The organism is Dyella sp. BiH032 (assembly GCF_031954525.1).
In the GTDB taxonomy this organism is placed as follows: domain Bacteria; phylum Pseudomonadota; class Gammaproteobacteria; order Xanthomonadales; family Rhodanobacteraceae; genus Dyella_D.
Window position 1 is genome coordinate 2,162,708 of the sequence record NZ_CP134867.1, and the last position, 916,828, is coordinate 3,079,535.

The window sequence follows — 916,828 nt, forward strand, 5'->3', positions numbered from 1 at the left end:
CTGCCGGTGGTGTGGGTGGGCATCCTGCTGTCGGTGTTCCAGCAGTTCGTCGGCATCAACGTGATCTTCTATTACTCGTCCACGCTATGGCATTCGGTGGGCTTCAGCGAGTCGGATGCCTTCACGATCAGCGTGGTGACGTCGGTGGTGAACGTGCTGGTGACGCTGGTGGCGATCGCGCTGGTGGACCGCGTCGGGCGCAAGCCGCTGCTGCTGGTCGGCTCGGCCGGCATGGCGGTCACGCTGGGCCTGATGGCGTGGTGCTTCTCGCAGGCCAGCGGCAGCGGTGCGGCGCTGAGCCTGCCGGCGCCGTGGGGCATGGTGGCGCTGGTGGCGGCCAATGCCTACGTGGTGTTCTTCGGCCTGAGCTGGGGGCCGATGGTGTGGGTGCTGCTGGGCGAGATGTTCCCCAACCGCATTCGCGCAGTGGCGCTGGCGGTGGCCGCGGCGGCGCAGTGGGTGGCGAACTTCGTCATCACCAGCACCTTCCCGGCGTTGTCGGAAGCGGGCCTGAGCTTGGCCTATGGGCTGTACGCGCTGTTCGCGCTGATCTCCCTGGTGTTCGTCGCCAAAGCGGTGCGGGAGACCAAGGGGATGGAACTGGAGGAGATGCAGAGCTGAGCCAGCTCTGCATCTCGCCCGCGTAGGCTGGGGTTCGCCTGTGGCTCGCCCCAGCCTATACGCCTGGCTTTGTCAGGCCTTCTTCAGCGACGCGATGTCGATCACGAAGCGGTACCGCACGTCGCTGCGCAGCATGCGTGCGTAGGCTTCGTTGATGCCCTGGATGTCGATCATCTCGATGTCCGCCACGATGCCGTGCTCGGCGCAGTAATCCATCATCTCCTGCGTCTCGGCGATGCCGCCGATGGCGGAGCCCGCGATCGAGCGGCGGCCGATCACCACGTTGCCTGCTTGCACCGGCGGCTCGACCGGTTCGAGCAGGCCGACCAGGCACAGCGTGCCGTCGATGGCCAGGGTCGACAGGTACGGATTGAGGTCGTGCGGGCTCGGCACCGTGTCGAGGATGAAGTCGAACGCGCGCGACACTGCCTTCATCTGTTCCGGGTCCGTGGACAGCACTACGTGGTCGGCGCCCAGGCGCCGTGCCTCGGCTTCCTTGTCCGGGGTGCGGGTGAACAGGGTGACGTCGGCGCCCATGGCCTTGGCGAACTTCAGGCCCATGTGGCCCAGGCCGCCCAGGCCCACGACGGCGATCTTGCTGCCCTTGCCGATCTTCCAGTGGCGCAGCGGCGACCACGTGGTGATGCCCGCGCACAGCAGCGGCGCGGCGGCCTTGGGGTCGAGCTTGTCGGGTACGCGCACGACGAACTTGTCGGACACCACGATGCGCTCGGAATAGCCGCCGAACGTGGGCATGCCGTCGCGGCGGTCCATGGCGTTGTAGGTCCAGGTGGCGCCTTCGACGCAGTACTGCTCCAGGCCCGCGTGGCAGGCGCCGCAATGCTGGCAGGAATCGACCATGCAGCCGACGCCGACCATGTCGCCTACCTTGAACTTGCTCACCTCGGCGCCGACCGAGCTGATGCGGCCGATGATTTCGTGGCCGGGCACCATCGGATAGATGCTGTTATGCCATTCGTTGCGTGCCTGATGGATGTCGGAATGGCAGACGCCGCAATACAGGATGTCGATCACCACGTCGTCCGGCCGCGGATCGCGCCGTTCGAAACGGTGCGGAGCCAGCGGGGTGGTGGCGGACTGCGCGGCGTAGCCTTGGATGGACTGGGCCATGGGGCGGTGCTCCTAGGTCGATGGGGTGGGGCAATGAGGCGGTGAATGACCTGAAAAGTATGGATTCGCGAGCCGGCGCAGGGTTAGCCGGATCCAGCGGGATCGTTGCCCGATCCTGCAAAGTGTCGTGGCCAGGGTCGCCGTGGGACGCAGAAACAGGCAAGCTTGCCCCGTCGCTTTTCAATGCAAGGCCATGCAATACATGCCCTTATCTGACGGTGCCGGGACGACCCTGGAGCGTTCCCGCGAGGAATTGACAGCGCTGGTTGAACGATACGCTGCGACGGAGGGCACCCACGCCACGGCGTGGGGACCTTTGACCGTCTTCCGTGCCGATTCCACCAGCACGCCCACCTGCACGCTGTACGAGCCGGGCATCGGCCTGGCGCTGCGCGGGGCCAAGCAGATCGTGTCCGGCCAGGACGCGCTGGTGTACGAGCCAGGCAAGTACCTACTCACTTCGGTGGACATGCCCGTGATCGCCCAGGTATTGCGCGCGGATGCCGGCGAGCCTTGCCTGTGCCTCAATCTCCGCCTCGACTTGCAGCGCATCCGCGAATTGCTGCCGGAAGTGCGCATGCCGCGCGGGGCGACGGTGTCTTCCCGTGGCATCGCTTTGAGCACGGCGGATGCCGGCCTACTGAATCCGGTGCTGCGGCTGGTGCGCCTGCTGGAGACCCCGGAAGATCTGCCGTTCCTGGGGCCGCTAGCCGAGCGCGAACTGCTGTACCGGCTACTGACGGGCGAGCAGGGTGTGCGCCTGGCGCAGATCGCCACGGCGGGCAGCCAAGGCCATCAGGTCGCGCGTGCGGTGCAGTGGCTGCGCGAGCACTATCACCGACCGCTTCGCATCGATGACCTCGCGACGCTGGTGAACATGTCCACGTCGTCGCTGCATCACCACTTTCGCGCGGTAACGGCATTGAGTCCTCTGCAGTACCAGAAGCAGCTTCGCCTGCAGGAGGCGCGCCGTTTGTTGCTGGCCGAGCGGTGCGATGTGGCGACGGCGGCGCATCGGGTGGGATATGAGAGCCCTTCTCAGTTCAGTCGCGAGTACAGCCGGCATTTTGGGGCGCCGCCGTTGCGGGATGTGGGGAGGTTGCGGTTGGAGGCGAGTGTGGCGTGATGGGGGGGCTGGCGGTGCCGGCGTCTGCTGCGGTTTGCTGGCCAGCCGTGTCTCGCCTCGTGCGGGGCGAGGGTTTCGCTCTCCTGCCGGAGAGCGAGTTACTTCTTCTTGCTTGCCCATCCCCTCAAGGGGGACCACGAGAAGAAGTAACCAAGAAGAAGGGCCCCCTGCGCGGCGCCCTCCACAGCCTTCGCTGCTGCGGGTGCGTTGAGGGCTGGCCGGGCTTTTCGATCGGGCATCCTTGCCCGAATCGAAAAGGCGGGGACGTCCTGTCCCCGCCCGCCTGCGGCGGCCTGATCGTCCAGCCCTCACCGCCGCGAAGGGAACCCGGCAGATCGAGAGCGATACGGAGCGTCGCTTCGCTCGCTCTTGTTTGGTTTTCGCCTCGGTCCGTCACTTCTCCTTCTCCCCTCCGGGGAGAAGGCGGGATGAGGGGCGGGTGCTCGCCTTAACGCATCCTCAACGCAAGGCATGAGTACCTTCAACTCTCCCGCATCACCATCAAACGCAGTTCGGTCATGTCTTCGATCGCGTAACGCACGCCTTCGCGTCCGGCGCCGGACAGTTTCACGCCGCCGTAGGGCATATTGTCCACGCGGAAACTCGGTACGTCGTTGACGATGACGCCGCCTTGTTCAAGCTCGTTCCAGGCGCGCATGGCGTGGGTAAGGCTGTCGGTGAAGATGCCGGCTTGCAGGCCGTAGTCCGAGTCGTTGGTCATGGCGATCGCGTCGTCCAGAGTCTTGAACGGTGCGAGCAGGGCGAAGGGGCCGAATACCTCCATGCGGTTGACCTTGGCGTCGCGCGGCACGTTCTCCATGAGCGTGGCGTCGAGCATGGATCCCTTGCGCGAGCCGCCGCACAGCACCTTGCCGCCGGCCTTGCGTGCTTCTTCGATCCAGCCGTGCAGGCGTTCGGCGGCGGCTTCGTCGATCATGGGGCCGAGGAAGGTCTCCTTCTTCTTGGGATCGCCGGCCTTGAGCGCCTTCACCGCGGCGACCAGGCGCTTCTTCAGCTCGTCGTAGAGACTTTCGTGGACATAAATGCGCTGCACGCTGATGCAGCTCTGGCCGGACTGGTAGAACGCGCCGAAGATCAGGCGTTCGATCACGTGATCGAGCCGCGGTTTCTGGTCGGCATCGACGATGCAGGCGGCGTTGCCGCCCAGTTCCAGCGTCACCTTCTTGTGGCCAGCCTTCGCCTTGAGGTCCCAGCCGATCTGGCTGCCGGTGAAGGAGAGCAGCTTGAAGCGCGGGTCCTCCACCAGCGGAGACGCATGCTTGCCGTCCAGGTTGAGGATCGAGAACGCGCCTTTGGGCAGGTCGGTTTCCGCCAGCACCTCGCCGATGATCAGCGCGCCGATCGGCGTGCGCTCGGCCGGCTTGAGCACGAATGGGCAGCCCGCGGCGATGGCGGGCGCCACCTTGTGCGCCACCAAATTGAGAGGGAAGTTGAACGGCGTGATGAAGGACACCGGGCCCAGCGGCACGCGCTTGGTATAGCCGTGATAGCCGTCCAGGCGTTTGGCGATTTCCAGGTTGATGGATTCGCCGTTCACGCGCACCGCCTCTTCGGCGGCGATGGTGAAGGTTTCGATCAGGCGCGTGACTTCGCCGGCCGAGTCCTTGATCGGCTTGCCGGCCTCCACGCACAGCGCGTACGCCAATTCGTCCCGGCGCTCGGCGAATCGCTTCGCGCAATGCTGCAGCACGGCCTGGCGTGCCCAGGGCTTGAAGTCGCGCATGGGGCCGCCGGCTTTCACCGCCGCGGTGATCGCCTGTTCGACGGCCTTGGCATCGGGCACCGCGACCCGCGTGGCTACCTTGCCGCTGTATTTGTCCACCACGTCCATCCATTCCTTGGATGTCTGAGCCTTGTTGGCGAGGTAGTAGGGGTACTTCTTTTCGAGCATGTCGGAACTCCGGTCACACCGCCGCGCTGAGGCGGCGGATCTCTTCGTTGAGTATGCGGTGGTTGTCGCTGTAATCGATGGCCAGGTCGATCAGGTGTACGCCGCCCTGATCGAAGGCGCGCTTGAGCGTGGGCAGGAACTCGTCGGCGCTGGAGGGGCGATGGCCGTGCGCGCCATGTGCCTCGGCGAACTTGACGAAGTCGGGGTTGCCGAACTGCATGCCGAAATCCTTGTAGCCCATCTCCGCCTGCTTCCAGCGGATCATGCCGTAGGCGTCGTCGCGCAGCAGCAGGATCACCAGGTCCTGTTTCAGGCGCACGGCGGTTTCCAGCTCCTGCGCATTCATCATGAAGCCGCCGTCGCCGCAGATGGCCAGCACCTTGCGTTCCGGATACACGAGCTTGGCCGCCATCGCCGAGGGTAGGCCGGCGCCCATGGTGGCGAGCGCGTTGTCGAGCAGCACGGTGTTGGGCTGGCGCGCACGGTAGTAGCGCGCGTACCAGATCTTGTACATGCCGTTGTCCAGGCACAGCACGCCGTCGTCGGGCATGAACTTGCGCGTATCGGCGACCAGGCGTACCGGGTGGATGGGAAAGCGCGGATCGTCGGCATGCTCGGCGAGCTGGCGATGGAAGGCCGCGCGTACTTCGTCGAAGTAGCGGAAGTTCCAGTGCGCCTGCGGACTCAGCGCGTCGGTGAGGCGTTCGACCGTATGTGCGATGTCGCCGACGACTTCGATCTGCGGGAAGTACACCGTGTCTACTTCCGCCGAGGAGAAGTTGATGTGGATGACCGTGCGCCGCCCCTTTTGCATGAAGAACGGCGGCTTCTCCACAACGTCGTGGCCGACATTGATGATGACGTCCGCCGCGCCGATCGCGCGGTGCACGAAGTCGCCGTCCGAGAGCGCGGCGTTGCCCAGCCACAGCGGGTGGTCTTCATCCACCACGCCTTTGCCCATCTGGGTGGTGAAGAACGGGATGCTGAGCTTGTCGATGAATGCGCGCAGCGCCACCGCCGTGCGCTGGCGGTTGGCGCCCGCGCCGATCATCAGGATCGGATGCCTGGCCAAGGCGATCGCCTCGGCGGCCTGCACCAGCGCGGCGTCGTCGGGGGAAGGGCGGCGCGCGTATTCGGTGGGCAGCAGGATGGCGTCTTCCACCTCGTCGCGCGCGATGTCTTCAGGCAGTTCGAGGTGCACCGCGCCGGGGCGTTCTTCCTCCGCGCGGCGGAATGCTTCGCGCACGCGCGCCGGAATGGTGGGGGCGGAGACGAGTTGGCGCGTGTACTTGGTGAGCGGCTGCATCATGTCGACCACGTCGACGAGCTGGAACAGCCCCTGCTTGTGGGTGCGGATGGGTTTCTGGCCGGTGATCATCAGCATCGGCATGGCGCCGAGCTGCGCATACGCCGCGGCGGTCACCAGGTTGGTGGCGCCGGGTCCCAGGGTGGAGAGCGCCACGCCTGCCTCGCCGGTGAGGCGGCCCCAGGTGGCGGCCATGAAGCCGGCGGCCTGTTCGTGGCGGGTGACGATCAGCTCGATCGACGAATCGCGCAGGGCTTCGACGAGGTCGAGGTTTTCTTCGCCGGGGACGCCGAAGATGCGTCGCACGCCTTCGGCTTCGAGTGCCTTTACGAACAGCGCCGCGGCTTTCATGCATTCGGGCTCCATCGGGGCAGATGGGCGGGCAGGATGCGCTCGGGGGTGTTCAGAAGGTGTGAGATGTGGGGTGGTTGCTTATATGAAATGTGGTGGGTTGTTATTCGGTTTCTTGTGGTGCTCCGCTGAGGCGTTTCGCGCGTATGTCGGACGTAGGTTGGGGTGAGCTTGCGAACCCAACGGGCGCTATGGGTCGCCTCGCCCTCCGATCCTCGTCATTCCGGCGTAGGCCGGAATCCAGTAGCGACATGGCTCGGTTGTCGCCTTATAGCCAGCCTTGTCTCGCCCCGTGCGGGGCGAGGGTTTCGCTCTCCTGCCGGAGAGCGAGTTACTTCTTCTTTGCTTGCCCAAAGAAGAAGTAACCAAGAAGAAAGGGCCCCCTGCGCGGCGCCCTCCGCAGCCTACGCTGCTCCGGGTGCGTTGAGGGCTGGCCGGGCTTTTCGACAGGACATCCATGTCCTGATCGAAAAGGCGGGGACGTCCTGTCCCCGCCCGCCTTTGGCGGCCTGATCGTCCAGCCCTCACCGCCGCGAAGGGAACCCGGAAGATCAAGAGCGGCACGGAGCGTCGCTTCGCTCGCTCTTGTTTGGTCGTTGCTGCTTGCCGCGGTACCGCACTTCTCCTTCTCCCCTCCAGGGAGAAGGCGGGATGAGGGGCGGGTGCTCGCGGAGACGTTTCTATGTCTCCACCCTCAATATCGACCCCCAACGCCCGGACTCAATCCTCTTCCCGCCGCAACGCCATGTCCCCATCCGCCACCTTCGCCCTGACGCGCGCACCGACGGCGACGCTGCTGGCGGAGCGGATAACGTGGCCCTGGTCGTCGAACAGGATCGCGTAGCCGCGATCGAGGGTGGCGAGGGGGCTGATGGCGTGGAGGGCGCGGGCGGTCTGGTGGAGGGAGGCGCGGCGGCGTTCGAGGATCTGGAAGATCGCCTGGCGCAGGCGGCGTTCCTGTTGCGCGAGCTGTTGTGCGTAGAGCGAAAGACGCTGGCGCGGATGGCGGGCGAGCAGGCGGGCGTGGGTGCGTTCGAGGCGGCGTTCGCGGTCGCGCATCGCTTCGCGCATGGCGACGGCCAGGCGATGGCGCAGATGAGCGAGGCGTTCGCGGTCGCGCAGCAGCCGGGTCTGGGGGCGCTGCGCCTGCAGGCGGGCGAGCAGATGGTCGGTGCGCTGGATCAGCGCGTGCAGCCGGCGTTGCTGCAGGGTGGCCATGCGCTGGCGCAGCTGCTGCAGGTGGCGGCGGATGGCCTGGGCGTCGGGCACCAGCAGTTCCGCGGCGGCGGAAGGCGTGGGCGCGCGCAGGTCGGCGACGAAGTCGGCGATGCTGAAATCGACCTCGTGGCCCACCGCCGACACCACCGGCACCGCGCTGGCATGCACCGCGCGCGCGACCTGTTCGTCGTTGAAGGCCCACAGGTCTTCCAGCGAACCGCCGCCGCGGGTCAGCAGCAGCACGTCATAGCGTCCGCTGGCCGAGGCGCGGCGGAGCATAGAGACGATCGCGGGCGGCGCTTCGCGGCCCTGCACCGGTACGGGCAGCACCTCGACCTCGGCCAGCGGCCAGCGTCGCGACATCACGCTGAGTACGTCGCGGACAGCCGCGCCGGTCGCCGAGGTGATGACGCCAATGCGCTTGGCGAAGGCGGGCAGTGGGCGCTTGCGTGCCGGGTCGAACAGACCTTCCGCATCCAGGCGCGCCTTCAGCTGCTCGAACTCGCGTTGCAGCGCGCCTTCGCCGGCCGGTTCCATGTGTTCGGCGACCAGCTGGAATTCACCGCGCGGTTCGTAGAGGCCCACGCGGGCGCGCACCAGCACGTGCATGCCGTCGACGGGGCGGAAGCGCAGCCAGCCGGTCTTAGGCCGGAACATCGCGCAGCGCACCTGCGCGTTGGCATCTTTCAGGGTGAAGTACAGATGCCCGGAGGCGGGCCGCGCCACGTTGGACAGCTCGCCCTCGATCCACACCAGCGGCAGCGCGTCCTCCAGCAGGTCGCGGACCAGCCGGTTGAGCGAGCTTGGCGTGAGGATGTGCCGCGGCGGCGGCGCGGGTGCGTCGGGCGAGTGCATGGAAAGCGGGAGACTAGCACGATCCGCTTGGATTCCATCGACTTGGACGGGAGAGCGCAGGTGGCTTGTCAGAGGCCCCGGCTAAGCGCCTGATAAGTCGCTCAAGGCTCCGCTTCGTTGGCCGCCTGGATCCGCCGCTGATGCCTCCTGCGCGCGCGCCAGGCGCGGATGCCGAAGTTGAGCGCGAACCACAGCGCCAGCACGGCGATCGGCCAGCCCACCACGGCCGGCCAGAAGATGGCCACCGCCGCCAGCAGCAACAGCACGAGCGTGCCGCTGACCAGCGGCCCGGTCTCGGTGTCGCCCAGCACGCGGCGGTCGGCGAAGGCGGCGCCCATGGTGTTGGCGATGCGCAGCGCGCCGGCGGCGGCACGGCTGGAGCTGCCGCCCATGCGGCCGCTGCGCTGCGGGCGCGCGGCGGTGCTGACGCGGTCGGTATGCGGCCGGTAGCGGCGCGGCGTGAGCACGATCTCGGTAGCGTTGCCCAGGTCCTTCTCGTACTGCGCCGCGAGCTGGTGGGCAAAGCCGGCGTCTTCCACCGCCACGTCGATTTCGCGGTTGCTCAGCCAGCTGGCGATGTTGAGGTTGGAGGAACCCACGCGCGCCCACTGGCCATCCGCCACCGCGGTCTTGGCGTGCAGCATCGAACCGTTCCATTCGAACACGCGGATGCCGGCCTTCAGCAGCGGCCGGTAGCCGGAGCGCGACATGCCGGCGACCACCGGGATGTCGCTGCTGCCGGGCACCAGCAGGCGCACGTCGACGCCGTCCTTCGCCGCGGAGGCGAGCGCCTGCACGTAGGGCGCGACGCCGACAAAGTACGCATCGGTCAGCCACAACGTCCTGCGCGCCATGGCTGCGATCATCTGGTCCAGCCGGTACATGCCGGCGGTGGACGGTTGCGTGGCGATGACGCGCAACGCCACGTCGCCGACGGGCCGGGTCGGCCGGTGGGGAAAGTCCGGCAGCGCTTCGCCGATGCTCGACCAGCTCTGGGCGAACGCCAGTTCCAGCTCGGTCACCGCCGGCCCGTGCAGGGCGACGCCGGTGTCGCGCCATGGGGCGATGCCCTTGGCCGCGTCGCCCAGCCATTTCTGGCTGATGCAGACGCCGGACAGGAAGCCCACCTCGCCGTCCACCACCAGCAGCTTGCGATGGTCGCGGCTGATCCAGCCGAACGGCTGGCCTAGCTGCGGCGGATTGAACACGCGCACCTGGCCGCCGGCAGCCCGCAGCGGCGCCCAGAAACCGGCGCGCGACTGGCCCAGGCAGCCTACCCAATCGCACACCACGGCCACGGTCACGCCATCCTTCGCGCGCTCGATCAGCGCGTCGCGGAAGGCGCGTCCGACTTCGTCGTCGCGAATGATGTAGTTCTCCAGCAGCACGCGCTGCTTCGCGCCGCGGATCGCGCCGAGCCAGGCCTCGAAATGCGCGGCGGCGTCGATCAGCAGGTCGATGCGGTTGCCGGGCAACAGCGGCGCGCCCGCGGCGCGGCTGAGGGCCTGTTCGGCGAAGCGGCGACCGGGCGACGTAGGGAACGCGGTGGAGTTCATGGCGGCAGTGTAGGACATGGCCGGAGGCCGCCGGGGACGCCGTGAAGGAGGGATGAAGCGGGGTCATGCAGCGTGCTCGGGGTTTCTGTCATGCTGCGCGCCCATGACGCCCGAGCAACGTCACACCGACACGGAAGCCTGCGCCCGGCACATCGCCGAACGACTCGGGCCCGACCTGCGCATCGCCGCGCCGCTCGGACTGGGCAAGCCGCACGGACTGCTCAATGCGCTGTACCGGTTGGCGATGGACGACGCCTCCCGTTCCATGACGCTCTACACCGCGCTATCGCTCACCCGGCCGCGGCCCGCGCCGGGTCTGGAAGAGCGTTTCGCCAAGCCGTTCCTCGACCGCCACTTCGGGTTGGACGCCGAGGACCCGCAGTACGCCGTCGACCAGGCCCGCAACGCGCTGCCGCCCAACGTGGCGGTGCACGAGTTCTACATGCAGTCCGGCGCGCTGCTGGGTTCGGGCAGCGCGCAGCGCAACTACATCAGCCAGAACTACACGCACGTCGCGCGCGACCTGGTCGTGCAGGACATCAACCTGCTGGTGCAGCTGGTGGCCCGGCGCGAGACGCCGGCCGGCGTGCGCTACAGCTTGTCCTGCAACCCCGACCTCACGCTGGATTTCCTCGACCAGGCCAAGGCGGCCGGCAAGCCGCGGCCGCTGTGCGTGGCGGTAGTGCATCCGGACCTGCCTTACCTCAGCGGCCACGCCGAAGTGCCGGAGGATTTCTTCGACCTGGAACTTCACCCGGAGACGAGCGCGCCACTCTTTGCCCTGCCGCGGCAGCCGGTGGACCTGGCCGAGTACGCGCTGGGCCTGCACGCCAGCGCGCTGGTCAAGGACGGCGGCTGCCTGCAGATCGGCATCGGCGCGCTGGCCGATGCGCTGGTGCACGCGCTGCTGATGCGCCAGCGCGACAACGTGCACTGGCGCCGCGCGCTGGTGGCGCTGGACCCGCGCGGCGCCACGCATGCGCTGGCCGCGCGCTTCGGCGGCCTGGCGCCGTTCGAGACGGGGCTGTACGGCGCCAGCGAAATGGTGATGGATGGCTTCATGCACCTGCAGCGCGCCGGCATCCTGCGGCGGCGCAGTTGGGACAACCTGGCGCTGGAGCGTGCCGCGGCGGCGGGGCGGCTCGCGCCGGAAACACCCGGCGGGCATTACCTGCGCGGCGCATTCTTCCTGGGCACGAAAGAGCTGTACCGCTGGTTGCACGAGACGGAGGCGGCCGATCCCGACGCCATCGACATGTGCCGCGTCTCCAACGTCAACCAGCTGTACGGCAACCACCAGACGCTGGCCGCCTTGCAGCGGCGCGGCGCGCGCTTCTTCAACACCTGCATGATGGCGACCGTGCTCGGCGCGGCGGTATCCGACGGGCTGGAGGACGGCCGCGTGGTCAGCGGCGTGGGCGGACAGTACAACTTCGTGGCGATGGCCCACGAACTTCCGGATGGCCGTTCCGCGCTGCTGCTGCGCGCCACGCGCAAGGTGCGCGGCACGGTGGAAACCAATATCCGTTTCAACTACGGCCACGTCACCATTCCGCGCCACCTGCGCGACCTGTTCGTCACTGAGTACGGCGTGGCGGACTTGCGCGGCAAGACCGACAGCGAATGCGTGGAAGCCATGCTCTCCATCAGCGACGCGCGTTTCCTCGATGCGCTGTGCGCGGAAGCCAAGGCGGCGGGCAAGTTGTCGCCCGATTTCCAGATTCCCGAGAAATGGCGCCGCAACCGGCCCGAATGCCTGCGCGAGGCGCTGGCGCCGCTGGAACGCCTGGGGCTGTTTCCGGCCTTTCCGTTCGGCAGTGACTTCACCGAGGTGGAGCAGCGCCTGCTGCCGGCGCTGAGCTGGCTGAAGTCGGCAAGCGGCTCCTGGCGCGGACGGCTGGGTCTGCTGCGCGCATGGTTCCGGCCGGGGGAAACCGCCGCAGGCGAGGACGAGGCGCTGGTGCGCATGGACCTGGTCGGGCAGGGCAGCCTGAAGGAGCGGGCGCTGCGGCGCCTCGTGCTGGCGGGGCTGCGGCGCACGGCCAAGGCGCGGGCCTCGTGAGGCAAGGGCGGGGCTGCCCCATGCTTTAAACTTCTCCGCCCGACGACGACGCCCGGTCCCCATGTCCTCTGCCGAAACCCTGATCCGCCGCTATTACGACGCCTTCAACCAGGCGAACTGGTCCGCCATGCTCGATTGCCTTGCCGACGACGTCGCCCACGACGTCAACCAGGGCGGGCGCGAGACCGGGCGCGACGCATTCGCCGCCTTTCTCGGACGGATGGAGCGCAGCTATCGCGAGCAGCTGAAAGACATCGCAGTGATGGTCAGCGCCGATGGCCGCCGCGCCGCCGCCGAATACGTGGTGCACGGGGAATACCTGGCCGACGACGAAGGCCTGCCGCCGGCGCAGGGGCAGCGATACGTACTGCCCGGCGGCGCGTTCTTCGAGCTGCGGGACGGGCGCATCGCGCGCGTCACCAATTACTACAACCTCAACGACTGGATCGCCCAGGTCGGCGGCTGAGCATGGCGATCGACGTCATCACCTGCGCCGGCGAGGCGGTGGCTCCCTACGTGAGGGACCTGGCCCGGCTGCGCATCGCGGTGTTCCGCGAGTATCCGTACCTGTACGAAGGCGATGCGGCGTACGAACAGCGTTATCTCACCGCCTATGCGCGCTCGCCGCGCAGCGTCTTCGTGCTGGCGCTGGACGAGGGCAGGGTGGTCGGCGCGTCGACCGGACTGCCCCTGGCGGACGATGGCGAGGCGTTCCATCGGCCGTTCCTTGAACGTGGCCTGCCGCTGGACGAAGTGTTTTATTTCGGCGAGTCGGTGCTGCTGGGCGATTACCGCGGACAGGGCATCGGCCACCGTTTCTTCGACGAACGCGAAGCCCACGCGCGGCGTCTCGGCGGCTTTCGGTTGACCGCGTTCTGCGCGGTGGAACGGGCAGAAGACGACCCGCGGCGGCCCGCCGGCTACCGGCCCAACGATGCCTTCTGGCGCAAGCGCGGCTATGAACGGCAGGAAGACATGTTCTGCATGCTGGCGTGGAAGGAGCCGGGCGATGCCGAGCCGCGCGGCCACTCGCTGCGCTTCTGGTTGCGTCCGCTGGACGCCTGACTCTCTTTACTTTGCGGAAACCCCACGCATGTCCCGCACGCTGGCCGAGTGGCTGAGCTATCAGGAGCGCGTCAACGCACGCGGCATCGAACTGGGCCTGGAGCGCGTGCGCGCGGTCTGGCAACGCATGGGTACGCCCTGGCCGGCGCGCTGGGTCGTCACCGTCGGCGGCACCAACGGCAAGGGCTCCACGGTGGCGATGCTCGAAGCGATGCTTCGCGCGGCCGGGTGCCGCGTCGGCTGTTACACCTCGCCACACCTGCTGCGCTACAACGAGCGCATTCGCATCGACGGGCGCGATGCGGAGGACCTGGCGCTGGTGGAGAGCTTCGAGCGCATCGAGGCGGCGCGCGGCGACATCCCGCTCACCTACTTCGAGTTCGGCACGCTTGCCGCGCTGGACCTGTTCGCCCGCGCAGGGCTGGATGCGGCGGTGCTGGAAGTGGGGCTGGGCGGACGGCTCGACGCCATCAATATCGTGGACGCGGACGTGGCGGTGATCACCACCGTCGATCTGGATCACATGGACTGGCTCGGCGCCGACCGCGACCTGATCGGCCGCGAGAAGGCGGGCATTGCGCGCGCCGGCCGGCCCGCGATCGTCGGCGAGCGCGCGCCGCCTTCCGGGTTGCTGGAGGCGTTGTCCGCCTGCGGCGCGCGCGTGGAGCGGGCCGGCATCGATTTCGAGGTGGAACGGCAGGCGGCCGGCTGGCGCTGGCGGCACGCCGATGGCACCTCATTCGATCTGCCGGACCCCGCGCTCGCGGCGCCGGTGCAATACGCCAATGCGGCGGCGGCGATCGCGGCCCTGCATGCGGCGGGCAGCGGCGGGCCGGTCCGGCCCGAGGCCCTGGCGCAGGCCGCCGCCGAAGGCGTGAGGACGGCCCGCGTCGCGGCGCGCCTGCAATCGCTGGGCGGCGACCCGGAGCTGATCGTGGACGTCGGCCACAACCCGCAGGCGGCGCGCGCCCTGGCCGAATGGCTGGATGCGCATCCGGGCGGACGCGTGCACGCGGTGTACGGCGCGCTGTCGGACAAGGACGTGGCTGGCGTCATCGCCGCGCTGGGCGAGCGCATCGGACATTGGCACCTGGCCAGCCTGGAGCGCGATACGCCGCGCGGGCTGCCCGCGGCGTCGTTGCGCGACTCGCTGCGGCAGACCTTGCCGGATCCTGCCTGCGACGTTCACGCCGACGTGGCCGCCGCGCTCGCCGCGGCGCGTGCGGCAGCGAAGCCCGGGGAGCGGATCCTGGCGTTCGGTTCCTTCTTCGTCGCAGCGGCCGTGCTTTCGGAATGAACGCATGGCGGGCCGCACGGTCCACTGATCCGTCATCGCCGCGCTCGCATGGGTGACCGGCTGGGTCGGGTATAATCCCGCCGTTTCTTGTTTGCGCTTTGCCGCCTTGGAGCCCCTCTTGAAAACACGTCTGCTGGGTGCCGCCGTCCTGATCGCGCTGGCGGTGCTGTTCGTGCCGATGTTCTTCTCCAGCACGCCGCCGGGCACGGGTGGCGACGAAACGGTAAGCCTGGCGATCCCGCCCGCGCCCGACCGCGACCTGCAGACGCGCACCATGAGCCTGACCCCGGGCGCCGCGCCGGCATCCACGGCCGCCGCGGCCCCGCGTCCTGCCTCCTCCGCCGCCGGCCAGGCCGCGGCGACACCGGTGGGCTCGGACCGGCTGGCCACGGTGGACATCGGTTCCAACCGGCCGCGCGACGTCGAGACCGATCCCGCCGCCGGGCAGAAGCCGGCGCCGACCACCGTCACGCCGGGCAGCAGCCCGTCCCAGCCGGTGATCCCGGCTCAGGGACAGGCTTCCTCGAAGCCCGCCGCCCAGCCGGTGATTCCCGCCCAGACCAAGCCCGCCGACAGCAAGCCTGCCGCGACGCCGGCGCCGGAGCAGCCGGCGGCGACTGCCGCGCACGGCCGCTTCACGCTCAATCTGAGCGCCTATGCGTCCGCCGCCAGCGCGCAGAGCCTGGTGCAGCGCGTGCGCGCGCTGGGCTATCCGGTCGCCAGCCGCCCGATCACGCAGGGCGGCAAGCAGCTCACCCTTGTCACCGCCGGACCGTTCGACAGCCGCGCGGCTGCCGAAGCCGCACGGCTGAAGATCACGCAGACGATCCCTGGCGCACCGGCTCGCCTCGAAGGCAGCGCCAGCACGCCCGCGCAAGACGACGCTCCGGCCGCAGCCGCAGCCGCAGCCGCGCCCGCTGCCGCCAAACCCGCCGCGCGTGCGGGCGGCTGGGCAGTGCAGGTGGCGGCGATGGGCAGCCAGGCGGACGCCAACGCGTTGCGCGACAAGCTGCGCGCCAACGGTTTCGACGGCTACGTGGACACGGTCAACGCGGGCGGCAAGCAGCTGTGGCGCGTGCGCGCCGGCCCGCAGACCCAGCGCGACGATGCACTGCGCGTGCGCGACCAGATCAAGAGCAAGCTCGGCCTCGCCGGCAACGTCGTCACGGCACCTTGAGGCGCAGGCAGTCACGACAGTGAACTGGGCCGACTACATCATCCTCGCGGTGCTTGGCCTGTCGGTCTTGATCGGGCTGTGGCGCGGCCTCATCTCCGAGGTGCTCGGCCTGATGATCTGGGTGGCCGCGGCTTGGGTGACCTGGATCTTCGGCCCGTCGGTGTCTTCGCTGTACGAGCACAGCATCAGCCTGCCTTCGGCGCGACTGGCGGCCGGCTACGGCACATGTTTCGTCGGCGTGCTCGTCGGCGGCGTGATCTTGCGGTTCCTGGTGGCCCGGCTGGTGCAGGGCACCGGGTTGAGCGGCACGGATCGCCTGCTGGGCATGCTGTTCGGCCTGGCTCGCGGCGTGCTGGTGGTGACGGTGGGTGTGTTCCTGGTCAGCTTGACCGCGCTCGCCCGCGACCCGTGGTGGCAGCAGTCGGTCTTGCTGCCGCAGTTCAAGGGAGTGGCTGCGTGGCTCGGCGACCAGGTGCCAGGCAGCGCCAAGCGCTTCCTGCAGCCCTCGGCGGTGATGGACCAGCTTCCGGCGATGCCGTCGAAGCTGCCGGAACTGCCGTCGAAGCTGCCGGAGCTGCCGGCGGGCCTGTCCGGCTTGTCGTTGCCGAGCCAGCTTCCTTCGCTGCCGGCGGCGATGCAGGGCATGGGCCCGGCGTCCGGCCGCAGCACGACGACACGCGATCCGGCCTCGGTGGATGCCGCGCCGCGCGGAATGGACAACCTCAGTACCGAGCGCGACCCGGCTTCCGTGGACCACGCGCCGCGCCACACAACGAATCCCTAAGCTCTACAGGCAACAACCATGTGCGGAATCATCGGCATTGTCGGTACCACCGAGGTGGCATCGGCCCTCTATGACGGCCTGACGGTGCTGCAGCACCGCGGCCAGGATGCGGCCGGCATCGCCACCGTCGAGGGCGCACGGCTGCGCCTGCACAAGGGCAACGGACTGGTCCGCGACGTGTTCAGCCAGAGCTCGATGAGCGGCCTGCGCGGGCGCATCGGCATGGGGCATTGCCGCTATCCGACGGCCGGCTCGGAGGGGTCCTCCGAGGCGCAGCCGTTCTACGTGAACTCGCCCTACGGCATCGCCTTCGCGCACAACGGCAACCTGGTGAACACGGAGGTGCTGCGCCGCGAGATGTTCGAGGACGACCGGCGCCACATCAACACCGATTCCGACTCCGAGGTGCTGCTCAACGTGCTGGCGCACGAGCTGCAGATCCAGGGCCGGATGGCGCTCACGCCCGATCACATCTTCAAGGCCGTGGCCGGTGTGCACGCGCGCGCCCGCGGCGGCTATGCCTGCCTCGCGTTGATCCTGGGCTACGGCCTGCTGGCCTTCCGCGACCCCAATGGCATCCGCCCGCTGGTGCTGGGCGAGCGCGTCACGGCGGAAGGGCGCGAGTACGCGGTGGCCTCCGAATCAGTGGCGCTGGACATCCTGGGCTTCAAGCGCCTGCGCGACCTGGCGCCGGGCGAGGCGGTATTCATCAGCGAGGACGGCCAGCTCTTCAGCCGCCTGTGCGCCGAGGGCGCGGTGCACGCGCCGTGCATTTTCGAGTACGTCTACCTGGCGCGGCCGGACTCGATGATCGAGAACGTGTCGGTCTACAAGGCGCGCCTGCGCATGGGCCAGAAGCTGGCCGAGAAAATCCTGCGCGAGCGGCCCGACCACGGCATCGACGCGGTGATTCCGATTCCCGACACCGCCCGTACCGCCGCCAGCGCACTGGCCGAGGCCCTGGGCGTGCCGTTCCGCGAGGGCTTCGTCAAGAACCGCTACATCGGCCGCACCTTCATCATGCCGGGGCAGGGCGAGCGCGTGAAATCGGTGCGCCGCAAGCTCAATGCGGTGGAGCTGGAGTTCCGCAAGAAGAACGTGCTGCTGGTGGACGACTCGATCGTGCGCGGCACCACCTCGCGCCAGATCATCCAGATGGCGCGCGACGCCGGCGCCAGGAACGTGTTCTTCGCCTCCGCCGCACCGCCGGTGCGCTACCCGAACGTGTACGGCATCGACATGCCCGCCGCCTCCGAGCTGGTCGCCGCCGGCCACACCGAGAAGGAAGTGGAGAAGATGCTCGGCGCCGACTGGCTGATCTACCAGGACCTGAAGGATCTGTACTGGGCGGTGCAGGACGGCAACGAATCGCTGATGCATTTCGACGCTTCCTGCTTCAATGGCGAGTACGTGACCGGCCTGGACAAGCAGTATCTGGAGCAGATCGAGATGCTGCGCTCGGACGACGCGAAGGCGGCACGCCGCAGCGCATGACCCCGGGCCCTCTCCTGATCGGAGAGGCCCGCAGCTCCCTCTCCCCTCCGGGGAGAGGGTTGGGGTGAGGGGAACCTACGGAGCGCAGACCTCCCGCACTTCAGTCCCTTAGCCGGCGCACTCCCTCATCGCCGCCTTCGCGCCTGCGCTCACCGCCGGATCCGCCGGCCGAGCCCATGCCTCGGCCAACGCTAAACTCCCTCTCCATGGACGACCTGCACCAAGCCGCCAAGCGCTGCCTCGACGCCACCGATCCGGCAGAGAAAGTGCGCCTCACGCATGCGACCTGGGCTGCGCTGCAGGCCGGCGAACTGCATCCGAACCCTTCATCGCCACCGCCGGTGCCGATCGGCCCGCCGGGCCGCCCCGAACGTCCGCGCCTGGTGCATGCCAGCAAGGTGCCCAACCGCGGTCTAGGTACGCCGGAAGGGCGCGCGGCATTGGCTCATGCCGTCGCGCACATCGAGTTCAACGCGATCAACCTGGCGTGGGACGCCGTCTATCGCTTCCGCGGCAAGCCGGCGGCGTACTACCTGGACTGGGCCAGCTGCGCCCATGACGAAGCCCGTCATTTCGCGATGCTTGCCGAACGCCTGGCGGAACTGGGCCACGCTTATGGTGACTTCGACGCCCACAACGGCCTGTGGGAAATGGCGGAGAAGACCGCGCACCACGACACCGCGCGCATGGCGCTGGTGCCGCGCGTGCTGGAGGCGCGGGGGCTCGACGTGACGCCGGGCATCATCGAGCGGCTGCGCAGCGTGGGCGACGAACGCACCATCGCGATCCTGGACGTGATCCTGCGCGAGGAAGTGGCCCACGTCGCCGCGGGCACGCGCTGGTTCCGCCATTGCTGCGAGCGGGACGGGCTGGAGCCGCGCCAGGCGTTCCTCGATCTGCTGCGGGATTACATGGGGCGCACGCCGCGCGGCCCGTTCAATCGCGCTGCGCGTCTGGAAGCAGGTTTCGACGCCGAGGAAATGGACCGGCTGGCCGAGCTGGCGCTGCTCGACTGAACGCTCAGCCTCGGCGCCGCGCGAAGCGGCGCCACAACCACAGCCACAGCAGCAGCAGGGGAAAACCGAGCAGCAGGAAGGGCAGGCCGTAGCTGAGCGCTTCGATCGCGCTGGCCAGTCCGTCGGCGAACTGGTCGAGCACGTTGCCGAAGGACTGGCGCAGGCGCGAGCTGCGCGTATCGGCATTGGCCGGTCGCAGTTCCAGCGTCAGCAGGTTGGTGGCGATGCGGTGCTGTTGCATGGCAGATGCCTGTTCCAACGCCTGCAGTTCCGTTTCGATCTCGGCCTGTTCCTTGCCCAGGGCGATCAGGTCGGCGACGGCCAGGTCCTTGCGCGCGGCCAGTTGGTCCAGGCGCTTCTGCTGGGCCTGCAGGCGTGCCTGCTGGCGCTGGTTGTCGGCCACCGCGGGTGCGAGGTCTTCCGCCCGGGTTTCCCGCTCGCCCACTTCGCCGCCCTTGGCGGCCAGCCCGACCAGCGGTTCCACCCCGGCCGGCACGATGCGCACGGTGATCGAACTGTTCCAGCTCGATTGCTCGATGCGCAGCACATTGCATTCGCCGAAGCGCGCCGTTTCGCAAGCCTCGCGCGTGGCCGCCAGTTGCGGGGCGATGTTCTGGGACGGCAGGCGCACGCTGAGGCGGTGTTCATAGGCCAGCTGCGCGGGAGCCTTGTTCTTCTCGCCCGCGAGACCCGCCTGCGGAGCGACTTCCTGCTTGCGCGAGCAGGCCGCGAGCAACGACAACGACAAGAGGACGGCGGCAGTCGTCCGGACCGGTACGAGGCGAGGCACGGCGCGTTCCTTGCGTCAGGGAGAAAGGTGGCGCCGAGTATGCGCGACGGGTGGCGTCGCTGTCGCGCGGGCATGAAAAAGCCGGCGCTGGGCCGGCTTCATCATCGAATTTGGTCGGGGTGACATGATTCGAACATGCGACTTCTACGTCCCGAACGTAGCGCTCTACCAGGCTGAGCTACACCCCGTGGGAGCCGCGTATCTTAATGACCCTTTCGAGACTTCGCAACAGGTCCGGAAGACTCGTCCGAGGCGATGCCGCGCCAAAAGAGCAGGGCGGGCCTTCTGCTAACCTATGCGGCTACCGCCGTGCGCCTCCGGCGCCGGCCTGAGCTACTGGCACGTTTCCCTTCGAAGCAGAGGATTTCATGGCGCTTACCCCGGCCCGCACCATGCCCGGTGTACTCGAGCTGCTGCCGCTCGACCAGATCGCTTTCCAGCGCATGCTCGACACGATCCGTCGCAACTACGAGCGCTTCGGCTTCCTGCCGGTGGAGACGCCGGTGATCGAGTATTCGGACGTGCTGCTGACCAAGACCGGCGGCGAGACCGAGCGCCAGGTGTACTTCGTGCAATCCACCGGTTCGCTCGAACAGGGCGAGAAGCCGGAACTGGCGCTGCGCTTCGACCTCACCGTGCCGCTGGCCCGCTACGTGGCCGAGCACGAGCACGACCTGAGCTTCCCGTTCCGCCGCTACCAGATGCAGCGCGTGTATCGCGGCGAGCGCGCGCAGCGCGGCCGCTTCCGCGAGTTCTACCAGTGCGACATCGACGTGATCGGCAAGGACGGCCTGTCGGTGCGCTACGACGCCGAGCTGCCGGCGGTGATCTACAGCGTGTTCCGCGAGCTGAACATCGGCGCGTTCACCATCCAGCTCAACAACCGCAAACTGATGCGCGGCTTCTTCGAGAGCCTGGGCGTCGCCGACCCGGAACAGCAGACCCTGGTGCTGCGCGAAGTGGACAAGCTGGACAAGCGCGGCGCCGACTACGTGCGCGAGACGCTCACCGGCGAAGCCTTCGGCTTGAGCGTCGACGTCGCGGACAAGATCCTCGCCTTCGTGCAGGTGCGTTCCAGCTCGCTCGACGACGCGTTCGCCAAGCTCGATGCGCTGGGCCCCGGCCCCGAATCGATGGAGCAGGGCCGCGCCGAACTGAAGGAAGTGCTCGGCCTGATCCGCGACTTCGGCGTGCCAGAATCACATTTCGCGTTGAATCTCTCGATTGCGCGTGGCCTGGACTACTACACCGGCACCGTCTACGAGACCACGCTCAACGATTACCCGCAGATCGGCTCGATCTGCTCGGGCGGCCGTTACGAGAACCTCGCCGGCCAGTACACCAAGTCGCGCCTGCCGGGCGTGGGCATCTCGATCGGCCTGACGCGCCTGTACTGGCAGCTGCGCGACGCCGGCCTGATCAACACCGCGCGCAGCACGGTGGACGTACTCGTCACGCAGATGGACGAGGCGCAGTTGCCGGCCTACCTGGCCGTGGCCAACGAGCTGCGCGGCGCCGGCATCGCCACGGAAGTGGTGCTGGAAGGCGGCAAGCTGGGCAAGCAGTTCAAGTACGCCGACCGTGCCGGCATCCGCTTCGTGCTGGTGCTGGGCGAGGACGAGCTGGCCAAGGGCGTGGTTACGGTCAAGGACCTGCGGCGCGAGGACCAGTTCGAAGTCGCGCGCGCCGATCTCATCAAGACCCTGCGGGTCGAACTGGCGCAGGCCGAGATCGGCCGGTGAAGCCGCGCTGGCCGTGGTGGCTCGCGCCCGTGCTCGTCGTGGCCGGCTGCTCGGGCGACCGCTGGGAAACCCGCGCGCCCGCGCCGGGGCACTACGAAATCATTCATACCGGCGGCGCCGGCCCGGAGGCTTTGCTGTCGCAGTTCCAGCGGCGCGCGCAGAAGCTCTGCCCGGGCGGGCACGAGCCAGTCGCGCCGCAGATCGCCGGCCGCGGCTGGCACGGCAATGCGGTGTCCGGCGAAGGCCCCACGCTGATCGTGCGCGCCGACGTGCAGTGCATCTCTCATTCCTAAGACATTGACCGGCGCCGAAGGCGCGGAGCGTTTATGACGGCCAAGACGATATTGCTGGACGGCAACAGCCTGACGCGCGAACAACTGGTAGCAGCTGCCCGCCAGGGCGTGCCGGTGGCATTGGACGAGGCCCAGCTGGCGCGCGTGCAGCGCGCCGCGGATTTCCTCGCCGACAAGGTGAGCTGCGGCGAGCCGACCTACGGCGTCACCACCGGCTTCGGCAGCAATGCCGACAAGCTGCTGGGCGCGCATCGCCTGCGCGACGAATTGCCGGGCGGCCATCCGGACAAGCCGGAAGGCACGCTGATGGAGGAGCTGCAGCACAACCTCATCACCACGCACGCCGTGTGCGTGGGCAAGCCGTTCGCCGAGGAAGTGGTGCGCGCGATGCTGGTGATCCGCATCAATACGCTGATGCGCGGGCATTCCGGCATCCGCGTCGAGACGCTGCGCGCGCTCGCCGCGCTGCTCAACAGCGGCGTGGTGCCGGTGGTGCCGGAGAAGGGTTCCGTGGGCGCGAGCGGCGATCTCGCGCCGCTGTCGCACCTGGCCATCGTGCTGCTGGGTGGTGGCGAAGCCTTCTACCAGGGGGAGCGACTGCCCGGCGCCGAAGCGCTGGAGCGCGCCGGTCTCGCGCCGATCCGCCTGTCCTTCAAGGAAGGCCTGGCGCTCAACAACGGCACCGCACAAATGCTCGCCACCGGGGCGCTGGCGTTGGACACGCTGGAATATCTGCTGGACCTGGCCGACCTCGCCGCCGCAATGACGCTGGACGCGTTCGCCGGCCGCAGCGGCGCGTTGCGGCCGGAAGTGCATGCGCTGCGCCCGCACCCGGGGCAGGTCGACGTGGCCGCGCGCGTGCGCGGCCTGCTGGACGGCAGCACGCTGCTGGACATTCCGTATCACCTGGTACCGCGTTTCCGTTCCTGGACGTCCGACGCGTGGGCGGAGCCGGAAGACCAGGCGCTGAGCTTCGACATCGGCTGGGAGTGGGTGCCGGCCAACCAGCGCCACGGCCGCGAAGCGTTCTACAGCCGCTTCCTGCCGTTCAAGGGCGGCAAGAAGCACCAGCCGCAGGACGCCTATTGCCTGCGCTGCATGCCGCAGGTGCATGGCGCGGTACGCGACGCCTGGGCGCAGGCCTGCCGCGTGATCGACATCGAACTCAATGCCGTCACCGACAATCCGCTGATCTTCCCGGATGCGGAGGGCGCGCAGTACATCGAAGAGCAGGTGATTTCCGCCGGCCACTTCCACGGCATGCCGCTGGCGCTGGCGATGAGCTACGTGAAGGCCGCTATTCCCGTGCTGGCCTCGATCTCCGAACGCCGCCTCAACAAGCTGGTTGACCCGGCCACCAACGACGGCCTGCCGGCCTTCCTCACCGGCAACGAGGACGGCACCGATTCCGGCTTCATGATCGTGCAGTACACCGCCGCCGCACTGGTCAATGACCTGGCCACGCGTGCGCATCCGGCCAGCGTGTACTCCGTGCCGACCAGCGCGAACGCGGAAGACCACGTCTCGATGGGCGCCAACGAGGCGCGCCACGTACTGGAGATGACGGAAGACCTCAGCCACGTCATCGCGCTGGAGCTGTACACCGCCGCACAGGCACTCGATTTCCGCCAGGCCATGCTCAATGCCGCACGCCGCGTGGCCGCGCGCGGCGATTGGCAGACGCTGGCCGGCAAGGTAGCCAATGCCCCGCGCGAGGGCAGCGCGCACGATGCGCAGTTCGCCGCGGAGGTCCGCGATCTGACGGCCGCACTGGCCGGCGTGGGTGATTTCCACGCGGGCGTGGCGGTGCGGCGCGCGCACGAGACGCTGCGGCGGCATGTGTCGTTCATGTCGAGGGACCGGGCGATGGATGGGGATGTGCGCACGGTGTGCGAATTGGTGCGGCAGCGGGTTTTTGAGGTGGGGTAAGGGGGCTTTCCCTTTTGGCCTCGGTTTTCGAGTGGTGGTTGTTTACATGTTGCAGGTTTGGGTTGGTTTGCGAACGACGGGTGTTTGTTTCTGGCGTCGCCTGCTCACTTTCGTCATTCCGACGTAGGCCGGAAGCCGGTGCTGTCACGGCTCGGTTGTCGCCTCATGGCCAGTCGTGTCTCGCCCCTCGCGGGGCGAGGGTTTCGCTCTCCTGCCGGAGAGCGAGTTACTTCTTCTTGCTTGCCCAAGAAGAAGTAACCAAGAAGAAGGGCCCCCTGCGCGGCGCCCTCCGCAGCCTACGCTGCTGCGGGTGCGTTGAGGGCTGGCCGGGCTTTTCGACAGGGCATCCCTGCCCTGATCGAAAAGGCGGGGACGTCCTGTCCCCGCCCCGCTTCGCGGGCCTGATCGTCCAGCCCTCACCGCCGCGAAGGGAACCCGGGAGATCAAGAGCAACTCGGAGCGTCGCTTCGCTCGCTCTTGTTTGGGTTGTTCTCGCCTCGGTACCGCACTTCTCCTTCTCCCCTCCGGGGAGAAGGCTGGGATGAGGGGTGGGTGCTCGCGGGAACGCGGCTAGAGCGGACATGGCTTTAAAAGTCGAAGCAAAAATATGTACGCGCGGCTTGCTGCGAGAGGAAGTGCGAAGGAGTGCAGAAGCTGGGTGCTCTATGCAGCGAACAATAGGTATGAGGAACGACCAAATCCCCGCTCCGTAGGTCCCCTCACCCCGCCCTCTCCCCGGCGGGGAGAGGGAGAAGTGCGGTGCTATCGCAGAAACACGAAAGCCGACACACCGCTCCCCGTCCTCTTCGCTTCGGCGCCTCGACGTCCCCTCCACGTACCTCAGTGCCCCTTCGAGTCGAGCGGACCAACAAAGTAAGAAAACACACCGTGCTCTCCTAACCCCCGCCGCGAGCCTTTGACCTGAGGCCATTTCTCTTTGGTTACTTTCTCTCGAGGCCCCCCTTGAGGGGGTTGGGCCAGCAAAGAGAAAGTAACTCGGGCGCCGGCAGGCGTCCGACATGCCCGCTGCATAAGCGGCCAGGTCGCGGAAAAGTGACTTAGTGCGAACCACCAAGACCCAACCTCACAAACAGGCAGACGCCCGACATGCCCGCTGCATAAGCGGCCAGGTCCCCGAACCGTGGCTTAGTGCAAACCACCAACCTCAACATCCCGACAGGCATTCGAAATGCCCGCTACATAAGCGGTCAAGTAGCGAAAACATCCTTACTGAATCCACCAAACCAAGCAAAAACCACCACCCACACGCTAACGACAAACCCCACGCCGCACATGCCCCCCAGCCCACCCCAACCACCACAAAATCCCCCCAATCGCCAACTTCTGCATCAACCCATGCGGCAACCCCGGCAAAACCACCTGCAGCCAAAGCACCGCCGTGGCAAACCAAGCCACCACCCAACCCAGCGAGCTGCCGGCCCCCAGTCGCGGATCGCGCCGCCAGCGCCCACTCAGCAACAACATGCCGAAGCTCAGCCATAGAAACGTTGCCTGGGCCGCCAGTCCATGGACGAGGCGGGCCAGGTTTTCGTAAGTCGTGCCGGCGAACAGTTCGGTGACGGCGACGACCGGCAGGGCGAGGCCGGCGCCGGCGATCAGGGCGGAGGCCAGTCGGCTGCGCAGGGGTGGGTCGGTCGCGCGGTAGCTGCCCAGGGCGAAGCCGAGGAGGGCGGTGGCGATGGCGTAATAGGCCAGGCGGACATAGCCGCCGCCAGGGCCCGTGAGATAGAGGCTGAGCGGCATGGCGACCGGGTCGAGGTCGTGGCGCCAGAACTGCGCGGCGCCGCAGATCGCCGCGAACGACAGCACCGCGGCGGTCAATAGATAGGTTGACGGTACGACGGGCCAGGTATCGCACGCGGAGCTCATGAGGGCTGGATCTCGGGAAGATCGCAGGATTGTACGTAGCTCCCGGGCCGGGCCGAGGCGCCATGGCGGGCCTGGATTGGCGCAGGGTTGCCGACGGACCGGGCGAAGGGTATAGTCCGCTCCACTGTATTAACGCGTTAGTACATTATGAAGCGCCGATCGCTGGATCCCGAACTTCCCTCCGAGTCCGCCGAGCTGAGTCTCTGCGAGGCTTTGCTGTCGCTGAAGAACACCGAGGAAATGAACGCCTTCCTGCGCGACCTGTGCACCCCGGCCGAGCTGGAGGTGCTGGTGGATCGCTGGCGGGTGGTGCCGTACCTGCTGGACGAGGTGCCGTACCGGGAGATCCACGAGCGCACCGCGGTGAGCATTACCACCATCGGGCGCGTGGCGCGTTTCCTCAATCAGGGCAATGGCGGCTACCTTGCTGCCGCCGCCCGCGCTTCGCGCCGCCGCGCGGCCAGGAAGAAGGCATGAAAACGCGCGACCGCCTGCGCATCGCGATGCAGAAATCAGGCCGGCTCACCGAGCCGGCGCTCGATCTGCTCAACCGTTGCGGCCTCACCTTCCGGCAGAGCCGCGACAAGCTGTTCTGCTTCGGCGAGGGCGAGCCCGTTGACCTGCTCCTGGTGCGCGACGACGACATCCCTGGGCTGATCGCGCAAGGCGTGTGCGACCTGGGCATCGTCGGCCGCAACGTGCTCAGCGAATATAGCCTCGGCGATGGCCGCGAGGCGGAGCCGCTGGCGGAATGGCGGCCGCTGGGCTTCGGCCGCTGCCGCCTGTCCATCGCGGTGCCGCAGGAGATGCCCTACGAAGCTCCGCAGCAGCTCGCCGGACTGCGCATCGCGACGTCTTATCCGGGCCTGCTGCGCGACTGGCTGCGCCGGAACGGCGTGGACGCCGGCGTGGTCACGCTCGCCGGCTCGGTGGAAATCGCGCCGCGCCTGGGCACCGCCGATCTGATCTGCGATCTGGTGCAGAGCGGCGGCACGCTGGTCGCCAACCAGCTGCGCGAGGCCGATGTCCTGCTGGAAAGCGAGGCGGTCCTGGCCGGCCCGAAGACGCTGCCGGTGGACGAGCGCGGCGACATGATCGATCTGCTGCTCAAACGCCTGGATGGCGTGATGCAGGTGCGCGAGTCGCGCCTGCTGTTGCTGCAGACCTCCCGCCAGCACCTGGACGCGGTGACCCGGTTGCTGCCGGGCGGCCCGCAGCCGACGCTGCTGCCGGTGGCGGGGCAGCCCGATCAACTGATGCTGCAGGCGCTGTGCGCCGGCGAAGTGAGCTGGCGGCAGCTCGAAGAGATCAAGAAGGCCGGCGCGCGCGAAATGTTCGTGCTGCCGGTGGAGAAGATGCTGGCATGAAACGACTGGATTGGAACGCGCTGGACGGTCCCGCGCAGGCACAGGCGCTGGCGCGGCCCGCGCAATCGCGTGCGGACGAACTGCGGCGCGGCGTGGAGCGGATCATCGCCCAGGTACGCGCCGACGGCGATCGCGCGCTGCGCGAGCTGAGCGCCAAGTACGACCGCTGCGCGATCGACGCGATCGAGGTCGCCGCGGAGGAATTCGACGCGGCGGAAGCTGCGCTGGCCCCGGCGCTTAAGGCCGCCATCGAGGAAGCAGCAGCGCGTATCGCCGCGTTCCATCGCGAATCGGCGCCGCGCGCCGTAGCGGTGGATACCGCGCCCGGCGTGCGCGTGGAGCGCATGCTGCGGCCGATCGCGAAAGTCGGGTTGTATGTGCCGGCGGGCAGTGCACCGTTGCCGTCGACCGCGTTGATGCTTGGCGTGCCTGCGGGTATCGCCGGCTGCCGCGAGGTGGTGCTGTGTTCGCCCGCGCGTGCCGATGGGCGCTGCGACGAGGCCGTGCTGTACGCCGCGCGCGTCACCGGTGTGCACCGCGTGTTCAAGCTGGGCGGCGCGCAGGCGATCGCGGCCATGGCCTACGGCACGGAAACGGTGCCGCGCTGCGACAAGCTGTTCGGGCCGGGTAACGCCTGGGTGACCGAAGCCAAGCTGCAGGTATCCGGCGATCCGGATGGCGCGGCTATCGACATGCCGGCCGGGCCCTCCGAGGTGCTGGTGATCGCCGATGGCCGCGCGGATCCGGAGTTCATCGCGGCGGACCTGCTGTCGCAGGCCGAACATGGCCCCGATTCGCAGGTGATCCTGCTCAGCTCCTCCGACGCGCTGCTCGATCGCGTGGCGGTGGAGGTGGAGCGCCAATGCGCGGCGCTGCCGCGCGCCTCGATCGCGGAACAGGCGCTGGCGCAGAGCCGGCTGATCCTGGTGTCCTCGCTGGAACAGGCCGTCGCCGTGAGCAATCGCTACGCGCCGGAGCACCTGATCCTGCAGGTGGAGGAACCGCGCGCCTTGCTCGATGGCATCGACAGCGCGGGCTCGATCTTCCTCGGCGCCTGGACGCCCGAATCGGTGGGCGATTACTGCAGCGGCAGCAACCACGTGTTACCGACCTATGGTTATGCACGCAGCTACAGCGGCGTGTCGGTGGCCAGTTTCCAGAAGCAGATCACCGTGCAGGAGCTGAGCGCGGACGGCCTGCGCGCGATCGGCCCATGCACTGCCACGCTGGCGGAAGCCGAGCAACTGGAGGCGCACCGCCGCGCGGTGACGCTGCGCCTGGCGGCGCTGGAGGCAAAGGCATGAGCGTGCTCGATCTGGCGCGCCCGGAAATCCGCGCCTTGCAGCCGTATTCCTCGGCGCGCATGGAGGCCAGCGGCGGCGCGGTACTGCTCAATGCCAACGAATCCGCCTGGGCACCGTCCGGCGAGGCGGGCAGGGGCTGCAATCGCTACCCCGATCCGCAGCCGGCCGCGCTGGTGCGCGCGCTGGCCGCGCTCTACGGCGTGCGCGAGGACCAGCTGCTGGTCGGCCGCGGCAGCGACGAGGCGATCGACCTGCTGGTGCGCGCCTTCTGCCGCGCCGGCCGCGACGCCATCGCCATCCAGCCGCCGACCTTCGGCATGTATGCGGTGTGCGCGCGCATCCAGGACGCCGGCATCGTGGAGGTGCCGCTGGCTGCCGATTTCAGGCTGGACGTCGATGCGCTGCTGGCGGCGCTGACGCCCGCGGTGAAGCTGGTCTTCGTATGCGCGCCGAACAACCCGACCGGCCAGCCGGTGCCGCGCGCCGCCGTGGAACGTCTGGCCGCGGCGCTGGAAAGCCGCGCCTTGCTCGTGGTGGACGAAGCCTATGTGGAGTTCGCCGACGACGGCAGCGTCGCGGACCTGATCGGCCGCTACGAGAACCTCGCGGTGCTGCGCACTTTGTCCAAGGCCTGGGCGCTGGCTGGCGCGCGCATCGGCACCCTGCTGGCGAATGCCGAGGTGATCGCGCTATTGCGCAAGATCATCCCGCCGTATCCGCTGCCGCTGCCCTGTGTCGCCGCGGCGCTGGACGCGCTGTCGGCGCGCGGGCAGGCCGAGGCGGCCGGGCATATCCGCACCGTGCGCGCCGAGCGCGCGCGGATGGCGGCGGCGCTCGCGGCGCTACCCGGCGTACGCGACGTGCTGCCGTCGCAGGCCAACTTCCTCGCAGTGCGCTTCGACGATGCCGGCGCCGCCTACCAGCGCCTGCTCGCCGCGGGCATCGTGGTGCGCGACGTGCGGCGCTATCCCAACCTGGGCGATGCCTTGCGCATCACCGTCGGCACGCCGGAGGAGAACGCGCAGGTGCTGGCCGTATTGAGTCGTCCGGCCGACGATGGCCGGGAATCCGCCGCGGGGTCGGCACGGAGTCGCGCATGAGCCGCAAGATCCTTTTCGTCGACCGCGACGGCTGCCTGATCGAGGAGCCGGCGGACGAGCAGATCGACAGCTATGAAAAGCTCGCGCTGCTGCCGGGCGTGATCGCCGCCTTGCAGCGCTTCGTGGCCGCGGGCTACGAACTGGTGATGGTGACGAACCAGGACGGCCTGGGCACGGACCGTTTTCCCGAGCACCACTTCACCGGGCCGCACGAGTTGCTGATGCGCATCCTGGCGTCGCAGGGCATTCCGTTTCGCGAAGTATTGATCGATCGCAGCTTCCCGCACGAAGGCCTCGACACGCGCAAGCCGGGCATCGGCATGCTGCGCCATTACCTCGCCGACGATGGCTGGAGCCGCGCCGCCTCGGCGATGGTCGGCGATCGCCAGACCGACCTGCAGTTCGCCGCCAACATGGGCGTGCGCGGGTTTCTGGTCGGGCCGAAGGGGCAGTCGTGGCCGGCCATCGCGCACGCGCTGCTCGATCAGCCCCGGGCCGCCACGGTCACGCGCAACACCAAGGAAACCCGCATTACCGTGAGCGTGGACCTGGACCGCGTGGCCGAACCAAAGGCGCACACCGGGCTGGGCTTCTTCGACCACATGCTGGAACAGATCGGCAAGCACGGCGGCTTCGCGCTGGAACTGTCGTGCGACGGCGACACTCACATCGACGAACACCACACCATCGAGGACTGCGCGCTGGCCCTGGGCCAGGCCTTGCGCCAGGCGCTGGGCGATAAGCGCGGCATCGGCCGCTACGGCTTCACGCTGCCGATGGACGAGTCGCTGGCGAGCGCGGCGCTCGATCTCTCCGGGCGTTCGTACTTCGTCTTCGAGGGCAGTTTCCCGCGCGAGCGCGTCGGCGAGGTGCCCACCGAGCTGGTGCCGCATTTCTTCCGCTCGCTGTGCGAGACCTTGGGCGCCAACCTCCACCTGAGCGTGCGCGGCGACAATGCGCACCACATGGTGGAGGCCTGCTTCAAAGTCGTGGCGCGCACGCTGCGCCAGGCGGTGCGCCGCGAAGGCAGCGAGCTGCCCAGCACCAAGGGAGCGCTGTGACATGGCCGTGGTCCTGGTCGATGCCGGCGGCACCAATATCGGCTCCGTGCGCTATGCCCTGCAGCGCCTGGGCGCGGACGCCGAGCTGACTTCCGACGCGGCGACGATCCGCGCCGCCGACAAAGTGATCCTGCCCGGCGTGGGTGCAGCGGCGCCCGGCATGGCGCGACTACGCGAGCTGGGGCTGGTGGAGCTGATGCGCTCGCTGACTCAGCCGGTGCTCGGCGTCTGCCTGGGCATGCAGCTGCTGTGCGAGCGCTCGGAAGAAAGCGATACGGAGTGCCTGGGCCTGATCCCGGCGACGGTGCGCCGTTTCGCCGAGGCGCCCGGTTTGCGTGTGCCGCACATGGGGTGGAACCGCCTGCGCGGCGAGCGCGAACATCCGCTGATCGCCGGCCTGGGCAGCGATGACTGGGCTTATTTCGTGCACAGCTATGCCGTGCCGGTGATCGGCGACACGCTCGCCACGGCAGACTTCGGCGGCGCGTTCTCGGCCGTGGTCGCGCGCGGCAATTTCCATGGCATGCAATTTCATCCCGAGCGTTCGGCCGCGGTCGGCGCCAAGCTGCTGAAGAACTTTCTCGAACTATGAGCTTTACCGTCATCCCCGCCATCGACCTGCGCGAAGGCCGCGTGGTGCGCCTGCGTCAGGGCGACTACGGCCAGCAGACCACCTACGACTTCGAGCCGCGCGAGCTGGCGCGCCGCTACGCACAGGCGGGCGCCGCCTGGCTGCACGTGGTCGACCTCGACGGGGCCCGTTCGGGCGGGCTGGACAACCTGCAGGTGATCGAGGCGATCGCCAGCGACGGCATGAAGATCCAGGCCGGCGGCGGCGTGCGCGGCGAGCGCGACCTGCGCCGCCTGTTCAACGCCGGCGTCAGCCGCGTGGTGGTCGGCAGCGTCGCGATCCGCGACCCCGGGATGGTCGGCGGGTGGCTGGGCAAGCATGGCGCCGAACGCATCACCGTCGCGCTGGACACGCGCCGCGTGGACGGACGCTGGGCCCTGCCCAGCGCCGGTTGGACGGAGCTGGAGGCGCAGTCGCTGGACGAGCTGGCGCCGTGGTACGCCGCCCGCGGCGCGCATCACCTGCTATGCACCGATATCGATCGCGACGGCATGCTCGCCGGCTTCAACCTGGACTTGTACCGCCACCTCGCGGCCATCGCGCCGACGCTGGCGGTGCAGGCTTCCGGCGGCGTCCGTTCGACCGCGGACATCGCCGCGGCGCGCGAGGCGGGCGCCGGAGGCGTGATCCTCGGCCGTGCGCTGCTGGAAGGTCGCTTCACTATCGAGGAGGCACTGGCATGCTGAGCCGCCGCATCATTCCCTGCCTGGACGTGCGCGACGGCAAGGTCGTCAAGGGCGTGCGCTTTCGCGACCACGTGGTGATGGGCGAGATCGTGGAGCTGGCCATGCGCTACCGCGACGAAGGCGCGGACGAGCTGGTGTTCTACGACATCACCGCCAGCCCGGAAGGCCGCAGCGTCGATCGCGGCTGGGTGGAACGCGTGGCCCGAGCCATCGACATTCCGTTCTGCGTGGCGGGCGGCATCCGCAGCGTGGCCGACGCGCGCGACGTGCTGTATGCCGGCGCGGACAAGATCTCGATCAACTCGCCCGCGCTGGAACGCCCCGCGCTGATCGGCGAACTGGCGGACGCCTTCGGTGTGCAATGCGTGGTGGTTGGCGTGGACAGCCTGCGCGATGGTGACGGCGAGTGGCGTGTGCGGCAGTACACCGGCGACCCGTCGAAGACGCAGGCGCTGGCGCGGCGCACGCTGGATTGGATCGACGAAGCGCAGCGGCTCGGCGCCGGCGAGATCGTGCTCAATTGCATGGGCAGCGACGGCGTGCGCCAGGGCTACGATCTCGAACAGCTGCGCGCCGCGCGCGCGATCTGCCGCGTGCCGCTGGTAGCGTCGGGCGGCGCGGGCGCGCCGGCGCATTTCCGCGATGCCTTCGCCGTGGCCGACGTCGACGGTGCGCTGGCGGCGAGCGTCTTCCACAGCGGCGCGATCGCCATCCCCGCGCTGAAGCGCGAGCTGCGCGATGCCGGCATCGTCATCCGTCTCTGACCGGAACGCACCATGAGCGACATCCACACCGACCTCTCGCGACTGGACTGGAACAAGGGCGATGGCCTGTTGCCGGCCGTCGTGCAGCACTGGCTCACCGGCGAAGTACTGATGCTCGGCTATATGAACGCCGAGGCGCTGGCCCATACCTTGCGCACGCAAAAGGTGACGTTCTTCAGCCGCAGCAAGAGGCGGCTGTGGACCAAGGGCGAGAGTTCCGGCCACGTGCTGGCGCTCAAGTCCGCGCGCGCCGACTGCGATGCGGACACCTTGCTGGTGCAAGCCGAGCCCGTCGGCCCTACGTGCCATCTGGGCACGTCCAGCTGCTTCGGCGAGTCGGCCGAGGTGGCGCCGCCGCTGAGCTTTCTCGCCTCGCTGGACCGGCTGGTGCAGCGGCGCGAGGCCGAGCGACCGGAAGGCAGCTACACCACTCGCCTGTTCGAGGGCGGCGTGCGCCGCATTGCGCAGAAAGTCGGCGAAGAAGGCGTCGAGACGGCGCTGGCAGCGGTGGCCCAGGACGATGAGGCCTTGCTCGGCGAAGCGGCGGATCTGGTGTTCCACCTGACCGTGGCGCTGCGCGCGCGCGGGCTGGGGCTGGCCGACGTATGCCGGGTGCTGGAGGCCCGGCATCGCCCGGCGTCTTGACGTTGCGTTGACATTTGCAAGCTTGCGCAATTTCTCGCGGATGATTAAAAGGTTTCGCGCGACAGCTTTGTGCAAGCAAGGCACCGTCGTGCATGTGTCGTCTGGGAGGAACGACCATCCGATAGGGGCGTGAACCAAGTCGGGTTCGTGCGGATGCGTTTCGATGTGCGGAGCTGGGACTCGAAGAGTCTCGCGGCGGCCGATGCCGCCAGAACATCGAAAGAGGGCTGCATGAACGCGATCTACCGTCTGGTATGGAGCGCCGTGCACGGCGCGTGGGTAGTGGCCTCGGAGTTGGCGGTCCGGCGCGGACGCCGGAGTAGCCGCGGACACCGGCGACGCGACGTCGCATGGATCGCCCTCCCGGTTTTCTCGCTTGCCGCTGCCGGCACCGGGCTCGCTCAGAACGTGGTGCTAGGGACCTACGATCCACTGGTCAACGACAACCAGGTAGGGGCGACCGTCCTCGCCGCCGGTACCACCGCGACCATCCAGGGGCCGCAGCAATTCCAGGCCGGCGATAGCGGCGCGCGCAACACGACCCTGCAGGCGCTGTACGACGCCGGCCGCGTCGTCAGCGGCTGGGAGTGGATCGGCGCTCCACGGCTCAATCCCGGCACGCAGAATTTCGGGGTCACGGTGCCCGACCCGATCACCGGCGGCACCCGGGTGGTGTCTACCTACGCGACCGCCAACCTCAATCCGCTCACGCCAGCATCCGGAAGCGTGACGGTACCGGACGAAGTGAACGTCAACGGTGCGCAGTACATCAATGCGCGCGTAGGCACAGTGGGTTTGGGCGGCGGCACGTTGAACGTCAACATCGGCAGCGCAGGGGCGCTGTCCACGGACGGTACCAATGGCTGGACCATGGCGCTGAAGCAGTCTTCGCTGTTCTATGCCGACGGCAGCGCGGGCAATGCCAGCAGCCTTCACTGGCAGTCTTCCAATCGCATTACTTTCGTCGGCAGCGTCGCCGATCCGACGCAGCCGGAGACCTACCAGGTCACCTATGTCTCGAAGTATGGCGGCACGTTCAGCGTGACCACGCTCGACGGGAAGACCACCGCGCGGACGGTGGACAACGATGGCGACCTGCGCACCTACAACGACTGGCTGATCAGCCAGATTCGCGCCGGCAACCTGGACCCGGCGCAGTACAGCGCGGAGTTCGCCAAGGCCTACACCTCGTCCACGCAGGCCATCAACTACAACGTCAGCGCCAGCAATGCGGCGGATGAGATCGCCCAGCCGATCGGCCTGCGCGTGGTCATGCACGCGGTCGGCAACAGTGGCACGGCGACCATCGATGCGGGCGGCAAGCTGGAGGTGGCCAATGCGAACGGCGGCGCCATGCGTGCCGAGAACGGCGGTACGTTGACCAACAACGGCACGCTCGCGGTCACGCACACCACCGGCGATGGCTCGGCGATGTTCATGACCGGCAGCAGTTCCGGCACGAACAACGGCGTGATCAACGGCAATTTCTTCCTCAATGCCAACGGCAGCACGGTGGATGGCGCGTATGGTTCTTACGTCGTGGACGTAGCGGCCGCCAGTGCCTTCACCAATGGCGCCACCGGCGTCATCAACCTGGCTACCGGCGCGACCAACGGCGCGGGGCAGTCGGCCGGCATCCGGCTCAACGGCAACAGCAACGCCAACAATGCCGGCATCATCAATGTCGGCGTCACCGGCAACAAGTCCAACGGGTCCATGACGGGCGTGCTGCTCGCGGACGGCACCGGCCAGTTCACCAACACCTCGACCGGCACGATCTACATCGGACGCGGCCCCCAGACCGATCCGAACGCGCCGGCGGCGGACGTGGCGGTGAACCAGGGCACGATGACCGCCGGCATTACCGTCAACGGCAATGCGACAGCGATCAACCAGGGCAACATCACTATCGGCAGCCGCACGCAGAATGCCGCCGCCATCGCGGTCAGCAACGCGCCCAATGCCATGGTGAGCAACAGCGGCACCATCAATATCAACGGCAAGGCTGCCACCGTGCCCCGCGAGAACGATGGCATCCTGGTTTCCAACTCCGGGGCCGGCGGCAGCATCGACAACAGCGGCACGATCAACATCAATGGCGTGAACGGCGTTGGGATCAAGGTGCTCAGCACGAATGCCAGCGCTTCGACGGCCAGTTCCAGTGGCGTCATCAACGTCGCTGGCGGCGCCGATCCTGGCAGCGGCACGCGCAACTTCGGGGTGTGGGTGGAAGGGCAGGCCTCGGGCACGGCAACTGCCGACATCAGCGGATCGGTGAACCTGCTGGGCGACGGCGCCATCGGCATCCATGCACGCGGACGCGCAACCGTAGACGTACTGGCCGGCGCGGAACCGACCTTCGCCAGCGGTAGCAAGCAGATTGCTTTCTTCGCCTACGGCACCAACGCCCGCATCAACGTCGCCAGCTCGTCGCTGGACGTGACCACCCCGGGATCCACGCTGTTCCGGATGGAAAATGGAGCGGCGTTCGATGGCACGGGGCTCAGCCTGGCCGCGTCGGGGGCGCAGTCGGTAGCGGTGCTCGGCACGGGCACGCCGTCCGTGATCAATACGCACGACGCGCAGATCCAGGTCAGCGGAAGCGGAGCCACCGGCGTGGTGATCGAAGGCGGCGCGACGGGCACGATCGATGCCGCGACCGTCATGCACCTGTCCGGCACCGGCGCGGTGGCGGGCATCGTGGACGGACAGAAACACAGCCTCACCGGCGCCAACAGCGGCTCGCCAGTCGGCACGACGTCGCTTACCACCGCGGCCACGCTGACCGAGAGCCAGGCGGCCCTGACGGGCTATATCGCGCGCAACGGCGCGAAGCTGACCAATACCGGCAACATCACGTTCACCGGTACACATTCGACGGGCATCCGCGTGGAGACCGGTTCGACTGCCACCAGCAGCGGCAACATCACCATGCAGGACGGCGGCACCGGCATCCTGGCCGACGGCAGCAGCGGCAGCGGCGCGACCACGGCCAATGCCACCGGCATCATCGCCGCCGGTGGCGGCAGCGTGGCCGACCGCACGCGCGGAGCGGTGGCGATGGGCGGCAAAGCCACGGTGAATCTGCAGAACGGCGCGCAGGTGCAGCTGACCGGAGTGGGAGCGATCGGCGCCGAGGCGATCGACGGCGGCAAGGTGAATGTGGCGGCCAGCGCCTTGCCGCTATTCGCCAATACGGACCAGATCGCCTTCCACGCGCAGGGAGTGGGTGCGCAGATCGCCAGCTCGGCCAGCGCCATCGACGCAAGCACCGATCGCTCCACCATCTATCGCATCGACGACGGTGCCACGCTCGCGCTGGGCGGTACGCCGGGGCTCACCGCGTCCGGGGCGGGTGCGCGCGGTATCACCGGCTCGGGTGCGGGAACGCAGATCGATACCGGCGCGGCAGTCTTCCATGTCAGCGGCGCGGGCGCCTTGGGGATCGAAGTGGACGGCGGCGCCACCGGCACCTTGAATGGCGCGTCGACGGTAGACCTAGGCGGAATGGGCAGCATCGGCGGCATCGTCGATGGACAGCGGACGGACATCGCCGGCGCCGCCGTGGGTTCGCCGGTCGCCACGACGCTGACCAGCCTGGCGCCCGTACGCGGCGCGGGCGCGAACGCGGTCGGCTTCATCGCCAGGAACCTGGGCAGCCTCTCTCAGGCGGGCGTGGTGGATTTGAGCGGAAGCGGCGCCACGGGCGTCTGGCTGCAGAGCGGCGGAACACTCGCTAATACGGGCAGCATCCACGTCGCCGACGGCACCGGCGTGCGAATCGAGGGGGCGCAGTCCGGCATCGCCGGATTGGGTTCGGTCACCGCCGACGGCGGCGTGGCCGGCATCCGGCTGCTCAATGGCGCGCAAGCGACGATCGACGGGCAGGGCGGCACCGTCGTGGCGCACGGCAGCGCGCACGGCATCCTGCTGGACAGCGGCGCGGCCTCGCTGACGGCCGGTAATGCCACGATCACTGCCGACGGCAGCGGCAACGGCATCGAGAATGCGGCGGAAATCGGGTCGGTATCGCTGCAGAACCTGACCATCCATGCCGGCCAGGGCGCCGGCATTCGCACCGCCACCGCGTTCGATCCCGCCGCGACAGTTACCGTAGACGTTGCCGGGGCCGGCACCGGCTTCGCCTTCCGCCGTGCGGATGGCTCGGCCGCGAACGCCGCGTTGGACCTCGGCGCCGGCTACGTGGTGAACGCGAATGGCGCCGGCGCCACCGGCATCCAGGCACTGACCAGCGGCGCGGTGACAACTGCCGCCACCGTCAACGTCGCCGACGCGGCGGGTGGCTCGGCCTTGGTCGCAGGAACCGCTTCGAGCACGCTCAACACCGGCACCCTGGCCTCGGCCAGCACGGTGGCGCCGGTGGTGGACCTCGCCAATGGCGGCGGCACCCGGTTCACCAACAGCGGCACGATCCGGGCCAGTAGCAGCGCGGGGCCGGGGCTGCGCGGTAGCGCCGGCAGCGATACGGTCCTGCTTGCCGGCGGCGCCGTGCGCGGCGACATCGCCACCGGCGACGGTGCCGACCGTTTCACCTGGACCGCCGGCACGCTGGACGGCAGCCTGAGCATGGGCTCCGGCCAGGGCAACCAGGCGCTGGTGAAGGGCGTCGACCTGGCGTCGACGTATCACCTGACGGCGGGCACCGGTGCGGGCAATGCATTGACGCTCGACACCATCGAATCGCGCGGCGGTTCCTTCGCTGCTGACGATCTGGGCAAGGGCGTCAATCTCGGTACGGGCTGGAGTCTCATCCAGTTGGTGGGCACGGCCTTCACACTCACGGACAACCTGAAACTTGCCCACAGCGACGTGGCGATCGATGCCGGCTCCACGCTCTACGCGGGGGATAACGTGCATCCGGTGATCGCCGGCGGTTCGCCCGGCAGCGTGCGCGTCAGCAATGCGGGCACCATCGACCTGACCAACGGCGCCGGTTCGCCGGGCAACCGCCTGACCATCGACGGCGATTACCTGTCCCAGGGCGGGCGGCTGAAGCTCATGACCACGCTCGACTTCGGCGGCGCGCTGGAAGGACAGTCCACGGATCGCCTGCTGGTGCAGGGCAACGTATCACAGCCGGGCGGGCCGACCCTGGTGCAGGTGACGCCTTCCGCGCTGAGCACCGGCGCCTTGACCGATTTCAATCACAACAGCGCGGCGGATGCGAACGAAGGCATCTCGATCATCCAGGTGGCCGGCAGTTCGGCACCGGATGCCTTCCGTCTTGCCGGCGGTTATCTGGCGGTGGGGCCGTGGCAGTACACGCTGTATGCGTTCCAGCCCGATGCTTCGGCGCCCTCGCAGCGCGTCGTGGCCGGATCCGGCGGCGGTTTCTGGGACTATCGCCTGGCCAACGTCTATGTCTGCGAAGGGACGTGCGCGCCAGTGGCCAGGGCGGGTTCGGCCGTGCCGCCGGCGCCGCTGGCGATGCCTGACGACGGCTGTGTGGTCGGCGGCATCGACCGCTGCGCGCCGGGGCGGCCGGCGGTGACGCCGCAGGTGCCCGCGTACATTTCGGTGCCTGGGGCCCTGGCGGCGTATGGCTTCCGCGTGCTCGACAACCTGCACAAGCGGCTGGGCGAGATCCGGCACGAGACGACGCTGGACGACGGGTTGGGCGGCGAAGCCTTCGCACGTTTCATCGGCGGCGACTATCGGTACCACACGGACGTCGCGTTCAACCGTTTTGGCTACGACTACGACCAGCACGTCAGCGCGTGGCAGGTCGGCGCGAACATCCTCGAGATCGACGATGAAAAATCGGCGATGCGCGGCGGCGTGGCCTATACGCACGGCCGCACGCGGCTCGAACCGAAAGCCGCGGACGGCGACAGCCGCACCACCTTCTACAGCAACAGCATCGCCGCTTTCCTCACCTGGCAGCACGCCAACGGTTTCTACGTGGACGGCGTGGTGTCGGGCGAGCGCCACCAGGGCGACGTCGACATTGCTCGCGCGAAGGACGTGGCGCGCCTGCGCGCCGCCGGCTGGATTGCTTCGATCGAGACGGGTTATCCGTGGCGCTTCGACAACGGCTACACGCTGGAGCCACAGCTTCAGCTGGCGCGGCTGCACGAGCGCGTGGATACGGTGGTGGATCGCGACGGTGCGCGCGCCAGCTTCGACGATTACGACCAGACCGTCGGCCGCCTGGGCGTGCGTCTGACGCGCACCTGGGATCGGGGCGAAGGCCGCTTGGCGACGCCGTACCTACGCCTCAACTACATCAAGGGCTGGGGCGGGCGGCCGCGCGTCACGGTGGGGGCGGAGGGCGTGCCCGGGCTGGCGCAGACCTTCGCCGGCGGCGCCTACGGGCAGGCGATCGAAGTGGGCCTGGGCGGCACCTACTCGGTGGGGCGGCAGTGGTCGTTCTACGGTGAGGCCGACTATCAGAAGGACGTGGGCAGCGCGGGTACGCGCGGCTGGACCGCGAACGTCGGCGTGCGCTGGAACTTCTGAACGCGGCGGGCGCGGTTCAGCGCGACGCCGGGATGGGTTCGGCGTGCGCGGGCTCGAAGGTCACGGCGGGGCCCGGCTTCACGTGGCTGCGCCAGCGCGCGAGCTGCTCGGCGATGCCGGCGCCGACGTCCATCTGCGGTTCGGATGGCGTGAGGTGATCGCGGGTTTCCCACTGCGCGATTTCGGTACGGGCCTGCTTGAAGGCATCGACGAAGTCGGGCGTGCGGTTGAGCGCATCCACCAGCCAGGCGCGGCCGAAGTAGGTGATGTCCGAGTCGCTGCCGCAGCCGAACGAGCTGCGGTCGGCGCGCGCGGCGGTGAGCACGAGCGTGCCCGGGCCCTTCAGCGGCGGCACGAAACCGCCGGAGTAGCAGGCGTTCACCACCACGACTTTCCATTTGAAATGGCGCTTGTCGAGGATGTCGGCCAGGTCGGGCGCGCCGATCTGGTCCAGCGGCAGCGGGTCGAGGTCCACGAGCAGGTTGTGTTCCGGATCGCCGTGCGACGTGAGGTAGAGCACGAGGATGTCCTCGTCCTTCTTCATCACGCCGGAAAGCGCGTCGAGCGCGCTTTCGAGATTGCTCCAGGTGGCGAGCGGACGGGTGTCGAGCGTGTCCGGGCTGTTTGCCAGCAGCAGCGGGTGCACGGTGGCGCCGAAGCGGTCGGCGAACAGCTTGCCCGCGTATTCCACCTCGTTATGGAACACGTCCTCGCCGCCGTCGCCGGCAAAGGCGAGCAGGTAGAGATTCGGCGCGCCCGGCACGCGCGGGCCGAGCTTGGCCAGCGCCTGGTGCAGCAGGCGCGGCTGAGCGTAGGCCACCTGCTCGGGCGTCGGCCCCTGTTCCGGCCAGCGGTCCGGGACGCTTTCGTCGGCGGACGCGGCGGCGTCCGCCTGGCCGGTCGACGCAGCCTCGGCCGGCGCGCTGGCCGTGGCGGCCGACGCCGGATGCGCCACCGCGAGCGAGGGTGCTGCGCGATGCAACAGCAGCGTCAGCAGGACGCCGGCGGCGAAGGCGAGCAGGGCGGTGAGGGTGATGCGCATGGCTGGCTGCACTGCCGGGAGGAGATCAGGGGGAGATGGTGTCGAAGTCGGCGTGGGCCGGATGGCGCGGCTCAGCCGGCGCTTGCAGCGGCGCGCGCAGCAGCCAGGCGGTGCGGAAGCCCGCGCCCTTGGCGGCGTCCAGCTCTTCGACGATGTCGGAGAGGAACAGCAGGTGCTCCGGCAGTTCGCCGATCGCCTGGGCGATCTTCTCGTAGGAGGCGCGTTCGCGCTTGGGACCGGTTTCGGTATCGAAATAGCCGGCGAAGAGCGGGGTGAGATCGCCCGCCTCGCTGTACTGGAAGAACAGCTTCTGTGCGGCGACCGAGCCGGAGGAATACACGTACAGGCGCAGGCCGTCGCCGCGCCAGGCGCGCAGGCGGGCCGCGACTTCCGGATAGACGTGCGCGCGGTACTCGCCGCCTTCGTAGCCGTCCTTCCAGATCATCCCCTGCAGGGCCTTCAGTGCGGTGGACTTGCGGTCCTCGTCGATCCAGCGCAGCAGCATCTCGATGACTTCCTGACGGCCGGCTTCGACCAGCCCGGCTTCCTTGGCGGCCTCGTGCAGCCAGTGCTGCACCTCGGGCGTATCGACGTGGGTTTCCACGAAGGCGGGCAGGCGCTTGCGCGCATAGGGAAACAGCACGTCCTTGACGAAGCTGATGGAGCTGGTGGTGCCCTCGATGTCAGTGACGATGGCGCGGATGGCAGTCATGGGAATAGCCGTGGTGCGGGTGGGCAAGCTTAGCCCCGGCGCAGGGCTGGCGCCTACGGAGGTGCCGGCGTCCGCCTGGGACGATGAACCCGGTCACGCGGCTCGGTGCCGCGGACCTGCGGGAAATGCGGAGGGGCCGTCTCGAGGACGGCGGGCGGTCAGGCGGCGGCCTTGGCCGAATCGTGCGGCGTCATGCGCGGGAAGCGCTGGGCGATGTCCTCGCCGGTGAAGTTGGCGACCCAGCCCTCCTTGTTGGTGAACAGGCGGATGGCCACGAAGTAGGGCGCCTCGCTCATGTCGAACCAGTGGCGGGTGCCGTCCGGAACACCGATCAGGTCGCCCTGCTCGCACAGCACCTCGTAGACCTTGCCGTTGATGTGCAGGGTGAACTGGCCAGCGCCGGCAACGAAGAAGCGCACCTCGTCCTCGCTGTGGGTGTGCTCGTTGAGGAACTTCTGGCGCAGTGCGGCGCGTTCCGGGTGATCGGGCTTGAGGCTGATCACGTCCACGGCCTGGTAGCCCTCTTCGGCCATCAGGCGGTCGATATCGGCGCGGTAGGCGGCGATCACCTCCTCCTGGCTGGCGCCGGGAGCGATCGGCTGGCTGGCTTCCCACTGCTCGAAACGCACGCCGGCCTGCTTCAGTTCGGTGGCGATCTCGGCGTGTCCGGTGTGGATGGCGAGCGGCGCGCCGGGGCGCTGGTCGTCGAAAATGCGCAGGCGACTCATGCAGACAACCTCCTCAGATCCAGTTCGCAGCCCAGCAGGAATTCGAGGGCTTCCAGGTGACGGCGGGTTTCGGCCATGTCACGTCCCCAGGTATAGATGCCGTGGCCGTCGATCAAGTAGGCGTGCAAGGGTTTGCCGGCATCGAGCCACGCATCGACCTGCGCCACCAGCTCGGGCATGTGCTGGGTGTTGGGGAACACCGGAATGTTCAGTTCGGCGTCGTGCGTGGTCTGGCCGGCGATGGCTTTCTGCAGTTCCCAGCCCGCGAGTCGCACCACGCCATCCTTTGCGAACAGGCGCGAGGCGACGCTCTGCGTGCGGGAATGGGTGTGCAGTACTACGTCGATGTCCGGAAAGCGGCGGTAGATCTGCGTATGCAGTTCGGTTTCGGCGCTGGGACGGGCGTCCGTGCCGACCGCCTTGCCCTGCATGTCGATCAGCATGATGTCCTCGCGCCCGAGCTTGCCTTTGTCGCGGCCGGAGATGGTGATGGCCGCGTGATCGGCATCGATCCGCATCGAGAAATTGCTGCTGGTGGCGGGTGTCCAGCCGGCCAGCGCCAGCTCGCGCGCAGCGTCGGCAATCGCGTCGGCGCGCTCCGCGAACCGCGCGGGGGAAACGGAGGAAGGAAGGACCTGTGTCATGCGATATGGACGTCCAAACGGAGGGGGACTATACCATGGCGATTCTTACGTCCTGGCGAGGCGCTCGGGCCCCCGGGTTTTCGAATGCGATCCATTCTCAAGGTTTATTCCTAGGTGGGCTTACCATGGCCATCGATCCGCCGCCCCACGGCGACGATGTCCCCCTAGACGGAGGTTTTCCAATGTCGCATGAGAAAGAACTCGAGTCGCGTCGCCGCTTCCTCAAGGCCGCCGCGGGTACCGCCGCTGCCGCCGCGGTGATCGGCGGACTGCCGCGCCTCGCCCGCGCCGCTGATCTGCCGCACGTGGCCGAGACCGATCCCACCGCGAAGGCGCTGGGCTATGTCGAGGATGCGAGCAAGACGAAGGATCCCAAGCACAAGGCCGGCGACATCTGCGCGAACTGCCAGTTCTACTCCGGCGGCCCTTCGGGTTACGGCCCGTGTCAGCTGTTCCCGGGCAAATCGGTCGCCGCGAAGGGCTGGTGCGTGTCGCACGCGCCGAAGAAAGCCTGAGCGCACCCTTCGCGCGTCATCGAGGCCGGCTCCAAGCCGGCCTTTTTGTTGGGCGCACGACAGCGCCCGCGGCGAGCGAATCGCCGGAGCTGGAGCGGATATAGGAGAGTCATCGGCGATCGAACGATCTGCCGGAGAGAAGATGCAGCCCAGACGCGTCAGGCCGAGGAGCTGACCCGCCTGACGCGCCGGGCGGCAATCCGGGGCCCACTGCCAAGTGATCAACCCACGGACTGCCGATGATACTCCCCGAAGGGCGGTTTGGGGCAGTCGCCCCGCAAAATTTTCCCGAAAAAGTCTCGTTAAATCCTGACAGATCAATCGTTTATCAGATTATTCGTGACTGGACATCAAAAATGAAGCCGGATTGCACATTTCGCGGCAGTTCTGTTCAGTTCCCGTGCCTTCACATCTGTTCGCGACAAATGAGCGGCGTACGCTGCTGTTTGCCGAAAATGCGCTCAGGCTGCCTTCCGCAGGCGGCTGTGGCGCATGCCGTAGCCGAAATAGATGGCCAGGCCGATCACGGTCCAGACGATCATCAGCACCCAGTTGAACCAGGACATGAAGTACAGCAGGGCCAGGCAGCTCACCACGCCGGCGGAGCAGACAAACCACGCCGCAGGCACCCGGAACAGGCGCGGAAGCTCTGGAGATGTGTAGCGCAGGATCAGCACGCCGGCGCACACCGCCACAAAGGCGATCAGCGTACCCATCGAGGTGAGGTCGGCGAGCAGGTCCAGAGGGAACACGGCCGCCAGGATGGCAATGCCTACGCCGGTGATGACCGTGTTGAGGTGGGGCGTGCGGTAGCGCGGATGGATGCGGTTGAACACCGGCGGCAAAAGACCGTCGCGCGACATGATCATGAAGATGCGCGGCTGGGCGATGATCATCACCAGAATCACCGAGGACAGGCCGATCATCGCGCCGATCTCCACCACCAGGCGCAGCCAGTTCAGTTCCGGATGGTTGCGGATCGCGGTGACCACCGGTTCGCTGGTGCCCAGCTCGGTGTACGGGATCAGGCCGGTCAGTACCGCCGCCATGGCGAGGTAGAGCACCGTGCAGATCACCAGCGAGACCAGGGTGCCGAAGGGAAGGTCCTTCTGCGGGTTCTTGCATTCCTGGGCCGCGGTCGATGTCGCTTCGAAGCCGATGTAGGCGAAGAACACCATCGCCGCGCCGCGCATGATGCCGGACCAGCCGTACTTGCCCGGCTCCTGCTCAGTGGGAATGAAGGGGTGCCAGTTGGCCGGATCGATGTAGCGATAGCCGGCGACCACTACGACCACGATCAGGCCCACTTTCAGGAGCACCATCAGGACGTTCAGGCCCGACGATTCGCGGATGCCGATGTAGCACAGCCAGGTGAGCGCCAGCACGATCGCCACGGCGGGCAGGTTGAGCAGGTGGCCGGTGGTGACCAGGTGCCCGTCCTTGAATGCCAGCGGCGCTTCGGTCAGCGCGATCGGCAGGTGGATGCCTATGTGGTCGAGCAGGCTGGTGAAGTAGCCGGTCCAGCTGGCCGCGACGGCCGAGGCGGAGATGCCGTATTCCAGCACCATGTTCCAGCCGATGAACCACGCGACCAGCTCGCCGAGCGTGGCGTAGGCGTAGGAGTAAGAGCTGCCCGAGATCGGGATCAGCGTCGCGAATTCCGCGTAGCACAGCGCCGTGAAGCCGCTGCAGATCGCCGCAAGCATGAACGAGATGAGCACGGCCGGTCCCGCGTGCTCCGCCGCCGCCTGACCCGTGACCACGAAGATGCCCGTGCCGATGACCGCGCCGATGCCCAGGGCGGTGATGCCCCATTTGCCCAGCGTGCGCCGCAGGGAAGGGCCGCCGTGGCAGTCGTCAGCGTCGGAGAAGTCGGTTTTGCGGGCGAAAAGCTGATTGAGCATGCGTGAACCTGGGTGGAGCGTGCCGGACGTATCGTCCGGCCCAAAAAGGGAGGGCCGGCTCGGAGCCGGCCCTCGATGCGTGGATCAGGCGGCGGGCTTGCGCAGCTTGCTGTGCGAGTAGCCGTAGAGGAAGTAGATCACCTGGCCGATGGCGATCCAGGTGAGCATCCAGCGCCAGTGCTCCAGGAACGATTGCAGGAACAGCGCCATGCAGGCGAGCGCGCCGAGCGGGCAGACGATCCACGGCACCGGCACGCGGAAGGAGCGCGGCAGCTCGGGACGGGTATAGCGCAGCACCAGCACGCCGACGCACACGGTGGCGAAGGCCAGCAGGGTACCCATGGCCACCATTTCGCCCAGCACGCCGATGTTGAACAGGCCGCCCAGCGTCGCGGCGAGCACGCCCACCACGACGGTGCCGACGTGCGGTGTGCGGTACTTCGGATGGATGCGGCCGAACAGCGGCGGGATGAGGCCGTCGCGCGCCATCGAGTAGAAGATGCGCGGCTGGCCCATCAGCATCACCAGGATCACCGAGCTCAGGCCGGTGACGGCGCCGATCACCACGATGATCTGCAGCCAGTGCAGGGTCGGGTAGTTGTCCAGCGCGGTGGAGACCGGCTCCGGCGTGCCCAGCAGGCGGAAATCGGCGATGCCGGTGAGGATGCCGGACACGATGATGTACAGGACCGTGCAGAGAATCAGCGAGCCGATGATGCCGATCGGCATGTCGCGCTGCGGGTTCTTCGCCTCGGCGGCGGCGGTGGAGACCGCGTCGAAGCCGATGTAGGAGAAGAACACGATGGCCGCCGCGCGGCCCACGCCGGCCCAGCCGTACTTGGACGGGCCTTCGGAGGCGGGAATGAAGGGATGCCAGTTGTCCGGATTCACGTACTTCGCCGCGAAGGCGATGAACAGCAGGATCACCGTCACCTTGATCGCCACGATGATCGAGTTCACGAAGGCCGACTGGGTGATGCCCACGTAGCACAGGCCGGTGATCGCCGCGATGATCGCCACGGCCGGCAGGTTGATGAACATGCCGGTGGCCTGGATATGGCCGTCGACGACCGTGAAGGGGGCTGCGGCGAGCACCTGCGGCAGCGAGACGTCATGGCCGATCCAGCCGCTGATCAGCGAGAGCAGCTTGTTGAAGTAGCCCGACCAGCCGGCCGCCACGGTGGCGACCGTGAACAGGTATTCCAGTACCAGGCTCCAGCCGACGAACCAGGCGACGTATTCGCCCAGCGTGGCGTAAGAGTAGGAGTAGGCGCTGCCGGACACCGGCAGCATCGCCGAGAACTCGGCATAGCAGAGGGCGGCGAGGGCGCAGGCGATGCCCGCGAAGACGAAGCTCAGCACGATGGCCGGGCCGGCATGCTCGGCGGCCGCCTGTCCGGTGATGACGAAGATACCTGCACCGATGATCGCGCCGATGCCCAGCATGATGAGGTGTCGCGCGGTCAGGGCGCGTTTGAGGGTGGCCTCGCCATGCGCTCCGTCATCCGGGAGCTCGGCGGACGCAGGAGATATCTGCGTCGTCGCAAACAGGTTTTTCAGCATGGGTTCCCCCCTCCGGGAATGGCTGCTCGTCGTTTTGGAAAAGCTTGTATGGAAAGGCTTTCGGAGCCGCGGCCGGGCATGTGCGGACGCGGAAGCATCGAACCTTAGCGGAGGGATGGGAGGGGTACAAGTCGCGCCGCAGCTATGATGGCGGCTTCGTCGTTTTCCTATGTCACAAGTCATGCAAGACATTTTTCATGCCCTGGCCGCTCACTTTGGCCGCTACGCCGAGCGTCATCCGGAAGAACATGCGGAGGCCGATCGATTCCTGGCCTTCCTGCACTCGGCGCCCACGGTGTTCGAGCGTGCCCACGCGGTAGGGCATTTCACCGGATCGGCCTGGCTGGTCAGCGCGGACGGCGAGCGGATCCTGCTGACCCACCATCGGAAGCTCGGCCGCTGGCTGCAACTGGGTGGCCATGCCGATGGCGATGCCGACCTGGCGCGGGTGGCGCTGCGGGAGGCCGAGGAGGAGTCCGGCCTGGTGCAATTGGAAGTCGAACCGGTGCCGTTCGACATCGACTGCCACTGGATTCCGGAACGCGGCCATGAACCCGGCCATTTCCATTACGACGTGCGTTACGTGGTGCGTGCCACCGGCAGCGAAGACTTCGCGGTGAGCGAGGAATCGCTCGCCCTGGCCTGGAAGCCGATCGCCGACATCGCGGCCGATCCGGCTTCCGATCCGTCCCTGCGGCGCATGGCGGCGAAGTGGCTGCGCCGCCGCGAGATGCCTGAGTAGAGGTCAGTCGCCGTACTTGGCGGGCGCGGGGTGCAGCGTGCCGCACTGCGGGCAAGTGCGTGCCTTGCGCGAGCGGTAGAAGCGTTCGAACACGGGCGGAAAGTCGTGCTCGATGCTTTCGAGCGTGAAGTATTCCTCGTACAGCTTGTGGTTGCACTGCTGGCAGAACCACATCAGGCCGTCTTTTTCGCCGGCGAGGCGGCGGCGCTCGATCACCAGGCCGATCGAGTCGGGCATGCGCTGCGGCGAGTGCGGCACGCGCGGCGGCAGGTAGAACACCTGGCCCGCGCGGATCGGAATGTCGCGCGCCGCGCCGTCGTCCTGCACCTTCAGCACCATCTCGCCTTCGAGCTGGTAGAAGAACTCCGGGCCTTCGTCGTAGTGGTAGTCGGTGCGCGCGTTCGGGCCGCCCACGATCATCACGATGAAATCGCCGTCGACGATGCATTTGTTGCCCACCGGCGGCTTGAGCAGGTGGCGGTGTTCGTCGATCCAGCGTTGCAGGTCCAGCGGCGGCGTGAGGGCCATGGCGGAAAGGCTTGGATGAGGTCCGGCTACGTTAGCACCGTTCGCCGCGCCGTCATCCCGGCGTTGCCGGGACGACGTTTCTGCTGGACTGGAGCGCCGAGGAGCGCTTCAGACCTCCAGCGTCGCCAGATCGCCCTTTTCTTCCAGCCACGCCTTGCGATCGCTTGCGCGCTTCTTTGCCAGCAGCATGTCCATCAGCTTCGCCGTGCCATCGCCGTCGTCCACGGTGAGCTGCACTAGGCGGCGCGTGTCGGGGTGGATGGTGGACTCGCGCAGCTGCGCCGGGTTCATCTCGCCCAGGCCCTTGAAGCGGGTGGTGCTGACCTGGCCTTTCATCTTTTCGCGCTCGATGCGCGCGAGCAGCGCGGCCTTCTCGTTCTCGTCGAGGCAGTAGAAGACCTGCTTGCCCACGTCCACGCGGAACAGCGGCGGCATCGCCACGAACACGTGGCCGTCACGTACCAGGGCCGGGAAGTGGCGCAGGAAAAGTGCGCTCAGCAAGGTGGCGATGTGCAGGCCATCGGAGTCCGCGTCGGCGAGGATGATGACTTTGCCGTAGCGCAGGCCGCTGAGGTCGTCCTTGCCCGGGTCGCAGCCGATCGCCACCGCGAGGTTGTGCACTTCTTCCGAGCCCAGCACCGAACCGGATTCGACTTCCCAGGTGTTCAGGATCTTGCCGCGCAGCGGCAGGATGGCCTGGAACTCCTTGTCGCGCGCCTGCTTGGCGCTGCCGCCGGCCGAGTCGCCCTCCACCAGGAATAGCTCGGTGCGGGTGAGGTCCGTGGCCGTGCAGTCGGCGAGCTTGCCGGGCAGGGCGGGGCCCTGGGTGATCTTCTTGCGGACGACCTGCTTGGAGGCCTTCAGGCGTGCGCTGGCGCGTTCGATCGCCAGCTGCGCGATGCGCTCGCCCAGTTCGACGTTCTGGTTCAGCCACAGGCTGAAGGCGTCGTGCACCACGCCTTCGACCAGCGCCGCGGCGTTGCGCGAGGACAGGCGCTCCTTGGTCTGGCCGGCGAACTGCGGGTCCTGCAGCTTGGCGGAGAGCACGAAGGACAGGCGCTCCCACACGTCTTCCGGCGCCAGCTTCACGCCGCGCGGCAGCAGGTTGCGGATATCGCAGAACTCGCGCACGGCATTGGTCAGGCCGCTGCGCAGGCCGTTGACGTGCGTGCCGCCCTGGGCGGTGGGAATCAGGTTGACGTAGCTTTCCTGGACCAGCTCGCCTTCTGGTAGCCAGGCCAGGGCGACGTCCAGGCCTTCGGTATCACGCTGCACGTGATGCACGAACAGTTCGGCCGGCAGCGCGTCGGCGCTGTCCAGCTCGCCGCGCAGGTAGTCGCGCAGGCCGTCCTCGTAATGCCACTCGCTCACTTCGCCGGTGGCTTCGTCGGTGAGTTTCACGTTCAGGCCGGCGCACAGTACGGCTTTGGCGCGCAGCAGGTGCTTCAGCTTGGACAGCGAGATCTTCGGCGAATCGAAGTACTTCGGGTCGGGCCAGAAGCGCACCGTGGTGCCGGTCTTCTTCTTCGGCACGCTGCCGATCACTTCCAGCTCGCTGGCCCGGTCGCCGTGCTCGAAGGCCATGCGGTGTTCGCTGCCGTCGCGGCGGATCGTCACTTCCACCCGGGTGGACAGCGCATTCACCACCGAGACGCCCACGCCGTGCAGGCCGCCGGAGAAGTTGTAGTTCTTGCCGGAGAACTTACCGCCCGCGTGCAGGCGGGTGAGGATCAGCTCCACGCCAGGAATGCCTTCTTCCGGGTGGATGTCCACCGGCATGCCGCGGCCGTCGTCGGTGACCTCGACCGAGCCGTCCGTGTGGACCACGACCTGGATGGCGCTGGCGTGGCCGGCGAGGGCCTCGTCCACCGAGTTGTCGATGACTTCCTGCGCCAAGTGGTTCGGGCGGCTGGTGTCCGTATACATGCCCGGCCGGCGCTTGACCGGGTCCAGGCCTGAGAGGACTTCAATGTCTGCGGCGTTGTAGCGACTGCTCATGCTCGGCGGTTTCAGGGAGAGGGTCCGGGGGAGTCAAGCGCGGGAGCATGGGGTGGCCGACGGGAGAGGTCAAGCCGACAGGTAGCCTGGCGCCGCGGCGGCCTTACAGCGGCGCGCAATGCCGCTCCAGCCAGACCAGGTCCGCACCTTCCAGCAGCGGGCTGAGTGCGGCGCGCACCTTGGCGTGGTAGTCGTCCAGCCAGGCCCGTTCCTCCGGATTGAGCAGCCCCGGCTCCAGCGCGCGGCGATCGAACGGGCAGAGCGTAAGCGTCTCGAAGGCGAAGAACTCACCGAACTCGGTCTGGTCCGCCTCGACCACGACCGCCAGATTCTCGTGGCGGATGCCGTGCCGGTCCGGTTTGTACACGCCCGGCTCGATGGACGTGATCATGCCCGGCTCCAGGGCATGAAGCGCGGTGCCGGGCACAGGCGGCCGGATGCTCTGCGGCCCTTCGTGCACGTTGAGGAAGTAGCCCACGCCATGGCCGGTACCGTGCCCATAGTCCAGGCCGGAGGCCCACAGCGGTGCGCGGGCCAGTGCGTCCAGCTGCGGGCCGCTGGCTCCCTTCGGGAAGCGGGCGCGGGACAGCGCGATCAGCCCCTTCATTACCAGGGTGGAGTCGCGGCGCTGCTCGGCGGTGGTCGGGCCCAGGCCCAGCACGCGGGTCACGTCGGTGGTGCCACCCAGATACTGCCCGCCGGAATCCACCAGCAGCAGGCCCAGCGGCTTGAGCGTGCTGTGGCTCTCCGGCGTGGCGCGGTAATGGGGCAGGGCGCCGTTGGCCTGGTAGCCGGCAATGGTGGCGAAGCTTTCGCCGATGAAATCGGGTTGGGACGAACGCTCTTCGCGCAGCAGCGCTTCGACGTCCAGTTCCGTCTGCGTCATGCCGGCGGCCAGGCGCTCCTCCAGCCGGCGGAACGCCCGGACCAGGGCCGCGCCATCGCGGCGCATCGCCTCGCGCACGTGATCCAGCTCGCCGGCGCTCTTGCGCGCCTTGAGCAAAGTGGACGGATTGGCGGCTTCGACCCGGCGTACGGCGGGGGGAATGGCGTCGGCGATGACGCTGGCGACGCGATGGGCGTCCAGCAGCAGGGTGTCGCCGGCGCGCAGCTCGCCCAGGGCATCGGCGATGGTGGCGTAGTTCGCGATGCGCACGTCGTCGGCGGCGAGCGCGGCGACCAGCGTGTCAGTGAGCTTGCGCCGGTCGACGAACAAGGTGGCCGGGCCGTCGGCGGCGACCAGCAGGTGCGCCAGGAAGACCGGGTTGCATTCGACATCGCTGCCGCGCAGGTTGGTCAGCCAGGCAATGTCGTCCAGGCTCGATACCAGGTGATGCGAGGCTCCGTGCTTGCGCATGGCCGTGCGCAGGCGGGCGAGCTTGTCCGCCCGGGTGATGCAGGCATAGCGGATCGGGTGTTCCACCACCGGTGCCACGGGCAGGGGCGGGCGGTCCGTCCAGATGGCGCCGGGCAGGTCGAGGTCCGTGCGCAACCGGGCGCCGGTGGACGCGAAGCGCCGGTCGATCAGTTCGCGGGTTGCCAGCGGAAGGCTGTCGCCAGCCACCGCCAGGGTCTGACCGTCGCCCAGGTGCTGGCGCAGCCACTCCAGGTGCTCGGAGGCCTGCGAGGGGCGCTGACGCATCAGTTCGATGCCCGTACCGGCGAGCTGCCGTTCGGCCTGCGCGAAGTAGCGCGAGTCGGTCCACAGCCCGGCCTGGTCCGGCGTGACGATCAGGAGGCCGGCCGAGCCGGTGAATCCGGACAGCCAGGCGCGGGCCTGCCAGTGGTCGGGCAGGTACTCGGACATGTGCGGATCGGCGCTGGGGATGAGGCAGGCATCCACGCCGTGGCGACGCATGGCCTCACGCAAAAGGGCAAGGCGGGAAGGAATGGGGTGGCTCATCCGTTCATGCTAGCAGTCGGCGTGGAGCTGGTCCGTGGCATGCGACGGCAGGACTCGGCGGACAGTTCGACGGCAGGTTCGATGAACAGGCTCCAAGAATCGGGGGCGAAATTTTCCCGGGACCGCTCGCGGCCTGGAGCGACTCCCGCTAAAATGCCGATTTCCAGCACGGCTGCATCCCATGACCCCCCTGATTTTCGTCACCGGCGGTGTGGTGTCCTCGCTTGGCAAGGGCATCGCCGCGGCGTCGCTGGCTTCCATTCTGGAAGCGCGTGGCCTCTCGGTCACCATGATGAAGCTCGACCCGTACATCAACGTGGACCCGGGCACCATGAGCCCCTTCCAGCACGGCGAGGTGTACGTCACCGACGACGGTGCCGAGACCGACCTGGACCTGGGCCACTACGAGCGCTTCGTCCATACCCGCCTGACGGGCAAGAACTCCATCACCACGGGCAAGATCTACGAGTCGGTGATCCGCAAGGAGCGCCGCGGCGACTACCTGGGCGCCACCGTGCAGGTGATCCCGCACATCACCGACGAGATCAAGCACTGCATCCACGAGGCCACCCGCGGCTTCGACGTGGCCCTGGTGGAGATCGGCGGCACGGTGGGCGACATCGAGTCGCTGCCGTTCCTGGAGGCCATCCGCCAGCTGCGCATCGAGCACGGTCCGGAGAAGTGCCTGTTCATGCACCTGACCCTGGTGCCGTACATCAAGGCCGCCGGCGAGATCAAAACCAAGCCGACCCAGCATTCGGTGAAGGAACTGCGCTCCATCGGCATCCAGCCGGACGTGCTGCTGTGCCGCTGCGAACAGCCGCTGCCCGACGGCGAGCGCCGCAAGATCGCGCTGTTCACCAATGTGCCGGAAAACGCCGTGATCAGCGCGGCGGACGTGGACATCATCTACAAGCAGCCGCTGTGGCTGCACAAGCAGGGCCTGGACGAGATCGTGGTCAAGCGCCTCGGCCTGGAAGCCGGCCCGGCCGACCTGTCCGCCTGGCAGCGCACGGTCGATGCGGTCGAGCATCCGAAAGACGAGGTCAGCGTGGCCATCGTCGGCAAGTACGTCGAGCACAAGGATGCCTACAAATCGCTGGGCGAAGCCCTGCGCCACGGCGGCATCAAGCAGCAGACGCGCGTCAACCTGAAGTGGATCGACTCCGAGCAGATCGAGGCCGAAGGCGCGGCCAAAGTGCTGGGCGAGGTGGATGCGATTCTCGTGCCTGGCGGGTTCGGTAAGCGCGGCTTCGAGGGCAAGGTGCTGACTGCCAAGTACGCGCGCGAGCACGGGGTGCCGTATTTCGGCATCTGCTACGGCATGCACGCGGCGGTGGTGGATTTCGCCCGCCACGTGGCCGGCCTGGCCGACGCGGACTCCAGCGAGAACGATCGCAACACGCCGGACCCGGTGATCGCGCTGATCACCGAGTGGACTACCGCCACCGGCGAGGTCGAGACCCGCAACGAGCGTTCCGACCTGGGTGGCACCATGCGCCTGGGCGCGCAGGAGTGTCGCCTGAAGGTCGGTACGCTGGCGCGCGAGTTGTACGGCCAGGACGTGGTGCGCGAGCGCCATCGCCACCGCTACGAGTTCAACAACCGCTACCGCCAGTCCTTCGAGGACCTGGGGATGGTCATCTCCGGCAAGTCGATGGACGACCTGCTGGTGGAGATCGTCGAACTGCCGCAGCAGAAGCATCCGTGGTTCCTCGGTTGCCAGGCGCATCCGGAATTCACCTCGACGCCGCGCGACGGCCATCCGCTGTTCATCGGTTTCGTCCGCGCTGCCCGCGAATACAAGGCGGTGCGCGAAGGCGAGCGCCTGGCCCGGGCGAAGGAGAACGTCGCATGAAGCTGTGCGGTTTCGAGGTCGGCCAGGACCAGCCGCTGTTCCTGATCGCCGGGCCCTGCGTCGTCGAATCCGAGCAGCTCCAGGTGGAGACGGCGGGCAAACTGAAGGAAATCACCGCCAAGCTCGGCGTCAACTTCATCTTCAAGTCCAGCTTCGACAAGGCGAACCGGTCGTCCGGTTCCAGCTTCCGCGGCCTGGGCATGGAAGAAGGTCTGCGCATCCTGGGCGAGGTAAAGCGCCAGGTCGGCGTGCCGGTGCTCACCGACGTGCACGAATACACCCCGTTCGGCGAAGTCGCCTCGGTGGTGGATATGCTGCAGACGCCGGCCTTCCTGTGCCGCCAGACCGACTTCATCCAGGCGGTGGCCCGCGCCGGCAAGCCGGTGAACATCAAGAAGGGCCAGTTCCTCGCGCCGTGGGACATGAAGAACGTCGTGGACAAGGCCAAGGCCGTGGGCAACGACGACATCCTGGTGTGCGAGCGCGGCGCCAGCTTCGGCTACAACAATCTCGTGTCCGACATGCGTTCGCTCGCGGTGATGCGCGACACCGGCTGCCCGGTAGTGTTCGACGCGACGCATTCGGTGCAGCTGCCGGGCGGGCAGGGCACCAGTTCCGGCGGCCAGCGCGAATTCGTGCCGGTGCTGGCGCGCGCAGCCATCGCGGTCGGCGTGGCGGGCCTGTTCGCCGAGACGCATCCGGATCCGGCCAAGGCGCTGAGCGACGGCCCCAATGCCTGGCCGCTGGGCAAGATGGAAGCGCTGCTGGAAACGCTGATGGAACTGGATGCCGTGACCAAGCGCCACGGTTTCCTCGAGCAGACCCTCTAATCCACCCGCGCGCCGTCCCCGGGACGGCGCGCGATCCCCGTTTGGTTCATCCCCTGCCACCTCTGGACTGGAACTGCATGAGCACTGACATCACCCGCATCCACGCCCGCGAAATCCTCGACTCCCGCGGCAATCCCACGCTCGAAGCGGAAGTGACCCTGGCCGGCGGCGGCTTCGGTCGTGCGGCAGTGCCCAGCGGCGCGTCCACTGGTACCCGCGAGGCGGTGGAGCTGCGTGATGGCGACAAGTCGCGCTATCTCGGCAAGGGCGTGAAGAACGCGGTGGGCAACGTCAACGGTGCGATCGCCGGTGCGCTGAAGGGCTTCGACGCGGCCGACCAGAAGGGTCTGGATGCCAAGCTCATCGCGCTGGACGGTACTCCGAACAAGGGCAAGCTCGGCGCCAACGCCCTCCTGGGCGTGTCGATGGCCGCCGCGCATGCCGTTGCAGCGCAGCAGGGGCGGCCGCTGTGGCAGTACCTGGCGACCATCAACGGCACCACCGGCAAGCCTGGCGCGCTGCCGGTGCCGATGATGAACATCATCAACGGCGGCGCCCATGCCGATAACAACGTCGACGTGCAGGAGTTCATGGTGCTGCCGGTCGGCCTGCCGAGCTTCGCCGAGGCGCTGCGCGCCGGCACGGAGATCTTTCACGCGCTCAAGAGCGTGCTGAAGGGCAAGGGTCTCAACACGGCGGTGGGCGACGAGGGCGGCTTCGCGCCGAACCTGCGCTCGAACATCGAAGCGCTCGACACCATCCTCGAAGCGGTCAACAAGTCCGGCTACAAGGTCGGCAGCGACATCCTGCTGGGCCTGGACGTGGCCAGCTCCGAGTTCTTCAAGGACGGCAAGTACGATCTGGAAGGCGAGGGTAAGGTCTACACGCCGGCGCAGTTCGTCGACCTGCTGGCCAGCTGGGCGAAGCAGTATCCGATCGTCACCATCGAGGACGGCATGGCCGAAGGCGACTGGGACGGCTGGAAGCTGCTCACCGACACCATCGGCAAGCAGGTGCAGCTGGTCGGCGACGACCTGTTCGTGACCAACCCGGCCATCTTCAAGGAAGGCATCGACAAGAAGATCGCCAACGCGATCCTGATCAAGGTCAACCAGATCGGCACGCTGTCGGAGACGCTCGAAGCGATCGCCATGGCCGACGCCGCCAAGTACGCCGCGATCGTGTCGCACCGCTCCGGCGAGACGGAGGACACCACCATCTCCGATATTGCCGTGGCGACCACCGCGACCCAGATCAAGACCGGTTCGCTGTGCCGCACCGACCGCGTGGCGAAGTACAACCAGCTGCTGCGCATCGAGGAGCAACTGGGTGCCGCCGCGCAATACGCCGGCCGCAACGCGTTCCCGAACCTGGCCAAGCTGCCGGGCTGACGGCATCCGTCCCTAGGCCATGCTGCGCTGGATCGCTCTCATCCTGCTGCTCGTGCTGATCGGTCTGCAGGTAAAGCTGTGGACCGGCAACGGCGGCGTGCACGAGGTAGAAACCCTGCGCGCCGCCGTGAAGAAACAGACCGAGGACAACCAGCGCCTGCTCCAGCGCAATCAGGCGCTGGGCGCGGACGTCGACGATCTCAAGCATGGCGAACAGGCGGTGGAAGCGCGAGCGCGCGGGGAGCTGGGCCTGATCAAGCCCGGCGAGACCTTCTACCAGGTGGTCGAGCAGCAGCCGGGCGCCGCATCCAGCGCCCCTGCGCCGCCGGCTGCCAGCGGCAGCAGCGGGCCCTGACATGACTTCCCTGTGGTGCGTAGTGCCGGCCGCCGGGCGCGGGGCGCGGGTCGGCGGAGACATCCCCAAACAATACCTGCCGCTGGCCGGCGAACCGCTGATCCGGCACACGCTGGAACGGCTGGCCGCACACCCGCGCATCGCCGGCCTGATGGTGGTGCTGGGTGCCGGGGACGAACGGTGGCCTGGATGGGACCGGCTCGCCGGCAAACCCGTGCGTACCGCTATCGGCGGGGCCGAGCGCTGCGATTCCGTGCTCGCCGGCCTGCATGCCCTGCCTCCCGAGGTGGCGCCGGATGCATTCGTTCTGGTCCACGACGCCGCGCGCCCTTGCGTGCGCACGGCCGACATCGAGCGCCTGATCGACCTGGCCACGCCGGCGGGCGGCGGGCTGCTGGGGGCGCCGTTGCGCGACACGCTCAAGCGTGCCGATGCCTCGGGGCGCAGTCTCGCCACCGAGCCGCGCGAGGAGCGCTGGCGCGCCTTCACTCCGCAGATGTTCCGCCGTGGTGAACTGGCGGAAGCATTGCGCGCGGCAGCGGCTGCCGGCCTCAAGGTTAGCGACGAGGCGATGGCGATGGAGCGCGCGGGCTTTGCCCCGTTGCTCGTCGAAGGCGCCGAGGACAATATCAAGGTCACGACGGCCGCCGATTTCGCGCTGGCCGAGTTCCTGCTGAGCAAGACGACGTGAGGATGGACAGCGCATGATGCGGATCGGCCAGGGCTACGACGTACACGCTTTCGGCGATGGCGACCACGTCATGCTGGGCGGCGTGCGCGTGCCGCACAGCCGCGGCGTCATCGCTCATTCCGACGGCGACGTGGTGATCCACGCCCTGTGCGATGCGATCTTCGGGGCCCTCGCGCTGGGCGACATCGGGCGTCACTTCCCGCCGTCGCAGGAACGCTGGCGCCATGCGGAAAGCCGCCTGTTCCTGCGCCACGCCTACGCGCTGATGCGCGAACGCGGCTATGCGATCGGCAACGTGGACGTCACAGTGATCTGCGAGGCTCCGAAGGTCGGCCCGCACGCCCAGGCCATGCGCGAGCTTCTGGCGGAAGACCTGCACTGCGACCTCGACCGCGTGAGCATCAAGGCCACCACGACCGAGCAACTGGGCTTCACCGGCCGCGGCGAAGGCATCGCCGCCCAGGCCTGCGCGCTGCTGGTCCTGGCATGAGCGAGGCGGAGGTCCGCGGCTCCGCCAACCGGCTGCACGAGCAGCTGGAGCACATCATCGAACTGCTGCGCCGGCACAAGCTGGTGGAGCAGGTCGCGCATGCGCAGCACGGCCCGCACCAGGAGCTGGTCGACAACCTGCTGCACCGCCAGCACCTGTCGGAATTGCAGCGCCAGCTCGACGGCCTGCACCCGGCCGACATCGCCTACATCCTCGAAGCCCTGCCGCTGGAAGACCGCCTGACGGTCTGGCAGCTGGTGAAGGCCGATCGCGACGGCGAGATCCTGCTCGAAGTCTCGGACGCGGTCCGCGAATCCCTGATCGCGGACATGGACCAGGGCGAAATCCTCGCCGCGGTGGAACCGCTGGAGGCCGACGAGCTGGCCGACCTGGTGGAGGACCTGCCGACCGAGGTGCTGCCCGAGCTGATGGCCAGCCTCGACGCGCAGCAGCGCGAGCAGCTGCAGTCGGCCCTGTCCTGGAAGGAGGACCAGGTCGGTGCGCTGATGGACTTCGAGATGGTCACCATCCGCGAGGACGTCAGTCTCGAAGTCGTACTGCGCTACTTGCGCCGCTTCGACGAGCTCCCGGCGCAGACCGACAAGCTGTTCGTCGTGAACTACGAGAACGTGCTCACCGGCGTGCTGCCGCTGCATTGGCTGCTGGTCAACTCGCCGGAAAGGATGGTGAGCGAGGTGATGGCGCCGGATGTGAATACCTTCCACCCGGCCGACGATGTCTACGAAGTCGCCCAGGCGTTCGAGCGCTACGACCTGGTGACGGCGCCGGTGGTGGACGACAGCAGTCATCTGATCGGCCGCATCACCATCGATGCGATGGTCGACGTGATCCGCGAGGAAAGCGAGAGCGAGGCGCTGAGCCGTGGCGGCCTGCGCGAGGAAGAAGACATCTTCGCCTCGGTATGGAAGTCGGTGCGCAACCGCTGGGCGTGGCTGGCCATCAACCTGGTGACGGCCTTCATCGCGTCGCGCGTGATCGGCCTGTTCGAAGGCTCGATCCAGCGGCTGGTGGCGCTGGCCACGCTGATGCCGATCGTCGCCGGCATCGGCGGCAACTCCGGCAACCAGACCATCACTATGATCGTGCGCGCACTGGCGCTGGACCAGATCACCACGGACAGCGCCAGGCGCCTGTGGCGCAAGGAAATGGGCGTGGCGCTGGCGAACGGTCTGGTGTGGGGCGGCGTGATCGGCGTGGTGGCCTGGGCGCTCTACGGCAATGTTTCGCTGGGCCTGGTCATGACCGCGGCGATGACCCTCAATCTGCTGCTCGCGGCGTTCTGCGGCGTGGGCATCCCGATGCTGATGGCCCGTGCGGGACGCGATCCTGCGCTGGGTTCCAGCGTATTGATCACCGCCATGACGGACAGCGGCGGCTTCTTCATCTTCCTCGGGCTGGCGACGCTGTTCCTGGTCTAACGTGGCGCCGGCATCCGGCCGGCGCATCCATCTTTCTGGTTCTTCCGCATGAGCGATCTTCCCTACGCCAATGGCACACCGCCGCTGAGCGCCCAGCTGCGCAGCACGCCCGAGGACTTCCGCGTGGAGGAGGTCCTCGGATACGAAGCGGACGGCGAGGGCGAGCACGCCCTGTTGCTGGTCGAGAAGCGTGGCGCCACCACGGATTGGGTGGCGCGCGAGCTGGCCCGCTATGCGGGCGTGCCGCCGGTGGCGGTCGGCTATGCCGGCTTGAAGGACCGCCATGCGGTCACGCGCCAGACCTTCTCGGTGCAGCTGGCCGGCAAGCCGGATCCGGACTGGTCCGCTTTTCCGCATGCCGAGGTGAAGGTCATTTCCGCCACCCGGCACGCGCGCAAGCTCAAGCGCGGCGCGCTGCGCGGCAACCGGTTCGTGCTGGTGCTGCGGCAGGTGCAGGGCGATCGTGCGCGCGCCGAAGAAGTGCTGGAGCGGATCGCCGCGCGCGGCGTGCCGAACTATTTCGGCGAGCAGCGCTTCGGCCGGGGCGGCGGCAATGTGGAACAGGCCAGGGCGATGTTCGCCGGGCGCCGCGTGGACCGCGACAAGCGCCAGTTCTTGCTGTCCGCCGCGCGTTCGCACATTTTCAACGAGGTCCTGGCCGCGCGGGTCGAGCGCGGCGCGTGGGATACGCCGCTGGAAGGCGAGTTGTGGTCGCTCGCCGGCAGCCGCTCCTGGTTCGGGCCGGAGCCGTTCGACGAGGTGCTGGCGGACAGGCTGGCGCGCGGCGACATTCATCCGTCCGGTCCGCTGTGGGGGCAGGGCGAGACGCCGGCCGGGGCGGAGGTAGCGCAACTGGAAACGCAGATCGCCGAGGCGAACGCCGATCTAGTAGCGGGGCTGGTGGCGGCGCGGATGGATCAGGAGCGGCGTCCGCTGCGCTTGATCCCGGACCAGCTGCAGTGGCGATGGCTGGAAGGCGATGCGCTGGAGCTGACGTTCGGCTTGCCTGCGGGAGCCTATGCCACCGTGATCGTGCGCGAACTCGCCACCACCTGACGCCTCTGCAGGAACGAGTGCGGGCCTTTGCCCGCAGGCGGGAAAGGTTTCCGGGTTCAGTCCTTCAGCAGCACCACCACAGCGCCGGTGCCGCCCTGCATCGGTCGCGCCGAAGCGAACGCGATCACGTCGTCACGCCGCCGCAACAGCCGGTCGGTCAGCACCTTCAGCACCGGGCCGCTGCTCTTGGAGCGTAAACCCTTGCCATGCACGATGCGGACGCATCGCCATCCGCGTTCGTGCGCCTCGGCCAGGAACGCGGCGATGGTGGCCTGCGCGGCCGCGGCATTCATTTGATGCAGGTCGATGTCGTCCTGCACGCTGAACTGGCCGCGCTTGAGCTGCCTGAGCAATTTGAGCGGATAACCGTCGCGCAGATAGCTGAGTTCCTCGCCGACTTCCATGAGCCCGGGATCGAAGGCCATGTCCAGCAGTTCGCCGGGCACTGCAGCCTCGTCCGCCTCCAGCATGTGGGCGCGCGGCTCGGGTTTGGGCGCAGCCGGCGGCTCGACCGCATCGAGACGGCGGACCTCGCCGATGGCATCGCGGAACAGGCGCGCATCGTCGTCGGTCACGGTGGCGGGAGGTCGGCGTTTCATGGGCGCCATCCTAGACCAGGAAGCCGCGAACGCGGTTCCGTGACGGTGTAGCCGGCAGGCAAGCGGCAGCGGGCGCATCCTTCTTCTCACGCCGGCAGCGGCACGAATTCAATATGTTGCGAGCGGATGGCGGTGAAAACTCCTGCCTTGCTCGGGTAGACTTCGGAACATTCACTGGCGCGCCGGGGACTCGGGTGCGTGCCAGCCATTGGCTTTGAACGGATGACGATGCGAGTTCTTGTCAGCAACGACGACGGCGTGGATGCTCCCGGCATCCGCGTGCTCGCCGAGCGCCTCGGCGCGGTCGGCCAGGTCACGGTGGTGGCCCCCGACCGGGACCGTTCCGGCGCCAGCAATTCACTTACCCTCGACGCGCCGATCCGCGCATTGCGGATGGACAACGGCTACTACCGCGTGGCGGGCACGCCGACGGATTGCGTGCACCTCGCGCTGGCCGGCCTGCTCGATCATGAGCCGGATATCGTGGTGTCCGGCATCAACAACTCGGCCAACCTGGGCGACGACGTGATCTACTCGGGTACGGTCTCGGCTGCGATGGAAGGGCGCTTCCTCGGCTTGCCGGCTATCGCCGTCTCGCTGGTCAGCAAGGACCACAAGGGCGAGCATTACGAGTCCGCGGCGCGTGCCGTGCTGATGCTGATGGAACGCCTGCTGGTGGATCCGCTGCCGGCCGACACCATCTTGAACGTCAACGTGCCCGATCGCCCCTGGGAGGAGATCCACGGCTTCGAAGTCACCCGCCTGGGCAAGCGCCACCGTTCCGCCCCCTGCATCCGACAGACCGATCCGCGCGGCAAGCCCATCTGGTGGATCGGCCCGGCCGGCGACGTGGACGACGCCGGCCCCGGCACCGACTTCAATGCCGTGCAGCGCGGCTATGTCTCGGTCACGCCGATCCATGTCGATCTCACGCGCTTCCAGGCGCTGGAGAAAGTGAGCAGCTGGATGAGTGCGCTCAGCGGCCACATGGCCGACGGGAACGGGGAGAAAGCGGCATGACCATGAACGTGCATCCGCTGCCGCCGTCCGCGCTGAAAGGCGAGGGCATGACATCGCAACGCGCGCGCGATCGCCTGGCAGCGAAACTGAAGGACGAAGGGATCAAGGATGCCCGCGTGATCGAGGTGATCCGCAACCTGCCGCGTCATCACTTCATCGACCAGGCGCTGCATTCGCGCGCTTACGAAAATACCGCGCTGCCCATCGGCCATGGCCAGACCATCTCCCAGCCTTGGGTGGTAGCGCGCATGACCGAGGCGCTGCTGGAGTTCGGCCTGCCGAAGAAGGTGCTGGAGATCGGCACCGGCTCGGGTTACCAGGCAGTGGTGCTCGCCTCGCTGGTACCACAGCTCTACACGGTCGAGCGCATCGAGGAACTGTTGCGCCAGGCGCGCCGCCGTTTCCGCCAGCTCGGGCTGGCCAACATCCGTTCGCGCCATGACGACGGCAAGCTGGGTTGGCCGGACGAAGCACCGTTCGACGCCATCATTCTCACTGCCGCTGGCGATACCATTCCCACCCAACTGCTCGACCAGCTCAGCCCTCACGGCGTGCTGGTGGCGCCCGTGGGCTCGCCCAGTCACCAGACCCTGATCCGCATGCGCGGAGACGGCGAGGGCGACTTCATCCAGGAAGAGCTCGGCCCCGTGAGTTTCGTGCCGCTGCTCGGCGGCATCGGCTGACCCCACATTTCATCTAGGACGCTCGATGCGCCTCTTCGGAACGCTGTACGCCCGTGCCCTGACCTGGGCGCGCCACCCCAGGGCGGTCTATTACCTCTGCGGGCTGAGCTTCGTCGAGGCCTTCATCTTTCCGATCATGCCGGAGGTGATGCTGGCGCCGATGATGCTGGGCAAGCGGCACAAGGCATTCTTCTACGCCAACCTCAGCCTGTTGTTCTCGCTGCTCGGCTCGCTGGTCGGCTACGCGCTCGGCCATTGGGCGTTCCAGGCGCTCCATCCGGTGCTCGAGGCGCTGCACTTGCTGGCGCCGATCGAGCAAGGCGTGGAAAACCTCCGCGCGCAGATGAATACGCATTGGCTCGGCCTGCTGGTGGTGCTGGCGCTCGCGGCGCTGCAACCGGTGGTGCCGATGAAGTTCGTGACCTGGGCCGCCGGTATCGTGGGCGTGCCGATCGTCCCGTTCCTGGTGTGCATGGCGGTCGGCCGCGGCAAGCGCGTGTGGCTGCTGGCGTTGCTGATCCGGCTTTTCGGCGAGCGGGCGGAGCGCATCCTGCACAAGCACATCGAGCGCATCGGCTGGGCGGCGGTCGTCATCCTCGTCGGTTTGGTGGTCTGGTGGCTGCTGCGCGGCTGATGCGGCGCGGGCCGGCGACACGCCAGCATGAAAATGGAGTTACGGCTCGGTATGCTCACCGCATGAAAGGACACAGTCGCTACTTCGCCCCCGCCGCTCTCTCCCTGCTGCTCGCTGCCTGCGTGTCGCCACGCAGCTCGGTGGTCATCGAGCCGGCCAGTGGCGCACAGGGACGTACCGTGGCGCCGGCCGCCACGCGCGCTGCCGCGCCCGGAGGAACCTACCGGGTGGTGAAGGGTGACACGCTCTACTCGATCGCCTTTCGCAACGGCGTGGACTTCCGCGATCTGGCGTCCTGGAACGGCATCGCCGCGCCTTACACGATCTGGCCGGGGCAGACGCTGAAGCTCTCCGGGAAGGAAGCGGCACCCGTTGCCGCGAGCCACGCCGGAACGGTGGCGACGGTGAAGCCGGCACCCTCGACGGCTCCGTCGCCGACGACGGCCCCCGGTTCCGCGGGTGGATTCCAGACAGTGACTGGCGATCAGGCAGCGACGGCTCCCGGCCACGCGGCCACGACGGCTTCCGTGCCGGCTTCTGTTCCGGCCTCGGCCGCGCCCGCGTCGCATCCTCCTGTTGCGGCTCCTGCGCCCGCCAGCACCGCCCCTCTGGTGGTGCCCGTGGCCGGCGCTCCCGCGACCGCGCATACGGCCGCGGCGGCGGCGACCCCGCCACCGGCGCCTGTTCAGCCGGTTGCTGCCGGCGCCACGCGCGCCAGCGGCGGCATCACCTGGCGCTGGCCGGCGGATGGCACGCTGGGCAAGCGCTTCCAGTCGGGCGACGCGATCCCCGGTATCGAGATCCTCGGCAAGTCAGGGGACCCCGTACGGGCTGCGGCCGACGGTGTGGTCGTGTACAGCGGCAATGGTCTGGTTGGCTACGGCGAACTGGTGATCATCAAGCACAACGACAGCTTCCTGTCGGCCTATGGCCACAACAGCAAGCGCCTGGTGAAAGAAGGCCAGCGCGTCAGCGCGGGCCAGCAGATCGCCGAGATGGGCTCGACGGGCGCGTCCAGGGACGAACTTCAGTTCCAGATCCGCCGCGACGGCAATCCGGTCGATCCGCTGGGTTATCTGCCGGCTCGGTGAAGTTCGGAATAGGGCTTCGCCAGGGGCGAAGCCTCAGTCGTTCGGAAGAATGAACGCGGCCACGACGCGGCGATTTTCGCCCGCGAGCAGGTCATAGGTACGTGCGGCAGCCGCATTGTCCATCACCTCGACGCCGACGCCTTTGCGCAGGAAGCCGGCCATGAAGGCTGCTGCAGGAAAGACCTGGCGTTCGCCCGTGCCCAGGATCACCACTTCCGGATCGAGCTCCAGGATGGCGTCCACGTGGCCGGCATCCAGCTCCCGGGCGTGAGCGACCGGCCAATCCTCGATGGCGCGCACTGGGGAAAGCACCAGGCTGCGCGTGAACTCGCGATCGACTACGGTGATGCTGCGGCTGCCCACGCGGCGGACAAAGAGGTAATCGCCGGGGCGGTCGAGCGAGAGGTCCATGGAAGGCTCAGCGGGGCAGGGCGAGCTTGGGCTCGTCCTCGTTGCGACGGAACAGGACCACGATGTGGCCGATCTGCTGGACATTCTCCGCGCCGGTGCCGCCAGCGAGAACGTCGATCTGTTCCTGGCGCTCGTCTTTGTCGCCGCCCGACAGCTTCACCTTGACCAGTTCGTGATGGGTGAGGGCCAGATCGAGTTCCTTGACCACGGCCTCGGTCGCGCCCTTGGCTCCGAGCAGGATCACTGGCTTCAGATCATGGGCCAGGCTGCGCAGGTAGCGGCGCTGTGACGGGGAGAGCGACATGCGTTCAGTCTCGGATTCGCGGCAGGTGGACCGACAAGGGTATCATGGCACCCCATTATCCTGTGGCCGTTGCCGACCCATGTCTCGCAGCAAAAGCAGTTCCCGCTGGCTGCGGGAGCATTTCGATGACGTCTATGTGAAGAAGGCCCAGGCCGAGGGCCTGCGCTCGCGCGCCGTCTTCAAGCTGGAAGAGCTGATCGACCGCGACCGGCTGCTCAAGCCGGGCATGCGCGTGGTCGACCTGGGCGCCGCTCCCGGCGGGTGGTCGCAGCTGGTGCGCCAGCGGCTGGGCGACAACGGCACGGTGGTCGCCCTCGACATTCTGCCCATGCAGGGCATCGCAGGGGTGGACTTCCTGCAAGGGGACTTCCGGGAGGAGGCCGTGCTGCGCGAGCTGGAGAGCCGGCTGGACGGACAGAAGGTCGATCTTGTGCTGTCCGACATGGCCCCCAATATGAGTGGTGTCGCGCTGGCGGACCAGATCCGGGCAATGGATCTGGCCGAGCTGGCACTGGATTTCAGTCGCCAATGGCTGAAACCCGGCGGTTCGTTCCTGATCAAGTTATTCCAGGGCGTAGGCTTCGACGATTACCTGCGTAACTTGCGCGCGGAGTTTTCGCGCGTAACTATGCGTAAACCAAAGGCCTCCCGCGCCCGTTCGCGTGAGGTATATGCGCTGGCCACAGGAAGAAAGGTCAGTGGCGCTCAACCGGGCGAGAACCGTGCATGAACGAGATGGCTAAAAATCTGTTGCTCTGGCTGATCATCGCCGTGGTGTTGCTCACGGTGTTCCAGAGCTTCAATCCGCATGGCGCGTCGTCGTCCGACCTGCCTTACAGCAGCTTTGTACAGAGCGTGGACAACGGCAACGTATCCACCGCGGTGATCAGTGCCGACCAGCCGGCCACCATCAGCGGTAAGCTCAAGGACGGCAGCGCATTCCGCACCGTCGCCCCCGTGCTCGGCTTCTCCACCAGCTCGGTGGTCAAGCAGATGCAGGACAAGGGCGTGGAGGTGCGGCAAGAGCCGGCCAACAACGGCTTCTCTCTGCTGGGCCTGCTGCTCAACTGGCTGCCGATCATCCTGATCGTGGGCGTGTTCATCTGGTTCATGCGCCAGATGCAGGCTGGCGCAGGCGGCCGCGGCGCCATGAGCTTCGGGCGCTCGCGCGCCAAGCTGCAGGGCGAGGATCAGATCAAAGTCAATTTCAGCGACGTCGCCGGTTGCGACGAAGCCAAGGAGGAGGTCGGCGAGCTGGTCGAGTTCCTGCGCGACCCGGGCAAGTTCCAGAAACTCGGCGGCAAGATTCCGCGCGGCGTGCTGATGGTGGGCCCGCCCGGCACCGGCAAGACCCTGCTCGCCAAGGCGATCGCCGGCGAGGCCAAGGTGCCGTTCTTCTCGATTTCCGGCTCCGACTTCGTCGAAATGTTCGTGGGCGTGGGCGCCAGCCGCGTGCGCGACATGTTCGACCAGGCTAAGAAGCACGCGCCCTGCATCATCTTCATCGACGAAATCGATGCAGTCGGCCGCCATCGCGGCGCCGGCCTGGGCGGCGGTCATGACGAGCGCGAGCAGACGCTCAACCAGCTGCTGGTCGAGATGGACGGTTTCGAAGGTACCGAAGGCGTGATCGTGATCGCCGCGACCAACCGGCCGGACGTGCTGGATCCCGCGCTGCTGCGTCCGGGCCGTTTCGACCGCCAGGTGGTGGTTGGCCTGCCGGACGTGAAGGGGCGCGAGCAGATCCTAAAGGTGCATCTGCGCAAGGTGCCGACCGCGGCGGACGTGGATCCCATGACGATCGCGCGCGGTACGCCGGGTTTCTCCGGCGCCGACCTGGCCAACCTGGTCAACGAAGCAGCCCTGTTCGCGGCGCGCGAGAACGCGCGCGACGTGCGCATGAGCCACCTCGACAAGGCGCGCGACAAGATCCTGATGGGCACGGAGCGCCGCTCCATGGCCATGAGCGAGGACGAAAAGAAGCTCACCGCCTATCACGAGGCCGGCCACGCCATCGTGGGTCGTCTGGTGCCGGAGCACGACCCGGTCTACAAGGTCACCATCATTCCTCGCGGCCGCGCGCTGGGTGTGACCATGTACCTGCCGGAAGGCGACAAGTACAGCATGAACCGCGTGGCGATCGAATCGCAGCTGTGCTCGCTGTATGGCGGCCGCGTCGCCGAAGCGCTGATCTTCGGCGAAGACAAGGTCACCACGGGCGCGTCGAATGACATCGAGCGGGCCACCAAGATGGCGCGCAACATGGCGACCAAGTGGGGTCTGTCCGACAAGCTTGGCCCGGTGACGTACGGCGAGGAGGAGGATGAAGTCTTCCTTGGCCGTGCCGTCACGCAGCACAAGAACGTCTCGAACGAAACCGCCCGCAAGATCGATGAGGAAGTGCGCGACATCCTGGATCGCGCCTACGCGCGCACCAAGCAGCTGCTGACCGAGAACATCGACAAGCTGCACGTGATGGCCGAGGCGCTGCTGCAATACGAGACCATCGACGCTCACCAGATCGACGAGATCATGGCTGGCCGCGTGCCGGGCCCGCCGGCGGACTGGACGAAGAGCGCTTCCACTGGACCGACCCCGCCGCCACCGCCGCCGCGCGGCGATGCTGGCGCCAAGGTGGGCGATCCGGCCACGCAGAGCCGGCACCCGTTCAATTGAGCGACGAACCCCGTTGGTTCGGAAGAAATGAGAAGAGGGCAGCCAAGGCTGCCCTCTTTCGTTTTTGCTGTCGTGAGCTGCATGCAGGAAAGTGCAGCAAGGGGAGGCTCGCTACGGGAAACAGCGGGCTCTTTTGGTTCGCGTTGCCCCTAGGCGATCTTGTTCCTGGCCGTTAGAATGTACGGCTTCGACATGGTGGTCGTTCACCGGTAAATGAATGCTTCGGCATTCGGTGAAAAAAATCTGAAAAAAGTATTGACGGCCACCGCTCGAATCTGAATAATTCCGCTTCTCGCTTCGACGCTTTCCACTTCGGTGGTTAAGCGGAAAAGGCAAAGGTTTTACAGCGCGCCCGTAGCTCAGTTGGATAGAGTACCAGGCTACGAACTTGGTGGTCGGGAGTTCGAATCTCTCCGGGCGCGCCAATTACAACGCAAGGTGTGATGTTCGCATCATGGCTTGCACCGCAGGACAGAACATCGTCGTGCGGACCGGACGAAAGATGTGTTCGGTGTGCTTCGATACGGATTGACTAGGCGAAGCGTCACCCGTAGCATTTCAAAGCTTCGGCGTTGCGAAAGCGGCCGAGGGTTCGAAATTCGGGGTATAGCTCAGCCTGGTAGAGCGCCAGCTTTGGGAGCTGGAAGTCGTGGGTTCGAATCCCTCTGCCCCGACCAACAGTTGTTGCCGTGCACCCGAGTGCATTGCGCCTGTAGCTCAACCGGATAGAGCATCGGCCTTCTAAGCCGACGGTTGCAGGTTCGATTCCTGTCGGGCGCGCCAACACACTAAAGTTACGGTGGGCGTAGCTCAGTTGGTTAGAGTACCGGATTGTGATTCCGGTTGTCGTGGGTTCGAGTCCCATCGTCCACCCCAAAATTGAAGAAGTTCAGGGCCGTTAGCTCAGCTGGTAGAGCAGTTGACTCTTAATCAATTGGTCGTAGGTTCGAATCCTACACGGCCCACCAATAAAGAAACGCCCAGGGAAACCTGGGCGTTTTTCTTTTGCGTTGCGATGGGCATGCTCAGGCAAATGGATGGCTAGACGTCCATGTCTTCTTCGGTGGCGGTGTGAGTCGCGCCGTGCGCCGACTGGCTCTCGGTGCAATGCATGGTCGCTCTCTCTCTATGAGCGAGGACGCCCGATACGGTACCGCCGAACGGAGGACGCCTCTTAGATGCTAGCTGCGTGCGGAAGAGGGCTTCCAGTCATCCGGACTTTTGCAGGCGCCTAAACAAAAAAAGGCCGAGCTTTCGCTCGACCTTTGATGATTGGTACGGTGATAGGGATCGAAAATCCCCATCTGAAGCGATTTGACGTGGTTATTTGAGAAAGTACCCCCAAAAATACCCCCTTATAGCCAACGCTTCGCTGCCTACGGCTGGGCGTTAACTGACTCGTTACGTCAGCAGTGAGGGCTGCAACGACGCTATCAAATTCGGCGAACCTCAACTCGAATGGCTTTTTTAGAGCTTTTGCGGGTTGGTATGTCTTTTGCTGTAGCCCTTGAGGCACTTACAAAGGCACGACATTTTGTGTAGTTAGATGCGCTTGGGGCGTTGTAAGGACTACAGCGAAGGGGGAAGGGATGGGATTGCAACAGCGTGTTGCGCTTTACCGCGAGCTCGAGCAGCACCGTGGGAAGCCTTTGGTCATCTATGTGACGAGCACAAGAGAAAATTCTGCAGGGCAGATTTCCTCTGATGCTATTCCGGAACTTTTAACGCAGCTTCATGCGCTGCCGCCGGATACGCAGGATATAGATCTACTAGTGGTCAGCAACGGCGGTGACCCAACAGTTGCCTGGCGAATCGTGTCGTTGATTCGTGAACAGGTTAAGCATTTCTCGATCCTTGTTCCGCAAGCGGCCTTTAGTGCTGCGACGCTTCTTGCACTTGGTGCAGACAAAATTGTTATGCACCCTCATGGGAATCTAGGTCCTACCGATCCTCAAATAACGAATCGGAAGAAAGCGATTCAGTTTGGCTCCGAGGATGTTCGGGCGTTTCTTCGTTTTGCGCGAGAAGAGGTCGGTTTGACCGATCAGAAGCCGCTTAGAGACTTATTCTTGCGGTTCAGTGAAGAGGTAGGGTTTGTAGGCATCGGTGTTGCCGCAAGGAGCGCTCAGCTTAGCCAAGCGATGGCAGAGGGCATGCTGGGGCTGCATATGAAAGAGGACGGCAAGCAGAGTGCTCGAGCAATTTCGGAGCTTCTGAATAAAAATTACTTCCACCACGGTTATCCGCTAAACCGTAAGGAAGCGAAGCAAATTGGGCTAAAAATTGAGCCATCTGATGAAACCACCGAGAGGTTGATGTGGTCTATCTGGAAGGACATCGAACAAGATCTAAAGCTTAAGGAGCCTTTTCTTCCAATTCATCAGTTGAAAAGTGATCCGGCTTGTTCAGCGCTTTTTTCACCTGTGCCTCAAGTGTCATACCCTCCTGGGATAGGGCAGCAACAACTCCAGGTGCTGATGATGGCGTTTGCCCAACAAATTGCCGCTGAGCGTGTTCCGCCAACTAACTATGAAGTGGTGGTTGGTTTGATGGAAAGCCCTAGACACGCCAGTTTGGCCCGGGTTAAAGGCAGCATATTTGGTGCTCGCCAGCCGGACCTGGAGTTCAAAGTTCAAATTGTGCCGGAGGTAAACGGTTGGATTGATGTTCCTATACCTCCCGCCCAGCAAGTTCAGTAACCCTCTTAATTCATTGATCCTTAACGCAAACTCAGGTATATAGGAGGATCCCGTGTACTCCGTCGCGCCTAAGATGATGACTTCTCTACCTCAGTTGGATCCGTATTCATTGAACTGCGGTGTCCAAGAGTTGGCCGTTTTTGACGGTCCGCATCGTCTATTCACAACTTCTGTCTCACCGACAGCGCCTTATGCCGCGTCTCAGCCAGAGGCAACTGACTATCTTTTGCCCGTCCCAGAGCTGGACGAATTGTTTGTTCCCGTTATTGATGGCGGGACTGGTGACTGAAGTTACGTTTGCTCAGTACAAAGGAATCGTGGCTCCCAGGCTTACCCCCGGGAGCTTTTTTTTGGTGCGCTGTTTTCTTCATGGCTTACTCGCCTGAAGTGGATCACCGTGAGGATCGGGCGTACCCGATTGCACTGGCTGAAACGGCGGGCCCTCATGGATTGGGAGAGGCATGCTACGGTCTCCGAGTGGAGCGTGGATTTCGAGAGTTCAGTGCCTTGTGGTCAGGGCCACCTGAAGAGGACAAGCAGCTTTCTGACCTGTTCGAGGCCGTCGTTGCGATCTACCGGCGGTCGCACTCAGATGGGAAGGACAAGGTCGATCATTTGGCAATGTGATGGCCTCTGGGCCAACTCATCTTATCGTGCGAGCAATCGATTCAGGCATTTGTGAGGGATTCTATGAAAGTCATCACCTGTTGTCATAAGTGCACCATTTCACCAGGTGCTGCGGTGATGATGTCGGGAGACCTCGACAATGACTTGCTAGCCATATGCACCTGCCCTAATGGCCATCGCTTTATGGTCCATCAGGCGCACAGCGCGCCTGAGGTCATCTATTCCGCAGGGGTGAGAGCATTTGCTGCCGGCTTTTACTCAGAATCAGTGGTAACCCTGAGTGCGGCGTTGGAACGAGCGTACGAGCTGTTTACAAAGGTCTTTCTCCTCGCCAGCGGCAAGGCAATTGCTGATATCGCGACATACTGGAAGGACCTGGAGAGTTCCTCCGAGCGCCAGCTTGGCGCCTTCTGCAGCGCGTACTTCTGTGCCACTGGCATGCCTTGGAAGACGGCGCCAGATAGGGCATCGTTTCGTAACAAGGTCGCACATAAAGGGTACATCGCGACCAGTGAAAAAGCTCATGATTACGGGGAGTACGTAACCGGAAGCATCAATGCGATCATCGGTTACCTTAAGACTCACTATAACGATGCGCTTCTTCTTTACTTAGATAGCTGTCGGGTAGTGGTCTACCGAAGACTAGAAGAAGTGGCTAGACGCGACCCGTCCATCGAGCTTTGCTTTGCAGGTACCACCGCGATCGAATGGAATGGTACGGGGTACGAAAAGCCAACCTTTGACAGCCGTCTAGCCGCCAACAGTGCGATGATCAATCAATTGAATTGCTGAGCTAGTTGCTACAAGGGCGCGGGCGTATCCAGCAACCCGCGATAGTTGGCCAGCTGCGCCAGCACCTTTTCTCGGACGATAGGGCCGTCAACGAACGGCCTCTTGTCCATGAGGTGATCCAAGAAGCTGGGCGACGTGGCGTCCCACAGGCGGATCAGGTAGTCCCGGGCAGGATGGCTGTCTATGAGCACCTTCACGGCAAACTCCGTTGCCAACTGGCGCCCCCATAGCTCTTCGAGATTCGAGCGCACGTCGTCAATCGAGTTCAGGTCCATTGATGGCCTCTGGTTTGTAATCTTACGAGTGAGGCTATCACTCTATGCAGCTGACTTTGCTACTTAGGTTCTCGCCAGTGCCGCTTTCTAGTGAGCGGCGGTATAGGGACATCATCGATCTCACCCAGACCTAAGCCATCAAAGCCGGCAGCATTCATGAGAATCGAAAGGGTTTCGGGATGGTCCCGTGCCAGCCAGACGACGACCTCTTTGCGGTCCAGTATCTGAAGTAGTAGCCGTCGAGTCACTGCTAGCCGTAGCACCTGGACGCCTTGTACTTTTGCGGATTCTCCAAGCAACTGCTTCGCTATCGAGGTTAACCGAAAGGCGTCGGACCCTAAGACGTCCTCGTAGATCGGATCTCGTTGAAGGTGCATAGAGGCGGCGGCGATGGCTCGGCATTGCCGTCCGCAAAGAAAGCTGACCATATCGAGAGACGCGATCATTTGTTGCTCGCGTATCCAGCGACTTCTGTTACCTACGGGCATCGCTTGGTGCTCCCCTTGAGAGATTGGCTAGATCGCGAAGCACTTGAAGCGAATCGAAGAGATAGAAGCTTGCGCCTGCGCCAGGCTGCTCCTGGATAATGTCGGGCCAGGTCTTAGCGCTCACTGCCGGCAGGATCAAATAATCAAGGGGACGGATGCCCTTCACATCCATGCGTATGCCGACAAGGATATCGGCGGTGCCGCGTAGATGCGGGAGAACCCAGCGGACCTTATCCGGTCCTCCAGCGCTGGAGGACTGCATCAAATGGAACGAGGCCGCCCAGGTCTCATCAACGCGTAACGTTCGACCTTTCTGCGTCACGCTCGATCCGTCCTCTTCCATAGCGTCCCTCACGCAACCCATCACGCTAGGTAGCCACACCTGGATGCGATCACGTATATCTCCAAACCCGAGACATCGATCCTGCGTATAGCCGATCTGTCGATAGGCATATCGAAGGCTTCCGAAGCGATGAAGGTAAGCTTGAGCTGTCGGCACCTTGGGGTCAGCGTTCATGAGGCGCGTAGTGATACGACCTTCACGCCGCCATAGATCGCGTAAGGCCTCCAACAACTCCTCATCAGTCAGCTTTCTTGTCTTATCCGCGCGTCGTGCCCGGGCTTCTTGAAATAGCTCTGGGGAGACTATGGCGGGGAATGCATTATCGATGCGGATAGGTTCACGCGGTGGATCCTGTGGGTTAGTCTTAATCAGACCACGCGAGTTGGGCCGACCAAAAACAATGGTCCCGATGTAGCGCAGGTCATTGAGCATGTCGCTAATCGTGGACATGTTCCAAGGGGCGCCACGAGCATTAAGTTTCCCGCGCTTATTGAGCCGAGTAGTCAGCTCCTTGACGCTAACCCCAGCAGCAGACTGCTTAAATATCCAGCGAACCACTGCCACCTCGTCTGGCGGGCCTGGAATCAGGCGTACGCGGTCAGTGGCGATGCTCTTACGCTCCCCACGTTTAAGAATGCACCGCGGATTACCCAGGGCGTCAACTAACTGCCGGCTCAGTCCATACGCGGCCATGCCACCCATGGCAAAACCTTGGCGAGCTAATCTGACTTGACCGGCGAATACCTTGCTGGACAGCTCACGGCTGTACTCGGCGGCCATTGATCTTTTTAGGCTCTTGAGAAGGTTCTGCAGCGGCCCATCAGTATCCCCAAAAGGCTCCGCTATGTAGATGACTCGGAGACCATGCTTCGTACAAAGAAACTCGTAGAAAGCCGACTCATCGACGTTCTGAAACCGACCCCAGCGGCTGACATCAAAGACGAGAATGGCCACGCAACCGGTAGCGCGGTTCTGTACATCGGTCAGGAGTCGCTGAAGGGCGGGGCGCCCCTCGATATCCAATCCACTACGCGCCTCATCCACGTAGCTTTGCGCAACGCGCATGTTGTGTGTGGCGGCGTACTTAGCGATGGCTTGCCGTTGATTGTCCACTGACATATCTTGTTTGTCTGTAGACATGCGGACATATTCAGCCACCGGGACGGCCGAACCTTCCTTGCCATAGCGGTGTTGAGCGGACATAGGGCCTTCGACGCTCGCGGGCTAGGATCGACGTTACGCCGCTGGTGTTGCGGTAGTTAGTCGGGCTCTTAGGGGCGGGTCGAGCAACTGGCTTCATAACTTCCGCTACCGACCCGACGCAGACGGTGTGAGTATCTTTTTGACCAAGATTCCCCCTGGGGGCAGGTATGTCCGACCCGACTACGCCGCAGGAAATGCGGGACTGGATACATGCGCAGTATTCGATGGCGACAACTGATGAGCAACGATCCCGATTGCTCGACTTACATCGGCAGCTTAACGATTCCTTGGAGCGTCAGATTACCGATCCTAAGGACTTAGAGTTGCTTCGCGATGCTCGTCGCAAAGATTACGCCTTGCTCCTGATCAGTGAGGCAGTGGACCAAGATGGCAATGTCTCGCCGGAATTGATCGCGCGGGTTACCGAACGCGAAGTTCGGGAAGGGCGAATGGCGGAAGACGATGAAATGCGGACCCTGGGGCGTATCGGTGAGCGCCTCCTTACCAATCGTTCACCGGTTTCCCCGCCAGCACTCGGCCTATTAAAGCGGCTATTCGGCAAGGCGAAGAAGAGGACATAGTTCTCTTGCGGAGAGGCGAACAACGGAGTTAACAATATCCGCTTCGTGGACCTTTTGCATAAGGGCGGTGCATGGCAGCAAAGGATATATGGGACTATCACGTGGCGACGGGATGCCCGCTGGGTCGCGCGGAGGAATTGCTATCTGCGATGTCGCCCGATCTACGAGAGCGCGTCTTATTGGCGATCAAGCAGAAGGGCGACGGTTGGCTTCTGGTCGATCCGATCGAGACGGACGCTATTTTGGCGGGGAAGGTTCGTGAGGCCGCGGACGAGGCAAGCCGCGCTGCCGACGTGGCTGGCCGCCATCGCCTCGGACGGTGCCACTTTGTTTGGGCAATGCAGAAGAAGATATTGGCGGAGCGCTACGGCATCACTTGGTTCTCACCTGCTGACATGAATCCTGCTGTGTTCTTCGATTAGCCCAACCAATGTCAAACGACCAACAAGACCGGCCGTGCGCCTTGCCTCAGTTCAACTTGCTTGGCAAGGACTGGCTTACGGTGCTGGAAGCCGCCCACTATTGCGGTGTCCATCCCGACACGTTCGCCAAGCGGGTCGGCGAGTACGGCCTGAAGCCACGCAACTTCATGGGTAAGAAGCTCTACGAGAAGGCAGAGCTTTATCGGGCTATCCATCAAGCACCGATGTGGCATGGAGCGCGCCCGCCTAGCTCCACGGCATTGCCTGTCTCGATGGTGAGAATCGGCGTAAGTCAGTCGGTGGAGGAGGCACTTAAGAAGCTCCGACAAGTAGCCCCTCGCAGGTCCACCAAGAAACCTAGGGCTACTTGACACGCCTCCTGATCGGAGTAGCGTGTAGCTGTCGCCGCAAATTCGGTGACCAGGCGTGAGAACCTGACTAGACATAGGCGCAACGGCGCCGAAGGCGCTTTTTTTGTGCCCGTTGCGCGCATGCCCGTCTTTTGCGGTGGGCGTGCAGGGCAGCTCTCGGGCTGGCCGGATTCCTATGTCTCCGGTTTCTCACCCCTGCACGTCCGCCACCTCACCGCAACGGTAGGTGGCTCACTACAGGCATAGGGGCGACATCATGAGCAAGCAGCGCAATAGCGAACCCGTAACGGACGGCCAAGGCTTCTGCCATATCCCGGTGGCGCAATGTGACTTGATGCGTGTGGAAGATGGTGTGCCGCTGGAATACGCCGTCACTCAGCTCAATTGCATTCTTGACTGCGTTAAGGAGCTGGCCGGCGATGGTGTTGACCATCGAGGTATCAGCGAGCGCCAAGCTTGGCTCATCGGTTTTTGCATGGACGTAGCGATGGGTCTCGGCCATACGATCGAAGCTTCTTTGATGAGGCTGGAGGCCAGTGTATGAGCGCCGTGCCTACCGCGGTGATTCTGCAGTTTCCTCCTAGCGCGATCGTCCGCGAAGTTCCGATCGGCGGCTTCCCCGAGCACTGGACGGATATGCATGCTCACCTCTATGAGCACTTCCGGCGTTGCGACGGGCTAACCCCGAAAGAGGCATGGGCGAGAGTTGAGCAGGACATTGCGGACGGACTGGCGGCCGATAGCCTGCTGCCTGGGGAGGACAAGCTGCTGTTTCTCGCCCGCTTGGCAATGAGTAGGCTCCCTCGGCGTAAGCTCTGTGAGGGGCAAGATATTGAAGGGTAAAGGAATCCTTCCGCTGACCGCCCGAGGCTGCCCACCTAGAATTGGTGCCGTTCGGCTGTACTTAAAATAGTTCTGCCGCGCCTAGGACGGCCAGCCGAACCCCTGGCACCTTCACCGGCTGACCAGCAACCCTTGGAATTGGAGAGAAGAGGGATGGCAATGACTAAATCCAGTACTTCAGCGCCTCGTTCGTCTCTTATCGCATCGATTCCAACACGTGAAAGGCCAAAGGCCTTACGTAGGCTATTAGATGATCTAGCCACATATCGAATCTCGCCAGAAATGTGGTCGCAGATTGGTGCGGCTGAGCAGGCACGAGCGGAATATCCTCTGGCTGAGCTTATCGATGAAACGAGAAAGCTCATCATAGATGCGGGGTTCGATATCCCTGAGACGACTAATGCGTTGACCCCAGCCGAGGACCGTTTACACAAAGTGGTGCAAGACCTTCTTGCATCTGGGGCCACCGAAGGACGATCTTTTCATCCAAGCGATATCGATCCCAACGACCCAGGTGTTCGCCTCGCGCTGAAAAAATTTCTACCCGCAGCAACGGAAGCATGGCATGACATCCAAACGATGCTATGGGGGGCATATAGGGGATTCTGTGCCGCGCATGACTGTATTGATGCTGATAAGAAAGATGAGGCAATCCACCTCCTTGGCAACGCGGCAATCAAGCTTAGTCAATCGGTTGGCGCATTGATGGCTGAGAAGCGGCAAGCCATAGCTGCAAACGCCGCCAATGCTAAACACAACGCGCCGGATGGGAGTCGATCGCGACAGGACGCCATACGCCGCGCATGGGCGTCGGGCAAGTATTCCAGTAGGGATATTTGTGCGGAGCAGGAATGCGCGGCACTCGGCATGTCGTTCTCCGCGGCCAGAAAGGCTCTCCGGAATACTCCAGATCCACCTTAGCCGATGCGTAGCAATGGCTAGCCCATGCTTTGCATACAGTGTTCTGCATGACGGCGAGGGATAACAAAGTGGGCTCACTTCTTCAGAGGTGATGCCATGCAGTCCCAGCCGACTCCTATCCGTTTCCTGCGTCTTCCCGATGTTCTCTCTCGTACTCGCTTAAGCCGCTCTCAGATCTACCGTCTGGAGGCTCATGGTCGTTTCCCTCAGCATGTAAGGCTCGGCGATGCCGTTAGCGCCTGGGTCGAGTCTGAGGTTGATCAGTGGTGTGCCGACCGTATCGCCGCTTCCCGCGGGGTGAAGGCATGACTGGGCCCCGCAACGCTTGTCCCAAATTCGATAGTTGCAGCGCCCCTATCTGCCCCCTTGATCCCGAATGGCAGCGTGCCAGGCACCTGCCGGGCGAGCGGGTGTGCCTCTGGCTTAGGGAGCTGGTGAAGGAGGGCGGAGAAGCTCGTGTAGCCCACGCGTCATCGGGAGAAGTGGCGGCCAGGGTGGCTGAGGTACTCCCCGCCATAGTTGCTAGCAGTAGCGATATCCGTAGCAAGCTCCGTGACGCTGCCCGTACTGGGACGAAGCTCAATAAACCCCACGCGCCTGCTGGAGCGGGAGGGGAGGGGGCGGCCGAGGTATTGCCTCATGCGCGCGCCCTCGGTGACGCGCGTGCTGTGACGCATCGAAGGGGGCAGCCATGAAGCCTAGGAGCCGCCAGAAGTATAAGGGGCGGAAAGAGGCCGGTACGTTCACCCGAATTCCGCATGCCGTCCAAGACTCCGCCAACTGGCAGTCCTGTAGCGGGACGGCTATCAAGCTGCTGTGCGACGTGGCTCGCCAATACAACGGAAAAAACAATGGCGATCTGTGCGCCTCGATCGGTGTGCTGCGCTCTAAGGGATGGAAGTCTCCAGACACTTTGCGCTGGGCACTCCAAGAGCTGCGGCACTACGGCTTCCTTACGCTTACGAGGCAGGGTGGACTGAATTGCCCAAGCTTGTATGCCCTGAGCTGGAAAGAAATCGACCATTGCAGAGGCAAGCTCGATTGCGCCCCGACTTCGGTTGCATCAGGCGAATGGAAGATGCCAAGAGAGCGCTTTCGTCGTGTCAAGAAAAACGCCGAGCCCAGTACGGATTCCGTAGCAGGTCGATACGGATTACGTACTAGTGGGCACCAAGAAGCCGCCTGATCGATACGGATTACGTACTAGTCAGGCCGATTTTTGCCCTTTGCCTAGTACGGATTCCGTACACCTTTCTAGATTCTTACCAAGGGGTGTTAGCAAATGCTCTCTTCTTCTGTCCCTGCTTCTATTGCTGGCGGCCGAAATTTCGATCTGAGGGCTGCCCTGGCTCCGACAGCCAAAACACAAGGATGGAACAACCGCTCGCCCGAGATCCGGCAATACGAACTCAGCGGTTGCACGCTGTATGTGGTGCCTTACCGACGTTGGGCTTATCGACGGCAGGAACGTTTGGCGGCCGAGTGGCATCGACAGCGTGAGCAAGGTTGAGCGGCCATGGCAGATGGTGGGCAGGCCATCGACCAGGCGCATGTCATTGAGCTAGCCGCACGACGGCTGGCTCGTGCCCTAGGTTATGGGGGCGGCTTTCTGGCTGATACCAGAGAAGAGGCTGAGCGAAACGCCGAGAGCACATGCGGCATAGGCCACTTGTCGGTTGTAAAGCGCGGCCGAGTTATTGAGCAGGCAGCCAAGTCCATCCATGAATCCACACGAGTCAGGCGCCAGCACGAGTGGAAGCAGTCTGCTGGTGTGATTGCCATTCCGGTGGCTAGGCCGGATCAAGACGCCCTGGCGGCTTTGAGCTTCGCAAAGCTGGATGGCCCTTTGGAGGCAATCTTGTTGCTCTATGCGACGGGTGACGTGCCGAAGTACTGGCCGATCGTGAAGCGGTTTGGCTTGGCAGTGAAGGCAGTTCGCTTCGCGGAGGAAGCATTGACGGATGCGATGCAAAGAATTCTTTGCGGTCGGGCTGTTATGGCTCAGGACATGAGAGCAAAGGCATTGAACATCCGTGCGAGCCGCTATAGGCGATTGACTTCAGCGTGCGAAGATCTGTTGCGATCGTGGCTAAAACGGGCTTCTCATCGATATCTTTTGGCGGTGACTTGAGATTAGATTTCGGAGGGTTGATCTATCTTACCGGGGGAGCTCGAAGACAATGATGGCGGGAGTGGAGGCGAGGGCAAGGAATACGGCCATGATCGGAACGATGATAATTAAACGACCGGCGTGTGTTTGCCAGCGTGGATGATGCGGATCTACGTATCGCTTGATGATTCCGTCTACAAGCAGTTCGGCAGACCAAATTGATCCTGCGATCGTGAGGCCAAATAGAAGGGCGCCTATAACAATCGGAAGGACTGCGCTCCCTGCTATGGGCGGATGCTTCTTGAGCAAAAAGCTGGCCCCAAAGCTGTATGCCGCCATAGTCCCCATGTTGCGCATGCACTCCAGCATCGATCGCTTGGCGTCGATGGCATTAGCAAATGTGCGCTCCTTGTTCTCATCTTTCGTTCTGACGGCTTCCATGGTTGGCTCCCCCTTCGTTCCGGTGATAGACGTAGTTTAGCCTCCATATGGTCAGAAGAAATTTTGAGTGATGGGCGGGACGGAAATACACCCCGCCAACAGCTATAGGTATAGAGGGGCGTCCTGCCTTGCGTTACTCCTCTCCCGCCGCCGTGCCGGGTCATGCACGGCAAACCAAATTCAACAAGGCAGATGAGGTGCAGATTATGGGCGGCGGTGGAACCCCGAAGAACACGACCACGACGACGAAGACCGAGCTTCCGCCGTGGTTGTCGAACGCGTATACGTAGTTTTTCAATCAGACTAACCAGGTCAACAGTAAGCCCTACTACTCCTACGGTGGCTAGCTCAATGCTGACCTGTCGGGGGGGCAGCAGCAGGCGCTAGCGAATGCGCAGCAAGGCGCAGCAGGCAATCCGTGGCAGCAGGGCGCCATCAATAACGTTCTGTTGGGTGGATACAACGTTAGCCCGGTTAACAACCAGTATCTAGGCGCCAATACTTTGGTTGGGGCTAATGCCTTTGCCGGTCCCAATCCGGCCCTTCAGGGCATGATCGACAAGTCCAATTCGGACATTACCCATCAGTTCCAGAACTCCCAGGCCAGCCTCGCAGCCCAGTTTGCGACGAACGGTGCGTTCGGCGGCTCTGCCATGCAGTAGGCCTTAAATGACCAGAACCGCACGCTCGCCGATGCCCTGGCGAACAGCGAAAACCAGTACAGGTTCCAGGATTACAGCACGCAGCAGCAATTGGCCGAGTCGGCATTGAATCGCTCAGTGCAGGCCCAGCAGACAGACCTGGCCCGTAACTCAGCCTTGGCCCAGCAGCAGTTCCAAAACCAGCTTAGCGCTGCCGGACAGAACGCACAGAACATCCTTGGTGCTTCGAGCCAGATCAACGGTACGTCCGCCTTGTAGGCGCAGTTCAATGGCCAGCTAGCCGGCCTTGGTCAGGTTCAGCAGGACTATAACCAGGGGAATATCGATCAGGCTTATAACGACTGGTACATGCGCAATTACGGCTACGACCAGCAGAGGCTAGCCAACTTCGGCAATGCGCTGAACTCGGTTGCTGGTCAGTTTCAGGGTACGGCTACGACGGGCCTGAATCCCGCTTACAAGCCCCGCACGGCTGGCGGTGCTATCGCGTCCGGTGTCGGTGGCGCAGCAGTTGGCGCAAGCCTGGGGGCCTCAATTGGCGGCGGTGCCGCTGCTGGTTCCACTGCGGGCCCGTGGGGTGCCGCCATCGGTGCCGCTGCTGGCCTCGCTAGCTATTACCTGTGAGGGGAAGTCATGGAATATCGCGTGATGATCGATGGAGGGTCCCCAATGGCTGCTACACATGCCGCGGCTGCGCGCTCCTTTATCGATGTACCAGTGGAGGCATCGATAGAGGGCTAGGCGCCTGCATCGGTGAAACATCCTGTGCTGCATTGCTCCGAAATTGACTTATCTCACTCAGCACTCTTGAAGTTGTGCGTCACTTTCGGTGACCGCTAGGGGCCGGCTGTGGTCTGGATTCCTTACGCACACGTCCTAGGTGTGCTGGAGGTATCGCCGAACGCAGATAACACGGCGGAAGGTGACGAGGAAAAGAACCAAGAGTCGTGGGTTTGCGGCGGTGGTTTAAGGGCGCAGCCACAGGTGCACTGAGGATTTCGTGGATAAGAGAAACCAAAAGACGCTCGCCGCCAAGGCAGATCAAACTGGCAGCGGTCCTTCCTGCCTGCGAATCTCCAAGCGAAGTGACGAGTCAGCAGCGAACGCCATGGCAAGGGCGGTTGTTGCCCCGGAGCTAGCGTCAGCCACCATCATTCAATCTTCCCTTAAAGGAGCTTACGGCGACGCGCTTGCTGGCGTGCCCATTACCGAGCTGCTGGAGCAACTACAGGCATCTACCGTTAGCGTCAATGCGGGAGACCTAAGCAGCATGGAGGGAATGCTTGTAGCGCAAGCTAGCGCGTTGAACGTGCTGTTCGCCCAACTAACCCATCGGGCCACGATGAACATGGGGCACTACATGGACCCAATGGATACCTATATGCGCCTGGCCTTGCGTGCTCAGAACCAGTGTCGTACAACCCTGGAGACCTTGGCTGCCATCAAGAACCCCCCAGTCGTCTTCGCGAAGCAGGCCAATATTGCCCACGGTCATCAGCAGGTGAACAACGAGCTGCCTCACGCGCCTACCCTGGCAGGTCATCAGAACAAACTTTTGGAGAACGAGCATGGCGAATGGCTGGACTCCGGAGCGAAAAGCACGGCAGGCCGAGGCGATCAGACGGTGGAGGCCATGGGAACGGTCAACCGGACCACGAACCGAGGAAGGAAAGGGTGTGGTCAGCCGTAACGCGTGGAAGGGAGGCCAGCGCCCTGCGCTGCTGGCTATCGCGAGGGCGCTAAGAGAGCAGCGGCAGTGGCTGGGCTCGGAAGTATCCGGCGGCTGAAGCGCAGTGCACATCCGAGGGAAGGCCTTCCCGCTTGGCTATTGCCTTGTTTGGTTGGCCGCCCCTTTCTCAGCCCCCTCTCCGATCAGCGCCCAGAGCCAGGTAACCACTACGAGGATCGGGTTCGTGTGCCAGTAGGCAGATGAGGCGAGGATTGCCACGAGAAGGCGCGGGGTAAGCAGCCATCCAAGCCACCAGAAGAAGCCACCCGTTGCCACGCTGCTAAAGAGCAGGGTGAGGCGAGGGAAAAAGCACATCGCTAAGACAAAGCCGATGCCGTGGACATCCCAGAAATCGTGATGTGCCATGAGCGTTTCCCCTTGTGTACCCGCCGAAGATAATGGCTCGGCTCAGTGTCCATATGGGTTTTTCGTCCCAGCCTTCCCCGTGTAGGGATTGACGTTGCCCTTGGTTGACCAGTTGTTGAACTTCGAGTCGTCAGCCCCGGTGCGATAGTGGGGCGGGACATAGGTGCCGGTCTTTGTCGTGTGGCCGTTTACGTGGACGACAGAGGCGTGGCTGCCGCCATGACCGCCGCCCTTGGCGACTGCGGCAAAGGAAAGAGTCAACAAGCAGCCCGCCAGCAAGAAGCTGAGTTTGTGCATGAGTTGTTCCCCCGTGGTTTTCTGCCAGGCCGTTGCAGCACGGCAGCGTGCCCGATCCTAAGCCCGCGGTAGTGGCTGGTGGTAGTGCCTTTTAGCCGATCTAGGCACACTGGGATGGCCGCTGCAACCACAGCTTGTATATGCGTAAAGCTCGGGTTTGTCAGGCCCTAAAGAGAGGAGCCAACGATGGCGTCAACTATGGTTGTCGGTTTGCCCGTTGTCGCTCAACCCAGACGTCTATTTCTGATTTCCGCCAGACTCTTTGATTGCCCAATATCTTTGCCCCGATGGGGAAGTCTGGCCGACACGCAATGCGCTCAAGGAACGTTCTGCGCTTGACGCTCAGGAAGGCCGCACAGCCATCGGCAGACAGCCAGCGGTCGCCCCGAATAAGGGCGGCGAGCCTTGGCAAAATGTCTTCTGAGTCTTTGTCCATAGGGGGCGACAACCATGGTTGACGCCTAGCGGCGCCTTCTCCGCCGCCGACCTTGCCGACCAGCTTGGATAGCGTCTCGCCACTCTAGGATGTCCTTGGCGATCCAACGTGGGTGACCATCGTTATCGGCGCGCTTGGGGAAGTCTGGGCGAGCGGCCAGGTGGTCACGCACATACAGCTTGCTTAGTCCAAGTAACTCGGCAACCTGCTCTGCATTGAGCGAGCGAAGTTCAAACGGTACTTGTACTTGATCAGCATCAGACATGGCGCACTCCCTTGGAAGGGTTACGACCCAACGAGGGCGGCAATCCTAAATGGCGGATAGCTAATGCCGAGAGAAAAATACGTCTGGTTGCTGTTTGGCTAAGGCCGAGTGGAGGGTTTCCTTGGTGCTCAGACGAGCCCACGGTGGTGCCCATCTTCGAGTGTCTGCTATAGGTCTCCACAGTCAGACGGCCAAGAGCGGCAGACATGAGCGTAACGACTCGACAGGAGCTATATGAGGAAATCTGGACGGACCCGGTAACGGTGGTGGCTAAGCGGTACGGCCTATCTGATGTCGGCCTGGCGAAGCTTTGCCGCAGGATGGGAATTCCTATTCCACCGAGAGGCTACTGGGCGAAACTGCGAAGCGGGACGAAGGTCAAGAAGACACGCTTGCCCGCCAAAGGGCATTTCGTGACCACGGTGCGACTAACCCGTTTCGATCCCGAGGTAGTTGCGGCGAACGAAGAGGCCAAGCGCCAAAAGGATGTCTTAAAAGAAGAGGTCGCCAAGACTGTTGTCTTGGCTAATAGCTATGAGCTGCATCCGCTGGTTGCACTGACGAAAAGAAGGGTCAGTCAATTCAAAGAGGAGGCCAAGAATCCTCCCAGAGCGAACGGTGTGCTCGACGTAAGAGTCTCTAAGGGGGCATTTGATCGGGCACTTCGTCTGTTCAATGCACTTATCCAGGAGATGATTGGCCTGGGTGCGATAGTGCGCGTTGACAACCAAACTCATGAGACGAAGTTCGGTTACAAGGACATAGAATTTCAGATATCAATAGCTGAGCACTTCAAGCGCATTGATCATCAGGAGACCGTGGAGGAGAGGGAGGGCCGCCTAAACCCAAGGCGAGATCCTTACTTCGGACTTCCATACTCGCCGTATGCACCCAAATATGACTATGTCGCCTCTGGCGTGCTCACTGTTTCTGCTGGAAGCTGGCCGACCAAGGTATGGAAAGACAGTGCATCAAGGCTGCTAGAAGATCGCATTCAGGACATGATTGTTGGGATGGCTGTTCTCGCCGCCGAGATTCGAAAGCGAGAGAACGAGCGCGCAGAGGCTCATCGCATTTCTGAATTGCGAAGAGTGCATGATGAAGAAGTAAGGGCGAGGCGCGAGACCGAACTTAAGAGGCTCAAGGCCGTAGAAGCCGAAGCTAGAGAGTGGGATAGAGCTAGGCAGCTTAGGTCTTATGCGGCTGCCGCAGAAGCAAAGGCGTTGAGTGCTGGAAGTCTTACGGCCGAGCTGGAGGGGTGGCTGACTTGGGTTAGGGCAAAGGCAGACTGGATAGATCCCCTCGTATCGGTAAGTGATCCGATCCTCGATGGCCCTAAGTCAAAGAACATGGGCTGGTATAAACATGCCGAGGAAGAGTAGCCAAGCGTTCTAGACATACCCGTCTGCTGCAAGATGCCATGTCGGTGGGGAGGCCATTGGCTTAGCAAGCGTGCCAGCAGGCGAGTGCCATCCATGAGGCCACAGATCGGGTCGAACAGCCCGCCCGGGTCGATAGGGAAAGGGCGTCGGTGCTGACGCCCTTTCGTGATACGCGAATCGTTTCTCAGGTCTCGTCGACTGTGGGGGCGATAGGGCCAACGATTTTGGTTGCCTCAATACCGCCCTCCCTTGCGCCAGCGGACGAGTAGGTCTCACTGGTTCCGATGGGTTCGCCATTGGCGGCCTTGAGCACGAAGTAAGGACTTCCGTCCTTCGCCGTGAGCCGGTTGTATCGTGCATCGATAGGGGAGTTAACCCGTACGGAGGCAATGCCTCCCTCTGCGCTTTGCTTTGTCGTGTAACGTTCGCTGGTGATGAGGGTCTGATAGTTGGCCGCTTGCAGTACGAAGTAGTACTGAGCACCTGAACGCCTCAAGAGATATCGACCTGCCATGGCTTCCTCCCTGTTCACTGAGGCAACTCCGGCCCCGACCACCGAGACCGGTAGCGCCTGGCGAACGTAGCAGCTATCTGTGGAGCGAGGGGATAGGTCGATCGTTCGATGGGCGCAGTCTTAGCCCTTCTTGCGCTTGATCGGTACGACTTTGCCGCCTGCCTTTAAGCCTGCCAAGTAGTCCGCCCAACCCTGCATCATCCGCTTGCGCTCTTCGAGGTATTGGGCCGCGTGGGTGTAAGCGCCGCGGACCTTATTAGACTCGGCATGCGCTAGCTGGCGCTCGATGGCGTCAGCATTCCAGCCCATCTCGTTGAGCCGAGTGGCGGCCATGCTGCGGAATCCGTGGCCTGTCATTTCGTCGGTAGCGTAGCCAAGCCGGCGGAGGGCGGCATTGATGGTGTTTTCTGACATGGGGCGGCTGGCGGTACGGACACCAGGGAATACGTAGTGGCCGTGGCCTGTTAGACCGTGCAGGTCGCGGAGAATTTCGACGGCCTGGGAGGACAGGGGAACCAAATGCGGGGCTTTCATCTTCATCCGCTCGCCAGGGATGCGCCACATGGCAGCATTCAGGTCGAACTCTGACCACTCGGCTTTGCGCAACTCGCCAGGGCGCACGAAGACCAGCGGGGCCAGCTCGAGAGCGGCTTGGGTGACGGGCTGGCCCGAGAAGCCCTCGATGGCCCTCAGAAGCTCCCCGATCTTCTTGGGATCGGTGATGGTGGCCCGATGGGTCGGCTTGGGCGTGGTGAACAGCCTACGGAGGCTGGAGGTGATATCGCTGTGCGTCCGGCCTTCGAGAACAGCCCAGCGGAACACTTGGCCAGCTGTGATCTTTGCCCGGCTGGCCGTTTCCCGCTTGCCGGCTTCCTCAGCTTTCCTGAGGACGTCGCGCAGCTCGATAGCCGTAATCTCGGTGATGGGGCGCTGACCGATATGGGGGAATAGGTAGGCTTCCAGGCGCCAGCGGTCTTTGGCAGCCGTGGTTTCGGCCGTATCGCCCTTGGCTTCGCGATACGCCATCCAGTCACGGGCAACGCGTTCAAAGGTGTCTGAGGCGATGGCCTCTGCTTGGACCCTGGCGGCCTTCTCGGCCCTCCGCCGCTCACTCGGGTCTTCGCCCTGGGCTAGAAGCCTCCGGGCCTCCTCATGACGCTGGCGCGCGTCCTGGAGCGAGACGACGGGGTAGGAGCCAAGCGCCAGTAGCTTCTCCTTGCCAGCGACGCGATATTTCCATCGCCATAGCTTCGAGCCAATGGGGTTCACGAGCAGATACAAGCCGTTGCTTACCGCGATCTTGTATGGCTTGTCCTGTGGCTTCGCTTTGCGCAGCGCAACGTCGGTGATGAGCTTCGGCATCTGGGGGTATCCAGTTGACGGGTCTGGGGGCGATACCCCCACGTACCCCCAGATATACCCCCAAAAGGGGCGAGATTCTAGGAGACGCCCCTGGACGTGTCTGGACGGCAGGCATAAAAAAACCCGCATATTTGCGGGCTTTTCTCGTGTTCCGTGGACTCTATGGGACGTCCCTGGACTCTCTCTTGGTACCGGTGATAGGACTCGAACCTACACTCTGTCGCCAGAAGCGGATTTTGAGTCCGCCGCGTCTACCATTCCGCCACACCGGCATTGCAGCGGGGCATTATGCCGGGTTCAGTGGACGGGGTCGAGCCCCAGCTGGCGGTCGGTGCGTTCGTAGCAATGATCGGTGCCGACCGGCTTGAAGATGGCGCAATGGGTCATGGGCCCGGAATAGATGTGCAGGCTCACTGCGACGGCATCGTCGCTGGGGTTGCGGATGGTGTGGTACTCATGCGGCGGGATCAGGCTGCCGGCGGAGCCGGGACCGGCCTGGATCGAGCCGACCGGCTGGAAGCGCCACTGGCCATCCTGATCGGCCAGGCGCTCGTACTGGACCACTTCCAGGGCGCCGCTCCAGACGCCTTCGACGCACCACATGCCGCAATGGTCGTGAATGGGGGTGCCCTGGCCGGGGCCCCAGGTCATGGCGACCACGCAATAGTCGTGTTGCTCGCTGCGATACAGCTCGCGACGGGCGTAACGGCCTTCCACGGTCTCGAAGACGCAATCGGGCAGTTTCACTTCCTGGCTGCGGATCAGCTGGCACAGGCTGTTGCGGAGGCTGTCGGTGATCTCTGGCGTGCTCGGCTTGCTGACGGCGCTGTCAATGGCGTCGATGAGCTTGCGACAACCAGGAAATTCCACGGTAAGCATGCGGTTCTCGTAGGCGGCGGTGCGACTGGGCAGGATCTTACCAGCCCGGGGCCGGAGGCCGGTTAAAGCGGGCTACAGGCGGCCGAGAAAGCCCCCGATCGCCCGGCTGTAATTCTCGATATCCACCAGAAAGGCATCGTGTCCCTGAGGGGAGTCCAGGGCGACGAACTCGACATCGGCGCCCGCGGCACGCAGCCCCTCGGCGATCTGCTCCTGCTGCTCGAGCGGAAACAGGATATCGGTGCTGACGCCGATGACCAGGGCCTGCTCGACGCGGATGCGCTTGAGTCCCTCCAGAATGCTGCCGCCGCCGTACTCCGACACATCGAACCAATCGCTCGCACGCGACAGGTACAGATAGCTATTGGGGTCGAAACCGCGCACGAAGCGTTGCGCATGCCCCTGGAGATACGACTCCACCTGGAACTCGAAGCCGAACGGATCATCGTCGCGCTGTTCCGGTTCTAGCCGGATGCGCGCGAAGCGCCCGTTCCATTCCATGGCGGAGCGATAGGTGATCACGCCCAGCTTGCGCGCGATGCTCATGCCCGTTTCCGGGTAATGCGCATCGTCGTAGCGGCCGTTGTTCCACTGCGGATCGAGCCGGATCGCCTCGCGCTGCAGCGAGCGGATGGCGATGGCGAAGGGTTGCGCCTGCGGCGCGGTATCCACGCTGATATGTGCGCGTGCGCTGCCGGGATGCAGCAGCATGTAGGCCAGCGCACTCATGCCGCCCATGGAGCAGCCGATCAGGCAGGCGAGCTGTTCGATATCCAGGCTGCGCACGGCCGCGTAAGCGGCATTGGCGACGTCCTCGAGGGCCAGCTCGGGAAAATCCAATCGATAGGGTTCGCCGGTGGCCGGGTTGATCGACGCCGGACAAGTGGAGCCCTTGTCGCTTCCCAGCGAATTCACGCAGATCACGAACCAGCGATCAGTATCGATGGCCTTGCCCGGCCCCACCATCGCCTCCCACCAGCCAGGAGACGGGTCCTGCGCATTCGAAGCGGCATGCGCGCTCGGCGAGAGACCAGTGAGGATCAATACCGCATTGTCCCGCGCATCGCTCAGCTTGCCCCAGGTTTCGAATGCCACGCGGGCGCCGCGCAGCTCGCCGCCGCGCTTCATGCGGAATGGGGAGGGAAGATCGAAATAGCGTCGCGCGTCGTGGCTCATCAATGGACCTTGTCGATCTCTATCTTGACCGGCGCTGCCGCATTCACGTCGACCACGCCGGCGTCTCCCTCCAGATCGCCCGGCTGTGCGATGGCCTGTCCGTTCTTGCTGATGCGGGCGCCCACGAATACCCGTTTGGCGGACGACAGCTTGAGCTGGGGCGTCATACCCATGGCGTCGGTGAGCGTCACCGAGGCGGGGAGGGCGGCAGCGTCCATTCTGGCCACCGCCAGGGGCATCGGCGGTCCTTGTTCGGCGCGGGCGTAGACGAACAGCGTATCGCCTGCGCCCAGCTTGCCTTTCAACGACGGCGCCAGCGAAACCTGGACGCGGAGCGCCGGGCCGTCGGCGGTCGGCGTTTCCTGTGCGACGGGCGAGCCACCGGCGCGTGCTTCGGCGATCGCAATCTGTTCGGCCACCGCTTTCGCCACGGTAGAGCCGGGTTCCAGCATGGGCTGCAGCTTGCGCCAGGTCGTGGCCGCTTCCGCATAGCGATCGTGCTGGAACTGACTGATGCCGAGCAGCCAGAGACCACGTTGGTTATCCGGCTCCTGCTGCACGGCCCGCTCCAGGAGATCCAGGGCCCGGCCTTCGATGCGATGGTCAGGTCGCGCGATCGAGTCCGATTCGGCCCAGCCGACCATGGCAACGGTGCTGTCCGGGTCCAGCTTCAGCGCTTCGCCGTAAGCATCGCGTGCTTTGTCCGACTTGCGCATGGCGCCGTAGGTCTGGGCCAGCAGCAACCACCCTTGCAGGTCTTTGGGTTGCTCTGCGAGGTGGGTCCGCAATTCGGCCACGGCCTGGTCGATGGTCAGCGGCTGCTCCGCTTGCTTTTCCACGCCGTTCAACGCGACCGGCGTGCCAAGCATCAGGTACAAGCCTGCGGCGCCCAGCGGCAGGACGAACGCTACCGTGAGAGCTAGCGCGAAGATGCCGCGGGGGCGGCCCTGCCGGCGGCCCTGGCGGATCAGCGGCCATAGCAGCAGGGCCAGCGCCGCGGCGGTCATGGCCGCGGCGAGGAGGTAGAACACAGGCTTCACCAATCGTCCCCTTCGTCGTTCGCGACCGTTTCGCCCGGCGTGGAGGCAGTGCCGCGGCCGCGCTTGCAAATGGTGACCACGACCACGGCTGCGCCGGCCAGCAGGATCGCCAGCGGTCCGAACCACAACAGCAGCGTGCTGCCCTGTACCGGTGGGTCGTACAGCACGAAATCCGAATAACGGTCGACCAGGTATTGCTTGATCTCCGCGTCGCTCTTGCCCTGCCGCATCAGCTCGAAGACCTGATGGCGCAGATCGCGCGCGAGGTCGGCGTTGGAATCGGCGAGGTTTTCGTTCTGGCAGACCAGGCAGCGCAGCTGGCGCGTCAGCTGCTGGAATCGCGCTTCTTCGGCGCGATCCTTGAACGGCATCGGGTCGATCGCCTGCGCGCTGAGCATGCCGCTGAACGTTACGAACGCGGCCAGCAGCATGCGGAAAAGCAGAGAGGCCCCTTTCACGGCGCCTCCTTCTGCAGGGCCGCAATCGCAGGCTTCAGTTCCTTGTCGATCACCTTCGGCGTCAGCGGGCCGATGTGCTTGTAGCGGATGACGCCTTTCGCATCGACCAGGAAGGTTTCCGGCGCGCCGTACACGCCGAAGTCGATCGCGGTGCGGCCTTCGCGGTCGGCAATGACCAGGCCATAGGGATTGCCGTGGCGTTCCAACCAGGCCTTGGCCTCATCCGGCTCGTCCTTGTAGTTGTAGCCGACCAGCGGCACGCCGATACGCTGGCCTTCGCTCATCAGTACCGGATGCTCGTCGCCGCAGGCGATGCACCAGCTGGCGAAGACATTGATGAGGTAGGGCTTGCCGAGCATCGCTTCGCGGGTGACGGTCTGCGTCGGATCGTCCAGTTTCGGCAGCGCGTAAGCTGGCGCCGGCTTGTTGATCAGCGGGGAAGGCACCTCGCGCTGGTCATGGCGGGTGTTCCACCAGATGCCGAAACCGAACAACGCCACCAGCAGCAGGAATCCGAAGAACGGAATCAGGCGGCTCATGCACGGGACTCCTGGGCCGAGATCGTTGGCGCGTCGGCCGTTTCACGCCGTGTGCGGAAACGCCGGTCCGCCGCGCTGAAGAAACCGCCCAGCATCATTAGCAGGCCACCGGCCCAGATCCATCGCACGAAGGGCTTGTGATACAGCCGCAGTGCCCAGGCCCCTTCTGGGTCGTTGCGATCCATCGGTTCGCCCAAGGCGACGTAGAGGTCGCGCGTCACGCCCGGATCGATGGCGGATTCGGTCTGCACCTGTCCGCGCGTATAGGTGCGCTTCTGCGGATGCATCACCGCGATCTCGCGTCCGTCGCGCATCACGGTGACGACGCCCTGGTCGCCGCGCCAGTTCGGACCGTCCGCCACGTGCACGCCGTCGAAACGGAAGTCGTAGCCGCCGATGCTCTGCGTCTGGCCAGGCGCCATGCGCACGTCACGTTCCACACTCAGGGCCTCGGTGAGCAGCACGCCGGCGAGGAACACGCCCACGCCGAAGTGGGCCAGGAGCATGCCAGCCATTTCCGCCGGATAGCGTCGTCCAGCCGGCATCTCGCGCCAGCGCTTGACGACGTAGAGCAGCGTGCCGATGCAACACCACACGACCGAAGCCGTGCCGGCGATCGCCTTGAGTTCCCGGCCGGTGGCGAAGGCCGCGGCGATGGCGCAGGCCAGGGCCGCCAGTCCAGCCCGGACGGCGACGTTCTTCAAGGGAGCCAGGCCATCACCCTTGCTGCCCCAGCGCAGATAAGGACCGAACGGCAGCAGTAGCACGATCGGAATCATCAGCAGCGTGAACAGGAAGCCAAAGTAGGGCGGCCCTACGGAGATCTTGCCGAGATTCAGCGCATCGCCCAGCAGCGGGAAAAGCGTGCCCAGCAGCACCATCGCGGCGGCCACGGTCAGCATGAGATTGCCGATGAGGATCGCCGTTTCGCGCGACACCACGCCGAACGGCTTGCCGCCGGCCACCTTGGGCGCGCGCAGCGCATACAGCAGCAGCGAGCCGCCTACCACTACGGCGAGGAAGCACAGGATGAACAGGCCGCGCTTCGGATCCGAGGCGAAGGCATGCACCGACGTGAGTACGCCCGAGCGCACCAGGAAGGTGCCCAGCAGGGAGAGCGAGAAGGCGAAGATCGAAAGCAGGATGGTCCAGGCGCGCAGCGTGCCGCGCTTCTCGGTGACCGCCTGTGCGTGGATCAGCGCCGCGCCGACCAGCCATGGCATGAAACTGGCGTTCTCCACCGGGTCCCAGAACCACCAGCCGCCCCAGCCCAGCTCGGCATAAGCCCACCAGCTGCCGGCGACGATGCCGGCCGAGAGAAAACCCCAGGCCACGTTGGTCCACGGGCGCGCCCAGCGCACCCAGGCCTGTTCGAGCTCGCCGCCGAGCAGCGCGGCGACGGAGAAGGCGAAGGCCACCGAGAAGCCGACGTAGCCCATGTAGAGCACCGGCGGGTGGAAGGTCATGCCCGGGTCCTGCAGCACCGGATTCAGGTCGCCGCCGTCCGGCGGCATCGGCAGCAGGCGCTCGAACGGGTTGGACGTGAACAGGATGAAGGCCAGGAAACCGACCGCGACGAGGCCGAGCACGCCGAGCACGCGCGCGACGAACACCTCCGGCAGCCTGCGGCTCAGCGCGGCCAGCGCCACGGTCCACAGGTTGAGGATGAAGATCCACAGCAGCAGCGAACCCTCGTGCGCACCCCAGACCGCGGCCAGCCGGTAGTACCAGGGCAGCGCGAGGTTGGAGTTGTCGGCGACGTAGCGCACCGAGAAGTCGAAATGCAGGAAGGCCCAGCTGAGCAGGGCGAAAGCCATCGCCACGAACACGGCCTGTCCGGCGGCGGCGGGCCGCGCCACGGCCATCAGGGCGGCGTTGCCGCGCCAGGCGCCGACCAGCGGCAGCAGGCCCTGGGCCAGCGCCAGCAGCAGCGCGAGGATCAGCGCGAATTGACCGAGTTCCGGGGTCATGGCCGCTTGTCCTGTGCCGCTGCTTCGTTGATCTGCTTGCCCTGATGCGCCTTGGCCATGGCGTCCTTCAGCTCCTTCGGCATGTAGGTCTCGTCGTGCTTGGCGAGGACCTCGGTGGCGATGAAGCGCGCGTTCTCCATGTGGCCCGTCGCGATCACCGACTGATTGTCGCGGAACAGATCAGGAAGAATGCCGGTGTATTCCACCGGCATCGCGCCGGACGCATCGATCACGGTGAAGGTGACCTTCAGCGAATCGGAGGCGCGTTGGATCGAGCCGGACTTGACCATGCCGCCGAGGCGGAACGTCTTGTACGGGTTGGCCTCGCCGGACTGGACCTGGCTCGGGGTGAACAGGTAGTTCATGTTCTGCTGCAGCGCGAACACCGTGAGGCCGATGGCTACGACGGCGGCGGCCAGGACCAGGAGCACGATGGTGAGCCGGCGTTTGCGGGTGGGATTCATGGAGTCACTCTGCGTCGCCCATTCGGCGTAAGTGTCAGGACGAGGCCGTCGGGTTGCGTTGCTGGCGCGCGCTCTGCCGCGCCAGGCGGGCGCGCAGTTCACGGAGATGGCGGCGCCGGCGGATGCCCGGGGCCAGGTAGTCGGCGACGAGGACGGCGAAGAACAGCGCATACGCCGGCCATACATAAGCGGCGTAGCCGCCCATGGCGAGGAACTGGCTCATCGGCGCTCCTCCTGCTCGGCGATCTGCCGCACCCAGTCCTTGCCGCTTTCCATCGCCAGCAGGTCCGCGCGGACGCGGCCGAACAGGCTGGCGATGTAATAGAACTTGGTGGCGAGCATCATCGTCAGCAGCGGCCACAGCATGTCGCCGCTCATCTTCGAGGGCCCGAGGATGCGCACGGTGGAACCCTGGTGCAGGGTGTTCCACCAGTTCACCGAGAAATGCACGATCGGCACGTTGACGATACCCACGATGGCAAGGAACGCCGCGGCGCGCGCGCCTTGCCGGCGGTCCTCGAAGGCGTGGTACAGGCCGATGACGCCCAGATAGAGGAACAGCAGCACCAGCTCCGAGGTGAGGCGGGCATCCCAGGTCCACCAGGTACCCCACATCGGCTTGCCCCACAGCGAGCCAGTCACCAGGGTGATGAAGGTAAAGGCCGCGCCGACCGGCGCCGATTCCATCGCCACCACTTCCGCCAGCTTCAGCCGCCACACCAGGGCGATGAAGGATGCGATCGCCATGACGCCATAAATGAAGAGGCTCATCCAGGCGCTGGGCACGTGGATGAAGATGATGCGGTAGGCGTCGCCCTGCTGATAATCGGCCGGCGCCACCACCAGGCCCCCGTAGAGCGCTACCGCGCCGAGCAGCAGCGCGAGCGCCAGGGCCCACGGCCGCAGGGTGCCGGCGAAGCGGTAGAAGGTCGGCGGGGAGCCGAGCTTATGGAGCCAGAGCGGGATCCAGTTGGCCATGTGTCAGGCATCCAGGGCGATACGTAAAGCGGCAGCGCAGGCCAGCGGCGCCAGCACCAGGGCCAGGGCGAGCGCCGCGCCCAGCCAGGCGACGGGAGCCAGCCAGGGCAACCCCTGTTGGGCCGCGGCGACCGCGCCCGCGGCGAAGATGACCACCGGCACGCAAAGCGGCAGCAGCATCAGCGCCAGGAGCATACCAGAGCGTCGTGTGCCGGCCGTCAGCGCGACCAGGATGGCGCCGAGCAGGCTGAGCAGCGGTGTCGCCAGCAGCAGCGCGAGCAGCAGCACGGGCATCGCCGCGGTCGGCAGATGCAGCATGCCGGCGAGCAGCGGAGCGATTACGATCAGGGGGAGCGCCGTAGTGATCCAGTGCGCCAGGATCTTCATGCCCAGCATCACGGCCAGCGGCTGCGGCGCGAGCACCAGCTGCTCCAGCGAGCCGTCTTCGATGTCGCCGCGGAACATGGCGTCCAGGGCCAGCAGCATCGCCAGCAGCACCGTCACCAGCACCACGCCGCCGGCGATCCGCTGCAGCAACGCTTCTTCCGGGCCGAGGGCGAAAGGGAACAGCGTAGCGACGATCAGCGCGTACAGCACCGGCATGGCGATATCGCCGCGCCGGCGCCAGGCCAGCACGAGGTCGCGGCGGAACAGGGCGGTGCAGGCGGCGGCGAGCGGCGGCGGGTTCATGCGTGCATCCGGATGCGCCGCGGCTCGCCGCCCAGGAAGCTCACCGCGCCATGGCTGGTGACGAGGGCGGCACCACCACGCGCGGCATGCCGGGCGAGCAGGCTATTCACCAGTTCGATGCCGGCGCGGTCGAGGTTGGCGTACGGCTCGTCCAGCAGCCACAGGGTGGCCGGCAGCAGGAGCAGGCGGACCAGGGCGGCACGTTTCTTCTGTCCCGCGGAGAGACGCCGGACCGGCTCGTCCTCGTAGCCGGCGAGGCCGATCTCGCGCAGCGCGTCTCCCGAGGACAGGCCGTCGCGCCGGCCGTACAGCCCGGTGGCCACCGCAAGATTCTCGCGCGCGCTCAGGTCGCCCTTCAGGCCCAGGTGATGACCGAGGAACAGGATGTCGCCCAGATGGCTGTCGCGCTGCCAGGGTTCGCCACGCCAGCGCAGTTCGCCCTCGTCGACGTGCAGCAACCCTGCGAGGATGCGCAGAAGAGTGGTCTTGCCGCTGCCGTTGTCGCCCTCGACCAGTGCGATCTCGCCGGCGGCCAGGCTGAAATCCAGCGGCCCGAACACGGGTTCGTCCTGGCGATAGAAGGCGAGCGCACTCGCTTCCAGGAGCGCGGGCTGGGCGGGCGGGGCGGTCATCCGGGCGATTGTCCGAAAAGCCCGCCGGACTTGTCCATGCGGCGCAGCGCCGCCCGCCCGGAAGGACCAACGCCGTACACATAGGCGTTCTGCCCGAAGCGCCGGGCCAGCGTGTCCATGGCGGCGGCATGGGGGCCGACGACGAACAGGCTCGCCTCCCGCCAATCCGCCCCGACGCCCGCGCCGGCGCGGATCAGCGCGATGTCGGTTCGTTCGCGCAGGGCCGCCAGCAGCGCGCGCTGCGCCAGCCGGTTCGCGCTGCGTACGGTGGCGCGAGAGCCGGGATTCCAGGCGGTGATGAAGCTCCAGGGGTGCCCCTGCACCAGTGCGGCCAGCGCTGCAGGCAAGGTTTCGCCCACCCGTATCGATGCCCAGCCGCCTTGCCGCAACCGCGCCCGATAGTCGGTGGCGAGGTAAGCGGCCAGCAGGCGCTCATCCATGCCGCAGACTGGGCAGGGGCGGCAGCGTGGCCTTGAGCGTGGCGGCCGCGGCGTCGAGATCCACGCTGCCCGCATCGGTCGAGCCGCGCAGCAATTGCTGCAGCAGCAGGTCTTGCGCGCGTCCCCGCTCGAAGGCGTAGGCATAGGGCAGGTGGGTGAAGGTCACCATGCGATAGCGCGCCATGAAGTGCTCGGGCGCTCGTTCAGCCAGCAGCACGCCCAGTTCCCGCTTGGCGAGGTAATGCGGATCGGCGACCGAGTCGCGCATCTCGATGTAGTTCTCCAGCGCCATCGCGGCGATCGCATTGGCATTGGGCTGGCGCACGCGCTGGAATTCCGCGAAGACGTCCGCCGTGTCATCCGGCGCCTCGGCCAGCAAGGCGGCGAGCGTTACCGTGTCCTCGAAGCCGCAATTCATGCCCTGGCCGTGGAACGGCACGATGGCGTGCGCCGCATCGCCGATCAGCAGCGCGCGCCCGTCCAGATGCCAGCGGTCGAGGTACAAGGTGGAAAGCGTGCCGACCGGGTGGCTGCCATAGTCCTCGGCGAAGTCGGGGATGAGCGGCAGCAGGTCCGGAAAGTCGTCCTGGAAGAACGCCCTGGCGGCCTGCGCATTCGGCAGGGTGGCAAAGCTTGGATGCGGGCCCTGTGCCGGCAGGAACAGCGTGACGGTGAAGCTGCCCTCGGTATTGGGCAGGGCGATGCACATGTAGCCGCCGCGCGGCCAGATATGCAGCGCATGCGGTTCGATCGCGAACTGATCGTGGCCGCCGGTATCGCCGAGCAGTTCGGCGGGCAGCTGGCCCGCGGGCGGGATCTCGAGTTCCTTGTAGGCGTGGCCCAGCGGCTCGATACGTTCGCCCAGCGGGCCGTGCGCATGCATCGCGGTGCGTAGCGCGGAGCCAGCGCCATCTGCGCCGATCAGTACGCTTGCATCGACATCGCGCTCGCTCCCGTGTTCGTCGGCCAGACGGATGCGCCGCTTGTCGAAATCCGCGCTGACCAGCGACTGCCCGAAGTGGAAGCGCACGCCGGCGGCTTCCGCGGCATCGAGCAGCAACATGTTCAAGGCGCCACGGGATACCGACCAGATCACTTCGCTGTCGTCCACGCCGTAGCGCTGGAGGCCCGAGCGGCCGTCGCGCGTATGCACCATGCGGCCGCGCATCATGACGGCGCGCTGCAGTACGTCGTCGGCCAGGCCCGCCGTGCGCAACGCCTGCAGGCCGCGTTCGGCCAAGGCGAGATTGATGGAGCGTCCGCCGGCAAAGCCTGAGCGGCGAGGGTCGGGGCGCTTCTCGTAGACATCGACCGGAAAACCCCGCCGCGCGAGCTGCTGGGCGAGCAGGGCGCCCACCAGGCCGCCGCCGATGAGAGTGAGGGAGCGCTGCGTAGGTGACGCCATGGCGTGTTCCGTCCGTCGGATCGCGGAACTTTATCAGGCGGGCACGCGGATCAGCGAGCCGGCCGCGGCCGGCTTCAGAAGCTCATGAAATAGCCGCCGTTGACTGGCAGATTGGCGCCCGTGATGTAACCCGCTTCGTCCGCGGCCAGGAAACAGACCGCCCGCGCGATGTCGGCCGGCGAGCCGAGCCGCCCCACTGGAATGTCCTCGATGATCTGCGCGCGGATCTCGGCCGGCACCGCCGCGACCAGGGGCGTATCGCAATAACCCGGCGAGACGGTATTGACCGTGACGCCCTTGCGCGCGGTCTCGCGCGCCAGCGCCATGCCGAAGCCGTGCACGCCGGCCTTGGCCGCAGCGTAGTTGGTCTGGCCGAACTGGCCGGTCTGGCCGTTGACGGAGCTGAGATTGACGATGCGGCCGAAGCCGCGCGCGCTCATGCCTTCGACCACGTGGCGGCACATGTTGAACACGCCGTCGAGGTTCACGCGCATCAGCTCCTGCCACTGCTGTGGCGTCATCTTGCGCAGCGTGGTGTCGCGGGTGATGCCCGCGGCATTGACCAGCACGTCCGCGCCGCCATCGCTCTGTTCGATCCGCCTGACCAGTGCGCCGCAGTTCTCGAAGTCGCTTACGTCGACCGGTTCGAAACGGATCATGTCGCCCAGGTCGGCGACGTGGGTGCGGAAGGATTCCAGTCGTTCGGAACGGGCAGGCAGGTCGGCGGCGATGACCCGGCGGCCGGCGAGGGCGAGCTGGCGGCAGATTTCGGTACCGAGGCCGCCGATGCCCCCCGTGACGATGGCGATGCGAGTCATGCGGTACTCACCTGATCATGCCGCACGGCAGCACGTGTTGTGCCGCAGCGGCTGTTGCACAAAGAAGCGCCGGCGCCAGCGGGGCGCCGGCGCGCGAAAGGGCGGGACTTACTTCTTGGCGCCGCCGGGCTTGCCCGTGCTGGACGCCTGCGTGGCCGCATCGAGCAGGCCGCTCTGCATGGACTTCCACGCATCCATGTTGCGCTGGGTCAGCTCGTTGAGCATCGACCAGGGCGTCTGCCCCAGCAGGCTGTTGAGCTGGTTGCGGAACTGCTGCTGCTGGTCGAGGAAGACCTGCAGACTGCGCTCCAGATAAGGGCCCATGAAGCCCTGCAGCGAGTCGCCATAGAACCGGATGATCTGGCTCAGCAACTGCGGCGACAGCATCGGCTGACCCTTCTCCTCGTGCTCGGAAATGATCTGCAGCAGCACGGAGCGGGTCAGATCCTCGCCCGATTTGGCGTCGCGGACCTCGAAGGTTTCGCCGTCGAGCACGAGCTGACGGACTTCTTCCAGCGTGATGTAGCTGGAGATCTCCGTGTCGTACAAGCGACGGTTCGGATACTTCTTGATGATGCGGATCGTTTGTGCCATGCGGCGGAAGCTACCAGAACGTATTGCGCCGCACCAGTCGCGACCGACACATTTTTGCTGCACTTCCGGGTGCAGCAAAAATTTAAATCGATCTTGGTGATCAATGGCCTACCGCACCCCCGGCGCTGCCGAAGGGCGGCCTGGCGAACCAGAGCACCGGGATCAGCGCCATGAACAGCACGGCGCACAGCCAGAACACGTCGTTGACCGCCAGGGTGAGGGCCTCGCGGGTGAGCACCTGGTCTACCACGCCGAGGCCGCGCGATCCGGAGAGGCCGGCCTGGGCCAGCCCCTGCAGGTATTGCGTGGCGGCCGTATGGGCAGGCGAAACGCTTTCCGTGAGAATCGCGTGATGAAAATCGCCGCGGTGCTGCCAGATGGTCACGGTCACCGCGGTCGACACACTCGACCCCATCGTGCGGCAGAAGTTGGCCAGGCCCGACGCGCTGGCGATCTGATCGCCGGGCAGCCCTGCCAGATAGATCTGGTTCAACGGGATGAAGAAGCAGGCGATGGCGGCGCCCATCACGAAGCGCGGCAGCACCAGGGTCGCGAAGGAGGCGGAGCTGTCGAAACTGGAGAACCACAGCGAGGTGCCGGCGAAGATCAGGAACGCCGCGGTGACTACCGCGCGCAGATCCATGCGATTGATGTTGGCGCCGATCACCGGCGACATCAGGAAGGCCAGGATGCCCACCGGCGCCGTGGCCAGGCCCGCCCAAGTCGCGGTATAGCCGAGCGTGGTCTGCAGCCACAGTGGGAACACCACGTTGATGCCGAAGAACGCCATCATGCCCAGCGAGAGCGCCGTTACCCCCACGGTGAAATTGCGTCGCTTGAATAGCGAAAGGTCCACCACCGGGTGCTTGGCGTGCAGTTCCCACACGATCAGGAAGCTGATGCACACCAGTGCGGTGATGCCCAGCACCGTGATCAGGGTGGAGGCGAACCAATCGTTGTCGTTGCCGTTGTCCAGCATGAACTGCAGGCAACCCACGCCCACCACGAGCAGGATCAGGCCCACGAGGTCGATCGGCGTCTTGTAAGTCTTGGTCTCGCGCTTGTGCAGCAGCGCCCAGGTGATGACGGCCGCGAGCGCGCCCACCGGCACGTTGATGTAGAAGATCCAGGGCCAGGAAAAATTGTCGGTGAGCCAACCGCCGAGGATGGGGCCGAAGATCGGCGCCACCACCACGGTCATCGCCCACATCGCCAGCGCGATACCTTGCTTGGCCTTCGGATAGCTCGACAGCAGCAGGGTCAGCGACAGCGCCACCATCGGGCCGGAACCGGCGCCTTGCAGCAGACGGGCGATCACCAGCATCGGCATGCTGGTGGCCAGGCCGCACAGCATCGAAAAGACCACGAACAGGCCGACCGAGCCGATGAAGGTTTTCACCTCGCCGAACCGCCTCGCCAGCCAGCCGGTGAGCGGCTGCATGATCGCGCTGGCCAGGGCGTAGGAGCTGATCGTCCAGGTGCCTTCGCTGGCGCTGACGCCCAGGCTGCCGGCGATGTGCGGCACGGCGACGTTGACGATGGTCATGTCCAGCACCTCCATGAAGGTGCTGAACGCGACCGCGATGGTCAGCAGAACCAGGGCGCCGCCTTGCAGCGGCTTCAATGGAGTGGCGTCGTTGGGCGTGGCGGCCATGGGGCGTGGACTCAGCGGCCGTCGGTGCGGCCGAGATTGGCGCGGATGATCTTCTCGGCTTCTTCATCCGCCTTGACGGCCATGCGGTCGTACACGTCGGTCTCCGCAGTCGCCTTCTGCGCCGGCGCCTGGGCCAGCACCGCACCGCGGTCGTCCGTGATATCCACCGTCACTTCGGTGGAGAGGCCGATGCGCAGCGGATGCTGTTCCAGATCCTTGTTGTCGATCGCGATGCGCACCGGCACACGCTGTACCACCTTGATCCAGTTGCCGGTGGCGTTCTGCGCGGGCAGCAGCGAGAACACGCTGCCGGTGCCGGCTCCCAGGCCGACGACCTTGCCGTGGTATTCGACGCCGCTGCCGTAGACGTCCGCGCTGAACTTCACCGGCTGGCCGATGCGGATGCGGCGCAACTGGCTCTCCTTGAAGTTGGCGTCGATCCACAGGTCATGCAGCGGTACCACGGTCATGAGCTGCTGACCGGGCTGCACGCTGTTGCCGACCTGCACGCTGCGCTGCGCGACGTAGCCGGACACCGGCGCATAGATGGCATTGCGCTGCGCGGCGACCCAGGCGGCGCGGAAGTTGGCGCGGGCCTGCTCCACGGCCGGATTCTCGGCGGTGACCGTGCCTTCGATGGCAGCGCGCGCCGCATTGCCCTGCGCGACGGCCGCGTCCAGCGCGGTCTGTGCCTGTTCCACGCCGTCGCGCAGGTGCTGCACGATCTCCGGCGATTCCGCGTGCTCGGCAAGCAGCGGGAGATGGCGTTGCAGATCGGCCTGTGCCTTCTTCAGGTCTACCCGGCGGGCGGCGACGGCAGCGTCGGCGCTGGTGGCCGAATCGGTCTGCTGGCGGACCTGGCGGACGGCCTGCGCGAGCGCGCTGCTGGCCTGGCGCAGACGCACGTCGGCGTCGGTGCTGTCCAGGCGCACCAGCACCTGGCCGGCTTCCACGCGCTGCGTATCGTCCGCGAGGATCGCCACGACGGTGCCGGGGACCTGCGCCGAGATCGCGACCTGGTTGCCGCCGACGTAGGCGTTGTCCGTGGTCTCGCGCTTGGAGAACACGAACAGCCACAGCAGGAACCAGCCCAGTCCCAGCACCACGAAAATCAGCAGGACAATCAGCAGCGCGCGGCGGCGCTTGCGCGGGTCCTTCGCGGCGAGGCCGCTGTCGTTGTCTTCCTTCCGCGCGGCGGAATCAGTGGCGCTCATGAGCGGCGTCTCCGGTAGAGGCATTCGAGGTCGTGGATGAGGCGGTGGAAGGCTCGCTCTGCGCGTCGCCGGCGACGCGATAGCCGCCGCCCAGCGCCTTGATCAGCGAGAGATCCGTGGAGAGGGCCTGCGCCTGCAGGCTCAGCGCGTCGTCGCGCGCCTGCAGCAGCTGGGCCTTGGCGCCGAGCGATTCGCGGATGTCCCGCACGCCTTGGCGCGCGCGCGCCTGCGCGCTCGTCAGCAGGGTTTCATTGGCAGTGATCTGCGCCGCCTGTTCCTTGCGGCGCGCGACGAGTTGCTGCGCGGTGAGGCTCTGCAGCGCGACGTCGCGCGCGGCAGACAGCACAGTGCTGTTGTATTGCGCCACGGCGGCATCCAGCTGGGCCTTGCTGGCGCGGAAGTTCGCCTGCAGCAGGCCGCTGTTGAAGATGGGCAGGTGCAGGGCGGGCGTAAGCGCGAACACGCGGCTGGAAGCATTGAACATCTTGTCCAGGTCGATGCTCGATAGCCCCGCCATGGCCGACAGGCTGACATCGGGGTAGAACTCGGCGCGGGCGACGTCCGTCTGCTTCAGCGCCGCTTCGACCTGCCAGCGGCTGGCCGCGATGTCGGGGCGGCGGGAAATCAGATCGACTCCGGCGTTGGCGGGTAGTCCACCATCGATCGCAGGCAGCGGGCGAGGGGACAGCGGCGGCAGCTCAGCAGGCGCGACGCCCAGCAGGCTGGCCAGCGCCGTCTGGCGAATCTTCGCCGAGCTCTCCAGCGCTACCAGCAGCTCGCGCGCGGAGGCCTGCTGGATGCGCGCCTTCTGGGCGTCGTCAGGTAGATCGACGCCCTGGCGCACGCGAAGCTCGGCGACGCGCACGAGCTGGTCCTGCGTTTCTACTTGCTGGCGTGCGACCGCGATGCGCGCCTCGTCGGCCAGCCATCCGAAGTAGGTATCGGCGACCGCGTTCTGGATCGCCAGCGCCGCGGCACTGTGCTGTGCCTGCGCGGCGCGTGCCTGATCGACGGCTGCTTCGATCGCCGACCGCTTCTTGCCCCACCAATCGAAGTCGTAATCCGCCTGCACGCCCAGATCGCCCTGGTTGTACCAGGTGAAACCGAGGAACTTCGACGGGATCAGTCCGTTCTCGCTCATGCGCTGGCGCGTCACTTGCGCGCTGCCGTTGATGCTGAGCCCGGCCTGCGCGGCAGCGATGCGGATGGACTGCTGGGCGGATTCGAGGCGCGACATCGCTTGCGCGAGGTCGGGCGAGCCTTGCATGGCACGCGCGATGAGATCGTCCAGCTGGGGATCCTGGTATTGGCGCCACCATTCGGTTTCCGGCCAGCCTGCACGAGCAGGGGCTTCCAGGCCGGCCAGCGGTACTTCGTCGCGCAGCGCCGGATGCTGCACCTTGGCGGGAATGGAGCAGCCGGCCAGCGCGACCACGACGGCCGCGACCAGGGCCACACGGCCGGAGCTACGGCGTAGCGGGAGAAAGTCGGTCATGGGTCAAGGTCCGGTCCGGTGATTTGGTCCACATTGGAAGCCACCTTGCGCAGCAGGCGGTCCAGGGTCTTCTTTTCGCTGTCGCTCAGGCTGGCGAAGGCGCCGTGAACACGGGGAAAAAGCGTGGGCAGCAGCTTCCGCGCGAAGCGCCGGCCGGCGGGCGTGATGCTCAGTTCGACACGGCGCCGGTCGTCCGCGCTCGACGCGCGCGTGATGAAGCCCTGCTTCACCAATGCATTGGCGATACGCGTCATGTTGGTAGCGCCCTGCTGCGCAGCGTCGCACAGTTCGCCAGGGGAAGCGCGGCCCTCAGGGGCCGTGTAGATCATCATCAGCGTGCGGAAGTCGCTATCGCTCAAGCCGTGTGGCTTGAGCAGTCGTTCGATCTCTTCGAGCACGGCGTTCCCGGTCATCAGCACCAGGCGCAGCAGGATCGCCTCACGCACGGGGAGGCCGGGCACGGATTCGCCGGCACGATGGATGCCGGCGTCCATGTGGGCGATGCCTTTCATCAGTTTGGACATTTCACCAGGAAATATTTAGCCAGTGAAGTAATTAGGCTAGCAGCGATCTTTCCTGGCCCGCAAGTGACGTCAGGGGAGGCGGAACAGCGCTCTCGCATTGGCGGTCGTCGCCGCTGCCACTTCTGTCTCCGTGCTGCCCCGAAGTTCGGCGACGACCCGAAGCACGTCGAGCAGGTTGGCAGGCTCGTTGCGTTGGCCGCGGTGGCATGCGCCAGGCTGGTCGGGGGCATCCGTTTCCAGCAGCAAGTGCTCCATCGGCATGCCCGCGACGATGCGGCGCAAGCGCTGGGCGCGGTCGTAGGTCACCGGCCCCCCGATGCCGATGCAGAAACCCAGGCGCCATAGTTGTTCGGCTTGCTGCTCGCTGCCGGAAAAACTGTGCACGACGCCGCGCAGCCCGCCGATGCGGCGGAGTGTGGCGGTGACCTCGTCCATCGCGCGGCGAGCGTGGACGATCACGGGCAGGTCCGCCTGCCGCGCCACGCGCAGCTGGCGTTCGAAGTAGATCTGCTGCTGCTCGCGATCCAGTCCTTCGACGAAATAGTCCAGGCCGATCTCGCCGACGGCTACCGCGCGATGCTCGACCAGCCAGGTGGTCAGTTGATCGACATGTTCCGGCCGGTGGTGATGGAGATAGAGCGGATGCATGCCGTAGGCGGGCGCTGCCTCCGGGCATTCAGCGCACAGTTGCTCGATGCGTTCCCAGGAGGCCCGATGGATAGCGGGCACGACGATTCGGCTTACTCCGGCCTGACGGGCCCGGCGCACCACGTCCTGTCGGTCGTGGTCGAAGCTGCTGTCGTCCAGATGGGCGTGGCTATCGGTTAGATCGATCACAGGAAAGGGCGTTTTGAAGGGCTAGGATAGGGCGGCTCGGTCTAGCCAACATTCAGTTGACCGAGGTTTCAATGATTTCACTACGGATCGCTTGAATGGCGCGGGGTGCGCCAGTGATCCACACAGGAGAGCATTATGAGCAGGTTGGTCATTTCCGCGCTGAATCTGGGGCTTGGCGCCGTGCTTGCGGTAGGCCTGACGGCCTGTAACCGCGACGCGAATGCCGATGGTGGCGTGGGTGGAATGGCTTCGCAGTCGGCCTCGGCGGGCCCCAAGTATGCCCGTGTGGTCAGCGTCACGCCGGTCCGCGAGCAGGCGAGCGCGCCGCAGCAGGTCTGCCATGACGAGGTGGTCACGCAGCGGGCGCCGGTGAAGGACCAGCACCAGATCGCAGGTACCGCCATCGGTGCGGTCGCCGGCGGTCTGCTGGGTAACCAGGTCGGCGGCGGCAAGGGCCGCACCCTGGCGACGGTTGCCGGTGCCATCGGTGGCGGCTATGCCGGCCACGAGATCCAGAAGAACCGTCAGGAGAACAACGTCGTTTCGAGCACCCAGCGCCGCTGCAGCACCGTCGCGGGCAAGGGCGGCGAGAAGATCGTGGGCTACGACGTGGCCTACGAATACAACGGTGTGACCCGCACGATCCGCATGGACCATGATCCGGGCGACCGCGTGCAGGTACAGGAAGGGGTGGTCGCCGTTTCCGACGCCCATTGACCTTGTCCGAGGAGGATCGCGCCATGAACGCTTCGATCACTAAACGCTTGGCTACGGCGGCCCTCGCCGGTTGCTTCGCTCTGCTGGCCGCCTGCGCCACGCCTCCACCGCGTTCCGGCGGGTACTACGGCGGTGGCGGCTACGACAGCGGCGGCTACAACTCGGGGCGCTGCATGCAATGCGGCACGGTCGAGGATGTGCGCGTGATCAACGTGGACAAGAGCGCTTCGCCGCTTGGCATGGTGATCGGCGCGGTGGCCGGCGGCTTGCTCGGCAATACCGTCGGCAAGGGCAATGGTCGCACCGCCGCCACGGTGGTGGGTGCGGTGGCCGGTGGCGCTGTCGGTAACGAGGTCGGCAAGCGCAACGGCGGGCCGGATCAGGCCTTCCAGGTCACCGTCCGTCTCGACGATGGTCGCTATGCCACCGTGACCCAGGCAGACGATCCGCAGATCCGCCAGGGCGACTATGTGGAGATCCGCAACAATCGCGTCTATCGCCGTTGAGAGACGTCTAGACGTCCAAATGAAAAAGGCCCTCGATCTCGAGGGCCTTTTTTTTGTGCCGATTTTTTCGGATCAGTTGACGGCGTAGAACGCGTGCTCGCCGATCGTGCGCACGACGCGGCTGGTGCTCCACGCCGGCGACACCGAGGTGGTGGCGAAATGATCGGCATGCGGAACGTAGACCATGCGCTCGTTCGTCGGCAGGCTCCAATTGAGGATGGAATCGCCGGCGACCTTCCATGCCTTGCTCCAGGCAGTCAGGTCGGTCACTTCGAAACTGCTGGCCGTGGTGGAGGTGGCGAACTGCCGCGGAGCGGTGACCACCTCGCACACGTTCTTGCCCCAGGTGCCGCGGTCACGGCGACGGAGGGCGACTTCGGCCACGGCGAACTGGCCGATGGTCGACTCGCTGCGCGCTTCGAGATACACCGTCGTCGCCAGGCAGGTCTGGTCGGCGAGGGGTTGGGGCAGCACGGACGCAAGCCACAACAACATGGAAAGTTTCATTGTCTGCCTCCAACGTGCTGTACGCGCCGATCCGATGCTCTGGATGGACACGCCGTTGCGGTGGACGGGCGGGCAGGCCGTTCCACCTGGATTGAACACGCACCGACCGAAACTTGTGGTCGAGCGGGGTGCCACGGGATGTGGCGTTTGAACGGCTGATCCGACGCCGTTCGTTACTGCTGCGCAGCGCTGTCCGGATCAAAAGGATCCCGGTGGCCTGCAACTTGTTCCGCCTGATGAGCGGTTGTTCCTCCGGCATTTTTAGCCGGGTCGCGCCGATCCGGACCCCTCCGGTTCGTCGCGTATGTGGGCACCCATCGAAGGGTGTCCGTCGAATGTGACCGGCGGAGCCTAGTGGCAGGTTCCATCGGTGGCAAGTGCCAAGGCGGTCGGGTTCACGTAGCGCTCACAATCGAAAGAACATTCATCAAGCGCGTGTGAATCCCATACATTCAATCGGCCCAACGTTGTTGCAATTCAACATCGACGCGTTCGCCATTACATGAAAGAGCTAGCGTTTCGCCGCGTTCCGACACTGCATCGCTGACTACGGCGAGCGCGATGTAGCTTTGATTCGCAAGCATGCTATCCAGCACGAAGACGGCATCGCTTTGTTCTTCGCGCAGCACAGTGCCCGGAGGTATGTGTTGCGACAATACGACGCAATGCATATGGCGTTTGTGCCCGCCGCGATAATGCAGGCGCGCCACGATCTCCTGCCCGGGATAGCAGCCTTTGTCGAAGGCAATGCCCTGCAATCTTTCCAGCGATAGCGCGGGAGGCAGCAATGCATCGAGCGCTTCGTCCGGAAGCCACGGCCAGCCCATGCGAATGTGTTCGACGCGCCAGTCGTCGTCCGCGTGTGCGCCTATCGATAATGCATGCGAGCCGCACCCGAGTACGACGCCGTCGTTGGTTTGTCTCACTTCGTACATGTCCTTCGCGTCGGACGTGCCAAGCGCGCGCGCGGGCATCGCTTCGACTCTGACCTTCGAACGAAAGACGAAACGGCGCAGGCCTTCCGCGAGCGTGTCGGCGCGACCGCCGCGCAGCACGAGCAGCAGACTCTGCTCGCTCAATTTCGCCAAGTGGAAGAGGGCGCGCACGCGCCCTTGAGCATCCAGCCAGGCGCTGAATTGCCAGCGTCCGACGGCGAGGCTGGAGACGTCGCTGCTGAATTGGGACTGGGCGAAGGCGATGGCGTCGGGGCCTTCGATCAGCAAGGTCTCGGCTTGGTGTTTTACGGGCATAGGGAGCGCAATGGGGGCGGTAGAGGGCGTCTGCAAGCGGGGTGGCGCAAGGGCGTTGGTCAAACGAAGCGCCGGGCGTCAAGGTTGTGCCGTCTTAACGCAAGTATTAACCTTCGGCGGCTAACTGAACCCATGTCCGATACGTCCTCCCAAACCGAATCCAAGCCCACTTCCGTTCCGGCGGAGGGTGCATCCGTGCCTGCCGGCAAGGAGCAGGGCAAGGAACCGGCGGAGCGACCGGCACCCGACCCCACCCGCTACGGCGATTGGGAAAAGAACGGGCGCTGTATCGACTTCTGACCGCCCCGCCGGCGCGTCACGCGCGTCGGCATGGCGGCCGGGAGACGGCTCGGGCATCAGCGATTCCACACAGGATAGCCGCCATGGCAGACACCCGACGACCGCTTTCCCCGCACCTGCAGATATATAAGTGGCAGGTGCAGATGATGACCTCCATCCTGCATCGAGCCACCGGCATCGCGCTCGCGGTCGGCACCTTGCTGGTCCTGTGGGGCCTGGTATCCCTGGCCGCCGGCGAGGACAGCTTCAACCAATTCAAGACCTGCGTCGGCAGCCCGATCGGGCTGGTCCTGCTGTTCGGCTGGAGCTGGTCGCTGTTCTACCACCTGTGCAACGGCATCCGCCATCTGGTGCAGGATGCAGGCGCCGGCTATGCCATTCCTCACTTCGTCCGCTCGAGCTGGCTGTCGATCGTCGGCAGCCTCGTGCTCACCGTCCTCGTCTGGGGCTACGTGTTGACCGGAGGTGCGGCATGAGCGCCAATGCGAAAGACCTGCGCAATCCTCTCAAGCGCGCCCGCGGCCTGGGTTCGGCCCAGTCCGGCGTCGGCCATTGGTGGACGCAGCGCCTCACCGCTGCCGGCCTGATCTTCCTGGGCATCTGGTTCGTCGTCTTCGTGCTTGGCCTGCTGCATGCCGACTACGCCACCGCCAAGGCGGCCGTGGGCAAGCCCTGGAACGCTTTGCTGCTGATCGTTTTTTCCATCACCACGTTCTGGCACGCCGTGCTCGGCCTGCAGGTGGTGATCGAAGACTACGTGCACACCCGCTGGCTGGAAGTGGTGTCGCTGGTGTTGATCAAGTTTGTCGCCGTGCTGGGCGCGCTGGCCAGCGTGCTGGCCGTGCTGCGCGTGGCCCTGGGAGTCTGAGGTCGATGGAAGCCTACAAGGTTCAACAGCATAAGTACGACGTGATCGTGGTCGGCGCCGGCGGTGCTGGTCTGCGCGCCACCTTCGGTCTGGCCGAGAAGGGCCTGAAGGCCGCGTGCCTCACCAAGGTCTTTCCGACGCGCTCGCACACCGTGGCCGCGCAGGGCGGCATCTCGGCCGCGCTCGGCAACATGGGCGAGGACGACTGGCGCTTCCACTTCTATGACACCATCAAGGGGTCGGACTGGCTGGGCGACCAGGACGCGATCGAATACATGTGCCGCGAGGCCATCCCTTCGATCATCGAGCTGGAGCACTACGGCGTGCCGTTCTCCCGTACGGAGGAGGGCAAGATCTACCAGCGCCCGTTCGGCGGCATGACCACGCACTACGGCAAGGGCACCGCGCAGCGCACCTGCGCCGCGGCGGACCGCACCGGCCACGCGATCCTGCACACGCTGTACCAGCAGGCGCTGGCGCACGACGCCACGTTCTTCATCGAGTATTTCGCGACCGACCTCATCTTCGACGAAGAAGGCGTGTGCCGCGGCGTGCTCGCGCTGGACATGAACGAGGGCACCCTGCACGTGTTCCGCGGCCACGCTATCGTGCTGGCCACCGGCGGCTATGGTCGTGCCTACTTCAGCGCGACCTCCGCGCACACCTGTACCGGCGACGGCGGCGGCATGGTGCTGCGCGCCGGCCTGGCGCTGCAGGACATGGAGTTCGTGCAGTTCCACCCGACCGGCATCTACGGTTCCGGCTGCCTGATCACCGAGGGCGTGCGCGGCGAGGGCGGTTACCTCACCAATTCCAACGGCGAGCGCTTCATGGAGCGCTACGCGCCGAACGCGAAGGACCTGGCTTCCCGCGACGTGGTCAGTCGCGCGATGACCATGGAAATCCGCGAAGGCCGTGGCGTCGGCGAGCACAAGGATCACATCCACATCAACCTGATGCACCTGGGTGCCGAAGTGATCCACGAGCGCCTGCCCGGCATCGCGGAATCGGCGCGCATCTTCGCCGGCGTGGACGTGACGAAGGAACCGATTCCGGTCATCCCGACCGTGCACTACAACATGGGCGGTATCCCCACCAACTATCACGGCGAGGTCGTGCAGAAGCGCGGCGACGACGTGGACGCGGTGGTGCCCGGCTTGTTCGCCATCGGCGAGGCCGCGTGCGTGTCCGTGCACGGCGCCAACCGCCTGGGCTCCAACTCGCTGCTCGACCTGGTGGTATTCGGCCGCGCGGTGGCGCATCGCTGCGCCGAAATCATCAAGCCGGGCGCGCCGCACAAGGACCTGCCGGCCAGCGCGCTGGACAAGGCATTGGGCCGCTTCGACAGCCTGCGCTACGCCAAGGGCAGCCTGCCGACCGCGAAGATCCGTGCGGAAATGCAGCGCACCATGCAGTCCGACGCCGCGGTGTTCCGTACCGGCCAGTCGCTCAAGGAAGGCTGCGAGAAGATCTCGAAGGTCTACGATTCGTTCAAGGATGTCGGCGTCAGCGACCGCTCGCTGGTGTGGAACTCCGACCTGATCGAAACGCTGGAGCTGTCCAATCTGCTGGGCCAAGCCGTGGCCACCATGTACTCGGCCGAGCAGCGCCCGGAAAGCCGCGGCGCGCATGCGCGAGAGGATTTCCCGGACCGCGACGACGCGAACTGGCAGAAGCACACGCTGGTGTCGGTGGACGATAACGGCAAGGCAGACTTCGATTTCCGCCCGGTGCACATGTACACCATGACGTCGGACGTCGAAGTGGTCCCGCCGAAGAAGCGCGTTTACTGATTCGAAGCCCGGAACCCCTGAGGTTCTGCCGACGTTGTACCGGCGCCCGCCACGCGGGCGCCAGAGGGCAACACGAGACCGTGAGGCAAACATGGCAGAGTTTTCGCTACCCAAGAATTCCAAGATCCAGCCGGGCAAGCACTATCCGGCGAAGGATGCGAAGAAGCCTCGCACCTTCCGCATCTATCGCTGGACGCCCGAGGACGGCAAGAACCCGCGCATCGACACTTACGAGGTCGACCTGGCCTCGTGCGGTCCGATGGTTCTGGACGCCCTGCTGAAGATCAAGAACGAGATCGATCCGACGCTCACGCTGCGCCGCTCCTGCCGCGAAGGCATCTGCGGTTCCTGCGCGATGAACATCGACGGTACCAACACGCTGGCCTGCACCAAGGCCATCTCCGACTGCGGTTCGGGTGACGTCAAGATCTATCCACTGCCGCACATGCCGGTGGTGAAGGATCTGGTGCCGGATCTCACCCATTTCTACGCACAGTTCGCGTCGATCAAGCCCTGGTTACGCACGCAGAGCCCGGCACCGGCCGACAAGGAGCGCCTGCAGTCGCCGGAAGACCGCAAGAAGCTCGACGGTCTGTACGAGTGCATCCTGTGCGCGTGCTGCTCCACCAGCTGCCCGAGCTATTGGTGGAACGGCGACCGCTACCTCGGCCCGGCGATCCTCCTGCAGGCCTATCGCTGGATCGTCGACTCGCGCGACGAGGACACTGGCGCGCGCCTGGACGACCTGGAGGATCCGTTCAAGCTGTACCGCTGCCACACGATCATGAACTGCGCGCGCACTTGCCCGAAGGGTCTGAACCCGGCCAAGGCGATCGCGGAAATCAAGAAGCTGATCGTGGAACGCCGCTCGGCCTGACCGCTAGCATGTGTTCGATCCCATGGCCCGCGTTCCATCGCGGGCCATGTCGTTTCCGGAAACCGCAACGCCACTGACGATCCCTGAAGCTATGGACGAAGCCCGCATCAAACGCCTGCGCTGGCGCACCCGCCGCGGTACGCGCGAGCTCGATGCGTTGTTCGGCGGCTGGCTGGACGAGCGCTTCGCCCAGGCGAACGAGGCCTTGCGCGTGGCGTTCGACGAACTGCTGGACGTGCAGGACCCCGACCTGTGGGACTGGGTGATGGGGCACGCGCGAGCGCCGCGCGAGGACTGGCAGGCGATCATCGATGACATCCGTGCCCGCCATCGGCTTTGAATACCGGCCTTCGCGCGGGTTCGAGCGGGCGTTGGCGTGTGTGACCGTGCTGGCCGCGGTCGCCGTATGGCTTTCGGGCATGCCCTGGTGGGGTTGCCTGCCGGTGTCGTTCGCGCTCGGTGCGGCCCTGGCGCTCGCCTGCCGGCGTTGGCGAGGCGGCGCCCCTCGCGCCGCCATGTGGGCCGCCGACGGCCATTGGATGCTGCGGCAGGCCGCCTCCGAGGACGTGGCGGCGAGCCTGCTTTCCTTCCGTACGGGGCCTGCATGCTTGTGGCTGCGCCTCCAGCCGGCTTCCCGGCCCCCGGTGTCGCTGCTGCTGGCACCGGACAACAGCGACGCCGACCTTCGGCGCCGCCTGCGCATGCGCCTGGCAGCGACGCGCACAGAGGAGCCGGTTGCCGCGCCCTGACCGCCGGCTTGCCGAACCGCAGGGCTTGGGGCACTCTGCCGCGGCGTCGCGGTCTCCATTCCGCCGACCAACGCGATGCCCGGGCGGCTAGCCCATCGAATCCAGAAGCGACCCGCCCATGTTCCGACCGCTAGAGCTCTTCGTTGGCCTGCGCTACACGCGCGCCAAGCGACGCAACCAGTTCATTTCGTTCATTTCGACCGTCTCGATCGTGTGCATTGCGATTAGCGTGACCGCATTGATCACGGTGATGTCGGTGATGAACGGCTTCGACAACGAACTGCGCACACGCATTCTGGGCGCCATTTCGCACGCTACGGTGTCCGGCGTGGGCGGCGAGAGCGTGCAGGACTGGCAACGGGCGGTGCAGATCGCGGAAGCCAACCCGCACGTGCGCGGCGCCGCGCCATACGTGGAAGCGCAGGCCTTCCTGCAGGCCCGCCGTTCCAGCGGCGCGCTGGTGCGCGGCATCGATCCCGCGCAGGAGTCCAAGGTTTCCGACATCGGACTCCACATGGTGGACGGCAAGCTGGACGTGCTGCAGCCGGGCAAGTGGAACATCGTGCTGGGCCGCGAGCTGGCGATGACGCTGGGCGTGGCTATGGGCGACCATGTGACCATGGCCGTGCCCGAGTTCCGCGCCACGCCCATGGGCAGCGTGCCGCGCCTGCGCAGCTTCACCGTGGCCGGCATCTTCGAACTGGGCATGCAGGAGTTCGACTCCAATCTCGCCGTGATCAACATGCAGGACGCGGAGCGGCTCAACAGCCTCGACGGCCCCTCCGGCATCCGCCTGCGCCTGGACGACATGTTCAATGCCCGGCCGGTGGCGCACGAGCTGGCCAACAACCTGGGCCAGGTCTATCGCATGGAAACCTGGATGGACAGCCATGCCAACTTCTTTTCCGCCATCTCGATGGAGAAGAAGGTGATGTTCATCATCCTCTCGCTGATCATCCTGGTCGCGGTGATCAACTTGATCTCCATGCTGATGATGCTGGTGACCGACAAGCAGGCGGACATCGCCATCCTGCGTACGCTCGGCTCGACGCCGCGCAGCATCATGGGCATGTTCATGGTGCAGGGCGTGCTGGTGGGTTTCGTCGGCATCGGCTTCGGCGTGACGCTGGGCTCGCTGCTTTCCTGGCGCCTGCCGCAGATCGTCAAGTGGATCGAGCGTACTTTCCACACCACCTTCCTTTCGCCGGACGTCTATTACATCAGCGAGCTGCCCAGCAAACTGCAGGCGGACGACGTGATGAAGGTGGCGCTGGTGACCTTCCTGTTCTCGCTGCTCGCTACCCTTTATCCCGCGTGGCGCGCATCGCGCACGCAGCCGGCGCAGGCCCTGCGCTATGAGTAATGCCATGACCGACAACGCCATCGTGCTGCGCGCCAGCCACATCGCCAAGACCTACGAGGAAGGCGGCCTGCACACCGATGTACTGGCCGACGTGAGCTTCGCGCTGAAGCGCGGCGAGACGCTGGCCATCGTCGGAGCCTCCGGGTCGGGCAAGAGCACGCTGCTGCATATTCTCGGCGGGCTCGACACGCTCACCAAGGGCGAGGTGGAGGTGGAAGGCCAGGTGCTGTCCAAGCTGTCCGACGCGGAGCGCGGGCGCGTGCGCAACCGCTCGCTGGGCTTCATCTATCAGTTCCATCATCTTCTGCCCGAGTTCACCGCGCTGGAGAACGTCTGCATGCCGCTGCTCATCCGCGGCACGTCGATTCCCGAAGCCCAGAAGCGTGCGACCGATCTGCTGCAGCGCGTGGGCCTGGGCAGCCGCCTGGAGCATAAGCCGGCCGAGCTTTCCGGCGGCGAACGCCAGCGCTGCGCAGTGGCGCGTGCCTTGGTGACGCGCCCGGCCTGCGTGCTGGGCGACGAACCTACGGGCAATCTCGACGAAGGCAATGCCGATCACGTTTACGAGCTGATGCTCGAACTCAATCGCGAGATCGGCACCAGCTTCATCCTGGTCACGCATGACAGCCGACTGGCGGCGCGCATGGACCGCACGCTGGAGTTGCACAACGGTGTGCTGAGGGAACGTCCCGCACACTGAGCTCGGCGCCGGCTGATGTTGATATCAGCCGTCGCCTACGCAGTTTTCAGCCGAGCTTCGGACTTCATCGCCGTAGCCTGATCCCATCCATGGATGGGAGCGGCCGTGCGTACATACGGAGTGGTTGTGCTTGGCCCGCTTTTCCTCGCGGGCATACTGGCGGTGCAGTGGTGGCCAACGTTGCCTTCGCGGATATGGTTCGCCGGCGTCGCCGCGACGGGCCTGCTGCTGGCCTGGCGCTTGCCCCGGATGCGTGCCGTTGCGTTCGTGACCCTCGGCATGGCCTGGGCCGGTTGGTGCGGCGATCTTGGCATGGAGGCGCGCTTGCCTCGCGACCTGGAAGGCCGCGACATGCTTGTGACCGGCACCGTCACAGGATTGCCGCAGCTCCGCACCGAAGCGACGCGGTTCGTGCTCGATGTAGAGCAAGCCTTGCTCGGCAATGAAGCGTTACCGGTGTCGGGCCGTGTGCGGCTAGCCTGGTACGCGGCAGCTGGGAATGCCGTGCCCGTGCTCGACTCCTGTTCCCGCTGGAGGCTCCTGGTGCGTCTGAAGCGGCCGCGCGGCTTGGTCAACCCCGGTGGAAGCGACGGTGAGCGCAGTGCACTGGAGCAGGGCATCGTCGCCCACGGCTACGTTCGCGACGATCCGCGCAACCGCTTGCTGGGAACGGCCATCTGCGTCGACGGGTGGCGTGCTTCTCTCGCCGCGGACATCGCGCACCGCGTCGAAGACGCTCATGCTGCCGCCTTGCTGCGCGCCTTCGCCGTGGGCGACACCCGTGGTTTGAGCCGCCAGGACTGGACAGTGGCGCGCGCCAACGGCGCTTCCCATCTGATCGCGATTTCCGGATTTCACGTCGGCGTGGCGGCGGTCGCCGGCGTATGGTTGGCGCGGTTGCTGTATCTGCTTTGTCCCGGGTTCGGTCTGCGCGTGCCCCGCCTGCAGGCGGAGGCGTTGGCCGCGCTGCTTTTCGCTGCGTTCTACAGCGCACTGGCGGGATTCGGTTTGCCCACCGTGCGCACTTTGTTGATGATCGCCGTGATCGCGCTGGCGCGATGTCTGCGAAGAGCGGTGACGCCCTGGCAATCGCTGGCGGCTGCCTTGCTCGCGCTGTTGCTGGCCGACCCGCTGGCCGTGTTGTCGGCGGGATTCTGGCTGTCCTTCATGGGCGTAGGCTTTCTCATGCTTTGCCTGTCGACGCGGAGCCGGGGATGGAGAGGGTTCCTGCGCGACCTCGTGCTGGCGCAGGCCGTCATGGCGGTGGCCCTGACACCGCTGGCGCTGTGGTTTTTCGGCGAGGCCTCCGCCGTCGGCGTCCTGGCGAATCTGGTGGCCGTGCCGTTCGTGAGCTTCGTGGTGATCCCGCTGACGCTGGCCGGCGCGGCCCTGCTCCTGCTGGCGCCGCCGCTGGCGGGGCCGGTGCTCGTTCTGGCGGGGCGGTTTGCCCAGGCGCAGTGGTGGTTGTTCGAACGCATGGCCGGATGGCCCGGTGCGCACGGCTACGGCATCGATGTGCGGCCATGGGCCGTCGGGTTGGCGCTGATAGGCGCGGCATGGCTGTTCCTTCCTCGTGGCTGGCCGATGCGCTGGCTGGGAGCGGTGCTGTTCCTGCCACTGGCATGGCCTCCGCTGGATCGCCCGGGCCCAGGCGGTTTCCGGCTGTGGATGCTGGACGTGGGGCAGGGGCTCGCGGTCGTGGTGCACACGCGCGGGCACGCGCTGATTTTCGACGCGGGCGCGCGGTTTCCCTCCGATTTCGACATGGGCGATGCCGCCGTGTTGCCCTCGGTCCGCGCCTTGGGTTTGCCGCCGCCGGATGTGCTGGTCGTCAGCCATGCCGATAACGATCATGCCGGCGGCATGGCGGCGGTCGCCGCGGCGTATCCTTCGGCAGCCGTGCTGGCCGGCGAACCTGAGCGCACGCCCGTGCCGGGCGCACCGTGCGAGGCGGGGCAGTCGTGGACGTGGGACGGTGTGCGCTTCCGCATGCTCGGTCCCCGCGGAGCGGTGGCGAGCCGGGGCAACGATCGGTCCTGCGTGCTGCTGGTGGAAGGGCGGGGAGGGCGGCTTCTGCTCACCGGCGATATCAGCGTTCAGGCCGAGAGCGGCGTGGCGGAGGCCGTCGGCGACGGGCCGCCGCTCGTGCTGCAAGTGCCGCACCACGGCAGCCGCACCTCGTCGGGCAAGGCGTTCATCCATGGCCTTTCGCCGGTCCTGGCCCTGGTCTCGGCCGGTTGGCGCAACCGCTTCGGCCATCCGCATCCGCTGGTCGTGGAGCGCTACGCGGCGTTCAAGGTGCCGCTGCTGAATACGGCGGATCAGGGCGCGATCGAGATGGAGTTTCCAGCCGATGGCGCCCCGCGGGTGACACGCTCCTGGCGCGTTCACCGTGCCCGTTACTGGCGCGAATGAAGCCCGGAGCGGACCGTCCTTCCGTGGGGCGGCGGCGCCTCGCGCAAATGCCACGGGCGCCGCGGAACCGTCGGACGGGACTGCTATGATGCGCCCCTGCAATTCGATCGCATGGGGTGGGTGTAGTCGTGCTGGATATCCTGATGGCTGGCGGTTGGGCGATGCTGCCCATCCTGATCTGTTCGGCGATCGCCCTGGCGATCGTGCTGGAGCGTTGCTGGACGCTGCGCCGCAAATCGGTCCTGCCCCCCGGCCTGGGCGAGGAGGTCCGCAACTGGGCGCGTTCCGGCCAGCTCGACCCCGCGCACCTGGCCACCCTGGCCAACGGCTCGCCGCTGGGCGAACTGCTGGCCGCCGCCTTGGCGGTGCGCAACCGGCCGCGCGAGCTCATCAAGGAGCGCATCGAGGACACCGGCCGCCATGTGGTGCACAACATGGAGCGCTATCTCAACACGCTCGGCACCATTGCGTTGATCGGCCCGCTGCTCGGCCTGCTCGGCACCGTGATCGGCCTCATCCGCATGTTCATGGACGTCATGAAGGGCGGCGTGGGCGATCCGCTGAAAATGGCCGGCGGCATCGGCGAGGCACTGATCTGCACGGCCACGGGCCTGGTGGTGGCGATTCCCGCCTATGTGCTGCATCGCTATTTCCGTTCCAAGGTCGCGGGCTACTGCGTCGAGATGGAAAAACAGGCGACCGCGCTCCTGGACGAGCTGACCGCTGCCTCGAACGCCGCGGCGCGTCCCCGCCGCGCCGCCGAGTCGACCGCGGGCTGATCCGGCATGCGTATCGGCAACGACCGCCGGCAGGACGATTTCGAGATCAACGTGATCTCGCTGATCGACGTCCTGCTTACCCTGCTGATGTTCTTCGTACTCACCACCACCTTCGTCCAGCACACCCGCATGCAGGTGACGCTGCCAAAGGCGAGCGCCGACGAACGCGATATGCAGGCGCCTGCGCTCACCATCGTGGTGGACCGCGATGGCCATTACTTCGTCGGCACGGATGAGGTGCTGGGGCAGGGCATCGGGCCGCTCAAGCAGGCGATCGCCAATATCGCGGGCGACGACCGCGAGCGCCAGGTGACCATCCGCGCGGATGCGATGACGCCGCACCAGAACGTGGTCACGGCCATGGACGCCCTGGGCCAGCTCGGCTTCACCAAGCTGTCCATCGCCACCACGCCCAGCCAGGCGGACGCCGGCAAGTGAGCACCCGGAAAATCAACGTGTGGGACGCCGCGACCTGGCGGACCTACAAGCGCCTGCTCGGCTACACCCGCCGCTACTGGGGAGTGGGCATCGTCGCGCTGGTCGGCATGGCGCTGGAGAGCGGTTGCCTGGCGGCGTTCACCAAGCTGCTGCGCCCGATGATCGACGAGCTGTTCGCGCACAAGGACGCCTATCTCATCTTCTGGATGCCGATCTGGATCATCGGGCTGTTCCTGCTGCGCGGCTTGGGCATCATCCTCAACGACTACGGCATCGCCTACATCGGCCGCAACGTGGTGCAGAACATGCGCCGCGACGTGTTCGATGCATATCTGCGCTTGCCGGCCGCGTTCTTCGGCAGCGAGCATTCGGGGCAGCAGGTCTCGCGCATCACCTACACCAGCGAACAGGTCGCCCAGGCTTCCACCGACGCGGTGAAGGTGGCGATCACTGAAGGCCTGATGATCGTCGGCATGATGTACGTGATGCTGTCCACCAGCGCGTACCTCACCATGGCCTTGCTGATCATGGTCCCGGCGGTCGTGCTGATCGTGACCGTGGTCAGCCGCCGTTATCGCCAGATCAGCAAGCGTATCCAGGGCACCATGGGCTCGGTGACCGGCACGGTGGAGGAGTCGGTCGGGGCGCATCGCGAGGTGCGTATCTACGGCGGCCAACGCCACGAGTCGGAGCGGTTCGAGCAGGTGACCGAACATTCGAAGCGGCTCAACCTGAAAGTGGCCGTGACCAGCTCGCTGTCCAGCGCCACCATCCAGACTGCGGCGGCATTCGCGCTGGCCTTGCTGGTGTACCTGGGCACGCGGCCGAACGTGATCGACAGCATTTCGCCGGGCGTGTTCATCACCGTGCTCACCGCGATGGGCGGCATGCTGCCCTCTCTCAAGCGCCTCACCGGCGTGCAGGCGAGCGTGCAGCGCGGTGTGGCGGCCTGCGAAGACCTGTTCGGCGTGATCGACATGCCGCCGGAAACGGACGACGGCAAGCGCGTGCTGGAACGCACCCGCGGCGACATTGTCTTCAACGACGTAGGCTTGACCTACGCACGCAACGACTTCGAAGCCTTGCGCGGCGTGGATCTGCATTGCCGGCCCGGCACCGTGACGGCCCTGGTCGGCCGCTCCGGCAGCGGCAAGAGCAGCCTGGTCAGCCTGCTGCCGCGCTTCTATGAGCCCAGCGCGGGCAACATCGAGCTGGACGGCTTCGATTACGCCAGCTACACGCTGGCCTCCCTGCGCAGGCAGATCGCCTGGGTGGGGCAGAGCGTGGTGCTGTTCGACGGCACGGTGGCGGAAAACATCGCCTATGGCGAGCTGGCCGGCGCCAGCGAGAAGGACATCATCGCGGCTGCGGACGCGGCGAATGCGATGGAATTCATCCAGCGCCTGCCCAAGGGCATCCACAGTCATATCGGCCAGGCCGGGAACATGCTTTCCGGCGGCCAGCGGCAGCGCATCGCCATTGCGCGCGCGATTCTCAAGAACGCGCCGATCCTGGTGCTCGACGAGGCGACCAGTGCGCTGGATACCGAGTCGGAGCGCTTGATCCAGCAGGCGCTGCAGCGGCTGATGCGCGATCGCACCACGCTGGTGATCGCGCACCGCCTTTCGACCATCGAGCATGCGGACCAGATCGCGGTCATGGACCAGGGGCGCATCGTGGAGCGCGGCACGCACGCGGAGCTGATCGCGCTGGGTGGCCATTACGCTGCCTTGCACCGCATGCAGTTCCACGACAAGGCCGGCGACTGAGGTCGCCATGGCGCTGGCCGACACGCTCGAAGCGGCCTGGTACGGCAAAGGCACCGCGCCCTGGTGGACAGTGCCGCTGTCATGGCTCTACGGCGGGGTGGTGCGCCTGCGCCGTCGCCTGTATCGCCGGGGATGGCTACGCAGCGTGCAGCTTCCCGTGCCGGTCCTGGTCGTGGGCAACATCACCGTCGGCGGTACCGGCAAGACACCGTTGACCATCGCGCTGGCCGAGGCACTGCGAGCGCGTGGCTTCCGGCCCGGCGTGGTCAGCCGCGGTTATGGCGGCACCGAACAAGGGCCCGCGCTGCTCGACGAGCGCCCCGACCCGGCTCGCTTCGGCGACGAGCCCTGCCTGATTCGCGCTGCCGGCACGCCGGTGGCGGTGGGGCGCGACCGCCCCGCGGCGTCGCGGTTGCTCGTCGAGGCGGGCTGCGACGTCGTCATTGCCGACGATGGACTGCAGCACTACCGGCTGCGCCGCGACACGGAAATCTGCGTCATCGATGGGGATCGCGGCTTCGGCAATGGCCGCCTGCTGCCCGCCGGCCCGCTGCGCGAACCGCTGGCGCGCCTTGCCGACGTCGGCTTCCGCGTCCGCAATGGCGGCCTAGCTACGGACGGTGAGGTGCCGATGCAGTTGGAGGGCGGCCAGGTACGTCGCTTGGCGGATGGCGAAGTCCTGCCGATGGAAGCCTTCAGGGGGCGGCGTGTGCATGCTGTCGCGGGTATCGGCCACCCCGCGCGGTTCTTCGAGAGCCTGCGCGCGCACGGCATCGAAGTGATACCGCACCCGTTTCCCGACCACCACGCCTACGCCGCTGCCGACCTGGACTTCGGGGACGGCTTGCCGTTACTGATGACGGAGAAGGATGCGGTGAAGTGCGCAGGTTTCGCCTTGCCGCAGGCGTGGGCGGTGCCGGTGCGGGCCGGATTGCCGGCAGCGTTTTTCGATGCGGTTGCTGCGCAGCTGAAGCAGGCGGCCCAGGGCCTGGCCTGAAAGAAGAGCGCGGCCTGGACTGGCCGCGCTCTTGAAGGTCTTACTGGATGCGGACCACGTTGCCGTCCGGGTCGACCTGCACGAGGTCGCCCTCGCGGATGGCGCTGGCGTCCGGCACGGTGACGTTGCTGTAGCTGCCGTCGCCCATGCGCAGGCGCAGCACCCAGCTCTCGTTGGTGCCGCCGCGGCCGATCCGGTTGCCGGCGAAGCCGCCGCCGACGGCGCCGGCCACGGTGGCCAGCTTGCGGCCATTGCCCTTGCCGACCTGGTTGCCCAGCACGCCACCGGCGACCGCGCCGATGATCGCGCCGGCGGTGCCGTGGTCGGCGCCCTGGGTTACGTTGCGTTCGATCGACTCCACCGTGCCGCATTGGCTGCAACGCAGGAAGATGCCGTCCCGGCGGACCAGCACGTTGCCGTTGAGCGTGCCCGCATCCGAGACCGTCGCCGTGCGGCGGGGGGCGGAGGTCTGCGCCGAGGCGGAGGCCGTGGCGAGGGTCAGCGCCGCTGCCAGGGGCAGGACGAGAAGAGACTTGGCGTTCATGGATTCTCCCTTGGTGTAGAAGGCTAAGGCGTGCCCAGTCTATTCCGGTCAGCTGAACCATCGGCTAGGCAATGTCTTTATCATGGGCGACCCGGCTGGACCGTCGTCGGCCTTCGGGCCCGCGGGGACTTTGCCTGTTTTCCACCTGGAGTTTCCATGAGCCTGATCCAAGTTCCGGTGTCCTTCGGTGAGCTGATCGACAAGATCACCATCCTGGAGATCAAGTCCAAGCAGATGACCGACCCGGCGAAGCTGGCGAATGTGCGCAACGAGCTCGATCAGCTCAATGCCACCTGGTCCGCGCATTCCGCTTCCAAGACCGACATCGCCGATGAGCGTGCCCGCCTGCTCAAGGTGAACGAGCTGTTGTGGGACATCGAGGACCGCATTCGCCTGAAGGAAAAGGCCCAGGCGTTCGACCAGGAATTCATCGAGCTGGCGCGCGCGGTGTACTTCCGTAATGACGAACGCGCCGCGGTGAAGCGCGAAATCAACCTCAAGTTGGGCTCGCAGCTGGTGGAAGAGAAGTCGTACCAGGATTACAAGGCGGGCTGACGCCACCTGGCGCCGTCCGGCGCAGGCAGGGATCCGGCAGCGGCGTCGTGCCGCACGGTTTCGTGCCGAGCCGGATGGCGCGATCGTCAACGTTGCACGTCGCCGTGCATTTCGCCTTCCGTCAGCCGCCGAGCGTGGCGGCGTAAGCCTCGAAGCGTTCGATCACGTCGTCGACGCCGATCAAGTCCATGACGCCCGCGTGCTCGATCTTGCTGCCCCATGGGATGTCGCTGGCCGGCTTGCCCAGGAACTTGCGCGAGGCCTCTTCGTATTTGTTCACGCACCAGCGGCGATCCGAATAAGGCCCGGAGCGGTCAGGGTTGCTGGCCGCATGCAATCCCAGCACCTTGCAACCCACGGTATTGGCCATGTGCATCGGGCCGGAGTCCGGGGTGAGCAGCAACGAGGCGCGCGTCAGCATGGCCAGCAGCCGCTTGAGCGTGTCCTTGCCGGTCAGGTCCACCGGTGGGATCCGGCAGGCGGCCAGCACCGCGTCCGCCATCTGCCGCTCCAGCGGCGAGGGGCCGCCGATCAGCATGACACGCCATCCGCGCTGCGCAGCATGGTCCATCACGGCCGCATAGCGTTCCGGCCGCCAATTGCGCAGCACATGGCTCGATGTCGGGCTGACCAGCAGGACGGGCGCACCCTGCGGCAGCTGTTCGGCTGCCCACACCCGGGCTTCGTCGGGGATGGGGATGTCCCAGCGCACCTCGGTCTGTTTCAGGCCCAGCGGTTCGCAGAAGCTGCCGATGGCGTCCAGCACGTGCTCGCCAGTCCGTGCCGGAATGCGTTCGTTGATCACCAGGCCGTGGAGATCCTTGGAGCGCGCCTTGTCGTAGCCGATGCGTCGATCGGCCTTGATGCCCAGGCTGAGCAGGTTGGAGCGCATGGCTACCTGCATGTGCAGCAGCGCGTCGAACCGATGGCCTTGCAGGGCGCTGCGGACGGCGCGCATGCCGTCCCATCCCGCGCCTTTGTCGAAGGTGACGAATTCCACCCCCGGCAGATCGCCGACCAGCCTGCGCTCCAGCTTGCCGACGATCCAGGTGAGTCGTGTCTGCGGCCAGGCGCGACGCAAGGTATGCACCAGCGGCACGACATGGGTGACGTCGCCGATGGCGGAGGTGCGCAGCAGGCAGATCGAGGCGGGAGCGGACATGGGGCTTGGGCTAGAATCGCGTGTCATTGGATGCAGGGCGCCGGTGCCGGACATGATGGTGCAAGAGCAGGTCCGGGCGAACGCGGGCGGGGCGATTCTGTTCGACCCGACCACATCGCCACAAGTCGACGACGATTGGTTCTCGCCGAGCCACTGGCGGGAACTGGGTACCTTGCGCACGCAGACCGGCGGCCGCGGCGGCGTCGCCGTGATCGGTACGCCGGCGGGCGAGGGGGTGCTCCGCCATTACCGCCGGGGCGGCCTGGTGGCGCGATGGATGGGCGACCGTTATCTGTGGACGGGAGCGGAGCGCACGCGGAGTTTCACCGAGTTCCGCCTGCTGGCCGAACTGGCGCGGCGAGGGCTGCCGGTGCCGGCGCCGATGGCCGCGCGCTACCAGCGTCATGGTGCGTTCTACACCGCCGACCTCATCACCCGCCGCATCGTCTCGGCGCGCACGCTGGCCGAATGCCTCGCCTGGGGCCGCCTGGATGCCGACCTCGCCGCGCAGGTCGGCACCCTGGTCGCACGCTTTCACCGCGAGGGCGTGTGGCACGCGGATCTCAATGCGCACAACATCCTGGTGTCCGAAAGCGAACTCCATCTGATCGACTTCGACCGCGGCGAACTGCGTCCGCCGGCGGAGGCATGGCGCCTGGCGAACTTGCAGCGCCTGCGTCGCTCGCTGGTGAAATTGGGCGCGGCCGCGCAGGGCGAGGAAGTCTTCGAGAAGACCATGTGGCAGCCGCTGGTGCAGGGCTATGCATCGGGCCTCGGCATCGCGGGCGACATGCCATGACGGACGTCCGCATGTCACCTGAGCAGGGCATCGACGAACGGATGGACTGGAAGCTGCACTTCCTCGGTGTCGGCGCTGCACACGCGGTGGAGCTGGGCTCCTCGTCCGCGGTGCTGGAGCGGGACGGCGAACCGTTGCTGCTGATCGATTGCGGTCCGGACACGCTGGACCGCTACGTGGCAGCTTACGGTGACGTCCCGCGGGCGCTCTTCATCACGCACACGCACATGGATCACGTCGGCGGCATGGAGCGGCTGTTCTTCCGGCTGTGGTTCGATGAGGCACTGCGCGGCCGGACCCGGCTTTTCCTGCACGCGGACCTGATGACCTGGCTGCAGGCGAGGGTGGCCGACTATCCGGGCGTGCTCGCCGAGGGCGGGGTGAACTACTGGGAGGCGTTCCGGCTGGTTCCGTGCCATCGCGGATTCTGGCTGGATGGCCTGTGGTTCGATGTATTTCCCACGCGTCACCACCTGCCCAGGACCTCCTTCGGTCTGGCGCTCGGCGGAAGCTTCGTCTACACCGGCGATACGCGCCCCATCCCGGACATGCTGGCGCGCTACGCCGCGGGCGGCGAATTGATCGCCCACGATTGCGGCCTGGTGGGCAATCCCTCCCACACCGGCATCGACGACATCGAGCGCGAATATCCGGAAACGCTGCGCTCCCGACTGCGCCTGTATCACTACGGCAGCGCCGCCGACGGCGCGACGCTGGCCTCGCGCGGCTACACCACCGTGGCGGCCGGGGCACGGATCGCGCTTCCGCCGCCGTCGCCACCGCGTCCGGATGCTGGTTGAGCCGGCTTGTCTGGATGTCGGGCTGCCATTATGATCTCGCTTCTTTGCCGGACCGGACGGTGCGGCAGGGCGATTTCACCATCGCGGAGAGGTGTCCGAGTGGTTGAAGGAGCACGCCTGGAAAGTGTGTATACGGCTTATACCCGTATCGCGGGTTCGAATCCCGCCCTCTCCGCCAGTGAAATCGCATGACGGTCCTTTAGCCGGACCGTCGCCAAATGGGCGCTAGCCCGACGTCTATGGTGACCCCGTCGGTCCCCCCGCGACGATAGTTCGCAAACCCCGCCAGGCCCGGAAGGGAGCAACGGTAGCGGATGATTCGGGTGCCGGGGTGTGGCTGGCGGGGTCGCCGCCTTTTGGGGCCTGCCTTCGCGCGGACCGGCGCCGTCCGCGTACTGACTTGCCGGGAGCGACTTGGCACAATCGGCCGTCGCCCCAAGTTAGTATCCACGCAACCCTTCCTTGTCCTTCTCCGGTGTTGCGCGCCGCCGAACCGGCGCCGGCAGCCGGGCCTCCAGCAGGCTTCCAAACGCATGTCCTATCAGGTACTCGCGCGCAAATGGCGCCCCCGCAAGTTCGCCGAACTGGTCGGGCAGGAGCACGTGGTGCGCGCGCTCACCAATGCGCTCGACACCGGACGCATGCACCACGCCTACCTGTTCACCGGCACGCGCGGGGTGGGCAAGACCACCATTGCGCGCATCTTCGCCAAGTCGCTCAACTGCGAGCGCGGCGAGTCGGCTGACCCTTGCGGCGAGTGTTCGGTCTGTACCGCGGTGGACGCCGGCCGCTTCGTCGATCTGCTCGAGATCGACGCGGCCAGCAACACCGGCGTGGACGACGTGCGCGAGGTGATCGAGAACGCGCAATACGCTCCCGCGCGCGGCCGTTTCAAGGTGTACCTGGTCGACGAGGTGCACATGCTCTCCAAGCCGGCCTTCAACGCGCTGCTGAAGACGCTGGAGGAACCGCCGCCGCACGTGAAGTTCCTGCTCGCCACCACCGACCCGCAGAAGCTGCCGGTGACGGTGCTGTCGCGCTGTCTCAAGTTCAATCTCAAGCGGCTGCTGCCCGAGCAGATTTCCGGCCAGATGCGCCACATCCTCGGTGCCGAGAACCTCTCGTACGAGGACGCCGCCATTGCCGAACTGGCTCGCGCCGCGGATGGTTCGCTGCGCGACGGCCTGTCACTGCTCGACCAGGCCATCGCCTACGGCGGCGGCGCGCTGAAGGTGGACGACGTGCGCGCCATGCTGGGCAGCGTCGCGCGCGGCCAGGTGCTGGGGGTGCTGGAAGCGCTCGCCGCCGGCGACGGTGACCGGCTGATGGCCGAATGCGCGCGTATCGCCTCGTTCTCGCCGGATTTCGGCGGCGTCCTGGACGACCTCGCCGCCACGCTGCATCGCGTCCAGCTCATGCAGCTGGTTCCCGGCTACCGGCCGGAAGGCGACGGCAGCGACGAAGCGGCGCTCGCCTCGCTGGCGGAACGGCTCGGGCCCGAAGACGTGCAGTTGTACTACCAGATCGCCATCGGCGGCCGCCGCGACCTCGCCCTGGCCCCCGATGCACGCACCGGTTTCGAGATGGCCTTGCTGCGCATGCTGGCGTTCCGCCCAGGCGAAGGCGGTGAGCCGGCGCGCACCGAGCGCCCGGCTTCTTCCGCCGCACCGCGCCCGGTGTCTGCGCCGTCGCCGCGGGTGGCGCCGCCCATGCCGGAGGCCGTGGCCGAACGGCCGGCGGCCCGCGCCCCCGAGCCGGCACCGGTCCGCGCGGAGCCCGCGCCCGTGCCGCCGCCGGCGCCCGCACGCACCGCCCCTGCACTGGATGCCCGCGGCCTGCCGCACTGGGACAGCCTGATCGACCAGGCCGGCCTGCGCGGCCCGATGGGCCAGCTGGCGCAGAACGCGGCGTTGCGCGAGCGCGAGGGACAGACCCTGGTGCTGGCGCTGCAGCCGGTGCACATGCACCTGGCGGTGGAGCCGATGGTGGGGCAGATGGAAGACCGCATCAGCCAGGCGCTGGGCGAACGCATCCGCCTTCGCTTCGTGAGCGACCAGGCGGGCGGCGTCGAAACGCCTGCCGTACGCGCGGCCAACGCGCGCACCGCGGCGCAGTCGGCGGCCGAGCAATCCATTGAAGAAGACCCGCTCGTCCAGTCGCTGCGCCGCGAGTTCGGCGCGCGCGTGCTGCCGCAGTCGGTCAAGCCGTTCGAACCCTAAACGCATAACCCAAAGCAGTCGGAGTCAGGATCATGAGAGGACAAATCGGCCAGCTGATGCAGCAGGCGCAGCGCATGCAGGAAGAGATGAAGCGCGCGCAGGAGGAAATCGCCAAGCTGGAAGTCACCGGCAGCGCCGGCGGCGGCCTGGTCTCGGTCGTGATGAGCGGCGCGCATGAGGTGCGTCGCGTGCAGATCGATCGCAAGCTGTTTGCCGACGATCCGGAGATGGCCGAAGACCTGGTGGCGGCCGCCGTCAACGACGCGGTCAACAAGGTGGCCGACGCCAGCAAGAACAAACTGGGCGGCGTCACCTCCGGCCTTCAGCTGCCGCCCGGTTTCAAGATGCCGTTCTGACGGACAGGGAAGGGCGCGTCTGGAGCGAGGGTCGGGCGGAAGCTTGCCCGCGCCATCGCCGTCGGCGCGCTCCCTGCGGCTAGCCTTTCTTTCCCGATCGCCATGAGCAAGCTTCTTACCGACCTGATCGAAGCCCTGCGCTGCCTGCCCGGCGTGGGCGGCAAGAGCGCGCAGCGCATGGCCTTCCACCTGCTCGAACGCGAGCGCGAGCGCGGCCTGCGGCTGGCGAGTGTGCTGGAGCAGGCGATGCAGCGCATCGGCAACTGCACGCGCTGCCGCAATTTCAGCGAGGAGCCGGTGTGCGCCATCTGCGCCAGTGCCAGCCGCGACCGGCAAGTGCTGTGCGTGGTGGAGTCGCCGACCGAGCTGGCGGCGATCGAACAGGCGACGGGATATCGCGGCCAGTACTTCGTGCTGCTGGGACGCTTGTCGCCGCTCGATGGCCTGGGGCCTGAGGAACTCGGCCTGGACCTGCTCACCGAGCGGCTGGCCGAAGGCGAGATCGAGGAAATGGTCATCGCCACCAATCCGACTGTGGAAGGCGAAGCCACGGCGCATTACCTGGCGCAATTGGCGCGCGCGGCCAACGTGAAGCCCACCCGGCTCGCGCACGGCGTGCCGCTGGGCGGCGAACTGGAATACGTCGACCGCAGCACGCTGGCGCACGCGTTCGGCAGCCGGCAGACGCTCGGCTAGAAAGGCTGTCGGCGCCAGCGCATCACGTTATGCTCCGGCGTCAGTCACACCGAGGAGCGATGCATGGGCGACACGATTTTTGGAAAGATCATCCGCCGGGAAATCCCTGCCGACATCGTCTATGAGGACGATGAAGTCCTGGCCTTCCGCGACCTCAACCCACAGGCGCCCGTCCATGTGCTGTTCGTGCCCAAGCAGGCGATCGCCACGCTCGAGGAAGCGAAGCCGCAGGACGCCGAGCTGCTGGGGAAGCTGTTGCTGGCGGCCGCGGCCTACGCGCGCGAACAGGGCTTCGCACAGGACGGGTATCGCACCGTAATCAATTGCAATGAGCATGGCGGCCAGACGGTCTTCCACCTGCACGTGCATCTGCTGGCGGGGCGCCGCATGCACTGGCCGCCGGGCTGATCCTGCTTCCGCTCCAACGAAAAAGAAAAAAACGCCGGCCCTGGAGCCGGCGTTTTTCGTTGGCGAGCGACTTATTTGCTCGGGCGCGGCGGTGGCGCCGAGCGCGGCACTACGATCACGCGCGGCTGATACCAGAACGGATCTCCCCACGGGCCCCAATACGGACCCCAGCCCGGGCCCCAGAACGGATCGTAGAAACCCGGCGGGTAACGTACGGCGACGCGCTTGGGCCACAGATAGACCACATCGGCTTCGACGCGCGGGTAGGCATAGTCGTACTCGCCGACTTTCTGCGAGACGGTGCCATGCAGCGTGCCCGTGACGGTCAGCTCGCGGCCGCGGGCGAACACTTCCGGATCGTAGAACCCGGTGCGGCAGGCCACGAACCGGCCCTGGTTGTCGTTGTTGCCGTCCGTCTTCGGGCGGGCCTCGCTGTCGAGCGGGCGCGACAACAGGAAGAAGCAGGTCTCCTGCGGACCGGGCTCGGTCTTGATGATCTCGCCGCCCCAGCGCACCTTGGTGCCGCCGGCGCCGCCCTGCTGCGCCTGGGCCGTGGTGATATCGGTATAGGTGCCCTGCAACGGCTGGGGGATCGTTGCGCAGGCAGCCAGCGAAGCCGTCACGGCTGCGATGGCCAGGGGTTTGCAAATGGACATGACCGGTTTCTCCATCATCGGGCGGATATTCCTTTATCCCTTGGCGTCAATCGTTCGGTTCATTTGACCACGTGTCGCGGTCGGAAATCCCGCACCGCCCGGCGGAACCGTCGCAGGGGTTCGGGCGGCGGGCTGTCATGGGCATAGCGCAGGTCGAGGTAGCTCCTCATCAGTTGGTCGAGCTGCGCGCGCTGTCCGGGCAGGGCCCGGGCAGCGCGCTGCAGGTAATGCTGCGGGCCCTCGCTGCTCCTGCGCGCCACGCCGGCTCCGGCCAGCTTGCGTTCCAGCGCGCGCATCGCGGCCCTCAGGGGGTCTTCGTCGCGCCGCCGCCACAAGGCCCAGGCCAGGCCGAGCAAGGCGAACGCGACGCTGCTGGCCGCCAGCAGCGCGCTCAGGGTGAACGTATCCGTGTTGCGGACGCCGAATGGCGTGAGGAGCCCGCGTTGCCTGAGTGCGTCGAACCCGATAACGCCTTCGCTCCACCAGCGGTTGACGACGTCCCAGCGGTTCCTCAGGTCGCGTAGCCACGAAAGCCCCTGCCAGCCGGACTGCCCGGCGGAGGCGGCCGCGGCGGCTCCTAGGCTCACCCGTTCCGGGCGCACGGCGGCGGTGGGATCGACCCGGACCCAGCCGCGCCCGGCCAGCCACACCTCGCTCCAGGCGTGGGCGTCGGACTGGCGAACCAGCAGATATTGGCCGAGCTTGTTCCAATAGCCGCCCTGGTAGCCGGTAACCACCCGGGCGGGCACGCCGGCCGCGCGCATCAGCACGGTGAAGGCCGAGGCGTAGTGTTCGCAGAATCCTTCGTGAGTGGAGAACAGGAAATCGTCGACCGCGTCGCGGCCCAGCGGCGCAGGCGCCAGCGTGTAGCTGAAGCCGCCATCGTGGAACATCGACAGCGCCGTCTTCATGATGGATTCGCTGCGATCGCCGAAGGTCTGCCGCCACTGCGCGGCCAGGGCCAGGGTGCGCGGATTGAACCCGGCGGGAAGCTGCAGGGCGCGCCGGCGGGAGATCTCGTCGAGCTCGGGCTGCAGTCGGTAGCGCACGGCCGAGCGTACTTCGTAGGTCAGCGGATCCTGCACGGGCTTGGCGCTGGTCAGCTCGTGGTCCGTTCCCAAGATAGCCTTGGGAGGCGCCTCGAGCGGCACGTCCAGTGCGGGCAGGATGCGCTGGTTCGTCGGTTCCAGCGAGATCCGGTAGCCGATGCTGTCCTGGTAATCCACGGGCACGGGCTGCCGTCCTGTCGGCAGGGAAGTCCAGCGGCGGCCGTCGTACTGCCACATGACGTAGGCGCGGAAGTAGCGCTGCTCGGGCGGCGGCAGGCCGCCGTCGAAGCTGGCCCGGAGTGCCGGGTGGTCATCCGTCAGCAGGTCGACGAAATCGCCGGGCGACATGCGATCGCTCAGGCCTGTGCGCGCCTGTGCGGAAGGCGGCGCGCCCCATAGCGGCGAGTCCAGCCGGGGCACCAGCACGAAGGCCAGCAGCGAGAGTGGCAGGGCGGCTGCCAGCAGGCCGATGGCCGGCAGCATTTCGCGCGGAAGCGTGGTCGGCAGGCGTGCCGGCTGCAGCGCGCGCAGTGTCGCGATCGCCGGCAACAGGCCGAGGGTGACCACGAAGGTGGCGACCATGCCCTGGTCGGCCAGCAACGCGGCCATCAGGGTGAAGCAGGCGAAGGCCACCGCCACCTTGGCGTCGCGCGGTGTTTCGGTTTCCAGCAACTTGAGCACCAGCAGGCCGACCGCCAGCGCCGAGCCTGGCTCGCGGCCGAAGATGTTGCCGTAGTGGAAGATCACCGTGGCCGCGAGCAATGCCACCAGCGGCAGCTTGAGATAGACCGGCGCCTTGCCGGGGCGCCGCCGCCGCTGCCACCAGCGCAGGGCCAATACCGCGGCCAGGGCGGCAACCAGCCAGATCGGCAGATGCATGGCGTGCAGGATCAGCACCACGCCTGCCGACAGACACAGCAGGTCGAAGGTGCGCGCATCCAGCGGTGCTTCCGGATGAGAACGGCGGAACAGGCCGATCATGGCAACCGCGCCAGGGCGTTCATGCAGCGCACGTAATGCGCAGGACCGGAGCCGTGGCCGATCTCTTCCCCCGGCAGCCACAAACTGAAGGGCACGCCTTGCGCTTCGGCCTCGCCCAGCCAGCGGGCCAGGCGGGCGATGCGCGTTTCACTGTCCAGGTGCCGCAGATCGCGCCAGTCCAGGCGCCACTCCTGGCGCGGACGCGGCTGCTCGAAATCTTTCACGAGCAGGCCTTCATGGCGTGCGCTGGCCTTCCAGGCGATGCGGCGCTGCGGATCGCCAGCGCGGTAGTCGCGTAAAGCCGCCAGGTCGTCGCCCTGGTGCAGGCGCTGATGCGTGGGATCGTCGCTGGGCGAGCGTGGCGGCGGCCCTGCCGCTTCCGGCCTGGGCCATACCAGCACCGACATGTCCGGATAAAGCCAGCTCCATGCGCGGAACAGGCCGAGCGGCCAACTGCTCCACAACTGGATGCGCGGCAGCGGTTGCCAGCCGCGCATGCTGGTCTGCAGCGGGACTTTGACGGCGAGCTGCTCGCGCTCGGGAATGGCGAAGGCGTGGGTTTGGCCATCCACCTCCACCCGGATCGCTTGGCGGGTACGCAGGCCGGCGTCGACGTACAGCTGCAGCGGCATGGGCTCCCCGGCAATCGCGTGGCCGGCCTGGATGGCCGTGAGCCGCAGCCCGTCGAGCGCGCGGAACGCCACCAGCATGCTCGCGGCGCAGGCGGCGGCCAGCAGGCAGGTGAGGAGCAGGGCCGCGTTGTTGGCGTAATTGAGCGAGCCGGCAAGCATGATCAGCAGCAGCACGCCGAAGGCGACGCCGAGCCCGCTGGGCACGATATAAATGCGACGCCGATGCAGCTCGATCGGCAGGCTTTCCGGCTTCCGGTAGCGCGTCAGCGCGGGCAGCCGCCGTTCGGCCCAGTGCTGGAAGCGGCGATAGGTCTCGGCCACGCCCATGGCCATCAACCCACCGCCACCTCGGCGAGCAGCTGGCGCGCGAGCGTGTCGCCGTTGGCGCCGCGTGCCGGCACCAGGCGGTGCGCGGCGAGCGGCACGAACAGCGCCTGCACGTCTTCCGGCAGGACATGCCCGCGGCCGGACAGCATGGCCCAGGTGCGCGAAGCATTGAGCAGGGCCAGCCCGGCGCGCGGAGACAGGCCGACGCGGATGTCCGCGTGCCGGCGGCTGGCTGCGAGCAGCGCCTGCAGATAATCGAGCAGCGCCGGGCTGGCGGTGATCGCCTGGGCCTGGCGATGCAGCGCCGCCAGCGCCGGACCGTCGAGCTTCGGCCCGAGCTGCGCGAGCAGGTCGCGCCGGTCGCTGCCGGTGAGCAGGGCGCGTTCCGCCGCGGCGTCGGGATAGTCCAGCGAGAGGCGCAGCATGAAGCGGTCGAGCTGCGAATCCGGCAGCGGGAACGTGCCGGCGAGGTCCAGCGGGTTCTGCGTGGCGACCACGAAAAACGGCTGCGGCAGCGCATGCGTCTGGCCGTCCACCGTGACCTGTGCTTCGGCCATGGCTTCGAGCAGCGCGCTCTGCGTCTTGGGCGTGGCGCGGTTGATCTCGTCCGCGAGCAGCAGGCCGGTGAAGATGGGGCCGGGATGGAAGCGGAACTGGCCGGTCTCGCGCTCGTAGACGCTCACCCCGATAATGTCGGACGGCAGCAGGTCGCTGGTGAACTGCACGCGCTGGAAGTCCAGCGCGAAGCTGGCCGCAAGCGCGTGGGCCAGCGTGGTCTTGCCTACACCGGGCACGTCTTCCAGCAGCAGGTGCCCACCGGCGACCAGGCAAGTGAAGGCGAGCTTCACCTGGCGCGGCTTGCCCAGCAGCACCTGGTTGACCTGCGCCATCGCGGCGTCCAGGCGGGAATGCAGTGCGTCATCGTGGAGCGGAGTGATCGCGGACATGGCACCAGGAAGCTGGAAGAAGGCGGGCAGGGCATGACCCATGCGTGACCAAGGGAGTGTAGCCGTCGGCCTCGCGCGCTGGCGAGGCGCTTTTCTCATTGCCTTCCTCGTGCTGCTGGCGGCGCGCATCACTGTTGCCGCGCATCTGTCGCCGTTCGGTGACGAGGCTTTCTATTGGCAGGAGAGCCGACACCCGGCCTGGGGCTACAGCGATCTGCCGCCGTTCACCGCATGGCTGATCCGCCTGGGTGAAACGGTGGCCGGTCATGGGCCGCTGGGTATGCGCTGGCCGTTCCTGCTGCTCGGCAGCCTGTTGCCCTGGCTGGTGGTGGCATTTGCCCGCCGCGCCTTCGATGTGCGGGCTGGATGGCAGGCAGGTCTGCTGTGCCTGGCCTTGCCGTTGGCTGGCAGTCTCGGCGTGCTGGCGCTTCCGGATGTGCCGTTGACGGTCGCCAGCATGCTTGCGTTGTATGCCCTGCTGCGCGCAATGCAGGAAGATCGGTTGCGCGATTGGCTGTGTCTTGGTCTGGCGCTCGCCGTGTGCTGGCTGACCCATTACCGCGCGGCGATGCCGATGCTGGCCGGCGTGCTCCTGTTTGCCACGACGCCGCGGGGACGCCTGCAATGGCGGCGCCGGGGGCTTTGGGTGGCCGTCGCGGTTTCGATGCTGGGCCTGATTCCGCTGGCCGTGTCCAACTGGCAGCAACGTGGTGCGGGTGTTGCGTTTCAGGTCGTGGAACGCAATCCCTGGCGTTTTCACGCCGACGCGCTGGTGCAGCCGCTGGAACAAGCAGCGGCATGCACGCCGCTTCTCTATGTCTTGCTGCTATGGGCGGCATGGCGCAGCTGGCGCCGCCGCGGCGAAGGCGCGCCGTGGGATGTCATCGCGGTGGCCTCGCTGTGTTTCATCCTGCTCTATTTCGTGCTGGGGCTGTTCGCGGACGACCTGCGGTTCCGCGCGCACTGGCCGTTGCCGGGCTACCTGCCGCTGCTCGGCGCACTGCCGGTACTGTTGCGCGCGTACTGGTCGCGGCGTTGGGTGCGTTCCGTCGCCGTCGCCGCGTTCGGGATGGCTTTGCTTGGGCACCTGGGTGGCCTGGTCTATCTGGGTATGGCCGCCAGCGAGCGCGGTGCGAGCGCGCTTGCGGGAGTGAAGGCTTTTCCGGCGCGCTTCGTCGGCTGGAAGGAAAGCGGCGATGCCGCGCGTGAACTGCTGCGGCATCGTCCTGCCGTCCTGGTGGCGGACAACTTCATGCTTGCCGCCGAGCTCGATTTCCAACTGGGCGAAACGGTCCCCGTGTATGCGCTCGACAGTCCGCTGAACACCAAGCATGGGCGGGCACCGCAACTGGCCGCATGGCACCGCGATGAAGCAGCCCTGCGCGAAGAACATCCGCATGCGCCGATGCTGCTAGCCGTCGACGAGACCGCGCTGCGCATACGTGAACGCTCCGATTGGCTGGGTACGCTTTGCCAGCGGATCGAAGCACCTTCGTCACTGCGGCGGCTGGATCTCTTCGACGGCCGCCGTCGAGTGGCGTTCTATGCGGGCCGGGTACCGGTGCCGGGCATGTCGCCGATCGCTCCGGCGGATTGCCTCATCTGGCGCGAAGGAACAGCGGCCTTTGCGCGTTGAGGTCCCCGGTCAGGGCAGGGCTGCGCCTGCCTGGCGCAACAGCCGTGCCAGGGCGATCAGCGGCAGACCGATCAGCGCGGTCGGGTCTTCGTTGTCGATGCGTTCGAACAGGCTGATGCCCAGACCCTCACACTTGAAGCTGCCGGCGCAGTCGAGCGGCTGTTCGCGCTCGATATAGCGGGCGATCTCATCCTCGCCAAGGGTGCGGAAATGTACCCGGGTATGATCGACGTGCGTTTGCCGCTGTCCCTTGCGGGTGTCGAAAAGGCAGAGCGCGGTGTGGAAATGCACGATGCGTCCCGAGCTGGCGGCTAGCTGCGCGTGGGCGCGCTCGGGCGTGCCGGGCTTGTCGAGTATCCGGCCATCGAGTTCCGCCACCTGATCGGAGCCGATCACCAGCGCGTCCGCTATGCCTGCGGCGGCGGCTTCCGCCTTGGCAATGGCCAGGCGCAAGGCGCGTGCGGCTGACTCCTCGCCGGGAAGGGCCGCTTCGTCGGTCCCCGGCGAACGCTGTTCGAAATCCGCCCAGAGCCGTCGCAGCAGTTCCGCCCGATAGCGTGAAGTGGAGCCGAGGATCAGCCGGCAGGCGCTGCTCATGCGTGAGGATCGCGCTGGATGTGTTCGCGCATGGCGTCGTCCAGGGCGTGCTGGGCCTGGTCGAGCGCCTTGAGCAGGGGCGCCAGGCGGCTACGGGTCTCAGCCATGGTCGAGACGGCTTGGTTGAGCTGCTCCTGCGTGGCCGTCGGTGCCCGGTCGCGGATCCAGATACGCTGCTGCAGCAGGGAGCGCAGCCCCGCCTCGATCGCCTGGCGGGCCTCCTGTTCGCTGGCCGCCGGCTTGTCCGGGTTGAGCGACATCACCGCGTGCGCCTGCTGCAGACCGGCCCGGCAGGTCTTGAGGTCTGCTTCGAGGCGGTCCGCCAGTTCCAGCAACTGGTGCAAGCTGTCCGTGCGGCGGTTTCCCCGGCGTCGGAGCCAGAGGGACGCTCCGGCGGCGCAGGCGACGAGGACGAACAGGGCGGCCGAGCCGTACGTCAGATAAGCATTCACGTGAGGCAGAACGGCTCGGTGGCGTGAGAAGATGGGGCAGTCTGCCGCATGGCGGAGGGTCCAGGCAAAAGCGGTGAGCCGTGCGCGCCGGGCAGGCTGCGGGGAATGTGGCGCGCCAAGCAGTATGTCGCGCTGACGGTCGACGATAGGTTGACTTCGATCATCCGCAAACCTATGATTTCGCGATTATGTCCGTGACACTGCCAGAGTCCGTGGACGCTTGGCGCATGGTCTCGGCGCGGCGTTCGTTCCAGGGGGCGTTGCCCATCGCCGATCTGCGGCGCCTGAGCGAGGTTCTCGCCGGCACCGAGGGAGAAGCCCGGTTCGAGCTGGACTTCGGTCGTGACGAGTTCGGCAATGCGTACCTCGATGTGCGCGTCGACGCTCCGCTCATGCTGATCTGCCAGCGTTCCCTGGAGCCTTTCGTGCTTCCGGTGAAGGTGGACAGCCGGCTCGGCCTGATCCGCCATGAGCGCGATGAGGCGGCGCTGCCTGGCGGCAGCGAGCCGTTGCTGGTCGCCGAGGACGGGAAGCTGGCCTTGGCGGATGTGATCGAAGACGAATTGCTGTTGGCGCTGCCGCTGGTGCCGGTCAATCCGGACAGTAAGCTGCCCGACGAAGTAGTGACCCCGTCGCCCGGGGAACATTCCGGCGAGGGACGTTCCGACAACCCGTTCGCGGTTCTGCGCGAACTCAAGAAATAAACGCTTAGCTGGAGACTCACCATGGCCGTTGCCAAGAGCCGCAAAACCCCGTCCACCCGCGGCATGCGTCGTTCGCACGATGCGCTGAAGACCGTGCAGCTGGCCACCGATCCGACCAGCGGCGAGGTGCACCTGCGCCACCACGTCACCAAGGACGGCTACTACCGCGGCAAGAAGGTCATCGACACCAACACCGCGGTGGTCGAAGAGGACTGAGCGTTTCCGCGAGAGTTTCCTGCTCTCGAGGTTTTGCTTCCCAAGGCGGCGCGGTCACGCGCCGCTTTGCGTTTAGGCGCTCACGAACGTAACTTTGCGGTCTTGGTGCGGGCGGTCTCCCGGTCGGGTGAGGCGCCATATGCACCGATTCCGCTGACGGACAGTCCATGGCCCAGATCTATTCCCGCATCATCGCCACCGGCAGCGCGCTGCCGGAGCGTGTCGTCACCAATGCCGACCTGGAGAAATTTGTCGATACCAGCGACGAATGGATCCGCGAGCGCACCGGCATCCGTCAGCGCCATATCGCCGCCGACGGCGAGACCACCGGCGATCTCGCCGCGCTGGCAGCGCAGCGCGCGCTGGAAGCTGCGGGCGTCAAGGCGTCCGAGCTCGATCTGATCGTCATGGGCACCACCACGCCCGACATCATTTTTCCTTCTACGGCCTGCCTGGTGCAGCACCGCCTTGGCGCGAACGGCTGCGCTGCGTTCGATGTCAATGCGGCCTGCTCGGGCTTCGTCTATGCGCTTGGCGTCGCCGACAAATTCATTCGTAGCGGCCAGTCCAAGAAGGTGCTGGTGATCGGTGCCGAGACGCTGACCCGCATGCTGGACTGGGACGACCGTACTACTTGCGTGCTGTTCGGCGACGGTGCCGGCGCCGTGGTGCTGGAGGCCTCGTCCGAACCGGGCATCTATGCCACCTGCCTGCATGCCGACGGCGGCCACAAGGAACTGCTGTACAACCCGGTCGGCGTGTCGGTCGGATTCAAGGATGAGAAGAACCATGGCGTGCGCGTGATGATGGCCGGCCGCGAAGTGTTCAAGGTTGCCGTGAAAACGCTGGACGCACTGGTCGAGGAAACCCTTACCGCTGCCGGCATGGATGCATCACAGCTGGACTGGCTGATACCGCACCAGGCAAACCTGCGCATTATCGAAGCCACCGCCAAGCGCTTGAGCATGCCGATGGACAAGGTCATCGTCACGGTGGACAAGCATGCCAACACCTCGGCCGGCTCGGTGCCGCTGGCGCTCGACTACGCCGTGCGTTCGGGCAAGGTGCAGCGTGGCCAGAATCTCTTGCTGGAAGCCTTCGGTGGCGGATTCACCTGGGCATCGGCGCTGCTGCGCTACTGATCCGTTTCAAACGCAATGCGTCCGTGATGCCGCCTTCGGGCGGCATCGTCGTTTTCGGGGGATGGCAGGAATACGGCTGCGTACGGCTTGCGTTGCTGGCACCATTCCAGTTTTCGTTCACGGACCTTCCCCCGCATGACTCAGAACGCCGCATCGCTCGCTTTCGTCTTTCCTGGCCAGGGCTCGCAGTCCGTCGGCATGCTGGCGGAACTCGCCGCCGCCCACGCGGAAGTGAGGGCTGCGTTCGATGAAGCCTCGCAAGGCGCCGGGACCGATCTGTGGGCCCTAAGCCAGCAGGGGCCGGAAGATCTGCTCAACCGCACCGAGAACACCCAGCCTGCACTGCTGGCCGCGAGCGTGGCGGTGTGGCGCGTCTGGCAGAAGCTCGGCGGCGTGCGGCCGGCGCAGCTCTCGGGTCATAGCCTGGGCGAATACAGCGCATTGGTCTGCGCCGACGCCTTGTCGTTGCACGATGCAGCCGCGCTGGTGGCCGAGCGCGGCCGCCTGATGCAGGCGGCAGTGCCGGCGGGCGTGGGCGCCATGGCCGCGATTCTTGGTGGCGACGATGCGCAGATCGCCGCGGTCTGTGAAGAAGTGGCGCAAGGCCAGGTCGTCGCTCCCGCGAACTTCAATTCGCCGGGCCAGCTGGTGATCGCCGGTCATGCGGAAGCGGTGGATCGCGCCCTGGCCAGGCTCGCCGAGCTGGGCGTCAAGAAGGCCATCAAGCTGGCCGTGTCCGTGCCCTCGCATTGCGCACTGATGCGCGATGCCGCGGACAGGCTGGGCGAGCGGATGAGCAGCCTCCAGTGGCGTGAACCCACGATCCCCGTGGTGCAGAACGCCGAAGCCCTTGCCTACAGCAAGATCGAGGATATCCGCGGCGCATTGCAGCGTCAGCTCTACCTGCCGGTGCGCTGGACCCAGTGCGTGCAGGCGCTGGTGGGCGGCGGCGCGACGCGCCTGGCCGAATGCGGCCCGGGCAAGGTTTTGGCCGGCCTCATCAAGCGTATCGACAAGAGCGTCGACGCCCGTGCCATCGGCACGCCGGCCGATTTGGACGCTGCGCGTACCGAGTGGGCCTGAGCGGCCAGGCGACGCAAGACATTCCCCGAAGCATCAGGAAGCGACACAGATGAGCAAGACTCTGCAAGGTGAAATCGCCCTCGTCACCGGCGCCAGCCGCGGCATCGGCGCGGCGATTGCGGACGAACTGGCGGCCCAGGGCGCCACCGTGATCGGCACGGCCACGAGCGAGAGTGGCGCGGCCGCGATCGGCGAGCGTCTCGCTGCGCATGGCGGCCAGGGACGCGTTCTCAACGTGACCGAGCCCGGCGCGATCGAAGCGCTGGTGGATGCGATCGCCAAGGACGTCGGCCCGCTTTCCATCCTCGTCAACAATGCCGGCATCACCCGCGACCAGTTGCTGATGCGCATGCGCGACGAGGACTGGCAGGCGATTCTCGATACCAACCTCACCTCGGTCTACCGGGCTTCCAAGGCGGTCATGCGCGGCATGATGAAGGCGCGCAAGGGCCGCATCATTTCCATCGCGTCAGTCATCGGCCTCACCGGTAACCCGGGCCAGTCGAATTACGCCGCGGCCAAGGCGGGCATCATCGCCTTCTCCAAGTCGCTGGCTCGCGAGATCGGCAGTCGCGGCATTACCGTCAACGTGGTCGCCCCGGGCTTCATCGATACCGACATGACGCGTTCGCTGCCGGAGGAATCCAAGCAGGCGCTGCTGGGCCAGATCGCCCTGGGGCGCCTGGGCGAGGCGAGCGATATCGCCAAGGCGGTGGCCTTCCTGGCATCGCCCGCAGCGGCCTACATCACCGGTGAGACGCTTCATGTGAACGGCGGCATGTACATGCCGTAATGCCCGTGCAAGCCGGCTGCTGTACTGGAAGCCGCTCCCCGGGGCGGCTTCTTTTTTGGGGCGCTGGAATCGCCATCTCCCTATGCATGAGGACGATCCGGCGCAACGGGCGAAAGAACATCCGCAAGGGTATGTGCCGCTCCGGCGTCGCACGCCTTGCCGCAGGACGTACGGTGCCGGGGCCGCACAGGCAATGGCTGGGCCGGCTTGCAGCCGGTGCGACCTGGTATCACCCGGGGGAGAGAGCGGTACCCCCGCTGCCAACCGAAGCAGGCGGCCCGGGGGTTGTCGCCATCGATCCATTTTTAGGCGACAATTACCCTTTCGCGCCGGTCGTCAGGGGCCTGCGCCTCACCGACGTTGGTGGACCGTGGCGGGATATAAGCTTAGCCACTACAATCCGCCGGCAATTTTGTCCTTGGGAGGTATTGGTAACATGAGCACCATCGAAGAGCGCGTCAAAAAGATCGTTGCCGAGCAGCTGGGCGTGAAGGAAGAAGAGGTTAAGCAGAACTCTTCGTTCGTTGACGATCTGGGCGCGGATTCGCTGGACACCGTCGAGCTGGTGATGGCGCTCGAGGAAGAGTTCGAGACCGAGATCCCGGACGAAGAAGCCGAGAAGATCACCACGGTGAAGGACGCGGTCGACTACATCAAGGCTCATACCAAGGAATGATCGATCGTGCTGGGTGGCGCGACCGCGCTTCCTGCATCACGATGCGATACCGAAAGCTGCGCCACATTGGCGCAGTTTTCGTTTCTGCATTTTGCAACGTCCTAACCCGTATGGTTCGCGACTCGCGCACCATACGGTGCGACGGCATCCACGCGGCTTCCGCGGGATGACTGCCTACGAGGCAGGCACACGGAACCATGAAGGAAAGAGAGCATGAGCAAACGACGTGTGGTTGTAACTGGGCTCGGCATCATTTCGCCGGTCGGCAACGATATCGCCACGGCCTGGGACAACGTTTTGAAGGGTGTGAGCGGCATCGGGCCGGTGAGCCACTTCGACGCTGCGGGCTACGCCACGCGCATCGCCGGCGAAGTGCGTGGTTTCGATCCTGCGCAGTGGATCGCCCCTAAAGACATCAAGAAGATGGACCCGTTCATCCACTACGGCATCGCCGCAGGCACGCAAGCCCTGCGCGATTCCGGTTTGGAAGTGACGGAAGCCAACGCGCCGCGCGTCGGTGTGGCGGTCGCCGCCGGCATCGGCGGCCTGCATACCATCGAGCACACCTCGATCGAACTGCACGAAAAGGGCCCGCGTCGCGTGTCGCCGTTCTTCGTGCCCAGCTCGATCATCAACATGGTGTCCGGCCATCTGTCGATCATGTATGGCCTGAAGGGCCCGAACATCGCCTGCGTCACCGCCTGCACTACGGGCACGCACAACATCGGTCTGGCCGCGCGCATGATCCAGTACGGCGACGCCGACGTGATGATCGCTGGCGGCGCTGAGTTCGCTACCACCGGCACGGCGATGGCGGGCTTCTGCTCGGCCAAGGCGATGTCCACCCGCAACGACGAGCCGACCAAGGCGAGCCGTCCGTGGGACAAGGATCGCGACGGCTTCGTGCTGTCCGACGGCGCCGGCGTGCTGGTGCTGGAGGAATACGAGCACGCCAAGGCGCGCGGCGCGAAGATCTACTGCGAGCTGGTTGGCTTCGGCATGAGTGGCGATGCCTACCACATCACCGCCCCCAGCGAGGGCGGCGAGGGTGCGGCCCGCTGCATGGACAGCGCACTGAAGGACGGCGGCATCAATCCGGCCGACGTGCAGTACGTCAACGCGCATGGCACCTCGACGCCGCTCGGCGACCTGGGTGAAGTGCTCGCGGCCAAGCGAGTGTTCGGCGATCATGCCTACAAGCTCGCCATGAGTTCGACCAAGTCGGTCACCGGCCATCTGTTGGGCGCGGCGGGCGGCGTGGAGGCGATCTTCTCGATCCTCGCGCTGCGCGACCAGGTGGTCCCGCCGACCATCAACCTGGACGAGCCGGGCGAAGGCTGCGACCTGGACTTCGTACCGAATACGGCACGCGAGACGAAGCTGGACGTGGTGATCTCCAACTCCTTCGGCTTCGGCGGCACCAACGGCACGCTGGCGTTCCGCCGCCTCTGACCGGCGCGTGACTTCCATCAGCCGTAGTCTGCACGGCCGGCGCGACCTGCTCGCGCCGGCCGCTGCATTTCCGGACCGCTATCCCTGCCTGCTGCAGAGCGTGGTACGCGGCACGCCGCAGACCCGTTTCGACCTGCTCTTCGCCTTTCCCTGCGACAGCCTGACACTGCATGGCGACGGCCGCGTGGTGGACGCCGCAGGCGCCGTGCAGTCGCAGGGTTTCCTGCATGCGCTCGATGCCGCGTGGCAGGCCGAGCGCATTCCATGCGCCATGGATGATGGCCTGCCGTTCCATGGCGGATGGGTCCTGTTGCTCGCCTACGAACTGGCAGGGGAGATCGAACCGCGCTTGCGGCTGAGGCATTCGGACGTTCTACCCGTTGCGCTCGCACTCCGTTGCCCCGCGGCGGTCATCGTCGATCACGAGCGCGATTGCACCGTATTGGTCGCCGAGCCGGGGCACGAGGATCTGCTCGACCGCATGGCAGCGGACCTTGACGCTTCGCCGGTCATTCTGCCGCTGCCGTCGCCGCAGGTGCAGGGTGAGGACGACCCGTGCCGTTTTCTCGATGGCGTCGCGCGCATCCATGAGCACCTTCACGCGGGCGACATCTTCCAGGTCAACCTGTCGCGGGCGTGGCGGGCGCGCTACGCGGAGCCGCCGTCGCCGGCGTCCCTCTATGCCTCGCTGCGCGAAGCCAATCCGGCGCCGTTCGCGGGCCTGTTCCAGCAGCCTGGCTGGGCGGTGGTGAGCTCGTCGCCCGAGCGGCTCGTCGAGGTGCGCCGCGGCGTGGCGCAGACGCGCCCGATCGCCGGCACGCGTCCGCGTACGCCGGCGGACGACGAACTGGCGCGTATCCGCGAGTTGCGCACCCACCCCAAGGAGCGTGCCGAGCACGTCATGCTCATCGATCTGGAACGCAACGACCTGGGTCGCGTCTGCGTGCCGGGCACGGTGGAGGTGGACGAGCTGATGGTGGTGGAAAGCTATGCCCACGTGCATCACATCGTTTCCAACGTGCGCGGCCGGTTGCGCGCGGGCGTCACGCCTGGACAGGTGATCGCGGCGACGTTTCCCGGCGGCACCATCACCGGCTGCCCCAAGGTGCGCTGCATGGAGATCATCGCCGCCCTGGAAGACGCGCCGCGCGGCGCGTATACCGGTGCCATGGGCTACCTCGACCGTAATGGCGACCTGGACCTGAACATCCTCATCCGCACACTCACGCTGGCCGGCCGGGAAGTGAGCCTGCGCGCCGGTGCCGGCATCGTCGCCGATTCCGTGGCGGAGAAAGAACTGGACGAGACGCGGGCCAAGGCGCGCGGCCTGTTGCGGGCGCTGGGAGTGGCGGACGGATGACCGGCTCGTTCCGGGTGCTGGTCGATGGCGTCGAGGGCGGCGCACTGTCCCCGCTCGATCGCGGGCTCACCTATGGCGACGGTCTGTTCGAAACGATTCGCTTCGTTCAAGGCCGGGCTCCCTTGTGGGGTCGCCACATGCGGCGCCTTTCCGAAAGTTGCGGACGCCTGCGGCTGCCGGTTCCCGATCAGGCGCTGCTGGCGCAGGAGGCCACGGAACTCGCACGTGGGATGCCGGATGCGGTGGTGCGCATCGTCATCACCCGCGGCGTAGGCGAGCGCGGTTACGTGCTGCCGACGGCGCCGCGTCTTAGCCGCATCGTGGCGGCTTTCGCCGTTCCGGTGCCGCATGCCAGCGCCTACCGGGATGGCGTGCGGCTGCGCCTGTGCCGACTGCGGCTGGCGGAACAGCCGGCGCTGGCCGGCATGAAGCATCTCAATCGGCTGGAGCAGGTGCTGGCGCGGGCGGAGTGGGACGACCCGGCCATTGCCGATGGCGTACTCCTGGACGCTTCCGGGCGCGTCGTTTCTTCCACGATGGCCAACCTGTTCGCCGTGATCGGCGACCGGCTGGTCACGCCATCGCTGGATCGCTGCGGCGTGGCCGGCGTAGGGCGCGCCGAGGTGCTGGCCGCGCGCGACGTGGAGATCCGCGACTTGGCGCTGGACGAGCTGTTTCGTGCCAGTGAGCTTTTCCTCAGTTCGAGCGTCCGCGGCATCCTGCCGGTGCAGGCACTGGCCGATACCGTGTATGTTCCCGGACCGGTCACCCGCGCCCTGCAATCGCACTGGCGCGGCCTGGGTCTTCCGACGGAGCAGGCATGAGACGACGCACGATGCAGGGGCGCGCGCCATGGCGCGGCCTGATTCTTCTGGTGCTGCTGGCAGCCGCCGGTGCGCTGGCCTATGGCTGGCTCGGCTTCTCGCGTTTCAGCCAGTCGCCGCTCAGCGTGCAGGGAACGGGGCAGAGCATCGACGTCGGCCGCGGCAGCAGCCTGAAGGAGATCGTCGCCCAGCTGCGCGCGCAAGGCGTCACCAGCGCGCATCCGCTTTACTGGCGCCTGCTCGCCGAGCAGTTGCGCGTGGCCGGTCGGCTGCATGCCGGCGAGTACGCGCTCGCGCCGGGCATGACGCCGCGCGATCTGCTCTCCAACATGGCCGCCGGCAAGGTCGTGCAGCGCCATTTCACCATCGTCGACGGCTGGACCTTCCGCGAACTGCGCGATGCCCTGACCAAGGCCGACAAGCTGCGCCAGGACGGCGCCGCGCTCGACGACGCCGGTGTGATGGAGAAGATCGGCGCCGCCGGGGAAATGCCCGAAGGCCGCTTCCTGCCGGAAACCTATGCCTACGTGAAGGGCGATAGCGACCTGGACATTCTCCGGCGCGCGTACGCGGCGATGGCCAAGACGCTGGACTCGCTGTGGGCGCAGCGCGACAAGGATCTCCCGCTGGCCTCGCCATATGAGGCGCTGATCCTCGCTTCCATCGTGGAGAAGGAGACCGGCCGCGCCGACGAGCGTCCGCGCATCGCCGGCGTGTTCGTCCGCAGGCTACGCACGCACATGCTGCTGCAGACCGACCCCACCGTGATTTACGGCATGGGCGAGAGTTACGCCGGCAACATCCACCGAAGCGACCTGACCACGGATACGCCCTACAACACGTACACGCGGCCGGGCCTGCCGCCTACGCCGATCGCCCTTCCGGGCAGGCCGGCGCTGGAAGCTGCCTTGCATCCGGCCGAGGGCAGCGAGCTGTATTTCGTTTCGCGTGGCGACGGCAGCCACGTGTTCTCCAGCACACTGGAAGAACACAATCGCCATGTCGCGTGCTTTCAGTTGAAGCGGTGCCAATGAATCACGAACGTGGAAAGTTCATCAGCCTTGAAGGCGGCGAAGGCGCCGGCAAGAGCACATTGCTCGCCGGTCTGCGCGCCTGCATCGAGCGACATGGTGTCGACCTGGTATTGACGCGCGAGCCGGGCGGTACCGAACTCGGCGAGGCGGTGCGTGCCATCGTGCTCGACCCCGCGCGACGAAACATGGCGGCGGAGACCGAGCTGTTGCTGATGTTCGCCTCGCGCGCCCAGTTGGTCCGCGAAGTGATCGAACCGGCGCTGGCGGCGGGACGCTGGGTGCTGTGCGATCGCTTCACCGATGCCAGTTACGCCTATCAGGGCGGCGGCCGCGGCCAGCCGGCCGAACGGATCGCGGCGCTGGAGCAGTGGGCGACCGGCGGCTTGGCGCCGGACATCACCTTGCTGCTGGACCTGCCGGTCGCCACCGGCCGCGCACGCGCGGCCGGAAGAGGCGACGCGGACCGTATCGAAGTCGAGGCCGATGCGTTCTTCGAGCGCGTGCGCTCGGCTTATCGCGCGCGCGCCGCGGCGCATCCCGGGCGCTTCCGCCTGATCGACGCCAACGGCTCGCCGGCCGATGTCCTGCGCGCCGCGGAGGAAGCCATCGCTCACTTGTTCGGGGCCGCACCATGAGTCCGATGCCCTGGCATGCGGAGCATTGGGAGCGGCTGCAGGCGCGCCGGCGCCGCGATGCCATGCCGCACGCGCTGCTGCTGTGCGGTCCGGCGGGACTGGGCAAGCGCGACTTTCTGCGCCGCTTCGTGCGCGGCCTGCTGTGCGAACAGTCCGTGGAAGGCGAGGCCTGCGGCCGGTGCCGCAGCTGCCTGCTGCTCGACGCGGGCACGCACCCGGACCTGGTCATGCTCGGCCTCGGGTTGCGCAAGGACGGGGCGCAGCGCAGCGACATCGTGGTCGACCAGATCCGCGATCTCTCCGCGCGCTTGGCCATGGCCAGCCAGTTCGGCGGCTGGCAGGTCGCCTGCATCGATCCGGCCGATGCCATGAATACCGCGGCGGCGAACGCCTTGCTCAAGACCCTCGAGGAGCCTTCGCCGAACACCTTGCTCCTGCTCGTCGCCGATGCGCCCTGGCGCATGCCGCAGACCATCCGCAGCCGTTGCCAGCGCATCGAATTCCAGTTGCCTTCGCGCGAAGAGGCGCTGGCCTGGCTGCAGGCCGAAGGCGTGAAGGATGCGGCGGCCGCGCTGGACGCCGCCGGGGGCAATCCCGGCATGGCCAAGACCTGGGCGGTAGAAGGCGCGCTGGCTCGCCGCCAGGAAGTGCGCAAGGACCTCGTCGCGCTGGCCGCTGGCCGCGGCGAAACGATGGAAGTCGTGCGTCGGTGGCTGGACAACGAGCCGGAGCAGCGACTGTGGTTCGCGGCGCAGGCGGCTGCCGACGAAGCGCGTGGCCGAGCGGCGGCAGGCAGCGGACCGCTCGCCAGCCATCTGGATGCCGAGGCGCTGGATGACTGGTATCGCGCTGCGAATCAGACTCGCGACGCCCTGCGTGGTCCCCTGCGCGGCGACCTGCTGCTGCTCGAGCTGCTGTCGCGCTGGCGTTGACCTCCGTTCCGGGAAAGCTCGCAGACAGCCCGCTTTTTTAAGCTGGGCGGATGAGCTCGGGCAAGGAAAGAACCTTCACGGTCAGGTGGCCATGGCTGGCGCTGGCGCTTCTCGCCGCCATGCGCCTGGCATGGCTGAGCGCTTATCCGCTGAACTCCGACGAGGCGCAGCACGCGCACGTGGCGTGGGCGTGGACGCAGGGCCTGCGGCTCTATCGCGATGTCTTCGACAATCACGGCCCGCTCTTCAGCGGGCTGCACGCGCTGGTGCTGCGCGCGATCGGCGAACGCGCCGACGCGCTCGTCTGGCTGCGGCTGTCGATGCAGGCCTGGTATGCGCTTGCGCTGTACGCCGTGTGGCGGATGGGGCGCCGGCTCTATACGCCCAACATCGCGTTCTACGCCATGCTGATCGTGGCGCTGGTGCCACGCTTCTTCCTGGTGAGCGGCCAGTTCCGCACGGACGACATGTGGATGGCGCTGTGGCTGGCGGCCCTGGGCATGGTGGCCGGCGCGCCGCCGCGGGCCTGGCGCTGGTTCGTCGCCGGCGTGCTCGCGGGGGGCGCCCTGTCGGTGTCGCAGAAGACGCTGGTGCTGCTGTGCCTGGCCGTGCTCGCGGGCGTGGTGGTTTCCCTGGCGCGTCCGGCGGGCAGACGCAACCCGCCGTTCCGTTCCATCGCATGCGGCCTGGCGGGGTTGTTGCTGGTGCCGGCCTTGTTCACTGCGTGGCTTGCCTGGCGCGGGGATCTTGGGCCGGCCTGGTATGCGCTGGTCGGCTACAACGTCGGCGGTGCGCGCAAGGCTTATGCCTTGCCCAAGTTCGCACTCTTCCTGCTGCTTTCCGGCCTTTGCGTGCGCCTGGCGTACGGCCATGTCCGCCGCCTGGCGCGCGAGGTCTTCGACTGGCCCGTGTTTCTCGCCCTGCAAGCGGGCCTGTTCCTCCTGCTGGTCTGGTTCGTCTGGCCGCTGATCACGGCGCAGGATTTCCTGCCGGCGATTCCCCCGCTGGTGCTGGTGCTCTGCGGCGCCATCGCACGGCTGCCGTGGCTGCGGGAAAGCGCGTTGCGCCGCCGGATCCTGGCGAAGGCTGTCATCGGCATGGAATGCGTGGCGCTGGTCATGACGGCGCCGCCGTGGCTCGACCGCCTCGCCGAGCAGCGTGACGAGCTGGCTGCGGTTCTTCGCTATACCGACGCGGGGGACACGGTGATGGACGCGAAGGGCGACGCCATCTTCCGCCCCCGGCCGTACTTCCCCGTGATCGAAAGCATGGCGATGCTCCGCCTGCGCAGCGGGCACATGCCCGATACCATTGCCGAGGCGCTGGTGCAGCATCGCACCATGCTGGTGCTTCGCCGCCGCCTGCCGCCTGCCAGCGATACGTTCGTGGAGAACCATTACCTGCCGCTGGCCGGCGATGTCTGGATGGCCGGCATGTACCTGCGCCCGGAGCGCGGAACACGCGCCGTCGACCTCGCCTTGCCGGGCGACTATGTATTGACGGACGGCAAGCAGCGTCTGCGGGCTTCGATCGACGGCGGTGCCGTCAGTGACTCATGGAATCTCGGCGTGGGAAGACATCGGATTGACGTAAGCAACGATCACGCGCTGCTCCTGGTCTGGCGACAGGCCTGGGAGCGCGGCTGGCGACCGGCCGTGCTTCCGCCCCCGGCCGCTGGCGACGTCGGGGCAGGCGCATGCGAGTGACGATCGATGCGCGGACCCGTCTTCTGGTCATCGCGCCGCACCCCGACGACGAAACGATCGCCGCCGGCGAGCTGATCCAGCATGTGCGCTCGGCGGGCGGCACCGTCGACATTCTTTTGCTCACCCCAGGCGACAACAATCCCTGGCCACAGCGCTGGCTGGAGCGACGGCTCTGGGTTGGCCCCGCGGACCGGCGCCGCTGGGGGCTGCGCCGCAGGCAAGAGGTCGGGCGGGCGCTGGCACGGCTGGGCCTGCCGGAGGAGGCGCTCCATCCGCTCGAGCTGCCGGACCTAGGCGTGACCACGCAGCTGCGCGAAGACTTGCCGGGCCTGGTCCGCGCATGGAGCGCGCAGCTGGCCCGTTGCCGGCCGACGGTGGTTGCCCTGCCATCGCTCGCCGATGGGCATCCCGACCACAGCGCCGCCCACGTCCTGGCGCGGTTGGCGGTGGCCGAGGGAGCAGGGGAGACGCCGCTGCTGCTCAGCTACCTGGTGCATGGACGCCCGGAGGCTCGTGGCGAGCCTGTCGCGCTTGCCTCTACCGCTACCATGCACGACACCAAGCTGGCCGCGCTGGAGGAGCACCGCAGCCAGATGGCTCTCAGCGGCGGGCGCATGCGCCGGCTGGCGGATCGTCCCGAAGGTTTCCGCACGGTGGAGGCGGCGGACGGCTCCGGGGTGCTGCCATGGCAGCCGTCCGCGGCGATGCGCCCATGGCTCAAGCTGACCGTGGCCGATGGGGCAGGGGCGCGGACCTGGCCGTGGTCACGGGCGCCGCTGGCGCGCGAGCCGTCCGGAAGCTGGCGGCTCACGGAGCGCCCGCGTACGGCGGGACCCCGGTTCGCCAAGCTGCATGTCGATCTGCCGTCCTTGTGGATCTTCGATCACTGGGGATGGTGCGAGCTGTAGCCGATCGGCCGTGACCGGGCTCGCACCCCCGGGCCGCGCCGCTTTACGCCCGGCGGCGTCGCTCGCTAGGATGGCCCGCATCGGGCCGGCACCGTCCACGGCCCGCGGGGAACCAACATGAATCCGGCCATCGCGGCCCGACAGGGCATCATTTCGCTGAAGATCAAGGACACGGCCGCGCTCTACAACGCGTATATGCCGTTCCTCAAGCATGGCGGCCTGTTCGCCCCGACGGCCCAGAGCTATTCCCTCGGCGACGAAGTCGTGCTGCTGGTGAACCTGGCGGACGAGGGCGAGCGCCTTTCCGTGGCGGGTAAGGTGGTATGGGTGACGCCGATGGGAGCCCAGGGCAATCGCACCGCCGGCATCGGAGTGCAATTCAACGATTCCTCCGACGGCGAAGTGGCCCGCTCCCGCATCGAGGCCATCCTCGCGGGCATGAGCGGTTCGGAGCGGCCGACCCACACCATGTGACGTCATCCTCACGCCGCGAGGCGTTGACTCGACGTTTGCGGGCTTCGATATCCCTGGGCGAAAAGGCCTGCGGCAGGCCCAGCCGGGCCCTTTTCCAGGCTTGATGAAGTAACCGTCAAGGCTTGTTGTTGTTAAGCGCACTGATACAATGTCCCGATTCCCGAATTCAATCGTGGAAAGTCGGACGCTCGTGCCTGCAACGCGCGCGATCGTGGCTGGTTAGCCCACGGCCCCGAAAGGGCCAGCCGATCCCAGTAGCTGGACCGTTTTCCCCAGACGGTCACTGATGCGCCCCGACGGCGCGGAGGTACGTGACATCGTGCTTGCCGAATACTGGCCCATCCTGCTGTTCATCGGCGTCGCGACGGGCTTAGGGCTCGTCCTGCTGGCCATCGGCCTCCTGGCTGGTCCGCGCCGTCCCGAATCCGAAAAGCTCTCGCCGTACGAATGCGGCTTCGAGGCTTTCGAGGACGCCCGCATGCGCTTCGACGTGCGCTATTACCTGCTGGCGATTCTCTTCATCATCTTCGACCTGGAAATCGCCTTCCTTTTCCCGTGGGCGGTGGTCTTCGACAAGATCGGCATCGTCGCCCTCGTGGAGATGGCGCTGTTCCTGCTGCTCCTGGTCATCGGTTTCGCTTACGTGTGGAAGAAGGGAGCACTGGAATGGGAGTGATCTCCTCGCTCGACCGGGTGATGCACAACCCGCAGCCGCTGAACCTGGTGGATGACATTCTCCGCCCGGCGGGGGACAACCCCGTCATCCAGCGCGGCTTCGCCACCACTTCCGTCGACGCGCTGATGAACTGGGCGCGCACGGGCTCGATGTGGCCGATGACGTTCGGTCTCGCCTGCTGCGCGGTCGAGATGATGCATGCCGGCGCCGCGCGCCTGGACCTGGACCGCTACGGCGTGATCTTCCGTCCCAGCCCGCGCCAGTCCGACGTGATGATCGTGGCCGGCACCCTGGTCAACAAGATGGCTCCGGCGCTGCGCAAGGTCTACGACCAGATGCCTGATCCCAAGTGGGTGATCTCCATGGGTAGCTGCGCCAACGGCGGCGGCTATTACCACTACTCGTACTCGGTGGTGCGCGGCTGCGACCGCATCGTGCCGGTGGACATCTACGTGCCGGGCTGCCCGCCGACGGCCGAGGCCCTGATCCACGGCATCCTGCAGTTGCAGAAGAAGATCCGCCGCACCAGCACCATCGCGCGGTCCTGAGGCAGCAGCCATGAGCGAAACGCAAACGAACTCGCTGGCCGAGCGCCTGTCCGCGCGATTCGGCGACACGTTGAAGATCACGGTCGTCCGCACCGAAGTCACCGCCGAGGTGGCCGCGGCCGACCTGATCGCGGTAGCCACCGCGCTGCGCGACGAATCGGCCTTCCGCTTCGGCGAACTGGTCGACCTGTGCGGCATCGACTACCTGGGCTACGGCCAGACCGAGTGGGATACCGACACGGTGTCCGGCACCGGTTTCTCCCGTGGCGTGGAAGGCGAGGCCATGGGCCGCTTCAAGTGGGCCGACCGCCCGCGCGAAGTGAACCAGCCGCGCCGTTTCGCTGCCGTCATCCATCTGCTGTCGATCGAGAACAACCAGCGCCTGCGCCTGCGCGTGTTCTGCGAAGACGACACCCTGCCGGTGGTGCCCTCGGTGACCGGTGTGTGGGCTGGTTCGAACTGGTTCGAACGCGAGGCGTTCGACCTGTACGGCATCATCTTCGAAGGCCATCCGGACCTGCGCCGCATCCTCACCGACTACGGTTTCGTCGGCCATCCGTTCCGCAAGGACTTCCCGCTGATCGGCAACGTCGAGGTCCGTTACGACCCCGAGCAGAAGCGCGTGGTGTACGAACCCGTATCGATCGAGCCGCGCGTGCTGGTGCCGCGCGTGATCCGTGACGACGCCGACCTGTTGCAGGCCAAGGCCGAAGCCGCCGACAACTGGCGGGAGAACTGAGCATGCAGGAAATCCGCAACTACACGATGAACTTCGGCCCGCAGCATCCGGCCGCGCACGGTGTGCTGCGCCTGGTGCTGGAGATGGATGGCGAGACGATCGTCCGCGCCGACCCGCACGTAGGTCTGCTTCACCGCGGCACCGAAAAGCTGGCCGAATCCAAGCCGTTCAACCAGTCGATCGGCTACATGGATCGCCTGGACTACGTGTCCATGATGTGCAACGAGCACGCCTACGTGCGCGCCATCGAGACCCTGCTGGGCATCGAGGCACCGGAGCGTGCGCAGTACATCCGCACCATGTTCGACGAGATCACCCGCATCCTGAACCACCTGATGTGGATCGGTTCGAACGCGCTCGACCTGGGTGCGATGGCGGTGTTCCTGTACGCCTTCCGCGAGCGCGAAGAGCTCATGGACGTCTACGAGGCGGTTTCGGGCGCGCGCATGCACGCCACGTATTACCGTCCGGGCGGCGTCTACCGTGACCTGCCGGGAAAGATGTCGCAGTACCGCGAGTCGCCCTGGCACAAGGGCAAGGACCTCAAGCGCCTGAACTCGTGGCGCGAAGGTTCCATGCTCGACTTCCTCGACGCCTTTACCGCCGACTTCCCGTCGAAGGTGGACGAGTACGAGGAACTGCTCACCAATAACCGCATCTGGAAGCAGCGCACCGTCGGCATCGGCGTGATTTCGCCGGAACTGGCCCAGCAGTGGGGCATGACCGGCGCGATGATCCGCGGCTCGGGCGTGGCCTGGGACCTGCGCAAGAAGCAGCCCTACGCCAAGTACGCGGAGATGGATTTCGACATCCCGGTCGGCGTCAATGGCGACTGCTACGACCGTTACCTGGTGCGCGTGGAAGAGATGCGCCAGTCCAACCGCATCATCAAGCAGTGCGTGGAATGGCTGCGCGCCAACCCGGGCCCGGTGATGGTGGAAAACTTCAAGGTCGCGCCGCCCAAGCGCGAGGCCATGAAGGAGGACATGGAAGCGCTCATCCACCACTTCAAACTGTTCACCGAGGGCTACGGCGTGCCGGCCGGCGAGACCTATTGCGCGGTCGAGGCGCCCAAGGGCGAGTTTGGCTGCTACCTCGTCTCCGACGGCGCCAACAAGCCGTTCCGCGTGCACTTGCGCGCGCCGGGCTTTGCCCATCTGTCGTCGATCGATCCCATCGTGAGCGGCCACATGCTGGCCGACGTGGTGGCGATGATCGGCACCTATGACCTCGTGTTCGGCGAAGTCGATCGCTGAGCCGACGGGAGCATACGCATGAAAGCCACCGGAAATTACGAGCAGGTCAAGAACGTCGACCCGCTCGTCGAGCTCAATGACCACACCCGCCATCACATCGACGAGTGGGTCGCGAAATTCCCGCCGGACCGCAAGCGTTCCGCGCTGATCCAGGCGCTGTTCGCCGCCCAGGAGCAGAACCAGGGCTTCCTTACCGACGAGCTGATCACCGCCGTCGCCAAGTACCTCGAACTGCCCGCCGTGTGGGCATACGAGGTGGCCAGCTTCTATTCGATGCTGGAGACCAAGCCGGTCGGCCGCAACAACGTCGCCATCTGCACCAACATTTCCTGCTGGCTCAATGGTGCCGAGGAGCTGGTGAAGCACTGCGAGAAGAAGCTGGGCGTCAAGCTGGGCGAGAGCACGCCGGACGGCCGCGTCTATCTCAAGCGCGAAGAAGAGTGCATCGCCGCCTGCGCCTGCGCGCCGGCGATGACGGTCAATGGGCATTACCACGAGCGTCTCACGATCGAGAAGATCGATGAGATCCTCGACGGTCTCAAGTAAGGGCAGGGCGTCATGGCATACGGTCCGGCACCCAAGGAACACCAGGTCGTCTACACCACGCTGCATTTCGACAAGCCGTGGGCGATGGACAGTTACACCCAGGTCGGTGGCTACGAGGCGTGGAAGAAGATCCTCGCCGAGAAGCCCGACCCGAACGCGCTGATCGAAGAGATCAAGAAGAGCAATCTGCGCGGCCGCGGCGGCGCAGGCTTCCCAACCGGCCTGAAGTGGTCCTTCATGCCCAAGGGCAACATGCAGAAGTACATCCTCTGCAACTCCGACGAGTCGGAGCCGGGTACCTGCAAGGACCGCGACATCCTGCGCTTCAACCCGCATGCGGTGATCGAGGGCATGGCGATCGCCTGCTACTGCACCGGTTCCACCGCGGCGTACAACTACCTGCGCGGCGAGTTCCACCACGAGCCTTACGAGCATTTCGAAGAGGCGCTGAAGGAAGCCTACGCCGCCGGCCTGTTGGGCAAGAATATCCAGGGCACCGGCATTGACGTGGACATCTACGGCGCGCTCGGCGCCGGCGCCTACATCTGCGGCGAAGAAACCGCGCTGATGGAATCGCTGGAAGGCAAGAAGGGCCAGCCGCGCTTCAAGCCGCCGTTCCCCGCCAATTTCGGCCTGTACGGCAAGCCCTCGACCATCAACAACACCGAAACCTACGCCTCGGTACCGGCGATCCTGCGCAAGGGCGCGGACTGGTTCCTGGCGCAGAGCAAGACCAAGAACGGCGGCCCGAAGATCTTCTCGGTCTCCGGCTGCGTGCAGAAGGGCGGCAACTTCGAAGTGCCGCTGGGCACCACCTTCGACGAATTGCTGGAAATGGCCGGCGGCCTGCGTCCGGGCCGCAAGCTCAAGGGCGCGATCCCGGGCGGCGTATCCATGCCGGTGCTGCGAGCCGAGCAGCTGAAGGGTTTGCCGTTCGACTACGACACCTTGCGCGACCTCAAGACAGGCCTGGGCTCCGGCGCCATCGTGGTGCTGGACGACACCGTGTGCACCGTGCGCTTCACCCGCCGCATCTCGCAGTTCTTCCACAAGGAATCCTGCGGCCAGTGCACGCCGTGCCGCGAAGGCACCGGCTGGATGCACCGCGTGCTGACCCGCATCGTGGACGGGCAGGGCACGATGGAAGACCTGCATCGCCTGAAGGCCATCGCCGGCCAGATCGAAGGCCACACCATCTGCGCCTTCGGCGAAGCCGCGGCGTGGCCGGTGCAGGGCTTCCTGCGCCAGTTCTGGGATGAGTTCGAGTACTACATCGTCAATGGTCGGTCGATTGTCGACGACCAGATGGGAGTCGCTGCATGAGTGCGCAGCCAGTGAACAATACGCCGCCCGACCTGCTGAACGTCGAGATCGACGGCAAGCCCACGCAGATCCGCAAGGGCGCCATGATCATCGAGGCGGCGGACGCCATTGGCGTTGCCATCCCGCGCTTCTGCTACCACCGCAAGCTTCCCATTGCCGCCAACTGCCGCATGTGCCTGGTGGAAGTGGAGATGGGTGGCAAGCCGATGCCCAAGCCGCAGCCGGCCTGTGCCACGCCGGTGGCCGAGGGCATGAAGGTCACCACCCGTTCCGCCGGCGCGCTGAAGTTCCAGCGCGACGTGATGGAGTTCCTGCTGATCAACCATCCGCTGGACTGCCCGATCTGCGACCAGGGTGGCGAGTGCGAGCTGCAGGACGTGGCCCTGGGCTATGGCCGCAGCGTGTCGCGCTACACCGAGCGCAAGCGCACCATCGCGGACGAGAACCTCGGCCCGCTGGTTGCCACCGAGATGACCCGCTGCATCCAGTGCACGCGCTGCGTGCGCTTCACCAGCGAGATCGCCGGCACGTACGAGCTCGGTGGGATGAGCCGTGGCGACAACCTGCAGATCGGCACGTACATCGGCAAGGCGCTCGAGACCGAGCTGTCGGGCAATGTGATCGACGTGTGCCCGGTCGGTGCGCTCACCAACAAGCCGTTCCAGTTCAAGGCGCGCGCCTGGGAGCTGGTCGCCAAGCCGTCCGTGGCCTACCACGACGCGCTCGGTTCCAATCTGTGGCTGCACACCCGCCGCGGCGAAGTGCTGCGCACCGTGCCGCGCGACAACGAGTCGATCAACGAGTGCTGGCTGTCCGACCGCGACCGCTACAGCCACCAGGGCATGTATGCGGCCGACCGCATCACCGCGCCGCAGGTCAAGCGCAACGGCCAGTGGCAGTCGACCACCTGGGAAGATGCGCTGAGCGTCGCCGGCGAAGCGCTGGCCAAGGCGAGCGGCGATCTCGGCTTCCTGGTTTCGCCCGCCACTACCAATGAGGAAGGCGACCTGCTGGTACGCCTGGCCCATGGCCTGGGCAGCGCGCATATCGACCACCGCCTGCGCCAGACCGACTTCGCCGACCAGGCCCACGCCCAGGCGTTCGGCCTGCCGGTGGCCGAGGTCGACAAGGTCAAGGCCGCGCTGCTGGTCGGTTCGGACCTGCGCTACGAAATGCCGCTCCTCAACCACCGCGTGCACCAGGCGGTGAAGAAAGGCGCCAAGGTCTACGCCGTGAACCCGGCGCGCTTCAACTTCAACTACCCGCTCGCCGGCGAAGAAATCGTCGCGCCGCAGGCCATGGTCGACGCGCTGCTGGCGCTGGCGAAGGCGGCGGTGCAGGGCGGCGCCACCGCACCGGCCGCGCTCGCTTCCGCCATCGACGCCGTGCAGGCCGACGAGGGCGATCGCGGTGCGATCGAAGCGCTCAAGGCCGGCAAGGCCGTAGTGATCCTCGGCGAAGCCGCGGCGACGCATTCGCAGGCCTCATGGCTGCGTGCGCTCGCGCGCTTCATCGCCCAGGCCACCGGCGCCGGCTACAACGAACTGCCGGTCGGCGCCAACGCGCTGGGTCTGAGCAGCGTTGGCGTGCTGCCGGGCCAGGGCGGCCTTGACGCGCAGGCAATGCTGGCGCAGCCGCGCAAGGCCTACGTGCTGTACGGCGTGGAACTGCCGCACGACGTCGCTGATGGCGGCGCCGCGATGCAGGCGCTGACCGGCGCCGAAAGCGTGGTCGCGTTCTCCGCTTACGCCACGCCGACGCTGCGCGATCTGGCCGATGTGATTCTGCCGATCGCGCTGCTGCCGGAAATCGACGGCACCCTGGTCAACGTCGATGGCCTCGCGCAGAGCGTGGTGCAGGGCGCCCGCGCTCCCGGCGACGCCCGTCCGGGCTGGAAGGTGCTGCGTGCGCTCGGCGGCGGCCTGAAGCTGGCCGGCTTCGAGTTCGACGATCTGGCCGGCCTGCGCGACGGCATCGTCGACCGCGCTCCCGTCGTGCGCGATGGTCTGGCGCCGCGCGCCTCGGCCGATGGCCTGACCCGTCTGGCCACCTGGCCGATGTACCGCTCCGATGCCGTGCTGCGTCGCGCGAGCGCGCTCGGCGCCCATCCGCTGAACCGCGAGCCGGCGGTGCGCCTGAGCCCGGCTGAAGCGCAGCGCCAGGGTCTGGCCGACGGCGCTTCGGTGCACGTCGGCAAGGTCACGCTGCCGGTGGCGATCGACGAGTCGGTGCCGGACGGCACCGCCTGGATCGAAGCCGCGCACGAACTCACCGCCACGCTGCCGCCTTACGGCGCGGCCATCACCTTGAGCAAGGCGTAAGCCATGGGCGAACAGATCCTCAACCAGCTCGTCTGGCCGGTCATCTACATCCTGTGCATCGCCGTTCCGGTGATCCTGGCGGTGGCGATGTTCGTGTACTGGGAGCGCAAGGTCATCGGCTGGATGCACGTGCGCATGGGGCCGAACAAGGTCGGTCCCCTGGGCCTGCTGCAGGCCTTCGCGGACGTAGTCAAGCTGCTGATCAAGGAAGTGATCCTTCCCAGCAACGCGAACAAGTTCCTGTACTACCTGGCGCCGCTGCTGGCCCTGGTGCCGGCGTTCGCGGCGTGGGCGGTGATTCCATTCAACGACAAGCTGGTGCTGGCCAACGTCAACGCGGGTGTGCTGTACCTGCTGGCGATGACCTCGCTGGGCGTGTACGGCATCATCCTGGCGGGCTGGGCTTCCAACTCGCGCTACGCGCTGCTCGGTGCGATGCGTTCGGCGGCGCAGGTGATCTCCTACGAACTGGCCATGGGCCTGTGCCTAGTCTGTGTGCTGGTGCTGGCCGGCAGCCTGAACCTGACCGACATCGTGCATGCGCAGGCGGGCGGCAAGGGCTTCCTCGAGTGGTTCATGTGGCCGTTGCTGCCGGTGTTCGTCATCTACTTCATTTCCGGTGTCGCCGAGACCAACCGCGCGCCGTTCGACGTGGCGGAAGGCGAGTCCGAGATCGTCGCCGGTTTCCACGTGGAGTACTCCGGCTCGGCGTTCGCGATCTTCTTCCTGGCCGAATACGCCAACATGATCCTGGTCAGCTTCCTGGCCTCGATCCTGTTCATGGGCGGCTGGCTGTCGCCGTTCCCGCCCTCGTGGGGCTGGATCGGGCAGGGCAGCTTCTTCTGGCTGTTCATCAAGGCCTTCGCCTTCGCCTTCCTGTTCCTGTGGTTCCGCGCCAGCTTCCCGCGCTACCGCTACGACCAGATCATGCGTCTGGGCTGGAAGGTGTTCATTCCCATCACCATCGTCTGGGTCCTCGTCGCCGGCTGCATGAAGTACTTCGGCTGGGTCAGCATCGGCACGGGAGGCTGAAGAAAAACCATGTCCGGCATTACCAACTACTTCAAGAGCCTCCTGCTCATCGAGCTGGTCAAGGGTATGAGCTTGACCATGCGCTACATGTTCAGCCCCAAGTACACGATGCGCTACCCGATGGAGCACATCCCCAAGTCGAACCGCTTCCGCGGTCTGCATGCGCTGCGCCGCTACCCCAACGGCGAAGAGCGTTGCATCGCGTGCAAGCTGTGCGAGGCGGTGTGCCCGGCGCTGGCAATCACCATCGACTCCGCGCCTCGCGAGAGCGACGGTCAGCGCCGTACCACGCGCTATGACATCGACCTGTTCAAGTGCATCTTCTGCGGTTTCTGCGAGGAGAGCTGCCCGGTGGACTCGATCGTCGAGACGCATGTGCACGAATACCACTTCGAGAAGCGTGGCGAGAACGTCGTGACCAAGCCGCAGCTGCTCGCCATTGGCGACCGCTTCGAGCAAGACGTCGCCGCCGCTCGCGCTCAAGACGCCGCGTATCGCTAAAGGACACAACCGTGATCGATCCGTCTGTGTTCCAACTCGTCTGTTTCTACGCGTTCGCGGCGGTCACCGTCGTCGCGGCCCTGGGCGTCATCACGCTGCGCAACTCGGTGCATGCCGTGCTCTCGCTGGTGCTGACCTTCTTCAGCACGGCCTGCATCTGGCTGCTGGCCGAGGCGGAGTTCCTCGCCATCGCGCTCATCGTCGTCTACGTCGGCGCGGTGATGGTGCTGTTCCTGTTCGTGGTGATGATGCTCGACATCAAGCAGGAGCAGGTCCGCGAAGGCTTCATCCGCTACCTGCCCGTGGGCATCGTGGTGGCCTTGGTGATGCTGGTCGAGATGCTGGCCCTGATCGGCGTGCGCACCATGCACGAGGCCGTGATGGGCGCCAACCCCGCTACCGCCGCTGGCCTGTCCAACACCGAATGGCTGGGCCAGGCCCTTTACACGAAGTTCCTGCTGCCGTTCGAAATCGCGGCGCTGATCCTGACCGTGGGCGTGGTCGCCGCCGTGGCGCTGACCCTACGCCACCGCGGCGGCGTGCGCCACCAGTCGGCCTCGCAGCAGGTCGCGGTCAAGGCCAGCGATCGCGTCCGCATCATCAAGATGGCGGCGGAACGCCCGGACCAGGCCACGAACCAGGAGACCACGCCATGATCACGCTTTCGCACTTCATCGTGCTTGGCGCGGTGCTGTTCTGCATCGCGGTGGCCAGCCTGTTCATCAATCGCAAGAACGTCATCGTGCTGCTGATGTCGATCGAGCTGATGCTGCTGGCCGTGAACATCAACTTCGTGGCTTTCTCGCGCTTTCTCGGCGACGTGGCCGGCCAGGTGTTCGTGTTCTTCATCCTTACCGTGGCCGCGGCGGAAACCGCCATTGGCCTGGCGATCCTGGTCCTGCTGTTCCGCAACCGCAGCACGATCAACATCGCCGAAATCGACAGCATGAAGGGCTGAGCCGATGGGAATCTCCACCTCCATTCTGCTGATCATCGCGCTGGCGCCGCTGGTCGGTTGTTTGCTCGCCGGCTTCCTCGGCCGGTTCATCGGGCGCGCGGGCGCGCACAGCGCCACCATCCTCGGCGTGGCCATTTCCTGTGGCCTGTCGATGTACGTGCTGTATCAGTTGAGCACGGGCGCCGTGCCGGTCTACAACCAGAACATCTACACCTGGTTCGAGATCGGCAAGTACACGGCCAGCGTCGGCTTCCTGATCGACAAGCTCTCCGCCATGATGATGGTGGTAGTTACCTTCGTATCGCTGCTGGTGCATATCTACACCATCGGCTATATGGCGGATGACGACGGCTACCAGCGCTTCTTCAGCTACATCTCGCTGTTCACCTTCTCGATGTTGATGCTCGTGATGAGCAACAACTTCATGCAGCTGTTCTTCGGCTGGGAGGCGGTGGGCCTGGTCTCGTATCTGCTGATCGGTTTCTGGTTCAAGCGCCCGACGGCGATCTTCGCCAACCTCAAGGCATTCCTGGTCAACCGCGTCGGCGATTTCGGCTTCCTGCTCGGCATCGCGGCGATCCTGTATTTCCTGGGTACGCTGGACTACTCGACCGCGTTCGCCAACGCGCCGACCCTGGTCGGCAAGACTCTGCAGATCACCCAGAACCACGCCTGGGATGCCGCCACCGTGATCGGCGTGCTGCTGTTCATCGGTGCGATGGGCAAGTCGGCCCAGGTGCCGCTGCACGTGTGGCTGCCGGACTCGATGGAAGGTCCGACTCCCATCTCGGCGCTGATCCACGCGGCCACGATGGTGACCGCGGGCATTTTCATGGTCGCCCGCATGTCGCCGATCTTCGAGCTGTCGGAGGGCGCGCTGAGCTTCATCATGGTGATCGGCGCTACCGGCGCGCTGTTCACCGGCCTGATCGGCATCGTGCAGAACGACATTAAGCGCGTGGTGGCGTATTCCACGCTGTCGCAGCTGGGCTACATGACCGTGGCGCTGGGCGTCTCGGCGTACTCCGGCGCGGTGTTCCACCTGATGACCCACGCCTTCTTCAAGGCGCTGCTGTTCCTGGGTGCGGGCTCGGTGATCATTGCCATGCATCATGAGCAGGACATGCGCTATATGGGCGGCCTGCGCAAGTACATGCCGGTCACCTGGATCACCATGTGGATCGGTTCGCTGGCGCTGTGCGGCGTACCGTTCTTCGCGGGCTTCTACTCCAAGGACGCCATCATCGAGGCGGTGGGCGAGTCACATCGCTGGGGCGCGCAGTACGCTTACGCCTGCGTGCTGATCGGCGCTTTCGTGACCGCCTTGTACACGTTCCGCCAGATGTACCTGACCTTCCATGGCAAGGAGCGCTTCACCGTCGTTGCCGACCACGGCCATGGCCACGGTCATCATGACGACCACCACGACGAGCATCACGACGATCACGGCCACCATGAGCCGGGCGTGCTGCACCATGCGCCGAAGGAGTCGCCCTGGGTGGTGACGCTGCCGCTGGTGCTGCTGGCGATTCCGTCCGTGGTGATCGGTGCCATCGGCATCAAGTCGATGCTCTACGGCGGTTGGTTCGGCGGTGCCATCCACGTCAACGAGGCCAACGATGTGCTGGCCGAACTCGGCCATGAGTTCCACGGCTGGATGGCCATGGCGCTGCACGGCTTCACCCAGTGGCCGTTCTTCCTGGTGCTGGCGGCGTTCATCATCCAGACCTACATCTACCTGTTCAATCCGGCCGTCGCCGACAAGATCAAGAGCGCAGTCAAGCCGCTGTGGACCATCCTCGACCGCAAGTACTGGATCGACGACGTCTACTTCGCAGTGTTCGCCAAGGGCGGCGTCAAGCTCGGCCGGGCGCTGTGGAAGGGCGGTGACGCGGCCGTGATCGATGGCGCGCTGGTGAACGGCTCGGCCTCGCTGGTCCAGCGCATCGCCGGCGTGGTCCGGGCGCTGCAGTCCGGCTACCTCTATCACTATGCCTTCGCGATGATCCTCGGCCTGATCCTGCTGCTCGGCGGGTATTGGCTGGTCGGGCAATAAGGGAACCCAGCTCCATGTTCAATCACTTGCTCAGCCTGCTGATCTGGCTCCCGATCGTCGGTGCCATCCCCGTGCTGCTGGCCGGCTCCGGCCGACCGAATGCCGCGCGGTGGATCTCGCTGCTGGTGGCCGTGCTCACCTTCGTGCTCAGCCTGTTCCTGCTGCCGCAGTACAACGCGGCGGATAGCGCCAAGCAGCTCGGTGAGAGCCATATGTGGATCGCCTCGCTCGGCGTCCACTACAGCCTTGCGGTGGACGGCATCTCCGTCGCCCTGATCCTGCTGACCACTTTCGTCGGCATCCTGGTCATCGTGGGCGCCTGGGAAGTCATCCAGAACAAGCCGCACCAATACATGGCCGCCATGCTGGTGCTCGAAGGCCTGATGATCGGCGTGTTCTGCGCGACGGACGCATTGCTGTTCTACGTGTTCTTCGAGGCCATGCTGATCCCGATGTTCATCCTCATCGGCATCTGGGGTGGTCCGCGCCGCGTCTATGCGACGCTGAAGTTCTTCATCTATACGTTCCTGGGCTCCATCTTCATGCTGGTGGGCCTGATCTACCTGTACCTGAAGGCGGGCTCGTTCGACCTGCAGACCCTGGCGGCGCTGCCGCTGACTATGCAGGAGCAGACCTGGCTGTTCTTCGCCTTCCTCGCCGCCTTCGCGGTGAAGGTGCCGATGGTGCCGGTGCACACCTGGTTACCGGATGCACACGTGGAGGCGCCGACCGGCGGCTCCGTGGTGCTGGCCGCGGTGATGCTGAAGATCGGCGGATACGGTTTCCTGCGCTTCTCGCTGCCGATCGTGCCGGATGCGTCTGAGGCCTATGCCTGGCTGGTGATCGGCCTAAGCCTGATCGCGGTGGTCTACATCGGCTACATCGCGCTCGTGCAGGACGACATGAAGAAGCTGGTGGCGTATTCGTCCGTGGCGCACATGGGCTTCGTCACCCTGGGCATCTTCATCGCCTTCATGCTGGTGCGCGGCGCCGGCAACGTCGATGCCGCCAAGCTCGGCATGCAGGGCGCGATGGTGCAGATGATTTCGCACGGCTTCGTATCGGGCGCGATGTTCTCCTGCATCGGCGTGCTGTACGACCGCTTGCATACTCGCCAGATCAAGGACTACGGCGGCGTCATCAACGTGATGCCGTGGTTCGGCTTCTTCTACGTGCTGTTCGCCATGGCCAATAGCGGCCTGCCGGGCACCAGCGGCTTCGTCGGCGAGTTCCAGGTGATCCTGGCCAGTTTCCAGGCCAATCCGTGGATCGCGCTGTTCGCTGCCTTCACCCTGATCATCGGCGCGGCCTATACCCTGTGGATGGTCAAGCGCGTGCTGTGGGGCGAAGTGACCAATCCGCACGTAGCCGAGATGAAGGACATCAATGGCCGCGAGGCTTTCGTGCTGATCGCCTTCGCCGCGGCCGTCATCGCCCTGGGCGTCTGGCCGCAGCCGCTGGTCCATCTGATGGACAGCTCCGTCACGCAGCTGGTGCAGCAGCTTGGCAACCACAAGATCTGAGAATGACCATGCCGAACATCAATGACATTCTGATCATGCTGCCGGAGCTGTATCTGGTGGCGGCGGCGTGCCTCCTGCTGCTGCTGGACGCCTTCATGAAGCCGGAGCAGCGGGGCATGCTGCACTGGTTGTCGATCGCCGTTGTGCTTGTCGGCATCTACCTGGTGATCTCCGGCCAGCCGGCCCAGCCGGTGCAGGCATTCGCGGGTATGTTCATCCGCGACGGCGTGGCGGAGATCCTCAAGGTCTTCGCGCTGCTCAGCGTTGCGCTGATCTTCGTCTACGCGCGTCCGTACCTGACTGATCGCAAGCTGTTCGTGGGCGAGTTCTACACCCTAATGATCTTCGCGGTGATCGGCGTGATGCTGCTGGTCTCCGCCGGCAGCCTGGTGACGGTGTACCTGGGTCTGGAACTGCTGACGCTGTCGTCGTACGCCCTGGTTGCTCTCAACCGGGATTCCCGCCTGTCTTCCGAGGCGGCAGTGAAGTACTTCGTGCTGGGCGCGCTGGCCTCGGGCATGCTGCTGTACGGCATGTCGATGGTCTATGGCGCTACCGGCACCCTGGACCTGGCGACCCTGCACAGTGCGGCCGGGCACGCCACCATGAAGAGCCTGCTGCTGTTCGGCATGATCTTCATGATCGTGGGTATCGGCTTCAAGCTGGGTGCTGCGCCGTTCCACATGTGGATTCCGGATGTCTACCAGGGCTCGCCGACCGCGGTGACCATTTTCATCGGTTCCGCGCCCAAGCTTGCCGCGTTCGGCATGGCGTATCGCCTGCTGGATTCCGGCCTGGGTGACCTCGCGCAGCATTGGCAGCAGATGCTCGCCGCGCTGGCGGTACTGTCGCTGGCGATCGGCAACCTCGTCGCGATCGTGCAGACCAACCTGAAGCGCCTGTTGGCATATTCGACCATCTCGCACATGGGCTACCTGCTGCTGGGCCTGGTGAACGCCGGTCCGGAAGGCTACGCCTCGGCGCTGTTCTATGCCATCAGCTACGCGCTGATGGGCACGGCCGCCTTCGGCGTGATCCTGGCGCTGGCCCGCGCGGGTTTCGAGTGCGAAGAGATCGACGACCTCAAGGGCCTCAACCAGCGTTCGCCGTGGATGGCCTTCCTGATGATGCTGGTGATGTTCTCGCTGGCTGGCGTGCCGCCACTGTTCGGCTTCTTCGCGAAGCTGCTGGTGCTGCAGTCGGCCATCCATGCCGGCCTGCTGTGGCTGGCTATCGTCGGCGCCGTGTTCGCGATCATCGGCCTGTACTACTACCTGCGCGTGGTGAAGGTCATGTACTTCGACAAGCCGGTAGAAGGCACGGAGTTGAAGATGCAACAGGACCCGTCCGTGCGTCTGGTGCTTTCGCTCAACGCGCTGACCTTGCTGGTGCTCGGCCTGTTCTGGGGCCCGCTGCTCGGCTGGTGCCGGAGCGTGTTTCCGGGTTGATTGCGCAGGCGGCGATACGCGCCGCCGCTTGCCGTCATCGACGTTTCGTTCTGCCGACAAAAAAAATTCAAAACGAAGTCGGTAAAACTCTTGCAAGAATTCGGCCAGCTGGCTAAACTTTCAAATTCCTGGTGCGGGGTGGAGCAGTCTGGCAGCTCGTCGGGCTCATAACCCGAAGGTCGCAGGTTCGAATCCTGCCCCCGCTACCACATTCGAATCGGCGCCTTCATAGCGCCGATTTTTTTTGCGTCGAACGCGGTGCATGTCGCCCACGCCGGATGTTTCGAGCGAAGGGCGCGATGCAAATCGATTCCGGGCAAGGTCGCCCCGGACCCTGGCGCCTCGGCCCGCATGCCGGCCTCTCAGAGGAGCCCCTTCGCGTGAAGCAAATGACCACGGTTGTTTCTGCTCACCTGCATGGCGGGCCAGTCCGTCCGGGTTTCCGGCCTGGGCCTGTCGATTGACGAATGCGCCCGCTTGGGCGATCTGGCCAAGCATCTGCGGGATGTGTATGCCAGAGGGTTTCCGCTCGATCCGGTGTACATGGCGATGTCGGGTGATGCGCGGGCCTGGGCACCTGCGACTGGAGATGGCGCGCTGGGTCTTTGCCAACTCGACCAGGGCATCCCGAGAAGGTGGAAGAGAAGTGCGACTACGGGATATTCCCTGGCAATGATTCCTTGGGCCTGGCGCTTTCAGGCCGGCGAGGAGACCCGATCGCGGCGGGCGTCGCGCTGCCGTGCCAAATCCCGCATTCGGCGGCTCGAATGTTGCAAAATCGACTTGATCCGACTATGCTTCGCGAACTCTGCAGCGGCCTAAGCGGAACGGTGAAGCGCCTCATCGGCGTACCCGTTTCCCCGCTACCGGATCTTTCTTTGAACAAGAAAGCCTCCTCGTGAGGCTTTTTTGTTGGGCGCAAGGATGCGTCGCGTCTTCGTCACATCCGGCTTGGTATGAATGCCGGTTTTGCGCGGATACGCCCGGAAAGAAGCCGGAAGAGTCGGGACATCGGCGAGATAAGGGAATGGGCCGTCAGCGCCCATTTTTTGTTTCTGGCGACGGTAGAAAAAGACGGTTATGGACACGCAGGCACTGGCACAACGCTTCACCGAGGTACTGGCCGATCTGGGGCTGGAATGCCTTGGCGTGGAGTTCTCCCCGTCGCAGGGGCAGAGTACCCTGCGCGTTTATCTGGACGTGGAAGGGCGGGAGGTCACTCTCGACGATTGCGAGGCTGCCAGCCGCGAGTTGTCGGCCATGCTCGACGTAGAGGATCCGATTCCGGGGCATTACCTGCTGGAAGTGTCCTCGCCGGGCATCGACCGTCCGTTGTTCACGGCCGCCCAGTTCGACAAGGTGGCCGGGAAGGAAGTGAAAGTGCTGCTGAAGGCGCCGATCGAAGGTCGTCGCCGCCTGCGCGGCAAGGTATTGAAGGTGGAAGGCGAGCGCATTTCGCTGGAAGCCGAGGGGAAAGTGTTCGAGTTCGAGCATGACGCGGTGGAAAGCGCGCGCGTGGTGCCGGACTGGGCAGCGCTCGGCTACGTGCCGCAGCCCAAGCCCGGCAAGAAGCCGGCCAAGAAGGCCAAGTAATCCATCAAGCGATCGGGCGTCGGAAGGGCGTCTACGGAGTTGCTGCAATGAGCAAAGAACTGTTGCTGGTCGTCGACGCGGTTGCCAACGAAAAGGGCGTGCCGCGCGAAGTGATCTTCCAGGCGATGGAGGCCGCGCTGGCGTCCGCCGCTAAAAAGCGCTATCCGGAGGAAGATCCGGACATCCGCGTGTCGATCAATCGCACGAGCGGTGAGTACGAAACGTTCCGTCGCTGGGAAGTGATTGCCGACGACGGCGAGATGGAATCGCCGTTCCGCCAGCTGCGCCTGATGGACGCGACCGACGAGCGCGCCGATGCGCAGGTAGGCGAGCACATCGAGCAGCAGATCGAGAACGCGGAGTTCGGTCGCATCGCTGCGCAGGCCGCCAAGCAGGTGATCGTGCAGCGCGTGCGCGAAGCCGAACGCCAGCAGGTGGTGGACGCCTACAAGGATCGCGTGGGCGAGCTGATCACCGGCATCGTCAAGCGCGTCGAGCGCGGCAACGTCTACCTGGACCTGGGCGGCAACGCCGAAGCGTTCATTCCGCGCGACAAGACCATCCCGCGCGAATCGCATCGCGTCGGCGACCGCGTGCGCGGCTATCTGCACGAAGTGAAGTCGGAAATCCGCGGCCCGCAGCTGTTCGTCTCGCGCGCGGCGCCGGAATTCATGATCGAGCTGTTCAAGCTCGAGGTACCGGAAGTCGGCCAGGGCCTGGTCGAGATCAAGGGCTGCGCCCGCGATCCGGGCGATCGCGCCAAGATCGCCGTGGTGGCCCATGACAGCCGCACCGATCCCATCGGCGCGTGCATCGGCATGCGCGGTTCGCGCGTGCAGGCGGTGTCCAACGAGCTCAACGGCGAGCGCGTGGACATCATCCTGTGGCACGAGAACCAGGCTCAGTACGTCATCAACGCGATGGCGCCGGCCGAAGTCCAGTCCATCATCATGGACGAGGAGAAACACTCCATGGACATCGCGGTGGCCGAAGACAAACTGTCCCAGGCGATCGGCCGCGGCGGTCAGAACGTGCGCCTGGCCAGCAAGCTCACCGGCTGGCAGCTCAACGTGATGACGCAGGACCAGGTTGCCGCCAAGAGCGAAGCCGAGCAGGAGGCCGCGCGCCAGCTGTTCATGGAGAAGCTCGAGGTGGACCAGGAAATTGCCAACATCCTGGTGCAGGAAGGCTTCTCGAGCATCGAGGAAATCGCCTACGTGCCCAGCGCCGAGCTGCTGGCGGTGGAAGGTTTCGACGAGGACATCGTCGAGGAACTCCGCGCCCGCGCCCGCGATGCGCTGCTGACCGAGGCCCTGGCGGTGGAAGAAGGCGTGAACGAGCCGTCGGAAGACCTGCTGGCGCTGCCGGGCATGAGCGAGTCGATCGCCTATGCGCTGGCCGAGCGTGAAGTGGTGACGCTGGACGACCTTGCCGACCTCGCCGTCGACGACCTGATCGATATCGAGGGTGTGGACGAAGACCTCGCCGCGAAGCTGATCATGGAAGCACGCAGGCCCATGATCGAGCGGCTGGAGAAGGGCGGCTAACCGCGGACGGCCGCGCCCCGGATGGGCGCGCCGAGGGAAGCCCGAAAGGCTTCCACCAGGGATGGCGGTATCCGGGCGGCCGTGGGTCGCTCGGGGTAAGCGCGGGAACGGCGGAGAAAGAACACGATGTCGGACGTAACGATCAAACAACTCGCCAAGGTACTTGGCTTGCCGGTGGACAGGCTGCTTGGGCAGCTGGCCGAAGCCGGCATGAAATTCTCCGATCCGGAGCAGGTCATCAGCAGCACCGAGAAGGTGAAGCTGCTCGGATTCCTGCGCCGCACGCACGGCAAGAGCGAAGAGGCTGCCGAGGCCGAGGACAGCTCGCCGCGCCAGATCACGCTCAAGCGCCGCAAGGTCAGCGAGCTGAAGGTATCCACGCCGGGTGGCCGCGGCGCCGGTGGCGCCAAGACGGTGAACGTGGAAGTGCGCGCCAAGCGCACCTACGTCAAGCGCAGCGTCATCGCCGAGGAAGCCGGTGCGGACCATGAGCGCGAGGACGCGCTGCGCAAGCTGCAGGAATCCCAGCAGCAGCGCGAGCACGAAGAGACCGAGCGCGTCGAAGCCGAGCGCCGTCGCCAGGAAGAGGCGCGCCAGCGCGAAGAAGCCGAACAGCAGCGCCAGCAGGAGGCCGAGGCCGAGCAGCGCCGCCTGCAGGTCGAAGCGGAGGCTGCTGCCAGGGCTGCCGAGGAAGCCGCCGCGGCTGCGCGCGAAGACGCGCCGGTCGAGCAGCAGCAGGCGCCGCAGCCGGAGGCCGCTCCGGAGTCGCCGGTGGCTTCTCCCAGGGAGAAGGCCGCACCGGTGCAGTCGTCCGTGCAGAAGATCGATCCGAAGGCGCTGGGCATGATCCTGCCTCGCATTCACGAGCCGCGTCGCCGCGAAAAGCCGGTGGCCGCTCCCGCGCCTGCGCCGGCCCCCGCGCCGGCACCGGCGCCCGCCGCCGCCGCGGCCGCCGATGCGCGCAACAAGCCGCGCTTCGGCCGTGACCGCGACGAAGGTCCGGGCGGCAAGCGCTTCGCCGCGGGTGAGTTGCACCTGTCCGAGGCCGACCGCGCGCGCCGCAGCAAGCGCGGCAAGCCGGGCAAGCCCGGCCGTAATGAACCGGCGCGTGGCGGCAGTGCCGTCACCGGCACCGGCGCGCACGGCTTCTCCCGTCCCACCGCGCCGGTGGTACGTGAAGTCGTGATCGGCGATACCAATGTCGTCGCCGACCTGGCGCAGAAGATGGCCGTAAAGGGCTCGGAAGTGGTCAAGGCGCTCTTCAAGATGGGCGTGATGGCCACCATCAACCAGACCATCGACCACGACACCGCGGTGCTGGTGGTCGAGGAACTCGGCCACAAGGCCGTGGCCGCGAGTGAGAACAACGCCGAGGCCGCGCTGGCCGCGCACACGCAGAATGCGGAGCTGGAAGGCGAGAAGAAGCCGCGTCCGCCAGTGGTCACCATCATGGGCCACGTCGACCACGGCAAGACCTCCCTGCTGGACTACATCCGTCGCACCAAGGTCGCGTCGGGCGAAGCCGGTGGCATTACGCAGCACATCGGTGCGTATCACGTTGAGACGCCGAAGGGCGTCATCACGTTCCTCGATACCCCTGGCCACGCGGCGTTTACCTCGATGCGTGCGCGTGGTGCCCAGTCCACGGACATCGTGGTGCTGGTCGTCGCCGCCGACGACGGCGTCATGCCGCAGACGGCGGAAGCCGTGCAGCATGCGCGCGCCGCCAAGGTGCCGCTGATCGTGGCGCTCAACAAAATGGACAAGTCCGACGCCAACCCGGACCACGTCAAGCAAGGCCTCGGCAACCTGGAAGTGATTCCGGAAGAGTGGGGCGGCGATACGCCGTTCGTGCCGGTGTCCGCGAAGACGGGCATGGGCATCGATGACCTGCTCGACGCGATCCTGGTCCAGTCCGAGGTGATGGAACTGACCGCCGTCGAGGACGGCCCGGCATCCGGCGTGGTGATCGAGTCCAGCCTGGATCGCGGTCGCGGCCCGGTGGCGACGGTGCTGGTGCAGCAGGGCACGCTCAAGCGCGGCGACTTCGTCGTCTGCGGCATCGAATACGGCCGCATGCGTGCGCTGATCGACGAGAACGGCAAGACCGTGCAGGAAGCCGGTCCGTCGATTCCGGTGCAGGTGCTGGGCCTGTCCGGCGTGCCGGAGTCCGGCGACGATTTCGTGGTCGTGGCGGACGAACGCCTCGCCCGCGAAGTGGCTGCGGAGCGTCAGCTCAAACGCCGCGAAACGCGCATGGTCAGCAAGGCCAACCGCCTCGAAGACATCATGGCCCAGATGGGCCAGGGCGCCGAGCAGCAGACGCTCAACATCCTGGTCAAGGCCGATGTGCAGGGTTCGGTGCAGGCGCTGCGCGAGTCGCTGAGCCAGATCGGCAACGAAAACGTAAAGGTCAATGTGATCGCAGCCGGCGTCGGCGGCATCACGGAATCCGACGCCACCCTGGCGGCGGCTTCCAAGGCGCTGGTGATTGGCTTCAACGTGCGCGCCGATGCCTCGGCTCGCAAGGTGATCGACACGGCCGGACTGGACGTGCGCTACTTCTCGATCATCTACGACGTCATCGACCAGGTGAAGCAGGCGGCTTCGGGCCTGCTGGGCAAGGAAGTGCGCGAGGAGATCATCGGTGTCGCCCAGGTGCGCGAGGTCTTCCGCAGCTCGAAGTTCGGCGCGGTGGCCGGCTGCATGGTCGTGGAAGGTACCGTCAAGCGCAGCAAGCCGATCCGTGTGCTGCGCGACAACACGGTGATCTTCCAGGGCGAGCTGGAATCGCTGCGCCGTTTCAAGGATCTGGTCGACGAAGTGCGCAACGGCATGGAGTGCGGCATCGCCGTGAAGCAGTACAACGACGTGAAGGTCGGCGACCAGATCGAGTGCTTCGAGCGCATCGAGGTGGCACGCACGCTGTAATCCGGGTGAGGGGCGCAGGCCCCTCGTTCCGTGGGAACCGGAGCCCGGGCAGACTTGTCCGGGCTTCGGCGTTTTTCGTATCCGCGCCGCCGCATCGGTTGGCGCACTGCCAGCCGCGCATGGGCGGTTGAAGGAGGCTTTATGCCCTCACGCGATTTCAAGCGGACCGACCGCGTCGGTGCCGAGCTGCGCCGGGAACTGGGCCTGCTGGTCCATAGCGCCGTGCGCGATCATGGCCTGCCCTCGGTGAGCGTGTCGGACGTCGAGGTCACCCGTGACCTGGATTGGGCCACCGTCTGGGTCACCGCGCTGCTGCCCGACCAGTCGGTGACGGCGGTCAAGGCCCTCAACGAGTTGGCTGGCGAGTTCCGTCGTTCGCTATCCCGCAGCATGCGCATCCGCCGCGTACCCGAGCTGCGCTTCAAGTACGACGATTCGGTGGACAAGGGCGAGCGCATCGATGCCCTGCTGCGCGAGCAGGCCAGGGACCTGGGCATGGACAAAGGCAGCGACGAGGACTGATGGGCCGCACCCGTTTCCGCGACCTGCACGGCCTGCTGCTGCTGGACAAGCCGTTGGGGCTGAGCTCCAACCAGGCGCTGCAGAAGGCCCGGCATTTGCTGCGTGCCGAAAAAGGAGGGCACACCGGAGCCCTCGATCCGCTGGCGACCGGCCTTCTGCCGCTGTGTTTCGGCGAGGCCACCAAGATCGCCGGAAGCTTACTCGGATCGCGCAAGGCCTATCAGGCAGAGGTTCGCCTGGGAGCGACCACGACGACGGCCGACCTGGAAGGCGAGGTCGTGCTCGAACGTCCGGTGCCCGAACTGGGCCCCTCGGACATCGAAACGGCATTGGCCGGATTCCGGGGGCGGATCGTTCAGGTTCCACCGGTGTATTCGGCGCTCAAGCAGGACGGCGAACCCCTCTATCTGAAGGCCCGGCGCGGCGAGGCAGTGCAGGCGCCGCCGCGCGAAGTCGACATCCATCGGCTGGATCTGCTCGCCCGGGCGGGCGACACGCTCACGCTGTTCGTGGAGTGCGGCTCGGGCACCTATATCCGGAGCCTGGCGGTCGATCTTGGCGAGGCGGTGGGGTGCGGCGCGCACCTGACCGGCTTGCGGCGACGGTGGGTGGAGCCATTCAGGGAGCCACTCATGGTCACTCTGGCGCAGCTGGAAGCGGCTGCGGAGCAGGGCGAGGCCGCCATGGACGCCTTGCTCCTGCCCGTAGCGGCAGGGCTGGCAGGCTGGCCAGCTTTGCACCTGGACGAGGACCAGAGCCACGCGGTGACCCGGGGACGCCGCATCCAGCTGCCCGGAAGGCCGGCCGGAGCCTATGCGGCTTTTGCCCCTGATGGCCGGCCGGTTGCGCTGTGCGAACTGGACCAGGACGGCACGTTGCGCATCCAGCGCGGCTTCAATATTCCGCCGGAAACCCCGCAAAGGCCGTGACGGCGCGGTTGGCGCCATTGTCATGCTCTTGTTGTAGGGCGCGCCGGGTCGGTAGAATATGCCGCTTGTTCCAGAGTTTTATTCATCCAGGCGAAGCTTGCGCAACGTCATTCCGGTGACGTTGCGCAAGCTTCGCACCCGCTTTTGAGGAAGAGAGACCCATGTCCCTTACTGCAGAACAGACCGGCAAGATCATTGCTGAATACGGCCGCGTGCCGAACGACACCGGTTCGCCGGAAGTCCAGGTGGCCCTGCTGTCGGCCCGTATCAACCACCTGACCGACCATTTCAAGACCCACAAGCAGGACCATCACTCGCGTCGCGGCCTGCTCAAGCTGGTCAACCAGCGCAAGCGCCTGCTGAGCTACCTGCAGGCCAACGACGTGGCCCGCTACCAGAGCCTCATCGAACGCCTCGGCCTGCGCCGTTAATCGGACAAGGACATCGACGTGGCGAAAGTAACCAAGTCATTCCAGTACGGTAAGCACACGGTCACACTGGAGACGGGCGAAATCGCCCGCCAGGCGTCCGGTGCCGTCATGGTCAGCATGGACGGCACGGTGGTGCTGGTCACCGCGGTGGCCGCCGCCAAGGCGAAGGAGGGGCAGGACTTCTTCCCGCTCACCGTGGACTACGTCGAGAAGTTCTACTCGGCGGGCCGCATCCCGGGTGGTTTCTTCAAGCGTGAAGGCCGTCCGACCGAGAAGGAGACGCTCACCTCGCGTCTGATCGATCGCCCGGTGCGTCCGCTGTTCCCGGAAGAGTTCAAGAACGAAGTGCAGGTCATCGCACAGGTGGTCTCGCTCAATCCGGAAGTCGACGGCGACATCCCGGCCATGCTGGGCGCCTCCGCTGCGCTGAGCCTCGCCGGCATCCCGTTCAAGGGCCCGATCGGCGCCGCCCGCGTCGGTTACACCGACGGCCAGTACGTGCTCAACCCGACCGCCACCGAGCTGAAGAACTCGGATCTGGACCTGGTCGTGGCCGGCACCACCAATGCCGTGCTGATGGTGGAATCCGAAGCCAAGCTGCTCAGCGAAGAAGTGATGCTGGGCGCCGTGGTGTTCGGTCACCAGCAGATGCAGGCTGCCATTCGCGCGATCGCCGAGCTGGCCACCGAAGCCGCCCGCCCGTCCATGGACTGGCAGCCGCCGGCCCGCAACGAGGCCCTGGCCGCAGCCGTGCGCGGTTTCGTCGGCACCAAGCTGGAAGAAGCCTTCCAGGTGCGCGACAAGCTGCAGCGCCGTGACGCCATTGCCGCGATCAAGGCCGACATGCTCGCGTCGCTCAAGGTCGAGGCCGAAGCGCACGCCTGGCCGACGGCCGAGCTGGTGAAGGAGTTCGGCGAACTCGAATACCGCACCATGCGCGACAGCGTGCTGAAGACCAAGGTGCGTATCGACGGCCGCCAGCTGGACGACATCCGCCCGATCTCAGTCCGCGTCGGCGTGCTGCCGCGTACCCACGGTTCGGCGCTGTTCACCCGCGGCGAGACCCAGGCGCTGGTCGTGGCCACGCTGGGCACCACCCGCGATGCGCAGATCATCGATGCGCCGGAAGGCGAGTCGAAGGATCCGTTCCTGTTCCACTACAACTTCCCGCCGTTCTCGGTGGGCGAGGCCGGCCGCTTCGGTGCGCCGAAGCGTCGCGAGATCGGCCATGGCCGCCTCGCCAAGCGCGGCGTGCAGGCGGTGAAGCCCTCGCTGGAAGAGTTCCCCTACGTGCTGCGCGTGGTCTCCGAGATCACCGAGTCGAATGGTTCCTCCTCGATGGCCTCGGTCTGCGGTTCCTCGCTGGCCATGATGGACGCCGGCGTGCCGCTCAAGGCTCCGGTGGCGGGCATCGCCATGGGCCTGGTGAAGGAAGGCGGCGATTTCGTCGTGTTGTCCGACATCCTGGGCGACGAGGATCACCTCGGCGACATGGACTTCAAGGTGGCCGGTAGCGCCCAAGGCATCTCCGCGCTGCAGATGGACATCAAGATCGACGGCATCACCGAAGAGATCATGAAGGTGGCGCTGGAGCAGGCCAAGCGCGGCCGTTTGCACATCCTGGGCGAAATGGCCAAGGTGATCAGCGAACCGCGTTCGGAGATGAGCGAGTACGCCCCGCGCCTGCTCACCATCAAGATCCATCCGGACAAGATCCGCGAGGTCATCGGCAAGGGCGGCGCCACCATCCGCTCGATCACCGAAGAGACCGGCACCACCATCGACATCACCGACGATGGCACGGTCGTGATCGCCTCGGTCAACCGCCTCGCGGCTGACGAAGCGAAGAAGCGCATTGAGCAGATCGTCTCCGACGTCGAGCCGGGCCGCATCTACGAAGGCAAGGTTGCCAAGCTGATGGACTTCGGCGCGTTCGTCACCATCCTGCCGGGCAAGGACGGTCTCGTCCACGTCTCGCAGATCTCCAACGAGCGCGTGGAGAAGGTGTCCGACAAGCTGAAGGAAGGCGACATCGTCAAGGTCAAGGTGCTGGAAGTGGACAAGCAGGGCCGCATCCGCCTGTCCATGAAGGCGGTGACCGAGGAAGAAGGGGCCTGATCCCTTCGACCGGACGTATCGCGTTCGAAACAAGGCCCGGCTCTCGCCGGGCCTTTGTTTTTTCCTGGATGCAACGGTGGCGTGCGGCGATGCCTTTGCGGCGCTTTTGCTACGATGCCGCAGGATGCCGTTGAGGATGCGCGCATGAGTGATCAAGCCAGCGATGTCATGAAGCAATACCAAGCCTGGGCGCAGCAATCCTGGGACGCCTGGATGCAATCCTTGCAGGCTCCGCTGTCGGCGAGCCATGCCGCGCCTTCCGACGATTTGCTATCCCGCGCTCTGGGCGGACTCAAGAGCTACGCGGATTGGCTGCAGGCCGCCGCGACGAGCGGCCTGGCCGGCCAGGTGCCAGGGCAGGGCGATTGGCAGCAAAGCCTGCGCCAGCTGTTCATGGGGGGCGGGCAGCCTTTCGCGCAGGCATTCGCCGGTATCGACAACGCGGCCGCGCACGGTTTCGCGCAGCAATGGCAAAGCTGGCTGCAGGCCGCCCAGCCGCACCTAGGCGAGTGGGGCGGAGCGTTCGACGCCGGGCCGGCCTTCGGCTACACCCGCGAGCGCCAGTTGCAGAACCAGGCGCTGGTGGAAGCCATGCGCGAATACGCGGACGCATCCGCGCGCTACCACTCCCTCATTCTTCGCGCCAACGCCGAGGGTTTCGAACGCCTTCAGCAGAAACTCCAGCAGCAGGTCGAACCCGGCCGTCAAGTCGACTCGCTCAAGGCGCTGTATGACCTGTGGGTCGATGCCGCCGAAGAAGCCTATGCCGAGATCGCACTGTCGGACGAGTTCCGCGATGTCTACGGCGCGATGGTCAATGCGCAGATGCACGTGCGCAAACTGCAGCAGCGGCAGCTCGACGCCTGGTGCCGCGAGTTGGGCATGCCGACGCGAAGCGAAGTCGATTCGCTCGGCAAGCGAGTGCAGGAATTGCGCCGCCAGCTTCATGCCGTATCCCATGGCGCATCGCGCCGTACACCGTCGTCCGAGCCGGAGCTCGACGCGCTGCGCGCCGAAGTCGCCACGCTCAAGCGCAAGCTCGCCAGCCGCAGCGAGTCGGCGCCCGCTCCCAAGAAGGTGGTTTCCGAGTCGCTGAGCGCGGAGACGGAAACCATGCGCAAGCCGGCGCCCGCGCGCCGCGCCGCCAAGAGCGCCCCGACGCGCAGCACGTCACGCAAGCGCAAGTAAGGACAGACGCATGTTCACCCCTTTACGCATCGATCCGGCCAAGGTCCTAGGCGAGATGACCGCCTTCCAGCGCAAGCTCGCCGCGGGCATGGAAAGCCTGCGCGGCATGCGCGAGCCCGATTACGCCAATACGCCGCGCGAGGCGGTCTACCGCGAGGACAAGCTCACGGTCTGGCACATGAAGGGCAATGGCAAGCCGACCTCGAAGACGCCGCTGCTGATCGTGTATGCCCTGGTCAATACGGTGTGGATGACCGACCTGCAAGCCGATCGCTCGCTGGTGCGTAATCTTCTGGAGCAGGGCGAAGACGTCTATCTGATCGACTGGGGTTATCCGGACGGCGCGGACCGCTGGCTCACGCTGGACGACTATCTCAACGGCTATCTCGATCGCTGCGTCGACGCGGTGCGGGAGCGGCACGGCCTCGATGCGATCAACCTGCTGGGCATCTGCCAAGGCGGCGCGTTCTCGCTGTGCTACACGGCAATGCACCCGGAGAAGGTCAAGAACCTCATCACCATGGTCACGCCGGTGGACTATCACACGCCGGACAACATGCTCTCGCATTGGGTGCAGAACCTCGACGTGGATCTTTTCGTCGACACGCTGGGCAACATTCCCGCGGAGCTGATGAACTGGGTCTACCTCACGCTCAAGCCGGTGCGCCTCAACCAGCAGAAGTACGTGAGCATGGTCGACCTGCTGGACAACCGGAAGGAGATGGAGAACTTCCTGCGCATGGAGCGTTGGATCTTTGATTCGCCCGACCAGGCCGGCGAAGCGTTCCGCGAGTTCATCAAGGAGTTCTACCAGGGCAACAAGCTGGTCAAGGGTTCGTTGATCATCGGCGGTCGCCCGGTCGACCTCGGCATGGTGACCCAGCCGGTGCTCAACATTTTTGCCGAACAGGACCACCTCGTGCCGCCGGACGCCTCGCGCGCACTGGGCAAGCACGTGGGGACCACCGATTACACGCAGCTCGCCTTCAAGGGCGGACACATCGGCATCTACGTGTCCGGCCGCGCGCAGCGCGAAGTGCCGCCGGCCATCCACCAGTGGCTGCGTTCCAGGGATTGAATGTCGACCCATAGGGGGAAGTACCGATGAACAGCGAAAAGCGTCTCAGCCGTTCCAGCAGCCACAAGATGATCGCAGGCGTCTGCGGCGGCATCGCCGAGTATCTCGGCTGGGACGTCACCATCGTCCGTCTGCTCTGGATCGTCCTGACCCTGGCGGGCGGCTCCGGTATCCTTATCTACCTGATCCTGTGGCTGGTGATGCCGCAGAACGCCTGAGCCGTCGAAGGCTCGTCGTCGCGGCATCCGCGTGGCCTAGCGCGCATGCCGTTTCCGCATGAGCGATTGCCCCGAATGACCATCGATTACGACCGTTACGACCGTATCCGCGCCGTGCAGTGGCGCGGCGATCATCTGCGCCTGCTCGACCAGCGGCTGCTGCCGCGCGAGGAGCACTGGATCGATTGCCGCGACGCCGCTGAAGTGACGCAGGCGATCCGCGACCTCGCCGTCCGCGGTGCGCCGGCCATCGGTATCGCCGCCGCCTGGGGCGTGGCGCTGGCCGCGCGGCAGGGCGCTCCCCTGGACGCCGCGCTGGCCCAGTTGCGCGCGGCGCGTCCCACCGCAGTCAACCTGATGTGGGCGCTGGACCGCATGAAGGCCCGCATCGCCGCCGGTGCCGACGCCGCTGCGCTGGAGCGCGAGGCGCAGACGATCCAGGACGAGGACCTCGCCGCCAATCGTCACATGGGCGAACTCGGCGCCTCGCTGATCGCCCCCCATTCGGGCGTGCTGACCCATTGCAACACCGGCTCGCTCGCGACGGCCGGCTTCGGCACCGCGCTCGGCGTCATTCGCGCAGGTGTCAGCGCCGGGCGCATCGACCGCGTGTACGCGGGCGAGACCCGTCCGTGGCAGCAGGGCGCGCGCCTGACCATGTGGGAGCTGGTCCGCGATGGCATTCCCGCACACCTGATCGCCGATTCGGCGGCTTCGCACCTGATGCGCTCGGGCGTGGTGCAGTGGGTGATCGTGGGAGCAGACCGCATCGCCGCCAACGGCGACACCGCGAACAAGATCGGCACCTACCAGCTGGCCATCGCCGCCCGCCATCATGGCGTGAAGTTCATGGTGGTCGCGCCTTCCTCCACGGTGGATATGGCGACACCCTCGGGCGAGGCCATCGAGATCGAATTGCGCGACCCTACCGAGCTGCTCGCCGTCGGCGGCCAGCGCACGGTGGTCGATGGCGCCGAGGCGTGGAATCCGGTCTTCGACGTGACACCCGCGGAGCTGATCGACGCCATCGTGACCGAGCGCGGCGTCATCGAGCACCCGAACGCGCTCGCCATGCAGGCAATGTTCGGCTCATGAAGTTGCGGCGCGAAGCGGGGTTGTTCTTCGTCGGCGGCGTCATCGGCTTTGTCGCCGACGCCGGTGTCGTGCAGGCCTTGGTGTCGTGGGCCGGCTGGAATGCTTATCTGGCGCGCCTGCTCTCCTTCCTGTTGGCGGCGACGGCGACCTGGTGGTGGAACCGCCAGTACACTTTCGCGCATCGTGCCAGCGGTCGGCCATTGCCTATGGAATGGCTGCACTGGATGGGCTTGATGACCGCCGGTGCGCTCGTCAACTACGCCGCCTACGCCGCCATGCTGATGGGTTTTCCCTCGCTCCACCGCTGGCCGGCCGTCGCCGTGGCGGCAGGGTCCGTCGTGGCCGCACTGGTCAATTTCTCGACAGCGCGCGGGGTGCTTTTCAAGGGCTCCAAAAGCTCCGCGTAAGTCCTTGATTTCGAAGCTCTAAATACTGTCTTTCCGACAGTGTTTCTGTTACACTTGAGCGGTTATTTCCGGGCCCGTTGCACGCGCGGCTGAAGCTTGCGCGCCATGGCCTTTTTTCTTCATCCAGGGAAGCCGATTGATGGCAGAACTCGCCAAAGAAGTCATCCGCGTCAACATCGAAGACGAGATGCGCCAGAGCTACCTCGATTACGCCATGAGCGTGATCGTGGGCCGCGCCCTTCCGGACGTGCGCGATGGCCTCAAGCCCGTCCATCGCCGCGTGCTGTTCGCGATGAACGAACTGGGCAACTCCTGGAACAAGGCGTACAAGAAATCGGCCCGCGTGGTCGGCGACGTCATCGGTAAATACCATCCGCACGGCGACGCGTCGGTCTACGACGCGATCGTGCGCATGGCGCAGCCGTTCTCGCTGCGCTACATGCTGGTCGACGGCCAGGGCAACTTCGGCTCGGTGGACGGCGACAACGCGGCGGCCATGCGTTACACCGAGGTGCGCATGGCGCGCCTCACGCACGAGCTGATGGCTGACATCGACAAGGAAACTGTCGACTTCGGCCCCAACTACGACGAGAGCGAAAACGAGCCGCTGGTGCTGCCCACCCGCGTGCCGAACCTGCTCGTCAATGGTTCCGCCGGCATCGCGGTGGGCATGGCGACCAACGTGCCGCCGCACAACCTCAACGAGGTGATCGCGGCCACCATCGGCCTGATCGACGATCCGTCGCTGTCCGTCGACGACCTCATGCAGTACATCCCCGGCCCGGACTTCCCGACCGCGGGCATCATCAACGGGTCTTCCGGCATCATCGAGGCCTACCGTACCGGCCGTGGGCGCATTCTGGTGCGCGCCAAGACCGAGATCGAGACCGAATCGAACGGCCGCGAGACGATCATCGTCACCGAGCTGCCGTACCAGGTGAACAAGGCTCGCCTGATCGAGAAGATCGCCGAGCTGGTAAAGGAAAAGAAGCTCGAAGGCATCAGTGAGCTGCGCGACGAGTCCGACAAGGACGGCATGCGCGTGGTGATCGAGATCCGTCGCGACGCGATGGCCGACGTGGTGCTCAACAACCTGTTCCAGCAGACCCAGCTGCAGGTCACCTTCGGCATCAACATGGTCGCCCTGATGGACGGCCAGCCGCGGCTGCTGAACCTCAAGGACATCCTCGAGGCCTTCATCCGCCATCGCCGCGAGGTGGTCACCCGCCGCACCATCTTCGAGCTGCGCAAGGCTCGTGCCCGCGCGCACATCCTCGAAGGCCTCACCGTCGCGCTGGCCAACATCGACGAGATGATCGAGCTGATCCGCAGCTCGGCCTCGCCGCAGGAAGCGCGCGAACGCATGCTGGCGCGCAAGTGGCAGCCGGGCATGGTCTCGGCCCTGCTGGCCGCGGCCGGCGCCGATGCTTCGCGGCCGGAAGACCTCGATCCGCGCGATGGCCTGAAGGCCGACGGCTACCAGCTGTCCGACGTGCAGGCCCAGGAAATCCTGGCCATGCGCCTGCATCGCCTCACCGGCCTGGAGCAGGAAAAGCTTTCTGACGAATACCGCGAAATCCTGGAAACCATCCGCGGACTGATCGAGATCCTGGAAGACCCGGCGCGCCTGCTCGCGGTCATCCGCTCCGAACTGGAAGTGATCAAGGAAGAATTCGGCGACGCGCGCCGCACCGAGATCCAGCATTCGCAGGAAGACCTCAACGTCCTCGACCTGATCGCACCGGAAGACGTGGTGGTCACGCTGTCGCACACCGGCTACGTCAAGCGCCAGCCGGCCAGCACTTATCGGGCCCAGCGCCGTGGCGGCAAGGGCCGCTCCGCATCCGCGCTGAAGGACGAGGATTTCGTCGAGCAGCTGTGGGTGGTGAACACCCACGACACGCTGCTCACCTTCACCAGCACCGGCCGCGTGTACTGGCTCAACGTGTACCAGATGCCGGACTCCGGCCCGAACGCTCGCGGCAAGCCGATGGTGAACCTGCTGCCGCTCGCCGAAGGCGAGAAGGTGCAGGCCGTGCTGCCGGTGCGCGAATACAGCGACGACCGCTATGTGTTCTTCGCTACCCGCCAGGGCACCGTGAAGAAGACGCCGCTCAACGAGTTCGCCTTCCAGCTGCAGAAGGGCAAGATCGCGATCAACCTCGAAGATGGTGACGCGCTGGTCGACGTGGCGCTGACCGACGGCAACAGCGACGTGCTGCTGTTCGCCTCCAACGGCAAGACGGTGCGCTTCGACGAAGGCGAGGTCCGCTCGATGGGCCGTACCGCCACCGGCGTGCGCGGCATGAAGCTCACCGACGGTGCCGAGGTGGTGTCGCTGATCGTGGCGGTGCCCGACGGCGGCGACGTGCTCACCGCCACCGAACGCGGCTACGGCAAGCGCACGGTGCTGGACGAGTTCCCGAAGAAGGGGCGCGGCACCCAGGGCGTGATCGGCATCCAGTGTTCCGAGCGCAACGGCGGCCTGGTGGCGGCCGTGCAGGTCACCGACTCGCATGAGCTCATGCTCATTTCCAACCAGGGCACACTGGTACGTACCCGCGTCGCCGAAGTGTCCCAGCTTGGCCGCAACACGCAGGGCGTGACCTTGATCCGACTGCCGGCAGAGGAGGCGCTGGTCAGCGTCGTGCGCCTGGATGCCGAGGAGGAGTCGGAAGCCAACGGTGTGGAGCCGATGGACGCCGGCGCTTCGGAGTCAGCACCGGACCAGGCCAACTCGGCCGGAACCGGCGGAGACGGCCCGACCGCCGAAGAGTAATCGTCCGATGACGTGCCGCATCCCCGCCGCTGGGCGATGGGGATGCGGCCTTCGGAGGCTTCGTGTTCCCGGCTCAGTTGTACGTTGTGATGACGACGGGCGTATTCCGGCTGGCATAGCCGGCGAAGTAATCGAGCAGTTCCGGGGGCGCGTGCTGCCGTGCAGCCTCCAGCGATTCCACATGAGTTTCGGCCGCTCTGTTCGGCGGCAAAGCGGCGGACCCGGCGGTAGTCAACGTGTCTGATTCGGTCGTTGGCAGGACGGCTCCCGTGAATCCTATGCGACCTTGCTGCGCCTGTTGATGGTCTGCGTGCGCTACAGCGGCCAGGCTTATGGCAAGCAGCACGAAGAGCTGCCGATGTTTTCTTCGAGGGATATTCACGACGTTTTCCTAGGCAGTCGCGGTGCCGCGAATATTCGCAACTGCGTAGGAATATTCAATTAGACATTTCGTAGTCAGCAGATGTTCTCGAGCTGCCGATTACTTGTCGTTGAAGAAGTACGTCATGGGCGCAAACGTCACCACGGAAAGAGAACCTGGCAATTCACCGCGCCGCGAGATCACCTGCGCCGAGGGCTGCCAAGGCTTTTCCTTTCCGAAGTCATCGATCGTTCCATAGCGCCCCGTCCAGACGAAGCGGTCCAGGGCGTAGGGAATGCCTTCCGCATCCAGCGGCGAATTCACGTCGGCCACATGCATGTGCAGATGCGGGCCGGTGGTTTCGCCGCTGTAGCCGAGCCGGCCGATCACGTCCCCACGATGCACCTTCTGGCCTGCCTTGACCGTCACGCTGCCGGTCTTGAGGTGTTCGTAGAACACATAGCGGCCGCCACCCATGTCGAGGCTGACGTAGTTGCCGCTCGCATCCTGCAGCGGAACACGCGTCGGCTTGCCAGGATCGACCCTGGCGGGCTCCGCCATGCCATCCATCGCTGCCGCCACCACGCCGTCCGCGACGGCCAGCACGTCCTCGCCGTAACCCAGCCAGTTCGTCGGCTCGGTGGCATCGCCCTTGGTGTAATGGCCCGTCCGGTCGACTTTGATCCAGTCGATGGCAAAGCGCCCGGGAACATGCGCTTCGCCATTCACCGCGTACACGGAGCGTCGATGCCCGCGCGGCCACGAAGCGTCGTAGACAGCCACCCAGTAACCGCCGCGCAACGGCGCAGACAAGACGACCGGCATCGCCCAGCCGTGCAGCGTTACCGCGCCGCCCCGGATGCTGCGCGCCGGCTTGTCGGGCACGTCGGCATCCAATTCGTGCGAGAGACGGAAGTCAGCCGTCGGCACGTCGGGGAGCGGGATATCCAGGAACACGATCGCATGCGTGCCCGGGGCAATCGTCAGGGCATCCTGGCCCTGGCTCGTTTTTCCTGGCTGGCCCAGCAACGAGCGCAAGCTGTCGCTCTCATATTCGCGCAGGGCCTGGCCGGTATCCGGCTGGATCACCCGCAGCCGTTTCAGCGTCAGGGGCTCGCCCGAATAATTGTCCAGATGCAGTTCGTACGCGAGCCGCCATTGCCCGTCCACCTTGACCGGAGAGGGCTGCCACGGCACGCGCAGGTCCAGGGCCTGGGTCACCGGCGTTCGCGGGACGGCCGGCTGGATCGCCGCGCCGCTCAGGACGAGGACGGCGATCGCCAAGAACGAAAGCCTGCCGAGCACTGCGATGGGTTTCATGCTGCCCCCTGGAATGGCTTCCGGGCACTCTCCGGAACCCGGTCGCCACGCACCAGTGCCGCAGGTAAGGATGGGAAGGAGGCGAAGCGCAGGCGCCACTGCCTCGGCGCCTGCTTGGGCGGCGTCAGCCGTCCAGCGCCGCCAGCATCGCTTCCGCGGTCGACACCCGGAATTCGCCGGGCGCTTCCAGATGGAGCTGGCGAACCACGCCATCCTCCGCGTACAGCGCGAAGCGGCGCGAACGCAGCCCCATGCCGTAGGCGGCCCCGTCCAGCTCCAGGCCCAGGGCCTCTGTGAAGGAGGCGTTGCCGTCCGCCAGCATCATCATGCCCGGCGGCACCTGCTGGTCCCGGGCCCAGGCCTGCATCACGTAGGCGTCGTTCACGGCCAGGCAGGCCACGTCGACGCCGCGTTGCTGGAACTCGGCAAAATGCTGCACGTAGCCGGGAAGATGCTTGTTCGAGCAGGTGGGCGTAAAAGCGCCGGGCACGGCGAAAAGCACGACCTTGCGGTGGGCGAACAGCGACGCCGTCTGCTGGGGACGGATCTCGCCATCGATGATCACCTTGATCTCGAGGTCCGGGAGGGGCTGGCCGATCTGGATGGTCATGCGCGCGACTCTGAAGAGGGATTAAGCGTGCGGATGCTAGCGCCTGGGCGGCGGCCTTGTCGTCTTGAATCGTCTCGTACGGCACCTATCTAGGGCGCAAGCGGTGATGGCACCGCATCTGATTCGAGAGGACAGTCATGTATCTGGGACGCAATCTTTCCTGGCCCCGGCAGGGCCTGGGCGATGTCCGCCAGACGGTGGACCGCCTGTTCCATCTGGACGAGGCCGGGCAAGTCCGCGAAGCGCCTTGGGCGCCGCGCGTGGACATCAAGGAAGACGACAAGCGCTTCGTGATCCTTGCCGATATTCCGGGCATCGATCCGGCCGATATCGAAGTGAGCATGGACAAGGGCGTGCTTACCATCAAGGGCCAGCGCAAGCAGGAAACCGCCGAAGAAGGCACCCGCTTCACCCGTCTGGAACGCGCTCACGGCGCCTTTCTGCGCCGCTTTGCACTGCCTGACGGCGCCGATGCCGAGGGCATCACCGCACACGGCCGTCACGGCGTGCTCGAAGTCTCGATCCCGAAGCGGGCCGAGGCCGCGCCGCGGCGCATTACCATCGAAACCACGCACTGAGTCGCCGACCAGTGTTGCGGCAGCGGCCTGCCACGGACCATGATCCGTGGCGGGCCGTCCGTATTGCTAGAACCAGTGGCCGGGGAGTGGCTCTGTGGAATTCAAAGACTATTACGACATCCTTGGCGTGAAGCCTGACGCCAGCGAGGCCGACATCAAGGCGGCCTACCGCAAGCTCGCCCGCAAATACCATCCGGACAAGAACAAGGACGCGGGCGCCGAAGAGAAGTTCAAGGCAATCAACGAAGCCAACGAGGTGCTGCGCGACCCCGAGAAGCGGCGCGCCTACGACAACCTGCGCGCCAACGGCTATCGCGGCGGTGAGCAGTTCCGCCCGCCGCCGGGCTGGGGCCAGGGGCAGGGCTTCGATTTCGGCGATATGGGCGGCAACGGGGACTTCAGCGATTTCTTCGAAAGTCTGTTCGGCCGCACGGCCGGCGGCGGCCGCGGCACGCCGCGCGCCACGCGCGGCGGCGACATCCAGGCCCAGGTGCAGATCGAGTTGCAGACTGCGTTCGACGGCGGCCGCACGCGTGTCGCGCTGCACGACAACAGCGGCAACGAGCGGGTGCTGGAAGTGAAGATCCCCGCGGGCATCCAACCGGGCCAGGTGATCCGCCTTGGCGGGCAGGGGCACGTCGGCCGCAACGGCGGACCCGCCGGCGACCTGCTGCTCGAAGTGCACATCCGCGACGATGCGCGCTTCCGCCTCAATGGCCGCAACGTGCTGCACGTGCTGCCGATCGCGCCCTGGGAAGCTGCGCTGGGCGCCACGGTTCCGGTGCCGACGCTCGCGGGAACGGTGGACCTGCGCATCCCGGCGGGCTCGCAATCCGGCCGCAAGCTGCGCCTGAAAGGGCGCGGCATGCCCGGGCCGCAGCCCGGAGATCAGCTGGTGGAGCTTTCCATCCGCGTGCCGCAGGCGGAATCGGAAGCGCAACGCGCGGCCTACGAGGCGCTGCGCGATCAGTTCGCGGGTTTCGATCCGCGCCACTGACCGGCGGCAGAAACGAAAACGGCGCCCGCGGGCGCCGTTTTCGTTCGTGTTCGTGCCGTGAAACTCAGGCGGGCAGCAGGCCCTTCAGCGTCTCGACCAGTTCCTCTTCCTTGATCGGCTTGGTCACGTAAGCCTTGGCGCCCTGGCGCAGGCCCCACACCTTGTCCGTCTCCTGATCCTTGGTGGTGACCAGGATCACGGGAATGTGCTGGGTCTCCGGGTCCTTGCTGATGGTGCGCGTCGCCTGGAAACCATTGAGGTTCGGCATCACCACGTCCATCAGGATGAGGTCGGGTTTTTCGCGCTTGGCCACTTCCACGCCGGCGGCACCGTCTTCCGCAGTCAGGGTCTCGTGCCCCAACTTCTCGACGATGCGCTTGATGCCAAGCAACTGCGACGGCGAATCGTCGACGATCAGAATACGTGCCATAAGGTGGGGGTCCCCTTGTTGTTTCGAAGGATTCTAAGCCGCACCCGCGGCTCTTCCAAGTCGGTTCAGGTCGGGCTTTACACTTCCAGGCGCACCACGGTGCGGCCGAAGGAGGCGCCGGCCAGCATGTGCTCGAAGACGCCAGGCAGTTCGTCCAGCGTCACTTCGCGGGTGGCGATGCGGTCCAGGTGGTGCGGCTTCCAGTCGCCGGACAGGTGCTCCCAGACGCGATCGCGGATATCCCGGGCGGTACCGGCCGAAGCGACGCCAAGCAGGCTGACGCCACGGATGATGAATGGCATGACGGTGCTCTCGAAGCCGATGCCGCCCGCGTTGCCGCAGATCGCGACGTTGCCGTAGGGCTCCATCAGCGGCAGCAACCCGGCCAGCATGGCGCCGCCTACATTGTCCAGCGCGCCGCCGAAGCGCGCCGAATCCATCGGCTTGCCGCTGAAGGCGAGCTGGTGGCGATCGATGCACTCCGCCGCGCCCAGGCCGCGCAGGAAGTCGAAATGGTCGGCCTTGCCGCTGATGGCGTGTACCTCGTATCCGGCGCGGCTGAAGATGTCGATGGCAAGCATGCCCACGCCGCCGGAAGCGCCGGTCACCGCGATCGGGCCGAGCGCCGGCGTCTGCCGGTTGTCTTCCATGCGCAGCAGGGCCAGGGCCGCCGTGAAGCCGGCCGTGCCGAGCACCATGCTGTCACGCAGGCTCAGGCCGGGGGGCAGGGGAATGGTCCACTTCGCATCCAGCCGGATGTATTCGCCGTAGCCGCCGTCACGCGTCTCCGACAGGCCACTGCCGGTGCACAGCACCGCGTCGCCTTCCTTGAACGCCGGATCGGTGGAGGCCACCACCACGCCGGCCGCGTCGATGCCGCCGTTGAGCGGATACTGGCGAAGGATCTTGCCCTTGCCCGTGCCGGCCAGCGCGTCCTTGTAGTTCACGGACGAGTAGGCCACTTTCACCAGCACCTGGCCTTCGCTCAGCGCGGCCGTATGCATCGTCTCGATGCCGCCACGGTAACCGGAACCATCGTTGTGGATGCGGAAGGCGCGGAATGCGAGGTCGCTCATGGCGGATCTCCGGGACGCTGGAAAACGAAAGGCTCAGGCTTCGACGCTGCTGCGGTCGATCCATTTGGGCGTGTACCGGCCCTGATAGTGCTCCATCCAGTGGAAGAGTTTTTCCATGCTATCGCCGAACCACACGCTGTCACGCTGCTCGGGCCGCACGAAACGCTCGTCCACCATGTGGTCCAGCATGCCGCGCAGCTGGCGGTAGTAGCCGCGCACATCGAGAAAGGCGCAGGGGTAGGCATGCAGGCCAAGCTGTGCCCAGGTGAGCATCTCGAACATTTCGTCCATGGTGCCGAAGCCGCCGGGCAGGGCCACGAAAGCGTCCGACAGTTCGAACATCCGCGTCTTGCGCTGGTGCATGGTTTCGACCACTTCCAGCTCGGTGAGTCCCTGGTGCGCCACTTCGCGCTCGACCAGCTGCCGCGGGATCACGCCGATCACCTTGCCACCACCGGCCAGCACCGCGTCCGCCACCGTGCCCATCAGGCCGACCTTGCCGCCGCCGTAGACCAGCGCCACGCCGCGCCGGGCCATTTCCGCACCGAAGGCCCGGGCCTGCTCGACGTAATCGGGGTGGCCGCCGGGGCTGGAGCCGCAATAGACACAAAGGGCGGTGGGTTGGGGCATGGGATCTCCGGGAAAGCGATTAGGAAACGGTGCCAGGTCGCGAGGACGTGAAGGCACGGTCATGCAGCAAGCAGGCGCGGCATCGAGAGACTCGCGCGCGGCAGCGGCCTCGAGGACGCCCGATACGAGGCGCCTGAAAACAAACGGCCCGCCCATGTCGCCACGAGCGGGCCGCGCCGACAGTGCGGCGGGCTCAGTTGCCCTTGTGGATGGCGCGCTTGTCGACCGAGAGGGCCGCCTCGTGCACGGCTTCCGACAGCGTCGGATGAGCGTGGACGATGCGGGCCAGGTCTTCCGCGGAGCCCTTGAACTCCATGGTGACCACGCACTCGGCGATCAGCTCGGACACGCCCGGGCCAACCATGTGCACGCCGAGGATCCGGTCGGTTTCGGCATGGGCGATCATCTTCACCTGGCCGACGGCCTCGTTCATCGCCACGGCACGGCCGATGGCGGCGAACGGGAAGGTGCCGACCTTGTACGGCACGCCTTCTTCCTTCAGCTGCTTCTCGGTCTTGCCGACCCAGGCGATTTCCGGCTCGGTGTAGATCACCCACGGCATGGTGTCGTAGCCGACGTGGCCGGCCTTGCCGGCGATCCACTCGGCCACCGCGATGCCTTCCTCGAAACCCTTGTGCGCCAGCATCGGGCCGCGCACCGCGTCGCCCACGGCCCACACGCCGTCCACGCCGGTGTGGCAATGCTCGTCGACCACGATACGGCCGCGCTCGTCCAGCTTCACGCCGCAGTCGTCCGACAGCAGGCCGTCGGTGTAGGCGCGGCGGCCCACGGCCACCAGCAGCTTGTCGACCACCAGGTAGTGCGCGCCGTCTTTGTCCTCGTAGGTGAGGTGGACTTCGTCGCCCTTGACCTCGGCCTTGGCCAGCTTGGCGCCCAGCTTGATGGTGAGGCCCTGCTTGGCGAATTCCTTCAGCGCGATCTTGGCGATGTCCGCATCGGCGGCGCCCAGGAAGTCCGGCAGCGCTTCGATGATGGTCACTTCCGAACCCAGGCGGCGCCACACGCTGCCCAGCTCCAGGCCGATCACGCCGGCGCCGATCACGCCCAGGCGCTTCGGCACGTCGGTGATGTCCAGCGCGCCAGCGTTGTCGATGATGCGCTTGCCGTCGAACTTGGCGAACGGCAGCTCGATCGGCACCGAGCCGGAGGCCAGGATCACGTTGGTGGCGCTGATGGTCTGCTTGGCGCCGTCGTTGCCGGTGATCTCCACCTGGTTGCCCTTCAGCAGCTTGCCTTTGCCGAAGTAGCTGGTGATCTTGTTGGCCTTGAACAGCTGGGCCACGCCGCCGGTGAACTGCTTGACGATCTTGTCCTTGCGGCCGATGAAGGCGCCCAGGTCGACCTTGGCGTTCTCCACGGTAATGCCGTGCACCGGCAGGTTGTGCGCGATGTTGTAGAACTGCTTGGACGAGTCGAGCAGCGCCTTGGACGGAATGCAGCCCACGTTGAGGCAGGTGCCGCCGAGCGCCTGCTTGCCGTCCTTGCCGGCGAAGGCGTCGATGCAGGCGGTCTTCAGGCCCAGCTGCGCGGCGCGGATCGCCGCGTGATAGCCGGCGGGACCGCCGCCGATGACGATGACGTCGAATTTGTCGCTCATGGGTGGTTCCTTGCTGCGTGACGCCGCTAGGCGGCCGTCAGGGTGAAGCGGGGGAGGAAGGCGGCGGGCGCGAAAATGGTTCCGCCGCCCGCCGCCACAGCTTCGTCGCTCAGAGACCCAGCAGCATGCGCTGCGGGTTCTCGAGCTGGTTCTTGATGTCCACCAGGAACAGCACCGCGTCCTTGCCGTCGATGATGCGGTGGTCGTAGGAGAGCGCCAGGTACATCATCGGCGCGGCGATCACCTGGCCGTTCTCGACGATGGCGCGGTCCTTGATGGTGTGCATGCCCAGGATCGCGCTCTGCGGCGGATTCACGATCGGCGTCGACAGCAGCGAGCCGAAGGTGCCGCCGTTGGTGATGGTGAAGGTGCCGCCCTGCAGATCGTCCAGGCCCAGCTTGCCGTCGCGTGCCTTCTTGGCGTACTCGAGGATGCCCTTCTCGACGTCGGCGAAGCTCATGTCCTGCACGTTGCGCAGCACCGGTGTCACCAGGCCCTTGTCGGTGGACACGGCGATCGAGATGTCCTGGTAGCCGTGATAGATGATGTCGTTGCCGTCGACCGAGGCATTGATCACCGGGTGGCGCTTCAGCGCCTCCGTGGCGGCCTTCACGAAGAAGCTCATGAAGCCCAGCTTCACGCCGTTGGACTTCTCGAACTGCTCGCCCAGCGTCTTGCGCAGCTTCACCACCTCGGCCAGGTTCACTTCGTTGAACGAGGTGAGCATGGCGATGGAGTTCTTCGACTGCATCAAGCGCTCGGCGATGCGGGCGCGGATGCGGGTCATCGGCACGCGCTCTTCCGGACGGGCGCCCGGCGTCGGCTTGGCCGACGGCGCGGCGGCGGCCGGCGCGGGAGCGGCGCCACCCTTGGCGTAGTTGACCAGGTCTTCCTTGGTCACGCGGCCGTCGCGGCCGGTGCCGGCGACCTTGGACGGGTCGATGTGCTCTTCCGCGGCGACGCGGCGGCCGGCCGGCGACAGCTCGTCGGCGCCCGCAGCAGCCTTCGGCGCGGCAGGAGCGGCGGCAGCCGGAGCGGGGGCCGCGGCCGCAGGTGCCGGAGCGGCGGCGACCGCGCCTTCCTCGATCACCGCGATCACCTGCTGGCTGGTCACGGTGTCGCCGGAATTGAACTTCAGTTCCTTGATCACGCCGTCGACCGGGGCGGGCACTTCCAGCACCACCTTGTCGGTTTCGAGGTCGACCAGGTTCTCGTCGCGCTTCACGGCGTCGCCGACCTTCTTGTGCCAGGTGGCGATGGTGGCGTCGGAGACGGACTCGGGCAGAACAGGGACTTTGACTTCGATGGACATGCTTGTTTCCTTAGTGAGTGCGTTCATCCCTGAACGCTAAAGTCAAAAAGCGGCCATCCGTGGCCGCACTTTTCAGGAGTCTTATTCCGCGGCGTGGTCGGTGCCGATCGGCGCCACCAGTGCCTGCTCGACGAGTGCCGCCTGTTCGGCGACGTGGGTATTGAGGTGTCCGGCGGCTGGCGCCGGCGAGCGAGCGCGTCCCGCGTAAGAGAGGCTCTGCTTGCTGCCGACGCAGGCTTGCAGGTGGTGGCGGATCTGGAACCAGGCGCCCTGGTTCATCGGCTCTTCCTGGCACCAGATCACTTCCTTGGCGGAAGGATACTTTTCCAGTTCGGCGACGACTTCGGGGCGCGGGAACGGATAGAGCTGCTCGACGCGCACGATGGCGACGTCGGTCAGTCCGCGCTTCTCCGCGTCTTCCAGCAGGTCGTAGTAGACCTTGCCCGAGCACAGCACCACGCGCTTGACCTTCTTGGCCGGCAGCTCGCGATGCTCGCCGATCACCAGCTTGAACTCGCCGGTGGCCAGCTCGTCCAGGGTGGAGATGGCCAGCTTGTGGCGCAGCAGCGACTTGGGCGTCATCACGATCAGCGGCTTGCGCGTCGGGCGCACCATCTGGCGGCGGATCATGTGGAAGGCCTGGGCCGGCGTGGTCGGCACGCAGACCTGCATGTTGTCCAGCGCGCACAGCTGCAGGAAGCGCTCCAGGCGGGCGGAGGAGTGCTCCGGACCCTGGCCTTCGTAGCCGTGCGGCAGGAACAGCGCCAGGCCGCACAGGCGATTCCACTTGGACTCGCCGGAGCTGATGAACTGGTCGATCACCACCTGCGCGCCATTGGCGAAGTCGCCGAACTGGCCTTCCCAGATGTGCAGCGTGTACGGATCGGTGGTGGCGTGGCCGTATTCGAAGGCCATCACCGCCTCTTCGCTCAGCAGCGAGTCGATCACCTCGACGCTGGCGTTGTCGCGCAGCGTGGCCAGCGGCATGAAGGTATGGCCGTCCTTCTGGTCATGCAGCACCGCATGGCGGTGGAAGAACGTGCCGCGGCCCACGTCCTGGCCCACCAGGCGCAGGTTGTAGTTCTGGTCGACCAGGCTGGCATAGGCCAGGTTCTCGGCGAAGCCCCAGTCGCCCGGCAGCTCGCCCGCGGCCATCTTGCGGCGGTCGTCGTAGATCTTGGCCACGCGCGACTGCAGCGTGATGTCCTTGGGCATCTCCAGGATCTTGTTGGCCAGCTCCACCAGCTTGGCCTTCGGCACGCCGGTGTCCGCCTGGGTCGAGAGCTTGCCGCCGATGAACTGGTTCCAGTCCACCTCGATGTCCTTGACCAGCGCGCTGGTTAGCTCGGTCATCGGATCGCCGGCTTCCAGGCGCGAGCGGTAGTCGTCCACCAGCTTCTGTGCGTCGCCGTCGGCGATCACGCCTTCCTTGACCAGCTGTTGCGCGTACAGATCGCGCGTGGTCGGGCGGGCGCGGATCACTTGATACATCACCGGCTGCGTCGCGGACGGCTCGTCGGCCTCGTTATGGCCATGGCGGCGATAGCAGACCAGGTCGATCACCACGTCCTTGCGGAACTGCTTGCGGAAGTCGTAGACCAGGCGGGTGGCCTGGATCACCGCTTCCGGGTCGTCGCCGTTCACATGCAGCACCGGCGCGTTGACCATCTTGGCCAGGTCGGTGCAGTACAGCGTCGAGCGGGCGTCCTGCGGGTTCGAAGTGGTGAAGCCCACCTGGTTGTTCACCACGATGTGCAGGGTGCCGCCGATCTTGAAGCCGCGGGCCTGCGACATGTTGAGCAGTTCCATATTGACGCCCTGGCCGGCGAAGGCGGCGTCGCCGTGGATCAGCACGGCCATGGACTGCTGGCGCTCGGTGTCGCGGCGGCGGATCTGGCGCGAATGCACCGAACCGGCCACCACCGGATTGACGATCTCCAGGTGCGACGGGTTGAACGCCAGCGCCACGTGCACGCCGCCGTTGGGCGTCTTGACGTCGGCGGAGAAGCCCATGTGGTACTTCACGTCGCCCGAGTGCGCCGGGTCGTCCGGATGCTCGAACTTGCCTTCGAATTCGTTGAACAGGGTCTTCGGCGGCTTGCCGAGAATGTTCACCAGCACGTTGAGGCGGCCGCGGTGGGCCATGCCGATCACGACTTCCTTGATGCCGTTGTCGCCGGCGGTGCGGACCACGTCGTCCACCATCGGAATCAGGCTGTCGCCGCCTTCCAGCGAGAAGCGCTTCTGGCCGACGTACTTGGTGTGCAGGTAGCGTTCCAGGCCCTCGGCGGCGGTCAGCTCGGCCAGCAGGCGCTGCTTGCCGGCCTTGTCCAGCCCGGCGCTGCCGGCGGCCTTTTCCATGCGGGTGTAGAGCCAGTTGCGCTGCTCATGGTTGCTGATGTGCATGAACTCGGCGCCGATCGTGCCGGTGTACACCTTCTTCAGGCGCGCCAGCAGATCGCGGAGCTTCAGGCGCTGGCCGCCGCCGGCGAAGTTGCCGCAGTCAAACTCGGTATCGAGGTCGGCGTCGCTCAGGCCATGGAAGGCCAGGCCGAGGTCGGGGGCGGGCAGCTTCTCGGCCAGGCCGAGCGGGTCGAGATCGGCGGCCAGGTGGCCGCGCGAGCGGTAGGCGGTAAGGATGCGCAGCACCGCGGCCTGCTTGCGCGCGTGCTCGTCGTCCATCGGGACCGCGGCGGCGACGGCGCGCTGCTTCTGCGCCGCTTCGATGCGCGCAATGGCCGCGGAGTGGGGAACGTCCCCGGACTCGCGGCCTTTGAAGGTCTCGAAGTACTTATTCCATTCGGCGGGTACCGACGAAGCGTCGGCCAGCCAGGACTCATACATCTGCTCGACGTAATCGGCATTGCCGCCGGCGAGTTGGGACGAATCGAAGAACTCGCGAATCAGATTTGTGCTCACGTCACCACCGGTGAGGGAAGGTAGGCCTGCAGCCATCCGTCGACCTGGCGGATGGCGGGGAAAAATCCTGTTAATTATAGCCCCGGGGTGCTGCACAGCGGCAACCCGGCAAATGCTGCCGAAGTGGGGTTGATGGCCGCGATTTCGAGGGGCAGGGGTACCGACGATCGTCGTAGGCAGCGGTTTTCGCGGGCTTTGGCGCCAGGAGCACCCATCTGCCTGCCGGTGCCGCGAGCCGGCTGGCATTCAGCCGCCGCGATCAGAGATCGAGCGGCTGCAGAACCGTCGCGCGGGCCGCGCGTTCCCAGACTTCATTGAAGTGCTGCAGCAGCGGCGCCTGGCTGGCGCGGTCGGCCAGCGCGGCGCGGCCCTTCGGGCGCTCCGCCTCCGGCAGGAATACATAGCCGCCGGCATCGGTCAGCAGATAGGCCGAGCCATAGGCGAGATCCAGCTCGTCCGTGGGCTCGCGGACCAGCACCGTGCTGGGCAGGCGTTGGGCCAGCGCCACCAGCCGGTGGCCGTTGCGCAGGGCGGCGCCGGCGTCGTGCAGCAGGATGCGGATCTCCGCGCCGCGGCCCGAAGTGGCGATGCGGCGCAGTTCGTCCAACTCGGCTGCCGTATAGATGTCGGGGCTCAGTGCCGGCTGGTAGATCGCCACGCGATGGCGCGCGCCGCCGAGCAGCCGTGTGCGGGCATCGCTCAGGGCCTCGTGGTCGCCGATGACCAGCGTCTTCGACACCGGGGGCGGGGCAGGGCGCGCGTCGCCGGCCAGCGCCAGGCTCATGTGCCGGTGCGGGATGCCGGCGTCGTCGAAGACCTCGCCATGGGCCGCGAAGCCTTCGCGCTCATAGAAGCCGATCGCCTGGACCTGCGCATCCAGCGACACCTCCGGCCAGCCCAGCGCCCTGGCGCGGGCCACCAGTTCGCGCAGGATCGCCGCGCCCACGCCCGAGCCGCGCCAGGGCTGGCGCACGGCCATGCGGCCGATCTTGCGTTCGGGCGTCAGCCGGCCGCACGCGATCGGGGCGCCGGCGGCGTCGCGGGCGAGCACATGGATGGAAGGCGCGTCCAGTTCGTCCCATTCCAGCGCTTCTGGTACCGCCTGCTCCCGGACGAAGACTTCCATCCGGATCGCCCGCAGCGCCTCGCGGTCGCTTTCGCGCGACCACTCCGCCCGTTCCAGGTGGAAGTCCTGCAGGTTCACCGGCGGCGCCCCTTCTGGATCACCAGGTGGCCATCGTTGACCAGCGCCAGCAGCAAGGCGCGCTCGGCGGCTGATGGCTTACGGCCGGCGTCTAGCGTGCGTTCGGCGCACAGGCGCTCGGCCAGCTCGGCCGGGGCGGGGTAGGCCTGGCCGTTGGCGAACAAGGTGGCGCCGTCCTTGCCGCGAGCCCAGGCCATGCGCGACCAGGGGTGTCGCAGCAGCGGCGCGCCTTCGCCCAGCAGCTTGGCGAAAGCGGCCTCGGCGATCGGCTTGTCCGGCGCCGCGGGCGCACGCGCCACGCGATAGCGGGTGATGAAGCGGCCGAACCAGTCGGCCAGCGTGGCGTCGTCCAGCGCCGCGAACGGCAGCGCGTCGCGCACGCGGGCCAGGGCTGCGCGATCGATTTCGCCCGCGGCGCGGACTGGCTTGAGGTCGGGGTCGCGGTAGCGGTCCTCGTCGGCGAGGCGTTCGGCCAGGTAGTCGGCCAGGTCGCCGGTCAGCTCCGCGCGCGAGGGCGCGCGCATGCCCACGGAAATGGTCATGCAAGGCCCGCCGAAGGCCACGCCGTCATGCGGCACGCCGGGCGGCAGGTACAGCATGTCGCCCGGCTCCAGCAGCCATTCGTGGGTGGGCTCGAAATGCTTGAGCTGCTTCAGCTCGACGTCGTCGCGGAAGTCGGTCGGCGCCTCCGGGTCGTCGCTGATCGCCCAATGCCGCTGGCCCAGGCCCTGCAGCAGGAACACGTCGTACTGGTCCACGTGCGCGCCCACGCCGCCGCCGGGCTCGGCGTACGAAATCATGATGTCGTCCACCCGCCAGCTGGGCAGGAACCGGAACGACTCCAGCAGGGCGGCCACGTCCGCATCCCACTTGTCCACGTCCTGGACGAGCAGGGTCCAGTTCTCGCTGGGGGTCTTGGCGAAGTCCTCCTCGCTCAGCGGGCCGGTCTTGACCGTCCAGCGGTCGCGGCGCTCGTCGTGGATGATCAGGCGGGAGAGGGCTTCTTCCTCGCAGGCCAGGCCGGCCAGGTCGTCGGGCTCCAGCGGGGGCGTGAAATCCGGGAAGGCGTTGCGGATCAGAAGGGGGTGCTTCTGCCAGTAATCGCGCAGGAACTGGGCCGGGCTCATGCCCAGGGGCTGCCGGGCCGAGCCGCGGACTTCGATCGGGAGAGAGGTCTTGGTCATCGGCGGATTGTACGGGCAGGCATGCCGGAAACGGCCGGGGCGGGCGCGGTCGCCGGCCCACGAACCTGACCCGGGGTTTAACGAGGAAATAATGGAAACACCATGTGCATATGGCGACTGATCCTTTCCGTCATAAGCGGTCGCGAGGCTATGGTCGGACGAATAGAAGTCTAGACGTCCAAACAAAGGTCCTCCGTTGAACGCCGTCGTCGCCCCGGATTCGCTCGCTTCCCCCTTGCCGGCCGAGAAGAACCTCCAGCTGCGCCGATTGCTGGAAGGGCTGGCTCCCCACCAGCTGTACTGGATCGCTGCCAGCAGCGCGGCCCTCGCGGCGCGCGGCCAGGCCGCGCTCGAAGCGAAGGACGCCGCGCCCACCGAGCGCGCCACCGTGCTCTACGGCAGCCAGACCGGCAATGCCCGGCGCGTCGCCGAACGGCTGGCCAAGCGGATCGAGGCGACAGGGCTGGTCGTGCGGCTAGTGCGCGCCGATGCCTATCAGCCGAAGGAATGGGCGCAGGAGCGCTACCTCGCCATCGTCATCAGCACCCAGGGCGAAGGCGAACCGCCGGACGATGCCCGCGGCCTGCTCGACTTCATCGCCGGCCGCCGCGCTCCGCGGTTGCCCTCGCTGCGCTACGGCGTGCTGGCGCTGGGCGATTCCAGCTATCCGCAGTTCTGCGCCATCGGCCGCCAGCTCGACGCACGCCTGGCCGAACTCGGCGCGACGCGGCTGCAGCCCCTGGCCGAAGCCGACGTGGACGTCGACGCGGTGGCTGCACCGTGGCTCGACGCCACGCTGGAGCGCGTCCGCGAAGTCTTGAAGGCCCCGGCCGTACGCCCGCCGTTGCTGCAGGCCGTACCCACGTCCGCCGTGCCGGAGCCGGTCGAGCATGACCGCGACCGCCCCTTCACCGCCCCCGTACTCGCCAACCAGCGCATTGTCTCCCGCCACAGCGAGCGTGAGGTGCTGCACCTGGAGTTGTCGCTGGAAGGCTCCGGCCTCAGCTACCAGCCCGGCGACGCGCTCGGCGTATGGCCCCGCAACTCCACGCCCTTGGTGAACCAATGGCTGGAAACGCTGCGCTGGGACGGCGAACAGCCCGTGACCCATGGCGGCCGCACCTTGACGTTGGCGCGGTGGCTGGCCGACGAGCGCGAACTGACCCGACTGTCGCGCGGCTTCGTACAGGCTCACGCGGATGTGGGCGGCGACGCGGAACTCGCGCGGCTGCTGCAGGACGATCCGGCCGCGCTGGCGATACTGCTCGATACGCACCAGCCCATCGACTTGCTGCGCCGCTATCCGGCGCGCTGGGAGCCTGCGGCGCTCATCGCGGCCTTGCGTCCGCTCACGCCGCGTCTGTATTCGATCGCCTCCAGCCCTGCGGCCGTGGGCGAAGAGGTGCATCTCACCGTATCGAAGGTGGACTACGAAGCCTTCGGCGAACGGCATGGGGGCGCCGCGTCCTCGTTCCTCGCCGACAGCGCCGAGGACGCACGCGTGCCCGTGTTCATCGAACCGAACGAGCGCTTCCGCCTGCCGGCGGACGACAGCCGCGACGTGATCATGATCGGCGCCGGCACCGGCGTGGCGCCGTTCCGCGCCTTCGTGCAGGAACGCCGCGAGACCGGCGCGCGCGGGCGCAACTGGCTGTTCTTCGGCAACCGGCACTTCGGCGATGACTTCCTCTACCAGGTCGAATGGCTGGAAGCGCTGCGGCAGGGTGTGCTGCACCGCTTGGACCTGGCGTTCTCGCGCGACGGCGCGGACAAGGTCTACGTACAGCACCGCCTGCGCGAGCGCGGCGAGGAACTCTATGCGTGGCTGAAGGACGGCGCGCACCTGTACGTCTGCGGCGACGCCAAGCACATGGCCAAAGACGTACACACAGCCTTGCTCGACGTGGCGGTCACGCACGGCGGCCTGTCCACCGACGATGCCACCGCCTGGCTGGCCGATCTCCTGCAACAAGGGCGCTACGCCCGCGACGTGTACTGACATGAGCGCACCGCTTTCCGACTTCGAACGCATCAAGGCCGACAGCCGCTACCTCCGCGGCACCATCGCCGAGGGCCTGGCCGACCCCGTCACCGGCGCCATCAGCGACGACGACGGCAAGCTGCTCAAATTCCACGGCAGCTACCAGCAGGACGACCGCGATCTGCGCGAGGAGCGCCGCCGCCAGAAGCTGGAGTCGGCCTACAGTTTCATGCTGCGCGCGCGCCTGCCCGGTGGCGTGGTCACGCCGGGGCAGTGGCTCGAATTCGATCGCATCGCCCGCGAGTACGCCAACGGCACGCTGCGCATCACCACGCGGCAGACCTTCCAGTGGCACGGCATCATCAAGCGCAAACTCAAGCCGACCATCGCCGCCATCCACGCCCAGCTGGCCAGCACCATCGCCGCCTGCGGCGACGTGGTGCGCAACGTAGTGAGCACCGCCAATCCGGTCGAGACGGCGGCGCATGCCGAAGCGTATGCCTGGGCGGCGAGACTCTCCGACGGACTGGCGCCCCGCACCCGGGCGTATCACGAGATCTGGCTGGACGGCGAACCGCTGGTCGGCGAGCCGGAGCACGAGCCGCTCTACGGTGCCACGTATCTGCCGCGCAAGTTCAAGATCGGCCTGGCCATCCCGCCGTTGAACGACGTCGACGTGTTCGCGCAGGACCTGGGCTTGATCGCCATCGCGGAGCAGGGCGAACTCAAGGGATTCAATATCGCCGTCGGCGGCGGCATGGGTGCGACGCATGGCGACGCCACTACGTACCCGCGCCTGGCGAGCGTGCTCGGTTTCGTCACGCCGGACCAGCTGTTCGCCACCGCCGAGACCGTGGTGGCGGTGCAGCGTGACTGGGGCAATCGCGTGGAGCGCAAGCACGCGCGGCTCAAGTACACGCTCGATCACCGCGGCCTGGACGTGTTCAAGGCCGAGCTCGAACGCCGCCTGGGCTTCGCGTTCGAACCGGCGCGCGCCTATCGCTTCGACCACAATGGCGATCGCTATGGCTGGATCGAAGGCCACGACGGCCGCTGGCATCTCACCTTGCACATCGAATCCGGCCGTCTCGCCGATCACGGCGAGCGCCGCTGGCTCAGCGGCCTGCGCGAATTGGCGAAGCTGCACCAGGGTGATTTTCGCCTGACCTGCAACCAGAACGTGATCGTCGCGAACGTACCGGCCGAAGCGCGGGCACGTATCGATGCCATCGTCGAAGCGCACGGGCTGGACGGCTATCGCCGCCACGGCGCGTTCCGCCGCGATGCCGTGGCCTGCGTGGCCTTGCCCACCTGCGGCCTGGCAATGGCCGAGGCGGAGCGCTATCTGCCGGATTTCCTCGATCGAGTGGAAGTGCTGCTGTCCCGCCATGGCCTCAGCGACGCGCCGATCCTGCTGCGCATCTCTGGCTGCCCCAACGGCTGCTCGCGGCCGTACCTGGGCGAGATCGCCCTGGTCGGGCGCGGACCGGGGCGCTACGACCTGCGCCTCGGCGCCGATGCCCGCGGCCAGCGCTTGAACGTGCCGCACCTGGAGAACGCGGACGAGGCAGCCATCCTGGCCGAACTCGACCGGCTGTTCGCGCGCTATGCCGCCGAGCGCGAAGCCGGCGAGCGCTTCGGCGATTTCCTGTGGCGCGTCGCCGTCGTCGCGGCCGCGCCGACGCGGCGCATTCCGTTGGAGGTGAACGTGTGAACGCGCAGATCCTGCAGGAAGCACGGAACGACCCGCGCGCGCTCGAAGCACTCGACACCTGGCTCGCCGGCCTGGACGCGGAGCGCCGCGTCGCCTGGGCACTCGAGCACGCGCCCGGCGTCCACGTGCTTTCGTCCAGCTTCGGCGCGCAGGCCGCCGTGTCGTTGCATCTGTTGACGCGCCAGCAGCCGGATCTGCCGGTGATCCTGATCGACACCGGCTACCTGTTTCCCGAGACCTACCGCTTCGCCGACGAACTGCGCGAACGCCTCGCCTTGAACCTCAGGGTCTACCGCGCCCCGCTGGGCACGGCCTGGATGGAGTCGCGCCACGGCCGGCTGTGGGAGCAGGGCGTGGAAGGCATCGAGCGCTACAACCAATTGCGCAAGGTCGAGCCGCTGCGGCGTGCGCTGGACGAACTGGACGTCGGCACCTGGTTCGCCGGACTGCGCCGCAGCCAGGCACGCACCCGCGGCCATCTTCCCTTCGTGCAACTCAGCCAGGGGCGCTGGAAATTCCATCCGATCGCCGACTGGACCGACCGCGACGTCGGCCGCTACCTGCAGCGCCACGACCTGCCTTATCACCCGCTGTGGGACCAGGGCTACATCTCGATCGGCGACATCCACACCACCCGACCCTGGGAGCCGGGCATGGACCCGGAAGACACCCGTTTCTTCGGTCTAAAGCGCGAGTGCGGCATCCACGACCTCACTTGACCATCCACCGCTGCCCATCCCGATACCAAGAAAGCCATCATGAGCCAAAGCGCCCTTGCTTCCCGTTCCGTCGACCTTGCCCCCGAACCGCTGATCGCGCCGCACGGTGGCGTCCTCAAAGATCTCTATTTGCCGCATGCCGAGGCGCTGGCGCTGAAGCAGCGCAGCGCGACGCTGCCGGCGCTGGATCTCGACACCCGCCAGCTGTGCGACCTGGAATTGCTGCTCAACGGCGCCTTCTCGCCGTTGGAGGGTTTCCTGACCGAGCCCGACTACCGGCGCGTGGTCGACGAGCTGCACCTCGCCGACGGCACGCTGTGGCCGGTGCCGATCACGCTGGACGTCAGCGAAGCGTTTGCCGCTTCGCTCGCGCCGGGCGCGGAGCTGGTGCTGCGCGATCCGCAGAGCGTGCCGCTGGCCGTGCTGGAAGTGCAGGACATCTACCGCCCCGACCGCGAGCACGAAGCGCAGCAGGTATTCGGCACGCTCGATCGCGCCCATCCTGGCGTGGCCGAATTGCTCGAGCGCACCCGCCCGGTCTACCTCGGTGGCCGCCTGCGCGGCATCCAGGCGCCGGCGCACTACGACTTCAGCGAGCTGCGCGATTCGCCGCGCACGCTGCGCGCATGGTTCGAAGCCAACGGTTGGCGTCGCGTGGTGGCGTTCCAGACGCGCAACCCGATGCACCGCGCCCACCGCGAACTGACGCTTCGCGCCGCTCAGAAGGTGGGGGCCAAGCTGCTGATCCAGCCGTCCGTCGGCCGTACCAAGCCCGGCGATGTGGACCACTACACACGGGTGCGCTGCTATCGCGCGCTGCTGCCGCAATACCCCGCCGACAGCGCCAAGCTTTCGCTGCTGCCGCTGGCCATGCGGATGGGCGGGCCGCGTGAGGCGGTATGGCACGCGATCATCCGCAAGAACTACGGCGCCTCGCATTTCATCGTCGGGCGCGACCATGCTGGCCCCGGCAACGATTCGCACGGCCGGCCGTTCTACGGCCCGTTCGATGCGCAGCACCTGCTGGAGCGCTACCAGGACGAACTCGGCATCCAGGTAGTGGCGTTCCCCGCCATGGTCTACGCCGCCAACCGCGACGCCTACGTGCCCACCACGGAGGTGGTGGCGGAGGACGAAGTGCGCGACATCTCTGGCACGCAGCTGCGCCGGCATCTGCAGGAAGGCACGGAGATCCCCGCCTGGTTCAGTTTCCCCGAGGTGGTGAACATCCTGCGCGAACGTCATCCGGTCCGTGCGCCGCGCGGCTTCGCGCTGTTCTTCACCGGTCTCTCCGGCGCGGGCAAGTCCACCATCGCACAGGCCGTGGTCGCGCAACTGCTGGAACGCACCAGCCGCGCCGTGACGGTGCTGGACGGCGACGAGGTGCGCAAGCATCTGTCGCGCGGCCTGGGTTTTTCGCGCGAGGATCGCGCGGCGAATGTGACGCGCATCGGCTATGTGGCGAGCGAGATCGTCCGCCACGGCGGCATCGCGGTCTGCGCTCCGATCGCGCCGTATGCGGATGCGCGCGCGGAGGCGCGGTCGCTGGTGGAAGCGCATGGCGACTTCATCGAGATCCACGTGGCGACGCCGCTGGAGGTGTGCGAGGCGCGTGACCGCAAGGGGCTGTATGCGCAGGCGCGCGCGGGGAAGATTGCGCATTTCACGGGGATCAGTGATCCGTATGAGGTGCCGGAGCAGCCGGAGATCCGGGTGGATGGGGGTGGGGCGGAGCCCGCGGTGTTGGCGGGGCATGTGTTGCAGTTGTTGAGGGATCGAGGGTTGTTGGAGGTTTGAGGGTTGTCTCTCGTATCTTCGTCACTTCTGGCGAGGCGGCGTAGGTTGGGGTGAGCTTGCGAACCCCAACGGGAGGCGCTGACGATCGCTTCGTCCTCTCATTCTCGTCATTCCGGCGCAGGTGATTGTCGCTGCGTGGTCGCCAGTCTGGTCTCGCCCCTCGCGGGGCGAGGGTTTCGCTCTCCTGCCGGAGAGCGAGTTACTTCTTCTTGGGCAAGCAAGAAGTCGTTGCTGCTTGCCGCGGTACCGCACTTCTCCTTCTCCCCTCAGGGGAGAAGGCGGGATGAGGGGCGGGTGCTCGCGGAAACGCCTCAACTGGCCGCTCCAAAACCCACAGCTTCCCCTCGCATCACTCACTAAACCTCAACCACACGCTCCCGCCAATGCGGCACCGCCGGCCAATGCGTCGCGCCCCCGCCACCGGCCAGCACCCGACTGACCGCGCGTCTTTCCAGATGCGGCGCGAACAACCCGATGAACTCGAGCGCGTACTCACGCAGCACGCTTTCTTTGCGCAGCACGATCCATGTCGTGCACGGCGCGAACAGATGGTCGGCGGAAAGCACGCGCAGATCCGCGTCGCCTGGGGCGGACGCCATTTCCGCGAGTACGCCGATGCCCAGGCCGGCGCGGACGTAGGTCTTGATCAGGTCCGCGTCGCTGGCGGTCATTGCGATCTGCGGGTGCAGGTTGGCGGCGTGGAAGGCGCGGGCGAGGGACGAGGTGGGCTTGAGTGAGGAGTCGTAGCTGACCAGCGGGTGTGCGGCCAGTTCGTCGAGCGTGGGTGGACGCTCAAGTTGCGCCAGGGCGTGGTGCTCGGGCACGACCACGATGCGGTTCCAGCGATAGGCGGGCAGGGCGATGCCATTGCCGGGCGGTGCCGTGCCCGAGGTGCTGACGATGGCCAGGTCCACGTGGCCGCCTTCGAGCAGGCCGATCACGTCGCCGTCGGTGGAGGGCAGCAGGTGCACGCTGACCTGCGGGTATTGCCGGTTCAGCGCGGCGACCGCGCCCGGCAGGGCGAAACGCGCTTGCGTATGCGTGGTGGCTACGCGCAGGGTGCCGTGCGACTCGTTGCGCAGGTTGGCGGCGATGGAGCGGATGTTGGTGGCCTCAGCCAGGATCGTCCGCGCGCGCTCCAGCACGTGGCTGCCGGCGTGGGTGATCGAGTCGAGGCTGCGGCCTTTACGGTGGAACAGCTGGAAACCGAGCTCGTCCTCCAGCTGCTTGAGCAGCTTGCTGAGTCCGGGCTGGGTGGCATGCACCCGTTCGGCGGCGAGCGTGATGTTGAGGCCGGCGTCGGCGATGGCGACGAGATAACGCAATTGGGTCAAGGTCATGCGAGGACATCCTGGAGCGGGCAGGTCGGTGAGACTGGCTTGCTGGCACCGCGGTGGTACATCGCATGAGGCAAGGCCGGCACGCGCCGACGACACCCGGGAGGGCGGTCGGCAGGGGGTTAAGGGCGTGTCCGGCCAGGCGCATTTGGACGTCTATACCTCTATTTCATGGATGCGTCAACGCAAAGGCCCCTCTCATGACAAAAACCGCGGGCGGCGACATAACCCTACGGCATAAGGCGTCACGACAAATCATTTGCGCCGCCGCCTGCCGGTGCCTAGCGTCGAAGCTCCCCTTTCGCGCTTCGAGCCGCACGGAGTTCCTGTCTCATGAAGCTTTACCCGCTGTTCGCCGACCTCGCCGGGCGCCGCGTGCTGGTGGTGGGCGGCGGCGCGGTCGCCGAGCGCAAGGCGGCGATGCTGCTCGAGGCCGGCGCGGCGGTCGTCGTGGGAGCGCCGTCGATCTCCCCGGCGCTGGCGGCGTGGGCCGCGGCGGGTCGCATTAATTTGCGCGCAGGCGAGTTCGAGGACGCGTGGCTCGACGCTTGCTGGCTGGTGATCGCCGCCACCGGCGAGCCGTTGCTCAACCGCCGCATCGCTACGCTGGCGGCGCGGCGCCGGTTGTTCGTCAATGTGGTGGACGACGCCGAGCTGTCCAGCTTCCAGGTACCGGCGGTGATCGACCGGGCGCCCGTCACCATCGCCATTTCCAGCGGCGGCGCCGCGCCCGTGCTGGCACGGCTGCTGCGCGAGCGCCTGGAGGCCTGGCTCGACCCCGCGCTGGGACCGCTCGCCGCCCTGGCGGCGCGCTGGCGCGCCAGGATCCGCCGGCGCCTGCCGGAACTCGGCGCGCGCCGACGCTTCTACGAGCGTCTGCTCACCGGCGCGGTGCCTGCTTTGCTGCGCCGGGGACAGCCCGCGCTGGCCGAAGCGGAAGCCGAGCGCCTGCTGGCCGACTCGCCGGTCGCGAGCGTGGGTTCGGTGACGCTGGTGGGCGCGGGCCCCGGCGATCCGGGCTTGCTGACGCTGCGCGGCCACCGGGCGCTGCACGAGGCGGACGTGATCCTGTACGACCGCCTGGTGAGCCCCGAGGTACTCGCGCTGGCACGCCGCGACGCGGAACGTGTGGAGGTCGGCAAGGAAGCGGGCAACCATCATGTGACGCAGGAGCGCATCCACGAACTGATGCTGGCGCATGCCCGCGCCGGCCACCGCGTGGTGCGGCTCAAGGGCGGCGACCCGTTCGTGTTCGGGCGGGGCGGCGAGGAACTGGAATACCTGCGCGCCCATGGCGTGCCTTATGAAGTCGTACCTGGCATCACCGCAGCGTTGGCCTGTGCCGCTTATGCGGGCGTGCCGCTCACGCATCGCGACCATGCGCAGTCGGTCCGCCTGGTCACGGCCCATTGCCGCCGTTCCCACGACACCGTGGACTGGGCCGCGCTGGCGCAGGAACGCCAGACGCTGGCGGTGTACATGGGCGTGAGCGAGCTGGCCACCTTGCAGGAGCGCCTGCTGATCCACGGCCGGGCGCCGGCCACGCCGTTCGCCCTGGTGGAGAACGGCTCCCGTCCGGAGCAGCGTGTGGTCACCGGGACACTGGCGCGGCTCCCGCAGCTGGCGCAAGCCCATGCCGTACGGTCCCCGGCCTTGCTCATCCTGGGCGAAGTGGCCGCCCTGGCGCCGGCCCTGGCCTGGTTCGGCGAGCCCCCGCTCGGCGAGGCGGCGCCGGCCGGCGTATCGTCCATTGCCATGTCCGCCTCGGCGTCCGCGCGCTGACCCGAATTTTTCACCCGCGCGAGCGCACCATGTGCGGACGCTGCTTATTCCCCTGGAGCCTTTCATGATCTACGACAGCATCCTCGACACCATCGGCAACACCCCGGTGGTGAAACTGCATCGCCTGGTCCCGAAGCACGTCGAGCTCTACGTCAAGGTGGAAGCGTTCAATCCGGCCGGTTCGGTCAAGGACCGCCTGGCGCTGGCCATCATCCTCGATGCCGAACGCAGCGGCACGCTCAAGCCGGGGCAGACGGTGGTGGAGGCCACTTCGGGCAACACCGGCGTGGCGCTGGCGGCGGTGTGCGCCGCGCGCGGCTATCCCTTCGTGGCGGTGATGACGGAGACGTTCTCGATCGAGCGGCGCAAGCTGATCCGCGCCTACGGCGGTAAGGTGCTGCTGACCCCCGCGGCCGAGCGCGGCAGCGGCATGGTGCGCAAGGCGAAGGAGCTGGCGGAGAAGCACGGCTGGTTCCTGGCGCGGCAGTTCGAGAACCCGGCCAATCCGGCCTATCACCGCAACACCACGGCCGCGGAAATCCTGCGCGATTTCGCCGGCCGCCGGCTGGATTATTTCGTCACCGGCTGGGGCACCGGCGGCACGCTCACCGGCGTGGGCGAGGTGCTGAAAGTGGCGCGCCCGGAGGTGAAGGTGATCGCCAGCGAGCCGGCCGGCGCGGCGCTGCTGTCGGGCAAGGAGTGGCAGCCGCACAAGATCCAGGGCTGGACACCGGACTTCGTGCCGGCGGTGCTCAACCGCGAGGTGGCGCAGCAGATCCTGCCCATCGACGACGTCGTGGCGCGCGATACCTCGCGCGAACTGGCGAAGCAGGAAGGCATCTTCGTCGGCATCTCCGCCGGCGCCACGCTGGCGGCGGCATTGCAGGTGGCCAAGGATGCGCCGCAGGGTTCGGTGCTGCTGGCCATGCTGCCGGATACCGGCGAGCGCTATCTGTCGACGTTCCTGTTCGAAGGCGTCAATGAAGGTTCGGACGAAGTGGAATAGTCAGCTCCCCTCAGGCTGACTCCCTCTCCCCTTCGGGGAGAGGGCTGGGGTGAGGGGCCGGGCGGAGCGCAATGCTCAATCCCGCCTCAAACGCAAAAGCGTTGACGCACTGTAGCTCCGTCACCGCGAGCACCCGCCCCTCATCTGCGATGACCGAAGGGAATCCCCGCGGGATCGGCGTCTTCCTCGCTCCTCAAAGCCGGGCACATCCATGTGCCTTCCCCGCGTGCTCTACGGCGGGGGAAGGGCTCCCTGTAGGAGCTTTATCTCAACCGGCGGCCGCGCGGCCCGCCCCACTCGGCAATCAACTTGCTGCCCACGTTCGCCAGCGCCTCGATCGCCGGCAGCAACTCGCGCCCCAGTGGCGTCAACGCGTACTCCGCCGATGGCGGCGAGGTATCCAGCACGCGCCGCGTCACCAGCCCGCGCGACTCCAGCTCGCGCAGCCGCGCGCTCAATACGCGCGCGGAAATCCTCGGCAAGTCATGGCGCAACTCGCCGAAGCGGCGCGCGTCGCCGCTCAGCAACCACACCACGTTGGGTGCCCAGGCGCCGCGCAGCAAACCCAGCACTTCGCTGAGCGGGCAGGCGGGCGGCGGGGCGACTTTGTTCTTGCGGACGGGCAGGCCCATGGCATCGGACTCGTATGGCGCAGGTAACTGGCGAGTTACCGGATTTTAGAAGTTACCAGCGGTTAGGTGGTATCCAAGAGTAACCATGGATGGCTAGCATGCGCACCTCTCCCGCCCATCACTCGGGCGTTCGCCACCCACGAGGAGGATCTGCATGAAGCTTTATTACGCACCGGGCGCCTGTTCGCTCTCGCCGCACATCGTCGCGCTGGAGGCCGGCCTGCCGGTCGAGCTGGAAAAGGTCGACACCAAGACCAAGCGCACCGCTAACGATCAGGACTACTGGCAGATCAACCCCAAGGGTTACGTACCCGCGCTCGCGCTGGACAACGGCGAATTGCTCACCGAAGGCCCTGCCATCGTGCAGTATCTGGCGGACCTGAAGCCGGAGAGCGGCCTGGCCCCTACGCACGGCACGCCGGCGCGCTACCGCCTGCAGGAGATGCTCGGCTACATCAACTCCGAGCTGCACAAGACCTATTCGCCGCTGTTCCGCGCGGAAACCCCGGACGCCGTGCGTGCGGAGCGCACGGAATACCTGCGCAAGCGCTACCGCCTGCTGGAGACGCACCTGGCTAAGCACACCTGGCTGGTGGGCGAGCACTTCACCGTGGCCGATGCCTACCTGTTCACGGTGACCAACTGGGCCAAGCACGTCAACTTCGACCTCAGCGAGTTCCCGGCCTTGCTGGCGTTCCAGGAGCGCGTTGCCGCACGCCCCAAGGTGCAGGCGGCGCTGGAAGCGGAAGGGCTGGTCAAGAAGGCCGCGGCCTGACAACGAAAAAGGGGCGCGTTTGACGCGCCCCTTTCTTCCTGCATGGAGGTGCCGGTCAGATCTCGCGCGCCAGCGGTTCGGCCAGACCGACGTAGCCGCCCGGCGTGAGATCGAGCAGGCGCTGTTTCGCTTCCGCCGGCAGTTCCAGCCCGGTGATGAACTGGCGCATCGAATCCTTGGTGATGCCCTGGCCGCGGGTCAGCGCCTTGAGCTGCTCGTAGGGCTCCGGCAGGCCGTAGCGGCGCATCACGGTCTGCACGGCCTCGGCCAGCACTTCCCAGCTGGTGTCGAGATCCGCGGCAAGGCGATCAGCGTTGACGTTGAGCTTGCCCAGGCCCTTCTGCAGCGACTCCAGCGCCACCAGCGTGTGGCCGAAAGCGGTGCCCAGCGCGCGCAGCACGGTGGAGTCGGTCAGGTCGCGCTGCCAGCGGCTGATCGGCAGCTTCTCGGCGAAGTGGCCGAGCAGGGCGTTGGCCAGGCCGAAGTTGCCTTCGGCGTTCTCGAAGTCGATCGGGTTGACCTTGTGCGGCATGGTCGAGGAGCCGACCTCGCCGGCCTTCAGCGCCTGCTTGAAGTAACCCAGCGAGATGTAGCCCCACACGTCGCGCGCCAGGTCGATCAGGATGATGTTGGCGCGGCGCACGGCGTCGCAGTACTCGGCCACGCCGTCGTGCGGCTCGATCTGCGTGGTGTAGGGGTTGTAGTCCAGGTCCAGGCTTTCCACGAAGCGCTGCGAGAACGCGCGCCAGTCCAGCTCCGGATAGGCGATGGCGTGCGCGTTGTAGTTGCCTACCGCGCCGTTGATCTTGCCGGGGATCTCCACGGCGGCCAGCTGTTTGCGCTGGCGCTCCAGGCGGGCGACCACATTGGCCAGCTCCTTGCCGAGCGTGCTGGGCGAGGCCGTCTGGCCATGCGTGCGCGAGAGCATCGGCAGCGCGGCGTTGGCATGGGCCAGGTCGCGCAGCTTGGCGATCACGGCGTCGAACGCCGGCAGCAGCACCTGCTGCCGGGCGTCGCGCAGCATCAGCGCGTAGGAGAGGTTGTTGATGTCCTCGCTGGTGCAGGCGAAGTGCACGAATTCCTTGGCCTGGGCCAGGGTGGCGTCGTTGCCGATGCGCTCCTTGATGAAGTACTCGATCGCCTTCACGTCATGGTTCGTGGTGGCTTCGATGGCCTTGACCCGCGCGCCGTCTTCGACGCTGAACCTGGCAGCGATGTCCTTGAGCTGGGCGACCTGCGCGGCCGAGAACGCCGGCAGTTCGACGATGCCCGGGTCGGCGGCCAGCGCCAGCAGCCATTCGATCTCCACGTGCACGCGCCGGTGCATCAGGCCGTACTCGCTGAAGATCGGGCGCAGGGCTTCGGCCTTGCTGGCGTAGCGGCCGTCCAGCGGCGAGAGGGCGGTCAGGGCGTGGGCAGACATCGAGGCGATCCGGCAGAGGAAACGCGGCATTTTACAACGGGCGAGCCCGTTCCGGCCCCGCGCCGGTTGGCACGCCCCTAACGGCAACCGCCCTATAGTGGCCGGGCATCGAGACCCCGGTATCGACACCCCAAGGAATCCACGCATGAGCCAGTACCGCATCGAACACGACAGCATGGGGGAACTGAAGGTCCCCGCCGACGCGCTGTACGGCGCGCAGACCCAGCGCGCCGTAGACAACTTTCCCATCTCCGGCCTGCGCCTGCCGCGCGCCTTCATCCGGGCCCTGGGTCTGATCAAGGCCGCCGCGGCGGAGGCCAACCTGTCACTGGGGTACCTGCGCAAGGGCCAGGCGGCGGCGATCCGCAAGGCCGCGCTGGCCGTTGCGGACGGGCAGTTCGACGACCAGTTCCCGATCGACGTGTTCCAGACCGGCTCGGGCACCAGCACCAACATGAATGCCAACGAGGTGATCGCACACCTGGCGGGCAAGGGCGGCACCAAGGTGCACCCCAACGATCACGTCAACTACGGGCAGAGCTCCAACGACGTGATTCCCACCGCGATCCATGTCAGCGCCACGCTTACCGCCAGCGAGCAGCTGCTGCCGGCACTCAAGCACCTGCGCAAGACCATCGAGCGCCGCGCGCGCGAACTGCGCAACGTGCCCAAGACCGGCCGCACGCACCTGATGGACGCCATGCCGGTGACCTTCGGCCAGGAGCTCTCCGGCTGGGCGGCACAGATCGATGCGTCCATCGCACGCATCGAGGACAGCCTCAAGCGCATGCGCCGGCTGCCGCAGGGCGGCACCGCGGTGGGTACGGGCATCAATGCCGATCCCAAGTTCGGCCCGGCGGTGGCGCGCGAGTTGAAGAAGCTGACCGGCGTGCGTTTCGACTCGGCGGAGAACTACTTCGAAGGCATGGCCGGCCAGGACGCGGCGGTCGAACTCTCGGGCCAGCTCAAGGCGCTGGCGACCGCGCTGATGAAGATCGCCAACGACCTGCGCTGGATGAACTCCGGTCCGCTCGCCGGCTTGGGCGAGATCGAGCTGCCGGCGCTGCAGCCGGGCTCGTCGATCATGCCGGGCAAGGTCAATCCGGTGATTCCGGAAGCCACCGCGATGGTGGCGGCGCAGGTGATCGGCAATGACGCGGCGATCACCATCGGCGGCCAGTCCGGCAACTTCCAGTTGAACGTGATGCTGCCGCTGATCGCGCACAATCTGCTGCAATCGATCGGCCTGCTCGCCAACGTGAGCGTGCTGTTGGCGGACAAGGCGATCGCCGGCTTCAAGGTGAACGCCGCGCGCGTGAAGGAAGCGCTGGACAAGAACCCGATCCTGGTCACCGCGCTCAATCCGGTGATCGGCTACGAGAAGGGCGCGGCCACCGCCAAAATGGCCTACAAGGAAAAGCGGCCGATCATGGACGTGGCGCTGGAAACCACCGGTCTGTCCAAGGACGAGCTCAAGAAGCTGCTCGACCCCATGACGCTCACCAAGGGCGGCATCCACGAAGGCGGCGGTGGCGGCGGCTGACTACGTAGGTTGGGGTGAGCCTCAGGCGAACCCCAACATCGCGAGGCATACATCGAAGCCAGCAACGCTGGGGTTCGCCTGAGGCTCACCCCAGCCTGTGCATCAGTTCTTGACGTCCTTGCGGCAATCGCTGACGTCCTTGTCGTCCATGATCACCGCATAAGGCTTGAAGGCGGGCAGGTTGGCGGCCAGCTCATCCTGCGCGGCCTTGATGCCAGCCAGGTCGTCGCAGATCTTCATCACCTGGTCGGTGATCTGCTGCGTCTGGGCTTCGACCCGGCGGCTCACGCTGTCCTTGTCGCCGGTGGCGGATTCGGCCACGCCCTTGAGCGCTTCGCCCGCCATGGCCGCACCGGCCTTGCCGGTCTCGATACCGTGCTGGCGAATGGCCGTGGCATTGGCGTAGTACCGGCGCAGCAGGTCGCGCTGGTGATCGTCCACGGCAACGTCCTTGCCGTCGACGGCGAGCGCGCCGCCCTGGTCGATGGTGGCCTTGGGTTGGTCGCCGGCCTTGAGGATGACCTGCCCGTCGCGGACCGTGATGTTGCCGTGGGAGGTCGTGGTGGTGGTGCCGCCGTTGCAGCCGGCGGCCAGGGCGCACAGGGCGAGCAGCGGGATCAGGTGTCGCTTGAGCATGTCGCGGTTCTTCCTTGGTGAAACGTGGGCGTGGTGTTCATGACGCCTGGCGCACGGGCGCGCAGGGCGGGTGTGGCTGCTTGCGCGCCTCGGGCGAGCGCCACTCCGGATGATCATAAGGAATATCGTTTTCCCAGAACCACGGGTAGCACGTCGGGCCGAGTGTGGCGTCCAGCAGATAGCGGTACAGCCCTTCGGCGTTCGAGCTGTTGCTCATGATCAGTACGCAATCGCGCGATGCCTGCAGGCACAGCGCCAGGTTGTTGGTGCCGTCGTCATGGCCGGTCTTGAACCAGACCGGCCCCTGCGTGGACTGGAAGACGGTCACACCGATGGCTGCGGACAGGCGGATGCCGTCGTTGTCGTGCGTGGTGGCGGTGTCCAGCGTCGGGAACTGCTGCACGGACTCGATCCGCTGCACAGGTTTCAGCCATTCGGCGCGCGCTTTCGCGCCGAGCCCATCGCCGCGCACCATGCCGGCCAGCAGCTGCGCGTAGTCGCGCGGGGTGGTGTCCATGGAACCGGCCGCGCGGACGGAGCCGCGCTGCCGGTGGCCCAGCGGCTTGCTCTGTTCGTCGTAGCCGATGGCGAGGTTGTCGGCGAAATCCGCGCGCCATGTCATCGAGGTGCGGCGCATGCCATAGCGGTCGAACAACTGCTTCTGCATCAACTCGCCGACGTCGACGCCTTGGCCCTGTTCCAGCACGAACTGCATCAGGTTGATGCCCTCGCCGGAATAGGCGTAGCGCGTTCCGGGCTCGGCGTAGATGTTCAGCTTGCCGTTCGGGTCGTAGGCGGTGGCGCCCGGCGGGAAGTAGCGGAAGTTGGCAAAGCCGGCGCGGTGGGTGAGCAGCATCCGCGGCGTGATGGCACGCCAGCGCGGGTCGTCGGCGAGGTCGGCGTACTTGTCGTAGTCGGGCAGGGGCTTGGGCAGCAGCTTGTCGATCGGGGTATCCAGATCCAGCTTGTCCTGGTCGACCAGGCTGAGCGTGGCGTAGGCGAAGGCGGCCTTGGTGATCGAGGCGGCATACATCACCGTGTCGACGGTGAGCGGCAGCTGCTTTTCCACGTCACGCTGGCCGTAGGCGCGCAGATGGACGACCTTGCCGTTCTCGATCACCGCCAGCGCCAGGCCCGGCACGTGGGCGGCCTGCATCAGGCGGGCGACCTCCTTGTCCAGCGCGGCTCCGCGAAGTCGCGGGGGCGCGGTGTCCGCCGCATGGGCGGCGGCGGTGAGCAGGCAGCCGCCGATGAGCCATCGGCACGCGAACGAAAACCTGGCAGACGGACGCATGGAACCCCCTCGCATGGAACCCCCTCGGCGCATGGCGGCCGGCTGGCGGTACGGTGCCCTGCAGGGCAAGGCCGCGCCGGCGTCCCGCCTCCGTGCGGAGACGCCGGCTGGCACAACCGATCAATCCTTGTCGTCGTCCTTGCCGCAGTCGTCCACGTCCTTCTGCGTCATGGTGGCGTAGGGGCGGAACTCCGGCATCGCCGCGGCGAGCTTCTGCTGCGAGCCGAGCAGGTCGGGCATGCGCGTGCAGAGCTTGAGAGCCGCGGCCTTGATCTGCTCGGTCTGCGGCTTGATGCGGTCCTCGATCTCCTTGTCGCTCTTGCCGCTGAGCGCGCCCAGGATCGCTTCCTTGGCCGCCGTGGTGCCGATGCTGGCGCCACTGGCACCGATGTCCATGCCGGCCTCGGCGATGCTGATGATGTGCTGGCGATAATCCACCAGCAGCGCGTGCTGCTCCGGCGTGGCCTGCACCGTCTTGCCGGCGATCACCAGGTCGCCCTGCGGCGTGATGACGGCCTTGGGCAGGTCGCTGCGATCGTCGTGGTCATGGCCGTGGCCGATGTGCACGCTACTGACGCTGATGTCCTTGGTCGCCAGTTCGCGCTTGGCCTGGTCGATGCCTTTCTGCACCTGGGCGGCGATGAACGACGGAGAGGTCTTCTCCTGCACTTCCTTGTTCGCCTCCGCGATGCCGCTGGCGGCGCCGGACTCCTCGTGATCGGACGACGGGCCGCATGCGGCCAGCGGCAGGGCGAGCAGGGCGGCCAGCAGGCCGGTGGCGAGCGAGTTGCACTTCACGGGACACTCCTTGAGGGTGAGGTGCCGTTCGGATCGACGACCGGGCATCGGTCGTCTCGTTCCTGCCGGCGTGCTTGCTGGTGGGGGAAGAAGCGGCTCGCGACCGCCGCCTCCGGTGTTTCATCAACTGTCGTCGCGGACCCGGCGGAACCAGATGGCCGCGGCGATCAGGCCGACGGCAGCCGCAACGCCGATCCACAGGTTGGGCGAAGCCAGCACCGCGTACGTCTGGGTCGGCGAGATCAGGGCCAGCGGATTGTGCGCATCGCCCAGGTCGGACACGCCGTGCAGCGCATGCCGGTCCATGGCGAAGTGCGAACCGGGGAACACGCTCAGCAGCAGCCGCGCCACGATGTTGGACCAGAACCACTGCGTGGGCAGGTTGAACACACCCATGATGCCGAACCAGCTCACCATCAGGCCTGTCACCACCGGAATGGCCACCGCCCACAGGAAGGGCTTGCTGCGCGCCCAGGCCGAGCAGAGCAGCAGCCAGCCGACGGCGGGAGCGGCCCACAGCGCATAGACCGGGATCGAGCTCAGCAGCGACAACACGGCGCGCACCGGATGGGCCAGGGTCAGCAGCTCCCACAGGTTGATGCCATGGAAAGACAGCACCAGGGAGAAGATCACCAGCTGCACCAGCCCCACCGCGATACCGACCACTACCGCGATCGCCGGTGCGACCACCACGGCGCTGGCCACCTTCGACAGCACGGTGCTGGTGTTGGACAGCGGCAGGGACTTCCAGAACAGCACGCTGCGGTCGCGGCGGTCGTCGTACAGCGCACCCAGGCAGTAGAAGAACACCACGAACGCCAGCACGATGGTGAGTAGCCCCATCGAGGACAGCAGGGTCATGTCCAGCGCCGCCCCGACCTGGGCCAGGTCACCTTCGCTGGCCTTCTCGATCAGCACGCGGAAGTTGTTGCCGCCGATCTCGATGCCGTTGCGCGCCCGCATCACCTCGCCGGCGACGATGGCCATGATGTTCAGCACCAGGAAGACCACGCCGGTGACCACCGGCGCCCACAGGAATCCCCCGCGGTTTTCCCAGAATTCGCGCTTCATCTGCCAGTAGAAGGTTTTCATGCGTAGGTCCCTTTCATCGTGGCGACGAACAGATCGCTGACGGACGGGCGGCGTACCTCGCCCATGGCCTCCAGCGTGGCGCGGTCCGCGCCGTCGAACAGGAAGATGCTCTTGCCGAACACTTGCCGCTCGTCCAGCGGCTTCATGCGCCGCGCGGCGTCGGCCTGGTCCGCGCCCACCATCAGCTCGGCGAAGCGCTCGCCGACCGCTTCCATGTCGGTATCCAGCACGATCTTGCCGTCGCGGATGAACATCAGGTCGGTAAGGATGTGTTCGATCTCCTCCACCTGGTGCGTGGTGACGATGATCGTCTTGTTCTCGTCGAAGTAATCCTCCAGCAGGCTCTGGTAGAACTGCTTGCGATAGAGGATGTCCAGGCCCAGCGTGGGTTCGTCCAGCACCAGCAGGCGGGCGTCGATCGCCATCACCAGGGCCAGGTGCAACTGCACGATCATGCCCTTGGACATCTGCTTGACGCGCTGGTTGGCCGTGAGCTTGGTGCGGGCCAGGAAAGCCTCGCACTTGGCGCGGTCGAAGCGCGGGTGCACGTTGGCGACGAAATCGACCGCTTCCTTCACCCGGATCCAGCGCGGCAACACCGCCACGTCGGCGATGAAGCACACCTGTTCCATCAGGCGGTCGCGCTGGGTGCGCGGGTCGAAGCCCAGCACGTTCAGCTGTCCCTCGAAGTCCGTCAGGCCCAGGATGGCCTTCAGGGCGGTGGTCTTGCCGGCGCCGTTAGGGCCGATCAGGCCGACGATGCGTCCCGACTCGATGCGGAAATCCACATGGTCCAGCGCAGTGGTGTTCTTGTAGCGCTTGCTCAGGCCGCTGGCAGTGACGATCGCGTTCATGGCTGCTTGGCCTCCGCCGCACCCAGAAGCGTCTTCAGATCCAGACCCAGGCGCTGCAGCCGCTGGAACAGCGCCGGCCATTCCTCGCGCAGGAACCGCTCGCGCTCGGACTTGAGCAGTGCCTCACGGGCTCCATCGATCACAAACATGCCCAACCCCCTCCTTTTTTCCACTAGTTGGTCGTCGACCAGTTCCTGGTACGCCTTTGAAACCGTCAGCGGATTGATTTGGAAATCCGCCGCTACCTGGCGCACTGACGGCAGCGGGTCGCCCTCGTTCAAGGCGCCGTCCAGGATCATCGCCACCACGCGTTCGCGGAGCTGGCGGTAGATCGGGACGCTGTCGTTCCAGGTAATGGACATACGGTTATTCCTTGGTGATGCGGCCAAACGTGGTGCCAAACGAATAGTAGGGCATGGCCAGCTGGGCCCCGAGCAGGGCGACCCCGCTCTCTGCGGCGCGGGCGGCGATGGGCGTCAGGGCGGCGGTGGCCACCCCCGCGTCGGCCAGCAGGGCGGCGGCGCGCAGGTCTTCGGCGGTCGGGCGGACGTTGACGGGAGCCAGGTTGATGACCTTCACCCCATTGATTTCGGTGACGGGCACGACCTTGACGTTGGTGTTCAGGGCGGCCAGGCCTGCGGCGGTCAGCAGGACGGCGGCGGTCGTGGCGAGCAGGTTCGGCGCTTTCATGGCGGGTCTCCTTTAGTGACCTCGTGGACCGGTGTTGTAGTGAACTATAACACCACATTCGAAACCGTCAATAGGCGAAGCGAAAAATCGCAACATGACTGATGGCCTATCTGGCGGCCCGGGGTGCCTAGTCCGGGGTGGGGGACCGGCGCGGAGTGCGCGCCGCGGCCGGTCCTGCCTTCGATGCACATGGTCGCGCCGGGGTTTAGTCGGCGGCAGCGGCGGGCATCAGGCATCGCAGGTGACAGGTATCAGGCCGTCACGATCCGCAGACCCGCGGTTCTGCTTCAATGAGCCGCCGTCATTCGAACAAGGAGCTTTCGCATGGATCTTGGCCTTACCGGTCGGGTGGTCGTCATCACGGGCGCCAGCAGGGGCATCGGCCTGGCCTGCGCCGCCGCGTTCCTGCGCGAGGGTGCCAAGGTGATCGGCGTCGCCCGCTCCATGGACCACCTGCAGGCCGCCCGGCACCAGCTGCACGGCGAAGGTCTGCAACTGCATGTGGAGCCGGCCGACCTCACCGACAGCGTGGCCGCCCAGGTGGTGATGGAGCGCATCGAGGACGACCACGGCCCCATCGACGTCCTGGTCAACTGCGCTGGCGCCGCCCGCCGCACCCCGCCGGCCGAACTCGACGCCCACGCGCTGCACGCCGCCATGCAGGCCAAGTACTTCACTTACATGCACGCGATCGATCCGGTCATCCGCCGCATGGCCGCGCGCGGCAAAGGCGCGATCGTCAACATCGTCGGGCAGGGCGGCCGCCAGGCCAACGCGGTGCACATCGGCGGCGGCGCGGCGAACGCGGCGCTGATGCTGGCGTCAGTAGGCTATGCCACGGCGTATGCCGGCAAGGGCGTGCGGGTGAACGTGATCAATCCCGGTGTCACGCGCACGGGCCGCATGGAAGAAGGGCTGGAAGCCTCCGCGCGAGCCACCGGCAAATCGAAGGAGGACCTGCTGGCGGTGCAGACCGCGGAGATCCCGCTGGGGCGCGTGGCGGAGCCGGAGGAGATCGCGAACGTGGCGGTGTTCCTGGCGTCGTCGCAGGCCAGCTATGTCACGGGGGCGATCATCCCGATGGATGGCGGAAAAACTGGCGCGATTTGAGGCTGCCGAGGCCCATCGCGGAGGAATGCTTTGAACGCTTCTTTGCTAAGAAGACCGCGTCTGTGCCGGGATCACATAAGCCGGAGATCGCCGGTCACTTGCGTCCGATATGCGGCCGCCATGCGAAGCCTGCGCTCCGAACGATGCTCCACGACGCCTGTTGCGCGGCGTGATGCCGCCTCAAATGCAACTCCTCGATGGAAGGCGCAGGGCGATACGCATGTTGCCGGCAAGGCCGGAAGAACTGCCGGAACCAAGTCAGCGCGCTGAATATCATGAGCGTCGCGCCCGCTTGGCCGCGTCGACCGCGGCCGCAAGCAACTGACGTCGCGACATCGGCGGAAGCGGCTGCACCACGCGTGGCCAGCCAAGGTGATAGTGGAGCCCGTCACTGAGCGAGGCAATGAACCTGCCCAACTTCGAGACAGGAGGAGAGGCGGGAAGGGAGCGACTGACCATACGGAGACCTCGAAGTGCGACCCTGCGTGCATCCACATGGCGGGCCAGCGCTTGAGGCAGCCAGCAGATAGTTCGGGCGATCCATCTGCAGCGATTACTGTCCTCTCTTGTCCGTTACCCGTGGGTTAAAGCCGTGTCCGTCACACGTGGGTGACACGTTCGCCCACGCGCCTTCTTCAAAGCGGTGCTGATCGAGCAGGCTCGGCCGACGTATCGGTCGCCGCTGGTGATTTGATGTCTGCATGGCTGGATGGCTACTTGCGCCAACCTACCCATAGGACTAGCGTCGCCGAGCGTTCTGCCGGGGGAATCTCCATCATGATCACGATCGATGCCTGGGCAGATGGCCCCAATTCGTTTGGTCTGTGGCGAGGGCATTGGCGCCTGCTGCGCGACGGTCTCATCATCAAGGGCCGTTTTGGCGTCACGGGCGATCGCTTCCTTACGCAGGGCGAAGCCGTCGACGCCGCCATTCGATGCGGTATCTCCGACCGGCGCAATGTGCCGGTTGGCGACATGAAGTACGGGTGCTGATCACGTATCGAACGTGGTTGCAGTTGCCTTTCCAACACGCGCGTCACTCGAGGACAACTTCGGTTATGCCAGTGTCCGCATGCGGCATTCGCCGCCTCGGAGTACGACATGAACAACCCCAGTCACCCCAACGCGCCTCAGTCTCCCCAGACGTCACCCGTCGCTCCTGCTAATGACCCGCAGGAAAGCCCGGCGAACGAGCAGTCCACAGAGCAACAGAAGGACGTCCAGGGAAATCAGCCGGAAGAAGCCGAGCCGCAGCGCAGGTGAATTCACGTGCTTCGCACACAAGGGGCCGCCATGAGGCGGCTCTTTTTATGGAGAGTATGGCGACAGAAGTTCTGTTTCCTGTCCCGAATCGACGATTCGACATGCGGCGCGACCCACACCTAGACATGCGCGGCGTGCCTGGTGTCCCTCTGCACGTCGGCGCCTCGGCCACGCGAACGGAGCACCTTCATGGAAGGCGCTCCGATGAGGCGATTCAATGCATCGCCTGTGCGCATGGTCGTTTACCGCATCGGGCGACCGGCCACCATGGAAAGATGGCCCGCCGTGCGTCCGTGCGATTACTTCTTGGCCGGTACGTTGACCGTATCCACCGCGTGGATGATGCCGTTGCTCGACGTAATGTCCCGCCCAGTGATCGTGGCCGAGCCGATGCGAACCCTGTTGCCTTCCTTCGTGATCGATGCTGTCTGGCCCTGCATCATGGTCGGCGCGGTCAGTTTCTCGACGTCGACATACGATGCGCGACCCGGCATCAGGTGATACTTCAGTACGGAGATCAATTCCGCTTTGTTCTCCGGCTTCAGCCAGTTCTCCAGCGTGCCGTCGGGTAGTTTCTTGAATGCCGCATCCGTCGGCGCAAAGAAGGTATAAGGTCCGGATTCCTTCAGTGTGCCCGTAAGTTCGGCCGCTTCCAGTGCCCGGTTGAGGATACTGAAAGAACCGTTGGCCGCTGTCGTCTCGACCAGGTTCTTGTTGGGCGCGCGAACAACGTTGGAGTCATGGTTGGACATGGGAGTACCTTGAGTGGCGATCCGAGACCGGATCGAGAGCGGCGGAAGCCGCGACTCCGATGAAGATCGGAGAAGTACTCAGATGGCGTTAGGGATAGGACCGCGTGGCTGAGACGCCTGCCAAGGAGGAGGTCTTCTTCCTGGTGCCCAGTGAGCATGCGCGTGTAGTTGTTAGGTGAGAGTAATGTGGAGAACGAAACAGCGCGATGTCTGTTTCTTCGTCCTTCCGGATGGGAGTCGCTCGCCTGGCGACGCGTTACAGGGAAGTAACGGAAGAGGGCGCATGGTGGGGCGTGCCGCGGCGTCGCCAAGCCTCGCCGGTGCTCGAATTATCGGTCATGTTTTCAAAGGTCTCTTTGTGCTTCCTCCGACGCGGTCGGAGCCGCAGCTAACGCTTACGCACGACCTGCGGAATGCAGGTCCTACCTCGAGGCCTTTCCGTGCATATCTTCAATCACCTCAACGCGCTGTACTTTCACCCTCACAAGCTGCGCTTTACACCCCTCTCGGGAGCGACGGATGACGAGCTCCGCAAGCGCGGATTTCCAGGGCATCCCGCGTCGGGGTCATGGCATCCGGCAAGTTCCCCGGTGCGCGCAACCGAGACCGCGCCCAAGATCTCCAAGTCCATACGGGACGAACTCAGGAACGACATGGCCTCGGAACGCGTGGATGACGACGAGGCTCCGGCCAAGGTACAGGCTGTCCCCAGTGCTGAGGATCGCCACGGCTGATGCCACGCCGGAGTTTTTCCCCAGAGAGAGAGCGAATCCCACGATCGATTGCAGAGGCAGCCACCATGGCCAGCGTGTCCGGCAAGACCAACAACGGCTTTACCTACGAAGGCGAATACGAGCATGCCAACGCGGACCGGGTGAAGTGGAGCGCCACCTACCGCCGAGATGGCATCTTCTTCGGCATGCGGCACGGCCGCATCGATGAGCTTCAAGGTGTCTCGCCAGAAGAAGTCCAGGAAGCCGTCGTGGACGGCATCGTCTTCGCGTGGAGTGGATCGAGCTGAGCGCTGTCCCGGCCGGACACAAGACGTTCTCACCGACGATGCGCAGCCATCGGACATCTTCGCAGAGCGCCGCGCGTAGAGGCCTGCCATAGCGGTCGATGTCGATGGCGGCTGCGCGTTCTGCACCCGCTGCGCCGTTTCATGATCGGGGAAGCCTTAAGGATCGCCTGCATCCATCACTAACCGCCGCTTACGGATGAAGATGGCCGCGAAAGTGCCGACGGTGTATCGGCCGATGCTTATGACGGCAGGTCCATGGATGATCGCATCGCGACGACCTGCATGCGCCTATGCCACGACTCGTTCCTCGCGCGCATAGCCAAGTCTCGTTTAGTCATTTGGGGCCAAGTTTTCCTCTCAAGATGAGCACTATCGGCTCTTGAACCGATGCATGTGCGCGGTAGGCTTTCGTGGTCCGGTGAATCGGCGTGCGTCGTCACCCGATGCGGCCCTCTTTGCGGTCCATGTGCCGCGGCGGATCGCGCATCGCCGGCGCCTACAGGGGAAAACCTATGTCATGCAACTGCGGCCGCGCGGGCGCTGCGCGCGGCTTTACGCTCATTGAACTCATGGTCACGGTGGCCATCGTCGCCATCATCGCGGCCGTGGCCCTGCCTTCGTATACGGACTACCTGAAGCGAAGCAAGCTCACCGAGGCATACAACACGCTGGCCACTTACCGCGCCAGCATGGAGCAGTACTACCAGGACAATCGGACCTACGGCGCCGGCGGTGCCTGTGGCGTGGCGCTGCCCACGGGCCTGAAGTACTTCTCGGTCACCTGCGGCCCGGCGGCGGCGAGCACGGCTTCGCTGCAGGCGTACGTCGCTACCGCCAAAGGCATCGCCGATTCGCAGGTAGCCGGCTTCACTTTCACCATCAACGAAAAGAACGATCGCGCGACTACGGCGACACCGTCTGGCTGGGGCACGGCACCCACGAACTGCTGGGTGATGCGAAAGGGGGGCGGTTGCCAATGAAGCGTGTCGCTGGCTTCACCTTGGTGGAGCTGATGGTCACCGTGGCGATCCTGGCGATGCTGTTGATCGCCGGCATCCCCTCGTTTCGCGAATGGCTGCGGAACACGCACATACGCACCGCCGCCGAATCCATCCAGAACGGATTGCGCTACGCCCGCAGCGAAGCCAGCGGCCGTGGCGTCAACGTCCGTTTCGAGTTCACTTCCGCGGGCGCGGGCTGGACCGTATGCGCGCTGGCGGGGACGGCCTCCTGCAGCGCCGCCGCCGCGGCCAGCGCGGACAATACGCTGCAGAATTTCGTAGCCGCCGGCGGCTCCGCCGACGTCGCCCCCATGGTCGCCACCACGGCTGGCGCAACGGCCTCCCCGCTGTCCACCGCCGCCAGCGCGGGCAATGGCATCACCTTCAACGCGCTCGGAAGGCCGCTCGGCTACGGCACGACGGCGATCAGCCGGATTGACCTCAACACCCTCGGCAAAGACGGCCGAAGGCTGGTGATCCTCATCTCTCCCGGCGGGATGCCGCGGATGTGCGATCCGAATCTTTCCTTGGCTGTCAGCCCTCAGGGGTGCAAGTAACCGTATGCGCGCATCCTTTCCTCACGTCGTCCGCCGCCGTGCGCAGCGCGGCATCGTGCTGATCGATGCCCTGGTCGCCACCATCATTTTTTCCATCGGCGTGCTCGGCATGGTGGCGCTGCAGGCTGCAGCCATCAAGCTGTCGAGCGATGCCAAGTTCCGTTCCGACGCGGCCATGGCGGCGGACCAGGTCATCGCGCAGATGTGGGCCTCCGATCCCGCGGCGCTGGCCGCGAACTTCAAGAGCCCGGAAGGCGCCAGCTACAAGACATGGAAAGACACCGTCACCCGTCTCACGGCCCGCAGCGGCCTGCCTGGCGCGGCCGGCAAGCCACCGACGATCGAGGTGACGGCGGACAACATCGTGACCGTCACCGTCTATTGGCAGGCCGCGGGCGACCCGTCGTACCACCAATACGTCTCCACCACTCATGTTGCCCGTTGAGCGAAGGCATCCCATGCGGAACCCGAACCGTCGCGGCTTCAGCGCCGGCGACCACATCCATGGTTTGTCCTTGATCGAACTGATGGTGGGCATGGTCATCAGCCTTATCTGCGTGCTGGGGATGATGTCGGCCTTCTCGATCTACGAAGGGCGCAAGCGCACCGTCACCAGCGGCGGCGACGCTCAGCAGAATGGGCTGTACTCGCTGTTCGAGCTGGAACGGCAGGTCAGGACCGCGGGCTCGGGGCTGACCCAGGGTTTCAACTACGGCTTGTGGGGCTGTTCCATCACGGCGTATGGCGGCAATGCCAGGAAACTGCCGAGCGCCACCGCGATGCCGGCGGTTTTCGCCGCCTGGCCGTCGGCTACGCCGGTGAAGATGCGGGTGGTGCCCGTCCTCATTGCCAGCGGCGGCAACGACACCGCGGGAAACGCCAAGCCCGACACGCTGGCCATCGTGGGCGGCAATCCGGCCGGCACGGTATTCAGGGCTTCCGTCGTCGGCGCCTCCGGCACTGCGGCCGTCACGCTGGACAATGCCTTCGGCTTCGCGGCGAACGACTATGTGCTGGCGACCACCAGCACGGGCGAATGTTCGATGGCGAAGATCGCCAGCGCGTCATCGTCCAGCAGCCAGCTCACTTTGTCCGCGGCGGACAGCCCGCCCACCGGGCTGGCGGTGGACGGCAGCGTCTTCGATATCGGCAACCAGCCATCGGTCAGCCTCTACGGCATCGATACTTCCACGAGCACGCTGGTCACCTACGACATGCTCGGGCGCAACGGCGCCACGCCGCTCACGATCGCCGACGGCGTCGTTCAACTCAAAGCCTTGTACGGCATCGACAGCGATGGCGATGACGTCGTGGATACCTGGGTGCAGCCCGTCGGCGACTGGGCTATCGACAAGTTGACCGTGGATCAGGCGTCGGCCGCCGCCGCCTTCGCGAAGATCAAAGCCGTGCGCATCGCCGTCGTCGCGCAGAGCCTGCTGCCGGAACGCGCCGCCGACTACTCGGGTGCGTCCACGCTGACGCTGTTCGGCGACCTCGATGCGGGCCTGCGCTACACCGTCGGGACCCAGCCGCAGTACCGATACAAGGTCTACGACACGGTGATACCGATCCGCAACGCCATCATCACCCGCCATTTCTGATCCCGATCCCATGATCGCCAACACTTCTCGTACGCGGTTTCGAAACCGGCCAAGCCGTCAGCGTGGCGTCATTTCCACGGTCATCGCCGTCATCGTGCTGCTGATCACGCTGATGGCGGCGGTCGCGCTGATGCGCTCGGTGGATACCGGCAGCAGCGTCGCCGGTCGGCTGGGCTTCAAGCAACAGGTCACGCAAGAGGCGGAGCTGGCCTATCAGGATGCGGTGGCCAGCGCGGCTTCCTATCTCGGCCAGGCCGGTGAAGCCGACAAGAGCGACATCGGCTACTACGCCACGCCGCAGAGCACCGACATCCGCGGCATACCAACGGCGTTGATCGCCAAAGCGGCGGGCAAATCGCTGAAGGCGCCCAGTACCAATGACGATATCCGCTACACGGTAGAGCGACTTTGCCCTCATGCCGGCCCTGCATTGACCGTCGCGCCGAACGCCTGCCTGGTGCCCGCCGCCACGATCAACGGAGGTTCGACGACCGGCAACCAAGGCGGCTTCGGCTCGGGCGCGCAGGCTGCCTATCGTCTGACCGTTCGCGTAGAAGGCCCGAAGAACGCGGTGAGTTACGTGCAGACCATCATGCGCTGAGCGCCGGCGATTCCGATTTCACTTCGATGACGGCGTCCGGGAGCGGACCGCCGCATCGCCATTACGAACCATGGGGAAGGCCATGAGTAGTTCTTTCCGCGCGCTCGCCGCTTCACGCACCGGCAGCCTGTTGCTGGTGCTCGCGCTTACCTCGCTGGCCGGCATGGCATCGGCCGACACGCAGTTGGCGAACATCCCCGTCGGAACGGCTTCCACCGTGCCGGCGAACATGATGCTTGCGCTGTCCGTGGAATATCCCACCGGCACGGTGGCGGCCTACAAGAGCAGCACCTACGACTACACGTTTCCTTACCTTGGGTATTTCGACAGCGGCAAGTGCTACGACTACGACGCAAGCAAGCAGTGGTTCACGCCGACGAGCGTCGCCGTGTCCGCGACCGGAAGTTGCGTCGACGTGACGAGGTCCACCCACTGGAGCGGCAATATGCTCAACTGGGCGACGATGACGGCGCTCGATGAGTTTCGCCAGAGCCTGACCGGCGGTAACCGGAGTGTGGATACCACCTCGACCACGGTGTTGCTGCGTTCCAACCTCAACGGCCAGAGCTACGTCGGCAACTTTCCCGACCGGTCGCTCAGCAGCACCCAGGCCTTCGCGACGGTCGCCGACGGCAGGTTCAACAGCGCAACGGTCTATCTGCGATCCGCGGGCCAAGGGTCCTCGTTCCAGATCTCCGACAATGCCAACTTCAGCACCAACAACAAGGGGAAGGTGGCGACCTATGTCGCGGCCGTGCAGGTTTGTGTATCGGGCAGGCTCGAAGCCAATTGCAACTCGGCGCACAAGTCCACCGACTATCCGAACGCGGGCAAGTACAACAAGCCCGAAGGCCTGATCCAGCAGAACTTCTCCAAGATTCGCGTCGGCGCGGCCGGCTACGCGTTCGTCCAGGGCGATGGGCCTGCCAACGGCGCCGTGCGTGCGCTGATCCACGACAATGGCCCAACGGCTTACAACGGCAACGGTGCGCGCACCGCCAACCCCAGTGCCGAATGGGACGGCGACACCGGCATCTTCGCGACCAACCCGGACGCGGCCCGTGGCAAGGGCAGGGCGCCGAGCGGCGGCGATGCCAGCGCGACAGGCGCCATCAACTACCTCAACAAGTTCGGCTACGACAACGGTTACGAGCAATTCGACACGCTGGGCGATCTCTACTGGGCGTCGCTGGCCTATCTGATGCACGTCAAGCTCGACGACAGCTATACGCGAGGTATCTCGGCGACGAACAGCATGGACATCGGCTTTCCGGTTTACGGCGGCACGCTGCCCGACCCGATCGCCTATACCTGCCAGGCCAACGCCATCGTCACCATCGGCGATTCCCATACCTGGTTCGACACCCGCGTGCCGAGCTCCGGCGGCCCGGTGCCGAGTTCGGCGGCCCGCGCGGCCCTGGCGCCCGTCAACGGGGCAGATGCGGCGTTGTACGCCGACAAACTCGGCAATCTGCCGCTGGTCGAGACGGCGCCCAAGGTGACCATGGCGAGCCTGTTCGGGGCGAACGTCAAACTCAGCACCAAGCTGGAGCCCAATGTCACGACGGACTCCACCTACAACATGGCCGGCCTGGCGTATTTCGCGCACATCAACGACATCCGCCCCGATCTCGGCGCCAAGCAGACTGTGGACACGTACACCGTGGACGTACTGGAGCCCGGCAACTTCGACGGAACTCCCGGCGCGGAAATCTACAACCCCGCCCGTTTCAATACGTGGCCCTCGGCCGGCCCCAACATGTATTGGCTTGCCGCCAAGTACGGCGGTTTCGACGACGTCAATAGCGACGGTATTCCCGCCAACGTCCTCACCTGGCATACCAACAGCAGCACGGTGGCGGACAAGGACCTTCGCCCCGACAACTATTTTCCCGGCAACCGCCCGGACCTGATCCAGGCCGGCCTGGCGCAGATCTTCAAGCGGGTTTCCGAGACCTCGCAGAGCGCCGCCGGCCCCGGCGTGACGCTGACGCGCGTGCTGACCAATATCGTGGCGGATGCCACCAAGGGCCCGTACTACTCGCCCGTGAGCGGCTTTCCGATCTATACCGTCAGCTACGCGCCCAGCACCTGGACGGGCGACGTCTCCGGCTTCCTCGCCTCAGCCAGCGCGCCCGGCGGCGTCACGCCAGTCACGGGCAGCCCGAGCTGGAGTGCGCAGGCCAAGCTGGACGCACTTGCGCAGGCGACCGATTCGACCGGCACGAAGCGCGGCTGGGATACGGGGCGCCGCATCATTACGTCCAATGGCCGCGCAGGCACGGCCTTCCGCTATGGCTCGCTCAGCACGGGCCAGCAAAGTCTGCTCAACAAAGATCAAGTCAATTACCTGAGAGGCGATCAGAGCAACGAAGGATCGTTGTACCGCGTGCGCCAGCACATCCTCGGCGACATCGTCCATTCGGAGGCGGTGCTGGTGCAGGACGCCTTGTCGCCGAAGTACAACGATGCGACCAACCCCGGCTACGCGGCATTCGCCAAGACTGTGTCGAGCCGCGCTCCGGTGGCTTATGTCGGAGCGAACGACGGTATGTTGCATGCCTTTGCCGGCGACTTCTCCAGCGCCACCTCGACCAATACGGTCACCGGCGGCGGCAGCGAGCTGTTCGCCTACGTGCCCGGCCTGCTCTACCAAGGTCCCAGCGGCAAGGCGCAAGTGGATGGCCTCGCAGCGTTGACCAACCTCACCGGCATCAGCGCCAACAACTTCGCGCACCATTTCTATGTCGACCAGACACCTCAGGTGGCCGATGTCGACTTCACTTTCACGGCCACGTCCTCCAACAGCACGCCGGCGCCCAGCACCGCAGGTACGGCGAGCTGGCACACCGTGCTGGTCGGCGGGCTCGGCAAGGGCGGCAAGGGATACTACGCGCTGGATGTCACCACCGTGCCGTCCGCCATCGATGCGACCAGCAGCACGGCCAGCACCGAGGCGGCACTGGCCTCCAGCAAGGTGCTGTGGGAGTTCACCGATAGCGACATGGGTTTTTCATACGGCCGGCCCCTCGTCGTGAAGACGCGCAAGTACGGTTGGGTGGTCCTTCTCACATCGGGTTACAACAACGCTTCCGGTCATGGCCACTTGTATGTCGTCAACGCCAAGACCGGCGCGCTGCTGGAAAAAATCGACACGCCGGACGCAGGCACGGCAAGCAACCCCAGCGGACTGGCCCAGGCTACCGCCTTCACCCGGGACGTCAGCGACAACACGGTCGAGCAGGTCTATGCCGGCGACCTGCTGGGCAATGTGTGGCGCTTCGATCTCTCCGGCACGGACACGTATCCCAAGCCGAGCCTGCTTGCGACGCTGACGGACGGCAGCAACCCGCAGCCGGTCACGACGGCCCCTCGTGTGGAGCTGGATATCAATGCCTCGGGCCTGGGCACGCGCCGCTGGGTCTTCGTGGGCACCGGCAAGGCATTGGATGCGAGCGACCTGTCCGATACCCAGCAGCAGACCATGTACGCGCTGCGGGATGGCGATGCCACGACCCCATCCACGGGTACCACGCCGATCACGCGTGCGGACCTGCAGAAGATCGGCGACATGACCAAAGGCGCAACCATCGCCGATTCGGCCAAGGGCTGGTATTACGACCTGACCGGCTCGGCAGGCGCCAACGGCGGCACCGAACGCATCGTCGTCGATCCCGACGCTGCGGCCGGCACGTTCACCGTGGCATGGGCCACCATGACGCCGTCCTCCGATCCGTGTTCGCTGAAGGGCAATATCTACGCCGCGAACTTCGGCACGGGCCAATCGACCCTGCTCGATGCCTCGGGCAACCTGGTGAAGGCGCTGACTACCGACTCGGCCCCCACCAAGCTGGAAGAGGTGAAGCTGCCCAATGGCGATCTGGCCCTGTTGTATGGCCAGGCCGGCCTGCCGCCCCAGGTGGCGCGCATGCGCCAAGGCACGTCGGGCAACGGTATCCAGCGGGTCAACTGGCGCGAGGTGCTGGAGTAGCGCGCGTTCGGCTTTTCGCGTGCAGGTGCCTCGTTGCCATGGCGCATGGGGAGGGCGATCTACGATGTTGGCCAGGGGGAGTGCCGCAAAAAAGAACAAGGAGCATCGATAGTTCCTTCTGCTCAGTCATCCACGCCAGGCACGGCGATGCCCGCGATGGCCTTGGGTCGGTACGGTGCCTCCAATACGCGCATTTCCTCGGCGGGTATTTGCAGATCGAGGGCTGCCACGGCCTCCTCCAGATGATGCATGCGGGTGGCCCCGACGATGGGCGCCGTCACGGCCGGTTGTTGCAGCAGCCAGGCGAGTGCGACCTGGGCGCGGGTAGCGCCGATGCGTGCCGCCACCTCGCCGACGCGGTCGATCACCTGCCGGTCGGCCTCGCGCGTCGCCGCATAGAGGCCGTCGCCCCAGGGATCGGAGCCGCCGCGCACAGTGCTCGGCGCCTCTTCCCAAGCGCGCGCGAGGCGGCCGCGTGCCAGCGGGCTCCAGGGCACCACGCCGATGCCTTGGTCCCGGCACAGGTCGAGCATCTCGCGTTCTTCTTCGCGGTACAGCAGGTTGTAGTGCGGCTGCATCGATACGAAGCGCGTCCAGCCGTGCAGCGTGGCGGTGAACAAGGCTTTGGCGAATTGCCAGGCCATCATCGTGGAGGCACCGAGATAGCGTGCCTTGCCAGCCTTGACCACGTCGTGCAGCGCCTCGAGCGTCTCCTCGATGGGGGTGTGCGGATCCCAGCGGTGGATTTGATACAGGTCGACGTAGTCCGTGCCGAGTCGGCGCAGGCTGGCGTCGATCTCGGTCATCACCGCCTTGCGCGACAAGCCGCGGGCGTTGGCGCCGTTGTGCATGGGATAGAACAGCTTGGTCGCGATCACTACCTCCTCGCGGCGCGCGCCATCGCGCAGTGCGCGCCCGAGCACTTCCTCGCTCGCGCCTTGCGAATACATGTTGGCGGTGTCGAAGTAGTTGATGCCAAGTTCGAGCGCGCGCCGGATGAAGGGACGGCTGCTCGCCTCATCCAGATGCCACGGGCGCTCGGCGGGCGTGACCTCATAGCTCATGCAGCCTAGGCAGATGCGGGAGACCTTCAGGCCGGAGGCTCCGAGTCGGACGTATTCCATGGACGTACCTCGCGTGGATCGGTGGGAGAGGAAGAGGGGGCATCGGCGTGTGGGCGGTGCAGTGCGACGGCGGCGACCACCAGCGCAATGCCCAATGCCTCGCGCTGGCCGGGGAACTGACGCAAGACCAACGCGCCGATCAGGCAAGCGATCGCCGGCAGCAACGACAGCAGCAAGGCGAAGCTCGCCCGCGGCAAGCGCGCCATCGCGAATTGGTCGCACACATACGGGATCACCGAGGAACAGAGGCCGACGCCGGCACCGGCCGCCAGCAGCGCCGGACTGGCCATGGCCGGCCAGGCAGGAACGAAGCCCAGCAACGTGGCCGGAACCATGGCCACCAACATGGCGGCGGCCAGACGGTCGACCGGCTCGCTGCCGTCATGCGTCGCCGCGGCCAGTCGGTGGCCAAGCACGACGTAGAGCGTAAACAGCGCTGCGTTGGCGAAGGCGAAGAACAGGGCAAGGGGCGAGCCTCCGACGTGCGCACGCGTCAGCAGGGCGATGCCCGCGGCTGCCAATCCCAGCGCGACCCGGTTGCGTGGCGTGCGCAGACCGGCCGCTGCGAGGGCAATCGGCCCGATGAATTCGATCGCGCCGACCGTACCCAGCGGCAGGCCGTCTATGGCCAGGTAGAAACAGGCATTCATGCCACCGATGGCCAGCCCGAGCCCGACTATCGTGCGACGTGTGTGCGCGTCCTGCCGCCGCAGATAGCGCCACGGGCGCCGCCATGCGGCAAGCAGCAGCGCCGCGCTGGCGATGCGCAACCAGGCCACGCCCAGGGGCGGGACACGGGCGAAGAGCAAGACGGCGAAGGCGGGGCCGAGGTAATGGAACAGCGCGCTCGCCACGAACCAGGCCGGGGCCGGAAGTGCGGTAGCGAGGTGTTTGGGCAGGGCCGGTTTCATGCCTCCACTTTTGCAAAGCGAAGGCGCATCATCCATGGCGCCTTGAAGGTCAACGCCGGTGATTCCTGCCATCTTCCAAGTAAAGTGAACGCCATGCCTAAGATTTCAAATCTGCTCGCCGACGTGCGGAACGTCGAGCTACTCGAGGCCTTATTGGAGGACCCTCGCCAGCCGGTGACGCGCCTCGCCGCGACCGTCGGCATGTCGGCGCCGGCGGTGAAAGAACGCCTCAACCGGCTGGAAGATGCCGGCGTGATACGCGGCTGCCGCCTCGAGCTGGACCCGGCCGCGCTTGGCTGGCCGATTACCGCTTACGTGCGCGTACGCCCGGCACCCGGGCAGTTAGCCAAAATTGCCGAACTCGCCCGCGCGATGCCGCAGGTGGCCGAATGTCACCGCGTCACGGGCGAAGACTGCTTTGTCATCAAGGTGCACCTGGATGCGCTCGAGCATCTGGACCGCATACTCGATCAGTTCCTGCAGTACGGCCAGACCACGACGTCGATCGTGCAATCCACGCCGGTGCCTTTGCGGGCGCCGCCGCTTCCGGTGGGAAAGGGCTGAAGTGGACTTTGCAGGGGCTCTAGTTTCGCTTTCGAGCCCAGGCGGACAGATATCAAGGGGAGCGATATGACCGGGAAGAATGGCGATTGGCTCGTGGATCAAGCGGATCATCTGATTGGCGCGACGCTTATGCACCGTTATCTTTGCCAGGAGCGGACATGCTGAAACGTTTCATCGCGATCATTGCATTGTGCGTAGTGCCGTTCTTGTCGGCACGCGCAGGGTCTACGCATCAGGCATTCGAGCGAGAAGATGCGCTAGTTCTGAAAGCCGCGCTCCATTCGCAATGCGAGTCCGGCAAGGGTTTCGTTTTGCTCTCGTCCATGGCGGCAGCTCCCCGGACGGGCGACGATTTAGGGGATGCCGATGAGTCAGGCGCTTTCGACGACCTGAAACGTAGGAACAGCTCCGTGACGGCTCTCCCGGAAGGCCTGTCCTGTAAGGCAGTGCGATTGCGCGAAGAGCGAGAGATCAAGGGTTTTTTTGAACAGGATTCCGTATCGGCGGAAGAATTGCCGGTAGATGACGCTTGGAAGCGGTTGTACGAATCCTTTCCCGGCGCCAAAGGATGGATGACGCTGAGCCTGCCCGGTTATTCGCCTGATGGGGCTATCGCTCTTGTCTACGTAGCGCGTTATTGCGGGAGTCTGTGTGGGGGAGGTTCCTACGTGTACCTGCGCCGTACTGATGGCGGGTGGAAAGTGCTCTTCAGCTTTCCAACCTGGGTTTCGTGACATGGAAGGACTTCGGCGAGTGAGCCAAGCCGTGAGTAAAGACTTGGCGATATCGTGGGGCTGGTGCACATGGGCCTATGCCGTTGTCCCTACCAGTTTTCAGGAGAAAGCATGAGAAGGCCCCTCGCTGCTCTGATTTCGATCATGACCATCGCCACAGCCCAGGCGAGCCCCAGTCTCGTGGGGACTTGGGTGTCGAGTCACGATCTCACCATGGCGTTTGCAAACAAGCATGCCAAGTTGGAAGAGCGTACGACGCACTTTCTGGATCAGATCATGGGGCGTCTGACTTTGCGGTTCGATGGCAAGCGCGTTACGTCCGACATGCCTGACTGGGACGCTGACATCGGTGGTCAGCGCCGGCGCCTGGCGGGCTTTCGCGAAACCAGTGAGTACCAGGTTCTGTTCTCGAACGACCATGTCGTCGTCATCAAGGGAAGGCAACAGGTGACGGGTAAAGAGGTCGTTACCGTCTACAACTTTGTCGATAAAGACACGATGTGGGTCTACCAAGACAGCACTGACAAGATGGTGCCGGAGTTAAATATTCGAGAGTACTTTGTCCGGGTCAAATAGACGCGGCATAGGTGGCGTCTTGCCTGACGTGATTCTCGTGTGGAATGCCAAGAAGCAGATCAATGTGGATGGCCGGAAAACATCGAGGCAAAGGATGGCATTTCGTTGGGTTCATTCCACTGAAGTCTTCGACGAAGACCGCGGCGTCACGATCAAGGCGGCGTTCCGGTTCAGAGATATCACCGACCAATTCACTTTGTGCTACGCCGACCCCATCGTCACTTTCGAGTTCGAGGTGAGGTGCGATGTGGGCCTTCCTGTAGGTGGCGAGCTTGAGCGTGGAGCGACGGCGCCACGGCCCGCGACGTTGGCGGCACATGTCATCGAAAGCAGCGTCCAGGAAGGCTTGAGGAAGGCATTGGGCGACGATGCTTTGTCCGAGGTGGACTACGAGGCCATCAAGGCCGCCATCCTGGAGGGCGTTTATATGATCGATTCCGACGACGGGAAGCTCTTAAGGCTTTCGCCGGATTACAAAGTGGATTTCGTCGATTGATGGAATGGGCGGTAAGTCAGCGATGACAATCTCCCACCCTTTAGCAGGCGAACCAGCCCCAACCGAAGGACGATTACTGACAGCACGTTGGCAGCAACCCCTTTGTACAAATCCCTCCTTGTGATTCCTGACGATATCGACAAGGAGAGGCTCCATGAAGTTTGCATCCATCCGGCTGATCGCCCGAGACATCCAGGCGATGGTCGGTTTTTACGAGACGTTGACCGACCGAAAGGCGGAGTGGCTTGCGCCTGTCTTTGCCGAGATCGTAACGACAGGCGCCACATTGGCGATTGGCAGCGTTGAAACCGTTGCCCTCTTCAAGGAAGGCACGGCCGAACCGGCTGCCAACCGCACGGCCATCATCGAGTTTCAGGTGGACGACGTGGAAGCGCAGTTCGCACGGCTGAAAGATGAGATCGAGGTGGTGCTTGAGCCGAAGATGATGCCCTGGGGCAACCTGGCGGCGCAGTTTCGGGACCCCGAGGGCACGATTGTCAGCTTGTACACGCCGATGACCGAAGCGGCCAAGCAGCGATTTGGTTCGCGTTAGTCGAGCATCCTTGGCGTGGGGTGTGCCGACATGCTTCCTCAGAAGCATGTCTGCTTTCCATGGCTGCAGTAGCCAGTCATGGCGACCTTTGACTGACGTCGTACGGCCTATGTTTCAACATCGGTTTGGGGAAGCGTCATAACCGATTCAATGCGTACCAAATCATCCGGTCCAACATCTGCCCCGAGATCGGCGTCATGCGCTCATGGACGTGTTGCACGACCTGTCCGCGATGAAACGTGTACAGCCCCGGCAACAGAGGAATGCCGTAGCGCTTGACCAAGTCAGGGTGAGCTTCGCCATTCACCTTGGCGAAGCGCATGCGCGGCTCCCATTTTTGCGACGCGGACATCATGGGCCATTTGTTGAGCATGAGGCTCGTGCCGGACCAGGCCGCCCAGAAATGCACCAGCACAGGCAGGTCGCCGCGCAGGGCGATGGCGTCGAAGCGCGGGGTATCCAACTCGATCGGCTTGCCCTCGAACAGCGCTTGCGCACAACTCGCACACGAAGGTTGGTTGCTGAGTAGATCCCGGGATACGTCATTCCGCGCAGTGCAATGCGGGCAGGGGACGTGGGTGGTTTCGGACATGGAAGACTCCTCTGCGGCTGTTGCCCGATCAGGACAGTTCAGTCGAGTTTGGAACTGGGAACGCCAAATTCAAAAACCTTCGAGACCCAGCAGGCAGCTGGCACGTGGGCGACGGCCTTGGTTGCCACATGCAGGCTGGCTTTGGCCCAGTTTCATTTCCGAAGCGCGCCGAGAAGGTTTGTCATAGCCTTTGACGCCTTGTCGGAGCAGAAGCTTGGATTGTCGACTTTGACCGTAACGACCTGACCTTGCACAACGGCATCCAACAGGTCTGATTCGCCATCCATGACACCGCACGACACGGCTTTGCCGTTGTACGCCTTCAGGGCCTCAATGAGCTTTCTGAGGAGAGCCGGATCGGGTCCCGGCTTTTCGGCTCCCAAGTTGGCCGGTTTGACGAGCACCTTTCCTTGGTCATAAGTCGACATGCTTTCGAATGAGCGCAGCGTGCCGTTGGACACAATGAAGCCGGCGACCGCGCCGGACATGTAATCGCGTGTCCAGACGCGGAGCTCAAAGTCAGTGGTCGACGTTAACGGCGAAAGTCCTGCGGCACGCGCGTATTCGTTCGCCGCAAGTTTGAGATCTTCCGAATAGAAGCGGGAAGGCTCGCGCGCAACACCAAAGGAAATCAACGCGATTAATAGAAACGCCAGATACTTCATTGACCGATCTCCCTATAGTCCATCCGAATAAGTAGAAGACCGGGCAATGCAGGCCCATCAGATCGGTGCGTGCAAGTCCGCTCTGGGTCGGAAGCGGACATTAGCGCTCACATGACCTGAATCTGTTTCATCAGCAGCGGCGCACCCGCCTTGTCGTAGAACGTCATGGTCAGGTTGCCGGTGTGGACGGTCCACTTCTCCACACCGGCATCGGCCAGCCCTTGGGACATTTCCTTGTCACCGGTGGAACGCATAATAAATGTCAGCGACGAAGACTGGCCCTGTCGGATTGATGACGTAGCCCACACTCGGGCTGCCCAAGAACCAGATCTGGGTCGTGCTGCCCGTTGCCTCCCCAAAATGCGGAGCGCCACCCGGCGCCGCACTGCAATCGAGGACGGTATTCCACGATTGCGGAGCTGGTTTTTCTGCGTTCAAGGTCTGAATTTGCCCACCCCAGGTTCCAGCAATGAATGTGCCGCTGGTGCCCCATACCAGTTTCATGGCCTGGGCTGGCGGTGTTCCCTGGCTGAGACCGATGGGACCAAAGGCCTTGTCGAGTTGCCAGCCTGACACCGGGTCGTATCGATACGCGTAATAAGCCGCGGCAGGCAGTGTTGAACCGTCGGGCAGCGTGCATGCATGCGACGTATCGCCTTCGAACAGAAAGGCGGCCATGGAATGCGGCACACCATTGGCATCGAAGTCATAGAGCTTCGGGTTCATATGAATGCAGGTCCGCCCAGATTGCGATCCATCGCCAAACGTTCCCGTATTCTGAACGTAGTTGCGAACAGCGGTTAGCCCGAGGGGACCCATGCCTTCCAGCGCGAAGCTATTCTGCTCGGGGTTGAGCGACTTTCGGGACACGCCGGGCAAGGTGGTACCCGACCCCAGCGGCGAGGTGGGCCCCCAGCCTGGCTGAGCATAATCATTCATGATGAAGTTGGGATACGTTCCGTCGAGCGAGGAAAAGCCACCGATGCTCGATGGGGCATCGAGCATGTCGTAGATCCGCCACTGGTTCGCACCACCGTCCCATACCGCCTTCTTCAGCGAGTAGGTGGAGCTGTACCCGTTATAGCGACTCGCCGTGAAGTAGATGATGTTCCCACCCAAGGCCGAGTCATTAGGGTTGACGTAAGTACTGTCCTTCTGAAAATTGTTGTCGTGCGAGCCCGCAGGAATGATGTTGAGCCGCGCAATATAGTTGATGCCTGTCGACGACGAACATTTCCATTGCGCGAAGTAGTTGACTTCATCGCTCCATCCCGTGACGCCATTGAAATTCGGCCCGTTGTAGTCGTACGCGGTCGAATTGCATGCCGTCGACGGGGTCAGGCAGGCCGAACTGGTGACGGTACTGGTAGACGCTATGGCCGATAGCTTGAATGAAGCGAATGCCTGGCTGAGCGTGGTGGTCACCAGTCCATCCGCACTGGTGGCGTTGACGTAGAAATTGTGGTTCTGATTGTCCTTAAGGGCATCGGGAATCTTGAAACTGAAACCATGATTGATCTGGGGCGCGCCGTAGTCATAGAGGGTCTGGAAAACGGGCGCATTGGTAACACCCGTCTGCACGAGGGTTCCGCCACTCCCGACACCGTTCACTACCTGGCCATCGGAATAGAGCTTGAGCGTCACGCCGGCGTAGGGGTGATCCCAGTCGATGGCCCAGGCCGAGATCACACCGTCAAGATAGGCATTGGCAACCCCGCCGGCCGAGTAGCCGCTGACCCAACCTGAAATGCCTGACGAGGGGTGAGGCTTGTTAGGCTGGAAATTGATGCTGGATCCCAGATAGGGCCCCCACACATATGCGCCTGAAGCATCGTGGATGGCCACGAAGGGGTAGCTGTCGGACAGGCGCAGCTGGTATCCGGATCCGAATGTCGAGCTATTCCAGTACGAGTTGGCGCCCTTATAGAGCGCCCAGTTGCCATCGCTTTGAAAGCTGCCTGCGCAGGCGCCACCCGAACAGCTCTGGAACGCATTGGAACCCCACAATGAAGTGAGATTCGAGGTGCCGATTCCGTTGTATAGAACCATGTTACCGTCGGTCTGTACCGTCAGCCCAAGCTGCAAGCCAACTGGAAGGGTACTTCCACTGGTAAGGCTGAAGGGGGGGAGGTCAGCCGTCACGCCATATGGCGACCAGACCACCTGGCCCGTGCCGGTGACGATGGAAATAAACGGAAAGGCATTGGAGAGGCGTAGCTTGTATCCGGTGCCGAAGGTCGACGTATTCCAGTACGCTGTCGAACCCTGGTAAATGACTAAGTTGCCGTCGGACTGGAAGTTCAACGCACACGTACCTGCCGGGCAACTCTGTGTCGTGCTTGAACTCCAGAGCGGCAGCAAGTTGACGGTTCCTTCGTTGTCGTAAAGGACAAGATTGCCGTCAGTCTGCATCGCCAGACCGAGCTGACCACCCGCAGACAAGGTGTCACCGCTCTTAAGAGTGAATGACGAGAAATCGGCGGTCACCGGGACGCTTGCTTGAGCGACGGCTGGCGCGCCGCAAACTGCGAAGATGGCCCCAAGCGCAATGAGGAGCGTTAGCGTCGAACGCACGAATCTCCAGACGAAGAAGCGAGCATCGGTGATGGGGTAAGGGCTCGATTTGCTGTGGTCACGGCTCGACATAATTGATCACCTGAAGCGACTGGGTAAGTAACGGACCGCGCCAGATCGCGCCATAGTCGCCCTCGGACATCCACGATCGGCCATACATCTACTCCGCATTGAAGCGGCTCTTGATTGACCTATCCATACAGGCCGGAATTGTGCCGGAAGGCGTCCGCTATGGGTCGGAATCGGCCCTTGTGCTAACACAGAAAGACGCCAGTCCACAGCGTCAACCCTCGATATATGGCTCCCCAGTGTCGGGAAAGAAGAACTCATACTTGCGGCTTAGGCGACGCAAGTACGCGTCCATTGCTCCCACAGCTAGTTCAAGCGCCTGAATGCCGTCCGCTCCGTACACAGTCTCCTGCTTTTCCGGGAGGCCGATGAAACTGACGGAGCAGCCCGCGGCGCCCGGAGCAAACGCGAAGTCCACTGATCCCTCGGCTAGAAGATAGGGCTCCCCAATGCAAATGGTGAAGGTCTTCCTCTCCGAGCCACCTACGATTGAGTAGAGAAGGCTGCGAGTTGCGACTATCCGACCTATCGCCTGATCCATCTGCTTCCTTTCCTTTGCCAACTATTGACCGGGTTGCAGCCTCAAATCGTAAGGTTCGCTTCGGGTCGAAAGCGGACGCTCGGAAACGTCAAGCAATAACGCGACGCCCCAAGTCTCGGACGGCATCGAGCCACTTTTCACCTTCATCGCCCTCCTGCCAAAGTTCGAGCAGTTCGGATGGTTCCGTAGTGATGCGTTTAAGAGCCCGCTTGGCCTTTAGCGCCAGCTCATTGGCGGGGACGATTTTTGTGCGCTCCACCCACGCGTCCACGTCCTGCGAATACGCATCACGAAGACCCCAGTTCCCCTGGAGCCTTGCGATCACCTCGGCAGCGACTATCGCCTGTGATGCTTCGGGTGCCTCGAGATATCCGTCACCCACTTGCATGATCACATCAAGAATCGCCTCGACAGCCGACAAATCATCAGCCTCTGAAACGGTTGCGGCGAAATCACAAGCATCATCATTCCCGAACGATTCGTGCGACCAGGCGCTCATCTCACCCCTCCGTTGGCAATTCAGGCTGGAAAATAATGACAGACTTTCAACCCTTGAGCAGGTCCGCTCTGGGTCGATTGCGGACCTTCCAAGAATATAGTCGTAAGCGCCCCTGACACCCATGTCATGGTCAGCACCAGCGGGGTGTTCAGTGGTCGCCGGAACTAGTGTTCAGACAGACCGGAATCTGCGGGAAGCCGAAAGTCGGCAGGGTAATGCAGCAGGTGAGGGGCCGGTGCCGGCTTCGTTCAACGCGAATATGGCCGGCTCTATGGGGGAAGCAAAGACCTTCGGCCGCTTGCTATGGGGGCATCGGGGCTGCCGTCAGGAGGGCTAAGCTTCCTAAGCCCGACGCGGCGGGATAGGATGCCCTCGGCTTAGAGCTCGGCGGTTCCCCCAGCCTACGCACAGGACAGTGCCCTCAAGAGCGACCATGGAGAGCTCATGCAAGCCACGCTTCCCGTAACCATCTGCGAGGTCCAGACCGACAACGGTCTAGTGGCCTATATAACGTTGGCATCGGCAGACGAGGTGGTGAGGCGCGGCCTCATCGCGCAGGAGATCCTCGGTCAGTTGATGGATGCCACTCGCACGGACGAGCCACTTGACCCTGCCAACTTTGCGCGCAACCGCGCGTTTGTCGATTTTTTGCACGAAGCCATTCAAAGGCACGCGCCGACACTGCCGAATCTCATTGCTTCCGCAAAAGCACAGGGAAGTGGCTGGGTTTTCATCGTCGACGGAAGAACCCCGACGCCACAGGGTGCGGTTCCTCCGGAGGATGTGATGGGCGGTTTTGAGGTGAAGGATGGCCAGATCGTTGCTGGTTCCTACAGCGCCAATCCCCAACCACCGCCTTTTGTCGCAGCGAGGATTTTTTCAACTTGAGTCTGATCTGGAGCGACACATGCTTGCCGACCTTGCGCTACTGGTTGAGCACAGCTTCTAAGAGGAAGGGCATGCATCTGTCGTTATCCGAGTGGGTTCTTTCGTTCCGGGTGTCAGAGCGGGACGCGATGGATTGAGTGCGCTGCCAGCATCGCAAAGATTGGCTGGACTGTACAAAAGAGTCGATGCGCTTATGTCGGTCATCGGCACGGATCTGCCTGGATCCATTGAACTTGCGTCGCCGTCCAGTTTCATTGCAAGCCTGGCCGATGCTGATGGCTGGAAAACATGGAGGTAAAGGATGGCGTTTCGTAGGGTTTATGCGTCTGAAGTCTTCGATGAAGAGCGCGGCGTTACGATCAAGACGGCGTTCCGATTCAGGGATATCACCAACGAATTTACGTTGTGCTACGCCGATGCCGTCGTCACTTTTGAGTTTGACGTGACGTGCGATGTGGGCCTTGCTGTGGGGGGCGAGCTCGAGCCTGGCGTGACTTCTCCGCAGCCCACGACATTAGCGACACATGTCATCGGGAGCAGTGTGCAGGAAGGCTTGAAGGGGGCATTGGGCGATGATGCGTTGTCCAAGGTGGACTACGAGGCCATCAAGGCCGCCATCCTTGATGGCGTTTACATGATCGATTCCGACGACGGGAAGCTCTTAAGGCTTTCGCCGGATTACAAAGTGGATTTCGTCGATTGATGGAATGGGCGGTAAGTCAGCGATGACAATCTCCCACCCTTTAGCAGGCGAACCAGCCCCAACCGAAGGACGATTACTGACAGCACGTTGGCAGCAACCCCTTTGTACAAATCCCTCCTTGTGATTCCTGACGACATCGACAAGGAGAGGCTCCATGAAGTTTGCATCCATCCGGCTGATCGCCCGAGACATCCAGGCGATGGTCGGTTTTTACGAGAAGTTGACTGACCAAAAGGCGGATTGGCTTGCGCCTGTCTTTGCCGAGATCGTAACGACAGGCGCCACGTTGGCGATTGGCAGCGTTGAAACCGTTGCCCTCTTCAAGGAAGGCACGGCCGAACCGGCTGCCAACCGCACGGCCATCATCGAGTTTCAGGTGGACGACGTGGAAGCGCAGTTCGCACGGCTGAAAGATGAGATCGAGGTGGTGCTTGAGCCGAAGATGATGCCCTGGGGCAACCTGGCGGCGCAGTTTCGGGACCCCGAAGGCACGATCGTCAGCTTGTACACGCCGATGACCGAAGCGGCCAAGCAGCGATTTGGTTCGCGCTAGTCGACATCCGCGGCGCGGGATGCGGCGACATGCTTCCTAAAGATCAATGTCCGCTTCCGATGGTTGCTGCAGCCTGTTGCAAGTGATCCTAGCTCCGTTCGCCGTGCTTGATCGCAAGATGCCAAGCAAGCAGCGGTATCGCTACTATCTGGTTTCCTTGCAGGGATGAAGCCATGAAGCTCATTACTTGGTTAGCCGCTTCGTTGTGCGTGATCGCTAGTAATGCCATGGCGCAGAGTACGCTGCCCATTGGCGGGTCTTTCGTCCAGGCCGAATACTTGGATCCGCAAACTCGGGTGTCACAGCTGCAGCTGATCACCAGTGAGATGAATGAGCTGGATATGGATACTATGGTTGTCCAGTCCACACTAAAAAAATCCTGTGCGACTCAAGCCTCTGGTTACCAGTGGGTGCCGGGTATGCCAGATGCGATCCTGGACATTCTCGAACAGGCCAGCAAGAAGAACATCAAGGTCTATATGGGCCTCGGCTACTTCACGGATTGGTGGAGTTGCACGCCGTACTACGCCAATACTGGGGCGACCATAGAACAGCTTACGCCGGGCATCGATGCGATCGTCAGCATTGTTGGTGGTAGCCCTTATGCCAGTGCATTTGCGGGCTGGTACTTTCCGGACGAGCCTGATTTTGCTAATCCGGACGATGCGGAATTTGCTGCCGTCAAAGCGCACTATCAGCAGATATCAGCCTTTGTCAGGTCGAAATTCAACAAGCCGTTGCTGATATCTCCCTACTTGTACACGCCACCGGGAACGCAACCTCTCTCCGCGCAAGGGGTTGCTTCACGCCTCAAGACTTTTTCCACGGATACGGGCATCGATATCTATGCCGTCCAGGACAGCGTGGGGACAGGAGCCAAGGATGTGGGCTGGGGTCGCGAGCAAAGCGTTGGCGATTACTACTACTACGCATCGCAGGCGATCGGTCGCGATCACCTATGGTCAGTCAATGAGCTTTTCGACTATGGGGTAACCCTCTCATCCGGTCATGGCGGAGCCTACCTTCCTGCCTCCATCCAGCGGATCAATAGGCAGCTCTCTTTGGCGAGTACGGCTTACGTGGGAAAACGACTAGGTTGGTTGCCTCTCACGCATATGACTGCATTGACGCTGCCGTCGAACGGTACATTCTATGGCGCGGCCCGCCTCAAGGATGCCTACAAAGCTATCTACGGAAGGGAAGGCACCATGTTGGTACCGGCCTACAGCTGGGCGACGCCTCCGTCATCCAACTATCCGGATACAGGCAACAAGATGTTCGATACGCTTCCAGGCGACCCTAAGTCCTTCAATTCTTCCTCGTGGGTCGGCGTTCCTGCGTGGCAGTACCCGGATGCGGCGAGCGGGAAATATGCCGCGGAAATCGTTATGGACTTCGGACACACGTCTAAGATCGATTGGGTCGCGACTCAAATGCTCAATTCGTTTTCTGGCGGCATTTTCCTTCCAGATCAGATGCAGATCCAGGTCTCGCCCGATGGCATCAACTGGACAGTCGCTGGAACTTACCTTCCTAGGTGTTACCCCACGGGTTCCGGTCAGGTGTGCAGCACGACAGGAGAAAGCATTGAGGTGCGGCCGGAGTCGGGAAGCAGTGCAGCTGATGACAGCGAATATGTTTTCTCGAATGAAACCCCGCTTGGGCTGAATTCGAGATACTTGAAACTTCGCTACTTCACGACTAGCGGATGGCTCTTCTTTGGCGAAATAGAAATCGTATCCAAGCCATAAGTATTGGGAGCGCTTGAGCCGCACATGAAAACCAAGCTCGCGACCCTGTGCATTCTGGCTCTGATGTTCCTCGCCGGCGCTCTTTGGTTCAACGACTGGCTAGCCATCGACGGATGTCTCGACCATGGCGGTCAATGGGACCATTCGCACAGCGCATGCATGTTCCACCGCTAATCCATCAGACCACTCCACCCCTACACCACACGCACGTACATCGCAGGCATTCGCCTACAGACAACGAAAAATGATTTTGATAGTGTCGATGGCGTTGCCCGCGTAGCGGTTCCAGACGTGTCGCGGGCGACCATGGCAGCAATGCTGTGAGAAGCGCGGGCCGCAGGAGTTGCAGCTCCTACGACCCGCTGACCATCACCAACTCATAGGAAGTTGATCATGGCTACCCCAGATCATACGGCACCTTCACGCCCGCCGATCCCCTCGGCGACATCCTCACCGCCACATCGGGCCGTCTGCATCCCTCGCAGGCACGGTTGACGAACCGCGGCCTAAGGTGATTCCGCTGGAATAGATCCTAGCCGTGCAACCCGGCGCGTCGCCTTGCGCGACGGCGGAACGCACTGACGCCGCCATCCACTTCTCAATCAGCCGTCCGGGGCCCAGGCATGGGCCACCGGTGAACCCTCGAGTCCGTGTGATCGCGGCACGCCGAGCTGTTGGCGGCGTGCCGTTCTCGGAGCGAGGGCGCGGCACCACACGACAAGGAGTTACTCATGAACGTCTACGGCGAACCCTGGACCACCCGCCACACCCATTATTTCTCCGACCCCGACGCCAGCCCGGAGGCGTTGTTGAACGACGCCACGGAATGGTTGCAGTACGCGCACAGCAGCCTGCAAGTACTGACGGAGCTGGTGCAGGAACGCGGCACCCCGGACGCGCAGCGGCTGACGACGATGCTGGAAGGCGTCTGCGCGTTCATCGACATGGGCACGCGCTGCGCGACGCAGGCGCATTTGCGCATGCAGTGGTTGCAGGTGAGGGAAGGCGCGACGCGCGAGGCCGCCACGCTTTAAACCGGCAGCGCCCCTTGGCGATCACTCGCCGGGCGGCGGCCATCCGCCGATAAACGGGCGAGGGTAGGGAACGCACCAGGCCGATGGATCAACTACCCCCGCCCCTTATTCGCGCAAGGGATGATTCACGTGATTTCAACGGGGCTGCGTGCTAGCGTCGCGCCGCTATCGGGGAATCCAGGAACTCAAATCGGCCAGGACGGCCCATTTGCTGCGTCATGTCATGGTCGTCGGGTCTTCCGGCGCCTTTTGGTGTTTCTATTGGCTGGCCTGATTCTCTGGCTGCGTGCTGGCGTGTTTCATCGTGCTTGCTTATCCGCCATCGGGCACCCGCTCGATGGGCGGTGAGCCCTTGCGCCTTCGCGCCGTGCCATCTGGTTGATCGAATGCCATCGACGTAAAGCCATTAGCCGCATCTCTCAACAAGGAGGTACCACGATGAATACCCAAACGCGTCGTTTCGGTTACGTGCTGGCGTGCACCGCGCTGTCGTTCACCGCCCTCGCTTACGCGAGCGCCGCTGCCGCGGCCCCCGTCACGGGCGTGGCCAAGACCCGACTGACCCACGTCTTCGCCACCCTGCCGAACGGCCAGCCCGACACCAAGCCGGAAGACATCGCCGCCTGCAAAAAGCAGGTGTCCTCACCCAGCTCCCACTACCTCGGCACCACCATCAGCACGCATTACTCGGTCGATACGAAGACGCTGATCATGAGCGCGTTCTCCAAGTTCCCGTCGCCGCAGGGCACCAAGCCGGCGGTACTCACCATCAAGCTGTCGCCCCTGGGCATCGCCGGGGAGTACGCCTTCGGCGCCTTCCGCCCGACCGAGCTGCCGAATACGTACGTGCTGTTCTCGATGGGGACGGACTTCAAGGGCGCCAAGTCGTCGATCTTGGTGCTCAATGAGGGGAAGGAATACAACTGTTTGGTGAGTAGTGATGCGGAGGTGTTTAGTGGTGGGGTTAGTGGGAAGTTGGGGGTGGAGCAGAAGTAGGCGTGGACCGGGGCGGAGTGGTTAATGCGGTGAGCTGGGCCGACTTAACTACCTCCGTCCCCTTTGTCCGCGTGCGAACTTCGGCCGCGCGAGTGAGGATGAACGACATTCTCTCCAATTGAGAAGACATGGAGATCATCATTAGGGCCGCGACACCCGAAACTAAGGCAAGCAGAGCTAGAGCGATCGGAAACGTCGATGGATCGATCATGTCAGGCAGTTCCGCTTGGATTCTTGAGGATGCGGCAATGCTGATCGTTGTAATGGCCACACTGACCGCAAAGATGTTCATCCGCCTAGTCGCGATCTTCAGTTCAACATCAATACGCGTCGCCACTTCCTTTAGTTCGTCGACCGCGTAGGGGCGAAGATCCACGATTAGCGCCCGTTCGAGACTCAACCTCTCATCGAGGTCTCGGCTGTGTTGCTTAAAAGGTGACCATGCTCTAGGTATGAAGCCGATCAAGATCATCACTATAGCTATGGCACAAAGCGTCAGGATGGTCAGCAGAAGAAAGCCGACGATCCATATTAAGTAAACAGCCGTCGATGGTTTGACCAGCCAAATGAGCGGCGCGAGCACACTGAGAATAACGAACAAAATCACCGCCGCCCGCATCAGTACGTTGAACCAGTGAGCCGCTTTAGGTTCGTGTTTCTTATCTAGGGAAGCCAGGCGGTCGTAAAGTGCTGCAACGCTCACCTTCTTCAGTTCTGTTTGCCGTCCATCCATCCTCTTCCCCTAGTGGTCTCTAACGGAACAAGTCAGCACCAATTTAACAAGCTAAGCACCCCGCTCCTTGCCGTCCGCAACTTTGTCTTCCATATCTGGAATTGGCTCAAGCCGGCAAGATCACGACTGATCATGATCGGTGGCCAGTCCAAAGCGATGAGCATCAGGATGCAGGTTGTGATCACCTGACGGTATCAAAGCAACACTTGGATGCCGCCCTCCCCATGGAGCCGAACGAAGATCTCTTTGCGGCCGCCACATCGCGCCGCGGCTATCTCCGCCGGGCAACGGCGGCCAGTCTACGGAACGAGGGAGCATGAGTTAGTTCCTGCGACACCTTCTGGATTTGCTCCAGGGCGTTGGATAAATCGATAGGAACTATCGCCCCTTCATTCGTACTGATCGTTAGATCTAGAAGCCTAAGAAGCGCTGAGGCTTTGGGAGGCGTATCGATCAGCCCCAGCCTAGGGGCATCATCAGGGCCACCCCATAAGTCAAAATCCGACATTGACCAACAGTCGAATGGCACCAAAAACTGCTCTATTGCACTCGTTGCCTCTGCAAAAGCCTGACCAGACGAAGCTGGAATTCCCGCGAAAGCAGCACTGACACCTCGCGTGGCAAGAGAATGCTCTTGCGGCCAAACTTGAGCCAAGAAAGGAGCAATCGCAACTCGAAATACAGTTTCGGCTGGTTGCCTTTGATTCACCGGGCCAGTATTCGTCATCTCGTTAAGATAGCGAACTACCGTTCTAGCCGCAGCCGCGCGGACTTCATCGTCAATTGCTCGCAGAGTTTGTTGAACTTTCGGGTTCGGAACGGCCGGGAGCCTCTTCTCCCGAAACGCATGAAGCGCCTCGATAACAAGGCTTGAAGCCAACATCCCGCGCCTGTCCCGTCCTAGGCGGCGGTCCACCGCCCTAGTGGCAACTTGATCACCTATGATTTGGAGAACCATAGTGAACTGCGTTCGCCGGGCGATTGCTCGCCAAAGAGCAAGGGCGCGATCATCGTCCGCGCTAAGCGGTGCTATGAGGTTTTCTCGAGCCCACTGTTCATCAGCCCTGAGGAAGTAAGGCAGATCTTCCACTAAGCGGTGACGTCCAATTAACCCGGCCTTTCCTTGCGCAGAAATAATTTGATTGCGCATAACAGAAAGAAGCTCGTTCTGGTCGAATGGATTATTCCCGCGAATGGTGGGACAAAGTGAAAGAAATACGTCGATTAGTCGTCCGACAGGTACATTCAATGTATCTAAATCATCGGGGTCATCGCCTTGCCTTGGCTGGATGATCTCGTTCAGATCAGTGCCTTCGGGATCTATGCTGGCTGCGTTAGTAGCCTCAACCGCCAATGGCCAAACCCTCAACCATGCTGCCTGAAGCTCTCCCGAGCGCGCAATTGTACGGGCCCAAGCTGAGAACCAATAGGAGACTCCCTGAATACTAGCTAGCAATGTCTCATTGGGCAGTCGTCGCAACAGAGCCAATACCCGACTGCCCAGCTGCACCTCCTCGTGAGTCGGCTCTTCGTTACGATTGGGTGCCTTGAGTGACCAACCAAGCCGGTCCCAAATATTTGTATAAAGACCGCTGGTCGGTGATGCCTCGAGATCATTGAGGAGTTGCGTTGCGTTGTCGCCCTCCCTAATCCAGTCAGAAGCACGCTCTGCTGGATCGTCGTCCCAGCTCTTGCGCGTCGCCGCAAGGGCTTCCTCTAAAGCTAGTAAGCGGGGCTCCCCAGCGAGGTCATTGAAGCGATCGTCTGGCTGAGGCTTGACCCACTCCGCTTGAGCGGAGTGCGGGAAACCAAAGCGCACTGACGCCATCTCTCTAAGCTCCGGGTATCGGTCAAGTTGCTGATGCAACCAGTTCGATGCTGCCTTCGAAAGCTGGTTACCAGCCACTTCGATACGGCGATACTCCCGTACGCTCCAGTACGTGCGTGCGTCTCGCAAACGGTCGTGATCAGAATTCTTAGGCCACATACTTCGTGGAGGCCCACTCTTGATGCGGCGCTCGACCTGCCTTTTCTCCAGCGTCGACAACTCACCAAAGCGACGTGCACGTAGCTCGGCTATCTCTGGAAAAGCATGTATATCCCAGAAGGACCGGTCATCCAGAGAAAGTATGGTCCTGGATAGGTCTTTTGAGGAGGTCAGCAAAGGCGACAACGAAAGTGACGCCCACAATCGTAAATGAATAGGTGTTTGCGTTTCCCGCCAGGCACTAACGATCCGCTTAGCTTCCGCAGTATCGACAGCACTTAAGCGCTCGACCACTGCATGTAGAAGCTTGACCGACGGCGCGATGCCGTGATGGAACCGATCGACATCCTGGTTATGATCTTCACCTTCTTGATGCTGATAAGCGACTGAGTACAACTGGCCAAGCCTCCAGAACTTGTAATCGTTGTTCCAACCCAGTCTACGGCCGAGCGAAAGTCCCTCATTGACTGCGCTCTCGATTGCTACAGCTAATGCTACGAGAAAATCCACCTCACCAATGACCGCAAGATGATAAACGCCTACGCTGGCGAGTTCATGACTGGTCAGGGATCCCCAAAAAAGATCTTCAATGTGGCGAACGCGGCGAGCTTTCGCTTGAGCAGATGGTCTTTCAAGTCTGGCTTGCAACTCGAGTCTTGGGCGAACATAACCCACGATAGAGGAAATAAGAGATCCCGTTCGTTCGCCGGAATCAATTCTGCGTTGCACACGGTATACTCCAATGCTCGAATCCCGCGTATCTTCATGTTTCCAGCTTTCCTCAATGAGTCGCCATGCCGTTCGCCATGGCTCACCGAGCTCACTGGCCTCACCAAGATCTAGTAACTGGAGAACTGCGCCACGCTTGACCATGTCATGCCGCGTCGTTTTAAGAGACCACTCGATAGTTGAACGCTCGGCCAGGCGCCCTTTTAGAAAGGTCATTAGGATGCGAGCGTCGGCGTGATCCTTATCATTGATTAGCTGCCATGGATTCATGGTCCAGCGACCTCGCCCTGACGCTCTGATATGACGGAAGCAATCGCGTCAAGCCATCCAAGCTCGGCTCCCGATCTTGATGCGAGATCGGATAGACGAGTGCGCTCTACCATGTTACTGCGCCGGAAAAAATGATCAAAAAGATCACGATCAGGCTCCGACGCTGAATTTCGTGGTGTCTTAACGATGCGCTTAATGGCAGCATCGATTTTTCGCGGGCTACCGTTGATCGCTGAAAAGTCAGCCCAACGCTCCAACAGGCTCAAAAGAGCTTGATGATTGTCATCGTTCTGGTAGGCGATGGGAGTTATTCCGCGGCCTTTCCAGTCCTCAACAAGAACGGGGTCAGGCCTTTCGCTGCCTACGAATGTGAAGCGCTCCTTGAGATCCTCGAAACGAACACCATCGGCTGCGATAGCATTGAGGAGGTATCGCATGGGAGGATCGTCCGCGCTATACCCAACCAGGACGAGATGAAAGAGCCTTGCTGCGTCATAAATAAAATCAGGAACGATCCGTCGACGCATATAAAATTCACCAAAATCCTGATCAGTCACTACGAAATCTGCTGATCTCCTTGCATTGCTATCCAATGCTCCATGAATATGAAGAACGCCTGCAAAATCCCGGCCACGCCCTGGACGAGGTATGCCGCCTAACGCGTAGGTTTGAGGCTTCCCTTTACCGGGCGTCCCGGCCTGCAGCAGTCCGTCAAAATTAGTGGTGACTATAGCAGCAGTGCCACCTCGATCTGAGAGTCGCATAAGCGCCCGATGGATTGGCGCTGGCTTTCCTCTCGTCGATCGAAGAACTTCAGAGATGGTCGCGCGAACGCGGCTGGTGCCACTCGGCACGTCGTCCATTCTGCGTTCCAGCATCCCAAGGACTACATCATAATCTCGTCGTTTGAATCGGCGGACTTCGGCAATCTGCTGATTAGTCAATGTCGCGACATCGCCAGGCTCATCGTCATTACTCGTCGTAATGACCGTATGAACGGCTGTATCAAGCTTTCCATACACGTCAACAACTAGTTTCCGAAAGCTTGGTAGCCCAGCTGGCATTGATACACCGGCTCCAGCAATGAAGAGTACTTGTCCGCGCGCATGCGCCAAAAGAAGTCGCTCGGGCATGAGCGGCAATCCTGCCCCCATGGAGATAACTCGATCTACCGGCTGCGGTGCCCGATGCAGCATGGGTCTAGAACTCATGGCTCCCCCTTTACATCCCTCATCCAGCCCGCCATTGAGGCATTACTTTCCCGTATTCCAAAAAAACGGGGTCAGGTTCATGCAGCAAGAAGTGAACTCGGCCCTCTTTTCCAATTCCCCGTGCACGATAGAGATTTTTAGATCTAGCGCAGGTTCTCAATGCCCGTGCTTACCATAATGGTTGCTTGTCCGGGTATTGCGGTAGCTACCACCACGATGTGACGAGCCAGAACCACCGGGATAGCGGCCACCATGGCTAGTGGTGTGGTGAGCTCCTGAGTAGTGAACGGATGAGCCGCTGCTATGACCGCCACCCTTGGCGTTAACGGCAAAGGAAAGCGTCAACAGACAGCCCGCAAGCAAGATGCTGAGTTTGCGCATGAGTTGTTCCCCTGTGGTCGGCTGCAGGGACTATTGCAGTCCGGCAGCGTCGTCGATGCTATGCCCGGGGTTGCTGTTTTGGTAGTGCCTGTTGGTCGATGACCGGCCTTAGCACGCAGCTGCACAAGGGGAGTAAAGGGCCATCGGCCGGAAAGTAGCCCTGCATAGGGCCTGCCAAGTGTTGTTGCTTTGGTGTGTGGGCATCTTAACTGTCTTCGGCTTCTTACCGCTTTAACTGGCCGAAGGTGGTGGAGGCTCTCTTGATCGCTCGATGGCGCCCAAAAAGTCCGCCGCCTTACGGATGTTCTCTGGAAAGTACTCGGACCAGAATGCATGGTCAGCCAGATACTCTACGAAAAGGATGAAGCAGCGGATCTGTCTGCTATCGAGCAACGAAAGCCTTTTCACTACATCTTTCTGAAATCGCTCTTCAGGCCCGAGGGCATAGACTAGAAATTCGATTTCCATTTGGTTGTAGTCTGCCTCAGTGGTGAGGCAATACCTTATGTAGTGAGGAGCAATCCAGCGCCACGCCTTTGCCGATAAACAGGACAGCTCTTGGTGGAGGAGGCGAATTAGATCACCGTTGATGGGTTTTCCCCTGAGCCAATCCAGCTCTTCCTGTAGCCACTGGCACTCAAGGCAGCCGCGCGTATGGAACGGGAGTTCTTCCTTCAATGGCATCTCCATGGGAGGAAACGCGCTGGCAATTTCAATCAAAAGGTCTGCGGATTTCATACGTGGCTATTCTTGGTTTTCAACATCTAGTTGCCTCGGTATGGGCAGAAACGGGCCCTTCTGATAAGGCAGGTGTCGACCGAGTGTCAGGTTTCCGCGCAGTCAAAGAAGTGGCCCGCAGCCTGGGCAAGCAAGGGCAATTGCCCGAGCTCGCTAGCAACACCGGCGGATACGCGCCATTCCTCGTTGCTCCCCGGGAGCCCGCTTAGCGTCACCAGGAAAGTTACGGCCCCACCAGCGCCGCAGGTCGCGGAAATCTGGAATTCGCCCTCAATCGTCGCCCAGGACTTCGTGCCGTTCCAGGGTAGCTCGTAGGCCGCCAGCTCTCCCATCCATCGAGCCAACCCTTTGGGATCGGTGAATGCCGATACCGACTGCGTGGCCAGCACGCCGCGTCCTACAAGCTCAACGATAAATTCGTCATCCCGGCGGTCGAGGAACCGAACTTCCCTGTCTGAAGAGTTCGAGTGAATGGAGAACATCTCGCTTTCCTAGGAGCTGTGGTGTTGAACTCGGTCGCTCTCAGCGCCGAGCAAACATCCCGAATGCGAGACCAAACTCCTCGCTGGACGCCAGATAGCGCCATGCCCACCGCCCGATAACCACGATGTTCGTTCTGGGTCGGTGGCGGGCTTGATCATTCTTCGCACTCGTGATCGCCATTCATGGTCACGAACCCCTCTGTCCAGTTGTCGCGATCCAATTCGTGCTCCGAGACATAGAAGCCGTCGTCTTCGCCTGGAGCCTCTGGGTCAATGATGTTCGGATGCTTAGCGAAGCCAGGCTGCACCGACACGCGATCGACCGCCGCTTTTGCACGATCAAGGGTGCGATAGACGCCAATCATCTTCCAGTCTTCGTAATCGCCATGAAGCGTGTGCTTGTGTTGGACAACAAATACGCTTTCCACCTTGATCTGCCTCCATCACGTTTTTCATCTGAAAAATGTGTCTGCTATGGCGCGGAAGCGGACATGCCTTCCATCGTTCAACCGTGAGTCTCGTCCAGCTTCCGGTTCTCACGTTTTGAGGCTTTCCACGCCTGAAATTTATCAACGACGACTTGAAGCCGCGCGCTCTGCTCGGCGCTTAGTGGAGCACGCTTCGCTTTACGGAGAATTTCCTTGAACATATAACCAGATCTAAAGAAATAGGGCCTCATCTCAAGGAAGCAGATGGCAGCCTCCATCGCTTGTTCGTCGCCAGCCACCAAGCGATCCAGAGCGCCATGGTATCCACCAGGGAAAGCTAGCTCGTCATATCGACGATGAAAGGCTTCGCAGGCTCGCTTCCATTCCTCGCGATTTTCTTCGCTTATATGCCTTTTTGTAACGGTTTCATGGATACGCCTATGAAGGCGGGTAACCTCCGCAGCATTCCTTTCAATCAAGAGCTTTATCTGATCGGATGGACGAGGCACGCTGCACTCCTTGCAAGGTGGGGACATGTATCCACTTCGGGTCGACAACGGACATCCCGGCCCTCAATCATAACCACGTGAGAGACCACAGCGGGCCGCATCGGGAAGCGCTGCTCTTTCAGCTCTCCGGTGCGGCAGCCAGGGACGGAGATAGTTAAGGTAATGCGTAGCGCCAGAGGGCTCAGCCCACCATTTCATCTCGCATGGCAGGGGGCAATTACAACATGCTCAAGATAAGGACACGCAGGTACGGTCAGGCTTTCTTTCTTGCGGTCTGCACGGCCGCCTGCACCGTCGGCGCGCAGCAGCCCCCCGCATCTCCCGCCAACCTCCCAGCCCGCTACACCGAAGCCCTCAAACTCCACGAATCCCAACACTACGCCGAAGCCGCCGCCATCCTGGAACCCTTCCTCGCCGCCGGCCCGGAGGGCATGGACTGGCATTGGAACGCGGCCATGTACGACCTGGCTTGCAACGAGGCGCTGGCCGGCCGCAAGGAGAAGGCGATGGAGGCGTTGATGGCTTGGCAGGCCCGGGGTGGAAGCGGGTCCGCGGAGCATCTGGCGACCGATGCGGATCTGGTGTCACTCCATGGCGACCCGCGCTTTACGCGACTGGTCGAAGTGGCCCGCAGCAGAGAGGGCCTGTGGGCGCGCGAGCCGGGGCAGGGCTTGCCGCTGGTGCCGAACCTGAGCGATGACGCCAAGGTGGCGGGGCTGTCCACGGTGTGGTCCGAGGCGCGCTTCAACTTCGCCTTCTTCGACCGACAACCGGATATGGACTGGAACCAGACCTACCTGGACTTCCTGCCCAAGGTGCGGGCCACCGCCTCCACGGAGGAGTACTACCGCGTGCTGATGCGGTTCGTCGCCTTGCTCAAGGACGGCCACACCAACGTGTATCCCCCTGGGCCCTTGCAGAACGCCTTCTACGGCCGGCCCGGACTGCGCACCCAACTCGTGGGGAACGCGGTGGTGGTGATGGCGGTGGACGACCCGGCGTTGCTCGCGCAGCGCTGGCGCGTGGGCGACGTGTTGCTGACGATCGACGGGGAAGACATCCGGCGCTATGCGGAGCGCGAGATCGCGCCTTACCAGAGTTCGTCCACGCCGCAGGATTTGCAGGTGCGCACGTACGACTACGCGTTGCTCAGCGGACACGCGGGAAGCCCGATCCATGTGACCGTGAAGACGGCCGCGGGCAAGGAAGAGGCACGCGAGCTGACGCGGCTGTCGCTAGCGGACCGGGCCAAGTTCAAGCATGAACGCGCGTCGTTTGCGCTGCGGCCGGACGGCATCGCCGTGCTCACCATCAATGAGTTCGAGGACACGGAAGGCACCAAGGCGCTGCTGGCGAACCTGGCGAGCATCAACGCGGCCAAGGGGCTGGTGATCGACGTGCGCGCCAACGGCGGCGGCAGCACGCCTATCGATCTGTTGCAGGTGCTTGCCAAGGAACCGATCCAAGGCCCCCTGATCCGCACCCGCAGCTATCGTGCCGCGGACCGTGCGCGTGGCGTGCTGCCGGGCTGGGCCGACGTCCCGCCGTTCGAGGTGCCCGCCGACCCTGATCACCACGTCAACGTGCCGGTGGCCGTGTTGACCGGTGCGCACACCTTTTCCGCGGCGGAAGACTTCGTGGCGTCGTTCAAAGCCATGCATTTGGGCATCACCGTGGGAGAGACCACGGCGGGCAGCACCGGGCAGCCGTTGTTCTTCCAGCTACCCGGCGGCGGCAGCGCGCGGGTCTGCACGCGGGACGATCGGGCGCCGGATGGGGCGGTGTTCGAGGGCGTGGGGTTGCGGCCGGACATGGTGGTTTCGCCTACGGTGGAGAGCATCCGGCGGGGGACTGATCCGGTGTTGGAGCGGGCGGCGAGAGCATTGCTCATCGCCAAGCAGGGGCGAGCAGCGGCATGAAGAGGACGCTGCTATCGATGGGAGATGAGCGGGCATGAGCATGGTGGCCCTCGTTGCGCACAACGGTTTCGACCGAAGCGACAACTGGTTCTTCGTCGTTACGGGCGCCGTGTTCCTATGGGGCGGGCTCCGCGGCGTGATAACGAAGGAAGGGCGTACCAGGAGCAAGGGTGGCCATGTCACGCACTACACCGGGAAGGCAGCAGTTCGCCGGGGACTTGTCGGCATCGTGATAGGCATCGCGGTGATGGCCTTTGGTGCTGTCAACCTGATGTGAGTTGCTGGCGGTAAGGCACAGGCGCCAGCGAGAGCAGGTTTTCGCCTTTTATGAGCTGTTCTCGTCCCATTTCCACAGGGCCACAGATGGCTCTCTATAACCACCGGCCGATTGCGGACGGCTGGCTCATCCCTAAAGCTCTCTGAGTCAGGTGGGCGCAGGCAGGCGCTCAACGGAAACCAGGCAGGTTCCAGCACAGGGGGTAAGGATGGCTAGTCAGCTTGGGCGGCACCGAGGGGCGGCGGCGCTGCTTTTCCTCGCTTTATTGATTGCGATCGGGATCTTCGGCAAACCGGCGCGTTACTCCACCGCGGTATCGGCCGCGCTCACCCTGGGCCAGCTGCTCTTGATGGGTGGGGCGGCGCTGGCGCTGATCCTGCCGGCTTGGCGTTCCGGCGATGAGCATCGGCGCGCGGTGGCGATCGCCGGGGTGTTGTTGATCCTGCCGTGGGCGCTGCTGACGCTGATGCCGGGCTACGGCCCGCCGTTCACCGCCAACCTCGCGATGAACCATGTGCGGTTCGTCATCCTGTTCGTCTCCACCGCCTTCCTCGGCGCAGGCTTGCTGGTGCTCAAGGAACCGCTCGCGCGCGGCGACGCCGGCGACCGGCTGCTCGCCCCGCTCGGGCAAGCCAGTGGCCTGCTCGCGGTGGGCGGCCAGCTCGTCTGGGCGGCCATCGTGATTGGCTGGACCATGTCGGCGGCGCGCGACCTGGCGACCTATCGGTCCTTGGATGGCACGCCATTGGCCAATGCATCGGACGTGCTGCTCTTCTTCGCCGGGCTAATGACTTACGTAGCGACGGCGTTCTATGCGTTGTCTTTCATGAGGCAGGGCTGGCTTTCCCGCTGGGCCGCGTGGGCCATGACGATCATCGCCGCGATCGCCGTTGTGGGGCTGGTGACGCGCGGCCTGCAATATCCCGATCTCTCGGAGCAGTGGTACACCATGCCTGGGATGATTGTGGGGATTCCGGCGATTCCGTGGGTGATGCCGTATGTGTTGGGGGTGGTGGCGTTGGTGCGGGCGGCGAGGGGCTGACCATAGAATCCGCTTTGTTCTGAACTTCTGGCGCCCATGCTCCGGAGCGACACATGCCGAAGACTCGCCGCTACATGTTAGGCAGTGCCTTGCTATCACTGACGGTGATAGCCAGCAGCGTGGCCGCCAGCGTTGCGGAGAAGGCGCAAGACACGGCCGTGTGCGAGCTATATGGCCAGCGAACATCACCGCCGCCTGGCCGCGTACATCTGAAAGCCGTCGTCTATCAGGATTCTCTAGTTGACAATGATGAAGTGGAATTCGCCGGCCACCTTGCTGCCGCGGAACAGTGCGTAGTAGTAGGGGTCGCCAATACGCATGGAGCGCTGCGCGCCTAAACAGTCCACTAGCCGCCAGTGATCCCCTGGCTGCATGCTCGCGCTCACTCTGATCCATTGCGGATCGCTTTCCGGATTCGGATTGCCCATCCTTTTCGCGCCTTGGATGACCTCCTGCTGGCTCAATGGAGCCGATACCGAGCACTTCGGAAAGCCCAGCTCACGGGCGACGGATTTGGATTCCATCTTCGCCGCTGTTGGTGCGGAAGCACAGCCGGTTGCCGCGAATGCGAAAAGGACAGCGATGACGAATCCGAAGCCGGCAGGCGTGTCGTTCCGTCGATAGCGTGCTTCAGCCTTACGCAAAAACCGGATGAGCGCGATCAATGACACGGGCATGTTCGCGCGTGCATGACGAGACGGCATCACTTTCCCCTGATCGACGCCGCGCACCATTTTTGCCACCCATGGCGAATGCTCGCGGCATTCGCACCAAGCTACGCCGGCAGGCCAGGCTGGCGCAAGGGAGGGGTGAAACTTTGATGGCCATCCTGGCTGATCGCTCCTGCGCAGTTATGTCCGCGGGTTGCCCTAAGCCTTCTGGACTGTTGTTGGGTGGGCCATCCCCTATCCATTCCGAAGGTGATGACGGCGAGGCGCTGCCCGCCTCGCCGCCAAGAACAGAGATTAGCCCCCCGGCGGCGGCAACGCTGCGCCGCCCGTCAGGGCACGGGCGTCGTCGGGGCGGGTCAGTGCTCCCGTGGAACGGTTGAAGATCCCAAACGTATTGTTGCCGTTGCCGCTATCGCTATCGTCCCAGTACACCGGGCGAATGCCCATGCTGTTGGCCTGGCCGACCAAGGTCTTGTCGAAATACGTGCGCGAGGCGAGATGCCGGTTGAGTTCGGTGCCCGTCAGGCCTGCCGTGCCGGTGCGGCGGATGGCGCCAAATTCGCCCAGGAGCACGGGGATGCCTTGGCTGGTGAATTTGGACTGCATCTTCTGCAGCTGCGACGTCACGTACGACTCCTCGGTGGAGGCGGTGGCGTTGCGGGTGGTGAGTGTCGGCGAGTGATAGTTGCTGCCCCAGAAGTACCACATCGAACCCCACGAGGCGTCGGCGCTCATGAGTGCGTATTGGTAGGGCGCGTAGTAATGCACTTCGAACGCCAGGTGCTTGGCGGGATCGGATGGCAACGACGTCACCCAGTCATAGGTGTTGTCGATGTTGCTTCCGCCCGGCCCCTGCAGCACCAGCCAGCGCGTGCTGTTGTTGCCGCCGGTGGCGCGAACCGCGTTGACGAAGTTCTGGTAGTACTGCAACAGGACCGTGGTCTGCGCCTGCGAGGAAACAGCGGGCTCGTTGGCAACGGCGAACAGCAGCTTCGAGTTGTAGTTCTTGAAGTTGGTCGCGATCTGCGTCCAGTAGGAAACCAGCTTGGCGTTGATGTTCGGGTCGTAGGTGTTGAAGTTCGAGTTTTCGAACCAGCCGCCGTCCCAGTGATCGTTGATGATGACGGTGAGATTGGCCGCCTGCGCCCATTGCACGACTTGCGTGACCGTGGCCATGTACGACGCGTTGATCACGTGCGTGTTCGGGTCGGCGTTGTGGTCCCATGCGCAAGGGATGCGGAGGGTGTTGAAGCCCGCGGCCGCGACGTTGTTGATCAGCGTCTGCGTCGGCATGATCGCGCCCGACCACGTGGCCTCCAGGGTGTTGCCGAGGTTCCAGCCATAGGTGGGGTTGGCGAGCTGCGTTCGTCCAGTTGTCGGCAGCAGCGACAAGCCGGCGGCCAGGAGCAGCGCGGGCATGATGCGGGGCTTGCGTTGGCCTGTAGGCGACAGGCGGCGGACAACTGAAAGCGCCCGATCTCGGGCAACGATCCCATGGCGTGAATCCATACGGGGAACCCTCTCGGTTGAGATGAACTGGAGCGTTCACGCGGCACATAGCCATCGCCGTGCCGGCCAGTGACGGATACTGAGAAGGCCCCGAGGCGAGGCGCAATTGCGAAATCGGCGGGGACGCTTGATGTTTATTCGTTTGCCATCGCCGCATGCGAAGCGTGTTTTCACGTGGCATTGACGCGCGGAGTTTGGATGTTCGCATGAACTTGCTCGCGGACTTGGTACGCGATCTATCGACTCGAACGTCTCTGCGTGGTGGCACCGCGCTTTGGCTATGAATCGTTCGTCATGAGGCAGGCGGGTGCATGGCCACTATGCATGGCTACTCCGTGGCCGTAGGCATTAACGCTCGAAAAGCTTCCAATGCCCCTCGGAAATAATATCGACGGCGCCGTCCACCACTTTGATGGCCGTTTCATCGTCCATCGCGTAGCCCGACACAGATAAGCGCGCCGCCCACTGCTCGGCATCGGCCATGGTGTTTTCGGGACACATGGGGTTGTCCAGATGCGGGAACATCGAGAAGCCGACCATGCCCAGCGCGCGGTCGCCGCCAGCGGGCGGCTTCCAGCCGATGAACTCCTCACCGACATGCGGCGCCATCACCATGCTGCCGGCGCTCAGTCCCACGTAGACCGTTTCGCTGAGCGAGGGGAACAGATCCGCCAGGCCGGACTCGCGTATCCAATGGTGCAGATAGAGCGCGTCACCGCCGCATACCAGCAGGGCGTCGGTCTCGCGGACCAAAGGAACCCAATTCTCCCTGTCGATGCTCGGCAGCGCCGTCAGTTCGAGCATGCCGACGGACTTCCATCCCAGCTCGACCATCGGCGTGGGCGTCTGCCCGGCGATCTGCCGCCACGTCATGACAGCGGTGCGGGGAAACATGCCGTACATCGCGGTGGGAATGCACAGCGCGGAGGACTCGGCGATGGGCTTGCCCAGCAGGTCGACGAGGGCGTTGCGGATGCTCTGATTGCTGACGCCGCCAGAGGTGAGGAGAAGCTTCATGGCGTCTTCCTTGTCCGTCGGAAACCGTGGGTAGCCATGGCGAGGATGGGTGTCGAACGTTGCCGGATTCCTCGGCCGACGAGTCGAGCATGGCGCACGGATCTTGGATCGCCGCAGTGCCGTTTGTCCTACCTGGGCCGCTGCGGCACTCGCGCGCGAATCAGCCAACAGGCCGCGGTATAGCGGACGTCCGCTCCATCCACGAAGGCGTCATAAGCCGGCCGCACTTTTTCGATGATCTGGTTACGCAGGCGATCGTCCGCCTGCCGCAACGCAAGCCCGACGGGGCCGAGGCGCGTGAAGTAGCCGATCAGTTCGCTTTCGGGGAACGTGCAAACGAGATCGATCGGTTCGATCGCGATGTCGCTCCATCCGCCGCTTTTCAGCAAGGCGGTGACGCGGTCCCGGTTCGCGAACGCGAACTGCCCCGGTGCATCGGGTTGGCGGGCGGGGAGGTTCGGCAGGAGTGTGCCGGCTGCGCGCTCGGCGGTCGTCATGAAGGGGTTTTCTTCCATGCCGCGCCAGGCGATGAAACACAGTGACGCGTCGTCGACGGCCGCGCGACGGAGGTTGGCAAAGGCTTGCTCCGGCTGCTCGAAGAACATCACGCCCAGGCGCGAGACGACCATGTCGAAGCTGGCGGGTTCGAAGGGGTAGGCGCCCGCGTCGGCGCAAACGAACTCGGCCGTCGAGCCGCGCTGCTGCGCTCTTGCCTTGGCCGCGGCGATCATCGCGGCTGAGATATCCACGCCCGTGCAGCGGCCCTGAGTGCCAAGGGCTTGCGATAGGGCGAGCGTGGTCGCGCCGGTGCCGCAACCCACGTCGAGGACGCGGTTGGCCCGGCGTTCGCGCACGGCGTTCACGAGCAGGGTTTCCATCGGCTGGAACATCCGGTCGAGCACCGGTTGCTGCTGCACCCAGACGTCGCCGGAGGGGCCGTTCCAGAGGGAGGCTTGCTCGATGAAGTTCGGTGAGGCGGAGGTCATGGACGTCTCCCTTGCGTGCGCTTGAAGAGCGGGGAGCTAGACTTTGCCACTTCAAGTTGACTTGAGGTCAAGAGGGTGAAGCTTCTGGATATCGCCGAGGTGGCGAAACAAGCTGGCGTTCCCGCGTCGACGCTACGCTACTACGAAGAAAAAGGCTTGATCGCCTCGGTCGGGCGGCGGGGCCTCCGCCGCCTGTTCGACTCCGGCGTACTGGAGCGCCTGGCCTTGATCGCTCTCGGCCGGGCGTCTGGCTTTTCGCTCGACGAGATCGCGCGGATGTTCACCCGCGAGGGCGCGGTTTGCATCGATCGGCAGGCGTTGAAGGCCAAGGCGGACGAGCTCGATCGGACGATCAGAAAGTTGAGCGCGATGCGCGATGGTTTGCGGCATGCGGCGGCCTGTCCTGCGCCGAGCCATATGGAATGCCCGACGTTCCGGCGGTTGCTCAGCGCCGCGGCTGCCGGCGCCATCGGGCCGGACTGAGCCGCGGTTTCATCGCCGCGCCGCGGCAGCGTGGCTCGTGGCCGCCGGCCTAGATGATCTTCAAGGTGATGGCCTTCAGCACGGCTCGGGTGCGGTCCCGCGTCCCGAGCTTGTCGAAGATGTCCATCAGGTAGTTCTTCACCGTGCCTTCGGCCACGTGGATGGCCTGGCCGATTTCGCGATTGGTGTAGCCGCCGGCCAGCAGGCGGAGGATAGCGGTCTCGCGTTTGCTGAAGCCGCCTTTGGGCGTGCTCTGGTCGTCGTATGCGTAGCGTGCGCGCACCGCGTCGGTGGCGATAGGCGTGATTACCGAGCGCCCGGCGGCGACTTGCTCGATCGTGTCGACCAGTTCGAGCGGCGAGGCGTCTTTCAGCAGGAAGCCGCGGGCGCCGGCATCGCTGGCTTTCAGTGCATAGTCCGCGTCGTCGAACGTAGTGAGCAGGATCACTGGCGGGGCGTCGGCGAGATGGCGCAGGCGCCGGCAGACGTCGAAGCCGTCCAGGCTGGGCATGCGCACGTCGCAGAGCACGACGTCGACCGCTACGCGTTGCAGTGCGTCCGATAGCTCGTGTCCGTCCGAGGCTTCCGCCACCACCTCCAGATTGGGGAAGCCGCCGAGCAAGGCTTTCAGGCCGCCGCGCACCAGGGCCTGGTCGTCGGCGAGGGCGATGCGGATGCGGCGTGGTTCGATCAGGGGCATACGGGGAGCCACGCGCGCAGATGGAAGCCATGGCCGTTCACGTGGCCGAATTCGAGACCGCCACCTAGTGCCTGCAAGCGCTCGTGCATGCCGGTGAGGCCATGGCCGGCCTGCGGTGCGCCGCTGCCTTGGCCGTCGTCGCGCATGTCCAGCACGATCTCGTCGCCGTCGCGGTGCAGGCGTACCCATAGCTGAGCGGCATCGCCATGGCGGGCGGCGTTGGTCAGACCTTCCTGGAAAGCGCGCAGGAGTGCATCGGCTTGTTCCACCGTCTGCACGCGCGCGTGGCCGGCGATGTCCAGCTGCACGCGTGGACGTGGAAAGGGGGCGGCCATGCTTTGTAGGGCGGCACTTAAATCCAAGCCATCGTGGAGGCGCAACTGATGCACCACGGCGCGCAGGTCATCCAGCAGCTCTTCGGTGAGGCTGGTGCACAGGGCGATGGTCTGGGCCTGGTCGAGCTGGGGATTGTGTTTGAGCGCACTGAGATTGAGGCGCAGCGCGGTGAGCTTGTGGCCGGCCACGTCGTGCAGCTCGCGCGATAGCCGTAGCCGCTCCTGGCCGCGTGCGATCTCCGCCAGTACGCCGCGTGTCGCCAGCAGTTCCGCATGCGCCTGCGCGAGCTGTGCGCGGGCGTGTTCCGTGCGCAACATCGAGGTGACCAGCAGAATGGCCAGCAACTGCAGGCTGGCGTGCAGGCCGACGTAGGTATAAGGCGTATCCATCTGGCGAAACGCCAGGACGATGGCCAGCAGCAGAAGGTTGGCGATGGCATAGACCGCGACCAGCCCGCGCGTCGGCAGCAGGGTGGCAAAGGTCAGCATCGGGATGATCAGCAGCGCCGCCGCCGAGTTGTAGCGATAGAGCGCGACCAGCAGCAACGCCATGCCCACCAGCGCGGCGGCCAGCAGCAGGTGCACGGCGCGGCGCGGGCGCCAGGCGAGCGATGCCAGGAACACTGCGGCAAACAGTGCATGCAGACCCGGTACCCACTGGCGCACGGGCAGTGCGCTTGCCTGCGCTGTCGGCACGATAGGGCCGAACCATAGCTCCAGCCCGACGGCCAGCCAGGCGACCCCTCCGGCCATGGCCATCGCGGCGTACAGGAAGGAGGGTGGCCGGTTCATAGGCGGAGCTTCGCTTAGGGCCCGGGCCGAGGCAAGGCAGTTGGCAAAGTGGTGACTTTCGTCACCCGCATGGGTGACTTCCGGTGTCTGCATGGCATGCGGGGTGGTCCGGATACTGCCGGCGGCCTTCCTGGAGTCATGTCATGAACCGCACTGCTGGACGACTGTTGAAAAGAGGCGCGATCGTTGTGGCATTCCTGCTGATCATCGCGCTGGGCATCACGGCCATACCCGCCATTACCGTCGGCGGCCGCAATGACTTCGCCACCAGCTTGCCGAAAGCCGGCGTGGTCCATCCCGAGGCCATTCGGCAGGCGTACGGCTTCCTGGCCAAGGACACGCGCTTCGACGCCTTCGTCGCCTTGCAGGACGGCCAGGAGCTGGCCCGCTGGGGCGAGGCGGATCTGCCGATCAACACGCACTCGGTGCGCAAAAGCCTGTTGAGCGGGCTGTACGGCATCGCGGTGGAAAAGGGTTACGTGCGGCTGGACCAGACGCTGGCCGAGCTGGGTATCGACGACAACGTCGTGCCGCTGACGGCGATGGAGAAGAGCGCGACGGTGCGCGACCTGCTGATGTCGCGTTCGGGCGTCTATATCGAGGCGGCTGGTGAGGTGCAGGGCATGAAAGACCGGCGGCCGCGCCGCGGCTCGCATCGGCCCGGTGAGTTCTTCTACTACAACAACTGGGACTTCAACGTGCTGGGCGTGATCTTCGAACAGCGCACCGGCATGAGCATCGGCCAGGCCTTCAACGAATGGATCGCCAAGCCCACCGGCATGACGCGCTTCAAGCCGGAGCACGTGATCTACGAGCAGCCGCGCTATACGCAGCATCGCCAGTTCGTGATCTTTCTGTCGGCCGCCGATCTCGCCCGGTTCGGCATGCTGTACGCCAACGGCGGGCGATGGGGAACGGCTCAGGTAATTCCCGAGCATTGGGTGGCGGAGAGTACGCGTGCCTACTCGGCCGTGAACGATATGGACCCGTTCACCGGCTATGGCTACCTGTGGTGGATCGATAGCGACGGCTACGTGTGGGCCGATGGATGGGGCGGCCAGTTCATGCTCGTCGATGCCCGCCGCCACCAGGTGCTGGTGGCGCGCAACGATACCGGCCGCAGCTTGTTGCAGATGGGGTGGTTCGTGCTGTTCGACGGGGATGGATGGCGCAGCCATCAGCAGCGGTTGCATGCGCTGATGGTGGAGGCGGTGGATAAGACCTGATCCGTCATCGAGATGAACTCTGCGACAGTCCTGGCATTACGCCGCCTCCTTGGCTCTATGAAATACTGTCCGTCCAACACACAGGAGGGGGTGGCATGGAACAGGAATGGGAAGGGCGACCGTTGGGCGAGTCGCATGTAGAGCGGATCATTGAAAGAGAGAGTTGGAACGGCTTCACCATCGAGGTCGAGTACGACTACCGATACATCTATGGGCCGCAGTACAAGGCCACTTGGATCTGGATCGATCAGCCGGGCAAGAGCTACCTGGAAAAGAAGACGACCATCGAACCCCTTTTGGAGAAAGGGTTCGACATCAGATCTGCGCTGCAGTACGTCCTGCAGAATGTGAAAGCCACGCTCGAGGTGCTTACCAGCGGGTAGTGGCAGGGTTGCTTGAGCCCTGGCGCAGGGAGGTCATATGGCCTCCCCTGCGTTGTCAGGCTCAGCCCGCGCGCTTCGCGGTCCTTGCGGTCGCGCTGATTGGCGTGGCCACTTGCCTGCTAAAAAAGGGGGGCACGCATGGCTGGTGCGCTCTCGGTGCTGAAACTACCGCGTCTTTCGTGGTCGTGGGGCCATGGGCGGATAACGCCCACGGGCGCCGTGGTCCACCATGTGTTTCACCGACGCCCAGAGCTACTTCGCGGTGACATCAGCGATGGGGCGCTGGCATGTCGTTCTACCCATGATTTGGATTGCCTTGCATGGGATAACGCGAGGGAGCGGCCCGTTACCCAAACCGCCCCCCGGATTTCAATGCGCTTAGCTGGATGGCACTGAACAAGAAAAAGGCCGGAAACCCTCGCTATGGGTTTACCGGCCTTTTTTTGACATCGTTGGATGTCGTGTTGGTGGAGGTGGCGGGAACGTTACGACGGCCTGCCACAACCCACTGAACCTGAAGGCTTTCGGCCTCTGACGAGGCGCGAAAAACGATACCCAAAACGGGACCTGGTGAGATTAGCATCCCTGTTCTTTTGCCGGCCAGGGGCGGCCAAGCCGAGGGCTAATCTGTCGTGATGGTTTGATGTGGTGGCAGACCCGTGGCGGGAGTTGAACCGGCGTCCCGTTTTTCTCGGTCGGTTGGGTGTGCCGGCAAGATGGATGACCAAACCCGATCGAGGCCCTCACCATGGCAACCATCACTTATCGTCCGAAAAACCACATCGAGGGCGCCGAAGAGGCACCGGAGGTCTGGGGCTGCCATGTGGCGATGCGAGAAGACGGATCTTTCGAGATCAATGTAAAGGGGGAAACTGGACTTCACATGCTGTCTGCTGCGATGGACGCGCTTCGGCGCATTGAAAGGCTGCGAGCTGAACCCAGGTTTGAATTCAGGCATGAGGGAATGGCCGACATGCTATCGTCGTTAAAGACGCAGATAAGCCTTTAACGCTGCACTGGCTGGCACAGGGGGAGTGCAATGAGCGAGCCTGTAACGCTCTCGATGGCTTGGGGAATAGACGCGGAAACTCTCGATAAGGCGGGCGTCATCGACGTCACCCTTAACTGCGACACGAACCTTTTCATTGATCCACTGCTGCTTGATGAGGCATCAGATCCTGATTTTCGGGACTGTGCCACGAAGGCCTATGAGCAGCGTTTTAATCAGCTGATTGATCTTTTGGTGGCATCCAAGAAAGAGGGGGATGTTGCATGGCGTGCGGCAGAACGTCACCTGTCCTTCCATGAGGTCCCCTTCACCCATCTTGGCTACTCGTCCGGAACGGGGGGCTCTGGTTTTGGTTCTAAGCTCAGTGGCCATCTGCTCGTGGTCGCCAAGGAGGTCGTTGACCTCGGCGTGGTTAACCCTGATCTGTTCATGGCGCTGGCACTGTTTGAGGGTGGGATCGGGGCCGATCGGATCAGCGACATGACCACGAACATTGTGGTCGACTGTCTCGCCAGATATACCCACGCGGTGGCGACGAACCTTGGTCGCGCCGTTGCCCCATTTCACGCTCGCAGGCACCACTTACCAATTGCCGCCCAATCCCTTGAACACAAGGGAGCCGTTACTGCTGGTGCCCAAAGACATCGTTAGGGATCTTCCAATCGCTGCCGATTGGGACGCGATCGCCACCGCAGCCCAAGAGACGTAGGATCTCAAAGATCGAGTTAATCAACACGTTGGGGAGTTGTGGCGTGCCAGGACGGTTCGGGAAAAGAACGAAGTCTTGAAGTCAGCGATGGCAAGCAAGCAGTCGTTTGAGTTTTTGTTGGACTTGGTTCGGAGCGCGGTAGATGAACCGTATGATGTGAGGGGTGACCACCGTGGGGAAATCTACCCTGCCGAAATCCGCAAACAGATCGCCCAGAAAGAACCTTTGGATCTTACCCGGTATGGTGGCAGGACGCTGACGCTCGATGAGGTAGACGCCGTTGTCGTTGCCATCATTGATCAGTTCAAGCATTTGATCGAAGACAAGGGGCTGTGGCGCGAATGCTGGAACCCGCGCCATACTGTTCCGAGGCTTGAAAAGGCGATGCAGCGGTTGTTCTATGCGGTTGCGGCCGCCTACTGCGACGCCAATGGGCTCGACATTTCCCCTGAGTCCGATGGTGGGTCGGGCCCAGTGGATTTCAAAATCTCCGCTGGCTCGAACTCCAAGGTCCTAGTTGAGCTTAAACGATCAAAAAACTCGAAGCTGGTGGGGGCCTACACCGAGCAGTTGGACGCCTATCTGCGGGCAGAAGGGGCACAGAGAGCCCATTACCTGATCGTGGATGTGGGGAACTTAACGCCAGCGAAGATTGCTGGGTTGTCCACGGCGAGGAATGCGATCTTGGAGACTGGAAAGCCGGCACCGTCCTGGATTGTTGTGGATGCTATGCCCCAGGCTTCGGCGAGTAAACGTTAGCGAGCACCTGATGGGGGTATGGGACGCCAGGGATGGTTCAATACTTGCCTAACATAAAGGGCGGGGCGTAACCTACTGACATGAAAGATGGTTTGTGTATCCGTTGGGCCGGTGCCGGCGAAGTGGATGCGGTTCGCTGCCCTGCAACGGCTAATCCATAGCTTTGGAGTGTGACGGGTATGTCCGGAGCGCTCGATTGACAGGGGGCTCCCGTGAACAAGCCTTTGAAAGCACGTATTGCCGAACTCCGGCATTTGTATCAGAACCCATATGCGTTCATCGAATACTTGGACGAACTTGATGAGCCAACATCGGTGCCGATGGAGTTGGCTGACGCCGATGGCGCAAAGCTAAGTGCGAGCCGCAAGGTATTGGAAGATCCCTACGCCTACTTGGATGGGGATGGTGGTTTCAGTGCAGGCATCGTCGAGGCAACGATCACCACGCGTTCGAACGATGCGGGATCGAAGGGCGCACATGCGGCTTCTTCCAACAATCGGAAGCGCCGTTATAACGATGCAGAGATCGAGGCCAAGGCCATCGCATTGCAACGCCGGCTTTGGCGCGAGCGAGATCAATTGTGGGAAGGTGCGCCGCCCACGAACCCGATCGAGGTGTTGGACATCCGCAAAGCGCTGGGTCTCGTCGGCTATGACCTCGTTTTTGAAAGTGGGCTGGGTAACGACCCGAGAACCCATATTGAAGTGGCTGGCCTGATTGACCGCGATGCAAAGGTGGTCAAGGCGTCACTTCAGTTTGTGGAGCCGGCCTATCAGCGGTTCACCCTGGCCCATGAGCTGGGGCACGCGGTTCTTCATCCCGATGGCGGCGGCATCCATCGGGATCGGCCGCTTGATGGTATGACGCGCTCCCGGGAACCAGGCGAGCGCGAGGCTGACCGCTTCGCCACCTTCTTCCTGATGCCAGAAAAGCTGCTAAGAGAATGCTTCGTGCAACGGTTTGGCACCGAGTGCTTTGTATTGACGGACGACACCGCGTTTGCTCTATCCAGAACGACGAGCGATGCGGTGCAGGAAAAGAACCCCACGCTGCGCCATCTCGCGCGGACGCTTGCCGCGGCGGAAACCTACAACTCACGTGCCTCCAAATCGCTGGCTGCCCAGTTCGGGGTTTCGGTTGGAGCGATGGCTATTCGCCTTGAGGAGTTGGGCTTGTTGAAGGCGTGAGTGTTCCGGTCGGCAACTCAGAAATGGTGGGCCTTCACGGCCGCTGTCCGACGATTTCACGATCAGGACGACCGATGGCCACTCGTTCTTGGGTGGCCTTCCGACACGGCCGTAGTGCGCCTGCTGGAACCATGAGGGTGCCAAGCCTGCCCTTCGATGTGAAGTTGAGCGGCCGCATGGCTGTCTCATGCCACGAGACCCCTTCCATTAAACTGGCACCAGGCTCCCGAAACTGACTTTGCATGGATTACCGATCTTTTGAAGGTGTCGATGACGCCACTGAGCACAATTTGCGGGTGCTTGAACATCGATCGCAACAGGAGCCCTATGGCGAAGCCGAAGACATGCAGCAGATGCTCATGCATGTCATCGGCACTCATGGGCTGTTGCCGAAACCTCTGCGTGCACTGATTCCCATCAGCCGCTGCTACACCGGTGATGGTCACTACCGAATGTCGTCAGAACGCCGGCAGCAGCTGTGGCGAGACATCAACAGCGACCTGCGTGAAGGTTTGGACCGGGTGATCGCCGAGCAAGCCTGCCTGGCCGTCGATCCATCCGGGCTGGCAGATTGGCCTGAAACTCAGGGTGAGCGGATCCTCGCCCTGTGTGAAAAATTGAAGTTTGCTGGTTGGGATATTGAGCTTGCTCAACAGCTGCAAAGAGTGGGGGCAGGAACCGAGGTGGCTGGTAAGGCCAGGCAACTCGAAGCACTGTTCCGTCGGAGGAACTTCCCTGACGTCGACGCCCACGAGCGGGAAATCAGTGATTTGACTGCGCGCATCAAAATGACCGCTCAGCGGCTGCACCACCGGCGCGGCCTCGTTTAAGGCGCGGCCGATTCAAGACATCGCACTCGACGCCGATGAAGACACGAGGGTCTCTGTGCCTCGATTGTCCCAACATCGATGTTTCGAAATCTGCTTAAAGGCCGTTGCCATGGATAACGCACCCCCTAAGAGTTCGCCGCCCCTAGAAAAGAGTAAGCAGGTGCTGCCAACCGCTTTTCCCCAGGCGGTCCTCACGGTGGATCACCTGTTGCCGCTCATTCAATTCAAGAAGGTGAGTCAGCCACTGCGGGTGCGCGGACGAGTTGAGGACGTCGGCACCTGGCAAGGAAACGGCTTTGGCTACTGCTATGGGGGTCTGGTTGGTGCCAACTGGACGCTTCCGTTTCGTGTTCCATTGGCGGCCGCTCCCTACGATGGCGAAGACATCATCATTGCCGGCGTGCTGACGGTCACGAAGGACTTCAAGGTTCAGCTGCAAGGGGACATCGAGGGCCGGTGGCAGTCCCTGCACAGGGAGCCCCAAGAGGCCATCCCAAAGCGTACGCGATCGGTGCAAACGTTGGCCAAGTTCATGGAGCACCATCCCGTGAAATCCATCGGCTTTCTGGTTTCAGGAACTGGTTGGGGTGACCTTTGCAGTGCGGCCAATCTGCCTCACCTCGCCGCTTGCCATCGTGAGTCCGCACACTTTGGCGATGAGGTTCAGTTCGTCCAGGCGCTTGACCGGCTGCTTAAAAAGAACGTCGCGGCGGTGGTTGTGGCGCGCGGTGGCGGTGAAAAGCTCATAACGATTGGCAACTCGTCCAGGGTGGCAAAGGCCCTGATTGAGACGGGTCTTCCGTATTACACGGCGCTGGGGCACTTCGACAATTTGCATTTGCTCGATCGCCATTCCGACGAGAGCTTCATTGCTCCAACGGACGTCGGGCATCGAATTCGCAACACAGAAGAGGAGCTCGGAGCACGTAAGGCCGCGCAAGCCGAGAGCGCACGCCTTCGCGGTCAGCTCTCTGAGGTAAAAACGGAACTGACCAAGAAAGAGGCCGAGAACCAACGCGCATCGGACCAGAACGTGGCCTTGGAGAAGAAGCTGGGCAAGCGCGAAACGCTGGTGTGGGCCCTCGTTGGAACTTCGATCGCGTTGCTTGTGGCGGTGTTGCTGCTTTGGTTTCAGGCGAACTGACGTCCTGCCGCGGCTTGTGAAGGCCATTTCGAACTGACCCAAGGAGAGAAGAATGGGTGAACAGAACGTGGTTGTCCCGAAGCAGTATTTCTACTCTGGTAAAACAGGGCCGGATCCCGACGGCCTGAAACGAGCGCTCATGAAATCCGGAGAACTAGCAGTGGCCAGGGGATGTTCGGCCATCAATCTTGCGGTGCCGAAGAAAGGAAACCTCGACGGGATCATGGAAGAGGTTCTTGGCGAACAAGCCTGTGATCTTCTGCAAAAGAACAACGAGCTTCCGCTTGATTCGATCACCATCTACTTGGTGACGAAGCGCGTGCCAATTAGCTTCGAGGGCCCGGTGGTGGCTGCCTGGGCTGACATGGAGCAAATCAAAGAACTAAACGCACACTACCGGACGAAAGACCTGATCTATCTGGCGTGGCTCGATGAAGAGCTGGCTGAGTTCAAGCGCGCCTTTCCTGTCTCGGAAGAGATCTGATACAGCGAGTAAGCGGTCGCCGATGGATGAGAGGCTGCGGATGTGAGGTGCCTTCACCAGAAAAGAGCCGCCCGAGGGCGGCTCTTTGCGTATCACAAGGGGCAAGTCATCACGGCGTGGCCCCTTGCGGTGCAGAGCGGCTGGGTGGGGTCAGCACAATTTTGTTCTGGTTGTCCGTCAAGATGATCTTGTCGATCTCGACCTCCACGTCATACATGGTATGGCTGCCCTGCCAAGTCGACGTGCGCGGGTGCTTCGGTTCGCTGACAGTAAAGAACACATAGGCGTTGTCGGCCATCTGCTGCCAGCGTGAGCCCAGCGACGGGTCTGCGTTGAAGAGCAAGGCAAACTGATTTCCGATGTAGCCTGGACGCAAGCCTGGTTGGAGCCAGTTCGGACCGCCCAGACGGAAGTCAACATCATTGGGCGAGGCAATGATCGGAAGTCCTCCACCCAGAATGACCACGCCTTTGCCAGGTGGAAGCGTTTGCCCTGCAGGATCCACACGCGTGTCCACTCGGATGGAGCCGCGGATGTAAAACTTCCTAGTGCCGGCCATCGTCGACATGCGTTGTTGCAACGTTGCCATGGTGGCACTTGGGTCATTCGCCTGTTCGAGCGACAAGCAGCGCTGAGCATCTTGTGGCGAGAGTTCGGATCTGTGGAGCAGGGCATAGCCCACAAACTCTCGATCACAGACTTGCCGGCCGCCCACGGTATTGCCAAAAGGATCCAACGCCGCAGAACCGAAGCGGAGGTGCGTGTAGCCATCGATGGTGTCGGGCGCATACGTCGGGTAAGCCCATTGGTTATTGCCTTGGCTCTTGGCGTGTAGGCCATCCGACCCGGCATGGGCCGTTGTGCTGGTCGTGGTGCCGTGGGTCAGTTGGTTGGCGACGGCTTGTCCCGTGTTGCTCAGCAGGCGTGACATGAAAGATTGTTGGGCAAGCGCGGCGCCAGGCAGCAACACCCCAAGCACCAAGGGGAGGAGGGCAGGGCGGATCATTGTGCACCCCCGGCCTTTTGCTCGAAGAGCACCTGGTCGCTGGCACCGAGCACCTGGACCTTTGTGATCGCCACCTGTGGGTGTGCCGCTGTCATCGGTGCCTTGGGCGAAGGCATAGATCTTCAAACGCAGCCCATGGCCCTTGTCCACGAGGGCCTCCATGGTCCGCGCCGTGGTGTCATCGGTGACGTGCAACGCGCGGAAGTCCGCGCCGTTGCTCACCGTGATCTGCCCATACGGTTGATGGTCTTCGTAGAACTGGGTGGAACCGCCGAACTGGAATAATCCCGTCTCAACGGGGAAAGCGTGCGCATTGAAGTCGAAGTGCCGGATCTGCGGATAGTCGTTGATCCAGGTGATGTAGCGATGATCCTTGGCCTCGGCGATCGCCGCCTCGAACTTTGGCTGCATTCCTTGGAGGATGTCGTGCTTCTTGAAGGAGTCCGTGCATCCCGGTAGTCGCTGGACGTTGCCCCCGCCATGAGTTCGAGCTTCGGCTTGGCGGACAGGGCGCTGTTCAAGGCCAGCACTTGCACCGCGCTTTCGATTGGCACGTAGGCCTGGTCGGGTGTGCTGGCGTCCGGCTTGGGCGCAGAAGCCGGCAGGTTGGCCATGAGAGCACGGGCTTCGACGGGGGCTTTTTCCGTCCCGGATTGGAATGGGAGCAAGCCCCCAACAAGAACGCGGCTCCGATGGCCGCAAGGGTGGGTGCGTTTCGCATGATGAACCCCTGAGCGCGCTGCTCCGTTTCTAACCCAGCCGGCAGCGCGCGGCGGGGCGGCCCAAACCATGGCCTTGGGGCGAAGTTTTGATCATCGACCCTGAACTGAACCGAAAAACGGTTCAAATGAGATAATGGCCAGAGGCGATGTAGACCAAAAATCTCCATAAATCACGCGATTTATCCGTGAATGGCCTAAGCTTTTCGATGGGTATGAACTGAAAAATAGGTCACGAGAGTCGCCCGCTACGGTAGGGGCATGGCAACGCGAACACTGAAAACGAAGAGCGTCGACCGCGGCGAATACGCCGTGGCCTGGGCATTGCTCAAATCCGCGCGTCTGGCCGCAAAACTCTCGCAGCGTGAACTAGCCGCCAAGCTGGGCCGAACCCAAACCTTCGTGGCTGATGTCGAGTTGGGGCGTCGAAGGGCTGACATCCTTCAGCTCTACGAATGGACACACGCCTGCGGCATCACGTTGGCGGCTTACGCGCATCAGGTCGAGGCCACTCTGGACTCATTGCCCAAGCATCTGCCCAGTGCCGTTCGGGTTCCGAAACCGCGCGCGCCAAAGAAGTAGGCGCTACCTCGGGAAGTGGCGTTGCGCCGGAGATTGAGGTGACGCCGACCGTGAACGACCTTCGGCAACATCATGACCCAGTGCTCGCGCGGGCTTTGGCTGTCCTTCGTGCACCGACGACGCCATGATGGTTCCGCTGTGGCGAATCCGCTTTCGGCCGAGAGCTGCATCCACGGGCTGCCCAACGGGTCCCTTGCAAACATATCTCCCTTGGCGGCCTAGTTCAGCCGTTCAACACCGTAGGACACCAACATGTCGCAAACGCTCGAAGGGTGGATATTGCTTAGGGTAGAGGATCAGCTTCGTTGCCTCGCCAAATGGTCCTTGGAGGGTGATGGGTCCTTGTATCTCCTCTTCGTGCGCACGGGAACTGTTGAGCGATCTTTCAGATCTGACGCTTCCGACCCATCACCTGTTCCCATGGACGACAGAGTAGGAAAGCCAAGGACCAGAAAGCTCTCCTATCACACCACGGGCCGAGTGCACTTGGAGCATCGTCGGGAAGACATTGCTTACATGGAGCCGCTGACGCGCCTGACGGCTACCAACCCTTTTGCTCAATACCTGATCCCTTCCGTTGGCGGTCTCGATCCACATGAAGGGCAGCTCGGGGAAAGGGATCTCGTCATCGATGCAGACCCCAATCAGTCCGCGGGCTACGAGTTCCGAGTTGCCCCCCACGACACCGCTTTCGAGTCGCCGGCTATCGGGCTGATCTTCAACAACTACTTCGCCTTGCAAGTGGTGCCAGCGCAACACCCAAACAGCCTTTCGGGCGCGCTGCTGCCATGCTTCACAATCATCACCCCCAAACCGGGCGTCTTCGCAAACCAAGCGATCCGTGAAGACCAAGCGTTCATTGAGCACAAGCAACGAGTTTCCGGATCAAGAGGGATGATCTTGTTTCCCCCAACATCCAAAAATGATCGGGGCACCTATCGAGTTGTGCCCAGTGTGCCCATGCGAGTGCAACCAAAAATTGACGTCGATTTCTTCGATCCGTCTTTGAGCGCAGTGCAGCAAGTCGAAGGTATGAGCGTCAGACGGGCGAACGTTGACATTCGATTTCGCGTCAAGGGAGCAGGTGGATTTCTCAATGACCCCGTAGCCATCAAATCGATCACCCTCGATGCTGAAATCTATTAGGGCCGATGCCAATGCTGGCTGCGACGGTTCTCAGTTCATGAGACCTATCAGACACATGCTGATAACCCTGCCAAGGAGAGCCCATGAAGACCGACCTGACATCCGATAGTAGTTTCGCGCAGTGGCGCCTGAGGCAACCTTGGCCCGCCAATGGGGACGAACAGCAGGCGCTTAAAAAGAACGCGCTGGAACAACTATTGGTCAGCTTTCGTCGAGGCGAAATCATCAGCTTGGACGGGGTGGAGTCGGCCACCGCCAGGGCGATTTACGAGATCCACGGGCAGCGTCCGTTCGAAATGAACAGCCACTGGATCCTGTCTGCACAGGACTGGACCTGTCCTTGTTGTGGGCGAAGCAAGGTGGCGATCAGTCGGTTGGGTGGTAAGGGGCAGATCCTGGGCAAGCTCACGATCCACCATGACCACATGGGGGACGCGATCGAGGAGGAGTTCTGCCGTGTGTTTGTCGCCAAGGGAACCGAAAACCCGCAAGTTGAGGGGAAGCGTCTGGTGGGGCGCATCGGTAAAGCCTTCGCAGCACATGAAGAAGTGCTGATCTGCGAGGACTGCAACAATGCCGATACGAGAGCGAGCAGGGATCTTGGGTTGCCCAAACACTTCTCTTTTCCGGTGGGAAAGATCAGGCGCTTCATTCTGCCGGTTCCTCATGCACCGCATCGCATTGATATCGATGCTGCCCAAAGAGCGTGGGAGGAAGCGAAGCCAGCCTACGATTTACGAATGCGCTTGATTGGGGAGGTTGCTGTCGCAGCGGCGACGAATACCCATTGGTATGAGCCACACCAACGACAGGCGATTCCTATTCCGGTCTATGGATATGCAAATGCCATGCTTGGATTTGCGAATATCACGGATTGGCTCAATTTGGAGGACCTGGAAAAGGCACTCGGTCCCAAGGAGAAGATCCATCAGCCAAACCGTGCGCGTTGGCGCACGGAGTCAGCCAAGCCAGGAAGACCTTTGCCAGGCAACTATCTGGCATTGCTTCGTTCGGCTCCCTACATGGCCGAGTGGTGGGATGCATTACCAGAGGATTGGTGTTGTCCCGTTTGCGATCGAAGTAAATATGAGCAGCTCTATTTTGGTGACAAAGGGGAGATTCAGTTCCGCACGCCAGGTGCTTCCAATGCTCCGCGTTGGCGGCGACAGCGGATCTGCAATCATTGTCACTCCGTGGTCATGAGCCTCAAAGAGGAAATCACCCAGCGGATGGGCGCCAGGCCAGACGACAGTTTTGGACACTTCTCGCCCGACGAATTGAAGGGGATCATTCGGGCTCGCCCTCATTCATCGCACCTGATCAAACCCAAGGAGGCGGCCGCACTGGTGGATCTGGTGGTGAAGCGCCTTGCCGAGGAGGGCGAAGATGTGTTCTGAGGGGGCGGTGGGTCGAACAATTGCGGAGGTCAGGCCGGTGAGGTCAGGGCAGCCCTGGTATCCAGGCGAAAGAATGAGGCTGCGGTAGCGCTTTTTGAGTCCAACCATCTCTTGCATGTGGGCCTTCAGCATGAGCAAGCCAGACGACAATAAGTCCGTGACAGTCAGGATCACCGATTCTTTCAAACTATCGTCGCAGGGGCGGGGAACAACTCGCAGAGACGATGCGGTGATCGGTTATACCGAGTCACGGCTCAATGGGCGTGCTGCGCACGCTTCGCTCGGACCTGATGGCATCAGCCATGGGCTTTCCGGTTCACCACCGACCAATGAAACGGGGACCATGGAGACCTGCACCTATTTGATTGCTGCGATGAACAGAACTGGAGCCGGCTCGACGTGGGGGCAGCCCGTCTTGGTTGACGAGCATGACGACGCAGACGCGATTTGTGGCAAGTTAAACGGTGGATCAGAGGTCCTGCGCATTCAAGTGGTCCGTGCTCAATCAAACGCCGCCTTCTGGAAAGAGGTTCACGTCAACCATGGCGCTACGATGAGCGGGACAGCGGTCGAATTGGCGACGGAGCTCAAAGCACCCATTGCGCACAAAGCTGGCCTCCTGCCCCCGGCTCAACGTGGTCAGCTCGTGCTGGCCCTGAGTGCCCTGCATACACCGGGCTATGTTCTTGGGGACGTCGCTGAGAAGTTCCGGGAGCACCATGGGGCATGGGCCGGATCTATGGGGTTCAGAGAGATCTGGTTGGTCGGCCCTGGCGTTGAGCTCACACACCGTTTGGCGTGACGTGGTCCGGAATGATCTCGGTTACGGCTCGGCTTTAGGGGCTCCCTCTCTGACAAGCACCGTGGCCAACTGTTCATCGCTCGGTGGTGGCACATAGCGCTTGTCAGCGTCGGCCAGGAGATCCGCCAAAGCCTTTCCCGAGCTGGCGCGGAGAAAGAGTGCATGGTTGGGGCAGAGGGGGTGCCCCAGTTCCACAATAAGGGAATACGTGTGGATCAGCTCTTCGGCGGCTAGAAGGGTGAGATAGATCATGGCTCCCAGTGCCGGTTTCAGCGGCACTAGGCTGTTCGGCTCAAACTCATCGGAACGCCATGTTGTCATCGCACTGAATGGCCACAGGGTGGATTCGATATAGGCCCCTTTTTGGGTCGTGAAGATGACCGGGGTTGGGCTGCCCTTGTGAACGATGGCGTCGCGCATCGTTCTTAGGTTTGCAAAGAAAGGGGCGTGCCGCGCATACACGAAGGCCAGCGCCTGCGGGATCATGAATCGCTCCTCGATCTCCGCCGCCGTCCGAGGTTTGTTATCTCCCCCGATCACCATGTCCCCAAAACTGTTGGGCAGCGTTTTTTTCGGAGATGAGCCATCCTCTTTGTAGCGGACCTTTGACCAAATGGCTTTGATGATCCTCTGGAGGTAGTCAAAGATGCTGCGGCACTGAACGGCTAGGTATTCGACTTCGGTTATGACCATCCGGCCGGCCTGACCCTCGACCTCGCTTTGGTGGGCCATCAAGAGGTCGAGCTTGGCCACAGAGGCGGCGACGTTGTAGAGGTCATCCCAGATGCCCATAAAAGGTTTGGCCGTTTCCTCAAAGCACACGTGCTGAGCAATTAGGTTGAGCACGTGAAGAGCTTAGGTCGTGCGGCGCAGCGGCACAGTCTCCAAAGTAGGTTCCCTCGGAGAGATCCACGATTTGGATGGGGAGCAGGCGCCCATTGTTGGCGAACCACAACTGCCACTGACCATCTGTGCGAAACGTTCCGGTGCAAACAATCTGCCCGCGAAGAACGGCACGCGGATCCACGTATTGAATGACGCCGATTTCTTCGATGGGGACTTGCGTGGACATTGTTGGATGGCCTGTGGGATGGATGTCGCTGTCAGGCTTCATCGCCATGCTATTTGCTGGCATATGGCCGATGTTGCCTCTTCTGGTGTGGTTTCTTAGAAGGACATCAGTGGTGAGGCGACTCGGGCGGGCGAAGGCGTGTGATCATGAGCAGACTGCCACATTGGGGGCACTCATCCATGCCACCGGTCTGATCACCCCAGCGGAAGTCGCATCTGACGCAGACGTATCGGAGTGGATCACCGGGAATGGCTTGCCGGGCAGGGTGGGAGGGAGTTGGCGGTGGGATCGGCGGCATGGCCTGAGATCGACTCGTTTGAGGTAAGGGCAGGGAGCGTCCTGTCGAGTGCTGCCCCTGTCGTGCTCGAAGCGCTTCCAGCTCCGCCTGTCTTCGGCTTGCCTGCTGAGGGTGGAAAACCCAGCTTTTTGCCCCTGTGTTGGAGATCAAGAAGTCTTGTAGGGCTTGCCGATAGCTATGGCGCTTGGTCCGCGGGTCCTCTTCAAAGGCCAATTCCATCAAGTTGATGGCGACCACGCCGGCGCAAGGAGCAGGTGGTGCGCGCAAGGCATCAGGGACAAGCCTCTCAGGATGAGTGATGTAGATGGCGAAGGTGCCACCAGCCACGGTTGCCAGGATGTCCACCAACGTCTGCCCAAGCCGAACATCGACATCGCACGCTGGCAAGGGGAAGGACTGAGGAGAGACCACCTCATACGTGTGGAGTGCTGTGGGACCGCGGGAGAACGGTATTTCAACGGTGTCACGAAGTTCGGGCAGGTCGATGGTCAGCCCATCCCGGAGCAGTTGCCGCATCATGAGCCGCACCGAAACAGCCCAAGAAAAGTCGCAGTCGGAATGAGTGTCCCCTTCGTCTGCCCGGCTTACATGGGCGAAGTGCCAAGCTTTCACTTCCCCCTTTCTGGCAATCAGTGGGGACTGACAAGAAGGACAGATACAGCCGCAGGCCAAGCCTTGTTGAACCTCGTCCACATCAACGATCCGACCGTTTATCTTGCGCAATGCGAAAGGGATCAGGGCGTGGTCCATGGCGGTTGCCTTGTGGGTGAGCTGTGATTATCTATTTATTTTGTTTTTGTTAAACACTCAGATGAAACTTCTCCTGCCGCTGCCGCAACTTGGTCAACGAGGAGTTCCACATTTCCTGTTTTTGACCCATTGTTTCAGCACGATATTGTTCTGTAAGCTACTGAAACAAAAATGAAAAATTTAATTTTCAGGAAGTCTTTCGGTGCAGCTTGCACTATATTGTTTGAAGGAAGCAAAAGAAACTGTGGCCATCTCATCAGGAGGCCACGCAGGTGGACGTTATTTCGCTGGTTCGCAGTGCAATGCATGTCGGTCCTTATTTTGTGATCGCAGTTTTGAGCCTGCTGGTCGCCTACGAGGCGGTCCGTAAGAAGGGGGACAAGAAGTGAGCTACGGCCGGATGCCCTTTGTGTGGATTACGCACGGCATGCTGCATCAGTTCAGCGCAGCAGAGGCCACGATGGGGCGAGAGATCGCCGCATTGAAATCGTATTTGGCGATCGCCGGTTTCCTTGACTGGAAGCACCGGGAGACCGTGCTTTCCATCTTTGACCTCCAAGGCATTACTGGGGTGTCCAAGCCCATGGTTCTTCGGGGGCTTCAACTGCTGGAAGATCGAGGGTTGGTCGTGATCCAAAGCCGAGCCGACCGCAACACCAACGTTTACGAGCTCGGAGCGATGGAAAGCCACTATCGGAAGGTCCCACAGGACGTGATCGGCTCGAACTTGAAGTTGATTGGTAACCGGGGAGCTGTATCTCTGGCCGCGCTCAAACTTTATGTCGCCATGCTGTATCACCGAAACGAAAAAACCGGTGATGCGGCTGTTTCTCATCGAACGCTGGTGGATGAAACCGGTGTGCGGCCCGAGTTGGTGAAAGACGGTTACAAAGTGCTGCACACGTGTGGGTTCGTTACCGTGTCTCGTAGCAGCGCGCTACGTGAGCTGTCGGCGTCGGGCTTCGCCACCAATGCCTACAAAATGCATGGTGATTTCGTTGGCCTGGAAGCGGCGGTCCGCCGGCCTGGTGCCATTCGCAGTCGCCAGCGCAAAGGGATTGCGCCTTGGGCCTGATAACAGGGAGAGGAGGCCTGGGTTTGCTTATGAGCCGTTGGCTGTCATCGGTAATCCATCCAGCCCGGCGTCTCTTAGCACCTTCTGCGCGGTTTCAACGGCCCACCCCTGTTGCGGGGGCAGCTCGGCCAGGGATCCCATCGGTGTGGGGCCATGCAGCGGTGGCAGGCCGCCCAGCTTCCGGATTCGGTCTTCATGCTGTTCATAGCGGGGACGCAGCAACCGCACCTTGTTCTGAACGTAGTCACGAGTTTGGGCGTAGTCGCCATGGGCCGCATGGTTCAGGGCCACCGCTGCGGTCTGCATCACCACCACACCTAGGGCCAAGTCGGTGGCCACCGTGCGGCGCAGGTCGCGTGGCCGCCACCATCTTAGATTAGGTTGCACGTCGAGGACTTTTTACTTGGCGCGCCTCACTCGCCTCCACAGCCGTACGCCGTTGTTGCACGCGATCCAGCTTCGGAAAGAAGACGCCAACGGAGCGAGGGACATACGGCGTGGGTGGCGGCAGCTCGTGTTTGACGGCGTTGACTGTTTCAAAGCGCTCAAAGAGGGTCGGTGGGTCGATGTAAAACTCCGACAGGATCGAGCCCTTGGTGCTGTGTCCCGTGATCCGCGCAATGCGGCCTTCCAACATTCCTGCTCGCTCAGCGAAGGTTGCAAAGGTGTGCCGGAAACAATGAAACACGAGCTTGTCGTCGTTGACGCCACACAGCGGCATATAAGTGCGGTTCCACCAGTCGCCCACTTTGTCGCCGCCTAATTTGCCAAGACCAGGAAAAAGCGGCCCAGTGGCTTGGTTCTGAGCCTGGGTGACGTCGGCGACATAGGCGAGAAATCCCGCATCGAGTAGCACGGGGTGGAGTGGAACAAAGCGTTTTGTCTTTGGGTTCTTCAAATGTTGCCCAGCAAATCGGGTGGCAACATGAAAGCCCCAGACATGCTGCACTTGTTCAATATCGGCTGTGTTGAGCTGGGCCAGTTCATTGACGCGCGCGCCGCTATACAACGCGAGCAGTGGGATCCACCAGCGCGAAGGTGTGCGGCAATGTTGGTCACGACGTTCCGGATCGAACAAGGCTTGTAGTTCGCTGGGGAGGAAGGCACGCCGGCTGCGTTCGTCTTCTTGGGCACGCGTCATCACATGCACGTCAGACGCAGGGTTGTCGGGCAAATGCCGGCGCTTGACGCACCAGTTGAGAAACACCCTCAATCGGTCCAAATGCTTTTCTTGCGTGCGCTCGGCGATCGTCGGTGGGCGAAGTCGACGTGACAGGGCAAGCACCCCCGGGACATCCAGATCTTTGTATTCGGTTTTCTTGTTGGCATTCACCGGCCAATCGGCGATCGCCGCCAGGAACGTGTCGATGTCATCGGTGCCAACGGTGGCGATCGGTTTGTCGCCGATGGCGCCCAGAAACAGTCGCAACGTGTGGCTGGTGTCCAACACGTTGGCCGCGGCTCGCAGCTTTTGTTTGAACTGCGCGAGGAACACCGAGATGCGTTCGGACAAAAGAGGTGAGGGCTCGGTCGACGCCGTGGCTGGTGGCGCGGCTGGTATGGCTGGTAACGTTGTGGGGTGATGGTGTGCGTCCATCGCCCGAAGCATTTCCAGCGCCATGGCGTGATCGGCGGGCCCCAAGGCCTGGATGCGACGTGTGCCATCCGGTGTGATTTCGATGGAGTAGTTCACCGCCTCAGGAATGACAAATCCCCATGGATCAAACCGCATTTCCTGGGTCTTCAAGACGAATGGTTTTGGCGGCGTGGGTATGGGGCCTTTGAGGGCAGCGCACTGATGAGACAGAGCGTAACCGAGATGCGCGGCGGCCAATCGGGCATGGTCTCCACTCACATTGCCCAGGGCCCGAACAATGAAGCGCGACCCCAGTGCGGTGCGTGCATGCACGGGCACCAAGAAGCGGACATACCAGCCTGAGGGTCGGCGGAAGAGGAGCGGCTTTGGCATGAAACGATACCCAAAACGATACCTGTGGGAAGGCGTTTCGGGGATCGTTGAGTGCCTAGAAAGCATCGGCCGATCAGCGGTTTAGACTGATCGGCCGACAGGTTTTGGTGGAGGTGGCGGGAGTCGAACCCGCGTCCGAAGGCGCTTGACGCCCGGTACTACATGCTTAGCTCACCGTTGGATCTCGTCCCGCGACAGCACAGTGTGCGAAGCGCATCGAAGGACCAGCCTGCTTGATTTAACCCTTACCGACAGGCGGCAGCTTCGGGCGATCCTGTGATAGTGACCCTACATCCACGAGCACAGGCACAAGTGGGTTCGGGGCTAGGCCTTAAGCGGCCAGAGCGTAGTTGTCGTCGTTGGCAACTATGAGTTTGCAACTGGATTTACGAGGAAAGTCGCCCCCTCGGCATGCACCAAGCTATCTCACTACCCCCGTCGAAGCCAGGACACCCCCGGGGAAAAAAGATTGCTGGAACGCGACAGTATATGGAGCCGTCGTGGGCTTCTTCAAGCTTGCGGGCCAACCCGGCTGTACAGCTATCGTTGGCGCACGGACGCGGGTTCGACGCCCGCCGCCCCACGAAACGCGACAAGCACAGGGGAAAGCGCATGACCAGGGTCAGGCTGGCGGGACAGGGCGATGCGGGCACGCTGACGGAGTTGCGCTGCGCGTTTCTGGAGGAAATGGGGCAGACGCTGCCGGACGGGTTCTCCGACCATCTGCGCGACTGGATCGAGACGGCGCTGGGCGCCGGGCGCCTGCATGCCTGGCTCGCCGAGCGGGAAGGGCGGGTGATCGGCAGTGCGGCGGTGAACCCGTATCCGCACATGCCTTCCGCCAACTATCCCACGGGGCTGGGCTGGTATCTGCTGAACGTCTATGTGAAGCCCACGCACCGGCACGACGGCGTGGGCGCTGCGTTGCTGGCGGCGGTGGGCTCGGCGGCGCGGGAGCAGGGCGTGGATGCGATGACGCTGCATGCCACGGCGCAGGCGCGAAGCCTGTACGAGCGCCTGGGTTTCAAGCCTTCGCCGGACGCCATGCGCCTGGCGCTGGCCTGAGGAGTGCCTCAGGCGCGATTGTGGGCGCGCATGATGCGCTGCTTCTCGCGCTGCCAGTCGCGTTCTTTCTCGGCTTCGCGCTTGTCGTGCGCCTGCTTGCCGCGCGCCAGGCCGATCTCCACCTTCACCTTGTTGCCCTTCCAGTACAGCGCGATGGGCACCATGGTGTAGCCCTTGCGCTCCACCGCACCGACCAGCTGGTCGATCTCTTCCTTGTGCAGCAGCAGCTTGCGCGTGCGCCGGTCCTCGGCGATCACGTGGGTGGAGGCGCTGATCAGGGGCGGGATGGAGGTGCCGACGAGGAAGATCTCGCCCTTCAGCACCACGGCGTAGCTGTCGCCGAAATTGATGCGGCCGGCGCGCAGCGCCTTCAGCTCCCAGCCCTGCAGGGCGATGCCCGCCTCGTAGCGCTGGTCGATGTGGTACTCGTGGCGGGCGCGCTTGTTGAGCGCGATGGTGCCGGTACCTTTGTTGTCTTTGTCCTTAGCCTTGGCCATGTCCGCTAAACTTCGGGGCCGACGACCCCGCTGGCGATGCGACCGGAGCGGTCGCACCGTGATTCTCTGAAGAGGCTGATGTGATCGAAATCCGCCGCAGCGCGCTGGTGAAGTACTCCCCGGCGCAGATGTTCGACCTGGTCAATGAGGTCGAAGCATACCCAAAGCGCTTCCCCTGGTGTGCTGGCGCCGACGTGCTGGAGCGCGGGGAGAACATGCTGGTGGCGCGGCTGGATCTCAAGTTCGCCGGTTTCCGGCAGAGTTTCACCACCCGCAATACGGTCGATCCGCCGCATCGCTTGCAGATGAGCTTGGTGGACGGTCCGTTCCGCAGCCTGGAGGGGGTGTGGGACTTCATCGCCCTGGGCGATGCCGGCTGCAAGATCAACTTCGCCCTCGATTTCGACTATGCCGGCCGCCTGGGCGGTACGGCGCTGAAGCTGGGTTTCCAGGGGCTCGCCAGCCGCATGGTCGAGGATTTCTGCCGCGAGGCCGAACGCACCTATGGTTGAGCGGATCGCGGTGGAAGTGGTCTACGCCGAGGCGGGGCGCCAGTGGGTGCTGCCGGTGGAGTTGCCGGCCGGGGCCACGGTGATGCAGGCGATCGAGGCGTCCGGTCTGCTGGCGGAAGTGCCCGGCTTGGAGGTCGACCCGGCGCGGCTGGGGGTGTTTTCCCGGAAAGCGGCACCGGACCGCGTGCTGGAAGCGGGCGACCGGGTGGAGATCTACCGGCCGCTCACGCTCGATCCGAAGGAGGCGCGCCGGCGGCGCGCCCAGGGCGGCTGAGGGCTTACTTGCCGTCCTTCTGCTCGTCCGGCGTCTTCGTCTTGTCGCCGGCGGTTTCGTCCACCGGGTAGCCGGCACGGAACTTCTTCTGCTCCTCGACCAATTTCTTGGCGTCCTCGGCGAAGAAATCGCCTTCGGTGCGCACCAGGGCGTCGTTATTGAACGTAAGGCTGAGCGTGCGGACCTTGATCGGGCCGCCGCGGTGCTGCTGCGTGGAGACGTAATCCCAGCGGTTCTGGTCGAAGGGCGTGGCCACGGAGGGAGAGCCCATCAGCACCAGGACCTGGCGCTTGGTCATGCCCGGCTTGAGCTGATCGACGTTCTTCTTGTCGAGCAGGTTGCCCTGCTGCACGTCGGGGGTATAGATGAGTCGGCAGCTGGCCAGGGAGAGGCCCAGCAAGGCGAAACCCAGCGTGCGGATCAGCTTGTGCATGCGTCTTGCGTCCGGATCGTGAAGGTGGCGGATGATACACTAACGAATTGGCGGCACCGTGTGCCTGTTGGAGTGAAGCGATGGAACAGGAAACCAAGGAACTGCGCAAAGCCGGGCTGAAAGTGACCCACCCCCGCATGCGCATCCTTCAGATCCTCGAAGAGGAGGAGGTCCATCACCTCACCGCCGAGGACATCTACAAGAAGCTGCTCGCCCACCAGGAAGACATCGGGCTAGCCACCGTCTATCGGGTACTGACCCAGTTCGAGGCGGCCGGCATCGTGGTCAAGCACAACTTCGAGGGCGGCCAGGCCGTCTACGAGCTGGACCGGGGCAAGCACCACGACCACATGATCGACGTGGACAGCGGAAAGGTGATCGAGTTCGTCAGCGAGGAGATCGAGCGCCTCCAGCATGAAATCGCGGCCAAGCACGGCTACGTGATCGAGGACCACAGCCTGGTGCTGTACGTGCGGCCGAAGTCGCGCGGACGCTGAGGTTCCAGCGGGGTTGCAGAGAAGGCCGGTGGCGTTGCCACCGGCCTTTTTCGTGACCGGACATCGCCTTTGATCTCACTCCCTCCGGGGACGCCGCTCTTGCGCCCTCTCCCCGGAGGGGAGAGGGCTGGGGCGAGGGGCCGGGCGGAGCGAGTGGCTGGGGATCGCGAAAAGCTCGAAAGCTCCAACTTTCGCTGCGTAGCGCCGTTCGGGCGAGCACTCACCCCTCATCTGCCTACCGGCATCTTCTCCCCGGAGAGGAGAAGACTTGCTCGTGGATACGCGAGACAAGGGACGGGAAACGCCCATAAAAAAAGCCGCGGATGGACTCCTGTCCATCCCGCGGCTGATCCGTTATCGATCGGCTTCCTGACGGGGCGAATTGCTCGCCAGTGTGTCAGGCGTTGCCGCCGGTAACGGCGGAACGGCATCCTGCCGTTCTTCATGCCCACCGTCCCCACGGTTGGCATGGCTCACCATCTTGCGATGGTGGCTCCCCCACATCGATGGAGAGATGCTAACGACCTGTTCACGAGCCCGGTATTGGAAAATTTCCTAGGATCGGGAACTTTTTGTCAGGTCTATAGGCGAGGTGTGAAGCCGTTCGCATTGCTGCTGCGCAGCAGAATGCGCAGGTGCACGCCCTGGGATTCCGGGCGCAGCCGGAAGAGTCCGCCCAGCGAGGTGACGCGGTCGCGCATGCCCTGCAAGCCGCGGCCGCCGCGCGGCATGCGGGTGGGCAGGCCGACGCCGTCGTCGCGGATGTCCAGCAGCGCCAAGGCGCCGCCCTGGCGCTCGCCGATGCGCAGGCGCAGCTGGAACGTGCTGGCCTGCGCGTGCTTCACCGCATTGGTGGCGCTTTCCTGGACCAGGCGATAGATCGCGGTGCGGGTGTCCTCGTCCAGCAGGCGCGGATCGCCGTGCAGTTCGGTGCGATAGATGACACCGGCGGTGGCCAGCAGATCGCGGATCGGGCCTTCGTCCAGCGCGCGCAACAGGCCGAACTCGTCGAGCACGGCGGGGCGCAGATCGTCCAGCAGACGATGCAGCGCGCGGCGCATGTGACCGAGGATGGTGTTGATCGACGCGCTGATGTCGTCCATGCCCGCTTGCGCGAGGCGTGCCTGCGCGAGCTTGAGATGCGTCTGGATGGCGGTGAGGTTCTGGCCCAGTTCGTCGTGCAGTTCGGCGGCCATGTGGCGACGCTGGTTTTCCTCGGCTTGCAGGTTGCCGCGCGCGGCATCGCGCAGCTGGCGCGCGAGTTGATCGAGCCGGCGATTCACCGCGGCGAGATAGACGTTCTGCTCGGCGACGCGCTCGCTGCTGCGGCGGAGCGCGTCGGTCGCGGCGCCCAGCATCAGCGCGCCGGTGCCGGCGACGGAAAGGAACAGCTGCGCCGGGGCTTCCGGCGCCGGGCGGCCGGCGAAATGGTCCACCAGGGTCATGCCCAGGCTGGAGATCAGCATGGCCAGGCTGGCGCCGCGCCAGCCGTGGCGGAAGGCGAAGAACAGCACTGGCGCCAGCGACAGGATGCGCGCGAACTGCGGCTGCGGCGCGGGGTGCGAGGAAAGCAGCAGCAGGATCGCCAAGGCCGGCAGCATCACCAGCAGGCCGTCCATGGTGAGGTTGGTCAGCGCGCGGTGCTCCAGGTGCGCGCGGAACAGCATGATCAGCAGCGGCACCACCAGCAGGGTGCCGACATAGTTGCCGAGCAGGTCCTGGCCGAGCGCGCGCATCAGCATCTCGGCCGACAGCGGGTTGTGCACGGTCGCCAGGATCGCCGCGTCCACCACGGTGGTGGCGGCCACGGTGAAGGCGGCGGAGAGCAGGAGGCGCGAGACGTCCTCCGGATCGCGCATGCTTACGTGCAGTTGGGCGCGCCGCATCAGCCAGAGACAGAGGGTGACCACCACCGGCTCCGGCAGCTCGCCCAGGATCAGTCCCGACCAGCCCAGCGGCATGCCCTGGCTGACGTTCAGCAGCCCCGTCGCGCCGAATTCGGCCAGCAGCAGCCATGGCCACCAGCGCATCGGCGACAGCAGCAGCGCGCCGAAGCGCAAACCGTAGGGCAGCATCCAATAAGGCTGCTCCGTGGGCCACAGCAGCAGCCACAGCAGGAAATAGCCGATGCAGGCGAAGATGCCGGCCCAGGGCAGGAACAGGGGTCTCTCGAGCATGCCGGCGATGGTACATGCGGCCGCCGGGGTTTCCGCACGGTGCGCCACCCTTGCCGAGCCACCCTTGGGCAGCGCCCGGGCCTGCTATACAGTGCGTTCCATGTACAGCATCGTCCTGGTCGATGACCACGCCATAGTCCGCGAAGGCTTCAAGCGGCTGATCGAAATGGAGCCGGACCTCGAGGTCGTGGCGGAGTGCCGCAGCGCCGACGACGCGGTCGAGGCGGTGAGCCAGCGCCGGCCCGATCTGGTCGCGCTGGACCTGTCCCTGCCCGACGGCAGCGGCCTGCCGCTGATCGAGCATCTGCGTAGCGTGGCGGACCAGACCCGCATCGTGGTGCTGAGCATGCACGACGGCGAACCCTACGTTTCGGAAGCCCTGCGCCGCGGTGCCAGCGGCTACGTCACCAAGGGCGTGGCGCCGGAGGAACTGGTTGCCGGCTTGCGCGCGGTGATGCAGGGCGAGTGCTTCCTCAGTTCCGACCTGCGGCAACGCCGCGCCGAACGGCCCAGCGAGGCGCTCGATCCCATCAACCGGCTGACCAGCCGCGAGCGCGAGGTGTTCCTGCTGCTGGCGGAAGGCCGCGCGCCGAAGCAAGTGGCGGCGGAACTGGGGATCGGCCAGAAGACCGTGTACATCCACCGCGCCAGTCTGATGGGCAAGTTGGGCGCGGGGTCGGAACTGGACCTTTATCGCATGGCCAGCGAACGCGGCTTGCTGCCGAGGCGCGAGGGCAAGGGCTGAGGCCTTCTGTGTAGATGGGGCGGGGCGGAGGGCGTTCGCCGCTGCGTTTGATTGGCAGCACATCGATCAGTGGCGCTTCGTCAGCGGCACTTGGTCAACGTGGAGTCTTCGGCTACTACGTCCCTCTGACCGCACGCCTTTCGCCCGTCATTCCGGCGAAGATGCGGCCCCCAAGAAAGGGCGCCGCATAGATCAAAGGCGCCGTCGAAATTCGACGCCGGTCAAGCCGTCTGCGCGCGATCCAGCATCTGTTTCGCATGCGCCCGCGTCTCGCGGGTGATCTCCACGCCGCCCAGCATGCGCGCCAATTCATCGCGGCGGCCGTTGGCATCCAGCTTCTCGATGCGCGTCTGCGTGCTCTCGCCATCGCTGTGCTTGCTGACGCGCAGATGGGCGTGGCCTTGCGCGGCCACCTGGGGCAGGTGGGTGACGCACAGCACCTGGCGCTGGCCGCCCAGTGCGCGCAACTTCTGCCCTACCACTTCCGCGACCGCACCGCCGATACCGGTGTCCACTTCGTCGAACACCATGGTGCCTACGGTGTCTTTGCCCAGCGTGGCCACTTCGATGGCGAGGCTGATGCGCGCCAGTTCGCCACCCGAGGCCACCTTGCGCAGCGGGCGCGGCGGCTGGCCGGGGTTGGCGCTGACCAGCAGTTCGCAGCGCTCGCGGCCCTGCGGGTCGGGTTCGTCGCTGCCGGCGGCTTCCAGTTCGATGACCAGCTGGCCGCCGGCCATGCCCAGTTCGGCCATCAGGGCGCCGACTTCCTTGCCGAGCTTCGCGGCTGCCGTGGTGCGCGCCTTGCTCAGCTTGGCGGCGGCGGAGTCGAAGTCGCGGCGCAACTGGTCGCGCTGGGCGGCGAGCTTTTCCAGCGCGTCGCCGGCGCCTTCGAGTTCGGCCAGCTCGGTACGCAGCGCGGCGGCCCGATCATGCAGATCGGACACCGGCGTGCGGTGCTTGCGCGAGAGTTCGTGCAGGCGGGTGAGGTGGGTGTCGACTTCCGTGTAGCGCTCCGGGTCCAGGTCCACGTCCTGGGCGTAGCGGTTCAGGCCATCGGCGGCTTCGCCGAGCTGGATGGCGGCGTTGTCCAGCAGTTCGAGCAGCGGGGCGAGGCGGTCGTCCAGTGCACCCAGCTTGTCCAGCTCGGCATGCGCGCGGGCCAGGGCGCGGTTGAGCGCCAGCTCGCTGTCGCCGTCGATCAGTTCCGCGACGCCGGCAGCGCCTTCGGCCAGGCGGCCGGCATTGGCCAGGCGCTTGTGGCTGGCTTCCAGCTCGGTCAGTTCCGCCGGGGGCAGGGCCCACTGTTCCAGTTCCGCGCTCTCGTGGCGCAGCAGCTCCAGCCGCTGTTCGCGGTCCTCGCCGCCGCTGAGCTTGCGGATGCGGGCGCCCACGTCGCGCCATTGCACGGCACTGTCACGCACCTGGTCCAACAGGGCGTCGTGGCCGGCGTAGGCATCGAGCAGGGCCATCTGGTGGGCGCGGGAGAGCAGCGCCTGGTGTTCGTGCTGGCCGTGGATCTCCACCAGCAGGGTAGCCAGCTCGCCCAGCTGGCTGGCGCTGGCCGGGCGGCCGTTGATCCAGGCGCGCGAACTGCCCTCGGCGCGGATCACGCGGCGCAGGCGGCAGCTGCCGTCTTCCTCGTCCAGTTCCTCCCGGCGCAGCCAGTCGCGGGCCTCGGGCAGGGCGGCCAGGTCGAACTCGGCGGCCAGTTCGGCGCGGTCGCTGCCGGCACGGACCATGCCGCTGTCGGCGCGGCCGCCGGCCAGCAGCATCAGGGCATCGACCAGCAGGGATTTGCCGGCGCCGGTCTCGCCGCTGACGACGGTGAGGCCCGGGCCGAAGGCGATCTCGGCTTCTTCTACAACTGCGAAATGGCGGACGTAGAGCGAGGTGAGCATGGGGTGGCGCGCTGAAAAGTCGGTGGATTGTAAAGGCAGAACCCGGCGGGCAGGAGCCATGCCGGGCGGGGCTGTGTCCGCCCTGGAAACGGCACCCGCCGGGGCGGATTTCTTGCAAACTGCCGGACCAAACCTTATTTCTTACGCGTCTCACGGATTGCCACAGCGCATGCCTCGACCCCTCGGCCACGACCTGGATGCCCGCGCGCGACGCCTGTTGCGCACGCTGATCGCGCAGTACCTGGCGGATGGCGAGCCGGTGGGCTCGCGCACGCTGTCGCGCTCGTCCGGCCTGGACGTCAGCCCCGCCACCATCCGCAACATCATGGCGGACCTGGAAGACGCGGGCCTGGTGGCTTCCCCGCATACTTCCGCCGGGCGCGTGCCCACGCCGCGCGGCCTGCGCCTGTTCGTGGACAGCCTGATCGAACTGCAGCCGCTGCCCCGCGAGGACATGGCGCGCCTGCAGCGCGAGCTGCCCGCCGGCCCGACGACCACCCGCGACCTGCTGGGCAACGTGTCCAGCCTGCTGTCGGCCATGACCCACTTCGCCGGCGTGGTCACCGTCCCGCGCCAGGCGGATTTCCCCTTGCGGCACATCGACTTCGTAGCGCTGCCCGGGTCCCGGGTGCTGGTGATCCTGGTGTTCTCGGACAACCAGGTCCAGAACCGCGTGATCCAGCTGGCCAGGTCGCTAGAGGCCGGGGAGCTGGAGCAGGCGGCCAATTACCTCAATACGCACTTCGCCGGCCTGCGGCTGGACGACATCCGCGCGCACCTGCTACGCGAGTTGCGCGAGGCCAGCAGCGAGCTGAACCGGATGCTCTCCAGCGCCGTGGAGCTGGCGGCGGCCTCGTTCGCGCCGCAGGCCGAGGGCGACGACGTGCTGGTCAGCGGCCAGACCAACCTGATGGGTTATGCGGAACTGGCCGACCTGGACCGCCTGCGCGAGCTGTTCGAGGCGTTCCAGAAGAAGAACGAGCTGCTGCAACTGATGGAGGTCTGCGCCAAGGCGCCGGGCGTGCGGCTGTTCATCGGCGAGGAATCGGGTTTTGCCGCCCTGGACGGCTGCAGCGTGGTCACGGCCACCTACGGCACCCGGGGGCGTGTTCTGGGGGCGGTCGGGGTGATCGGCCCCACCCGCATGGCCTACGAACGGGTGATCCCGGTGGTGCAGGCGACGGCCGGTGTGTTGAGCGACGCCTTGAATCGCGCCGCCACGGCCTTATAACCCGCCCGGGAGGCGGGGTTTCCCGCATATTGTTGGGGGTCGGCACGGCGTGCCGGCCATGTTTTGGTTTTGGAGCATTTCATGCAGAACAACGACCCGCAGGTGCCCAATGGGGCGCCCGAAGCCGCCGCGCCGGACGCGCAAGCCGAACTGGAGGCCTTGAAGGCCCGGGTGGCCGAGCTGGAAGCCGCCAACGTGGAGTTGCGCGACACCGTGCTCCGCGAGAAGGCGGAGATCGAGAACCAGCGCCGCCGCCTGCACCGCGACCTGGAACAGGCGCGCCGCTTCGCCAACGAGAAGTTGCTCAACGAGCTGCTGCCGGTCTACGACGGCCTGGAAATGGGCCTGTCAGTGGAGGGCGGCGACGTGGCCAGCGTGCGCGAGGGCATCGCGCTCACGCTCAAGTCGCTGCTGAAGATCGCCGAGAACAATGGCCTGGTGCAGGTCGATCCGCTGGGCCAGCCGCTCGATCCCGAGCGCCATCACGCGGTGAGCATGGTGGAGGCCCCGGGGCAGGCGCCGAACACGGTGGTCAGTGTGCTGCAGAAGGGCTACGTGTTGAACGATCGTCTGCTGCGGCCGGCGCTGGTCGCGGTCGCCAAGGATTGACAGCGCCATCCATCGGCCGGCGGCTGAACGCGCCCGTGCCGATGGCTGCAGAACCGACTACGAGGGCTCGCCGGCACGTTGAATCGCAAGGGCCGGGCCCCATTTGACAAGACAGCGCGGCCGCGGGGCCGCAACGCATTTTTCGGAGCACAGACATGGGCAAGATCATCGGCATCGACCTGGGTACGACCAACTCCTGCGTCGCCATCATGGATGGCGGCAGTACCAAGGTGATCGAGAACGCGGAAGGCGATCGCACCACCCCGTCGATCGTTGCGTTCACCAAGGACGGCGAAGTGCTGGTGGGCGCGCCGGCCAAGCGCCAGAGCGTGACCAATCCCAAGAACACCTTCTACGCGGTGAAGCGCCTGATCGGCCGCAAGTTCACCGACGCCGAGGTCCAGAAGGACCTGCACATCGTGCCGTATGGCATCGTCGCGCACGACAACGGCGACGCGTGGGTCGCCACCGCCGACGGCAAGAAGATGGCGCCGCAGGAGATCTCCGCGAAGGTGCTGATGAAGATGAAGAAGACCGCCGAGGATTATCTCGGCGAGCCGGTGACCGAAGCCGTGATCACCGTGCCGGCCTACTTCAACGACAGCCAGCGCCAGGCCACCAAGGACGCCGGCAAGATCGCGGGCCTGGAAGTCAAGCGCATCATCAACGAGCCGACCGCGGCCGCGCTGGCTTACGGTCTCGACAAGAAGGGCGGCGACCGCAAGATCGCGGTGTACGACCTGGGCGGCGGCACCTTCGACGTGTCGATCATCGAGATCGCCGACGTCGACGGCGAGAAGCAGTTCGAGGTGCTGGCCACCAACGGCGACACCTTCCTGGGCGGCGAAGACTTCGACCTGCGCGTCATCGACTACCTCGTCGAGGAGTTCAAGAAGGACCAGGGCATGGATCTGCGCAAGGATCCGCTGGCCCTGCAGCGCCTGAAGGACGCGGCCGAGCGCGCCAAGATCGAGCTGTCCTCCAGCCACCAGACCGAAGTGAACCTGCCGTACATCACGGCCGATGCTTCCGGTCCGAAGCACCTGAACATCAAGCTGACCCGCGCCAAGCTCGAGGCGCTGGTGGAAGACCTGGTCAAGCGCACGATCGACCCGTGCCGCACCGCGCTCAACGACGCCGGCCTGCGCGTGTCCGACATCGATGAGGTGATCCTGGTCGGCGGTCAGACCCGTATGCCGAAGGTGCAGGAGTCGGTGAAGGACTTCTTCGGCAAGGAGCCGCGCAAGGACGTTAACCCGGATGAGGCCGTGGCCGTAGGCGCGGCGATCCAGGGCGGCGTGCTGGGCGGTTCGGTGAAGGATGTGCTGCTGCTGGACGTGACCCCGCTGTCGCTGGGCATCGAGACCATGGGCGGCGTGATGACCAAGCTGATCGAGAAGAACACCACGGTGCCGACCAAGGCCTCGCAGGTGTTCTCCACCGCCGACGACAACCAGACCGCGGTGACCGTGCATGTGCTGCAGGGTGAGCGCGAGCGCGCCAGCGCCAACAAGTCGCTGGGCAAGTTCGACCTCACCGGCATCGATGCGGCGCCGCGCGGCATGCCGCAGATCGAAGTGACCTTCGACATCGACGCCAACGGCATCCTGCACGTGTCGGCCAAGGACAAGAAGACCGGCAAGGAACAGAAGATCGAGATCAAGGCCGGTTCGGGCCTGTCCGAGGAAGAGATCGCCCGCATGGTCGCGGACGCCGAGGCCAACAAGGAAGAGGACAAGAAGTTCCAGGAACTGGTCAGCACCCGCAACAAGGCCGACCAGCTGGTGCATGCCACCCGCAGCGCGCTGAAGGAGCACGGCGGCAAGGTGCCGGGCGAGCAGCTCAGCACGATCGAGGGCGCGCTGGCCGAACTGGAGAAAGCGAAGGACGGCGACGACAAGGCCGCGATCGAAGCCAAGATCGAGAAGCTGGAGCAGGCTGCCCAGTCGCTGTACGCGGTCGCCCAGGGCGGCGGCGCGGCCGGTGGTCCCCAGGCTGGCCCGCAGGGTTCGGCCCAGGCCGACGACGTGGTCGATGCCGAGTTCACCGAAGTGAAGGGCGACGACAAGAAGTGACGGACGGATCGGCCCTGCCGATCTGACCCAGCCCGCGCCCGGGGTTCGATCCAGGCGCGGGCTGTTTCTTGAAGGAGTTCTCGAGGGGACATGGATCGCTGCGATTCATGGCACAGCGATTCGAGTCGGAAACCAGCATGAGCAAGCGCGACTACTACGAAATCCTCGGCGTCGAGCGCACGGTCACCGAGGCCGAACTGAAGAAGGCCTTCCGTCGCCTGGCGATGAAGTACCACCCGGACCGTTGTCCGGACGATCCGCATGCGCAGGAGAAGTTCAAGGAGGCGAAGGAAGCCTACGAAGTGCTCTCCGATCCGCAGAAGCGTTCCCTGTACGACCAGCACGGCCACGCCGCCTTCGAGGCAGGCATGGGCGGCCGCGGCGCGGGCGGTTTCGGCGACATGGGCGACATCTTCGGCGATATCTTCGGGGACATCTTCGGCATGGGCGGCGGCGGGCGCTCGCGATCGCGCCGCGGCGCGGATCTGCGCTACCTGATGGAGCTGGATCTCGAAGAAGCCGTGTTCGGCATCGAGAAGAGCATCCAGGTGCCGACCCAGGTGAACTGCCACCACTGCAACGGCTCTGGTTCCGAGGACGGCAAGACGGTGCAGTGCCGTACCTGCAACGGCCACGGCCGCGTGCGCATGCAGAACGGCATCTTCTCGATTCAGCAGACCTGCCCGCATTGCGGCGGCGCCGGTCAGGCGATCGAAAAGCCCTGCAAACAGTGCCACGGCGAGGGGCGGCTGGAAGAGACCCGCACGCTTTCTGTGCGCATTCCGGCGGGCGTCGACACAGGCGACCGCATCCGGCTGACGGGCCAGGGCGAAGCAGGCGGCCCCGGCGGTGAATCCGGCGACCTATACGTGGAAGTGCACGTGCGCGAGCACCCGATTTTCCAGCGGCAGGGCAACGACCTGTATTGCGAGCTGCCGATCCGTTTCGGGCAGGCGGCGCTCGGCGACGAACTGATGGTGCCGACGCTGGAAGGCGAGGTGCCGATCCAGATCCCGCCGGAGACGCAGACCGGGCAGCAGTTCCGCCTGCGCGGACGCGGCGTCAAGTCGGTGCGCAGCGGCCGCACGGGCGACTTGATCTGCCACGTGGTGGTGGAAACGCCGGTGCGCCTGACCAAGCAGCAGCGCGAGCTGATGGAGCAACTGGAAGCCACCTTTGCCGGCGGCGAAGCCGACAAGCACACGCCGCGCGCCAAGACCTGGGTCGACGGGGTGAAGCAGTTCTGGTCGCGTGTCACCTCCTGACGGGGTTCGCGCCGGCGCTCGCCGGCGCTAGCATCGTCGCCCCGTCGCCGTCGTCTTCAGGAGTGCCCGCATGAGCCGTCCGCTTCGCCTCGCCATCGTCGGCGCCACGGGCCGCATGGGACGGGCGCTGCTCGATCTGCTGCGGGACGACGACCGGTTCGAACTGGCCGCGGCGCTGGCCTCCTCGTCGCGGCTGGGCGAGCCGGTCTATCCCGGCGACGGCGGCATGCGTTTCACCGGCGAATGGCCGGAAACCGCGCCGGACGTGGCGATCGACTTCAGCGGGCCGACCGGCCTTGCGGCGGCGCTGGCGCATTGCCGGGCGCACAAGATCGCCCTGGTCACGGGCACCACGGGGCTCGATAAGACCCTGCAAGACCAGTTGGCGGAGGCGGCGTCGGACATCCCGGTGCTGCGCGCGGCCAACTTCAGCCTAGGCGTCGCGGTATTGCGCCGCCTGGTGCGCGAGGCGGCCGCGGCGCTGCCGGATTGGGACCTGGACATCCTCGAGGCGCACCACAACCGCAAGGTGGATGCCCCTTCGGGCACGGCCCTGGCGCTGGGCGAAGCCGCCGCGGCCGGGCGTGGCGTCGCCCTGGCGGAGAGCGCCGTCTATGCGCGCGAAGGCGTGACGGGCGCGCGCCGCGAAGGCAGCATCGGTTTCGCCGTGGTGCGCGGCGGCGACATCGTGGGCGAGCACGAGGTGTGGGTGATAGGGCAGGGCGAGCGGGTGGAGCTCAACCACCGGGCGACCGACCGCTCGATCTTCGCCCGTGGCGCCATCGAAGCCGCGCACTGGCTGGCCGGCCGCGAGCCCGGCGTCTATGACCTCGACGCCATGCTGGCCGATCGCGTGCGCCGCTGATTGGCTTGTCCCGGCCGGGCGGGGCCGCTAACATCCCGCCCGTTGTCATTGGGGAGTAGCCATCCTCACCCCCTGAAAGCTTTCGGGCTTTCGCTCCAGAGGAATTCGTGTCAACAGACTTGAGGCTTGCCTCATGGCGCGAATGGCGACCGCCACCGGGTCCCGGTGGCTGGCGGCCCGGCGAGACCTTTGGCCACGACGCGCTCACCCAGGCCGGGCGAGGCGCGTCGTTGCGCCATGGGTTATCCGCTCGCCCGGCCTTGGAAACCGTTCCATGCTCACCGCGTTGCTGTTCCTGCTTTCCGCCGGCGCGATCTACGTCGCCTGCGAATACTTCGTCAATGGCGTCGAATGGTTCGGCCGCAAGCTCGACCTGGGCGCCACCGCGACCGGCACGGTGCTTGCCGCCTTCGGCACCGCGTTGCCGGAGAGCGCCGTGACGTTCGTGGCCGTGGTGCTCGGCCGCACACCCGAGCAGAAGGACATCGGCGTAGGCGCCGCGCTAGGCGGGCCGCTGGTGCTGGCCACCATCGCCTATGCGGTGGTCGGCGCGGCCTTGTGGGCCAACCGCCGGCGGCTGCAACGTGCCGACGCGATGGTGCGGGTGGAGCATCGCCGCCTGGCGCGGGACCAGTCCTGGTTCCTGGCCATCTTCGTGGTGAAGTGCGGGCTGGGTCTGATCGCTTTCGCCTGGAAGCCCTGGCTCGGTGTGTTGTTCCTGGTCGCCTATGCGCTTTACGTGTGGCGCGAGCTGAAGGACGACGACACCGCGCCGGAGGAGGAAGAACTGGAGCCGCTGAAGTTCCAGCCCAAGGCGCTCGACCCTGCACTGTCGCGCGTGCTGCTGCAGACCACGCTGGCCCTGCTAGTGATCGCCTTCGCCTCGCACACCTTCGTCAAGCAGATCGAAGCGATCGGCATCGCGCTGCAGCTGTCGCCGCATCTGGTAGCCCTGGTGCTTAGCCCGGTGGCGACGGAGCTGCCGGAAACGGTGAATGCATTGATCTGGGTGCGCCAGGGCAAGGAGCGTCTGGCGCTGGCCAACATCTCGGGCGCGATGATGATCCAGGCCACCATTCCCAGCGCGCTGGCGATCTTCGCCACGCCGTGGCTGTTCGATGCGCCGCTGATGGTGGCCGGCGTGTTGACCGGCGTCGCGGTGATCTTCCTGTGGTGGCTGTTCCGCCGCGGTCGCGTGGATGCCCGTTGGATCGTGCCGGTGGGCGCGCTGTACGGCGTGTTCGCGGCGTACGTCGCCTGGCATTTCGCGGCATGAGCCAGAGCTGCGCCGATGATTTCGCCGGCGCCGCCTGCACTAGCCGCCGATGCCGCCGCCGCTCATCAGCAACCCGAAGCATGCGGCCACGAGCAGCAGGACGACGGCCACGATCGAAGCCAGGCCCAGCAGCATGCCCCGGCCGGTACGTGTCCTGCCGTTGGTAAGGAACAGGACGGCGACGATCAGGATCGCTACCGGTGGCGCCAGCCAGAATGCGATATTGATCGGCCCGACGATCAGGCTGCCGCCGATCATGATCGCCCAGGCCAGGCCGATGCCGCCGAGCAGCGAGCCCTGGCTGTCGCGAGGATTCGGTGGTGCCGCGGAGCCGGGAGGGTCGGGCGGCAGCGGCGCCGGGCCGGAGGGTGGCAACTGCTCGCTCATGCGGACGTCCTCTCGATGTGGCGGGCCTGCTCGATTTCGCGCCGCAGTGCTTCCAGCTTGGCGGCCTTGTCGTCGCGGTAGAACAAGTTGAACGTATCGAACGGAATGATGCGCCCGTCCGGCTGGGCGATGTGCACGCAGGACTTTTTCACTGCGCGCAGATCGAAGCCGTGCGCATCGATGAACTGCATGATCAGTACACGGAACACGTTGCGATAGCCCAGGTCCGCCGGCGCCTGCACTTGGGGCAGGCAGCACAGCAGGTCGGACAGCGAGCAGGCCTGCGATTCCGGGGAGTGGTTGGTGGCGAACAGCTCGAACACGTGCGCGCGCAGTTCCTCGTCGCGCTCCACCACGATGGTGTTGCGGCCCTTGCCGACAAGCGTCTCCGGCGAGACGAAGCGGGTGAGCGGTACGACCTGCTCGCCCAGCTTGAGTGCATAGGCCATGGCCAGGCAGTCCGGGTTGCAGGGCACGGGGATCAGGTCGTCGGGACGGAACACGCCGCTTTGCTCGAGGATGCGGCGGCGCACTTCGCTGAGCGTCAGCCGATCGCGCTCCGGGTCGTAGCCTTCCAGGCGGCCGGCGGCCTGGATCGGCTGGAAGGTCACGCCGCGCACGCAGGGCTGGGTGAGTGCGAAGTCGATGATCTCGCCCAGTTCGCCGTCGTTGAGCCCCTTCTTCACCGTCACCACCAGCGTGGTGGAGATGTCGTGGCGGTTGAGGTGTTCGAGCGCCTTCAGGCGCACATCGCGCAGCTTTGCGCCGCGCAGGTCCTTGTGGACCTCGTCACGCAGCGAGTCGAATTGCAGATAGAGCTCGAAGCCTGGCTGGTAGGTGGCGAGGCGCGCGGCGAAGTCGGGCTCCTTCGCAATGCGCAGGCCATTGGTATTCACCATCAGGTGGCGGATCGGCCGACGCTTCGCCGCGTCCAGGATGGCGAAGAAATCGGGGTGCAGCGTGGGTTCGCCGCCCGAGAGCTGTACCACGTCCGGTTCGCCCTCGTTGGCCACGACCGCATCCAGCATGCGTTCCACCGTGGCCAGGTCGCGGAAGCCGGGGCGATGCGGGCCGCTTTCCGCATAGCAGATGGGGCAGCGCAGGTTGCAGTGGTCGGTGATCTCCACCAGCGTCAGGCAGGAGTGCTGCATGTGCTCAGGGCACAGACCGCAGTCGTATGGGCAGCCGAAATGCTGCGGAGTGTTGAAACGCTGGGGCAGTTCCGGCGGTTTGATGTAGATCTCGCGGCACTGCCGGTAGTACGCCGCGTCGTCGGCCAGCAGCACGCGTTCGCGGCCGTGATGCGGGCACCATTTCTCGAGGTAGACGCGCTCGTCCTTGATGAGCACTTTCGCTTCCACCCGGCGCAGGCAGGTTGTGCAGACCGATACCGCGCTGTCGTAGAAGAGATATGGCCTTACCTTGGCTCCCACGCGTCGTGCCTCCTGGCGAACAGCGCCCGCAGGATGCGGGGCAGGTCGCGATGGTAATAGAGCAATCCCGCGATACACAGCAACTGCAGGCCGGAGAGCGCATGCAGATAGGCGTAGGGCAGGGGCTTGATCCATTCCACCAGCAGGCGGAACGAGAGGTAGCCGATCATGAAGGCACGGAAGCGGTCGCCGGGGCGGGCGAGGGCGTGGCGGCGCGCATGGATCAGCGCGTACTGGGCCAGCAGGAAGGCGATCTCGTACAGCTGGGTGGGATGCCGCGGCTGGCCGTCGCCGAAGTCGACGCCCCAGGGCAGTGAGGTAGGGTTGCCGTAGGTGTGGTCGGACAAGCCGGCCAGGAAGCAGCCCACGCGGCCGATGCACATGCCCACGGTCAGCGGCAGCACGAAGGCATCGCCGGTGGATGGGCGCACGCCGGCTATTTTCTTCGCCAGTTCTACGCCAAGCAGGCCGCCGAGCAGTGCACCGACGATCGACTTGCCTTCGATCAGCCGCGCCAGGTCGGGAAAGTTCGCGAAGGCCGCCAGCGGGTCGTCGATCCAGAACGCCAGCTTCGCTCCCAGAGCCGCGCCCACGATGGCGCCGACGCCGACCCAGGCCACGTGGTCGTCATGGGCGAAGGCATGGGGCGCGACTTTCTTGCGCGTCCACAGGAAGGTGCGGAAGCCGACCGCGTAGGCCAGCGCCTCGAAAAGCGTGTGCAGCGCGACGGGGCTCATGAATGGCCCGGCATTGCGCTCAGGACTCGCCCAGCCGTGTCAGTTCCAGCTTGGCGGCCTTGAGCCAGGCCTGTTCCTTGCGGCGGTAATAGCCGGGCATCAGCTTGGCGCGGCGCAGTTGCGCTTCAAATACGTCGCGCGCCTCGGCGAGGCGCTGGTGACGGCCGAGCAGGCGACCATAACGGAAGCGGCCTTCCTCGCCGGGGTAGCTGTCGGCCAGCACGCGGTATTCCTCCAGCGCGGCATCGGTCTCGCCCAGTTCCTCCAGGCAGCGGGCATAGAGCAGATGCCCTTCGCTGGAACGGTAGGAAGGATTGGCCGCGATCAGGGCCTCGAGGGTCTGCCGGGCCTCGGTGTACGCACCGCTGCCGGCCTGCGCCTGGGCCAGGCCCAGCATGAAGTCCGGTTCGGTGGCGTACATGCCGACGAGCAGGCTGCGGAACAGCTCCTGGGCATTGGCGTAATCGCCGAGGTCGAGGCACTCCTGGGCCAGCCGGCGGCGGTTGTCGACGGTGTCGCTCAGCTCCAGCCGGCGCTGCAGCTCGCGGCGGCGGCGCTGCGGGTCGATCACCTGCATGGCCTTGCTGGCGGCCTGGCGGCCGCGCGGATCGTGCCGCAGGTCCGGAAGTACGGCGACCAGCACGTAGACGGCGACGGCGAGATACGAGCCGATCAGGATCAGCCAGATCCAGTAGAGCGGGCGTCCGCTGCGCACCACATGCACGGCGCAGCCCACCTGCAGGGCCAGGGACAGCAGAACGACGACGGGCATGCCCTCTCCTTGGAGCCTGTTCATGGCCTTCCCGTGCCCCGCGCCGGGATCGGTTTGCGCGCAGGGCAAGGAAGAGCGAAGGGGGTGTACGTCGGTACACGACCGAAGCGCCGGATGCTACGACAGCCGGGCGCGCCGGGGAATCCGCCGGGAGGCCGGTTCAGTCGCGATGGGCGGCGCTGCGGTCGCGGTCCGCGCCGAGTTTGCGATCCAGCGAGCCGAACAGCTTCTTGAAGGCCCGGGCGAACTTGCCGCGCTTGGTCTTGCGCAGCTTTTCCTCCTCGCTGGTGAGCCAGGCCACCTGGATCACCCGGCGCTCGCCCTCGTAGGGCAGGTGGCCGTGGAAGGAATTCTCGCAACGCTTGAACACCGCGAACTCGCCGTACAGCGGCTTCAGCTCCGGCGCCACGATGTCGTCGATGTTGTCGATGCTGCCCAGGAAGCGCAGGCAGCCGTCGCTGGTGTCCGGCCACTGCGTGTTGAGGTAGAGCAGGGCGGTGGCCACTTTCGACTTGCTGTCGGTGTGGATGGTGCCGTGGCGCTTGTTGAGCGAGCGGCACAGGGTCACCAGGGTCGGGTACTGGCCGAGGTTGTCGATGCCCAGCTTCTTGCCGATCGCGCCGGCGAATTCCGGCGTGGTCAGGCGTTCGACCAGCGCATTGACCGTAGGGCCGCAATCGCTGGGGTCGTAGGGGAAGAAGCCGGCGCTCGTGTACCGCGGGAAATCGCGTTCCAGGTCGGAGCGCAATTCGTCGGGCAGCTGTCCATGGGCGATCATGAACGGGAACGGCTCGAGCCTGATTTCCGTGTCCGGCCGGTCGAGACGGGCAGGATCGAGCAGGACGGCAGCGCTCATGGACGTGTGCATCTCCTTTTGAACGGGCGCTAGTGTAACGCTTGTGCGGTCATCGGGCGGACACAAACACGCATCTTTCACGCTCCGCGCGGTGGACAGAAAGGTCGCTCACGCCTATCATTGCGACCCGCCCTGAGACTTTCCTCGACCAAGGTCCACAAGCTGCTTCGCAGCGGCTTGCGGACTTTGCTGCACCTAAAAGGCGGCCCCTTCCATGCCTATTTCCGCTCTGCTTGCCCTCGAAGACGGCAGCGTGTTCCACGGCCAGGCCGTGGGCGCGACTGGTGAAACCGTCGGCGAGGTGGTGTTCAACACCGCCATGACCGGCTACCAGGAGATCCTCACGGATCCCTCGTACTCGCGTCAGATCGTCACCCTCACGTACCCCCACATCGGCAACACCGGCGTCAACGCCGAGGACGCCGAGTCGCTGGCCGTGCACGCCGCCGGCCTGATCGTGCGCGACGTGCCGCGTCGCGCCAGCAACTGGCGCAGCACGGAAAGCCTGCCCGATTACCTCAAGCGCCTGGGCATCGTCGCCATTGCCGGTATCGACACCCGCCGACTCACCCGCATCCTGCGCGACAAGGGCGCGCTGGCCGGCTGCATCGTGGCCGGCGAGAACGTCGACGCCGAGGCCGCGCTGGCCAAGGCGCGCGCCTTCCCTGGCCTCAACGGCATGGACCTGGCCAAGGTGGTGAGCGCGACCAAGCCCTACACCTGGAAGGAGGGCACCTACGACCTGGATCGCACGGCCTTCGAGCAGCCGGCCATGCGCTTCAAGGTGGTGGCCTACGACTACGGCGTGAAGTTCAACATCCTGCGCCTGCTCGCCGCGCAGGGCTGCGACATCACCGTGGTGCCGGCGCAGACGCCTGCGTCCGAGGTGCTGGCGATGAAGCCCGACGGCGTGTTCCTCTCCAACGGCCCCGGCGACCCGGCGGCTTGCGATTACGCGATCGCCGCCACGCGCGAGTTCCTGGACGCGAAGATCCCGCTGTTCGGCATCTGCCTGGGCCACCAGATCATGGGCCTGGCGCTGGGCGCCAAGACGCTGAAGATGAAGTTCGGCCACCACGGTGCGAACCATCCGGTGAAGGACCTCGACGACGGCCGCGTGCTGATCACCTCGCAGAACCACGGTTTCGCGGTGGACCCGGTCACGCTGCCGGCGAATGTGCGAGTGACCCACACCTCGCTGTTCGACGGTTCGCTGCAAGGCTTCGCGCTTACCGACCGCCCGGCGTTCTGCTTCCAGGGCCACCCGGAAGCGAGCCCAGGACCCCACGATATTGGTTACCTATTCGATCGTTTCGCCACCCTGATGGAGGAGGCCCGCAAGCATGGCTAAGCGCACCGACATCAAGAGCATCCTCATCATCGGCGCCGGCCCGATCGTGATCGGCCAGGCCTGCGAGTTCGACTATTCGGGCGCGCAGGCGTGCAAGGCGCTGAAGGAAGAGGGCTACCGGGTCATCCTGGTCAACTCCAACCCCGCCACGATCATGACCGACCCGGAGACCGCCGATGCGGTCTACATCGAGCCGATCAACTGGCAGACGGTGGAGCGCATCATCGCCAAGGAGCGCCCGGACGCGGTGCTGCCCACCATGGGCGGCCAGACGGGCCTCAACTGCGCGCTGGATCTGGCGGACAACGGCGTTCTCGAAAAGTACGGCGTCGAGCTGATCGGCGCGTCGCGCGAGGCCATCCGCATGGCCGAAGACCGCGAGCTGTTCCGCGTGGCCATGGCCGACATCGGGCTGGAGTGCCCGAAGGCTGAGGTGGTTCGCACCTTCGAGCAGGCGCTGCAGGCGCAGGCGAAGGTGGGCTTCCCCACGATCATCCGTCCGAGCTTCACGCTCGGTGGTTCGGGTGGCGGCATCGCCTACAACAAGGAAGAGTTTGAAGAGATCGTCAAGCGCGGTCTGGAACTCTCGCCGGTGGGTGAAGTGCTGGTCGAGGAATCCGTGCTCGGCTGGAAGGAGTTCGAGATGGAAGTGGTCCGCGACAAGGCGGACAACTGCATCATCGTCTGCTCGATCGAGAACCTCGATCCGATGGGCGTGCATACCGGCGACTCGATCACCGTCGCGCCGGCGCAGACGCTCACCGACAAGGAATACCAGCGCCTGCGCGATGCCTCCATCGCGGTGCTGCGCAAGATCGGCGTGGACACCGGCGGCTCCAACGTGCAGTTCGGCATCAATGCCGAGAACGGCCGCGTGGTGGTGATCGAGATGAATCCGCGCGTCTCGCGCTCTTCGGCGCTCGCATCGAAGGCCACCGGCTTCCCGATCGCCAAGATCGCCGCGAAGCTGGCCGTGGGCTACACGCTGGACGAGCTGAAGAACGACATCACCGGCGGCCTGACTCCGGCCTCGTTCGAGCCGACCATCGACTACGTGGTCACCAAGATTCCGCGCTTCGCCTTCGAGAAGTTCCCGTCGGCCGACGCGCGCCTGACCACGCAGATGAAGTCGGTGGGCGAGGTGATGGCGATGGGCCGCACCTTCCACGAGTCGCTGCAGAAGGCGCTGCGCGGCCTGGAGATCGGCAAGACCGGCCTCAACCCGACCGGCGTGGACTTCACCACGGACGAAGGCCTGGCCGCACTCAAGCGCGAGCTGCGCGAGCCGCGCCCCGATCGCGTGTTCCACCTGGCCGATGCGTTCCGCGCGGGGCTGTCGCTGGAGGAGGTCTATGGCCTCAGCCGCGTCGACCCATGGTTCCTCGCCGCGTTCGAGGACATCGTGCTGACCGAGAAGGACGTGCAGGCGCAGGGCATCACCGCGCTCGACGCCCCGCGTATGCGCGAACTCAAGCGCATGGGCTTCTCCGATGCGCGCATCGCCGAGCTGACCAGCTCCGACGAGGGTGCCATCCGCCACCTGCGCCGCACGCTGGGGGTGCGCCCGGTGTACAAGCGCGTGGACTCCTGCGCCGCCGAGTTCGCCACCACCACGGCCTACATGTACTCGACCTACGAGGAAGAGTGCGAGGCCAACCCGACGAACCGCGACAAGATCATGGTGCTGGGCGGCGGTCCGAACCGCATCGGCCAGGGCATCGAATTCGACTACTGCTGCGTGCACGCGGCGCTCGCGCTGCGCGAGGACGGGTTCGAGACCATCATGGTCAATTGCAACCCGGAAACCGTCTCGACCGACTACGACACCTCCGACCGCCTGTACTTCGAGCCGCTGACGCTCGAGGACGTGCTGGAGATCGTGGACCTGGAGAAGCCCAAGGGTGTGATCGTGCAATACGGCGGCCAGACGCCGCTGAAGCTGGCGCGCGCGCTCGAAGCGGCCGGTGCGCCGATCATCGGCACCACGCCGGACTCGATCGACCTGGCGGAAGACCGCGAGCGCTTCCAGCAGATGATCGAGAAAATCGGCCTGAAGCAGCCGCCGAACCGTACCGCGCGCAACGCCGACGAGGCGCTGGCGCTGGCGCGCGAGATCGGCTACCCGCTGGTGGTGCGCCCGAGCTACGTGCTGGGCGGCCGCGCGATGGAAATCGTCTACGGCGATGCCGATCTTTCGCGCTACATCCGCGAGGCCGTGCAGGTCTCGAATGATTCGCCGGTGCTGCTGGATCGCTTCCTCGACCACGCCGTCGAAGTGGACGTGGACGTCATCGCCGACGCCGAGGGCAACGTGCTGGTAGGCGGCATCATGGAGCACATCGAGGAAGCGGGCGTGCATTCCGGCGACTCGTCCTGCTCGCTGCCGCCGTACTCGCTGACCAAGGAAGTGCAGGACGAACTGCGCCGCCAGGTCGCCTTGATGGCGAAGGAGCTGAAGGTCGTCGGCCTGATGAACACCCAGTTCGCCATCCAGGGCGACACGGTGTACATCCTGGAGGTCAACCCGCGCGCCTCGCGCACCGTGCCGTTCGTGTCCAAGGCCACCGGCGTGCCGTTGGCGAAGATCGCCGCGCGCGCCATGGCGGGCCGCACGCTGCCGGCGCAGAACGCGACGCGCGAAGTGATTCCGTCGTACTACTCGGTGAAGGAAGCGATCTTCCCGTTCCTGAAGTTCCAGAACGTGGATCCGATCCTCGGCCCCGAGATGCGCTCCACCGGCGAGGTGATGGGCGTGGGCCGCAGCTTCGGCGCTGCCTTCGCGCGCGGCCACGACGCGGCCGGCATCAAGACGCCGCCGAAGGGCAAGGTATTCGTGTCGGTACGTGATGCCGACAAGGATCGCCTGGTGCCGGTGGCGAAGGATGCGCTGTCGCGCGGCTTCACCCTGGTCGCCACCGAGGGCACGGCCAAGTACCTGGCCGAGCACGGCGTGGCCTGCGAGCGGATCAACAAGGTGGCCGAGGGTCGTCCGCATATCGTCGACCTGATCAAGAACGGCGAGATCGTCTATATCGTCAACACCACCGAGGGCAAGCAGGCCATCGCCGACTCGTTCTCGATCCGCCGCGAAGCGCTGCAGCATCGCGTCACCTACTCAACCACCGTCGCGGGAGCCCGTGCGCTGGTGCATTCGCTGGACTTCCATGGCGCCGGCGACGTGCACAGCCTGCAGGAGCTGCACAAGGAGCTGAAAGCATGAGTCGTGCACCCATCACCAAGGCCGGTTCCGAACGCCTGCGCGCCGAGCTGGATCGTCTGAAGTCCGTAGACCGGCCGCGCATCATCGCGGCCATTGCCGAAGCGCGCGCGCACGGCGACCTGAAGGAGAACGCCGAGTACCATGCGGCGCGCGAGCAGCAGAGCTTCATCGAGGGGCGCATCGCCGAGCTCGAGGCCGCGCTGTCGACCGCCGAGGTGATCGACGTGACCCGCCTCAATCCCGGTTCCCGCGTGGTGTTCGGTGCCATCGTGGACCTGGAGGACGAGGACAGCGGCGAGGCGGTGACCTACCAGATCGTGGGCGACCTGGAGGCGGACATCAAACAGCGCCTGATCGCGGTGTCCTCGCCGATCGCCCGCGCGCTGATCGGCAAGAGCGCCGACGACAGCTTCGAATTTCAGGCGCCGAATGGCATGAAGCGCTATGTGATCACCGGCGTGCGCTACAACTGAGCCATGCCCCCGCGCCCGGCTTGCCGGGCGCGGGGATCGTCTGGCAGGTTCCACGGAAAGACAGGCAATAAAAAAGGGCCGCGAATGCGGCCCTTTTTCTGACTCGTCGCGGCTGAAACTCAGCGCTGACGGGCCTTGAAACGCGGGTTGCTCTTGCAGATCACGAACACCTTGCCGCGACGGCGCACAACCTTGCAGTCACGGTGCCGCTGCTTGGCGGACTTCAAAGAGGAAAGCACCTTCACGGCCAGCTCCTGACACTAACGGAAAAAGACAAGCACGAAAGTGTAGCTGCTTGATTGCCTTGGAACAAGTCCGGATTCACAACAATGTCGGGACGGACCGGGCTTCGGCCACTACCGATAGGAATTGGGCCAGCACCGGGGACGTATCGTCCCGCCGGCTCGCGACGGCCAGGAGCATATAGGCGTCGGGGTCCTCCAGCTGAACGTAGCTCACGCCCGGAAGGCTGACCGTGCACATCGAGGCCGGGATCAGAGCCAGGCCCATGCCCGCTGCCACCAGCATCAGCAGTCCATTGATCTGCTGCGCGTGCTGGCGGATGAGGGGGTGGAAGTCGGCCTTGGCGGCGATGAGGGTCAGCCGGTCGTACAGCGTGGCAGCCAGTTCGCGCGGCTGCACCACGAAGGGAGCGTCGGCCACTTCCCGCAGCCAGATCTTCCGGCGCGAGGCCAGCGGGTGTTCCGATGGCAGGGCCAGCAGCAGGGGTTCCCGGTCGATCTCGTCGATGCGCAGCGCGTGCAGGTCCGCCTCGTGCTTGGGCATGTCGCGGACAAAACCCACGTCCAGCTCACCCGCCAGCAAGGCCGCGAACTGGGGCTCGGTATACATCTCGCTGAGGATGACCCGGACATGCGGCGCGTGGCGCCCGTAATGCAGCAGGGTCTGGGGCAGGGAAGGGTGGAACGTGACCGACACGGTGTAGGCCAGTCGGAGCTGCCCGCTGAACCCCGCCGCGGCCTGGGAGACCTGGCCGCGGGCTTCCTCGACCTTGGCGAGGATCTGTCGGGCCTGTTCCAGGAAGACGCGGCCGGGTTCGGTCAGGGCGACGTTGCGTTTGTCGCGATCCAGCAGTCGTACGCCAAGGTCGGCCTCAAGTGCCTGGATCTGCTGGGAAAGCGGCGGCTGGGAAATATGCAGGCGCTGGGCCGCCCGGGTGAAGCTGAGCTCCTCGGCCACGGCAACGAAGTAACGCAGCTGGCGGAAATCGAACATATAGGATTTACATATAAGTTTCGCGGGAAATATATATTGGTTTATGTGATCTGTCGAACATATCCTTTCGCTCGTCCCGCCACCGTCCCCTCCCCCCAGGTGGCGGCGACCCTCGCCCCGCAGCGACGCTACCCCCGCGATACCCGGCCCCTCCCCCTGGCCCGCTATCGACGCGTCGTCTGGCGGGGCGCTTTCATTTCCGGGCTCCCGTGTCGACGACCGACCAGCGCTCAGAGCGTGCTGGCCAGTCGCATTCCCTGGGCGATGGCCCGCTTGGCGTCCAGTTCCGCAGCCACGTCCGCGCCGCCGATGACGTGAGGCGTCACGCCCATGGCGAGCAGGGCGTCGGCGAGTTCGCGCAGGGGTTCCTGGCCGGCGCAGACGACGACGTTGTCCGCCGGCAGTACCTGTGATTTGCCTTCGACGGTGATGTGCAGGCCGGTATCGTCGAAGCGCTCGTAGGTCACGCCGCCGAGCATGGCGACCTGTTTGTTCTTGAGCGTCGCGCGGTGGACCCAGCCGGTGGTCTTGTTGAGGCGCGCACCCGGCCGGCCTTCGGAACGCTGCATGAGCCAGATCTGGCGAGCCGGGCGTTCCGGCGCGCCGGCGAGCAGGCCGCCGCGGGCTTCGAGGAGCATGTCCACCCCCCACTCACGCGTCCAGCGCGTCACGTCGGTGGTGGGGGAGGGGGCGTGTTCCACCAGGAATTCGGCCACGTCGAAACCGATGCCGCCGGCACCGATGATCGCTACGCGCTGCCCGACCGGGCGATCGCGCGCCAGCACGTCCAGGTAACTCAGGACACGGGGATCGTCGCTGCCGGGAAACACGACTTTGCGTGGGGTGATACCGGTGGCAATCACCACTTCGTGGTAATCGCGCAGCGAAGCGGCATCCGCTTTCGTGCGCAACCGCAGCGTGACGCCCGTGTCCTCGAGTCGATGCCGGTAGTAGCGCAGCGTCTCGTGGAATTCCTCTTTTCCCGGGATGCGCTTGGCGTAGTTGAACTGCCCGCCGATTTCCTCGGCTTGATCGATCAGCGTGACGTCGTGGCCGCGCTCGGCCAGCGTGCTGGCGCAGGCCATGCCCGCGGGGCCTGCACCGACGACGGCAATGCGTTTGCGGCGTGCCGCCGGCGCGATGACCAGCTCGGTCTCGTGGCAGGCACGCGGATTGACCAGGCAGCTCGCGCGTCTGTTCTGGAATACGTGGTCCAGGCAGGCCTGGTTGCACGCAATGCATGTATTGATGCGGTCGGCGCGCCCAGCGCGGGCCTTGGCCGCCCAGTCGGGATCGGCCAGCAATGGCCTGGCCATCGACACCATGTCGGCATCGCCGTCGGCGAGGATTCGCTCCGCGACGTCGGGCATGTTGATGCGGTTGGTGGTGATCAGCGGAATGCCGACCTGGCCCTTCAGCTTGCGGGTCACCCAGGCGAAACCGGCGCGGGGGACGCTGGTGACAATGGTCGGGATCCGCGCTTCATGCCAGCCGATACCCGTATTGATGATGCTGGCGCCGGCGGTTTCGATGGCCTTCGCGAGCGTCGCGATGTCGTCCCAGGTCTGGCCTTGTTCGACCAGATCCAGCATGGAAAGGCGATAGATGATGATGAAGTCCCGGCCCACCGCTTCTCGCGTGCGCCGCACGATCTCCACCGGGAAGCGCATGCGCCGGGCAGCGTCGCCGCCCCAGGCGTCCGTTCGGCGGTTGGTGCGCTCGACGAGGAACTGGTTGATCAGGTAACCCTCGGAGCCCATCACTTCGATGCCGTCGTAGCCGGCATCCTGGGCCAGCTGCGCGCAATGGACGAAGTCACGGATGGTGCGCTCGACGCCACGGGCAGACAGTGCGCGGGGCGTGAATGGCGTGATGGGAGATTTGATCTTCGAGGGCGCGACTGACAGCGGATGATAGCCGTAGCGCCCCGCATGCAGGATCTGCATGCACAGCTTGCCGCCTTCCGCGTGGACCGCGCGGGTCAACTTGCGATGCGGGGCGACGTGCCAGGGCAACGAGAGACGTCCCCCGAACGGCTTGAGCCAGCCCTGGATGCTGGGCGCGATACCGCCGGTGACCATCAATCCGACGCCGCCGCGGGCCCGCTCGGCGAAGTAGGCGGCGAGCTTGTCGTAGTCCGCCGCTTTGTCCTCCAGGCCCGTGTGCATCGAGCCCATCAGGATGCGGTTGGGCAGGGTCGTATGACCGAGGTCGAGCGGTGCGAAGAGATGGGGGTAGTCCATACGGCCCGGAATGTTCAAACGAGCGTATGAATGTGCCCGTTCGGTGGGCGGAAAAGCAAGGCTCAGCCGAGCAGCTGGCGTACCAGGGCGATGTAGCGGCGCATGGCTTCGTCCCGCGGCATGTCGCGCAGCTTGGCCCAGGCCTCGTATTTGGCCGTCCCGACAAAGTCGAAAAAGCCGGGTACATCGCCGTGGACCTCGCCTTCGGACCCCTGCTTGTAGAGCGCGTACAGTTTGAGGAGGGTGTCGTTGTCGGGCCGTTCGCCCAGCCCCTGGACGTCCTCGGCGGCTTGCTGGAACTCGCGTTGAAGGTCGTCGCTCATGGACTCGGGCTGAAGGTCGGGCGAAGGCGGGCGGGCTAGATAGCACGCGCTCCGGGCAGGGTCAACGCGTTAAGATAGTTGCTTTGCCCGCCGCCGGAGCCGCTATGAGTCCCTCGCCACCCGTTCCCGTGCTCACCATCGACGGGCCTTCGGGATCCGGCAAGGGCACCATCAGCCGCCTGGTGGCCGAGCATCTGGGGTGGCGCCTGCTGGATTCCGGCGCGCTTTACCGGGCGGTCGGGTACGCGGCGGGCATGGAAGGGCTCGATCTTTCCGATGCGGAGGCCGTCACCCGCTGCGCCCAGCACGTGAAGATCCGCTTCCAGGCGGCCCCGGACGGCGGCGACACCCATGTGCTGGTCAACGGCCACGACGCCACGGACGAGCTGCGCACGGAGACCGCCGGCGCGGCCGCTTCGGCGATCGCCTCGATCCCCTCGGTCCGGGCGGCCCTGGTGGACCTGCAGCTGGGCTTCCGCAAGGCCCCCGGACTGGTGGCCGACGGCCGGGACATGGGCACCGTGATCTTTCCGGATGCGCCCTTCAAGGTGTTCCTGACGGCGAGCGCCGCTGAGAGGGCGAAAAGGCGCTATAAACAGTTGAAAGAAAAGGGGCTCAGCGTTACACTTGCCAGCCTTCAGCGCGAGATCGAGGCGCGTGATGCCAGGGATGCGTCCCGGGCAGTCGCGCCGCTCAAGCCGGCCGAGGATGCGGTCCTGGTGGATACCACCGGCATGAGCATCGACGATGTCGTCGCGAAAGTACTTGCCGTCCTGCAGCCTCACCCGGCTGCCTGAAGGCATAAGGTGCCCGCGCCTGGCGCGGGATTTTGGTCAACGGTGCCGAAGGGGATCTTCCTCGTAGACACCCACAACCGGTGGGCCGATCCGCATTGCGCAAACTTTCCCAGGCGCACGGTGGAGCAGGCCTTTTCTCATTTCTGGAATCAACATGACTGAAAGTTTTGCCGAGCTGTTTGAACAGAGCCAACAGGCCATCTCCAAGCTGAAGCCGGGCGCCATCGTCAGCGGCATCGTTGTGGAAATCCGCAACGACGTCGTCGTCATCAACGCCGGCCTCAAGAGCGAAGGCATCGTCCCGATCGAGCAGTTCAAGGACGAGAGCGGCACGCTCGAGGTGCAGGTGGGCGACGAAGTGAAGGTCGCTCTCGACGCACTGGAAGACGGCTTCGGCGAGACCAAGCTCTCCCGCGAGAAGGCCAAGCGTTCCATGGTGTGGGACGACCTCGAAGCGGCCTTCGAGAAGGAAGAGACCATCACCGGCAAGATCTCCGGCAAGGTCAAGGGCGGTTTCACCGTCGACATCAAAGACGTCCGCGCGTTCCTGCCGGGCTCGCTGGTCGACGTGCGCCCGGTCCGCGACCCGGTGTACCTCGAGGGCAAGGACCTCGAGTTCAAGATCATCAAGCTGGACCGCAAGCGCAACAACGTGGTCGTCAGCCGCCGCGCCGTCGTCGAGACCGAGTTCTCCGAGGAGCGCGAGAAGCTGCTTGAGCGCCTGACCGAAGGCGCGGTGGTCAAGGGCACCGTCAAGAACCTCACCGACTACGGCGCGTTCGTGGACCTGGGCGGCATCGACGGCCTGCTGCACATCACGGACATGGCGTGGAAGCGCGTGCGTCATCCGTCCGAAGTCGTCAACGTCGGCGACGAGCTGGACGTGCGCGTGCTGAAGTACGACCGCGAGCGCAACCGCGTGTCGCTGGGCCTGAAGCAGCTGGGCGACGACCCGTGGGTCGCCATCGCTCGCCGCTACCCGGTCGGCAGCCGCCTGTTCGGCAAGGTCTCCAACGTCACCGATTACGGCTGCTTCGTCGAGATCGAGCCGGGCGTGGAAGGCCTGGTCCACGTGTCCGAGATGGACTGGACCAACAAGAACGTCAACCCGGCCAAGGTCGTGCAGGTCGGCGACGAGACCGAAGTGATGGTGCTGGACGTGGACGAAGAGCGTCGCCGCATCTCGCTGGGCATCAAGCAGACCCGCTCCAACCCGTGGGAAGCCTTCGCCGCCATGCACAAGAAGGGCGACAAGGTGTCCGGCCAGATCAAGTCGATCACCGACTTCGGCATCTTCATCGGCCTGGACGGCGGCATCGACGGCCTGGTCCACCTGTCCGACATCTCGTGGCAGGGTACGGGCGAAGACCTCGTGCGCAACTTCAAGAAGGGCGACGAGATCGAGGCCGTGGTGCTGGCGGTGGATCCGGAGCGCGAGCGCATCTCCCTCGGCATCAAGCAGATGGAGCAGGATCCGTTCGGTCAGTTCATGGCCACTAACCCGCGCGGCACGGTCGTCACCGGCACGGTGAAGGAAGTGGACGCGAAGGGCGCGGTGGTCGACCTGGGCGAGGGCGTGGAGGGTTACATCCGCGCGAACGACATCGCCAAGGAGCGCATCGACGACGCCACCCAGCACCTGAAGGTGGGCGACAAGGTCGAGGCCAAGTTCACCGGCATGGACCGCAAGGGTCGCCAGCTGCAGCTCTCCATCCGCGCCAAGGATGAAGAGGAACTGCAGGACGCGATGCAGGAGTACTCGTCGGCTTCCGGCGGTACGACCAAGCTCGGCGCCCTGCTGAAAGAGCAGCTGAACAAGGCCGACTAAGCAACACTCGCTGGACACGGGGCGGCGCTCGCCGCCCCGTGGTTTCATCGTCACGGACATTGGGGACCCATGACCAAATCCGAATTGATCGAAGCGCTGGCTCGGCGCCAGACCCATCTGGCCTTTAGCGATGTCGAGCTGGCCGTCAAGAGCGTCATCGAGCAGATGAGCAACGCGCTTTCGCAAGGCGAGCGCATCGAGGTGCGCGGGTTCGGCAGCTTCGCGCTGCATTACCGTCCGCCGCGCATGGGCCGCAATCCCAAGACCGGCGAGGCGGTGGCCCTGCCGGGCAAGCATGTCCCCCATTTCAAGCCGGGCAAGGAACTGCGGGAACGCGTCAATCAGTCGTTGGCTGAGGCAGCTTCCGCATAAGCATCCCGGTAAACGGGCTGGATGAAGGCAGGCGGCTTCGTGCCGGTCCTGCCTTCTTTTTTTTATGGGCTCCGCTTTTTGTTTGCGCACGTCCTGTCATCGGAAGGGCGCGGCATGCATGAACGGGGTAGGCCATACGCCTGTGCCGGTTGACATCAATCGGTTAAAGTCGCCGCCATGCGATTGATCGTCACGCTCATCCTTCTGCTCTTCGTCGCCGCCGGCGTGGTGGTGGGCGCGCTCAACGCCGACCTGGTCGACTATGACCTGGCATTCGCACGTTTCCAGATGCCGAAGGGCGCGGCCGTGCTCGCCGCCATGGTGCTTGGGTGGCTGCTTGGTGGCCTGACCGCGTGGCTTGGGGTCAGCATGCGCCACCGTCGTCATCGCAGGCAATCCGCCCGCGCCACGGATTCCAGGTCGCCCGCAGACGCATGATCGCCCTCTATGTGCTGGCCCTGCTGATCCCGGTCGCCTTCGTCAGTGGCTGGTGGACCGCCCGGAGCGCTGGAGCAAAACGCTCGGGCGCCCAGGTAAGCGAGCTGTCTTCCGACTATTTCCGCGGTCTGAACTACCTGCTCAACGAGGAGCAGGACAAGGCTATCGAGGTATTCCTGCGCCTCGCGGAATACAACCGCGACACCGTGGAAACCCATCTCGCGCTCGGCAACCTGTTCCGTCGACGCGGCGAGGTGGACCGCGCCATCCGCCTGCACCAGCACCTGGTCTCCAGGCCTGGCCTTTCCGATGCGATGAAAACCGTCGCGCTCCTGGAACTGGGCGAGGACTACATGCGTGCCGGACTGCTCGATCGCGCCGAAACGCTGTTCTCCGATCTCGTCGCGATGGATGCCCATGCGCCGTCGGCGCTGCGCCATTTGATCGCGATCTATCAACACGAGCGCGACTGGCACAAAGCCATCGAACATGCGCGCCGTCTGGAAGCGATGACCGGCGAAGACGAGGCCGGCATGATCGCCCAGTTCTATTGCGAGCTCGCCGAGCAGGCCCGCCAGCATGGCGCGCGCCAGGATGCGCGGGAATACCTGCGCCAAGCCTTCGCCTGTCAGGCTGATTGCGTCCGCGCCTTCATGCTCACCGGACGCCTCCATGCCGAAGAAGGCGAGCACGATCAAGCGGTCGATGTCTATGAAGCGGCCGTCGAGGCGGATATCGCCTTCGTGCCGGAAATTCTTCCGCCGCTGCTCAACAGCTATGCGCGCTCCCAGCAGATGGAGCGCGCCGAGCGTTTCCTGCGCGATATCCTGGAGCGCTATCACGGCATTTCGCCGGTGCTGGCGTTGACCCGCCTGTACCAGCAGCGCGACGGTGAGCGCACGGCGATCGATTTCCTCACCTCACAGTTGCGTCAGCGTCCCTCGGTGCGAGGCCTGATGGCGCTGATCGACGCGACCATGGACAAGGTCGAAGGCGAGGCGCGCGAGAACTTCCTGATCCTGCGCGACCTCACCAGGAAGCTGCTGGAAGGGCAGGCGATGTATCGCTGCAGCCGCTGCGGCTTCGGCGCCAAGGCGCACCATTGGCAGTGCCCGAGCTGCAAGAGCTGGAGCACGATCCGCCCGATCCACGGCGTCGCGAACGAGTGACGCCGCCATGACGCCTTTCATGCTGGCCTCAGGGATGGTGCTGGCAGCACTGCTGATCGCCTTGATCGTGGTGCGCATCGCGATCGCATACGCCCATCGCCGGGGCATGTTCGACCAGCCCGGCCAGCGGCGTTCGCATTCCATTCCCACCCCCCGTGGCGGCGGCATCGGCATGGTCGCTGCCGTGCTCGCGACGTCGCCCTGGGCGCTGCTTGTGCTGGCACCGGCCTGGTCCTGGCCCGTGCCGCTGGCGTTGGCCCTGGGAACGGTCCTCGTCGCCGCGATCGGCTGGTGGGACGACCATCACTCCTTGCCGGTGCTGCCGCGGCTCGGCGTGCAGCTGGCGTCGTGCGCCCTGTTCGGGATAGCCATGAGCGCGGGCGCCATCTCCTGGCTATGGCTGCCGGTCTTGGTGCTTGGTGGGGCCTGGAGCATCAATCTGCACAACTTCATGGATGGAATCGATGGCCTGCTCGCCCAGCAATGCCTGTTCGTAGCCATCGGCCTGGGCATGCTGGCCGCCGGAGCGGGACAGACCTCCCTGGCGGTCGCGGTTGCCTGCCTGGCGGCGGCCGCGCTGGGTTTCTGGTGTTACAACCGGCCCCGGGCGGCGATCTTCATGGGCGATGTAGGCAGCGGGACGCTTGGTTTCCTTCTCTTCGCCTTCACGGCCCTGCTGTGGCGGACCGAGACAGCCCTGCTCTGGCCGGCCTTGACCCTGAGTTCATCCTTCATAACGGACGCTAGCCTTACTCTTCTGAGCCGTTTTCTGAAGGGACGGCGCTGGTACACTCCGCACCGCGAACACCTGTATCAATGGCTGGTTCGCAGTGGCATGTCGCATGCGGCGGGGGGGGCGTGCTATCTGGCCTGGAACCTTCTGGTCGCCGCGCCGCTGGCGTGGCTGTCATGGTTCTGTCGGGGCTGGGGGTGGACGATCTGCGTCGTTACGTATTTGATCGCAGGCGCAGCTTGGATGCTCGCCAAGCGCTACTGTCTGTGGCGTACCCAGCACAAGGCCAGTCATGTCGCTACGTAAACTGATCGCTGTCATCCATCCGCGTGCGGCAGTCGCGTTACACGACCTGCTCATGGCGGCGATCGCCTGGTGGGTGGCCAAGTCGCTGCGTTACGCGCTGGTCGACGACGTCGCGGTCCATTTCCACCTGTTGGAATTCCCGCTGGTGCTGGCAGTGCAGGGCATCGTCCTGAACTGGACCGGCCTCTATCGCGGCCTCTGGCGCTTCGCCAGCCTTCCCGACCTGTGGAACATCCTGCGCGCCACCATCATCGGCGCCCTGTCCATCGGCTTGATCCTGTTCCTGTACAACCGCCTGGAAGACGTACCGCGCTCCGTGCTGCTGGTCTATCCGGTGGTGCTGTCCATGCTGCTCGGCGGCCCGCGCCTGGCCTACCGCTTCTGGAAGGACAGCCGCATCGACATGTTTCAGTCGCAGCCGGTGCAGCGGGTCCTGATCGTCGGCGCGGACCGTGCCGGCGAAGCGCTCGCCCGCGATCTGCATCGCGACAGCCGCTATGCGGTGGTCGGTTTCGTGGACGACCATGACAGCCTGCGCGGCGCCAGCATCAACGGCCGTCCGGTGCTGGGCCGCATCGACCTGCTGCCGGAACTGGCGCGCGAAGTGGCCGCGCAGATGCTCCTCATCGCCATGCCGGCGGCCTCGACGGAGGAAATGCGTCGGATCGTGGAACTTTGCGATCAGACCGGCCTGCCATACCGCACGGTACCCAAGCTGGAAGATGTCGTCGCCGGCCGCGCGCATTTCAACGAGATCAAGGAAGTCGCGATCGAGGACCTGCTCGGCCGCGATGCCGTGGAACTGGACTGGACCGCCATCCGCGAGACGCTGACCGGCAAACGCGTGCTCGTCACCGGCGGCGGCGGTTCGATCGGCTCGGAATTGTGCCGACAGGTGGCTCGCCTCGGTGCGCAGTCGCTCTGCGTGGTGGACAACGCGGAGTTCAACCTCTACCAGATCGCCCAGGAGCTGCGGCAGGAATTCCCCGAGCTGCTGTTCGAGCCCATCCTGGCCGACTGCGGGGACCCGGCCGCGATGACGCGGCTTTTCGTGGAGTTCAAGCCGCAGGTCGTGTTCCACGCCGCGGCTTACAAGCATGTGCCGCTGCTGCAGGGCCAGCTCCGTTCGGCCTTCCGCAACAACGTGCTGGCTTCGCGCAACATGGCCGACATGGCGGACCGCCACCAGGCCGAGTGCTTCGTGCTCATCTCGACCGACAAAGCGGTCAATCCCACCAGCGTGATGGGCGCCTGCAAGCGCATCGCCGAAATCTGGTGCCAGAACCTCGATGCGCGTTCGACCACGCGCTACATCACGGTACGGTTCGGCAACGTGCTCGATTCGGCCGGTTCGGTCGTGCCGCTGTTCCGCAAGCAGATCCGTGCCGGCGGCCCGGTGACCATCACGCACCCGGAAATCTCCCGCTATTTCATGACCATCCCGGAGGCCTGCCAGCTCATCCTGCAGGCGGCCAGCCTGGGCAAGGGCGGGGAGATCTTCGCGCTGGACATGGGCGAGCCGGTGAAGATCCGCGACCTGGCCGAGCAGATGATCCGCCTCGCCGGCAAGAAGCCCGGCACCGAGATTCCGATCGTGTTCACCGGTCTGCGTTCCGGCGAGAAGCTCTTCGAAGAGCTGTTCCATCCGCTGGAAAACTACACGGCGACCGCGCACGCCAAGATCTTCCTCGCGCAGTACCGCCAGGTCAGCTGGGAGTTGCTGCAGGCCCAACTGGTCAAGGCTGCCGAAGCCACGGTTGCCTACGATGAGGAATCCCTGCGGCGCTGCGTGTCCAGCCTGCTGCCATCGTTCCGCTGGAGCGACGTGGCGCAGCCGGACAACGTGGTGTCGATCCGTCGCAATGAATCAGGAGAGAAGTGAGTGAGCAAGCCTCTGCGCAAGGTGGTCTTTCCGGTGGCGGGCCTGGGCACGCGTTTCCTGCCGGCCACCAAGGTGGTCGCCAAGGAAATGCTGCCGGTGCTGGACAAGCCGCTGATCCAGTACGCCGTCGATGAAGCCGTCGATGCGGGCGCGGACACGCTGGTGTTCGTCACCAACCGCTACAAGCACGCCATCGCCGACTATTTCGACAAGGCCTACGAGCTGGAGGCCAAGCTGCAGGAAAAGGGCAAGGACGAACTGCTCGCCCTGGTGCAGGGCACGCTGCCGCGCAACGTGCGCGCCATTTTCGTCACCCAGCCCGAGGCGCTGGGCCTGGGCCATGCCGTGCTCTGCGCCAAGCCCGTAGTGGGCGACGAGCCATTCGGCGTGATCCTTCCCGACGACCTGATCTGGAACAAGGGCAAGGGCGCGCTGGGCCAGATGGCCGAGCTGGCCCAGGGGCAGGGCGCCGCCGGCGTCATCGCGGTGGAGGAAGTGCCGCAGAACGACACCGACAAGTACGGCATCGTCGATGCCACGCCCATCGACCCGCGCAGCGCGCAGATCCGCCACATGGTGGAGAAGCCCAAGCCCTCCGAGGCACCGTCGAATCTTGCGGTGGTGGGCCGCTACGTGCTGCCGGGCCGCATCTTCGAGCTGCTGGAGAAGACCACTCCCGGCGCCGGCGGCGAAATCCAGTTGACCGATGCGATCGATGCGCTGCTGAAGGAGCAGGGCAAGGTGCTGGCCTACCGTTTCGAGGGCACCCGTTTCGACTGCGGCAACAAGGCCGGCCTGGTGCGCGCCACCATGCACATGGCGCTGCAGGACCCGAAGCTGGCCCCGGTGGTGCGCGAGCTCCTGGCTGGGCTTTAAGGAGCCCGCTCTCGCGACAACGCACTCCCTTTCCCCTCCGGGGAGAGGGAGGAGAGGGCCGGGGTGAGGGGTCCTACGAAGCGATAAAGCAAACGCACGACACCGTGCTTCGCCTCGCCGTCCCGTTTTCTGTAAACCCCCTCATCCAGCCGATACCCGCCTTCTCCCTCCGTCGGAGGGAAGGGCTCCGGGTCTGTAGACATCGAAAGCTCATGGCCGCCCAAATCCAACCGGCGCCATGCCACAATCCCTGCTGCATTCCGCCAGGAATCGCGGGCAGGATGCGTCAAGGGGAAGACCTGATCACGACGCTGTTCCACTTGGTGGGGCGGCGTCGTCGCATGCGGGATTCGGCCCGAGGCCGGCGCTAGCCGTCTTTGTTTCATCGGATGAATTGTCAGGAAGCATTATGGATTTGCTGCGGTTTCTGCTCTCTTTGCCCGTCCGTCTGGTACGCGGCCTGCTCTATGTGATCGCGCTGCTGCTGCGGCCGCTGATCGGCAACGTGTCCTGGTCCGCACCGGGCTGGATGCCCGCCACGGGCGCGTACGTGAAGCGCAGGCCGCTGCACTCGGCGGGCATCCTGCTCGCCACCGTGGCGATCGCCGCGGGTGGCTGGTTCGGCTGGGAGTGGTACAAGAACCGGCCCAAGCCGGTGGAGCCGACCCGGATCACCTTCGAGGTGAGCAAGCCCGGGATCACCGACTACACCGCGCAGACCATCACCTACCATCCTCTGGTCGTGCAGTTCTCGCGCTCCGCGGCACCGCTGGAGCTGGTGGGCAAGCCGGTCACCGCGGGCGTGGTGATGGACCCAGTGGTGAAAGGGCAGTGGACCTGGCAGGACGATCGCACGCTGCGCTTCGCTCCCTCCGAAGACTGGCCCGTCGGCAAGCATTTCGAAGTCCGCTTCGACGTGCCCAAGGCGTTCGCGCCGCACGTGCTGATGGCCGACGATCATTTCAGCTTCGACACCGAGCCGTTCACGGTGACCCTCGGCCGCGGCGAGTTCTACCAGGATCCGACGGACGCCACCGCCAAGAAGACCATCCAGCCGGTGGACTTCAATTATCCGGTGGACACCGCGCAGTTCGAGAAGCGCATCGCGCTGACCCTCACCCAGAAGGGCAGCCTGGACAGCGCGCTGAAGTACACGGTCACCTACGACCCATACAAGCTGCATGCCTGGATCCATTCGCAGCCGCTGGCCCTGCCGCGCGACGACGGCGCGGTGAAGTACGCCATCGACAAAGGCGTGCACAGCCTGCGCGGCGGCGACGGTTCCAAGGAGAAGCTCGCCACCGACGTGAAGGTGCCCGGCCTCTACAGCCTCACCATCGACGACATCACGCCCACCCTGGTCGACAACGACAAGTACGAGCCCGAACAGGTCATGGTGATGACCGTCAGCGGCACGGTGCGCGACAGCGAAGTCGCCGGCCTCACCAAGGCGTGGATCCTGCCGCGGCGCAACCCCGAGGTGGAGCAGTCGGACGACGACGCGCCCTATCCCTGGGACGTCTCGCAGGTCAGCGAAGCCCTGTTGCGCAAGTCGCAGCCGCTCAAGCTGGAGCTGGTGCCCACCGAGGGCGACTACCAGGCCGCGCAGAGCTTCAAGTACCACGCCGAACCCGGCCAGCGCGTCTATGTGCGCGTCGAGAAGGGGCTGAAGTCGTTCGGCGGCTACATCCTGGGCACGGCACGGACCGAGGCGTTCACCGTTCCCGACTATCCCAAGCTGCTGCGCTTCATGGCCGATGGCTCGCTGCTGTCGTTGAGCGGCAGCAAGCGCATCTCGGTCGTTTCGCGCAACCTGCCTGGCATGCGGGTAGAGGTCGGCCGCGTGTTGCCGGACCAGCTCCAGCACCTGGTCAGCCTCAATGAAGGCACGTATGCGCGTCCGTCGCTGAATTACTCCTTCAGCGAAGACCACATCGTCGACCGTTTCGAACAGAAGCGCAGCTTCCCCAAGGGCGATCCGGGCAAGGCCCACTACGAGGGCGTCGACCTCGCGCAGTACCTGAAGGACGGCAAGCGCGGCGTGTTCCTGCTGCACCTGTCCAGCTACGACGCGGCCGCCGAGAAGAAGGCCGCCGCGGCCGCCGCGGCCGCCGCGGCGGACCAGGGACCGCAAGCCGCCCCCCGCACAGGCGACGAATCGGAAGGGAGCGCGACGGAAGGCGAGTCGGAAAGCGAAGGCTACGAAGGCGATGGCAGTTCCTCCGACAACGGGCCCGACCCGACCGACACGCGCCTGGTGGTGGTCACCGACCTCGGCGTGCTGGTGAAGCGCGCCATCGATGGCAGCCAGGACGTTTTCGTGCAGTCCATCCACGACGGCCAGCCGATCGCCGGCGCCACCGTGTCGGTGCTCGCGGTCAACGGGCAGACGCTGTACAGCGAGGCCACGGGCGCCGAAGGCATGGTGCATTTCCCGACGCTCAAGGGCCTGGAGCGCGAGAAGCGTCCGGTGATGTACCTGGTGAAGAAGGGCGAGGACCTGTCCTTCCTGCCCATCGGGGGCTACGACCGCCAGCTCGACTATTCGCGCTTCGACATCGGCGGCGAGCGCAACGCCACCAACCAGGGCCAGCTGTCGGCTTATCTGTTCTCCGACCGGGGCATCTATCGCCCGGGCGACACCTTCCATATCGGCCTGATCGTGCGCGCCGCCAGCTGGACCCGCAGCGTCGCCGGCGTGCCGCTGCAGGCGGAGATCGTCGACCCGCGCGGCGTCTCGGTGAAGCAGTTGCCGATGTCGATGGACGCCAGCGGCTTCGGTGAGCTGTCCTATGCTCCGGCCGAAACCGCGCCCACCGGCACCTGGACCGTCAATCTGTACATCGTCAAGGACGGCCGGGCCAGCGCGCAGATCGGCAGCACCACCGTGCAGATCAAGGAGTTCCTCCCCGACCGCATGAAGGTCGAGGCCAAGCTGTCCCAGCAGGTGCCGGAAGGCTGGGTGAAGCCGGACCAGCTCAAGGGCGTGGTCGACGTGCAGAACCTGTTCGGCACGCCGGCCGAGAACCGTCGCGTGGAAGCGTCGCTCACCCTGCGCCCGGCGTGGCCGGAATTCCGCAGCTGGCAGGGTTATCACTTCTACGACGTCCGCCGCGCCAAGGAGGGTTACGAAGAAGCCCTGCAGGACGGTACGACCGACGACAAGGGCCATGCCGAATTCGACCTGGACCTGAAGAAATACGCCGACGCCACTTACCAGCTGTACTTCCTGACCAAGGCTTACGAGGCCGAAGGCGGGCGCAGCGTGGCCGCTGCGGCGCAGACGCTGGTGTCCAGCAATGACTGGCTGGTCGGATACAAGGCGGCGGACAGCCTGGACTACGTCAGCCGCGGCGCGCAGCGCAGCGTGCGCCTGGTGGCCATCGACAGCCACGCCAAGGCCACGGACCTCAAGGACCTGCGTGCGCAGCTGATCGAGCGCCGCTACATCTCGGTGCTCACCAAGCAGGATTCGGGCGTCTACAAGTACCAGTCCAAGCTGAAGGAAATCCCGGTCAACGAACAGCCGCTGACCATTCCGGCCGCAGGCATGGACTATCCGTTGCCAACGGACAAGCCCGGCAACTACGCCCTGGTGATCCTGCGCGGCAGCGATCGCGTCGAGGTCAACCGCGTGGACTACTCCGTGGCCGGCGACGCCAACGTGTCGCGCTCGCTGGACCGCAACGCCGAGCTGCAGCTCAGCCTGAGCAAGCAGGACTACGCCCCGGGCGAGTCGGTGGAGATCGCCGTGCGCGCGCCGTACGCCGGCAGCGGCCTGATCACCATCGAGCGCGACAAGGTCTACGCGCACGCCTGGTTCCACGCCGATACCACCAGTTCGGTGCAGCACATCACCGTGCCGGCGGACTTCGAGGGCAACGGCTACATCAACGTGCAGTACATCCGCGACCCGGCTTCGGACGAGGTCTTCATGAGTCCGCTGAGCTACGGCGTGGTGCCGTTCTCGGTGAACCTCGATGCGCGGCGCAACGCGGTGAAGGTGGATTCGCCAGCCCTGGTGAAGCCGGGCGAGACGGTGACCTTCAAGCTCACCTCGCCGCAGCCGGCCAAGGCCGTGGTGTTCGCGGTGGACGAAGGCATTCTGCAAGTGGCCCGCTACAAGCTGGGCGATCCGCTGAAGTTCTTCTTCCGCAAGCGCATGCTCGAAGTGGGCACGTCGCAGATTCTCGACCTGATCCTGCCGGACTTCGAGAAGCTGATGACCATGGCTGCGCCGGGCGGCGACGCGGATGCGGCGATCGGCCGCCAGCTCAACCCGTTCAAGCGCAAGCGCGACAAGCCCGTGGCCTATTGGTCGGGCATCGTCGATGTGGACGGCGAGAAAGATCTCACCTACCAGGTGCCGGATTACTTCAACGGCAAGCTGCGCGTGATGGCCGTGACCGTCTCGTCGGAACGCGTGGGTACCTTCGAGGGCTCCACCACTGTGCGCGGTGACTTCGTGCTGTCGCCGAACGTGCCGACCACCCTGGCCCCGGGCGACGAGGCCGAAGTCAGCGTGGGCGTGGCCAACAACCTCACCGGCCTGGGCGGCAAGCCTGTGCCTGTGGCGGTGACGCTGAAGACCGGCCCGCAGCTTCAGGTACTGGGCGCGGCCACGCAGAACCTCAGCCTGGGAGAGATGCGCGAGGGCGTGGCGCTGTTCCGCGTGAAGGCCACCGATAAGCTCGGCTCGGGGAATCTCGCTTTCACCGCGGGCTATGGCGGCAAGTCGGCCAAGCAGAGTGTGGATCTGTCCGTGCGTCCGGCCTCGGCCTACCGCACCCAGGTCGACGTCGGCCGTGTGGACGCCGGCGCCAAGACGGACGTGCCGGACCTGCGCAAGCTGTACGACGAGTACGCCTCGCGTGACGCCGCGTTCTCGCCGCTGCCGGTGGTGCTGGCCCAAGGCCTCACCAGCTACCTGGTGAACTACCAGAACTATTGCAGCGAACAGATCATCAGCTCGGCCATGCCACGCCTGGTGCTGAGCAAGTGGCCGGTGGTACCGGCGTTCGCCCACGCGCTGCAGCCGGCTTTCGAGCAGAAGAAGCTCACCAACGAAGAAGCGCTGTCGAACTTCCTCGACGTGCTGCACTCGCGCCAGAACGGGCAGGGCGGCTTCGGCCTGTGGTCGGCGACGCCGGATGCGGAGCCGTTCGTTTCCGCCTACGCGATGAACTTCCTCATCGAAGCCCGCGATCGCGGCGTGAGCGTGCCGAAGGACATGTTCGACGCCGGCAACCGCTACCTGCGCCAGCTCGCCGGCGACAACGGCATGGACTCGCTGGACAAGCTGCGCCAGCGCGCCTACGCGGTCTACCTGCTGACCCGCCAGGGCAATGTCACCACCAACGACCTGGCGGCGGTGCAGAAGCGCCTGCAGGAGGCCTATCCGGACGAGTGGAAGAACGATCTGGCCGCGGCGTGGCTGGCCGCGTCCTATCAGCTGCTCAAGCAGGACAAGCAGGCCGCGCTGCTCATCGCCGGCCCGCAGAAACTGCTGGAGCGCAACGACAGGGACAAGAACTACGTCTACGGCTACTACTACGACGCACTGATCCGCGACTCCAGCGTGCTCTACGTGCTCGGCAAGCACTTCCCCGAGCGGGCGAAGAACCTGTCGCCGCGCGTGTGGGAGAACATCACCTACCCGTTGGCGCACCGCTGGTACAACACGCTGTCCTCGTCCATGACGCTGCTGGCCCTGGACGCCTATGCCAACGACGCGGCCGGCGACATCAGCAAGCTCGGCATCGACGAAGTGCATGCGGACGGCAGCGTGAAGGCCATCGCCAGCCTGCAGGGCAACCTGATGCAGGCCGGCAGCTGGGGCGCGGCGGCGGCCCGCCTGCGCTTCACCAATGGCGGCGGCCTGCCAGCGTGGTATGTCGCCAGCCAGGGCGGCTACGATCGCGACGCGCCGGGCAAGGCGGTGAAGGACGGCCTGGAGATCATCCGCGAGTACACCGATACCAACGGCAAGGTGCTGAGCGAGGCCAAGGTCGGCGAGGAGATCGACGTCCACGTGAAGATTCGCGCCACGAGCAGCAAGGGCATCTCCAACGTGGCCATCGTCGACTTGCTGCCGGGCGGTTTCGAGCCGGTGATCCAGCCGGCGCCGGAAGTGACCGACCATCAGGAGGACGGCAGCGAGCAGAACGACCAGGGTGGCGACAGCAAGGTGGACGCCAGCGCCTGGCGCTCGCCGATCGGCCTGTCCAGTTCTACCTGGACGCCGGAGTACGCCGACATCCGCGAGGATCGCGTGGTGATCTACGGCACTGCCACCTCGGACGTGCGCGAGTTCGTGTATCGCATCAAGGCCACCAACGCGGGCAAGTTCATCGTGCCGCCGGCCTACGGCGAATCGATGTACGACCGCGCGATCCAGGCGCGTTCGCCGGGCGGCGCGACGCTGACCGTGAGCAAGCCGTAAGGGAGAGGCCCCGGCGAAGCGCGACGCCCATTCCCGACCACCCACTCCCACTCCCCTCCAGGGAATGGCGTGGGTGAGGGGGCCGGGCGAAGCGCAACGCCGAATCTCGCGGTGGGGCCCCAGGAGCCTTTCCGCTCCGCGAAGCGCTATCGAAGGCCCTCTCCACCCACGGTCGCCGAAGGACATTTTCGGGTGACCGGCACCTTCTCCCCGCAAAGGCGAAGGATTCGATCTTGGAAACCGAGGCTTGAAAGCCGTACCCGCTAACGTCGTCGTCAATGCTGTCGTCCGCTGGGTCCTCCGCTGGCAGAACTGGCTGGTCGGCGCGGCGCTGATCGCCGCCGTGCTGGTCGGCTTGCGTCTGTGGCCGCATCCGCGGCTGCGCGAATGGCTTCCCTCGTCCACGGCCGTCTACGACGCCAAGGGCCATCTGCTGCGCCTCACCCTCGCCAGCGACGACCGCTATCGCCTGTGGGTGCCGCTGCACGACATCTCTCCCCAACTCGTGCAGGGCGTGCTGCTGCATGAGGACCGCTGGTTCCGCTGGCATGCCGGCTTCAATCCCTACGGCCTTGCCCGGGGCGCGTGGATCACCTACGCGCGGCATGGCAATCCTCAGGGCGGATCCACCGTCACCATGCAGCTGGCGCGTCTGCTGTGGCGCCTCAACACGCGTTCGCCGATGGGCAAGTTGTGCCAGGTCGGCCGCGCCATCCAGCTGGAGCTGTTCTATTCCAAGGACGAGATCCTCGAGGCCTATCTCAACTACGCGCCTTACGGACGCAATGTGGAAGGCGTCGGCGCCGCCAGCCTGGCCTATTTCGACAAGCCGCCCGCGGCCCTGACCTTGCCCGAGGCGCTCACCCTGGCGGTGGTGCCGCAGGACCCGACGCGGCGCCTGCGCGCCGGGCGCGAGGCCGAGGACACGGCACCCGATGTGATCAACCGGCAGCTCGCCGATTCGCGCAACCGGCTCTACCTGCGCTGGCTCCGCGAACATCCGGCCGATGCCGGTCTCAAGCCGCTGTTCGCGCTGCCGCTGAACCTGCGTCCGCTGTCGCGCCTGCCATTCGAGGCGCCGCATGCGGTGGAGCAGCTGCTCGCCGCGCGCCGGCTGGATGCCGGCGCCGCGGACAGCCGCGTCGCCACCACGCTCGACCTGGATATCCAGCACAGTCTGGAACGCCAGGTCAGTCGCTACATCGAGCGCAACCAGTCGCGCGGCGTGCGCAACGCGGCGGCGATCCTGGTCGACACGCGCGATATGGCGATCAAGGCCATGGTCGGCTCGGCCGATTACGGCGACGCTTCCATCCATGGCCAGGTCAACGGCACCCTGGCCAAGCGCTCGCCGGGTTCCACGCTGAAACCCTTCATCTATGCGCTGGGGTTCGACCAGGGCGTGCTGCATCCGCAGACCGTGCTGCGCGACGTGCCCACGTCGTTCGGTCCCTACACGCCGGAGAACTTCGACGGGCACTTCCTGGGCCCGGTGACCGCCACCGAGGCACTGGTGCGCAGCCGCAACATTCCCGCGGTCTGGGTCGCTTCGCAGTTGCGCGAGCCGAGTTTCTATCAGTTCCTGCGCGATGCCGGCATCGGCCGGCTGGCGAGCGAGCAGCACTATGGGCTGGCGCTGGTGCTCGGCGGCGGCGAAGTCACCATGCAGGAACTGGCCGGCCTGTACGCCATGCTCGCCAACCGCGGCGAGCTCAGGCCGTTGCGCCTGGCCGCGGCGGACCCGGTGCCGAAACAGGGCACCCGCCTGCTCAGCGAGGAGGCGAGCTTCATGGTGATGGACATGCTGCGCCAGAACCCGCGGCCGGACGAAACGACGGGTGCGCAACCATCCCGATGGCCGGTGTATTGGAAGACCGGCACGTCGTGGGGTTTCCGCGATGCCTGGACCGCCGGCAGTTTCGGGCCGTATGTGCTGGTGGTGTGGGTGGGCAATTTCGACGGCAGCAGCAATCCGGCCTTCGTGGGCGTGGAAGCGGCGGCTCCGCTGTTCTTCCAGATCGTCGACACGCTGCGCGCCGAACAGCCGGGACTGGCCGAGCCCATCCGCCGCATGCCGGCCAACCTCAAGCGCGTGTCCATTTGCCTGGCCAGCGGCGACCTGCCGAACCAGTGGTGTCCGCAGAAGGGGACGACCTGGTTCATTCCGGGCAAGTCGCCGATCCGCGTCAGCCAGGTGCATCGTCCCGTGGTGATCGACGACGCCACCGGCAAGCCCGCCTGTCCGCCCTACGACGGCAAGCGCACGCACCTGGAGGTTTACGAATTCTGGCCGTCCGAGCTGCAGCAGGTCTTCATCCAGGCCGGCATTCCGCGCCGCACGCCGCCGCGCAACGAGGCCTGCGTCAACGGAGGCGAGGCGGCGGGCGAACCTCCGCGCATCACCTCACCGCTGCGCGGCAGCATCTACGCCATGCGCATGAAGCGCCGCGAGGAGGACCGCATCGCTTTCAGTGCGAATGGCGACGCGGCGACGCGCACGCTGTACTGGTTCGTCAACGACGCCTACGTCGGCAGCAGTGCGCCCGGGCAATCGCTGTTCTGGCAGCCGGCGAGCGCGGGCAACTACGAGGTACGCGTGGTCGACGACCGCGGCATGAGCGATACGCGGCCGCTCGGCGTGAGCCTGGTCGAGTGACCGAGGCCCGGCTGCGGGCCGCCACTACGCCCCTGCCATGCGTCACGCCGGACGCCGCGTGGCACTGCGCTATGCTTGCTGGCCTGTCCCGCGCAGCCTGCCTCCGACCGATGCGATGAAGCAGCCACCGGCACCTTCCTACTACCGCGCCACCGCCGTCGGCTACGAGCCATACGCTGCGCTGCGGGGCCGGGCCGAGGCGCGCGTGGTGATCGTCGGCGGCGGCTTCGCCGGGCTGCACACGGCCCTGGGCCTGGCCGAGCGCGGCGTGCGCGACGTGGTGCTGCTGGAGCGCGAGCAGATCGGCTTCGGGGCCTCGGGCCGCAATGGCGGGTTCGTGTTCGCCGGTTATTCGCTCGGCGAGCAGGCGCTGCTGGATCGGCTCGGCGAGGAGCATGCGCGAGCGCTGTTCGGCCTCACCACGGCGGCGGTGGATCGCATCCGGGCACAAGTGACGCGTTACGGGATCGCCTGCGACCTGGTGGACGATGGCGTGCTGTGGGCCAACTGGTTCCGCGATCCGGCCGTATTGCGCGGACGCCAGGCGCTGCTGGAAAAGCACTACGGCGTGAACTGGGAATGGGTGCCGCGCGAAGCGCTGCGCGAGCGTGTGCGCACCGAGCGCTACTTCGATGGTCTCTACGAGCGCAACGCGTTTCACCTGCACCCGCTGAACTTCGCCATCGGGCTCGCCGGCGCGGCCGCGGGGCAGGGTGTGCGTATCCACGAAAACACCGATGCCTGGCGGTTGCGCCGCGACGGCCTGCGCTGGCGCGTGGAGACCGATCAGGGTTCGGTACTCGCCGAGCACGTGGTGCTGGCCTGCGGCGGCTATCTGGCCGGCCTGCACCGGCAGATCGACCGCGCGATCCTGCCCATCGCCACCTACGTGATGGCCACCGAGCCGCTGGGCGACCGCCTGCGCGAATGCCTGGACACGCGTGCGGCAATCTACGACACGCGCTTCGCGTTCGACTATTACCGTCCGCTGCCGGATACGCGCCTGTTGTGGGGCGGCCGCATTTCTGTGCGCAACCGCTCGCCGCGAGCGGTCCAGCGCGTGCTGACGCGCGATATGGCGCGCGTGTTTCCCGCATTGAAAGGCGCACGGATCGATTTCGCCTGGTCCGGCCTGATGAGCTATGCGCGCCACCAGATGCCGCAGATCGGCGGCGGCGACGAGGGCCTGTGGTGGGCGCAGGCCTTCGGCGGCCATGGCCTGGCGCCCACGTGCGCCGCCGGCGACCTGCTCGCCGCCGCCATCGCCGAGCGCGACGAGCGCTGGAAGCAGTTCGCCGATTACGGCCTGGCCAGCGCGCACCGGCCCGCTGGCTATCTGGCGGCGCAGGCCAGCTACTGGTGGCATCAGGGCAAGGACTGGTTCAAGACGAGGCTGGAAGCATGAGCGAGACGCAGGACACCGCCGAGATCAGCTGGGCGGATTTCGAGAAGGTGCTGATCGTGGCCGGCACGGTCGTACGGGTCGAGCCTTTCCCCGAGGCCCGCAAGCCGGCCTGGAAAGTGTGGGTGGATTTCGGACCCTACGGCGAGAAGAAGACCAGCGCGCAGATCGTCGCCCTGTACCGGCCCGAGGAGCTCGTGGGAAGGCAGATCGTGGGCGTGATCAATTTCCCTGAAAAGCAGGTGGGGCCGTTCCGCTCGCAGTTTCTCCTCACCGGTTTTCCCACGGAGGAGGGCGTGGTGATCACCACCGTGGAACGGCCCGTACCGAACGGCACGCGTCTGGCCTGATCTTGGTCGATTCGCCGCCCGCATGGCGGCCGTGCCGCGCCATGTCCGGTCCATTCGCGGTCCGCATCATGCCGCTCTTTCCCAAGCAAGGACGATCCATGCACGCAACGCTTCGCCTCCTGCTCGCCGGCGCCGCCGCGCTGGTTTTCACCCAGGTTCATGCCGTCGACGACCGCGGCTGGGCCAAGCCCGAAAAGCCGTTCCGCCTGTACGGCGATACCTGGTACGTCGGCACCCATGGTCTCAGCGCGGTGCTGATCACGTCGCCGCAAGGGCACGTGCTGATCGACGGCACGTTGCCGGAGAACGCTCCGCAGATCGAAGCCAACATCAAGGCGCTCGGTTTCCGGCTCGGCGACGTCAAGGCCATTCTCAATTCCCACGCGCACTTCGACCATGCCGGCGCGATCGCGGCGCTGGCCAAGGCCAGCGGCGCCAAGGTCTACGCCAGCCAGTCGAGCGCGGAGGAAATGATGGCCGGCGGCGACTACGCCGAAGACCCCCAGAACGGCGAGGCGCCTCATTACCCGAAAGTCGCCAAGGTCGAGGTCGTGCAGGATGGCGGCAAGGTGAAGGTAGGCGACATCGAAGTGACCGCGCACTACACGCCCTGGCACACTCCCGGCGCGACCAGCTGGACGTGGCGTTCCTGCGAGAAGGAGCGCTGCATCGATGTGGTCTACGCGGACAGCATCACCGCGTTCACCAATGGCGTTTACCGCTATGGCGACCCCGCACATCCGGAGCGGGTGGCGGCCTTCCGCAAGACGTTCGGCATCGTCGCTGCGCTGCCGTGCGATTTGCTGCTCACGACGCATCCTGACGTCAGCGGCTTTTTCGACAAGGTGTCCGCACATCGTGCTGGCGCCACCCCGGATCCGCTGTTTGATCCGGACGCGTGCAAGACCTTCGCGAAGACGTCCGCGGCCAACTTCGAGGACAAACTGAAGAAGGAAGCGAGCGAGGCGAAGCGCTGAGCGGGCGCCTCAGCCGCCGCGGTCCAGCCACACTTCCAGTCCCTGGGCATTGAGTTCGATATCCATGCCCAGGATCTGCAGCAGTTCGTCGCGCGACCCCTTCCAGCCATGGGCCGCCAGGCGCTCGGCGTAGAGGTCAGTGAGCGCCCACTTCAGCCATTCGTGGCGCTTGTCCTTCGGTTCGCCGCGCACCGCATGAGCGAGGCTGGCCATCGCATTGATCTGCTCGTGCAGCCCCTTGGCCAGCCGCACAACGTCGCCGACGCCGCCGAAATGGGTGACGTACATAATCTCCGGCTCCAGCGCGACCAGGCGGCGGATCGAGTCGTGCAGCGCTTCCGGCTCGAACTGCACCGGCGTGCTGGTGGGCAGGGCGAACGGGCCGCGCGCCGCGTCGAACTCGCGATAGGAAAGGCCAAAGGTGTCGCCGGTGAAGCAGGACCGCGACTGTTCGTCATAGACGCACAGATGGTGTCTCGCGTGGCCGGGCGTATCGAGGCAGCGCAGCGGGCGCCCCTGCAGCCCGACCACGTGGCCTTCGGGCGCCTGCACGACACGTTCGGCGGGAATGGGGCGCAGGTGGCCGTAGGTCTTCTCCATGACCTCTTCCCCATAGACGGCCGTGGCGCCGGCCCAGAGCTGCGCGGGGTCGATCAGGTGCCGTGCGCCGCGGGGGTGCACTACCGCCTTCGCGTTAGGCAGGTGCGTAATCAGTTCGCCTGCGCCGCCAGCGTGGTCCAGGTGCACGTGGGTCAGGATCAGCCAGTCGACTTGTTCCGGCGCCAGGCCCGCTTCAGCCAGAGCATCCAGCAGGCGTGGGACGGCGAAAAAGGTACCGCAGTCGATGAAGGCGCCGCGTCCGTTCTCGACTACCAGGTAGGCCGCGTCGAAGCGGGGACGCACGAAGCCGGTGTCGATCGTGTGAATGCCCTGGGTGGGAGTCATGTCCGCCTCATCGTGGAAACCCGGACGCGAGCGTAGCAAGGCCGCCGCGCCTCTTGTGCCGCGGCGCCGCAAAAGCTAGAGATGCGGCGTTCACTTCGCGGATGCGCTTCCATGACCCATCTCCTGCTGCTGGTGCTCGACCTGCTCGGCACCTTCGTTTTCGCGCTGAGCGGCGCGGTCACCGGCGTGCGCCGGCAGCTCGACCTGTTCGGCGTGCTGGTGCTGTCCTTCGCTGCCGGCAACGCGGGCGGCATCACCCGCGACCTGCTGATCGGCGCCACGCCGCCCGCGGCGATCGCGGACTGGCGGTATCTCGGCGTATCGGTACTGGCAGGCGTGATCACCTTCTATCGCTACCCGGTGATCGACCGGCTCAAGCATCCGGTGCTCATGTCCGATGCCGCGGGCCTGGCCCTGTTCGCCGTGGCCGGTGCGCAGAAGGCGCTGGCGCATGGCCTGAACCCGCCCATGGCGGCCTTGCTGGGCATGCTCACCGGTGTGGGCGGCGGCATCCTGCGCGACGTGCTGGTCTCGGAGATTCCGGCCGTGCTGCGGGCCGACCTCTATGCCGTGGCGGCGCTGGCCGGCGCAAGCATCGTGGTGGCCGGCAGCCTGCTGCAGCTTCCGCCTACCGCTTCGACGCTGGCCGGCGCCGCGTTGTGCTTCGGCCTGCGCTTCATGGCGATCCGCTACGGCTGGCACCTGCCGCGTGCGATGGGCGCGCAGGAACCGCCGCGCTGACGGCGCTCAGGTGGCGTCGTGGAAGATGATGCCCAGCGTATGCCGCCGGCCCGAGCGCAGCTCGCTCACGCCGTGGCGCAGATTCACCCGGTAGCTGCCGCGGCTGCCCTGCACGGGGCGGTGGTGTACGGCGAAGATCACCGCGTCCCCTTGACCCAGGGGCACCACGTGGGGCCGCGATTGCATGCGAGGGCGCTGCTCGGTGAGCACGAATTCGCCGCCGGTGAAGTCCTGACCGGGCGCGGAGAGCAGCACCGCGACCTGCAGCGGAAATACATGCTCGCCATACAGGTCCTGGTGCAGGCAGTTGTAGTCGCCCGCGCCATAGCGCAACAGCAGCGGCGTAGGACGCGACTGTCCGGCGTGGTGGCAGCGCTCCAGGAAATCGGCATGCGCGTCGGGATAGCGCACGTCGACACCCATCGTCTGGTTCCATTGATTGGCGAGCGGCGCGAGCCGCGGATAAAGCGCTTCGCGCAACTCCGCGATCGGCGACGGCAGCGGATAGGCGAAGTACTGGTATTCGCCGCGACCGAAGCCATGCCGTGCCATGACGACCTTGCTGCGGAACAGCGCCGGCCGGTCGTACAGCGAAGCGATGCGTGCGCAGGCATCCGGTTCGAGCAGGCCCGGGAGCATGGTGTGGCCCTGCCGGTCGAGCTGCTGGAGCAGGCGCGGCCAGTCGAAGGTCTCCAGCGGCGCATGAGTCGGGGAAGGCGTCATGGGGTGCAGGATAACGCTCACCCTCGGGTCTCCCGCGCGAGCAGTTCGCGCTTGCGCTCGACACCCCAGCGATAGCCGGAAAGCTCGCCGTCGCCACGGATCACCCGGTGGCACGGCACGACCACCGCCAGTGCGTTGGCGCCGCAAGCCTGCGCGACGGCGCGGGAGGCGTCCGGCATGCCGATGCGCAGGGCGATGTCCTTGTAGCTGGCGGTGCTGCCCGCGGGGATGTCACGCAGTGCATTCCACACTTTGCGTTGGAAAGGCGTTCCGCGCGGATCGAGCGTGGCGTCGAAACGGGCGCCGGGCTGTTCGACGAGTGCGGCAGCCTGGATGAGGATCGCGGCAAGCGCGCCATCGTCGCGCACGCGCTCGGCGTTCGGAAAACGTCGGCCCAGGTCCGCTTCGAGCGCCTGGCTATCGTCGCCGAACAAAATGGCGCAGACACCGCGTTCGCCGGCCGCGGCCAGCAACGTGCCCAGGCGAGAGGGGCCCATGCCGAAGCGAAGGGTTTCGCGTACGGACGCTTCCCGTTCCGGATGGCAGCGGCGGCAGGGACGGAAGCCGGCACGTTCCGCGTCGGCACGGGTGGCATGGAAGGCGACATTCTCCGCCTTGGGCGGCCGCGATGCGCAGGACGGTTTGCAGTACACCCCCGTGCTGCGCACCGAATACCAGAAGGTGCCGTCGGCGTGGCGATCGCGGCGGCGCAACTGCGCCCAGCGCGGATCGCGCAGGATGGCGTCGACGCGGTATTGGGTCTGCATGGTGGTGCTCATGGCCGGTCTCCTCGTGCGTGGGTGATGCCACCTTAGGCGCCGCGCGCATCGCGGACACTCCGGATCTTGCGCCTGGGATGTCGAAGGTCAGGGTGTCTTGGAGCCTATTGTTCCGGCATGCCGCCTTTGGCCTGATAAAGCGGCGCATGACGCGCGACACGCGGGAGCGGGGCCATGCTGGCCATCGAAACGAGGGGACTGACACGCCGCTTCGACGGCCGGCACGGAGTGGGGGAGCTGGCGCTGGAAGTGCCGGAGGGGAGCATCTACGGATTCCTCGGGCCCAACGGTGCGGGCAAGACCACCACCATCCGGCTGTTGCTTGCATTGCTGCGCGGCGAAGCGGGCGAGATCCGCATCTTCGGCCAGCCGCTGTCGTGGGCGCGGCGCGCGCCCTTGCGCGACGTCGGCTCGATGGTGGAGACACCCTCGCTCTATGCGCACTTGTCTGGACGCGAGAATCTCGAAGTCACCCGGTTGCTGGTGGGCGAAGTGCCTGCGCGCATCGACGAGGTGCTGTCGCTGGTTGGCCTGGCTGCGGACGCGGAACGCCGTGTACGCGACTATTCGCTGGGCATGCGCCAGCGCCTGGGGATCGCGCTCGCGCTGTTGCGCCGGCCCCGCCTGTTGGTGCTGGACGAGCCGACCAACGGACTCGACCCGGCCGGCATCGTGGAATTCCGCGCGCTGCTGCACCGCCTGGCTGCCGAGCTGGGTATCACGGTATTTCTCAGCAGCCATCTGCTGACCGAGGTCGAGCACATCGCCAGCCATGTCGGCGTGCTGCACCAGGGGCGATTGCTGTTCCAGGGCACGCAAGAAGCGCTGCGCCTGCGCCATGGCGACCCGCTGACGATCCGCTGCGATGACGCGCGGGCGGTGTGCGACAGCCTGGCGGGGCTGGGCGAGCAGCCGCAGCAGCTGGCGGAAGATACTGTCAGCATTCCCGCGCCGCATGGCGCCGACCATGAGATCAACCGCTGGCTGGTCGAGCGCGGCCATGCCGTGCACGCTTTCGGGCGCCGGCCGCATTCGCTCGAAACATTGTTCTTCGAACTGACCGGACAAGGGGTGCAGGCATGAGCGCGTTGACGAGAGCGCTGCGCGCCGAGCGAGTCAAGCTGCGGCATACGCTGGCGGCGTGGCTGGTGCCGTTGGCGCCTGCGGTGATCATCCTGCTGGTCGTCGCGCAGTTCACCTTCGCCACGGTGCATCGACCCAATGCACCCGACGCCGTCGACGTATGGAAGAGCTTCTGCCTGGGCATGTTCACGCTGTGGAACTTCCTCATGCTGCCCTTGTTCGTCACCTTGCAGGCCGCGCTGCTGGCCGGCCTGGAGCATGGCGCCCAGCAATGGAAGCATCTCCTGGCCCTGCCGATGCCTCGCCAGACGCACTATGCCGCGAAGCTATGCGTGCTCGCCGCGATGACAGCGGTCTCGACGTTACTGCTCGCCGCGGCCACGCCGCTGGCCGGCTGGGTGGTGATGCAGGTGCAGCCCGGTTATGGCTTGGCCGGTTCGCCACCATGGGCGTGGCTTGCCTGGCGGGCGCTGGCGAGCGTCGCCGCGGCCGGCGTGCTGATCGCCGTGCAAGAATGGGTCGCGCTGCGCTGGCAGAGTTTCACGGTGGCGGTGTCGGTCGGTATCGCCGGTACGGTAGCGGGCTTCCTGATCGGCCAATCGAAGAGCCTGGGACACTGGTTTCCGTGGTCGATGGCGGCGCAGGTATTCGCCGGCAACGGCGAGCATCTATGGTTCGTGGTAATCGCCGGCCTCGTCGCCGGCAGCGCCATGATGGCTTTCGCACTGTGGGATTGCGCACGCCGGGAATACGCCTAGGCGCAGCGTATGGCCTGAAAAGAAACGGCGCCGCAGTGCGGCGCCGTCCTCGTATCACGCCATGTCATGCGGCGTGGTCAAAGCGCTTCGAAGATGCCGGCCGCGCCCATGCCGGTGCCGATGCACATGGTCACCATGCCGTACTTCTTCTTGTGGCGGCGCATGCCGTGCACCAGCGTGGCGGCGCGGATGGCGCCGGTCGCGCCGAGCGGGTGGCCGAGCGCGATGGCGCCGCCCAGCGGGTTGACCTTGGACGGATCGAGGCCGAGATCCTTGATCACCGCCAGCGATTGCGCGGCGAAGGCTTCGTTGAGCTCGATCCAGTCCAATTGGTCCTGCGTCATGCCGGCTTGCTTGAGCGCCTTCGGGATCGCTTCCTTCGGGCCGATGCCCATGATGTCCGGACGCACGCCCGCCACCGAGAAACCGACGAAGCGGGCCAGCGGCTGCAGGTTGTACTGCTTGATGGCCTTTTCGCTGGCCAGCAGCAGCGCGCCGGCGCCGTCGGACATCTGCGAGGAGTTGCCGGCGGTCACGCTGCCGCCGAACTGACCGTTGCGGAATACCGGCTTGAGCTTGCCCAGCACCTCCACCGTGCTGCCCTGGCGCGGGCCTTCGTCCGTGTCGATGACGCGGCTGTCGGTCTTGATACCGCGCGTGGCCAGGTCGGGGTAGTGATCGTCGAGCTTGAACGGGGTGATCTCGTCCTTGAACTCGCCGGCCTTGATCGCGGCCAGCGCGCGCTCGTGGCTTTGCGCGGAGAACGCGTCCTGCTCCTCGCGGGAGACCTTCCACTGCTTGGCCACGTTCTCGGCGGTGATGCCCATGCCGTAGGCGATGCCGATGTGCTCGTTGTCGAAGATGCCCGGATTCATGGCCACCTTGTGGCCCATCATCGGCACCATGCTCATGCTTTCGGTGCCGCCGGCCAGCATCAGGTCGGCCTCGCCCAGCCGGATACGGTCGGCGGCCATCGCGATGGCCTGCACGCCGGAGGAGCAGAAGCGGTTGACGGTGACGCCCGGCACGGTGTCGGGCAGGCCGGCCAGCAGCACGCCGATGCGCGCCACGTTCATGCCTTGCTCGGCTTCCGGCATGGCGCAGCCGATAATGGCGTCGCCGATCTCGTGCGGATCCACGCCCGGTGCCTGCGCCATCACGGCGCGGATCACGTGGGCGAGCAGATCGTCGGGACGAGTGTTGCGGAACACGCCGCGCGGCGCCTTGCCGACCGGCGTGCGGGTGGCGGCGACGATGTAGGCGTCTTGGATTTGCTTGGTCATGGTCTTTTGCTCCGTGGCGTCGCGCGATGCGCGGCGACGCCGCATGGGATGGAAAGGGGCGTGGACGGAACCGCTCGCATCAGTTGCGCAGCGGCTTGCCGGTCGTCATCGTGTGCGCGATGCGTGCCTGCGTCTTCTCCGTTTGCGCCAGTTCCACGAAGTGCTTGCGCTCCAGGTCCAGCAGCCACGCTTCGTCCACCAGCGAGCCGCGCTCGATCGCGCCGCCGCACAGCGTGTCGGCGATGCGGGTGGCGATCGCCACGTCGTGCTCGGAGGCGAAGTAGCCGGCCTGCAGGTTGGCGAGCGAGGCGCGGAACGTGGCGGTGCCGACGTCGCCGGCGACCGGGATGGTGCGCGCGGGCAACGGCGGGCGGTAGCCGCTCTCGGCCAGCGCGCGTGCCACCTGCTTGGCGACATAGAGCAGCTCGAAGGCGTTGAACACCACCACGTCGCTGTCGCGCAGCAGGCCTAGCTGCTTGGCTTCCAGCGCGCTGCCGGAGACCTTGGCCATCGCCACCGTCTCGAACACCTTCTTCAGCGCTTCGAACGGATCGGACGGGTTGGCCTGCGCCGCGCGGATCGCCAATTCGTGCAGCCCGCCGCCGGCCGGCAGCAGGCCGACCCCCGCTTCGACCAGGCCGATGTAGCTCTCCAGCGCCGCCACGGTGCGCGCCGAATGCATCTGGAATTCGCAGCCGCCGCCCAGGGCCAGTCCACGCACGGCCGAGACTACCGGCACCAGCGAGTGCTTGATGCGCATGCTGGTGCGCTGGAAGTTGGCGACCATCTTTTCAAAGTCGTCGAGCTTGCCGGCCTGCAGCAGGCCCAGCGCGCCCTTCAGGTCCGCACCGGCGGAAAACGGCTCGCCGGTCTGCCAGATCACCACGGCCTTGAGCTGTTGCTCGGCGATGTCCACCGCCTGCTGGATGCCGTCGAGCACCTGGTCGTTGACCGTATTCATCTTGGTCTTGAACGAGATGATGCCGACGCCGTCGTCGCCCAACGTCCACAGACGGACGCCATCGTTCTCCCACACCGTGGTGCCCTGGTCGAACTTCTCGCCCAGGATCGGATCGGGGAACAGCTGGCGCGCGTACACCGGGTGCTGCGAGCGCGGCTTGTCGGTGCCGGAGGCGGCCGAATACGAACCGTTCTTGCCGTGCACGCCGGCGCGGCCGTCCGTCACCCACTTGGGCAGCGGGGCCTTGCTCATGGCCTTGCCGGCGGCGATGTCTTCCTCGATCCACTTGGCCACCTGCTGCCAGCCGGCGGCCTGCCAGGTCTCGAACGGACCGAGCTTCCAGCCATAGCCCCAGCGGATGGCAAAGTCGACGTCGCGCGCGGTATCGGCGATGTCGGCCAGGTGATAGGCGGTGTAGTGGAACAGGTCGCGGAAAGTGGCCCACAGGAACTGCGCCTGCGGATCGGTCGAGGCGCGCAACTTGGTGAATTTCTCGGCCGGGTCCTTGATGGCGAGGATAGCGGCCACTTCATCGGAAGCCTTCTGCTCCGAGGGGCGGTAGTCGCGCTTGGCCACGTCCAGCACCACGATGTCCTTGCCGGCCTTGCGGTAGAAGCCGGCGCCGGTCTTCTGGCCGAGCGCGCCCTGGTCGATCAGGCCCTGCAGCCAGACGGGCGCCTTGAAGTACTCGTGCCACGGATCGTCGGCCAGCGTGTCGGCCATGGTCTTGATCACGTGCGCCATGGTGTCCAGGCCCACCACGTCGGCGGTGCGGTAGGTGGCGCTCTTCGGACGGCCGACAGCCGGGCCGGTGAGCGCGTCCACCACGTCGAAGCCCAGCTTGAACTGCTCGGTATGGTGCATGGTGGCCAGCATCGAGAACACGCCGATGCGGTTGCCGATGAAGTTCGGCGTGTCCTTAGCGTACACCACGCCCTTGCCCACGACCGTGGTGAGGAAGGCTTCGAGGCCCTCCAGCACCTTGGTCTCGGTGAGCTTGGTCGGGATCAGCTCGACCAGGTGCATATAGCGCGGCGGATTGAAGAAGTGCACGCCGGTGAAGCGATGGCGCATCTCTTCCGGCAGCGCTTCGGCCAGGCCGTTGATCGACAAGCCCGAGGTGTTGCTGGCCAGCACGGCGTGCGGTGCGACGTAGGGCGCGATCTTCTTGTAGAGGTCCAGCTTCCAGTCCATCCGTTCAGCGATCGCCTCGATCACCAGGTCGACGTCCTTGAGGTGCTCCAGGTCGTCGTCGTAGTTCGCCGGGATGATCGCGGCGGCGCGCGTGCCGTCGGCCAGCGGGGCAGGGGAGAGCTTCTTGAGGTTTTCGATCGCCTTGAGCGCAATGCCGCTCTTGGGACCTTCCTTGGCGGGCAGGTCGAACAGCACGGTCTCCACGTTGGCATTGGTCAGGTGCGCGGCGATCTGCGCGCCCATGACGCCGGCGCCGAGCACCGCGGCCTTGCGGATGCGCAGCGCGGACTGGGACGCGGCCGACTTTGATTCGGTTGGAGCGGTCATTGGCTTCTCCGTAGTGCGGACACTTAGGGGGTGTTGAAACGGTAAGGAGGCCTTTGCCGGCCTCCTCGAAGGAATCAGGGGGCGTTGAGGCCGGCCGCCGCGAAGCGGATCAGGTGCTCGGCCGTCTGCTCACGATGCATGCGCTCGGTGACATCGCTTTTGCGCTGGATCATGCCGAAGCCCGACATGGCGTGGGTCAGCGCGCCGGTGACCAGGTCCACGCGCCAGTACAGCTCCTCCTTGCTGAGCCGCGGCAGCAGGCGCGCGAACTCGGCGGTGAACTGGCGCATGACGTGGCCGTAGTTCTCGGACAGGAACTTGCGGAGGGTGTCGTCGTGCTCGGCGAATGCCCGCGCCAGCACACGCATGAAGAGCGAGCCGCTGCCCTCGTGGGACAGCTCCAGCGCCGGCTTGATGAAGGCCGCCAGGACGTCTTCCAGGGTAGTCTCCGGCTGGCCGGCGATGCGGGACAGGGCGGCCATGCGGTGGCCGTTGAGCTGGTCCAGGCGGCGGCGGAAGACCTCCTCGATCAGGCGGTCCTTGGAGCCGAAGTGGTAGTTGACGGCCGCCAGGTTGACTCCTGCGGCGGCGGTCAGCTGGCGCAGGGAGGCGCCGTCGAAACCGTGCCGGGCGAACAGCGCCTCGGCGGCGGCGAGGATGCGTTCCTTGGTCGAATGCGGCGAGGTCTGCAAGCGGGCGATCCCCTGGTGGGCGCAGGCACGAATCAAACGATCGTTTGAGCATACGGGGGACAAATCCCTGGAGTCAAACGATCGTTTGCAACGCCCCCGCCCCGGCTTGCGTCTCAATGAGAATCTGTCAGACTTTCATGAGCTAAATCCGCTAAACGTCACTGGATTTGGCCTAACTTCCCTGGCACGACGCCAGACCGCCCACTCAGATACCAGTTTTTCCGGAGCAGACTACTCATGGCGCTGGAGCGCACCCTTTCCATCATCAAGCCCGACGCTGTCGCCAAGAACGTGATCGGCGAAATCTATGCCCGTTTCGAGAAGGCCGGTCTCAAGGTCGTGGCTGCCAAGATGGCGCAGCTGTCGCGCCAGGAAGCCGAAGGCTTCTACGCCGTGCACAAGGAACGTCCGTTCTTCAAGGCGCTGGTCGACTTCATGATCTCCGGTCCGGTGATGATCCAGGTGCTGGAAGGCGACAACGCCATCCTCAAGAATCGCGAGCTGATGGGCGCCACCAATCCGAAGGACGCCGCGCCGGGCACCATCCGCGCCGACTTCGCCGATTCGATCGATGCCAACGCCGTGCACGGCTCGGACGCGCCGGAGACCGCCAAGGTCGAGATCGCGTACTTCTTCGCCGCGACCGAAGTGCACTCGAGGTAAACCCGACCGCGCCCCTCGTGGGCGCGGCCTTCCACGGCGGCCACCCGGCCGCGCTTTTCCGAAGACGATGAACCAGGCCGTATCCACACCATCCACCGAGAAGGTCAACCTGCTCGATTTCGATCGCCAGGGGCTGCGCGATTTCTTCGCACAGCTGGGCGAGAAGCCTTATCGCGCCGAGCAGGTGATGAAGTGGATCTACCACCGCCTGGAAGACGACTTCGCGAACATGACTGATGTAGGCAAGGCGCTTCGGGCGAAGCTCGAGGCGTCCTGCTATGTCGGTCCGCCGAAGACCCTGTTCGACAAGGGCGCTACCGACGGCACCCACAAATGGCTGCTGGGCATGGACGGCGGCAACGCAGTGGAAGCGGTGTACATCCCCGAACCCACCCGCGGCACGCTGTGCGTGTCCTCGCAGGTGGGCTGCGGCCTGAACTGCCAGTTCTGCTCCACCGCCACGCAGGGCTTCAACCGTAACCTGGCCACATCCGAGATCATCGGCCAGATGTGGGTGGCGGCCAAATACCTCGGCAACATCACGCACCAGAACCGCCGCATCACCAACGTGGTGATGATGGGCATGGGCGAGCCGCTGCTGAACTTCGATAACGTCGTCAAGGCGATGAGCCTGATGCGCGACGACCTGGGCTTCGGCCTGGCCTCCAAGCGCGTGACCCTGTCGACCGCCGGCATGGTGCCGATGATCGACAAGCTGTCCGAAGCCATCGATGTGTCCCTGGCTGTGTCGCTGCACGCGGCCAACGACGAGCTGCGCACCGAGCTGGTGCCGCTCAACAAGCGCTATCCGATCGACGAGCTGGTCGGCGCTTGCCGCCGCTGGCTGGAACGCAAGCCGCGCACGTCGATCACCTTCGAATACACGCTGATGAAGGGCGTCAACGACCAGCCCGAGCACGCACGCCAGCTGATCAAGCTGATGCGCAAGCTGCCCAACTGCAAGGTCAACCTGATCCCCTTCAATCCATTCCCCGGCACGCGCTTCGAGCGTTCCGACGCCGACACGATCCGCGCCTTTCAGACCCAGCTGCTCAATGCCAACATCCTCACGATGCTGCGCCGCACCCGCGGCGACGACATCGATGCGGCATGCGGGCAGCTGAAGGGACAGGTGCTGGACCGCACGCGCCGCCAGGCCGAGTTCCGCAAACGTCTGGAAGAGGGTACGAGTCATGCGGCTTGAACGGATTCTGCTCGCGGCCTGCCTGGGCGCCTCGCTGACCGCCTGCGTTTCCACCGGCGGCAGCCAGGAAGGCCCGACCCCTCGTGCCTCGCGCAGCGAGAACGCCCAGGAAGGCGCCCGCGTGCATACGGAGCTTGCCCAGTCGTACATGCAGAATGGCGACATGCAGGACGCCATGATCAAGCTCAACAAGGCGCTGCAGTTCGATCCGAACTATGTGCCTGCCCATACCGTAATGGCGGTGCTGTACGAACGCATCAGCAATCCGGTCGAGGCTGAGAAGCACTACCGCAAGGCGGTGGCGCTGGACCCGTCGAAGGGCGATACCAACAACAACCTCGGTGCCTTCCTCTGCAAGACGGGGCGCGCGGCCGAGGCGGCGCAGTACTTCCAGAAGGCGGTCGCCGATCCCTTCTACCAGACGCCGGCGCTGGCCTGGACCAATGCCGGTCGCTGTCTCGAGGGTACGGGCGATGTCGCCGGTGCCGAAGACGATTACCGCAAGGCGATCACGCTCGATCCGCAGAACGCCGAAGCGCTGCTGCAGATCGCCTCGTTGCTTTACAGCAAGCAGAACGATCCGTTTCGTGCACGGGCTTTCCTCCAGCGTTACGACGCGCTGGGACAGCCGTCGCCCGACGGGCTCAAGCTCGGCCATGACATCGAACTCCGCCTGGGCAACAAGGACGCTGCCCGCAACTACAGCAGGCGATTGCAGAGCCAGTTCCCGGATTCGGAACAGGCTCGCGCCATCGACTCAACCGCAAGCCAATGACATCCATGCAGTCACAGCCGGCCGGTCCGGAGGCCGGGGAAAGGGTCCTGTTTGACGCGCGCGCACAGGGGGCGGTCGCTCTGCAGGAAAATTTCGGCTCGCGCCTGCGCGCGGCCCGCGAAGCCAAGGGGCTGGACATCGAAAGCTGCGGCCAGGCCCTGCGCCTGCCCGTGCGTGTCCTGCGCCAGCTCGAAAGCGGCGATTACGCAGGCATCGACTATCAGGTGTACCTCGCTGGCTACCTGAGCAAGTACGGGCGCCACGTGGGCGTGGACGAGCAGGCCATCCAGGCCGAACTCGCCCGCCTGACGCCGGTAGAGCCTACGCTGGTGGCCACCGGCGGCATCTCGCACTCGCGCTACCTGCTCGAGCGCTATGCCCGCGCGGCTACCTATGTGGTGCTGACGGCAGCGATCGTGGTGCCGACCATCTGGCTGGGCGTGCGCGGCACGCTCGACCGCGACGTCAGCCACCTCGCGCCTTTGGACGCCAAGCCGGTCGCCCAGGCCGACCTGCCGGCGGTATCGGGCAGCGTCGCGGCCGTGCAGGGCGCCGGCACCGCCCAGGTTCCGGCGGCGCCCAAGCCGGCGGAACCGGCTGCCGACACGCAGGAGCAGCCGCTGCTGGCGTCGATGGCCCCATTCCCCAACCTGGGCAGCAGCGATGCGGCCCAGCCCAAGGATCCGCTCAAGGCCGCGCCGGTCGGCGACGGTGCGCATAGCCTGTCGCTCGAACTACCCAATGCCAGCTGGGTGGAAGTGACCGCGCAGGACGGTTCCCGCCTGGAATACGGCCTGCTGCCGGCAGGCACCAGCAAGACCTACCGCAGCGACAAGCCGCTGGTGGTGCGCATCGGCAATGCGACCGGCGCCCAGGTCTCGCTGGATGGTCAGCCCGTCGTGCTCGATAGCTTCCGCCGGGCCAATGTGGCGCACTTCAAGGTGGATGTGCGCGACGGCAAGGCCTCGCCCAGCGGCGTCTGATTCCGCCTGACGGGCCGCGTCGTCAGGCGCGGTCCGCTCTCCGCATGGCGTCGCGACCGGCGCTTCCGTCGACGCGAAACGGTCAACGCGGGGTAGTGCGATCGGTTATGCTTGCCCTTTGTATCCGCCCAGCGAACGCCGGCCGGATCGTTCCAGTTCCTACGCGCCAGGACGGCCGCCGTGCCTCCGGCGGTATCCGTTCCCTTCAAGGGTGATTGCATGGCATTTGAAGTCTACGACGACTACGAGCAGGGCGAACGCGTACAGAAATGGCTGCGCCAGAATGGCCTGTCCATCGTGGTCGGCGTCGTGATCGGTCTGGTCGGCATCTTCGGCTGGCAGCAGTGGAGCAATCACAAGGCCGGTCGCGAGAGCGAGGCTTCGCAGCTCTACCAGCAGGTGCAGACCGCCGTCGCCGCCGGCAAGAACGATCAGGCCGACGCGATCACCGAGCAGCTGTTCAAGGATTTCGCCGAGTCGCCCTACGCAGTGTTCGCCGCCGGCGACCGCGCGGTGCGCCAGGTCAATGCCAAGCAGCTCGACAAGGCTTTGGTCTCGCTGAACTGGGCCGAGAGCCACGCGGCCAATCCCGAACTGAAGGCGCTCATGCAGTTGCGCATCGCGCAGGTGCAGCTGGCGCAGGACAAGGCCGCCGACGCAGTGTCCACGCTGGACCGCATGACGCCGAAAAACTACGAAGGCCTGAGCCAGGAACTACGCGGCGACGCCCTGGTCAAGCTTGGGCGCCCGGATGACGCGCGCAAGGCCTATGAGGCTGCCAAGGCCGCGCTGGGCGAAGGTGCGCCGCAGAGCGGCGCCTTGCAGTTGAAACTCGACAATCTGGCCGTGGCCGGGAAGCAGGGTGCATGAAAGCTGGTGTGATGAAACGAGCTTTGCTGGTGGGACTGGTGTCGGTAGCGGCCCTGGCCGGCTGCCATTCCTTCAAGAAGGAAAACGTCCAGCCGCCCACGCCGCTCGACAAGGACTTCAAGCCGACGGCCCAGGTCACCCGCCTGTGGACCAGCAGCATCGGCAAGGGCGCCGGCGAAAGCGGTCTGCGTCTGCGCCCGGCCTTCGCCGACGGCGTGCTCTATGTGGCCAGCACCGACGGCAAGCTCGCCGCGCTCGACGCCACCAGCGGCAAGACGCTGTGGTCCAAGAGCTCCAGCACGAAGGGCTGGTTCGGCTGGGGCGACAAGAAGCGTAAGGACGCCTTCTACGCCGGCGGCCCAGGCGTGTCCGGCGACTTGCTGGCGATCGGCACCCTCGACGGCCACGTCTATGGCGTGAACGCCAAGGACGGTTCGCCACGCTGGGAAGCCACGGTCAGCTCTGAAGTGCTTTCCGCTCCCGCCGTGGTCGGCAACCTGGTGGTGGTCCGCACCGGCGACGGCCGCCTTTACGGCCTGGACAGCACCTCGGGCGAGCGCCGCTGGGCGTACGACCAGGGCAACGTGCCGCTGCTCAGCCTGCGCGGCAATGGTCCGCTGCTGGTCGCCAACGGCGTGATCTTCCTGGGCAGCGACAATGGCAAGCTCGTCGCGCTGCGCCTGGACAACGGCGAGAAGCTCTGGGAACAGAGCCTCGCCAGCGGCGAAGGCCGCACCGAAATCGACCGCCTGAACGACGCCGACGGCGCCATCGTGCTCGATGGCAGCACGCTGTACGGCGCCGCTTATCACGGCAACCTGGTCGCCGTGGACGGCCCCAGTGGCCGCCCGCTCTGGTCGCGTCCGTTCTCCACCTTCACCTCCGTGGACGTCTCCGGCAACGCTCTCTACGGCGTCAACGACGACTCCCAGGTGTGGGCGTTCGACAAGAACGGCGGCGCCGATATGTGGAAGAACGACAAGTTCAAGTACCGCTGGCTCAGTGCGCCGGCCGTGCAGGGCAACTACGTGGTCGTCGGCGACCTGGAAGGCTACGTGCACTGGATGCAGACCAGCGACGGCGCCGTGGCCGCGCGCGAGCGCCTGTCCAAGAAGCCGATCCGCGCCCAGCCGCTGGTCGTGGGCGATACCGTGTACGTCGAAGACGTGAAGGGCCGCATCGGCGCCTATCGTCTCGGCACGCACTGATCGCCGGAGTCCATGCGTTCCCATGCTGCCCGTCGTCGCCCTGGTCGGTCGCCCCAATGTCGGTAAATCGACCCTTTTCAACGCACTGACGCGCAGCCGCGACGCCCTGGTGGCTGACATGCCGGGCGTCACCCGCGACCGCCACTACGGTGTGTGCCGCACCGGCGAGCGCCCGTTCGTGGTGGTCGACACCGGCGGCCTCTCCGGTGTCGAGGAGGGCCTGGACGCGCTCACCGCGCAGCAGGTCCGCCTGGCGATCGAGGAAGCCCAGGTGCTGGTCTTCGTGGTCGATGCGCGCGACGGCCTGCTGCCGCAGGATCGCGCCATCCTCGAAGACCTGCGCCGCAGCGGGAAGCCGATCATCGCCGCGGTCAACAAGACCGACGGCGTCGACGTGCAGACCGCGCTGTCGGAGTTCGCCGTCTTCGGCCTGGCCTCGACGCTGCCGCTGTCGGCCGCACACAACCGCGGCACAGACGAGCTCATCCATCACGTGTTGCCGCTGCTGCCGGAAGACGCGCACGAGGAGGTCGCCCCTGAGGACGAAGGCGCCATCCGCGTGGCCATCGTCGGGCGTCCGAATGCCGGCAAGTCCACCCTCATCAATCGCCTACTCGGCGAAGAGCGGCTGATCGTCTCCAGCGTTGCCGGCACCACGCGCGATCCCATCCGCGTACCGTTGGAGCGCGACGGCCGCCGCTATGTGCTGATCGATACCGCCGGTGTGCGCCGCAAGGCGCGCGTCGAGGAAGCTGTCGAGAAGTTCAGCGTCATCAAGACCCTGCAGTCGATCGCCGCCGCCCAGGTGGTGGTGATCATGGTCGATGCGCGGGAAAACCTCGCCGACCAGGACCTCACCCTCATCGGCCATGCCGTGGACGAGGGCAGGGCGGTCGTCATTGCCATCAACAAATGGGACGGCATGGACGCGTACCAGCGCGAACAATGCCAACGCGCGCTGGAGCGCCGTCTGCAGTTCGTCGATTGGGCCAAGCAGGTCTTCATCTCGGCGCTGCACGGCTCGGGCCTGCGCGAACTGATGCGCGCCATTGTGCGCGCCCACGACGCCGCCACGCGTGAGATGGGCTCCTCCGAACTCACCCGCACGCTGGAGCGCGCCTACGAGGGCTACCAGCCACCGCTGGTGCGCGGCCATGCACCGAAGCTGCGTTTCGCCCATCCGGGCGGCAGCAATCCGCCGACCATCGTCATCCACGGCAGCCGCACCAAGCACATCGCGCCGGCCTATCGCCGCTACCTGGAAGGCTTCTTTCGCAAGCGCTTCCGCCTCGAAGGCACGCCTGTGCGCATCGAATTCCGCGAAGGCGAGAACCCCTACGCCGGCAAGAAGAACGTGCTCACCGAAGGCCAGCTCCGCAAGCGGCAGCGCATGATCCGCGAGATGAAGCGCCGCAAGCGCTGAGCGTGGTGAGCGATAAAGCTCACAGCCGTTCATCACGGAGTTCACGAGTCGCCATCCTGCCGAGGGTCGCCTTGGCACCTTAAGACCGTCATTCCGGCTCAGGCCGGAATCCAGTAGCGACAGCGCTCGCAAGAGCCTCAGCGCCCATCCGCGACGCCTCGGATTCGAAAGCCGGTCGCCATCGTGACTGCCGGCTTTTTCGTTGTTGGGCGACTCGCTTCGCTCGCTTTGATGCCACTCACGGCGTTCCCGCGCTGCGCTCCGTCTCGCATGCACCGAAACGAAGGCCGCAACGAAGCCCCCGCATTTTCACCCCTGCCTACGACGGCATGCCCCCATGACGCACCCCTCCGCGGATCGTCCTAAACTCCGCACATGACCGAGTCCTTCAATCGCGAAAGCTGGCTCGCCGAGCTGCGCCAGCGCGTGCCGGAAATCGCCCCGGCGGAAGCCCTTGCCCGGCAGGCGGGCGGCGCCTTGCTGATCGACGTGCGCGAGGACAATGAACGCGCCGATGGCACGCCCAGCGGTGCGCTGGGTTTGTCCCGGGGTTTTCTGGAACTGCGCATCGAACAGGTGGAGGCCGACCGCGGCCGGCCGATCGTGGCGCTCTGCGGCAGCGGCCAGCGCTCGCTGCTCGCCGCCGAAGCCTTGCAGCGCATGGGCTATCGGCAGGTCTATTCGGTCGCGGGCGGCTTCAACCGCTGGAAGGCCGAAGGCCTGCCGGTGGCCACAGGAAGCCTCGATGCCGACGCCGCCGAGCGCTATTCGCGCCAGCTCCGCCTGCCGCAGGTCGGCGAAGCCGGGCAGGCCAGGCTGGGCGCGGCGAAGATCGTCCTGCTCGGCGCCGGCGGTCTCGGCGCGCCGGCCGCGCTCTATCTCGCCGCGGCGGGCATGGGGCAACTCACCCTGATCGACGACGACCGCGTGGAGCGGTCCAACCTCCACCGCCAGGTGATCCACGCCGATGCCCGCGTCGGCATGGCCAAGACCGAGTCCGCCCGCCTCGCGCTGAACGCGCTCAATCCGCGCGTGCGCATCGAAACGCGCGAGGAACGCCTGCGTGCCGACAACGTGGAACGCCTGCTGGCCGGCCACGACCTCATCATCGACGGCGCCGACAACTTCCCGGCGCGCTACCTCGTCGCCGCCGCGTCGCGCCAGCTCGGCCTGCCCATGGTGTACGGCGCGGTCGAGCGCTTCACCGGCCAGGTGAGCGTGTTCGATCCGCGCCAGTCGGACGCACCGTGCTACCGCTGCCTTTTCCCGGAACCGCCGTCCGCTGCGGAAGCGCCGAACTGCAGCGAGGCCGGCGTGCTCGGCGTGCTGCCCGGCCTGATCGGCCTGTTGCAGGCCACCGAGGCGCTGAAGCTGGTGCTGGGGCTGGGCGAACCGCTGGTCGGACGTCTGCTGCACGTCGATGCGCTGACCATGCGTTTCCGCGAGACGCGCCTGCGCCGCGACCCGGCATGTCCTGGCTGCGGCCAGGGCGCCACCTTCGCCGGCTACGAGGACATCGCGCAGCTCTGCGCGACGGCCTAGCGCGCCGGCATCAGGCGAGGTCGTCCGGGATCAGCGAATACACCGCCGCGTCTAGCACGTCCTCGCCGATCACCAGCCGGCGGCGGCCGATGCCCTCGAACTGCGCGCCGGCTTTTGCCGCGCAACGGCGGCTGGCCTGGTTCTCTTCGGCGGCCAAAATCTCCACCCGCACCAGCCCCAGGGTTTCGAAACCGAAGCGCGCCACCGCCGGTACTGCGCGCGGTGCGATGCCCTGGCCCTGGCGCGACTGCCGCACCCAGTAGCCGAGGTTGGCGCTGCGGTGCTGCCGGTTGAACTGGTTGAGCCCCACGCCGCCGGCCACGCTGCCGTCGGCCTCGTCGACGATGGCGAAGGCGAACAGTTCCTCGAGCTGCCAGCTCGCCTGGGCGTGGGCGATCCAGGCCACGCTGTCGTCGCGCGCATAGCCCTCGCGGCACCAGGGCAGCCAGCGCCCCACGCTCTGGATGGATTCGCTCGCGGCGGCGAACAGCGCATCCGCATCGTCCGGTTGCCACGGTCGAACCCGCAGCGAACCCGGCAATAGCGCGAAGGACGGCCAGGGAGTGTCGTCTTGAGACATGGGCGGTTTGTGCGTGTCCGGGCCAGCCCGGATAATAGGCCTCTTTGCAGGCGGGCAACGACCATGAGCGCACGGATCATCGACGGCAAACGCATCGCCAAGGAGCTGCTCGACCGCATCGGCCGCCGCGTGGCCGAGCGCAAGGCGCAGGGCCTGGCGGAGCCCGGCCTCGCCGTGGTGCTGGTGGGCGACGATCCGGCCTCCGCCGTCTATGTGCGCAACAAGCGCGCCGCGTGCAAGCAGGTGGGCTTCCGCTCCTTCGGCTACGACCTGCCGGCCAGCACCACCCAGGAAGCACTTTTCACGCTGATCGACCAGCTCAACGCCGACCCCGCCGTGCACGGCATCCTCGTGCAATCGCCGCTGCCCGAGCACATCGACGAGGACGCCCTGGTCGACCGCATCGATCCGGCGAAAGACGTGGACGGCTTCCAGGCGATCAACATCGGCCGCCTGGTGCTGCGCCGCTTCGGCCTGCGCCCGTGCACGCCGCGCGGCGTGATGACCCTGCTGGGCCACACCGACCGTCCCGTGCGCGGCCAGCACGCCGTCGTTGTCGGTGTCTCCAACCACGTCGGCCGCCCGCTGTTGCTGGAGCTGCTGATCGCCGGCTGCACCACCACGGCCTGCCACAAGTTCACCCGCGACCTGGAAAGCCACGTGCGCCAGGCCGATATCGTCATCGTCGCCGCCGGCAAGCCGGGCCTGGTCAAGGGCGAATGGATCAAGCCGGGCGCGGTAGTGATCGACGTGGGCATCAACCGCCTGGAAGACGGCCGCCTGGTCGGCGACGTGGAGTTCGGCCCCGCCTCCGAACGCGCGAGCTGGATCACTCCGGTCCCCGGCGGCGTCGGCCCGATGACGGTCGCCACGCTGCTGGAAAATACCCTGGAAGCGGCAGAATCCCACGGCGCCACGCACAAGGTGCGCTGAGCGTTTCCCGGCGCCGCCACCGGCCCACTGCGACCTTTCGTTCCCCCCGTGGCGCTGGCGGCGCCTCGGGCGGATGCGTATAATTCCATCTTTGCAGCGGGACAAAATCGCATGCGCATCCTCGCCGAGGCTCTCACCTACGACGACGTCTATCTCGTTCCGGCCCATTCGGCCGTCCTACCACGCGACGTCGATACTTCCACGCGGCTGACCCGCGACCTGCGCCTCAATATCCCGATCGTGTCCGCCGCCATGGACACCGTCACCGAAGCCCGCCTCGCCATCACCATGGCCCAGCAGGGCGGCATCGGCATCATCCACAAGAACATGACCGCCGAGCAGCAGGCCGCCGAAGTGCGCCTGGTGAAGAAGTTCGAGGCCGGCGTCATCCGCAGCCCGATTACCGTAGGCCCCAACACTTCCATTCGCGAAGTGCTGCAGCTGACCCGCGCCAACAACATCTCCGGCGTGCCGGTGGTGGAAGGCGAGAAGCTGGTCGGCATCGTCACCAGCCGCGACCTGCGCTTCGAGCGCAAGCACGACGATCCGGTGCGCAACATCATGACGCGCCAGGACAAGCTGGTCACCGTGAAGGAAGGTGCCAGCCATGACGACGTGCTGCAACTGCTGCACCAGAACCGCATCGAGAAAGTGCTGGTCGTCAACGACGACTTCCAGCTGCGCGGCCTGATCACCGTCAAGGACATCCAGAAGGCCCGCGACAACCCCAACGCCGCCAAGGATCGCCACGAGCGCCTGCTGGTCGGCGCCGCGGTCGGCGTGGGCGGCGACACCGAGCAGCGCGTCGCCGCGCTGGTGGACGCCGGCGTGGACGTGCTGGTGGTCGACACCGCGCACGGCCATTCGCAGGGCGTGATCGAACGCGCCGCGTGGGTCAAGAAGAACTTCCCGCAGGTGCAGGTGATCGCCGGCAACATCGTCACCGGCGAGGCGGCGCGCGCACTGCTGCATGCCGGCGTCGACGCGGTGAAGGTCGGCGTGGGCCCGGGCTCCATCTGCACCACTCGCGTGGTGGCCGGCGTGGGCGTGCCGCAGATCACCGCGATCGACCTGGTCGCCACCGCGCTGAAGGACGAAATCCCGCTGATCGCCGACGGCGGCATTCGCTATTCCGGCGACATCCCCAAGGCGCTGGCCGCGGGCGCGTCGAGCGTGATGCTCGGCTCCATGTTCGCCGGCACCGAGGAATCACCCGGCGAGGTCGAACTGTTCCAGGGCCGTTCCTACAAGAGCTACCGTGGCATGGGCTCGCTCGGCGCGATGGCGCTGGGCTCCAAGGACCGCTACTTCCAGGACGAGGCCGACGCCGACAAGCTGGTGCCGGAAGGCATCGAAGGCCGCGTGCCGTACCGCGGTCCGCTGCGCAACATCATCCACCAGCTGATCGGCGGCCTGCGCGCCTCCATGGGCTACCTCGGCGCGGCCACCATCGAGGACGTGCGCAAGAATGCGCAGTTCGTGAAGGTGACGTCCGCCGGCGTGACCGAAGCGCATCCGCACGACATCCAGATCACCAAGGAAGCGCCGAACTACCGGCTCAACTCGTAAGTGATCCTCAGCGCCGGCCACATGGCCGGCGCTTCGTTTCCAGCCGCCGGCGCCGGGTGTCCGTTGCCGGCGGCGCTTTTCGAAGACAGGCGCGGGCAGGGCCGCCTGCCGCGCATCGGAGCCGGACCGTGACCGACATCCATAGCGACAAAATCCTCATCCTCGATTTCGGCGCGCAATACACGCAGCTGATCGCCCGCCGCGTCCGCGAGATCGGCGTGTACTGCGAGATCTGGGCCTGGGACCATGACCCGGCGGAGATCGCCAAGTTCGGCGCCAAGGGCATCATCCTGTCCGGCGGTCCCGAATCCACCACGCTGCCCGGCGCACCCAAGGCGCCGCAGGAAGTGTTCGATTCGGGCCTGCCCATCCTCGGCATCTGCTACGGCATGCAGACGCTCGCCGCGCAGCTCGGCGGCGCCACCGAGGCGGCCGACGCGCGCGAGTTCGGTCATGCGCAGGTAGAAGTCGTCGCCGAAGACAGCCTGCTGTCCGGCCTCACCGATCATCCGGAAGAGGGCAAGGCGCTGCTCGACGTGTGGATGAGCCACGGCGACCACGTCGCCGAAGCGCCTCCCGGTTTCACCATCACCGGCCGCACCGACCGCGTGCCGGTCGCCACCATGTCGAACGAAGCCAGGCGCTGGTACGGCGTGCAGTTCCATCCGGAAGTCACGCACACCAAGCAGGGCGGCGCGCTGCTCAAGCGCTTCGTCACCGAGATCTGCGGCTGCCGCACGCTATGGACCGCCGCCAACATCATCGAAGACCAGATCGAGCGCGTGCGCGCCCAGGTGGGCGACGACCACGTGCTGCTGGGCCTCTCCGGCGGCGTGGACTCCTCCGTCGTCGCCGCGCTGCTGCACCGGGCCATCGGCGACCGCCTGACCTGCGTCTTCGTGGACACCGGCCTGCTGCGCTGGCAGGAAGGCGACCAGGTGATGGCCACCATGGCTCAGCACATGGGTGTGAAGGTGATCCGCGTCGACGCCGCCGCGCGCTACTTCAAGGCGCTGGAAGGCGTGGCCGACCCCGAAGACAAGCGCAAGATCATCGGCCGCCTGTTCGTGGAGATCTTCGACGAGGAATCGGCGAAGGTCACCGCTGCCGGCAATGGCCAGGTGAAGTGGCTGGCCCAGGGCACCATCTATCCCGACGTGATCGAGTCGGCCGGCAGCAAGACCGGCAAGGCACACGTCATCAAGAGCCACCACAACGTCGGCGGCCTGCCCGAGCACATGAAGCTCAAGCTGGTCGAACCGCTGCGCGAACTGTTCAAGGACGAAGTCCGCCGCATCGGCGTCGAGCTCGGCCTGCCGCGCGAAATGGTCTACCGCCACCCATTCCCCGGCCCCGGCCTGGGCGTGCGCATCCTGGGCGAAGTGAAGCCCGAATATGCCGAACTCCTCGCCCGCGCCGACGCCATCTTCATCGAGGAGCTGCGCCGCTGGGACCTCTACGACAAGACCAGCCAGGCCTTCGCCGTGTTCTTGCCGGTGAAGTCAGTGGGCGTCGTAGGCGATGCCCGTGCCTACGAGTGGGTGATCGCCCTGCGCGCGGTAGAGACCATCGATTTCATGACGGCGCATTGGGCGCACCTGCCGTATGACTTCCTGGGCAAGGTGTCGAACCGGATCATCAACGAACTGCGCGGCGTCTCGCGTGTGGTGTACGACATCAGCGGTAAGCCGCCGGCGACGATCGAGTGGGAGTGAATTGAGGCCTGCGAGGTAACAGTCGACGCCCGGATGTTGACCTCGTACATGCTGGACGCGTTGAACGTTCCATCCGCCCGGAACGGAGTCGCCAGGCCTTTGCGACTCTCGCCCCCAATATTCGCAGGGCACGAGGGGGCGGAGCGGCGGTACAGCGTCACCTCCATGGCGGAACCTCAGCCAGGCCCATCACTGGCGGCGGCAAGCAGCGGCACGATCAGGTCGCTGATCGGCGTAGGGATACCGTGCAATCGACCACGTCGCCGCACCACTCCGTTGCGGCTATCCCATTCCAGCGGACGGCCGGCCTGTCGGTCGGCGAGTATCGACGTGCCGAGGTCCGGCGGATAACTCTGGAACGCATCGACGATCTCTTGCGGGACTTCGTCGCCCAGCGTCGCCCCCTCTGCCCGGGCAACCTGAAGGCATTCCTGCAAATAGGCCAGCGCCAGCCCGGCGATGTCGGCGCGTGAATACATGCCGGAGCGCCGACCCGCGAGAACCATCAAACCGGCGGCCGCGTTCTGCAAAAGCTTGCGCCACGCGACGGAGGCGAAATCGGCCGCCACGTCGACCGAACACCGTGTGCCGCTCAACGCCGCAAGGACCACGCTGGTTTCTGGTGAGTCCGGCAAGGTAAGTCGCGCCTTGCCCCGTAGCCAGACCGAGGTGTCGGATTCGCGTTGGGCAGGAAACCATACCACCGAGGGTAGGACCGGGCTGTCGGGCACATAAGGCGTGAAGAGCGACTTCTGTTCCACCCCGTTTTGCAGCACGCAGACCACCGTTCCTTTACCGCATAAGGCGGAAAGCCATGGTGCTGCCGCGTCTATCTGCGTGGATTTCACCGCGACAAAGACCAGGTCGAACGTGCTTTCGACTTCAGCAGGATGGGTATGTACAGGTCCCGGCACCGCGATGCGGCCGCCGTCGAAGCGCAGTTCCAGATGCTCGTGCGCTGAGCGGCCGAAAAGCGTCGGTGTGCGTCCGGCCTCATGCAGGGCTGCCGCCACCGTCGTGCCGATCGCGCCCGGCCCAACGATGGCGATCCTTGGATTTTCTGACATCGTCATTATCGTCCCGTCAAAATTATCTGTGCCGCGTCGGTAGCAGCAATCAAGTGACATGCCGATGATCCGCATGTCGCTAGCCTCTACTTCAGCACATCGGCGACCAAGGCGCGGGCGACACAGATTGAGAAGCAATCGGGAGATTGGAAGCACCGTTCTGAAGGCCCAGCGCTTTGCACGCATGGCCTCGTACGTTCACTGTTCCGCGCTGAGAAAATCGATGAGGCTGAAGGGCGCACGCTCACCCAGGCAAAGGTCCAGGACCCGGTGCGCCCCCGCGGCAGCGACCTCGCTGCGCGAGAACATCGCCGCCTCATAGGTAGCTAGTGCATGCTCGATGTCTCCAGGCCGTGCGGCTATGGCCTCGCCAAGCTCGGCCCCGTCGAGCATCGCCAGGTTTGCGCCGTCGCCGGCCGGCGGCGACAGATGTGCGGCGTCGCCGAGCAGCGTCACGCCTGGCGTACGAGCCCATCGGTGACCCACTGGCAGCGCGTTGACCGTTCGCAGGACCAGCCCCGTGTCGCTACCGGTGATCAACGTGGTGAGCGCCGATGTCCACCCGTCGAACTCGGAGGCTATCCGGGTTTTCGCAGTCGCGGTGTCGTTGAAGTCGATGTCCGCAAACCACGCCGCCGGTCGCATCAGTTGAACGTAGGTGTGCAGCACGCCATCCGGCTCGCGGTGCGCGCTAATTCCTTTGCCCGGTTCGAGCGCGAACATCCCGCCGGCCCCAACTGCCGCGGCCGTGGCGGGGAACCGCCGATCCACGTCATGCAGGTAGGTCTCGACGAAGGACACGCCGACATAGGCGGGCTCCGCGTCCGACACCAGCGGGCGCACCTTCGACCAGGCGCCATCGGCGCCGACCAGCCATTGGGTCTCGACCGTCGAGCCATCCGTGAAAGTCAGCTCGTGACGACCGCCGCCCAGCGGCCTGACGCCGGCTAGCTTCCGCCCCCACCGGATCGTCCCCGCAGGCAGGGAGTCGATGAGGACTCGCCGCAGGTCGCCCCGGAGCACCTCGGGACGCCTGCCGTCCCCGGGTTGGTCGAGCAGCACATGGCCGTGTCGGTCGAGCGCGCGCATCGCGTCGCCACCGTCGTGAACGATGGCGCGGAATGCATCCGTCAGGCCGGCGGCAGCGAGCGCGCGCTGACCGTCGTGTTCGTGAACGTCGAGCTGGCCGCCTTGACTGCGAGCGTGCGCGGAGGGCTCGGCTTCATAAATCGTGGCAGCGATGCCGTGGACATGCAGCACGCGGGTGAGGGTCAGGCCGCCCAGGCCTGCACCAACAATGGTGACGGAAGTGGTCATGGCGAGGCCTCGGGACGATTGGAACGACGTTCCATGTATAGCAAGGATTGGAACGGTGTTCCATATATGTCATGGTGGGTGCATGCCTAAACGAGCCCATCAGACAGCGCGGCGCACGGACGCCCTTTCCAAGGCGCGGATTGTCGAGGCAGCGATCGAGATTCTCGATGCGCGCGGGGAGACCGCTCTGACCTTCCGGGCGCTGGCGACACATCTGGCGACGGGCAGCGGGGCCATCTACTGGCATGTCGCCGACAGGAACCGCCTGCTTGCCGCCGCGACGGGCGACGTCCTCGCCCGCGCCATGGCGAAAGTGGCCAAGGAAGAGGAGCCAAAGGCCGAGATCCGCGCGATCGCGCTCGCGGTATTCGATGCGATTGACGCTCACCCCTGGATTGGCGCCCATCTTTCCCGCGAACCATGGCATGCCGCTGTTGGAGAGATCTTCGAACGCATCGGGGGATGGCTCCAGCCGCTTGGTGTTCCCGCGGATGCACAATTCGACTGCGCCTCAGCGCTGACCAACTACATCCTCGGCGTGGCCGGCCAGAACGCGGCCAATGCCCGCACGGTTCCGGGCGCAACGGATCGCAAGGCGTGGCTGGAGGGCGTAGCCACGGGCTGGATTCGGGACGATCCCGAATCGCACCCATTTCTTCGGCGAGTGGCGGCGCAGCTGAGCGAGCATGACGATCGCCAACAATTCGTTGCCGGCGTCGACTTCATCCTGGCGGGCGCCTGCGTCAAGCGAAACACCTAGGCCGTGCGGCGCGGCCCGGGTAGTGAGCACTGCTGGGCACTGACTTTCGCCAGCGTTTTGAATATAGCCGACGTGCGCTCCAGGCGGGCGATCGTTCGCGCGCCTTCGAGGGCCGCTACCAATGCGGATGCGGTAGAAGATGCGCGTGCGGGAGTGAAGCCACACCCCCTGAAATGCGCCGCAATGACTGCGGTCGAATCGACGAATCCGCGCGCGACCCGCTGGGTCAGCTCGGCGTCGAGTGCGGGTAGCTCATTCGCCAGATTTTGCATCAGGCATCCGTATTGGAAATCGGAAGCGATCATCTCGGCGGCGAATGTTTTGAAAATCTGGCGGACAAATTTCAGGGCATCGCCTGTCGTATTCGCAGAGATATCCTGCAAAACCGCAATCCTATTCGCGACGTATTGGTCGATCGCTTCTTCCGCGAGCTGTGTCTTGCCGCGTGGGAAGTGAAAGTAAAACGATCCTTTGGGTGCACCGCTTTCTTCAATGATCTGGCTCAATCCAGTCGCAGTGTAGCCCTGGATGCGAAACAGCCGTTGGGCGGTGGCAATGGCGTTAGCGCGGGCGTTGGTCTTGCGTGGCATGCAGCCAACATAACACGTTTGCTTGTATCGCTATGGCGATCGACATACTATGGCGAATGCCATAGTTTGAGGCGGAGCCTGAGCCAGTCCGCCAATTTCACGCCATCGATGTCCCGACAGCCGTCGTGGCGGCGGCCAGCCTGGCCTCGACCGGCGCGCGCGAACCCGCGGGGAGGATCTGACTTGAAAGCATCCACATATGGCGAAGGGACGCTCCCCAAGGGAGTGCGTTCGCGCATGATCTACGGGGTCAATGGCCTCGATGTTCATGTTCTCGAGGCCGGTTACGAAAGCGCCGGCCGGCCGCTCGCACTGCTCCTGCACGGCTTTCCGGATCTGGCTTACGGCTGGCGTCACCTCATCCCGATGCTGGCTGACGCCGGGTACCACGTCGTGGCGCCCGACCAGCGGGGCTTTGGCCGCACCACCGGTTGGGTGAATCGCTATGACACCCCGCTCGCGCCGTTCGGCCTCTTGAACATGACGCGTGATGCCCTCGCGCTGGTCTCGGCATTGGGATATCGGCGAACGGCCATGCTCGTCGGGCACGACCTTGGCTCGCCCGTGGCGGCGTATTGCGCGCTCGCCCGGCCTGACGTCTTTCCTTCGTTGGTGCTGATGAGCGCACCGTTTCCCGGGCCGCCGGCGTTTCCGTTCGACACCGCGCAAAGCGAGGCGCCGGCGGCTCAAGCGAACAATGACAATCAAACGTTGGCAGCCGCGCTGGCGGCGCTCGATCCGCCGAGAGAGCACTATCAGCAATACCTGAGCGCGCGGCAGGCGAACGATGACATGTGGCATCCGCCTCAAGGCCTGCACGCGTTTCTTCGTGCGTTTTTCTACGTCAAGAGCGCCGATTGGCCGGGAAACAAGCCACATCCGTTGCAGGGGCGAACCGCCACACATCTTGCACAGATGCCCACTTATTACGTGATGGATCTCGGCAAAACGATGCCCGAGACCGTCGCTCCGTTCCGACCTTCCGATGCGGACGTCTTGTCCTGCCAATGGCTCACCGAGGCCGAGCTTACGGTGTATACGCAGGAGTATGAGCGCACCGGGTTTCAAGGCGCCTTGCAGGCGTATCGGGTCTTTTCCGATCCTGAGCTAAATGCTGAGTTGCGTCTGTTTTCGGGCCGGACGATCGATGTCCCATCGCTCTTCATCGGCGGGAAAAGCGATTGGGGTACCTATTCGGCGCCAGGCGCGCTCGATCTCATGACGACGAGGGCGACAACCAGGATGGGCGCCATCGAGCTGATCGACGGCGCCGGTCACTGGATCCAGCAGGAGCAGCCGGTTCGGTTGAGCCAGCTGCTGCTCGCTTTCGCCAGGGAGGCGGGCGGAGCGCACCCGTGATTTGGAAACTTGGCGGCCGTCCTTGTATGCCGAAGTCATGCCGGCGTATGCGAAGCGGAGCTGCATAGGTATTCGAAGATCGCTCCGCAGTGCCACGTCCAGGCCACCGTGCGACAATCCCTGCGAAGAGCTCCGCGTATCCCACTGAATGAACGATATTTCCCTTAACCCGGCCCCCTCCGCGTTCTCCCCCCAGGACGAACGCTACATGCGCCGCGCCTTGCAACTGGCCGCGCATGCGCGCGATGCGGAGAACGAAGTGCCGGTGGGCGCCGTGCTCGTGCTGGACGACGAGATCGTCGGCCTCGGCTGGAACCGCAATATCACCCTCAACGATCCCACCGCCCATGCCGAGATCCAGGCGCTGCGCGCGGCGGGCGAGAAGGTGGGGAATTACCGGCTCACCGGCGCCACCCTGTACGTGACCTTGGAACCCTGCGCCATGTGCTCGATGGCGATGGTGCATGCGCGGGTGGGGCGGGTGGTCTATGGCGCGGCGGATCCGAAGACGGGTGCCGCGGGCAGCGTGTTCGATACGTTGATATCGGAGCGCCACAACCATCGCATCCAAGTGGACGGCGGGTTGCTGGCCGAGGAGTCGTCGGCGATGTTGCGCGAGTTCTTCCGCTCGCGCCGGTAAGCGCTCAGTGGCGCCAGTGGTGCCCCAGCTTCCACAGATGATCCAGCGACTTCTCCGCTTTCCCGGCGGCATCCGCCGCAGTGTGCTTCGTCCAGCGGCGTAGCGCTTTCAGCTGGGGGTGATCCTTGGCCTCAGGCAGCAGCTCCTTGCACAGGGCGCGGGCGGTTAGGCGGTCATGGGCTTCGCCCAGGTGGGTCTGCACTTCGGCCAGGCGGTCCAGCCAGGCTTGGGTGGCGTCGCGCGGGAACAGGGGCTGGAACAGTTCTAGCGTGTAGCGAAGTTTTTTGGTCGCCGTGCGGGCGCGGTGCAGGCGTTCGCGGTTGTCGTGCATGCGGGCGGCGCGTTTTCGCAGTTGCCGCACGCGGCTGTCGATCAGGTGGCCGGCGGCCGCGCGCAGCTCGTCGTCGGTCACGCCGCGATGCACGTCGACCCAGGCATGGAAAGTGTGCGTGGGCATGGTCAGCCGGGTCTTCTTCAGGCCCTCGACCGTATCGCGATGAAGCTGTACGCGCTTGGCGTTCAGTGCGTGCAGCAAGGCCTGGTCGATCCGGTCGCCATGCTCGCCGCAGTTGACGAAGGCGGGCAGGGTCTCGTCCATCAGGATGTCGAGGTCACGGGCGCCGCCGGTAGCGTTGCGGAACTGCTTGAGCTGGTCGAGCAGGCCGCCCGGCTGTTCGCCGGGCAGGGCGGACGCCACGTGGTCCAAGGTGGCAGTGAGGCGGCGCAGGTTCACCCGCCAGGCATGCAGTGCCTTGGGCTCGTATCGGCGAAGCAGGGTGGCGCGGGCCTTGGTGGCCTTGGCGAGATAGCCGTCGTAGGTATCGCAGAGCGCAACCATGGCCGAGGCAGGGGGCCGGGGCACCTTGGCGGAAGGAATCCGTTGGGGCTGCTGGCCTGGATGGGGCATCGCACTCATGGCTCGACTCGACCGCTGGAGGAAAGGCGCGGGTGGTACCCGCCATTTCTAACCGAGGCGCGGGGCGCGCCTCTTGACGCTGGTCAATCATGAACGAGCCGGACGCGGCCATGGCCGTGCCGGGAATCCCTACTCTGCTACAAAAGCGGGCAGCGCGCGAGCCGCTAGGGCCCGCTTGGACGTCAGGCAAGGAAGGCCAGGGCGGTGCCGACCGGCCGTTCCACCTTCAGGCTGAACAAGGCGTCCGCCCGGGTGCGCCCCATATTGACCGCCGCGATGGGCTTGCCGGCCTTGGCGGCGGCGTTCACGAAACGGAACCCCGAAAACACCATCAGCGAAGACCCGGCCACCAGCACGGCGTCCGCCGCACCCAGCCCCGCCATGGCGGCCTGCACCCGCTCGCGCGGCACGCCTTCGCCGAAGAACACCACGTCCGGCTTCAGCAGGCCGCCGCAGACGGGGCAGTCCGGCACCTGGAAGCGCGAGAAATCGTGGCCTTCCAGATCCGCATCGCCGTCCGGCGCGTCGCCGGCGTCCAGCGCTGCCCACTCGGGGTTGCGCGTCTCCAGGGCGACCTGGAACTCCACACGCGGCAGCAGATGGCCGTTGGCCATGCAGCGCACGCGGTCCAGCCGACCGTGCAGATCGATCACCTTGCGGCTGCCGGCGGCCTGGTGCAGCCCGTCCACGTTCTGGGTGAGCAGTGTCTCCACGCCGCCGGCCGCTTCCAGCCGGGCCAGCGCCAGGTGCGCAGCATTGGGATGCGCCCGGGAGAAGCGCCGCCAGCCGACCAGGCTGCGCGCCCAGTAGCGCTGGCGTGTGCGCTCGTCGCCCATGAAGGCCTGGTACGTCACCGGTTGCGGCCGCTTCCAGTCGCCCTGGTTGTCGCGGTAGTCGGGAATGCCCGAGTCGGTGCTGACGCCCGCGCCGGTCAGCACGAACAGCCGCGGATGCGCGTCCACGAACCGGCGCAGCCGCTCGCGATCCTCGGCCAGGCCTCGGTCGGCGTCGCGGTCGGGCAAGGCATCGGCATTCATCGCTGCACCCTCACGCCGCCGCGCGCAGACCCAGCTCGGCCAGCGCAGCAGGAATGCCGCTGGCATCCTTCACCTGCGCCACGCGCGGGGAAGCGGCGGCGAAGTCGGTGTCGGTCTCGTGCGCCCAGGTCACGTGGTAGGGCATATAGATGCCCCAGCCGCCGAGTTGCACCACGGGCGCGATGTCCGAGCGCAGCGAATTGCCCACCATGGCGAAGCGCTCGGCGCCTACGCCGAACTGCTCCAACAGACGGCCATACGAGCGCTCGTCCTTCTCGGAGACGATCTCGATGCGATGGAACAGGTCGGCCAGGCCGCAGGCGGCGACTTTCTGTTCCTGGTGAAAGAGGTCGCCCTTGGTGATCAGCACGATGCGATGGGTGGCCGCCACCGCTTCCACGGCGTCGCGGATGCCGTCCAGCAGTTTCACCGGGTGGCTGAGCACGCTCTTGCCGATGCCGATGATGCGGTGCAGGTCGGCCGCGCTGATGCGCGAACCGGTGACTTCGATCGCCGCCTCCAGCAGCGAGAGCGTCATGCCCTTGGCGCCGTAGCCGAACAGCTTGATGTTGCGCCGTTCCACCGCCAGCAGGCGATCGTGCAAGCGCAGGTTGGCGAGGTCCACATAGCGGCCCACGATCTGCTCGAATTCGGCATGGGCCTCCTGGTAATAGCCCTCGCTGTGCCAGAGGGTGTCATCGCCGTCGAAACCGACCCATTCGATCACGGTACGTCGCTCGTGCTGCTGTGGAGAACGCAGAACGATAGCGCGTCCCAGCGCGCCGGGCGAGTAGCGTCCCGCACCGGCGGGCCAGGCGGGTTGGGGTGAGCGCTCGTTGCACCGGTCCGGGCGCTCCACGGTCACGCATCGTGCCGGCGCACACCCGGCTCACCCCAACCCGCCTGGTCCGCTCCGCCTGCCTCAGGCGCGCTCGCTGAGGGTCTCCTGCAGCAGCGCTTCCTTGTCCTTCAGCAACTCCTGCTTGCGCTGGAACATCTGTTCGCCCAGCTCCTTCAGCTGGTCGGCGTCGAGCAGTTTCTTGGCCTGCGGGAACATCTCGCGCTCCTCTTCCTGCACGTGGTGTTCCACCAGCTCCTTGAGCACCTTCGCGCGCCCGGAGAATTGCTCGCCGCTGGCCTCGGTCTGCAGCAGGTCGGGCAGCACCAGTTCGCCGGCGGCGCGGTGTTCCTCGATGGCCTCGTAGAACATCTTCGCTGCTTCCTGGTCGCCCGCATTCTTGAATGCCGGGTAGAAGATCTCTTCCTCGATGGTGGTATGCGCCTTCAGCAAGACGCCGATCTTCTCGACCAGCGACTCGCGGGTCTTCACGCCGCGCGTGGTGGTTTCGGACAGCTCTTCGAGCAGCTTCTTGACGGTGCGGTGGTCGCTGATGAGCAAATCGATCGCATTCATGCCTGGCTCCTGCTGGGTTGATGTCGATGGATGAGTGCGGCTGGTGCGCGCTCGATGCGGGAGGAACGAGGCGATTGATCGCGCGTCGCCGGTGAACGTGACGTCGGACCACGGTGAACGCGGAGACTGCGCGGTGGCATGCGTTCATGCCAGGCAGCGGCGCGTGCAATTTCTTCCACCCGAATGAAAGTGTTTCATTGTGGCGTTGTGGATGAGTCTGTTCATCCGTCACAGGCGCGACTTTCAGCCTCAAGCGCCGACCATGGCATTCACGGGACGCGCGCGTCCGTTTCCACGACGACTTCCATGCACGCTCCGACCGCCGGTCATCGCTCCTTCCACCCGCCTTCGACGCTGACCAGCGCGCTTCGCGCGGGCGTTTCCGCAGGCATCGCCTCGGAACTGATGGTGGCGGCGTGCAGCCTGCGCAACGCCGGCTCCGCCAGTGCGGGGATCAACGCGACCAGCCAGTGGCTATGGGGCAGGCGCGCGCGCCGCCGGCGCAAAAGAAGCATCCGCTACACGCTGGTCGGTTACGCCGTCCACCAGGGGTGTTCGTTTCTGTGGAGCGCGCTTTACGCTTCCTGGAACGCGCGCCGACCGACCGCGAGCCGCGGCGTGCAACTGCGGCGCGCCGCAGTCGTAGGCCTGTTCGCCGCCGCGGTGGACTACACCGTCACGCCCAAGCGCCTGCGTCCCGGTTTCGAGGCGCATCTGAGCCGCGCGTCGATGGTTGGCGTCTATGCGGTGTTCGGGCTGGGCCTGTATCTGGCGACGGCCCGGCACGGCGGCGCAACAGTGCGCCGCCACGCGGAGCGGGGCGGATGAATTACCTCTCGCGCTACTCGCGCATCGCCCTGTTCGTCATGCGCTACCGCCGTGCCGGCGTGCTGCGCGGCGTGCCCGGCCATCGGCGCCCAGCCGATCTCACGGACGGCCGCCAACCGCAACGCCTGGTGGAGGATCTCGAACGCCTGGGGCCGGCCTTCATCAAGCTGGGGCAGGCGCTGTCCTGCCGCCCGGACCTGGTGCGCGCACCGTACCTGGAGGCATTGACGCGCATCCAGGACAGCGTCGAACCGATCGATGCCGAGGCCGTGCGCACGGTGCTGACGCGCGAACTCGGCGCGCCGCCCGAGATGGTATTCCGCGCATTCGACCCCGTGCCGCTCGCCGCGGGCTCGCTGGCGCAGGTGCACGCGGTCGTGCTGCCGGACGGCATGGACGCGGTGGTCAAGGTGCAGCGTCCCGGCATCGCGCAGCGCATCCGCTCCGATCTCGATGCGCTCGAACGCCTGGCGATGACCGCGCAACGGCACACCGAAGTCGGCCGCCGCTACGGCTTCGTGCCGTGGATCGCCGAGCTGCGGCGCAGCCTGCTCAACGAGCTGGACTTCGTGGCCGAAGCCAATCATCTGGATACGTTCGGCCGCAATCTGGAGGACTACCACGCGCTGTACATTCCCACGCCGTACTTCGAATTCACTACGTCGCGCGTGCTCACCATGGCGCGCGTGCGTGGCCACAAGCTCGGCGCCGCGCCGGGGCCGCAAGGGCAGCAGTTGGCTCGCGCACGGCTCGCCGGACAACTGCTTTCGGCCTACGTCGACCAGGTTTTCGTGCACGGCCTGATCCACGCCGATCCCCATCCGGGCAATCTGGTCATGATGGACGACGGGCGCCTGTGCCTGCTCGACTTCGGCATGGTCACCAGCCTGTCGCCGGCCATGCGCAACGACCTGTTGCGCCTGATGCTGGCCGCCGCCGACGGCGATGGCGACGGCGTGGCCGACATCTGCGAGCGTCTGTGCGTGGTGCTGCCGGAACTGGACCGGGCCGCCTACCGGCGCGCCGTCTGCAATGCGGTTCTGCGCTACGCCAGCTCCAGCGATCGCAGCCGGCTGGAGGAAGGCCGCCTGCTGCTCGCGCTTACCCGCATCGGCGCCGACAACGGCCTGCGTCCACCGGCGGAACTGAGCCTGCTCGGTCGCGCGCTGCTGAACTTGGAGCCGGCGTTGGAGCGGCTGGCGCACGACCTGCCGACGCGCGAACTGATGCGTCGGCGCCTGCTCGAAGTGGTCGCCTCGCAGCTGATCAGCCCTGTTTCGCAGGCCAAGGGCGGTTCGCTTCTGCTGGAGGCGCAGAAGTTCGCCATCAACGCGCCGGGGCAGCTCGGGCGTTTCATCGAGACGCTCGCCGACAACCGCTTGCGCCTGCGCATCGATGGGCTCGAGGAGTCGCATCTCATCGAGAACCTGCAGAAGATCGCCAACCGCATCGCCGCCGGGGTGATCACGGCGGCGCTGCTGATCGCCGGCGCGCTGATCGCGCGCGTGGCACCGCCCGGCACGGGCTACGGTTACGTTGCGACCGTGATGTTCGCGCTGGCCGCGATCATCGGCTTCGGCCTGGTGGTCAATGCGCTGCGGCGCGACCGCTCGCCGCCCGATGACGGCGAGGCGGGCCGCTAGCCGCGACTCAGCGCTTCGCCTGGATGCCCGGCAGCTCCAGGCGCACCAGGTACTGCCGCACGATGTCCGGCAGATGCTCGCGCAACCACTCGGCCATCGCTTCCTCCTGGCGCAGGATGTCTTCGCACACGCCGGCGATTTCCGGTTGCGCGGCGACCTCCGCGGAGGTCATGAGCGTGCGGTAGACCACCGCTTCCATCGACTCGAAGGAATACGTAAGCACCAGGCTTTTCACCACCTCGTCGGTAGAAGCCACCTGCAGCAGCCCGTGGCCGAGCGCGAGGAAGCGTGCGCTGAACTCGCGCAAGCCGGAGGGCTCGCCACCCATCTCGCGCAGGCAGTGCTCCAGCTTCGCCTGCTGCTCGCAGGTCTCCGCCAAATGGCTGACGATGCGGTCCCGCAGCTGCGGGTAATGGTGAAGGCGGCGTATGTGCGTCTTCAGCATCTCCTCCGACTGCACTTCCATGGCATGCGCGTTGCGCAACCAGTCGAGCAATTGGGCGCGTGCGGTATTCATCGGCGGCCTCGCTGGCGAAAGGGGTGCCTCAGTGCAGCAAGAGGCGTGCCCGGCAGCCATGCCCTCGTCCGGCTGGCCCCCGATCGTTCATGGATTCACGTGGCGATGGCGCACCTGTCCGCGGCGTTGGCGTGTGAGCTGTGGCGTCAGTTCCCCACGCCGCGCGATCAGCAGCAGCGTCATCGCCACCACGCTTCCCACCGTGGCGGCGAGCATGTCGTGCTGCGCATCCCAGGAGTCGCCCTGCGTGCCGAGATAGGCCATGCCCAGATCGCCGCCGAAGACCGTGGCTGCGGCCCACTCGATCAACTCGTAAAGCAGCGAGTGCGACATGATGAAACTCACCGGCAGGATCCCGCGCCAGATGCCGCGCGGCGGCGCCACGGCGGCGAACAACTCGGCGGCAGCCGGCGTCACCAGCAGGCCGTAAAGGAAATGCACGAGCCGGTCGTAGCTGTTGCGCCCCAGCCAGGCCAGCGACAGGCCAACGTGCGATAGCCACAACTCGTAAGGCACTTTGGAGTAGGTGTAATGCGCGCCGACTTCGTGACATGCGAAGAACACGAACAGCGCCAGATAAGCCGCATTCGACAGACGTATCCGCCGATAGCCGTAGACCAGCAGCGGCACCGCGATCAGCACGAGCGCGTTTTCCAGCAGCCAGTCCTGCCGGTACAGCGGCGCGATGGCGAGCGCGATCCAGATCGCGGCGAACGCCGCCAGCAACAGCAGCGGGAGACGGGGGCTGGAACGCGCATCCGTTGCGTCGGGCATGGGTCAGCGCCAGGCGAGCACGGGAACGTCGCTAGCCTGCATCACCGCCCGCATTTCCCGCGTGAACATGCTCGGCAGCAGGCCCAGGTGCAGGGGCGCGGCCATCACGATCAGGTCGCAGTCATAGTCCCGCGCGGCGTCGACGATCGCTTCATGGATGCGGGCGGCGAAGGTATAGCTGCTCTCGCAGGGCACGCCCGCGCCGAGCACGCGTTCGCGCGCCTCGCTGAGCCAGACGAGCGCTCGCGCGGCGGCTTCCTCCTCGTACAGGTCGCGCGTCGCATGGACGCGTTCGGCCAGATACGCCACGGAAGGAAACGAGGGCACCACATGGAGCACGTGGAGCGTCGCGTGGGAGAGGCGTGCCACGGCGATGGCCGCGTCCACCGCTTCCAGCGCCGTGGACGTGCCATCGATGGGAACCAGCAGGCGACGGAACATGACGCGCCTCAGCGCACCACCAGCACCGGCACGTTCGAGCCGGACAACACCTTTACCACCACCGAGCCGAGGAACAGGCTCTTCAGCACGCCGCGCCCGTGCGAGCCCATCACTACCAGGTCATAGCGCCCGCGCTGTGCGAGATGCAGGATCTCGGTGCCCGGATCGCCGACCAGCAGCCGCTCCTCGAACAGGTGGCCCGCCTTGGCGAGTACGCGCCTGGCCGGCTTGAGCGCGGCGGTGCCGTTGTCCAGATGGAAGCGCGCTACGCTGTCCGCGTCCAGATGGCCCGCGATCGATTCGCGCAGCGGTGCGTCCACGTTGAGCAGCGTCACCGCGGCATCGACCGGCCAGTGCTTGACCAGATAGCGGGCGGCGCGCGTGCTGTAGGTGCTTCCGTCCACGGGCAGCAGGATTTTCATGCTCGCTCCTTCTCGCGATGAAGCCATCAAAGCGGAGCTGGCGCCCACCCATGTTGACCTGCGTCAATGCGAAGATCAGCCGTCGGCCAGCGACGGCCACCAGCGGCACAGCGCGCGTCGAGTACCTTCCAGCCAAGCAGTGCAGGCAAGCACCAGCGCCAGGAGCAGGGCCAGCGCATCGCCATCCAGCTCGCCCAGACCGACCGCTTCGCGCAACGGCGCGAACGCGGCCACCGCGGCCAGCATGAGCATTCCTGCGGCCAGGATGCACAGGAGCCAGGGATTCTCCCGCCAGCCGATCCGCCACCACGGCAGCGCCGGCTGGTGGTTGGCCAGCGTCAACAGCAGCACCGCCGTTATCAGGCCGAGAAAAGCGGTACCGCGCGCGAGCTCCGCGGCATCCCTCACCGCGAGCACCGATCCGTAAGTCATGGCCAGGATCGCTGCGAGGCCGGCGCCCTGCGCCACGCCATAGCCAAGATTGGCCAAGCGGAACGGCGATTCGCCGATGGGGCGCGGCGGGCGGCGCATGCTGTCGGGCGAGGCAGGCGCCGCTTCGAACACGATGGAGCAGGCCGGGTCGATCAGCAGCTCCAAGAGCACGATCTGCACCGGCATCAAGAGGATCGGCCAATGCAGGAGGCTGGGCAGCAAGGCCAGCGCCACCACCGGCACGTGCACCGCCACCACGAAGCGGGTGGCCTTGGTGATGTTGTCGTAGATGCGTCGTCCTTGCCGGATCGCGGCAACCAGGCTGGCGAAGTTGTCGTCCAGCAGTACCAGCGCCGCCGCTTCGCGGGCTACGTCGGTGCCACGGCCACCCATCGCGACACCAGCGTCGGCCGCCTTCAGCGCGGGAGCGTCGTTGACGCCGTCGCCGGTCATGCCCACCACCTCGCCGCGCCGCTGCAGCGCGCGCACGAGCCGAAGCTTCTGCGTGGGCTGGACGCGCGCGCACACATCGACCTCGGCGAGCCGGATCGCGAGCTGCTCATCACCGAGCGCGTCCACGTCCGCGCCAGAGAGCACCCGCGGCGCGGCACTCAGGCCGACCTGCGCGGCAATGGCCCGCGCGGTGGCTTCGTGGTCGCCGGTCATCATCAGCACGCGAATGCCTGCCGCGCGGCATTCCGCGACGGCGGCGCGTGCGTCCTCGCGCGGCGGATCGATCAGCCCTATCAGGCCGATGAAACGGCAATGAAAACCGCGCTGCGTGGCCGGCCAGGAGGGGCCGCGCCAGCCGGCCGCCGCCACCGCCAGCACGCGCAGCCCGCGGTCCGCCATGGCGCGCACGCGGCGGTCCCAGTGCTGCTGTTCGGCCGAGTCGAGCCCGCACAGCTCCATCACGGTCTCGGGCGCCCCCTTGGTGCCGATCGCGAAATGCCCATCGGCCAACGGCACCGCGCGGCTCATGGCCAGCAGCTCGGGCGTCAGCGCGTATTCCCTGACCGCGCGATCGGCGAGGACCAAGTCCCGCTCGCCGAGATGTTGCGCCCCGAATGCGCGGATGGCGTGCTCCATCGGATCGGCCGAGCGCGGTGGTGTCGCCAGCAGGGCTAGGCGGGCCAGTTCATGGAAGCTTGGCGGCAGCGGCGTGGCATCGGCATGGAACGTGTCTTTGCCGGTATCCAGTTTCGCCAGCGTCATGCGGTTCTGTGTGAGCGTGCCGGTCTTGTCCGCGGCCAGCACGGTGATGGCGCCCAGCGTCTCCACCGCCGCCATCCGACGGGTGAGTACGCGCTGCCGCGCGATGCGCCATGCGCCGAGCGCGAGGAACACGGTGAGGATCACCGGGAATTCCTCGGGCAGGATCGCGATCGCCAGGGCGACGCCCGCCAATAGACTGTCGAGCAGGCGATGCCCATCCCACAGCCAGTTGAGCAGGGTCAGGCCGATGGCGCAGACCAGCGCGGCGAGGCTGAAGCGGCGGATTAGCCCGCGCGAGGCCCGCTGCAGATGGGAGGTGGTTTCCACGGTGGATGCCAGCGCCTGGCCGATCCGGCCGACCGCGGTGTCCGCGGCAACGCCGGTCACGCGCGCCATGCCCTGGCCGCGCGTGACCAGGGTACCGGCGAACACTGTCGCGCCGTCGCCCGATGCGCGCTTTGCCACCGGCACCGACTCGCCGGTGAGCAGCGATTCGTCGGCTTCCAGAAGGCCTTCCAGCATGACCGCGTCCGCCGCGATACGGTCGCCTTCGCGCAAGACCAGCACGTCGTCTCGCACCACGTCCGCCGAGGACACGCGTCGTTCGCGTCCATCGCGGATCACCCGCGCCAGCGGCGCGGAGAGGTCGCGCAAGGCTTCCAGCGCGCGCTGCGTCTTGCGTTCCTGCGCCAGCGTGATGCCGATGATCACCAGCACCGAGGCCAGCAGGAACACCGCGTCCGTGCGTTCGCCCAGCGCCAGGTAGACGGCGCCGGCGAACAGCAGCATCAGGAACATCGGTTCGATCAGCACACCGCGCGCGATCGCCCACAGCGACCTGGGCCGGTTGGCGGGCAGCGTGTTGGGGCCGTCGCGCCGCAGGCGCTCGCGCGCCGCGGCCTCGCTCAGGCCGGTGACGGGAGGCGGCGTGGATGCCGCCGGGATCACGCCTCGACCACCAGCAGCGGGACCTCGCTGTGCTGGAGCAGGTATCGCGTGGCGCCGCCGAGCAGCCACTCGTTCGCGCGCGAATGTCCCCAGGCGCCCATCACCAGCAGGTCGGCACCGCGGCCGCTCGCGCGGTTGTGGAGGGACTGGCCGTTGTCATCTTCCTCGTCGAGGATTTCCCAGTGCGCCTGCAGCGCGTGGCGCTCCAGCCAGTGGTCCAGCGCCAACGGAATGCGCCGCGCGTTGGCGCGGACGCGCGAGGCGCCGTCCAGCACCACGATCTCGTCGGCGCGCAGCAGCAGCGGTGCCGCCGCGCGGATCGCGCGAGCGGCCTCGGTGGAACCGTTCCAGGCGATTGCTACCTTGCGCACGCCGTCCTTGCCGGGCCAGTGCTCCGGCACGAGCAGCATCGGCGCAGCGTCGGTGGAAAGCACGCGGCCAAGCGGATTGAAACCGGAAGCCAGACGCGCCGTTTCGCGCGACAGCCTGCCGAGCACGAAATCCGCGAAGCTCGCGCGCCTGGACAACACCGCCTCGTAGAACCCGCGATACGCCTCCCAGCCGCCTTCCACGCCGTGGCCGCGGCACAGCTCGCGCCACCAGTCGCGGCGGCCGAGGGCGGCCTGCTCCTGTTCGTCCAGCACCAGCATCGCGTCCGGCATGGCCAGCATCGCAGTGGGGCTGAGCATCACCACCTGCAGACCGGTCAGCCGCGCGCCGTGCTGGCGGGCGAGGGCGAAGGCGAATCGCAGCAGGGCGGTATCGTCACGGTCCGGGTCGATGTCGACGAGAAATTCGAGCATGGCAGGCTCCAGCGCTTGCTACGTGATCCATTCCAGCCACCAGAACTCCGCCAGGCAGGCGAGCATGATCAGCGCGACCAGCAGCATGGGCCGCTCCGTCGCTTCGTCCGGCCGCCCCAGCTTGCGGCCGGTGACCATCGCCCGTACCAGGTTCTCCCGGTGCAGCCAGCTGCCCGCGAGCGCGCCGGCCACGTGCAGGCCGACCAGGGCGATCATCAGGTTGGCGAGCACTTCGTGCGTTTCGCCCAGCCACTCGGCCTGAGTGGAATACGCCAGCCAGCCGAAGAAGGTGACCGCCAGCGTCATGGCCAGCAGCGCGACGATCGCCACTGCGCCGGCAGGGTTGTGCCCGGTGTAGTGGGGCGGGTTCCCGCGCAGCATGCGACGGACGTATTGCCAGGTCTCGCGTGGGCCGCGCACGAAATGCTTGAACTTCGCGTGGCGCGTGCCGATCACGCCCCAGAAAATGCGGAATGCGGCAAGCAGCGCCATGGTGTAGCCGAGCACGGCATGCAGCCGCCGCCACTGGTCTTCTTCGGCCGTGATCCAGGCGCCGGCGAAGCAGGCCACCATCAGCCAGTGCGAGAGCCGCACGGGCAGGTCCCAGACGAGGATGCGCTGGCGGGAGGCCTCGATGAGGCTGGGCTTGCCGGTCGTCATGGCGAAGGGTGCCGCGGAAGAGACTTGCGTGCATTACAGACTGGCCCGGCGCCGGGCGGATTGATGTGGATCAAGTCGCGATCGCCGAAGGCTTTTCTAAGCTTTGCCGGTGTATTCACCGCAGGGTGCACAGACTGCCGCCAACGGCAAGCGATGGCGCGCGAGATTCGACGAAGTGCGGTCCGACGAAGCGCGGGCCGGTGCAGCGGGACGATCGACGAGCGAGGCCCATGGGCATGGCAGGACGTGGAGTGGCGGCATGGCCGATTCCCTGACCAGCGGCGAGCGCGCCTGGCGGCGCATGCCCGCGGGCGTGTGGCAGCTAGGCTTCGTCTCGCTGCTGATGGATGTTTCCTCCGAGATGATCCACGCCTTGCTGCCGGTGTATCTGGTGACCGTGCTGGGCGCATCCACCTTGACGGTGGGCTTCATCGAAGGCGTGGCCGAGGCGACGGCGTCCATCACCAAGATCTTCTCCGGCGCGCTCTCCGACTGGCTGGGACGGCGCAAGCTGCTGGCGGCGATCGGCTATGGCCTGGCTGCATTCACCAAGCCGGTGTTTCCGCTGGCGTCCACGGTGGGCTGGGTGGTCGCGGCGCGCTTCGTGGACCGCGTCGGCAAGGGCATCCGCGGCGCGCCGCGCGACGCGCTGGTGGCGGACCTGGCGCCGCCCGGCCTGCGCGGCGCGGCCTTCGGCCTGCGCCAGTCGCTCGACACGGTGGGCGCCTTCCTGGGACCCGCATTGGCGATCGTGCTGATGTGGGCGACGGCCGACCACATTCCCACGGTGTTCTGGATCGCGGTGCTTCCGGCGTTCGCTTCGTTCGCGCTGATCGCTTTCGTGGTGCGCGATCCGGCCGACGGGCCGCCGGCATGGCGCGGCATCGGCCTGCACTGGCGCGGCGAGCTGGGCAAGCTGCCGGCGCGCTACTGGTGGATCGTCGCGGTGTCCGCCGTGTTCACTCTGGCACGCTTCAGCGAAGCCTTCCTCGTGCTGCGGGCGAAGGAGCTGGGTCTGGCGATGGCGTTGATCCCGGCCGTGCTGGTGGTGATGAACGTGGCCTACGCTTTTACCGCCTATCCGGCAGGCGTGCTCGCCGATCGCGTGGGGCGCGTCGCGTTGCTGCCGCCGGGGCTGCTGTTGCTGGGAGCGGCGGACCTCTGCCTCGCCTATGCCGGCGGCATGGCGGGCCTGGTGGCAGGCATCCTGCTGTGGGGCCTGCACATGGGCATGACGCAAGGCGTGCTGTCTACGCTGGTGGCGGACGTGGCGCCGCCCTCGTTGCGCGGCACGGCGTTCGGCGTATTCAACCTGGTGGGCGGATTGGCGATGCTGGCGGCGAGCGTGATCGCCGGCGCACTGTGGAGCGCTTACGGCTCGCGCGCCACCTTCGCCGCTGGCGCAGCGTTTGCCGTGCTGACGCTGGCCATCCTGCTGCCGCTGTGGCGGCGCGACGGGCGCCACCGCGCCCAGTCCTAGCTTCGGAGTCCGCATGCACGCGATGGTGTTGCGTTATCCCATGACGCCGCTGGTCGGCGAGGACCGCCCCGACCCTGTGCCGGGACCGGGCGAGGTGCGCCTGCGCGTACTGGCCTGCGGCGTCTGCCGTACCGATCTGCACCTGGTCGATGACGAACTGCCGCAGGCGCGCCTACCGGTGGTGCCGGGGCACGAGGTGGTCGGCGTGGTGGAGGCGCTGGGCGCCGGCGTATCGATGTGGAAGCCCGGCGACCGCGTCGGCGTGCCCTGGCTCGGCGGTGCCTGCGGCGTCTGCGATTACTGCGTGCACGGACGCGAGAACCTGTGCGACCGGCCCGAATTCACCGGCTGCACCCGCGACGGCGGCTACGCCACCCATGTGCTCGCCAATGCGGCGTTCTGCCTGCCGCTGCCCGAGCGCGACTATCCCGATGCCGCGCTCGCCGCGCCGCTGTTGTGCGCGGGCTTGATCGGCGGACGCGCGCTGCGTCTGGCGGGCGAAGGGAAGGCGCTGGGTCTCTACGGCTTCGGCGCGGCCGCGCACATCCTGGTGCAGGTGGCTCGCGCGGAGGGCAGGCGCGTGTATGCCTTTACCCGTCCCGGTGACCTCGCAGCGCAGGTGCACGCACGCTCGCTGGGCGCGACCTGGGCGGGCACCACCGACGAACCGCCGCCGGAACCGCTCGACGCCGCGATCATCTTCGCGCCGGCCGGAGAACTGGTGCCCATCGCGCTGTCCGCCGTGCGCAAAGGTGGCACGGTGGTGTGCGGAGGCATCCACATGACCGACATTCCCAGCTTTCCTTATCGCCTGTTGTGGGAAGAGCGACGTCTGTTGTCGGTCGCCAACCTTACCCGCGAAGACGGCCATGCCTTCCTAGCCGCCGCGGCGCGCGCGCAGGTGCAGACGCACGTGCGGCGCTATCCGCTGGCCGATGCCAACCGCGCACTGGCGGACCTGCGCGCCGGGCGCCTGCAAGGCGCAGCCGTACTGGTGCCGCCATGAGCGCCGAAGCATCCCCCGCGCCGGTGCTCGCCGTGAGCCGGGGCAGGGTGATCACGCAACGGCTCTACGACGTCGCCTACGCGATCGACCTGCAGCGCGCGCGGGACCTCTGCGCGGATGTGCCGCTGATCGACGAGCGACCGGGCGCGCTGGCCTTCGGCAAACCGCCGGTGCGACTGCGTCTGGAACCCGTGGAGGTGAAGGTCGGCGGCGCCGTCGTCGTCGGGGAAGTCGCCGCGCACTTGTACGAATTCGGTGCCGTCACCCTGTCCGTCGCCTTCACCGTACGGGACATGGACTGGCCGGTCTTCGTGGCCTTCGCCCGGCACGCCGAAGAGGCGATGGGCGCGCCGCATGCGAGCACCTGGCAGGCGGTGCTCGAACGTGTGACCGCGCGCATCGGCGACGCGCTGGAAAGGCCCAGTGCATCGGTGATTCTGGAGGACTACCAACTCGTCGTGGTCGATGCTTTCGCCGAACCGCCCACGGGCGACCTGCGCGAGCTCGTGGACCTGGTCCCGCTGCTCGCCGCCGACCCTCGTCCGCTCTCCCGCGATACGCGCGATGCGCTGCTGCGCCACCATTTCGCCTATCGCGCCGACGACTGCGTGGTGATCACCCGCGACCGCGCCTTCCTGTACCAGCCCGACGGCGACGCCGGCGTGGCGGCGGTGCTCGACGTGGCCAACGCCCAGTTGCTGGAACTGCGCTACTACAGCGTGCTGCTCGACGCCGAGCTGCCCCGCATGTACGACCTGGTCGACCGCACCCGCGCCGTTTCTCCCATCACCGCCCCCGCACGCCTTTCGCGCCTCGCCCGCCACCTCTACACCCTGGTCGCCGAAGTCACAGAACTGACCGAGCGCGTCGACAACGCCCTCCAGGTCACCGGCCATCCCTACCTGGCCCGTGTCTACACCACCACCCTCGAACTCTTCGGCGTCCCCGCCCTCGGCGCCGCCGTGGACCGCAAGCTGGCGATCGTGCGCGACACGTATGCCGCGCTGTACGACGAAGCGGCGGTGAGCAGGGCGGGGTTGTTGGAGGTGACGATCATCGTGTTGATCGCGGTGGAGTTGGGGTTGGCGGTGTTCAGGTATTGATCGAAGCCCGAGTGAGCAAGGCAATGGCCAGGCACGCAAAGCCCATGATGTAAGTGAGGGGAATGCAGATAAGAAAGGCAAGTGGCCAGAAGGGCCTCCAGAGAAACAGCAAGCCTCTTGTGTATAGAGACAAACTGAAAGGGACGAGCATGAGTTCGCCGAGAGACGAGCGATCGGCACTAAAACCCCGGTATGTGTGAATTGCCAGCAACGTCCAGCAGGCCAAGAACACCGCGACGGTAAGTCCTTTCAGGCTTCGTAGAACGCCAGCGGGCGCCTGACCAGGCGTGCAACTGGTCAGATTTGCGATGTACTTGAATCGACCGCTGTTGAAGGCGAGCGCCATCAAAGTGAATGCAGTAAAAAAAATTGGCTGGCGAAGTCCTTTCAGGGACTCGGCTAGAGAGGTTGTCGTTGTTGCGACAAGAAGGAATGCAGGGATCAGATGCAGCGCTGCCAAGCTATTTCGGGCAGCCCTGCTTCGTGCAGCTCGGATGGCGTATGGTCGTGGCTTAGAGCTTTTGGATGTTCGGTGTTCTTTTGCCGTCGTTAATTTTTTAGGCGACATTTATCCAGCTCATATACTCGGCGTAGTGGCGTTCCTGACCGGCGACGCCGATGAGGCGGTGGCGGTCGGCGGGGTAGTCGTAGGTCTGCTCGCCGTGGGCGTCGGTGAAGGCGAGGCGGTTGCCGGTGAGGTCGTAGCGGTAGCTTTCGAGCACGGTGCCGGTGGGGCCGTCGCGGGTGTCGGTGAGGCGGTCGAGGTGGTCGTAGGTGAAGCTGAGCAGCGGGGTGTCGGTGCCGGGTTGGCCGAGGGTGGTCAGCCGGCCGTTGGCGTCGTAGCCGAAGCTCGTGGCGAGTCCGCCGGGGGCGGTGTCTTCGATAGTGACGGGGCGGCCGTCGGCGTCGTAGTGGCGCGCGAGCGCGCGGCCGTTGCCGTAGCGCCATTGTGCGACCGGGCCGAAGGGCAGGTAGGTGGCGTCTTTCACCAGCGCGGTGTCGGTCTTAAGTAGCCTGCGCGACGTAATTGAGGAATAAATTTCCTTATGTAAATGAAAGCTGGCGTCCATGCGAGGGCGTAAAGTAGGCAAATCACGGCTATTACGTTACCTTTTGACACGTCTGATTTAATGGCTCCGTTGATATCCATTGAGGTGATGAGTGGCGCTAATCCTATCGGTATCATAATTGCGTAGGATAGCGATGCGAGTGTCCATTTAATGATTTTATTGAATCGATTGAAGAAGAGGAGGAGTTGTACATAACAAAGAAGTGCGGCAAATAGGCCTGGGGACCAGGCGGTAAAATGCAAGATAAGTAGCAAGTAATCGTTGATCATGCTTCTAATTCCGCACATCCAGATTGTTTGATGGGTTTATTGTAAATTTTTGTTACAAATTAGCTCGGAAATTCCGGTGATAGCTCGGGGTGACGGGCGGCCGTCGGCGCTATCAACAGACCGCATGACCTGGATCACCGTTTTATGCAATTCTCATTAACTTCAATTTTAATGGGCTAAATTTTTTAATTGAGTGGCCGTTGCTGGCGTGGAAAGTTAATACGTGACAGAGCTTCGTCGGCGATCAACTAGTCGTATTGTGGAGCTTTGAATGTAAAAGCTGTCCATAGCCCAGTCGCCAATCCGAATGATCCAAAACCTAGAACAATTATCGAATCCTGAAGGCTGTTCATGCTCACTTTAAAAATATAGCAAATTAGAACGCCAAGCCACCCGCACCCTCCGCCGATTAGAGTGCCTATGATGATAAATCCGAGACGAAAGAGAAAAATCTTCATATCTATTGATTTGCATTCGATACAATTGTGGATAGAGCATTTCCTGTCACAGTGCCGCCGGCCGCCCAGGCTGCTGCAGACTTCGATAAATACGGGCCTGCTATAGCGTTCGATGTCGCAAATAACTGTTGATTGAGCGTCAAATTATTGAACGCAGCACGTGATGCCGCTCCGACGGCTGCGTTCGTGAGGTAACCCGTTCCGGCCCCCAGCCCACCGAAAATTCCTCCCTTCAACATGGTGTCTTCAATTCCATCCGTAAGGCATTTTCCTTGCAGGTAATTACTTGCCATTTGCTGGTGGCCGGCCACAATTGCTCCTCCGATGCTATTGGCGGCAATAGTTCCAACAACTCCGACTTTCGCAACTGCGGTCAAAGTACCAATGCCGCCAGTCAACATTCCTCCTGCGGCGGACAATCCGACCTGCTGCCAGTCAACCTGATCCCAGTTATTGCCATTTCGATAAAGCTGAAACGCAAGATTGGCACCACCTCCTACGATTGCTCCAACTAGGCACCAAGGGCACTCTCCACTTGGGTCACGCGATGAAATTGGGTTCCCTGCCACGTAGGCATATGTACCGATTCCGCCCTCCAAACCGATGGGGTCGCTCTGGCCGTAGCGCCCCATCACGGAGTCGTAATCCCTCTGATAGTTGTAGTAGAGCCCCGTGGCCCGGTCATACCGCTGCCCCGGAAACCGCGTATCCAACACGAAGGCTGCGCCATCCCCATCCGGATCTTCATCCGGCGCCGTGCTACCAAAAGCCTCACCCTTCAAATCCCACCGCCACACCGCCCCATCCCGCTCCGGATCGATCACTACGCGCGGTGTGCCCAAGTGGTCGCTTTGCAGGTAGTACGTGTGATCGGCTTGCAGTAGGGCGACGGGATGGTCGCCAAGCCAGACGGTTTGTTGTTTCGGCTCGCCGGCATGGTCGTAGTCACCCAGCCAATGCCCGGCCTCGTCGTACAGCGTGAGCGTCGTGCCCGCCTCGGTACCATCCGTCTTGCGCACCTGCTCACCCCACGCGTTGTACGCATAACGGCGAAGCACACTGGCGCCTTGCCTGACCTCGGCCATGCGGCCCATCGCGTTGTAGGTGAACTGGCGGCCACGGGTGTCGTCGGCGAGGAGGTTGCCCATGGCGTCGTAGCGGCGTTCCTGGCCGGCGACGCTTGTGAGGCGGTGGCTGTCGGCGGGGTAGTCGTAGGCCTGTTCGCCGTGGGCGTCGATGAAGGCGAGGCGGTTGCCGGTGAGGTCGTAGCGGTAGCTTTCGAGCACGGTGCCGGTGGGGCCGTCGCGGGTGTCGGTGAGGCGGTCGAGGTTGTCGTAGGTGAAGCTGAGCAGCGGTGTGTCGGTGCCGGGTTGGCCGAGAGTGGTCAGCCGGCCGTTGGCGTCGTAGCCGAAGCTCGTGGCGAGTCCGCCGGGGGCGGTGTCTTCGATAGTGACGGGGCGGCCGTCGGCGTCGTAGTGGCGCGCGAGCGCGCGGCCGTTGCCGTAGCGCCATTGTGCGACCGGGCCGAAGGGCAGGTAGGTGGCGTCTTTCACCAGCGCGGTGTCGGCGCCTTGGGCGTCCGTCACGCTCACGTTGGCGATCCAGCCGTTGGCGTCGCGGGAGTACACCGCCGTATGTCCGTCCGGATAACGCAGCGAGGCGAGGCGGCCGGCCGGTGTGTAGGCGTAGGCCAGTTCGAGTGTGGTGTCGCCGGTGGTCTGCCGCTTGCGGGTGAGCTGGCCGAGGGCGTTGTAGCAGTACGCCGTGTGGCCGCTGGCGTCGCTGACTTGGGAAAGGCGTCCGATGGCGTAGGTTTCGCCGACGGGGCATGCGGCGTCGGCGTGATCGTAGGCGTAGCGGATGGTTTCTTCGGGCGCCCCGTCGAAGCTGGCTTCGATGGGGCGGTTCAGCGCGTCGTAGAGCAGCTGCTGCACTTGCCCGCGCGCGTCCGTACGACCGATGACGTTGCCGGCGGCATCCACGTCCTGGGTGGTGGCGCCGGTATCGGGACTGTGCTGCTGCAGCAGGTCGCCCAGCCCGTTGCGGTCGTAGCGGGTGAGCAGGCCCTTCGGGTCGGTGACGCCGACGGGCTGATCCTGGCTGTCGTGCTCCTGCGTGATGGTGGCCTTCAGGCCACTGGCATCGCCGATCTGCTGGGCTACCCGTTCCAGCGCGTCGTACTGGGTCCGCACTACCTGGCCCAGCGGGCGGGTGATCTTGGTGAGGTTGCCGTGGGCGTCGTATTCGAAGGCAGTGGCCTTGCCATCGGCGCCGGTCAGCGTCTTCATGCGGCCCAGGGCATCGAAGGCGCGGGTGAGCGAGCGCACCACGTGGCCGTTGGCGTCGGCGACGGTTTCGGCGGTGACGCTGCCGGCCGCGTCGAGCGTGAGATCGATACGGCCGCCCAGCGCGTCCTGGATGCCGGTGAGGCGGTGCGCGGCGTCGTAGGTGTAGCTCAGGGTGACGCCATCCGGGTCGGTGGTTTTGGTCAACTGGCCGTTGGCGTCGTAGTCGTAGGTGGTCACGGCGTCGGCGGCGCCGTGCACGCGCAACTGGGTCAGCCAGCCGCGCGGCGTGTAGGCCAGTTCCGTCTTGACGCCGTTGGCATCCGTGATCGCCAGGGGGCGGCCGGCACCGTCGTAGCGGGTGACTTCGGCGACGTGACCCAGGGCATCGGTCGTCTTCCACAGATCGCCCTGGCGATAAGCGCACGTGGCCGGCGTCTCGGCGCAGCCGATGGCGTCCTGCGGGTAGTAAGTGAAGCGGGTGATGTCCTCGACGTCGGTGCGCGGGCCGTCGGCGGTCAGTACGCGACCGGCGTCGTCGTAGGTGTAGGCCCAGCGGCGTGGCGCGCCGGCGCTGGCGCCTTCTGCCTTGAGCGAAAGGAGATTGCCGTGAGCGTCGTAGTCCAGGCTCAACGTCTGCGCGGCCTCGGCGGATTCGCCATTCGCGCCGGTGGGCAGCGTCTGGATGCGCGTCGGCAGGCGGAAGTCCGGATGCCAGTCGGTGAGCACCGTGCGCTCCTGCGGCGTGCCGACCGCTTCGATGCGCAGGTTTTCCAGGGACCGGCCGTCCTCGGTGTAGCCGTAGGCGGTGGTCTGCTGGTTGTGGTTCTTGCGGGTGAGGATGCGGCCTTGGTCGTCGTAGGTCAGGGCGCTGGCGGCGGAGGGGCAGCCGGCGCCGGCGGGTTGGAGGATGCCGGTAAGGCGGCGGCGTCCGTTGATCGTTTCGAACCTGTAGTCGCGGTCTTGCCGCCGGGCGTCGGTGATGGTGGTGAGGCCGGAGGAGATATACCCCACGATTGCCGAACCGGTGCCATCGGGACCCTCGCTTTTAAGGGGGCGACCCTCTGCACCATAGTGGTAGCTGCCGATGCGCGTTCCGAGTGCGTCGAATCGTCCGGTAAGCAGGTGTGGGCGGGATTGAGAGGCGAAGTCTTTCTCTCCGTAGCTATAGCGCGCATTCGACCCGTCGGCATAGATCGCTTCGACCATGTCCGCATCAAGGCCTTGGCCCGTGGCTTCGTCATAACGATACGCCACGGACTCGCCACCCGGCCGAGCCACGGTGGCGACACGTCCGGCTTCGTCATAGGTCAGGCGCAAGGTGCGGCCTTGGGCGTCGGCGACCTCGATCAGGCGGCCTGGATGGCCATGGGCTATGTCGTCGGGTGTTTGGGCATCGCTATAGGTGAGGCGCTGAACTTGTCCCTGTCGGTCTATGATCGTGCGCAGCAGGCCATCGGTATCGTAGGTTTCCACCGTATCGTCCGTAGCGTAGTAGCGCCAACCGCCGCCTTCGCCTTCGGGCACCGCTTCCAGGCGAGCCGTATCGTCGGGGTCGCCCTCATAACGGTTATCGACGAAGCGATAGAAGCGAACGGCACCGTCGGGCCGATGCACGTGAATGGCTGGCTTATAGCCCTGCTGGACGGTGTCGTAGTACTGGGATGCCTCCAAAGAGTAATCGTAGGAACCACGCCAGTAGCTGCCCATAAAGCGGGTTTGGGGCTTGACCGTCCAGCCGTTGCTGTAACGGCCGACACCGCTGTTGTAGATGCGCGTCCAATGCAGGGGCGAATGGCCGGCCGCGGGAATGTCGGCGACTACCTGGATTTTATTGAGGGCGATGACATTGATCGGATTGCCGACGAGTGTCGAGTCGGCGGAACAAGTGCCCGCCAGGGGCTCGTGGGGTAAGCCAAGTTCCTTCGGATTGGGGATGGTCTGGCTTGCGAAGCAGGTGAAAAGTCCGGACGTGCTATAGATGGATGCGTTCTCTTCCTTCAAGCCGAACCAATCCGCCAGAACATGTCCTGGCGGGCAACTGCGCGCAGGGCGGATACGGCTGTTATCGGTGATCTGAGCCTTCCGGATGGGCGTGTCGGGGGTGTCCCAGTCGTAACGGTAGTAAATGTCGTATTCGATGTGCGAATAAACAAACCGATCGTTGGATTGCTGATCCTCCACTTCTCGTGGATTTGACCATTGGCAGTCCACGTAGCCCAGTGTCTTGCACCACCGCTGCGTACCATCGCTGAGTGCACTTTCCATGTCCTCATAGTGCATGGATGGCCCGTCATAGGCGCTCAGAACCCAATAGCCGTCTTTATATGGCCGAAAGGAAACGGGTGTATCCGCTTTTCCCTGGGCGTGCGCTAGAGCAAAGACGAATAGAAGAATGGCTGCGAAACCCGACCTGCGGCCACGCGCGAGCGCCAGATGAGCGTTCCACAGGCGATGCAACGACTCCCGCCACACCGGCATCCACTGCACGGCCGACCCCATGAACCGTCTCCTTGGCTGATCGAGATGAAAGAAGCCGGCGATGGTAGGTGCGGCGTGGCGTTTGCTCGTATCGGAGCGCTCCTATAAATCAGGCCGTCGGCAAATTTTTTCGTGGCGTCATGACAAGCCGCGTGGATTCCTCGCAAACGAAGCCGCAAGTCGAAAGCGCTGTCGAAAAGCGGCACGCCGGTACAGGCGCGCCGCTCGCTCACTTACGCCAACGCATCGCACCGTTCGCCGTATCGATAACTGAGTGATTCCCCATACCGGCTCAGGAAATGCACCGCCGCGAACAGACCCTCCACGCAGGCCGGCGGCAATGGCCATGCGCCCTCTTCGGCAAGCGCGTTGCACGCCTGCTGGTCGCGAAAACTCTCGCTGTTGGCGAGCAGCCCCGTCAGCGCGTTGATCGCCATGCTGATGCCGGCGAGATCGCTGCGCAGGTTCGCCCGCGGATCGGTCTCGTCGTCGTATGGATAGAAGGGGCGGCCCAAGGGGCTGCTGGGAAGGGGGGCTTGGGGAACATTCGGGCAAAAGGGTGCCGTACTATCGGTCTCAGCCATAACTGACTCCTGTTCAGTTGGTTGTGGTCAGCGGGTCGCATGGGCTCCTCTCCCGTGCGATCCGCGCTTTCTTCTTGATCGGAAGGTCGCCGGCGTGGGTCCGAAGAGCGGAGCGCTGGCGACCCTCACACCCTATCGAACCACCCTCGTGCCGCATGTCAGGGAACGCCTCGCTTTTGTAGATGCGATGCGGACGGGCGTGTGGGCGATCCGGTTCTACCCGGCGGCGATCCTTTTTCGCCCGATGCGCCCACGGCAAAGCGCTGACCGCGCTATCCGGTTTTGATCTACGTCAACACGCCTTTTCGCCACTCCGCCAACCTAGCGGCATGCCAGCGGAGCGCTTCATGCGGATCGGCCAGGAACCATGCAACCCCGTCACCGGCGAACCGAACACAGCGTTCGTGGCGCCCATGCCGTGGGCCATCGCCTACAGTGGACAGCGCACACGTGGCATGACGGTGCACTGATGCAGACCGAATGCCGCGTCCAGCGCAGCCGCAGGAGGAGCGCCACCATGCTCGCCAAAGACATCGGCACCAGCCGGGTGATCCAGGCCGAGGCCTCGCAGAGCCTGCGCGAGGCGGCGCGCATCATGCATCGCCACCAGGTCGCCTGCCTGGTCGTGGTGGGCGACAGCGGCGCACCGCTGGGCGTGGTCACCGAGCGCGACGTGATGACCGCGACGCTGGTGCTCGGCCGCGATCCGGACAGCGCCACGATCGGCAGCGTGATGGCGCGGCCGCCGGTGATCTGCCGCGACGACAGTACGTTCACCGAGCTGATTGCAATCATGCGCGGCAGCGGCCTGCGGCGACTGCCGGTGGTGGATGCGTCCGGCACGCTGGTCGCCATCGTCACCGCGGACGACGTGATCGCGGCGATGGCCGAACTGATGGAAAGCCTGGCGCGGGCGCTCATCGTCGATCCGATGTTCGATCATGAACCGCGCTGACGGGGCAGCCTCGATGGCGGAACACGGCGCCGTCTGTCCGTCGCTGGTGGAAACGCTGCCGGACATTCCCCGCCCGGTGCTGCCTTACGAGCGCCTGCGCCGCATCGGCATCGATACCGGCGACGAATACGTCATCTACTTGCACGAAGATTCGCCGCTGTGTCGCGCCGAGGGCTTCGGCGCGCACAGCCGCGTGCAGATCGCCATCGGGGAGCGGCAGCTGCTCGCGCGGCTCAACATGGTCCGCGGTGCCATGCTCACCGCGGAAGAGGCCGGGCTCTCGGAGCCAGCCTGGCTGCGATTGAACCCGCAGCCGGGAGAGTCCGCGATGTTCGCGCACCCGGCCAGCATCGAATCGCTCGCGCTGGTGCGGGGGAAGATCCATGGCCTGGCCCTGGACAGCGGCGCCTTTGCCGCGATCATGCGCGACGTGGTTGCGCGCCGCTATTCCGGCCTGGAACTGGCCGCGTTCGTCACCGCCTGCGCCAACGGCCATCTGTCGCTGCAGGAAATCAGCGCCCTGACCGGCGCCATGGTCGATACCGGCCTGCACCTGCACTGGCCGTACGAAGTAGTGGCGGACAAGCACTGCATCGGCGGCCTGGCCGGCAACCGCACCACGCCTATCGTGGTGGCTATTGCCGCCTCGCTGGGGCTGGCCATGCCCAAGACCTCCTCGCGCGCGATCACCTCACCGGCCGGCACCGCCGACACCATGGAGATGCTCGCGCCGGTGGACCTGTCGCTGGAGCAGATGCGCCGCGTGGTGGAACGTGCCGGCGGCTGCGTCGCCTGGGGCGGCTCGATCGGGCTGAGTCCGGCCGACGACGTGATGATCCACGTCGAGCGCGCGCTGGACATCGACAGCGAAGGCCAGCTGGTGGCTTCCGTGTTGTCGAAGAAGATCGCCGCCGGCTCGACGCATGTATTGATCGACATTCCGGTCGGCCCGTCCGCCAAGGTGCGCAGCCAGGCCGAGGCCGATTCGCTGGCCGCCTGCCTGCAGCGCGTCGCCGCGGACTTCGGCATGCGCGTGCAATGCCTGGTTACCGACGGCAGCCAGCCGATCGGGCGCGGAGTCGGCCCGGCGCTCGAGGCACGTGACGTGCTGTCGGTGTTGCGCCGCGACGCCGACGCGCCGGCCGATCTGCGCGAACGCGCGCTGCTGCTGGTCACTTCGCTGTTGCAACTGATCGGCGTCACGCGGAACCGCGATAGCGCGCGCGCCATGGCGACGCAGGCGCTGGACAGCGGTGCGGCCTGGGTGCAGTTCCAGAAGATCTGCGAAGCGCAGGGCGGCATGCGCACACCGGGAAAGGCGGCGCAGCAATATCCCGTGCTCGCCTCGGTGGCCGGCCGCGTGGCGGCGATCGACAACCGGCAGTTGTCGCGCGTGGCGAAGCTCGCCGGCGCGCCCATGGCGCCGCTGGCCGGCCTTGAATTGCACGTGCACCTGGGCGACTGCACCGAGGCCGGGCAGCCGATGTTCACCGTGCATGCACAGACCCGCGGCGAACTTGCCTACGCCATGGAATACGTCCAGCGCCATCCCTGCATCGTCACCCTGGCGGCCGGCGCATGACGCGTGCCTTCTACGCCTTGCCTGGCAACGAGGCGCTGGCCGAGGCGCTGGCACGCCGTCACGATGCGCCGCTCCTGGCGCTGGACGTGCACCGCTTTCCGGACGGCGAATCGCTGGTGCGGGTGGAGCCGCCCCCGGCGGAAGGCGAGGCCGTGCTGGTCTGTTCGCTGCACCAGCCGGATGAGAAGACCGTGCCGCTGCTGATGGCCGCGGCCACGCTGCGCGAGCTCGGTGCCGCGCGAGTCGGACTGGTGGCGCCATACCTCGCCTACATGCGGCAGGACGCGCGCTTCCGGCCCGGCGAGGCGATCTCCTCGCGCATCTTCGGCCAGTTGCTGCAGGAACGTTTTGACTGGCTGGTCACCGTCGACCCACATCTCCATCGCATCCACAGTCTGGCCGAGGCAGGCATGCCGCAGGGCAAGGTGGTGGCGGCGGCGCCGGCGCTGGCCGCGTGGCTGCGCGAGAACGTGGAGCGGCCGCTGCTGATTGGCCCCGACGAAGAAAGCGCGCAGTGGGTCGAGCGCGTCGGCGCACTGGCCGCGGCGCCCGCCGTGGTCGCGACCAAGCAGCGCTTCGGCGACCGCGACGTGCGCGTGCGCCTGCCCGATCTGTCGCTGTGGCGGCAGCGCCAGCCGGTGCTGGTGGACGACATCATTTCCAGCGGCCACACGCTGCTGGAAACCATCGCGGGCATGCATGCGGCCGGGTGGGCGGCGCCGGTGTGCATGGCGGTGCACGGCCTGTTCGGCGGCGACGCGCTGGCGCGCCTGCGCGCGGCCGGCGTGCCTGACGTGGTCACCACCAACAGCGTGCCCGGCGAAACGGCGCGGATAGACCTGAGCGCGGACCTGGCGGCCGCGCTGCCGTCGCACTGAGGCGCTAAGTCGCCGCGCACGCCTGCCGCGGATTCAGGAGGGTCCGTGCCTGAATTCCCGCGGGAAGGCCTCACGCAGGCGCTCGTTCAGTTCCTGCGTCGATGCCGAGACCAGGTCGTGCTGGATCTCGCCGACCACGCGCCTGGACAGCGTCTCTGGCAGTTGCTCGCGCAGCACGCCGAGGAAGCGTGGCGGCGCTACCAGGATCAGGTGATCGTACTGTTTCCGCTCGGCGCCGCTCTCCAGTTCGTCCGCGACCGTGCGGGCGAACTGTTGTTCGGCCTTTTCGCGCACGGTGGTATGCGGCTGGATGGCGTGGCGGTGCGACGAGCGGCTGTCCTGCGTGCGCGGCAGGCGATCGTTGAAGTCGTGGTCGGGCGTGACGGTGCGCCGGGCCGGGCTGCTGAAGCACGCCACTTCGGCCATGCCGTCCTGCGCGGAGATTTCGAACAGCCGCGCCCGCGCGGCGTCGGTGATCAATACCCAGGTGCTGTGGGTCATGTGCGCTCTCCCAGGCGGTGGGCGCCGGGCGCCGCCGCCATGTGATTCATTCCAGTTCGAGTTCGAAGGTGACCACAGCCGGGTCCTCCGGGTCGGGCCGGCTGCGGAAGCCGAGGTGTTCGGCCAGCCGGTGCGCGCCCGCACAGCGGACCGCATCCACGGCGTACATCCAGCGCACGCCCTGCGCGCGGGCGACGCCGATCAGGTGACGCATCAGCAGGCGGCCGACGCCTTTGTTCTGCCAGGCGGGGTCCACCGTCACCGCGCAGTCGCAGCGCGAGCCGTCGTCGTGCAGGCGATAGCAGGCCACGCCGATTTCGGTCTCCAGCGGTGGATCGCCAACCAGGGCGACCAGTGCGACCTCGCGTGGCACATCCAGCGAGGTCAACTCGCGCGCGGTCGCCGCGCCGCTTTCCTTCACCAGGCCAAGAAAGCGATACGACAGCGCCTCGCTGCTCAGCCGCGAAAGAAACGCCTGCTCGCGAGAGGCGTCCCTGGGCAGCTCCGGACGGATGCGCACGACGGTACCGTCGCGCAGGTGCTCGACCAGGGTAGGCGGGTCGTCCGTGGTCGGGCGCGCGCCAGGGAATGAGGATGATGTCTGTGTCATGGCCGCCTCCCGCTCGGGTCAGACGCGCCTGCCGATGGAGGCGGCTCAGCGTGGCGAGGGCGGGACGGCCAGTTTCTGTATCCGTTCGATGCCGTGCGTGGACAGCGAGCCGAGCAGGCCGAACAGCGTCTGACTTTCGCGCGCGTAGTCGCTGACCAGTGCGGCGAAGGCCTTGCTTTGCAGCGCGGCGATCTCCTCGGGGCGGCGGCAGTGCGCGAACTGGGTCAGCAGGTCCATGTCCTTCTCGAAGCGCTCGTTGAGGAAGCGCACGGTCTCGGCCTGCACCTTGCCGGCGTCCTGCAGCCAGGCGGCATAGGCCCCGGACATCGCGGTGAGCGATTGCCGGGCCAGTTCGGACATGGCCTGGATGTTGCCATTGGGCGCTGCGGCTTGCGATTTGGTCATGATGGCGGTCCTCGTGGGCGACAGGGTGGCGCGCGTTCCAACCTAGGCTCACGCGACGCGCGCCGTATTGACGCGGATCAAGCGGAGCCGATGCGGCCGCGCACGCGCTTGCCTCGCACGTTGCGCGGCGCGCGCCCCAGCACGCGGTCGTAGCGGCGCATGAAACGCGCCAGCGAGATCCAGCCGTCAACCGTCTGACTGCTCTTCGGGCCGGGCCTGCGGGCTGGTGCCGCAGGGCGGATGCCCGCATCCGCAGAGGGTTTCCGGAACATGGTTCGCCGCCGCCTTGCGGCAGTGCTCGCTGCAGAATTCGCCTTCGGAGGACACGGTGCATTTGCATGGCGCGTGCCCGCATTTGAAACCGTTCTCGGCCATGGCGTGGCTCCCTGAAAAGGAGGAGAAACCGTACTTTCGTCCCGGCGCCGTCCAGTGGCCGTGACCCGCGCGTGAGGGGCGCGGCAAGGCGGGAACGTTCAGCCGCCGCTTCGCCGCCCGGCGCGGCCTTCAGACGACGCCGAGCGCGGCGGCCGCCTTGACGGTCTCGGCCGTGGCGGGCGTGGCCAGCGGGTAGAGGATGGGGTTGTCGATCCACATCTGCATGGCCGCGCGCAGCTCGATCTGGGCTTCGGACGACAGCGCGTCCAGTTCGCCGGTCAGCGTGCGCAACGCCTGGCGCGCATGGAGGCGCTGGGCCAGGGCTATGGCATAGCCGGGCGAACAGACCGAACGGGTGGCATCGGCACCCGAGATCGTGTGTGCGTAGCCCTGGGCCAGCAAGGGATCGATGGCGTCGGTCACGTTGTTCGCCAGCAGCGCGAGCCGCCGTTGCGAAGTGATGTCGGTGAGGCGCTGGTGGCGCAGGCCGTGGCGTTCGGCCTCGGCTTCGAGCTCGGGCGAGAGTTCGCGCAGCTTGTAATTGAGCGCGGGCACGTCCGGCAGAGCGAAGGCCGCGCCGCGCTCGCCCGCCAGCCGCACGCTGCCGCGCAGGCAGCCGCGCGCCAGGCTGCGCGCAATGTCGCGCGCGGCCGCGCGGCCCGGCGCACTGTCGTAAGGCAGGCGCAGCTCGGCGAGCGCGTCGGCCAGGCCGATGATGCCGATGCGCAGATGCGCGCCGGCGCGGCGCGTGCCGTTCGGGGCCATCTGCGCCGCGTCATCGAGCGCGCGCACCGCGAGTTCGGCGGTGTGCTCGAAGGCCTCGTGCCTGAAGGCGGCCTGCACGGTGAAAGGCGCCTGCACGAACACGGCCGCATTGAGCGATGCCGCCAGCCCGTCCGCGGGCCAGTCCGGCGAGTCCGTGCCGGCGGTGACGAGAAGGCGTTCGTCCAGCAGCAGCCGCCAGCCGAGGCAGGCATCCAGCAGCTGCTGTTCGAACCTTGCGTGCATGCCGTCCGGCTCGGCCGGCGAAAGCGCGCGTGCCACGCGTTGCCAGGTGTCGTTGATGGCCAGGTCGCGCAGCTGGCTGCCGTCGCGCCAGCGGAACCAGGCGTCCCAGGCTTCGACAGCGACGATGTCATGAAAGGGCGATAGATGGCGCATGTTCGGCGGTGCGGGAAGTTGCGGTGCCGAGTATGCGCATCCGCCGCTGCGTCGAATTGAGCCACATCAACACGGGCGGTGTCGCTCTCCGTTACGCACTGTTACAAACCGTTGCCGTGCTGACGTCGCCCTGTGACAGAGCGCGTCTAAGGTCTTCCCCATGGCCGGAGACGCCATCCACCAACGGGGATCACGATCATGAGCACGCAAGCCGAAACCGTCGCCGCCGCGGACACGAACCTGCCGCGTGCCGCGCACGAAGCCGCCTTCGCGGGCCTGGACATCGAACAGCTGCGCAAATACGTCCAGGTGACCCGGCACAAAGTCGTTGCGGGCCAGTCGCTGTATCACGCCGGCCAGCCGTTCACCGCGCTGTACTTCGTCCAGTCCGGCTGCCTCAAGACGGTGGAGCTGGCCGAGGACGGCCGCGACCAGGTCACCGGGTTCCGCATGCGCGGCGACTTCCTCGGCGTGGAATCGATCGGCCTGAAGCAGCACGCGTGCAGCGCCGTCGCGCTGGAGTCGGGCGAGGTGTGGGAGCTGCCGTACCCGGCCATGCTCGCCGCCTGCCGCGACATGCCCGAACTGCAGGCCCGCCTCACCGCGGCGCTCGCCGAAGAAATCCGCAACGACCACGCCTGGATGCTGGCCATCGGCACGCTCAACGCTGAGCAGCGCGTGGCCAGCTTCCTGGTCGACGTGGCCCGCCGTTACGCCCGCATGGGTTATAGCGCGCGCCATTTCATCCTGCGCATGCGCCGCACCGACATGGCCAATTTCCTCGCGCTCAAGCACGAGACGGTCAGCCGCGTCATGTCGCGCCTGGACGAGCTGCGCCTGATCGAAGTGGAACGCCGCGAAGTGCGCGTGCTGAACGATGCAGGGCTGCGCCAGCTCGCTGGCATGCGCGCCTGCTGAACCGGCCGAGGAGCGAGCCGCGAGGGTGCCGCGTTGGGGCCGGCGTCCGTCTGGGGCCTGATGGACGTGGGTAACGGCACCCTCGCTGGTCGCTCCTTGGAAAGCGATTACTTGGTGTGCCCGTCCAGCGCGCCGCGCACCGATGCCGCGAGCTGCTCGATGCGATACGGCTTGCGCAGCAGTTCCACGCGGCTCAGCGAGGCATCCTCCGCGTCCAGCGAACCGCGTTCGTAACCGGAGGTGAGCAATACCGGCAGCCCCGGCCGCTGTTGCCGCGCGGCCTTCGCCAGTTCCGCGCCGGTCATGCCGTTGCCCAGTACCACGTCCGAGAACAGCAGGTCGATGTCCGGGTAGCGCTCGAGCACTTCCAGGGCCTCGGCCGCGTCCGCCGCCTGACGGGTGGCATAGCCCAGCGAACGCAGGAAGGCGAGGGCGATGCCGCGCACTTCCGGCTCGTCCTCCACCACCAGGATGGTCTCGTGGCCCTGGCGCACGGCAGGTGTGGTGGCGACCGGCGCTGCGGCGGGCTCCGGCACTACGGCCGGAAAATGCAGTTCCACCCGCGTGCCGTAGCCGAGCTGGCTGTCGATGCTCAGGTAGCCGCCGGACTGCTTGACGAAGCCGTACACCATGCTCAGGCCCAGGCCGCTGCCCTTGCCGACTTCCTTGGTAGTGAAGAACGGTTCCAGCGCATGCGCCTGCACGTCCGGCGTCATGCCCATGCCGGTGTCGCCCACGCTGAACACCACGTACTCGCCGGCCGGCTTCTTGAGGCTGGCATGGCGGTCGTCCACGCGTTCGTGCGTCACCGCGATGGTCAGCTTGCCGCCGCGCGGCATGGCATCGCGCGCGTTGACCGCCAGGTTGACCAGGGCGGCGTCGAATTCCGCCGGGTCCACGTAGATCGCCGGCACGTCCTGCGGGCACTCGGCTGCTACCAGGATGCGCTCACCGAGCGTGCGCGCCAGCATCTCGCGCAGGTCGCCCAGCACCTGGCCGGGCATCACCGCGCGTGGCGACAGGCGGCGTCGGCTGGCGAAAGACAGCAGCTTGCTGGTCAGCGTGGCGCAGCGGTCGGTGGCGCGCGCGGCGCTTTCGACGATCTCGTTGAGCGGAGAAGGCTGCGGCAGCGAGGCCATCAGCAACTGCAGGTTGCCCGAGATTACCGTCAGCAGATTGTTGAAGTCGTGCGCGATGCCGCCGGTCAGCTGGCCGATCGCATCCAGCCGCTGCGCGTGCGAGAGCTGCTCCTCGCTGCGGCTGCGCTGCACGGCGGAGGCCAGCATGTTGGCAACGGCCTGCAGGAAGTGCAGCTTGTCGTGGTCGAAGCTCTCCGGTTCGCGGGCCGGCACCACCAGCAGGCCCATGGGTTCGTAGCGATCGGACAGCGGCACGATGGCGGCGTCGCGGAATGCCGTGCCGGCGAGCAGGCCGCTCACATCGGCGCCGGTGCGCGACAGCACCACCGGGCCGCTCTCGCCCTTGGCCATCCATGGACCCTGCGAGAGCCGCTGGGCGAAGCCGCGCAGCACTTCGTGCGGCAGGCCGGTGGAGGCGCGCACGTGCAGGTCGTTGCCATGGGTGTCGCGGAACAGGATCAGGGTGGCTTCGGTGTGCAGTGCCGAGGCGATCAGCGCCGCCATGCCGTCCACGGCCACGTCGAGGTTGGGCGATTCCAGCAGCAGCCGGCTGATCTGGGTGAGGAAGGTGTCGTAGCGCGCGCGCACCAGTGCCTGGCGCGCGCGCTGGGTCTCGGAGATGTCGCGGATGGACGCCGCGAACAGCGTGTGTCCATTGGTCTGGATCGGACTCAGGCCGATCTCCACCGGGAACTGCTGGCCGTTGCGCCGCACGCCGGTCAGTTCGTAGCCCGCGCCCATCGGGCGCACCCGCGGCGAGGACATGTAGCGCCCGCGATGCTGGGTGTGCGCCTGGCGCACCTGCTCCGGCAGCAGGGCTTCCACTTTCAGCCCGCGCAGCTGGCCTTCCTCGTAGCCGAACAGGCGGTCGGCCTGGGGATTGGCCAGCACGATCTCGCCCTGCAGGTCCACCACGATCATCGCGTCCGGCGCCGTGTCGAACAGCGCCTTGAACAGGTCCGCGCCGGCGATCGTATCGGGGAAGGCGTTCATGTGCGGCGGACCCGTTCGGTGAAGATGTAGCCGGTGCCGCGTACCGACTTGAACAGCGGCGGGCGGTCCGGATCGGCGTCGATCTTGCGTCGCAGCCGGCTCAATTGCACGTCGATGGCGCGATCGTACGGGCCAACGTCGCGTCCATGGATGCGGCTCATGATGTCGTTGCGCGACAACACCCGGTTCGGATGGTCCAGGAACAGCTTGAGCAGGTCGAATTCGCCGGTGGTCAGCGGGATCTCCTTGCCGTCGGCATCGACCAGCACACGCGCCCCCGGGTCCAGGCGGAAGCCGGCGAATTCCAGCAGTCCGTCTGCGGGTGCGGCGTCGACCACCGCCGCGGGCGGCGCCGTGCGGCTGGCATAGCGGCGCAGCACGCTGCGCACGCGGGCGAGCAGTTCGCGCAGGTCGAAGGGCTTGGTCACGTAGTCGTCCGCGCCCAGTTCCAGCCCCACCACGCGGTCCACCGACTCACCCCGGCCGGAGACGATGATGATCGGGCCTTGCCAGTGCTCGTGCAGGTAGCGGGTCAGGGCGAAGCCGTCTTCGCCGGGCAGGCCCAGGTCCAGCAGGATCAGGTCGACCGGACCGGCGGCGAGCGCCTGGCGCAGCATGGCGCCATTGGCGGCGACGTCGACGGTGAAGCCCTGGCTGCCGAGATAGCGGCTGACCAGGGCGGAGATGTCCGGATCGTCCTCCACCACCAGCAGGCGCTGGGGGCGGGTCTCCTGATCCGATGCCGAATTCGCGACAGACATGCAAAGCCTCTTGGGTGGCATGCGCGCCCGGGATGCGCCGGCGGCGGCCATGGCCTGTCCGCTGCCGATGTTCCGGACGTCCCCTCTCGTAGGGTTCCTTCCAAAGCGAAAGATACCCCGCCGGGGCCCCCATCGCTGTAGTCGGCATGGAGCATGCCAGCATGACGCGATGCCGCATACCGGCTATTCGGCTAGATGACCTATCGATGCAGGTACGCCGGCGTGGATGCCGTGCGCGTTTCGCTTCGCGGACACCGAGGCCCGCCGCCGGCCGCCATCGCCGACTTAGCGAAGGCCGTTCAGCCCATGCGCTGGCCGCCGTTGATGTCGATGGTGGCGCCGGTGATGAAGCCCGCATCGTCGCGCACCAGCATGGTGACCACCCGCGCGATCTCTTCCGGCAGGCCCAGGCGCGCGACCGGGATCGCCTCCACGATGCCCTTGAGCACCTCCGGCGCGACCGCGCCGACCATCTCGGTTTCGCAGTAGCCCGGCGCCACCGCGTTCACGGTGATGCCCTTGCACGCGCTTTCCAGCGCCAGCGACTTGGTGAAGCCGATGACGCCCGCCTTGGAAGCCGCGTAGTTGGCCTGGCCGAGCTGGCCCTTCTGGCCGTTGATCGAGCTGATGTTGACGATGCGGCCGAAGCCGCGCTCGCGCATGCCGCCGACCGCGTGGCGGCACATGTTGAACATGGAGCCCAGGTTGGTACGGATGACCTCCCACCACTGCGCTTCGCTCATGCGGTGCAGCATGGCATCGCGGGTGATCCCGGCGTTGTTGACCAGGATCTCGACCGGCCCCAGATCGCGCTCGATGCGCGCCAGCCCGTCGGCGCAGGCGGCGTGGTCGGCCACGTCCCAACCATAGACGGGGATGCCGGTGTCGTCGAAGAACGCCCGGGCGGCATCCTCGTTGCCGCGGTACACCGCCGCGACGTGGTGCCCTTCGGCCAGCAGGCCCGTGGCGATGGCGCGGCCCAGACCGCGGGTTCCTCCGGTGACGACGGCGACGCGTGGCATGGCGGCACTCCTGGCGGGCGACGCCGCCATCAGGCCAAAGCGCCGGGCAGGGCGCATTGACTCCCGTCAACTCAGACAGCCATCGCGCGGGGTTGACGCGGGTCAACTCACCATAAGAGCCCCCGGACTAGCGTGTCCGGACGGGTGCCAGGGTGGACCGCCAAGCGGAGAGCGACGCGAATGACGCTTCCTCGCCAGGGATATTTCGATGACCGGGAGCACGCGGCCGAACGGCTGCTGGAGCCCTTGCTCGCCTATCGCGGGCAGCATCCACTGATCCTCGCCATTCCGCGCGGCGGCGTGCCGATCGGCCGCCTGCTCGCCGACCGCCTCGGCGGCGAGCTGGACGTGGTGCTGGTGCGCAAGATCGGCGCACCGGGCCACGAGGAGTTCGCCGTGGGCGCCGTCGCCGAAGACGGCGAGGTGTGGGTAGCCGAGCACGCCGAACGCGTGGGCGCCGATGCCGGCTACGTGGAGCAGGAGGCCGCGCGCCAGCGTGCCGTGATCGCCCGGCGCCGCGACTTGTATAGCCCGCATCGCCATGCCATCGACCCGGCCGGCCGCACCGTGATCGTGGTGGACGACGGCCTCGCCACCGGCGCCACCATGCGGGCCGCGCTGGTCGCGCTGCGCGCGCGTCACCCGGCCAGGCTGGTGTGCGCTGTGCCGGTCGCTTCGCCGCGCAGCCTGGCCGACATCCGTCCACTGTGCGACGACGTGGTCTGCGTGGCGGCGCCGCGCGAATTCATGGCGGTAAGCCAGTACTACCGCGACTTCCCCGCGGTGGACGATGCGGAAGTGGTGCGGCTGCTCGGACAGCCCGCGGCGGTAGAGGGCGAAGCCAAGGCCGTCCGCATTCCGGTCGACGGCGCGCGCCTGGAGGGCGACCTGGAAGTGCCGCCGGGCGCGACGGGTGTGGTGATCTTCGCGCACGGTAGCGGCAGCAGCCGTTTCAGTCCGCGCAACCGGCAGGTGGCGGCGACCTTGCGCGAGCATGGGCTGGCCACGCTGCTGTTCGACCTGCTCGGCGCGCACGAGGACACCGCGGTCGCCGCGCGCTTCGACATCGAGCGATTGTCCGCGCGGCTCGAAGCGGCCGTGGAGTGGGCGGCCCGCCAGCCGGACATCGCGCGTCTGCCGATCGGCTTGTTCGGCGCCAGCACCGGCGCGGCTGCAGCGCTTACGGTGGCCGCGCGGCTGCCGCGCGCGGTCCGCGCGGTGGTGTCGCGCGGCGGACGTCCCGACCTCGCCGGGCACGCCGTGCTGGGCGATGTGCAGGCGCCCACCTTGCTGATCGTCGGCAGCGCGGACACCGACGTCGTCGCGCTCAACAAATCCGCGCTGGCCTCGATGAACCAGACCGTCGAGCTGGTGCTCGTTCCTGGCGCCACGCATCTGTTCGATGAACCCGGAACGCTCGAGCGCGTCGCTTCCCTGGCGAGCGCGTGGTTCGGCCGCTGGCTGCATGCATGAAAAGCGATGGCCGGTTGATCTGCATCAAAAGGTAACCACTGGGCCCGCCTATGCTCGGACTTGGACTGCGCTCCGGCCATCGCGCACGGAGCGTCCGTCCCAACCCGACTTGCCGATCCGGAGGTAACCGCCATGGCAAACGTGACCCGCTGGAACCCCCTCAAGACGATCGCCCGCATCGATCCCGCGACCGATTTCGAAGACTTCTTCCGCAACTTCGGCCTGCGCCCGCGCTGGAACGAAATGGCCATCGCGCCCGACGTGCGCATCAATGTCGCCGAGACCGACGGCGCCTATCGCGTCGAAGCGGAAATTCCCGGTGTGGACAAGAGCGACATCGACGTGCAGGTGCATGGCGACCAGGTCTCCATTACTGCCGAGGTCAAGCGCGAGACCAAGGAGAAGGAGGGCGAGCGCGAGATCTTCACGGAGCGCAGCTTCGGCCAGGTCTATCGTTCCTTCACCCTGCCCGGCGAAGTGGACAGCGACAAGGCCGCCGCGCACTACGAGAACGGCGTGCTCACCCTGCAACTGCCGAAGAAGCACAACGGCAACGGCCGCAAGGTTACCGTCAGCTGACACGGCGGGCGTCGTCCGCGAGCCAGCCCTGAGCATGGTCATCCGCTCGCGTGCCGGCTTGGCCGGCGCGCGGCGGTGCCCGGGCCGGCACCGTGGAGATGCCGCATGACCGTGACCCATCCGCTCGACCTGATCCGTGGCACCGCGATCCGCCTAGGCGGTGTCGCCGGGGACTACGACGCGCTGCTGGAGTCCGTCGGCGATCGTCCGCTGGTCTTGCTGGGCGAAGCCACGCATGGCACGCGCGAGTTCTATCGCATGCGCGCCGAGATCACGTTGCGGCTGATCCGGGAAAAAGCCTTCGACGCGGTCGCCGTGGAAGCGGACTGGCCGGATGCCTACCGGCTAAACCGTTACGTCCGCGGCGAGGACGGCGGCGCCGATGCCGAGGAGGCGTTCGGCGACTTCCAGCGCTTTCCCGTGTGGATGTGGCGCAATGAGGAAGTATTGCGCTTCGTCCGCGAGTTGCGCGACATCAACGCCAGCCGCGCGCCGGAAGGGCGTATCGGTTTCTATGGACTGGACATGTACAGCTTGTACCGCTCGTCCGAAGCGGTGATCGCCTACCTCGACGACGTGGACCAGGAACAGGCCGCGCTGGCGCGCGAACAATACGCGACGCTCGATCACGTGCGCGACCCGCAGCGCTACGGCTACGAAGCCGTGTCCGGCCTGCGCCCCGACGCCCGCGCCGTGGTGCAGGAACGCCTCAACGAATTGCTCCGCCGCGCACCCGCGTATCTGGAACTGGACGGCCGCCCCGCCGCGGATGCGTTCTTCTTCGCCGAACGCAACGCGCAGGTGGTGAAGAGCGCGGAGGCGTATTACCGCGCGATGTTCGGCAGCCGCGCGGAAAGCTGGAACCTGCGAGATCGCCACATGGTAGAAACTCTGTTCGCGCTGCAGTCCTATCTGCGCAAGCAGGAGCGGCCCGGCCGCGTAGTGGTATGGGCACACAACTCCCATCTGGGCGATGCGCGCGCCACCGAGATGTCGCGCGCCGGCGAGTGGAACGTGGGACAACTGGTGCGCGAAGCCTTAGGGCCGCAACAGGCTTTCCTCGTCGGCTTCACCACCAGCACGGGCACCGTGACCGCCGCGCATGACTGGGGTGGCGAGGCCGAGAGCCGCAAGATTCGCGTGGCCTTGCCGGAGAGCTACGAAGGGCTGTTTCAACGCACACGCCTGCAACGGTTCTACCTGCCACTGGGCGGGCCGGTTGGGGAGGCGCTGAAAGTGCCGATGCTGGAGCGCGCGATCGGCGTGCTGTACCGACCGGAGACGGAGTATCACAGTCATTACTTCATGGCTTCGCTCCCCGCGCAGTTCGACGCGGTGTTTCATCTGGATGAGACAAGTGCGGTCGAGCCGATGGATGGTTGAGGCGTAGGTGGGGCAGGTGATGGTGAGTGTGGGGGAGGGGATGGCATGGGGAATGTCAGCGGTTCAGGTCGCTGCATAAGCTTCGTGTGCGTCGTTGAGGCTCGCGCTCGAGCTCCGCAGGCGGTATGGCTCTACTAGCTACGTTCCCGCGAGCCCCCGCCCCTCATCCCGCCTTCTCCCAGGAGGGGAGAAGGAGAAGTGCCGTACCGCGCCAAGCAGCCAATAACCAAACAAGAGCGAGCGAAGCGACGCTCCGTAGCGCTCTTGATCTGCCGGGTTCCCTTCGCGGCGGTGAGGGCTGGACGATCAGGCCCGCGAAGCGGGGCGGGGACATGGATGTCCCCGCCTTTTCGATCAGGGCAGGATGCCCTGTCGAAAAGCCCGGCCAGCCCTCAACGCACCCGGAGCAGCGAAGGCTGCGGAGGGCGCCGCGCAGGGTGCCTTTTCTTCTTGGTTACTTCTTCTTTGGGCAAGCAAAGAAGAAGTAACTCGCTCTCCGGCAGGAGAGCGAAACCCTCGCCCTCCGGGCGAGACCAGGCTGGCGACCACGCCGCGATAACCGAGCCGTGTCATCACTGGATGACTCGCTACGCTCGCCCCTTCGGGGCCGCCCTACGGGCGTTCTCCGCGCTACGCGCTCCGTCCGGCCTGCGCCAAAATGACGAGAATGGAATGGCGAGGTGGCCCCTAGCGCCCGTTGGGGTTCGCAAGCTCACCCCAACCTACGCAAAGCAAACGCCAAGAAACAAGCGCCAGCGACGAACAACAAGCGCTAATGCCGCAACAACAACGGCACCCTCCCATACTCCAACACATACCGCGTCGCCCCACCCAACACCCACTCCCTAAACCGCGTATGTCCATACGCCCCCATCACCAGCAACCCCGCCCCGACCCTTTCCGCCGCCCGCAGCAGCGCGGCCCCCACTTCCTCGTCGCCATCGCCGGCAAGCATCTCGCTCTCGGCCTGCAGCCCATGGCGCAACAGATAACCGGCCAGATCGAACGGAGGGCGCCACGCCAGCATGCTCGCCGGTGGCCGCTGCTCTCCATGCAGAATCACGATGCGCCGCGCGCGGGCCAGGAGCGGCATCGCCGCATGCGCCGCGCGCAATGCTTCGGCCGAACCATTCCAGGCGATGACTGCCGTTTCCAGCGATGGCACGTGCGTGGGCGCGCCGTGCGGCACTACCAGGCAAGGCAGGGAGGCGCCCAGCACGATATTGCCTACGGCGGAGATCGAACCCCACGGCGTATTGGGCGTGCGCTCGACCACCAGGAGATCGTGCCAGCTGCCGGCCAGGGCCAGCACATCGGGGAGATAACCTTCGGCGACCAGCCAGGACGCCTTGCGCAGGCCGAACTCCAGCGCGCGTTGTTCGAAGGCGGGGCCGGCGGCGTAGGCTTCTTCTTCGAGCTCGCGCGTCGCGTCGTAGAGCTCGGCCATCAGGTCGGGCGCCTCGAAGGACGGCGCAGCCATCGTCGGCGAGGCGCAGATCCAAGTGCCCGTGAGGTGAGCGTCGAAGGCGACGGCCAGGCGCGCGGCATATTCGATGCCGGGCGACCACTGCTTGAAGCTTTCGGAAAGAACCAGGATGTCGCGCATGGCACCCACTCCCGGCGCGATGGCCTCAGTCGACGATGAAGGTGACGCGCAGGCAGGCGCGCCACTCGGTGATGTCGCCGTTGGGCGAGGTGCGTACCTTGATGTCGCTGACCCAGGCTCCCTGGACCTTGTCGATGGTGCCGGCGACTTTGCGCAAGCCGCCCTGGATGGCGTCTTCCAGGCTCTTGCTGGAAGCGGCATTGATCTCGATCGTCTTGGCGACGTTGTTCATGGCGTACCCCCGCTGCAGATGGCGAGCTGACAGGTGACGCCGCGGCTGAACCCGCGGCGGGCCGGGTCAATGTAGTCCCGGCCCGCCGTGGCTTATTGATCTGCATCAAAGCCGGCCCGAGCCCGCGAAGCGGACGATAGGCGCACGCCACCGCGCCCGGCGTGGCGCGCCGGGCGGACGGCGTCGGCGAAGCGTGCGTTACGGCCTGCTGAAGCCCATGTGCAGCGAAATCTTGTCGCCGGCTTTCAGCGACGCCATCGCCGCCGGCGGGAAATGCACCTTCAGCGCCATACCGCCGGCCGTGACGTCGACGGTGCCGGTCTTCGGATCGGTGGCGGTGACGGTCGCGGGCATGGCGTGCATGCCCTGCATGCCGTTCATGTCTTTCATCATCATGTCGCGGTGACGCATGGCCCCGCCGGCGCTTTGCGCGGGGGCTGGCATGCTGTCCTGCGCCTGCAGGCCGCCAATGGCCAATATGAGCGCGAGGAACAGGGGAGTGGAACGGCGCAGCGTTACGCGGTTCATGGTTGGCCTCCATCGGCCCGGGAACCGACTCAGCCTGCGCCCGATCGCGTCAAGAAATACTGAAAAACACGCTCCGCTCGCGTGGCACGTGCTGTGATGCGAAGCACCATTCCGCGGAAGCCTGGCCATGCCTTACCGACACAACGCCGACCTGCCCGAATCGGTTCGGGCGCACTTGCCCGAGCACGCGCAGGACATCTATCGCGAAGCCTTCAATCACGCCTACGAAGCCCATGCGGACGATGCGCGCCAGGAGGAGGCCGCGCACCGCATTGCCTGGGCCGCGGTCAAGCGCGGATACGAGAAACGTGGCGATCGCTGGGTACCGATTGGCGACTAGGCACGCCACACGGCGCCATGGCACGCGCACGTCGCGGAGCCGATTGACGCAGATCAACGTCGCGCCTTTGCCGGCTTCGATACTGGACCGGTCCTGCAGGAGCGACCGATGAAAGTCCGCGACGCGATGACCCGGCATGTGCAGACGCTGACGCCGGACACTTTGCTGATCGATGCCATGCGCATGATGCTGCGCGAGCGCGTCAGCGGCCTGCCGGTGGTTGACCTGCGCGGGGCCGTGGTGGGCGTGCTTACCGAGGGCGACCTCATGCGGCGCGCCGAGCTGGGCACCGAGCGCAGGCATCCGCACTGGCTCAGCTTCGTGCTCGGCCCCGGCAGACTGGCGCGCGAATACACTGCCAGTCACGCGCGGCGCGTGGACGAGGTCATGACCCGCGAGGTGGTCACCATCAGCGCTGATGCGCCATTGGCGGAGGCCGTGCGGCTGATGGAGGAGCACCGCATCAAGCGGCTGCCGGTGCTTTACCACCACTGGCTGGAGGGCATCCTCAGCCGCGCCGACCTGATGCGCGCCTTCGTGAGCGCTGCGCCCGGCGTCGCACCGGACGATCTCTCCGACGCGGCGATCGCGCGGCGCATTGCCGTGGAATTCGACGTGCAGCCCTGGACACCGCGTAACACGGCGCATGCGGACGTCGAGGGCGGCGTGGTGACGCTGCGCGGCGTGCTGCTGAACGATGCCACCCGCGATGCGCTGAAGGTGCTGGTCGAGAACGTGCCGGGCGTGGTGCGCGTCGTCGACCAACTGGCCACCGTCGAGCCCATGACCGGCGCGGTGGTCCGCCTGCCGGACGCCGCCGCGCGCTAGGCCGGCGTGCCGCCGGCACGGGTAGTCATGGGCGGCGATGCGTCCGCCGTGGCGGAGGGAAGCAGCAGCGCCCGCAATTCGTCTCCGGACAGAGTCTCTTTCGCCAGCAGCTGTGTCGCGGCGCGTTCCAGCACGGCACGCTCGCCCGCCAGGATGGCGCGTGCGCGCACAAAGGCGCCGTCGACCAGTTCGCGCACGGCCTTGTCGGCCACGGCGGCGGTCGCTTCGCTATAAGGCTTGGCGGCATGTTCGGCGGGCCGGATGTCGAGCATGGTCGGTGTACCGGATTCGTAGCTCACCTGGCCAAGTTCCGGTGCCATGCCATAACTGAGCACCATGCTGCGCGCGATTTCCGTGGCCTTGGCCAAGTCGTCCGCGGCGCCCGTGGAGATGTCGCCGGATACCAGCGACTCGGCCGCGCGGCCGCCCAGCAGCACGGTCATCTTGTCGGCCAGTTCGTTGCGCGACATCAGGAAGCGGTCCTCGGTGGGCCGCTGGATGGTGTAGCCCAGTGCCGCGATGCCGCGCGGGATGATCGACACCTTCTGCACGGTGTCGGTGCCGGGCAGGGCCAGCGCGACCAGCGCGTGGCCCAGTTCGTGATACGCGACGACGCGGCGTTCGTCCGGGCTGAGAATGCGCGTCTTCTTCTCCAGGCCCGCGATCACGCGCTCGATCGCCTCGGCGATGTCGCTCTGCTGCACTGCCTGCGCATGTCGCCGCGTGGCGAGCAGGGCGGCCTCGTTGATGAGGTTGGCCAGGTCCGCGCCAGTGAAGCCGGTGGTGAGCGCGGCGATCTCGTCGAGCGAGACGCCGGTGTCGAGTTTTACCTTGCGCGCATGCACTTGCAGGATCGCGACGCGGCCGCTCTTGTCCGGCCGGTCCACCAGGATCTGCCGGTCGAAGCGGCCGGCGCGCAGCAGCGCGGGGTCGAGAATCTCCGGGCGGTTGGTGGCCGCCAGCAGCACCACGCCGCTGCTCGGGTCGAAGCCATCCAGCTCGGTGAGCAGCTGGTTGAGCGTCTGTTCCTTTTCGTCCTGGCCGCCGCTCACCGGCGAGATGCCGCGCGCGCGCCCGAGCGCGTCCAGCTCGTCGATGAAGATGATGCACGGCGCGCTTTCCCGCGCCCGCTCGAACAGGTCGCGCACACGCGCGGCGCCCACGCCGACGAACAGCTCGACGAACTCCGAGCCGCTGATCGACAGGAACGGCACGCCCGCCTCGCCGGCGACCGCACGCGCCAGCAGCGTCTTGCCGGTGCCGGGCGGGCCGACCAGCAGCACGCCTTTCGGGATGTGCGCACCCAGGCGCCCGTAGCCTTGCGGGTCGCGCAGGAAGGCGATGATTTCCTTGAGTTCCTCTTTGGCTTCGTCCACGCCGGCCACATCGGCGAAGGTGGTGCTGATCGCGCGCTCCATGAAGATCTTCGCCTTGCTCTTGCCGATGGCCATCAGGCCGTCGCCACGTCCGCCCGGCGCGCGGCCGGCGAGGAACATCCACATGCCGGCGAACAGCAGCAGAGGGAAGATCCACCCGACGATGCGCTCGGCCAGGCCGGGGCCGGGTTCGCCGGTGTAGGTGACCTTGGCCGACGACAGCGTGTGCGCCAGTTCGTCGGGTACGCGCATGGCGGTGAAGCGGCGCGGGCGGCCCTGGGCGTCGGGCTTGCGGTAGGTGCCGCGAACGGCGTCGTCCGTCACGGTGACATCGCCGATGTCCCCCGCCTGCAGCGCCGTCACGAACTGGCTGTACGGGATGGTTTCCCGCGCGCTATCGGCAGTGATGTAGCCCTGGATCACGAGCACGCCCAGCAGCGCGACGAGCGCGTACCAGAGGGCCAGGTGCTGCTGCCTTTCGGGCTTTGCCACGCGGAGATCCTCGAAGAGCTTTCATTGCCATCGTGACAAGTGGCGCGCCTGGCCGACTTGACGTACGTCAACGTGGCCGGGGCATGGCGAGGGATGCTTGCGCCAGAGATCCGCCGTCCCGGAGGGAAGCATGAAGACGTCCGCGCTGTGGCTGGCTTGCTGCCTCGCCGGAGCCGCCTGGGCGCAGTTGCCGGCACCGCCGCGCGCCTGCGCGCTGGCCTTCGCTTCCACGAACTGGTGGCCGCTCTACCGCGGCTTCACCGGCGAAGGCACGATCCGCTGCAGCGACGGGCATAGCGTACGTGTGCACGTGATCGCGCAGGGCCGCGGCTTGAGCATCGACCACTGGAAGATCGCGCACGGCACGGGGCGCTACAGCCAGTTGACGAGCACGGACGATGCGCTGGGGCATTTCGTGCGCACACGCGACGGCACGCGCCTGGTGAAGGACGGTCGCGCCACGGGCGCGGAAAGTGCGCGGCCGCACTTGGCGCTGGCGGGGTTGGGACAGGGCTTCGATGCCGAACATGCGATCGACGATCTGCGCATCGAGCGCGCCGGGCCCTGACCGCGGCGCGCCAGTTTCGTTCAGGCCCGCGCCCAGGGTCTGGTGCCGTCTTCGTCCAGCGGCATCGGGTCGAACGCGGGGCGTCGCGGCGCGTGCGCGATATCCGCGGCGAAGCCGGCGATCTGTGCCTGGCAGGCATTGCGCATGACCTCGTCCTGGCGTAGCGCGAGGGTGGCGCGCGCGTCCTGGCAAAGCAGCTTCTCCATCTCTCCGAACACGGTATCGGCGCCTTCGCCGCCCATGGTGCAGAAGAACGCGGCCTGGCGGATGTAGCGCGCCTTGTCGTGCAGAAAGCGGCGCATCGGGCTGGCGAGATGGCCCATCCACACGGGCGTTCCGAGTACCACCATGTCGTACTGCGACAGCGGCGTGGTGCACGGCTTGATGTCGGGCAGGGAGCCGCGCATGGCTTCGAGTGCCGACTGGAGGTAGCCGAAGAGGCCGCGGCGGGGGCGCGCGTCCTGGATTGCGTAGAGGTCGGCGCCGAGCTTGTCGGCGAGTTGGCGAGCGACTTGGCGCGTGGTGCCGGAGCGGCTGTAGTAGGCGATGAGGATGCTGGACATGGCGCGTGCCCCCTGTGTCGTGTGGCCGGATGTGCGCGAGCGCATCGTGGGCTGTCTGTGCTTGCTGCGGTTTGACGCAGATCAATGGTGAGGGGGTGTTGGTGGCGTTTTGTCGGTCTGGTCGGTTGCGTTAGGGGGCGCCTGTTGGGATGTGAGGGGTGCACTAAGCTGCGGCTCGGTGATCTGGCCGCTTATGCAGCGGGCATTTCGGACGCCTGCCGGCGCCCGAGTTACTTTCTCTTTGCTGGCCCAACCCCCTCAAGGGGGGCCTCGAGAGAAAGTAACCAAAGAGAAATGGCCCCAAAGTCAAAGGCTCGCGGCGGGGGATGGCAGAGCACGTAATGGTTTCTCACTTTGCTTAGTCGCGCGACTCGAAGGGGGACTGAGGTGCGTGGAGGGGACTTCGAGGCGCCGTGGCGGAGATGACAGGGAGCGGTGCGTGAGCGTGTTTTGTTCTGGCGATAGCACCGCACTTCTCCCTCTCCCCTCCGGGGGAGAGGGCGGGGTGAAGGGACCTACGGAGCGAGGAACTTGTCGTTCCTCGCGCGACTGATGCTTGGAATGGGAAGTTGGCATTCGTTGAAGGAGTGCACATTCAACGATCGCGCGACACCTTGCACCGATCTACACGAACACCATCAACACTGCTGGTGACCAGCTGTAGTCGTATAGCTTCTGCTCGAGCTCGAGGGCATATCCGCTTTCGCGCAGTTCTTCGACCCATTGCGCGATCGGTTGCTCCCAGTTGGAAGGGCGCGCGTCGGGTTGGAGCTGGCCGAGCAACATGGGGGCGAGGAAGCCGCCGGCGATGAGTTCCGCGTCGCTGCCGTAGCCGTCCAGCGCGCGCTGGTAGCGCTGCGCGAGCGAGGCGTAGTGCGCGTCGCTGCCGGGGTCGAGCACGGGCACGTCGAATTCGACCAAGGCGAGCCGGCGCACGTGCGGGCGCAGGCGCTTCAATGTCTGCCGGCGTTCGGCCGGTGGCAGCGATTGCAGTGCGAAGGTGGATTGCGCCAGGTCCCAGTGCTGATCCGGCTGCAAGGCCGCGGCGAAGTCCTGTGCGGTCTGGCGCCAGGCGTGCAGATGGGCGAGCTGGAAACGGCGTCCGGTGCGCAGCCGTTCCATCGCACTGGCCAGCAGCGCCTCCGACGGCTCGACGATATCGACATAGCGCGGCACGCGCTGCGTGCGTTCGAGCGCGGGAATCAGCGCCATGCCGTCGCCGCAGCCGAGGTCGAGCAGCGTGTCCACGTCATGCGTGCCGTAGAGCTGTGCGAGCGCCGCGCTGGTGGCTTCGTACAGCGGGACGTTGCCGCCGCCGCGGATGAAGGCCTCGAACGCGGCCGGGCGATCGTAGACGGTGCCTGCGTCGTCGTGTTCCAGGCAGTCCAGCAAGGCGCGCGCGAGCAGGACACCGTCGCCGGCGGCTTCGCGCAATGCGAGGCGGGCGTCGTCGTGGCGTTCCTGCGCCATGGCGGCGAGCCCGGCGGCCAATCGGTCGGGGTGAAACATGGGCAGAGGGGTCCTTGGTGAGGGCCGGCCAAGGATAGAACACGCCAAAAACCATTCCCTTTTCTTTCGTTTCCTTCCTCTTTGTTGCGATTGCAAGCCTCGCGAAACCTTGCTGCGGCGCCACTTGCCACGATTCAAATTACAGGTGAAATTGTGTTTCGCCAGTAAACACAAGATCGCCGGGGAGGCGGTCGGGAGGGTGGCGCCATGACGTATCCAGTGATTGCGAGCGTGCGGAAAACCCCAACGGACGAAGCGCCGGCGATCCCGCATGGATGGGCGGCGTCCACCGCGACCTCGACCGGCGCGGTCGGCCCGGTGCCGTTTCTCGCCGCGGACATCGGCGGCACGCATGCGCGGTTGGGCCTGGTCGCGCCGCAGGCCGACGGATCCCCCCGCGTACTGGCCTATCGCAGCTATCGCTGCGCCGACCATCCGCACCTGGACGACATCGTCCGCGACTTCTGCGCCGGCCTCGATGCGCATCCGCGCGAGCTGGTGCTGGCCAGTGCCGGCTATCTGCACGCCGGCGTGGTGGTGAACCGCAACCTGGCCTGGCCGCTGGTGCCGGCCACGCTGGAGCGCGAGCTGGGCCTGGAGCGCGTGCGGTTCCTCAACGATTTCGAGGCGCTGGCGCACGCCATCGCGCATGTCGACGACACCACCTCGGTGCCGCTGAAGGCCGCCTTCGTCCCCGACAGCGACGCCGGCCCGGTCGCCGTGATCGGGCCGGGCACCGGCCTGGGTGCCGCGGTGTGGTTCCCGGGCGAGCCGCCGCGCGTGCTGGCGACCGAAGCCGGGCAGATGCAGCTGGCGGCGCGCGGCGGCCTGGAGCGCGACATCCTCGACCGCATCGCCCCGCCGGACAGCCACACCCCGTACGAAGCGGTGCTCTCCGGCCCAGGCTTGCATCGACTGTACGCGGCGCTATGCGCGGTTTACGACCGCTATCCCGCCTGCGCGGAACCTGCCGATGTGGTGGCCGCCGCCCAGGCGGGCGACGAGGTCGCCTACGAGGCGCTGCAGCTTTTCGGCGGCTGGATGGGTTCCTTCGCGGGCGACCTGGCCATGCTCTACGGCACCACCGGCGGCGTGTATCTCGCCGGCGGTTTCCTCTCGCGCATCGTCGACCTGCTGCGCTGCGGCCCGCTGGTCGAGCGCTTCCTCGACAAGGGCGTGATGCGCCCGTTCCTGCACAAGGTCCCCATTCGCGTGGTGGACCACGGCCAGCTCGGCGTCGTCGGTGCCGCCAGCTGGCATTTGCACAGCCGCACCGCCAGACCGGTGCCGGGATAGCGGTGCCAAGCCGTTCCGCGGAACGGCACGTGACAGCAGAGCGTCGTGCGCGGGCCTCCTGGGAGGGCGGCCTTCGCCAAATCAACGAAAGGGGTGGGACCAGTTATGAACAACGGCAAGAAACTCTTGTGCGCGAGCATCCTCTGCGGCCTCGGCCTGGCGGTCTCCGTGCACGCGCAGGACGCCGCGCCCGCGCAGAACGGCGCTTCGGCGCGGGACGGCGACAGCTCCGGCGGCAACGCCAAGAGCAAGACCCCGCAGCAGCGCGCACAGGAAAAGCAGGCGCAGAACCTCCAGCAGGTGACGGTGACCGGCTATCGCGAGAGCCTGGCCAAGGCGATCGAGATCAAGCGCAACGCCAATGCGATCGTCGATGCGATCAATGCCGAGGACATCGGCAAGTTCCCCGACACCAACGCCGCCGAATCGCTCTCGCACCTGCCCGGCATCTCGGTGGACCGCCAGTTCGGCGAAGGCGAGAAGGTCAGCATCAACGGCACCGACCCCGCTCTGAACCGCGTGCTGATCAATGGCCAGACCATCGCTTCCGGCGACTGGGGCGGCAACCCGACCGACACCAGCGGCCGCACCTTCAACTACACGCTGCTGTCGCCGGAAATCATCGGCAACATGCAGGTGTACAAGTCGCCCGAGGCGCACATCGACGAAGGCAGCATCGGCGGCACGGTGATCGTCAATACGCGCAAGCCGCTGGACCTGCCGGCCAACACGCTGCGCGGCTCGCTGGGCTACGGCTACAACGACCGTTCGGAAAAAGGCAACCCGCGCGGCTCCGTGCTGTGGAGCTGGAAAAACAGCGACAGCACCTTCGGCTTCCTGACCGCGCTGACCCACGACAAGGAAAACCTGTCGCGCGCCGGCATCGAGTTCTTCGGCTATTCCACGCCCGGCAACAGCATTCCATCGACGGCGACCGTGCACGGCAGCGGCGACCTGTCCACGGCCAAGTACCCGGTGGGCATCAACAGCGCGTACTTCCAGCAGGTGCGCAAGCGCGACGGCATCCAGTCCGCGCTGCAGTGGCGCCCGAACGAGAAGAACGAGTTCAACCTGACCGGCATCTACGTCCGCGGCTCGTACAACAACTTCAGCGAATCGCGCTACGTCTGTCCGGGCTGCGGCGATCTCAACAAGATCACCGATGTGACGGTCAACAACGGCTACATCACCAGCGGCACGGTGTCCGCCAATACCGGCAACGGCCAGCCGTATGCGCAGCTGGACACCAACTACCGCATGTCGAAGGTCACCACCAAGAGCCTCAACCTGCGCCACGACTACAACGGCGACAAGTGGATCCTCTCCAGCCAGGTGGGCTACACCGCCGCCCGCGGCGGCAAGGACCCCGAGTACCTGATGAAGTATCTGCTGAACTCCGGCGGCTACAACTTCAGCTACGACGGCCGCAACACCGCAGTGAACTACGACAACGGCGCAGCTTCCAACTGGGGCCTGCCGGCCTCGCCGGCCGGTTCGCCCCCGGGCGATTCGACTCTCAATGGCAAATACCAGGCCGGCGGCATCTACTACGAGACCACCAAGGATCGCGAGCGCTACGCACAGTTCGACGCCAGCCGCGATCTGGACTGGGGCCCGATCTACCAGGTGCAGATGGGCTTCAAGTACATCAACCACGTGAACTCGCAGGTCTCGCGCGGCAACCGCATCAACACCACCGACGGCATCACGCTGACGGATTTCGAGCCGGGCAGCACGCCGGGCAACCTGTATGACGGCCTGCATGCCAGCGGCGACCTGGTCGACTGGTCGACTGCCAACCTCGGCGCAGTGAAGTCGTATCTCAACGGCCAGCCGCAGGGTCCGTACAACGTCAACTACCCGTCGATCTTCAGCGTTCGCGAGATGACCCGCGACCTGTACACGCAGTTCAACTACAACGCTGGCGGGTTCCGCGGCAACTTCGGCGTGCGCTACGTCGACACCACGGACAAGTCCACCTACTACCAGTCGAGCAATGGCGGCAGCTACTACCTGACGCAGGGTAAGACGCGCTACTACAAGCCGCTGCCGAGCTTCAACATCGCCTACGACATCGACGACACCAAGGTGGCGCGCTTCGGCGTGGCCAAGGTCATCGCGCGCCCGCGCTATTCGGACCTGGCCGGCTCGGTGTCGCTGAACTGCACCGGCGGCAACTGCACCGGCAGCGCAGGTAATCCGGACCTCAAGCCGTATTCGTCCACCAACTACGATCTGGCTGGCGAGTGGTACTTCGCGCCGTCCAGCCTGCTGGGCGCCGAGGTGTTCTACCGCAAGATCGGCAACTACATCGTCAACACCACCACCGAGCGTACGTTCTTCGATCCGACCACCGGCCAGACCAACCTCTACACCATCACCTCGCCGGTGAACGTCTCCAACGCCAAGGTGCGCGGCGCGTCCCTGCTGTACCAGCAGGACCTCGGCTACGGTTTCGGCCTGCAGACCAACTACACCTACGCCCATGCCGACACCAGCACGGGCCTGAACCTGCCGTACCTCTCGAAGAACACCATCAACATCATCCCGTACTTCGAGAAGGGGCCGTGGTCGGCACGCCTGAACTACAGCTGGCGCACGCCGTACTTCACCCAGGTGGGCCGCCTCAATTCGCAGGTGTTCGCCGACCAGTACAAGGAGCTGGACTTCTCCGCCTCGTACCAGGTCAACCAGTGGATGGGCGTGACCTTCAGCGCCACCAACCTGCTTGATTCGACCTACTACTGGTACAACGACGTGAAGTACGCGCCGATCGGCATGTACAAGAACGGGCGCACGTTCGCCGTGGGCCTGAACTTCAAGCTGTAACCGCCTTTGCTTTGGCGCCGGGCCGGCCGCGACGGGAAACCTCCCCTCCGTCGCGTGACCGGCCCATTTTTCGTTGGGCCACCGGTATCGGGGCCATCTTCCACGCGAGGCGCGTGGCGTACTGCCGCTTCGCGTAGACAAGCGACGCCATCCCGGAAGGGCGCGACCCGTCGTCCTCCCCGCGTGATGCCGCTTCCAAAATGCCCCGGGGAATAGTGCGAAATGTGGGGCTGGTTCGCATTGCGCGGGCTTTGCCACATGGTCCCTCCGTAAGCCAGCCGCTATGATCTTGCGATCGACGCGGCCGGATCGGGCCGTACAGGCAGACGCGACACCCCGCTTGCGGGAACGTCGCGGACCACCCGGCGAGCCATGGAGGGCGCATGAAGAAATCCGATACGAGCGTTTCCTGCCGTGACCCGCAGGCCGCATGGCTGAGCGCTTTCCGCGTCGCCGGCGAAGAAGCGCGCCCGGCAGCTTCCGTACCGTCAGCCCGCCCATCGCCGCGCAAGCCGGGTCTATCCGGCTTCCGTTCCCCGCGGATCATCTGGAAGGCCCCCGCCTGCGGGCCCGGGATGGCGGCTTCGCGCGCGAAGGCCTCGTCCACCCCCTCGACCGCTCGTGCGTTGCCGGATGCCATCCGCGCATGTCCGCGGGGCGATCGAACCACGCACAACCGCGCGCCGGCGTCGCCTCGGCGGCGCGCGACACTCACTCGCTGAAGGATTCAAGGAGTCGTCTATGGAAGGATTGTCCGCCCAGGGCCTGGAAGTACTCGGCCACTACGCACGCCAGGGCAATCGCGAACGGTACTGGAACTATCTTGCGCAGCACCCGGGCGCCGACGGCTACGGCCTGCTTGCGCTGGGCGTGGTGCGCAACGACAACCTGCCGGGCGCCGTGGCCAATCTCCACGCGCAGAACTATGCCTACAGCCGCAACCAGCCTCTGCTGACCGAACGCGGCTGGGAGGAGTTCGGACAGGACCTGGTGCGTCTCGACTACGCGCGCCGCGCCGCCTACGCGAACGGCGGTTCGCCCGGGCTGGCGCTGAACCTGCCCGCGAAGGACCTGCAGGAGATCCATGCCGAGGCCTTCGCGCGCAAGCGCATCGATGCCGATGCCTGGACGCCGAACCGCCTGCTGGATGCCGCGCGCCGGGAAGGCGGCGACGCCGAGATGGAACGCGCCTGGCATACCGTGCTCGACCACGGCCGCCTCGGCACGCTGCGCGACTACGACACCGTCGCCGGCATGGTTGCCGCCTACGGCGATACGCGGATGGGCCAGGCGGAATACCTCAAGGATCTGGGCGTGGCCTACGCCAGCGCCGCCACGGCCGCGCCGCAGATCGACCCTGACCTGATCCAGCGCGGGGCATACCGCTACCAGTACAGCGAGGCGACCGGCCAGTGGGCCTGCGACATGCCCGGCGATGCCGCACCATCGGGGCTTCGCTCGCCGCCCAAGGACGTGACCGACCCGCGCGAACGCGCCGATCTGGACGACGCCCGCGCGGTGCGCATCGAGCGTTCGCGGAAAGCCCAGGACGTCCATTCCGACGATCCCTACCGCCAGTTGGCGGAAAGCCCGTTCGCATTGGCGAATGCCGGCGGCGGCCGGGCACTCGCAGGGACGCCGACGGCGCGCGACGTGGCGCCGGCGCTGTACGACGAACTGCGGCAACAGCTGCCTGCTGGCATGTCCGACGATCGCCTGGCGCAGGTCGCGCTCGCGGCGAAGGAAAGCGGCGTCAGGGCAGGGCAGGTCCGCCACGTGCTGGTGGAGAACGACACGGTATACGTCGCCGGGCGCATCCCCGGCATGCTGGCTCAGGTGGACCTCAAGACCCCCGCGCCGCCCCTGCAGGAAACGCTGCAGCGCTCCGCCGCGCTGGATCGGCAGCAGGAGCAGGCTCTACCCGGCCAGCAGCAAGGTCCCAAGCTGGGTTGAGGCAGTGCGGTCCACGGCCTGGTGAGGCGCGAATCGGCAGAAGACGGTGCCGGCCAGAAACACGATTCGCTTCACTCCACTCCACACGGGGCCGGCTCGGCGCACGCCTGGCCGCGAGTGGACCCGCTTGCGCTACAGTCCCGCGCCTCCGGCGCCCACTTCGGGCGAGCCGGTGGTAGCGGGGCAGGCATGCGCGCGAAGCGATTCACTCAGGTCGATGTTTTCTCCTCCGAGCCCTTCGGCGGGAATCCCGTCGCGGTCGTGCACGATGCCGAGGACATGTCCGACGACGCCATGGCGGCGCTCGCGCGCTGGACCAACCTCAGCGAGACCTGCTTCCTGCTGTCGCCGCGGGATCCGCAGGCGGACTATCGGGTACGCATCTTTTCATCGCTGCGCGAGCTGCCGTTCGCCGGCCATCCCACGCTCGGCACCTGTCACGCCTGGCTGGCCGCGGGCGGCTCGCCGCGCGGACGCGAAGTGGTGCAGGAATGCGGCGTCGGGCTGGTGCGCATACGGAGCGATGGCGACCGGCTCGCCTTCGAGGCGCCACCGCTGCTGCGTTCCGGTCCCGTGGAGGAGGCGCTAGTGGCGCGGATCGCCGCGGCCTGCGGGCTGGCCCGCGCCGAAGTACGCGATGCTCGCTGGGTCGACAACGGTGCGGGCTGGCTGGCATTGATGCTGACCGATCGCGAACGCTTGCTCGCGCTCGCTCCGGACCTCGCCGGCCTGCACGGCGTGCCCTTTGGGCTGGTCGCGCCTTGGCCGGGAGGCGAGGCCGCCTTCGAGGTGCGTGCCTTCATCGGCGGCGACGCGGTCCCGGAAGACCCCGCTACCGGCAGCTTCAACGCCGGCCTCGCGCGCTGGCTTGTGGAGGAAAGGAAGGCGCCGGCCTCGTTCGTGATCGCCCAGGGCACGGCGATCGGCCGCGCGGGCCGCATCCACGTCGACCGCGAGGGTGTGCAGGTGTGGATCGGCGGTACCTGCGTCACGCGGGTGGAGGGCAGGCTTCATCCGTGAGTCCGCGGCGCGGGACGTCTTGCGATTACGCCGCCATGCTCCAGCTCACGCGACTGCCTCCGCGTCATCCGGCATTCATGCGCGAGGAGCTGCGATGTCCACGGCGCAGGCCTTGCGGCGCATGAGTCCGCCAACGATGGCGTTGGGGGCGATTCATGCCCCTTCCCGAGTGGCGGTATGTAATGGACACCGACACTCCTCAGAGATTTCCCCTCGATGGACAAGCCGCGCTGCCAAGGCTGCCTTGGCGAATTGAAAGTGGAGCGGCCGGAGGGCAGCGACCCCTACGTGTGGTGCCTGCGCTGCGGCGCGCGCGACGACCGCGAGCCGCAAGAACTCATCTCACTGCTCGAGCAGAACCTGTGCACCGCCCATCCGCGTGAGTCCGCCGGTACGGAGGCGCGCCACGCGCCCAAGGCGGAACGCATCGAGCACAGCCACGCCATCGATCCGTCCGGGTGGAACCAGCACCGCCGTTCGCCGACGGGGTAAGAAGCGCACCCGGCCGCATCACGTGCCGGAAAGCTGTGCCGGGCATGCCTTCTTTCACATGCGCTCTCGCCTGAAGTGGCCATGCTGCACGGTCGGCGCATGGCCGCCGTAGCGGGAAAGGAGGAAGTGATGCGCCCATCGGTCCGTGCCCCAAGGGCGAGGAACAGTTTTGCGGTGACCCACGTCGGGGCAGCAGTGCTGCGTCCCGGAGGTCGCGCATGAATTTCCGCGACGACGACCTGACCCATTACGCCGAACACGGCGCTCCGCCGCTGCCGCCGGCGACGCGGGAGATACGCGTGGAGCACGCCGGCGCCTGGATCTGGTGCGGCACCTACGGCGAGGGCGCGCCGGTGATCCTGCTGCATGGCGCCTTCAATCAGAGCGGCGATTGGGGACACCAGGTCCCCGCGCTGGTCGAGGCGGGCTACTGCGTGATCGCCATCGACAACCGCGGACGCGGACGCAGCACGCTCGGCGACCAGCCGCTGAGCTATGCCTTGATGGCCGACGAAGTGCTGGCGGTGATGGACGCGCTTGGATTGCGCAAGGCCGCCATGGTCGGCTGGAGCGATGGTTCCATCGTCGCGCTCACTTTGGCGATGGCTCACCCGGAGCGCGTCACCGGTGTATTTGCCTTCGGCACGGTGATGCACCTCGACGGCCTGAAAGTGCTGGACCCCGAGGACCCGTTGCTGCCTCGTGTCTTCGACCGCGTGAAGCGCGATCACGCCTGCGTCTCGCCGGAAGCGGAACGCTTCGAGGAGATCGCCCGCGCCGTCGACCGGATGACCAGCACGCAGCCGACCTACGGCGACGGCGCCCTGGCCGCGATCCACGTGCCGGTGGCCATCGTCGCGAGCGAGCGCGACGAGTTCGTTACCGACAGCCACGTCGATTACCTGGTCCGGGTGATACCCGGGGCGGAGCGGATTGCCCTTCCGGAAGTCAGCCACTTCGCGCTGCTGCAACGGCCGGAGGCGTTCAACCGGGCGATGCTGGCTTTCCTCGGTGAGCTTGGCTAGTTTCCTCGTCAGCCGGTGGTGAACGTCGCGGTGGAGTTCGTGCCTGCCCCGGCGCAAGGACAAGGACGCTGAGCATGTCATCCAAAGACGAGATCACGGTGCTGTTCCGGCCTGTCGGCCCGGCGGAGCTGGCACTGCTGCGGGAGACCGGCTTCAAGCGCTGGCCGCCGCGATTGCCGGACCAGCCGATTTTCTACCCCGTGACCAACGGGCGTTACGCCGCCGAGATCGCCAGCGGCTGGAACGTGCGCGACAGCGGCTATGGTGCAGTCACGCGATTTTGCGTGCGTACCGCTTTCATGGACCGGTATCCCATCCAGTACGTGGGCGCGTCGCATCACACGGAATGGTGGGTTCCGGCCGAAGAACTGGAAGCGCTCAACGACGCTATCGTCGGCACTATCGAAGTGGTGCGCGAGTTCCATGCCTGACTTGCCGGGAGGGGCCGGATGCCATCGCCACGATTCGCGTGCGTAGCCTTCATGCTCTTCGCGCTCGCCGGCGCCCATGTATTCGCGCAAGCCTCGAACGAACTGCCGGATAGCCAGGCTTGTGGACAGGCATGTCCGCGGGAGCGGCTGGACAGGGTCTTCGCGCAGGCGATAAAGGACGACCTGGCCCAGCGTCCGGCACCAAGCGCCACCCGGGAATGCGCTCCGTATGGTGGGCAGGACGCGGCCGATCCGCTGCTCGATGTGTGCGCCAAGCTGAAATACGTCAGATCGCTGCCGGCGGGAACGCGCACGCACTTTGCCTGCCCATTCGAATCGAGCGTATTCGTCGGCCAGGACGTCGCCCGCATCCGCTCGCTCTGGGGCGAGCCGGACTACAAGGATGAACCTCCTGAGCGAACGCAGGCGGGATTCCGCTGGATTTACGTCATAGGGAGTCCGATACCGCTGGCCTTCGGTGGCGGCTTTCCGGAGCTGTCGCTCGATTTCGACGATGCTGGCGTGGTCCAGCGAGCGAGCTGCGCCTACTCAAGATAGGCGAGCGCACGCTTCGCCTCTATCGCTCAATCCGCTACGAAGCCGATCGTCGCATGTGTCCCATCGCAGAACGGCTTGTTCTTGCTGCCGCCGCAGCGGCACAGAAATGCGCTCGTCACTCGCGCCACCATGCGGCCGGTGCCGCTGACGATCTCCAGGTTGCCGCGCACTTTCAGTGGGCCATTCGGTTGCGGATCGACGTGCAATGGGCCGTCGCGCACGGCGAGCATGTCCGTGGCCGTGCCGGTAGGCGGCTCGCCACTGGCGACGAAACCCGCGTCGTGATGGGAGCCGTCGCAGAACGGCTTGTTCTTCGACGCGCCGCAACGGCATAGCGTGGCGCGGAAGCCGGCCGGCACGCCGTTCAACAAGAGTTCGCCGCGGAAGGCATAGGGGCCGGCTTCGCGCGTGGCGGCCAGGTTCACTGGCGGCGCGATCTCGTCCGGACGCCCATCGCGGCGGCGGTACTGGATGGCGCCGGAAGGGCAGGCGTGGGCGATGTCGACCAGGCGTTCCACGTCCATGGTGTCTGGGTGGATCCATGGGCCTTGCACGTTGGCGAGGAACACCGTGGGCGCGCCGGTGACGCAGAAACGCGCGTGGATACAGCGCTTGGCTTCGAACCGCAGTGTCAGCTTCTCGCCCTCGACCTGCTCGATGCCGTCTTCGACGGTCGTCGGCGGTGCGGGCGTAGCGGCCGGAGACGCGGCGGGTGGAGCGGAAGCGGCGGTCGCGCTGGCGACTCGATGCAGATCGAAACCTTGCGCCGCGCTTTGCGCAAGGCGCGAAAGCCGCGTCGCGGCGGCCGCGGTGCGGGCATCGCCGGACTCGTTCAAGCGCGCGGCCGCATCGGCCAACTGGCGCAGGCGCTCGGTGAAGAGTCGCCGCGCGCCCGGGCCGGGCGGCAGCGCGGAGGCATCGCGCAGCGCGATGAACGACACGCCGGCATGGCATTGAGGATTGGACGGGCCCGCCGGCAATCGTGCGGCACGCTCGGCCAGCGACGTCACGACATGCATGAGGCCCACGGCCAGGTCGGTCGCCAGCGCCTTGTCGGGGTCTGGCGACGGCACTGCATAGGCGTGGGCGAGCAGTCGCAGCATCAGGCCATAGGCGCTATTGGCCAGATCCACTGTCGCGATCGCGTCCGGGTCTTCGATCCACACACGTCCCTCGGGCCGCGGCGGCCGGCGCATCACCGGGTTGGTGGCGGCGGGGAAGGCGGGGGCGAAAGATGGGTCGGCCGCGAGCAGGGCCTGGTATTCCGCGCGGATGGCGGCGAATTTCTGGTAATGCGAGCCTTCCACGTTGGCCTGCGCGCCTTCGCCCTGCGTGATGATCGCGTCGAAGGCCGCCAGCGCCGTCTTCAGGCAGATCACCCGCTTCGCGCCGGGCAGGTTGGCATCGGCGTCCGTGAGCTGCAGGGCCGGATCGCCGCACAGGGCGCCGGCTTCGCCATAGGTATCCACCAGGCGGCGCAGGCCTTCGCCGAGCTTGTCGTAGAACTGGCCGACGGTGTCGTAGTCCACGCCCATCGGCGTCAGGCGCGGGCCGTCCGCGCCGCGGCTGAAGTTGCGTTCCGGGGCGAAACCTTCGCCGTCGGGCTCGGGCGAGCCGGCGGGGCGCTCCAGGAAAATGAAGTGCTGCAAGGTCGCCATGTTGAACGGCGCCAGCTTTACCACCACGCCGGCGGGCAAAATGCCCGGGTCCAAGGGAAAGTTGAAGCGCCCGATGCGCGGCGCGCCACCTAGCGCCACCGTGATGTTCCACACCGCCACCAAGTGGCCCATCTCTTCCGTCGCCACCTGCAGGATGGAACGGCGCCAGCGCGATACCGCGTCGAGCTGCGCCGGCGTCAGCCCCTCCTCGACCGACGACTTCAGCGAGAAGGCGGCATAGAGATACGTGCACATCAGGCAGTGCTCGAGCTCGGCAGCCTCATACAGCGCATGCAGCGCCTGCTCGCGGCTGGGCGCGGAAAGGTAGGGGTGGTTGCTGGCCATGGGCTGGCTCCCCGGGTGGGCCGGTGTGGGAACGGTTGGCGATGCGCCGTCAGCGAAGATAGCGCGGCGAACGTGACGCGAGGAAGCGGCCGCCATCGTGTTTACCCGACCGGGTAAAAGCGAGGCAGCAAAACGCGCATTTCGTCAAGGCAGCGCGAAGCGGGCGCCGTCTCTACAATGCGCCCCCTTTGCCTGACCGGAGCGAGCGATGACGGAGATTGTCGTCAACGAAGAACTCAAGGCCTACATCGATCCGATGACGACGGACGAATACGAGGCCCTGGAACGCAGCATCCTCGCGGAGGGTTGCCGCGATGCGCTGGTGCTGTGGGGCAACATCCTCGTCGACGGCCACCACCGCTACAGCGTCTGCCGCAAACACGACCTGCCGTTCCAGACCATCCAGAACACGCGCTTCCAGTCGATGGAAGACGTGCACCTGTGGATGATCGAACAGCACCTCGGCCGCCGCAGCGTCTCGCCGTTCCAGCGCGGCGTGCTGGCGCTGCGCAAGCGGGAAATCCTGGCGAAGCGCCGTGCGCAGGCGCAGGAGGTCGAGGAAGAAGTCAGGGTGCCCGCGGAGCCGCCTGCAGCGGACGCCGTCGAACCTGCCACCGAGGCCGCCGCGTCGCCCGTCGCTACAGCCGAACCTCTACCGAGCCGCGAAGAACTCGCCCGCGAGGCGCGCCTGAGCCAGAACCAGGTCGGCTTGATCGAAAAGATCCACAAGCAGGCCACGGAGGAGGTCGTCGCCGCCGTCAAATCCGGCGTGCTCTCCATCAACGCCGCCGCCGCCGTGGCCAGCCTGCCGGCCGAGGAGCAGCGCGCAGCGGCCGAAGCGGGCGAGGATGAACTCAAGAACGCAGCCAAGCGCGTCCGCGAGTCGCGGCGACGGCCGCGCAAGGAGAGCAAGGAGGCGGAGGCGGTCGCTTCGGTCGACGCACTTGAGACTGTTGGCGAACACGCGGAACCGCTGTCGGTCGATGAGCGCCAGGAACTGCTCGCGCTGCGGGAGCAGGTGGCGGAACTGACGGCGGAGAATGAGGCGTTGCGCAAGCAGTTGGCGGATTTGCAGGGGTGATCGGATAGGGGTGGATGGCGCGCTGGTAGGGCGCGTCATAGGGATGGCGGCGGCTTGGTATTGCGTGCGATGGGGGCGTCTATTGCGGCGTTTTCGCGAGCACCCACCCCTCATCCCGCCTTCTCCCCGGAGGGGAGAAGGAGAAGTGCGGTACCGCGGCAAGCAGCCAATGACCAAGCAAGAGCGAGCGAAGCGACGCTCCGAATGCTCTTGATCTCCCGGGTTCCCTTCGCGGCGGTGAGGGCTGGACGATCAGGCCCGCGAAGCGGGGCGGGGGCAGGACGCCCCCGCCTTTTCGATCAGGGCAGGGATGCCCTGTCGAAAAGCCCGGCCAGCCCTCAACGCACCCGCAGCAGCGAAGGCTGCGGAGGGCGCCGCGCAGGGGGCCCTTCTTCTTGGTTAGGCGGTGTCAATCTAGAAGTGCATCATCGATGGCCTGAGCGAGGTCATCGTGCCCCATGGCACGCATGAACATCTCCGCCGGACAGTGGTAGCCCAAGGTGGCTCGGGGCCGAAGGTTCATCTCCTGAGCGATGGCATCCAGCGCTCGCTGGCTATGCACGGACAGATCGGTGCCTTTAGGGAGGTACTGCCGCAGCAGGCCGTTGGTGTTTTCGCAGATGCCCCGCTGCCAGGGGCTGCGCGGATCGGCGAAATAAATGCTCAAGCCGGTACGTTCGGACAAGGTCTTGTACAGCGCCATTTCCTTGCCCTGGTCATAGGTCAGTGTCTGGCGAAGCTCCGGCGGCACGCCCTGGAAGGCGCGACTGAAGCCCTCCAGCGCCTCCTGGGCCGAACACCCCTTCATCTTGACCAGCTTCAGGAACAAAGTGCGTCGATCCACCAGCACCCCCACCGACGATCGGTTACGCGCCCCCTTGAGGAAGTCGCCTTCCCAATGGCCTGGTAACAGGCGCTCGTTGGCCTCCGGCGGGCGGTCATGAATACTCGGCAGATCCTGCATGCGGCCGCGCCGGTTCGCCCCTTGGCCACGCGGACGGCGTGCGCACTTGTGTTGGCGCAGCAAGGCCACCAGCTCACGCCGCAGTTCGCCACGCGGCATGGCATAAATCGCGGTGTAGATCGTCTCATGGGACACGTGTTTGGCCGGCTCGTCAGGATGCTGCCGGCGCAGTGTGCGGCTCACTTCTTGCGGTGACCAGCGGCGCGCTAACAGCTGGCGCACCAGGGGCCACAAGACCCCATCACGATGTAGCTTGCGCCGTCGGCGTGCCTTGCGCGCGAGCCGTCGAGCCCGCGCACCGGCACGGCGGGCGTCATAGCCAAGTGTCGGACGACCCATGCGCGGACGCTCCGCCGGTTCGCGGTGCCCATTACGCGCCAATTCCCGGGAAATCGTGCTAGCCGAACGGCCTAGCAGCCGTGCCAGCTGCCGAGCGCTCTCGCCGCGTGCCTTGCCCACCATGATCGCGCCCCGTTCTTCGGCGCTCAGATGGCTGTAATGCTGTCCCATGCATCACCGTGTCGTGGGGGTGGTGCACTTGATGTTAGAGACCGCCTTACTTCTTCTTGGGCAAGCAAGAAGAAGTAACTCGCTCTCCGGCAGGAGAGCGAAACCCCTCGCCCCGCGAGGGGTGAGACACGGCTGGCGACCACGTCGCGACAACCGAGCCATGTCGCCACTGGATGACTCGCTACGCTCGCCCCATCGGGGCCGCCATCCGGCGTTCTCCGCGCTACGCGCTCCGTCCAGCCTATGCCGGAATGACGAGGATGGGAGGCGATCGTCAGCGCCTTGCGTTGGGGTCCGCACGCTCACCCAACCTACGCCGCTCCGTGCTCCATCCGGCCTACGCCGGAATCATATGAGCAGAGAAGATGAGGCCCGAAACATGCACCCTCTCTCACAAGAAAACAAAAACCCTCTCCCATAGACCCGACAAGATTGCCGACCCCACCAACATCGTGATGCAACGGCCACATGCGACAAGGGCACCCAACAGTTTAGGCTCCCGCCAACCGCCAACCGCCAACCGCCAACCGCCAACCGCCAACCGCCAACCGCCAACCGCCAACCGGCGCGTGCCCCGCGCCCCGACGCCACGACAAGGAGCCTCCATGCCCAAGACCCGTCCTTCGCGCCCATGGCTGTGGGCCATCCCTCTGCTATTCCTTTCCCCGGCCTGGGCAGGATCCCCCGCCCCCTTGCCGGAAGGCGATGCACTCGTGCGCACGATCTCTACGCTCGACGGCAAACTGTTCGATGCCTACAACCGCTGCGACCTGAAGACGTTCGGCGACTACTTCGCCCCCGACGTGGAGTTCTTCCACGACAAGGGCGGGCTGATGACCTCGCGCGACGCCGTGGTAGATGCCACCCGCAGGAACATCTGCCACAAGGTGCGCCGCGAGCTGGTCGGGACGCTGGAGGTCTATCCGATCAAGGACTACGGCGCCATCGAGACGGGTACGCATCGCTTCTGCGCCATCGGCGGCAGCGCTTGCCAGGGCGAGGGGAAATTCCTGCACATCTGGCGTTACCACGATGGACAATGGCAGCTCACCCGGGTGGTGAGTTACGACCATCACAGTATCGAAGGCAGCGTGAAGTAGGCCGGGGAACGGGCATGCAGCATGCACCGAAGTGCGAGTACACCGTGGAGTTCCGGATCGAAGGCGCGACACTGGTGCCGGACCGGATCACGGACATCCTCGGGCTGCAGCCGAGCCTCGTCCGCCTCGCGGGCGACCGCCGCGGCACGGGCCGAGACTTCGACAAGGCACTCTGGGCTTTTTCGGGCGATCCGCTGCCGTCGGGCGAGGCCCGGACGTGGGAGGCGCTCGACGATGGCCTGCGATACGTCGCCGCGCAGCTGGCCCCTCGCTCGGCAGCGCTCCGCGGCTTACTTCGCGAGTTCGACGGCTACTGGTGGTGCGCCCACTTCGAAACCGGCCTCGTGGGCGAAACCCGGATGAGCCCGGACGTCATGCTGGCGCTTGCCGACATCGGCGCGCCCTTGCTGCTGGCGGCGTACTTCGGATCGCTTGTGTCCAAGTGAAGAACGCAAGCGCAAGTTGGCATTGCGATCCGCAACCAGGCACGGCACGCTTGCACGATCGACTCGGGCTTTTCATCAGGGACGTGTGAATGTTCGGCTTCTTCAAGAAACGCAAGAAAACGGCCGCTGCGGCCACGCCGGTTGCCCAGGACCAGTCCGCCGGCGAGCAGCGTCTGATCTCGTTCGTCGATGCCTACGGGCGCAGCTTCCAGGTGCCGCTGGAGCAGTGGCGCGAGTCCGTGCTCAGGCCGAATCTTCAGGCCAAGTGGGACAGTCCGGACGAACTTTATTCGTTGATCCTCTCGGCGCTGGGCGACGATCTCGCCGCCGACGTCGACCAGGCCAGTGCCCGCCTGCTGGAGATCGATCCCACGCCGGAGCGCGCCTTCGTGACTCGCGCCATCGTGCAGATGCGGCTGGAGCGGCTCGAGGATGCCGGCGCTACGCTGCGCAAGGCGATCGCGCAGCTGGGCGAGAGCGGCATCCTGCTCACCAATCTGGCCAAGGTCATCGACATGCAAGGCGACCACGCCTGGGCCATGGCCACACTCGACCGCGCGCTGGAGCTGGACCCGAACCAGGACAACGGCCTGGGCTGGCGCATTGCCGTGCTTAACGAGGCACAGGGGGAGGCCGCCGCGGGTGCCTATCTGCGCAATCTCGCGGCGCGCCCGGACAGCTGGTATCCGCAACTGCTGCTCGGGCGGGGCGCCGTTCGCGCGGGTCGGCGCGAAGAAGGGCTAGCCTGGTTCGACCAGGCGCTCGCGCGCGCACCTCATGGCTCGGGCCTGCTGTTGACCGTCACCGGCGAGCTGGGACAGCAAGGGCTGCTCAATGATGCCGTCCAGCGGGTAGCCCCGCTGTACGACGAGCGCCGCGACGACATCCGCGTCGGCTACAACCTGCTGCAGGCGTACCTGGAGCTGGGCGATGCCGGCACCGGCCGTGCGCTGCTCGATCGCCTGTTCGCCCTGGGCCAGCCGGCGTATGCGGAACCGTTGCAGCATTTCGCCAAGGCCTTCGACGAGATGATCGTCGAGCCGCCGAAAACCCTGCACCACGAACCGCAGCTCCAGATGATGCAGCTGGCGTCGCCGCCATGGCTGCTGGGCATGCACGACATGGCCTGGGCCGCGCCGGCCCGCGGCGAGAACCGCCCGCGCGTGGTGCTGCTGCCATTGGCGGCGACCGGCGAAGCGCTCGAAGGACACGGGCGCACCGGTCGCGAGGACGAGCGCGGGCGCCTGTCGCGCGCGCTGCCGTTGCTGCTGCTCGAGCAACTGATCTATTGCAGCGACCTGGATGCCATATTCAACGTCCCGGTAGCCGATGGCCACAACCTGGTGCTGTTCGGCCGCCCGATCGGCGACGAGGAGCTGGAGTTCCTTGCCGGCGAGTTCGCGTTCGCCGCGGAAGGCGAGATCGCCGCGCTAGAAGGAGAGCGGTTCAAGATCACCTACCGCCTGCGAAAGCTGGACGACCTGGCGATCGTGCGGCAGGTCGAGCGCGAGTTCGGCGCGGCGGACGCCGGCGATGCGCTCATCGCCATCACCGGCGAGGTGCTGTCCGCCCTCGGCGCTGCCACGGCTTCCGTCATCGAGCCGCGCGTGCCCATGTACGCGCTGCCCGCGGCCTGTGCCAGCGAGTATGTGAGTGCGCTCGGGCAGGCGCTGTCGCTCACGCTGGTCTGCCTGGCCGATGCACGGGACACGCTGTTCGGCGAACGCAATATCTACGGCTGGATGCAGTCGCTTGCGGTCGCGCTGCCGGACAACGACCCTGCGCAATTCATGTATTTCACCGCGCTGGCGAAGGGGCGGCGCATGGGGTCGCCGATCGTCGATGAGTTCGAGAAGCCGGCGGCTCAGCGCATGCGCGAGCTGGTGAGGGCAGGGCGTTATCCTGCCCGGCTGCTGCCGCTGATAGTGGCGGTGTATCCGGACAACGACGAGCTGGGCGAGTTGCTCGCGGCGGCCGTACCGGTATCCGACGAGACCTACGGCACCTGGTGCGCGCGGATCAGCGGCGCTTTCGGCGCTGCATCCGCCAAGCCATCCGACTCGTAATCCGGTCTTCCTGTCCAAGAAAAAGGTGGACGCCTAGACACGAAGCGTCCGCCTGGCGATGACGTTCACCGCGGTCGCTCGGCCGCGGCCCCGAGCGGAAGCGGACCGTTCACTTTTCCTCCGGCAGAATCCCCCGATCCGAGCGGAGGGGAGCTGACGATGCGCTACGCCATCCCTGGCCGGCAGGTGGCCGCATGAGGTCCTACAACGGTATCGCCGTGTGGCTGCTGACGCTGCTCGCCATGCTTTTCATGGGCGCGCTGTTCGCGGTGGCCTTTTTCGTCGAGGCCATCACGCCGCTGCAGCTGGCGACCTGGGCGTTCCCCTTCGTCGGCACGCTGCTCGGCGCCATCCTTGCCTTCAAGTACCAGGGCATCGTCGAATCGGTGAAGCGCGAGGAGCTGCGCGCCGGGGCGCTCAACCGGGCGATGCTCGTGCTGATGTCGCAAGCCAACTATCTCTCGACGGTGAAGGCGGAGCTGTTCAAGTACAACGCCGACGAGTCGCAGCGCCTCTCCAATCTGCGCTCCTTTCCCAATCCGCCGTCCAGCAACATCCGGCAACGCATCGAGGAACTGGTATTCCTGGTGGAGCTGGGCGAGTCGGAACTGGTCCTGGCGCTGGAGCGCGAGCAGCGCCGGTATGACGACTGCCTGCTGCACCTGAGCATCCGCAACGACCTGCTGTTCGACGTCATCCACCCGCTGGTGGCCCGCGCCGGGGTCATGGGCAAGCCCATCACCATGGAGCAGTTCAAGCAGGTGCTGGGCGAGATGAACTACGGGCGCTGGGAGGCGGCGACCCAGAACGCCTACCGCGTCGTCCCCGCAGCGCTGATCTCCAATCCTGCATTGATCGCCAAACTGCGCGATACCGGCAAGAAGCTCTTCCCGCGGCGCAAATTCATCGACCGCATCAGCCTGCCGGAAGCCTGATGCCACAAGAAGCGCTCATGCGCGCCGCGGCGACGGCGTCAGCGTTTGCGCCATAGTTGATGCCTATCACGAAGATCGCAACAATCGAATTCTATCGATCGCTTCGCTCGCGTAGATTCGACCCGAATCAGTGTTGCCGGCCGTCGCGACGCGCGCCTAAATAAGGCATCGTGTCCGTCGCGCGGGGACTCGGTGATGGCCTTGGCGAAGCGCGACATCTTCCTGCCCTCTCGGGACCCCGCCGCCGCGCCGGACGCACTGACGTCGATCAGAACGTGTCATGGGGCCACCCCATCCAAGGAGAAAGAGCGCATGTCAAACGAAGCGAAGTGTCCGTTCCACCCGACTGCCGGCGGCGGCACGACCAATCGCGATTGGTGGCCCAAGCAGTTGCGGCTGGACCTGTTGAACCAGCATTCCGAGAAGTCCAACCCGCTCGACAAGGGCTTCAACTACGCGGAAGCCTTCAAGAGCCTCGATCTCGCCGCGGTGAAGAAAGACCTCGCCGCGCTCATGACCGATTCGCAGGACTGGTGGCCCGCCGACTTCGGCCATTACGGCCCGCTCTTCATCCGCATGGCCTGGCACAGCGCCGGCACCTATCGCATCGGCGACGGCCGCGGCGGCGGCGGCCGCGGCCAGCAGCGTTTCGCTCCCCTCAACAGCTGGCCGGACAACGTGAGCCTGGACAAGGCGCGCCGCCTGCTGTGGCCGATCAAGCAGAAGTACGGCCAGAAGATTTCCTGGGCGGACCTGTTCATCCTCACCGGCAACGTCGCGCTGGAGACCATGGGCTTCAAGACCTTCGGTTTCGCCGGCGGCCGCGAGGACACCTGGGAACCGGACCAGGACGTCTACTGGGGTACCGAGAAGACCTGGCTCGGTGGCGACCTGCGCTACGGCAAGGGCGCCGCGGGCAAGGACGACGACCAAGGTGTGCTGGTCGCCGACAAGGCGCTGCACGGCGCCGAAGCCAGCCGCACCGACCCCGGCCGCCATCTGGAGAACCCGCTCGCGGCCGTGCAGATGGGCCTTATCTACGTCAACCCGGAAGGCCCGGACGGCAACCCCGATCCGCTGCTTGCCGCGAATGACATCCGCGACACCTTCGGCCGCATGGCCATGGACGACGAGGAAACCGTCGCGCTGATCGCCGGCGGCCACACCTTCGGCAAGACCCACGGCGCCGCATCCGCCGACCACGTCGGCCCGGAGCCGGAAGCCGCGGACCTGGAGAACCAAGGCCTGGGCTGGCAGAACAGCTTCGGCACCGGCAAGGGCGCCGACACCATCACCAGCGGCCTGGAAGTCACCTGGACCAGCACGCCCACGAAGTGGGGCATGGGCTTCTTCCAGAACCTGTTCGGCCACGAGTGGGAGCTGACCAAGAGCCCGGCCGGCGCCCACCAGTGGGTGGCGAAGAATGCCCAGGCGAACATCCCGCATGCGCACGACGCATCGAAGAAGCTGATCCCGACCATGCTCACCACCGACCTCTCGCTGCGCTTCGATCCGGCCTACGAGAAGATCTCGCGCCGCTTCATGGAGCATCCGGAGGAGTTCGCCGACGCCTTCGCCCGCGCCTGGTTCAAGCTCACGCATCGCGACATGGGTCCGCGCGCCCGTTACCTCGGGCCGGAAGTGCCGGCCGAGGAACTGATCTGGCAGGACCCGATCCCTGCCGTGAACCATCCGCTGGTGGACGACAAGGACGTCGCTGCGCTCAAGCAGAAGCTCCTGGCCTCCGGCCTGTCGATCGGCGAGTTGGTGCAGACCGCATGGGCTTCGGCGTCCACTTTCCGCGGCTCCGACAAGCGCGGCGGCGCCAATGGCGCGCGCATCCGCCTGGCCCCGCAGAAGGATTGGGCGGTCAACCAGCCCGCGCAGCTGGCCAAGGTGCTGAAGGTGCTGGAAGGCATCCGGGCCGACTTCAACGGCGCCCAGTCCGGCGGCAAGAACATTTCGCTTGCTGACTTGATCGTGCTCGCCGGCAGCGCCGCCATCGAGAAGGCCGCGGAGCAGGCCGGCCATCGCGTCGCCGTACCGTTCGCGCCGGGCCGCATGGATGCCTCGCAGGAACAGACCGACGTGCACTCCGTCAACGCGCTCGAACCGGTCGCGGATGGCTTCCGCAACTACGTCAAGGGCAGCTTCAGCGTCCCGGCCGAACACCTGCTGGTGGACAAGGCCCAGCTGCTCACGCTGACCGCCCCGGAGATGACGGCGCTGATGGGCGGCCTGCGCGTGCTGAACGTGCACGTCGGCGACGCGGCGCACGGTGTCTTCACCGACCGCCCCGGCACGCTCAGCAACGACTTCTTCCGCCACCTGCTCGACATGGGCACCGAGTGGAAGCCGCTGTCGCCGGCGCGTGAGGTCTTCGAGGGCCGTGACCGCAAGACCGGCAAGCTGAAGTGGACCGGCACGCGCGTCGACCTGATCTTCGGCGCCGATGCCCGTCTGCGCGCGCTGAGCGAGGTGTATGCCAGCGGCGACGGCGAAGCGAAGTTCGTGCGCGATTTCGTCGCGGCGTGGGTGAAGGTGATGAACCTGGATCGGTTCGATCTGAAGTAATCGCCAGCCATGCGACCCCGCCGGGGCTGATGTCCCGGCGGGGTTTTTTTGTGCTCGGTTCGTGCTTGCCGATTTGCGCGGCACGTCATCATGACTGGCTTCGATGCACCGCCGATGGCGCTGTACCTAGCCCTGTCCAGCGGCCAGGCACAGCCCCTTCGGCTGCCAGTCGGGATGGCGCAGGACCACCGGTTGCAGCGCGTCATGCAGTACCAGCACCAGCGCGCGCCGGGTCGTGTTGCCGGCGCCGTAGAGCTTCATCGGCACCCCGCCGGCCACGACGTGGCCCTCACCGGCATGCGTGCGCCGCACGCCATCCGGGGTCTCGAGACACTGGGCGCCCTCGACGACATAGAAGATCTCCGGGCCGGCGTGACTGTGCGCCGCGGAATCCATGTTCGCTTCCGTGGTCGCGACCATGTAGCTGGCCAGCTGCGGCCCGTTCGTCAGAGGCACGAACGGGCCGAGCGTGGCGGCATGCTGGCCGCCCTGCGGCCGCCAGTGCTCATCGGCGATGGTCAGCAGCCAGGTACGGCCAAAGGCTTCGATCACGCTGCCATTCGCATTGCCGGCCGCACGCGCGGCAGTGCTGTCGGCAAAGGTGTCCAGGTGCAGATAGAGCGGACCACGCGGAAGCGAGTCCAGCGCTTTCTGCGCGACGATATAGCAGCCGACGTCGCCGACCGCGTGCGCGCCCAGCGGCTGGCAACCGTTCGGCACGGTGCTCCGGTGATCGTGCGCCGTCGTTTCGCCCATGGCGGCGGCCGCTGCGTGTTGCGCCAGGCAGGCGGCGGGCAAGGCATGCATGAGGACGAAGGCCGTGAGCCAGAGATGCCGTCGCATCGGTCGCACTCCCTTGTAGATGGCCGGTGATAGCCTCTGGTGGCCGCCAAGCCCGCAAGCACCGGGTCGGCGGCGAAGAACGGGCGGATGCTAGTTGGGGAGCGCACCGGGGCGATATCTGCCGAATGGCCAGGGCGCTGCCCGCTGATGATGCCCGTGGCCGCCGAGCGGCCAGGGTCACGCATGCGCCAGGATCGGATCCCTGACCCGCCCGCGTGGGACAGGAACGCCGTCGATGTTCGCGCCGCTTTCATGCGAGTCGCGCAGCACCCCGTCCAGAAACGCGATCACCTCGTCGCCCCGCCCGGACTGGGCGAGTTCGAACGCCGTGCGGCCATGCGGCCATATAGGCGTCCGAAAGAACCATTCCCATACCGCCGCGCGATCGGCCTCGATGCGATCGGCCAGGGACAGGATGTCGAGCAAGAGTTGGTTGCTCATTGATGTTCCTCCAGCAGTTCGCGCCGCCTGCCGGCCGCAGCGCATCTGCGCCGCGGCCGGCAGGCGGCGCGACGTCAGCCGAGCCGCATGGACAGCTCCACGTCCTCGGCGAATGGCACGGACAGGTAGCCGCTGGCCGGCGAACGCACGTGGGCCAGGTATTCGGGGCTGTAGTCGGCGTTGTCCGCGACGACCAGCGCGCCCGGCCGCAAGCGGCTTTCCACTAGCGCGAGTACCTCCGGATAGAGCGCCTTCGCACCGTCGAGCAGGAGCAGGTCGACGGAATCGGGCAGGTCGGTGCGCAAGGTCTGCAGCGCATCGCCCTCGCGGATCTCGACCAGATCGAACACGCCGCCGGCCCGCAGATGCTCCCTTGCCTGCGCCGCCTTGGCCGGTTCGAACTCCGTGGTGATCAGGCGGCCGCCGCCGTTGTCGCGCAGCGCCGCGGCCAGGTGCAGGGTGGAAATGCCGAACGACGTGCCGAACTCCACGATGGACCGTGCGCGAACACTGCGCGCCAGCATGTAGAGCAGGGTGGCGGTTTCGCGCGAGACAGGCAGCCACAGGTCCTTCAGGCGCTCGTAGAGGGCGCGGTATTCGGTCTTGCTGTGCATCAGCCGCGTCAGTTCTTCGCGGGGCATGTCGGTCCAGGCCGGGCTCGTCGCGGCCTGGGCCTGTTCGAACAGGTCTTCCAGCAGCGGCGCGAGCGGCGCAGTCGTCAGGGTCGTCATGAAAATCTCCAGTGCTTGTGTGTCGGTTGGCGCGCCGGATTAGAATGCGACGGATTCGTCAGGTTTCCTATTCGCATTGACCGAGCCGCCATGACTGCACGCCAGAACCCCAGGATTTCCTCGCGAAAACAGCCCCAGCAGGCCCGTTCCGCCGAACTCGTCGCCGCGGTCCTGGAAGCCGCTGCTCAGGTTTTGGCAAAAGAAGGCGCGCAACGCTTCACCACCGCGCGCGTGGCCGAGAAAGCCGGCGTCAGCATCGGCTCGCTGTACCAGTATTTCCCGAACAAGGCGGCCATCCTGTTCCGGTTGCAGAGCGACGAATGGCGACGCACCAACGAGCTGCTGAGCGGCATCCTGCAGGACAAACGCCACCCACCGCTGGACCGGTTGCGCCATCTCGTCCACGCATTCCTCCGCTCCGAATGCGAAGAAGCCGACATGCGCGTCGCCCTGGGGGACGCCGCACCGCTTTATCGCGACGCGCCGGAAGCCAAGGAGGCGAAGGCGGCGGGCGAGCGGACGATTCAGGCGTTCATGCGGGAAGCTCTGCCTAAAGCGCCGAAGGCCAAGCGTGCACTGGCCGCCGAGCTGATCACGACGACACTCAGTACCGTGGGGAAGGACTTCTCGGAGCGTCCGCACACGGACGCAGAGATCGCCACCTATGCCGATGCCATGGCGGAGATGTTTTGCGCGTACCTTAGGGGGCTTGGGGCGGTACCTGACCAGGGTAGGGCGCGCGGACGATCCGCCCGCCACACTCCCGCAGCAGATCGCTAATCTGTCTCGCAATCTCTCCGTTCTTGGAGTCCAAGTTGTTCGTCGCGATCGTCGGCTCAGTATTACTCGCAGCGCTTTGGCTGCCTTCTCTGGCGGTGCTGTTCTTTGGAGGCCGTCGGCCGCTCGTCCATGCGATGCGGAAGATCGGGATGCTGTGGTTGGCGCAGGCCATGGCAGCCGCTGCCTTGATCTACCTCGCCGACGCCGTGGGGCTGGCGAACCCAGCCGGCTACAGCCTTGCCATATGCATGGCGATAGGATGCGCGGGCGCCTTGGCACTGGGGTATGCGATGCGACGTGGTCGAGCGCGGGAAGTGCGGCCGCGTTGAGCGGAATCTGTACATGGATTGGTAAAAGGGGGGGCGATGTCGCGACAAGCTAGAAGGGCCAGCTTCATCAGTTTCGCGGTTTCCATGACCCTGGCCCTGTCCGGCACCATCTCGGCTGCGTCCGCACGGGACCCCTTGTGTGCACCGCTCAAAGCCTTCGCCGCGTCCGTAAAGCCCCATGAAACCCGCGAGTTCCAGTTCCACACCTCCTGGGGACAGGGTTTCAAGGGCAGCGACGGCTTCTCGCTCTTCGCCAAGCGCTGCGACCACGGTGGCTATGCGCCGGCCAAGGCCGCGTGCGACGCACTGTTGGAAAACGGCAGCGCGGAGTTTCCCGGGCTCAATGCCTTGCGCGTCATCGCCTGCCTATCGCCCGGCACGCGTTTTGGCCGCCAACTCAGTCTCGAACGGCTCGATCTGGCACTTCCCTACGGCACCGATCAGCGGGGCAGCGAAGTGACGATCCGGCTCGACCACGACCCCGAACTCGGGGGTGAGGCGCTCGGCATCGAGGCGAAGGGATATTGAGGCGGATTCTTTGGCGCGGACGTAAGAGCTGCCACACCTTCCCGAGCGGGGTTAGCCTGTCTCCGCACCCGCAACCTCTCCCCGCACCACACGGTTCCGCCCCTGCTGCTTGGCGGCATACAACGCCCGATCCGCGGCCACGACCATCGCCCGCCAGTTCGCGTCGCCGGGTATCGCCACGCAATACCCGATGCTCGCCGTGCACCGCAGCGTCTCGCCGGAGGGGAGGGCGATGGCGTGGTTTTCCACTGCGCTGCGCAATCGTTCCGCAATCTCTCCCGCCATGGCGGCGTCGCCGCGTCTCACCAGCACCATGAACTCCTCGCCGCCCACGCGGGCCAGCAGGTTTTCCTCACGCAGATGCCGTTTCAGGGTATCGGCGATCGCCACCAGCACCTGGTCGCCCACGTCGTGTCCCCAGCGGTCGTTGATCGCCTTGAAGTGATCCGTGTCGATCATCAGCACCGCCATCGCCGTCTCGTCGCGGTTGGCGTTCGCGACGCGGCGTTCGCCGTGTTCCCACATCACGCGACGGTTGGCGATGCCGGTGAGCGGATCCTCGTGAGCGTGGCGGATCAGTTCATCGTCCAGCTGGCGCGTCAGCATCCACAGGAAGCTCGGTGTCACCACCCAGGTCAGGATCAGCCGCGAGAGCAGGCCGAAGGTGGAGGTGGGCTCCTGGCTCACGTTGGCGGCCGGATGCAGCATCCACCACGCCACCCGGTAGAGCAGCATGAAGGCCCACAGGAAGTAGAACAGGGCGGCCAGGCGTGCGGCCACGCGGCGGGAATCGGTCACGCCGCGCCACAGGGCCAGGCCGGTCGCCACGGTGATCAGCCCGCGCAGTACTCCGCCGAGCACCACCATGACCCGGTAGTTCTCGCCCTGGACGAGGACACAGGCTGCCTCCGCGATGCCGATCGCCGCCACCGGCCAGAGCACCCACAGCTTGCGAGCCGGCTGTTCCAGATAGGCATGCACGGCCAGATAGCCCAGCACCGCGCCGGCGTCGATCAGCAGGTTGCCGACCAGCCCGAGGCGAGCGAAGTCGATATGAAACGCCGGCAGGAACAGCACCGCGAAGCCGGCAGCGAACGCCGCGTAGCTCAACCCCCACAGGAGCACGCCGCGGACTCTCCGCACTTTCCGCTGCGTCAGATGGAGTGCCAGGAAAATCGCCGAAGACAGCGCCGCCAACAGCGCGTTGACGATCAGCAGCGTGCCTGCATGGGCCAGCTTACCCAACCACTCCACGACGCCCCCTAGATGGCCCCGATGACGCTCCAATTGTAGATTGGCAAGGCGACACTTGATGACAAGCCTAGACCGGATCCGCTCATGACCGCCAGCCTCCGCGCGCTCCGCGCCGACATCACCACCCTGGACGTGGACGCCATCGTCAACGCCGCCAATTCCTCGTTGCTCGGCGGCGGTGGCGTGGACGGCGCCATCCACCGGGCGGCCGGCCCGGACCTGCTGCACGAGTGCCGCCTCCTCGGCGGCTGCAAGACCGGCGACGCGAAGATCACCCGGGGCTACCGCCTGCCGGCCCGGCACGTGATCCACACGGTGGGGCCGGTCTGGCGCGGCGGCGGCGAAGACGAGGAAGCCTTGCTGGCGTCCTGTTACCGGCGCTCGATCGAATTGGCCGTGGCGCACCACGCGGCCACGCTTGCGTTTCCCAGCATCAGCACCGGCATCTACGGCTACCCGATCGAGCGCGCCGCGCCGCTGGCCGTGGCGACCGTGCGGGAGGCGATACGCGACGCGACTGGGATGCGGGAGGTCATCTTTTGCTGTTTCTCGGCAGGAGACTTGGCCGTTTATGACGCAGTGCTCGCGGGTTGAGCGCACTATCCGGAGCTCTCATGGAACGACAGGATCGTCTTGCGGTCGAGGCGCAATATCTGCTGCTGAATGAACTGATCGGCATCGATGTCACCGCACGTGCCGTCGCCTGGGCCGACGAGCAGATTCGAGACTCGGAGGTGCCGGCCATCGAACTCATCGAGCTTTCGCTGGTGCCGGTGCAGGAGCGAAGAAAGGTGATCTGGGCGCTCGACGCGCTGTCACGCCCAGTGCGTAGTTCTCGTCCGCTGGCAGACCGATTGCTCGCGCGTTTGAGCGAGGAGTTGGCATGCCAAACCTTGGAGGTGCACACCGTGATGGGCATGCTTTGCAGCTTCCAGCACGCGTGCTCGGTGCTGGATGAGGATGAGCGTTTCCAGTTCTCGACGGCCAGCTACGAACTAGAGTTCGCCGAAACTTATGGAGGGGATGTCAGCGGTGTGGTCGAAAGGCTGGCTCGATTTATGGAACGGTATCGCACCGCGCGTACCTGACTAGGCGCCTGGCGACCGGGGCTTGGCAAGAAGCCCCCTTAGCTTCTGAGCCTATGCCACCTGCCACTACGCAGACTTCTGGCCAACAGCAGGATGCACCCCAGCACCAGCAACATCCGCAACGCATCCAGCGAATCCCCGAACGGATCGCCATTGCGCGCATGCGTGGCGATGGCGCCCAGCATCACTAGGGCGAGGACGCCGGCGGCCACCAAACGCAGGCGCGATGACAGCAGCGCAAGCGCGGACAGGGTTTCCACCCCCATTACGACGTACATCGACCACACCGGATAGCCCGATGCCTGGAAAAACTGGCGCATCTCCGCGTCATGCCAGGCTTTGCCGACCTCGAAGCCCAGGAAGCTGAGTGCGACGTAGATCGACAGTCCCACGGCCAGCCGTCCGGCCGTCCGTTGGCCATCGGCCCGCTGCCGCCATGCCTCGATCGTGGCCACCACGGCGGCGCCCACCAGCCAGGGCCCTAGCAAGACGGTCAGGCCGATCAGCCGGCGCAGGGCGTCAGCGAAGGCGGGCACCAGCGGCACCAGGGAGACGCCTGCCAACCACGCTGTGGAGAGCACGACGCAGGCGGTGATGACTACCGCCATCAGTGCGTGCCGGCCGCGCATCCGTATCGGCAGGAACAACACAGCCATGGCCAGCAGGGCCGCGATGGCCGCATGCAGCAGGAAGACAGCGGTATCCGTCATCGCCGTGGCTCGCCGAGGGAATCGCGCGAATGTAGCCGTGAAGGAGGCGCGTACCAGTGCCGGAAGTGCCGGCTGGCACGGCGTGGCCTGGTCAGATCAGGTCGTTACGGGCGGTTTGCGCGTCGTCTCAGATTCTGAGGCGGCCTCCCCGGACCCTTGCCGGACGACTTTGCCGGCAGGACGTCGCCATGATCCACACCCTGGCCATTGCCAACTACCGCTCGCTGCTCTCGCTCGCCATTCCGCTGGGCCAGCTCAATCTGATCACCGGCCCCAATGGCAGCGGCAAATCCAATCTCTACCGGGCGCTGCGCTTGCTGGCGGAGACCGCGCGCGGCGGCGTGGTGAATGCGCTGGCGCGCGAAGGCGGGTTGCCGTCGACGTTATGGGCCGGACCGGAGAAGCTCTCCCGCCGCATGAAGCAAGGCGAGGTACCGGTGCAAGGCGGGCCAAGGCAGGAGGCCGTAGCGCTCAAGCTCGGCTTTGCGAGCGACGACTTCGGCTACGCCATCGATCTCGGCTATCCCGTGCCGTTGCCTTATCCCTCGGCGTTCCAGCTCGATCCGGAAATCAAGCGCGAAGCGATCTGGGCCGGGCCGTTCCTGCGTCCGTCGAACACGTTGCTCGACCGCCGCGGCGCGATGGCGCGTGTCAAGGACGGGCGCAGCTGGCGTGTCGTAGCCGAACACCTCAGCGTATTCGACAGCGTCTTTACACAGATGGCCGATCCCGAGCGCGCACCGGAGGCCATGGTGCTGCGCGAATCCATCCGCAACTGGCGGTTCTACGATCACTTTCGCTCCGACCGCGAAGCCCCCGCGCGCCTCGCGCCGCTGGGCACGCGCACGCCGGTACTCAGTCACGACGGCAGCGACCTTGCCGCCGCCTGGCAGACCATCGTCGAGATCGGCGACCAGCAGGCGCTGGACGCGGCCGTGCAAGACGCCTTTCCCGGCGCCGCGGTCCGTGTCGACGTCAGCGATGGCCGCTTCACGCTCCTCTTCAGCCAGCACGGCCTGCTGCGCCCGCTCGCCGCCGCCGAACTCTCCGACGGCACCCTGCGCTATCTGCTATGGATCGCCGCGCTGCACACCCCCAGACCTCCGCCGCTGATGGTGCTCAACGAACCGGAAACCAGCCTCCACCCGGACCTGCTGCCAGCCTTGGCACGGCTGATCATCCAGGCGTCCAAGCGCAGCCAGGTGTGGGTGGTATCGCACGCGCCACGATTGATCGCGGCGTTGGAGGAGGCGCCGGGCTGCAATATCATCCGATTGGAGAAGACGCTGAGCGAGACGAGGGTCGTCGGGCTGCGGGAGTTGGAGGAGCCGGCGTGGTATTGGCCGGAGAGGTAGCAGCGATCGGTTCATCGATGGCATCTCTGAGAAGGGGTGGGTCGTGAGGCGACCGAAGCGTGTGTTGCAGCCAACCGCTACCTCGTCGGGTGATGCAAGAACGCTAATGGGGACGTTAACGTGTTCAACTAGCTGCTTTGCGGCAGAATCCCCGCCCGAAACAGCCCCCAATCGACACGTAGAGTGGAGGTCCGCCTCATGAAAACGCTCACGCTATCCGTCGCATCGGCACTGCTCGCCGCTTGCGCTTCCCAACCCAAGACATCCGCCGCGCCGCCAACGACTCAGATGGCGAATCCGGCATCGGTCTATTGCGGGAAGCTCGGCGGCAAGCTCGATATCGTCAAAGGCCCGGATGGGGGCGAAGTGGGTTACTGCTCGTTGCCCGGCGGGGAGCGTATCGAAGAGTGGGCGTTGTTCCGTCGCGATCATCCCTGACTTCGTGGTCCATAGCCCGCCAGCGCGCAGCAGCTACCCGTCATAGGCAAGGTGCGTTCGAATTCCGGGCCGGAGCTTGGGGCAAGCCCCTCGGATATACCCAATCGTGGATGGCAACCGCCGCCGCTGCGGCCCATAGTGCTGCTGACTCGCCCGGCTGGCGTAAGTGGGGACCTGGCCGCCGGGGGCAGCGGATGCATAGCAATCGATCAGCCCGCGGCACGTTCGTGCCGCGGCGTGCCGTTCTCACGCGTGCCACTTCGACGGAGCATGACCATGACCACTGCACTCGCCTGGTTTACGGCTTTCCATACCTTGCTCAGCCTCGTCGCCATCGTCGCCGGCTGGTTGGCAATCCGCGAGCTGATGGTAGGGCGCCGACGCTCGGCAGCCATCACGACCTTTCTCGTGACGGCCATCCTTACCAGCGTGACGGGTTTCCTTTTCCCTTATCACGGCTTCACGCCGGCCATCGGCGTAGGCATCGTTGCGATGATCGTGCTCGGGTGGACGTTGGCGGCACGGCGGTCGTTCGGCCGCTCCGGATTCTGGACCGCGCAGTTTCCGCTCGGCGTGGTGATCAGCGAGTACTTCCTGATGTTCGTGCTGGTGGCGCAGGTGTTCGCCAAGCTGCCTGCTCTGGCTGCGTTGCCGCCGGCTACGCAGAAGCCGTTGTTCGGCACGGTCCAGCTGGTGGTGCTGGTCGTCTTCGTCATTCTCGGCTTCCGCACCACGCGCGCGTTCCGTGCGCGCGCGGCCGCGTGAATAGGCGGAAGCGGAGACGATCTACGGGCAGCTTCCGTTGACCCAGTAACCCTGGGCCGTCTGCGACAACGTGGAGGAATAGAACACGTTGTCCAGCCCGCCGCCGCCCGCGAGCTTCTGGTTCGAGCCCTTGGCGTAGGCGTAGCCGCCGCTGTCGTAGGCACGGCCGTTCTGCACGTGGCCGTAGTTCGTGTCGGTGACCGTGTTGCATTGCCACTGTGCGGGTGGCGTACCCACGCCGATGTTGCTCGCTGTCGCGCTGCCGGTGGCATTGGCGGTGGTCATGGCGGTAGTGGTGAGCTGGTACCAGTTGTTGTTGGCGACGGTGACGTCGCCGCTGTAGCTGCCGCCGGAGCCCAGCGACAGGCTGAGCGGCTGGCCGCTGGCCTGGTAGCTGCTCGAGCTTGCGTTCCAGGCGTAGAGCTGGATTTGTGCGCTCTGGATCGGGTCCGTGGACGTGACGGTGCCCGAGTAGTGGATCGTCGTGCCGGACACCGACGCGCCGACGGAGACCTGGGGAATGCTGGCGCGCCGGTTATTGGCGATCAGCCAGCCGACCACGTAGTCGCCGTAGTTCATGCCGCTCTGCGCCATCCACACGCCGCCCTTGGCGGCATCGTTAGCCTGGCCGCTGCCGGCGGGCCAGGCGTGGCCAACGTTGTAGATGCGGGTGAGCGTGATGCGCGCGGCTCCATTGACCGTCGCCGTGCTGCTCGCGCCCGTGCCGTTGTAGACCGCGGCCGGGCTGCCCAGCGAGCCGGCGCCGTAGATCTGCTGGAACATCGCGACGTTGTCCGTATCCCATTTTTTGCTCACCAGCTGGTACTGGCCCGGACAGGAGGTGCTGCCGGTGGTGTACGAGCAGCCGGGCTTTTCGGCGTTGCGATCCATCTCCCCGTACGCGAGGTTGGCGATCTGCGTCGCGAAGGACGACGCATTGCCGCCTGCCAGCCCGTTGCACTTGCTGACGGCATTCGACACGTTGCTGGACAGGATGCCGGATTGGTCCACCGTGGCGCTGAATTGCGAACTGCCTACCGACGGCCCCGCCAGCGCGCCGACGCCGGCGAACAGGTTAGGCGCCTTGCACGCGGCATCCAACGCGATGGAACCGCCGGAAGACAGGCCGACGATGTAGACATGCCGGCTATCGATGTTCAGCGTCGCGCGGCCCAGCAGGTTCTGCGCCAGCGCGACCAGGTCCGCGATATGGCCCGAGCCGTCGCTGGCGCCGTCATAGTCCCAACACGCGGCGGACGTGTTGCCCGGCCAGACCTTGCTGCCCACGCCGGGCAGGGCGATCACCGCACCGCGGTTCTCTGCTGTGGCCGCGACATTGCCCCAGCTCTTGAGATCGTCGTTGGTCTGCGCGCAGCCGTGCAGCACGATCACCAGCGCACGCTTGCCGCCGGCGAGCGTGCTGTCGGGCGTGTAGATCCAGGTGGGATGGTTGTCGATGGTTTCCTTGCTGGCGTTCCAGCTTCCGGACCATGCGGCCGATGCCACGAACATGGCGGCGATCGCCATGATGGACTGCATGGTTCGGACGGCCAGACGGCCGTGGCTTCGCCAGGATGGCTTGTCCAGCTTGCTGCTCATGCTCGTTCCTCCGTCATGTCGGACAGGTGGTGTGGCATCGCGGCGGCGTCTCGCGTCGCTCAAGCTTCGTCTGCGTCGGCCACGCTGAGAGAAGGAGGGAGGCGGGACAATCGGACGAAGGTACCAATTCGCGGAACGGGTTCGCGCGAGCGGAGGAGGGCATGCCGGCGGCCTGTGTTGTGCCGGACGCGACCGTGTGGCTACAGTCGGCCCGGCGAGCCGGGAAAGGGGCCGCCTGCCGATCCGCTTTCGGGGGAGAGCTGCCTTGAGGAAACTGTTCGCGCTTTGCCTGCTGGCCGCAGCGCCGCATGCCTTCGCCTGCGGCTGCTCGAAGCCGCATACGCCGGACGAGGTTCGCCATTTCACGCACATCTTCAAAGGCCAGGTCCAGTCGGTGAGGACCTCGTACGAGCACGGCTTCGTGCAGCAGACCGTGGGCTTCCTGGTGATCGAGCCGATCAAGGGGCCCGCCAGCGCATGGCTGGAAGTCTCTTTCGGCGAGCCGACCTCCTGCGACCTGGAAACCCCCGAGTTCAAGCTGGGGCAGGTGTATCTGATTTCGGATCACGATCGAGGAACGGTATGGCACACGTGGCCGCTGACTCAGCAACACACGGGGAACTACTGCAGCCTGAGGGAACGGGTTTCCGACGCCTGATGGCAGAGGCATGGCGATGACCGGCAAATCTATCCAACCCGCGCTACCCGGCTTCGTCGTCCTGCAGCAGACCGCCGCTGGCCACTGGCGCGTCCTCGGCGAGGTGCGCCGCAAGCCCGGCCTGACCGCCCAGGCCGCGCGCACGCAGGCCATCGCCGAGGCCACGGGCGGCAAGGCCAAGGCGGGCGAGACCTATGCGGCGGTGCTGCGCAGCGAGTGGCTGGTGGCGCAGAAGTGGGATCCGCCGGCATAAAGCGCACCACCGCCTCGGCGCTTGCGGGGCGGCCATGCGATCATGCCGCATGACCGCCTTCTCCACGCTCCCCCTCAAGCCCGCCCTGCTGGCCAGCATCGACACGCTTGGCTACGGCGAGATGACCCCCGTCCAGGCCCAGAGCCTTCCCCCCATGCTCGATGGCCGCGACGTCATCGTCCAGGCCCAGACCGGCAGCGGCAAGACCGTGGCCTTCGGGCTGGGCCTGCTGCAGGCGCTGAATGTGGAGACGATCCGCCTGCAGGCGCTGGTGCTGTGCCCGACGCGCGAGCTGGCCGACCAGGTAAGCAAGGTCATCCGTAAGCTCGCCGCCAATATTCCCAACGTGAAGCTGCTGACCTTGTGCGGCGGCATGCCCCTGGGGCCGCAGCTGGCCTCGCTGACGCATGATCCGCACATCGTGGTCGGCACGCCCGGGCGCATCCAGGAACACCTCAAGCGCGGCAGCCTGCATGGCGGCGGCATCCAGGTGCTGGTGCTGGACGAGGCCGACCGCATGCTGGACATGGGTTTCAGCGATGCCATCGACGACATCGTCGGGCGCATCGCCAAGCACCACCAGACGCTGCTGTTCTCCGCCACCTATCCGGAAGGCATCCGCGATGCCAGCCGGCGGTTGCAGCGCGATCCGGTCGAGATCACCGTCGAAGCGCCGGCCGACAGCCGCCCCGCCATCGAGCAGCAGTTCATCGAAGTGGATCCTGCCCGCAAAGTGGACGCGCTCGCCCAACTGCTCGCCGGCGAACGCGGCCAGCACGCGCTGGTGTTCTGCAACATGCGGCGCGACGTGGACGCGGTGACGGAAGAACTGGACCGCCGCGGCTTCTCCGCGCTGGCCCTGCACGGCGACATGGAGCAGCGCGACCGCGACGAGGTGCTGGTGCAGTTCGCCAACCGCAGTTGCGCCGTGCTGGTGGCCACCGACGTGGCGGCGCGCGGGCTGGACATCGCCGCGCTGCCCCTGGTGGTAAGCTACGACGTCGCCCACGATCCGGACACGCACACGCATCGCATCGGCCGCACCGGCCGGGCGGGGCAGGCGGGGTTGGCGATCACGCTGTGCACGCCGCGCGAGAAGCCGAAGGCCGAGAACATCGAGCAGGTCCTCGGTGCGCCGCTGCCGTGGCGTCCGCTGAAGCTGGCGCCGCCGCGCGGCAAGACCCTGAACCTGGCGCCGATGAAGACCCTGGTGATCGACGCCGGCCGCCAGGATAAGCTGCGCCCCGGCGACATCCTCGGCGCGCTCACCGGCGACGCGGGCCTGAAGGCGGACGACGTCGGCAAGATCGACGTGTTCGCCACCCGCGCCTACGTGGCCGTTCACCGCGGCGTGGCGAACAAGGCGCTGGAGCGGCTGCGTGCCGGCAAGATCAAGGGGCGCAATTTCCGCATCCGCACGCTCGGGTAGCGGCGGACGCGGCATCGATCATCGAACCATTGGCATGGGGACGACATGCATACGAACGACGAAGCGCTCAAGCGCGGCCTGCAGGAACGCCACATCCGCCTGATGGCGCTGGGTTCGGCCATCGGCGTGGGCCTGTTCCTGGGCTCGGCCAATGCGATCAAGCTGGCCGGACCGGCGATCCTGCTGTCCTACGTGCTGGGCGGCCTGGCGATCTTCATCATCATGCGCGCGCTCGGCGAGATGGCCGTGCACAACCCGGTGGCCGGTTCCTTCAGCCGCTACGCGCAGGATTACCTCGGGCCGCTGCCCGGCTTTCTCACCGGGTGGAACTACTGGTTCATGTGGCTGGTGACCTGCATCGCGGAGATCACCGCGGTGGGCATCTATATGCAGGTGTGGTTTCCGGACGTGCCGCAATGGATATGGGCGTTGGCGGCGCTGGCGGCCATGGGGGCGGTGAACCTGGCGGCGGTCAAGGCCTACGGCGAGTTCGAGTTCTGGTTCGCGATGATCAAGGTCGTGACCATCGTGCTGATGATCGTCGGCGGCGGCGCGATGATCGTGTTCGGCCTGGGCAACGGCGGGATCGCCACGGGCATCAGCAACCTGTGGACGCACGGCGGCTTCATGCCCAACGGTTTCAAGGGCGTGCTGATGGCCCTGCAGATGGTGATGTTCGCCTACCTCGGGGTGGAGATGATCGGCCTCACCGCGGGCGAGGCGGACAAGCCGGAGAAGTCGATTCCCGATGCGATCAACTCCGTGTTCTGGCGCATCCTGATCTTCTACGTGGGCGCGCTGTTCGTGATCCTCTCGCTCTATCCCTGGAACGAGCTGGGCACGCACGGCAGTCCGTTCGTGATGACGTTCGAGCGGCTCGGCATCAAGTCCGCCGCGGGCATCATCAACTTCGTGGTGCTCACCGCCGCGCTGTCTTCCTGTAACGGCGGCATCTACAGCACCGGACGCATGCTGTACAACCTCGCCGGGCAGGGCCAAGCGCCCCGCGCGTTCGCGGTGACCTCGCGCAGCGGCATTCCGTATCGCGCGGTGCTGGTCTCGCTGGTCGCTCTGCTGTTCGGCGTGCTGCTGAACTACCTGGTGCCGGCGAAGGTGTTCGTGTGGGTGACCTCGGTGGCGACTTTCGGCGCCATCTGGACCTGGGGCGTCGTGCTGGTCACGCAGATGAAGTTCCGCCGCAGCCTGAGCCCGGCGGAGCGCGATCGCCTGGTCTTCCGCATGCCGGGTTTTCCCTATGCCTCGTGGCTGGCGCTGGCGTTCCTGGTGCTGGTGGTCGGGCTGATGGCGTACTTCCCCGACACGCGGGTCGCGCTAGTGGTAGGACCGCTGTGGCTGGTGCTGCTCGCGGTACTGTATGCGGTGTGCGGGTTGGGCAAGCGCAGCGTGGTGGAAGCCGCCGGTTGACTTCCATTCAACCGGCCAGCCTCGCCGCGAGCATGGCCTTCACCGACGGCCATTCCTCCCGCACGATGCTGTAGAACGCGGTATCGCGCGGCTGGCCGCCGGGTTCGAGCTTGTCCTTGCGCATGACGCCTTCGAAGGTCGCGCCGATCTTCTCCAGCGCGCGGCGGGAGCGCCCATTGTCGGCCTTGGCGCGGAACTGCACCCGGTTGGCGTCGAGCGTCTCGAAGCAGTACGCCAGCAGGAGCTGCTTGCATTCGGTATTGATGCCGCTGCCCCAGAACGCGCTCGCGATCCAGGTGACGCCGATCTCCAGCTTCTTGTCCTGGGGATGGATGTCCAGGAAGCGCGTGGTGCCGACGATCCGTCCGCTGCCGGCGAGGCACACCAGGAATGGGTAGGCTTTGCCGAGTTCGCGGTCGCGCAATGCCGCGCGAAAGTTGGGATAGAAGATCGCCGGATCCGAGTAGTCGACCGAGGTCAGCCGCCACATCTCGCGATCGCCCGCGACCGCGAACAGAGCGTCCAGCGTGTCTTCTTCGAGGGGGCGCAGTTCGACCCTGCGGCCGGCGAGCGCGAGGGGATGGGCAATCCAAGTAGGCAAGGCGCACCTGTCGGCGAGGTCGGAAGGCTGCGCATTGAACCTCGGTCGCATGGCTTTTCCGCGGCAGGGCGAAGGCCGCGGCGAGGTGCGTTGCGCCTGCCCGCATCGATGGGCGTATCCTGGCGGCCGCCATCCGGCAGCTTCCCGCGAACGCAAGAGTCCGTTGCTTGGCCAAGCAGACCCACCACGTCGTGCCGTACCGCTCGCGCCTGCCGGGCGTGGAAGCCTTTTCGCTGCTGAGCGAACGCGCCTTTCCGCGCCATGCGCACGATCACTACGGGATCGGCGTGCTCACCGCGGGTGCGCAGAAGTCGTGGAGCGGGGTAGGGGCGGTGGAGTCCGCGGCGGGCGATGTGATCATGGTGAACCCCGGCGAGATGCACGATGGCGCGCCGATCGGCGGCGCACGCGGTTGGCATATCGTCTACCTCGACCCTGAGCTGATCGCGCGCGAACTCGCCGGCGAGCCGGGCGGCGACGCCGTCTTTCGGCCGGTAGCGCACGACCGGCACCTCGCTGGCGACATCATGCGATGGCTGGCGGCGCTGCGGGATCCGGCGCTGGATGCGGCGGCCGAGGAGCTATTGCTGGCCTGCCTGGCGCGCGTGGTCGGCCGGCACTGCCTCAGTGGCGGCCGGCGGCCAGGACGGTCGCCGCCCATTGTCCGCGCGGTCGAATGGATCGAGGCCGCGCCGGAAGCGGACACCCCCCTCGCCGAACTGGCCGCATCGTGCGACCTCAGCCGCTTCCAGCTGATCCGCGGCTTCATGCGCGACGTGGGTACCACGCCGCATGCCTATCGCCTGCAGTTGCGCGTGCGGCTCGCCCGCCGTCACCTGGCGGAAGGACAGGCCGTGGCCGACGCCGCGCTGTTGGCCGGCTTCGCGGACCAGAGCCATCTCACCCGCGCCTTCGTGCGCCAGTTCGGCATCACGCCGGGGCGCTACCGGGCCATGCTCGGCTGAGGCGGCGCGCGCGCACTTTCGTTCAAGACCGCGCATGGCGTGCGCCGGGAAGCTGGGGCCTTTCCCGGGAGACACCGCCATGATCCTCGTTCCCGCCGCGAACGCCGGCTTCCTGCTCACCTCGCTGCTGGTGGTGGCCTCACCGGGCACCGGCGTGCTCTATACCGTCTCGACCGGCTTGTCGCGCGGCACGCGCGCCAGCCTGGTGGCGGCGTTCGGTTGCACGCTGGGTATCGTGCCGCATCTGCTGGCCGCGGTCTTCGGGCTGGCGGCGGTGTTCCGCGCCAGCCCATTTGCCTTCGAGGCACTGAAGTACCTCGGCGCGGGCTATCTGCTCTACATGGCGTGGCGCACCTGGCGCGATCGCGGCGCGCTGGAGCCGGCGGAGCCGGTGGCCGCGCGCACGCCATGGCAGACGATCGCTTCGGCGGTCCTGCTCAACCTGCTTAATCCCAAGCTGCCGATCTTCTTCCTTGCGTTCCTCCCGCAGTTCATCGCTCGGGACGCCCCGGCACCGGTGACCGCGCTGCTGATGCTCGGCGCGGTCTTCATGTTGATGACGCTGGCGGTGTTCGCGGTGTACGGCGTGTTCGCGTCCTTCATGCGCGCGCGGGTGCTGGCGTGTCCGCGGGTAACGGCGTGGCTGCGGCGCGGTTTCGCCGCCGGTTTCCTGGCGCTGGGGCTGAAGCTGATGCTGACCGGCAGCCGGTCGTAGGCGAGGAAGGTGCCGCGGCGCGCATCAGCGGTTCATGCGCTCGGCCAGCGCCATCGCGTCGAAGGGTGCATGGACCTTCTGGTCGTTGTCGAAATACACATAGACGTCGCGCGACTTGCGCGCGGGCGGGGAGGTCTCCGGCGCGGCCAGCCGCGCATCCCGCGGCTGCGAACCTTTCATCCATGCCTGCAGGCGCCGCGCCCAGGCGCGCAAGGCGGCGGGGCCGTAGCCGCTGGCGTACAGCTCTTCGTCGCCGTGCAGCCGCAGGTACATGAAGCCCGCGGTGACGTCCTCCAGCAGCGGCCAGCGGCCGGCGGTGTCCGCCACGACCAGCGCCACGCCATGGCGCCGCAACTGCGCGATGAAGGCCGGGTCGCGGAAACTCTCGTGCCGCACTTCCATCGCATGGCGCAGCCGGCGGCGGCGATCGGTATCCCAGGCCATGCGGTCCTTCGGCAGGTCGCCGTGGCGGCGGGCGAGCGCGGCGGCCTGTTCGGTGTCGGCGGGCAGCTGGCGCAGGAAGTCCTCCAGCACGTCCTCGCGATAGCGCAGGCTGGGCGGCAGCTGCCACAGGATCGGCCCGAGCTTGTCGCGCAGGCACAGCACGCCGGAGGCGAAGAAGTTGGCCAGGCCTTCTTCGGCGTTGCGCAGGCGGCGGATGTGCGTGATGTAGCGCGGCGCCTTCACCGCGAACACGAAGCCGCGCGGGGTATCGTCGCGCCATCGCGCATAGCTCGACGGACGCTGCAGGCTGTAGAACGAGCCGTTGATCTCGATGCTCGCCAACTGGCGCGAGGCATAGGCCAGCTCGTGCTTCTGCGCCAGGTCGTCCGGATAGAACACGCCGCGCCACGGCGCATAGCGCCAGCCGGAGATGCCGATGCGCGCCTTCGCCACAGGCGTCTCCCGTCAGCGGATACCGGTGTCGCGCTTGGCGGCTTTGTCCGTGCTCTTCTCGCCTTCGCGGATCTTGCGGTCGCGGTCTTTCTGTCCGGGGCGGTCCTGGCGGGCCACGGCGTTGACGTTGCGGTCGCCGCTGCCGTGCGGGCGGTTGGCGGGGGGCTTGGGCATGGTCGCTACCTCTTGCTCTCGTGGTCGTCGTCCGCGCCGAACAGCCCGGCGAGCACCTGGCGCGCGGTCTGCCGCGCCACTGCTTCGCGATCGGTATCCGGGCCGGCCAGCGCGGCCATGTAGGCACGCGCCTGTTCCCATTTCACATGGGGCGGCAGGGGCGGCACGTTGGGATCGGTGAGGGCTTCCAGCACCACCGGGCGATCCGCGGCGAATGCCTCGCGCCATGCACCGGCGATCTGTTCCGGCCGGTCCACGCGGATGCCGCGGAAGCCGAGCAGCTCGCCGTAGCGCGCATAAGGGAATGGTTCCACGTCCTGCGCCGCGTCGAACTTCGGGTCGCCGGCCAGCACGCGCTGCTCCCACGTCACCTGGTTCAGGTCATGATTGAATACCACGAGCACCACGAAGCGCGGATCGCTCCAGCGCCGGCAGTACTGCTTGACGGTGATCAGCTCCGCGTTGCCATTCATCTGCATCGCGCCATCGCCGACGATGGCCAGCACCGGCCGGTCCGGCCAGGCCATCTTCGCGGCGATGGCGTAGGGCAGGCCGCCGCCCATCGTGGCCAGGCCGCCGGACAAGGAGGCCATCATGCCGTCGCGCAGCTTTACGTCGCGCGCGAACCAGCCGGTGTGCGAGCCGCAGTCGCCGCAGAGGATGGCGTTGTCCGGCAGGCAGGCGGACAGCTCCCAGAACACGCGCTGCGGGTTGATCGGGTCGGCCTCGGCCATGGCACGGCCTTCCAGCAGCCGCCACCATTTGCGCACGTCGAGCTCGATGCGCTCGCGCCAGTCGGGGTTGCGCTTCTCGCTCAACAGCGGCAGCAAGCGGCGGATCACTTCGGCGGCGTCGCCCACCAAGTTCACTTCCGACGGATAGCGCAACGACATGTTGCGCGGCGCGAGGTCGATCTGCACCGCGCGCGCCTGGCCGTCGGCGGGCAGGAATTCCGAATACGGAAAGGTGGTGCCAATCATCAGCAGCGTGTCGCAGCCATTCATCAGATGCCAGCTCGGCTTGCTGCCCAGCAGGCCGATGGGGCCGGTCACGTAAGGCAGATCGTCCGGCAGCACGGCCTTGCCGAGCAGCGCCTTCGCCACGCCGGCATCCAGCCGCAGGGCCAGCTCGCGCACCTCCGCGCCCGCGCCCAGCGCGCCGGCGCCGACCAGGATGGCGACCTTGCTGCCCGCGTTGATCACCGAGGCGGCGCGCTCCAGTTCCATCGCCGTCGGCTGCGGATGGGGCGTGGCCAGCCCCACGCCGGAGTACACGCTGCCGTGCTCGCGCGGCGGGCTGGGCACGGCCGGCATCAGCTGCAGGTCGTGCGGCACGATCACGCAGGTGACGGCACGCTCGGCGTGCGCGATGCGGATCGCGCGATCCAGCACGTGGCGTACCTGCGCCGGCGTCGTCACGGTCTGCACATAGGCGGCGACGTCCTTGAACAACGCCTGCAGATCCACTTCCTGCTGATAGTCGCTGCCGAGCGCCGAGCGTGCCTGCTGTCCGACGATCGCCACCACCGGCATGTGATCGAGCTTGGCGTCGTACAGCCCATTGAGCAGATGCACCGCGCCCGGCCCCGACGTGGCCAGGCAGACGCCGACCTGCCCGGTGAACTTGGCGTGCGCGCAGGCCATGAATGCCGCCATTTCCTCGTGGCGCACCCGGACGTAATCGAACCGGTCGGCGGCACGGCCCATGGCGCCCATGATTCCGTTGATGCCGTCGCCCGGATAGCCGAACACGCGCTTGATGCCCCAGGCGCTGAGGCGTTCGAGCATGAAGTCGCCGACGGTGGAGTGAGTATGCATGCCGCCGCAGTCTGGCCATGCGCGGCTCAAGCGGACGGCACGTGTCCGTGAACGGACTGGTGCACGCGATCGGTGCGTGTCGCGCTGCCGACAGCGTCGCGCAAGAAAATGTCGTCGCGCCTTTCACGACCGGCCAACATCGCGTCGACTTCCCGCTGACTAGATTCCGATCTCACATGGACAAAGGGAGCCCACGCATGAATGAAGCAAACAGGCAGATGACCGTCCGCGTCGCGGCCAGGAGCTCGGCGGCCGTGCTGCTTGCCTGCGCCTGCGGCACGGCCGCGGCACAACAATCGCCCGCGCTCGACAATGTGAGCGTGTGGCTGGGCGGCTTCTACGCGAACACCGACACGAAGGTCAGCGCAAGCGATCCCAACAACCAAGTCAACGGCCACGTCAATCTGGAGGACGACCTGGGCTTTCCGGACCACAAGTTCAGCCCGCGTGCGCGCGTCGACGTGCTCTTGGGCGAGCACCAGGGTTTCTCGTTCGATTACTACTCCATCAACCGCAAGGAAACCCGCTACCTGAGCCGGGCCATCGATTATCGCGGCGTGACCTACGCGGCCTCGGCCAAGGTCAGCGGCAAGCTGAACTTCGATTTCGGCAGTGCCGCCTACCGCTGGTGGATCGGTCATGGCAACGGCGTGTTCGGCATCGGCGTGGGCGCGGCCTACTACGGGGTCAGTACGCGCCTGAGCGGCGAGGCGAGCGCGCTGGGCGAGACAGCGCAGGCCTCCACGCACAGCGACGACAATGCCTGGGCGCCGATGCTGCAGCTGGGCTGGCGTTATGCGGTGAACGACCAGTTCCGCATCTACGTCGACGCTTCCGGCGTGAAGAAGAACGGCGGCAAGCTGGCCGGCCATATCTACAACGGCGCGGTGGGCGCCGAATGGTTCCCGTGGAAGAACGTCGGCTTCGGCGCCGAGTACGGCTACACCAAGATCAAGATCCGCCAGCACCATCGCAACTACAACGACGGGCTGGACATGAAGGTCAACGGGCCCTCGCTGTTCGTGCGCCTGCGGTTCTGATCCGATCCAGAGCGGCCCCGCCCCGGAGCGGCCCGGGGCGGGAATGGGCCTGCCGGCGCTCAGCGCCGGCGGTGCCCCGCACGCTTGGTCGCAGTCTTGCGCGTCGCGCCGCCTGCCTTGCCGCGCGCGGCCTTCTTGGCCGCGGATTTCGCCGCCGATTTGGTCGAGGTTTCCTTGGCCGCCGACTTGGTGGCGGACTTGGCCGGCGTGCGGCGGTTCTCCGACAGGCTCTTCTGCAGCAGCGACATGAAGTCCACCACATTGGTGGCGGCCTCCTCGGCGGGCTCCTCTTCGCGTTCCACCGGCGTGACCACGCCCTTGGACTTCATCCGCTTCTCGATCGCCTTCTTCAGGCGGACGCGATACTCGTCCTTGTAGTCCGAAGCCTTCCAGGCCGCGGTCATGGCCTCGATCAGCTGTTCGGCCATGTCCATTTCTTTCTCTGAAATGCGGTAGTGCGAAGGCGCCGCGTCGGGGATGTTGTACTCGGAGACGTCGACCATTTCCTGCGGATAGCGCAGCAGCAGGAGATAGAGCGTCTTCTCCCGTGGCACCACGGCGCACAGGTATTCGCGCGAACGGATCACGACGCGCGCGATGCCGACGCGGTTGGTGCGCGCCAGGATCTCCCGCAGCAGCACGTAGCCTTTCTCGGCCTTTTTCGAGGGCACCAGCACGTAGGGCTTCTCGAAGTATTCCGGCCCGAGCGCGGCGGCATCGACGAAGGCTTCGATTTCCACCATTTCCTTGCTTTCGGAACGCGCGGCCTGGATGTCCTCCGGCTCCAGCACCACGTAGCTGCCTTTCTTGTACTCGAACGCACGCGCCACGTCCTTCCACGGCACTTCCTCGCCCGTTTCGGCGTTGACGCGTTCGTAGCGGATGGGGGCGTTGTTGCGGGAGTCGAGCATGCGGAAGTGCAGGTCGACGTTGCGCTCTGCGGGCATCAGCGACATGGGGATATTCAGCAGGCCGAAGGACAGGGAGCCGTTCCAGAGAGGGCGTGGCATGGCGGATCTCGTGGTCTGTCGGGACAGCTAGCAAAGCCCGCGGAGAGTAAAGCGCGCGTGACCGCCGCGTAAGAAGCGCGGCATGCCTTCATGTCGACTTCCCAGTCACGGCCGCGCGACTAGGCTGGTCCCGACCGCCGGCGCGGGCCGCCGGCGCCACCGGTTCCCGGCATGAAACTGCAAGAGTACCGACGCAAGCGCAATTTCCGGCAGACCGCCGAGCCGCCGCCCGCCGCGCCGGCCAAGGCCGGCGGCAGCATCTTCGTGGTGCAGAAGCACGCGGCGCGGCGGCTGCATTACGACTTCCGCCTGGAAATCGGCGGCGTGCTCAAGAGCTGGGCCGTTCCGAAGGAACCCAGCTTCGATCCCGGCGTGAAGCGGCTGGCGGTCGAAGTGGAAGACCATCCGCTCGCTTACGCCGATTTCGAGGGCGACATCCCCAAGGGCAACTACGGCGCCGGCCACGTGGACTGCTACGACCGCGGCGTATGGTCGGCCGAAGGCGACGTCAACCAGCAGTTGCGCAAGGGACACCTGCACTTCACCTTGCATGGCCGCCGGCTGAAGGGCAGCTGGCACCTGGTGCGCAGCCACCGCAAGGAGCGGCAGCCGGCCTGGTTCCTGATCAAGGCGAACGACCGGTATGCGACGGAAGAGGGCGAGTCGCCGGCGCCCGCCGCCGGTGAGCGAAAGAAGAAAGCGGCGAAGGGAGCCTCCGCTGCGGCGCCGGCCGCCCCGCGGCGCGCGCGGGCCAAGCCGGCGCGGCGCTCTTCGCTGAAGACGCTCGCCAAAGAAGCTGCCGCGCTTCCAGGTGCACGCAAGGCCAGCATCGCCGCCGAATTCTTCGCACCCGAACTGTGTCGCCTGGTCGAGCAGCCGCCGCGCGGCGGGGACTGGCTGCACGAGGTCAAGTGGGATGGCTACCGCCTGCTGACCACGATCGCCGATGGCGAAGTGAAACTGTGGTCGCGCAACCGGATCGAATGGACCGCGCGCGTGCCCGGCATCGTGCAGGCGCTGGAGACGCTGGGCCTGGAAAGTGCGCGGCTGGATGGCGAATTGATCGCTGTGAAGGACGGCCACAGCGATTTCGGCCTGTTGCAGCAGGTGCTGTCCGGCGAAGCGCATTCGCCGCTGCTGTACGCCGTGTTCGACCTGATTCACCTGGAAGGCCATGACCTCAGCCGCGTGCCGCTGCGCGAGCGCAAGGACCTGCTGCAGCGCCTGATCGCCTCCGCGGATACCGGCGGACAGCTGATCTATAGCGCTCACCATGTCGGCGAAGGCGAGCAGATGATGGCGCTGGCCGAGCAGTGGAAGGTCGAGGGCATCGTCTCGAAATCCGCCGACTCGCCTTATCGCGGCGGCCGCGGCGACGACTGGCGCAAGGCCAAGCTGCTGCAGAGCGACGAGTTCGCGGTGGTCGGCTTCACGCCGGGCAAGGGGACGCGCGAGGGCTTCGGCTCGCTGCTGCTGGGGCGACCCAACGCGAAGGGAGGCTGGGACTTCGCCGGACGCGTGGGCACCGGCTTCGGTTCCGAACAGCTGCGCGACATGACCAAGCGCCTGCGCCGCCTGGTGCGGCGCGACCCGCCTGTGGTGCGCGAGACCATCGACCCGCTGCTGCGCCAGGCGACCTGGGTGACGCCGTCGATCGTGGTGGAAGTGTACTTCCGCGGCTACGGCAACCAGGGCCTGCTGCGGCAACCCAGCCTCAAGGCGGTGCGCATCGACAAGGACATCGCCGATCTCGGCCGGCCGGCCGCCGCGGCCGCCCCGAAGAAAGGCCGCAAGACGGCCGGCAAGCGCTCTCCATCCCCTGTGAAGGAGTCCCCCATGGTGACCATCACTCACCCCGACCGCGTGATCTTCGCCGACCTCGGCATCACCAAGCAGGACGTCGCCGACTACTACGAGGCAGTGATGCATGCGTTCCTGCCCGGCGTGGCGGGCCGGCCCGTGTCCGTGCTGCGCTGCCCCGAGGGCATCGCCGGCGATTGCTTCTTCCAGAAACACATGATGCAGGGCCTGCGCCGCGTGCGCGGCGCCAAGTTGAAGGAACAGCGCGGCGCCAGCGCGATCTACCTGTGCCCGGATGACGCCGACGCGGTGATGGAGCTGGTGCAGTTCGGCGTGATCGAATTCCATCCGTGGGGTGCGCTGGCCAGCGACCCGGAACACGCCGACGTGATGGTGTTCGACCTCGACCCGGCCCCGGACGTGGCGTGGCCGCGCGTGGTGGCCGCCGCGCGCCTGGTGCGCAAGCTGCTGGGGCAGGTGGGGCTGGAATCGTTCCTGCGCGTGACGGGCGGCAAGGGCCTGCACGTGGTGGTGCCGCTGCGCCCCGCGGCGCCCTGGGCATCGGTCAAGGGTTTCGCGCACGCATTCGCCGACGCGCTGGCGCGTGCATGGCCGGATGAGTTCATCGCGGTGGCGAGCAAGGGCCGCCGCGGCGGGTTGATCTTCGTGGATTACCTGCGCAATGCACGCGGCTCGACCAGCATTGCGTCGTACTCGCTGCGCGCGCGGAAAGGGGCGCCGGTGGCGGTGCCGGTCCGGTGGGAGGAACTGGGCAAGCTACCGGGCGGCGCGGCGTTCGATATCCGCACGGCGGTGCAGCGGTTGCGGCGGCAGCGGAAGGATCCATGGGAGGGGTTTGGGGAGGTGGAGCAGAGTGTGGAGGATGTGGATGCGAGTTTGTTGTCGATGTAGGGGGCGCTTGCGCGCTGTGTCTGCGACTGTGCTGTGTTGACTCGCGCGGCGCGCGCTGTGTCTTTGCTGGGATGTTGTCTCTGCGCGGGTTTTGCGTAGGCGCAGGCCGGACGGTCGCTCGGTTGCCGCGAGTGCGTCGCCAGTCTGGTCTCGCCCCTCGCGGGGCGAGGGATTTCGCTCTCCTGCCGGAGAGCGAGTTACTTCTTCTTGCTTGCCCATCCCCTCAAGGGGGACCACGAGAAGAAGTAACCAAGAAGAAGGGCCCCCTGCGCGGCGCCCTCCGCAGCCTACGCTGCTGCGGGTGCGTTGAGGGCTGGCCGGGCTTTTCGACAGGGCATTCATGCCCTGATCGAAAAGGCGGGGGCATCCTGCCCACGCCCGCCTGAGGCGGCCTGATCGTCCAGCCCTCACCGCCGCGAAGGGAACCCGGGAGAGCAAAAGCTCGCACTAGCTGTGCTTGCCGCGGTACCGCACTTCTCCTTCTCCCCTCCGGGGAGAAGGCGGGATGAGGGGCGGGTGCTCGCGGGAACGCGTGCCAACGCGAAAACAAAAGCCCCTCTCTTCCACAGAGAGGGGCCGGTTCAAGTTGCTCGATGAATTCGTGCTACATGCGCATCTCCTCACGCATGCAACATATGCTTCATCCGACTCATCTGGTCATGGCCGCTGCGCACGGAAACATTGGCGTTGGCGATGATGGCCTTGGTGTCGGAGGAGACGTCACTGTCCTCGAGGGCGTCTTCGAACTTGTGCTTGATATGGTCCTCGCCGCGCTCGACTTCTTCGACCACCGCCGTGTCGCTCTTGGCGAGGGTGTTGCGCAGGTTGACGAACATGCGGTGGGCGGAGGCCAGGACGGTGCCACTGTCTTCGGGCTTGCCGCCGAGGAAAGCGACGCGTTGCTGGAGTGTGCCCACCACCTGTTCGCGTTCGCTGGCGCGGTCGCGGAACAACCCGGCCAGCTGGGAACTCTTGGCGTCTTTTGCCGCTTCGGCGTAGCCGTCGGCGCTGTCCAGCGTGGTGGCGATCAGATCGTTGAGAACCTTGACGTCATGTTCGTTCGTAGTGGTCATGGGTAACCTCCAAAAGGGGGGATGAACAGTCCATCGGCGACCGGCGTCCGGAGCGGTTCAGCTGGCGGTGTGTGGCACGGTTACTGCTGCGCCTGGGTACCACCAAGTCAGGAGAAACGTCATGTCGCTGTCGATGATCCTCTTGATCGTGCTTGTCCTGCTGTTGATCGGCGCCGTTCCCGCCTGGCCTTACAGCCGCTCCTGGGGCTATGGTCCCAGCGGCGGTCTTGGCGTCATTTTGATCATCGTGATCATCCTGCTTCTCCTCGGCGTGCTGTGAGACGCGCCTGGTCCGCGAGGCGGCGGTTTCGCCGCCTCGTATGTCGCAACATCCATGCCAGGGTCCGGCTGCGTGCGAATGGCGCGGGCCGGGCGCCCGCGCGGCGGTGTGCGGGTGAGTTGCTGGTAGTAAATGCATTTCAAGGAAGAAATTACACGCCTGCCTGCTCAGCCGGCATGCTGGCGCACGATGTTCGCGCAACGGATGCTTTCGGCGCAGATCTGCTCGAGCAGTCCCGCGATGGGATCGCCGGCGCGCGACTTCTGCATGCTGAGCGCGAGGTCGGCGTGAAGCACGATCGCGCTCAGCGCATTGTTGATCTCATGCGCCCAGTTGAGCGAGGCGCTGACCGGCATGCCGGCCGTGGCGCGCACGCTCGCGCTTTCCACGCGTTCCCGGCACAGCAGAGGCCACAGCAGTGCCGCGTAATGCGGCAACCGCGCGCAGAGGCGCGCCGCCTGCTGTCGCGAGGGCGGCGTGCGCAGGTACGCGCCGACGGAGCCCGCGCTGCCGGGCAGCGGCGCGGTGAAGCCGGCATGCACATCGACCTCGGCCAGCCAGGGATCGTGCGCACCGTCGGGCGCGTAAAAAGGCACCGGCTCGCCGACTTGCATCGCGCGTTCGGTGGCGCTGCCGGCGAGCGGCACGGCGCTCGCCGCGAGGCTGGGCTGCGCGCCGTCCGCCAGCGACCACCGCCAGGCGAGGCGGCCGTGCCCCGCCTGCGCGAGCACGATCTGGAAGCAGTCCGCGCCGGCGTCCGCGGCGAAATGTTCGACCAGCTCGCGCACGGCTTCGCGCGCGTTCTCCCGCGCGCAGGCGGAGGCCAGCCATGAACCGAAGCGGGGGCCGGCCGCGTGGGGCGGGGCGCTCATTGCTTCTGCGCCAGCTCGTCGCTGGACGCGTAACGGGCAAGCTTGTTGTAGATCGTCTTCAGGCTGATGCCGAGCACCTCGGCCGTGCGCGCCTTGTCGTGGTTGAAGTATTCCAGCGTGCCAAGCAGCACGCGCTTTTCCATCTCCTCCAGCGAAATGCCCACGTGCATGTCGAAGCGCGTCTTGTCGCGCAGCGGCGCTTCCATGGTGTCCAGCACGGTGGGGATGTCGATCTGTTCCTCGGACAGTACGAAGGCGCGCTGGATCACGTGTCGCAGCTCGCGCACGTTGCCGGGCCAGTGGTGGGCCATCAGGCGCGTCATAGCCTCGGCGGAGAACTCTTTGTCGGTGCCGTAGCGCTCGTTGAGCCGCTCCAGCATGTGCGCGGCGATGTGGGGGATGTCTTCCGGATGCTCGCGCAACGCGGGCATGCGGATCGGGAAATCCATCAGGCGATAGTAGAGGTCCTGGCGCAGGATGCCCTGGTCTACCGCTTCGGCCGGCACACGATTGCAGGCAGCGATCACGCGCACGTCCACGGCGTGGCTCTTGTTCGAGCCCACGCGGGTGACGCGGCGTTCCTCCAGCACACGCAGCAGATGCGTCTGCAAGGCGAGCGGCATTTCGGTGAATTCGTCCAGGAACAGCGTGCCGCCCTGGGCCTGCTCGAAATAGCCCGCATGGTCGCGGACGGCGCCCGTAAAGCTGCCGCGCTCGTGGCCGAACATCTCGCTGGGCAGCAGGTCCGGCGCCACCGCGCCGCAGTTGACCGCGACGAAGCGCCCTTCGCGGCCGCTCAGCTCGTGCAGCGCGCGCGCGGCCAGTTCCTTGCCAGTGCCGCTTTCGCCATGAATGAGCACCGTGATGTCCATCGGCGCGACGCGCTCGATCTTCTCGAACAGGTCGCGCATCGTGCGGCTGTGGCCGATCAGGTCGCCGCAGCGCGTCGAACGGCTGCCGGAGGCATGGCGCAGCGCCGCGCTGGCGCGGGCCTTGTCCAGCAGTTCGTCGAGCTTCTCGCCGCGGATGGGTTTGACCAGATAGTCGGAGGCGGCCAGGCGCACGGTGCGGATCGCGCTGTCCACCGTGGGATAGCCGGTGACGACGACCGCCTGGCCGTGCCGCGACAGCGCAATGTGTTCCAGCAGATCCAGACCGCTGCCGTCGGGAAGCGAAACGTCGACCAGCGCCAAGTCGTAGGTATGGGCCGCGGCCGCGTCGCTGGCGGCGGCGAAGCTGGTGGCGGAGACCACCTTGCAACCCTTGAGTTTGGCGTGCGCGCTGGTCGCTTGGAGATAGCCGGGATCGTCGTCTACTAGCAGGATCGTCGGTGCGATGGCGGACATGGGCTTCTCAATGGGTGTGAGCCACCCGGAGCGACGCATGCGTCGCTTCGGCGTGTGTTGCGCGGCGGCGCGATGACTCGCGTCGCCATGGGGAACGGATGGTGCATGGGCTCGGGTGCACGCCCCGTCTAATTCGTGTCGATATGCCGATAGAGCGCATGTGGTGCGCCTGCGCGCCGCGGTGGCACATGCCTTGCTGGCTGTATCACGGGTGCCGATCCCCGGGCGCTGCCATATAGGCGACGAGACTGATGCAGGAACTGCCCATCGTGGCGCTGGTTCATGACGAGAAGGGCGACGTGGAGCGCGCGGCGGGCCGGCTGCGCGCGACAGGGCTGCGCAATCCGATGGTCCATACACGTGGCCTGGACGATCTCACGGCGTGGCACACGCGTCATGCGGGCGAGATCGCCTTCATGATCGTGCATGCCGATACGTGCCGGGCAGCTGGCGATGGCGACGGCGCTGTCGCGCGCCTTCCCGTTTATCCGGCGTTCGTGGTGGAGACCGTGGAAGGACGGCTCATGGCCTCGATGCGGCTATCGCCCGGCGTCACGGGCATGCCCGCAACGCCGTTCGATGCGCATACCGTGGTGCGTTCGCTGCACATGCTCGGCCTGCGTTGGCTGGTGGTGTGAGGCGCAGGATGCCGTGAAGCTCAGTAGAGCTGGGTATCCTTGCCTTCCACGCGCAGGCGATTTTCCACCTCGCGCACGCCGCGCAGGCTCTCGGCGATGGCTTCGGCGTCGCGCCTGGCCTGGCGCGACGGCACCGCGCCGGCGAGCACCACGACACCTTCGCTGATGCTCACTTCGATTTCGCTGGCGTCCAGGTCGCCGTCGCCGGCCAGCCGTTCGCACAGGACGTCGAGCAGATCGTCGTCCTCCGGCGCGGCGCGGCGCGGTCCGCGGCCGCGGTAGTCATCTGGATGGCGCGATCCATCCGCGCCCCAGCCGGGCGTATGTTCGCGCGAATAGCCGCGGGCATAACCGGCCGAATCGCCGGGTTCCTCGCCGGAAGGGCGCGGACGCGCGTGACCGCTGTATTCGCGCATCGGTCCCTGTTGCGCCGCCGGATAATCGTCGTCGCCAGAATCCGCGTAGCCGCCGTAGCTTTCGGGCCGGTTGATCCAGCGCGGGTCGCGCGGATCGCGTGGTGGGCGATGGGAAGGCTTCATGGCGTGTCCTCCAGTAGCGGTTCCGTCCAAGGCATACAAGCGCCATGCCAAGCGCACGCGCGGTGAGCGTCGCGTTCACGTGCCGGCACGGCGAATTGCATACGTGCTTCACGCCGCACGCTCCATGCTGCACGCGCCTGCGGAGGAGCACCCGCCATGACCGACCATGACCGGAAAGACGTGAAACATCCCCTGGATGCGCCGCCGAAGGGACGCGAGACCGAAGCCGAACGCGAGGCGCGCAAGCGCCGGGAGAGCGAGAACCAGGACCACTCGCTGGAAGAGACCTTCCCCGCCAGCGATCCGGTGTCGCCTTTCGTGCCAGCCAAGCCGCGCAAGGACTGACGGCGCAGAGATCGATGCCGCCGTTGCCGTGGCGCCTCGCGTTCAGTCGATGCCGGCGAGCGCGTAGATCTTGGTCAGCAGCGCGCCCATGTCGAAGGGCTTGGTGAGCATGTCCATGCCCGGGCCGAGCGGCGCGCCCTGCTGCAGCACCCAGGTTTCGGCGTAGCCGGTGGTGAACAGTACGCGCAGGCCTTGCCGATGCGGCGGCGCCTTGTCGATCATCTTGCGGCCGTTGAGTCCGGGCAGGCCCACGTCGGCGATCACCAGATCGATCGGTTGCCGCGTGCGCAGGATTTCCAGCCCGCGAAAACCGTTGTCCGCCTCGATCACGCGGAAACCCATCTCACGCAGCCGCAGCGATACAGGCTCGCGCACCGCCGGTTCGTCCTCCACCACCAGGATCGTCGGCTGGCCTTCGATCTTGCGTTGCCGAGGCGCCACGAACTCGATGTGCTCGCACGCTTCCTGTGCTACCGGCAGGTAGAGCGTCACGGTGGTGCCCTGGCCAGGCTCGCTGCGGATCCGCACGGTGCCGCCGGACTGCACGGCGAAGCCGTAGACCATCGACAGGCCCAGGCCCGTGCCGTGGTCCTTGGGTTTGGTGGTGAAGAATGGGTCGAGCGCGCGCTTGAGCGTCTCGGCCGACATGCCGCAGCCGGTATCGGTGATCGCGATCACCACGTAGTGGCCGCCCGCCAGGTGCGGCACCTCGGGCCGCTGCGCATCGTTCTCGATGCGGCCGGTGGTGATCGCCAGCAGGCCGCCGTCCTGCATGGCGTCGCGCGCATTGATCGTCAGGTTGAGCAGGGAACTCTCGAAGTGGTTCGGATCGCAGCGCGCCAGGCACTGTTCCTGCGAGAAGTCCATGCGCACGTTGATCGCTTCGCCGACGGTCTGGCGGATCAGCGACTCCATGCCGAGAATCGATTCGCGCACGTCGATGGTCTGGGTGACTAGCGGCTGCCGGCGCGCGAAGGCGAGCAGGCGGTGGGTGAGGGCCGCCGCGCGGTCGGCAGCGTGACGCGCGCTGTCGATGAAGCGGATGCCGTCCTGCACCTGGCCTTGCGCGGCGCGCAGGCGGGACACCTCCAGCGAGCCGATGATGCCTTGCAGCAGATTGTTGAAATCGTGGGCGATGCCGCTGGTGAGCTGGCCCAGCGCCTCGATTTTCTGCGCCTGGAACAGCTGCGAGCGCGCCTCTTCCAGATGCCGTTCGCTCTCCTTCCGCTCGGTGACGTCGCGGGTGACCATGGAAAAGCCGAGCAGGCGGTTGGACTGGTCGTGCACCGCGTCCATGATCACGTTCGCCTCGAAGCGGCTGCCATCGCTGCGCGTCTGCCAGCATTCGATCGAGGCCTTGCCCACCGTGCGCGCTTCTTCCTGCAGACGCATGGGCAGGCCGGCTTCCGCGTCTTCCGGCGTGAAAAAGATCGAGAAGTGCCGGCCTACCACTTCCTCGGCGTGGAAGCCCTTGATACGCCGCGCGCCGACGTTCCATTCGGTGACCAGGCCTTCGACGTTGAGCATGCAGATCGCGCAGTCCGACACGCTGTTGACGAACAGGCGGAAGCGCCGCTCGCTGTCGCGCAGACGCTCCTCGGCCTTGCGGCGCTCGGTCATGTCGCGCAGTACCTTGGCGAAGCCGATCAGCCGGCCGTCCTCGTCGCGGATGGCGTCCATCGCCGAGAACGCCCAGAAATAGCTGCCGTCCTTGCGCACGCGCCAGCCTTCCTCCGCATGGCGCCCGATGCGCGCCGACATCGCCAGCGCGTGCTCGGGCCGGCGTGCTTCGCGTTCGGCCGGAGCGTAGAACATCGATACATTGCGGCCCAGCACTTCGTCCGTGTCGTAGCCGAGGATGCGTTGGGCGCCCCGGTTCCAGGTGGCGATACGGCCGTCGGGCTCGATCATGTAAATCGCGTAATCGGCGATGGAATGGACGAGCAGCTCGTAGTGCTGTCGGGTGGTGGTCGGCATGCCGGCTCCTCGCGAAGGTCCGCTCGGCTGGCCGGACGTGAGAAAACGAGCAGGGCGCGCCACGCGCTCGGCTCGCGGAATCCTTGCTGGTCGTCTCAATGGCTGCGGGTTGTCAGGAAGGCAGCCCTTCCACGACACGTCCACGAGCTTCGGCGATGGCCGACAGCAGTTGCCGGCGGCCGTAAGGTTTGGGAAGGAAGACGGCGTGGGGGTGGGTCCATCCGCTGAACGGGTCCAGGTCGCCCGACACCACCACCATCGCGGCGTGCGAGCCCTGTGCGCGCAACCGGTCCACCAGGTCGGTGCCGCTCATGCCATGACCGAGGTTGACGTCGGTGAAGACCACGTCAATGTCCGCCCGAGCACCGGCCATGCGAATGCCTTCCTCGGCGCTGCGCGCGTCGATGACGTCGTAACCGGACGACTTCAGCAACACGCTGGTGACTTCGAGAATCTCGGGTTCGTCTTCAATGACCAGGATCGTGGACACAGGGAGGACTCGGAGCAGGCACGGGTTGGACTGTCCTCCCAGCGACATCACGGGCGCGTGACGGAACCGGCCGGCAGGTGAACGACCGGCTGGCACGAACCCTGCTCGTGCTGCCGATGGTTCCCTGGGGGAACCCGAGCCCTAGCGCGAGCCGAAACGAAGGAACCTGGCATGCCTGACCTCTGGAGCCAGTTCGAGGGCGGTTACTCGGACATCGAAGAACTGCTGGACGAGACTGGCCGCGAGGCGGACGAGGGCGTGCGCCAGTTCGCCTGGCGCTGGCAGCGGACGGCGCTGATCGCATGGGCCGCCCGCGCGCACCTGGCGGTGGAGAAGCGCATCTACCTGCGCCTGCCGCGTTCGCCGCAGGCGCACCAGTTGATCGAGCGTGGTCTCGAAGAGCACATGGCCATCCATGAGCTGCTCTCGGAACTCGAACGCGTGGCCGGTTGCGATCCGCGCACCTGGCGCGTGTCGTTCGAACAGTTGCGCACCATGCTCGAACTGCATGCTTTCGAGGCGGAAGGTGTGCTGGTCCCATACGCGCGTCGCTGGCTCAAGCCCGGCGGTGACGAACTGCCGGTGCTGCTGCAGGTGGCGAAAGACATCCGCGCACGCGGACGCATACGCGCGATGCCTTCGCCGCGCTGATCCCTTCGCGCCGATTCCGCCACGCCGATCCATTCGCGCCGGTCCGTTCGTTTTGGCATCCGCCAGCCTCACGCCACTCCACGCGCGCGCCTGTCTGCGTGCTTCGGCATGCGTTCGGCGACGTGCGTTGTCATGGCACCTCCGTTGCTTGCTACGTACGTCCGGTCAGCAGCCGGACGCTTGAACTCGATCCAATCGACCATGGAGATCGCTATGGCAAGCAAGCAGCAAGGCAACGCATCCAACAGCGGCAAGCAAGGCAAGTCCGCGTCGTCGCGCTCGTCCGGCAACGAGAAGAGCGCTAGCGGCATGTCCGTGCGCGAAGCCGGCCACAAGGGCGGGCAGCGCGTGCGCGAGCTGGTGAACGAAGGCCGTCAGAACGAGAAGCGTCACTGACGGAGCGTTGCACGAATTCCATTCCACCCCACGACACAGGAGCACCGACATGACGAAGCAGAAAGGGCAGGGCGACATGAGCGTTCGCGAAGCCGGCCGCCTCGGCGGCGAAGCCCGCAAGGAAGAGCTGGGACCGGAGGGTTACTCCAAGCTCGGCAAGCAGGGCGGCGAAGCCCGCAAGCAGGAACTCGGCCCCGAAGGCTATTCCGAACTGGGCCAGAAGGGCGGGCATCGCGTGCGCGAACTGATCGACAAGGGCAAGTCCGCCGAGTGATCGCATCCGCACCGGAGCGGTTGCCGGCGGGCAACCGCTCGTGCGGGCCCGAACTATTTACCAGCCCCGCCAACTTTTACAACGCGCCACGCCGATCCATCGCTTATCAAGCGCCCTGCAGACAGGCGTCGGGCGCCGCCAGAGCGCTGGCATGGCGGTTGCAAAAGTCCATCTCGCGCAGTCATCGAGCCGCGCATCACACGAAGCAACTATTGGAGGTAAACACGACATGGCCACCAACGAGCGCAATCAGGGAACGGGCAACATGAGTGTCCGCGAAGCCGGCCAGAAGGGCGGCGAGACCCGCAAGGAAGAGCTGGGGCCGGAGGGTTACTCGCAGCTCGGCAAGCAGGGCGTCGAGGCGCTGCGCGAACAGCGCGGCCCCGATGCGATGTCCGAGATCGGCAAACAGGGCGGCGAAGCCCGCAAGGAAGAGCTGGGCCCGGAGGGTTACTCCACGCTCGGCAAGCAGGGCGGTGAGCGCGTCCGCGAACTGGTCGAGAAGGGCAAGCAGTCCGAGGGCGGCCGCGACGAATGACGCGGTGCTCCCTTCCGTACCCGTCTCCCTTCAGTACCGGAGGACCATCCCATGACCCGAGGCGTAGGGGGGCACTCCCCCGCCAACGTGCAGAAGTACCTGAGCGATGTCTCCTATCCCGCCAGCAAGGAGGACCTGCTCGCGCAGGCCAGGCGCAATAGCGCCCCGCAGGAGATCCTGGACACCATCGAACGTCTCCCCGAAGACCAGTTCGGCGGTCCCCAGGAAGTCATGAAGGGCTACGGCGAGATCGAATAGTGGCGCGACAAGCCACCTGTAAACCCCACACACGATACGAGGTGCAACATGGCTAGCAATGAAGACAAGGGTTCCATGAGCGTTCGCGAAGCCGGCCAGAAGGGCGGCGAGATCCGCAAGGAACAGCTGGGGCCGGAAGGCTATTCGGAGATGGGCAAGAAGGGCGGCGAAGCCCGCAAGGAAGAGCTGGGGCCGGAAGGCTATTCCAAGCTCGGCAAACAGGGCGGCGAAGCCCGCAAGGAAGAACTTGGCCCTGAGGGCTACTCGGAACTCGGCAAGCAGGGCGGTCAACGCGTCCGCGAGCTGATCGAAAAGGGCAAGCAGTCCGAGTAAGCCCTGACCCGGCAGGCATCGGTTAGCCTGCGGTCCGCCGAGCGGCGCATCCCACACCCATGGTTGCGCGCCGCCCGGCGGCTTTTTTGCCCGTCGAGCCAGCGGCGAGTGGTCCGCGCCGATCAGCCCGTTCACCGTAGTGGCCTGGTGCTGTTCGATGCGCCGCACCGTGGCCAGTTCACCAAGCAGACGGCCGTCCATGCGCGCAAAGGCATGGCCGAAGCGCAGCGCTTCCATCTCCAGCGCGTTCATCAGGATCGCGTTCATCAGGATCGCCTTCCATCAGGATCGCGCGCACGCGGGTGAAGGCGTCGTCTTCCAGCTTGCTGATCGGCGTCTGCACCATGTCGCGCCAGCTCATCCGCTGGTCGACCAGCGCGCAGCCGCGGCCGTCGTAAAGGTTCAGGCCCATGTCGGTCTCCCTGTGATGGACGACGGTTGCTCAGCAAGAGCTGTGCCGCGGCGGCCGCCGCGAGCGCGCCGCGCGGCGCCGGTCGCGCGTGGAAAGATGTGCCGAGGCGGGCAAAATTTTCCAGCGGCGCGCGCCGCCGACGCGGGCCCGCGTCAGCTCAGCGCCGTGGGCGTATCGAAGGGCAACCGCTTTGCGCCAATGTCCGCCAGCCGGGGCGATGCGCGGTCCAGCGTTTCCGCATCGCCGTCCAGCACGAGCAGGATGCGGCCCTGCTCGATCTCGTCCTCGAACTTGCGCCGCACCGGATCGGGGATCGCCGAGCCGGCGAGCGCGCTGGCCCACGCGCCCACGGCGGCGCCGGCCAGCGCCATCGCGCCGGCGCCCGCCAGGGTGAGGCCAATCGGCGCGATCGCCACCGCCACCAGTCCGGCGAGCAGGCCGGACGCGCCGCCGATGCCTGCGCCGCGCAGCGCGGCAGGGTAGAAGTCGTTGTCGACCACCTTGCGTTCTTCCGGGATCGCTTCGAGTTCGATGTCTTCGCGGGCCACGAGCGATACGTCCTCGTGCGCGATGCCGGACTGGCGCGCGACGCGGATGCCGTCCTTGACCATGTCGATGCCGGTAGTGCTGTAGACGTGTCGGGTTTTCATGGCGTGCCTCGGCTGTCTGTGGCGGGGGCGGCGACGCGGTGCGCCGCCGTGGCGTTCACGTGCCTTGCGCGTTCCGGCGGGAACACTGTGGACGCGGCCCGGCGGATTCGCCGGATCGTTTCCATTGCCGGAGGAACTGCGTGTCCATGGCAGAGATCTCCCTGCGTTCCCGCGATGCAAGACGCGTGCTCGTCTACGCGCCCATGGGCCAGCCGCTCGGCGGACACGAGCTCGCGTCCCACCTGTGGGTGGCCGAGCGCCTGGCCGGCCTGCTCGGCATGAGCTACGGCGGCATCGGCCGCGACACCGAACGCCACCCGCGCGGCGAGCGCTACGTGGTGCCCTACCGCACGCTGAACCTGCGGGAAGCGCGCCGCTTCGGCATCGAGTCGCCGGCGGACCTGTTCGGCGGCGTCGTCACCGAAGACTTCGTGGGCACCAAGCTCATCACGCACGGCCTGGTGCGTCCGGGCGCGGTGGCGCCGTCTGGCTGGTCCGATCTGTTCGCTTCGAAAATCATCGATGTGGTGCTGCCGGGCTTTTCGGTCTTCACGCCCTCGGACCTGCGCACGGCCACCGGCCAGCTGCTGCGTGAAGGCGGCGTGCGCATCAAGTCGCCGCGCGACATGGGCGGCCAGGGCCAGCGCGTGGTGAAGACGGTGGATGAGCTCGAGCCGCTGATCGAATCCATGGGCCCCGGTCCGTGGCTGGAGGACGGCCTGGTGGTGGAGCGCAACCTGGACGAGGTCGCCACGATCAGCGTGGGCCAGGTCGTGCTCGACGGCATCCAGGCCACCTACGTCGGGCGGCAGCGGCTCATCCGCAACCACGATGGCGACATGGTGTACGGCGGCACCGACCTGCTGTGCACGCGCGGCGACTTCGAGGCCCTGCGCCAGCTGCCGCTCACCGGCGACCAGCGCCTGGCGGTGGAGCAGGCGCGCTGCTACCACGACGAAGCGATCCGCTGCTTCCCCGGTACCTACGCCTCGCGCGCCAACTACGACGTGGCGCAGGGCAAGGATGCGAACGGGCGCTGGTATTCGGGCGTACTGGAGCAGTCCTGGCGCATCGGCGGCGCGAGTGCGGCGGAGGTGGAAGCCGTGGGTTCGCTGCTGGCGCATCCGTCACGCCGTGCGGTATGGGCCTCGACGCGCGAGAGCTACGACAGGCGCGAACCGGTGCCGGACGACGCCAAGATCGTGTTCCACGGCGACGACCCCAAGGCCGGTTTCCTGGTGAAGTATGTGAGGACCAAACGCAGTGCCGGTACGTGACGACGTCATCCATATCACCATGCGTGGCCGCGAACTCGCGGGCACGCTGATCTCCCCCGCGCCGCGCATGCCCGGCGTGCTGATGGTGCACGGCTGGGGCGGCAGCCAGCGGCAGTACCGCAACAATGCCCACCAGGTCGCCGCGCTCGGTTGCGTCTGCCTGACCTTCGACCTCACCGGCCACGTTGCCACGGCGAGCCAGCGCGATACGGTCTCGCGCGAAGAGAACCTGCACGACATGCTGGCCGCCTACGATTTCCTCGCCGCCCACCCTCTGGTCGAGCGTGACTCCATCGCCGTCGTCGGCAGCAGCTACGGCGGCTACCTGGCCGCCTTGCTCACCGAACGCCGCAGCGTCCGCTGGCTGGGCCTGCGCGCCCCCGCCATCTACAAGGACGAGGACTGGACGGTCCCCAAGCGCCTGCTGGCCCGCGTGCAGCAGCTCCCCGATTACCGCAGGCGTCCCATCGAACCGGAAGACAACCGCGCGCTACGCGCATGCGCTCACTTCACCGGCGATGTTCTGATCGTCGAATCCGAACACGACGAAATCGTCCCAGGCGCCGTGCTGGCCAGCTACCGCAAGGCTTGCGAGAACACGCACTCACTGACGTACCGCGTCATCCGCGGCGCCGACCACAGCCTCACCGACGAAACCTCCCGCGAAGCCTACGGCTCCATCCTTTCGCACTGGCTGGAGGAAATGATGCTGGGCGCAAAAGGGCAGGTGCGTGCGGCGGCATCGAAGGTGCGGGGGAGTGCGAAGCAGGAGACGCCGTTGCGGAGGGTGGAAGGGTAGGCTGGGCTTTAGCTGTCTTATCGCGAGCACCCGCCCCTCATCCCGCCTTCTCCCCGGAGGGGAGAAGGAGAAGTGCGGTACCGAGGCAAGAAAAAGACAAGAGCGAGCGAAGCGATGCTCCGTGCCGCTCTTGATCTCCCGGGTTCCCTTCGCGGCGGTGAGGGCTGGACGATCAGGCCGCCGCAGGCGGGCGGGGACAGGGATGTCCCCGCCTTTTCGATCAGGGCAGGATGCCCTGTCGAAAAGCCCGGCCAGCCCTCAACGCACCCGGAGGTGGCGAAGGCCACCGGAGGGCGCCGCGCAGGGGGCCCTTTCTTCTTGGTTACTTCTTCTTTGGGCAAGCAAAGAAGAAGTAACTCGCTCTCCGGCAGGAGAGCGAAACCACTCGCCCCGCGAGGGGCGAGACCAGGCTGGCGGTGAGGCGACAACCGAGCCATGACGCCACTGGATTTCGCGCCAAGCAAAGCCACGCGCCAAATTCGCGCGCAAAAACCCAACAAACCCCCACCCCTCACACCACCACCAACCCCTTTTGACAACGAGTTCATAGCCACAAACCCACCATCCCAAGCATGAGCCGGCGCCCCCGCGCCCCCACATCGCAAGAGCCCGCCACGAGGACCCCATCGATGGCCACCCGCACCCGAGCCAAAGCCACCACCGCCGCCAACCGCCAGCGCGCCATCCAGCGCGACATCGACGAGAAGGACGCCAGCAAGTCGGCCTCCGCGAAGAAAGGCGCCGCCGCCAAGACATCCGCCAAGCCCAAGCAGGCCGGCGCACGCAAACAACCCGAGTCGCCCTTGCCGGAGCAGCATCAGGCCAAGCCCGGCAAGGAACACCAGCTGCAGCCGCGGCCGCAGTTCAAGGCGCCCGAGTACAAAGGCAGCGAGAAGCTCAAGGGCATGGCGGCGCTGATTACTGGCGGTGATTCCGGTATCGGGCGCGCCGTGGCGGTGCTGTTTGCGCGCGAAGGCGCCGACGTGGGCATCGTCTATCTCGACGCCACCGACGACGCCGAGGAGACCCAGCGTCACGTCGAGGAAGAAGGCGGGCGTTGTGTGCTGATCCAGGGCGACGTCGCCGATCCGGACTTCTGCGAGCAGGCGGTGGAGGAGACGGTGGAGGCGTTCGGCCACCTGGACATCCTGGTCAACAATGCCGCTTTCCAGGAGCACGCCGACTCGCTGGAGGACATCTCCGAAGAACACATGGACATGACCTTCCGCACCAATCTCTACGGTTACTTCCACATGGCCCGTGCCGCGCTTCCGCATCTGAAGGCGGGCGGCAGCATCATCAACACCGGCTCGGAAACCGGCCTGTTCGGCAGCCCCAAGTTGCTCGACTACTCGGCGACCAAAGGCGCGATCCATGCATTTACCCGCTCGCTGTCGGCGAACCTGGTGCAGAAGGGCATCCGCGTGAACGCGGTGGCGCCGGGGCCGGTATGGACGCCGCTCAATCCCGCCGACAAGCCGGCCAAGGGCGTGGCCAAGTTCGGCGCGTCCAACCCCATGGGGCGTCCGGCGCAGCCGGAAGAAGTGGCTCCCGCCTATGTGTTCCTCGCGGCGCCGAGCTGCGCCAGCTACATCTCCGGCGCGATCCTGCCGGTGATGGGAGGCCCGACCGGCTGATCGAATCGCCTTGAGCGATCAGGAGCGCAGCCATGAACATGACCGACCTCACCATGCCCTGGTACATGTTCGTGATCCGGGGCGCCATCGCCTACCTGGGCCTGCTCGTGCTGCTGCGGCTCGCCGGCAAGCGTACGTTCGGCGAGCTGTCCGCGTTCGATATCGTGGTGCTCATTCTGGTGGGCGGCACGCTGCGCACCGCCATCGTCGGCAATGACAACTCGCTGCTCGGCTCTTTCATCGGCGTCGCCACCATCCTGGCGCTGGACCGCGCGATCGCCTTCTTCACCGCGCGTATGTCGCTGCTCAACCGCATCGTCGAAGGCCAGCCCGAGGTGCTGGCACGCTATGGACTGGTCGACCGCGAGGCGTTGCGGCGGAACAACGTGCCGATGGCGATGTTCGAGCGCGCGCTGCGTGCGCAGGGCGTGCTGAGCGTCGGCGAGGTGGTGGAAGCCAGGCTTGAGCCGAACGGCAAGATCACCGTCGTGCACCGATGAAGGCCCCGGCAGCCGTATCCGCACCCGGCACGACGGCGGGCGAACGTTGGCGGCTCGGACGCGACCGGCCGTCCCGCCGTGTGGTCATCGCGGCTCTGCTGGGCAACGGCGCGATCGCTGCGACCAAGGCGGTGGCCGCCTTCGTCACCGGCAGCTCCGCCATGTGGAGCGAGGCGGTCCATTCGGTGGTGGATACCGGCAACCAGCTGCTGCTCCTGCACGGCATGCGGCGCGCGGCGCGTCCACCGACGCCGCGGCACCCGTTCGGCCACGGGCTGGAGCTGTACTTCTGGGCCTTCATGGTGGCCGTCCTGATTTTCGGGCTGGGCGCGGGCGTTTCGCTGTACCAGGGAGTGGAGAAGATCCGCGCCCCGCACCCGATCCAGCATGTATGGGCCAGCTACGTCGTGCTGCTTTCCGCGGCGGTGTTCGAAGGCAGCGTGTGGCTGCTGGCCTTGCGCACGTTCCGCCGGCAGACGCGCCGCCTGACGCTGCTCCAGGCGGTGCGCGCGAGCAAGGACCCCACGATCTTCACCGTACTGTTCGAGGACACCGCCGCCTTGCTCGGCATCCTGGTGGCACTGGCCGGCGTCACTGCGTCGACCGTGCTCGACAATCCCATTTACGACGGGTTGGCATCGATCGTGATCGGCCTGATCCTGGCCGCGACCGCCATGCTGCTGGCGAACGAGTGCCGCAGCCTGCTGGTGGGCGAGGCGGTGAGTCCGGAGGTGACGGCGGACGTACGCCGGCTGGTGCTGGCTCAGTCGGAGGTGAGCGGCATCAACGAGCTGCTGACGATGCATTTCGCGCCGCGGGAGGTGTTGTTGAACGTGAGCGTGTCGTTTGTGCCGTCGTTGCCGGCGGGAGCGGTGCAGGATGCGGTGAGTCGGATGGAGGGGTTGATCAAGCAGGCGCATCCGGAGATTCGGAGGGTGTTTATTGAGGCGCAGAGGGTTTGAGGTTTGTGTGGCGCGTAACGCGTAGGTTGGGGAGCTTGCGAACCCCAACGGGTGCTAAGGAGCACCTCGTCCTCTCATGTCGCCTCATGGCCAGCCATGTCTCGCCCCTCCGGGTCGAGGGTTTCGCTCTCCTGCCGGAGAGCGAGTTACTTCTTCTTTGCTTGCCCAAAGAAGAAGTAACCAAGAAGAAAGGGCCCCCTGCGCGGCGCCCTCCGCAGCCTTCGCTGCTGCGGGTGCGTTGAGGGCTGGCCGGGCTTTTCGATCGGGCATCCCTGCCCGAATCGAAAAGGCGGGGACGTCCTGTCCCCGCCCCGCTTCGCGGGCCTGATCGTCCAGCCCTCACCGCCGCGAAGGGAACCCGGGAAAGCAAAAGCGAAGAGCAAAAGCTCGCACTAGCTGTGCTTGCCTCGGTACAGCACTTCTCCTTCTCCCCTCCGGGGAGAAGGCGGGATGAGGGGTGGGTGCTCGCGAAGGGCCATCTACGGCGCCCAAGAAACCCATCACCCGCCCAACTGCCCCGGCAACGTCACAAACATCACCACATCCGCCACCCCCATCGCACCGGTAGCGACCCATCCACCCCAGCGTATCCATGGGCTGATCTTGTGCTCCCCCATGACACGGTGGTCGGTGGCGAGCAGCAGAATGACTGCCATCAGCGGTACGGCGGCGACGCCGTTGATCACGGCGCTCCAGAACAAGCCTTTCATCGGGTCGATGGGCAGGAGCGTGAGGGCGGTGCCGAGGAGGACGGCGGCGATCAGTACGGCGTAGAACGACTTGGCCTGCGCCGGTTTCTTCTCCAGGCCGGTGGGGCGGCGCCAGGCGTCGGCGAGGAAATAGGCGGTGGAGCCGGCAAGGACGGGGACGGCGAGCAGGCCGGTGCCGACGATGCCGGCGGCGAACAGGGCGAAGGCGAGATTTCCGGCGACGGGGCGCAGGGCGGAGGCGGCGTCCACGGAACTGTTGATGTCGGTCTTGCCGTGCGCGTGCAGCACCACCGCGGCGGTGAGCATGATGCAGAACGCCACGATGTTGGAGTAGACCATGCCGACCACGGTATCCATGCGGATGCGGCGGCGTGCCTCGGGCGCCTGCTGCGGGGCTTGCTTGAGCGGCTCGCGTTCGTCGCTCTGGCGCAGTTCCTCCACTTCCTGCGCCGCCTGCCAATAGAACAGGTAGGGGCTTATGGTCGTGCCGAGGATGGCGACGATCATCACCGCGTAATCGGCATCCGGCCGGATGCCCGGCTTGACCAGCGCCAGCAGGGTCTCGTTCCACGGCACGTGCACCACGAACAGCGTGCCTACGTAGGCGAACAGGCTGAAGGTGAGTACCTTGAGGTAAGGCGAGTAGCGCGAGAACGGCACATAGACCTGCAGCGCGAGGGAGAGCAGGGCTGCGACCGCGCAGTACAGCAGCCGCGGGCCGCCGGCGAGCAGCTGCACGGCCGCGCCCATCGCCGCTACGTCGGCGCCGATGTTGATCACGTTGGCGAAGGCCACCCACACGGCCAGGCTGCGCACCAGCCAGGCTGGGAAGCGCTTGTGCATGTTCTGCGCCAGGCCCTTGCCGGTGACGCGGCCGATCATCGCGCTGGCCGCCTGGATCGCCACCATCAGCGGGATCGATAGCAGGACCGTCCACAGCGTGCCGTACCCGAACTTTGCGCCGGCCTGGGAGTAGGTGGCGATACCGCTGGGATCGTCGTCGGCGGCACCGGCGATCAGGCCAGCGCTGAAGCGCTTGAGCCAGGGTGTACGGGCAGGTTGGCCGGTGGAGCGATGTTCGCGGTGCGCGCGTGGCGCCTGGGGGCGGCTGTTCGGCATGCGGCGGGGGCGTTGGCGTGGGACGCCAGCTTCCGTCGCGAGGTTTCATCCACGCGTGAAATTGGCGACGGCGCGCCGTGAGCCATTCATGTGGGTCCTTCGTGCCCGCGTCCGCTAACGCCGTTTCGACCGCATCTTCAGGCGGCATCGGTTACCAGCAAGGTAAGCGAAGGCCGTGGAGGCCCGCATGCCCGCCTGGAAAGAAACGCAGCTCGACGCGCCGGAAATTCACCTCGCCAAGCCGCCCGAACGCCTTCCCGCGGGCACGCTTGCCAGCGTGCGCCGGCAGGCGCTGGTCTGCCACGACTGCCCGCTGTGGATGCACGCCACGCAGACCGTGTTCGGCAAGGGGCCGGCGCATGCGCAGGTGATGCTGGTGGGCGAGCAGCCGGGCGCGCAGGAGGATCTCCAGGGCGAGCCTTTCGTCGGACCGGCGGGGCGCATCCTGGACAAGGCGCTCGAAGAGGCTGGCCTGCAGCGCAAGGATCTGTACCTCACCAACACGGTGAAGCATTTCAAGTTCGAGCCGCGTGGCAAGGCGCGCCTGCACAAGCGCGCGAGCGCGTCCGAGCAGGCCGCCTGCCGCCAGTGGCTGGCCGCGGAATTGCTGCGCGTGAAGCCGCGCGTGGTCGTCGCGCTCGGCGCCATGGCCGCGCAGACGCTGTTCGGCGCGCAGTTCCGCATGACGCGGCAGCGCGGGCAATGGCTGCCGCTCAGCGCCACCGCGCAGGGCCTTTCCACCTGGCATCCGTCGTACGTGCTGCGCGTCCGCGACGAAGCGTCGCGCGAACGCGCGTACGCCGAACTGGTGGCGGACCTTCGTCTCGTCGCCGCGCAGCTTGCCGCCACATGAATATCGCCGGGCGTGTGGAAGAGACCGTTGACCGCGTGCACGCATCCCCTTCAATCGTTGACCCGCACCATGCACCTGTGCGGATCGCCAGGGCGCGGCGCCGTGCGTTGCTTGCCCGATGCGCACCCACTTTCCCTGATGTAACCGGAGACAATCATGAACCAGAGCAAGCGTGGCTTCGGCTCGATGGACGAACAGAAACAACGCGAAATCGCCAGCAAGGGCGGCAAGGCCAGCCATGGCGGCACCGGCCGCGACAGCAGCGCCGACACCAAGAACGCCGGCAGCCGCGGCGGCACGCATGAGCAGCACGTCCGCGCGGGCGAGCAGAGCCACAAGAATCGCTGATACCCGACAGGCGGGGCCGCGGAGCGCCGCGGCCCCGCGGAGACCGTGATGAAGGCACGAGACATCATGACCCCGCAGCCGCGCTGCTGTTCGGCGGACGACACGCTGGAACACGCCGCGCGGATCATGCTCGAGGAAGACGTCGGCGAAGTGCCGGTCGTCGACGGACAACGGCGCCTGGCGGGCGTCATCACCGACCGCGACATCGTGGTGCGCTGCGTCGCCAGCGGCGACCGCGCGGACCAGGCCAAAGTGGGGCAGTGCATGACCTCCCCGGCCCGGACCTTGCGCGATGACGCCTCCGTGGAGGACGTCGCCAACCTGATGAAGGGCGAACGCATCCGCCGCGTCCCGATCACCGACGGCCAGGGGGAGATCTGCGGCATCGTCGCGCTCGCCGACCTGGAACGCACCAACGCCCGCTCCCTGAAGGCCGAGGTATCCGAGCGTGTTTCGACGCCGCATTGACCGCTACCGGCCGATCGCCACGTCCGGCGCGCACGCCGTCCAACGACAACGAGGTTTCCCATGAAACGCTTCAGCGCTTACGCGACCACCGCTCTCACCATCGTCCTGCTGTCCGCCGCCGGCTGCCGCAACAAGGACGACAACATGCAGCCGGGTGCTTCTTCGCCAGCCTCGTCGGCAACCGCACCGGCCACGACGCCGCCTTCGCCGAACCAGAGCAACCCGGCGCAGACCAACCCGAACCAGACGCCGCCCGCCGGCTCGACGTCGACGCCTGCGTCGAACGCTTCCTCGCCGGCACCGGCCACGACGACGACGCACTGATCCGGTGTGCGCCTGGACATCCTTCTCATGAGCTTCGTTTTCGACATCCGCGATTCCGACATCCGCGTTCCGCGCGAGGCAAGGGCCACCTTGTATGCACCGTCGACGTTCTCCTGGACGGGCATGGGGGAGGTGCCCGCCCCGACGCCGGACCCGGTGAAGCCGCCGGGAGCCCCGCCAGCGGTCCCCCCGACGCCATTGCCGGATTCGCCGGAGATCCCGCCGATGCCGGAACCGGCGCCTCCTCCGCTGGTGGATCCGGATGAGCCGGCGCCAGTGATCGATCCGGTGGCGCCGCCGGATCAGCGGCCGAGGGCGTGGTGTTGAGGGTGGGGCGGGGGCCGCCGGGGTGTCGGCGGCTTTGCGTTTTGCCTTGTAAAGCGGCGTTCGGTTGTCGCCTTATTGCCAGCCGTGTCTCGCCCCGTGCGGGGCGAGGGTTTCGCTCTCCTGCCGGAGAGCGAGTTACTTCTTCTTTGCTTGCCCAAAGAAGAAGTAACCAAGAAGAAAGGGCCCCCTGCGCGGCGCCCTCCGCAGCCTTCGCTGCTGCGGGTGCGTTGAGGGCTGGCCGGGCTTTTCGATCGGGCATCCCTGCCCGAATCGAAAAGGTGGGGACGTCCTGTCCCCGCCCGCCTTCGGCGGCCTGATCGTCCAGCCCTCACCGCCGCGAAGGGAACCCGGGAAGAGCAAAAGCTCGCTCGTTGAGCGTTGCGGTTTTTTTTCTCGCCTCAGTACCTCACTTCTCCTTCTCCCTCCGGGGAGAAGGCGGGATGAGGGGCGGGTGCTCGCGGTGACGTCCGAATGTGCGCACCCACAAAAAAAAGATGGCCGCTCTACGCGGCCATCTTCTCTCCTCCCCATATCGCCTCCTACTAATGCCGACTCTCCTGCGTCGTCCCGAACGTCCCTGCGCCGGCAGTGGTGCTGCGCAGATCGTCGTCCCGCTGATCGGCAGGAATCTCCACGCGAATGCGGTTCTCCACATCCTTCACCCCGAAACAGCGGTCGGCGCAGTCTTCCGCCAGGTGCTTCATGTAGCGCGCGGGTACGGTGCCCTTGAGCGTGACGATGCCGCCCTGGACGCCCACCTCGATCTCGCTGGCATCAATATGCGGGTCTTCGGAAAGGCGTTCGCTGACGTCTTCGGTGATGCGCTGGTCGGAGCGCTGATAACCCTTCGGGCCTTTGCGGTAGTGGCTGGGGCCGGCGCCGTAGTCGTGGCCGTAGGGATAGCGTTCGCCCATGAACTCGGTGGGGCTGCGGGCGTACTGGCGGCGGCCGTAGTCGGCCTGGTAGTCGCGGTGTTGCGGATCGTTCCAGGATGGACCGCCCCAGGACGCGCCGCCGGACGGTGAGCCGTAGCCCTGGCCGAGCTGACGTTCGCCATGGTCGCGGCGCACACCGTAAGGGCCCTGCAGGCGGCCTTCGCGGTCGGAGCCGTAGCCGGCGAAGCCGCGCGGATATTCGTCGCGTGGGCGGTTGCCCCATTCGCCGCCGCGATCGAAGCCGCCGTAGCCGTAGCCGGTGGTATCGCTGGCGAAGGTATTGCGATAGCCGCCGTGTTGGGGGCCGGCTTCGTCCCAGGCGGGCGGCAGGTAATCGTCGTCGATGTCGCCGTAGCCTTCGCTGGTGGCCGGGAGGTAATCGTTGCGGCCGGCATGGCGTTCGCGGCCGCCGTAGGCGCTTTGTTGCTGGCCGTAGCGGCGATGGTCCTCGAGCCAGGAGCCTTGCGGGCCCTGCTGCGGTCCTTGGCCGCCGCCGGGGCGATATCCGCGCGCGCCGCCGCCGCGCTGGCCATACAGGCCTCCGTCGTCGTGCCCATAGCCAGGCCCCTGGTCGCGTTGGCCCTGGCCGTAGTCGCCGCGTTGGCGGCGGTAGGGATCGTTGTAACGCTGGTTCATGACGTTCTACTCCGTGGCGGGCGCTCGCGCGCCCGCTCAACCGTGGTCGGACAGCGGATCAGCCGCCGCTGCGGCCGCCGGGTGCGCCGGTGGTGGGCGGCGTATTCGATGGCGGCGAGGTACGCGGCGTTTCCTGCATGGTGTTCGGCGGGCTGCTCTGCGGCTGGCCGCTGGAGCGGCTCTCCTGGCGCAGATCCCTTGCCATCTGCAGGTGGTTCTTCAGCACCGGGAGGGTTTGCGTGGCGAACTGCTTGACGTCGGGGTCTTTCGCGCCAGTGGAAGCCTTGGTGAACAGCTGGACCGCTGCCTGGTGGTCCTTGACCATGGCCTGCGCGTAGGCGTGGTCGAAAGCGTCGCCGTCGAGCTTCTGCAGCTTGTCCATCTTCTGCTTGGCCTTCGCGTCGGGCTCCGGCGCCACGGTGATCTGCTTTTGACGGGCGAGGGCGACGAGCTGCTCGTTCGCCTTGGTGTGGTCGTCGACGATGTGCTGTGCCAGCTGTTTGGTCTGCGCGGAGCTGGATTTCTGCAAGGCCAGCTGGCCGAGCGCGACTTCGGCGGTGCCGTCGGCGGCGGCATGGGTGAGGAAGGTCTGATCGACCGAACTGGCGCTGGCGCCCGCGGCCGTCTGGCCCGACGGGGAAGTCTGGGCGGCCACGGGGCAGGCGACCGCGACTGCGGTCGCCGCGAGGGCCGTGAAGAACAGGGTGCGTTTATGCATGGCGCTCTCCGATCCGTTGTGGGAAGAGATGGTCGGGGCGGAGGCGGTCCTCAGGAGGGCTGCGACTGGCGTTGCGTTCTCAGGCGCCGGCCGCCGATGCGGCCGATGGCTGCCATGTGCTCGCGGTTCTCGCTGACCGCCTTGCCACCCTTGTGGCCCGCGAGGCGGGCTTCTTCGCTGGTGAACTCGTGCGCGCTGCCGCGCGCGTGCGCCGTGCGCCCGCCCAGCGATGACACCTGGCGCTGCCGCTGGGGATCCATCCGCGCGAAACCGCGAAGAGGCGCTGCTTGTCCTGCCGTCTCTTTGGAGGTCATGGGCTTCTCTCTCTTGTATGTCGAGGGGGATGGCGCACACCGCTGTTGCCGGTTGCGCGCCTGGGTCGTCGCAACATCCGTGCCATTCGGCGGAATGGCGCAGCGGCGCCATCCGTGGCTTCGACGATCCGCCATGCGACCTTTGCGCAGCGCAAATTTTTCGTCAGCGTGAAAGAACTACATGCGCATGCCGTGCGCTGCGCACACGCACAGGCCAGCCGCGTCGCTGAACAGCAGCCGCACGCACGCATCCGCTTGACGTACCGTCGACCCGTTGTCGACAGCATGCGGCCTACACCGACAAACACTTTTTCGTTTCGCGGAGGAAACGCCATGCCCGAGGAAAAAACCCGCAAAGCCGCGGCGCGGGACAAACGCCAGGGCAAAGCACCCAGCACGCAGGCCGGCGAGTACGTGCACGAGGAGATCGAGCACGTGCGCGAGGGCAAGCATGGCGCCCGCTCAGCCAAGCAGGCCATCGCCATCGGCCTGTCCAAGGCGCGTCGCGCGGGCGTAAAGGCGCCGGTGAAGAAATCGGCAAGCAAATCCACGCGCAAGAAGGCCGCCCAGGACGAGCGCGCGGCGCGGCACCCGCACAAGAAGTCGACACGACGCTCGCGTGCCACCGCCGGCGCGCTGAAGCGCGAAGGTCATTCGGCGGCATCGAGCAAGTCGCTGTCCAAGCAGGGCAAGCGCGCGGCGTCGAAGCGCACGTCGTCCTCGCGTTCGGCGGCGGCGAAGAAGGCGGCGCGCACCAAGGGCGCGGCGGGGCGTTCGACGGCCGCGAAGAAGGCGGCACGGACGCGCAGTGCGTCGAGCCGTTCGGCGGCGGCGAAGAAAGCCGCGCGGACACGTAGCGCCGGTCGGTCGACGTCCAAGAAGACGGCGAGCAGGAAGGCGGCGACCAGAAAGACGGCGAGCAAGCGCACGGCCGCGCGGAAGGCGCCGCGGAAGCGGAGTGCTTCGGGGCGGTCGGCGGCGGCGAAGAAGGGGGCGCGGAGGCGGGCTGGATGATGTTGGGGTGGTTCTGGGTTTCGCGCGGGGCGCGAGGGGGGCGCGTCCCGCGGAGGCGAGGGCCTCTCGCTTTCGCATGCCGCGGGGCTTACCTGCCTTCGGTAGGTTGGGGGGAGTCTGCGAACCCCAACGGGCGCTGAGGGTTGCCTCGTCCTCTTCATGTCGCCTCATGGCCAGCCTTGTCTCGCCCCGTGCGGGGCGAGGGTTTCGCTCTCCTGCCGGAGAGCGAGTTACTTCTTCTTTGCTTGCCCAATCCCCTCAAGGGGGACCTCGAGAAGAAGTAACCAAGAAGAAAGGGGCCCCTGCGCGGCGCCCTCCGGTGGCCTTCGCCACCTCCGGGTGCGTTGAGGGCTGGCCGGGCTTTTCGATCGGGCATCCCTGCCCGAATCGAAAAGGCGGGGACGTCCTGTCCCCGCCCGCCTGCGGCGGCCTGATCGTCCAGCCCTCACCGCCGCGAAGGGAACCCGGGAGATCAAGAGCGCGACGGAGCGTCGCTTCGCTCGCTCTTGTTTTTGCTTTTGCTTTGCCTCGGTACCGCACTTCTCCTTCTCCCCTCCGGGGAGAAGGCGGGATGAGGGGTGGGGGCTTGCCAGAACGCTCGTCCATGCGCCAGTCACCCCGGGCACCCTCCGCGAAATCCCCCGGCCAGCCCATCCAGCCACCCCCATTTCAATTTCCTCCCCCCGGAACGTCTAGGCTGTTCTTACGGACAAATCACGCGCACGACTGCATGACTGCCTATCGCCCACCACATGCCGGCCTTCCCCATGGATAGCCCGGATCTTCACGCCGCTCCGCCGGATCCGGCCGCGGGGGCGGGGGATCGGGCGGGGCAGGTTGCGGCGTTGTTCCGGGAGCACAACCGGGCCCTGGTCGCGTTTCTCCAGGCGCGGCTCAACTCGCGTTCGGATGCGCAGGAGCTGGCCCAGGAGGTGTACGTGCGGATGCTGGCGATGAAGGACCCCGATCCGATCGCCTCGCCGCGCGCGCTGTTGTTCCGGATCGCCGCCAACCTCGCGGTGGACCGGCTGCGCATGCGCACAGTGCGGGCCAATGCGCCGGTGGACGGGCCGGAAGAGGACTGGTTCGCGCAGCCCATTCCCGAGCAGCACGCCTCGGCGCTTCAACAGTGGAGGGAAGTGCGCGCGGCGCTGCGCGAGCTTCCCGCCAAGACCAGCAAGGCTTTCGTGATGCACGTGATCGAGGGGCGCGACTTCGGCGCCATCGCCCAGACCATGAAACTCAGCGAGCGCATGGTGCGCTACCACGTCAGCAACGCGCTGGCGCATTGCCGCGCGCGCATCCAGTTCACGGAGACGCCATGATGGGCACGACATTCACCGGCGCCGACGAGCGCGCGAACGTGGCGGCCGCCCAGTGGTGGACGCGGCTGCGCGCGGAAGACCCTTCCGACACCACCATCGAGCAATGGCTGGCCTGGATGGACGAGGACGAGCGCCACGCGCAGGCCTTCGAGGAAGTCAGCCGGCTGGGCCAGCGCCTGGGGCAGACGGATGTCCATGCCCGCGAAGCGTTCGTGGCCGAGTTCGTGCGCACCGCCGAGCGGCGCGTGCGCTGGCCGCTGTGGCTGGGCGCGGTGGCCGCATCGCTGCTGATCGTGGCACTGGCGGGGCGGATGCTGGACGGCCTGCATCGACCGGCCGCGCAGGAATACGCCAGCGCCGTGGGCCAGGACCGCGAGCTGGACCTGCCCGACGGCACCCGTGTCGCCCTGGGCGGCGCGTCGGCCATCGTCGCGCGCTATGCAGGCGACCTGCGCAAGATCGAGCTGCGCGACGGCGAGGCGTTCTTCACCGTCACGCACGAGTCGCGGCCGTTCGAGGTGGCCGCGGGGCCGGTGCTGATCCGCGACCTCGGCACCGCCTTCAACGTGCGCCGCACCGGCGACCGTGTGGCAGTGGCCGTCACCGAGGGCCGGGTGCGGGTGACGCCGCCGGACGGGCGGGATGCGCTGGAGGCGGCGGCCGGGCAGCAGGTGCTGTACGACCCCGCCGCGGGCCTGCGCATCGGGCCGATCGCGCTGGACGACGCCACCGCCTGGCGCGGTCGTCGCCTGGAGTTCGTCAACGAACCGCTTTCCGTGGTGATCGCCAACATCAACCGCTACAGCCGGCGACCGGTGCAGATCGCCGATGCGGGCGTGGGTGAGCTGACGTTCACCGGCACGGTGCGCGTGGATGCCATCGACCGCTGGGTGGAGGCCTTGCCGCGCGTGTTTCCGGTACGGGTGAGCGCGTTCGGCGACCACGTGGTGCTGTCCAGCGCCAGCCGCCAGTGACCGGAGGCTGGGGGCGGGTAGTGGGGGCGAGAGTCCGCGGCACGGCCCGGGTCTGGCGAGGCCGCGACCGCGCTTTCGCTGCAACCCCGCAGGCGGAAGGGCCCGACGGCATGCCCCCGCTACCCGCCCCCAGCCTCCGGCCTTCACTTTCGCGGCCTTGGTGTCGGCCCCGAGCCATGCCAGACTCCGGCCTTTAGGGTTTTGACGTCGGGGGATTCCACACCGCATGGTTCGGCGCGCGTTTTCATGGTTCGGCGGCAGCTTCGCGCTGTCGCTCGCCATCGCCGGCGCATGGGCCGATCCGGCGCCCCCAAGGGGCATGGTGGGGATCACGGTGGATTTCGCGATTCCCGCGCAGCCGCTTTCCAGCGGGCTGATCGCCTTCGGCAAGCAGGCCAACGTGCAGGTGCTCACCGCCGGCGAGGCCATTGCCGACCTGCGCACCGAAGGCGCCATCGGCGCGCTGACGCTGGAACAGGGCATGGCCGCGCTGCTGCGCGGCACCGGCCTGGAGTACGAGCGCTTCGATGCCGGCACCGTGGTGATCAAGCGCAGTGCCCTGCCGCCGTCGGCCGGCTACTACCGCAGCAGCCTGCTGGCGGCCAAGCCCAGCGTGCCGATCGTCGCCTCGCTCGCGGCGATCCAGGTGCAGGGCACCGCGCTGGGCGACGTGGGCTATACGGCTGGCGGCACCCGCGCCGCCACCCGCACCGACACGCCGCTGGCGAAGGTGCCGCAAGCGGTGAGCATCGTCACGCGCGACCTGATGGACACGCAGCAGGCGGTGACCGTGGCCGACGCCGTGCGCAACGTGGCGGGCGTGCAGTACATGGACGGCTTCGATGGCCCCGCGCTGTTCCGCATCCGCGGCTTCAATGCCGGCAACGGCATGACCGACGGCATGCCCAACGGCGTGGCGCGCACCGAGGACCTGCCGCCGCTGATCGGCATCGAGCGCATCGAAGTGCTGAAGGGGCCGGAGGCGATCCTCGGCGATGCCTCGGTGAACAACAACTTCGGCGGCCTGGTGAACGTGGTGATGAAGCGGCCGCAGAGCGAGCCGGTGCGCCAGCTCAGCTGGTCGCTCGGCCGCTACGACGGCGCGCGCCTGGGCCTGGACCTGGCCGGCGCAATGGGCGAAGGCAGCGGCTGGACCTATCGCCTGGTCGCCGCCGGCAATCATGCCGACCGCAGCGCGCAGGGTTACCGCGGGCAGCGCAGCGCGTACTTCGCGCCCTCGGTCGGCTGGGAGCGCGACGCCACCCGTTTCACGCTCGGCTACGAGAACGTCATCAACCGCGTGCCGGGACCGGACCACACCGTGCTCCTGGGCGACACGCTGGCCACCATGTCGCCCTATGGCATCCTGGCGGGCAATCCCGGCGATCATTCGACCTATCGCACGCATCGCGCGGTCTACACGCTGGAGCAGGGGCTGGACAGCCGCTGGACCTTCCGCAGCCGCGGCCAGTACGTGCAGCAGCGCACCAGCGGCCAGGGCTGGTCGCTGACCGACGGCTACCTGAGCGGCGACGTCGACGCGACCGCGCGCAGCTTCCGTTACTCCGATGCGTTCTACACCTTGCAGAACGACCTGACCGGCGTGTTCGAGCAGGGCGACGTCTCGCACACAGTGGTGCTGGGCGTCGACTACGCGCGCACCAAAGCCGGGCGCGATCGCCAGCGCGACACGCTGAAGGTCGGCGCATCGCAGTCGTACAACCTGTTCGCCGACGCCGCGCTGCCGTCCGCGCGCGTGAGCACGGACGAGGCCACGATCGTGCAGACGCTCGGCGGCGGCGCCTGGACCACCGAGACGGGCTTGTTCCTGCAGGACCAGATGGCCCTCGGCGAGCGCTGGGACCTGCTGCTCGCGCTGCGCCGTACCTCGTACGAGCTGTCGACGTCGTGGGCCGACGGCAGCCCGCGCCGGCTGCGCAAGCACCAATGGGTGCCGAAGGCCGGCGTGCTCTACAAGCTCGCGCCCGCGGTGGCGCTTTATGCCAACCACACCACCGGCTTCCAGGCCAATTCGTTGCTCGGGGAGAACGGGCAGCCGCTGCCGCCGGCGAAGTCGCGGCAATGGGAAGCCGGCACGCGCATCGACCTGTTCCAGCAGCGCGCGCGCCTCAACGTCGCCTGGTACCGCATCACGCTGGACCACAGCGTCGACTACATCTCTCCGGAGCCGCCGTATTTCGCGACGCCCGGCCCCGGCCAGACCAATCACGGCGTGGAAGTGGAGTTCGCCGGCCAGATCACGCGCGGCCTCGAAGGCGTGCTCAATTACACCAACGCCAGCATCCGCAACGACGACGGCACCCAGCCCGTCGCCGCACCCAGGCAGCTGCTCAGCGCCTGGGCCAGCTATCGCTTCCAGCGCGGGCCGCTGCAATCCTGGGGCGTCGCCGCCGGCATCGCCGCGCGCAGCCGCAGCGTCGGCCGCCTGCAGGGCGGCGGCTACTTCGACATTCCCGGCCAGGCCAGCGTCGACGCCAACGTCACCTACTACGGCGATGCCTGGCGCCTCACCCTCGGGGTGAAGAACCTCCTCGACCGCACCCTCTACGCCATCAACGCCGACCAGAGCTTCGTGCCGGTGCGGCAGGGGCGGATGGCGATGGTGACGGGGGTGTACGACTTCTGAGCCTCACGCCAGCGCGCGAGGCCCCAGGCCGGCCGCGGGGGCGGCTTCGCGCGCCGCGCGCCGGACGCTTTCCGCCGAAGGCGATGGTGCCGGCGCCGTCGGCACCCGCCAATCCATCGCCCGCAGGAATACCGCACGGGCCTCGTCAAGGAATTGTTCGCGCCGGCGGCGCGCCGCGCGGTGCTTGCTGGGCAGGGTGCGGATGGGGCGGCGGGCGCCGAAGCGGGGGAGTTCGTAGAAGCCGTCTTCGCCGGGAACGCCGCCGTTCTCGCGCCAGAAGGCATCGTAGTCGGCGTGGATCTGCGCGGCGAACGGGTGCGCCGCCTTGGCCACGCCGCGCAGGCGTTCGATGCCGTACAGGCGGGCGAGCACGCGGACGAGGGTGAGCAGCAGGGTCTTCGGGCGCACGCCGTGGCTGCCCCGGGTGAAGGCGCGGATCGGGTTGCGCCCCAGGAACGACCAGGCGCCCTGGATCGCGCCGATCAGCAGGCCTTCCTCGCCGCCGAAGGTGAAGCTGCAGGAGGACAGCACCTCCTTGTCGTTGCTGACCAGGTAAAGGCCCAGTTCGCCCATGGCGCGCACCGCGGGCTTGCGCAGGTGCAGGTGCACGGGCGTGCCGTCGCGCAGGCGCAAAGTGCCGATGCGCACGTCGTGCCCGCGCAGCAGCTTGTCGCGCAGGCGCGGCGGAAAGCGTTCCAGCAGGAAGCGGTAATGGGCCTGCAGCAGGCGCATGCGGGCGTCCGGCCCGAGCTCGCGCGACATGAAGGGCCGGTGCCAGCGGCCGTACAGGCCGGGATCGGCGCGGACCGCCTGGCGCATGGCCTCGGCGCCGTCCAGAAAACGCAGCCAGTTCAGCTGGCGGGGGAGATGGGCCAGGCTATGGCGGGCATAGTGCGCGTAGCCGCGCAGCTGGCGAAGATTCGGGGCATGGCCCAGGTCCCATCGCCCGCGGAAGGATTGCAACAGCAATACCCCGCCCGCCCGCGGTGCCACCGCGTCGGCAACGCCGTCCATCCACCCTTCGCTTACTGCTGCCTTCATGACGATTCCAGTCCAAAGCCGCTTGAACGGAAACCAAGACGGGCGAGGGCGGAATTTTTGAAATCCCGGGTGAAGGCGCCGTCAAAACGCCACTTTGAGTTGGCATCGCAAAAGTTTGCCGGCCGGGGCGTTCCGCTGCGGGAATCAGGCTTGCCGCGCCTGCTCAGGCATCCCAGCTCACATCGTCGTCGAAGGCGAGGTTGTCGGCCGGCTCCCCGGTGATCGCTTCGCGCAGGGGCGTCATCTGGCGATTCACTTCGTGGCACCAGTGCTCCATGGATTCGCTGAGCACGCGGGCACGGGCTTGCGCTTCGACTTCATCCAGCGGGGTGACGATGGCCTCGTAGATCGCAGTGAGTTCTTCGAGGGAAACGAGCGTGCCGGCGACGCGGTGGTAATCGCCCAGGCGTGCATGCAGCTGTTCCAGGCTGCGGTACAACGGGGCCGGGAAGTCGCCGGGGAGACCGGTGAGGAGCGCGTTGAGCTCGCCCAGGTCGAAGCTGATCAGCGGGGCGTGGACGAGGGCGGGCGTGGGAGAAGACATGGCGGGCTCCGGCGGGGTGGCCTATGTTCGCGCGTGCGGAGTGAGAGGGAAACACTCATTGGGGACTTGGCTTGCGTGCCGCTGCGGCTTCACCGCGCCGTAGGCCCCCGAATCCGAACCCGAGTGCCTGTGGGTCACTGTGCCTCGCGCCGGTTCCTCGCGCGCAGCAGGCATAGCGTGCGCGGCGGCAACAGCATGGGGCTGGGGCTGTCGTAGCGGCTGCCTTCCTGCAGGGTGGTGTCGGTGGACAGCAGCAGGCGCCAGTCCTCCACCTCGTCCATGCCCGGCAGGTGGAAATGCAGGGGCTGCTCGCCGCCGTGCACGATCAGCAGCAGGCTCACGTCGTCGCCCATGCGCCGGATGCCGGTGGGGCTGGCGCGGCCGTCCAGCAGCATGCCGAGCGTGCGGTTGGCGGGGTCGTTCCAGTGCTCTTCCTCCATGGGTTCGCCGCCGGGCGTAAGCCAGGTGACATCGCGCACGCCGAACAGCTCGTCCGGCTCGCCGGTGAGGAAGCGGTTGCGGCGCAGCAGGGTGTAGCGCTTGCGCAGCGAGACGAGCTTGCGCACGAAGCGCACCAGGTCCTCGTTGGCGGTCGGGCCGCGCCAGTCCAGCCAGGCCAGTTCGTTGTCCTGGCAATAGGCGTTGTTGTTGCCCTGCTGCGTGCGGGCGAACTCGTCGCCGGCCAGCAGCATCGGCGTGCCGCGCGACAACAGCAGGGAGGCGAGCAGGTTGCGGCATTGCTTGGCGCGCAGTTCATTGATCGCTTCGTCGTCGGTCTGGCCTTCCACGCCGTAGTTGGCGCTGAGGTTGTGGTCCGAGCCGTCGCGGTTGTCTTCGCCGTTCGCTTCGTTGTGCTTGCTTTCGTAGCTGACCAGGTCGGCCAGGGTGAAGCCATCGTGTGCGGTCACGAAGTTGACCGAGGCATACGGCCGCCGGCCGCGCCGGTCGAACAGGTCGGCCGAGCCGGTGAGGCGTGTGGCCAGTTCGCCGACGAGTCCCTCGTCGCCGCGCCAGAAGCCGCGCACAGTGTCGCGGAACTTGTCGTTCCATTCGGCCCAGCCGGGCGGAAAGCCGCCGGTCTGGTAGCCGCCGGGGCCCAGGTCCCACGGTTCGGCGATCAGCTTGACGCGGCTGAGCACCGGGTCCTGCCCGCAGGCGTCGAGGAAGCCGCCGCCCTGGTCGAAGCCGTGCCATTCGCGGCCCAGGATGGTGGCCAGGTCGAAACGGAAGCCGTCCACGCGCATGTCGCGCGCCCAGTAGCGCAGCGAATCGGTGACCAGTTGCAACGGGCGCGGATGGCTGAGGTTGAGCGTGTTGCCGGTGCCGGTGTCGTTGATGTAATGCCGCGGATCGTCCGCCAGGCGGTAGTAGCTGCGGTTGTCGATGCCGCGCAGCGACAGCGTCGGCCCCAGCTCGTTGCCTTCGGCCGTGTGGTTGTAGACCACGTCCAGCAGCACCTCCAGCCCGGCGTCGTGGAAGTGCGAGACCATCGACTTGAACTCGTCGATGCTATGGGTGGCCAGATAGCGCGGATGCGGCGCGAAGAAGGCCAGCGTGTTGTAGCCCCAGTAGTTGCGCAGGCCCTTGTCCAGCAGGTGCCGGTCGTCGACGAAGGCGTGCACGGGCAGCAGTTCCACCGCGGTGACGCCGAGCGAACGGATGTAGTCGATCACTTCCTGCGAAGCGAGCCCCGCGCAGCTGCCGCGCCGCTCCGGTGGCACGCCGGGATGGCGCATGGTGTAGCCACGGACGTGGGCTTCGTAGATGACCGTGTTTTCCCACGGCACGCGCGGCGCGCGGTGGCGGCCCCAGGTGAAGGCGGGATCGATCACGCGCGCCTTCGGCACGTAGGGTGCGCTGTCGCGCGTATCGAACGACAGGTCGCGATCGCGGTGGCCGAGGGTGTAGCCGAACACGGCGTCGTTCCACACCAGCTCGCCGACGATGTGCTTGGCGTAGGGATCGACCAGCAGCTTGTTCGGATTGAAGCGATGGCCTTCGTCCGGCTCGTAGGGGCCGTGCACGCGGTAGCCGTAGATCTGGCCGGGGCGCGCGTCGGGCAGGTAGCCGTGCCATACCTCGTCGGTGTACTCGGGCAGAGCGATGCGCTCGGTCTCCTTGCCGTCGCGGTCGAACAGGCACAGCTCCACCTTGGTGGCATGCGCCGAGAACAGCGCGAAGTTGACGCCCAGCCCGTCCCAGGTGGCGCCGAGCGGATAGGGCAGGCCTTCGCGCACGCGCGATGGCCGGCGGGCGGGATGCGGGGCCGCGTCGCGCGGATCGACGGGAGGCACGGGACGCGCCTCCTCAGGCGGCGCCGTCTTCGTGTCCACCGCTGTCCTCGGCTTCCACCAGCCGGGTCGCCGCGTACCAGTGGCGCTGCTCCTGGCCGGAGGGACAGCCTTCGGCCTCCCAGATGTGGTGGGCCAGCTCGCGGATGCGCTGCTCGCGCTCGCCGCTGCCGTCCTGCCCGCGCATAGGCTCCTTATTCGATGAATCGCTGCTCGATGGGTCGCTCATGTCGCCTCCTCGTCCTGCGCGTACAGCACCGCCACCGGCAGTTGCGCGAACAGCGCCGAGCACAGCCAGTCGGATGCCTCGCCGGGCATCGCGCGCCGTCCGCCCAGCATGTCCAGGAAGCCGCGCGGCGGCGGGTCTTCAGGACGCAGTCTGCCGTCGCCCCAGTGTTCTTCCGGTATGCGTGGCGTGGACATTCCGCGCAGCCAGCCGGAACACAGATGCGGTACGGCGACGATCAGGCGATGACCGTGGCAGTGCCGCTCGAACGCCAGTACCCGTTCGCGCGCGGCGCCATCGACCGCCACCGCCCGATAGCCGCCTTCGCTGAACAGCGCTGGCGCATGCCGGCGCAGGCAGAGCAGCCGTCCCAGCAACCATTGCTTGATGGCTCCGTCACGGAACCTTTCCAGCATGGCGGAAACGGCCGCGTTGGAGGCCAGCGCATCGCCGCGCGCGGCGTAGTCGACGGGACGGCGGTTGTCGGGGTCGACCAGCGACTGGTCCCAGAACTCCGTGCCCTGGTACAGGTCCGGCAGGCCGGGCATGGTGTTGCGCAAGACCAGGGCGGCCAGCCCCTTGGCAGCGCCGGGCGCGTCGAGTTCGCGCGCGGTCGCGGCGATCTCGCGCAAGGTGGCGGCGAGCGCGGGCGATTCGAACAGCGCGCGCAGCAGCGTTTGCGCGGCGCGTTCATAGGTTTCGTCCGGCGCGGTCCAGCTGGTGTGCAGGCGGGCTTCGCGCAGGGCTTTCATCCACCAGCCGTAGAGACGGTCGCGATAGGCGGACAGCGCGTCGGCCTGGCCGGTGTCCAACCCCAGCGGCCACGCCGCCACCAGGGTCTGCAGCAGCATCGAGAGATCGGCAGCGTCGATGCTGGCATGCGCCTGCAGGGTGCGGATCCAGGCATCGGCGCGCAGCGTCCATTCGTCCGCCAGCTCGCTGAGCACGGCCAGCCGGGCGCGCGTGTCCTCGCCGCGTTTGTGGTCGTGCGTGGCGGTGGCGTTGAGGCTGTGTGGGTGTTGCTCCGCGCGGCGCCGCATGGCGGCGTGGAAGGCATCGACGTCCAGCGCGAACCGTGCCGGGTCGCTGCCGACTTCGTTGCGGGACAGCAGCACGCCGTAGCGATAGCCGGCCGTGTCTTCCACCGCTTTCGCGCACAGCGGCGCGGCCAATTGCTCGAAGCGCTGGCGCGCCATCTTCAGGGCGACGCCGGCCGGGCCCGGCATGGTCGCGGGCACGCGTTCGAGCAGTTGCCGGCGCAGCCATTCGCGGGCGGGTCGGTCGTCGGCGCGGCCGTCGCGCGCGGCCAGCTCGAACGCCTCGGCGAGCGCGTCGCGTTCCGCCGCGGTGGCCGTGGCCGCGCCGAGGTAGCTGCGGTACACCGGCAGGCGCGCCAGCACGCTGTACAGCGCGCGCGCCAGTGCGGCGGGTGGCAGGTCGCCGTCTTCCGGTTGCGTGGTGAGGTAGGCCTCCCACTGGCGCAGGCAGCGGACGAAATCGCTGCGCAGGCCGTAGCGCAGCCACAGCCGCCGGGCGCGGCGTTCTTCACGGCGGAAGTCCGGCGCGCGGCCCGTGCAGGCCTGCCAGTGGCGGGCGAGCGCGGCGCGTCCGCGCGGGTCGTGCTGCACGGCGCCGATGGCATCCATCGCGTCATAGCCGGTGGTGCCTTCCACCGGCCAGTCGCGCGGCAGCCTTTCATCGGCGGCGAGGATCTTCTCCACGTACAGGCGCACGGCGGGCGCCGGCCGCCCGGAACGCGCGGCCGCCTCGTCCATCGCCGCGCGCAGGCGCCGCAGGTAGAGCCGCGGATTGGCGATGCCGTCGACGTGGTCTATCCGCAGCCCGTCCACCCAGCCGCGCGCGATCAGCGCCAGGGGCAGGGCATGCACGGCGTCGAAGGCTTCCTCGTGGTCCATGTCCAGCGCGACCAGCGTGTCGATGTCGAAGAAGCGCCGGTAATTGACCACGTCCGCGGAGCTGCGCCACCACGCGGGCCGGTAATGCTGCAGTTCCAGGAGCCGTCGCATCACGTTCGGCGGCAGCGGAAGATCCAGCGGCAGCGCCAGGCCGCGCAGGAAGTCGAGCGAGCCATCGGCCAGCGGCAGGCGCAGTTCGCCGTAGGCCAGCTCGGTGTCGGGCTCGCCGGCGCGCGTGAGCGTCAGTCCGCCTTCGGCCAGGACTTCGGACAGCGGCTTGGCCAGCACCGGCAGCCAGATGCGTCCCTCGGTCTCGGGCGAGCCCCAGTCGACATCGAACCAGGCGGCGTGGCGGCTGTCGCGGCCGCGCCGCAGCACGTCACGCCACCACGGATTCTCGGTGGAGGCGGCCATGTGATTGGGCACGATGTCGAGCAGCAGGCCCATGTCGTGCGCGCGCAGGGCGGTGACCAAGGCTTCCAGCGCGTCTTCGCCGCCGAGCGCGGAACTGACGCGAGTGGGATCGACCACGTCGTAGCCATGCGTGGAGCCCGTGCAGGCCTGCGCGATCGGCGAGAGATAAAGGTGGCTGACGCCCAGCGATGCGTAGTAGGGCACCTGCGCTGCGGCGGCGCGCAGGTCGAAGCCCTCGTGCAGTTGCAGGCGGGCGGTGGCGGTCCAGGGTTTCATGCCAGGCTCCGTTCGCGTGCGAACCAGTCCAGCGCTTCGCGCAGGCGCACGCCCTGCCAGCGCAGGCGGCGACGCCAATTGGGGTGTTCGTGCACGGTTCCCGGTACGTTGGGCGGTTCGCGGCGCTCCAGCACGTCTTCCAATGGAAGCAGCACGAGCGGTGACGCGGCGCGCAAGGTGAGGCGCAAGGCGTTGCGGACCGGCGCATCGCGCCGCCCGGCCGCGCGGTCGAGCGCGCGCGCGTCGCGCCTTCGCTCGGCGAGGGCGCGGCGGTGGGCGAGCGGCGGCCACTGCTGCGCGCGCGCCAGCACGTCCAGGTCCACGCCTTCGCGCCAGCCGGTGAGCGGCGGCAGGTCGTGCGTGGTGCTCATCGCCACGGCCGCTTCGCGCCAGTGTGCCGGATCGGTGAAGCCGCCCTGCGCGTCGCGCGTAAACAGCAGTACGTCCAGGCCGAGTACGCCGTGGCGCGCCAGCGTATGGCGCAGGCCGGCCGGCACCGTGCCGAGGTCTTCGCCGATCACCACGCAACGGTGCCGCCAGGATTCCAGCGCGAGCAGGCCCAGCAGCTCGCGCAGCGGATAGCGCACATAGCCGCCCTCGCTCGCGGGCAGGCCGGCCGGCACCAGCCACGCGCGCGACCAGCCCAGGATGTGGTCGATACGCACGCCGCCGCCGCGCGCCATCATCGCGCGCAGCAATTCGATGAAGGGCCGGAAGCCGCTGCGGCGCAGGCCTTGCGGCGCGTAGGCCGCCAATCCCCAGGCCTGGCCCTGGGCGTTGAACGCGTCGGGCGGCGCGCCGAGTTGCGCGCCTTCGACCAGCAGGTCGCGGTATTGCCAGGCCTCGCTGCCGCCGGGCAGGAAGCCCACCGCGAGATCCCAGATCAGGCCCATGCGCTGTCCGGCCTGGCGCGCCTGCTGCTGCGCGTGCTCCCAGCAGGCGGCGGCCAGCCATTGCAGGAAGCCCTCGAACGCGACGCGCGGCGGATGCGAGCGTGCAAAGGCGCGCACGGCGGCTTCCACACCGCGTGGTTCGCGCCACGTGCGCCAGTCCGTGTCGCCGCCTTGTTCGGCCTGCCATTGCTGATAGGTGGCGAAGGCGGCGTGCATGCGCAATGCGGGGCCGCCGCGACGCATGAAGCGGCGTAGCGCGTCGATGGCCGGCGCGCGTTCGCCATGCCGTTCGAACAGTTGCCAGTACACGCGCCGGCGCAGCGCGTACTGCGCCCGCCAGTCGATCAGACGGGCGCGCTCGGCGCGTTGCCATGCCTCCGCGGCACCGGCGTGGCGGATGGTATCGCGCAGGGCGTCCTCGCCGAACACGATCGCCGGGTCGGTCTGCATCCAGTCCAGCCAGGCGCGGTGCGAGGGCGCATAGGGGCTGTGGCCGGCGACGACGGGCGCGGATGCGTGCAGCGGACTGATGGCCAGCGCGTCGCCGCCGGCGGCACCCACCTGCGCGGCGAGCTCGCTTACGGCGCGGCTGTCGCCCAGGCCGCCGTCGCCCTGGCGCTTCAGGCCATAGACCTGCGCGGCGATGCCCCAGAGACGCGGCGTGCCGCCGACCGCATCGTGCAGGCCGAAGCAGCGCGGCGGCGCGACCGCGAGCATGACGTCGCGCGCGCCGCGGCGCCATGTGTAATAGCCGGGTTGCGCGGGAGCCCTGCCATCCGGCAACGGCACGCGGTCACCGCGTTCGTCCAGCGCATGCCGTGCGCCGTGCGCGGGCAGCGGCGCGCGTGGCGCGAGCACGAAGCACGATGCGTCTTGCTCCTGTTCCGGCGGAAGCGCGTGAAGCAGCCCTTCGAGCGTGCGGGCGGAAAGCCGCTGCGCGTTGCCCTGCGCATCGGTCCAGCGGACGAGGATGCCCCTGCGGGCGGCGCGGCCGGGCAGGGTGTCACGCATGGCCGGGCCCGTGCCAGGCGCCGAAGCTGGCCGGCGGCAGGCCGGCGACGGGCGCGCTGTCGCCGGGTGCTTCCCAATGCAGGCAACGTCCGTCCGCCGGTGCTTCGAAGCGCACCGCGCGTTCGCCGACGTTGAAGGCCAGCGTCCAGCGCGAGCCATCGGCCAGCACCCAGCGCGCGGCGAGCGCGGCATCGCCCAGCCGCTCGCAGCCGAGCGGGCGGCAGGGTTCGAGCCGCGGCACCAGCTCGCGTGCGCGCAGCTCCAGCAGTCCGCGGAACCACCGCCGTGCCGCCTGTGCGTGCGCGGCGTCTTCTTCGCGCGGTATCGAGGCCTCGAACGTAGCGCGCGCGTTGGGGTCGGGAATGCGCGCGCGCCGCTCCGGCGAGGCGAAGGCACTGAAGGCGGCGAATTCCGCGCGCCGGCCTTCGCGTACCTTCGCCGCCAGTTCCGCGGGATGGCTGGTGAAGTAGAGGAAGGGCGTGGCGCAAGCCCATTCGTCGCCCATGAAGAACAGCGGCACCATCGGACACAGCGCGACCAGCGCCATCGCGGCGCGCCAGCGCGCCTCGGGCACCAGTGCGACCAGCCGTTCGCCCAGGGCGCGATTGCCGACCTGATCGTGGTTCTGCAGAAACAGCACGAAAGCGGTCGGCGGCAGGTCCCCGCTGGGCTGGCCGCGCCGGCGTCCATGCCGGTCGCGCTGGCCCTGGAAGGCGAAACCTTCGGCCAGCACGCGCGCGAGGCGGCCGAGCGGGTCCTGCGCGTAGTCGCCGTAATAGCCTTCGCGCTCGCCGGTCAGCAGCACGTGCAGGGCGTTGTGGCCGTCGTCGTTCCACTGCGCGCGCGCGATGCCGCGCAGGAACGCGGCGGTATTGCGCTCGTTCTCCAGCACCAGGTGCACGTGGCGGTCGGCAGGCAGGCGCTCGCGCACGGCCTGCGCCAGCTGCTTGAGGAAGGCGGGCGAGGCGATCGCATGCACGGCATCCAGGCGCAGGCCGTCCATGCGGAATTCGTCCAGCCACATCAGCGCGTTGTCGATGAAGAAGCGGCGCACCTGCGCACGGCGGAAGTCGATCGCCGGCCCCCATGGCGTGGCCTGGTCGGCGCGGAAGAACCAGGGCGCGTAGTCGTTGAGGCGGTTGCCGTGCGGGCCGAAGTGGTTGTAGACGACATCGAGGAAGACCATCAAACCCAGTTCGTGCGCTTCGTCCACCAGCGCTTTCAGCGCGTCGGCACCGCCGTAGGAGGCCTCCGGCGCGTAGGGCAGCACGCCGTCGTAACCCCAATTGCGGTCGCCAGGAAATTCGGCGACCGGCATCAGCTCGATTGCGGTATAGCCGGCCTCGCGGATGGCCGCCAGGCGCCGGCGCACGCCCTCGAAACCGCCGAGGCAGCCGGCATGCAGTTCGCAGATGACGGCCTCCTTCCACGGCCGGCCGCTCCAGTCGGGATGTCGCCACGGATAGCCGGGATCCACCACCATGCTGGCTCCCTCCACGTCGCCCTGCTGCTGGCGCGAGGCCGGGTCCGGCACCTCGGCCTGGCCGTCGATGCGGTAGCGATATGCCGTGCCCGCGGGCACGTCCAGCACGCGCTCGAACTCGCCGTGCGGACGCGGGCGCATGGCATACGCGTCCGCGCCGATCAGCACCTCGACGCGCTGCGCGGCCGGCGCCCACAGGCGGAAGCGCACGCCGCGCTCGGTGAGGATGGCGCCGTAGCGGCAGGCCTGCGCGGGCATGTCACTCGCCCTCGGCGCGCAGGATCAACGTAGCCAGCGGCGGCAGCAGCAGCGACAGCGAGTCGGCGTAGCCATGGCTGGGCACTGGCTCGGTGTGCAGCAGGCCGCCGTTGCCGAGGTTGCTGCCGCCGTAGATGGCGGCGTCGGTGTTGCACAGCTCGCGCCAGGTACCCGCGTGCGGCACGCCGATGCGGTAGTCCTGCCGCGGCACCGGCGTGAAGTTGCACACCGCCAGCACCGGCGGCGCCTGGTGCTGGCCGAAGCGCAGGAAGGCGTAGACCGACTGCGCGGCGTCGTCGACGATGACCCACGAGAACCCACGCGGATGGTCGTCGTTTTCGTGCAGCGCGGGCTCGGCCACCATCAGGCGGTTGAGGTCCGCCACCAGGCGGCGCATGCCTTCGTGCAGCGGGTATTGCAGCAGGTTCCAGTCCAGCGCGCCGTCGTGGTCCCACTCCCACGGACTGGCGAACTCGCTGCCCATGAACAGCAGTTTCTTGCCCGGGTGCGCCCACATGAAACCGAAGTACGCGCGCAGATTGGCGAAGCGCTGCCATTCGTCGCCCGGCATGCGCGCCAGCAGCGAGCCTTTGCCATGCACCACTTCGTCGTGGGAAAGGGCGAGGATGAAGCGCTCGGCGAAGGCGTAGGTCATGCCGAACGTCAGCTCGTGGTGATGGTGCCGCCGGTGGATCGGGTCGCGCCGCAGATAGCCCAGCGTGTCGTGCATCCAGCCCATGTTCCATTTGTACGAGAAGCCCAGGCCGCCGTCGTTGGCGCTGCCGGTGACGCCGGGCCAGGCAGTGGATTCCTCGGCGATCACCATCGCGCCGGGACATTGCTCCGCGACGCGGCGATTGAGATGGCGCAGGAAGGCGACCGCCTCCAGGTTCTCGCGGCCGCCGCGGTGGTTGGGAATCCATTCGCCCTCGCGGCGGCTGTAGTCGCGGTAGAGCATGCTGGCCACCGCATCCACGCGCAGGCCGTCGATGTGGAAGCGTTCCAGCCATTCCAGCGCGTTGCCCACCAGGAACTGGGCCACTTCGCGGCGGCCGTAGTTGTAGATCAGCGTGTGCCAGTCGCGATGGAAGCCTTCGCGCGGATCGGCATGCTCGTACAGCGCGGTGCCGTCGAAGCGTTGCAGGCCATGGGCATCGTCGGGGAAGTGCGCGGCGACCCAGTCCACGATCACGCCGAGGCCGGCGACGTGGCAGGAGTCGACGAAGCGTGCGAAATCGTCCGGCCCGCCCATGCGCGCGGTGGGCGCGTACAGTCCCACCGGCTGGTAGCCCCACGACCCGCCGAAAGGATGCTCGCTCACCGGCAGCAGCTCGATGTGGGTGAAGCCCAGTTCCTGCACGTAGGGAATCAGCTCGCGCGCCAGCCGTGCCCAGTCGTAGGGCACGCCGTCTTCCGCCCGCCGCCACGATGCCGCGTGCACTTCGTAGATCGACAGCGGCGCGTCGCGCCGGGCGTGCTGCGTGCGGCGCTCCATCCAGTGCGCGTCGTGCCATTTCACGCGCGGCGGCGCGGCCACTATCGAAGCCGAGGCGGGCGGATGTTCCATCTGCCGTGCGTATGGGTCGGCCTTCAGCGGCAAGAGGCGTCCGTGGCGGTCGAGCAGCTCATACTTGTAGCGCGCGCCGGGTTTGACGCCGGGCAGGAAAATCTCCCACACGCCCGCAACGTGGCGGCAGCGCATCGGGTGCCTGCGCCCGTCCCAGCCGTTGAAATCGCCGACCACCGAGACGCGCCGTGCGTTGGGCGCCCACACGGCGAAGCGCACGCCTTCCACGCCATCCAGGTTCAAGGGATGCGCACCCAGCAGCTCGGCGGGACGCAGCAGCCTGCCGCGGTGGAACTGGTCCAGCAGCGACTCGTCCAGCAGCGGCCCGAATGCGTAGGGATCGGCCGCGATCTGTTCGCCGGCGGGCCAGCGCAGGCGGATCCGGTAGTCCGGCGGAAGCTCACGGCCGCGCGCGACGAACATCCCTTCCAAAGGCACGCCTTCCGCAGGCGTGCTTTCCGCGAACACCTGTTCCGCACGCGCCCAGATGGGGCCATCTGCGTGCAGCACCTCCACGGCGAGCGCGCCGGGCGCGCAGACGCGCACCGCCCACAGATCGCCTTCGCGATGCGGGCCCAGCCAGGCGAACGGATCATGGTGGCGGCCCTCCGCCAGCAAGGCCCCGGCACGGGCATCTTCGCGCCTGTCGGCGTGGCGCTGTTCGGCGTGCCGCCGATCTTCCTCGCGCTGTCTTTCTCGGTCAGGTCCTCCTGGCGTGGCGGCGGTACCGGTCGGCTGTTCCATGGGCTCACGCCGCCGCGACGCGGCGCGGCATCGCCGATGCATAGAGCGAGGCATAGGCGCGGGCGGAACGGCCCCAGTCGTGCCTCTGCAACATCGCCGCCCGCCGCATGGCCGCCAGCAGGCGCGGTTCCTCGTGAATGCGGAAGGCGCGCTGCAAAGCGCTGCGCAAGCCGGCCACGCTCGGTTCGTGGAACAGCAGCCCGGTGACGCCGTCTTCCACCGTATCCAGCAGGCCGCCGGTGGCATAGGCGATGGGCAGGCTGCCGTAGGCCTGCGCATACATCTGGCTCAGTCCGCAGGGTTCGAAGCGCGATGGCATCAGCAGGAAGTCCGAGCCGGCGAACATGCGCCGCGCCAGCGCCTCGCGGAAACCGATATGCGCCGCGACCTGGCCGGGGAAGCGCCGCGCCAGCCGCGCGACTTCGCGCTCCATGCCCGGGTCGCCGCAGCCGATCATGGCCAGCTGGCCGCCGGCGGCGACGATCTGCGGGGCCGCCTCGCACACCATGTCCACGCCTTTCTGATGCACCAGCCGCGCGACCATGGCGAACAGCGGACCGCGGCTCTCGCGCAGGCCGAGTTCGACGCGAACGCGCTGCGCGGTGTCCGCACGTGCTTCGGTGCGATGCGCGGTGAAGGGCGCGGGCAGCGCGGGATCGGTGGACGGGTTCCAGCTGTCGTCGATGCCGTTGAGGATGCCGGTCAGCCGTCCCTGCGCGGCCTTTTTCTGCAGCAACAGGTGCAGGCCCATGCCGTGCGCGCCTTCGGTGATTTCGCGCGCATAGCTTTCGCTGACCGTGCTGAGGTGGTCGGCATGCGCGATGCCGGCGCGGAGGAACGATAATTGGCCATGGGCCTCGACCTCCGGCGCGCGCGGGGGGATGCCCAGCAGGCTGCGCAGCGCCAGCGGGAAATAGCCCTGGTAGGCGAGGTTGTGCAGGGTCAGCACGCTAGGCACCGGGCGCCGCGTCCATTGCGCGTACGCGGCCGCCAGGGCGGTGGGCCAATCGTTGAGATGCAGCAGTTCGGGGCGCCACGCCAGGTGCGCCTCGCCGGCGGCGATCTGCGCGGCGGCCATCGACAGCGTGGCGAAGCGCAACGCGTTGTCGCTCCAGTCGGCGCCGACCGGACTGACGTAGGGCGAGCCGGGGCGCTCGAACAGAGCCGGCTGCCGCAGCACATAGATGGTCAGCCCGTCCTCGGTCTGCAGGCGGCCGATTTCGGAGGCGGGCATGCCTGCATAGGCTTCGGTGCGGCCTTCCCAGACGATCGCGCGCGCCTTGTCCAGCACGCTGGGATAGGCCGGCAGCAGCACGCGGATGTCGAGCATGGAGCGCAGCGCGCGCGGCAGTGCGGCGGCGACGTCGCCGAGGCCGCCGGTCTTGACGAAGTCGGTCATCTCGGTGGTCACGAACAGCACGCGCGGCAGCGCCGCGGGCGTGCCGATGCGCGCCGGGCGAACGTGCCGATGGCGATCGGCGAGCACGCGTCGTGCCAGCGGTTCGCCGTGGCGGTGGGAGGACAGGGAATCCTTGTGCTGGGTTGGCATGGCGCTTTTATCTCGCATAGGACGTCGCGGCCGCTCCGCACGGACGGCCGGGTGCCGGGGGATGAACCGGGTTATCGGTATCGGAAGGCGCGGGCGCAAACACGTCCGGCAGGCTCAGGCTAGGCAAGCTTCGATCAAGCACGCGTGTAGCGCAGCCATGCGTTTCGTGAAAGCTACTGCTACTCGACATGGACTCTCCGTCGTGCCGTTCCGCACGCGCGCCGCACAGTCCGGCGCGCCGCCAGGCTCGTGGGCGGAGTATGGAAAAGCCGCGGAGTGGCGCACCGTGAACCGCGCATGGATCAGGCTGTTGACGCGGTGCAATGCGTCGTCCGCGCACAGCATGCGCGACGCCCGCGCCCGCGCATGTCACGCCGTCATCACCCGGCCATGCATACCCTTTGCCTCGTTCGGCACGTCCCGATGGTTTTTGGCATCAGCCAATGCCGGCTGCTGACGACAGGAACGCCGAGCGACCGCGAGATTATCGGGTGCCGCGAAAACGGCGCATTGACCCTTGTCTTGCGCGTGTCCGTGGCTATGCTGCCGGGACGCATGAGATGCGAACCCAGCGGCGGCCGCATGCCCCTTGCCCAAGAGAACAAGTACACACTGCTAGTGGAATCCGTCATCGATTACGCCATGTACACGCTGGGGGCCGACGGATCGGTACTCAGCTGGAACAAGGGGGCGGAACACTGCGCTGGCTATGGTGTCGAGGAGGTCATCGGCGCCGGCTTCGAGATGTTCTTCGTGCCCGACGACCGCGCCGTGAACTTGCCTGCCGGCCTGCTCGCCGAAGCGGATGCGCGTGGCCGGCACGTGGCCGAGTGCTGGCAGCTGCGCAAGGACGGCCAGCGCTTCTGGGCACACGTGACGATCGATCAGGTCGTCCGTGCCGACGGTGAGCATGCCGGCTACGCCGTGCTCACGCGCGACCTCACGGAGCGCAGGCGCGCGGAAGAGGACCTGCGGCGCAGCGAGGAACAGTTCCGCATCCTGATCCAGGGCGTGACCGACTACGCGATCTACCTGCTCGATCCCGAGGGCAACGTTTCCAGCTGGAATCTCGGCGCGCAGCGCATCAAGGGCTATGCGCCGCGCGAGATCATCGGCAAGCATTTCTCCACGTTCTATACCGACGAAGACCGCGCGCAAGGCCTGCCCGCCAAGGGGCTCGCCACCGCCGCGCGGCTGGGCCGCTTCGAGAACGAAGGCTGGCGCGTGCGCAAGGACGGCAGCCGGTTCTGGGCGCACATCGTCATCGACCGCATCCTGGACGACCACGGGCACCACATCGGTTTCGCCAAGATCACCCGCGACATCACCGCCAAGCGTGAAGCGGAGCAGGAACTGGCGCAGACGCGCGAGGCACTGTTCCACGCGCAGAAGATGGAGTCCGTGGGCCAGCTGACCGGTGGCGTCGCGCACGATTTCAACAATCTGTTGATGGCGATCATCGGTAACCTGGAATTGCTCTCCAAGCGGTTCCAGGACGACCCGCAGGCACTGGTGCTGCTCAAGAACGCGCTGGCCGGCGCCGAGCGGGGCGCCTCGCTCACCAAGCGCATGCTCGCGTTCGCGCGACGGCAGGAGCTGCGGCCCACGCCGCTAGACGTGCGTCCGCTGGTGCGCAACATCGCCGGGTTGATGGAGCGCTCGCTGGGCTCGGTGATCGGCATCGACATGGCGTTTCCGCTGTCGCTGGAGCGCGTGCTGGTCGACGGCAACCAGCTCGAGCTGGCGCTGCTCAACCTGGTCATGAACGCGCGCGATGCCATGCCGGACGGGGGGCGCATCCGCATCGCCGCGCAATCGGTGCAGGTGAACGAGCGGCACGCGATCGGCCTGCCCGAAGGCCGCTATGTCTGCCTGTCGGTGAGCGACGAAGGGCACGGCATGGACGAAGCGACCCTGGAGCGCGCGACCGAGCCGTTCTTCACCACCAAGGGCGTGGGCAAGGGCACCGGCCTCGGTCTGTCGATGGTGCATGGCCTGGCCGAGCAATCGGGCGGACGGCTGGTGCTCAAGAGTGACGTCGGCCAGGGCACCCGTGCGGAGATCTGGCTGCCGACGGCGCCTTCGGAGCAGCGCGCCGAGCACGCGCCCTCGGCGATGAGCGAGCCTTCGCGCCACGGCCAGCTGCGCGTGATGCTGGTGGACGACGATCCCCTGATCCTCGCCACCACCTCGGCGGTGCTGGAGGATATCGGCCATCTCACCTACGAGATGTCGTCGGCGAATGAAGCGCTGGAGGCCTTGTTCGGCGGCGTGGAAGTGGACCTGCTGATCACCGACCAGATGATGCCGGGCGTGCAGGGCCACCAGCTGATCGCGCAGGTGCACGCGCAGTGGCCGCAGGTGCCGGCGATCCTGGCCTCCGGTTATACGGAGACGCCCAAGGAACTCTCGGAGCAGGTGGTGCGCCTGTCCAAGCCGTACACCCGCGCGGAACTGATGCACGCCATCGACAAGGCGGTGCTGATGCACATCTCCGCCTAGCCGCGGGCCTGGCCGGACGGCGGTGAACGGTGCTTCCGGCTCAGCGGCACAACGAGATATAGGCCGAGGTCGCCTGTGCCGTGAGCACGGTCATCATGGCGATGATCTGCGCGCCGGTGGCGCGCGGATGCAACAGCAGAAAACGGTTGTTGCTGGGGCCGGCCGGGCGGCGGGCGGCGGCGGAGCACAGTTCACCGTCGTCCGCGGCCAGCACGGGCGGTGCCGGGTGATCGGGATCCCATAGCTGCCGGCGCATCAGTCCATGCTGCGGCCCCCCGGCGATCAAGCATTCGACGATCTGTTCCATATGCGTTCCCCCTTGCGGAAACGAGGCCTGGGCCTCGCCTGCCACGGAAAGCAGGGGACGGGCCAAGCGTGGCATTGCAACGTGCGATGGATCACGTTTTCTACGTGAATCCCATTTAGTTACGTCAATTCGACGTGAAACGAGGCCGCGGGACGCCTGCAAGAAGTACATCGACTTGCAAAAACCGCTGTGCCGTAAACGCTTTCACGCTGCGGCCGGATCCGCTGCGACGCGCGCGGCGCCCGTGTCGGGCACGCATGGCATGGCTGTTGCGTCAAGCGAAGTGACGTTTCGCGGCATAAGGAGCTTCGCGATGTCCATGCCATCCGTTCGTTTTGCGCGTTACCTGTTCGTCGCCTGCGCATGGGTGTGCCTCGGCGCGGCCGCCCAGGGCGCCGAGCCGCCGCCGTTGTCGCGCGGGGACCAGGCTTTCGTGGCGCGCGCCACCGGCGACAACGCGTTCCAGATCGCGCTGGTCCGCCGTGTGCTCGGCCAGGCGCCGTCGAACGCGGCGCGCGAACTCGCGCAGCACGTGCTGGACGATCACACGCGCCTGAACGTCGAGCTGGCCAGGCTGGCGACGCGCCGGCTCACGCAGGGCGCCTCGCCGCCATCGCCGGTGATGTCCACGCGCGACATCGACCAGCATCTGGCCGGTCTGCAGGGCGCGGCGCTGGAGCAGGCGTTCGCCGGCCTGATGATCCGCGACCATCGTGGCGTGATGCCGGTCTTCGAGCAGGAAGCGCGCGCGGGCGACGACCCGCGGCTGCGCGCATTCGCATAGTCAGCGCTGCCCGTTCTGCAGGGACACCTGGGCATGGCCGAGGCGTTGACGAAGTCGGCGGGCGCGCGGCAGGAGAGCAGGGGCTCGGCGAGCAAGGCGCAGAACAAGGGACCGCCGCGCGGCTGGAAGACGGCGGACAAGGCGACGAACGCGCACTGACAGCCTGATCGCCAGGCCTGGACAGCTTCTTTCCAAATGAGATAAGTTCTCATTTGTGCGGCGGCCATCGGCGGCCGCCGCTGTCTCTTCGATACGGCTGCCAGCTCCAGGGACGCTGCTCCCGCGCCAGCCCGCCGCGTGATTCCACGCTAGGCAAAGGACTGGTTCCCGCATGTTCCGCATCCACCCGCTGGCCGCCGTCATCGGCGCGCTGTTGTCCGTTCCTGCTTTCGCGGCCGAACCGGCCGCCTCGCCCGCCGTTGCCCTGGGCGACGCCACCGACCTGCCGCGCGTGCAGGTCACGGCGCTGGCGCCCTCCATCCAGCTCAACGCGCCCGGCACCATTTCGGTGATCGATCGCGTGCGCATGGATCGCCATCTGGACGTCTCCATCCGCGACCTCGTGCGCTACGAGCCGGGCGTGTCGGCCATCGGCAACGGCGGCCGCTTCGGCTTGGACAGCTTCAACATCCGCGGGCTGTCCGGCAATCGCACGCGCATCGAGATCGATGGCGTGTCGATGCCCGCCTCGTTCGGCGCCGATGTCGCCGGCGGCAGCTTCCGCGCGGGCCGCAACTTCATCGACCTGGACCAGCTCAAGTCGGTGGAGATCGTGCGCGGCCCGGCCTCGGTGCTGTATCCCTCCGATGCGCTGGGCGGTGTGGTCAGCCTGCGCACCAAGGACCCCGCGGACTATCTGCGCGACGGCCGCGACACGTACGTCGCGCTCAAGGAGCTGTACGACAGCAGCGACCGCAGCCTCACCTCCACCGTCACGCTGGCCGGCGGCAATGCGCGCAACGGCATCCTGTTCGTGGGCAACCACCGCGAAGGCCACGAGCTTTCCAACCAGGGCGACGTAGGCGGCAGCGGAGCCGCGCGCACGCGGCCGGATCCGCGCTCGTACGCGCTGGACAGTTTCCTCGGCAAATACGTGCACACCGCCGACAGCGGCCGCGCCGACCGCGTAACGCTGGACGGCTCGCAGACGCGTACGCGCACCGACTCGCTTTCCAGCATCACGCCAACCGCCGGCTATTACCGTTCGCAAGACGAGAACATGCGCGTGCGCGCCAGCGCGGGCCAGTGGTTCCCGCGGCTCCGCGGTGCGCCCGCCGACACGCTGGACTGGAACGTCTATTGGCAGAAGAGCCGCGCGCGCACCAACACGCAGACGGAAACCGCCACCGTCGCACGCTACTTCCAGAGCCTGCCGCTGCAGGAAAAGACTTATGGCGGCAAGATCGTGGCGGTAAAGACGCTGGGCGAGGATAGCGGCGTCGCGCAGACGATCAGCTACGGCGCCGAGCTGTCGCGTACGGAGGCCGAGTCCTACGCGGGCGGCTACGGCGTCAACAAGCGCACCGGCGCCACGGGCAGCGGCAAGGCGTTCTTGCCCAGCAACTATCCCTTGCACCTGATCCCGGAGAGCAAGACCGACCGCTACTCCGCCTTCGTCCAGGACGAGATCGGCCTGCTCGGCGGCCGTCTGGAGCTGATACCCGCCGTCCGCATCGACCGCTACGCGTATCGGCCCCAGGACGACGCGCTTTATGCGGCATACAACCCCGGCTACGTGCGCCGCGACTACACCAAGACCCATGCCTCGCCCAAGCTCGGCCTGCTGTGGCACTTCAACGGCACGCTCAGCGCCTATGCGAACTACGCACAGGGCTTCCGTCCGCCGCTGTACAGCGAGATCGGTGGCGCGTGGAACGAGCAACCGTTCCCGGGATTCAACATCGCCTTCCTGCCCAACGACCGCCTGAAAGCCGAAACCAGCCGCGGGCTGGAACTCGGCTTGCGGGGCAAGGGCGACGCCGGCTGGTTCAACGTGGGCGCGTACTACAACCGCTACCGCGACTTCATCTGGTCCGGTTACCAGCTCAAGGCCGCGCAGGTGCCGGACTGGGTGCAGGTGTATCCGGGCATGAACCTGTTCTACCAGGCGGTGAACGCGCGCAAGGCCTACATCAAGGGCGCCGAAGCCAGCGGTGCGCTGCGCCTCGCGCACTTCAGCGATGCACTGCGCGGCTGGTCGCTGCGCGGCAGCGTGGCGGTCGCCAGCGGCCGCCTGATCGAGCCGGGCGCCAGCGGCTACAGCCCGCTCAATACGGTGGACCCGGCCAAGGCCGTGCTTGGCGTTGCCTACGACGCAGAGCGCTGGGGCGCCGAGCTGATCGGCACCGGTGTGCGCCGGCACAGCCGCCTGAGCGATGCCTCCGCGTTCCGGCCGGGCGGTTACGCCACGCTCGATGCCTACGCGCACTACGCGCCGCTGCCGAACCTGGAGCTCTACGCGGGCGTGACCAATCTGGCCGATCGCAAGTATTGGGATTGGGGCAGCCTCAACAGCGGCGCGCTCGGCAACCTCGTCAGCGGCAACGGGATCAACGACACCGGCACCGACGGCGTGCCCGCCGACCGTCTCACCATGCCCGGCCGCGCCTTTAGCGTGGCGGCGCGAATCGCATTCTGAAAGGAGCATCGAGCATGTTGAACGACATCGCCACCCACACCGCGCCGTCGCTGCCAGAACTGCTCGACGCCTGGCGCCGCCTGCGCGAGGAACAGCCGCAGCTGCGGGCCCGCGACCTGGCCGCGCGCCTGGGCGTGAGCGAGGCCGAACTGGTCGCCAGCCGCTGCGGCGACAGCGTTACGCGCCTGCAAGGGCCTTGGGCGGAGCTGATCCACGCCTTGCCAGTGCTTGGCCGCGTGATGGTGCTGACGCGCAACGAGAGCTGCGTGCACGAGAAGAAAGGCAGCTTCCGGAACATCGAGATCGGCGGCGCCATGGGCGTGGTATTGGACGAGGCGATCGACCTGCGCCTGTTCCTGCGGCATTGGGTGTTCGGCTTCGCCGTGCGCGAGGAATCGCGCGGGCGCTGGCTGCGCAGCCTGCAGTTCTTCGACGGCGACGGCCGCGCGGTGCACAAGGTCTATCTCACCGAGCACAGCCGTGCCGACGAGTGGGCCGGCCTGATCGGGCGTTTCGCCGCGCCGGTGCAGTCGCCGCTGCTCGAACTCGCCGACGTCGAGGATCCGCTGCCGCGGCGACGCGGCGACGAAGCAGTGGACGTCGCCTCGCTGCGCGAACATTGGCGCCGGCTGCGCGATCCGCACGATTTCTTCGCCATGTTGAAGAAGCACGAGGTCACTCGAACGCAGGCCTTGCGCCTGGCCGGCGACGAATTCGCGCGGCGCGTCGGCGACGGCGCCATGCGTACGGTACTGGAACGCGCTGCAACCACTGGCCTGCCGATCATGGTGTTCGTCGGCTCGCCCGGCGTGGTGCAGATCCACACCGGGCCCGTGCATGACATCAAGACGGTCGGCCCCTGGCTCAATGTGCTGGACGAGGATTTCAACCTGCACCTGCGCGAGGACCACATCGCCGAGAGCTGGGTGGTGCGCAAGCCCAGCCCGGAAGGACAGGTGACCTCGCTGGAGCTGTACGACGCGCATGGCGGGCAAATCGCCCAGTGCTTCGGCAAGCGCAAGCCGGGCACGCCGGAACTGGCGGATTGGCGTGCGCTGGCCGAAAGCCTGCCGGGCGCGGAGGTGAGTCATGGCTGAGCGCACCCGTTGCTGGATCGGCGCGGTCGCGCTCGCGTTCTGCGCACAGCTGTCGCCGGCATTCGCCGCGGAGGCGCCGCGCGTGGTCGCCCTGGGCGGCGACATCACCGAGACCGTGTACGCGCTGGAGGCGCAGGGCGCGCTGGTCGGCGTGGACAGCACCAGCCAATGGCCGGCGGCCGCGCACGAACTGCCCGACGTCGGCTACGTGCGTCAGCTCGCCGCCGAAGGCGTGCTGGCCTTGCGGCCGACGCTGATCCTGGCCACGCACGATGCCGGCCCGCCGCCGGTGATCGCCCAGCTCCGCGATGCCGGCGTGCGCATCGAACTGATGCCGACCACGCGCACACCAGAAGGCGTGGCCGCAAAAGTGCGGGCGGTCGGGCACGCGCTCGGCCGGGATGCGGCGGCGGCTTCGCTCGCGGCGCGGCTGGCGTCGGCGTACGCGGCGCTCGCCCAAGCCGTCGCGGCCATGCCGCGCCATCCGCGCGTGCTGTTCCTCATGGCCACCGAGGGCAGCCCTAAGGCGGCCGGACGCGAAACCGCCGCGGCCAGCGCGATCGCGCTGGCCGGCGGCACCCATGCCGGCGACGGCTTCACCGGTTACAAAGCGGTATCGCCCGAGGCGCTGGCCGCGCTGGCGCCGGACGTGATCCTGCTGATGCGGGAGCGCGAGGAAGCGGTCGGTGGCGTTGAAGGCGTACTTCGCCTGCCGGGCGTCGCCTTGACGCCCGCCGGGCGGCAGCGGCGCATCGAGTTCGTGGACGGCCAGGCGCTGCTCGGCTTCGGCCCGCGCAATGCGGAGCACGAACAACGATTGCAGCGCCTGCTGGCGGATCTGCGCCCGTGAACAGCGTGGCACTGCCGCGGGCACGTGCGTCTGGCCCACGCCCGTGGGCGCTGGGCGGACTGGCCCTGTTGCTGCTCGCCGCGGCGATCGCCGGCATGGCGTCCGGCGCGATGCCGCTGACGGCCGCCGAGGTCCTCGGCGCGCTGCTGCGCTGGCTGGATGGACGTCCCGCGCAGGGCGACGACGCGGTGGTGCTCATGCTCCGCCTGCCGCGCGTGTTGATGGCCGCGCTGGTCGGCGCGTCGCTGGCCTGCAGCGGCGCGACCATGCAGGGCCTGTTCCGCAATCCACTGGTGGAACCGGGCCTCGTCGGCGTGTCGGCCGGCGCGGCGCTCGGTGCGATCGGCATGATCGTGCTCGGCGGCAGCGTCGTGGCGGCGCTGCCGGCGGGGCTCGGTTCGTTCGGTATTGCCGGCGCCGCATTCGCGGGCGGATTGCTGGCGACCTGGCTGGTGTACCTGTGCGGGGCGCGCCGCCCGGGCGTGGCCACGCTGCTGCTCGCCGGTGTGGCGATCAACGCCATCGCAATGGCGGGCGTAGGCATGCTCACGTATCTCGCGGACGAGCATCAGCTGCGCGACCTGAGCTTCTGGACACTGGGCAGCCTGGGCGGCACGAACTGGGCCCGGCTCGCCGCGGTGGCGCCGCTGATGGCCTTGCCGCTGGCCTGCCTGCCGGGTCAGGCACGCGCGCTCAATGCGCTGTTGCTGGGCGAGCGCGAGGCCAGCCTGCTCGGCTTCGACCCCGCGCGGTTGCGGCGCCGGCTGGTGCTGCTGGTGGCGTTGGCGACGGGCGCGGCCGTGGCGATGTGCGGCGTGATCGGTTTCGTCGGCCTGCTGGTGCCGCACGTGTTGCGGCTGCGCTGGGGGCCGGATCATCGCTTGCTGCTGCCCGCATCTGCGCTGGCGGGAGCGAGCCTGATGATCGGCGCCGATGCGGTGGCGCGTACCGTGGTGGCGCCGACCGAGCTGCCGGTCGGCGTGATCACGGCCTTGCTTGGCGGCCCGTTCTTCCTGTGGCTGCTGATGCGCCTGCGGACGGGAGAGGCGGCATGAACGTGGCGGTGGATTGGCGCGTCGCGTCTGCGCCGGAGGATCGCGTGCTGGAAGCGCGCGACGTGCACCTGAACTATGGCGGCCGGCGCGTGCTGCAGGCCGTGCATCTGCGCGCGCGGCCGGGCCGGCTGCTGGCCCTGATCGGCCCGAACGGCGCCGGCAAGAGCAGCCTGCTCGGCATTCTCGCCGGCCTGCTGCGGCCGTCGTTGGGCGTGGCCACGCTGGACGGTGTGCCGCTCATGCGCTGGCCGGCGGCGGAGCTGGCGCGCCGCCGCGCGATGCTGTCGCAGCGCGTGCAACTTGGCTTCGCCTTTCGCGCGGATGAAGTGGCGATGCTCGGCCGCAGCCTCTACGGTGCCGCTTCGCCCGATGCCGCGGATCGCCGCGTCGTGGAAGCCGCGATGCAGGCCACCGGCACCTGGGAGCTGCGCGCGCGCAATTACCTGGAGCTTTCCGGCGGCGAGCAGCAGCGCGTGCAGCTGGCGCGCGTGCTCGCGCAGGTGTGGGACTGTCGCGACGCCCCGGGCTGGCTGCTGCTGGACGAACCCGAGGCGGGACTCGACATCGCCCACCAGCACGAATTGCTGCGCCACGCGCGCGGCATGGCCGAGCGCGGTTTCGGCGTGATCGCTGTGCTGCACGACCTTTCCCTCGCCGCGCGCTATGCCGACGACGTCGCCCTGCTGGCGCAGGGACAGCTGGCGCGGCAGGGGAGCGTCGAGCAGGTGCTCGACGGCGACGTGCTGTCGCGCATTTACGGGACCGCGCTGAGCTGCGACCGCGACCCGCGGGGGCGGCTGTCGATTCACGCCGCCTGAGCATGCCTGCTGGACGGGCCTCCTGGAGGGGCTTGCTCGCTGGCTGTCGCCGCGCGCAAAAATTTGCCGTCGGCCTTGCCGCTCGCTTCATCCGGCAGGCGGTATCAAGATGGCGTTTTTCGGACGAAGCCCTCGCATGCCGCTCGATCGCCGCGCGTTCCTCAAGCTGGGCGGTGCCGCCGCTCTCGGCCCGCTGCTGCCGGCGGTCGCGCGTGGCGTTGGGATGCCTTCCGCGCAGGCCGGTCCCGCCGACTATGACCTGCGCATCCGTCGCGCCCTGGTCGAACTGGCGCCGGATCGCATCGTTTCGGTCAACACGTTCAACGGCCAGTTTCCCGGCCCGCTGATCCGCCTCAAGGAAGGGCAGCGCGTGACGGTCGACGTGCACAACGACACCGACGTACCGGAACAGCTGCATTGGCATGGGCAGACGGTGCCGGTCGACGTGGACGGCTCCGCCGAGGAGGGCACGCCTTTCATTCCCGCGCGCGGCATGCGGCGGCTCTCCTTCGTGCCAGGACCGGCGGGTTTTCGCTTCTATCACTCGCATCTGGTCGCCGGCGACGACCTGAGCCTCGGCCAGTACGGCGGCCTGGTCGGGCCGGTGTACATCGAGCCGCGCCGCGAGCCGGGCGCCTATGACCGCGAAGTCTTCCTGGTGCTGAAGGAATTCGAGCCGTTCTTCAGCAAAGGCGGCGACATGGCTGCGGATTTCCTGCGGCCCTCAGCGCGCGACCCCAGGCTCGAAACGCAAGGCGAAGCGGCGATGAAAGCTTCGCTGGCGCGGGGCACGGCGCACGGCTACGAAGTGGGCTATCAGTCCTTCTCGATCAACGGGCGCATGTTGGGCCATGGCGATCCCATCCGGGTCAAGGCCGGGGAGCGCGTGCTGTTCCACGTGGTCAACGGCAGCGCCACGGAAAATCGCAGCCTGGCGCTGCCGGGGCATGTGTTCAAGGTGGTGGCGCTGGATGGCAACCCCGTGCCGCGCGCGGCGGAGGTGCCGGTGCTCTGGCTGGGTGCGGGCGAGCGGATCAGCGCGATCGTGACTATGCACCGTCCCGGCGTGTGGGTGCTGGGGGACCTCGCCGATGAGGATCGCGAGCGCGGCATGGGCGTGGTGGTCGAGTACGCGGGTCAGCACGGCAAGCCGCGCTGGGAAAAGCCGGTGCCGTCCGGCTGGGATTACCGCCGCTTCGCCGATCCCGTGGCGCGTCCCGTGGCGCCGGACGAGGTGCTGGATCTGGTCTTCGCCAAGGACAACGCCGCACTCGGCGGTTTCAATCGCTGGACCATCAATGGCGCGGCCTTCGACATGCATGCGATGCGGCCCATGTTCCGCCTGCATCGGGGCCGTCGTTACCGGCTGCGCATGCGCAACGCCAGCGACGACATCCATCCCATGCACCTGCACCGGCACAGCTTCGAGATCGTCAGCGTGGCCGGCCAGCCTGCTGGCGGACTGGTCAAGGACGTCGCCATGCTCGGCGGCTATCAGACCATGGAAGTGGATGTGATCGCCGGGCAGCCCGGGCTGTCGTTGTTCCACTGCCACATGCAGCTGCACATGGATTACGGCTTCATGGCGCTGTTCGAGGTGGCCTGAATCCGGACGTGGCCCATCCGATCGGATGCGCGGTGATCTCAAGCGGTGAGATGCGCCTCGGCGACGCTTGCCGGCTCGTTCCCGGAGAGCCCGCCATGTCGTACGTCGACCGGATGTGCCTGCGCCTGATGGCACCCTGCCTGTTGCCCGCCTGCTGCGGCGCGCTGCTCGCCTGGGCGGCGCAGGCGTGGCTGGATGCGCCGGCCCGCGCCGGCGGCCCGGCGGTGGACCTGGCTTCCTGCCTGATCGTCGCCGGCGGCGCGGCCAGCGTGGGGTTATATGCGGCGCAGGCCGGGCGGCGGCTGCGGTGGCGCCGGGGCAGGGCGGTCGTCTGCTACGTATGCGGCTGTCTGCTGGGGCGTATGCGCACCGGACTCCGGGGGCCGCATCGCGCATGCCTCGGCTGCGGCAAGCGTCATCCCGCCTAGCGGGGACTTCAGCGCACCACCGCCAGCGCATCCCGCGCCGCGATCCATTCTTCGTTGGTCGGCTCGACCGCGACCCGCACGCGACTGTCGGGCGAGGAAATGACCGGCGCGTTGGCCGCGTTGGCGTCCCCGTCCAGCACGATGCCGAACGCCGACAGCCCGCGGCAGACGCGCTCGCGGATCGTGGGGTTGTGCTCGCCGACGCCCGCCGAGAACACCAGCAGGTCCAGTCCGCCGAGCACGGCGACCATCGCGCCGATCTCGCGCACGATGCGGCGCACGTACAGCGCGATCGCCAGGGCGACCCGTTCGTCGGCCGTCTCGCGCGGCAGCAGTTCGCGCAGATCGGCCGACACGCCGGACAAGCCAAGCAGGCCGGCGCGGTGATAAAGCAGCTGGCCCAGCTCGTGCGCGCTGAGCTTCTCGCTCTCCAGCAGATACAGCACCACGCCCGGATCCAGCGTGCCGCAGCGCGTGCCCATCATCAGTCCGTCGAGTGCGGAGAAGCCCATGGTGGTGGCGACGCTGCGCAGATCGTCCATCGCGCACAGGCTGGCGCCGCTGCCCAGGTGCGCGCAGAGGGTGCGTCCGCGCGCGTGGGCACCGTGGCGTTCGGCCAGCGCGATGGCGAGGTATTCGTAGGACAGCCCGTGGAAACCGTAGCGGCGCAAGCCTTTTTCCCAGGCGTCGGCGGTGAGCGGCAAGACTTTTTCCACGTCCGGCAGGGTGTGGTGGAACGCCGTGTCGAAACACGCCACCTGCGGAATGTCCGGACGCTCGCGCAGCAAAACGTCGATCGCTTCCAGGGCGAACGGCTGATGCAGCGGCGCCAGCGGAATGTAGCTACGCAGGTCGGCCAGCACCTGCGCGTCGATGCGCGCCGGCTGGAAGTATCGGGCGCCGCCGTGGACCACGCGATGCGCGACCGCCGCCAGCTGCCCGCCGCCGATCCGCTCGCGCATGCGCTCGCGGATACGGGCGAGCGCGGCGTGATAAGGATCGGCTTCCTCCAGCGCGATCGAGGTCGCCGGTGTGTCGGTGTCCTGATAGGTGGCATCCGCGCCGCCGATGCCTTCCACCTTGCCGCTCCACGGCGGGGTGCGCGGCAACGGCGATCGCGCGGCGTCGAACAGCGCGAACTTGATGCTGGACGAGCCGCAGTTGAGTACCGCCACCCATGCCGTCATGGCTTCGCCTTTCGGTAGCGATGCGCGACCAGTGCCGCCACGGCGCAGGAGGCCACGCGCGTCTCGCGCGAATCGGCGCGGCTGGTCAGCACGATCGGCACGCGCGCGCCCATCACGATGCCGGCGCTGGAGGCACCGCCCAGGTATTCGAGCTGCTTGGCCAGCATGTTGCCGCTCTCAAGGTCCGGCACCACCAGCACGTCCGCCAGGCCGGCCACGGGCGAGGCGATGCCCTTGATACGCGCCGCGGCGGCGGAGATGGCGTTGTCGAAGGCCAGCGGGCCATCCAGCGTGGCCCCGGCGATCTGTCCGCGATCGGCCATCTTGCACAAGGCTGCTGCGTCCAGCGTGGCCTGCATGCGCACGTTCACGGTTTCCACCGCGGCCAGGATCGCCACGCGCGGCCGCTCCACGCCGATGACGTTGGCCAGCTCCACCGCGTTGCGCACGATGTCCGCCTTCGCGTCCAGATCCGGCGCGATGTTGATGGCGGCGTCGGTGATGATGAACGGGCGCGGGTAGGCCGGCGTATGCATCAGATAGCAGTGCGACATGCGCCGCGCGGTGCGCAGCGGCGAATCGTGCGCGACCACGGCGGCCATCAGCTCGTCGGTGTGCAGGCTGCCTTTCATCAGCGCCTCCACCTGGCAGCTGCCGGCCAGCTCCACCGCACGTGCCGCCGCGGCATGGCTGTGCGGCACGTCGTCGATCGCCAGGCCGGCCAGGTCCAGCCCCGCCTGGCGCGCTACCGCCTCCAGCTTGGCGCGCGGCGCCACCAGCACCGGTTCGATCAGGCCGGCGCGCATCGCGTCGAACACCGCGGACAGGCTGGATTCGTCGCAGGGATGCACCACGGCCACGCGGATCGCGCCGAGCGGACGCACGTAGTCGAGCAAGGTCTTTCCCGCGCTGTCGAGCAGGCGGATCTCGGGCAGGGTGGCACGCGGACGCTCGATACGCTCGGTCGGTGCGATCACCTGCGCTTCGCCCTCGATCGCCACGACGCCATCCTGGTTGGTGCAGGCGCAGGCCAGTGTGAGGCGTTTGCCGGCGGGGTCGCGTGCGGTGACCTGCACGCGCACCGTCAACGTGTCGCCAATGCGTACCGGCGCGTGGAAGCGCAGGGTCTGGCCCAGGTAGATCGTGCCCGGCCCCGGCAGGCGCGTGCCGAGCACTGCCGAGATCAGCGCCGCGCCCCACATGCCGTGTGCGATCACGCCGTGGAAGCGGGTCGACGCGGCGTAGGCCGGGTCGAGATGCTGGGGGTTCACGTCGCCGGAGATTGCCGCGAACAACTGGATGTCCGCCGGCGTGAGCGTGCGCTCGATGGCGGCCGCGTCTCCGATCGCAATCTCGTCGAACACACGGTTACGGATCAGGCGCGGCGCGCCGTCGTCCTCGCGGACGGGCGTCGCTGCGGTCGTCTCAGCATCGTTCATGCGTCACCCAGGGGGCGGAAGTGTGGAGGCGGGAGTGGATGAGAGGAAGGGCATAAGCGGGCGAGCTGCATCATCTTTCCAGCACGTACGTGCCCGGGGCGTCATCGAGCGCCGGGCGATCGGCCGCGCCCATCGCCGGCGGCGATGCGGGCTCGCCCGAACGCGCCTCCAGCCACGCGGCCCAGGCGGGCCACCAGGAGCCGTTCTCGTGCGGGGCCGTCGCGGCCCAGTCGTCGGGCGACTGGTAGGCGCCGTTCGGCGGTCGCGTCGCCAGCTGATAGCTGCGGTGCGGATGGCCCGGCTCGCTGACGATTCCCGCGTTGTGGCCACCGGACGTGAGTACGAAGGTGATCTCGGCCGGCACTTCGTTGTGCAGCTTGTAGACGGAGCGCCACGGCGCGACGTGGTCGGTGGCCGTGCCCACGCAGAACACCGGCAGCCGCAGGTCGCCCAGCGACACCGGCCGGCCATCGGCCGGATAGCGTTCGCTGGCCAGGTCGTTGTGCAGGAACAGACGGCGCAGATATTCGGCATGCATCGCCGCCGGCATGCGCGTGGCGTCCGCGTTCCATGCCATCAGGTCGTTCATGGGTTCGGCATCGCCCATCAGGTATTCGCCGACGAGGCGCGACCACAGCAGGTCGTACGAGCGCAGCATCTGGAACGCGCCGGCCATCTGCCCGGCGGTGAGATAACCGGTGCGCGCCATCTGGTCTTCGAGATAGGCCACTTCGCTGTCGTCGATGAACAGGGCCAGCTCGCCCGGTTCGCTGAAATCGGTCTGCGCGGCGAACAGCGTCATGGAGGCAAGCCGGTCGTCGCCATCGCGCGCCATCGCCGCCGCGCCGATGGCGAGCAGGGTGCCGCCCAGGCAATAGCCGGCGGCGTGGATCTTCCGCTCCGGCACGATCGCCGCGACGGCATCGAGGGCGGCGCGCAGGCCTAGGTCGAGATAGTCCTGCATGCCGAAGCCGCGTTCCTCCACGCCGGGGTTCTTCCAGGACAGGCAGAACACGGTGTGGCCGCGGTCGACCAGGTACTTGATCAACGAGTTCGCCGGCGACAGGTCGAGGATGTAGTACTTCATGATCCACGCCGGCACGATCAGCACCGGTTCGGGGCGTACCTGATCGGTGGTCGGGCCGTACTGGATCAGCTCCGCCAGCGCATTGCGCATCACCACCTTGCCCGGCGTGACGGCAACGTCGCGACCGACCACGAAGCTCTCCGCGCCGCGCGGCGGCTCGCCTTGCACGTAACGACGCGCGTCGTCCAGCCAGTGCAGGAAGCCGCGGGCGAGATTGAGGCCGCCCTGCGACAGCGTGCGATCCAGCACCATGGGATTGGTGGCAGGAAAGTTGCCGGGCGAGCACATGTCCAGCCACTGCCGGGCGGCGAAGTTCACCACGTCCTCATGATGCGGCGCGACGCCGCGCACGCCGCGCGTGGCTTCGTTCCACCAGCGTTCGTTGAGCAGGAAACCCTGCTGCAGCGGCGCGAATGGCCAGGCCTGCCATTCGGACGAAACGAATCGGCGGTCCTTTTCCGGCGGCTCGATGCAGGCTTCGCCTGCGCCGTGGGTCCAGGCCGCGCGCAGCGTGTAGCCCCACCACTGCGCCCAGGTTTCGCCGGCATGCCGCGCCAGTTCCATGCGCTTGCCGGGCGAGCCGAGCAAATGCATGGCCCAGTCCGCCCAGGCCAGGGTCAGCGATGCGGGGGAGACGGAGAAGGTGGCGCGGGCGAGGCCGGCGTGGACGCGTTGGTCCAGGCGCGCGGCGAGCGTGGCGGGCACTGCGGGCGAGGCGACTGGCATGACGATCCTCCCGGCGAAGCGCGCAGGCTTCGCGCCATGGCGTGGCGGTGGACGGCCCCTTGCTGCGAGGCAGCGTAGCATGGCGTTCGGACGGCCATCCGGCTTGCGCAAAGCTAAAGCCTGGCGCGCCGGCATGACGCGCTTGCGACATTTAGCCACGCGATGTTGCGCTGAGCCGTCCGGCTCATCAGAGTTGGCATCGACGAGGCCGTCGCGGCCTCCACTCCCGTCCGGCCCGGGGACACTCTGCCGGACTTCCGCGGGAAACACGGTGCGCATCCCAGGAGCGATGCAGGCATGAGACAGGGGAAGGTCCGGGCGAGGAGCCGAGCCGTCGGAGCGATGGTGTGCGTTGCCACCAGCCTGCTCGCCGGCTGCGTCTCGATGGACCCGCCTTATCGGCAGCCGCCGTCGCCCGTACCCGAACGCTATGATGCCGCCAGCGTTTCAAACGGCGGCGAGTTGGGCGGGGGCGGGCTCGATGCCGCCGCGACGGACTGGCGCGACTACTTCACCGATCCGCATCTGCGTGCATTGATCGCGCAGGCGCTGGAACACAACCGCGACCTGCGCGTCGCCGCCGCGCGCGTGGCCCAGGCGGAGGCGGCTTACGGTATCCAGCGCGCGGACCTGTTTCCCTCGCTGGGCGGGTCGCTGGGCCGCACGCGTGCGAATCTCCCGGCGAGCGCCAGTCCGCTCGGCGTGCCGCTGCGGGTAGACCAGTACAGCGCTGACGTAGTGGTGTCGAGTTGGGAGCTGGACTTCTTCGGACGCTTGCGCGCTCTGAAGGATGCCGCACGCGATACCTATCTGGCCTCTGCCGAAGCGCACCGCGCGCTTGCGCTGAGCCTGGTCGCGCAGGTCGCGAATGCCTACCTCGGGTTGCGCGAACTGGACGAACGCATCGCGCTGGCGCAACAGACGACCGACAGCCGCCGCGAATCGCTGCGCATCTTCAGCCGGCGCGTGGAGGTGGGCGCCACCTCGCGGCTCAATCTCACCCAGGTGCAGACCTTGCTGAGCCAGGCCGAAGCGCTGGTGGCGCAACTGCGCCAGGCCCGCGAGCAACAGGCGCACGCATTGGCGCTGCTGGTCGGGCAGCCGCTGGAGTTGCCGGCGGCGACGGAGCCGCTGGACGAGCGCCATATGCTGGCGGACCTTGCGCCAGGCCTTCCATCGGACCTGCTGACGCGGCGGCCGGACATCGTCGCCGCCGAATACCAGCTCAAGGCCGCCTACGCGAACATCGGGGCGGCGCGCGCGGCATTCTTTCCGCGCGTGACGCTGACCGGCGCGTACGGCAGCGTCAGCGGCGAACTCAGCGGACTGTTCGACGCCGGCACGCGCGGCTGGCTGTTCGCGCCCAGCCTTTCCGTGCCGCTGTTCGAGGGCGGCAAGCTGCGGCGCAACCTGGACCTGAGCAAGGCCCGCCGCGAAGAAGCCGTCGCCAACTATGAGAAGACGGTGCAAGGCGCATTTCGCGACGTGGCCGACGCCTTGTCCGCCCACTACTGGCTGGCCGAGCAGGTGCGCATTGCGCAAGACGCGCTGGATGCGCAGAGCGAACGCGCGCGCCTCTCCAAGCTGCGCTTCGACGCGGGCTCGTCAGCCTTCCTCGAAGTGCTGGACGCGCAGCGCGACCTGCTCAGCGCGCAGCAGCAGCTGGTGCAGGTGCGCCGGGCTCTGTTGTCCAGTCGCGTGAGCCTGTATGCCGCGCTCGGCGGCGGCACGCGCGTTCCTCCCGACCACCCTTCCGACGCCGACGGCGCGAGCCAGCCATGAGCCCGAATCTCAAGCATCGATTGCTGCCCTTGCTGATCGCCGTGGCGGTCCTGGCCGGCGGTTACCTGCTGTGGCGCGCGATGCGCCCGAGCGGCCCGGGCGAGGGCTTCGTCAGCGGCAACGGCCGCATCGAGGCGACCGAGATCGACGTCGCTACCAAGCTGCCCGGCCGCGTGCAGGACATCCTGGTGGACGAGGGCGACTTCGTCAGTGCCGGGCAGGTGCTGGGCCATATGCAGATCCAGTCCCTGGAGGCGCAGCGCGACGAGGCGGTCGCGCGGCAGCAGCAGGCGGTGTCCGCAGTGGCCAGTGCCGAGGCGCAAGTGGCGGTGCGCGAGAGCGACCGGCAGACCGCACTGGCCCAGACGGCCTTGCGCGAAAGCGAGCTGGACGCCGCGCAGCGCCGGCTGGCGCGCTCGGAGACGCTGTCGCGCGAAGGGGCGTCCTCGGTGCAGGAACTGGACGACGACCGCGCCCGCGTGCGCGGCGCGCAGGCCGCGTTGAACGCCGCCCGCGCACAAGTGAAATCGGCCGAGGCGGCGGTGGCGGCGGCGCGCACGCAGGTGCTGGGCGCGCAGTCCACGGTGAAGGCGGCCGATGCGACGGTGGCGCGCGTGAAAGCCGACATCGACGACAGCGCGCTCGTCGCGCCGCGCGACGGCCGTGTGCAATACCGCATCGCGCAGCCGGGCGAGGTGCTGGGCAGCGGCGGTCGCGTGCTCAACCTGGTGGACGTGTCGGACGTCTATATGACGTTCTTCGTGCCCGAGACGGCAGCCGGCAAGCTGGCCATGGGCAGCGACGTGCGCGTGGTGCTGGACGCGGCGCCGCAGTACGTGATCCCCGCCAAGGTGTCCTTCGTCGCCAGCACCGCGCAGTTCACGCCCAAGACGGTGGAAACCGCCAGCGAGCGGCAGAAGCTGATGTTCCGCGTCAAGGCGCAGATCGACCGCGAGCTGCTGCGCAAGCACCTGAAGCTGGTGAAGACCGGGCTGCCCGGCGTGGCCTGGATCAAGCTGGACGACGGCACGCAGTGGCCCGCCAGCCTGGCCGTGCGCGTGCCCTGACCCATGGACGGACCGCTGCCCGCCGCCCGCCTCGCCGGCGTCAGCCTTCGCTATGGCCGGACGCTGGCGCTGGATAGCGTCGCGGTCGATCTGCCCGGCGGGTGCATGGCCGGGCTGATCGGCCCGGACGGGGTGGGCAAGTCCAGCCTGCTCGCGCTGGTGGCCGGCGCGCGCAAGGTGCAGGAAGGGCGGGTCAGCGTGCTGGGCGGCGACATCGCCTCGGCGCGCTACCGCGCCGAGGTGTGTCCGCGCATCGCCTACATGCCGCAGGGCCTGGGGCGCAATCTGTATCCCACGCTGTCGGTGGAGGAGAACCTGCAATTCTTCGGCCGCCTGTTCGGCCACGATGCGGCCGAGCGCCGGCGGCGTATCGATGCGCTCACCGCCAGCACCGGGCTCAGGGCGTTTCTGTCGCGACCGTGCGGCAAGCTGTCCGGCGGCATGAAGCAGAAGCTCGGGCTGTGCTGCGCCCTGATCCACGATCCGGACCTGCTGATCCTGGACGAACCGACCACCGGCGTCGATCCGCTGTCGCGCAGCCAGTTCTGGGAGTTGATCGGCAGCATCCGCACGCAGCGGCCCGGGATGAGCGTGCTGGTCGCCACGGCGTACATGGAGGAAGCCGAGCGCTTCGACTGGCTGGCGGCGATGGATCGCGGCCGCGTCCTGGCGACGGGCACGCCGGCCGCACTGCGCGAACGCACCGGCACGGCGACGCTGGAGGCGGCCTTCATCGCCTTGCTGCCGGAAGACCGCCGCCAGGGACACCGCGCCGTGGCGGTGCCGCCGCTGGCCAAGGCGGCCGGCGCGGACGGCGAAGCCGCGGTGGAAGCGCGCGGCCTGACCATGCGCTTCGGCGATTTCACTGCGGTCGACCATGTGGACTTCCGCATCCGCCGCGGCGAGATCTTCGGCTTCCTCGGCTCCAACGGCTGCGGCAAGACCACCACCATGAAGATGCTCACCGGCCTGCTGCCAGCCAGCGAGGGCCAGGCCTGGCTGTTCGGGCGCGAGGTGGATCCGAAGGACCTCGCCACGCGCCGCCGCGTGGGCTATATGTCGCAGTCCTTCTCGCTGTACGGCGAACTGACGGTGGAACAGAACCTGGTGCTGCACGCGCGGCTGTTCCAGGTGCCTGAGCCGGATATCGGCCCGCGCGTGGACGAGATGCTGCGGCGCTTCGGCCTGGAGCACGCGCGCGCCGCGCTGCCCGAACGCCTGCCGCTGGGCATGCGCCAGCGCCTTTCGCTTGCGGTGGCGGTGGTGCATCGGCCGGAGTTGCTGATTCTCGACGAGCCGACGTCCGGGGTGGACCCGGTGGCGCGCGACATGTTCTGGCAGCTGATGGTGGATCTGGCGCGCAAGGACGGCGTCACCATCTTCATCTCCACGCATTTCATGAACGAGGCGGAGCGCTGCGATCGCATCTCGCTGATGCACGCCGGGCGCGTGCTGGTGAGCGACAGTCCGGCAGGGCTGGTAAGGGCGCGCGGCACGGCGACGTTGGAAGATGCGTTCATCGCCTACCTGAAGGAAGCGAGCGGCGTGGAAGCGGAGGCCGCCGCGCCGGCCGCGCCTCTCTCCGGCGCCGCGCCCAAGCCGGCATCCGCCCGCGCGGGCAGGGCGCGGCGGTTTCGTTTCAGCGTCGCGCGGGCTTTCAGCTACTCCCTGCGCGAGACGCTGGAACTGCGGCGCGATCCGGTGCGCGCCACGCTGGCGCTGCTGGGCACCGCGGTGCTGATGTTCATCATCGGCTACGGCATCAGCATGGACGTGGAGGACTTGCCGTACGCGGTGCTCGACCGCGACCAGACCGCGCTCAGCCAGGCCTATGCGCTGAATCTGTCCGGCTCGCGCTATTTCATCGAGAAGCCAGCGGTGACCGACTATGCCGACCTCGATGCGCGCATGCGCGCGGGACGGCTGGCCCTGGCGATCGAGATTCCGCCCGGATTCGGTCGCGACCTGGAGCGCGGCGCCGGTGTGCAGATCGGCGCGTGGGTGGATGGCGCCATGCCGACGCGCGCCGAAACTGTTCGCGGCTACGTGCAGGCCATGCACCAGGGCTGGCTGGTCGACATGGCGCGCCGTCGCCTCGGCGCCACGCTGGCCGCGCCGGCCGCGGTGGAGACGCGTTATCGCTACAACCCGGACGTGAAGAGTCTGCCGGCGATGGTGCCGGCGGTGATTCCGCTGCTGCTGATGATGATTCCCGCCATGCTGGCGGCGCTGTCGGTGGTGCGCGAGAAAGAGCTGGGGTCGATCCTCAATTTCTACACCACGCCAGTGACGCGGGCCGAGTTCCTGCTCGGCAAGCAGCTGCCGTACGTGGCGCTGGCAATGTTCAATTTCCTGCTGATGACGCTGCTGGCCGTGACCGTGTTCGGCGTGCCGGTGAAGGGCAGCTTCGCCACGCTCACGCTGGGCGCGCTGGTCTTCGTCGCTTCCTCGACCAGCTTCGGGCTGCTGGCGTCCACCTTCACGCGCAGCCAGATCGCGGCCATGTTCGTAACCATGATCGGCACGATGATCCCCTGCGTGCAGTTCTCCGGCCTGCTCAATCCGGTGTCGTCGCTGGAAGGCGCGGGCGCGGCGATCGGTGCGGTGTATCCGGCCACCCACTTCCTCACCATCAGCCGCGGCGTCTTCAGCAAGGCGCTGAGCCTTGGCGACCTGGGCGGCTCGTTCCTGCCGCTGGCGCTGGCCGTGCCGGTGATCCTCGGCGCGGCGCTGCAGCTGCTGCGCAAACAGGAGCACTGATCGTGCGCCTCGATACGCGCGCGCAGTTCGCGGCCATCTTCCGCCTCGGCGTGAAGGAGCTGTGGAGCCTGTTGCGCGATCCGATGATGCTGGTGCTGATTGCCTACACCTTCACCGTCTCGATCTATGTCGCCGCCACCGCGTTGCCGGAAAGCCTGCACAACGCCACGATCGCCATCGTCGACGAGGACGGTTCGCCGCTGTCCGCGCGCATCGCCTCGGCGTTCTATCCGCCGCACTTCCGCCGTCCGGAACTGATCTCCCTGGCAGAGATGGATGCCGGCATGGACAGCGGCCGCTACACCTTCGTGCTGGATATTCCGCCGGATTTCCAGCGCGATGTGCTCGCCGGGCGCACGCCTTCAATGCAGCTGAACATCGACGCCACGCGCATGAGCCAGGCCTTCACCGGCAACGGCTACATCCAGCAGATGGTCAACGACGAGGTGAACGAATTCGTGCAGCGCCATCGCGGCGCGAGCGTGCCGCCGGTGGACCTGGTGTTGCATGCGCGCTTCAACCCGAACCTGGAGGAAAGCTGGTTCGGCGCGCTGATGGAGATCATCAACAACGTCACCATGCTGTCGATCATCCTCACTGGCGCGGCGCTGATCCGCGAGCGCGAGCACGGCACCATCGAACATCTGCTGGTGATGCCGGTGAATCCGTTCGAGATCATGGTCGCCAAGGTGTGGTCGATGGGGCTGGTGGTGGCGCTGGCGGCGCTGGTCGCCCTGGTTTTCGTGGTGCAGGGCGCGCTGCACGTGCCGGTGCACGGTTCGGTCGCGTTGTTCATGCTGGCCACCGCGGTGCACCTGTTCGCCACCACGTCGCTGGGCATCTTCCTTGCGACGGTGGCGCGGTCGATGCCGCAGTTCGGCATGTTGATCGTGCTCGTGCTGGTGCCGCTGGAGCTGCTGTCCGGCGGCACGACGCCGCGCGAGAGCATGCCGGCGTTCGTGCGCGACGTGATGCTGGCCGCACCGACCACGCATTATGTGTCGGTCGGCCAGGCCATTCTCTACCGCGGCGCGGGGTTGGGCGTGGTGTGGCCGCAGTTGCTCGCGAACCTGGCGATCGGCGCAGTGCTGTTCGGCGTGGCGCTGGGCCGGTTCCGCCGGACGATCAGCCAGATGGCCTGAGCGGAGCGGCGGCCTGGCTGATGGCGCAGGCTGTCGTCACGCTGGCGTCAGTGCGGCAGCGTGGCCGGGTCGTAGCGGTTGCGCGGGTTCCACAGCATCCAGCCATCGCTGTCCTGCCGCTCCGCGGCCTGCGTCTGCGCGCCGATCTCGTGCGCGCCGAACTCCCGCTTGTCGAAGGCATAGTCCTGGAAGGCCTGCAGCCAGGGACGGAAGCGCACACCGGGCAGGCCGGTGCGGCGCCGGGCTTCGGCCAGCGAGCGGCTGACGATGCGGCCGGGATCGAGCATCGGGTTGGCCTGTCCGGGCAGGCCCCAGGTGAAGCCGGAGGGGTAGAGCATGGGCGACAGGTAGTCCAGCGTTGGCGCCAGCGTTTCCAGCTGCTGGCCGATGGCGGTGTCGTCGGCGTTCCAGCAGACGTAGCCGAAGATGTCTGCGGCGAGGAATACGTTGTAAGGCGCCAGGCGTTCGCGCGCCGCGCGCAGGAAACCATCGATGGCAGCGACACGTGCGGCGCGCGTGCTCGGCTGCGAGAAATGCGGCGAGCCGGCGTCGGGAAAGCGCACGTAGTCGAACTGCACCTCGTCGAAGCCCATCCGCGCCGCTTCCTCCGCGATGGCGATGTTGTGATCCCATACCTCGTGCACGAATGGGTCGGTCCAGGCGAGTTGCTCGCGGTCCTGCCACGGGCCGCCGGCGGCGTCGTGCACAGCCCATTCCGGATGGGCGCCGGCAAGCGGCCCGTCCTTGAACACCACGACGCGCGCGATCAGGTAGAAGCCCTGGCGGTGCAACTCGGGCACCAGACGGTCCAGCCCGGCGTGCGGCGAGGGCGGCGCAAAGCGGGTGGCGCCGATCGTCTCGCGCGCGGCGCTGGAGTAGGGGGTCTGGCCGCGGTCGCTCTTCAAGTCGATCACCAAGGCATTGATGCCGTTGCTTTCCTTCAGCGCGAGCGCTGCGTCGCGCAGGCCCGGGTTGGCGACGCCATAGGCGGAGAGATAGACGGCTTTCGGGCGGAACGGGGTCAGGGCGATCGTGAGCGGCGCTGCGTCGAGCGGCGCCGGCTGGTCCGTCCGCCGATAGCCCGGCGCCCGCGCCAGCACCTGCCGGGCGTCGGCCGGCAGATCGAACGCACCCTCGCCGTCGGCGCGCCGTTCGGAGCCGTCGATGGTCACGACCGCGCCGGCGATCGGCTGCTGCGTGGATGCGTCGACGACGAGGCCTCGCGCGGCCTGGGCCATCGCATCGGTGGCGGCGGTCAGGGACAGGAACAGGAACAGCATGAGTACGACGCGTTTCATAACGAATTCACTGGCTCCGGGGGGCGTTCCCGCTCTCCCAGCAGGCGGGCAAGAGCGCTGGGCGTGACGGCATCCGTCATCAGGAAACGGGGCAGGGCCATGATCGCGTCGCCGCGATGTACGAGTCGTGCCTCGAGCGTGAATCCGGCGACATACCCCGCTTGCGCCGCCCGGTCGTGCAGCAGCGGGTCATGCACGCCGAACGGCCACGCAAGCAGGTCGACCGGCACGCCCAGCTCGCGTTCGAGCCTGGCCTTTGAACGAAGCAGCTGGGCGTCGACGAACGCCAGGTAATCCGCCGGATCGCGCTGCCGGCGTTCCATTTTGAAGTTGGGGTGCCAATAGGTATGCGACTGGATGTCGAACAGGTGAGTCGCATGCAGTTCGCGCAGCTGCTCCCAAGTCATGGCATAGGGCGCGTTGGAGATCGCCGAGGGATAGATGAACAGCGTCACCGGCAAGCGCTCGCGTCGAGCAACGGGCAGCAAGGCCTCGTACACGGAGCGATGCCCATCGTCGACGGTCAGCACGACGGCTCGTGGCGGCAGCTTGGCGGCCGGATCGCGCAGCCAGGCCAGCACCTCGCGCAGCGGTACGATGCGATAGCCGCGCGCGTGCAGGTAGGCCAGCTGGGCTTCGAACGTGGACATGCGCACCGTCATGCCGTCGTTCATGCGATCGGCGAAGCGGTGATAGACCAGGATCGCCACTTTCGGCTGGTCGCCGACAGGCGAGGCATCGGTGCCGACGGCGGCCAGCGGCACGCAGAGGGACAGGCAAAGCAGGCAGAGGAGGGCGTGCAGGCGCCGCGACGCATCGGGCGCGCGCCGCAGGAGGGTCGGCATACGGCATCCATGACGATGAGTGTCTGGCGGTTAGTGTGCGCGGTCCGGCGGGGTGGTCCGGTTGATGCAGATCAAGCGCGCACCATCGTCCGGCGTTCCAAAGGGAACGACGCCACGGATGCCTTGCCGCCCGGACGTACCCGTCGCTAGGCTGGCCCCTCCTGCATGAGGACAACGCATGTCAGATAGCCTGCTTTCGCTCAACGGATTGATGGAGCCGCTCCGCGGCTTCGTTGCGGTCGGGCGGCACATGAGCGTCACCGCGGCCGCCGCCGAGCTGTGCCTCACCCAGTCCGCGGTGAGCCGGCAGGTGCAGGCGCTGGAAAGCCGGCTGGGCGTGCGGCTGCTGCGCCGCGGGCATCGCTCGATCGGCTTTACCGCGGAGGGCGAGCGGCTGTTTCGCAGCGCGGACCTGGCATTGCGCCAACTGCAGGAAACCCTGGCCGCCGTCGCGCCCGCCCCGGAGCAGCGACCGGTGACCGTCAGCGCGAGCATCGGCGTGACCGGGTTGTGGCTGCTGCCGCGCATGGGCCGGTTCCAGCAGCGCCATCCCGGCATCGACCTGCGCGTGGCGGCGGGCAACCGGCTGGTGGATCTGCGCGCGGAGAACGTGGACCTGGCGATCCGTTACTGCGCGCGCGCCGACGCGCCGCCCGGCGCCGAGCACCTGTTCGGCGAACAGCTGGTGCCGGTCGCCCGGCCGGCAGCGGGCGTGCGCCGCTGGCGCAGCGCTGCCGACGTGGAGGGGCAGGTCCTGCTCGAGTACGACGACGACCGGCGTCCCTGGCTGCAGTGGCGGGCCTGGTTCGAGGCGCGCGGCTGGAAGGTCCGGCCCAAGGCGATGCTGCGCTTCAATCAATACGACCAGGTGGTGCATGCCGCTGCGGCCGGCCAGGGCGTCGCGCTCGGGCGTATGCCGCTGCTGGAACTGTGGTTCGAGGAGCGGCGGCTCCGCGCGCTGGATGCGCCGCGTCCACCGTCCGGCACCGACCATGCCTACTGGCTGATCCGCGCGCAGTCGTCGCCGCGAGCCCACGTTCGCGCCGTGGCGGAATGGCTGGTCGAGGAGGCCGGCATCGGCCGGAAGGAGTCCCGCCGCTGACGCGCTTTCGCATGCGTACGGCGCATGTGATTGGTGCATGCTTTGCGCTTGAAGCGGGGAGGGCGGCGACGTTCACTGAAGGCTCTTCCTTAGCCGGGATCGGCCATGAATTACACCTTCGCCCTTTCCGCGCCGCCGTCGCCGCCGGCGGTGCGCGCCACGCTCAGTTATCTCGCGCCGAATGAGCAGGCGCCGGTGCACTACGCCTTCGAACCGCCGCCGGGCACGCCGTGGGAAAGCGCTCGCTATGACGATTGCCCGGTCGACATCGGTGACGCTCGCCAGTGGCGAAACCGACCGTCGGTGCATCGTGAGGGCTTCGCGCTGTGGAATGCCCCGACGGCGCTGCGCGACCATGGCGACGATGAGGAAATCCGCCGCGTCTACTACCCGGAGCTGGAGGCGCTGGCCCTGGCCGCGACGGGCGGGCAGCGGGCGTACGTGTTCGATCACCTGGTGCGCGAGAGCGCCCCGGTCGCGTCGCTCGACTTCGGCCGGTCGGCGCGTGGGCGGGCCGCGGCGCCCAATGCACGCATCCACAACGACTACACCGAACGCTCCGGCCGCCTGCGCCTGGCTCTCGTGCTGGGCGAAGATGCCGGCATCGGCGCGGGGCCGCGCTATTGCATCGTCAATCTCTGGCGTTCGTTGCGCGGGCCGGTGCTGGATACGCCGCTGGCGGTCTGCGACGCCCGCAGCGTCGATGCCTCCGATCTGGTCGAAGCCGAGGTGCGCTATCCGCGGCGCACCGGGGCGATCTATGTCGCGCTGCGCTCGCCGCGCCACCGCTGGTGGCATTACCCCGGAATGGATCGCCACGAGGTGCTGGTCTTCAAACAGTACGACTCGCAGTGGAGCGGCGTCGCGCGGCTGGTGCCGCATGCGGCCTTCGCCCACCCCGAGGCGCCGGCTGGCGCGCCGCCGCGCCTGAGCATCGAGGCGCGTTGCCTGGTCCTGTTCGATGAACGACAAGGGAGTGTTTCATGATCGAGTGCTGGTTCGAGTTCGGTAGCAATTACAGCTATCTGTCCGTGATGCGCATCGAGCAGGAGGCGGCCGTCCGCGGCGTGCGCGTGGTCTGGCGGCCGTTCCTGCTGGGGCCCATCTTCAAGGCGATGGGCTGGGACAGCTCTCCCTTCGTGTTGCAGAAAGCCAAGGGCGACTACGTGTGGCAGGACATGCCGCGGCAGTGCCGCAAGTACGGCCTGCCATGGCAGCAGCCCAGCCGGTTTCCCCGGCGCGCACTGCTGCCGATGCGCGTGGCGCTGCTGGGCGAGGAGCAGCCGTGGATGGCCGAATACTGCCGGCGCGTGATGCGGATGAACTTCGGCGAAGACCGCGATATCGACAACCCGGAAGCCGTGCGCGAAGCGCTCGAAGGTCTCGGGGTATCCGCCGACGAGTTGCTGCGCGAGGCTGCGAGTGACGAGGTGAAGCAGCGCTTGCGCGAGCGGACGGAAGCCGCGGCGGCGAGGGGCGTCTTCGGCGCGCCGACGTTCTTCGTGCGCGGCGAGCGGTATTGGGGGAACGACCGCCTGGAGGATGCGTTGGAGGCGGCGATGGGGGCGGTGGCGTGGTGACGCGGTTTTTCGTCGCGAACGGAAATCGCAGGTGGACGGTGCGCGTTACGGAATGGAATGTTGTGGCGAGGCGCGTCAGGTGGGGCGGTTGCGCTCCGTAGGGCCCTCGCCGCGGCCCTCTCCCCGGAGGGGAGAGGGGGCGTGACGTAACGCTGGGTTTAGCGGCGGAACCAGTCGAGATCGACGGCTTTGGCCATCGCATCGAAACCCGCGCCGTTCGGGTGCAGGTGATCGCCGCTGTCGTAGGTAGGCAGCATCCGGTCCGGATGCGCGGGATCGCGGATGGCCTTGTCGAAATCCGCGACACCATCGAAGGCGCCGCCGTCGCGGATCCATGCATTCACCGCTTCGCGCTTTTTCTCGTTACGCGACGAGTGGTACGGCCAGCCCGCGCCACCGAACGGCGTGAGGGTCGCGCCGTAGATCTTCACGCCCTTGGCGTGCGCGCGGGCGATCAATTGCTTCATGCCCTCGATGATCTGCTCGGCCGACACGTTGTCCGCCGGCGTCCCCGGCTGGCCGGAGCCGCCGATGTCGTTGATGCCTTCCAGCAGCACGATCCAGCGCACCCCGGGCTTGTCCAGCGCGTCGCGGTCGAAGCGCGCCTGCGCGCTGGGGCCGAAGCCGTCGTTGAGCACGCGGTTGCCGCCGATGCCGGAGTTGACCACGGCGACCTTGGCCAGCCCGGGGTCGGCGCGCAGGCGTTCGGCGAAATGGTCCGGCCAGCGCTCGTAGGTGTCGGACCTGGCACCCACGCCGTCGGTGATCGAATCGCCGAAGGCCACCACTGCGTGCCGTTCATCCGGGCCGGCGACTTCCACGTCGCTGAGGAAGAAGCGGCTGCCGTGCACTTCCGTGCCGGGAAAGCTCGTGGCCGCCGTGGCATCGCCGGTTTCGGTGAGGTAAGTGGTGGCGAGGCCGGCGTTGTGCAGCGTGGACGGGCCGGGCGTGGCCGTGGCCGGGATGTAGAGGCTGACCGTCAGTTCCTGCAGCGGCTTCACGTCCATCGCCATGGGGTCGCTCAGCACGCTCTCGCCCTTGGGGACGGTGACGGTGCGCTTTCCGCCGAAGGACACGGCATGGTCGCTGCCGGCTACGGTGGACGAACCCTGCGCGCGCAGTGCGATCCGCGCCGGCCCGATCGTCACGGGGCCCGCGCCGAACAGATTGGACAGCCGGATGCGTACGGCCGAGCCGCCGGCGCTGATCCGCACCACCTGCCGCACGGTCTGGTCGGACAGGTGCGGTCCTGGCGAATCCACAGCCGCGCCCCAGGCCGCGACCCAGTGCGATGCGGATGCTGTGGGCGGATGGCTCCATGCCGGCGCGAACAGGGCGCACAGCGAACCGAGCAGGACGAGCTTGAGCAACTGACGGGGCATACCAGGTCCTTTGCCATACGGGCGGAGCGCCTCTATAGCAAAAGCCTCGTTACGGTATCTGCGATCCGCTTTTACAAATTCCACAAGACGCACCTCGCGTAGCGATTCGCCGACACCGGGGCCTTGGGAAGAGGGCGCGATGCGCCTGAGCTTCTTCCTGCGGTGGTCATGTAACGCGAGGGGTGGCGGTTCTCGCCGGGGTTGGGCGTGTCACGTAACTCGAGGAGTTTTTCGGTCGAGAACGAGCGAAGACAGGTTGCGCGAAGAAGTTATCTCAACCATCTGAAATATAAATATATAGATTGGCCCATGCGGCCCGCTGAGGCGGTGGCGACCCCCGAATTTCGGTGGGCGGAACGAGCCACGACAAGTCACTTCAAAAATCCGTCCTAACTAGCTTCGATCAAAGAAATTTCTTCAAGAAACTCCGGATTTCTGCTTGCAATTTTAAGTTACGTAACTTAAAATCAGCCCCAGCCAACCAGGAGTCACGAACCATGGTCGACACCCGCGATCCCGGCACGCTTCCGCTGCCTTTCACCTTCAAACGCAGCCGTGGCCGTCCCCGCAAGGAAAGTCCGTTGACCGGCGCCCAGCGCCAGGCACGCTTTCGTGCACGCCGCGAAGCGCAGGCCCGGCAGCTTCACGAGCGCCTGCTCAAGGTGCTGGGTTATCTGGAGGGCGGCGATACCGGCAGGGCGCGCGACGAGCTGGCGTCGCTCGTGGCGGTGACGTCACGCAAATAAGTTTTCGCGTCATCGCGCATGTCGACGCTCGCACTGAGTGGCGAGCATGCGGTGGTGTCGTGCAGGCGATGGGCGGAAGTCCCGTCGCCGAGTCTGTGCGTCGCCATGCGATGGCGAGACATCTTTCGGGCATCGCATGCTGTTTCGATGGGCCGCACGCGGATCAGTACTTCGCTCGCGCAAGGTGCGATGCCGATCACAGAATCATGTTTCAGCGTGCCGCATCCGCGGTGCGTTCCGTTGCCATTCCGCCATAGCTTGCGGTGCGCAGTCTCTTGCAAGCCATGGATCGCACGCGGTTTGGCGCCAGGCGCGGCGCCGTTTCGCTCGTCTGCCGCACGTATTTTCGCCGTGGATCGCAAATAGTTTTCGTTGACGGCGTGCTCGAGCGTCGTGAAAGCTGATGCGAGATTCAGGGGATCCCAAGGACCACTCATCGCATCGGGAATGGAGTTCTCCGTCCGTCTGCGGCCATGTCCGGCGGAACGTCAGCGAGATGACACTTCATTCGACCCGTGACCGTGGCACGCCGGTGCGACGCGGTATCGCTTGCCCGAAGAACGGGGCATGCGAGGTGAGGTCGTTCGTCAACTCAAATCCAAGGACCAAGACATGTCAGGTTACGGTGGTTACGGCGGTTATGGTGGCTACGGTGGTTATGGCGGCTATGGCGGTTACGGTGGCTATGGCGGCTACGGCGGTTATGGTGGCTACGGAAGCTACGGCGGTTATGGCGACTACGGCGACGGCAGCTACGCCTACGGCTACGACGACGGCGATACGGGCAATCCCCCGGTCTCGGCCACGGCCAGCGGCAGGACGGTGACGTTCACCACGCAGGACGGCAACACGTTCACGCAGACGGGCAACCACCCCGACCGCGACAACAATCCGCTGGACATCCGTTCCGGCTCGTTCGCCACCTCGCATGGTTCCATCGGCCAGGATGCGGGCTTCGCGATCTTCCCGGACGTACAGACCGGCATCGATGCGGCCAAGGCCAACATGGACCGTATCAACACCGCAGCAGGCGGCAACGACACGCTGGCGCAGATCATTACCGTGTGGTCGCCGCCGAGCGAGAACAACACGTCGGCAATGATCAACACGATTCCGACCAACGCGGGCCTGAGTTCGTCGAGCCAGTGGAGCTCGCTGACCTCCGCGCAGCAGGACGCCTTCATCCGGTCGTACGCGACCTACGAAGGCTGGCACGGCCACTGAGGACATGGCCCGGGCCGCGCGCCCGGGCCTTTTTCCGCGTCTGTCCATGGAGAACACCATGTCGTCCCTTGTTCGTCGGCTCCCGCTCGTTGCGCTGCTCGGCTGCCTGCTCTCGGCGGGCACGGCCGCGGCGGAGAATTGCAGCACCGCATTGCGCGATCCCGGCAGCCGTGCCGCGACGGCCGCGCCCGCGGCCTGCACCCGTATCGGCCCCGTGGCGCTGGGGATGAGCGAGGCACAGGTGAATGCCGCGCTGGGCCGCCCGGAGTATGCGTCCGGTGCGGCTGCGCCTCATCCCTTCCGCGTGTACGTCTATCCGCGCGACCTGGCCGCCACGCTGGCCAGGCAGCCGCAACCGGAGACTGAGGTTTCCCACAGCGAGCTGCGCGTCGTATTCCAGGACCACAAAGTCGTCGCGCTGTCGGCCATCTCCGATGCGCGCACGCCCTTGCCGTTCGGGCTCGGCGACGTACGCCTCGGCCAGCCGATGAACGCGATCGCCGGCGCCACCGGTGCCCAGCTCCGCTGGAACGCCACCCGCGACGAGGCCTTCATCGACCGGATGCCGCTGTCGTTCGACGTGGACGATGGCAATGGCGAAGCCTATGGCGTGCACGTGGCGACGGACATGGCTGCGCTCGGGCTGGGCCCGGTGACGCAGTTCCATTTGCGCAAGGACGGCGGGCAGGGGCGTGTGACGGGATTCCGCATCAGCGTGGATGCCCTGACCGACGCGCACTGAGGCACCAGAGGCGGCGACAGGGATGGTCGAGACCACCGACACGGGCTTGATGGCGCTGACCCTGCTCGCGCGCCGGCAAGGCGTGGCCACCACCGCGGCGCTGCTGGCGCACGACCTGGCCCTGGCCGGCCGCCACGCGAGCAGCGACGAGCTGCTGGTAGCGGCCACGCGGCTGGGCTTGCCGGCGCGGATCGTCCGCCGCAAGGGGCGGCGCTTCCTCCACGACCTGGACGGGCCCGTCATGCTGCGCCTGAAGGAGGGCGGCTACGCGATCCTGCGCAAGCGCAAGGACGGCATCCTGCATTTGCACGATCCGCGTGCGCACGCGGGCCGACCGCTGACCGCCGACGAAATCCTCGAGCGCTGGTCCGGCGAGGCCATCCTGGTGGGGCTGAAGTCCGCCGCCGCCGCCGAGAACCGCACGCTGGGCTTCGCCTGGTTTCTCGACGCCATGCGGCGCTACCGCAAACCGTTCGGGCACGTGGTGGTGGCATCCGTCTTCGTGCAGGTGTTCGCGCTGGTCACGCCGCTGCTGTTCCAGGTGATCATCGACAAGGTGCTGGTCCACAAATCGGTGACCACGCTGTACGTCGTGGCGGCGGCGATGGTGCTGATCGGGCTGTTCGACGTCACCTTGCAGTACCTGCGCTCCTACGTGGTCGCGCACACATCCAGCCGCCTGGACGTGGAGATCGGCTCCAAGCTGCTGCACCGGCTGTTCTCGCTGCCGCTGGCCTATTTCGAAAAGCGCCCGGTGGGGCAGACCATCGCGCGCGTGCGGGAGCTGGAGAACATCCGCGCTTTCCTCACCGGCCCCGGCCTCACCTCGGGCATCGACACGCTGTTCGCGGTGCTGCTGCTGGTGGCCATGCTCGCGTATTCGGCGACCCTGACCGGGATCGTGGTGGCGATGGTGCTGGTGAACGTGTTGACCGTGGCGGTGATCCGCCCGCTGCTGCGGCAGCGCATCCGCGAGAAGTTCTATCACGGCGCCGAGAGCCACCAGTTCCTGGTGGAAGCGGTGGCCGGCGCGCCCACCATCAAGGCCGCCGCGATCGAGCCCCTGGTAGTCCGGCAGTGGGAGGAGAAGCTCGCCACCTACGTGCGCTCGGCCTTCAAGGTGGTGATGCTCAATAACGTCGGGCAGAACATCGTCCTATATCTGAACAAGCTCACCACCGCGCTGATCCTGCTGTTCGGCGCCAGGGCGGCGATCGCCGGCGACATGACGGTCGGCGGCCTGGTGGCCTTCAACATGATTGCCAACCAGCTCCTCGCGCCGGTGGTCAGGCTGTCCAACTTCTGGCAGGAGTTCCAGCAGGTGCAGGTGTCCATCGAGAAGGTGGGCGACATCCTGCAGGCGGAGCCGGAGCGCCACGCAGGCGTGACGCATCCCAACCACGACGTGGTGGGCGCCATTTCCATCCGCCACCTGCACTTCCGGCACGTGCCGGGCGGCCGCCCGACGCTGGAGGACGTCTCGCTGGAGTTGCCGGCGGGGCAGGTGCTGGGCATCGTCGGCCCGTCCGGCTCGGGCAAGTCGACGCTGGCGAAACTGCTGCAGCGGCTCTACGAGCCGGAGAGCGGCCAGATCCTGATCGACGGCGTCGACATCACCGAAGTCAACGCCGCATGGTTGCGCAAGCGCGTGGGCGTGGTGCTGCAGGAGAACCTGCTGTTCAACCGCACCGTGCACGAGAACATCGCCTTGAACGCGCCCTGGCTGACGCGCGATCGCGTGGTCGCGCTGGCCCGGCTCGCCGGCGCCGACGGCTTCATCCGCGCGCTGCCCATGGGCTACGACACGCCCATCGTCGAGCGCGGCGCCAATCTTTCCGGCGGCCAGCGGCAGCGCATCGCCATCGCGCGCGCCCTGGCCAACGATCCGCGCATCCTGATCTTCGACGAGGCCACCAGCGCGCTGGACTACGAGAGCGAACAGGTGATCCAGGCCAACATGGCCAAGATCGCCAAGGGGCGCACGGTCGTCATCATCGCCCACCGCCTGGCCGCCGTGCGCCATTGCGATTCCATCGTGGGCATGGCGGATGGCCGCATCGTGGAGCAGGGCAGCCATGAGGAACTCCTGCAGCGCGCGCATGGCCTCTACGCGCGGCTGTGGAATCTGCAGGCCGGCGTCGTGCCGCAGGAGGAGCCGGCATGAAGTGGCGCCGCTCGCTCGACGCCTTCCGGCGCGATCGCGCTTCCGTCGGCGAATTTCTCAGCGCGGCGCGCACCATCGTCGAATCCAACCCCTCGCCCGTGCGCGTCGGCATGATGCTGACGATCTGCACGTTGCTGGTGGTGGCGCTGCTGGCGGGCTTCTTCTGCCGCGTGGACATCTACGCCACCGCGCGCGGACGCATCCAGCCGCAGGGCCGCAGCAAAGTCGTACAGCCGGTGGCGGAGGGCAAGGTGGCCAGGGTGAACGTGCAGAACGGCGATCGCGTCCGGGCCGGACAGGTGCTGGTGGCGCTGGAAGCCGTCGATGCGGCGGCGGTCTGGCGCCAGAAAAGCGATCTGAAGATCGGCCTGGAGGCGCAGGTGGTGCGCCTGCGCGAGGCGGTGTCCGCCGCGCGTGCGGCCACGTGGGGCGGCGCGCATCCGCTGGCCTTTCCCCAGGACGTGGATGGCGAGACGCGCCGGCGCGAGCAATCCGTGCTGGATGCCGACCTCGCCGAGCTGCACGCCACGCTCGATCTGCTCGACGCCAAGCTGCAGCAGCAGATCCAGCACGAGCGGACGCTATCGGCGGACGTCGCCGCGCAGCAGGCGCTGGTGCACACCAGCGGGCAGCGCGTGACCATGCACGAGGAGCTGGCCAAACGCGGCTACGACAGCCAGGTGCAGCTGGTCAACGCGCAGGAGGACCTCAACACCCAGGCCGCGAGCCTCGCCAATGCGAGGGGCGGGCAGGCGGAGGCGCGCGCCGAGATCAAGGTGACCCAGGCGCAGCGGGCCGAGGCGATCTCCAAGTTCATCCTCACCAACAGCCAGCAGCTCGACGACAGCGAGAAGAAGCTGCAGCAGGCCGCGCAGGACCTGGTCAAGGCGCAGTACCAGCTCGAACACACCACGCTCGTGGCCCCCATCGATGGCACCGTGCAGGAAGTGGCCGTCACCACCATCGGGCAGGTCGTCAACGCGGGCCAGCAATTGATGACCATCGTGCCGACCGGCTCGCGGCTGGAGATCGAGGCGCAGGTGCTGAACAAGGACGTCGGCTTCGTGCAGGCGGGCCAGGCCGTGGTAGTGGAGGTGGACAGCTTCCCCTTCACTCGTTACGGCACGGTGGCGGGCCGCGTACTGCATGTATCGCGCGATGCCGTCACCAGCACCGAAGTGGCCTCCACCGAATCCACGCAGAACCGCTCGGTGTCGCCCGAGGCGTCCGCGGCCGCGCCGCTGCCGAAGATGGACGCGCTGGTCTATCCGGTGACCATCGCACTGGACCGGTCGGACATCGTCGTGGATGGTGTGCCGCGTCCGTTGACGCCGGGCATGTCCGTCGTGGCCGAGATCCGCACCGGCGACCGCCGCCTGCTCGAATACCTGCTCTCTCCCGTGCTCGAGTCGATCGAGAACGCGGGGCACGAACGCTGAACCCAGGCACTGGAACCGATCAATGGACAAGGGCATTCACTTCATTTCCGGCATGCCGCGCTCCGGCACGACCTTGCTGGCGGCCATCCTCAACCAGAACCCGCATTTCCACGCGGGCATGAGCACGCCGGTGGCAGCGATGTTCGGCGCCTTGCAGACCACCATGAGCGGCAAGAGCGAGTTCCATCCGTTCATCGACGACGACAAGCGTTCGCACGTGCTGCGCGGCATCTTTTCCAGCTATTACGCCGACATCCATGCCGACAAGACGGTGTTCGACACCAACCGCTCGTGGACGAGCAAGCTGCCCGCATTGGCTCGGATCTTCGAGCAGGCCAGGATCGTGGTGTGCGTGCGTTCGATCGTGGCGATCATCGAAAGCATCGAGCGCATCGCCCAGCAGAATCCGCTGGAGCCGTCGCGCATGTTCGGCTATTCCGCCAAGGGCAACATCTACTCCCGCGCCGATACGCTGCTGAGCCCGGAGGGGCTGGTGGGCGCGGCCTACAACGGCCTGAAGGAGGCGTTCTACGGCGCGCACAGCGACCGCATCGTGGTGGTGCCGTACGAGTCGCTGGTGCGCGATCCGGAGAAGACGCTGCGCGGCATCTACGCCTTCCTCGGCTTGGAGTATTTCCCGCACGATTTCGACAACCTCGCCTACAGCGCGGACGAGTTCGATCGCCGCCTTGGCGTGCCCGGCCTGCACCGGATCAAGCCGCGTGTCGAAGCGCAGGAGCGCGAGCGCATCGTGCCGCCGGACCTGGCATATCGCTATATCGAGAGCGCGTTCTGGGAACGCGAGGGCGCCAATCCCAAGAGGGTGCGCATCCTATGATCGGTTCGTGGCTGGAGCGCCTGGCCGTGCGTTCGGCGCGCTCGCGGGAGGATGGTGGCGCCGTCGTCGCTGCGGCACCGGACGGCGCCGCGCCCGATGCGGCAGCGATGTCCTCCGCCCGGCGCTGGCTTTACGAGGCCGCGTATCCCGGCGCGGGCGAGCCGGCGAAGGCGGGGCGGATCGGGCGGGACGAGGCGATCGACCTGGCGAGGGATTTCGCCCTTGCGCACTTTCCCGGCGTCGCGGCGGTGTTCGGTTTCGGTTCCGCGTTCAACGGCGGGTTCCGGCCGTATTCCGACATCGATCTGGTAATCGCCTTGCCGCGCGGCCGCTTCCTGCGGAACCGCTGCCTGTTGCATCGCGGCGTGCCGATGGAGCTGCACGTGTTCGGGCTGGAAGGCGCCGATCGCGTGATCGGTTTCGCGCGCCGCAGCGGCAATGCATCCGTGCTGTTGCCGATCGCCCAGGGCGAAGTGCTGCTCGACCAATACCTCATCGCGGACGAGATCAAGCGCCGCTTCGCGCAGGCGTACGAAGCCGGTCCCGAGCCGGCGCCGGCGACGGCGATCCATGCGTTGCGCCACATGATTACCACGCAGTTGCTCGACCTGGCCGGCGGCCTGTCGCCGGAGGAAGCCACCGCTTCGGCGTTGAGCGTGTATCCGCTGCTGATGCGGCTGCTGTATGCCACCGGCCAGAGCTGGCGCCATCGCGGCAAGTGGGCCGCGCGGCACGGCGAGCGGCTCATGGGCGGCCTGGCCGCGAAGGTCCATGCCGCTTATCGCGCCGCGATGGAGGGCGATCCGGAGCCCTTGCTCGCGCTGGCGCTCGATGTGCTCGATCGCGCGGGTGGCCCGCTCTGGGCGCCGCATGTCGATGAGGTGACGTTCCGGGAGACCGCCTGATGGCCCGCTGGCGGCACGTCGCGGCATGGGGTTTCATGGTCGCGTGCGTGACCACGGCGCGGGGGGAAGCAGGCATGGGCGTGCGCCAGGAGATCCCGATCGCGCGGACGCGGCTGGCCGACGGCGCGATCCGCTACAGCGTGCCGTTGTCGATCGACGGCGGCGCGCCGATGCAGGCGATGCTCGATACCGGCTCGACGGGGCTGCGCCTCGTGCGGCAGCCGCCGTCCGCCGCGAAGCCCGGCGACGGCGCCAGCCTGGATTTCGCCTACACGTCGGGCGTGATGGTCTCCGGCCGCGTCGTGCCGGTGGAATTGCGCCTGGGCGGGGCGAGCGCCTGGAGCACGTCCGCGCATTTCGTCGAATCGATCGGCTGCGTGGAAGCGAGGCCGCACTGTCCGGCGTCGATGGTGGGCTACGACACGTTCGGTTTCGGCGGCGACGGCGTGCCCGGCGCGGGTTTCCCGGCGATCCTGGGCATCGCCATGCGTCCGGCTGACGCGAAGCACCCCTGGGCGCATCCCCTCGAAGCGGGCGCGGAACGCTGGCTGGTGGAGGCGCCGCGTGCGTTCGACGCGCATGGCCGGCTCGTGCTCAATCCTTCCGAGGACGAGTTGCGAGGCTTCGAATACATCCCGCTTGCCGAAGGCGCCGGCCATGCCGGCGTGCCGGCCGATGCGGTGCAGGGGTGCGTGGCGATCGACCAGGGCGCCGAGCACTGCGGTCCGCTCGTGCTGGACCTGGGCGCCAATGGCATCCGGCTCGCCGGTGCCGGCGAGCCGTCCGGCGACGGCGCGAAAGTGAGGATCCGCATCGGCCAGGCCGAGGTGCGGTTCGTCTCGGGGCAACGTCCGCCGCTCGATCGTTTCTTCCCGCAGCCGCAGGGGCGGGTGACGTCGCTGGGCGCATTGCCCTTCATGTTCTGGACGGTGCTGTACGACCCCGCGCACCACCGCATCGGCCTGCGGCCGCGCGAGCGCGGGCCGGAGGCGGAGGCCGGCCGCTAGCGTCGTCGCCGGTTATGGCCGGCGCGCGCCAGTGCACCATCCAAAGCGTGGCTGACCGCACGCCGCGCGCCGGGGAGTGGGATACGATCCGGGCACGGGACAGGGGAGCGCGGGATGCCATCGCACAAGAGTGGGGGCAAGACGACCTCGGGCGGAGCCACGGGCATCAACAAGGCCGGCTCGGTGGCCGGAAAGCACACGTCGCCCAAGAAGGGCAAGCCCTATACGGCGAAGAGCGACAAGACGCTTACCGCATCGCAGGCCAAGAGCGGCGGATTCCGGCCGGACGTGGTCAAGCAGGTGGCGGCCGGGAAATCGATCAGCAAGGGTTCGTTCCGTTCGCCTTCCAATCCGACGCGGCGCGGCTTCAAGTCCGGCTACCACGAAGCCTATGTCGTGACCGACGCCACCAAGGTCCTGTCCCAGCGCAAGAAGTCCAGCAAGGGCTTCTCGCAGCTGCCCAAGAACAGCAGCGGTTCCTGGAAGAAACACTCTGGCGCCAAGATCCGCGAACAGAACGTGCGGCCCGCGCTGGAAGCGGGCGACGGGGCGCGCACGGACACCTCGCGCACCATCCTCAGCGCGCCGGGCGGCAAGGTGGCCGGGCATACCGGTTCGGGCGTGAAGACCACCGGGCAGGCCGAGGCGCACAACCTGTTGCGCGACCAGTCCGTCCGCGCCCTGTCCGATCCCCAGCTCTCGCCGGCCGCCCAGGGCGTGGTCGCGGGCCTGACCACCCTGTGGTCGATGGCACCGGGCAAGAACGCCGCGCAGGCGCAGGGCGCTTCCAAACTCAAGGACAAGCAGGCCAGGAAGACCTGGGAGGAAGACCGCAACGAAGGCAAGCGGCGTCTGTGGGCCAACTTCAAGAACCTGCCCAAGGCCGAGCGGAAGGCGGTCCTCAAGCATGACGAGGCGTTCCACAAAAGCCTCCAGGACAAGAAGCGCAAGCGCTCCATGGACCGCCCGGGCTCGCCGCTGCGGGAGACCGGCCCATCCAAGAAGAACAGTCCGATCCACGGCGGCGATTACTTCAAGAAAGAACCATCCAGCAAACGGCCGAAGGTGGAGCCGCCGACGAGCGGCTCGCCGCGCGATACCGCCCTGCACATCACCGAGCCGTTCCGGGCGCCGCGGCGGACCTAGCCGCCTTCTCGGTTGCGCCAAAAAGAAAGCCCCGTGCGGGACCTGCAACGGTCCAGCGCACGGGGCTCGCGACGGCGATGCCGGAAGCTCAGGCTTTGCGCGCGCGTCGCGTGGTCTTCGCGGCTTTCTTCGCGGCCTTCTTCGTGGCTTTGCTGGCCGACTTGGCAGCGCCCTTGCGGGCAGTGGCCGGCGAGGCGCGGCCGGCGCCGTCGATGAGCAGGCTGTCCAGCGTCACGCCGCGCTTCTTGAGCAGCGCCACCAGCCACAGCGGGCGCTTGCCGCGGCCGCTCCAGGTCTGGCTGGGATCCTCGGGGTTGCGGTACTTGGCCGGCACGCTCGCCTTGCCCTTCCTGCCCTTGGCGACCTGGCGCGGAAAGACGTCGCCGAGGGCGAGGCCGGCGGAATCGAGCAGCGCCTCGATCTTGCCGCGCACCTCTGCGATCTGCCGGCTGCGCGAATGCTCCAGTTGCGAGCGGGCCGTGCTGATCAGCGATTCCAGCTCCGACGGCGAAAGGGTCTTCAGATTGATGGCCATGTATGTTTCCTATGCCAGTAGCGGGCCCGACCTTAACACAGCGTCCCGGAAGCGCCGATCCTGCAAAGCCTCGCGGCATCTGGCCTGCGATCGTGTTCACGCATCCAGCGGAGCGGCCAGCAGGGGCGGGATGGCTTCCGCCAGGGCGTCGATGGCCGCGCGCGTCTTCGAAGGCAGGTAACGGGAGTGCGGCCAGACCAGATGGATCGCCATGGGCCGCGAGCGGCGGTGGCCCAGCACCCATTCCAGCTCCCCGGCGCGCACATGCGGCGCGAGCAGCCAGCACGGCAGCCAGGTCAGACCCACGCCGGCTACCGCGGCATCGGCGATTGCCTGCAGGTCGTCCAGGCGCATACGCACGTCGATCTTCGGATGATGCGGACGTCCCTCGTCGTCCAGCACCGCCCAGGGCACGTCGACGCCGTTGTGGTGGCGCACGATGCCGCGATGGCCGTCCAGGGCCTCCAGCGTGTCCGGCCTGCCATGGGCATCGAGGTAGGCGGGCGCCGCCGCGATCCCCATGTGCTGCAGGCCCAGGCCGCGCACCGCAAGGCTCGAACTGTCCGGCAGCGGCCCGACGCGCACCGCCAGGTCGATGCCTTCCTCGAGCAGATCCGCGCGGCGATCGCTGAAGGTCACGTCCAGTTCCAGTTGCGGATGACGCAGCACCAGTGCGCGCAACACCGGCGCCACGCAGCGCCGGCCGAACAGCACCGGCACGCTCACGCGCAGGCGTCCGCGCGGCTCCCGGTGGCCGCGTTCGAGCTCGGCTTCGGCAGCTTCCAGTTCGGTCAGCGCCCGCGCGCAACGTTCGTAATACGCCTGGCCGTCCTCGGTGAGGGCGAGGCTGCGGGTGGTGCGGTGGAACAGGCGCGTGCCCAGGCGTTGCTCCAGCTTCGCAATGGCCTTGCCCACCGCCGAGCGGGTGAGCTGAAGGCGCGCCGCGGCCTCGGCGAAGCTGCCGGCTTCCGCGGCCTGGACGAAGACGGCGACGCCGTCGAGCGGATCGGATGGGAGTTTATTGGCGCCCATGAGGAATCATTGAATGGAATGAATGGAGCCACTGTCGAGAGCGGTTCGCCGATATCGTACGTCCATCGCGGCCGCCGTGCCGCTTCTGTTCGGAGATTGCCCATGCATCCCGCCGCCAAGCGCATCCTGATCGTCTACGCCCATCCCGAGCCGCGTTCGCTCACCGCGCGGATGAAGGACTTCATGGTCGACCGCCTGCGCGCCCAGGGCCATGTCGTGGAGGTATCGGATCTCTACGCCATGGGTTGGAAGGCTACGCTCGACCGCGCCGACTTCGCTCACCTGGCGCCCGACGAGCGCGTCCGGCCCATGGAAGATTCGCAACACGCGCTCGAGACCGGCACGCAGGCGCCGGACGTGCAGGCCGAGCAGGACAAACTGCGCCGCGCCGACGCGGTGATCCTGCAGTTCCCGCTGTGGTGGTTCACCATGCCGGCCATCCTCAAGGGTTGGGTCGACCGCGTGTACGCGCACGGTTTCGCCTACGGCGTGGGCGAGCATTCGGACCAGCATTGGGGCGACCGCTACGGCGAAGGCATGCTGGCCGGCAAGCGCGCGATGCTGGTGGTGACGGCCGGTGGCTGGGAATCGCACTACACCGTGCGCGGCATCAACGGACCGATCGATGACCTGCTGTTTCCCATCCATCACGGTGTCCTGTTCTATCCCGGCTTCGACGTGCTACCGCCGTTCGTGGTCTACCGCGCGCACCGGATGGACGAGGCGCGCGCCGCCGGCATCGAAAGCGAGCTGGCCGCGCGGCTGGATGCCTTGTGGACGCAGGCACCCATCCCGTTCCGCCGGCAGAACTTCGGCGATTACGACATCCCGGCGCTCACCCTGAAGCCGGGCTTGGAGAACGAGGGCGCCGGTGGCTTTCGCCTGCACCTGCGCGAACCGGCCGGACACGAGCAGGGGCCGGCCGCGGCGGATCGCCGGGCGGAGGGCGCCGCCCGCGAGCGTGCAGGAGTCCGTCGACACGAAGGCAACGACGCGCTAACCGCCTAACGGTTTCCATCCAGGCATCCCGTTCACCCACGGCGGCGCGCGCGTGCCGCCGCCCGGAGAAACCTGGAGGAAACCGATGAAAGCCCTCGTATTTCACGACGTCAACGACATCCGCATGGACGACGTGCCCGAGCCGACGCTCGAACAGCCTACCGACGCCGTGGTGCGTCTCACTGCCTCGGCCATCTGCGGCACCGACCTGCATTTCGTGCGCGGTTCGCTTAAGGGCATGAAGCCGGGGACGGTATTGGGCCACGAGGGCGTGGGCATCGTGGAGCAGGTCGGCGACATGGTGCGCAACTTCCGGCCAGGCGACCGCGTGGTGATCTGTTCCTCCATTGCCTGCGGCAGCTGCGCCTACTGCCGGGCCGGCTACTTCGCCCAGTGCGACGGGGCCAACCCGGCCGGCAAGCGCGCAGGCACGGCGTTCTTCGGCGGGCCGGAGGCGTCCGGCGCGTTCAATGGCATGCAGGCGGAAAAGGTGCGCGTGCCGTTCGCCCACGTCGGCATGGTGAAAGTGCCGGACGACGTCAGCGACGACCAGGCGATCCTGGTGTCGGACATCTTCCCCACCGGCTACTACGCCGCCGACATGGCCGACATCCATCCCGGCCACGTGGTGGCGGTGTTCGGCTGCGGGCCGGTGGGGATCGCCGCCATCGTCAGCGCGCGGCTGATGGGCGCCGGCCGCATCATCGCGATCGACCACGAACCGAATCGGCTGGCGATGGCGCAGCGCCAGGGCGCGGAAGTCGTCGACTTCGATCGCGAGGACCCGGTGCAGACGGTGCTGGCGCTGACCAACGGCATCGGCGCCGACCGTGCCATCGACGCGGTGGGCGTGGATGCGGAACACGCGCATACCCACCCGGCCCAGGACGGCGATGGCCATGGCGATGGCGGCAAGGCGCATCGCTACCAGCCCGGCGATGCGCCTTCCCAGGTATTGGAATGGGCGATCGACGCCCTGGCCAAGGCCGGCACCCTGTCCATCGTCGGCGTCTACCCGGAGGAATTCACTCAGTTCCCGATCGGCAAGGCGATGAACAAGAACATCACCCTGCACATGGGCAACTGCAACCACCGCAAGTACGTGCCGCACCTGCTCGACCTGGTCGCCTCCGGCGTGTTCGATCCGGCCGACGTGCTGACCGAGGTCGAGCCCATGCACGACGCGGTGGCTGCCTATGCCGCGTTCGACCAGCGCAAGCCGGGCTGGCTGAAGGTGGAGTTGCAACCGGCCGCGTGAGGCACGCAGCCGTGGGCGGCGCCGAAGAATTACCCGATCGGGGCGGCGGCCGGGACCGCGGCATTGCGTAAGATCGTCGGCGCATGCGGTGTTTTGCTGGCCGCATGGCGCGCGCGGATGGATGGGCCTCCGCGCCTCCGAGCGGCGAGGAATGCGTGGACCGCCTGACGACGATGCAGGCCTTCGTGGCCGTGATGGAAGCCGGTTCGTTCTCCACCGCGGCCAGGCGGCTCGGCCTGGGGCAGCCGGCCGTTTCCAAGTCGATCTCGCAGCTGGAGCAGCGGCTGGACACGCGCCTGTTCGTCCGCAGCACGCGCGGGCTGCATCCCACCGAACCCGCACGGCTCTTCTACGAGCATGCGCTGCAGGCGCTGCATCACCTGGAGGAAGCCGAGCAGGCCGCGCGCGGGGAGGGCGCCGCGCTGGAAGGCGTGCTGCGCGTATGCTCGCCGGTGACGTTCGCGCGCATGCGGATCATCCCGCACCTCGGCCCGTTCCTGGCCGAGCATCCGGCGCTGACGCTGGACATCCGGCTGGACGACCGCAACGTGGACCTGCGGCGCGAAGGCGCGGACATGGCGATCCGGCTCGGGCCGCTGGACGACTCCTCGATGACCGCGCGCAAGCTGGCCAGTGCCCGCCGCGTGCTGGTCGCCTCCGCCGCCTATCTGCGGCGCCACGGCGTGCCGCGCGAACCGGTCGACCTGGCGCGGCACGAATTCGTCATCTACACGCGCGGCAAGACGCCGGCCACGGTGGACCTGCGCCGGGGCGAGGAGGCCGTGCAGGTGCCGGTTCGCGGCCGGCTGATCGTCAGCGCGATGGAGGGTTTGCGGGAGGCCGTGCTTGCCGGCCTGGGCATGGCCGCGACCTCGACGTGGGTGTTCGAAGAAGAGCTGGCGCGCGGCGAAGTGGTCGAGGTCCTGGAAGAGTGGTCGCAGCCGGCCATGGATGCGTGGGCCGTCTATCCGTCCGGACGTCTGCCGCCCGCGCGGGCGCGGGCCTTCGCCGCCTATGTGGAGCAGCTGCTCCATGCGGACTTGCCGGTGCGCTTCGGCGAGGAGCTGGACACCGGCGCTTGATCCGCGTCCGCGCCGGTCGGCGTCAGGCGCCCGGCATCGCCAGCGAATGGCCCAGGCGGCGGCCGTAGTCGACCACGGCCCGCCCTTGCGGAAGACGCGCCTGCTCATAGGCGGCGAGCGCCTCGTCCAGCGGCAGGCGCGCGAGCATGGACGCCAGCGTCATCGCGTCCCCCGCGGCCTTGGCCACGCCCATGGCGGTGTGCGGCCGCGCGATGAAAGCGGCATCGCCGAGCAGGACCATGCGGCCGTTGACCATGCGCGCGCTTTCATAGTCGTAGATCGGTTGCACGAACGGCTGCGCTTCGGCGGCTACCGCGGCGGCGAAGGGCGGCGGCAACTTGGCCTGCGCATCGGCGACCAGGGTGTCGCGCAGTGCCTGCGGCAGTTCGCCCGGCCCCAGCGACAGCGCGCCGGCATGGCGCGCCTGGCCGAGCAGCTCGCGCAAGACCTCCGCTCCCAGTGGGCGATACCACACCCAGTTGTAGCGGCGCTCGCCGGGCGCCGTCTGGCCGTCGGCGCCGGGCACGAGATAGCCCAGAGCATGAGAGCCGGGCCCCAGGTGGAAGGCCATGCGGTCGAACAGCACCTGTGCCGCGGCGGCCGGCATTTCCCGTTCCGGGATCAGGCCGCGCCAGGCGACGTAGCCGGCGTACGCCGGGTGGCTCGGCGCTGCGGCGTTGACGGCATCGCGCGTGATGGATGCCTGGCCGTCCGCGCCGATCAGCAGGTCGAAGGCGAGCGTGCGGCCATCGTCCAGCGTCACCCGGGCAGCGTCGGCATTGGCCGCGGCCGTGCGCACGGTCGCACCGGTGAGGTACTGCGGCGCGGGCAGCAAGCGGCGGAAGCCGTCGTAGAGCGAATCCCACGACATCTGCATCTGCCGGCGCGCCTCGCGCGAAACGATCCGGCCGGCGCGGTCGAGCGCGATGCGTTCCTCCGCCCAGACGCCTTGCTCGGCCAGCGCTTCGAGCCCGACCTGGCGCAGGATGCGCAGGACCTGCTCCTGCACCACCAGCCCGGCGCCGCGGCGGGCCAGGCCGTGGCGCGCGCGCTCCATCACCGTGACGTCGTGTCCTTGCCGGGCCAGCAGCACCGCCGCGAACAGGCCGCCGACGGAGCCGCCCGCGATACCGATGCGCAGGCTCACGACGGCTCCCCCTCGTGGGCCGGCGCGGCTGCGTGACCCTGGCGCCGTTGCAGCAGGCTCAGGGCGAGCGCGGCGGCGGGCAGCACGCCGCCCAGCACGGCCACACCGGTCCAGCCGTAGCGGTTCCATGCGGTCGCGCCGGCGAAGGAACCCAGGGCGCCGCCGATGAACATGGTGGTCATGAACAAGGTATTGAGGCGGCTCTTGTATTCCGGGTGCAGGCCGTAGATGACGTGCTGGTTGGAGACCAGGGCGATCTGCACGCCGAAGTCCAGCACCACCACGCCCACGATCAGCCCCCACAGGCCAGGCCAGGCGCCGAAGATCAGCCAGGCCAGGATCGTCGCTGCCGCACCCGTCGCGATCACCGGCGCCGGTCCCTTGCGGTCGGCGACGCGCCCGGCCAGCGGCGCCATCGCCACGCCCACGGCACCGACGATGCCGAACAAGCCCGCCGCGGCCGCGCCCAGATGCAGCGGCGGCTGCGCTAGGCGCGCGGCCAGTGTGGTCCAGAAGGCCGAGAACGAGGCGAACAGCAGGGCCTGGATCACGGCGGCGCGGCGAAGCACGGGTTCGCTGGTCCAGAGCCGGCGCAGCGAGCCGAGCACCTGGCCGTAGCGCAGCGGTTCGCGCGGATGGTGCGCAGGCAGGGTGCGGCGCATGAGTGCGGCGCCGATCACCGCCACGGGCACGGCGAGCCAGAACATCGCGCGCCAGCCGGCAGTGCTGGAAACGGCGCCGGCCACGGTACGGCTGAGCAGGATGCCGGTGAGCAGGCCGCTCATCACCGTGCCGATCGCGGCGCCGCGTTTCGCGGGCGACGCAAGGATGGCGGCGAACGGCACGATTTGCTGCGCGACCGTGGCGGCGGCGCCCACCAGCACCGATGCCAGCGCGAGCGTCGCCAGGTTCGGCGCGATCGCCGCGACCACCAGGGCCAGGGCGAGCACCAGGAACTGCGCCACGATCAGCCGCCGCCGCTCCAGCATGTCGCCCAGCGGCACCAGGAACAGCAGGCCGGCGGCGTAGCCGAGCTGGGTCACGGTGGGAATCCAGCCGCTGGCGCGCGGATCGTGCAGGTTCTGCCCGATCACTTCGAGCATCGGCTGGTTGTAATAGATGTTGGCGACGGCCAGCCCGGCCGCCAGGGCCATGGCAAAGAGCGTCGTCCGGGACAGCGCCGGGGCGTGATGCGTAGACATGGGGAATTCCGCGTGAGGAGGGACGCTGCGCATGGTAGGCGGCGCCCTCCGGTCGCGATACGCGGCGCCGGGGAACTTCACTCATTCCACGGGGGAATGTCTTGCGTCAGCCGAGCCGCGAGGGCGGGCGGACGTGGCGCCCGCCCTCGCGTGCAAAGTTTCAGAGCGTGAATTGGGCCGCTACGGGGAAATGGTCGGAGGGGTAGCGGCCGTCCTTCGAGGTGGTGACGGTGCGCACCCATTCGGCCTTGGCGCCGCGATAGAGGATCCAGTCGATCTGCACCGTGGGCTTGCCGGTGAAGTCGTGGAAGGTCTTCGCCGGCCCTTCCTGCTTCGGCGCGGTCTGCCATGCGTCTTTCAGCGAAGCGGTGAGGACGGCGTGGGCCTGGCTGGTCGGTTCGGTATTGAAGTCGCCGGTGAAGATTACCGGCACGTCTTGCGGCAGCTTCGCGATCCAGGCGGCGATTTCCTTCGCGCTGCGCGTGCGGGCATCCTCGTCCTGGTCACGGTAGGGGAAATGCGTGTCGAGCAGATAAAAGCGCTTGTGGTCGTCCAGGCGTTCGAACAGGGCCCAGTTCACCATGCGCGGGAACACATTGCCCCAGGTGATGCTGCCGGCCTTGTCGGGCGTGTCGGACAGCCAGAAGTCACCGGACTCGACGAGCTTGAGCCGGTCCTTCCGGTAGAAGATGCCCATGTGTTCTTCGGTGTGCTTGCCGAAGCGATCGCGGCCGAACCAGGTGTATTCCGGCAGCGCGGCGACCGTTTCGTCGGCCTGCTGCTTGAACAGCTCCTGCGTGCCGATCACGTCCGGATGGATCTGGCGGATCGTGTCGGCGAACAGCGCGCGCCGCTTGTCCCAGGCATTGGGTCCGTCCTGAGCATTCAGGGTGCGGACGTTGAAACTCATCACCGTGAGCTCTCCCGCCATGGCGGGCAAGGCGAGGGCGGCGAGGGCGAAGGACAGGGCAAGGCGGGACCAGCGGTTCATGGATGCTCCGGTGTTGCGGGTAGACGGCCGACTATAACGGCGCGATCGTGACAGTTGTCGCGAGCCGGTGGGCATAAGTGATCACGCGGAGAGGATGGCGCGAGCATACGCAGCGGTACGCATCGCGCGGACCGCCACCGTGCAAACCAGTTCGCGATTTATTTCGATGCGGCTTACTTCGATCGCAGGAATCGCAGCGCTGCCTGCTCCAGCTTCCGCCGCTGGTTGCCCAGGGTGGCCGGCACGCACTGTTGAAGGCTGCCGTCCTCCCAGCCTGAGAGCGCGCGCGGATGGATGTACGAAGCGCGGCAGACGGCCGGCGTGTTGCGCAACAGGCTCGCCACTTCGCAGACGACCTGCCGCACGGATTCCTGTCGCGCGCGCTGGCTCTCTCCGAGCGGTATGCCGGCCAGCAGGCCGATGGCATGGACCGTGCCGGCCCAGGTGCGGAAATCCTTGGCGGTGAAGTCGCCGCCGCTGGCCTCGCGCAGATAGTCGTTGACCATGCCCGAGTCGATGGCGCGGACCTGGCCGTCGTCGTCCAAGTACTGGAACAGCCGCTGCCCGGGGAGATGCTGCAAACGGCGCACCAGGCGCGCGAGGCGCTGATCGTTCAGGACCACCTCGCTCTGCTTGCCGCTCTTCGCGCGGAAGCTCAGGCGAAGCCGGCCGGATTCGACGCGTGCGTGGCGCGCGCGCAGCGTCGTCAATCCGTAGTTGCCGTTTTCCTGGACGTAGCTTTCGTTGCCCACGCGGATGTGCGTACGGTCGAGCATGCGCACGACCAAGGCGAGGACTTTCTCCTTGGGCCAGCCGGACCGGGCGAGGTCCGCGCTGACTTTCCGCCGGATGCGCGGCAGGGCCTTGCCGAACGCGCAGATGTGCACGAACTTGCCTTCGTCGCGCACGCGCCGCCAGCGCGGGTGATAACGGTATTGCTTGCGTCCGCGCGCATCGCGTCCCGTGGCCTGCAGGTGGCCGCGCGGGTGGGCGCAGATCCAGACATCGACGTAGGCGGGCGGAATGGCGAGGCGGCGGATGCGCTCCAGCTCGGCCGCATTCGTGACGCGCCGTCCGCGCGCGTCGACGTAGAAGAAGCCTTTGCCGCGCCGTCGCCGCCGCAGGCCAGGCTCGTCGTCGCGTACGTAGATCAGGCCCTCGGCCTTGGCGTCGGCTTCCGGCGTCGAGGAGGGCGGCGCACTTCGGCTCGTCATGCGGGCCATGCTTCCAGTGCGTCCGTGAATCGCGCGGTGGATGCGCGTGAATCCGGCGGCAAGGCGCCTGCTGCGAGGCGAGGTCGAGCATGGCTCGCATGTGGGTGCGAGGGTCGCGTGCACGTCGCGCACACATTTTCTCTCCATCGATTTGCCGCTGCGCTAACAAGCATGCACACGTCGCTTAATGGACGTTCCAAACTAGCTTTTGTCTTCCGTAATTTTCACGGTCGAGGCACGCGCCGATGCTTACAACCTCATGCGTCGCCATGCAGCGGCAGGAGGAAAACCATGGACAAGAATCGCATCGAAGGTACCAAGCACCAGGTCAAGGGCGCCATCAAGGAAGGCGTCGGCAAAGTCACCGACAATCCGGTGAAGGAAGCGGCCGGCAACCTCGAAAAGAACGCCGGCAAAGTGCAGAAGGAAATCGGCAAGGAAAACGATCGCCAGCGCGATCTCGACCGTCATCACTGATCAGCGGGAGGGCGGGGCGGCGCGTGCCGCCGCCTCGCCGCGACGGGACGTCACAACGCCCTGTCGGGTAAGTGGCCGTCGGGGTCTTGTCCGGGGGAATCCCGGCTTTCGATCTACCCGAAAGTTTATTGCCACGGCCATCATCGACGACTAGCATGGCTGCGCCATTCCTGGCCGGGCGATTCCCATGAATGCTTCGCAAGAGTTCCTTCAACTCTTTGCGGCAGTCCAACAGCTGCGTGCACGCCAGACGCCCGAACCGGCGGCGCTGGCCACCATCGTGCGTACCCAGGGGTCGACCTTCCGTCGCGCCGGCGCGAGCATGCTGGTGCATGCCGACGGCGAGGTTACCTGCGCCCTGGCGGGCGGTTGTCCGCAACGCGACATCGTGTTGCGCGCGCAACGCGTGATGGAAGCGCGCGCCGCGGCAGTAGTGCCCTACAACCGCGAATCGAACCTCGATCTGCTGATGGAAGTGGGGTGCGGCGGCGAACTGGACGTGCTCATCGAGCCGCTGGTCCAGCCGCGCGACTTCCATTTCCTGGACGAGCTGGCGCGCTTGCACGATGACCGTTCCCACGGGACCGTCGCCACGGTGTTTTCGCGCGATGACGCGGCGCCGATGCCGCGGCCGTGGCGGCTGATCCGTCACGCCTCTGGGCGCTGGACCGATATTCCGTCGTCGGCGCTGGCCGAGCGCATCGATGCGATGGCCGAAACAGCGAACAGCGGAACGGCCTTCGTCGAACGCGCCGAGGTCGACGGCTCGCCGCTGGAAGTCCTGATCGAACCGTGGCGGCCGAAACCGGCGCTGGTCATCGTCGGCTACGGCGAGGGCGCCGTGGCGCTGGCGCGGCTGGCGCGCGGACTGGGCTGGCAGGTCGCCGTGGTCGATCATTTGCCGGCCACGCCCATGCCGCCGCGGCTCGATGGCCTGGCCAGCTGGCTGCATGCCGCGCCCGAGGCGCTGCCGCGGGCGTTTCCCTTCGACCGGCGCACCGCGGTGGTCGTCATGACCCATCATGCGGAGCGCGACCTGGCCTATGTCAGGGCGCTGGCGCCGCTGTCCCTCGCTTATCTTGGCGTGCTCGGTTCGCGCGAGCGCGCGCGCCGCATCCATGACGCCGTCCCGCAGACGGCGACCGCGATCCATGCGCCGGCCGGCCTGGATATCGGTTCGGAGACGCCGCAGGAGATCGCGCTTTCCATCGCGGCCGAAATCATGGCCGCGCTGAATGCCGGATCAGGGCGGCGGCTTAGCCACGTGCGAGGTCCCATCCACGCATGAACCGCGGCCGCGCCATCGGTGTCGTGCTGCTCGCTGCCGGCGAGGCCTCGCGCTACGGCGCGGCGAAGCAATTGCTCGTCGTCGACGGCGAGCCGATGGCGCGCCGCATGGCGCGCGCCGCGCTGGCGGTGTCGCCCTGGGTGACCGTGGTGATCGGCGCGCATGGCGAAGCGGTCGCGCACGCGCTGCATGGTCTCGCGGCGGAAACGGTGCTCCACGCCCGGTGGCCGGACGGCATGGGCAGTTCGCTGGCCTTCGGCGTGCGGCATATGCGCCGGCGCCGCGCCGCGCTCGATGCCATCGTCATCTGCCTCGCCGACCAGCCGGCCATCGGTGCGACGCATCTGCGCGCGCTGGTTGCAGCGTCGGAAGCCGCGCCCGCATCGATCGTGGCGTCGGCCCACGGCGATGGCGTGCAAGGCGCGCCCTGCCTCTTCCCGGCGCGCTTCTTCGACGAACTGGAAGCGCTGGACGGGCCGGAAGGTGCGCGCCGCCTGCTGCTTCGCCATGCCGGCGAGGTGCATGGCGTGCCCATGCCCGAGGCCCGGATCGACATCGATACACCGCACGACTACCGCCGCTGGCAGGCCGCCCATGCCGGATAGCGCACGTCGTCGCCCATTCACCACGCCCATGCCAACGCGGAGGCAACCATGTTCGTCTTGAACGTCAACGGAGAATCGAAGTCGGTCGAGGTTCCGGACGACATGCCCCTGCTGTGGGTGCTGCGCGACGTGATCGGATTGACCGGCACCAAGTTCGGCTGCGGCATCGCCCAATGCGGGGCCTGCACCGTGCACCTGGACGGCGCCGCCGTGCGCTCATGCGTGCTGCCCGTGGCCGCGGCCGTGGGCAAGGCCATCACCACCATCGAGGGTGTCGGCGCCACCGCCGTCGGCAAGAAGGTGCAGCAGGCCTGGCTGGACATCGAGGTGGTGCAGTGCGGCTACTGCCAGCCGGGCCAGATCATGTCGGCCACCGCCTTGCTGGCCGCGACGCCGGAACCGAGCGATGCGGAGATCGACGTGGCGATGGCGGGGAACATCTGCCGCTGCGGCACCTACGTGCGCATCCGCGATGCGATCAAGCAGGCGGCCACCGGCAAGAAGCTGGTGCCGCAGACCCTTCCGAACGAAGCGCCGGCATCCACGGCCGCCGTCTTGCCGTTCGTCCGCGTGGAGGGCGTGGCATGAACCAGCGACCCGATCTGCCGTTCGGCGAAGACGGCCCGAAGAACCCGTCGCGGCGCCAGGCGCTGAAGATGGGCGGATTGGTGGTGGCGTTCCTGTGGCTCGGGGGCGGCGCGAAAGTGCTGGGCCGCGTGGTGGCCGGCCGGATCGAGGCCGGCGATGCCGCGTTCGCGCCCAATGCCTTCATCCGCGTCGGCACCGACGGCGCGGTGCAACTAGTGATGCCGAGCATCGAGATGGGGCAGGGCGCCTACACCGGACAGGCCACGCTGCTGGCCGAGGAAATGGATCTGGGGCTGGACCAGATCACCGTCGAGCATGCGCCGCCCAATCGCAAGCTCTACGCCAATCCGCTGCTGGGCGAGCAGGCCACCGGCGGCTCGACCACGATCCGCTATTGCTGGACCACCATGCGCCAGGCCGGCGCCGCCGCGCGCACCTTGCTGGTCAACGCGGCGGCCGCGCGCTGGAAGGTGGACCCGGCCGAGTGCACCGTGGCGCGCGGCGTCATCCATCACCAGGGCAGCGGGCGCAGCGTGGGCTACGGCGACGTCGCCAACGCCGCGGCGCAGCTGCCGGTGCCGGAAAAGGTGAAAGAGAAGGACGCCAGCGCGTTCGCGCTGATCGGCAAGCCGATGCGCCGCGTCGACACGGCGGGCAAGGTGGACGGCTCGCTGCCGTTCGGCATCGACATCCGCGTGCCGGACATGAAGATCGCCACCGTGCGCGCCTGCCCCGTGTTCGGCGGCAAGCTGGTGTCGGTGGACGAAACGCGCGCGAGGCAGGTGCCCGGCTTCGTCGCCGTGCTGAAGCTCGACAATGCGGTCGCCGCGGTCGGCGAACATTTCTGGGCCGCCAAGCAGGCGCTGGAGGCGCTGGACATCGTCTGGGACCACGGCCCCAACGCGCACTTTTCCACCGAGCAGCTGTTCAAGGACCTGGCGGACGCATCGAAGAACGGCACGCCCATTCTTGGGCGCGAAGTGGGACACGTGGACGGCGCCAAGGGCAAGGTGATCGAGGCGATCTACGAGCATCCGCTGCTGGCGCATACCACCATGGAGCCGCTGAACGCCGTGGTCCACGTGCGCCCCGACGGCTGCGAGATCTGGACCGGCACGCAGGTGCCGGCGCGCGGTGTGGACGTGGCGGCGAAGATCACCGGGCTGCCGCCCGAGTCCATCGTGCTGCACAACCAGTACATGGGCGGCGGCTTCGGCCGGCGCCTGTTCGAGGACCCGATCGAGCAGGCCGTGGCCTTCGCACGGCAGGTGGGCTACCCGCTGAAGGTGGTGTGGACGCGCGAGGAAGACCTGGCGCAGGACCGCTACCGACCTGCCTACTACGACCACATTTCGGCCACGCTCGATGCCGACGGCAAGCCCGTGGCGTGGCGGGACCGCGTGGCCGGTGCGTCGGTGCTGGCGATCTTCGCGCCGGCCGCGATGGGCAAGAACGGCCTGGATTCCGACACCGTCGAAGGTGCCGACCAGCCGCCTTACGACCTGCCCAACCTCAAGGTGGAATGGGTGCGGCACGACATGCCGGCGGGCCTGCACGTGGGCTGGTGGCGCGGCGTGGGGCCGACCCACAACATCTTCACCGTCGAGGGTTTCGTCGACGAGCTGGCGTTCGCCACGGGCAAGGATCCGGTGGAGTACCGCCGCGGCCTGCTCAAGAACAACCCGCGCGCGCTCGCCGTGCTGAACCTGGCCGCGGAGAAGGCCGGCTGGGGCAAGGACAAGCTGCCGGCGCGGGTCGGACGCGGCGTCGCGCTCGCGGCGCCGTTCGGCAGCTATCTGTGCGTGATCGTGGAGGCGGAGGTCTCGCCGCAGGGCGAGGTGAAGTTGCGGCGCGCCGTCGCCGCGGTGGACTGCGGCGTGGCGGTCAACCCGAACACGGTGGAAGCGCAGGTGCAGGGTGGCCTGATCTTCGGCTGGAGCACCGCGCTGTACAGCGGCATCACCATCAAGAACGGCGTGGTGGAACAGCGCAATTTCAATGACTACCGGATGATGCGCATCAACGAGACGCCGCCGGTCGAAGTGCACCTCGTCGACAGCAAGGAAACGCCCGGCGGCATCGGCGAGACCGGCACGGTGATGGCGTTCCCCAGCTTGATCAACGCCATCCATGCCGCCACCGGCGTCAGGCTGCGCAAGTACCCGATCGATCGCGCCGCCCTGGTGCAGGGGGGCGAGGCGCTGAAGGCCGTGGTGACCGACGCGCGTGACGAAGCCGCCGCAGCGGCGAGGGGGCAGGCATGAAACTCGTACGCGCCATTCTTGCGCTGGTGGCCATCGTGATCGTCGGCTTCGTGGCCTTCGCCATCTACGCGTGGCTGACCGTGCGCGACGGCAAGGAAACCCAGGCGCCGCAGCCGGCCGCCGCCGGCGCGCCGGCCAGCCTCACGGACCCTGTGGCACGCGGCGAATACCTCACGCGCGCGGCCGATTGCGCGGCTTGCCATACGGTGCCCGGCGGCAAGCCGTTCACCGGCGGCGTCGCTTTCAAGATGCCGTTCGGCACCATCTATTCGACCAACATCACGCCGGACCAGGACACCGGCATCGGCGGCTACAGCGATGAGGCCTTCGTGCGCGCCCTGCATGCCGGCGTGCGCAAGGACGGCCAGCCGCTGTACCCGGCGTTTCCGTACACCTCTTATACGGCGTTGAGCCGCGACGACGTGCTCGCCATCAAGGCCTACCTGTTCAGCCTGCCGCCGGTGAATGCGCCGGCGCGGCCGAACGAGCTGTCCTTTCCCTACAACCAGCGCTGGGCGCTGGCGATGTGGAACGCGCTGTTCCTGCGCAAGGAACGCTTCCAGCCGGTCGAAGGCAAGCCGGAGGCGTGGAATCGCGGCGCTTACCTGGCCACCGCGCTCGGCCACTGCGGCGAGTGCCATACGCCGCGCAATGCGCTGTTCGCGATGAAGTCCGGCCAGGCGCTGTCCGGCGAGGTGCTGCAAGGGTGGCGCGCCTACAACATCACCTCCGACAAGACCTACGGCATCGGCAGCTGGACCGACCAGCAGATCGCCGACTACCTCTCCAAGGGTCATGCGACCGGCCGGGGCACGGCGTCGGGCCCGATGGGCGAGGCGGTGGAGCACAGCCTGCGCTACCTGACCCCCGAGGACATCGGCGCGCTGGTCGCCTACCTGCGCGAGGTCAAGCCGCAGCAAGGTCCTTCCGGCAGCGAAGTGAACGAGCGCCCGCCGCTGGCGCTGGCCTCGACGGCCATGGCGCCGGGCGCGGCCGAGCTGGCCCAGGGCGGCCTGGGCCAGCATCTGTTCCAGGGTGCCTGCGCGGCCTGTCATCTGTGGAACGGCCAGGGACGCCAAGGCGAGGAGGCAGCGCTGCTGGGCGCGCGCTCGGCGAACGACCCGGAGGCGCACAACCTGACGCAGGTGATCCTGCAGGGCGCGCAGGGGCCGCATGGCGCGTTCATGCCGTCGTTCGGGCGGGCGTACACTGACGCGGAAGTCGCGGCGCTGGGCAACTTCGTGTTGACGCATTTCGGCGGCAAGCCAGCCGCGCTGACCGCCGACGAAGTGGCCAAGCGACGTTCGCCTTGAGTGTGCATGGCAGGTGATGGGCGGCATGTCACGGAACCGCGCGGCGAAGGCTTGGTGTCCCGGGGCGTCAACGACCATACTGGTGGCCATGCGCCGCCGGGGCCGATCTGGCGCCACGGCGGCATGAAGGCCGTTGAGCGCGCCGCGCCCGGACCGGGTGCCGGTCCGCAGTCCCGAGGAAAACAGAACGCCGTGTCCGTGGTCAGCAGCTCTCCGCCAGAGCGGGAAAACATAGCGCCGCTGCCGTCGCCGGGCGCCGGGACACCGTTGGCCGACCGTTATGGGCGCCGCTTTCCGTATCTGCGGCTGTCGGTCATCCCGGCCTGCAATTTCCGCTGCACCTACTGCCTGCCCAACGGTTATCACGCGGCGCCCGGCGCCGCCTCGCCGCTGGGCCTGGCCGAGATTTCGCGCCTGCTGCGCGGCTTCGCCCGGCTCGGCATGCACAAGCTGCGCATCACCGGTGGCGAGCCCTCCGTGCGCCACGACCTTACCGAGGTGCTGCGCACCGCGGCGGCGGTGCCGGGCGTGCGCAAGCTGGCGATGACCACCAATGGCACGTTGCTTTCGCGCCGGCTGGGCGAATGGATGGACGCTGGCCTCAACGCGATCAACATCAGCGTGGACAGCCTCGATCGCGCCAACTTCGCGCGCATCACCGGGCAGGACCGGCTGGACGACATCCTCGCCGGCATCGACATGGCGCTCGCCGCGGACCTGCCCGCAGTGAAGCTCAATGCGGTGCTGCTGCGCGACGTGAACGACGGCGAGCTGCCGGCCTGGCTGGACTACCTGCGCGACCGCCCGGTGGGCCTGCGCTTCATCGAGCTGATGCAGACCGGCGACAACCTCGCCTTCTTCCGCGATCGCCATGTGCGCGCCGAAACGCTGGAGAGCCGGCTGCGCGACATGGGCTGGGAAGCGCTGCCGCGGGCCGAGGACGCGGGGCCGGCGCGCGAATATCGGCATGCCGATTACGCCGGCCGGATCGGCATCGTCGCGCCATACTCAAAGGACTTTTGCGCCGGCTGCAATCGCCTGCGCGTCACCGCCACCGGCGATCTTCGCCTGTGCCTGTTCGGGGAGTTCGGTATTCCGTTGCGGCCGTTCCTGCAGGACGACGGCCAGCTCGACGATCTGGTGCGCGCCATCGGCGGCCAGATCGGCCAGAAAGAGCGCACGCACCATCTGCACGAAGGCCGTACCGGCATCACCCCCCACCTCGCATCCACCGGAGGCTGATTCATGCCCGAGCGCGACACCCGCGCGCCCGCTCCCGCGGCTCACTTCCACATGGCCGACGTACGCCGCAAGCGCGCCACTGCGCGCCGCGCGGTCGCGGTCGGCGAACTGCATCCCGGCAGTGCCTACGAAGACCTCGTCGAAAAGCGCCTGCCCAAGGGCGACGCCATCGCCATGGCCGAGATCGCCGGCCTGCAGGGTGCGAAGAACGCCTCGCAACTGATGCCGCTGTGCCATCCGCTGCCGCTGGAATACATCGAACTGCGCTGCGAGCCCGTGCCGGAGCGCCGGGTCATCCGTGTCTATTGCGAAGTGGCCACCTTCGCCCGCACCGGCGTGGAGATGGAGGCGCTGGCCGGCGTCAATGCCGCCTTGCTCACGCTGTACGACCTGACCAAGCCGGTGCAGCCGGCGCTCACGCTCGGCGGGATCCGGCTGCTGTTCAAGGAAGGCGGCAAGAAGGGGCTGTGGCTGCATCCGGACGGCATGAGCGATGCCGAGCGCGCGCATTACCGGCCGCGCGCGACAGCGCGGCTGGAAGGCGCGTCCGCCGCGGTGATCACCTTGAGCGACCGCGCCAGCCGCGGCGATTACCAGGACACCGCCGGTCCGCTGCTGGTGCAGCGCCTGCGCGATCTCGGTGCGGACACGGACAACGCCGAACTGCGCCCCGACGAACCCGAGCCGCTGGCCGCGCGCCTGCGCGAACTGGCCGAGGCCGGCACGCGACTGGTGCTGTGCACAGGTGGCACGGGCCTCGGTCCGCGCGACCGTACGCCCGAGGCACTGGCGTTGGCGGCCGACCGCCACGTCGACGGCATCGGTGAGCTGTTCCGCAGCGAAAGCAGCCAGCACACGCCGCTGGCCTGGCTGAGCCGCGCGGACGCGGTGCTAGTGAAGGACACCCTGGTGATCGCGCTGCCTGGCAGTGCGAAGGCGGTGGCCGAAGGCATGGACATCCTGGCGCCGATTCTTTCGCACGCACTGAGCATGGCGGCGGGCGGAGGCCACGCATGAGCCAGCCGCTGCTCGAACCGGCCGAGGCCTTGCGCATCATCCTGGAGCGTTGCGCTCCGCTGCCGGTGGAGACCTGCCGCACCGTCGATGCCATGGGGCGCGTGCTGCGGCACCCGATAGCCAGCACCTCCGCCTTGCCGCCGTTCGACAACTCCGCGATGGACGGCTATGCGCTCGGCGGTGGCGCCGGCATCTTGCCCGCCGGCAGCGAATGGCCGGTCGTGGGCGAGCAGGCGGCGGGCGACGGCGTGCGCGACGGCGCCCGCGGCGCCTGGGAAATCATGACCGGCGCGCGCGTGCCCGACGGGCTGGATCGCGTCATTCCGGTGGAACAGATCGAGCGGTTGGACTCGCCCGCGCGCGTGCGGCTGCTGGCCGAGGTGGCGGCGGGCCAGAACGTGCGCATGGCCGGCTCCGACGTGGCCGCGGGCGACGTCGTGGTGGCCAAGGACACCGTGCTGGGGCCGCAGCATCTGATGCTGCTGGCGGCGCTGGGCGTGGCGACGGTCCAGACGAGCGTCCGGCCGCGTGTGGCGGCGTTCTGCACGGGGCGCGAACTGGTCGATGATCCGGCCGCGCCGCTGACGCCAGGGCTCATCCGCAATTCCAACGGTCCGTTCATGGCGGCACGGATACCGCGCGCCGGCGCCGAGCTGGTGCATGCCGAAACGGTGGGCGACGAGGTGGATGCCTTCGTCGCGGCGGCTGATCGCGCACGCGAAGCCGGCGCGCGCGTGCTGATCTCCACCGGCGCGGTGTCGATGGGCCGCTATGATTTCGTGCCCGCCGCGCTGGAGCGGCTCGGCGCGGAGGTGCTGTTCCACAAGGTGGCGATCCGCCCCGGCAAGCCGCTGCTGTTCGCACAGCTGCCGGACGGCACGCTGTTCTTCGGGTTGCCCGGCAATCCGATCGCAGTGGCGGCGGGGCTGCGTTTCTTTGTGGAACCGGCCTTGCGCGCCATGCTCGGCCTGCCGCGCGAGCGGACGTGGCGCGTGCCGCTGGCGGCGGCCTTCGCCAAGAAGCCGCGCCTGCATTTCTACTTGAAGTCGCGCCTGGCGATCGATGCGCAAGGGCAGCTTGCCGTCACCGTGCTGCCGGGCCAGGAGTCCTACCGCATCCGGCCGCTGGCTGACGCCAACGCCTGGGTCACGGTGCCCGCCGATGCCATGGAGCTGGCGGCCGGCACCCTGGTGGACGTCCGCGGCCTGGGTCACCTGGAAAGCCCGCAGTGGGCGTGGAGCGAGGCATGAAGGTGCGGATCGCGCTGTACGGCGCCCTGCGCGAGGCGGATCCTCGCGGTTACCTCGAGCTGGACGTGCCGCCGGGCAGCACCATTGCGCAGTTGCGCGAGCTGCTGGCCGCGCACGTGCGCGAGCATGCGCCGGCGGTGAATGCGGGGCTGGTACGGATTTCCGCGTTCGCCAACGCCGAGGAAATCCTGCACGGCCATCGCGACGTGCCCGAAGGCCAGGAGCTGGCGGTGCTGCCGCCGGTGAGCGGAGGTTGAGCATGGAGAACAGCATGGAAGACATCCGCGTCGCCGTAGTCGAGCGCAGCACCGCCGCGCTGGATGTGGCCGCGGCGCTGGAGTTCGTTTCCGATCCGCGCTTCGGCGGCATCGCCGTGTTCGTGGGCAAGGTGCGCAACCACAACGTGGGCCGGCAGGTGACCGGCATCAGCTACGACCTGTTCGAGCCGCTGGCGCTGCGCATGTTCCGCGCCATCGGCGAGCGGGCGCGCGCGGAAGTCGGCGCGCCGCTGAAGCTCTACATCGCCCACGCCAAGGGCAAGCTGCAGTTGGACGATCTGGCGGTGGTGGTGGCCGCGGGCACGCCGCATCGCGACGAAGCGTTCCGCGCGTGCCGGCTGGCGATCGAGGCGGTCAAGCACGAAGCGCCGATCTGGAAGCAGGAGCACTACGTCGACGGCGACAGTGCCTGGAGCGAAGGCTGCTCCCTGTGCGAGGAGGATCGTCACGCCGGCGCGGACCACGGTCGGCAGGCCGGGCATGGGCACGGACACTGAGCCGATGCACTGCGTCGGCGTCGTGCTGGCCGGCGGACTGTCTTCGCGCATGGGGCGCGACAAGGCCTTGCTGGCCTGGCAAGGGCGGCCTCTGATCGAGCGCCAGCTGGCGGTATTGCGCGCCGCGGGTGTCGACGAGGTGCGCGTCAGCGGCGATCGCGCCGCGTACGGCGGCATCGCCGACGCCATCCCTCAGGCCGGCCCGCTCGGTGGGCTGGCGGGCGTGGCGCGGGCCCAGGCGGAGGACGTCGATCTGCTGGTGGTTCCCGTGGACATGCCGCTGCTGCAGGCCGGCCTGCTGCAGCGCCTGCGCACTGAACGGCCGCAGGCGCGCAGCCTGGGTTTCGTCAGCCACGTGCTGCCGTGGCGACTGCGCCTTGACTCGCGCAGCCGCGCGGCGCTCGACGAGCTGCTGCGGCAGGACGACCCGCGCCGCCGGTCGCTGCGCGTGCTGCAGGCTACGTCCGGGCATGAGGAAATCCCGCTGACGGCCGCGGAGGCCGCGCAGCTGGCGGACTGCAATACCGAAGCCCAATGGAACGAGGTGACCGGATGAAGGTGCAGTTGCAGGAACAGTCGCTGCGCCTGCGCATCGACGAGGCCGAGCTCTCGCGCTTGCTCGATGGCTTGCCCGTGGACAACCAGACCCGCTGGCCGGATGGAAAGACCGAGCGCCAGCAACTGGTCCTGGGCACGACATCCGGCTGGCGGCGCGAGGACGACGGCTGGCGCGTCACCCTGGACGACGCCGAGGTGCGCGCCTTTGCGCAGCGCCTGCCCAGCCGCGATGGTCTTTCGCTGATCCTGCCGGTGCCCGGCGACGAAGCCTTGCAGGTGCTGTTCGACGTCGATGTGCGCGACAGCGTGCGTCATCGCCGTGGCGGCAAGGAGGGCAGGGCATGAAATGCGCAGCATGGATGAAACGCTGGCTGGCGCCGCTGCTGATGTGTGCCGGCATGACGGCCCTGGCCGCCGACGCGCCGGTGCTGCGCGTGGCGTACGCCGGCTCGATGGGCGTGGTGATGGACCAGTCGCTGGGGCCGGCCTTCGCCAAGGCGCACGACGCCACCTATGAAGGCGTCGGCCAGGGTTCCTACGCGCTGGCACGCCTGCTTGCGGCGAAGCAGATGCAGGCGGACGTCTTCGTGGCCATCACGCCGGGGCCGGTGAAAGTGGTGCAGGCGGCGGGGCTGGCCACGCGCGCGGTCCCGGTCGCCAGTACGCGCATGGTGGTCATCTACAGCCCGGGCAGCCGCTTCGCCGCCGATTTCGCCGCGGCCGCGCACGGCGGGAAGCCGTGGTACGAGGTGCTGCGCCAGCCGGGCCTGCGCTTCGGCCGCACCGACCCCGCGGTGGACCCGCAGGGCGCCAATGCCTTGCTGACGCTGCAGCTCGCGGAGCGCTATTACAAGCAGCCCGAGCTGCTCGAGCAGATTGCCGGCGACCTGCAGAATCCCAGTCAGATCTTTGCCGAACCCTCGCTGATGTCGCGCCTGCAGGCCGGCCAGATCGATGCGGCCATCGGCTACGCCAGCGCGGCGTACTCGCATCACTTGCCCATCGTGGCGCTCCCTGACGAAATCGATCTGGCCCAGCCGTCCATGCAGGACGCCTGGTACGGCAAGGCAGGCTTGACCCTGGCGGACGGCAAAAAGCTGCAGGCGCAGCCGCTGGTGTTCTACGCGACGGTGCTCCGCAACGCGAAACAGCCGGCGCTGGGCGCCGATTTCGTCAAGCTGCTGCAGAGCGCCGAAGGGCAGGCGGCCTTGCGCGAACGCGGCTACGACCCGCCGCACGGCGACGCGCTGTGACGCCTTCGCCCGACGCCGCGTCCATGCCGTGGCGCCCGCGGCTTTCCGCTGCGCCGGCGCTGCTGGCCGTAGGCCTGCTCGCCTTGCCTTTCGTGGGCCTGCTGCTGGCCACCGACTGGCGCCACTTCGGGTTCGCCGAGGGCGATGGCGGCGCGGTACGGGTCTCGCTGGGTTACAGCCTGCTGGCGCTGGTGCCGATCGTGGCGCTGGGCACGCCGCTGGCCTGGTGGCTCGCACGCCATCGCATGCGGGGGCAGTGGCTGGTGGATGCACTGCTGCTGGTCGCATTGCTCACGCCGCCGCTGGCGATGGGCCTGCTGCTGGCCGCCATGTACGGGCCCTATGGTCCGGCTGGCCATCTGCTGGAACGGGCCGGGTTGCTGCTGACCAATTCGGCGCCGGCCTTCATCCTGGCGCAGTTCTACGCGGCGCTGCCTTATTACGTGATGGCCGCGCGCACGGCATTCGAGGGCGTGCCGCGCGAGCTGGAGCAGATCGCGCTGACGCTCGGTTATTCGCCGTGGCGCAGCTTCGTCCATGTCAGCCTGCCGATGGCGCGGCTCGGCCTGGCGGCCGCGGTGGCGCTGGCCTGGGTGCGCGCGCTGGGCGAATTCGGCGCGGTGCTGATCGTGGCGTATTACCCGCAGGGCATCCCGGTGAAGCTATGGGTGAACCTGCAGAACGTAGGGCTGGATGCGGTGTATCCGCTGCTGTGGGTGTTCTTCCTTGCCGCGCTGCCCTTGCCGCTGGCCTTGGGCATGGCCGTGCGCAGGCGGCTGTCGTGATGCTGGTCGACTACCGCATCGAGCAGCCGGTACGGCTGCATGCCTGTTTCGAGGTGGAGGGCTTTACCGTCCTGCTGGGCGCCAGTGGTGAAGGCAAGTCGCTGCTGCTGCGCGCCGTTGCCGGCCTGTTGCCGGCGCGCGGCGAGCCGTTCGGCGGCCTGCCGCCGCAACGCCGCGCGGTGGGCTATCTGCCCCAGGGGCACGCGTTGTTTCCGCATCTGCGTGCGTGGGAGAACGTCGCTTTCGCACTCCATGGCCCGCGCCGGCGCGAGCGTGCGATGGAGTGGCTGGAGCGCGTGGACATGGCCGCGCTGGCCGAGCGCTGGCCCGCTTCGCTGTCCGGCGGACAGCAGCAGCGCGTGGCGCTGGCGCGGGCCTTGGCACGGCGTCCGCGCCTGCTGCTGCTCGACGAACCGACCTCGGCGCTGGACCCGGTCACGCGCGACGACGTGATGGCGGAACTGATCGCGGAAGTGCACGAGGCGGGCATTCCCGCGCTGGCCGTCAGCCACGATCCGGCGCTGGCCGCCATCGCCGATCGGCTGGTACTGATGCACGGCCGGCGCGTCGTGCAGGCGGGCACGCCGGCGGAGGTGTACGCGCAGCCGGTCAGCGGCGCGGCGGCGCGCCTGCTCGGCTTGCGCAACGTGCAGCCTGGCGTGATCGCCGGCCGGCCCGGCGCACAGCATCTGCAATGGCCGCAGGCGGACGTGCTGCTGCCGGTGCGTACCGGATTTCCCGACGGCACGGCGGTGGACTGGCACATCGCGCCCGCCGCGGTACGCGTGCATCCGGCTGCCGCGGCGCCGACCGACGCGATTCCTGCCACGTTCGAGCTGCGCCAGACCGGCGTGCACGGCAGCCATCTCGGCATGCGTTGCGGCGAGGCCCGGCTGTGGGCGGAGGCGCCCGCCGGTTTCGACCCCGCGGCGGCGGCCATGCTGTCGCTGCCGCCGGAGGCCATCCGCTGCTGGCCTGCCGGCGATGCCTGACTTCGCGGCTGGCCGGTGCGGGACGGTGCGCCTATGATCGACGCCGCGTTGGTTCCCCACGTATAGCGACATCCGATGAGCAGCTCCCCGAAAGACGCCCGCGACGACAAGAGCATCCAGCCGTACGAGGGTCCGGCCGGCGGCTGGGGTGCGCTGCGGGCCGTGGCCAAGGCGGTGCGCGAGCAGATGGCGGTGGGGCGTTCCGTGGACGCGCTGCAGCGGGTGAACAAGCCGGCGGGTTTCGATTGTCCGGGCTGCGCCTGGCCCGATCCGCGCCACACCTCGTCGTTCGAGTTCTGCGAGAACGGCGCGAAGGCGGTCACCTGGGAGGCCACCTCCAAGCGCACCACGCCGGCCTTCTTCGCCGGCCACACGCTTGCCGAGCTATGGCAATGGAGCGACCACGCGCTGGAGAACGAAGGGCGCCTGACCCATCCGATGGCGTACGACGCGGAACAGGACAAGTACGTGCCTGTGTCGTGGGACGAAGCGGCGCGGCGCATCGGCGCGGCATTGCAGGCCTTGCCCGATCCGCGCATGGCGGAGTTCTACACCTCCGGCCGCGCCTCGAACGAAGCTGCCTTCCTGTACCAGCTGTTCGTGCGGGAGTACGGCTGCAACAACTTTCCCGACTGCTCCAACCTGTGCCATGAGGCCAGCGGCGTCGGCCTGACCGAGGCGATCGGCGTCGGCAAGGGCACGGTGTCCCTGGAGGATTTCGAGCACGCGGACGCGGTGTTCTGTATCGGTCACAACCCCGGCACCAATCATCCGCGCATGCTTGCCACGCTGCGCGAGGTCTCGCTGCGCGGCGCGCCCATCGTGGTGCTCAACCCGATGCCCGAGCGCGGCCTGGAGCGCTTCACTTCGCCGCAGGACCCGGCCGAGATGCTGACGGGCCGCTCGGTGCCGATCGCCTCGACCTATTTCAAGCCGAAGATCGGCGGCGACGTCGCCACGCTCAAGGGCATGATGAAGTGGCTGCTGGAAGCCGACGCCGGCGATCTGGCGGCGGGCGGTCGCGGTCTGCTGGATCGCGCCTTCATCGGTGAACACACCCAGGGCTTCGACGCGCTGGCGGCCGATCTGCGTGCCACCGCGTGGGAGGACATCGAGCGCCACTCCGGCCTGGCCCGTGTGGAGATCGAGACCGCCGCTGCGATCTACGCTCGCGCCGAGCGGGTGATCATCTGCTACGGCATGGGCATTACCCAGCATCGCCACGGCGTGCAGAACGTGCAGCAGTTGGTCAACCTGCTGCTTCTGCGCGGGAACATCGGCAAGCCGGGCGCCGGCATCTGCCCGCTGCGCGGGCATTCGAACGTGCAGGGTGATCGCACCGTCGGCATCACCGAGCGACCGGGCGCCGCGCTGCTCAACGGCATCCGCCGCGTGTACGGATTCGAGCCACCCACGGAGCCCGGGCACAACGCGGTCGAGGCGGTGCGAGCCATCGCCGAAGGGCGGTCGAAGGCGCTGGTCTGTCTCGGCGGCAATCTCGCGGTGGCGATGTCCGATCCGCAGAACACGTTGCCTGCGATGCGCAAGCTGGACCTGGCGGTGCACATCGCCACCAAGCTCAATCGTTCGCACCTGATTCCCGCGCGCCAGTCCTTTCTGCTGCCGTGCCTGGGGCGTACCGAGATCGACTTGCAGGCCGGCGGGCCGCAATCGGTGACGGTGGAGGACTCGATGTCCATGGTGCACGCCTCGCAGGGGCGGCTGCGGCCCGCATCGGAACACCTGCGCTCCGAGCCGGCGATCGTCGCGCTGCTGGCGCGCGCGACGCTGCCGACATCCAAAGTGGACTGGGAAGGCATGGTGGCGGACTACGACCGCATCCGCGCCGGCATCGAGGCCGTGCTGCCGGCGTTCGCCGGTTACAACGAACGGGTACGCGTGCCGGGCGGCTTCCATCTCGACAATGCCGCCGGCCGACGCGAATGGAACACGCCGCAGGGCAGGGCGCGCTTTCTCGTGGCCCGCAGTCTTGGCGTGGAGCAGGGCGACGCGCGCGGCGATCTGCTGAAGCTGGCGACGATCCGCTCGCACGACCAGTACAACACCACCATCTACGGCTTGAACGACCGCTATCGCGGCATCGCCGGGCGGCGCGACGTGGTCTTCGTCCATCCGGACGACCTCGCCGAGCGCGGCCTGCGCGCCGGCGATCGCATCGACATCGAAGCCGGCGGACCGGATGGCGTACCGAACGGGCGCGCGGTGCGCGGCTTCGTCGCGGTGGCCTTCGGCATCGCGCGCGGCTCGGTGGCGATGTACTACCCCGAGGGCAACGGACTGCTCGCGCTGGAAGATCACGATCCGCGCTCGGGCACGCCCGGCTACAAGTCGATCCCGGTGCGCCTGCGCGCATCGTCCTTGCCTGCCGTGGTCGAGGCCTGATCGTGGAGCATCCCGTGGAGCATCCCGGCCTCGCGCACCGCGCCGTCATCGTCCGCCAGGAGGGCGGCGAGCGGGAAGGCGAGGACTGGCTGGCCGAGGAGGCACCCATCGAGCTGCGCTACAACGGCGAGGCCTTCGCGGTGATGATGGCGACGCCGACAGACCTGGAGGATTTCGCCTACGGCTTCTCGCTGAGTGAGGGCCGGGTGGCGCACGCGGGCGATCTCCGCGGGGTGACCGTGAGCGAACAGCTGGAAGGCTACGTCGTCGACATCGACGCGCCGGCCGCCGTGCCGATGGATGATGCCTCGGCCCGCCTGATGCCCGGCCGCAGCGGCTGCGGCCTCTGCGGCAGCCGTCACCTGGAAGACGTGCTGCGCCCGATCCCTGCGTTGCCTGAGGGGCCAGTGCTCGCGCCCGGCGCCTTGGAGACGGCGCTGGCGGCGTTGGCTGCGCACCAGCCGCTCAATCGCCGGACCGGCGCCGTGCATGCGGCCGCCTGGGCGTCGCTCGAGGGCGAGATCCTGCGCGTACGCGAAGACGTCGGGCGGCACAATGCGCTGGACAAGCTGCTCGGCGCCTTGAGTCGCGAAGGCGTGGCGATGGATGGCGGCTTCGTGCTGGTCACCAGCCGGGCCAGCTACGAGATGGTCACCAAGGCCGCCCGCGCAGGCGTCCGCGTGCTGGCGGCGATCTCCGCGCCGACCGCGCTGGCGGTGACGCTAGCCCGCGCCAGCGGACTGACCCTCGCCGGTTTCGTTCGTCCGGGACGCTATGTGGTGTACAGCCAGCCCGAGCGGCTGCGCGAGGCGCCGCCCTGAAAGCGTGTGTCATCGATGGAAGCGTCTTTCCGAGCGATTCGGAAATGTGCGGGCGATCCCACTTCGGTGTTTCGTACTCCTCAATCCGCACAATCTGACATCCGTTGTAGGGGAACCCCTACATACAGCCAGAGGACTCCCCGGGAAAATATCTCCTGTCCGGTCAGTCAGGCTTTCTGCCGACGCCCCGGACTCATGGATTACGGTCGCTCGCGACCGCCGGCCCCAGGGATGGGGCCCTTTTTTTGTCCGGCGCCAGCGGATGGCGGCTCAACCCGCTAGGCCGGTTCCCTTTCCCCTGGATGAATCGAGGCCATGATGGCTACCGTAGATTTCCGCACCGACCCCGCCGTTTCCGAAAAGTGGAAGACGCGCTTCGCCTTCTTCGAGCAGTTCGGCGCCCCCAGCACGCAGACCTACAAGGACGAGCTGAAGAAGCTCCCCTTCAAGGAGAAGCTGCTGATCAATACGAATCTCTTCGCGTTCTTCTTCGGCGTGATCTACATGGCCATCATCGGCCTGTGGAAGAAAGCCCTGGTCGTGCTGGGCATGGCCGTCGCCATCAACGTGGTGCTGTACATCCTCCACGTGCCGGCGCCCATCTCGCGCGGCGTCGGCTTCGGCTTTGCCGCCCTTTGCGGCTTGTGCACCAACTACGCCCTGTACCTGAAGAAGGTGAAAGGGCAGGACGGTTGGAACTTGTTCGAAGGGATGCGCTGGTAAGGGTTTCTCCCTCCGTAACGTATGCAAAAAAGCCCGGTTTGAGCCGGGCTTTTTCATGGGCGCGGGCGTTCCGGCGCTTTTCGCTATGCTGCGCTCCATCTGGCGCACGGCCAGCGGACTGCGAAGGAATCCGGCATGACCACGGGACGTCTGACCGATCTGGCCCACGGTGGCGGTTGCGGCTGCAAGCTCGCGCCCTCCGTGCTCCAGCAATTGCTTGCCGACAAAACGGCGACTCTGCCGTTCGCGCAACTTTTGGTGGGCACCGAATCCAGCGACGACGCGGCCGTGTGGCAGGTGGACGAACGCACCTGCGTGATCGCCACGACCGATTTCTTCATGCCGGTGGTCGACGACCCTTACGACTTCGGGCGCATCGCCGCGGCCAATGCGCTGTCCGACGTGTATGCCATGGGCGGCAAGCCGATCATGGCGCTGGCCATCCTCGGCATGCCCCTGGGCAAGCTGGACGTGGAAACGGTGCGCGCCATCCTCGCCGGCGGCGAGTCGATCTGCGCACAGGCCGGCATTCCAGTGGCGGGCGGCCATTCCATCGATTCGGCGGAACCGATCTACGGCCTGGCGGCGATCGGCCTGTGCACGCCGGCCCAGGTGCGTCGCAACGCGGGCGCACGGGCCGGGGATGCGTTGATCCTCACCAAGGGCATCGGCGTCGGCATCTACTCGGCGGCCTTCAAGAAACAGGCGCTGCCGGACGACGCCTACGCGGAGATGATCGCGTCCACCACGCTGCTCAACCGCATCGGCCACGAGCTGGCCCAGGACGAGGACGTGCACGGCATCACCGACGTCACCGGCTTCGGCCTGCTCGGGCATGGCATGGAAATGGCGCGCGGCAGCGGCGTGCGCATGCGCATCGAGCAGGCGCGCGTGCCGTATCTTGCCCAGGCCGAGGCGCTGGCCGTCGCCGGATATGTCACCGGCGCATCCAGGCGCAACTGGAGCAGTTACGGCGAGGGCGTGGTCCTGCCGGCCGATCTGCCGGCCTGGCGCCGCGATCTGCTTACCGACCCCCAGACCTCTGGCGGCCTGCTGGTGGCGTGCGGCGCGGAACGGGCGGAGGCGATCCGGGCGAGGATCGAGGCCGCGGGCTATCCGCGCGCCAGCATCATCGGTTCGATCGAGGCGGGGGCGCCGGGCATCGAGGTCGTTTGAAGCCTTCGTTCGCCGTTTGGCGGAAGAGAGTGGGAGTCGAACCCACCCGAGACAGTCTTGTCTGCCTCACCCGGATTTGAAGTCCGGACGCCCCACCGGAGACGATTCTCTTCCAAACGACGCTTTCGATCGTGCAGCTCCAGTCCATGCGGCCCCAGTCCATGCGGCTTCGCTCATGGCGGTTGCCGCGGCGCGGTTTCGAACAGGTCGAGATAACGCGCCTGGATCCTGCGCAAGGTGTGGCGATTGAGCGTGACGCCTTGCCGGTCGAAAAATTCTAGTATCTGGATCGCCACTTTACGACCGTTGTCCAGGCGGTCGCGGAACTGCGCCGCGGTGAAGCGCCCGTCGACCGCCTGCGCGGCGAGGTCGGCGGCGATCAGCGCCATCTCCTGCACAGTGGTGCGGAGGAAGAAGTGGTCGTGTGCCACTTCGTCGACGAGGCCTAAGCGCGCCGCCAGTTTCAGCAGTTGCCGCACGTCTTGTTCCGGCCGCGCCAGGAGGCCGGCGAGATCGCGCACGCGTGGCGGTCGAAAGCGGGCTTCGCCGCCCAGCAGCGGCGCGATCGCCTGCCATGAAGCGTCATCGTGCGCGCTCAGCCGCAACACGTGGCCGGACAGGCGGACGAAGGCGCCGTCGCGAACCACCCGGCCGGCGAGATCCGCGTGCTGCAGGGCAAGCGCGAACGCAGCCGCGGGCAGGCGCGGTTGCAGTGCCGTGCGCAGGCTTTCCCGGCCGATGCCCTGCAGGTCCGGGTTGGCGGCATGGAAGGTTTCGAGGTGCGCCACCAGTCCGTCCGCGAAGTGCTGCCAGCGCTCGCGGCCGATCGCGATGCGCGCTTCGCCCGCGGCGAGCACGAGCGGCGAAAGCGCAGCGACGACGGCATCCATGGCTGCCGCGGACAGCGCACGGTCCCGTGCGAACGCATGCATGTCCCAGGCGAAGGGTGGGGCATCGAGCAGGGCGGCGAAAGCGTTCTGCGGGTCATCGATGGACAGCGCGGCACGTTGCGCCTCCCTTTCCGGCGTGCGGCGCTGGCGAGAGGGCGCGCGCAGGTCGATGAACCGGCCGCCGCCGATCGTGCGCCGTGCGGAAACGTCGCGCAGCACGAAACGGTCCAGTGCAGCGGCGGCGATCGGTCGGTCCAGTACGAGCTGGACGTCCGCCGTGCCGCCGGGGCGCAGCTCCTCGCCTTCGAGCGGTATGACGCGGACGCCGACTTCCGCGGCGCCATGATGCAGCCGCGCCGGAAACCAGGTGCCGACCGGCCGGGCTTCGCCGGGCAGCAGGTGCAGCCGGGCATCGATGCGCTCGGCCGGCGCGTGCAGGAAAGGATCGACGACCATGTCGCCGCGGCGGATCGCGTCTTTGGCGATCGCTTCGCCCGCCAGATTGATCGCGCAGCGATCGCCGGCCTTGCCGGTTTCCGCCGGGCGCTGCTGGGCATGCAGCGAGCGCACGCGCGCCGCGAGGCCGGAAGGGCTGAGCATGACCGCATCCTTCACGCGCACTTCGCCGGACAACACCGTGCCGGTGACCGTCACGCCGATGCCGGGCAAGACGAACACGCGGTCCACGGCGAGCCGGAAGCGGCCGTCCGCGGCCTTCGCTTCCTGCGCGCGGGCGGCGGCGACGAGTCGCTCGCGCAAGGTGTCGATGCCGAGGCTGCTGGCCGAGGAGACGGGAAGGATCTCGGCGCCTTCCAGCACGGTGCCGGCGACGGCCGCGCGGATCTGCGCGGTCGCTTCCGCCAGCCGTTCGGGCGTGGCCAGGTCGGCCTTGGTCAGCGCGATCAGTCCGCGGTCCACGCCCAGCAGGTCGAGGATCGCGAGATGTTCGAGCGTCTGAGGCATCACGCCGTCGTCGGCGGCGACGGCCAGCAGGGCGAAGTCGATGCCGCTGGCACCCGCGACCATGGTGTGCACGAAGCACTCATGGCCGGGCACGTCGACGAAGCCCAGCACGGTGCCGTCGTCCAGCGGCAGGTAGGCGAAGCCGAGATCGATGGTGATGCCGCGCGCCTTCTCTTCCTTGAGGCGGTCCGCGTCCACGCCGGTCAGCGCCTTGACCAGCGAGGTCTTGCCGTGGTCGATGTGGCCGGCCGTGCCGATGATCATGCGGAACGCGCGACGAGTTCGCCGGGCAGTTGCGACAAGGTGGCCAGGAACGCGTCTTCGTCGGCTTCGGGCAGACAGCGCAGGTCCAGGTGTAGCGCGCCATCGGCGATGCGTCCGATGACCGGCCGCGACAGGGCGCGCAGTGCGGCGGCGAGCCGTTCCAGCGTGCTTTGGCTGCCGCACGGACGGATCACCAGCGCGGCGCTGCCGAGCGTATCCAGCGGCAGCGCGCCGGAGCCGATCTGGCTGAGGCAATCGCCCGTCGCCACCGTAAAGGCTTCGCCGAGCCGCTCGGCCACTGCGGGCTGGAGGCGGCGGGCCTGGGCGCCGATGTCCGCCTTGCCTCGTGCCAGGAAGCGTAGCGTCGGGAGGCGTTCGGCAAGCCGGTCCGGGTCGCGGTAAAGGTTCAAGGTCGCCTCGATCGCCGCCAGCCGGATCTTGTCCACGCGCAGCGCGCGCTTCAGCGGGTTGCGGTTGATCCGCTCGATCAGTGCGCGGTCGCCCACGATGAAGCCCGCCTGCGGCCCGCCCAGCAGCTTGTCGCCGGAGAAGGTGACCAGTCGCGCGCCTTCGGCCACGGCTTCGCGCACGGTCGGTTCCTTGGCGAGTCCGTAGCCGGAGAGGTCGGCCAGGCTGCCCGAGCCCAGGTCATTCAACAGGGGCACACCGGCGTCGTCGGCGATCCCCGCCAGTTCGCGCGCACCGACTTCCGCGGTGAAACCCTGGATGCGGTAGTTGGACGTATGCACTTTGAGCAGCAGGCCGGTGTGCTCGGTGAGGGCCTCGCGGTAATCGGCCGCATGTGTGCGGTTGGTGGTGCCCACTTCGACCATGCGCGCGCCCGCGCGGGCCATGATGTCGGGCATGCGGAAGGCGCCGCCGATCTCGATCAGCTCGCCGCGCGATACCACCGCCTCGCGGCCGAGCGCGAAGGTGTTGAGGCAGAGCAGTACCGCCGCGGCGTTGTTGTTGACCACGGTGGCGTCTTCCGCGCCGGTCAGGTCGCGGAGCAGGGTGCGCAGATGGTCGTCGCGTTCGCCGCGCCGCCCTTCGGCCAGGTCGTACTCCAGTGCCACCGCGTGACGCATCGCCTGCACCGCCGCTTCGATCGCCGCCTCGGCCAGCACCGCGCGGCCGAGGTTGGTGTGCAGCACGGTGCCCGTGAGGTTGAACAGCGGGCGCAGGGACGGCATGCGCGCTTCCAGCAGTTCGCCGGCGCGCCGCGCCAGTTCGGCTGTGCCGGGTGCCGCGGCGGGCGCATGGCGCAGGCCGGTGCGCGCTTCGTCGATGGCCTGGCGGACAGCGTCGGTCGTGGCGCTGCGCCCGTGGCGTTCCAGCAGAGGTGCCGTCTCGGCTGCCGCCAGGACGGTGGCGACGGCGGGCAGGTGGCGCAGGGAGGTGACCTCGGGTTCGGTCATGCCGCTCGTCCGTTGGCGCCGCCATGCGCTCGGTAGGTGTCGAGCGCGCGGCGGGAGAGTCAGAGTCAAACCGTATGCTGCGTTGCGCGCCGGATGCGGTCAAGGCAAAAGCCATGGTGACATCGCCGGAACGCCGTAGCATGCTGCGCGACGCGGCCGCTTCGCGTCCGTCTCCACCTTGCCCCTCCGCAGCGCGTCCGGCCTGCGGTGCGCGCGGGCAGCCACGTGCCCTGTCAGGGCCATCGTCCCGCGTCATTTCACGGGGGTTGCATGGCCGTCGTCGTTTCCACAGGGCGCACCGCGCGCTGGCTCGTCTTTGCAGCGCTGGCGATCGCCGGCCTGTTCTACGTGAAGTGGCATCCGTACTACGACCGCGCTTTCGTGGCGGCGAGTCAGCATGCGATTGGCCACTCGATCCTTACCGGCGGCGAGGCGGGCGCGCCGGCGCCATCCTGGAGCGCGGGGCTCGGTTATGCGCTGGCTTATGGCAAGGCGATCTGGCAGGCGATGTTGCTGGGCCTGCTGCTCGGCTCGGGCGTGCAGGCGCTGTTGCCGGCGGATTGGGTGCGGCGTGCGCTGGGCGGCCGCGGCTTCGGTCATGTGGTGGCCGGCGGCCTGCTGGCGGTGCCGGGGATGATGTGTACATGCTGCGCGGCGCCGGTGGTCGTCGGCCTGCGGCGGCACGAAGCCTCGCCCGGTGCCGCGATGGCGTTCTGGCTCGGCAACACGATGCTCAATCCGGCCACGCTGGTGTTCATGGGTTTCGTGCTCGGCTGGCACTGGGTCGGCCTGCGTCTGCTGCTCGGCGTGCCGATGGTGTTCGGCCTGGGCTATCTGGTGGAGCGGATGAGCGGGTCTACCCCGCCGGTTCCCGTCGATATCGGACCCGTCGAAGCCGAGCCGCGCTCCTTCGGCGAGGCGCTCCGTCGCTGGGCGCGGATCTTCGCCCGGATGTCCGTGCGGTTGCTTCCCGAGTACCTGGTGATCGTGCTGTTGCTGGGCGCGCTGCGCGCCTGGATGTTCCCGCTGGTGGAGCCGGCCGGCGGCGACGAGTGGTTCTGGATCCTGGCGCTGGCGGTGTCGGGGATGCTGTTCGTGATCCCGACGGCGGGCGAGGTGCCGATCGTGCAGGCGCTGCTGGCGGCGGGGTTGGGTGGCGGGCCGGCAGCGGCGTTGTTGCTGACGTTGCCGGCGGTGAGTTTGCCGTCGTTGACGATGTTGGGGCGGGTTTTTTCGGGGAGGGTGTTGGTGGGGGTGGCGTTGGGGGTGGTGGGGTTTGGGGTGGCGGGGGGTGGGTTGGTGTTGTTGCTGGGGTGGCGTTGATTTTTTTGTGTATTGATTGATGTGGTGTTTCGATGTGCCGGCGTGGGTTGGGGTGAGCTTGCGAACTCCAGCGTCGGGCGCTGACGATCGCCTCGTCTCTATCTACTCGTCATTCCGGCGCAGGCCGGGAAACGGTGCGAGGTGGTCGCCAGCCTTGTCTCGCCCAAAGGGCGAGGGTTTCGCTCTCCTGCCGGAGAGCGAGTTACTTCTTCTTTGCTTGCCCAATCCCCTCAAGGGGGACCTCGAGAAGAAGTAACCAAGAAGAAAGGGCCCCCTGCGCGGCGCCCTCCGGTGGCCTTCGCCACCTCCGGGTGCGTTGAGGGCTGGCCGGGCTTTTCGACAGGGCATCCATGCCCTGATCGAAAAGGCGGGGACGTCCTGTCCCCGCCCCGCTTCGCGGGCCTGATCGTCCAGCCCTCACCGCCGCGAAGGGAACCCGGGAGATCAAGAGCGACACGGAGCGTCGCTTCGCTCGCTCTTGTTTGTTCTTGCCGCGGTACCGCACTTCTCCTTCTCCCCTCCGGGGAGAAGGCGGGATGAGGGGCGGGTGCTTGCGGGGCGTCGCTAAAGCCCGCGGGTGTCGCTAAAGCTGCGCACTAATGCAGGGCGCTGCGCTGAAGATCGTCGGGACTTCTGCCGCTCCCTCACGCCTCCGTCGCATCATCCTCCCCAACCAACAGCAGCGGGTTCGGTGCATGCCGCGCAAACCCGGCTTCCCCGACCAGCATGTCCAGGCCCAGTGAGGCGAGGTCGTCGGCGTAGGGGTCGGTTTGCATGTCGCGGATCTGGTAGAGGAGCTTGGCGTAGGTGTGGCAGTCGCCGCAGGTCTCGGCTTGTACCAGGCCGGGGTCGCCTTCGATGCCCTGCAGGGAGAGGTGGCGGGTGCCGCCGCAGGTGATGCAGACGGCGCGGACGTGGTTCCACGCGGTGGAGCACAGCGAGCAATACAGATAGCGGTTGCCGGGGGTCGAGCCGCTGGCGGTGATCAGGCCGGAGACGGGCGGGGAACCGCAGCAGGGGCACAGGCCGCGTTCTTCGAGCAGGCGCAGGTCGTCGGCTTTGAGCCTGGCGGCGGAGTCGGTGAAGTACACCTGCAAGGCCGCCGCCACATAGACCGCGGCGCCGGCTTCGGCGGAGGAGAGGCCGCCGCGCAGGAAACGGTCCGCGAGTTTTTCGAGCATGGCTTCGTCGGCGCGGTGCAGCTGCGCGATCACGTCGAGAGCGGCGGGCGGCAGCTCGCGGGTGTCGAGGCGATCGAGCAGCAGTGCGAGCCCTTCGCGCCAGGACGATTCGCGGCGATGGCCATCGGCGGCCAGGGGCGGCAGGCGTGCCTCGACGGTGCGGGTCACGGCGGAGGCATCGAGCACGGCGGCCGGTGCGAGCGTGGTCGCCACCTCGTGCTGGGCCATCGACAGCTTCGCCATGAAGCGCAGCCAAGCTTCCATCGGGTGCCCGGCGGCGAGGCGCTCCAGCCGTCGCGCCGTGGCCGCGAAACGCGTCGCCGGGTCGGGCATCAGGATGGGGTCGGGCGCCTTGACGCCGGCGTGGACCGGCCCGGTCCATTTGCCGCTCGGCGGCGCTTCGGCTTGCCTCATGGGCGTTTCCTGTCCTTGTCGTGCTGGCTGGCCGCCAGTTCGAGCAGCCACTTGCGGTGATGGCGCCAGGCCCAGCCGGGGGTGACGTAGCCTTGGGTCATCGCGCGCACCGAGTGGCGCACCCAGATCGCCGCGTACACGTGGATGATCCAGACGATGATCGCCGCGAGCGCCGCCAGGCTGTGGATGAGCGCGGCCGCGCGCTGCGTCGGGATCGACGTGGCCGCGCCGAAGTACAGCTCCCAGATCGCCAGTCCGCTGATGAACAGCACGGGCACCAGCAGGGTCATCGACCAGAACACCAGTTTCTGGCCGGCGTTGTTGCGGCCGACCGGCGGCGTGTGTTCCTCGTCGTTGGCCACGACCTCGCGTATGGATTTCATCCATTCCGCATCGTCGTGGTTCAGCAGGTTCTCGCGCCAGAACTGCACGATCAGGCCGAGGTAGCTGGCCATCAATACCACGCCGATCCACGGGTGGATGGCCCGCGTCGATTCCCCGCCGCCGAACAGTCCGGACAGGAAGAAAAGCACCGGATGGAACATCGACAGGCCCGACAGCACCAGCAGCACGAAGCAGATGGCGGTGATCCAGTGATTGACGCGGTTCGCCAGGGTGTAGCGGATGATCGCGTTCTTCGGGCGCGTCATGACACCTTCTCCTCGCTTTCGCGCAGCACGCGCTCGCCTTCGGCTTCGTCTTCCTCGGTGACCTCGTTCGGGCCGGCACTGATCCAGTGGAAGAAGCCGGCGAGGGCGGCCAGGGCGATGCCGGCCAGGCCCAGCGGCTTGATGAAGCCCTTCCAGGTGTCGACTATCGGGCTGATGCGCGGCTTGTCGGGCAGGCCCGAATACAGCGAAGGTTGGTCGGCGTGGTGCAGCACATACATCACATGCGTGCCGCCGACTTCCTGCGGGTCGTACAGGCCGGCGTTCTGGAAGCCGCGGGACTTCAGGTCGACGATGCGCTCCTCGGCCTGGTGCTTCATGTCGGTCTTGGAGCCGAACATGATCGCGCCGGTGGGGCAGGCCTTGACGCAGGCTGGCTCCAGTCCGACCGAGACGCGGTCGGAGCAGAGCGTGCACTTGTACGACTTGTGGTCCGTCTTGCTGATGCGCGGGATGTTGAACGGGCAGCCCTTCACGCAATAGCCGCAGCCGATGCACTTGTCGCTGATGAAGTCGACGATGCCGTTGGCGTACTGGACGATTGCGCCGGGCGCCGGACAGGCCTTCAGGCAGCCCGGGTCCTCGCAGTGCATGCAGCCGTCCTTGCGGATCAGCCACTCCAGGTTGCCCTGTTCGTTCTCGTGCTCGGCGAACTTCATCAGGGTCCATACGCTGGGCCCCAGGTCGGCAGGGTTTTCGTACGAACCCTCGAAGTGGCCCACCTCCGGGCGCAGGTCGTTCCATTCCATGCAGGCCGACTGGCAGGCCTTGCAGCCGATGCAGCGGCTGACATCGATCAGCTTGGCCACCTGGTCTTCGTGGCTGCGCGCCGACGGCGGCGTCATGGTCGACGCGGAGCGGCGGACATAGTCTTGCGATTGCAGATCGGACATGACTATTTCCTCACGCGGCCGGTGCGGCGGTCTTTTCGACGTTGACGAGGAACGCCTTGAACTCCGGCGTTTGCGTGTTGGCGTCGCCGACGGAAGGCGTCAGCGTGTTGGCGCCATAACCCTTCCTGGCCTGACCGGTGAAGCCCCAGTGGATCGGCACGCCGATCACGTGGGTGGGCTTGCCGTCCACCGCCATCGGCTTGATGCGCTTGGTCACGTAGGCCTTGCAGATCACCTCGCCCCGCTTGGATGTCACCTTCACCCAGCCGCCTTGCTCGATGCCTTTCTCCTTGGCCAGCGCCTCGCCGATCTCGACGAATTCTTCCGGCTGCAGCACGGCATTGATACGCGCGTGCTTGGTCCAGTAGTGGAAGTGCTCGGTGAGGCGGTAGGTGGTCGCCACGTACGGGAAGTCCTTCACATCGCCGAAGGCGCTGCGGTCATCGGCGAACACGCGCGCTGCCGGATTGGACTTTACCTTCGGGTGCAGCAGGTTCTCGGTTGGCGATTCCAGCGGCTCGTAGTGCTCGGGGAAGGGGCCATCCACCATCAGCGTGCGCGCGAACAGGCGGCCCATGCCTTCGGCATTCATGATGAAGGGACCGACGCCGTCGGAGGGTTTCACGGTCGGGCCGTAGTCCGGCACGTCGACGCCCACCCACTTCGTCCCGTTCCACGAAATAACCGGCTTGGCCGGATTCCACGGCTTGCCTTCCGGGTCCGCGCTGGCGCGGTTGTAGAGGATGCGCCGGTTGGCCGGCCACGCCCACGCCCAGTTCGGCGCGATGCCTTGCTCGCGCGGGTCGGTGGCATCGCGGCGGGCCATCTGGTTGCCTTTCTCCGTGAAAGAGCCGGAGAAGATCCAGCAGCCCGACGCGGTGGTGCCGTCGTCGCGCAGCTGGGCGAAGCCGTCCAGCAGCGTGCCGGCCTTGGTGGTTACCGTGTTGGTGGCCGGGTCCACGAGGTCGGCCAGCGCGCGGCCGTTCATTTCCTTGGCCAGCTCTTCCGGATCCGGGTCGATCGGGTTGGTGTATTTCCAGGTGAGGTTGAGGATGGGGTCGGGGAAGGCGCCGCCTTCCTTGCGATACAGCTCGCGCAGGCGGTGGAAGATGCCGGTCATGATCCAGATGTCCGACTTTGCTTCGCCCGGGCCGTCGGCCGCCTTCCAGTGCCATTGCAGCCAGCGTGCCGAGTTGACCAGCGAGCCGTTCTCCTCGGCGAAGCAGGTGGTCGGCAGCTGGAACACTTCGGTCTGGATATCCGCGGACTTGGCCGGGTTCTGCGGGCCGAAGTCCTGCCAGAAGCGCGAGGTCTCGGTATCCAGCGGGTCCATGGTGACCAGGAATTTCAGCTTGCTCAGGCCACGGCGGATCTTGCCGCGGTCGGGGAAGGCCTGCAGCGGATTGAAGCCCTGGCAGATGTAGCCGGTCATCTGTCCGGCATTCATCATCTCGAAGGCCTTGATGATGTCGTACAGCGGAACGTCCAGCTTGGGCAGCCAGTCGTAGGCCCAGTTGTTGTCCTGGGTGGCCGCGTCGCCGTAGATCGACTTCTGCAGGCTCACGAAGAACTTGCGGTAGTTCTGCCAGTAGCTGGTCTGGCCGGGGCGCAGCGGCTTGTACAGCTTCGTCTTCATGTATTCGTCGAAGCTGGTCTCCCGGTCATTGGGCAGGGTGAGGTAGCCGGGCATCTGATTGGAGAGCAGGCCGACGTCGGTCAGGCCCTGGATGTTGGAGTGCCCGCGCAGGGCGTTCATGCCGCCGCCGGCCACGCCGATATTGCCCAGCAGCAGTTGCACCATGGCCATGTTGCGGATGTTCTGCGCACCCACCGAGTGCTGGGTCCAGCCCAGCGCGAACAGGCTGGTGAGCGCCTTGTCCGGCGCGGCGGTGCTGGCGAACAGCTCGCAGATGTGCAGGAACTTGTCCTGCGGCGTGCCGCAGATGCGCGACACCATCTCCGGCGTGTAGCGGGCGACGTGCTGCTTGAGCAGGTTGATCACGCAGCGCGGGTTCTGCCACGTGTCGTCGGACTGCACGTAGCCGTCCTTGTCGAGCGCGTAGTCCCAGTCGCTCTTGTCGTAGGTGCGGGTGTCCTCGTTGTAGCCGCTGAACACGCCGTCCTGGAAGCTGTAACCGTCCTTCACGATCAGGCTGGCGTTGGTGTACGCCCGCACGTACTCATGCTGGATGGCGTCCTTCTCCAGCAGGTAGCGGATCACGCCATTGAGGAAGGCGATGTCCGTGCCCGGCCGGATCGGCGCGTAGTAGTCGGCGACGGAGGCCGTGCGCGTGAAGCGCGGGTCGACCACGACGAGCTTGGCGCCGTTCTCGATCTTCGCCTCGATCACCCACTTGAAGCCGCACGGGTGCGCCTCGGCGGCATTGCCGCCCATCACCAATACGACGTTGGCGTTCTTGATGTCCTGCCAGGTGTTGGTCATCGCACCGCGACCGAATGATGGGGCCAGACTGGCCACCGTCGGTCCGTGTCAGACGCGCGCCTGGTTGTCGAACACCACCATGCCGAGGGAGCGGGCCACCTTCCAGGTGAGGAAGGCGGTTTCGTTGGACGACGCGGAGGCGGCCAGCATGCCGGTGCTGGTCCAGCGGTTGACCGTGGTGCTGGCCGCGTTCTTCGCGATGAAGTGCTTGTCGCGGTCGTCCTTCATCAGTCGGGCGATGCGGTCCAGCGCGAAGTCCCAGGAGACTTCCTTGAACTCGGTGCCGCCGGGCGGGCGATAGCGCGGCGCCTTCAGGCGCGTCGGCGCATGCACCACGTCGAGCAGCGCCGCGCCCTTGGGGCAGAGCGTGCCGCGGTTCACCGGATGATCCGGATCGCCTTCGATGTGGATGATGTTGGAGCGCGCGTTCTTGGCGCGGTCCCCCATGCTGTAGATCAGGATGCCGCAGGCGACCGAGCAATACGTGCAGGTGTTGCGCGTTTCGGTGGCGTGCGTGAGCTTGAAGGGGCGTACGGCGGCCGCTTGCGCCTCCCCTGAAGCTCCGAAACCAAGGACTCCAAGCCCCGATGCCGCCAGGCCTAGGCCGGTGATCTTGATGAACTCACGGCGCGTGAGTGCCATGTGTGTTGCGCTCCCGGATGGTTGGCTGGGCACCGCCCGGTGAGAGGGCGGAGGTGGCTTCGAGAGACTTCGTGGACGACAGCGGATGACTCCGCTGCTCGGGTGGAAATTAGCACAACGGGTGGTGGGCGGGAGGTATCCGAAAGTCGCATCCGTGGCCTTCGGAGAAGGTGTTCGCATACGTTCCTTCCGCATTCGGCGAGGACGCTCCTGCTCCGGCTGAAGACATGGCTCTCGCTAGCGGGCGAGGCATGGTCATGTGTTTCGAATATGACAACGGCGTCGTCTTTCTTTGACGACGTCGCGTATCGGCTGGGGCATGCCGCGCGGTCGCTGTCGATTGGCTCATTGCCACTTGGCGGTTGACGGATTGGTGCACTGCGGTGGTGCAAGTTCACCCACATGCATGCGGTTCTTGGTGCACTGCCTGGAGCCATCCATGGCCGGTTGGACCGTAAGCACCGCATTTTCAACGCGTTCTACCCGTGGCATATGTGTTGCATAGCAACACGACAGAACCCGCGGACGGCAGCGCCGCTTCGCGGGCCGCTCTGTTCTCTCCGGGGAGGAGGTGGCATGTCGGGCAAGGCGACTCGGATCGAGCTGCTGCAATGGCGCACGCCCCAGATGCGTGCGTTCCACCTGAGCTGGCTGGCGTTCTTCGTGTGCTTCTTCGCGTGGTTCTCGGCGGCGCCGCTGATGCCATTGATACGGACCGAGCTGCACCTGGATCCGGGGCAGGTCGCCGACATCGGCATCGCCGCGGTGGCCGCCACGGTGTTCGGCCGGCTGCTGATCGGGCCGTTGTGCGACAGCCTCGGGCCGCGGCGCGTATACACCGGGCTATTGCTGCTCGGCTCATTGCCGGTGTTCGGCATGGCGCTGGTGCACGACTACCCGTCGCTGCTGATCGCGCGCCTGGCCATCGGCATCATCGGCGCGAGCTTCGTAGTCACGCAGTACCACACCTCGGTGATGTTCGCGCCCCAGGTGGTGGGGACGGCCAATGCCGCGGCCGCCGGCTGGGGCAACGCCGGCGGCGGCGCGGCGCAGGCGGCGATGCCGTGGGTGCTCGCAGGCGTGCTCGCCCTCGGCGTGGGGCAGGGGCTGGCCTGGCGGGTGTCGATGTGGGTGCCGGGCCTGCTGATGGTGCTGGTCGGCATGCTGTATTGGACCTGCACGCAGGACAGTCCGGAAGGCGATTACAAAGACCTGCGTGCGCGGGGCGTGGCGGTGGGCGGCGGCAAGCTGGGCGGCTGGGCCGCGTTCAGCGCGGCGGCACGCAACTACCGCGTGTGGTTGCTGTTCGTCACCTATGCGGGCTGCTTCGGCATCGAGCTGTTCGTGCACGGCGTCGCGGCCAGCTACTACGTCGATCGCTTCGGCCTGAGCCTGCGCAGCGCGGGGCTGGCGGTGGGCGCTTTCGGGCTGCTTGCGCTGTTCGCCCGCGCCCTGGGCGGCATCGCCTCCGACCGGCTGGTGCGCCGGCATGGCCTGCCGGCGCGGGCGCGCCTGCTGTGCGTGCTGATGCTGTGCGAAGGCCTGGGGCTGCTGTGGTTCTCGATGGCGCATGAGGCGGGCGGTGCGGTGGTGGCGATGATCTCCTTCGGGCTGTTCACCCACATGGCCTGCGGCGCGACCTACGCCCTGGTGCCATTTATCGATCGCAAGGCGCTGGGCGGCGTGGCCGGCATCGTCGGCGCGGGCGGCAATGTCGGCGCGGTGGCGGCGGGCTTCCTGCAGAAGTCCCTCGGCTCGGTGCAGCTCACCTTTCTCTATTTGGGCGGCTTCGTGATCGCCGGCTCGCTGTGCGCGCTCGCCGTGCGCTTCAGCCACGAGCACGTCGCCGAGGAACGCAGGCTGCGGCTGGGCCAGGCGGACACGCCGGCATCGGCCCTGGCGATCGACTGACGCGGAGGTCATGGCGCATGGCGACAACACGTCCGATTAATGGGCTGGATCCGACCACACGTCCGGTTCCCACCACACGGCTGGTCGTGATCGGTAACGGGATGGTGGGGCACAAGCTGCTGGAAGTGCTGGCGGAGCTGCGTCCGCCGGGACTGGAGGTGACGGTCCTCTGCGAGGAAAGTCGCCCGGCCTACGACCGCGTCCATCTCTCCGAATACTTCGCAGGCCGTAGCGCGGACGATCTCTCGCTGGTGGCACCCGGCTTCTTCGAGCAGGCCGGCATGGATCTGCGGCTAGCGACGCGCGCCGCGCACATCGATCGCGCCTTCAAGCGCGTCACCACGGTGGACGGTGAAGTCATTCCCTACGACAAGCTGGTGATCGCCACCGGATCGACGCCATTCGTGCCGCCGATTCCCGGCAACGATCGCCCCGGTTGCCTGGTGTACCGCACGCTGGACGACCTGGCGCAGCTGTCCGAATGGGGCCGGCAGTCCAAGCGCGGCGTGGTGGTGGGCGGCGGCCTGCTCGGGCTGGAATGCGCCAAGGCGCTGCGCGACATGGGCCTGGAAACCCACGTGGTCGAATTCGCGCCACGTCTGATGGCCGTACAGGTCGACGACGGCGGCGGCCGCATCCTGCACCGGACCATCGAGGAGCTCGGCCTCGTGGTGCATACGGGCAAGAACACCCAGAAGATCGTCGACGGCACCAAGGCGCGGCATGCCATGAAGTTTGCGGACGGCAGCCAGCTTGAGACCGACCTGATCGTGTTTTCCGCCGGTATTCGCCCGCGCGACGAACTGGCTCGCCAGTGCGATCTCGGGGTGGGCCAGCGCGGTGGCATCATGGTCGACAACTTCTGCCGCACGCGCGACCGCGACGTCTACGCCATCGGCGAATGCGCGCAATGGGGCGGCAAGGTGTTCGGCTTGGTGGCACCGGGCTATGACATGGCCCGCGTGGTGGCCAACCATCTGTACGCACTGTCGACGCGCCACGAGGCGCGGGACCTGCCGGAGTTCGCCGGCGCGGACATGTCGACCAAGCTCAAACTGATGGGCGTGGACGTGGCCAGCATCGGCGATGCGCACGGCGCCACGCCGGGCAGTCGCAGCTACCAGTTCAGCGACGAACGCCGCCAGGTCTACAAGAAGCTGGTGGTATCGGAGGACGGCAAGCGGCTGCTCGGCGGCGTGCTGGTCGGCGATGCCGCCGAGTACGGCACCCTGCTGCAGATGATGCTCAACGGCCTGGAACTGCCGGAGGCGCCGGAGTCGCTCATCCTCCCCGTGCCGGGCGACAAGCCGCGGGCGGGGCTGGCGGTCGATGCGCTGCCGGCCTCCGCGCAGATCTGTTCCTGCAACAACGTATCCAAGGGGCAGCTGTGCCAGGCGGTGGCGGACGGTGCCGCCTCGATCGGCGCGCTCAAGGACGCCACCCGCGCGGGCACCACCTGCGGCGGCTGCGTGCCGCTGGTCACGCAGATCATGAAGGTGGAGATGCAGCGCCAGGGCCTGGCGGTGACCAACCACCTGTGCGAGCACTTCGCCTATTCGCGGCAGGAGCTCTATCACCTGGTGCGCGTCGAGCGCATCCGCCGCTTCGACGAGCTGCTGGCGCGCCACGGCAAAGGGCTGGGCTGCGACATCTGCAAGCCCACGGTCGCCAGCATCCTCGCCTCGTGCTGGAACGAGTTCGTGCTGCAGCAGGAGCACGCGGCGCTGCAGGATTCCAACGATTACTTCCTCGCCAACATCCAGAAGGACGGTACCTATTCGGTGGTGCCGCGCATGCCCGGCGGCGAGGTGACGCCGGACGGCCTGATCGCGATCGGGCGCATCGCCAAGACCTACGGCCTGTACACCAAGCTCACCGGCGGCCAGCGCGTGGACATGTTCGGCGCGCGGCTGGAGCAGCTGCCGCTGATCTGGGAGGAGCTGATCGCGGCCGGGTTCGAGTCGGGGCATGCCTACGGCAAGTCGGTGCGCACGGTGAAATCCTGCGTCGGGTCCACCTGGTGCCGCTTCGGCGTGCAGGATTCGGTCGGCGCGGCGATCGATCTGGAGAATCGCTACAAGGGTCTGCGCTCGCCGCACAAGCTGAAGTTCGCCGTCTCCGGCTGTGCACGCGAATGCGCCGAGGCGCAGAGCAAGGATGTGGGCATCATCGCCACCGAGAAGGGCTGGAACCTCTATGTCTGCGGCAATGGCGGCATGAAGCCCCGGCACGCCGAGCTGCTGGCGGGCGACCTGGATACGGCCACGCTGGTCCGCTACATCGACCGCTTCCTGATGTTCTACATCCGCACCGCCGACCGCCTGCAACGCACCAGCGTGTGGCGCGACAACCTGGAAGGCGGCCTGGATTACCTGCGCGACGTGATCGTCCACGACAAGCTCGGCATCGCCGCCGAACTCGAAGCGGAGATGGCGCAGGTCGTGGATGCCTACGAATGCGAGTGGAAACGGGCCGTCACCGACCCCCAGGTGCGCAACCGCTTCCGCCACTTCGTCAACAGCGATGCCGGCGACGACCAGGTGGCTTTCGTGCCGGAGCGCGGGCAGATACGGCCGGCGACGCCGCAGGAGAAGCGCACGCTTCGCGGCATCCCGGTGGTGGTCGAGACGGAGTGAGGCGATGAACCAGGTACTCGAAGAGACTGGCTGGACCACCGTCTGCACGATCGGCGACATCGTGCCCGAGGCCGGCGTCTGCGCGCTGGTGGACGGCGAACAGGTCGCGGTGTTCCGCGTCGGCGGCGAGCTTTACGCGATCGACAATGTCGATCCATGCTCGGGCGCGGCGGTGCTGTCGCGCGGGCTGGTCGGCAGCCTGGGTGAGCGGGTGGTGGTGGCCTCGCCGATCCACAAGCAGCACTTCGACCTGCGCACCGGCGAATGCCTGGAAACGCCACGGCATGCCGTCCGCACATGGCGCGTGCGGCGACAGGGCGATGGCGTGCAGGTAGGGCGCGGCGGCGCATGAGGGGAGCGGCGTCCACCACCTGTCCCTATTGCGGCGTGGGTTGCGGCGTATTGGCTGGCGTGGATGCCGAAGGCATTGCGCGGGTGAAGGGCGATCCGGCGCACGCGTCGAATCATGGGCGCCTGTGCGTCAAGGGCGCGGCACTGGGCGATACGGTCGGCCTGGAAGGGCGCCTGCTGCATCCGATGTTGCGCGGGGCGGACGGTGCGCTGCAGCGGGCCGGCTGGGACGAGGCGATCCGACGCGTGGCCGACGGCTTCGCGCGCATCGTCGCGGAGCATGGCCCGGACGCGGTGGCGTTCTATGTCTCCGGGCAGTTGCTGACCGAGGACTATTACGTCGTCAACAAGCTCGCCAAGGGTTATCTCGGCACCGCCAACATCGACACCAACTCGCGGCTTTGCATGTCCTCTGCCGTGGCGGGCCACAAGCGCGCGTTCGGCGAGGACGTGGTCCCCGGTTGCTACGAGGACCTGGAGCAGGCCGACGTGGTGGTGCTGGTCGGCTCCAATACAGCCTGGTGCCATCCAGTGCTGTTCCAGCGCATCGCGGCGGCGCGTGAAAGGCGCGAGGGACCGCGGCTAGTGGTGATCGATCCGCGCTTCACCGCGACTTGCGAACCGGCGGACCTGCATCTGCCGATCCGGCCCGGCACCGACGTGCGGCTGTTCAATGGCCTGCTGTCGTTCCTGTTCCGGCATGGCGTCATCGATCCGGCCTTCATCGATGCGCATACTGACGGTTTCAACCAGGCACTGGCGGCCGCCGAGGCGGAAGCGGGCGATCCAGCCGAGGTGGCGCGCCGCTGCGGTTTGCAGGAAGCCGACGTGCTCGCGTTCTATCGCCTGTTCGCCAGGCACGAGAAGGTGGTCACACTGTTCTCGCAGGGCGTCAACCAGTCCACCAGCGGAACGGACAAGGTCAACGCCATCATCAATTGCCATCTCGCTACCGCGCGCATTGGCCGCTCAGGCATGGGGCCGTTCTCCATCACGGGCCAGCCCAATGCGATGGGCGGTCGCGAAGTGGGCGGGCTGGCGAACATGCTCGCGGCGCACCTGGAATTGCAGGACCCAGTGCATCGGGACATCGTGCAGTCGTACTGGCAGTCCCCGCACGTGGCCGACAAGCCCGGCCTCAAGGCGGTCGAGCTGTTCGATGCGATCGGGGAGGGGCGGGTCAAGGCGGTCTGGATCATGGCGACCAATCCTGTGGTGAGTCTGCCCGACGCCGACCGCGTTCGCGCGGCGCTTGCCCGCTGCGAGCTGGTGGTGGCTTCGGACATCGTCGAGCGCACCGACACCAATGCCTTCGCTCACGTGCTGCTGCCGGCGCTGGGCTGGGGCGAGAAGAACGGCACGGTGACCAACTCCGAGCGCCGCATCTCGAGACAGCGGCCATTCCTGTCCGCGCCGGGCGAGGCGCGCGCCGACTGGCGCGTGGTCTGCGACGTGGCGAGGCAGATGGGGTTCGGGCACGGCTTTGCCTTCGAGCATCCGCGCGACATCTTCGTCGAGCACGCGGGACTCACTGCCTTCCGCAATCACGAGGCGGCGACCGATGGCTTGCCCGCGGCGCTCAGGCGCCTGCACCTGGGAGCGCTGGCCCGGCTCGACCGGCAGGCGTACGACGCGCTCGATCCGGTGCAATGGCCGGTGACGGAAGCGGGGAGTGGCACGCCACGCCTGTTTGCGGATGGCGCTTTCAGCCATGCGGACGGACGCGCGCGCTTCGTCGCCACGGTTTCGCGCGCACCGGCCCATGCCGTCGATCGCGAATATCCGCTGGTGCTCAACACCGGCCGCATCCGCGACCAATGGCACACCATGACGCGCACCGCGCGTTCGCCACGTCTCACCGGACACATTGGCGAACCCTTCGTCGACATGCATCCGCACGACGCGCTGCGCTCCGGTGTGCGCGACGGCGAACTGGCGCGGGTGAGCTCGCGCTGGGGGGCGATGGTCGCGCGTGTGCGGCACGGCGGCGGGATCCTGGCCGGCAGCGTGTTCGCGCCGATCCACTGGAGCGACCAGTTCGCCTCGGACGCGCGCGTCGGCGGCGTGGTGAATCCGGCGGTCGACCCGGTGTCCGGCGAACCGGAGTTCAAGCACACGCCGGTGCGGATCGAGCCCTTTCCGGTGCGTTGGTACGGCTTCGCGCTCAGTCGCCGGCCCTTGCCCGCATCGGCATTGAGCTACTGGACACTGATTCGCGGCGACCGTTTCCTGCGTTACGAACTCGCCAACCGCGAACGGCCGGCTGACAGCGAGGCGTGGGCGCGCGCATGGCTCGGCGTGGACGACGCGCAAGCCGACTGGCTGGCCTTCGAGGATCGCGAGACCGGCGTGTATCGCGCGGCCCACGTGCGCGATGGTCGCATCGAATCCTGTTTGTTCCTGGCGGCGCAGCCACACTTGCCGTCGCGCCAGTGGCTGTCGTCCTTGTTCGGGCGCGAACGGTTGGACGAAACCGACCGCATGGCGCTGCTCTCGGGCGAGCCGCCGGGCGGAGGTGGCGACCCTGGACCGGTGGTGTGTTCCTGTTTCGGCGTGGGCCGCAACACGATTTGCGACGCCATCCGTGCCAACGATCTGGACCTGCCGGCGCAGATCACCGCGGAACTGCGCGCCGGCGGTAACTGCGGCTCCTGTATTCCCGAACTGCGCCGGCTGATCGCCGAGACGCGCGCGACCACCGAGGCATGAGCGGCATGGAGGCAGCCGGAGGACAAGCCATGAAGCTTTATCCGCTTTTCGCCGATCTGAAGGGGCTGCCGGTTCTGGTGGTCGGAGGTGGCGGCGTTGCCAGGCGCAAGGTCGTCGCGCTGTGCGAGGCGGGTGCGCTCGTCCGCGTCGGCGCGCCGCAGCTCGAGCCTGAACTGGCGGCATGGGCCGACGACGGCCGGATCGCCTGGCTGCGCGGCGCCTACGAGTCCGCCTGGCTCGATGGCGTCTGGCTGGTGGTCGCGGCCACCGACGACCGTGAACTCAATGCACGGATCGCCGCCGATGCCGGTGAGCGGCGTATCTTCGCCAATATCGTGGATGACGCGGCCTTGTCGCGCTTCCACGTGCCGGCGATCGTCGACCGTTCCCCGCTGACGATCGCCATTTCCACCGCTGGCGCAGCGCCCGCGCTGGCGAGCCGGTTGCGCGAAACGCTGGAACGCGTGGTGGACCATGCGTTCGGCGAGCTGGTCCGGTTGGCGCAGCGGCACCGCGCGCGCATCACGGGGCGATTCGTCGATCTCGCGGAGCGCCGCGGTTTCTATGGCTGGCTGCACGATGGCCCAGTGCTGTCGTTGCTCCGGCGGTCGCGTCCGCTGGATGCCGAGCGTGCACTGCTCGGTGCGTTGCAGGCACCGAGCGGCGCGGCGGCGAAAGGCTCCGTCGTCCTGGTCGGCGCCGGCCCTGGGCATCCGGGCTTGCTGACGCTCTCGGCCCTGCGCGCGCTCGGCGAAGCCGACGTGATTCTCCACGATCAACTCGTGAGCGCGGACGTGCTCGCGATGGCGCGACGCGACGCCGAGCGCATCGATGTCGGCAAGCGCTGCGGCGGTCGTCACGTGAAGCAGGAGCACACGCATCAGCTGATGCTCATGCATGCGCGCGCCGGGCGGCGGGTCGTGCGCCTGAAGGGCGGCGATCCGTTTGTGTTCGGTCGCGGTGGTGAGGAGCTGGCCTTTCTGCGCCGGCATGGCGTGGACGTCGAGATCGTGCCGGGGGTGACGGCCGCCGTGGCCTGCGCGGCATTCGCGGGCATTCCGCTCACGCATCGCGATCATGCGCAGTCGGTATGCCTGGCCACGGCACATGGCAAGGATGTGGCCGATACATTGAGCGGGTCAGTGCTCGCCAATGCGCGCCAGACGCTGGCCGTCTACATGGGCGTGGAAAAGCTGGAGATGCTTGCGGCGCAGCTGCTCGCGCACGGGCGCGCCGCGGATACGCCGGTGGCGCTGGTGGAAAACGGTACCTTGCCCCGGCAGCGCGTGGTCGCCGGCGTCCTGCGCGATCTGCCGGCGCTCGCCAAGCAGCATGCCGTCGCGACGCCCGCCTTGTTGATCGTGGGCGAAGTGGCCGCGTATGCGCGCGAACACACCTGGTTCGGCGAGCTGGTGGATGCGCCGAAGGGCGCGATGCCGTCAGTCGCCGAGGAAGCCTGCATGGAAGTTGCCTGAGCATGCGTGGCGTCTCGTTCCATGCGGAGGCGGTCGATGGGTGGGGGTAGCGCGCTCGAGCCTTCGCTGACCGGCCGCAGCGTCGCGGTGCCGGAATCGCGCGAGCTGGATGTGTTCGCCGCGTTGCTGGAGCGCCGCGGTGCGACGGTGCTGCGCTGCCCGCTCGTCGACATCCGCGATGCGCCGGACCCTGCGCCACTGCTCGACTGGCTGCGCATGTTCAATGCGGGCGGCTGTGACGACCTGGTGCTGTTCACTGGCGAAGGTCTGCGCCGGCTGCTCGGCGTGCTGGAGCGGCATGCGCCCGGCGAGCGTGCGCCTTTCGTCGAAAGGCTCGCGCAGGTGCGCATCGTCGCACGCGGTCCCAAGCCGGGCAGGGTGCTGCGCGAGCTGGGCCTGCGGCCGGACCTGATCGCGGACCCGGCCACCACGGCAGGTGTGATCGCCTGCCTCGGCGGACTCGACCTGCGCGGGCGCCGGGTGGGCGTGCAGCTCTATGGCACCGAGCCGAACGAGCCGCTGATGGCCTTTCTCGCTGGGGCGGGCGTGCAGGTCTTTCCGGTGGCTCCGTACCGTTATGCCGACGCGGCGGACGATGCGGAAGTCATGGCGCTGGTGGAGCGCATGCGCCAGGGAGCCGTCGATGCCATCGCATTCACCAGCCTGCAGCAGGTGGAGCGCCTGTTCCGGCTCGGGGAGGCGCAAGGGCAGGGCGCCGATGTGCGCGAGGCGTTGTCGCGCGCGGTGGTGGCCGCTGTCGGGCCACTGGTTGCCGAAGCCTTGGCGCGGCACGGTATCCATGCGCAGGTGGTGCCAGCCGGTAGCTATTACATGAAGCCGCTGGTGACGGCACTGACCGGCGCACTCGCGCGATAACACCGGGGCGGCGCGGCGTTTCCACGCACCAGGTGCGCAGAAACGCCGCGGCTCAGGCTCAGCGCAGTTCGACCACCACCAGGCCTTGTGGCGGCACGTCGATGCTCAGACGATCGTTGGGCAGCGGGAGCTGTTCCGGTGCGGCAAGCTTGCCCGCCTTGCGCAGTTCCTGGATCTGCTCGCGGCTCGGCCAGTCCGGACGGCCCATCTTGTCGAAGGCGGCAACGGCGTTGCCGTGGTCCTGGTCCAGGCGCCACGCCGTGGCCTGCGCACCGGCCTTCAGATGCTTCAGGTCGACCTCGAAATGCTTCGACGGGCCGGAAGGCACGCCGGGTGTGTAGCGGTCGGTGTCGCCGAGCGGCGCCGTGTAGTTCCACAGCGCGAGCACCACAGTGCCGTCGGGGCGGCGCGTGGCGAGCGCGCTGTCGGTCTTCAGCGGCAACTGCGTGTCGCCGAGCTTGTGCAGCATGGCGAAGGCATTGAAGGCCGGCTTTTCGATGCGGTCTGCGGCGATCAGGCCGAAGCCGCCGTAGAAGGGGTTCTTCACCACGCCCTGTTCGTCGAATACGTCGGAGAACGACCAGAAGCTCATCAGCTCCACCTTGCCTGCGCAGGCGCGAATGGTGTTGGCCATCCACGGGCCCATGAACACGGTATCGGTGACGTTGGCCAGGTTGGCGTAGGACGCGTTGTATTCGCTGTAGACCAGCGGCAGCTGCGGGAAGGGCGAGGCGGCGATTTCCTTGTGCGACTTGTCGACCGCGCGGCACACCATGTCGCGACGGACGATCTTCTCGGTGGTCTTGAAGACGTTGTCGGCGGTGTCGTCGCCGTAGACGTGCGTGCTGACGAAATCGATCGGCGTGCCGCTCTGCTTCACGTGCTGGAGGAACTCCGGCAGCCACGCGGCCTGGGCCGTGGCCGGGCCGCCGACGCGCAACCGCGGGTTGACCGCTTTCAGGACGCGGGCAGTGCGGTCGTACAGCTCGTAATAGGTGGGCTTCTCGGGCTTGCCGCCCCAGAAGGCGAGATTGGGTTCGTTCCACACCTCGAAGTACCAGCTCGACACTTCCTCGATGCCATAGCGCTCGATCACATGCTCGGTGAAGGCGCGGACCAGCGCTTCCCATTCGGCCCAGTCCTTCGGCGGCATCACGTTGGGGTGGTACCAGAAGTCATGGTGGCTGGCCGGCTCGGTGCTCATCTCCGGCGGCATGAAGCCCAATTCGACGAAGGGCTTGACGCCGCGGTCCAGCAGGCCGTCGTAGACCTGGTCGATATAGCTGAAGTTGAAATGCAGCTTGCCCTGCGGGTCGCGCCAGGCCGCGCCCATGTCGCGGTCGAAGATGCCGTGGAAGCGGATGTAGCTGAAGCCGGTGGCGGCCTTCACCGCTTCGAGGTCCTTGCGGTAGTCGTCGCGCAACGCCAGCACTGCGCGGCCGGAGCCGAACATCTGTTCCCAGAAGTGCGGCAGCGGCGTGCCCTTGGCCGAGGCGTCGACCTGCAGCCGCACCGTCTCGTCGCCCGCGGGGGCGGCGTGCATGGGGCTGGCAAGGGCGAGACAGATGGCAACACAGGCAGCCATGCGGCGAAGCGGGGAAGGGGTGGACATCGCGGTTCCTTCGACGGGTGGGGTGGTCGGCCAGGCTTGGCCTGGCTAGGATGTAAACGTTTACACGGCAAGGATGGGAGTCTCTTACAGACCGGTCCGTCCAATCAATACGTCGCGTACCGCGTGGCACCCATCGAGGAGTCGATCCATTCATGCCTGCACCGACCAGCTCACGTTTCGCTGCTTCGCGGTTTCGCCGCGCGACGGGGCATGGCCTGCTGGCGCTCGCCGGCATGCTGGCGGCGCAGGCGATGCCGTCCGCCGAGGCGAAGGAGCGGGCGGGAAGCACCTGGGCCAACCCGGTGGACATCGACTACCGCTACAACTTCGAGCAGATGAATCAGGGCATTTCCTATCGCACCGGGGCCGACCCCGCGGTGGTGCGTTATGGCGACGCCTACTATCTGTTTCTCACCTTGGCCGACGGCTACTGGCGCTCCACGGACTTACTGCATTGGCAATTCGTCGCACCGGATCGCTGGCCGTTCGACAGCGAGGTGGCGCCGGCCACGCTGGTCGCCGACGGCAAGCTTTTCCTCATGCAATCGGCGACCGCCGAACGCCCGCTGCTGGTCTCCACCGACCCGGCGCACGGACGATGGGAGTTCTGGACGCGGCAATTGCCACCCGTGCCTGGGGCCGTTTCCAGCGCGACCGAATACCGTATCCAACCGGGCGAGCTGCCGCCGGGGCCGTGGGACCCGGGCCTGTTCCAGGACGAGGACGGCAAGACCTATCTGTACTGGGGTTCGTCCAGCGTCTATCCGCTCTATGCCGCGCAGATCGACCTGAGGCTGGGCGATGAAGTGGAAGGCGAGGGCAAGCGGCTGGCCTTCGTCGGCGAACCGAAGGCGCTGTTCAAACTGCAGCCCGAGGCGCATGGCTGGGAGCGCTTCGGCCAGGACCATGCCGATGAAAACACCAGGCCATTCATGGAAGGGGCGTGGATGAATCGCCACGGCGGCCGCTACTACCTGCAGTACGCCGCACCCGGCACCGAGCACAATGCCTACGGCACCGGCGTCTACGTCGGCACAGGGCCGCTCGGGCCGTTCGAGTACGCGCCATACAACCCCGTCGGCGAGAAACCCGGTGGTTTTGTGGTAGGCGCGGGGCATGGTTCCACGTTCCAGGACGCCTATGGCAACTGGTGGAACACCGGTACGTCCTGGGTCGGCAGCAATTGGGCCTTCGAGCGGCGCGTCGGTCTCTACCGCGCGGGGTTCCACGCGGATGGGCAGATGTGGGTGGACACGCGGTTCGGCGATTTCCCGCAGCGCATGCCCGATCATCGCCTGAGGGACGACGAAGACACCTTCGCCGGCTGGATGCTGCTTTCGTACCGCAAGGCCGCCACGGCCTCGTCTTCGCTGCCGGAGCACCCGGCAACCGCCGCCACGGACGAGGATGTGCGCACGTTCTGGGTGGCGGGGCGCAACGCACTGGGCGAGACGCTCACCGTCGACCTCGGTGGCGAGCGTACGGTGAGGGCGGTGCAGGTGAACTATGCGGATTACCGGTCCGAGCGTTACGGCAACGCCCCTGACATCGTCGCCCGATTCCGCATCCAGGGCTCGCGCGATGGCGAGCACTGGGAGACCCTGGCCGACCTGTCACACGAGACGCGCGATCGCCCCAATGCCTATCTGGAGCTGTCGCGCCCGGCGCGCCTTCGTTATGTCCGTTATGTCCACGAACACGTCGGTGCGCGCACGCTCGCCATCGCCGACTTGCGCGTGTTCGGCCGTGCCGATGGGCCGCCACCGCCCGCACCAGCAAAGGTGACCGTGCGGCGGAGCGCCGACGGGCGCGATGCCGACATCGCCTGGACGGCGGTACCAGGTGCGGTCGGCTACAACGTGCGCTGGGGGGTGGCGAACGATCGGCTGCATTCCACGTATCAGCGTTTCGCCGATCAGCCGACGCACTTCACCTTGCGTTCCTTGAACAAGGGCGTGCATTACGTCGTGGCGGTGGAGGCATTCGACGAGCGCGGCGTGTCGGTGCTGTCGGAGATTCGGTCGCTTTGAACAAGGCTGGCGGTGCGTGCAGCGGGCGAGGGGGCGCGGTACGGCATGCCTTCGAGGGGCGGGCGGGTCAGAGCGAGCCGGCGGAATCGACCAGTACCTGCTCCAGCGCTTCGGCGGCTTTCGACAGGGAAGGATGCCGGTCGATGACGTAATCCAGCGAGCCCAAGTCGGGCAGATCCTCGAGTCGCGTCAGGCCATCGGGCATGGCGTAGCCTGTGAAGGCGCTGACGCCAAGGCCGGCCATCACTGCGGCATGGATCACCACGATGCTGCTGCTGACCACCGCCACGCGATAGGGACGGCCTGCCGCCTTCAGCGCCTCGAAGATGCGTGTCCGGGTAACGCTGGGTTCGGGGTGCACGGCCAAGGAAAGTACTTGGTCCGCGCCACGCTCCGGCGTGACCGCGCTGCCGCACCAATGCAGCGGTTCGGTGCGTACGACGCGACCGCGCTGGCTGCCGCTGAGCCGCTTGGCGAAGACCAGGTCGTGCCGGTCTTCGTCCAGTTCGCGGAACAGGTCTCCGCTGAGGCCCGTGCGTATCACCAGTTCCACCTCGGGGTTGCGCTGCACGAAGCTGGCCAGTGCCGTGGCCAGGCGTGACGAGGCGAAATCTTCGGGCAGGCCGAGGCGCACTGTGCCGTTCAAGGGCGGTCCGCACACCGAGGTCATCGCTTCGTCCATCAATTGGAGGATCTGCGCGGCATAACGTTGCAGCGTTTCGCCGCCGGGCGACAGGCGCACGTTACGCGTATCGCGCTCGAACAGCGGCCGCCCCACCAGTTCCTCCAGCCGGCGGATGTGCTGGCTGATAGTCGATTGCGACAGATAGAGCTGCTCGGCGGCGCCGGTAAAGCTGCCGGCGCGAGCCACGGCGGCGAAAGTGCGTAAGAGTTCGGTGGGCAATGGACGCATTGGGAAATCCAATCAATCGTCTCGGGAAACGTCATGAATCGCCGCGTTACGCCCAGGGCCGTCCGCGCGAAACCTTTCTTGCGAGCCCGCCGGGCTTGCCGCCATCGGCCATCGCCCGGCGACTTACGTCCATAAAACGCTCCGAGGATACCCCCATGAACCGCAAATTCCTTCAAGGCCTGGCCGCCACGGCCGCATTGATCGCCGGCTCCGCTGCCGTACCGGCGATGGCCGCGCCCGTGCGCAACATCGTGCTGGTCCACGGCGCCTGGGTGAATGGCAACGGCTGGAAGCCGGTGTACGACATCCTGGTCAAGGACGGCTACCGCGTCTCGGTGGCCGAGCATCCGCTGACGTCCTTCGCGGACGACGTGACGGCGGTCAAGCGCATCGTCGACATGCAGGACGGGCCCGCGATCCTGGTCGGGCACAGCTACGGCGGCGCGCTGATTACCGACGTCGGTAACGATCCGAAGGTGGCCGGCCTCGTGTACATCGCGGCCCATGCCCTGGACCAGGGCGAAACCGAAGTCGCCAATGGCAAGCGTTATCCCAGCGAGACCAGCAAGACAACGGATATCAAGAAGACCGCCGACGGGTTTCTCTACCTGGATCCCTCGAAGTATCCGGCGGACTTCGCGGCCGACCTGCCGCCCGCACAGGCGCGTTTCGAAGCTGACGCGCAGGAGCTGACCGCCGCCTCCGTCTTCAGCGCACCGGCCGGGCAGCCTGCCTGGAAGACCAAGCCGACCTGGTACGCCGTCGCCACCGCCGACCGCATCATCAATCCCGACCTCGAACGGATGTACGCCCGCCGCGCCCATGCCCACACCATCGAGATCCAAGGCGCGAGCCATTCGGTGTACGAGTCGCACCCGAAGGAGGTGGCGGCGCTGATCGAGCAGGCGGCGGAACGGTCGATGCCGTAAAGGGGCGTGGCGCGGAAGCTGCCTTGGCAGGGTGGCTTCCGCGCCGCTGGGAGGCTTCATCCCTCGTCATTTGAATTTGTCGGACAATTAGACAACACTCCGGAAATCGCTACAGCCCGCGAGTGATTGCATGCCTCCGCTGTCTTCGATGGATCGCCGCTCTTTTCTGCGAGGCATGGCTTTCGCAGGGGCGGCAAGTGCGCTGACGTTCCGTCCGCTTCAGGCCGCTGCCGCGCCGGCAGTAAGGGAGACGCAACAGGTGCCGTTATTTCCCCAGGCTCCCTTGGCGCCACAGCCTTTTGCACTTCTGCCGACAGGTTCGATCAAAGCGAGCGGCTGGTTGCTGCGGCAGCTGCAGATTCAGGCGGACGGCCTCAGTGGTCATCTCGACGAATTCTGGCCCATCGTGGGGCCCGAAAGCGGGTGGCTGGGAGGGAAGGGCGAGTCCTGGGAGGATGGTCCATATTTCCTCGATGGCCTGGTTCCGCTGGCATGGCAGCTGGGTTCGCCTAAGCTCAAGGCAAAGGCGATGCGTTTCATCGACTGGACGCTGGATCATCCCTGGGAAAACGGCATGTTCGGCCCGCGCGGCAACGACGACTGGTGGCCGCGCATGGTGATGCTCAAGGTGCTTACGCAGTATCAGGAGCTCACCGGCGATGCTCGCGTCGTGCCGCTGATGACGCGGTATTTCCATTACCAGCTGCAGGCCCTGCCGGCGCGGCCGCTGCGCGATTGGGGTCGCATGCGATGGCAGGATGAGCTGCTTTCCGTTCTGTGGCTGTATCAACGCACTCGTGACCCGAAATTGCTGGAGCTTGCGCATCTGCTCAAAGAACAGGGCTACGACTGGCAAGGCATGTTTGCCCATTTCCCGTTCACGCAGAAAACCGACGCCGAAGCTCTGCGCAAGCAGGCGGGCGCATCGGATGCGTTCATGCAGGACCTCGGCCTGCAAGTGCATGGCGTCAATGTCGCGCAGTCATTGAAGGTGTCGCCGGCGTGGTCGATCGTCTCTGGCCAAGCAGTCGATCGTGAGGCCATTCATCGCCAGCTGCGGATGCTCGACACGTACCACGGCTTGCCCAATGGAATGTTTTCCGCGGACGAGCATCTGGCTGGCCGCAGTCCGTCGCAGGGCACCGAATTGTGCACCGTGGTGGAAACCATGTTTTCGCTGGAAGTGGCACTCGCCGTGACCGGCGATGCGGGCCTGGGGGATCGCCTGGAGCGGATCGCGTTCAACGCGCTGCCTGCCGCGCTGACCGACGACATGTGGGCCCATCAATACAACCAGCAGCCCAATCAGGTCGAATGCAGCCTCCATCGCGAGCCGTGGACCACCGATGGGCCAGAATCGAACCTGTTTGGCCTGGAGCCCAACTTCCGTTGCTGTACCGCGAATTTCCATCAAGGCTGGCCAAAGTTTGCCAATAGTCTGTGGATGGCAACGGCCGACCAGGGACTGGCCGCGATGAGCTACGCGCCATGTACCGTGCACACTGCGGTGCGCGGAGTGCGGGTGGTGGTTGAGCAGGTCAGCGAATATCCGTTTCGGCAGCACGTCAGCATCACGCTGAGGCCGCAGCAGGCGGTGGCGTTTCCTTTGCGCTTGCGCATGCCGGCATGGTCGCAGGGCACACGTATCGCGGTGAACGGAAAGCCGGTGGAGGCAACGCCCGGGTTCACGACGATCGAGCGCACATGGGCGCCGGGCGACACGGTGGAGTTGACGTTCGGCGCTGCCGTCAACGTCGAACGCGGCTACAACGGTGCGCTCAGTTTCAGTCGCGGAGCCTTGGTCTACGCGCTGCCGATCAAAGAGAACTGGGTCATCTGGCGCAAGCGAGGCTTGACTCACGATTGGCAGGTGTATCCAGGCTCGCGCTGGAATATCGGCATCAAGCCGGACGTGCAAATCGACGTAAGCGAGCATCCCGTGGCGGAAACGCCGTTCGCAGGTACCGCGCCTGCAGTGCAGTTGACCCTGCAAGGGCATTATGTGTCGGCCTGGAAGGCATCGGATGGCAATGCCGACCCCGTGCCAGCCAAGGCCGAGCCTTCGGGGGACGAAGAGGCCCCGGCCATCACTTTGGTGCCTTATGCCGGAGCCAAGTTGCGCATTGCGGCGTTCCCGGCGCTGGCGGAGCGCTGAGGCTGCATAGGTACATTCGTAATTTTACATAATATACATTATGCGCAATTTCGGCTGACTGGCTCACCGCTGAAAATCAAGTCGCTGCCGTCCCGCGCAGGCCACTGGCCGACCGCTCCCGCCTGAGACTTGTGTATACGAACTCCCGTTAACCCGAACCACCGTCCCGCCAATACATTGCTCATCAGGCTGAAGCTGTAGAACCTGGCGCCGCCGCTCCGCCGCTTCATGAGTCGCACGAGGATCAAAAGACGGAGTTGACCGTGCCGGCGTCAGCTGCTTCATCTCGCGCTGAAACTGATCAACGGCCGCCTCAATCGCCTCCGCAGCTTGCTGCTTCTCATATTCCCGGTAGGCAATGAAGCCGAAAAGCAAAAGCGCGGCGGAGGCCACGATCGATAACCCTATCTTGCTCGCACCGTCCATGCTGCCCCTGTGTAAAACACACAAAGCGTAAAGGCACCCGTCTCCCCCGAACAACCCTGCGGGTTGCCCGGTGAAGCCGGTGGTAGGTCACAGGCGGTGCCTGCATCGGCACTCAGCGAGCGAATCCATGGCTTGGGGTGTCGCCATGACTCACGACGGATCAATCAATTGATTGAATACCCCCGTCAGCAGTTCAGCCAAATCGTGTTCGTTCGCATCCGCCAATGCCGGTAGCGCGATCATTTGCCGCATGACCTGCAGGCCGGAGATCATCGCCAGGATCAATGCCGCGCGCTCAGCTCGGTGTTTTCCGCGCAGCGCCTTGGTTGTCGTTTTCAGGTGATGAGTGGAAATCTTGTCGCGGCCGATCTCGGCGGCAAGAGGGCTGGACGCCGAATGCAGCGTGATCAGGAAGCCATCCAGCGGCGTGTCATGGGCGCGGGTCAATTTCATCAGCGCCTCCGCCAGGGCCCGGCCGGAGCTTGGTTGATCGAAGATTCCGCCGGCGATCAAGCTGCCCTGTGTCATGGTCTGTTCGATGACTTCCGCGAACAGGCGCTCCTTGGAGCCGAAATAGCGATTCACCATCATGGCCGTGACGCCGGCTTCGGCCGCGATCTCGCGCAAGCCGGCACCATCGTACCCCGAGCGCGCAAAAGCCTTGCGCGCGGAAATCAAGATCGCCTCTCGGGTGGCTTCGGCGTCACGGCGGCGTGCCGCTTCGGCAGGGTGCGCAGGTTTCTTCATGGCTCAAGTATACACGTGTAGACAATTGGCGACGAATAGAAGTATACATATGTATACAAACTCGCTTGTATCGCTCCCTCGGGGCGAGGTGGGTCGGAGAATCCGTATATGAGTTCGAGGGTTTTGGTTACCGGCGGCACAGGTTTTATCGCGCAACACTGCATGCTTGCATTGCTTGAAGCCGGCTACCAGGTGCGCACTACGGTGCGCGATCTGGCCCGTCAAGACGAGGTGTTGGCTCAATTGCGGGCAGCCGGCGCCGAACCGGGAGAGCGTCTGTCATTTGCCTTGGCCGACCTGCGCTCCGACCAAGGCTGGGCGGACGCCGCTGCCGGGTGCGCGTACGTACTGCACAGCGCCTCCCCTACTCCGACGGGCACGCAGACTTCCGAAGACGACTGGATACGCCCGGCGGTGGACGGGAATCTGCGGGTGCTGCGTGCTGCTCGCGATGCGCGCGTCAGACGAGTCGTTCTCACGTCCGCATTCGGCGCGATCTGCGCCGGGCACGGCAAGATGGACAGACCCTTCGACGAGACGGACTGGAGCGATTTGACTGCCAGCAACATCTGGCCTTACCAGAAATCCAAGACGCTCGCCGAGCGAGCGGCGTGGGAATTTATTGCCCGTGAGGGAGAAGGTCTGGAGCTGGCTGCAGTGAATCCAACCGCCGTGCTCGGCCCCGTGCTGGGGCCGGATTACTCGCACTCCATCCGGCTGATCAAGCACATGCTCGAGGGACAGCCCGGTTGCCCGAAGATCAATTGCGGTTTCGTGGACGTGCGCGATGTGGCAGATCTTCACTTGCGTGCGATGACTCATCCTTCTGCCAAGGGTGAGCGCTTCCTGGCGATTTCCGGCAACAGCCTCTGGTTGTCCGAGGTTGCAGGTGTGCTCAAGAAAAGCATGGGCCCTTACGCACGCAAGGTGAGCGCGCGAACGCTGCCTAACTGGTTGGTTCGCCTGGGGGCATTTAAGGATCCGGCGTTGCGAGGCTCCATTCCGCTGCTGGGTCGCCACATGAACGCTACCAGTGAAAAGGCGAAGCGCATGCTTGGCTGGTCCCCGCGCCCGCGAGAGGAAGCGATTGTGGCGGCCGCAGAAAGCCTGATTCGCCTTGGTTTGGTCAAGGGCGCGACGAGGGCGTCATAGCCAGCCGCAAGCGCATCTTCGCCCTTGTCCTTATCCTGCGTCCATCGGTTGCTTTTCTTGCTGTGGCCGCGTTCGCGCGATGGTGATGCCGGCGTTTGCAACCTACCGCTTGCAACCCACTGGGGTGCTACGAATTGCCTGACTGTCCCCAAACCTCGGCTTCCATCGCCTCGCCCGTGCGAGCGACTCCCCTCTTCCGCCCTGGCACTCCCGTCGGGCAGCTGAGCCATAGCCATAAGCCAGTCGGCCAGCTGCTCCGGCCCACTAACTCGCTGCCTTCAATGCGGCTCCGAGGAAGCGTTCGACAATCTCGGGCAGCATCGGCTCGATAGGGAGCGTGTAGTGGGTGGTGTTCGGCAAGATGGCGAACTCGTTGGCGGGCCGCAGGGAGCCATCGATCCCGGCATCGCGCCGGCCACCGCCCAGTGCCTTCCAGAACGCGACCATATGTTCGGGGCGAATGGCGTCGGCATCGGCAAAGACCAGCAGCGTGCGTGCCTGAAGCTTGGCGACGTCGGCGCTCCAGTCGAAAGGACGTTTAGTCATGTCGCCGACTTTCCGGAAGAGCTTGGTCCAATCGACATCGGGATAGGCCGCCCCTAGCGGCGATGCCTTGACGCTAGGGCCGAGTGTGGCGGAGTTGGCTTCCAACTGCTGGAAGGCCGTCACCACCTCGGGATAAAAACCGTCCTGGCTCATTGCCGCGGATATAAGCACGAGTCGGTCGACCACGGCCGGATGGCGGATGGCGGTCTGCAGCGCGACGCTGGAGCCCAGCGAGTAGCCCATGACGTCGGCCTTGCCGAGTTTCAGATGGCCAATCAGGGCTGCGATGTCCTCGCCCATCGTTTCGCCGCGCAGTGGCCTATCAGTGTCTGGCGTGCGCCCGTGTGCCTGAAGATGGACCGCGATCACCTGCCGGTTCCTGGCCAGCCGGGCCAGATTGTTGCCGAAGCTGTCCGGGTTGATGCCGCCGTGAAGAAGAATGAGTGGCTTGCCAGTGCCGTGCACGCTGTAGAAAAGATGCTGGCCATTGACGTCGGCGAAATTCTCGCTCGCCATGGCGAGGGGTTTCTTGGCTTGAACGGGAAGTGCAGCGGTCAGCACCGCGGCGGCTACGGCAGTCTTCAGGAAATCACGTCTGAACATATCGCCCTCCTCTCATGCGCTTCGCGCGATCGCAATTAGCAGCCACGATCACATTTGCTCGGGAACGCTGCCCACGTCGTCCATGCCTCCCTGGTTTTGGCGAAGCATGGCGACACGGACCTGCCCAGCCAAACCTGCACTTCCGATACCGTCAAGACCTCCATTCCGCGGTGTAGGCGAATCGCGTGGGCCGTAACGACATGTATTGCGCCACGCGCGGTCGCTGCGCGCGATTGGGGCTGCTTCCATGTGGCAGCAGGTGATGCCAGATGATCATGTCGCCGCGCCGCGCGGCGATCGGTTTCATGGTGAGCGTGTTCCGCGCATGATCGTGCAGCATCACTCCGGGAGGCACGCTTTGCAGCCAAGGCTTCAGCGTGCGATGAAACCCTGGCACGCAGCTGAAAGCCCCCTGGTCCTCATCGACGTCAACCAGGTACAGGATGCCCTGCAATTCCAGGCAATGCGGCTCGGCGAGCGTGGCGTCCCAGTGCAGGTGCGGCCCCGGGAACGGCCAGTCCTGGCGTTCCGGCGGATTGAACCCGCCCTGGTCGACGGTCACCCAGAGGTCTTCGCGTCCCCATAGCTGCGCATGCGCCTTGTGGATGCGAGGTGCGCGGCGGTTGGCTACCAGGGCCGGATGTCGCAGCAGCGGTACCCAGATGGAATGGCCCAGCGAGGTGCGATACCAGGATTCCGGGTTGTTCCGGTCCATGCCCAGGAAATCATAAATGGCCGTCTCCGCGCGCTCCGCTGCTTCCGATGTGATCGCCTGGCGCAGGATGACGTAGCCATGCTCGTCCCAGTGCGCGAGGTCGTCCGCGCTCAGACCTTCGACGCCATCGAGGCTGCCTACTTCAGCGCCGACGGCTTCGCCGGCCAGTGCATGCCGCAGGCGATCCAGCGAAGCCTCGTCCAGTTCGCCGCCGTTGCGTTCTCGCACCCAGGCTTCGAACTGTGCGAACGCGGGCTTCTCGTGGTGCAGGTAGCGAAGGGTTTCCAGTACGTTGAGGCGCAGGCCGGCCAACAGCGTCTTTACCAGGTCCTGCGGCAAAGGCGCGACCGATCCCGGGGCGCATGCGCTGGCCCAGTAGGTGTGCAGTTCCTCGATACCCAGGCTCGATGTCGTCTCAGCCATCGCGCTCCCCGCTGCATGACGTTTCGCCGGGACGAGTGCCTGCGGCGCTGCGCGGCATCATGAGCTGTTTCGGGCTGACGGAGAAGGGGGGGCATGATGCCCTCCCCCCCTTTTGCGTTGAGAACACAAGTCGCCGGCTTTGCAGGTTTCATCGGTTCGCGTGACAGCCATCCGCCTCGCCCATCACGAACTTCTTGACCTGGCCGGAGTAAGGTCCCTTGCGTCGAGACCGTGATGAGGTCAGAGCCATGATTGGAAAGCCTTCCTGTGAAGAAGGGATCATTCTCAGTGGCGTACTTGCGGAGCCTTGTTCGGTTGCGTCACGAAGGTGGACGCTGGTGGTTGCGATTCTTGGATCCAGCCTGGCCTTCATCGACGGAACGGTGGTCAACGTTGCCCTTCCCGCAATCCAGCAGGCTTTTGGATCCACCACCTCCGAAGCGCAGTGGGTCATGGAGTCCTACGCGCTGTTTCTCGCATCGCTACTGCTGGTTGGCGGCGTACTTGGCGATCGTTTCGGCCGCAAGCGCATCTTCATTCTGGGCGCGATCGTTTTCACCCTCGCGTCCATCGGTTGCTCGCTATCCATGACTATTGGGGCATTGATTGCCGCACGGGCAATTCAGGGGGTTGGCGCGGCGCTCCTGGTGCCAGGCAGTCTTGCCTTGATCAGTGCCACCTATCCGGCATCGGAGCGCGGCGCCGCCATCGGCACCTGGTCTGGCTTCACCGGCATCACCGCCGCTGTCGGCCCCGTTATCGGGGGCTTTCTCGTCGACCATTACGCTTGGACATGGGCCTTCCTAGTCAATGTGCCTCTTGGCCTTCTGTTGCTGGCGATAGGCGTCGTGAAAGTGCCGGAGAGCAAAGCCAATAAGACAGTTGGGCAGATCGATTACCTTGGCGCAGGTTTGGTCACGATCGGGTTGGCCGGGGTGGTTTATGCCTTCATCGAGGCCCCGAACCAAGGCTGGGGCGCCTTGCCGGTCTATGGGAGCCTTGCCATCGGCATCGCCGCGATGTTGCTTTTCATTCGGGTCGAAGCGAGGGCCATGTCTCCCATGCTTCCCTTGCAGCTTTTTCGCGATCGCAGCTTTACAGGAGCGAATCTGCTGACCCTGATGCTCTACGCCGCGCTCGGCGGCACCCTTTTCTTTCTTCCGCTGAATCTCATTCAGGTGCAGGGCTATAGCGCAACGGGAGCGGGGTCGGCGCTCCTTCCCTTCATTGCCATCATGTTCATTCTGTCGCGCTGGGCGGGAGGCCTGGTTGATCGATTCGGTGCCCGGCTGCCGCTGGTTCTGGGCCCGCTCGTCGCTGCGGCAGGATTTGCCTTGTTTGCGCCAATCTCCGTGGGTGGCGGCTACTGGACGACTTTTTTTCCGGCCATCTGCGTGCTTGGCTTGGGCATGAGTATCACTGTCGCGCCATTGACGACGACGGTAATGAACGCGGCAGGCATGGAGTGGGCTGGCACAGCTTCCGGCATCAACAACGCCATATCGCGTGCCGCAGCGTTGCTGGCTATCGCTCTGTTCGGCTTCGCGATGAACATGGCTTTTAATGCGCGACTGGATGCCGAGCTGGGAAGGCTGGATCTCCCCGCTGACGTGATTTCCACTGTCGTGGCCCAGCGCCAGAAGCTTGCCGGCATCAGCCTTCCCGGCCATCAGGCCGAGGCCACCACGGCAGCCTTGAAGCATGCCATCGATGCGTCCTTTGTCTCCGGCTTTCGCCTGGTGATGCTGATTTCCGCCGCACTGTCGTTGCTGAGCGCGGGCGCTGCGTGGTTCTTCATTCCAGGAAAAGCGGGCGACTCATCGCCCGAATAAGACGAAATCGCCGGCCCCCGCGGGCGTATGGCATCGCCGGCGATCGTCTGGGAGGCCCGCAATTTTCAGTTGTCGCTCAAATTGCATGAGGCCGGATTCATCGAGATCGACTGCCTCCCGCAACCTAGAATCCGCTCAAGAGCCCGTCTGCCGCGCCACGCCATGGCTGTCCGCCGCGGCCATCGGCGCATTCGCCGCCCGGGTCGGTGTTGCCGGTGCTGGATAAAACTGCGTCGCCCAGCGACGGAAGATCGGATACGGCCCGCTGCCGGCCGCTGGTTCCGCATATCTCGAATAATCGCGATGACTCCACACCATGATGTCTTCCTTGAAGACCGGCACCAGCCAGAGCCGGTGCAGCGTGCGCGACAGCACAGCGTAGATCGCGTGTCGCAGGAACGGTGGCCACTTGGCCAGCCACGAGAAGCGAAAAGAGATGCCGTCGCGGAAAGTCCACTGCATCGGTGCGACCTGCACGCCGCAAGCGAAGATCTTCGCCTCCAGGCCAAGCGACTTCATTTCGTGGTCCGAGGAAACACAGCCTAGTCCGTGCACGCCGATCAGCGTGCGCCAGCGGATGCCTTTCCAGGCCATGTCCACATGCATTGAAATGCGCGGACCATCGACTAGCGGTGCATGCGGCGACATGTCCGTCCAGCGATGCAGCGCGCCGAAATGCTCGATGTCATAGCCGTTCTCAGGCAGGTTCTGCATCAGTCCGCGCAGCGTGTAGCTACGGCCGACCGGTACCGAGAAGCCGTCCATGTCCACCTCGGGCAGCTCCCAGGTGGGCGCCAGGCCCTTCGCGTTCTGCCACACGAAGACGAAGCCGTTCCATTCGCGCACATGCCAGGTGCGCAGCGCCGCGCGGCGACCGCCTTCGGCCTGGCCGGCACGCACGCAGCGCCCATCCTGCCCATAGGCGTAATGATGGAAGGGGCAGACCAGATTTTCGCCCTCCACGGTGCCGCCATGCCCGAGGTGTGCGCCCTGGTGCGGGCAATGCGCATCGGTGGCGCGGACCTGTCCGGAGCGCGTGCGGTACAACACCACGTCACGGCCCATGAAGGGTGTGGTCAGTACGCTGCCCGGCTTTAGTTCGCGAGAAAAGCACAGCGCGAACCACCCATCGGGATACGGCAGTGGCGAAGCCTCTTCGGCATGGTGCACGGCATTCATTCTTCCCTCCCCTCGTATCTCACGCAGACCCCCTTTCCTGCTGCGCTAGGTGGCGCATGCGGCTCGCCTCCGCGATATCGCCGTAGAACTGCGCGGCCCAGCGCCGGAACATCGCGATCGGCATTTCGCCTGGCATCAGCGTGGGGCGCTGGTCGTAGTCGCGTGCATCCCAGATGGCAAGGTCCCGCTTGAACTGCGGGACAAACCAAAAGCGATGCGCCAGGTCGACCAGCACGGTGTGGATGGCGTGCCGCAGTGGCCGCGGCCACCTTGCCAGCCGGGCCACGCGCAGGGCGACGAGCTCGCGGCAGGACCATCGCTGCGCGTCCAGTTGCGTGGGAAAAAGGATCACCCGCGCGTGCAACCCCAGGCGCGGCAGCAGCATCTGCGCCGCCATGCAACCTAGCCCGTGCATGGTAATGTCCAGCCGCATGGGCTGGCCGAGTAGCACCATGTCCGCGCCCATCGTCATGCGGTGCCCTGCGACCGTCGGTGGATCCAGCACCGGATCGGACCAGCCGTGCACCGGGCTGAAGTGGTTCACGTCGACGCCGTTCTCGGCCGGGTTCTGCAGGCTGCCGTGCAGGACATGCCCGTGCCCGCGCGGCGGCGAATAACCGCTCATATCGATGGACGGCAACTCCCAGGCCGGCGGCCGGTTCGCGCGATCGTGCCAGACCATGATCAGGCCATTCCATTCGCGCACCGGCCAATGGCGCAGAACCGCCGCGGGCGGCTTGCCGCCCACCCTGGAACAGCGCCCCTCGGTGTCGAAGCGAAGATGATGGAAGGGGCAGACCAGATGCTCGCCATCGACCGCGCCTCCACGTCCCAGGTGCGCGCCGAGATGCGGGCAATGCGGATCCACCGCCTTCGCCTCACCCTTCGCCGTCCGGTACAGCACCACCTCCCTCCCATTGAAAGGCACGGTCTGTACGGATCCGATCTTCACCTCTCGACCGAAAGCCACGGCGAACCAGCCGTCGGGGAACGACGAAGGTGCGGTTTCGCCGGATCGCTTGCGCTGCGCCGCCACGGTCGGTTGATTCATGGGGGTCTCCTAACCATCGCCGACGCGATAGCGCGCGCTGAACTCGTGGAACGCTGCATTTCCCGAACTCATATGGGCGAGTTCGGTCACGTAGGCCTGCACGTCCGGACGGCCGCCGAGCGGCCCTGCCAGGACCCTGGCGCTTGCCGCGAGCAGCCGCTCTTCGTTGCGTTCGCAAAGCCCGGAGAGGTGTTGCAGTGCCTGCGTGGCATCCAGTCCCAACTCGCGTGAAAGTACCCACACGGCGTTGAAACGCTCTTGCTTCGCCGCCTCCTTGCGGAACGAGAAAAGATCGTTGACCAGAATGACCGAGTCGATCGTAGCGTCACGTACTTCCCATAGCGCCGGATCGCGTTCGAACGCCGACGTCATGTCCACGTCGATGGCGTACTCCGTCAGCATGGTGATCCAGTGACCGAACCCCTCGATGCGGCGCAATGCGAGGTATGCCGCCAGCGATAGACGGTCGACATCGATCGCGGTCGACTCCGCCTGCATGGCGATCTGTTCGGCGATGCTGGCGGCCAGCCGGCGCCACACCGCTGGCCTCGCCGCGAGCTGCGGGCGCATCGGCGCGAGGGCATCGTGCAGCAACTGCGCCGAGGGAAACGCCGCCGGCGGCTGCACCCCATGCAGCGCCTCCTCGAAGTGCAAGCGCAGCGCGGCACTCTCCTTCTCCATGCCAGGGCGCGCCAGCGGGGTAAAGGCGTCATCCATCACCGTGGTGACGTTCATCATTCTCCCGATCGTATAGATCCGGTCCGGCAGTGCGTGCGGGTAACACAGGAGGCCATAGGCGGGAATGCGCTGCGCTATGAATTTCCTGGCCATCCGTTCATCGCCGAAATGGCGCAGGATGTACGGCCAGTCATCCTGCGCGAGACGGCGCTCAATCGCCTCGTGCTGCGGATGCCACGCCGGCTTCAGGGTCAAGCGTGGCGCGACGAAGGGAAAATGGCCGACGGCCGCATCCGGGCAAGGCATGGCCTGGGTTTGCATGGAGAACGATCTCCGTTGACGCAATGGACGTGGGGTCTGAGGCTGCGACGATATTCAGTCCGGCTTGCGGGCGATCACGCTGTAGGTCGACACCTTGTTCTTGATCAGCGCCACCGACCAGTTTTCGGCAAGCACGCGCAACTCCTCCAGTGGAGGCGGAATGTTGTCCGCGGTGAAATGGCGCTCGATGTTGGCACGGGAATCCATCAACCAGCGCGCCACGTCGATATTGGACGGCAGTACGCGCATGTCCTGCACCGCGAAGCCGGCATCCTCCAGCACCTGGCGGAAATAAGCCGGCGTCTTGCGGTGCCGGCAGGCCAGGCGATCGACCTCGTCGTAGGTATCCGATTCGTAGCTTTCCGGCGCCTGGTTATAGAGGTTGTCAGAGATCACGACCTGTCCGCCCGGCGCGACGCGTGCGAACAGCTTGCGCATGGCGCGCTCGTACAGGTCGTCGGGAAAGTGCGAGATCACGCCGCGTATGATCACCAGGTCGTAAGCGTCGTCTGGGTCCGGCAGCAGGTCCACGTCCTGTGCATTGCACAGATACAAATGAATGCGCTCGGACAGCTCGTGTCGTGCGTGGAAGTCCGCGCAATATTCCAGCTGTGTGCGGCTGACGTTGACGCCATCGAGGCGTCCGCATTCCGGAAACCTTTCCGCCAGATGCTTCAGGATGTAGCCCCAGCCGCAGCCGATATCCAGGATGCGGCGCAGCGGGCGCCGGTCCGCTGCTTCGAGACCGGCCATCCTCAGCTGGCGGTCGAAATAGCGGATGCCCGATTCGTCCAGAGAGATCGGCTGCGGAGAGGCCGGGTCGTCATACACGCCGAACTGGAACAGCAGGTAGTCACCGATGGCCTTCCGCCATTCTTCCGGGTTGTCCTGGTAGGTGTACTCCACCTTGGCCTGATAGGCGTTGCCGACGTTCCCCATGATGGGGGTGATAGGAAGGGCGCGTGGCGACGCAGGAAGTTGTTGGGCGGGGCGGCTCATGGGTATCTCCCTGACTCATGGGGCGGTCTCGACGGGGGCGCGAACCCGGTCCGGCTCGCGGGGGAGGCGCAGTGCGGTATGCGTCTGCGATGGCGGAGGGCGGGTGGTCCGGGCGGACGCCGTCGGCGTCCCGAAAGGCGGGCGCCGCGCGGGGTCGTAACGCCACCACCATGCGATGGCCGGAATGGGCGGTGCCAGGCGCCCGGCGTCGCGCGGAACATCGCTCCAGTGAGCGGCCTCCGGGGCGGGCGCCTGACCCGTACCCAGCGCCCATTCCGCCGATCCGCGCAACGCCAGCGCCAGATCGCCGGCGTAGCGCTGCAGCACCTTCGATGGCCCCTGCCCCAGCTGGTCGCTGAGGCGAAGGAACAAGCTCATGACCTGGTCCCGCAGCAGTAACGCCTGATGGTTGGCCTGCGGGAGATCGCAGCGATACTCGCGGCGCATCACTTCGACAAGGCTATCTTCGCTGCCGCTGCTGCGCTCCATCCGTTCGGCCTCGGCGAACTCCGTGTCGATGCCGAGCAGCAAGGCGACCATCTCTTCCAGGATCTGGACGCGCGGATCGGCGTGCCGCAGCGCCGTCACCTCATAGCGCCCTGCCGCCGAAATGATCGCGACGATGGCCGCCGGCCCGCCGCTGTGCATGCGCATGACCAGGTAATCGTTGAGCGAAGGCGCTTTCTTCCGGGCGAGATTGCCGACCCGCCACACCTCGCACATCAGCCAGCGGCGCACCTGTGCGACCCAGTGCTCGATCTGCGCCGGCCTGGCGAAACCGTTGAGGCGCAAGCGCAGATCCCAAATGGCCTTGGCATAGCGATGGCTGGCGGCGACCGTCACCTGCGGCGCCTCGATACAGCGCAGCAGCACCGACATGGCATCGATCAGTTCGCCGGGATGGCGTGCGAACGCGTGTTCCGCGCAGACCTCCTCGTCGAACGCCGCGCCCCATAGGCATAAGTCTGAAGCCCAGCGCAGCGGTTGCTCCGCGGCACAAGGCAGCATGTGCGCGGCCTTTCGTGCCACGCCGCTGCCGATGAGTCGCTGCCGCTGCGCGTCGTGCGGAAATAATCCGAAGCGCTCCATCCAGGCGACGGACTGCCGCTCCGCGGCGTGCATATGGATATTGATGGCATAAGGTAGCGGTAAAAATAAGGTATTCGACCTCATCCATTAGCTCCGGCAACAACTGACCGTCGCTCTATTTAATAGGGCGATGGTTAATGGCTTGGAGTCAGGAGAGCATCCATGGCGAAGCCATCCAATAATGGCGTCGCGTCGGCTCTATGGGCTATTTGATAATGCCTGTTCGCTGCGGATAAAAGCCGTGAAGACCTGAATCATCGGATTTTCACGGACCACCCACATGATCTGGCGGATCCGAGTGTCGCGACCGCCGCCATGCACGAAACACAGCACTTCCCCTGGCCTGATGCTTCCCACGAGCTTTGGAAATTGAACTTAGTGCGCGCTTTGATCTGTGCATTGGTTCACACTTCAGGAAACGGGCGTTTGGTTTTATTTACCTGCCCGTTTTATTCGAGCCATTTGGTCGCCGCCTCGTGAGAATGTGGCATTTGCAGGTCGCATCGAGCGGATAACAAAGCCTCGGCCTGCGTCTAATTAATCCCGTCATTTTCCATCACGGCGCTTAATGCGCCGATGGGCGCATTCGCCCCCAATTAATCGATGGAGCCCCTCCGGGTTCGATCGAGGGGGGTCTGCGCGTCCTCGCCACTGAACCCGGCCGCCGGCGTGAAGCGCGGCCAGACAGGGAGCGCCGTCATGTACGACCTGCTGCAGACCATCAACACGCCCGCCGATCTGCGTCGCCTGCCGCGCGACGCCCTGCACCAGCTCGCTGGCGAACTGCGTGCCTTCGTACTGGAAAGCGTATCGGCCACCGGGGGCCACCTCTCATCGAATCTCGGCAGCATCGAGCTGACGATCGCTCTGCACTATGTGTTCGACACGCCGGACGATCGCCTCGTGTGGGACGTAGGCCACCAATCGTATCCCCACAAGATCCTCACCGGGCGTCGCGAATCGATGGCCGGCCTGCGGCAGTTCGGCGGCATCTCCGGCTTCCCGCGGCGCAGCGAGTCCGAATACGACACGTTCGGCACCGCACACTCCAGCACCGCCATATCGGCGTCGCTCGGCATGGCCCATGGCGCGCGCATCAAACAGGAGTCGCGGCATTGCGTGGCCGTGGTGGGCGACGGCGCGTTGAGCGCCGGCATGGCCTTCGAGGCGATGAACAACGCCGGAGTGGCAGAAGACCTGCCGCTACTGGTGGTGCTCAACGACAACGACATGTCGATCTCGCCGCCAGTCGGCGCGCTGCGCTACTGCTTCGGGCGCCTGATCGCCAGCCGTTTCTACGCGCAGGCCAGGCGGCAGGCGCAGTACGCCTTGCGCGGCATCCCGCCGATCCGGCGCCTCGCCGGCCGGCTCGAGGCTCAAGTCAAAGGCTTGGTCACACCCTCCACCTTGTTCGAGGAGTTCGGCTTCCACTACACCGGCCCCATCGACGGCCACGACCTGGACGCCCTGATCGATGCGCTGCAGAACCTGCGGCAGCAACCGGGCCCGCAGTGGCTGCATGTCGTGACGCAGAAAGGCCACGGCTACAAACTGGCCGAAGCCGACCCTGTCCAGTACCACGGCCCGGGCAAGTTCGATCCCAAGGTCGGGCTGACGGCGTCCGGTGGCGGCGGCAAGCCCAGCTACACCCAGGTGTTTTCGCAATGGGTCTGCGACGAAGCGGCGCTCGATCCGCGCGTGGTCGCCATCACGCCAGCGATGCGCGAGGGCTCCGGTCTGGTCGAATTCGAGAAACGCCATCCCGACCGCTACTTCGACGTTGCCATCGCCGAACAGCACGCCGTGACCTTCGCGGCGGGCCTCGCCACCGAAGGCCTGCGCCCGGTCGTGGCGATCTATTCGACCTTTCTGCAGCGCGGCTACGACCAGCTGATTCACGATGTGGCGCTGCAGAACCTGCCGGTGGCTTTCGCCATCGACCGCGCCGGCATCGTGGGCGCCGACGGCGCCACGCACATGGGCGCGTTCGACCTGGCCTATCTGCGCTGCGTGCCGAACATGGTGGTGATGGCGGCCAGCGACGAGAACGAATGCCGACAGATGCTGCACACCGCCGTCCAGCACGACGGCCCCTGCGCCGTGCGCTATCCGCGGGGCACCGGCCCGGGCGTCGCCATCGAGCAGGCGATGTCCTGCCTGCCCATCGGCAAGGGCGAGATTCGGCGCATGTCGAATGCGCGCTCCGGACAGCGCATCGCCATCCTCGCTTTCGGCTCGATGGTCGCGCCCAGCCTGGCGGCCGCCGAAGCACTGGACGCCACGGTCGCCAACATGCGCTTCGTCAAACCGCTGGATGAGGCCTTGTTGCGCCATCTCGCGCAGACCCACGACGCCTTGGTCACGGTCGAGGAAGGTTGCCTGATGGGCGGCGCCGGCTCGGCCTGCCTGGAGTATCTCGCTACCGAAGGTCTTTCCGTCCGAATCCTGCGGCTGGGGTTGCCCGACGAGTTCGTCGAACACGGCGACCCCGCGACGCTGCTCGCCCTGTACGGACTCGACGCGGCGGGCATCCGCCTGCGCATCGAACGGTTCGTCGACGGCCTGGCGTCGCCAGCCGCGCCCTTCCCGCCCCATCACCACGCCCGACCTTTGCGCGCGGTTGCACGGGAGGCCATCGGGCCATGAATGCGACGCAGAGCCACACATTCCCCACGGAGGTTCGAGTCATGCGCGTCATCCTCGCCCAGCCCCGCGGCTTCTGTGCCGGCGTGGTCCGCGCCATCGATACCGTCGAGCACGCCCTGCAGCGCCACGGCGCGCCGGTCTACGTGCGCCACGAGATCGTGCACAACAAGCACGTGGTGAACAGCCTCAAGGCGAAAGGCGCGATCTTCGTCGAGGAACTGGACGAAGTGCCCGCCGACGCCGTGGCCGTGTTCAGCGCGCACGGCGTCAGCGCGGCGGTGGAAAACGACGCGAGGCATCGCGAGCTGCGCGTGCTGGACGCTACCTGTCCGCTGGTCAGCAAGGTCCATGATCAGGGCCGCCGCTACGCGGCCAGGGGCTACGCGCTGATCCTGATCGGGCACGCCAACCATCCGGAGGTGATCGGCACCATGGGCCAGATCCCGGTGCCGGTGGCGCTGGTACAGAACAAAGCCGACGTCGCGGCACTCACCTTCCCCGCCGACGCGCCACTGGCCTACATCACACAAACCACGCTGAGCGTGGACGACACGCGAGACATCATCGAGGCGCTGAAGGCGCGCTATCCAAACATCGTCGGCCCAAGCACGCGCGACATCTGTTATGCCACGCAGAACCGCCAGGTCGCCGCCAGGGAGCTGGCCAGGATGGCCGACGTAGTGCTGGTAGTCGGCTCGCCGAACAGTTCCAATTCGCTGCGCCTGCGCGAAATCGCGGCAGAGGCAGGCACGCCCAGCTACCTGCTCACCGACGGCGGCGACCTGCGCCCGGAATGGGTGCGCGCCGCCCGTACGGTCGGCGTCACCGCCGGCGCCTCCGCGCCCGAATCGATGGTGGAAGACGTGATCGCCGCGCTGCGCCGGATCGCGCCAGTCGAACTGTCCATCATGGACGGGCGCCAGGAGAAGGCGGTGTTTCCACTGCCGGCGCCGCTGCTGGAGCAAGCCTCATGACCGCATTCGGGCGGCGGTACAGCCGGCAGGTACGGATCGGTCACGTCGCCGTCGGCGGCGACGCGCCGGTGCGGGTGCAAGCCATGACCAACACGGACACGGCCGATGCCAGGGCCACCGCCGAGCAGGTCGCCGCCCTCGCGCTGGCCGGCGCGGAGCTGGTACGTATCACGGTCAACGACGACGATGCCGCCGCTCAGGTCGCCGCGATCCGTGACGAACTCGACCGGCGCGACATCGCCGTGCCGCTGGTCGGCGACTTCCACTTCAATGGCCACCGTCTTCTGGCCAAACACCCATCCTGTGCCGAGGCACTGGCGAAGTACCGCATCAACCCCGGCAACGTCGGGCGCGGCAGCAAGCGCGATGAGAACTTCGCCTTCATGATCGAAACCGCTTGCCGCTACGGCAAGCCGGTGCGCATCGGGGTGAACTGGGGCAGCCTCGACCAGGCCCTGCTGGCTAGGCTGATGGACGACAACGCCCGGCTCGCGCAGCCCGCCGATGCCGCCATCGTGATGCGCGAAGCGCTGGTCGCCTCGGCCCTGGACAGCGCCGCGCGCGCGCTTGAACTGGGCCTGCCCGCCGACCGCATCGTGCTCTCGGCCAAGGTCAGCAAGGTGCCTGACCTGGTGGCGGTGTACAGCACGCTCGCCGCGCGTTGCGACTACCCGCTGCACCTGGGGCTCACCGAGGCGGGCATGGGTCTGAAAGGCATCGTTGCTTCGTCCGTCGCGCTGGGCGGCCTGCTGCAGCGAGGCATCGGCGACACCATCCGCGTCTCGCTGACGCCCGAGCCCGGCGGCGACCGCACCCGCGAAGTCCAGGTCGCCCAGCAGATCCTGCAGAGCCTAGGCCTGCGCAGCTTCATGCCGACGGTGACCTCGTGCCCCGGTTGCGGACGCACCACCAGTACGGTGTTCCAGGAACTCGCCGCGCGCATCGAAGCCCATCTGCAGACGCACCGGCACGCCTGGCGCACGCGCTATCCAGGCTCCGAAACCCTCCACGTCGCCGTCATGGGTTGCGTGGTGAACGGTCCCGGCGAAAGTCGCCTGGCCCCAATCGGCATCTCTCTGCCCGGCTCCGGCGAACGTCCCGTAGCGCCGGTCTACATCGACGGGAAGCACGCTACCACGCTTCACGGCGACACCATCGCCGACGATTTCATGCATTTGATCGAAGACTACGTGGCCGCGCGCTACGGCAGCGACGCACAGGCGCGGCAACGGCTGGAAAACAGCCTGGCGCGCAAGGAAGGCGGCACGCACGCCGGCGCGGCAGCCCACGCCATGGAATGAACAGCCTATGCGCAACGGTAACCACTATCGCGAAACCGTGCTCAGCGTCCGCCATTGGACCGACCGCGTGTTCTCCTTCTCCACCACGCGACCCGATTCGCTGCGCTTCGAGAACGGCCAGTTCATCATGCTCGGCCTGCCCGGCGGGGAAGAGCGCCCCCTGATGCGGGCCTACAGCTTCGCCAGCGCCAACTACGAGGACGCACTGGAGTTCCTCAGCATCAAGATGCCGCAGGGCAAACTCACTTCACGATTGCAGCGCATCCAGCCCGGCGATGAGCTGCTGCTCAGCGATAAGCCGGTGGGCAGCCTGATCCTGCCCAACCTGCTGCCGGGCAAGCGCATCTACCTGCTCGGCACCGGTACCGGACTGGCGCCGTTTCTCAGCATCGCGAAGGACCCCGAGCTGTACGAGCGCTTCGAGCAGGTGATCCTGGTGCATGGCGTGCGGCACCGCGCCGATCTGGTCTACGGCGACCTGTTCACGCGCGAACTACCGGAGCACGAGCTGCTCGGCGAGGCCGCGCGGCGGCAGCTGACCTACTACCCGACCGTCACGCGCGAACCCTTTCCGCAGCAAGGTCGCATCACCACGCTGATCGAGAGTGGCCAGCTATTTCGCGACCTCGATGTGCCGCCCATGGACCCTGCCGTCGATCGCGTCATGCTGTGCGGCAGCATGGCCATGCTCAACGACATGCGCCGTGTGCTCGGCGACCTCGGGTTGCGCGAAGGCTGCACCCGCGAAGCCGGTCATTTTCTGGTCGAACGCGCCTACGTGGAGTGAGCCCATGCATCGCCTCGCCATCCTCGGTTCGACGGGTTCCGTTGGCACCAGCACGTTGGATGTCGTCGCCCGGCATCCGGACCGCTTCGAGATCGTCGCTCTCACCGCGCACCGTCGCATCGATCGCCTGTATGAGCAATGCGCGCGCTTCCGTCCGGCCTATGCCGTGGTCGGCGAAGCGCACGATGCCCTACGCCTGAACGCCACGCTGCGGCAGGCGGGGTTGCCGACGCGCGTCGCGTATGGCCAGGACGCGCTGTGCGACGTGGCGCGCTCGGCCGAATGCGACACCGTGGTCGCCGCCATCGTCGGTGCGGCCGGCCTGCGCCCATCGCTTGCCGCCGCGCGCGCCGGCAAGCGCATCCTGCTGGCGAACAAGGAGGCCCTGGTGATGTCGGGTGCGCTGTTCATGCGCGCCGTGGCCGAGCATCAGGCCACCCTGCTGCCGGTGGACAGCGAACACAACGCGATCTTCCAGTGCCTGGATCAGGCGCGCGGCGGCCAGGGCGTGGAGCGGCTGATTCTCACCGCCTCCGGCGGCCCCTTCCTGCGCCGCGCGCCGGATAGCCTGCACGAGGTCTCGCCCGACGAGGCCTGCGCGCACCCGAACTGGAGCATGGGCCGCAAGATCTCAGTCGATTCGGCCACCATGATGAACAAGGGCCTGGAAGTGATCGAGGCGCACTGGCTGTTCGGCATGCCGCCCGAGCGCATCGACGTCGTGATCCATCCGCAGAGCGTGATCCACTCCATGGTGGCTTATGCCGATCAGTCCGTACTCGCGCAACTCGGCGTGCCGGACATGCGCACACCCATCGCTCACGCCCTCGCCTACCCGGCGCGCATCGCCTCCGGCGTGACGCCGCTGGACCTTGCCAGACTGTCGGGGCTGACCTTCGAAACGCCGGATCCGGCACAGTTTCCCTGCCTTCGCCTGGCCCTGAACGTGCTGCGCGATGGCTGCCAGGCCAGTGTGGCGCTCAATGCCGCCAACGAAATCGCGGTCGAGGCCTTTCTCTACGGTGCGATCCGCTTCACCGCCATCGCCGAGGTCGTGGAGGACACGCTGCTGCGCTGGCCGATCGACCGGCACGGTGCCGACCTGGACGACATCCTCGCCGCCGACGCGCGAGCCCGCGCCCATGCGCGCCAATCGGTGCGCCGTCGCGGTGCACTTCGCCCGGCCGCCGCGGCCCTCTACTGAACAGGACGCCATTCATCATGTACGCAGCCCCTGCCTCGCCCAGCGCCGCCCTTTCGCCGCAACCGTTGTCGCCACCAGCGCCACCGCTCGATGCCTGGATGCGCGAGATAGCGACACGCACCGAGCATGCCCTCGACCGGTTCCTCCCCGCCGCATCCGCGGCCCCCACCTTGCTGCACGAGGCGATGCGCTACGCCACGCTGGCCGGCGGCAAACGGATGCGCGCGTTGCTGTGCCATGCCGCGGGCGCGGTGGTCGATGCCGATCCTGCCGCGCTCGATGCCGCCGCCGCCGCGATCGAAATGATCCATGCCTATTCGCTGGTGCATGACGATCTGCCTGCGATGGACAACGACGCCCTGCGTCGCGGCAAGCCTACCGTGCACATCAAGTACGGCGACGCGAATGCGATCCTGGTCGGCGATGGCTTGCAGGCCCTTGCTTTCGAGACCGCATGCAAGGCTCCGCTGCCTCCGGCGCAATGCATTGCTCTGGTGCGCGAGCTGGCGGCAGCCAGCGGTTCGCTGGGCATGGTCGGCGGCCAATGCATCGACCTGACCAGCACCGGCCTGCGCCTGTCGCTCGACGAGCTCGAACGCATGCACCGCATGAAAACCGGCGCGCTGTTCCGCGCCGCCGTATTGATGGGCGCGCATTGCGGTGCGCCGCCGGTAGCGCTACAGGTCATCGAGGCGCTGGAGCGCTATCAACAGGCGATCGGCCTGGCCTTCCAGGTCGTGGACGACATCCTGGACGTGACCGCCGATGCGGCCACGCTGGGCAAGACCGCCGGCAAGGACATGCAGGCAAACAAACCTACCTATGTGTCGGTCCTCGGGCTGAGCGCCTCGCGCAAACTCGCCATCGATCTGCGCGAGCAGGCACGGACTGCCCTGGCCCCACTCGGCGACCGGGCCGTTCGGCTGAGCGCCTTGGCCGACCTGGTCGTAGAGCGTGCCTACTGAAGGGGCAGTGCTTGAATACCCGATCCGATGAGCTGACCAAGGCGCAGCAGGCACCGAGATGGGGCGCGCCTTTCCTGGCGGGCGCCAACCGACCCATCGTTCTCCCTGCGCTCTCCGTGCCATTTCCTGTCCGGAAGAATCCGCATCATGCGACGGTACGCGATCGCACCCGCGATTGGCTGGTTGCCAGCAGGCTTATTGACGACCCGCAGCGCCTGGAGCGCATGGACGATGCCGATTTCACCGGGTTGAGCGCGCGCGCCTTTCCGGACGCCTGCGCCGAGGATCTGTTTCTTCTGGACACCTTTTATCTCGCCTATTTCATCTTCGATGATCAATTTGATGAGGCGGCCGGAGGTCATGCACAAGTCCGGTACAAGGTGCAGGCTGCGCTGCGGTTGATGCGGCTCCAGTCGGCCGATAGCGGCGATGCACATGGTGCGGCCGAATGGGTGTTGCGCCAATCCTGGGACGCGCTGCGTCAGCAGATGCCGATCTCTTGGCAGAGGCGGTTTCTCAAGCACCTGGCGGCCTACCTCCGATCATTGCTGCGAAGCCCTCAGTCACCGGTTGATCTGGTCGCCTATCTTCAGACGCGCCGCGACAATGGCGGCCTCGAGACCTCATTCGACTGCATTGAACTGGCCAACCGGATCGTGGTTCCAGAGCGCTTTCATGCGTCCTATCTGGACCGCCTATTGCGGCAAGCCGCCAATGATGCGGCCTGCCTGTTCAACGACATTTACTCCTATGACAAGGAGCGGCGCTGCGGAAAGACCGACAACGCGGTAGCCATCTGCGCGCAACTGCTCAACGAGGACCCCGCATGCGCGATGCAGTTCGTGGGCAATCTCGCCATGACACGGGTAGATAGTTTCTGCCAGGCCAAGGCCCATCTTCCGGACGCCCTCAAAACCGGCCGTTACACCCATGTCGAGCAGACTGCCATCCTGCGCTATGTAAATGGCCTTGAGTGCTGGATGAGTGGATTGCTTGACTGGTCGAGGCTATCGCCCAGATATCGCGAAAGCCCTGACGGACGCGGACTGGGATCGAACACCACTGATTGACCGATCAGCGGTCATTCTCCGCCGCAAATCTGGCCATACACCGAGACCATCGAGAAGACATGCGATGAAGCCACCGACCCGTACCACGGCGAATGCGCATGGCGCGCGCATCGGCACACTATCGCCCTTCCCTGACGGCTGGTTCGCCGCGGCGTTCAGCAGCGAGCTCAAGCCCGGCGCGGTACGCACCATCCGCTTCATGGGTGGCGAGCGCGTGCTATACCGCACGCGTTCCGGACGCGCCTGCATGGTGGAGCCGCATTGCCCGCACCTGGGTGCGCACCTCGGCCACGGCGGCCAGGTGGACGGCGATCTGCTCGTTTGCCCGTTCCACAGCTTCCGCTATGCCACGGATGGCCATTGCGTGAGCCATGGGCCGCAATCGGGGCCGGGCAGAATCCGGACACGCACCTGGCCGCTGCGCGAGCTTCACGGCGTGATCCATGCCTGGCATGGCGCGGGCGGCGGCGAGCCCGCGTGGCCACTACCCGAAGCTGATCTGGAAGGATTTTCCGCGGCGCGCGAGACCTCGCTGGACGTGCGCGGCCACATCCAGAATTTCACCGAGAACACCATCGACCAGGGGCATTACGCACCCATCCATGCGCTCACCGATTTCAGGCTCGATCCGCCACCGCGCTTCGACGGCCACCGCATGGCGGTCGACCTGGCGGCCCGCTGGCGCGGACTGCCCTTCCGCATGCATCTGGACATCCATGGGCTGGGCTATTGCCACCTGACCAGCGAGCTACCGCAGCTGGGTGCACGGATCGCGGCCCTGGTGCTGCCCACGCCGACCGGCGAGGAAACCTGGGTATTGCGGCACGCGCAGCGTCTGCGCATCCCCGCTTTCTCCAGGCTGCCGGCACCCCTGCGCGATGCGTTCTATGTGCCGCTCACCTGGTACATCGACCGCTGGCTGAAGACGCAACTCACGCTGGATACGCGTATATGGAATTACCGCCGCTATCCGGAGCATCCGCGGCTGGTACAAAGCGACGGGCCGATCATGGCGTACCGGCGCTGGGCCGCGCAGTTCTATCCCGCCGGCGAGAGTGCGCCCGCCGACATGCGCCAGGCCGATACCGAACGCCGGCCGGCGAATGAAATCGCCCGGTCACATGTCCGCGCTGACGCGCTCTATTCCTCCTCTCCGCTGAGCGATCCGTCATGACCGATCATCTCCATGCCTATGGCGGACCAGGCATCCATGTTCCGCCCGAGTTGTCGATTCCGCTCGTCGAAACCGCTTTCCGGCGCTGCCGGCACCCCGGCTGGGCAGATCTGCGCCGGCATTCGCACGCCTGGCTGCTGCAGCAGCGGCTCATGCCGGTCGACGTCGCGCGGCGACACATCCATGGCCTTCACTACACCGACCTGATCGCCGGCTATTACGTCGGCGCGTCCACCGCAGCCCTGGAAGCCATCTCCGATTTCAGCGTCTGGTTCTTCGCCTGGGACGATTTTCATGGCCGCTGTGCGATCTTGCATCGCCACCGCGCCTGGGCGCGGCTGCGCGACGTCCTGCATGCAGCGCTAGACGCTCCGCAGCGCTATCTCGACCATGCCGAGCCGCTGGTCGCTGGCATGGCCGATTGGATGCACCGCTTCACGCATCTGTTGACTCCGTCGTGGGCTGCGCGTTTCGGGCGGCATTTCCATCAGATCATCGAAGGCTACGAGCAGGAATACGGCCAGCGCGTCGCTGGCCGGATGCCGGCCCTGGACGCCTATGTCGCACTACGTCGCCTTACTTTCGGCTACGACGTATGGCTCGACTGCCTGGAGCTGGCCGCCGGGCAAACGCTTCCGCCGGAACTGCTGGCCTGGGATGAATACCGCCGCGCCGGCTTGGCAAGCCAGGAATTCTCCGGCTGGTACAACGACCTCTGTTCGCTGCCCAAGGAAGCGGCGGCGGGTGAAATCCATAATCTCGGCATGTGCCTCATGCATCAATACGGCCTTTCCCTGCCGCAAGCGGTCGCGGAAACGCGCCGGCGCATCGAGACGCGGGTGCAGGACTTCCTGCAGGCCGAGGCGCAGCTGCTGCGCCGCCTCGACGCCGCCACCCTGCCGACGGAGATCGACCGCACCGCGCGGCACTGCGTATTCAACATGCGCAACTGGACTTCCTCCGTGTACTGGTTCCACCACGAGTCGACCCGCTACCGTGTGGCGGACTGGCAGGACGGTGCGCGCCCACCCTATGTCACCGACGCACAGGAGACGCGCGTGCCATGAATGCCATCGCCATGACGGATAACGAGCCTCCTGTCGCCCATGGCGCCGTCCCGTTACTGGGCCATGTGCCGAAATTCGCCAGGGATCCGCTCGGTTTCCTGAGTGCGCTACGCGACGACGGCGAGCTGGTGCGGCTCAGGCTGGGGCCACGTCCTGCCTATGCGGCATGTTCGCCCGCGCTGCTTGGCGAGCTGCTCAGTAGTGACCCGGAGACATTCATCGTCGGCGGCCCCATGTGGGATGCGCTGAAGGCGTTGCTCGGCGAAGGCGTTGCCACCAGCAATGGCGCACTGCACCGGCGCCAGCGCCGAATGATCCAGCCTGCCTTCCGGCGCGAGCAGGTCGCCCGTTATGCCCCGGCCATGCACGAAGAGGCCGAGGCCATGGCCGCTGGTTGGCAAGACGGCAAACCCGTCGACATCACCGGCGCCACTTTCGACCTGAGCGTCCGCGTCGTCGCCCGCACGCTTCTTCGGACCGACGCGCTCGCCGAATCCGCTGAGCTCGGGAGCGCCCTGCGTACATTGTTTCGAGGCATGTACCGACAGATGCTGTTGTCGCCGCTGCCGTTACCCCGTCGGCTTACCCGCGGCAACCGCGCCTTCCGCCAGGCATTGGCGTCCCTGCACGGCATCGTTGACCAGGTAATCGCGCAGCGACGCGCCGATGCCGCTGGCGACGACTTGGTAGCCACGCTGTTGGCCGCGCGCGACGAGGCTACCGGCCAGCCACTGGATCACCAGGAAATTCACGATCATGTGATTTCCCTGCTGGTCGGTGGCACCGACTCCGTCGCGGCCACCATGGCCTGGCTGCTGCTGCACCTGGCGCAGCATGCGGACGTGCAACAGCGTATTCATGACGAACTCTGCGCTGCGCGGAGTACCGGGCCGCTGGACGCCACCCGGCTGCGCGAGCTGCCTTATCTGCGCAATGTCGTTACCGAATCGATGCGTATCCAGCCGGCCGTGTGGCTGTTCACGCGGCGCGCGAGCAGGGCTGTCGTGCTCGGTGGATATCGTATCGAGGCGGGCGCTGATGTGTTCTATAGCCCCTACGCCATGCAGCGCGATCCTCGCTCGTTCGACGACCCGCTGTGCTTCGATCCGGACCGTTGGGCGCCGGAACGAGCCGCGCGCATTCCACGTTTTGCGATGGAACCCTTCAGTGCCGGCGACCGCCGCTGCCCTGGCGACCACTTCAGCCTGACGGAACTGGCCTTGATGGCTATAGCGGTAGTGTCGCGCTGGCGGTTGAGTCCCTCGGAAGTCGACGAGCACATGCGCTTAGGGGTGACGCTTCGCCCAAGGCTGTTGTTGTTGCGACCGGAAGCGCGCAGATAATTAAAAAGAGTTGGCACATACGCTCGTGTCGCCTTGCGCGCGGCCGAATGCCCGGTTTCTAACATGGAAAGCCGTCGGATCCGCCGCCCTGCCCGGCCGGCCGGCCGGGTAAATTCGCTGTCCACCTGCACGATCTGTGCGACTGACCTGGCTCGTCAGCGGAGTGCCGGCATTGCCTGCACTCTCCGCGCTGCGGCTGAAAATCTTTAATGGCACGTCACAAGCTACGTGGCGCCTGTCAAAAGCCCGCTTTCAGCTCTCATCTTCTAGAACCGCCAGTTCAATTGCGCTCTGAGTGCGGCATCCCTCGTATGCGACGCAACTTGCGCATCGTACGAAACACCCAGCCCGACGCTCCTGCTTACTTCCACATCGACACCCGCGCTCAGCGCAAGCGCATGGCGGGCGATCGGCAATCCATACACAGCGAACGCACCGGTGTCCGCAAAGGCCAGCGAGCTGCGCGCTCTCAGGTCACCGGAGACATGCCGCCATCCGGCGCTGGCGTAGGCGCTGAACGCATCGCCCTGGAAAACGAAGTGCGTGGCCGCGCGCGTGCCCAGCGTGGTGTAGACCGCCGCACGCTGCCCGCCCCTGACCGCCAAGGCCATGGCGCTGTCGCGCTCCGTGAATGAATCGGTGGCGAGCCTCGCATAGGCCACTTGCGCGAACGGCTCGATGATCGCGCTGTGCACGGACATCCGATAGGCCGCACTGCCATAGAACTCCGTCGTGTGCGCCACCGCACGGCCGCGCAGGCTGGCGTCGGCACCGGCCGTGACCACCCGGCGGATGGTGTTGGCGTCGTGTCGCGTGTAATCGGCGCCGGCGCTCCATGCCAGGGCGCCGATCGAACCACCCGCGTACACACCGGCATAATCATCGTCGCTAGATAGCGATGATCCGCGCTGGGACACGCCGAGCGCCGTTCGTGTATGGCCGCCGACGATACCGATGCGACCGCCCTCTCCCACCGGCATGTCGGCACCGATCAGAACGCCGCCCGTCGTGCGCGACAGAGGCGCGCTGTTGCCCGTGCCGTCCACGCGTCCCCACGAGCCGACGGATTGCCCCCACCAGGCCAGGCCATTCGATTGAGTTCTGACCCGCTGGCGGGATGTGGCGCCTGTATCCGAATCCGCCTGTCCGAGGCGAAGGATCACGGCATCGCGCACGATGCGCGTGTCGTCCAGGTAGGTGCTCTGCGCGCTGGCATGAATCTCGCCGGATAGCCGGTCTGCGGCGTCGCGCAGCTGCGCATCGCCCTGCTGACTGGCCAGCGCCATGAACGGCGCACTGCCGGACGGTATGTTCTGTATGGCTGTCAGCACGGCGGCCTGATTGGGCGTATGTGCCGCGGCGGCGAAGGCGGGCGGTGGCGGAGGCGATGCCGGTGGAGTTGGTTGTGTGGACGCGGTATCGGCATACGACACGTCCAGATAGACGTGCTCGCCGTCATAGACCGGCACCACCTTCAGATTCGTACTCAGGCCGGTGTTGCCGACGACGGTGTAGCTGCCGCTGAGTCCGCCATTGGCCGTCAGCAAGGTATAGCGCCGGACGCCTTGAAACGCCGATACCGACGTCGCGGACGGCACCAGGCTGATCACCGCGCCGGGCTGCAGCAAGGCGCTGCCACCGATGCGGAGCTGGCTGGATACACCGTCCTGCGCGACATTCCATTGCGCGATATAGGTGGCTCCGGTTGCCTGCGTGTAATTGCCGCCGACCGTCAGGGCCTGATACGTCCCGCCGGCATGGCCCGGTGCCACCGTGCCGGCCACCCGTAGATCGCCGCGCACCAAGCCGTTGCCGATCAACACGCCTGCGTCGAACACAGAGCCACTGACGGCACCCTGCAGATCGAGCATGGCCCGCGGCCCAATACTCGTTGGGCCGCTGTAGCGATTGTCGCCGGCAAGTACTTCTTCGCCGCCCGTGATGCTCAGCGCCGCTCCCGTACCGCCGCCCAGGCCGCCATCGGCCAGTTGGCCGCTGAAAGTGCCGCTGGCCTGCGTCAGCACCAGCGTGTTGCCGCCCAGGTAGCCGGCACCGCGGCCGGAGAGCGACTGCATGTTGACGCTGCCGAAGGTGCGCGACACATCGAAGACGCCATCGGCCTGCACGCCCGCCGAGCTGGCGATGCTTGCAGGCCCAGCCAGCCCCAGCCACGCGCCCTGCTCGATCACGGTAGGACCGGTATAGGTATTGGTGCCGCTCAAGTTGGCGATGCCGCCATGGGCCACCGTGAGCGCGCCTGTACCAGAGATCACGCCGGCAAGCCCGAGCGGCCCCATCGCCGATGTCACCGTCAGGTCAGTCGAGAGTGGCGCATCCGTCACATAGAACGGCGTATAGGCCGTGGCCTGGTTCTGCAGGTCGTACATCACGGCGTTGTTCATGAAGAACGACACGCCATACAAGGCTGTGCCGGGAGGAATCAGCGGCCCCGCACTCGCCGTGCCCACGACATGCAGCGGATTGCCGTTGCCGTCATCCGCGGTGGTGATCGCTACCGTCTTGGCACCCGGCGCCGCGCCGGCCGCGGTGAACGGCAACCCAGCTATCTCGTTGCCGTTGACGTTGATATGCCCTGCCGCGGTTTCGCTGGCGATCAGCCCGCTGTCGTTGAGGTAGATCCCGGACGTGCCGGAATCGAGCACCGTCTGCAACTTTGCCTTGTAGGCGCCGTTGTTGAGGCTGTAAGTGAAATAGGTGTCGAACTGCTGCGCGGCGTGCGCGCCGGAGACGCCGAAGGTTTCCTGGTACGTGCCCTGCTGCGTCCCGGGCACCCACGGCACCACGCTCAGGAATTGCGCACGCAAGGCGGGGGTGAGGCCGACGATGAAGCATGCCTGTCCGCATCCGCCAGGCACGCCAGGCTTGCCGTTGGCCTCCACGATATAGCCCGTGGTGGTGAGCATGCCAGGCACGCCACCGTTGTCTCCCGCATACAGGAAATCGCCTGCGCCGAACCTGCCGTGGAAGCGTCCTTGTTCCGGCGCCGCGTCCTGGTCGAGTTTCTGCTGCCAGGTCAGGTCCTGGTACATCGTCAACGGCTGGCCCGACGCGTCCATGCCGGTGGCGATGGGGACGCCTTGCGTGTCCCCGCCGCGCACGTTCGGCGCGAAGTGATCGGACGTCATGACCGCATCCAGCACCGCGGCCACGGGCAATCCTTGTGGGGGCGCCGCACCGAACACCTGCTTGCCCGTGCTCGGGTTGTAGAACTGGACGCTCGTCGCCGTGGTGTTCTGCTGCCAATAGCCGGTGGTGCCGTCGCCATAGCTGAAGACATAAGGCGAGCCGTTCGCGGATGCCGTCCAGCCGGGGAACCATGACACCGGGCCGCCATCGTGTCCGACGGCGATATTGAAGGAATCGGAGCCCGTGTCGAACAGGTATTCCCGTGGCGCGCCGCCATTGAGCCCGACCTGGATGCCCAGGCGATAGGAGGGCGCGGTGCCACCGCCAGGCTGCTGGACAAGGTCCAGCGGGATATCCGATGCCGATGCGTGGCCGTGTCCGAACAGGCACGCCAGGGCGCACCAGATCGGCGAATGCTTCAATTTGTTCATGCGTTCCCCTGTAAACGCGAACGAAAAGCCGCCTGCCGCCCGGCTCGACGCCGGGCGGAGGACGATTCATGGATCGTCGGTGTGCGCTGCCCGCGGTTACTTCGCCAACGCCGCGATCTGGGCGTCGCTCAATGCTACGGAATAGAAACGGAAATCCTGGATGCGCCCGTCGAAGGACGCATGTCCCCCATCCCAACCGAGCAGCCTTTTCTGATCGATCAATTGACGTGGCGACAACTCGAAGGAATCGTCACGGCCCGCCAGCCGGCCATCGATATAGATCTTGGCCGTGCCACCGCGCAGGGTCACCGCAACGTGCACCCAGCGGCGGAACGGCAAGGCCTGATCGGCTTCGACCGCCTGCGTGCCGTTGACCCCCGAGGCGGTGATGCCAAAGCGCAACCTGCCGCCGTTGCGGCCTGACAGCGGTGCAAGAAACATGCAGGCGCCGCCATCCAGTCCCATGAACAACAGGCAGGTATCCCAATGCAGCGGCGCATTGGCGAAGGTCCACATCGATATCGTGAAATCGGCGACGTCCGTAAGCATCCCGGCCGGAAGCTGCACATACGATTGCTTGCCGTCGAACAGGAGCGAAGCGGTGCCCGGCATGCGGCCCGCGCCCCAGCTCGCACCGTTCATCAGCGTGCCGTCGCCGCGAACCTGCGCGCCATCGGGCGAGGTGACCCAGCCCGTGGCCGTGCTGCCGCTGCCGTCGGCAAGATCCATCGAGCAGCGCAATTCACCGGGAACCGCGACGCGGATCGGACGCGATACGAGGTCAAGGCCATTGCTGGCCTGAATCCGGTAGTACCAAACGCCTTGCGCCGGCATGTCACTGTATGTGCGCGTCTGATCCCCGGGCACCGAGCCGATCACGCTGAATGGCCCGTTCGCGCTGCTGCCGCGCTGGACCAGATAGGCCAACGTATCCTTGCCGCCCCACCACGAAAGCGTCACCTTGCCTTCGCTGCAAAACCCGGATACGCCGAACGGCGCACGCAGCGGTCCGGCGTAATCGTCCAGGCGGCTCCACAGCGTGGAATACGGCATGTCATCGCTGCCGCCATCTGGGTTTCTGAACTCAGTGTTGTGCACCATTTGCGCAATGTAGGGCGCGTCGATGCCCATGCGGTTGACGTAATGGTTGTAGATGGTTTCCCAGCAACCACGCAGCGAAGGTCCGGACTGGTTGGCCGCGGCAGTGAACAAGCCGGTCGGACTGTACTGGCGCGCAAACGGCATCACTGGTTGCTTGCCGTTCTTGTCCAGCACATTGGACTTTGCCACGTATTCCGCGCCAGCCAGGAAGCGATGGTTGAACGCGGAGTACAGATCATCGCCCTGTTTCCAGGCCGCTTCGAGAAAGTCGCCGCCCAGCGACATGCCGAGGGTGGAATGCCCCTGGTCGCGCCCGCTTTCCTGCCACTGGCCGAGGTAGCCCGGATGCATGAAATACACGCTGTGCATCGCCATGCCATTGCCGAACTGCGTGTGCACGTCGCCGTGATTGTTGCCGGTGTAGTAGTCGATCGCCTGCCGGTACAGATCGATGTCGTCGCAGAACACGCCGATGGAAAGCGTACCGACGAGCGCGGCATAGTCCCAGTTGGCGAAGCTCCACAGGCCGCCATCGGACAGGTGCGCGTGCAGACCCTTGGAAATCGGCTCCGCGAATACGTTGCGCAGCATGCCCTGGAAGCGCGCCACACCCTGCGCCGACCAGCCTGAGTAGGTGCGCATGATTTCCGCGGCATTGGCAAATTGGCGGCCTTGCATGCCGCACATCAAGTAGAACGTGTGATCGTCGTGCGCGGTGGAGCCCGGCGGAACGGTTCCGATGAACTTCAAGGTCGATGACCACGCGTCGAGCGTTTCCACGGCCGATTTGGCGTAGGCCTCTTCACCGGAAATCTTCCAGCGCAAGGCGAGGCAGAATGCCCGCTGGGTATCCCTGTACAGGGCCCACTTCGTTCCGTCCGCGCGATAGCACGCGGGCTGGGGATTGGGCTTGGCCGTCAAGGACGTGTCACTGGAGGCGCACATCGTCTGCCACCACTTGGTCCATGGCTGTTCGCCGTTCTTGAGCTTGTTCCTGATGCGCGTGAAGTCGGCCTCGTTGAGCAGCAAGCCCGGATGCGTAAAGCGCCCCGTGATCAGCGGACTGCCCGCCGGTGCGGAACCCGATGGCGGAAGGCTGCGGGCGCGGCTTTCGCCCACCCCGAATCCGAGCCCGAGCAGCAACGCGCCGGCACCCAGGCCTCCGACGAAGCGGCGGCGAGAGCTGTCATCGATGTGGTCGTGCGTATCGGCGCCGTTCTGAGGAGCGAGCGTTGGATGGTCGATCTGCTTCATGCGTTTTCACCTCGATCGCCGCTGGGTATGCCGCCAACGGCATGTGGGGGGAAGGTAAATCGGCGGCATTTATGCACGCGCGGCCAGGCAACTCCATGTCATTAGGGGGCGAGTGATCATTTTTGAGAGACGGCTTGCACTTTTCTCTGTGCCATCGCTCCATAGGGCCGAAGAGCCATGAGGAATCGGAATCCATGGATATCCGAATCGATATCAGTACCAGCACGAATTCACGCCGGCACGGCGATTTCACCAGTCGATGCGCAGCCCGGCCTTGCCGCTGTAGCCCTTGCCATGGTCATTGACGCCGAAGTCATGCCCGGCGCTGGCATACACGAAGACGTTGCGCGTCAGCTGCGCACCCAGGCCGGCGCGCAGACTTACCCATGAGCGCTTCAGGTCGGAGCGGAAATTCATCGGCGTCGTGGGTGTCGAGAAAGCCACCTGCGTATCGCCGGTGAATTCGCGCCATAGATCGGCGCGCAGCCAGGCGGTCAATGCCCTGGGGTGTGCCGGTGTGCCGCCGACCGACCAGCTCTTGTCCACTTCGGCGCCGACACGGCCGGCGAGCGCTCCGGCGTCCTTGAAGTACACGCTGGACGCGGCATCGGCGGCGTCATTGAAGGATGCGCGTCGATAGACCAGTTGCCCTTGCGGCTCGAACACCCAGCCGTTGTGCAATTGCATCCGGTAGCCGCTTTCGAGCGAGGCCGCGAGGCCGCGGCCTTCGGTCTTCAGCGGTGCCATGCGGGTGGAGCTGGCCCTGATCTTGTAGCTGCTACCCTGCACTACCGCGTCGGTGTACCAGCCCGATGGATCCAGATGGGTCCAGTACCCGCCTAGCGTGTAGTTCTGCAGCCGATCGTGACCGGCGTTGATGCCAGTGAAGTTCCTGACATCGCCGGCGATCTGACCCAGCGCGACATAGACGCCAGCGACATCGTCGCCGCCACCGTGTTCGTCGCGATACAGATCCATGCCCGCCTGCAAGGCATACAAGTCATCGCTATATTGAGGTCCCTTGCTGCCATAGATGCCAGCCGCGCCGCCATCGCGCTTGTCGTGCTGCGCGATGACCCGCGTCCAGCCGCCGCCATCGGGCGAGACGTCCCGGCCGATACGTTCCCGCAGGTTGTCCACCAGATGCAGTTCATAGGACAGCGCCATCGATGGGATGGCGGCGTAGAGCGACACCTCCTGCCGATAGAGCGGCACGACTGCCTGGCTTGGTGCCGGACCGGAGGAAGGCGGCGGCGGAGCGGGTGCAGGTGCAGGTGCGGGTGCAGGCGCTGGTGCAGGCGCAGGTGCTGGTGCTGGTGCGGGTGCAGGTGCAGGCGCAGGTGCAGGCGCGGGTGCAGGCGCGGGTGCAGGCGCAGGCGCAGGTGCAGGTGCAGGTGCCGCACATACGGGCGCCTGCGGCATCAGCGAACAGTCCAGCTGCGAGCGCAAATACCAGTTCTGCGTACTGCTGCCATCGGTGCTGCCGCGATAGAGCGAGTACTCGTACGGCCCCGCCGCCACCGCGCTTGCCAGCGTGAAAGCATTGACGGCGGTGGTGCCTCCATTGATCGCATCCACCACCTGGATGCCATTGGCTGAGGTCAGCGCGCCCGGGCCGCCCGTATTGGTGATGCGCAATGCGGTACTGCCGGTGGCGGTGCCGCCATTGATGACCAGCTGATCCGAAGCAGAGCCGTCGCCGCCCAGATAAGTGTTGAGTGCCACCACGCTGCCGGGGTTGCCGATGTAATGGGTTGCCACCAGCCGGTTGCCCGTGCCGCTGCCGCCCACCTGCGCCAGGCCGCTGTTGTTCAAGGTGCCGTTGACGGTGAAGCTGCCCTTGCTGCTGCCTAGCGCCGACAGCGCATCGGCCACCGCGATCGTGCCGCCATTGGTGACCGTACCGCTTACGCTGCCATAGCCGCCCAGCGTCGCGCCTGAGGCCACGGTAGTGCCGCCGCCGCCGCTCAATGCGGCGCCCGGGTGACTGCTGTCGCCCACGGCGAGCACGCCTGCGTTGACCTGGGTGCCGCCGGCATACGGATTGTCGGCATCGAGAATCACCGTCCCACTGCCGAGCTGATTGACGCCGCCCGCGCCGGAAATGCTGCCAGCGAACACATAGGTGCCGGTGCGGTCGAACGCCACCGTGCCGTCATTGGCGATGTCGCTGTTGATGCCGCCGGACGAGCCGCCATTGCCCAGCTGCAAAGTAGCGCCGCCGTACACCGCGACCGAACCGCTGAAGGCCGCATTGTCGGAAGCCAGCACCAAAGTGCCATCCTGCACATAGATGCCCAGCTGCGCACCGGGGTTGGCACTGGTGTTCTGCAGGTTGCCGGCCAGCGTCCAGGTTCCGGCGTCCACCTTGGTGAGCGAGCTGAAATTGAGCAGCGCGCCTTGCTGCGCGCCGGTGTCCGCGCCCGCCAGCGTCAGGCTGCTGCTGCCGCTGCCGCCGTCGATCGTTCCGCTGACGCTGGATCCGGTATACAGCGTCACCTCATTGTCGCCACCGGTGAAGGCGACATTGCCGATCACCGCGCCGCCGCTGTGATTGAAGAACGCCACATCACCGCTGCCGGCATTGCCGATCGCCGTGGCGTTGCCGCCGTTCACACCGGTCTGGATGGCGCCGTAGTTGTCCACGGTATTGACCGTGCCTGGCTGCGTTACCTGATCCTGGAACCAGATCGCCGGCGCACCCTGCGAGCTGATCGTGCCGTAGTTGGTGATGGTGTTGCTGTAGCCGACCGCGTTGACCGCCTTGGCAGCGGCCGAGCTGCCGGTCTGGGTCAGCTGCGCATTGGCATTGACGGCCAGGCTGCCGTTGTTGCGGAACTCGATCGTGCTGTAGCCGAGGTTGTAGCCGCCACCGTTGCTGCCACCGGTGCCCGGGCTGTTGGTGACCAGCGCGCCGCCATGCAGCGTGATCAGCGCATCGTCGCCCAGGCTGATGGCGTTCTGCGCCGCGCCCACATTGATGGTGGCGCCGTTCTGCACGTCGACCGTGGTGATGGTGGTTTCGCTGCTGCCGGTGCCGATCTGCGTGGTGTAGGGATTGGGAGCGGTGCTGTCACAGCTCACCGTCGCGGTCGACCCGCCGGGGCTGGTGCAGTTGGCGAGCGCCGTCTGCAGGAAACCGAATGGACTGGCGATGACGACGGACGAGGCGATGATGCGTGTTGCCGCATGTTTCATGTAATGGCTCTGCGTGAAATGAAATTTCTTTTCGCAGGAAAGACAAGCAGCGCGCGGCGAACATCGATGCTTCGCATCGACGCGGCAGGCAAGCATGAATCCCCTTGCGGAAAACAGCCGGTGGCACGCTGACTACCCGCTCGGGCACGGGAGCAACATGCGGCATTTCCGTGCATGAAAAATACTTGATCGCACGACGATGGACGCGAGCGACTTGGGCAAACGGTGAGCCAATGCGCGAATCTGGCCCCAAATGACTAGTGGCGAAAAACTTCTTCAGCTCCATGCAAGCGCAACGTGTGCCTTACATCACGATTGCCTGAACGACTCGCGCGATCTCGCAACGCGCGCGATGTTCCGAAGCGATTTCGAAGTACATTGCTCGACGCGCGAATGAGCTCGCGTTGAACGTCATCCGCGCGATCGCACCGGCGGAGCCGCGCGATCCGCCATCGGCAAATACCTGCGGCGCACTGCGCGCCCTGGTCCGATACATATTGGGAGAGATCATGAAGAAGCGCTTATACCAGGCCATCGCCCGGGGACTGGCCTGTGGCGCGGCCGCCGTGCTTTCGCTGTCGCATGCGGCGGCACTGTCCGCTCAAACCGCGCAGATTCCTTACACCTGGAACAACGTGCGCATCGTTGCTGGCGGCTACGTCGACGGCATCATCGCGCACCCGAAACAGCAAGGCCTGTTCTACGCGCGCACCGACGTGGGCGGCGCGTATCGATGGGATGCCTCGGCAAACAAGTGGGTAGCCCTGAACGACTCGACGCCGCCATCCGATTCGTCATGGACCGGCATCGAAAGCATCGCCATCGATCCGCATGATCCCAATATGCTCTTCCTGGTGACGGGCCTGTACGTCAAGACGTGGGCCGGCAATGGCTCCGTCCTGGTGTCGTCCGACCAGGGCAAGAGCTTCACCGCCCACCCGCTGAGCTTCCGTGTCGGCGGCAATGAAGACGGGCGCAATGCCGGCGAGCGTCTGCAGGTGGATCCGAACGATGGTTCGGTGCTTTTTTACGGCACCTCCAATGCCGGATACAGCACGGCCAGTCCCAGCATCCCCACGCAGGTCGCCGGCAAGGACGGCTTGTGGACCAGCCAGGACAAAGGCGCCACCTGGTCGCAGGTCAGCGGCTTCACGGCGCTGACCGCCGATGGCACGGGCGCCGGCGTGACGTTCATCGCCTTCGCGCCCTCGGGTGAACCGGCCGGCACGCCGACCAGGACCATCTATGCCGGCGTATCGACGCGCACCGCGGCGAGCAACGGCACCACGCTCTATGTGAGTACCGATGCCGGCGCTACTTGGAACCCCGTGTCCGGGGGTCCCGCCAACCAGCTGCCGCAGCGCGGCCAGATCGGACCGGACGGCAATCTCTACATCACCTACGGCAACGGCACCGACAGCAACGGCAACTACACGTATGCGATCGGCCCCGGCGGCATGACCTCCGGCGCGGTGTGGAAATACGACACCGTGCACCACACCTGGACGAACATCACGCCAACCGACCGATTCAACTACCCCTCCGGCTACAGCGGCCTGTCGGTCGATCCCGCGCACCCCGGCACATTGGTGGTGATGACCATGGATCATTGGTGGCCGATGGACACCATGTATCGCAGCACCGACGGCGGCAACAGCTGGATCGACGTGGGCGGCGCCACCTGGGATGGCAGCACCCCGAGCTCCGGCACCTATGCCGTCCGCGATTCGAGCATGGCGCCCTGGACGGTCGATCCGAGCCAGAAGCAAGCTGCATTCGGCAACTGGGGCGAGGTGGTGATCGATCCCTTCAATCCGGCGCATGCCATGTATGGCTGGGGCGGCGGAATCTGGACCACCTCCAACCTGACCGACGCCGACGCGGGCAAGCCGACGTACTGGTCGATCGGCGCCAGCGGTATCGAAGAAACGGCCGTCATCACCTTGCTGTCGCCCACCTCAGGCCCGCACCTGCTCAGCGGCCTCGGCGACGTCTGCGGCTTCGTGCACGCCAGCCTGACGGCGGCGCCGTTGACGGAGCCCAACAATCCCACCTGCGGCGACAGCATCGGCACCGGACTGGACTTCGCCAAGAATTCGCCCTCGACGATCGTGCGCATCGTCCAGCACGGCAACAGCAACCTCACTTCGTACGGCTCCATTTCCCGCGATGGAGGGTCCACCTGGACCGGGTTCCCCAATCAGGCCGGCTCCCCCAACGGCGGCGGCACCGCCGCCATTTCCGGTGACGGCAAGACCATTGCGTGGGCCCCGAGCGACGTCGCTCCGGTGGTTTCAAACGATGGTGGCGCGAGCTGGACGCGAGCCAGCGGCAGCGGATTGCCGTCGCTTCCGGTCGGCGTGCAGATGCTTTCGGACGGCGCCAGCTCCAATGTGTTCTATGCCTGGAACGGCGCCGACGGCAGCTTCTACAGCAGCACCGACAAGGGTGTGACCTGGCATGCATCCGCCAATACGGGGCTGCCTGCGGTGCCGTCGTGGCTCCGAAGCCAGGCAGCCGCCGTGACCGGCATCGCCGGTGAAGCCAAGGCGGGCGACGTCTGGATCGCCACGCCGTCGGGCCTGTATCGAAGCACCAACTACGGCACCAGCTGGGGACGAGTGGATGCCGCCAGCGTGACGTCCGCGACCTCAGTCGGCTTCGGCAAGGCAGTGAAAGGATCGCGCTACCCCACGGTCTACCTGGCCGGCACCGTCAACGGCGTCACCGGACTGTTCCGTTCCGTCAACGCCGGCGCGACCTGGGTGCAGATCAATGACGCGCTCCATCAATGGGGCGGCATCAACATCGCGATCGGCGACCCGCGCACCTTCGGTACGGTGTACCTCGGAACGAACGAGGCCCGCGGCGTCATCTACGGCACTTCTCAGCAATGACGGCTGCGACGCTCTTCTTCGCCACAGGCGGAGAAGAGCGTCTTCGGCTTAGGAAAGCCCGGCGTGCTTTCGCCCTGCGTGCACGAAGGCCAGAACGTCCCACCCTTCTCGAAGCCGCGGCGCATAGACCGCCGAGCCAGCGTATGAAATCGGACTATCCGATTTACGTTAATGGCCTGGATGGCTTGCGGCGTAATCCATGACGGTCGAGAACGGCGCCACCCAAATCGTGTCGGAGTGGGCTTTGAGATAGGCAAGGAGCTGGGCATGGACTTCCGCGGACACGGAGAGGTAATCGCCGCCCACACCGTGGAAACCCAGCACGATCATCCCGCCCTTGCGCTCGGCATCCTGGACCGCGGCGATCAGATCGGCGCCGGTTGCGTTCGAGGGGAAAAAGCGGGCCGGTACGTCCATCCGATCGAAAGGACGCTCTGTTGGGTCGGCGGCGCGGGTGTAACGCACCCATCCGCCGGCGCGCAGCGCCGGAAGATAATCGACATCTCCAGCCAGGTGCTGGCCACAAGGCGTGGCATAGCTGTGCTGCGGCTTGCCGTCGATCGCCGTCAGCATCGTGTTCATCGTGCGGATCTCCGTCAGCATGGTGTCGACATCGTAGGTTTCGCTGGTGTCGATCTTTTTTGCCGGCGGATAATTGGCCTTTGGGCAAGCATGGCGAATGGTGTGGTTGCCGAGTTCGTGGCCTTCGGCTGCGGCAGACCTCCAGCGCCCGATCTGCTCCGGGGCGATCTTGCTGCCGATCAGGAAAAACGTTCCCTTGAGGCCGACTGCATCGAGCGCGGGAATCGCCGTATCGAGCTGCGAGACGAGCGCATCGTCATAAGTCAGCACCACGGCCGCCCGCTTGCCGTCTGGCCATGTCCCGGCCACCGCCTGGGTGGCCATCATGGCGGTTGCCAGCAAAACCCATCCAATTCGCATCACTGTCCTCCACGCCATGCCGCTATTCGTGCTCAGTCGATAAACGAAAACCGTGCACGGCGGAGGGCTCGTGGTTCGCCATGCCATGTCGAATGGCTCCGGTGTCAGCTCGTCAGTCCCGTGGAGATTACACGAGCTGAAAAAGAGTGGGCATTTGCGCCCTGCCGGGTTCGATGGATGCTGTCATCCGACGCAGATCGCGGAGCTATTTCCGCGATCCGCGTCGAGGCTGCTTTTGAGCTAAGCCCGTACCGAATACCCGGGTGGCGTGTATTTCAGTGAAAACTACTGCCAGCATCCTGGTTATAAGGCGCTGCTTGCCATTGCGACGGAGTCAGGCTTTGCCCTTGGTCGTGCACCATGAACTGCCAAGGCCCGGCATACGTGTTGCCGCTGAAAACATTGGCCTGGCTGAAGGTGATGGCTTGTTCAATCACCTCGCCCCGATACGGCGACCACGACGGATAGCTTCCCCAGTTCGAAAGCAAGCCCTGCCATCCGCATCCATTATCCGGCGTGCATTCCGATCCGATATTTGCCGGATTGAGGCTGAACGTATTGCCGGTGACCTGGATGTTCTGGCTTTTCCAGCGGCAATCCGAATAGTACGGCGCCTTGTTGATCGTGCCTGCCACGCAAGTCGACAGATTCACCACCGCGGGATTCACCAATGTGCAATCGCCGCTGCTGGTGTTGGCGGGCGAATTGCAGAAGCGATCGGCGTTCTCCCAGATCACGATGCCCGACCAGTTGTCGGTGAAGGTGTTTCCCGTGATCGTGATGGTCTGATAGCGAGCCGGGACCCGAGCGTCTCCACCGCTCTCCGAGAGGTAAATGGCGCTCGTCGGAAAGTCGGGATTGGCCGGCCCGGAGGTATTGGCGGTCCGCAGGAACGTATTGTTCTTGATCAATGCGTTGTAAGACGTCTCGTAAATGATGCCCGAGTTCTCTTCGTCGCTGAACACATTGTTTTCGATGTCGAAGTCATTGTTGTTGGTATCCGCCCACAGCCCCGGACCTTCATGGTTGTGGTGAAACCAATTGTTGGTGATGGTCGCCTTGTTCGTTGCCCAGAACTTGCCCCCTCCGGTGCAGCCGCAGTCCGGGCTGGCGGTTTCCCAGAGATAAGTGTTGTTATATGAAATCTCGTTGTGATCGATGACGACGTTCGAGACGCCATCGGGCTCATAGGCGCTGAAGCCGTACTGCCCATTATTGGTCAGGCAGTTGTATTTCAGCGTGTTGGAGCTCCCGACGAACACGCCGGCACCCGCGTTGCCTTGCACGGTGTTGTACTGGATTGTCCATCCGTGACCGGCATCGTGATTGACGACGCCTTCATTATTGTTTGCCCCGGCGTTTCCGAAGTTCTGAATGGTCAGATATTCGATGGTGACGCCGGTAGCCTGGCCGGTGAAGGCATACAGATTGGTGTGCTGGCCGTCCAGGATGGCCCCGGGCGCTCCGATGAAAACGCTGTTGTTGGCGGGAATGATCTGGCTGTAGATCCCCGTGCCGAGCTTATGGATTCCCGGAGCGAACCAGAAGGTTTTTCCGGGCTGACGGAAGTTGAAAGCGCTGTTATCGCCGGCGGGCACCGTGATGGCTCCTGCCGGTGGCGTTGATGGGCCATTCAAGATGGACGCATCTCCGCAAACGGCCATGGCGGTAGCTGCGGTACCTACGCGGCTCATGATCGGTGCTTCAAGAACAGGCGCGTCGGCAACGTATGCCTGCGCGACCGCGGGTGCCGTCGATAATAGGGCTGCCAGCGCAGCAAGGTGGCCGGTCTTCCGTAGTGCGTCACGAACGATCTTCATGAGTTCCTTTCCTCCCGGTGATGAGGCGCACGCTATTGGACTCGCGCCAGGGAGGCTGGACTATCGCCCAAACATTCGCTCGTGAAATGGGATTGGCGACACAATGCGCCGCCAATCTTTCACCGCCTTGGAAAAGAATCATGCAGGCGAGGTGAAACCCGCTCTATTTGCGGATGTATATCGCCGGGTGAAAACCGCCGGCAATCGCTTTCGCGCTTCTTTGCGGTGCGAGTCATCGCCAGCGCCTTGGCCCGCCATCCAGGCAAAGGACGGCGGGATAAGGCGGCGCAAGCGTAGGCAACGATGCGCTGACAACTACGGCGTGGTCACGATCCGCTTGCGAGCAATTCATCCAGCTGCGCGAACTGCTCGGGCAGTCCTTCTGCCGAACCGGCGAGGGCTTCGTCGAGCGCCGCTTCGGTGGGATAGCGTTCGTGCAGGGTAACCAGCGTCTTGCCGGCGTTTTCTTCGAACGTCACGGTGGTCACCGCGCCCTGCTCGCTTTCTTCATTCGTCCATACGAGACGCGTGGGCGGCGTTACCTCTCTGTACGTGCCGAAGAACGCCATGGGCTGCTCGAAGGCCGGGTGGCGGAACACGAGGCGATAGGTGCCTCCAGTACGGACATCCATGTCGCATGAGACCAGCGACATGCCTGCGGACTTCGGAACCCACCAGAGCTTGAACAACTCGGGATTGCTCCAGGCTTCGAAGACGATGTGCACCGGGGCATCGAACGTTCGCGTGACCACGAGTTCACGGTCGGATTTGCGCGCCACGGAGGTGTGGTTCGTGGCGGCGGGACTAGCTTCTCTTGCCTTTTGCATCTGTCTTCTCCTTGGATTTCAAGTGCTCGACAAGTTGGTCCAGAGCGTCGAAGCGTGCGCTCCAGAGCTGGCGGTGCTGTTCGATCCAGGCGGCTTCCTCTTCCAGTCGGCGACGGCCGAGCCTGCAGGTTCGGACACGCCCGACTTTCTCCGTAGTCACGAGTCCTGCCTGCTCCAAGATGCCGACATGCTTCTTCATGCCCGTGAGGGTCATGCGAAATCTTTGGGCCAGATCGCTGATCGAGGCGTCTGAACGCCCGAGCTGCTCCAGCACGCCGCGCCGGGTGACATCGGCGAGTGCGGCGAACGTGATATCGAGGCGGGCTTGATAGTGAACCATGTGGTTCACTGTACGGCGAGCATATGGCATTTACAAGGGGGCGCACCGGTGGTTACGGATCGCCGGTGGCACCCCTGCTGCCCGGTTCCCAAGCCGCACCCGCCCCATATCGGACGCCGCTACAAGCTCATGCTTGCGCGCGGCCTTGGTCGGCGCCGCAGCTTTCTGGTGAGTGCGGCATTGCCGTCGGCGGCGCCCAGTCCTCGCCGTAATCATTGGCGCAGAGCCCTTCCCCGCTACTGACATACACAAAGACGTTGCGCGTCATGGCGACTTTCAGTGCCGCCTTCGTTCGCCGGGCATGCCGTGGCTGATGCGGGCGCTATATCTGGATGATGCCGCGCTTCACCGCCATCACTACGGCGTGCGTGCGGTCATTGGCATCCAGCTTGGAAAGGATGTTCTTCATGTGCGACTTGACAGTGTCTTCGCTGACGCCAAGCTCAGCAGCAACCTGCTTGTTTCCCAAGCCGCGGGCCACGCGCTTAAGCACCTGAAGCTCGCGCTCGGAGAGCGCCTCGTCGCCCATATGCTCCGCAAGATCCGATGCCGCATCGGGCGATATGACACGGCGCCCTGCCCTTGCGGACCGGATGGCATCGCGAAGCTCCTTGCGCAAGGAAGCCTTGAGCAGAAACCCGCTGGCACCCTGCTTCAGTGCATTGGCCACCTGTGCGTCGCCGCGGTACGTCGTCAGGATGAGGATGCACGCTTCCGGGAATTCCGAGCGTATGGCGCGCATCGCATCGATGCCGCTCATGTCGGGCAGTTGCAGATCCATCAGGGTGACGTCGGGGCGATGTTCGCGGAACGCCTCGATGGCCGACCGGCCGTCATGGGCATTGGCCACGATGCGCATGTCCGGCTCGCCGGATAGCCCGAAGGCCACGCCGTCGCGAAGCAGCGGATGGTCGTCGACCACGAGCACGGTAATCACGCTGGCGTTGCTGGAAGGCATCGGCACTTCATGCTTCGTCGTGGTCGAACGGGCGCGTTTTGCGGCCGGCGAACATTATGCCCAAGAGGGCGCGCAACCGGCGCAGCGGTCCGGAGTGATGGCGAAACGTCCTGGCCGCCGGCACGAGAAGTTCCAGCGCCGTGCCCATGCCAGGCCGACTGGAAAGCGTGAGCCGCGCGCCAAGGTTCGCCGCACGTTCGCGCATGCCTTGCATCCCCCAGTGGCCGGCAGGACGGCACGCAGCGAGCGCTTCCACGTCGAAGCCCTGCCCGTCATCGACCACACTGAGCGCCAGGTGCTTTCTTCCGTAAGTCACGCTGACGTCGATGTGGCGGGCCCGCGCATGGGTGAATGCGTTGGCGATCGCCTCCTGGGCCAGGCGCAGGATTTCCTCACCCGCGCCCGGATCGAGCGAGCGCCGCGTACCTTCCACCGTCAGCCGGAATGCCGTAGCGGTGTCGCGCGCGAGATCCTCTCCCGTCCGGCGGATGGCGTCCTCCAGATTTACCTCTTCGTGAGCGAGTGTGCGCAGCTGCGTGACACGATCGCGACCTTCGATGATCACTTCGTTCGCATGGTCGAGCGCTCGCTCCATCATTTGGCGCGCCGGGCCCGTGGGGGATATGCGCTCCATCGCCGACTGGAATAGAAGCATCAGGCCTTGCACGGCCTGCAGGAAGGTATCGTGCAGTTCGCGCGCGATGCGCTCGCGCTCGGCGTGCCGTTCTTCGAACAGGATTCGCATTTGAGCCTTGACATGGGCAAGCCGCCAGGCGAACAGCATCCATAGCGCCAAAGCCACTATCGCCAAGATCAGCAGCATGAATAGGGTGGTCTGGTAGAACGCCGGCTTGACGCGGAAGTCCAGGGGCACCGCCTCTTTCCATTGCCGCCCGTCCTGGCTGGCCGCGACGCGGAAGCGATAGGTTCCCGGCGGCAAGTCCGTGTAGAAGGCCTGGCGACGCTGGCCCGCTTCTATCCAATCCTGCTCCCGCCCCTCGAGGCGATAGCGGAAACGCAGATGCTGAGGCACGGCCAGCCCGGCCGCCGTGTAGTCGATCTGCATATCGCGCGTGAGGGGTGGTAGCGCCAGGTCGTCGGCCAGCGGATAACGGTGTCGATCCGCGGTGAGGCTTTCGATATGCACGGGCAGCGCACTGCCCGCCGTCATGGCGGCATGGGGATCGAAGGATTGCAGGTTGACGCCATTGGCGAGCCAGAGCAAGCCATCCGGCGCGCGCGCTATCTTCTTCTGAAACGGCGCGAAGCCTTGGCGCACGCCGTCGAGCACGTCGAATACATTCGCGCTCACCGTATGTGCCGGCTCGCGGATTGCGCCCTCGATATCCGCGAGTTCGACTTGGACCAGGCCGCAGGGCGTCGTCAGCCACAGCGAGTCGCCTTCACCCTCGGCCAGGCCATGGACGGCGTCGCAAGGCAGCCCGTCCTTGGCGGAAAGAACGCGCAGCGCACCTTGCCTGAAGGCGATCAGGCCCTTGTTCGTGGCGCCGAGCACGAGCCCGTCCCTGGCCGCCACGATATCCAGCACGGGTGTATCAACACCGGTCGCGATGGGCCCGGTCGTAATGGGCCGCTCTGACGCACCTGCCTGCGCGATGCCGCCGTCCCTCAATCCCAGCCAGATTCCGCCACTCGCGTCCGTGGCCAAGGAACGCGCCGACGGGAAGGCTGGCGGCTCCCGGGATTCGACCGCTCGATCCTGGCGGATGCGGACCACTCTCGAGGAGTTCCCTCGCACCACCGCCCATATGTCGCCTTCCCCATCCTGCGCCAAGGCGAAGACCATACCCTTCAGCGGCTTGCCATCGCGATCGGGAACGTTCGTAAACTTTCCGTCCGCATAGATCCACAAGCCTTCGTCGATGCCGACCCAGATGCGCTGCGCACGGTCCTCGAACAGACTGGTGACCTGGGTGCCCGGCAGCTCCTTGCCCGCACGGAGCGAGTGAAACTGGCCATGGTCGAGCACGTCGAGGCTGCTGGCCGTGCCTGCCCAGATCTTGCCGTCGCGTGCGGCAAGCACGGCGTCGACTTCATCCACGCTCAGGCCTTCGCGCGTCGTATAGCTCCACGCCTTGAAATCGCGGAACCGGTCCAGCCCGCCGGACGTGCTGACCCACATGTTGCCTTCCCGGTCTTCGAAGAAGTCATAGATGCCGTCGCCGGTGAGGCCGTCCTTGGTGTCGAAGTGATCCAGCCGGCCTGAGACCCATCGGTAAATGCCATGGTCGATGGTGCCTACCCATAGCGCACCCGCGCGGTCCCTCGCGATGGCTTGCACGGCAAGAGCGCTCCCCGCCAGGGTCGGTGTCTGGAATGCCTGCCACTGCTCCGCGACGATGCGTTGCAGACCCAGGCCCGGGCCGGCCACGGGCAGGCCGACCCATATCTCGCCACTGAGTTCGCGCGCAAGGACCAGGGTGCCCGGCGTGCCCGCTTTGATCTTCGCCTCGATGGGGATGGACCGGGATGCCGTGTGCTCGTTCCATTGGATCACGGCCGTGTCGCTCCCCATCCAGAAGGCGCCCTTCCCGTCGGTGACCATGTGGTCGCAGCAGAGGCCCTTTGCGTCAAGGCCGTCCGGCTTGCCGTGGCAGATCACGCCCGCGTCCGCGACCTCGCACAGCGGCTTGCCGTCCTTGCTGCGGGTGAGCAGCCAGACCTTGCCGTGGTCGTCCTGCGCGAACGAGACCACCGCGCTGTTCACGCCGGCATAGTCGGTAAGCTCCCCGTCCTTCCATCGGCTCAGGCCTGCCCGAGTGCCGATCCACAGGCTGCCGTCCTTCGCGCCGAACAATGCCAGGATGAAGGCGTTCTTCAAGCGCCTCGAGGTCAAACTGTCCAGTGGCACGAAACGCGCGCCGTCGTAGCGGACGACACCCGCCTGCGTGCCGATCCAGAAATAGCCATCCGAGGTCTGCGCCATCGGGTAGGCGGGGGCGGGAAGCTCGCCGTCCTGCAATCGCCAGCCGGTGTGTCCGTACTGGGACATCAGGCGGCTCGCATCGACCGCGTGCGCACTCCCCATGATGCCAAGGATCGTCCAGAGCACAAGCGCTGCCATTGCGCGCAGCCAGGCGGACCTGAGGCGATGCGAGCGTCGAATCTTTGCTGCACGACGCATCATTCCCCTCTTCCCCTCAGGTCGCATCCGTCATGCGATCTTCACCCAAGGCCGGCCAATTGCAAGTCCCCGTCGCGGAAATCCGTGGTGGTATCCGGGGATGTCATACCCCTAAAGAGTGAGTTCTGCGCTCCCCGCACGGGGATGCCGCTCGCCAGGGGACACGCCTAGGCTGATGGCATGCAGCGCCTCTTCTCCATGTTTCCATTGGGCCTCCCGGGCATCGGCTTGGTTTGCCTTCGGCTCGCGGCGGCGTTCTCGCTCTGCCTGGCCACGCAATCGACGCGTGCGCGGTTCCCGGCAGTGGCCTGGTCGCTGGAGGTACTCTGCTTCTTATTGATCATCGGCCTGGCGACGCCCGTGCTTGCCGCCGGTTGCGTCATGGTCGGCGCATACGCGCTGATTACGGGTGGCGGCACCGCGTGGCCATGCGCGGGCATTGTCATTCCAGCCGCCATCGCGCTCGCCTTGCTCGGGCCGGGAGGCTATTCCGTCGATGCCCGATTGTTCGGACGGAAAAGCGTCGTTCTCAACGATCCCGACGCATCCGGCCGGCGCAAGGATCGGCCGTGATCGCGCCGATCTGGTCAACGGCAAGGCCTGAGGGTCATTGAGTTTCGTCAGCAGAAAGAACGCCACTTTCCAGTCGCGAGCCAACCGTTCGAACGGCGCGTGGCGCCAGCCAGCTAATGGAGGTCGAGTCGACATGAGCAAACTGATATTTCCTTTCTTGGCTGTCTTCGCAGTGGCTGCACATGCGCAGCAGGCCGGCGCGCCCTCGTTCTCGGACCATTTTGCGAAGACCCCCAGCCAGCTCTCCGCCATCTCCCCCACGGGTGGCGCAGGCGGCTCTGGCAACGCCAAAGTGCAAGTTGTCACCCTTCTCGGCGATCCATCCAAGCCCGGACCTTATAGCCAGCTGCTTCGCGTAGCTCCCCACGCATCCATTCCCGCGCATCACCATGCAGGCGACCGCGTTGGAACCGTGCTGTCGGGAACATGGCATTTCGGCTACGGAGCGAAGTTCGACGCAAGCCAGCTGAAAACCCTGCCTACCGGATCGATCTACACCGAGCCGGCGAATGGCGCGCACTTCGCGCAGACCGGCGATGAGGCGGTCACCGTGCTGATCACGGGCTTTGGGCCAACGGACACGGTCTACGAGGATCCTGCGGATGATCCCGCGATCAAGCACTGAACTAACCATCCAGTTCTTTCCCGCGAGGCCGGGGAACTCGTGCTGGGAAGTTCTGATTCAAAAACTGCCCAGGCCGCTGCCCACGCGACCATGCGGGCTCGGCAAACGCCTTAATCGTAGAAGCACTTCTCATCCATTCTCAGGAAACGACATCATGGCTCGTTCACTCATCGCAGCATGCCTGACCTTGGCCTTGAGCCTCCCGGTTGTTGCGGCGGTCAAGCCCTTTCCATCGACCTTTCACACGCAGGAAGTACAGACGAACGGTACGACCATCCACATCCGCGTAGGCGGCAAGGGGCCAGCCGTCGTCCTTCTCCACGGCTTTGGCGACACCGGAGACATGTGGGAACCGTTGGCCGAAAATCTTGCGCGCGACCATACGGTCGTCGTGCCGGATCTCCGTGGCCTCGGACTCTCATCGCACCCCGAGGGTGGCTACGAGAAATGGAACCAGGCCGCGGACGTGCGAGGTGTGCTCACCCAGCTTGGCATCGATCGCGCGGTGATCGTGGGGCATGACATCGGCACCATGGTCGCTTACGCCTATGCCAAGCGTTATTCCGACAAGACCGATCGATTGGTGGTCATGGACGCGCCGGTCCCCGGGGTGCCGCCGTGGGATCAGATCGTGCGCTCTCCCTTGCTTTGGCACTTCGATCTGGGAGGGGCCGATATGGAGCGCCTCATCGCTGGCCGTGAGCGCATCTATCTGGACAGGTTCTGGAACGATTTCTCGGGTGATCCGGCGAAAGTCGACGAAAACACTCGCCAGCACTACGCCGAACTCTACGCCAGGCCTGGCGCCATGCATTCGGCATTTGCCCAGTTCCGTTCCATTCGCCAGGACGCGGAGACCAACAAAGCGGCGTTGAGTACAAAGCTCACGATGCCCGTACTGGCGATCGGCGGCGCGAAGTCGTTTGGCGCGGACGAGGCAGCGGTGATGCGAAATGCAGCCACCCATGTCACCGAGCTCGTCGTGCCCAGCGCCGGCCACTGGCTCATGGAGGAAGCGCCGGATGTCACGGTGGCCGCGGTGCGCAACTTTATTGATGGGAAACCTGTTGCCGGCGCGAAGCTCGAGCCGGATGCCAAGCATTGACCCACGCCGGCCAAGGACGTCATGGAGCTTGTCGGGTTGATCCCGCACAAGATGTGCCCTTTATGGCTAGCCCAGGCACAACCTTGTCGAATACCTCGAGGGTAGATTCCCATGCACATCGATTTGAGCAGCAGAACCGCTATCGTCACCGGGTCGACAGCCGGTATTGGACTTTCCATCGCCCATGGCATGGCTGCTGCTGGCGCCCGAGTGATCGTCACAGGGCGCACTCGGCAACGGGTGGATGACGCGATTGCCACCATCGCCAGGAACGTTCCCCACGCGAGGCTGTCGGGGGTCGCCGGCGACCTGGGGACAACCAAGGGTGCACAGGAACTGATGGACGCCGTACCCGCGGCGGACATATTGGTTAACAATCTTGGAATTTTCGAGCCGAAGGCTTTCTTCGACATCCCTGATGAAGATTGGCTGCGGTTCTTTGAAGTGAACGTGTTGAGTGGCGTTCGTCTTGCGAGGCATTACGCACCGGGCATGGCTGAGCGCGGCTGGGGCCGGATTCAATTTCTCTCGAGCGAGTCTGGCGTGCAGATTCCCGCCGAGATGGTCCACTACGGCATGACCAAGACGGCGCAGCTTGCTGTGTCTCGTGGTCTGGCCGAGTCGCTGGCCGGGACCGGTGTCACCGTCAACGCCATCTTGCCGGGCCCCACCCGGTCCGAAGGCGTCGGCGACTTCTTTGCAAAAATCGCCGCAGAGAAAGGCATCTCGCAAGCCGAGGTCGAGCGCGATTTCATCGCCACTCATCGTCCTACCTCCTTGATCCGGCGCCTCGCAACGGTCGAAGAAGTTGCCAGCCTGAGCGTGTATCTGGCCTCGGATCAGGCTTCGGCCACAACCGGTGCAGCCGTTCGCGTGGATGGCGGCGTGGTGCGGTCCATTGTCTGAAGATGCGCGGAGCATCTCTTCACTTGTTGGCATCAAAGCGCACGGATGGCATGGATCCGCCAACGGCAAAGATTTGATTCAAGCCACCACCGCCAAACCCGGCGAAGCCCGCAGGCGCGCAATGTCGCGCGCCGGCGGCTCTCCGAAGTGCCGGCGGTATTCCCGGCTGAACTGCGACGTGCTTTCGTATCCCACGCGGAAGGCAGCGGTCGCGACATCGATGTTCTCGACCAGCATCAGGCTGCGCGCGTCCTGAAGTCGGAGCTGCTTCTGGAACTGCAGCGGCGTCATCGCCGTGACGGCGCGAAAATGCTCGTGCAGGCTCGACGGGCTCATGCCCACTTCGGCGGCGAGCAGTTCAATGCTGAGCCGTTGCCGGAAGTTCTTCCCGAGCCAGGCGATGGCGCGGCCGACTTGTGCCACCCGCCCCTGGCCAGAGGCGACCTGGCGCATCCTGGCGCCATCCGGGCCGGCAAGCAGGTGATAGAGAATCTCCTGCTCGGCCAACGGCCCGAGCACGGGCAGCGCTGCCGGTTGGTCGAGCAGGCGCAGGAGACGTAGCACCGCGTCGAGCAGCCCGGCCCCAGCGTCGGATACCGTCTTGCCGATGGGCGGAGATGACGCTCCCGGTGGCGGCGGCACGCGGGATGCCATGTCCCCCAGCATGACCGGATCGAAATCGAGGTACACGCAGAGATAGGGCTTGTCGGGCGTCGCATCGACCACGCGGCCTGTCGCCGGCAGGTCATAGGTCACCACGCCGTAGCGCCCCGGCGCGTACCTGAAGACGCGATCGCCCAGCATGACTTCTTTCTGTCCCTGTGCGACGAGGCACATCTGCGGCCGATACACATTCGGCATCGGCATGGTCACCGTGGAGGATCGAACAAGCGTCAGTCGTTCGACGGGGGTGGACTGGAAACCATCCCTCGATACGTTCCTGGCGATGACCGCCGCCATTTCAGCCAGTGTCTCCATGCGGCGGATCATCGCACGAGACGAAGACCCGGCAGCGGGAGGCATCGCTCCTGGAGGATCGGGCAGCAATTTCGGCGCATCAGGCTGACAGTTCGGTGGCGCCGCGCTTCAAAGTATTCAGCGACGTCGGGGCGAAACAAGCCTGCCGGCGGAACAGACATGGAGCGAATATGGCTACCGATCATCTGAAGGTTCCCGCCGTCGCCCTGGGCACGTGGGCGTGGGGCGACAGCGGCGAGTCTGGCCACGGCTACTTCGGCAGCGGCCTCACCCGGGCTGGCCTGCAAGAGGTTGCCGACAAGGCGCACGCCGCCGGGATCAGCTTCTGGGACACCGCCATGGTCTACGGCATGGGCCGTTCGGAGACCGTGCTCGGCGAAGTACTGAAACGCTTCGCGCGTGGCGACTATCAACTCTCCACCAAGTTCACCCCGCAGGCCGCCGGACCCGGCGAGCATCCGGTGGCGGACATGCTGGAACAGAGCCTGGCCCGTCTCGGCACCGACTACATCGACTTCTACTGGATCCACAATCCAGCGGACGTGGCGCGGTGGACTCCGCACCTGATCCCATTGCTGGAGAGCGGGAAGATCAAGCACGTCGGCGTCTCGAATCACCCTCTGGGCGACATCGAGTTTGCCAACCAGATCCTTGGAAAGGCGGGGTTTCGAGTCGAAGCCATCCAGAACCACTACAGCCTGCTCTATCGCGACTCCGAACACGCCGGCATCTTGGATTACTGCCACGAACAAGGCATTCCATTCTTCGCCTATATGGTGCTCGAACAAGGCGCCCTCAGCGGCAAGTACGGGCCGGAGCATCCGTTGCCGGAAGGCAGCAACCGGGCGGAGACGTACAACGGCATGCTGCCTCAGCTGAAGGCGCTGACGGACGGGCTGGCGTCGATCGGCCGGAAACGTGGAGCGGCGGCTCCCGAGGTCGCGACGGCCTGGGCCATCGCCAAGGGAGTGACGCCGATCATCGGCGTCACCAAGCCCCACCATATCGATGGTCTGGTCCGAGCCCGCAGCATCGTGCTCACCAGCGACGACATGGCTGAGTTGGAAACGCTTGCGGATGCCGCCGGCGTGAACACGCGCGGCTGGTGGGAACGGGAGATGGTGATCTGAAGCCAGGTCGTACCGGCGCGGCGTCGACGTCCTTGTCTCCAGGGGCGCGCATCGGCCGTTGCGGATCGCGGCCCCTTCAAGCCATCGAGGGCCGGGATCCTCTGCAGGTGCGAATGCCATCGAAAAACGATGCGCTTAGAGCGACCACCCTTCGCGATACTCGCGCCGCAGAAAGGCATTGGCCTCCGGCTTGTTGGTGATGCGCATGTTCGCCGCGTCGTACTCGATCCTGCCACCCGCACGAAGGGACACGATGCCCAGCAGCATGACCTCGGTGAGCTGTGCGGCGTACGGGAACGGCGATGACGCTTCCGCCCTCCCCTTGCAGGCGTCCACCCAGTTCATTTCGTGCGAGGTCTTGATGCGCGCGTATTTCTGCGGGGGCGTACCGACCGAGTCATGCAGCGACTGCGGCAGCAGGCGCGGGTTCGCGCCGTAGGTCTCATGGATCAGCTTGCCCTTGTCCCCAACGTACAGGACGCCGCCATCCTTGCTCGTCTGTCCGGCGCCCAGCGCCTCCAATCCCGGCGGCAGCAGCGCGCCGTCATACCAGGTGAGCTTCACCGGCGGCCGGCTGCCGCGTGCGGGGAAGTCGTAATGCGTCATCGTCGCCATGGGATACGACGCTTGGTTGAACGGCGTCGAGACAGTTTCCACGGACGTCGGGAAGCCCAGGTCCAGCGACCAGAACGGCGAATCGATCAGGTGTGCTCCCATGTCGCCGATGGCGCCCACACCCCAATCCACCCAGCCGCGCCAATTGAACGGGTGATACAGGGGGTGGTATTCGACGACGGGGCCGGGGCCGAGGAAGAGATCCCAAGCCAGGCCTTCCGGCTTCGGATAGTTGCCGACCATGGCGTTGGCGAGCCTATCCATCACTGCGTTCTCGTTCCAGCTCGCATCGTCCGGCCGAGGCCTGGCTTCCGGACGTGGAATGCCCTGCGGCCAGTAGGCAAGCGGGCGATTGGTCCAGACGTGAACCTCGCGCACATCGCCGATCGCCCTGGCTGCGATGTACTCGTTGATCAGCCGGGCATCGTCGGATGAGTGCCCCTGGTTTCCCATCTGCGTGACGAGCTTGGGATGGTCCTTCGCCTTCCTGGACAGTTCGCGCGCTTCGTAGATCGACCAGGTGAGCGGCTTCTGCAGATATACATGCTTGCCGTGACTCATTGCCGCGCTGGCAATCACCGCATGCAGGTGATCCGGCGTCGCGATGACCACCGCGTCGATGTCTTTCTGCTGTTCGAGCATCCGGCGGTAGTCGGTATGGCGCTTGATCGAATTGAACTTGCCGGCAAGCAGCTTCGTCTGCTCGATCTCTTCCTGCAGCGCCTGGCGTTCCTTGGCGGTCTGGGCCTGGCTGAGGCGGGCCTGCGCCCTTCCCATACCATCGACCATCCCGCGAAAGGACTTGTCCGTATAGCGCCAGTCCACGTCGCACAGGGCGACGATGTTCTCGCCGGCCAGGGCGCGCATGTTTTGCAGGCCCATGCCGCCGACGCCAATGCCGGCAATGTTCAATCGGTCGCTGGGCGATATATAGCCTGGCCCGCCCAGGACGTGGCGTGGCACGATCATCAATCCGGCTGCGGCGATGGCCGTGCCGGTGAGGAAGTCGCGGCGTGAAATCTTTCCGCCTGTCCCTCCCTTCCCGGAGGCTTCCCCGGCGCGATGGTCCTGCTGCTGTTCCGCGATCTTCGATTCATCCGTCATTGGCGTTGCCACTCCGGGTTGGGTATCGATATCCGATCCGCCGCATTCTGGCTGCAACGAGATCGCTTGGGCAAGTTGAAGCATTCGGGATGTCAATGCGGGATGACGGGTACGCGGGCATCTTTGACCGGCCCTGCAATGGGTGGCAAACCGCGCAAGGTGCGCCAGCGCGCGTTATGTCGACACAAGGACGGATGTGGGCATCGGCCGCAACCAGCACGGCCGCCCGCATGAAGGCGGTGTGGTGCGGCCGAACTCTTAGTGACCCGCCATGCTGCCTAAGGAGCGAAGGCCGCTCGAACTTCGTTGGCCGTCTGCGCGGGCGCCTGCAGATGGGGGTAGTGCCCAAGGTTGGGGATGATCGTCAGTTCTGCCTTGACTCGGTCCGCGAACTCGATGCCCATTTCCTTCTTGATGTAGAGGTCCTTTTCGCCCCATACCACCCTCAAAGGCACCGTCAGCTCGGCCACGTGGGCTTCGAGGTAGTCCTCATCACGCGTGAAATGGGCGTAGTAGTGGTAGAACGCGTCAACCACGGTCAGGTCGCCATCCCAGGCCTTCGCGATGTCGTCCTTGAATTCTTGCGCCAACGCGTAGTGGTCTTCGACAGGCAGGCCTCGGAAGAACGTATTTGCCAGTATCTCGTCCCGACCCTTGTTCATTGCCGCGCGCACCGCGCCGGAGGAAGGCGCGGACTTCAGTGCCTGCAGGCTTTCATACATGTATTGCGGACGGTCAAACGGCGCAAAGTCTCCGACGATGATTTCCTTGGCGATCTGGGGCTCCTCCAGGGCGGCCAGTAGCGCGGGCAAGGCTCCGATATCGGTCGCGTAAATCACCAGTGCCGAGCGGTCGATGCCGGCGGCCCGGATATAGTTCTGCAGCACATGGGCATAGTCCTTCGGCGCATAGGCGAAGCGGTCGGCGCCTGGACGCGAAGACTGTCCGTAGCCAGGCCAGTCAAACGCATGCACCTCATAGTCGCGGGACAAGATCTCCGCGACGGGCTTCCAGGCGTACATCGTTTCCGGAAAGCCGTGAAGGAACAGCACCGTGCCCTTCGGCTTGGTGGGACGATAGATCATGCGGCGAAGCCTGATACCGGGGCTTACCGTCACTTCGTCGATGTGCATCGTCGGCGCGGCACCGCTGCTTTCGGTGCCGGGTGAGGCGACTGGGGGCTGCTTGGCAGAGTCATTCATGGCTACACCTTTCGGGCGAATGAGGATCGGCGGGATGTCAGTTCGAGCCCGGAAATGCCGTCACGGGTGGCTGCGCCCCGCCCGCTGAGCCCTAGACGCCATCTCGTGCATGACCGCTTTCACCGACTTATACGCCGCTATGCAAAGGCGGTGCATCCTGCGAATGGCGGATGATTTCGCCGGGGCCGCCGAGACCTTCCATGAGGACCGATACGTCGGCCGATCCGCCGCCTTTGGTCAAGGCGCGTCCTCGTCGCCTGCCGCAGCGCGGCAGCGGATTTCATAACCGGCTCCGCCGTATTTCGCCAATGACTCGCCATGCGTTCTGCTCCAACGTGGCGGCGCCGCGCCCGCCCGCAGGGCCGGTTTCCACTGCCGTTCGCGAGCCGCTTATGACCTTCAAGCATGGATGGGCTTCTTTCGTCGTTATCGCCGCCCTCGCCTTTTCGATGCAGGCGGCCGCCGAGCAGCGCAGCCTGTCGCAGAACTGGCGGTTTCAGCGCGGCGATAGCAAGGGCGCCGAAACGGCGGGCTACGACGACGGCTCGTGGCGACGGGTGTCAGTGCCGCATGACTGGTCCATCGAGGACAAGCCCGATGGCTCGCCACCCTTCGATCCCGGCGCCGTCAGCGGGCAGGATTCGGGCTACCTGCCCGGCGGAGTCGGCTGGTATCGACGACATCTGGCACTCGACGCACGAGATGCGGCGCGCACTGTGCTGGTCCGCTTCGAGGCGATCTATATGGATGCCGACGTGTGGATCAATGGGCAGCACGTGAAGAAGCACCATTATGGCTACAGTGCCTTCACGATCGACCTGACAGGAAAGGTCCATGCCGGCGACAACGTGCTCGCCATCCGCGTCGACCATGCCGATCCATCGTCGCGCTGGTATGCCGGCTCGGGGCTGATCCGTCCCGCCACGCTGGAAGTGCTGCCGCCGGTGCATATCGAGCCGGACAGCATCCAGATCGCCACGCCGGTGGCCACCCGCGAGACCGGGCAGGTCGCCGCGCGGCTGACAATCGCCAATCGCACGGACAAGGCCCAGAGCGTGGACGTGGTTTCGCGCATCGTGTCCCCGGCTGGAAACACGTTGCTGCAGAACGAGCGCAAGGCCGTGCTCGCGCCCGGCTCCAGGACAACCGATGAAGCCTCGTTCGAGTTGGCCGAGCCGGCGCTGTGGTCGCCGGACTCGCCCAATCTCTACGTGCTCGAGCAGATCGTCCGCATGGCCGATGGCTCGACCGATGTGCGGCGCACGCGCTTCGGTATTCGCAGCATCGCCGTCGATGCGACCCATGGATTGCTCATCAATGGCAAAAGGTTCGTGCTGCGCGGCGGCAACGTGCATCACGACAACTACATGCTCGGCGCGGCCGGCCTGCCCGACGCGGATGCGCGCAAAGTTGCGCTGATGAAGGCTGCCGGCTACAACGCAATCCGCAGTGCGCACAACCCTGCCAGCCAGGCGACGCTCGATGCCGCGGACGAGCTGGGCATGCTGGTCGTCGACGAAGCGTTCGATGCATGGAACCACAGCAAGAAATCGAAGGATTATGCACGCTTCTTCCAGGAAGACTGGACCGACGATCTGGACAGCCTGATCGTGAGCGGCCGCAACCATCCGAGCGTGCTGTTCTGGAGCATCGGCAACGAAATTCCCGAGCAAGGGGCCCCGGAGGGCATCGAGACCGCGCGCCGGATGGTCGCCCGCGTTCGCCAGCTCGACGCCACGCGTCCGGTCACCCAAGCCGTCAGCACCGGAGGGCCGCAGAGCGACGGCCAGTTCGCCGTACTCGACGTCGCTGGCTACAACTACCACGCACACGAATTCGCCGATGACCACCGGCGCTTTCCCACCCGCGTGATGTTCACTTCCGAATCCACCTCCAAGGATGCGTTCACGTACTGGCGCAGCGTGGAAACCATGCCCTGGGTCCTCGGCGACTTCGTCTGGACGGCCATCGACTACCTGGGCGAAACCGGCATCGGCTGGATGGGCTACAGCCAGGACTGGCAAAAGCTGGGCCCTTATCCCTGGCACCTTGCCTACTGTGGCGAGATCGATCCCTCCGGGCGGAAGCGGCCGGCGGCGTACTACCGGGAAGTGCTCTGGAAGACCGGCCTCGATCCGATCTCTGCCTTCGTCAAACAGCCACCGGGCACCGAAGACTTGCCCGACCGCCATCTGTTCCCCATTACGCCGCCGCACCTGGACTGGTCGCTGGATGACGTGCATCCGAGCTGGACGTGGCCGGGGCAGGAAGGCAAGCCGCTGGAAGTCGTGGTGTATGCCGAGTATCCCGACGTCGAACTTTTCCTCAACGGCAGAAGCCTCGGTCGCAAGGCGGTAAGTGTGGATACCGAGTACAAGGCGACGTATCGGGTGCCCTACTCGACCGGTCGGCTGGTCGCCGTCGGCTATCGCGACGGCCGCGCAGCGGGTCGCTGGGAGCTTCGCACCGAAGCCGAGCCCGCGGCGCTCCGCCTATCGGTGGATCGCACGCGGATGCGCGCCAACGGAGAGGACCTGGCCTATGTGACAGCCGAATTGCTCGACGCCAACGGCGTACCGATCTACGCACAAGACCACGATCGCCCCATGAACGTTCGGGTCGAGGGTGCCGGGCAGCTGGCGGGCATTGGCAACGGCGACCCGCACGATGCGTCCAGCTTCCAGTCCGGCCGGCGACGCAGTTTCCACGGGCGCGCGGTCGCGGTGATCAAGGCGGGGACGCAAGCGGGGCCCGTCGCTGTACGCGTCGACGTTCCCGGCCTGCCGTCGCAGGAAGTGCGTATCGACGCCGTGTCGCCTTGAGCTGGGGTCACTTACGAGGCTCATCCCTGGGACGGGCTAATCTGCATGGCCATGATGCACGAGCCGCCGGCGATGGCCCGGCGCCGATCGTTTGCGTCGCGCTCCGGACTGCACCGTGCGAGACTTCGTAGTCACGCGCTGCACGAGTCGGTTGGCATGAAAAACAAGCGGTTTCTATGGAAGGGCTCGGCCCTTCATGGCGTAGCGGCTCTCTCATGGGCATTCGCATCGGCCGTATCGGCGGCCCCTCCGCTCTTGCCGACGGCCATACGTACCAGCGAATTCGTCGGCGCCACCCAGACGACCCCGCAAAGTCACGCGGCGACGCTGGTGCAGACTCCTTCCGGACTCCTCGCCGCGTGGTTCGGGGGCAAGCAGGAGCGTGATCCGAGCGTGGGCATCTGGGTCTCACAGCAACAGGCCGGACGCTGGTCCGCGCCGGTCGAAGTCGCCAATGGCGTGCAGCCGGATGGTTCGCGTCAGCCGACGTGGAACCCCGTCCTGTTCCGCACGAGCAGCGGCGAAGTGATGCTCTTCTACAAGGTGGGCCCCGATCCCCAGCATTGGTGGGGCATGCTCAAGACCTCCAGTGACGATGGAGTGCATTGGTCGGCGCCGCGGCAGCTCCCCGATGGCGTGCTCGGGCCGATCAAGAACAAGCCGGTGCAGTTGGCCGACGGCACCCTCGTCAGCCCATCCAGTACGGAAGGCGATCGCTGGACCATCCATTTCGAACGCTCCAGCGATGCCGGCGCCAGTTGGCGGGTCGTCGTGCCACCGATGGGTGAGCAGTCCATCGAGGCGATCCAGCCATCGCTGCTGCTGCACCGCGACGGCAGCCTGCAAGCCATTGGCCGCAGCAAGCAGGATCGCATTTTCAGCACCTGGTCCCGCGATGGCGGCCGCAGCTGGTCGCCGCTGCGCCTGCTGGACCTGCCCAACCCCAATTCGGGCATCGACGCGGTGGTTCTCGCGGACGGCCGTTCACTGATCGTCTACAACCCCACCCTGCACGGCGCACAGTGGTGGGATGGCCGCGGCCAACTTTCGGTGGCGATTTCCGACGACGGCGAGCATTGGCGCAAGGTGCTGGACCTGGAGAACACGCCAGGCGCCGAGTTCTCCTATCCGGCCGTCATCCAGACCGGCGACGGCCTGGTGCATATCGCTTACACGTGGAAGCGTCAGCGCATCAGGCACGTGGTGATCGATCCGCGGAAACTGGATGCGAAGTGACCCGATGGCGCGGCGAAGGGCCCCGGCTTCGCGTCTCGCTTACAACCTCTCGCGAGACTGCGCCGCCGGGGCTCTGCCTCACAGGATCTCGAACACGTCGTACTCGACACCGCCGGGGCAACGCCCTCCTTTCGCGACGGTCACGATTCCGTTCAGCCATGCATGCGCGGGCGAGGGCGTTTCGAAGTACGGCGTGGTGCGCAAGTAGTACTCGGAAGCGTCCACGGCTTCGCCGCGCGTGAGGCGCTCATCGACGTCCGGGGTGGCTCGCCGCACACCGCGGTAGGTCATGATGATCGGGCTTTCGTCCTCGGCGATCAGCAGCAACCGCACGTCCTGCTGGAACGTTCCATCACCGCGAACGAGCAGGAGGTCGGAGCCGGCCAGCGGCGAGACCGTACCCTTCAGGCGCTCACCCTCGAACCGGCCGCCCGAGACCGGATAGATGCGCCGTCCGCCAGCGGGCGTCTGGCCCAGCTGGATGGTGGGGTGGAGTTCGATGAAGAGCTTGAACAAGTGGCGTGATTCGAGTGGCATCGAAGGTTTCCTTGATATGCATGGGTTGCGCGATGTCGGCGCGCTTCACGGCGTATCCCAAACGGGTGCCGATGGCGGGTCGACCAGGCGCGTGTGGGAGGCCTTGAGCGCGTCGAGCTCGGCCATATCGGCGCGGGTCAATGCGAAGTCGAAGACATTCAAGTTGTCGATGAGGTGCTGCCGGTCCGAGGAACGCGGAACGGCGGCCATGCCGCGCTGGATGAGATAGCGCATCGCGATCTGCGCCGCGGTCCGCCCGTGTGCGGCGCCGATGCGCGCGAGCACTTCCTCGCCGGCCATACCGCCACGTCCCATCGGCACATAAGCGACCACGGCCATGCCGTACATCTCACATGCCGCGACGACCTTGTCCTGGTTGATATATGGGTGGCATTCGATCTGGTTGCACACCAATGGCTCGCTGGTCGACATCCAGGCCTCTTCCAGCAGGGCCGTGGTGAAATTCGATACCCCGACGTGCCTGGCCTTGCCCTCGCGCTTTGCCTTGCACAAGGCTCCGACCGTCAGGTGCAAAGGCACGTCCTTGCTCGGCCAATGGATGAGGAGCAGGTCGACATAAGGCAATTGCAGGTTGGCCAGGCCCTGGTCGACCACGCGCGCGAAGTCGTCGGGCTTCGCATCCGCCGCCCTGACCTTGGTCGTGATGAACACGTCTTCCCGCCGGACGCCGGAGTTGCGCAGCGCGGCACCGACCAGGTGTTCGTTCTCGTAGTAGGCAGCGGTGTCGATATGGCGATAGCCCACCTCCAGGGCGGTTTCGATCGCCCGCAACCCGGATCGGCCGGTCAGCGTCATCGTGCCGAGGCCGACCTGGGGGATGCAGGCGCCATGAGCGGTGATGCAGGGAATCTGAGGAGAAGCTGGGGACATGAAGAGCATCCTCGTGGTGTTGCGACATCGGCAACGCCAAGCCTCGGCGGTTTCGCCGAAGCCATCTCGTTGCGGGGAAGGAGGAAACGCGGGTAAATAAGCCCCGGATTCGAAAGAGGGGCTTTATCCGCCGGGCCAAGATCTCACGGGAGCTCCCTGCAGTGAAAACGCGCTTTGCTTGTCGTCATCACAAGAGAAACTAGTCATGCGGCCGTCCCTGGAATCCCTGCGCGTATTGGAGGCCTGCATTTCCGCGGGCAGCTTTGCGCAGGCAGCCAAACGCCTGTTCCTGACGCCTGCGGCGGTGAGCCTGCGCATTCGCACTCTGGAAGCGGAGCTCGGCCAGCCGCTGTTCATGCGCGTGGGCACGCGGGTCGTCCCGACGGAGGCTGCCATCGTTCTCGCGGGGCGAGTGCGGGAAGCGCTGGAGAACATCAACGAAGCGCTCGGGGAATTCCGGTCGTTCGCGCCGCGCCTGAAGCTGACCGCGCCGCCCACGTTCGCGTCGCGCTGGCTCGCGCCGCGCCTGCCCCAGTACTCGGCGGCCGGCGGGATCGGCATCGATCTGGACATATCGACCGACGTGCGCGATAGCCAGAGCTTCGACGTCGCCATCCGGACCGGCACCGGCGGGTGGCCGGGGCTGCGCGAGTTCCCGCTCTTTCCGGTGGACGTGACGCCCATGCTTGCGCCCGCATTACTGGGGTCGCGAGCCATCGGGGCACCCGCGGACCTGGCCGGCTTCCCGCTCCTGCCGCACCCGGACTGGGACCGTTGGTTTCTGGAGGCAGAAGGCGCCGTGCCGGGGAACCTGCGCTTTGTCGAGGTCGATTACCCGACGCATGAACTGAACGCGACAGCGGCGCTGGAAGGGCTGGGCGTCGCGCTGCTCTCACCGGCGCTGTTTCAACCTCTGCTGGCCGAGGGGCGGCTGCTTGCCCCCTTCCCCTGCGTCCTGAGAGGTCCGACGGGGCATTTTGCGCTGATGCGCAACGACGACATGCGCGCGCCGGTGCTGCATCTGTGTGAGTGGCTGGTACAGCAGGCGCAGGCCTTCGACGGGTGACTGCGCGGGGCCGGGCCGGCCTCCCCTGGCCGGCCACCGGAGGCAGCCCCCTATTCCGCGGCCAATCCGTCCGGACCCCGGCAAGAGCCATGTCGATTCGAACTCCCTTCGTTCGTCGCAGACAGGGAATACCCCCCCAACGACCCAGGAGAACCCGCATGACCAGCAAGAACACCATCTGCCTCTGGTACGACGGCACGGCCCTCGAGGCCGCCACCTTCTACGCCAAGACCTTCCCGGACAGCGCCGTGGGCGCCGTCTACCATGCGCCCGGCGATTACCCCGACGGCAAGCAAGGCAATGTCCTGACGGTGGAGTTCACGGTCATGGGCATCCCCTGCCTGGGCTTGAATGGCGGCCCGGCGTTCAAGCACAACGAGGCGTTCTCGTTCCAGGTGGCGACCGACGACCAGGCCGAAACCGACCGTCTGTGGAACGCCATCATCGACAACGGCGGCAGCCCCAGCGCCTGCGGCTGGTGCAAGGACAAGTGGGGCCTCTCCTGGCAGATCACCCCGCGCGCGCTGATGGCCGCCATCAGCGACCCGGACCGGGCCGCGGCCAAGCGCGCGTTCGACGCCATGATGGAGATGACCAAGATCGACATCGCGGCGATCGAGGCGGCCCGGCGCGGCTGATCTTTCCTGGCGGCTGCGCTGCAGCAGGCGCAGCCACCGTTCCGAGAACCGCCACTGGCGGCGATGTGCGCAGTACGCGAAGACACCCATCGCCGCCAAGTCGATCCCACGCCAAAGGAGCGTGCATGCCTGGTCTGTACCATCGATTCGCCGTCACCGTGCTCAAAGCTGGTCTGCTTTTTCCCGCGTGGTCAATGGCGACCGAAGCCGTCCCCTTCGATACCGCCGAGCTGGACCGCACCATCTCGCCGTGCACGGACTTCGATCGCTTCGTCAACGCGCGCTGGCTGGCCGCCCATCCCATTCCCCCGGATGAAGTGCGCTGGGGCGTGTTCGATCAGCTGACGCTGGAAAGTCTTCACGTGCAGCACGACATCGCCGAGCAGGCCGCCGGCGCCACGGCCACCGCGAACGGCGATGGTGTCAGACGCCAGATCGGCCTGCTCTACCGTTCGGGCATGGATGTCGCGGCGATCGAGCGCGCGGGCCTCACACCGCTTCGTCCCACGCTCGATGCCATCGCGCGGCTCAAGACATCCGAAGACACCGCGGTCTTCCTGGCTCATGCCGCTGCCGAGGGCCAGCCATTCGTGTTCGCCTTCGATGTGCAGGGCGATTTTCGCGATGCGCGCAAGCAGATCGCCGCCGCCGCGCCTGCGGCGCTGGGCCTGCCCAACCGCGACTATTACGCCGATGTGCGCTATGCGCAGGAGCGGAAGGCGTATCGCGCCTACATGGTTCGCCTCTTTCGCCTGGCGGGCGATGGCGCGCCCGAGCAGGCAGCGGACGATGCGCTGGCGCTGGAGACCGCCCTCGCCAAGGTGACGCTCTCGCCGGTGGAGGCCCGACAGCCGGCGAACCAGTTCCATGCCGTGCGCGTGGCCGAAGCGGATCGCCTCACCCCGCATTTCCCCTGGGCGCCGTTCCTCGCCGCGCAGGGGCTGTCGGCGCAGGACGAGTTCTCGATGGCGCCTCCCGCGTTCTTTGCCGGGTTCGATCGCCTGTTGGCCAGCGCGCCGCCGGCCCAGTGGCGCGCCTACCTGCGTTTCCACGCATTGGACCAAGCCGCGCCCTACCTCGCGCAGGCGTTCCAGGACGCCTCCTTCGATTTCCACGGCCGTACGCTCACTGGCCAGCAGAACGACAAGCCGCGCTGGCAGCGCGTGCTCGGCACCATGAACGCTTACATGGGCGAGGCGATGGGGCAGCTTTATGTCGCGCGGACGTTTTCGCCCGAGGCCAAGCAACGCGCGCAGGTCCTGGTGACGCGCCTGCTGGATGCCCTGAAGGCGCGCATCGAAGCGCTGGACTGGATGAGCCAAGCCACCAAGGCGCGCGCGCTGGCCAAATGGCGGGCTTTCGTGCCCAAGGTCGGCTACCCCGATCACTGGCGCGACTGGTCCGGCCTCGACCTGTCCGCGACCGGTTATTACGCCAACGTGCGTGCGCTTGCGCGCCATGAGCACCGGGACGCGATGGCGCGTGTCGGCAAGCCGACGGATCGGAGCCGCTGGAGCGTGCTGCCGCAGACGGTGGATGCGTTCTACCGCGCGGAAGACAACAGCATCACCTTCCCGGCGGCGATCCTCCAACCGCCGTTCTTCTACGCCGACGGCGACGACGCCATCAACTACGGCGGCATCGGCGCCGCCATCGGCCACGAGGCCACGCATGGCTTCGACGATGCCGGCCGCCAGTTCGACGGACAAGGCAACCAGACCGACTGGTGGACGGCGGAAGACAATGCGCGCTTCAATGCCCGCGCCGATGCGCTGGTGCGCCAGTTCGACGCCTACGCCCCCCTGCCCGATCACCCCGACGTCCACATCAATGGCCGCCTCACCCTGGGCGAGAACATCGCGGACCTCGGCGGGGTGTACATCGCCTATGACGCGCTGCAGTCGGCGCTCAAGGCCAACCCGGACGAAGCCGGTCGCCGCATCGACGGCTATACCCAGGACCAGCGCTTTTTCCTCGCCTTCGCGCGCATCTGGCGCGCCCATATGCGCGAGCGGCAAACCCTCGTCTACCTGTCGAGCAATCCCCACGCCACGCCGCGCGAACGCATCATGGGCACCCTCGGCAACGTGCCGGCGTTTGCGAAAGCGTTCCAATGCAAGACGGAGGATGCCATGACGCGGCCGGCGGACCGGCAGGTGCGCATATGGTGACGGCCTGCGTCGTCCGGTGACACGCTGGACTCTCCGCTGACCGTTTACGCGGCGACTCGATCACATGGCTAGAGGGGCCGGCTGACGCCGGCCCCTCTTCTTTTCCGGCACGTCTGTCCGGCACCCTGGCCGCTATCGGGGGACCCGGCGGTAAAAATTTCTTTGACCGCGGCTCGAAAAGAATCGCGTTCCTTGGGGCTCCGCGACGACGGCAAACTGCCGTCAAACCGCGGAGACCTTCCATGCGATTCCTGGTGATCTATCTGCTGTGCATGCTCATGACCTGCTCGGCCGCGGCAGCCGTGGACGGCTCCTCGGCCGATGAGGCGGCTATCCGCCGCGTCGTGACGAGCTATTTCCGCGCCGGCGACGAGGGCCGCCCGGACCTGCTCTACCAAGCCTTCCAGCCCAGCCTGGTGATGTACAGCGTCAGGCCCGAGGGCGATCTGACCGGACTGGACCTGGCGCGCTGGGCAAAGCGGCTTGCCGAGGCGCGCGGCCTGCAACCGGCGCACAGGCGCAACATTCAATGGATCGACATACACGGCGACGCGGCCAGCGTGGAGGCGCTAAGCGTGTTCGAGGACCATCAGTTCCGGGATTTCCTGAGCCTGCTCAAGGTGCAGGGCCAGTGGCGCATCATCGGCAAGGTTTTCGTCAACCAGCCGGTGAACGCTGCAGCCGCTGAGAACCCTGAGGATGTCAAAGCGGTGCGCGAACTGATCGAAGCGCAGTTCGACGCAATGGACCGGAACGATGGACGGCGCCTGTCGGCCTTGTACGATCCGCGCGCACTCAGCTTTTCCGTCACTCGCGGCGAATTGACGGCGGTCGCCATGGGCGAATGGGCCGGTCGCTTCGACGAAGCTGCCGCGCGCAAGGAGTTTCCAGAGGGCGTGACTCGCCGCATCGATCGCCTAGCCGTACGGGGCAGCGTCGCCTGGGCGAGCTTCAGCCACCGCTCGGGCCACCGCGTGGTCGTGGACACGGCGCTCTTCGCCAAGGTGCACGAGGCATGGCGCGCGGTCCACCTGACCTATGTGGTCGTCGCCGACTGACGAGCGCGCGGACGTCGCGCCGACGACGGAAGTTGCGGCAAGATGATCAGCCAGGGCGGGCACGTCCCTGCCATGGCGGAAAGACGCTATGCCGACTTACCAGAGCATTTCCGTGGAAGGGCTCGACATCTTCTATCGCGAAGCCGGTGACCGCCGGCATCCGCCGGTGCTTCTTCTGCACGGTTTCCCGTCCTCATCGAGGATGTACGAAAAGATCCTGCCGGCGCTGGCGACGCGTTACCACGCGATTGCGCCGGACTACCCGGGCTTCGGCCACTCCAGCGCGCCTGCACCGAACGAGTTCGCCTATACCTTCGATCATCTGGCCGCCGTGATGGATGCCTTCGTGCAACGGCTGGGCATCGAGCGCTACGCACTCTTCGTGCAGGACTATGGCGGCCCGGTGGGTTTCCGCCTGGCGCTGCGCCATCCCGAACGCGTGACCGCCATCGTCGTGCAGAACGCGGTATCGCACGAGGTGGGCCTGGGCCCTTTGTGGGAAACGCGAAAGCAGTACTGGGCGAATCGCGATGCCTACGCCGAAAAACTCCGCGCCAACCTCATCGCGCCGGAGGCGGCCAGGCAGAGGCACGTCGGGCTGGACCCGCACCCGGAGGCGTACGATCCCGATGCATGGACGGACGAGTCGGCCTTCCTGGCGCGGCCCGGCCAGGATCGCATCCAGGAAGACCTGTTCTACGACTACCGCACCAATGTGGCCGCTTACCCGGCCTGGCAGGCGTACCTGCGAACGCATCAGCCGCCGCTACTTGTCGTGTGGGGGAAGTACGACCCGTCCTTCACCGTAGATGGCGCATGGGCTTATCGGAATGATGCCGTGCACGCCGAGATCCACCTCCTGGAAGCGGGCCACTTCGCCATGGACACGAAGAGCGACGAGGTGGCGGCGCTCACCCTGGCATTCCTCGACAAGCATGTCCGCCGGGACGATCCGCGCCAGGTATGATGCTGTCCGCGCGAGATGGCGGACGCGGTCAGCCATGGGGATCCGCAGCCCCCGAGCCAAAGAGGCGCCCATCTGGAGTCAAACGGGTTTTCCCTGCGCGAAAGTCCCACCCTGCACAAAAATCCGACACGCCATGGATGAGGCACGCCTTGAACGATGTAGCCAGCAAGTTGATGCAACACAAGCGGAGCCTCTGGAGAGGCGCGCTCATATCGCCCTGGGTGGTTCCGGTCGGCCTGGCGCTCGTCCTTGGTGTCTTGGGACTCATCGGCAGCATCGTCACCTCGGAAGAACACGTTCCCGCTGACTTGGGCGCCGGCTTCTGGTTACTTCTGCTCATCGTCGTCTTCGGCGTGCCTTTCACCTATATCGTGACCTTCGTATTCGTGGTCCCGATGGTGCTCCTGCTGCGATCCCTCAAGGCGCTTTCGGCGGCGAGACTATGTCTCTGGTGCGCGCTCCTCGGCCCGTCGACCATGTATGCCTACGCCTGGCTTCTGAAGGGCCAGCCTGAAAAGGTGCTGCAGCCTCTCGGACTCGCGATGGGCGCCACTTACGGCCTCATTTCCGGCGCGGCCTTCTGCTGGGCCTCCCGCGTGCGGCTGTTCGCGCGCCGTCCGGACAAATAACAGGAACCGGCAGGGCGACAGGCGCCGTACGGAGCCTGCCTGCGCAGGCAGGCCCACGGGCCGGGCACGGCATTTCCTAACCAAAGTCGAGCACGACGCGCCCTTCGACCTTGCCTTCGCGCAACCGCTTGAAGACATCGTTGATGTTCTCCAGGCGATCCGTCGTGACCGTCGCGGCCACCTTGCCCGCTTGGGCGAAGTCCAGCGATTCCTGCAAGTCCAGCCGCGACCCCACGATCGAGCCGCGCACGGTGATGCCATTGAGCACCATGTCGAAGATCGACAGGTCGAAGTTGCCCGGCGGCAGACCGTTGAGCGATACCGTACCGCCGCGGCGAACCATGTTCATCGCCTGACTGAAGGCCTTGGGCGATACGGCCGTCACCAGCGCGCCATGTGCGCCGCCGATTTCCTTCTTGATGAAGGCGGCCGGGTCGGCGTTCCTGGCATTGACGGTGATCGCGGCGCCAAGCTTCCTGGCCAGATCCAGTTTTGCGTCGTCGATGTCCACCGCGACCACATTGAGGCCCATCGCCTTGGCGTACTGCACGGCCATGTGGCCCAGGCCACCGATGCCGGAGATCACCATCCACTGACCCGGGCGCGTGTCGGTGACCTTGAGTCCCTTGTAGACCGTGACGCCCGCGCATAGCACGGGGGCGATCTCGATGAAGCCGATGTTCGACGGCAGATGTCCCACGTAATCGGCGGCGGCGAGGGCGTATTCGGCGAATCCGCCATTGACCGAGTACCCCGTGTTCTTCTGCGTCTCGCACAGGGTTTCCCAGCCGCCCAGGCAGTGCTCGCAATGGCCGCAGGCCGAGTACAGCCAGGGAATGCCGACGCGATCGCCCTCCTTCAGGTGGGATACGCCCGGCCCTATCGCGACGACGTGGCCGACGCCCTCGTGTCCTGGGATGAAGGGGAGCGTCGGCTTGACCGGCCAGTCGCCGTCGGCGGCGTGGAGATCCGTATGGCACACGCCGCAGGCTTCGATCTTGACCAGCACCTCGCCAAGCCCCGGCGTGGGCACCGGCACTTCCTCGATGGCCAGCGGGCCGCCGAAGGTGTGGACTACAGCGGCCTTCATGGTCTTGCTCATCGCTTGTCTCCTTTTGGACGGCGACCTTGCCGGCGTGCCGTTTGCAGCCAAAAAAACTGAGACAAGCCTAGTGCGGCCCGATGGCACGCCCATTGATGTGCATCAAGTGACGGGCTGGCGATAGGCCGTGCTGCTGGTATGGCAAGCGCGCAGCATGAGGCCGGCGGCCCCATCTTGCATGTCCGCCGCTGCGACGCGACGGCGAGCGAGGCGCCACTGAACGCTGCTCGCCGTCGCGCTTGCTGGGCCCTACTTCTTCGGTGGAAGTCCCATCTTCGCCAGCGTCAGGGTCTCGTCCGCGCGGCCCCAGCCGCCATCGGTCACTTCCTCGACAAGCACCATGGAGTACGGGCGGACGCCTTCGCCGAAATACTCGACGAACATGGCGGTGGTGCGATGGATGATGTCTTCCTTGCGGGCGGCGTCGATGATGCCTTCGGGAAACTTGAAATTGGCAAACGGCATGGAACGATCCTCAGTTGAGTGGAACGGGGTTGGCGCCGGCTGGCGACGCTGCCGCCGGACCGTGCGAGGCATGTTGATGCTCCCGCCGAAATGCATAAATGCGGGCGGACGGATATCTCTATTCAGCGGCTTTGAACAATTCGCGGCGAAGACGGCGGCCGCGCGAGTGGACGAGGCGCATAGTCAAACCGCTCGACCGCGTGGAAACGCGCATCACGACACCTTCACCCATTGGCCCCGGACGACTTCACCCGCGGCCGATTCTTTTGCGATGCAGCGAGCGTCTTGCGCCGATGGCGCGCTACAGTCGCGCGCAGGCATCGATCGCCGAGTGTCCGGGTACGGGTCCATTGCGTCGTGGCCTTTTTTTGGAAAGCGGATTTAGATCGATCTAATCGCATGGTTTCTGGGGAGAGCGCGGTCGTGATCCGGCACTCGCCGATAAGCCCGGGGTGTTCCGCATGTGCTGCGCGGACCCGGCATCGGCATGGCCCTCAGGGCATGGCAGAGCTTGCGCGGGCGGCCGACGAACGCGTGGCATCGCTCGGCTCCGCCTCCATGCGATAGCCGTCTAAACGGCTCGTACGTGCACGTCGCCAGGCCGGATGACCGCCCACGTTCCGGCATGGACGGGTTGGACATGCAGCTTCCCCTCCGTGGGCATGCGAAAGGAGCGCTTCCGATTATGAATCTCCAAGCAGTACGCACACGCATCCGGGCCATGCTGGTCGCGGCCGGCCTCACGGCCCTCGTGGCCATCGTTCCCTCGATGGCGGCCGAATCCGCCTATCCCGCCAGCCCTATCGCCGACGGCTCGACGGCGGTTGCCCGCGCCCGAGTCGCGGCGGACGTCCTGATGAGTTCCTACGAGCCCGACAAGGCCTGGTTTCCAGGCAGCTGGTGGAACTCGGCCGTGGCCTTGCAGACCATCGGCGACTACATGCAGCGCACCGGCGACCGCCGCTATCTCGCGCAGCTGGACAACACCTTCGAGAAGGACAAGGGCGTGTTCCCGGCCGGCGTGCTGTCGGGCGACCCCCTGCTCGGCAACTTCACCAGCCGCGCCATCGACGACTCCGCATGGTGGGGGCTGACCTGGCTACAGGCCTACGACCTCACCCGCAATCCGAAGTACCTGGACATGGCGGCCACCATCGCCGAGTACGTGTATGGCTACTGGGACACCAGCACTTGCGGCGGCGGCGTCTGGTGGAATGCCGAACGCACTTACAAGAACGCGGTCACCAACGGGCTGTGGATCCGCCTCACCGCCGAGCTGCACAACCGGATACCCGGCGACAGCGTGTGGCTGGCCCGCTCGCGCACGGCATGGAACTGGTTCCAGCGCAGCGGCATGATCAATGCGAACGGCCTGGTCAACGATGGACTCACCGACGCCTGCACCAACAACGGGCAGAACGTGTGGACCTATAACCAGGGCCTGGCGATCGGCGCCGGCCTGGAACTGTGGCGCGCCACCCGCGACCCGAACATTCTGGCCAACGTGCGGCGCCTCGCCGACGCGGCGATCGGCCCCAATGCGCTGGTGACGAACGGCGTTCTCACCGAAACCTGCGATGCCCTCACCCAGACCTGCGACGACAACGCCAAGCAGTTCAAGGGCATCTTCATGCGCTACTGGATGGACCTGGTGGATACCATCCGCGATCGCGGCTATGCGGCCTTCCTCGCCCGGCAAGCCGGCAGCGTCTGGGACGACGATCGCGATGCCGCCGGCCGGCTCGGCACGCGCTGGTCCGGCGCCACCAGCGTCGATCATCCCAACGTGTTCGACTGGCGCACCCAGGCCAGCGCGCTCAGCGCCCTGGTCGGCAACGTGCCGGCCCTGACGCCGCAGGTATCGCTGGCCGCGACGATGTCGCCGGCGCAGCCGGTGATCATGCCGTCCGCCTCCGGCACGACGGCCATCGCAGTCGACCTCGGCGTATCGGCGACGGGGTACTTCCCGCTGCAAGTCCTCGCTTCCGTCGCGCCTCCCGCTGGCTGGAGCGCTTCGCCGCAAGCCACGCTGCTGCGCCTGCAGCCGAGCGGCAACGCCGTGCCGGTCAGCGGTGTCGTTCCGCTGAAGATCACGGTGCCGAGCGCCGCCGCCGATGGGCATCACCTGGTCACAGCGAACGTGTACGCCGCAGGCCTGTACTTCACCACGCAAGCCGACGTGCTCGTTGCGCACAAGATCGATTTCGACACCGGCACCGTCGACGAGAACCCCTGGCTGTTCGATCCGGACGGCTCGCAGAGCAACGGCGTGCAGAACCGCTTTGCCGACGGCAACGCGCACTTCACCTATCGGTTCCCCTTGCCGGCCGACACCACGGCAGCCCAGCTCACGCTGACCATCGACGCGGAGTTCGTGGTGCAGGTCAGCAACGACAATGAGCACTGGACGACCGTGCTGAAAGAAGACCGTCCCATCACCGACGGTTCGAACAAGGCCGACCGCAGCATCAACCTGACGCCCTTCCTCGGCGCCGCCGCCAACGATTCCAGGCCGGTCTACGTGAAGGTCTCCGATGCCTTCCCCAATGACGGCTGGGGCGGGCGCGTCTATCACGTCGCGGCGAACATCGTCGAATAGGCCCGGCGCCTCCGCCCTCGCTGTCGTGGGCAGAGTCTTCGGTAGTGACGGAACCGCGGCTGCCGGCTGGATGCTCAGCCGCGGCTTCCGTCACGGATGGTCCGGAGGAATGCCATCACGGCATCCGCCCTTCCCTGCGTCACGAGGCGCAGGGCGGTCTGGCATCCCAGTTCCGCGATGGGTACGTGGCGATACCAGTGAATGGCCGCCACGATGTCCGGCTCGATCTTCCGCGCCAGTTCGAGCACGGCGATCGTGGCCGCGAGCGGCGGGTGAGCGCCGGACGCGGGTTGGCCCGCATGCGACCCCAGCGGTCCGTGGATGAGTCCGGCGAAAGGTGTTCGTGCACGCATGGCGGAATCACCTGGGGAGGGATGGATGGCAAAGCTGCCGACGAGCGCCCCGGCTTCGCGGCACGGGCGCGCGATACATGCGCCCGTGCCGCGAGGTCCGGTCACTGGGCGGACTGGCTGGCCTGCGTTGCCTTGGCCGCTTCCTCGATCAGCCGCGCGACAGCGTCGGGATGCGACACCATCACTACGTGCGACGCGCCCTTGACCACCACGACGTCCCTGGCGTGCGCGCGCATGGCCATGAAGGCCATCGCTTCCGGCGGGATGTTCTTGTCCGCGCTGCCGTAGATGTGCCAGGACGGCAGGGTCTTCCATGCCGCCTCGCCGCTCGGCTCGTTGAGCGCGGCCTCCGTCACCGGTCGCTGCGTCACGGCCATCAGCGCCGCCTGCGGCGCGGGCACGTCGGCGGCGAACTGCGCGCGGAACTTGTCCTGCAGGATGTAGAGGTCCTTGCTGCCGTCCGGCAGCGTCACCGCGGGAGCCAAGGCCTGGCCCAGCGTGCTGCCGGGGAACTTGCCGGCCAGTCCGGCGACGGTCTCGCCAGTATCGGGCGAGAACGCGCTGACGTACACCAGCGCCTTGACGTTCGGACGGCCATTGGCCGCCTCCGTGATGACGCTGCCGCCGTAGGAGTGGCCGACCAGCACCACCGGCCCCTTCAGCGCGCCGACCAGGCTGGCGACGTACTGGCCGTCGCTCTTCACGCCGCGCAGCGGATTGGCCGCGGCGATCACGAAATAGCCGTCCTTGCGCAGGATCCTGGCCACGTCGTTCCAGCTCGACCCATCGGCAAACGCGCCGTGCACGAGCACGATGTACGCCTTGTCGGGCATCTGCATCGGCATCGCCGTCTGCGCGAACGCACTCTGGCCGGCAACCATGGCCGCGGCCATGGCCAGGCCTGCGAAAAGCTTCTTCATTGCGGATCTCCTTCAGTGAAAGGGCCGGGCCACACAGGTCCGGCGGATGGTGCGGCGCATCCGTTCGCTTGCGCGCCCTTGCCGGGACGCGCAAAGGACTAGGGCGCGTAGCGGGTGAACACGTAGTCGTGGCCTTTCGCCAGGGCCTGGTGGCAGGCGAAGCAGGTGCGGTGTTGCGCCTCGTCGGCCGGCTTGCCGTCGATGAAGCGGCCGAAACCCCAGCCGCCGGTGGCGGCGTATTTCTTCGAATCCTTGACCATGAACTGCACGGTGGTCGGTGCGCCGGGGATGGAGGCCGGCGCGAAGTCCGGCGACGGCACGTGCTTCCATGCCAGCTTCGCCAGCACCGTGCCGTCCGGGAAGGGCTGCGCGCCGTCGCGATACGCCTTGATGGCCACCTCGTTGCCGAGCACGGCGCGGATCTCGTTGAGCGGCGCGGCTTCCACGGCTGGGGCGATCAGCTGCCATTGGCGGTAGCCATGCGGAATCCGGACGCCATAGACCGGCGAAGGCTCGCTGCTGCCGGTATCCGTCATGGCGACGGCGGCTACTGTCAGCGTCAGCGCGACGAGCGTCAGGCCGGCGGCATAAAGATGGATCGATTTCATCGGATCGCTCCCGTCTGGTGCGTTCACATGCCGTCGGCGTCGATCACCGCCTGGGTGAAGGCCTGCGGCGCTTCCTGCGGCAGGTTGTGGCCGATGCCGCCCGTGATCAGGCGGTAGTCGTACTTGCCGGTGAAATGGCTGCGGTAGGACTCGGCGGTCGGATGCGGGGCACCGTTGGCATCGCCTTCCATGGTGATGGTCGGCACGGCGATCGGCGGGAACGTCGCCAGCTTCTGCTCCAGCGCGGCATACCGCGGCTCACCCTCCGCCAGACCCAGACGCCAGCGGTAGTTGTGGATCGCGATGGCGACCTGGTCGGGGTTGTCCAGCGCGGCGGCGCTGCGCGCGAAGGTCGCGTCGTCGAAGTGCCATTGCGGCGAGGCGAGCTGCCAGATCAGTTTCGCGAAGTCGTGGGTGTACTGCTGGTAGCCCGCGCGGCCGCGATCGGTGGCGAAGTAGAACTGGTACCACCACTGATACTCCGCCTTCGGCGGCAGCGGCTGCAGGCCGGCGGCCTGGCTGCCGATCAGGTAGCCGCTGACGGACACCAACGCCCTCACCCGCTGCGGCCACAGGGCCGCGACGATATCCGCCGAGCGCGCGCCCCAGTCGTAGCCGGCGAGCGTGGCACGCTGGATCCCGAGCGCGTCCATGAAGTCGACGACGTCCTGCGCCAGCGCCGCGGGTTCGGCATTGCGCGGCGTATCGGCGGAAAGGAAGCGCGTCGCGCCGTAGCCGCGCGCATAGGGCACCAAGACCCGATAGCCCTTCGCCGCGAGCGCGGGTGCCACCACGTCGTAGCTGTGGATGTCGTACGGCCAGCCATGCAGCAGGATGACGGCGGGGCCGTTGACCGGGCCGAGCTCCGCATAGGCCACGTCCAGCACGCCGGCCTTGACGTGTTTCGACGGCCGGAGCGGATCGCGCGCTTCCGTGGCTTGCGTTGCCGGCCCCTGCCCGGCTTGCGCGTCGGTGGCGCCGATCGTGCCCGACTGCGTGATGGCCGCCACGAGGATGGCCGCGCCCAGCAGGTGGCGATAGCGAGTATGTGCGTCATGGGACATGGGTGTGTCTCCGGTAGGTCAGCGATTCGTTTGGCGAGGCCGGCGCGAGGCCGGCCGTTCTTTTGAGTGCGTCACTCTTCAGGGGCGTCGAGCACCGCTCGCGCCGCTTCCGCGAAAGCTTCCGGCACCCAGAGCTGCACGCCGGTCGTTCCGCCTTGCATGCCCAGGTCGATGCCGCTCACCGTCGTGGGTATGTCGGCCCACGCCAGGCGCAGCCGGGCCAGTTCCGCGTCCAGGGCGGTGGGATAGCTGCGGATGGCGATCACCGCCCTGCGCCTCCCTGCGCGCCCGCCGATTTCCGCAGGGGCTTGAAGGCGGCGCGCAGTTCCTCGGCGAACAGCTGCGGTTGCTCCCAGGCGGCGAAGTGCCCGCCCTTGGCGGCTTCGTGGAAGTAGTACAGCGAGGGATAGGCGCGCCTGGCCCAGCTTTCCGGCGCGCGGTAGATCTCGCCGGGGAAGACGGTGATGGCCACCGGCACCTTGATCTCGTAGGTCTTCTGCGCCTTGGCGCTGAAATTGTTGTTGTTGTTTTCCCAGTAGAACCTCGACGACGACGCGCCGGTGTCGGTGAGCCAGTACAGCGTGATGTCGTCGAGGATTTCGTCGCGGCCGAGTACGCGCTCCGGCTGGTGGCCGCTGTCGGTCCACTCGGCGATCTTTTCGTACATGAAGGCCGCCAGGCCACTGGGCGAATCGGTGAGCGAATAGCCGATGGTCTGCGGGCGCGTCACCATCATCGCCCCGTAAGCCGCGTTGCGGCCGAAGAAGGTACTGAGCGCGTTGTAGGCACGCAGCTCGTCGGCGGAGAGCCCGGCCGGCGCCGGATCGCCGGCATTGATCGGCTTGACCAGTTCCGGCGGAATGGTGGCCGGCATGTTGAGGTGGATGCCGAGCAGACCCGATGGTGCCTGTCGCGCCAGCGCGTCGGAGATCACCGAGCCGTGGTCGCCGCCCTGCGATACATAGTGCGTATAACCCAGGCGCTTCATCAGCGTGTCCCAGGCGCGCGCCACGCGGTCGGGATTCCAGCCGGTGACCGTCGGGCGGCCGGAGAAGCCATAGCCCGGGATGGCGGGAATCACCACGTCGAAGGCATCTTCCGGACGGCCGCCGTACGCCACGGGATTGGTCAGCGGGCCGATGGTCTTGAGGAACTCCAGCGGCGAACCGGGCCAGCCATGGGTGAGGATCAGCGGCATCGCATTCGGTTCGCGCGAACGCACGTGGATGAACTGGATGTCCACGCCATCGATCGTGGTCACGAACTCCGGCAACGCATTCAGCGTCGTCTCCAGGCGGCGCCAGTCGTAGCCATTGCCCCAATAGCGCACCAGCTCCTGCACGCGTGCGAGCTGGATGCCCTGGGATTCGTCGCCGACCGTTTCCTTGTCCGGCCAGCGCGTCCGCGCGATGCGCTCGCGCAGTTCGTCCAGCTGCGCCTGCGGCACATGGATCTGGAACGGCCGAATACTGGTGTCCTCCTTCAAGGCCGACGCCCGGCCGGCGGCTTCCTGCGCAGCAGACGGCGCCGCTTCGGCGAAGCCACCCATGGCACATAGGGCAAGACCGCAGGCGAAGGCCGCGGCGCGATGGGCAAGCGGGCGATGCCGCGCCACGGTGGACGGACTGGACATATTCAATCTCCGTTTGAGTGAGGCGGCCGCACCAGCCGGTGGCTGGATCGAAAGGTGCCGCGTAACGGCGATCAGACCAGCCGCATGGTGCAGTGGCGATTGCACGATGGTGTCGGTCGATACCTTGGTATCGATGCAGGCCATCACGAATGAGCATGGCTGCGCACGGCGCGTGCCTTCGGTCGCCGCAGTGCCCGAGCCCCGGAGCGTCTTGCGGAATTGCGATCGCTTGCGCGCACCTGGCGCGCCATGCCAACCGCCGTGAGGCGGTCCGCGCCTCGAGCCAGCCGTGTTAGCGCCGCGCTAGCAGGAAATAACAACAGCCGCGCGGTGACACCAACGTATGATGGGCCGGCACCGTCGATGGGCGCATGCTCTCTTGATGACGGTGGCCGAGAGAGGCCGTATGGATAATGAGCTCAGCAGCGTCGTCGACCTGCTGCCTGGCTTGGTGTGGACCATGTTCCCCGATGGCCGCCTCGCCCAGATCAACCGGGCCTGGTGCGACTACGCCGGCGTCGATGCCGCAGAGGCACGCAGGCGCGGATGGTCCGCGCTGGTCCATCCTGACGACCTGCCCGCATGGCTCGATGGCTGGTCTTCCCGCACTCCCTCTCCGCCACTGGAAACCGCCGTACGCCTGCGCCGCTTCGACGGTGTCTATCGGCGGTTCGTGCTGCGGACCCGTCCGCTGTCGAAGGCATCCGAGGCCGGATGGTGTGGCGTGGCGGTCGAGGCCGAAGGCTGCGTGCCTGCCGAACGCATGCCGGACCTGCAGGAGGCGGGCCTGCGCGCCGTCATGGACAGCGTGCCCACCTTCATCGGCCTTGCCGCGCCCTCCGGCGGCGTGGAGTACTTCAATCGCTTCGCGCTCGACTACCTGGGCGCCACGCTGGAGGAAATGGAAGGCTGGAAAGCCACCCGCATGGTCCACCCCGACGAGCTGCCGGCCGTGCTGGTCGCGTGGACACACGCCGTGCAGACCGGCGAGCCGTACGACTTCGTGCATCGCGTGCGCCGCGCCGACGGAAGCTACCGCTGGTTCCAGGTGCGAGGCCTGCCGATGCGGGACGAAACCGGGCGGATCACGCGCTGGTTCGTCGTCAACACGGACATCGACGAGCAAAAGCGCGGCGAGGACCTGCTCGCGGGCGAGAAGCAACTGCTCGACATGGTGGCGCGCGACCGCCCGCCGCAGGACATCCTCGATGCGTTCTGCAAGCTGGTCGAAACCGCCGTCGCCGGGTGCCGTTGCACCGTGATGCTGCTTGACCGCTCCGGCACGCGCATGGGCCTATGCGCCGGGCCGAGCCTCCCTGCCCGCTATATCGAGACCATTGCCGAGTGTGCGATCGGCACCGACATCGGCCCATGCCCGATGGCAGCGCGACTGCAGGAACAGATCATCGCGCCCGACCTGGCGCTGGAAACGCGCTGGGCGGCCACCCGCTGGCCCTCGATGGCCATGTCGCACGGCCTGCGTTGCTGCTGGTCGACGCCGATCGTCGCCAAGTCCGGCGAGAGCTTAGGCGTTTTTGCTATCTACTACGAGCGCCCGCGCTCGCCCGGACGGCAGGACCTGGCGCTGATCGATCAGCTCACCCATATCGCGGGCACCGCCATCGAACGCATGCACTCGCGGCTGACGCTGCGGCACGCGCTGGACGACGTCCGCGCGTCGGAGGACCGGCTGCGCAGCATCATCGATGCCATCCCCGGCTTCGTCTGGAGCACGGCGCCCGACGGCAGCGTCGACTTCCTCAACCAGCGCTGGAGCGAATACACCGGCATGCCGCTGGAAGAAGCGCGCGACTTCGGCTGGACGTCGGCCGTGCATCCGGACGATGCCGCCGCACTGGCCGCTTACTGGCAGGCGCTGCTCGAAGCCGGACTGCCCGGCGAATACGAAGCGCGGCTGCGCCGCCACGATGGCGTCTATCGCTGGTTCCTGATCCGCGCGGTGCCGCAGCGCGACGAGACCGGCCGATTGGTGCGGTGGTACGGCGCCAACACCGACATCGATGACCGCAAGCAGGCGGAGCTGCTGCTGGCCGGCGAAAAGCGGCTGCTCGGCCTGATGGCGGGCGGCGCACTGCTCGCGCCCATCCTGGACGAAGCCTGCCGGTTGATCGAGAGCGTGCTGGACGGCGCACTCTGTGGCGTAGTGCTGGTGGATGCCCGCCGCTCGCATCCCGCGCGCGCCGGCGACGCCAGCCTCTACCTGCAAGCCGGCGCCGCTCCGACCCTGCCGGCGGCCGTGCTGGAGACGGTCGTGGGCCGCGTCGTGGATGCGAACGCCAACCCCATCGCCCTGGCGGCCACACGCGGCCGCGTGGTGATCTCGGCCGACCTGGCGCACGAGCAGCGCTGGCAACCATGGCGTGCGATCGCGCTGGCGCAAGGCATCCGGGCGAGCTGGTCGATACCTGTCGGGGCCGGCAGCAGCATGGCGGCCGGCGTGCTGTCGATCCTGTTCCGCCAGGCCAAGACGCCGGAACCGGCGCACGAAGCGCTGATCGCCCGCTTCGCTCACCTGGTCAATATCGCCATCGAGTGCGCGCGCTGGGAGGCGGCGCTGCGGCAGAGCGAGGCCTTCCTCGCCAAGGCTCAGCGCCTGAGCCTGACCGGCACGTTCTCGTGGCGGGTGGAGGAAGACGAGATCGCCTGGTCCGAGGAGATCTATCGCATCGTCGAAGTCGATCCGGCGGCGTCGCCCACCTTCGACCTGCTCTATACCCGCATCCATCCCGAAGACATCCCCGCCTTCAGCGAAGTGTTCAAGCGGCAGCGGGTCGAGGGGCGCGACTTCGAGCACGAGCACCGGCTGCTGATGCCCGATGGCCGGGTCAAGCACGTGCACCTCGTCGCCCATGCCAACCGCGACGAAGACGGCGGACTGGAATACATCGCCGCCGTACAGGACATCACCCAGCGCCGCCTCTCGGAGGAAGCGCTGGGCAAGGTCCGGTCCGAGCTGTCCCACGTCGCCAGGGTGGCGACGCTGGGTGCGCTCACGGCATCGATCGCGCACGAAGTGAACCAGCCGCTGGCCGGCATCATCACCAATGCAAGCACCTGCCTGCGCATGCTCGCGGCGGATCCGCCCAACGTGGAAGGCGCGCGCGAAACCGCGCGCCGCACGATCCGCGACGGCAACCGCGCCTCCGAAGTGATCCGGCGGCTGCGCGCTTTGTTCGCGAAGAAAGCGACCTCCGCGGAACGGGTCGACCTCAATGAGGCGGCGCGCGAAGTGACCGCGATGCTGCTGGGCGAACTGCAGCGGCACAGCGTGATCCTGCAACCCGAGTTCGCCGAAGCGTTGCCGCCGGTCCGGGGCGATCGCGTGCAGCTGCAGCAGGTCATCGTCAACCTCATGCTCAATGCGGCCGATGCCATGCAAGCCGTGATCGACCGCCCTCGCCAGCTGCGGCTGAGCACTCACGTGGACGAGGATGGGCGCGTATGCCTGGCGGTCCGCGACAACGGCGCGGGCCTCGAAGGCGAGGACACCGAGCGGCTGTTCCAGGCTTTCTACACCACCAAGAGTTCGGGCATGGGCATCGGCCTGTCGGTGAGCCGCTCCATCATCGAGAGCCATGGCGGCGAGCTGTGGGCCGCGCCCAACGACGGGCCGGGCGCCTGCTTCTGCTTCGCCGTTCCGGCGTGGTCCGAGGCCGAAGGCGCAGTACCGGCTGGCGGCGACGGTGAGGCGCCGGGCCTGGCGCATGCCGGCGATGCGGCGGAGCTGTCCTGATGCCGCCTTTGCTCATCGTGGTTGTCGACGACGACGAGTCGGTGCGCGAGTCGCTGCCGGACCTGCTGAAGGAATTCGGCTTCGCCGCGCAGGCCTTTCCTTCCGGAGAGGCGTTCCTCGCCTCCGGTCTCGTCGAGGCGACCCGCTGCCTGATCCTCGATCTGGCGATGCCTGGCATGCGCGGCACCGAGTTGCAGCGGGAACTGCGCCGGCGCGGCCACGATATCCCGGTCATCTTCATCACCGCCCACGGCGACGCGGCCGACCGCCCGCGGCTGATCCGCCAGGGCGCCGTGGACTGCCTGTTGAAACCCTTCAGCGAAGCGGACCTGCTCCGCGCGCTCAGTACCGCCTTGCCGGTCGAGTGAATGCGCCCATCTCACGAGGACACCATGGCATGTTGAGTACACACTCCTTCCTCGCCCGCGAACCGGACCCGCGACCGGCCTCTACCCCCGTGCCCGTCGTGTACGTCGTCGACGACGACGTGTCGGTACGCGAATCGCTGGAGCTGGTGATCCGCCACGCCGGATGGCAACCGGTACTGCTCGCGTCCGCGCAGGCCTTTCTTTACCAACCGCGGGCCGCGGGGCCAAGCTGCCTGCTGCTCGACGTCAACCTGCCCGATCTCAACGGCCTGGACCTGCAGGCGCGCCTTGCTGGCGAGCGCCTCGGCATGCCGATCGTCTTCATCACCGGCTACGGCGACGTGCCGCTCGCGGTGCGGGCGATGAAGGCGGGCGCGGTCGAGGTGCTGACCAAGCCGTACGACGGCGATGCCCTGCTCCGTGCGATCGCCGACGCGCTCGGGCGCAGCCGTTGCGCGCTCGACGAAGAGGCGCGGCTGCAGCCCTTGCGCGAACGCCATGCCTCGCTTAGCCCGCGCGAACGCGAGGTGCTGGCGCTGGTCGTCGCCGGGCGCCTGAACAAGCAGATCGCCGCGGAACTCGGCATCAGCGAAATCACCATCAAGGCCCATCGCGGGCGGGTGATGCGCAAGATGAAGGCACGCTCGCTGGCGGACCTGGTGAAGATGGCGGCGCTGCTCGCACCCGCGGATCGTCCGAACGATTGATACCGGCCGGATGGTCCGGCCGGCCGCCGTCAACCTTGCAGCGTCGGCGCCTCGATCGCTTCGCGCCACAACCGTTCCAGCTCACGGCGATCCAGCGTGCCGGCACCTTCCGCGGCCTCGTCCATCCAAGGCGCGAGCAGTTCGCGTGCCGCCTGCCGGCCGCCTCGTTCCAGTCGCCACCGGGCCCGTTCCATGGTCGACCGCAGGGTCCAGGCCCGCGCGCCTTGCTGCCTGCTTAGCGTGAGCGATTCGTCGAGCACGGTGTCGGCCGCGGCTTCGTGGCCGGCATCGAGCGCTCGCATCGCGCCGGCCTTGATCCGCAGCAGCTCCGGCAGCGCGAACGCGTCTCCGCTGCGGCGGCAATGCGCGATGGTGCCATCCACCAGCCGCTCGGCCTCGGCATGGCGGCCGCTCAGCACCAGGCCTTCGGCCAGCGCGATCTCGAACGTGGTGGTGAGCAGCTCGTAGCGCATGCCATGCAGCCGCGCGAGGCTTTCCTCCAGCCAGCCGATGGCCTCGTCGGAGCGGCCGGCGCGGATCGCGATCGCGCCGCGCATGCCGAGCGAGGCGGCGATGTACGGCGCGAGCATGTTCGCTTCGGCGATGCGCTCGAACGTCGCCGCACTCGACGAGGCTTTGTCCAGATCGCCCATCCAGATGTAGATGCCCAGCGTCCACACCAGCGCGATGCAGTGCGTGACGGGGTGGTCCAATGCGGCGGCGTCGCTCTCGACCCGCTCGGCCCACTGCCGCGCCTGATCGGGAAAGCCCTGCAGCCAGAGTGTCCGCGCCAAAGCCAGGCCGGTACGGTTGCGATGGTCGAAACCGTAATGGATCGTGTGGCTGCGCCGGGGCGGCGGGCTGTATTTCAGCGCCTTCTCCAGTTCCTGGCGCGCGCGGCGCTGGTCTCCCAGCAGGTGATGGGATACGCCCGCGAGCGACGCGGCGACCGCCATCGCGTCCAGTTCGCCGATCGCGTCGCCCACGCCGATCGCCTGTTCGGCCCATGCCAGCGAAGACGGGAAATCGCCGATGCGCTCGTAGAAGATCTGCAGCCGACCCAGCAGGCGCAGCTGAGACCGGTGGTCGTCCAGCGCCACGGCGATGTCCATGGCTCGCCGCAGCGCGGTCTCGGCCGCACCGCTGTTGCCGCGCGTGAACATCAGCACCAGGCCCAGTGCGCCCTGCAGCTCCATCTCGGTGCGTGTGCCGAAGTAGCCGAGGGCGAGCAGAGCGGTGGCGCGCTCGCACCAGGTCCGGCATTCGACCAGCAGCGAGAAGTGCAGGAACAGAGGCGCACTCGCCGCGGCCAGCGGCAACGCCAACCCGGGGTCGCCCTGTGGCCCGAAGCTCCATTCCAGCGCACTGCGGATGTTGCCCAGCTGGCTGGCGAGGCGAGCGGAGCGGTCGAATACCTGGTCCGGCGTCGCGCCCAGACTGCCGAGCAATTCCGTGTAGTAGGCCGCGTGCCGGAAGCACACGGCATGCACTGCCGGCTCGCCGTGCGCGGCGAGCTTCTCCCTGGCATAGGCGCGCGTCATCTCCAGCAGGCGATAGGCATGCGTCGCCTCGGAGCGGTCCGTCGCGACCAGACCCTTGGACACGAGCTCGTCCAGCAGCGCGGCGGCCGTCACCGCGTCGACGCGCTCGTCGGAGACCACCTGGGCGGCGGCTTCCTGCGAGAACGGACCGACGAACACGGCGAGCCGGTCGAACATCAGGCGTTCGGACGGCGACAGCAGGCCATAGCTCCATTCCAGCGTCGCGCGCAGGGTCTGCTGCCTGGGCAGGGCCGTGCGCAGTCCGGGCCAGCCCAGCGAAAAGCGTTCGCCGAGCATCGCGTGCGTCGCGCGGATGCCATATGCCGCCGCGCGCACGGCAGCCAGTTCGATGGGCAGCGCCATGCCGTCGAGCCGGCGGCACATGTCCGCGATCAGGCGCGCTGCTTCCAGATCGATCTTCAGTGCCGCATTGCCGGCGGAGATGCGTTCCACGAACAGACGTATCGCCGGAAAGGCGAGCAGCTGGTCGGCGGTGAGCGCTTCCGTTTCCAGCGGGAAGTCCAGTGCATGCAGCCAATGCAGTTGTTCGTCGCGCGCCCGCAGCGGTTCGCGGCTGGTGGCCAGCACGCCGGTGCCGGGCGCCTCGGCGCGAATCCGCTCGACGATCGCCGATACGGTGGTGACCACGTGCTCGCAGTTGTCGACGATCAGCAGCAGCGGCCGCGTGCGCAGATGCGCGAGCAACACGAACACCGGGTCCTCGGCCTGCACCGGCAACCCCATGGCGCCGGCCAGGGCCGAAGGCACCAGGGCGGGATCCTCCACCTGCGCCAGGTCCACGAAGTGGACGCGTTCGTACGTGCCGCCGGCAAGCCGGTGACCGACCTCGACCGCCAGGCTGGTCTTGCCGACGCCGCCGGTGCCGACCACGGTGAACAGCCGAGGCTCGGCCAGCCGGCCGACGACCAGCTCGATGTCCGCCTCGCGCCCGATCAGGCGTGTGCGCCGCGGCAGGCTGCCCGCGCCAACCGGCGGTTGCGCGACGTCCGTCGCAGCCATCGCTGTCGGCGGGCTGACGGCTCTTTCGATCGGCGCCACGAAGGCATAGCCGACGCCGACCTGTGTCGTGATGTAGCGCGCGCCATTCTCGCCGTCGCCGAGGATCCGGCGCAGGCTGGTCATATGGAAGCGCAGGCTGCCCTCTTCGACGACCACGCCCGACCAGACCCGCCCCAGCAGTTCGCGCTTCGTCACCACCCTGCCCGGCTGCGCGGCCAGGGCGATCAGGATGTCCAGCGCGCGGCCGCCGATGTCCAGCGGCAGGCCGTCCTTGATCAGCAGGCGCTTGCCGGGGACGAGGCGGAACGGCCCGAAGACGACATCCGCGCCGGGGGATTCGAGCTGCTCGTCGGGAGGAAGCTCCACAGGAAATCGCTCTCTCGCATCATCGATAACACGGCGGCGAACGGCCGACGCGGGAACTTCGCAAGTTCCTGATGATAAGAGATTCGCGAAGCCGCTCAAGCCGCCACCGCGCGATTCGCGAAAGCAGGCACGCGCCGCGCAGGCCAGTTCGGCGCCGCCCTCGAGATGGCGCAACGGGACACGCGCCGCACGCGGCCGTTCAAACGACCTCGATGGCAACGTCCACGTTGCCCCGGGTCGCCTTGGAATACGGGCAATTCTGGTGCGCGGCATCGATCAGCCGCTGCGCGAGCTCCGGCGCAATGCCCGGCATCGAGACCGCGAACCGTGCCTGCAGGAAGAAACCCTGTTCGCCGTGTCCCAGGTCCACCTCGGCCACGACCGAGGTGTCGGCGGGGAATTCGATCCTGCGCGCATGGGACGCATGGCGCAGTGCGCTGATGAAACAGGCCGACCAGCACGCAGCGAAGAGCTGCTCGGGATGCGTGCCGTCCCCCGGGGCGCCCGGCGGGGTGAGCTTGATGTCCAGGCGGCCGTCGTCGCTGCGCGCATGGCCTTCGCGCCCGCCCACCGTGCGGGTCGTCCCGGTATGGAGGATTTTTCGAACCGTGATCATGATCGTTCCGTGGATGCCGGCGCCGCGCACCAGCGGAGTTGGCCCGGAGCGGGCGCGAATCCTGGCCGCCTCGTGCGCGGCGGCAGTTTCAGGGGATGGCCCGGCTTTTCTCGCGCTGCGCGATGCCACGCACGCCCTCGGCCGGCCGCCGCGCAAGCCGCTGCAGTTGCCGCAAGGCTTCCTGCTCCATGCCGCGGTCCAGGCCAAGGGCATCGCCCAGCGCCCCGGGCGATCGCTCTCCCTGCAGATGGCTCGCCATCCGCAGGCGCGCGACGCCGAGCAGCCAGGCGCGAAGCGGCTGCCTCGGGTCGTAGCTGGCACGTTGCTGATATATGGCAACGAGGGTTTCCAGGGTCAGCACCTCCACGTCGAGCGCGCCTCCGCGTCGCTGCCCTTCGAAATACGCCAGCAGCAGCGGCGCCACCGCCTGGAAAAACGCCTGGAAGGAGTGGCCATCGGTGCGGGCATCGGCCTCGAGCCAGGCGCGAAGTTCGTCGTTGCTGGCCCGGCCTGCCGTCGCCACGCAGTGGGCGCGGCCAACGTCATGCTTGTCGTTCACTGCCATACCTCCCTTTCGCCCTCGCACGCCGCGGCATCGGCATACCGTGGCGCCAAGGATGGGAGCGCGGGCGGGCCATCGCCAGTTATGAGGTATTAGCGCGTGTTAGCTGCGCGGCGAAAGGGCGCTGGCGAGCCGCATACGTGCGGTCGCGCGAGGCGATGGGTGGTGGCTGCGGACCGCCTTCGAATGGCGGTCCGCACGCAGGTGGTGATGGCGCGAGTCCGACGCGGATAGCGTCCGTCGCCGGCGAGTCTCAGGGCTGCGCGCCCGCGCGGATCGTCGCTTCGTTGATCGCCCGCACCTTGGCCGCATCCATCTTCTCGACCTTGCGGTCGTAGGTGAAGAAGCCGTTGTGCTCGCCTTCGACGTCGGTGATCTGCGTGTACACGCTGCCCGACATACCCTTCGGCACGCCTTTGTCGCGCAACACGGCGGTATTGGCGACGTAGCCGGCGGTGAGCGCGTCGCGGTCCTTCACGGCGCCATAGGGATTGATCGGCGTGTTGGGCCAGACGTGGCCTGGAATGTTCAAGGTCAAACCGCCGTGCTCGCCATCGATGGCGGCGCGCGTCGCATCCGGGCTGGGCAAGCCGGGGCCCTGGTAATCGTGCACATCGTAGACGTCGCCGGCGTGCGGGTCGCCCTTCATGTCGCAGCAATTGGCGCCGCTGCGCGCATTGACCAGGCGCGACGGGTCGAGCTGCTTGATCTGCGTCGCCAGCTCGGCGGCGGCCGGGATGCTCCACTGGCCCCAGCCTTCGTTGAACGGGATCCAGCCGATGATCGAGGTCTCGCCCTTGAGCTGCTCCACGATGGCCGAGACGTCCGCGCGGAAGCTGGCCTTGTCGGCATCGCTGAGCTTGTCGTTGCGATCGGTCGGCAGCGCCGGCATGTCCTGCCAGACCATCAGGCCGATGCGGTCGGTCCAGTAATACCAGCGTGCCGGCTCCACCTTGATGTGCTTGCGGATGGTGTTGAAGCCCAGATCCTTGGTCTTCTGGATGTCGAACTTCAGCGCCGCGTCGGTGGGCGCGGTGTGGAGCCCGTCCGGCCAGTAGCCCTGGTCCAGCGTAGCCAGCAGGAAGGTCGGCTTGCCGTTGAGCACGATGCGGTTGCGGCCGCCCACTTTCTCCACGGCAATCGTGCGCAGGCCGGCATAGCTGGTGACTTCGTCGCGCTGGCCGCCCCGGGTGAGCACGGCCTTGAAGGTGTACAGGAACGGATCCTGCGGGCTCCACAGATGCGGCTGCGCGATGGCCAGCCGCAACGGCTGCCCGGCCGGTCCTTTCGCCTCGCCCACCGCCTTGCCGTCCGCATAGGCGGTGACCTGCAGCGTGGCATTGTCGCCGGGCCCCTGCACTTTCGCGTTCACCGTAAAGGCGTCCAGCGAAGCGGCCGGCGCGAATGTCAGCTGCGCCAGGCTGGTCGCCGGCACGGACTCCAGCCATACCGTCTGCCATATACCCGAGGCCGCCGTATAGAAGATGCCTTCAGGCTTGAGCCTTTGCTTGCCGACCATGATGTTGACGGCGTCCACCGGCGCGTGCACGGCGACGACGATCTCCTGCGGTCCTTGCGGCCGAAGTGCCGGCGTGATGTCGGCACTGAAGGACGTATAGCCGCCCGTATGCTGCGTCACCTGCTTGCCATTGACGTACACCGTCGCCTCGTGGCTCACGGCGCCGAAGTTCAGCTGCACGCGCCGGCCTTGGGCGGCGAAAGCTGCGGGAATGTCCACCGTCCTGCGGTAGAACATGTAGTCCGAATGCTTCTGCACGCCGGAGAGCACCGATTCGATCGGATACGGCACCAGCACCTGCTCCTTCAGCGCCTGCCCGAACGGCGGCTTGCCCTTCCCGTCATCCGGCGCGTACTGCCACAGTCCGTTCAAGCTCATCCACTGCGGGTGCTCCAGCGAAGGACGCGCCAGCTGCGGCCGCGGATACTCGGGCAAGGCGTTGCGAGGCGACACCTCGGCCGTCCACGGCGTCGCCAGGGGCGCCGGCTTCCCGCTCCAGGTCGCCGCCGGATCCGACGCCGCCATCGACGGCGAAGCCAAGCCCATGGCCATCGCCACGCCCAACCAGGCGCTCGCGCTCCGTATTCTGATGCTGCCCGTCATCCGCACTCTCCTCGTTGCAGTTCGAAGCGGTGACGACACCGCCGCTCGTGATCCGGTCAATCCGCCAATGGCAACGCCTGTCGTTCCGGCGCAGCGGGCGCCCCGGACGCCTGCTGCGCCAGGAGCGCCGCCTTCGCGGCTTTCGCGGTGTGGTGATCGCCGTCGTGGCTCCAGCCCGGCGGCATCAGCAGGTACAGCAACTTGTTGCGCAGGCCGGGCGCGCGCCACACGTCCCTCCCCAGCAGCCAGAACTCGCCCAGGTATGCGTCAAGGACGCTGAAAGGCTTGACCGGCCGGGTGATGCCGTATTCGATGCGGACGTCCTCGCGCGCATCCATGTATGTGCCGAAGAGGCGGTCCCAGATCGGCAGCAGGTTGCAGAAGTTGGTGTCCATGTAGAGCACGTTCCGCGCGTGGTGGACGCGGTGGTGCGAAGGCGTCAGCAGGATGCGATGCAGCACGCCGAGCTTCCCCTTCGGCAGCACGTTCTCGCCCAGGTGGATGAACTGCCCCCAGAAGCTGTCGATGACCATGATCAGGATCAGCAGCGGCGGGCTGACGCCCAGCAGGATGCAGATGCTGGTACGCACGAAGTCGGCATAGACCGCCTCGAGGAAGATGTGCGCGTAGTTCACCGAGAGGTTCATCGCCACGGGCGCATGGTGCGTGGCGTGCAGGCACCACAGCAGGCGCACCTTGTGGGCGAAGAAGTGGTAGACGAAGTGCGCCAGCTCCCACGCCACGTAGCCGTAGATCAGTCCATACCAGGTCAGCCCGGCCTGGAACGGCGCGAACCGCTGGAACAGGCCGATGCAAAAACTCACCGTGGCGATGGTCAGAAAACTGCCGATGAAGCGGTTCAGCACCATCACCAGCAGCGGGACCTGATAGTCCTCGCGCCGCACCCGGCGCAGGATCACGCCCCGCAGCAGCTCGAACACCAGCAGCAGCGGAATGATCGGCCCGAGCAGCGCGGCGAAGCCGTCCACCGTGAGCAGCGCCCGGTAATCGCCGGACGCCATGACGCGCAGCAAAGACTCCAGGCCGAAGACATCGGACAGCTGGGCGCGGATCGCATTGAAGACATCCATGGCTGCCCCTCATCGGGTAACGGCGTCAGGACCACCTTTCACGGGGCTTGCGCCCCCTCTTGTCCGCGCAATTTGTCACGATCCAAATCTTCATACAAGCGCCAGCGGCTTCCGGCGTCCGATCTGGAGGATGGGTTGGCATACGCGTCGAGCGCTTCGACCGTGGTTGATGGGTCTGTCATTGCGTTGATGAGCCCATTCGCGACACGCACAGACGAGCACAGGAGTGCCGTGCGGCGAGAAGCCGGCGTGCACGCTCCCGCTCGCTCTGACGAAAGCTTGACCTCAACGGCGCTACGTTCGCCGAAGGTTCGCGTGACGCGGGCCCGGCAGATCGGTGCGGTCATACACGCCGCCTCGATATCGCTCCGTCCATCTCGGGAGCCATCCATGCCCTCTGGGAAATCCGCTCCGCCGATCGACCACCCGCTGACCCAGGCGCTCAATGTCCGCCTCGGCCGGCGCAGCTTCCTCCAGATGATGGGGCTCGCCGGTGCCGCGTCGGGCATGGGCTTGCCCATGCTTGGCCAGGCCGCGTTCGCCGCCGGCGTGGCGGCTGCGGCGGCGAGCGACCAGGTCACCGTGAACCTGCGCGTCAACGGCCAGCCGCGGACGCTGCAACTGGATCCGCGCACCACCCTGCTCGACGCGCTGCGCGACCATCTGCAGCTGACCGGCACCAAGAAGGGCTGCGACCACGGCCAGTGCGGCGCCTGCACCGTGCACGTCAACGGCCGGCGCGTGAATTCATGCCTGAGCCTGGCAGCGATGCACGAGGGCGACGAGGTCGTCACCATCGAAGGCCTGGGCCAACCCGGCCATCTGCACCCCATGCAGAAAGCCTTCGTGGAGCATGACGGCTATCAGTGCGGCTACTGCACTTCGGGGCAGATCATGTCCGCCGTGGCAATGCTGCGTGAGCCTTGGGGCGCTTCCGATGCCGAAATCCGCGAGGCGATGAGCGGCAACATCTGCCGCTGCGGCGCCTATTCCAACATCCTCGCGGCGATCAAGCAGGCCCGCGAAGTCTGAGGAGGCCCCATGGAACCGTTCGCCTTCGCACGCGCCAGGAGCCTGGACGAAGCCATGGCCCTGGCCGCGCGCGCCACCACCGCGCAACAGGGTGCCGAGGTGCGCTTCGTCGCGGGCGGCACCACGCTGATCGACCTGATGAAGCTGCAGGTCGAACGTCCGCAACAGGTGGTGGACATCAATCGCCTGCCGCTGGACAAGGTCGAGTCGCAGCCCGGCGGCGGCCTGAAGATCGGCGCACTGGTGCGCAATGCGGACCTGGCCCGTCACCCGGCGGTGGTACGCGACTACGCGGTGCTGTCGCAGGCGCTGCTCGCCGGCGCCTCCGGGCAGTTGCGCAACATGGCCACCACAGGCGGCAATCTGCTGCAGCGCACGCGTTGCGTGTATTTCCGCGATGTGCACACGCCCTGCAACAAACGCGAGCCCGGCAGCGGCTGTTCGGCCATCGACGGATTCAACCGTTCGCTGGCGATCCTCGGCACCAGCGAGCACTGCATCGCCACCAACCCGTCGGACATGAATGTGGCACTGACGGCATTGGAAGCGAGCATCCACATCCTTGGGCCACGGGGCGAACGGCAGGTGCCCGTCGGCGAGTTCTTTCTGTTGCCCGGCGACACGCCGCAACGCGAAACCGTCATGCAACCGGGCGAACTGATCACGCACGTGAGCCTGCCGCCGCCTCATGCGGGGGCACGCTCGCATTACCTGAAGCTGCGGGATCGCGCCTCGTACGAGTTCGCGCTCGCCTCCGCCGCGGTGGTGCTGGCGACCGAGGCCGGGAAGATCTCGCATGCGCGCGTCGCGCTCGGCGGCGTCGGCACGCGCCCCTGGCGCTCGCCGGAGGCCGAGCAGGCGCTGACGGGCAAGCCCGCCGGACGCGAAACGTTCGCCGCCGCCGCGGAAGCAGCCCTGCGCCAAGCCCGCCCGCAATCGCAGAACGCCTTCAAGGTCGAACTGGCCCGGCGCTGCCTGACCCACGCACTCGCCACCGCGGCTACGGCCTGACCTTCGGGAAAACACCGCCATGTCCCCAGCAGACGCTTCCGGCACCCCTGCCCCACCCGTCATCGGCCACGGCGTCGCCCGCATCGACGGGCCGCTCAAGGTCAGCGGCGGAGCGCACTACAGTTCGGACTTCCATCCCGACGGGCTGCTTTACGCCGCACCGGTTTGCGCGCACGTCGCCACCGGCAGGATCGCATCGATCGACACGGACGCGGCCGAACGCATGCCCGGCGTGCACAAGGTCTATACGCGCGGGAACATCGGCACGTTCTACCGCCTGCCGCCCAAGGGCAGCACGCGCATCGACGAGCACCGGCCGCCGTTCGAGGACGACATCATCCGCTACCACGGCCAGTACGTAGCCATGGTGGTCGCGGACACGTTCGAGCAGGCCTGTGCCGCCGCCGACCGCATCAAGGTTGCCTATGCCGACGTGAAGGATCCCGACGTGCGCATGCGCCTGGAGCCAGAGAAAGAGGCGAAGGTCGAGAGCGACCGCGGGGACGTCGATCGCGCGTTCGCCGCGGCGCCGGTGAAGGTCGACCAGACATACACCACGCCCATCGAGACCCACAACCCGATCGAACTGCATGCGAGCGTGTCGGTGTGGGACGGCGAAGGCTTCACGCTGTACGAGAACACGCAGTCGATCATGAACCACCGCGCGGCGATGGCGCAGATGCTCGGCGTACCCAAGGAGCACATGCGCATCGTCACGCAGTATCTGGGCTCGGGTTTCGGCGGCAAGCTGTGGCCGTGGCCGCATGCCTTGCTGGCCGCCGCGGCCGCACGTGACCTGAAGCGCCCGGTGAAGCTGGTCGTGACCCGGCGAATGATGTTCCACGACGTCGGCCACCGCCCCAACACCCAGCAGCGCCTGCGCCTGGGCGCCAACCGCGACGGCACGCTGGTGGCACTGCGGCAGGATTATCTCCATCACTGCGCCCGCGGCGAGGACTACAAGGAAGATTGCGGCGAGGCGACGGGGTATCTGTGGAGCACGCCCAACCTGCGCATCACCGGCTCGTTCGCCCGCCGGGACATCGCGCCACCCACGCCGATGCGCGGGCCCGGCGCGGTGCCGGGGCTGTTCGCGGTCGAGTCGGCGATGGACGAGCTGGCGCTGGCGCTGAAGATGGATCCCGTGCAGCTGCGCCTGCACAACGAGCCGAAGATCGACGAGGCGGAGAACATCCCCTTCTCTTCGCGCCACATGAAGGAATGCCTGACCCGCGGCGCCGAGCGTTTCGGCTGGTCGCGGCGCAACCCCGCCGTCGGCTCCATGCGCGACGGCGACACGGTGCTCGGCTGGGGCGTGGCCTGCTGCTCGTGGATGGCCAAGCAACTGCCGGCCACGGTGAGCGTGATGCTCAACGACGACGGCACCGTGCGCGTCGCCAGCGGCACGCAGGACATCGGCACCGGCACCTATACGGTGGTCGCGCAGATGGCCGCGAGCGCGATCGGCGTGGACATCTCCAAGGTGCAGGTGGTGATCGGCGACACCCGGCTGCCGCCGGGCCCGCTGTCGGGCGGCTCGATGGTCACCGGCTCGATGGTGCCGGCGGTGCTGGACGCCTCCCGGCAGGCGATCGACCAGTTGCTGACCGCCGCCAGCCAGCACGTCCAGGATTTCCACGACGTGGCCAAGGACGACCTCGATTTCCGCGAGGGGCGCGTGTTCCGCAAGGGCGCCAAGGAGGGGCGGCCGTTCGCCGACGTGCTCAAGTCCGCACGCATGGCGCACGTGGAGGGCAAGGGCGATTCGCCCGGCACCATGGGCTCGAAGAAGAACAGCGTGTCCACGCACTCCTACGGCGCGCATTTCGTCGAGGTCGGCTGGCAGCCGCAGATCGCGCGGCTGCGGGTGCGGCGCGTGATGACCGTGATCGACGCCGGGCGCGTGGTCAATCCGATGACGGCGCGCAACCAGATCGAGGGCGCGATCGTGATGGGCGTGGGCATGGCGCTGCTGGAGGAGAACCGCTACGACCATCGCAATGGCATGGTCGTCAATAGCAACCTGGCCGACTATCTGATGGCGACCCACGCGGACACGCCTCATATTGACGTCGAGTTCCTCGACTACCCCGACCTCCAATTCAACGAACTGGGTGCCCGCGGCGTCGGCGAGATCGGCCTGGCCGGCTTCGCCGCCGCCGTGACGAATGCGGTCCACCACGCCACGGGCGTGCGCGTGCGGGATCTGCCGGTGCGGATCGAGGATCTGCTGGCGTCGACCGTGTCGTAACGCGATCGTTGCCCTGTTCGCCTTCCGCGAGTCAGGGCAAGGCCATGGTGTCCGATGCCGACTCCAATGCCGCAAGGTGGCCCAGCACGCCCGCCAGGCTGCGCAGGTCCTGGGCGTTGTGTTTCAGGACCCGATAAAGGTCCGTAGGGTCGCCGGCACGGAGAAAGCGCAGCCATGCCGCCGGCGCCTGCGCGCCTGGCAGGTCGTCTTCGCGGATCACGCCGAGCAGTTGGCGTTCGGCTGTCGCCAACCGGCAGTTGGGCCACTGTGCGCGCCAGCGCCGGCGCACCGGGTGCAGCAGATCGATATGGCGCAGGCCCTGCAGCGGATTGGCCATCCGCTCCAGCCGGAAACGGGTCGCCAGCAAGGGCGCGTCATAGCTCTTGCCGTTGTAAGTGGCCAGTACCGTCGTCGGCGCGATCCATGCGCGCAGCTGTTCGAGCATGGCGGCCTCGCCCGCCAGCGCGGTGATGGTGAGCTGGCGCAGCACGAATCGCCGTCCCTGCCAGCGGGCCACGCCGATCATGAAGGCGCGCGTGCCGGTGCCGCCGGCAAGGCCGGTGGTCTCGGTGTCCAGCAGGAGCACGTCCGCGGGATCGATCGGCTCGGGCAGCTTGGCGAACGTCCCGTCGAACGGTGCGGGAACGGACGGCCAGTCCGTCACGTCTTCCGCGAACCAAAGGCCGGGCGCCAACTCACGACCGAGGCCGGCCGGCCTCACGGCACTCAGGCGCGGGCGCGCCGAGACGGGACGACGCACCGCGAGCAGACGCTCCAGCCCGGCAGGCCATGGCGCCGTCGGCGCGATGGCAGGCGAGGCAACGTTGGTGACGGCTTCGATCTTGGCGACACCGGCCTGGTCGCGAAGCCGGCGCAGGCGAGCGGCGAGTTCCGTCACAGGTCGGCCAATAGAGCGAGCACGTCGCGGCCGAGCTCCTTCATGGAACGGGCGGCCGTCTCGTCGGAGGCCAGCACCGGCCCCACGCAGGCCGGGCAGCCCAGCCGGCAATCGCAGCGTTCGATCAGCTCGCGCGCACGGTCCACCAGTTCGGCGCGCCGCTCGAACAGCGGGGCGCTCAGGCCGACGCCGCCGGGAAAGGCATCGTAGAGATAGAGCGTCGGGATGAACGGTGCGTTCGGGTCCTGCGTCTCCTCGCCCCAGCCGTGATGGACGCGCGCATGCCCGGTGCTGTCCGGCGTGGCGAACCAGGCGCCGTCGCCGCTGCCCACCGCCTTCTGCAGATCGCGCCCCTCGGCCATCACGGCCACCGTGGCGACGGTATGCAAGGCCGTTGCGGCAGCGAGAAAGCCATCGAGGGTGTCCTGGCGCCGCTCGAAGGCCTGGTCGAGCGTGCGTTGCGCGAGCGCCCACCACACCGCGGTCGTATGGAGTTCGCTGTCCGGCAGGTTGACGTTGCCGTAGCCGATGTTCTCGTGCGTGTAGTATCGGATCTTCTTGTAGCCCGCGACGCGGCGCACCACGTGCACCTCGCCGTGCAGGCACTCGCCCCGGCCGGAAGGCGTGCCGTCGAACCGGTCCAGCACCTTGAGCCTGGTGTAGTCGATGGCGTCCGTGTAGTAATCGACCTCGGTGCGCGTGACGTAGGCCTTGCGTCCCGTCCAGTCCAAGCGCTCGACCTGATAGGGCACTGACTGCACCATGTGGATGGCCCCTTCGTAGAGCGTGAGTGGCGCCGTGCTGTAGTCCACTTCCGCGATGATGGTCTGGCGCCCGCCGGTGCGGTCGACCACCACGAAGTTGCCCTCCGCCACCGAGCGCAGCGACACGGCGTTGACCGGGTAGCTGTCGGCAATCCACTCGAAGCGCTCGCTCTCGCGGTGCAGTACGCCCTCCTCGGCGAGCACTTCCAGCCAGGGCTCCACCAGCTGCCCGCCGAAGGCGTCGCCGGCACGGAACGGCAGTTCGAAAGCTGCGCAGCGGATGTGGTCCAGCAGGATTAGCGGCTGGTCCTGGGCGATCCGCGCGTGTTCCGGCGAGGCGTCCTGAAAGTACTCCGGATGACGCACCAGATACTGGTCCAGCGGTTCGCTCGACGCCACCAGCACGCCCAGCGACGGCTGCTGGCGCCGGCCGGCGCGGCCGAAGCGCTGCCAGGTCGCGGCCACCGAACCGGGGTAGCCGTTGAGGATGGTGACGTCCAGCGCGCCGATGTCCACGCCCAGCTCCAGCGCCGAGGTGCTGACGATGCCGTCGACGCGCCCTGCCCGCATGTCGCGCTCGGCCTGCCGGCGTTCCGTCGGGAGATAGCCGCCGCGATAGGCGCGGATGCGCGGTGGCTTGCGCGGATCGTGGTCGAACACGTCCTTCAGGTATTTCGTCAGCACTTCGACCATCAGCCGGCTCTGCGCGAACACCAGCGTCTTCAGCCCCGCGCGGATCGCCGTGCGCGCGATGCGGTTGGTCTGGCTGCGCGCGGAGGCGCGCAGGCCCAGGTCGGCGTTGACCACCGGCGGATTCCACAGCAGCACATGCTTCGGCCCCGAGGGCGCCCCGCTTTGCAGAATGGGCGTGACCGCTTGTTCGATCAGGGCTTCGGCATGCTCGGCCGGGTTGCCGATCGTCGCCGAGCACAGGATGAACTGCGGCGACACGCCATAGAACGCGCAGACCCGGCGCAGGCGCCGCAGGACGTTGGCCACGTGGGAGCCGAACACGCCGCGGTAGGTATGCACTTCGTCGATCACCACGTAGCGCAGGTTCTCGAAGAACTGCGCCCATTTCGTGTGATGCGGCAGGATCGCCTGATGCAGCATGTCGGGGTTGCTGACCACTACATCGCCGTGCAGCCGGATCGCCTGGCGCGCGTCGCCGGGCGTGTCGCCGTCGAAGGTGAAAGCGCGCACGCCGAGGTCGCCGGCCGCGTTGAGTTCCAGCAGCTCGGCCACCTGGTCCTGGGCGAGCGCCTTGGTCGGGAACAGGTAGAGCGCCTTCTTGCCCGCGGCCATCACCGAGGTCACCACGGGCAAGGTGAAGCAAAGCGACTTGCCCGAGGCCGTCGGCGTGGCGACCACGATGTGCTCGCCCCTGGCGGTCGCGGCCCAGGCCTGTCCCTGGTGCGCGTAGAGCTCGGCCACGCCGCGCGAGCGCAGCGCAACGGCCAGCGGTGCCGGCAGGTCGTCGGGCAGCGGTACGTAGCGCCCTTCCCGCCCTTCCAGCACGAAGTGGCCGGTAACGCGGTCGCCGTAGCGCTGGACCAGTCGCCCGGCCAGTTCGTCGCCGCCCAGCGGCAGCAGTCGGGCATCGTCTTCGTCCGCGATGGCGGCAGGCAGCGGGGCGCGCATGGTCGATCTCCGGGAAAGCCGTCGCATTCGACTGCCCCGCCGTCTCACGGATTGAGACGGGCCGCCGGCGCGGACACGGCGGTCGCCCACGATGGCCCGAACCGCATGCTCGCCAGTGGCCGTGGCCTTGGCTCAGCCGATCCCACATCACGGCCATGTGCCGCATCTCCCGCGATGCGGCAGCGACGGATCGCGGAGCGACGACGCGCTAGGCGTCGCGGCTCGCCTCGCGCAACGCGTCCATCATCAGCGCCACGGCGGGCGACGGCAGCTTGTGCGCCGGCGTGATCAGGCCGAAATCGTCCATCTCGCACTCCATCGGCAGCGGCAGGATGGCGACCATGCCGTGCGCCGCGTAGTACCGGGCGACGTCCTGGGCGAGCACCGCGATCATGTCGCTCTGTTCCAGCGCGCGGGTGATGAACAGGAGCGCCGAGGTTTCCACGATGTTCGTCGGCGGCGCCAGGCTGGCTCTCTGGAACATCAGCTCGAACCGGTGCCGCAGCACGCTTCCGGCCGGCGGCACGATCCACGCGCCGTCCTGCACTTCCGGCAGCGCGAGCGACGACCGCCGCAACAGCGGATGCTTCCGGCGCACCACGGCGTGGACGGGCTCGCTGGCCAGCGGCTCATAGTGCAGCTGCAGCTTGTCGTGCTCGGGGAACAGCCGCCCGATCACGATGTCGAGCTTGCCCTGCCCCAGCTTCCCCAGGAGCACGTTGCTGGTATCCACGTCGACCACCACGCGCAGGTTGGCATGCCGGCGCTTGACCGCGGCGACGGCGGTGGGCAGCAGGCTCACGCCGGGCGAGGTGATCGCACCCACCGCGACCTGCCCGAGGCGGCCGGCCTTCAGTGCAGCCAGTTCCTCCTGGGCCTGGTCGAGACTGCCCAGCACCGCGCGCGCATGGCGGATCAGCGCCTCGCCATACAGGGTCGGCCGCATGCCGCGAGGCATCCGCTCGAACAAGGACGTCGCCAGGGTTTCCTCCAGCTCGCGGAGCAGCTTGGAGGCGGCCGGCTGGGTGATGCTGAGCGCCGCCGCGGCGCGATGGATGTTGCCCTCTTCCGCAAGCGCCACCACGAGCAGCAACTGGCGGGTCTTCAGGCGCGTGCGGACGTACCAGGGGCTGGCATCGAGCATGGGGACTCCGGGATCGATATCGGAATGGATATCTGAAGCATCCAATTTGTCATTGGTAGGTTATCAGTCCTATTCCTAGACTGCAGCCCGTCCCCGCGAAGCGATGGAACCATGTCGGCAAGCAAACCCCGGTTGCGGTCCCGCCAATGGTTCGGCACCACGGACAAGAACGGCTTCATGTATCGAAGCTGGATGAAGAACCAGGGCATCCCCGACCACGAGTTCGACGGCAGGCCGATCATCGGCATCTGCAATACCTGGTCGGAACTGACGCCCTGCAACGCGCACTTCCGCAAGCTGGCCGAGCACGTCAAGCGCGGCATCTATGAGGCGGGCGGCTTTCCGGTCGAATTCCCGGTGTTCTCCAGCGGCGAATCGAACCTGCGCCCCACCGCGATGCTGACGCGCAACCTCGCCTCGATGGACGTCGAGGAAGCGATCCGCGGCAACCCGATCGACGCGGTCGTGCTGCTGTGCGGCTGCGACAAGACCACCCCGGCGCTGCTGATGGGCGCGGCGAGCGTCGATGTGCCGACCATCGTGGTGACCGGCGGCCCCATGCTCAACGGCAAGCTGGAAGGCAAGGACATCGGCTCGGGCACGGTGGTGTGGCGCCTGCACGAGGCGCTCAAGGCCGGCGAAATCGACCTGCACCGTTTCCTTTCCGCCGAGGCGGGCATGTCGCGCTCGGCCGGCACCTGCAACACCATGGGCACGGCGTCGACCATGGCCTGCATGGCCGAATCGCTGGGCGTGTCCCTGCCGCACAACGCTGCCATTCCCGCGGTCGACGCCCGGCGCTATGTGCTCGCCCACATGTCGGGCATCCGCATCGTACAGATGGCGCTGGAGGACCTGCGGTTGTCGAAAGTCCTCACCCGCGAAGCATTCGAGAACGCCATCTGCACCAATGCCGCCATCGGCGGCTCGACCAATGCCGTGATCCACCTGAAGGCCATCGCCGGCCGGCTCGGCGTGCCGCTCGGCCTGGAAGACTGGACACGCATCGGCCGCAACATCCCCACCCTCGTCGACCTGCAGCCCTCGGGCCGCTTCCTGATGGAAGAGTTCTATTACGCGGGCGGCCTGCCGGCGGTGCTGCGCCGGCTCGGCGAGGCGAAGCTGCTGCCGCATCCGGACGCGCCGACGGTCAACGGCAAATCGGTCTGGGAGAACGTCAGCGAGGCGCCGATCTACGACGACGAGGTGATCCGCCCGATCGGCCGGCCGCTGCTGGCCGACGGGGGCATCCGCATCCTGCGCGGCAACCTCGCGCCGAATGGGGCGGTGCTCAAGCCGTCGGCGGCCACGCCCGAGCTGCTCAAGCATCGCGGCCGTGCCGTCGTGTTCGAAAGCTTCGAGCATTACAAGGAGCGGATCGGCGACGAATCGCTCGACGTCGACAAGGACTCGATCCTGGTCCTGAAGAACTGCGGCCCGCGCGGCTATCCCGGCATGGCCGAGGTCGGCAACATGGGCCTTCCGCCCAAGCTGCTGCGCCAGGGCGTAAAGGACATGGTGCGCATCTCCGACGCGCGCATGAGCGGCACGGCGTACGGCACCGTGGTACTGCACGTGGCGCCGGAAGCGGCGGCCGGCGGCCCGCTGGCCGCGGTGCGCAACGGCGACTGGATCGAGCTCGACTGCGAAGCTGGACGCCTGCATCTCGACATCGACGACGAAGAACTCGCGCGCCGCCTGAGCGAACTCGACCCGGCTGCCGCGCCCGGCGTGGCCGAACAGCTGGGCAAAGGCGGCTACGCACGCCTCTACGTCGACCACGTGCTGCAGGCCGACCAGGGTTGCGATCTCGACTTTCTCGTAGGAACGCGCGGTGCCGACGTGCCGCGCCATTCGCATTGAAGGCGCCGGGATGACGACAGCGCTCACCGGCGAATTGCTGATCGATGGCCGCGCCTGGCGCGGCACGGGAACCGCCTTCCACGCGTTCGATGCGGCGAGCCACCAGCCCATCGCGCAACCGGTGTTCCATGGTGCGTCGCCGGCCGACGTCGATCGCGCCTGCACCTTGGCGGACGAGGCCTTCGACGGCTATCGCGCCCTGTCGCTGGAACAGCGCGCGGCCTTCCTCGACGACTGCGCCGCGCGCATCGAGGCGCTGGGCGAGGTGCTGATCGAGCGCGCGGTGGCGGAAACAGGCCTGCCGCGCGCGCGGCTCGAAGGCGAGCGCGTGCGCACCGCCGGCCAGCTCCGCATGTTCGCGGCGCTCGTCAGGAGCGGCGACGCTCTCGACGTGCGCATCGAGCCCGCCCTGCCCGCGCGCCAGCCGCCGCGGACCGATCTGCGCTTCTGGCGCATCGGAATGGGCCCGGTCGCAGTGTTCGGCGCGAGCAATTTTCCGTTGGCGTTCTCGGTGGCCGGCGGCGACACCGCATCCGCGCTGGCGGCCGGATGCCCCGTGGTGGTGAAGGCGCATCCGGCGCATCCGGGCACGTCGGAGCTGGTGGGACGCGCCATCCAGCAGGCCGTAGCCGCGGCCGGTCTTCCGGCCGGCGTCTTCGCGCTGCTGTTCGACGCCGGCCACGAAGTGGGTGCAGCGCTGGTCGGCCATCCGGCGATCCGCGCCGCGGGCTTCACCGGTTCGCGCGCCGGCGGGCTCGCGCTGGCCCGTCTCGCGGCGGCGCGCAAGGAACCGATTCCGGTCTATGCGGAAATGAGCAGCGTGAATCCGAACGTGCTGTTGCCGGCCGCACTGGCGTCGCGCAGCGAAAGCCTGGCGCGTGACTTCGCGGCATCGGCGACGCTCGGCCACGGGCAGTTCTGTACCAATCCCGGCCTGATGCTCGGCCTCGCGGGCGAAGGCTTCGAAGCCTTCGCCGCTCATGCCGCGCACGAGTTCAACGCCAGGCCGGCGGGCGTGATGCTCACCGACGGCATCCTTGGTGCCTACGAACGCGGCATCGAACGGCTCGCGCGCCACCCGCAGGTGGCCGTGCTCGCGCGTGGCGAAGCCATGGCCGGACGCGGCCGCGCGGCGCTGCTGCGCGTGCACGCCGCCGCACTGGCCGCCGACGGCTCGCTGGGCGAGGAAGTGTTCGGCCCGAGCAGCCTGCTGGTCGAATGCGCTGACATCGCCGAACTGCTCGCGGTGCTGCGCAGGCTGGAAGGCCAGCTGACGATCACGCTCCACATGGAGCCGGCCGACATCGAGCTCGCACGCCCCCTGCTGCCCCTGCTCGAACGCAAGGCGGGCCGCCTCCTGGTGAATGGGTTTCCGACGGGCGTCGAGGTCTGCGACGCCATGGTCCATGGCGGCCCGTTCCCGGCGACCTCGGACGGGCGCAGCACCTCCGTGGGCACTGCCGCGATCGAGCGCTTCCTGCGCCCGGTCTGCTACCAGAACTTCCCCGACGAGCTGTTGCCGACGGCGCTGCGCGAAGGCAATCCGTTACACCTCAGGCGCCGCTTTGCGGGCCGTTCCGAACAGATGGATGCGGCGACCGCGCACGACGCAGCCGACAACGGAGGACAAGGAGCCGGATGAGCACCACCCAGCAAGGGCCCCGCCCGCCCCGTTACCGCGGCATCTTCCCCGTGGTGCCGACCACGTTCACCGAGACGGGCGAGCTGGATCTCGCCAGCCAGAAGCGCGCGGTCGATTTCATGATCGACGCCGGCTCGGACGGGCTGTGCATCCTGGCGAATTTCTCCGAGCAGTTCGCGCTGTCCGACGACGAGCGCGACCTCATCACCCGCACCGTGATCGAACATGTGGCCGGTCGCGTCCCGGTCATCGTCACCACGACCCACTACGGCACCACCGTCTGTGCCGCACGCAGCCGGCGGGCGCAGGAACTGGGCGCGTCCATGGTCATGCTGATGCCGCCCTATCACGGCGCCACCTTCCGTGTGCCCGAGGCGCAGATCTATGAGTTCTATGCCCGCGTCTCCGACGCCATCGGCATCCCGATCATGATCCAGGACGCACCGGCCAGTGGCACCGTGCTTTCGGCGCCGTTCCTCGCGCGCATGGCGCTGGAGATCGAGCAGGTCGCCTACTTCAAGATCGAAACACCGCGCGCAGCCGACAAGTTGCGTGAGTTGATCCGCCTGGCCGGCGACGCTGCGGAAGGCCCCTGGGACGGTGAGGAAGCAATCACGCTGCTGGCCGACCTCAACGCCGGCGCCACCGGCTCGATGACAGGCGGCGGTTTTCCCGACGGCATCCGCCCGATCATCGAGGCGCACCGCGAAGGCCGCTTCGACGAAGCCTTCGCGCACTACCAGCGGTGGCTGCCGCTGATCAATCACGAGAACCGCCAGGCCGGCCTGCTCGCCTGCAAGGCGCTGATGAAGGAAGGCGGCGTGATCGCTTGCGGGCTGCCGCGCCATCCGCTGCCGCCGATGTCGCCGCATGCGCGCGCCGAGCTGATCGAGATCGCGCGACGGCTGGATCCACTCGTCCTGCGCTGGGGAAAGTGACGCCATGAACGCCCCGGCGCCGCGCACGCGCATGCCCCCCAACCTGCCGCCGTGCCGCGTTCCCCGCCATGCAAGCGAAACGCGGCACGCAGATGCCGATGGCTTCGATACGGCCGTCGCCCCACTTGAGGAGACCGTGGCATGACCTGCCCTGACCACCGCCGCATGCTTCGCGTCCTTGCCGCCGCCTGCCTCGCCTGGGTCGGCACCACTGTCCTGCACGCCGAAGCGCCGGTGAAGATCGGCTTCCTGGTGAAGATGCCGGAGCAGGCATGGTTCATCAACGAACAGAAAGCAGCCGCGGAAGCCGGCAAGAAGGAAGGCTTCACCGTGGTGAACATCGGCACGCCGGATGGCGAGAAGGTGCTGGCCGCCATCGACAACCTCGGCGCACAAGGCGCGCAAGGCTTCGTGATCTGTCCGCCCGACGTGCGGCTCGGGCCGGCGATCCGGGCGCGGGCAAAGCAATACGACATGAAGTTCGTCACCGTGGACGACCAGCTGGTCGACGGCGCCGGCAAGCCGCTCGCGGGCGTGCCGCACCTGGGCATGTCGGCGTTCAAGATCGGTAACCAGGTCGGCCAGGCCATTGCCGACGAAATGAAGCGGCGCGGCTGGAAACCGGAGGAAGTGGGCGCGCTGCGCATCACCAACTATCAGTTGCCGACGGCGAAGCAACGTACCGACGGCGCCACCCAGACGCTGCTGGCCCAGGGTTTCAAGCCAGATCGCATCTTCGACGCGCCGCAGCGCAGCACCGACGACGAAGGCGGCTTCAACGCCGCCTCGCCCGTGCTCGCGCGCCACCCGGACATCAAGAAATGGGTGATCTACGCGCTCAACGAAGAGACAGTGCTCGGCGCCGTGCGCGCCACCGAGCAGCTGCGCCTGCCGGCGGCGGACGTCATCGGCGTGGGCATCAACGGCGCCGGCGAGGCTTTCGCCGAATTCCAGAAGACGCAGCCGACCGGCTTCTACGGCACCATCGCGGTCAGTTCGCCCAATCACGGCAGGCAGAGCGCGCGCAACCTGGTGAACTGGATTCGCACGGGCCAGGAGCCGCCGGCCGACACGCAGACCGCCGGTACGCTGATGACGCGGAGCAACTGGCAGGCCGTGCGCGCCGAGCTGGGCATCTGAGCCGGTGACGGACGCGGTGGAAAGCGCGGCACGGCCGGCCTGCCTGGAACTCGACGGCATCACCGTGACCTTCCCGGGCGTGCGTGCGCTGGACCGCGTGTCGCTGGCGGTGCGCGCCGGTGAAGTGCACGGCCTGATGGGCGAGAACGGTGCGGGGAAGTCCACGCTGCTGAAGGTGCTTTCGGGCGTGAACTCGCCGCAGGAAGGCAGCTTGCGCCTCGATGGCGCGGCCCGGCGTTTCGCCGGGCCGCGCGCCGCCATCGATGCCGGCATCGCGATCATCTACCAGGAGCTGCACCTCGCGCCGGAACTGACGGTGGCCGAAAACCTCATGCTCGGCCAGCTGCCCCATCGCCTCGGCGTGCTCGACGGGCGCGCGCTGATCCGGCGCGCGGCGGAAGCGTTGCAGCGCCTGGGCGAGCCGATCGATCCGCGAACGCCGGTGAAGCGGCTGTCCATCGGGCAGCGGCAAATGATCGAGATCGGCAAGGCGCTGATGCGCGATGCGCGCGTGATCGCCTTCGACGAGCCGACCAGTTCCCTGTCCGCGCGCGAGACCGATAACCTCTTCCGCATCATCAGGCAGCTGCGCGACGACGGCCGCGCGATCATCTACGTTACGCATCGCATGGACGAGGTCGACGCGCTGTGCGACCGCGTCACGGTATTCCGCGATGGCAAGCGCATCGAGACGTTCGACGCGGCGAAGGGGCTGGACCGCGGCCGCCTGATCACGGCGATGGTGGGCCGCCCGATCGAGGACGTCTACGGCTATCGCCCCCGCCCGGCAGGCGAGGTGCTTATCGAGGCGAAGGGACTGATGGGGCCTGGGTTGGCGGAGCCCGCCTCGTTTGCGGCGCGGCGCGGCGAGATCGTGGGTTTCTTCGGCCTGGTAGGCGCGGGCCGCTCCGAATTGATGAAACTGCTCTACGGTGCTTCGCGCGCCAGCGCCGGTCACATCGAGCTGCGCGGGAAGCGCGTTCGCTTCGCCAGTCCGCGCGACGCCGTGCGCGCGGGCATCGCGCTATGTCCGGAGGATCGCAAGCAGGAAGGCATCGTGGCGAACGCCTCGGTGGCCGACAACCTCAACCTGAGCGCACGCCGGCATCTCTGCCGCGGCGGCTTGCTGCTCGACCGGCATCGCGAACGCGCACTGGCGCAGGACTATATCCGCCGCCTCGCGATCAGGCCGCACGACGACCGCGTCGCCATCGGCACACTGTCCGGCGGCAATCAGCAGAAAGTGATCCTGTCCCGCTGGCTGGCCGAGCGCATCGAGGTGTTCTTGATGGACGAACCGACACGGGGCATCGACGTCGGCGCGCGCGCCGACATCTATCGCCGGCTTTACGAACTGGCCGAGGCCGGACAGACGGTGCTGCTGGTATCGAGCGACCTGGCCGAAGTCATGGGTGTCGCGGACCGCATCGTCGTGATGCGCGAGGGGCGCCTGGTGGGCGACGTGGCGAGAGCCGACGCCACGGCCGACGAACTGATCAGATGGGCGCTACCGCGCTGAGGCATCGAGGCGAACCGGAATGAACCAAGCCATGCGACCCGAGCCAACCCAGCCACCCGCGGAAACCGCACCTTCGCTCCCTCGCGCCTTTGTCGAGGGGCTGCTTCGCCGCTCGGGCATCGTGCTGGTGTTCGTGCTGCTGTTCGCTGCGCTCGCCACGACGGTTCCCGGCTTTCTCAGCGGAAGGAACATCCAGGGCCTGCTGCTCTCCGTCACGCTGATCGGCACGATCGCTACCACCATGATGTTCGTGCTTGCCCTGGGCGAAGTCGATCTGTCGGTCGCCTCCATCGTCGCCTTTGCCGGCGTGGTGGCGTCCACCGTCATCACGCAGTCGCACAGCGTGGCGCTGGGCATCGGCGCCGGCATCCTGGCCGGCGGCGCGGTCGGGCTGGTCAATGGCGTGCTGGTCGCGCGGTTCAAGGTCAACTCATTGATCGCCACGCTCGCCATGATGGAGGTGGTACGCGGACTGGCCTACCTCACCTCGAACGGCGACGCGGTGATGATCGCCGAGGAAAGTTTCTTCGAGCTTGGCAGCGGAGCGTTCCTCGGCATCTCGTATCCGATCTGGAGCAATATCGCCGCGTTCGCGCTCTTCGGCTTCCTGTTGAACCGGACGGTGTTCGGCAAACACGTGCTCGCGGTTGGCGGCAACAGCGAGGCGGCAGCCTTGGCCGGACTTCCGGTGACGCGGATCAAGATCCTGGTGTTCGCGCTGCAGGGGCTGGTGACCGGTTTCGCCGGCGTGATGCTCGCTTCCCGGATGAGCCTCGGCGACCCGAAGACGTCGGTGGGGCTGGAGCTAGGCGTGATCTCCGCCTGCGTGCTGGGCGGCGTCTCGCTCACCGGCGGCGTGGCGACCATGTCGGGTGTGCTGGTGGGCGTTCTCATCATGGGCTCGGTGCAGAACGCGATGAGCCTGTTGAACGTGCCGACGTTCTATCAATATCTGATCCGCGGCGGCATCCTGCTGCTGGCCGTCATGTTCGACCAGTTCCGGCGCCGCCGGCGCGCGGGCTGACCGCGGCGTTCGTTTCCAGAAGGAGTTTCATGTCGATGTGGAAGAAGATCGTGCTCGGTGCGTTCCTGCTTTCGGCGGCCGGCCTCGTTGCCGCGCAGAACATCAGCCCGACGCCGCCCATGGGCTGGAACAGCTGGGACAGCTATGGCCTGACTGTCGACGAAGCGGCTTTCAAGGCGAATGCGACGGAGCTCGCCAAGCTGCGCCCGTACGGCTGGACCTATGCGGTGATCGACCAGGGCTGGTACATGCGCCGCCCGCAGGGCGACTCGTTGCAGAACCGGGATTTCGTGCTGGACGAAAACGGCCTGCTGGTGCCGGCGCTCAACCGGTTTCCTTCCGCCGCCGATGGGCAAGGCTTCAAGCCGCTCGCCGACTGGGTGCATGCGCGCGGGCTGAAGTTCGGTATCCACATCGTGCGTGGCATTCCCAAGCAGGCGGTGACGGCGCGCTCGCCCATCGCGGGTTCCGCCTTCCACGTTGACGAAGCGGCCGACACCACGGACACCTGCCCTTGGGACGACAGCAACTACGGCGTGCGCGACACGCCGGCCGGCCAGGCCTATTACGACGCGATGTTGGCCATGTACGCGCGCTGGGGTGTGGATTTCCTCAAGGTCGACTGTATTGCCGATCATCCGTACAAGGGCAGCGAGATCCGCCAGATCGCACGAGCCATCAAGAAGGCGGGACGGCCCATCGTGCTCAGCCTTTCGCCGGGTCCGACGCAGTTGTCGCACGCGGAGGAGATTCGCCAGTTCGGGCAGATGTGGCGCATCTCCAACGACGTGTGGGACGGCTGGACGTTCGTCCGTGCGCGTCCCAACGACGACTTCCCCATGGGCGTGCGCGACGTCTTCGAACGCCTGCCCGCATGGGCGGGCCACGCACGCGATGGCGGCTGGCCCGATGCCGACATGCTGCCGTTCGGCATGCTGGCGCCGCATCCCGGCCTGGGTGAGCCGCGCCGTTCGCGCCTCACGCTGGAGGAACAGCGCACGCTGTTCACCCTCGTCGCCATCGCGCGCTCGCCGCTGATCCTGGGTGCCAACCTGACGCAGCTCGACGCGGCCACGCGCGGATTGATCACCAACAAGGCCGTGATCGCCGTCAACCAGCACAGCCGTGACAACCGGCCGGTCGCGGCGTTACCGCAGGGGTTCGAGCAAGCGCGCGTCTGGATCGCCTCCGGCGCGGATGGCGAGCGCTATCTGGCCGTCTTCAATCTGGATGATCGACCACTCGCGCTCGATGCGCCCTGGGCCGAGCTGGGCCTGGATGCCGGGCCTTACCGTGTCCGCGAACTGTGGGCTGGGCGCAAGGAGAATGGTTCGAACCGGATGACCATCGAGTTGCCTGCACATGGTTGCGCGCTCTTCGCGCTGAAGCGGATGCGCTGAAGCACAGCGCGGTTCGTCGGCGCGGCAGGCGCCGGCATGCGAGGGAGATCGGCAAGCGACGGGACGCACCATCGGTTGATGGAATGCGTTCCCGCCTGACTTGTTCCGCATAAAAGCCGTCCTCGTCGGCTCAGAGGCCACCTCGGCATTTGATAATCATTCTCATTGCCAATATGCTTGCCCGGCCCTCTTCCGGACCGAGCCTGCATGACGCGATCCATCGGACTGCTGCAATCCGTGCCCAGCCCTTTGCTGTGCGAAATGATGGGCCACGCCGGCTATGACTTCGTTCTGCTCGACCTGGAACACGTCCTGGTTTCGCCGGACCAGCTCCAGCACGCCATCCGCGCCAGCGAGCTCGGCGGCTGCGCCCCCTGGGTGCGCGTACCGGAGGTGGACGAAAAGCTGATCGGCCGGGTGCTCGATGCCGGCGCCAAGGGCGTAGTGATTTCCCGTCTGGAAACCGCCGAACAGGCGGCGCGCGCCGTCGCCGCCGCGCGTTTCCCGCCGCTGGGTCGCCGCGGTATCACGGGCGGGCGGGTCACCGGCTTCGGCAAGATGGCGTTGCCGGATTACATCGAACAAGCCAATCGCGAAATCCTGGTCGTTCCCATGATCGAGAGCGACGCAGGTGTGCGTGCCCTGCCCGACATCCTCGCCGTCCCCGGCATCTCGCTGGTGATGGAAGGCGCCCTGGATCTAGCGCTCGACCTCGGCCTGGGCCCCCAGCCACTGCACGCGGAGGTGTGGCAACGGCTGCTGCACATCGCCCGCTGCTGCGACGAAGCCGGCATCCCCTTCTGCCCCAATCCGCGCACCGACGAACAGCTGCGCCACTGGGTGTCGCGCGACGTGCGCTGGATGCTCGCCGGCGAAGACCGCGGCCTCCTGCTCGCCGCGCTGCGCGACCGCGCGTCCGCCCTGCGCGCCCCCTGATTTCTTCAACCCACTTTGGAATCCGTTTCGTGATCGGCACTCCCCGCTTGCATCTCCTCGGCCTGTCCATCGCCTGCGCGCTGTGCGCGGGGGGCGCCCATGCCGACGACACTACGTCGACGAACAAACCGCGCGACCTCGACGCCGTGCAGGTACAGGGCAATGTGCTCGGCCAGTCGTCGAAGGAGAACGTGCGCACTTATGCGGGCAGCCGCAAGGTGATCAGCAGCGAGGACCTGGCCACTGGTGCGAACCGTTCGCTGGACGACGCGCTGCAGCGCGTGCCCGGCGTGAAGATTTTCGACGAAACCGGCACCGGCGCTCTGCCGCAGATCATGTTGCGCGGCCTGTACGAAAGCCGCAGCGGCCGCGTGCAGGTGCTGGAGGACGGCATCCCCCTGTCGCTCGCGCCCTATGGCCAGACCAGCCTGTCGCTCTTTCCGGTCACCATGAACCAGATCGACCGCATCGACATCGTGCGCGGCGGCGCGGCCGTGCAGTACGGCCCCAACAACGTGGGCGGCGTGATCAACCTGGTCAGCAAGCCCATTCCGGAACAGTGGACGACCATGCTGGGCGAGAAGATCACCGCCGGCGGCGCAGGCCACTACCTGCGCGACACCTCCGTCAGCACCGGCGGCTACCTCACGCCCAACTTCGGCATGCAGCTGGATGCCGACTGGAACAAAGGCCAGTACTGGCGCGACCACAGCGACACCAACGTGAAGAACGTGCGCCTGCGCACCGAGTGGTGGCTGGACGACGACAAGCTGTTGAAGGCCAGCGTGCAGCGCTACGTCGCCAATCTGGACATGGCCGGCGCGCTTGCGCCTGCCGACTACGAGGAAAACCCGCGCCAGGCCACCCGCCCGCTCGACCGCTTCACCGGGCGCACCACGCGCGCCTCGCTCACCTACCAGCAGGACCTCGGCGCCTGGGGCCCCTTCGACCAATCGCAGTTCACCTGGACCAACTTCAGCGCCGACAGCAGCCGCAACTTCATCGTCGGCATGCGCCGCCTGTCCACTCAGACGTGGCGCCCGGACCTGCCGTCGCAACTGCTGCAGAGCGCGCCGCGCGGCTTCAAGGTCTACGGCAGCGAGCCGCGCATCGCGCTGCACATCGATTCCGGCGCAGTCACCCAGCAGTGGACCGCCGGCGTGCGCGCAGTGCGCGAAGACATCGACTTCCTCGTCGGCAACACCGGCCTGGACAACGGCGTCTACACTCTGGTGCGCGACTGGCAGTTCAAGGACCGCGCCTGGTCGGCCTACGTCAGCGATGCCGTGGGGCTGTTCGGCGACCGCCTGACCATCACGCCTGGCCTGCGCTACGAGCATCTCGATTCCACCTACCTCAACCGCGCCAGCGGCGCGAGCACGCGCAACAACGTGCGCAACGCGCTGCCGGGTCTTACCGTCGGCTACAAGGCCAGCCCCCACTGGTATGTCTATGCCGACGCGCAGCGTTCCCTGCGCGCGCCGCAGGTGACGCAGATCATCTACGGCGACAATCTCGACTCGGAACTGGCGTGGAACTACGAGGCCGGCGCGCGCTACATGCCGACCGAAGGCACCAGCATCAACGTCGACGTATATCGGATCGACTTCGACAAGCAGATCCAGCTCGACAACACCACGCGCACCTACGGCAACCTGGGCAAGACTCGCCACCAGGGCGCGGAAGTGGAACTGGAATGGAGCCCGGCGGGCCTGCGCGCACTGAAGTTCAACGCCGGCTATGCCTATCTGGATGCCAGCCAGGAGTCCGGCCAGTACGCCGGCCGCCGCGTGCCGTACACCTCGCGCAACCAGGTAAACCTTGGCGCGAGCTATGGCGCGGGCCGCACCGTGGTCGCCCTGAACAGCTACTACTTCAGCAGGGCGTACAGCGACGCGGCCAATACGGTGCGCGAGAACGCCATCGCTTCGGTCGGCGAACTGCCTTCGTACTGGGTGTGGAACATGCAGCTCACGCAGATCCTGATGGCGGCCGGCAGCAGCATGCTCAAAGGCACGCTGGCGGTGAACAACCTGTTCGATCGGCGCTACTGGTACCGCGGTATCGACACCAGTCCGTGGGGCCGCCAGCCGGCACCGGGGCGCACGTTGACGGCGGGCATTGAACTGACATTCTGAGGCCGCGGCGCGCACGCCATGTCATCGCATCGCCGCGCGCCGAACGAAAATTGCAGGAAATTGCGGCAAAAATGCGGCAGCGATCACACGCCTTGTCTCGCTGCTGCAACCGGACGTTGACGTCAAACATACTTGTCGCCAAGCAACATGGCTCGTCCGCATCGGCAAGGATTTCGGCGCTCTTCCGAGTCCCCTCGATGCCGGTACAGGGGATGCTCCGAGCCTGACTTCGCGGCGACGCCGATCCGCTTACGCGGGCGACGCACCCGGTGCCGGTCGCGGACTGCGACATTAACCAGCCAGCCGGCGCTTTCCGCCCGGCCCAGCCATCACAGACGAAACGACCGCGTCGGCGCGAACCGCCGAGGATGGCGTGTGGATGGCGATGCGCGCGCAGCGCCATGGCCAGAACGGCATCCCGGCTTCGCCGAACGCGGCCCTTGCCCACGGATGCCCGACATGACCGACAACCTGTCACCCCTGGTGATCCTCACCCACGTACGCCATGCGGCGGTCACCGACGGATTCCTTCCGGCCGCCCGGCGCCTCGGCCTGCCCGTGGTACTGGTGACCGATCACCGGCTTGAACACCTGGAACACTTCGGCCGCGAGCCGCAGCACGCGCCGGAACGGATCCTCGAATGCGATGTGTTCAATCCGCTGAGCGTGATCGACCTGCTGCACGGCGAAGGCATTCGTCCTGCGGCGGTGTTCTCCAACAGCGACCACCTGCAGACCGCTACCGCGCTCGTCGCCGAAGCGTTCGGCCTGCCTGGCAAACCCTGGCGCGTCTGCTACGCGGCGAAGAACAAGGCCGCCATGCGCGAACGCCTGCAGTCGCTGGGGTTGCCCACGCCCTGGTATGCCACCTTGCTGCCCGGCCAGGCCGCGCCGGCAAATGCGCCCTGGCCATTGATCGCCAAGCCGCGCGAAGGCGTGGCCAGCCTCGACGTGCAGCTGTGCGCCCATGCCGGCGAGCTGCAGTCGTACCTGCAGGCGTTCTGGCAGCGCCACCCCGGGCGAGCCGTATTGCTGGAGGAGTTCCTGCACGGGCCGCTGTTCACGCTCGAAACGCTCAGCGATCGCCACCGCACGCAAGCCGTCGGGGGCTTCGACGTGACGCTCTCCGAGCCGCCGCACTTCATCGAACTGGAAGCCCGCTGGAACGGTCCGGCCAGCACGCGGCAGCGGCAGCAGGCGCTCGCCCAGGTACTGGCCTTCGGCGTGGACTTCGGCGTCTGCCACAGTGAGTTCATTCTCACCGAGCGCGGCCCGGCGCTGGTCGAGATCAACTACCGCAGCATCGGCGACGGCCGCGAATTCATGCTGGACCGCATGTACGGCCAGCGCTGGTTCGACACCATCCTGCGCCTGCATCTGGGCCAGCCGCTGACGCCGCTGCAGCCATCGAGCGCGCATGCCTTGGTGCGCTACTACGTCGCGCGCGAGGAAGGGCGGCTGGTCCGCAGCAGCGACGATCGCACACAGCAGCATGAAGCTGCGCACATCACCTACCGCCGCCTGCGCCGGCAGGGCGAGGAGATCCGCCTCAGCCGCTCCAACAAGGACTACCTGGGCGCGCTGAGCATCGTGGCGGACACGGAACACGACCTCGACCGCGCCTTGCACGCGGTCGAGCCGGAACTGCACTGGCAGATCGCCACGGCACAGGAGGTCGACGCATGAATCCGTCACGCGACGACCATGCCTATATCGCCTGGCGCATCATCGACTGCTGCCTGCGGGAAGACGTGCGAGGCATCGTGCATCGCGGCAGCGAGGCCACGCCCGCACCCGCCCTGCGGCAGGCCTGGCCAGGAACGTCCGCTCCGGAACAGTGGTGGCGCATTCCGCACCTTCCTGCCGGGCCGGTCTGGTTGCCCGTGCGCAGCAGCGACTACATGCAGAGCCTGTGCGCCACCGGCGATGGCTGGCTGCGCGAAACGCCGGACGGTGGCATTTACGAGCACGGCGCGGATGCCTGGCTGACCCTGCTGTCGGAAGGACTCGACGAGGAGACCCGGCAGCTGCATCTGGACTATGCGATCGAGGCCCGCTGCGCCGCCGAACATCGCGCACTGGCCCGGCAGGCCTACGAGGACCGCGGCGGCGCACTTGCCGACGCACTCGACGGTGCCACCTGGCACGAACGCGCGCTGCGCGCCGACCAGGTGGCGAGCTACCGCGACCATCCGTTCTATCCCACGGCGCGCGCCAAGTCGGGCTTCGGCGAGGACGATATGCGCGCGTACGCCCCTGAGTTCGACCCCTGCTTCCCGTTGCGCTGGCTGGCGGTGTCGCGGGACGCCTTGCAGCTCACCACGGAGCCGCCCTCGTTCTGGCCGAGCATGACGGACGTGGGCCTGGACGAGGCGCTGGCTTCGACCCACGCCCTGCTGCCGGTGCACCCGCTGACCTGGGTCCGCCTGCACGGCGACGAGGCATTTCCCCTGCCGCCGCAGGCACAGCGTGCGCCGCGCGCATGGCTGTGGGTCCGCCCCACGCTGTCGGTACGCACGGTGATGCCCGTGGAGCACCCGGGCCACCACATCAAGCTGCCGCTGCTGATGCGCACGCTCGGCGCGCTCAACCTGCGACTGATCAAGCCGTCGACGCTGTACGACGGCCACTGGTTCCAGCGGGCGCTGACCGCGCTGGCGGAGAACGATGACGCGCTGCGCGACCGTTACCTGCACGCCGACGAGGCGCATGGCGGACACGTCGACGAAGCGAAGCATCTGGCCTATCTCGTGCGCGGCTACCCTTCCCTACCCGACAGCAGCCTGGTTCCGGCCGCGGCCCTGTGCGCCACGATGCCCGACGGCCGTCCCTTCGCCGCGCACCTCGCCGACCGCTTCCACCAGGGCAACCTGCTCGACTGGTGGCAGGCTTACGCCGGGCTGCTGTGCGGCGTGCACCTGCGCCTGTGGCTGGTCTATGGCGTGGCGCTGGAGGCGAACCAGCAGAACACCGTACTGATCTATACGCCGGAACAGCCGCCGCGACTGCTGATGAAGGACAACGATTCGGCCCGCGTCCTGCTCCCGCGCCTGCGCGAGCGGCTGCCGGCGATCGCGGCGTTCGGCCCGCTGCGCGATCCGCGCATCCCGGTGGAGGGCGACGATGCGCTCGCGCGCATGTTCTGCACCATCATCCTGCAGCTGGACCTGTTGGCCGTGCTCGAAGGCATCGCCGAGTGGCAAGCCGGCTGGCGGCAGCCGATGTACGCCGCGCTGCGCGGCATCCTGCGCGACACCCTGGACGAACTCCGGCGCGAAGGTGTCGACACGCGTCCCGCCGAACGCCTGCTGCAATCGCCCTGGCTGCCGGTGAAGTACCTCCTCAGCGCGGGCAGCCTGTTGAGCAAGCGCGTTACTGGCGCGAGCGACATCAACAAGTTCTACGGTGATAGCGGCCCCAACTTCATGCGGCTGGACGATGCCGCGGAACTCGCGCGACCGGTCGAGGGAACCGGCTGATGCGCACGCTCGCCTCCGTACTGGCCGCGCATTATCTGGCGGCCTTCACCGCGCTGGGCATGCCCGTGTTCATGCCGCGCGTGCTCGCCGGCCTGGCACCCGGCGCGCCGGACTGGCTCAGCGGCCTGCTCTATGTGCTGCCCACCGTCTGCACCGCGCTGACCGCCACTGCCTGGGGACGCCTCGCCGACCGCTACGGCCGCAAGCTCTCGCTGATGCGCGCGCAGGCGGGACTGGCGCTGGGCTTCGTGCTGGCCGGTTTCGCACCCAGCCTGCCTTGGTTCGTGCTCGCCCTGGTCATCCAGGGCGCCTGCGGCGGCTCGCTGGCGGCAGCCAACGCCTATCTGGCCACGCAATCGCAAGGTGCATCACTGACGCGCGCGTTGGACTGGACGCAGTTCTCCGCGCGGCTGGCAATGGTGACCGCGCCCGCGCTGCTCGGCCTGGCGATGCAGTTCGGCTGGGCGCACGCGCTGTATCGCTATCTCGCGCTGCTGCCGCTGCTGGCCCTCGCGCTCACCTGGCTGCTGCCGGCCGATACCGTCGAAGCCCCGGCCCGGAAGCCGCGCACCAGCGCCGCGGGAGAGATGCAGGATGACGCGCGCGAATGGTGGCCGCTGCTGAGCGTGCAGTTCCTGTTCTACTTCGCGATGGTCGTCACCTTTCCCTACTTCATCTCCTATAGCGAAGCGCTCGGCGTCGCCAGCGACAGCCATGCCGGCCTGTATTACAGCCTGCCGCACCTGGTGTACCTCGCACTGCTGCCGTGGCTGCGCACCCGCTCGCCGGCGCCGCAGCGCCCCCTGCTGGCCGGCCTTGCGCTGTTCGCGGTCGCATGCGTGATCCATGCGCTGATCGCCGTTCCGTTCTGGCTCGCGCCGGCGCGGGTGCTCTACGGCATCGGCATGCTGCTGGCGATCGGCGGACTCAATCGCGCGCTGAGCCTGCTTGCCGGCCGCGGCGGCGCGGGCCGCCTGTTCGGTCGCTTCGATGCCTGCGGCAAATGGGCCGGCGCGCTGGGCGGTGTCGCCGCCGGAGTGCTGGTCCATCGCTGGGGGTTCGCCATGCCGTTCGTCGCCGCCGCCTGCGCGGGCGCGGGTGCGCTCGCCTGCGCGGCACGTGTCTTTCTCTTCCATCCACAGAGGCCACCGTATGTCTCAGCAAGCGATACGTGAACAGTGGTATGCGGCCCAGGCCGGCGCACAGGCCATCGAGCGCTGGCTGAATTGCTATCTGCGCGAGTTCGCCCTGCCCGACGGCCAGGCCGACCTGGACTACCGCGGTCTCGATCGGCCCGCCGGCCTGGCCTGCGGCGAGGGGCCGCTGCTGCGCATCGGCTTCGACCAGCCCGGCTACGCGCTGTGCGTGCGCCTGGTCTACGGCAGCCGGCTCGGGCGCTGTACCTATGCCTCGGCGCCGTACCTCAAGGCCGCGGGCGAGGCCTGGCGCTGTGCCGACGCGCGCACCACGATCCACTTCCTGCTGGAGCGGCTGGCGCCGGAATGCGGCTTCAACGAGGAGTTGCTCGCGCAGTCCGACAACAGCATCGCCATCACCCGCCATCTGCTGGAACGCGCGGCCGCGGCGCCGACGCGCGGCGACAGCCTGATCGACGCCGAGCAAGGCATGCTGTGGGGACATGCCATGCATCCGGCGCCCAAGAGCCGCGACGGCGTGCCGCTGGAACCCATGCTGGCCTGCTCGCCGGAAATCCGCGGCGAGTTCCCGCTGTACTGGTTCCGCATCGATCCGCGCCTGCTGCGCACGCTCGGTCGCGATGTCCGGGCCACGCTCGCGAAGGTGGCCGGCGCGGATGACTTCTATCCCTGCCACCCCTGGGAAGTCGAACGCGTGCTGGCGAACCCGCTGTTGCAGGAAGCACGCAGCCGCGGCTGGATCGAGCCGCTCGGAACGCGCGGCATGAACGTCCAGCCCACGTCCTCGGTGCGCACGCTGTATCGCGCGGAGCTGGATTACTTCCTCAAGATGTCGATCCACGTGCGCCTCACCAACTGTGTGCGCAAGAACGCCTGGTACGAGCTGGAAAGCGCGGTGGCGATGACTGAACTGCTGGAGCCGGCATGGCGCGACGTGGGCGAACGCGTGCCCGGCTTCGGCGTGCTGCCCGAGCCGGCGGCGACCACCCTTGACTTCGGTGCGCTGGGCGGCGCGCCCGACGCGCAGCGGACGCTGGTCGAAAGCTTCGGCATCCTCTATCGCGACAACCCTGGCGCATTGGTGCGCGAGCGCTACCACCCGCAGGTTGCCGGCGCGCTGTTCGCCGTCGATCGCCATGGTGCCAGCGTATGCAAGGCCATGCTCCGCACGACGGTGTCTGCCGGCGGCTATGCCCGCGCAGCCGTCGCCTGGTTCGAAGCGTATGCCGGCCTGCTGCTCGACGGCGTGTGGCTGGCCTTTTTCCGGCACGGCATCGTGCTCGAACCGCATCTGCAGAACACCGTGATCGGCTTCGACCGTGGCCTGCCTTCGCGCGTGTGGGTGCGCGACCTGGAAGGCACCAAGCTGGTGAGCGAGCGGTGGACGGACCGGCAGCTGGACGAACTGTCGGAACGCGCGCGCCAGTCCGTCCTGTACAGCCAGGACCTGGGCTGGAAGCGCATCGGCTACTGCGCGCTGGTCAACAATATTGCCGAAGCCATCTTCCATCTCGCCGACGGCGATGCCGCGCTCGAGGACCGGCTCTGGGACGCCGTCGGCGGCATCGCGCAGCGCTGGCAGGACCGGCACGGCGCGCAGCCCCTGCTACAAGGCTTGCTGGAGGGCGCAGGACTGCCCAGCAAGAACAACCTGCGCACACGGTTGCTCAAGCGCGCCGACCGCGACTCCGACTACACCTACATCGCCAACCCGATCCGGCCCCAGGCCGTCGCGCGCCAGGTGGCGTGACGAGCCCCCGCGAAGACACGCGCCATGACACTTCACTGTTTTCCCGAACCCATCGAAGCCGCGATCGCCCAATGGCGGGCGGAATCGCCCGAACCCATCTGCGCCTACATCTACGACCTGCAGGCCCTGGAGCGGCACGTGCGCTGGATGCGCGAGGCCTTGCCCGACGGCTGCGAGCTCTACTACGCCGCCAAGGCCAATCCCGAAGCGCCCCTGCTGCGCACCCTCGCGCCGTGGGTGCACGGCTTCGAAGCGGCCTCGGGCGGCGAACTGCGCTGGCTGCACGAACGGCAATCAGGGCATCCGCTGCTGTTCGGCGGCCCCGGCAAGCTGGACAGCGAGCTGGCCCTGGCCGCATCGCTGCCCGCTTGCACGCTTCACGTGGAAAGCCTGGGCGAACTCGCGCGCCTGGCCGCCATCGCCGACCTATCGGATAAGCAGGTACCGGTCTTCCTGCGCATGAACATCGCCGTGCCCGGCATCAGCGACACGCGCCTCATGATGGGTGGCAAGCCCACGCCGTTCGGCATGGACGAAGGCGATCTGCCGCAGGCCGTGGCGATGCTGCGCCGGCATCCGCGACTGCGCCTGGAGGGTTTCCATTTCCATCTGATGTCCCATCAAAAGGACGCGCGCATGCAGCTGGACCTGGTGCGGGCGTATCTCGACGTCGTGCACCGGTGGAACGCCACCTACGGTCTGGACGTCGGCATGGTGAATGCCGGCGGCGGCTTCGGCGTCGACTACGCCGAGCCCGCGTCCTCGTTCGACTGGCTGCAGTTCTGCCAGGGCCTGCGCGGCGTGCTGCGCGAGCACGCGCGCGGCCTGCGCCTGCGCTTCGAGCCGGGCCGCTACGTCAGCGTGACCTGCGGCTGGTACGTGATGGAGGTGATCGACGTGAAGCGCAGCCATGGCGAGTACTTCGCTGTGGCGCGCGGCGGCACCCATCACTTCCGCACGCCGCCGGCACAGGGGCACGACCATCCGTTCCGCATCCTGCGCGGCGCGCATCCGCCGGCGATCGAAAACGAACGCGTCACCCTGGTCGGCCAGCTCTGCACGCCCAAGGACGTGCTGGCGCGCGCGCAACCCGTGCAGGCGCTGGCACCGGGGGACTGCCTGCTGTTCCCGCTCGCCGGCGCCTATGCCTGGAACATCTCGCACCAGAACTTCCTGATGCACCCGGCACCGCGCATGGTGTTTCTCGAAGCGAATGCCAGGGCGGCGTCGCCGGCATGGCCGTCGGTAGTGGCCTGACGCTCCTTCCGCGCCATCCCCGCAACCAGCCGCATGCGCGGCGGATGCGGCGGCCGGCGCTTCGCCTCAGATCGAATGGCGGTACGGGCGGCCCGCCCGGCAATCGAGGACGTCTTCCTGCGTCAGCCGTGCATAAGGACGCAGGCGCTCCACCTCGGCGACCATGGCGTCCTGCTTCTGCCGCAGCTGATCGAGCGATGAGCAGAACGCCGGCGTATGCGTGGCCTTCTGCGCGTCCGCCTCGATACCGCGCGACGCACCATCGAAACCGTGCACGATCGAGCTCAGCAGCAGGCGCGGCACGGCGAACTTGGTCAAGTGATCGGCGGTATCGAATGACATGTCCGCCAGGGCGAGCGAAGCGGCCCGGTAATCGAGGGTGGCGCCGCGCTGCGCCTCCGTCGTCGGCACGGACTCCTTCCCGATGCTCACCTGCCCATCCACCGCGATGGTCGCAGCAGGTACGCCGGCGTCACCCCGAAGCTCCAGCGGTTGCCGGTGCATGGCGGCGCGATCGTCCTTCATGTCCCGCCGGGCTGCCTTCGTACAGCCCAGCAGCAGGATCAATGCAGATAACAGCAGAATCGTTCGGACGTCCATGCATTCGAGTCCCCATCGCAGAAGCGGGCGGCGCGGCGACGGCGTATGAAGCGCCGTCGCCGCAGTGATCGATACGAACGGTGCCGAAGATAAGAAGCCCGCGATCCCTCGCCTTCTGCCAGAGGTCACGCCCGATGGGACGGTGCGCACGGCGTCTCCGCCCCTCCGCCGGCAGATCGCCTCAGTCGGCGTAATCCTCCGCATGACTCAGGTCGTCCGTCGGCCACCAATAGCGGCCGTTATCCACGGGCGTGAAGGACGTGTTCCCATCGCCCTGGCGCACCTGATAGACGTTGTTGCGCCAGACCGACCCCTGCGCCGTGCCGCCCCAGAGATTGCCGTAGAGCGGCCCCCACAGTTCGCGCAGCTCCGCGGAGAACACATTGCCCGTGACGGTCAGGTTCGTCGCGTTGTTCAGCACGCCGAAGCTGAGCGCGTAGCCGTAGCCCGAGACGTAGTTGTTGGTGAAAGTGATGTGGTCGTAGACGCCGTCGCCCTGTAGCGCCAGGGCATTGGTGTTGCCCAGCGAGGCGATCGTGTTGTGATCGATGAACATCGGCCCGCCATTGCCTTCGCTCTGCGGCCCGATGCCGTCATGGTGATAGACGTTGTGCGAGGTGTCCGCGGCATCGTGAATGTAGTTGTTGGTCCATACGGAGGGGCGATCCGCAAAGCCGGTCGTCATTTCAAGGCCGGCATTGCCCCAGATATCGTTGTGATCCATGGTGGCCACCGCTTCATCCATGGTCGTCACCAGCTGCCAGGATTGCTTGTACGGCGTGCCCGGCGTCGTATGCGCCGAAGAGACCGTACCGTCATTGCCCGGCGGCATCGCGTACGCCGCCGGCTTGAACGTCGAATACAGGAACTTGACGGCGGTGTGCGCATACAGCTGCACCAGGTTGTCGTCCGGATCCGTGCCTTCGAACAGGCAGCCGACGAAGGTCAGGTCGTCGCCGTAGATCACCACCTTGGATGCAAGGAATCGCTTGAAGGCGATGACGCTGTGGTCCGGAAAGGTCACGATGATCGGCTTCGTCGCGCTCATCCCGCTGGCGTAGTCGGTCAGGCGCCCCGGATAGGCGCCCAGGCCGAGGCCGCCGGCGTTCGCAGGCGTGTGGGCATAGCCGGTGTTGGAGAAGTCGGGCCAGTAGCCGGAGCCGTCGTTGGGACGGGCGGTCAGCGCCGTGGCCGTTGTGATGGTGGTGCGAGAGGCCGGCGCGTCGCCGCCATGCGGCATCGCGGCGGCGGACGTTCGATCCGACGATGCGTGGTGGGCGTGGGCAAGGCCTGAGGCCTGCGCGAAAACGAGGGCGGCGAATAGCTGAGTGCAAAGAACAGTGCGTGCGATCGGCATGATTTACCCCTGGGTGAATGGAGCGAGGCGGCGAACAGGCGTCGCCGCCGTCATGGAAGAACGTCATTTGCATGTGTGCCGCGGCCTGCGCGTCCCGCCGCTCCGCGGCGCCGCAAGGCGAGCGGAGGCCATGTCGCCGCGGGAGCGTCGAAGGGCCGACGCCATCGCCGGCGATCCGAACGCTCGCGACTTTCCGTCTGCAGGGGGAAAGCTTCGAAGCCGGCATGGCGTGCCACGCTGTATACCGAAGGCTCGCCCGCGAGGATGTCGACGCGTTGGCGAAACGCCATGGTGCGTCGCGGGCACGCGCTCTTCTCCGCACTCGCGCACGGTCAGGCGCATCGCCGTGATGCCTGGATTTTCCCGGCAAAAACATAAGTCCGCGCAGCGGATATCTGAACCCGCTTTGCCTTAGATAATCGCCACGCGATCCGACCCGGCGCGGACACGTGCACGACAGGTGCGAACCGCACGGGCTACCATCGGCCGTCACCGCCGTGACGCCCTTTTCACAGCTTCGGGACCTCCTCATGTTCAAAGCCACCACGCATCCGCGCCGCATGTTCCTCGGGCTGGCCATCGCCCTGGCCACCTCGCCGCTTCTGGCGTCGGATGCCGCGCCGTCGGCGGAAGTCGCCACGGGGCGCCTGTCCGGCATCCACGACGCCGGCACCGGCTTGAACGCGTTCAAGGGCATCCCGTATGCCGCCCCGCCGGTGGGGCCGCTGCGCTGGAAGCCGCCGCAGCCTGCCGTGGCCTGGAAGGACGTGCGCAAGGCCGACCACTTCGGTCCGCGCTGCATGCAGCGCCCGATCTTCAGCGACATGGTGTTCCGCTCCGACGGCATGAGCGAGGACTGCCTCTATCTCAACGTCTGGACGCCTGCCGACGGCGCGGGAAAGAAGCTGCCCGTGCTGGTGTACTTCTATGGCGGCGGCTTCATCGGCGGCGACGGCTCGGAGTCGCGTTACGACGGCGCCGCCCTTGCCCGGCGCGGCATCGTGACGGTCACGGTCAACTATCGGCTGGACGTCTTCGGCTTTCTCGCCACCCCCGCGCTCGCCGCCGAATCGCCGCGGCATGCCGCCGGCAACTACGGCCTGCTCGACCAGCATGCGGCGCTGGAATGGGTGAAGCGCAATATCGCCGCGTTCGGCGGCGATCCGGAGCAGGTCACCATCGGCGGCGAATCGGCGGGCTCCATGTCGGTCTCGGCGCAGATGGCCTCGCCCCTGTCGAAGGGACTGATGCAGCGCGCCATCGGCGAGAGCGGCTCGATGCTCGGCAACCTCAACCCGACACCGCTGGCCCAGGCCATGCGCGAAGGCGACGACTTCCAGCGCCGGGTCGGCGCGCATTCGCTGAAGGAGCTGCGTGCGATGAGCGCGCAGACGCTGCTCGATGCCGCGGGCCAGCAGGGCGTGCCCGAATTCCGCCCGGATGTCGACGGCTATTTCTTCCCTCGCCTGCCCAAGGACATCTACGCGGCCGGCGAACAGGCGCACATTCCTTTGCTGCTGGGCGCGAACTCGCAGGAAGGCAGCTACCTCAACCTGCTCGGGAAGGACCAGGCGCCGACGCCCGCCAACTATCGCGCCGCCGTGCAGAAGCTCTATGGCAAGCATGCCGGCGAGGCGCTCAAGCTCTATCCGGGCGAAACCGAAGAACAAGTCAAGGCTTCCGGCACGGCGCTCGCGGGCGACCGCTTCATTGCGTTCTCGACCTGGGCATGGATGCGCGCGCATCGCCAGACCGGCAAGTCGCCGGTCTATTACTACTATTTCACTCAGGCGCGCCCGGCCAAGCGCGACGGCAGCGCCGGCCCGGACGCCGGTGCGGTGCACAGCGGCGAGATCGAATACGCGCTGGGCAACCTGCCCGGCAATACCGTGTATGCCTGGACCGACACCGATCGCCGCGTCTCCGAACTCACGCAGGCTTACTGGGCGCAATTCATCAAGACGGGCGATCCGAACGGCCCCGGGCTGCCGCACTGGCCGGTGGCGACGGACCAGGACGGAGGGTTGTCGCGCCAGGTGATTGGCGCGGATACACGGACCATCGTCGATCGCGACGCGGCGCGTTATGAGTTCCTGCAACGCATCGAGGGCAACGACCACCTTTGAACGACGCCCCGCACACCCACGATGGTGTGCGCGGACCGCGGCCATGCCGCTTCGCGACGCACGCTTGCGTGGAGCGGCCGGACTTCGACGCCATCCATGGCATTTTCCAATGACTGAAATACGCCTGGGCCTGTGTTCTCGGCGGCGCGCGCGCACTAGGCTTTTCGCGCACCGTTCGAGGACATCCCATGACGTTACGCAAAACGCTTCTGCTCGCCAGCCTGGCCCTCGCCGCCAGCTTCGCCCTCGGCGCCAAGGAGGCTCACCCCATGACGACGCCGGTCGCCGCCATCGAAGGCACCTGGGCACTGGATTTCGCGGACGTGCAACACTCCGACGGCACGCGCGCGCACGATTACGGCGATGCGCCCAAGGGCGTGATGCAGGTCGACGCCCAGGGGCATTACACGATCTTCATCTTCAACGGCTCCCGGCCGAAGTTCGCCGCGAACGACAAGGGCCAGGGCACGCCGGAGGAGATCCGCGCCGCCTTGATGGGCACCAGCTCGCACTACGGCACCGTCGAGATGGATCCGGCGAAACACACACTGACCTTCCACATCGAAGGCTCCACCTTCCCCAACTGGGAAGGCACCACCCAGGTGCGCAGCTACATGCTCAGCGGCGACCGGCTGAGCTACAAGGTGCCACCACGGCCGAACGGCGACATCCCGTTGACGGGATGGAAGCGGTTGCCGCGCTGAGGCATACGCCGTAGGCGAGGACTACGCCCCAAAGGTCGTTCCATCGCCGCAGGCCTTCTTTCGGCACGCCTCCGATGGCCTGCTTGCCATCGGCATCTTCGCGACCCGCTACGCCACTTCGCCCATTCCGGTCAGGCGCCAGCCATCGCTGCCGGCTTCAAGCCGGAGGTCGAGCATCAGCCCATCGAGAAAAACCTGGTCGTGCGAGACCACGACCAGCGCGCCGCGGTACTGGCGCAGCATCTCTTCGACCGCCTCCACCGAGCGCAGATCCAGATGATTGGTCGGCTCGTCGAGCAGCAGCAGTTCGGCCGGATGCTCGGCGTACATCACGCAGGCGAGCGCCACCTTCAGGCGTTCCCCGCCACTGAGCCGGGCGCTCGGTTTCAGGGCCGCGTCGCCCGCCAGTCCGAGCAAGGCCAGTCGGGTACGCATGTCGGACTCCCCAGCCGCCGTATGCGCCGAAAGCAGTTGCTCCAACGCCGACGCGTCCGGATCGAGCAGGTCCAGCTGCTGATCCAGCAGGGCTGCCCGCACGTGGACATCGCAGCGTCCCTCCACCGGGCGCTCCAGCCCGGCGAGCACTTTCAGCAGTATGGACTTGCCGCCGCCGTTCGCACCCGTCACGCCGACGCGCTGCCGCCCCAGGACGATCAGGTCGAGCGGATGCCCGGCTGCGGTTCCGTACGGAAGCCGGACGCCTTCGAGCGTGGCGGCCTTGCGCTGGCCCGCCGCGGTCGTCCTGGGCGCGAGCAAAGCGATGTCGGCATCTTCCCGGACTTGCCGTGCCGCCTCCCGCACGCGCTGAGCGAGCGTCTCTCGCTGCGCATCCAGTTCAATCAGGCGCTTGCCCGCGCTGACCTGGCTGTTCTGCTTGCGTCCGCCGAGCAGGATGGCCGCCTGATTGGCCTCCTTACCCTCGCGTGTGGAACGCGCCTGCCGGCGCTGGAGACTTTCCTGCTTCGCGCGCGCCTCCGCCTCAGCTCGTCGGCGCTCGGCCTTGCTGTGCTCCAGTTCCTGTAGTGCACGCTCCTGCTCCTGAGCTCGCGCCTGCGCATAGAAAGCGTAGCCGCCGCCGTAATCGCGCAGCCCGGTAGGCGACAGCTCGATGATGCGTTGCATGTCCGACAGCAGCTCGCGATCGTGGCTGACGACCAGCAAGCCTTTGGACCACGCACGCACAGTCCGCAACAGCAGCTCGCGTTGCGTGCGATCCAGATGATTGGTCGGCTCGTCCAGGATCAGCACATCGGGTTCGGCCATCCATCCGCCCAGCAGGGCGAGACGCGTCAGCTCGCCGCCGCTCAGCGTGGTGGCCGACTGTTCCGGCGCGAGGTCACCGAGGCCGTGCTCTTGGAGCAGCTCAGCCACGCGCTGCCGCAGGTTCCAGCGCTCGGCCACGGCGTCGAAATCCGCGGCATCCACGCTTCCCGCCTCGATGCGATCCAGCGCATCCAGCGCCGCGCGCACGCCGAGCACCGAGGCCACGGTGGCGCCCGGCGGGCAGGACACGAGCTGCGGCACGTAATGCACGCTGCCCATGCGCTGGCATCGCCCTTCGGTGGGTTCGAGCTGCCCGGCGAGCAACTGCGCCAGCACGCTCTTGCCCACGCCATTGCGCCCGACCAGGCCGGTGTGGCGCCGATCGAGTTGAACGTCGAGATCGGAGAAAAGGCGCCGGCCGTCAGGCCAGGCAAACGCCGCGCGCTGCAGCGTCAACAAGGATTCCATCATGCTTGCTCCCGTGATGTCGCACATCGCCTCCATCGCTATGGACGGAGTCGAACGGTCGTCGAAACGACGGCATCACAGGCGCATGGGACGATCACTCGCAGAGCGGATGGGGCGCGAATGATAGCGCAAGGCGGCAGCCCTGGTTCGTGCAACGACAGGTGCCCGCGTCAGCGGCTGGCGACCTGGGCTTGCAAGTTCTCCTGCTGGGCCTGCTGGGCTTGCGCTGCCTGGGACACCTGCGCCTGCTGCGCGGCCTGATGGTAAGCCGCCGAACTCACCGGCAAGGGGGTGTTGAGCGCCTGGACGGTCGGTACCTCGGCGTACGTGCGGCCCGGCGCCCCATAGACGTACATCGTGGAAGCGTCGTTCGCGTTCGGCGCCACACCCTCGGCGCGGGTGATGCCCTGGGCGACCGCCGCCACCGTCAGCATGCCCGCGAGGTTGCTGCTCTGCTCGTTGGGCACGCGCCCGTACTGCGCATCCATCGCGTGGACGTGGCCGCGAATCTGGTTGAACAAGCCATGGCCCGGGTGAGCGGCATCGGCGAAGCTGGCGGTTTGAGCGGCTTGAAAACCAGATGTCGCCTGGCTGGCAGCCGGCTTGTCGGGCACCAAGGCCGGGGCCTTGCCTTCGACCTGGAGTGTTCCGGGCAACTGCGCGCCCGGCAACGCCTTGGAGAGGTACAGGTTGTACATCGCGTCCACAACCCGGTACTGGTCGCCATGCGTCGCCGCGATCCGGAGCGCGAACACCTTCGAGGGGTCGTCCTGCGGCTGCCCCGACTGGATCCACGGCTGGGCATCCGCCGGCCATGGAGCGGCCTGGCGTACATCCCGTTGCAGTTGCTGCATCTGCTCTTCCGTCAACACCAGGGACAGTTTCTGTCCCGGCTTGATGTCCAGCTCGTTGGCGCCGGGAATCGGCAGGCATTGCAGGTAAGGGATGTTCTGTTCGTTCGCGTCGAAAGTGAAAACATAACGGCGCTCGGACAGCAGCTCTTGGCCCTTGTCGTCGAACTTCGACTGGATGGACAGCGGGACGCCGGAGTCGTAGTGGATCTTCTGCGTCATCGATCGCAGCGTCCCATCGGGACGTCGGGTCACCTCCACGTCGCCGGTGTTCTTCTGCAGCTCGGCGTTCTCTTCGAGCTTGCTCACCTTCAGGCCCAGCTGCGTGGCCGACGAATAGCTCAGGCGCTCGACCACGGCCACGTCCGGAACCCCGGGACCCGGCTGGTCCGGCAACCCGCCCAGCCCGAGGAACTGGTTGTACGCGGCCTGCCCCTCCGGCGTGGAAAGATCGAACTCCGCGGTCTTCAACTGCTGGTTGTAATCGAGCTTGTCTTCCCTGCCGAGCATGACGCTGGCGTCGTCGAAGACCACACCGAACCCGCCGTAATTGGCCACCGCTTCTTTCGGCCCGGTCACCACGCGGACGACATGGTCGGACTTCTTCTCGATCGCGACGACGCTCCCTTCCTCCACCGACTGGCGCGACTCGAGCGCCACGTGGTTGAACGCCCCGCTCACCTTGGTTTTCTGGATGACCGAGCCGTCGAGCGACACCTTGGAGCCGACGGGCATCGTGGCCGGGTCGTACGGGCTGACGGTAGTGGGATCCAGACGCTGGGCTGCGTCCTTGGGGACGACGACGTTGTAGCTGACCTTCACGCCTTCCGCGTGCTCGGTCTTGACTTGGGCCTGCTTGACGTCCAACCCGGCCTTCACCGTGGTGACGACCTCGCTGGTGGCTTTCCAGCTCACGTTGTCGCCGTCGGCTTTCTGCTCGATCGAATCGGTGCTGCTCGCGCCGACGGAGAAAGTCACACCTACCCCCGCCACCGTCTCCTTGTGTTCCGCAGCCACGTCGAAGCTGACTTTGCCTCCTTGCTGGCCGGACTTGAGGTCGGCTTTCGTCTTGGTCTCCATGCCGGACGCTTCCCTTTGCTGGTCGAACGAACTTAAGGATCGCGAAAGGTTAAACGTTTGCGGATGCCCGTGTGTGAAGGCATCCGGGATGCCGGCGAAGAGTTGTCGGCGAGACGTGATCACGGTCACGACGACGCGGTACGGAGCCTCCTCATGGGCTCGGCGCGGCGCGATTCCTTGCTACCAACAGCGAAAAAAGAAGCCGGTGGGCGACGCGCGCCCACCGGCTTCCCTGACTCGCTTCCCTGCTTCCGCACCGCCACGGCGGCGGTGCGGAAATCACGGCCTTACGGAGTCCACGTGGCCTTGAGCGTCACGCCTGAGTAGGACGTGTAGCCGCGCACCATCACGTAGTACGTACCCGTCGACGGCACCGAGAAGCTGCAGCTTTCGTTGTTGCCGTTGAGGTACGGACGGCAGTTGTAGCTGCTGGTGGTCGGTGCGGAGCCGAACTTCACGTACAGGTCCGCGTCGCCGGTGCCGCCGGAGATCGAGATCACCAGGTTGCTGGCGCCGGCCGGGATGGCCACCGTGTAGTTCTTCGCGGAGCCGGACGCGCCGGACAGGCCGGTGACCGGCACGCCATTCTGCAGCGCCGTGCCGCCACCGCCGCCGCCCGAGCAGCTCACGCCGACCGCGGTGAAGGCTGCGGTGACGTCGGCCTTGGTGTAGCCCTTGTCGACTGCCGCCTTCTCCACGCCACAGGCGCCGTCGTTGAAGTTCGAGGTGGCCGTCCAGTACACCGCGTTGGCGCCCTCGAACACCTCGAACGCCTTCCGGGTATTCCAGCCGGAGGTCTTGGCCAGCGTGCAGAACGCCTTGTTGTAGACGCCGCTCGAGTAATGGACATCCAGGCCGTTGTAGTAGTCGGACGCGTTGTCGATCGAGGCGCCGTCCTGGGTGGGATTGCACATATAGCGCAACGCGCCGCTGCTGGACTTGAAGATCTCCGCGCCGACCAGCCAGTCGTTGTTGCCGTTGCGGTCGAAGTACTCCGCCGCCTCGCCGGCCATGTCCGAGAAGGCCTCGTTCATACCGCCGGACTGGCCGCTGTACTGCAGGTTGGAGTGCTGTTCGGTGAAGCCATGGCTGATTTCATGGCCGGTCACGTCCAGCGACACCAGCGGATAGAAGGTGCTGGCACCGTCGCCGAAGGTCATCGAGCTGCCGTCCCAGAAGGCGTTCTCGTAGCTGTTGCCGTAGTGCACCTTCATCACCAGCACCTGGTTGAGCGGCGGCGCGCCGAACCAGCTCTGGTACAGGTCGTGCACTACGCCGCCGAAATGATGGGCGTCATTGATCGGCGCATAGGCGCCGTTGACGTCGGCCTCGTCGCTGTTCGAGCAGGTGAAGCTCCACAACGTGCCCGAGCCACTGGTGGCATGGTTCATGTTGTAGGTCTTCACGTACGTGTTCTGGAACGTGCAGGTGCTGCCCGACTGCGTGACGTTGAGGTACGGATACTCCGTGCCGTAGTGGTACATGCCGGTCTTGGCATTACCGCCCGGGCCGGTCGCATTGGCGTTGGTCAGGCCCTCCCACTGCTCGATGACCTGCCCGGTGTTGGCGTCGACGATCGCCGTGGGCCGCGAGGGCTTGGGGCTGTCGACGACATACGAGGTCAGATAGACCAGCCGCGCGCGGCCGCTTGCGTCCTGATAGACGTACAGGTCGGCGCGCTCATTGCGCGGCGCTTGCGCCGTGGTAGGCAGGAAACCCTTGGTGGCGCGCAGCGAGGAAAGCGCCTGTGCCGTGCTGAGTCGCGGCGTTACCGAACTCAGGTCGACCTGGGCGTTCTGCAGCAGCGGGCCGTCCGCCGTCAGCGCATTGCCGCCGGCATCCTGCTCGACCGCGATGCTGCGGCCGTAGACCGGCACGCCCTTGTAGTACTGCTGCATGCGCACCACTTGCGTGCCGCGCACCGTCTTCACCGCCTGGCGGGCGACGAAGCTGTTGTCGGCGCTCAGCCCCAGGCGCGCCGCCAGCTGACTGCTCGGTGCGGCACCCAGGCTCTGTGCGCGCAGGTTCTTCACTTCAGCCGCGTGCGCGGCCGTGACACCGATCATTCCCACGAGTGCCAGCCACAGGCCGGCATGCTTGTGCCCCGTCTTTGCATTCTTCATTTGCGGTGTTCTCCATGATGATGGGAAACCGCCGGGCAACGCCTAACACTCCCCAAAACAGAGGCATTACTTGTGAACCCCAATTGCAGACAAGCCGCCCCTCTCTCGCCTGGCGGAAGACCAGGCAAGAACCTACGCCGCCCCGGCGATGCAGTTACGTGCGATCGAATGAACTTGAAGCATGAAGCGCCGCCGGGCCCCCGCCTGGCGACTCTCCGACGCTAGCCGCGATTTCGTCAACGGAACGTGACTATTTGCGGTATACGCAAGGAAATGCGAACTGCATCATTAATTCTTGTGGTTTGCTTAGTTCGACGCCCAAACCTAGGGAACACCCCTATGGACAGGCTTCCATGACCCAGTCTGTTCTCGCCCGCTAGACGCGTGCGGCACGCCGCCAGACCAACCATGCATGCGGTCTTTACCGGCGACGAAGGCGCAACCATGGAACCGATGCTCGGCATGCGTACCGCGGCTGTGCTGTTGACACTGACTGCGCTGGGCGGCCTGGTGATGGCCGGCATGCGGTGGTCAGGCAAACCGCATCCGCCGGCCTGGCTCGCCATGGCGCACGGCTTCATCGCCGGCGCCGCGGTTACCCTGCTGATCTACGACTACTTCACCGTCGGCCTGCCGCCGATGGCGCAATGGAGCCTGCTGCTGTTCCTGATCGCCACGGGCGGCGGCGTGGTGTTGAACCTCAACTACCACTGGAAACGCGTGCGTTTGCCCAATGGGCTGATGGTGGTGCATGCATTGGTGGCCGTCACCGGTTTCGTCTTGCTGCTGCTGGCAGTGTGGCCTTGAGTCCACACTGCGCAGCCGGCCTCTTTCACTAAGAAGCTGGCGATCACGGAACGGCATGGATCTGCGTGAAGATCACCTGCCAGCGCCCGTTGCGTTTCGCCCAGACGTCGACGAAGCGCCCGCGGAAGGTGAACTCTTTCCCTTGGCTGACACCCTTGGCGTCCACCAGGCCGGCGAGCACCGCGCCATCCGACCAGACTTTGCTCACCTGGTCGTGCACGTCGACGGAGAGGGTCTTGTTTCCCGGCGCCGTCTGCTCGGCGATGAACTCCGCCTTCGTCTGGTTCTTGCCGCTGGTGCCGGCCAGCGTGTAGTCGTCGGCCAGCACGCGCTCCAGCGCTTTCCGGTCGGCCTTGAATTGTGCGAGGTCGTAAGCCGTCGCCGCGTCGGCGAGGTCCTTGGGCAGGCCGCTGTAGTCGCCGATCTCCTTGTCCGCATGCGCCGAGGTGGCGATCAGGGCCGCCAGCGCGGCCGCATACCAGGGTGATAACCGCATAACCCCTCCGGAACGAGTTGGTTTCGGGAAACTGCCGGGCATCGCGCGTGGAGCGCTGGGATTGGACTCCTGCGCCAGCCCGCTGGATATGGGCCGGAAGTCATTGCGCCCATGCACTGGCTTCCGGATAAAAACCTGCGCGCTATAGCCTTGCCCACGCCCGAGCCTGCGACGCTATGGCGCACTCCCGCCTGATCCAGATCAGCAGCGGCCGGTGCGGTGAGCTCTAGCCTTCCGGCATGCCTGTCGTTTCCTCTTCTGGCCATCCGCGAACATGGTGGCGCGTCCTCGGCTTCGGCCTGCTGCTGCCGCTATGTCCGGGCACGCTTTCCGCCGCCGAAGTGACCGCCGCCGGCGCCGATGCCACATTCCGCCAGCACATCGCCGCATGCACGTCCTGCCACGGCGAACACGGCGAGGGCGCGGCCGATGCCGCGCCACGCCTCGCCGGCAAGCCTGCGGCTTACCTTGCGCTGCAACTGCGCTACTTCCAGGACGGCCAGCGCAAGCACGCGACGATGGCCTACATGGTTCGCTATCTCGACGCCGACTATATGCGCGAGATGGCCGAATACTTCGCCCACCAGAACGTGCCTTATGCGCACATCGCCGCGCCCGCGCTGACCGACGACGCGCGGCGGCGCGGAGAGCAGCTGGCCCATCGCGGCGACGCCACGCGCGGCGTGCCCTCCTGCGCGAGCTGCCACGGCAACCGGCTCGGCGGCGTGCAGCCTATGATCCCGAGCTTGAACGGCCTTTCCGCCGAATACATCCAGGCCCAGCTCGACGCGTGGCGCGCGCAGCGGCGCGGCGCCCGCGAACCGGATTGCATGGCGGTGGTCGCCAACCGCATGCAGGCCACCGACGTACAGGCGATATCGGGTTGGCTGGCCTCGCGCGAAATGGCGACGACAGCGGAGCCGCCGGAAGAACGGGTGCCGGAGCCTTTGCCGGGTTGGTGCCGGTTGGAAGTGGACCGCATTCCCGGATGAATGCCAGGCGACGCCGCTCCTTCAAGGCGCGGCGTCCACCGACGCGACATGCAACCGGAGAATCCTGCGCAACTCCAGGATCGCCGCCGGCGTCTCCTGCACGCTGTGCCACGATGGCACCGCCAGTTCCGACTCGGCGCCATCCAGATGCGCGCTCTTGTACGGCACCACGCCGTCGCTGCTGTCGGCCAGCGGGCCCGGCGGCGTGTAGACGCCGACGATGGTGTGATAGCGCACCTGCGGCGACACCGGCAGGTCCGCCGCCGCGACGACGAAAGGATCGGCGTCACTGAGGTTGTCGATGCTGTTGGGAATGCGCACGGGCTTGCCGCCGTCGCCATCCTCCTTCAGCAGATCGGCGACGCTGGCCACTTCCTTGAGCACGTTGGCCGGCAGGCGGATCAGGTTGCCGATCCAGCGGGCCAGCGTGTTCTGTGCATACGGCGTACCGCGCTGCGGCGAGGCCAGGAACACGGCGCGTGTCACCTGCGGCATGGGCGTGAACTGCAGATAGGGCGCGAGGCGTTCGCGCAGGCGGGCCTGCTTCGCCGCCGACAGATTCGCGCGCGGCGGCATCAGGCTCCACAGCCGGTCCCCGCTGGAGGACACCAGCAGGCGGGCGATGACGCCGCCCATGCTGTGCCCGATCAGCACCACGTTCTTCGACGCGCGCGCCTCGCCGCCCGGATCGAAATGCTTGAACGTGGCATCCAGCGCCTTGCGGATGTTGGCGAGATTGACCGCGATGGGCGCGTTGGTCGGGTAGTAGATCTCCCATACCTGGTAATGGCGGCGCAGGTCCTCGTCGCCCATCACTTCGTTGGACACGTTGATCCACGCTTCCGGGCTGCTGGCCAGGCCGTGCAGCATGATCACCGTCATGCGATCCGGATCGTACGGCTGCATCAGCAGCACGCGCGGCGTCTTGATACCGCCTTCCCGGCCCAGCAGCGAGCGGATCGACTGGCTCGCGAAGCCGGACCGCGCCAGCCACACACCGTAAGCCGCGGTGAAGTTGCCGGCGAGCGGCACCGTGCGACCGGCCACCTTCACCGAATCGACGCGGTAGGGGTCCTCGACCAGGACTTTGGCCTGGCGCGTCGCCAGCACGTCCTCCAGGCTGGTCCCGTCGAACAGGATCGCACCGGTCATCGACATGTAGTCCGGATCGCGCCAGGGCACGTCCCTGCCGGTCATGCCCGCGCTGGCGCCATCCTGTCCTGGTGCATCGGGCGGCGCCACGGCGACGAACTCGGAGCCGAAACCATCGCGGCGATAGACGTTGCGCAGGCCATTGAAGCGCAGCACGGAAGCGGGGATCAGTTCCGAAGGCTCGGGGGCGTCCGGGTCCCAGCGCGTATCCGTCCCGGCGCGCGCGACGCTCCAGCCGGCCAGGTCGATATGCGTCCACTGGGGGTCCAGCCGCGGGATCTCCGCGAAAAACCGCGCCATCGCCCGCTGCACCGCGAAGTTATAGAAACCGATCACCTGCACCTGGCGCAGTTCGAAGGAGCGCTCCGACGGTTGGCGTTTCGTATAGAACAGATAGGCATACGCATACCGCCCCGCTTGCATGTAGGCATCGAGCGCTTCGTCGCTCATCCGCCCGTCCCCGGTCTTCCCGTCGGCGCGGATGGCGCGTTCCAGCCATAGCTCGGCAAGCGCGGAAAGCCGCTGTTCCTCGTTGAGGCCCGGCGAGTGCAGCACGGTGTCGACGCAAGCGGGAAACGCACGCTCGCAGTCGCGGGCGGTCAACGCCACCACGTTGAGCGATTGCACGCTCTGGTCGCCCAGCCGGCCCGCGCTGATCACGTCGCCGCGCTGCTCGCTGAAGGAGTCGTGCGCGTTGATGCGGCTGACGCCCACCATGGCACAGCCGTTGAGGCACAACAGGATCGCCAGCAAGGCGAATCGCACGATCGAGGCTTGGCTTCCGTGTCTCATCCGTAGGCGCCGGGGTTGCCTCGAAGCGAGGCGGGAATGTGCCGGATTTTGTCACAAGAGGCTGGTCGGCCCGGTACATCGCCGCGCAACCGATCCGGCGCCGCCTCGCCGGAGGTGGCGGCGCGATACATCCCGGGCGCCGGTCCAGGCCGCCAACTTCGGTGGTCTTCAAAGCCGCCCGAACGGCCCGGTCGGCACGCTCACGTCCCACGCGAGCTCCGTGATGGCGTTGATCGCCGGCATCGTCAGGCATCCCAGCACCACCACGGCAACCGCCAGCAGCCAAAGGTGCTTGCGCAACCACAGAAACGCTCCGACCAGCAGTGCCGCATACAGCAGATACCAGAACGGCATCTGGAACATCGCGGCATAGCCGGCAGCGCCCTCGAAATTCGAGATGTGCCTGTAAGCCACGTAGGCCGTGGCTGACCAGACGGCCAACGAGATGCAGGCGAAAAGACCGCCGATGGCATACAGCACGGAAAGAAGGCAGCTGGTGAATTTCCTTTTCATGGAGCTCCCAGAGTGCGACGGGCACACGAGGCGATGGCGCGGGTCGACGCCATCGACCCTCCTTGCGACGGAGAGAGGGAGGCTTGGCAGCCTTCCGCTCCGCACCTCCCCGTAATTTACGGCATCCACATCGCCACGTCGGATGGCAACGGGGCCTTCAGTCCGGAGGATCTCACCGAAGAGCGAACCTGCCGTTGGCTCATGATGTTTCTCTCCTTGACCGCGCTTCTCCGAACTAAAGGCAGTGAGAGGCGCCGCCACGCAACGTCAATCGATGTCGCCGGATTACCGCAGGCCGACAACTTCCGCCCAATCGATCGCGCACGTTCGCCACTTGCTTAGGCATTGCTTTCCGCGACGTACCGCCCTGGCCGTATGGTCGATGGCGACCCCGAACGTATGCGCTTATCGTGCGCGGCACGCCTAGGCCAGATCGCCTAGGCGTACTTGCGCGAACGCTCATCGGCCACGCCGCCACAGCGTTCTACAGGGGCGCCGGTCACCTATCGATAACGAACGGGAGACCCAGTGCTATGAAAATCCGCTTGCTCGTCGCCATGTGCGCCATGGCCTTCGCCACCTGCGCCTGGAGCGCGACGCCAGTCACTTTCAAGTTGCAGCGAGGTGGCACCACCGTTCCGGCCACCACCCCGCTGGGCGGCGCGCCGCTGGCCAGCGTGGAGCAAGATCCTGCGATGGCTGCCGGCGATGCCGATTCGGGCGACGGCGATGCCCTCGGCCCGCGGCCGGTGGTGAACCGCACCATCACGCATGGGCACGCCGGCAGCGTCAGCGTAGGCAATGCCAAGCGCGCCAAATCCAACCCCGAATTGCTCGGCGGCTTCGACGGGCTGAACTTCCACGACCAGCGCTATGCCAACGGCGGCAACCAGTTCTCGGTGGAACCGCCGGACCAGGGCCTGTGCGCCGGCAATGGCTATGTCCTGGAAAGCGTCAATGACGTGCTGGCGATCTACGACAGGCGCGGCAACAAGCTGGTCGGCCCGGTGGACCTCAACACGTTCTACGGCTATCCGCCGGCGATCAACCGCACCACCGGCGCCTATGGCCCGAGCATCACCGATCCCACCTGCTACTACGACGCCGGCACGCAACGCTGGTTCCACGTCGTACTGACACTGGACCGCATCGGCACCTCGTCGGCGCTGTCGGGCGCCAACCACCTGGACATCGCGGTCAGCCAGACCGCCAACCCCACTGGGGCCTGGACCATCTATCGCCTGCCGGTACAGAACAACGGCACGCAAGGCACGCCGGACCACGGGTGCGCGGGCGGCTTCTGCCTGGGTGACTATCCGCACATCGGCGCCGACTCGCATGCGATCTTCCTGACCACCAACGAGTTCGCACTGTTCGACGACGGCTTCTACGGCGCGCAGATCTATGCCATCTCCAAGCAGGCGCTGGCGTCGGGCGCGGCCGCACCCAATGTCGCGATGTTCAATGCCGGTGATCCCAGCGTGCCCGCGCCGGCATTTACGGTCTGGCCGGCCATCTCGTCCGGCAACCAGTACGTCACGACCAACGGCGGCACCGAATACCTGCTCAGTTCGGATGCGGTCTTCTACGAATCCGGTACGTCCAACACGCTGTGGCTATGGTCGGTGACGAACACCCAGGCGATCGACGCCGCGCCCGGCGCCCTGGCCTTGAACGTCGCGCCCGTCGCCGTGCAGACCTATGCCGTGCCGAGCAGCCTCGTTCACCAGAAGCCCGGCAGCACGCCGCTGCGCGACTGCTTCGCCCTGACCGGTTGTGCACCGACGTATCTCGGCTATCCGAACTTCGTCTATCCCGCCCCGCGCGACCTGGCCGTCAACGACTCGCGCATGCAACAGGTGAGCTATGCCAACGGCAAGCTCTGGGGCACGCTGGACACCGACGTGACGCTGGGCGACGGCAGCCACGGCTCGGGTGTCAATTACTTCGTGATCAACCCGGGTTCGCGCAGCGTCTCGGTCAACGGCACGCTCGCCCTGCCCGACACCAACCTGACCTACGGCGCCGCTGCCGTCACGCAGAGCGGGCGCGGCGTGATCGCCTTCACCGTGGTCGGGCCGAACGATCATCCCAGCGCCGGCTACGCCAGCCTGGATGCGAAGCTGGGTGCCGGCGACGTGCATATCGCCGCCGCCGGTGCCGGCCCCTGGGACGGCTTCACGGGCATCCCTTACCTTGGCGGCGGACGGCCGCGCTGGGGCGACTACGGCGCGGCGGCAGCCGATGGCAACACGATCTGGCTCGCCTCCGAATACATCGCGCAGACCTGCACCTTGGCACAGTACCTGACGCCGCCGCTGTTCCAATGCGGCGGAACACGCGGGGCACTGGGTAACTGGGCCACGCGGATTTCGGCGATCGGACTCTGAGCTGAAGAGCAACGCACAGCGGGCGCGACGAGCCTGGCTCGTCGCGCCCTTTCTTATCTGGTCCGGCGGAGCGCGAGCCTGGCCACGCCACGCTCTCCGCCTGACTACTTCAACGAGTCGGCCACGACCTTCGACCAGGCCTCAAAGGACTCCGCCACCCAATGGTTGCCGGGCTTGAGCGACGCGGTGTCGTAGCGCCTGGCCTTGCCGCCGTACCAGTTGAACCAACCCTGGCCCGGGACGTTCACGAGCGGCACGTCGAATTCCTTGATGACGAACCAGGCATCGGGCGGAAAATCCGCCTTTGCCGGCAGGTCAGGCTTGCTCATGGGCGACATTCCTTTGCATGGATCGGCGCGTATTGAAGGCGAATACGCGCGCGCCGTCGAGCGTGCGAACTGCCGGCGAGCCGCCCGTGAACGCGCCATCCACACCCCGTTGACTTCCTCCCCCGCCGCCCCGCCGCACGATACCCACGCCCCACGGCGCGAGGACACCGGCATGACATCGCCATGGCGCAAGTTCGCCACCATCGCCCGCTCGACGGCGAACAGCTTCGGCGACGATGAGCTGATGACGCGCGCGGCGGCGCTGGCTTTCTATACCGCCTTGTCGCTCGCGCCCCTGCTGCTGTTCCTGGTGTGGGCGATCTCCATCGTGGAACCCGCCTGGCTGGACCGCTTCCTGGGCATGCTCGCCGGCATCATGGGCAGCCGCGCGGCGCTGACCCTGAGAGACATCGTCACCTCCGCACGCCGCCACACCTATGCCGGCAACGCCGCGACGATCGTAGGTGTAGCGGTCACGGTGTTCAGCGCGTCGGCCGTGTTCGCGCAGCTGCAGGGCACACTCAACCGCGTGTGGCACGTCAAGCCCAAGCCCGGCGCCGCCATCGGCACCTGGCTGCGTGCGCGGGCGCATGCGCTCTCGCTCATGATGGGCGTCGGCTTCCTGCTGGTGATCTCGTTCGTCGTCAGTTCGTTCGTCGAGTCCTTCGTCACCGGCACCTCGCCGCTGTGGAAAGGCGTGGAGGTGGCCTTGGGCGCGCTCACGCTCTTCGCGGCCTTCTGCGCCATGTACAAGGTGCTGCCGGACGCGGCCGTCGACTGGTCCGACGTGGTCCTGGGCGCGCTGATCACCAGCCTGTTGTTCGTGCTGGGCCGGTACGCGATCAACTTCTACGTGGCGCGCGCGAATGTCGGCGGCGCCTACGGCTCGGCCGCCGGCTTCATCATCCTGCTGACATGGGCCTACTACTCGGCGCTGGTGGTACTGATCGGCGCATCGCTGACGCGTGCCGTGGCCGATGCGCTGGGGAAGCCGATCGAGCCGAGCGAGCACGCGGTGGAAATCACCAAAGGGCCGGTCGAGCGGAAGGATTTGCCGCGGAAGGCATCTCGCTGAAGAGCGCAGGGCATGAGTGACGAATGGCGCGCAGCGACCTCCTTGAAGAGGTCGCTGCCTTGCCAACCACTCGCCCGGCCACCTCCCGGGCGACTAAACCGGGAAGTAAACCTGCGCCGTCGCCCCCGACCGGAACACCGTCGTCGAACGAAGTTCGAGATCCAACGGCTTGGGCAATTTCGCGAAGATCGAAAGCCCCTGCCCCAGCACCACCGGGTGCACCATCAGCCGGTACTCGTCGACGAGGCCGGCAGCCACCAGGCTTTGCGCGAAATCGACGCCGCCGTGCGCCAGGATGTCCTTGCCGGGTTGCTGTTTGAGCCGGTTGATTTCGGCGGCCAGGTCGCCAGTGACGATCCCGGCATCGGCCCAGCCCGCCAGATTCGCGGCCTGTTCGGGCGTCGGGGTTTCCGGGCCGGGAGCACGCAAGGACTGAAGATCCAGCGAAGGCTGCCGCGTGAACACAGCCTTCGGAATGGCATTCATGGGCGCGGCGAGAGGATGGTTCGCCGTCGCCCAGAACGTCGCTATCTCGCCGTAGGTACGACGCCCCATCACATGCAGGCCGGCCTGCCACAGCGTGTCCTCCACCCAGCGGCGACCGGCGTCGTCCTGACTACGGAACATCCAGTCTTTTTCGCCATGGGGGCCGGCCACGAAACCGTCCAGCGAGGTGGACATCTTGAGGATCAGACGGCGCATCTTCGAATCTCCTGTCGGGGCCGGCTCATCCGGCTTCTAGGGAACGACGAACGAAGTCTTCGGAAATCGACACGGGTTGTCGATGCAGTCCAAGCCCCGCCAAGCCCCGTATGCCCATCCGCCCGTACGGCATGCCCGACGACGGAGGGAGACACGCTGGCAGGACGACTTCTCGAACGAGAAGAAGTCGTCCTGCCTCTGTTCCTCCATGCCGCTAAGCGGAAGCCATCGCTTCGCCCTCCCCGCCGAGCGGCCACCGGCAATCAATGCGCATGCATCTCGGCCGGCGTCCCATCCGACCAATGCCCGACGCCCACCAGGAACACGAGGATGTTCGGCAGCGCTTTCGCCTCGGCGTGCTTCTCCGGCGCCAAGAACCAGTAGGGGCCACCCATCACCGGCGACCCCTCCAGATTCGCGCCCCAGTCCTGGGCGTCCTTGACCTGGGTATCGAACATGACGTGGGGCATGTTGTGGTCGCCTTCGTCGGTCAGGTACGAGGACTTGGACATCATGTAGTCCATCGCGCCACCTTCGAGCGCCGGCAACTGCTTGTTCTTGTAGGCCGTCACGACCGCCGACAGGATCTCCGCCTTGGAGCGCCCCGCCATCGCCAACGTGGCGCGCAGGCGATAGATGGGTACGATGGCGCGCGCGGCCTGGGGATTCAGGCAATCAGCGGCGCGGATCTTCGGATTCCAGAACTCGGGCCAGTCGAACGGCCCCGTCCAGCTCCGGGCCACCACGCAGACGAACCCGTTCTTGCCCTCCACGGCCGTCTCGTACCCCTTGCGCCCCAGTACCAGGACCGTGGCATCGCGGGAGATGGACGCTGGCGCCGCGCTGCGTGCCAGGGCGATTTCGGCGTCACGGTCGGCCATCAGGTATTGCTCGATCGGGGCGATCTTGGGGTAAGGCTCGGCCGCCGCGGGCTTGGGAGCATCCTGCGACATCGCCTGCTGCGGCGCGGCAAGAGTGGCGAGCAGCACGAGGCTCATGAGTTCGATGACGCGCTTGGCTTTCTGCATGGTCTTTCTCCTGGCGAAGGTAGGTTCCGGTGAACTCGCGACAGGCGCCCATGATGGGGCCTTCAGGGTGTCGACGAATGGCAGGACTGAAATTCGACAAGGGGCCAGGCGGTGGAGATGGCCAGTTGCTCGTGGCCGAACTCCAACTCCAACTAACCGGCACGCTCACTACGCCGCCTACCCGCGCCGAGCCCGCACCTTCCTGTCGAACCAGCCTGCCACGCATAGCAGCAGCACCAGGAACGCATAGAGGGCCACGCCTGCCATGAAGGCCACACCGAGCCCGCGCTTCCACCAAGCCAACTAGAACAACGGAAACACCGCACAGAAGAGCCCCCGGAGGGATGCCTTGCGCGCCCTGCGCCGGACAAGACGTTCTTGTTCAAGCTGGATGTTGCCCACCTTCTCTCCCTGGAATCGTTATGGGTCATCCACCCTGTCGGGGTTCGCCGAACCATCTGGCGACCGCGCGGGCAGCCTCTTCCGCATCCGCCACCCCATCGGCAGCCCAAGCGACGAAACCATCGGGCCGCACCAGCATCGCGCTCAGGCCGAAGCGTTCCTTCGCGTCGCTGGCGACATAGGCTAGGCGATCGCGCCAGCCGCTCGCCATGGTTTGCAACGACGCATTGGCGCTGAAATCCAGCATCAGGCCCCTGCCCGACCTGAGGTGCTCGCCCAGTCGCGTGCCGTCGGCCAATGCGATATCCGGCGCGCTGCGACCCACCAGCGGATGAGTGCCGCCCAGGTCGTAGCGCAGCGAGATGCCCCACATGCGCTCGGCGAAATAGGTGGCGCCGTCGGGCGTGTCGATCACGCCGCGGAGAATCGCTCCCAATGCGCGCGAGCTCGGGCTGGGTCGCATCAGCGCCACCTGTGCTCGCGACCAGTCCAGGATCTGCGCGCCGATGGGATGCCGCTCGCGGGTGTAGGTGTCGAGCAGGTCGTCGGGTGCGTCGCCGCGAAGGGTCGCGGCGAGCTTCCAGCCGAGGTTCATGGCGTCGCCCAGGCCCAGGTTGAGGCCCTGGCCGCCCAGTGGCGAGTGGATGTGCGCGGCATCGCCGGCGAGCAGCACGCGGCCTTGCCGATACGTCGTGGCCTGGAAGGCGCGGTCCGTCCAGGTCGAAGCGAGGCGCAGGGCTGTCACGGTGACATCGGTGCCGGTGATGCGGCGCAGGACGGTCTGCACGTGATCGAGCGTGATCGGCGACATGCGGTGGCAGGCGCCGCCGTCGAAGTCGGCCATCACGAGCATGCCCGGCGGCGTATAGGTGTACATGCCCGTGGGCGTATGGTGGCGACCGGGCTGCAGCGCATGCGGTTCGGCCAGTTCGATGTCGACGAAGTAGCCGGTGAACTCCGGCTCGGTGCCGACGAAGGCGATACCCGCTGCCTTGCGCACCGCGCTGCGGCCGCCGTCGCAACCGACCAGCCAGCGACCGCGCACGACACCAAGGACGGTGCGAACGGCTACGTCTTCATCGGAAGACTCGATGCTTTCGACCGCGCTGCCGCGCCGCACTTCCACGCCCATCGCGTCGGCGCGAGCGGCCAGGAAGGCTTCGAAGGACTCCATCTCCACCGACCGGCCGACGCCCGCCGCGCCTGGCAGGTAATACGGCCATGCCGAGGTGTCGACCTTGTCCATCTCGAACGGAATGCCCGCGAAGTGCCCACCCGGACGACGCACCTGGTTCTGCCAGTGGGCCGCGAGGCCGCCCTGCGGCGATGGCGGCTCGGGCAATTCGTCCAGCAGCCCGCGGCGATGGAACGCTTCCAGCGTCTGCACCCAGAGCCCGCGCCGGCCGAACGGCAGGCGCTTCATGGGCGAACGCGGGTCCTCCGCCTGCTCCAGCACCAGCACGGAAAGCCCCGCAAGGCGCAGTTCGCAGGCCAGGAACAGGCCGACCGGGCCGGCCCCGGCAATCACGACGTCATGGATCAAGGCAATGTCCTCAGGCGGAGGCTTGGTGCGGTGGGCGAGATGTGCAATTCTTACACTCAGTGCACGATTCTTGCGGGAGGCGCCACGCTATGTCAAACCAGCCCGGGCTTCGGCATCGGAAGAAGGCGGAAACGCGGCAGATGATTTCCGACGTCGCTACGCGCCTGTTCATCGAGCGCGGGTTCGAGAACGTGCCGGTGGACGAAGTCGCACGCGAGGCGAACGTCGCCAGGAAGACGGTGTTCAACTACTTCCCGCGCAAGGAGGACCTGGTCTTCGATCGCGAGGACGAGGCGCGGGCGATGGTGCGCGAAGCGCTTGCCCACCGTGGCGAGCGGTCGCCCCTGCATGCGTTCCAGGTGCTGATGCGTGCGCTGGTGAAGCAGCAGCATCGGCTGTTCACCGTTCATCGCGCGCCGATCCGGTTCTGGCGCATGGTGGCGGAGAGCCCGGCGCTCACGGCGCGCGCGCGCGAGTTGCAAGTGACGTTCGGAGAGGACCTGGCGGCGATGCTGGCGGAAGCGGCAGGGAGAACGCCGGACGATCCGCATGCGCGCCTGGCCGCGGCGATGCTGATGGATACCCTGGTGGTGGCGTATAGGGCCGCGCTGCGGGCGTATCGGGAAAAACGGGCACCGCAGGTGGCGTTGGTGGAAGTGATGAGGCGTGGATTTGCGGGGGTGAATGCGGCGTTGAAGGGGACGGTGTATGTGTAGCGTTGGAAAGGGTTCGAGGGGAGATAGGTTTGGGTGGGATGTTGGTTGCGCTTCGCAGGGCCCCTCACCCCGGCCCTCTCCTCGGTGGGGAGAGGGAGTGGTTGCGGTGAGCTGAAAATATTTCCCCGACCCGTGTCGAAATCGGTTTCCGCCGTTCGTCGTCATCATGAAAGCGGCCGATGCGCTGCAACCGATCCAGAGATCCGGCATCTCGCCCACCCATACCGACGGAGCACCACGCCATGAGCATCACCATCACTGCCTTTGACCGCTCCCCCGACCGCGGCATGGGTCTGGCGCGCGACACTCGCGTCCGCTGGGCGTTGGAAGAGACGGGCCAGCCCTACGACGTGCGCCTAGTGTCGCCCAAGGCGATGAAGGAGCCCGAACACCTGGCGCTCCATCCGTTCGGGCAGATTCCGACCTATGAGGAAGGCGACCTCGTGCTGTTCGAATCCGGCGCGATCATTTTCCATCTCGCCCAGCGCTACCCTGGCCTGCTGCCGAAGGATGCCGACGCCCGGGCGCGAGCCATCACCTGGATGTTCGCCGCACTCAATACCGTCGAGCCGCCGATCCTCGACCTCGTCATCGTGAGAATCACCGAGGGCGACAAGCCGTGGGCGGCGGACCGCCTGCCGCTGGTGCAGGAGCGCATCCGGGCCCGGCTGAAGCTGCTGGTCGCCCGGCTGGGCGATGCCGAATGGCTCGATGGCGAGTTCAGCGCGGGCGACCTGGTGATGGTGTCGGTACTGCTGCGCCTGCGTCCGTCGGGGATGCTGGACGAATTCCCGAGCCTGGCCGCCTACGTCGCCCGCGGCGAAGCGCGTCCTGCTTACAAGCGCGCCTTCGCCGCCCAATGGGCGATCAATGCGCCGGAGCCGCAGGCCAGCTGACCGGCCGGGCACAAGCGAACGCCGTGCCGCGACCGCACGGCAAGCTACCGGCAAGAACTTTGCGGCGACATTCACGCCGCCCGGTGAGATGATCCGCGAACCGCCACTTCCGAAGGCGGTTCGCCAATCACTCATCAGGGGACACGGAAATGGAAAAAGTCGCCGGTATTGGAGGGTTCTTCTTCCGGGCGCAGGATCCCGCGGCACTGGGCCGCTGGTACCTGGATCATCTGGGCATCGCCCTGACGCCCACCGCCGCGGACTCGCCCGTCTGGGAGCAGGAAGCCGGCGAAACCGTCTTCAGCCCGTTTCCCGAGAAGACGGAATACTTCGGCGACGCCGCCAAGCAATGGATGATCAACTTCCGCGTGCACGACCTGGAAAAGATGGTCGCGCAGCTGCGCAAGGCCGGCATCGACGTCGAGGTGAACCCCGACTACTCCTTCGGCCGCTTCGCCCGCCTGCGCGACCCGGAGGGCAATCCGATCGAGCTGTGGCAGCCGACGTGAAATGAGGCGGTTTTTTCGCCGAAGAAGGAGGCGGCATGGCGCCGCCTCCTAAAGCTTTGTGCCTCGGCGTCACCACCGCATCCGGAATCCCACCGTCGCATTCGCCTCGTGCGAATCGCCGAAATGCTTCAGGCCCGTCCTGCCCTGCACTTCGCCGTACACCGAGTACGTGCCGTTTGCCCAGTCGATCGCGGTGCCCAGGCCGAAACCGCCCCACAAACGCTCGTTGCGCGTGGTGAAGTCAGTGCCGGCCACGTCCACCCGTGCCGCGTCGCCGAAGGTTCGATAGAGGTTTGCGATGGCGTAGACGTGGGTGGCGACGGAGCCGGCCGAGCCCTGGCGGGCGCTGCGGTAGTCGACCATCACGCCGGCGCGGCCGGTGCCGCTGTTGCCTTTCTGCTGCGACACGTGCGCGCCGAACGCGTCGTTGAAGCTGTCGAAGCTGGTCTTGCCGTAGGTGATCTGCGCCTGCGGGATCAGCGACCACTGGTCGCCGAGGCGGAGGCGGCGGCCCGCTTCCACGCCGACGACATAGCCGCTGGCCTTGTTGCCGTCTTCCAGCAGTTGCGTGAGCGTGGTCGAGCGCAGGTCGGTGTCATAGCGCGTCCAGCGTGCCTGGCCGTCGACGTAGAAACCGCTCTCGCCATACCAGGTGAGTGCGGCGCCAATGCCGTAGCCCTCGGTCTTCAAGCGCCCCTGGCCATAGACCGAGCGCGCGTTCGACTGGTAGCGGCCATATTGCAGCGTCGCGCCGCCGACCAGCCTGCCGCCCTCGCCTTCGCTCAGCGTGGTGTCGATGCCGGCTTCGGCCTTCCAGGTAGAAAGGTCATAACGCGTGGCGCTGGTGCTGGTCTCCGGCCTGAAGCTCTGGTCGCCGCTTTGCACGCGAGCCCACAGGCCCTCGCCGGGCTTCATGTTGTCGTCGGCCTGCGCGCCGCTCCACAGGCGGTCGCCGGTGCGCTGGGCCAGCGTGTCCAGCGTGTTGATCTGCTGCAGGATGCCCGCGTAGGCCTCGTATAGCGGCACACCGGGCTGGTACAGCGGCGGCGGCGGATTGTCGGGGTCGCCAGGATTTCCCGGACCGGTCGGGCCGCCCGGGTTGTTGCTGCCGTTGACGAGCGCCGAGCGCAGGTACCAATCGCCATCGGCCGTGCCGGCGGTGCCTTGGTACAGGCGGTACGCGTAGGCGCCGGCCACCACCGCCTGCTGACCCTGGAACACGTAGTCGCCTTGCAACGCGAAGCTGCCGTTCGATGCACCCTGCACGTCGATCAGCTTGATGCCCTGCGTGGTCTGTGCGCCGGCGCCGCCCACGTTGTGGACGCGCACCGTGGTGTTGCCGGAAGTGTTGCCGGCGACCACCAGTTGGTCCGTCACCGAGCTGTCGTCGCCCAGTGCGGTGTTGAAGAGCAGCGTGCCGCCCTGCCCGCTGTAGTCGCCTTGTACGGTCAACGTGGTGCCGGGCGCACTGCCGAAGTGGACGGTGCCGGCATGATTCAGTGACGCCAGGCTCTGCGCGTGGCCGGCCAGGTCCAGCGTGGCGTTGGCCTGCACCGTCATCGCAGAGGACGCGCTGAACGCATTGTCCACCGCGGCGGCCAGCGTGCCCGCCGTCACCGTGGTCGCGCCGCCGTAGCTCGATGCGCCCAGGACCAAGGTGCCGCCACCGGCCTTGGTCAGGCTGCCGGTGCCGCCGATGCCGTTGCTCAGCTGGAACGTGGTGCCGGCATCGGTGTCGATGGTGGCGGCCCCGCCCAGGCCCACCGTGCGGTTGCTGACGATGTCGCCGGTGGTGTGCAGCGTGGCGTGGTCGATCGACAGATTGCCCGAGGACGAGCCCAGATTGCCGTCGTTCGCGATCTGCAACGTGCCCGCGTGCACGTCGGTGCCGCCCGCATAGGTGTTGGCGCCAGAGAGCACCAACGTGCCCAGGTCGTCCTTCACCAGCATGCCGGTACCCGACAGCGCGGCGTCGATGGTGGCGGTCATGTCCGCGCCCGCCGCCGTGCCGTCGCCGACGCGGATGGTCGACGCGCCGCCGGTCAGTGCGAGCGTGCCGCCCGTCACGCGATAACCGTCGACCTGGAATTGCAGGCCCGAGGCCGTCACCTGGCCGTTGGCGTTATCCACCGTCACCGTGCCGCCCGTGCCGCCGAACACCGCGAACGTGCCATTGCTGTAAGGCGCATTGAGCGAGCCGCTCGCGTCGGTCCAATAGTCGTTGTCGAGCAGGCGCCACGTGCCGGTGCCGCCGGTGATGGCGCCGTCGTTGGCATGACCGGGGCCGTCCCAGAAGCTCAGCGTGAGACCGGCGCTGTTCACCAGATTGACCTGGTGCGCGATGGATGTCTGCACGAAGGCGTCCGTGGACGGCACGGCACCCAGCGCCAGGCCGTTGTCGGTAAGCGCACCGTCATAGCTGAAGAGGCGATACACGCCCGCGCCGAAACTGCCGCCCGCGGTGGGCGTGACGTTGAGCGTGCCATCCAGCGTGAGGTTGCCGTGCACCACGGTCAGATCGTTGAGCGCGCCGCCCACCGTGCCGGCCTGGCCGAGCTGGTAATCGAGCGTGCTGGTCCCCGCGAACGTCAGGTTGCCGTTGATGGTGAGCATGCCGGCCGCGCCCGCGTCGCCCGGGCTGAGCGTGCCGCCATCGCCGACCCTCACGTCGCCACCGAGCGTGCCCGTGCCGCCGAGCGTGCCGCTGCTGCGCACGGTGGTGGCACCGGTCGCGGCGGACTGGTCGCCATTCACCAGCAACGAGCCGCTCTGCACGATGGTTTCGCCGGTGTACGTATTGGCGCCGGTGAGCGCGAGAGTGCCGCTGCCCACCTGCATCAGCGCGCCCGTGCCGGACACCGTGCCGCCGAAGGTCTGGGCAACCGAGTGGTTGAACGCCAGGACGCCGTTGTCGGTCACATCGCCCAGGATCGAACCGCTCGTACCGCCCTCGCCGAGCTGCAGCGCGCCACCGGCGATGGTGGTTCCGCCGGTGTAGGTGTTGTCGCCGGCCAGCACCAGCGTGCCAAGGTCCGACTTGGTCATGCCGCCGGTGCCGGTGAGCACGGAGGCGATGGTCGCCGTCATGCCGGTGCCGGCCATGGTGCCGTCGCCGACGCGGATGACGGTCGGTGTCGCGGCCAGCGCGATGCTGTCGCCCTGCACGCGGTAACCGCCCACCGCGAACTGCATGCCGCCGTTGTTCACCGCACCCAGGCTGTCATCCACGGTCACCGTGCCGGCCGTGCCGCCGAAGACGGCGAACGAGCCATCCTGGTACGGCGCGTTGACGCTGCCGTCGATCAGGGTCCAGTTGTCGTTGCCGCTGGCGTTCTGCCACGTGCCATCGCCACCCTGCACCTGGCTGTCGCCGCGCGCGCCATTGCCGTCCCAGAAATCGACGTTCAGGCCGGCCGTGTTGACCAGGTTCACCTGATGCGCAATCGAGGTCTGCAGGAAGTAGTTCGGCGTGGGCACCGAGCCGATCGTCATGCCGTTGTCGGTCAGCGCGCCGTTGTAGCCGATGATGCGGTAGATGCCCGGATCGAACGATCCGCCCGAACTCACCGCGACATCGAGCGAGCCGTCGAGCGCGAGGTCGCCACCGACCTGCACCAGATCGTTGAGCGGGCCGCCCACCACGTTGGCCTGGCCGAAGCTGACGTTGAGATCGCTGGCGCCGCTCATCGCCAGATTGCCCTTGACGGTCAGCGTGCCCGGCGCGGCGCCCACGTCGCCCGGGCTGAGCGTGGCGCCATCGGCCAGCGTCACGTTGCCGCCGATGACGCCCTTGCCGCCAAGCGTGCCGCCTGCGTCGACCGAGGTGTCGCCGCCGGCAAGCGTCTGATCGCCGTTGACGAACAGGCTGCCTGCACGCACTGCCGTGGGGCCGGCATAGCTGTTGTCGGCGCTGAGCACGGTCGTGCCGGTGCCTCGCTGCTCCACCGCGCCGGCGCCGGAGATCTGGCCCGCGAAGGCAAGCGTGTCCGAGCGATTGAACACCAGCGTGCCGTTGTTGGCGACCGCGCCGAGGATGGAACCGCTGGTGCCGCCGCTGCCCAGCTGCAACGTACCCGACTGGATCAGCGTCCCGCCCGTATAACCACTGTCCGCACCGAGCACCAGAGTGCCGCCGCCATCCTTGATCAGCGCGCCGGTGCCGCCGATCACACCATTGAGCGCGAGGTCGGCATCGGTGAGGAAGCGGCCGCCCGGACTGTTCAAAGTCACGCTACGGCTGGACGCGAAGCTCGCCGTGTTCTCCAGCACGCCATTGTTGAAGGTCAGTGCGCCACTGGCATCGCCAAGGTTGGCATCGCCGGATACGACGATGCGGCCCGCATTGATGGTGGTGCCGCCGGCGTAAGTGTTAGCGCTGCTCAGGGTAAGGGCGCCGGCGCCGGTCTTGATGAGCGCGCCGGCACCGGAGATCGTGCGCGTGACATTCAGGTCGGCTCGGGTATCGAACGTCGCACCGCCCTGATTGATCGTCGTGGTGCGCGGCAGAAGGAACGCCGATGTGTTGCGCAGCGTGCCACCGTCGAAACTGAGCGTGGCTACGGCACCACCCAGAAAGGAATTGTTCGATATCTCCACCACGCCGCCATTGATTGCGGTACTTCCCGTGAAGCCGTTGTTCTTAGTGAGCACCAAGGTGCCGAGATCTTCCTTTACCAAAGCGACGCCGGTACCGGTCATCGAGGTGCCGATGGTCGCCGTCATGCCCGCGCCCGCCGCCGTGCCATCGCCCACTCGGATGATCACCTGACCGGTATTCAACACGATGTTGGCGCCGGTGACGCGGTAACCATCCACCGCGAACTGCATGCCGGAGCTGCGCACCGTGCCTGCACTATTGTCCACCGTCACGGTGCCCGGCGTGCCCATGAAGATGGCGAACTCGCCGTCGGCATATGGTGCGTTGTATTGGCCGCTCTGGTCGGTCCAGTTGCTGTTGCCGCCGACACCTTGCCAGACACCGGTACCGCCATCGACGGTGCCGTTGCCATGGCCGGCGGGACCGTCCCAGAAATTGAGCGTCAGCCCGCCGCTGTTGAGCAGATTCACCTGGTGCGCGACCGACGTCTGCACCTGGAACGTGCCGCTCGGCGTCGTGCCCAGCGCCAAGCCGTTGTCGGCAAGCGCGCCATCGTAGCTGATGATGCGGTACAGGCCCGGCCCGAAGCTCCCGCCGGGCGTCGCGCTCACGTTGAGCGTGCCGTCCAGTGCCAGGTTGCCATGCACCACGGTCAGGTCGTTGAGCGCCCCGCCCACGACATTGGCCTGGCCGAACTGGTAATTCATCGCGGACCCGGCTTCGAGGCTCAGGCTGCCGTCGATGGTGAGCGTGCCCGCCGCGCCTGCGTCGCCGGGGTTGAGAGTGCCGCCGCCGCTGACTGTCACGCTACCGCCGATGATGCCCTTGCCGCCCAGCGTGCCGCCACCCTGCACCGTGGTCGCCCCCGTGGCCGCGGTCTGGTCGCCATTGATCAGCAAGGTGCCCGCCTGCACCGTGGTTGCGCCCGTGTAGGTGTTGGCCGCGGTGAGCACGGTGGTACCGCTGCCGAGCTGCGTGACGCCACCGGTACCGCTGATCAGGCCGCCAAACGCATAAGTGTCCGAACGATCGAACGCCAGCGTGCCGTTGTCGGTGACGTCGCCGGCGATGCTGCCGTTGGCGCCGCCATTGCCCAGCTGCAGTGTACCGGCTGTGATGGTGGTGCCGCCGGTATACGTGTTGGCGGCGGTGAGCACCGTCGTGCCCGTGCCCTGCTGCACCACCGTGCCAGCGCCGGACACAGTGCCGGCCAGTGTCATGGTGTCGGAGCGGTCGAAGGCCAGGGTGCCGGCTGCGACGATCACGCTGGGGCTGGCGATCGAGCCCGTGGTGCCGCCCGCGCCGATCTGCAAGATGCCGCCGTTGACCACCGTATTGCCGGTGTAGGTATTGGTGCCGGTGAGTGCCCAGGTGCCGGCATCGTTCTTCGCCACGGTAGTGATGCCGCCGGGGCCATTGATGATGGTGCCGCCCATCACGTTGAGGCCCGCGTTGGTGCCGCCGAGGCCCAGCGTGCGATTGCCGTTGCCCGCGTAGGCGGCCGAACCGGTGTTGCTGAAGACGATAGCGCCGGTGCCGGAGGACTCGACCACGCTCGCGCCGGTAGACAGCGTGAACAGGCGATCGGTGGTATCGCCCGCACCGGTGTAGCGCAGCGTGGCGCCGCTGCCGATCACCAGGTTGGAAGCCGCGCTGGAGGACTGGCCGATACTGCTCGCCTGCCCGCCGTTGGCCAGCTTGTCCACGCCGAGCACGCCGCCGGTAATGGTGGTGACGCCGGTGTACGTGCTGGCCGCGTTGCGCAGGATCCAGGTGCCGGTACCGGTCTTGCTCATCGAGGTCTTGCCGGTGCCGTTGTCGGCCAGCTGCAAGGCCAGGCTGTTGTTGTCGGCGCTGGTGCCCGTGAGCGTCACCGTCTGCGTCGTGTTGGTGCCGCTGAAGGCCAGCGCTCCGGTGTTGGTGAACTGCACCGCACCCGTACCGGACGCATCCAGGGCGCTGGCGGCGGATGGTCCCAGGGTGAACAAGCGGTCCGTGCTGCTGCCAGCACCAAGGTACTGCAGGGTGCCGCCGTTGATCACCAGGTTGCTTGCCGCGTTGCCCGATGCGCCGATCGAACTGGCCGCGCCGCCATCGGCCAGGGCATTGACCGACAGCACGCCGCCGTTGACCGTGGTAGTGCCGGCGTAAGTGCTTGCGCCGCCGGCCAGATACTCGACATTCGCCCCCGATTTGACCAGGCTGCCGGTGCCCGAGATGGCGCCGGCATAGGTCGCCGACGCGGCCGAGCTTCCGCTGGTGATCGTCAGCGTGCCGCTGCCGAGACTGAGGCTGCCGCCTGTCGTGCCGCCGCCAGTGAGATAGCTGACGCTGGTATTGAAATTGTTGAGGTCAAGTAGCACGCCGGCCGTGTTGTCCAATGCCATGTAGCCGGTGCCGAAGGCATTGGTCGTACCGGCACGCAGCGTGCCCCCGCGGATATAGGTACCCCCGGTATAGGTATTGGCCCCGCTCAGCACCAGACTGCCCGCACCCTGCTTCTGGAACTGCCCGCCGCCCTGGAGGCTGCCGCTCACGCTCAGCGTGGTGGCGGCCGTGCTGACACTGAGTGCGCCGTTGCCGTAAAGATAGATGCCTCGATCGATGGCTGTGCTGGTACCGGTATACACAAGCGTGCCGCCGTTGAGCGTCAGATTGCTCGGTACACTGCTGGAGGCACCGATACCGCTCGCCTGCCCCCCATTGGCCAAGCAGTCGGTGCTGATCACGGCGGAGGTGATAACCGTGGCTCCGGTGTAAGTGTTGCCGCAACCGGTCATGACCTCGGTATGCCCGAGCACCGACACGACGCCCGCACCGCTGATGGCACCTGAGAAGGTGCCGTTGCCATTGATGGTCAAGATGCTGCCCGCGCCCAGCGTGACAGCGCCGGCACCGTTCAATCCGCCGATGCCAACATTGAACGTGGCTGTATCCAGGGTGGCGCCGGCGTTGACCGTCACGGGGCCGTTGCCGCCGAAGGCCGTCGCCGAACCGGCGCGCAGAATGCCTGCGGTGACCGTGCTGCCGCCGGTATAGGTATTGTTCCCCGACAACACCAGCGTGCCGGGGCCATCCTTGTAGAGCGTGCCCGCGCCGACCACGGTGCCGCTATCGGTCATTGTGGTGCCGGCCTGATCGACCTGGACATGGCCCTGGCCACCGGACAATGTGAAACCGCGGTCGGTCGAGGTGGTGGCGCCCGTGTATTCCAGACCGCCACCGCCCTGCAGCACCAGGTTGGCCGGGGCGCTGCTGCCGGCGCCGATACCGCTGGCCAGCCCGCCGTTGGCCAGCGCGCCGGTCGAAAGCAGGCCGCCGCTCACCGTCACAGGGCCCACGAAATCATTGGCCGCGTTCGACAAGGTCAAGGTGCCGCCACCGGTCTTGGTAAAGCCGGCGTCGTCAGGGCTGGTGACCACACCGCCGAACGCCAGGTTGGCGGTGCCGTCCACCTGGATCGTGCGCGACGGACCGCCGTTGACCAGGGTAAAGCCGCGATCGGTGCTGCTGGTCGCACCGGTGTATCGCAGCGTGCCGTTCTCGAAGACCAGATTGGACGAGGCACTGTTCGAGGCACCGATGGCACTCGCCGAGCCGCCGTTGGCAACGCTGTTGATGTTCAGCGTGCCGCCGCTCACCGTGGTCCCACCGGTATAGGTGTTGGCGCCGGTGAGCATCACGGCCCCCGTGCCCTGCCCGCCCACGCTGACACCGGTAGCGCCGCCGTTATCGACGATGGTCGAGCGGATACCGAAAGTGCCGGAGCTGTTCTGCAGCACACCGAGCGGGCTGCCGCCGGCGCCGCCGGTCAGCGAGCCGCCCTGGATCGTCTGCGCCGCGCCGCCCGCCGTCGGCGACACGATGATGCTGCCGTCCACGCTAAGCGTATTGCCCGCGCCCACGTTTACCGTCGACGGTGCCGCGGCCGTGTACTTGAGGCCACCCAGCGCGACGCTGCCATTCACGGTGCCGAAGTATGGCGTATTCGCCGCGCCGCCCTCGTCGCTGACGATATCGCCATTGAGCCACTGGCTGGCGTCGTCCTTGTTGGCATAAGCCGTGAACGCGGTGATCACGCCGCTCGATACTTGCGCATAGTCGGTGCCGTTGACTGTCGCCCAGCCGCCGAGCGCGCCATCCGGCTGCGTGGTGGTGATGGTCGCGCCAGTGTTGTAGCCGAAGTCGATCAGGCCGCCGCTGCGGCTGATCGCGCCCAGGCTCACCGTCAGCATGCCGCCGGTGCCGGCGGTGGCATTGATGCGGTTGTTGCCGGCGGTGACGTTCAGACCATTGAACACCTGGGTGTTGGCAGCACTCGTGCCCTTCACCGCCAGCGTGCCGCCGGCAAGGTTGAGCGTGGAGGTGCCGCTGATCACGTTGATGCTCGGACTACCGGCAAAATCCAGCGCCAGCGTGCCACCGCCGATCGTGGTGGCGCCGCTGTAGGTGTGCGCTCCGTAGAGTGTCTGCGTGCCCGCGCCAAGCTTGGTCAATCCGCCGCTGCCCGCAATGGTGCCGCCATAGGTGGTACTGCCTGTCGAGGCATTCAACGTAAGCGTGCCGGCGCCCAGCTGCACCACGCCGCCGGTGCCGGCCAGCGATGGCGCGGTGATGGCCAGGCTGTTGATATCCAGGGTGCCGCCGTTGACGACGAGGCCCTTTGATGCGCCGAACGCCTGGGTATTGCCCGCCGTCAGGGTGCCGGCCTGCACAGTGGTGGTGCCGGCATAGGTATTGGCGCCACTGAGAAGCCAGTTGCCCGCTCCGTTCATCACCAGGTTGCCGGTACCCGAGACGACACCACTCACGGTGTTTGTGCCGGCATAGCTGCCGCCCAGCGTCAGGATGTCGGTACCACCGCTGACGAAGCCGACGATGCCGCTATAGGAAAGCGCGCCAGTGCCGTCGTTGGCGAAGGCACTGATGCCGTCCGACGTCAGCGTGCGTCCGGACGATCCGCCCGTGCCGGTATAGCGCAACGTGCCGTTCTGCAGATTCAGGTTGCCGGTGGTGCCGGTGCCGAAGGAACTGTTTACTCCGCTGTCCGCCAGCACCGGCGCGAACACGGTGATCGTGTTGATGATCGTGGGACCCGTATAACTGTTGGCGCCACCCAGCGTGATCGCGCGTCCCGCACTGCCGTTGTAGGTGACCGTGCGGGTCGAGGCGCTGCTGATGGCGCCGAGCAATTGCATGTCGCCGGAAACGGCACCGAAAGAGTGAGTGGGCGCCCAGGCGCTGGTCAACGCGATGTCGCCGGTGAGCGTCAAGGTGCCGGTGCCGATATTGCGCAGCGCGGTGCCGCCGCTGGACGTATTGCCGAAACGCCAGTCGCGGTTCGACACATTGCCCGATCCGCTGTAATTCAACGTGCCGCCGAGACCGCCGCCGGCCACGACATTGATCAAGCCGTTGGCGGCCGTGCTCGGCTTGCCGAGTGAACTGGCTTCGCCGATGTTGCCCACCGAGGTGAAACCATAGGTGCCGCCGGTGCCGAATGTCGTGATGCCGTCGTAGTCGTTGGCGGCATTGCTCAGGGTCACACCACTGGCCATGCTGAGGCTTCCCGTGCCCGTGAAGCGCGCCGCGCCGACGCCGGCACCCCCGAGGCTCACTGTGCCGCCGTTCAAGGTGACCAGGCGTGTGGAAGCCAGGGCGCCGGTCGCGACGAGGCCGGTGCCCGCGGCCATGGTGACGCCGTTGCCGGCGGCACCGAGCGCGCCGTCGGTCGTGATGCTCAGCGACCCGCCATTGACGTTGACGCCGCCGCTGAAAGTGTTTGTCCCGCTGAGAACGAGCGTGCCGCCGCCGGCCTTGCTAAGCCCCGCGCTGCCGGCAATGACGGAGTTGATCGTGGCAGCGCCTGTGATCGTCGGCGTGGTGCCAGCCAACGCGAGCGTGCCGCCCGTGAGCGTGTAGCCAGCTGTGTTGAACGTGAGTGCATTGGCCGTGATCGGCGCACCCAGCGTCACCGTGCCGGCGGTGCCGGCGAAGATGGCATTGTCGAGACTTGCGTTGTCCCACGTGTAGAACGGACCGGCCACGCCATCGCTGGCGGCATTCCAGTACGGCGCCACAGTATTCCACGTGCCGGTGCCGCCGCTGCCCGCCGAACCGCTGTTGACGTCCCAGTAGCGGTCGACGGCCGATGCCTGTGGTGCATACGCCGCCGCGAGTGCGGCGATCACGCTCAGCCGAAGCGTCCAGGCGCCGGCGACGCGGGAGGACGACGCACGCTCGTCCGCACCCGATGTGCCGGGACGGCCTCGTCCCTTGCCATGCCGGCCAGTGAGCTCGGAAGCAACGACCCAGGCATTAAACGTCCGCGACCAGACAATGCGGAATACGCGATTCATGGATTTCCCCTGTAGGAACGAACGGACCTGCGCGACGGACAGCCGTCACGGGCGATTGACGTGGATGGCGGTTTCGCGCGGGTGCAGCGCCGGACGCGGATCAGCCGGAGGGCGGCGCGCGCGGTTGATCGACGCGGCCGGGCATGGCGAATGCGTAGCGGTAAGGCGGCTTGAAGAAATGCGCGGCATGGCAGACCCACACCGCTGGAACGACACCGGATTCGAAAACGACAGCCCTGCCAGTTGAAGAATTCACGATCCCCTCCCGACGCCTTGGGATGAAGGCGCCAGTCTCTTCAAGCATGTTCGACGGCGGCCGGCAGATGCCGGGTCGTTACCTCACTGACGTGAGACACCCCTGTCCCTAGTCGGGCGACATCATACGCAATTTCTTTATGTCGTAAGGTGTGCGTAAGGTCACCCCTTGCGACACTCGGCAATTCACATTCGCTTCGCATGCAACGTAGGCGACAGGTCGCGCCTGGCCAAGGCCAAGCACTGGTATGACTCATCGATCGCCAGACAGCCGGCGGACTTCCGTTTCGCTGCAATGGCTTAAGCCAGCGCCCGCAGAAATTTGGGGGCACTGGCTTTTTCGTAGGCCTCCGGGACGCCATGCATGTGCTTGCAGGGCGACACGCAAGCACCCATCGGGCGCAACCTAAAAGCTCGTTACACATGACAACCTCATGCGACGATGAAACGCCTAACCGTCGCGTTTCTCCGGCATGGCGGAGGTCGTCTCGCCCGGATCGCCGGACTCGCCGGTGCTCAGTTCCACCCAGTCGAGCTCCGCCTCCACCTGGCGGAAGGCGTCGTCACCAATGGCGCCGGACAGGCGCAGGTCCTGGATGGCGCGCCGCGACCTCGCCACCAGCCGGCGGCGCAACACGTTGTCCGCATGGCTGCCGGGCGAATGGCCGTCTTCGAGATGGTCGAGCGCGGCCATCAATTGCTGCCGCACGCGTGCGGATGGCGGCGTCTCGTCGGCGGGCAAGCCCGCGAGGGCCGCATGGAGCGCGGCTTCGCGCGCCTGTTTCAGCTCGCGCTCCACGGTGCCGTCCGACGGCAGGCGCACCAGCTTCAGCAGCGGCCGCAAGGTCAGCCCCTGGATCACCAACGTGCCCAGCACCACCACGAAGGCCGTGAGCTGGATGAAATCGCGATAGGGAAATCCGGCCGGCAGTGCCATCGCCGCGGCCAGGGTCAGGATGCCGCGCATGCCGGACCAGCCGATCACGAGCGCGCCTTTCAGCGTGGCCGGCGGCGCCGGCCGCTCCGCCTGCCCGCCTGCCTCGCGCAGGCTGTTGAGCCGGACCAGCAGGTGATGCACCAGCACCCAGCCCAGGCGCACCCCGATCACCACCGCCAGGATGATCAGCGCCATGCCCAGCGGATGGAAGCGCTCGCCCGCGCCGGACCGGGCGAGGATGGGCCGCAGTTGCAGCCCTACCAGAGTGAACGCCAGCACGTTGAGCACCACCGTCGCCGTCTCCCAGATGGCGAACGATGCGGTGCGGATGTTGACCGCCATCGGGCGCGTGCTCAGCCGCGACATCGCCAGCGCGAACGTCACCACCACGATGATCGGCGACAAGCGCAGCCGCTCGGCGAGCAGCCAGAGCCCGAAGGTGATGCCGAACTGGAAGATCACCGCGCTGGACGCTTCCTCGAAGTGCCGCATGAACCGGCTGATGGGCCAGGCCAGCACCAGGCCGAACGCCACGCTGCCGAACACCACCAGCCCGGACATCGGCAGTGCCGAGGCCGCATGGAATCCGCCGGTCGCTACCGCGCCAACAGCGGCGCGATAGATCAGCAGCGCCGATGCGTCGTTCAGCAGGCTCTCCCCTTCCAGCACCATCCGCATGCGCAGCGGTACCGGCAGCTTGCGCAGGATGGCCGTGGCCGCCACGGCGTCCGGCGGCGCGAGCAACGCACCCAGCGCAACCGCCGCGCCCCATGGCATGCCCGGTATCAGCCAGCGGGCCACGAAAGCGACTGCCACCGTCGTGAGCACCACGGCCACCAGTACCAGCGACAGCACCGGCACCCATGACGCACTCAAGTCTCGCCATGACGTGTCAAATGCCGCATCCATCAGCACCGGCGCGACGAACAGCACCAGCACCAGGTCAGGCGGGAATTCCAGTTGCGGCGCATTGGGCAGGAACGTGAGCAGAGCGCCGCCCACGGCCAGCAGCACCGGATAGGGAATATTGACGCGCCGCGCGAACGAGGACACCACGGCCGCGCCGAGCAGCAGGATGAGGATGGTCTCGAAGACTTGCATGGATGCCGGTTGCGTAGCCGAGATCTGTCGCCTGGATGGCGAGCCATGGTGTCACGACGCACGTCGTCCCTGTGTCGGCGCCCCGCCCGGCCTATTTCCTGGCCCTGCCCCGGCTGCGCCGCAGGTTGGCCTGCGAGTCGGCGATCATCGCCAGCATGGACTTGTGCGCCACCTGCGGCTGCTTGCGGCGGATCGCTTCCAGCACTTTCTGGTGGTGCGGCAGCGAGTAGCGGAAATTGCTGGCGTTGCGCGCGGAAAGCACGAAGAAGGTGCCCAGCGCGGTATCGATCACCGAAAACAGCGAGGACAACAGCTCGTTGCCGGTGGCGTGCAGCACGGCTTCGTGGAAGCGCAAGTCGGCCTCGGCCCACTCATCCAGGGTCTGCGAGGCCGCCATGGCGTCGTAGGCCGAGGCGATGTCGGCCAGTTGCGCATCGGTGCGGCGGCGCGCGGCGGCCGCGGCGGCGGCCGGCTCGATGATCTCGCGCATCTCCACCAGCTTGTCGACGAAGGCATCGGTAGGCATGGAGGCGCAGCGCCAGGCCAGCACGTCGGCATCGAGCTGGTTCCAGAAACGTTCCTCCAGCACGCGCGCGCCGACACCGGCACGCGATTCGATCAGCCCCTTGGCGGACAACACCTTCATCGCCTCGCGCAGCGCGGTGCGGCTGACCTGCAGGCTTTCCGCCAGCGCCTCCTCGCGCGGCAGCACGTCGCCCGGCTGCACCTTGCCGCTGACGATGCGCTGGCCGATCTCCTGCATGACGTGTCCGTACAGATTGCGAACGGCGTTCGGCTTCCTCATTGAAGACGCGACCTCTGCGGGTAGTGGCTGGTGCGATGCAAGTGGCTAGCTACCGGGTATCGAGGCTATGTGTCGCATGAAACCGTCCCTGTCGCGGGCGATCTTGCCAACTTGGGGTGGGCAACGTCCAGCTCGCACGCACAGCCCCCTCTCCCCTCCGGGGAGAGGTTTGGGGTGAGGGCCCTACGGAGCGCAATGATGGATGTGGCGGTATTGGGGTTAGCCCGTGGCTCTAGAAGCTCTTTGCGAGCACCCGCCCCTCATCTGCTGCGACCGAAGGAAGTCCCCGTGGGACCGGCATCTTCTCCCCGGAGGGGAGAAGAGCTTCTGACTCGGACCCTGAGGAAAAAACGCCCTCACATCGCATACACCCGATACATCACGGTCGCATGCGGCTCCAGCTTCAGCTTGATCGAGCCATCGCCCTGCGCGTCGGCATGCTTCCACAGGTCGCGCATGCGATAGCGGCCGGCGGCCAGGCCGATCTCCTTGGCGCTCACCGACACGTCCTGCGCCTTGTCCGCTTCGTTGAACACGGCCACGGCATGGCTACCGTCCTTCATCGGCTTGACGATCACGTGGATGCCACCCGCATCGCGCACCTGCTTGCCCTGCTTGCCCAGCGGATCCTGGTCCACGGCGATCACCTCCTTGTTGAGGAGGATCTCCAGCGCGGAAGGCGAAATCTTGCGCAGATCCGTGCCGATCAGCAGCGGTGCGGCCATGATCGACCACAGGCTGAAGTGCGAGCGGTATTCCACGTCGGTCATGCCGCCGTTACCCACTTCGAGCATGTCCGGATCGTTCCAGTGGCCGGGACCGGCATAGGCGTCCAGCACCACGTTCTCCTTGAAGATCTTCAGCATGGAGGCGTAGTTGTCCTGGATGTCGCCAGTAGTGCGCCACGACTGCGCGCCGACGGCCGGGTCGGTGCCCCACAGCCAGGCTTTGTTCTCGCCCCATTCGCACAGGCTGTAGAAGATCGGGCGGCCAGTGGCGCGCAGCGCCTCGCCCATGGCGGCGTAGCGTTCCTTGGCCGGCTTCTTCTCGTTGTTGCAGTTGTCGTACTTCAGGTAGTCCGCGCCCACCGAGGCGAAGAACTTCGCATCCTGCTTCTCATGGCCCAGGCCGCCGGGAAAGCCGCGGTTCTCCTGGTGCGGCTCGCACGTGTTGGTGCCGGCGCTGGAATACAGGCCGAAGGCGAAACCCTTGGAGTGGACATAGTCCGCCAGGGCCTTGATGCCGTGCGGGAAGCGCTTGAGGTTGGGCTGCAGGTTGCCGTTCTTGTCGCGCTGCCAGTCGGCCCAGCAGTCGTCGAGGTTGATGTGGCGATAGCCGGCGTCGCGCAGGCCGCTGCTCACCATCTTGTCGGCCACGCCGCGGATCATGTCTTCGTTGAACTCGTCGCGGCAGTGGGTGGAGTTCCAGTTGTTGAAGCCCATCTGCGGCACCGCGGCGCTGGACCACTCCGGGTTGACGTCCTCTGCCTGGACGGCGACGGCAAACGTCACGGCGACGCAGGCGGCCAGGCGGGTCATCGTTGCGGACATACCTTTCATCACATCTCTCCAGGCGACTCTCGATCGAAAAGAACGGCGGGCGACGCGCGGAACATGCGGGGGATGCGCGCCGCCCGCCCGGGGAAACTCACCACGAAGCGCGGATGCCGGCCGACAGCGTCCGGCCGTTGACCTCCGCGTACGAAGGCCGGTTCATGTAGACCTGGTACTTGAAGATCTTCTCGCGGGTCAGGTTGGTGCCTTCGACGAACACGGCCACGTTCTCCATCAGCTTGTAGCTCGCGCTCATGTCCAGCTGGCCGTAGGCCTTGACCGTGGTCGGCTGGCTCTCGTCGCCGGAGATGGTCTCCAGATAGGCGTCGCGCCAGTTATACGCCACACGCACCTGGAACGGCCCCTTCTCGTAATAGATGCTGGCGTTGGCCGAATCGCCGATGCCCGGCACCGCGAACTTGCCCTGCGTACTCACGTCGCCGGCGTTGGCCGAGGCGTTGCTGATCACGTGGGTGTAGTTCGCCGCCACGCCCAGGCCGTCGAATGGATCGGGCAGCCAGGTCAACTGATAGGTGGCGGCGGCTTCCAGGCCCTTGATGGTCGCGGTGTTGAGGTTGATCGGCCGGGTCAGATCGAACGGGAAGCCCAGGATGTTGGTCTTGGTGGTGACCAGCGTGGTGAAGTTGCTCACCTTCTTCTCGAAGCCGCCCAGCGCCAGGTAGCTGGTGTCGGACAGATACCACTCCAGGCCCAGGTCATAGTTCTTCGAGGTATACGGCTTCAGCCCCGTGTTGCCCTGGGTCACGCCCTGCGTCGCCGGGCGGAAGTTGTAGCTGGTGGCGGCGGAGAGGTTGCTGAGGTCCGGGCGCGTAACGGTCTTGGACACGGCCGCGCGGAAGATCAGGTCGTCCCGCAGGCTCCATTTGAAGTTGGCCGAAGGCAGCCAGTTGGAATAGCTGCCGTCGGCCGACACCGGCGACAGCGTGCCGTAGGTGGGAATGGCGTTGCTGGTGTCGTTCGGGTTGATGGTGATGGCCAACAGCGGCACCGCGTAGGCACGCGAAGTGGTGTCCGTCTTGGTGTAGCGCAGGCCCACTTCCAGCGACCAGGGCCGCTCGATCAGGTTGCCCTGGAAGTTGGCCTTGCCGTAGGCCGACTTGGTGCGCTCCGCCACCTGGCTGTAGCCCGAGGCATCCGGCCGCGCCGCGAAAGTGCCGCCGTTGGCGGCCAGCGCCGCCGCGAACGCGCCCGGGTTGGGCAGCTGGTTGTACGCCGCCGGGCTGGCGAGATAGGCCAGCAGCGAGGGCACGTCGTAAGTGAGCCACTGCTGCGGATAGCCGGGCGAAACGCCGTCGACCATCGTGCCCGCGTTGTAGAGATGCGCCTTGATGGCATCGGCGGGAATCTTCGCGATGTACCCGCAATACTCGGCGCAATACAGGTTGTTCGGCGTGCGCCAGGTCACCTCGGTCTTGGTGCGCTTCATGAATTCCGCGCCGAAGTCGAGCTGGGCCAGCACGCCGTCGGTGAAGCTCTTGCCGAAATGCAGGCGGCTCTGCAGGATGCGGTCGCTCACGTTCGGCGACTCGCCGCCCAGCGAGCAGCAATGCGCGCGCAGGTCCGATGTGTCGGTGGTCGAGATCAGGTTGCTATAGCTCGGCAGCTGCGACGAGCCGTTGTTGGTCCAGGTGGGATTGACGCCGATGTTGCGGGTGCCGACCACCATGAAGTAGCCATTGGCCGACTCCTTGTTCCAGGCGCGCGACACCGCCGTGTCCCAGTCCAGCACCGTGGACGGGTTGAACTGCCACGCCAGGTTCAGGCCTGTCTGTTCGTTGTAGGCATTGCGCGGATTGCGTTCCTCGATGTAGTCGTTGGCCAGCACGCCGGTGTTGCCGCGCACGTAACTCAGCGCGGTGCCGTTGCCGTCGGCGGTCAGCGACTGCACGTCCGAAGTGTTCATGTACGAGCCGAACGCGTGGTACTGCGAGTCGATCTTGTAGTTCGAGATCATCGTGTCGAACTTGACCGTCAACTGGTCCAGCGGCTTCCAGTCAATCGCGCCGCTGATGCCGCGACGGGTGCGGGTCTGCACGTAGTCCGAGCCGGACAGCGTCTGCGGCAGCGCGATATTGGTATAGGCCGGGTTGATCTGGCTGTAGTTCAGCCCGGTGATCCAGCCCGAGGTGTTCATCGTCTGCTCGCGGTGGTCGCGGCGGTCGTACATGCCCGCGATCAGCCAGCCGAAGGTGCCGTCGGCGTTGGTATTGCTCATGATCGCCGAGGCACGCGGCGTGACGCCGCCCTTGATCGAAGAGGAGAGGCTGTCATTGACGCCGGCGATGCTCGCCGCGGCGTGGAAGCCTTTCGTGTCCAGCGGACGCGCCGTGATGATATTGACCGTGCCGCCGATGCCGCCTTCGGCGATATCCGCGGTGGCCGTCTTGCGCACCTCGGCGGTACTGATGAGCTGCGACGGCAGCACGTCGAAGTTGAACGCGCGATCGGTCGCGTCCGTCGCCATGGTGCGGCCGTTCAACAGCACGTTGACGAAGTCCGGGCCGAAGCCGCGCACGGTGATGCGGCTCGACTCGCCACCGCTGCGGTCCACGGCCACGCCGGGCACGCGCTGCAGGGCGTCCGCCACGTTGGGATCGGGGAACTTGCCGGCCTCCTCGGCCGAAACGGCATCCACCACGCTGGTGGCGTCCTGTTTGATGGCCTGCGCGCGCCGGATCGAGGCGAGCTGGCCGGTGACGCTGACGCCGTTGAGTTCCACGACGTCCTTGCCGTCGCGTTTCTGCTTGTCGTCGGTGGCCGTACCCTGCGCCGGCGTTGCGCCGCTCCCCTGCGCGGCGGTGGCGTCCTGGGCATGCACGGAGCCGTACGCGGAACAGGCGATCACCGCCGCCGCGAACAACGCTTGATGGATCGAGCCCGCCAGAATATGTCGCTGCATTCCACACCTCTCCCAAAGTTGGCTGCACGATGAGGCTGCTTTTTGACGATCACTTCCGTCGTTGCGACACGAACGGTGCTGCTATCGGGCGCAACGGAGCCTCCGGCGCGATGAGCGCCGTGTTCTTTGACTGATTGCTTTGCTTGCCCTGCTTGCCTGTCGCCAGGCTGAAACCCCGGGCGATCGCCCCTCTAACGAATCGGCCGGAATATCACTTAATCATACAAATATGATGAGCGGACGAATCATTAGATTGGTCGCCCGACATAGCAAGCTGCGCCGCAACATCTTGTTGCCCTGCGACGCATGCATGTCGTGCATTGCCAACCACGTCACGCGCAGCGCGGCGATTCAGGCGTTGCAAATACGCTCGCGAACGCCTCGCAATGATGCGCCTTGCATTTCATCGCACCTTGACGCCACGCTCGCGCACATGGCGTAAAACAAGCCATGACAGGCTCGTTTCGACAGGAAGCGAATCTGCCGAACATGAGGAGCATCATCGATGCGCGAACACTTCAAAGTCGGCGACCACGTCCACTGGAGTTCCGAAGCCGGCCACGTCTCCGGCGCCATCGTCGCCGCACATAAAAACAGCGTTCTGCATCGCGCATCCCGCCAAGGCGTTTCATGACGCCGCCCTTCTTCACCATTGGCCACTCCAATCGCAGCCTGGACGCGTTCATCGCGCTGCTGCGCGAATCCGAGGTGCGCCGTGTGGTCGACGTGCGGGCGTTTCCGCGGTCGCGTACGAACCCGGCGTTCAACGCGGACAGCTTGCCCATAGCGCTCGCCGACCATGCGATCGCTTACCGTCACCTCGCCGCCTTGGGCGGTCGCCGCGGCAAGTCGGACACGGTGCCGGTGGAAGTGAACTGCTTCTGGACGCACCCGAGCTTCCACCACTATGCCGACTATGCGCTGTCCGCGCCCTTCCGCGCCGGACTGGACGAGCTGGTCGCCATGGGGAGGCGCGAGCGCTGCGCCGTCATGTGTTCGGAGGCGGTGTGGTGGCGTTGCCATCGGCGCATCGTCACCGACTACCTGCTCGCGCGCGGGGAAACCGTGTTCCATATCCTCGCGGCGGGGCACGTCGATGCGGCCCGCCTTACGGAGGGCGCCGTGGTACGGCCGGACCGGAGCATCACCTACCCCGCCGCCGATCTGTTCGGGCCTCAAAGCCAAGCCGGCCGGTGACGCAATACCTCCCGGCCCGTTTTTTTACCGCTTCACGAAATCTTCTCTCGCGCCTCGCAGAACCCGGCGAGCGATCGCGAATTTCATCGCGCATTGACGCCGCCGCGTCGCCGACGGCGTAGAAAAGCGACCGCCAGCGAACCGATGGAAACCGGTCCGCTCGCCACGCCGGGGGAGACCACGCCCTGACCGACCAGGGAATTCACACCCAGCCGACCGAAGGCCGGGCGCGAAGGAGACCTGTCTGCGGACGGCGCGCGCCGCCCGGCGTGTTTCGCGCAGTGTGAGCGTTTTGGACGTTTCGCCATTCCACACTCAGCCATAGGACATCACGATGAAACATCGTCTCTTGACGTGCCTGCTTTGCGCGGGATTCACCGGCGGCGCCTTCGCCGCTTCGTTGTCGCCGGGAACGCTGCTGGCGATCGATCAGACCGCAGGCGCGCAGCAGCGCGGCGCGCTGTTCACCGTCAACCAGAGCAATGGCCAGCGCACGGTATTCAGCGACTTCAACAGCTCCGCCCAGGGCGCCGTCGGCGTCGATCCCAATGCGCTCGCATGGATGGCGCCGCAACTGCTCGGGCTGATCCCCGGTGCCGTGCTGGTGACGGACGGCAGCGGCGGCACCGGCCAGCGCGGTGCGCTCTATGCGGTGAACCCGTCCAGCGGGCAACGCACCCTGCTCAGCGACTTCGGCGACGCCACGCAAGGACCGCTCGGCCTCTACCCGCAAGCCGTGCTGGCCGTGCCTCCCGGCTTGCTGAGCTGGAGCGGCGTGCTGGTGTGCGATCCCTACGCGGGCACCAACGGCCAGGGCGCGTTGTTCTCGGTGGAGGCCAACGGCCATCGAACCACCATCATCGATTTCGGCGATACCAGTGGCTATCAGGGCACGTATCCGGACAGCATGGCGCTGTACGGCGGCTTGCTCGGCCTGGGCCGCTCGGTGCTGGTCGCCGACGGCAGCGCCGGCACCAGTCAGCACGGCGTGCTCTTCCGCATCGACCCAGTGGCCAAGACGCGTACGGTGATCAGCGATTTCGGCGACAGCAGCCAGGGCTGGGTCGATCCGAACCCGGCGAGCACGCCGATCGGCGTGGCGGTGTCGCCCGGCAACCAGGTGTACGTCCTGGTCGCCGAAGTGGGCGCGCACGATGCCGGCTACGTCGTGCGGGTGGACCCGTCGAGCGGCTACCGCACCCTGGTCAGCAACCTCGACGACACCTCGCAAGGCGCGGTCGCCGTCAATCCGACGGGCGTGACATGGCTGCCGCAGTTCGGCGGGCTCGGCGTTTCCGACAGCCTCGCCGGCACCAACGGCAATGGCGCCGTATTCGTGGTCAATCCCGCCACGGGTGCACGGACGTTGCTGAGCGACTTCGGCAATGCCGGCCAAGGCGCCACCGGCACCGAACCGTCAGGACTGACCGTGACGCAGTAAGCCGCAGACGCGATGCTGCCCACTTTGCACTCCCACTTTGCCCCCCCTTTTCGCTAGGAGCTCCCATGAGAACCGCAAGCAACTTCCGGGCGCGCGCCATGCTGCTGGCCCTGCTCCTCACCGGCGGCGCGGCCTTTGCCCCGGCGGCCATGGCCATGCAGGTCTTCGTCAAGACCCTCACCGGCAAGACGATCACACTCGAGGTCGAGCCCTCGGACTCGATCGAGAACGTCAAGGCCAAGATCCAGGACAAGGAAGGCATCCCGCCGGACCAGCAGCGGCTGATCTTCGCCGGCAAGCAGTTGGAGGACGGCCGGACCTTGTCCGACTACAACATCCAGAAGGAGGCCACCCTGCACCTCGTGCTCCGGTTGTGAGGCGGCGGTGATCCTCCTTCGATAGCCGCGGTGCGGCATGCGCCCGGCCATCGCCGTCCGTGCATGAAAAAAACGCGCCCAGGTGCAAGCGTGCGGAGGCAGGGACGGACGTCCTCCTCGCCATGCCTCCTCTGCGGGAGGCATGGCACCTGGGCGCCAAACTTCCTCAGTAGTACCCCACTACGTTGAGGAACACACCCTGGTAGCGATAGCCGAGCTTGGTCATGTCATCGTTGAAGTCGGTGAAGTTGTAGCCCAGCCCCATGCGGAAGTGCTTGCTGACGTCGTAGTCGACGCTGGCCAGCCAGCCCTTGCGGGTGCCGCCTTCCGTCGCGCGCAGCACGCGGTATTCGCCCATCAGGCTGAAGCCGCCGAACACGTAGCGGCGGGCCTGGCCGGCGAGCATGGTGGCGCGGTTGTCGTACCAGCCGCCGACGCCGCGTCCGGCACGTGCCTCGCCTTCGCGCGTGGCCAGCTTGGCAGCGAACTCCCACTGCGTATCCAGGCGATACACGCCTTCGAGCGAGAACACGCTGGAGCGCTGGTCGTAGTAGCTGTCGGACTCGGTCTGCCCCGGCGAGGCCAGGTCGTACAGGTAGGTGTACTTGCCCAGCACCGTCCAGCGCACGCTGTTCCACGGACGCCAGGCGAAGCCGACGTTGGTCTCGTTGAAGCGTGCGTTGTTGGTCGGGTCGACCTTGTCGCGCGTGCGCGACCAGTTGAGGCGGCCGGCGACCTGCCATGACTCGTTGATCTTGTAGCTCAGCCGGTGCGTAGTGACCCACTGGTCGCGCTGTTCGGCGCCGCGGTCACGCCGGTATTCCAGCTTGCTCGCCCAGCTGGTCGAAGGATCGGTGAGGCCGGCGTTGATGCTGCCGGCGTGCCGGTTGACGCGGCCGGCGCCGCTGGCGGCATCGAGCTGCCCATCCTGCAGCGTGAAGCCCAGCGTCCAGCCGCGGCTCGGATAGAAGTCCATGCCGAAGGTATGGCCGATGCCGGTATCCGGGCCGGACTTCAGCCACTGGCTCTCGTTGTAGAGATTGGCCTGGTCCGACAGGCGCCAGCGCTGGCCCAGGGTGAGGCCGTCGGGCGTCTGCGACAGCAGGCTCGAATCGTTGTAGAGGGTGCTGTCGACCGAGTAGGTGTAGGCGCCGTAGAGCGAATGGTCGGGATTGAGCCGGTACTCGCCGTTCACTTGCGCCGCGTTGCCGCGCGAACCCCGCGTGACTTCCGCGCCGGCATTGGACAGGTCGGTGAACTGGTATTTCGCGCCCACTGTCACGGCGTCGTTGGTCGGATACGCGCCGCCGTCGTTGGCCAGAGTCACCTGCCCCGTGGTGTACACATCCAGCGAGCTGCCGATGCGCTGCGTATAGCCCAGCGCCGCCAGGGTGCCGGTGCCGCTGCGCAGCTGGTAGGTCTCCGTGACACGGCGGATCTCGGCGATCAGGTCCGACTTCTCGGCCAGCTGCCAATCCAGCTGCACCTGACCCTGCTCCAGCGCATCGCTGCCGCGCTTGGCGTAGCTGTAGCGGCCGGACAGGCGCAGGTCATCGCGGATCTGGCCGGTGAATTCCGTGCCGTACTCGTGGATCGCCAGCCCGAGGTCCGAACGTGCCACGGAATAGCCGCTGTCGACGTCGCGCCACCACGCGCCCACCGTCCATTCGCGCGCGGTCCAGCCCAGCTCGCGCAGGTCCGCATGCGCGTCCACCGCCGTGGCGTTGCCGCCGCGGCCGGCCTGGGTGACTGGGTTGGTGCGGATGAAGCTCAGGCCGCCGTTGTCCGAATAGAAGATCGGCGCGACGGCGGCATCGCTGTGCGAACGCTCCACTTTCAGGTAGGTGCCCCTGCCCGCCTGCAACGTGACGTCCGCGCCCTTGAGCGTGTAGTCGTTGCTCGAACGCCCCTCGTCGACATACGTGCCGCCCACCGCCACGTGCTCGCCGAACCAGTGCTTGGCGCGCAGGCCGGCGGTGACGTCATTGCTGTCAAAGCCGCTGGGCACGTACTCGTAGTCGGCCAGCAGGTGGTTCTCGTAGCCGCTCTGCGGACGATCGCGGAACAGCGTGCTGACGTTGGCCTGGGCGATCTGCGCCAGCGGCTTGGTCAGCAGCAGGCGGCCCTGCATCTCGTTGATGTCGTAGTCGACGCCGCGCACCAGGTTGATACGCGACACCACGCTGCCCGTAGTCGGGTCGCGCACTTCCAGCACCACCTGGTCCGAACCCGGCAGGATGTCGGTGTTGCGCAGGTAATACAGGCTGCCGCCGGTGCCGAGGAATTCGCTGTGGCCCAGCACTGTCTGCGCCTGCGAGGCGAACGCCTTCACCAGCGTATTCGGATCGCCCAGCGGCGTGCCGGCACGGCTGCGCCAATCCACCGCGGCGCCGTACAGGCTGCGCACGTACTGCGCGTACTGCGTGCCGGTGAAGCCGGTCTGGTAGTTGCCCCATAGCGCCTGGCTCTTGTCCCAGTCCAGGCGGACGTACAACTTGCCCTGCGTGTCGATGTCTCGGTACGTGGTCGAGTCGTCGCCATAGACCGGGTAGTACATGTTCGGGTCGAGCCGGCGGAACACGTCCTTCGGGTCAGCCTTGAAGAAGCCGTTGAACAGGCTTCCGGTAGTGCGCTCCGTCGTGTCGGCCTGCGCAGTCAGCAGATAGCGCCCTTCCAGCTTGCCCTTCAGGTAGAAGGCCAGCCGGCCTTCGTCGAGGAAACCTTCGCGATAGCGCGAATCCACCGTGAGCGCCGAGGCGCCGTTGCCGCTCACCGAACTCTTGGAAGCCGTGAGATCGGCGATGGCGATCGCGAACAGGTAGTTGTCGCGCACGGTGACCGCCAGCGGGTAATGGCTGTCCGTACCGGACGTGCCACGCAAGCCCACGTCGAGGGTGTGCGTGCCCGTGGGCAGCAGGTACTCGGCGACGAACTTGCCCTGCTGGTCCACCGGCACGTTCTGGCCGGCGATGGTGATGGCGTCCTGCGCGGGCATGTTCTGCCCGTACACACGCACGCGCGAACCGCGGATGGTGATGTTCTGCCGCCGCAGCGCGTTGCCGCCGAACGTGCTGTCGAGCAGCTCGCGGTCTTCCAGCTGACCGGCCGACAGCGCGCGCAGCTCGCCCGTGGCGGCCTGGCGGCGCTGTTCCAGCGAGCGCTGCCGATCTTCCGGTCGCACCAGTTGCAAGGTGCGCGCGTAGGTTTCGTCGACACTGCCGTCCTCGCCCCAGGCGCGCAGCACGTAGCTGAGCTGCTGGCCAGGCTGCAGCGAGGTCCCCGCCGGCAGCTTGCCGTCCCACGTCGCCTGCACCACGGCTCCGGGCGCGACGTCGAGGGTGGCCAGCGGCGCGGTCAGGTTGGTGTCATCGCCGCGATAGATGCTGATCTGCATCTTGCGGATGAACGCGTCGTAGTTGCTGTAGATCTGGAAATGCACGGGCTCGGTGACCTGCCCGCGCTCGAACGCCGCAACCGCGCTGCCCTGCACGTTGAGCAGGGGCGAAGTCAGCGTCGGGTCTTCTGTGGCCCAGATCAGGCCGCCGTTGGGCAGGTCGATGCTGTAGCGCCCGCGCGGCGCCGCGACTGCGGGCTGCACGGTGGTAGCGACGGAGCCGGTGTTCGCCGACTGCGCCTGGGCGGGCATGCAGGCGCCCGCGATGAGCACGCCGAGAATGGCGGCGTCCAACGTCCTGATGCGCATGGTCCGGACTTCCTTGATCGGAGAGAAGGGGCGGCGGGCGTTCATGGCTGCCCCTCCGCGTGGCCGTCGCCGCGAGTGGCGGCGTTCTCCGGTGGTCGCTCGGATGGCGTGGACGGCGCGTTCTGCGCTGCCGGCAGCCTTACGCCGAAGTCGAAGCGCGCAGGGATGCCCTGGGTGATGCGTTTGACCTGCGGGTTGGCCGTGGTGAATTCGCTCTCCGGCGGCAAAGTCGCGGGGTCGACCTTCATGATGAAGTTGCGTCCGCGTGCCATGTTCGGCACGTCGATGCCTTCCAGGTGGAAGCGGCCGTAGGCATCGGTCTCGATCAGGTTGCCTTCCACCGTGCCGATGCGGACGCCCGGAATGCCGCGCTCGTCGATGCCGCGGTTGGTGACGACGTAGTCCACGCGCAGCGTGCCGTCGGTTTCCGGCGTCACGCGGCGTTCCACGCCCAGCTGTTCCGCGGAGTGGCCGGAGGCCGCGTCGCCACCCAGCACCGTGTCGCTCTGTCCGCCGGCGCGCAGGCGCACGGTCGTGCCTTCCGCGCTGGTCAACACGAAGTCGCCGGTGAAGTCCGCGCTGCGCAGGCGCTGCGAGATCACGATGCGGCGCAGGTTCTCCGGCTGCGCGACGCTGTCGCGGCCGCGCAGCGAGCCCAGGGCGATGCCGTGCAGCATCGGCGCGCTCGCGTCCGCTTCGGGTTGCGGGCCCTGCCCGCGATCCACTGTGGTCGAACCGGGGACGTAGGCGCTGGGCGCGAAACCGCCCTGCACGTGCAGCCCGTCGGCGGTGGCGCTGGCCTGCCAGCCGTCGCCGTTGCGGTCGTCGAACACGGTGCCGAACACGCGGCTGTCTTCGAACAGCGGATCGGCGTCGCGCTGCACCTTGGCCTCGGCGACGTTGCTGGTGCGCACGCCATTGAGCAGCATCTGCGCGGTATTGACGTACTCGCCGCGAGCGGAGGCGCCCGGCCCCACGCGCATCAAGTACACCACCGTGACGCTCTTGCCGGCGCCCACGTCGATGCCTTCGATGCGGATCGGGCTGTTGCCGGCCAGGCGGCCGCCGGAGGTGCCGACGTTCACCGAATCGGCCACCAAGGTGAAGCCCACGGGCGGCGTGTCGGCCAGCACCGACTGGTGCACGTCCGCCTTGCCCGTGTTCTGGATGGTCACCGTGTAACGCACCACGTCGCCGACCTTCACCGTCGACGGCGTGGCCTGCTTGGAGACGTGCAGCAAGGCGTCGGCGCTGACGGTGACGATGATGCTGGCCGTGCTGCAGTTGCTGCGCATCAGCGTGTCGCAGATGCGATAGGTCAGCGTGTAGTTCCCGCTGGCCGCGCCCGCCGGCACGATGATGCTGCCATCGGTGCCGATGGACACGCCGCCCAGGCCGCCGTTGTCGACGACGCTGATGGTGACCCGGCTCGGATCCTTGATGACCGTGCCACCCTGAGTGTCGTTGCCCAGCACCGAGCCGGGCGAGCCGCCGGTAGCACCGTTGACGGGCGTCGAGTGGTAGTCGTCGTTGACTGCCTGCAGCGGCAGCGACACCACCGCGATGGTGACGGTCGCCGACTTGCAGTTGGCGGGGTTGAGCTTCTCGCAGATCTGGTAGCCGATGGTGTATGTGCCGGCCGGCGTGCCCGGCGCGACCGACACCTGGCCGGTGGCCGGATCGAGCTTGACGTTCGAGTTGCTGGCCGGCGTGGTCACCGTCAGCGTGACAGTCGAAGGCGTGGCCTTCGCGCCGTCGAGCGTGTCGTTGTCCAGCACGTTGCCGGCGTTGGGCTGGCCGGCGCCACCATCGATGCCGGCGTAGCTGTCGTCCGTGGCGGCGATCTTGCCGGCGACCACGGTGACGCTGGTCGTGGCGGTGGCGCAGTTGCTCGGATTGAGCTTCTCGCAGATCTGGTACGTGACGGTGTACGTGCCGGCGGGCGTACCCGGAGCCACCGAGACATTGCCGGTGGCCGGATCGAGCTTGACGTTCGGGTTGCTGGCCGGCGTCGTCACCGTCACGGTGACCGTCGAGGGCGTGACCTTCTTGCCGTCGAGCGTGTCGTTGTCCAGCGCGTTGCCCACGGACGGATTGCCCGCGGCGCCGTCGACGCCGGTGTAGTTGTCATTCGTAGCGACGATCTTGCCCGCGGCGACCGTGACGCTGACCGTGGCGGTGGCGCAATTGCTCGGGTTGAGCTTCTCGCAGATCTGGTAGCCGATGGTATAGGTGCCAGCCGGCGTACCCGGCGCGACCGACATCTGGCCGGTGGCCGGATCGAGCTTGACGTTCGGATTGCTGGCCGGCGTCGTCACCGTCAGGTTGATCGTCGAGGGCGTGGCTTTCGCGCCGTCGAGCGTGTCGTTGTCCAGCACATTGCCCGCGTTCGGCTGACCCGCGCCGCCGTCGATGCCGGTGTAGGCGTCGTTGGTGGCGGCGATCTTGCCGGCGGCGACGATCACCTGGATCGTCGCATCGGCGCAATTGGCCGGATTGACCTTGTCGCAGATGCGATAGCCGATGGTGTACGTGCCGGCGGGCGTGCCCGATGCCACGGAGACATTGCCGGTGGCCGGGTCGAGCTTGACGTTCGGGTTGCTGGCCGGCGTCGTCACCGTCAGGTTGACGGTGGCGGGCGTGGCCTTCGCGCCGTTGAGCGTGTCGTTGTCCAGCGCATTGCCGACGGACGGATTGCCCGCGCCGGAAATGCCCGCGTAGCTGTCGCTGCCGGCGGTGATCGGACCGGCCACGACGGTCGCCGTCGCGGTCGCCGTGGCGCAGTTGGTCGGGTTGAGCTTCTCGCAAATCTGGTAGCCGATGGTGTACGTACCGGCCGGCGTACCCGGCGCTACCGAGAGCTCGCCCGTGGCCGGATCGAGCTTGACGTTCGGGTTGCTGGCCGGCGCCGTCACGCCGAGCGTAACGGCCGACGTCGTGGCGGGTGCGCCGTTGAGCGTGTCGTTGTCCAGCACGTTGCCGACGTGCGCGTTGCCCAGGCCGCTGTTGATGCCGGTATAGCCGTCGTTGGACGCGGCGATCTTGCCGGCCGTGACGGTCACGCTCACCGTGGTGGTCGCGCAGTTGGCGGGGTTGAGCTTTTCGCAAATCTGGTAGCCGATGGTGTACGTGCCGGCCGGCGTGCCCGGCGCGACCGATACCTGGCCGGTGGCCGGGTCGAGCTTCACGTTGGGATCGCTGGCTGGCGTCGTCACGGTGAGGTTGACCGTGGACGGCGTGGCCTTCACGCCGTTGAGCGTGTCGTTGTCCAGCACATTGCCCGCGTTCGGCTGGCCGATGCCACCGTCGATGCCCGTGTAGCTGTCGGGCGTCGCAGCGATGGCGGCCGCGCCCACCGTCACGTCGGCTTCGGCCGTCGAGCAGTTGGACGCATGCGCGGCGTCGCAGATCGTGTACGGAACTTTGTAGGTACCGGCCGGCGTGCCGGGCTTCACGGTGATGGTGCCGTCCGCGTTGAGCGTGAAGCCGCCGCTGGCCGGCGGATTGGCGACGCTGCCCCAGGCCAGCGTGACCTGGCCCTTGCCGGTGCCGATCGCCGGTCCGGTCGTTGTGCCGAGCTGGTCGTTGCCGACCACGTTGCCGGTGCTGCCGCCGGCCGCGCCGTTGGCCACGGTGTACGTGTCGTTCTTCGCGGTGATGGCGACGTCGCCGATCGGCGTGTCCGTGGTGCCGGTCGACGTGGTCGGCGAGCCGCCGCCCGCCGGCGTGCCGCTGACAGTGGCGACGTTATGCAGCGCGACGCCGGCATCGACGTCCGCCTGGGTGACGGTGTAGGTGAAGCTGCCGCAATTGGCGATCTTGCCCGGATCGATGGAGGTCGGCGCGCAGGTCAGCGCCGTGCTTCCGGCCATCGGATCGGACACGGTCAGGCCGTTCAGCGTGAGGTTGCCGCTGTTGGTGGCGGTGATGGCGTAGTTGATGGTCTCGCCCACGTCCGCCTTGCCGTTGCCGTTGGCGTCGTTGAGCGTGGCGGTCTTGGTCACCTGCAATGCCGGCGTGCCCTGCACGGTGGTCTGCGCGGTGGAGGTGTTGTCCGCGGTATTGGCCGTGGGCTCGCCGACGGTGGTGTCGGTGGTGGCGAGCTTCACCGTCGCGGTATTGGTGATGGTGCCGGTGATGCTGGTCGGTGCGGTCGCGTTGATGGTGACCGTGACGCTGCCGCTGGCCGGCAGGCTCTGGATGGCGCCGGTGATGGTGTAACCGGCCGCGTCGCTGCCGGTGACGCTGACACCGAGCGCGCCGCACACGGCGCCGCCGGTCGCGCCGCCGCAGGTGACGCCGGCCGCCGTGACGCCGGTGACGCCCACCGGCAGCGTGTCGGTGAACGTGGCGCCGGTGGCCGTATGCGTGCCGTGGTTGCTGATGGCGAGCGTATAGCTCAGCGGCTGGCCGGCCTGCACCGTGGCGGGGCCGGTCTTCACCAGCTTAAGGTCGGCGATGCGCGGGATATTGGTGAGCGTGCAGTCCACGCGGTCGCCGAGCTGCTGCAGGTCGACCGTCGGCGGATTGGCCGGATCGAACGTGCCGCTGGGCAGCGCGGTGGCCGAACCGGGGTTGGCGTTGGTACACGCGATGGTGCGGTCGTACTGCTGCAACGTGGATTTGCTGCCGGCCGCCATCTCCTCCTTGAGGGTGATGACGTTGCCCGGCATGGTCGCCTGGCCGCTGATGTACGCGTAGTTGCCGCTGGCCGAGCCGGTGGTGGAGGTGTTGATGATCTCCTGGCCCTTCACGTTGATGACGCGGTACGTGAACTGGTCGCTGCTGTCGAGGCGGCCGCTGGGCAGCGCCTTGCGCAGACGCACGCCGCCCCAGCGCACGCCGAAGGCGAAGCCCTGCAGGCTGCTGCTGTTGGTGTGCACCTGCCCCATCACCGTGAAGGGGCTGCCGGTGCGCGTGGTCGAGAACACCGCCGCGTTGGCGGTGCCGCTTTTGCCGACCAGGCGGAGGCAGTCGACCATGCCGCTGCATGCGGAGGCCGGCGTCGAGGGAATGCTGCCGGAGCCCGGCGCACCGTAGGCCAGGTTGTTGCTGGCCGAGGCGCCCAGCCATTCCACCAGGTTGAACGGGCTGCCGCCGGAGACCACGCCGAAGTCGAGGTACTCGTTGGAGTTGGTGCTCTCGCCGTCGGCCAGCACCATCTCGAAGGCATTGGTGCTTTCCACGCCGCTCGGACCGAACAGGTGGATGTCGCGCAACGTCACCGTGGTGTTGTTGGCGACCGAGCCGGTGTTGGTGTACAGCGCCGCGGTGTTCGGCTTGTAGATCGTGTAGTAGCCCGTGCTGCCGCTGAACTGCGATCCAGACCAGCTCGGCGCCTGCACGCCCTTGAGGCCGGCGCTGGTGCCCACGTTGCTCACGTCGACGGTGAACGTCATGGTCGAGCCGTCGGGCAGCGAGAAGTTGAGCGGCGTAGAGCCGTTGGCGTTCAGCGTGACGCCGTCCAGCTGCAGCCAGCAGATCTCATCGACGTGCGCTCCCAGCGAATTGGGATCGGCCATGCGGCATTCGTTGGCCTGCGCCACGGCGGGCAAGGCCAGGCCGAGCACGCACAGGGCGAGCAAGGCCAAGAGCCTCCCGAGGAACGACGCGCCACGGCGTCTCCCGGTGTTGCGATCACCATCCAGCAAAGCGGCCATATCCCTGCACTCTCATGCTCGTGGCGCCGGGCACGTACGCGTGTCCGGCGGGACTCCCGCACGGGAGCCCGGTTCGATGGCGATGTGTGATCGCCCGGAAAGTGGCGCAGCCGTCCCCGCCTCCCGTTTTCGCGGGAGGTGCATGCAAGCGGCAAAAAAACCCTCGCCGCCGCTGCCTAACGGCAGGACGGATGCAGCCACACGTCGGCTAGAGATGGGTGAGGATGTGTCGGCGACAGTCCCTGCGCTGCCGTCACGACCTCAGACTGAAAGCCTTGCTGACGACACCGTTTAACCCCCTTTGGCACGAGCCCCGGTGCATCACGGAAGCCCGGCCAATGTCGGCATATCCCATTTATGCCGAATCGGTGTCGTCAGCGGCACGGATGGTAAGCACCACCTAAGCGAAGGTGTGAGCTGGCGCCATGGGAACTTGCGTATCGCCAGGCGCGACGCACCGCCGCCACGCCAAAACTTTGGCGCGACCGGCCGCACAGGAAGGAGATCGGAAAACGCCTTTGCGGCTGGCTGAAACCGCACCGGGGAAAACGCTGCGCGGATTTTGCCGGGGCGGATGCGCGAGGCTCATGGAGAGGCATTCCCGCGTGCGCATGCTGGCCCGAAATGACCAAGGCCGAGGCGTACTGCATCGCATCGCCGGAAGAGATGCAATCGCAGCGGTCGGAAACTGTGAACCAGTCGCGGCGATCGCGCGACGCGGCGATGCGCCCTACTCGTTCGTGGCCAGCGCGTCGCCGCGGGATGCCTTGCGGAATTGGCTGGGCGTCACGCCCATGCGCTCGCGGAAGGCGGTGATGAAATTGCAGGCACTGCGGAAGCCCACGCTCTCGGCGATGTCCTGCAGGCCCAGCGAAGTCTCCATCAGCAGCTCGCGCCCCTTGCGCAGGCGCTCTTCGCGGATCCACGCGAACACGGTCGTGCCCATGTGCTGCCGGAAGATCGCCGAGAGGCGCTTGTCGTGCGTGCCGACCTTGCGTGCGATGTCCTCCAGCGAGGGCAGCGCACCGAGCTGCTCGCGGATCAGCCGCACCGCGGCGCGCAGGGTGATCTCGTCGTGCGAGAGGAAAGCATCCGCTTCGATCGCGGCCGGCCCGCGCGTGCGCGAGCCGAGGCGCATGTGGATGCGCACGCGCGCCAGCACCTCGTCCGGATGGCAGGGCTTGAGCACGTAGTCGACGCCGCCGTGGGTGAGCCCTTCGAGACGTTCCTCGATGGCGCCGGCGGAACTGAGGAAGATCACCGGGATGTGCTGCGTGCGCGGGGCTTCCTTGAGCAACCGGCAGGTGGCGAAGCCGTCCAGCACCGGCATGCGCACGTCCAGCAGGATCAGGTCCGGCTGCAGGGCTATGGCGCGCTGGAAGCCTTGGCGCCCGTCGGTGGCCAGCGTGACGCGGTAGCCTTCGCCGCGCAGCAGGCTTTGCAGGGCGCGCAGCTCCTGCGGCGAATCCTCGATCACCAGGATGTGCGGAGATTCCTGCGCTGGCATCGTTTTCCCCTGTGGCAGACATGGTCGCTGCCAACCGCCCGTTGCCATGCCGGCGCACGGGCCGGGGGAGTATATCGCCGCGGCGGCGACAGCGTCCCCCCAGGCAAAACCGCCGTCCGCCCGGCCAAAGAACGGGCCGTTGCGCGCTCCCTATGCTCCCCGCCGTCGCCACCCCGGCGTTGGCATCTCCATCATGGTCCTGACCGATTATCTCGACGACCTCTACCTGCTCACCCGCGTCATCGAAGCGGGTGGATTCGCCGCCGCTGCCCGGCAGACCGGCATGACCCGGTCGCTGCTCAGCCGGCGCATCGTCGGCCTGGAGCACCGGCTGGGCGCGCAGCTGCTTTTGCGCAACGCGCGCCACTTCGCGGTGACGCCGCTCGGCCAGGAGGTCTATCGCCACGCACTGATGATGTGCGAGTCCGCGGAAGGAGCCATCCAGGCCGTGCAGGACGCCCTCGCCAGCCCCGGCGGCAAGGTACGCATCGATGTGCCGGACATGGCCGGCGACCTGCTGTCGCAGGCCGTGGTCGCCGTGTCGGCCCAGCATGAGCGCCTGCACCTGGCCCTGAGCATGAATGGCGGCATCGAGGCGCTGCTCGCGCAACGCGTCGACCTGGCACTGTGCATGGACGAGAAAGTGCCCGACCGCGGCGACATCGTGGCGCACAAGCTCTGCCACGTGCGCATGGTGACGGTAGGCAGCCCCCGGCTGTTCCGGCGCCTGGGCTCACCCGACCATCCGGACCAGCTCGACGACCGCCACTGCCTCGGCTACGCCGCGCCGGGCGGAACGCGCCCTTGGACGCTGCGCGGCGCCCGCTCGCGCAAGCCCGCCAGTTCACTGACCACCGGCCACCTATCGACCTTGCTGGTGGCGGCGCGCGAAGGCGCTGGCGTCGCGCAACTTCCGCTCTACGCCTGCGCGGACGACCTGAAGTCCAATCGCTTGCAGCGCGTGTTCGAAGCCTTCGACCCGGAACCCACGCCGGTACACCTGCTCAGCCTTTCCGGCATGGCGCTGACGGCGACCACGCGCGACGTGGTGCATGGGCTGCGGAAGCAGTTGGCGTCGGTGAAGCTGCCCGGGGTAGTGACGAACGAGCACTGATCGAAATTGCCCCCTCTTCCTTCGAGCGCCCCGGAGATAATCCCCGTGGGAGAGAGAGCTGGGGTGACGGGCCGGTCGGAGCGAGGTTGAAGCTGGCGGCAAGGTCAAAGACAAACAGGCTCATTGCCCCGACCCCACCCCTGCCTTCGTCGCCAACCGATCCACCCTTTCCAGCAACTCCCTCCCGCTCGCCGGCTTGAGCAGCGCATCGTCGAAAGCCACGTCGCCCGCCTGTGGCGCGGGGCGCGGCGGCAGCGACGAATAGAGCAGCACCGGCAACGCGGGAAGTTCGCGCCGTACCGCGCGCAGCAAGGCCCAGCCGTCCATGCCCGGCATGAACTGATCGGTCACGACCAGATCCATCGCCTGCTCCCGCAACACGGCCAGCGCCTCGTCGCCGGACGCGACCGAGAGGCTTTCGAAGCCGAAACCGTCCAGCAGGTCGCACAGCATCTCGCGACTCTGCGCCTGGTCGTCGACCACCAGGACGCGCCGGCCCGCACCTTCCACCGGATGCCCGGTGCCATCGATGTCCGGCATCGCCTGCTCGAGTTCGTCCTCCTTGGCCAGCGCGGCGTCCAGCACGAAGCCGAAGCGGCTGCCGCCGCCCGGCGCGGCGTCGATGCCCAGGCGGCTGCCCATGCGTTCCAGGATCTGCGTGACGATCGCCAGGCCCAGTCCGTGGCCGTCGTAGGCCGCGGCATTACCGCCGCGCGCGAACGGTTGCGCGAGGCGTTCGCGCTCGGCGGGTTCGATGCCGATGCCGCTGTCTTCCACCGTGACCAGCAGCCACACCCTGCCCGGCGCGCCCGGCGCGGCCGCCACCGACAGCTGGATGTGGCCGTCGATGGTGAACTTCGCGGCGTTGCCGATCAGGTTGGCCAGCACCTGGCGCAGGCGCCGGAAATCCAGGCGAACCAGCGCGGGCAGATCCTCGGCGAAGCGCGTCGTGAAACGGTTGCCGTGCCGCTCCGCCAGCAGCGCTCCCTGCTCGGCCACGCCGTGCAGGAAGAAGTGCAGGTGACCAGGCGCCTCGACCAGCTCCAGCTCGGTGAGTTCGTCGCGGGAAAACTCCAGCAGCTCGTCGATCAGGTCCAGCTGCTGGCGCACGCCGCTTTCGATCAGTGCCGGATAGTCGCGCTGCCGGTTTCCGCTGCGCCATTGCCGCAGGCTTTCCACCATGCCGGCCAGCGGCGAGCGCAGGTCGTGGCTGATGCGCGCCAGCAGCAGGCTGCGCGCGCGCACGGCACGCTGCAACTGCTCCGTGCGCAACGCCACCGCCCGTTCCAGCCGCTGCGCATGCCGCACCAGCACGCGCACCCGCAAGCGCCAGGCGAGTACCAGCATGCCCAGCAACAGCAGCGCGGCGCCCGCATAGGCCGGCACGCTGCGCCACCACGGCGGCGCCAGCGTGAAGACCAGGCTGATCGGCGCGGACAGGCGCCGCTGGTTTTCGTCGACGGCCTGCAGCTCGAAGCGATAGCTGCCCGGCGGCAGCGCGGCGTAGCGCAGTTCGTGCGAAGGCGCATCGACCCAGTCGGCATCGATGTCCGACAACCGGTAGCGAAATCGCACCGGGCTGCCCGAGCTGTTGCCCAGCACGGCGAAGCGCAGCACCAGGGCGCGCCCCACGCCGAAGTCCACCTGGTGGTTGCCGCCGGTAAGGTCGTGCCCGTCATAAGCCGCCGAGACCAGCCAGGGACGGATGTCGCGCGGCGCGAGCAATTCGTCCGGCTTGAGCAGATGGGACAAGCCGACCGGCGTGCCGATCCACACCGAGCCGTCCGCATCGGCGTGGAAAGCGCCGTGGTTGGTTTCGTCCCACAGCAGGCCGTCGCGCGTGGTGAGGCGCGCCCAGCGGCGGTCCGTCAGCACGTCCACGCCGGCATTGCCGCCCACCCACAGGCGGCCGTGGCGGTCGGCGCGCAGGAAGTAGACGCGCGAATCGGCGATCAACGGATCGTCGACCGGCGCCATCGCCACGCTGTCGCCATCGCCCGCGGCACCGGCGAGCAGACCAGGCTGCAGCGAACTGAGCCAGAGCCGGCCATCGGGCGTCGCCGCCACGTTTTCATAGCCGCCGAGCGCTTCCTCCGGCGCCACCTTCACGTGCGTCCAGTGGCCGGCGCTGTAGCGGAACAGGCCGGCGCGGCACGCCGCCCACAGGCGGCCGGCGATGTCTTCCGCGAGGTCCGAGCACATCGAGGTGGGAATGAGGTCCGGCGCCGCGCGCTCGACTTGCCCGCTCGCCGCATCCAGACCGTAGAGACCGCCCAGCGTGTAAGCCCAGAAGCGGCCGCGGCTGTCCAGGAACGCGCCGCGCACCAGGAACGGCAGCGTGGCCACCACACGCGTCTGCCGCGTGTCCGGCGCGTAGCGCAGTACGCGTCCGTCGAACAGGAAATACCAGATCGAGCCATCCGCGGCCGCGAGCACGGTGCGCGTCTGATGCGGTGGCGCCACCGTCAGTGGCCACGGCTGCGCTCGTTCCTGCGCCGGATCGATCACGCTGCCGCCCCAGTCGTCCGCCACCCACACGGCGCCCGTCGGCGCGCGGGCGATCGACCAGATCAGCGAACCGCCCAGGCCCTGCGCGGACGTCCAGTTCTCCACCGCATCGCGGCCGCTCCAGTGCAGCAGGCCGCGGCCGTAGGTGCCGATCCACAGTGTGCCGTCCTGGTCGACAGCCAGCGACGACACGCCCACCTGCGGCAGGCCGTCGTCGGTGCCGAACAGTTCCCAGCGGCGACCATCCCAGCGCGCCAGCCCGGTGGAACTGCGCGTGAGCACGCGGCCCTGGCGGTCTTCGACGATGTCGATGCTGGATGCGGCCACGTCCGCACTGTTGCCAGGCATGTCGCGCGCGTCGAAGCGCTCGGCGCCCGGCGCGAGCATGCGCACGGCATGGATGCCGCGCACCCACAGACTGCCGTCGCCGGCGGCAAGAAAACCCAGCCACTTATCGACGGGCACGCCGGCGTCCGGTCCGTAGCGCCGCAGCTGGCCGCCGCGCAGGCTGCACAGTTCCGCGCCGCAGCCGAACCAGGTAGTGCCGCCGCGGTGGAACACGGCGCTCACCTGATCCAACCCCGGGAAGGCCTGCCGCTGCTGCTCGGTGAAAGGCGTCGTCAGTTTCCAGCCACTCCCGCCATCCGGCACGAGCAGCCACAGGCGGTTGCCGCTCACCAGCCACATGCCGCTGGCGTCGTCGGCCGACAGCGTCTGGCCGCGATCGGCCAGCAGCGGCTTGCCGTCCGGACGGACCCAGCTGAAGCGCCCGTTCTCGCGCAACTGCAAACCCGCGCGCGACCCTACCCACAGGCGTCCGCGCGAGTCCTCGTCGAAACTGATGACCTCGGAGACCTGGAACCCCTGCTCCGCCCCGACCTGGCTGAAAGCCATGCCGTCGAAGCGGTACAGGCCCTTCTCCGTTCCTGCCCAGAGAAAGCCCTCGTGATCCTGATGGATACGCACCACGGAGAGACTGGTCAGGCCGCTGCTCTGGTCGTACAGAGTGAGCGGCAACTGGGCGGCGAGCGCCGACGGCGGCGACAGGCTTCCGCCGAGCACGCACCAGGCCAGGGCAAGCAGTTGGCAAAGCCGGCGTCGGCCGATCGATTCGAACAAGGTCCGAAGCCGGATCGGCGACTCACCCCTGATAGGAGTCACGAAGGAAGGCCCTGGGTTGATGGCAGCGATGAAATGAAAGGCGGGCGCAGTATAGGCGGTGATCGTGGCCGCCGCTGTGTCGTCGGCCGCGGCGTCGCCGAACGCGGGATTCGCGCGGTCAGCCCAGGCGAAATACGCCGTCGCGCGCGCCGTCGCCGCGGCGTGCGTCTTCGCGCGCATGGCCGTTCATGGCGAGGACGTATCGCTCCAGTGCGCTCAGGGGCGCGAACTGTCGGTGAAGCTCTGCGGTCGTCGCCGTATCGCTCGAGGTCGGGCGGATGCGCCGAGCGTAAGCCGGTACCGCCGCAACGTTTCGCCTCCCAAGCGGCACTCACCACGTCGGTTTCGCGACACAAGTACCCGTTTCCCCGGGTAAAAAGCTATCGTATGCGGTCCCCAGCCCGATCCGGGGCACGCATTGCACTTCGGCAATGAGCCCTCACATAGCGAGGTGGCCGCGCGGATGATGCGGCGTTGCTTCGGTCCGGATTCCGCTCCACCCACGAGATGCCCAGGTCATGTCCCCTTCCTGCCTCCAAGCCGTTCCCGCGTCGAATGAGCCTTCGGTCCGCACCGCGGCGCAGCTGCCCATTCACCTGGCCGACGGACGCGAGGCGCTCGCGACGATCTACAGCTTCCACGGCCTCGCCGACGGCAAGGAACACGTCGCGCTCCGCTTCGGCGATGGACAGGGCGACGCGCCGCTGGTCCGCGTGCATTCCGAATGCATGACCGGCGACGTGCTCGGCTCGGCGCGCTGCGATTGCGGCCCGCAGCTGCAGGAATCGCTGCGGCGCTTGCACGAAGAAGGCGGCTATCTGCTCTACCTGCGCCAGGAAGGCCGCGGCATCGGCCTCTACGCCAAGCTAGACGCCTATCGCCTGCAGGAACAGGGGCACGACACCTACGCGGCCAATCGCGCTCTCGGACATGGCGACGACGAGCGCAACTACACGGTGGCGGCCGAGATGCTGCGTGCGCTCGGGGTGTCGCGGGTGACGCTGCTGACGAACAATCCCGACAAGCGGGCGCAGTTGGAGGCCCTGGGTATCGAGGTGGCGGAGGCGCGTCCCACGGGTGTGTTTCATGGGCGCCATAACCTGCGTTACCTGGAGGCTAAGGTGCGGCATACGCGGCATACGCTGGTGTTGCCGGTGGTGGAGGGGGGCTGACGCCCGGCCTTGAGGGGCGCATTTTCGCGCGCGTCCGATGCTTGTCGTTCCGGTGCAGGCCGGAAGCCAGTGGCGATATCGCTCGGTTGTCGCGGGTGCGTCGCCAGTCTGGTCTCGCCCCTTGCGGGGCGAGGGTTTCGCTCTCCTGCCGGAGAGCGAGTTACTTCTTCTTGCTTGCCCAAGAAGAAGTAACCAAGAAGAAGGGCACCCTGCGCGGCGCCCTCCGCAGCCTTCGCTGCTGCGGGTGCGTTGAGGACTGGCCGGGCTTTTCGACAGGGCATCCTGCCCTGATCGAAAAGGCGGGGACGTCCTGTCCCCGCCCCGCTTCGCGGGCCTGATCGTCCAGCCCTCACCGCCGCGAAGGGAACCCGGCAGATCAAGAGCAACACGGAGCATCGGGCTGCGCCCTCGCTCTCGGTATGTTTTGGCTGCTTGCCGCGGTACCGCACTTCTCCTTCTCCCCTCCGGGGAGAAGGCGGGATGAGGGGCGGGGGCTCGCGGGGACGCAACTACAGCCACAACACCCTACGCACAAATCGAAGCGCACCGCACACGGCCCACCGCGACACCCTCCCGAATCGACCTTCGGCTGATATCGCTTCTACGCCGCCTTTCTCATGGGTGGGCGACGAACCTCTGCAAGTTCACGCGTCTACGAAATGAGACCCACCGCTATCGCAGCGAATCAGGGCCGGGATGTCCGGCGCGGTGCGGTCTTCTCCAGATCCAGGAGGTAGCCGATGCCGCGCATGTAGGTCAGCGGGAGTTCGATGCCGGTGCGTTGTTCGACCTTGCGGCGCAGGCGGTGGATCAGCAGGTCCAGGCGTGCGGTGCGGGGTTCGCGCGAAGCGGTCTCCAGCAGACGGAGCAGTTGCTCCTTGCTCACTGGCACGTCCGGGGAATCGGCGAGGTGTCGCAGCACCAGGCGCTCGACGAACGACAGCGGCGCCACGCGCCCGTTGGGCGCCCACAGCTGCCAGTCGTCGGCGCCAAGGTACCAGGCCTCCTCGGGCTGGACCGGCACCGGGTCCATCCGCTCCGCCAGGCGAATCAGGGCTACGCTCAGCAGCTCGGCGTCGACGGGTTTCGGCAGGCACATGTCCGCGCCGGCATGCAGGCCGTCCAGCGGCCCCTCCTTCGGGCCGGTACCGGTGAGCAGCACGATGCCGGCGCGCGACATGCTGCGCAGGTGCCTGACCACCGAGACGCCATGCTCGTCGGGCAGGTTTACGTCCACCAGCACGATGTCGAAGCGCTGCCCCACCCACGTACGGTAGAGGTCGGCCGCCGATGCCATGCCGGTGGTAGCGAAGCCGGCCGCTTGCAACTTCAGGATCGCCGCCCCGTTTCGCAAGCCTGCGTCGCCCGTAACGATGGCCACCTGACGTTTTGCCACTTCCTGCATAAATAAACCGCCCGACTCGCTGTTGCCGCTGTTCTATTGTCCGCCGCTATCGCCCATGTCGGCACGCCGCCGGAATACTTTCGCTGGCGCAAGACCCATGCCAGCTCGCGGACCATACCCGCTCCTGGCGATGTTCGCGCCACCGCCTGCGTGCTCGTCACTGCGACTGTTCGCGGGCGCACTGACCTTGAAGATGAAACGCCTCTGCACCAGGACCGTCGACAGACTCACCGCAACGCTCGACTGGCCGTGAAGGCGTCGGTGTCCACGCCGAACGTGCTCGTCTTCGGTTGGCACCCAGGCCCGGCTGGCCATGACGACCGCCGACGCGATACCCGCGCTGAAGCGCCCGCCGATGCGGTTGAAACCCTGGAGGCGCTGATCGACCTCATCCTTAAATGCTTCCCCGCGATGAGCGCATCCACTCGGCCCTGGTGGCCCGCGCTCACGCCCGTCGGGCGATCACGTCACTCGCGCGCGTGCGCCGGCTCGAACCGGTACGTGATGACGGGTGGTTGCTGGGGAAAGGCACGCCCTATGGGCACCACGCCCGGCGTCGTGAAGCATGTCGTGCTCGATGGGTCGGTGGCATTCGCACCGGCGCGCACAACAAAGACATGATGGGTAGTGCTTGCGAATAGAGTCATGAGTGATGTCCGCCCGTGCGCATGGGAAAGCCGGCTACGACCGGCGCCTCCGTGTGGGACTTGGAGGACAGACGTGGGACATCGACGACAGCCCCGCACCGCCTCCGGAAAACACCCCTTTCGCGACACCGTCCACGGTGCCGCGCCTATTCGTCGAAAGCCCCCCTTAGGCAAATGGACGACAGGTCGGTCGGGACGTACGCACGCTGGCGCGCGTCCTTGAAAGGCAAGCTAGCGGATGTCCGATAGCTGGACAATCCCACAAAATATCGCTTTCTTTCCGCCGCTCTTGCGTTGTCGCGCAGCCTAAGGAAGTGTGCGGCGATCGCCGCGGCGCATGCGCAAAGGTGCACAACGACGCCGTTGCGCCGACACCGTATAGCCATCATCGACATGCTCAGGTTGCGCTGTCCAATACCAGCATGTAGCCCGCGCCGCGGATGGTGGCCAGCGGCAGCGGCATACCAGTGCGCTGGAGCACACGGCGGCGCAGGCGATGCATCACGCGTTCGAAGCTGGTTGGATCGAAGTCGTCGAGCGAACTCATCAGGTCATCGATCAGCGCGGCCCGTGGCACAGGCGCCTGCGACGACGCGAACAACCGCCGCAGAATGACGCGCTCGGGCGCCGACAGCGCGAGCGCGTTCCGGCCCGGCGGGTTCAGCTGCCAGCCGTCCGCCTTGAGCGACCAGGACGTATCGCGCCGCACGCGCGCCGGCGCGCCGCCCGCCTGCATGGCCAGACTGCGCAGCGACGCAGCGAGCACGGCGGTCTCGACCGGCTTGATGAAGCACAGGTCGACGCCGGCATGGAACACTTCCGCGTGATCGCGCGCGAACGTCCGCTCCATCAGCATGGCAATGCCGAGCGCCGAGTGGCGCCGGAGATGGCGTGCCACCGCCAGGCCGTCTTCGTCGGGAAGCTCGGCGCCCACCACGACCAGCTCATAGCGATCGCCGACCAGCGCGCGATACAGCGCCGCCGCGGTGCCGACGCCGACCGCATCGAACCCATGCGAAGCCAGGCCAGGCAGAAGCTCGTGTTCGCGGAGCCGCTCGTCCTGCTCCGCCACGACCACGGCGACGCTCTTCTTGCGGTTCTTGCCGCCTCTCACCCAGCCCCCTCCAGGCGCATCCGCGCCAGGCACATGTCGATGGCGGGCGTGCCCGACACCATGTCGGCGCACGCCCGCACGGAAGCTAGCCGCGTCAGGAACGGGACTTCAATCGATTCATCATAAAACGCAAATCGATCTGCGAAATTTCGCTATTGCCTAAGACCTGCCTGATGGTGCCTACGGCGATCGTGAAGGGAATCAGAAGCGCCAGCGAAGACCCGCCGCGGCACGCCATCCGCCGGCAACCACGTCGGTGCGCGACGAACGTCCGGCTTCGGCGAAGGCACTCCATGCGTTGCCGAAGCCCATCCGCACGCCGGCCACGGCTTCGCCCACGGTGTCGTGCCGCGTCGGCAGGGCCACCGGCAACGAACCGCCATCGAGCGACGCCGTGACGTCCGGACGACTGCCCACCGTGTGCACGACGGCCACGCGCGCATAGGCATCGCCGATCAGGCCGGCCGGCAGCGTGAAGGCCTGGCCGAACAGCACGCCCGCGCGCGACTGGAACGTGCGGTTGTGCCCCACCTCGACACGCACGCGGTTGCTGGCCGTGTAGCTGGTCGGGCCGATGGTGCCGTAGGCGGCCTGGACCTGCGGCTCGATGTAGCCGCCGCGGCCGACCGCGAAACGCCGGCCCGCACGTGCCGATACGCTGGCCGCGCGCGCGTGATAACGACCGAAGGCCATGCCGGACGCGTCCCTCGCGCTGTAGCTGTCGCCCAGCCGGCCCATGCGCGCCACCGCATCGGCGAACAGGCCGTTGCCCGTGTTCCAGGTGCCGTAGATGCCAGCCGAATCGCCGGTCAGATCGGCCATACCGCTCTGCAGGTCGGCGCGCGATTGCGCGTGCGTATAGAGCAACCCCACGGCACTGCGGCCCTGCCCTGCATCCGTGCGCCACTCGACGCCTGCCGATGTGCTGGTGGCGCTCTGCCGATACGCGCGCCCTTCGCTGCCGTCGCCGCGCAGGCTGCCGCCGTCGGCGTCGGCCCAGAACGCGGAGTCGCCGATGCCGTCGCCCAGGCGCAGCGATTCGCTGCGGCGTGACACCGCGCGCTCGTCGATCTGCCAGAGATTGGCCAGCGCGAGCGCCGCATCGCCGGCCACGAGCACACCCGTGGAGGGACCGATGGCCACCTCGCCGGGCGATGCCGCGGGCGCGGAAGGAACGGACACCGGCGGCGTACCGGCTGACGGCGGCGTGCCCGGCGTGGCGCCGGTGCCGGTGCCGGAACTATCGCCCGCGGAGCCTCCGGTGCCTCCGCCCGACGCCGGTGGCGTCGTGCCGCCGGCGTTGCCGGTCCCGCTGCCGAGGATGTCGATGCCGGTCAGTAGGATCTGCTTGCCGTCGCCACTGGTCTGCACGCGTGGCACATAACTGAAGCGCACCAGCGCGTTTTCGTAGGTTGCGCCCCACTGCCCTGCCACGCCCGCCGCGGCCTTGAATGCCGCCGTGCCGCCGGCGGCGGCGCTGGCATCGACGAGGGCGATCGGTTGCGCGGCGGCGATGGACGTACCGTTCTGAAGCGTCGACGCATTGACCCATGACGTATCGTCCAGGGCCGGATCGTAGGCGATACGCACCTGCTGGGTGCCGGTGGCGCTGAACGTCGCGATACCTGCGCCGAAGCTCACCCGGTCTGCCTGCGCGTTCCGGATGTCGCTCAACAGCGTGAACGTGGCGCCGTCCGCGAGATTCACCGTGGCGCCGCCGGTCGAGCTGTCGACGCTCAGGCTGCGCAGGCTGTGTGCAGGCACGCTACCTGGCGCGAACGCACCCCAGCTGGCCGCCAGGTCGATCGTGCCGCCGCTGCCGAGCGTGAGGCTGCCGGCGCCGAAATCGCTGGCGAGCGCGCCGGAGCCGCCGGGCATCCAGCGGGCGCCGTTGGCGAAGGTGAGGATGGGCACGCCCGCGCTGAGGGTGGACGTCCCATTGGGCCCCGAGGTGCCGCTGCCGCCCAGCACCATGCCCTTGAGGAAGGACGCATCGTCGTTGAAGTTCAGCTGGGTAGTGGCGGTGAAATGCGAGCCGGCGGCGTTGACCACGTTTTGCGTCAGCACGTCGCCGTCCACTTTGACCGACTGCCCGCCCGCCTGGTTGACGCTCAGCGGGCTTTCGGCTTGCCACCCACCATCGTTCGCTACGTTCCAGATGGCATAGCGCGCGCCGCTGCCGGTGTTGCTCACGGCCACGTCCAGGCCACCGGCCAGCGTGACGGTACCGCCGTTGTTGGCCACGCCGTAGACGTTACAGGTCGCGCAGTCCACGCTCGCGCGCAGGACCGCCGTCTTCGCGGCATTGGTGAAGCTCAACACGCTGTTGTTGTTGACGGCGTAGCTATCGGTGACGCCACTGACGCGTGCGTCGACAGCGCCCTCCAGCGTCATGAAACCGTACGTGTGGCCGTACACGTTGCCCAATGCGGTCGGCAAGCCGAACGGCGTGTAGTTGGTATGGCTGGTGACCGTCACCTTCAGGTCACCGCTGATACGAAAGCGCGCGGAGGCATGGGTGTTGTAGATGCCCAAAGCGGAGCGCGGCCCGTCGACGTTGATCGTGGCGTTACCCGCCACATACATCGTGCCCTGGTTGCGGATGCCCATCACCGTCGAGCCGTTCGACGTGGCCGCGACATCCAGGTCGCCGTTGACCGTGAGCCGGGTATTGGAGTTGTCGTTGTAAATGCCCTGGACGGTGTCGTTGGGCCAGTCGCCGTAGCTGACGATGCCCAGGTTGCCATTGAACACCACGTTGCCGGTGCCGCCGCCGGAGTTGTAGATGCCGGCGGTGTTGGTGCCGGGGCCGTGCGTGACGATGTTGGTGTTGCCGTTGACGGTGAGGAAGCCCCGGTAGATCCACAGGCCCTGGCTCCAAGCCTTGGTCTTCGTATTGACGTCCAGATCGCCGTTGAACGTGGCTGTGCCCCGGTCGAGGTGCAGCCCCTGCCCCTCCGATCCGACCACCCACTGGCTATTGACATAACGAAACGGGTCATCCGACTGCGCGTAGGCCGAGGTGTTGCCGTTCACCGTCAAGTCTTCGCCTGCCCCCACGTCGATGGCATGAGCGAAGCCAAACGCGTCTGCCGCAGGACGGATCGCGGACACGCTCAACGTGCCCTTGCCGTCGCCGCCCACCTGCAGGATCACTTTCGGCGTGCCGCTTTGCAGGCCGATGCCGCTCACATCCTGCGCGCCGTTGGCAGTGACACCGATACTGTCGCCATTAGCTAGGCGATAGACCAGATTGCCGTTGGCGTCGGTTCCGCTCTGGTAAGCCGTGTCGGCGGTCGTGCCCGTCAGCGGGGTCGTGTAGTTGGTGGCCGCGCGCGCCTTCGTCGCGCTGATCGCGGCCAGCGCCGCGAGCACGGAGAGCGGCAGCACCGATCGCCGCTGCCGGAGCTGCCGCCGCCTGCGTGCGTCCGCGTAATGTTCGGCGATGGAGTACCGCCATGCCTCGGGCAGTGCCGCGAAACGCTCCGGCTCGCGCCGGTAATGCAACCAGAGCGCGATGCTCGCCTCGTCTGCCTTGCTCACTGCCGTCCCCTTGCTACGCATAAAGCACCGCCATGGCCGGCCGCACGGACCGTCCGCGAAACGTTGTCATGACTTGTGGCGTCCTGCGGACACCGCGCGCCGCCGTGGACCACGGCCTGCGCCCCCTGTCGAACACGATCCATCCTCAGCACCTGCTAAGTAACATATCGCGTGCGATGTTTTGATAGCGGCGTGGCGAGGGCGTGATTGCAATCACACCTGTTTTTGTGCGGTCGTCGCGTACGCATCGGCGCTTCGCCGGAGAGAGTGATAGAGCGCACACGCAGCGGAAAAAACTGAAGCCGTCCGGCGGATATCGCAATGCCTCGACCGACCATGCCTGGCCGACAGTCAGTACAGAGGAGACCGCCGGCGCTTTGCTCATCGACGCGGACGCCAGACCGCCACTGCGCGACGCCGGACTCCGTGATGCCGCCGTCGAGGGACACGCCATCGCACTCGTGATGCGTCACAGAATCGGCGCGGCAAAAAATTGCGTCGTGCGATTGCGAGCGCGCGCACACCGCCGAAAAAGCGTAAGCGGCCCTTGCGGATATCTGAAACCGGTTTGCTTTAGACAGGCACCGCAACGCCAAGCAAACCACCTCGTGTTGATTGTTCATCGCCGGCCACCAGGAACACGCAAAGCGATTCCGGACGCACACAGACACGGCGACGCCTTGCGCTCCGCGGGACCGGCCTACCGGAGGAAACAACGCATGATCAAGTTCTTGTGCCGGGCGCTCGCGGCCGGACTGGCCTGCACCGCGCTCGCCCTGCCGGCCACCGCAGTACGCGCCGCGACGCCCGCCTACAGTTGGAACAACGTACGTATCGTCGCCGGCGGTTACGTCGACGGCATCATCGCGCATCCCGCGCAATCGGGGCTGTTCTATGCCCGTACCGACATCGGCGGCGCCTATCGCTATGACGCGACCACCGCGACATGGGTGCCGCTCAACGACTGGACCTCGCCGGCCAACTCGAACTGGATGGGCATCGAGACCATCGCCATCGATCCCAACGACGCGCAGAAGCTCTACATGGTCGCCGGCCTCTACACCCAGTCCTGGTGGGGCAGCAATGGCGCCGTGCTGGTGTCGACCAACCAGGGCGCGAGCTTCACCGCGCATTCGTTGAGCTTCCGCGTCGGCGGCAACGTCGACGGGCGCAACGCGGGCGAAAAACTGCAGGTGGACCCCAACCTCGGCTCTACTTTGTTCTACGGCACCTTCAACGACGCCTCGCAGCCGAACACCAACGGCCTGTGGAAGAGCACCGACAGCGGCAGCACCTGGAACAAGGTGAGCGGCTTTCCCGCCTTGTCCAGCGACGGCAGCGGCGTGGGCGTGGCGTTCATCGCGTTCTACAAGCCCTCGGGGAGCAAGGGTTCGGCGACCAAGACGATCTACGTCGGCGTATCGACCAAGACCGCGGCGTCCTCGCTCTACAAGAGCACCGACGGCGGCGTGACCTGGGCCGCGGTAGCCGGCGGGCCGGCCGCCGGCATGATGCCGCAGCGCGGCCTGATCGGCCCCGATGGCAACCTCTACATCACGTATGGCAACGCGGCCGGTCCCAACGGCATGACCGCCGGCCAGGTGTGGAAGTACAGCGTCGGCTGGAACAGCTGGACCAACATCACGCCGCCCGACCCGTACAACTATGCGTCCGGCTTCAGCGGGCTGGCCATCGATCCGGCGCGTTCCGGCACGCTGGTCGTGATGACGATGGACCACTGGTGGCCGTCCGACACCATGTATCGCAGCACGGATGCCGGGGCGACCTGGACCGACGTGGGCGCGAAGGCGGTGCGCGATTCCAGCCTGTCGCCGTGGATCACCGGCGGCCAGGCCCAGGCAGGCTTCGGCAACTGGGGCCAGGCGGTGATCGACCCGTTCGACTCGACGCACGCCTTCTACACGTTTGGCGGCGGCATCTGGGCCAGCCGGGACCTCACCGCCGCCGACAGCGGCCAGGCCACGCATTGGACGGTGGGCTCCAGCGGCATCGAGGAAACCGCCGTGCTCGGACTGACCTCGCCAACCGGCGGCGCGCCGCTGGTCAGCGCCATCGGCGACGTCTGCGGCTTCGTGCACACCAGCCTCACGACCTCCCCCACCACGACGGTCACCAATCCCGTGTGCGGCAACGGCACCGGCGTGGACTTCGCCAAGAACGCACCGTCGAAGCTGGTGCGTGTCGGCACCGCCTCGAACAACAGCGGCAACGTGTTCGGCGCGGTGTCCAGCGATGGCGGCAGCACCTGGACGGCCTTCGCCAACCAGGCCGGCTCCTCGCAAGGCGGCGGCACGGTCGCCGTCTCCGCGGACGGCGGCACGGTGGTGTGGGCGCCGGGCGACGTGGCTCCCGCCCGCTCCACCGACAACGGCAACAGCTGGACGTCTCTGTCGGGCATGCTGCCGGTGGGGGCGCAGCTGCTTTCGGACGGCTATAACGCCAACCTGTTCTATGCGTGGAACCCGTCTTCGGGCACGTTCTATACGAGTTCGGACAAAGGCGTGAGCTGGTATGCCTCGTCCACGGGCCTGCCCACGAACGGCAAGGCCAGTGCGGTCACCGGCATCCAGGGCGACCTGTGGCTGGCCACGTCGTCGGGCCTCTACCGGAGCACCAATTCCGGCTGGAGCTGGACGCGCGCCGCATCTTCCACGGTGAGCTCGGCGATCTCGGTCGGTTTCGGCAAGGCGGCCGTGGGCGCGTCGTATCCGGCGATCTACCTGGCTGGCACCGTCAGCGGTACCACGGGCGTGTTCCGCTCCACCGACGCGGGTGCGAGCTGGGTGCGGATCAATGACGACCAGCATCAATGGGGCGGCTATTCGCTGGTGGTCGGCGACCCGCGTACGTTCGGCACGGTGTACGTGGTGCCTGCCAGCGGGCGCGGCATCCTCTACGGCACGTCGTCGAACTGAGTCACGCCTCCCGGCCGGCGGGCTGCCGGCCGGGAGGATTCGGGACATCCGGTCACGCATGCTGTGCATCAACGCACCGGCGACCTCGCGTCGGGCGTCTCTTCCGCTTCGCACACGTCGCGGGCGCAGGTTCTGGCATAGCCAAGCACCAGGCCGAGACTCGCCTCGCTCTGCGCGAGGATCGCCACGATCAGGCCGACCTGCCCGCGCGGCACCTTGCAGGCGACCAGCTTGTGCGTGCGCCCTTCGATCAGCAGATAACCCGGCGAATCGGCGGCCAATTCAGCCATCACGCTGTTGGACAGCGCCATCAGCGAACTAGTCATCGCGGCGAACTTGCCGGCGGACACGCGCGAACGCGAGCGCTCCGCGTAACAGCGACCGTCGCGCAGGGCGAACATGCCGGCGGCGATGCCCGGGCAGTGCTCCATGGCCTTGTCGAGCGCGGCCAGGCACTGCCGCTGGCTGGGCATATCGATGTTCATGCCAGCTCCTGCGGATGTTCCGGATCGAAGCCGAAGCCGAACTCCAGGATCACCAGCAGCAATTCGATCAGCTGCGCGATGTCCTCGCGGCGCCGCGCATCGACGGCCATCACCGGCGCCGTCAGCTCCTGGATCCGCACCGCCTCGCGGCAGGCTTCGGCGATCGCGTCGGCGGCCTGCTCGCTTTTGTTGAGCGCGACGACGAAAGGCATCTTCCGCAGGTCGGCGCGGTAGCAGGCGAGCGTCCGCGACAGCTCGTCCACCGCCGAGGCGCTGGTGGCATCGACCAGCACGATCGCGCCGAGCAGGCCGGTGCGCACCACGTCGAACATGTAGCTGAAGCGCTCCTGCCCGGGCAGCCCGTACAACAGCACGCGAGACTCGTCGTCCAGTTGCAGCTCGCCGTAATCCAGGGCCACGGTGGTGGTTTCCTTCAGGTCGCGCAGCGCGTCCGTGCAGGGCACATCGGTCGACACCGGCGGTATTTCGCTCAACGCCCGGATGCACGTGGTCTTGCCGGCGCCCGGCGCGCCCATGAAGACGATCTTGTGGACTTCGCCCGTCATTTTCTCAATCCGAATCGTTGCAGGATGCGCCCGGCCAGTGCCGACCAGCGGCGCCGCTCCCGCGGCTCATGCGTCGTTGCCGCGTCGCGCACACGCGGAATGCGCTCCACCAGCCCAGCCGCGCGCAACTGCTCGACGCACAGCTCGACGTAGCGCGATGGCAGCTCTGTCCTTTCGGCGATGCGCAGCAGCGGCAGCGGTTCGGCCGATACGCTCGCCATCACGCGCCACCAGGACTTGGGCCAGTCGCCCAGGTCGCGCGGCCACGCGACGAGGCGATAGGACCACTCCAGCGACGACGAGACGTGCGCATGGCGCCGCTCGCCCCGCGCGCGGCCGCCGGCCTCGCTGAGCAAGGCAAGGATCTCCGGCGGCCGCAGCGGACGGTGCAGTGTGCCTTGCGGATGCTGGCGCGGCCGCGAGGAACAGCCGACCACGCGCGGCGCGCCTCCCGGCGGCACGGCCGGCGCGCCGGGTTGATCGAGGTTGATCAGGCACACGTCCGGCAAGGCCCGCATGTCCGGCATGCCCGCATCCACCTCCCACGGCTGCTTGAGATAGGGCTTGAGCAGGCCGAGGATCGAGCGCAGCGCCCCGACTTCTTCCGCGCTGAAGTTGGGGCACGCGATCCGCAGGGCGCGCGTGCTTTCGTCTGGTGGGCGCATGGCCGTTACGCTGCCGGAGACCTTAGACCGATGCCTCCAGCGCGACCATGCTCAGCCGCGAGCGCGCCAGCACCATGCCGATGTTGGCCGTCACGCGCGTGACGAACACCGCCACGTGGCTGGGGTTCTTCTTCGAGCGCAGGAACACGTGGATCAGATTGGTGCTGAACACCACGATCTCGTTGAAATAGCGCGAACCTTGCGCGCGATTGGTGATGCCGCGCGACTGGTCGAACAGGCGCTCGATCTCCACCACGTTCTTGCCCTGGAACAGATCGCCCGTGGCCGCGGCGACCAGGTCGAGGATCTCGCCAGGATGGGAATCGACGGTTTTCACGCCGAGCAGGAAACCGCTGGCCATGTCGACGTAGCCGACGGCCACGCATTCGGGAACGTCGGCCTGCGCCGTCGCTAGGGCTTTATCCAAAGACATCATGCGCCTCGTTGGTGGGTAATGAAGGACTGCGGGTGTGCAGGGAATGCGCGAAGCCGTGGACGAACTCGGCCTGCGCGCGGGTCTGGATGGCCAGGGGCCGCGCGGCGCGCACCCTGGCGATGGCTTCGGCCGCGTCTTCGCCGAACCAGACCAGGGCGGCGGCGAGCGCCGTGCCGGTGCGGCCAAGTCCGCCGCGGCAGTGCACGGCCACGCCGAAGCCGGCGCGCGCGCCTTCCTCGACGACCCGGCAGATGCGGATGGCCTGTTCGACAGTGGGCGGCGTCAGGTCGCGGATCGGCACGTGATGCAAGGCCAGGCCCAGTTCGCGCAGCGTGTCGCGCGGATAGAGGCAACGTTCTTCCGTGCAGACGAGCGCGCGCACGCCTTCGTTGGCGAGGTAACGGAATTGCGCATCCGCGTCGGCGATGATGCCCGGACGGCTCATGCCGCAAAGCAAACCTGGAATCAGCCACCACACGCCGCCATCCGCGCGCGGCTGGCGCGGTGTCGCGGGCATGCTGCAATTGCCGGTGGCCACGTAGACGCATCCGGCAGGTGTCGACGGCTGCTGGAAGAACTGCGCGGTCGGCGCGTGTTCCTGCAGGGTTTTCCCGGCCAGCAGCGCCGTGGCGCCGCCCACCTGCATGCAGTCCTGCCGGTTGTGGGTCGCCACGATCAGGCCGGCGCGTGCGGCGACGGCCTTCATCCTTTCGCGCACCGCGTTCGCCATGGCCTCGGTGAGGCCGGCGGTGGGTTCGTCGAGCAAGTACAGGTCGGCGGGTACCGACAAGGCGTACATCGCCGCAAGGTAGCGAAGGAGACTGCGCAGCTTTCCCGCACCCGCGCGCGGCGCCGGCGATGCCTCGTCCCGCGCGGCGCGCAGCCACTCGCGTATCGCCGGGCTTCCGGCCGGCACCGCGCCCTCGAAGACGTCGCGCTGGCCGAGCCAGGCGATGACGGGCGGCGCCGCGGCGAACGGCGCGCCGCACCAGTCCGCCGGGCCGCGCAGCATCGCGTCGCCGCGGCCGCCGATGGCGGCGAGCAGGGACGACTTGCCCGCGCCGCCGCCGCCGACGAGAAACAGCGCGCCGGGCGCAGCCGCTTCCAGCGTGATTTGCCGCAGCACTTCCCGCGTGCCGCGGACGACGTCGATGTCATGAAGCGCGAGCATGGATTCCCCGATGCCGGCGCGATGGACGGCACGGCGTGGCGCGCATGATGCGCAGGCATCGCCGCGGCGAACATGTCGCGGCAGGACAGCGCCGGGTCAGCACAGGCCAGCGCCGCGCCGCGGCCTGGGATGACCCGGCGCTGGCCCGCCACGCCATGGGATGGCCGCGCCGCCGCCGATACGCTCCCGCGCCTGCACGCTTCCGTCCCGGGTGATTCAATGAGCGCTTCCGACGCGACCGTTCCGCTTCCAGCGCAGTCGCATGTGCATCCGACTGCTGCACCCGCACCCGGCGCGACGATCCTGGTGGTGGACGACAGCGATGCGCTGCGCGATTCCCTGTGCTTCCTGCTGGCGCATGCCGGCTATCGGACCCGTAACGCCGGCTCGGCGGAAAAAGCACTCGACCAGCTGCGGGCATCGCCGACGGTGGATCTGCTGATCACCGATATCGGCCTGCCCCAGGCCGATGGATGGAGCCTCGCGCGCGAGGCCAGGAAACTGCATGCCGGCTTGCCGGTGATCTACATCTCCGGCCACGCGGGATCGGAATGGCGCACGCAGGGTGTCGCCGGCGGCGTGTTCCTGTGCAAGCCTTTCGGCTTCGACGAACTGCTGGAAAACGTCACGCGGCTGATGCCGGCGGTCGCTGCCGGCTGAGGGACGTCATGGCGTGATGCCGCGGCGCCGGCCGCCCGCGCAGCGGCATAAAAGATGAGCCGGCGATGGTCAGTCGCCGGCCCGAACGGTACGGTCAATGAAACGCAGCTCATTGTCCAGCCGAATGCCTAGGGTGTGCCGCCTTCCGGCCTGCGCCACCGCCTGCGATCGAGTCCCCGGGGGCGAGGGCTCAGCCGCGGACGAGGCCCGGAACGCTGTTGCCGGGGGCGGACCAGACGGTTCTGGAAGAAGCGGAGCCTCCGGCGGGTTGCGCGCCGCCGGCGGCTCCTGCCTTTCACGGAAATCCGGAGGGAGTGATGATCCGGACACGACAACCGTGTGAGGCGAAATCAGGTTAGTGCGCTGGTTCCGCTTCGGCCATGTCCGGACAGGCCAAGGTCCGGCCCGCGCGGGACAAGCGCTCACCAGGCCGGCAGCTCGCGCTCGCCGGCCAGCGCGCGGGCGCGCTGCATGGCCTCGTCGCGCGCCTCGGCGTGACCCAGCGCGTCGTAGATGCGGGCCTCCAGCACGACGACGCGCAGATCGTCCTGCGCCCAGGCCGAGAGGGCGCCGCTCACCGCCATGGCCTGGGTCACCTGCCCAGCCTGGATCAACGTGTTCGCATAGGCATAGCCGACGCTGACGATCAGTTCGGGCACGCCCGCTTTCTGCGCGCGCGGCATCAACGCCGCCAGCCGTTCGAGGCCGCGCGCCCGATCGGTGGCAGCGATGGACTCGGCGTCGGCCAGATCGGCATAGACCAGAAACCAGTCGTCGTTCCGCGCCAGCTTGCCGGCCCATGCCTTGAACTGTCCGATCTCCGCGAGAGCCTGTTCCGGCTGGCCGCTGTGCCGCAGCGCGCGCGACAGCAGCAGCCATGTCGCCGCGCGATCGGGATGGTCCAGATCGCCGCCCTGCAAGGCCTGCCTGGCCAGGCGGACGGCTTCGGCATAGTGGCGGCCGCCATAAGCGAGTTCGGCGAGCAGCTCCGGCACTTCGCTGGCGAGCACTTCGTCCTCCTTCGGGTCCAGCTCGCGCTGGAGCTGGCCGGCCAGCGACGAGGCCTCCATCACGCGACCGTTGTCGGCCAGCGCGATGGCACGCACGAACGTCAGCTCGCGGCGCATGTGCACGTCCGCGATGTCCGGACCGATCGGCCAGAAGCGGTCGGTGAAGGCCAGCTCGTCGCGGTACTTCAGCTGCAGCTTCGCGACGCTGGCCATGCCGTCGAGCAGCGAGGGCAGCATCGTCCGCGCGCCATAGCGGGAGAACTGATCGTACGAACGCTGCAGGAACACCATCGCGCTATCGAGCTGCCCTCGCCGCGCCGCGATCAGGCCCATCTCGAAATCCGCGCGCGCCGTGCCGTAGATATTGCCGCTGAGCGTATACGCGGCCCTGCCCTTGCCCAGGAAAGTCACGGCCACGTCGACCTGATCCTGGCTCTGCGCGAGCCATGCACGGTTGAGATACGCATTGGCGAGGAGATCGCCCGCCTTGGCCGTTTCGAGCAGGCCGATGGCCTCGTCCATCATCTTCGTCGCCTTGACCAGCTGGCCGCTGCTCGCGTGGCGCATGGCCAGCGTGTACATCGCCTGTCCGCGCAGCTGCGGCTGCTTGTCCGCGGGCAGGCGGTCGAGCAAGCCCAGCAGGCGCTTCTCGCACGCATCGCGCTGGCCGCGGTCGCAGTCGAGCATGGCTCGCGCGTATTCCACTTTAGGGTCGTCGCGCCACGCCGCGGGCACGCCGTCGATCGCTTTCTGCGCGGCGTCGAACTGATTGTCCAGGCGCGCCGCGGCGACCTTGGCCAGCCAGTCGTCCAGCTGCGTCACGCCCTCTCCTTCGCCGGGCATTTTCCCGCCCAGCCGCAAGAGCAGCGCATCGGATGCCTTCTTCGCCGCCGCGAGCACGTCGCCGGAGGCGGCATCCAGGCTGCCGGAAGGGCCCGTAGCGGAACGCAGGTCCAGCCGGATGCGCCAGTTGCCGTCGGCGAAGGTGGCCGATGGCTGCACCTGCCATGCGGCGTCGAAACGCCGTGCGACCTCGTCCTGGCCATCGCCCAGATCGCCGCCGCGGAACATCGCCACTACCGCTTCGCTGGGCACGGTGCGAATGCCCGATGCCTTCAAGTGGTTGGCGACGATGTCCATCAGCCCGTAGCGCAGCCAGCCCCACTCGCCCTTCGCCTCGACTTTGGCGGGCAGCACGACCACCAGTGCGCCAGGCTCGGCGCGATAGGCATGCTGCGCACTGCTGTGCGCATGCCACCACCAGCCGCCGCCCAGCAGGGTTGCGCCGAGCACGACCGCGAGCATGACGATCCAGCGGCGCCGCAGCCCGTGGCGCGTCGCCGCGATGGCTGAGGACTTGGCCGCGGCAGGTGCGACTGTCTGCGTAGGCGCCGCTTCCGCACCGCGCTGCTCCGTCTGCGGCATGTCGATCGCGGTATCCGCCACCCAGTGGTAGCCGATTCTCGGTACGGTGCGGATGCAGGCGTTTTCTTCGCCGAGTACGCGACGCAGGCGGACGATGTGCTGCGCCAGCAGGTTGTCGCTGACTTCCGTGCGGCCCCAGACCGCGGCGATCAGCTCGTCCTTGCCGACCGGGCGCTCGCGGTGTTCGACGAGATACACCAGCGCATCGAAGGCACTGGCCGGAAGCGTGATGAGCTCCCCGTCCCGCAGCAGCTCGCGGGCCAGCGGATCGAGACGGAATGGACCGAATACATAGACTTGCTTCCCCATGGCCGCATCATACGGCCAGGCCTTTTGCACTTGTGCGGCCCCCTTAGAGGTTTCCGGTTCCGGCGATCCTGCCCGCGTCGGCGCCGGCGGTCCTCGCGCCGGGCGTGCAGTCCCTCATGCACGGCACCGAGCCGGGCTGGTAGGTGCTGGGCAGCTTGCGGTAATCCAGCAGCGTCATGCCGCGTAGCGATACGGGCGCGGCGTCGCGCTTGTTGCGCGCGGCGGTGAGATAACCGTTGATGGCCGTGCCGCCGCCGGTGCGGATGGTATTGCCGGCGATGACCGAGCCATTGACGACGGCCGAGGCTCCGATCGAGATATCGCCGCCCGAGAACGCGCCACCCGCATAGCCGCCGGCCAGCAGCGCCACGTTGCCCAGCGGATGGTCGTGCAAGCGCTGGCGCGCGGTGTCGCAGAATTCCACCGGATGAGCGCGCGCAATATCTGGGGTTCGCTGCTGCCCCGCAGGCGTGGCGTTCGCGCACATCGCCTCGTAGCCCGCGTAATTGGGCGCGTCCACGCGCAGGCCGCCGGCGACCGCGATGTCGCCCGTCGCGATCGCGGTGATCGGTCCATTGCCTCCGCTCAGGCTCAGGTCGCCGTGGAACCAGAGCACCCCGCGCGCGAAGCGCTTCCCGCGCAACCTCCACACGCCATCGCGGTAAGCCAGGCAATCGCGCCGGCCGGACAGCGCCTGGCAGATCGCGCCAGACGGCATGGCCGGCCCTGCGCAGCGCCCCTTGCCGTCGCCCGTGAGCGTGCCCGGCACGAGCCGGGTGCACAGCCCAATCCGGTAGCCGCGCCCGTGGGTCTGCGGATACCAGCCGAGGAAGTACGTACCGCCGTCGATGCCGGCGACATGGGACACGGTCACGCGGATCGCCCCGTCGAGCTTTTCGAAGGCGTAGTTCGCCGAAGCCTTCAAGGCATAAGCGTCGATGGCCGGCCGCTCGATCGTCACCGGGGACAGTGCGGCGATGGCCACAGGCGCGACGCCTGTTTCCAGGCCCGGCTGCGAGACGATGCGCGCCGGCATGAGGCTCTCGCTCTTGCGGAGCCTGCCGCCGATCCGGCCGTTCACGCCGCCCCAGCTGTGGACGCCCAGGTCGCCCTGGGCCGCGACCTCGCCGATGGACCCGAAGCCTTCGAGCGCGACATTGCCGCGGGTCGCCACGCGCTCCGCGCCCGAGCCGGTCAACGTCACGTCGCCGATGGCGCGGATCGAAGTTCCGCGGTTGCTGCCCGCGTACAGCACGTTGCCGTTGGCGCGGATCGAACCGGCGCTGCCGCCGCTGCCGGTCCAACGCACCGATCCCATCGTATCGATGCTCGCGACGCTGACACCGCCGGCAGCGACCACCACGTCGCCGATCGCGCTGACCGAGGACGCGCTGCCGCCGTTGAAGATGACGGCGCCATTGGAACGGATCGCGAACGGTCTCGCACCGCCGTCGATGGTGACGTCGCCCAGCGCGTCGATCAGGTCCGCGCTGGCGGCGCCGGTCACGGTGACGGCGCCATTGGCATAGATGCGGCCGACGTGGACGCCGCTGCCCACGCTCACGCTGCCGGTGGCGCGCAAAGTGTCGATGCCTTCGATCGAGGCACTGTCCAACGAGACGTTGCCCGCCACGTTGAGGTTGGCGCGGGCATCTCCCAACACCCTGATGCCACCGGTGAGGTCGAGGTCCTCATAGATATTGATGGTGTCGATCAGCGTGGGCTTGCGGCCGCCGCCTGGAGCATCGCCGCCCGGCGCAGGCGCGACCTCGTACACCACCTGGATCGGCGGCTTGCCCGCGGCGGCGTCGATGTCCGCCGTGACGCGGTAGGCGTCCCGACTCGCGCCGTCCCGGTCCTGGACCACGTTCACGATGCGGGCGGACACGCCATGGGCGCCACCGAGGCTTCTGCCACCGGCCAGTCCGGCGAGGGTGTTTTCGTCCGCCCCTTCCAGAAAGCGGCGGACCGATTCGGCTTCTTCCCACGCACTTGGAACTGCGGTTACTGCGGGCCTTGAGCTCGCTTGCTTCTCCCGGATGCCGCGCATCGCATGCGCGACCCCGAAGGCCGTGGCCGTCATGGCCAGCGCGGCCAGGATCGCCGACAGCAGCGCGCCCGGACCACGGCGGCGGCGCCTGTTGCCGTCAACGGATCGCTGATTCATGGGAGGTGTTGGCCGGTGCGGGCCGGCCCGGAGCGGGCAACGGGAAGCGGCGCAGACGCCGCCGTGGGGACGCCCCTGAGCGATGCCCCGTCTCGCTCCGGCGTCTTCCGAAGCTCGGGCAGTGCTGGGCAATGCAGGCGCATGGCGATCGACCCGGCGGCCGGCATGCCGCATCTCCCTGTGAATGAATGAAGGTTCGCCCTTCCCGAGCCGGACTCCGGAGTGAGGGGGTGGGCCGGCTCGCGGGGGCGAACAGGACGGCAGTCTTCGTCATGCACCGCGGGCCGGGACAGTTCCGCAATGCACCATCGTCGAGTCAGTTGAGGCCAGCGACGTGCGGCACCGCGGGATCGGCCCGCGCCCCCGGGCAACAGGAAGCCGGCGGCGACGCGGCAGACATCGGATCGGACCAGCCGGCGCCGGGCAACCGAGCTTTCGGCAGCGCCGGCGCCCCGCGCCATCAAAATTCAAGCCACTGAAACAAAAGGAAAAGATGGCCCGCACATAGAAAAAGCATCCCGCGACCATGGTTCGCGAATGCCGATCCGCTCGGGAAATCGAGACTGGCTCTGCATTCCTGCACCGAGGGGAGTTGGAGCCACCATGACGCCGATGTCGCCCGAGCGGCTGCACGTACCTGCCGCCCACGCCGCCACCCTGCGCCGCCTGATCGCCACCCGTCTGCTGGAGGCCCCCCGGGTCTTCGAAGACCTGGACCGGGAGATCGTGCATGCCGGCAACGAAGGAACCCTTCCCCTGCGCCTCGAAGGCCGGCTCTGCGCCCGCGCTGAGGAGCGTGGCCTGGAGCCGGGGCTCGGCTATGCCGCCGGTTTCGCCGCGCGTGTGGTGGAGCACGGCGTGCTGGGCTATGCCCTGATGAGCTGCGCCACGCTGGGCGACGCCCTCAAGCTCTGGATCCGCTTCGCCCCCACCCTGGTGGGCGGCTTCGAGATCCGCCAGGCCACGGGCGCGGGCGGGCTGGAACTGACCATCGGAGATCTCTACCCGACCCTGCCGGGCCGCACGGTGGCCCTGGACCGGTTCGTCGCCTTCACTCTGCGCCTGGGCGAGCTGCTCGCCGGCGTACCGCTTAGCGCGCTGGCGCTGTACCTGCCGGCGCGCATGCTGTCCCGTTTCGTGGCGGCGGGCGACGGCGTCAGGCTTCCGCCGATGGCCGCCGACCCGGCGCAGATCCGCCTGCTGGTGCCGGCGAGTGCGCTGGATGCTCCCATCGCCACCGGACACCCGGCCGTGCTGGGCGTGCTGCTGCAGCAGTGCGAACTCGAACATGCCCGCGCCCGGCAGCCGGGCGACTGGGTTGGCCGGGTGGAACGCCTGCTGGAGCGCTGCCTCGATACGCCGGTGCCGATCGAAACCGCGGCCAGGGCGCTGTGCGTCTCGACCCGCACGCTCAAGCGCCGGCTGCGGGAGGAAGGCTGGAACTATCGCGCCGTGGTCGATCAGGTGCGCAAGCGCGAGGCGCTGCGCGTCATGAGCAATCCGGCGCTGCGCATCGAAGACATTGCGGCCATGGTCGGATACACCGACCAGGCCAACTTCGCCCGCGCGTTCCGGCGCTGGACCGGCAAGGCGCCTGGCTCCTACCGCGCGCGGGGCAGCAACGTCACGCCGTTGCGGCAGCCGGCGGCGGCTGAAGCGCATGGCGATGGCGACTGCGATTGCGACATAGCGGCCTAGACCGCGGCGGCGACGCTCAACCCCACAGGCCGCCGCCGGCCGATGCCAGCGGCGAGGCCAGTACCGTGCGGTCCAGCCAGGACGCGTTGAACCATTCGACGAAATCGCCGCGCATCTGCGGTGTCAGTTCGTGCTTGGCCAGATAGCGCCGCTGCGTGCAGCCGGCGCGGTGCCGGGCCAGCTGCACGGCAGCATGGCCGGCGGCCTCCACCGGCACGCCTTCGTCCAGCACGCCGTGCCCGATGAAGGCATGCAGATAACGCATCCCCTCGCGCGACGCGACCGCCGGCCAGCGGCTGGCCAGCAGCCCCAACCCGCCGACGCACTCGCTCGGACACAAGGCCACGGCCGCGCCCAGCGTGCCGCCCTGACCGAAGCCCGCAATGGCGGTGCGCGAAGCATCCACGCCCAGCCAGGCCTGCAGCGTGCGGATAAAACCGACCACACCTTTGACGCTCGAACGGAATTCGGCACTCGTCGCCTCGGCGCGATCCGCGCCATGCATGTCCCAGGCGAAGGCGCCGCGACGCAACGGAATGCAGGCGCGCGGCATGACCACTGCCACGCCTTCGGCGATGGCGCCGGCCATGCCGGCGAGCTGCTGTTCGTTCTCTCCCGCGTCGTGCAACAGCACGAGCAGCGACGCCACGTAGCCATATCCGCCCTTCCTCAGCAGGAAGGGAAACGCGAAGCGCGGATCTTCGATCCATTCCAGTCCCTGGTCACGGCATGGCGGAATCCCGTTCCGCGAGAGCAGAGAAGTTTGGCGTGACATGATCGTCTGGCTGAAGGTGCGGACCTGCATGGCGCCTCGCACCCGAAGGGGGGCGGAAGAGGCGTCTCTGGCGATGCGCGCAGACGCATCGTCTCGTGTGCCGTCCATCGCCATGCGGGCGTGCGACCGGTCACGGAATGAATGCAGTATCCGGATTCGCTGGCACGACGGCAGGTGATTTCAGGCCCCTGCCACCTCAAAAAAGGCCAGCGCCGTCACACGCCGGACAAGCAACCGGCGCCAGTTGTGACGCAGCGATCGTGATGCAGCGATCGGCGATGGCGGCCACGCCGGCACGGTGCGAGATCACCAGCAGGACGGTCGACGGCAGCCGGCGCTTGAGCATGCGCAGCACGGCCTGTTCGGAGGCGGCGTCCAGGGCGCCGGTGGACTCGTCCAGCAAGGCCAGGAACGGCCGGCGCAGCAGCACCTGGGCCAGCAGCAGCCGCTGCAGCTCGCCGCCGGACAACTGACCGGACGCGCCGCGCAGCGGCGTGTCGAGTCCCTGCCCTGCGCCCCGTAGCCGGCGGTCCAGCCCGACATCGGCGAGCGCGGCATGCATCGCCGCATCGCTCGCCGACGGGTCGGCCCAGCGCAGGCACTCCCGCACGGTGGCCTGCCAGGGGCGCACATGCTGGCTCACATAGGCGCCGCGGCCGACCAGTTGCCGGTACGTCGCGAAATCGATCGTCCGCCCGCCGAGGCGCGCGGCGAATGACGCCGGTTCCACGAGTCCGGCGAGCACGTCCGCGAGGCTGCTCTTGCCCGCGCCGGAATCGCCCGCGATCAAGGTCAGCTCGCCCGGCACCAGCGACAGGTCGCACACCTCGACACCGTGAGGCGTCGAGGTGATCCGCACCTGCTCGATCCGGATCGACGCACCTGCCTCCGCGACATCCGGCAGCGGCGCCAGTGCATCGGCATCCAGCGCCATGTAGCGCCGCCACAGCTCGAACGCTGCGCCCGCGGAGCGCAGCTGCCGGAAGCTCTGCCGCGTCGAGACCAGATACGGCAGCAGGCGTCCCAGCAACAGGCTGACCGCGATCAACGACGCCTGCGCCTCGCCTTGGCTGCGGTGGGCCAGGACGAACATCGCGGCAATGCCCAGCGCCGCCACGGATTCCAGCAGCAGCCGGCCGGACGATTGCATGTCCAGCTGACGCTCGTAGCCGCGCGCGAGTCGTCCCGTCATGTCGCCATAGGCGGCGCATTCGGCCTGCTCGCGGCCGAACGAACGGATGTGGCGCAAGCGCCTCGGGAAATCCTCGCTGAGCCAGAACAGCTGCGTCATGTCGGCGACATAGGCGCGGCTCACCGCTGCCTGCTCCTGCCCGCGCGCCCGGGCCACCATGATGCCGATCGTCCCGAGCACCGGCGCTGCCAGCATCAGCCAGGGCGAAATCCAGAACGCGAAGGCGAGGCTGATCGCGCAGGTGAGTCCCGCGATCCACAGCTGCAGCAAACCGCTGAAGCCTTGCACCATCAGCTCGACGTTATGAGTGAGCAGGTTCGCCACCTCCGCGGAGGTGGCATCCGCCAGCGCCGCGAGCGGCGCACGGATGAGCCGCGCATGCACGCGGCTCCGCAGGTCCGCGCCATATGCGCCCACCAGTTGGGCGGCGACTTTCGCAGCCGCCCAGCGCAGCAGGGCGAGCACGACGGCAGCCGCGACGAAGACGACGGCCTGCACCTCGATGCCGCGATGCAGATCGAAACGACCATCGCCCGCCATGTCGCCGAGACTGACCAAGGGCACCATCAGCATGGCCGCGAGGCTGCCCGTGAGCGCCGAACCCAGCGACAACGCCACGTAGGCGGCGATGCGCCATGCATGCCGGTGCGCGATGGTGCCGGCGAACAAGTCGGGAAGCAGCCAGTGCCGGCGCGGCGCAGCGGTCATGCGCTCAGCCCAGCAGGGACAACAGCGCCGCGACGCCGTCGTCTGGGTGGCGGCCGCGATCGAGCCGGTACACGCCGATGTCCAGGCAGGCCTGCACGAACCGGCTCCACGCCGGCTGCGCGGATGCGTACGGCTGGTCGGCGGCGAGCGCGGCCGGCACCGCGGCGGCGGGCAGCGGTGCGAGCAGGCGCGAGGCATCCGCGGCCGACTGCGCCGAGACCAGCACGATGCCGGCGAGCTTCATCGGCGTGGGTGCCAGCCGGCCGGGCCCGCGCCGCAGGTCGGCTTCGTACTTCTCGACGCCGCTGCGGCGGCGGATCGTCGGCGAGCCGCGGATCCATTCGCGTACGCCGTCATCGACGAAGCGGAACGCGTCCTCTTTCAGGTGAAGATAGTTGCCGACGCCGGTGGCGAGCAGGCGGTCCGGCTGCACGAACACCGCATCCTCGGCGAGGAACTCCATGCCGCGCAGCCAGCCGTGCAGCGACAGCGTCGACTTGCCCGCGCCGCTGTCGCCCAGCAACAGCACGCCGCGGCCTTCGCGCCCGATGCAGGCGCCGTGCAACGGCACGAGGGACTGCGTTCGCGAGGCGAGCACGAAGACCGCGAACTCGATCAGTTCGTAGCGCACGTGGTACGAGTGGCGCAACAGCATGTCTTCGTCCACGACCACCAGCGCTTCGCACCGCGACGGCGCGATCACCGCGTAGTTGCAGGCATCCATCACGCCGCACAGCAGACCGGCACCGGCGTGCATGCGCACGGGCGGCGGCTCGTCCATCTCGATCCGTCCCTCCCGCCGCGCCAGGCGCAGATCGATGCGCAGCTGCGGCACGTCCAGCGACAGGCGATGTTCGGGCAGGCCGCCGTAGGCCGCGTCGACCAGGGCCAGCAGCGCTTCGCTGTCGCTGTGAAAGCGGATGTCCGCGCCGAGGATGCGGCGGCGCGGACAGGTGTGTTGCGCGATGCGTTCGCCGAATGGGTCGGCGCACGGGTCATGGGGACGGTGGCGCGAAGAAAGATCCGTCGTCGTCAAGCGGGCGCTCCGGTCTCGGGCGATGGCCTGCCGGTCTGCGGCCAATGTCTCCGTGAGTGCTTACCGCGACGTGAAAGGTTGCTTCGCGCGAAGCGTCGTCGCGACACGGCCGGCCACAACCGAATCGTTCGCCGACAGCACTCACGCCCAAGCGACACCGGAACGGAACGGCCGCGAACGCGGCCGGGCCATGGCGACGACACAGGCCCCCTACATGCTACGAATCCAGGTCAGCCACTCGTATTTCCTGCGCTACGACCGCAAGCAGTGGGAGCGCGGCAAGCCCTACCCGCCGCTGGCCACGCTGCAAGTAGCGTCCCTGCTGCGCGACCTGGGACACGGCGTGAGCCTGTTCGACGCCATGCTGGCCGACGGCGTGGAGGACTATGCCGGCTCGCTCGCGGCGGATGCGCCGCAGCTGGTGGTCCTGTACGAAGACAACTTCAACTACCTCACCAAGATGTGCCTCAGCCGCATGCGCGAGGCGGCCTGCCGGATGATCGCCGAGGCGCGCGCGCACGGCGCGCGGGTGATCGTCGCCGGCTCCGATGCGTCGGACCATCCGGAAGTGTTCCTCGCCGCGGGCGCCGAAGCGGTGCTCGTCGGCGAGGGCATCGCGGCGCTGGCCGAGCTGGTCGGTCGCCTGGAGCGCAACCTGGACATCGAAGCCGCCGACTGGACCGCCGGCCTGCCCGGCGTCGCCGCGTGGAGCGGCGGACAGCAGCGGCTGACCCGCATCGGCGCGCAGCCGCCCGATCCGCGCCTGGGCGGCCATCCGGCCTGGGACCTGATCGACATCGAGCGCTATCGCACGCTGTGGCAGGAACGGCACGGCTATTTCAGCCTCAACATGGCCGCCTCGCGAGGCTGCCCGTTCCGTTGCCACTGGTGCGCCAAGCCCATCTGGGGCAACCACTACAAGCAACGCGGCCCGGCGGACATCGCCGCGGAGATGACGCATCTCAAGCGCGCGTTCCGGCCGGACCACATCTGGATGGCCGACGACATCTTCGGCTTCCACCTGCACTGGGTGGAGGAATTCGCCGCGCACCTGCACGCGTCCGACGGCTCGGTGCCGTTCACCATCCAGACCCGCGCCGACCTTTCCAGCGAACGCATGGTCGCCGCGCTGGCGCAGGCCGGCTGCGCGGAGGCGTGGATCGGCGCCGAGAGCGGCAGCCAGCAGGTGCTGGACCGCATGAACAAGGGCACCACCGTCGACGCATTGATCGATGCGCGCGAGCGTTTCGGCCGTCACGGCATCCGCGTGGGTTTCTTCGTGCAGCTCGGCTATCTGGGCGAGCGGCTGGAGGACATCGAAGCCACCCGCGCGCTGATCACCCGCGCCGCTCCCGACGACATCGGCGTCAGCGTGTCCTATCCCCTGCCCGGCACCAAGTTCTACGAGCAGGTGAAGGCGCAGCTCGGCCGCAAGACGCATTGGGAGGACAGCGCGGACCTGGCCATGATGTTCCGTGGCGCGTACGAGTCGGAGTTCTATCGCCGCGTGCGCGATCTGCTGCACGAACAGGTGCTGCTGCAGATCGCGCGCGACGAGGCGGGGCTGGCCGCGTTGGATGCGCGCTGGCATGCGCTGATGGCGGAAGAACCGCGCTACCGCCGCGCGGATGCGACGCCGGCGGGAGAGATCGCGCCGCTGACGCGCGCGGTAAGCGGTGTTGCATGAAATTTCACGTCCGCGTCCCTTCTCCCCTCCGGGGAGAAGGTGCCGGCAGGCGGATGAGGGGAACCTACGGAGCGGCGAAGCCGCAGTCCTCGCTCCGTAGGGCCCCTCGCCCCAACCCTCTCCCCGGAGGGGAGCGGGAGCGCGTTTTGCGAATTCGTTCGCCCCATGAGACAGAAGACCACCATGCCCCCCACCACCGCCCTTCCCCCGCTGAAAACCATCCGCGCCGGCCTGCACCGCGCCACCGAGGCGCTGGCCGAGGAACTGGCCCTGGTGCGCCCGGGCGGCGTGCTGCCGGCGTGGAGCGAGCTGGAATGGCGGCTCGCTTCGGCGGTCGCCGCCGCGCATGGCGTGGCGCCGCTGCTCGATCGCTTCTCGACGTGGCAGCAACTGCCGTGGCGGCACTTCCTGGACGAACAACGCCGCCACGTGGCCGAGCGTCATCAGCGCATCGAGGCGCTGCTGCGCCGCATCGACGCGGCGGCGCGCGAAGCCCGCGTGCCGGTGATGGCGCTCAAGGGCGCGGCATTGCATGCGATCGGGCTGTACGCGCCGGGCGATCGGCCGATGGCGGACATCGACCTGCTGGTGCGCGGCCGCGACGTGGAGCGGGTGGGCACACTGGTGCGGGAACTGGGCTACGAATGCTCGTTCGTCATCTGGAAGCACCGCGTGTTCAAGCCCGTCGAAGGCCAGCCGTCGCCGGGCCTGGGCGAGCACCGCGACTCACCGATCAACATCGAGCTGCACACGCGCATCCACGAACGCCTGCCGGTCTCGATCGTCGACGTCACCGACACGATCTTCCCTGCCAAGCCGCATCACGGCCTCAATGCCTATCCATCGCACGGCGCGCTGATGACTCATCTGCTGCTGCACGCGGCCGGCAATGTCTGCGCCCGCACGCTGCGCCTGCTGCATCTGAACGACATCGCCCTGCTCGCCACACGCATGACCGCCGCCGACTGGGAGACGCTGTGGTCGGGCCAGACGCCCTGGTGGTCCTGGCCAGTCCTGCGGCTGGTGGCGCGCTATTACCGCAACGCGATCCCGGCGGCGGTGCTGGCGCGGGCGCGGCGCGACTGCCCGCCGTGGCTGCGCTTCGTCTCGCGCGACCAGACGCTGACCCGCGTGTCGTGCTCGAACTTGTGGCTGCAAGCCATGCCCGGCATCGAATGGTCGCGCAGCACCGGCGAGGTCGCGCGCTACCTCCGCCGCCGCCTGCGCCCGGATGGCGAGGCGGAGCGCGAGCGCAAGGACATGGTGCGCACCCAGTTGTGGCTGCAGGGACAGTCCTGGGTCACGCTGTCGCACGGCCGGCGCCTGATGCGGCGGCTCACGCATGCGGTGCCGCGCGTGGACACCTTGTACGTCGTGCGCGCCGCGCTGGGCGCGCCGGAGTGACGCGCGCGGCTGGCCTGCCCGGCTAGCGCGCCGCCACGCGGCGATAAAGCGCGTCGAACCGCGCGGCCGTGTAGGCGGCATCCTCGTGCAGCGCGCGGCGCTGCGCTTCGCGCGCAAGCCGCAGGCGTTGCGCTTCGTCGCCCAGCACCTGCCGGATCGCCCCGGCCAGCGCCAGCCAGTCGCCCGCGGGCACCGCCAACGCGGCGTCGGGTGCCCATTCGACGAGATGTCCTACCGCTGTGCCCACCGTGGGCACGCCGGCCACTGCGGCCTCCAGCAGCACCAGCGGGCCGGCTTCGTGCAGCGACGACATCACCAGCAGATCCGCGTCTTCCATCAGCGGGCGCAGTTCGCGCTGGGTCTTGAAACCGAGGAAGCGCACGCGGCCGTCGAGTCCCAGCTGCGTCGCCAAGCGCGGGATGGCGCCGTCCAGCGTGTCGACGCCGACCAGGTTCATGCGGAAATCCTTGCCATCCGCGGCCAGTACGGCCAGCGCGCGCAGCAGCGTGGGCTGGTCCTTCACCCGGTTCTGGCTGGCCACGTGCAGCAGCTTCGCCGGCCCCTCGCTCCGCGTGCGCGGCAGCGACGGCGGCCACGCCTCCAGGTCGACGCCCAGCGGCAGCCGCTCCGCCTCGATGCCGAGCGCGCGCAGCGAATCGATGATCGGCGCGCTCGCGGCGGTCACCGCCGTCGCGGCGCGCAGCGTCACGGCTTCGCGCAGACGGCTGCGCCAATGCAGGCGTCCGCCGTAGCCGATCGCGGGCAACGCAACCAGTTCGCCTCCGGCGATGTGCACCAGTCCCGGGCGCCGCAGCAACCGGGCCGCCGCGATCGCCACCAGGCTGCAATGGCCGGAAAAGATCGCCTGCACCGTGTCGAACGGCGCACGCCGATGCTCGCGCAGGATCGCCGCCACCGCCCGGGTACGCTGCCAGCCGTCGCCGATGTTGTGCACGGTCGCGCCGGCCAGCGGCCAGCGCCCGGGCTTCGCTTCCTGGCGCAGCGCGAACACGTGCACCTCATGCTCGCGCGCGAGGCGGGCGATCAGGCTCAGCAGTACGGGAATGACACGCTCTTCGCCGCCGCGGTCCACGCCGCCGGGCACCACCAGCGCGAGCTTCATGCCACGCTCCGCCGCGCCGGAAGCAGCGCGCCATACGCATCGGCCCAACGGCGGCCGAGCGCGCCGAACGACAGCTCGGCATCGAAATGCGCACGCACCCGCTCGCGCGAAGGTCCATGCGTGGCCATCGCCACCAGCGCCTCGGCCAGCTGCGCCGCATCGCCGGGTTGCCACAGGCGCCCTACGCCGCCGCCGGCAGTGAGGGCACGGAACGCGGGGATGTCGGTAAGTACCGGCGGCACGCCGCAGGCCATCGCTTCGAGCGCCGCATAGCCGCAGCTTTCCGAGCGCGAGCCGGAGACGAACAGGTCCGCCGCGCGCAGCAGCGACTGCACCTGCCCGTGCGGCACCGGACCGAGCAGGTGCACGCGCGACGCCAGCACCGGATCGGCAGCGATCCGCGCGCGCACCTCGTCCAGCAACGGCGCGTGGCCATACGCGCACCACAGGCGCAGTCCCGGCAGACGCCGTGCCGCGAGGGCCACGCCGTCCAGTACGGTCAGCGGATCCTTGTTGGCATCCAAGTGCCCTACCCACACCACGCAGGGGTGGCCATGCAGACCGGTCTGCGCGCGCGCCGCGGCAAGGGCGCCCGGCGTGAAGCGGCAAGTGGATTCCGGAATGGCGAACAAACGCGTCGCCGGCGCGAACAGGCGCGCCTCGGTGAAAGGGCGCGCCTGTTCCATCGAGGTGAACGTCACCGCCGACGCCGCGCCGAACCAGCGCCGCCAGCGCATGCGCCGCCACCAGCGCGGCGGCCGGTTGGCATGGTCTTGCAGCAGGATCGGCAGCCACGGCAGGCGCGCCGACAAGGCATGCGCCTGCCGCGCATGATCCAGCCCATGCACGTGCACGACGTCGGCACCCAGACCCGCCACTTCGGCGGCGAGCCTCCGCGAACCTTCGTCGCCCCGCAGCGGCAGGAAGCGATAGGCGATGCCATGGCGTTCGACGCGCGCGTCGCGTGCCGCGGCCTGGATGACCGAGACGCGCACGCCCGCGCCGGCCGCCGCCTCGGCGATGTCCGGCAGCGAAGGCCAGCGGTCCAGCAGGTCGGCCGGCGCCACGTCCTCGGGTGCCGGCACCAGGTTGAGCTGGGTGACGTGCACGCGCGCCTCCTCAGAGTCCGGAAACCTGCGGCATGCGCAGCTTCACCCAGCGGTTGGCCAGGTCCAGTTCCCACGGCCGGTCGTAGCGGCGAAAGCGATAGCGCCACGAGGCCATGGTGCGCAGACCGCGCTTGGCCCAGCCCGGCGTGCGCATGTCCTGCACCGTGGGATAGCGGCAGCGCAGCACCGTGACGAAGTCGTGGATGCGCTGCCGCAGCGCGTCGGTCAGCCACGGCGCGTCGGCGTGGCAGGCGTAGTCGACCCAGCGCGGCTGCGCCCATTCTTCCGGCGTGGACGGGAACACCACCGGCTCGCCGTGGAGATCGCGCAGCGGCATCGATGCGCGCTTGCCGCGGTCTTTTTCGTGGCGGCTGCTTTCCGGCAGCGGCGTATAGACATAGACGATGATCTCGGACGCGGGATTGATGCGCTTGAGCTCGCGGATGAACTCGAAGGTGTGCTCGGTTTCTTCCTCGGTGTTCTCCGGCGGCGCCACCATGAAGGACAGCTCCGGGATCACCCCGTGGCGCCGGCACAGCTCGGCCACGGCCAGCGTCTGGTCCGGCCGCGTGCCCTTGCGGATCTCCTTGAGCATCTTGCCGCTGGGCGACTCGGCGCCGATGTAGGCCATCTTCAGGCGGCTCTTGCGCACCAGCTCCCAGGTGCGCTCGGACAGGTTCAGCAGCGCATCCGCGCGCGCGTAGCACCACCAGGGCATTTCCAGCTTCGCCATGACTTCCAGCAGCGGGATCATGTCCGCTTCGCGGTCGAAGAAATTGTGGTCGAAGAACTGGACCGAATCCGCGCCCAGCTCGTACTTGAGATAGCCCAGCTCGCGCTCCAGCCGCTGCGCCGTCGGCAAGTGCGTGGCGCCGCCGAACAAGGCCGCCACGCCGCAGAAGGTGCAGCGGAAGCGGCAGCCGAGCGAGGCCTGGTGCGCCGCCGTACGCCGGCCGAGGAAGGTGCGCGCGAGGTAGCGCCGCGGATCGCCCAGCTTCTCGTACGGCAGCTGCCGCGCCGGGTCGTCCGGCGCGATCGGACGGCTGGCGTTGTGCACCACGCCGCCCTCGCCCTTCCACGACACGCCCGCGACGCGCTCCAGCGGCAGGCCCTGCCCCGCCAGCGACGCGACCAGTTCCACCAGGCTCTGCTCGCCCTGCCCGCGGATCGCGTAGTCGACATACGGCGCCGCCAGCGCCGCCTCGGTATAGAGCGTGGGGAAATAGCCGCCCCAGACGATCGGCAAGTCCGGCCGGTGCGCGCGGATCGCCTGCGACACGGCGATGGCCGGTGCGAGCTGCGGTCCGCCCATTACGCTGAGGCCGACCGCGTCGAAGCGTTGTTCGTCCAGCGCGCGCAGCGTCGCGCCCACCACATCGCGGTCGACATTGCCGTCCACGATGCGGCTACCGCCCTGGCGGTCCAGCGCCGAGGCCAAGTGCAACAGGGCCAGCGGGAAGCGCGCGCTCGCGCGCGAGGTGATGGTGGGATTGATCAGCAGGGTCTGGGGCATGGCGGTCGCGGCGCCTCAGCGGCGCCTTTGCAGGCGGAAGACCAGGGCCACCGGCACCGCGAGCGCGGCCGGGTCGAAACGCGCGCCGGGCGGGATGTCCCCGGGATCGAGCATCGGCTCGCGTACATCCTCGATCGTCAGGCCGGCGGCGGCGCAGGCGCGATGCCAGTGGCTGTAGAGATGCGGCGTGTGGCGCGCGGCGTAGCGTTGCCCGTCCACCTTGAAGTCGCGCAGCCAGCCGAGCGCATGGCCGATGGGATGGAAATCGCTGCACAGCACGGTGCCGCCCGGCCGCGTCGCGCGGCTCAGCTCGGCCAGCGCGCCGGCCAGGTCCGGCACGTGGCCGAGCACCAGGCCGCACACCGTGACGTCCGCCGTGCCGTCGGCCACCGGCAGGGACGCGACGCTGCCGATGGACAAAGCCAGCTCGGCCTGCGTGCGCACGCCGCTCAGTTCGGCCTCCGCGCGCGCCAGCATCGCCGCCGACAGATCGACGCCCGTCAGCCGCGCCGCACCGCGCCGCCGGGCATGCAGCAGATAGCGCCCGCTGCCGCAGCCGGCATCCAGCACCGCCTGGCCGCGCAGGTCGCCGGGCAGCATCGCAAGCATCACGCGCTCCTCCGCCTGCATTACCGGGTTGTGCGCATGCGCGGGATAGCTCTGCGCCCACAGCGCATAGGCGGCCTCGGGTTCGAGCAGGATGGCCTGGTTCATTCGCGCGCTCCCGCCGCGATGGCCGGCGACGCACCGGCATCGATCAGCCGCTCCAGCCCCGGCTCCAACGCGAGCAAGGCCGGGTCGGCAAGCGCGGCGGCGATCAGCTTGGGACGTCCGTCCAGCGTTACCGGCACCGCGTCGATCCCCGCGGCGGTGAACCAGTCGGCGAAATCCGGATCGGCGATCTGTGGCAGCCCGTCGCGCACGACGGCGCGCAGCTCGCTGCGCTGCAGGCCCACCAGATTCGCCGCGGGATCGCCGCCACGATCCTCCACGATCAGCAGATCGGCCGGCACGCCGGGAGCCAGGCGTCCGCGCGCCGGCAGGCGCAGGACGTCGGCCGCGCGCGCGGTGACCAGCGGCAACAGCGCGGCGGCATCGAGGCCGCTCAGCGCGGCGGCGACGCACAGCTCTTCCAGCAGATCGCGCGCGCCGCTCAGGCGCGAATCGCTGCCCAGGGCCAGGCGGCCGGCGGCATGCAGTCGCCGCGGATGGAGCGTGCGTCCGAGCAGCGCGAGATTGCTCGACGGACACCACACCACGGCGGCGCCTCGTTCGATGACGCGCTCGATGTCACGTGCGTCGAGGCCGACGCCATGGATCAGCACCGTGCGCGCGTCCAGGCAGCCGAGTCGCTCCAGTTGTTCCAGTTCGCCCTGCGCCACCGCGTCGGTGCCTTCGGCGAGATGGATCATCCACGGCGCGTCCGCCGCCGTAGCGTCGAAGCTCGCGCGCACGGGCGGGCCGTAATCCGGCCAGCCCAGCGCATAGGCCCAGCCGTGGCCGCGCAGCAGCGCCACCGGAAAGTCCGGAGCGTCGAGCGCGGGATGCCATGGATCGTGGTGTGCCACGCAGGTCACGCCGGCCAGCAGATTCTTCAGCGCCCCATGGCGCAGCCGCAGCGCCTTGGGCACGGCCAGCGCCGCGGCGACTGCCGGTTCGGCGAAGTGCGCCTGGAACGCCTCGATCCATGCGTAGCTGTTGGGAAACGGCGCGCCTGCCGGCAGCGGCGGCACCGCGTTGACGTGCAGGTGCTCGTGCGCATTGACCAGGCCAGGAAACACCAGATGCCCGCGCAGGTCGACGCGGAAGTCGCGCCACGCCGGCGCCTCCGCGAAGCATCCGTCGCGCAGCGCCAGCGGCGTGCGTGACGGACCGTCGGGCATCATCCAGGTCGCGCCGTGCAGGCTCGCGTCCATGTCAGCGCCGGCGCAGCACGATCAGGAAGTGATCGCCCATGTCGCGCAGCAGCGGCAGCGCGCCGAAGCGATCGTCCAGGCGCCCTAGCCGCTCGTACCCATCCGGTCGCCGGCGGTAGCGCTCGACCAGATAGGGCGGCGGCATGAACAGGCTCAGCGCACGGTAGCTCTCCAGCGCGAAGCCATCCGCGAAGGCGCGGTAGAACTCGCGCGGCAGGTAGTAGCGCGTCCAGATCGTGTGGCGGTTCATGCCCACCGGCGTCGCGCCGCGCGCGGCACGCACCATCGCGCGGCGGAAGCGCCCGCGGCGGACGTAATGCACCACTTCCCAGGGACAGATGCGCCCGATCACCGAGAACACCAGCATGCCGCCGGGCCGCACCAGGCGCGCGCATTGCGCGGCGACCGCAGGCAGGTCCAGCGCGCAGTTGAGCGGGCCGAAATTGGAATACATGCCATCGAAGGCGCCGTCGAACGACGCATCGAGCTTCGCCAGCTCCTGCACGCCGAGATGCCTGGCGTCGAGCATGGATTCCAGTCCCCCGGCGGCCGCGCGTTCGCGCGTGCGCTCGACCATCCGCGGCGACCAGTCGGTGGCCAGCACGCGAAAGCCGCGCCGCGCGAATTCGGCCGCGTCCAGCCCGGTGCCGCAGCCTAGGTCCATCAGCTGCGAGCCGGCGGGAAACAGGCGCTGCACGGTCTCCCACAGCGTCAGCCGCATGCGCTGGATCAGCTCGTTGTTGCCGCGCGGACCGTCGTAATCGGCCGCCACGCTGTCGAACGCGCGCTGCGTGTCGAGCAGGCGTGCATCGTCGTCGACCGGTAAGGCGAGATCGTGCGGGCTGCTGGTTTCCAACGGTGCTGCTCCTAGTGGGTGCGGTCTAGTGGGTGCGGTCTAGTGGGTGTGGTCTAGTGGGTGCGGTCTGGTGGCCGGTTCGGGGCGATGGCTGCGCGGACGGATGGATGAGGCGTTCGCCGGGGCGCCCCACCTTGGTCATTCCGGCGCAGGCCGGAATCCAGTGGCCTCGTCGAGGCTTTCGCGAAAGACGCAGACGTCGGCTCTTACGCACGCCGGGTCGTTCCGCGACTGGATTCCGGCCTGCGCCGGAACGTCGGTCGATGAGCAGCTCAGCCAGATCCGACGCCTATGGACTTCCGAACCGAGCCCTCACCATGCCGCCCCAGTGAGTGCCACTCACCCCGCCTTCGGTTGCTTCGCACGCCGGCGCGCATCGCCCGCCACCGCCACGAACAAGCCCAAGCCCAGTCCGCCCAGCACGCCCAGCCCCAGGATCAGCACGCGGTTCGGCGCGACCGGATGGTCCGGCTGGTAGATCGGCCACGGCATCGAGGTGTCGAAGGTGTAACTGGCGCTCAAGCGGGCGGTCAGGTCGTCCTTGGCCTGGCGAAGCTCGCGCACTTCGGTTTCCTTGCCGGCGAGCAGCAGGCCGGCGGCCAGCGCGGGCCCCTGCCCGCTCATGCTCTCTCGATTCCCCGCAGCGGCGCGCAGCCCATCGCGCGTGGCGGTCGCCTCGCGCAATGCCGCCTGCACTTCGCCGAGTCGCCCGCGCGCCTGCGCCAGCGGTTCGGCCAGCAGGCGCTGGTGGATCGCATGCAGCTGGTCCACCGTCGCCTGCGCCAGGCGTCGCGCGAGTGCCGGCGATGCGGCGCGCACGCTGATCTTGATCAGTCCCGCATAGAACGAGGGTTCCACCTTGAGGCTGCTCCGGTAGAGACCGCCCTCCGGCGACTTCAGCGGGATGCCGGCGCTCTGCAATACCTCGTTCTGGAACGCCACGGTCTGCAGGCGCTCGATCACGCGCTGGAAGGGTTCCGGCCGCGGGTCCTGTCCCGCGGGCTGGGTGGCGACCTGGCCTACCTGGACCCAGGCCTGCGCTTCCCAGCGCGGCTTGGCCAGCATCGCGTAGGCCACGGCCAGCGCCAGCACCGCCAGTGCGGCGACGGCGAAGCCGCGCCACTGGCGGACCAGGATCCGCCACAGGTCGACCAGATAGATTTCGTCACGTTGCATGGTCATCGGCTCGTCGGGGCATCGAGGAAAGAAGGAGCGGCACGCCGGTTCGGCAGCCAGGCGGCGAACAACTGCATCAGCAGGCACAGCGCGATGAAGCCCGCGCTCATGAAGGTGAAGGCCTGCGGCGCGAACGGCGCCATCGCGGCGACGTAGGCCATGCGCAGGAAGATCAGCAGGGAAAACAGCGACGGCGCGGCACGCATCCGCCGCACGCTCCACACCAGCAGCCCATACAGCGCCAGGATCGCGGCGAATGCGCCGGCCGGGCCCAGCGCCATCAGGAACGGGAAGAACTCCGTGCCGACGTTGATGGTGGGCGAGTCCAGCGGAATGCCCGTGCCGGCCGTCGCAATGGAGCCGCGCATCGGCACCAGCTGGTTCAGCAGGAAATCGGCGTTGACGTAGTGCTTGGCCAGGATCGAGGCAAAGTTGTACGGCCCGGCGCTGACATAGAGCAGCAACCACTTCACCCCCGGCGGCGACTCACGGTACAGCGCGCCGAACGGCAGCGTCACGCCCTCCAGCGGCCCCGAGCGCAGGATGCCCAGCACCGCGAACAAGACCATGCCGGCCAAGGCGAGGCCCGCTACGGCCGGCCATGGCAGGCGGCGTCCTTCCCCGCGCCGCATCACCAGCACCAGCCCCACGGAAAACAGCGAGGCGAAGATGCGGTTGCGGTCGATCACCAGGATCGGGAACACGATGCCGGCCAACACCAGCCCGTAGCGCAACCAGCGGTTGCGCGCGCAGAGCAGGCCCACCGGCGGCAGCACCCAGCACCATGCGGAAAGATGGCGGATGTGCTCGCGCCCGCCTTCCATCTGCGCATACGCCGAAGGCTTGTCGAACAATGGGATGGGAAACAGCACCAGGTCGAGCACGCAGAACAGCGTCACCAGGGCGCAGAAGGCGAAGGCAACGAAGGCCTCCCGCGTGCCGGCGTACTTCCGCTCCGCGATGCGCGCGAACGGCGGCAGGCGCGGCCCCGCCACCAGGTCGAACACCAGCACGGCCAGCGCCGCCGTCGCCAGCAGGCCGATGCCGCCCAGGTAGCCCTCGGGCATGTCGTAGGTGAGCAGGGTCGCCGCGCAGGCGAACAGCAGCGGCAGGCTCAGGTAGGTCGACGGGAAACGCAGCAGCGTTTTCATGCGCGCCTCGCCACCGGGTGCGGCGAGAGGTGCCGCAACTTCGACATGCCGCGCAGCGCCATGCAGGTCAGCAGGTGCAGGCCGAGCCGCAGCGGATGCCGGCGCAGGTACGCCACCTTCGCGCCGATGTAGTGCGCCTGTGCCTTCAGCAGCAGGCGGTCGGGACCTTCGAACAGTTCGAGGCGGCGCTCCGCGACGCGCCGCGATTCCGTGAGGTTGGCGATGCGTGTGGCGACGTGGCGCGTCTTGCTCAGGTTGGCATCGTGCAGGCGATACGCACACACCGGCGCGTCGACGAAACCGAGCGCGTCGCGCGCCGCCAGACGCAGGAAGAAATCCCAGTCGTCGATGCGCAGCTGCTCGGTCCAGCCGGCGATCTGCGCCGGCGCGTGGCGGCGCAGCAGCGCGACGGGCCCGCCGATCGCCCACTGCGCGATCACCGCGCGGCGGATGCCTTCGTCCGTCGCGTAGAGCCGCTTGTCGGCGCCGTGCAATTCGCGCATGCCGCTGCCATGCAGGCGGTTGCCGTAGCGGTCGACGACGATGGAATCGCCGATCGCCGCCGACTTGCCCGGGTGCGCCTGCAGGTAGCGCACCAGCAGCTGGGTACCGCCCGGCAGCAGGAAGTCGTCGCTGGCGCCGAGCCGGAGAAAATCGCCCCGCGCGAGCGAGGCCAATTCGTTGAGCGTGGCGGCGACACCGCGGTTTTCGCGCTGCCGGAAGGTGATCGGCAGCGCTCCTTCGTGCCGCGCGATCCAGCCGGCGATCTTGGCCGCCGTACCGTCGACCGAGCCGTCGTCGATCACCACCAGCTCCTTGGCCGGATACGCATCCTCCAGCACGCTGTCCAGGCAGCGCAGTACGAAGCGCTCGTGGTTGTACGCCGGGACGAGGATGGATACGAGCGGCAGGGTTTCGCTGGCCTGGGTCTCGCCGGTCATGGCTGGAGGCTCCCCAGGTAGCGCCGCGCCACCAGCAGGTTGAAGGCCAGGTACAGCGCGTAGTTCGTGGTGAAGGCGTAGACCGCGCCCACCAGCCCGAAGCGCGCGGTGAAGGCGAATACCAGCCCCAGGTACGTCGCCGCGAAGACGAACTCCGACAGCACGAACAGGCCGGTCATGGCCTTGGCCAGCATCAGGTACGAGAGGACGAAGGCGGCGATCTTGGTCACGTCGCCGATCAGCTGCGGCCCGTACAGCGCATTCGCGGCGCCGAAGTCGGCACTGAACAGCAGGCGCGTCACCCATTCCCGCGTCACGTAGATCAGCAGCGCCAGCACGGCGGCGGCCGGCAGCAGCTGGCGCCAGGCCAGGCGAATTTCCTTGCGCAATGCCTCACGCTCGTGGATCGCCGCCAGCTTCGGCAGGTAGTAGACGTTGATCGCGGTGGTGAGGAACAGCAGGTAGGCATCGGATACGCGGGTCACCGCCTGCCAATAGCCCACCTGCTCCCAGCCGAACTGCGCGGCGAGATGGTCGCGCACCGCGATGTTCACCAGCGGTGCGCACAGCGCCGAGCTGAGCGTCATCAGCGAGAACGTGGCCAGCCGCACGATCATGTCGCGGTCGAAGCCGGCCTTCAGCATGCCGAGGCGGAAATCCGGGCTGCGCCACCATGCCGGCAGGCCCACCGCCAGCCACAGCAACTGGCCCAGCACCAGGGCCAGCAGCGCGCCGTAAAGCCCAAGCCGCCACGATAGCCACGCCGCCAGCACGATGCTCAGCGCCGACCCGACCACCTGGATGAAGACCAGCCGGCGCACGTCCATGAAGCCATTGATCACCGCCAGCAGATAGTTGCTCAGGGCGATGCCCACCTGCGCGAACGCCAGCACCTTCAGCAGGCTTTCGTAGCGCGCGTCGTCCAGCAGCCACAGCGCGAGCTGCCGGCTGAACAGCAGCGCCGCCAGCCCCATCAGCACGGCGGCGCACAGCGCATAGGCCAGCGCCGCGCGCAGCAGGCGCGACAGCCGCTCGGGGTCGTCGCGATACTCCGCCACGTACTTCACGATCGCCGCGCTGATGCCGCCGCCCGCCAGTACCGCCAGCAGCGACATCAGGCTCATGAACTGCCCCAGCTTGCCCACGCCGTCCGGCCCGGCCGCCCACGCGACCAGCTTGACCACCACCAGGCCCGCGACGAGGCGCGCGGCGGTGCCGATGGCGCTGTACAGGCCGGCGCGCGCGATGTTCATGCGTCCGCCCCGAACGCCTGGCAGGCCGCGATGACCTGTCCGACCGCCGTATCGTCCAGCGCGGGCGACAGCGGCAGACTGAGCACTTCCGCGTGCAGCCGCTCGGTCAGCGGCAGACTCAGCTCCTGCAATGCCGCATAGGCCGGCTGGCGGTGCGTGGGCACGGGGTAATGGACCTGCGTATGGATGCCGCCTGCCTGCAGGTGGCGTTGCAGATCGTCGCGGCGCGCGCAACGCACCACGAACAGATGCCACACGTGGCCTTCTTCGCGCGGCACGGCCGGCAGGCCGATCGCGGGATGGCCGATCTCCTGGCGATAGCGCCGCGCCACTGCGCGCCGCCGCGCGATCTCCTCGTCCAGGTGCGCCAGCTTGACCCGCAGCAGCGCGGCCTGCAGTTCGTCCAGGCGCGAGTTCACGCCCTGGAACCGGTGCTGGTACTTCGTCTCGGAACCGTAATTGCGCAGCGCCGTCACCTGCCGCGCCAGTGCATCGTCGGCGGTGGTGACCGCGCCGCCATCGCCGAGCGCGCCGAGGTTCTTCGTGGGGAAGAAACTGAAAGCCGCCGCGTCGCCGAGCGTGCCGGCCTTGCGGCCATCCTGTACGGCACCGTGCGCCTGCGCCGCATCTTCGATCAGTAGCAGGCCATGCTGCCGCGCCAATGCGGATAACGAGGCCATATCCGCCAGCTGGCCGTACAGATGCACGGCGACGATGGCGCGCGTGCGCGGCCCGATCGCCGCCTCGGTGCGCGCCGGGTCCAGGTTGAAGCTCGCCGGGTCCGGCTCCACCGGCACCGGCACCAGGCCGCTCTGGCTTACCGCGAGGAAGGTGGCGATGAAGGTGTTGGCAGGCACCAGCACCTCGTCGCCGTCCTTCAGCATGCCCAGCTCGCGATAGGCGCGCAGGATCAGCGCCAGCGCATCCAGCCCGTTGCCCACGCCGATCGCGTGGCGCGCGCCGCAGTACGCGGCGAACTCGCGCTCGAATGCGGCCACTTCCTCGCCCAGCACGTACCAGCCCGAGTCGATCACCCGCGCGGCCGCGGCCTTCAGCTCATCGGCGTAGCGTGCATTCACCTGTTTCAGGTCGTAGAACGGGATGCTCATGCGAGCTCCCATTGATAGAAGTCGTGCACCACTGCGCGTGCTCCGAAGCGCTCCTTCTGCTCGATCAGCCCGTCGTTGAGCACGCGCCCGCCCTGCTCGGTGGAAATGCCGAAACTGAAATGGCGCTTGCCGGCGTAGACGGTCTCGATCAACCCCGCCAGCAGCAGGCTCAGCGCATGGCGCTGCCTGCCGCGCTCCGACGCCGCGAGGTACTGCGTGTGCGCGACGGGTCCCAGGTCGTAGACCAGCGCGGCGGCGAGCAGCACGTCGCCGTCCCGCACCTCGTGCAGCACGATCTCCCCGGGAAAGCGCGACTGCAGCAGGCGCAGTTCGGCCAGGCTGTGGGTGGGCGCGACGCCGTGCGCGCTCAGCACTTCAGTGAGCAAAGCATGGAAGGCCGTCAGGTCGCCGCCGCTCTCGACGCGCAAACCGCTCTTGCCCGCCTTCGCGATGGCGCGGCGGCGCTCGTCGGTGAAGCGGAACCCCTCCTGCAAGGCGATCACCGAAGACAGATCGCGCCGCACCAGCTGCGCGCCCAGGCGGTGCAGCGCGTACAGATCTTCTTCCGCGGGATAGGCATGGAACACGTGCGGCACGGCCTTGTAGAGCAGCCTCGTCGTACCGCGTCCGCGGTAGTGCCCGGCGATGCGCTCGAAGACCTCCAGCGCGGCCACGGCACGCAACGCGCGTGTGCTGATCAGGCCGCCGTAGGTCAGTCCGCCATGGCTGACCACCTGCGCGCCGTCGGCGCTGGCAGGAAACACGGCCACCACCTCGCCGTCCTTCTCCACCACCAGCGAGGCGTCGACGAAACGGTCGGCGTGGTAATCCATGTAGCCGCGCCGATGCAGCAGGTTGCCGTTGCGCGACCGGGCCACGGTGGCATCCCACGCACCGGCATCGGCGGGCGCGTAAGGCCTAACCGAGAGCATGCGCGCCCTCCGCAGGCACCACGTCTTCCGCCGCGACCTCGGCCACGCCGAAACCGTCGCGGCCCATGTCATTGCCGTTGTAGAACATCAGCAGCTTGCCGCCGTGCCGGACCAGCGCCGGATAGCACAGCGTGCGCGCATCCCAGCCCGCGGCCGAGGGCGCGATGCCCAGTGCATCGTCGCGGCGTTCCCAGTTCACGCCGTCGTCGCTGAAAGCCAGCCCCGGCAGGTAGCGTCCGGCGCGATCGCCCCAGGTGAAATACATGGCATAGCGCCGGCCGAGGCGATACACGCGCGGCCGGCCGATGCGGTACTCGTCGCCGCGCGGCCGCAGGCAGACCCGGTCGTGCCGCGGCATCGCGCGCAGATCGCGCGTCTCGGCGTAACGGATGTGATAGCGCGGATACGGCCGCCCCTCCAGGTATTCCCAGTCGTCGCCCACCGCGTACCACAGCCGCCACAGGCCGTCGGCGTAGTGCGCGCTGTGGATCGCGGCGATCGTGCTGCGTCCCGGCGCGCGGTCCAGGATCGGCGTCTCCTGCACGCGCCAGAAACGCTCGCCGCCGTCGGTGGAGATGGCCAGGCCGGAGAACGCCAGGAACTTGGCGCCGGCCACGCGCTGGAAGCCGACGTAGAACAGATGCAAACCGCCTGGCGCCTCGACCACGTCGCCCAGGATCATCCCGCTGTCGTCGAAACAGCCGCCGCGCCCGATGTCCAGCGCAGGCTCCGCGCTGACGCGCAGCACGCGGGTCGGATCGTCCGCCAGCACGTCGACGAAGCCGACGCGCCCCACGCCGCTCGCGTCGCGGAAGCTGGCGTACACGCGGATCGTGCCGTCGCCGCGGGCCCACGGTGTGGGCGTGAGCGCCGAATGGCTCATCCAGCCGCCGGCGCCGTGCCGCGCCACGTCGAACACCAGGCCTCGCTTGGTCCAGCCGCTCATGCGCGCTAGAACCTCACGTCCAGGCTGGAGCGGTCCGGCAGCGCGCGCGCCGGCGAGCCGACGTAGACCTTGCCCGGCTCCGTATCGCGCACCACCAGCGCGCCCGAGCCGATCACGTTGTCCGCCGCCACTTTCACGCCGTCGTTGAAGGTGGCGTTCACGCCCACGAAGCTGCTGGCGCCGATCTCGCAGAAACCGGAAATCACTGCATGCGAGGCGACGAAAACGTGGTCGTGCACCACCGTGCGGTGCCCGACGTGGTTGCCGCTCCACAGGATGCAGTTGTTGCCCACCGTGACGAAGGGCTGGATCACGTTGTGCTCGAAGATGAAGCTGTTCTCGCCGATCCGCGCGTTGCGCCACACGAATGCCCGGCTGCTGACGTAGCTGGCGAAGCGGTAGCCGCGGCGCTTGCCGTCCTCGTAGAAGCGGGTGCGCAGGCGATTGAGGCCGGTGGCGGGAATGGCGACGAACAGCTCGATGTCCCCCGGCGGATAGCGCGACGCCAGCTCCTCGTAAGGCAGCACGGGGCGGCCGTCGATCTCCGGCTCCGCCAGGTGCGCGCGCTCGACGCTGAAGGCGAGCACGTCATAGTCGCTGTCGTGCTCGAAGTACTCGCAGGCGATCCGCGCCATCTCGCCCGCGCCGATCAGCACCAGCGGCCGGCTCATGCGACCGCGCCTTCCACACGCCGGTAGCCGTTCGCCTCGCGCAGGAACTCGTCGTAGTCGGTGATGTAGTCGGCCGGATCGTAGAACTGGTCTGCCAGCACCATCAGTACGCAGTCGTCGCTGAAGTCGTAGAGCTCGCGCCACACCATGTCGCCGAGCAGCAGCCCCTGCGAGGGATCGTTCAGCACCACCTCCACCGGCCCGGTGCCGTCATCGAGCAGGATGGTGACCGAGCCGCGCACGGCCACCGCCAGCTGCCGCAGGTGGCGATGCGCGTGGCGGCCGCGATGCACTTTCGGCTGGGTGGCGAAGATGTAGTACACGCGCCGGATCTCGAACGGCACGTTGCGTTCCTCTTCCAGCGAGACGAGTTGGCCGCCGTGGTCGCCGTGCTGCTGGAAATGGATGCGTTCGATGTCCATGGGGGTGGCCCGGCGGTGGTGGCTGGTGGGGCGGTGTTGTGGATGAGTGCCGGGAGTGGGGGGAAAGGTTGCGTGTGCTGCTTGGTGGGCGATGGGTCGCTTTTTGTGTTTTCTGCGTGGGGTTGCATTGGCTGCGTGTAGGTGGGGAGCTTGCGAACCCCAGCGGGCGCTAAGGGTCGCCTCGTCCTTACTTACTCGTCATTCCGGCGAAGGCCGGGACCCCGGAGGCGACATGGCTCGGCTGTCGCGGCGTGGTCGCCAGTCGTGTCTCGCCCCTCCGGTGCGAGGGTTTCGCTCTCCTGCCGGAGAGCGAGTTACTTCTTCTTGCTTGCCCAAGAAGAAGTAACCAAGAAGAAGGGCACCCTGCGCGGCGCCCTCCGGTGGCCTTCGCCACCTCCGGGTGCGTTGAGGGCTGGCCGGGCTTTTCGATCGGGCATCCATGCCCGAATCGAAAAGGCGGGGACGTCCTGTCCCCGCCCGCCTGCGGCGGCCTGATCGTCCAGCCCTCACCGCCGCGAAGGGAACCCGGTAGAGCAAAAGCGAAGAGCAAACGCTCGCACTAGCTGTGCTTGCCTCGGTACCGCACTTCTCCTTCTCCCCTCCGGGGAGAAGGCGGGATGAGGGGCGGGGCTCGCGACAGCGTCGCAACGAAGCCGCCAAAAACACAAAACACATCACACATCCCCGCAACCTTTCTCCTCCCCGCCGGCACCTACCCCCCAACAACGCCCCCTCGCGGGAGCGATCGGATATCGAGGCGGGGAATGGCCGGATGATGCCAATGGACGAAGACAACACGCGCGGCGTGGTCGTCGAGGTGGAGTCGGCGCCCGTGGACCGAGCGGAAGGCGGAGCGCCGGTCTGTCGGCCGCGCAGTATGCGCCTCCTTCACTGGATCACGGCCGCCTGCGTGATCGTCGTGGCCGCTTTGGCGCTGATCCGCGACGAGACGGCTGGGCGGGTGGCGCGGCAGTGGTTGTTGGAGGGGCATCGGCATGGGGGGCTGTTGGTTCTCGCGCTGGTGCTCGTGCGCCTTGGCCTGCGCGTGCGGTTCGGGAAATTGCCGCACGTCGTGCATTCGCGCTTGCTCCGCGCCGCCGCGGTACTCACCCATGCCGCGCTCTACGCGGCCCTGCTCGCCATGCCGCTGATCGGCTGGGCGCTCAGCAATGCCGAGGACAAGCCAGTGCATCTGTTCGGGCTCACCCTGCCTGCGCTGGTCGCGGACGACGAGGACCTGGCCGACCGGCTGCTCGTCTGGCACCAGGACGTCGCGTGGGTGTTGCTCGCGCTGGTCTCGCTGCACGTGGCTGCGGCGCTCTGGCATCACTTCGTGAGGCGCGATGGCGTGCTGCGGTCCATGTGGCCCGCACGCCGGCGCTGATTTCCGTCAACCAACGACATGGACATGCAAGGAGATCCCATGCAGCCTTCGCCTCGCCGCCACCGACGACGCCCGCGCAACGCCTACGTGCTGTGCGGCGTGGGCGCGGCCGTCTCGCTCGCCTGTAGCACCGCACAGGCCATTCCGGCCTATGCGCGCCAGACGGGCTCGGCCTGCGCCGACTGCCACGCCGGCGCGTACGGACCCGCGCTCACCCCGTACGGCATGCGCTTCAAGTTGAACGGTTACACCGATACCGACGGCAAGGGCTTCAAGCTGCCCGTGGCCGCGCAACTCATCGGCACGCGCTCCGTGCCGACGCGCGGAGAAAGCAGCAACCGCCTTACCGAGGCGGACGTCTACCTCGCGGGCCGGCTCACCGACCAGATCGGCGGCTACGTGAAAGTGGAAACCGACAACGACGGACACAACAATTTCAATACGAAGCTGAGCAACGTCGACCTGCGCTTCGTGGCGAAGGAACTGAAGGCCGGCGGCAAGGACCTCACGCTCGGCGTCAGCGTCAACAACAGCCCCGGCTTCCAGGATCCGATCGGTGCCCTGCCCGGCGCGTCGACGCTGGGTCCGCCGGGCGTGACCGGCACCCTGCTGAACCTGTCCAGCGCCAACGCGCCCGCGAACCGCGTGATCGGCGCCACCGTGTACGGCCTCTACGACTCGAACTGGTACGGCGAGGTCGGCACGTACCGCTCGCTGCAGCGTTCGACGCAGGACCGGCTCGGCTACAACCCCAACGGCGACCCGGGCAAGCTGCACGACACCGGCTATGCGCGCTTCGCCTACATGCGCGACATGCGCCGCCAGTTCTTCTCCGCCGGCGTGGTCGCGCTGACCACCAAGCGCGAGCTGCCGCGCGGCGGCCCGCGCGACAATCTCACCGATCTCGGCTACGACCTCACATACCAGTTCCTGGGCAACCGCGAGCACATCGTGCAGCTGAGCTACGTGAACATCCTGGAGCGCCGCAAGTACGGCAGCACGCCGCCCAGCCCGGTGGCGCCCGGCGTGTTCGCCAAGCCGCGCGGCACGGTGCACGACCAGACCTTCACCGCCGCGTACACCTTCAAGCAGAGCTACACGCTGCTGTTCTCGCACCTGGTGAGCACCGGCTCGCAGGACGAGGCGCGCTTCATCCCGTATGGCTCGCCCGATACCACCGCCAACCTGATCAGCCTGTACTGGGCGCCTTTCGGCAAAGAGGATTCGTTCGCTCCCATGGCCAATCTCAAGCTCGCCGCCACCTGGTTCCGTTTCCGCCGCTTCAACGGCAGCCGCACCAACATCTTCGGCGCGCCCGGCACCAACGCCGGCGACCTCAATGCCTTCTCCCTCAGCGCGAGCGTGGCGTTCTGATGATGACGATCCGGCCCCGAATGACCTGGAACTATCGTCCCGCCACCTGCAGCCTGAAGCGAAACTTGCGGCATGCCGCCGTCCTGGTCCTCGTCCTGGCCAGGACCGCCGCCGTGCCGGCGTTCGCTGGCGACGCGGAAGCCGGCAAGGACGTCTTCAAGACCGAGTGTTCCGAATGCCACAGCATCAAGGAGGGCCGCAACAAGAAAGGCCCCAGCCTGTTCGGCGTGGTCGGACGCAAGGCGGCATCGCTGCCGGACTACGCGTACTCGGATGCGCTGCGCGGGCAGACCACCTGGACGTGGACACCCGAACAGCTTCACACCTATCTCTCGCAACCGGCGAAACGCGCCAATCCCGGCACCAAAATGAAATACGATGGCCTGAGCGATCAGCAGCAACTCGACGACCTGATCACCTACCTGAGCACCATCCACTGACGGCACGCGACATGTTCCTACGATCCCGCCGGCACGCCCGCCGCGCCGGGAAGCCGGCGCCGACGGCGCGCGTTTCCTGCCGGGCCGCCGCCCGCCCGGCGAGACGCGGCTGAGGGCGCGCCGTGGCGGAGCATCGAACCCCTGTCACGCTCCGGTGGCGATGGCTGACGCCTCTGCACATCCGGCCTGCCTTGTTCGCCCTGGCCGCAGCCGCGCTGCCGGCGCATGCCGGCAGCGACAACATCGGCGGCGGCCTCGCGCTCAGTTCGCAACTGGTCGACCGCGGCCAGGCGATCACGCCGGCCACGCCCATCGTGCAGGGCAACCTCGCCTGGTCCGCCGACGGCTGGGCATTGGGCATTTCCGGCAGCGCCCGCATCCATGCGCCGGGCGGTCATTTCGTGGAAGCCACCGCGCAGGCGGCCCGCTACTGGGCGCTGTCCGGCGACTGGTCGATGCAGGCGGGCCTGCTCTACTACCGATACCCCCGGTCGCAGCGCTTCTTCGACCGCGTCGAAACCGGCCTGCACTGGACCTACCGCGACGTGCTGACTTTCGGCCTCTCGGCCACGTCCACCCTGCACCGAGAGCGCGAGCACTGGCGCGAGGCGGCCGACGCCACCGTGCGCTGGCCGCTGACCCGGCATCTGTCCCTTTCGGCCGGGGTGGGCGTCGCGCGCTCCCTGGCGGACCCGTATCGGCCGTATCGTTACGGCCAGGCGGGCCTGGCCTGGACCCAGGGGGCGTGGCGCCTGGAAGTGCTGCGGATCGCCTCCGACCAGACCCTCCGCTATGCCCGTGGCTACCCGTCCACCGAGCCCTGGGTGGCCACCCTGCTGTGGACCTTCTGACCGCTGTGCAACCGGGGCAACCTTTCCGCGCCGAATCGGCACTCATGACGACAGCCCGCCACCACCCGACCGGTGCCCGACGCCCATGAACGACGCCGATATCGAAGCCGATGCCGCCGACCGCATGCTGCTGCAGCGCATGGCGGCCGGCGACCGCGTGGCCCTGGCCACGCTCTATCGCGGCTACCACGGCCGCCTCTGCCGGTTTCTGTCGCGCCTGACGCGGCGGCCCGACGTCATCGAGGAAGTCATCAACGACTGCTTCTGGATCGCCTGGCAGAAGGCCGGCAGCTTCCAGGGCGACTCGCGCGTCTCGACCTGGATCATGGGCATCGCCTACCGCTGCGGCCTGAAGGCGCTTCGCCAGCACGGCGACGAGCCGATGGAGGACGAGGCGCTGTATGGCGACCACGCGCCCAGCCACGATCCGGGCGAGGAACGCGAGCTGCGCGACTGGCTGGGCAAGGCCCTCGACTGCCTGACCGTCGACCAGCGCGTCGTGCTCGAACTGGTCTATGGCGTGGGGCATTCGCTCAACGACGTGGCGGTGATCATGCAGTGCCCGGTGGGCACCGTGAAGGCCCGCCTTTTCCATGCACGAGTAAAGCTGCGCAACGTCCTGCCGGATCTGGCCGGCGACCCGTCGATGCAGCTTGGGAGCGCACCATGAACCTTCCGACCCCGACCCGCCGCGACTGCGCCCGCGCCTGGGAAGCCATGCCATGGGTGCTGCAGCAGAGCGCCCCGGCCGAACAGGCCGCGTGGCTGGAAAACCATCTGGCCGGCTGCGCGTCCTGCCGCGCGGAATACGCGCAGCAGCAACGCCTGCGGCAGGCCATGCAGCTGCCCTCCGACGTGCCGGTCGACGCACACGCCGGCCTCAAGCGGCTGCTCGACCGCCTCGATGTGCACGACGCGGAAGCCGTTTCCACCGCCAAGACGCCGCTGCGCGCCCGCGCCGGCGGCTGGCTGGTGCGCGGCCTGGTCGCCGCGGTGCTGGTGCAGGCCGTGGGCATCGGCATTCTCGGCCTGAAGCTGCGGCAAGAAGAAGGCGCCGCCGGTTATCGCACCTTGAGCCAGGCCCCGGCCGTGCCGACGCAGGCGGGCGCGATCCACGTCGTGCCGGACGCCGGTATGAAGGTGGCCGACTGGAATGCGCTGGTGCATGCGCTGCACCTGCAGGTGGTCGGCGGACCCAACGACGTGGGCGCTTACACCGTGGTGCCTGCCGATGGCACGGCCGCCCGCGATGGCACCCTGCGCCGCCTCCGCGCCACCCCGGGCATCCGCATGGCCGAGCCGGTCGCCGACGCGCCATGAAGCCGGCGCGCTTCGCCATCGTGCTCGCCGCGCTCGCGCTGGCCGCGTGCGCAACGTCGCGTCCCGTGGCGGCGCCGCGCGATGCGGCGCCGGTCGCGAGCGCGACCGCGATGGACGGCGCCCGTGACATCATCCTGGCGGTCGCCAACCCGCTCGATCCGCCGGCGACGCACGCCGGCTCCAGCCTGATCGGCTATGCGCCATCGGCCCCCTACGGCTCGGGCCAGCGCGCCGCCGCGATGCTTGCCGATCTGAAGCAGCAATATGGCCTGCGCGAGCTGACCGGCTGGCCGATCAAGGCACTGGGGCTGTATTGCGTGGTGCTGGAGCCGCCGCCCGGCGTGGCGCGCGACGAACTGCTGAAGACGCTGGCGGAGGACGGCCGCGTCAAGCTCGCGCAACCGCTGCAGGACTACGCCGTCTACGCCGATAACACGCCGCCCGCGCTTCACCATTACAACGATCCCTACGCCGACCTGCAGCGCGGCTTCGTCGAAACCGATGCCGCGCGCGCGCACCAGGCCAGCCAGGGCCGCGGCGTACGCGTGGCCATCGTCGATACTGGCGCCGATCCGGCGCATCCGGATCTGCAGGGCCGCATCGCCGAACAGCGCAACGTGGTCGACACCGACGAAGCCGCCTTCGGCCGCGACGCGCACGGCACTGAAGTGGCCGGCATCATCGCCGCCGTGGGCGACAACCACCAGGGCATCGTCGGCATCGCGCCCGGCGCTACGCTCAGCATCTACAAGGCGTGCTGGTACGGCGTCGACCGTCGCGCGGGCGCGCGCTGCAACTCGTTCACGCTGGCCAAAGCGCTGGCGGCGGTGCTCGACACGGATGCGCGCATCGTCAACCTCAGCCTCGGCGGGCCGGCCGATCCGCTGCTGGGCAAACTGCTGGACGAACTGCTGCGCCAGGGCCGCATCGTGGTCGCCGCATTGCCGCCGGACGGTTCCATGACCGGATTCCCGGACGCCGCGCCGGGCGTCATCGTGGTGCGCTCCAGCGCCGTGGCGAACGCACCGCCCGGTGTGCTGAGCGCGCCGGGCAACGACATCCTCACCACCCAACCCGGCGGGGGCTACGACTTCACCTCCGGCTCGTCGATGGCGGCCGCTCACGTGAGCGGCATTCTTGCGTTGCTGCTGTCCATCGCGCCCGAGCTGGACGCGGCGTCGGCGCGCCAGCTGCTGGCCAGCACCGGCGGCCTGGCGAACGGCGTGCGCCAGGTGAACGCTGCGGCCGCCGTGCAGGCGCTGCGGGCCAATGCGCAGCGCGGCGCGCATTGAAGAGATGCGTACCGCCGGCGCGGACGCAGACCATGCGGCGCAGACCCGCCCCATGAAGAACCCTGGTCCGGCCACCGGCCTGCTCGGCGACACAGCCACGCGCGACTACGCCGCGAAACTGCAGCGCTTCAATGCCTTCGCCGCACCGGAACTGCGGCAGGCTATCGGCAGTCTCGAACTGCGCGCCGGCATGCGCGTCGCCGACGTCGGTTGCGGCACGGGCGAGGCGCTCGCGTGGTTCGCGGCGCAGGTCGGCGCCGAAGGCACGGTGGTCGGCATGGATCTCGCCGCCGCTCACGTCGCCGCGGCGCAGGCCACGGCACGGCAGCACGGCGCCCTGGCGATCCAGGCCGACCTGCTGCGTGCGCCGCTCGCGCGCGGCAGCTTCGATCTGGCCTGGTCGGTGAACGTGGTCAATCACCTGCGCGATCCGCTGGCCGGCATCGCCGCCATCGCCGCCCTGCTCCGCCCCGGCGGCCGCATCGCACTGGGACAGAGCTCGTTCCTGCCGGACATGTACTTCGCCTGGGATGCGCGGCTGGAACGGCTGGTCAACGAAGCGGTGCGCCAGTACTACCGCGACCGCTACGGACTCGACGAACGCGACCTCGCCGCCGTGCGCGCCACCGTCGGCCTGCTGCGCCGCGCCGGCCTGCGCCAGGTGCAGGCGCGCACGTTCATGCTCGAACGGCTGTCGCCGCTGCGGCCGGACGACGAGCGCTATCTGGTCGAAACCCTCTTCCGCGACACCTGGGGCACGCGCCTGCGGCCGTACCTCGCCGCCGACGACCACGACCTGCTGATGCGCCTGTGCGATCCGGCGCATCCGGACTTCGCGCTGCGCCGCCCGGATTTCCATTTCCTGCAGAGCTTCACCCTGGTGGTCGGCGAGGTTTGAGCGCGCGCGCGGCGCACGGCCTGCTCATGACTTGCCCCCCGACCATCCGCCGCCGAGCGCCTTGATCAGGCGCACGTCCGCCTCGCGCTGGCGCCGGGTCAACTCGGTGAGCGCAATGCGTTGCGTGAGACTGGCGTTCTGCGTGGCGATGACTTCGAGGTAGTCGCTGGCGCCGTCCTTGTAGCGGACCAGGGCCAGTTGCGCCGCGCGCACGGAAGCATCGACCGCGCGCTGCTGCGAACCCTGTTCGTCGGCCAGCACGCGCAGCGAGGCGAGGTTGTCCTCCACTTCGCGGAACGCCACCAGCACGGCCTCGCGGTAGTCGGCCGCGGCCGCGTCCTGGCGCGCCCCGGCGGCATGCAGTTCCTGCTTGCGGCGGCCGCCGTCGAACAGCGTGCCGACCAGTGCCGGGCCAATCGCCCAGAAGCGGCTGGGCAAGGCGAGCAGCGAAGGCAGGTGCGAGGACTCCAGTCCGCCCGTCGCCGACAGGACCAGATCGGGAAAGAAGGCCGATGTCGCTTCGCCCACGTCCGCGTTGGCGGCAGCCACGCGGCGTTCCGCGGCGGCGACGTCCGGCCGCCGCTGCAGCAACGTGGACGGCAGGCCGGCGGGAATGGCCGGCAAGACCAGCGGCGCATCGCTCGCGGGCAGGCTCAGCTGCGCCGGCGGCTCGCCGATCAGCACGGCGATGGCGTGTTCGCGCTGCGCGCGCCGTTCCTGCAGGTCGGTCAGCTGCGCCTGCGCGGCCTGCCATTGCGTTTCCGCCTGCTCCACGTCCGAGGCGGACGCGATGCCGCCGTCACGACGGATCCGCACCAAGTCGCGGGCGCGCGCGTAGTCCGCCACGGTCTGGGTCAGCAACGTGCTTTCCGCGTCGAGGGCGCGCAACTCCACATAATCGATCGCCAGCTCCGCCTGCATGGCCAGGCGCACCGATGCGAGATCCGCGGCGCTGGCCTGGTAACGCGCCTTGGCGGCGTCCACCTGGTGCCCGATGCGATCGAACAGGTCGGGCTCCCACGCCACGTCGAGGCCGGCGCTGGCGTCGGACACGGTCTTGCCGGCCAGCGAACGGCCTTCGACGTTCTGCGAGGTGTGGTTGCGATCGAAGCTGGCGCCGGCCGTGACGGTAGGCCAGTACGCCGACGACGCCACGCCAATCATCGCCTTCGCCTGTGCGAGCTCGGCCACGCTCTTCGCCACGGTCTGGTTGCCCACCGCAACCTTCGCCTCCAATCCATCCAGCACCGGATCGCCGAACAGCGCCCACCACGCGCCGCGATCGGCGGCGTCGCCGGGTTGCGCGGGCAACCAGCCCGGCGCGAGCCGCTGCGCGGTCGAGGCTTCCTTGAACCGGTCCGGCACGGCGACGGAGGGGCGGACATAGGCCGGGCCAGGCGTGCAGCCGGCGAGCCAGGCCAGCCCCACGCCAAAGGCCAGGCGCGGCAGGCCCCGCTTGATCGCATCGATGGTTTGCATGGCGCTACTCCTTCGCGTCGGCTGGCGGAATGGAGGCCAGGCGTACGCGCTGGCCCGCGTCGATCGCATCGCCGGGATTGAGCACGACCCGCTCGTCGCCGCGCAGGCCATCGCGGATCTCCACGCGCGTACCGAAGTCGCGGCCGAGGGTCACCGTACGCAGCTGCACCACGCCGCGGGGGTCGACCGTCGCCACCTGCACGCCCGCGGGGCGGAACAGCAGCGCGTTGGCAGGCAGCGACAGGCCCGGATGCGCGGCGGTCAGCGGCAAAGTCACTTCGGCATAAGCACCCGGCAACAGCGCGCCATCGGGATTGTCTACGTCGATCTCCACGCGCAGCGTGCGGCTGGCCGCATCGATGGCGCCGGAGGTACGCGCCACCGTGCCGGCGAACACGCGCTCCGGCAGCTGCGGCACGCGCAGGTGCGCGGTTGATCCCGGCGCCACGTCCATGGCCTGGTCCTGCGGCACGTTGACGAACACGCGCAGCCGGTCGGTTTCCGCCAGGCGGAACAGCGGCACGGGGTGACCGCCACCGCCGGCATCGATCAGCGCGCCGGTGTCGACGTTGCGCGCGGTCACCACGCCGGCGAACGGTGCCTGGATCTGCTGGAAGGATTGCAATTGCGCGAGACGATCCACATTCGCGCGCGCCGCACCCAGCATCGCCTGCCTGGCCTTCATGGTGCTGACGCTCTCCTCGCTCGACTGGCGCGACACCGCATCGTTCTTCAGCAGGTCCTGCCAGCGGCTGGCCGTGACCTTGGCGATGTCGTAGTTCGCCGCTGCCGTGGCCGCGTCCGAGCGCGCCTGCGCAAGCTGGGCGTCCACTTCCGGCGCGTCGATGTCGGCCAGCCGCTGCCCGCTCTCCACGTGCGTGCCGATGTCGGCGTACCAGCGCCGCAGATAGCCGCTGGTGCGGGCGTAGACGTCCGCTTCCTGGTAGGGCTGCACGTCGCCGGGCAGCACCAGGGACTGTTGCGCAGGAGCGCGCACGGGCGCCACTACCGCCACGGTGGGCTCGCTCAGCGCCGCGGTCTGCTTCGCCACCGCGGCGTGCGCCGCGAGCCGGGGCAAGGTGCCGACGGCCAGGGCGATGCCCACCAGCGCGAGCGAGATGGCCAGGCGGCGCCTGGGCCAGGAGGAGATATTCAAAGGCATCAACTCGGACATGGGAGTTCTCCGGTCAGGACGCGGCATGCGTGAGTGCAGGCAGCGCGCCGCTGTCGCGGCGGCGCAGCCAGGCATGCACGGCGGCGAAGGCGGTGGGTACGAACACGAGGGTGGTGAGGGTGCCGAACAGCAGGCCGCCGATCACCGCGCGGCCGAGCGGCGCGTTCTGCTCGCCGCCGTCGCCCAGGCCCAGGGCCATGGGCAACATGCCGATCAACATGGCCAGCGCCGTCATCAGCACCGGCCGGAAACGCGTGGCGCCGGCCTCGAAGGCGGCCTGCAGCGGCGTCGAGCCGGCGGCCAGCCGGTCGCGCGCGAAGCTCACCACCAGGATGCTGTTGGCGGTGGCGATGCCGATGCACATGATGGCGCCCGTCAACGCCGGCACGCTTACCGTCGTGCGGGTGACGAACAGCATCCAGGTCGCGCCGGCCAGCGCGCCGGGCAGGCCGCCGATGATCACCAGCGGGTCCACCCACGACTGGAAGTTCACCACCATCAGCGCGTACACCAGCAGCACTGCGCAGGCCAGGCCCAGCAGCAGGCCCTGGAACGAGGACTGCATGGTCTGCACTTCCCCGCGCACCACGATGGCCGAACCCGGCGGCAGGTGCGCGCGGGCCTGCGCGACCAGGCGGTCCACGTCGGCCGCCACCGCACCCAGGTCGCGTCCTTGCACGCCGGCGAACACGTCGATCACCGGCTGCACGTTGTAGTGCGAGACCACCGCCTCCTGGGCACCGCGCGACAGCGTGCTGAGCGAGCCGAGGATCGGCGGCGTGCCGTTGCGCAGGGCGCCCGCCTCGTCGCCGGTGGACAGCGGGATATTGCCCAGCGCCTGCAGCGAATCGATGGCGTACTGCGGCGATTCGGTGGTCAGCGGATAGCTCACGCCGTTCTTCGGATTGAGCCAGAAGTTGGGCGTGGTCTGCGCGCTGCCGGACAGCGCGATCAGCACGTTCTGCGCGATGGCGCGGGCCTGGAAGCCGGCCTGGATGGCCTTGGTGCGATCCACCTGCACGTTGATGGCGGGTGCGTCATCCGGCTGCTGGATGCGCGGATCGACCAGCCCGTCCACGCCGCGCAACTGGCCCAGCAGGCGCTCCGCCACTGCCCGGTTGCCCTGCTTGTCGTTGCCCACCACCTGGATGTCGATCGGCGACGGCAGGCCGAAGTCCAGCGTCTGGCTGATGATGTCCGCCGGCAGGAAGGCGAATGACACGCCCGGGAAATCGCGGTTCAGGCGCTGCCGCAGCTCCGCGACGTAACTTTCCGTCGGCCGGTGACCCGGCTTCAGCGTGATGAGCACGTCCGCGTCGGACGAGCCGACCGGCAGCGACGAGTCGTACGTCATGTTGATGCCACTCACCGGCAGGCCGATGTTGTCCAGCACACTGCCGAGCGTGCCGGCGGGGATCGCCTTGCGCACGTCCTGCTCCACCAGGTCCACCACGCGGGCCGTTTCCTCGATGCGGGTGCCGGTGCGGGCGCGCAGGTGCAGGCGGATCTCGCCGGTGTCGGAGGTCGGGAAGAAGTCGCGGCCAAGCACCGGAATCAGCAGCAGCGAGCCGGCACAGGCAAGGGCGAACGCGATGGCGACGCGTCGGGGGTTGGCGATGGCCAGCCGCACGGTGTCCTGGTAGCGCGCATGGAAACCGTCGAAACCCCGCTCGAAACGCTGCTGCAGGCGGCGCAGCCGTTGCCAGCGCCCCTGCCCCGCCGCGGCGCCGGCCGTTTCGTGCTTGAGCAGATACATCGCCAGCGTCGGAATCAGCGTGCGCGACAGGAAATAGGACGCGAGCATCGCGAACACCACCGCTTCCGCCAGCGGCACGAATAGATAGCGGGCCACGCCGGACAGCAGGAACATCGGCAGGAACACGATGCAGATCGCCAGCGTGGACACCAGCGTCGGCAGCGCGATCTGGTCGGACGCGGTCACGATCGCCTGGTCCAGCGGCTCGCCCAGTTCGCGGCGGTGGCTGATCGCCTCGATCGCCACCGTGGCGTCGTCCACCAGGATGCCCACCGCCAGCGCGAGGCCACCCAGCGTCATGATGTTGATGGTCTGTCCCAGCGCCGACAGCGCGATCAGCGAGGCCATCACCGACAGCGGAATGGTGATGGCGATGATCAGCGTGGAACGCCAGCTGCCCAGGAACAGCAGGATCATCAGCGCCGTCAGCGCGGCGGCGATCAGCCCTTCGCGCACCACGCCGGCCACGGCGGAGCTCACGAACACGGACTGGTCGGACACCGCCTTCACGTCCAGCGCCTTGGGCAGGCCGGCGGCGATCCGCGGCAGCAGCGCCTTGACCTGGCCGATGATGCTGAGCGTGGAGGCGTCGCCGCTCTTCTCCACCTGCAGCAGCGCCGAACGGGTGCCGTCGACGCGCACGATATTGGTCTGCGGCGCGAAGCCGTCGCGCACCTGGGCGACGTCGCGCAGGTAGATCACGCCGCCCGGGGTCGCCTTCAGCGGGATCTGGTTGAGCTCATCGACCGAAGCCGGGCTGCCGTTGAGGTTGACGTCGTATTCCAGCGCGCCGATCTTCGCCGTGCCGCCGGGCAGGATCAGGTTCTGCGCGTTGACCGCGTTGACCACGTCCAGCGGCGACAGGCCGCGCGCCTGCATGGCCTTGGTGTCGATGTCCACCATCACCTGCCGCACCTTGCCGCCGAACGGCAGCGGCACCGCCGCGCCCTGCACCGTGGCCAGCTGCGTGCGGATGAAGTTGTTGCCCAGGTCGTACAGCTGCTGCTCCGGCAGCGAGCGGCTGGACAAGGCTAGCTGCAGGATCGGCACCGTCGAGGCGTTGTAGGAGATGACCAGCGGCGGCAGCGTGCCGGGCGGCAGCACGCGCAGGATGGATTGCGCGTTGGCCGAGGCTTCGGCGATCGCGCGGTTGATGTCGGCGCCGGCATGGAAATACACCTTGATCACCGCTACGCCGTTGACCGTCTGCGACTCGACGTGCTCGATGTTGTCCACGTCCGAAGTCAGCGCGCGCTCGTACGGCGTGGTGATGCGGTTGGCCATGTCCGTGGCCGAGAAGCCGTTGTACGACCACACGATGCTCAGCACCGGGATATTGATGTTCGGAAAGATGTCCGTCGGCGTCCGCAGGATCATCAGCGGCCCGGCGATGGCCAGCAGCAAGGCCAGCACGATGAAGGTATAAGGGCGCCGCAGCGCCAGGTGCACGATCCACATGAGCGAAACCCCGTCGTCGGCCCCGCGGGCCAGTGGCGGGCGGTCCAGCCGCCCCGCGAACAAGGCTAGGCGCGGGGCGCTTGCCCACCCCTGACGGTTACCTGACGATTTTGTAATCACGTCCCCGCGGGCGCCGCGCGTATGATCCGGCCCAACAGGTAAAGCGGATCGGGCCATGCGGCTTCTGGTGATCGAGGACGAAAAAAAGGCGGGCGAGTACCTCAAGAAGGGGCTGGAGGAATCCGGCTTCACGGTGGACGTGGTCGCCAACGGCCTCGACGGCCTGCACCAGGCGCTGGAAGAGGACTACGACCTGATCGTGCTCGACGTGATGCTGCCGGGCATGGACGGCTGGGAGATCCTGCGCCGCCTGCGCCCGAAGAAAGACACGCCGGTGCTGCTGCTCACCGCGGTGGACGAGCTGGAGGAACGCGTGAAGGGCCTGGAGCTGGGCGGCGACGACTACCTGGTCAAGCCGTTCGCCTTCGTCGAACTGCTGGCCCGCATCCGCACCCTGCTGCGCCGCGGCCCGCCGCGCGACATCGAGCACATGCGCATCGGCGACCTGGAGATCGACGCGGTGCGTCGCCGGGTGCGCCGCGACGGCCAGCGCATCGACCTGACCCCGCGCGAATTCTCGCTGCTGCAACTGCTCGCGCGCCGCCGCGGCGAGGTGCTCAGCCGCACGCAGATCGCCTCCTACGTGTGGGACATGAACTTCGACAGCGACACCAACGTGGTGGAGGTAGCCATCCGCCGGCTGCGCGCGAAGATCGACGACGGCTTCGGCGTGAAGCTCATTCACACCGTGCGCGGCATGGGCTACGTGCTGGATGAGGACCCCGAGGCCCGCTGATGCCACGCTTGTCCCTGAGCGCCCGTCTTACCCTCACTTTCGCCGCGATCACCGTGGTGTGCTTCGCCGCGGTCGGCTTCCTGCTCTACCGCGCGGCCGCGCAGCGCATCTACGCACAGGACGAAACCAACCTCGTGCTCACCGCGCGCCACCTGCGCCGGCTGGTCGCGGAACTCGACTCCGTGCCGGACGTAGTGGCGCACCAGGACCGCCTGGTGATCGGCGTGCTGGGCGATACCAACAATGCGTTGCGCATCACCGACGACGCGGGCCGCACGCTGGTCGAGCACAACCCGTCGCACTACGCCATCGAAGCCCGCAACGCGGTACCGGCCGACCAGCGCATCGTCGCCGACGCCATCGGCCACTGGCTCGGCAACCAGGAGGCGCAGGTGCGCGGCATCACGGCCGTCGCGCCGCTGCGGGACGGCAGCCGCGTGTCGATGACCGTGGCGCGCTCGCTCGCCGACCGCGAGGCGCTGCTCGCGCACTATCTGCGCGACATGCTTCATCGCCTCCTGGCGGGCCTGCTGGCCGCGATCGTGCTGAGTTATCTGCTGGTGCGCCAGGCGCTGCGGCCACTGCGGACCATGGCGGCGGACGCCGCGGCCATCCATGCCCAGCGGCTCGACACGCGGCTGTCCACCGGCAACGCGCCGCCCGAACTGCAGGCGCTCGCGGCGGCGCTGAACGACATGCTCGCCCGCCTGGAAGAAGGTTTCGCGCGGGTGTGGCGGTTCACCGTCGACCTCGCCCACGACCTGCGCACGCCGGTGGGCAACCTGCGCGGCAGCAACGAAGTCGCGCTCGCCCGCCCGCGCAGCCAGGCCGAATACGAAGCGCTGCTCGGCTCCAACATCGAGGAATGCGACCGGGTGAGCCGCACCATCGAGAGCGTGTTGTTCCTGGCCCGCGCGGAGAGCCCGCAGTTCGCGCTGCAGCGGACCGGGCTGGACGTGCGCAACGAGCTGGAGCGCATCGCCGACTATTTCGAAGGCATCGCGGGCGACGCCGGGGTCGCGATCGAAGTGCGCGCAGCCGTTCCGCTGTACGCGGACCGCGATCTGTTCCGGCGCGCGGTCGGCAACCTGCTTTCCAACGCGTTGCGCTACACGCCGCGCGGCAGGACCATCCGCCTGTTCGCGGACAAGGCCGGCCAGGACACTATCGTCGTCGTCGAAAATCCCGGCCAGCCCATTCCGCCTGAGCATCTGGACAAACTGTTCGACCGCTTCTACCGCGTCGACCGCTCGCGCAGCGATTCGGCCAGCTCGACCGGCCTGGGCCTGTCCATCGTCCACAGCATCATGGAACTGCACGGCGGACGGGCTTCGGTGGAGTCCGGGCCCGAGGCCACGCGGTTCACCCTGTGGTTTCCCGACGCCCCGATCTCCTGACCGGCCGGCACGACCGCCGGCCGGTCGCCGCCATCAATAGTCGTAGCTGACGCTCAACCGCACGTAACGCGGCGCCTCGCGGTACAGCGCGGTGCCGAACAGCGGGTTCGGCGAGTACGGCGCCTGCTCGGAGTTCGGCTGCAGGAAGGTCGGGCGCTGCTCGTTGAGCACGTTGAAGACATTGGCGTTGAAGGCCAGCCGCTTGGCCGCGAAGGCCGGACGATAGGTCACGCCCAGATCCAGCTGGTGCAGCCACGGCAGGCGGCCATGGCTGCCGGGCGGCGACGGTTCGCCGTTGCAGAAGTGGTAGGCGTTGCCGTAGCCGACCGGGTCGGTGTGGTCCGGTCCGTAGTAACCCAGGCAGATGCGCGGGTTGCCGGACTGCACGCTGAGGTTGCCCGAGAGCTGCCATTCCGGCGTCAACTGGTAGTAGCCGTACAGCTTCACCACGTGGGTGTGGTCGTTGTTCTGCGGGCCGTTGGTGTGCTCCATGATGGCGTAGTTGTCCCAGTCCTCGCTGGCCGAGGCGCCGCCCTGCAGCAGGTCCGAACGCACCTGGCCCTCGGTGTTGCCGTAGCTGCGCGAGAACACGTAGTCGACCTTGCCGTACCAGGTGCCGTCGAACGGATGCTCCAGGAAGGTTTCCAGGCTGTAGTAGCGGCGCTTGAGCCGGTCGAAACCCAGTTCCGCGTTGCTCATCGGCACGCCGACCAGACTGCCGTCGGTGGTTACCAGGTTGAAGGTGTTGGCGCGGCCGGGATTGATGAGGTAGCAGCTGTTGCTGGAGGCGATGTCGTAGCCCAGCGATTGCGCCTTGTCCAACACCCGGTTGACGTCGCAGAAATCGTCGATCGCATTGCGCAGGATGCGCTGGGTCAGCTTGGCGCCATAGACCCAGGCGGGGCCGGCGGTCTTGGTGAAGCCCAGGATGAACTCGTCCTGGTTCTCGGCCTTGATGCCCTGCGCCGTCACCGTGCGCGGATCGGGCGGAATGCCGAACGAATTGTTCGCCGACACCGGCACGGACATCACCGTCAGGTCCGTCGGCGTGCCATCCGCCGCGATGCCGCCGTAGGTGTAGTACTGCTGTGTGCTGACATAGCCCGCGGCTGCGCCGGTGGCGGGGTTGAGCGGCATGCTCAGGTAATAGCGCCCCGCGTTGCCGTAGACCTTGAAGCTGGAATCGCCATTGACGTCCCAGCTGAAGCCCAGGCGCGGCGCCCACTGCGGCTTGGTCTGCGTGATGAAGGCTTCGCCGTTCGGGTTGTAGTCGGTGAACTGGTCGTTGCGCAGGCCCAGCGACAGCAGCCAGCGATCGCTGACCTGCCATTTGTCTTCCACGTACTGGGCGCGCTGCATGGAGCGCACGCTGACCGCGTTGTTGGCGATGTTCTTCTGGACGTAATAGCCGTCCTGCCCATGGGGGAAGCCGGCCGGCGCGGGCACGCCCAGGCCGGAGACGATCGGCTCGTTGGGCGTGTTGGTATGCCCGTATTGCCAGGTGTAACCCGGACCGGAATTGCGATTGCCCTGGTTCAGCGCCTCCGACCGCTGGTTGTCGATGCCCACGCTGATCATGTGGTCGCCCAGGTGATAGCTCAGGTCCACGCGGGTATTGGTGGTCTTGTTGCCGCGCGCCGGATCGTAGAGCGTCGACACGGTCTGGTTGTTGCCGCGCGGCGCGCCGCCGTTGAGCGCGGGGTTCTGGTTGGTGATGCCGCTGACGAAGGTGAGGCTCTCGTCGTAGCTGCCGGGCACGTCGTAGTCGCGCGTCTTCATCTCGCCGTACATCGCGCTCAGCGTGAGGTTGTCGGTGAGATAGCCGGTGTACTTGGCCACGTAGAGGTCGCCGCCCACCTTGGTGTTGTCGTCGGCGTTGATGAAGTCGCCCTTGCGGCGCGCGGTGTAGTCGTAGTCGTAGATCGAGCCGCTGCCCTTGCGCTTGTCCGACGCACCGGTCACTTCCAGGATCTGGCTGTCAGTGATGTTCCAGTCCAGCTTGCCGTACCAGCGCGGACTGTCGTAGCGGTAGGTCTGGTAAGGCTTGCTGTTGTCGACCGCGTTGACGTTGGTGCCGTCCTGCCGCTCGAACTCGCCCGCGACGAAGAAGAACAGCTTGTCCTCGATCAGCGGGCCGCCGACGTAGGCGCTGGCGGTGGTGGTCCACAGCTTGTTCTTGCTCTTGGGGTCGTAGAGATTCCCCGCCACCGGCGAGACCGGCAGGCCGTTGGCGTAATAGAGGTCGGTGTAGTCGCTGCGCGCGAAGGACGGTTCCCACAGGATCTGCGCGCCGAAATGCCACTGGTTGCTGCCGCGCTTGCCCACCTGGTTGATCACGCCGCCGTCGGAACGGCCGTACTGCGCGCTGTAGCCGCCGGTGTAGACCTCCTGCTGGTCGATCGCACCGTACGGCAGCGTGATGCCGCCATGGCCATTGAGCGGATCGGTAGTGTTGAAGCCATTGATGTAATAGGCGTTCTCGGTGGCGGCCGAGCCGCCGAAGCTGACCAGCGGCTTGCCGGTGGCGCTGGTGAAGTTGGCGCTGTTGCGGTTCACGCCCGGGGCCAGCATGGCAATCCCTTCGGCGGAGCGCGCCAGCGGCAGCCTGGCCAGCTGGTCGGCGGTGATGACTGTGCGCGAGTCCACGCTGGTCACGTCGATAGCCGGCAAGGCATTGCCCACCACGGTGACCGAGCCCAGGTTGGCGACCGCTTTCTCCGTGGCCGCGGCGCCGGCGAAGGAAACGTCGGTGCCCGCGCCCACCTGCAGCGTGATCCGGTCGCGGCTCTCCACCGTCTGGCCATCGCGCCGCAAGGACACCGTGTACGTGCCCAGTGGCAGCTGCGAGGCGACGTAGCGTCCGCGCGCATCCACGCCGACTTCGCGCTTGAAGCCGCTGGCGCTTTCGATCAGCACAGTGTCGCCGCCGCCGGTCGAGGCCACCTGGCCGAAGATGGAGCCCGTCGTGGATTGCGCGAGCGCCGCGCCCGAGGCCATCAAGCCGATGGCGAGCGCCAGATGCAAGACACGGTTACGCGGCAACGATTGCGTCGCTTCGATCATATTCATCCCCATCGCTGGCAAAAGCCCTGGACGGGATGACCGTGTCGGACGACACGCCGGCAAGCGAGTGCGCAAGGAAGCGTTGCACTGAAGCCAGGATCGGCCCCGCAATCCCTTACATGGATCGATCTAAATCCCGCCCCCTATAAAGCCCGAGGAGATCGCTCCCTTCGGGCTTGCGGCAAACTTGCTCCTCGGTCACACGAATGTCAACTATTGAGTGCGCGAACCGCGTAGACGCTTAGACGTCTAAATCGCACAACCCGTTCCATGCACCCTTTCTTCACGCGATGAGATCCGCGAACCACCCCGCTGAAAGACCCGGTGGACGGACGTCGCGCGAGCGATCGGTCGATGAGAGTCTTTACCGTGAGCCGCGTGGATGGAGCTGGATGCCGCAAGCGTGCTTTCATGGCATGTCCATGGCGCGGCACCGGCACTCGCAAGCGCAGCCGGCGGCAGGCATGCCCTCCGGCACCGGGGGCTTCCGAAACCCGCCGGCTCAGGCATGATATCCCGCTGCCAACCAGGGGGAAGGAACGCCGTGGAATCGAACCACACCGCGCCCGTGCGCGAGCATCACGTGCATCAACGCCATTTCGACCGGCTGGTGATGCTATCCGACGGCGTGTTCGCCATCGCCATGACCTTGTCGGCAGTCGAGCTCAAGCCCGAGGGACCGGCGGCCGGGCATAGCCTGGCCGAACTCTGGGCCACGCCGCTGCTGATCTACTTCGTGAGCTTCTTCATCGTCGGCGGCGTGTGGATCCGCCACCGGCGCGTGCTGGCGAGCCTGCGCCGGGTGGACATGCCGGCGGCCCTGCTCACCCTCGCACTGCTGAGCCTGGTTTCGCTGATGCCGGTGGTGGTGCGCGTCATGCTCACCGACGCCGACGGTGCGTCGGAGCACGGCATGCTGATCTACTCGGTGGCGCTTGCCGCCAACTACCTGTGCCTCAGCGCCTCGTGGGGCTATGCCGCCTTCGTCGGCCACCTGGCGCCGGACGTGCCCAGGGCCACGGCCTGGAGCTGGCTGCTGCAGGACCTGTTCGTGGCCGTCCTGTTCGGCGCCGTGGCGCTGTTCAGCCTGCACCTCAAGCTGGCCGCCCTGTTGCTGACCCTGTGCGGCATCGGGCTGCGCTACCTCTCCTGGGTGAAGGCGCGCACGGTCGTGGGCGCCGACTCACCGTCCTGAGGACGGGCGTCGCTCGTCCTCAGCTCCGGTCGCCGATGGCGGTCACGGCCTCCGGCACCGCCAGCAGGCGTTCCTTGCCGATCGGCTCGCCGCTGACGTCGGACAGGCCGTAAGTGCCTTCCTCGATCTTCTCCAGCGCGCGCCGGATGTCCCCGAGGCGGCGGATGGCGTGCCGCAAGGTCGCTTCGTCGTTCTCGCCGATCGCCATGGTCTGCCCGTCGTCGCCGCTGTCGCGCACCTCGTCAATGCCGGCGTACTGCGCCTGCGCCTCGTCGCTGCCGGCGTCGTCGCCGCTGCCTTTCAGCTCGTCGAGCATGGCCTGGAGCCGCTTGCGCTGGGCCTCGATGAAGGCGGGTTCGAGACCGCTCTTGGAAGAATGCCGGTCGCTCATGGCGGTGCCTTTCGCTGGAGGGGAGTCGTCGAGGTTAAGCAGCCGGAGGCTCCTCGCCTATACCCAAAACGGTAGCCATGCCGTCACGCCGGCCGCAGGCTCTGCAAGGCGGTCGGCAGCAGTTCGGCCACCGTCGGGTGGATGTGCACCGCCTGGGACACGGTGGTATACGGCGCTTTCGCGTACATCGCATCGAGCAGGCAGTGGATCGCTTCGTCGCCATTCACGCCGAAGATCGCCGCGCCGAGCAGTTGCTGCGTGGCGCCGTCGACGATCACCTTCATGAAGCCCGTGGTCTCGCCGCGCTCGACGGCGCGCCCCACGCGCGACATCGGGCGCATGCCCACCCGCACGTCGTGGCCGGCGTCCCGCGCCTCGCGCTCCGTCAGGCCGATGCGCGCCAGCGGCGGATCGGTAAACAGGCTGTAGGCGGTGATGCGGTCGGAGATGCGGCGCGCGCCTTCGCCCAGCACGCTGTCGGCGACGATCTCGAAATCGTTGTATGACGTGTGGGTGAAGGCGCCCTTGCCGTTGCAATCGCCCACCGCCCAGATGCCCGGCGCGCTGCTGCGTCCGTGGTCGTCCACCTGGATATAACCGTGCGCATCCACCGCCACGCCGGCCTTCTCGAGCCCGAGGTCGTCGGTGTTCGGGCGTCGGCCCACGGCCAGCAGCAGGTGGCTGCCCACCGTCGCCTCGCACAGCGTGTTGCCCTTGGCCTTGACCCGTATCGCCCCCGCCTCGCCTTCCAGCGCGATGCATTCCGCGCCCAGGTACACGGTGATGTCCTCGTCCCGCAGCAGGCCCATGACCGCGGCGGAGACCTCGTCGTCCTCGCGCGGCAGCAACCGCTGCGAGCGTTCCACGATGGTGACCTTGGAACCGAAGCGCCGGAACATCTGCCCGAATTCCAGCCCGATATAGCTGCCGCCGACGATCAGCAGGTGTTCCGGCAGCTCGCGCAACTCCATCATCCCGGTGTTGGTCAGGTAGGGCACCGCGTCGATGCCGGGAAAGTCCGGCGCGGACGCGCGACCGCCTACATTGATGAAGAATGCCCCGGCCTCGATCAGCTCGTCGCCTACCCGCAGGCTGGTCGGCGACTCGAAGCGCGCGTGGCCTTCCAGCAGCGTCACGTTCGGCATCTCGCGCAGCCAGCGTTCCACGCCCTCGCGCGCCTTGCCGGAAATGCCGCGCGTGCGCTCCCATACGCGCTGCATGTCGACCGCCGCTTCGCGCTCGCTACGCACGCCGTACTCGTGTGCGCGGCCGGCCATGTGCGCCACGTAGGCGCTGGCCACCATCGCCTTGGTCGGGATGCAACCGGTGTTCACGCAGGTGCCGCCGACGAGCTTGCGCTCGATCACGGCGACGCGCCGGCCCGCCTTGCCCAGGCGCTCGGCCAGCGGCGGCCCCGCCTGGCCCGCGCCGATCACCACGGCGTCGTAATGCTGGCTCATGTGCTTTTCCGCCTTCGCTCGTCATCCAGGAGGCCAGCATGCGCCTCCGCGGTTCAAAAGGGAGTGCACGATCGGGTAGCGAAAGCTCGTCCGGGCGGCATCACGGGCACCGCGAGGCGGCCGGACGGCCCGCGCGAAGGCCGCCAGGCGCGGACTTGCGCGGCGCCGAAACGCTCCCGTATCGTCCGGACAGCATCCGCGGGGACGACGCCGTGCCCATTCTGGTGGCCATCGCATTTCTCACCTGCCACGCGCTCGCCCTGGCGCTGTTCCCCGACCACGCCAAGCTGCTCTCCTACCTCTTCCTGATCGCCGCCCCGCTGCTGGCGGCGCTGGCCTGCGCATGGCGCAGCCGGGGCGATCCGGTCGCCCACGGCTGGATCGCGCTGGCGCTGGGCATGCTGCTGTGGACCGCAGGCATGGCCTCCAACATGGTCATGGCAATGGTCCTGGCCAATGCCAACCCGACGCCGGGCCTCAGCATGCTGTGCTACGTGCTGTACGGCGTGCCGCTCACCTACGCGCTGGCCACCTCGCCGCGTGAAGCCTGGCCGGTGCGGCTGATCGACGCGCTGCTGGCGCTGGCCGTGGGCTATCTGTTCTTCGTGCATACCTTCTCGTTCGCCACCCTGAGCAATGCCAGCGACGAAGGCGTGGAACGCCTGCGGCTGATGTTCGACATCGAGAACGTGTTCATCGCCGCGTTCGCGGTGGTGCGCTGGCTGGCCGCCGGCGGCGAGCATCGCGTGTTCTTCCGGACGCTGGCGATCTTCGCGCTGCTCTACCTGGCGACGGCGGCCTACATCAATCACACCCAGAGCGACGTGGATTACGGCACCCTGGCCGACCTGGTGATCGACCTGCCCTTCCTTACCCTCGCCGCGATGGCTCTGCGGCCGGCCGCAGCCCGCGCCGACGCCCCGGAAGCGCCGCGGCGCCTGAGCCTGGTCGTGCGCGCCGGCAGTCCGCTGATGATGCCGCTCACCCTGCTCGTCGTGTCCGGCCTGATCCTGCACACCCATGCCGCACTGGCCACGGCCGGCTTCGCGGTCGCCTTGCTGGGCTACGGCGTGCGCAGCGTGCTCACGCAGGTGCGCACGCTGGAGGAACAGGACCAGCTCAGCGAACTGACGCGCATCGACCCGCTCACCGGCATCGCCAACCGCCGCCAGTTCGACGAGACGCTGAAGCGCGACTGGGCCCCGGCCGCGCGCGGCGAACGCGGCATGGCGCTGCTGCTGATCGACGTCGATCATTTCAAGCAGCTCAACGACCGCTTCGGCCATCCGGCCGGCGATGCCTGCCTGCGCGAAGTGGCCGAGGTGCTGAAGGAGTGCGCGGTGCGCAGCACCGACCTGGTCGCACGTTACGGCGGCGAGGAGTTCGCGGTGATCCTGCCGTATACGTCGCAGCACGGCGCGGAGCGGCTGGCCGAGACGATCCGCGCCGCCATCGAGCGCCGCCCCCTGCCTGTCGCGGTGGCGGAGGGTACATCGCCGCCGGCGAGCCTGACGGTGAGTATCGGGGTGGGTTATGTGGCGGAGTTGGTGGGGCGGCGGCCCGAGGCGCTGATGGGGGTGGCGGATGGGGCGCTTTATGAGGCGAAGCGTGGGGGGCGTAATCGAGTGTGTGTGCGGGTGTTGTGATTTTTTTCTTGGTGGCGTGGCGCTTTTTTTTGTCGTTGGCCGGCGTGCGTAGGTTGGGGTGAGCTTGCGAACCCCAACGGGAGCTAAGGACCGCCTCGTCCTCTCATCCTCGTCATTCCGACGCAGGCCGGAACCCAGTAGCGACACGGCTCGGTTGTCGCGACGTGATCGCCAGTCTTGTCTCGCCCCGTGCGGGGGCGAGGGTTTCGCTCTCCTGCCGGAGAGCGAGTTACTTCTTCTTTGCTTGCCCAAAGAAGAAGTAACCAAGAAGAAAAGGCCCCCTGCGCGGCGCCCTCCGCAGCCTTCGCTGCTCCGGGTGCGTTGAGGGCTGGCCGGGCTTTTCGATCGGGCATCCTTGCCCGAATCGAAAAGGCGGGGACGTCCTGTCCCCGCCCGCCTGCGGCGGCCTGATCGTCCAGCCCTCACCGCCGCGAAGGGAACCCGGCAGATCAAGAGCCACTCGGAGCATCGCTTCGCTCGCTCTTGTTTGGTCGTTGGTTGCTTGGCGCGGTACCTCACTTCTCCTTCTCCCCTCCGGGGAGAAGGCGGGATGAGGGGCGGGGCTTGCGCCAACGCAATTCGAGCGAACACATCCTGCAAATCGCGATGCCCCGCATAACCCCTAAGCGCCAATGGCCGCTTCACAGCTCACCGCTTCCCACGCACACCCCGGAATCCACTAAATCCGCACAACTGCACCCACGATCACACCTATTCGCTAACCCGCTCTATGCCGCTTGCATACGATGACGAACACGCCAACCACCTCCTCTCGACATGCGTTGAACGCCCCTGACGCTATCAACGCAAGCGCCGCACACTGAGCTTCTCCACGCCACCCCAGCCACACGCTCGAGGCCGCCATGTCCAACAACCTCAGCCGCGCGGATCTGCCGGAAGGTGCCGCGCAGACCATCGAACGCATTTACCGTGAATGGGATCGCGCCTGGTCCGAGGACGATCTGGACGCGATGATCGCGCTCTATGCGCCGGACGCCACGCTGGAGAGCCCGCTGGTGCCGCATCTGCTGGGCGGGAACGTCGGCGTCATCAAGGGCCGCGAGGCCATTCGCGAGTTGCTGGAGAAAGCGGCGCCACGCAAGCCGGGAAGCCGGCACTTCCATCGCCGTGGCTATTTCACCGATGGCTCTGGGCTAATGTGGGAGTACCCGCGTGCCACGCCGACCGGCGAGCAGATGGATTTCATGGAAGTAATGGATATACGCGACGGCCTGATCCAATGGCATCGCGTCTACTGGGGGTGGCGCGGCGTCGAGGTGATCAAGGCGGACGCCTACTACAAAGATAAGTAGCGCGATGAACCACCAATGCGGGACATTCACTTCCCGCGAGCCCGGCTCCCTTCGTCGAGAGAAGCCGGGCTCGCCGCGTGTGCCGCCTATGTCCAGTTCTCGCTCACCCAGGCACGCACGCCCTGCCACTCCTGCGACTTCTTGATGTAGTTGTGCGTCGCTCTCACCAGCTCGCCCACCTTCTCGTAGTCGTCCAGCGCGAATGGCTGGTCGAGCGGTACGTTCGCGCGCATGTAGTTGCCGCCCAGCAATTGCGCCGCCTGGGCGGCTGCCAACTCCGCGGTGGCATCCATCGTCAGATTGAGCAGCGCCATGGCCGGTACCAGGCCGTTGCTGGACGGCCACAGCCAATGCTGTGACGCCCCAATCCAGCGGATTGCCCACGTCGTTGTTCGGCATGCCGACCGGATTGACGCCGGTGCCCAGCGACAGCATCAGGATGTCCGACGGACCGGTGACGTAGCCCTGGTAGATCGCTTCCACGATCGCCGTCATCGACGGGTTGTTGGCGAACGTGCCGCCGTCGGCAAAATAGCCGTAATCACCCACGGCATACGGCGGAAAGTAAGTCGGCGCGGCCGAGGTGGCCAGCGCTGCGTCGAGCATGTCGATGTCGCGGTAGACATTCTTCGTGCCGTTGGAAATCGTGCAGGGCTCCCAGCTGTTCTGGTCCAGGTCCCACAGCCGCGCGGAGTTAACCGCCACAAAGGGGCTGACCGAGGACAGCTTGCCGCTCACCATGGTCCCCGCGACCTGCTTCAGGCCGGTGTTGACGTACTGGCATTTGAAGAGGCCCGGGCCGCTGCCCAGCTCCTGCGTCGACTGTGCCGGCGCCTGGGGCTGCAGCTTGGCTTGCGCGTCCAGCAACCAGCCGTTGGGCTGGAAGATGGTGGAGCCCTTGTGAGTGTAGACGTCGACGATGGTGCCGATGTCCTGGCCGTTCGCCAGGCCCAGCGCGATCAGGCCGCCGGTCGACGTGCCGGCGAAGCCGTCAGCGTTCTTGACGATGCTGAAGCTCTGGTCCAGGTCCTGGATGAGCAGCGCCGTGATGACGCCGCGTATGCCGCCGCCGTCGCAACAGAGAATCTTGAAAGCCATGGTTTTCCCCCTGGTGGAATCGCGTCCGTGTGTTCGTGGGCGTCGCGCTCACGAAACCTTCGCAATCTGCATCCGGGGTCGTGACGGCGGTGTCTAGGCGCGGGCGAGCCATGCCTCCATCCGCCCGCTCAGCCCGCGACGTCGCCCGCGCCGTTCACTAGCGAGGCCCAGCCTTGCTCGTTCCGGTGCATCACGAGGCTGACCTCGCCGCCACCACGCTTTCCGTCCATCTGGCTGAGCTTCTTGCAGAGCGACCAGAACGGCACCTGTCCGCGCAGCCGCTCCCAGGCCAGCGCGCGCAGCGTGATGTCGCTGTAGCGCGGCAAGGTTAGTCGCCCCCGCTCCCATAGCGAGACCGTGTGCTCGGCCAGGTCGAGCGACTCGGCCAGCTGCCGCTGCGAGATCGCCAGGCGTTTGCGGAGAAATCGGAAGGTCTTGCCGTTCAACGGCACGGCGGCATCGATCACGGCATCGGTGATCGCGCGGAGCAAACCCTCCGCGTCCTGGACGACGGTCTCTTCGCCATCGACCGTCTTCCTCATGCTGTAGCCATTGAGGAGGAAGACGTTGTCGAGCTCGCAAGCGTCGTAGTGGTAAAGCTGGCCTTTCACAACACCCCCTGCACTGTCGCTCCATCCAGAGCCACGACGTGGTTGACCAGCGGGGGAGAGTCGTTCGCCCACCGACGGCACGTGCGCATGCTCTCCGTGCTGGCGCCTGGTTGGAATCAGAGTTTTCCTAGGGATACGGGCAACATAACGCCGTGGCCCGGCCTTGCCATCCGCCCGCCGCGCGGGCGACGGGCGAAACTTCAGCAGCGTGAAGAACGAGTCGTGAGAGCGCATGGCGGAAAACCGGCCTCGACCGGCCGTTGCCGGGAAACAGCCAGGCCATCCGGCCCCCTGCCCTTACCCCCTGTGTCCGGCGCCCGCCATGCGCCCTCACGACTCGCTCTTCGCGCGGTGGATCAGAACGTCGAGAGCACGTTCAAGAACACGCCCTTGTTGTTGTAGTTGAGATTGGTCAGGTCGTCCGAGAAGCGCGTGAAGTTGTAGCCGACGCCCACTTTCAGGTGCTTGCTGATGTAGCGGTACACGCCCACCAGCACGCCGCGTTTGGCGTCGCCCGCTTCGCGCGCGCTCAGGCGGCGCCACTCGACCAGGCCGCTCCAGTTGCGCACGAAATGCCATTCGCCACGGATCACCCACAGCGTCGCGGTGCTGTCCAGCCAGTCGCCGGCCGTGCGCGTGGGCTTGAGGCTGCCCCAGCGGTAGCCGTACTTCGCGCCCAGCGACAACCACGGCGTGACGTCGTAGATGGTGTCCACCGACAGCACCTGGCTCTTCTGGCTGTAGTCGGCGACGGTGCTGGCGTACACGTTGCTGGTCGGGTCCGTGCTCACCGGCCCGATGCCGCTGGATGGCGAGAGCTGGCCCGGGGACGGCAGGTCGTACATGTAGGTGTACTTGAACAAGGTGTTCCAGCGGTCGTTGTCGACGGGGCGGTAGGCCGCGCCGATCACACCCTCGGTGTAGTTGCCGTCGAAGAACACGCCGTTGCTCGAACCGCTGCGCGCGACGTCCAGCTTGCCCAGCAGGCGCCACGCCGGCGTGAGCTGGCTGCCCAGGCTGTTGCGCGTCAACCAGGAGGTGCGCCGGCCGGAGACGTTGCTGTCCTCGTAGCGGTACTCCACGCTCGATGCCCACTTCGTCGCCAGCCCCTTGTAGGCCAGCGACACGCTGGCCGCCTGGCGGCGCAGGTCGCCGGCGAGCGGATCGCTGATGGTGCCTTCCTCCAGCTTGAAACCGGTGGTCCAGCGGTCGTTCACCGTCATGTCCAGGCCGAAGGCGTGGATCAGGCTGTCCTGCCCGCTGCCGGTGGTCTCGCGGCTTTCCTCGTACACGCTCACGCGATCGTTGAGGCGCGTCTTGGCACCGCCGACCAGCGTACCGAAGCGTCCGCGGTACGCGAGGTCTGGGCGATCCGTTTCCATCAGGTACTGCGCGTAGACATTGCTGCGGTCGCTGATGCGATAGTCGCCGCCGAGCTTGCCGCCCAGGCCGCCGTCGCCGTCCGACACTTCGGCATTGGCATGGATGCGCTCGGTGATCTGCCAGCCGCCGCCGAGGCCCGCGCGGTCGTTGTCGCTGCGCGTGCCGGTGCGGGCCAGGGTCTGCTGCACGAAACCGTAGGCGTTCCACGAATCGAGCGTGTCCGGCAAGGTGCCCGGCTTGGCCGGGTCGCTGGCCAGCGACTGGTAGTCCACGCGCACGATGGCGTCGGTACGTTCGCCGTGCTCGGCCAGGACCGGACTTTGGATCAGCGTGGTATTGGCCACGCCGCGGTCTTCCGCGCGCACGCCTACGCTGCCGGCCCAGTGCGGGTCGAACTGGTGACGCACCGCGGCTTCGGCGGAATGGCGGTCCTGGCTCAGCGCATCGGTGCGGTCCGCCTTCAGGCTGACGTCGGTGGCCTTGCCCAGCGGAATGTCCGCGCGAGCGCCGACCTGGCGCGCACCTTCGCTGCCCAGGGTGATCTGCCCGGGGGCGGAGAAGCCGTTCTGCCGGTCCTGCCAGTACGCGCTGAGGGTGCCGCGCATGTCCTTGGAGAAGTCGGCCAGCGACACCGCCGCGTCGATGCGGCCCGCGTAGGCCTTGTCGTCGCTCTTGGCCGGCTGCTGGTTGCCCAGGCCGTTGGCGTTCTGGAAGTTGAAGCCGCCGTCGATCGAATTGAGCGTGCCGGTGCCCTCACCCTTCGAGCGTGCCGCTTCCAGGCGCAGGAAGGTGCCGGGCTTGTAGCGCAGCGTCGCGTCGATGCCGCCCAGGCTCTGGTCCGTGCCTTCGCCGCCCTGGTGGTAGCTGGTGGCACCGATGCGCACGTGGTCGTTGAACCAGTGCTCGCCGCGCGCGCCGGCCGCGAGCGTGTCCAGCTCGGTTACGCCGGGCACGTATTCGTAGTTGACGACGAGGTAGGCAGGATTGCCGGACAGGCCGCCGAGCTGCACCAGCCCCGAGCCGTCCGCCACCGAGGACAGCGGCGCGCGCAACAGGATGCGGCCCTGCAGGTAGTTGAGGTCGTAGTCCGATCCCGGCACCAGCAGCGTGCGCTGCAGGACCAGGCCCGAATCGCGATCGCGGATTTCCACCCACACCCGCTCGGAGCCGGTAGTGATGTCCTGGCGCTGCAGGTAGTACAGCGAACCGCCGGTACCGCGGAATTCCTCGCGCGAAGCGACCGTGCCCGGATCGGCGGCGAAGGCGTTGAGGCTGCTGCGCCGCTCGCCGTGCTCGGTGGTGCCTTCCGACTTCCACAGCAAGTTGGCGCCGTACAGGCCGCGCGAGTACTGCACCAGTTCCGAACCGGTCCACGAGGTGAGGAAGTTGCCCCACATCAGCTGGGTGTCGTTCTTCTCCACCTTGACGTAGAACTTGCCTTGCGTCGGCGCGTCGTCCACCGCGGTGGAGTCGTCGCCGTACACCGGATAGAACTGGTCTGGATCGATCCGGCGCAGCAGGTAGCGCGGGTCCTTGCTGGCGAAGTTGCTGAAGAGGTCGTTCAGCGGCTGCTCGCGCGTGTCGGCGGACGCGGTGAGGCGCCAGCCGTTGTCGAATGTGCCCTTCGTATAGAAGGCCAGCCGTCCGTCGATGGCGCTGCTCTTCACCTCGTTCTTCAGGCTCGGGTCGACCACCGTGGCGTTGGCCGAGGCGCTGCCGTGGCTGGCCGTGATGTCCGCCACGCCCACGTAGAACCAGTCGCGGTCCGGCAGGCGCACGCTGCGCCGGTAGCTGCGGTCGCCTACCGTGACGTCCACCACGCGGTCGCCCGGCGGCAGGATCTGCTGCATGGCGAACTTGCCGTCGCGGCCCACCGGCACGTCGGTATTGAGCGCGTGCACGGCGGTGCCCGCGGCGGGCACGCGGCCGTTCACCGTGACGGCGGCGCCGTGCACGGAGATGTTGGCGACGTCGCGGCTGTCCTCGCCGTAGCCGGTGAGCGCTTCGCGCTCGGGTGTGTCCAGGTCGGCGTGGTGCGTGCGGTAGTCCACCAGGGTGAGCTGCTTGGCGCGCGTCTCGTCGAAGCGGCCCTTGGCGTCGCTCACGCGCAACACGTAGATGAGGTCGGCCGGCGCGTCCGCAGGCGGCTGCCAGGCGGCACTGCCGCCGATCGGCAGCGGCACCACGGCCAGCGGCGTTTCCTGCGTGTTCGCACCGCGCGGGAACACGCGGATCTCCGCATGCGCGATCCACGCCGCGTAATTGCTCCACGAGCGGAACGTCACCGCCTCGCCGCGCACGCCGCCGTCGGCCGCCGTCCATGCGTTGAGCATGGGCTTGGCCACCAGGGGGTCGTAGCGCACCTGCACGGTGTCGTTGGCGAGCGCCACGTCCACGCAGCGCTGGCGGTCGGCGTCGTTGGCGGGCTGGCCATCGGCCGGCGCGCCGTCGACGCTCACCACGAAGGGTCTGGCGTCGGTGGGCATGGACGCAGCGGCGCCGTTCGCGCAGGACACCGCATCGCCCTGGCGCACGTCGCTGGCTAGGGGCTTGCCGTCCGCGGCCAGTGGTTGCACGTGCTCGCTGGAAGGCGGGACGGCGTTGGGCACGAGCGCGGCGTTCTGCACGACGCGGCCGTGGTGGTCGTCGCCCGGCGCGGCCTGCGCCGGGGTGTCGGTAGCCAGCGCGGGACTGGGCATGGCCAGGGCCAGGCCGATCAGCGCGGCGAGCGGTTGGCGGCGGAATGCCGTCACGGTCGTGGCGATCATGGCTGCACCTCGGCGATTTCCTGTTCGATCAGCACGGGGCGGTCGTCGCCGGTCCGGTGCCAGTCGTCGTCGATACGTCGTTGCAAGGTCCGCAATCGCTGTCTTGCCTGATCGAGGTTCTCGCCACGCGCCGGGTGATAAGCCAGGCGCAGCACGGTGGGCTGGCCCTTGATGCGCTCGTAGAGCTTCGGCAGCTGCGCGGCCCAGGTGTCCAGCAACCGGTCGCCGCCGTGCTCGAAGGCGGCCGCGCTCACGTCCACGCGCACCACGCGGTGCAGCGCCACGCCGAAGTTGAGCTTGGACATCTTGCCGGCGGTCATGCGCACGTCGCCGGGGTTCTCGGTCGTCATGCGGTAGCCGGTCGGCAGGCTGCGCTCGTCCAGCTTCATCACGAAGTTGGCGCCGCGGTCGTACTGCGGGATATCCGCGCACGGCACGTGGTAACGGCCTTCCGCATCGGTGGTGACCAGCAGGCCGCGCGGCGTGGCCAGGCGCACCGCGGGCACGCCGGGCTCGCCCTGGTCCTGGTAGCCGTTGCCGTTCTTGTCGTCGAACACCTTGCCGATCAGGTCGGCGCAGTCGAAGGTCGGATCCGGCACCAGCCGCACCACGGCCGAGCCGATGTTGGACACCACGCGGTTGGCGAGCGTGTTCGACGCCCAGGCCTGGTTGGTGTATTCGCCCTCGCCCACGCCCGAGCCGATCACCAGCACCAGGGTCAGCGTGCGCGTCTGGTTCGGGCCGATGCTCAGGTCCGGCCAGCTCAGCGTGCGGCCGTTGCTCAGCGGCTCGCGCGGCATGCCGTCGATGCGGGCGCTCTGCGCGCGGTACTTGAAGCCCGCCGGCACCAGGTCCACCGCCGCGATGTTGGTCAGGGTGACCGCCAGCGTGTTGGTGATCGCGATGGTGTACGGCACCAGGTCGCCCTTGCTCACGTTGATCTTGGGCGTGGTCTTGGTGACGCGCAGCGCACCCTGCAGCACCGGGTCCACCGGAATGTGGTTGCCGGCGAAGCCCACCGAGTTGGCGGTAACGGCGAAGGCCAGGTAGTACGGCGGCAGGTCGCCCGACGCCGGCGGTGCGTTGAGCGGCGACACGCGGTAGGTGGTCGACCCGCCCGGCACGCTCAGCTGCTTGCCTGCCGGCGGATGGATGCCCGACGGCGGCGTGACGTAGCCGGCCGGCGCTTCCACACGCAGCGTGTACGTACCTGCCGGCGCGCCCGGCAGGAGCAGGAACTGATAGAGCCCGTCCGTGCCGGTGGTCTGCGTGACGTTGCCCTGCCCGCCGGCGAGGTACTGCGGGTTCACTGGCTGGCCGGAAGGATCGAGCAGCGTGACGCGCGCACCGGCCAGCGGCTGGCGCGATACCGCGTCGTACACGATGCCACCCGGGTCGAGCGGCAGGTCCTGCTGCGTGACGGCCACGCCGGAGCCCACGGTGACGCCCTGGATCGACGGCATCGCAGCGGACTTGTTCACCGTGCCGTTCCACTGCTTGTCCGGGTCCTGCGAGACCGGATAGCCGTAGTACACGCCGCCCGGGCTGCGGAAGCGCAGCTCGTAACCGCTGCCGGCCGGCACGCCGGTGAGCACGTAGTTGCCCTGCGCGTCGGTGGCGACCGCCGGCACCGAGGCCACTCGGCTGCCGTTCTGGTACAGCTCCACGTACCAGCCGGTGAGGCTCGCTTCGCCGGTGTCCTTCGCGGTGGGATTGCCGGTGGCGTTGTTGAGCCACACGCTGCCGGCGATGCTGCCGTCGGCGCCGGTCAGTTCCGGGAAGTTGTAGTCGGTGGCGTTGGTGCCGGCGCCGAGCGTGATCGCGCCGATGCTGTTGTTGCCCTTCGCGCCGCCCGCGCTGCCGACCTGCGTGCCGCCGTCCTTGTACAGCGGGGGCTGTGCCTCGGTGACGGTGTAGGTGCCCGCGACCAGGCCGGCGAACTGATAGGCGCCGGTGGCATCGGTGGTGACCGTGCGCGTGATCGGGCCGCTCAGCGTCACCGTGACGCCGCCCAGGCCCGGCTCGCCGGCGTCGCGCACGCCGTTGCCGTTCTTGTCGAAGTACACCGCGCCACTGAGCACGCTGCCATGGTCGATGAAGTCGTAGCCCGTGGCCGCGGTGCCCTGCGCGAGCGCGATCGCACTGATCACGTTCGGCGTGGTGCTGCCGCCCGCGGTACCGGCGCGCGAGCCGACGTCGCCCAGGCCCGTCGGCTGCGTCTCGGTCACGCTGTAGCTGCCCGGACGCAGGTGCTCGAACTTGTAGCTGCCGTCGGCGGCGGTGGTGGCGGTGAGGTTCACCGCCTGGCCGAGGTCGTCCGTGCCGGTGAGCGTCACGGTAACGTTGCCCAGGCCTTCGCCGGTGTCACGCACCTGGTTGCCGTTGACGTCGTCGTACACCGAACCGGCCAGCGAGCTGGGCGTCAGTTCCGGGAAATCGAACTGGGTGAACGGCTGCGCCGGATCGAACGGCACGTTGCCGTCCACGTTGCGCGTCGAGGTGGTGCACGCCGCGCACGGGGCGCCATTGATCTTGCCCGGCACGCTCTTGCCATCGATGTAGCCGTCCGGCTGCGTCTCGGTGATGGTGTAGCCCGCGGCGCCGGCCTTGGTGAGGCCCGCGAACACGTAGTTGCCGTCCGCGCCCGTCACCACCGTGCGGTCCACGGCCTTGCCGTCCACGTCGGTGCCGGTCAGGCGCACGCTGACGCCCGCGATCGGCGCTTCGCCGGCGTCGCGCACGCCGTTGTTGTTTGCGTCCACGTAGACCGAGCCGCTGATGCCGCCGGTCAATTCGCCGAAGTCATACGCCGTGCCGCGCGCGCCCGGCGCCACCGGAATGCCGGAGATGACGCTGGCGCCCGCCGCACCGGCGGTGCCGCCGAGGCTGCCGACGTGTTCCGGACCGTCCGCATACGCACCCGGTTGCGTCTCGGTGAGCGTGTAGCCGGCACCGTTGGAAGGCAGCAGGCCGTCGAAGACGTAATCGCCGTTGGCATCGGTGCTCACCGTGCGGTTGACCGAGTGGCCGTCCACGTCGGTGCCGGTGAGCGTGACGGTGACGCCCGCGATGCCGGTCTCGCCCGCGTCGCGCACGCCGTTGTTGTTGCCGTCGATGAAGGTGGCGCCGGACAGGCGCCCGGCCAGCTCGCCGAAGTTGTAGTTGGCGCCGACCTGCGACACGCCCAGCACGATGCCGTCGAACACGTCGTTGGCCGCATGCGTGCCGCCGAGCGTGCCGACCTGCTCCTGGCCGTCGGCGTATGTCGGCGGCTGCGTCTCGGCGATGCGATAGGTGCCGCCCGGCAGGCTGGAAGCCAGGTACGCGCCGGAGGCGTCGGTGGTCACGTTCACCGTGGCATTGGTCGCCGTGTTGGTGATCGCGATCGACACACCCGCGATGCCGGTCTCGCCCGCGTCGCGCACGCCGTTGCCGTTGGCGTCCACGTAGACGAAGCCGCCCAGGCCCTGGCCCACTTCGCCGAAGTTGTAGTCGATGCCGGACTGGCCCGCGCCGATCGTGATGCTGCCGATGACGTCGTTGCCCGCCAGCGCACCGTTCGGCGTGCCGCCCACGGTACCCACGGCGTCGCCGCCGTCCTGCCACTGCGCCGGTTGCGTTTCGGCGATCTGATAGCTGCCGGGGCGCAGATTCGGGAAGCTGTAGCTGCCGTCATTGGCCGTGGTGACGGTGGTGTTCACCGCATGGCCGAGGTCGTCGGTGCCGGTGAGCGTCACCGTGACGCCGCCGATGCCTGCCGTCTCGCCCGCATCGCGCACGCCGTTCTTGTTGGCATCGATGTAGACGAAGCCCGCCAGCGACGTGGACGCCAGTTCGCCGAAGTCGAAGTTGGCGCCCTGCTGGCCGGCGCCCAGCGTGATGCCGGCGATGGTGTTGCCATCCGCCGACGGCGTGCCGCCAGCGGTCACGCCGGTGCCTGTGCGCGCCTTGCCCGGCAGGTAGCCCGCCGGCTGCGTCTCGGTCACGGTGTAGTTGCCGGGACGCAGGCCCTTGAAGGCGTAGTTGCCCGAGGCGTCCGTGGTGGTGGTGAGGCTTACCGCCTGGCCGAGGTCGTCGGTGCCGGTGAGCGTCAGCGTGACCGGCGGATTGCCGATGCCCGCTTCGCCCGCATCGGCGACGCCGTTGTTGTTGAGATCGCTGTAGACCTTGCCAGTGATCTGCGCATCCGGCAGTTCGCCGAAGTTGTAGCCGGTGGCCGCGGTGTTGCTCGGCAGCGCGATGCCGCTGATCGCGTCGCCGGGGTTGGCGGCAGTGCCGCCGGCGCTGCCGGCGGTATCGGTGCCGTCGCGATAGCCGGACGGCTGCGTCTCGGTCACCGTGTAGTTGCCCGTGGGCAGGAATGGCACCACGTAGCTGCCGTCCGCACCGCTGGTGACGGTGCGATTGACCGCCGAGCCATCCACCGCGGTGCCGGTCACTTTCAAGGTGACGCCCGCAATGCCTGCCTCGCCCGCATCGCGCACGCCGTTGCCGTTGAGGTCGGCGAACACCGATCCGGCCACCGACGAGCTGGTGACGCTGACGTTGCCGCTGTTGCTGTTGTTGCCCGGCGTCGGGTCCTGCGAACTGGTGGTGATCGAGGCGTTGTTGGTGTACGTCGCCGGGTTGGCCGAGGGCTGCCCGGTCACGCGCACCGGCACGGTGATGGCGGTGTTCGCATTCACTGCGACGTCGTCTCCGAGCGTGCAGCTGAAATTCGTGCCGCCCGCGACGCCCGTGCAGGGCGCGCCGGGCATCGAGGGGAAGCCGCCGTTGGCCGCCACCGTAGGCGTGCCGGCCAGCACCATGCCGCTGGGCAGGCTATCGGTGACCTGCACGCCGTCCGCCACGCCCGGGCCGTTGTTGGCGACCACGATCGTGTAGTTGAACGGCTCGCGATAGCCGATGCTCGACGGGTTGGCGGTCTTGCTCACCACCTGCACGTCGGCCTTGGTGCGCACCGTCGTGCTTTCGCTGGGGTTGTTGTTGCCCGGCCGCGTGTCGAGGCCGGCGGCGACCTCGTCCGAGCTGGTCGACAGCTTGAGCGTGGTGGTGCCCTTGGCCTCGCCGCGCATGGTCACCTGCACGGACTTGCTGGTGGCCGCGGCGACCGTACCGAACTGGCAGGTGATCGTGCCGCCGATCGTGCCGACCGCGGGCGTGCTGCAAGTGGCGCCGGCCGGCGCGCTCAGCGACTGGAAGCTCAGCAGCGCCGTCGGCAGCGTCGCCGTGAAGTTGGCGTTCTCGGCGTACGACGGGCCGCTGTTGGTCAGCGTCAGCGTGTACGTCATGGTGTCGCCCACGGCGACGGGGTCCGGGCTGTCGACAATGTTGCCGAGGATGTCCAGCGCCGCGTTGTTTACCGGCGCGTTGAAGCTGCCGCTGTTGTTGGCGCCGCTCAATTCGGTGGTGCTGGTGGATGCCGTAGCGGTGTTGACCAGCGTGGTGCCCTGGGTGGCGTCGTTCGGACGCACCACTACGGTCACGGTCTGCTGCGCGTTCTGATTGATCGCTCCCCAGTTGCACACCAGGGTCTGGTTGCCGCTACCGGTGGTGGAACCGGCCGCCAGCGTGGCCGGGCAGCTGCCGCCGCCGGAGGCCGTGGCCGACACGAAGGTCACGCCGGGCGGCAGCAGGTCGGAGACGGAGACGTTCTGCGCCTGGCTGTAGTTGCCGTTGCGGACGGTGAGCGTGTAGGTCAGGTTCTGGCCCGCGGTGGCCGGCGAGGGCGAACCGCTGATGACGACGCTCACGTCCGCGCGCGCGTCGATGGTGGTGGTGACGCTGTCGTTGTTGTCGTTGTAGTTGGGATCGGCCGTGGTGGGCGACAGCGCATAGGCGCTGTTGGTGCGCGCGCCGCCGTCGCCACCGGGGCGGATCTTCACCGTGATGACCGGACAGTTGCTGCCGGCCGTGCACACCGGCACATCGCCGAGTGCGCACTGCAGCTTCACGCCGGTGCCCGAGGTCGCCGACGGCGCCGGACAGTTCGCGCCGGCCGGGCCGTTGGCGATGGTGGCGGCGATGAAGCCGGCACCGGTCGGGCCTACGCTGCTGTTGATCAGCGTATCGAGCTGGTCGACCACGCTCACGGCCACGGCGGTCTGCGGACCGCTGTTGACCACTTCCAGCGTGTAGTCCAGTTCGTCGCCCGCGGCCGTGGTGGCCTGCAGCGCGGTCTTGACCAGCTTGAGGTCGGCCGAGTCCGGACCAGCCTGCACATCCACGCCGACGCCCACGCAGTTGTTGCTGGCGTCGTTGTCGTTCCACGGCGTACCCGCGGCGGAGGCCACGGCGGACACGCACATGCTGTTGTTGAGATTGCCGGTGGTGTTCGCCGTCACCGTGTACAGCACGGACTGGCTGGTGCCGCCCACCGCCAGCGGCGCGCCGGCGGTGTAGTCGCGCGTGCAGGTGACGGTCTGGTTGCCCGCCGTCGGCGTGAACGGCGCGGCCGGCGTGCAGCTCCAGCCGTTGGTCTGCTTGTAGGCGGTGAGCGTGACGCCGACCGGCAGCGTGTCGATCATGCGCGCGGTGCCGGTGAGCGGCGCCGTGCCGTTGTTGTGCATGGAGATGCTCCAGTCGAAGCTGGAGCCGACGGTGGCCAGGGCCGGGTTCGGGCCGCTCTTGTTCGCGGACAGGTCGGAGGTGGGATCGACCACGCCCACGGTGGCCGAGCCGGCATTGTTGCTGGACTGTGGATCGGTGAGCGTGCTGCTCGCCGTGGCCGTGTTGGTGATGGCCGTGCCGGCGGTGATTGCCTTCACCGGCACCGTGATCGCCGGCATGGCGATGTTGTAGCCGGCTCCGCTGCCGCCGAGCGGGCGTGCGCAGGTGATGGTCTGCCCCGCGGGCGCACCGCAGCTCCAGCCCGTGCCGGAAGGCGTGCCGGTGATCTGGAAATTGGCCGGCACCGTGTCGGTGACGCTGACGTTGGTCGGGTTGTCGCCCGTGTAGCGCGGCGTGAGGATGAAGCTGAACGCCGTGCCGGTCAGGATCGGCGAGCCGGTGCTGGCCGTCTTGGTCAGGCTCACGTCGCTGCCGGCGAGCACCGAGATGTGCGTGGTGACGCTGTTGTTGCCGCTGTCCGGGTCCTGCGGCGCGCTGAGCGAAGAAACGGCGACGCTGCCGTTGAGCGCCAGGTCGGAGCCGCCGGCCGCGGCGACCGTGCCGTTGATCGGGCCGATCACGCGATTGCCGCCGCTGGCGATGGTGCCGCCGAGGTCGCAGGTCAGTACCTGCGAAGCCACCGAACAGCCGGACGGCAAGCCGCTGCTCGCGTTGAAGCCGGGCGGCAGGTTCGCGGTGATGCGTACGCTGCTGGCCGTATCCGGGCCGTTATTGGCGACGGTGAAGGTGTAGCCCAGGGCGCCGCCGGACGTCACCGAGCCGCTGGGGCTCTGCGCCACCGCCAGCGCCAGGTCAGCGCCCTGGTTGATGGTGGTGTCCTGGGTGATGCCGGTGTTGTTGGCCGGCGCGGTGTCCGCCTCGTTCGAGGTGGCGGAGGCCGTATTGGTGATGATGCCCGCGGCGGGCGCGCGCACCTGGATGCTCACCGTGATGCTGCCGGCGGAAGCCAGCGAGCCGAGGTCGCAATTGAGCACCCCGCCGGCCGGCGTACCGCAGGTCACGCCCGCAGGCGCGCTCGCACCGATGTAGACGGTGCCGGCAGGCAGCGTGTCGGCCAGCTTGACGCCGGTGGCACCGGTGCTGCCGTTGTTGTCCACGCGCACCGTGTAGGTGACGATGCCGCCGGCCGGCGTCGGATCGGAGCCGGTGTCGGCATTGTTGACGACCAGGTCGACCGCGGCCATGACCGGCGCGGCGGCGAACAAGGTCAGGCACGCGAACAACAGGCGGCCAAGGAAGCGGCCGCTGCGTCCACGCAGCGGAGTGAGCTGCGTGCGATCGGATTCCATCCGACATCCCCTGAAGGTAGGCAGCAGTCCACCGCGGCGCGCCGACTGCGGCGTGCGCACCGTGGACTGGTCGTTTCAAGGAGAAAGCCCGGCCCCTCCCGCACGGCCGAGCGCGAATCTCCGATGGGCCTCATCCCAGGCCTCGGTGACGCGACGAGCAGACAGGAGGAAAACCGAAAACGCCGTACCCCACGGCGAATCGCTCCCGGCCCCTATTTCCGCGAGCGACAGCTCGAAAGAATCGAAGGATGTTGTGACTTGCGTCAATCTTTCGGAAAAAGAAATGACGGCCAACTTCTGGCCTATGCGAGGCCGTATGGATGCGCGGAGGCGTTTATCCCAGCCGGCAGCGTGAGCGTCGCGCCAATGAGCGCTAAGCGTCCCCTCAATCGACTGACAGAAATATTGGCCTGTCGCACGGAAAGAGAGGCCGCGGACGGGCGCTAGAATCTCCAGTCACGCAAACGTCCCGGGAGCCGCCATGTTCGATGCATCCACGCTGGGCACCTTCATCGCCGTCGTGATCGGCCTGTTCCTCATTCCCGGACCGGCCGTGCTGCTGGTGGTCAGCCGCACCGTGCAGGGCGGCAGGAACGTCGGCGTGATGACCGGCCTGGGCATCGCGGCCGGCGACTTCCTGCACACGCTGTTCGCGGCGGTCGGGCTGTCCGCGGTGCTGATGACCTCCGCCCTCGCCTTCAGCGCCGTGAAGTACGTGGGTGCGGCCTACCTCATCTATCTCGGCATCCGCGCCGTGATGGAAAAGCCCGCAATGGACCAGCCCGCGGCCGCCGCCCTGCCCGCCGCGACGCCCATCGCGCCGGGCAAGGCCTTCCTGCAGGCGATTCCCGCCGAGCTGCTGAACCCGAAGACGGCGTTGTTCTTCCTCGCCTTCATGCCGCAGTTCGTGCATCCGGAACGCGGCTCCACCTTCGCGCAGTTCGCTGTGCTCGGCCTGATCTTCGTTGCGCTCAGCTCGCTCTATTCGACGCTGCTGGCGCTATCGATCCGGCCTCTGGGCCGGCTGATCGGACGCCTGGCCTGGCTGAAGCGCTGGCAGGGGAAGATCGTCGGGACCATCTTCATCGCCTTGGGTCTGAAGGTCGCCGCGCAACAGCGCTGAGCACGGCGCGCTTCTCAGCGCGCCGCGGATGCCGATGCCGTCGCGTCGGCGACGGGCGCGTTCCAGCCGCCGCCCAGGGCCCGGAACACCGCCACCGCCGAACGTGCCTGGTCCGCGCGTGTGCGCGCGAGGTTGTCGCGCGCTTCCAGCAGCTGGCGGTCTTCGTCCAGTACTTCGATCAGACTGACCGCGCCGCCGGTATAGGCGTCCTGCGCGGCGGCACGGGCGCGGGCGTGCGCGGCGACTTCCTTGTCCAGCACGCCATGGCGGGCTTCGAGCTGCACCAGGCTGACGATGGCGTCCTCGACGTCCTCGGTCGCGCGCAGCATCGAGCCGCGATAGACGGCCATCGCTTCCGCGTTGACGCCTTTGGCGGCCTGCACTTCCGCATCGACGCGGCCGAAATCGAACAACCGCCAGTGCAGGCCCAGCGCGCCGGCAGGCTGGAACGACTTGCCGCCGAACAGCTTACCCGTGTCCAGCGAGCTGAAACCCAGCAGCGCCGACAGCGAGAACGACGGGTAGTACTGCGCGAGGGCCGCGCCGATGCGCGCGTTGCTGGCGGCCAGGCGGCGCTCGGCGGCGATCACGTCCGGGCGGCGACGCAGCAGCGAGGCCGGGCCTTCGGCAGTGTCGATGGACGGAATGGCGATCGGTGCAGCGGCCGCGCCGATCTCGTCCGCATAGGTGCCGGGCGCGGCGCCCATCAGCACGTCGAGCCGGTTCAGCTGCGTCTCCAGTTCGATCTTCAATGGCGGCACCGTGGCCTGTGCCTGCAGCAGCAGCGCCTCGGCCTGCGCGGTTTCGCGCGCCGTGCCCAGGCCATGGCGTTCGCGCAGCTTCACCAGGTCGAGCAGCCCTTGCTCATTGCGGATCTGGTCTTCGGCAATCGCAATGCGGGCCTGCGCGCCGCGCACGCGAAAGTAGGCATCGGCCGCTTCGGCCACCAGCGAGATGCGCACGCCGGCGTGGCTGGCTTCGGCCGCCTGGTACTCCGCATCCGCCGCTTCCGCCTGGCGGCGCAGGCCACCGGCCAGGTCCAGTTCCCAGCTCGCGCCCGCGCCGATTTCCTCCAGCGTCTGGTCGCGCTCGTAGCCGGGCAAGGCGCTGGCGATCTTGCCGAGCGGACTGCGTTCGGACTGGCGAAGACGCGTGGCGCTGCCGTCGAGCGAACCCTGCGGCAGGCGCTCGGCCTGCGCATGGCGCGCGGCGGCGCGGGCTTGTTCCACGCGTGCGGCGGACGCGGCCAGGTCCAGGTTCTGCGCCACGACGCGCCCGGCGATGCGCACCAGCTCCGGATCGCCGAAGCCGGTCCACCACGTGTCCAGCGGCGGCGGCGCGGCCTCGGCCGAGGGCTTCGCCTGCGTCTGCATTTCGTGGAACGTCGCGGCGGCCGGCAGCGCGGGCTTCACGTAGTCCGGTCCGGCGACGCAGCCGGCCAGGCCGAGGGTGAGCAGAGCAGAAAGGAGTTTAGTGCGCATCGGCGGAGGGTCCGGTGGGAGGCTGCACCTTGCGCATCAGCGGCACCATGGCCGTCGCGAGCACGAAGCACAGCAGAATGCAGAAGAAGGCATCGGCGTAGGTGAGCGTCTGCGCCTCGCGGAACGTCAGCAGCCACAGCTGCTTGAGGGCGACGAGCGAGGCGTCGGTGTTCCCGCTCAGGTCGCTCCAGCGACCGTTCATCGCTTCGTTGGCCGGCGTCAGGTGCTCGGCCATGCGGAAGAAATGCAGGTTGGTGCGGTCGTTGAGGATCGTCGCGCAACCGGCGATGCCCATCGCGCCGCCGAGATTGCGCATCAGGTTGAACAGCCCCGAGGCCAGCCGCAGCCGCGCCGGCGGCAGGCCGCCCAGGGTGAGCGTGACCGTGGGCGCGACCGCCATCTGCTGGCCCATGCCGCGCAGCGCCTGCGGCAGCAGCAGCTCGGTCGAACTCCAGTCGTGCGTGATCGGCATGAACTCGACCATCGACACCGCGAACAGCGCGAGGCCGAACATCAGGATCCAGCGCAGGTCGAAGCGGTTGGCGAGCATGGCGTACAGCGGAATGCTCATGATCTGGAACACGCCGGTGGAGAACACCGCCTTGCCGATCTGGAACGCGCTGTAGCCTTCCACCCGGCCGAGGAACAGCGGCGTGAGGTAGATGGTGCCGAACAGGCCGATGCCGGTGACGAAGGAAAAGAAGCAACCGAGCGCGAAGTTGCGGTCTTTCAAGGCGCGCAGATCCACGACCGGATGTTCCGCGGTGAGCCCGCGCCACACGAACAGCGTGCCGGCCACCAGACTGGTCCATGCCGTGGCGCGGATGGTCGAGTCTTCCAGCCAGTTCCAGCGCGGGCCTTCCTCCAGCGTGTATTCCAGGCAGCCGAGAAAGATGGCGATCAGTGCGATGCCCGCCCAGTCGCCTTTCTTCAGCAGCGACAGGTCCGCCTCGTCGATCTTCACCAGCGCCGGCACGGCGATGGCGACGAAGGTGCCGGGCACGAGGTTGATGAAGAACAGCCAGTGCCAGGAATAGTGGTCGGTGATCCAGCCGCCCAGGGTGGGTCCCAGCGTCGGTGCCAGCGAGGCGATCGCGCCGATGGTCGCCGCGGCGATCACGCGCTGCTTGCCCTCGAAGAACACGAAGGCGGTGGTGAACACCGTCGGGATCATCGAGCCGCCGATGAAACCCTGTGCCGCGCGGAACACGATCATGCTCTGGATGTCCCACGCTGCGCCGCACAGCAGGCTGGTCACGGTGAAGCCGGCGGCCGACACGGCGAACAGCCAGCGCGTGGAAAACACGCGCGTCAGCCAGCCGGACAGCGGGATCACCACGATCTCGGCGATCAGGTACGCGGTCTGCACCCAGGCGACGTCGTCCACGCCCGCCGACAGGCCGCCGCCGATGTCGCGCAGCGAGGCGGACACGATCTGGATGTCCAGCAGCGCGATGAACATACCCAGGCACATGCTGGCGAAGGCGAATACCTTCTGCCCGGGCGTGAGGTGGGCGACGGGGCTCATGGCGCCTTGGTATCGACGGTGGCGGTGACCGATAGGCCCGGGCGCAGCACGCCGAGGTCGCCGTCGCCGCCTTCCAGCGCGATGCGCACCGGCACGCGCTGGACGATCTTGGTGAAGTTGCCGGTGGCGTTTTCCGGCGGCAGCACGCTGAACTGCGCGCCGGTCGCGGGCGCGAGGCTGGCCAGGCGTCCCTTGAAGACGCGGTCCGGCACTGCGTCGGCGCGCACATCCACCGTCTGGCCCACGCGCATGCGGCGCAGCTGGTCCTCCTTGAAGTTGGCATCGACCCACAGGCCATGTGCCGGTACCACCGCCAGCATCTGGCTGCCCGCGGCGGCGTAGGCGCCGGCGCGCGCGCGGCGGTTGCCGATGGCGCCGTCGACCGGCGCGCGCAGTTCGGTGTACGACAGGTTCAACCGGGCCAGTTCCGCTTCGGCCCTGGCCTGCGCCAGCGCCGCCTCGACCTGGTGCCGCTGCGTATCGATCACTTCCAGCTGGCGCTGCGCCGCCTGCACCGCCGCACCGGCACGCTGCGCGCCGGCTGCCGCGGTGGCGAAGGTGGCTTCCGCGCGCTGCGCGCTTTCGATCGATACCGCCGCATGTCCGGCCAGTTCGCGGTAGCGCGCGTCGTCCAGCTTCGAACGCCTGGCTTCCGCATCGGCTCCGGCGAGCGCCGCGCGGGCTTGCGCGATCACGCTTTCCTGCAACCGCTGCTGCGCGTCGAGATTGCCGAGCGCGGCCTGCTGCGCCGCCACCGCGGCGTCGGCCTTCGCCAGCGCGGCGCGATAGTCGCGGTCGTCGATCTTCACCAGCAGTTCGCCGCGGCGGACGAGCTGGTTGTCGGCGACGGCCACCGCCTGGATGAAGCCCGGCACCTTTGCGCCGATGACGGTGGTGTCGCCGCCGACGTAGGCATCGTCGGTGCTCTCGACATAGCGGCCCGACGACCACCAGTGCAGGCCGTAGAAAGCCAGGCCGGCCACGGCGATCGCGCCGGCCAGGGGTTTGAGCGCGCGCAGGCGGGGCCGCCGGGCGGGGCCCGGTCCGGGTTGGTCGGACATGGTTCGGATCTCCAGGACGCCTGATGGGAGGTGGCGATGGCCATAGTTGTAAGTCCGGCCCGATCGGACTTAAATGTCGCGGATGCCACCTTTTATGCCACCCAGGAGTCCGGCCATGCAGCGCATCGGTTTCGTGGTCTTTCCCGGTTTCCAGGTCATGACGCTCGCCGCGGCGTCGGTCTTCGAATTTGCCAACCTCGCCCTGCAGCGGGCCAACTACGAAGTGCACGTGCTCTCCGAGCACGGCGGCCCGGTCATCAGTTCGCTCGGCGCCACCATCGCCACCGAGGCGATCGGCACGGAGGCGTTCGACACGCTGCTGGTCGGCGGCGGCCCGGGCATGCCGCCGTCCATGCCTTCGCTGGTCGAGATCATCCGCGCCGCACCGCGCACCACGCGGCGCGTGGCCTCCATCTGCACCGGCGCCTTCCTGCTCGCCGAAGCCGGCCTGCTCGACGGCCGCCGCGTCACCACGCACTGGCATTTCGCGCGCCAGCTCCGGCAGTGGTATCCGGAAGTGAAAGTGGAAGATGACCGCATCTTCATCATCGACGGAGACATCTGGACGTCCGCCGGCATGACCGCCGGCGTCGACCTCGCGCTGGCTATGGTCGAGAAGGACCTCGGCGCCGAAGTGGCGCGCAAGGTCGCGCAGAAGCTGGTGGTCTACCACCGCCGCGCGGGCGGCCAGTCGCAGTTCTCGGCGCTGCTGGAACTGGAACCGAAGTCCGACCGCATCCAGAACGCCCTCACCTACGCCAAGAGCCACCTGCGCTCCGCGCTCAGCGTGGAGGAGCTGGCCGAGGCGGCGAACCTAAGCCCCCGGCAATTCAGCCGCGCGTTCACCGCGGAAACCGGCCAGTCGCCGGCGAAAGCGGTGGAACATCTGCGCGTGGAAGCGGCGCGCCTGATGATGGAACAGACGCGCCACCCGATCGAAGTGATCGCCCGCGAGGTAGGTTTCGCCGATCGCGAGCGCATGCGGCGTGCGTTCCTTCGCGCGTTCGGGCAATCGCCGCAGGCGATGCGGCGGATGGCCGGCCAGGATACGGCCGAACTGGACGGCGAGACCCCGCAGGCGGCTTGACCGCCGGCCCCCTGAGCCGGGCAAGATGCGCCCGGCAGACCCGCCGGAGACCCTCATGCCGAAAGTCCGCGTTTCCGCCTTCGCCCTTTCCCTGGACGGCTACGGCGCCGGCCTGTGCCAGGACGCGCAGAATCCGCTCGGCCTGCGCGGCCCGGAACTGATGGGCTGGTTCTTCCCCACGCGCGTGTGGCGCTCGATGCAAGGCATGGAGGGCGGCGAGACCGGCATCGACAACGACATCGCCGAGCAGGCCATGGCCGGCATCGGCGCCTGGATCCTCGGCCGCAACATGTTCGGCCCCGTGCGCGGCCCCTGGCCCGACGACGCCTGGAAAGGCTGGTGGGGCGACGAACCGCCCTACCACACGCCCGTGTTCGTGCTGACGCATCACCCGCGCGACACGCTCACGATGAAAGGCGGCACCGAATTCCACTTCGTCACCGGCGGCATCCATGCCGCGCTCGAACGCGCCCGCGCCGTGGCCGGGGAACGCGACATCCGCATCGGCGGCGGCGTGTCGACGGTGCGCCAGTGCATGCAGGCAGGGCTCATCGACGAACTGCACCTGGCCGTACGGCCGCTGCTGTTGGGCGCGGGCGAATCGCTGTGGAACGGATTGGATGCGCGAGCGCTGGGCTACGAGTGCACCCGTCAGTTGGCGGGAGAACGGGCCACGCACATGTTTCTGGAGAGAGCGTCATCCGGCGCCGGCGGCGCGTGAGCGGAGGATGTTCTTCCGTTCACGCGCCACTCCCTGCGCCATCATTCCTGCGCCATCGTCCCGTCAGGCACGAGGCCACGCGGCCCGACGTCAGGCGATGTCGGCGACGGCCTCGGCCCTCGCCAGCTCCAGCGCGTCCTCTCCCGCCGGAAGCCTCATCGGGCAGTCCGGTTCGTTGACCGCGCGCCACACAGCTTTGGCGACATCGCTCCCATGCGTCTCCGTGGTCAACTGCGCCCATTCGTCGAACACCTGCTGCACCTGCGCGGCGTAGGCATCGGGGAAACCGTCCTGCATGCGTGTCCGCGCGTTCTCGCCGAAGCGCGTCTCCGGCGCGCGCCCGGGGAGCACCAGTCGCACGCGTACGCCGAACGGTTCGAGTTCCAGCGCCAGCGATTCGGTGAACGCGTTCACCGCGGCCTTGCTGGCGGTGTAGACGGACAGCAGGCGCAACGGCTTCAGGGTCACCGTGGACGTGACGTTGACAACGACGCCGGAACGGCGCTCGCGGAACTGCGGCAGTACCGCCTGGGTCATCGCGATCGTGCCGAGCGTATTGGTCTCGAAGACCTCGCGCGCGATGTCCATCGATGTGCCTTCCAGCGCATTGAGCACGCCGATGCCCGCGTTGTTGACGAGCACGTCGATCGGACCGGCGGCGGCGATGGCCTGGCGGATGCTTTCCGGGTCGGTCACATCGAGGGCCAGCACGCGCAGGTGTTCGGACGCCGGCAGCACGTCGGCGCGCGGCGTGCGCATGGTGGCCACGACCTTCCAGCCGCGCTCGAGGAAATAACGCGCGGTATCGAGGCCGAAGCCGGACGAGCAGCCGGTGATGAGGACAGTTTTCATGGGGACTCCGGATGAGGGATCGGGTTGCGTGGATGCCACAGAACGATAGGCATCGGCGACAGGACTCACTACCATCAGGCGTCCGAGTTTCGTTGGCAGGAGTCCGTTCTTGATCGATCCGCTCGCCGAGGTGGTCGCCCTGCTGCAACCGGGTGCGCCGCACTCGAAGATCGTCAGCGCCTTCGGGTCCTGGCGGGTCCGCCGCAGCGAGACCGGCCAGCCGTACTACTGTGTGGTGCTCGAAGGCTCGTGCCGCCTCGCGGAAGACGGCCGCGAAACCGTGGTGCTGCAGGCCGGCGATTTCGTGCTGATTCCGGCGGCCTACGGCTTCACCATGTCGAGCGCCGAACCGCCCGCGCCCGGCGCACCCGACTCCACGCCCCTCGCGCTGCCCGGCGGCGAGTTCCAGCTCGGCGAGCCGGACGCCGCGCCCAAGACGCGCCTGCTGATCGGCTATTGCGTGTTCGGCTCGCCGGATGCCGCGCTGCTGGTCTCGCTGCTGCCGCAGCGCATACAGGTGCGCGGCGAGCCGCGGCTGGCCACGCTGGTGCGCCTGGTGGTCGACGAATCGCGCGAGCGGCGTCCCGCGCGCGACATGATGCTCGCGCGCCTGCTGGAGGCGCTGCTGATCGAGGCGCTGCGCTCTTCGGCCGATGCGCCGGTCTCGCCCGGCCTGCTGCGCGGGCTGGCCGACACCCGCCTCGCCCATGCCATACGCCGCATCCATGAAGCGCCGGCGCAAGCATGGACCGTCGCGCAGTTGGCGAAGGAAGCGGCACTGTCGCGTTCGGCCTTCTTCGAACGTTTCAGCCGGGCGATCGGGCTCGCTCCGATGGAGTATCTGCTCGCCTGGCGCATGGCCCTGGCCAAGCGCCTGCTGCGTCAGGACGGCGCAGCGATCGCCGAGGTCGCCGAACGCGTGGGCTACAGCTCGGCGAGCACGTTCAGCGTGGCATTCGCCCGGCATGTGGGCATGCCGCCGGCGAGGTTCGCGCGGGAACGCCCGGCGTCGCAGGAGCCCGCCTGAGAGCCGCTCTCCTTTCGCCCATGCGCAGGTGGCGGGAGATCAGGGTGGCCAGCGCATGGCGCCGCGCGATGCTATAAGAACCGCCATCGCCGCCGGAGAAGCCCATGCGCGCCATCCATGCCCTGCCCCTGACGATGCTGGCCGTGCTGCCGTTCGCGCCGGCGCGGGCATCCGAGCCGGATGATGTGCGCCACGTCCTGCAGGCCGAACGTGAGATCTGCGCCGCCTACGAACGCGAGGACGCGGACTGGCTCGAAAAGCACCTGGACCCGGCCTTCACCTTGACCAGCTCTGCCGGCAAGGTCACCACGCGCGCCGAGGAGGTCGCCGATCTGCGCGGCGGCACGCGATACGACGTGTTTCGCAACCGCGATTCGAAGGTACGCGTGTACGGCGACGCGGCGGTGGTCACCGGCATCACGCGCGTGGAGGGCAAGAGCGAAGGCAAGCCTTACGCGCTGGATTTCCAGTTCACCGACACCTACGTGCGGCGCGCGGGCGGCTGGGTGCTGGTGGCCAGCCATGCTTCGAGGTTGGCAGCGAAGTGAGCGGTTCGTACCTCAGGGACGCCGTGTTCGCCACGCCAGCACGGCGTCCGGAAATACCTTGCGCAAGTCGATGCCCACGGATTCGCAGGCGTCCATCGCGTAGCAAAGCGACCGTGCCGCTTGTCCGGTGGCAAATGCCTCGGGCACGTTGAAGGCTTCGTATTCGATCGCGTCCAGCATGCGCAGGGACCAGTCATAGAGGCGGTCCATCTGCGCCTCGAACATCTGTCTTACCCAGTCGCGCAATACGTGAATCGCATGCCCGTCTCGTGCGGCCCACTCACGCAGGCGCGCCGAAACCTCCGGCTCGACGCCGCGCAGCCATTCGCTGTAACCGGCGGCGCGGTCGGCGATCACCAGCGGCGCCGGCGAGCGCTCCTCGGTGTGGCGCAGCAGGATGTCCCGCTCGATCGCGCGAGCCTGCGCCACGCGGTCCACTTCCATGAGCAGGCCGCGCTCCAGGTCGAAGTAGTCGAAGAAGCGGCGATGCAGGGTGCGGAAACGCACCAGCGGTTCGCGCGAGAAACCGATCTTCAGCAGGTCCTGGTCGCGGCATGGCAATAGGTAGACGTAGCTCCGCCCTTTGGCGAGGGTGCGGGGGATGATGAATTCGTCCATGCGGGGATGATGCAGCACGGCGTGTGACGGAGGGTGTGCAAGGGGCTTTCCAGAAGCTCGACGGACTACGCCCTCAGAGGGCTGGGATGAGGGGACCTACGGAGCGAAGACTGCGGCTTCAGCGCTCCGTAGGCCCCCCTCATCCGCCTGCCGGCACCTTCTCCCCGGAGGGGAGAAGAGTTCAGGCTCCAGCGCATTCTTTCGGATGGGAAGGAGGCGCTCACGCTTTGCTCATGCGCCGACTTGCGCGCTAACCCTGCGCTGGCGTACCGAACCACAGGCCCAACGCCTCGACGAGCCCTTCCTCGTCGCCATCGCCCACCCACGCCACGTGTCCATCCGGCCGGACCAGCACGGCGCGCGGCGCCTCCACCGCACCGAGCACCGGCAGTTCCCACGCGCCTTCGTACCTTGCCTCCACCTGCTTCACGCGATCCGCCCAAGGTGCGGCATCGACGCTGCCCGGCTCGCCGAAACGGATCAGCAGCGGCCGCGCGTCATGCAACAGGGAATAGACCCGCAACGGCCCTTCGGCCGTGATCAAGTCCAGGTCCGGCATGCGGCGCCCCAGCAGTGGATGGCCATCGCCCAGCGCGTAATGCACGTCCAGCGCGGAGATCTCCCCGGCCATCCGCTTGCGCGGCCCCTCCATCCGGAGGAACTCCGACAGGTAGTCGCCCAGCGCCAGGGTGCGTTCGTCGCGGCGGCGCAGCGCGACGTGCGCCATCGTGTTGCGCATGGCGCGTGCGGCGACGGGATGACGTTCGGACTGGTAGGTGTCCAGCAGGCTGTCCGGCGAGATGCCCTTGATCACCTGTGCGAGTTTCCAACCGAGATTCACGGCGTCCTGCACGCCGAGATTGAGCCCCTGCCCGCCCATCGGCGGATGCACGTGCGCGGCGTCGCCGGCCAGCAGGACACGGCGGTCGCGATAGGCCACGGCCTGGCGCGTCGCGTCGGTGAAACGTGAAATCCAGGTCGGGTTGCGGATGCCGTAGTCGGTGCCGAAGACGCTGGTCATCGTTTCGCGGAATTCGTCCAGATCCGGTTCGTCGCCCGCCTTCAGCTGCGCCTCCGTCAAGACGATGCGCGCGCGCCCGTCCTCGAGCTTGCCGATGCCGTGCAGGCCATGCTCGTCATAACGCATGCCCCATGCCGGTTCCTCCGCAAACTCCGCCTCGGCGAGCAGCCAGCTCGTCGTCGCATCCCAGCCGGCGAACTCGATGCCGGCCGCCTTGCGCACCGCGCTGCGCCCGCCGTCGCAGCCGACCAGGTATTGCGCGCGCAGCGAGTGGCCATCGGACAGCCGGATACGGACACAGCCGTCGTCCTGCTCGAAGCCGCTTACTTCGTGCTCGCGGTAGATCGATACGCCCAGCTCTTCCACCCAGCCGGCCAGGATGCGCTCGCTGTGGCGTTGCCACAGCCCCAGCACGTAGTTGTGCCGCGTGGGGAAGTCGCTGATGTCCAGCGGGATGTGGAAATGCACCACCGGGTGCTTCGTGCCCTCCGACACGAAGCGATCGGCGATGCCGCGCTGGTCCAGCACTTCCAGGCTGCGCGCATGCAGTCCGGCGGCGCGAGAACCGGTCAGGGTCTGGCTGGCGCGCTTCTCCACGATGGCCACGTCGATGCCCGCCAGCGCCAGTTCGCCGGCCAGCATGAGCCCGGTGGGACCGCCTCCGGCGATCACCACGGCGTGCCCGATCATCGCGCCGCTCCGGCGCATGCGCGCCCGGCCATGCATGCGTTCGCATGCAGCCTCTGCCATGCGTTGCCGGACATCGCCAACCGCTGCGTGCGTCCATCCATCGGCGCCATCTGCTTCCGCGCCCCGTGCGTCAAACTCACTGCCCACATGTCGTCGCTCCCAAGCTCGCCGGTACCGGCAACGGCCGGCGATGCTGGGACAGGGCCCGGGACTTACGGCAAGCCCCCCTGCCCGTTATAATCTGAGGCCGGGAAGGAGCGGATTCGCTCCTTCCCTTTTTTATGCGCGCTTTCCGCCACTTGTCAGCCGCTCGCACGGCGACCTGATACCAGTCCCTGAGCTTGTCGGGATTGCGCATCCCCACCTCGCCGCTGCGCGAGGCCTGGAAGAACGCATTGGCCTGTTCGAGGGCGGCTTCGAGCAGGAGGCGCGAAGGCCTTCGTCCACCCGAATACATCGCAGAACCGCGGATACCTGGAATGGTGGCATCGGCATGACACCAGGCCGCGCCTTTTGTGGCCATGCCTTTTGTATCTCTGTGTATCCGCCCCTGCCCGAGACACATTCGGACGCCCTTCCACCCGTTCAGGGACACATCGGAGATACGCCCGGAGCGTCTCCTAGGCACGTCGGCTGGCCAAGCCGTTCCCATCACTGCCTGAGGATTCCGCCATGCGTACTTCCGCCTTTCCGAACGCCCCCTCGTCCTTCGCGCGCCGCCTCGGCGCTCTCTCCATCGCGCTGATGCTCGGCTTGGCCGGCGTGGGCCAGGCCTTCGCCGACGACCTGCCGGTCGCTCCCGCCTCCCGTTCCGCGCCGGAGGGTTCGCGCAGCACGCTCGCCCCGGCCGCCGCGGACGACAGGAACATCGACTACCCGTCGCAGATCGGACCCGAAGGCCCGGCTTCCACCAACGCCCGTTCCGCCGGGCGTCCGTTCTCCGCCGTTTCCGCGCCGGAAAACGCCGACTTCGCCGAGCAAACGGCCGAACGCTGACCGGCACGCCGCCATTCCTTCCCTCGATCTCAAAAGGAGCCTCCCCATGCATCGCTTCAAGGACAAAGTCGTCGTCGTCACCGGCGGTAGCTCGGGCATCGGCCTGGCCACCGCGGAGCAGTTCGTCGCCGAGGGCGCGCACGTATACATCACCGGGCGCCGCCAAGCGGAGTTGGACGTCGCCGCGCAGGCGATCGGCCGCAACGTTTCCGCCGTGCAGGCGGACGTGACCCGCCTCGCCGACCTGGAACGCCTCTACGACACCGTGCGGACGCACCACGGCCGCGTCGACGTGGTCTTCGCCAATGCCGGTTCCGTGGTCCACGGCGCGCTGGGCGAGCTGACCGAAGCGCAGTATGCGCGCCAGTTCGACACCAACGTGAAGGGCCTGCTGTTCACCGTGCAGCTCGCGCTGCCGCTGATGCCGCGCGGCGGCGCCATCGTGCTCAACGGATCGATCTCGGGCATCAAGGCCTTCCCCGCCAGCAGCCTGTACAGCGCCTCGAAGGCGGCGGTGCGCTCGTTCGCGCGCTCATGGACGCTGGACCTCAAGGACCGCGGCATCCGCGTCAACGTGGTCAGCCCGGGCCCCACCGAGACCAACGTGCTCGAAGCCAGCGGCTTCAACGACGCACAGGTGCGGCAGGCCAGGGACCATCTCCCCACGCTGATCCCGCTGGGCCGCATGGCGCGTCCCGCCGAAGTGGCGCGGGCGGCGCTATTCCTCGCGTCGGACGAAGCCAGCTTCATCGCCGGCAGCGAATTGTTCGTCGACGGCGGCATTGCGCAAGTCTGAGCACGGGCACCGGCATCGCCGGTGCACATCGCCCCACACTTTCCAGGAGAACGACATGCCCGGTTCCATCGATCTGCAACGCCGCAGCTTCCTCGGCGCGGCCGCCCTCGGCCTGGCCGCGGCGCCCCTGGCGGGCTTCGCCCTCGCCGCGCCGTCTGCGTCCAGCCCGGGGCCGTTGCCGGCAAAGAAGAACGGTGGCGGCGGGCCTACCTCCTTCGCGCGCATGAAGCGCATCCGCGCCGGTGTGCTGGACGTCGCCTACGCGGAAGACGGCCCTGCCAATGGAAAGCCCGTCCTGTTGCTGCATGGCTGGCCGTACGACATCCACGCCTTCGTCGAGGTCGCCCCAATCCTCGCGGCCGCCGGTTATCGCGTGATCGTTCCGTACCTGCGCGGCTATGGCGACACGCGCTTCGTCGATGCCGGCACGCCGCGCAACGGCCAGCAGGCCGCGCTGGCAGCCGACGGCCTCGCGCTGCTGGATGCCCTGAAGATCGACCGTGCGATCATCGCCGGCTTCGACTGGGGCGCGCGTACGGCAGACATCATGGCCGCGCTGTGGCCGGAGCGTTGCGAGGCCCTGGTATCGGTCAGCGGCTACCTGATCGGCAGCCAGGCGCTGAACCGCAATCCATTGCCGCCGAAGGCCGAACAGCAGTGGTGGTACCAGTTCTACTTCGCCACCGAGCGCGGCGCGGCCGGCTATGCGAAGCATACGCACGACTTCGCCCGACTGATCTGGGAGACCGCCTCGCCGAAGTGGGCCTTCGATGACGCCACCTTCGCGCGCTCCGCCGCCGCGCTCGACAACCCCAACCACGTCGCCATCACCCTGCACAACTACCGGTGGCGCCTGGGGCTGGCCGAAGGCGAAGCGAAGTACGACGCACTGGAAGAGCAACTGGCAGGACTGCCCTCGATCGGGGTGCCGGCCATCACGCTGGAAGGCGACGCCAACGGCGCGCCGCATCCGGACCCGGCCGCCTATGCCAAGCGGTTCACGGGCAAGTACGAGCACCGCCTGATCGCCGGCGGCATCGGCCACAACCTGCCGCAGGAAGCGCCCCGGGCCTTCGCTCAGGCGGTGATCGACGTCGACCGCTTCTGACCGACATAGGGAGCTTCACGATGAACACCTTGCATGCCCTCGCCTCCATCGGCGTGATCCTGGTGGCCGGCGCTTTCGTCGCCGCCCATCCGGAAACACGCAAGCCCTCGCCCGCGGCGTCGCCGATCTATGGCGTCACCTTGCCCGAGGGCTATCGCCAGTGGGAACTGATCGCGCCCGCGCTGGAAGCGGCGCCCCTGAACGAGATACGCGCCGTGGTGGGCAACCGGATCGCGGCCGAAGCCTATCGCCGCGGCGCCCAGCCGTTCCCCGACGGCACGGTGCTGGTCAAGCTCGCGTGGAAGCAGCAGCCCTCGGCCGCATTCGCCACCGCCACCGTGCCCGGGGCGCCGACCACGGTGCAGGTCATGGTGAAGGACGCGAAGAAATACGCAGCCACCGGCGGCTGGGGTTACGGCCGCTTCGTCGACGGCAAGCCGGTGGACGAGGCGCAGCACCGCACCTGTTTCGCCTGTCACGAAGCGCGCGCGAAGGAACACGACGACGTGTTCACGCACTACGCGCCATGACCTCGGGAGCCGGCGTAGCATGGACGCCCTCGTTACAGGAGCGACCCCGATGCATCGCGAGATCGAGAGTGCATGCGACGACGCCCGCTCGGCCCGCGCCGGGGGGCATAGGGCGGAGGCCCTGGCCCATTACACCCACGCCGTGGCGCTCGCCAGGACCGGCGGCGACGACGACGCGCTCGCCTATGTGCTGCGTCATCTCTCCGACGTCGCCCGCGAGCAGGGTGAAGCCGCGAATGCACTGGCGGCGAGCGAGGAAGCCGTGGCGCTGTATCGCACGCGCGCACCGGACTCGCTCGATCTCGCCAATGCCTTGCGCCTGCGCGCACTCGCACTGCATGCGCTCGACCGTCGAGTCGATGCGCATCCGGCGTGGGCGGAAGCCCGCGATCTTTACGCGCAGCTGGGCGTCGATGCCGGTGTGCGGGAGTGCGAGCGGTTCCTGGAGAGCGCCGGATCGCGCGGCGCCACGACGCCCGGCACCGAATAAGACAACTACGATCATTGGCGGACGTCACGGCTCGTGAACGGCACGCCGAGTTAAAACACCGGCTCGATTCGGCGCGGCTTCCCCGCCGCACCCACGGCCCCGTTTTGCCCCACCCCAGGAGACCTCATGTCCACGACCGATACCCAGGACGCCGCGAACCCGGCCGATCGATCCACGCTGCTCTCCCACGCCGCCGCCGAAGGCGATGCCGAGACCTTGCTCCATGCCGCGGAAGCCCGGCTGCGCGCTGCCGGCGACCTGCCCGGCGCGCCCGTCGAGCGGCAGCTGGACGTGCTGCACGCGCTGCACGGCTTCGAACTCGGTCGTTTCCTGCTGCGCCACCGCGGCCTCAATGCGGACTGGACGCACCGGCTGGTCACCTATCGGCCCGGCACCTTGCCGCCCAACCCCGCCAGCCTCGAATGGCTGGTGTTCGAGAGCGTGCCGGCGGTACTGGCCACGCGCGAGCGCTTCGGCATCTTCCAGCGCGAAACGCAGGCGCTGCTGCGTCCAGGCATGGCACTGGCCTCGGTGCCCTGCGGCTGGATGGGCGACCTGCTGCTGCTCGACTACAGCGGCTGCGCGGGCGACTTCTCGCTCACCGGTATCGATCTCGATCCGCAGGCCCTCGAAGGCGCACGGCAACTGGCCGGACAGCGTGGCCTGGCTTCGCACGTTTCGCTGCGCCACGAAGACGCCTGGGCAGGCAGCCTGCACGAAAGCGTCGACGTGCTGACCAGCAACGGCCTGAACATCTACGAGCCGGACGATGCGCGTGTCGTCGAGCTGTACCGCGCGTTCTTCCGCGCGCTGCGTCCTGGCGGCACGCTGATCACCAGTTTCCTCACCCCGCCGCCCATGCTGAATCCCGCCTCGTCCTGGCGCATGGCCGAGGTCGACCCGCAGATGCTGGCCCTGCAGCACCTGCTGTTCACCCGCATCATCGACGCCAAGTGGAGCGCGCTGCGCACGCACGAGCAGACGCGCGCGCAGCTCGAAGCCGCCGGCTTCACCGACCTGCGCTTCGTGGACGACCGCCTGGGCATGTTCCCCACGGTGGTGGCGCGCCGGCCGTAAGCTCGCCAGTGCGGAAGAACCCGCCGATCAGGCGGGTTCTTGAAGTCCGTTTCGGCGCACGGTCAGCAGCAGGCCGATCATCCGTGCTTGCCGATCGCGTACGAGACCTTGGCCGAGCTGAGCGAAAGCAGAATTCTCGCCGTAGGTAGATAGGCGCAGCGCACGACATCGCCTACGGAGAGATTCTCGAACACGCGCTTGGGTACGACGAAATCGCCGAGCCTCTCGTGCGGCGACACGCAAACCCGTATCGAGTAGACACTATCGCCGTTCCTGCCATGGCATCCCCTCCGGCTCACGACGCCATCCACGACGAGCTTCGAGCCGAGCGCGAGATCGACTTCGGACCTCCAGGCCTGGCGACGGATCGCCCACAGAAATGCCAGGGAAAGGGCGAGCAAGACGCCGCCCGCCATCAACACGATCCAGCCGCCGCCGTGCCGATCATCGCCAAGCAGCTGCGCCACGCCGCCGAGCAGGATACCACCGCCGCCGATCGCGGCCACGCCAAAACCGACCTTGGCGCCCACCCACGCGCCGCGCCGCGACGCCCAATCGGCGCGCGCAGCTTTCAGCTCCCGCGTCCGCATGCGCACGCGGACGCTTGCGAATGCGGCGCCGGCGCGAGCCATCTAAATCCACCGCGCCGCGCGGGCGATATCGAACCGCACAGCGTTCGAGACGCCTTGCCGGAAACCGATGGTCGCGGAGATCGGATCGATACTGCCGCGTGCAGAATCGTCCAAGGACACAGCGCGGATGCAGCGGTCATGCGCGGCGAATGCGCGTGTGCATGCATTCGTCAGCCGCGCGGCATCGATGGGCGAAGCCTCATCGATCAACAGTGCATACATGGACCCCATCACCGCCACTCCTCCATGAGTCAACCGCATGCCTTACGCAAAGGCCGCATCATCGAAAATGCTGCGGAACGGCAAGCAGATTGGCAGGGAAAAGCTCACTGCGCAATCGCCGCGCCACGTGTTCCGAACAGTATTCACACCAGCGTCGATGCAACGCACGGAGGGCCATTCATCGACCAAGATTTATCGCGTGGAGATATGCACTACGGTGATCGCGCTGCGCGCGTCGCAGCGTATGGTCCTGCGAACATTCCGACATGATGACTGCGGCCACGGTTCGTCGATGCCATCGCGCTCCACCATCGCCATGGAAGGAAACATCCCGTTCCTCAGGCACCGCGCATGCGCCGCTCGGCGTCGGCACGGCTCATGCCGAGGTTGTCGATCAATGCCTCGTCCAGCGGCAGATCCAGTTCCCGCTTCAGCGCGGCGAGCCATGCGTGCACGCCGCGGAAGAAACCTTCGTTCGAGGCATCCAGCTGGGCCCAGCCGCTATCGATGTGCGACAGCTCCAGGCGCTCCACGAGATCGCAGAACAGCTCCCGGCGCGCGACGATGTCAGCGGCCGGCACGCGCATCAGGCCGGCGAACACGGCCATCTCGTCCGCGATGTCCATCACGGCCGGCAGCGACGCCATCTGGCACGCCATGCGATCCAGAGCCTTCATACGGTAGTCTCGGTGAGCGCCGGGACCGGATGCGGGGCGAAGCCGCCGCCGGCACCAGCTTTGCCGCCATTCCAGCGCATCGCGCGCTCCGGCGCCACATCCGCCGCGCGCCGGAACGGCTAGAATGCCTGCGCTTCAGGAGCTTTTTTTTCCAAGGACCGACCCATGCAGAAACTTGCCTTCCCCACCGCCCTCCCCATAGCCCTCTCCCTCTCCGCCTTCCTGGCGCTCACCGGCTGCACCAGCAGCAACGTCGATTTCTCGATCGACAATCCGACCGAGGCGCCGCTCAAACTGCAGATCGACGGCACCGCCTACGAGATTCCCGCGCACCAGGCCAAGGAGCTGACGCTCAAGGCCGGCGGACACACCCTGGATGCGCCGGCGACCGGTACCGTCAAGTTCAATGTCTACGCCGAGCGCAAGGGCGCACTCATCAATCCCACGCTGAGCGATTACGTGATCGTCAGCGCGACCTACGTCACCGAAGCCTCGAAGGCCAAGAACTTCATGCCCGCGGGCGGCGGACCGTTTCAGCTCGACGGTGTGGAGTTCCACGGCCCCTTCGAGCTGGCCGACAGCCTGTTCATCGAGAAGGACTGGCGCTTCGGCGTGACCGAGCCTTTCCCCGATTCGCTCACGGGCTACGACGCCGGCAACGGCGGCAATATCTTCCGCAAGATCTTCACCGCCCCGGACTTCGTGGCGTACTTCGAGAAGCAGACCGGCCAGCCGGGCTTCTTCGAAAAGAACCGGCAACACGCCGCCGCCGCGCCGCATAAGCCGGTGCCGCCCGCCCCGCTGCCGGCATTCACCGATCCGGGGCTGCAGAACGCCTCGCTCAAGCTGCGCGATCTATATGAGCGCTATCAGCACGCGACGGACCCGGCCGAGCAGCAGCGCCTGCAATCGGAACACCACCAGCTCACCATGGACTTCGTCACCGCCTACGCCAGCCGCGGCGCCAAGCTGCCGAGCTCGGACAACGAGACGTACAACGTCTTCATCCGCCGCAGCGGCGCGATCATGGGCCAATCCGCGCTGGTCGCCTTTTGAGCGGCGCATCGCGCATGACGATAGGCGTCCGGCCGGCGACTGACGCCGACCGTCCGGTGCTGCGCGCACTCTTCCTCCATGCGCGGCGGGTCACGTTCGACTGGCTGCCCGCCGAGCAATTCCATCCGGGCGACTTCGACGCGCAGACGCGCGGCGAGCGCATACTGGTCGCCGAAGACGAGGCAGGCGCCGTGACCGGTTTCGTCTCGGTATGGGAGCCGGACGCCTTCATCCATCACCTCTTCGTCGCCCAGGAGCGGCAGCGTGAGGGTATCGGCCATGCCCTGCTGTGCGCAGCCGGGTGGCCGCGCGAACCGCTGCGGCTCAAATGCCTGGTTCGCAACGAGCGCGCACTGGCGTTCTATCGCGCGCACGGATTCGCCGAAGCGGGGCGCGGATCGACCGACGATGGCGAGTACGTGCTGCTCGAATCAGGGCACGTGTAGCCGGCGGAGCATGTAGCGGGAGATGCGCCGGCCATCGCATCTCCATCGCATTCACGTTCGGCCCGCGGCTCAGTCCAGCTTCACGCCGGACAGGCGCGCGCACACCTCCAGCAACGCCTCCTGCTGCGCTTCGTCGCGCGCCGCCGGGTGCGTCTCGCGCGGTGCCAGGTGATAGAAGTAGCCGCCCGACACGTCGGCCGCCGGATCCTCGCCCGCCGCCAGCCACACCTGCGTGCGATGCGCCTGGTCCAGGTCGTCGGGCGCGCCCGGTCCGCCCATTTTCGTCGCCACCCAGCCGGGCTCGACCGCATTGGCGTAGACGTCCGGCCAGCGCCGCGCCACCGCGAAAGCCAGCATGACGTCGTGCAGCTTGCTTTCCGAATAGGCCGCCAGGCCGTCCCAGCGGCGGCGGGTCCAGGCCACATCGTCCAGGTGCGGCTGCGCGCTCTGGTGCAGCCTGGAGCTGAGATAGACCAGCCGCCGCGGCCGCTCGATCAAGGCGGTGAGCACGTAAGGCGCCAGCGAATTCACCGCGAACACCTGCGGCAGGCCGTCCTCCGTCGCGACACGCGCGCGCTCCTGGTACCCCACTGCGGCGTTGTGGATCACCGCATCGAACCGGCCGAGACGGTTGACCTGTTCCGCAACGGCGCGCATCTGCGCGAGGCCGGAAAGGTCGCCGACGACCACCGCCTCCGCCTGCGGCACGCTCGCCCTGGCATCGGCGGCGCGGCTCGCATTGCGCGCATGCAGTACCACCTGGTGGCCTTGTTCCGCCAGCAGCTGGGCGGCCATGCGCCCAAGGCCGTCGCTGGAACCGGTGATGAAAACGCGTGACATGACATGCTCCTCTTTCAACCCGCCCGCTCGACGAGGCGTCGCAGCGCGGTTTCCAGGCTCGTCCTGCCGCGGTGGGGGACGCCTTCGAAAGCGATCCAATCCTCGTTGAACCCGTCCAGCATGCGCATGCGCGGCTCGGGATAGCGTGAACCCTGCTGGCGAAACAACGCTTCCCACTGCTCGCGCGGAATCGCCTCGGCGCGCACCGGGCGGCCGAGCGCCGCCGCGAAGGCTGCCGCGATGTCCTGCGCACTGTAACGGTCGGGACCTTCCAGTTCCTCGATGCGCGTCCCGTCCCAGCCGCGTGCAAGCAGGTCGGCGGCGGCCACGCCGATGTCCTCGGTCGAGACCATCGAAATGCGGTGCTCCAGCGGCTGCAGGAAACTGCGGATCACGCCTTCGCGCGCCGCGGGCAGATCCCAGGACGCGTTCTCCATGAACCACGCCGGCCGCAGGAACGCCACCGGAACCGGCAGGCGGCTCAGTGCGCGCTCCAGCCACCGCGCATTGTTCAGCAGATTGGGCTCCGCCACGTGTGCGCCGATGGTGGAAAGGTATAGCACCCGCCCCGGCTGCGCCGCTTCGATGGCGCGCACGAAGATCTCGGCCTGGGCATGGATCAGCGGAAAGCCCGGCGCGGGATCGTAATCCGGCGGCACCATCAGGAACACGCCCTGCGTGCCCGCGAAGGCGCGTGCCAGTGCATCGGCATCGTCGTGGCCGGCGACCGCGACCTCGCAGCCGCGCGCGCGCCAGGCCTCCCCCTTCGCGGCGTCGCGCACCACCGCCCGCACGGCCTTGCCCTGTGCCAGCAAGGCGCGCGCCACCGCGCCACCCACCTGCCCCGTGATACCCGTAACGGCATACATGTCTGTGTCTCCAGAAAGCGGCGGATGCCGCGGTCGGGACGCATTGTTCGACGCCGGCCAGCCTGCGGCGATAACATGGATGTCATTTCATTGATGATTCGTACGCATGAGTGGATTCGACGAACGCACCCTGGCCGGCCTGCGCGTGTTCTTCGCCGTGGTCGAGAGCGGCAGCTTCGCGCGTGCCGGCGACCTGCTGGACATGTCGCAGCCCGGCGTCAGCCGTGCCGTTGCACGGCTGGAGCAGCGGCTGGGCATCCGCCTGTTCGACCGCACCACCCGTTCGGTGGCATTGACCGAGGATGGCCGGCGCTTCCACGCCCAGGTGCTGCCGCTGATGGCCGAACTGGAAGAAGCCGTCGAGCGCGCCTCGGCCGGCGCGGGCATGGTGCGCGGCACCTTGCGGGTCAGCCTGCTCGACCCGCTATTCGCGCAGATGCTGCTGGCGCCTCGCCTGGCTGAGTTCATGGCGCGCTATCCGGAGCTGCGCGTGGAACTGGTCGTGCGCGACCAGCCCGGCGACCTGGTCAGCGAAGGCTTCGACCTGGCCATCCATTTCGGCGAGCCGCGCCCATCCGCCCTGGTCGCGCGCAAGCTCCTGGAAACGCGCGTGCTCACCGTGGCGTCGCCGGCCTACCTGCGCCGCCACGGCCGGCCGGCCACACCGCAGGCACTGGGCGAAGGCCGCCACGCCTGCATCGAATTCCGCGATCCGGAGAGCGGGCGCCCGTTCGCCTGGGAATTCCACCGCAAGCGGCAACGGCTGAGCGTCGATACCGGGGGGCGGCTGGTCGTCAACGACGTCGGCACCATGCTCAGCGCCTGCCTTGCCGGCTATGGGATCGCGCAGATGATGTCGCTGGGCATCGGCGATCTGCTCGCCAAGGGCAAGCTGGTCGAACTGTTTCCCGACTGGCCGGACGAGCGCTTTCCGCTGTACGCGCTGTATCCCTCGCGCCGCTACGTGCCGGCCAAGACGCGGGCGTTCCTCGACTTCGTGCTGCAGGTCTGCGGCGAGCCCGCGCCGCCGCGCTGAGCTGCCGCCGGCCGGCGCGCGGTGCCTCGTCATCGGCGCCTGCCTCGCGGGGCCGGCGGCGCCATTCGCACGCGCACTACGGGTACGCCTCGATCGCCGCCTTGATCAGCGCCACGTCGTCGGCCATGCCGTAGTACGGCGGCGCCGAATAGCCGAAGCGGGTGATCACCAGCCCCGCCGACGGCACCACGTAAATGCGCTGGCCCATGGTGCCGCTGGCGAAGAAGCCGTCCTTGGGATAGCCGCCCTTCACCCGCCACTGCGCGGGCTCGCTCGGGCCGTCGTTGGTCCAGAAGCCGGCGCCGTACGGTGCGCCCAGGGTCGAACGGCGCGACCAGTCCATCCAGCCTTCGGGCAGCAGCCGGCGGCCGTCGGGCGCGACGCCGTCGCGCAGGTAAAGCCAGCCCAGGCGCGCATAGTCGCGGGCACTGGCATACACATAGGTGGACCCGACGAAGGTGCCGGCGCCATCGAATTCCATCGTGACATCGCCCATGCCCAGCGGCGCGAACAGCTCGCGACGCGCGAAGTCGCGCAGGCCCGCCGGACCGCCGCCGACGAGGCCGCCGATCTTGCGCGAAAGCAGCACGGTGTCGGCGGAGGTGTATTCCCAGGTGCGGCCCGGCGGCTCCTTCGCCGGCTGCGCGGCGGCGAAGCCCGCCATGTCGGCATGCAGGAATTCCATCCGCGCCACCGGGCTGAACGCCGACTCGGCTTCCTCTACCGCGAGTCCACTGCGCATGCGCAGCAGATCTTCCAACGTGATAGCACGGCGCGGATCGCCCTTGTCTTGCCATTCGGGCGCATTCAACGGCTCGTCCATGCGCAGCCGGCCCTGCCGCGCGAGGATGCCCAGCAGCGCGTTGGTGAACGACTTGGCGACGGAAAAGCTGATCAGCGGCGAGTGCTCGTCCACGCCATCGGCATAGCGCTCGGCCACCACGCGCCCATCCTTCACGATCACCACCGCCTTGACGCGCTTGACCGGCTCGCCCGTGCGTTCGGCGAAGACGCGGTCGAGCGCGGCGGTCACACCGGGCTTGTCGGAAGCGATCCGGCCGGCCGGTGCGAAGCCATCCGGAGCGGGCGCGATCGCAGCGGGCGCGACCGGCGTCAACGGCCGGTTGCCGGGGAGCGCGAGCCGGCAACCGTACCCCGGCGTGAAATCTGCCCGGGCCAGCCGCGTGAGTGGGCCGGACACCTCGACGCTGCCGGCATCGCGCGAGACCTGGGGCTTGAGCAGGCCGCCAGCCAGTTCGCCGACCATCGGCACCACCAGCTCCCGGTAGGTGCGGTCCGGGTCCTGCCCGCCGACGAAGGTCATCGAACAGACGTGATGGGCCGCGACACCAGCAGCGACGCGTAGCGCCTGATGGAGCCGGGACAGGCCATAGCCTCCCGCGGCGAGGACGACGACGAGGGTTCCGAGGATGACGGTTTTTCTGCGCATGACGCTCTCCATGAGGTTGGAGCGCAGTCTGCGGAGCTTATGCAGACCGGTGGGAGGCCGCAGGGACGAAGACCGGCACGCCAGGGACGAAGGACGCCGCCAGCCCTTACCGGGTCAGAGGGATACGCCCGGCGGGAGGTCTTCCAGGTAACGCTTCGTCCAGGTCACCCGCGAGCCGTCGCGCAGCAATAACCGCTTCTCGCCGTCGGGCCACGGCTGCACTTCCCGGATCGCATCCAGTTGCACCACGGTGGAGCGGTTCACGCGAACGAACCGCGAAGGATGCAGCCTGGCCTGCATGGCATCCAGCGTGCCGCGCAAACGCCGCGGCGCGCCGTCCACGAAGATCTGTAGATAGTTGCGATCCGATTCGATGCGGTCGATGCGCTCCACCGGCACCAGTTCCGCGGTGTCGCCGGAGGGCAGCAGCACGCGCTCCAGGTAATGCGAAGGCGGCGGCGCGCTCTCCAGCAGACCATCCACACGCGCACCGACGGACAGCGCCGGCACCACCTTCTCGCGCAGGCGCCGGATCGCCGACTGGAAGCGCTCCGGCCCCACCGGCTTGAGCAGGTAATCGAAGGCATGGATCTCGAATGCGCGCACCGCCTGATCGTCGCGTGCGGTGACGAACACGATCTCCGCCGGCAGCGGATCGCCCAGCGCCTGCAGCACCGCGAAGCCGTCCATGCCGGGCATGTTGATGTCCAGGAACACCACGTCCGGCCGCTCGCGCCGGATCAGCGCCACTGCCTCGCGCCCGTCGCCGGCCTCGCCCACCCAGGCGATGCCCTCCGATGCGGCCAGATAGCGCCGCAGTTTCGCGCGTGCCGGCGCCTCGTCGTCCACCACCACGGCGCGCAGCGTCATGCCGCCTCCCAGCGCCGCGCCGGCAGCCACACGGTGACCAGGCTGCCGCCTTCCGGCACCGGTTCCAGGCGCACACCGGCATCCTCGCCATAGAGATGGCGCAGGCGCGCGCCGACATTGCCCAACCCGATGCCATGCCCTGCTCGCGCCACGCCACCGCCGCCGTCGCGCACGCGCAAGGTGAGGCGATCCGCCTCGCGCGCCGCCTCGACGCGCACCAGCCGCCGGTCGCCCTGCCCGCCGTGCTCGATGGCGTTCTCCACCAGCGGTTGCAGCAGCAGGAACGGGATGCGCAGATCGTCCAGCGCCGGGTCGCTGTCCACGCGCGCGTCCAGGCCGTCGCCGAAGCGCGCACGCTGGATGTCCATGTACAGCGTCAGCAAACCCCACTCGTCGGCCAGGCGATGCTCCTGCGCGCCGGCGGAGAGCGTGGCGCGCAGCAGCGCGCCGATGCGCGAGAGCATTTCGTCGGCCACGGCCGGCCGGTCGTACATCAGTTCGGACACGGCATTGAGCGTGTTGAACAGGAAATGCGGATTCAACTGAAGCCGCAAGGCTTCCAGTCGCGCCTCCGACAGTGCCGATTCCAGCTGCGCCGCGCGCAACTCGCGCTCGCGCCCCTCGCGGTAGCGATCGAACAGCCACAGGCCGATGGCGATCATCGCGTAGAAGAACAGCTGCGTCGGCAGCTCCATCAGGTAGCGCCACAGCGTGGGCGGATAGGCATAACCCGGCAGGTCCGCCAGCCCGAACACCACCTGCCGCAGGGCGATCATCAGGCTGGTTTGCGCCACCGTCAGCGCAGCGAACACGGCCAGGTGCCACAGCCACGGCCGACCGCGGATGCGCCGCAGCGCGACGAACACCGGCGGCAGGAACGCGCCGAAGCTGAGCGAGCCGGTCAGCTCCTCGATCAGCTTCGGCACGAACAGCGAAGGGTGCCCGTTGGCGACGTCGATCAGATACCGGTTGAGCGCGCGCAGGGCACCGATCAGCACCAGCAACAGCACCCAGAACGCAAGGCCGTAGCGACGCCAGGCCGGCGGCGGACGGCTGCCCGCGCTTGTCGAAGCCACCGTCGCGCTCCGTCAGTCCTTCTCGGGCGCCGCCGGCACCACGGTCAGCACGATCTTCGACGGATAGGTCCCGCCGTGGTGCACCGCGTTGTGCGCGATCACGCCGTCAGTCTCGTCGTAGTTGTTGCCACCCGTGTTGAGGTTGCGGTCGAAGCGCGGGAAGTTGCTGCTGGACACCGCTACGCGCAGCTTGTGGCCGGGCTTGAAGTAGTAGCTGGTGTCGATCGGCTGGAACGTCACCGGATACACCTCGCCGGGCTTCATCCACGCAAGCGGCTTGTCGTAGCCGTTGCGATAGCGCATGCGCTGGATGTTCTCGGTGACGTTGAAGGCACGGCCGTCCGGGTACACGTCGATCACCTTGAAGGTGAAGTCGGTGTCCTTGGCGCTGGACGAGACCTGCAGGGTCACGGTGATCGGCCCGCTGACCTCGGTGCCTTCCTTGAACGGCTCGGTGTCGTACACCAGCACGTCGTTGCGGGCCTCTTCCTTGCGCTGGTCGTACGAGCCGAACTTCACCGCGTTGCCCTGGCAGCAACCGCCGCCGCCATAGGTAGGCACGGGATTCATCGGGTCATAGACGAACTGGTCGGGCTGGTCGTCTCCACCCGCCTGTTCCACCAGCTTGCCGTCGCCGTACAGCGTGTTCGCCTTGCCGCCGCTGGTGAAGTAGAGCGTCTTCGCCGTCGCGCCGGCCGGCGGCCAGGTGTCGGCCTTCTTCCACTCGTTCTTGCCCATCAGGTAGTACATCACCTTGGGCTGCTTCTTTACCGCTTCGCTGTCCTCGCCCTTGAGAAAGCGGTCGAACCAGCCGAACACCAGCGCGTCGTAGTCGAAGCGCGCGTCACCCATGTCCAGGTCGCCGACCATGGTGTGCTCGGTGGCGCGGGTATAGGCGCAATGCAGCACCGGCGCGATGACCGCGTACTGCTCGTCGGCGATGGCCTTCGGCGCGGTGCGGCGCACTTCGTTGTAGGCGGCCAGGTTCGGCGACACCGACACGTCGAACCAGCTCATGAACCACAGGCCCGGCTTGGCGATCTTCATGTTGTCGTGCCACAGCCCGCCCTTGTACCAGGCCGGATCGTTCGGCGCGCGCGCGATCATGTTGCCGCCGGTGGCCACCGGCATGCGCGTCTCGAAGATGCCCGGCGGGCCGCCGACGGCCTTGATGATGTCCTTCTCCGGCAGGTGCCAGAACGCCTTGTCCCAGTCCACCGGCGGCATCTGCGGCGCCAGGTCGTAGAAGCGCGAGGCGTTGGCCAGCTCGGCCTGCGTGTAGTTGGCCGAGAACAGCGGCCGCACCTGGTTCTGGATGCCGTAGTCGTAGATCCACGCAATGAACAGCATCTGCACCGCTCCACCGCGGTACCAGTTGCCCTGCTCGTAGTACGGGCCGACCCGGCCCACGCCGGCGCCGAAGCCCTGCACGTTGAAGGTGGCCAGCGCCGGTTCGTTCTGCGCCACCACCGCCATCTGCCACTCCGCGGTGGACGAGCAGCCGGTGGTGCCCACCTTGCCGCTGGACCATGGCTGCGAGGAAATCCAGCGCACCGCGTCCACGCCGTCGGTGATCGGCGCGCCGAGGATGTCGTAGTTGCCTTCGGAGAAGAAATGGCCGCGCTCGTTCATCTCGACATAGGCGTAGCCATGCTTCACCGCATCGAGCGCGCGCTTCATGTCGCGCGGGGCGCCGAGTTTCACGTCCCAGTAATTGAAGTTGTACGGCGTGCGCGAAAAGATCGTCGGCACCTTGCCTGCGCTCTTGGGCCGGTAGATGTCCGCGGCCATGCGCTTGCCGTCGCGCATCTTCACCATCACCTTGCGGTCGACCACCGCCACCTCTTCCAGCTCTTTCTCGGTGGCGTTGCGCTTGGCGATCTGCTCGGCCTGCGGGTCCTTGGCCTGGGCCATGGCGGTGTAAGGCAGCGCCATGCAGAAGGTGGCGGCCATGGCGCCGGCGAATGAAGCCAGATGCGTGCGTCGCATGTTTGTCTCCCCGGGAACGATCGCGGGACTATAACCTGCCGTGGCGGCGGGCAACCCTGTCAGGAGGCACATGCGCGGCCGCATCTTGGTGTCGCCTTATGGCTGCTTGTCTCGTCCCTGGCGGGGCGAGCGCGTAGGTTGGGGTGAGCTTGCGAACCGCAATGGGCGCTAAGGGTCGCCTCGCCCTCATGTACTCGTCATTCCGGCGCAGGCCGGGACCCGGTGCGAGGCGGTCGCCAGTCTGGTCTCGCCCCTCGCGGGGCGAGGGTTTCGCTCCCCTGCCGGAGAGCGAGTTACTTCTTCTTGCTTGCCCAAGAAGAAGTAACCAAGAAGAAGGGCCCCCTGCGCGGCGCCCTCCGCAGCCTTCGCTGCTGCGGGTGCGTTGAGGGCTGGCCGGGCTTTTCGACAGGGCATCCTGCCCTGATCGAAAAGGCGGGGACATCCCTGTCCCCGCCCGCCTTCGGCGGCCTGATCGTCCAACCCTCACCGCCGCGAAGGGAACCCGGGAGAACAAGAGCGTTACGGAGCGTCGCTTCGCTCGCTCTTGTTGGGTCGTTGGCTGCTTGCCGCGGTACTGCACTTCTCCTTCTCCCCTCCGGGGAGAAGGCGGGATGAGGGGCGGGTGCTCGCGGGAACGCTTCTGCGACAGCGCGCTTCTGCACGAGCACGACAACGAACCACTCAATCCTTGTACCGCTTGATCATCCCACTCACCGGCGTCGGCGCCGGTGAGCCGCCGAACATGCCGTGCCAGGCCTTGGTGGCGACGGAGCGCTTGTCGAACAGGGCGTCGCTTTGCGCGATCGTCTCGTCCAGATGCCCGGGGCGCAGGCCGCTGTAGTTCGTGCGCAGGGCGAGTCCATGTTCCTGGCGCAAGGCGTTCTCGCTGGGGTTGAACGCGCCGCGTGGCGTGCGGCTCAATCCCACTGTCTCGAATTCCTCCTGGTGGTGGCCGGCCTGCTGCACCACGTTCATCAGATGCTGGCCCAGCCGCAGGTTGTCCTTCGGTTCCACGATCGCGCCCTGCGAGAGCGGATCGTGGAACAAGGGATGGTTGGCCTGGTTGAGCTGCGGCACACCGACCGCCTTGCCGTGCGCCAGGCGATGCGCGTGCACCATTTCGTGGCCCAGGCCGATGAAGCGGTTGGCCGTGGCCGCGTTGGGATCGATGCGCACCTCGCTGCCCCAGCCGCGCCCTTCCCTGCCGTCGAACCGGTAACCCTCCGTCATACCTTGCCCGATGTGCGGCGAGTTCATGTTCGAGGTGTCGCCGGCCTTCAGCGAACGGATGTACACCTTGGCCTGATCGCCGGCATGGGCGCGGTTCTGCGCGGTGCGGGTGTCGATCTCCGTCATCATCCGGCGGCCGACCGGCTGGCTCATCAGCGTGTGCATCGAGCTTCGGGCATCCCGCGCCAGATCCATGAATGCGCCGACGTCCTGCCCCGCCGCCCGCTTGGCCTGCACATTGTTCAATTCGCCGTGGACGCGCACCTCCTCCACCGGCTTGAGCTTCTGCTTCTGCGCACGCAGCAGCTCCGGCGTGAAGCCGGCCTGCGGCGAACGTGCTACCCGCGCCACCACCGGCGCCCAGCGCTGGGAGATGTTCGTGCGCTTGCCGCTCTCGTTGGCCTTGGCCAGCCGGTTGGTGATGTGGTCGACGAAACGCTGCTCGCGTTTGGCGAGCGTGGGCGCCACGCCCCGGCTGTTCGCCTCGGCGAACTTGTTGGCGATCCTCGTCCTCAGGCTCTCTTTGGGCATATGCCTTCTCCTGCGGTGTGTGGACTACAGCCGGGTGAATGTCAGCTTGTGGTACGTACGCGTGTTGTTCGCGCGGTTCTTCACGCTCACCATGTAGACGCGCTTGGTCGCCCTGCCCTGCTGGTTGTAATCCTCACGCATTACCAATCCGCCGCGCTTGGCCGTGGGACTCTTGTCGTTGGCTGCGGTCACTGCCTCGATCAACCGGCCGATGCGGTTCTCGATGCGCTTGTGTCCGCTGGTGTTGATCCGTTTCGTTTCGTTGATCAGATTCAGCGCGCTGCTCGGCCCGCCGAAGATGTCGGGAACCAGGTGCGACTTGTGTCCGCCGCCGGGGGGAGCGAAGCCGGGGTTGAGGACGCCGATGGGCGCCAGGTCGGCGCGCTTGGCGCGCGGCATGCGTCGACGCAAGGAAGCCGACACGTAGGTCTTGCGAATGCCGCCGCCCTGCGCCGCCAGATAGTTTTTCTGGCGCTGCCCGAAACGGGGCACGCCGCGCGTCAGGTTGGCCTTGGTCTTGAAGGCGCCATATTCCTGCTTGGTGCTCGCCGCGTAATTGATACGCCCCACGTTGGTATGGCCGTCCTTGACGAAGGACCAGGTCCAGTTCGAGTTCTGTTTCTTGGGCATGTGCGGTTTCCTTCGTAGCGCACGGAATGGGGAGAGCGGAGCGTCAATGTCCCCGGCTATTGGGCGGCGCCGTCGGCGATAGCCCACCCGCGCGTACCCGGTGCAGCCATTTGCTTCGATGCCGCTTCATTTCGCGGCATGGGGCATGGACGGCTCCTGCGGTGCGCGCCTCATCGTTTCAGAGCCGCGTAAAAGTCAGCTTGTGATAGCTGCGGGTGTTGGTGTTGTGGTCCTTCACGCTCACCATGTAGGTACGCCCGGTCGGCTGCCCGCCGGGGCTGTAGGTTTCCTTGACGATCAGGCCGGCGCGGTTCCGGTTGGGATTGGTGTCGCCCGGCACCGTGCCCGCCTTGATCATGCGCGCGATGCGGTTTTCGATGGTCTTGTGCGCGCTGAGGTTGATCCGGCTCTTTTCGTTGACCAGATTGCGCTTGATGCTCGGCCCGCCGAAGCGGTCCGAGGCCAGATGCGCCTTATGCACATTGGCCGGCACGTAGTGCGGGTTGACCACGCCGATGCCGGCCAGGTTGTCGCGCGCGGCGCCAGCGGGGCGCGTGCGCAGCTTCGCCGATACGTAGACTTTCTTCACGCCGCCGCCGACACCCGGATATTTGCTCTTCCGCTGCCCGAAGCGATTGACCCGGTCGATGTCGGCCTTGGCCTTGAAGGCTCGATAGCGGGGCTGGTCGATCTGCGCATAATGAATCCGGCCGATCGTCGTGCCGTTCTCTTTGATGTCTCGCCGTGTCCAAGCAGGCATGGCCCGCATCTCCCTTATCGATAGACGTCACGCGTCCGTTTCGCCACCGAGCAGCTCGAAGATGTCGATCCGCCCGCCCCCTTGCTGAAACACCTCCCGGTACAGCTCGGCCGCGTTCAGTCCGCCCCACGCCACCGCGCGGCGGATCAGGTACGGCACGGGACTGTGCGGTTCCACCTGCATCAGGTAATCGCCGATCTCGGCCAGCACCTGGTAGGCACGTTCGCGCTCGCCGAGCAGGTCGGCCATGCCGCGCGGCGGCTCTTCGGCATCGCCGTCTTGCTCGTCGACGCCGGTATCAGGATCGCCGTGCGACAGCGCGCTCGCCTGCGGCAGTGCGACCGGCCCGCGCCGGGTCAGTTCGCCGCGCAGCAGCGCTTCGATACGCGCCAGCAGGTCGTCCAGCTTGCCCAGCGAGGGCGTTTCGGGACCAAGGCGATCGCGCAGCGACTGCTCGAAGGCGGCGAGCGCGGCGCGGCCATCGCCCAGCACGGCGTGGCGCTCGCGCAGGGACGCCGCGCCCATGCGCGCCAGCAGTCCCTGCAGGTCCTCCAGCGAGGCGGCCTCCTGCGCCTCGTCCGGCAGGTTGCCGTTCACCGCGCGCAGGCGCTCGTGATAATGCGCCAGCTCCCACTCCGACCAGCTCGCCGCGTGATCGTCGTCCTCGGCCAGCGGCAGCAGCGAGATGGCGTTGAGCAGCTTCTCGTTGATCCAGCGGACGATGTTGCAGCGCGCGTCGTAGCCGTCGCCGTCCGCGCGCGGGTGCAGTTCGTCCCACCACGCCTCGCACAAGCCGCGCAGCAGCGCGAAGCACGGGGCCAGCGCGACGTAGCCGCACTGATGCAGCTCGGCCTCCAGCATCCATGCGCCGAGCTGCAGGTCCTTGCCGACGGTATCGAGCATGCCCGCAGACAGTTGCGCCACCTTCGGCCAGTTGGCACGCCGCAGCTCGGTCACCCACGCGCCCTGCGGCAATGTGGTGTCGTCGCTCTGGCGCAGTTGCTGGATCATGCGGAAGCCCATGTTTTCGCGCGCCGGCACGCCGGCGGGCAGCGGGCCGTCCAGGGGCGCCAGCAGCCGCGCGAGCGGGAGGCCGAGCCGGCGTTCGAAATAACCGCCGTCGTCGCACGCCACCGGCACCTCGTCCGGTAGGGCATCCATCGTCCTGGCTTGCGCTTGCTGGCTCATCGCACCACTCCCAAGGGTTTCACCACAGCACGGGCGCCTCGCGCGGGAACGCGGGCGCTTCCAGCGGTACCGCGGCCTTGGTGGCCGGGTCGGTGCCGGAAAGTTTCAGGGTCAGATAAAGGTCCGCCTGCTCGTTCGACTTGCCGTCGGTCGCCGCGTTGGCGTCGAGCACCGGCACGCGGAAGCGCAGCAGGCGCTGGCCCGCGTCGAGCGATCCCGTATCGGCGGACGCGCCATGCGTATCCAGCCAGCGCAGCAGGGCCCAGGCGCCGCCGGTCTCGAACACGGCGTGGTAACCGCTGCTGCGCAGCTCCGGCTGCGCGGCGTCGGGCAGCGGCATGTAGCGCGAGCGGTCGGCCCATTGCAGGTCCAGCGACAACGGCGTGCCGACGCTCCAGGCGAAGCTCTCGTCCGCGCCCGGCCAGGCCGCGCCCTGCGCGCCGCCCGCGCGCAACGTCCAGCCGATCAGCTGATTGCTGATCGGCGAACGGTCGGGCAAGGCGCGGAAACCGGCTTTCACCTGGATCGGCAGGCTCTGCGGCTGCGCCGAGAGATTGCCGGCGAAGAAGGCTTCCACCGCGTCGAGCTGGTCGACGAAGGCCTTCATCTTCGCGGCGCGCGCGCCGGCGGCCCCGGTGGTGGACGCGTGTTCCAGCCAGGCCTTCAGTTCCGGCTTTTCCTTGGCGTAGTAGACGAAGAACGCCTTGACCACCGCCGGCGATACCTCGCGCGAATCGGCCGGGCCGAACGGATAGCGCCCTGCCAGCTGGCTGTTGAACAGCATGCCGATGCGCGCGTAATGCAGGTCGGAGCTGGCCTGGCCGCGGCCCGTGCAGGCCGCGCGCGCCTGCTTCTCCATCTCGGTGCGGCGTGCGGAGAACAGGTCGTTGCCCACCGGCGGCGCGTTGTAGCCGGCCAGCGTGGCTTCGCAGTTCGCATAGCTGAGGCTCGCCAGCTGCTTCAGGAAGAAATCGTTGAGGTGCGCCACCTGCCCTGCCGGATCGGCGAACTGCACCGCGCGGTTGAGCTCCGTAATGGTGCCGCCCCAATACGCATCGACCTGGGTGTTGAGGCGCTGGCTGTTGTTGACGCCCTGCATCTGCCGCAGCAGCGTGACGAACGGCGCCGCATAGCGCGACAGCACCTGCACGCGCTGCAGCTGGCGATCCAGATAGCCCTGCAGCACCGGCGTACTGCCCAGATCGAACAGCGGCGCCGCCTCGTTGCCGCCTCCTTGCAGCGGCGGGTCGTAGAGATGGCTGGACGAACCCAGCGTGGAGACGTCCAGCAGCATGCTAGAAGCGTAGTTCTGCGCGCACTGGCCGACTTCGTCCGCCACATTGCCGAAGCCAAGCTGGCGCATGCGCTGCTGGGCCTGCAGCATCGGATCGAGTGCGGCGGACAGGCTCGAACTTTCCTCGGCCAGCTCGCGATCCAACTGCGAAGTGGCATCCAGGCCGGTGTCGACCGCCTGCACCTGTCCGCGCTGGTTGCGCGCCAGGGTGTCCTGCAGCGCCAGCCGCAACTGCGTGCGCGCCAGGCGCTCGTACAGCGGCTGGTCCGAGGCCGCGCCCACCTGGCCCAGCTTTTCGCGGCTGGCAAACTCCTGGTACTCGCGCAGCTGCGCCAGGATCCCGTCGAAGGTGCTCGGCCGCCAGCCGCCGGCCGCGCCGTTGCAGCTGTACGGCAGCGGCGACTTGATCTGCATGAAGGTCGTATCGGCCAGTGCGTGCAATCCGCCGACCTCGCGCCCCAGCCCGGGGCTGATGCCTTCGAGCTGGTGGTTGGAGGGGTTGACCACGAACAGCGAGCCGTACGGCGCCAGCGTCGCGCTGCGCAGGCTGTCCACCGCCGGCTGGTAGCAGCTGTCCAGGTCGAAGTAACCCAGCGTGCTGCGCAGGCTCGGGTCGTAGCGGTGATGCTTGATCAGGTCCTCGATACCCGGCGCGATCTCGCTACCCATGCGCGTGCAGGGGTTGTCCTCCGGCGTGCTGAGCAGCCAGCGGTTGTGCACCCAGGCGAGCCAGCTGTTGAAACCGCGCAGGGTATCGAGCAGGGGCGGCTTGCCCTCCTGCAGGGTGGACAGCAGCGGCACGCCGGCGGCGGCGCGGTGCAGCAGGTCGTTCTCGGCCTGCGCGGCCATGCGTTCGAACTGCTTGCCCAGGCGCTCGCGCAGGTCGGCGGAGATCGACGGCACGTCCGCATAGCTTGCCGCCGACAGCGCATCGGCCAAGGGGCTGTCGCGCCGGATGGTGTCCCCCGGCAGCGGGCTGCCGTAGAGGTAGTCGGCCAGCGCGCCGAAATCCAGCAGCAGACCGCGCTGCTCGATCATGCCCGGCTGCGCGATGCGCGCGAACCGCTGCAAGTTGTCCTCCAGCGCGGAAAGCTCGTTGAGCTGGCGCTTCAATTGGCCGACGTAGTTGGCATACACCGCATCCGGCGCCGCCTGGGCTTCCGAGAGCCGCAGCGTCGCCGCCGACAGCTCTTCGATGCGCTGCGACAGCTTGCAGGCCATCGACGGCAGGATTACCTGCTGCAGCGCGTTCTTCGACACTACGTCGGTAATGCCGTGGTGGATACGCCCGTCCACCCACGACAGCGGGATAGCGGCGTAGCGCGTGTCTTCGCTCAAGGTGGTGATCTGCGCCACCAGCTTGTAGACGTGTTCCTGGTCCAGGCAGCCGCGCTGGGCCAGCGTCTTGCTGTTGAGCGAGATGTTCAGCAGCGTGTCGCGCAGGCCCTGTGCGTGCTGGTTCACCTGCGTGGCGCTCCACGGCAGCGCGATCGCCAGCGCCAGCGAGATGCCCACCACCGTCAACTGCAGGCGCCGGATCAACCGATTGCGCGCCAGCAATCCCTTCTGCGTGCGCTGCGACAGACGTTGCTCAGCCAGCGCCTTGTCGCGGATCAAGCCTTCGACGAAGGACACGTCCTTGCGCGGTCCGTCCACGTCCGGCAGGTCCGCCGCGCCGACCACGCCGACGAAGTACAGCCCGCGGCAGAACGAGCGCGTCTCGTACACATTGGTCTTGAACAGCGTGCCGAGGAAGTCCAGCGCCGGCCCCTGCAGGCTGCGCATGTGCTGCGGGAACAGGAAAAAGCCGTCGACGTCGTCGATGTGGTCCTTGCCGGTGGCCGCCGCCAGCACCAGGCTGCGCAGGCCGTCGATCACCTTGTCGAAGGCCTTGGGTACCCAGTCGGCCGGCAGGCCATTGTCGTCCAGGGTGGGGCTGGACCAGCCGACGATCTGGCTGCGCAGGCGCGGGTCCTGCGCCTTCCAGAAACTGTCGAAACCGGGAATGGCGTCGCAGTGGCTGAACACCACGTACACCGGCAGGGCGTAGGCGAAAGCATCCTGCAGTTCGTGGATGCGCGCATAGGCATAGCGGCCCAGCGCCGCGCGCTGTTCCGGCGTCGCCGCGCACAGCCGCTCGGCGGACACCACCCAGACGATGCCATCCAGCGCGCGGTCCGGCCGCAGGCTGTCGATGTCGGCCAGCATCTCGCTCCAGCGCGCATCGGTAGCGCCGATCGTCGCCGGTTCGCCCAGCACGCCGTCGGGATCGATCAGGATGCCCTTTTCCAGGAAATGCCATTCGCTATGGGGCACCGCGGCATTGAGGTAGGCCTCCTGCTTCGCCTCGCGCAGGCGCGACGCGCGCTGCAGGCTTTCCGGCACCGACGCGGCGAGGCTGCTCTTGCCGTCGCCAGGAAAGCCGAGCAGCAGCAGCCACGAACTCTGGTAGCGCCAATCGCGCCGCGCCCATACATAGCGCAGCGCTCGCTCGACCACTGCATAGCGGCGCCGCACCGCATCGCGCAGGCGCACCCAGCGGCTCTGCCCGTCGCGATTCTTCGGCGGCCGCGCCGCGATCGCCTTCGAGCGCGCGCGCCACATCAGCCACGCGATCAGCACGAATGCCACCACGGCCAGCACGGCCAGCACCAGGAACAGCGGGCTGAAGCCCTCGGTGCCCGCGGTCGACGGCGGCGCTGGCGCGGCGGGCAGGCTCATATGGCCCCGCCGATCGCATCCAGCAGCGACCAGGTCAGCAGCAGCCAGACCAGCGAGGACAGCACCAGATAGCCGAGCGCGCCGTAGGCCACGGCGCGCAACCAGGGCGCGAGCGCGATGCGCGTGTTGTCGCGATCCGACACCACCGTGTAGTCGTAGGCCTGCGGGAAAGCCTGCGCGTCCACCGCGCCGAGCCGGCGTCCGCTGGCCAGCGGGTACAGCCGCGCGCGGTATTCGCGCAGCTTGTGCCTTCCTTCCGGCCCGCGATACATGCCCTGGAAGCCCAGCTGCATCGCCAGCAGCAGCACAGAGGCGAGGTCGGCATCCAGCGCGGTGCGCTCACCCGCGCCCATCAGGTCTTCCACCAGGGTGAAGAACCGCCGGCCGGCGATGCGCGAGCGCTCGACCGTGTATTCGAGCAGGTGCTCGGGCCAGTGCTCGGCGCCGGGCCAGTGCAGTTCCAGGATGAAGATCTCGTCCGCCAGCGCCACCATGGCGTAGCGCGCGCGCCGGTACGCTTCCAGTTCCGCGCCGGTGGCCGCGGCCTGCACGTCGCGCGACTGGCGGTCCAGCACTGTCAGCAAGCGGTGCGCGATGCGCTCGGTCATCTCGTGCGCCGCCATCTCCCCGTGCGGGTTTTCCGGCTGCAACAGCTTGACCAGCCCGCCCTTGAGAATGGCGAGCTTGATCTGCGCGACCTCCTCGTAGAACGAGGCAAAGCGCGCCAGCAGGAAACTGGGAGCGGCGTCGTTCGCGCTCATGGACGCGGCGGTGCTCCTTCGCGTGGCAGGTACAACGTGATCGCCGCCGGCACGTTCTCGTCGGGCTCGCCGAGGATGACGAAGGTATGGCCTTCGTTGATCAACGGCCGCGACGCGCCGTCCTCGCCCTCGATGGTCGCGTTGGCGACCTCGTAGACGTAAGCCCCGGCGCGCAGGTTGAGCGCGGCAACCTGCGCCGGCGTCGCCTCCTTCACGGTGGCACCCGGATAACGGCGGCGCACCAGCAGGTAGATCAGCTCCTCGCTGGCCATGCGCGCGCTGCCCAGCCATTGCGACAGCGTGGCGGCGTTCTGGCCCGCGCGCGGGGTCAGCTCGATCAGCAGCTTGCCGGTATCGATGCCGCGCGGCAGCTGGATGCGGAAGCCGGACGCGCCGACGCGCTGGAACTCCAGCACGCGATAGTTGGCATTGAGCCGGCCGAGCTGATCGCGTACGTAGGTGATCGCCCGCATGAACCCCGGCAGGCAGTCGTTGTGATCGTAGGCGCCCAGCACCGGCGGCGGCGGCGCGCCCGGCGTGGCGGCGACGAAGCCCACCAGCTGCGACAACGCCAGGTACAGATCGGCCGGGTGCGTGTGCCCCGCCTGCAGCAGCACGTCGAAAGCCGGCAGCGCCATCACCAGGTGGCGCGCTGCCTGCACCTGCGCGCTGGTCTCGGCGTCCTGCCGCGATTGCCCGCGCTCGTCCAGGCGCAGGCCGAGCAGTTCGCGGTACTTGCGCCACAGCAGTTCCGACAGCGAGGCCAGCGCGCGCTGCAGGCCCGTATCGCCTTGGAACGCCGACGCATCGATACGCAGCATCGGCGGATGGAACGGCGCCAGGTGCACGCCGCGCGAGTCCCCGTACAGTTCCAGCAGCGGCACCGAGCAATAGCTCTTGGCGATGCTGTCGCCGCAGGCCAGGCTCACCTTCGGCCGCATGCGGTCCACCACCATCTCGTCCTTGCCGGTGTTCTCGTCCGCCTCCAGCTCGCCGCGCTCGATGGTGTAGCGCTGCATGTCGCCGATGTCGCTGGCCGCGCCCTTGCCGCGCACCGGCACGCGCAGGTGTACGCGCACGGTCTTCTGCTGGTTCCAGTCGTTGCCGCTCAGGTCCAGCGAGAGCATGGACGGCGCGAAATGGCCGGGATAGTCGATCACCAGCCCGTCGGTCATCACGCAGCGCAGCCGCTGGAGCACCACCCGGCCCTTGGCCAGCTCGGTGCTGTCCAGCGCCAGGTCCAGCACGCCCCAGCTGTTGGAGTCGAGCATCAGCAGGCGCCGGTGCAGCAGGCTGTTCCAGTAGATGTCGTTCTGCTGGAAGTGGTGCGGCGACAGCAGCATGCCTTCGGACCAGGAGACCGGCTCGGGCAAGGTATCGAAGGCGTCGACGGCTGCGTTCATGGCGCTTCCCCGGCAAGGTTCATGGCTGTTCGGTCACGGCGATCTGGGTGGACTGGAGCCACACCACGGCGCGCCGGAACTGGGTGAGGTCCGCGCGCGCCTGGCCGTCCTTGGCCAGGTAGTTGGCATAGGCGTAGACGGCGACGGCCTTGCCCGCGCGCTTGGGCAGCGGCACCGGATCGATTACCAGCGCCGGCGGTATTTCCAGGTGCACGACGTCGATCTTCTGGCCCATGCCGCTCTGCAAGGCGGTCTTCTGCGCGAACCATTCGGGACCGGTCTTGGGCAGCATCTCGGCGCTGGCGGCGTCGTACAGGAAGACCAGGTCCAGCTGCGCCGCGGAGTTGAGATTGGCCCCGGGCGGCGCCGCCACGCGCACGCTCGACAGCGTGGTGGTCGGCGTACGGCCCAGCAGCTTGTTCACCGTGCCGCAGCCGGCCAGGCCGGCCAGCAGCAGCGCGAGGACGATGGCGTGGGCGATCCGGCCGCGCATCAGCTCAGCACCATCACGGTGACCTGCGAGGGCGTCAGCGACACGCCGACCATATTGGGCAGCAGCCCGTTCTGCCCCACCACGCCGAACGTATGCGTGCCGGGGATGCAGCCCATGAACACCTTCAGGCTGCCCAGCAGCGAACGGAATTGCCCCATGAACAGGTGCGATATCACCCCGCCCTCGGCACCCGGCTGGTCGCCGTTGCTGATGGCGCCGATCGTGACGAGGTTCTCCGCCAGGCCGCCGCCGATGATCACCTGGAACTGCGCGGGGATATCCGCGAACGACAGCGCGATGTTCGGGAACGGCATCGGCGTGGGCACGCCCAGCACCGGCACGAAGCACACGTCCGGGAAGGCCAGGTTGAGCACGCCGAGGTTGGTGTTGGCGAACATGGCTCACCCCAGACTGATGCGCTCGGCATCGATCTTGGCGTCCTGCCGCGCGGTGATCATCGCCTGCTCACCGTGCAGCCGCAGGAACTGGCGCGCATCCAGCAGGAATTGCTCGACCTGGCCGACGTAGGTACGCGCGGTCTGCACCAGCGACTCGGCTGCGCTGGCGAACAGCTGCCGCGCATTGAGCGAGAGCGTGCCCTGCACCGAGGTCACCTCCACGTCGCCGGCGGCGCGCAAGGCGATGCTGCGCGTGGCAGCGATATCCACTTCGGCCTGCCGGATCGACACCGCGTCGGCGCCGGGCACCGCCAGCGTCGCGCGACAGCCGTCGACGCGGGCCAGCACGTGCAGCACGAAGCATTCGCCACTGGCGGTGGCGACCAGCAGCACGCGATCGCCGGGCTCCGGTGTCACCAGGCAGGACACCGCCTGCCGGGCGGAGCGGCCGTCGTCGAGCCGCCAACTGTTCTGGCCCAGCGATTCGCGGATCACGGCTTCGAACCACGCCGGCGCGGCGGGGACGGATTTGGCTTGGCGGGCGGCGAACATCAGGGCATCTCCAGGGCAAGGGCGCGGGCCTCGGCGGCAAGGCGCTGCGGCGAGGTGCCGCGTACGCGGTGCGTATGCGCACCGCGCAGGTCGGCATCGACGAAACGGGTGTGGTGGAAGCTGGCGTAGTCCAGCCGCGCGCCGGCGAAACGCAGGCGTGCGCCGGTGGCGTGATCGAAACGCGCATATGCGAAGACCGCTGCGCCGGCGTCGACGTCCGCCAGCTGCGCGTGATCCCACACGCTGCCGGTGGCGCGCGCGCCGTTCAGCGACACCTTGCGCAGCACGGCGGACTGGAACAGCGCGCCCTCGCAGGCGAGGCCGGTCGCGTCGACCTCGCTCCATTGCGACTCCAGCAGCAAGGCGTTGTCCATGCGCGCCTCGCGCAGGCTGGTGCCGGCGAACACGGCCTTGCGCAAGTTGGCCTCGCGCAGGTCGGCGCCGTCGAGGCGCGCGCCGGTGAAATCGGCGCCTTCGAGCAGGCAGCGCTGCAGCACGATGCCGCGCAGGTCCATGCCATCGAACCGCGCGCCTTGCAGCACTGCCGCCTGCGCGATCAGGCCGGCGACATCCATGCCACGCGCATCGATGCCGGGAATCACCGCCTGCGTCAGCGTGGCCCCGGCAAGCACCAGTCCGCCCAGTTCGCACTGGGTGGCGACGGTGCGGTACAGGGTCGCCTGGTCGAAACGGGCGCCTTTCAAGTCGACCTGCGTGAATGCGGACAGCGCGAGGCTGGCCTGCGACCACAGCGATGCCGGCAGGTCGCATAGCGCTAACGCGGCCTGCTGCAGCGACGCCTTTTCCCAGCGCGAACCGTCCAGCCGGCAGCGGGTGAAGCTGCACCCTTCGAGCGTCGCCTCGCGCAGGTCCGCCTCGCGCAGGTCGCAGTCGACGAAGGTCACGTGCTGCAGGCGCGCGCCGCGCAATGCGGCGCCGCGCCATGTCGTCCGGTTGACGACGAGGTTGTCGATCGCGCGTCCGCTGCCATCCAGCGCGCCCAGGTCCACGCCGTGGACCGGCCGTCCCAGCCGTTGCAGCTGCGCGATGTCGTCCCAGCCGATCACGGCAGCCTCCGGCCGGGCTCCAGGCGCACGCCGTCGAGCCGGGCCTGGTCGAAGCGCGCCTCGGCGCATTCGGCCTGCACGAAGTTCGCTTCGCGCAGATCCGCCTGGCGGAAGTCCGCGCGCCGGCACATGGCCTGGTAGAAATCCGCCGCCTCCGCATGGCAGCCGGTCAGTTCGCCGCTCATGAAGAGCGAGCGGTAGAACAGCGTGCGCTCCAGCACGGCCCGCGGCAGCCGTGCGTCGCTGAAGTCGCATTCGCGGAACTGCCCCTCGGCGAGGTTGGCATCGGCGAGGTTGGCGCCGCGCCAGCTGCTGTGGTCCGCGCGCACGCGCTGCAGGTCCGCGCGCGCCCAGTCCGCGCCGCCGCCGCCCTGCACGCGGCTGAGGTCCGCGCCGGCCCACAGGCTGTCGGTGAGCCGGCATTCCATCAGCACGCTGCGCACCAGCGCCGCTTCGCGCCAGTCCGCGCCGGCGAGACTGGACCCCAGCAGCACCGTGCGCTGCAACGAAGCGTGCGCCCAGCGGCTGCCGTCGGCCTTCGCGTGCAACAACACGCAGTCGGCCAGCGTGGCGTGTTCGAGGCTGGCGCCTTCCAGCACGATGTTCGGCGCGATCCAGCGCTCGAAGCGCGCGCCGGCCAAGTCCGCGCCGCGCCAGTCCGCATCGCCTGCCTGCGCGCCGGTGAAACTGGCGCTGCGGAACACCGTGTCATGCGCCCGCGTGCGCCCCAGGTTGGCGCCGTCGAAGCGCGCCGAGGTGCAGTCGGCCGCGTCCAGCGTGGCGCCGGTGAGCGCCACTTCGCTCAGGTCCGCGCCGTCGAGGCGTGCGCCGCGCAGGTCCGACGCTTCGAGCAGCGCGCCGCGCAGATCGGCCCCGGAAAGCATGGCGCCGCGCAGGTCGGCACCGGCCAGATCGCAGCCGTGCAGCGACGCACCCTCGCGCAGCCGCAGCAGGATCCACTGGCCGATCGCCGCGGCCACCTCCGGTTGCAGCGGCAGCCCCGGCACGCTGGGTTCGGGCGCGGCCAGCCGCCCCTTGCGATGCAGCTCCTGGATCTGCGTGACCGCGACGGGCGGCACGCCGGCGATCGCGCCGAACTCGTTCAGTGCGCCCACCGCACCGGCATGGCCGGCGGCGCGCGCGAGCGCTTCCTCCGTGGTGGTCGCGGCGACCGGCGGCGCCGGCGGCAGCTCGGCCAGCTGGCCGGCAGCCTGTTCGCGCAAGGCCTGCGCCTGATCGCGCGCCTCATGCGCGACGCGATCGGCGGCATCGAGCAGCTCGCCCAGGTCGAAGTCGCCGCGGCGAACGGCGGCGTCGGACGGAACGGGCAGCTGGATCGCCATCGGCGCCGGCGCAGCTTCCGGCGCCGGCATGCCGCCGGTCGCTTCGAACTCGGCCGCCAGGCCGGCCTCGCGTGCCGCCTGCGCGGTACGGCGGCGGGCTTCTTCTTCCTGCACCTCCGCGTGCCGCGCGGCGCGCAGGGCGGCATCCGGCTCCGGCGTGAGCTGCGCTTCGTTGAAGACGTGGCGCGCCGCGGTCTCGCGGTTGAGCCGCAGCGCGAGCACCTGGCCGTAGTGCGACAGCGGCCGCGGCGCATCGGCGGCGTGCTCGTACGCCACCATCAGCGCTTCGATGTCCAGCGCGAGGCTGTCCTCCACCTCGATCTCGCCGCGATGGATGGCGATGCCCAGCTCCGCGTCCGGGAAGAACCACACCGTGTCGAACGCCAGCGCGATCTCGTCCGCCGCATCGGCCGGACGGCCGGCGCGGTGGGCGAAGGCGCGCGGGCGGAACTCCGGCAGGAAGCCTTCGATCACCGGCTGCTGCGGATGCATGCCTTCGAGCCGGTACGGTTCGCCGCCGGCGAAGAATCCTTCGATGCGCTGGTCCAGCGGCGCGGCGTTGAAGAACTCCGCGTGCGTGTCGTCAGCCAGGCCCGGGTACGACTCGCTGCGCCAGCGCCGGCCGTAACGGCCGATCCATTGCCGCCGCGGCGCCCAGCCCACGTCGAGCTGGCCGAAGCCGGCCGGCACCTGGCGGCGGCGCGGACTGCGCACCGGCCGGCGCGGGTCTTCCACGTTCGGCATGTCGCCCTGGTTGCGGCCGAAGAACGCGGCGAGCGGATGACGTGCGTAGCCGCGTCCTTCCGGATTGCCTGGATGGCCGGCGCCGCCGTAGGCGCGGGCCCAGGTCAGCGGCATGTGGGTGAACGGCGAAGGCTCGGTGATCTGCAGCCACGGCAGCATGCCGTACATCCACTGGCGGTCGCCCAGCACGCGCAGCTGCTTGTCGATGCCGCCGACTTGCAGGCGCACGCTCATTTCGGTGGTCGCCAGCCCGTGCGCGGCGTACGCGCTGCCGGCCAGCAGCACTTCGCCGCGCGCCTTGGGCATGAGCTCGTCCAGCGGCCTTCCGGCGGGCAGCGCCGCCATCACCTTGCGCCACTGCAGGTTGTCGCGCAGCAGGCTGTCCGGCCGGCCGCCGAGCGCGAAGAAGCCCAGCGTCGCCACCAGCAGCCGGTCCCGGCCCTGCCAGCGGTACGGGCGGTGCATCAGGCCGAGGGTCATCGGTTTGACGATCTTCATGCGCGCCTCATACGTAGATGTAGACCACCGGGATCGACACGCTCATGCCGACGATGTCCAGCGAAATGCGCGCCGCGGCGAGCGTCACCGAGGTACCGACGCCGGTGACGTCCAGCGAGGTGGAAGAACCGTGGATGCCGATGCGCGTTTCCGTCCCGGTGACGCTCAGATCGGTGCTTTCGCCGGTCACCGACACGCCCATGCTGCTGCCGGTGACGCTGATGCGCGACGTGGAGCCGACCACGCCGATGTCCGAACCGGTGCCGGTTACCGAGACCTGGCTCTGCTGCCCGGTGACGTTGATGCCCGAACTCTTGCCGGTGACGTTGATCTGGTTGCTCTCGCCGGTGACCGAGGTCTGGTCGCTGCTGCCCGTAGCCGATATCTGCTGCGCGATGCCGGTGACCGAGGTGCTCTCGCTCTTGCCGGTCACCGAGGTTTCCGTGCGCACGCCCGTCAGCGAGACCTGGCCGGTGAGCCCGGTGAGCGAGGTATTGGAGCTCACGCCCGTGGCCGACGTCACCGAGGTCATTCCCATCAACTCGTGCGCGGTGTTCTCGCCGGTGGTCGTGGTGCTTTCCTGTTGCCCGGTGAACGTCGTGCTCTTGGAGACGCTGGTGGTCGAAATGCGCGTGGCCGTGCCGAGCACGGTGTCTTCGGCGTAGGTGTCGCCGGTGATGGTGCTGTAGCTGGTGCTGTTGCCGATGGTGCTCTTGTTCCAGGTGATCGCCGCTTCCTGGGTGTTGTAGGTGCTGCCGTAGGATTCGGAGCGGCTCAGCAGCCCGTCGGCGCCGTCCTCGGAGGTCGAGTAGCTGTAGCTGGCGCCCTGCTGGTAGCTGGTGTCGCGGTACTGCCCGCTCTCGTAGGCGCCGTTGACGATGCCCACCGCGCGGTCCAGGTCGTAGGCCGAGTGCAGGCCGAAGCGGATGCTCTGCCCGTCGCCGTAGGTCGTGGAGTAATTGCTGCCGACGTGGGTATTGGCCGTCCATCCAGAAGGCGTCACTACCAGGTTGCCGTTGGGCGCGATGATCTGCTGCACCTCCGGCAGTTCCGATTCGTCGCTGGCGCGCGTGACCAGCACGGTGACGCCGATCTCCGGCACCGTGTTCATGCTCGCCGAGAGCTTCACCCACACCGGCTCCTGCGGCGAGCCGGGCGTGGAGAACTGCACGTACACGCCCTTGGCCAGCAGGTTCGGCGGCGCCGCCTGCGAATCGCGCAGGCGGCTGGTGGCCGGATCGAAATTGGCCGGCTCGTAATAGCGCCAGTCGGTGGGGCCGCGCCCGGCCATGTCCACCACCTTGGCCAGGATGCCGCCCTGCTGCGTGTCCTGCACCGAGAACGCGGTGAGCATCGCGGCCGCGTCGGTGGCCTCGAACTGGTTGGTGTAGCCGCCGTCGGCGCTGGCCTTGTGCTGCACCTTGCTCAGCACGAAGGATTTGCCCTCCAGCGACGGGCGCACCGGCGACGGCGACACGCCCTGGGCCATGTCCCCCCTCATGGTGAACTGGCTGCCGACGCGGAAGCCGCTGCAGGTGCTGCTGCCGGAGAGCTGGCGCGCGGACGCGGCCATGCTCGACGCGGTGGTGCGGATGTACTGCCGCACCGTGCCGCTGCTCATGCCGTACTGATAGGTGCGGTACTGGTTGAACGGCAACTCGCCCGGATCGGCCGGCGTGAACGCGTCGAAGGTCTGGAAGGTCGGCACCGGATCTTCGTCCGGCGCGTTCTCCTGGTGCACGAAGCGGCCGCTCACGCCGGTGCTGGTGAGCGATTGCTGGTAGCTGTACTGGAACACCACGTCGTCCATCTGGAGCCCCAGCTCGTCGATGGCGGTGTGGGTGTAGCGCAACGGCCTGCCGAAGGCCTGCGTATAAGCCGGGCGGTTGGCGAACACCACGGTGTGGCCGTTCCCGGTGTGGCGGAAGTAGTAGTAGATGTGCGCCTTGGACATCATGCGGCGCAGGAACTCGAAGTCGCTCTCGCCTGCCTGCAGCCAGTCCTGCACGCGCGCCACGGCGATGTTGTCCTCGCCGGACACGGCATCCAGCGAGAAATCGATGTAGTGCTGGCGCATCAGGTCCGCGATCACGTCGCGCACGCTCTTCTGCGCGTGCACCACGTAGCGGTTGGTGAGTGCGAGCCGCCACAGCGCCGGCTTCATGCCGATGCGGTACACGCCCGGCTCGTCCATCGCGAAGGAGCTGACCATGCCGTTGTACAGCGTCATCGACGGCGCCGACCCCGTGCGCAGCGCCTGCGCGAAGCGCGCGGCGGCATCCGGCGGGCCGTCCTGCGCCGGGCGGTTGATGCCCACGGTGACGGGGCGTCCGACCAGCGCATCGAAACTCAGCGACCGACCGCCGCGCGGGTCGGTGTTGCCGCGCAGCTGCAGCTGGAAATCGAACGGCTCGGACACCGACTCCTGTCCCTCGAACGACAGCAGCCGGAACGTCTCGTCGCCCAGCCACTGGTTGCCGGCCATCGAGATGCCGCAATGCAGGTACAGCAGCGGCGAATCCGCCTGTCCGGCATGCCCGATCGGCAGGATCGCCGTACGGCCGGCGGTATCGGTCGGCAGTGCGCTCATGCGGCCTCCGCCGGATCGTCGGCGCGGATCGTGAAGCGCACCTCGCGCGGTTGCGCGGGCTTGCCGCGCAGCCACGCCGTCTGCCCCAGGCGCAGGCCGTGGCCGCTGCCGAAACCGGCCAGGCGGCGCGGGCGGCCCAGCCACGCGGGCGGGATGTCGTCCTCGGCCACGGCGATCGAGACCACTGCGTCGACATGGCGATCGAACAGGTAATGCACCATCGCCGCCAGGCCGCGGTAGCCGTCGCCGAAGCGGCTTTCGTGCGCTCCGTCGTCCAGGTGCGCGCAGTCCTGCAGCAACAGGCACAGCCGGGCATAAGGCACCGGCCCGACGTGCAGCGCGACCGCCGCGTGGTTCACCCACACCCGGCGCCCCAGCGGCGCGCCGTCGCGCAAGCGCCGCGCCCCCAGCAGCGTGCGGTCGCGCGCCTCGATGTCGCGCCACGCACCGACCAGGGCTTCCACCCGCACCGGCGCCTGCAGGTACACGCCCAGCACGATCTGCGCCTGCGCCGCACTCTTGCGGCCGTTCGCCACCAGCCCGGCCAGGGCCAGCAGCGCACGGCGCGGCAGCGGCACGCGGTGGGCGAGGATGGCCGCGCCCTCCCCTTCGAACGGCGTCAGGCCCATCAGGGCCCCGACCGCATCGGCCTGCCGGGTGTACTCCGGCCGCGTCGCGTCGAAGGCCGGCACGCTGGCCGCCTTCAGTTCGTAGCGCAGCGTGCTGAGGCGGTGGTTGAAGATGTCCAGGAACTCCGCCATCGCCGGGTCGCGCTCGGCCAACCGCTGGCGGATCCATTCGGCGAAGCTGTCCGGCAGCGGCCCGAGCACGCCGGACAGCGCGAAGTTCGCCACGAACAGTTCGATACGCGGATCGCGCACCGAACGGCGGCGTTCGGCGCGTAGCCGGCCGGCGGAGATTTCGCTTCCGGGGAACACCGGCGACATCTCGCCGCGGAAGCGCAGGTGCGCGCCGACCTCGCGCGCACCGCGCCGGCGCGCGGCCGGGTCTTGCGGCGAGGGCCACGATTGCAGGCGCACCCACTGGAAGAAATCGAAGCTCGCCGGCCGCGCACGCAGCCGGTCGGCTAGAGGTTCACCTGTGCGCCAGTCAGGGGTTCCCATGACTTGAGCTCTCCTCGGCGGTCGGAAGATTCGAGAACCAGTTCGACGACAGTGTTGACCTCCGCGTAAAGCGCCAGGAAACGGTGCAGCACGCTGCCGAACAGCACGGCGCTGCCTCCTTCGAAATGCCCCAGGTCCACCTGCACGCGTACCTGCAGGCAGTCGACGAAGCCGCGCCAGGCCTCGCGCAGCGGCATGCGACGTTGCACGCGGCGCGTGGACAGCGCGCGCAGGCCATCGATCTGGCGATAGCCGGTGAGACTGGCCGGGCCCACGTGCAGCCGCAGCATGTTCTTGAGCACTGGCGGCCCGCGCCGCCCGTCCACCAGCGAGAGATGGTTGAGGCACAGCTGCGAGACCAGCGCCCACGGCCGTTCGCCCACCATCTGCGGCGGCTGGTTCGGCGTGGGTTTGCAGGCGACCTTGAGCGATGCCACCGGCCCGGCGCCTTCGAGGAACAGCACGCTGCCGACCAGCAGCTGCGACGGCAACCGGCGGTTGGTGCACAGCGCGGTACCGCCGATCATCTCCTCCGGCGGCAACACCGTGTCGAACTCCGGGTCCAGGAACGACACATAGGTCTCGGTGCCGTGCACCGCGCCGGTCTGGTTCACCTCGCGGCGCGTGGCATAGAAGTAGTCGATCTTGTCCAGCCGCTGCATGTCGTCCAGCGCGAAGTACGGCGCGATCGGTCGCGGGCTGCGGTCCGGACGGATCGAAACCAGTTCTTCGAGGCTGTAGATCTCGCAGTAACGGTGGTTCTGCTCGTCCGCGACCAGGCGGTACTCGTAGTGCCGCTGGTCCAGCACGAACGGCTCGATGCGCTGCGGGAACAGGTTGATCAGCGGCAGGCAATTAAGCCGCAGCAGCTGGCGGTCGTAGTAGTGGTCCTTCGACGGCGGCACATCGAGCAAGAACAGCAGGTCGAACTCGCGGTCCACGCCCGACAGGTCCATGCCCGCCACGTCGAAGAACAGGAACTTCTGCGGAAACGCGAAGTACTCCTGCACCAGCCGGTAGCCCGGATGCGTCAGCGGGTTGGCGCCGAGCACCGCCTCGTCCGGTGCGAAGCCGCGCCACTTGAGCTGGCCGGCATCGAGGTAACGCAGTTCGCCGGTGGACGGGATGCGCACCGCCATCCGCACCAGGTGCATGGCCAGCGCGTCGTACAGCGCATAGGCGTGCTTGTGCTCAGCATGGATGCAGAACCGCAGGAATGGCATCTTCATCGCGTGCACGGGTTCCTTGCCCATGCAAGTGACGGTGGCGCGGACGATCGAGGCGGTACGGGTATCCGCCGGATCCAGCGGGTAGGCGTTGGCCGCCATCGCGTCCACGTGGGTGATCTTCAGCGGCCACAGCGGCGTGTCGTAGCAGGTGCGGAAACGGCAGCGCACCTGCTGGCCGGTGTCATTGGTGGCCAGCGCGTAGACGTAGCGCCCGCGTTCGAGCGTGGCGCCGTGCGCGAAATTGGCGCCGTCCGGGCGCACGTCGATCTCGCCCACCACCATGGACGGCAGCGGCGCCTCCAGGTGCGGATAGAGCTGGGCCAGCAGCGCGTTCGGCAGCACCGCCTGGTCGGTTTCCAGCTGGTAACGCAGCCGTCCGCTCAGCCAGGCGAACGACTGCATGAGCATTTCCACGTGCGGATCGCTGCTGCGTCCGCCGCTCAGTTCCAGCTCCTTGGCGATGGCGGGAAAGGACGCGCCGAAATCCACCGCCTCGTCGCGCAGCGAGGCCAGTTCCTGCTCGTACCACATCTTCAGCCGGGGCGCGTCGGCGTTCATGCCAGCGACTCCGGGCAAGGCAGTTCGAAGCGGAACGGGTTGGCCTCGCCTTCGATCAGCACGTTGCCATGCACGACCAGGGCATACGGTCGCATGGCCTCGCCCGTGGCCAGCCATTCCAGCCGCGGCGTCCGCAGGCGCGGCTCGAAGCGCGCGATGGCCGCGAGCAGCCGTGCGCCGAAGCGCTCGTGATCGGTCATGCCGATCGAGGTGTCCACGATCGGCGGCATGCCGAACTCGCACACCCTCGCCCCGCGCACGCCTTCATAAGGGCGGCACTCCACGATGCGCTGGATCTGTGCGGCGACAGCCGCGGCCGGATCGAACGGCGGCGCCAGGCCCATGTCCGGCTCACTGCGATTGACCAGCCGCTCCAGCAGAAATTGCACGAGCCCTCTCCTCCGCCCCGGCAGCATCGATGCCCGGCAGAACCTTGGTGTTCAAACCGCTGTGCGGCAGCGACATCCCGCCGGCGCGCGTGTGCGCACGCCGCCCGGACCGTTTTCCTAGTTCACGTGGTGAACTGCCCGATCGGGCGGTTGCGCGCGATCGACCAGCCGGCCGCCAGGTTGCCGGAGGTATTCATGTCGGCCTCCTGCACCGTGTACGTCCATAGCACTTCGGTGAAGTTGAGCTTGAACTGCTCGGTCGGCATGTCGTCCGGATTGGACTGGAACTGGATCTCGCTGATGATCGCGTCGCGCAGCTCGATGGTGAGGATGTTGGCGGTCTTCTCGCCCGAGTTGCGCGCGATGTAGATCTTGGTGGGGTTCTTCTCGCCCTTGCCCAGCGGCTGCGCGCGCAGGCAGTACTCGTAGAACTTGACCGAGGTCTTGTCCACGTACTTCACGCAGGTGAACTCGGTGATGATCGGACGGCCGGAAGTACGCGCCGAGTTGCTCACGTCGGTGGTGATCTGCTGCTTCATGCCCTGGTGCACGGAGACCAGCTCCAGGCATTGGCCCAGCTTGAGCACTTCGTCGCGCCACTGGTCGTCGATCAGGCTTCCACCGCCCTTCCAGCCGTTGGGGCCGCCGAAGATCGATGAATCGCCCGGTTGCAAGAGAATGAGGTCCATGGTCGCTCCTGGTTGTGGTCGGTGGGCATGCCTGCGGCATCAGCCCGCCGGGAGATCCGCCACCAGGCGAATCGACGTGGTCAGTTCTTCGAGCTGGAAGTGCGGCTTGATGAACACCGTGGCCTTGTACGAGCCGGGCGATCCGGGCACGTCGGTCACGGTGATCTGCGCGGCGCGCAACGGATAGCTTGCCTTCACTTCCTGCGAGGCGTTGTCGTCCAGCAGCACGTACTGCGCGATCCAGCTGTTGAGATAGGCCTCGATGTTGCCGCGGGTGAGGAACGCGCCGATCTTCTTGCGCATGATCACCTTGATGTAGTGCGCGAAGCGCGACGCCGCCAGGATGTACGGCAGCATCGCCGACAACTTGGCGTTGGCATTGGCCTCGTCGCTGATGTACTGGCGCGGCAGGTTGGCGGTCTGCCCGCCGAAGAACGCCGCCTGGCCGGTGCCCTTGCAGTTGCACAGCGCGATGAAGCCCAGGTCGTTGAGCTCCTTCTCGCGCCGGTCGGTGATGGACACTTCGGTCGGGCAGATCATGTTCACCAGGTCCGCATCGTCGCGGTAGGTGAACACCGGCAGCCCGTCGACCAGGCCGCCGCCTTCCACGCCGCGGATCGCGGCGGTCCAGTGGTACAACGCGAACGAATGCGTGATGCGCTCGGCCAGCGCATAGGCCGCGTTGCCCCACAGGAAGGCGTTGTGGTCCGGACCGTCGGGTCCGGTCACCGTCTCCTCGTAGCGCAGGCCTTCGGCCGGGCGCGCGTCTTTGCCGTACGGCAGGCGCATCAGGATGTGCGGCAGCGCGAGGGCGACGTAGCGCGAGTCCTCGCTACCGCGGAATTCCACCCACTGCGCCATTTCCGGCGACTCGAACAGCTGGCTCAGATCGCGCGGCTTGGCCAGCTTGTCGAAACCGTCCAGCCCGAACAGCCCCGGCGCGGCGGCCGCGATGAACGGCGCGTGCGCGGAAGCGGCCACTTTGGTCATGTTCGACAGCAGCGACATGCTGGCCGGCGTGTGGTCGAACTCGTAGCCACCCACCAGCAGGCTGTACGGCGAGCCGCCATAGGTGCCGAACTCGGCCTCGTAGATCATCTTGAAGATGCAGCTCTGGTCGAAATCGGCCGCCTTCTCCAGTTCCTTGCGCAGCTCGTCCATGCCGGCGTTGAACACGCGCAGCTTGAGCAGCTTGCCGCTTTCGGTGCGCGACACCACGTAGTACAGGCCGCGCCAGGTAGCTTCCAGATCCTTGAACGACTTGGCGTGCAGGATGGCATCCAGCTGCACGCCGATCTGCACGTCGATGCCGCCGGCACGCTCGTCGATCAGGCCGCTGGCGCCGAGCGCCACCTGGGTGAGTTCCTTGTTGCCCATCGGCCCGAGGATCTCGTTGGCGAAGCGGCCGGCCAGCCGACGCGCCTTGCTCAGCGGATCGATCGAGAGGAAGGCCTGCTGGCGCTCCGCCGCGAGCGCGGCCTGGCGCTTGGCCAGGTCTGCCGCGGCGTCGTTCTGCGCCTGTGCGGCGAGCAGCGCGACGTCGGCGTCGTCCTTGTCCTTCTTGGCTTTGACCGCGGCCGCGTTGGCGTCGGCGATCGCCTGGTCGCCCTTGGCCTTGCCCGCCGCATCCTGCGCCTTGCCCAGCGCGGTCGCCGCGTCGGCGGCCGCCTTCTGCGCCGCCGTGAGCGCGCCCGCGGCGGTCTTGGCCGCATCGTCCGCGCTGGCGGAGGCCGCCACGGCCGCATCCGCAGCCTGCTTGGCCGAGGCCGCCGCCTGCGCATTGCCGGCCATCTGCGCGGCCAGCAAGCTGACCAGCGCACCGGGCACGGCGGCGCCGGTCGCGTTGGCGGGCGGATTGTCCTGCGCATCGACCTTCGCCGCGGCCCACGCGTCCGGCGAGGCGTCGCCGAAGGTGGTCTTGAGCGCGCCCGTCGCTTCGGCGTCGAGCGTGGTGTGATCGAGCAGCGAGGCCAGCGCATCGTTGCATTCGGCCATCGACTGCAGCGCGCGCAGGTCGGCGCGTGCGTCGTAGCGCTGCCGCAGGCTGGGCACCGCATTGACGATCGCCAGCGGCTCGAAGTCGGCCAGGCTGGTGAAGCGCAGCTCGCCCGTGAGCTTCTTGCCGTTGCCGGCGATGGTGTCCGCGATCCCGTTCAATTTGATCAGCGGCGTACTGTCCGCCAGGATCTTGTCGAACGATTCGCCATCGATGTCGCGCATGCGCCGGTCCTTCATGGCCGGCAGCGCACTCGCATCGAGCTCGCCGGAAAGGTTGGCGAACATGCCGACGATGAAAGCCAGCTCCACCTTCTCGCTCGAGCCGCCCGTCTCGACGTCGTACGTAATGCGCACGCGCGGCGGCCTCACACGCAATAGCTTCTGTTGAATGCTCTCGACAGTCATGTACAGGCCTCATCTCGGTAGGCGGCTGCAAAGTTCCCTGCGTCTCGAACGCTGCCGCACGCGTTGCGGGAAGAACTAATCAAGAGGCGTGCCAACGGTGAGGAATGGCGGTTTGATGCGGTTTTTGCGGGTGGATTGGGAGATGTGGGCAATAGGGTTGTGTGGTTTTTCACACGGAGGTGCGAGGAGGGTCGAGGCGAATGTGGTGACGTGTGGGATTGAATTGATTCGGATTGATGGCGGCGCGAATGGTCATCGAGGCGATGAGTGGAAAAGCTCACGGTGTGTCGGGGTGTGCACACTAGTGGCCGAAGTAGGATGGACGTTGAGCGGTTCGGTGCTCGGAGTTGCTCGCCTTGTTGTGGCGCAGCAACGCGGCTTCGTTGCCATGCTTCCGCGAGCACCCGCCCCTCATCCCGCCTTCTCCCCGGAGGGGAGAAGGAGAAGTGAATACCGAGGCAAGCAAAACAAAAACAAGAGCGAGCGAAGCGACGCTCCGAATGCTCTTGATCTCCCGGGTTCCCTTCGCGGCGGTGAGGGCTGGACGATCAGGCCGCCCAAGGCGGGCGGGGACAGGACGTCCCCGCCTTTTTGATCAGGGCATGGATGCCCTGTCAAAAAGCCCGGCCAGCCCTCAACGCACCCGCAGCAGCGAAGGCTACGGAGGGCGCCGCGCAGGGGGCCCTTCTTCTTGGTTAGGCGGTGTCAATCTAGAAGTGCATCATCGATGGCCTGAGCGAGGTCATCGTGCCCCATGGCACGCATGAACATCTCCGCCGGACAGTGGTAGCCCAAGGTGGCTCGGGGCCGAAGGTTCATCTCCTGAGCGATGGCATCCAGCGCTCGCTGGCTATGCACGGACAGATCGGTGCCTTTAGGGAGGTACTGCCGCAGCAGGCCGTTGGTGTTTTCGCAGATGCCCCGCTGCCAGGGGCTGCGCGGATCGGCGAAATAAATGCTCAAGCCGGTACGTTCGGACAAGGTCTTGTACAGCGCCATTTCCTTGCCCTGGTCATAGGTCAGTGTCTGGCGAAGCTCCGGCGGCACGCCCTGGAAGGCGCGACTGAAGCCCTCCAGCGCCTCCTGGGCCGAACACCCCTTCATCTTGACCAGCTTCAGGAACAAAGTGCGTCGATCCACCAGCACCCCCACCGACGATCGGTTACGCGCCCCCTTGAGGAAGTCGCCTTCCCAATGGCCTGGTAACAGGCGCTCGTTGGCCTCCGGCGGGCGGTCATGAATACTCGGCAGATCCTGCATGCGGCCGCGCCGGTTCGCCCCTTGGCCACGCGGACGGCGTGCGCACTTGTGTTGGCGCAGCAAGGCCACCAGCTCACGCCGCAGTTCGCCACGCGGCATGGCATAAATCGCGGTGTAGATCGTCTCATGGGACACGTGTTTGGCCGGCTCGTCAGGATGCTGCCGGCGCAGTGTGCGGCTCACTTCTTGCGGTGACCAGCGGCGCGCTAACAGCTGGCGCACCAGGGGCCACAAGACCCCATCACGATGTAGCTTGCGCCGTCGGCGTGCCTTGCGCGCGAGCCGTCGAGCCCGCGCACCGGCACGGCGGGCGTCATAGCCAAGTGTCGGACGACCCATGCGCGGACGCTCCGCCGGTTCGCGGTGCCCATTACGCGCCAATTCCCGGGAAATCGTGCTAGCCGAACGGCCTAGCAGCCGTGCCAGCTGCCGAGCGCTCTCGCCGCGTGCCTTGCCCACCATGATCGCGCCCCGTTCTTCGGCGCTCAGATGGCTGTAATGCTGTCCCATGCATCACCGTGTCGTGGGGGTGGTGCACTTGATGTTAGAGACCGCCTTACTTCTTCTTGGGCAAGCAAGAAGAAGTAACTCGCTCTTCGGCAGGAGAGCGAAACCCTCGCCCCGCAAGGGGCGAGACAAGGCTGGCGATAAGGCGACAACCGAGCCGTGTCGCCCCTGGGTCCCGGCCTACGTCGCAATGACGAGGATAAGCGGACACGCCCTCGAACAAACACCCATCAAACCACGCAAACGCCGAAGGCAAAACCAGGCGCCCACAAAAAACCGAAAACCGGGAATCGACCACCGGAACCGGCCAAAGAAAGAATCACCGCGCGGCGCGCCGCCGCCAAATCTCCCGCCCCCCCAGGCGCCGGCACTCCACCACCTCCTCCCCCTCCAGCAACCGCAACGCCTCCAGCACCAACTCCATCGGCACCTCGACGCCCGCCGGCCGCAGCCACCACTGCTGGATCCCCTCCGGCGAATCCGCGCCATGGGGCCGCTCCGCCAGGTGGCGGGCGATGGCGTCGGCAACGACACGTACGGAATGGCCGGTCACTCGCCCGCCTCGCCCAAGGGTCTCAGTCGCCTGAATCTTGCTCCTGTCCGACCGCGGAAGCGAGCCGGTACTTGCTCACCAGCTTGCTGAAGGCGCTGCGGTCCTGGCCCGCCATGCGCGCCGCCTGGGTGATGTTGCCGCGCGCCTTGGCCATCGCAGACGCGACGTAGCTGCGCTCGAAATCCGCGATGGCGCGCGCCTTGGCCTGTTTGAACACAGTGTCCCCATCGGCCGTGGAGGGCGGCGGCGGCGAGTCCTGGAGAGGGCCGCCCTGGATCTCCCGTCCGTCGCACATCAGGTACTCGCGCTGCACGAAATGTTCGAGTTCGCGCACGTTGCCCGGCCAGCTGTAGCGCTGCAGGGCGGAAAGGAACGACGGGTGGAAGCATTTGGGCGTGGTCTGCGTACCGAACTGCCGATTCAGCCGCGTGAGGAAGGCCTCGGCCAGCTCCACCACGTCCCCGCCGCGTTCGCGCAGCGGCGGCATCACCAGCGGCATGACCTTGAGCCGGTACAGCAGGTCGCGGCGGAACTGCCGCGTCTTCACCAGCTCGTCGAGGTTGGCATTGCTGGCGGCGATCAGGCGCACGTCGGTTCGCCGCGTCTGCGTGCCGCCCACGCGGCGATAGGTGCCGTCCTGCAGGAAACGCAGCAGCGCGGCCTGTGCCTTCAACGACAGCGTATCGACCTCGTCGAGGAACAGCGTGCCGCCTTCGGCTTCGCTGACCAGCCCCGGCGAAGCCTGTCGCGCATCGGTGAATGCACCACGCTCATGCCCGAACAGTTCACTCTCGACCAGCGAATCCGCCAGTGCGCCGCAGTTGACGGCGATGAACGGCTTCGATGCGCGCGCACTCAGATAGTGCACGGCCCTGGCTCCCAACTCCTTGCCCGTACCTGTCTCCCCTCCGATCAGCACGGTCACGTCGAACTTCGCGATGCGGCGTATCTGCGCGATGACGTGTGCGAACTGCGGCGAGGAGCCAAGCAGGTTGGACTCCGCGATATCGACCATGACGCCCCCTGAAACCGGAGCCATCGCATCCTTTGCTTCCCTGGCGATACCCCGGACGCGCAATGTTGCCCCTCGCACCGCGCGACCGCAATATGCTCGCGCCAGGAAAAAACCGTAGGCGCGTCACTCTATCCGGGCATATCCATGTGAAGACGCCCAAATGTCTTTTTCATGTGAAGGGGACTTGGCGCGCGCCTGCTTCGCCACACGGTCAGGGGGCCGTCGATCGATGTTCGCCAAGCTGGGCTTGATCCTGCTGATTCTCGTCTTCGGCCTGCTCGCGTTCGCTGGCGGCATGATGGCGCCCGATGCGTGGCGCGCGCCGCTGCAGGACGTCGCCGCGCGTTGGCGCGATGCGGCGCCGTCGGTCGCCGCGCACGTTCCTGCGACGGCTGCCTCATCCGCCACGCCCTCGCAAGCGGCGACGACCGTGTCGACCAACGCGTTGCTGGTGACCAATGACGTGGCTCAAGCTGCGCCAGCCGCGGGCCAGCCGGCCTACGCGCTGCAACTGGGCCAGTTCGTGACGGCCGACGACGCGGGGCCGCTCGAACAGCAGGCGCAGGCACTGGGCCTGCCGCTGACGCGCATCGCCGCGACCGATCCCGACCGCACGGCATGGACCATTCTTGCCGCCGGCCGTTTCCCTTCGCCTGCCGCCGCGCAGGACGCCGCCGCACGCGTGCAGGCGACGCTCAGGCTAGCGAGCACGCCGGTGATCCGCCTGCCGGCGGATGGCAAGCCCTCGTCATGAAAAGAGGCCGCGGCGCGCGCGCGATGGATCGCGCCAGCCCGCTTCGCCCAGCGTAGGCACGAAGCAGACCTTCACCTGTGCGAAGCCGCGGCTGGTGAAGAACACGCGCTTGGTCGCCTCGCCCTGGTCCTGCGTGAAGAACCAGCGCTCGTCGCCGCTGGCCAGGCCGCGCGTATCCACGCGGCACACCCACAGGTCCGCATCGCCGCGCGTGTCGATGATCGCGACACGCACCTGCGCTTCGCCCATCGTGTCCGTCACGTAGATGCGTGCCATGCCCCCTCCCGCGTCGTGGATGCCCCACGGCAGCCGAGCGGGGACATTGCGCGCGAACCTCGCCGCGCGTCAACCGGCGGGAGGCGAGCGGCTCATCCGTCCGCGACCGGAAGGCGCACGACGGTGCGATGGACCCGCCAGCCCGACGACACGTCGCCCGGTCGCTCGTCGAGCATGAGCCGCGCGTGGCGATCCTCACGCGCGGTCTGGGCCTGCATCAGGCGAACGCGGCGGCGTTCTTGCGCGCCCACGCATCGAAGCGCATCGGTGCCCGGCCGGTGATGCGTTCGACCTGTGGCGACAGGGTGCGGAAGCGGCCGTTGCGCACGGCTTCTTGCGACTGCGCTACGCCGCGCGCGATCGGCTCGGGGGCGCCCGCGCGGATCATGCCTTCGACGGATGCCTCGACCGATACGTCCACGATGCGCAGCGGGCGTTCGAGCGTGCGCGACAGGATGTCGACCTGGTCCGGAATGCTCAGCAGCTCGCCGCCCGTCAGCTCGATCGCCTGGCCGAGGTAGTCGTCGGACGTCATCGCGCGCACGGCCACCGCAGCGATGTCCTCGGGCGCGATCGGCGCCGCCTGGCCGGTGCCCATCGGGTTGTGCACCACGCCTTCCGCTCGGATCGAGCCGGCCCAGCGCATCGCGTTGGACATGAACCCGGCCGGCCGCAGGAAGGTCGCGCGCAGGCCCGCCGCCCTCACCGCTTCCTCGTTGGCCTTGTGCATGCTGCCGATGGCGAACTCCGGATGCCCGGCCAGGATGGTGGACAGGAACGCCACGCGCGGCGCGCCATGGGCCTTGAGCGCGGCGAGCAACGCGCCGAGATTGGGCAGGAACGGCCCTGTATTGAGGAACACTGCACGAGTGCCGACCGCCGCCGCGCCCAGCGTTTCCGGCCGGCTGAAATCGCCCACCGCCACTTCCACCTGTCCTTCGAGTTCGCCCAGCCGCGCCGGATCGCGGACGAAGACCCGCACCGGCTGCCCCGCCTCCAGCAACTGCCGTGCGACCTGTCCGCCGACGTTGCCGCTTGCACCTGTGACTAGAAACATGATCGACACCTCGCTCAGTGGGGGATGCGAGGACGATAGGCGCGCGCCTAGAATGGAACAATCGCCCATCCGGCAACGTTATGTTGCGTCATTGGAACAATCCTTCATGATCGACCTCAACGAACTGCAGTACTTCGTGCAGGTATCGCGTGCACGGAGCTTCACGGCGGCGGCGGATCATTTCGGCGTACCCAAGTCCAGCGTGAGCCGTGCGATCGCGGCGCTGGAACAACGTCTCGGCGTGCGGCTGATCGAACGCACCACGCGCAGCGTGTCGCTCACCGAAGCCGGCGAGATCTATTTCGACCGCTGCCAGCGCGTGATCGAAGAAGCCGAGCTGGCCGATCTCTCGATGGGTACCTTGCACGCCGCGCCACGCGGTCGCCTGCGCATCGGCGCGCCAGTGGCGTACGCGCGCTTCATGCTGGCGCCGCGGCTGACGGCATTCGTGCGGCGCTATCCGGAACTGCGCGTGCAGGTGCAGATGACCAATGGCGAGCTCACGCCGCAGCAGGCCGGCCTGGACGTGCTGATCCGGCCCGGCCCGCTGGAGGACTCCTCGCTGCTCGCGCGCCCGCTCGCGCGGATCGACCTCGGCATCTACGCCAGTCCCGCTTACCTGAAGGGCCGCAAGCTGCCGAAGACGCCGGCCGAGCTCCGGCAGTTCGATGCGCTGATCGTCGCCTGCGGTCCGCAAGGGCAGCCGGCGGAACACGCCACCTGGCAGTTGCAGCGCGGCAAGGACCGGCAGGACGTGCGCGTGGAGGCACGCATCTCCGTGCCCGATCCGACCATCAACCTGCAGCTGGCCCTGGATGGCGCCGGGGTGGCGATCCTGTCGCGGCACGCGGCGGCGAAGGCGGTGGCGAAGAAGCGCCTCGTGCGCCTGCTGCCTGCCTGGGAGCCGCAGCCGGTGGAACTCTTCGCGCTGTACCCGGCCCGGCTCAACTCGTCGCCGAAAGTGCGCGCGCTGGTCGAATTCCTGCGCGAGCCCGAGGCATGACGAGCGCTCACCCGGCTCCGTCCTCCTGCCAGCGCAGCACGCTATAACCGAGCCCGCCCCGTAACACCGTCAACTTGAAAGTGACGAGCACGCGCGCCGTCGTGCCCTGCCCGTCGGTCGCCGAGGCAACGATCGTCTTCACCTGCCCGCCGCGCCATCCGCCGGGAAGCTGGCCGTTCGGCAGGACCGGCGGCGGACTGCGCGAGGAAAGCATGGCGCGTTGCGCGACGTAGCGCTGCGCCCGCGCCATGTCCATATCTGGAAGACTGGCCAGCACCAGCGGCGGCGCCAGCGCCGCGACCGGCTGCGGCCGGCGCGACCAGACCGTGATCGCCGGAGCGAGCTTGCGGTAGAGCGCGGGCGTCACGCCCAGCACGGTCTGCAACTGCTCGGGCATGTCGAATTCGCGATAGCGCGGCCCGGCCTCCAGGCCTGCCTCCGCATAGCGCCGGGCGCCCTCCTCGCGAAAGAACTTCGCGCGCGCATCGCGCGCCTCCTGGATGTTCGCCGCCAGCTTCGCCGCCGCGGCCTCGTCCACGCCGGCGGCCAGGAACAGGCGCTGCAGCAGCTGCGGCTCGGCGGTATTGAGGTCGACTTTGCCCAGCTCGTCCTGCACACGGATGTCGATGTCGTGACCCTCGAAACGCAGCGTGTACGGACGGGCGTCGCCGATCCAGCGGCCGCCGCTCTTGCTCACGCACTCGGCCAGCGCACGCATCGCGCCGGCCTCGGCCAGGTAACGCAGCTGCACGCGGCCGGACAGATAGCGCGTCTGGATGGACTCGGTACGCACCAGCGTGGCGAAGCCGCCGAGCAGGATCGCGAGCAAGGTGCAGGCCCACAGCACCACCAGCAAGGCGATGCCACGCTCGCGACGGCGTGCCTCGCCAGCCAGCGGCACGCCCTTCACGGCGACGATCCTTCCGGCAAGGCCTTGGCCAGCGCGCCCACGTTGATCGCATTGGGGCTCTGGCGGATGGGTGCCTGCAGCCACAGCCAGGCCATGCCGTCTTCGCGATCGTCGTTGGCGGACCGGGCACCGGCGTCGTGAGCACGCGGACCGCGATCCAGCTCGATCGTCACGAGCTCCGGCATGCGCGCGGAGGCGTTCCAGCGATCGCTCCAGCGCGGTTCCAGCCCCTCCCTCTCGCGGCCGTAATAACGGAAGCGTCCGTCGCTCATATCGCCGGCCAGCACTTCGTTCCCGACGTCCACGCCCGCGCCGCCGGGCGACAACTGCGTGCTGCCCAGTTCCAGCCGCCAGCGTCCCTTGCCCGCATCCACCAGGGTCAGGGTCTGCAACTGCGGCCCCGTGCGGTCCAGGTAACCCGGCAGCGGCGCGACGAAACGCATGCGCCGCGGCTCGCCCTCGAACACCACGCCCTGGCCTTTCGCATCCAGCTTCCACGGCAGCGCCCGTGCCTGCAGCAGATCGCGACGCAGGAACTGCTGCAGCGAGCGCGCCTGGTCGTTGCGTTCCAGCACCGCGGAACCTGTGTTCACCGAACGGGTGGCGGTGCGGATGCCATAGAAGACGCCGAGCAACAGCAGGCTCAGCAGCGCCAGCGCGCTGAGCACTTCGAGCAGGCTGAAACCAGGGGCCGGAGAGCGGCGCATCAGGCGCCTCCTTTGCGCGCCGTCCGCAACGTCACGTACTTCAGCTCCCGCGGCCGCCGCGCATCGCCCCACAGCACGCGCAGCTCGACGCGGTACAGCGCGAGAACGCCGTCCACCGGCAAGTCCTCGCCATTCCACGGCGCCACGCGCAGGCGCCAGCGATAGTCGCGATCGAAGGCTCCTTCGCGTTCGCCCGGCACCAGCGGTTCGGCAATACCCAGGGCATCCAGCTTCCCCTGCGCCAGCATGTCCGCGCGCGCGGTCTGCCCGACCTTGTCGGTAAGGTTGAGCGACGCGCTCGCCACGCGCATCAACGCCGCGACGGCGATCGCCAGCAGCAGGATCGCGGCGAGGGTTTCGAGCAGGCTGAAGCCGCGGACCGGCGTACGGCCATGCAGAAACCCGAGGCGGCTGCGCCGGCCCCGCTCATCGTTCCCTGTTGCGCATCCTCGTGACATGTTCGCAACCTAGTCCGCCTTCATGACAGCCAGACACACGAGAACGCGGGAGAGGGAAGCCTCTCCCGCGCGTTCCACGGCAGGTGGAACGTCCGTTCGATCAGTTGATGACGCAGCCGTTGATCTGCGAGGTGGTGAACGGCGCGCTGAGGAACGCCAGGCCCGTGCCGGCGCCGATGGTGGCCGTGGCATTGACCACCGCGGTGGTGTACGGAGCGCCCAGCAGCTTGCGGACATCGGCGGCATCCGCGCCGTTGCCCTGGCTGTTGCCCAGCAGATAGGAGACCGCGATGATCGGGTAGCGGTCCGTCGGCTGGGTGGCATAGGCGTCCGGCTTCACCAGCGCGATGCAGCTGGTGCTCGGCGCACCGGAGATCGCGGCGAAGGTCGGGCGGCCGGTGTTGGCGTCCACGCCGGTGATGGCGTTGTTGTACACCACGTCGGTGCTGTTGATCGTCACCTTGTGGGTCGAGGGATCGCCGAGATCGGCCGACGGATCCTTGCCGTTCACCAGGGCGATCGAGCCGAACGCGGCCTGGGCGTTGGCGGCTTCGGCGTAGCCGATGGAGCCGTCCGCGCCGAGGATCGCGTTCACCACGTTCTGGTTGCCGCTCGCGCCGGTCCACGTGGTCGCGTTCGGCAGGCTGTACAGCGACACGGCGCTGCTGAAGGACTGGTCGGTCTTGAAGTGCTGGGCAACCGTGCCCGAGCAGCTGGCGGACAGGAAGTTGCTGAAGCCGAAGCTGGTGCCGCTGCCGTCCGAACGATAGACCACCTTGATGGTGTTGCCGGAGGCCGGGGCGGTCACGCCCAGCTGGGTCCACTGCGTGATGCTGCCGTTGAAGATGCCGCAGACCTGCGCCGTGGAGAGGCTCAGCTGGCTGGCCAGGTTGTCGTTGCGGTACACGATGGCGATACCGCCGGCGACCGCCGGGAACTGCAGCGGACGGCTGGAGCCGCGGTTGGCGACGTAGTTGCTGTAGTCGGTGGCCGACAGCGGCGAGTCGGAAGCGGCGAAGTTCGGCTGCGTCAGGGTGGGACGGTTGACGCTCGGATCGCTGGCGCCGAAGCCGGTCGGCGTGGTGGAACCATCCGGGCAGGCATTCTGCACGCTGGTGCCGCTCACGCCGGCCAGGATGTTCTTGCCGGCGCCGCTGCCGGTCTGGCAGTACGAAGCACCGCTGTTGGCGTACACCGACTTGAAGGCACCGAGCAGGGAGTTCGCATCCGGCGAAGCATTCAGACGGTGCGTAACGTCGCCGACGTAGCCGGCGGCCGGCAGCGTGGCGCCGCCGCCGACCTGGATGGCGGCGTGGGCCGACGAAGCGGCGGCGAGGGTCAGTACGAGGGCGCCCGCAAGCTTGTTCATGCGGGTATTTCCATTGAACCCGAAGATCATGACTTACCCCTACTTTGAAAATACCTCCGGACTGGAGGCTGCTGATTTTCTACAGGCAAGTAATGACGCACCGATTAAGAACAGATGTATTGGAAAATGTCCCATCGATGACGAATACGGCCGCCACATAATCCAAGTGACACACAGGAATACATAATCGACATAATCGTCACGCCCGGGCCATGAAAGCGCTTCAAGCGCGCGACTCGAACTCCCGCAGCATCGACACCACTTCCGGATCGAGCTCGCGCTCCTCGCGCAGCGCGCGCAGATCCGCGCCGCCCAGTTCGCGCAGCACACTGCGCACCGAAGCGCGGCGCCCCTCGCGGCACCACACATTGAAGACGCCGACCAGAAGAGGCGCGGCACTGTGCAGGCCGCGTTCGCCGGGAAATGCGCGCCGCCGCAGGCGCAGCCTGAGCAGATAGGCCAGGCGCGCATGCAGCGTGACGATGGGCGATTCGCTGATCTGCCGGACCAGCTCCGGACTGCATTGGTCGATCAATCGCTCGGCCAGCTTGTCCTGGCGCGCGTCAAGCAATTGACGCAACGCTTCGGATAATGCGACCGCCCTGCCTCGGCCAGGCTGCTGCACCGTTATCGCACTCCCTGTCGGATGGATTTTCCCTAAGCACCGGACAAAATCCGGCCGAGGCGTTTCCCGGTTGGGAAACGCTCCATGTTCGGCCGGAGATGGACCGGTTATCGCGGCTTATTGCGCCAGCCGCTTGCGCTCTTCCGGCGTGAGCCGCTCCATGGCGCGCGAACTCAGCATGCCCCCGCCCAGCACCTGCACCGGACTGCTCGGGTCGTAGCGCAGCGAGGCACCCTTGCCGCTGTCGAGACTGGCGCTGGTGTCGCCTGCGCCCAGCACTTGCACCGAGATGACCGACGGCAGCTTGCTGCGCGCATCGTCCTGCTGCTGCCGCGCCATGTCCTCGGCCGCCTTGCTCACCGCGCTGGCTGCCGCGTTCGCGGCATTCAGGGCCCCGACGTTGACCGACTGCGTCACCGGCACGCCGATCTTCTCGCCTTGCACCTGGATGTTGTCGGCGTTCGCCACGCGCGCTGCGGCCACGATCAGGTTGCCGGACACGCGGATGCCCGCATCGCCCGCATCCACCGTGCCGCGAGGTGCGACCAGGTACACGCTGCCTTCCGGCGCGCCCGGCACGGTCTGCAAGGTGGCGATGCCCGCGCCGCTGACCTGGCCGCGCGCATCCAGACGGCACCAGGCGTCCACCGTGCACAGGTAGGTCGGCGGCGGGATTTCGGCCGTCGTCTTGGCGCCCTGGCCCGCGTTGATGTCGCCGTTGGAACTCCAGATCACCAGGTCGCCGCCCTGTTCGGTGAACACGCGGCTCTGCGCCAGCAGCACGCTGCGGTCGGTGAACAGGCGGATGTCGCCCTGCTCCAGGGTGAGCACGCCCATGGTGTTGGGCCCGGCCAGCACCTTGCCGCTGCTGTCGGTGATGACCGGCGGCGCCGAGGCGCTGCCCAGCAAGGCCTGCCCGCCGGGGCCGAGCACGGTGACGTCGCCGCCCTGCTGGGTCTGGATCGTGGTGCTGCGCAGATCCAGGTCGCCAGTATCGACCGTCGCCTGCGCGCCGTTCAGTCCGCCCTGGCCCGCGCCGTTCGCGGTGTAGCCGAGGCTGGCCGGGAACAGCGTGCCGATCGCCGCATAGCCGCGCGCGTACTGGCCGAAGTACGGACTGCTGCGATCGTTGTAGTCGGCGCCGACCTGGGCCAGCACCTTGAACAGCGCGGTGGAGACGAATTGCCGCTGGACGTAGTCCGGTTCCTGGTCGAACAGGCGGCGCGCGTCCGCCGCCGTCAACTGCACCGTAACCTGGTCCTGCGCGTAGCCCGTGTTCACCGCGCGCCCGGCGACGCGACGTTCCATGAAAGCCACGAGGTCGGGCATCAGGCTGCCGACGCCGGCTGCCGCGGAGTCCACATAGCGCGCCATGAAATCGGCAGTCGCGACGCCCGGGCCGACGCCGTACAGCACGTTGATGTCCGCGCTCGCATGCGGCAGATACGGGTCGAACTGGTTGCCGACCGTATCGATACCCGTGCTGCCGGTTTTCTGCAGCGACACCGTGCTGGCGGTTTCCGCCTGGCTGGTCAGCGGACCGATGTTGCGCCCCGCCTCGACCAGGAAGCTGCCGGGACCGCCGAGCAGCAGCGCCGAGGCGAGCTGGTAGCTGCCCAGATCCGTCAGGCTGCCCGCGAGGAAGGTCTTGTCGACCGGCAGGTCGTAGATGTCGCGGCCGGCGGATACCAGCGTGACGTCCGCGTCGTGCGACTGCTGGCCGAGCAGCGACAGGTTGACGATGTCCCTGCCCGCCCGCACCAGCGCCGGCTTCCCCGGCGTCAACTGCAGCGAGCGGTATTGGAAACCGGCCGGCGACGGGATGCCGTCGACGATGTCGCCGTGGAGCGCATACAGGCGCACCGGCGACGCATCGTCCGCGTGGAGCGGCGTCTTGGCGTGGACGATGGCGCCCGACAGCTCGGGACTGTCCAGATACCCGCGCAGCCAGAGCCAGCTGAAGCCCGAGCCGAGCGTCTGCTCGCCGGCCGGATACAGCGGCGAAGGCAGCAGGCTGGCCGGCGCGTCGATGAGACCGAAGCCGTAGGTGCTGGTGCCCGATCCATCCTGCATCGTGGACACCTGCTGGCTCAGCCGCACGTCCTGGTCGGCGAGCACGGTGAGGTTGCCCTGCGCCGACGGATACAGCGCCCCTGCACCGCGGATGTCCACGCTTCCCGCCGGCGCGGTCAGGCTCAGCGTGGCCGGCAGGATGGCGCCCGGGTTCTTGATCGCCTGCTCGCTGCCGTAGTCGAACAGCGCGCCCGGCAGGCGCAGGCTGTCGAAGACCACGTCGCCGCCGGTGCTGGTCGCGGCGAACGACGAGGCGGCGCTGTAACTTTGCGCATCCCCATGTCCCGCCGGCAGGAGTGCCGCGGCCGGCGAGCCGCTGGTCGCATCGACGAACAGATACGACGGGTTGTAGACGCCGCCGATGTCCGCACCGGTCCGCGCCCGCACATCGAGCTGCGCGTCCTGCAGGGCGAACAGGGTGGAAACCGGCGTGGACAGGCCGGCATAGCTGAAGTCGGACGCCGGCGCGGTGTAGCGGAAGTCGGCCCCGATCGCACCGCCGGACTCGATGCGGCCCTGGCCCTTGGCGACGAAGTAGGTGCCGCTGAGGATGTCGCCGCCCGCGCGCACGTCCAGGTTGCCGCCGCCATAGGTGGTCACGCTCTGGCCGTCCGCGTTCGCCTTCCAAGTGGTCGGCAGCGATACGGAGAGCTGACGGATGTCCCCGCCCGCGTTCACCGCCACGTTGCCGCCGGCGCTCATCACGCCCTGACCGAAGTTGGCGAAATTGATCGAGGACGCCGAACCGTCGGCCGCATTGGCCGTCTGCATCCACGGCCACCAATACGGCGAGATGTCGGTGCCGGCCAGCTTGGTCGCCGAGCCGTCCGTATCCACCACGCGCTGGATCGCGTTGATGTCGCCCCGCGCGCTCAGGCTCAGGTCGCCTCCCTGCTCGGGATTCACCTGGCCCGTGCTGAGCAGGTAAGGCATGTTGGCGAGCGACGAGGAAAGCTGCTCCGGTCGGATGACCGCCACGCCCGTGTCCGCGCTCGTGCCCGGGGCCGGCGTGCCGGCCGTATAGACGGCCGCGGGCGCCGCGGCGTCCAGCCAGTTGAGATTGCCGCCGCTGGCGATATCGATCGAGCCGCTGCCGGTGCGCACTACGTTGGGCAGCAGCAGGGTCTTCCCGAAGGGCGGATCGCCCTGCGCGGTGGTGAGCGTGTCGACCACGCCGAAATGGCCATCGAAGTTGACGTCGCCGGCGCCGGCGACCGTGGAGAGCGGGTCAGCTGCATCGGCCCGCGCGCCCGCCACCAGCCGGTACGACGTGCTGGAACCGCCCAGCAACGTCGCCGAGGCGAACGAGGCGGGGCTGCCCAGCGACGGCATGTTCGACGGACCATTGTTCGCCGCGCTCGCGGGCACCGGCACGGTGCCGCCGCCGGCGGGCTTGGCCGGATTGGATTTCGGTGCGAAGGGAGCGTAGAACAGCTGCGTCCCCGCCGACACATTGCCGACGCCGGTCGGCGCCGGACCGGTGCCGGACACGTACTTGAAGTAGTCGCTGTGGCCGCCGATGTAAGTCGCGTAGTTGGCCGTGTAACCCGTGTAATCGCTATCCAGCGGAAGCAACAGAGGCGGCGGCGTGGTAATGCGCTTGGCGACCGGATTGGTGGCGAAGTTGCCCTTCAGCCACGACTGATAGGCCGCGACGTAATCCTGATAGACCGGATAACTGGCGGGATTGATCTGCGGCAGCGTACTGGGCTTGTAGGCCAGGAAGCCCCTGGCCGTCGGCCCGCCGACACGGTTGTAGGTATAGGCCCAGGCACTCGTCGTCGTGCCGTCGCCCACCTCGCCGATGTACGCCTCATAGTTGGCGTAGTAATCGCCCGACTGTCCGGCCAGCGGCGCCTGCAGCGCCTGATAGTACGGATCGCTCGCGATGCTGACGGTGCCGCCGCCCGGCGTGTAGCCCTGCGCGGCCGAACCGTCGCGCAACTTGATCGTGCCGTTCCAGAGTCCGCTGGCATCCAGGAACTGCTGCGATTTCTGGTAATCCGCCAAGGCCTTCGCATAGAGCGGGTCGGCCGGGTCGGCCTTCGGCGCGAATGGCGCATAGAACAACTGCGTGCCGGCGGCCACGGTACCCACGCCAGTGGGCGCGGGACCCGTACCGGACACGTATTTGAAGTAGGCGTTATGGCCGGTGATGTAGATCGCGTAGTCCGCGGTATACGCCGTGTAGTCGCCATCCAGGGGCAGCAGCAGTGGCGGCGGCGTGGTAATGCGCTTGGCCACGGGATTGGTGGCGAAGTTCTGCTTCAGCCAGGACTGGTAGGCGGCGACGTAATCCTGATACACCGGATAGCCCGCCGGATCGACCTGCGCCAGCGTGCTGGGGTTGTAGACCAGGAAGCCTCGTGCCCCAGCTCCGCCAATGCGATTGAAGGTGTATGCCCAGGCGCCGCTCGTCGATCCGTTGCCGACCTCGCCGATATACGCCTCGTAGTTCGTGTAGTAGTTGGCCGTCTGCCCCGTCAGCGGCGCCTGCAGCGCCTGATAGTAAGGATCGCTGGTGATGCTGATCGTGCCACCGCCCGGCGTATAGCCCTGCGCGGCCGAGCCGTCGCGCAGCTTGATCGTGCCGTTCCACAAGCCGTTCGCGTCCAGGTACTGCTGCGAGACGTTGTAGGCGGCGAGTGCATCGGCATAACCGTGGTCGTCCACCGGCGGTGGCGGCAGCGGCGGATCGGCCAGCGCCGCGCCGCTGTTCTGCTGGTAGAAGCCGTCGGTAATACTGGCCTGCACGTCGAGATCGCTGGCCGCGCGCACCGTCAGCATCGGCGCCATGCCCTGGTAGCGGTAGGCCAGCGCGGCGCTGCCGTCCGCCTGCGTGGTGCCGGCGCCGAGGTTCCAGTTCGTCAGCACCGCGACGTCGCCGCCACGCGTGCCATCCGCCGGATTGACCAGCTCGATGCCCGGGCGCAGCTGCAGGTTGGCAATGCCGGCATAGCGGTCGCCGAAGGCGTAGCCGGGCTGCTGCACGTACCGCATCAGGGTGCCGGGGCCCTTGCTGGCATCGCCGTCGACGTAGCCGTAGAAGCCGGCATGGTCGCCATTCGCCCGTTTCGGGGTGAAGTAGTTCTTCTCCAGATATGCCTTGAGCTGCGCGTCGTCGGCGGGCGCGGGCAGCACCTTGCCGCTGGCGTCGGTCCAGGTGCCTTCGACCAGGGCCGGCGTGCCGCCGTTGTTGGTGGCATACCAGCCGGCCGGATCGATCAGGCCGTCGAAATGCTTGGACGGATCGGACGACGCGTCCTTCGTGCTCCACCGCGCATAGGGCTCCAAGGTCACCACGCGCGCGCCCTTGATGGACGAACCGCCGCCGTCCACCGCGATGCGCACGTCGCCATCGGCAAGCAGCGGTGCGCGCAGGCTCACCGAACCGCCGGAGAAGGCGTCGGATGAACCGCCGGAAACATCGATGCGCGCCTGCGGACCGAGATGGATATAGCCCGAGTCGGCGTACTGCACGTTCTGGTAGCCGTAGCCGGCGTTGAGCGTGCCGTCGCTGCTGCCGCCCGTGCCGATCACCACGTCGCCGCCGCGCTGCGCGGCGATGCTGCTGGTGGCGACCAGGTTGCCTTCCACGTCCACGCCGCGCTCGCCGTACAGCTCGATGCGGCTGCCGGACGGCGCGGACGCGTCGACCGTGCCGTCGATCGACACCGTGCCGCCGGCGGCGCTGAGATAGACCTTCTGCGCGCGTAGCGTGTGGCCGTTCGATAAGTGCAGGTCGCCCGCGCCGGTCGTGAGCTGGAACAGACCGGTGGCGCCGGCGTCCGCGGCCAGCTGCGCGGTGGCATCCAGGTCCATCGCCGTGCCGCTGCCGAGCGTCAGATAACCGCCCCGGTAGCCGTCCCTGGCCTGGCCGCGCAGCGTGCCCGCCAGTGCGAGCGCCGCGCCTGCCTCGGCGTCCAGGCGGCCTGCATCGCCGCCGCCGGCCGCGCCGGCGAAGTCCAGCGTGGCGCCCTGTGCGAGGCTGATGCCGCCGTGGTCGGCGATCATCCTCAGCGCACCGCCCGCTGCATACGTCGTGGTGTCGAAGAAGATCTTGTTGATGCCCGCGACGGTGAGCAGCGCGCCGTCGTTCACGGCGACGTCGCCGCGCGTGGCGTGTATGTCCAGCATGCCCGCGGGCGCAGCCACGGCCGTGCCGATCGACACGCTGCCGCCGCTCAGGCTCAAGGCGCCGCCCAGATGTCCATCCGGGATCGCGCCAGCGCTGCCGCCTACGTTCAATGCGCCGGTCGTGGCCAGCGTGGTGTCGGCGCCATCGCCGGCGAGCAGCCACGGTGTGGTGAGGTTGACATCGAGGCTGCCGAAGTCGAAGCGCCCCGTGCCCTGCCCCTGCATGCCTTGCGAGGCGGTGGCGGAGAAGCCCCCGAAGCCGCGCAGACCGGTCGTGCCGGGGCCGAAGTCCACTTCGTTCGCGTGCGCCGTGAACTGGCCCGCCCCGGTGGCGAAGCTGCCGTTGGCCGCGCCCAGGTCGTTGGAAAGAGCGAGCTTGCCGGCCTCGATGTCCACCGTGCCGCCGTCGCTGGCGAAGGTACCGGCGCTGAGGTTCAGGTCATGCGCCAGGTCGATCCGCACGTTGCCCAGGAAGTTCATGTCACCGCGGCTGCGCAGCGTGACGCTCTGCGCGCCGCGCAGCAGGTCCAGCGTGTCGCGGCCGATCACGAAGCCGCTCGGGCCGGCAGGCGCGACTGCGCCGTCGCCGAGAAAGGTAACGAGGTTGCTGTTGGCGTCGATCGCCTGGGCAGACAGAGCCGCGGAAGGATCGATCGAGGTGGCGCCGGTGGCGTCGAGCGTGAGCGCCGCGCCACCGTCGATGCGCGCGCCGGACGCGATGGTCAGCGCGCCACCGGCCTGGGTCGAGAGGCTGTTGCGCACGATGCCGGCCGCGCCGTTCTGCGAGACGCGCAGCAAGGCGCCGTCGCCGCTCACGGCAGGCGTCGCGCGACCGTTGGCATCGGTGCCCGCGGCAGCGCCGAACACCAGCGGCAGGCTGTTCGTGCCGGTGCCCTGCCCCGCGGCCCGCAGCACGCTGCCCGTTTCCAGCAGCACGCCCTGCGCGCCGGGCCTGGTGCCGCCGTTGGCGGCGAGCAGGATCTCCGCGCCCTGCAGCGGGTGTGCGGCATCGTTGGCAAGCACCACGCTGTCGGCGGTCACGCTGACGTGATCGCCGTCGTCACCCGTGCGGCGCGTGCCGCCGAGCAGCAGGCTGCCGGCGCCGAGCGTGCTGAGGCCGTCGGCGGAAAGC

At 66.8% G+C, this 916,828-nt stretch carries 790 protein-coding genes, 10 tRNA genes, 2 other RNA genes, 2 pseudogenes and 1 riboswitch (2 of these 805 cut by a window edge); of the genes and pseudogenes, 446 read left to right on the forward strand and 358 right to left on the reverse strand.

Annotated features, from left to right (window positions below; translation table 11 throughout):
- A protein-coding gene (locus tag RKE25_RS09535; protein WP_311841990.1) for a sugar porter family MFS transporter crosses the window boundary here: on the forward strand, positions 1 to 621 show its 3' portion. 807 nt of this gene lie to the left of the window's left edge; the window shows 621 of its 1,428 coding nt (coding positions 808-1,428); the start codon falls outside the window, past its left edge; its stop codon occupies positions 619 to 621.
- A 72-nt stretch (positions 622 to 693) separates the two neighbouring features.
- On the opposite strand, the gene RKE25_RS09540 is transcribed toward RKE25_RS09535, so the two are convergent.
- Complete coding sequence (locus RKE25_RS09540; protein ID WP_311841991.1) at positions 694 to 1,752, reverse strand: NAD(P)-dependent alcohol dehydrogenase; 1,059 nt, start codon at positions 1,750 to 1,752, stop codon at positions 694 to 696.
- A gap of 316 nt (positions 1,753 to 2,068) precedes the next feature.
- On the opposite strand from RKE25_RS09540, the gene RKE25_RS09545 reads away from it, so the two are divergent.
- Positions 2,069 to 2,878, forward strand: coding sequence for an AraC family transcriptional regulator (locus tag RKE25_RS09545; protein ID WP_311841992.1), 810 nt, complete (start codon positions 2,069 to 2,071; stop codon positions 2,876 to 2,878).
- A 481-nt stretch (positions 2,879 to 3,359) separates the two neighbouring features.
- On the opposite strand, the gene RKE25_RS09550 is transcribed toward RKE25_RS09545, so the two are convergent.
- The 4 genes from RKE25_RS09550 to RKE25_RS09565 all read right to left on the reverse strand — a co-directional run bounded on the left by RKE25_RS09550 (position 3,360) and on the right by RKE25_RS09565 (position 10,094).
- Positions 3,360 to 4,790, reverse strand: a complete 1,431-nt coding sequence (locus tag RKE25_RS09550; protein WP_311841993.1) for an aldehyde dehydrogenase family protein — start codon at positions 4,788 to 4,790, stop codon at positions 3,360 to 3,362.
- A 13-nt stretch (positions 4,791 to 4,803) separates the two neighbouring features.
- On the reverse strand, positions 4,804 to 6,447 hold the full coding sequence (locus RKE25_RS09555; protein WP_311841994.1) for an acetolactate synthase large subunit: 1,644 nt from the start codon (positions 6,445 to 6,447) through the stop codon (positions 4,804 to 4,806).
- 720 nt (positions 6,448 to 7,167) lie between these two features.
- Positions 7,168 to 8,520 (reverse strand): exodeoxyribonuclease VII large subunit, encoded by a 1,353-nt coding sequence (gene xseA, locus RKE25_RS09560; protein WP_311841995.1) that lies wholly within the window; start codon positions 8,518 to 8,520, stop codon positions 7,168 to 7,170.
- A gap of 101 nt (positions 8,521 to 8,621) precedes the next feature.
- On the reverse strand, positions 8,622 to 10,094 hold the full coding sequence (locus RKE25_RS09565; protein ID WP_311841996.1) for a phospholipase D-like domain-containing protein: 1,473 nt from the start codon (positions 10,092 to 10,094) through the stop codon (positions 8,622 to 8,624).
- Between the two features lie 85 nt (positions 10,095 to 10,179).
- Between RKE25_RS09565 and RKE25_RS09570 the strand changes: the two genes are divergently transcribed.
- The 8 genes from RKE25_RS09570 (at position 10,180) to RKE25_RS09605 (ending at position 18,971) form a co-directional block, all read left to right on the forward strand.
- Positions 10,180 to 12,138: an acetyl-CoA hydrolase/transferase C-terminal domain-containing protein gene (locus RKE25_RS09570; RefSeq protein ID WP_311841997.1), complete on the forward strand. Its 1,959-nt coding sequence runs from the start codon at positions 10,180 to 10,182 to the stop codon at positions 12,136 to 12,138.
- A 61-nt stretch (positions 12,139 to 12,199) separates the two neighbouring features.
- The gene (locus RKE25_RS09575) at positions 12,200 to 12,604 is read left to right on the forward strand and encodes a ketosteroid isomerase-related protein (RefSeq protein WP_311841998.1); all 405 of its coding nucleotides are present in this window, start codon (positions 12,200 to 12,202) and stop codon (positions 12,602 to 12,604) included.
- A 2-nt stretch (positions 12,605 to 12,606) separates the two neighbouring features.
- The gene (locus RKE25_RS09580; RefSeq protein ID WP_311841999.1) at positions 12,607 to 13,203 is read left to right on the forward strand and encodes a GNAT family N-acetyltransferase; all 597 of its coding nucleotides are present in this window, start codon (positions 12,607 to 12,609) and stop codon (positions 13,201 to 13,203) included.
- 28 nt (positions 13,204 to 13,231) lie between these two features.
- Positions 13,232 to 14,500 carry a bifunctional tetrahydrofolate synthase/dihydrofolate synthase gene (gene folC / locus RKE25_RS09585; protein WP_311842000.1) on the forward strand — a complete coding sequence of 423 codons (1,269 nt, stop codon included), beginning with the start codon at positions 13,232 to 13,234 and terminating at the stop codon, positions 14,498 to 14,500.
- A 118-nt stretch (positions 14,501 to 14,618) separates the two neighbouring features.
- Positions 14,619 to 15,677, forward strand: a complete 1,059-nt coding sequence (locus RKE25_RS09590; RefSeq protein WP_311842001.1) for an SPOR domain-containing protein — start codon at positions 14,619 to 14,621, stop codon at positions 15,675 to 15,677.
- Positions 15,678 to 15,696: 19 nt separating this feature from the next.
- Positions 15,697 to 16,461: a CvpA family protein gene (locus tag RKE25_RS09595; protein ID WP_311842002.1), complete on the forward strand. Its 765-nt coding sequence runs from the start codon at positions 15,697 to 15,699 to the stop codon at positions 16,459 to 16,461.
- Positions 16,462 to 16,479: 18 nt separating this feature from the next.
- Complete coding sequence (gene purF / locus RKE25_RS09600) at positions 16,480 to 17,955, forward strand: amidophosphoribosyltransferase (RefSeq protein WP_311842003.1); 1,476 nt, start codon at positions 16,480 to 16,482, stop codon at positions 17,953 to 17,955.
- 206 nt (positions 17,956 to 18,161) lie between these two features.
- Entirely contained in the window at positions 18,162 to 18,971 is an 810-nt protein-coding gene (locus RKE25_RS09605) for a ferritin-like domain-containing protein (RefSeq protein ID WP_311842004.1), read from the forward strand.
- A gap of 4 nt (positions 18,972 to 18,975) precedes the next feature.
- On the opposite strand, the gene RKE25_RS09610 is transcribed toward RKE25_RS09605, so the two are convergent.
- Positions 18,976 to 19,761, reverse strand: a complete 786-nt coding sequence (locus tag RKE25_RS09610) for a DUF4349 domain-containing protein (protein ID WP_311842005.1) — start codon at positions 19,759 to 19,761, stop codon at positions 18,976 to 18,978.
- Positions 19,762 to 19,872: 111 nt separating this feature from the next.
- Positions 19,873 to 19,949: transfer RNA gene (locus tag RKE25_RS09615), tRNA-Pro, on the reverse strand.
- Positions 19,950 to 20,129: 180 nt separating this feature from the next.
- Here RKE25_RS09615 and hisS point away from each other — a divergent pair.
- The 3 genes from hisS to RKE25_RS09630 are packed head-to-tail and all read left to right on the forward strand — an operon-like array spanning position 20,130 to position 23,725.
- Positions 20,130 to 21,503, forward strand: coding sequence for a histidine--tRNA ligase (hisS, locus tag RKE25_RS09620; protein WP_311842006.1), 1,374 nt, complete (start codon positions 20,130 to 20,132; stop codon positions 21,501 to 21,503).
- Complete coding sequence (locus RKE25_RS09625) at positions 21,500 to 21,796, forward strand: hypothetical protein (protein WP_311842007.1); 297 nt, start codon at positions 21,500 to 21,502, stop codon at positions 21,794 to 21,796. Before hisS ends, RKE25_RS09625 begins: the two co-directional genes overlap by 4 nt.
- 33 nt (positions 21,797 to 21,829) lie before the next feature.
- On the forward strand, positions 21,830 to 23,725 hold the full coding sequence (locus tag RKE25_RS09630; protein ID WP_311842008.1) for an aromatic amino acid lyase: 1,896 nt from the start codon (positions 21,830 to 21,832) through the stop codon (positions 23,723 to 23,725).
- A gap of 1,269 nt (positions 23,726 to 24,994) precedes the next feature.
- Here RKE25_RS09630 and RKE25_RS09635 read toward each other — a convergent pair.
- Positions 24,995 to 25,615 (reverse strand): DUF998 domain-containing protein, encoded by a 621-nt coding sequence (locus RKE25_RS09635; protein WP_311842009.1) that lies wholly within the window; start codon positions 25,613 to 25,615, stop codon positions 24,995 to 24,997.
- Between the two features lie 147 nt (positions 25,616 to 25,762).
- Between RKE25_RS09635 and RKE25_RS09640 the strand changes: the two genes are divergently transcribed.
- The 10 genes from RKE25_RS09640 to RKE25_RS09685 all read left to right on the forward strand — a co-directional run bounded on the left by RKE25_RS09640 (position 25,763) and on the right by RKE25_RS09685 (position 39,653).
- Positions 25,763 to 26,092 carry a YerC/YecD family TrpR-related protein gene (locus RKE25_RS09640; RefSeq protein WP_311842010.1) on the forward strand — a complete coding sequence of 110 codons (330 nt, stop codon included), beginning with the start codon at positions 25,763 to 25,765 and terminating at the stop codon, positions 26,090 to 26,092.
- The gene (hisG, locus tag RKE25_RS09645) at positions 26,089 to 26,982 is read left to right on the forward strand and encodes an ATP phosphoribosyltransferase (protein WP_311842011.1); all 894 of its coding nucleotides are present in this window, start codon (positions 26,089 to 26,091) and stop codon (positions 26,980 to 26,982) included. Before RKE25_RS09640 ends, hisG begins: the two co-directional genes overlap by 4 nt.
- A complete protein-coding gene (gene hisD, locus RKE25_RS09650; protein ID WP_311842012.1) occupies positions 26,979 to 28,286 on the forward strand; it encodes a histidinol dehydrogenase in 1,308 nt (435 codons plus the stop codon). The genes hisG and hisD overlap by 4 nt, the downstream gene beginning before the upstream one ends.
- Entirely contained in the window at positions 28,283 to 29,386 is a 1,104-nt protein-coding gene (hisC, locus tag RKE25_RS09655; RefSeq protein WP_311842013.1) for a histidinol-phosphate transaminase, read from the forward strand. The genes hisD and hisC overlap by 4 nt, the downstream gene beginning before the upstream one ends.
- Entirely contained in the window at positions 29,383 to 30,447 is a 1,065-nt protein-coding gene (gene hisB, locus RKE25_RS09660) for a bifunctional histidinol-phosphatase/imidazoleglycerol-phosphate dehydratase HisB (protein WP_311842014.1), read from the forward strand. The genes hisC and hisB overlap by 4 nt, the downstream gene beginning before the upstream one ends.
- A 1-nt stretch (position 30,448) precedes the next feature.
- Positions 30,449 to 31,039, forward strand: coding sequence for an imidazole glycerol phosphate synthase subunit HisH (hisH, locus tag RKE25_RS09665; protein ID WP_311842015.1), 591 nt, complete (start codon positions 30,449 to 30,451; stop codon positions 31,037 to 31,039).
- The gene (gene hisA, locus RKE25_RS09670) at positions 31,036 to 31,764 is read left to right on the forward strand and encodes a 1-(5-phosphoribosyl)-5-[(5-phosphoribosylamino)methylideneamino]imidazole-4-carboxamide isomerase (protein WP_311842016.1); all 729 of its coding nucleotides are present in this window, start codon (positions 31,036 to 31,038) and stop codon (positions 31,762 to 31,764) included. The genes hisH and hisA overlap by 4 nt, the downstream gene beginning before the upstream one ends.
- On the forward strand, positions 31,758 to 32,528 hold the full coding sequence (hisF, locus tag RKE25_RS09675; protein WP_311842017.1) for an imidazole glycerol phosphate synthase subunit HisF: 771 nt from the start codon (positions 31,758 to 31,760) through the stop codon (positions 32,526 to 32,528). The genes hisA and hisF overlap by 7 nt, the downstream gene beginning before the upstream one ends.
- 12 nt (positions 32,529 to 32,540) lie before the next feature.
- On the forward strand, positions 32,541 to 33,173 hold the full coding sequence (hisIE, locus tag RKE25_RS09680) for a bifunctional phosphoribosyl-AMP cyclohydrolase/phosphoribosyl-ATP diphosphatase HisIE (protein ID WP_311842018.1): 633 nt from the start codon (positions 32,541 to 32,543) through the stop codon (positions 33,171 to 33,173).
- Positions 33,174 to 33,404: 231 nt separating this feature from the next.
- Positions 33,405 to 39,653 (forward strand): autotransporter outer membrane beta-barrel domain-containing protein, encoded by a 6,249-nt coding sequence (locus RKE25_RS09685; protein WP_311842019.1) that lies wholly within the window; start codon positions 33,405 to 33,407, stop codon positions 39,651 to 39,653.
- A 16-nt stretch (positions 39,654 to 39,669) separates the two neighbouring features.
- On the opposite strand, the gene RKE25_RS09690 is transcribed toward RKE25_RS09685, so the two are convergent.
- The 4 genes from RKE25_RS09690 to RKE25_RS09705 all read right to left on the reverse strand — a co-directional run bounded on the left by RKE25_RS09690 (position 39,670) and on the right by RKE25_RS09705 (position 42,779).
- Positions 39,670 to 40,695 (reverse strand): C13 family peptidase, encoded by a 1,026-nt coding sequence (locus tag RKE25_RS09690; protein WP_311842020.1) that lies wholly within the window; start codon positions 40,693 to 40,695, stop codon positions 39,670 to 39,672.
- Positions 40,696 to 40,720: 25 nt separating this feature from the next.
- Positions 40,721 to 41,407: an acireductone synthase gene (mtnC, locus tag RKE25_RS09695; RefSeq protein WP_311842021.1), complete on the reverse strand. Its 687-nt coding sequence runs from the start codon at positions 41,405 to 41,407 to the stop codon at positions 40,721 to 40,723.
- Between the two features lie 158 nt (positions 41,408 to 41,565).
- Positions 41,566 to 42,135, reverse strand: coding sequence for an acireductone dioxygenase (locus tag RKE25_RS09700; protein ID WP_311842022.1), 570 nt, complete (start codon positions 42,133 to 42,135; stop codon positions 41,566 to 41,568).
- Entirely contained in the window at positions 42,132 to 42,779 is a 648-nt protein-coding gene (locus RKE25_RS09705) for a methylthioribulose 1-phosphate dehydratase (RefSeq protein ID WP_311842023.1), read from the reverse strand. Before RKE25_RS09705 ends, RKE25_RS09700 begins: the two co-directional genes overlap by 4 nt.
- Before the next feature lie 182 nt (positions 42,780 to 42,961).
- Here RKE25_RS09705 and RKE25_RS09710 point away from each other — a divergent pair, with 182 nt between their 5' ends.
- Positions 42,962 to 43,294, forward strand: coding sequence for a high-potential iron-sulfur protein (locus tag RKE25_RS09710; protein ID WP_311842369.1), 333 nt, complete (start codon positions 42,962 to 42,964; stop codon positions 43,292 to 43,294).
- 461 nt (positions 43,295 to 43,755) lie between these two features.
- Here RKE25_RS09710 and RKE25_RS09715 read toward each other — a convergent pair whose 3' ends face one another.
- Both RKE25_RS09715 and RKE25_RS09720 read right to left on the reverse strand, forming a co-directional pair.
- Complete coding sequence (locus tag RKE25_RS09715) at positions 43,756 to 45,198, reverse strand: amino acid permease (protein WP_311842024.1); 1,443 nt, start codon at positions 45,196 to 45,198, stop codon at positions 43,756 to 43,758.
- Between the two features lie 84 nt (positions 45,199 to 45,282).
- Positions 45,283 to 46,761, reverse strand: a complete 1,479-nt coding sequence (locus RKE25_RS09720; RefSeq protein ID WP_311842025.1) for an amino acid permease — start codon at positions 46,759 to 46,761, stop codon at positions 45,283 to 45,285.
- A gap of 181 nt (positions 46,762 to 46,942) precedes the next feature.
- Between RKE25_RS09720 and RKE25_RS09725 the strand changes: the two genes are divergently transcribed.
- Positions 46,943 to 47,503 (forward strand): NUDIX hydrolase, encoded by a 561-nt coding sequence (locus RKE25_RS09725; protein WP_311842026.1) that lies wholly within the window; start codon positions 46,943 to 46,945, stop codon positions 47,501 to 47,503.
- 3 nt (positions 47,504 to 47,506) lie between these two features.
- Here RKE25_RS09725 and RKE25_RS09730 read toward each other — a convergent pair whose 3' ends face one another.
- The 3 genes from RKE25_RS09730 to RKE25_RS09740 form a co-directional block, all read right to left on the reverse strand.
- The gene (locus RKE25_RS09730; protein WP_311842027.1) at positions 47,507 to 48,031 is read right to left on the reverse strand and encodes a 3-hydroxyanthranilate 3,4-dioxygenase; all 525 of its coding nucleotides are present in this window, start codon (positions 48,029 to 48,031) and stop codon (positions 47,507 to 47,509) included.
- A gap of 108 nt (positions 48,032 to 48,139) precedes the next feature.
- Complete coding sequence (gene parE, locus RKE25_RS09735) at positions 48,140 to 50,029, reverse strand: DNA topoisomerase IV subunit B (protein WP_311842028.1); 1,890 nt, start codon at positions 50,027 to 50,029, stop codon at positions 48,140 to 48,142.
- Positions 50,030 to 50,132: 103 nt separating this feature from the next.
- A complete protein-coding gene (locus RKE25_RS09740) occupies positions 50,133 to 51,932 on the reverse strand; it encodes an aminopeptidase P family protein (protein WP_311842029.1) in 1,800 nt (599 codons plus the stop codon).
- 181 nt (positions 51,933 to 52,113) lie between these two features.
- Here RKE25_RS09740 and RKE25_RS09745 point away from each other — a divergent pair, with 181 nt between their 5' ends.
- The 8 genes from RKE25_RS09745 to truD all read left to right on the forward strand — a co-directional run bounded on the left by RKE25_RS09745 (position 52,114) and on the right by truD (position 60,042).
- Positions 52,114 to 53,790: a CTP synthase gene (locus tag RKE25_RS09745; protein ID WP_311842030.1), complete on the forward strand. Its 1,677-nt coding sequence runs from the start codon at positions 52,114 to 52,116 to the stop codon at positions 53,788 to 53,790.
- Positions 53,787 to 54,620 (forward strand): 3-deoxy-8-phosphooctulonate synthase, encoded by an 834-nt coding sequence (kdsA, locus tag RKE25_RS09750; RefSeq protein ID WP_311842031.1) that lies wholly within the window; start codon positions 53,787 to 53,789, stop codon positions 54,618 to 54,620. Before RKE25_RS09745 ends, kdsA begins: the two co-directional genes overlap by 4 nt.
- A gap of 77 nt (positions 54,621 to 54,697) precedes the next feature.
- The gene (gene eno, locus RKE25_RS09755) at positions 54,698 to 56,011 is read left to right on the forward strand and encodes a phosphopyruvate hydratase (RefSeq protein ID WP_311842032.1); all 1,314 of its coding nucleotides are present in this window, start codon (positions 54,698 to 54,700) and stop codon (positions 56,009 to 56,011) included.
- Between the two features lie 19 nt (positions 56,012 to 56,030).
- Complete coding sequence (gene ftsB / locus RKE25_RS09760; protein WP_311842033.1) at positions 56,031 to 56,366, forward strand: cell division protein FtsB; 336 nt, start codon at positions 56,031 to 56,033, stop codon at positions 56,364 to 56,366.
- 1 nt (position 56,367) lies between these two features.
- Positions 56,368 to 57,057: a 2-C-methyl-D-erythritol 4-phosphate cytidylyltransferase gene (ispD, locus tag RKE25_RS09765; protein WP_311842034.1), complete on the forward strand. Its 690-nt coding sequence runs from the start codon at positions 56,368 to 56,370 to the stop codon at positions 57,055 to 57,057.
- A 16-nt stretch (positions 57,058 to 57,073) separates the two neighbouring features.
- Positions 57,074 to 57,547: a 2-C-methyl-D-erythritol 2,4-cyclodiphosphate synthase gene (ispF, locus tag RKE25_RS09770; protein ID WP_311842370.1), complete on the forward strand. Its 474-nt coding sequence runs from the start codon at positions 57,074 to 57,076 to the stop codon at positions 57,545 to 57,547.
- The gene (mgtE, locus tag RKE25_RS09775) at positions 57,544 to 58,986 is read left to right on the forward strand and encodes a magnesium transporter (RefSeq protein ID WP_311842035.1); all 1,443 of its coding nucleotides are present in this window, start codon (positions 57,544 to 57,546) and stop codon (positions 58,984 to 58,986) included. The genes ispF and mgtE overlap by 4 nt, the downstream gene beginning before the upstream one ends.
- Before the next feature lie 48 nt (positions 58,987 to 59,034).
- Complete coding sequence (gene truD, locus RKE25_RS09780; RefSeq protein WP_311842036.1) at positions 59,035 to 60,042, forward strand: tRNA pseudouridine(13) synthase TruD; 1,008 nt, start codon at positions 59,035 to 59,037, stop codon at positions 60,040 to 60,042.
- Between the two features lie 56 nt (positions 60,043 to 60,098).
- Here the strand turns inward: truD and RKE25_RS09785 are convergent, their stop codons facing one another.
- Positions 60,099 to 60,641: a Smr/MutS family protein gene (locus tag RKE25_RS09785; RefSeq protein WP_311842037.1), complete on the reverse strand. Its 543-nt coding sequence runs from the start codon at positions 60,639 to 60,641 to the stop codon at positions 60,099 to 60,101.
- Positions 60,642 to 60,869: 228 nt separating this feature from the next.
- Here RKE25_RS09785 and surE point away from each other — a divergent pair, with 228 nt between their 5' ends.
- The 4 genes from surE to RKE25_RS09805 all read left to right on the forward strand — a co-directional run bounded on the left by surE (position 60,870) and on the right by RKE25_RS09805 (position 64,069).
- Positions 60,870 to 61,661: a 5'/3'-nucleotidase SurE gene (surE, locus tag RKE25_RS09790; protein ID WP_311842038.1), complete on the forward strand. Its 792-nt coding sequence runs from the start codon at positions 60,870 to 60,872 to the stop codon at positions 61,659 to 61,661.
- A gap of 2 nt (positions 61,662 to 61,663) precedes the next feature.
- A complete protein-coding gene (locus RKE25_RS09795; protein WP_311842371.1) occupies positions 61,664 to 62,344 on the forward strand; it encodes a protein-L-isoaspartate(D-aspartate) O-methyltransferase in 681 nt (226 codons plus the stop codon).
- 25 nt (positions 62,345 to 62,369) lie between these two features.
- A complete protein-coding gene (locus RKE25_RS09800) occupies positions 62,370 to 62,978 on the forward strand; it encodes a VTT domain-containing protein (RefSeq protein WP_311842039.1) in 609 nt (202 codons plus the stop codon).
- A 62-nt stretch (positions 62,979 to 63,040) separates the two neighbouring features.
- A complete protein-coding gene (locus RKE25_RS09805; protein ID WP_311842040.1) occupies positions 63,041 to 64,069 on the forward strand; it encodes a peptidoglycan DD-metalloendopeptidase family protein in 1,029 nt (342 codons plus the stop codon).
- 33 nt (positions 64,070 to 64,102) lie between these two features.
- Here RKE25_RS09805 and RKE25_RS09810 read toward each other — a convergent pair whose 3' ends face one another.
- Positions 64,103 to 64,480, reverse strand: a complete 378-nt coding sequence (locus tag RKE25_RS09810) for an Mth938-like domain-containing protein (protein WP_311842041.1) — start codon at positions 64,478 to 64,480, stop codon at positions 64,103 to 64,105.
- 7 nt (positions 64,481 to 64,487) lie between these two features.
- Complete coding sequence (yhbY, locus tag RKE25_RS09815; protein ID WP_311842042.1) at positions 64,488 to 64,784, reverse strand: ribosome assembly RNA-binding protein YhbY; 297 nt, start codon at positions 64,782 to 64,784, stop codon at positions 64,488 to 64,490.
- A gap of 79 nt (positions 64,785 to 64,863) precedes the next feature.
- Here yhbY and rlmE point away from each other — a divergent pair, with 79 nt between their 5' ends.
- The 9 genes from rlmE (at position 64,864) to RKE25_RS09860 (ending at position 71,578) form a co-directional block, all read left to right on the forward strand.
- Positions 64,864 to 65,514 carry a 23S rRNA (uridine(2552)-2'-O)-methyltransferase RlmE gene (gene rlmE / locus RKE25_RS09820; RefSeq protein WP_311842043.1) on the forward strand — a complete coding sequence of 217 codons (651 nt, stop codon included), beginning with the start codon at positions 64,864 to 64,866 and terminating at the stop codon, positions 65,512 to 65,514.
- Positions 65,511 to 67,460 (forward strand): ATP-dependent zinc metalloprotease FtsH, encoded by a 1,950-nt coding sequence (ftsH, locus tag RKE25_RS09825; protein ID WP_311842044.1) that lies wholly within the window; start codon positions 65,511 to 65,513, stop codon positions 67,458 to 67,460. The genes rlmE and ftsH (RKE25_RS09825) overlap by 4 nt, the downstream gene beginning before the upstream one ends.
- Before the next feature lie 348 nt (positions 67,461 to 67,808).
- Positions 67,809 to 67,885, forward strand: a tRNA-Arg gene (locus tag RKE25_RS09830).
- 175 nt (positions 67,886 to 68,060) lie between these two features.
- Positions 68,061 to 68,137: transfer RNA gene (locus tag RKE25_RS09835), tRNA-Pro, on the forward strand.
- A gap of 29 nt (positions 68,138 to 68,166) precedes the next feature.
- Positions 68,167 to 68,243, forward strand: a tRNA-Arg gene (locus RKE25_RS09840).
- 16 nt (positions 68,244 to 68,259) lie between these two features.
- Positions 68,260 to 68,336 (forward strand) — tRNA-His (locus RKE25_RS09845).
- A 16-nt stretch (positions 68,337 to 68,352) separates the two neighbouring features.
- Positions 68,353 to 68,428 (forward strand) — tRNA-Lys (locus RKE25_RS09850).
- A gap of 621 nt (positions 68,429 to 69,049) precedes the next feature.
- Positions 69,050 to 70,159 carry a hypothetical protein gene (locus tag RKE25_RS09855; RefSeq protein ID WP_311842045.1) on the forward strand — a complete coding sequence of 370 codons (1,110 nt, stop codon included), beginning with the start codon at positions 69,050 to 69,052 and terminating at the stop codon, positions 70,157 to 70,159.
- 690 nt (positions 70,160 to 70,849) lie between these two features.
- Positions 70,850 to 71,578: a hypothetical protein gene (locus tag RKE25_RS09860; protein ID WP_311842046.1), complete on the forward strand. Its 729-nt coding sequence runs from the start codon at positions 70,850 to 70,852 to the stop codon at positions 71,576 to 71,578.
- 8 nt (positions 71,579 to 71,586) lie between these two features.
- Here the strand turns inward: RKE25_RS09860 and RKE25_RS09865 are convergent, their stop codons facing one another.
- Both RKE25_RS09865 and RKE25_RS09870 read right to left on the reverse strand, forming a co-directional pair.
- Positions 71,587 to 71,853, reverse strand: a complete 267-nt coding sequence (locus tag RKE25_RS09865; RefSeq protein ID WP_311842047.1) for a hypothetical protein — start codon at positions 71,851 to 71,853, stop codon at positions 71,587 to 71,589.
- 474 nt (positions 71,854 to 72,327) lie between these two features.
- Positions 72,328 to 73,887, reverse strand: a complete 1,560-nt coding sequence (locus tag RKE25_RS09870) for a recombinase family protein (RefSeq protein ID WP_311842048.1) — start codon at positions 73,885 to 73,887, stop codon at positions 72,328 to 72,330.
- A 167-nt stretch (positions 73,888 to 74,054) separates the two neighbouring features.
- On the opposite strand from RKE25_RS09870, the gene RKE25_RS09875 reads away from it, so the two are divergent.
- From RKE25_RS09875 to RKE25_RS09905, 7 genes are all read left to right on the forward strand, one after another.
- Complete coding sequence (locus RKE25_RS09875) at positions 74,055 to 74,468, forward strand: hypothetical protein (protein WP_311842049.1); 414 nt, start codon at positions 74,055 to 74,057, stop codon at positions 74,466 to 74,468.
- A gap of 71 nt (positions 74,469 to 74,539) precedes the next feature.
- Entirely contained in the window at positions 74,540 to 74,890 is a 351-nt protein-coding gene (locus RKE25_RS09880) for a hypothetical protein (protein ID WP_311842050.1), read from the forward strand.
- A gap of 627 nt (positions 74,891 to 75,517) precedes the next feature.
- The gene (locus RKE25_RS09885) at positions 75,518 to 75,805 is read left to right on the forward strand and encodes a DUF3077 domain-containing protein (RefSeq protein WP_311842051.1); all 288 of its coding nucleotides are present in this window, start codon (positions 75,518 to 75,520) and stop codon (positions 75,803 to 75,805) included.
- Positions 75,802 to 76,104: a hypothetical protein gene (locus tag RKE25_RS09890; RefSeq protein ID WP_311842052.1), complete on the forward strand. Its 303-nt coding sequence runs from the start codon at positions 75,802 to 75,804 to the stop codon at positions 76,102 to 76,104. The genes RKE25_RS09885 and RKE25_RS09890 overlap by 4 nt, the downstream gene beginning before the upstream one ends.
- A 282-nt stretch (positions 76,105 to 76,386) precedes the next feature.
- The gene (locus RKE25_RS09895; protein ID WP_311842053.1) at positions 76,387 to 77,025 is read left to right on the forward strand and encodes a hypothetical protein; all 639 of its coding nucleotides are present in this window, start codon (positions 76,387 to 76,389) and stop codon (positions 77,023 to 77,025) included.
- Positions 77,026 to 77,121: 96 nt separating this feature from the next.
- Positions 77,122 to 77,334 (forward strand): AlpA family transcriptional regulator, encoded by a 213-nt coding sequence (locus RKE25_RS09900; RefSeq protein WP_311842054.1) that lies wholly within the window; start codon positions 77,122 to 77,124, stop codon positions 77,332 to 77,334.
- 1,207 nt (positions 77,335 to 78,541) lie between these two features.
- Positions 78,542 to 79,156 carry a hypothetical protein gene (locus RKE25_RS09905; RefSeq protein ID WP_311842055.1) on the forward strand — a complete coding sequence of 205 codons (615 nt, stop codon included), beginning with the start codon at positions 78,542 to 78,544 and terminating at the stop codon, positions 79,154 to 79,156.
- Between the two features lie 27 nt (positions 79,157 to 79,183).
- Here the strand turns inward: RKE25_RS09905 and RKE25_RS09910 are convergent, their stop codons facing one another.
- A complete protein-coding gene (locus tag RKE25_RS09910; protein ID WP_311842056.1) occupies positions 79,184 to 79,576 on the reverse strand; it encodes a hypothetical protein in 393 nt (130 codons plus the stop codon).
- A gap of 1,010 nt (positions 79,577 to 80,586) precedes the next feature.
- Here RKE25_RS09910 and RKE25_RS09915 point away from each other — a divergent pair.
- Together RKE25_RS09915 and RKE25_RS09920 are read left to right on the forward strand one after the other, a co-directional pair.
- Entirely contained in the window at positions 80,587 to 80,862 is a 276-nt protein-coding gene (locus RKE25_RS09915) for a hypothetical protein (protein ID WP_311842057.1), read from the forward strand.
- 376 nt (positions 80,863 to 81,238) lie between these two features.
- Positions 81,239 to 81,928 (forward strand): hypothetical protein, encoded by a 690-nt coding sequence (locus tag RKE25_RS09920; protein ID WP_311842058.1) that lies wholly within the window; start codon positions 81,239 to 81,241, stop codon positions 81,926 to 81,928.
- Positions 81,929 to 82,063: 135 nt separating this feature from the next.
- On the opposite strand, the gene RKE25_RS09925 is transcribed toward RKE25_RS09920, so the two are convergent.
- Together RKE25_RS09925 and RKE25_RS09930 are read right to left on the reverse strand one after the other, a co-directional pair.
- On the reverse strand, positions 82,064 to 82,333 hold the full coding sequence (locus tag RKE25_RS09925) for a hypothetical protein (protein WP_311842059.1): 270 nt from the start codon (positions 82,331 to 82,333) through the stop codon (positions 82,064 to 82,066).
- A gap of 42 nt (positions 82,334 to 82,375) precedes the next feature.
- Positions 82,376 to 82,630 (reverse strand): hypothetical protein, encoded by a 255-nt coding sequence (locus RKE25_RS09930; RefSeq protein WP_311842060.1) that lies wholly within the window; start codon positions 82,628 to 82,630, stop codon positions 82,376 to 82,378.
- 907 nt (positions 82,631 to 83,537) lie between these two features.
- Here RKE25_RS09930 and RKE25_RS09935 point away from each other — a divergent pair.
- The gene (locus RKE25_RS09935) at positions 83,538 to 84,713 is read left to right on the forward strand and encodes a hypothetical protein (RefSeq protein ID WP_311842061.1); all 1,176 of its coding nucleotides are present in this window, start codon (positions 83,538 to 83,540) and stop codon (positions 84,711 to 84,713) included.
- Between the two features lie 184 nt (positions 84,714 to 84,897).
- On the opposite strand, the gene RKE25_RS09940 is transcribed toward RKE25_RS09935, so the two are convergent.
- The 23 genes from RKE25_RS09940 to RKE25_RS10050 all read right to left on the reverse strand — a co-directional run bounded on the left by RKE25_RS09940 (position 84,898) and on the right by RKE25_RS10050 (position 104,396).
- A complete protein-coding gene (locus RKE25_RS09940) occupies positions 84,898 to 85,227 on the reverse strand; it encodes a YegP family protein (protein ID WP_311842062.1) in 330 nt (109 codons plus the stop codon).
- Between the two features lie 120 nt (positions 85,228 to 85,347).
- Complete coding sequence (locus tag RKE25_RS09945) at positions 85,348 to 86,589, reverse strand: tyrosine-type recombinase/integrase (protein ID WP_311842063.1); 1,242 nt, start codon at positions 86,587 to 86,589, stop codon at positions 85,348 to 85,350.
- Positions 86,590 to 86,775: 186 nt separating this feature from the next.
- Positions 86,776 to 86,861, reverse strand: a tRNA-Leu gene (locus RKE25_RS09950).
- Positions 86,862 to 86,886: 25 nt separating this feature from the next.
- The gene (locus RKE25_RS09955; RefSeq protein WP_311842064.1) at positions 86,887 to 87,468 is read right to left on the reverse strand and encodes a cysteine dioxygenase family protein; all 582 of its coding nucleotides are present in this window, start codon (positions 87,466 to 87,468) and stop codon (positions 86,887 to 86,889) included.
- Positions 87,469 to 87,540: 72 nt separating this feature from the next.
- Complete coding sequence (locus RKE25_RS09960; RefSeq protein ID WP_311842065.1) at positions 87,541 to 88,644, reverse strand: homoserine O-acetyltransferase; 1,104 nt, start codon at positions 88,642 to 88,644, stop codon at positions 87,541 to 87,543.
- Complete coding sequence (locus RKE25_RS09965; RefSeq protein WP_311842066.1) at positions 88,644 to 89,684, reverse strand: tetratricopeptide repeat protein; 1,041 nt, start codon at positions 89,682 to 89,684, stop codon at positions 88,644 to 88,646. Before RKE25_RS09965 ends, RKE25_RS09960 begins: the two co-directional genes overlap by 1 nt.
- Positions 89,681 to 90,115 carry a cytochrome c-type biogenesis protein gene (locus RKE25_RS09970; RefSeq protein WP_311842372.1) on the reverse strand — a complete coding sequence of 145 codons (435 nt, stop codon included), beginning with the start codon at positions 90,113 to 90,115 and terminating at the stop codon, positions 89,681 to 89,683. Before RKE25_RS09970 ends, RKE25_RS09965 begins: the two co-directional genes overlap by 4 nt.
- A gap of 23 nt (positions 90,116 to 90,138) precedes the next feature.
- Complete coding sequence (locus RKE25_RS09975; RefSeq protein WP_311842067.1) at positions 90,139 to 90,681, reverse strand: DsbE family thiol:disulfide interchange protein; 543 nt, start codon at positions 90,679 to 90,681, stop codon at positions 90,139 to 90,141.
- Complete coding sequence (locus tag RKE25_RS09980; protein ID WP_311842068.1) at positions 90,678 to 92,651, reverse strand: heme lyase CcmF/NrfE family subunit; 1,974 nt, start codon at positions 92,649 to 92,651, stop codon at positions 90,678 to 90,680. The genes RKE25_RS09975 and RKE25_RS09980 overlap by 4 nt, the downstream gene beginning before the upstream one ends.
- On the reverse strand, positions 92,648 to 93,115 hold the full coding sequence (gene ccmE / locus RKE25_RS09985) for a cytochrome c maturation protein CcmE (RefSeq protein ID WP_311842069.1): 468 nt from the start codon (positions 93,113 to 93,115) through the stop codon (positions 92,648 to 92,650). Before ccmE ends, RKE25_RS09980 begins: the two co-directional genes overlap by 4 nt.
- A 34-nt stretch (positions 93,116 to 93,149) precedes the next feature.
- The gene (gene ccmD / locus RKE25_RS09990; protein WP_311842070.1) at positions 93,150 to 93,338 is read right to left on the reverse strand and encodes a heme exporter protein CcmD; all 189 of its coding nucleotides are present in this window, start codon (positions 93,336 to 93,338) and stop codon (positions 93,150 to 93,152) included.
- Positions 93,335 to 94,093, reverse strand: coding sequence for a heme ABC transporter permease (locus tag RKE25_RS09995; protein ID WP_311842071.1), 759 nt, complete (start codon positions 94,091 to 94,093; stop codon positions 93,335 to 93,337). The genes ccmD and RKE25_RS09995 overlap by 4 nt, the downstream gene beginning before the upstream one ends.
- A 3-nt stretch (positions 94,094 to 94,096) precedes the next feature.
- Positions 94,097 to 94,783 (reverse strand): heme exporter protein CcmB, encoded by a 687-nt coding sequence (gene ccmB / locus RKE25_RS10000; RefSeq protein ID WP_311842072.1) that lies wholly within the window; start codon positions 94,781 to 94,783, stop codon positions 94,097 to 94,099.
- The gene (ccmA, locus tag RKE25_RS10005) at positions 94,780 to 95,415 is read right to left on the reverse strand and encodes a cytochrome c biogenesis heme-transporting ATPase CcmA (protein WP_311842073.1); all 636 of its coding nucleotides are present in this window, start codon (positions 95,413 to 95,415) and stop codon (positions 94,780 to 94,782) included. The genes ccmB and ccmA overlap by 4 nt, the downstream gene beginning before the upstream one ends.
- Positions 95,412 to 95,855 carry a DUF3293 domain-containing protein gene (locus RKE25_RS10010; RefSeq protein ID WP_311842074.1) on the reverse strand — a complete coding sequence of 148 codons (444 nt, stop codon included), beginning with the start codon at positions 95,853 to 95,855 and terminating at the stop codon, positions 95,412 to 95,414. Before RKE25_RS10010 ends, ccmA begins: the two co-directional genes overlap by 4 nt.
- Complete coding sequence (locus RKE25_RS10015) at positions 95,848 to 97,260, reverse strand: NAD(P)/FAD-dependent oxidoreductase (protein ID WP_311842075.1); 1,413 nt, start codon at positions 97,258 to 97,260, stop codon at positions 95,848 to 95,850. The genes RKE25_RS10010 and RKE25_RS10015 overlap by 8 nt, the downstream gene beginning before the upstream one ends.
- A gap of 74 nt (positions 97,261 to 97,334) precedes the next feature.
- On the reverse strand, positions 97,335 to 98,078 hold the full coding sequence (phbB, locus tag RKE25_RS10020; RefSeq protein ID WP_311842076.1) for an acetoacetyl-CoA reductase: 744 nt from the start codon (positions 98,076 to 98,078) through the stop codon (positions 97,335 to 97,337).
- Between the two features lie 108 nt (positions 98,079 to 98,186).
- Positions 98,187 to 98,672, reverse strand: coding sequence for a polyhydroxyalkanoate synthesis repressor PhaR (gene phaR, locus RKE25_RS10025; protein WP_311842077.1), 486 nt, complete (start codon positions 98,670 to 98,672; stop codon positions 98,187 to 98,189).
- A 100-nt stretch (positions 98,673 to 98,772) separates the two neighbouring features.
- Positions 98,773 to 100,326, reverse strand: coding sequence for a DHA2 family efflux MFS transporter permease subunit (locus RKE25_RS10030; protein ID WP_311842078.1), 1,554 nt, complete (start codon positions 100,324 to 100,326; stop codon positions 98,773 to 98,775).
- Positions 100,327 to 100,337: 11 nt separating this feature from the next.
- The gene (locus tag RKE25_RS10035; protein WP_311842079.1) at positions 100,338 to 101,540 is read right to left on the reverse strand and encodes an efflux RND transporter periplasmic adaptor subunit; all 1,203 of its coding nucleotides are present in this window, start codon (positions 101,538 to 101,540) and stop codon (positions 100,338 to 100,340) included.
- A complete protein-coding gene (locus tag RKE25_RS10040) occupies positions 101,527 to 103,035 on the reverse strand; it encodes an efflux transporter outer membrane subunit (RefSeq protein ID WP_311842080.1) in 1,509 nt (502 codons plus the stop codon). Before RKE25_RS10040 ends, RKE25_RS10035 begins: the two co-directional genes overlap by 14 nt.
- Positions 103,032 to 103,547 carry a MarR family transcriptional regulator gene (locus RKE25_RS10045; protein WP_311842081.1) on the reverse strand — a complete coding sequence of 172 codons (516 nt, stop codon included), beginning with the start codon at positions 103,545 to 103,547 and terminating at the stop codon, positions 103,032 to 103,034. Before RKE25_RS10045 ends, RKE25_RS10040 begins: the two co-directional genes overlap by 4 nt.
- Before the next feature lie 81 nt (positions 103,548 to 103,628).
- Entirely contained in the window at positions 103,629 to 104,396 is a 768-nt protein-coding gene (locus RKE25_RS10050; protein ID WP_311842082.1) for a TatD family hydrolase, read from the reverse strand.
- Between the two features lie 135 nt (positions 104,397 to 104,531).
- Between RKE25_RS10050 and RKE25_RS10055 the strand changes: the two genes are divergently transcribed.
- Entirely contained in the window at positions 104,532 to 105,113 is a 582-nt protein-coding gene (locus tag RKE25_RS10055; RefSeq protein WP_311842083.1) for a glycine zipper 2TM domain-containing protein, read from the forward strand.
- Between the two features lie 23 nt (positions 105,114 to 105,136).
- Positions 105,137 to 105,619, forward strand: coding sequence for a glycine zipper 2TM domain-containing protein (locus RKE25_RS10060; protein WP_311842084.1), 483 nt, complete (start codon positions 105,137 to 105,139; stop codon positions 105,617 to 105,619).
- Positions 105,620 to 105,691: 72 nt separating this feature from the next.
- Here the strand turns inward: RKE25_RS10060 and RKE25_RS10065 are convergent, their stop codons facing one another.
- On the reverse strand, positions 105,692 to 106,126 hold the full coding sequence (locus tag RKE25_RS10065; RefSeq protein ID WP_311842085.1) for a cell wall hydrolase: 435 nt from the start codon (positions 106,124 to 106,126) through the stop codon (positions 105,692 to 105,694).
- A gap of 452 nt (positions 106,127 to 106,578) precedes the next feature.
- Entirely contained in the window at positions 106,579 to 107,349 is a 771-nt protein-coding gene (locus tag RKE25_RS10070) for a folate-binding protein (protein WP_311842086.1), read from the reverse strand.
- 222 nt (positions 107,350 to 107,571) lie between these two features.
- Here RKE25_RS10070 and RKE25_RS10075 point away from each other — a divergent pair, with 222 nt between their 5' ends.
- From RKE25_RS10075 to lpxK, 14 genes are all read left to right on the forward strand, one after another.
- Positions 107,572 to 107,676 carry a DUF1674 domain-containing protein gene (locus RKE25_RS10075; protein WP_311842087.1) on the forward strand — a complete coding sequence of 35 codons (105 nt, stop codon included), beginning with the start codon at positions 107,572 to 107,574 and terminating at the stop codon, positions 107,674 to 107,676.
- An 83-nt stretch (positions 107,677 to 107,759) separates the two neighbouring features.
- Positions 107,760 to 108,152: a succinate dehydrogenase, cytochrome b556 subunit gene (sdhC, locus tag RKE25_RS10080; RefSeq protein WP_311842088.1), complete on the forward strand. Its 393-nt coding sequence runs from the start codon at positions 107,760 to 107,762 to the stop codon at positions 108,150 to 108,152.
- Positions 108,149 to 108,544: a succinate dehydrogenase, hydrophobic membrane anchor protein gene (gene sdhD / locus RKE25_RS10085; RefSeq protein ID WP_311842089.1), complete on the forward strand. Its 396-nt coding sequence runs from the start codon at positions 108,149 to 108,151 to the stop codon at positions 108,542 to 108,544. The genes sdhC and sdhD overlap by 4 nt, the downstream gene beginning before the upstream one ends.
- 5 nt (positions 108,545 to 108,549) lie before the next feature.
- Positions 108,550 to 110,337, forward strand: coding sequence for a succinate dehydrogenase flavoprotein subunit (gene sdhA / locus RKE25_RS10090; protein WP_311842090.1), 1,788 nt, complete (start codon positions 108,550 to 108,552; stop codon positions 110,335 to 110,337).
- Between the two features lie 91 nt (positions 110,338 to 110,428).
- Positions 110,429 to 111,214: a succinate dehydrogenase iron-sulfur subunit gene (locus tag RKE25_RS10095; RefSeq protein ID WP_311842091.1), complete on the forward strand. Its 786-nt coding sequence runs from the start codon at positions 110,429 to 110,431 to the stop codon at positions 111,212 to 111,214.
- Positions 111,215 to 111,305: 91 nt separating this feature from the next.
- A complete protein-coding gene (locus RKE25_RS10100) occupies positions 111,306 to 111,554 on the forward strand; it encodes a succinate dehydrogenase assembly factor 2 (protein ID WP_311842092.1) in 249 nt (82 codons plus the stop codon).
- On the forward strand, positions 111,526 to 111,963 hold the full coding sequence (locus RKE25_RS10105) for a hypothetical protein (protein ID WP_311842093.1): 438 nt from the start codon (positions 111,526 to 111,528) through the stop codon (positions 111,961 to 111,963). The genes RKE25_RS10100 and RKE25_RS10105 overlap by 29 nt, the downstream gene beginning before the upstream one ends.
- 118 nt (positions 111,964 to 112,081) lie before the next feature.
- Positions 112,082 to 113,326, forward strand: a complete 1,245-nt coding sequence (locus RKE25_RS10110) for a lipoprotein-releasing ABC transporter permease subunit (RefSeq protein WP_311842094.1) — start codon at positions 112,082 to 112,084, stop codon at positions 113,324 to 113,326.
- 4 nt (positions 113,327 to 113,330) lie between these two features.
- The gene (gene lolD / locus RKE25_RS10115; RefSeq protein ID WP_311842095.1) at positions 113,331 to 114,026 is read left to right on the forward strand and encodes a lipoprotein-releasing ABC transporter ATP-binding protein LolD; all 696 of its coding nucleotides are present in this window, start codon (positions 113,331 to 113,333) and stop codon (positions 114,024 to 114,026) included.
- Between the two features lie 126 nt (positions 114,027 to 114,152).
- On the forward strand, positions 114,153 to 116,441 hold the full coding sequence (locus tag RKE25_RS10120) for a DNA internalization-related competence protein ComEC/Rec2 (protein ID WP_311842096.1): 2,289 nt from the start codon (positions 114,153 to 114,155) through the stop codon (positions 116,439 to 116,441).
- A gap of 143 nt (positions 116,442 to 116,584) precedes the next feature.
- Complete coding sequence (locus RKE25_RS10125; RefSeq protein WP_311842373.1) at positions 116,585 to 117,220, forward strand: MotA/TolQ/ExbB proton channel family protein; 636 nt, start codon at positions 116,585 to 116,587, stop codon at positions 117,218 to 117,220.
- A gap of 6 nt (positions 117,221 to 117,226) precedes the next feature.
- Complete coding sequence (locus RKE25_RS10130) at positions 117,227 to 117,658, forward strand: biopolymer transporter ExbD (RefSeq protein ID WP_311842097.1); 432 nt, start codon at positions 117,227 to 117,229, stop codon at positions 117,656 to 117,658.
- Positions 117,655 to 119,427, forward strand: coding sequence for a lipid A export permease/ATP-binding protein MsbA (msbA, locus tag RKE25_RS10135; RefSeq protein ID WP_311842098.1), 1,773 nt, complete (start codon positions 117,655 to 117,657; stop codon positions 119,425 to 119,427). Before RKE25_RS10130 ends, msbA begins: the two co-directional genes overlap by 4 nt.
- A 7-nt stretch (positions 119,428 to 119,434) precedes the next feature.
- Entirely contained in the window at positions 119,435 to 120,424 is a 990-nt protein-coding gene (lpxK, locus tag RKE25_RS10140) for a tetraacyldisaccharide 4'-kinase (RefSeq protein WP_311842099.1), read from the forward strand.
- A 40-nt stretch (positions 120,425 to 120,464) separates the two neighbouring features.
- Here the strand turns inward: lpxK and RKE25_RS10145 are convergent, their stop codons facing one another.
- Positions 120,465 to 120,968 carry a glycine zipper 2TM domain-containing protein gene (locus RKE25_RS10145; RefSeq protein WP_311842100.1) on the reverse strand — a complete coding sequence of 168 codons (504 nt, stop codon included), beginning with the start codon at positions 120,966 to 120,968 and terminating at the stop codon, positions 120,465 to 120,467.
- Positions 120,969 to 121,124: 156 nt separating this feature from the next.
- On the opposite strand from RKE25_RS10145, the gene RKE25_RS10150 reads away from it, so the two are divergent.
- Positions 121,125 to 121,523: a DUF6165 family protein gene (locus RKE25_RS10150; RefSeq protein ID WP_311842101.1), complete on the forward strand. Its 399-nt coding sequence runs from the start codon at positions 121,125 to 121,127 to the stop codon at positions 121,521 to 121,523.
- 121 nt (positions 121,524 to 121,644) lie between these two features.
- Here RKE25_RS10150 and RKE25_RS10155 read toward each other — a convergent pair whose 3' ends face one another.
- Positions 121,645 to 122,685: a glycosyltransferase family 9 protein gene (locus tag RKE25_RS10155; protein WP_311842102.1), complete on the reverse strand. Its 1,041-nt coding sequence runs from the start codon at positions 122,683 to 122,685 to the stop codon at positions 121,645 to 121,647.
- 52 nt (positions 122,686 to 122,737) lie between these two features.
- On the opposite strand from RKE25_RS10155, the gene RKE25_RS10160 reads away from it, so the two are divergent.
- From RKE25_RS10160 to RKE25_RS10195, 8 genes are all read left to right on the forward strand, one after another.
- Positions 122,738 to 123,484, forward strand: a complete 747-nt coding sequence (locus tag RKE25_RS10160; protein WP_311842103.1) for a 3-deoxy-D-manno-octulosonic acid kinase — start codon at positions 122,738 to 122,740, stop codon at positions 123,482 to 123,484.
- A gap of 41 nt (positions 123,485 to 123,525) precedes the next feature.
- Positions 123,526 to 124,284 (forward strand): MBL fold metallo-hydrolase, encoded by a 759-nt coding sequence (locus RKE25_RS10165; RefSeq protein WP_311842374.1) that lies wholly within the window; start codon positions 123,526 to 123,528, stop codon positions 124,282 to 124,284.
- A gap of 85 nt (positions 124,285 to 124,369) precedes the next feature.
- Positions 124,370 to 124,462 (forward strand) — tRNA-Ser (locus tag RKE25_RS10170).
- A 71-nt stretch (positions 124,463 to 124,533) separates the two neighbouring features.
- Positions 124,534 to 124,630: signal recognition particle sRNA small type (gene ffs, locus RKE25_RS10175), an RNA gene on the forward strand.
- 187 nt (positions 124,631 to 124,817) lie between these two features.
- Positions 124,818 to 126,503 (forward strand): DNA polymerase III subunit gamma/tau, encoded by a 1,686-nt coding sequence (gene dnaX / locus RKE25_RS10180; protein ID WP_311842104.1) that lies wholly within the window; start codon positions 124,818 to 124,820, stop codon positions 126,501 to 126,503.
- A gap of 32 nt (positions 126,504 to 126,535) precedes the next feature.
- Positions 126,536 to 126,859 (forward strand): YbaB/EbfC family nucleoid-associated protein, encoded by a 324-nt coding sequence (locus RKE25_RS10185; protein ID WP_311842105.1) that lies wholly within the window; start codon positions 126,536 to 126,538, stop codon positions 126,857 to 126,859.
- A gap of 102 nt (positions 126,860 to 126,961) precedes the next feature.
- Positions 126,962 to 127,555: a recombination mediator RecR gene (gene recR / locus RKE25_RS10190; protein ID WP_311842106.1), complete on the forward strand. Its 594-nt coding sequence runs from the start codon at positions 126,962 to 126,964 to the stop codon at positions 127,553 to 127,555.
- Positions 127,556 to 127,618: 63 nt separating this feature from the next.
- Positions 127,619 to 127,963: a histidine triad nucleotide-binding protein gene (locus RKE25_RS10195; protein WP_311842107.1), complete on the forward strand. Its 345-nt coding sequence runs from the start codon at positions 127,619 to 127,621 to the stop codon at positions 127,961 to 127,963.
- Between the two features lie 71 nt (positions 127,964 to 128,034).
- Here RKE25_RS10195 and RKE25_RS10200 read toward each other — a convergent pair whose 3' ends face one another.
- Genes RKE25_RS10200 through RKE25_RS10215 form a run of 4 tightly spaced genes read right to left on the reverse strand, consistent with a single transcriptional unit; the run spans position 128,035 to position 132,555 of the window.
- On the reverse strand, positions 128,035 to 128,619 hold the full coding sequence (locus RKE25_RS10200) for a Slp family lipoprotein (RefSeq protein WP_311842108.1): 585 nt from the start codon (positions 128,617 to 128,619) through the stop codon (positions 128,035 to 128,037).
- 59 nt (positions 128,620 to 128,678) lie between these two features.
- Positions 128,679 to 130,649, reverse strand: coding sequence for a DUF3488 and transglutaminase-like domain-containing protein (locus RKE25_RS10205; RefSeq protein ID WP_311842109.1), 1,971 nt, complete (start codon positions 130,647 to 130,649; stop codon positions 128,679 to 128,681).
- Entirely contained in the window at positions 130,646 to 131,602 is a 957-nt protein-coding gene (locus tag RKE25_RS10210) for a DUF58 domain-containing protein (RefSeq protein ID WP_311842375.1), read from the reverse strand. The genes RKE25_RS10205 and RKE25_RS10210 overlap by 4 nt, the downstream gene beginning before the upstream one ends.
- Positions 131,603 to 131,613: 11 nt before the next feature.
- On the reverse strand, positions 131,614 to 132,555 hold the full coding sequence (locus tag RKE25_RS10215) for a MoxR family ATPase (protein WP_311842110.1): 942 nt from the start codon (positions 132,553 to 132,555) through the stop codon (positions 131,614 to 131,616).
- A gap of 40 nt (positions 132,556 to 132,595) precedes the next feature.
- Here RKE25_RS10215 and RKE25_RS10220 point away from each other — a divergent pair, with 40 nt between their 5' ends.
- Positions 132,596 to 134,191, forward strand: a complete 1,596-nt coding sequence (locus tag RKE25_RS10220; RefSeq protein WP_311842111.1) for a glycosyltransferase family 39 protein — start codon at positions 132,596 to 132,598, stop codon at positions 134,189 to 134,191.
- A gap of 9 nt (positions 134,192 to 134,200) precedes the next feature.
- On the opposite strand, the gene RKE25_RS10225 is transcribed toward RKE25_RS10220, so the two are convergent.
- Entirely contained in the window at positions 134,201 to 134,788 is a 588-nt protein-coding gene (locus RKE25_RS10225; RefSeq protein WP_311842112.1) for a Maf family nucleotide pyrophosphatase, read from the reverse strand.
- Positions 134,785 to 135,240, reverse strand: coding sequence for a hypothetical protein (locus RKE25_RS10230; protein WP_311842113.1), 456 nt, complete (start codon positions 135,238 to 135,240; stop codon positions 134,785 to 134,787). The genes RKE25_RS10225 and RKE25_RS10230 overlap by 4 nt, the downstream gene beginning before the upstream one ends.
- Before the next feature lie 188 nt (positions 135,241 to 135,428).
- On the opposite strand from RKE25_RS10230, the gene RKE25_RS10235 reads away from it, so the two are divergent.
- From RKE25_RS10235 to gyrA, 43 genes are all read left to right on the forward strand, one after another.
- Complete coding sequence (locus tag RKE25_RS10235) at positions 135,429 to 135,944, forward strand: YceD family protein (RefSeq protein ID WP_311842114.1); 516 nt, start codon at positions 135,429 to 135,431, stop codon at positions 135,942 to 135,944.
- Positions 135,945 to 135,965: 21 nt separating this feature from the next.
- Positions 135,966 to 136,160: a 50S ribosomal protein L32 gene (rpmF, locus tag RKE25_RS10240; protein ID WP_130620520.1), complete on the forward strand. Its 195-nt coding sequence runs from the start codon at positions 135,966 to 135,968 to the stop codon at positions 136,158 to 136,160.
- A gap of 167 nt (positions 136,161 to 136,327) precedes the next feature.
- Positions 136,328 to 137,302, forward strand: coding sequence for a beta-ketoacyl-ACP synthase III (locus RKE25_RS10245; RefSeq protein WP_311842115.1), 975 nt, complete (start codon positions 136,328 to 136,330; stop codon positions 137,300 to 137,302).
- A gap of 135 nt (positions 137,303 to 137,437) precedes the next feature.
- Positions 137,438 to 138,385, forward strand: a complete 948-nt coding sequence (gene fabD / locus RKE25_RS10250) for an ACP S-malonyltransferase (RefSeq protein ID WP_311842116.1) — start codon at positions 137,438 to 137,440, stop codon at positions 138,383 to 138,385.
- A 49-nt stretch (positions 138,386 to 138,434) separates the two neighbouring features.
- On the forward strand, positions 138,435 to 139,178 hold the full coding sequence (gene fabG, locus RKE25_RS10255; RefSeq protein ID WP_311842117.1) for a 3-oxoacyl-ACP reductase FabG: 744 nt from the start codon (positions 138,435 to 138,437) through the stop codon (positions 139,176 to 139,178).
- Between the two features lie 436 nt (positions 139,179 to 139,614).
- Positions 139,615 to 139,854: an acyl carrier protein gene (gene acpP / locus RKE25_RS10260; protein WP_311842118.1), complete on the forward strand. Its 240-nt coding sequence runs from the start codon at positions 139,615 to 139,617 to the stop codon at positions 139,852 to 139,854.
- A gap of 213 nt (positions 139,855 to 140,067) precedes the next feature.
- Positions 140,068 to 141,306 carry a beta-ketoacyl-ACP synthase II gene (gene fabF, locus RKE25_RS10265; protein WP_311842119.1) on the forward strand — a complete coding sequence of 413 codons (1,239 nt, stop codon included), beginning with the start codon at positions 140,068 to 140,070 and terminating at the stop codon, positions 141,304 to 141,306.
- A gap of 7 nt (positions 141,307 to 141,313) precedes the next feature.
- The gene (locus tag RKE25_RS10270; RefSeq protein WP_311842120.1) at positions 141,314 to 142,666 is read left to right on the forward strand and encodes an aminodeoxychorismate synthase component I; all 1,353 of its coding nucleotides are present in this window, start codon (positions 141,314 to 141,316) and stop codon (positions 142,664 to 142,666) included.
- Complete coding sequence (gene pabC, locus RKE25_RS10275) at positions 142,663 to 143,490, forward strand: aminodeoxychorismate lyase (protein WP_311842121.1); 828 nt, start codon at positions 142,663 to 142,665, stop codon at positions 143,488 to 143,490. The genes RKE25_RS10270 and pabC overlap by 4 nt, the downstream gene beginning before the upstream one ends.
- A complete protein-coding gene (gene mltG, locus RKE25_RS10280) occupies positions 143,487 to 144,524 on the forward strand; it encodes an endolytic transglycosylase MltG (protein ID WP_311842122.1) in 1,038 nt (345 codons plus the stop codon). The genes pabC and mltG overlap by 4 nt, the downstream gene beginning before the upstream one ends.
- The gene (tmk, locus tag RKE25_RS10285) at positions 144,521 to 145,159 is read left to right on the forward strand and encodes a dTMP kinase (protein WP_311842123.1); all 639 of its coding nucleotides are present in this window, start codon (positions 144,521 to 144,523) and stop codon (positions 145,157 to 145,159) included. The genes mltG and tmk overlap by 4 nt, the downstream gene beginning before the upstream one ends.
- The gene (gene holB / locus RKE25_RS10290) at positions 145,156 to 146,091 is read left to right on the forward strand and encodes a DNA polymerase III subunit delta' (RefSeq protein WP_311842124.1); all 936 of its coding nucleotides are present in this window, start codon (positions 145,156 to 145,158) and stop codon (positions 146,089 to 146,091) included. Before tmk ends, holB begins: the two co-directional genes overlap by 4 nt.
- 50 nt (positions 146,092 to 146,141) lie before the next feature.
- The gene (locus RKE25_RS10295) at positions 146,142 to 147,797 is read left to right on the forward strand and encodes a glycosyltransferase family 39 protein (RefSeq protein ID WP_311842125.1); all 1,656 of its coding nucleotides are present in this window, start codon (positions 146,142 to 146,144) and stop codon (positions 147,795 to 147,797) included.
- Positions 147,788 to 148,705 carry a PIG-L family deacetylase gene (locus tag RKE25_RS10300; RefSeq protein WP_311842126.1) on the forward strand — a complete coding sequence of 306 codons (918 nt, stop codon included), beginning with the start codon at positions 147,788 to 147,790 and terminating at the stop codon, positions 148,703 to 148,705. Before RKE25_RS10295 ends, RKE25_RS10300 begins: the two co-directional genes overlap by 10 nt.
- A 117-nt stretch (positions 148,706 to 148,822) precedes the next feature.
- Positions 148,823 to 149,179: a PilZ domain-containing protein gene (locus RKE25_RS10305; RefSeq protein ID WP_311842127.1), complete on the forward strand. Its 357-nt coding sequence runs from the start codon at positions 148,823 to 148,825 to the stop codon at positions 149,177 to 149,179.
- Positions 149,180 to 149,498: 319 nt separating this feature from the next.
- A complete protein-coding gene (locus RKE25_RS10310) occupies positions 149,499 to 149,855 on the forward strand; it encodes an NADH-quinone oxidoreductase subunit A (RefSeq protein WP_311842376.1) in 357 nt (118 codons plus the stop codon).
- Positions 149,846 to 150,403: an NADH-quinone oxidoreductase subunit B gene (locus RKE25_RS10315; protein ID WP_090451468.1), complete on the forward strand. Its 558-nt coding sequence runs from the start codon at positions 149,846 to 149,848 to the stop codon at positions 150,401 to 150,403. The genes RKE25_RS10310 and RKE25_RS10315 overlap by 10 nt, the downstream gene beginning before the upstream one ends.
- 10 nt (positions 150,404 to 150,413) lie before the next feature.
- The gene (locus RKE25_RS10320) at positions 150,414 to 151,142 is read left to right on the forward strand and encodes an NADH-quinone oxidoreductase subunit C (protein ID WP_311842128.1); all 729 of its coding nucleotides are present in this window, start codon (positions 150,414 to 150,416) and stop codon (positions 151,140 to 151,142) included.
- A gap of 2 nt (positions 151,143 to 151,144) precedes the next feature.
- Positions 151,145 to 152,398 carry an NADH-quinone oxidoreductase subunit D gene (locus RKE25_RS10325; RefSeq protein ID WP_311842129.1) on the forward strand — a complete coding sequence of 418 codons (1,254 nt, stop codon included), beginning with the start codon at positions 151,145 to 151,147 and terminating at the stop codon, positions 152,396 to 152,398.
- An 18-nt stretch (positions 152,399 to 152,416) separates the two neighbouring features.
- The gene (nuoE, locus tag RKE25_RS10330) at positions 152,417 to 152,944 is read left to right on the forward strand and encodes an NADH-quinone oxidoreductase subunit NuoE (RefSeq protein WP_311842130.1); all 528 of its coding nucleotides are present in this window, start codon (positions 152,417 to 152,419) and stop codon (positions 152,942 to 152,944) included.
- 12 nt (positions 152,945 to 152,956) lie between these two features.
- A complete protein-coding gene (nuoF, locus tag RKE25_RS10335) occupies positions 152,957 to 154,267 on the forward strand; it encodes an NADH-quinone oxidoreductase subunit NuoF (protein ID WP_311842131.1) in 1,311 nt (436 codons plus the stop codon).
- On the forward strand, positions 154,264 to 156,588 hold the full coding sequence (gene nuoG, locus RKE25_RS10340) for an NADH-quinone oxidoreductase subunit NuoG (protein WP_311842132.1): 2,325 nt from the start codon (positions 154,264 to 154,266) through the stop codon (positions 156,586 to 156,588). Before nuoF ends, nuoG begins: the two co-directional genes overlap by 4 nt.
- Before the next feature lie 3 nt (positions 156,589 to 156,591).
- The gene (gene nuoH, locus RKE25_RS10345) at positions 156,592 to 157,620 is read left to right on the forward strand and encodes an NADH-quinone oxidoreductase subunit NuoH (RefSeq protein WP_311842133.1); all 1,029 of its coding nucleotides are present in this window, start codon (positions 156,592 to 156,594) and stop codon (positions 157,618 to 157,620) included.
- A 9-nt stretch (positions 157,621 to 157,629) separates the two neighbouring features.
- The gene (gene nuoI / locus RKE25_RS10350; protein ID WP_311842134.1) at positions 157,630 to 158,121 is read left to right on the forward strand and encodes an NADH-quinone oxidoreductase subunit NuoI; all 492 of its coding nucleotides are present in this window, start codon (positions 157,630 to 157,632) and stop codon (positions 158,119 to 158,121) included.
- A gap of 14 nt (positions 158,122 to 158,135) precedes the next feature.
- Positions 158,136 to 158,777: an NADH-quinone oxidoreductase subunit J gene (locus RKE25_RS10355; RefSeq protein ID WP_311842377.1), complete on the forward strand. Its 642-nt coding sequence runs from the start codon at positions 158,136 to 158,138 to the stop codon at positions 158,775 to 158,777.
- Positions 158,774 to 159,079 carry an NADH-quinone oxidoreductase subunit NuoK gene (gene nuoK, locus RKE25_RS10360; protein WP_026634431.1) on the forward strand — a complete coding sequence of 102 codons (306 nt, stop codon included), beginning with the start codon at positions 158,774 to 158,776 and terminating at the stop codon, positions 159,077 to 159,079. The genes RKE25_RS10355 and nuoK overlap by 4 nt, the downstream gene beginning before the upstream one ends.
- Positions 159,080 to 159,083: 4 nt before the next feature.
- Entirely contained in the window at positions 159,084 to 161,135 is a 2,052-nt protein-coding gene (gene nuoL, locus RKE25_RS10365) for an NADH-quinone oxidoreductase subunit L (protein WP_311842135.1), read from the forward strand.
- 14 nt (positions 161,136 to 161,149) lie between these two features.
- Positions 161,150 to 162,658, forward strand: a complete 1,509-nt coding sequence (locus RKE25_RS10370; protein WP_311842136.1) for an NADH-quinone oxidoreductase subunit M — start codon at positions 161,150 to 161,152, stop codon at positions 162,656 to 162,658.
- Positions 162,659 to 162,666: 8 nt separating this feature from the next.
- Positions 162,667 to 164,106, forward strand: coding sequence for an NADH-quinone oxidoreductase subunit NuoN (gene nuoN, locus RKE25_RS10375; protein WP_311842378.1), 1,440 nt, complete (start codon positions 162,667 to 162,669; stop codon positions 164,104 to 164,106).
- 132 nt (positions 164,107 to 164,238) lie between these two features.
- Positions 164,239 to 164,315 (forward strand) — tRNA-Met (locus RKE25_RS10380).
- A gap of 871 nt (positions 164,316 to 165,186) precedes the next feature.
- On the forward strand, positions 165,187 to 165,699 hold the full coding sequence (gene rimP, locus RKE25_RS10385) for a ribosome maturation factor RimP (protein ID WP_311842137.1): 513 nt from the start codon (positions 165,187 to 165,189) through the stop codon (positions 165,697 to 165,699).
- 47 nt (positions 165,700 to 165,746) lie between these two features.
- Positions 165,747 to 167,246: a transcription termination factor NusA gene (gene nusA, locus RKE25_RS10390; protein WP_311842138.1), complete on the forward strand. Its 1,500-nt coding sequence runs from the start codon at positions 165,747 to 165,749 to the stop codon at positions 167,244 to 167,246.
- Positions 167,247 to 167,372: 126 nt separating this feature from the next.
- Positions 167,373 to 170,177, forward strand: a complete 2,805-nt coding sequence (infB, locus tag RKE25_RS10395; protein ID WP_311842139.1) for a translation initiation factor IF-2 — start codon at positions 167,373 to 167,375, stop codon at positions 170,175 to 170,177.
- Between the two features lie 141 nt (positions 170,178 to 170,318).
- Positions 170,319 to 170,699, forward strand: a complete 381-nt coding sequence (gene rbfA / locus RKE25_RS10400) for a 30S ribosome-binding factor RbfA (protein ID WP_311842140.1) — start codon at positions 170,319 to 170,321, stop codon at positions 170,697 to 170,699.
- A complete protein-coding gene (truB, locus tag RKE25_RS10405; protein WP_311842141.1) occupies positions 170,699 to 171,628 on the forward strand; it encodes a tRNA pseudouridine(55) synthase TruB in 930 nt (309 codons plus the stop codon). Before rbfA ends, truB begins: the two co-directional genes overlap by 1 nt.
- Positions 171,629 to 171,789: 161 nt before the next feature.
- Positions 171,790 to 172,059 (forward strand): 30S ribosomal protein S15, encoded by a 270-nt coding sequence (gene rpsO, locus RKE25_RS10410; RefSeq protein WP_311842142.1) that lies wholly within the window; start codon positions 171,790 to 171,792, stop codon positions 172,057 to 172,059.
- A gap of 18 nt (positions 172,060 to 172,077) precedes the next feature.
- Entirely contained in the window at positions 172,078 to 174,177 is a 2,100-nt protein-coding gene (gene pnp / locus RKE25_RS10415; RefSeq protein WP_311842143.1) for a polyribonucleotide nucleotidyltransferase, read from the forward strand.
- 144 nt (positions 174,178 to 174,321) lie between these two features.
- Entirely contained in the window at positions 174,322 to 175,365 is a 1,044-nt protein-coding gene (locus RKE25_RS10420) for a poly(R)-hydroxyalkanoic acid synthase subunit PhaE (protein WP_311842144.1), read from the forward strand.
- A 10-nt stretch (positions 175,366 to 175,375) separates the two neighbouring features.
- Positions 175,376 to 176,443, forward strand: a complete 1,068-nt coding sequence (gene phaC, locus RKE25_RS10425) for a class III poly(R)-hydroxyalkanoic acid synthase subunit PhaC (RefSeq protein ID WP_311842145.1) — start codon at positions 175,376 to 175,378, stop codon at positions 176,441 to 176,443.
- A 26-nt stretch (positions 176,444 to 176,469) separates the two neighbouring features.
- A complete protein-coding gene (locus RKE25_RS10430; protein ID WP_311842146.1) occupies positions 176,470 to 176,661 on the forward strand; it encodes a PspC domain-containing protein in 192 nt (63 codons plus the stop codon).
- Positions 176,662 to 176,736: 75 nt separating this feature from the next.
- On the forward strand, positions 176,737 to 177,756 hold the full coding sequence (gene mtnA, locus RKE25_RS10435) for an S-methyl-5-thioribose-1-phosphate isomerase (protein WP_311842147.1): 1,020 nt from the start codon (positions 176,737 to 176,739) through the stop codon (positions 177,754 to 177,756).
- On the forward strand, positions 177,753 to 178,163 hold the full coding sequence (locus RKE25_RS10440) for a GtrA family protein (protein ID WP_311842148.1): 411 nt from the start codon (positions 177,753 to 177,755) through the stop codon (positions 178,161 to 178,163). Before mtnA ends, RKE25_RS10440 begins: the two co-directional genes overlap by 4 nt.
- A gap of 139 nt (positions 178,164 to 178,302) precedes the next feature.
- Positions 178,303 to 180,942: a DNA gyrase subunit A gene (gyrA, locus tag RKE25_RS10445; RefSeq protein WP_311842149.1), complete on the forward strand. Its 2,640-nt coding sequence runs from the start codon at positions 178,303 to 178,305 to the stop codon at positions 180,940 to 180,942.
- 73 nt (positions 180,943 to 181,015) lie between these two features.
- On the opposite strand, the gene RKE25_RS10450 is transcribed toward gyrA, so the two are convergent.
- The 3 genes from RKE25_RS10450 to RKE25_RS10460 all read right to left on the reverse strand — a co-directional run bounded on the left by RKE25_RS10450 (position 181,016) and on the right by RKE25_RS10460 (position 183,233).
- On the reverse strand, positions 181,016 to 181,324 hold the full coding sequence (locus tag RKE25_RS10450) for a hypothetical protein (protein WP_311842150.1): 309 nt from the start codon (positions 181,322 to 181,324) through the stop codon (positions 181,016 to 181,018).
- 99 nt (positions 181,325 to 181,423) lie between these two features.
- Entirely contained in the window at positions 181,424 to 182,623 is a 1,200-nt protein-coding gene (locus tag RKE25_RS10455; protein ID WP_311842151.1) for a M23 family metallopeptidase, read from the reverse strand.
- Positions 182,624 to 182,747: 124 nt separating this feature from the next.
- Positions 182,748 to 183,233 carry a peroxiredoxin gene (locus RKE25_RS10460; protein WP_311842152.1) on the reverse strand — a complete coding sequence of 162 codons (486 nt, stop codon included), beginning with the start codon at positions 183,231 to 183,233 and terminating at the stop codon, positions 182,748 to 182,750.
- Between the two features lie 137 nt (positions 183,234 to 183,370).
- Here RKE25_RS10460 and RKE25_RS10465 point away from each other — a divergent pair, with 137 nt between their 5' ends.
- Together RKE25_RS10465 and RKE25_RS10470 are read left to right on the forward strand one after the other, a co-directional pair.
- Positions 183,371 to 183,811: an Hsp20/alpha crystallin family protein gene (locus RKE25_RS10465; protein ID WP_311842153.1), complete on the forward strand. Its 441-nt coding sequence runs from the start codon at positions 183,371 to 183,373 to the stop codon at positions 183,809 to 183,811.
- A gap of 94 nt (positions 183,812 to 183,905) precedes the next feature.
- The gene (locus tag RKE25_RS10470) at positions 183,906 to 184,808 is read left to right on the forward strand and encodes a DnaJ C-terminal domain-containing protein (RefSeq protein ID WP_311842154.1); all 903 of its coding nucleotides are present in this window, start codon (positions 183,906 to 183,908) and stop codon (positions 184,806 to 184,808) included.
- Between the two features lie 64 nt (positions 184,809 to 184,872).
- On the opposite strand, the gene pilH is transcribed toward RKE25_RS10470, so the two are convergent.
- The 8 genes from pilH to RKE25_RS10510 form a co-directional block, all read right to left on the reverse strand.
- Positions 184,873 to 185,238: a twitching motility response regulator PilH gene (gene pilH, locus RKE25_RS10475; protein WP_026634409.1), complete on the reverse strand. Its 366-nt coding sequence runs from the start codon at positions 185,236 to 185,238 to the stop codon at positions 184,873 to 184,875.
- Positions 185,239 to 185,315: 77 nt separating this feature from the next.
- Positions 185,316 to 186,314, reverse strand: a complete 999-nt coding sequence (locus RKE25_RS10480) for a YhdH/YhfP family quinone oxidoreductase (protein WP_311842155.1) — start codon at positions 186,312 to 186,314, stop codon at positions 185,316 to 185,318.
- 33 nt (positions 186,315 to 186,347) lie between these two features.
- On the reverse strand, positions 186,348 to 186,944 hold the full coding sequence (locus RKE25_RS10485) for a TIGR00730 family Rossman fold protein (protein ID WP_311842156.1): 597 nt from the start codon (positions 186,942 to 186,944) through the stop codon (positions 186,348 to 186,350).
- A gap of 193 nt (positions 186,945 to 187,137) precedes the next feature.
- Entirely contained in the window at positions 187,138 to 188,562 is a 1,425-nt protein-coding gene (gene lpdA, locus RKE25_RS10490) for a dihydrolipoyl dehydrogenase (RefSeq protein WP_311842157.1), read from the reverse strand.
- Between the two features lie 109 nt (positions 188,563 to 188,671).
- Positions 188,672 to 189,874 (reverse strand): 2-oxoglutarate dehydrogenase complex dihydrolipoyllysine-residue succinyltransferase, encoded by a 1,203-nt coding sequence (odhB, locus tag RKE25_RS10495; protein WP_311842158.1) that lies wholly within the window; start codon positions 189,872 to 189,874, stop codon positions 188,672 to 188,674.
- Positions 189,875 to 189,955: 81 nt separating this feature from the next.
- Entirely contained in the window at positions 189,956 to 192,793 is a 2,838-nt protein-coding gene (locus RKE25_RS10500; RefSeq protein ID WP_311842159.1) for a 2-oxoglutarate dehydrogenase E1 component, read from the reverse strand.
- Between the two features lie 259 nt (positions 192,794 to 193,052).
- Positions 193,053 to 193,997 carry a GNAT family N-acetyltransferase gene (locus tag RKE25_RS10505; RefSeq protein WP_311842160.1) on the reverse strand — a complete coding sequence of 315 codons (945 nt, stop codon included), beginning with the start codon at positions 193,995 to 193,997 and terminating at the stop codon, positions 193,053 to 193,055.
- Positions 193,994 to 195,181, reverse strand: a complete 1,188-nt coding sequence (locus tag RKE25_RS10510; RefSeq protein WP_311842161.1) for a cupin domain-containing protein — start codon at positions 195,179 to 195,181, stop codon at positions 193,994 to 193,996. The genes RKE25_RS10505 and RKE25_RS10510 overlap by 4 nt, the downstream gene beginning before the upstream one ends.
- Positions 195,182 to 195,377: 196 nt before the next feature.
- Between RKE25_RS10510 and RKE25_RS10515 the strand changes: the two genes are divergently transcribed.
- From RKE25_RS10515 to RKE25_RS10530, 4 genes are read left to right on the forward strand one after another with little or no spacing between them, the layout of a single operon-like run.
- Complete coding sequence (locus RKE25_RS10515) at positions 195,378 to 197,180, forward strand: assimilatory sulfite reductase (NADPH) flavoprotein subunit (protein ID WP_311842162.1); 1,803 nt, start codon at positions 195,378 to 195,380, stop codon at positions 197,178 to 197,180.
- Between the two features lies 1 nt (position 197,181).
- On the forward strand, positions 197,182 to 198,876 hold the full coding sequence (gene cysI, locus RKE25_RS10520) for an assimilatory sulfite reductase (NADPH) hemoprotein subunit (RefSeq protein ID WP_311842163.1): 1,695 nt from the start codon (positions 197,182 to 197,184) through the stop codon (positions 198,874 to 198,876).
- Entirely contained in the window at positions 198,873 to 199,595 is a 723-nt protein-coding gene (locus RKE25_RS10525) for a phosphoadenylyl-sulfate reductase (RefSeq protein ID WP_311842164.1), read from the forward strand. Before cysI ends, RKE25_RS10525 begins: the two co-directional genes overlap by 4 nt.
- Before the next feature lie 39 nt (positions 199,596 to 199,634).
- Entirely contained in the window at positions 199,635 to 201,392 is a 1,758-nt protein-coding gene (locus RKE25_RS10530; RefSeq protein ID WP_311842165.1) for a bifunctional sulfate adenylyltransferase/adenylylsulfate kinase, read from the forward strand.
- 356 nt (positions 201,393 to 201,748) lie between these two features.
- On the opposite strand, the gene RKE25_RS10535 is transcribed toward RKE25_RS10530, so the two are convergent.
- Positions 201,749 to 202,732 (reverse strand): LysR substrate-binding domain-containing protein, encoded by a 984-nt coding sequence (locus RKE25_RS10535; RefSeq protein WP_311842166.1) that lies wholly within the window; start codon positions 202,730 to 202,732, stop codon positions 201,749 to 201,751.
- 330 nt (positions 202,733 to 203,062) lie between these two features.
- On the opposite strand from RKE25_RS10535, the gene cysG (RKE25_RS10540) reads away from it, so the two are divergent.
- Both cysG (RKE25_RS10540) and cysK read left to right on the forward strand, forming a co-directional pair.
- Positions 203,063 to 204,511, forward strand: a complete 1,449-nt coding sequence (gene cysG / locus RKE25_RS10540) for a siroheme synthase CysG (RefSeq protein ID WP_311842167.1) — start codon at positions 203,063 to 203,065, stop codon at positions 204,509 to 204,511.
- Between the two features lie 64 nt (positions 204,512 to 204,575).
- Complete coding sequence (gene cysK / locus RKE25_RS10545; RefSeq protein WP_311842168.1) at positions 204,576 to 205,517, forward strand: cysteine synthase A; 942 nt, start codon at positions 204,576 to 204,578, stop codon at positions 205,515 to 205,517.
- Between the two features lie 263 nt (positions 205,518 to 205,780).
- Here the strand turns inward: cysK and RKE25_RS10550 are convergent, their stop codons facing one another.
- Positions 205,781 to 206,149 (reverse strand): helix-turn-helix domain-containing protein, encoded by a 369-nt coding sequence (locus RKE25_RS10550; protein WP_311842169.1) that lies wholly within the window; start codon positions 206,147 to 206,149, stop codon positions 205,781 to 205,783.
- A 154-nt stretch (positions 206,150 to 206,303) separates the two neighbouring features.
- Between RKE25_RS10550 and gstA the strand changes: the two genes are divergently transcribed.
- Positions 206,304 to 206,924, forward strand: coding sequence for a glutathione transferase GstA (gene gstA, locus RKE25_RS10555; protein ID WP_311842170.1), 621 nt, complete (start codon positions 206,304 to 206,306; stop codon positions 206,922 to 206,924).
- Between the two features lie 55 nt (positions 206,925 to 206,979).
- Here gstA and purB read toward each other — a convergent pair whose 3' ends face one another.
- Complete coding sequence (gene purB / locus RKE25_RS10560) at positions 206,980 to 208,347, reverse strand: adenylosuccinate lyase (RefSeq protein WP_311842171.1); 1,368 nt, start codon at positions 208,345 to 208,347, stop codon at positions 206,980 to 206,982.
- A gap of 145 nt (positions 208,348 to 208,492) precedes the next feature.
- On the opposite strand from purB, the gene RKE25_RS10565 reads away from it, so the two are divergent.
- Positions 208,493 to 209,890, forward strand: coding sequence for a class II fumarate hydratase (locus RKE25_RS10565; RefSeq protein WP_311842172.1), 1,398 nt, complete (start codon positions 208,493 to 208,495; stop codon positions 209,888 to 209,890).
- Between the two features lie 102 nt (positions 209,891 to 209,992).
- Here the strand turns inward: RKE25_RS10565 and RKE25_RS10570 are convergent, their stop codons facing one another.
- The 7 genes from RKE25_RS10570 to RKE25_RS10600 all read right to left on the reverse strand — a co-directional run bounded on the left by RKE25_RS10570 (position 209,993) and on the right by RKE25_RS10600 (position 215,254).
- Positions 209,993 to 210,526: a DUF2884 family protein gene (locus RKE25_RS10570; protein WP_311842173.1), complete on the reverse strand. Its 534-nt coding sequence runs from the start codon at positions 210,524 to 210,526 to the stop codon at positions 209,993 to 209,995.
- A 37-nt stretch (positions 210,527 to 210,563) separates the two neighbouring features.
- Positions 210,564 to 211,820: a serine hydrolase domain-containing protein gene (locus RKE25_RS10575; RefSeq protein ID WP_311842174.1), complete on the reverse strand. Its 1,257-nt coding sequence runs from the start codon at positions 211,818 to 211,820 to the stop codon at positions 210,564 to 210,566.
- Between the two features lie 120 nt (positions 211,821 to 211,940).
- Entirely contained in the window at positions 211,941 to 212,618 is a 678-nt protein-coding gene (locus tag RKE25_RS10580; RefSeq protein ID WP_311842175.1) for a hypothetical protein, read from the reverse strand.
- A 123-nt stretch (positions 212,619 to 212,741) separates the two neighbouring features.
- Positions 212,742 to 213,710, reverse strand: coding sequence for a hypothetical protein (locus tag RKE25_RS10585; protein ID WP_311842176.1), 969 nt, complete (start codon positions 213,708 to 213,710; stop codon positions 212,742 to 212,744).
- A complete protein-coding gene (locus RKE25_RS10590; protein WP_311842177.1) occupies positions 213,707 to 214,564 on the reverse strand; it encodes an ABC transporter ATP-binding protein in 858 nt (285 codons plus the stop codon). The genes RKE25_RS10585 and RKE25_RS10590 overlap by 4 nt, the downstream gene beginning before the upstream one ends.
- Positions 214,561 to 214,926, reverse strand: a complete 366-nt coding sequence (locus RKE25_RS10595) for a GntR family transcriptional regulator (protein ID WP_311842178.1) — start codon at positions 214,924 to 214,926, stop codon at positions 214,561 to 214,563. The genes RKE25_RS10590 and RKE25_RS10595 overlap by 4 nt, the downstream gene beginning before the upstream one ends.
- 4 nt (positions 214,927 to 214,930) lie before the next feature.
- A complete protein-coding gene (locus RKE25_RS10600) occupies positions 214,931 to 215,254 on the reverse strand; it encodes a hypothetical protein (protein ID WP_311842179.1) in 324 nt (107 codons plus the stop codon).
- 324 nt (positions 215,255 to 215,578) lie between these two features.
- Between RKE25_RS10600 and RKE25_RS10605 the strand changes: the two genes are divergently transcribed.
- The 3 genes from RKE25_RS10605 (at position 215,579) to RKE25_RS10615 (ending at position 217,627) form a co-directional block, all read left to right on the forward strand.
- Entirely contained in the window at positions 215,579 to 216,364 is a 786-nt protein-coding gene (locus RKE25_RS10605; protein ID WP_311842180.1) for an SDR family oxidoreductase, read from the forward strand.
- 777 nt (positions 216,365 to 217,141) lie between these two features.
- Positions 217,142 to 217,357: a hypothetical protein gene (locus tag RKE25_RS10610; RefSeq protein WP_311842181.1), complete on the forward strand. Its 216-nt coding sequence runs from the start codon at positions 217,142 to 217,144 to the stop codon at positions 217,355 to 217,357.
- A gap of 108 nt (positions 217,358 to 217,465) precedes the next feature.
- A complete protein-coding gene (locus RKE25_RS10615; RefSeq protein ID WP_311842182.1) occupies positions 217,466 to 217,627 on the forward strand; it encodes a hypothetical protein in 162 nt (53 codons plus the stop codon).
- A 299-nt stretch (positions 217,628 to 217,926) separates the two neighbouring features.
- On the opposite strand, the gene RKE25_RS10620 is transcribed toward RKE25_RS10615, so the two are convergent.
- Positions 217,927 to 218,379, reverse strand: a complete 453-nt coding sequence (locus tag RKE25_RS10620; protein WP_311842183.1) for a fasciclin domain-containing protein — start codon at positions 218,377 to 218,379, stop codon at positions 217,927 to 217,929.
- 440 nt (positions 218,380 to 218,819) lie between these two features.
- Here RKE25_RS10620 and RKE25_RS10625 point away from each other — a divergent pair, with 440 nt between their 5' ends.
- From RKE25_RS10625 to RKE25_RS10660, 8 genes are all read left to right on the forward strand, one after another.
- Positions 218,820 to 219,113 carry a hypothetical protein gene (locus RKE25_RS10625; protein WP_311842184.1) on the forward strand — a complete coding sequence of 98 codons (294 nt, stop codon included), beginning with the start codon at positions 218,820 to 218,822 and terminating at the stop codon, positions 219,111 to 219,113.
- A 65-nt stretch (positions 219,114 to 219,178) separates the two neighbouring features.
- Positions 219,179 to 219,400 (forward strand): TonB-dependent receptor, encoded by a 222-nt coding sequence (locus RKE25_RS10630; RefSeq protein WP_311842185.1) that lies wholly within the window; start codon positions 219,179 to 219,181, stop codon positions 219,398 to 219,400.
- Between the two features lie 512 nt (positions 219,401 to 219,912).
- Entirely contained in the window at positions 219,913 to 220,380 is a 468-nt protein-coding gene (locus tag RKE25_RS10635) for a type IV pilin protein (protein ID WP_311842186.1), read from the forward strand.
- Between the two features lie 23 nt (positions 220,381 to 220,403).
- Positions 220,404 to 220,958 carry a GspH/FimT family pseudopilin gene (locus tag RKE25_RS10640; RefSeq protein WP_311842379.1) on the forward strand — a complete coding sequence of 185 codons (555 nt, stop codon included), beginning with the start codon at positions 220,404 to 220,406 and terminating at the stop codon, positions 220,956 to 220,958.
- Between the two features lie 4 nt (positions 220,959 to 220,962).
- Positions 220,963 to 221,403: a hypothetical protein gene (locus RKE25_RS10645; RefSeq protein ID WP_311842187.1), complete on the forward strand. Its 441-nt coding sequence runs from the start codon at positions 220,963 to 220,965 to the stop codon at positions 221,401 to 221,403.
- A 13-nt stretch (positions 221,404 to 221,416) separates the two neighbouring features.
- Positions 221,417 to 222,559 carry a PilW family protein gene (locus RKE25_RS10650; protein WP_311842188.1) on the forward strand — a complete coding sequence of 381 codons (1,143 nt, stop codon included), beginning with the start codon at positions 221,417 to 221,419 and terminating at the stop codon, positions 222,557 to 222,559.
- A 10-nt stretch (positions 222,560 to 222,569) separates the two neighbouring features.
- Positions 222,570 to 223,160 carry a hypothetical protein gene (locus tag RKE25_RS10655; RefSeq protein WP_311842189.1) on the forward strand — a complete coding sequence of 197 codons (591 nt, stop codon included), beginning with the start codon at positions 222,570 to 222,572 and terminating at the stop codon, positions 223,158 to 223,160.
- A gap of 82 nt (positions 223,161 to 223,242) precedes the next feature.
- The gene (locus RKE25_RS10660; RefSeq protein WP_311842190.1) at positions 223,243 to 227,151 is read left to right on the forward strand and encodes a PilC/PilY family type IV pilus protein; all 3,909 of its coding nucleotides are present in this window, start codon (positions 223,243 to 223,245) and stop codon (positions 227,149 to 227,151) included.
- A gap of 122 nt (positions 227,152 to 227,273) precedes the next feature.
- Here the strand turns inward: RKE25_RS10660 and RKE25_RS10665 are convergent, their stop codons facing one another.
- Entirely contained in the window at positions 227,274 to 228,275 is a 1,002-nt protein-coding gene (locus RKE25_RS10665) for an aldo/keto reductase (RefSeq protein WP_311842191.1), read from the reverse strand.
- Positions 228,242 to 229,186, reverse strand: a complete 945-nt coding sequence (locus RKE25_RS10670) for an EamA family transporter (protein ID WP_311842192.1) — start codon at positions 229,184 to 229,186, stop codon at positions 228,242 to 228,244. The genes RKE25_RS10665 and RKE25_RS10670 overlap by 34 nt, the downstream gene beginning before the upstream one ends.
- 93 nt (positions 229,187 to 229,279) lie before the next feature.
- Between RKE25_RS10670 and RKE25_RS10675 the strand changes: the two genes are divergently transcribed.
- The 5 genes from RKE25_RS10675 to RKE25_RS10695 all read left to right on the forward strand — a co-directional run bounded on the left by RKE25_RS10675 (position 229,280) and on the right by RKE25_RS10695 (position 232,109).
- Complete coding sequence (locus tag RKE25_RS10675) at positions 229,280 to 229,750, forward strand: Lrp/AsnC family transcriptional regulator (protein WP_311842193.1); 471 nt, start codon at positions 229,280 to 229,282, stop codon at positions 229,748 to 229,750.
- A 158-nt stretch (positions 229,751 to 229,908) separates the two neighbouring features.
- Entirely contained in the window at positions 229,909 to 230,484 is a 576-nt protein-coding gene (locus RKE25_RS10680; RefSeq protein WP_311842194.1) for a hypothetical protein, read from the forward strand.
- Between the two features lie 111 nt (positions 230,485 to 230,595).
- Positions 230,596 to 231,060 carry a hypothetical protein gene (locus tag RKE25_RS10685; RefSeq protein WP_311842195.1) on the forward strand — a complete coding sequence of 155 codons (465 nt, stop codon included), beginning with the start codon at positions 230,596 to 230,598 and terminating at the stop codon, positions 231,058 to 231,060.
- 19 nt (positions 231,061 to 231,079) lie between these two features.
- Positions 231,080 to 231,556, forward strand: coding sequence for a hypothetical protein (locus RKE25_RS10690; protein WP_311842196.1), 477 nt, complete (start codon positions 231,080 to 231,082; stop codon positions 231,554 to 231,556).
- A gap of 154 nt (positions 231,557 to 231,710) precedes the next feature.
- The gene (locus RKE25_RS10695; protein WP_311842197.1) at positions 231,711 to 232,109 is read left to right on the forward strand and encodes a VOC family protein; all 399 of its coding nucleotides are present in this window, start codon (positions 231,711 to 231,713) and stop codon (positions 232,107 to 232,109) included.
- A gap of 136 nt (positions 232,110 to 232,245) precedes the next feature.
- Here RKE25_RS10695 and RKE25_RS10700 read toward each other — a convergent pair whose 3' ends face one another.
- The 6 genes from RKE25_RS10700 to RKE25_RS10725 all read right to left on the reverse strand — a co-directional run bounded on the left by RKE25_RS10700 (position 232,246) and on the right by RKE25_RS10725 (position 237,049).
- Positions 232,246 to 232,701, reverse strand: coding sequence for a thioredoxin domain-containing protein (locus RKE25_RS10700; protein ID WP_311842198.1), 456 nt, complete (start codon positions 232,699 to 232,701; stop codon positions 232,246 to 232,248).
- A 152-nt stretch (positions 232,702 to 232,853) separates the two neighbouring features.
- Entirely contained in the window at positions 232,854 to 233,366 is a 513-nt protein-coding gene (locus RKE25_RS10705; protein WP_311842199.1) for a hypothetical protein, read from the reverse strand.
- Between the two features lie 107 nt (positions 233,367 to 233,473).
- Complete coding sequence (locus tag RKE25_RS10710) at positions 233,474 to 233,596, reverse strand: hypothetical protein (RefSeq protein ID WP_343215228.1); 123 nt, start codon at positions 233,594 to 233,596, stop codon at positions 233,474 to 233,476.
- Between the two features lie 7 nt (positions 233,597 to 233,603).
- Positions 233,604 to 236,012 carry a hypothetical protein gene (locus tag RKE25_RS10715; RefSeq protein WP_311842201.1) on the reverse strand — a complete coding sequence of 803 codons (2,409 nt, stop codon included), beginning with the start codon at positions 236,010 to 236,012 and terminating at the stop codon, positions 233,604 to 233,606.
- A gap of 211 nt (positions 236,013 to 236,223) precedes the next feature.
- Positions 236,224 to 236,550 (reverse strand): hypothetical protein, encoded by a 327-nt coding sequence (locus RKE25_RS10720; RefSeq protein ID WP_311842202.1) that lies wholly within the window; start codon positions 236,548 to 236,550, stop codon positions 236,224 to 236,226.
- An 88-nt stretch (positions 236,551 to 236,638) separates the two neighbouring features.
- Entirely contained in the window at positions 236,639 to 237,049 is a 411-nt protein-coding gene (locus RKE25_RS10725) for a DUF4259 domain-containing protein (protein WP_311842203.1), read from the reverse strand.
- 444 nt (positions 237,050 to 237,493) lie between these two features.
- Between RKE25_RS10725 and RKE25_RS10730 the strand changes: the two genes are divergently transcribed.
- From RKE25_RS10730 to RKE25_RS10760, 7 genes are all read left to right on the forward strand, one after another.
- A complete protein-coding gene (locus RKE25_RS10730) occupies positions 237,494 to 237,937 on the forward strand; it encodes a hypothetical protein (RefSeq protein ID WP_311842204.1) in 444 nt (147 codons plus the stop codon).
- 301 nt (positions 237,938 to 238,238) lie between these two features.
- Positions 238,239 to 238,640: a hypothetical protein gene (locus RKE25_RS10735; RefSeq protein ID WP_311842205.1), complete on the forward strand. Its 402-nt coding sequence runs from the start codon at positions 238,239 to 238,241 to the stop codon at positions 238,638 to 238,640.
- A gap of 154 nt (positions 238,641 to 238,794) precedes the next feature.
- A complete protein-coding gene (locus tag RKE25_RS10740; RefSeq protein WP_311842206.1) occupies positions 238,795 to 239,193 on the forward strand; it encodes a VOC family protein in 399 nt (132 codons plus the stop codon).
- A 173-nt stretch (positions 239,194 to 239,366) separates the two neighbouring features.
- Entirely contained in the window at positions 239,367 to 240,944 is a 1,578-nt protein-coding gene (locus RKE25_RS10745; RefSeq protein WP_311842207.1) for a DUF4434 domain-containing protein, read from the forward strand.
- Positions 240,945 to 240,968: 24 nt separating this feature from the next.
- A complete protein-coding gene (locus RKE25_RS10750; RefSeq protein WP_311842208.1) occupies positions 240,969 to 241,118 on the forward strand; it encodes a hypothetical protein in 150 nt (49 codons plus the stop codon).
- Positions 241,119 to 241,675: 557 nt separating this feature from the next.
- Positions 241,676 to 241,978, forward strand: a complete 303-nt coding sequence (locus RKE25_RS10755; RefSeq protein ID WP_311842209.1) for a hypothetical protein — start codon at positions 241,676 to 241,678, stop codon at positions 241,976 to 241,978.
- A 438-nt stretch (positions 241,979 to 242,416) separates the two neighbouring features.
- The gene (locus RKE25_RS10760) at positions 242,417 to 242,974 is read left to right on the forward strand and encodes a hypothetical protein (protein ID WP_311842210.1); all 558 of its coding nucleotides are present in this window, start codon (positions 242,417 to 242,419) and stop codon (positions 242,972 to 242,974) included.
- On the opposite strand, the gene RKE25_RS10765 is transcribed toward RKE25_RS10760, so the two are convergent.
- The 7 genes from RKE25_RS10765 to RKE25_RS10795 all read right to left on the reverse strand — a co-directional run bounded on the left by RKE25_RS10765 (position 242,943) and on the right by RKE25_RS10795 (position 250,442).
- Complete coding sequence (locus RKE25_RS10765; RefSeq protein ID WP_311842211.1) at positions 242,943 to 243,707, reverse strand: hypothetical protein; 765 nt, start codon at positions 243,705 to 243,707, stop codon at positions 242,943 to 242,945. The two genes, RKE25_RS10760 and RKE25_RS10765, sit on opposite strands and share 32 nt — an antisense overlap.
- A 271-nt stretch (positions 243,708 to 243,978) precedes the next feature.
- Positions 243,979 to 246,693: a hypothetical protein gene (locus RKE25_RS10770; protein WP_311842212.1), complete on the reverse strand. Its 2,715-nt coding sequence runs from the start codon at positions 246,691 to 246,693 to the stop codon at positions 243,979 to 243,981.
- Complete coding sequence (locus RKE25_RS10775) at positions 246,690 to 247,826, reverse strand: SIR2 family protein (protein ID WP_311842213.1); 1,137 nt, start codon at positions 247,824 to 247,826, stop codon at positions 246,690 to 246,692. Before RKE25_RS10775 ends, RKE25_RS10770 begins: the two co-directional genes overlap by 4 nt.
- Positions 247,827 to 248,516: 690 nt before the next feature.
- Positions 248,517 to 249,023, reverse strand: coding sequence for a DUF6714 family protein (locus tag RKE25_RS10780; RefSeq protein WP_311842214.1), 507 nt, complete (start codon positions 249,021 to 249,023; stop codon positions 248,517 to 248,519).
- Between the two features lie 86 nt (positions 249,024 to 249,109).
- Positions 249,110 to 249,505: a DUF6228 family protein gene (locus RKE25_RS10785; protein ID WP_311842215.1), complete on the reverse strand. Its 396-nt coding sequence runs from the start codon at positions 249,503 to 249,505 to the stop codon at positions 249,110 to 249,112.
- A gap of 155 nt (positions 249,506 to 249,660) precedes the next feature.
- Positions 249,661 to 249,933, reverse strand: a complete 273-nt coding sequence (locus RKE25_RS10790) for a hypothetical protein (protein WP_311842216.1) — start codon at positions 249,931 to 249,933, stop codon at positions 249,661 to 249,663.
- A 77-nt stretch (positions 249,934 to 250,010) separates the two neighbouring features.
- A complete protein-coding gene (locus tag RKE25_RS10795; RefSeq protein WP_311842217.1) occupies positions 250,011 to 250,442 on the reverse strand; it encodes a hypothetical protein in 432 nt (143 codons plus the stop codon).
- A gap of 224 nt (positions 250,443 to 250,666) precedes the next feature.
- Between RKE25_RS10795 and RKE25_RS10800 the strand changes: the two genes are divergently transcribed.
- The 3 genes from RKE25_RS10800 (at position 250,667) to RKE25_RS10810 (ending at position 253,680) form a co-directional block, all read left to right on the forward strand.
- Positions 250,667 to 252,361: a S41 family peptidase gene (locus RKE25_RS10800; protein ID WP_311842218.1), complete on the forward strand. Its 1,695-nt coding sequence runs from the start codon at positions 250,667 to 250,669 to the stop codon at positions 252,359 to 252,361.
- Between the two features lie 34 nt (positions 252,362 to 252,395).
- Positions 252,396 to 252,638 carry a hypothetical protein gene (locus tag RKE25_RS10805; protein ID WP_311842219.1) on the forward strand — a complete coding sequence of 81 codons (243 nt, stop codon included), beginning with the start codon at positions 252,396 to 252,398 and terminating at the stop codon, positions 252,636 to 252,638.
- Positions 252,639 to 252,846: 208 nt separating this feature from the next.
- Positions 252,847 to 253,680 carry a hypothetical protein gene (locus tag RKE25_RS10810; RefSeq protein WP_311842220.1) on the forward strand — a complete coding sequence of 278 codons (834 nt, stop codon included), beginning with the start codon at positions 252,847 to 252,849 and terminating at the stop codon, positions 253,678 to 253,680.
- A 236-nt stretch (positions 253,681 to 253,916) separates the two neighbouring features.
- Here the strand turns inward: RKE25_RS10810 and RKE25_RS10815 are convergent, their stop codons facing one another.
- The 4 genes from RKE25_RS10815 to RKE25_RS10830 all read right to left on the reverse strand — a co-directional run bounded on the left by RKE25_RS10815 (position 253,917) and on the right by RKE25_RS10830 (position 257,863).
- Entirely contained in the window at positions 253,917 to 254,414 is a 498-nt protein-coding gene (locus RKE25_RS10815; protein ID WP_311842221.1) for a hypothetical protein, read from the reverse strand.
- A 231-nt stretch (positions 254,415 to 254,645) separates the two neighbouring features.
- Positions 254,646 to 255,770: a glycoside hydrolase family 5 protein gene (locus RKE25_RS10820; RefSeq protein ID WP_311842222.1), complete on the reverse strand. Its 1,125-nt coding sequence runs from the start codon at positions 255,768 to 255,770 to the stop codon at positions 254,646 to 254,648.
- Positions 255,771 to 256,208: 438 nt separating this feature from the next.
- Positions 256,209 to 256,877, reverse strand: a complete 669-nt coding sequence (locus RKE25_RS10825; protein ID WP_311842223.1) for a Type 1 glutamine amidotransferase-like domain-containing protein — start codon at positions 256,875 to 256,877, stop codon at positions 256,209 to 256,211.
- Between the two features lie 128 nt (positions 256,878 to 257,005).
- Positions 257,006 to 257,863: a class I SAM-dependent methyltransferase gene (locus tag RKE25_RS10830; RefSeq protein ID WP_311842224.1), complete on the reverse strand. Its 858-nt coding sequence runs from the start codon at positions 257,861 to 257,863 to the stop codon at positions 257,006 to 257,008.
- Positions 257,864 to 257,938: 75 nt separating this feature from the next.
- Between RKE25_RS10830 and RKE25_RS10835 the strand changes: the two genes are divergently transcribed.
- Positions 257,939 to 258,346, forward strand: a complete 408-nt coding sequence (locus RKE25_RS10835; protein ID WP_343215231.1) for a helix-turn-helix domain-containing protein — start codon at positions 257,939 to 257,941, stop codon at positions 258,344 to 258,346.
- A 49-nt stretch (positions 258,347 to 258,395) separates the two neighbouring features.
- Here RKE25_RS10835 and RKE25_RS10840 read toward each other — a convergent pair whose 3' ends face one another.
- Together RKE25_RS10840 and RKE25_RS10845 are read right to left on the reverse strand one after the other, a co-directional pair.
- A complete protein-coding gene (locus tag RKE25_RS10840; protein WP_311842225.1) occupies positions 258,396 to 259,046 on the reverse strand; it encodes a response regulator transcription factor in 651 nt (216 codons plus the stop codon).
- The gene (locus RKE25_RS10845; RefSeq protein ID WP_311842226.1) at positions 259,037 to 260,173 is read right to left on the reverse strand and encodes a sensor histidine kinase; all 1,137 of its coding nucleotides are present in this window, start codon (positions 260,171 to 260,173) and stop codon (positions 259,037 to 259,039) included. Before RKE25_RS10845 ends, RKE25_RS10840 begins: the two co-directional genes overlap by 10 nt.
- Positions 260,174 to 260,316: 143 nt before the next feature.
- On the opposite strand from RKE25_RS10845, the gene RKE25_RS10850 reads away from it, so the two are divergent.
- The 9 genes from RKE25_RS10850 to RKE25_RS10890 all read left to right on the forward strand — a co-directional run bounded on the left by RKE25_RS10850 (position 260,317) and on the right by RKE25_RS10890 (position 267,904).
- On the forward strand, positions 260,317 to 261,399 hold the full coding sequence (locus RKE25_RS10850) for a serine hydrolase (RefSeq protein ID WP_311842227.1): 1,083 nt from the start codon (positions 260,317 to 260,319) through the stop codon (positions 261,397 to 261,399).
- A 95-nt stretch (positions 261,400 to 261,494) separates the two neighbouring features.
- A complete protein-coding gene (locus RKE25_RS10855) occupies positions 261,495 to 261,782 on the forward strand; it encodes a hypothetical protein (RefSeq protein ID WP_311842228.1) in 288 nt (95 codons plus the stop codon).
- Between the two features lie 748 nt (positions 261,783 to 262,530).
- Positions 262,531 to 262,791 carry a hypothetical protein gene (locus tag RKE25_RS10860; RefSeq protein WP_311842229.1) on the forward strand — a complete coding sequence of 87 codons (261 nt, stop codon included), beginning with the start codon at positions 262,531 to 262,533 and terminating at the stop codon, positions 262,789 to 262,791.
- Between the two features lie 30 nt (positions 262,792 to 262,821).
- Entirely contained in the window at positions 262,822 to 263,442 is a 621-nt protein-coding gene (locus RKE25_RS10865; protein WP_311842230.1) for a hypothetical protein, read from the forward strand.
- A 145-nt stretch (positions 263,443 to 263,587) separates the two neighbouring features.
- Positions 263,588 to 264,259: a hypothetical protein gene (locus RKE25_RS10870; RefSeq protein ID WP_311842231.1), complete on the forward strand. Its 672-nt coding sequence runs from the start codon at positions 263,588 to 263,590 to the stop codon at positions 264,257 to 264,259.
- Between the two features lie 212 nt (positions 264,260 to 264,471).
- On the forward strand, positions 264,472 to 265,446 hold the full coding sequence (locus tag RKE25_RS10875; RefSeq protein WP_311842232.1) for an ImmA/IrrE family metallo-endopeptidase: 975 nt from the start codon (positions 264,472 to 264,474) through the stop codon (positions 265,444 to 265,446).
- A 242-nt stretch (positions 265,447 to 265,688) separates the two neighbouring features.
- Positions 265,689 to 266,276 (forward strand): hypothetical protein, encoded by a 588-nt coding sequence (locus RKE25_RS10880; protein WP_311842233.1) that lies wholly within the window; start codon positions 265,689 to 265,691, stop codon positions 266,274 to 266,276.
- A 109-nt stretch (positions 266,277 to 266,385) separates the two neighbouring features.
- Positions 266,386 to 267,420 carry a hypothetical protein gene (locus tag RKE25_RS10885; RefSeq protein ID WP_311842234.1) on the forward strand — a complete coding sequence of 345 codons (1,035 nt, stop codon included), beginning with the start codon at positions 266,386 to 266,388 and terminating at the stop codon, positions 267,418 to 267,420.
- Positions 267,421 to 267,472: 52 nt separating this feature from the next.
- The gene (locus RKE25_RS10890; protein WP_311842235.1) at positions 267,473 to 267,904 is read left to right on the forward strand and encodes a hypothetical protein; all 432 of its coding nucleotides are present in this window, start codon (positions 267,473 to 267,475) and stop codon (positions 267,902 to 267,904) included.
- A 109-nt stretch (positions 267,905 to 268,013) separates the two neighbouring features.
- On the opposite strand, the gene RKE25_RS10895 is transcribed toward RKE25_RS10890, so the two are convergent.
- The gene (locus RKE25_RS10895) at positions 268,014 to 269,321 is read right to left on the reverse strand and encodes a hypothetical protein (protein WP_311842236.1); all 1,308 of its coding nucleotides are present in this window, start codon (positions 269,319 to 269,321) and stop codon (positions 268,014 to 268,016) included.
- Between the two features lie 569 nt (positions 269,322 to 269,890).
- Between RKE25_RS10895 and RKE25_RS10900 the strand changes: the two genes are divergently transcribed.
- From RKE25_RS10900 to RKE25_RS10915, 4 genes are all read left to right on the forward strand, one after another.
- Positions 269,891 to 270,211, forward strand: coding sequence for a helix-turn-helix transcriptional regulator (locus RKE25_RS10900; protein ID WP_311842237.1), 321 nt, complete (start codon positions 269,891 to 269,893; stop codon positions 270,209 to 270,211).
- 516 nt (positions 270,212 to 270,727) lie between these two features.
- A complete protein-coding gene (locus RKE25_RS10905) occupies positions 270,728 to 271,357 on the forward strand; it encodes a hypothetical protein (protein ID WP_311842238.1) in 630 nt (209 codons plus the stop codon).
- A gap of 83 nt (positions 271,358 to 271,440) precedes the next feature.
- Positions 271,441 to 272,754, forward strand: coding sequence for a hypothetical protein (locus RKE25_RS10910; RefSeq protein WP_311842239.1), 1,314 nt, complete (start codon positions 271,441 to 271,443; stop codon positions 272,752 to 272,754).
- Positions 272,755 to 272,884: 130 nt separating this feature from the next.
- Positions 272,885 to 273,556 (forward strand): hypothetical protein, encoded by a 672-nt coding sequence (locus tag RKE25_RS10915; RefSeq protein ID WP_311842240.1) that lies wholly within the window; start codon positions 272,885 to 272,887, stop codon positions 273,554 to 273,556.
- Between the two features lie 21 nt (positions 273,557 to 273,577).
- Here the strand turns inward: RKE25_RS10915 and RKE25_RS10920 are convergent, their stop codons facing one another.
- On the reverse strand, positions 273,578 to 274,402 hold the full coding sequence (locus tag RKE25_RS10920; protein ID WP_311842241.1) for a hypothetical protein: 825 nt from the start codon (positions 274,400 to 274,402) through the stop codon (positions 273,578 to 273,580).
- Between the two features lie 815 nt (positions 274,403 to 275,217).
- On the opposite strand from RKE25_RS10920, the gene RKE25_RS10925 reads away from it, so the two are divergent.
- Both RKE25_RS10925 and RKE25_RS10930 read left to right on the forward strand, forming a co-directional pair.
- Complete coding sequence (locus RKE25_RS10925) at positions 275,218 to 275,703, forward strand: hypothetical protein (protein ID WP_311842242.1); 486 nt, start codon at positions 275,218 to 275,220, stop codon at positions 275,701 to 275,703.
- 400 nt (positions 275,704 to 276,103) lie between these two features.
- Positions 276,104 to 276,751 carry a hypothetical protein gene (locus RKE25_RS10930; protein WP_311842243.1) on the forward strand — a complete coding sequence of 216 codons (648 nt, stop codon included), beginning with the start codon at positions 276,104 to 276,106 and terminating at the stop codon, positions 276,749 to 276,751.
- A gap of 27 nt (positions 276,752 to 276,778) precedes the next feature.
- On the opposite strand, the gene RKE25_RS10935 is transcribed toward RKE25_RS10930, so the two are convergent.
- From RKE25_RS10935 to ssrA, 3 genes are all read right to left on the reverse strand, one after another.
- A complete protein-coding gene (locus RKE25_RS10935; RefSeq protein WP_311842244.1) occupies positions 276,779 to 277,057 on the reverse strand; it encodes a hypothetical protein in 279 nt (92 codons plus the stop codon).
- Between the two features lie 70 nt (positions 277,058 to 277,127).
- Positions 277,128 to 278,498 (reverse strand): site-specific integrase, encoded by a 1,371-nt coding sequence (locus tag RKE25_RS10940; protein ID WP_311842245.1) that lies wholly within the window; start codon positions 278,496 to 278,498, stop codon positions 277,128 to 277,130.
- Positions 278,499 to 278,825: 327 nt separating this feature from the next.
- Positions 278,826 to 279,177: a transfer-messenger RNA gene (gene ssrA / locus RKE25_RS10945) on the reverse strand.
- Between the two features lie 155 nt (positions 279,178 to 279,332).
- Between ssrA and RKE25_RS10950 the strand changes: the two genes are divergently transcribed.
- Entirely contained in the window at positions 279,333 to 279,785 is a 453-nt protein-coding gene (locus RKE25_RS10950) for a GNAT family N-acetyltransferase (protein WP_311842246.1), read from the forward strand.
- 8 nt (positions 279,786 to 279,793) lie between these two features.
- Here the strand turns inward: RKE25_RS10950 and smpB are convergent, their stop codons facing one another.
- Complete coding sequence (gene smpB / locus RKE25_RS10955) at positions 279,794 to 280,282, reverse strand: SsrA-binding protein SmpB (protein WP_311842247.1); 489 nt, start codon at positions 280,280 to 280,282, stop codon at positions 279,794 to 279,796.
- 80 nt (positions 280,283 to 280,362) lie between these two features.
- On the opposite strand from smpB, the gene RKE25_RS10960 reads away from it, so the two are divergent.
- Positions 280,363 to 280,794, forward strand: a complete 432-nt coding sequence (locus RKE25_RS10960) for a type II toxin-antitoxin system RatA family toxin (protein ID WP_311842248.1) — start codon at positions 280,363 to 280,365, stop codon at positions 280,792 to 280,794.
- A complete protein-coding gene (locus RKE25_RS10965; protein ID WP_311842249.1) occupies positions 280,787 to 281,068 on the forward strand; it encodes an RnfH family protein in 282 nt (93 codons plus the stop codon). Before RKE25_RS10960 ends, RKE25_RS10965 begins: the two co-directional genes overlap by 8 nt.
- 4 nt (positions 281,069 to 281,072) lie before the next feature.
- On the opposite strand, the gene bamE is transcribed toward RKE25_RS10965, so the two are convergent.
- The gene (gene bamE, locus RKE25_RS10970) at positions 281,073 to 281,501 is read right to left on the reverse strand and encodes an outer membrane protein assembly factor BamE (protein ID WP_311842250.1); all 429 of its coding nucleotides are present in this window, start codon (positions 281,499 to 281,501) and stop codon (positions 281,073 to 281,075) included.
- 80 nt (positions 281,502 to 281,581) lie between these two features.
- On the opposite strand from bamE, the gene fur reads away from it, so the two are divergent.
- Entirely contained in the window at positions 281,582 to 281,998 is a 417-nt protein-coding gene (gene fur, locus RKE25_RS10975) for a ferric iron uptake transcriptional regulator (RefSeq protein ID WP_311842251.1), read from the forward strand.
- Between the two features lie 581 nt (positions 281,999 to 282,579).
- Here fur and RKE25_RS10980 read toward each other — a convergent pair.
- Positions 282,580 to 284,175 (reverse strand): MASE1 domain-containing protein, encoded by a 1,596-nt coding sequence (locus RKE25_RS10980; RefSeq protein WP_311842252.1) that lies wholly within the window; start codon positions 284,173 to 284,175, stop codon positions 282,580 to 282,582.
- A 100-nt stretch (positions 284,176 to 284,275) separates the two neighbouring features.
- Between RKE25_RS10980 and RKE25_RS10985 the strand changes: the two genes are divergently transcribed.
- Complete coding sequence (locus RKE25_RS10985; RefSeq protein WP_311842253.1) at positions 284,276 to 284,920, forward strand: response regulator transcription factor; 645 nt, start codon at positions 284,276 to 284,278, stop codon at positions 284,918 to 284,920.
- A gap of 221 nt (positions 284,921 to 285,141) precedes the next feature.
- Here the strand turns inward: RKE25_RS10985 and recN are convergent, their stop codons facing one another.
- A complete protein-coding gene (recN, locus tag RKE25_RS10990) occupies positions 285,142 to 286,818 on the reverse strand; it encodes a DNA repair protein RecN (protein WP_311842254.1) in 1,677 nt (558 codons plus the stop codon).
- A gap of 169 nt (positions 286,819 to 286,987) precedes the next feature.
- On the opposite strand from recN, the gene hrcA reads away from it, so the two are divergent.
- The 6 genes from hrcA (at position 286,988) to RKE25_RS11020 (ending at position 294,139) form a co-directional block, all read left to right on the forward strand.
- Positions 286,988 to 288,049 (forward strand): heat-inducible transcriptional repressor HrcA, encoded by a 1,062-nt coding sequence (hrcA, locus tag RKE25_RS10995; protein ID WP_311842255.1) that lies wholly within the window; start codon positions 286,988 to 286,990, stop codon positions 288,047 to 288,049.
- A gap of 81 nt (positions 288,050 to 288,130) precedes the next feature.
- Positions 288,131 to 288,658 (forward strand): nucleotide exchange factor GrpE, encoded by a 528-nt coding sequence (grpE, locus tag RKE25_RS11000; protein WP_311842256.1) that lies wholly within the window; start codon positions 288,131 to 288,133, stop codon positions 288,656 to 288,658.
- A gap of 155 nt (positions 288,659 to 288,813) precedes the next feature.
- The gene (gene dnaK / locus RKE25_RS11005) at positions 288,814 to 290,733 is read left to right on the forward strand and encodes a molecular chaperone DnaK (protein ID WP_311842257.1); all 1,920 of its coding nucleotides are present in this window, start codon (positions 288,814 to 288,816) and stop codon (positions 290,731 to 290,733) included.
- A 137-nt stretch (positions 290,734 to 290,870) separates the two neighbouring features.
- Positions 290,871 to 291,998 (forward strand): molecular chaperone DnaJ, encoded by a 1,128-nt coding sequence (dnaJ, locus tag RKE25_RS11010; RefSeq protein ID WP_311842381.1) that lies wholly within the window; start codon positions 290,871 to 290,873, stop codon positions 291,996 to 291,998.
- 70 nt (positions 291,999 to 292,068) lie between these two features.
- Positions 292,069 to 292,863 (forward strand): 4-hydroxy-tetrahydrodipicolinate reductase, encoded by a 795-nt coding sequence (gene dapB, locus RKE25_RS11015; RefSeq protein ID WP_311842258.1) that lies wholly within the window; start codon positions 292,069 to 292,071, stop codon positions 292,861 to 292,863.
- Between the two features lie 38 nt (positions 292,864 to 292,901).
- Positions 292,902 to 293,034, forward strand: a riboswitch (yybP-ykoY riboswitch).
- A 103-nt stretch (positions 293,035 to 293,137) separates the two neighbouring features.
- On the forward strand, positions 293,138 to 294,139 hold the full coding sequence (locus RKE25_RS11020; protein ID WP_311842259.1) for a sodium:calcium antiporter: 1,002 nt from the start codon (positions 293,138 to 293,140) through the stop codon (positions 294,137 to 294,139).
- A 39-nt stretch (positions 294,140 to 294,178) separates the two neighbouring features.
- Here the strand turns inward: RKE25_RS11020 and RKE25_RS11025 are convergent, their stop codons facing one another.
- The 5 genes from RKE25_RS11025 to RKE25_RS11045 all read right to left on the reverse strand — a co-directional run bounded on the left by RKE25_RS11025 (position 294,179) and on the right by RKE25_RS11045 (position 298,324).
- The gene (locus tag RKE25_RS11025) at positions 294,179 to 294,526 is read right to left on the reverse strand and encodes a hypothetical protein (RefSeq protein ID WP_311842260.1); all 348 of its coding nucleotides are present in this window, start codon (positions 294,524 to 294,526) and stop codon (positions 294,179 to 294,181) included.
- Positions 294,523 to 295,959, reverse strand: coding sequence for a radical SAM protein (locus tag RKE25_RS11030; protein ID WP_311842261.1), 1,437 nt, complete (start codon positions 295,957 to 295,959; stop codon positions 294,523 to 294,525). Before RKE25_RS11030 ends, RKE25_RS11025 begins: the two co-directional genes overlap by 4 nt.
- Positions 295,944 to 296,696 (reverse strand): prolipoprotein diacylglyceryl transferase family protein, encoded by a 753-nt coding sequence (locus RKE25_RS11035; protein ID WP_311842262.1) that lies wholly within the window; start codon positions 296,694 to 296,696, stop codon positions 295,944 to 295,946. Before RKE25_RS11035 ends, RKE25_RS11030 begins: the two co-directional genes overlap by 16 nt.
- A gap of 19 nt (positions 296,697 to 296,715) precedes the next feature.
- Positions 296,716 to 297,468 carry a tetratricopeptide repeat protein gene (locus RKE25_RS11040; RefSeq protein WP_311842263.1) on the reverse strand — a complete coding sequence of 251 codons (753 nt, stop codon included), beginning with the start codon at positions 297,466 to 297,468 and terminating at the stop codon, positions 296,716 to 296,718.
- Positions 297,469 to 297,628: 160 nt separating this feature from the next.
- Positions 297,629 to 298,324 carry a 2OG-Fe(II) oxygenase gene (locus tag RKE25_RS11045; protein WP_311842264.1) on the reverse strand — a complete coding sequence of 232 codons (696 nt, stop codon included), beginning with the start codon at positions 298,322 to 298,324 and terminating at the stop codon, positions 297,629 to 297,631.
- Between the two features lie 214 nt (positions 298,325 to 298,538).
- On the opposite strand from RKE25_RS11045, the gene carA reads away from it, so the two are divergent.
- From carA to greA, 3 genes are read left to right on the forward strand one after another with little or no spacing between them, the layout of a single operon-like run.
- Positions 298,539 to 299,675, forward strand: a complete 1,137-nt coding sequence (carA, locus tag RKE25_RS11050) for a glutamine-hydrolyzing carbamoyl-phosphate synthase small subunit (protein ID WP_311842265.1) — start codon at positions 298,539 to 298,541, stop codon at positions 299,673 to 299,675.
- Entirely contained in the window at positions 299,668 to 302,895 is a 3,228-nt protein-coding gene (gene carB / locus RKE25_RS11055; RefSeq protein ID WP_311842266.1) for a carbamoyl-phosphate synthase large subunit, read from the forward strand. The genes carA and carB overlap by 8 nt, the downstream gene beginning before the upstream one ends.
- Positions 302,892 to 303,368, forward strand: coding sequence for a transcription elongation factor GreA (gene greA / locus RKE25_RS11060; RefSeq protein WP_311842267.1), 477 nt, complete (start codon positions 302,892 to 302,894; stop codon positions 303,366 to 303,368). The genes carB and greA overlap by 4 nt, the downstream gene beginning before the upstream one ends.
- Positions 303,369 to 303,487: 119 nt before the next feature.
- Here the strand turns inward: greA and ykgO are convergent, their stop codons facing one another.
- From ykgO to RKE25_RS11080, 4 genes are all read right to left on the reverse strand, one after another.
- Entirely contained in the window at positions 303,488 to 303,613 is a 126-nt protein-coding gene (ykgO, locus tag RKE25_RS11065) for a type B 50S ribosomal protein L36 (RefSeq protein WP_008215056.1), read from the reverse strand.
- A 76-nt stretch (positions 303,614 to 303,689) separates the two neighbouring features.
- On the reverse strand, positions 303,690 to 304,604 hold the full coding sequence (locus RKE25_RS11070; RefSeq protein ID WP_311842268.1) for a LysR substrate-binding domain-containing protein: 915 nt from the start codon (positions 304,602 to 304,604) through the stop codon (positions 303,690 to 303,692).
- A gap of 230 nt (positions 304,605 to 304,834) precedes the next feature.
- On the reverse strand, positions 304,835 to 306,847 hold the full coding sequence (locus tag RKE25_RS11075) for an NADPH-dependent 2,4-dienoyl-CoA reductase (RefSeq protein WP_311842269.1): 2,013 nt from the start codon (positions 306,845 to 306,847) through the stop codon (positions 304,835 to 304,837).
- 62 nt (positions 306,848 to 306,909) lie between these two features.
- On the reverse strand, positions 306,910 to 307,170 hold the full coding sequence (locus tag RKE25_RS11080) for an acyl-CoA-binding protein (RefSeq protein ID WP_311842270.1): 261 nt from the start codon (positions 307,168 to 307,170) through the stop codon (positions 306,910 to 306,912).
- Between the two features lie 104 nt (positions 307,171 to 307,274).
- Here RKE25_RS11080 and cmk point away from each other — a divergent pair, with 104 nt between their 5' ends.
- The 13 genes from cmk (at position 307,275) to bla (ending at position 327,398) form a co-directional block, all read left to right on the forward strand.
- Complete coding sequence (gene cmk / locus RKE25_RS11085) at positions 307,275 to 307,967, forward strand: (d)CMP kinase (protein ID WP_311842271.1); 693 nt, start codon at positions 307,275 to 307,277, stop codon at positions 307,965 to 307,967.
- Positions 307,968 to 308,121: 154 nt separating this feature from the next.
- Entirely contained in the window at positions 308,122 to 309,795 is a 1,674-nt protein-coding gene (gene rpsA / locus RKE25_RS11090) for a 30S ribosomal protein S1 (RefSeq protein WP_311842272.1), read from the forward strand.
- Between the two features lie 69 nt (positions 309,796 to 309,864).
- Positions 309,865 to 310,167: an integration host factor subunit beta gene (locus RKE25_RS11095; protein WP_311842273.1), complete on the forward strand. Its 303-nt coding sequence runs from the start codon at positions 309,865 to 309,867 to the stop codon at positions 310,165 to 310,167.
- A 177-nt stretch (positions 310,168 to 310,344) separates the two neighbouring features.
- Positions 310,345 to 310,605 carry a LapA family protein gene (locus tag RKE25_RS11100; RefSeq protein WP_311842274.1) on the forward strand — a complete coding sequence of 87 codons (261 nt, stop codon included), beginning with the start codon at positions 310,345 to 310,347 and terminating at the stop codon, positions 310,603 to 310,605.
- Positions 310,602 to 311,774 (forward strand): lipopolysaccharide assembly protein LapB, encoded by a 1,173-nt coding sequence (gene lapB / locus RKE25_RS11105; RefSeq protein ID WP_311842275.1) that lies wholly within the window; start codon positions 310,602 to 310,604, stop codon positions 311,772 to 311,774. Before RKE25_RS11100 ends, lapB begins: the two co-directional genes overlap by 4 nt.
- Before the next feature lie 7 nt (positions 311,775 to 311,781).
- A complete protein-coding gene (locus tag RKE25_RS11110) occupies positions 311,782 to 312,813 on the forward strand; it encodes a glycosyltransferase family 4 protein (protein ID WP_311842276.1) in 1,032 nt (343 codons plus the stop codon).
- On the forward strand, positions 312,800 to 314,695 hold the full coding sequence (locus RKE25_RS11115) for a nucleoside-diphosphate sugar epimerase/dehydratase (protein ID WP_311842277.1): 1,896 nt from the start codon (positions 312,800 to 312,802) through the stop codon (positions 314,693 to 314,695). The genes RKE25_RS11110 and RKE25_RS11115 overlap by 14 nt, the downstream gene beginning before the upstream one ends.
- The gene (galU, locus tag RKE25_RS11120; protein ID WP_311842278.1) at positions 314,696 to 315,571 is read left to right on the forward strand and encodes a UTP--glucose-1-phosphate uridylyltransferase GalU; all 876 of its coding nucleotides are present in this window, start codon (positions 314,696 to 314,698) and stop codon (positions 315,569 to 315,571) included. It begins immediately after the preceding gene.
- Between the two features lie 409 nt (positions 315,572 to 315,980).
- Positions 315,981 to 322,013, forward strand: a complete 6,033-nt coding sequence (locus RKE25_RS11125; RefSeq protein WP_311842279.1) for an alpha-2-macroglobulin — start codon at positions 315,981 to 315,983, stop codon at positions 322,011 to 322,013.
- Between the two features lie 247 nt (positions 322,014 to 322,260).
- A complete protein-coding gene (pbpC, locus tag RKE25_RS11130; RefSeq protein ID WP_311842280.1) occupies positions 322,261 to 324,669 on the forward strand; it encodes a penicillin-binding protein 1C in 2,409 nt (802 codons plus the stop codon).
- 115 nt (positions 324,670 to 324,784) lie between these two features.
- Entirely contained in the window at positions 324,785 to 326,074 is a 1,290-nt protein-coding gene (locus RKE25_RS11135; protein WP_311842281.1) for an FAD-binding oxidoreductase, read from the forward strand.
- Positions 326,071 to 326,421: a tRNA-binding protein gene (locus tag RKE25_RS11140; protein ID WP_311842282.1), complete on the forward strand. Its 351-nt coding sequence runs from the start codon at positions 326,071 to 326,073 to the stop codon at positions 326,419 to 326,421. The genes RKE25_RS11135 and RKE25_RS11140 overlap by 4 nt, the downstream gene beginning before the upstream one ends.
- Before the next feature lie 98 nt (positions 326,422 to 326,519).
- Entirely contained in the window at positions 326,520 to 327,398 is an 879-nt protein-coding gene (gene bla / locus RKE25_RS11145; protein ID WP_311842283.1) for a subclass B3 metallo-beta-lactamase, read from the forward strand.
- A gap of 9 nt (positions 327,399 to 327,407) precedes the next feature.
- Here the strand turns inward: bla and RKE25_RS11150 are convergent, their stop codons facing one another.
- Positions 327,408 to 328,343 (reverse strand): MBL fold metallo-hydrolase, encoded by a 936-nt coding sequence (locus tag RKE25_RS11150; protein ID WP_311842284.1) that lies wholly within the window; start codon positions 328,341 to 328,343, stop codon positions 327,408 to 327,410.
- Between the two features lie 111 nt (positions 328,344 to 328,454).
- Between RKE25_RS11150 and RKE25_RS11155 the strand changes: the two genes are divergently transcribed.
- Positions 328,455 to 329,084, forward strand: a complete 630-nt coding sequence (locus RKE25_RS11155; RefSeq protein ID WP_311842285.1) for a trimeric intracellular cation channel family protein — start codon at positions 328,455 to 328,457, stop codon at positions 329,082 to 329,084.
- A gap of 6 nt (positions 329,085 to 329,090) precedes the next feature.
- Here RKE25_RS11155 and RKE25_RS11160 read toward each other — a convergent pair whose 3' ends face one another.
- Positions 329,091 to 329,828, reverse strand: a complete 738-nt coding sequence (locus RKE25_RS11160) for a 2OG-Fe(II) oxygenase (protein WP_311842286.1) — start codon at positions 329,826 to 329,828, stop codon at positions 329,091 to 329,093.
- Complete coding sequence (locus tag RKE25_RS11165) at positions 329,825 to 330,586, reverse strand: methylated-DNA--[protein]-cysteine S-methyltransferase (RefSeq protein ID WP_311842287.1); 762 nt, start codon at positions 330,584 to 330,586, stop codon at positions 329,825 to 329,827. The genes RKE25_RS11160 and RKE25_RS11165 overlap by 4 nt, the downstream gene beginning before the upstream one ends.
- Positions 330,587 to 330,760: 174 nt before the next feature.
- Here RKE25_RS11165 and RKE25_RS11170 point away from each other — a divergent pair, with 174 nt between their 5' ends.
- Both RKE25_RS11170 and RKE25_RS11175 read left to right on the forward strand, forming a co-directional pair.
- Positions 330,761 to 331,669 (forward strand): ATP-binding cassette domain-containing protein, encoded by a 909-nt coding sequence (locus RKE25_RS11170; RefSeq protein ID WP_311842288.1) that lies wholly within the window; start codon positions 330,761 to 330,763, stop codon positions 331,667 to 331,669.
- On the forward strand, positions 331,666 to 332,427 hold the full coding sequence (locus tag RKE25_RS11175) for an ABC transporter permease (RefSeq protein WP_311842289.1): 762 nt from the start codon (positions 331,666 to 331,668) through the stop codon (positions 332,425 to 332,427). Before RKE25_RS11170 ends, RKE25_RS11175 begins: the two co-directional genes overlap by 4 nt.
- 77 nt (positions 332,428 to 332,504) lie before the next feature.
- Here the strand turns inward: RKE25_RS11175 and RKE25_RS11180 are convergent, their stop codons facing one another.
- From RKE25_RS11180 to RKE25_RS11190, 3 genes are all read right to left on the reverse strand, one after another.
- Positions 332,505 to 333,710, reverse strand: a complete 1,206-nt coding sequence (locus RKE25_RS11180) for an acetyl-CoA C-acyltransferase (protein ID WP_311842290.1) — start codon at positions 333,708 to 333,710, stop codon at positions 332,505 to 332,507.
- Positions 333,711 to 333,789: 79 nt separating this feature from the next.
- Positions 333,790 to 336,192: a 3-hydroxyacyl-CoA dehydrogenase/enoyl-CoA hydratase family protein gene (locus RKE25_RS11185; RefSeq protein ID WP_311842291.1), complete on the reverse strand. Its 2,403-nt coding sequence runs from the start codon at positions 336,190 to 336,192 to the stop codon at positions 333,790 to 333,792.
- A gap of 74 nt (positions 336,193 to 336,266) precedes the next feature.
- Entirely contained in the window at positions 336,267 to 336,884 is a 618-nt protein-coding gene (locus RKE25_RS11190; RefSeq protein ID WP_311838174.1) for a TetR/AcrR family transcriptional regulator, read from the reverse strand.
- 237 nt (positions 336,885 to 337,121) lie between these two features.
- On the opposite strand from RKE25_RS11190, the gene ndk reads away from it, so the two are divergent.
- From ndk to moeB, 8 genes are all read left to right on the forward strand, one after another.
- Positions 337,122 to 337,547, forward strand: coding sequence for a nucleoside-diphosphate kinase (gene ndk / locus RKE25_RS11195; RefSeq protein WP_311838175.1), 426 nt, complete (start codon positions 337,122 to 337,124; stop codon positions 337,545 to 337,547).
- 67 nt (positions 337,548 to 337,614) lie between these two features.
- Positions 337,615 to 338,751, forward strand: coding sequence for a 23S rRNA (adenine(2503)-C(2))-methyltransferase RlmN (rlmN, locus tag RKE25_RS11200; protein ID WP_311838176.1), 1,137 nt, complete (start codon positions 337,615 to 337,617; stop codon positions 338,749 to 338,751).
- The gene (pilW, locus tag RKE25_RS11205; RefSeq protein ID WP_311838177.1) at positions 338,741 to 339,526 is read left to right on the forward strand and encodes a type IV pilus biogenesis/stability protein PilW; all 786 of its coding nucleotides are present in this window, start codon (positions 338,741 to 338,743) and stop codon (positions 339,524 to 339,526) included. Before rlmN ends, pilW begins: the two co-directional genes overlap by 11 nt.
- A 5-nt stretch (positions 339,527 to 339,531) precedes the next feature.
- On the forward strand, positions 339,532 to 340,509 hold the full coding sequence (locus RKE25_RS11210; RefSeq protein ID WP_311838178.1) for a RodZ domain-containing protein: 978 nt from the start codon (positions 339,532 to 339,534) through the stop codon (positions 340,507 to 340,509).
- 219 nt (positions 340,510 to 340,728) lie between these two features.
- Entirely contained in the window at positions 340,729 to 341,379 is a 651-nt protein-coding gene (locus tag RKE25_RS11215) for a tetratricopeptide repeat protein (RefSeq protein WP_311838179.1), read from the forward strand.
- 11 nt (positions 341,380 to 341,390) lie between these two features.
- The gene (gene bamB, locus RKE25_RS11220; RefSeq protein WP_311838180.1) at positions 341,391 to 342,587 is read left to right on the forward strand and encodes an outer membrane protein assembly factor BamB; all 1,197 of its coding nucleotides are present in this window, start codon (positions 341,391 to 341,393) and stop codon (positions 342,585 to 342,587) included.
- A 22-nt stretch (positions 342,588 to 342,609) separates the two neighbouring features.
- Complete coding sequence (der, locus tag RKE25_RS11225) at positions 342,610 to 344,010, forward strand: ribosome biogenesis GTPase Der (protein WP_311838181.1); 1,401 nt, start codon at positions 342,610 to 342,612, stop codon at positions 344,008 to 344,010.
- A gap of 375 nt (positions 344,011 to 344,385) precedes the next feature.
- A complete protein-coding gene (gene moeB, locus RKE25_RS11230) occupies positions 344,386 to 345,552 on the forward strand; it encodes a molybdopterin-synthase adenylyltransferase MoeB (protein WP_311838182.1) in 1,167 nt (388 codons plus the stop codon).
- Between the two features lie 10 nt (positions 345,553 to 345,562).
- On the opposite strand, the gene RKE25_RS11235 is transcribed toward moeB, so the two are convergent.
- Positions 345,563 to 346,132, reverse strand: a complete 570-nt coding sequence (locus tag RKE25_RS11235; protein WP_311838183.1) for a GNAT family protein — start codon at positions 346,130 to 346,132, stop codon at positions 345,563 to 345,565.
- Between the two features lie 63 nt (positions 346,133 to 346,195).
- Here RKE25_RS11235 and folD point away from each other — a divergent pair, with 63 nt between their 5' ends.
- The 3 genes from folD to guaA all read left to right on the forward strand — a co-directional run bounded on the left by folD (position 346,196) and on the right by guaA (position 350,349).
- On the forward strand, positions 346,196 to 347,065 hold the full coding sequence (folD, locus tag RKE25_RS11240) for a bifunctional methylenetetrahydrofolate dehydrogenase/methenyltetrahydrofolate cyclohydrolase FolD (RefSeq protein WP_311838184.1): 870 nt from the start codon (positions 346,196 to 346,198) through the stop codon (positions 347,063 to 347,065).
- A 111-nt stretch (positions 347,066 to 347,176) separates the two neighbouring features.
- Positions 347,177 to 348,634, forward strand: coding sequence for an IMP dehydrogenase (gene guaB, locus RKE25_RS11245; protein WP_311838185.1), 1,458 nt, complete (start codon positions 347,177 to 347,179; stop codon positions 348,632 to 348,634).
- 128 nt (positions 348,635 to 348,762) lie between these two features.
- The gene (guaA, locus tag RKE25_RS11250; RefSeq protein WP_311838186.1) at positions 348,763 to 350,349 is read left to right on the forward strand and encodes a glutamine-hydrolyzing GMP synthase; all 1,587 of its coding nucleotides are present in this window, start codon (positions 348,763 to 348,765) and stop codon (positions 350,347 to 350,349) included.
- Between the two features lie 176 nt (positions 350,350 to 350,525).
- Here the strand turns inward: guaA and RKE25_RS11255 are convergent, their stop codons facing one another.
- Complete coding sequence (locus RKE25_RS11255) at positions 350,526 to 351,491, reverse strand: oxidoreductase (protein ID WP_311838187.1); 966 nt, start codon at positions 351,489 to 351,491, stop codon at positions 350,526 to 350,528.
- 123 nt (positions 351,492 to 351,614) lie between these two features.
- Positions 351,615 to 352,733: an NAD(P)/FAD-dependent oxidoreductase gene (locus tag RKE25_RS11260; RefSeq protein ID WP_311838188.1), complete on the reverse strand. Its 1,119-nt coding sequence runs from the start codon at positions 352,731 to 352,733 to the stop codon at positions 351,615 to 351,617.
- Between the two features lie 82 nt (positions 352,734 to 352,815).
- Between RKE25_RS11260 and RKE25_RS11265 the strand changes: the two genes are divergently transcribed.
- Positions 352,816 to 353,493, forward strand: coding sequence for a TetR family transcriptional regulator (locus tag RKE25_RS11265; protein WP_311838189.1), 678 nt, complete (start codon positions 352,816 to 352,818; stop codon positions 353,491 to 353,493).
- Here RKE25_RS11265 and RKE25_RS11270 read toward each other — a convergent pair.
- Positions 353,490 to 354,083, reverse strand: coding sequence for a TetR/AcrR family transcriptional regulator (locus RKE25_RS11270; protein ID WP_311838190.1), 594 nt, complete (start codon positions 354,081 to 354,083; stop codon positions 353,490 to 353,492). The two genes, RKE25_RS11265 and RKE25_RS11270, sit on opposite strands and share 4 nt — an antisense overlap.
- A gap of 237 nt (positions 354,084 to 354,320) precedes the next feature.
- Here RKE25_RS11270 and RKE25_RS11275 point away from each other — a divergent pair, with 237 nt between their 5' ends.
- Both RKE25_RS11275 and tadA read left to right on the forward strand, forming a co-directional pair.
- A complete protein-coding gene (locus tag RKE25_RS11275) occupies positions 354,321 to 355,442 on the forward strand; it encodes an alpha/beta hydrolase (protein WP_311838191.1) in 1,122 nt (373 codons plus the stop codon).
- Positions 355,443 to 355,650: 208 nt separating this feature from the next.
- Complete coding sequence (tadA, locus tag RKE25_RS11280; RefSeq protein ID WP_311838192.1) at positions 355,651 to 356,082, forward strand: tRNA adenosine(34) deaminase TadA; 432 nt, start codon at positions 355,651 to 355,653, stop codon at positions 356,080 to 356,082.
- A 4-nt stretch (positions 356,083 to 356,086) separates the two neighbouring features.
- Here tadA and RKE25_RS11285 read toward each other — a convergent pair whose 3' ends face one another.
- The 4 genes from RKE25_RS11285 to RKE25_RS11300 all read right to left on the reverse strand — a co-directional run bounded on the left by RKE25_RS11285 (position 356,087) and on the right by RKE25_RS11300 (position 359,449).
- Positions 356,087 to 356,998, reverse strand: a complete 912-nt coding sequence (locus RKE25_RS11285) for a CHAD domain-containing protein (protein WP_311838193.1) — start codon at positions 356,996 to 356,998, stop codon at positions 356,087 to 356,089.
- A 182-nt stretch (positions 356,999 to 357,180) separates the two neighbouring features.
- Positions 357,181 to 358,101: an NAD-dependent protein deacetylase gene (locus RKE25_RS11290; protein ID WP_311838194.1), complete on the reverse strand. Its 921-nt coding sequence runs from the start codon at positions 358,099 to 358,101 to the stop codon at positions 357,181 to 357,183.
- Positions 358,046 to 358,762 (reverse strand): HAD family hydrolase, encoded by a 717-nt coding sequence (locus RKE25_RS11295; RefSeq protein ID WP_311838195.1) that lies wholly within the window; start codon positions 358,760 to 358,762, stop codon positions 358,046 to 358,048. The genes RKE25_RS11290 and RKE25_RS11295 overlap by 56 nt, the downstream gene beginning before the upstream one ends.
- Before the next feature lie 195 nt (positions 358,763 to 358,957).
- Positions 358,958 to 359,449 carry a hemerythrin domain-containing protein gene (locus tag RKE25_RS11300; protein ID WP_311838196.1) on the reverse strand — a complete coding sequence of 164 codons (492 nt, stop codon included), beginning with the start codon at positions 359,447 to 359,449 and terminating at the stop codon, positions 358,958 to 358,960.
- A 306-nt stretch (positions 359,450 to 359,755) separates the two neighbouring features.
- Between RKE25_RS11300 and RKE25_RS11305 the strand changes: the two genes are divergently transcribed.
- Together RKE25_RS11305 and RKE25_RS11310 are read left to right on the forward strand one after the other, a co-directional pair.
- Complete coding sequence (locus RKE25_RS11305) at positions 359,756 to 360,277, forward strand: hypothetical protein (protein WP_311838197.1); 522 nt, start codon at positions 359,756 to 359,758, stop codon at positions 360,275 to 360,277.
- The gene (locus RKE25_RS11310) at positions 360,274 to 361,920 is read left to right on the forward strand and encodes an AarF/UbiB family protein (RefSeq protein ID WP_311838198.1); all 1,647 of its coding nucleotides are present in this window, start codon (positions 360,274 to 360,276) and stop codon (positions 361,918 to 361,920) included. The genes RKE25_RS11305 and RKE25_RS11310 overlap by 4 nt, the downstream gene beginning before the upstream one ends.
- 7 nt (positions 361,921 to 361,927) lie before the next feature.
- Here the strand turns inward: RKE25_RS11310 and RKE25_RS11315 are convergent, their stop codons facing one another.
- The 7 genes from RKE25_RS11315 to RKE25_RS11345 all read right to left on the reverse strand — a co-directional run bounded on the left by RKE25_RS11315 (position 361,928) and on the right by RKE25_RS11345 (position 368,132).
- Positions 361,928 to 362,437 (reverse strand): ferritin-like domain-containing protein, encoded by a 510-nt coding sequence (locus RKE25_RS11315; RefSeq protein ID WP_311838199.1) that lies wholly within the window; start codon positions 362,435 to 362,437, stop codon positions 361,928 to 361,930.
- A gap of 87 nt (positions 362,438 to 362,524) precedes the next feature.
- Positions 362,525 to 363,211 carry a DUF2238 domain-containing protein gene (locus tag RKE25_RS11320; protein ID WP_311838200.1) on the reverse strand — a complete coding sequence of 229 codons (687 nt, stop codon included), beginning with the start codon at positions 363,209 to 363,211 and terminating at the stop codon, positions 362,525 to 362,527.
- Positions 363,212 to 363,214: 3 nt separating this feature from the next.
- Positions 363,215 to 363,652: a universal stress protein gene (locus RKE25_RS11325; protein ID WP_311838201.1), complete on the reverse strand. Its 438-nt coding sequence runs from the start codon at positions 363,650 to 363,652 to the stop codon at positions 363,215 to 363,217.
- A gap of 8 nt (positions 363,653 to 363,660) precedes the next feature.
- Complete coding sequence (locus RKE25_RS11330; RefSeq protein WP_311838202.1) at positions 363,661 to 364,074, reverse strand: universal stress protein; 414 nt, start codon at positions 364,072 to 364,074, stop codon at positions 363,661 to 363,663.
- Positions 364,075 to 364,149: 75 nt separating this feature from the next.
- Complete coding sequence (locus RKE25_RS11335) at positions 364,150 to 366,669, reverse strand: cation-translocating P-type ATPase (RefSeq protein ID WP_311838203.1); 2,520 nt, start codon at positions 366,667 to 366,669, stop codon at positions 364,150 to 364,152.
- Positions 366,666 to 367,472, reverse strand: coding sequence for a universal stress protein (locus tag RKE25_RS11340; protein WP_311838204.1), 807 nt, complete (start codon positions 367,470 to 367,472; stop codon positions 366,666 to 366,668). Before RKE25_RS11340 ends, RKE25_RS11335 begins: the two co-directional genes overlap by 4 nt.
- 18 nt (positions 367,473 to 367,490) lie before the next feature.
- On the reverse strand, positions 367,491 to 368,132 hold the full coding sequence (locus tag RKE25_RS11345) for a cytochrome b/b6 domain-containing protein (protein ID WP_311838205.1): 642 nt from the start codon (positions 368,130 to 368,132) through the stop codon (positions 367,491 to 367,493).
- Positions 368,133 to 368,391: 259 nt separating this feature from the next.
- Here RKE25_RS11345 and RKE25_RS11350 point away from each other — a divergent pair, with 259 nt between their 5' ends.
- Genes RKE25_RS11350 through RKE25_RS11360 form a run of 3 tightly spaced genes read left to right on the forward strand, consistent with a single transcriptional unit; the run spans position 368,392 to position 371,721 of the window.
- On the forward strand, positions 368,392 to 369,612 hold the full coding sequence (locus RKE25_RS11350; protein WP_311838206.1) for an MFS transporter: 1,221 nt from the start codon (positions 368,392 to 368,394) through the stop codon (positions 369,610 to 369,612).
- 13 nt (positions 369,613 to 369,625) lie between these two features.
- On the forward strand, positions 369,626 to 370,618 hold the full coding sequence (locus tag RKE25_RS11355; RefSeq protein ID WP_311838207.1) for a zinc-dependent alcohol dehydrogenase family protein: 993 nt from the start codon (positions 369,626 to 369,628) through the stop codon (positions 370,616 to 370,618).
- A complete protein-coding gene (locus RKE25_RS11360) occupies positions 370,615 to 371,721 on the forward strand; it encodes a hypothetical protein (RefSeq protein ID WP_311838208.1) in 1,107 nt (368 codons plus the stop codon). The genes RKE25_RS11355 and RKE25_RS11360 overlap by 4 nt, the downstream gene beginning before the upstream one ends.
- On the opposite strand, the gene RKE25_RS11365 is transcribed toward RKE25_RS11360, so the two are convergent.
- The 5 genes from RKE25_RS11365 to RKE25_RS11385 all read right to left on the reverse strand — a co-directional run bounded on the left by RKE25_RS11365 (position 371,711) and on the right by RKE25_RS11385 (position 378,868).
- Complete coding sequence (locus RKE25_RS11365) at positions 371,711 to 372,181, reverse strand: hypothetical protein (RefSeq protein ID WP_311838209.1); 471 nt, start codon at positions 372,179 to 372,181, stop codon at positions 371,711 to 371,713. The two genes, RKE25_RS11360 and RKE25_RS11365, sit on opposite strands and share 11 nt — an antisense overlap.
- Positions 372,182 to 372,278: 97 nt before the next feature.
- The gene (locus RKE25_RS11370; RefSeq protein ID WP_311838210.1) at positions 372,279 to 372,710 is read right to left on the reverse strand and encodes an RHS repeat domain-containing protein; all 432 of its coding nucleotides are present in this window, start codon (positions 372,708 to 372,710) and stop codon (positions 372,279 to 372,281) included.
- Positions 372,707 to 373,060, reverse strand: coding sequence for a hypothetical protein (locus tag RKE25_RS11375; protein WP_311838211.1), 354 nt, complete (start codon positions 373,058 to 373,060; stop codon positions 372,707 to 372,709). Before RKE25_RS11375 ends, RKE25_RS11370 begins: the two co-directional genes overlap by 4 nt.
- Positions 373,061 to 373,520: 460 nt before the next feature.
- On the reverse strand, positions 373,521 to 378,305 hold the full coding sequence (locus tag RKE25_RS11380; RefSeq protein ID WP_311838212.1) for an RHS repeat-associated core domain-containing protein: 4,785 nt from the start codon (positions 378,303 to 378,305) through the stop codon (positions 373,521 to 373,523).
- 212 nt (positions 378,306 to 378,517) lie between these two features.
- The gene (locus RKE25_RS11385; RefSeq protein ID WP_311838213.1) at positions 378,518 to 378,868 is read right to left on the reverse strand and encodes a hypothetical protein; all 351 of its coding nucleotides are present in this window, start codon (positions 378,866 to 378,868) and stop codon (positions 378,518 to 378,520) included.
- Between the two features lie 347 nt (positions 378,869 to 379,215).
- On the opposite strand from RKE25_RS11385, the gene RKE25_RS11390 reads away from it, so the two are divergent.
- The 4 genes from RKE25_RS11390 to RKE25_RS11405 are packed head-to-tail and all read left to right on the forward strand — an operon-like array spanning position 379,216 to position 382,283.
- Positions 379,216 to 379,338, forward strand: coding sequence for a hypothetical protein (locus tag RKE25_RS11390; protein ID WP_311838214.1), 123 nt, complete (start codon positions 379,216 to 379,218; stop codon positions 379,336 to 379,338).
- A gap of 47 nt (positions 379,339 to 379,385) precedes the next feature.
- Entirely contained in the window at positions 379,386 to 379,823 is a 438-nt protein-coding gene (locus RKE25_RS11395) for a CBS domain-containing protein (RefSeq protein ID WP_311838215.1), read from the forward strand.
- The gene (locus RKE25_RS11400) at positions 379,810 to 381,405 is read left to right on the forward strand and encodes a thymidine phosphorylase family protein (RefSeq protein ID WP_311838216.1); all 1,596 of its coding nucleotides are present in this window, start codon (positions 379,810 to 379,812) and stop codon (positions 381,403 to 381,405) included. Before RKE25_RS11395 ends, RKE25_RS11400 begins: the two co-directional genes overlap by 14 nt.
- Positions 381,402 to 382,283 carry a ribose-phosphate diphosphokinase gene (locus tag RKE25_RS11405; protein ID WP_311838217.1) on the forward strand — a complete coding sequence of 294 codons (882 nt, stop codon included), beginning with the start codon at positions 381,402 to 381,404 and terminating at the stop codon, positions 382,281 to 382,283. Before RKE25_RS11400 ends, RKE25_RS11405 begins: the two co-directional genes overlap by 4 nt.
- Positions 382,284 to 382,316: 33 nt before the next feature.
- On the opposite strand, the gene RKE25_RS11410 is transcribed toward RKE25_RS11405, so the two are convergent.
- From RKE25_RS11410 to RKE25_RS11430, 5 genes are all read right to left on the reverse strand, one after another.
- Positions 382,317 to 382,784 (reverse strand): host attachment protein, encoded by a 468-nt coding sequence (locus RKE25_RS11410; RefSeq protein ID WP_311838218.1) that lies wholly within the window; start codon positions 382,782 to 382,784, stop codon positions 382,317 to 382,319.
- 46 nt (positions 382,785 to 382,830) lie between these two features.
- Positions 382,831 to 383,394, reverse strand: coding sequence for a GNAT family N-acetyltransferase (locus RKE25_RS11415; RefSeq protein WP_311838219.1), 564 nt, complete (start codon positions 383,392 to 383,394; stop codon positions 382,831 to 382,833).
- A gap of 45 nt (positions 383,395 to 383,439) precedes the next feature.
- Positions 383,440 to 383,799: a phasin family protein gene (locus RKE25_RS11420; protein WP_311838220.1), complete on the reverse strand. Its 360-nt coding sequence runs from the start codon at positions 383,797 to 383,799 to the stop codon at positions 383,440 to 383,442.
- A 77-nt stretch (positions 383,800 to 383,876) separates the two neighbouring features.
- On the reverse strand, positions 383,877 to 384,071 hold the full coding sequence (locus RKE25_RS11425) for a hypothetical protein (RefSeq protein WP_311838221.1): 195 nt from the start codon (positions 384,069 to 384,071) through the stop codon (positions 383,877 to 383,879).
- Positions 384,072 to 384,303: 232 nt separating this feature from the next.
- A complete protein-coding gene (locus RKE25_RS11430; RefSeq protein WP_311838222.1) occupies positions 384,304 to 385,335 on the reverse strand; it encodes a hypothetical protein in 1,032 nt (343 codons plus the stop codon).
- A gap of 198 nt (positions 385,336 to 385,533) precedes the next feature.
- Here RKE25_RS11430 and RKE25_RS11435 point away from each other — a divergent pair, with 198 nt between their 5' ends.
- Positions 385,534 to 386,253, forward strand: a complete 720-nt coding sequence (locus RKE25_RS11435) for a cyclic nucleotide-binding domain-containing protein (RefSeq protein ID WP_311838223.1) — start codon at positions 385,534 to 385,536, stop codon at positions 386,251 to 386,253.
- A 107-nt stretch (positions 386,254 to 386,360) separates the two neighbouring features.
- Here RKE25_RS11435 and RKE25_RS11440 read toward each other — a convergent pair whose 3' ends face one another.
- The 3 genes from RKE25_RS11440 to phbB (RKE25_RS11450) all read right to left on the reverse strand — a co-directional run bounded on the left by RKE25_RS11440 (position 386,361) and on the right by phbB (RKE25_RS11450) (position 390,168).
- A complete protein-coding gene (locus tag RKE25_RS11440) occupies positions 386,361 to 388,385 on the reverse strand; it encodes a PAS domain S-box protein (RefSeq protein ID WP_311838224.1) in 2,025 nt (674 codons plus the stop codon).
- Complete coding sequence (locus RKE25_RS11445; RefSeq protein WP_311838225.1) at positions 388,382 to 389,146, reverse strand: response regulator transcription factor; 765 nt, start codon at positions 389,144 to 389,146, stop codon at positions 388,382 to 388,384. The genes RKE25_RS11440 and RKE25_RS11445 overlap by 4 nt, the downstream gene beginning before the upstream one ends.
- Positions 389,147 to 389,445: 299 nt before the next feature.
- Positions 389,446 to 390,168 carry an acetoacetyl-CoA reductase gene (gene phbB, locus RKE25_RS11450; protein WP_311838226.1) on the reverse strand — a complete coding sequence of 241 codons (723 nt, stop codon included), beginning with the start codon at positions 390,166 to 390,168 and terminating at the stop codon, positions 389,446 to 389,448.
- Between the two features lie 180 nt (positions 390,169 to 390,348).
- Between phbB (RKE25_RS11450) and RKE25_RS11455 the strand changes: the two genes are divergently transcribed.
- The 3 genes from RKE25_RS11455 to RKE25_RS11465 all read left to right on the forward strand — a co-directional run bounded on the left by RKE25_RS11455 (position 390,349) and on the right by RKE25_RS11465 (position 393,603).
- Entirely contained in the window at positions 390,349 to 391,641 is a 1,293-nt protein-coding gene (locus RKE25_RS11455; RefSeq protein ID WP_311838227.1) for an alpha/beta family hydrolase, read from the forward strand.
- A gap of 132 nt (positions 391,642 to 391,773) precedes the next feature.
- Positions 391,774 to 392,220, forward strand: coding sequence for an Hsp20/alpha crystallin family protein (locus RKE25_RS11460; RefSeq protein ID WP_311838228.1), 447 nt, complete (start codon positions 391,774 to 391,776; stop codon positions 392,218 to 392,220).
- Positions 392,221 to 392,325: 105 nt separating this feature from the next.
- Positions 392,326 to 393,603, forward strand: coding sequence for an erythromycin esterase family protein (locus RKE25_RS11465; protein WP_311838229.1), 1,278 nt, complete (start codon positions 392,326 to 392,328; stop codon positions 393,601 to 393,603).
- A 772-nt stretch (positions 393,604 to 394,375) separates the two neighbouring features.
- On the opposite strand, the gene RKE25_RS11470 is transcribed toward RKE25_RS11465, so the two are convergent.
- The 3 genes from RKE25_RS11470 to RKE25_RS11480 form a co-directional block, all read right to left on the reverse strand.
- A complete protein-coding gene (locus RKE25_RS11470) occupies positions 394,376 to 395,209 on the reverse strand; it encodes a universal stress protein (RefSeq protein ID WP_311838230.1) in 834 nt (277 codons plus the stop codon).
- Between the two features lie 25 nt (positions 395,210 to 395,234).
- A complete protein-coding gene (locus tag RKE25_RS11475) occupies positions 395,235 to 395,441 on the reverse strand; it encodes a dodecin family protein (RefSeq protein WP_311838231.1) in 207 nt (68 codons plus the stop codon).
- Between the two features lie 198 nt (positions 395,442 to 395,639).
- Entirely contained in the window at positions 395,640 to 395,969 is a 330-nt protein-coding gene (locus RKE25_RS11480; protein ID WP_311838232.1) for a hypothetical protein, read from the reverse strand.
- 127 nt (positions 395,970 to 396,096) lie between these two features.
- Here RKE25_RS11480 and RKE25_RS11485 point away from each other — a divergent pair, with 127 nt between their 5' ends.
- Both RKE25_RS11485 and RKE25_RS11490 read left to right on the forward strand, forming a co-directional pair.
- Entirely contained in the window at positions 396,097 to 396,309 is a 213-nt protein-coding gene (locus RKE25_RS11485; RefSeq protein WP_311838233.1) for a ChaB family protein, read from the forward strand.
- A 108-nt stretch (positions 396,310 to 396,417) separates the two neighbouring features.
- Entirely contained in the window at positions 396,418 to 397,137 is a 720-nt protein-coding gene (locus tag RKE25_RS11490) for a CBS domain-containing protein (RefSeq protein ID WP_311838234.1), read from the forward strand.
- Here the strand turns inward: RKE25_RS11490 and ftsH (RKE25_RS11495) are convergent.
- On the reverse strand, positions 397,134 to 399,005 hold the full coding sequence (ftsH, locus tag RKE25_RS11495; RefSeq protein ID WP_311838235.1) for an ATP-dependent zinc metalloprotease FtsH: 1,872 nt from the start codon (positions 399,003 to 399,005) through the stop codon (positions 397,134 to 397,136). The genes RKE25_RS11490 and ftsH (RKE25_RS11495) overlap by 4 nt on opposite strands.
- Positions 399,006 to 399,135: 130 nt before the next feature.
- Between ftsH (RKE25_RS11495) and RKE25_RS11500 the strand changes: the two genes are divergently transcribed.
- On the forward strand, positions 399,136 to 399,573 hold the full coding sequence (locus RKE25_RS11500) for a hypothetical protein (protein ID WP_311838236.1): 438 nt from the start codon (positions 399,136 to 399,138) through the stop codon (positions 399,571 to 399,573).
- Positions 399,574 to 399,593: 20 nt separating this feature from the next.
- On the opposite strand, the gene RKE25_RS11505 is transcribed toward RKE25_RS11500, so the two are convergent.
- Positions 399,594 to 400,136, reverse strand: a complete 543-nt coding sequence (locus RKE25_RS11505; RefSeq protein ID WP_311838237.1) for a flavodoxin — start codon at positions 400,134 to 400,136, stop codon at positions 399,594 to 399,596.
- Positions 400,137 to 400,760: 624 nt separating this feature from the next.
- Positions 400,761 to 401,645 (reverse strand): class I SAM-dependent methyltransferase, encoded by an 885-nt coding sequence (locus RKE25_RS11510; protein ID WP_311838238.1) that lies wholly within the window; start codon positions 401,643 to 401,645, stop codon positions 400,761 to 400,763.
- Positions 401,646 to 401,852: 207 nt separating this feature from the next.
- Between RKE25_RS11510 and RKE25_RS11515 the strand changes: the two genes are divergently transcribed.
- The 8 genes from RKE25_RS11515 (at position 401,853) to RKE25_RS11550 (ending at position 411,249) form a co-directional block, all read left to right on the forward strand.
- Complete coding sequence (locus RKE25_RS11515) at positions 401,853 to 402,941, forward strand: glucokinase (RefSeq protein WP_311838239.1); 1,089 nt, start codon at positions 401,853 to 401,855, stop codon at positions 402,939 to 402,941.
- A 105-nt stretch (positions 402,942 to 403,046) separates the two neighbouring features.
- Positions 403,047 to 405,770 (forward strand): TonB-dependent receptor, encoded by a 2,724-nt coding sequence (locus tag RKE25_RS11520; RefSeq protein ID WP_311838240.1) that lies wholly within the window; start codon positions 403,047 to 403,049, stop codon positions 405,768 to 405,770.
- 741 nt (positions 405,771 to 406,511) lie between these two features.
- Complete coding sequence (locus RKE25_RS11525; RefSeq protein WP_311838241.1) at positions 406,512 to 407,723, forward strand: hypothetical protein; 1,212 nt, start codon at positions 406,512 to 406,514, stop codon at positions 407,721 to 407,723.
- Between the two features lie 189 nt (positions 407,724 to 407,912).
- Positions 407,913 to 408,743, forward strand: a complete 831-nt coding sequence (locus RKE25_RS11530; protein ID WP_311838242.1) for a PhzF family phenazine biosynthesis protein — start codon at positions 407,913 to 407,915, stop codon at positions 408,741 to 408,743.
- 216 nt (positions 408,744 to 408,959) lie between these two features.
- Positions 408,960 to 409,235: a hypothetical protein gene (locus RKE25_RS11535; protein ID WP_311838243.1), complete on the forward strand. Its 276-nt coding sequence runs from the start codon at positions 408,960 to 408,962 to the stop codon at positions 409,233 to 409,235.
- A gap of 218 nt (positions 409,236 to 409,453) precedes the next feature.
- Positions 409,454 to 410,260, forward strand: coding sequence for an alpha/beta hydrolase (locus RKE25_RS11540; protein ID WP_311838244.1), 807 nt, complete (start codon positions 409,454 to 409,456; stop codon positions 410,258 to 410,260).
- Between the two features lie 74 nt (positions 410,261 to 410,334).
- Positions 410,335 to 410,691, forward strand: a complete 357-nt coding sequence (locus RKE25_RS11545; RefSeq protein WP_311838245.1) for a hypothetical protein — start codon at positions 410,335 to 410,337, stop codon at positions 410,689 to 410,691.
- Positions 410,692 to 410,742: 51 nt separating this feature from the next.
- On the forward strand, positions 410,743 to 411,249 hold the full coding sequence (locus tag RKE25_RS11550) for a hypothetical protein (RefSeq protein ID WP_311838246.1): 507 nt from the start codon (positions 410,743 to 410,745) through the stop codon (positions 411,247 to 411,249).
- Between the two features lie 26 nt (positions 411,250 to 411,275).
- Here the strand turns inward: RKE25_RS11550 and RKE25_RS11555 are convergent, their stop codons facing one another.
- Positions 411,276 to 413,252 carry a ferritin-like domain-containing protein gene (locus tag RKE25_RS11555; RefSeq protein WP_311838247.1) on the reverse strand — a complete coding sequence of 659 codons (1,977 nt, stop codon included), beginning with the start codon at positions 413,250 to 413,252 and terminating at the stop codon, positions 411,276 to 411,278.
- Between the two features lie 208 nt (positions 413,253 to 413,460).
- On the opposite strand from RKE25_RS11555, the gene RKE25_RS11560 reads away from it, so the two are divergent.
- Positions 413,461 to 414,333, forward strand: a complete 873-nt coding sequence (locus tag RKE25_RS11560) for a plasmid replication/partition related protein (RefSeq protein ID WP_311838248.1) — start codon at positions 413,461 to 413,463, stop codon at positions 414,331 to 414,333.
- A gap of 409 nt (positions 414,334 to 414,742) precedes the next feature.
- Here RKE25_RS11560 and RKE25_RS11565 read toward each other — a convergent pair whose 3' ends face one another.
- Entirely contained in the window at positions 414,743 to 415,807 is a 1,065-nt protein-coding gene (locus RKE25_RS11565) for an IS30 family transposase (RefSeq protein ID WP_311838249.1), read from the reverse strand.
- A 605-nt stretch (positions 415,808 to 416,412) separates the two neighbouring features.
- Here RKE25_RS11565 and RKE25_RS11570 point away from each other — a divergent pair.
- The 5 genes from RKE25_RS11570 (at position 416,413) to katG (ending at position 422,928) form a co-directional block, all read left to right on the forward strand.
- On the forward strand, positions 416,413 to 416,907 hold the full coding sequence (locus RKE25_RS11570) for a nuclear transport factor 2 family protein (protein WP_311838250.1): 495 nt from the start codon (positions 416,413 to 416,415) through the stop codon (positions 416,905 to 416,907).
- A gap of 14 nt (positions 416,908 to 416,921) precedes the next feature.
- Positions 416,922 to 417,353 carry a DUF4279 domain-containing protein gene (locus tag RKE25_RS11575; RefSeq protein WP_311838251.1) on the forward strand — a complete coding sequence of 144 codons (432 nt, stop codon included), beginning with the start codon at positions 416,922 to 416,924 and terminating at the stop codon, positions 417,351 to 417,353.
- 89 nt (positions 417,354 to 417,442) lie between these two features.
- Positions 417,443 to 419,419: a hypothetical protein gene (locus RKE25_RS11580; RefSeq protein ID WP_311838252.1), complete on the forward strand. Its 1,977-nt coding sequence runs from the start codon at positions 417,443 to 417,445 to the stop codon at positions 419,417 to 419,419.
- Between the two features lie 194 nt (positions 419,420 to 419,613).
- Complete coding sequence (locus RKE25_RS11585) at positions 419,614 to 420,354, forward strand: hypothetical protein (protein WP_311838253.1); 741 nt, start codon at positions 419,614 to 419,616, stop codon at positions 420,352 to 420,354.
- A 312-nt stretch (positions 420,355 to 420,666) separates the two neighbouring features.
- Positions 420,667 to 422,928, forward strand: a complete 2,262-nt coding sequence (katG, locus tag RKE25_RS11590; protein ID WP_311838254.1) for a catalase/peroxidase HPI — start codon at positions 420,667 to 420,669, stop codon at positions 422,926 to 422,928.
- A gap of 126 nt (positions 422,929 to 423,054) precedes the next feature.
- Here katG and RKE25_RS11595 read toward each other — a convergent pair whose 3' ends face one another.
- The 3 genes from RKE25_RS11595 to RKE25_RS11605 all read right to left on the reverse strand — a co-directional run bounded on the left by RKE25_RS11595 (position 423,055) and on the right by RKE25_RS11605 (position 424,943).
- Positions 423,055 to 423,771, reverse strand: coding sequence for a hypothetical protein (locus RKE25_RS11595; RefSeq protein WP_311838255.1), 717 nt, complete (start codon positions 423,769 to 423,771; stop codon positions 423,055 to 423,057).
- Between the two features lie 177 nt (positions 423,772 to 423,948).
- Positions 423,949 to 424,197 (reverse strand): hypothetical protein, encoded by a 249-nt coding sequence (locus tag RKE25_RS11600; protein ID WP_311838256.1) that lies wholly within the window; start codon positions 424,195 to 424,197, stop codon positions 423,949 to 423,951.
- An 89-nt stretch (positions 424,198 to 424,286) separates the two neighbouring features.
- Complete coding sequence (locus RKE25_RS11605) at positions 424,287 to 424,943, reverse strand: O-methyltransferase (protein WP_311838257.1); 657 nt, start codon at positions 424,941 to 424,943, stop codon at positions 424,287 to 424,289.
- Between the two features lie 90 nt (positions 424,944 to 425,033).
- Here RKE25_RS11605 and RKE25_RS11610 point away from each other — a divergent pair, with 90 nt between their 5' ends.
- The 3 genes from RKE25_RS11610 to RKE25_RS11620 all read left to right on the forward strand — a co-directional run bounded on the left by RKE25_RS11610 (position 425,034) and on the right by RKE25_RS11620 (position 426,580).
- On the forward strand, positions 425,034 to 425,723 hold the full coding sequence (locus tag RKE25_RS11610) for a TetR family transcriptional regulator (RefSeq protein ID WP_311838258.1): 690 nt from the start codon (positions 425,034 to 425,036) through the stop codon (positions 425,721 to 425,723).
- Between the two features lie 35 nt (positions 425,724 to 425,758).
- Entirely contained in the window at positions 425,759 to 426,052 is a 294-nt protein-coding gene (locus RKE25_RS11615) for a hypothetical protein (protein WP_311838259.1), read from the forward strand.
- An 84-nt stretch (positions 426,053 to 426,136) separates the two neighbouring features.
- Entirely contained in the window at positions 426,137 to 426,580 is a 444-nt protein-coding gene (locus RKE25_RS11620) for a hypothetical protein (RefSeq protein ID WP_311838260.1), read from the forward strand.
- Between the two features lie 51 nt (positions 426,581 to 426,631).
- On the opposite strand, the gene RKE25_RS11625 is transcribed toward RKE25_RS11620, so the two are convergent.
- Positions 426,632 to 427,834: a GGDEF domain-containing protein gene (locus RKE25_RS11625; protein ID WP_311838261.1), complete on the reverse strand. Its 1,203-nt coding sequence runs from the start codon at positions 427,832 to 427,834 to the stop codon at positions 426,632 to 426,634.
- An 84-nt stretch (positions 427,835 to 427,918) separates the two neighbouring features.
- On the opposite strand from RKE25_RS11625, the gene RKE25_RS11630 reads away from it, so the two are divergent.
- Positions 427,919 to 428,428 (forward strand): O-acetyl-ADP-ribose deacetylase, encoded by a 510-nt coding sequence (locus RKE25_RS11630; RefSeq protein ID WP_311838262.1) that lies wholly within the window; start codon positions 427,919 to 427,921, stop codon positions 428,426 to 428,428.
- Between the two features lie 20 nt (positions 428,429 to 428,448).
- Complete coding sequence (locus RKE25_RS11635) at positions 428,449 to 428,922, forward strand: hypothetical protein (RefSeq protein WP_311838263.1); 474 nt, start codon at positions 428,449 to 428,451, stop codon at positions 428,920 to 428,922.
- A 38-nt stretch (positions 428,923 to 428,960) separates the two neighbouring features.
- Here RKE25_RS11635 and RKE25_RS11640 read toward each other — a convergent pair whose 3' ends face one another.
- Complete coding sequence (locus RKE25_RS11640) at positions 428,961 to 429,632, reverse strand: DoxX family protein (RefSeq protein ID WP_311838264.1); 672 nt, start codon at positions 429,630 to 429,632, stop codon at positions 428,961 to 428,963.
- A gap of 188 nt (positions 429,633 to 429,820) precedes the next feature.
- On the opposite strand from RKE25_RS11640, the gene RKE25_RS11645 reads away from it, so the two are divergent.
- The 3 genes from RKE25_RS11645 (at position 429,821) to RKE25_RS11655 (ending at position 432,190) form a co-directional block, all read left to right on the forward strand.
- Positions 429,821 to 430,987, forward strand: coding sequence for an AAA family ATPase (locus RKE25_RS11645; protein WP_311838265.1), 1,167 nt, complete (start codon positions 429,821 to 429,823; stop codon positions 430,985 to 430,987).
- A gap of 198 nt (positions 430,988 to 431,185) precedes the next feature.
- Entirely contained in the window at positions 431,186 to 431,425 is a 240-nt protein-coding gene (locus RKE25_RS11650; RefSeq protein WP_311838266.1) for a DUF333 domain-containing protein, read from the forward strand.
- Between the two features lie 276 nt (positions 431,426 to 431,701).
- Positions 431,702 to 432,190, forward strand: coding sequence for a hypothetical protein (locus tag RKE25_RS11655; RefSeq protein ID WP_311838267.1), 489 nt, complete (start codon positions 431,702 to 431,704; stop codon positions 432,188 to 432,190).
- A 21-nt stretch (positions 432,191 to 432,211) separates the two neighbouring features.
- Here the strand turns inward: RKE25_RS11655 and RKE25_RS11660 are convergent, their stop codons facing one another.
- Positions 432,212 to 433,789 carry a PHB depolymerase family esterase gene (locus RKE25_RS11660; RefSeq protein ID WP_311838268.1) on the reverse strand — a complete coding sequence of 526 codons (1,578 nt, stop codon included), beginning with the start codon at positions 433,787 to 433,789 and terminating at the stop codon, positions 432,212 to 432,214.
- A 265-nt stretch (positions 433,790 to 434,054) separates the two neighbouring features.
- Between RKE25_RS11660 and RKE25_RS11665 the strand changes: the two genes are divergently transcribed.
- From RKE25_RS11665 to RKE25_RS11680, 4 genes are read left to right on the forward strand one after another with little or no spacing between them, the layout of a single operon-like run.
- Entirely contained in the window at positions 434,055 to 434,447 is a 393-nt protein-coding gene (locus RKE25_RS11665; RefSeq protein ID WP_311838269.1) for a hypothetical protein, read from the forward strand.
- A 16-nt stretch (positions 434,448 to 434,463) separates the two neighbouring features.
- A complete protein-coding gene (locus RKE25_RS11670; protein ID WP_311838270.1) occupies positions 434,464 to 434,700 on the forward strand; it encodes a hypothetical protein in 237 nt (78 codons plus the stop codon).
- A gap of 49 nt (positions 434,701 to 434,749) precedes the next feature.
- Entirely contained in the window at positions 434,750 to 436,129 is a 1,380-nt protein-coding gene (dbpA, locus tag RKE25_RS11675; RefSeq protein WP_311838271.1) for an ATP-dependent RNA helicase DbpA, read from the forward strand.
- A 45-nt stretch (positions 436,130 to 436,174) separates the two neighbouring features.
- Positions 436,175 to 437,554 (forward strand): amino acid permease, encoded by a 1,380-nt coding sequence (locus tag RKE25_RS11680; RefSeq protein ID WP_311838272.1) that lies wholly within the window; start codon positions 436,175 to 436,177, stop codon positions 437,552 to 437,554.
- A 7-nt stretch (positions 437,555 to 437,561) separates the two neighbouring features.
- Here the strand turns inward: RKE25_RS11680 and RKE25_RS11685 are convergent, their stop codons facing one another.
- Positions 437,562 to 438,206 carry a GNAT family N-acetyltransferase gene (locus RKE25_RS11685; RefSeq protein ID WP_311838273.1) on the reverse strand — a complete coding sequence of 215 codons (645 nt, stop codon included), beginning with the start codon at positions 438,204 to 438,206 and terminating at the stop codon, positions 437,562 to 437,564.
- Between the two features lie 116 nt (positions 438,207 to 438,322).
- On the opposite strand from RKE25_RS11685, the gene RKE25_RS11690 reads away from it, so the two are divergent.
- Together RKE25_RS11690 and RKE25_RS11695 are read left to right on the forward strand one after the other, a co-directional pair.
- Positions 438,323 to 439,120, forward strand: coding sequence for an AraC family transcriptional regulator (locus RKE25_RS11690; protein ID WP_311838274.1), 798 nt, complete (start codon positions 438,323 to 438,325; stop codon positions 439,118 to 439,120).
- Positions 439,121 to 439,199: 79 nt separating this feature from the next.
- Entirely contained in the window at positions 439,200 to 439,835 is a 636-nt protein-coding gene (locus RKE25_RS11695; RefSeq protein WP_311838275.1) for a LysE family translocator, read from the forward strand.
- 24 nt (positions 439,836 to 439,859) lie between these two features.
- Here the strand turns inward: RKE25_RS11695 and RKE25_RS11700 are convergent, their stop codons facing one another.
- From RKE25_RS11700 to RKE25_RS11710, 3 genes are read right to left on the reverse strand one after another with little or no spacing between them, the layout of a single operon-like run.
- Positions 439,860 to 440,732 (reverse strand): DUF72 domain-containing protein, encoded by an 873-nt coding sequence (locus RKE25_RS11700; RefSeq protein WP_311838276.1) that lies wholly within the window; start codon positions 440,730 to 440,732, stop codon positions 439,860 to 439,862.
- Between the two features lie 12 nt (positions 440,733 to 440,744).
- Positions 440,745 to 440,906 carry a hypothetical protein gene (locus tag RKE25_RS11705; RefSeq protein ID WP_311838277.1) on the reverse strand — a complete coding sequence of 54 codons (162 nt, stop codon included), beginning with the start codon at positions 440,904 to 440,906 and terminating at the stop codon, positions 440,745 to 440,747.
- Positions 440,907 to 440,911: 5 nt separating this feature from the next.
- Positions 440,912 to 442,723, reverse strand: a complete 1,812-nt coding sequence (locus tag RKE25_RS11710) for a thiamine pyrophosphate-requiring protein (protein ID WP_311838278.1) — start codon at positions 442,721 to 442,723, stop codon at positions 440,912 to 440,914.
- A gap of 197 nt (positions 442,724 to 442,920) precedes the next feature.
- On the opposite strand from RKE25_RS11710, the gene RKE25_RS11715 reads away from it, so the two are divergent.
- Positions 442,921 to 443,763, forward strand: coding sequence for an outer membrane beta-barrel protein (locus RKE25_RS11715; protein ID WP_311838279.1), 843 nt, complete (start codon positions 442,921 to 442,923; stop codon positions 443,761 to 443,763).
- A gap of 59 nt (positions 443,764 to 443,822) precedes the next feature.
- Here the strand turns inward: RKE25_RS11715 and RKE25_RS11720 are convergent, their stop codons facing one another.
- Positions 443,823 to 444,773: a Ku protein gene (locus RKE25_RS11720; protein WP_311838280.1), complete on the reverse strand. Its 951-nt coding sequence runs from the start codon at positions 444,771 to 444,773 to the stop codon at positions 443,823 to 443,825.
- Between the two features lie 171 nt (positions 444,774 to 444,944).
- Here RKE25_RS11720 and ligD point away from each other — a divergent pair, with 171 nt between their 5' ends.
- Positions 444,945 to 447,485: a DNA ligase D gene (gene ligD / locus RKE25_RS11725; RefSeq protein ID WP_311838281.1), complete on the forward strand. Its 2,541-nt coding sequence runs from the start codon at positions 444,945 to 444,947 to the stop codon at positions 447,483 to 447,485.
- A 620-nt stretch (positions 447,486 to 448,105) separates the two neighbouring features.
- Here the strand turns inward: ligD and RKE25_RS11730 are convergent.
- The gene (locus RKE25_RS11730; protein ID WP_311838282.1) at positions 448,106 to 448,558 is read right to left on the reverse strand and encodes a PA2169 family four-helix-bundle protein; all 453 of its coding nucleotides are present in this window, start codon (positions 448,556 to 448,558) and stop codon (positions 448,106 to 448,108) included.
- A 127-nt stretch (positions 448,559 to 448,685) separates the two neighbouring features.
- Between RKE25_RS11730 and RKE25_RS11735 the strand changes: the two genes are divergently transcribed.
- A complete protein-coding gene (locus RKE25_RS11735) occupies positions 448,686 to 448,838 on the forward strand; it encodes a DUF3309 family protein (protein WP_311842382.1) in 153 nt (50 codons plus the stop codon).
- 167 nt (positions 448,839 to 449,005) lie between these two features.
- Here the strand turns inward: RKE25_RS11735 and RKE25_RS11740 are convergent, their stop codons facing one another.
- Both RKE25_RS11740 and RKE25_RS11745 read right to left on the reverse strand, forming a co-directional pair.
- A complete protein-coding gene (locus RKE25_RS11740) occupies positions 449,006 to 449,710 on the reverse strand; it encodes a hypothetical protein (RefSeq protein WP_311838283.1) in 705 nt (234 codons plus the stop codon).
- Complete coding sequence (locus RKE25_RS11745) at positions 449,707 to 451,056, reverse strand: sigma-54 dependent transcriptional regulator (RefSeq protein WP_311838284.1); 1,350 nt, start codon at positions 451,054 to 451,056, stop codon at positions 449,707 to 449,709. Before RKE25_RS11745 ends, RKE25_RS11740 begins: the two co-directional genes overlap by 4 nt.
- A 251-nt stretch (positions 451,057 to 451,307) precedes the next feature.
- Between RKE25_RS11745 and RKE25_RS11750 the strand changes: the two genes are divergently transcribed.
- Positions 451,308 to 451,694: a hypothetical protein gene (locus RKE25_RS11750; RefSeq protein ID WP_311838285.1), complete on the forward strand. Its 387-nt coding sequence runs from the start codon at positions 451,308 to 451,310 to the stop codon at positions 451,692 to 451,694.
- A 20-nt stretch (positions 451,695 to 451,714) separates the two neighbouring features.
- Here the strand turns inward: RKE25_RS11750 and RKE25_RS11755 are convergent, their stop codons facing one another.
- Positions 451,715 to 452,233, reverse strand: a complete 519-nt coding sequence (locus RKE25_RS11755) for a BON domain-containing protein (protein ID WP_311838286.1) — start codon at positions 452,231 to 452,233, stop codon at positions 451,715 to 451,717.
- Between the two features lie 156 nt (positions 452,234 to 452,389).
- Between RKE25_RS11755 and RKE25_RS11760 the strand changes: the two genes are divergently transcribed.
- The gene (locus RKE25_RS11760; protein WP_311838287.1) at positions 452,390 to 452,578 is read left to right on the forward strand and encodes a hypothetical protein; all 189 of its coding nucleotides are present in this window, start codon (positions 452,390 to 452,392) and stop codon (positions 452,576 to 452,578) included.
- A 42-nt stretch (positions 452,579 to 452,620) separates the two neighbouring features.
- Here the strand turns inward: RKE25_RS11760 and RKE25_RS11765 are convergent, their stop codons facing one another.
- Both RKE25_RS11765 and RKE25_RS11770 read right to left on the reverse strand, forming a co-directional pair.
- Complete coding sequence (locus tag RKE25_RS11765; RefSeq protein WP_311838288.1) at positions 452,621 to 454,555, reverse strand: PAS domain S-box protein; 1,935 nt, start codon at positions 454,553 to 454,555, stop codon at positions 452,621 to 452,623.
- Between the two features lie 112 nt (positions 454,556 to 454,667).
- Positions 454,668 to 455,045 carry a response regulator gene (locus RKE25_RS11770; RefSeq protein WP_311838289.1) on the reverse strand — a complete coding sequence of 126 codons (378 nt, stop codon included), beginning with the start codon at positions 455,043 to 455,045 and terminating at the stop codon, positions 454,668 to 454,670.
- Between the two features lie 171 nt (positions 455,046 to 455,216).
- On the opposite strand from RKE25_RS11770, the gene RKE25_RS11775 reads away from it, so the two are divergent.
- From RKE25_RS11775 to RKE25_RS11800, 6 genes are all read left to right on the forward strand, one after another.
- Complete coding sequence (locus tag RKE25_RS11775) at positions 455,217 to 455,696, forward strand: hemerythrin domain-containing protein (RefSeq protein ID WP_311838290.1); 480 nt, start codon at positions 455,217 to 455,219, stop codon at positions 455,694 to 455,696.
- A gap of 213 nt (positions 455,697 to 455,909) precedes the next feature.
- Entirely contained in the window at positions 455,910 to 456,092 is a 183-nt protein-coding gene (locus tag RKE25_RS11780) for a hypothetical protein (protein WP_311838291.1), read from the forward strand.
- A 49-nt stretch (positions 456,093 to 456,141) separates the two neighbouring features.
- The gene (locus RKE25_RS11785; RefSeq protein ID WP_311838292.1) at positions 456,142 to 456,366 is read left to right on the forward strand and encodes a KGG domain-containing protein; all 225 of its coding nucleotides are present in this window, start codon (positions 456,142 to 456,144) and stop codon (positions 456,364 to 456,366) included.
- 265 nt (positions 456,367 to 456,631) lie between these two features.
- Complete coding sequence (locus RKE25_RS11790; RefSeq protein WP_311838293.1) at positions 456,632 to 456,904, forward strand: hypothetical protein; 273 nt, start codon at positions 456,632 to 456,634, stop codon at positions 456,902 to 456,904.
- Between the two features lie 51 nt (positions 456,905 to 456,955).
- Entirely contained in the window at positions 456,956 to 457,162 is a 207-nt protein-coding gene (locus tag RKE25_RS11795; RefSeq protein WP_311838294.1) for a DUF2795 domain-containing protein, read from the forward strand.
- Positions 457,163 to 457,210: 48 nt separating this feature from the next.
- Positions 457,211 to 457,495 carry a KGG domain-containing protein gene (locus tag RKE25_RS11800; RefSeq protein ID WP_311838295.1) on the forward strand — a complete coding sequence of 95 codons (285 nt, stop codon included), beginning with the start codon at positions 457,211 to 457,213 and terminating at the stop codon, positions 457,493 to 457,495.
- A gap of 178 nt (positions 457,496 to 457,673) precedes the next feature.
- On the opposite strand, the gene RKE25_RS11805 is transcribed toward RKE25_RS11800, so the two are convergent.
- Positions 457,674 to 457,907, reverse strand: coding sequence for a hypothetical protein (locus tag RKE25_RS11805; RefSeq protein ID WP_311838296.1), 234 nt, complete (start codon positions 457,905 to 457,907; stop codon positions 457,674 to 457,676).
- Between the two features lie 152 nt (positions 457,908 to 458,059).
- A complete protein-coding gene (locus RKE25_RS11810) occupies positions 458,060 to 458,557 on the reverse strand; it encodes a hypothetical protein (protein WP_311838297.1) in 498 nt (165 codons plus the stop codon).
- Between the two features lie 146 nt (positions 458,558 to 458,703).
- Here RKE25_RS11810 and RKE25_RS11815 point away from each other — a divergent pair, with 146 nt between their 5' ends.
- The 5 genes from RKE25_RS11815 to RKE25_RS11835 all read left to right on the forward strand — a co-directional run bounded on the left by RKE25_RS11815 (position 458,704) and on the right by RKE25_RS11835 (position 463,732).
- The gene (locus tag RKE25_RS11815; protein WP_311838298.1) at positions 458,704 to 459,834 is read left to right on the forward strand and encodes a DUF3182 family protein; all 1,131 of its coding nucleotides are present in this window, start codon (positions 458,704 to 458,706) and stop codon (positions 459,832 to 459,834) included.
- Positions 459,821 to 460,633 carry an alpha/beta fold hydrolase gene (locus tag RKE25_RS11820; protein WP_311838299.1) on the forward strand — a complete coding sequence of 271 codons (813 nt, stop codon included), beginning with the start codon at positions 459,821 to 459,823 and terminating at the stop codon, positions 460,631 to 460,633. Before RKE25_RS11815 ends, RKE25_RS11820 begins: the two co-directional genes overlap by 14 nt.
- 629 nt (positions 460,634 to 461,262) lie before the next feature.
- Complete coding sequence (locus tag RKE25_RS11825) at positions 461,263 to 462,270, forward strand: SDR family oxidoreductase (protein WP_311838300.1); 1,008 nt, start codon at positions 461,263 to 461,265, stop codon at positions 462,268 to 462,270.
- A gap of 32 nt (positions 462,271 to 462,302) precedes the next feature.
- On the forward strand, positions 462,303 to 462,770 hold the full coding sequence (locus tag RKE25_RS11830) for a YetF domain-containing protein (protein ID WP_311838301.1): 468 nt from the start codon (positions 462,303 to 462,305) through the stop codon (positions 462,768 to 462,770).
- Positions 462,767 to 463,732, forward strand: coding sequence for a cation diffusion facilitator family transporter (locus RKE25_RS11835; RefSeq protein ID WP_311838302.1), 966 nt, complete (start codon positions 462,767 to 462,769; stop codon positions 463,730 to 463,732). The genes RKE25_RS11830 and RKE25_RS11835 overlap by 4 nt, the downstream gene beginning before the upstream one ends.
- Before the next feature lie 500 nt (positions 463,733 to 464,232).
- Here RKE25_RS11835 and RKE25_RS11840 read toward each other — a convergent pair whose 3' ends face one another.
- A complete protein-coding gene (locus tag RKE25_RS11840; RefSeq protein ID WP_311838303.1) occupies positions 464,233 to 465,561 on the reverse strand; it encodes an Nramp family divalent metal transporter in 1,329 nt (442 codons plus the stop codon).
- A 187-nt stretch (positions 465,562 to 465,748) separates the two neighbouring features.
- On the opposite strand from RKE25_RS11840, the gene RKE25_RS11845 reads away from it, so the two are divergent.
- The 5 genes from RKE25_RS11845 to RKE25_RS11865 all read left to right on the forward strand — a co-directional run bounded on the left by RKE25_RS11845 (position 465,749) and on the right by RKE25_RS11865 (position 467,881).
- On the forward strand, positions 465,749 to 466,414 hold the full coding sequence (locus tag RKE25_RS11845) for a UdgX family uracil-DNA binding protein (protein WP_311838304.1): 666 nt from the start codon (positions 465,749 to 465,751) through the stop codon (positions 466,412 to 466,414).
- A gap of 156 nt (positions 466,415 to 466,570) precedes the next feature.
- Complete coding sequence (locus RKE25_RS11850; RefSeq protein ID WP_311838305.1) at positions 466,571 to 466,762, forward strand: KGG domain-containing protein; 192 nt, start codon at positions 466,571 to 466,573, stop codon at positions 466,760 to 466,762.
- 48 nt (positions 466,763 to 466,810) lie between these two features.
- Positions 466,811 to 467,230, forward strand: coding sequence for a CBS domain-containing protein (locus RKE25_RS11855; RefSeq protein WP_311838306.1), 420 nt, complete (start codon positions 466,811 to 466,813; stop codon positions 467,228 to 467,230).
- A 60-nt stretch (positions 467,231 to 467,290) separates the two neighbouring features.
- Positions 467,291 to 467,554: a hypothetical protein gene (locus tag RKE25_RS11860; RefSeq protein WP_311838307.1), complete on the forward strand. Its 264-nt coding sequence runs from the start codon at positions 467,291 to 467,293 to the stop codon at positions 467,552 to 467,554.
- Between the two features lie 6 nt (positions 467,555 to 467,560).
- Positions 467,561 to 467,881, forward strand: a complete 321-nt coding sequence (locus tag RKE25_RS11865) for a hypothetical protein (RefSeq protein WP_311838308.1) — start codon at positions 467,561 to 467,563, stop codon at positions 467,879 to 467,881.
- A 542-nt stretch (positions 467,882 to 468,423) separates the two neighbouring features.
- Here RKE25_RS11865 and RKE25_RS11870 read toward each other — a convergent pair.
- Genes RKE25_RS11870 through RKE25_RS11880 form a run of 3 tightly spaced genes read right to left on the reverse strand, consistent with a single transcriptional unit; the run spans position 468,424 to position 470,484 of the window.
- Positions 468,424 to 469,452, reverse strand: coding sequence for a BON domain-containing protein (locus RKE25_RS11870; protein ID WP_311838309.1), 1,029 nt, complete (start codon positions 469,450 to 469,452; stop codon positions 468,424 to 468,426).
- Positions 469,453 to 469,510: 58 nt separating this feature from the next.
- Positions 469,511 to 470,170 (reverse strand): DUF4142 domain-containing protein, encoded by a 660-nt coding sequence (locus tag RKE25_RS11875; protein ID WP_311838310.1) that lies wholly within the window; start codon positions 470,168 to 470,170, stop codon positions 469,511 to 469,513.
- Positions 470,171 to 470,220: 50 nt separating this feature from the next.
- Complete coding sequence (locus RKE25_RS11880) at positions 470,221 to 470,484, reverse strand: stress-induced protein (RefSeq protein WP_311838311.1); 264 nt, start codon at positions 470,482 to 470,484, stop codon at positions 470,221 to 470,223.
- Positions 470,485 to 470,817: 333 nt separating this feature from the next.
- Here RKE25_RS11880 and RKE25_RS11885 point away from each other — a divergent pair.
- The 4 genes and pseudogenes from RKE25_RS11885 to RKE25_RS11900 all read left to right on the forward strand — a co-directional run.
- Positions 470,818 to 471,291: pseudogene (locus tag RKE25_RS11885) on the forward strand (DUF6496 domain-containing protein); the annotation flags it as partial.
- A 974-nt stretch (positions 471,292 to 472,265) separates the two neighbouring features.
- Positions 472,266 to 472,823, forward strand: a complete 558-nt coding sequence (locus RKE25_RS11890) for a sigma-70 family RNA polymerase sigma factor (protein ID WP_311838312.1) — start codon at positions 472,266 to 472,268, stop codon at positions 472,821 to 472,823.
- Positions 472,820 to 473,797, forward strand: coding sequence for a FecR domain-containing protein (locus tag RKE25_RS11895; protein WP_311838313.1), 978 nt, complete (start codon positions 472,820 to 472,822; stop codon positions 473,795 to 473,797). The genes RKE25_RS11890 and RKE25_RS11895 overlap by 4 nt, the downstream gene beginning before the upstream one ends.
- 226 nt (positions 473,798 to 474,023) lie before the next feature.
- On the forward strand, positions 474,024 to 476,444 hold the full coding sequence (locus tag RKE25_RS11900; protein ID WP_311838314.1) for a TonB-dependent receptor: 2,421 nt from the start codon (positions 474,024 to 474,026) through the stop codon (positions 476,442 to 476,444).
- A 3-nt stretch (positions 476,445 to 476,447) separates the two neighbouring features.
- On the opposite strand, the gene RKE25_RS11905 is transcribed toward RKE25_RS11900, so the two are convergent.
- The 9 genes from RKE25_RS11905 to glgA all read right to left on the reverse strand — a co-directional run bounded on the left by RKE25_RS11905 (position 476,448) and on the right by glgA (position 490,657).
- Positions 476,448 to 477,485, reverse strand: a complete 1,038-nt coding sequence (locus RKE25_RS11905; protein ID WP_311838315.1) for a DUF535 family protein — start codon at positions 477,483 to 477,485, stop codon at positions 476,448 to 476,450.
- Positions 477,486 to 477,648: 163 nt separating this feature from the next.
- On the reverse strand, positions 477,649 to 478,029 hold the full coding sequence (locus tag RKE25_RS11910) for a hypothetical protein (protein WP_311838316.1): 381 nt from the start codon (positions 478,027 to 478,029) through the stop codon (positions 477,649 to 477,651).
- Positions 478,030 to 478,163: 134 nt separating this feature from the next.
- Positions 478,164 to 480,362: a glycogen debranching protein GlgX gene (gene glgX / locus RKE25_RS11915; protein ID WP_311838317.1), complete on the reverse strand. Its 2,199-nt coding sequence runs from the start codon at positions 480,360 to 480,362 to the stop codon at positions 478,164 to 478,166.
- Positions 480,337 to 480,507 (reverse strand): DUF2934 domain-containing protein, encoded by a 171-nt coding sequence (locus RKE25_RS11920; protein WP_311842383.1) that lies wholly within the window; start codon positions 480,505 to 480,507, stop codon positions 480,337 to 480,339. Before RKE25_RS11920 ends, glgX begins: the two co-directional genes overlap by 26 nt.
- A 38-nt stretch (positions 480,508 to 480,545) precedes the next feature.
- Positions 480,546 to 483,152: a malto-oligosyltrehalose synthase gene (gene treY / locus RKE25_RS11925; RefSeq protein WP_311838318.1), complete on the reverse strand. Its 2,607-nt coding sequence runs from the start codon at positions 483,150 to 483,152 to the stop codon at positions 480,546 to 480,548.
- Positions 483,149 to 485,056, reverse strand: coding sequence for a 4-alpha-glucanotransferase (malQ, locus tag RKE25_RS11930; RefSeq protein WP_311838319.1), 1,908 nt, complete (start codon positions 485,054 to 485,056; stop codon positions 483,149 to 483,151). The genes treY and malQ overlap by 4 nt, the downstream gene beginning before the upstream one ends.
- Positions 485,049 to 486,797, reverse strand: coding sequence for a malto-oligosyltrehalose trehalohydrolase (gene treZ, locus RKE25_RS11935; RefSeq protein WP_311838320.1), 1,749 nt, complete (start codon positions 486,795 to 486,797; stop codon positions 485,049 to 485,051). The genes malQ and treZ overlap by 8 nt, the downstream gene beginning before the upstream one ends.
- A gap of 1 nt (position 486,798) precedes the next feature.
- The gene (gene glgB / locus RKE25_RS11940; RefSeq protein WP_311838321.1) at positions 486,799 to 489,108 is read right to left on the reverse strand and encodes a 1,4-alpha-glucan branching protein GlgB; all 2,310 of its coding nucleotides are present in this window, start codon (positions 489,106 to 489,108) and stop codon (positions 486,799 to 486,801) included.
- Between the two features lie 4 nt (positions 489,109 to 489,112).
- On the reverse strand, positions 489,113 to 490,657 hold the full coding sequence (gene glgA / locus RKE25_RS11945) for a glycogen synthase GlgA (RefSeq protein WP_311838322.1): 1,545 nt from the start codon (positions 490,655 to 490,657) through the stop codon (positions 489,113 to 489,115).
- Between the two features lie 582 nt (positions 490,658 to 491,239).
- Here glgA and RKE25_RS11950 point away from each other — a divergent pair.
- On the forward strand, positions 491,240 to 493,159 hold the full coding sequence (locus tag RKE25_RS11950; RefSeq protein ID WP_311838323.1) for a PAS domain S-box protein: 1,920 nt from the start codon (positions 491,240 to 491,242) through the stop codon (positions 493,157 to 493,159).
- A 40-nt stretch (positions 493,160 to 493,199) separates the two neighbouring features.
- Here the strand turns inward: RKE25_RS11950 and RKE25_RS11955 are convergent, their stop codons facing one another.
- On the reverse strand, positions 493,200 to 493,466 hold the full coding sequence (locus tag RKE25_RS11955; RefSeq protein ID WP_311838324.1) for a hypothetical protein: 267 nt from the start codon (positions 493,464 to 493,466) through the stop codon (positions 493,200 to 493,202).
- Positions 493,467 to 493,779: 313 nt separating this feature from the next.
- Here RKE25_RS11955 and RKE25_RS11960 point away from each other — a divergent pair, with 313 nt between their 5' ends.
- From RKE25_RS11960 to RKE25_RS12000, 9 genes are all read left to right on the forward strand, one after another.
- On the forward strand, positions 493,780 to 494,250 hold the full coding sequence (locus tag RKE25_RS11960) for a DUF4142 domain-containing protein (protein ID WP_311838325.1): 471 nt from the start codon (positions 493,780 to 493,782) through the stop codon (positions 494,248 to 494,250).
- Between the two features lie 33 nt (positions 494,251 to 494,283).
- Positions 494,284 to 494,409 (forward strand): hypothetical protein, encoded by a 126-nt coding sequence (locus RKE25_RS11965; RefSeq protein ID WP_311838326.1) that lies wholly within the window; start codon positions 494,284 to 494,286, stop codon positions 494,407 to 494,409.
- Between the two features lie 172 nt (positions 494,410 to 494,581).
- The gene (locus tag RKE25_RS11970) at positions 494,582 to 496,888 is read left to right on the forward strand and encodes a TonB-dependent hemoglobin/transferrin/lactoferrin family receptor (RefSeq protein WP_311838327.1); all 2,307 of its coding nucleotides are present in this window, start codon (positions 494,582 to 494,584) and stop codon (positions 496,886 to 496,888) included.
- A 14-nt stretch (positions 496,889 to 496,902) separates the two neighbouring features.
- Complete coding sequence (locus tag RKE25_RS11975) at positions 496,903 to 497,985, forward strand: ChuX/HutX family heme-like substrate-binding protein (protein ID WP_311838328.1); 1,083 nt, start codon at positions 496,903 to 496,905, stop codon at positions 497,983 to 497,985.
- Complete coding sequence (locus RKE25_RS11980; RefSeq protein ID WP_311838329.1) at positions 497,978 to 498,835, forward strand: ABC transporter substrate-binding protein; 858 nt, start codon at positions 497,978 to 497,980, stop codon at positions 498,833 to 498,835. Before RKE25_RS11975 ends, RKE25_RS11980 begins: the two co-directional genes overlap by 8 nt.
- Entirely contained in the window at positions 498,832 to 499,890 is a 1,059-nt protein-coding gene (locus tag RKE25_RS11985) for an iron ABC transporter permease (protein WP_311838330.1), read from the forward strand. The genes RKE25_RS11980 and RKE25_RS11985 overlap by 4 nt, the downstream gene beginning before the upstream one ends.
- Positions 499,887 to 500,708: a heme ABC transporter ATP-binding protein gene (locus RKE25_RS11990; RefSeq protein ID WP_311838331.1), complete on the forward strand. Its 822-nt coding sequence runs from the start codon at positions 499,887 to 499,889 to the stop codon at positions 500,706 to 500,708. Before RKE25_RS11985 ends, RKE25_RS11990 begins: the two co-directional genes overlap by 4 nt.
- A gap of 136 nt (positions 500,709 to 500,844) precedes the next feature.
- Entirely contained in the window at positions 500,845 to 502,314 is a 1,470-nt protein-coding gene (locus tag RKE25_RS11995; protein WP_311838332.1) for a multicopper oxidase domain-containing protein, read from the forward strand.
- Between the two features lie 95 nt (positions 502,315 to 502,409).
- Positions 502,410 to 502,742 (forward strand): hypothetical protein, encoded by a 333-nt coding sequence (locus tag RKE25_RS12000; RefSeq protein WP_311838333.1) that lies wholly within the window; start codon positions 502,410 to 502,412, stop codon positions 502,740 to 502,742.
- A gap of 8 nt (positions 502,743 to 502,750) precedes the next feature.
- Here RKE25_RS12000 and RKE25_RS12005 read toward each other — a convergent pair whose 3' ends face one another.
- From RKE25_RS12005 to RKE25_RS12015, 3 genes are all read right to left on the reverse strand, one after another.
- On the reverse strand, positions 502,751 to 503,929 hold the full coding sequence (locus RKE25_RS12005) for an acetate/propionate family kinase (protein WP_311838334.1): 1,179 nt from the start codon (positions 503,927 to 503,929) through the stop codon (positions 502,751 to 502,753).
- Positions 503,926 to 505,368 (reverse strand): bifunctional enoyl-CoA hydratase/phosphate acetyltransferase, encoded by a 1,443-nt coding sequence (locus RKE25_RS12010; protein WP_311838335.1) that lies wholly within the window; start codon positions 505,366 to 505,368, stop codon positions 503,926 to 503,928. Before RKE25_RS12010 ends, RKE25_RS12005 begins: the two co-directional genes overlap by 4 nt.
- Positions 505,369 to 505,438: 70 nt before the next feature.
- A complete protein-coding gene (locus RKE25_RS12015; protein ID WP_311838336.1) occupies positions 505,439 to 507,181 on the reverse strand; it encodes an alpha/beta fold hydrolase in 1,743 nt (580 codons plus the stop codon).
- Between the two features lie 297 nt (positions 507,182 to 507,478).
- On the opposite strand from RKE25_RS12015, the gene RKE25_RS12020 reads away from it, so the two are divergent.
- The 4 genes from RKE25_RS12020 to RKE25_RS12035 are packed head-to-tail and all read left to right on the forward strand — an operon-like array spanning position 507,479 to position 513,932.
- A complete protein-coding gene (locus RKE25_RS12020) occupies positions 507,479 to 508,963 on the forward strand; it encodes an efflux transporter outer membrane subunit (RefSeq protein WP_311838337.1) in 1,485 nt (494 codons plus the stop codon).
- Complete coding sequence (locus RKE25_RS12025) at positions 508,960 to 510,030, forward strand: HlyD family efflux transporter periplasmic adaptor subunit (protein ID WP_311838338.1); 1,071 nt, start codon at positions 508,960 to 508,962, stop codon at positions 510,028 to 510,030. The genes RKE25_RS12020 and RKE25_RS12025 overlap by 4 nt, the downstream gene beginning before the upstream one ends.
- A gap of 3 nt (positions 510,031 to 510,033) precedes the next feature.
- Positions 510,034 to 512,790 (forward strand): ribosome-associated ATPase/putative transporter RbbA, encoded by a 2,757-nt coding sequence (rbbA, locus tag RKE25_RS12030; RefSeq protein ID WP_311838339.1) that lies wholly within the window; start codon positions 510,034 to 510,036, stop codon positions 512,788 to 512,790.
- A gap of 2 nt (positions 512,791 to 512,792) precedes the next feature.
- Entirely contained in the window at positions 512,793 to 513,932 is a 1,140-nt protein-coding gene (locus RKE25_RS12035) for an ABC transporter permease (RefSeq protein ID WP_311838340.1), read from the forward strand.
- Between the two features lie 47 nt (positions 513,933 to 513,979).
- Here RKE25_RS12035 and RKE25_RS12040 read toward each other — a convergent pair whose 3' ends face one another.
- Together RKE25_RS12040 and RKE25_RS12045 are read right to left on the reverse strand one after the other, a co-directional pair.
- A complete protein-coding gene (locus RKE25_RS12040) occupies positions 513,980 to 515,230 on the reverse strand; it encodes a putative glycoside hydrolase (protein WP_311838341.1) in 1,251 nt (416 codons plus the stop codon).
- Positions 515,227 to 516,075: a polysaccharide deacetylase family protein gene (locus tag RKE25_RS12045; RefSeq protein WP_311838342.1), complete on the reverse strand. Its 849-nt coding sequence runs from the start codon at positions 516,073 to 516,075 to the stop codon at positions 515,227 to 515,229. The genes RKE25_RS12040 and RKE25_RS12045 overlap by 4 nt, the downstream gene beginning before the upstream one ends.
- Before the next feature lie 178 nt (positions 516,076 to 516,253).
- On the opposite strand from RKE25_RS12045, the gene RKE25_RS12050 reads away from it, so the two are divergent.
- The 3 genes from RKE25_RS12050 to RKE25_RS12060 all read left to right on the forward strand — a co-directional run bounded on the left by RKE25_RS12050 (position 516,254) and on the right by RKE25_RS12060 (position 518,757).
- Complete coding sequence (locus RKE25_RS12050) at positions 516,254 to 517,177, forward strand: LysR substrate-binding domain-containing protein (RefSeq protein WP_311838343.1); 924 nt, start codon at positions 516,254 to 516,256, stop codon at positions 517,175 to 517,177.
- Between the two features lie 105 nt (positions 517,178 to 517,282).
- Positions 517,283 to 518,164, forward strand: coding sequence for a CmcJ/NvfI family oxidoreductase (locus RKE25_RS12055; protein ID WP_311838344.1), 882 nt, complete (start codon positions 517,283 to 517,285; stop codon positions 518,162 to 518,164).
- On the forward strand, positions 518,161 to 518,757 hold the full coding sequence (locus tag RKE25_RS12060) for a 2-hydroxychromene-2-carboxylate isomerase (RefSeq protein WP_311838345.1): 597 nt from the start codon (positions 518,161 to 518,163) through the stop codon (positions 518,755 to 518,757). The genes RKE25_RS12055 and RKE25_RS12060 overlap by 4 nt, the downstream gene beginning before the upstream one ends.
- Positions 518,758 to 518,915: 158 nt before the next feature.
- Here the strand turns inward: RKE25_RS12060 and RKE25_RS12065 are convergent, their stop codons facing one another.
- Entirely contained in the window at positions 518,916 to 520,139 is a 1,224-nt protein-coding gene (locus RKE25_RS12065; RefSeq protein WP_311838346.1) for an SGNH/GDSL hydrolase family protein, read from the reverse strand.
- A gap of 497 nt (positions 520,140 to 520,636) precedes the next feature.
- Here RKE25_RS12065 and RKE25_RS12070 point away from each other — a divergent pair, with 497 nt between their 5' ends.
- From RKE25_RS12070 to RKE25_RS12110, 9 genes are all read left to right on the forward strand, one after another.
- Positions 520,637 to 520,885: a hypothetical protein gene (locus RKE25_RS12070; RefSeq protein ID WP_311838347.1), complete on the forward strand. Its 249-nt coding sequence runs from the start codon at positions 520,637 to 520,639 to the stop codon at positions 520,883 to 520,885.
- 612 nt (positions 520,886 to 521,497) lie between these two features.
- Positions 521,498 to 522,109: a hypothetical protein gene (locus RKE25_RS12075; protein ID WP_311838348.1), complete on the forward strand. Its 612-nt coding sequence runs from the start codon at positions 521,498 to 521,500 to the stop codon at positions 522,107 to 522,109.
- A 58-nt stretch (positions 522,110 to 522,167) separates the two neighbouring features.
- Entirely contained in the window at positions 522,168 to 522,851 is a 684-nt protein-coding gene (locus RKE25_RS12080) for a secreted signal peptide protein (protein ID WP_311838349.1), read from the forward strand.
- Positions 522,852 to 522,873: 22 nt separating this feature from the next.
- On the forward strand, positions 522,874 to 525,015 hold the full coding sequence (locus RKE25_RS12085; RefSeq protein ID WP_311838350.1) for a type I secretion system permease/ATPase: 2,142 nt from the start codon (positions 522,874 to 522,876) through the stop codon (positions 525,013 to 525,015).
- Complete coding sequence (locus tag RKE25_RS12090; RefSeq protein WP_311838351.1) at positions 525,012 to 526,454, forward strand: HlyD family type I secretion periplasmic adaptor subunit; 1,443 nt, start codon at positions 525,012 to 525,014, stop codon at positions 526,452 to 526,454. Before RKE25_RS12085 ends, RKE25_RS12090 begins: the two co-directional genes overlap by 4 nt.
- A 22-nt stretch (positions 526,455 to 526,476) precedes the next feature.
- A complete protein-coding gene (locus RKE25_RS12095; protein WP_311838352.1) occupies positions 526,477 to 527,292 on the forward strand; it encodes a sulfotransferase in 816 nt (271 codons plus the stop codon).
- Positions 527,289 to 528,197 (forward strand): nucleotidyltransferase domain-containing protein, encoded by a 909-nt coding sequence (locus RKE25_RS12100; RefSeq protein ID WP_311838353.1) that lies wholly within the window; start codon positions 527,289 to 527,291, stop codon positions 528,195 to 528,197. Before RKE25_RS12095 ends, RKE25_RS12100 begins: the two co-directional genes overlap by 4 nt.
- The gene (locus RKE25_RS12105; protein ID WP_311838354.1) at positions 528,197 to 529,204 is read left to right on the forward strand and encodes a hypothetical protein; all 1,008 of its coding nucleotides are present in this window, start codon (positions 528,197 to 528,199) and stop codon (positions 529,202 to 529,204) included. The genes RKE25_RS12100 and RKE25_RS12105 overlap by 1 nt, the downstream gene beginning before the upstream one ends.
- A 114-nt stretch (positions 529,205 to 529,318) precedes the next feature.
- A complete protein-coding gene (locus tag RKE25_RS12110) occupies positions 529,319 to 530,350 on the forward strand; it encodes a hypothetical protein (RefSeq protein ID WP_311838355.1) in 1,032 nt (343 codons plus the stop codon).
- Positions 530,351 to 530,438: 88 nt separating this feature from the next.
- Here the strand turns inward: RKE25_RS12110 and RKE25_RS12115 are convergent, their stop codons facing one another.
- Together RKE25_RS12115 and RKE25_RS12120 are read right to left on the reverse strand one after the other, a co-directional pair.
- Complete coding sequence (locus RKE25_RS12115; protein WP_311838356.1) at positions 530,439 to 530,885, reverse strand: H-NS histone family protein; 447 nt, start codon at positions 530,883 to 530,885, stop codon at positions 530,439 to 530,441.
- A 96-nt stretch (positions 530,886 to 530,981) separates the two neighbouring features.
- Positions 530,982 to 531,917: a LysR family transcriptional regulator gene (locus tag RKE25_RS12120; protein ID WP_311838357.1), complete on the reverse strand. Its 936-nt coding sequence runs from the start codon at positions 531,915 to 531,917 to the stop codon at positions 530,982 to 530,984.
- Between the two features lie 102 nt (positions 531,918 to 532,019).
- Between RKE25_RS12120 and RKE25_RS12125 the strand changes: the two genes are divergently transcribed.
- The 3 genes from RKE25_RS12125 to RKE25_RS12135 all read left to right on the forward strand — a co-directional run bounded on the left by RKE25_RS12125 (position 532,020) and on the right by RKE25_RS12135 (position 535,256).
- Positions 532,020 to 532,925: an NAD(P)H-dependent oxidoreductase gene (locus tag RKE25_RS12125; RefSeq protein WP_311838358.1), complete on the forward strand. Its 906-nt coding sequence runs from the start codon at positions 532,020 to 532,022 to the stop codon at positions 532,923 to 532,925.
- A 76-nt stretch (positions 532,926 to 533,001) separates the two neighbouring features.
- A complete protein-coding gene (locus RKE25_RS12130; protein WP_311838359.1) occupies positions 533,002 to 534,174 on the forward strand; it encodes a zinc-dependent alcohol dehydrogenase in 1,173 nt (390 codons plus the stop codon).
- Positions 534,175 to 534,329: 155 nt separating this feature from the next.
- A complete protein-coding gene (locus RKE25_RS12135; protein WP_311838360.1) occupies positions 534,330 to 535,256 on the forward strand; it encodes a LysR family transcriptional regulator in 927 nt (308 codons plus the stop codon).
- Between the two features lie 22 nt (positions 535,257 to 535,278).
- Here the strand turns inward: RKE25_RS12135 and RKE25_RS12140 are convergent, their stop codons facing one another.
- The 4 genes from RKE25_RS12140 to RKE25_RS12155 form a co-directional block, all read right to left on the reverse strand.
- Positions 535,279 to 536,403 (reverse strand): FAD-dependent monooxygenase, encoded by a 1,125-nt coding sequence (locus tag RKE25_RS12140; RefSeq protein WP_311838361.1) that lies wholly within the window; start codon positions 536,401 to 536,403, stop codon positions 535,279 to 535,281.
- Positions 536,400 to 537,605: an MFS transporter gene (locus RKE25_RS12145; RefSeq protein ID WP_311838362.1), complete on the reverse strand. Its 1,206-nt coding sequence runs from the start codon at positions 537,603 to 537,605 to the stop codon at positions 536,400 to 536,402. The genes RKE25_RS12140 and RKE25_RS12145 overlap by 4 nt, the downstream gene beginning before the upstream one ends.
- 160 nt (positions 537,606 to 537,765) lie before the next feature.
- Complete coding sequence (locus tag RKE25_RS12150; RefSeq protein WP_311838363.1) at positions 537,766 to 538,596, reverse strand: endonuclease/exonuclease/phosphatase family protein; 831 nt, start codon at positions 538,594 to 538,596, stop codon at positions 537,766 to 537,768.
- A gap of 173 nt (positions 538,597 to 538,769) precedes the next feature.
- Entirely contained in the window at positions 538,770 to 539,810 is a 1,041-nt protein-coding gene (locus tag RKE25_RS12155) for a DNA topoisomerase IB (protein ID WP_311838364.1), read from the reverse strand.
- A gap of 291 nt (positions 539,811 to 540,101) precedes the next feature.
- On the opposite strand from RKE25_RS12155, the gene RKE25_RS12160 reads away from it, so the two are divergent.
- From RKE25_RS12160 to selD, 20 genes are all read left to right on the forward strand, one after another.
- Positions 540,102 to 540,287 (forward strand): CsbD family protein, encoded by a 186-nt coding sequence (locus tag RKE25_RS12160; RefSeq protein ID WP_311838365.1) that lies wholly within the window; start codon positions 540,102 to 540,104, stop codon positions 540,285 to 540,287.
- A gap of 187 nt (positions 540,288 to 540,474) precedes the next feature.
- Positions 540,475 to 541,575: an XdhC family protein gene (locus tag RKE25_RS12165; RefSeq protein WP_311838366.1), complete on the forward strand. Its 1,101-nt coding sequence runs from the start codon at positions 540,475 to 540,477 to the stop codon at positions 541,573 to 541,575.
- Positions 541,572 to 542,180, forward strand: coding sequence for a nucleotidyltransferase family protein (locus RKE25_RS12170; protein ID WP_311838367.1), 609 nt, complete (start codon positions 541,572 to 541,574; stop codon positions 542,178 to 542,180). The genes RKE25_RS12165 and RKE25_RS12170 overlap by 4 nt, the downstream gene beginning before the upstream one ends.
- Before the next feature lie 48 nt (positions 542,181 to 542,228).
- Complete coding sequence (locus RKE25_RS12175) at positions 542,229 to 542,768, forward strand: 2Fe-2S iron-sulfur cluster-binding protein (protein WP_311838368.1); 540 nt, start codon at positions 542,229 to 542,231, stop codon at positions 542,766 to 542,768.
- On the forward strand, positions 542,765 to 545,032 hold the full coding sequence (locus RKE25_RS12180; protein ID WP_311838369.1) for a xanthine dehydrogenase family protein molybdopterin-binding subunit: 2,268 nt from the start codon (positions 542,765 to 542,767) through the stop codon (positions 545,030 to 545,032). The genes RKE25_RS12175 and RKE25_RS12180 overlap by 4 nt, the downstream gene beginning before the upstream one ends.
- Positions 545,029 to 546,345 (forward strand): cytochrome c, encoded by a 1,317-nt coding sequence (locus RKE25_RS12185; protein WP_311838370.1) that lies wholly within the window; start codon positions 545,029 to 545,031, stop codon positions 546,343 to 546,345. Before RKE25_RS12180 ends, RKE25_RS12185 begins: the two co-directional genes overlap by 4 nt.
- A 240-nt stretch (positions 546,346 to 546,585) precedes the next feature.
- Entirely contained in the window at positions 546,586 to 547,587 is a 1,002-nt protein-coding gene (gene moaA / locus RKE25_RS12190) for a GTP 3',8-cyclase MoaA (RefSeq protein WP_311842384.1), read from the forward strand.
- Between the two features lie 3 nt (positions 547,588 to 547,590).
- Positions 547,591 to 548,604: a bifunctional molybdenum cofactor biosynthesis protein MoaC/MoaB gene (moaCB, locus tag RKE25_RS12195; RefSeq protein WP_311838371.1), complete on the forward strand. Its 1,014-nt coding sequence runs from the start codon at positions 547,591 to 547,593 to the stop codon at positions 548,602 to 548,604.
- An 8-nt stretch (positions 548,605 to 548,612) separates the two neighbouring features.
- Positions 548,613 to 549,854, forward strand: coding sequence for a molybdopterin molybdotransferase MoeA (locus RKE25_RS12200; protein ID WP_311842385.1), 1,242 nt, complete (start codon positions 548,613 to 548,615; stop codon positions 549,852 to 549,854).
- Entirely contained in the window at positions 549,851 to 550,111 is a 261-nt protein-coding gene (locus RKE25_RS12205) for a MoaD/ThiS family protein (protein ID WP_311838372.1), read from the forward strand. Before RKE25_RS12200 ends, RKE25_RS12205 begins: the two co-directional genes overlap by 4 nt.
- 14 nt (positions 550,112 to 550,125) lie before the next feature.
- Entirely contained in the window at positions 550,126 to 550,629 is a 504-nt protein-coding gene (locus RKE25_RS12210) for a molybdenum cofactor biosynthesis protein MoaE (protein WP_311838373.1), read from the forward strand.
- A complete protein-coding gene (locus RKE25_RS12215; RefSeq protein WP_311838374.1) occupies positions 550,613 to 551,185 on the forward strand; it encodes a molybdenum cofactor guanylyltransferase in 573 nt (190 codons plus the stop codon). The genes RKE25_RS12210 and RKE25_RS12215 overlap by 17 nt, the downstream gene beginning before the upstream one ends.
- On the forward strand, positions 551,182 to 551,532 hold the full coding sequence (locus RKE25_RS12220; protein WP_311838375.1) for a hypothetical protein: 351 nt from the start codon (positions 551,182 to 551,184) through the stop codon (positions 551,530 to 551,532). The genes RKE25_RS12215 and RKE25_RS12220 overlap by 4 nt, the downstream gene beginning before the upstream one ends.
- Positions 551,529 to 552,440, forward strand: coding sequence for an extracellular solute-binding protein (locus RKE25_RS12225; RefSeq protein WP_311838376.1), 912 nt, complete (start codon positions 551,529 to 551,531; stop codon positions 552,438 to 552,440). Before RKE25_RS12220 ends, RKE25_RS12225 begins: the two co-directional genes overlap by 4 nt.
- On the forward strand, positions 552,437 to 553,225 hold the full coding sequence (locus RKE25_RS12230; RefSeq protein ID WP_311838377.1) for an ABC transporter permease subunit: 789 nt from the start codon (positions 552,437 to 552,439) through the stop codon (positions 553,223 to 553,225). The genes RKE25_RS12225 and RKE25_RS12230 overlap by 4 nt, the downstream gene beginning before the upstream one ends.
- The gene (locus tag RKE25_RS12235; protein ID WP_311842386.1) at positions 553,225 to 554,217 is read left to right on the forward strand and encodes an ABC transporter ATP-binding protein; all 993 of its coding nucleotides are present in this window, start codon (positions 553,225 to 553,227) and stop codon (positions 554,215 to 554,217) included. The genes RKE25_RS12230 and RKE25_RS12235 overlap by 1 nt, the downstream gene beginning before the upstream one ends.
- A gap of 75 nt (positions 554,218 to 554,292) precedes the next feature.
- Positions 554,293 to 556,620: an FdhF/YdeP family oxidoreductase gene (locus RKE25_RS12240; RefSeq protein WP_311838378.1), complete on the forward strand. Its 2,328-nt coding sequence runs from the start codon at positions 554,293 to 554,295 to the stop codon at positions 556,618 to 556,620.
- A gap of 14 nt (positions 556,621 to 556,634) precedes the next feature.
- Positions 556,635 to 557,441 carry a formate dehydrogenase accessory sulfurtransferase FdhD gene (gene fdhD / locus RKE25_RS12245; protein ID WP_311838379.1) on the forward strand — a complete coding sequence of 269 codons (807 nt, stop codon included), beginning with the start codon at positions 556,635 to 556,637 and terminating at the stop codon, positions 557,439 to 557,441.
- Positions 557,442 to 557,756: 315 nt separating this feature from the next.
- On the forward strand, positions 557,757 to 558,164 hold the full coding sequence (locus tag RKE25_RS12250) for a DUF2628 domain-containing protein (RefSeq protein ID WP_311838380.1): 408 nt from the start codon (positions 557,757 to 557,759) through the stop codon (positions 558,162 to 558,164).
- A gap of 135 nt (positions 558,165 to 558,299) precedes the next feature.
- Positions 558,300 to 559,340: a selenide, water dikinase SelD gene (selD, locus tag RKE25_RS12255; protein ID WP_311838381.1), complete on the forward strand. Its 1,041-nt coding sequence runs from the start codon at positions 558,300 to 558,302 to the stop codon at positions 559,338 to 559,340.
- 17 nt (positions 559,341 to 559,357) lie between these two features.
- Here selD and RKE25_RS12260 read toward each other — a convergent pair.
- From RKE25_RS12260 to selA, 3 genes are all read right to left on the reverse strand, one after another.
- Positions 559,358 to 559,454 (reverse strand) — tRNA-Sec (locus RKE25_RS12260).
- Positions 559,455 to 559,513: 59 nt separating this feature from the next.
- Positions 559,514 to 561,457, reverse strand: a complete 1,944-nt coding sequence (gene selB / locus RKE25_RS12265) for a selenocysteine-specific translation elongation factor (protein WP_311838382.1) — start codon at positions 561,455 to 561,457, stop codon at positions 559,514 to 559,516.
- A complete protein-coding gene (gene selA, locus RKE25_RS12270; RefSeq protein WP_311838383.1) occupies positions 561,454 to 562,875 on the reverse strand; it encodes an L-seryl-tRNA(Sec) selenium transferase in 1,422 nt (473 codons plus the stop codon). The genes selB and selA overlap by 4 nt, the downstream gene beginning before the upstream one ends.
- A 270-nt stretch (positions 562,876 to 563,145) precedes the next feature.
- Here selA and RKE25_RS12275 point away from each other — a divergent pair, with 270 nt between their 5' ends.
- A complete protein-coding gene (locus RKE25_RS12275) occupies positions 563,146 to 564,198 on the forward strand; it encodes a permease (RefSeq protein ID WP_311838384.1) in 1,053 nt (350 codons plus the stop codon).
- 644 nt (positions 564,199 to 564,842) lie between these two features.
- Here the strand turns inward: RKE25_RS12275 and fdhE are convergent.
- The 4 genes from fdhE to fdnG are packed head-to-tail and all read right to left on the reverse strand — an operon-like array spanning position 564,843 to position 570,439.
- Positions 564,843 to 565,793 (reverse strand): formate dehydrogenase accessory protein FdhE, encoded by a 951-nt coding sequence (fdhE, locus tag RKE25_RS12280; protein WP_311838385.1) that lies wholly within the window; start codon positions 565,791 to 565,793, stop codon positions 564,843 to 564,845.
- Positions 565,790 to 566,443 carry a formate dehydrogenase subunit gamma gene (locus RKE25_RS12285; RefSeq protein ID WP_311838386.1) on the reverse strand — a complete coding sequence of 218 codons (654 nt, stop codon included), beginning with the start codon at positions 566,441 to 566,443 and terminating at the stop codon, positions 565,790 to 565,792. The genes fdhE and RKE25_RS12285 overlap by 4 nt, the downstream gene beginning before the upstream one ends.
- Positions 566,440 to 567,354 (reverse strand): formate dehydrogenase subunit beta, encoded by a 915-nt coding sequence (gene fdxH / locus RKE25_RS12290; protein ID WP_311838387.1) that lies wholly within the window; start codon positions 567,352 to 567,354, stop codon positions 566,440 to 566,442. Before fdxH ends, RKE25_RS12285 begins: the two co-directional genes overlap by 4 nt.
- 10 nt (positions 567,355 to 567,364) lie before the next feature.
- Positions 567,365 to 570,439, reverse strand: coding sequence for a formate dehydrogenase-N subunit alpha (fdnG, locus tag RKE25_RS12295; protein WP_311838388.1), 3,075 nt, complete (start codon positions 570,437 to 570,439; stop codon positions 567,365 to 567,367).
- Between the two features lie 576 nt (positions 570,440 to 571,015).
- On the opposite strand from fdnG, the gene RKE25_RS12300 reads away from it, so the two are divergent.
- From RKE25_RS12300 to RKE25_RS12325, 6 genes are read left to right on the forward strand one after another with little or no spacing between them, the layout of a single operon-like run.
- Entirely contained in the window at positions 571,016 to 572,350 is a 1,335-nt protein-coding gene (locus RKE25_RS12300) for an MFS transporter (protein WP_311838389.1), read from the forward strand.
- 17 nt (positions 572,351 to 572,367) lie between these two features.
- Positions 572,368 to 574,986, forward strand: a complete 2,619-nt coding sequence (gene nirB, locus RKE25_RS12305) for a nitrite reductase large subunit NirB (RefSeq protein ID WP_311838390.1) — start codon at positions 572,368 to 572,370, stop codon at positions 574,984 to 574,986.
- Between the two features lie 4 nt (positions 574,987 to 574,990).
- The gene (gene nirD, locus RKE25_RS12310; RefSeq protein ID WP_311838391.1) at positions 574,991 to 575,338 is read left to right on the forward strand and encodes a nitrite reductase small subunit NirD; all 348 of its coding nucleotides are present in this window, start codon (positions 574,991 to 574,993) and stop codon (positions 575,336 to 575,338) included.
- Positions 575,335 to 578,046 (forward strand): molybdopterin-dependent oxidoreductase, encoded by a 2,712-nt coding sequence (locus tag RKE25_RS12315; RefSeq protein WP_311838392.1) that lies wholly within the window; start codon positions 575,335 to 575,337, stop codon positions 578,044 to 578,046. Before nirD ends, RKE25_RS12315 begins: the two co-directional genes overlap by 4 nt.
- A gap of 29 nt (positions 578,047 to 578,075) precedes the next feature.
- Entirely contained in the window at positions 578,076 to 579,521 is a 1,446-nt protein-coding gene (cysG, locus tag RKE25_RS12320) for a siroheme synthase CysG (RefSeq protein ID WP_311838393.1), read from the forward strand.
- A 36-nt stretch (positions 579,522 to 579,557) separates the two neighbouring features.
- Positions 579,558 to 580,397 carry a uroporphyrinogen-III synthase gene (locus tag RKE25_RS12325; protein WP_311838394.1) on the forward strand — a complete coding sequence of 280 codons (840 nt, stop codon included), beginning with the start codon at positions 579,558 to 579,560 and terminating at the stop codon, positions 580,395 to 580,397.
- 58 nt (positions 580,398 to 580,455) lie between these two features.
- On the opposite strand, the gene RKE25_RS12330 is transcribed toward RKE25_RS12325, so the two are convergent.
- Positions 580,456 to 582,009 carry a glycosyl hydrolase family 39 gene (locus RKE25_RS12330; RefSeq protein ID WP_311838395.1) on the reverse strand — a complete coding sequence of 518 codons (1,554 nt, stop codon included), beginning with the start codon at positions 582,007 to 582,009 and terminating at the stop codon, positions 580,456 to 580,458.
- Positions 582,010 to 582,161: 152 nt separating this feature from the next.
- Here RKE25_RS12330 and RKE25_RS12335 point away from each other — a divergent pair, with 152 nt between their 5' ends.
- Complete coding sequence (locus RKE25_RS12335; RefSeq protein WP_311838396.1) at positions 582,162 to 584,039, forward strand: family 43 glycosylhydrolase; 1,878 nt, start codon at positions 582,162 to 582,164, stop codon at positions 584,037 to 584,039.
- 67 nt (positions 584,040 to 584,106) lie between these two features.
- Here the strand turns inward: RKE25_RS12335 and RKE25_RS12340 are convergent, their stop codons facing one another.
- Positions 584,107 to 584,952: a LysR family transcriptional regulator gene (locus tag RKE25_RS12340; RefSeq protein WP_311838397.1), complete on the reverse strand. Its 846-nt coding sequence runs from the start codon at positions 584,950 to 584,952 to the stop codon at positions 584,107 to 584,109.
- Positions 584,953 to 585,107: 155 nt separating this feature from the next.
- Between RKE25_RS12340 and RKE25_RS12345 the strand changes: the two genes are divergently transcribed.
- Both RKE25_RS12345 and RKE25_RS12350 read left to right on the forward strand, forming a co-directional pair.
- Entirely contained in the window at positions 585,108 to 585,881 is a 774-nt protein-coding gene (locus RKE25_RS12345) for an alpha/beta hydrolase (protein ID WP_311838398.1), read from the forward strand.
- Positions 585,882 to 586,011: 130 nt separating this feature from the next.
- The gene (locus RKE25_RS12350; protein ID WP_311838399.1) at positions 586,012 to 588,036 is read left to right on the forward strand and encodes a beta-L-arabinofuranosidase domain-containing protein; all 2,025 of its coding nucleotides are present in this window, start codon (positions 586,012 to 586,014) and stop codon (positions 588,034 to 588,036) included.
- A 576-nt stretch (positions 588,037 to 588,612) separates the two neighbouring features.
- Here the strand turns inward: RKE25_RS12350 and RKE25_RS12355 are convergent.
- On the reverse strand, positions 588,613 to 589,209 hold the full coding sequence (locus RKE25_RS12355; protein WP_311838400.1) for a TetR family transcriptional regulator: 597 nt from the start codon (positions 589,207 to 589,209) through the stop codon (positions 588,613 to 588,615).
- A gap of 108 nt (positions 589,210 to 589,317) precedes the next feature.
- Between RKE25_RS12355 and RKE25_RS12360 the strand changes: the two genes are divergently transcribed.
- A complete protein-coding gene (locus RKE25_RS12360) occupies positions 589,318 to 590,361 on the forward strand; it encodes an aldehyde reductase (protein ID WP_311838401.1) in 1,044 nt (347 codons plus the stop codon).
- A 264-nt stretch (positions 590,362 to 590,625) separates the two neighbouring features.
- Here the strand turns inward: RKE25_RS12360 and RKE25_RS12365 are convergent, their stop codons facing one another.
- Positions 590,626 to 591,510, reverse strand: a complete 885-nt coding sequence (locus tag RKE25_RS12365) for an alpha/beta hydrolase (protein ID WP_311838402.1) — start codon at positions 591,508 to 591,510, stop codon at positions 590,626 to 590,628.
- Between the two features lie 151 nt (positions 591,511 to 591,661).
- Complete coding sequence (locus tag RKE25_RS12370) at positions 591,662 to 592,648, reverse strand: phytanoyl-CoA dioxygenase family protein (protein WP_311838403.1); 987 nt, start codon at positions 592,646 to 592,648, stop codon at positions 591,662 to 591,664.
- A 338-nt stretch (positions 592,649 to 592,986) separates the two neighbouring features.
- Between RKE25_RS12370 and RKE25_RS12375 the strand changes: the two genes are divergently transcribed.
- Positions 592,987 to 594,480 carry an MFS transporter gene (locus RKE25_RS12375; RefSeq protein ID WP_311838404.1) on the forward strand — a complete coding sequence of 498 codons (1,494 nt, stop codon included), beginning with the start codon at positions 592,987 to 592,989 and terminating at the stop codon, positions 594,478 to 594,480.
- 135 nt (positions 594,481 to 594,615) lie between these two features.
- Here RKE25_RS12375 and RKE25_RS12380 read toward each other — a convergent pair whose 3' ends face one another.
- From RKE25_RS12380 to RKE25_RS12400, 5 genes are read right to left on the reverse strand one after another with little or no spacing between them, the layout of a single operon-like run.
- Positions 594,616 to 595,659: a Rieske 2Fe-2S domain-containing protein gene (locus RKE25_RS12380; RefSeq protein ID WP_311838405.1), complete on the reverse strand. Its 1,044-nt coding sequence runs from the start codon at positions 595,657 to 595,659 to the stop codon at positions 594,616 to 594,618.
- Between the two features lie 19 nt (positions 595,660 to 595,678).
- Positions 595,679 to 596,710, reverse strand: a complete 1,032-nt coding sequence (locus tag RKE25_RS12385) for a Rieske 2Fe-2S domain-containing protein (protein ID WP_311838406.1) — start codon at positions 596,708 to 596,710, stop codon at positions 595,679 to 595,681.
- Between the two features lie 9 nt (positions 596,711 to 596,719).
- Complete coding sequence (locus tag RKE25_RS12390) at positions 596,720 to 597,709, reverse strand: hypothetical protein (protein WP_311838407.1); 990 nt, start codon at positions 597,707 to 597,709, stop codon at positions 596,720 to 596,722.
- Between the two features lie 54 nt (positions 597,710 to 597,763).
- The gene (locus RKE25_RS12395) at positions 597,764 to 598,708 is read right to left on the reverse strand and encodes a methyltransferase domain-containing protein (RefSeq protein ID WP_311838408.1); all 945 of its coding nucleotides are present in this window, start codon (positions 598,706 to 598,708) and stop codon (positions 597,764 to 597,766) included.
- A 15-nt stretch (positions 598,709 to 598,723) separates the two neighbouring features.
- The gene (locus RKE25_RS12400) at positions 598,724 to 599,881 is read right to left on the reverse strand and encodes a hypothetical protein (RefSeq protein ID WP_311838409.1); all 1,158 of its coding nucleotides are present in this window, start codon (positions 599,879 to 599,881) and stop codon (positions 598,724 to 598,726) included.
- Positions 599,882 to 600,496: 615 nt separating this feature from the next.
- Between RKE25_RS12400 and dxs the strand changes: the two genes are divergently transcribed.
- The 10 genes from dxs to RKE25_RS12450 all read left to right on the forward strand — a co-directional run bounded on the left by dxs (position 600,497) and on the right by RKE25_RS12450 (position 612,328).
- The gene (dxs, locus tag RKE25_RS12405) at positions 600,497 to 602,443 is read left to right on the forward strand and encodes a 1-deoxy-D-xylulose-5-phosphate synthase (protein WP_311838410.1); all 1,947 of its coding nucleotides are present in this window, start codon (positions 600,497 to 600,499) and stop codon (positions 602,441 to 602,443) included.
- Between the two features lie 41 nt (positions 602,444 to 602,484).
- Positions 602,485 to 603,417 (forward strand): 4-hydroxy-3-methylbut-2-enyl diphosphate reductase, encoded by a 933-nt coding sequence (gene ispH / locus RKE25_RS12410; protein WP_311838411.1) that lies wholly within the window; start codon positions 602,485 to 602,487, stop codon positions 603,415 to 603,417.
- Positions 603,414 to 604,718, forward strand: a complete 1,305-nt coding sequence (gene ispG, locus RKE25_RS12415) for a flavodoxin-dependent (E)-4-hydroxy-3-methylbut-2-enyl-diphosphate synthase (protein WP_311838412.1) — start codon at positions 603,414 to 603,416, stop codon at positions 604,716 to 604,718. Before ispH ends, ispG begins: the two co-directional genes overlap by 4 nt.
- Before the next feature lie 7 nt (positions 604,719 to 604,725).
- A complete protein-coding gene (locus RKE25_RS12420) occupies positions 604,726 to 605,505 on the forward strand; it encodes a ferredoxin--NADP reductase (RefSeq protein ID WP_311838413.1) in 780 nt (259 codons plus the stop codon).
- Between the two features lie 4 nt (positions 605,506 to 605,509).
- The gene (ispC, locus tag RKE25_RS12425; RefSeq protein ID WP_311838414.1) at positions 605,510 to 606,709 is read left to right on the forward strand and encodes a 1-deoxy-D-xylulose-5-phosphate reductoisomerase; all 1,200 of its coding nucleotides are present in this window, start codon (positions 605,510 to 605,512) and stop codon (positions 606,707 to 606,709) included.
- Between the two features lie 17 nt (positions 606,710 to 606,726).
- The gene (locus RKE25_RS12430; protein ID WP_311838415.1) at positions 606,727 to 607,674 is read left to right on the forward strand and encodes a farnesyl diphosphate synthase; all 948 of its coding nucleotides are present in this window, start codon (positions 606,727 to 606,729) and stop codon (positions 607,672 to 607,674) included.
- Positions 607,675 to 607,685: 11 nt separating this feature from the next.
- Positions 607,686 to 608,744, forward strand: a complete 1,059-nt coding sequence (locus tag RKE25_RS12435) for a hypothetical protein (RefSeq protein WP_311838416.1) — start codon at positions 607,686 to 607,688, stop codon at positions 608,742 to 608,744.
- A gap of 64 nt (positions 608,745 to 608,808) precedes the next feature.
- Positions 608,809 to 609,918 (forward strand): Rieske 2Fe-2S domain-containing protein, encoded by a 1,110-nt coding sequence (locus RKE25_RS12440; protein ID WP_311838417.1) that lies wholly within the window; start codon positions 608,809 to 608,811, stop codon positions 609,916 to 609,918.
- Positions 609,915 to 610,985 carry a hypothetical protein gene (locus RKE25_RS12445; protein ID WP_311838418.1) on the forward strand — a complete coding sequence of 357 codons (1,071 nt, stop codon included), beginning with the start codon at positions 609,915 to 609,917 and terminating at the stop codon, positions 610,983 to 610,985. Before RKE25_RS12440 ends, RKE25_RS12445 begins: the two co-directional genes overlap by 4 nt.
- Positions 610,982 to 612,328, forward strand: a complete 1,347-nt coding sequence (locus RKE25_RS12450) for a cytochrome P450 (RefSeq protein ID WP_311838419.1) — start codon at positions 610,982 to 610,984, stop codon at positions 612,326 to 612,328. Before RKE25_RS12445 ends, RKE25_RS12450 begins: the two co-directional genes overlap by 4 nt.
- Positions 612,329 to 612,594: 266 nt before the next feature.
- On the opposite strand, the gene RKE25_RS12455 is transcribed toward RKE25_RS12450, so the two are convergent.
- From RKE25_RS12455 to RKE25_RS12465, 3 genes are all read right to left on the reverse strand, one after another.
- Positions 612,595 to 615,906 carry an autotransporter domain-containing protein gene (locus RKE25_RS12455; protein WP_311838420.1) on the reverse strand — a complete coding sequence of 1,104 codons (3,312 nt, stop codon included), beginning with the start codon at positions 615,904 to 615,906 and terminating at the stop codon, positions 612,595 to 612,597.
- A gap of 96 nt (positions 615,907 to 616,002) precedes the next feature.
- Positions 616,003 to 618,261, reverse strand: a complete 2,259-nt coding sequence (locus RKE25_RS12460; protein WP_311838421.1) for a LamG-like jellyroll fold domain-containing protein — start codon at positions 618,259 to 618,261, stop codon at positions 616,003 to 616,005.
- 249 nt (positions 618,262 to 618,510) lie between these two features.
- The gene (locus RKE25_RS12465; protein WP_311838422.1) at positions 618,511 to 621,459 is read right to left on the reverse strand and encodes an autotransporter outer membrane beta-barrel domain-containing protein; all 2,949 of its coding nucleotides are present in this window, start codon (positions 621,457 to 621,459) and stop codon (positions 618,511 to 618,513) included.
- Between the two features lie 509 nt (positions 621,460 to 621,968).
- On the opposite strand from RKE25_RS12465, the gene RKE25_RS12470 reads away from it, so the two are divergent.
- The gene (locus RKE25_RS12470) at positions 621,969 to 624,356 is read left to right on the forward strand and encodes a hypothetical protein (RefSeq protein ID WP_311838423.1); all 2,388 of its coding nucleotides are present in this window, start codon (positions 621,969 to 621,971) and stop codon (positions 624,354 to 624,356) included.
- Between the two features lie 168 nt (positions 624,357 to 624,524).
- Here RKE25_RS12470 and RKE25_RS12475 read toward each other — a convergent pair whose 3' ends face one another.
- The 7 genes from RKE25_RS12475 to RKE25_RS12505 all read right to left on the reverse strand — a co-directional run bounded on the left by RKE25_RS12475 (position 624,525) and on the right by RKE25_RS12505 (position 632,316).
- Positions 624,525 to 625,265, reverse strand: a complete 741-nt coding sequence (locus RKE25_RS12475) for a polysaccharide deacetylase family protein (protein WP_311838424.1) — start codon at positions 625,263 to 625,265, stop codon at positions 624,525 to 624,527.
- Between the two features lie 308 nt (positions 625,266 to 625,573).
- The gene (locus RKE25_RS12480) at positions 625,574 to 627,118 is read right to left on the reverse strand and encodes a right-handed parallel beta-helix repeat-containing protein (protein WP_311838425.1); all 1,545 of its coding nucleotides are present in this window, start codon (positions 627,116 to 627,118) and stop codon (positions 625,574 to 625,576) included.
- A 326-nt stretch (positions 627,119 to 627,444) separates the two neighbouring features.
- Positions 627,445 to 627,945: an SRPBCC family protein gene (locus RKE25_RS12485; protein WP_311838426.1), complete on the reverse strand. Its 501-nt coding sequence runs from the start codon at positions 627,943 to 627,945 to the stop codon at positions 627,445 to 627,447.
- Complete coding sequence (locus RKE25_RS12490; RefSeq protein WP_311838427.1) at positions 627,923 to 628,285, reverse strand: metalloregulator ArsR/SmtB family transcription factor; 363 nt, start codon at positions 628,283 to 628,285, stop codon at positions 627,923 to 627,925. Before RKE25_RS12490 ends, RKE25_RS12485 begins: the two co-directional genes overlap by 23 nt.
- 127 nt (positions 628,286 to 628,412) lie before the next feature.
- A complete protein-coding gene (locus tag RKE25_RS12495) occupies positions 628,413 to 628,553 on the reverse strand; it encodes a hypothetical protein (RefSeq protein ID WP_311838428.1) in 141 nt (46 codons plus the stop codon).
- 54 nt (positions 628,554 to 628,607) lie between these two features.
- On the reverse strand, positions 628,608 to 629,243 hold the full coding sequence (locus RKE25_RS12500) for a response regulator transcription factor (RefSeq protein ID WP_311838429.1): 636 nt from the start codon (positions 629,241 to 629,243) through the stop codon (positions 628,608 to 628,610).
- Positions 629,244 to 629,250: 7 nt separating this feature from the next.
- On the reverse strand, positions 629,251 to 632,316 hold the full coding sequence (locus RKE25_RS12505) for a two-component regulator propeller domain-containing protein (protein ID WP_311838430.1): 3,066 nt from the start codon (positions 632,314 to 632,316) through the stop codon (positions 629,251 to 629,253).
- 252 nt (positions 632,317 to 632,568) lie between these two features.
- Between RKE25_RS12505 and RKE25_RS12510 the strand changes: the two genes are divergently transcribed.
- The 4 genes from RKE25_RS12510 (at position 632,569) to RKE25_RS12525 (ending at position 635,597) form a co-directional block, all read left to right on the forward strand.
- The gene (locus RKE25_RS12510) at positions 632,569 to 632,961 is read left to right on the forward strand and encodes a hypothetical protein (RefSeq protein ID WP_311838431.1); all 393 of its coding nucleotides are present in this window, start codon (positions 632,569 to 632,571) and stop codon (positions 632,959 to 632,961) included.
- A 133-nt stretch (positions 632,962 to 633,094) separates the two neighbouring features.
- Positions 633,095 to 633,586, forward strand: coding sequence for a cupin domain-containing protein (locus tag RKE25_RS12515; protein WP_311838432.1), 492 nt, complete (start codon positions 633,095 to 633,097; stop codon positions 633,584 to 633,586).
- A gap of 154 nt (positions 633,587 to 633,740) precedes the next feature.
- Positions 633,741 to 634,691: an alpha/beta hydrolase gene (locus tag RKE25_RS12520; protein ID WP_311838433.1), complete on the forward strand. Its 951-nt coding sequence runs from the start codon at positions 633,741 to 633,743 to the stop codon at positions 634,689 to 634,691.
- Positions 634,692 to 634,802: 111 nt separating this feature from the next.
- The gene (locus tag RKE25_RS12525) at positions 634,803 to 635,597 is read left to right on the forward strand and encodes an SDR family oxidoreductase (protein WP_311838434.1); all 795 of its coding nucleotides are present in this window, start codon (positions 634,803 to 634,805) and stop codon (positions 635,595 to 635,597) included.
- Positions 635,598 to 635,675: 78 nt separating this feature from the next.
- On the opposite strand, the gene RKE25_RS12530 is transcribed toward RKE25_RS12525, so the two are convergent.
- On the reverse strand, positions 635,676 to 636,587 hold the full coding sequence (locus RKE25_RS12530; protein WP_311838435.1) for an AraC family transcriptional regulator: 912 nt from the start codon (positions 636,585 to 636,587) through the stop codon (positions 635,676 to 635,678).
- A 158-nt stretch (positions 636,588 to 636,745) separates the two neighbouring features.
- On the opposite strand from RKE25_RS12530, the gene RKE25_RS12535 reads away from it, so the two are divergent.
- Entirely contained in the window at positions 636,746 to 637,705 is a 960-nt protein-coding gene (locus tag RKE25_RS12535) for an aldo/keto reductase (protein ID WP_311838436.1), read from the forward strand.
- Between the two features lie 135 nt (positions 637,706 to 637,840).
- On the opposite strand, the gene RKE25_RS12540 is transcribed toward RKE25_RS12535, so the two are convergent.
- Positions 637,841 to 639,424: a Gfo/Idh/MocA family oxidoreductase gene (locus tag RKE25_RS12540; RefSeq protein WP_311838437.1), complete on the reverse strand. Its 1,584-nt coding sequence runs from the start codon at positions 639,422 to 639,424 to the stop codon at positions 637,841 to 637,843.
- A 278-nt stretch (positions 639,425 to 639,702) separates the two neighbouring features.
- Entirely contained in the window at positions 639,703 to 640,626 is a 924-nt protein-coding gene (locus RKE25_RS12545; RefSeq protein WP_311838438.1) for an alpha/beta hydrolase, read from the reverse strand.
- Positions 640,627 to 641,018: 392 nt separating this feature from the next.
- Here RKE25_RS12545 and RKE25_RS12550 point away from each other — a divergent pair, with 392 nt between their 5' ends.
- Positions 641,019 to 643,448 carry a glycoside hydrolase family 2 TIM barrel-domain containing protein gene (locus RKE25_RS12550; RefSeq protein WP_311838439.1) on the forward strand — a complete coding sequence of 810 codons (2,430 nt, stop codon included), beginning with the start codon at positions 641,019 to 641,021 and terminating at the stop codon, positions 643,446 to 643,448.
- Positions 643,449 to 643,703: 255 nt separating this feature from the next.
- A complete protein-coding gene (locus RKE25_RS12555) occupies positions 643,704 to 644,684 on the forward strand; it encodes a sialidase family protein (protein ID WP_311838440.1) in 981 nt (326 codons plus the stop codon).
- Between the two features lie 78 nt (positions 644,685 to 644,762).
- Here RKE25_RS12555 and RKE25_RS12560 read toward each other — a convergent pair whose 3' ends face one another.
- Positions 644,763 to 645,221, reverse strand: a complete 459-nt coding sequence (locus RKE25_RS12560; protein WP_311838441.1) for a DUF3237 domain-containing protein — start codon at positions 645,219 to 645,221, stop codon at positions 644,763 to 644,765.
- Positions 645,222 to 645,266: 45 nt separating this feature from the next.
- A complete protein-coding gene (locus RKE25_RS12565; protein ID WP_311838442.1) occupies positions 645,267 to 646,112 on the reverse strand; it encodes an aldo/keto reductase in 846 nt (281 codons plus the stop codon).
- Positions 646,113 to 646,317: 205 nt separating this feature from the next.
- Between RKE25_RS12565 and RKE25_RS12570 the strand changes: the two genes are divergently transcribed.
- The 6 genes from RKE25_RS12570 to RKE25_RS12595 all read left to right on the forward strand — a co-directional run bounded on the left by RKE25_RS12570 (position 646,318) and on the right by RKE25_RS12595 (position 652,641).
- Entirely contained in the window at positions 646,318 to 647,178 is an 861-nt protein-coding gene (locus RKE25_RS12570) for a LysR substrate-binding domain-containing protein (RefSeq protein ID WP_311838443.1), read from the forward strand.
- Positions 647,179 to 647,336: 158 nt separating this feature from the next.
- Complete coding sequence (locus tag RKE25_RS12575; protein ID WP_311838444.1) at positions 647,337 to 647,816, forward strand: VOC family protein; 480 nt, start codon at positions 647,337 to 647,339, stop codon at positions 647,814 to 647,816.
- A 125-nt stretch (positions 647,817 to 647,941) separates the two neighbouring features.
- The gene (locus RKE25_RS12580; RefSeq protein WP_311838445.1) at positions 647,942 to 649,987 is read left to right on the forward strand and encodes a M13 family metallopeptidase; all 2,046 of its coding nucleotides are present in this window, start codon (positions 647,942 to 647,944) and stop codon (positions 649,985 to 649,987) included.
- Between the two features lie 254 nt (positions 649,988 to 650,241).
- A complete protein-coding gene (locus tag RKE25_RS12585; protein ID WP_311838446.1) occupies positions 650,242 to 651,045 on the forward strand; it encodes a nuclear transport factor 2 family protein in 804 nt (267 codons plus the stop codon).
- Positions 651,046 to 651,133: 88 nt separating this feature from the next.
- On the forward strand, positions 651,134 to 652,012 hold the full coding sequence (locus RKE25_RS12590) for an alpha/beta hydrolase (protein ID WP_311838447.1): 879 nt from the start codon (positions 651,134 to 651,136) through the stop codon (positions 652,010 to 652,012).
- 149 nt (positions 652,013 to 652,161) lie between these two features.
- Positions 652,162 to 652,641, forward strand: a complete 480-nt coding sequence (locus RKE25_RS12595; protein WP_311838448.1) for a hypothetical protein — start codon at positions 652,162 to 652,164, stop codon at positions 652,639 to 652,641.
- A 76-nt stretch (positions 652,642 to 652,717) separates the two neighbouring features.
- Here the strand turns inward: RKE25_RS12595 and adhP are convergent, their stop codons facing one another.
- Together adhP and RKE25_RS12605 are read right to left on the reverse strand one after the other, a co-directional pair.
- Positions 652,718 to 653,743 (reverse strand): alcohol dehydrogenase AdhP, encoded by a 1,026-nt coding sequence (gene adhP / locus RKE25_RS12600; RefSeq protein ID WP_311838449.1) that lies wholly within the window; start codon positions 653,741 to 653,743, stop codon positions 652,718 to 652,720.
- Between the two features lie 249 nt (positions 653,744 to 653,992).
- Positions 653,993 to 654,208 (reverse strand): tautomerase family protein, encoded by a 216-nt coding sequence (locus tag RKE25_RS12605; RefSeq protein ID WP_311838450.1) that lies wholly within the window; start codon positions 654,206 to 654,208, stop codon positions 653,993 to 653,995.
- Between the two features lie 685 nt (positions 654,209 to 654,893).
- Between RKE25_RS12605 and RKE25_RS12610 the strand changes: the two genes are divergently transcribed.
- Positions 654,894 to 656,807 (forward strand): glycoside hydrolase family 76 protein, encoded by a 1,914-nt coding sequence (locus RKE25_RS12610; protein ID WP_311838451.1) that lies wholly within the window; start codon positions 654,894 to 654,896, stop codon positions 656,805 to 656,807.
- 74 nt (positions 656,808 to 656,881) lie between these two features.
- Here the strand turns inward: RKE25_RS12610 and RKE25_RS12615 are convergent, their stop codons facing one another.
- The 6 genes from RKE25_RS12615 to RKE25_RS12640 form a co-directional block, all read right to left on the reverse strand.
- Positions 656,882 to 657,160: a hypothetical protein gene (locus RKE25_RS12615; RefSeq protein WP_311838452.1), complete on the reverse strand. Its 279-nt coding sequence runs from the start codon at positions 657,158 to 657,160 to the stop codon at positions 656,882 to 656,884.
- 101 nt (positions 657,161 to 657,261) lie between these two features.
- Positions 657,262 to 658,080, reverse strand: coding sequence for an alpha/beta hydrolase (locus RKE25_RS12620; RefSeq protein WP_311838453.1), 819 nt, complete (start codon positions 658,078 to 658,080; stop codon positions 657,262 to 657,264).
- Between the two features lie 98 nt (positions 658,081 to 658,178).
- Entirely contained in the window at positions 658,179 to 658,688 is a 510-nt protein-coding gene (locus RKE25_RS12625; RefSeq protein WP_311838454.1) for a cytochrome P460 family protein, read from the reverse strand.
- 23 nt (positions 658,689 to 658,711) lie between these two features.
- Positions 658,712 to 659,752 (reverse strand): alpha/beta hydrolase, encoded by a 1,041-nt coding sequence (locus tag RKE25_RS12630; protein ID WP_311838455.1) that lies wholly within the window; start codon positions 659,750 to 659,752, stop codon positions 658,712 to 658,714.
- A 71-nt stretch (positions 659,753 to 659,823) separates the two neighbouring features.
- Positions 659,824 to 660,018, reverse strand: a complete 195-nt coding sequence (locus tag RKE25_RS12635; RefSeq protein ID WP_311838456.1) for a hypothetical protein — start codon at positions 660,016 to 660,018, stop codon at positions 659,824 to 659,826.
- Positions 660,015 to 661,385, reverse strand: coding sequence for an alpha/beta fold hydrolase (locus RKE25_RS12640; protein WP_311838457.1), 1,371 nt, complete (start codon positions 661,383 to 661,385; stop codon positions 660,015 to 660,017). Before RKE25_RS12640 ends, RKE25_RS12635 begins: the two co-directional genes overlap by 4 nt.
- A 406-nt stretch (positions 661,386 to 661,791) precedes the next feature.
- Between RKE25_RS12640 and RKE25_RS12645 the strand changes: the two genes are divergently transcribed.
- The 3 genes from RKE25_RS12645 to RKE25_RS12655 are packed head-to-tail and all read left to right on the forward strand — an operon-like array spanning position 661,792 to position 666,214.
- Entirely contained in the window at positions 661,792 to 665,139 is a 3,348-nt protein-coding gene (locus RKE25_RS12645; protein WP_311838458.1) for a PAS domain-containing protein, read from the forward strand.
- Positions 665,139 to 665,507 (forward strand): response regulator, encoded by a 369-nt coding sequence (locus tag RKE25_RS12650; RefSeq protein WP_311838459.1) that lies wholly within the window; start codon positions 665,139 to 665,141, stop codon positions 665,505 to 665,507. Before RKE25_RS12645 ends, RKE25_RS12650 begins: the two co-directional genes overlap by 1 nt.
- Before the next feature lie 29 nt (positions 665,508 to 665,536).
- Complete coding sequence (locus RKE25_RS12655) at positions 665,537 to 666,214, forward strand: LuxR C-terminal-related transcriptional regulator (RefSeq protein ID WP_311838460.1); 678 nt, start codon at positions 665,537 to 665,539, stop codon at positions 666,212 to 666,214.
- A gap of 29 nt (positions 666,215 to 666,243) precedes the next feature.
- On the opposite strand, the gene RKE25_RS12660 is transcribed toward RKE25_RS12655, so the two are convergent.
- From RKE25_RS12660 to RKE25_RS12680, 5 genes are all read right to left on the reverse strand, one after another.
- The gene (locus tag RKE25_RS12660; RefSeq protein ID WP_311838461.1) at positions 666,244 to 669,141 is read right to left on the reverse strand and encodes a winged helix-turn-helix domain-containing protein; all 2,898 of its coding nucleotides are present in this window, start codon (positions 669,139 to 669,141) and stop codon (positions 666,244 to 666,246) included.
- Positions 669,142 to 669,340: 199 nt separating this feature from the next.
- Positions 669,341 to 669,886 (reverse strand): organic hydroperoxide resistance protein, encoded by a 546-nt coding sequence (locus tag RKE25_RS12665; RefSeq protein ID WP_311838462.1) that lies wholly within the window; start codon positions 669,884 to 669,886, stop codon positions 669,341 to 669,343.
- Positions 669,846 to 670,316 carry a hypothetical protein gene (locus RKE25_RS12670; RefSeq protein ID WP_311838463.1) on the reverse strand — a complete coding sequence of 157 codons (471 nt, stop codon included), beginning with the start codon at positions 670,314 to 670,316 and terminating at the stop codon, positions 669,846 to 669,848. The genes RKE25_RS12665 and RKE25_RS12670 overlap by 41 nt, the downstream gene beginning before the upstream one ends.
- 256 nt (positions 670,317 to 670,572) lie before the next feature.
- On the reverse strand, positions 670,573 to 672,441 hold the full coding sequence (locus tag RKE25_RS12675) for a sugar-binding domain-containing protein (protein ID WP_311838464.1): 1,869 nt from the start codon (positions 672,439 to 672,441) through the stop codon (positions 670,573 to 670,575).
- Positions 672,442 to 672,497: 56 nt separating this feature from the next.
- Entirely contained in the window at positions 672,498 to 673,532 is a 1,035-nt protein-coding gene (locus tag RKE25_RS12680) for a sterol desaturase family protein (RefSeq protein ID WP_311838465.1), read from the reverse strand.
- Between the two features lie 390 nt (positions 673,533 to 673,922).
- On the opposite strand from RKE25_RS12680, the gene RKE25_RS12685 reads away from it, so the two are divergent.
- The 3 genes from RKE25_RS12685 to RKE25_RS12695 are packed head-to-tail and all read left to right on the forward strand — an operon-like array spanning position 673,923 to position 677,826.
- Positions 673,923 to 674,564, forward strand: a complete 642-nt coding sequence (locus RKE25_RS12685) for a 2Fe-2S iron-sulfur cluster-binding protein (protein WP_311838466.1) — start codon at positions 673,923 to 673,925, stop codon at positions 674,562 to 674,564.
- Positions 674,565 to 674,573: 9 nt separating this feature from the next.
- Positions 674,574 to 675,575, forward strand: a complete 1,002-nt coding sequence (locus tag RKE25_RS12690; RefSeq protein WP_311838467.1) for a xanthine dehydrogenase family protein subunit M — start codon at positions 674,574 to 674,576, stop codon at positions 675,573 to 675,575.
- A gap of 19 nt (positions 675,576 to 675,594) precedes the next feature.
- Entirely contained in the window at positions 675,595 to 677,826 is a 2,232-nt protein-coding gene (locus tag RKE25_RS12695) for a xanthine dehydrogenase family protein molybdopterin-binding subunit (RefSeq protein ID WP_311838468.1), read from the forward strand.
- Positions 677,827 to 677,857: 31 nt separating this feature from the next.
- Here RKE25_RS12695 and RKE25_RS12700 read toward each other — a convergent pair whose 3' ends face one another.
- The 3 genes from RKE25_RS12700 to RKE25_RS12710 all read right to left on the reverse strand — a co-directional run bounded on the left by RKE25_RS12700 (position 677,858) and on the right by RKE25_RS12710 (position 682,273).
- Positions 677,858 to 678,724, reverse strand: coding sequence for a ribonuclease H-like domain-containing protein (locus RKE25_RS12700; protein ID WP_311838469.1), 867 nt, complete (start codon positions 678,722 to 678,724; stop codon positions 677,858 to 677,860).
- Positions 678,721 to 681,129, reverse strand: coding sequence for a DEAD/DEAH box helicase (locus RKE25_RS12705; protein WP_311838470.1), 2,409 nt, complete (start codon positions 681,127 to 681,129; stop codon positions 678,721 to 678,723). The genes RKE25_RS12700 and RKE25_RS12705 overlap by 4 nt, the downstream gene beginning before the upstream one ends.
- Positions 681,130 to 681,337: 208 nt before the next feature.
- Entirely contained in the window at positions 681,338 to 682,273 is a 936-nt protein-coding gene (locus tag RKE25_RS12710) for a LysR substrate-binding domain-containing protein (protein WP_311838471.1), read from the reverse strand.
- 111 nt (positions 682,274 to 682,384) lie between these two features.
- Here RKE25_RS12710 and RKE25_RS12715 point away from each other — a divergent pair, with 111 nt between their 5' ends.
- The 14 genes from RKE25_RS12715 to RKE25_RS12780 all read left to right on the forward strand — a co-directional run bounded on the left by RKE25_RS12715 (position 682,385) and on the right by RKE25_RS12780 (position 702,516).
- Positions 682,385 to 684,136 carry an IlvD/Edd family dehydratase gene (locus tag RKE25_RS12715; RefSeq protein ID WP_311838472.1) on the forward strand — a complete coding sequence of 584 codons (1,752 nt, stop codon included), beginning with the start codon at positions 682,385 to 682,387 and terminating at the stop codon, positions 684,134 to 684,136.
- A 10-nt stretch (positions 684,137 to 684,146) separates the two neighbouring features.
- Complete coding sequence (locus RKE25_RS12720) at positions 684,147 to 685,778, forward strand: aldehyde dehydrogenase (NADP(+)) (RefSeq protein WP_311838473.1); 1,632 nt, start codon at positions 684,147 to 684,149, stop codon at positions 685,776 to 685,778.
- Positions 685,775 to 686,716 carry a dihydrodipicolinate synthase family protein gene (locus RKE25_RS12725; RefSeq protein WP_311838474.1) on the forward strand — a complete coding sequence of 314 codons (942 nt, stop codon included), beginning with the start codon at positions 685,775 to 685,777 and terminating at the stop codon, positions 686,714 to 686,716. The genes RKE25_RS12720 and RKE25_RS12725 overlap by 4 nt, the downstream gene beginning before the upstream one ends.
- Before the next feature lie 141 nt (positions 686,717 to 686,857).
- Positions 686,858 to 687,856: an arabinose ABC transporter substrate-binding protein gene (locus RKE25_RS12730; RefSeq protein ID WP_311838475.1), complete on the forward strand. Its 999-nt coding sequence runs from the start codon at positions 686,858 to 686,860 to the stop codon at positions 687,854 to 687,856.
- A gap of 4 nt (positions 687,857 to 687,860) precedes the next feature.
- Entirely contained in the window at positions 687,861 to 689,375 is a 1,515-nt protein-coding gene (gene araG, locus RKE25_RS12735; protein ID WP_311838476.1) for an L-arabinose ABC transporter ATP-binding protein AraG, read from the forward strand.
- A 31-nt stretch (positions 689,376 to 689,406) separates the two neighbouring features.
- Positions 689,407 to 690,399, forward strand: a complete 993-nt coding sequence (gene araH, locus RKE25_RS12740; protein ID WP_311838477.1) for an L-arabinose ABC transporter permease AraH — start codon at positions 689,407 to 689,409, stop codon at positions 690,397 to 690,399.
- 29 nt (positions 690,400 to 690,428) lie between these two features.
- Positions 690,429 to 691,799, forward strand: a complete 1,371-nt coding sequence (locus RKE25_RS12745; protein WP_311838478.1) for a glycoside hydrolase family 27 protein — start codon at positions 690,429 to 690,431, stop codon at positions 691,797 to 691,799.
- 207 nt (positions 691,800 to 692,006) lie between these two features.
- Complete coding sequence (locus RKE25_RS12750; RefSeq protein ID WP_311838479.1) at positions 692,007 to 692,735, forward strand: aldolase/citrate lyase family protein; 729 nt, start codon at positions 692,007 to 692,009, stop codon at positions 692,733 to 692,735.
- 32 nt (positions 692,736 to 692,767) lie between these two features.
- Positions 692,768 to 694,873 (forward strand): TonB-dependent siderophore receptor, encoded by a 2,106-nt coding sequence (locus RKE25_RS12755; RefSeq protein ID WP_311842387.1) that lies wholly within the window; start codon positions 692,768 to 692,770, stop codon positions 694,871 to 694,873.
- 459 nt (positions 694,874 to 695,332) lie between these two features.
- Positions 695,333 to 696,559 carry a siderophore biosynthesis protein PvsA gene (locus RKE25_RS12760; protein ID WP_311838480.1) on the forward strand — a complete coding sequence of 409 codons (1,227 nt, stop codon included), beginning with the start codon at positions 695,333 to 695,335 and terminating at the stop codon, positions 696,557 to 696,559.
- Positions 696,556 to 698,352: an IucA/IucC family protein gene (locus RKE25_RS12765; protein ID WP_311838481.1), complete on the forward strand. Its 1,797-nt coding sequence runs from the start codon at positions 696,556 to 696,558 to the stop codon at positions 698,350 to 698,352. Before RKE25_RS12760 ends, RKE25_RS12765 begins: the two co-directional genes overlap by 4 nt.
- A complete protein-coding gene (locus RKE25_RS12770) occupies positions 698,352 to 699,527 on the forward strand; it encodes an MFS transporter (RefSeq protein WP_311838482.1) in 1,176 nt (391 codons plus the stop codon). The genes RKE25_RS12765 and RKE25_RS12770 overlap by 1 nt, the downstream gene beginning before the upstream one ends.
- Positions 699,505 to 701,259, forward strand: a complete 1,755-nt coding sequence (locus tag RKE25_RS12775) for an IucA/IucC family protein (RefSeq protein WP_311838483.1) — start codon at positions 699,505 to 699,507, stop codon at positions 701,257 to 701,259. Before RKE25_RS12770 ends, RKE25_RS12775 begins: the two co-directional genes overlap by 23 nt.
- Positions 701,260 to 701,283: 24 nt before the next feature.
- Positions 701,284 to 702,516 (forward strand): type III PLP-dependent enzyme, encoded by a 1,233-nt coding sequence (locus RKE25_RS12780; RefSeq protein WP_311838484.1) that lies wholly within the window; start codon positions 701,284 to 701,286, stop codon positions 702,514 to 702,516.
- A gap of 66 nt (positions 702,517 to 702,582) precedes the next feature.
- On the opposite strand, the gene RKE25_RS12785 is transcribed toward RKE25_RS12780, so the two are convergent.
- Both RKE25_RS12785 and RKE25_RS12790 read right to left on the reverse strand, forming a co-directional pair.
- Entirely contained in the window at positions 702,583 to 703,116 is a 534-nt protein-coding gene (locus RKE25_RS12785) for a hypothetical protein (RefSeq protein WP_311838485.1), read from the reverse strand.
- Between the two features lie 181 nt (positions 703,117 to 703,297).
- The gene (locus RKE25_RS12790; RefSeq protein ID WP_311838486.1) at positions 703,298 to 704,473 is read right to left on the reverse strand and encodes a hypothetical protein; all 1,176 of its coding nucleotides are present in this window, start codon (positions 704,471 to 704,473) and stop codon (positions 703,298 to 703,300) included.
- A 530-nt stretch (positions 704,474 to 705,003) separates the two neighbouring features.
- Here RKE25_RS12790 and RKE25_RS12795 point away from each other — a divergent pair.
- A complete protein-coding gene (locus RKE25_RS12795; RefSeq protein ID WP_311838487.1) occupies positions 705,004 to 706,599 on the forward strand; it encodes a carboxylesterase family protein in 1,596 nt (531 codons plus the stop codon).
- 188 nt (positions 706,600 to 706,787) lie between these two features.
- On the forward strand, positions 706,788 to 707,303 hold the full coding sequence (locus RKE25_RS12800) for a lipocalin-like domain-containing protein (protein WP_311838488.1): 516 nt from the start codon (positions 706,788 to 706,790) through the stop codon (positions 707,301 to 707,303).
- Positions 707,304 to 707,411: 108 nt separating this feature from the next.
- Here the strand turns inward: RKE25_RS12800 and RKE25_RS12805 are convergent, their stop codons facing one another.
- From RKE25_RS12805 to RKE25_RS12815, 3 genes are all read right to left on the reverse strand, one after another.
- A complete protein-coding gene (locus RKE25_RS12805) occupies positions 707,412 to 709,037 on the reverse strand; it encodes an ATP-binding cassette domain-containing protein (RefSeq protein ID WP_311838489.1) in 1,626 nt (541 codons plus the stop codon).
- A gap of 167 nt (positions 709,038 to 709,204) precedes the next feature.
- The gene (locus RKE25_RS12810) at positions 709,205 to 711,094 is read right to left on the reverse strand and encodes an XVIPCD domain-containing protein (RefSeq protein WP_311838490.1); all 1,890 of its coding nucleotides are present in this window, start codon (positions 711,092 to 711,094) and stop codon (positions 709,205 to 709,207) included.
- A gap of 158 nt (positions 711,095 to 711,252) precedes the next feature.
- Entirely contained in the window at positions 711,253 to 713,088 is a 1,836-nt protein-coding gene (locus RKE25_RS12815) for a M4 family metallopeptidase (protein ID WP_311838491.1), read from the reverse strand.
- 444 nt (positions 713,089 to 713,532) lie between these two features.
- Here RKE25_RS12815 and RKE25_RS12820 point away from each other — a divergent pair, with 444 nt between their 5' ends.
- Positions 713,533 to 713,895 (forward strand): hypothetical protein, encoded by a 363-nt coding sequence (locus RKE25_RS12820; RefSeq protein WP_311838492.1) that lies wholly within the window; start codon positions 713,533 to 713,535, stop codon positions 713,893 to 713,895.
- Positions 713,896 to 713,938: 43 nt separating this feature from the next.
- Here the strand turns inward: RKE25_RS12820 and RKE25_RS12825 are convergent, their stop codons facing one another.
- Complete coding sequence (locus RKE25_RS12825) at positions 713,939 to 714,391, reverse strand: nuclear transport factor 2 family protein (RefSeq protein ID WP_311838493.1); 453 nt, start codon at positions 714,389 to 714,391, stop codon at positions 713,939 to 713,941.
- A 239-nt stretch (positions 714,392 to 714,630) separates the two neighbouring features.
- Between RKE25_RS12825 and RKE25_RS12830 the strand changes: the two genes are divergently transcribed.
- Positions 714,631 to 715,383 carry a c-type cytochrome gene (locus RKE25_RS12830; protein ID WP_311838494.1) on the forward strand — a complete coding sequence of 251 codons (753 nt, stop codon included), beginning with the start codon at positions 714,631 to 714,633 and terminating at the stop codon, positions 715,381 to 715,383.
- A 21-nt stretch (positions 715,384 to 715,404) separates the two neighbouring features.
- Here RKE25_RS12830 and RKE25_RS12835 read toward each other — a convergent pair whose 3' ends face one another.
- The gene (locus RKE25_RS12835) at positions 715,405 to 717,300 is read right to left on the reverse strand and encodes an alpha/beta fold hydrolase (RefSeq protein WP_311838495.1); all 1,896 of its coding nucleotides are present in this window, start codon (positions 717,298 to 717,300) and stop codon (positions 715,405 to 715,407) included.
- A 195-nt stretch (positions 717,301 to 717,495) separates the two neighbouring features.
- A complete protein-coding gene (locus RKE25_RS12840) occupies positions 717,496 to 717,840 on the reverse strand; it encodes a hypothetical protein (RefSeq protein ID WP_311838496.1) in 345 nt (114 codons plus the stop codon).
- Between the two features lie 533 nt (positions 717,841 to 718,373).
- Between RKE25_RS12840 and RKE25_RS12845 the strand changes: the two genes are divergently transcribed.
- Entirely contained in the window at positions 718,374 to 720,230 is a 1,857-nt protein-coding gene (locus tag RKE25_RS12845; protein ID WP_311838497.1) for a hypothetical protein, read from the forward strand.
- A gap of 104 nt (positions 720,231 to 720,334) precedes the next feature.
- Here the strand turns inward: RKE25_RS12845 and RKE25_RS12850 are convergent, their stop codons facing one another.
- Positions 720,335 to 720,559, reverse strand: a complete 225-nt coding sequence (locus tag RKE25_RS12850; protein WP_311838498.1) for a hypothetical protein — start codon at positions 720,557 to 720,559, stop codon at positions 720,335 to 720,337.
- 172 nt (positions 720,560 to 720,731) lie between these two features.
- Between RKE25_RS12850 and RKE25_RS12855 the strand changes: the two genes are divergently transcribed.
- Positions 720,732 to 721,634: a YihY/virulence factor BrkB family protein gene (locus tag RKE25_RS12855; protein ID WP_311838499.1), complete on the forward strand. Its 903-nt coding sequence runs from the start codon at positions 720,732 to 720,734 to the stop codon at positions 721,632 to 721,634.
- Positions 721,635 to 721,727: 93 nt separating this feature from the next.
- Here the strand turns inward: RKE25_RS12855 and RKE25_RS12860 are convergent, their stop codons facing one another.
- The 3 genes from RKE25_RS12860 to RKE25_RS12870 all read right to left on the reverse strand — a co-directional run bounded on the left by RKE25_RS12860 (position 721,728) and on the right by RKE25_RS12870 (position 725,309).
- On the reverse strand, positions 721,728 to 722,336 hold the full coding sequence (locus RKE25_RS12860) for a dihydrofolate reductase family protein (RefSeq protein WP_311838500.1): 609 nt from the start codon (positions 722,334 to 722,336) through the stop codon (positions 721,728 to 721,730).
- Positions 722,337 to 722,599: 263 nt separating this feature from the next.
- Positions 722,600 to 723,364, reverse strand: coding sequence for a hypothetical protein (locus RKE25_RS12865; RefSeq protein ID WP_311838501.1), 765 nt, complete (start codon positions 723,362 to 723,364; stop codon positions 722,600 to 722,602).
- A gap of 427 nt (positions 723,365 to 723,791) precedes the next feature.
- The gene (locus RKE25_RS12870; RefSeq protein ID WP_311838502.1) at positions 723,792 to 725,309 is read right to left on the reverse strand and encodes an FAD-dependent monooxygenase; all 1,518 of its coding nucleotides are present in this window, start codon (positions 725,307 to 725,309) and stop codon (positions 723,792 to 723,794) included.
- A gap of 140 nt (positions 725,310 to 725,449) precedes the next feature.
- On the opposite strand from RKE25_RS12870, the gene RKE25_RS12875 reads away from it, so the two are divergent.
- From RKE25_RS12875 to RKE25_RS12885, 3 genes are all read left to right on the forward strand, one after another.
- Positions 725,450 to 726,025, forward strand: a complete 576-nt coding sequence (locus RKE25_RS12875) for a TetR family transcriptional regulator (RefSeq protein ID WP_311838503.1) — start codon at positions 725,450 to 725,452, stop codon at positions 726,023 to 726,025.
- 242 nt (positions 726,026 to 726,267) lie between these two features.
- Positions 726,268 to 726,921: a glutathione S-transferase family protein gene (locus RKE25_RS12880; protein WP_311838504.1), complete on the forward strand. Its 654-nt coding sequence runs from the start codon at positions 726,268 to 726,270 to the stop codon at positions 726,919 to 726,921.
- Positions 726,922 to 727,070: 149 nt separating this feature from the next.
- A complete protein-coding gene (locus RKE25_RS12885) occupies positions 727,071 to 727,430 on the forward strand; it encodes a VOC family protein (protein WP_311838505.1) in 360 nt (119 codons plus the stop codon).
- A gap of 69 nt (positions 727,431 to 727,499) precedes the next feature.
- Here RKE25_RS12885 and RKE25_RS12890 read toward each other — a convergent pair whose 3' ends face one another.
- The 6 genes from RKE25_RS12890 to RKE25_RS12915 form a co-directional block, all read right to left on the reverse strand.
- The gene (locus RKE25_RS12890) at positions 727,500 to 738,386 is read right to left on the reverse strand and encodes an autotransporter-associated beta strand repeat-containing protein (protein ID WP_311838506.1); all 10,887 of its coding nucleotides are present in this window, start codon (positions 738,384 to 738,386) and stop codon (positions 727,500 to 727,502) included.
- Positions 738,387 to 738,486: 100 nt separating this feature from the next.
- Positions 738,487 to 738,642 (reverse strand): hypothetical protein, encoded by a 156-nt coding sequence (locus RKE25_RS12895; protein WP_311838507.1) that lies wholly within the window; start codon positions 738,640 to 738,642, stop codon positions 738,487 to 738,489.
- Between the two features lie 450 nt (positions 738,643 to 739,092).
- Entirely contained in the window at positions 739,093 to 740,679 is a 1,587-nt protein-coding gene (locus tag RKE25_RS12900; RefSeq protein ID WP_311838508.1) for a sodium:proton antiporter, read from the reverse strand.
- Positions 740,680 to 740,770: 91 nt separating this feature from the next.
- Positions 740,771 to 741,484 carry a FadR/GntR family transcriptional regulator gene (locus RKE25_RS12905; RefSeq protein ID WP_311838509.1) on the reverse strand — a complete coding sequence of 238 codons (714 nt, stop codon included), beginning with the start codon at positions 741,482 to 741,484 and terminating at the stop codon, positions 740,771 to 740,773.
- A gap of 356 nt (positions 741,485 to 741,840) precedes the next feature.
- A complete protein-coding gene (locus RKE25_RS12910; RefSeq protein WP_311838510.1) occupies positions 741,841 to 743,043 on the reverse strand; it encodes a glycoside hydrolase family 27 protein in 1,203 nt (400 codons plus the stop codon).
- 88 nt (positions 743,044 to 743,131) lie between these two features.
- On the reverse strand, positions 743,132 to 745,957 hold the full coding sequence (locus RKE25_RS12915) for a TonB-dependent receptor (protein ID WP_311838511.1): 2,826 nt from the start codon (positions 745,955 to 745,957) through the stop codon (positions 743,132 to 743,134).
- 505 nt (positions 745,958 to 746,462) lie between these two features.
- On the opposite strand from RKE25_RS12915, the gene RKE25_RS12920 reads away from it, so the two are divergent.
- The 4 genes from RKE25_RS12920 to RKE25_RS12935 all read left to right on the forward strand — a co-directional run bounded on the left by RKE25_RS12920 (position 746,463) and on the right by RKE25_RS12935 (position 748,972).
- Positions 746,463 to 746,591, forward strand: a complete 129-nt coding sequence (locus RKE25_RS12920; RefSeq protein ID WP_311838512.1) for a hypothetical protein — start codon at positions 746,463 to 746,465, stop codon at positions 746,589 to 746,591.
- Positions 746,588 to 747,154: a DUF488 domain-containing protein gene (locus RKE25_RS12925; RefSeq protein ID WP_311838513.1), complete on the forward strand. Its 567-nt coding sequence runs from the start codon at positions 746,588 to 746,590 to the stop codon at positions 747,152 to 747,154. The genes RKE25_RS12920 and RKE25_RS12925 overlap by 4 nt, the downstream gene beginning before the upstream one ends.
- A gap of 334 nt (positions 747,155 to 747,488) precedes the next feature.
- On the forward strand, positions 747,489 to 748,595 hold the full coding sequence (locus tag RKE25_RS12930; RefSeq protein ID WP_311838514.1) for a hypothetical protein: 1,107 nt from the start codon (positions 747,489 to 747,491) through the stop codon (positions 748,593 to 748,595).
- Between the two features lie 65 nt (positions 748,596 to 748,660).
- Positions 748,661 to 748,972 (forward strand): ubiquitin family protein, encoded by a 312-nt coding sequence (locus RKE25_RS12935; protein WP_311838515.1) that lies wholly within the window; start codon positions 748,661 to 748,663, stop codon positions 748,970 to 748,972.
- A 166-nt stretch (positions 748,973 to 749,138) separates the two neighbouring features.
- On the opposite strand, the gene RKE25_RS12940 is transcribed toward RKE25_RS12935, so the two are convergent.
- From RKE25_RS12940 to RKE25_RS12950, 3 genes are all read right to left on the reverse strand, one after another.
- Entirely contained in the window at positions 749,139 to 752,675 is a 3,537-nt protein-coding gene (locus RKE25_RS12940) for a hypothetical protein (RefSeq protein ID WP_311838516.1), read from the reverse strand.
- 41 nt (positions 752,676 to 752,716) lie between these two features.
- The gene (locus tag RKE25_RS12945) at positions 752,717 to 758,266 is read right to left on the reverse strand and encodes an Ig-like domain-containing protein (protein WP_311838517.1); all 5,550 of its coding nucleotides are present in this window, start codon (positions 758,264 to 758,266) and stop codon (positions 752,717 to 752,719) included.
- A gap of 799 nt (positions 758,267 to 759,065) precedes the next feature.
- Positions 759,066 to 759,842 carry a response regulator gene (locus RKE25_RS12950; RefSeq protein ID WP_311838518.1) on the reverse strand — a complete coding sequence of 259 codons (777 nt, stop codon included), beginning with the start codon at positions 759,840 to 759,842 and terminating at the stop codon, positions 759,066 to 759,068.
- 193 nt (positions 759,843 to 760,035) lie between these two features.
- Here RKE25_RS12950 and RKE25_RS12955 point away from each other — a divergent pair, with 193 nt between their 5' ends.
- Positions 760,036 to 760,956, forward strand: coding sequence for a LysR family transcriptional regulator (locus RKE25_RS12955; protein WP_311838519.1), 921 nt, complete (start codon positions 760,036 to 760,038; stop codon positions 760,954 to 760,956).
- Between the two features lie 120 nt (positions 760,957 to 761,076).
- On the opposite strand, the gene RKE25_RS12960 is transcribed toward RKE25_RS12955, so the two are convergent.
- Positions 761,077 to 764,805, reverse strand: a complete 3,729-nt coding sequence (locus RKE25_RS12960) for an ATP-binding protein (RefSeq protein ID WP_311838520.1) — start codon at positions 764,803 to 764,805, stop codon at positions 761,077 to 761,079.
- 338 nt (positions 764,806 to 765,143) lie between these two features.
- Between RKE25_RS12960 and ribA the strand changes: the two genes are divergently transcribed.
- Positions 765,144 to 765,797, forward strand: a complete 654-nt coding sequence (ribA, locus tag RKE25_RS12965) for a GTP cyclohydrolase II (RefSeq protein WP_311838521.1) — start codon at positions 765,144 to 765,146, stop codon at positions 765,795 to 765,797.
- 685 nt (positions 765,798 to 766,482) lie between these two features.
- On the opposite strand, the gene RKE25_RS12970 is transcribed toward ribA, so the two are convergent.
- On the reverse strand, positions 766,483 to 767,193 hold the full coding sequence (locus tag RKE25_RS12970) for a response regulator transcription factor (RefSeq protein ID WP_311838522.1): 711 nt from the start codon (positions 767,191 to 767,193) through the stop codon (positions 766,483 to 766,485).
- A 45-nt stretch (positions 767,194 to 767,238) separates the two neighbouring features.
- Between RKE25_RS12970 and RKE25_RS12975 the strand changes: the two genes are divergently transcribed.
- The gene (locus RKE25_RS12975; protein WP_311838523.1) at positions 767,239 to 767,823 is read left to right on the forward strand and encodes a hypothetical protein; all 585 of its coding nucleotides are present in this window, start codon (positions 767,239 to 767,241) and stop codon (positions 767,821 to 767,823) included.
- Between the two features lie 423 nt (positions 767,824 to 768,246).
- On the opposite strand, the gene RKE25_RS12980 is transcribed toward RKE25_RS12975, so the two are convergent.
- Both RKE25_RS12980 and RKE25_RS12985 read right to left on the reverse strand, forming a co-directional pair.
- Positions 768,247 to 768,963: a response regulator transcription factor gene (locus RKE25_RS12980; protein WP_311838524.1), complete on the reverse strand. Its 717-nt coding sequence runs from the start codon at positions 768,961 to 768,963 to the stop codon at positions 768,247 to 768,249.
- 201 nt (positions 768,964 to 769,164) lie between these two features.
- Positions 769,165 to 772,506 carry an autotransporter outer membrane beta-barrel domain-containing protein gene (locus tag RKE25_RS12985; protein ID WP_311838525.1) on the reverse strand — a complete coding sequence of 1,114 codons (3,342 nt, stop codon included), beginning with the start codon at positions 772,504 to 772,506 and terminating at the stop codon, positions 769,165 to 769,167.
- A gap of 719 nt (positions 772,507 to 773,225) precedes the next feature.
- On the opposite strand from RKE25_RS12985, the gene RKE25_RS12990 reads away from it, so the two are divergent.
- On the forward strand, positions 773,226 to 775,442 hold the full coding sequence (locus tag RKE25_RS12990) for a cellulase (protein ID WP_311838526.1): 2,217 nt from the start codon (positions 773,226 to 773,228) through the stop codon (positions 775,440 to 775,442).
- 68 nt (positions 775,443 to 775,510) lie between these two features.
- Here the strand turns inward: RKE25_RS12990 and RKE25_RS12995 are convergent, their stop codons facing one another.
- Genes RKE25_RS12995 through RKE25_RS13015 form a run of 5 tightly spaced genes read right to left on the reverse strand, consistent with a single transcriptional unit; the run spans position 775,511 to position 778,765 of the window.
- The gene (locus RKE25_RS12995) at positions 775,511 to 775,927 is read right to left on the reverse strand and encodes a hypothetical protein (protein WP_311838527.1); all 417 of its coding nucleotides are present in this window, start codon (positions 775,925 to 775,927) and stop codon (positions 775,511 to 775,513) included.
- Positions 775,924 to 776,493: an ATP/GTP-binding protein gene (locus RKE25_RS13000; protein ID WP_311838528.1), complete on the reverse strand. Its 570-nt coding sequence runs from the start codon at positions 776,491 to 776,493 to the stop codon at positions 775,924 to 775,926. Before RKE25_RS13000 ends, RKE25_RS12995 begins: the two co-directional genes overlap by 4 nt.
- Positions 776,490 to 777,158 (reverse strand): hypothetical protein, encoded by a 669-nt coding sequence (locus tag RKE25_RS13005; RefSeq protein WP_311838529.1) that lies wholly within the window; start codon positions 777,156 to 777,158, stop codon positions 776,490 to 776,492. Before RKE25_RS13005 ends, RKE25_RS13000 begins: the two co-directional genes overlap by 4 nt.
- A 22-nt stretch (positions 777,159 to 777,180) precedes the next feature.
- Positions 777,181 to 777,594, reverse strand: a complete 414-nt coding sequence (locus RKE25_RS13010; protein WP_311838530.1) for a hypothetical protein — start codon at positions 777,592 to 777,594, stop codon at positions 777,181 to 777,183.
- A complete protein-coding gene (locus RKE25_RS13015; RefSeq protein ID WP_311838531.1) occupies positions 777,578 to 778,765 on the reverse strand; it encodes a protein-tyrosine phosphatase family protein in 1,188 nt (395 codons plus the stop codon). Before RKE25_RS13015 ends, RKE25_RS13010 begins: the two co-directional genes overlap by 17 nt.
- Positions 778,766 to 778,984: 219 nt before the next feature.
- Between RKE25_RS13015 and RKE25_RS13020 the strand changes: the two genes are divergently transcribed.
- On the forward strand, positions 778,985 to 779,425 hold the full coding sequence (locus tag RKE25_RS13020; protein WP_311838532.1) for a response regulator: 441 nt from the start codon (positions 778,985 to 778,987) through the stop codon (positions 779,423 to 779,425).
- Positions 779,426 to 779,847: 422 nt separating this feature from the next.
- On the opposite strand, the gene RKE25_RS13025 is transcribed toward RKE25_RS13020, so the two are convergent.
- Complete coding sequence (locus RKE25_RS13025) at positions 779,848 to 782,169, reverse strand: transcriptional regulator (protein WP_311838533.1); 2,322 nt, start codon at positions 782,167 to 782,169, stop codon at positions 779,848 to 779,850.
- Positions 782,170 to 782,212: 43 nt separating this feature from the next.
- A complete protein-coding gene (locus RKE25_RS13030; RefSeq protein WP_311838534.1) occupies positions 782,213 to 784,336 on the reverse strand; it encodes a hypothetical protein in 2,124 nt (707 codons plus the stop codon).
- Positions 784,337 to 784,939: 603 nt separating this feature from the next.
- Here RKE25_RS13030 and RKE25_RS13035 point away from each other — a divergent pair.
- Positions 784,940 to 786,034, forward strand: a complete 1,095-nt coding sequence (locus tag RKE25_RS13035) for a helix-turn-helix domain-containing protein (protein ID WP_311838535.1) — start codon at positions 784,940 to 784,942, stop codon at positions 786,032 to 786,034.
- Positions 786,035 to 786,050: 16 nt separating this feature from the next.
- Here the strand turns inward: RKE25_RS13035 and RKE25_RS13040 are convergent, their stop codons facing one another.
- The 3 genes from RKE25_RS13040 to RKE25_RS13050 all read right to left on the reverse strand — a co-directional run bounded on the left by RKE25_RS13040 (position 786,051) and on the right by RKE25_RS13050 (position 789,745).
- Complete coding sequence (locus RKE25_RS13040) at positions 786,051 to 786,809, reverse strand: hypothetical protein (protein WP_311838536.1); 759 nt, start codon at positions 786,807 to 786,809, stop codon at positions 786,051 to 786,053.
- Positions 786,810 to 787,005: 196 nt separating this feature from the next.
- Positions 787,006 to 788,709: an ABC transporter ATP-binding protein gene (locus RKE25_RS13045; RefSeq protein ID WP_311838537.1), complete on the reverse strand. Its 1,704-nt coding sequence runs from the start codon at positions 788,707 to 788,709 to the stop codon at positions 787,006 to 787,008.
- Positions 788,710 to 788,713: 4 nt separating this feature from the next.
- Positions 788,714 to 789,745 carry a serine kinase gene (locus RKE25_RS13050; protein WP_311838538.1) on the reverse strand — a complete coding sequence of 344 codons (1,032 nt, stop codon included), beginning with the start codon at positions 789,743 to 789,745 and terminating at the stop codon, positions 788,714 to 788,716.
- 214 nt (positions 789,746 to 789,959) lie between these two features.
- Here RKE25_RS13050 and RKE25_RS13055 point away from each other — a divergent pair, with 214 nt between their 5' ends.
- Positions 789,960 to 791,432: a radical SAM protein gene (locus RKE25_RS13055; RefSeq protein ID WP_311838539.1), complete on the forward strand. Its 1,473-nt coding sequence runs from the start codon at positions 789,960 to 789,962 to the stop codon at positions 791,430 to 791,432.
- A 183-nt stretch (positions 791,433 to 791,615) separates the two neighbouring features.
- The gene (locus RKE25_RS13060; RefSeq protein WP_311838540.1) at positions 791,616 to 792,836 is read left to right on the forward strand and encodes a nucleotidyltransferase family protein; all 1,221 of its coding nucleotides are present in this window, start codon (positions 791,616 to 791,618) and stop codon (positions 792,834 to 792,836) included.
- A gap of 22 nt (positions 792,837 to 792,858) precedes the next feature.
- On the opposite strand, the gene RKE25_RS13065 is transcribed toward RKE25_RS13060, so the two are convergent.
- The 15 genes from RKE25_RS13065 to RKE25_RS13135 form a co-directional block, all read right to left on the reverse strand.
- The gene (locus RKE25_RS13065; RefSeq protein WP_311838541.1) at positions 792,859 to 793,959 is read right to left on the reverse strand and encodes a glycosyltransferase family 4 protein; all 1,101 of its coding nucleotides are present in this window, start codon (positions 793,957 to 793,959) and stop codon (positions 792,859 to 792,861) included.
- Positions 793,956 to 795,068 carry a glycosyltransferase family 4 protein gene (locus RKE25_RS13070; RefSeq protein WP_311838542.1) on the reverse strand — a complete coding sequence of 371 codons (1,113 nt, stop codon included), beginning with the start codon at positions 795,066 to 795,068 and terminating at the stop codon, positions 793,956 to 793,958. Before RKE25_RS13070 ends, RKE25_RS13065 begins: the two co-directional genes overlap by 4 nt.
- Positions 795,069 to 795,078: 10 nt before the next feature.
- The gene (locus RKE25_RS13075; protein WP_311838543.1) at positions 795,079 to 796,581 is read right to left on the reverse strand and encodes a radical SAM protein; all 1,503 of its coding nucleotides are present in this window, start codon (positions 796,579 to 796,581) and stop codon (positions 795,079 to 795,081) included.
- A gap of 15 nt (positions 796,582 to 796,596) precedes the next feature.
- Positions 796,597 to 797,295: a class I SAM-dependent methyltransferase gene (locus tag RKE25_RS13080; RefSeq protein WP_311838544.1), complete on the reverse strand. Its 699-nt coding sequence runs from the start codon at positions 797,293 to 797,295 to the stop codon at positions 796,597 to 796,599.
- Entirely contained in the window at positions 797,292 to 798,497 is a 1,206-nt protein-coding gene (locus tag RKE25_RS13085; protein WP_311838545.1) for an amidohydrolase family protein, read from the reverse strand. Before RKE25_RS13085 ends, RKE25_RS13080 begins: the two co-directional genes overlap by 4 nt.
- A 1-nt stretch (position 798,498) precedes the next feature.
- Positions 798,499 to 799,353 carry a class I SAM-dependent methyltransferase gene (locus RKE25_RS13090; RefSeq protein WP_311838546.1) on the reverse strand — a complete coding sequence of 285 codons (855 nt, stop codon included), beginning with the start codon at positions 799,351 to 799,353 and terminating at the stop codon, positions 798,499 to 798,501.
- A gap of 339 nt (positions 799,354 to 799,692) precedes the next feature.
- Positions 799,693 to 800,529 carry a Wzz/FepE/Etk N-terminal domain-containing protein gene (locus RKE25_RS13095; protein WP_311838547.1) on the reverse strand — a complete coding sequence of 279 codons (837 nt, stop codon included), beginning with the start codon at positions 800,527 to 800,529 and terminating at the stop codon, positions 799,693 to 799,695.
- Between the two features lie 2 nt (positions 800,530 to 800,531).
- Complete coding sequence (locus RKE25_RS13100) at positions 800,532 to 801,680, reverse strand: hypothetical protein (RefSeq protein WP_311838548.1); 1,149 nt, start codon at positions 801,678 to 801,680, stop codon at positions 800,532 to 800,534.
- Positions 801,677 to 802,621, reverse strand: coding sequence for a glycosyltransferase family 2 protein (locus RKE25_RS13105; protein WP_311838549.1), 945 nt, complete (start codon positions 802,619 to 802,621; stop codon positions 801,677 to 801,679). Before RKE25_RS13105 ends, RKE25_RS13100 begins: the two co-directional genes overlap by 4 nt.
- A complete protein-coding gene (locus tag RKE25_RS13110; protein WP_311838550.1) occupies positions 802,618 to 803,874 on the reverse strand; it encodes an O-antigen translocase in 1,257 nt (418 codons plus the stop codon). The genes RKE25_RS13105 and RKE25_RS13110 overlap by 4 nt, the downstream gene beginning before the upstream one ends.
- The gene (locus RKE25_RS13115) at positions 803,871 to 804,983 is read right to left on the reverse strand and encodes a DegT/DnrJ/EryC1/StrS family aminotransferase (protein WP_311838551.1); all 1,113 of its coding nucleotides are present in this window, start codon (positions 804,981 to 804,983) and stop codon (positions 803,871 to 803,873) included. Before RKE25_RS13115 ends, RKE25_RS13110 begins: the two co-directional genes overlap by 4 nt.
- The gene (locus tag RKE25_RS13120; protein WP_311838552.1) at positions 804,980 to 805,915 is read right to left on the reverse strand and encodes a GNAT family N-acetyltransferase; all 936 of its coding nucleotides are present in this window, start codon (positions 805,913 to 805,915) and stop codon (positions 804,980 to 804,982) included. Before RKE25_RS13120 ends, RKE25_RS13115 begins: the two co-directional genes overlap by 4 nt.
- Positions 805,902 to 806,861, reverse strand: a complete 960-nt coding sequence (locus RKE25_RS13125) for a hypothetical protein (protein ID WP_311838553.1) — start codon at positions 806,859 to 806,861, stop codon at positions 805,902 to 805,904. The genes RKE25_RS13120 and RKE25_RS13125 overlap by 14 nt, the downstream gene beginning before the upstream one ends.
- 5 nt (positions 806,862 to 806,866) lie before the next feature.
- Positions 806,867 to 807,532, reverse strand: coding sequence for an acetyltransferase (locus RKE25_RS13130; protein ID WP_311838554.1), 666 nt, complete (start codon positions 807,530 to 807,532; stop codon positions 806,867 to 806,869).
- Positions 807,529 to 807,954: an FdtA/QdtA family cupin domain-containing protein gene (locus RKE25_RS13135; protein ID WP_311838555.1), complete on the reverse strand. Its 426-nt coding sequence runs from the start codon at positions 807,952 to 807,954 to the stop codon at positions 807,529 to 807,531. The genes RKE25_RS13130 and RKE25_RS13135 overlap by 4 nt, the downstream gene beginning before the upstream one ends.
- 781 nt (positions 807,955 to 808,735) lie before the next feature.
- Between RKE25_RS13135 and RKE25_RS13140 the strand changes: the two genes are divergently transcribed.
- The 8 genes from RKE25_RS13140 to RKE25_RS13175 all read left to right on the forward strand — a co-directional run bounded on the left by RKE25_RS13140 (position 808,736) and on the right by RKE25_RS13175 (position 815,513).
- Entirely contained in the window at positions 808,736 to 809,338 is a 603-nt protein-coding gene (locus RKE25_RS13140) for a cytochrome b/b6 domain-containing protein (RefSeq protein ID WP_311838556.1), read from the forward strand.
- A 39-nt stretch (positions 809,339 to 809,377) separates the two neighbouring features.
- Positions 809,378 to 810,712 (forward strand): cytochrome C, encoded by a 1,335-nt coding sequence (locus RKE25_RS13145; RefSeq protein ID WP_311838557.1) that lies wholly within the window; start codon positions 809,378 to 809,380, stop codon positions 810,710 to 810,712.
- 20 nt (positions 810,713 to 810,732) lie between these two features.
- Positions 810,733 to 811,152 (forward strand): c-type cytochrome, encoded by a 420-nt coding sequence (locus RKE25_RS13150; protein WP_311838558.1) that lies wholly within the window; start codon positions 810,733 to 810,735, stop codon positions 811,150 to 811,152.
- A 191-nt stretch (positions 811,153 to 811,343) separates the two neighbouring features.
- On the forward strand, positions 811,344 to 812,003 hold the full coding sequence (locus RKE25_RS13155) for a hypothetical protein (protein WP_311838559.1): 660 nt from the start codon (positions 811,344 to 811,346) through the stop codon (positions 812,001 to 812,003).
- An 85-nt stretch (positions 812,004 to 812,088) separates the two neighbouring features.
- Positions 812,089 to 812,673: a sigma-70 family RNA polymerase sigma factor gene (locus RKE25_RS13160; RefSeq protein ID WP_311838560.1), complete on the forward strand. Its 585-nt coding sequence runs from the start codon at positions 812,089 to 812,091 to the stop codon at positions 812,671 to 812,673.
- Positions 812,670 to 813,323 carry a zf-HC2 domain-containing protein gene (locus RKE25_RS13165; RefSeq protein WP_311838561.1) on the forward strand — a complete coding sequence of 218 codons (654 nt, stop codon included), beginning with the start codon at positions 812,670 to 812,672 and terminating at the stop codon, positions 813,321 to 813,323. Before RKE25_RS13160 ends, RKE25_RS13165 begins: the two co-directional genes overlap by 4 nt.
- The gene (locus RKE25_RS13170; protein WP_311838562.1) at positions 813,320 to 814,615 is read left to right on the forward strand and encodes a S8 family serine peptidase; all 1,296 of its coding nucleotides are present in this window, start codon (positions 813,320 to 813,322) and stop codon (positions 814,613 to 814,615) included. The genes RKE25_RS13165 and RKE25_RS13170 overlap by 4 nt, the downstream gene beginning before the upstream one ends.
- A gap of 52 nt (positions 814,616 to 814,667) precedes the next feature.
- Complete coding sequence (locus RKE25_RS13175) at positions 814,668 to 815,513, forward strand: methyltransferase domain-containing protein (RefSeq protein WP_311838563.1); 846 nt, start codon at positions 814,668 to 814,670, stop codon at positions 815,511 to 815,513.
- 24 nt (positions 815,514 to 815,537) lie between these two features.
- Here RKE25_RS13175 and RKE25_RS13180 read toward each other — a convergent pair whose 3' ends face one another.
- Genes RKE25_RS13180 through RKE25_RS13190 form a run of 3 tightly spaced genes read right to left on the reverse strand, consistent with a single transcriptional unit; the run spans position 815,538 to position 821,380 of the window.
- Positions 815,538 to 816,992: an efflux transporter outer membrane subunit gene (locus RKE25_RS13180; RefSeq protein ID WP_311838564.1), complete on the reverse strand. Its 1,455-nt coding sequence runs from the start codon at positions 816,990 to 816,992 to the stop codon at positions 815,538 to 815,540.
- Between the two features lie 4 nt (positions 816,993 to 816,996).
- Entirely contained in the window at positions 816,997 to 818,166 is a 1,170-nt protein-coding gene (locus tag RKE25_RS13185; RefSeq protein ID WP_311838565.1) for an efflux RND transporter periplasmic adaptor subunit, read from the reverse strand.
- Positions 818,167 to 818,179: 13 nt separating this feature from the next.
- Positions 818,180 to 821,380, reverse strand: coding sequence for an efflux RND transporter permease subunit (locus RKE25_RS13190; protein WP_311838566.1), 3,201 nt, complete (start codon positions 821,378 to 821,380; stop codon positions 818,180 to 818,182).
- A gap of 175 nt (positions 821,381 to 821,555) precedes the next feature.
- Between RKE25_RS13190 and RKE25_RS13195 the strand changes: the two genes are divergently transcribed.
- Together RKE25_RS13195 and RKE25_RS13200 are read left to right on the forward strand one after the other, a co-directional pair.
- The gene (locus RKE25_RS13195) at positions 821,556 to 822,236 is read left to right on the forward strand and encodes a heavy metal response regulator transcription factor (protein WP_311838567.1); all 681 of its coding nucleotides are present in this window, start codon (positions 821,556 to 821,558) and stop codon (positions 822,234 to 822,236) included.
- Positions 822,236 to 823,633, forward strand: a complete 1,398-nt coding sequence (locus RKE25_RS13200) for a heavy metal sensor histidine kinase (protein ID WP_311838568.1) — start codon at positions 822,236 to 822,238, stop codon at positions 823,631 to 823,633. The genes RKE25_RS13195 and RKE25_RS13200 overlap by 1 nt, the downstream gene beginning before the upstream one ends.
- 33 nt (positions 823,634 to 823,666) lie before the next feature.
- Here the strand turns inward: RKE25_RS13200 and RKE25_RS13205 are convergent, their stop codons facing one another.
- Positions 823,667 to 826,696, reverse strand: coding sequence for a TonB-dependent receptor plug domain-containing protein (locus tag RKE25_RS13205; RefSeq protein WP_311842388.1), 3,030 nt, complete (start codon positions 826,694 to 826,696; stop codon positions 823,667 to 823,669).
- Positions 826,697 to 827,240: 544 nt separating this feature from the next.
- On the opposite strand from RKE25_RS13205, the gene RKE25_RS13210 reads away from it, so the two are divergent.
- Entirely contained in the window at positions 827,241 to 827,891 is a 651-nt protein-coding gene (locus RKE25_RS13210; RefSeq protein ID WP_311838569.1) for a TMEM175 family protein, read from the forward strand.
- Between the two features lie 19 nt (positions 827,892 to 827,910).
- On the opposite strand, the gene RKE25_RS13215 is transcribed toward RKE25_RS13210, so the two are convergent.
- Both RKE25_RS13215 and RKE25_RS13220 read right to left on the reverse strand, forming a co-directional pair.
- Positions 827,911 to 828,282: a TraR/DksA family transcriptional regulator gene (locus RKE25_RS13215; protein WP_311838570.1), complete on the reverse strand. Its 372-nt coding sequence runs from the start codon at positions 828,280 to 828,282 to the stop codon at positions 827,911 to 827,913.
- 83 nt (positions 828,283 to 828,365) lie between these two features.
- Positions 828,366 to 829,742, reverse strand: a complete 1,377-nt coding sequence (locus RKE25_RS13220) for an FAD-containing oxidoreductase (RefSeq protein ID WP_311838571.1) — start codon at positions 829,740 to 829,742, stop codon at positions 828,366 to 828,368.
- 212 nt (positions 829,743 to 829,954) lie between these two features.
- On the opposite strand from RKE25_RS13220, the gene RKE25_RS13225 reads away from it, so the two are divergent.
- On the forward strand, positions 829,955 to 831,388 hold the full coding sequence (locus RKE25_RS13225; protein ID WP_311838572.1) for a GGDEF domain-containing protein: 1,434 nt from the start codon (positions 829,955 to 829,957) through the stop codon (positions 831,386 to 831,388).
- Between the two features lie 863 nt (positions 831,389 to 832,251).
- Positions 832,252 to 832,701, forward strand: coding sequence for a nuclear transport factor 2 family protein (locus tag RKE25_RS13230; protein ID WP_311838573.1), 450 nt, complete (start codon positions 832,252 to 832,254; stop codon positions 832,699 to 832,701).
- Positions 832,702 to 833,247: 546 nt separating this feature from the next.
- Here the strand turns inward: RKE25_RS13230 and RKE25_RS13235 are convergent.
- The 4 genes and pseudogenes from RKE25_RS13235 to RKE25_RS13250 all read right to left on the reverse strand — a co-directional run.
- Positions 833,248 to 833,799 (reverse strand): annotated as a pseudogene (locus RKE25_RS13235) (patatin-like phospholipase family protein); the annotation flags it as partial.
- A gap of 128 nt (positions 833,800 to 833,927) precedes the next feature.
- A complete protein-coding gene (locus tag RKE25_RS13240; protein ID WP_311838574.1) occupies positions 833,928 to 834,410 on the reverse strand; it encodes a hypothetical protein in 483 nt (160 codons plus the stop codon).
- A 356-nt stretch (positions 834,411 to 834,766) separates the two neighbouring features.
- Positions 834,767 to 838,561 (reverse strand): hypothetical protein, encoded by a 3,795-nt coding sequence (locus RKE25_RS13245; RefSeq protein WP_311838575.1) that lies wholly within the window; start codon positions 838,559 to 838,561, stop codon positions 834,767 to 834,769.
- On the reverse strand, positions 838,558 to 846,480 hold the full coding sequence (locus tag RKE25_RS13250) for an SdrD B-like domain-containing protein (protein WP_311838576.1): 7,923 nt from the start codon (positions 846,478 to 846,480) through the stop codon (positions 838,558 to 838,560). Before RKE25_RS13250 ends, RKE25_RS13245 begins: the two co-directional genes overlap by 4 nt.
- Positions 846,481 to 846,961: 481 nt before the next feature.
- Here RKE25_RS13250 and RKE25_RS13255 point away from each other — a divergent pair, with 481 nt between their 5' ends.
- Positions 846,962 to 847,603, forward strand: coding sequence for a LysE family translocator (locus RKE25_RS13255; RefSeq protein WP_311838577.1), 642 nt, complete (start codon positions 846,962 to 846,964; stop codon positions 847,601 to 847,603).
- A gap of 14 nt (positions 847,604 to 847,617) precedes the next feature.
- Here the strand turns inward: RKE25_RS13255 and RKE25_RS13260 are convergent, their stop codons facing one another.
- Genes RKE25_RS13260 through RKE25_RS13270 form a run of 3 tightly spaced genes read right to left on the reverse strand, consistent with a single transcriptional unit; the run spans position 847,618 to position 851,673 of the window.
- Positions 847,618 to 849,084 (reverse strand): efflux transporter outer membrane subunit, encoded by a 1,467-nt coding sequence (locus tag RKE25_RS13260; RefSeq protein WP_311838578.1) that lies wholly within the window; start codon positions 849,082 to 849,084, stop codon positions 847,618 to 847,620.
- Positions 849,074 to 850,612: a DHA2 family efflux MFS transporter permease subunit gene (locus tag RKE25_RS13265; protein ID WP_311838579.1), complete on the reverse strand. Its 1,539-nt coding sequence runs from the start codon at positions 850,610 to 850,612 to the stop codon at positions 849,074 to 849,076. Before RKE25_RS13265 ends, RKE25_RS13260 begins: the two co-directional genes overlap by 11 nt.
- Complete coding sequence (locus tag RKE25_RS13270) at positions 850,609 to 851,673, reverse strand: HlyD family secretion protein (RefSeq protein ID WP_311838580.1); 1,065 nt, start codon at positions 851,671 to 851,673, stop codon at positions 850,609 to 850,611. The genes RKE25_RS13265 and RKE25_RS13270 overlap by 4 nt, the downstream gene beginning before the upstream one ends.
- Before the next feature lie 115 nt (positions 851,674 to 851,788).
- Between RKE25_RS13270 and RKE25_RS13275 the strand changes: the two genes are divergently transcribed.
- Positions 851,789 to 852,760 carry a GlxA family transcriptional regulator gene (locus RKE25_RS13275; RefSeq protein WP_311838581.1) on the forward strand — a complete coding sequence of 324 codons (972 nt, stop codon included), beginning with the start codon at positions 851,789 to 851,791 and terminating at the stop codon, positions 852,758 to 852,760.
- Between the two features lie 55 nt (positions 852,761 to 852,815).
- Positions 852,816 to 853,481, forward strand: coding sequence for a dihydrofolate reductase family protein (locus tag RKE25_RS13280; RefSeq protein ID WP_311838582.1), 666 nt, complete (start codon positions 852,816 to 852,818; stop codon positions 853,479 to 853,481).
- 90 nt (positions 853,482 to 853,571) lie between these two features.
- Here the strand turns inward: RKE25_RS13280 and RKE25_RS13285 are convergent, their stop codons facing one another.
- Entirely contained in the window at positions 853,572 to 854,333 is a 762-nt protein-coding gene (locus RKE25_RS13285; protein ID WP_311838583.1) for an SDR family oxidoreductase, read from the reverse strand.
- Between the two features lie 109 nt (positions 854,334 to 854,442).
- Here RKE25_RS13285 and RKE25_RS13290 point away from each other — a divergent pair, with 109 nt between their 5' ends.
- Both RKE25_RS13290 and RKE25_RS13295 read left to right on the forward strand, forming a co-directional pair.
- On the forward strand, positions 854,443 to 855,360 hold the full coding sequence (locus RKE25_RS13290; RefSeq protein WP_311838584.1) for an AraC family transcriptional regulator: 918 nt from the start codon (positions 854,443 to 854,445) through the stop codon (positions 855,358 to 855,360).
- Between the two features lie 104 nt (positions 855,361 to 855,464).
- On the forward strand, positions 855,465 to 855,908 hold the full coding sequence (locus RKE25_RS13295; RefSeq protein ID WP_311838585.1) for a nuclear transport factor 2 family protein: 444 nt from the start codon (positions 855,465 to 855,467) through the stop codon (positions 855,906 to 855,908).
- A gap of 12 nt (positions 855,909 to 855,920) precedes the next feature.
- On the opposite strand, the gene RKE25_RS13300 is transcribed toward RKE25_RS13295, so the two are convergent.
- Both RKE25_RS13300 and RKE25_RS13305 read right to left on the reverse strand, forming a co-directional pair.
- Entirely contained in the window at positions 855,921 to 856,526 is a 606-nt protein-coding gene (locus RKE25_RS13300; protein WP_311838586.1) for a hypothetical protein, read from the reverse strand.
- A gap of 250 nt (positions 856,527 to 856,776) precedes the next feature.
- A complete protein-coding gene (locus RKE25_RS13305) occupies positions 856,777 to 858,237 on the reverse strand; it encodes an FAD-dependent monooxygenase (protein ID WP_311838587.1) in 1,461 nt (486 codons plus the stop codon).
- Positions 858,238 to 858,909: 672 nt separating this feature from the next.
- Here RKE25_RS13305 and RKE25_RS13310 point away from each other — a divergent pair.
- The 6 genes from RKE25_RS13310 to RKE25_RS13335 all read left to right on the forward strand — a co-directional run bounded on the left by RKE25_RS13310 (position 858,910) and on the right by RKE25_RS13335 (position 863,234).
- On the forward strand, positions 858,910 to 859,233 hold the full coding sequence (locus RKE25_RS13310; protein ID WP_311838588.1) for a hypothetical protein: 324 nt from the start codon (positions 858,910 to 858,912) through the stop codon (positions 859,231 to 859,233).
- A gap of 46 nt (positions 859,234 to 859,279) precedes the next feature.
- The gene (locus RKE25_RS13315; protein ID WP_311838589.1) at positions 859,280 to 860,029 is read left to right on the forward strand and encodes a glucose 1-dehydrogenase; all 750 of its coding nucleotides are present in this window, start codon (positions 859,280 to 859,282) and stop codon (positions 860,027 to 860,029) included.
- A gap of 55 nt (positions 860,030 to 860,084) precedes the next feature.
- Positions 860,085 to 861,137 carry an alpha/beta hydrolase gene (locus RKE25_RS13320; RefSeq protein ID WP_311838590.1) on the forward strand — a complete coding sequence of 351 codons (1,053 nt, stop codon included), beginning with the start codon at positions 860,085 to 860,087 and terminating at the stop codon, positions 861,135 to 861,137.
- A gap of 20 nt (positions 861,138 to 861,157) precedes the next feature.
- A complete protein-coding gene (locus RKE25_RS13325) occupies positions 861,158 to 861,667 on the forward strand; it encodes a cytochrome P460 family protein (RefSeq protein WP_311838591.1) in 510 nt (169 codons plus the stop codon).
- A gap of 49 nt (positions 861,668 to 861,716) precedes the next feature.
- Complete coding sequence (locus RKE25_RS13330) at positions 861,717 to 862,157, forward strand: hypothetical protein (RefSeq protein WP_311838592.1); 441 nt, start codon at positions 861,717 to 861,719, stop codon at positions 862,155 to 862,157.
- A gap of 126 nt (positions 862,158 to 862,283) precedes the next feature.
- Entirely contained in the window at positions 862,284 to 863,234 is a 951-nt protein-coding gene (locus tag RKE25_RS13335; RefSeq protein ID WP_311838593.1) for a methyltransferase domain-containing protein, read from the forward strand.
- 77 nt (positions 863,235 to 863,311) lie between these two features.
- On the opposite strand, the gene RKE25_RS13340 is transcribed toward RKE25_RS13335, so the two are convergent.
- From RKE25_RS13340 to RKE25_RS13350, 3 genes are all read right to left on the reverse strand, one after another.
- Entirely contained in the window at positions 863,312 to 863,866 is a 555-nt protein-coding gene (locus RKE25_RS13340; protein ID WP_311838594.1) for a hypothetical protein, read from the reverse strand.
- Entirely contained in the window at positions 863,867 to 864,088 is a 222-nt protein-coding gene (locus RKE25_RS13345; protein ID WP_311838595.1) for a hypothetical protein, read from the reverse strand.
- Positions 864,089 to 864,426: 338 nt separating this feature from the next.
- A complete protein-coding gene (locus RKE25_RS13350) occupies positions 864,427 to 864,765 on the reverse strand; it encodes a hypothetical protein (protein ID WP_311838596.1) in 339 nt (112 codons plus the stop codon).
- A 165-nt stretch (positions 864,766 to 864,930) separates the two neighbouring features.
- Here RKE25_RS13350 and RKE25_RS13355 point away from each other — a divergent pair, with 165 nt between their 5' ends.
- Positions 864,931 to 865,821, forward strand: a complete 891-nt coding sequence (locus RKE25_RS13355; RefSeq protein WP_311838597.1) for a hypothetical protein — start codon at positions 864,931 to 864,933, stop codon at positions 865,819 to 865,821.
- A gap of 14 nt (positions 865,822 to 865,835) precedes the next feature.
- Positions 865,836 to 866,267 carry a GNAT family N-acetyltransferase gene (locus RKE25_RS13360; RefSeq protein WP_311838598.1) on the forward strand — a complete coding sequence of 144 codons (432 nt, stop codon included), beginning with the start codon at positions 865,836 to 865,838 and terminating at the stop codon, positions 866,265 to 866,267.
- 69 nt (positions 866,268 to 866,336) lie between these two features.
- Here the strand turns inward: RKE25_RS13360 and RKE25_RS13365 are convergent, their stop codons facing one another.
- On the reverse strand, positions 866,337 to 867,107 hold the full coding sequence (locus RKE25_RS13365; protein WP_311838599.1) for an SDR family NAD(P)-dependent oxidoreductase: 771 nt from the start codon (positions 867,105 to 867,107) through the stop codon (positions 866,337 to 866,339).
- Positions 867,108 to 867,121: 14 nt separating this feature from the next.
- A complete protein-coding gene (locus RKE25_RS13370) occupies positions 867,122 to 867,976 on the reverse strand; it encodes an NmrA family NAD(P)-binding protein (protein WP_311838600.1) in 855 nt (284 codons plus the stop codon).
- A 106-nt stretch (positions 867,977 to 868,082) separates the two neighbouring features.
- Between RKE25_RS13370 and RKE25_RS13375 the strand changes: the two genes are divergently transcribed.
- Positions 868,083 to 869,012: a LysR family transcriptional regulator gene (locus RKE25_RS13375; RefSeq protein ID WP_311838601.1), complete on the forward strand. Its 930-nt coding sequence runs from the start codon at positions 868,083 to 868,085 to the stop codon at positions 869,010 to 869,012.
- Between the two features lie 76 nt (positions 869,013 to 869,088).
- On the opposite strand, the gene RKE25_RS13380 is transcribed toward RKE25_RS13375, so the two are convergent.
- The 25 genes from RKE25_RS13380 to RKE25_RS13500 all read right to left on the reverse strand — a co-directional run bounded on the left by RKE25_RS13380 (position 869,089) and on the right by RKE25_RS13500 (position 902,327).
- Positions 869,089 to 870,462, reverse strand: a complete 1,374-nt coding sequence (locus RKE25_RS13380) for a serine hydrolase (protein WP_311838602.1) — start codon at positions 870,460 to 870,462, stop codon at positions 869,089 to 869,091.
- Positions 870,463 to 870,576: 114 nt separating this feature from the next.
- Positions 870,577 to 871,332: a LytTR family DNA-binding domain-containing protein gene (locus RKE25_RS13385; protein WP_311838603.1), complete on the reverse strand. Its 756-nt coding sequence runs from the start codon at positions 871,330 to 871,332 to the stop codon at positions 870,577 to 870,579.
- The gene (locus RKE25_RS13390; RefSeq protein ID WP_311838604.1) at positions 871,329 to 872,408 is read right to left on the reverse strand and encodes a histidine kinase; all 1,080 of its coding nucleotides are present in this window, start codon (positions 872,406 to 872,408) and stop codon (positions 871,329 to 871,331) included. The genes RKE25_RS13385 and RKE25_RS13390 overlap by 4 nt, the downstream gene beginning before the upstream one ends.
- Positions 872,409 to 872,420: 12 nt before the next feature.
- Complete coding sequence (locus tag RKE25_RS13395) at positions 872,421 to 874,397, reverse strand: CocE/NonD family hydrolase (protein ID WP_311838605.1); 1,977 nt, start codon at positions 874,395 to 874,397, stop codon at positions 872,421 to 872,423.
- A gap of 681 nt (positions 874,398 to 875,078) precedes the next feature.
- The gene (locus tag RKE25_RS13400; protein WP_311838606.1) at positions 875,079 to 876,158 is read right to left on the reverse strand and encodes a M91 family zinc metallopeptidase; all 1,080 of its coding nucleotides are present in this window, start codon (positions 876,156 to 876,158) and stop codon (positions 875,079 to 875,081) included.
- 24 nt (positions 876,159 to 876,182) lie between these two features.
- Positions 876,183 to 876,788 carry a DNA/RNA non-specific endonuclease gene (locus RKE25_RS13405; RefSeq protein WP_311838607.1) on the reverse strand — a complete coding sequence of 202 codons (606 nt, stop codon included), beginning with the start codon at positions 876,786 to 876,788 and terminating at the stop codon, positions 876,183 to 876,185.
- A gap of 178 nt (positions 876,789 to 876,966) precedes the next feature.
- Positions 876,967 to 877,548: a hypothetical protein gene (locus RKE25_RS13410; protein WP_311838608.1), complete on the reverse strand. Its 582-nt coding sequence runs from the start codon at positions 877,546 to 877,548 to the stop codon at positions 876,967 to 876,969.
- A 27-nt stretch (positions 877,549 to 877,575) separates the two neighbouring features.
- Positions 877,576 to 878,736 carry a type VI secretion system protein TssA gene (tssA, locus tag RKE25_RS13415; RefSeq protein ID WP_311838609.1) on the reverse strand — a complete coding sequence of 387 codons (1,161 nt, stop codon included), beginning with the start codon at positions 878,734 to 878,736 and terminating at the stop codon, positions 877,576 to 877,578.
- A gap of 19 nt (positions 878,737 to 878,755) precedes the next feature.
- Positions 878,756 to 882,751, reverse strand: a complete 3,996-nt coding sequence (locus tag RKE25_RS13420; protein ID WP_311838610.1) for a type VI secretion system protein — start codon at positions 882,749 to 882,751, stop codon at positions 878,756 to 878,758.
- Entirely contained in the window at positions 882,748 to 883,512 is a 765-nt protein-coding gene (locus RKE25_RS13425; protein WP_311838611.1) for a DotU family type IV/VI secretion system protein, read from the reverse strand. Before RKE25_RS13425 ends, RKE25_RS13420 begins: the two co-directional genes overlap by 4 nt.
- Positions 883,509 to 884,915 (reverse strand): type VI secretion system baseplate subunit TssK, encoded by a 1,407-nt coding sequence (gene tssK, locus RKE25_RS13430; protein ID WP_311838612.1) that lies wholly within the window; start codon positions 884,913 to 884,915, stop codon positions 883,509 to 883,511. The genes RKE25_RS13425 and tssK overlap by 4 nt, the downstream gene beginning before the upstream one ends.
- Positions 884,916 to 884,934: 19 nt before the next feature.
- Positions 884,935 to 885,408 carry a hypothetical protein gene (locus tag RKE25_RS13435; protein WP_311838613.1) on the reverse strand — a complete coding sequence of 158 codons (474 nt, stop codon included), beginning with the start codon at positions 885,406 to 885,408 and terminating at the stop codon, positions 884,935 to 884,937.
- Entirely contained in the window at positions 885,408 to 885,806 is a 399-nt protein-coding gene (locus tag RKE25_RS13440; RefSeq protein WP_311838614.1) for a DUF4150 domain-containing protein, read from the reverse strand. The genes RKE25_RS13435 and RKE25_RS13440 overlap by 1 nt, the downstream gene beginning before the upstream one ends.
- Before the next feature lie 3 nt (positions 885,807 to 885,809).
- The gene (locus tag RKE25_RS13445; RefSeq protein ID WP_311838615.1) at positions 885,810 to 886,358 is read right to left on the reverse strand and encodes a DUF3540 domain-containing protein; all 549 of its coding nucleotides are present in this window, start codon (positions 886,356 to 886,358) and stop codon (positions 885,810 to 885,812) included.
- A complete protein-coding gene (locus RKE25_RS13450; RefSeq protein WP_311838616.1) occupies positions 886,358 to 887,425 on the reverse strand; it encodes a pentapeptide repeat-containing protein in 1,068 nt (355 codons plus the stop codon). The genes RKE25_RS13445 and RKE25_RS13450 overlap by 1 nt, the downstream gene beginning before the upstream one ends.
- Complete coding sequence (locus RKE25_RS13455) at positions 887,422 to 890,010, reverse strand: DUF2169 domain-containing protein (RefSeq protein ID WP_311838617.1); 2,589 nt, start codon at positions 890,008 to 890,010, stop codon at positions 887,422 to 887,424. Before RKE25_RS13455 ends, RKE25_RS13450 begins: the two co-directional genes overlap by 4 nt.
- Before the next feature lie 7 nt (positions 890,011 to 890,017).
- Complete coding sequence (locus RKE25_RS13460) at positions 890,018 to 892,600, reverse strand: contractile injection system protein, VgrG/Pvc8 family (protein WP_311838618.1); 2,583 nt, start codon at positions 892,598 to 892,600, stop codon at positions 890,018 to 890,020.
- The gene (tssG, locus tag RKE25_RS13465; protein ID WP_311838619.1) at positions 892,597 to 893,724 is read right to left on the reverse strand and encodes a type VI secretion system baseplate subunit TssG; all 1,128 of its coding nucleotides are present in this window, start codon (positions 893,722 to 893,724) and stop codon (positions 892,597 to 892,599) included. The genes RKE25_RS13460 and tssG overlap by 4 nt, the downstream gene beginning before the upstream one ends.
- Positions 893,688 to 895,511 (reverse strand): type VI secretion system baseplate subunit TssF, encoded by a 1,824-nt coding sequence (tssF, locus tag RKE25_RS13470; protein ID WP_311838620.1) that lies wholly within the window; start codon positions 895,509 to 895,511, stop codon positions 893,688 to 893,690. Before tssF ends, tssG begins: the two co-directional genes overlap by 37 nt.
- Entirely contained in the window at positions 895,508 to 895,900 is a 393-nt protein-coding gene (locus RKE25_RS13475) for a GPW/gp25 family protein (protein ID WP_311838621.1), read from the reverse strand. The genes tssF and RKE25_RS13475 overlap by 4 nt, the downstream gene beginning before the upstream one ends.
- A 122-nt stretch (positions 895,901 to 896,022) precedes the next feature.
- Positions 896,023 to 896,589: a type VI secretion system tube protein Hcp gene (locus tag RKE25_RS13480; protein ID WP_167257428.1), complete on the reverse strand. Its 567-nt coding sequence runs from the start codon at positions 896,587 to 896,589 to the stop codon at positions 896,023 to 896,025.
- 39 nt (positions 896,590 to 896,628) lie between these two features.
- On the reverse strand, positions 896,629 to 898,992 hold the full coding sequence (gene tssC, locus RKE25_RS13485) for a type VI secretion system contractile sheath large subunit (protein ID WP_311838622.1): 2,364 nt from the start codon (positions 898,990 to 898,992) through the stop codon (positions 896,629 to 896,631).
- A 705-nt stretch (positions 898,993 to 899,697) separates the two neighbouring features.
- Positions 899,698 to 900,762 (reverse strand): IS30 family transposase, encoded by a 1,065-nt coding sequence (locus tag RKE25_RS13490; RefSeq protein WP_311838249.1) that lies wholly within the window; start codon positions 900,760 to 900,762, stop codon positions 899,698 to 899,700.
- Positions 900,763 to 901,078: 316 nt separating this feature from the next.
- Positions 901,079 to 901,312, reverse strand: coding sequence for a hypothetical protein (locus RKE25_RS13495; RefSeq protein ID WP_311838623.1), 234 nt, complete (start codon positions 901,310 to 901,312; stop codon positions 901,079 to 901,081).
- Between the two features lie 22 nt (positions 901,313 to 901,334).
- On the reverse strand, positions 901,335 to 902,327 hold the full coding sequence (locus tag RKE25_RS13500; RefSeq protein ID WP_311838624.1) for a sigma-54 dependent transcriptional regulator: 993 nt from the start codon (positions 902,325 to 902,327) through the stop codon (positions 901,335 to 901,337).
- Positions 902,328 to 902,556: 229 nt separating this feature from the next.
- Here RKE25_RS13500 and RKE25_RS13505 point away from each other — a divergent pair, with 229 nt between their 5' ends.
- A complete protein-coding gene (locus tag RKE25_RS13505; protein ID WP_311838625.1) occupies positions 902,557 to 903,081 on the forward strand; it encodes an SPOR domain-containing protein in 525 nt (174 codons plus the stop codon).
- Here RKE25_RS13505 and RKE25_RS13510 read toward each other — a convergent pair.
- Both RKE25_RS13510 and RKE25_RS13515 read right to left on the reverse strand, forming a co-directional pair.
- Complete coding sequence (locus tag RKE25_RS13510) at positions 903,076 to 903,357, reverse strand: DUF6150 family protein (RefSeq protein WP_311838626.1); 282 nt, start codon at positions 903,355 to 903,357, stop codon at positions 903,076 to 903,078. The genes RKE25_RS13505 and RKE25_RS13510 overlap by 6 nt on opposite strands.
- A 217-nt stretch (positions 903,358 to 903,574) precedes the next feature.
- Positions 903,575 to 904,414: an NAD(P)H-binding protein gene (locus RKE25_RS13515; protein ID WP_311838627.1), complete on the reverse strand. Its 840-nt coding sequence runs from the start codon at positions 904,412 to 904,414 to the stop codon at positions 903,575 to 903,577.
- 106 nt (positions 904,415 to 904,520) lie between these two features.
- On the opposite strand from RKE25_RS13515, the gene RKE25_RS13520 reads away from it, so the two are divergent.
- Positions 904,521 to 905,417, forward strand: coding sequence for a LysR family transcriptional regulator (locus RKE25_RS13520; protein WP_311838628.1), 897 nt, complete (start codon positions 904,521 to 904,523; stop codon positions 905,415 to 905,417).
- A gap of 7 nt (positions 905,418 to 905,424) precedes the next feature.
- Here RKE25_RS13520 and RKE25_RS13525 read toward each other — a convergent pair whose 3' ends face one another.
- From RKE25_RS13525 to RKE25_RS13550, 6 genes are all read right to left on the reverse strand, one after another.
- A complete protein-coding gene (locus RKE25_RS13525) occupies positions 905,425 to 906,327 on the reverse strand; it encodes a type II secretion system protein GspK (protein ID WP_311838629.1) in 903 nt (300 codons plus the stop codon).
- Positions 906,324 to 907,034 carry a prepilin-type N-terminal cleavage/methylation domain-containing protein gene (locus tag RKE25_RS13530; RefSeq protein WP_311838630.1) on the reverse strand — a complete coding sequence of 237 codons (711 nt, stop codon included), beginning with the start codon at positions 907,032 to 907,034 and terminating at the stop codon, positions 906,324 to 906,326. Before RKE25_RS13530 ends, RKE25_RS13525 begins: the two co-directional genes overlap by 4 nt.
- The gene (locus RKE25_RS13535; protein WP_311838631.1) at positions 907,034 to 907,492 is read right to left on the reverse strand and encodes a prepilin-type N-terminal cleavage/methylation domain-containing protein; all 459 of its coding nucleotides are present in this window, start codon (positions 907,490 to 907,492) and stop codon (positions 907,034 to 907,036) included. Before RKE25_RS13535 ends, RKE25_RS13530 begins: the two co-directional genes overlap by 1 nt.
- 100 nt (positions 907,493 to 907,592) lie before the next feature.
- The gene (locus RKE25_RS13540; RefSeq protein WP_311838632.1) at positions 907,593 to 908,861 is read right to left on the reverse strand and encodes a substrate-binding domain-containing protein; all 1,269 of its coding nucleotides are present in this window, start codon (positions 908,859 to 908,861) and stop codon (positions 907,593 to 907,595) included.
- 223 nt (positions 908,862 to 909,084) lie between these two features.
- On the reverse strand, positions 909,085 to 909,441 hold the full coding sequence (locus tag RKE25_RS13545; RefSeq protein WP_311838633.1) for a hypothetical protein: 357 nt from the start codon (positions 909,439 to 909,441) through the stop codon (positions 909,085 to 909,087).
- A gap of 162 nt (positions 909,442 to 909,603) precedes the next feature.
- A protein-coding gene (locus RKE25_RS13550) for a filamentous haemagglutinin family protein (protein WP_311838634.1) crosses the window boundary here: on the reverse strand, positions 909,604 to 916,828 show its 3' portion. The gene runs 5,894 nt beyond the window's last position; only the last 7,225 of its 13,119 coding nucleotides appear in the window; its start codon lies beyond the right edge, outside the window; the stop codon is at positions 909,604 to 909,606.

Bases quoted from the DNA above. Each gene is read 5' to 3' on its own strand.
- lapB (WP_311842275.1), top strand. From the start codon at position 310,602: ATGATCGCCCTCTATGTGCTGGCCCTGCTGATCCCGGTCGCCTTCGTC.
- RKE25_RS12775 (WP_311838483.1), top strand. From the start codon at position 699,505: ATGTCTCAGCAAGCGATACGTGAACAGTGGTATGCGGCCCAGGCCGGC.
- moaCB (WP_311838371.1), top strand. From the start codon at position 547,591: ATGCCCGAGCGCGACACCCGCGCGCCCGCTCCCGCGGCTCACTTCCAC.
- hisC (WP_311842013.1), top strand. From the start codon at position 28,283: ATGAGCGTGCTCGATCTGGCGCGCCCGGAAATCCGCGCCTTGCAGCCG.
- RKE25_RS11875 (WP_311838310.1), bottom strand. From the start codon at position 470,170: ATGCATAAACGCACCCTGTTCTTCACGGCCCTCGCGGCGACCGCAGTC.
- pilH (WP_026634409.1), bottom strand. From the start codon at position 185,238: ATGGCACGTATTCTGATCGTCGACGATTCGCCGTCGCAGTTGCTTGGC.
- RKE25_RS13185 (WP_311838565.1), bottom strand. From the start codon at position 818,166: ATGTCCGAGTTGATGCCTTTGAATATCTCCTCCTGGCCCAGGCGCCGC.
- RKE25_RS11255 (WP_311838187.1), bottom strand. From the start codon at position 351,491: ATGCGGATCATCGGCATGTCACTTGATTGCTGCTACCGACGCGGCACA.
- RKE25_RS12020 (WP_311838337.1), top strand. From the start codon at position 507,479: ATGAGACAGGGGAAGGTCCGGGCGAGGAGCCGAGCCGTCGGAGCGATG.
- cysI (WP_311842163.1), top strand. From the start codon at position 197,182: ATGAGCGCACCGCTTTCCGACTTCGAACGCATCAAGGCCGACAGCCGC.
- RKE25_RS13435 (WP_311838613.1), bottom strand. From the start codon at position 885,408: ATGCGCGGCCGGATCGCCCACGCCATCGTCCTCGCGCTGCTGCTGGCC.
- RKE25_RS13105 (WP_311838549.1), bottom strand. From the start codon at position 802,621: ATGACCGGCGAGACCCAGGCCAGCGAAACCCTGCCGCTCGTATCCATC.
- RKE25_RS12360 (WP_311838401.1), top strand. From the start codon at position 589,318: ATGAGTTCGAGGGTTTTGGTTACCGGCGGCACAGGTTTTATCGCGCAA.
- RKE25_RS10455 (WP_311842151.1), bottom strand. From the start codon at position 182,623: ATGAAACCCATCGCAGTGCTCGGCAGGCTTTCGTTCTTGGCGATCGCC.
- RKE25_RS12495 (WP_311838428.1), bottom strand. From the start codon at position 628,553: ATGACGCGCAACGTCTTTGTGTATGTCAGTAGCGGGGAAGGGCTCTGC.
- RKE25_RS11795 (WP_311838294.1), top strand. From the start codon at position 456,956: ATGACCCGAGGCGTAGGGGGGCACTCCCCCGCCAACGTGCAGAAGTAC.
- RKE25_RS12570 (WP_311838443.1), top strand. From the start codon at position 646,318: ATGCGGCCGTCCCTGGAATCCCTGCGCGTATTGGAGGCCTGCATTTCC.
- RKE25_RS11520 (WP_311838240.1), top strand. From the start codon at position 403,047: ATGAACAACGGCAAGAAACTCTTGTGCGCGAGCATCCTCTGCGGCCTC.
- RKE25_RS13275 (WP_311838581.1), top strand. From the start codon at position 851,789: ATGCAGCGCATCGGTTTCGTGGTCTTTCCCGGTTTCCAGGTCATGACG.
- tssG (WP_311838619.1), bottom strand. From the start codon at position 893,724: ATGGGAACCCCTGACTGGCGCACAGGTGAACCTCTAGCCGACCGGCTG.
- RKE25_RS13530 (WP_311838630.1), bottom strand. From the start codon at position 907,034: ATGCGCCGCTCTCCGGCCCCTGGTTTCAGCCTGCTCGAAGTGCTCAGC.
- RKE25_RS11305 (WP_311838197.1), top strand. From the start codon at position 359,756: ATGCACGCTCCGACCGCCGGTCATCGCTCCTTCCACCCGCCTTCGACG.
- RKE25_RS11895 (WP_311838313.1), top strand. From the start codon at position 472,820: ATGATGGGCACGACATTCACCGGCGCCGACGAGCGCGCGAACGTGGCG.
- RKE25_RS13490 (WP_311838249.1), bottom strand. From the start codon at position 900,762: ATGGGACAGCATTACAGCCATCTGAGCGCCGAAGAACGGGGCGCGATC.
- RKE25_RS11170 (WP_311842288.1), top strand. From the start codon at position 330,761: ATGCTGGCCATCGAAACGAGGGGACTGACACGCCGCTTCGACGGCCGG.
- RKE25_RS11830 (WP_311838301.1), top strand. From the start codon at position 462,303: ATGAACATGACCGACCTCACCATGCCCTGGTACATGTTCGTGATCCGG.
- RKE25_RS11730 (WP_311838282.1), bottom strand. From the start codon at position 448,558: ATGACCACTACGAACGAACATGACGTCAAGGTTCTCAACGATCTGATC.
- RKE25_RS11165 (WP_311842287.1), bottom strand. From the start codon at position 330,586: ATGAGCACCACCATGCAGACCCAATACCGCGTCGACGCCATCCTGCGC.
- RKE25_RS10510 (WP_311842161.1), bottom strand. From the start codon at position 195,181: ATGACCAAGACCTCTCTCCCGATCGAAGTCCGCGGCTCGGCCCGGCAG.
- RKE25_RS13095 (WP_311838547.1), bottom strand. From the start codon at position 800,529: ATGCAACGTGACGAAATCTATCTGGTCGACCTGTGGCGGATCCTGGTC.
- rpmF (WP_130620520.1), top strand. From the start codon at position 135,966: ATGGCCGTTGCCAAGAGCCGCAAAACCCCGTCCACCCGCGGCATGCGT.
- RKE25_RS13540 (WP_311838632.1), bottom strand. From the start codon at position 908,861: ATGAACAAGCTTGCGGGCGCCCTCGTACTGACCCTCGCCGCCGCTTCG.
- RKE25_RS12925 (WP_311838513.1), top strand. From the start codon at position 746,588: ATGACGCCGCCCTTCTTCACCATTGGCCACTCCAATCGCAGCCTGGAC.
- nuoN (WP_311842378.1), top strand. From the start codon at position 162,667: ATGCCGAACATCAATGACATTCTGATCATGCTGCCGGAGCTGTATCTG.
- RKE25_RS12365 (WP_311838402.1), bottom strand. From the start codon at position 591,510: ATGTTCAGACGTGATTTCCTGAAGACTGCCGTAGCCGCCGCGGTGCTG.
- RKE25_RS13365 (WP_311838599.1), bottom strand. From the start codon at position 867,107: ATGTCACGCGTTTTCATCACCGGTTCCAGCGACGGCCTTGGGCGCATG.
- selA (WP_311838383.1), bottom strand. From the start codon at position 562,875: ATGACCGAACCCGAGGTCACCTCCCTGCGCCACCTGCCCGCCGTCGCC.
- RKE25_RS12395 (WP_311838408.1), bottom strand. From the start codon at position 598,708: ATGAGCCGCCCCGCCCAACAACTTCCTGCGTCGCCACGCGCCCTTCCT.
- RKE25_RS11680 (WP_311838272.1), top strand. From the start codon at position 436,175: ATGCATACGAACGACGAAGCGCTCAAGCGCGGCCTGCAGGAACGCCAC.
- RKE25_RS11300 (WP_311838196.1), bottom strand. From the start codon at position 359,449: ATGAATGCGATCGATTTGCTCATCAGCGACCACCGCACCGTCAAGAAG.
- RKE25_RS10035 (WP_311842079.1), bottom strand. From the start codon at position 101,540: ATGAGCGCCACTGATTCCGCCGCGCGGAAGGAAGACAACGACAGCGGC.
- RKE25_RS10325 (WP_311842129.1), top strand. From the start codon at position 151,145: ATGCAGGAAATCCGCAACTACACGATGAACTTCGGCCCGCAGCATCCG.
- RKE25_RS12105 (WP_311838354.1), top strand. From the start codon at position 528,197: ATGGCCCGCTGGCGGCACGTCGCGGCATGGGGTTTCATGGTCGCGTGC.
- dxs (WP_311838410.1), top strand. From the start codon at position 600,497: ATGTACGACCTGCTGCAGACCATCAACACGCCCGCCGATCTGCGTCGC.
- hisA (WP_311842016.1), top strand. From the start codon at position 31,036: ATGAGCTTTACCGTCATCCCCGCCATCGACCTGCGCGAAGGCCGCGTG.
- RKE25_RS12645 (WP_311838458.1), top strand. From the start codon at position 661,792: ATGGATAATGAGCTCAGCAGCGTCGTCGACCTGCTGCCTGGCTTGGTG.
- RKE25_RS12460 (WP_311838421.1), bottom strand. From the start codon at position 618,261: ATGAAGCAGATCGACCATCCAACGCTCGCTCCTCAGAACGGCGCCGAT.
- RKE25_RS09630 (WP_311842008.1), top strand. From the start codon at position 21,830: ATGACGGCCAAGACGATATTGCTGGACGGCAACAGCCTGACGCGCGAA.
- RKE25_RS11260 (WP_311838188.1), bottom strand. From the start codon at position 352,733: ATGACCACTTCCGTCACCATTGTTGGTGCAGGCCTGGGCGGCCTGACC.
- RKE25_RS09725 (WP_311842026.1), top strand. From the start codon at position 46,943: ATGCAAGACATTTTTCATGCCCTGGCCGCTCACTTTGGCCGCTACGCC.
- RKE25_RS12550 (WP_311838439.1), top strand. From the start codon at position 641,019: ATGACCTTCAAGCATGGATGGGCTTCTTTCGTCGTTATCGCCGCCCTC.
- fabD (WP_311842116.1), top strand. From the start codon at position 137,438: ATGACTCAGAACGCCGCATCGCTCGCTTTCGTCTTTCCTGGCCAGGGC.
- RKE25_RS10765 (WP_311842211.1), bottom strand. From the start codon at position 243,707: ATGGATGGACGGCAAACAGAACTGAAGAAGGTGAGCGTTGCAGCACTT.
- RKE25_RS11470 (WP_311838230.1), bottom strand. From the start codon at position 395,209: ATGCGCGACATCCTGGTTCTTTCCGAAAGCTTCAAGCAGTGGTCGCCC.
- RKE25_RS12610 (WP_311838451.1), top strand. From the start codon at position 654,894: ATGAATCTCCAAGCAGTACGCACACGCATCCGGGCCATGCTGGTCGCG.
- RKE25_RS13265 (WP_311838579.1), bottom strand. From the start codon at position 850,612: ATGAGCCCCGTCGCCCACCTCACGCCCGGGCAGAAGGTATTCGCCTTC.
- RKE25_RS11075 (WP_311842269.1), bottom strand. From the start codon at position 306,847: ATGGACTACCCCCATCTCTTCGCACCGCTCGACCTCGGTCATACGACC.
- RKE25_RS12830 (WP_311838494.1), top strand. From the start codon at position 714,631: ATGCCTGTCGTTTCCTCTTCTGGCCATCCGCGAACATGGTGGCGCGTC.
- RKE25_RS13335 (WP_311838593.1), top strand. From the start codon at position 862,284: ATGTCCACGACCGATACCCAGGACGCCGCGAACCCGGCCGATCGATCC.
- RKE25_RS10220 (WP_311842111.1), top strand. From the start codon at position 132,596: ATGCGTGACCAAGGGAGTGTAGCCGTCGGCCTCGCGCGCTGGCGAGGC.
- RKE25_RS10145 (WP_311842100.1), bottom strand. From the start codon at position 120,968: ATGAACGCCAAGTCTCTTCTCGTCCTGCCCCTGGCAGCGGCGCTGACC.
- RKE25_RS12390 (WP_311838407.1), bottom strand. From the start codon at position 597,709: ATGCAAACCCAGGCCATGCCTTGCCCGGATGCGGCCGTCGGCCATTTT.
- RKE25_RS12705 (WP_311838470.1), bottom strand. From the start codon at position 681,129: ATGCGCGCCCCGCTGCCTGCCGCCATCGCGGACGAAGACGATGCCCGA.
- RKE25_RS13055 (WP_311838539.1), top strand. From the start codon at position 789,960: ATGCTACGAATCCAGGTCAGCCACTCGTATTTCCTGCGCTACGACCGC.
- RKE25_RS12385 (WP_311838406.1), bottom strand. From the start codon at position 596,710: ATGAATCAACCGACCGTGGCGGCGCAGCGCAAGCGATCCGGCGAAACC.
- RKE25_RS13400 (WP_311838606.1), bottom strand. From the start codon at position 876,158: ATGCCCAAAGAGAGCCTGAGGACGAGGATCGCCAACAAGTTCGCCGAG.
- RKE25_RS10830 (WP_311842224.1), bottom strand. From the start codon at position 257,863: ATGACCTCCGCCTCACCGAACTTCATCGAGCAAGCCTCCCTCTGGAAC.
- RKE25_RS11035 (WP_311842262.1), bottom strand. From the start codon at position 296,696: ATGAGCCCCGTCGCGCTGCACACGCTTTTCGAGGCGCTGGCCTACGCG.
- RKE25_RS11565 (WP_311838249.1), bottom strand. From the start codon at position 415,807: ATGGGACAGCATTACAGCCATCTGAGCGCCGAAGAACGGGGCGCGATC.
- RKE25_RS10065 (WP_311842085.1), bottom strand. From the start codon at position 106,126: ATGAAACTTTCCATGTTGTTGTGGCTTGCGTCCGTGCTGCCCCAACCC.
- eno (WP_311842032.1), top strand. From the start codon at position 54,698: ATGAGCACTGACATCACCCGCATCCACGCCCGCGAAATCCTCGACTCC.
- RKE25_RS11905 (WP_311838315.1), bottom strand. From the start codon at position 477,485: ATGAAGGCAGCAGTAAGCGAAGGGTGGATGGACGGCGTTGCCGACGCG.
- RKE25_RS10685 (WP_311842195.1), top strand. From the start codon at position 230,596: ATGAGAAGGCCCCTCGCTGCTCTGATTTCGATCATGACCATCGCCACA.
- RKE25_RS12180 (WP_311838369.1), top strand. From the start codon at position 542,765: ATGAACCAGCGACCCGATCTGCCGTTCGGCGAAGACGGCCCGAAGAAC.
- rbbA (WP_311838339.1), top strand. From the start codon at position 510,034: ATGGACGGACCGCTGCCCGCCGCCCGCCTCGCCGGCGTCAGCCTTCGC.
- RKE25_RS09785 (WP_311842037.1), bottom strand. From the start codon at position 60,641: ATGAAACGCCGACCTCCCGCCACCGTGACCGACGACGATGCGCGCCTG.
- RKE25_RS11810 (WP_311838297.1), bottom strand. From the start codon at position 458,557: ATGAAAACCCGACACGTCTACAGCACTACCGGCATCGACATGGTCAAG.
- fdxH (WP_311838387.1), bottom strand. From the start codon at position 567,354: ATGTCCGATCTGCAATCGCAAGACTATGTCCGCCGCTCCGCGTCGACC.
- RKE25_RS12275 (WP_311838384.1), top strand. From the start codon at position 563,146: ATGGCCGTCGTCGTTTCCACAGGGCGCACCGCGCGCTGGCTCGTCTTT.
- tssK (WP_311838612.1), bottom strand. From the start codon at position 884,915: ATGAACGCAGCCGTCGACGCCTTCGATACCTTGCCCGAGCCGGTCTCC.
- RKE25_RS11920 (WP_311842383.1), bottom strand. From the start codon at position 480,507: ATGCGCGGGCAGGACGGCAGCGGCGAGCGCGAGCAGCGCATCCGCGAG.
- RKE25_RS11080 (WP_311842270.1), bottom strand. From the start codon at position 307,170: ATGAGCGACGACCTTCAACGCGAGTTCCAGCAAGCCGCCGAGGACGTC.
- RKE25_RS10860 (WP_311842229.1), top strand. From the start codon at position 262,531: ATGGCAACCATCACTTATCGTCCGAAAAACCACATCGAGGGCGCCGAA.
- RKE25_RS11490 (WP_311838234.1), top strand. From the start codon at position 396,418: ATGAAAGTCCGCGACGCGATGACCCGGCATGTGCAGACGCTGACGCCG.
- RKE25_RS12940 (WP_311838516.1), bottom strand. From the start codon at position 752,675: ATGCGCATCAGGACGTTGGACGCCGCCATTCTCGGCGTGCTCATCGCG.
- RKE25_RS12420 (WP_311838413.1), top strand. From the start codon at position 604,726: ATGCGCAACGGTAACCACTATCGCGAAACCGTGCTCAGCGTCCGCCAT.
- RKE25_RS11505 (WP_311838237.1), bottom strand. From the start codon at position 400,136: ATGTCCAGCATCCTCATCGCCTACTACAGCCGCTCCGGCACCACGCGC.
- RKE25_RS10770 (WP_311842212.1), bottom strand. From the start codon at position 246,693: ATGAATCCATGGCAGCTAATCAATGATAAGGATCACGCCGACGCTCGC.
- RKE25_RS11040 (WP_311842263.1), bottom strand. From the start codon at position 297,468: ATGCCCGTCGTCGTTCTGCTGTCCCTGGCCCTGCAGGTGGGCTGCGCC.
- RKE25_RS10095 (WP_311842091.1), top strand. From the start codon at position 110,429: ATGGCAGAGTTTTCGCTACCCAAGAATTCCAAGATCCAGCCGGGCAAG.
- RKE25_RS09940 (WP_311842062.1), bottom strand. From the start codon at position 85,227: ATGGCAGGTCGATATCTCTTGAGGCGTTCAGGTGCTCAGTACTACTTC.
- RKE25_RS12325 (WP_311838394.1), top strand. From the start codon at position 579,558: ATGGGTGGGGGTAGCGCGCTCGAGCCTTCGCTGACCGGCCGCAGCGTC.
- RKE25_RS10915 (WP_311842240.1), top strand. From the start codon at position 272,885: ATGAGCAAGCCAGACGACAATAAGTCCGTGACAGTCAGGATCACCGAT.
- RKE25_RS09895 (WP_311842053.1), top strand. From the start codon at position 76,387: ATGTGGTCGCAGATTGGTGCGGCTGAGCAGGCACGAGCGGAATATCCT.
- RKE25_RS12480 (WP_311838425.1), bottom strand. From the start codon at position 627,118: ATGAAGATCGTTCGTGACGCACTACGGAAGACCGGCCACCTTGCTGCG.
- RKE25_RS11570 (WP_311838250.1), top strand. From the start codon at position 416,413: ATGCCCAAGACCCGTCCTTCGCGCCCATGGCTGTGGGCCATCCCTCTG.
- nuoG (WP_311842132.1), top strand. From the start codon at position 154,264: ATGAGTGCGCAGCCAGTGAACAATACGCCGCCCGACCTGCTGAACGTC.
- RKE25_RS10845 (WP_311842226.1), bottom strand. From the start codon at position 260,173: ATGAACCGGCCACCCTCCTTCCTGTACGCCGCGATGGCCATGGCCGGA.
- RKE25_RS13455 (WP_311838617.1), bottom strand. From the start codon at position 890,010: ATGAAGATCGTCAAACCGATGACCCTCGGCCTGATGCACCGCCCGTAC.
- purF (WP_311842003.1), top strand. From the start codon at position 16,480: ATGTGCGGAATCATCGGCATTGTCGGTACCACCGAGGTGGCATCGGCC.
- RKE25_RS12675 (WP_311838464.1), bottom strand. From the start codon at position 672,441: ATGACGGGCAGCATCAGAATACGGAGCGCGAGCGCCTGGTTGGGCGTG.
- RKE25_RS13175 (WP_311838563.1), top strand. From the start codon at position 814,668: ATGAAGAACCCTGGTCCGGCCACCGGCCTGCTCGGCGACACAGCCACG.
- RKE25_RS12300 (WP_311838389.1), top strand. From the start codon at position 571,016: ATGTCGGGCAAGGCGACTCGGATCGAGCTGCTGCAATGGCGCACGCCC.
- RKE25_RS11635 (WP_311838263.1), top strand. From the start codon at position 428,449: ATGGAACGACAGGATCGTCTTGCGGTCGAGGCGCAATATCTGCTGCTG.
- RKE25_RS11745 (WP_311838284.1), bottom strand. From the start codon at position 451,056: ATGTCCGCCATCGCACCGACGATCCTGCTAGTAGACGACGATCCCGGC.
- RKE25_RS13060 (WP_311838540.1), top strand. From the start codon at position 791,616: ATGCCCCCCACCACCGCCCTTCCCCCGCTGAAAACCATCCGCGCCGGC.
- RKE25_RS11465 (WP_311838229.1), top strand. From the start codon at position 392,326: ATGACCGTGACCCATCCGCTCGACCTGATCCGTGGCACCGCGATCCGC.
- RKE25_RS11645 (WP_311838265.1), top strand. From the start codon at position 429,821: ATGATCCACACCCTGGCCATTGCCAACTACCGCTCGCTGCTCTCGCTC.
- RKE25_RS09580 (WP_311841999.1), top strand. From the start codon at position 12,607: ATGGCGATCGACGTCATCACCTGCGCCGGCGAGGCGGTGGCTCCCTAC.
- RKE25_RS13075 (WP_311838543.1), bottom strand. From the start codon at position 796,581: ATGCCCCAGACCCTGCTGATCAATCCCACCATCACCTCGCGCGCGAGC.
- RKE25_RS09975 (WP_311842067.1), bottom strand. From the start codon at position 90,681: ATGAGCCGCCTGATTCCGTTCTTCGGATTCCTGCTGCTGGTGGCGTTG.
- RKE25_RS12915 (WP_311838511.1), bottom strand. From the start codon at position 745,957: ATGCAGCGACATATTCTGGCGGGCTCGATCCATCAAGCGTTGTTCGCG.
- RKE25_RS13100 (WP_311838548.1), bottom strand. From the start codon at position 801,680: ATGAAAACGCTGCTGCGTTTCCCGTCGACCTACCTGAGCCTGCCGCTG.
- RKE25_RS12345 (WP_311838398.1), top strand. From the start codon at position 585,108: ATGAACCGCAAATTCCTTCAAGGCCTGGCCGCCACGGCCGCATTGATC.
- RKE25_RS10925 (WP_311842242.1), top strand. From the start codon at position 275,218: ATGAGTGATGTAGATGGCGAAGGTGCCACCAGCCACGGTTGCCAGGAT.
- RKE25_RS11555 (WP_311838247.1), bottom strand. From the start codon at position 413,252: ATGGCCAGCAACCACCCCTACCTTTCCGCGCCCAGCCGCGAGCAGGCG.
- RKE25_RS13385 (WP_311838603.1), bottom strand. From the start codon at position 871,332: ATGACGCTGCGCGCCGTGGTGGTGGACGACGAGGCGCCGGCACGCGCG.
- phaR (WP_311842077.1), bottom strand. From the start codon at position 98,672: ATGGCACAAACGATCCGCATCATCAAGAAGTATCCGAACCGTCGCTTG.
- RKE25_RS13260 (WP_311838578.1), bottom strand. From the start codon at position 849,084: ATGCGCACTAAACTCCTTTCTGCTCTGCTCACCCTCGGCCTGGCCGGC.
- RKE25_RS12350 (WP_311838399.1), top strand. From the start codon at position 586,012: ATGCCTCCGCTGTCTTCGATGGATCGCCGCTCTTTTCTGCGAGGCATG.
- RKE25_RS11415 (WP_311838219.1), bottom strand. From the start codon at position 383,394: ATGACACAGACATCATCCTCATTCCCTGGCGCGCGCCCGACCACGGAC.
- RKE25_RS13195 (WP_311838567.1), top strand. From the start codon at position 821,556: ATGCGGCTTCTGGTGATCGAGGACGAAAAAAAGGCGGGCGAGTACCTC.
- RKE25_RS10440 (WP_311842148.1), top strand. From the start codon at position 177,753: ATGAAGTTGCGGCGCGAAGCGGGGTTGTTCTTCGTCGGCGGCGTCATC.
- RKE25_RS10235 (WP_311842114.1), top strand. From the start codon at position 135,429: ATGTCCGTGACACTGCCAGAGTCCGTGGACGCTTGGCGCATGGTCTCG.
- RKE25_RS10045 (WP_311842081.1), bottom strand. From the start codon at position 103,547: ATGAAAGGCATCGCCCACATGGACGCCGGCATCCATCGTGCCGGCGAA.
- RKE25_RS11530 (WP_311838242.1), top strand. From the start codon at position 407,913: ATGCGCGCGAAGCGATTCACTCAGGTCGATGTTTTCTCCTCCGAGCCC.
- nusA (WP_311842138.1), top strand. From the start codon at position 165,747: ATGAGCAAAGAACTGTTGCTGGTCGTCGACGCGGTTGCCAACGAAAAG.
- RKE25_RS11550 (WP_311838246.1), top strand. From the start codon at position 410,743: ATGCTCTTCGCGCTCGCCGGCGCCCATGTATTCGCGCAAGCCTCGAAC.
- RKE25_RS11435 (WP_311838223.1), top strand. From the start codon at position 385,534: ATGAGCACGCAAGCCGAAACCGTCGCCGCCGCGGACACGAACCTGCCG.
- RKE25_RS12795 (WP_311838487.1), top strand. From the start codon at position 705,004: ATGTTCAAAGCCACCACGCATCCGCGCCGCATGTTCCTCGGGCTGGCC.
- RKE25_RS10585 (WP_311842176.1), bottom strand. From the start codon at position 213,710: ATGAAAACCTTCTACTGGCAGATGAAGCGCGAATTCTGGGAAAACCGC.
- RKE25_RS11760 (WP_311838287.1), top strand. From the start codon at position 452,390: ATGACCGACCATGACCGGAAAGACGTGAAACATCCCCTGGATGCGCCG.
- araH (WP_311838477.1), top strand. From the start codon at position 689,407: ATGCGACCCGAGCCAACCCAGCCACCCGCGGAAACCGCACCTTCGCTC.
- RKE25_RS09885 (WP_311842051.1), top strand. From the start codon at position 75,518: ATGAGCAAGCAGCGCAATAGCGAACCCGTAACGGACGGCCAAGGCTTC.
- malQ (WP_311838319.1), bottom strand. From the start codon at position 485,056: ATGCGTGACACCCTGCCCGGCCGCGCCGCCCGCAGGGGCATCCTCGTC.
- dnaX (WP_311842104.1), top strand. From the start codon at position 124,818: ATGTCCTATCAGGTACTCGCGCGCAAATGGCGCCCCCGCAAGTTCGCC.
- RKE25_RS12165 (WP_311838366.1), top strand. From the start codon at position 540,475: ATGAATGCTTCGCAAGAGTTCCTTCAACTCTTTGCGGCAGTCCAACAG.
- RKE25_RS13035 (WP_311838535.1), top strand. From the start codon at position 784,940: ATGACGCCGATGTCGCCCGAGCGGCTGCACGTACCTGCCGCCCACGCC.
- tssF (WP_311838620.1), bottom strand. From the start codon at position 895,511: ATGAACGCCGACGCGCCCCGGCTGAAGATGTGGTACGAGCAGGAACTG.
- RKE25_RS13125 (WP_311838553.1), bottom strand. From the start codon at position 806,861: ATGAGCGGCTGGACCAAGCGAGGCCTGGTGTTCGACGTGGCGCGGCAC.
- recR (WP_311842106.1), top strand. From the start codon at position 126,962: ATGAGCAAGCTTCTTACCGACCTGATCGAAGCCCTGCGCTGCCTGCCC.
- RKE25_RS12630 (WP_311838455.1), bottom strand. From the start codon at position 659,752: ATGTCCCATGACGCACATACTCGCTATCGCCACCTGCTGGGCGCGGCC.
- RKE25_RS12565 (WP_311838442.1), bottom strand. From the start codon at position 646,112: ATGTCCCCAGCTTCTCCTCAGATTCCCTGCATCACCGCTCATGGCGCC.
- RKE25_RS11755 (WP_311838286.1), bottom strand. From the start codon at position 452,233: ATGAAGCCTTCCCATCGCCCACCACGCGATCCGCGCGACCCGCGCTGG.
- RKE25_RS09875 (WP_311842049.1), top strand. From the start codon at position 74,055: ATGTCCGACCCGACTACGCCGCAGGAAATGCGGGACTGGATACATGCG.
- RKE25_RS12730 (WP_311838475.1), top strand. From the start codon at position 686,858: ATGACCTGCCCTGACCACCGCCGCATGCTTCGCGTCCTTGCCGCCGCC.
- RKE25_RS12225 (WP_311838376.1), top strand. From the start codon at position 551,529: ATGAAATGCGCAGCATGGATGAAACGCTGGCTGGCGCCGCTGCTGATG.
- RKE25_RS12315 (WP_311838392.1), top strand. From the start codon at position 575,335: ATGAGGGGAGCGGCGTCCACCACCTGTCCCTATTGCGGCGTGGGTTGC.
- RKE25_RS11420 (WP_311838220.1), bottom strand. From the start codon at position 383,799: ATGACCAAATCGCAAGCCGCAGCGCCCAATGGCAACATCCAGGCCATG.
- RKE25_RS11385 (WP_311838213.1), bottom strand. From the start codon at position 378,868: ATGGCTGAGACCGATAGTACGGCACCCTTTTGCCCGAATGTTCCCCAA.
- RKE25_RS11890 (WP_311838312.1), top strand. From the start codon at position 472,266: ATGGATAGCCCGGATCTTCACGCCGCTCCGCCGGATCCGGCCGCGGGG.
- RKE25_RS10820 (WP_311842222.1), bottom strand. From the start codon at position 255,770: ATGCCCGCGCTGCTCCTGGCCGCCGGCTTGTCGCTGCTGCCGACAACT.
- RKE25_RS12780 (WP_311838484.1), top strand. From the start codon at position 701,284: ATGACACTTCACTGTTTTCCCGAACCCATCGAAGCCGCGATCGCCCAA.
- RKE25_RS10615 (WP_311842182.1), top strand. From the start codon at position 217,466: ATGAACAACCCCAGTCACCCCAACGCGCCTCAGTCTCCCCAGACGTCA.
- RKE25_RS11610 (WP_311838258.1), top strand. From the start codon at position 425,034: ATGACTGCACGCCAGAACCCCAGGATTTCCTCGCGAAAACAGCCCCAG.
- RKE25_RS12930 (WP_311838514.1), top strand. From the start codon at position 747,489: ATGAAACATCGTCTCTTGACGTGCCTGCTTTGCGCGGGATTCACCGGC.
- RKE25_RS10610 (WP_311842181.1), top strand. From the start codon at position 217,142: ATGATCACGATCGATGCCTGGGCAGATGGCCCCAATTCGTTTGGTCTG.
- RKE25_RS12850 (WP_311838498.1), bottom strand. From the start codon at position 720,559: ATGAGCAAGCCTGACCTGCCGGCAAAGGCGGATTTTCCGCCCGATGCC.
- RKE25_RS13310 (WP_311838588.1), top strand. From the start codon at position 858,910: ATGCGTACTTCCGCCTTTCCGAACGCCCCCTCGTCCTTCGCGCGCCGC.
- ccmB (WP_311842072.1), bottom strand. From the start codon at position 94,783: ATGAACCCGCCGCCGCTCGCCGCCGCCTGCACCGCCCTGTTCCGCCGC.
- RKE25_RS11705 (WP_311838277.1), bottom strand. From the start codon at position 440,906: ATGCCCAAGCCCCCCGCCAACCGCCCGCACGGCAGCGGCGACCGCAAC.
- rbfA (WP_311842140.1), top strand. From the start codon at position 170,319: ATGCCCTCACGCGATTTCAAGCGGACCGACCGCGTCGGTGCCGAGCTG.
- hisS (WP_311842006.1), top strand. From the start codon at position 20,130: ATGGCGCTTACCCCGGCCCGCACCATGCCCGGTGTACTCGAGCTGCTG.
- RKE25_RS11315 (WP_311838199.1), bottom strand. From the start codon at position 362,437: ATGAATACCGCACGCGCCCAATTGCTCGACTGGTTGCGCAACGCGCAT.
- pabC (WP_311842121.1), top strand. From the start codon at position 142,663: ATGACCGGCTCGTTCCGGGTGCTGGTCGATGGCGTCGAGGGCGGCGCA.
- RKE25_RS12890 (WP_311838506.1), bottom strand. From the start codon at position 738,386: ATGAATCGCGTATTCCGCATTGTCTGGTCGCGGACGTTTAATGCCTGG.
- RKE25_RS10055 (WP_311842083.1), top strand. From the start codon at position 104,532: ATGAGCAGGTTGGTCATTTCCGCGCTGAATCTGGGGCTTGGCGCCGTG.
- RKE25_RS09575 (WP_311841998.1), top strand. From the start codon at position 12,200: ATGTCCTCTGCCGAAACCCTGATCCGCCGCTATTACGACGCCTTCAAC.
- gstA (WP_311842170.1), top strand. From the start codon at position 206,304: ATGAAGCTTTATTACGCACCGGGCGCCTGTTCGCTCTCGCCGCACATC.
- RKE25_RS09605 (WP_311842004.1), top strand. From the start codon at position 18,162: ATGGACGACCTGCACCAAGCCGCCAAGCGCTGCCTCGACGCCACCGAT.
- gyrA (WP_311842149.1), top strand. From the start codon at position 178,303: ATGGCAGAACTCGCCAAAGAAGTCATCCGCGTCAACATCGAAGACGAG.
- RKE25_RS12590 (WP_311838447.1), top strand. From the start codon at position 651,134: ATGCCGACTTACCAGAGCATTTCCGTGGAAGGGCTCGACATCTTCTAT.
- ftsB (WP_311842033.1), top strand. From the start codon at position 56,031: ATGCTGCGCTGGATCGCTCTCATCCTGCTGCTCGTGCTGATCGGTCTG.
- RKE25_RS11325 (WP_311838201.1), bottom strand. From the start codon at position 363,652: ATGTTCCGTCGCCTGCTGGTTCCCATCGATGGCACGTCCACGGCGCTG.
- RKE25_RS11990 (WP_311838331.1), top strand. From the start codon at position 499,887: ATGAACGTGGCGGTGGATTGGCGCGTCGCGTCTGCGCCGGAGGATCGC.
- RKE25_RS10150 (WP_311842101.1), top strand. From the start codon at position 121,125: ATGAGCCTGATCCAAGTTCCGGTGTCCTTCGGTGAGCTGATCGACAAG.
- RKE25_RS11405 (WP_311838217.1), top strand. From the start codon at position 381,402: ATGACGCGTGCCTTCTACGCCTTGCCTGGCAACGAGGCGCTGGCCGAG.
- RKE25_RS10910 (WP_311842239.1), top strand. From the start codon at position 271,441: ATGAAGACCGACCTGACATCCGATAGTAGTTTCGCGCAGTGGCGCCTG.
- RKE25_RS10780 (WP_311842214.1), bottom strand. From the start codon at position 249,023: ATGAAATCCGCAGACCTTTTGATTGAAATTGCCAGCGCGTTTCCTCCC.
- RKE25_RS10870 (WP_311842231.1), top strand. From the start codon at position 263,588: ATGGCAAGCAAGCAGTCGTTTGAGTTTTTGTTGGACTTGGTTCGGAGC.
- RKE25_RS12910 (WP_311838510.1), bottom strand. From the start codon at position 743,043: ATGAAAGGTATGTCCGCAACGATGACCCGCCTGGCCGCCTGCGTCGCC.
- RKE25_RS11655 (WP_311838267.1), top strand. From the start codon at position 431,702: ATGACCACTGCACTCGCCTGGTTTACGGCTTTCCATACCTTGCTCAGC.
- RKE25_RS12880 (WP_311838504.1), top strand. From the start codon at position 726,268: ATGAGCATCACCATCACTGCCTTTGACCGCTCCCCCGACCGCGGCATG.
- RKE25_RS11210 (WP_311838178.1), top strand. From the start codon at position 339,532: ATGCAGTCACAGCCGGCCGGTCCGGAGGCCGGGGAAAGGGTCCTGTTT.
- RKE25_RS11740 (WP_311838283.1), bottom strand. From the start codon at position 449,710: ATGAGCGCCCCGCCCCACGCGGCCGGCCCCCGCTTCGGTTCATGGCTG.
- RKE25_RS13360 (WP_311838598.1), top strand. From the start codon at position 865,836: ATGACGATAGGCGTCCGGCCGGCGACTGACGCCGACCGTCCGGTGCTG.
- RKE25_RS11460 (WP_311838228.1), top strand. From the start codon at position 391,774: ATGGCAAACGTGACCCGCTGGAACCCCCTCAAGACGATCGCCCGCATC.
- RKE25_RS13345 (WP_311838595.1), bottom strand. From the start codon at position 864,088: ATGTATGCACTGTTGATCGATGAGGCTTCGCCCATCGATGCCGCGCGG.
- RKE25_RS13535 (WP_311838631.1), bottom strand. From the start codon at position 907,492: ATGTCACGAGGATGCGCAACAGGGAACGATGAGCGGGGCCGGCGCAGC.
- ribA (WP_311838521.1), top strand. From the start codon at position 765,144: ATGTCCCCTTCCTGCCTCCAAGCCGTTCCCGCGTCGAATGAGCCTTCG.
- RKE25_RS11425 (WP_311838221.1), bottom strand. From the start codon at position 384,071: ATGTTCCGGAAACCCTCTGCGGATGCGGGCATCCGCCCTGCGGCACCA.
- rpsO (WP_311842142.1), top strand. From the start codon at position 171,790: ATGTCCCTTACTGCAGAACAGACCGGCAAGATCATTGCTGAATACGGC.
- RKE25_RS13270 (WP_311838580.1), bottom strand. From the start codon at position 851,673: ATGTCCGACCAACCCGGACCGGGCCCCGCCCGGCGGCCCCGCCTGCGC.
- RKE25_RS10465 (WP_311842153.1), top strand. From the start codon at position 183,371: ATGTATCTGGGACGCAATCTTTCCTGGCCCCGGCAGGGCCTGGGCGAT.
- RKE25_RS09800 (WP_311842039.1), top strand. From the start codon at position 62,370: ATGCGCCTCTTCGGAACGCTGTACGCCCGTGCCCTGACCTGGGCGCGC.
- RKE25_RS10900 (WP_311842237.1), top strand. From the start codon at position 269,891: ATGGCAACGCGAACACTGAAAACGAAGAGCGTCGACCGCGGCGAATAC.
- hisH (WP_311842015.1), top strand. From the start codon at position 30,449: ATGGCCGTGGTCCTGGTCGATGCCGGCGGCACCAATATCGGCTCCGTG.
- ndk (WP_311838175.1), top strand. From the start codon at position 337,122: ATGGCGCTGGAGCGCACCCTTTCCATCATCAAGCCCGACGCTGTCGCC.
- purB (WP_311842171.1), bottom strand. From the start codon at position 208,347: ATGTCTGCCCACGCCCTGACCGCCCTCTCGCCGCTGGACGGCCGCTAC.
- moeB (WP_311838182.1), top strand. From the start codon at position 344,386: ATGACCGAGTCCTTCAATCGCGAAAGCTGGCTCGCCGAGCTGCGCCAG.
- RKE25_RS13395 (WP_311838605.1), bottom strand. From the start codon at position 874,397: ATGCGACGCACGCATCTGGCTTCATTCGCCGGCGCCATGGCCGCCACC.
- RKE25_RS11375 (WP_311838211.1), bottom strand. From the start codon at position 373,060: ATGATCAACGATTACTTGCTACTTATCTTGCATTTTACCGCCTGGTCC.
- RKE25_RS12520 (WP_311838433.1), top strand. From the start codon at position 633,741: ATGGCTCGTTCACTCATCGCAGCATGCCTGACCTTGGCCTTGAGCCTC.
- RKE25_RS13020 (WP_311838532.1), top strand. From the start codon at position 778,985: ATGAGCGCTTCCGACGCGACCGTTCCGCTTCCAGCGCAGTCGCATGTG.
- RKE25_RS12650 (WP_311838459.1), top strand. From the start codon at position 665,139: ATGCCGCCTTTGCTCATCGTGGTTGTCGACGACGACGAGTCGGTGCGC.
- guaB (WP_311838185.1), top strand. From the start codon at position 347,177: ATGCGCATCCTCGCCGAGGCTCTCACCTACGACGACGTCTATCTCGTT.
- RKE25_RS12500 (WP_311838429.1), bottom strand. From the start codon at position 629,243: ATGCCTTCCAGCAACGCCAGCGTGATTACCGTGCTCGTGGTCGACGAC.
- RKE25_RS13160 (WP_311838560.1), top strand. From the start codon at position 812,089: ATGAACGACGCCGATATCGAAGCCGATGCCGCCGACCGCATGCTGCTG.
- RKE25_RS10600 (WP_311842179.1), bottom strand. From the start codon at position 215,254: ATGAAAGCGCCGAACCTGCTCGCCACGACCGCCGCCGTCCTGCTGACC.
- RKE25_RS11685 (WP_311838273.1), bottom strand. From the start codon at position 438,206: ATGCGACCGAGGTTCAATGCGCAGCCTTCCGACCTCGCCGACAGGTGC.
- RKE25_RS10700 (WP_311842198.1), bottom strand. From the start codon at position 232,701: ATGTCCGAAACCACCCACGTCCCCTGCCCGCATTGCACTGCGCGGAAT.
- RKE25_RS10010 (WP_311842074.1), bottom strand. From the start codon at position 95,855: ATGGATGAGCGCCTGCTGGCCGCTTACCTCGCCACCGACTATCGGGCG.
- RKE25_RS10850 (WP_311842227.1), top strand. From the start codon at position 260,317: ATGAACCGCACTGCTGGACGACTGTTGAAAAGAGGCGCGATCGTTGTG.
- RKE25_RS13205 (WP_311842388.1), bottom strand. From the start codon at position 826,696: ATGATCGAAGCGACGCAATCGTTGCCGCGTAACCGTGTCTTGCATCTG.
- cysK (WP_311842168.1), top strand. From the start codon at position 204,576: ATGATCTACGACAGCATCCTCGACACCATCGGCAACACCCCGGTGGTG.
- RKE25_RS12465 (WP_311838422.1), bottom strand. From the start codon at position 621,459: ATGAAACATGCGGCAACACGCATCATCGCCTCGTCCGTCGTCATCGCC.
- RKE25_RS10315 (WP_090451468.1), top strand. From the start codon at position 149,846: ATGGGAGTGATCTCCTCGCTCGACCGGGTGATGCACAACCCGCAGCCG.
- RKE25_RS10060 (WP_311842084.1), top strand. From the start codon at position 105,137: ATGAACGCTTCGATCACTAAACGCTTGGCTACGGCGGCCCTCGCCGGT.
- RKE25_RS13285 (WP_311838583.1), bottom strand. From the start codon at position 854,333: ATGAAAACTGTCCTCATCACCGGCTGCTCGTCCGGCTTCGGCCTCGAT.
- RKE25_RS09720 (WP_311842025.1), bottom strand. From the start codon at position 46,761: ATGCTGAAAAACCTGTTTGCGACGACGCAGATATCTCCTGCGTCCGCC.
- RKE25_RS12380 (WP_311838405.1), bottom strand. From the start codon at position 595,659: ATGAATGCCGTGCACCATGCCGAAGAGGCTTCGCCACTGCCGTATCCC.
- RKE25_RS10675 (WP_311842193.1), top strand. From the start codon at position 229,280: ATGCCTAAGATTTCAAATCTGCTCGCCGACGTGCGGAACGTCGAGCTA.
- RKE25_RS13130 (WP_311838554.1), bottom strand. From the start codon at position 807,532: ATGAGCCGGCCGCTGGTGCTGATCGGCGCGGGCGAGATGGCGCGGATC.
- ccmE (WP_311842069.1), bottom strand. From the start codon at position 93,115: ATGAATCCCACCCGCAAACGCCGGCTCACCATCGTGCTCCTGGTCCTG.
- RKE25_RS10245 (WP_311842115.1), top strand. From the start codon at position 136,328: ATGGCCCAGATCTATTCCCGCATCATCGCCACCGGCAGCGCGCTGCCG.
- fabF (WP_311842119.1), top strand. From the start codon at position 140,068: ATGAGCAAACGACGTGTGGTTGTAACTGGGCTCGGCATCATTTCGCCG.
- recN (WP_311842254.1), bottom strand. From the start codon at position 286,818: ATGCTCACCTCGCTCTACGTCCGCCATTTCGCAGTTGTAGAAGAAGCC.
- RKE25_RS10755 (WP_311842209.1), top strand. From the start codon at position 241,676: ATGAACGTCTACGGCGAACCCTGGACCACCCGCCACACCCATTATTTC.
- RKE25_RS13440 (WP_311838614.1), bottom strand. From the start codon at position 885,806: ATGTTCGCCAACACCAACCTCGGCGTGCTCAACCTGGCCTTCCCGGAC.
- lpdA (WP_311842157.1), bottom strand. From the start codon at position 188,562: ATGAGCGACAAATTCGACGTCATCGTCATCGGCGGCGGTCCCGCCGGC.
- RKE25_RS12725 (WP_311838474.1), top strand. From the start codon at position 685,775: ATGAGCACCACCCAGCAAGGGCCCCGCCCGCCCCGTTACCGCGGCATC.
- cysG (WP_311842167.1), top strand. From the start codon at position 203,063: ATGAAGCTTTACCCGCTGTTCGCCGACCTCGCCGGGCGCCGCGTGCTG.
- RKE25_RS12115 (WP_311838356.1), bottom strand. From the start codon at position 530,885: ATGGCCATCAATCTGAAGACCCTTTCGCCGTCGGAGCTGGAATCGCTG.
- RKE25_RS13115 (WP_311838551.1), bottom strand. From the start codon at position 804,983: ATGAGCATCCCGTTCTACGACCTGAAACAGGTGAATGCACGCTACGCC.
- dnaK (WP_311842257.1), top strand. From the start codon at position 288,814: ATGGGCAAGATCATCGGCATCGACCTGGGTACGACCAACTCCTGCGTC.
- RKE25_RS10785 (WP_311842215.1), bottom strand. From the start codon at position 249,505: ATGTTCTCCATTCACTCGAACTCTTCAGACAGGGAAGTTCGGTTCCTC.
- RKE25_RS13230 (WP_311838573.1), top strand. From the start codon at position 832,252: ATGTCCAACAACCTCAGCCGCGCGGATCTGCCGGAAGGTGCCGCGCAG.
- RKE25_RS12825 (WP_311838493.1), bottom strand. From the start codon at position 714,391: ATGCGGTTATCACCCTGGTATGCGGCCGCGCTGGCGGCCCTGATCGCC.
- ispD (WP_311842034.1), top strand. From the start codon at position 56,368: ATGACTTCCCTGTGGTGCGTAGTGCCGGCCGCCGGGCGCGGGGCGCGG.
- glgA (WP_311838322.1), bottom strand. From the start codon at position 490,657: ATGCCAACCCAGCACAAGGATTCCCTGTCCTCCCACCGCCACGGCGAA.
- selD (WP_311838381.1), top strand. From the start codon at position 558,300: ATGACCACGGGACGTCTGACCGATCTGGCCCACGGTGGCGGTTGCGGC.
- RKE25_RS11870 (WP_311838309.1), bottom strand. From the start codon at position 469,452: ATGAACCAGCGTTACAACGATCCCTACCGCCGCCAACGCGGCGACTAC.
- mtnA (WP_311842147.1), top strand. From the start codon at position 176,737: ATGACCATCGATTACGACCGTTACGACCGTATCCGCGCCGTGCAGTGG.
- RKE25_RS13300 (WP_311838586.1), bottom strand. From the start codon at position 856,526: ATGGACGAATTCATCATCCCCCGCACCCTCGCCAAAGGGCGGAGCTAC.
- RKE25_RS13145 (WP_311838557.1), top strand. From the start codon at position 809,378: ATGCAGCCTTCGCCTCGCCGCCACCGACGACGCCCGCGCAACGCCTAC.
- RKE25_RS12370 (WP_311838403.1), bottom strand. From the start codon at position 592,648: ATGGCTGAGACGACATCGAGCCTGGGTATCGAGGAACTGCACACCTAC.
- RKE25_RS10655 (WP_311842189.1), top strand. From the start codon at position 222,570: ATGATCGCCAACACTTCTCGTACGCGGTTTCGAAACCGGCCAAGCCGT.
- RKE25_RS11970 (WP_311838327.1), top strand. From the start codon at position 494,582: ATGTTCCGCATCCACCCGCTGGCCGCCGTCATCGGCGCGCTGTTGTCC.
- RKE25_RS10775 (WP_311842213.1), bottom strand. From the start codon at position 247,826: ATGCCCGAGCGACTTCTTTTGGCGCATGCGCGCGGACAAGTACTCTTC.
- ispF (WP_311842370.1), top strand. From the start codon at position 57,074: ATGCGGATCGGCCAGGGCTACGACGTACACGCTTTCGGCGATGGCGAC.
- RKE25_RS13375 (WP_311838601.1), top strand. From the start codon at position 868,083: ATGAGTGGATTCGACGAACGCACCCTGGCCGGCCTGCGCGTGTTCTTC.
- RKE25_RS09565 (WP_311841996.1), bottom strand. From the start codon at position 10,094: ATGTCCTACACTGCCGCCATGAACTCCACCGCGTTCCCTACGTCGCCC.
- RKE25_RS09900 (WP_311842054.1), top strand. From the start codon at position 77,122: ATGCAGTCCCAGCCGACTCCTATCCGTTTCCTGCGTCTTCCCGATGTT.
- RKE25_RS11095 (WP_311842273.1), top strand. From the start codon at position 309,865: ATGACCAAATCCGAATTGATCGAAGCGCTGGCTCGGCGCCAGACCCAT.
- RKE25_RS11785 (WP_311838292.1), top strand. From the start codon at position 456,142: ATGACGAAGCAGAAAGGGCAGGGCGACATGAGCGTTCGCGAAGCCGGC.
- sdhC (WP_311842088.1), top strand. From the start codon at position 107,760: ATGGCAGACACCCGACGACCGCTTTCCCCGCACCTGCAGATATATAAG.
- RKE25_RS09690 (WP_311842020.1), bottom strand. From the start codon at position 40,695: ATGCGCATCACCCTCACCGCCCTGCTCGCCTTCGCCGCCGGCGTCCTG.
- nuoI (WP_311842134.1), top strand. From the start codon at position 157,630: ATGTCCGGCATTACCAACTACTTCAAGAGCCTCCTGCTCATCGAGCTG.
- RKE25_RS11960 (WP_311838325.1), top strand. From the start codon at position 493,780: ATGTCCATGCCATCCGTTCGTTTTGCGCGTTACCTGTTCGTCGCCTGC.
- RKE25_RS12620 (WP_311838453.1), bottom strand. From the start codon at position 658,080: ATGAAGAAGCTTTTCGCAGGCCTGGCCATGGCCGCGGCCATGGTTGCC.
- grpE (WP_311842256.1), top strand. From the start codon at position 288,131: ATGCAGAACAACGACCCGCAGGTGCCCAATGGGGCGCCCGAAGCCGCC.
- RKE25_RS13405 (WP_311838607.1), bottom strand. From the start codon at position 876,788: ATGCCCAAGAAACAGAACTCGAACTGGACCTGGTCCTTCGTCAAGGAC.
- fur (WP_311842251.1), top strand. From the start codon at position 281,582: ATGGAACAGGAAACCAAGGAACTGCGCAAAGCCGGGCTGAAAGTGACC.
- RKE25_RS13200 (WP_311838568.1), top strand. From the start codon at position 822,236: ATGCCACGCTTGTCCCTGAGCGCCCGTCTTACCCTCACTTTCGCCGCG.
- nuoF (WP_311842131.1), top strand. From the start codon at position 152,957: ATGGCATACGGTCCGGCACCCAAGGAACACCAGGTCGTCTACACCACG.
- RKE25_RS11340 (WP_311838204.1), bottom strand. From the start codon at position 367,472: ATGCTCGAATTTCTCGTCGACATCGACCCGGACCGTGACGATACCGCC.
- smpB (WP_311842247.1), bottom strand. From the start codon at position 280,282: ATGGCCAAGGCTAAGGACAAAGACAACAAAGGTACCGGCACCATCGCG.
- RKE25_RS13510 (WP_311838626.1), bottom strand. From the start codon at position 903,357: ATGGCACGCATCTACGTGACGGACACGATGGGCGAAGCGCAGGTGCGT.
- RKE25_RS11835 (WP_311838302.1), top strand. From the start codon at position 462,767: ATGAAGGCCCCGGCAGCCGTATCCGCACCCGGCACGACGGCGGGCGAA.
- hisG (WP_311842011.1), top strand. From the start codon at position 26,089: ATGAAAACGCGCGACCGCCTGCGCATCGCGATGCAGAAATCAGGCCGG.
- nirD (WP_311838391.1), top strand. From the start codon at position 574,991: ATGAACCAGGTACTCGAAGAGACTGGCTGGACCACCGTCTGCACGATC.
- RKE25_RS09745 (WP_311842030.1), top strand. From the start codon at position 52,114: ATGACCCCCCTGATTTTCGTCACCGGCGGTGTGGTGTCCTCGCTTGGC.
- RKE25_RS10650 (WP_311842188.1), top strand. From the start codon at position 221,417: ATGCGGAACCCGAACCGTCGCGGCTTCAGCGCCGGCGACCACATCCAT.
- RKE25_RS13150 (WP_311838558.1), top strand. From the start codon at position 810,733: ATGACCTGGAACTATCGTCCCGCCACCTGCAGCCTGAAGCGAAACTTG.
- RKE25_RS12005 (WP_311838334.1), bottom strand. From the start codon at position 503,929: ATGACGGCATGGGTGGCGGTACTCAACTGCGGCTCGTCCAGCATCAAG.
- RKE25_RS11580 (WP_311838252.1), top strand. From the start codon at position 417,443: ATGTTCGGCTTCTTCAAGAAACGCAAGAAAACGGCCGCTGCGGCCACG.
- RKE25_RS09935 (WP_311842061.1), top strand. From the start codon at position 83,538: ATGAGCGTAACGACTCGACAGGAGCTATATGAGGAAATCTGGACGGAC.
- RKE25_RS13280 (WP_311838582.1), top strand. From the start codon at position 852,816: ATGCCGAAAGTCCGCGTTTCCGCCTTCGCCCTTTCCCTGGACGGCTAC.
- RKE25_RS10760 (WP_311842210.1), top strand. From the start codon at position 242,417: ATGAATACCCAAACGCGTCGTTTCGGTTACGTGCTGGCGTGCACCGCG.
- RKE25_RS12330 (WP_311838395.1), bottom strand. From the start codon at position 582,009: ATGTCCACCCCTTCCCCGCTTCGCCGCATGGCTGCCTGTGTTGCCATC.
- RKE25_RS12960 (WP_311838520.1), bottom strand. From the start codon at position 764,805: ATGCGCGCGAAGACGCACGCCGCGGCGACGGCGCGCGCGACGGCGTAT.
- RKE25_RS12010 (WP_311838335.1), bottom strand. From the start codon at position 505,368: ATGAACGATGCTGAGACGACCGCAGCGACGCCCGTCCGCGAGGACGAC.
- RKE25_RS12355 (WP_311838400.1), bottom strand. From the start codon at position 589,209: ATGAAGAAACCTGCGCACCCTGCCGAAGCGGCACGCCGCCGTGACGCC.
- RKE25_RS11800 (WP_311838295.1), top strand. From the start codon at position 457,211: ATGGCTAGCAATGAAGACAAGGGTTCCATGAGCGTTCGCGAAGCCGGC.
- RKE25_RS10745 (WP_311842207.1), top strand. From the start codon at position 239,367: ATGAAGCTCATTACTTGGTTAGCCGCTTCGTTGTGCGTGATCGCTAGT.
- RKE25_RS11045 (WP_311842264.1), bottom strand. From the start codon at position 298,324: ATGAGCGCTGCCGTCCTGCTCGATCCTGCCCGTCTCGACCGGCCGGAC.
- RKE25_RS13110 (WP_311838550.1), bottom strand. From the start codon at position 803,874: ATGAACATCGCGCGCGCCGGCCTGTACAGCGCCATCGGCACCGCCGCG.
- RKE25_RS12000 (WP_311838333.1), top strand. From the start codon at position 502,410: ATGTCGTACGTCGACCGGATGTGCCTGCGCCTGATGGCACCCTGCCTG.
- RKE25_RS10370 (WP_311842136.1), top strand. From the start codon at position 161,150: ATGTTCAATCACTTGCTCAGCCTGCTGATCTGGCTCCCGATCGTCGGT.
- RKE25_RS12100 (WP_311838353.1), top strand. From the start codon at position 527,289: ATGATCGGTTCGTGGCTGGAGCGCCTGGCCGTGCGTTCGGCGCGCTCG.
- RKE25_RS10215 (WP_311842110.1), bottom strand. From the start codon at position 132,555: ATGTCCGCGATCACTCCGCTCCACGATGACGCACTGCATTCCCGCCTG.
- RKE25_RS11350 (WP_311838206.1), top strand. From the start codon at position 368,392: ATGGCCGATTCCCTGACCAGCGGCGAGCGCGCCTGGCGGCGCATGCCC.
- RKE25_RS12060 (WP_311838345.1), top strand. From the start codon at position 518,161: ATGATCGAGTGCTGGTTCGAGTTCGGTAGCAATTACAGCTATCTGTCC.
- RKE25_RS10565 (WP_311842172.1), top strand. From the start codon at position 208,493: ATGAGCCAGTACCGCATCGAACACGACAGCATGGGGGAACTGAAGGTC.
- RKE25_RS11020 (WP_311842259.1), top strand. From the start codon at position 293,138: ATGCTCACCGCGTTGCTGTTCCTGCTTTCCGCCGGCGCGATCTACGTC.
- RKE25_RS13140 (WP_311838556.1), top strand. From the start codon at position 808,736: ATGGACGAAGACAACACGCGCGGCGTGGTCGTCGAGGTGGAGTCGGCG.
- RKE25_RS11640 (WP_311838264.1), bottom strand. From the start codon at position 429,632: ATGACGGATACCGCTGTCTTCCTGCTGCATGCGGCCATCGCGGCCCTG.
- RKE25_RS13305 (WP_311838587.1), bottom strand. From the start codon at position 858,237: ATGATCGGGCACGCCGTGGTGATCGCCGGAGGCGGTCCCACCGGGCTC.
- dnaJ (WP_311842381.1), top strand. From the start codon at position 290,871: ATGAGCAAGCGCGACTACTACGAAATCCTCGGCGTCGAGCGCACGGTC.
- RKE25_RS12110 (WP_311838355.1), top strand. From the start codon at position 529,319: ATGCCATCGCACAAGAGTGGGGGCAAGACGACCTCGGGCGGAGCCACG.
- RKE25_RS10200 (WP_311842108.1), bottom strand. From the start codon at position 128,619: ATGTCCATTTGCAAACCCCTGGCCATCGCAGCCGTGACGGCTTCGCTG.
- lolD (WP_311842095.1), top strand. From the start codon at position 113,331: ATGACCGACAACGCCATCGTGCTGCGCGCCAGCCACATCGCCAAGACC.
- RKE25_RS09880 (WP_311842050.1), top strand. From the start codon at position 74,540: ATGGCAGCAAAGGATATATGGGACTATCACGTGGCGACGGGATGCCCG.
- RKE25_RS11440 (WP_311838224.1), bottom strand. From the start codon at position 388,385: ATGAACGCCTTCCCCGATACGATCGCCGGCGCGGACCTGTTCAAGGCG.
- RKE25_RS12525 (WP_311838434.1), top strand. From the start codon at position 634,803: ATGCACATCGATTTGAGCAGCAGAACCGCTATCGTCACCGGGTCGACA.
- RKE25_RS10300 (WP_311842126.1), top strand. From the start codon at position 147,788: ATGCGAGTGACGATCGATGCGCGGACCCGTCTTCTGGTCATCGCGCCG.
- RKE25_RS13030 (WP_311838534.1), bottom strand. From the start codon at position 784,336: ATGAATCAGCGATCCGTTGACGGCAACAGGCGCCGCCGCCGTGGTCCG.
- RKE25_RS13460 (WP_311838618.1), bottom strand. From the start codon at position 892,600: ATGAGCGCACTGCCGACCGATACCGCCGGCCGTACGGCGATCCTGCCG.
- RKE25_RS11805 (WP_311838296.1), bottom strand. From the start codon at position 457,907: ATGGGCCTGAACCTTTACGACGGCCGCGGCTGCGCGCTGGTCGACCAG.
- RKE25_RS13080 (WP_311838544.1), bottom strand. From the start codon at position 797,295: ATGAACCAGGCCATCCTGCTCGAACCCGAGGCCGCCTATGCGCTGTGG.
- RKE25_RS10750 (WP_311842208.1), top strand. From the start codon at position 240,969: ATGAAAACCAAGCTCGCGACCCTGTGCATTCTGGCTCTGATGTTCCTC.
- rlmE (WP_311842043.1), top strand. From the start codon at position 64,864: ATGTCTCGCAGCAAAAGCAGTTCCCGCTGGCTGCGGGAGCATTTCGAT.
- RKE25_RS11545 (WP_311838245.1), top strand. From the start codon at position 410,335: ATGTCATCCAAAGACGAGATCACGGTGCTGTTCCGGCCTGTCGGCCCG.
- RKE25_RS12170 (WP_311838367.1), top strand. From the start codon at position 541,572: ATGAACCGCGGCCGCGCCATCGGTGTCGTGCTGCTCGCTGCCGGCGAG.
- treZ (WP_311838320.1), bottom strand. From the start codon at position 486,797: ATGCCCGCGCAGGCCTGCCGCTACGGCGCCATCCTCACCGAGCGCGGC.
- RKE25_RS10885 (WP_311842234.1), top strand. From the start codon at position 266,386: ATGGATAACGCACCCCCTAAGAGTTCGCCGCCCCTAGAAAAGAGTAAG.
- infB (WP_311842139.1), top strand. From the start codon at position 167,373: ATGTCGGACGTAACGATCAAACAACTCGCCAAGGTACTTGGCTTGCCG.
- RKE25_RS11235 (WP_311838183.1), bottom strand. From the start codon at position 346,132: ATGTCTCAAGACGACACTCCCTGGCCGTCCTTCGCGCTATTGCCGGGT.
- RKE25_RS12095 (WP_311838352.1), top strand. From the start codon at position 526,477: ATGGACAAGGGCATTCACTTCATTTCCGGCATGCCGCGCTCCGGCACG.
- RKE25_RS12485 (WP_311838426.1), bottom strand. From the start codon at position 627,945: ATGCAAAAGGCAAGAGAAGCTAGTCCCGCCGCCACGAACCACACCTCC.
- bla (WP_311842283.1), top strand. From the start codon at position 326,520: ATGCACGCAACGCTTCGCCTCCTGCTCGCCGGCGCCGCCGCGCTGGTT.
- RKE25_RS11265 (WP_311838189.1), top strand. From the start codon at position 352,816: ATGCCTAAACGAGCCCATCAGACAGCGCGGCGCACGGACGCCCTTTCC.
- RKE25_RS11320 (WP_311838200.1), bottom strand. From the start codon at position 363,211: ATGCCCGACGCAACGGATGCGCGTTCCAGCCCCCGTCTCCCGCTGCTG.
- RKE25_RS11485 (WP_311838233.1), top strand. From the start codon at position 396,097: ATGCCTTACCGACACAACGCCGACCTGCCCGAATCGGTTCGGGCGCAC.
- mgtE (WP_311842035.1), top strand. From the start codon at position 57,544: ATGAGCGAGGCGGAGGTCCGCGGCTCCGCCAACCGGCTGCACGAGCAG.
- RKE25_RS12430 (WP_311838415.1), top strand. From the start codon at position 606,727: ATGTACGCAGCCCCTGCCTCGCCCAGCGCCGCCCTTTCGCCGCAACCG.
- RKE25_RS12455 (WP_311838420.1), bottom strand. From the start codon at position 615,906: ATGAACAAATTGAAGCATTCGCCGATCTGGTGCGCCCTGGCGTGCCTG.
- RKE25_RS12510 (WP_311838431.1), top strand. From the start codon at position 632,569: ATGCAGCGCCTCTTCTCCATGTTTCCATTGGGCCTCCCGGGCATCGGC.
- RKE25_RS11595 (WP_311838255.1), bottom strand. From the start codon at position 423,771: ATGCGACGGCATCTCTGGCTCACGGCCTTCGTCCTCATGCATGCCTTG.
- RKE25_RS12475 (WP_311838424.1), bottom strand. From the start codon at position 625,265: ATGATGGCCACCCAGGCGGTGGCCGGGACATGGCCAGACGGCAAGCGG.
- RKE25_RS10825 (WP_311842223.1), bottom strand. From the start codon at position 256,877: ATGAAGCTTCTCCTCACCTCTGGCGGCGTCAGCAATCAGAGCATCCGC.
- RKE25_RS10855 (WP_311842228.1), top strand. From the start codon at position 261,495: ATGGAACAGGAATGGGAAGGGCGACCGTTGGGCGAGTCGCATGTAGAG.
- RKE25_RS09795 (WP_311842371.1), top strand. From the start codon at position 61,664: ATGAACGTGCATCCGCTGCCGCCGTCCGCGCTGAAAGGCGAGGGCATG.
- sdhA (WP_311842090.1), top strand. From the start codon at position 108,550: ATGGAAGCCTACAAGGTTCAACAGCATAAGTACGACGTGATCGTGGTC.
- RKE25_RS12580 (WP_311838445.1), top strand. From the start codon at position 647,942: ATGCCTGGTCTGTACCATCGATTCGCCGTCACCGTGCTCAAAGCTGGT.
- RKE25_RS10590 (WP_311842177.1), bottom strand. From the start codon at position 214,564: ATGAACGCGATCGTCACTGCCAGCGGCCTGAGCAAGCGCTACAAGAAC.
- RKE25_RS09860 (WP_311842046.1), top strand. From the start codon at position 70,850: ATGAAAGTCATCACCTGTTGTCATAAGTGCACCATTTCACCAGGTGCT.
- RKE25_RS11850 (WP_311838305.1), top strand. From the start codon at position 466,571: ATGAACCAGAGCAAGCGTGGCTTCGGCTCGATGGACGAACAGAAACAA.
- RKE25_RS10840 (WP_311842225.1), bottom strand. From the start codon at position 259,046: ATGCCCCTGATCGAACCACGCCGCATCCGCATCGCCCTCGCCGACGAC.
- RKE25_RS13505 (WP_311838625.1), top strand. From the start codon at position 902,557: ATGTTCGCCAAGCTGGGCTTGATCCTGCTGATTCTCGTCTTCGGCCTG.
- RKE25_RS10965 (WP_311842249.1), top strand. From the start codon at position 280,787: ATGGTTGAGCGGATCGCGGTGGAAGTGGTCTACGCCGAGGCGGGGCGC.
- RKE25_RS11775 (WP_311838290.1), top strand. From the start codon at position 455,217: ATGCCTGACCTCTGGAGCCAGTTCGAGGGCGGTTACTCGGACATCGAA.
- RKE25_RS13040 (WP_311838536.1), bottom strand. From the start codon at position 786,809: ATGTCACGCCAAACTTCTCTGCTCTCGCGGAACGGGATTCCGCCATGC.
- surE (WP_311842038.1), top strand. From the start codon at position 60,870: ATGCGAGTTCTTGTCAGCAACGACGACGGCGTGGATGCTCCCGGCATC.
- RKE25_RS11270 (WP_311838190.1), bottom strand. From the start codon at position 354,083: ATGCCACGCAAGACCAACGCCCGCGCTAACGCCATTGCCACCGCCCAA.
- RKE25_RS13010 (WP_311838530.1), bottom strand. From the start codon at position 777,594: ATGATGTCTTTGGATAAAGCCCTAGCGACGGCGCAGGCCGACGTTCCC.
- RKE25_RS11135 (WP_311842281.1), top strand. From the start codon at position 324,785: ATGAAGCAGCCACCGGCACCTTCCTACTACCGCGCCACCGCCGTCGGC.
- RKE25_RS10740 (WP_311842206.1), top strand. From the start codon at position 238,795: ATGAAGTTTGCATCCATCCGGCTGATCGCCCGAGACATCCAGGCGATG.
- RKE25_RS10805 (WP_311842219.1), top strand. From the start codon at position 252,396: ATGAGCATGGTGGCCCTCGTTGCGCACAACGGTTTCGACCGAAGCGAC.
- RKE25_RS09865 (WP_311842047.1), bottom strand. From the start codon at position 71,853: ATGGACCTGAACTCGATTGACGACGTGCGCTCGAATCTCGAAGAGCTA.
- RKE25_RS11880 (WP_311838311.1), bottom strand. From the start codon at position 470,484: ATGACCTCCAAAGAGACGGCAGGACAAGCAGCGCCTCTTCGCGGTTTC.
- RKE25_RS11630 (WP_311838262.1), top strand. From the start codon at position 427,919: ATGACCGCCAGCCTCCGCGCGCTCCGCGCCGACATCACCACCCTGGAC.
- carA (WP_311842265.1), top strand. From the start codon at position 298,539: ATGCCTATTTCCGCTCTGCTTGCCCTCGAAGACGGCAGCGTGTTCCAC.
- RKE25_RS10040 (WP_311842080.1), bottom strand. From the start codon at position 103,035: ATGACCGACTTTCTCCCGCTACGCCGTAGCTCCGGCCGTGTGGCCCTG.
- dbpA (WP_311838271.1), top strand. From the start codon at position 434,750: ATGACCGCCTTCTCCACGCTCCCCCTCAAGCCCGCCCTGCTGGCCAGC.
- RKE25_RS10100 (WP_311842092.1), top strand. From the start codon at position 111,306: ATGGACGAAGCCCGCATCAAACGCCTGCGCTGGCGCACCCGCCGCGGT.
- RKE25_RS09930 (WP_311842060.1), bottom strand. From the start codon at position 82,630: ATGCACAAACTCAGCTTCTTGCTGGCGGGCTGCTTGTTGACTCTTTCC.
- RKE25_RS10030 (WP_311842078.1), bottom strand. From the start codon at position 100,326: ATGGCCGCCACGCCCAACGACGCCACTCCATTGAAGCCGCTGCAAGGC.
- RKE25_RS11540 (WP_311838244.1), top strand. From the start codon at position 409,454: ATGAATTTCCGCGACGACGACCTGACCCATTACGCCGAACACGGCGCT.
- RKE25_RS11330 (WP_311838202.1), bottom strand. From the start codon at position 364,074: ATGAAAATCCTGCTGCCCGTGGACGGAAGCACCTACAGCACGCGCGCC.
- RKE25_RS09550 (WP_311841993.1), bottom strand. From the start codon at position 4,790: ATGCTCGAAAAGAAGTACCCCTACTACCTCGCCAACAAGGCTCAGACA.
- RKE25_RS13355 (WP_311838597.1), top strand. From the start codon at position 864,931: ATGCAGAAACTTGCCTTCCCCACCGCCCTCCCCATAGCCCTCTCCCTC.
- ftsH (WP_311842044.1), top strand. From the start codon at position 65,511: ATGAACGAGATGGCTAAAAATCTGTTGCTCTGGCTGATCATCGCCGTG.
- RKE25_RS13165 (WP_311838561.1), top strand. From the start codon at position 812,670: ATGAACCTTCCGACCCCGACCCGCCGCGACTGCGCCCGCGCCTGGGAA.
- RKE25_RS12575 (WP_311838444.1), top strand. From the start codon at position 647,337: ATGACCAGCAAGAACACCATCTGCCTCTGGTACGACGGCACGGCCCTC.
- RKE25_RS13045 (WP_311838537.1), bottom strand. From the start codon at position 788,709: ATGACCGCTGCGCCGCGCCGGCACTGGCTGCTTCCCGACTTGTTCGCC.
- RKE25_RS13190 (WP_311838566.1), bottom strand. From the start codon at position 821,380: ATGTGGATCGTGCACCTGGCGCTGCGGCGCCCTTATACCTTCATCGTG.
- RKE25_RS11695 (WP_311838275.1), top strand. From the start codon at position 439,200: ATGATCCTCGTTCCCGCCGCGAACGCCGGCTTCCTGCTCACCTCGCTG.
- RKE25_RS09910 (WP_311842056.1), bottom strand. From the start codon at position 79,576: ATGGAAGCCGTCAGAACGAAAGATGAGAACAAGGAGCGCACATTTGCT.
- RKE25_RS11475 (WP_311838231.1), bottom strand. From the start codon at position 395,441: ATGAACAACGTCGCCAAGACGATCGAGATCAATGCCGCTTCCAGCAAG.
- RKE25_RS10800 (WP_311842218.1), top strand. From the start codon at position 250,667: ATGCTCAAGATAAGGACACGCAGGTACGGTCAGGCTTTCTTTCTTGCG.
- RKE25_RS10680 (WP_311842194.1), top strand. From the start codon at position 229,909: ATGCTGAAACGTTTCATCGCGATCATTGCATTGTGCGTAGTGCCGTTC.
- RKE25_RS12055 (WP_311838344.1), top strand. From the start codon at position 517,283: ATGAATTACACCTTCGCCCTTTCCGCGCCGCCGTCGCCGCCGGCGGTG.
- RKE25_RS13480 (WP_167257428.1), bottom strand. From the start codon at position 896,589: ATGGACCTCATTCTCTTGCAACCGGGCGATTCATCGATCTTCGGCGGC.
- RKE25_RS11175 (WP_311842289.1), top strand. From the start codon at position 331,666: ATGAGCGCGTTGACGAGAGCGCTGCGCGCCGAGCGAGTCAAGCTGCGG.
- ispG (WP_311838412.1), top strand. From the start codon at position 603,414: ATGACCGCATTCGGGCGGCGGTACAGCCGGCAGGTACGGATCGGTCAC.
- RKE25_RS12615 (WP_311838452.1), bottom strand. From the start codon at position 657,160: ATGCGTGCACGAACACCTTTCGCCGGACTCATCCACGGACCGCTGGGG.
- RKE25_RS13515 (WP_311838627.1), bottom strand. From the start codon at position 904,414: ATGTTTCTAGTCACAGGTGCAAGCGGCAACGTCGGCGGACAGGTCGCA.
- RKE25_RS09730 (WP_311842027.1), bottom strand. From the start codon at position 48,031: ATGGCCCTCACGCCGCCGCTGGACCTGCAACGCTGGATCGACGAACAC.
- RKE25_RS13295 (WP_311838585.1), top strand. From the start codon at position 855,465: ATGCGCGCCATCCATGCCCTGCCCCTGACGATGCTGGCCGTGCTGCCG.
- folC (WP_311842000.1), top strand. From the start codon at position 13,232: ATGTCCCGCACGCTGGCCGAGTGGCTGAGCTATCAGGAGCGCGTCAAC.
- RKE25_RS10890 (WP_311842235.1), top strand. From the start codon at position 267,473: ATGGGTGAACAGAACGTGGTTGTCCCGAAGCAGTATTTCTACTCTGGT.
- RKE25_RS13425 (WP_311838611.1), bottom strand. From the start codon at position 883,512: ATGAGCGCGAACGACGCCGCTCCCAGTTTCCTGCTGGCGCGCTTTGCC.
- ispH (WP_311838411.1), top strand. From the start codon at position 602,485: ATGCGCGTCATCCTCGCCCAGCCCCGCGGCTTCTGTGCCGGCGTGGTC.
- RKE25_RS10735 (WP_311842205.1), top strand. From the start codon at position 238,239: ATGGCGTTTCGTAGGGTTTATGCGTCTGAAGTCTTCGATGAAGAGCGC.
- RKE25_RS12875 (WP_311838503.1), top strand. From the start codon at position 725,450: ATGATTTCCGACGTCGCTACGCGCCTGTTCATCGAGCGCGGGTTCGAG.
- RKE25_RS12470 (WP_311838423.1), top strand. From the start codon at position 621,969: ATGAAGAAGCGCTTATACCAGGCCATCGCCCGGGGACTGGCCTGTGGC.
- RKE25_RS11430 (WP_311838222.1), bottom strand. From the start codon at position 385,335: ATGCGCCATCTATCGCCCTTTCATGACATCGTCGCTGTCGAAGCCTGG.
- RKE25_RS09540 (WP_311841991.1), bottom strand. From the start codon at position 1,752: ATGGCCCAGTCCATCCAAGGCTACGCCGCGCAGTCCGCCACCACCCCG.
- RKE25_RS10295 (WP_311842125.1), top strand. From the start codon at position 146,142: ATGAGCTCGGGCAAGGAAAGAACCTTCACGGTCAGGTGGCCATGGCTG.
- RKE25_RS09915 (WP_311842057.1), top strand. From the start codon at position 80,587: ATGCGCAATTACGGCTACGACCAGCAGAGGCTAGCCAACTTCGGCAAT.
- RKE25_RS11965 (WP_311838326.1), top strand. From the start codon at position 494,284: ATGGCCGAGGCGTTGACGAAGTCGGCGGGCGCGCGGCAGGAGAGCAGG.
- RKE25_RS11500 (WP_311838236.1), top strand. From the start codon at position 399,136: ATGAAGACGTCCGCGCTGTGGCTGGCTTGCTGCCTCGCCGGAGCCGCC.
- RKE25_RS13250 (WP_311838576.1), bottom strand. From the start codon at position 846,480: ATGGAATCCGATCGCACGCAGCTCACTCCGCTGCGTGGACGCAGCGGC.
- RKE25_RS09715 (WP_311842024.1), bottom strand. From the start codon at position 45,198: ATGCTCAATCAGCTTTTCGCCCGCAAAACCGACTTCTCCGACGCTGAC.
- RKE25_RS13500 (WP_311838624.1), bottom strand. From the start codon at position 902,327: ATGGTCGATATCGCGGAGTCCAACCTGCTTGGCTCCTCGCCGCAGTTC.
- katG (WP_311838254.1), top strand. From the start codon at position 420,667: ATGTCAAACGAAGCGAAGTGTCCGTTCCACCCGACTGCCGGCGGCGGC.
- RKE25_RS12070 (WP_311838347.1), top strand. From the start codon at position 520,637: ATGGTCGACACCCGCGATCCCGGCACGCTTCCGCTGCCTTTCACCTTC.
- RKE25_RS12720 (WP_311838473.1), top strand. From the start codon at position 684,147: ATGACGACAGCGCTCACCGGCGAATTGCTGATCGATGGCCGCGCCTGG.
- RKE25_RS11390 (WP_311838214.1), top strand. From the start codon at position 379,216: ATGCGGATCGGCCAGGAACCATGCAACCCCGTCACCGGCGAACCGAAC.
- RKE25_RS12685 (WP_311838466.1), top strand. From the start codon at position 673,923: ATGCCCTCTGGGAAATCCGCTCCGCCGATCGACCACCCGCTGACCCAG.
- RKE25_RS11765 (WP_311838288.1), bottom strand. From the start codon at position 454,555: ATGCCGACCACCACCCGACAGCACTACGAGCTGCTCGTCCATTCCATC.
- RKE25_RS13220 (WP_311838571.1), bottom strand. From the start codon at position 829,742: ATGAGCCAGCATTACGACGCCGTGGTGATCGGCGCGGGCCAGGCGGGG.
- rimP (WP_311842137.1), top strand. From the start codon at position 165,187: ATGGACACGCAGGCACTGGCACAACGCTTCACCGAGGTACTGGCCGAT.
- RKE25_RS11400 (WP_311838216.1), top strand. From the start codon at position 379,810: ATGAACCGCGCTGACGGGGCAGCCTCGATGGCGGAACACGGCGCCGTC.
- RKE25_RS12220 (WP_311838375.1), top strand. From the start codon at position 551,182: ATGAAGGTGCAGTTGCAGGAACAGTCGCTGCGCCTGCGCATCGACGAG.
- RKE25_RS12770 (WP_311838482.1), top strand. From the start codon at position 698,352: ATGCGCACGCTCGCCTCCGTACTGGCCGCGCATTATCTGGCGGCCTTC.
- RKE25_RS09945 (WP_311842063.1), bottom strand. From the start codon at position 86,589: ATGCCGAAGCTCATCACCGACGTTGCGCTGCGCAAAGCGAAGCCACAG.
- RKE25_RS12805 (WP_311838489.1), bottom strand. From the start codon at position 709,037: ATGATGGAATCCTTGTTGACGCTGCAGCGCGCGGCGTTTGCCTGGCCT.
- RKE25_RS12250 (WP_311838380.1), top strand. From the start codon at position 557,757: ATGATGGCTACCGTAGATTTCCGCACCGACCCCGCCGTTTCCGAAAAG.
- RKE25_RS11455 (WP_311838227.1), top strand. From the start codon at position 390,349: ATGACGCTTCCTCGCCAGGGATATTTCGATGACCGGGAGCACGCGGCC.
- RKE25_RS12120 (WP_311838357.1), bottom strand. From the start codon at position 531,917: ATGGGCGCCAATAAACTCCCATCCGATCCGCTCGACGGCGTCGCCGTC.
- RKE25_RS10125 (WP_311842373.1), top strand. From the start codon at position 116,585: ATGGCTGGCGGTTGGGCGATGCTGCCCATCCTGATCTGTTCGGCGATC.
- nuoE (WP_311842130.1), top strand. From the start codon at position 152,417: ATGAAAGCCACCGGAAATTACGAGCAGGTCAAGAACGTCGACCCGCTC.
- RKE25_RS10015 (WP_311842075.1), bottom strand. From the start codon at position 97,260: ATGGCGTCACCTACGCAGCGCTCCCTCACTCTCATCGGCGGCGGCCTG.
- RKE25_RS11100 (WP_311842274.1), top strand. From the start codon at position 310,345: ATGCGATTGATCGTCACGCTCATCCTTCTGCTCTTCGTCGCCGCCGGC.
- folD (WP_311838184.1), top strand. From the start codon at position 346,196: ATGAGCGCACGGATCATCGACGGCAAACGCATCGCCAAGGAGCTGCTC.
- RKE25_RS12130 (WP_311838359.1), top strand. From the start codon at position 533,002: ATGAAAGCCCTCGTATTTCACGACGTCAACGACATCCGCATGGACGAC.
- RKE25_RS12865 (WP_311838501.1), bottom strand. From the start codon at position 723,364: ATGCAGAAAGCCAAGCGCGTCATCGAACTCATGAGCCTCGTGCTGCTC.
- RKE25_RS12625 (WP_311838454.1), bottom strand. From the start codon at position 658,688: ATGAAATCGATCCATCTTTATGCCGCCGGCCTGACGCTCGTCGCGCTG.
- RKE25_RS12050 (WP_311838343.1), top strand. From the start codon at position 516,254: ATGTCAGATAGCCTGCTTTCGCTCAACGGATTGATGGAGCCGCTCCGC.
- kdsA (WP_311842031.1), top strand. From the start codon at position 53,787: ATGAAGCTGTGCGGTTTCGAGGTCGGCCAGGACCAGCCGCTGTTCCTG.
- RKE25_RS11110 (WP_311842276.1), top strand. From the start codon at position 311,782: ATGACGCCTTTCATGCTGGCCTCAGGGATGGTGCTGGCAGCACTGCTG.
- RKE25_RS12235 (WP_311842386.1), top strand. From the start codon at position 553,225: ATGCTGGTCGACTACCGCATCGAGCAGCCGGTACGGCTGCATGCCTGT.
- RKE25_RS12400 (WP_311838409.1), bottom strand. From the start codon at position 599,881: ATGAGGTCGAATACCTTATTTTTACCGCTACCTTATGCCATCAATATC.
- RKE25_RS11720 (WP_311838280.1), bottom strand. From the start codon at position 444,773: ATGCCACGCCCTCTCTGGAACGGCTCCCTGTCCTTCGGCCTGCTGAAT.
- RKE25_RS10185 (WP_311842105.1), top strand. From the start codon at position 126,536: ATGAGAGGACAAATCGGCCAGCTGATGCAGCAGGCGCAGCGCATGCAG.
- nirB (WP_311838390.1), top strand. From the start codon at position 572,368: ATGGCGACAACACGTCCGATTAATGGGCTGGATCCGACCACACGTCCG.
- RKE25_RS11290 (WP_311838194.1), bottom strand. From the start codon at position 358,101: ATGCCAGCGGCATTCCTGCTGCGCTGGCCGAGCTGGGTCTGCGCGCGG.
- RKE25_RS09710 (WP_311842369.1), top strand. From the start codon at position 42,962: ATGTCGCATGAGAAAGAACTCGAGTCGCGTCGCCGCTTCCTCAAGGCC.
- der (WP_311838181.1), top strand. From the start codon at position 342,610: ATGCTGCCCGTCGTCGCCCTGGTCGGTCGCCCCAATGTCGGTAAATCG.
- RKE25_RS11140 (WP_311842282.1), top strand. From the start codon at position 326,071: ATGAGCGAGACGCAGGACACCGCCGAGATCAGCTGGGCGGATTTCGAG.
- RKE25_RS11815 (WP_311838298.1), top strand. From the start codon at position 458,704: ATGGCAGAGATCTCCCTGCGTTCCCGCGATGCAAGACGCGTGCTCGTC.
- hrcA (WP_311842255.1), top strand. From the start codon at position 286,988: ATGCCTCGACCCCTCGGCCACGACCTGGATGCCCGCGCGCGACGCCTG.
- RKE25_RS10550 (WP_311842169.1), bottom strand. From the start codon at position 206,149: ATGGGCCTGCCCGTCCGCAAGAACAAAGTCGCCCCGCCGCCCGCCTGC.
- RKE25_RS12605 (WP_311838450.1), bottom strand. From the start codon at position 654,208: ATGCCGTTTGCCAATTTCAAGTTTCCCGAAGGCATCATCGACGCCGCC.
- RKE25_RS13325 (WP_311838591.1), top strand. From the start codon at position 861,158: ATGAACACCTTGCATGCCCTCGCCTCCATCGGCGTGATCCTGGTGGCC.
- RKE25_RS09960 (WP_311842065.1), bottom strand. From the start codon at position 88,644: ATGAGCCACGACGCGCGACGCTATTTCGATCTTCCCTCCCCATTCCGC.
- RKE25_RS12340 (WP_311838397.1), bottom strand. From the start codon at position 584,952: ATGCGTCCATTGCCCACCGAACTCTTACGCACTTTCGCCGCCGTGGCT.
- hisD (WP_311842012.1), top strand. From the start codon at position 26,979: ATGAAACGACTGGATTGGAACGCGCTGGACGGTCCCGCGCAGGCACAG.
- RKE25_RS12125 (WP_311838358.1), top strand. From the start codon at position 532,020: ATGCATCCCGCCGCCAAGCGCATCCTGATCGTCTACGCCCATCCCGAG.
- RKE25_RS12680 (WP_311838465.1), bottom strand. From the start codon at position 673,532: ATGGATGTCTTCAATGCGATCCGCGCCCAGCTGTCCGATGTCTTCGGC.
- sdhD (WP_311842089.1), top strand. From the start codon at position 108,149: ATGAGCGCCAATGCGAAAGACCTGCGCAATCCTCTCAAGCGCGCCCGC.
- RKE25_RS11840 (WP_311838303.1), bottom strand. From the start codon at position 465,561: ATGCCGAACAGCCGCCCCCAGGCGCCACGCGCGCACCGCGAACATCGC.
- RKE25_RS12085 (WP_311838350.1), top strand. From the start codon at position 522,874: ATGGTCGAGACCACCGACACGGGCTTGATGGCGCTGACCCTGCTCGCG.
- RKE25_RS09810 (WP_311842041.1), bottom strand. From the start codon at position 64,480: ATGGACCTCTCGCTCGACCGCCCCGGCGATTACCTCTTTGTCCGCCGC.
- RKE25_RS13330 (WP_311838592.1), top strand. From the start codon at position 861,717: ATGCATCGCGAGATCGAGAGTGCATGCGACGACGCCCGCTCGGCCCGC.
- RKE25_RS12800 (WP_311838488.1), top strand. From the start codon at position 706,788: ATGACGTTACGCAAAACGCTTCTGCTCGCCAGCCTGGCCCTCGCCGCC.
- RKE25_RS10205 (WP_311842109.1), bottom strand. From the start codon at position 130,649: ATGATCGGCCTGTTCCGCCGTTCTCATCCGGAAGCACCGCTGGATGCG.
- yhbY (WP_311842042.1), bottom strand. From the start codon at position 64,784: ATGTCGCTCTCCCCGTCACAGCGCCGCTACCTGCGCAGCCTGGCCCAT.
- RKE25_RS10895 (WP_311842236.1), bottom strand. From the start codon at position 269,321: ATGCAGCCAAAGTTCGAGGCGGCGATCGCCGAGGCCAAGGATCATCGC.
- RKE25_RS13320 (WP_311838590.1), top strand. From the start codon at position 860,085: ATGCCCGGTTCCATCGATCTGCAACGCCGCAGCTTCCTCGGCGCGGCC.
- RKE25_RS12900 (WP_311838508.1), bottom strand. From the start codon at position 740,679: ATGCAAGTCTTCGAGACCATCCTCATCCTGCTGCTCGGCGCGGCCGTG.
- RKE25_RS12145 (WP_311838362.1), bottom strand. From the start codon at position 537,605: ATGTCTACGCATCACGCCCCGGCGCTGTCCCGGACGACGCTCTTTGCC.
- RKE25_RS10605 (WP_311842180.1), top strand. From the start codon at position 215,579: ATGGATCTTGGCCTTACCGGTCGGGTGGTCGTCATCACGGGCGCCAGC.
- RKE25_RS12040 (WP_311838341.1), bottom strand. From the start codon at position 515,230: ATGAAACGCGTCGTACTCATGCTGTTCCTGTTCCTGTCCCTGACCGCC.
- RKE25_RS12820 (WP_311838492.1), top strand. From the start codon at position 713,533: ATGGAACCGATGCTCGGCATGCGTACCGCGGCTGTGCTGTTGACACTG.
- nuoL (WP_311842135.1), top strand. From the start codon at position 159,084: ATGGGAATCTCCACCTCCATTCTGCTGATCATCGCGCTGGCGCCGCTG.
- RKE25_RS12995 (WP_311838527.1), bottom strand. From the start codon at position 775,927: ATGAACATCGATATGCCCAGCCAGCGGCAGTGCCTGGCCGCGCTCGAC.
- RKE25_RS13315 (WP_311838589.1), top strand. From the start codon at position 859,280: ATGCATCGCTTCAAGGACAAAGTCGTCGTCGTCACCGGCGGTAGCTCG.
- RKE25_RS12335 (WP_311838396.1), top strand. From the start codon at position 582,162: ATGCCTGCACCGACCAGCTCACGTTTCGCTGCTTCGCGGTTTCGCCGC.
- RKE25_RS10320 (WP_311842128.1), top strand. From the start codon at position 150,414: ATGAGCGAAACGCAAACGAACTCGCTGGCCGAGCGCCTGTCCGCGCGA.
- RKE25_RS10670 (WP_311842192.1), bottom strand. From the start codon at position 229,186: ATGAAACCGGCCCTGCCCAAACACCTCGCTACCGCACTTCCGGCCCCG.
- RKE25_RS12205 (WP_311838372.1), top strand. From the start codon at position 549,851: ATGAAGGTGCGGATCGCGCTGTACGGCGCCCTGCGCGAGGCGGATCCT.
- RKE25_RS10665 (WP_311842191.1), bottom strand. From the start codon at position 228,275: ATGGAATACGTCCGACTCGGAGCCTCCGGCCTGAAGGTCTCCCGCATC.
- RKE25_RS10880 (WP_311842233.1), top strand. From the start codon at position 265,689: ATGGATTACCGATCTTTTGAAGGTGTCGATGACGCCACTGAGCACAAT.
- cysG (WP_311838393.1), top strand. From the start codon at position 578,076: ATGAAGCTTTATCCGCTTTTCGCCGATCTGAAGGGGCTGCCGGTTCTG.
- RKE25_RS12025 (WP_311838338.1), top strand. From the start codon at position 508,960: ATGAGCCCGAATCTCAAGCATCGATTGCTGCCCTTGCTGATCGCCGTG.
- RKE25_RS11180 (WP_311842290.1), bottom strand. From the start codon at position 333,710: ATGACCAAGCAAATCCAAGACGCCTACATCGTCGCCGCCACCCGCACG.
- RKE25_RS11950 (WP_311838323.1), top strand. From the start codon at position 491,240: ATGCCCCTTGCCCAAGAGAACAAGTACACACTGCTAGTGGAATCCGTC.
- RKE25_RS12045 (WP_311838342.1), bottom strand. From the start codon at position 516,075: ATGCCGACCCTCCTGCGGCGCGCGCCCGATGCGTCGCGGCGCCTGCAC.
- RKE25_RS11185 (WP_311842291.1), bottom strand. From the start codon at position 336,192: ATGACCGCTCCAACCGAATCAAAGTCGGCCGCGTCCCAGTCCGCGCTG.
- RKE25_RS10720 (WP_311842202.1), bottom strand. From the start codon at position 236,550: ATGGATCAGGCGATAGGTCGGATAGTCGCAACTCGCAGCCTTCTCTAC.
- RKE25_RS09905 (WP_311842055.1), top strand. From the start codon at position 78,542: ATGGCAGATGGTGGGCAGGCCATCGACCAGGCGCATGTCATTGAGCTA.
- RKE25_RS13350 (WP_311838596.1), bottom strand. From the start codon at position 864,765: ATGAAGGCTCTGGATCGCATGGCGTGCCAGATGGCGTCGCTGCCGGCC.
- RKE25_RS12920 (WP_311838512.1), top strand. From the start codon at position 746,463: ATGCGCGAACACTTCAAAGTCGGCGACCACGTCCACTGGAGTTCCGAA.
- RKE25_RS10710 (WP_343215228.1), bottom strand. From the start codon at position 233,596: ATGTCCCAAGGGCTGGCCGATGCCGGTGTGGAGAAGTGGACCGTCCAC.
- RKE25_RS11445 (WP_311838225.1), bottom strand. From the start codon at position 389,146: ATGTCTGTCGCGAATTCGGCATCGGATCAGGAGACCCGCCCCCAGCGC.
- pilW (WP_311838177.1), top strand. From the start codon at position 338,741: ATGCGGCTTGAACGGATTCTGCTCGCGGCCTGCCTGGGCGCCTCGCTG.
- tssA (WP_311838609.1), bottom strand. From the start codon at position 878,736: ATGAGCCAGCAAGCGCAAGCCAGGACGATGGATGCCCTACCGGACGAG.
- RKE25_RS09555 (WP_311841994.1), bottom strand. From the start codon at position 6,447: ATGAAAGCCGCGGCGCTGTTCGTAAAGGCACTCGAAGCCGAAGGCGTG.
- RKE25_RS11710 (WP_311838278.1), bottom strand. From the start codon at position 442,723: ATGCATACTCACTCCACCGTCGGCGACTTCATGCTCGAACGCCTCAGC.
- RKE25_RS11560 (WP_311838248.1), top strand. From the start codon at position 413,461: ATGACGGAGATTGTCGTCAACGAAGAACTCAAGGCCTACATCGATCCG.
- RKE25_RS10165 (WP_311842374.1), top strand. From the start codon at position 123,526: ATGGACTGGAAGCTGCACTTCCTCGGTGTCGGCGCTGCACACGCGGTG.
- fabG (WP_311842117.1), top strand. From the start codon at position 138,435: ATGAGCAAGACTCTGCAAGGTGAAATCGCCCTCGTCACCGGCGCCAGC.
- RKE25_RS10225 (WP_311842112.1), bottom strand. From the start codon at position 134,788: ATGAGCAGCGCCTGCCGGCTGATCCTCGGCTCCACTTCACGCTATCGG.
- hisIE (WP_311842018.1), top strand. From the start codon at position 32,541: ATGAGCGACATCCACACCGACCTCTCGCGACTGGACTGGAACAAGGGC.
- glgB (WP_311838321.1), bottom strand. From the start codon at position 489,108: ATGGAACAGCCGACCGGTACCGCCGCCACGCCAGGAGGACCTGACCGA.
- RKE25_RS09970 (WP_311842372.1), bottom strand. From the start codon at position 90,115: ATGCTGCTGGCCGCGTTCGTAACGTTCAGCGGCATGCTCAGCGCGCAG.
- RKE25_RS11525 (WP_311838241.1), top strand. From the start codon at position 406,512: ATGGAAGGATTGTCCGCCCAGGGCCTGGAAGTACTCGGCCACTACGCA.
- RKE25_RS12155 (WP_311838364.1), bottom strand. From the start codon at position 539,810: ATGACGAGCCGAAGTGCGCCGCCCTCCTCGACGCCGGAAGCCGACGCC.
- RKE25_RS11605 (WP_311838257.1), bottom strand. From the start codon at position 424,943: ATGACGACCCTGACGACTGCGCCGCTCGCGCCGCTGCTGGAAGACCTG.
- truB (WP_311842141.1), top strand. From the start codon at position 170,699: ATGGGCCGCACCCGTTTCCGCGACCTGCACGGCCTGCTGCTGCTGGAC.
- RKE25_RS10985 (WP_311842253.1), top strand. From the start codon at position 284,276: ATGTACAGCATCGTCCTGGTCGATGACCACGCCATAGTCCGCGAAGGC.
- RKE25_RS11380 (WP_311838212.1), bottom strand. From the start codon at position 378,305: ATGGGGTCGGCCGTGCAGTGGATGCCGGTGTGGCGGGAGTCGTTGCAT.
- RKE25_RS12695 (WP_311838468.1), top strand. From the start codon at position 675,595: ATGTCCCCAGCAGACGCTTCCGGCACCCCTGCCCCACCCGTCATCGGC.
- RKE25_RS10430 (WP_311842146.1), top strand. From the start codon at position 176,470: ATGAACAGCGAAAAGCGTCTCAGCCGTTCCAGCAGCCACAAGATGATC.
- RKE25_RS11650 (WP_311838266.1), top strand. From the start codon at position 431,186: ATGAAAACGCTCACGCTATCCGTCGCATCGGCACTGCTCGCCGCTTGC.
- ccmA (WP_311842073.1), bottom strand. From the start codon at position 95,415: ATGACCGCCCCGCCCGCCCAGCCCGCGCTCCTGGAAGCGAGTGCGCTC.
- RKE25_RS13135 (WP_311838555.1), bottom strand. From the start codon at position 807,954: ATGGACATCGAACGCATCCATTTCCAGCAGCACGGCGACCACGGCGGC.
- xseA (WP_311841995.1), bottom strand. From the start codon at position 8,520: ATGCACTCGCCCGACGCACCCGCGCCGCCGCCGCGGCACATCCTCACG.
- RKE25_RS13445 (WP_311838615.1), bottom strand. From the start codon at position 886,358: ATGTTCGCCGCCCGCCAAGCCAAATCCGTCCCCGCCGCGCCGGCGTGG.
- truD (WP_311842036.1), top strand. From the start codon at position 59,035: ATGAGCGATCTTCCCTACGCCAATGGCACACCGCCGCTGAGCGCCCAG.
- RKE25_RS12785 (WP_311838485.1), bottom strand. From the start codon at position 703,116: ATGGACGTCCGAACGATTCTGCTGTTATCTGCATTGATCCTGCTGCTG.
- RKE25_RS11155 (WP_311842285.1), top strand. From the start codon at position 328,455: ATGACCCATCTCCTGCTGCTGGTGCTCGACCTGCTCGGCACCTTCGTT.
- RKE25_RS11750 (WP_311838285.1), top strand. From the start codon at position 451,308: ATGCAGGAACTGCCCATCGTGGCGCTGGTTCATGACGAGAAGGGCGAC.
- dapB (WP_311842258.1), top strand. From the start codon at position 292,069: ATGAGCCGTCCGCTTCGCCTCGCCATCGTCGGCGCCACGGGCCGCATG.
- RKE25_RS09855 (WP_311842045.1), top strand. From the start codon at position 69,050: ATGGGATTGCAACAGCGTGTTGCGCTTTACCGCGAGCTCGAGCAGCAC.
- RKE25_RS12150 (WP_311838363.1), bottom strand. From the start codon at position 538,596: ATGAACCGCTGGTCCCGCCTTGCCCTGTCCTTCGCCCTCGCCGCCCTC.
- RKE25_RS10730 (WP_311842204.1), top strand. From the start codon at position 237,494: ATGCAAGCCACGCTTCCCGTAACCATCTGCGAGGTCCAGACCGACAAC.
- RKE25_RS12855 (WP_311838499.1), top strand. From the start codon at position 720,732: ATGACATCGCCATGGCGCAAGTTCGCCACCATCGCCCGCTCGACGGCG.
- RKE25_RS13255 (WP_311838577.1), top strand. From the start codon at position 846,962: ATGTTCGATGCATCCACGCTGGGCACCTTCATCGCCGTCGTGATCGGC.
- RKE25_RS10725 (WP_311842203.1), bottom strand. From the start codon at position 237,049: ATGAGCGCCTGGTCGCACGAATCGTTCGGGAATGATGATGCTTGTGAT.
- RKE25_RS10865 (WP_311842230.1), top strand. From the start codon at position 262,822: ATGAGCGAGCCTGTAACGCTCTCGATGGCTTGGGGAATAGACGCGGAA.
- RKE25_RS10535 (WP_311842166.1), bottom strand. From the start codon at position 202,732: ATGACCTTGACCCAATTGCGTTATCTCGTCGCCATCGCCGACGCCGGC.
- RKE25_RS10160 (WP_311842103.1), top strand. From the start codon at position 122,738: ATGATGGTGCAAGAGCAGGTCCGGGCGAACGCGGGCGGGGCGATTCTG.
- RKE25_RS12285 (WP_311838386.1), bottom strand. From the start codon at position 566,443: ATGACGCGCCCGAAGAACGCGATCATCCGCTACACCCTGGCGAACCGC.
- RKE25_RS09890 (WP_311842052.1), top strand. From the start codon at position 75,802: ATGAGCGCCGTGCCTACCGCGGTGATTCTGCAGTTTCCTCCTAGCGCG.
- RKE25_RS11310 (WP_311838198.1), top strand. From the start codon at position 360,274: ATGAATTACCTCTCGCGCTACTCGCGCATCGCCCTGTTCGTCATGCGC.
- RKE25_RS13340 (WP_311838594.1), bottom strand. From the start codon at position 863,866: ATGGCTCGCGCCGGCGCCGCATTCGCAAGCGTCCGCGTGCGCATGCGG.
- RKE25_RS12540 (WP_311838437.1), bottom strand. From the start codon at position 639,424: ATGACGGATGAATCGAAGATCGCGGAACAGCAGCAGGACCATCGCGCC.
- RKE25_RS09870 (WP_311842048.1), bottom strand. From the start codon at position 73,887: ATGTCCGCTCAACACCGCTATGGCAAGGAAGGTTCGGCCGTCCCGGTG.
- bamE (WP_311842250.1), bottom strand. From the start codon at position 281,501: ATGCACAAGCTGATCCGCACGCTGGGTTTCGCCTTGCTGGGCCTCTCC.
- RKE25_RS09570 (WP_311841997.1), top strand. From the start codon at position 10,180: ATGACGCCCGAGCAACGTCACACCGACACGGAAGCCTGCGCCCGGCAC.
- RKE25_RS13065 (WP_311838541.1), bottom strand. From the start codon at position 793,959: ATGAAGCTCGCGCTGGTGGTGCCCGGCGGCGTGGACCGCGGCGGCGAA.
- selB (WP_311838382.1), bottom strand. From the start codon at position 561,457: ATGATCATCGGCACGGCCGGCCACATCGACCACGGCAAGACCTCGCTG.
- RKE25_RS12490 (WP_311838427.1), bottom strand. From the start codon at position 628,285: ATGGTTCACTATCAAGCCCGCCTCGATATCACGTTCGCCGCACTCGCC.
- tadA (WP_311838192.1), top strand. From the start codon at position 355,651: ATGCGCCGCGCCTTGCAACTGGCCGCGCATGCGCGCGATGCGGAGAAC.
- RKE25_RS11025 (WP_311842260.1), bottom strand. From the start codon at position 294,526: ATGAGCGAGCAGTTGCCACCCTCCGGCCCGGCGCCGCTGCCGCCCGAC.
- RKE25_RS10905 (WP_311842238.1), top strand. From the start codon at position 270,728: ATGGAGCCGCTGACGCGCCTGACGGCTACCAACCCTTTTGCTCAATAC.
- RKE25_RS09995 (WP_311842071.1), bottom strand. From the start codon at position 94,093: ATGGCCAACTGGATCCCGCTCTGGCTCCATAAGCTCGGCTCCCCGCCG.
- lpxK (WP_311842099.1), top strand. From the start codon at position 119,435: ATGGCGCTGGCCGACACGCTCGAAGCGGCCTGGTACGGCAAAGGCACC.
- RKE25_RS11900 (WP_311838314.1), top strand. From the start codon at position 474,024: ATGGTTCGGCGCGCGTTTTCATGGTTCGGCGGCAGCTTCGCGCTGTCG.
- RKE25_RS11715 (WP_311838279.1), top strand. From the start codon at position 442,921: ATGAATGAAGCAAACAGGCAGATGACCGTCCGCGTCGCGGCCAGGAGC.
- RKE25_RS11355 (WP_311838207.1), top strand. From the start codon at position 369,626: ATGCACGCGATGGTGTTGCGTTATCCCATGACGCCGCTGGTCGGCGAG.
- RKE25_RS11395 (WP_311838215.1), top strand. From the start codon at position 379,386: ATGCTCGCCAAAGACATCGGCACCAGCCGGGTGATCCAGGCCGAGGCC.
- RKE25_RS13005 (WP_311838529.1), bottom strand. From the start codon at position 777,158: ATGCGCCCACCAGACGAAAGCACGCGCGCCCTGCGGATCGCGTGCCCC.
- RKE25_RS10660 (WP_311842190.1), top strand. From the start codon at position 223,243: ATGAGTAGTTCTTTCCGCGCGCTCGCCGCTTCACGCACCGGCAGCCTG.
- RKE25_RS11670 (WP_311838270.1), top strand. From the start codon at position 434,464: ATGACCGGCAAATCTATCCAACCCGCGCTACCCGGCTTCGTCGTCCTG.
- RKE25_RS11975 (WP_311838328.1), top strand. From the start codon at position 496,903: ATGTTGAACGACATCGCCACCCACACCGCGCCGTCGCTGCCAGAACTG.
- phbB (WP_311842076.1), bottom strand. From the start codon at position 98,078: ATGACTCGCATCGCCATCGTCACGGGGGGCATCGGCGGCCTCGGTACC.
- RKE25_RS10155 (WP_311842102.1), bottom strand. From the start codon at position 122,685: ATGTCCGCTCCCGCCTCGATCTGCCTGCTGCGCACCTCCGCCATCGGC.
- RKE25_RS13000 (WP_311838528.1), bottom strand. From the start codon at position 776,493: ATGACGGGCGAAGTCCACAAGATCGTCTTCATGGGCGCGCCGGGCGCC.
- RKE25_RS11910 (WP_311838316.1), bottom strand. From the start codon at position 478,029: ATGTCTTCTCCCACGCCCGCCCTCGTCCACGCCCCGCTGATCAGCTTC.
- RKE25_RS12990 (WP_311838526.1), top strand. From the start codon at position 773,226: ATGATCAAGTTCTTGTGCCGGGCGCTCGCGGCCGGACTGGCCTGCACC.
- RKE25_RS11360 (WP_311838208.1), top strand. From the start codon at position 370,615: ATGAGCGCCGAAGCATCCCCCGCGCCGGTGCTCGCCGTGAGCCGGGGC.
- hisB (WP_311842014.1), top strand. From the start codon at position 29,383: ATGAGCCGCAAGATCCTTTTCGTCGACCGCGACGGCTGCCTGATCGAG.
- RKE25_RS10305 (WP_311842127.1), top strand. From the start codon at position 148,823: ATGAATCCGGCCATCGCGGCCCGACAGGGCATCATTTCGCTGAAGATC.
- RKE25_RS10130 (WP_311842097.1), top strand. From the start codon at position 117,227: ATGCGTATCGGCAACGACCGCCGGCAGGACGATTTCGAGATCAACGTG.
- RKE25_RS10480 (WP_311842155.1), bottom strand. From the start codon at position 186,314: ATGAGCGACCTCGCATTCCGCGCCTTCCGCATCCACAACGATGGTTCC.
- RKE25_RS12175 (WP_311838368.1), top strand. From the start codon at position 542,229: ATGTTCGTCTTGAACGTCAACGGAGAATCGAAGTCGGTCGAGGTTCCG.
- RKE25_RS12090 (WP_311838351.1), top strand. From the start codon at position 525,012: ATGAAGTGGCGCCGCTCGCTCGACGCCTTCCGGCGCGATCGCGCTTCC.
- RKE25_RS13420 (WP_311838610.1), bottom strand. From the start codon at position 882,751: ATGAGCCTGCCCGCCGCGCCAGCGCCGCCGTCGACCGCGGGCACCGAG.
- phaC (WP_311842145.1), top strand. From the start codon at position 175,376: ATGTTCACCCCTTTACGCATCGATCCGGCCAAGGTCCTAGGCGAGATG.
- RKE25_RS13085 (WP_311838545.1), bottom strand. From the start codon at position 798,497: ATGGACGCGAGCCTGCACGGCGCGACCTGGATGATGCCCGACGGTCCG.
- RKE25_RS11150 (WP_311842284.1), bottom strand. From the start codon at position 328,343: ATGACTCCCACCCAGGGCATTCACACGATCGACACCGGCTTCGTGCGT.
- RKE25_RS12765 (WP_311838481.1), top strand. From the start codon at position 696,556: ATGAATCCGTCACGCGACGACCATGCCTATATCGCCTGGCGCATCATC.
- RKE25_RS10420 (WP_311842144.1), top strand. From the start codon at position 174,322: ATGAGTGATCAAGCCAGCGATGTCATGAAGCAATACCAAGCCTGGGCG.
- RKE25_RS10815 (WP_311842221.1), bottom strand. From the start codon at position 254,414: ATGGTGCGCGGCGTCGATCAGGGGAAAGTGATGCCGTCTCGTCATGCA.
- mtnC (WP_311842021.1), bottom strand. From the start codon at position 41,407: ATGACTGCCATCCGCGCCATCGTCACTGACATCGAGGGCACCACCAGC.
- RKE25_RS10195 (WP_311842107.1), top strand. From the start codon at position 127,619: ATGGGCGACACGATTTTTGGAAAGATCATCCGCCGGGAAATCCCTGCC.
- RKE25_RS10635 (WP_311842186.1), top strand. From the start codon at position 219,913: ATGTCATGCAACTGCGGCCGCGCGGGCGCTGCGCGCGGCTTTACGCTC.
- RKE25_RS12905 (WP_311838509.1), bottom strand. From the start codon at position 741,484: ATGAGGAAGCCGAACGCCGTTCGCAATCTGTACGGACACGTCATGCAG.
- RKE25_RS12750 (WP_311838479.1), top strand. From the start codon at position 692,007: ATGACGCGATCCATCGGACTGCTGCAATCCGTGCCCAGCCCTTTGCTG.
- RKE25_RS09955 (WP_311842064.1), bottom strand. From the start codon at position 87,468: ATGCTTACCGTGGAATTTCCTGGTTGTCGCAAGCTCATCGACGCCATT.
- RKE25_RS11620 (WP_311838260.1), top strand. From the start codon at position 426,137: ATGACCCTGGCCCTGTCCGGCACCATCTCGGCTGCGTCCGCACGGGAC.
- RKE25_RS12445 (WP_311838418.1), top strand. From the start codon at position 609,915: ATGACCGATCATCTCCATGCCTATGGCGGACCAGGCATCCATGTTCCG.
- ligD (WP_311838281.1), top strand. From the start codon at position 444,945: ATGAAACTGCAAGAGTACCGACGCAAGCGCAATTTCCGGCAGACCGCC.
- RKE25_RS11285 (WP_311838193.1), bottom strand. From the start codon at position 356,998: ATGAGTGCGATGCCCCATCCAGGCCAGCAGCCCCAACGGATTCCTTCC.
- RKE25_RS10595 (WP_311842178.1), bottom strand. From the start codon at position 214,926: ATGTCCATTACCTGGAACGACAGCGTCCCGATCTACCGCCAGCTCCGC.
- RKE25_RS12535 (WP_311838436.1), top strand. From the start codon at position 636,746: ATGGCTACCGATCATCTGAAGGTTCCCGCCGTCGCCCTGGGCACGTGG.
- RKE25_RS11535 (WP_311838243.1), top strand. From the start codon at position 408,960: ATGGACAAGCCGCGCTGCCAAGGCTGCCTTGGCGAATTGAAAGTGGAG.
- RKE25_RS10575 (WP_311842174.1), bottom strand. From the start codon at position 211,820: ATGCGTCCGTCTGCCAGGTTTTCGTTCGCGTGCCGATGGCTCATCGGC.
- RKE25_RS12760 (WP_311838480.1), top strand. From the start codon at position 695,333: ATGACCGACAACCTGTCACCCCTGGTGATCCTCACCCACGTACGCCAT.
- RKE25_RS10645 (WP_311842187.1), top strand. From the start codon at position 220,963: ATGCGCGCATCCTTTCCTCACGTCGTCCGCCGCCGTGCGCAGCGCGGC.
- ispC (WP_311838414.1), top strand. From the start codon at position 605,510: ATGCATCGCCTCGCCATCCTCGGTTCGACGGGTTCCGTTGGCACCAGC.
- RKE25_RS12080 (WP_311838349.1), top strand. From the start codon at position 522,168: ATGTCGTCCCTTGTTCGTCGGCTCCCGCTCGTTGCGCTGCTCGGCTGC.
- RKE25_RS12935 (WP_311838515.1), top strand. From the start codon at position 748,661: ATGAGAACCGCAAGCAACTTCCGGGCGCGCGCCATGCTGCTGGCCCTG.
- RKE25_RS12210 (WP_311838373.1), top strand. From the start codon at position 550,126: ATGGAAGACATCCGCGTCGCCGTAGTCGAGCGCAGCACCGCCGCGCTG.
- RKE25_RS12015 (WP_311838336.1), bottom strand. From the start codon at position 507,181: ATGCCAGTCGCCTCGCCCGCAGTGCCCGCCACGCTCGCCGCGCGCCTG.
- RKE25_RS11125 (WP_311842279.1), top strand. From the start codon at position 315,981: ATGGATTTGCTGCGGTTTCTGCTCTCTTTGCCCGTCCGTCTGGTACGC.
- RKE25_RS13180 (WP_311838564.1), bottom strand. From the start codon at position 816,992: ATGCAAACCATCGATGCGATCAAGCGGGGCCTGCCGCGCCTGGCCTTT.
- RKE25_RS11215 (WP_311838179.1), top strand. From the start codon at position 340,729: ATGGCATTTGAAGTCTACGACGACTACGAGCAGGGCGAACGCGTACAG.
- RKE25_RS12185 (WP_311838370.1), top strand. From the start codon at position 545,029: ATGAAACTCGTACGCGCCATTCTTGCGCTGGTGGCCATCGTGATCGTC.
- RKE25_RS13120 (WP_311838552.1), bottom strand. From the start codon at position 805,915: ATGCTCTCGGTTAGGCCTTACGCGCCCGCCGATGCCGGTGCGTGGGAT.
- RKE25_RS12655 (WP_311838460.1), top strand. From the start codon at position 665,537: ATGTTGAGTACACACTCCTTCCTCGCCCGCGAACCGGACCCGCGACCG.
- RKE25_RS13370 (WP_311838600.1), bottom strand. From the start codon at position 867,976: ATGTATGCCGTTACGGGTATCACGGGGCAGGTGGGTGGCGCGGTGGCG.
- RKE25_RS12160 (WP_311838365.1), top strand. From the start codon at position 540,102: ATGGACAAGAATCGCATCGAAGGTACCAAGCACCAGGTCAAGGGCGCC.
- RKE25_RS13410 (WP_311838608.1), bottom strand. From the start codon at position 877,548: ATGCCTGCTTGGACACGGCGAGACATCAAAGAGAACGGCACGACGATC.
- RKE25_RS12845 (WP_311838497.1), top strand. From the start codon at position 718,374: ATGAAAATCCGCTTGCTCGTCGCCATGTGCGCCATGGCCTTCGCCACC.
- RKE25_RS11070 (WP_311842268.1), bottom strand. From the start codon at position 304,604: ATGTTCGATTTCCGCCAGCTGCGTTACTTCGTTGCCGTGGCCGAGGAG.
- RKE25_RS09635 (WP_311842009.1), bottom strand. From the start codon at position 25,615: ATGAGCTCCGCGTGCGATACCTGGCCCGTCGTACCGTCAACCTATCTA.
- RKE25_RS12745 (WP_311838478.1), top strand. From the start codon at position 690,429: ATGTCGATGTGGAAGAAGATCGTGCTCGGTGCGTTCCTGCTTTCGGCG.
- nuoK (WP_026634431.1), top strand. From the start codon at position 158,774: ATGATCACGCTTTCGCACTTCATCGTGCTTGGCGCGGTGCTGTTCTGC.
- RKE25_RS10935 (WP_311842244.1), bottom strand. From the start codon at position 277,057: ATGCAGACCGCAGCGGTGGCCCTGAACCATGCGGCCCATGGCGACTAC.
- RKE25_RS12075 (WP_311838348.1), top strand. From the start codon at position 521,498: ATGTCAGGTTACGGTGGTTACGGCGGTTATGGTGGCTACGGTGGTTAT.
- greA (WP_311842267.1), top strand. From the start codon at position 302,892: ATGAGTCGTGCACCCATCACCAAGGCCGGTTCCGAACGCCTGCGCGCC.
- rlmN (WP_311838176.1), top strand. From the start codon at position 337,615: ATGAACCAGGCCGTATCCACACCATCCACCGAGAAGGTCAACCTGCTC.
- RKE25_RS12530 (WP_311838435.1), bottom strand. From the start codon at position 636,587: ATGATCCGCCGCATGGAGACACTGGCTGAAATGGCGGCGGTCATCGCC.
- tmk (WP_311842123.1), top strand. From the start codon at position 144,521: ATGAATCACGAACGTGGAAAGTTCATCAGCCTTGAAGGCGGCGAAGGC.
- acpP (WP_311842118.1), top strand. From the start codon at position 139,615: ATGAGCACCATCGAAGAGCGCGTCAAAAAGATCGTTGCCGAGCAGCTG.
- RKE25_RS13025 (WP_311838533.1), bottom strand. From the start codon at position 782,169: ATGGGGAAGCAAGTCTATGTATTCGGTCCATTCCGTCTCGATCCGCTG.
- RKE25_RS09640 (WP_311842010.1), top strand. From the start codon at position 25,763: ATGAAGCGCCGATCGCTGGATCCCGAACTTCCCTCCGAGTCCGCCGAG.
- RKE25_RS09705 (WP_311842023.1), bottom strand. From the start codon at position 42,779: ATGACACAGGTCCTTCCTTCCTCCGTTTCCCCCGCGCGGTTCGCGGAG.
- RKE25_RS12840 (WP_311838496.1), bottom strand. From the start codon at position 717,840: ATGAAAAGGAAATTCACCAGCTGCCTTCTTTCCGTGCTGTATGCCATC.
- RKE25_RS11790 (WP_311838293.1), top strand. From the start codon at position 456,632: ATGAGTGTCCGCGAAGCCGGCCAGAAGGGCGGCGAGACCCGCAAGGAA.
- RKE25_RS11955 (WP_311838324.1), bottom strand. From the start codon at position 493,466: ATGGAACAGATCGTCGAATGCTTGATCGCCGGGGGGCCGCAGCATGGA.
- RKE25_RS12545 (WP_311838438.1), bottom strand. From the start codon at position 640,626: ATGAATGACTCTGCCAAGCAGCCCCCAGTCGCCTCACCCGGCACCGAA.
- RKE25_RS13380 (WP_311838602.1), bottom strand. From the start codon at position 870,462: ATGCGCAGAAAAACCGTCATCCTCGGAACCCTCGTCGTCGTCCTCGCC.
- RKE25_RS10530 (WP_311842165.1), top strand. From the start codon at position 199,635: ATGAGCCAAAGCGCCCTTGCTTCCCGTTCCGTCGACCTTGCCCCCGAA.
- carB (WP_311842266.1), top strand. From the start codon at position 299,668: ATGGCTAAGCGCACCGACATCAAGAGCATCCTCATCATCGGCGCCGGC.
- RKE25_RS09925 (WP_311842059.1), bottom strand. From the start codon at position 82,333: ATGGCACATCACGATTTCTGGGATGTCCACGGCATCGGCTTTGTCTTA.
- RKE25_RS12440 (WP_311838417.1), top strand. From the start codon at position 608,809: ATGAAGCCACCGACCCGTACCACGGCGAATGCGCATGGCGCGCGCATC.
- RKE25_RS12240 (WP_311838378.1), top strand. From the start codon at position 554,293: ATGAGCAGCTCCCCGAAAGACGCCCGCGACGACAAGAGCATCCAGCCG.
- RKE25_RS12885 (WP_311838505.1), top strand. From the start codon at position 727,071: ATGGAAAAAGTCGCCGGTATTGGAGGGTTCTTCTTCCGGGCGCAGGAT.
- RKE25_RS12690 (WP_311838467.1), top strand. From the start codon at position 674,574: ATGGAACCGTTCGCCTTCGCACGCGCCAGGAGCCTGGACGAAGCCATG.
- RKE25_RS10705 (WP_311842199.1), bottom strand. From the start codon at position 233,366: ATGAAGTATCTGGCGTTTCTATTAATCGCGTTGATTTCCTTTGGTGTT.
- RKE25_RS13520 (WP_311838628.1), top strand. From the start codon at position 904,521: ATGATCGACCTCAACGAACTGCAGTACTTCGTGCAGGTATCGCGTGCA.
- parE (WP_311842028.1), bottom strand. From the start codon at position 50,029: ATGAGCAGTCGCTACAACGCCGCAGACATTGAAGTCCTCTCAGGCCTG.
- phbB (WP_311838226.1), bottom strand. From the start codon at position 390,168: ATGCCACGCGTCGCCGTCGTCACCGGAGGAACCCGCGGTCTGGGCCGC.
- RKE25_RS11275 (WP_311838191.1), top strand. From the start codon at position 354,321: ATGATCTACGGGGTCAATGGCCTCGATGTTCATGTTCTCGAGGCCGGT.
- RKE25_RS11780 (WP_311838291.1), top strand. From the start codon at position 455,910: ATGGCAAGCAAGCAGCAAGGCAACGCATCCAACAGCGGCAAGCAAGGC.
- fdhE (WP_311838385.1), bottom strand. From the start codon at position 565,793: ATGAGGCAAGCCGAAGCGCCGCCGAGCGGCAAATGGACCGGGCCGGTC.
- RKE25_RS12860 (WP_311838500.1), bottom strand. From the start codon at position 722,336: ATGCGCCGTCTGATCCTCAAGATGTCCACCTCGCTGGACGGTTTCGTG.
- RKE25_RS10630 (WP_311842185.1), top strand. From the start codon at position 219,179: ATGGCCAGCGTGTCCGGCAAGACCAACAACGGCTTTACCTACGAAGGC.
- RKE25_RS12715 (WP_311838472.1), top strand. From the start codon at position 682,385: ATGTCGGCAAGCAAACCCCGGTTGCGGTCCCGCCAATGGTTCGGCACC.
- RKE25_RS12450 (WP_311838419.1), top strand. From the start codon at position 610,982: ATGAATGCCATCGCCATGACGGATAACGAGCCTCCTGTCGCCCATGGC.
- RKE25_RS12790 (WP_311838486.1), bottom strand. From the start codon at position 704,473: ATGCCGATCGCACGCACTGTTCTTTGCACTCAGCTATTCGCCGCCCTC.
- RKE25_RS11115 (WP_311842277.1), top strand. From the start codon at position 312,800: ATGTCGCTACGTAAACTGATCGCTGTCATCCATCCGCGTGCGGCAGTC.
- RKE25_RS12955 (WP_311838519.1), top strand. From the start codon at position 760,036: ATGGTCCTGACCGATTATCTCGACGACCTCTACCTGCTCACCCGCGTC.
- RKE25_RS11845 (WP_311838304.1), top strand. From the start codon at position 465,749: ATGCCCGCCTGGAAAGAAACGCAGCTCGACGCGCCGGAAATTCACCTC.
- hisF (WP_311842017.1), top strand. From the start codon at position 31,758: ATGCTGAGCCGCCGCATCATTCCCTGCCTGGACGTGCGCGACGGCAAG.
- RKE25_RS10620 (WP_311842183.1), bottom strand. From the start codon at position 218,379: ATGTCCAACCATGACTCCAACGTTGTTCGCGCGCCCAACAAGAACCTG.
- RKE25_RS09805 (WP_311842040.1), top strand. From the start codon at position 63,041: ATGAAAGGACACAGTCGCTACTTCGCCCCCGCCGCTCTCTCCCTGCTG.
- RKE25_RS11585 (WP_311838253.1), top strand. From the start codon at position 419,614: ATGAGGTCCTACAACGGTATCGCCGTGTGGCTGCTGACGCTGCTCGCC.
- RKE25_RS09685 (WP_311842019.1), top strand. From the start codon at position 33,405: ATGAACGCGATCTACCGTCTGGTATGGAGCGCCGTGCACGGCGCGTGG.
- RKE25_RS10570 (WP_311842173.1), bottom strand. From the start codon at position 210,526: ATGCTCAAGCGACACCTGATCCCGCTGCTCGCCCTGTGCGCCCTGGCC.
- RKE25_RS11855 (WP_311838306.1), top strand. From the start codon at position 466,811: ATGAAGGCACGAGACATCATGACCCCGCAGCCGCGCTGCTGTTCGGCG.
- nuoH (WP_311842133.1), top strand. From the start codon at position 156,592: ATGGGCGAACAGATCCTCAACCAGCTCGTCTGGCCGGTCATCTACATC.
- treY (WP_311838318.1), bottom strand. From the start codon at position 483,152: ATGAAACCCTGGACCGCCACCGCCCGCCTGCAACTGCACGAGGGCTTC.
- rpsA (WP_311842272.1), top strand. From the start codon at position 308,122: ATGACTGAAAGTTTTGCCGAGCTGTTTGAACAGAGCCAACAGGCCATC.
- RKE25_RS13215 (WP_311838570.1), bottom strand. From the start codon at position 828,282: ATGAGCGACCGGCATTCTTCCAAGAGCGGTCTCGAACCCGCCTTCATC.
- RKE25_RS10930 (WP_311842243.1), top strand. From the start codon at position 276,104: ATGCTGCATCAGTTCAGCGCAGCAGAGGCCACGATGGGGCGAGAGATC.
- RKE25_RS09740 (WP_311842029.1), bottom strand. From the start codon at position 51,932: ATGAGCCACCCCATTCCTTCCCGCCTTGCCCTTTTGCGTGAGGCCATG.
- RKE25_RS13245 (WP_311838575.1), bottom strand. From the start codon at position 838,561: ATGATCGCCACGACCGTGACGGCATTCCGCCGCCAACCGCTCGCCGCG.
- RKE25_RS10485 (WP_311842156.1), bottom strand. From the start codon at position 186,944: ATGCCCCAACCCACCGCCCTTTGTGTCTATTGCGGCTCCAGCCCCGGC.
- holB (WP_311842124.1), top strand. From the start codon at position 145,156: ATGAGTCCGATGCCCTGGCATGCGGAGCATTGGGAGCGGCTGCAGGCG.
- RKE25_RS09700 (WP_311842022.1), bottom strand. From the start codon at position 42,135: ATGAGTCGCCTGCGCATTTTCGACGACCAGCGCCCCGGCGCGCCGCTC.
- adhP (WP_311838449.1), bottom strand. From the start codon at position 653,743: ATGAGCAAGACCATGAAGGCCGCTGTAGTCCACACCTTCGGCGGCCCG.
- RKE25_RS11660 (WP_311838268.1), bottom strand. From the start codon at position 433,789: ATGAGCAGCAAGCTGGACAAGCCATCCTGGCGAAGCCACGGCCGTCTG.
- RKE25_RS11575 (WP_311838251.1), top strand. From the start codon at position 416,922: ATGCAGCATGCACCGAAGTGCGAGTACACCGTGGAGTTCCGGATCGAA.
- RKE25_RS10950 (WP_311842246.1), top strand. From the start codon at position 279,333: ATGACCAGGGTCAGGCTGGCGGGACAGGGCGATGCGGGCACGCTGACG.
- RKE25_RS12215 (WP_311838374.1), top strand. From the start codon at position 550,613: ATGGGCACGGACACTGAGCCGATGCACTGCGTCGGCGTCGTGCTGGCC.
- RKE25_RS11345 (WP_311838205.1), bottom strand. From the start codon at position 368,132: ATGACGACCGGCAAGCCCAGCCTCATCGAGGCCTCCCGCCAGCGCATC.
- RKE25_RS10110 (WP_311842094.1), top strand. From the start codon at position 112,082: ATGTTCCGACCGCTAGAGCTCTTCGTTGGCCTGCGCTACACGCGCGCC.
- RKE25_RS11480 (WP_311838232.1), bottom strand. From the start codon at position 395,969: ATGAACCGCGTAACGCTGCGCCGTTCCACTCCCCTGTTCCTCGCGCTC.
- RKE25_RS13015 (WP_311838531.1), bottom strand. From the start codon at position 778,765: ATGCTCGCGCTTCATGACATCGACGTCGTCCGCGGCACGCGGGAAGTG.
- RKE25_RS11515 (WP_311838239.1), top strand. From the start codon at position 401,853: ATGACGTATCCAGTGATTGCGAGCGTGCGGAAAACCCCAACGGACGAA.
- RKE25_RS11410 (WP_311838218.1), bottom strand. From the start codon at position 382,784: ATGACCCACAGCACCTGGGTATTGATCACCGACGCCGCGCGGGCGCGG.
- RKE25_RS09980 (WP_311842068.1), bottom strand. From the start codon at position 92,651: ATGACCCCGGAACTCGGTCAATTCGCGCTGATCCTCGCGCTGCTGCTG.
- RKE25_RS10980 (WP_311842252.1), bottom strand. From the start codon at position 284,175: ATGCTCGAGAGACCCCTGTTCCTGCCCTGGGCCGGCATCTTCGCCTGC.
- RKE25_RS12710 (WP_311838471.1), bottom strand. From the start codon at position 682,273: ATGCTCGATGCCAGCCCCTGGTACGTCCGCACGCGCCTGAAGACCCGC.
- RKE25_RS12640 (WP_311838457.1), bottom strand. From the start codon at position 661,385: ATGTCCAGTCCGTCCACCGTGGCGCGGCATCGCCCGCTTGCCCATCGC.
- RKE25_RS11980 (WP_311838329.1), top strand. From the start codon at position 497,978: ATGGCTGAGCGCACCCGTTGCTGGATCGGCGCGGTCGCGCTCGCGTTC.
- cmk (WP_311842271.1), top strand. From the start codon at position 307,275: ATGAGTCCCTCGCCACCCGTTCCCGTGCTCACCATCGACGGGCCTTCG.
- RKE25_RS13170 (WP_311838562.1), top strand. From the start codon at position 813,320: ATGAAGCCGGCGCGCTTCGCCATCGTGCTCGCCGCGCTCGCGCTGGCC.
- RKE25_RS12815 (WP_311838491.1), bottom strand. From the start codon at position 713,088: ATGAAGAATGCAAAGACGGGGCACAAGCATGCCGGCCTGTGGCTGGCA.
- mltG (WP_311842122.1), top strand. From the start codon at position 143,487: ATGAGACGACGCACGATGCAGGGGCGCGCGCCATGGCGCGGCCTGATT.
- RKE25_RS11995 (WP_311838332.1), top strand. From the start codon at position 500,845: ATGCCGCTCGATCGCCGCGCGTTCCTCAAGCTGGGCGGTGCCGCCGCT.
- RKE25_RS12950 (WP_311838518.1), bottom strand. From the start codon at position 759,842: ATGCCAGCGCAGGAATCTCCGCACATCCTGGTGATCGAGGATTCGCCG.
- tssC (WP_311838622.1), bottom strand. From the start codon at position 898,992: ATGACTGTCGAGAGCATTCAACAGAAGCTATTGCGTGTGAGGCCGCCG.
- RKE25_RS12515 (WP_311838432.1), top strand. From the start codon at position 633,095: ATGAGCAAACTGATATTTCCTTTCTTGGCTGTCTTCGCAGTGGCTGCA.
- RKE25_RS10105 (WP_311842093.1), top strand. From the start codon at position 111,526: ATGACATCCGTGCCCGCCATCGGCTTTGAATACCGGCCTTCGCGCGGG.
- RKE25_RS10695 (WP_311842197.1), top strand. From the start codon at position 231,711: ATGAAGTTTGCATCCATCCGGCTGATCGCCCGAGACATCCAGGCGATG.
- RKE25_RS12560 (WP_311838441.1), bottom strand. From the start codon at position 645,221: ATGCCACTCGAATCACGCCACTTGTTCAAGCTCTTCATCGAACTCCAC.
- RKE25_RS11510 (WP_311838238.1), bottom strand. From the start codon at position 401,645: ATGTTTCACCCCGACCGATTGGCCGCCGGGCTCGCCGCCATGGCGCAG.
- RKE25_RS10810 (WP_311842220.1), top strand. From the start codon at position 252,847: ATGGCTAGTCAGCTTGGGCGGCACCGAGGGGCGGCGGCGCTGCTTTTC.
- odhB (WP_311842158.1), bottom strand. From the start codon at position 189,874: ATGTCCATCGAAGTCAAAGTCCCTGTTCTGCCCGAGTCCGTCTCCGAC.
- ccmD (WP_311842070.1), bottom strand. From the start codon at position 93,338: ATGAGCCAGTTCCTCGCCATGGGCGGCTACGCCGCTTATGTATGGCCG.
- RKE25_RS10715 (WP_311842201.1), bottom strand. From the start codon at position 236,012: ATGTCGAGCCGTGACCACAGCAAATCGAGCCCTTACCCCATCACCGAT.
- RKE25_RS12065 (WP_311838346.1), bottom strand. From the start codon at position 520,139: ATGCCCCGTCAGTTGCTCAAGCTCGTCCTGCTCGGTTCGCTGTGCGCC.
- RKE25_RS11825 (WP_311838300.1), top strand. From the start codon at position 461,263: ATGGCCACCCGCACCCGAGCCAAAGCCACCACCGCCGCCAACCGCCAG.
- RKE25_RS10460 (WP_311842152.1), bottom strand. From the start codon at position 183,233: ATGACCATCCAGATCGGCCAGCCCCTCCCGGACCTCGAGATCAAGGTG.
- RKE25_RS11860 (WP_311838307.1), top strand. From the start codon at position 467,291: ATGAAACGCTTCAGCGCTTACGCGACCACCGCTCTCACCATCGTCCTG.
- bamB (WP_311838180.1), top strand. From the start codon at position 341,391: ATGAAACGAGCTTTGCTGGTGGGACTGGTGTCGGTAGCGGCCCTGGCC.